General features: G+C 67.1%; 840 protein-coding genes, 7 tRNA genes, 1 other RNA gene, 4 pseudogenes, 2 CRISPR repeat arrays and 4 riboswitches (2 of these 858 cut by a window edge). Of the genes and pseudogenes, 356 read left to right on the forward strand and 496 right to left on the reverse strand.

Annotated elements, in window-relative coordinates:
- A protein-coding gene (locus AncyloWKF20_RS07385; protein ID WP_279317228.1) for a site-specific integrase crosses the window boundary here: on the reverse strand, positions 1-340 show its start. The gene continues 776 nt to the left of window position 1, outside the view; only the first 340 of its 1,116 coding nucleotides appear in the window; it begins with the start codon at positions 338-340; its stop codon lies beyond the left edge, outside the window.
- A gap of 36 nt (positions 341-376) precedes the next feature.
- Here AncyloWKF20_RS07385 and AncyloWKF20_RS07390 point away from each other — a divergent pair.
- Positions 377-461: transfer RNA gene (locus tag AncyloWKF20_RS07390), tRNA-Leu, on the forward strand.
- Here the strand turns inward: AncyloWKF20_RS07390 and AncyloWKF20_RS07395 are convergent.
- The 6 genes from AncyloWKF20_RS07395 to AncyloWKF20_RS07420 form a co-directional block, all read right to left on the reverse strand.
- Entirely contained in the window at positions 449-772 is a 324-nt protein-coding gene (locus tag AncyloWKF20_RS07395; RefSeq protein WP_279317229.1) for a winged helix-turn-helix transcriptional regulator, read from the reverse strand. The two genes, AncyloWKF20_RS07390 and AncyloWKF20_RS07395, sit on opposite strands and share 13 nt — an antisense overlap.
- A gap of 459 nt (positions 773-1,231) precedes the next feature.
- Positions 1,232-1,298, reverse strand: an RNA gene (locus tag AncyloWKF20_RS07400) — hammerhead ribozyme type II.
- 104 nt (positions 1,299-1,402) lie between these two features.
- Positions 1,403-1,822, reverse strand: a complete 420-nt coding sequence (locus AncyloWKF20_RS07405) for a hypothetical protein (RefSeq protein ID WP_279317230.1) — start codon at positions 1,820-1,822, stop codon at positions 1,403-1,405.
- A gap of 238 nt (positions 1,823-2,060) precedes the next feature.
- Complete coding sequence (locus tag AncyloWKF20_RS07410) at positions 2,061-2,435, reverse strand: hypothetical protein (protein ID WP_279317231.1); 375 nt, start codon at positions 2,433-2,435, stop codon at positions 2,061-2,063.
- Between the two features lie 301 nt (positions 2,436-2,736).
- Complete coding sequence (locus tag AncyloWKF20_RS07415) at positions 2,737-3,006, reverse strand: hypothetical protein (protein WP_279317232.1); 270 nt, start codon at positions 3,004-3,006, stop codon at positions 2,737-2,739.
- A 249-nt stretch (positions 3,007-3,255) separates the two neighbouring features.
- Entirely contained in the window at positions 3,256-3,855 is a 600-nt protein-coding gene (locus AncyloWKF20_RS07420; RefSeq protein ID WP_279317233.1) for a hypothetical protein, read from the reverse strand.
- A 420-nt stretch (positions 3,856-4,275) separates the two neighbouring features.
- On the opposite strand from AncyloWKF20_RS07420, the gene AncyloWKF20_RS07425 reads away from it, so the two are divergent.
- Complete coding sequence (locus AncyloWKF20_RS07425; RefSeq protein ID WP_279317234.1) at positions 4,276-4,698, forward strand: hypothetical protein; 423 nt, start codon at positions 4,276-4,278, stop codon at positions 4,696-4,698.
- A 90-nt stretch (positions 4,699-4,788) separates the two neighbouring features.
- Here AncyloWKF20_RS07425 and AncyloWKF20_RS07430 read toward each other — a convergent pair whose 3' ends face one another.
- Together AncyloWKF20_RS07430 and terL are read right to left on the reverse strand one after the other, a co-directional pair.
- Positions 4,789-5,046 (reverse strand): hypothetical protein, encoded by a 258-nt coding sequence (locus AncyloWKF20_RS07430; protein WP_279317235.1) that lies wholly within the window; start codon positions 5,044-5,046, stop codon positions 4,789-4,791.
- A 155-nt stretch (positions 5,047-5,201) separates the two neighbouring features.
- Entirely contained in the window at positions 5,202-6,899 is a 1,698-nt protein-coding gene (terL, locus tag AncyloWKF20_RS07435; protein ID WP_347710391.1) for a phage terminase large subunit, read from the reverse strand.
- 55 nt (positions 6,900-6,954) lie between these two features.
- On the opposite strand from terL, the gene AncyloWKF20_RS07440 reads away from it, so the two are divergent.
- Entirely contained in the window at positions 6,955-7,137 is a 183-nt protein-coding gene (locus AncyloWKF20_RS07440) for a hypothetical protein (protein ID WP_279317236.1), read from the forward strand.
- Here AncyloWKF20_RS07440 and AncyloWKF20_RS07445 read toward each other — a convergent pair.
- The 31 genes from AncyloWKF20_RS07445 to AncyloWKF20_RS07595 all read right to left on the reverse strand — a co-directional run bounded on the left by AncyloWKF20_RS07445 (position 7,134) and on the right by AncyloWKF20_RS07595 (position 32,896).
- A complete protein-coding gene (locus AncyloWKF20_RS07445; protein ID WP_279317237.1) occupies positions 7,134-7,373 on the reverse strand; it encodes a hypothetical protein in 240 nt (79 codons plus the stop codon). The two genes, AncyloWKF20_RS07440 and AncyloWKF20_RS07445, sit on opposite strands and share 4 nt — an antisense overlap.
- A complete protein-coding gene (locus tag AncyloWKF20_RS07450) occupies positions 7,370-7,648 on the reverse strand; it encodes a hypothetical protein (protein WP_279317238.1) in 279 nt (92 codons plus the stop codon). The genes AncyloWKF20_RS07445 and AncyloWKF20_RS07450 overlap by 4 nt, the downstream gene beginning before the upstream one ends.
- A gap of 271 nt (positions 7,649-7,919) precedes the next feature.
- On the reverse strand, positions 7,920-8,705 hold the full coding sequence (locus AncyloWKF20_RS07455; protein WP_279317239.1) for a hypothetical protein: 786 nt from the start codon (positions 8,703-8,705) through the stop codon (positions 7,920-7,922).
- 104 nt (positions 8,706-8,809) lie between these two features.
- Entirely contained in the window at positions 8,810-9,058 is a 249-nt protein-coding gene (locus tag AncyloWKF20_RS07460) for a hypothetical protein (protein ID WP_279317240.1), read from the reverse strand.
- Positions 9,058-9,327 carry a hypothetical protein gene (locus AncyloWKF20_RS07465; RefSeq protein WP_279317241.1) on the reverse strand — a complete coding sequence of 90 codons (270 nt, stop codon included), beginning with the start codon at positions 9,325-9,327 and terminating at the stop codon, positions 9,058-9,060. Before AncyloWKF20_RS07465 ends, AncyloWKF20_RS07460 begins: the two co-directional genes overlap by 1 nt.
- Positions 9,324-9,530 carry a hypothetical protein gene (locus AncyloWKF20_RS07470; protein ID WP_279317242.1) on the reverse strand — a complete coding sequence of 69 codons (207 nt, stop codon included), beginning with the start codon at positions 9,528-9,530 and terminating at the stop codon, positions 9,324-9,326. The genes AncyloWKF20_RS07465 and AncyloWKF20_RS07470 overlap by 4 nt, the downstream gene beginning before the upstream one ends.
- A gap of 1 nt (position 9,531) precedes the next feature.
- Positions 9,532-10,833 (reverse strand): phage tail fiber protein, encoded by a 1,302-nt coding sequence (locus AncyloWKF20_RS07475; RefSeq protein ID WP_279317243.1) that lies wholly within the window; start codon positions 10,831-10,833, stop codon positions 9,532-9,534.
- 41 nt (positions 10,834-10,874) lie between these two features.
- Positions 10,875-14,561, reverse strand: coding sequence for a hypothetical protein (locus tag AncyloWKF20_RS07480; protein WP_279317244.1), 3,687 nt, complete (start codon positions 14,559-14,561; stop codon positions 10,875-10,877).
- 1 nt (position 14,562) lies between these two features.
- On the reverse strand, positions 14,563-16,689 hold the full coding sequence (locus AncyloWKF20_RS07485) for a hypothetical protein (protein WP_279317245.1): 2,127 nt from the start codon (positions 16,687-16,689) through the stop codon (positions 14,563-14,565).
- Positions 16,690-16,701: 12 nt separating this feature from the next.
- On the reverse strand, positions 16,702-17,145 hold the full coding sequence (locus AncyloWKF20_RS07490; RefSeq protein ID WP_279317246.1) for a hypothetical protein: 444 nt from the start codon (positions 17,143-17,145) through the stop codon (positions 16,702-16,704).
- Between the two features lie 56 nt (positions 17,146-17,201).
- Entirely contained in the window at positions 17,202-17,675 is a 474-nt protein-coding gene (locus AncyloWKF20_RS07495; RefSeq protein ID WP_279317247.1) for a phage protein Gp13 family protein, read from the reverse strand.
- Positions 17,672-20,050 (reverse strand): hypothetical protein, encoded by a 2,379-nt coding sequence (locus AncyloWKF20_RS07500; protein WP_279317248.1) that lies wholly within the window; start codon positions 20,048-20,050, stop codon positions 17,672-17,674. Before AncyloWKF20_RS07500 ends, AncyloWKF20_RS07495 begins: the two co-directional genes overlap by 4 nt.
- A complete protein-coding gene (locus tag AncyloWKF20_RS07505; protein WP_279317249.1) occupies positions 20,050-20,697 on the reverse strand; it encodes a hypothetical protein in 648 nt (215 codons plus the stop codon). Before AncyloWKF20_RS07505 ends, AncyloWKF20_RS07500 begins: the two co-directional genes overlap by 1 nt.
- Positions 20,636-21,783, reverse strand: a protein-coding gene (locus AncyloWKF20_RS07510; protein WP_279314132.1) for an IS3 family transposase whose coding sequence is annotated in 2 segments (ribosomal slippage) — positions 20,636-21,549 and positions 21,549-21,783 — 1,149 coding nt in all. Because the reading frame shifts where the segments join, the coding sequence is not laid out codon by codon here. Before AncyloWKF20_RS07510 ends, AncyloWKF20_RS07505 begins: the two co-directional genes overlap by 62 nt.
- Positions 21,784-21,926: 143 nt before the next feature.
- Positions 21,927-22,862, reverse strand: a complete 936-nt coding sequence (locus AncyloWKF20_RS07515) for a phage capsid protein (protein WP_279317250.1) — start codon at positions 22,860-22,862, stop codon at positions 21,927-21,929.
- Positions 22,863-23,037: 175 nt separating this feature from the next.
- Positions 23,038-23,505 (reverse strand): hypothetical protein, encoded by a 468-nt coding sequence (locus AncyloWKF20_RS07520; protein WP_279317251.1) that lies wholly within the window; start codon positions 23,503-23,505, stop codon positions 23,038-23,040.
- A gap of 224 nt (positions 23,506-23,729) precedes the next feature.
- Positions 23,730-24,047: a hypothetical protein gene (locus AncyloWKF20_RS07525; RefSeq protein ID WP_279317252.1), complete on the reverse strand. Its 318-nt coding sequence runs from the start codon at positions 24,045-24,047 to the stop codon at positions 23,730-23,732.
- The gene (locus tag AncyloWKF20_RS07530; protein ID WP_279317253.1) at positions 24,031-24,330 is read right to left on the reverse strand and encodes a hypothetical protein; all 300 of its coding nucleotides are present in this window, start codon (positions 24,328-24,330) and stop codon (positions 24,031-24,033) included. The genes AncyloWKF20_RS07525 and AncyloWKF20_RS07530 overlap by 17 nt, the downstream gene beginning before the upstream one ends.
- Positions 24,331-25,137 (reverse strand): hypothetical protein, encoded by an 807-nt coding sequence (locus AncyloWKF20_RS07535; protein ID WP_279317254.1) that lies wholly within the window; start codon positions 25,135-25,137, stop codon positions 24,331-24,333. It lies immediately after the preceding gene.
- Positions 25,137-25,301 (reverse strand): hypothetical protein, encoded by a 165-nt coding sequence (locus AncyloWKF20_RS07540; protein ID WP_279317255.1) that lies wholly within the window; start codon positions 25,299-25,301, stop codon positions 25,137-25,139. Before AncyloWKF20_RS07540 ends, AncyloWKF20_RS07535 begins: the two co-directional genes overlap by 1 nt.
- The gene (locus tag AncyloWKF20_RS07545; protein ID WP_279317256.1) at positions 25,298-26,866 is read right to left on the reverse strand and encodes a portal protein; all 1,569 of its coding nucleotides are present in this window, start codon (positions 26,864-26,866) and stop codon (positions 25,298-25,300) included. The genes AncyloWKF20_RS07540 and AncyloWKF20_RS07545 overlap by 4 nt, the downstream gene beginning before the upstream one ends.
- Before the next feature lie 205 nt (positions 26,867-27,071).
- On the reverse strand, positions 27,072-27,257 hold the full coding sequence (locus AncyloWKF20_RS07550; protein WP_279317257.1) for a hypothetical protein: 186 nt from the start codon (positions 27,255-27,257) through the stop codon (positions 27,072-27,074).
- A 23-nt stretch (positions 27,258-27,280) separates the two neighbouring features.
- Entirely contained in the window at positions 27,281-27,745 is a 465-nt protein-coding gene (locus tag AncyloWKF20_RS07555; RefSeq protein WP_279317258.1) for a hypothetical protein, read from the reverse strand.
- A gap of 80 nt (positions 27,746-27,825) precedes the next feature.
- Positions 27,826-28,560, reverse strand: coding sequence for a hypothetical protein (locus AncyloWKF20_RS07560; protein ID WP_279317259.1), 735 nt, complete (start codon positions 28,558-28,560; stop codon positions 27,826-27,828).
- Positions 28,557-28,730, reverse strand: a complete 174-nt coding sequence (locus tag AncyloWKF20_RS07565) for a hypothetical protein (RefSeq protein WP_279317260.1) — start codon at positions 28,728-28,730, stop codon at positions 28,557-28,559. Before AncyloWKF20_RS07565 ends, AncyloWKF20_RS07560 begins: the two co-directional genes overlap by 4 nt.
- A 43-nt stretch (positions 28,731-28,773) precedes the next feature.
- A complete protein-coding gene (locus AncyloWKF20_RS07570) occupies positions 28,774-28,995 on the reverse strand; it encodes a hypothetical protein (RefSeq protein WP_279317261.1) in 222 nt (73 codons plus the stop codon).
- Entirely contained in the window at positions 28,992-29,201 is a 210-nt protein-coding gene (locus AncyloWKF20_RS07575) for a hypothetical protein (protein ID WP_279317262.1), read from the reverse strand. The genes AncyloWKF20_RS07570 and AncyloWKF20_RS07575 overlap by 4 nt, the downstream gene beginning before the upstream one ends.
- A complete protein-coding gene (locus AncyloWKF20_RS07580) occupies positions 29,198-29,599 on the reverse strand; it encodes a hypothetical protein (protein ID WP_279317263.1) in 402 nt (133 codons plus the stop codon). The genes AncyloWKF20_RS07575 and AncyloWKF20_RS07580 overlap by 4 nt, the downstream gene beginning before the upstream one ends.
- A gap of 2 nt (positions 29,600-29,601) precedes the next feature.
- Positions 29,602-29,820, reverse strand: coding sequence for a hypothetical protein (locus tag AncyloWKF20_RS07585; protein WP_279317264.1), 219 nt, complete (start codon positions 29,818-29,820; stop codon positions 29,602-29,604).
- The gene (locus AncyloWKF20_RS07590) at positions 29,807-31,771 is read right to left on the reverse strand and encodes a DNA polymerase (RefSeq protein WP_279317265.1); all 1,965 of its coding nucleotides are present in this window, start codon (positions 31,769-31,771) and stop codon (positions 29,807-29,809) included. The genes AncyloWKF20_RS07585 and AncyloWKF20_RS07590 overlap by 14 nt, the downstream gene beginning before the upstream one ends.
- Before the next feature lie 573 nt (positions 31,772-32,344).
- Positions 32,345-32,896: a hypothetical protein gene (locus AncyloWKF20_RS07595; protein WP_279317266.1), complete on the reverse strand. Its 552-nt coding sequence runs from the start codon at positions 32,894-32,896 to the stop codon at positions 32,345-32,347.
- Between the two features lie 108 nt (positions 32,897-33,004).
- On the opposite strand from AncyloWKF20_RS07595, the gene AncyloWKF20_RS07600 reads away from it, so the two are divergent.
- A complete protein-coding gene (locus AncyloWKF20_RS07600; RefSeq protein ID WP_279317267.1) occupies positions 33,005-33,280 on the forward strand; it encodes a hypothetical protein in 276 nt (91 codons plus the stop codon).
- A gap of 13 nt (positions 33,281-33,293) precedes the next feature.
- The gene (locus AncyloWKF20_RS07605) at positions 33,294-33,752 is read left to right on the forward strand and encodes a hypothetical protein (RefSeq protein ID WP_279317268.1); all 459 of its coding nucleotides are present in this window, start codon (positions 33,294-33,296) and stop codon (positions 33,750-33,752) included.
- Positions 33,753-33,754: 2 nt separating this feature from the next.
- On the opposite strand, the gene AncyloWKF20_RS07610 is transcribed toward AncyloWKF20_RS07605, so the two are convergent.
- The 11 genes from AncyloWKF20_RS07610 to AncyloWKF20_RS07660 all read right to left on the reverse strand — a co-directional run bounded on the left by AncyloWKF20_RS07610 (position 33,755) and on the right by AncyloWKF20_RS07660 (position 39,436).
- Positions 33,755-35,401, reverse strand: coding sequence for a DnaB-like helicase C-terminal domain-containing protein (locus AncyloWKF20_RS07610; protein WP_279317269.1), 1,647 nt, complete (start codon positions 35,399-35,401; stop codon positions 33,755-33,757).
- On the reverse strand, positions 35,402-35,674 hold the full coding sequence (locus tag AncyloWKF20_RS07615) for a hypothetical protein (RefSeq protein ID WP_279317270.1): 273 nt from the start codon (positions 35,672-35,674) through the stop codon (positions 35,402-35,404).
- Between the two features lie 250 nt (positions 35,675-35,924).
- Entirely contained in the window at positions 35,925-36,131 is a 207-nt protein-coding gene (locus AncyloWKF20_RS07620) for a hypothetical protein (RefSeq protein ID WP_279317271.1), read from the reverse strand.
- Positions 36,128-36,355 (reverse strand): helix-turn-helix domain-containing protein, encoded by a 228-nt coding sequence (locus tag AncyloWKF20_RS07625; protein WP_279317272.1) that lies wholly within the window; start codon positions 36,353-36,355, stop codon positions 36,128-36,130. Before AncyloWKF20_RS07625 ends, AncyloWKF20_RS07620 begins: the two co-directional genes overlap by 4 nt.
- A 25-nt stretch (positions 36,356-36,380) precedes the next feature.
- Positions 36,381-37,022 (reverse strand): hypothetical protein, encoded by a 642-nt coding sequence (locus tag AncyloWKF20_RS07630; RefSeq protein WP_279317273.1) that lies wholly within the window; start codon positions 37,020-37,022, stop codon positions 36,381-36,383.
- A 107-nt stretch (positions 37,023-37,129) separates the two neighbouring features.
- Complete coding sequence (locus AncyloWKF20_RS07635; RefSeq protein ID WP_279317274.1) at positions 37,130-37,612, reverse strand: N-acetylmuramoyl-L-alanine amidase; 483 nt, start codon at positions 37,610-37,612, stop codon at positions 37,130-37,132.
- 5 nt (positions 37,613-37,617) lie between these two features.
- Positions 37,618-38,004 (reverse strand): hypothetical protein, encoded by a 387-nt coding sequence (locus AncyloWKF20_RS07640; protein WP_279317275.1) that lies wholly within the window; start codon positions 38,002-38,004, stop codon positions 37,618-37,620.
- Between the two features lie 41 nt (positions 38,005-38,045).
- Positions 38,046-38,768: a hypothetical protein gene (locus tag AncyloWKF20_RS07645; RefSeq protein WP_279317276.1), complete on the reverse strand. Its 723-nt coding sequence runs from the start codon at positions 38,766-38,768 to the stop codon at positions 38,046-38,048.
- A 6-nt stretch (positions 38,769-38,774) separates the two neighbouring features.
- Positions 38,775-38,951, reverse strand: coding sequence for a hypothetical protein (locus AncyloWKF20_RS07650; RefSeq protein WP_279317277.1), 177 nt, complete (start codon positions 38,949-38,951; stop codon positions 38,775-38,777).
- 67 nt (positions 38,952-39,018) lie between these two features.
- Entirely contained in the window at positions 39,019-39,294 is a 276-nt protein-coding gene (locus AncyloWKF20_RS07655; protein WP_279317278.1) for a hypothetical protein, read from the reverse strand.
- On the reverse strand, positions 39,281-39,436 hold the full coding sequence (locus AncyloWKF20_RS07660) for a hypothetical protein (protein WP_279317279.1): 156 nt from the start codon (positions 39,434-39,436) through the stop codon (positions 39,281-39,283). Before AncyloWKF20_RS07660 ends, AncyloWKF20_RS07655 begins: the two co-directional genes overlap by 14 nt.
- An 18-nt stretch (positions 39,437-39,454) precedes the next feature.
- Between AncyloWKF20_RS07660 and AncyloWKF20_RS07665 the strand changes: the two genes are divergently transcribed.
- Positions 39,455-39,706: a hypothetical protein gene (locus tag AncyloWKF20_RS07665; protein WP_279317280.1), complete on the forward strand. Its 252-nt coding sequence runs from the start codon at positions 39,455-39,457 to the stop codon at positions 39,704-39,706.
- A gap of 23 nt (positions 39,707-39,729) precedes the next feature.
- On the opposite strand, the gene AncyloWKF20_RS07670 is transcribed toward AncyloWKF20_RS07665, so the two are convergent.
- The 3 genes from AncyloWKF20_RS07670 to AncyloWKF20_RS07680 all read right to left on the reverse strand — a co-directional run bounded on the left by AncyloWKF20_RS07670 (position 39,730) and on the right by AncyloWKF20_RS07680 (position 45,115).
- On the reverse strand, positions 39,730-40,557 hold the full coding sequence (locus AncyloWKF20_RS07670) for a phage antirepressor KilAC domain-containing protein (RefSeq protein ID WP_279317281.1): 828 nt from the start codon (positions 40,555-40,557) through the stop codon (positions 39,730-39,732).
- A 58-nt stretch (positions 40,558-40,615) separates the two neighbouring features.
- The gene (locus AncyloWKF20_RS07675) at positions 40,616-43,201 is read right to left on the reverse strand and encodes a DNA-directed RNA polymerase (protein ID WP_279317282.1); all 2,586 of its coding nucleotides are present in this window, start codon (positions 43,199-43,201) and stop codon (positions 40,616-40,618) included.
- A 423-nt stretch (positions 43,202-43,624) separates the two neighbouring features.
- Positions 43,625-45,115 carry an NAD(P)H-hydrate dehydratase gene (locus tag AncyloWKF20_RS07680; RefSeq protein WP_279317283.1) on the reverse strand — a complete coding sequence of 497 codons (1,491 nt, stop codon included), beginning with the start codon at positions 45,113-45,115 and terminating at the stop codon, positions 43,625-43,627.
- Between the two features lie 419 nt (positions 45,116-45,534).
- Between AncyloWKF20_RS07680 and AncyloWKF20_RS07685 the strand changes: the two genes are divergently transcribed.
- Both AncyloWKF20_RS07685 and glnA read left to right on the forward strand, forming a co-directional pair.
- Positions 45,535-45,873, forward strand: coding sequence for a P-II family nitrogen regulator (locus AncyloWKF20_RS07685; RefSeq protein WP_183191037.1), 339 nt, complete (start codon positions 45,535-45,537; stop codon positions 45,871-45,873).
- A gap of 131 nt (positions 45,874-46,004) precedes the next feature.
- Positions 46,005-47,414, forward strand: a complete 1,410-nt coding sequence (glnA, locus tag AncyloWKF20_RS07690) for a type I glutamate--ammonia ligase (RefSeq protein ID WP_279317284.1) — start codon at positions 46,005-46,007, stop codon at positions 47,412-47,414.
- 89 nt (positions 47,415-47,503) lie between these two features.
- On the opposite strand, the gene AncyloWKF20_RS07695 is transcribed toward glnA, so the two are convergent.
- From AncyloWKF20_RS07695 to rplM, 4 genes are all read right to left on the reverse strand, one after another.
- Positions 47,504-48,697, reverse strand: coding sequence for a GGDEF domain-containing protein (locus tag AncyloWKF20_RS07695; protein ID WP_279317285.1), 1,194 nt, complete (start codon positions 48,695-48,697; stop codon positions 47,504-47,506).
- 97 nt (positions 48,698-48,794) lie between these two features.
- Complete coding sequence (locus AncyloWKF20_RS07700; protein WP_279317286.1) at positions 48,795-50,012, reverse strand: GGDEF domain-containing protein; 1,218 nt, start codon at positions 50,010-50,012, stop codon at positions 48,795-48,797.
- Between the two features lie 150 nt (positions 50,013-50,162).
- On the reverse strand, positions 50,163-50,639 hold the full coding sequence (gene rpsI, locus AncyloWKF20_RS07705) for a 30S ribosomal protein S9 (protein WP_279317287.1): 477 nt from the start codon (positions 50,637-50,639) through the stop codon (positions 50,163-50,165).
- A gap of 2 nt (positions 50,640-50,641) precedes the next feature.
- Positions 50,642-51,103: a 50S ribosomal protein L13 gene (gene rplM / locus AncyloWKF20_RS07710; RefSeq protein WP_267582037.1), complete on the reverse strand. Its 462-nt coding sequence runs from the start codon at positions 51,101-51,103 to the stop codon at positions 50,642-50,644.
- A 320-nt stretch (positions 51,104-51,423) separates the two neighbouring features.
- On the opposite strand from rplM, the gene AncyloWKF20_RS07715 reads away from it, so the two are divergent.
- From AncyloWKF20_RS07715 to AncyloWKF20_RS07750, 8 genes are all read left to right on the forward strand, one after another.
- Positions 51,424-51,864, forward strand: coding sequence for a CoA-binding protein (locus AncyloWKF20_RS07715; protein ID WP_279317288.1), 441 nt, complete (start codon positions 51,424-51,426; stop codon positions 51,862-51,864).
- Positions 51,865-52,258: 394 nt separating this feature from the next.
- The gene (locus AncyloWKF20_RS07720; protein ID WP_279317289.1) at positions 52,259-53,548 is read left to right on the forward strand and encodes an O-acetylhomoserine aminocarboxypropyltransferase; all 1,290 of its coding nucleotides are present in this window, start codon (positions 52,259-52,261) and stop codon (positions 53,546-53,548) included.
- Positions 53,549-53,751: 203 nt separating this feature from the next.
- Positions 53,752-53,913, forward strand: a complete 162-nt coding sequence (locus AncyloWKF20_RS07725) for a DUF1127 domain-containing protein (protein WP_279317290.1) — start codon at positions 53,752-53,754, stop codon at positions 53,911-53,913.
- A 160-nt stretch (positions 53,914-54,073) separates the two neighbouring features.
- Positions 54,074-55,507 carry a methylenetetrahydrofolate--tRNA-(uracil(54)-C(5))-methyltransferase (FADH(2)-oxidizing) TrmFO gene (trmFO, locus tag AncyloWKF20_RS07730; protein WP_279317291.1) on the forward strand — a complete coding sequence of 478 codons (1,434 nt, stop codon included), beginning with the start codon at positions 54,074-54,076 and terminating at the stop codon, positions 55,505-55,507.
- 2 nt (positions 55,508-55,509) lie between these two features.
- Positions 55,510-56,583: an RIO1 family regulatory kinase/ATPase gene (locus AncyloWKF20_RS07735; RefSeq protein WP_279317909.1), complete on the forward strand. Its 1,074-nt coding sequence runs from the start codon at positions 55,510-55,512 to the stop codon at positions 56,581-56,583.
- Positions 56,584-56,681: 98 nt separating this feature from the next.
- Positions 56,682-57,695 (forward strand): NAD-dependent epimerase/dehydratase family protein, encoded by a 1,014-nt coding sequence (locus AncyloWKF20_RS07740; RefSeq protein ID WP_279317292.1) that lies wholly within the window; start codon positions 56,682-56,684, stop codon positions 57,693-57,695.
- Positions 57,696-57,955: 260 nt separating this feature from the next.
- The gene (locus AncyloWKF20_RS07745) at positions 57,956-59,371 is read left to right on the forward strand and encodes an exopolysaccharide biosynthesis polyprenyl glycosylphosphotransferase (protein WP_279317293.1); all 1,416 of its coding nucleotides are present in this window, start codon (positions 57,956-57,958) and stop codon (positions 59,369-59,371) included.
- Complete coding sequence (locus AncyloWKF20_RS07750) at positions 59,305-60,336, forward strand: glycosyl hydrolase family 18 protein (protein WP_279317294.1); 1,032 nt, start codon at positions 59,305-59,307, stop codon at positions 60,334-60,336. The genes AncyloWKF20_RS07745 and AncyloWKF20_RS07750 overlap by 67 nt, the downstream gene beginning before the upstream one ends.
- Before the next feature lie 3 nt (positions 60,337-60,339).
- Here the strand turns inward: AncyloWKF20_RS07750 and AncyloWKF20_RS07755 are convergent, their stop codons facing one another.
- The 5 genes from AncyloWKF20_RS07755 to AncyloWKF20_RS07775 all read right to left on the reverse strand — a co-directional run bounded on the left by AncyloWKF20_RS07755 (position 60,340) and on the right by AncyloWKF20_RS07775 (position 64,748).
- Positions 60,340-61,191, reverse strand: coding sequence for an FkbM family methyltransferase (locus AncyloWKF20_RS07755; RefSeq protein ID WP_279317295.1), 852 nt, complete (start codon positions 61,189-61,191; stop codon positions 60,340-60,342).
- 1 nt (position 61,192) lies between these two features.
- Positions 61,193-62,542, reverse strand: coding sequence for a hypothetical protein (locus AncyloWKF20_RS07760; RefSeq protein WP_279317296.1), 1,350 nt, complete (start codon positions 62,540-62,542; stop codon positions 61,193-61,195).
- Complete coding sequence (locus AncyloWKF20_RS07765) at positions 62,539-63,324, reverse strand: WecB/TagA/CpsF family glycosyltransferase (protein ID WP_279317297.1); 786 nt, start codon at positions 63,322-63,324, stop codon at positions 62,539-62,541. The genes AncyloWKF20_RS07760 and AncyloWKF20_RS07765 overlap by 4 nt, the downstream gene beginning before the upstream one ends.
- Before the next feature lie 26 nt (positions 63,325-63,350).
- Positions 63,351-64,202, reverse strand: coding sequence for a polysaccharide export protein (locus AncyloWKF20_RS07770; RefSeq protein ID WP_279317298.1), 852 nt, complete (start codon positions 64,200-64,202; stop codon positions 63,351-63,353).
- 123 nt (positions 64,203-64,325) lie between these two features.
- Positions 64,326-64,748 carry a hypothetical protein gene (locus AncyloWKF20_RS07775; RefSeq protein ID WP_279317299.1) on the reverse strand — a complete coding sequence of 141 codons (423 nt, stop codon included), beginning with the start codon at positions 64,746-64,748 and terminating at the stop codon, positions 64,326-64,328.
- A 91-nt stretch (positions 64,749-64,839) separates the two neighbouring features.
- Between AncyloWKF20_RS07775 and AncyloWKF20_RS07780 the strand changes: the two genes are divergently transcribed.
- Positions 64,840-66,126 carry an oligosaccharide flippase family protein gene (locus AncyloWKF20_RS07780; protein WP_279317300.1) on the forward strand — a complete coding sequence of 429 codons (1,287 nt, stop codon included), beginning with the start codon at positions 64,840-64,842 and terminating at the stop codon, positions 66,124-66,126.
- 102 nt (positions 66,127-66,228) lie between these two features.
- Positions 66,229-68,352 (forward strand): lipopolysaccharide biosynthesis protein, encoded by a 2,124-nt coding sequence (locus AncyloWKF20_RS07785; protein WP_279317301.1) that lies wholly within the window; start codon positions 66,229-66,231, stop codon positions 68,350-68,352.
- Here the strand turns inward: AncyloWKF20_RS07785 and AncyloWKF20_RS07790 are convergent.
- A complete protein-coding gene (locus AncyloWKF20_RS07790; RefSeq protein WP_279317302.1) occupies positions 68,337-69,263 on the reverse strand; it encodes a LysR family transcriptional regulator in 927 nt (308 codons plus the stop codon). The two genes, AncyloWKF20_RS07785 and AncyloWKF20_RS07790, sit on opposite strands and share 16 nt — an antisense overlap.
- Before the next feature lie 210 nt (positions 69,264-69,473).
- Between AncyloWKF20_RS07790 and AncyloWKF20_RS07795 the strand changes: the two genes are divergently transcribed.
- The 7 genes from AncyloWKF20_RS07795 to AncyloWKF20_RS07825 all read left to right on the forward strand — a co-directional run bounded on the left by AncyloWKF20_RS07795 (position 69,474) and on the right by AncyloWKF20_RS07825 (position 75,357).
- A complete protein-coding gene (locus tag AncyloWKF20_RS07795) occupies positions 69,474-70,301 on the forward strand; it encodes an SDR family oxidoreductase (protein WP_279317303.1) in 828 nt (275 codons plus the stop codon).
- Positions 70,295-71,020 (forward strand): SDR family NAD(P)-dependent oxidoreductase, encoded by a 726-nt coding sequence (locus tag AncyloWKF20_RS07800; RefSeq protein ID WP_279317304.1) that lies wholly within the window; start codon positions 70,295-70,297, stop codon positions 71,018-71,020. Before AncyloWKF20_RS07795 ends, AncyloWKF20_RS07800 begins: the two co-directional genes overlap by 7 nt.
- A gap of 31 nt (positions 71,021-71,051) precedes the next feature.
- Positions 71,052-71,828 carry a creatininase gene (locus tag AncyloWKF20_RS07805; RefSeq protein WP_279317305.1) on the forward strand — a complete coding sequence of 259 codons (777 nt, stop codon included), beginning with the start codon at positions 71,052-71,054 and terminating at the stop codon, positions 71,826-71,828.
- 201 nt (positions 71,829-72,029) lie between these two features.
- Positions 72,030-72,986 carry an agmatinase gene (speB, locus tag AncyloWKF20_RS07810; RefSeq protein ID WP_279317306.1) on the forward strand — a complete coding sequence of 319 codons (957 nt, stop codon included), beginning with the start codon at positions 72,030-72,032 and terminating at the stop codon, positions 72,984-72,986.
- Positions 72,986-73,942 carry an agmatinase gene (gene speB, locus AncyloWKF20_RS07815; protein ID WP_279317307.1) on the forward strand — a complete coding sequence of 319 codons (957 nt, stop codon included), beginning with the start codon at positions 72,986-72,988 and terminating at the stop codon, positions 73,940-73,942. The genes speB (AncyloWKF20_RS07810) and speB (AncyloWKF20_RS07815) overlap by 1 nt, the downstream gene beginning before the upstream one ends.
- A 116-nt stretch (positions 73,943-74,058) precedes the next feature.
- Positions 74,059-74,547 (forward strand): DNA starvation/stationary phase protection protein Dps, encoded by a 489-nt coding sequence (gene dps, locus AncyloWKF20_RS07820; RefSeq protein WP_279317308.1) that lies wholly within the window; start codon positions 74,059-74,061, stop codon positions 74,545-74,547.
- A 318-nt stretch (positions 74,548-74,865) separates the two neighbouring features.
- On the forward strand, positions 74,866-75,357 hold the full coding sequence (locus AncyloWKF20_RS07825; protein WP_279317309.1) for a MarR family transcriptional regulator: 492 nt from the start codon (positions 74,866-74,868) through the stop codon (positions 75,355-75,357).
- Positions 75,358-75,460: 103 nt separating this feature from the next.
- On the opposite strand, the gene AncyloWKF20_RS07830 is transcribed toward AncyloWKF20_RS07825, so the two are convergent.
- The 3 genes from AncyloWKF20_RS07830 to AncyloWKF20_RS07840 form a co-directional block, all read right to left on the reverse strand.
- Positions 75,461-77,089 (reverse strand): alpha-D-glucose phosphate-specific phosphoglucomutase, encoded by a 1,629-nt coding sequence (locus tag AncyloWKF20_RS07830; protein WP_279317310.1) that lies wholly within the window; start codon positions 77,087-77,089, stop codon positions 75,461-75,463.
- A gap of 122 nt (positions 77,090-77,211) precedes the next feature.
- The gene (gene pgi, locus AncyloWKF20_RS07835; protein WP_279317311.1) at positions 77,212-78,855 is read right to left on the reverse strand and encodes a glucose-6-phosphate isomerase; all 1,644 of its coding nucleotides are present in this window, start codon (positions 78,853-78,855) and stop codon (positions 77,212-77,214) included.
- Positions 78,856-78,891: 36 nt separating this feature from the next.
- Entirely contained in the window at positions 78,892-81,405 is a 2,514-nt protein-coding gene (locus AncyloWKF20_RS07840) for a response regulator (RefSeq protein ID WP_279317312.1), read from the reverse strand.
- A gap of 301 nt (positions 81,406-81,706) precedes the next feature.
- Here AncyloWKF20_RS07840 and AncyloWKF20_RS07845 point away from each other — a divergent pair, with 301 nt between their 5' ends.
- Positions 81,707-82,804, forward strand: coding sequence for a flagellar biosynthetic protein FliO (locus tag AncyloWKF20_RS07845; protein ID WP_279317313.1), 1,098 nt, complete (start codon positions 81,707-81,709; stop codon positions 82,802-82,804).
- 84 nt (positions 82,805-82,888) lie between these two features.
- On the opposite strand, the gene dksA is transcribed toward AncyloWKF20_RS07845, so the two are convergent.
- Together dksA and AncyloWKF20_RS07855 are read right to left on the reverse strand one after the other, a co-directional pair.
- The gene (gene dksA, locus AncyloWKF20_RS07850; protein WP_267582009.1) at positions 82,889-83,305 is read right to left on the reverse strand and encodes an RNA polymerase-binding protein DksA; all 417 of its coding nucleotides are present in this window, start codon (positions 83,303-83,305) and stop codon (positions 82,889-82,891) included.
- Between the two features lie 266 nt (positions 83,306-83,571).
- Positions 83,572-84,447, reverse strand: a complete 876-nt coding sequence (locus tag AncyloWKF20_RS07855; protein WP_279317314.1) for a MipA/OmpV family protein — start codon at positions 84,445-84,447, stop codon at positions 83,572-83,574.
- Positions 84,448-84,727: 280 nt separating this feature from the next.
- Here AncyloWKF20_RS07855 and AncyloWKF20_RS07860 point away from each other — a divergent pair, with 280 nt between their 5' ends.
- From AncyloWKF20_RS07860 to AncyloWKF20_RS07870, 3 genes are read left to right on the forward strand one after another with little or no spacing between them, the layout of a single operon-like run.
- The gene (locus AncyloWKF20_RS07860; RefSeq protein WP_279317315.1) at positions 84,728-85,240 is read left to right on the forward strand and encodes a histidine phosphatase family protein; all 513 of its coding nucleotides are present in this window, start codon (positions 84,728-84,730) and stop codon (positions 85,238-85,240) included.
- Between the two features lie 24 nt (positions 85,241-85,264).
- Positions 85,265-86,728: a YcjX family protein gene (locus AncyloWKF20_RS07865; RefSeq protein ID WP_279317317.1), complete on the forward strand. Its 1,464-nt coding sequence runs from the start codon at positions 85,265-85,267 to the stop codon at positions 86,726-86,728.
- A 2-nt stretch (positions 86,729-86,730) separates the two neighbouring features.
- On the forward strand, positions 86,731-87,768 hold the full coding sequence (locus AncyloWKF20_RS07870; RefSeq protein ID WP_279317318.1) for a TIGR01620 family protein: 1,038 nt from the start codon (positions 86,731-86,733) through the stop codon (positions 87,766-87,768).
- Here AncyloWKF20_RS07870 and AncyloWKF20_RS07875 read toward each other — a convergent pair.
- A complete protein-coding gene (locus AncyloWKF20_RS07875; protein WP_279317319.1) occupies positions 87,759-88,079 on the reverse strand; it encodes a 2Fe-2S iron-sulfur cluster-binding protein in 321 nt (106 codons plus the stop codon). The two genes, AncyloWKF20_RS07870 and AncyloWKF20_RS07875, sit on opposite strands and share 10 nt — an antisense overlap.
- A 380-nt stretch (positions 88,080-88,459) precedes the next feature.
- Between AncyloWKF20_RS07875 and AncyloWKF20_RS07880 the strand changes: the two genes are divergently transcribed.
- Positions 88,460-94,519, forward strand: a complete 6,060-nt coding sequence (locus AncyloWKF20_RS07880; RefSeq protein ID WP_279317320.1) for an apolipoprotein acyltransferase — start codon at positions 88,460-88,462, stop codon at positions 94,517-94,519.
- 100 nt (positions 94,520-94,619) lie between these two features.
- Here the strand turns inward: AncyloWKF20_RS07880 and AncyloWKF20_RS07885 are convergent, their stop codons facing one another.
- The 4 genes from AncyloWKF20_RS07885 to AncyloWKF20_RS07900 are packed head-to-tail and all read right to left on the reverse strand — an operon-like array spanning position 94,620 to position 98,340.
- Complete coding sequence (locus AncyloWKF20_RS07885; RefSeq protein ID WP_279317321.1) at positions 94,620-95,240, reverse strand: ABC-type transport auxiliary lipoprotein family protein; 621 nt, start codon at positions 95,238-95,240, stop codon at positions 94,620-94,622.
- A gap of 57 nt (positions 95,241-95,297) precedes the next feature.
- Positions 95,298-96,344 (reverse strand): MlaD family protein, encoded by a 1,047-nt coding sequence (locus tag AncyloWKF20_RS07890; RefSeq protein WP_279317322.1) that lies wholly within the window; start codon positions 96,342-96,344, stop codon positions 95,298-95,300.
- Between the two features lie 6 nt (positions 96,345-96,350).
- A complete protein-coding gene (locus tag AncyloWKF20_RS07895; protein WP_279317323.1) occupies positions 96,351-97,172 on the reverse strand; it encodes an ABC transporter ATP-binding protein in 822 nt (273 codons plus the stop codon).
- Between the two features lie 19 nt (positions 97,173-97,191).
- Positions 97,192-98,340, reverse strand: a complete 1,149-nt coding sequence (locus AncyloWKF20_RS07900) for an ABC transporter permease (protein ID WP_279317324.1) — start codon at positions 98,338-98,340, stop codon at positions 97,192-97,194.
- Positions 98,341-98,712: 372 nt separating this feature from the next.
- On the opposite strand from AncyloWKF20_RS07900, the gene dgcA reads away from it, so the two are divergent.
- Positions 98,713-99,690, forward strand: a complete 978-nt coding sequence (gene dgcA, locus AncyloWKF20_RS07905) for an N-acetyl-D-Glu racemase DgcA (protein ID WP_279317325.1) — start codon at positions 98,713-98,715, stop codon at positions 99,688-99,690.
- Positions 99,691-99,692: 2 nt separating this feature from the next.
- Here dgcA and AncyloWKF20_RS07910 read toward each other — a convergent pair whose 3' ends face one another.
- Entirely contained in the window at positions 99,693-100,814 is a 1,122-nt protein-coding gene (locus AncyloWKF20_RS07910) for an MFS transporter (RefSeq protein ID WP_279317326.1), read from the reverse strand.
- 101 nt (positions 100,815-100,915) lie between these two features.
- Entirely contained in the window at positions 100,916-101,734 is an 819-nt protein-coding gene (gene thiD / locus AncyloWKF20_RS07915; protein WP_279317327.1) for a bifunctional hydroxymethylpyrimidine kinase/phosphomethylpyrimidine kinase, read from the reverse strand.
- A gap of 51 nt (positions 101,735-101,785) precedes the next feature.
- Positions 101,786-101,883, reverse strand: a riboswitch (TPP riboswitch).
- A gap of 155 nt (positions 101,884-102,038) precedes the next feature.
- On the opposite strand from thiD, the gene AncyloWKF20_RS07920 reads away from it, so the two are divergent.
- Positions 102,039-102,275 carry an Lrp/AsnC ligand binding domain-containing protein gene (locus AncyloWKF20_RS07920; protein ID WP_267581996.1) on the forward strand — a complete coding sequence of 79 codons (237 nt, stop codon included), beginning with the start codon at positions 102,039-102,041 and terminating at the stop codon, positions 102,273-102,275.
- An 11-nt stretch (positions 102,276-102,286) separates the two neighbouring features.
- On the opposite strand, the gene AncyloWKF20_RS07925 is transcribed toward AncyloWKF20_RS07920, so the two are convergent.
- The 3 genes from AncyloWKF20_RS07925 to AncyloWKF20_RS07935 form a co-directional block, all read right to left on the reverse strand.
- Positions 102,287-103,213 (reverse strand): DMT family transporter, encoded by a 927-nt coding sequence (locus AncyloWKF20_RS07925; protein ID WP_279317328.1) that lies wholly within the window; start codon positions 103,211-103,213, stop codon positions 102,287-102,289.
- A gap of 111 nt (positions 103,214-103,324) precedes the next feature.
- Positions 103,325-104,023 carry a cytochrome b/b6 domain-containing protein gene (locus tag AncyloWKF20_RS07930; protein ID WP_279317329.1) on the reverse strand — a complete coding sequence of 233 codons (699 nt, stop codon included), beginning with the start codon at positions 104,021-104,023 and terminating at the stop codon, positions 103,325-103,327.
- Between the two features lie 2 nt (positions 104,024-104,025).
- A complete protein-coding gene (locus AncyloWKF20_RS07935; RefSeq protein ID WP_279317331.1) occupies positions 104,026-104,466 on the reverse strand; it encodes a cytochrome c in 441 nt (146 codons plus the stop codon).
- A gap of 273 nt (positions 104,467-104,739) precedes the next feature.
- Here AncyloWKF20_RS07935 and AncyloWKF20_RS07940 point away from each other — a divergent pair, with 273 nt between their 5' ends.
- The 4 genes from AncyloWKF20_RS07940 to AncyloWKF20_RS07955 all read left to right on the forward strand — a co-directional run bounded on the left by AncyloWKF20_RS07940 (position 104,740) and on the right by AncyloWKF20_RS07955 (position 108,364).
- Positions 104,740-105,555 (forward strand): universal stress protein, encoded by an 816-nt coding sequence (locus tag AncyloWKF20_RS07940; protein WP_279317332.1) that lies wholly within the window; start codon positions 104,740-104,742, stop codon positions 105,553-105,555.
- A gap of 210 nt (positions 105,556-105,765) precedes the next feature.
- The gene (locus tag AncyloWKF20_RS07945; RefSeq protein ID WP_279317333.1) at positions 105,766-106,383 is read left to right on the forward strand and encodes a LysE family translocator; all 618 of its coding nucleotides are present in this window, start codon (positions 105,766-105,768) and stop codon (positions 106,381-106,383) included.
- A gap of 98 nt (positions 106,384-106,481) precedes the next feature.
- Entirely contained in the window at positions 106,482-107,309 is an 828-nt protein-coding gene (locus tag AncyloWKF20_RS07950) for a UDP-2,3-diacylglucosamine diphosphatase (protein ID WP_279317334.1), read from the forward strand.
- Positions 107,309-108,364 carry a glycosyltransferase family 1 protein gene (locus AncyloWKF20_RS07955; protein WP_279317335.1) on the forward strand — a complete coding sequence of 352 codons (1,056 nt, stop codon included), beginning with the start codon at positions 107,309-107,311 and terminating at the stop codon, positions 108,362-108,364. The genes AncyloWKF20_RS07950 and AncyloWKF20_RS07955 overlap by 1 nt, the downstream gene beginning before the upstream one ends.
- A gap of 3 nt (positions 108,365-108,367) precedes the next feature.
- Here AncyloWKF20_RS07955 and AncyloWKF20_RS07960 read toward each other — a convergent pair whose 3' ends face one another.
- Positions 108,368-109,357: a threonine/serine dehydratase gene (locus AncyloWKF20_RS07960; RefSeq protein WP_279317336.1), complete on the reverse strand. Its 990-nt coding sequence runs from the start codon at positions 109,355-109,357 to the stop codon at positions 108,368-108,370.
- A gap of 166 nt (positions 109,358-109,523) precedes the next feature.
- On the opposite strand from AncyloWKF20_RS07960, the gene AncyloWKF20_RS07965 reads away from it, so the two are divergent.
- Entirely contained in the window at positions 109,524-110,144 is a 621-nt protein-coding gene (locus AncyloWKF20_RS07965) for an XRE family transcriptional regulator (RefSeq protein WP_279317337.1), read from the forward strand.
- 61 nt (positions 110,145-110,205) lie between these two features.
- Here the strand turns inward: AncyloWKF20_RS07965 and AncyloWKF20_RS07970 are convergent, their stop codons facing one another.
- The 7 genes from AncyloWKF20_RS07970 to pncB all read right to left on the reverse strand — a co-directional run bounded on the left by AncyloWKF20_RS07970 (position 110,206) and on the right by pncB (position 121,651).
- Positions 110,206-113,379 (reverse strand): multidrug efflux RND transporter permease subunit, encoded by a 3,174-nt coding sequence (locus tag AncyloWKF20_RS07970; RefSeq protein ID WP_279317338.1) that lies wholly within the window; start codon positions 113,377-113,379, stop codon positions 110,206-110,208.
- A gap of 17 nt (positions 113,380-113,396) precedes the next feature.
- The gene (locus AncyloWKF20_RS07975) at positions 113,397-114,611 is read right to left on the reverse strand and encodes an efflux RND transporter periplasmic adaptor subunit (RefSeq protein ID WP_279317339.1); all 1,215 of its coding nucleotides are present in this window, start codon (positions 114,609-114,611) and stop codon (positions 113,397-113,399) included.
- A gap of 126 nt (positions 114,612-114,737) precedes the next feature.
- On the reverse strand, positions 114,738-116,288 hold the full coding sequence (murJ, locus tag AncyloWKF20_RS07980; RefSeq protein ID WP_279317340.1) for a murein biosynthesis integral membrane protein MurJ: 1,551 nt from the start codon (positions 116,286-116,288) through the stop codon (positions 114,738-114,740).
- Between the two features lie 82 nt (positions 116,289-116,370).
- Positions 116,371-117,525, reverse strand: coding sequence for a DegT/DnrJ/EryC1/StrS aminotransferase family protein (locus tag AncyloWKF20_RS07985; RefSeq protein WP_279317341.1), 1,155 nt, complete (start codon positions 117,523-117,525; stop codon positions 116,371-116,373).
- Positions 117,526-117,537: 12 nt separating this feature from the next.
- Positions 117,538-118,533, reverse strand: a complete 996-nt coding sequence (locus tag AncyloWKF20_RS07990; protein ID WP_279317342.1) for a Gfo/Idh/MocA family oxidoreductase — start codon at positions 118,531-118,533, stop codon at positions 117,538-117,540.
- Positions 118,534-118,675: 142 nt separating this feature from the next.
- The gene (locus tag AncyloWKF20_RS07995) at positions 118,676-119,974 is read right to left on the reverse strand and encodes an SH3 domain-containing protein (protein ID WP_279317343.1); all 1,299 of its coding nucleotides are present in this window, start codon (positions 119,972-119,974) and stop codon (positions 118,676-118,678) included.
- 384 nt (positions 119,975-120,358) lie between these two features.
- Positions 120,359-121,651: a nicotinate phosphoribosyltransferase gene (gene pncB / locus AncyloWKF20_RS08000; protein WP_279317344.1), complete on the reverse strand. Its 1,293-nt coding sequence runs from the start codon at positions 121,649-121,651 to the stop codon at positions 120,359-120,361.
- 210 nt (positions 121,652-121,861) lie between these two features.
- Between pncB and AncyloWKF20_RS08005 the strand changes: the two genes are divergently transcribed.
- Positions 121,862-122,953, forward strand: a complete 1,092-nt coding sequence (locus tag AncyloWKF20_RS08005; protein ID WP_279317345.1) for an alkene reductase — start codon at positions 121,862-121,864, stop codon at positions 122,951-122,953.
- A 6-nt stretch (positions 122,954-122,959) separates the two neighbouring features.
- On the opposite strand, the gene AncyloWKF20_RS08010 is transcribed toward AncyloWKF20_RS08005, so the two are convergent.
- From AncyloWKF20_RS08010 to AncyloWKF20_RS08045, 8 genes are all read right to left on the reverse strand, one after another.
- Complete coding sequence (locus AncyloWKF20_RS08010; protein WP_279317346.1) at positions 122,960-123,433, reverse strand: HXXEE domain-containing protein; 474 nt, start codon at positions 123,431-123,433, stop codon at positions 122,960-122,962.
- Positions 123,434-123,483: 50 nt separating this feature from the next.
- Entirely contained in the window at positions 123,484-124,374 is an 891-nt protein-coding gene (locus AncyloWKF20_RS08015) for a transglutaminase family protein (protein WP_279317347.1), read from the reverse strand.
- A gap of 21 nt (positions 124,375-124,395) precedes the next feature.
- Positions 124,396-124,710, reverse strand: a complete 315-nt coding sequence (locus tag AncyloWKF20_RS08020) for a hypothetical protein (RefSeq protein ID WP_279317348.1) — start codon at positions 124,708-124,710, stop codon at positions 124,396-124,398.
- 369 nt (positions 124,711-125,079) lie between these two features.
- Positions 125,080-126,285 carry a sensor domain-containing diguanylate cyclase gene (locus tag AncyloWKF20_RS08025; RefSeq protein ID WP_279317349.1) on the reverse strand — a complete coding sequence of 402 codons (1,206 nt, stop codon included), beginning with the start codon at positions 126,283-126,285 and terminating at the stop codon, positions 125,080-125,082.
- 117 nt (positions 126,286-126,402) lie between these two features.
- Positions 126,403-126,478 (reverse strand) — tRNA-Lys (locus AncyloWKF20_RS08030).
- 90 nt (positions 126,479-126,568) lie between these two features.
- Complete coding sequence (locus tag AncyloWKF20_RS08035; RefSeq protein ID WP_279317350.1) at positions 126,569-128,068, reverse strand: tripartite tricarboxylate transporter permease; 1,500 nt, start codon at positions 128,066-128,068, stop codon at positions 126,569-126,571.
- 15 nt (positions 128,069-128,083) lie between these two features.
- Complete coding sequence (locus AncyloWKF20_RS08040) at positions 128,084-128,563, reverse strand: tripartite tricarboxylate transporter TctB family protein (protein ID WP_279317351.1); 480 nt, start codon at positions 128,561-128,563, stop codon at positions 128,084-128,086.
- Positions 128,564-128,655: 92 nt separating this feature from the next.
- Entirely contained in the window at positions 128,656-129,642 is a 987-nt protein-coding gene (locus tag AncyloWKF20_RS08045) for a tripartite tricarboxylate transporter substrate binding protein BugD (RefSeq protein WP_279317352.1), read from the reverse strand.
- Positions 129,643-129,909: 267 nt separating this feature from the next.
- Between AncyloWKF20_RS08045 and pabB the strand changes: the two genes are divergently transcribed.
- From pabB to AncyloWKF20_RS08060, 3 genes and pseudogenes are all read left to right on the forward strand, one after another.
- On the forward strand, positions 129,910-131,334 hold the full coding sequence (gene pabB, locus AncyloWKF20_RS08050) for an aminodeoxychorismate synthase component I (protein ID WP_279317353.1): 1,425 nt from the start codon (positions 129,910-129,912) through the stop codon (positions 131,332-131,334).
- A pseudogene (locus tag AncyloWKF20_RS08055) lies at positions 131,331-131,891 on the forward strand (aminodeoxychorismate/anthranilate synthase component II); the annotation flags it as partial. The gene pabB and the pseudogene AncyloWKF20_RS08055, both read left to right, overlap by 4 nt.
- Before the next feature lie 137 nt (positions 131,892-132,028).
- Positions 132,029-132,820, forward strand: coding sequence for an aminotransferase class IV (locus AncyloWKF20_RS08060; protein WP_279317354.1), 792 nt, complete (start codon positions 132,029-132,031; stop codon positions 132,818-132,820).
- A 17-nt stretch (positions 132,821-132,837) separates the two neighbouring features.
- Here the strand turns inward: AncyloWKF20_RS08060 and AncyloWKF20_RS08065 are convergent, their stop codons facing one another.
- From AncyloWKF20_RS08065 to AncyloWKF20_RS08085, 5 genes are all read right to left on the reverse strand, one after another.
- On the reverse strand, positions 132,838-133,575 hold the full coding sequence (locus tag AncyloWKF20_RS08065; RefSeq protein WP_279317355.1) for a DUF930 domain-containing protein: 738 nt from the start codon (positions 133,573-133,575) through the stop codon (positions 132,838-132,840).
- Between the two features lie 61 nt (positions 133,576-133,636).
- Positions 133,637-134,719 (reverse strand): serine hydrolase, encoded by a 1,083-nt coding sequence (locus AncyloWKF20_RS08070; RefSeq protein WP_279317356.1) that lies wholly within the window; start codon positions 134,717-134,719, stop codon positions 133,637-133,639.
- A 5-nt stretch (positions 134,720-134,724) separates the two neighbouring features.
- The gene (locus AncyloWKF20_RS08075; RefSeq protein WP_279317357.1) at positions 134,725-136,275 is read right to left on the reverse strand and encodes a 2-isopropylmalate synthase; all 1,551 of its coding nucleotides are present in this window, start codon (positions 136,273-136,275) and stop codon (positions 134,725-134,727) included.
- Positions 136,276-136,774: 499 nt separating this feature from the next.
- Positions 136,775-138,349, reverse strand: coding sequence for a DHA2 family efflux MFS transporter permease subunit (locus AncyloWKF20_RS08080; RefSeq protein WP_279317358.1), 1,575 nt, complete (start codon positions 138,347-138,349; stop codon positions 136,775-136,777).
- A 24-nt stretch (positions 138,350-138,373) separates the two neighbouring features.
- The gene (locus AncyloWKF20_RS08085; protein ID WP_279317359.1) at positions 138,374-139,558 is read right to left on the reverse strand and encodes an HlyD family secretion protein; all 1,185 of its coding nucleotides are present in this window, start codon (positions 139,556-139,558) and stop codon (positions 138,374-138,376) included.
- Positions 139,559-139,689: 131 nt separating this feature from the next.
- On the opposite strand from AncyloWKF20_RS08085, the gene AncyloWKF20_RS08090 reads away from it, so the two are divergent.
- Complete coding sequence (locus tag AncyloWKF20_RS08090; protein ID WP_279317360.1) at positions 139,690-140,343, forward strand: TetR/AcrR family transcriptional regulator; 654 nt, start codon at positions 139,690-139,692, stop codon at positions 140,341-140,343.
- Positions 140,344-140,358: 15 nt separating this feature from the next.
- Here AncyloWKF20_RS08090 and AncyloWKF20_RS08095 read toward each other — a convergent pair whose 3' ends face one another.
- A complete protein-coding gene (locus AncyloWKF20_RS08095) occupies positions 140,359-142,893 on the reverse strand; it encodes an HWE histidine kinase domain-containing protein (RefSeq protein WP_279317361.1) in 2,535 nt (844 codons plus the stop codon).
- Here AncyloWKF20_RS08095 and AncyloWKF20_RS08100 point away from each other — a divergent pair.
- Positions 142,822-143,019, forward strand: a complete 198-nt coding sequence (locus tag AncyloWKF20_RS08100; RefSeq protein WP_279318052.1) for a hypothetical protein — start codon at positions 142,822-142,824, stop codon at positions 143,017-143,019. The two genes, AncyloWKF20_RS08095 and AncyloWKF20_RS08100, sit on opposite strands and share 72 nt — an antisense overlap.
- A 56-nt stretch (positions 143,020-143,075) precedes the next feature.
- Here the strand turns inward: AncyloWKF20_RS08100 and AncyloWKF20_RS08105 are convergent, their stop codons facing one another.
- The 3 genes from AncyloWKF20_RS08105 to AncyloWKF20_RS08115 form a co-directional block, all read right to left on the reverse strand.
- Positions 143,076-144,302 (reverse strand): cyclopropane-fatty-acyl-phospholipid synthase, encoded by a 1,227-nt coding sequence (locus AncyloWKF20_RS08105; RefSeq protein ID WP_279317362.1) that lies wholly within the window; start codon positions 144,300-144,302, stop codon positions 143,076-143,078.
- Between the two features lie 71 nt (positions 144,303-144,373).
- Positions 144,374-145,789, reverse strand: coding sequence for a sensor domain-containing diguanylate cyclase (locus AncyloWKF20_RS08110; RefSeq protein ID WP_279317363.1), 1,416 nt, complete (start codon positions 145,787-145,789; stop codon positions 144,374-144,376).
- A 124-nt stretch (positions 145,790-145,913) separates the two neighbouring features.
- Positions 145,914-147,335 (reverse strand): malonyl-CoA decarboxylase, encoded by a 1,422-nt coding sequence (locus AncyloWKF20_RS08115; RefSeq protein ID WP_279317364.1) that lies wholly within the window; start codon positions 147,333-147,335, stop codon positions 145,914-145,916.
- A gap of 216 nt (positions 147,336-147,551) precedes the next feature.
- Here AncyloWKF20_RS08115 and AncyloWKF20_RS08120 point away from each other — a divergent pair, with 216 nt between their 5' ends.
- Both AncyloWKF20_RS08120 and AncyloWKF20_RS08125 read left to right on the forward strand, forming a co-directional pair.
- Positions 147,552-148,295 (forward strand): DUF3750 domain-containing protein, encoded by a 744-nt coding sequence (locus AncyloWKF20_RS08120; protein WP_279317365.1) that lies wholly within the window; start codon positions 147,552-147,554, stop codon positions 148,293-148,295.
- Positions 148,296-148,366: 71 nt separating this feature from the next.
- Positions 148,367-149,209, forward strand: coding sequence for a lytic murein transglycosylase (locus AncyloWKF20_RS08125; RefSeq protein ID WP_279317366.1), 843 nt, complete (start codon positions 148,367-148,369; stop codon positions 149,207-149,209).
- Between the two features lie 237 nt (positions 149,210-149,446).
- Here the strand turns inward: AncyloWKF20_RS08125 and aspS are convergent, their stop codons facing one another.
- Positions 149,447-151,219 carry an aspartate--tRNA ligase gene (gene aspS / locus AncyloWKF20_RS08130; RefSeq protein WP_279317367.1) on the reverse strand — a complete coding sequence of 591 codons (1,773 nt, stop codon included), beginning with the start codon at positions 151,217-151,219 and terminating at the stop codon, positions 149,447-149,449.
- Between the two features lie 152 nt (positions 151,220-151,371).
- Positions 151,372-151,842 carry a DUF992 domain-containing protein gene (locus AncyloWKF20_RS08135; protein WP_267581957.1) on the reverse strand — a complete coding sequence of 157 codons (471 nt, stop codon included), beginning with the start codon at positions 151,840-151,842 and terminating at the stop codon, positions 151,372-151,374.
- Positions 151,843-151,980: 138 nt separating this feature from the next.
- Between AncyloWKF20_RS08135 and rnd the strand changes: the two genes are divergently transcribed.
- On the forward strand, positions 151,981-153,129 hold the full coding sequence (rnd, locus tag AncyloWKF20_RS08140; protein ID WP_279317368.1) for a ribonuclease D: 1,149 nt from the start codon (positions 151,981-151,983) through the stop codon (positions 153,127-153,129).
- A gap of 36 nt (positions 153,130-153,165) precedes the next feature.
- Here the strand turns inward: rnd and ppx are convergent, their stop codons facing one another.
- Genes ppx through AncyloWKF20_RS08160 form a run of 4 tightly spaced genes read right to left on the reverse strand, consistent with a single transcriptional unit; the run spans position 153,166 to position 158,913 of the window.
- Positions 153,166-154,683 carry an exopolyphosphatase gene (gene ppx, locus AncyloWKF20_RS08145; RefSeq protein WP_279317369.1) on the reverse strand — a complete coding sequence of 506 codons (1,518 nt, stop codon included), beginning with the start codon at positions 154,681-154,683 and terminating at the stop codon, positions 153,166-153,168.
- Positions 154,684-154,687: 4 nt separating this feature from the next.
- Complete coding sequence (locus tag AncyloWKF20_RS08150) at positions 154,688-157,033, reverse strand: RNA degradosome polyphosphate kinase (protein ID WP_279317370.1); 2,346 nt, start codon at positions 157,031-157,033, stop codon at positions 154,688-154,690.
- Positions 157,034-157,059: 26 nt separating this feature from the next.
- Complete coding sequence (locus AncyloWKF20_RS08155; RefSeq protein ID WP_279317371.1) at positions 157,060-157,779, reverse strand: DnaA/Hda family protein; 720 nt, start codon at positions 157,777-157,779, stop codon at positions 157,060-157,062.
- A gap of 3 nt (positions 157,780-157,782) precedes the next feature.
- Entirely contained in the window at positions 157,783-158,913 is a 1,131-nt protein-coding gene (locus AncyloWKF20_RS08160; protein WP_279317372.1) for an AI-2E family transporter, read from the reverse strand.
- Positions 158,914-159,233: 320 nt separating this feature from the next.
- On the opposite strand from AncyloWKF20_RS08160, the gene AncyloWKF20_RS08165 reads away from it, so the two are divergent.
- The 3 genes from AncyloWKF20_RS08165 to purN all read left to right on the forward strand — a co-directional run bounded on the left by AncyloWKF20_RS08165 (position 159,234) and on the right by purN (position 162,365).
- Positions 159,234-160,382, forward strand: coding sequence for a benzoate/H(+) symporter BenE family transporter (locus AncyloWKF20_RS08165; RefSeq protein WP_279317910.1), 1,149 nt, complete (start codon positions 159,234-159,236; stop codon positions 160,380-160,382).
- A gap of 238 nt (positions 160,383-160,620) precedes the next feature.
- Positions 160,621-161,700, forward strand: a complete 1,080-nt coding sequence (purM, locus tag AncyloWKF20_RS08170; protein WP_279317373.1) for a phosphoribosylformylglycinamidine cyclo-ligase — start codon at positions 160,621-160,623, stop codon at positions 161,698-161,700.
- A gap of 11 nt (positions 161,701-161,711) precedes the next feature.
- Positions 161,712-162,365, forward strand: coding sequence for a phosphoribosylglycinamide formyltransferase (purN, locus tag AncyloWKF20_RS08175; protein ID WP_279317374.1), 654 nt, complete (start codon positions 161,712-161,714; stop codon positions 162,363-162,365).
- A gap of 1 nt (position 162,366) precedes the next feature.
- Here purN and AncyloWKF20_RS08180 read toward each other — a convergent pair whose 3' ends face one another.
- Positions 162,367-163,194, reverse strand: coding sequence for a transglutaminase family protein (locus tag AncyloWKF20_RS08180; RefSeq protein WP_279317375.1), 828 nt, complete (start codon positions 163,192-163,194; stop codon positions 162,367-162,369).
- A 226-nt stretch (positions 163,195-163,420) separates the two neighbouring features.
- Between AncyloWKF20_RS08180 and AncyloWKF20_RS08185 the strand changes: the two genes are divergently transcribed.
- Complete coding sequence (locus tag AncyloWKF20_RS08185; RefSeq protein ID WP_279317376.1) at positions 163,421-165,052, forward strand: GMC family oxidoreductase N-terminal domain-containing protein; 1,632 nt, start codon at positions 163,421-163,423, stop codon at positions 165,050-165,052.
- 114 nt (positions 165,053-165,166) lie between these two features.
- Here the strand turns inward: AncyloWKF20_RS08185 and mepA are convergent, their stop codons facing one another.
- Both mepA and AncyloWKF20_RS08195 read right to left on the reverse strand, forming a co-directional pair.
- Positions 165,167-166,015, reverse strand: coding sequence for a penicillin-insensitive murein endopeptidase (gene mepA / locus AncyloWKF20_RS08190; RefSeq protein ID WP_279317911.1), 849 nt, complete (start codon positions 166,013-166,015; stop codon positions 165,167-165,169).
- Positions 166,016-166,046: 31 nt separating this feature from the next.
- Positions 166,047-167,057: a L,D-transpeptidase gene (locus AncyloWKF20_RS08195; protein WP_279317377.1), complete on the reverse strand. Its 1,011-nt coding sequence runs from the start codon at positions 167,055-167,057 to the stop codon at positions 166,047-166,049.
- A 233-nt stretch (positions 167,058-167,290) separates the two neighbouring features.
- Here AncyloWKF20_RS08195 and AncyloWKF20_RS08200 point away from each other — a divergent pair, with 233 nt between their 5' ends.
- A complete protein-coding gene (locus AncyloWKF20_RS08200; protein ID WP_267581944.1) occupies positions 167,291-167,674 on the forward strand; it encodes a PRC-barrel domain-containing protein in 384 nt (127 codons plus the stop codon).
- Positions 167,675-167,752: 78 nt separating this feature from the next.
- Here the strand turns inward: AncyloWKF20_RS08200 and lepA are convergent, their stop codons facing one another.
- On the reverse strand, positions 167,753-169,558 hold the full coding sequence (gene lepA, locus AncyloWKF20_RS08205) for a translation elongation factor 4 (protein WP_279317378.1): 1,806 nt from the start codon (positions 169,556-169,558) through the stop codon (positions 167,753-167,755).
- A gap of 126 nt (positions 169,559-169,684) precedes the next feature.
- Between lepA and AncyloWKF20_RS08210 the strand changes: the two genes are divergently transcribed.
- Both AncyloWKF20_RS08210 and AncyloWKF20_RS08215 read left to right on the forward strand, forming a co-directional pair.
- Positions 169,685-170,320, forward strand: coding sequence for an MBL fold metallo-hydrolase (locus AncyloWKF20_RS08210; protein ID WP_279317379.1), 636 nt, complete (start codon positions 169,685-169,687; stop codon positions 170,318-170,320).
- A gap of 91 nt (positions 170,321-170,411) precedes the next feature.
- The gene (locus AncyloWKF20_RS08215; protein ID WP_279317380.1) at positions 170,412-171,236 is read left to right on the forward strand and encodes an MBL fold metallo-hydrolase; all 825 of its coding nucleotides are present in this window, start codon (positions 170,412-170,414) and stop codon (positions 171,234-171,236) included.
- Here AncyloWKF20_RS08215 and AncyloWKF20_RS08220 read toward each other — a convergent pair.
- From AncyloWKF20_RS08220 to pdxY, 9 genes are all read right to left on the reverse strand, one after another.
- Positions 171,214-173,316, reverse strand: coding sequence for a bifunctional diguanylate cyclase/phosphodiesterase (locus AncyloWKF20_RS08220; RefSeq protein WP_279317381.1), 2,103 nt, complete (start codon positions 173,314-173,316; stop codon positions 171,214-171,216). The genes AncyloWKF20_RS08215 and AncyloWKF20_RS08220 overlap by 23 nt on opposite strands.
- A gap of 100 nt (positions 173,317-173,416) precedes the next feature.
- Positions 173,417-174,721, reverse strand: coding sequence for an amidohydrolase family protein (locus AncyloWKF20_RS08225; RefSeq protein ID WP_279317382.1), 1,305 nt, complete (start codon positions 174,719-174,721; stop codon positions 173,417-173,419).
- Between the two features lie 9 nt (positions 174,722-174,730).
- Entirely contained in the window at positions 174,731-175,675 is a 945-nt protein-coding gene (locus AncyloWKF20_RS08230) for an ABC transporter permease (RefSeq protein WP_279317383.1), read from the reverse strand.
- Positions 175,675-176,742: an ABC transporter permease gene (locus tag AncyloWKF20_RS08235; RefSeq protein ID WP_279317384.1), complete on the reverse strand. Its 1,068-nt coding sequence runs from the start codon at positions 176,740-176,742 to the stop codon at positions 175,675-175,677. The genes AncyloWKF20_RS08230 and AncyloWKF20_RS08235 overlap by 1 nt, the downstream gene beginning before the upstream one ends.
- 37 nt (positions 176,743-176,779) lie before the next feature.
- The gene (locus tag AncyloWKF20_RS08240; protein ID WP_279317385.1) at positions 176,780-178,327 is read right to left on the reverse strand and encodes an ABC transporter ATP-binding protein; all 1,548 of its coding nucleotides are present in this window, start codon (positions 178,325-178,327) and stop codon (positions 176,780-176,782) included.
- A 161-nt stretch (positions 178,328-178,488) separates the two neighbouring features.
- Complete coding sequence (locus AncyloWKF20_RS08245; protein WP_279317386.1) at positions 178,489-179,526, reverse strand: BMP family protein; 1,038 nt, start codon at positions 179,524-179,526, stop codon at positions 178,489-178,491.
- Between the two features lie 119 nt (positions 179,527-179,645).
- A complete protein-coding gene (locus AncyloWKF20_RS08250; RefSeq protein WP_279317387.1) occupies positions 179,646-180,380 on the reverse strand; it encodes an NUDIX domain-containing protein in 735 nt (244 codons plus the stop codon).
- A 24-nt stretch (positions 180,381-180,404) separates the two neighbouring features.
- Positions 180,405-181,301 (reverse strand): PhzF family phenazine biosynthesis protein, encoded by an 897-nt coding sequence (locus AncyloWKF20_RS08255; protein WP_267581933.1) that lies wholly within the window; start codon positions 181,299-181,301, stop codon positions 180,405-180,407.
- Positions 181,302-181,306: 5 nt separating this feature from the next.
- On the reverse strand, positions 181,307-182,155 hold the full coding sequence (pdxY, locus tag AncyloWKF20_RS08260) for a pyridoxal kinase PdxY (protein WP_279317388.1): 849 nt from the start codon (positions 182,153-182,155) through the stop codon (positions 181,307-181,309).
- Between the two features lie 196 nt (positions 182,156-182,351).
- Here pdxY and AncyloWKF20_RS08265 point away from each other — a divergent pair, with 196 nt between their 5' ends.
- Together AncyloWKF20_RS08265 and AncyloWKF20_RS08270 are read left to right on the forward strand one after the other, a co-directional pair.
- Positions 182,352-183,620, forward strand: a complete 1,269-nt coding sequence (locus AncyloWKF20_RS08265; RefSeq protein WP_279317389.1) for an amidase — start codon at positions 182,352-182,354, stop codon at positions 183,618-183,620.
- A 72-nt stretch (positions 183,621-183,692) separates the two neighbouring features.
- Positions 183,693-184,676 carry an aliphatic sulfonate ABC transporter substrate-binding protein gene (locus AncyloWKF20_RS08270; protein WP_279317390.1) on the forward strand — a complete coding sequence of 328 codons (984 nt, stop codon included), beginning with the start codon at positions 183,693-183,695 and terminating at the stop codon, positions 184,674-184,676.
- A gap of 57 nt (positions 184,677-184,733) precedes the next feature.
- Here the strand turns inward: AncyloWKF20_RS08270 and metH are convergent, their stop codons facing one another.
- The 4 genes from metH to AncyloWKF20_RS08290 all read right to left on the reverse strand — a co-directional run bounded on the left by metH (position 184,734) and on the right by AncyloWKF20_RS08290 (position 190,860).
- Entirely contained in the window at positions 184,734-188,474 is a 3,741-nt protein-coding gene (gene metH, locus AncyloWKF20_RS08275) for a methionine synthase (RefSeq protein ID WP_279317391.1), read from the reverse strand.
- A gap of 13 nt (positions 188,475-188,487) precedes the next feature.
- Positions 188,488-188,859 carry an endonuclease domain-containing protein gene (locus AncyloWKF20_RS08280; RefSeq protein ID WP_279317392.1) on the reverse strand — a complete coding sequence of 124 codons (372 nt, stop codon included), beginning with the start codon at positions 188,857-188,859 and terminating at the stop codon, positions 188,488-188,490.
- Positions 188,860-188,938: 79 nt separating this feature from the next.
- Complete coding sequence (gene metF / locus AncyloWKF20_RS08285; protein ID WP_279317393.1) at positions 188,939-189,862, reverse strand: methylenetetrahydrofolate reductase [NAD(P)H]; 924 nt, start codon at positions 189,860-189,862, stop codon at positions 188,939-188,941.
- The gene (locus tag AncyloWKF20_RS08290; RefSeq protein ID WP_279317394.1) at positions 189,862-190,860 is read right to left on the reverse strand and encodes a metalloregulator ArsR/SmtB family transcription factor; all 999 of its coding nucleotides are present in this window, start codon (positions 190,858-190,860) and stop codon (positions 189,862-189,864) included. The genes metF and AncyloWKF20_RS08290 overlap by 1 nt, the downstream gene beginning before the upstream one ends.
- Before the next feature lie 267 nt (positions 190,861-191,127).
- Between AncyloWKF20_RS08290 and tsaA the strand changes: the two genes are divergently transcribed.
- Positions 191,128-191,676: a tRNA (N6-threonylcarbamoyladenosine(37)-N6)-methyltransferase TrmO gene (tsaA, locus tag AncyloWKF20_RS08295; protein WP_279317395.1), complete on the forward strand. Its 549-nt coding sequence runs from the start codon at positions 191,128-191,130 to the stop codon at positions 191,674-191,676.
- A gap of 228 nt (positions 191,677-191,904) precedes the next feature.
- Complete coding sequence (locus tag AncyloWKF20_RS08300) at positions 191,905-193,053, forward strand: L,D-transpeptidase (protein WP_279317396.1); 1,149 nt, start codon at positions 191,905-191,907, stop codon at positions 193,051-193,053.
- A gap of 87 nt (positions 193,054-193,140) precedes the next feature.
- Here the strand turns inward: AncyloWKF20_RS08300 and AncyloWKF20_RS08305 are convergent, their stop codons facing one another.
- Positions 193,141-193,812: an MOSC domain-containing protein gene (locus tag AncyloWKF20_RS08305; RefSeq protein ID WP_279317398.1), complete on the reverse strand. Its 672-nt coding sequence runs from the start codon at positions 193,810-193,812 to the stop codon at positions 193,141-193,143.
- Between the two features lie 161 nt (positions 193,813-193,973).
- Between AncyloWKF20_RS08305 and AncyloWKF20_RS08310 the strand changes: the two genes are divergently transcribed.
- The 4 genes from AncyloWKF20_RS08310 to AncyloWKF20_RS08325 are packed head-to-tail and all read left to right on the forward strand — an operon-like array spanning position 193,974 to position 197,456.
- Entirely contained in the window at positions 193,974-194,552 is a 579-nt protein-coding gene (locus tag AncyloWKF20_RS08310) for an HdeD family acid-resistance protein (RefSeq protein ID WP_279317399.1), read from the forward strand.
- A gap of 10 nt (positions 194,553-194,562) precedes the next feature.
- Positions 194,563-195,807, forward strand: a complete 1,245-nt coding sequence (locus tag AncyloWKF20_RS08315) for an OpgC domain-containing protein (RefSeq protein WP_279317400.1) — start codon at positions 194,563-194,565, stop codon at positions 195,805-195,807.
- Between the two features lie 53 nt (positions 195,808-195,860).
- Positions 195,861-196,577 carry an SGNH/GDSL hydrolase family protein gene (locus tag AncyloWKF20_RS08320; protein ID WP_279317401.1) on the forward strand — a complete coding sequence of 239 codons (717 nt, stop codon included), beginning with the start codon at positions 195,861-195,863 and terminating at the stop codon, positions 196,575-196,577.
- 3 nt (positions 196,578-196,580) lie between these two features.
- Entirely contained in the window at positions 196,581-197,456 is an 876-nt protein-coding gene (locus AncyloWKF20_RS08325; protein ID WP_279317402.1) for an SGNH/GDSL hydrolase family protein, read from the forward strand.
- A gap of 50 nt (positions 197,457-197,506) precedes the next feature.
- Here AncyloWKF20_RS08325 and AncyloWKF20_RS08330 read toward each other — a convergent pair whose 3' ends face one another.
- On the reverse strand, positions 197,507-197,791 hold the full coding sequence (locus AncyloWKF20_RS08330; protein ID WP_279317404.1) for a hypothetical protein: 285 nt from the start codon (positions 197,789-197,791) through the stop codon (positions 197,507-197,509).
- 150 nt (positions 197,792-197,941) lie between these two features.
- Here AncyloWKF20_RS08330 and prmB point away from each other — a divergent pair, with 150 nt between their 5' ends.
- Together prmB and blaOXA are read left to right on the forward strand one after the other, a co-directional pair.
- The gene (gene prmB, locus AncyloWKF20_RS08335) at positions 197,942-198,886 is read left to right on the forward strand and encodes a 50S ribosomal protein L3 N(5)-glutamine methyltransferase (RefSeq protein ID WP_279317405.1); all 945 of its coding nucleotides are present in this window, start codon (positions 197,942-197,944) and stop codon (positions 198,884-198,886) included.
- Between the two features lie 209 nt (positions 198,887-199,095).
- Positions 199,096-199,935 (forward strand): class D beta-lactamase, encoded by an 840-nt coding sequence (blaOXA, locus tag AncyloWKF20_RS08340; RefSeq protein WP_279317406.1) that lies wholly within the window; start codon positions 199,096-199,098, stop codon positions 199,933-199,935.
- 553 nt (positions 199,936-200,488) lie between these two features.
- Here blaOXA and AncyloWKF20_RS08345 read toward each other — a convergent pair.
- The 3 genes from AncyloWKF20_RS08345 to ettA all read right to left on the reverse strand — a co-directional run bounded on the left by AncyloWKF20_RS08345 (position 200,489) and on the right by ettA (position 204,388).
- Positions 200,489-201,706 carry a lytic murein transglycosylase gene (locus AncyloWKF20_RS08345; RefSeq protein ID WP_279317407.1) on the reverse strand — a complete coding sequence of 406 codons (1,218 nt, stop codon included), beginning with the start codon at positions 201,704-201,706 and terminating at the stop codon, positions 200,489-200,491.
- 79 nt (positions 201,707-201,785) lie between these two features.
- Positions 201,786-202,562, reverse strand: a complete 777-nt coding sequence (gene tam / locus AncyloWKF20_RS08350) for a trans-aconitate 2-methyltransferase (RefSeq protein WP_279317408.1) — start codon at positions 202,560-202,562, stop codon at positions 201,786-201,788.
- Between the two features lie 170 nt (positions 202,563-202,732).
- Positions 202,733-204,388 (reverse strand): energy-dependent translational throttle protein EttA, encoded by a 1,656-nt coding sequence (ettA, locus tag AncyloWKF20_RS08355; RefSeq protein ID WP_279317409.1) that lies wholly within the window; start codon positions 204,386-204,388, stop codon positions 202,733-202,735.
- A gap of 289 nt (positions 204,389-204,677) precedes the next feature.
- Here ettA and AncyloWKF20_RS08360 point away from each other — a divergent pair, with 289 nt between their 5' ends.
- The 5 genes from AncyloWKF20_RS08360 to AncyloWKF20_RS08380 all read left to right on the forward strand — a co-directional run bounded on the left by AncyloWKF20_RS08360 (position 204,678) and on the right by AncyloWKF20_RS08380 (position 210,936).
- Complete coding sequence (locus AncyloWKF20_RS08360) at positions 204,678-205,664, forward strand: diguanylate cyclase (protein WP_279317410.1); 987 nt, start codon at positions 204,678-204,680, stop codon at positions 205,662-205,664.
- Positions 205,665-205,841: 177 nt separating this feature from the next.
- A complete protein-coding gene (otsB, locus tag AncyloWKF20_RS08365; RefSeq protein ID WP_279317411.1) occupies positions 205,842-206,663 on the forward strand; it encodes a trehalose-phosphatase in 822 nt (273 codons plus the stop codon).
- Positions 206,660-208,453 (forward strand): glycoside hydrolase family 15 protein, encoded by a 1,794-nt coding sequence (locus AncyloWKF20_RS08370; RefSeq protein ID WP_279317412.1) that lies wholly within the window; start codon positions 206,660-206,662, stop codon positions 208,451-208,453. The genes otsB and AncyloWKF20_RS08370 overlap by 4 nt, the downstream gene beginning before the upstream one ends.
- On the forward strand, positions 208,438-209,820 hold the full coding sequence (locus tag AncyloWKF20_RS08375; RefSeq protein WP_279317414.1) for a trehalose-6-phosphate synthase: 1,383 nt from the start codon (positions 208,438-208,440) through the stop codon (positions 209,818-209,820). Before AncyloWKF20_RS08370 ends, AncyloWKF20_RS08375 begins: the two co-directional genes overlap by 16 nt.
- A 147-nt stretch (positions 209,821-209,967) precedes the next feature.
- Positions 209,968-210,936 carry a sensor domain-containing diguanylate cyclase gene (locus AncyloWKF20_RS08380; protein WP_279317415.1) on the forward strand — a complete coding sequence of 323 codons (969 nt, stop codon included), beginning with the start codon at positions 209,968-209,970 and terminating at the stop codon, positions 210,934-210,936.
- A 9-nt stretch (positions 210,937-210,945) separates the two neighbouring features.
- Here AncyloWKF20_RS08380 and AncyloWKF20_RS08385 read toward each other — a convergent pair whose 3' ends face one another.
- Positions 210,946-211,857 carry an aldose 1-epimerase family protein gene (locus AncyloWKF20_RS08385; RefSeq protein ID WP_279317416.1) on the reverse strand — a complete coding sequence of 304 codons (912 nt, stop codon included), beginning with the start codon at positions 211,855-211,857 and terminating at the stop codon, positions 210,946-210,948.
- A gap of 123 nt (positions 211,858-211,980) precedes the next feature.
- Here AncyloWKF20_RS08385 and AncyloWKF20_RS08390 point away from each other — a divergent pair, with 123 nt between their 5' ends.
- The 3 genes from AncyloWKF20_RS08390 (at position 211,981) to AncyloWKF20_RS08400 (ending at position 213,790) form a co-directional block, all read left to right on the forward strand.
- Positions 211,981-213,306 carry an MFS transporter gene (locus tag AncyloWKF20_RS08390; RefSeq protein ID WP_279317418.1) on the forward strand — a complete coding sequence of 442 codons (1,326 nt, stop codon included), beginning with the start codon at positions 211,981-211,983 and terminating at the stop codon, positions 213,304-213,306.
- A 69-nt stretch (positions 213,307-213,375) separates the two neighbouring features.
- Positions 213,376-213,555 (forward strand): DUF1328 family protein, encoded by a 180-nt coding sequence (locus tag AncyloWKF20_RS08395; RefSeq protein WP_267581897.1) that lies wholly within the window; start codon positions 213,376-213,378, stop codon positions 213,553-213,555.
- A gap of 109 nt (positions 213,556-213,664) precedes the next feature.
- Positions 213,665-213,790: a hypothetical protein gene (locus tag AncyloWKF20_RS08400; RefSeq protein ID WP_279317419.1), complete on the forward strand. Its 126-nt coding sequence runs from the start codon at positions 213,665-213,667 to the stop codon at positions 213,788-213,790.
- Between the two features lie 138 nt (positions 213,791-213,928).
- On the opposite strand, the gene AncyloWKF20_RS08405 is transcribed toward AncyloWKF20_RS08400, so the two are convergent.
- The 3 genes from AncyloWKF20_RS08405 to dnaG form a co-directional block, all read right to left on the reverse strand.
- Positions 213,929-214,540, reverse strand: coding sequence for a LysE family translocator (locus AncyloWKF20_RS08405; RefSeq protein WP_279317912.1), 612 nt, complete (start codon positions 214,538-214,540; stop codon positions 213,929-213,931).
- Between the two features lie 143 nt (positions 214,541-214,683).
- Positions 214,684-216,681, reverse strand: a complete 1,998-nt coding sequence (gene rpoD, locus AncyloWKF20_RS08410) for an RNA polymerase sigma factor RpoD (protein ID WP_267581892.1) — start codon at positions 216,679-216,681, stop codon at positions 214,684-214,686.
- A gap of 179 nt (positions 216,682-216,860) precedes the next feature.
- A complete protein-coding gene (gene dnaG / locus AncyloWKF20_RS08415; RefSeq protein WP_279317420.1) occupies positions 216,861-218,804 on the reverse strand; it encodes a DNA primase in 1,944 nt (647 codons plus the stop codon).
- A 201-nt stretch (positions 218,805-219,005) separates the two neighbouring features.
- On the opposite strand from dnaG, the gene AncyloWKF20_RS08420 reads away from it, so the two are divergent.
- Entirely contained in the window at positions 219,006-219,380 is a 375-nt protein-coding gene (locus tag AncyloWKF20_RS08420) for a metalloregulator ArsR/SmtB family transcription factor (RefSeq protein WP_279317421.1), read from the forward strand.
- On the forward strand, positions 219,377-219,934 hold the full coding sequence (locus AncyloWKF20_RS08425) for an SRPBCC family protein (RefSeq protein ID WP_279317422.1): 558 nt from the start codon (positions 219,377-219,379) through the stop codon (positions 219,932-219,934). The genes AncyloWKF20_RS08420 and AncyloWKF20_RS08425 overlap by 4 nt, the downstream gene beginning before the upstream one ends.
- 40 nt (positions 219,935-219,974) lie before the next feature.
- Here the strand turns inward: AncyloWKF20_RS08425 and AncyloWKF20_RS08430 are convergent, their stop codons facing one another.
- Genes AncyloWKF20_RS08430 through AncyloWKF20_RS08440 form a run of 3 tightly spaced genes read right to left on the reverse strand, consistent with a single transcriptional unit; the run spans position 219,975 to position 221,512 of the window.
- Positions 219,975-220,283, reverse strand: coding sequence for an AzlD domain-containing protein (locus AncyloWKF20_RS08430; RefSeq protein ID WP_279317423.1), 309 nt, complete (start codon positions 220,281-220,283; stop codon positions 219,975-219,977).
- 7 nt (positions 220,284-220,290) lie between these two features.
- Positions 220,291-221,016, reverse strand: coding sequence for an AzlC family ABC transporter permease (locus AncyloWKF20_RS08435; RefSeq protein ID WP_279317424.1), 726 nt, complete (start codon positions 221,014-221,016; stop codon positions 220,291-220,293).
- A 40-nt stretch (positions 221,017-221,056) separates the two neighbouring features.
- A complete protein-coding gene (locus AncyloWKF20_RS08440; protein WP_279317913.1) occupies positions 221,057-221,512 on the reverse strand; it encodes a GatB/YqeY domain-containing protein in 456 nt (151 codons plus the stop codon).
- Positions 221,513-221,762: 250 nt separating this feature from the next.
- On the opposite strand from AncyloWKF20_RS08440, the gene carA reads away from it, so the two are divergent.
- From carA to AncyloWKF20_RS08475, 7 genes are all read left to right on the forward strand, one after another.
- The gene (gene carA, locus AncyloWKF20_RS08445; protein WP_279317425.1) at positions 221,763-222,968 is read left to right on the forward strand and encodes a glutamine-hydrolyzing carbamoyl-phosphate synthase small subunit; all 1,206 of its coding nucleotides are present in this window, start codon (positions 221,763-221,765) and stop codon (positions 222,966-222,968) included.
- Between the two features lie 102 nt (positions 222,969-223,070).
- Positions 223,071-224,285, forward strand: coding sequence for a putative DNA modification/repair radical SAM protein (locus AncyloWKF20_RS08450; protein ID WP_279317426.1), 1,215 nt, complete (start codon positions 223,071-223,073; stop codon positions 224,283-224,285).
- 26 nt (positions 224,286-224,311) lie between these two features.
- Positions 224,312-225,760: a UdgX family uracil-DNA binding protein gene (locus AncyloWKF20_RS08455; protein WP_279317914.1), complete on the forward strand. Its 1,449-nt coding sequence runs from the start codon at positions 224,312-224,314 to the stop codon at positions 225,758-225,760.
- A gap of 70 nt (positions 225,761-225,830) precedes the next feature.
- Positions 225,831-226,334 (forward strand): cupin domain-containing protein, encoded by a 504-nt coding sequence (locus AncyloWKF20_RS08460; protein WP_347710388.1) that lies wholly within the window; start codon positions 225,831-225,833, stop codon positions 226,332-226,334.
- Between the two features lie 212 nt (positions 226,335-226,546).
- Positions 226,547-229,882, forward strand: coding sequence for a carbamoyl-phosphate synthase large subunit (carB, locus tag AncyloWKF20_RS08465; RefSeq protein WP_279317427.1), 3,336 nt, complete (start codon positions 226,547-226,549; stop codon positions 229,880-229,882).
- A 132-nt stretch (positions 229,883-230,014) separates the two neighbouring features.
- Complete coding sequence (gene greA / locus AncyloWKF20_RS08470) at positions 230,015-230,488, forward strand: transcription elongation factor GreA (RefSeq protein WP_279317428.1); 474 nt, start codon at positions 230,015-230,017, stop codon at positions 230,486-230,488.
- Positions 230,489-230,514: 26 nt separating this feature from the next.
- Positions 230,515-231,600: a glycosyltransferase family 4 protein gene (locus AncyloWKF20_RS08475; RefSeq protein WP_279317429.1), complete on the forward strand. Its 1,086-nt coding sequence runs from the start codon at positions 230,515-230,517 to the stop codon at positions 231,598-231,600.
- Here AncyloWKF20_RS08475 and AncyloWKF20_RS08480 read toward each other — a convergent pair.
- From AncyloWKF20_RS08480 to AncyloWKF20_RS08490, 3 genes are read right to left on the reverse strand one after another with little or no spacing between them, the layout of a single operon-like run.
- Complete coding sequence (locus tag AncyloWKF20_RS08480) at positions 231,597-232,421, reverse strand: hypothetical protein (protein ID WP_279317430.1); 825 nt, start codon at positions 232,419-232,421, stop codon at positions 231,597-231,599. The two genes, AncyloWKF20_RS08475 and AncyloWKF20_RS08480, sit on opposite strands and share 4 nt — an antisense overlap.
- The gene (locus tag AncyloWKF20_RS08485) at positions 232,418-233,464 is read right to left on the reverse strand and encodes an ELM1/GtrOC1 family putative glycosyltransferase (RefSeq protein WP_279317431.1); all 1,047 of its coding nucleotides are present in this window, start codon (positions 233,462-233,464) and stop codon (positions 232,418-232,420) included. The genes AncyloWKF20_RS08480 and AncyloWKF20_RS08485 overlap by 4 nt, the downstream gene beginning before the upstream one ends.
- A gap of 40 nt (positions 233,465-233,504) precedes the next feature.
- On the reverse strand, positions 233,505-233,981 hold the full coding sequence (locus tag AncyloWKF20_RS08490) for an Lrp/AsnC family transcriptional regulator (protein ID WP_279317432.1): 477 nt from the start codon (positions 233,979-233,981) through the stop codon (positions 233,505-233,507).
- A gap of 289 nt (positions 233,982-234,270) precedes the next feature.
- Here AncyloWKF20_RS08490 and trxB point away from each other — a divergent pair, with 289 nt between their 5' ends.
- Entirely contained in the window at positions 234,271-235,248 is a 978-nt protein-coding gene (gene trxB / locus AncyloWKF20_RS08495; protein ID WP_279317433.1) for a thioredoxin-disulfide reductase, read from the forward strand.
- 44 nt (positions 235,249-235,292) lie between these two features.
- Positions 235,293-236,186 (forward strand): LysR family transcriptional regulator, encoded by an 894-nt coding sequence (locus tag AncyloWKF20_RS08500; RefSeq protein ID WP_267585699.1) that lies wholly within the window; start codon positions 235,293-235,295, stop codon positions 236,184-236,186.
- 17 nt (positions 236,187-236,203) lie between these two features.
- Here AncyloWKF20_RS08500 and AncyloWKF20_RS08505 read toward each other — a convergent pair whose 3' ends face one another.
- The 4 genes from AncyloWKF20_RS08505 to AncyloWKF20_RS08520 form a co-directional block, all read right to left on the reverse strand.
- Positions 236,204-236,791, reverse strand: a complete 588-nt coding sequence (locus AncyloWKF20_RS08505) for a DUF2380 domain-containing protein (protein ID WP_279317434.1) — start codon at positions 236,789-236,791, stop codon at positions 236,204-236,206.
- A 315-nt stretch (positions 236,792-237,106) separates the two neighbouring features.
- The gene (gene msrP, locus AncyloWKF20_RS08510; RefSeq protein WP_279317435.1) at positions 237,107-238,102 is read right to left on the reverse strand and encodes a protein-methionine-sulfoxide reductase catalytic subunit MsrP; all 996 of its coding nucleotides are present in this window, start codon (positions 238,100-238,102) and stop codon (positions 237,107-237,109) included.
- Between the two features lie 164 nt (positions 238,103-238,266).
- Positions 238,267-238,758 (reverse strand): DUF992 domain-containing protein, encoded by a 492-nt coding sequence (locus AncyloWKF20_RS08515; protein ID WP_279317436.1) that lies wholly within the window; start codon positions 238,756-238,758, stop codon positions 238,267-238,269.
- A 97-nt stretch (positions 238,759-238,855) separates the two neighbouring features.
- Positions 238,856-240,058, reverse strand: a complete 1,203-nt coding sequence (locus tag AncyloWKF20_RS08520; protein WP_279317437.1) for a pyridoxal phosphate-dependent aminotransferase — start codon at positions 240,056-240,058, stop codon at positions 238,856-238,858.
- Positions 240,059-240,204: 146 nt separating this feature from the next.
- Between AncyloWKF20_RS08520 and AncyloWKF20_RS08525 the strand changes: the two genes are divergently transcribed.
- From AncyloWKF20_RS08525 to AncyloWKF20_RS08540, 4 genes are all read left to right on the forward strand, one after another.
- Positions 240,205-240,846 carry a glutathione S-transferase family protein gene (locus AncyloWKF20_RS08525; protein WP_279317438.1) on the forward strand — a complete coding sequence of 214 codons (642 nt, stop codon included), beginning with the start codon at positions 240,205-240,207 and terminating at the stop codon, positions 240,844-240,846.
- A gap of 132 nt (positions 240,847-240,978) precedes the next feature.
- Complete coding sequence (locus AncyloWKF20_RS08530; RefSeq protein WP_279317439.1) at positions 240,979-241,338, forward strand: hypothetical protein; 360 nt, start codon at positions 240,979-240,981, stop codon at positions 241,336-241,338.
- A 104-nt stretch (positions 241,339-241,442) separates the two neighbouring features.
- Entirely contained in the window at positions 241,443-242,621 is a 1,179-nt protein-coding gene (locus tag AncyloWKF20_RS08535; protein WP_279317440.1) for a PQQ-dependent sugar dehydrogenase, read from the forward strand.
- A 57-nt stretch (positions 242,622-242,678) separates the two neighbouring features.
- Positions 242,679-243,071 carry a GFA family protein gene (locus AncyloWKF20_RS08540; protein ID WP_279317441.1) on the forward strand — a complete coding sequence of 131 codons (393 nt, stop codon included), beginning with the start codon at positions 242,679-242,681 and terminating at the stop codon, positions 243,069-243,071.
- A gap of 7 nt (positions 243,072-243,078) precedes the next feature.
- Here AncyloWKF20_RS08540 and AncyloWKF20_RS08545 read toward each other — a convergent pair whose 3' ends face one another.
- From AncyloWKF20_RS08545 to AncyloWKF20_RS08560, 4 genes are all read right to left on the reverse strand, one after another.
- Positions 243,079-243,432, reverse strand: coding sequence for a DMT family protein (locus tag AncyloWKF20_RS08545; protein ID WP_279317442.1), 354 nt, complete (start codon positions 243,430-243,432; stop codon positions 243,079-243,081).
- A gap of 3 nt (positions 243,433-243,435) precedes the next feature.
- Positions 243,436-243,702 (reverse strand): SemiSWEET transporter, encoded by a 267-nt coding sequence (locus AncyloWKF20_RS08550; RefSeq protein ID WP_279317443.1) that lies wholly within the window; start codon positions 243,700-243,702, stop codon positions 243,436-243,438.
- 83 nt (positions 243,703-243,785) lie between these two features.
- On the reverse strand, positions 243,786-244,469 hold the full coding sequence (locus AncyloWKF20_RS08555; RefSeq protein WP_279317444.1) for a Fe2+-dependent dioxygenase: 684 nt from the start codon (positions 244,467-244,469) through the stop codon (positions 243,786-243,788).
- 92 nt (positions 244,470-244,561) lie between these two features.
- Positions 244,562-246,880 carry a TonB-dependent receptor gene (locus tag AncyloWKF20_RS08560; protein ID WP_279317445.1) on the reverse strand — a complete coding sequence of 773 codons (2,319 nt, stop codon included), beginning with the start codon at positions 246,878-246,880 and terminating at the stop codon, positions 244,562-244,564.
- 255 nt (positions 246,881-247,135) lie between these two features.
- Here AncyloWKF20_RS08560 and AncyloWKF20_RS08565 point away from each other — a divergent pair, with 255 nt between their 5' ends.
- Positions 247,136-248,113 (forward strand): tetratricopeptide repeat protein, encoded by a 978-nt coding sequence (locus tag AncyloWKF20_RS08565; protein ID WP_279317446.1) that lies wholly within the window; start codon positions 247,136-247,138, stop codon positions 248,111-248,113.
- A 50-nt stretch (positions 248,114-248,163) separates the two neighbouring features.
- Here AncyloWKF20_RS08565 and AncyloWKF20_RS08570 read toward each other — a convergent pair whose 3' ends face one another.
- A complete protein-coding gene (locus AncyloWKF20_RS08570) occupies positions 248,164-248,559 on the reverse strand; it encodes a hypothetical protein (RefSeq protein WP_279317447.1) in 396 nt (131 codons plus the stop codon).
- Positions 248,560-248,670: 111 nt separating this feature from the next.
- On the opposite strand from AncyloWKF20_RS08570, the gene AncyloWKF20_RS08575 reads away from it, so the two are divergent.
- A complete protein-coding gene (locus AncyloWKF20_RS08575; protein WP_279317448.1) occupies positions 248,671-249,630 on the forward strand; it encodes a diacylglycerol kinase family protein in 960 nt (319 codons plus the stop codon).
- Positions 249,631-249,658: 28 nt separating this feature from the next.
- Here the strand turns inward: AncyloWKF20_RS08575 and AncyloWKF20_RS08580 are convergent, their stop codons facing one another.
- Entirely contained in the window at positions 249,659-250,384 is a 726-nt protein-coding gene (locus AncyloWKF20_RS08580; RefSeq protein WP_279317449.1) for an SIMPL domain-containing protein, read from the reverse strand.
- Between the two features lie 687 nt (positions 250,385-251,071).
- Here AncyloWKF20_RS08580 and AncyloWKF20_RS08585 point away from each other — a divergent pair.
- Positions 251,072-251,329: a helix-turn-helix transcriptional regulator gene (locus tag AncyloWKF20_RS08585; protein ID WP_279317450.1), complete on the forward strand. Its 258-nt coding sequence runs from the start codon at positions 251,072-251,074 to the stop codon at positions 251,327-251,329.
- A gap of 366 nt (positions 251,330-251,695) precedes the next feature.
- Entirely contained in the window at positions 251,696-252,232 is a 537-nt protein-coding gene (locus tag AncyloWKF20_RS08590; protein ID WP_279317451.1) for a hypothetical protein, read from the forward strand.
- 199 nt (positions 252,233-252,431) lie between these two features.
- Here the strand turns inward: AncyloWKF20_RS08590 and AncyloWKF20_RS08595 are convergent, their stop codons facing one another.
- The 7 genes from AncyloWKF20_RS08595 to AncyloWKF20_RS08625 form a co-directional block, all read right to left on the reverse strand.
- Positions 252,432-253,754: a sorbosone dehydrogenase family protein gene (locus AncyloWKF20_RS08595; protein WP_279317452.1), complete on the reverse strand. Its 1,323-nt coding sequence runs from the start codon at positions 253,752-253,754 to the stop codon at positions 252,432-252,434.
- Between the two features lie 168 nt (positions 253,755-253,922).
- Complete coding sequence (locus AncyloWKF20_RS08600) at positions 253,923-254,228, reverse strand: alkylphosphonate utilization protein (RefSeq protein WP_279317453.1); 306 nt, start codon at positions 254,226-254,228, stop codon at positions 253,923-253,925.
- Positions 254,229-254,314: 86 nt separating this feature from the next.
- Positions 254,315-256,147 (reverse strand): dihydroxy-acid dehydratase, encoded by a 1,833-nt coding sequence (gene ilvD, locus AncyloWKF20_RS08605; protein WP_279317454.1) that lies wholly within the window; start codon positions 256,145-256,147, stop codon positions 254,315-254,317.
- A gap of 87 nt (positions 256,148-256,234) precedes the next feature.
- A complete protein-coding gene (locus AncyloWKF20_RS08610) occupies positions 256,235-256,867 on the reverse strand; it encodes a hypothetical protein (protein ID WP_279317455.1) in 633 nt (210 codons plus the stop codon).
- Positions 256,867-257,664: a TPM domain-containing protein gene (locus AncyloWKF20_RS08615; RefSeq protein WP_279317456.1), complete on the reverse strand. Its 798-nt coding sequence runs from the start codon at positions 257,662-257,664 to the stop codon at positions 256,867-256,869. The genes AncyloWKF20_RS08610 and AncyloWKF20_RS08615 overlap by 1 nt, the downstream gene beginning before the upstream one ends.
- A 19-nt stretch (positions 257,665-257,683) precedes the next feature.
- Positions 257,684-258,298, reverse strand: coding sequence for a LemA family protein (locus tag AncyloWKF20_RS08620; RefSeq protein WP_267581848.1), 615 nt, complete (start codon positions 258,296-258,298; stop codon positions 257,684-257,686).
- Entirely contained in the window at positions 258,295-258,426 is a 132-nt protein-coding gene (locus tag AncyloWKF20_RS08625) for a hypothetical protein (protein ID WP_279317457.1), read from the reverse strand. Before AncyloWKF20_RS08625 ends, AncyloWKF20_RS08620 begins: the two co-directional genes overlap by 4 nt.
- A gap of 162 nt (positions 258,427-258,588) precedes the next feature.
- On the opposite strand from AncyloWKF20_RS08625, the gene AncyloWKF20_RS08630 reads away from it, so the two are divergent.
- Together AncyloWKF20_RS08630 and AncyloWKF20_RS08635 are read left to right on the forward strand one after the other, a co-directional pair.
- Positions 258,589-258,664, forward strand: a tRNA-Ile gene (locus AncyloWKF20_RS08630).
- Positions 258,665-258,936: 272 nt separating this feature from the next.
- Positions 258,937-259,206 carry a hypothetical protein gene (locus AncyloWKF20_RS08635; protein WP_279317458.1) on the forward strand — a complete coding sequence of 90 codons (270 nt, stop codon included), beginning with the start codon at positions 258,937-258,939 and terminating at the stop codon, positions 259,204-259,206.
- Between the two features lie 602 nt (positions 259,207-259,808).
- On the opposite strand, the gene AncyloWKF20_RS08640 is transcribed toward AncyloWKF20_RS08635, so the two are convergent.
- The 7 genes from AncyloWKF20_RS08640 to AncyloWKF20_RS08670 all read right to left on the reverse strand — a co-directional run bounded on the left by AncyloWKF20_RS08640 (position 259,809) and on the right by AncyloWKF20_RS08670 (position 262,413).
- Positions 259,809-260,051 carry a hypothetical protein gene (locus AncyloWKF20_RS08640; RefSeq protein ID WP_279317459.1) on the reverse strand — a complete coding sequence of 81 codons (243 nt, stop codon included), beginning with the start codon at positions 260,049-260,051 and terminating at the stop codon, positions 259,809-259,811.
- A 4-nt stretch (positions 260,052-260,055) separates the two neighbouring features.
- Entirely contained in the window at positions 260,056-260,250 is a 195-nt protein-coding gene (locus AncyloWKF20_RS08645; RefSeq protein ID WP_279317460.1) for a helix-turn-helix domain-containing protein, read from the reverse strand.
- Positions 260,251-260,261: 11 nt separating this feature from the next.
- Entirely contained in the window at positions 260,262-260,978 is a 717-nt protein-coding gene (locus AncyloWKF20_RS08650; protein ID WP_279317461.1) for a hypothetical protein, read from the reverse strand.
- 169 nt (positions 260,979-261,147) lie between these two features.
- Positions 261,148-261,396, reverse strand: a complete 249-nt coding sequence (locus AncyloWKF20_RS08655) for a hypothetical protein (RefSeq protein WP_279317462.1) — start codon at positions 261,394-261,396, stop codon at positions 261,148-261,150.
- Positions 261,393-261,638: a ClpX C4-type zinc finger protein gene (locus AncyloWKF20_RS08660; protein WP_279317463.1), complete on the reverse strand. Its 246-nt coding sequence runs from the start codon at positions 261,636-261,638 to the stop codon at positions 261,393-261,395. Before AncyloWKF20_RS08660 ends, AncyloWKF20_RS08655 begins: the two co-directional genes overlap by 4 nt.
- Positions 261,635-261,934, reverse strand: coding sequence for a hypothetical protein (locus AncyloWKF20_RS08665; protein WP_279317464.1), 300 nt, complete (start codon positions 261,932-261,934; stop codon positions 261,635-261,637). The genes AncyloWKF20_RS08660 and AncyloWKF20_RS08665 overlap by 4 nt, the downstream gene beginning before the upstream one ends.
- A gap of 83 nt (positions 261,935-262,017) precedes the next feature.
- The gene (locus AncyloWKF20_RS08670) at positions 262,018-262,413 is read right to left on the reverse strand and encodes a hypothetical protein (RefSeq protein ID WP_279317465.1); all 396 of its coding nucleotides are present in this window, start codon (positions 262,411-262,413) and stop codon (positions 262,018-262,020) included.
- Between the two features lie 465 nt (positions 262,414-262,878).
- Here AncyloWKF20_RS08670 and AncyloWKF20_RS08675 point away from each other — a divergent pair, with 465 nt between their 5' ends.
- From AncyloWKF20_RS08675 to AncyloWKF20_RS08685, 3 genes are all read left to right on the forward strand, one after another.
- Positions 262,879-264,114 (forward strand): AAA family ATPase, encoded by a 1,236-nt coding sequence (locus AncyloWKF20_RS08675; RefSeq protein WP_279317466.1) that lies wholly within the window; start codon positions 262,879-262,881, stop codon positions 264,112-264,114.
- Complete coding sequence (locus AncyloWKF20_RS08680) at positions 264,115-264,759, forward strand: hypothetical protein (protein WP_279317467.1); 645 nt, start codon at positions 264,115-264,117, stop codon at positions 264,757-264,759.
- A gap of 2,036 nt (positions 264,760-266,795) precedes the next feature.
- A complete protein-coding gene (locus tag AncyloWKF20_RS08685) occupies positions 266,796-267,749 on the forward strand; it encodes a trypsin-like peptidase domain-containing protein (RefSeq protein ID WP_279317468.1) in 954 nt (317 codons plus the stop codon).
- Positions 267,750-267,930: 181 nt separating this feature from the next.
- Here AncyloWKF20_RS08685 and AncyloWKF20_RS08690 read toward each other — a convergent pair whose 3' ends face one another.
- From AncyloWKF20_RS08690 to AncyloWKF20_RS08735, 9 genes are all read right to left on the reverse strand, one after another.
- Positions 267,931-269,532, reverse strand: coding sequence for a terminase TerL endonuclease subunit (locus AncyloWKF20_RS08690; RefSeq protein WP_279317469.1), 1,602 nt, complete (start codon positions 269,530-269,532; stop codon positions 267,931-267,933).
- A 2-nt stretch (positions 269,533-269,534) separates the two neighbouring features.
- Positions 269,535-269,954, reverse strand: coding sequence for a phage terminase small subunit P27 family (locus tag AncyloWKF20_RS08695; RefSeq protein WP_279317470.1), 420 nt, complete (start codon positions 269,952-269,954; stop codon positions 269,535-269,537).
- A 5-nt stretch (positions 269,955-269,959) separates the two neighbouring features.
- Positions 269,960-270,256 (reverse strand): head-tail connector protein, encoded by a 297-nt coding sequence (locus AncyloWKF20_RS08700; RefSeq protein WP_279317471.1) that lies wholly within the window; start codon positions 270,254-270,256, stop codon positions 269,960-269,962.
- Between the two features lie 552 nt (positions 270,257-270,808).
- Entirely contained in the window at positions 270,809-271,240 is a 432-nt protein-coding gene (locus AncyloWKF20_RS08710) for a hypothetical protein (protein WP_279317473.1), read from the reverse strand.
- A gap of 41 nt (positions 271,241-271,281) precedes the next feature.
- Positions 271,282-272,454 carry a phage major capsid protein gene (locus AncyloWKF20_RS08715; RefSeq protein ID WP_279317474.1) on the reverse strand — a complete coding sequence of 391 codons (1,173 nt, stop codon included), beginning with the start codon at positions 272,452-272,454 and terminating at the stop codon, positions 271,282-271,284.
- Position 272,455: 1 nt separating this feature from the next.
- Positions 272,456-272,959: an HK97 family phage prohead protease gene (locus tag AncyloWKF20_RS08720; RefSeq protein WP_279317475.1), complete on the reverse strand. Its 504-nt coding sequence runs from the start codon at positions 272,957-272,959 to the stop codon at positions 272,456-272,458.
- Positions 272,959-274,146, reverse strand: coding sequence for a phage portal protein (locus AncyloWKF20_RS08725; RefSeq protein WP_279317476.1), 1,188 nt, complete (start codon positions 274,144-274,146; stop codon positions 272,959-272,961). The genes AncyloWKF20_RS08720 and AncyloWKF20_RS08725 overlap by 1 nt, the downstream gene beginning before the upstream one ends.
- A 248-nt stretch (positions 274,147-274,394) precedes the next feature.
- A complete protein-coding gene (locus AncyloWKF20_RS08730) occupies positions 274,395-274,919 on the reverse strand; it encodes a hypothetical protein (protein ID WP_279317477.1) in 525 nt (174 codons plus the stop codon).
- A 103-nt stretch (positions 274,920-275,022) separates the two neighbouring features.
- Positions 275,023-275,469, reverse strand: a complete 447-nt coding sequence (locus AncyloWKF20_RS08735) for a hypothetical protein (protein ID WP_279317478.1) — start codon at positions 275,467-275,469, stop codon at positions 275,023-275,025.
- A gap of 589 nt (positions 275,470-276,058) precedes the next feature.
- Here AncyloWKF20_RS08735 and AncyloWKF20_RS08740 point away from each other — a divergent pair.
- Entirely contained in the window at positions 276,059-277,036 is a 978-nt protein-coding gene (locus tag AncyloWKF20_RS08740; protein ID WP_279317479.1) for an MBL fold metallo-hydrolase, read from the forward strand.
- 30 nt (positions 277,037-277,066) lie between these two features.
- On the opposite strand, the gene AncyloWKF20_RS08745 is transcribed toward AncyloWKF20_RS08740, so the two are convergent.
- The 7 genes from AncyloWKF20_RS08745 to AncyloWKF20_RS08775 form a co-directional block, all read right to left on the reverse strand.
- Positions 277,067-277,852 carry an ATP-binding cassette domain-containing protein gene (locus AncyloWKF20_RS08745; RefSeq protein WP_279317480.1) on the reverse strand — a complete coding sequence of 262 codons (786 nt, stop codon included), beginning with the start codon at positions 277,850-277,852 and terminating at the stop codon, positions 277,067-277,069.
- Positions 277,849-278,721, reverse strand: a complete 873-nt coding sequence (locus tag AncyloWKF20_RS08750) for an alpha/beta hydrolase-fold protein (RefSeq protein ID WP_279317481.1) — start codon at positions 278,719-278,721, stop codon at positions 277,849-277,851. Before AncyloWKF20_RS08750 ends, AncyloWKF20_RS08745 begins: the two co-directional genes overlap by 4 nt.
- A complete protein-coding gene (fhuB, locus tag AncyloWKF20_RS08755; RefSeq protein ID WP_279317482.1) occupies positions 278,718-280,742 on the reverse strand; it encodes a Fe(3+)-hydroxamate ABC transporter permease FhuB in 2,025 nt (674 codons plus the stop codon). Before fhuB ends, AncyloWKF20_RS08750 begins: the two co-directional genes overlap by 4 nt.
- The gene (locus tag AncyloWKF20_RS08760) at positions 280,735-281,526 is read right to left on the reverse strand and encodes an iron-siderophore ABC transporter substrate-binding protein (protein WP_279317483.1); all 792 of its coding nucleotides are present in this window, start codon (positions 281,524-281,526) and stop codon (positions 280,735-280,737) included. Before AncyloWKF20_RS08760 ends, fhuB begins: the two co-directional genes overlap by 8 nt.
- A 131-nt stretch (positions 281,527-281,657) precedes the next feature.
- Positions 281,658-284,111 (reverse strand): TonB-dependent siderophore receptor, encoded by a 2,454-nt coding sequence (locus AncyloWKF20_RS08765; RefSeq protein ID WP_279317484.1) that lies wholly within the window; start codon positions 284,109-284,111, stop codon positions 281,658-281,660.
- 124 nt (positions 284,112-284,235) lie between these two features.
- Positions 284,236-285,219 (reverse strand): FecR family protein, encoded by a 984-nt coding sequence (locus AncyloWKF20_RS08770; RefSeq protein WP_279317485.1) that lies wholly within the window; start codon positions 285,217-285,219, stop codon positions 284,236-284,238.
- Positions 285,220-285,288: 69 nt separating this feature from the next.
- A complete protein-coding gene (locus AncyloWKF20_RS08775; RefSeq protein WP_279317486.1) occupies positions 285,289-285,783 on the reverse strand; it encodes an RNA polymerase sigma factor in 495 nt (164 codons plus the stop codon).
- Positions 285,784-286,048: 265 nt separating this feature from the next.
- Between AncyloWKF20_RS08775 and AncyloWKF20_RS08780 the strand changes: the two genes are divergently transcribed.
- Entirely contained in the window at positions 286,049-287,524 is a 1,476-nt protein-coding gene (locus AncyloWKF20_RS08780; protein ID WP_279317487.1) for an MFS transporter, read from the forward strand.
- A gap of 3 nt (positions 287,525-287,527) precedes the next feature.
- Here AncyloWKF20_RS08780 and AncyloWKF20_RS08785 read toward each other — a convergent pair whose 3' ends face one another.
- Positions 287,528-288,958 (reverse strand): metallophosphoesterase, encoded by a 1,431-nt coding sequence (locus tag AncyloWKF20_RS08785; RefSeq protein ID WP_279317488.1) that lies wholly within the window; start codon positions 288,956-288,958, stop codon positions 287,528-287,530.
- 10 nt (positions 288,959-288,968) lie between these two features.
- Positions 288,969-289,196, reverse strand: a complete 228-nt coding sequence (locus AncyloWKF20_RS08790) for a helix-turn-helix domain-containing protein (RefSeq protein WP_267581811.1) — start codon at positions 289,194-289,196, stop codon at positions 288,969-288,971.
- Positions 289,197-289,284: 88 nt separating this feature from the next.
- Here AncyloWKF20_RS08790 and AncyloWKF20_RS08795 point away from each other — a divergent pair, with 88 nt between their 5' ends.
- The 6 genes from AncyloWKF20_RS08795 to mnhG are packed head-to-tail and all read left to right on the forward strand — an operon-like array spanning position 289,285 to position 295,300.
- Positions 289,285-292,203, forward strand: a complete 2,919-nt coding sequence (locus AncyloWKF20_RS08795; protein ID WP_279317489.1) for a monovalent cation/H+ antiporter subunit A — start codon at positions 289,285-289,287, stop codon at positions 292,201-292,203.
- Positions 292,194-292,535, forward strand: a complete 342-nt coding sequence (locus AncyloWKF20_RS08800; RefSeq protein ID WP_279317490.1) for a Na+/H+ antiporter subunit C — start codon at positions 292,194-292,196, stop codon at positions 292,533-292,535. Before AncyloWKF20_RS08795 ends, AncyloWKF20_RS08800 begins: the two co-directional genes overlap by 10 nt.
- Positions 292,535-294,166, forward strand: a complete 1,632-nt coding sequence (locus AncyloWKF20_RS08805; RefSeq protein ID WP_279317491.1) for a monovalent cation/H+ antiporter subunit D — start codon at positions 292,535-292,537, stop codon at positions 294,164-294,166. The genes AncyloWKF20_RS08800 and AncyloWKF20_RS08805 overlap by 1 nt, the downstream gene beginning before the upstream one ends.
- A complete protein-coding gene (locus AncyloWKF20_RS08810) occupies positions 294,163-294,660 on the forward strand; it encodes a Na+/H+ antiporter subunit E (protein WP_279317492.1) in 498 nt (165 codons plus the stop codon). Before AncyloWKF20_RS08805 ends, AncyloWKF20_RS08810 begins: the two co-directional genes overlap by 4 nt.
- A complete protein-coding gene (locus AncyloWKF20_RS08815; protein WP_279317493.1) occupies positions 294,657-294,938 on the forward strand; it encodes a K+/H+ antiporter subunit F in 282 nt (93 codons plus the stop codon). Before AncyloWKF20_RS08810 ends, AncyloWKF20_RS08815 begins: the two co-directional genes overlap by 4 nt.
- Positions 294,935-295,300 carry a monovalent cation/H(+) antiporter subunit G gene (gene mnhG / locus AncyloWKF20_RS08820; protein ID WP_279317494.1) on the forward strand — a complete coding sequence of 122 codons (366 nt, stop codon included), beginning with the start codon at positions 294,935-294,937 and terminating at the stop codon, positions 295,298-295,300. Before AncyloWKF20_RS08815 ends, mnhG begins: the two co-directional genes overlap by 4 nt.
- A 3-nt stretch (positions 295,301-295,303) precedes the next feature.
- Here mnhG and AncyloWKF20_RS08825 read toward each other — a convergent pair whose 3' ends face one another.
- Both AncyloWKF20_RS08825 and AncyloWKF20_RS08830 read right to left on the reverse strand, forming a co-directional pair.
- A complete protein-coding gene (locus AncyloWKF20_RS08825) occupies positions 295,304-295,561 on the reverse strand; it encodes a hypothetical protein (RefSeq protein WP_279317495.1) in 258 nt (85 codons plus the stop codon).
- Positions 295,562-295,627: 66 nt separating this feature from the next.
- A complete protein-coding gene (locus AncyloWKF20_RS08830; protein WP_279317496.1) occupies positions 295,628-297,529 on the reverse strand; it encodes a sigma-54-dependent Fis family transcriptional regulator in 1,902 nt (633 codons plus the stop codon).
- Between the two features lie 237 nt (positions 297,530-297,766).
- Here AncyloWKF20_RS08830 and adh point away from each other — a divergent pair, with 237 nt between their 5' ends.
- Together adh and AncyloWKF20_RS08840 are read left to right on the forward strand one after the other, a co-directional pair.
- Entirely contained in the window at positions 297,767-299,284 is a 1,518-nt protein-coding gene (gene adh / locus AncyloWKF20_RS08835) for an aldehyde dehydrogenase (protein ID WP_279317497.1), read from the forward strand.
- Between the two features lie 187 nt (positions 299,285-299,471).
- Positions 299,472-299,900: a DUF779 domain-containing protein gene (locus AncyloWKF20_RS08840; protein WP_279317916.1), complete on the forward strand. Its 429-nt coding sequence runs from the start codon at positions 299,472-299,474 to the stop codon at positions 299,898-299,900.
- Positions 299,901-300,007: 107 nt separating this feature from the next.
- Here the strand turns inward: AncyloWKF20_RS08840 and AncyloWKF20_RS08845 are convergent, their stop codons facing one another.
- The 3 genes from AncyloWKF20_RS08845 to AncyloWKF20_RS08855 all read right to left on the reverse strand — a co-directional run bounded on the left by AncyloWKF20_RS08845 (position 300,008) and on the right by AncyloWKF20_RS08855 (position 304,872).
- Positions 300,008-300,337 (reverse strand): hypothetical protein, encoded by a 330-nt coding sequence (locus tag AncyloWKF20_RS08845; RefSeq protein WP_279317498.1) that lies wholly within the window; start codon positions 300,335-300,337, stop codon positions 300,008-300,010.
- Positions 300,338-300,563: 226 nt separating this feature from the next.
- Positions 300,564-301,493, reverse strand: a complete 930-nt coding sequence (locus tag AncyloWKF20_RS08850; RefSeq protein ID WP_279317499.1) for a response regulator — start codon at positions 301,491-301,493, stop codon at positions 300,564-300,566.
- A complete protein-coding gene (locus AncyloWKF20_RS08855; protein WP_279317500.1) occupies positions 301,483-304,872 on the reverse strand; it encodes an ATP-binding protein in 3,390 nt (1,129 codons plus the stop codon). Before AncyloWKF20_RS08855 ends, AncyloWKF20_RS08850 begins: the two co-directional genes overlap by 11 nt.
- Positions 304,873-305,347: 475 nt before the next feature.
- Between AncyloWKF20_RS08855 and urtA the strand changes: the two genes are divergently transcribed.
- From urtA to AncyloWKF20_RS08890, 7 genes are all read left to right on the forward strand, one after another.
- On the forward strand, positions 305,348-306,628 hold the full coding sequence (gene urtA / locus AncyloWKF20_RS08860; RefSeq protein WP_279317501.1) for an urea ABC transporter substrate-binding protein: 1,281 nt from the start codon (positions 305,348-305,350) through the stop codon (positions 306,626-306,628).
- Between the two features lie 100 nt (positions 306,629-306,728).
- Positions 306,729-307,655 carry an urea ABC transporter permease subunit UrtB gene (gene urtB / locus AncyloWKF20_RS08865; protein ID WP_279317502.1) on the forward strand — a complete coding sequence of 309 codons (927 nt, stop codon included), beginning with the start codon at positions 306,729-306,731 and terminating at the stop codon, positions 307,653-307,655.
- A 10-nt stretch (positions 307,656-307,665) separates the two neighbouring features.
- Positions 307,666-308,844, forward strand: a complete 1,179-nt coding sequence (gene urtC / locus AncyloWKF20_RS08870; protein ID WP_279317503.1) for an urea ABC transporter permease subunit UrtC — start codon at positions 307,666-307,668, stop codon at positions 308,842-308,844.
- Between the two features lie 13 nt (positions 308,845-308,857).
- Complete coding sequence (urtD, locus tag AncyloWKF20_RS08875) at positions 308,858-309,625, forward strand: urea ABC transporter ATP-binding protein UrtD (protein ID WP_267581789.1); 768 nt, start codon at positions 308,858-308,860, stop codon at positions 309,623-309,625.
- A 10-nt stretch (positions 309,626-309,635) separates the two neighbouring features.
- Entirely contained in the window at positions 309,636-310,325 is a 690-nt protein-coding gene (urtE, locus tag AncyloWKF20_RS08880) for an urea ABC transporter ATP-binding subunit UrtE (RefSeq protein ID WP_279317504.1), read from the forward strand.
- 96 nt (positions 310,326-310,421) lie between these two features.
- The gene (gene fmdA / locus AncyloWKF20_RS08885) at positions 310,422-311,651 is read left to right on the forward strand and encodes a formamidase (RefSeq protein WP_279317505.1); all 1,230 of its coding nucleotides are present in this window, start codon (positions 310,422-310,424) and stop codon (positions 311,649-311,651) included.
- Positions 311,652-311,850: 199 nt separating this feature from the next.
- Positions 311,851-312,207 carry a zinc ribbon domain-containing protein gene (locus tag AncyloWKF20_RS08890; protein ID WP_279317506.1) on the forward strand — a complete coding sequence of 119 codons (357 nt, stop codon included), beginning with the start codon at positions 311,851-311,853 and terminating at the stop codon, positions 312,205-312,207.
- Positions 312,208-312,427: 220 nt separating this feature from the next.
- On the opposite strand, the gene ggt is transcribed toward AncyloWKF20_RS08890, so the two are convergent.
- On the reverse strand, positions 312,428-314,152 hold the full coding sequence (gene ggt / locus AncyloWKF20_RS08895) for a gamma-glutamyltransferase (protein WP_279317917.1): 1,725 nt from the start codon (positions 314,150-314,152) through the stop codon (positions 312,428-312,430).
- A gap of 396 nt (positions 314,153-314,548) precedes the next feature.
- On the opposite strand from ggt, the gene AncyloWKF20_RS08900 reads away from it, so the two are divergent.
- Both AncyloWKF20_RS08900 and AncyloWKF20_RS08905 read left to right on the forward strand, forming a co-directional pair.
- Positions 314,549-315,022, forward strand: a complete 474-nt coding sequence (locus AncyloWKF20_RS08900) for a YaiI/YqxD family protein (RefSeq protein WP_279317507.1) — start codon at positions 314,549-314,551, stop codon at positions 315,020-315,022.
- A 26-nt stretch (positions 315,023-315,048) separates the two neighbouring features.
- Positions 315,049-315,801 carry a 3-keto-5-aminohexanoate cleavage protein gene (locus AncyloWKF20_RS08905; RefSeq protein WP_279317508.1) on the forward strand — a complete coding sequence of 251 codons (753 nt, stop codon included), beginning with the start codon at positions 315,049-315,051 and terminating at the stop codon, positions 315,799-315,801.
- A 6-nt stretch (positions 315,802-315,807) separates the two neighbouring features.
- Here AncyloWKF20_RS08905 and AncyloWKF20_RS08910 read toward each other — a convergent pair whose 3' ends face one another.
- The 6 genes and pseudogenes from AncyloWKF20_RS08910 to ppc all read right to left on the reverse strand — a co-directional run bounded on the left by AncyloWKF20_RS08910 (position 315,808) and on the right by ppc (position 320,435).
- Entirely contained in the window at positions 315,808-316,110 is a 303-nt protein-coding gene (locus tag AncyloWKF20_RS08910) for a type II toxin-antitoxin system RelE/ParE family toxin (RefSeq protein ID WP_279317509.1), read from the reverse strand.
- On the reverse strand, positions 316,089-316,316 hold the full coding sequence (locus AncyloWKF20_RS08915; RefSeq protein WP_279317510.1) for a hypothetical protein: 228 nt from the start codon (positions 316,314-316,316) through the stop codon (positions 316,089-316,091). The genes AncyloWKF20_RS08910 and AncyloWKF20_RS08915 overlap by 22 nt, the downstream gene beginning before the upstream one ends.
- A 122-nt stretch (positions 316,317-316,438) precedes the next feature.
- Positions 316,439-316,579, reverse strand: a pseudogene (locus tag AncyloWKF20_RS08920) (LysE family translocator); the annotation flags it as partial.
- Between the two features lie 10 nt (positions 316,580-316,589).
- Positions 316,590-317,228 carry an FMN-binding negative transcriptional regulator gene (locus AncyloWKF20_RS08925; protein WP_279317511.1) on the reverse strand — a complete coding sequence of 213 codons (639 nt, stop codon included), beginning with the start codon at positions 317,226-317,228 and terminating at the stop codon, positions 316,590-316,592.
- Positions 317,229-317,336: 108 nt separating this feature from the next.
- Positions 317,337-317,630 (reverse strand): cupin domain-containing protein, encoded by a 294-nt coding sequence (locus AncyloWKF20_RS08930; RefSeq protein WP_267581781.1) that lies wholly within the window; start codon positions 317,628-317,630, stop codon positions 317,337-317,339.
- Positions 317,631-317,639: 9 nt separating this feature from the next.
- Complete coding sequence (gene ppc, locus AncyloWKF20_RS08935) at positions 317,640-320,435, reverse strand: phosphoenolpyruvate carboxylase (RefSeq protein WP_279317512.1); 2,796 nt, start codon at positions 320,433-320,435, stop codon at positions 317,640-317,642.
- A 357-nt stretch (positions 320,436-320,792) separates the two neighbouring features.
- On the opposite strand from ppc, the gene AncyloWKF20_RS08940 reads away from it, so the two are divergent.
- Together AncyloWKF20_RS08940 and AncyloWKF20_RS08945 are read left to right on the forward strand one after the other, a co-directional pair.
- Positions 320,793-320,975 carry a hypothetical protein gene (locus AncyloWKF20_RS08940; RefSeq protein WP_267581779.1) on the forward strand — a complete coding sequence of 61 codons (183 nt, stop codon included), beginning with the start codon at positions 320,793-320,795 and terminating at the stop codon, positions 320,973-320,975.
- A gap of 180 nt (positions 320,976-321,155) precedes the next feature.
- Positions 321,156-322,178: a TIM44-like domain-containing protein gene (locus tag AncyloWKF20_RS08945; RefSeq protein ID WP_279317513.1), complete on the forward strand. Its 1,023-nt coding sequence runs from the start codon at positions 321,156-321,158 to the stop codon at positions 322,176-322,178.
- Positions 322,179-322,251: 73 nt separating this feature from the next.
- Here AncyloWKF20_RS08945 and AncyloWKF20_RS08950 read toward each other — a convergent pair whose 3' ends face one another.
- Positions 322,252-322,638: a DUF805 domain-containing protein gene (locus tag AncyloWKF20_RS08950; RefSeq protein ID WP_279317514.1), complete on the reverse strand. Its 387-nt coding sequence runs from the start codon at positions 322,636-322,638 to the stop codon at positions 322,252-322,254.
- Between the two features lie 97 nt (positions 322,639-322,735).
- On the opposite strand from AncyloWKF20_RS08950, the gene AncyloWKF20_RS08955 reads away from it, so the two are divergent.
- Complete coding sequence (locus AncyloWKF20_RS08955; protein WP_279317515.1) at positions 322,736-323,149, forward strand: GNAT family N-acetyltransferase; 414 nt, start codon at positions 322,736-322,738, stop codon at positions 323,147-323,149.
- 18 nt (positions 323,150-323,167) lie between these two features.
- On the opposite strand, the gene uvrB is transcribed toward AncyloWKF20_RS08955, so the two are convergent.
- The 3 genes from uvrB to AncyloWKF20_RS08970 all read right to left on the reverse strand — a co-directional run bounded on the left by uvrB (position 323,168) and on the right by AncyloWKF20_RS08970 (position 327,436).
- Positions 323,168-325,768 carry an excinuclease ABC subunit UvrB gene (uvrB, locus tag AncyloWKF20_RS08960; RefSeq protein ID WP_279317516.1) on the reverse strand — a complete coding sequence of 867 codons (2,601 nt, stop codon included), beginning with the start codon at positions 325,766-325,768 and terminating at the stop codon, positions 323,168-323,170.
- A gap of 63 nt (positions 325,769-325,831) precedes the next feature.
- Positions 325,832-326,629, reverse strand: coding sequence for a phosphodiesterase (locus tag AncyloWKF20_RS08965; protein ID WP_279317517.1), 798 nt, complete (start codon positions 326,627-326,629; stop codon positions 325,832-325,834).
- Positions 326,630-326,758: 129 nt separating this feature from the next.
- Positions 326,759-327,436, reverse strand: a complete 678-nt coding sequence (locus AncyloWKF20_RS08970) for a hypothetical protein (protein WP_279317518.1) — start codon at positions 327,434-327,436, stop codon at positions 326,759-326,761.
- A gap of 323 nt (positions 327,437-327,759) precedes the next feature.
- Between AncyloWKF20_RS08970 and AncyloWKF20_RS08975 the strand changes: the two genes are divergently transcribed.
- The 8 genes from AncyloWKF20_RS08975 (at position 327,760) to AncyloWKF20_RS09010 (ending at position 333,908) form a co-directional block, all read left to right on the forward strand.
- The gene (locus AncyloWKF20_RS08975; RefSeq protein WP_279317519.1) at positions 327,760-328,458 is read left to right on the forward strand and encodes a cysteine hydrolase; all 699 of its coding nucleotides are present in this window, start codon (positions 327,760-327,762) and stop codon (positions 328,456-328,458) included.
- 66 nt (positions 328,459-328,524) lie between these two features.
- Positions 328,525-330,138: a regulator gene (locus AncyloWKF20_RS08980; protein ID WP_279317520.1), complete on the forward strand. Its 1,614-nt coding sequence runs from the start codon at positions 328,525-328,527 to the stop codon at positions 330,136-330,138.
- Positions 330,139-330,260: 122 nt separating this feature from the next.
- Complete coding sequence (locus tag AncyloWKF20_RS08985) at positions 330,261-330,614, forward strand: cupin domain-containing protein (protein WP_267581769.1); 354 nt, start codon at positions 330,261-330,263, stop codon at positions 330,612-330,614.
- 158 nt (positions 330,615-330,772) lie between these two features.
- Positions 330,773-331,321 carry a hypothetical protein gene (locus AncyloWKF20_RS08990; protein WP_279317918.1) on the forward strand — a complete coding sequence of 183 codons (549 nt, stop codon included), beginning with the start codon at positions 330,773-330,775 and terminating at the stop codon, positions 331,319-331,321.
- Positions 331,318-331,989: a ribonuclease T2 gene (locus tag AncyloWKF20_RS08995; RefSeq protein ID WP_279317521.1), complete on the forward strand. Its 672-nt coding sequence runs from the start codon at positions 331,318-331,320 to the stop codon at positions 331,987-331,989. Before AncyloWKF20_RS08990 ends, AncyloWKF20_RS08995 begins: the two co-directional genes overlap by 4 nt.
- A 16-nt stretch (positions 331,990-332,005) precedes the next feature.
- The gene (gene rlmJ, locus AncyloWKF20_RS09000) at positions 332,006-332,887 is read left to right on the forward strand and encodes a 23S rRNA (adenine(2030)-N(6))-methyltransferase RlmJ (RefSeq protein ID WP_279317522.1); all 882 of its coding nucleotides are present in this window, start codon (positions 332,006-332,008) and stop codon (positions 332,885-332,887) included.
- Between the two features lie 97 nt (positions 332,888-332,984).
- The gene (locus AncyloWKF20_RS09005) at positions 332,985-333,200 is read left to right on the forward strand and encodes a cold-shock protein (RefSeq protein WP_267581765.1); all 216 of its coding nucleotides are present in this window, start codon (positions 332,985-332,987) and stop codon (positions 333,198-333,200) included.
- Positions 333,201-333,302: 102 nt separating this feature from the next.
- On the forward strand, positions 333,303-333,908 hold the full coding sequence (locus AncyloWKF20_RS09010; RefSeq protein ID WP_279317523.1) for a glutathione S-transferase family protein: 606 nt from the start codon (positions 333,303-333,305) through the stop codon (positions 333,906-333,908).
- A gap of 91 nt (positions 333,909-333,999) precedes the next feature.
- Here the strand turns inward: AncyloWKF20_RS09010 and AncyloWKF20_RS09015 are convergent, their stop codons facing one another.
- Both AncyloWKF20_RS09015 and AncyloWKF20_RS09020 read right to left on the reverse strand, forming a co-directional pair.
- Complete coding sequence (locus tag AncyloWKF20_RS09015) at positions 334,000-334,644, reverse strand: porin family protein (RefSeq protein WP_279317524.1); 645 nt, start codon at positions 334,642-334,644, stop codon at positions 334,000-334,002.
- A 415-nt stretch (positions 334,645-335,059) separates the two neighbouring features.
- Complete coding sequence (locus AncyloWKF20_RS09020; protein ID WP_279317525.1) at positions 335,060-335,683, reverse strand: porin family protein; 624 nt, start codon at positions 335,681-335,683, stop codon at positions 335,060-335,062.
- Positions 335,684-335,996: 313 nt separating this feature from the next.
- Here AncyloWKF20_RS09020 and AncyloWKF20_RS09025 point away from each other — a divergent pair, with 313 nt between their 5' ends.
- Entirely contained in the window at positions 335,997-336,788 is a 792-nt protein-coding gene (locus AncyloWKF20_RS09025) for an SDR family oxidoreductase (protein WP_279317526.1), read from the forward strand.
- 26 nt (positions 336,789-336,814) lie between these two features.
- Here AncyloWKF20_RS09025 and AncyloWKF20_RS09030 read toward each other — a convergent pair whose 3' ends face one another.
- Together AncyloWKF20_RS09030 and AncyloWKF20_RS09035 are read right to left on the reverse strand one after the other, a co-directional pair.
- Positions 336,815-337,795, reverse strand: coding sequence for a DMT family transporter (locus AncyloWKF20_RS09030; RefSeq protein ID WP_279317527.1), 981 nt, complete (start codon positions 337,793-337,795; stop codon positions 336,815-336,817).
- A 92-nt stretch (positions 337,796-337,887) separates the two neighbouring features.
- Positions 337,888-338,670, reverse strand: coding sequence for an FkbM family methyltransferase (locus AncyloWKF20_RS09035; RefSeq protein WP_279317528.1), 783 nt, complete (start codon positions 338,668-338,670; stop codon positions 337,888-337,890).
- 172 nt (positions 338,671-338,842) lie between these two features.
- On the opposite strand from AncyloWKF20_RS09035, the gene uvrC reads away from it, so the two are divergent.
- From uvrC to AncyloWKF20_RS09055, 4 genes are all read left to right on the forward strand, one after another.
- Positions 338,843-340,906: an excinuclease ABC subunit UvrC gene (uvrC, locus tag AncyloWKF20_RS09040; RefSeq protein WP_279317529.1), complete on the forward strand. Its 2,064-nt coding sequence runs from the start codon at positions 338,843-338,845 to the stop codon at positions 340,904-340,906.
- Positions 340,907-341,069: 163 nt separating this feature from the next.
- On the forward strand, positions 341,070-341,708 hold the full coding sequence (gene pgsA / locus AncyloWKF20_RS09045) for a CDP-diacylglycerol--glycerol-3-phosphate 3-phosphatidyltransferase (RefSeq protein ID WP_279317530.1): 639 nt from the start codon (positions 341,070-341,072) through the stop codon (positions 341,706-341,708).
- A complete protein-coding gene (gene moaD / locus AncyloWKF20_RS09050) occupies positions 341,705-341,956 on the forward strand; it encodes a molybdopterin converting factor subunit 1 (protein ID WP_267581754.1) in 252 nt (83 codons plus the stop codon). The genes pgsA and moaD overlap by 4 nt, the downstream gene beginning before the upstream one ends.
- Before the next feature lie 25 nt (positions 341,957-341,981).
- A complete protein-coding gene (locus AncyloWKF20_RS09055; RefSeq protein ID WP_279317531.1) occupies positions 341,982-342,455 on the forward strand; it encodes a molybdenum cofactor biosynthesis protein MoaE in 474 nt (157 codons plus the stop codon).
- A gap of 317 nt (positions 342,456-342,772) precedes the next feature.
- Here AncyloWKF20_RS09055 and AncyloWKF20_RS09060 read toward each other — a convergent pair whose 3' ends face one another.
- Positions 342,773-343,663: a branched-chain amino acid aminotransferase gene (locus AncyloWKF20_RS09060; RefSeq protein ID WP_279317532.1), complete on the reverse strand. Its 891-nt coding sequence runs from the start codon at positions 343,661-343,663 to the stop codon at positions 342,773-342,775.
- Between the two features lie 242 nt (positions 343,664-343,905).
- On the opposite strand from AncyloWKF20_RS09060, the gene AncyloWKF20_RS09065 reads away from it, so the two are divergent.
- The 3 genes from AncyloWKF20_RS09065 to AncyloWKF20_RS09075 all read left to right on the forward strand — a co-directional run bounded on the left by AncyloWKF20_RS09065 (position 343,906) and on the right by AncyloWKF20_RS09075 (position 346,663).
- A complete protein-coding gene (locus AncyloWKF20_RS09065; protein WP_279317533.1) occupies positions 343,906-344,523 on the forward strand; it encodes a MarR family transcriptional regulator in 618 nt (205 codons plus the stop codon).
- An 11-nt stretch (positions 344,524-344,534) separates the two neighbouring features.
- Positions 344,535-345,263 carry a response regulator gene (locus AncyloWKF20_RS09070; protein WP_279317534.1) on the forward strand — a complete coding sequence of 243 codons (729 nt, stop codon included), beginning with the start codon at positions 344,535-344,537 and terminating at the stop codon, positions 345,261-345,263.
- A 62-nt stretch (positions 345,264-345,325) separates the two neighbouring features.
- On the forward strand, positions 345,326-346,663 hold the full coding sequence (locus AncyloWKF20_RS09075) for an ATP-binding protein (RefSeq protein WP_279317919.1): 1,338 nt from the start codon (positions 345,326-345,328) through the stop codon (positions 346,661-346,663).
- A 169-nt stretch (positions 346,664-346,832) separates the two neighbouring features.
- On the opposite strand, the gene AncyloWKF20_RS09080 is transcribed toward AncyloWKF20_RS09075, so the two are convergent.
- From AncyloWKF20_RS09080 to AncyloWKF20_RS09100, 5 genes are all read right to left on the reverse strand, one after another.
- Positions 346,833-347,186, reverse strand: a complete 354-nt coding sequence (locus tag AncyloWKF20_RS09080) for a tRNA-binding protein (RefSeq protein ID WP_279317535.1) — start codon at positions 347,184-347,186, stop codon at positions 346,833-346,835.
- Positions 347,187-347,207: 21 nt separating this feature from the next.
- Entirely contained in the window at positions 347,208-348,008 is an 801-nt protein-coding gene (locus tag AncyloWKF20_RS09085) for a TetR/AcrR family transcriptional regulator (protein WP_279317536.1), read from the reverse strand.
- A gap of 108 nt (positions 348,009-348,116) precedes the next feature.
- Entirely contained in the window at positions 348,117-348,941 is an 825-nt protein-coding gene (proC, locus tag AncyloWKF20_RS09090) for a pyrroline-5-carboxylate reductase (RefSeq protein ID WP_279317537.1), read from the reverse strand.
- Positions 348,942-349,368: 427 nt separating this feature from the next.
- Positions 349,369-349,866, reverse strand: a complete 498-nt coding sequence (locus AncyloWKF20_RS09095; RefSeq protein ID WP_267581746.1) for a YbjN domain-containing protein — start codon at positions 349,864-349,866, stop codon at positions 349,369-349,371.
- Between the two features lie 227 nt (positions 349,867-350,093).
- On the reverse strand, positions 350,094-350,360 hold the full coding sequence (locus AncyloWKF20_RS09100) for an accessory factor UbiK family protein (protein ID WP_267581745.1): 267 nt from the start codon (positions 350,358-350,360) through the stop codon (positions 350,094-350,096).
- A 279-nt stretch (positions 350,361-350,639) separates the two neighbouring features.
- Here AncyloWKF20_RS09100 and lgt point away from each other — a divergent pair, with 279 nt between their 5' ends.
- The 15 genes from lgt to AncyloWKF20_RS09175 all read left to right on the forward strand — a co-directional run bounded on the left by lgt (position 350,640) and on the right by AncyloWKF20_RS09175 (position 363,373).
- Entirely contained in the window at positions 350,640-351,485 is an 846-nt protein-coding gene (gene lgt / locus AncyloWKF20_RS09105; RefSeq protein WP_279317538.1) for a prolipoprotein diacylglyceryl transferase, read from the forward strand.
- A complete protein-coding gene (locus AncyloWKF20_RS09110) occupies positions 351,482-352,612 on the forward strand; it encodes an SAM-dependent methyltransferase (RefSeq protein ID WP_279317539.1) in 1,131 nt (376 codons plus the stop codon). The genes lgt and AncyloWKF20_RS09110 overlap by 4 nt, the downstream gene beginning before the upstream one ends.
- Entirely contained in the window at positions 352,609-353,370 is a 762-nt protein-coding gene (gene pgeF / locus AncyloWKF20_RS09115; RefSeq protein WP_279317540.1) for a peptidoglycan editing factor PgeF, read from the forward strand. The genes AncyloWKF20_RS09110 and pgeF overlap by 4 nt, the downstream gene beginning before the upstream one ends.
- Positions 353,371-353,390: 20 nt before the next feature.
- The gene (locus tag AncyloWKF20_RS09120; protein WP_279317541.1) at positions 353,391-354,542 is read left to right on the forward strand and encodes a Xaa-Pro peptidase family protein; all 1,152 of its coding nucleotides are present in this window, start codon (positions 353,391-353,393) and stop codon (positions 354,540-354,542) included.
- Positions 354,543-354,624: 82 nt separating this feature from the next.
- Positions 354,625-355,308, forward strand: coding sequence for a hypothetical protein (locus AncyloWKF20_RS09125; protein ID WP_279317542.1), 684 nt, complete (start codon positions 354,625-354,627; stop codon positions 355,306-355,308).
- 165 nt (positions 355,309-355,473) lie between these two features.
- On the forward strand, positions 355,474-356,427 hold the full coding sequence (locus AncyloWKF20_RS09130) for a ribose-phosphate pyrophosphokinase (RefSeq protein ID WP_213756536.1): 954 nt from the start codon (positions 355,474-355,476) through the stop codon (positions 356,425-356,427).
- A gap of 129 nt (positions 356,428-356,556) precedes the next feature.
- Positions 356,557-357,432, forward strand: coding sequence for a hypothetical protein (locus tag AncyloWKF20_RS09135; RefSeq protein WP_279317543.1), 876 nt, complete (start codon positions 356,557-356,559; stop codon positions 357,430-357,432).
- 188 nt (positions 357,433-357,620) lie between these two features.
- Complete coding sequence (locus AncyloWKF20_RS09140; protein WP_279317544.1) at positions 357,621-358,244, forward strand: 50S ribosomal protein L25/general stress protein Ctc; 624 nt, start codon at positions 357,621-357,623, stop codon at positions 358,242-358,244.
- Between the two features lie 95 nt (positions 358,245-358,339).
- Positions 358,340-358,945, forward strand: a complete 606-nt coding sequence (gene pth, locus AncyloWKF20_RS09145; protein ID WP_279317545.1) for an aminoacyl-tRNA hydrolase — start codon at positions 358,340-358,342, stop codon at positions 358,943-358,945.
- Between the two features lies 1 nt (position 358,946).
- Positions 358,947-359,924, forward strand: coding sequence for a hypothetical protein (locus tag AncyloWKF20_RS09150; RefSeq protein WP_279317546.1), 978 nt, complete (start codon positions 358,947-358,949; stop codon positions 359,922-359,924).
- An 81-nt stretch (positions 359,925-360,005) separates the two neighbouring features.
- Positions 360,006-361,103, forward strand: a complete 1,098-nt coding sequence (ychF, locus tag AncyloWKF20_RS09155) for a redox-regulated ATPase YchF (RefSeq protein ID WP_279317547.1) — start codon at positions 360,006-360,008, stop codon at positions 361,101-361,103.
- Positions 361,104-361,122: 19 nt separating this feature from the next.
- Positions 361,123-361,596 carry a GNAT family N-acetyltransferase gene (locus AncyloWKF20_RS09160; RefSeq protein ID WP_279317548.1) on the forward strand — a complete coding sequence of 158 codons (474 nt, stop codon included), beginning with the start codon at positions 361,123-361,125 and terminating at the stop codon, positions 361,594-361,596.
- Between the two features lie 109 nt (positions 361,597-361,705).
- Positions 361,706-362,164: a MaoC family dehydratase gene (locus tag AncyloWKF20_RS09165; protein ID WP_279317549.1), complete on the forward strand. Its 459-nt coding sequence runs from the start codon at positions 361,706-361,708 to the stop codon at positions 362,162-362,164.
- 7 nt (positions 362,165-362,171) lie between these two features.
- The gene (locus AncyloWKF20_RS09170; protein WP_279317550.1) at positions 362,172-362,651 is read left to right on the forward strand and encodes a MaoC/PaaZ C-terminal domain-containing protein; all 480 of its coding nucleotides are present in this window, start codon (positions 362,172-362,174) and stop codon (positions 362,649-362,651) included.
- Positions 362,651-363,373 carry an endonuclease/exonuclease/phosphatase family protein gene (locus tag AncyloWKF20_RS09175; RefSeq protein ID WP_279317551.1) on the forward strand — a complete coding sequence of 241 codons (723 nt, stop codon included), beginning with the start codon at positions 362,651-362,653 and terminating at the stop codon, positions 363,371-363,373. The genes AncyloWKF20_RS09170 and AncyloWKF20_RS09175 overlap by 1 nt, the downstream gene beginning before the upstream one ends.
- A gap of 300 nt (positions 363,374-363,673) precedes the next feature.
- On the opposite strand, the gene AncyloWKF20_RS09180 is transcribed toward AncyloWKF20_RS09175, so the two are convergent.
- From AncyloWKF20_RS09180 to petA, 3 genes are read right to left on the reverse strand one after another with little or no spacing between them, the layout of a single operon-like run.
- Positions 363,674-364,519 (reverse strand): cytochrome c1, encoded by an 846-nt coding sequence (locus tag AncyloWKF20_RS09180; protein ID WP_279317552.1) that lies wholly within the window; start codon positions 364,517-364,519, stop codon positions 363,674-363,676.
- Positions 364,520-364,541: 22 nt separating this feature from the next.
- The gene (locus tag AncyloWKF20_RS09185; protein ID WP_267581729.1) at positions 364,542-365,816 is read right to left on the reverse strand and encodes a cytochrome b/b6; all 1,275 of its coding nucleotides are present in this window, start codon (positions 365,814-365,816) and stop codon (positions 364,542-364,544) included.
- Positions 365,817-365,839: 23 nt separating this feature from the next.
- Positions 365,840-366,400: a ubiquinol-cytochrome c reductase iron-sulfur subunit gene (gene petA / locus AncyloWKF20_RS09190; RefSeq protein WP_267581728.1), complete on the reverse strand. Its 561-nt coding sequence runs from the start codon at positions 366,398-366,400 to the stop codon at positions 365,840-365,842.
- A 315-nt stretch (positions 366,401-366,715) separates the two neighbouring features.
- Between petA and AncyloWKF20_RS09195 the strand changes: the two genes are divergently transcribed.
- On the forward strand, positions 366,716-367,171 hold the full coding sequence (locus AncyloWKF20_RS09195) for a tRNA (cytidine(34)-2'-O)-methyltransferase (RefSeq protein WP_279317553.1): 456 nt from the start codon (positions 366,716-366,718) through the stop codon (positions 367,169-367,171).
- Between the two features lie 7 nt (positions 367,172-367,178).
- Here the strand turns inward: AncyloWKF20_RS09195 and hemF are convergent, their stop codons facing one another.
- Positions 367,179-368,111 (reverse strand): oxygen-dependent coproporphyrinogen oxidase, encoded by a 933-nt coding sequence (gene hemF / locus AncyloWKF20_RS09200; protein ID WP_279317554.1) that lies wholly within the window; start codon positions 368,109-368,111, stop codon positions 367,179-367,181.
- 63 nt (positions 368,112-368,174) lie between these two features.
- Complete coding sequence (locus tag AncyloWKF20_RS09205; RefSeq protein ID WP_279317555.1) at positions 368,175-368,870, reverse strand: VIT family protein; 696 nt, start codon at positions 368,868-368,870, stop codon at positions 368,175-368,177.
- A gap of 131 nt (positions 368,871-369,001) precedes the next feature.
- On the opposite strand from AncyloWKF20_RS09205, the gene AncyloWKF20_RS09210 reads away from it, so the two are divergent.
- On the forward strand, positions 369,002-370,864 hold the full coding sequence (locus AncyloWKF20_RS09210) for an ABC transporter ATP-binding protein (protein WP_279317556.1): 1,863 nt from the start codon (positions 369,002-369,004) through the stop codon (positions 370,862-370,864).
- A gap of 6 nt (positions 370,865-370,870) precedes the next feature.
- Here the strand turns inward: AncyloWKF20_RS09210 and AncyloWKF20_RS09215 are convergent, their stop codons facing one another.
- Genes AncyloWKF20_RS09215 through AncyloWKF20_RS09240 form a run of 6 tightly spaced genes read right to left on the reverse strand, consistent with a single transcriptional unit; the run spans position 370,871 to position 374,336 of the window.
- Complete coding sequence (locus tag AncyloWKF20_RS09215) at positions 370,871-371,161, reverse strand: HigA family addiction module antitoxin (RefSeq protein WP_279317557.1); 291 nt, start codon at positions 371,159-371,161, stop codon at positions 370,871-370,873.
- A gap of 10 nt (positions 371,162-371,171) precedes the next feature.
- Positions 371,172-371,453 (reverse strand): type II toxin-antitoxin system RelE/ParE family toxin, encoded by a 282-nt coding sequence (locus AncyloWKF20_RS09220; RefSeq protein WP_279317558.1) that lies wholly within the window; start codon positions 371,451-371,453, stop codon positions 371,172-371,174.
- A gap of 60 nt (positions 371,454-371,513) precedes the next feature.
- Positions 371,514-372,725, reverse strand: coding sequence for a CCA tRNA nucleotidyltransferase (locus tag AncyloWKF20_RS09225; protein ID WP_279317559.1), 1,212 nt, complete (start codon positions 372,723-372,725; stop codon positions 371,514-371,516).
- The gene (locus tag AncyloWKF20_RS09230; protein ID WP_279317560.1) at positions 372,722-372,982 is read right to left on the reverse strand and encodes a DUF6111 family protein; all 261 of its coding nucleotides are present in this window, start codon (positions 372,980-372,982) and stop codon (positions 372,722-372,724) included. Before AncyloWKF20_RS09230 ends, AncyloWKF20_RS09225 begins: the two co-directional genes overlap by 4 nt.
- Positions 372,982-373,650, reverse strand: coding sequence for a CoA pyrophosphatase (locus tag AncyloWKF20_RS09235; RefSeq protein WP_279317920.1), 669 nt, complete (start codon positions 373,648-373,650; stop codon positions 372,982-372,984). Before AncyloWKF20_RS09235 ends, AncyloWKF20_RS09230 begins: the two co-directional genes overlap by 1 nt.
- A gap of 29 nt (positions 373,651-373,679) precedes the next feature.
- On the reverse strand, positions 373,680-374,336 hold the full coding sequence (locus tag AncyloWKF20_RS09240) for a DUF1285 domain-containing protein (RefSeq protein ID WP_279317561.1): 657 nt from the start codon (positions 374,334-374,336) through the stop codon (positions 373,680-373,682).
- Positions 374,337-374,596: 260 nt separating this feature from the next.
- Between AncyloWKF20_RS09240 and AncyloWKF20_RS09245 the strand changes: the two genes are divergently transcribed.
- From AncyloWKF20_RS09245 to AncyloWKF20_RS09260, 4 genes are all read left to right on the forward strand, one after another.
- Positions 374,597-375,607, forward strand: a complete 1,011-nt coding sequence (locus AncyloWKF20_RS09245) for a MoxR family ATPase (RefSeq protein ID WP_279317562.1) — start codon at positions 374,597-374,599, stop codon at positions 375,605-375,607.
- Between the two features lie 74 nt (positions 375,608-375,681).
- On the forward strand, positions 375,682-376,635 hold the full coding sequence (locus tag AncyloWKF20_RS09250; RefSeq protein WP_279317563.1) for a DUF58 domain-containing protein: 954 nt from the start codon (positions 375,682-375,684) through the stop codon (positions 376,633-376,635).
- Positions 376,636-376,654: 19 nt separating this feature from the next.
- Positions 376,655-379,528: a DUF4159 domain-containing protein gene (locus AncyloWKF20_RS09255; protein WP_279317921.1), complete on the forward strand. Its 2,874-nt coding sequence runs from the start codon at positions 376,655-376,657 to the stop codon at positions 379,526-379,528.
- A gap of 283 nt (positions 379,529-379,811) precedes the next feature.
- On the forward strand, positions 379,812-381,884 hold the full coding sequence (locus tag AncyloWKF20_RS09260) for a hypothetical protein (protein ID WP_279317564.1): 2,073 nt from the start codon (positions 379,812-379,814) through the stop codon (positions 381,882-381,884).
- Between the two features lie 43 nt (positions 381,885-381,927).
- On the opposite strand, the gene AncyloWKF20_RS09265 is transcribed toward AncyloWKF20_RS09260, so the two are convergent.
- Entirely contained in the window at positions 381,928-382,170 is a 243-nt protein-coding gene (locus tag AncyloWKF20_RS09265; RefSeq protein WP_279317565.1) for a hypothetical protein, read from the reverse strand.
- Between the two features lie 43 nt (positions 382,171-382,213).
- Positions 382,214-382,756: an N-acetyltransferase gene (locus AncyloWKF20_RS09270; protein ID WP_279317566.1), complete on the reverse strand. Its 543-nt coding sequence runs from the start codon at positions 382,754-382,756 to the stop codon at positions 382,214-382,216.
- Between the two features lie 297 nt (positions 382,757-383,053).
- Between AncyloWKF20_RS09270 and AncyloWKF20_RS09275 the strand changes: the two genes are divergently transcribed.
- The 4 genes from AncyloWKF20_RS09275 (at position 383,054) to AncyloWKF20_RS09290 (ending at position 386,671) form a co-directional block, all read left to right on the forward strand.
- On the forward strand, positions 383,054-383,617 hold the full coding sequence (locus AncyloWKF20_RS09275; RefSeq protein ID WP_279317567.1) for an XRE family transcriptional regulator: 564 nt from the start codon (positions 383,054-383,056) through the stop codon (positions 383,615-383,617).
- An 8-nt stretch (positions 383,618-383,625) separates the two neighbouring features.
- A complete protein-coding gene (locus AncyloWKF20_RS09280; protein ID WP_279317568.1) occupies positions 383,626-384,150 on the forward strand; it encodes a GNAT family N-acetyltransferase in 525 nt (174 codons plus the stop codon).
- Between the two features lie 109 nt (positions 384,151-384,259).
- Complete coding sequence (locus AncyloWKF20_RS09285) at positions 384,260-385,228, forward strand: glutathione S-transferase family protein (RefSeq protein WP_279317569.1); 969 nt, start codon at positions 384,260-384,262, stop codon at positions 385,226-385,228.
- 129 nt (positions 385,229-385,357) lie between these two features.
- Positions 385,358-386,671 (forward strand): carbohydrate porin, encoded by a 1,314-nt coding sequence (locus AncyloWKF20_RS09290; RefSeq protein ID WP_279317570.1) that lies wholly within the window; start codon positions 385,358-385,360, stop codon positions 386,669-386,671.
- Positions 386,672-386,693: 22 nt separating this feature from the next.
- On the opposite strand, the gene AncyloWKF20_RS09295 is transcribed toward AncyloWKF20_RS09290, so the two are convergent.
- Both AncyloWKF20_RS09295 and mnmA read right to left on the reverse strand, forming a co-directional pair.
- Entirely contained in the window at positions 386,694-387,389 is a 696-nt protein-coding gene (locus tag AncyloWKF20_RS09295) for a class I SAM-dependent methyltransferase (protein WP_279317922.1), read from the reverse strand.
- Between the two features lie 59 nt (positions 387,390-387,448).
- Positions 387,449-388,648, reverse strand: coding sequence for a tRNA 2-thiouridine(34) synthase MnmA (mnmA, locus tag AncyloWKF20_RS09300; RefSeq protein ID WP_279317923.1), 1,200 nt, complete (start codon positions 388,646-388,648; stop codon positions 387,449-387,451).
- 286 nt (positions 388,649-388,934) lie between these two features.
- On the opposite strand from mnmA, the gene AncyloWKF20_RS09305 reads away from it, so the two are divergent.
- Positions 388,935-389,210 (forward strand): DUF1153 domain-containing protein, encoded by a 276-nt coding sequence (locus tag AncyloWKF20_RS09305; RefSeq protein WP_144342224.1) that lies wholly within the window; start codon positions 388,935-388,937, stop codon positions 389,208-389,210.
- A gap of 365 nt (positions 389,211-389,575) precedes the next feature.
- Here AncyloWKF20_RS09305 and phnN read toward each other — a convergent pair whose 3' ends face one another.
- From phnN to phnG, 8 genes and pseudogenes are all read right to left on the reverse strand, one after another.
- Positions 389,576-390,160, reverse strand: coding sequence for a phosphonate metabolism protein/1,5-bisphosphokinase (PRPP-forming) PhnN (gene phnN, locus AncyloWKF20_RS09310; RefSeq protein ID WP_279317571.1), 585 nt, complete (start codon positions 390,158-390,160; stop codon positions 389,576-389,578).
- The gene (locus AncyloWKF20_RS09315) at positions 390,157-391,296 is read right to left on the reverse strand and encodes an alpha-D-ribose 1-methylphosphonate 5-triphosphate diphosphatase (protein WP_279317924.1); all 1,140 of its coding nucleotides are present in this window, start codon (positions 391,294-391,296) and stop codon (positions 390,157-390,159) included. The genes phnN and AncyloWKF20_RS09315 overlap by 4 nt, the downstream gene beginning before the upstream one ends.
- 467 nt (positions 391,297-391,763) lie before the next feature.
- A complete protein-coding gene (phnL, locus tag AncyloWKF20_RS09320; RefSeq protein WP_279317572.1) occupies positions 391,764-392,471 on the reverse strand; it encodes a phosphonate C-P lyase system protein PhnL in 708 nt (235 codons plus the stop codon).
- Between the two features lie 141 nt (positions 392,472-392,612).
- The gene (gene phnK, locus AncyloWKF20_RS09325; protein ID WP_279317573.1) at positions 392,613-393,398 is read right to left on the reverse strand and encodes a phosphonate C-P lyase system protein PhnK; all 786 of its coding nucleotides are present in this window, start codon (positions 393,396-393,398) and stop codon (positions 392,613-392,615) included.
- A gap of 272 nt (positions 393,399-393,670) precedes the next feature.
- Positions 393,671-394,516 (reverse strand): annotated as a pseudogene (locus AncyloWKF20_RS09330) (alpha-D-ribose 1-methylphosphonate 5-phosphate C-P-lyase PhnJ); the annotation flags it as partial.
- Positions 394,517-394,554: 38 nt separating this feature from the next.
- Complete coding sequence (locus AncyloWKF20_RS09335) at positions 394,555-395,688, reverse strand: carbon-phosphorus lyase complex subunit PhnI (protein ID WP_279317574.1); 1,134 nt, start codon at positions 395,686-395,688, stop codon at positions 394,555-394,557.
- 5 nt (positions 395,689-395,693) lie between these two features.
- The gene (phnH, locus tag AncyloWKF20_RS09340; RefSeq protein WP_279317575.1) at positions 395,694-396,290 is read right to left on the reverse strand and encodes a phosphonate C-P lyase system protein PhnH; all 597 of its coding nucleotides are present in this window, start codon (positions 396,288-396,290) and stop codon (positions 395,694-395,696) included.
- A gap of 1 nt (position 396,291) precedes the next feature.
- Entirely contained in the window at positions 396,292-396,756 is a 465-nt protein-coding gene (phnG, locus tag AncyloWKF20_RS09345; protein WP_279317576.1) for a phosphonate C-P lyase system protein PhnG, read from the reverse strand.
- 103 nt (positions 396,757-396,859) lie between these two features.
- Between phnG and phnF the strand changes: the two genes are divergently transcribed.
- The gene (gene phnF, locus AncyloWKF20_RS09350) at positions 396,860-397,654 is read left to right on the forward strand and encodes a phosphonate metabolism transcriptional regulator PhnF (RefSeq protein ID WP_279317577.1); all 795 of its coding nucleotides are present in this window, start codon (positions 396,860-396,862) and stop codon (positions 397,652-397,654) included.
- Between the two features lie 29 nt (positions 397,655-397,683).
- On the forward strand, positions 397,684-398,292 hold the full coding sequence (locus AncyloWKF20_RS09355; protein WP_279317578.1) for a pyridoxamine 5'-phosphate oxidase family protein: 609 nt from the start codon (positions 397,684-397,686) through the stop codon (positions 398,290-398,292).
- Here the strand turns inward: AncyloWKF20_RS09355 and AncyloWKF20_RS09360 are convergent.
- The gene (locus AncyloWKF20_RS09360; RefSeq protein WP_279317579.1) at positions 398,289-399,398 is read right to left on the reverse strand and encodes an alpha-hydroxy acid oxidase; all 1,110 of its coding nucleotides are present in this window, start codon (positions 399,396-399,398) and stop codon (positions 398,289-398,291) included. The two genes, AncyloWKF20_RS09355 and AncyloWKF20_RS09360, sit on opposite strands and share 4 nt — an antisense overlap.
- Positions 399,399-399,545: 147 nt before the next feature.
- On the opposite strand from AncyloWKF20_RS09360, the gene AncyloWKF20_RS09365 reads away from it, so the two are divergent.
- Positions 399,546-400,160 (forward strand): hypothetical protein, encoded by a 615-nt coding sequence (locus tag AncyloWKF20_RS09365; RefSeq protein WP_279317580.1) that lies wholly within the window; start codon positions 399,546-399,548, stop codon positions 400,158-400,160.
- Here the strand turns inward: AncyloWKF20_RS09365 and AncyloWKF20_RS09370 are convergent.
- Positions 400,147-401,076, reverse strand: coding sequence for a metallophosphoesterase (locus AncyloWKF20_RS09370; protein ID WP_279317581.1), 930 nt, complete (start codon positions 401,074-401,076; stop codon positions 400,147-400,149). The two genes, AncyloWKF20_RS09365 and AncyloWKF20_RS09370, sit on opposite strands and share 14 nt — an antisense overlap.
- A 72-nt stretch (positions 401,077-401,148) precedes the next feature.
- Here AncyloWKF20_RS09370 and AncyloWKF20_RS09375 point away from each other — a divergent pair, with 72 nt between their 5' ends.
- Both AncyloWKF20_RS09375 and AncyloWKF20_RS09380 read left to right on the forward strand, forming a co-directional pair.
- A complete protein-coding gene (locus tag AncyloWKF20_RS09375; protein ID WP_279317582.1) occupies positions 401,149-401,607 on the forward strand; it encodes an NUDIX domain-containing protein in 459 nt (152 codons plus the stop codon).
- A 108-nt stretch (positions 401,608-401,715) separates the two neighbouring features.
- A tRNA-Met gene (locus AncyloWKF20_RS09380) sits at positions 401,716-401,792 on the forward strand.
- Between the two features lie 103 nt (positions 401,793-401,895).
- Here AncyloWKF20_RS09380 and AncyloWKF20_RS09385 read toward each other — a convergent pair.
- The 25 genes from AncyloWKF20_RS09385 to AncyloWKF20_RS09505 form a co-directional block, all read right to left on the reverse strand.
- Positions 401,896-402,339 carry a hypothetical protein gene (locus AncyloWKF20_RS09385; RefSeq protein ID WP_279317583.1) on the reverse strand — a complete coding sequence of 148 codons (444 nt, stop codon included), beginning with the start codon at positions 402,337-402,339 and terminating at the stop codon, positions 401,896-401,898.
- On the reverse strand, positions 402,336-404,243 hold the full coding sequence (locus tag AncyloWKF20_RS09390; RefSeq protein WP_279317584.1) for a hypothetical protein: 1,908 nt from the start codon (positions 404,241-404,243) through the stop codon (positions 402,336-402,338). The genes AncyloWKF20_RS09385 and AncyloWKF20_RS09390 overlap by 4 nt, the downstream gene beginning before the upstream one ends.
- Entirely contained in the window at positions 404,233-405,846 is a 1,614-nt protein-coding gene (locus AncyloWKF20_RS09395; RefSeq protein WP_279317925.1) for a terminase TerL endonuclease subunit, read from the reverse strand. The genes AncyloWKF20_RS09390 and AncyloWKF20_RS09395 overlap by 11 nt, the downstream gene beginning before the upstream one ends.
- A complete protein-coding gene (locus tag AncyloWKF20_RS09400; protein WP_279317585.1) occupies positions 405,824-406,219 on the reverse strand; it encodes a phage terminase small subunit P27 family in 396 nt (131 codons plus the stop codon). The genes AncyloWKF20_RS09395 and AncyloWKF20_RS09400 overlap by 23 nt, the downstream gene beginning before the upstream one ends.
- The gene (locus tag AncyloWKF20_RS09405; RefSeq protein WP_279317586.1) at positions 406,216-406,533 is read right to left on the reverse strand and encodes a phage head closure protein; all 318 of its coding nucleotides are present in this window, start codon (positions 406,531-406,533) and stop codon (positions 406,216-406,218) included. Before AncyloWKF20_RS09405 ends, AncyloWKF20_RS09400 begins: the two co-directional genes overlap by 4 nt.
- Positions 406,530-406,940, reverse strand: coding sequence for a DUF3168 domain-containing protein (locus tag AncyloWKF20_RS09410; RefSeq protein WP_279317587.1), 411 nt, complete (start codon positions 406,938-406,940; stop codon positions 406,530-406,532). The genes AncyloWKF20_RS09405 and AncyloWKF20_RS09410 overlap by 4 nt, the downstream gene beginning before the upstream one ends.
- Complete coding sequence (locus tag AncyloWKF20_RS09415) at positions 406,937-407,182, reverse strand: hypothetical protein (RefSeq protein ID WP_279317588.1); 246 nt, start codon at positions 407,180-407,182, stop codon at positions 406,937-406,939. The genes AncyloWKF20_RS09410 and AncyloWKF20_RS09415 overlap by 4 nt, the downstream gene beginning before the upstream one ends.
- On the reverse strand, positions 407,179-407,517 hold the full coding sequence (locus AncyloWKF20_RS09420; RefSeq protein ID WP_279317589.1) for a hypothetical protein: 339 nt from the start codon (positions 407,515-407,517) through the stop codon (positions 407,179-407,181). The genes AncyloWKF20_RS09415 and AncyloWKF20_RS09420 overlap by 4 nt, the downstream gene beginning before the upstream one ends.
- On the reverse strand, positions 407,517-407,990 hold the full coding sequence (locus tag AncyloWKF20_RS09425) for an iron ABC transporter substrate-binding protein (RefSeq protein ID WP_279317590.1): 474 nt from the start codon (positions 407,988-407,990) through the stop codon (positions 407,517-407,519). Before AncyloWKF20_RS09425 ends, AncyloWKF20_RS09420 begins: the two co-directional genes overlap by 1 nt.
- A gap of 13 nt (positions 407,991-408,003) precedes the next feature.
- Complete coding sequence (locus AncyloWKF20_RS09430) at positions 408,004-408,411, reverse strand: HK97-gp10 family putative phage morphogenesis protein (RefSeq protein ID WP_279317591.1); 408 nt, start codon at positions 408,409-408,411, stop codon at positions 408,004-408,006.
- Between the two features lies 1 nt (position 408,412).
- Complete coding sequence (locus AncyloWKF20_RS09435) at positions 408,413-408,712, reverse strand: head-tail connector protein (protein WP_279317592.1); 300 nt, start codon at positions 408,710-408,712, stop codon at positions 408,413-408,415.
- Positions 408,705-409,193, reverse strand: a complete 489-nt coding sequence (locus AncyloWKF20_RS09440) for an HNH endonuclease signature motif containing protein (RefSeq protein WP_347710389.1) — start codon at positions 409,191-409,193, stop codon at positions 408,705-408,707. Before AncyloWKF20_RS09440 ends, AncyloWKF20_RS09435 begins: the two co-directional genes overlap by 8 nt.
- 172 nt (positions 409,194-409,365) lie before the next feature.
- On the reverse strand, positions 409,366-409,746 hold the full coding sequence (locus tag AncyloWKF20_RS09445; RefSeq protein ID WP_279317593.1) for a hypothetical protein: 381 nt from the start codon (positions 409,744-409,746) through the stop codon (positions 409,366-409,368).
- A 10-nt stretch (positions 409,747-409,756) separates the two neighbouring features.
- Positions 409,757-411,307: a phage major capsid protein gene (locus tag AncyloWKF20_RS09450; protein ID WP_279317594.1), complete on the reverse strand. Its 1,551-nt coding sequence runs from the start codon at positions 411,305-411,307 to the stop codon at positions 409,757-409,759.
- Positions 411,307-412,419: a phage portal protein gene (locus AncyloWKF20_RS09455; protein WP_279317926.1), complete on the reverse strand. Its 1,113-nt coding sequence runs from the start codon at positions 412,417-412,419 to the stop codon at positions 411,307-411,309. Before AncyloWKF20_RS09455 ends, AncyloWKF20_RS09450 begins: the two co-directional genes overlap by 1 nt.
- A 171-nt stretch (positions 412,420-412,590) precedes the next feature.
- Positions 412,591-412,965 (reverse strand): hypothetical protein, encoded by a 375-nt coding sequence (locus AncyloWKF20_RS09460; RefSeq protein ID WP_279317595.1) that lies wholly within the window; start codon positions 412,963-412,965, stop codon positions 412,591-412,593.
- 2 nt (positions 412,966-412,967) lie between these two features.
- Entirely contained in the window at positions 412,968-414,467 is a 1,500-nt protein-coding gene (locus AncyloWKF20_RS09465; protein ID WP_279317596.1) for a YfjI family protein, read from the reverse strand.
- Positions 414,467-414,937, reverse strand: a complete 471-nt coding sequence (locus AncyloWKF20_RS09470) for a hypothetical protein (RefSeq protein WP_279317597.1) — start codon at positions 414,935-414,937, stop codon at positions 414,467-414,469. The genes AncyloWKF20_RS09465 and AncyloWKF20_RS09470 overlap by 1 nt, the downstream gene beginning before the upstream one ends.
- Before the next feature lie 26 nt (positions 414,938-414,963).
- Complete coding sequence (locus tag AncyloWKF20_RS09475) at positions 414,964-415,182, reverse strand: hypothetical protein (RefSeq protein ID WP_279317598.1); 219 nt, start codon at positions 415,180-415,182, stop codon at positions 414,964-414,966.
- Entirely contained in the window at positions 415,179-415,487 is a 309-nt protein-coding gene (locus tag AncyloWKF20_RS09480) for a hypothetical protein (protein WP_279317599.1), read from the reverse strand. Before AncyloWKF20_RS09480 ends, AncyloWKF20_RS09475 begins: the two co-directional genes overlap by 4 nt.
- Positions 415,484-415,774: a hypothetical protein gene (locus tag AncyloWKF20_RS09485; RefSeq protein ID WP_279317600.1), complete on the reverse strand. Its 291-nt coding sequence runs from the start codon at positions 415,772-415,774 to the stop codon at positions 415,484-415,486. The genes AncyloWKF20_RS09480 and AncyloWKF20_RS09485 overlap by 4 nt, the downstream gene beginning before the upstream one ends.
- Before the next feature lie 13 nt (positions 415,775-415,787).
- Positions 415,788-416,387, reverse strand: coding sequence for a hypothetical protein (locus AncyloWKF20_RS09490; RefSeq protein ID WP_279317601.1), 600 nt, complete (start codon positions 416,385-416,387; stop codon positions 415,788-415,790).
- Positions 416,388-416,484: 97 nt separating this feature from the next.
- Positions 416,485-416,736: a hypothetical protein gene (locus AncyloWKF20_RS09495; protein WP_279317602.1), complete on the reverse strand. Its 252-nt coding sequence runs from the start codon at positions 416,734-416,736 to the stop codon at positions 416,485-416,487.
- Entirely contained in the window at positions 416,733-416,942 is a 210-nt protein-coding gene (locus AncyloWKF20_RS09500) for a hypothetical protein (protein ID WP_279317603.1), read from the reverse strand. The genes AncyloWKF20_RS09495 and AncyloWKF20_RS09500 overlap by 4 nt, the downstream gene beginning before the upstream one ends.
- A complete protein-coding gene (locus tag AncyloWKF20_RS09505) occupies positions 416,942-417,337 on the reverse strand; it encodes a hypothetical protein (RefSeq protein ID WP_279317604.1) in 396 nt (131 codons plus the stop codon). Before AncyloWKF20_RS09505 ends, AncyloWKF20_RS09500 begins: the two co-directional genes overlap by 1 nt.
- 99 nt (positions 417,338-417,436) lie before the next feature.
- Here AncyloWKF20_RS09505 and AncyloWKF20_RS09510 point away from each other — a divergent pair, with 99 nt between their 5' ends.
- The 4 genes from AncyloWKF20_RS09510 to AncyloWKF20_RS09525 are packed head-to-tail and all read left to right on the forward strand — an operon-like array spanning position 417,437 to position 418,555.
- The gene (locus AncyloWKF20_RS09510) at positions 417,437-417,646 is read left to right on the forward strand and encodes a helix-turn-helix transcriptional regulator (RefSeq protein ID WP_279317605.1); all 210 of its coding nucleotides are present in this window, start codon (positions 417,437-417,439) and stop codon (positions 417,644-417,646) included.
- Positions 417,647-417,931, forward strand: coding sequence for a hypothetical protein (locus tag AncyloWKF20_RS09515; protein WP_279317606.1), 285 nt, complete (start codon positions 417,647-417,649; stop codon positions 417,929-417,931).
- A 35-nt stretch (positions 417,932-417,966) separates the two neighbouring features.
- Positions 417,967-418,179 carry a hypothetical protein gene (locus tag AncyloWKF20_RS09520; RefSeq protein ID WP_279317607.1) on the forward strand — a complete coding sequence of 71 codons (213 nt, stop codon included), beginning with the start codon at positions 417,967-417,969 and terminating at the stop codon, positions 418,177-418,179.
- Positions 418,172-418,555 carry a hypothetical protein gene (locus AncyloWKF20_RS09525; RefSeq protein WP_279317608.1) on the forward strand — a complete coding sequence of 128 codons (384 nt, stop codon included), beginning with the start codon at positions 418,172-418,174 and terminating at the stop codon, positions 418,553-418,555. Before AncyloWKF20_RS09520 ends, AncyloWKF20_RS09525 begins: the two co-directional genes overlap by 8 nt.
- Positions 418,556-418,654: 99 nt before the next feature.
- Here the strand turns inward: AncyloWKF20_RS09525 and AncyloWKF20_RS09530 are convergent, their stop codons facing one another.
- Both AncyloWKF20_RS09530 and AncyloWKF20_RS09535 read right to left on the reverse strand, forming a co-directional pair.
- Positions 418,655-419,947, reverse strand: coding sequence for a site-specific integrase (locus AncyloWKF20_RS09530; protein ID WP_279317609.1), 1,293 nt, complete (start codon positions 419,945-419,947; stop codon positions 418,655-418,657).
- 323 nt (positions 419,948-420,270) lie between these two features.
- A complete protein-coding gene (locus AncyloWKF20_RS09535) occupies positions 420,271-421,683 on the reverse strand; it encodes an amidase (protein WP_279317610.1) in 1,413 nt (470 codons plus the stop codon).
- A 111-nt stretch (positions 421,684-421,794) separates the two neighbouring features.
- Between AncyloWKF20_RS09535 and AncyloWKF20_RS09540 the strand changes: the two genes are divergently transcribed.
- Positions 421,795-421,932 carry a hypothetical protein gene (locus tag AncyloWKF20_RS09540; RefSeq protein WP_279317611.1) on the forward strand — a complete coding sequence of 46 codons (138 nt, stop codon included), beginning with the start codon at positions 421,795-421,797 and terminating at the stop codon, positions 421,930-421,932.
- Between the two features lie 74 nt (positions 421,933-422,006).
- Here the strand turns inward: AncyloWKF20_RS09540 and AncyloWKF20_RS09545 are convergent, their stop codons facing one another.
- From AncyloWKF20_RS09545 to AncyloWKF20_RS09560, 4 genes are read right to left on the reverse strand one after another with little or no spacing between them, the layout of a single operon-like run.
- Complete coding sequence (locus AncyloWKF20_RS09545; RefSeq protein ID WP_279317612.1) at positions 422,007-423,041, reverse strand: extracellular solute-binding protein; 1,035 nt, start codon at positions 423,039-423,041, stop codon at positions 422,007-422,009.
- 28 nt (positions 423,042-423,069) lie between these two features.
- Positions 423,070-423,870, reverse strand: coding sequence for an ABC transporter permease (locus AncyloWKF20_RS09550; RefSeq protein ID WP_279317613.1), 801 nt, complete (start codon positions 423,868-423,870; stop codon positions 423,070-423,072).
- On the reverse strand, positions 423,863-424,786 hold the full coding sequence (locus AncyloWKF20_RS09555) for an ABC transporter permease (RefSeq protein ID WP_279317614.1): 924 nt from the start codon (positions 424,784-424,786) through the stop codon (positions 423,863-423,865). The genes AncyloWKF20_RS09550 and AncyloWKF20_RS09555 overlap by 8 nt, the downstream gene beginning before the upstream one ends.
- Before the next feature lie 2 nt (positions 424,787-424,788).
- Positions 424,789-425,895, reverse strand: a complete 1,107-nt coding sequence (locus AncyloWKF20_RS09560) for an ABC transporter ATP-binding protein (RefSeq protein WP_279317615.1) — start codon at positions 425,893-425,895, stop codon at positions 424,789-424,791.
- Positions 425,896-426,053: 158 nt separating this feature from the next.
- Between AncyloWKF20_RS09560 and AncyloWKF20_RS09565 the strand changes: the two genes are divergently transcribed.
- Positions 426,054-427,724 (forward strand): amidohydrolase, encoded by a 1,671-nt coding sequence (locus tag AncyloWKF20_RS09565; RefSeq protein WP_279317616.1) that lies wholly within the window; start codon positions 426,054-426,056, stop codon positions 427,722-427,724.
- Here AncyloWKF20_RS09565 and AncyloWKF20_RS09570 read toward each other — a convergent pair.
- Complete coding sequence (locus AncyloWKF20_RS09570; protein ID WP_279317617.1) at positions 427,703-429,163, reverse strand: amidase; 1,461 nt, start codon at positions 429,161-429,163, stop codon at positions 427,703-427,705. The two genes, AncyloWKF20_RS09565 and AncyloWKF20_RS09570, sit on opposite strands and share 22 nt — an antisense overlap.
- Before the next feature lie 192 nt (positions 429,164-429,355).
- Positions 429,356-429,835 (reverse strand): BA14K family protein, encoded by a 480-nt coding sequence (locus AncyloWKF20_RS09575; RefSeq protein ID WP_279317618.1) that lies wholly within the window; start codon positions 429,833-429,835, stop codon positions 429,356-429,358.
- 470 nt (positions 429,836-430,305) lie between these two features.
- Between AncyloWKF20_RS09575 and AncyloWKF20_RS09580 the strand changes: the two genes are divergently transcribed.
- Positions 430,306-433,443 carry an autotransporter domain-containing protein gene (locus tag AncyloWKF20_RS09580; protein ID WP_279317619.1) on the forward strand — a complete coding sequence of 1,046 codons (3,138 nt, stop codon included), beginning with the start codon at positions 430,306-430,308 and terminating at the stop codon, positions 433,441-433,443.
- Between the two features lie 8 nt (positions 433,444-433,451).
- Here the strand turns inward: AncyloWKF20_RS09580 and AncyloWKF20_RS09585 are convergent, their stop codons facing one another.
- From AncyloWKF20_RS09585 to AncyloWKF20_RS09610, 6 genes are all read right to left on the reverse strand, one after another.
- Entirely contained in the window at positions 433,452-433,889 is a 438-nt protein-coding gene (locus tag AncyloWKF20_RS09585; protein WP_279317620.1) for a heme-binding protein, read from the reverse strand.
- Positions 433,890-434,025: 136 nt separating this feature from the next.
- A complete protein-coding gene (locus AncyloWKF20_RS09590) occupies positions 434,026-435,039 on the reverse strand; it encodes an amino acid ABC transporter substrate-binding protein (RefSeq protein WP_279317621.1) in 1,014 nt (337 codons plus the stop codon).
- A 34-nt stretch (positions 435,040-435,073) separates the two neighbouring features.
- Entirely contained in the window at positions 435,074-435,691 is a 618-nt protein-coding gene (locus AncyloWKF20_RS09595) for a L,D-transpeptidase (RefSeq protein ID WP_279317622.1), read from the reverse strand.
- A 224-nt stretch (positions 435,692-435,915) separates the two neighbouring features.
- Positions 435,916-437,241 carry a xylose isomerase gene (xylA, locus tag AncyloWKF20_RS09600; RefSeq protein ID WP_279317623.1) on the reverse strand — a complete coding sequence of 442 codons (1,326 nt, stop codon included), beginning with the start codon at positions 437,239-437,241 and terminating at the stop codon, positions 435,916-435,918.
- Positions 437,238-438,695, reverse strand: a complete 1,458-nt coding sequence (gene xylB / locus AncyloWKF20_RS09605; protein WP_279317624.1) for a xylulokinase — start codon at positions 438,693-438,695, stop codon at positions 437,238-437,240. Before xylB ends, xylA begins: the two co-directional genes overlap by 4 nt.
- Before the next feature lie 32 nt (positions 438,696-438,727).
- A complete protein-coding gene (locus AncyloWKF20_RS09610; RefSeq protein ID WP_279317625.1) occupies positions 438,728-439,765 on the reverse strand; it encodes a LacI family DNA-binding transcriptional regulator in 1,038 nt (345 codons plus the stop codon).
- 279 nt (positions 439,766-440,044) lie between these two features.
- Here AncyloWKF20_RS09610 and xylF point away from each other — a divergent pair, with 279 nt between their 5' ends.
- The 8 genes from xylF to AncyloWKF20_RS09650 all read left to right on the forward strand — a co-directional run bounded on the left by xylF (position 440,045) and on the right by AncyloWKF20_RS09650 (position 446,630).
- Positions 440,045-441,085, forward strand: coding sequence for a D-xylose ABC transporter substrate-binding protein (gene xylF, locus AncyloWKF20_RS09615; RefSeq protein ID WP_279317626.1), 1,041 nt, complete (start codon positions 440,045-440,047; stop codon positions 441,083-441,085).
- A gap of 111 nt (positions 441,086-441,196) precedes the next feature.
- Entirely contained in the window at positions 441,197-442,507 is a 1,311-nt protein-coding gene (locus AncyloWKF20_RS09620) for a sugar ABC transporter permease (protein WP_279317627.1), read from the forward strand.
- A 10-nt stretch (positions 442,508-442,517) separates the two neighbouring features.
- A complete protein-coding gene (locus AncyloWKF20_RS09625; protein ID WP_279317628.1) occupies positions 442,518-443,327 on the forward strand; it encodes an ATP-binding cassette domain-containing protein in 810 nt (269 codons plus the stop codon).
- A gap of 95 nt (positions 443,328-443,422) precedes the next feature.
- Positions 443,423-443,812 (forward strand): hypothetical protein, encoded by a 390-nt coding sequence (locus AncyloWKF20_RS09630; RefSeq protein ID WP_279317629.1) that lies wholly within the window; start codon positions 443,423-443,425, stop codon positions 443,810-443,812.
- An 88-nt stretch (positions 443,813-443,900) separates the two neighbouring features.
- Positions 443,901-444,440, forward strand: coding sequence for a copper chaperone PCu(A)C (locus AncyloWKF20_RS09635; RefSeq protein WP_279317630.1), 540 nt, complete (start codon positions 443,901-443,903; stop codon positions 444,438-444,440).
- A gap of 99 nt (positions 444,441-444,539) precedes the next feature.
- On the forward strand, positions 444,540-445,907 hold the full coding sequence (locus tag AncyloWKF20_RS09640; protein ID WP_279317631.1) for a PepSY domain-containing protein: 1,368 nt from the start codon (positions 444,540-444,542) through the stop codon (positions 445,905-445,907).
- A 57-nt stretch (positions 445,908-445,964) separates the two neighbouring features.
- Positions 445,965-446,381: a LysR family transcriptional regulator gene (locus AncyloWKF20_RS09645; RefSeq protein ID WP_279317632.1), complete on the forward strand. Its 417-nt coding sequence runs from the start codon at positions 445,965-445,967 to the stop codon at positions 446,379-446,381.
- A 51-nt stretch (positions 446,382-446,432) separates the two neighbouring features.
- Positions 446,433-446,630 carry a hypothetical protein gene (locus AncyloWKF20_RS09650; protein WP_279317633.1) on the forward strand — a complete coding sequence of 66 codons (198 nt, stop codon included), beginning with the start codon at positions 446,433-446,435 and terminating at the stop codon, positions 446,628-446,630.
- Between the two features lie 9 nt (positions 446,631-446,639).
- Here the strand turns inward: AncyloWKF20_RS09650 and modC are convergent, their stop codons facing one another.
- From modC to AncyloWKF20_RS09670, 4 genes are all read right to left on the reverse strand, one after another.
- Positions 446,640-447,737, reverse strand: a complete 1,098-nt coding sequence (gene modC / locus AncyloWKF20_RS09655) for a molybdenum ABC transporter ATP-binding protein (protein WP_279317634.1) — start codon at positions 447,735-447,737, stop codon at positions 446,640-446,642.
- Positions 447,734-448,423: a molybdate ABC transporter permease subunit gene (gene modB / locus AncyloWKF20_RS09660; protein ID WP_279317635.1), complete on the reverse strand. Its 690-nt coding sequence runs from the start codon at positions 448,421-448,423 to the stop codon at positions 447,734-447,736. The genes modC and modB overlap by 4 nt, the downstream gene beginning before the upstream one ends.
- 39 nt (positions 448,424-448,462) lie before the next feature.
- Positions 448,463-449,272 carry a molybdate ABC transporter substrate-binding protein gene (gene modA, locus AncyloWKF20_RS09665; protein ID WP_279317636.1) on the reverse strand — a complete coding sequence of 270 codons (810 nt, stop codon included), beginning with the start codon at positions 449,270-449,272 and terminating at the stop codon, positions 448,463-448,465.
- 194 nt (positions 449,273-449,466) lie between these two features.
- The gene (locus AncyloWKF20_RS09670; protein ID WP_279317637.1) at positions 449,467-449,712 is read right to left on the reverse strand and encodes a hypothetical protein; all 246 of its coding nucleotides are present in this window, start codon (positions 449,710-449,712) and stop codon (positions 449,467-449,469) included.
- Between the two features lie 307 nt (positions 449,713-450,019).
- Here AncyloWKF20_RS09670 and AncyloWKF20_RS09675 point away from each other — a divergent pair, with 307 nt between their 5' ends.
- Positions 450,020-450,304 (forward strand): hypothetical protein, encoded by a 285-nt coding sequence (locus AncyloWKF20_RS09675; protein ID WP_279317638.1) that lies wholly within the window; start codon positions 450,020-450,022, stop codon positions 450,302-450,304.
- Positions 450,305-450,358: 54 nt separating this feature from the next.
- Here the strand turns inward: AncyloWKF20_RS09675 and glgX are convergent, their stop codons facing one another.
- The 10 genes from glgX to cbiE all read right to left on the reverse strand — a co-directional run bounded on the left by glgX (position 450,359) and on the right by cbiE (position 466,633).
- The gene (gene glgX, locus AncyloWKF20_RS09680) at positions 450,359-454,498 is read right to left on the reverse strand and encodes a glycogen debranching protein GlgX (protein WP_279317639.1); all 4,140 of its coding nucleotides are present in this window, start codon (positions 454,496-454,498) and stop codon (positions 450,359-450,361) included.
- A complete protein-coding gene (glgA, locus tag AncyloWKF20_RS09685; protein ID WP_279317640.1) occupies positions 454,495-455,952 on the reverse strand; it encodes a glycogen synthase GlgA in 1,458 nt (485 codons plus the stop codon). The genes glgX and glgA overlap by 4 nt, the downstream gene beginning before the upstream one ends.
- 42 nt (positions 455,953-455,994) lie before the next feature.
- On the reverse strand, positions 455,995-457,263 hold the full coding sequence (gene glgC / locus AncyloWKF20_RS09690; protein WP_267581630.1) for a glucose-1-phosphate adenylyltransferase: 1,269 nt from the start codon (positions 457,261-457,263) through the stop codon (positions 455,995-455,997).
- A gap of 14 nt (positions 457,264-457,277) precedes the next feature.
- Entirely contained in the window at positions 457,278-459,539 is a 2,262-nt protein-coding gene (glgB, locus tag AncyloWKF20_RS09695) for a 1,4-alpha-glucan branching protein GlgB (RefSeq protein ID WP_279317927.1), read from the reverse strand.
- Between the two features lie 201 nt (positions 459,540-459,740).
- Positions 459,741-462,245, reverse strand: a complete 2,505-nt coding sequence (locus tag AncyloWKF20_RS09700; protein WP_279317641.1) for a glycogen/starch/alpha-glucan phosphorylase — start codon at positions 462,243-462,245, stop codon at positions 459,741-459,743.
- 85 nt (positions 462,246-462,330) lie between these two features.
- On the reverse strand, positions 462,331-462,708 hold the full coding sequence (locus AncyloWKF20_RS09705) for a DUF423 domain-containing protein (protein WP_279317642.1): 378 nt from the start codon (positions 462,706-462,708) through the stop codon (positions 462,331-462,333).
- 3 nt (positions 462,709-462,711) lie between these two features.
- On the reverse strand, positions 462,712-464,028 hold the full coding sequence (locus tag AncyloWKF20_RS09710) for a cobyrinate a,c-diamide synthase (RefSeq protein WP_279317643.1): 1,317 nt from the start codon (positions 464,026-464,028) through the stop codon (positions 462,712-462,714).
- 145 nt (positions 464,029-464,173) lie between these two features.
- Entirely contained in the window at positions 464,174-464,932 is a 759-nt protein-coding gene (gene cobM / locus AncyloWKF20_RS09715) for a precorrin-4 C(11)-methyltransferase (RefSeq protein WP_279317644.1), read from the reverse strand.
- Positions 464,929-465,351, reverse strand: a complete 423-nt coding sequence (locus AncyloWKF20_RS09720) for a cobalamin biosynthesis protein (RefSeq protein ID WP_279317645.1) — start codon at positions 465,349-465,351, stop codon at positions 464,929-464,931. The genes cobM and AncyloWKF20_RS09720 overlap by 4 nt, the downstream gene beginning before the upstream one ends.
- Before the next feature lie 10 nt (positions 465,352-465,361).
- Complete coding sequence (gene cbiE, locus AncyloWKF20_RS09725) at positions 465,362-466,633, reverse strand: precorrin-6y C5,15-methyltransferase (decarboxylating) subunit CbiE (protein WP_279317646.1); 1,272 nt, start codon at positions 466,631-466,633, stop codon at positions 465,362-465,364.
- Here cbiE and AncyloWKF20_RS09730 point away from each other — a divergent pair.
- Positions 466,632-467,432 (forward strand): cobalt-precorrin-6A reductase, encoded by an 801-nt coding sequence (locus AncyloWKF20_RS09730; protein ID WP_279317647.1) that lies wholly within the window; start codon positions 466,632-466,634, stop codon positions 467,430-467,432. The genes cbiE and AncyloWKF20_RS09730 overlap by 2 nt on opposite strands.
- On the opposite strand, the gene AncyloWKF20_RS09735 is transcribed toward AncyloWKF20_RS09730, so the two are convergent.
- The 6 genes from AncyloWKF20_RS09735 to cobW all read right to left on the reverse strand — a co-directional run bounded on the left by AncyloWKF20_RS09735 (position 467,402) and on the right by cobW (position 475,503).
- Positions 467,402-468,175 carry a precorrin-3B C(17)-methyltransferase gene (locus tag AncyloWKF20_RS09735; protein WP_279317648.1) on the reverse strand — a complete coding sequence of 258 codons (774 nt, stop codon included), beginning with the start codon at positions 468,173-468,175 and terminating at the stop codon, positions 467,402-467,404. The genes AncyloWKF20_RS09730 and AncyloWKF20_RS09735 overlap by 31 nt on opposite strands.
- The gene (locus AncyloWKF20_RS09740; protein ID WP_279317649.1) at positions 468,172-468,909 is read right to left on the reverse strand and encodes a precorrin-2 C(20)-methyltransferase; all 738 of its coding nucleotides are present in this window, start codon (positions 468,907-468,909) and stop codon (positions 468,172-468,174) included. Before AncyloWKF20_RS09740 ends, AncyloWKF20_RS09735 begins: the two co-directional genes overlap by 4 nt.
- Positions 468,906-469,535, reverse strand: a complete 630-nt coding sequence (locus AncyloWKF20_RS09745) for a precorrin-8X methylmutase (RefSeq protein ID WP_279317928.1) — start codon at positions 469,533-469,535, stop codon at positions 468,906-468,908. The genes AncyloWKF20_RS09740 and AncyloWKF20_RS09745 overlap by 4 nt, the downstream gene beginning before the upstream one ends.
- A gap of 6 nt (positions 469,536-469,541) precedes the next feature.
- Positions 469,542-470,759 (reverse strand): precorrin-3B synthase, encoded by a 1,218-nt coding sequence (gene cobG, locus AncyloWKF20_RS09750; protein WP_279317650.1) that lies wholly within the window; start codon positions 470,757-470,759, stop codon positions 469,542-469,544.
- Entirely contained in the window at positions 470,756-474,316 is a 3,561-nt protein-coding gene (gene cobN / locus AncyloWKF20_RS09755; RefSeq protein WP_279317651.1) for a cobaltochelatase subunit CobN, read from the reverse strand. The genes cobG and cobN overlap by 4 nt, the downstream gene beginning before the upstream one ends.
- Positions 474,317-474,441: 125 nt before the next feature.
- Positions 474,442-475,503, reverse strand: coding sequence for a cobalamin biosynthesis protein CobW (cobW, locus tag AncyloWKF20_RS09760; RefSeq protein ID WP_279317652.1), 1,062 nt, complete (start codon positions 475,501-475,503; stop codon positions 474,442-474,444).
- A 116-nt stretch (positions 475,504-475,619) separates the two neighbouring features.
- Positions 475,620-475,829, reverse strand: a riboswitch (cobalamin riboswitch).
- 147 nt (positions 475,830-475,976) lie between these two features.
- Here cobW and cobU point away from each other — a divergent pair.
- From cobU to AncyloWKF20_RS09780, 4 genes are all read left to right on the forward strand, one after another.
- A complete protein-coding gene (gene cobU / locus AncyloWKF20_RS09765) occupies positions 475,977-476,489 on the forward strand; it encodes a bifunctional adenosylcobinamide kinase/adenosylcobinamide-phosphate guanylyltransferase (protein ID WP_279317653.1) in 513 nt (170 codons plus the stop codon).
- On the forward strand, positions 476,486-477,100 hold the full coding sequence (gene cobO, locus AncyloWKF20_RS09770; protein WP_279317654.1) for a cob(I)yrinic acid a,c-diamide adenosyltransferase: 615 nt from the start codon (positions 476,486-476,488) through the stop codon (positions 477,098-477,100). The genes cobU and cobO overlap by 4 nt, the downstream gene beginning before the upstream one ends.
- Positions 477,101-477,201: 101 nt before the next feature.
- Positions 477,202-477,426 (forward strand): NINE protein, encoded by a 225-nt coding sequence (locus AncyloWKF20_RS09775; RefSeq protein ID WP_279317655.1) that lies wholly within the window; start codon positions 477,202-477,204, stop codon positions 477,424-477,426.
- 169 nt (positions 477,427-477,595) lie between these two features.
- Positions 477,596-479,038 carry a cobyric acid synthase gene (locus tag AncyloWKF20_RS09780; RefSeq protein WP_279317929.1) on the forward strand — a complete coding sequence of 481 codons (1,443 nt, stop codon included), beginning with the start codon at positions 477,596-477,598 and terminating at the stop codon, positions 479,036-479,038.
- Between the two features lie 7 nt (positions 479,039-479,045).
- On the opposite strand, the gene cbiB is transcribed toward AncyloWKF20_RS09780, so the two are convergent.
- Entirely contained in the window at positions 479,046-480,020 is a 975-nt protein-coding gene (gene cbiB / locus AncyloWKF20_RS09785; protein WP_279317656.1) for an adenosylcobinamide-phosphate synthase CbiB, read from the reverse strand.
- A 111-nt stretch (positions 480,021-480,131) separates the two neighbouring features.
- Here cbiB and recQ point away from each other — a divergent pair, with 111 nt between their 5' ends.
- The 3 genes from recQ to AncyloWKF20_RS09800 all read left to right on the forward strand — a co-directional run bounded on the left by recQ (position 480,132) and on the right by AncyloWKF20_RS09800 (position 483,768).
- Positions 480,132-481,970 (forward strand): DNA helicase RecQ, encoded by a 1,839-nt coding sequence (gene recQ, locus AncyloWKF20_RS09790; protein ID WP_279317657.1) that lies wholly within the window; start codon positions 480,132-480,134, stop codon positions 481,968-481,970.
- A 129-nt stretch (positions 481,971-482,099) separates the two neighbouring features.
- Positions 482,100-482,645: an SRPBCC family protein gene (locus tag AncyloWKF20_RS09795; protein ID WP_279317658.1), complete on the forward strand. Its 546-nt coding sequence runs from the start codon at positions 482,100-482,102 to the stop codon at positions 482,643-482,645.
- Positions 482,646-482,805: 160 nt separating this feature from the next.
- Positions 482,806-483,768 (forward strand): YncE family protein, encoded by a 963-nt coding sequence (locus AncyloWKF20_RS09800; protein ID WP_279317659.1) that lies wholly within the window; start codon positions 482,806-482,808, stop codon positions 483,766-483,768.
- Positions 483,769-483,783: 15 nt separating this feature from the next.
- Here the strand turns inward: AncyloWKF20_RS09800 and AncyloWKF20_RS09805 are convergent, their stop codons facing one another.
- Positions 483,784-484,884 (reverse strand): sulfate/molybdate ABC transporter ATP-binding protein, encoded by a 1,101-nt coding sequence (locus AncyloWKF20_RS09805; protein ID WP_279317660.1) that lies wholly within the window; start codon positions 484,882-484,884, stop codon positions 483,784-483,786.
- A 139-nt stretch (positions 484,885-485,023) separates the two neighbouring features.
- On the opposite strand from AncyloWKF20_RS09805, the gene AncyloWKF20_RS09810 reads away from it, so the two are divergent.
- Positions 485,024-485,665 (forward strand): GNAT family N-acetyltransferase, encoded by a 642-nt coding sequence (locus AncyloWKF20_RS09810; protein ID WP_279317661.1) that lies wholly within the window; start codon positions 485,024-485,026, stop codon positions 485,663-485,665.
- Between the two features lie 248 nt (positions 485,666-485,913).
- Here the strand turns inward: AncyloWKF20_RS09810 and AncyloWKF20_RS09815 are convergent, their stop codons facing one another.
- The gene (locus AncyloWKF20_RS09815) at positions 485,914-486,309 is read right to left on the reverse strand and encodes a flagellar export protein FliJ (RefSeq protein ID WP_267581607.1); all 396 of its coding nucleotides are present in this window, start codon (positions 486,307-486,309) and stop codon (positions 485,914-485,916) included.
- Positions 486,310-486,843: 534 nt separating this feature from the next.
- Here AncyloWKF20_RS09815 and AncyloWKF20_RS09820 point away from each other — a divergent pair.
- Positions 486,844-487,545 (forward strand): response regulator transcription factor CtrA, encoded by a 702-nt coding sequence (locus AncyloWKF20_RS09820; protein WP_267581606.1) that lies wholly within the window; start codon positions 486,844-486,846, stop codon positions 487,543-487,545.
- 406 nt (positions 487,546-487,951) lie between these two features.
- Here the strand turns inward: AncyloWKF20_RS09820 and AncyloWKF20_RS09825 are convergent, their stop codons facing one another.
- From AncyloWKF20_RS09825 to AncyloWKF20_RS09840, 4 genes are all read right to left on the reverse strand, one after another.
- Positions 487,952-488,359 (reverse strand): DUF305 domain-containing protein, encoded by a 408-nt coding sequence (locus AncyloWKF20_RS09825; protein ID WP_279317662.1) that lies wholly within the window; start codon positions 488,357-488,359, stop codon positions 487,952-487,954.
- Positions 488,360-488,413: 54 nt separating this feature from the next.
- On the reverse strand, positions 488,414-488,791 hold the full coding sequence (locus tag AncyloWKF20_RS09830; protein WP_279317663.1) for a hypothetical protein: 378 nt from the start codon (positions 488,789-488,791) through the stop codon (positions 488,414-488,416).
- Positions 488,792-488,878: 87 nt separating this feature from the next.
- The gene (locus AncyloWKF20_RS09835; RefSeq protein ID WP_279317930.1) at positions 488,879-490,000 is read right to left on the reverse strand and encodes a chemotaxis protein CheW; all 1,122 of its coding nucleotides are present in this window, start codon (positions 489,998-490,000) and stop codon (positions 488,879-488,881) included.
- A 216-nt stretch (positions 490,001-490,216) separates the two neighbouring features.
- Entirely contained in the window at positions 490,217-490,864 is a 648-nt protein-coding gene (locus AncyloWKF20_RS09840; protein WP_279317664.1) for a histidine phosphotransferase family protein, read from the reverse strand.
- A 135-nt stretch (positions 490,865-490,999) separates the two neighbouring features.
- Between AncyloWKF20_RS09840 and cysQ the strand changes: the two genes are divergently transcribed.
- The 5 genes from cysQ (at position 491,000) to AncyloWKF20_RS09865 (ending at position 497,295) form a co-directional block, all read left to right on the forward strand.
- Positions 491,000-491,839 carry a 3'(2'),5'-bisphosphate nucleotidase CysQ gene (gene cysQ, locus AncyloWKF20_RS09845; protein WP_279317665.1) on the forward strand — a complete coding sequence of 280 codons (840 nt, stop codon included), beginning with the start codon at positions 491,000-491,002 and terminating at the stop codon, positions 491,837-491,839.
- A gap of 204 nt (positions 491,840-492,043) precedes the next feature.
- On the forward strand, positions 492,044-492,628 hold the full coding sequence (locus AncyloWKF20_RS09850; protein ID WP_279317666.1) for a DUF1134 domain-containing protein: 585 nt from the start codon (positions 492,044-492,046) through the stop codon (positions 492,626-492,628).
- A 218-nt stretch (positions 492,629-492,846) separates the two neighbouring features.
- The gene (locus tag AncyloWKF20_RS09855; protein WP_279317667.1) at positions 492,847-494,169 is read left to right on the forward strand and encodes a hypothetical protein; all 1,323 of its coding nucleotides are present in this window, start codon (positions 492,847-492,849) and stop codon (positions 494,167-494,169) included.
- A gap of 121 nt (positions 494,170-494,290) precedes the next feature.
- Positions 494,291-495,661, forward strand: coding sequence for a Gfo/Idh/MocA family oxidoreductase (locus AncyloWKF20_RS09860; protein WP_279317668.1), 1,371 nt, complete (start codon positions 494,291-494,293; stop codon positions 495,659-495,661).
- Positions 495,662-495,705: 44 nt separating this feature from the next.
- Positions 495,706-497,295 carry a cryptochrome/photolyase family protein gene (locus AncyloWKF20_RS09865; RefSeq protein WP_279317669.1) on the forward strand — a complete coding sequence of 530 codons (1,590 nt, stop codon included), beginning with the start codon at positions 495,706-495,708 and terminating at the stop codon, positions 497,293-497,295.
- Between the two features lie 26 nt (positions 497,296-497,321).
- Here the strand turns inward: AncyloWKF20_RS09865 and AncyloWKF20_RS09870 are convergent, their stop codons facing one another.
- The 5 genes from AncyloWKF20_RS09870 to AncyloWKF20_RS09890 all read right to left on the reverse strand — a co-directional run bounded on the left by AncyloWKF20_RS09870 (position 497,322) and on the right by AncyloWKF20_RS09890 (position 502,532).
- Positions 497,322-497,930: a thiamine phosphate synthase gene (locus AncyloWKF20_RS09870; RefSeq protein ID WP_279317670.1), complete on the reverse strand. Its 609-nt coding sequence runs from the start codon at positions 497,928-497,930 to the stop codon at positions 497,322-497,324.
- Positions 497,931-497,945: 15 nt separating this feature from the next.
- Positions 497,946-498,758: a thiazole synthase gene (locus tag AncyloWKF20_RS09875; RefSeq protein WP_279317671.1), complete on the reverse strand. Its 813-nt coding sequence runs from the start codon at positions 498,756-498,758 to the stop codon at positions 497,946-497,948.
- Positions 498,759-498,778: 20 nt separating this feature from the next.
- A complete protein-coding gene (thiS, locus tag AncyloWKF20_RS09880; protein ID WP_279317672.1) occupies positions 498,779-498,976 on the reverse strand; it encodes a sulfur carrier protein ThiS in 198 nt (65 codons plus the stop codon).
- The gene (locus tag AncyloWKF20_RS09885; protein ID WP_279317931.1) at positions 498,954-499,967 is read right to left on the reverse strand and encodes an FAD-dependent oxidoreductase; all 1,014 of its coding nucleotides are present in this window, start codon (positions 499,965-499,967) and stop codon (positions 498,954-498,956) included. The genes thiS and AncyloWKF20_RS09885 overlap by 23 nt, the downstream gene beginning before the upstream one ends.
- A gap of 50 nt (positions 499,968-500,017) precedes the next feature.
- Positions 500,018-500,137: riboswitch (TPP riboswitch) on the reverse strand.
- Positions 500,138-500,207: 70 nt separating this feature from the next.
- Positions 500,208-502,532, reverse strand: coding sequence for an MHYT domain-containing protein (locus AncyloWKF20_RS09890; protein WP_279317673.1), 2,325 nt, complete (start codon positions 502,530-502,532; stop codon positions 500,208-500,210).
- 419 nt (positions 502,533-502,951) lie between these two features.
- On the opposite strand from AncyloWKF20_RS09890, the gene AncyloWKF20_RS09895 reads away from it, so the two are divergent.
- The gene (locus tag AncyloWKF20_RS09895; RefSeq protein ID WP_279317674.1) at positions 502,952-503,650 is read left to right on the forward strand and encodes a phosphatase PAP2 family protein; all 699 of its coding nucleotides are present in this window, start codon (positions 502,952-502,954) and stop codon (positions 503,648-503,650) included.
- A gap of 96 nt (positions 503,651-503,746) precedes the next feature.
- A complete protein-coding gene (locus AncyloWKF20_RS09900; RefSeq protein WP_267581590.1) occupies positions 503,747-503,956 on the forward strand; it encodes a hypothetical protein in 210 nt (69 codons plus the stop codon).
- A 64-nt stretch (positions 503,957-504,020) separates the two neighbouring features.
- On the opposite strand, the gene AncyloWKF20_RS09905 is transcribed toward AncyloWKF20_RS09900, so the two are convergent.
- A complete protein-coding gene (locus AncyloWKF20_RS09905) occupies positions 504,021-504,419 on the reverse strand; it encodes an MAPEG family protein (protein WP_279317675.1) in 399 nt (132 codons plus the stop codon).
- Positions 504,420-504,512: 93 nt separating this feature from the next.
- Between AncyloWKF20_RS09905 and AncyloWKF20_RS09910 the strand changes: the two genes are divergently transcribed.
- Positions 504,513-505,043, forward strand: a complete 531-nt coding sequence (locus AncyloWKF20_RS09910) for an NUDIX hydrolase (protein ID WP_279317676.1) — start codon at positions 504,513-504,515, stop codon at positions 505,041-505,043.
- 63 nt (positions 505,044-505,106) lie between these two features.
- Here the strand turns inward: AncyloWKF20_RS09910 and AncyloWKF20_RS09915 are convergent, their stop codons facing one another.
- Positions 505,107-506,354, reverse strand: coding sequence for a multidrug effflux MFS transporter (locus AncyloWKF20_RS09915; RefSeq protein WP_279317677.1), 1,248 nt, complete (start codon positions 506,352-506,354; stop codon positions 505,107-505,109).
- A gap of 248 nt (positions 506,355-506,602) precedes the next feature.
- Here AncyloWKF20_RS09915 and AncyloWKF20_RS09920 point away from each other — a divergent pair, with 248 nt between their 5' ends.
- Positions 506,603-507,100, forward strand: coding sequence for a hypothetical protein (locus tag AncyloWKF20_RS09920; RefSeq protein WP_279317678.1), 498 nt, complete (start codon positions 506,603-506,605; stop codon positions 507,098-507,100).
- Between the two features lie 84 nt (positions 507,101-507,184).
- Here AncyloWKF20_RS09920 and AncyloWKF20_RS09925 read toward each other — a convergent pair whose 3' ends face one another.
- The 3 genes from AncyloWKF20_RS09925 to AncyloWKF20_RS09935 form a co-directional block, all read right to left on the reverse strand.
- On the reverse strand, positions 507,185-508,597 hold the full coding sequence (locus AncyloWKF20_RS09925; RefSeq protein WP_279317679.1) for a TRAP transporter large permease subunit: 1,413 nt from the start codon (positions 508,595-508,597) through the stop codon (positions 507,185-507,187).
- A gap of 69 nt (positions 508,598-508,666) precedes the next feature.
- Entirely contained in the window at positions 508,667-509,206 is a 540-nt protein-coding gene (locus AncyloWKF20_RS09930; RefSeq protein WP_279317680.1) for a TRAP transporter small permease subunit, read from the reverse strand.
- 228 nt (positions 509,207-509,434) lie between these two features.
- On the reverse strand, positions 509,435-509,803 hold the full coding sequence (locus AncyloWKF20_RS09935) for a hypothetical protein (RefSeq protein ID WP_279317681.1): 369 nt from the start codon (positions 509,801-509,803) through the stop codon (positions 509,435-509,437).
- Positions 509,804-510,098: 295 nt separating this feature from the next.
- Between AncyloWKF20_RS09935 and AncyloWKF20_RS09940 the strand changes: the two genes are divergently transcribed.
- On the forward strand, positions 510,099-511,565 hold the full coding sequence (locus AncyloWKF20_RS09940; RefSeq protein ID WP_279317682.1) for a methyl-accepting chemotaxis protein: 1,467 nt from the start codon (positions 510,099-510,101) through the stop codon (positions 511,563-511,565).
- A 72-nt stretch (positions 511,566-511,637) separates the two neighbouring features.
- Here AncyloWKF20_RS09940 and AncyloWKF20_RS09945 read toward each other — a convergent pair whose 3' ends face one another.
- From AncyloWKF20_RS09945 to fabG, 3 genes are all read right to left on the reverse strand, one after another.
- Entirely contained in the window at positions 511,638-512,846 is a 1,209-nt protein-coding gene (locus AncyloWKF20_RS09945) for a prolyl oligopeptidase family serine peptidase (protein ID WP_279317683.1), read from the reverse strand.
- Positions 512,847-512,984: 138 nt separating this feature from the next.
- Positions 512,985-513,662: an energy-coupling factor ABC transporter permease gene (locus AncyloWKF20_RS09950; RefSeq protein ID WP_279317684.1), complete on the reverse strand. Its 678-nt coding sequence runs from the start codon at positions 513,660-513,662 to the stop codon at positions 512,985-512,987.
- Between the two features lie 35 nt (positions 513,663-513,697).
- A riboswitch (cobalamin riboswitch) is annotated at positions 513,698-513,916 on the reverse strand.
- A gap of 77 nt (positions 513,917-513,993) precedes the next feature.
- Positions 513,994-514,773, reverse strand: coding sequence for a 3-oxoacyl-ACP reductase FabG (gene fabG / locus AncyloWKF20_RS09955; RefSeq protein ID WP_279317685.1), 780 nt, complete (start codon positions 514,771-514,773; stop codon positions 513,994-513,996).
- 257 nt (positions 514,774-515,030) lie between these two features.
- Between fabG and AncyloWKF20_RS09960 the strand changes: the two genes are divergently transcribed.
- The 8 genes from AncyloWKF20_RS09960 (at position 515,031) to AncyloWKF20_RS09995 (ending at position 523,131) form a co-directional block, all read left to right on the forward strand.
- Entirely contained in the window at positions 515,031-516,185 is a 1,155-nt protein-coding gene (locus AncyloWKF20_RS09960; RefSeq protein ID WP_279317686.1) for a PotD/PotF family extracellular solute-binding protein, read from the forward strand.
- 203 nt (positions 516,186-516,388) lie between these two features.
- Positions 516,389-517,495, forward strand: a complete 1,107-nt coding sequence (locus AncyloWKF20_RS09965) for an ABC transporter ATP-binding protein (protein WP_279317687.1) — start codon at positions 516,389-516,391, stop codon at positions 517,493-517,495.
- Positions 517,496-517,499: 4 nt separating this feature from the next.
- Positions 517,500-518,417: an ABC transporter permease gene (locus AncyloWKF20_RS09970; RefSeq protein WP_279317688.1), complete on the forward strand. Its 918-nt coding sequence runs from the start codon at positions 517,500-517,502 to the stop codon at positions 518,415-518,417.
- Between the two features lie 3 nt (positions 518,418-518,420).
- A complete protein-coding gene (locus AncyloWKF20_RS09975; protein WP_279317689.1) occupies positions 518,421-519,215 on the forward strand; it encodes an ABC transporter permease in 795 nt (264 codons plus the stop codon).
- Positions 519,212-520,030, forward strand: a complete 819-nt coding sequence (locus tag AncyloWKF20_RS09980; RefSeq protein WP_279317690.1) for a DeoR/GlpR family DNA-binding transcription regulator — start codon at positions 519,212-519,214, stop codon at positions 520,028-520,030. The genes AncyloWKF20_RS09975 and AncyloWKF20_RS09980 overlap by 4 nt, the downstream gene beginning before the upstream one ends.
- A 49-nt stretch (positions 520,031-520,079) precedes the next feature.
- Positions 520,080-520,775 carry a cysteine hydrolase family protein gene (locus tag AncyloWKF20_RS09985; RefSeq protein WP_279317691.1) on the forward strand — a complete coding sequence of 232 codons (696 nt, stop codon included), beginning with the start codon at positions 520,080-520,082 and terminating at the stop codon, positions 520,773-520,775.
- A gap of 8 nt (positions 520,776-520,783) precedes the next feature.
- Positions 520,784-521,821 carry a phosphotransferase gene (locus AncyloWKF20_RS09990; RefSeq protein ID WP_279317692.1) on the forward strand — a complete coding sequence of 346 codons (1,038 nt, stop codon included), beginning with the start codon at positions 520,784-520,786 and terminating at the stop codon, positions 521,819-521,821.
- Positions 521,818-523,131, forward strand: a complete 1,314-nt coding sequence (locus AncyloWKF20_RS09995) for an aminotransferase class III-fold pyridoxal phosphate-dependent enzyme (RefSeq protein ID WP_279317693.1) — start codon at positions 521,818-521,820, stop codon at positions 523,129-523,131. Before AncyloWKF20_RS09990 ends, AncyloWKF20_RS09995 begins: the two co-directional genes overlap by 4 nt.
- Here the strand turns inward: AncyloWKF20_RS09995 and AncyloWKF20_RS10000 are convergent.
- The 3 genes from AncyloWKF20_RS10000 to AncyloWKF20_RS10010 form a co-directional block, all read right to left on the reverse strand.
- Positions 523,128-523,820 (reverse strand): adenosylcobinamide amidohydrolase, encoded by a 693-nt coding sequence (locus AncyloWKF20_RS10000; RefSeq protein WP_279317694.1) that lies wholly within the window; start codon positions 523,818-523,820, stop codon positions 523,128-523,130. The genes AncyloWKF20_RS09995 and AncyloWKF20_RS10000 overlap by 4 nt on opposite strands.
- A 2-nt stretch (positions 523,821-523,822) precedes the next feature.
- Positions 523,823-525,316 carry a carboxypeptidase M32 gene (locus AncyloWKF20_RS10005; RefSeq protein ID WP_279317695.1) on the reverse strand — a complete coding sequence of 498 codons (1,494 nt, stop codon included), beginning with the start codon at positions 525,314-525,316 and terminating at the stop codon, positions 523,823-523,825.
- Between the two features lie 71 nt (positions 525,317-525,387).
- Entirely contained in the window at positions 525,388-526,263 is an 876-nt protein-coding gene (locus tag AncyloWKF20_RS10010) for a LysR substrate-binding domain-containing protein (protein ID WP_279317696.1), read from the reverse strand.
- A gap of 124 nt (positions 526,264-526,387) precedes the next feature.
- Between AncyloWKF20_RS10010 and AncyloWKF20_RS10015 the strand changes: the two genes are divergently transcribed.
- The gene (locus AncyloWKF20_RS10015; RefSeq protein ID WP_279317697.1) at positions 526,388-527,401 is read left to right on the forward strand and encodes a zinc-binding alcohol dehydrogenase family protein; all 1,014 of its coding nucleotides are present in this window, start codon (positions 526,388-526,390) and stop codon (positions 527,399-527,401) included.
- 24 nt (positions 527,402-527,425) lie between these two features.
- Here the strand turns inward: AncyloWKF20_RS10015 and AncyloWKF20_RS10020 are convergent, their stop codons facing one another.
- Together AncyloWKF20_RS10020 and AncyloWKF20_RS10025 are read right to left on the reverse strand one after the other, a co-directional pair.
- Positions 527,426-528,469, reverse strand: coding sequence for an HPP family protein (locus AncyloWKF20_RS10020; RefSeq protein WP_279317698.1), 1,044 nt, complete (start codon positions 528,467-528,469; stop codon positions 527,426-527,428).
- A 45-nt stretch (positions 528,470-528,514) separates the two neighbouring features.
- Complete coding sequence (locus AncyloWKF20_RS10025; protein ID WP_279317699.1) at positions 528,515-529,021, reverse strand: Rrf2 family transcriptional regulator; 507 nt, start codon at positions 529,019-529,021, stop codon at positions 528,515-528,517.
- 72 nt (positions 529,022-529,093) lie between these two features.
- Between AncyloWKF20_RS10025 and AncyloWKF20_RS21360 the strand changes: the two genes are divergently transcribed.
- Both AncyloWKF20_RS21360 and AncyloWKF20_RS10040 read left to right on the forward strand, forming a co-directional pair.
- On the forward strand, positions 529,094-530,407 hold the full coding sequence (locus AncyloWKF20_RS21360; protein WP_347710390.1) for a PAS domain S-box protein: 1,314 nt from the start codon (positions 529,094-529,096) through the stop codon (positions 530,405-530,407).
- Positions 530,408-530,497: 90 nt separating this feature from the next.
- A complete protein-coding gene (locus AncyloWKF20_RS10040) occupies positions 530,498-531,901 on the forward strand; it encodes an FAD-containing oxidoreductase (RefSeq protein WP_279317700.1) in 1,404 nt (467 codons plus the stop codon).
- Between the two features lie 20 nt (positions 531,902-531,921).
- Here AncyloWKF20_RS10040 and AncyloWKF20_RS10045 read toward each other — a convergent pair whose 3' ends face one another.
- A complete protein-coding gene (locus tag AncyloWKF20_RS10045; RefSeq protein WP_279317701.1) occupies positions 531,922-533,526 on the reverse strand; it encodes a gamma-glutamyltransferase family protein in 1,605 nt (534 codons plus the stop codon).
- Between the two features lie 223 nt (positions 533,527-533,749).
- On the opposite strand from AncyloWKF20_RS10045, the gene AncyloWKF20_RS10050 reads away from it, so the two are divergent.
- Together AncyloWKF20_RS10050 and AncyloWKF20_RS10055 are read left to right on the forward strand one after the other, a co-directional pair.
- Positions 533,750-535,078 (forward strand): FAD-binding oxidoreductase, encoded by a 1,329-nt coding sequence (locus AncyloWKF20_RS10050; protein ID WP_279317702.1) that lies wholly within the window; start codon positions 533,750-533,752, stop codon positions 535,076-535,078.
- 39 nt (positions 535,079-535,117) lie between these two features.
- Positions 535,118-536,413 (forward strand): FAD-binding oxidoreductase, encoded by a 1,296-nt coding sequence (locus AncyloWKF20_RS10055; RefSeq protein ID WP_279317703.1) that lies wholly within the window; start codon positions 535,118-535,120, stop codon positions 536,411-536,413.
- 80 nt (positions 536,414-536,493) lie between these two features.
- Here AncyloWKF20_RS10055 and AncyloWKF20_RS10060 read toward each other — a convergent pair whose 3' ends face one another.
- The 5 genes from AncyloWKF20_RS10060 to AncyloWKF20_RS10080 form a co-directional block, all read right to left on the reverse strand.
- Entirely contained in the window at positions 536,494-537,321 is an 828-nt protein-coding gene (locus AncyloWKF20_RS10060) for an ABC transporter permease (RefSeq protein ID WP_279317704.1), read from the reverse strand.
- Between the two features lie 5 nt (positions 537,322-537,326).
- A complete protein-coding gene (locus tag AncyloWKF20_RS10065) occupies positions 537,327-538,583 on the reverse strand; it encodes an ABC transporter permease (protein WP_279317705.1) in 1,257 nt (418 codons plus the stop codon).
- Positions 538,584-538,777: 194 nt separating this feature from the next.
- Entirely contained in the window at positions 538,778-539,803 is a 1,026-nt protein-coding gene (locus AncyloWKF20_RS10070) for an ABC transporter substrate-binding protein (protein ID WP_279317933.1), read from the reverse strand.
- Positions 539,804-539,878: 75 nt separating this feature from the next.
- Positions 539,879-540,982 carry an ABC transporter ATP-binding protein gene (locus AncyloWKF20_RS10075; protein ID WP_279317706.1) on the reverse strand — a complete coding sequence of 368 codons (1,104 nt, stop codon included), beginning with the start codon at positions 540,980-540,982 and terminating at the stop codon, positions 539,879-539,881.
- Positions 540,983-541,534: 552 nt separating this feature from the next.
- Positions 541,535-542,500 carry a LysR family transcriptional regulator gene (locus AncyloWKF20_RS10080; protein WP_279317707.1) on the reverse strand — a complete coding sequence of 322 codons (966 nt, stop codon included), beginning with the start codon at positions 542,498-542,500 and terminating at the stop codon, positions 541,535-541,537.
- 114 nt (positions 542,501-542,614) lie between these two features.
- Here AncyloWKF20_RS10080 and AncyloWKF20_RS10085 point away from each other — a divergent pair, with 114 nt between their 5' ends.
- Together AncyloWKF20_RS10085 and AncyloWKF20_RS10090 are read left to right on the forward strand one after the other, a co-directional pair.
- On the forward strand, positions 542,615-543,325 hold the full coding sequence (locus AncyloWKF20_RS10085; protein ID WP_279317708.1) for an HAD-IA family hydrolase: 711 nt from the start codon (positions 542,615-542,617) through the stop codon (positions 543,323-543,325).
- Entirely contained in the window at positions 543,325-545,037 is a 1,713-nt protein-coding gene (locus AncyloWKF20_RS10090) for a GMC family oxidoreductase N-terminal domain-containing protein (RefSeq protein WP_279317709.1), read from the forward strand. The genes AncyloWKF20_RS10085 and AncyloWKF20_RS10090 overlap by 1 nt, the downstream gene beginning before the upstream one ends.
- Here AncyloWKF20_RS10090 and AncyloWKF20_RS10095 read toward each other — a convergent pair whose 3' ends face one another.
- Complete coding sequence (locus AncyloWKF20_RS10095; RefSeq protein WP_279317710.1) at positions 545,038-546,156, reverse strand: YihY/virulence factor BrkB family protein; 1,119 nt, start codon at positions 546,154-546,156, stop codon at positions 545,038-545,040.
- Positions 546,157-546,570: 414 nt separating this feature from the next.
- On the opposite strand from AncyloWKF20_RS10095, the gene kdpA reads away from it, so the two are divergent.
- From kdpA to AncyloWKF20_RS10120, 5 genes are all read left to right on the forward strand, one after another.
- On the forward strand, positions 546,571-548,280 hold the full coding sequence (gene kdpA / locus AncyloWKF20_RS10100; RefSeq protein ID WP_279317711.1) for a potassium-transporting ATPase subunit KdpA: 1,710 nt from the start codon (positions 546,571-546,573) through the stop codon (positions 548,278-548,280).
- A 23-nt stretch (positions 548,281-548,303) separates the two neighbouring features.
- Positions 548,304-550,370 (forward strand): potassium-transporting ATPase subunit KdpB, encoded by a 2,067-nt coding sequence (gene kdpB / locus AncyloWKF20_RS10105; protein WP_279317712.1) that lies wholly within the window; start codon positions 548,304-548,306, stop codon positions 550,368-550,370.
- Positions 550,371-550,492: 122 nt separating this feature from the next.
- Positions 550,493-551,074 carry a potassium-transporting ATPase subunit KdpC gene (gene kdpC / locus AncyloWKF20_RS10110; protein ID WP_279317713.1) on the forward strand — a complete coding sequence of 194 codons (582 nt, stop codon included), beginning with the start codon at positions 550,493-550,495 and terminating at the stop codon, positions 551,072-551,074.
- A 9-nt stretch (positions 551,075-551,083) separates the two neighbouring features.
- Positions 551,084-553,801: a sensor histidine kinase KdpD gene (locus AncyloWKF20_RS10115; protein WP_279317714.1), complete on the forward strand. Its 2,718-nt coding sequence runs from the start codon at positions 551,084-551,086 to the stop codon at positions 553,799-553,801.
- Positions 553,798-554,481 carry a response regulator gene (locus tag AncyloWKF20_RS10120; protein ID WP_279317715.1) on the forward strand — a complete coding sequence of 228 codons (684 nt, stop codon included), beginning with the start codon at positions 553,798-553,800 and terminating at the stop codon, positions 554,479-554,481. Before AncyloWKF20_RS10115 ends, AncyloWKF20_RS10120 begins: the two co-directional genes overlap by 4 nt.
- Before the next feature lie 6 nt (positions 554,482-554,487).
- On the opposite strand, the gene AncyloWKF20_RS10125 is transcribed toward AncyloWKF20_RS10120, so the two are convergent.
- The 10 genes from AncyloWKF20_RS10125 to AncyloWKF20_RS10170 form a co-directional block, all read right to left on the reverse strand.
- Entirely contained in the window at positions 554,488-555,210 is a 723-nt protein-coding gene (locus AncyloWKF20_RS10125; RefSeq protein WP_279317716.1) for an HAD family hydrolase, read from the reverse strand.
- Complete coding sequence (locus AncyloWKF20_RS10130; RefSeq protein WP_279317717.1) at positions 555,207-556,892, reverse strand: ABC transporter permease subunit; 1,686 nt, start codon at positions 556,890-556,892, stop codon at positions 555,207-555,209. Before AncyloWKF20_RS10130 ends, AncyloWKF20_RS10125 begins: the two co-directional genes overlap by 4 nt.
- The gene (locus AncyloWKF20_RS10135; protein ID WP_279317718.1) at positions 556,889-557,929 is read right to left on the reverse strand and encodes an ATP-binding cassette domain-containing protein; all 1,041 of its coding nucleotides are present in this window, start codon (positions 557,927-557,929) and stop codon (positions 556,889-556,891) included. The genes AncyloWKF20_RS10130 and AncyloWKF20_RS10135 overlap by 4 nt, the downstream gene beginning before the upstream one ends.
- Positions 557,930-557,953: 24 nt before the next feature.
- Positions 557,954-558,967, reverse strand: coding sequence for an ABC transporter substrate-binding protein (locus tag AncyloWKF20_RS10140; RefSeq protein ID WP_279317719.1), 1,014 nt, complete (start codon positions 558,965-558,967; stop codon positions 557,954-557,956).
- Between the two features lie 143 nt (positions 558,968-559,110).
- A complete protein-coding gene (locus AncyloWKF20_RS10145; RefSeq protein WP_279317720.1) occupies positions 559,111-559,926 on the reverse strand; it encodes a DeoR/GlpR family DNA-binding transcription regulator in 816 nt (271 codons plus the stop codon).
- 149 nt (positions 559,927-560,075) lie between these two features.
- Positions 560,076-560,957 carry a sugar ABC transporter permease gene (locus tag AncyloWKF20_RS10150; RefSeq protein WP_279317721.1) on the reverse strand — a complete coding sequence of 294 codons (882 nt, stop codon included), beginning with the start codon at positions 560,955-560,957 and terminating at the stop codon, positions 560,076-560,078.
- A gap of 180 nt (positions 560,958-561,137) precedes the next feature.
- Positions 561,138-562,412 carry an extracellular solute-binding protein gene (locus AncyloWKF20_RS10155; RefSeq protein WP_279317722.1) on the reverse strand — a complete coding sequence of 425 codons (1,275 nt, stop codon included), beginning with the start codon at positions 562,410-562,412 and terminating at the stop codon, positions 561,138-561,140.
- A gap of 91 nt (positions 562,413-562,503) precedes the next feature.
- Complete coding sequence (locus AncyloWKF20_RS10160) at positions 562,504-563,301, reverse strand: carbohydrate ABC transporter permease (protein WP_279317723.1); 798 nt, start codon at positions 563,299-563,301, stop codon at positions 562,504-562,506.
- Between the two features lie 20 nt (positions 563,302-563,321).
- Positions 563,322-564,458: a sn-glycerol-3-phosphate ABC transporter ATP-binding protein UgpC gene (ugpC, locus tag AncyloWKF20_RS10165; RefSeq protein WP_279317724.1), complete on the reverse strand. Its 1,137-nt coding sequence runs from the start codon at positions 564,456-564,458 to the stop codon at positions 563,322-563,324.
- 116 nt (positions 564,459-564,574) lie between these two features.
- Entirely contained in the window at positions 564,575-565,375 is an 801-nt protein-coding gene (locus AncyloWKF20_RS10170; RefSeq protein ID WP_279317725.1) for an SDR family NAD(P)-dependent oxidoreductase, read from the reverse strand.
- Between the two features lie 173 nt (positions 565,376-565,548).
- Here AncyloWKF20_RS10170 and AncyloWKF20_RS10175 point away from each other — a divergent pair, with 173 nt between their 5' ends.
- The 4 genes from AncyloWKF20_RS10175 (at position 565,549) to AncyloWKF20_RS10190 (ending at position 569,656) form a co-directional block, all read left to right on the forward strand.
- Positions 565,549-566,436 (forward strand): DeoR/GlpR family DNA-binding transcription regulator, encoded by an 888-nt coding sequence (locus tag AncyloWKF20_RS10175; protein ID WP_279317726.1) that lies wholly within the window; start codon positions 565,549-565,551, stop codon positions 566,434-566,436.
- Between the two features lie 59 nt (positions 566,437-566,495).
- Positions 566,496-567,296 (forward strand): BtpA/SgcQ family protein, encoded by an 801-nt coding sequence (locus tag AncyloWKF20_RS10180; protein WP_267585522.1) that lies wholly within the window; start codon positions 566,496-566,498, stop codon positions 567,294-567,296.
- A 192-nt stretch (positions 567,297-567,488) separates the two neighbouring features.
- Complete coding sequence (locus AncyloWKF20_RS10185) at positions 567,489-568,997, forward strand: FGGY-family carbohydrate kinase (protein WP_279317727.1); 1,509 nt, start codon at positions 567,489-567,491, stop codon at positions 568,995-568,997.
- Positions 568,994-569,656, forward strand: coding sequence for an HAD family phosphatase (locus AncyloWKF20_RS10190; protein WP_279317728.1), 663 nt, complete (start codon positions 568,994-568,996; stop codon positions 569,654-569,656). Before AncyloWKF20_RS10185 ends, AncyloWKF20_RS10190 begins: the two co-directional genes overlap by 4 nt.
- Before the next feature lie 243 nt (positions 569,657-569,899).
- On the opposite strand, the gene AncyloWKF20_RS10195 is transcribed toward AncyloWKF20_RS10190, so the two are convergent.
- From AncyloWKF20_RS10195 to AncyloWKF20_RS10215, 5 genes are all read right to left on the reverse strand, one after another.
- Positions 569,900-571,414 carry an ABC transporter substrate-binding protein gene (locus tag AncyloWKF20_RS10195; RefSeq protein WP_279317729.1) on the reverse strand — a complete coding sequence of 505 codons (1,515 nt, stop codon included), beginning with the start codon at positions 571,412-571,414 and terminating at the stop codon, positions 569,900-569,902.
- Between the two features lie 64 nt (positions 571,415-571,478).
- Complete coding sequence (locus AncyloWKF20_RS10200; protein WP_279317730.1) at positions 571,479-573,233, reverse strand: ABC transporter ATP-binding protein; 1,755 nt, start codon at positions 573,231-573,233, stop codon at positions 571,479-571,481.
- Positions 573,230-574,057 (reverse strand): ABC transporter permease, encoded by an 828-nt coding sequence (locus tag AncyloWKF20_RS10205; protein WP_279317731.1) that lies wholly within the window; start codon positions 574,055-574,057, stop codon positions 573,230-573,232. The genes AncyloWKF20_RS10200 and AncyloWKF20_RS10205 overlap by 4 nt, the downstream gene beginning before the upstream one ends.
- Complete coding sequence (locus AncyloWKF20_RS10210) at positions 574,054-574,992, reverse strand: ABC transporter permease (RefSeq protein ID WP_279317732.1); 939 nt, start codon at positions 574,990-574,992, stop codon at positions 574,054-574,056. Before AncyloWKF20_RS10210 ends, AncyloWKF20_RS10205 begins: the two co-directional genes overlap by 4 nt.
- 12 nt (positions 574,993-575,004) lie before the next feature.
- A complete protein-coding gene (locus AncyloWKF20_RS10215) occupies positions 575,005-575,895 on the reverse strand; it encodes a proline iminopeptidase-family hydrolase (RefSeq protein WP_279317733.1) in 891 nt (296 codons plus the stop codon).
- 119 nt (positions 575,896-576,014) lie between these two features.
- On the opposite strand from AncyloWKF20_RS10215, the gene AncyloWKF20_RS10220 reads away from it, so the two are divergent.
- A complete protein-coding gene (locus AncyloWKF20_RS10220; protein ID WP_279317734.1) occupies positions 576,015-576,785 on the forward strand; it encodes a LuxR family transcriptional regulator in 771 nt (256 codons plus the stop codon).
- 86 nt (positions 576,786-576,871) lie between these two features.
- Positions 576,872-577,774: a proline iminopeptidase-family hydrolase gene (locus tag AncyloWKF20_RS10225; protein ID WP_279317735.1), complete on the forward strand. Its 903-nt coding sequence runs from the start codon at positions 576,872-576,874 to the stop codon at positions 577,772-577,774.
- A 67-nt stretch (positions 577,775-577,841) separates the two neighbouring features.
- Here AncyloWKF20_RS10225 and AncyloWKF20_RS10230 read toward each other — a convergent pair whose 3' ends face one another.
- The 5 genes from AncyloWKF20_RS10230 to AncyloWKF20_RS10250 all read right to left on the reverse strand — a co-directional run bounded on the left by AncyloWKF20_RS10230 (position 577,842) and on the right by AncyloWKF20_RS10250 (position 582,572).
- Positions 577,842-578,108: a hypothetical protein gene (locus AncyloWKF20_RS10230; RefSeq protein ID WP_279317736.1), complete on the reverse strand. Its 267-nt coding sequence runs from the start codon at positions 578,106-578,108 to the stop codon at positions 577,842-577,844.
- A gap of 3 nt (positions 578,109-578,111) precedes the next feature.
- Positions 578,112-579,398 carry an RNA polymerase subunit sigma-70 gene (locus tag AncyloWKF20_RS10235; protein WP_279317737.1) on the reverse strand — a complete coding sequence of 429 codons (1,287 nt, stop codon included), beginning with the start codon at positions 579,396-579,398 and terminating at the stop codon, positions 578,112-578,114.
- A gap of 10 nt (positions 579,399-579,408) precedes the next feature.
- Complete coding sequence (locus AncyloWKF20_RS10240; protein ID WP_279317738.1) at positions 579,409-580,926, reverse strand: tripartite tricarboxylate transporter permease; 1,518 nt, start codon at positions 580,924-580,926, stop codon at positions 579,409-579,411.
- 19 nt (positions 580,927-580,945) lie between these two features.
- Positions 580,946-581,449 carry a tripartite tricarboxylate transporter TctB family protein gene (locus AncyloWKF20_RS10245; protein WP_279317739.1) on the reverse strand — a complete coding sequence of 168 codons (504 nt, stop codon included), beginning with the start codon at positions 581,447-581,449 and terminating at the stop codon, positions 580,946-580,948.
- Between the two features lie 109 nt (positions 581,450-581,558).
- On the reverse strand, positions 581,559-582,572 hold the full coding sequence (locus AncyloWKF20_RS10250; protein WP_279317740.1) for a tripartite tricarboxylate transporter substrate-binding protein: 1,014 nt from the start codon (positions 582,570-582,572) through the stop codon (positions 581,559-581,561).
- A 339-nt stretch (positions 582,573-582,911) separates the two neighbouring features.
- Between AncyloWKF20_RS10250 and AncyloWKF20_RS10255 the strand changes: the two genes are divergently transcribed.
- The 16 genes from AncyloWKF20_RS10255 (at position 582,912) to AncyloWKF20_RS10330 (ending at position 600,090) form a co-directional block, all read left to right on the forward strand.
- The gene (locus AncyloWKF20_RS10255; RefSeq protein WP_279317741.1) at positions 582,912-584,522 is read left to right on the forward strand and encodes an ATP-binding protein; all 1,611 of its coding nucleotides are present in this window, start codon (positions 582,912-582,914) and stop codon (positions 584,520-584,522) included.
- 11 nt (positions 584,523-584,533) lie between these two features.
- The gene (locus AncyloWKF20_RS10260) at positions 584,534-585,166 is read left to right on the forward strand and encodes a response regulator transcription factor (RefSeq protein WP_279317742.1); all 633 of its coding nucleotides are present in this window, start codon (positions 584,534-584,536) and stop codon (positions 585,164-585,166) included.
- Between the two features lie 93 nt (positions 585,167-585,259).
- Positions 585,260-585,649, forward strand: coding sequence for a response regulator (locus tag AncyloWKF20_RS10265; protein WP_279317743.1), 390 nt, complete (start codon positions 585,260-585,262; stop codon positions 585,647-585,649).
- Positions 585,650-585,766: 117 nt separating this feature from the next.
- Complete coding sequence (locus AncyloWKF20_RS10270; RefSeq protein WP_267585503.1) at positions 585,767-586,420, forward strand: hydrolase; 654 nt, start codon at positions 585,767-585,769, stop codon at positions 586,418-586,420.
- 68 nt (positions 586,421-586,488) lie between these two features.
- A complete protein-coding gene (locus tag AncyloWKF20_RS10275) occupies positions 586,489-586,761 on the forward strand; it encodes a XapX domain-containing protein (protein WP_279317744.1) in 273 nt (90 codons plus the stop codon).
- Positions 586,762-586,854: 93 nt separating this feature from the next.
- Complete coding sequence (locus tag AncyloWKF20_RS10280; RefSeq protein ID WP_279317934.1) at positions 586,855-588,726, forward strand: amidohydrolase; 1,872 nt, start codon at positions 586,855-586,857, stop codon at positions 588,724-588,726.
- Positions 588,727-588,743: 17 nt separating this feature from the next.
- Positions 588,744-590,354 carry an MFS transporter gene (locus AncyloWKF20_RS10285; RefSeq protein WP_279317745.1) on the forward strand — a complete coding sequence of 537 codons (1,611 nt, stop codon included), beginning with the start codon at positions 588,744-588,746 and terminating at the stop codon, positions 590,352-590,354.
- 246 nt (positions 590,355-590,600) lie between these two features.
- Positions 590,601-591,755: a transporter substrate-binding domain-containing protein gene (locus tag AncyloWKF20_RS10290; RefSeq protein WP_279317746.1), complete on the forward strand. Its 1,155-nt coding sequence runs from the start codon at positions 590,601-590,603 to the stop codon at positions 591,753-591,755.
- Entirely contained in the window at positions 591,755-592,414 is a 660-nt protein-coding gene (locus AncyloWKF20_RS10295; RefSeq protein ID WP_279317747.1) for an ANTAR domain-containing protein, read from the forward strand. Before AncyloWKF20_RS10290 ends, AncyloWKF20_RS10295 begins: the two co-directional genes overlap by 1 nt.
- 21 nt (positions 592,415-592,435) lie before the next feature.
- On the forward strand, positions 592,436-593,674 hold the full coding sequence (locus tag AncyloWKF20_RS10300) for an urea ABC transporter substrate-binding protein (RefSeq protein ID WP_279317748.1): 1,239 nt from the start codon (positions 592,436-592,438) through the stop codon (positions 593,672-593,674).
- 143 nt (positions 593,675-593,817) lie between these two features.
- Positions 593,818-594,690 (forward strand): branched-chain amino acid ABC transporter permease, encoded by an 873-nt coding sequence (locus AncyloWKF20_RS10305; RefSeq protein ID WP_279317749.1) that lies wholly within the window; start codon positions 593,818-593,820, stop codon positions 594,688-594,690.
- A 19-nt stretch (positions 594,691-594,709) separates the two neighbouring features.
- The gene (locus tag AncyloWKF20_RS10310; RefSeq protein ID WP_279317750.1) at positions 594,710-595,768 is read left to right on the forward strand and encodes a branched-chain amino acid ABC transporter permease; all 1,059 of its coding nucleotides are present in this window, start codon (positions 594,710-594,712) and stop codon (positions 595,766-595,768) included.
- The gene (locus tag AncyloWKF20_RS10315; protein ID WP_279317751.1) at positions 595,768-596,496 is read left to right on the forward strand and encodes an ABC transporter ATP-binding protein; all 729 of its coding nucleotides are present in this window, start codon (positions 595,768-595,770) and stop codon (positions 596,494-596,496) included. Before AncyloWKF20_RS10310 ends, AncyloWKF20_RS10315 begins: the two co-directional genes overlap by 1 nt.
- A complete protein-coding gene (locus AncyloWKF20_RS10320) occupies positions 596,489-597,202 on the forward strand; it encodes an ABC transporter ATP-binding protein (RefSeq protein ID WP_279317752.1) in 714 nt (237 codons plus the stop codon). Before AncyloWKF20_RS10315 ends, AncyloWKF20_RS10320 begins: the two co-directional genes overlap by 8 nt.
- Before the next feature lie 38 nt (positions 597,203-597,240).
- Entirely contained in the window at positions 597,241-598,233 is a 993-nt protein-coding gene (locus tag AncyloWKF20_RS10325; protein WP_279317753.1) for an acetamidase/formamidase family protein, read from the forward strand.
- 129 nt (positions 598,234-598,362) lie between these two features.
- Positions 598,363-600,090 carry a nitrilase-related carbon-nitrogen hydrolase gene (locus AncyloWKF20_RS10330; RefSeq protein ID WP_279317754.1) on the forward strand — a complete coding sequence of 576 codons (1,728 nt, stop codon included), beginning with the start codon at positions 598,363-598,365 and terminating at the stop codon, positions 600,088-600,090.
- Here AncyloWKF20_RS10330 and AncyloWKF20_RS10335 read toward each other — a convergent pair.
- Positions 600,087-601,016 (reverse strand): LysR family transcriptional regulator, encoded by a 930-nt coding sequence (locus AncyloWKF20_RS10335; RefSeq protein WP_279317755.1) that lies wholly within the window; start codon positions 601,014-601,016, stop codon positions 600,087-600,089. The genes AncyloWKF20_RS10330 and AncyloWKF20_RS10335 overlap by 4 nt on opposite strands.
- A gap of 149 nt (positions 601,017-601,165) precedes the next feature.
- Between AncyloWKF20_RS10335 and choX the strand changes: the two genes are divergently transcribed.
- The gene (choX, locus tag AncyloWKF20_RS10340; RefSeq protein ID WP_279317756.1) at positions 601,166-602,107 is read left to right on the forward strand and encodes a choline ABC transporter substrate-binding protein; all 942 of its coding nucleotides are present in this window, start codon (positions 601,166-601,168) and stop codon (positions 602,105-602,107) included.
- 75 nt (positions 602,108-602,182) lie between these two features.
- Positions 602,183-603,697 (forward strand): choline-sulfatase, encoded by a 1,515-nt coding sequence (gene betC, locus AncyloWKF20_RS10345; RefSeq protein ID WP_279317757.1) that lies wholly within the window; start codon positions 602,183-602,185, stop codon positions 603,695-603,697.
- Between the two features lie 12 nt (positions 603,698-603,709).
- On the opposite strand, the gene AncyloWKF20_RS10350 is transcribed toward betC, so the two are convergent.
- The 15 genes from AncyloWKF20_RS10350 to AncyloWKF20_RS10420 form a co-directional block, all read right to left on the reverse strand.
- Complete coding sequence (locus AncyloWKF20_RS10350) at positions 603,710-604,708, reverse strand: dihydroxyacetone kinase subunit DhaK (protein ID WP_279317758.1); 999 nt, start codon at positions 604,706-604,708, stop codon at positions 603,710-603,712.
- A gap of 63 nt (positions 604,709-604,771) precedes the next feature.
- On the reverse strand, positions 604,772-605,182 hold the full coding sequence (locus AncyloWKF20_RS10355; protein WP_279317759.1) for a hypothetical protein: 411 nt from the start codon (positions 605,180-605,182) through the stop codon (positions 604,772-604,774).
- The gene (locus tag AncyloWKF20_RS10360) at positions 605,172-606,782 is read right to left on the reverse strand and encodes a putative PEP-binding protein (RefSeq protein WP_279317760.1); all 1,611 of its coding nucleotides are present in this window, start codon (positions 606,780-606,782) and stop codon (positions 605,172-605,174) included. The genes AncyloWKF20_RS10355 and AncyloWKF20_RS10360 overlap by 11 nt, the downstream gene beginning before the upstream one ends.
- A complete protein-coding gene (locus tag AncyloWKF20_RS10365) occupies positions 606,766-607,116 on the reverse strand; it encodes an HPr family phosphocarrier protein (protein ID WP_279317761.1) in 351 nt (116 codons plus the stop codon). The genes AncyloWKF20_RS10360 and AncyloWKF20_RS10365 overlap by 17 nt, the downstream gene beginning before the upstream one ends.
- Positions 607,116-607,529 carry a dihydroxyacetone kinase phosphoryl donor subunit DhaM gene (gene dhaM, locus AncyloWKF20_RS10370; RefSeq protein WP_279317762.1) on the reverse strand — a complete coding sequence of 138 codons (414 nt, stop codon included), beginning with the start codon at positions 607,527-607,529 and terminating at the stop codon, positions 607,116-607,118. Before dhaM ends, AncyloWKF20_RS10365 begins: the two co-directional genes overlap by 1 nt.
- Positions 607,526-608,140 (reverse strand): dihydroxyacetone kinase subunit DhaL, encoded by a 615-nt coding sequence (gene dhaL, locus AncyloWKF20_RS10375; protein WP_279317763.1) that lies wholly within the window; start codon positions 608,138-608,140, stop codon positions 607,526-607,528. Before dhaL ends, dhaM begins: the two co-directional genes overlap by 4 nt.
- A gap of 31 nt (positions 608,141-608,171) precedes the next feature.
- A complete protein-coding gene (locus AncyloWKF20_RS10380) occupies positions 608,172-609,806 on the reverse strand; it encodes a dihydroxyacetone kinase subunit DhaK (RefSeq protein ID WP_279317764.1) in 1,635 nt (544 codons plus the stop codon).
- Between the two features lie 64 nt (positions 609,807-609,870).
- On the reverse strand, positions 609,871-610,878 hold the full coding sequence (locus AncyloWKF20_RS10385; RefSeq protein WP_279317765.1) for an ABC transporter ATP-binding protein: 1,008 nt from the start codon (positions 610,876-610,878) through the stop codon (positions 609,871-609,873).
- Positions 610,871-611,983: an ABC transporter ATP-binding protein gene (locus AncyloWKF20_RS10390; protein WP_279317766.1), complete on the reverse strand. Its 1,113-nt coding sequence runs from the start codon at positions 611,981-611,983 to the stop codon at positions 610,871-610,873. The genes AncyloWKF20_RS10385 and AncyloWKF20_RS10390 overlap by 8 nt, the downstream gene beginning before the upstream one ends.
- Positions 611,984-611,988: 5 nt before the next feature.
- The gene (locus tag AncyloWKF20_RS10395; protein ID WP_279317767.1) at positions 611,989-612,195 is read right to left on the reverse strand and encodes a hypothetical protein; all 207 of its coding nucleotides are present in this window, start codon (positions 612,193-612,195) and stop codon (positions 611,989-611,991) included.
- On the reverse strand, positions 612,192-613,136 hold the full coding sequence (locus AncyloWKF20_RS10400) for a carbohydrate ABC transporter permease (protein ID WP_279317935.1): 945 nt from the start codon (positions 613,134-613,136) through the stop codon (positions 612,192-612,194). The genes AncyloWKF20_RS10395 and AncyloWKF20_RS10400 overlap by 4 nt, the downstream gene beginning before the upstream one ends.
- 35 nt (positions 613,137-613,171) lie before the next feature.
- Entirely contained in the window at positions 613,172-614,140 is a 969-nt protein-coding gene (locus tag AncyloWKF20_RS10405) for a sugar ABC transporter permease (RefSeq protein ID WP_279317768.1), read from the reverse strand.
- Between the two features lie 239 nt (positions 614,141-614,379).
- Positions 614,380-615,702 carry an ABC transporter substrate-binding protein gene (locus tag AncyloWKF20_RS10410; RefSeq protein WP_279317769.1) on the reverse strand — a complete coding sequence of 441 codons (1,323 nt, stop codon included), beginning with the start codon at positions 615,700-615,702 and terminating at the stop codon, positions 614,380-614,382.
- A 254-nt stretch (positions 615,703-615,956) separates the two neighbouring features.
- Positions 615,957-617,153, reverse strand: a complete 1,197-nt coding sequence (locus AncyloWKF20_RS10415) for a gamma-glutamyl-gamma-aminobutyrate hydrolase family protein (RefSeq protein WP_279317770.1) — start codon at positions 617,151-617,153, stop codon at positions 615,957-615,959.
- The gene (locus AncyloWKF20_RS10420; protein ID WP_279317771.1) at positions 617,150-618,064 is read right to left on the reverse strand and encodes a GntR family transcriptional regulator; all 915 of its coding nucleotides are present in this window, start codon (positions 618,062-618,064) and stop codon (positions 617,150-617,152) included. Before AncyloWKF20_RS10420 ends, AncyloWKF20_RS10415 begins: the two co-directional genes overlap by 4 nt.
- Positions 618,065-618,361: 297 nt before the next feature.
- Between AncyloWKF20_RS10420 and AncyloWKF20_RS10425 the strand changes: the two genes are divergently transcribed.
- The 7 genes from AncyloWKF20_RS10425 to AncyloWKF20_RS10455 all read left to right on the forward strand — a co-directional run bounded on the left by AncyloWKF20_RS10425 (position 618,362) and on the right by AncyloWKF20_RS10455 (position 625,203).
- A complete protein-coding gene (locus AncyloWKF20_RS10425) occupies positions 618,362-619,171 on the forward strand; it encodes an ABC transporter substrate-binding protein (protein ID WP_279317772.1) in 810 nt (269 codons plus the stop codon).
- A 46-nt stretch (positions 619,172-619,217) separates the two neighbouring features.
- Positions 619,218-619,946: an amino acid ABC transporter permease gene (locus tag AncyloWKF20_RS10430; protein ID WP_279317773.1), complete on the forward strand. Its 729-nt coding sequence runs from the start codon at positions 619,218-619,220 to the stop codon at positions 619,944-619,946.
- Positions 619,936-620,712, forward strand: a complete 777-nt coding sequence (locus tag AncyloWKF20_RS10435) for an amino acid ABC transporter ATP-binding protein (RefSeq protein ID WP_279317774.1) — start codon at positions 619,936-619,938, stop codon at positions 620,710-620,712. Before AncyloWKF20_RS10430 ends, AncyloWKF20_RS10435 begins: the two co-directional genes overlap by 11 nt.
- A 12-nt stretch (positions 620,713-620,724) precedes the next feature.
- The gene (locus tag AncyloWKF20_RS10440) at positions 620,725-621,888 is read left to right on the forward strand and encodes a M20 family metallopeptidase (protein ID WP_279317775.1); all 1,164 of its coding nucleotides are present in this window, start codon (positions 620,725-620,727) and stop codon (positions 621,886-621,888) included.
- Between the two features lies 1 nt (position 621,889).
- On the forward strand, positions 621,890-622,987 hold the full coding sequence (locus AncyloWKF20_RS10445; protein ID WP_279317776.1) for a mandelate racemase/muconate lactonizing enzyme family protein: 1,098 nt from the start codon (positions 621,890-621,892) through the stop codon (positions 622,985-622,987).
- Between the two features lies 1 nt (position 622,988).
- On the forward strand, positions 622,989-624,164 hold the full coding sequence (locus AncyloWKF20_RS10450) for a Xaa-Pro peptidase family protein (RefSeq protein ID WP_279317777.1): 1,176 nt from the start codon (positions 622,989-622,991) through the stop codon (positions 624,162-624,164).
- A gap of 118 nt (positions 624,165-624,282) precedes the next feature.
- Positions 624,283-625,203 (forward strand): dihydrodipicolinate synthase family protein, encoded by a 921-nt coding sequence (locus AncyloWKF20_RS10455; protein WP_279317778.1) that lies wholly within the window; start codon positions 624,283-624,285, stop codon positions 625,201-625,203.
- 16 nt (positions 625,204-625,219) lie between these two features.
- Here AncyloWKF20_RS10455 and AncyloWKF20_RS10460 read toward each other — a convergent pair whose 3' ends face one another.
- From AncyloWKF20_RS10460 to AncyloWKF20_RS10485, 6 genes are all read right to left on the reverse strand, one after another.
- A complete protein-coding gene (locus AncyloWKF20_RS10460) occupies positions 625,220-627,556 on the reverse strand; it encodes an acetamidase/formamidase family protein (RefSeq protein WP_279317779.1) in 2,337 nt (778 codons plus the stop codon).
- A 79-nt stretch (positions 627,557-627,635) separates the two neighbouring features.
- On the reverse strand, positions 627,636-628,874 hold the full coding sequence (locus tag AncyloWKF20_RS10465) for an acetamidase/formamidase family protein (RefSeq protein ID WP_279317780.1): 1,239 nt from the start codon (positions 628,872-628,874) through the stop codon (positions 627,636-627,638).
- 66 nt (positions 628,875-628,940) lie between these two features.
- Positions 628,941-630,563, reverse strand: coding sequence for an amino acid ABC transporter permease/ATP-binding protein (locus AncyloWKF20_RS10470; RefSeq protein WP_279317781.1), 1,623 nt, complete (start codon positions 630,561-630,563; stop codon positions 628,941-628,943).
- 85 nt (positions 630,564-630,648) lie between these two features.
- Complete coding sequence (locus tag AncyloWKF20_RS10475; RefSeq protein WP_279317936.1) at positions 630,649-631,500, reverse strand: ABC transporter substrate-binding protein; 852 nt, start codon at positions 631,498-631,500, stop codon at positions 630,649-630,651.
- 318 nt (positions 631,501-631,818) lie between these two features.
- Positions 631,819-633,930, reverse strand: a complete 2,112-nt coding sequence (locus AncyloWKF20_RS10480) for a catalase (RefSeq protein WP_279317782.1) — start codon at positions 633,928-633,930, stop codon at positions 631,819-631,821.
- Positions 633,931-634,086: 156 nt separating this feature from the next.
- Entirely contained in the window at positions 634,087-635,238 is a 1,152-nt protein-coding gene (locus AncyloWKF20_RS10485) for an SRPBCC family protein (protein ID WP_279317783.1), read from the reverse strand.
- A 101-nt stretch (positions 635,239-635,339) separates the two neighbouring features.
- On the opposite strand from AncyloWKF20_RS10485, the gene AncyloWKF20_RS10490 reads away from it, so the two are divergent.
- Complete coding sequence (locus AncyloWKF20_RS10490) at positions 635,340-636,266, forward strand: LysR family transcriptional regulator (protein ID WP_279317784.1); 927 nt, start codon at positions 635,340-635,342, stop codon at positions 636,264-636,266.
- Here AncyloWKF20_RS10490 and AncyloWKF20_RS10495 read toward each other — a convergent pair.
- The 5 genes from AncyloWKF20_RS10495 to AncyloWKF20_RS10515 all read right to left on the reverse strand — a co-directional run bounded on the left by AncyloWKF20_RS10495 (position 636,263) and on the right by AncyloWKF20_RS10515 (position 641,630).
- Positions 636,263-636,907: a L,D-transpeptidase gene (locus AncyloWKF20_RS10495; protein WP_279317937.1), complete on the reverse strand. Its 645-nt coding sequence runs from the start codon at positions 636,905-636,907 to the stop codon at positions 636,263-636,265. The genes AncyloWKF20_RS10490 and AncyloWKF20_RS10495 overlap by 4 nt on opposite strands.
- A gap of 284 nt (positions 636,908-637,191) precedes the next feature.
- Positions 637,192-638,472 (reverse strand): 3-oxo-tetronate kinase, encoded by a 1,281-nt coding sequence (otnK, locus tag AncyloWKF20_RS10500; protein ID WP_279317785.1) that lies wholly within the window; start codon positions 638,470-638,472, stop codon positions 637,192-637,194.
- A complete protein-coding gene (gene otnI / locus AncyloWKF20_RS10505; RefSeq protein WP_279317786.1) occupies positions 638,469-639,251 on the reverse strand; it encodes a 2-oxo-tetronate isomerase in 783 nt (260 codons plus the stop codon). The genes otnK and otnI overlap by 4 nt, the downstream gene beginning before the upstream one ends.
- Before the next feature lie 19 nt (positions 639,252-639,270).
- A complete protein-coding gene (gene ltnD, locus AncyloWKF20_RS10510; protein ID WP_279317938.1) occupies positions 639,271-640,176 on the reverse strand; it encodes an L-threonate dehydrogenase in 906 nt (301 codons plus the stop codon).
- Positions 640,177-640,316: 140 nt separating this feature from the next.
- A complete protein-coding gene (locus AncyloWKF20_RS10515) occupies positions 640,317-641,630 on the reverse strand; it encodes an MFS transporter (protein ID WP_279317787.1) in 1,314 nt (437 codons plus the stop codon).
- A gap of 266 nt (positions 641,631-641,896) precedes the next feature.
- On the opposite strand from AncyloWKF20_RS10515, the gene AncyloWKF20_RS10520 reads away from it, so the two are divergent.
- Positions 641,897-642,916 carry a LacI family DNA-binding transcriptional regulator gene (locus tag AncyloWKF20_RS10520; RefSeq protein WP_279317788.1) on the forward strand — a complete coding sequence of 340 codons (1,020 nt, stop codon included), beginning with the start codon at positions 641,897-641,899 and terminating at the stop codon, positions 642,914-642,916.
- 36 nt (positions 642,917-642,952) lie between these two features.
- Positions 642,953-643,642, forward strand: a complete 690-nt coding sequence (locus tag AncyloWKF20_RS10525; protein WP_279317789.1) for an aldolase — start codon at positions 642,953-642,955, stop codon at positions 643,640-643,642.
- Between the two features lie 99 nt (positions 643,643-643,741).
- On the opposite strand, the gene AncyloWKF20_RS10530 is transcribed toward AncyloWKF20_RS10525, so the two are convergent.
- Positions 643,742-643,873 carry a hypothetical protein gene (locus AncyloWKF20_RS10530; RefSeq protein ID WP_279317790.1) on the reverse strand — a complete coding sequence of 44 codons (132 nt, stop codon included), beginning with the start codon at positions 643,871-643,873 and terminating at the stop codon, positions 643,742-643,744.
- Between the two features lie 161 nt (positions 643,874-644,034).
- Here AncyloWKF20_RS10530 and AncyloWKF20_RS10535 point away from each other — a divergent pair, with 161 nt between their 5' ends.
- Both AncyloWKF20_RS10535 and AncyloWKF20_RS10540 read left to right on the forward strand, forming a co-directional pair.
- Positions 644,035-645,879, forward strand: a complete 1,845-nt coding sequence (locus tag AncyloWKF20_RS10535) for a glycosyltransferase (protein ID WP_279317791.1) — start codon at positions 644,035-644,037, stop codon at positions 645,877-645,879.
- A gap of 27 nt (positions 645,880-645,906) precedes the next feature.
- The gene (locus AncyloWKF20_RS10540) at positions 645,907-647,763 is read left to right on the forward strand and encodes an FkbM family methyltransferase (protein WP_279317792.1); all 1,857 of its coding nucleotides are present in this window, start codon (positions 645,907-645,909) and stop codon (positions 647,761-647,763) included.
- A 100-nt stretch (positions 647,764-647,863) separates the two neighbouring features.
- Here the strand turns inward: AncyloWKF20_RS10540 and AncyloWKF20_RS10545 are convergent, their stop codons facing one another.
- The 3 genes from AncyloWKF20_RS10545 to AncyloWKF20_RS10555 all read right to left on the reverse strand — a co-directional run bounded on the left by AncyloWKF20_RS10545 (position 647,864) and on the right by AncyloWKF20_RS10555 (position 654,504).
- Complete coding sequence (locus AncyloWKF20_RS10545; protein ID WP_279317793.1) at positions 647,864-649,258, reverse strand: HlyD family type I secretion periplasmic adaptor subunit; 1,395 nt, start codon at positions 649,256-649,258, stop codon at positions 647,864-647,866.
- 8 nt (positions 649,259-649,266) lie between these two features.
- On the reverse strand, positions 649,267-651,039 hold the full coding sequence (locus tag AncyloWKF20_RS10550; RefSeq protein WP_279317794.1) for a type I secretion system permease/ATPase: 1,773 nt from the start codon (positions 651,037-651,039) through the stop codon (positions 649,267-649,269).
- Between the two features lie 96 nt (positions 651,040-651,135).
- Complete coding sequence (locus AncyloWKF20_RS10555; protein ID WP_279317795.1) at positions 651,136-654,504, reverse strand: hypothetical protein; 3,369 nt, start codon at positions 654,502-654,504, stop codon at positions 651,136-651,138.
- Between the two features lie 257 nt (positions 654,505-654,761).
- Between AncyloWKF20_RS10555 and AncyloWKF20_RS10560 the strand changes: the two genes are divergently transcribed.
- A complete protein-coding gene (locus AncyloWKF20_RS10560; protein WP_279317796.1) occupies positions 654,762-655,370 on the forward strand; it encodes a TetR/AcrR family transcriptional regulator in 609 nt (202 codons plus the stop codon).
- Positions 655,371-655,479: 109 nt separating this feature from the next.
- On the opposite strand, the gene AncyloWKF20_RS10565 is transcribed toward AncyloWKF20_RS10560, so the two are convergent.
- From AncyloWKF20_RS10565 to AncyloWKF20_RS10580, 4 genes are all read right to left on the reverse strand, one after another.
- Entirely contained in the window at positions 655,480-656,664 is a 1,185-nt protein-coding gene (locus AncyloWKF20_RS10565; RefSeq protein WP_279317797.1) for a thiolase family protein, read from the reverse strand.
- A 30-nt stretch (positions 656,665-656,694) separates the two neighbouring features.
- The gene (locus AncyloWKF20_RS10570) at positions 656,695-658,002 is read right to left on the reverse strand and encodes an MFS transporter (RefSeq protein ID WP_279317798.1); all 1,308 of its coding nucleotides are present in this window, start codon (positions 658,000-658,002) and stop codon (positions 656,695-656,697) included.
- A 70-nt stretch (positions 658,003-658,072) separates the two neighbouring features.
- Positions 658,073-658,513, reverse strand: a complete 441-nt coding sequence (locus AncyloWKF20_RS10575; protein ID WP_279317799.1) for a MarR family transcriptional regulator — start codon at positions 658,511-658,513, stop codon at positions 658,073-658,075.
- 135 nt (positions 658,514-658,648) lie between these two features.
- On the reverse strand, positions 658,649-659,206 hold the full coding sequence (locus AncyloWKF20_RS10580) for a TetR/AcrR family transcriptional regulator (RefSeq protein ID WP_279317800.1): 558 nt from the start codon (positions 659,204-659,206) through the stop codon (positions 658,649-658,651).
- A 110-nt stretch (positions 659,207-659,316) separates the two neighbouring features.
- Here AncyloWKF20_RS10580 and AncyloWKF20_RS10585 point away from each other — a divergent pair, with 110 nt between their 5' ends.
- The 11 genes from AncyloWKF20_RS10585 to AncyloWKF20_RS10635 all read left to right on the forward strand — a co-directional run bounded on the left by AncyloWKF20_RS10585 (position 659,317) and on the right by AncyloWKF20_RS10635 (position 669,946).
- Complete coding sequence (locus AncyloWKF20_RS10585) at positions 659,317-660,099, forward strand: SDR family oxidoreductase (protein ID WP_279317801.1); 783 nt, start codon at positions 659,317-659,319, stop codon at positions 660,097-660,099.
- Positions 660,100-660,189: 90 nt separating this feature from the next.
- Positions 660,190-661,074, forward strand: a complete 885-nt coding sequence (locus tag AncyloWKF20_RS10590) for an alpha/beta hydrolase (protein ID WP_279317802.1) — start codon at positions 660,190-660,192, stop codon at positions 661,072-661,074.
- An 87-nt stretch (positions 661,075-661,161) separates the two neighbouring features.
- The gene (locus tag AncyloWKF20_RS10595; protein WP_279317803.1) at positions 661,162-661,977 is read left to right on the forward strand and encodes an oxidoreductase; all 816 of its coding nucleotides are present in this window, start codon (positions 661,162-661,164) and stop codon (positions 661,975-661,977) included.
- Positions 661,978-662,202: 225 nt separating this feature from the next.
- Positions 662,203-663,075, forward strand: a complete 873-nt coding sequence (locus AncyloWKF20_RS10600; protein ID WP_279317804.1) for an aldo/keto reductase — start codon at positions 662,203-662,205, stop codon at positions 663,073-663,075.
- 78 nt (positions 663,076-663,153) lie between these two features.
- On the forward strand, positions 663,154-663,804 hold the full coding sequence (locus AncyloWKF20_RS10605) for an SDR family NAD(P)-dependent oxidoreductase (protein WP_279317805.1): 651 nt from the start codon (positions 663,154-663,156) through the stop codon (positions 663,802-663,804).
- A gap of 220 nt (positions 663,805-664,024) precedes the next feature.
- Positions 664,025-665,014, forward strand: a complete 990-nt coding sequence (locus AncyloWKF20_RS10610) for an aldo/keto reductase (protein ID WP_279317939.1) — start codon at positions 664,025-664,027, stop codon at positions 665,012-665,014.
- 61 nt (positions 665,015-665,075) lie between these two features.
- Positions 665,076-666,335 carry a multidrug effflux MFS transporter gene (locus AncyloWKF20_RS10615; protein ID WP_279317806.1) on the forward strand — a complete coding sequence of 420 codons (1,260 nt, stop codon included), beginning with the start codon at positions 665,076-665,078 and terminating at the stop codon, positions 666,333-666,335.
- 80 nt (positions 666,336-666,415) lie between these two features.
- Positions 666,416-667,216 (forward strand): SDR family oxidoreductase, encoded by an 801-nt coding sequence (locus tag AncyloWKF20_RS10620; protein ID WP_279317807.1) that lies wholly within the window; start codon positions 666,416-666,418, stop codon positions 667,214-667,216.
- Positions 667,217-667,453: 237 nt separating this feature from the next.
- Positions 667,454-667,942, forward strand: coding sequence for a cytochrome P460 family protein (locus AncyloWKF20_RS10625; RefSeq protein WP_279317808.1), 489 nt, complete (start codon positions 667,454-667,456; stop codon positions 667,940-667,942).
- Complete coding sequence (locus AncyloWKF20_RS10630) at positions 667,939-668,652, forward strand: DUF4405 domain-containing protein (RefSeq protein WP_279317809.1); 714 nt, start codon at positions 667,939-667,941, stop codon at positions 668,650-668,652. The genes AncyloWKF20_RS10625 and AncyloWKF20_RS10630 overlap by 4 nt, the downstream gene beginning before the upstream one ends.
- 88 nt (positions 668,653-668,740) lie before the next feature.
- Entirely contained in the window at positions 668,741-669,946 is a 1,206-nt protein-coding gene (locus AncyloWKF20_RS10635; RefSeq protein ID WP_279317810.1) for a carboxymuconolactone decarboxylase family protein, read from the forward strand.
- Positions 669,947-670,063: 117 nt separating this feature from the next.
- On the opposite strand, the gene AncyloWKF20_RS10640 is transcribed toward AncyloWKF20_RS10635, so the two are convergent.
- A complete protein-coding gene (locus AncyloWKF20_RS10640) occupies positions 670,064-670,891 on the reverse strand; it encodes an SDR family oxidoreductase (protein ID WP_279317811.1) in 828 nt (275 codons plus the stop codon).
- A gap of 349 nt (positions 670,892-671,240) precedes the next feature.
- Between AncyloWKF20_RS10640 and AncyloWKF20_RS10645 the strand changes: the two genes are divergently transcribed.
- From AncyloWKF20_RS10645 to lpxD, 7 genes are all read left to right on the forward strand, one after another.
- On the forward strand, positions 671,241-672,134 hold the full coding sequence (locus AncyloWKF20_RS10645) for a LysR family transcriptional regulator (RefSeq protein WP_279317812.1): 894 nt from the start codon (positions 671,241-671,243) through the stop codon (positions 672,132-672,134).
- Positions 672,135-672,743: 609 nt separating this feature from the next.
- Entirely contained in the window at positions 672,744-673,211 is a 468-nt protein-coding gene (locus tag AncyloWKF20_RS10650) for a 2Fe-2S iron-sulfur cluster-binding protein (RefSeq protein ID WP_279317813.1), read from the forward strand.
- A gap of 17 nt (positions 673,212-673,228) precedes the next feature.
- Complete coding sequence (locus AncyloWKF20_RS10655; RefSeq protein WP_279317940.1) at positions 673,229-675,439, forward strand: molybdopterin cofactor-binding domain-containing protein; 2,211 nt, start codon at positions 673,229-673,231, stop codon at positions 675,437-675,439.
- A 526-nt stretch (positions 675,440-675,965) separates the two neighbouring features.
- Positions 675,966-676,697, forward strand: coding sequence for a response regulator (locus AncyloWKF20_RS10660; protein ID WP_279317941.1), 732 nt, complete (start codon positions 675,966-675,968; stop codon positions 676,695-676,697).
- Positions 676,694-678,055: an ATP-binding protein gene (locus AncyloWKF20_RS10665; RefSeq protein ID WP_279317814.1), complete on the forward strand. Its 1,362-nt coding sequence runs from the start codon at positions 676,694-676,696 to the stop codon at positions 678,053-678,055. The genes AncyloWKF20_RS10660 and AncyloWKF20_RS10665 overlap by 4 nt, the downstream gene beginning before the upstream one ends.
- Positions 678,056-678,206: 151 nt before the next feature.
- Positions 678,207-678,857 (forward strand): DUF3313 domain-containing protein, encoded by a 651-nt coding sequence (locus tag AncyloWKF20_RS10670; protein WP_279317815.1) that lies wholly within the window; start codon positions 678,207-678,209, stop codon positions 678,855-678,857.
- Positions 678,858-678,969: 112 nt separating this feature from the next.
- On the forward strand, positions 678,970-680,163 hold the full coding sequence (lpxD, locus tag AncyloWKF20_RS10675; RefSeq protein WP_279317816.1) for a UDP-3-O-(3-hydroxymyristoyl)glucosamine N-acyltransferase: 1,194 nt from the start codon (positions 678,970-678,972) through the stop codon (positions 680,161-680,163).
- Positions 680,164-681,118: 955 nt separating this feature from the next.
- Here the strand turns inward: lpxD and AncyloWKF20_RS10680 are convergent.
- Entirely contained in the window at positions 681,119-681,721 is a 603-nt protein-coding gene (locus AncyloWKF20_RS10680) for a TetR/AcrR family transcriptional regulator (RefSeq protein ID WP_279317817.1), read from the reverse strand.
- An 84-nt stretch (positions 681,722-681,805) separates the two neighbouring features.
- Between AncyloWKF20_RS10680 and AncyloWKF20_RS10685 the strand changes: the two genes are divergently transcribed.
- Together AncyloWKF20_RS10685 and AncyloWKF20_RS10690 are read left to right on the forward strand one after the other, a co-directional pair.
- Positions 681,806-682,924 carry an efflux RND transporter periplasmic adaptor subunit gene (locus tag AncyloWKF20_RS10685; protein ID WP_279317818.1) on the forward strand — a complete coding sequence of 373 codons (1,119 nt, stop codon included), beginning with the start codon at positions 681,806-681,808 and terminating at the stop codon, positions 682,922-682,924.
- Positions 682,921-686,031, forward strand: coding sequence for an efflux RND transporter permease subunit (locus tag AncyloWKF20_RS10690; RefSeq protein ID WP_279317819.1), 3,111 nt, complete (start codon positions 682,921-682,923; stop codon positions 686,029-686,031). Before AncyloWKF20_RS10685 ends, AncyloWKF20_RS10690 begins: the two co-directional genes overlap by 4 nt.
- 71 nt (positions 686,032-686,102) lie before the next feature.
- On the opposite strand, the gene AncyloWKF20_RS10695 is transcribed toward AncyloWKF20_RS10690, so the two are convergent.
- Together AncyloWKF20_RS10695 and AncyloWKF20_RS10700 are read right to left on the reverse strand one after the other, a co-directional pair.
- Complete coding sequence (locus AncyloWKF20_RS10695) at positions 686,103-686,345, reverse strand: hypothetical protein (protein WP_279317820.1); 243 nt, start codon at positions 686,343-686,345, stop codon at positions 686,103-686,105.
- 34 nt (positions 686,346-686,379) lie between these two features.
- Positions 686,380-687,270 (reverse strand): SDR family oxidoreductase, encoded by an 891-nt coding sequence (locus AncyloWKF20_RS10700; RefSeq protein ID WP_279317821.1) that lies wholly within the window; start codon positions 687,268-687,270, stop codon positions 686,380-686,382.
- A 793-nt stretch (positions 687,271-688,063) separates the two neighbouring features.
- Here AncyloWKF20_RS10700 and AncyloWKF20_RS10705 point away from each other — a divergent pair.
- Positions 688,064-691,369 carry an autotransporter domain-containing protein gene (locus tag AncyloWKF20_RS10705; protein WP_279317822.1) on the forward strand — a complete coding sequence of 1,102 codons (3,306 nt, stop codon included), beginning with the start codon at positions 688,064-688,066 and terminating at the stop codon, positions 691,367-691,369.
- Positions 691,370-691,652: 283 nt separating this feature from the next.
- Here the strand turns inward: AncyloWKF20_RS10705 and AncyloWKF20_RS10710 are convergent.
- The 8 genes and pseudogenes from AncyloWKF20_RS10710 to AncyloWKF20_RS10745 form a co-directional block, all read right to left on the reverse strand.
- Positions 691,653-691,805, reverse strand: a pseudogene (locus tag AncyloWKF20_RS10710) (transposase); the annotation flags it as partial.
- Positions 691,762-691,905 (reverse strand): hypothetical protein, encoded by a 144-nt coding sequence (locus AncyloWKF20_RS10715; protein ID WP_279317823.1) that lies wholly within the window; start codon positions 691,903-691,905, stop codon positions 691,762-691,764. The gene AncyloWKF20_RS10715 and the pseudogene AncyloWKF20_RS10710, both read right to left, overlap by 44 nt.
- 6 nt (positions 691,906-691,911) lie before the next feature.
- Entirely contained in the window at positions 691,912-692,940 is a 1,029-nt protein-coding gene (locus AncyloWKF20_RS10720) for an aliphatic sulfonate ABC transporter substrate-binding protein (RefSeq protein ID WP_279317824.1), read from the reverse strand.
- Between the two features lie 39 nt (positions 692,941-692,979).
- The gene (locus AncyloWKF20_RS10725; RefSeq protein WP_279317825.1) at positions 692,980-693,840 is read right to left on the reverse strand and encodes an ABC transporter permease; all 861 of its coding nucleotides are present in this window, start codon (positions 693,838-693,840) and stop codon (positions 692,980-692,982) included.
- 10 nt (positions 693,841-693,850) lie between these two features.
- Positions 693,851-694,723 (reverse strand): ABC transporter ATP-binding protein, encoded by an 873-nt coding sequence (locus tag AncyloWKF20_RS10730; protein WP_279317826.1) that lies wholly within the window; start codon positions 694,721-694,723, stop codon positions 693,851-693,853.
- Complete coding sequence (locus AncyloWKF20_RS10735; protein ID WP_279317827.1) at positions 694,720-695,088, reverse strand: ferredoxin family protein; 369 nt, start codon at positions 695,086-695,088, stop codon at positions 694,720-694,722. Before AncyloWKF20_RS10735 ends, AncyloWKF20_RS10730 begins: the two co-directional genes overlap by 4 nt.
- A complete protein-coding gene (locus tag AncyloWKF20_RS10740; RefSeq protein ID WP_279317828.1) occupies positions 695,085-696,662 on the reverse strand; it encodes an FAD-binding protein in 1,578 nt (525 codons plus the stop codon). The genes AncyloWKF20_RS10735 and AncyloWKF20_RS10740 overlap by 4 nt, the downstream gene beginning before the upstream one ends.
- A 245-nt stretch (positions 696,663-696,907) precedes the next feature.
- Positions 696,908-697,843 carry a helix-turn-helix domain-containing protein gene (locus AncyloWKF20_RS10745; RefSeq protein ID WP_279317829.1) on the reverse strand — a complete coding sequence of 312 codons (936 nt, stop codon included), beginning with the start codon at positions 697,841-697,843 and terminating at the stop codon, positions 696,908-696,910.
- Between the two features lie 90 nt (positions 697,844-697,933).
- Here AncyloWKF20_RS10745 and AncyloWKF20_RS10750 point away from each other — a divergent pair, with 90 nt between their 5' ends.
- Positions 697,934-698,437 carry an isochorismatase family protein gene (locus AncyloWKF20_RS10750; protein WP_279317830.1) on the forward strand — a complete coding sequence of 168 codons (504 nt, stop codon included), beginning with the start codon at positions 697,934-697,936 and terminating at the stop codon, positions 698,435-698,437.
- A 7-nt stretch (positions 698,438-698,444) separates the two neighbouring features.
- Here AncyloWKF20_RS10750 and AncyloWKF20_RS10755 read toward each other — a convergent pair whose 3' ends face one another.
- The 4 genes from AncyloWKF20_RS10755 to AncyloWKF20_RS10770 are packed head-to-tail and all read right to left on the reverse strand — an operon-like array spanning position 698,445 to position 702,622.
- On the reverse strand, positions 698,445-699,785 hold the full coding sequence (locus tag AncyloWKF20_RS10755) for an LLM class flavin-dependent oxidoreductase (protein WP_279317831.1): 1,341 nt from the start codon (positions 699,783-699,785) through the stop codon (positions 698,445-698,447).
- Positions 699,786-699,826: 41 nt separating this feature from the next.
- A complete protein-coding gene (locus AncyloWKF20_RS10760) occupies positions 699,827-700,669 on the reverse strand; it encodes an ABC transporter permease (protein WP_279317832.1) in 843 nt (280 codons plus the stop codon).
- 35 nt (positions 700,670-700,704) lie between these two features.
- Positions 700,705-701,748: an ABC transporter substrate-binding protein gene (locus AncyloWKF20_RS10765; protein WP_279317833.1), complete on the reverse strand. Its 1,044-nt coding sequence runs from the start codon at positions 701,746-701,748 to the stop codon at positions 700,705-700,707.
- A 16-nt stretch (positions 701,749-701,764) separates the two neighbouring features.
- Positions 701,765-702,622: an ABC transporter ATP-binding protein gene (locus AncyloWKF20_RS10770; RefSeq protein ID WP_279314070.1), complete on the reverse strand. Its 858-nt coding sequence runs from the start codon at positions 702,620-702,622 to the stop codon at positions 701,765-701,767.
- Positions 702,623-702,739: 117 nt separating this feature from the next.
- On the opposite strand from AncyloWKF20_RS10770, the gene AncyloWKF20_RS10775 reads away from it, so the two are divergent.
- Both AncyloWKF20_RS10775 and AncyloWKF20_RS10780 read left to right on the forward strand, forming a co-directional pair.
- Entirely contained in the window at positions 702,740-704,110 is a 1,371-nt protein-coding gene (locus tag AncyloWKF20_RS10775) for an LLM class flavin-dependent oxidoreductase (protein WP_279314071.1), read from the forward strand.
- Between the two features lie 223 nt (positions 704,111-704,333).
- Entirely contained in the window at positions 704,334-705,569 is a 1,236-nt protein-coding gene (locus AncyloWKF20_RS10780; RefSeq protein ID WP_279314072.1) for an MFS transporter, read from the forward strand.
- A gap of 133 nt (positions 705,570-705,702) precedes the next feature.
- Here the strand turns inward: AncyloWKF20_RS10780 and AncyloWKF20_RS10785 are convergent, their stop codons facing one another.
- From AncyloWKF20_RS10785 to AncyloWKF20_RS10805, 5 genes are read right to left on the reverse strand one after another with little or no spacing between them, the layout of a single operon-like run.
- Complete coding sequence (locus AncyloWKF20_RS10785) at positions 705,703-706,926, reverse strand: acyl-CoA dehydrogenase family protein (RefSeq protein WP_279314073.1); 1,224 nt, start codon at positions 706,924-706,926, stop codon at positions 705,703-705,705.
- A gap of 7 nt (positions 706,927-706,933) precedes the next feature.
- A complete protein-coding gene (locus AncyloWKF20_RS10790; protein ID WP_279314074.1) occupies positions 706,934-707,932 on the reverse strand; it encodes an NrtA/SsuA/CpmA family ABC transporter substrate-binding protein in 999 nt (332 codons plus the stop codon).
- A gap of 18 nt (positions 707,933-707,950) precedes the next feature.
- Positions 707,951-708,676 carry an ABC transporter ATP-binding protein gene (locus AncyloWKF20_RS10795; protein ID WP_279314075.1) on the reverse strand — a complete coding sequence of 242 codons (726 nt, stop codon included), beginning with the start codon at positions 708,674-708,676 and terminating at the stop codon, positions 707,951-707,953.
- Complete coding sequence (locus AncyloWKF20_RS10800) at positions 708,673-709,515, reverse strand: ABC transporter permease subunit (RefSeq protein ID WP_279314077.1); 843 nt, start codon at positions 709,513-709,515, stop codon at positions 708,673-708,675. The genes AncyloWKF20_RS10795 and AncyloWKF20_RS10800 overlap by 4 nt, the downstream gene beginning before the upstream one ends.
- Before the next feature lie 29 nt (positions 709,516-709,544).
- A complete protein-coding gene (locus tag AncyloWKF20_RS10805; protein ID WP_279314078.1) occupies positions 709,545-710,627 on the reverse strand; it encodes an LLM class flavin-dependent oxidoreductase in 1,083 nt (360 codons plus the stop codon).
- Positions 710,628-710,769: 142 nt separating this feature from the next.
- Here AncyloWKF20_RS10805 and AncyloWKF20_RS10810 point away from each other — a divergent pair, with 142 nt between their 5' ends.
- Both AncyloWKF20_RS10810 and AncyloWKF20_RS10815 read left to right on the forward strand, forming a co-directional pair.
- Positions 710,770-711,297 carry an L-2-amino-thiazoline-4-carboxylic acid hydrolase gene (locus AncyloWKF20_RS10810; protein ID WP_279314079.1) on the forward strand — a complete coding sequence of 176 codons (528 nt, stop codon included), beginning with the start codon at positions 710,770-710,772 and terminating at the stop codon, positions 711,295-711,297.
- A gap of 35 nt (positions 711,298-711,332) precedes the next feature.
- Positions 711,333-712,658 carry an LLM class flavin-dependent oxidoreductase gene (locus tag AncyloWKF20_RS10815; protein ID WP_279314080.1) on the forward strand — a complete coding sequence of 442 codons (1,326 nt, stop codon included), beginning with the start codon at positions 711,333-711,335 and terminating at the stop codon, positions 712,656-712,658.
- 80 nt (positions 712,659-712,738) lie between these two features.
- Here AncyloWKF20_RS10815 and AncyloWKF20_RS10820 read toward each other — a convergent pair whose 3' ends face one another.
- The 16 genes from AncyloWKF20_RS10820 to AncyloWKF20_RS10895 all read right to left on the reverse strand — a co-directional run bounded on the left by AncyloWKF20_RS10820 (position 712,739) and on the right by AncyloWKF20_RS10895 (position 727,603).
- Positions 712,739-713,917 carry a hypothetical protein gene (locus AncyloWKF20_RS10820; protein WP_279314081.1) on the reverse strand — a complete coding sequence of 393 codons (1,179 nt, stop codon included), beginning with the start codon at positions 713,915-713,917 and terminating at the stop codon, positions 712,739-712,741.
- Positions 713,911-714,543 (reverse strand): hypothetical protein, encoded by a 633-nt coding sequence (locus tag AncyloWKF20_RS10825; protein ID WP_279314082.1) that lies wholly within the window; start codon positions 714,541-714,543, stop codon positions 713,911-713,913. Before AncyloWKF20_RS10825 ends, AncyloWKF20_RS10820 begins: the two co-directional genes overlap by 7 nt.
- Complete coding sequence (locus tag AncyloWKF20_RS10830; protein WP_279314083.1) at positions 714,540-715,424, reverse strand: VWA domain-containing protein; 885 nt, start codon at positions 715,422-715,424, stop codon at positions 714,540-714,542. The genes AncyloWKF20_RS10825 and AncyloWKF20_RS10830 overlap by 4 nt, the downstream gene beginning before the upstream one ends.
- Complete coding sequence (locus tag AncyloWKF20_RS10835; protein WP_279317942.1) at positions 715,421-716,371, reverse strand: VWA domain-containing protein; 951 nt, start codon at positions 716,369-716,371, stop codon at positions 715,421-715,423. Before AncyloWKF20_RS10835 ends, AncyloWKF20_RS10830 begins: the two co-directional genes overlap by 4 nt.
- Positions 716,371-716,712 carry a hypothetical protein gene (locus tag AncyloWKF20_RS10840; protein ID WP_279314084.1) on the reverse strand — a complete coding sequence of 114 codons (342 nt, stop codon included), beginning with the start codon at positions 716,710-716,712 and terminating at the stop codon, positions 716,371-716,373. Before AncyloWKF20_RS10840 ends, AncyloWKF20_RS10835 begins: the two co-directional genes overlap by 1 nt.
- Positions 716,699-717,391, reverse strand: coding sequence for a DUF58 domain-containing protein (locus tag AncyloWKF20_RS10845; protein WP_279314085.1), 693 nt, complete (start codon positions 717,389-717,391; stop codon positions 716,699-716,701). Before AncyloWKF20_RS10845 ends, AncyloWKF20_RS10840 begins: the two co-directional genes overlap by 14 nt.
- A 140-nt stretch (positions 717,392-717,531) precedes the next feature.
- The gene (locus AncyloWKF20_RS10850; RefSeq protein WP_279314086.1) at positions 717,532-718,482 is read right to left on the reverse strand and encodes a MoxR family ATPase; all 951 of its coding nucleotides are present in this window, start codon (positions 718,480-718,482) and stop codon (positions 717,532-717,534) included.
- Positions 718,483-718,583: 101 nt separating this feature from the next.
- Positions 718,584-719,906 carry a histidine kinase gene (locus AncyloWKF20_RS10855; protein WP_279314087.1) on the reverse strand — a complete coding sequence of 441 codons (1,323 nt, stop codon included), beginning with the start codon at positions 719,904-719,906 and terminating at the stop codon, positions 718,584-718,586.
- Entirely contained in the window at positions 719,906-720,736 is an 831-nt protein-coding gene (locus AncyloWKF20_RS10860) for a response regulator transcription factor (protein ID WP_347710374.1), read from the reverse strand. The genes AncyloWKF20_RS10855 and AncyloWKF20_RS10860 overlap by 1 nt, the downstream gene beginning before the upstream one ends.
- Positions 720,737-720,749: 13 nt before the next feature.
- Positions 720,750-722,039, reverse strand: coding sequence for an FAD-dependent oxidoreductase (locus tag AncyloWKF20_RS10865; protein WP_279314088.1), 1,290 nt, complete (start codon positions 722,037-722,039; stop codon positions 720,750-720,752).
- A complete protein-coding gene (locus AncyloWKF20_RS10870; protein ID WP_279314089.1) occupies positions 722,032-722,781 on the reverse strand; it encodes an ABC transporter ATP-binding protein in 750 nt (249 codons plus the stop codon). The genes AncyloWKF20_RS10865 and AncyloWKF20_RS10870 overlap by 8 nt, the downstream gene beginning before the upstream one ends.
- Positions 722,705-723,535, reverse strand: coding sequence for an ABC transporter ATP-binding protein (locus AncyloWKF20_RS10875; RefSeq protein ID WP_279314090.1), 831 nt, complete (start codon positions 723,533-723,535; stop codon positions 722,705-722,707). The genes AncyloWKF20_RS10870 and AncyloWKF20_RS10875 overlap by 77 nt, the downstream gene beginning before the upstream one ends.
- Positions 723,532-724,527 (reverse strand): branched-chain amino acid ABC transporter permease, encoded by a 996-nt coding sequence (locus AncyloWKF20_RS10880; protein ID WP_279314091.1) that lies wholly within the window; start codon positions 724,525-724,527, stop codon positions 723,532-723,534. The genes AncyloWKF20_RS10875 and AncyloWKF20_RS10880 overlap by 4 nt, the downstream gene beginning before the upstream one ends.
- Positions 724,527-725,477, reverse strand: coding sequence for a branched-chain amino acid ABC transporter permease (locus AncyloWKF20_RS10885; RefSeq protein WP_279314092.1), 951 nt, complete (start codon positions 725,475-725,477; stop codon positions 724,527-724,529). The genes AncyloWKF20_RS10880 and AncyloWKF20_RS10885 overlap by 1 nt, the downstream gene beginning before the upstream one ends.
- 102 nt (positions 725,478-725,579) lie before the next feature.
- Positions 725,580-726,689: a branched-chain amino acid ABC transporter substrate-binding protein gene (locus AncyloWKF20_RS10890; protein ID WP_279314093.1), complete on the reverse strand. Its 1,110-nt coding sequence runs from the start codon at positions 726,687-726,689 to the stop codon at positions 725,580-725,582.
- Positions 726,690-726,823: 134 nt separating this feature from the next.
- Positions 726,824-727,603, reverse strand: coding sequence for a GntR family transcriptional regulator (locus AncyloWKF20_RS10895; protein WP_279314094.1), 780 nt, complete (start codon positions 727,601-727,603; stop codon positions 726,824-726,826).
- Between the two features lie 100 nt (positions 727,604-727,703).
- Here AncyloWKF20_RS10895 and AncyloWKF20_RS10900 point away from each other — a divergent pair, with 100 nt between their 5' ends.
- A complete protein-coding gene (locus AncyloWKF20_RS10900; RefSeq protein ID WP_279314095.1) occupies positions 727,704-728,471 on the forward strand; it encodes an NAD(P)-binding domain-containing protein in 768 nt (255 codons plus the stop codon).
- On the opposite strand, the gene AncyloWKF20_RS10905 is transcribed toward AncyloWKF20_RS10900, so the two are convergent.
- From AncyloWKF20_RS10905 to AncyloWKF20_RS10935, 7 genes are read right to left on the reverse strand one after another with little or no spacing between them, the layout of a single operon-like run.
- Positions 728,472-729,221: an SDR family NAD(P)-dependent oxidoreductase gene (locus tag AncyloWKF20_RS10905; RefSeq protein WP_279314096.1), complete on the reverse strand. Its 750-nt coding sequence runs from the start codon at positions 729,219-729,221 to the stop codon at positions 728,472-728,474. It abuts the gene before it with no gap.
- Between the two features lie 18 nt (positions 729,222-729,239).
- On the reverse strand, positions 729,240-730,163 hold the full coding sequence (locus tag AncyloWKF20_RS10910; RefSeq protein WP_279314097.1) for a 3-hydroxyacyl-CoA dehydrogenase NAD-binding domain-containing protein: 924 nt from the start codon (positions 730,161-730,163) through the stop codon (positions 729,240-729,242).
- Positions 730,164-730,173: 10 nt separating this feature from the next.
- On the reverse strand, positions 730,174-731,031 hold the full coding sequence (locus AncyloWKF20_RS10915) for a hypothetical protein (protein ID WP_279314098.1): 858 nt from the start codon (positions 731,029-731,031) through the stop codon (positions 730,174-730,176).
- Between the two features lie 11 nt (positions 731,032-731,042).
- Entirely contained in the window at positions 731,043-731,366 is a 324-nt protein-coding gene (locus AncyloWKF20_RS10920) for an NIPSNAP family protein (protein ID WP_279314099.1), read from the reverse strand.
- A gap of 50 nt (positions 731,367-731,416) precedes the next feature.
- A complete protein-coding gene (locus AncyloWKF20_RS10925) occupies positions 731,417-732,703 on the reverse strand; it encodes an alpha/beta fold hydrolase (protein ID WP_279314100.1) in 1,287 nt (428 codons plus the stop codon).
- A gap of 11 nt (positions 732,704-732,714) precedes the next feature.
- A complete protein-coding gene (locus AncyloWKF20_RS10930) occupies positions 732,715-733,689 on the reverse strand; it encodes an alpha-ketoacid dehydrogenase subunit beta (RefSeq protein ID WP_279314101.1) in 975 nt (324 codons plus the stop codon).
- A gap of 1 nt (position 733,690) precedes the next feature.
- Entirely contained in the window at positions 733,691-734,665 is a 975-nt protein-coding gene (locus AncyloWKF20_RS10935) for a thiamine pyrophosphate-dependent dehydrogenase E1 component subunit alpha (RefSeq protein ID WP_279314102.1), read from the reverse strand.
- Positions 734,666-734,766: 101 nt separating this feature from the next.
- Between AncyloWKF20_RS10935 and AncyloWKF20_RS10940 the strand changes: the two genes are divergently transcribed.
- Positions 734,767-735,513, forward strand: coding sequence for an SDR family oxidoreductase (locus AncyloWKF20_RS10940; protein WP_279314103.1), 747 nt, complete (start codon positions 734,767-734,769; stop codon positions 735,511-735,513).
- Positions 735,514-735,551: 38 nt separating this feature from the next.
- On the opposite strand, the gene AncyloWKF20_RS10945 is transcribed toward AncyloWKF20_RS10940, so the two are convergent.
- From AncyloWKF20_RS10945 to AncyloWKF20_RS10960, 4 genes are read right to left on the reverse strand one after another with little or no spacing between them, the layout of a single operon-like run.
- The gene (locus tag AncyloWKF20_RS10945; RefSeq protein WP_279314104.1) at positions 735,552-737,282 is read right to left on the reverse strand and encodes a cobalamin B12-binding domain-containing protein; all 1,731 of its coding nucleotides are present in this window, start codon (positions 737,280-737,282) and stop codon (positions 735,552-735,554) included.
- Entirely contained in the window at positions 737,279-738,091 is an 813-nt protein-coding gene (locus tag AncyloWKF20_RS10950) for an alpha/beta fold hydrolase (protein ID WP_279314105.1), read from the reverse strand. The genes AncyloWKF20_RS10945 and AncyloWKF20_RS10950 overlap by 4 nt, the downstream gene beginning before the upstream one ends.
- Positions 738,091-738,876, reverse strand: coding sequence for an aspartate dehydrogenase domain-containing protein (locus AncyloWKF20_RS10955; protein WP_279314106.1), 786 nt, complete (start codon positions 738,874-738,876; stop codon positions 738,091-738,093). Before AncyloWKF20_RS10955 ends, AncyloWKF20_RS10950 begins: the two co-directional genes overlap by 1 nt.
- A 16-nt stretch (positions 738,877-738,892) precedes the next feature.
- Positions 738,893-739,426: a cupin domain-containing protein gene (locus AncyloWKF20_RS10960; RefSeq protein WP_279314107.1), complete on the reverse strand. Its 534-nt coding sequence runs from the start codon at positions 739,424-739,426 to the stop codon at positions 738,893-738,895.
- A gap of 165 nt (positions 739,427-739,591) precedes the next feature.
- Between AncyloWKF20_RS10960 and AncyloWKF20_RS10965 the strand changes: the two genes are divergently transcribed.
- Complete coding sequence (locus AncyloWKF20_RS10965; RefSeq protein ID WP_279314108.1) at positions 739,592-741,196, forward strand: FAD-dependent oxidoreductase; 1,605 nt, start codon at positions 739,592-739,594, stop codon at positions 741,194-741,196.
- Positions 741,197-741,374: 178 nt separating this feature from the next.
- On the opposite strand, the gene AncyloWKF20_RS10970 is transcribed toward AncyloWKF20_RS10965, so the two are convergent.
- From AncyloWKF20_RS10970 to AncyloWKF20_RS10985, 4 genes are all read right to left on the reverse strand, one after another.
- The gene (locus tag AncyloWKF20_RS10970) at positions 741,375-741,992 is read right to left on the reverse strand and encodes a cupin domain-containing protein (protein WP_279314109.1); all 618 of its coding nucleotides are present in this window, start codon (positions 741,990-741,992) and stop codon (positions 741,375-741,377) included.
- Between the two features lie 43 nt (positions 741,993-742,035).
- Positions 742,036-743,196, reverse strand: a complete 1,161-nt coding sequence (locus AncyloWKF20_RS10975) for an FAD-binding oxidoreductase (RefSeq protein ID WP_279314110.1) — start codon at positions 743,194-743,196, stop codon at positions 742,036-742,038.
- Positions 743,193-744,632, reverse strand: a complete 1,440-nt coding sequence (locus AncyloWKF20_RS10980) for a 2Fe-2S iron-sulfur cluster-binding protein (protein ID WP_279314111.1) — start codon at positions 744,630-744,632, stop codon at positions 743,193-743,195. The genes AncyloWKF20_RS10975 and AncyloWKF20_RS10980 overlap by 4 nt, the downstream gene beginning before the upstream one ends.
- 710 nt (positions 744,633-745,342) lie before the next feature.
- A tRNA-Arg gene (locus tag AncyloWKF20_RS10985) sits at positions 745,343-745,419 on the reverse strand.
- Between the two features lie 372 nt (positions 745,420-745,791).
- Between AncyloWKF20_RS10985 and moeB the strand changes: the two genes are divergently transcribed.
- Positions 745,792-746,649, forward strand: a complete 858-nt coding sequence (gene moeB, locus AncyloWKF20_RS10990; RefSeq protein ID WP_279314112.1) for a molybdopterin-synthase adenylyltransferase MoeB — start codon at positions 745,792-745,794, stop codon at positions 746,647-746,649.
- Positions 746,650-746,809: 160 nt separating this feature from the next.
- On the opposite strand, the gene AncyloWKF20_RS10995 is transcribed toward moeB, so the two are convergent.
- Positions 746,810-747,811: a D-glycerate dehydrogenase gene (locus AncyloWKF20_RS10995; RefSeq protein WP_279314113.1), complete on the reverse strand. Its 1,002-nt coding sequence runs from the start codon at positions 747,809-747,811 to the stop codon at positions 746,810-746,812.
- A gap of 245 nt (positions 747,812-748,056) precedes the next feature.
- Between AncyloWKF20_RS10995 and AncyloWKF20_RS11000 the strand changes: the two genes are divergently transcribed.
- The gene (locus AncyloWKF20_RS11000) at positions 748,057-748,662 is read left to right on the forward strand and encodes an SH3 domain-containing protein (protein ID WP_279314114.1); all 606 of its coding nucleotides are present in this window, start codon (positions 748,057-748,059) and stop codon (positions 748,660-748,662) included.
- A gap of 15 nt (positions 748,663-748,677) precedes the next feature.
- Here the strand turns inward: AncyloWKF20_RS11000 and AncyloWKF20_RS11005 are convergent, their stop codons facing one another.
- Positions 748,678-749,082, reverse strand: coding sequence for a tautomerase family protein (locus tag AncyloWKF20_RS11005; RefSeq protein WP_279314115.1), 405 nt, complete (start codon positions 749,080-749,082; stop codon positions 748,678-748,680).
- Between the two features lie 94 nt (positions 749,083-749,176).
- Between AncyloWKF20_RS11005 and AncyloWKF20_RS11010 the strand changes: the two genes are divergently transcribed.
- Entirely contained in the window at positions 749,177-750,037 is an 861-nt protein-coding gene (locus AncyloWKF20_RS11010; RefSeq protein ID WP_279314116.1) for a LysR family transcriptional regulator, read from the forward strand.
- A gap of 96 nt (positions 750,038-750,133) precedes the next feature.
- Here the strand turns inward: AncyloWKF20_RS11010 and irrA are convergent, their stop codons facing one another.
- Positions 750,134-750,664 (reverse strand): iron response transcriptional regulator IrrA, encoded by a 531-nt coding sequence (irrA, locus tag AncyloWKF20_RS11015; RefSeq protein ID WP_279314117.1) that lies wholly within the window; start codon positions 750,662-750,664, stop codon positions 750,134-750,136.
- 414 nt (positions 750,665-751,078) lie between these two features.
- Here irrA and fabA point away from each other — a divergent pair, with 414 nt between their 5' ends.
- The 3 genes from fabA to fabI all read left to right on the forward strand — a co-directional run bounded on the left by fabA (position 751,079) and on the right by fabI (position 753,814).
- Positions 751,079-751,585, forward strand: coding sequence for a 3-hydroxyacyl-[acyl-carrier-protein] dehydratase FabA (gene fabA, locus AncyloWKF20_RS11020; RefSeq protein WP_267585666.1), 507 nt, complete (start codon positions 751,079-751,081; stop codon positions 751,583-751,585).
- Positions 751,586-751,722: 137 nt separating this feature from the next.
- Positions 751,723-752,943, forward strand: a complete 1,221-nt coding sequence (gene fabB, locus AncyloWKF20_RS11025; protein ID WP_279314118.1) for a beta-ketoacyl-ACP synthase I — start codon at positions 751,723-751,725, stop codon at positions 752,941-752,943.
- 34 nt (positions 752,944-752,977) lie between these two features.
- Complete coding sequence (gene fabI / locus AncyloWKF20_RS11030; protein WP_279314119.1) at positions 752,978-753,814, forward strand: enoyl-ACP reductase FabI; 837 nt, start codon at positions 752,978-752,980, stop codon at positions 753,812-753,814.
- A gap of 316 nt (positions 753,815-754,130) precedes the next feature.
- On the opposite strand, the gene AncyloWKF20_RS11035 is transcribed toward fabI, so the two are convergent.
- Positions 754,131-754,988 carry a prephenate dehydratase gene (locus AncyloWKF20_RS11035; RefSeq protein WP_279314120.1) on the reverse strand — a complete coding sequence of 286 codons (858 nt, stop codon included), beginning with the start codon at positions 754,986-754,988 and terminating at the stop codon, positions 754,131-754,133.
- A complete protein-coding gene (locus AncyloWKF20_RS11040) occupies positions 754,985-755,749 on the reverse strand; it encodes a 3-deoxy-manno-octulosonate cytidylyltransferase (RefSeq protein ID WP_279314121.1) in 765 nt (254 codons plus the stop codon). The genes AncyloWKF20_RS11035 and AncyloWKF20_RS11040 overlap by 4 nt, the downstream gene beginning before the upstream one ends.
- Before the next feature lie 215 nt (positions 755,750-755,964).
- On the opposite strand from AncyloWKF20_RS11040, the gene AncyloWKF20_RS11045 reads away from it, so the two are divergent.
- The 4 genes from AncyloWKF20_RS11045 (at position 755,965) to AncyloWKF20_RS11060 (ending at position 762,085) form a co-directional block, all read left to right on the forward strand.
- Complete coding sequence (locus AncyloWKF20_RS11045) at positions 755,965-756,546, forward strand: c-type cytochrome (RefSeq protein ID WP_279314122.1); 582 nt, start codon at positions 755,965-755,967, stop codon at positions 756,544-756,546.
- Between the two features lie 301 nt (positions 756,547-756,847).
- Entirely contained in the window at positions 756,848-758,710 is a 1,863-nt protein-coding gene (locus AncyloWKF20_RS11050) for an extracellular solute-binding protein (protein WP_279317944.1), read from the forward strand.
- Positions 758,711-758,916: 206 nt separating this feature from the next.
- Complete coding sequence (locus tag AncyloWKF20_RS11055; protein ID WP_279317945.1) at positions 758,917-760,782, forward strand: extracellular solute-binding protein; 1,866 nt, start codon at positions 758,917-758,919, stop codon at positions 760,780-760,782.
- Positions 760,783-760,978: 196 nt separating this feature from the next.
- The gene (locus AncyloWKF20_RS11060; protein WP_279314123.1) at positions 760,979-762,085 is read left to right on the forward strand and encodes a microcin C ABC transporter permease YejB; all 1,107 of its coding nucleotides are present in this window, start codon (positions 760,979-760,981) and stop codon (positions 762,083-762,085) included.
- Here the strand turns inward: AncyloWKF20_RS11060 and AncyloWKF20_RS11065 are convergent.
- Positions 762,037-762,282 (reverse strand): hypothetical protein, encoded by a 246-nt coding sequence (locus tag AncyloWKF20_RS11065; protein ID WP_279318050.1) that lies wholly within the window; start codon positions 762,280-762,282, stop codon positions 762,037-762,039. The two genes, AncyloWKF20_RS11060 and AncyloWKF20_RS11065, sit on opposite strands and share 49 nt — an antisense overlap.
- Between AncyloWKF20_RS11065 and AncyloWKF20_RS11070 the strand changes: the two genes are divergently transcribed.
- The 9 genes from AncyloWKF20_RS11070 to AncyloWKF20_RS11110 all read left to right on the forward strand — a co-directional run bounded on the left by AncyloWKF20_RS11070 (position 762,176) and on the right by AncyloWKF20_RS11110 (position 770,645).
- On the forward strand, positions 762,176-763,297 hold the full coding sequence (locus tag AncyloWKF20_RS11070; RefSeq protein ID WP_279317946.1) for an ABC transporter permease: 1,122 nt from the start codon (positions 762,176-762,178) through the stop codon (positions 763,295-763,297). The two genes, AncyloWKF20_RS11065 and AncyloWKF20_RS11070, sit on opposite strands and share 107 nt — an antisense overlap.
- Positions 763,294-764,946: an ABC transporter ATP-binding protein gene (locus AncyloWKF20_RS11075; RefSeq protein WP_279314124.1), complete on the forward strand. Its 1,653-nt coding sequence runs from the start codon at positions 763,294-763,296 to the stop codon at positions 764,944-764,946. The genes AncyloWKF20_RS11070 and AncyloWKF20_RS11075 overlap by 4 nt, the downstream gene beginning before the upstream one ends.
- Positions 764,943-765,584, forward strand: coding sequence for an NUDIX hydrolase (locus tag AncyloWKF20_RS11080; protein WP_279314125.1), 642 nt, complete (start codon positions 764,943-764,945; stop codon positions 765,582-765,584). Before AncyloWKF20_RS11075 ends, AncyloWKF20_RS11080 begins: the two co-directional genes overlap by 4 nt.
- A gap of 174 nt (positions 765,585-765,758) precedes the next feature.
- Complete coding sequence (locus AncyloWKF20_RS11085; protein WP_279314126.1) at positions 765,759-766,997, forward strand: rhamnan synthesis F family protein; 1,239 nt, start codon at positions 765,759-765,761, stop codon at positions 766,995-766,997.
- Between the two features lie 10 nt (positions 766,998-767,007).
- On the forward strand, positions 767,008-767,562 hold the full coding sequence (gene rfbC, locus AncyloWKF20_RS11090) for a dTDP-4-dehydrorhamnose 3,5-epimerase (protein ID WP_279314127.1): 555 nt from the start codon (positions 767,008-767,010) through the stop codon (positions 767,560-767,562).
- A gap of 52 nt (positions 767,563-767,614) precedes the next feature.
- Positions 767,615-768,676: a dTDP-glucose 4,6-dehydratase gene (gene rfbB, locus AncyloWKF20_RS11095; RefSeq protein ID WP_279314128.1), complete on the forward strand. Its 1,062-nt coding sequence runs from the start codon at positions 767,615-767,617 to the stop codon at positions 768,674-768,676.
- A 3-nt stretch (positions 768,677-768,679) separates the two neighbouring features.
- Positions 768,680-769,594 (forward strand): dTDP-4-dehydrorhamnose reductase, encoded by a 915-nt coding sequence (gene rfbD, locus AncyloWKF20_RS11100; protein WP_279314129.1) that lies wholly within the window; start codon positions 768,680-768,682, stop codon positions 769,592-769,594.
- Positions 769,595-769,598: 4 nt separating this feature from the next.
- The gene (rfbA, locus tag AncyloWKF20_RS11105) at positions 769,599-770,471 is read left to right on the forward strand and encodes a glucose-1-phosphate thymidylyltransferase RfbA (RefSeq protein ID WP_279314130.1); all 873 of its coding nucleotides are present in this window, start codon (positions 769,599-769,601) and stop codon (positions 770,469-770,471) included.
- Between the two features lie 100 nt (positions 770,472-770,571).
- Positions 770,572-770,645, forward strand: a tRNA-Gly gene (locus tag AncyloWKF20_RS11110).
- Positions 770,646-770,722: 77 nt separating this feature from the next.
- On the opposite strand, the gene AncyloWKF20_RS11115 is transcribed toward AncyloWKF20_RS11110, so the two are convergent.
- A complete protein-coding gene (locus AncyloWKF20_RS11115) occupies positions 770,723-772,297 on the reverse strand; it encodes a hypothetical protein (RefSeq protein ID WP_279314131.1) in 1,575 nt (524 codons plus the stop codon).
- Positions 772,298-772,495: 198 nt separating this feature from the next.
- Between AncyloWKF20_RS11115 and AncyloWKF20_RS11120 the strand changes: the two genes are divergently transcribed.
- The 8 genes from AncyloWKF20_RS11120 to AncyloWKF20_RS11155 all read left to right on the forward strand — a co-directional run bounded on the left by AncyloWKF20_RS11120 (position 772,496) and on the right by AncyloWKF20_RS11155 (position 780,829).
- Positions 772,496-773,643, forward strand: a protein-coding gene (locus tag AncyloWKF20_RS11120; protein ID WP_279314132.1) for an IS3 family transposase whose coding sequence is annotated in 2 segments (ribosomal slippage) — positions 772,496-772,730 and positions 772,730-773,643 — 1,149 coding nt in all. Because the reading frame shifts where the segments join, the coding sequence is not laid out codon by codon here.
- A 348-nt stretch (positions 773,644-773,991) separates the two neighbouring features.
- Positions 773,992-775,449, forward strand: a complete 1,458-nt coding sequence (locus tag AncyloWKF20_RS11125; RefSeq protein ID WP_279314133.1) for a UbiA family prenyltransferase — start codon at positions 773,992-773,994, stop codon at positions 775,447-775,449.
- Entirely contained in the window at positions 775,446-776,777 is a 1,332-nt protein-coding gene (locus AncyloWKF20_RS11130; RefSeq protein WP_279314134.1) for an FAD-binding oxidoreductase, read from the forward strand. Before AncyloWKF20_RS11125 ends, AncyloWKF20_RS11130 begins: the two co-directional genes overlap by 4 nt.
- 2 nt (positions 776,778-776,779) lie before the next feature.
- The gene (locus AncyloWKF20_RS11135; RefSeq protein WP_279314135.1) at positions 776,780-777,529 is read left to right on the forward strand and encodes an SDR family NAD(P)-dependent oxidoreductase; all 750 of its coding nucleotides are present in this window, start codon (positions 776,780-776,782) and stop codon (positions 777,527-777,529) included.
- Positions 777,529-778,458 carry an NAD-dependent epimerase/dehydratase family protein gene (locus tag AncyloWKF20_RS11140; protein WP_279314136.1) on the forward strand — a complete coding sequence of 310 codons (930 nt, stop codon included), beginning with the start codon at positions 777,529-777,531 and terminating at the stop codon, positions 778,456-778,458. The genes AncyloWKF20_RS11135 and AncyloWKF20_RS11140 overlap by 1 nt, the downstream gene beginning before the upstream one ends.
- 10 nt (positions 778,459-778,468) lie before the next feature.
- Positions 778,469-779,749, forward strand: a complete 1,281-nt coding sequence (locus AncyloWKF20_RS11145; RefSeq protein WP_279314137.1) for an NAD(P)/FAD-dependent oxidoreductase — start codon at positions 778,469-778,471, stop codon at positions 779,747-779,749.
- A gap of 19 nt (positions 779,750-779,768) precedes the next feature.
- Positions 779,769-780,434 carry a methyltransferase domain-containing protein gene (locus AncyloWKF20_RS11150; RefSeq protein ID WP_279314138.1) on the forward strand — a complete coding sequence of 222 codons (666 nt, stop codon included), beginning with the start codon at positions 779,769-779,771 and terminating at the stop codon, positions 780,432-780,434.
- Positions 780,431-780,829, forward strand: coding sequence for a GtrA family protein (locus AncyloWKF20_RS11155; RefSeq protein ID WP_279314139.1), 399 nt, complete (start codon positions 780,431-780,433; stop codon positions 780,827-780,829). The genes AncyloWKF20_RS11150 and AncyloWKF20_RS11155 overlap by 4 nt, the downstream gene beginning before the upstream one ends.
- Positions 780,830-780,903: 74 nt before the next feature.
- Here AncyloWKF20_RS11155 and AncyloWKF20_RS11160 read toward each other — a convergent pair whose 3' ends face one another.
- From AncyloWKF20_RS11160 to AncyloWKF20_RS11170, 3 genes are all read right to left on the reverse strand, one after another.
- Positions 780,904-784,257, reverse strand: a complete 3,354-nt coding sequence (locus AncyloWKF20_RS11160) for a glycosyltransferase (protein WP_279314140.1) — start codon at positions 784,255-784,257, stop codon at positions 780,904-780,906.
- Between the two features lie 198 nt (positions 784,258-784,455).
- Positions 784,456-786,789, reverse strand: coding sequence for a rhamnan synthesis F family protein (locus AncyloWKF20_RS11165; RefSeq protein WP_279314141.1), 2,334 nt, complete (start codon positions 786,787-786,789; stop codon positions 784,456-784,458).
- Positions 786,790-787,171: 382 nt separating this feature from the next.
- A complete protein-coding gene (locus AncyloWKF20_RS11170) occupies positions 787,172-788,107 on the reverse strand; it encodes an NAD-dependent epimerase/dehydratase family protein (protein WP_279314142.1) in 936 nt (311 codons plus the stop codon).
- Between the two features lie 780 nt (positions 788,108-788,887).
- Between AncyloWKF20_RS11170 and AncyloWKF20_RS11175 the strand changes: the two genes are divergently transcribed.
- Genes AncyloWKF20_RS11175 through AncyloWKF20_RS11185 form a run of 3 tightly spaced genes read left to right on the forward strand, consistent with a single transcriptional unit; the run spans position 788,888 to position 791,664 of the window.
- Positions 788,888-789,781: an ABC transporter substrate-binding protein gene (locus tag AncyloWKF20_RS11175; protein WP_279314143.1), complete on the forward strand. Its 894-nt coding sequence runs from the start codon at positions 788,888-788,890 to the stop codon at positions 789,779-789,781.
- A 16-nt stretch (positions 789,782-789,797) separates the two neighbouring features.
- A complete protein-coding gene (locus AncyloWKF20_RS11180; protein WP_279314144.1) occupies positions 789,798-790,892 on the forward strand; it encodes an iron chelate uptake ABC transporter family permease subunit in 1,095 nt (364 codons plus the stop codon).
- Between the two features lie 7 nt (positions 790,893-790,899).
- On the forward strand, positions 790,900-791,664 hold the full coding sequence (locus AncyloWKF20_RS11185; protein ID WP_279314145.1) for a heme ABC transporter ATP-binding protein: 765 nt from the start codon (positions 790,900-790,902) through the stop codon (positions 791,662-791,664).
- Positions 791,665-791,714: 50 nt separating this feature from the next.
- Here AncyloWKF20_RS11185 and AncyloWKF20_RS11190 read toward each other — a convergent pair whose 3' ends face one another.
- The 13 genes from AncyloWKF20_RS11190 to csx16 form a co-directional block, all read right to left on the reverse strand.
- Positions 791,715-792,296, reverse strand: a complete 582-nt coding sequence (locus AncyloWKF20_RS11190) for a biliverdin-producing heme oxygenase (protein WP_279314146.1) — start codon at positions 792,294-792,296, stop codon at positions 791,715-791,717.
- A gap of 41 nt (positions 792,297-792,337) precedes the next feature.
- On the reverse strand, positions 792,338-794,530 hold the full coding sequence (locus AncyloWKF20_RS11195) for a TonB-dependent hemoglobin/transferrin/lactoferrin family receptor (protein ID WP_279314147.1): 2,193 nt from the start codon (positions 794,528-794,530) through the stop codon (positions 792,338-792,340).
- A gap of 335 nt (positions 794,531-794,865) precedes the next feature.
- Complete coding sequence (locus AncyloWKF20_RS11200) at positions 794,866-797,940, reverse strand: efflux RND transporter permease subunit (RefSeq protein WP_279314148.1); 3,075 nt, start codon at positions 797,938-797,940, stop codon at positions 794,866-794,868.
- 10 nt (positions 797,941-797,950) lie between these two features.
- Complete coding sequence (locus AncyloWKF20_RS11205) at positions 797,951-799,114, reverse strand: efflux RND transporter periplasmic adaptor subunit (protein WP_279314149.1); 1,164 nt, start codon at positions 799,112-799,114, stop codon at positions 797,951-797,953.
- Between the two features lie 122 nt (positions 799,115-799,236).
- A complete protein-coding gene (locus AncyloWKF20_RS11210; RefSeq protein WP_279314150.1) occupies positions 799,237-800,688 on the reverse strand; it encodes a gamma-aminobutyraldehyde dehydrogenase in 1,452 nt (483 codons plus the stop codon).
- A gap of 9 nt (positions 800,689-800,697) precedes the next feature.
- Entirely contained in the window at positions 800,698-801,498 is an 801-nt protein-coding gene (locus AncyloWKF20_RS11215; protein ID WP_279314151.1) for an ABC transporter permease, read from the reverse strand.
- A gap of 150 nt (positions 801,499-801,648) precedes the next feature.
- Positions 801,649-802,596, reverse strand: coding sequence for an ABC transporter permease (locus tag AncyloWKF20_RS11220; protein ID WP_279314152.1), 948 nt, complete (start codon positions 802,594-802,596; stop codon positions 801,649-801,651).
- The gene (locus AncyloWKF20_RS11225) at positions 802,593-803,633 is read right to left on the reverse strand and encodes an ABC transporter ATP-binding protein (RefSeq protein ID WP_279314153.1); all 1,041 of its coding nucleotides are present in this window, start codon (positions 803,631-803,633) and stop codon (positions 802,593-802,595) included. The genes AncyloWKF20_RS11220 and AncyloWKF20_RS11225 overlap by 4 nt, the downstream gene beginning before the upstream one ends.
- A 238-nt stretch (positions 803,634-803,871) precedes the next feature.
- Positions 803,872-805,047, reverse strand: a complete 1,176-nt coding sequence (locus tag AncyloWKF20_RS11230) for an ABC transporter substrate-binding protein (protein ID WP_279314154.1) — start codon at positions 805,045-805,047, stop codon at positions 803,872-803,874.
- A gap of 268 nt (positions 805,048-805,315) precedes the next feature.
- Positions 805,316-806,227 carry a LysR family transcriptional regulator gene (locus tag AncyloWKF20_RS11235; protein WP_279314155.1) on the reverse strand — a complete coding sequence of 304 codons (912 nt, stop codon included), beginning with the start codon at positions 806,225-806,227 and terminating at the stop codon, positions 805,316-805,318.
- Positions 806,228-806,376: 149 nt separating this feature from the next.
- Positions 806,377-807,636: an FAD-dependent oxidoreductase gene (locus AncyloWKF20_RS11240; protein ID WP_279314156.1), complete on the reverse strand. Its 1,260-nt coding sequence runs from the start codon at positions 807,634-807,636 to the stop codon at positions 806,377-806,379.
- Positions 807,633-808,385: a lysophospholipid acyltransferase family protein gene (locus AncyloWKF20_RS11245; protein WP_279314157.1), complete on the reverse strand. Its 753-nt coding sequence runs from the start codon at positions 808,383-808,385 to the stop codon at positions 807,633-807,635. The genes AncyloWKF20_RS11240 and AncyloWKF20_RS11245 overlap by 4 nt, the downstream gene beginning before the upstream one ends.
- Positions 808,386-808,729: 344 nt before the next feature.
- Positions 808,730-810,292 (reverse strand): CRISPR-associated protein Csx16, encoded by a 1,563-nt coding sequence (gene csx16 / locus AncyloWKF20_RS11250; protein ID WP_279314158.1) that lies wholly within the window; start codon positions 810,290-810,292, stop codon positions 808,730-808,732.
- Positions 810,293-810,442: 150 nt separating this feature from the next.
- A CRISPR array of direct repeats spans positions 810,443-811,025; the repeat unit is 37 nt; unit sequence GTTTGCAGCGCCTCCGCGCGCCCTAGCGCTTAGAAAC.
- Between the two features lie 287 nt (positions 811,026-811,312).
- Between csx16 and AncyloWKF20_RS11255 the strand changes: the two genes are divergently transcribed.
- The 6 genes from AncyloWKF20_RS11255 to cmr6 are packed head-to-tail and all read left to right on the forward strand — an operon-like array spanning position 811,313 to position 818,441.
- On the forward strand, positions 811,313-812,563 hold the full coding sequence (locus tag AncyloWKF20_RS11255) for a hypothetical protein (protein WP_279314159.1): 1,251 nt from the start codon (positions 811,313-811,315) through the stop codon (positions 812,561-812,563).
- Positions 812,560-814,956 (forward strand): type III-B CRISPR-associated protein Cas10/Cmr2, encoded by a 2,397-nt coding sequence (locus AncyloWKF20_RS11260; protein WP_279314160.1) that lies wholly within the window; start codon positions 812,560-812,562, stop codon positions 814,954-814,956. Before AncyloWKF20_RS11255 ends, AncyloWKF20_RS11260 begins: the two co-directional genes overlap by 4 nt.
- The gene (locus tag AncyloWKF20_RS11265) at positions 814,953-816,155 is read left to right on the forward strand and encodes a type III-B CRISPR module-associated Cmr3 family protein (RefSeq protein WP_279314161.1); all 1,203 of its coding nucleotides are present in this window, start codon (positions 814,953-814,955) and stop codon (positions 816,153-816,155) included. Before AncyloWKF20_RS11260 ends, AncyloWKF20_RS11265 begins: the two co-directional genes overlap by 4 nt.
- Positions 816,156-816,158: 3 nt before the next feature.
- Positions 816,159-817,085 (forward strand): type III-B CRISPR module RAMP protein Cmr4, encoded by a 927-nt coding sequence (cmr4, locus tag AncyloWKF20_RS11270; protein ID WP_279314162.1) that lies wholly within the window; start codon positions 816,159-816,161, stop codon positions 817,083-817,085.
- Positions 817,082-817,495: a hypothetical protein gene (locus AncyloWKF20_RS11275; protein WP_279314163.1), complete on the forward strand. Its 414-nt coding sequence runs from the start codon at positions 817,082-817,084 to the stop codon at positions 817,493-817,495. The genes cmr4 and AncyloWKF20_RS11275 overlap by 4 nt, the downstream gene beginning before the upstream one ends.
- A complete protein-coding gene (gene cmr6, locus AncyloWKF20_RS11280) occupies positions 817,482-818,441 on the forward strand; it encodes a type III-B CRISPR module RAMP protein Cmr6 (protein ID WP_279314164.1) in 960 nt (319 codons plus the stop codon). The genes AncyloWKF20_RS11275 and cmr6 overlap by 14 nt, the downstream gene beginning before the upstream one ends.
- Here cmr6 and AncyloWKF20_RS11285 read toward each other — a convergent pair.
- Entirely contained in the window at positions 818,396-819,421 is a 1,026-nt protein-coding gene (locus AncyloWKF20_RS11285; RefSeq protein ID WP_279314165.1) for a hypothetical protein, read from the reverse strand. The genes cmr6 and AncyloWKF20_RS11285 overlap by 46 nt on opposite strands.
- Before the next feature lie 229 nt (positions 819,422-819,650).
- Positions 819,651-819,957: direct repeats of the CRISPR family, unit length 37 nt; unit sequence GTTTCTAAGCGCTCGGGCGCGCTGAGGTGCGCCTAAC.
- A gap of 97 nt (positions 819,958-820,054) precedes the next feature.
- Here AncyloWKF20_RS11285 and cas1 point away from each other — a divergent pair.
- The 5 genes from cas1 (at position 820,055) to ade (ending at position 826,084) form a co-directional block, all read left to right on the forward strand.
- A complete protein-coding gene (gene cas1, locus AncyloWKF20_RS11290; protein ID WP_279314166.1) occupies positions 820,055-822,118 on the forward strand; it encodes a CRISPR-associated endonuclease Cas1 in 2,064 nt (687 codons plus the stop codon).
- Positions 822,119-822,120: 2 nt separating this feature from the next.
- Positions 822,121-822,405: a CRISPR-associated endonuclease Cas2 gene (gene cas2 / locus AncyloWKF20_RS11295; protein WP_279314167.1), complete on the forward strand. Its 285-nt coding sequence runs from the start codon at positions 822,121-822,123 to the stop codon at positions 822,403-822,405.
- Positions 822,359-823,291 carry a hypothetical protein gene (locus AncyloWKF20_RS11300; protein ID WP_279314168.1) on the forward strand — a complete coding sequence of 311 codons (933 nt, stop codon included), beginning with the start codon at positions 822,359-822,361 and terminating at the stop codon, positions 823,289-823,291. The genes cas2 and AncyloWKF20_RS11300 overlap by 47 nt, the downstream gene beginning before the upstream one ends.
- Positions 823,292-823,409: 118 nt before the next feature.
- Positions 823,410-824,375, forward strand: coding sequence for an aldo/keto reductase (locus tag AncyloWKF20_RS11305; RefSeq protein WP_279314169.1), 966 nt, complete (start codon positions 823,410-823,412; stop codon positions 824,373-824,375).
- Positions 824,372-826,084, forward strand: a complete 1,713-nt coding sequence (gene ade / locus AncyloWKF20_RS11310; RefSeq protein WP_279314170.1) for an adenine deaminase — start codon at positions 824,372-824,374, stop codon at positions 826,082-826,084. The genes AncyloWKF20_RS11305 and ade overlap by 4 nt, the downstream gene beginning before the upstream one ends.
- A 4-nt stretch (positions 826,085-826,088) precedes the next feature.
- Here ade and AncyloWKF20_RS11315 read toward each other — a convergent pair whose 3' ends face one another.
- The 7 genes from AncyloWKF20_RS11315 to AncyloWKF20_RS11345 all read right to left on the reverse strand — a co-directional run bounded on the left by AncyloWKF20_RS11315 (position 826,089) and on the right by AncyloWKF20_RS11345 (position 832,313).
- Complete coding sequence (locus AncyloWKF20_RS11315; protein WP_279314171.1) at positions 826,089-826,874, reverse strand: DeoR family transcriptional regulator; 786 nt, start codon at positions 826,872-826,874, stop codon at positions 826,089-826,091.
- Between the two features lie 116 nt (positions 826,875-826,990).
- The gene (locus AncyloWKF20_RS11320) at positions 826,991-828,121 is read right to left on the reverse strand and encodes a beta-ketoacyl synthase N-terminal-like domain-containing protein (RefSeq protein WP_279314172.1); all 1,131 of its coding nucleotides are present in this window, start codon (positions 828,119-828,121) and stop codon (positions 826,991-826,993) included.
- The gene (locus tag AncyloWKF20_RS11325) at positions 828,118-829,548 is read right to left on the reverse strand and encodes an AMP-binding protein (RefSeq protein ID WP_279314173.1); all 1,431 of its coding nucleotides are present in this window, start codon (positions 829,546-829,548) and stop codon (positions 828,118-828,120) included. The genes AncyloWKF20_RS11320 and AncyloWKF20_RS11325 overlap by 4 nt, the downstream gene beginning before the upstream one ends.
- The gene (locus AncyloWKF20_RS11330; RefSeq protein WP_279314174.1) at positions 829,548-830,105 is read right to left on the reverse strand and encodes a biotin transporter BioY; all 558 of its coding nucleotides are present in this window, start codon (positions 830,103-830,105) and stop codon (positions 829,548-829,550) included. Before AncyloWKF20_RS11330 ends, AncyloWKF20_RS11325 begins: the two co-directional genes overlap by 1 nt.
- A complete protein-coding gene (locus AncyloWKF20_RS11335; RefSeq protein WP_279314175.1) occupies positions 830,102-830,713 on the reverse strand; it encodes an energy-coupling factor transporter transmembrane protein EcfT in 612 nt (203 codons plus the stop codon). Before AncyloWKF20_RS11335 ends, AncyloWKF20_RS11330 begins: the two co-directional genes overlap by 4 nt.
- A gap of 220 nt (positions 830,714-830,933) precedes the next feature.
- On the reverse strand, positions 830,934-831,632 hold the full coding sequence (locus AncyloWKF20_RS11340) for an ABC transporter ATP-binding protein (RefSeq protein ID WP_279314176.1): 699 nt from the start codon (positions 831,630-831,632) through the stop codon (positions 830,934-830,936).
- A gap of 102 nt (positions 831,633-831,734) precedes the next feature.
- The gene (locus tag AncyloWKF20_RS11345) at positions 831,735-832,313 is read right to left on the reverse strand and encodes a TetR/AcrR family transcriptional regulator (RefSeq protein ID WP_279314177.1); all 579 of its coding nucleotides are present in this window, start codon (positions 832,311-832,313) and stop codon (positions 831,735-831,737) included.
- A 75-nt stretch (positions 832,314-832,388) separates the two neighbouring features.
- Between AncyloWKF20_RS11345 and AncyloWKF20_RS11350 the strand changes: the two genes are divergently transcribed.
- Positions 832,389-833,297, forward strand: a complete 909-nt coding sequence (locus AncyloWKF20_RS11350) for a DMT family transporter (protein WP_279314178.1) — start codon at positions 832,389-832,391, stop codon at positions 833,295-833,297.
- Between the two features lie 10 nt (positions 833,298-833,307).
- Here the strand turns inward: AncyloWKF20_RS11350 and AncyloWKF20_RS11355 are convergent, their stop codons facing one another.
- Positions 833,308-834,141, reverse strand: a complete 834-nt coding sequence (locus AncyloWKF20_RS11355) for an aldo/keto reductase (RefSeq protein WP_279314179.1) — start codon at positions 834,139-834,141, stop codon at positions 833,308-833,310.
- A 123-nt stretch (positions 834,142-834,264) separates the two neighbouring features.
- Between AncyloWKF20_RS11355 and AncyloWKF20_RS11360 the strand changes: the two genes are divergently transcribed.
- The 4 genes from AncyloWKF20_RS11360 to AncyloWKF20_RS11375 all read left to right on the forward strand — a co-directional run bounded on the left by AncyloWKF20_RS11360 (position 834,265) and on the right by AncyloWKF20_RS11375 (position 839,853).
- Entirely contained in the window at positions 834,265-835,233 is a 969-nt protein-coding gene (locus AncyloWKF20_RS11360; protein WP_279314180.1) for a hypothetical protein, read from the forward strand.
- A gap of 181 nt (positions 835,234-835,414) precedes the next feature.
- Positions 835,415-837,982, forward strand: coding sequence for a rhamnan synthesis F family protein (locus AncyloWKF20_RS11365; protein WP_279314181.1), 2,568 nt, complete (start codon positions 835,415-835,417; stop codon positions 837,980-837,982).
- A gap of 7 nt (positions 837,983-837,989) precedes the next feature.
- The gene (locus AncyloWKF20_RS11370) at positions 837,990-839,018 is read left to right on the forward strand and encodes a hypothetical protein (RefSeq protein ID WP_279314182.1); all 1,029 of its coding nucleotides are present in this window, start codon (positions 837,990-837,992) and stop codon (positions 839,016-839,018) included.
- A 1-nt stretch (position 839,019) separates the two neighbouring features.
- Positions 839,020-839,853, forward strand: coding sequence for a DUF6270 domain-containing protein (locus AncyloWKF20_RS11375; RefSeq protein ID WP_279314184.1), 834 nt, complete (start codon positions 839,020-839,022; stop codon positions 839,851-839,853).
- Between the two features lie 33 nt (positions 839,854-839,886).
- Here AncyloWKF20_RS11375 and AncyloWKF20_RS11380 read toward each other — a convergent pair whose 3' ends face one another.
- Both AncyloWKF20_RS11380 and AncyloWKF20_RS11385 read right to left on the reverse strand, forming a co-directional pair.
- Positions 839,887-840,645 carry a sulfotransferase gene (locus AncyloWKF20_RS11380; protein ID WP_279314185.1) on the reverse strand — a complete coding sequence of 253 codons (759 nt, stop codon included), beginning with the start codon at positions 840,643-840,645 and terminating at the stop codon, positions 839,887-839,889.
- Positions 840,642-841,598, reverse strand: a complete 957-nt coding sequence (locus tag AncyloWKF20_RS11385; protein ID WP_279314186.1) for a hypothetical protein — start codon at positions 841,596-841,598, stop codon at positions 840,642-840,644. The genes AncyloWKF20_RS11380 and AncyloWKF20_RS11385 overlap by 4 nt, the downstream gene beginning before the upstream one ends.
- 298 nt (positions 841,599-841,896) lie before the next feature.
- Between AncyloWKF20_RS11385 and AncyloWKF20_RS11390 the strand changes: the two genes are divergently transcribed.
- Positions 841,897-843,864, forward strand: a complete 1,968-nt coding sequence (locus tag AncyloWKF20_RS11390) for an autotransporter outer membrane beta-barrel domain-containing protein (RefSeq protein WP_279314187.1) — start codon at positions 841,897-841,899, stop codon at positions 843,862-843,864.
- Positions 843,865-843,942: 78 nt separating this feature from the next.
- Here the strand turns inward: AncyloWKF20_RS11390 and AncyloWKF20_RS11395 are convergent, their stop codons facing one another.
- Positions 843,943-845,742 carry a M3 family oligoendopeptidase gene (locus AncyloWKF20_RS11395; RefSeq protein ID WP_279317947.1) on the reverse strand — a complete coding sequence of 600 codons (1,800 nt, stop codon included), beginning with the start codon at positions 845,740-845,742 and terminating at the stop codon, positions 843,943-843,945.
- Between the two features lie 261 nt (positions 845,743-846,003).
- Here AncyloWKF20_RS11395 and AncyloWKF20_RS11400 point away from each other — a divergent pair, with 261 nt between their 5' ends.
- Complete coding sequence (locus tag AncyloWKF20_RS11400) at positions 846,004-846,723, forward strand: histidine phosphatase family protein (RefSeq protein WP_279314189.1); 720 nt, start codon at positions 846,004-846,006, stop codon at positions 846,721-846,723.
- Positions 846,724-846,765: 42 nt separating this feature from the next.
- On the opposite strand, the gene AncyloWKF20_RS11405 is transcribed toward AncyloWKF20_RS11400, so the two are convergent.
- Entirely contained in the window at positions 846,766-847,041 is a 276-nt protein-coding gene (locus tag AncyloWKF20_RS11405; RefSeq protein ID WP_279314190.1) for a hypothetical protein, read from the reverse strand.
- A gap of 181 nt (positions 847,042-847,222) precedes the next feature.
- On the opposite strand from AncyloWKF20_RS11405, the gene AncyloWKF20_RS11410 reads away from it, so the two are divergent.
- Complete coding sequence (locus tag AncyloWKF20_RS11410; RefSeq protein WP_279314191.1) at positions 847,223-847,480, forward strand: hypothetical protein; 258 nt, start codon at positions 847,223-847,225, stop codon at positions 847,478-847,480.
- A gap of 7 nt (positions 847,481-847,487) precedes the next feature.
- Here the strand turns inward: AncyloWKF20_RS11410 and AncyloWKF20_RS11415 are convergent, their stop codons facing one another.
- The 3 genes from AncyloWKF20_RS11415 to AncyloWKF20_RS11425 form a co-directional block, all read right to left on the reverse strand.
- A complete protein-coding gene (locus tag AncyloWKF20_RS11415; protein ID WP_279314192.1) occupies positions 847,488-848,579 on the reverse strand; it encodes a rhamnan synthesis F family protein in 1,092 nt (363 codons plus the stop codon).
- Between the two features lie 86 nt (positions 848,580-848,665).
- Positions 848,666-848,740, reverse strand: a tRNA-Val gene (locus tag AncyloWKF20_RS11420).
- A 153-nt stretch (positions 848,741-848,893) separates the two neighbouring features.
- A complete protein-coding gene (locus tag AncyloWKF20_RS11425; protein ID WP_267585309.1) occupies positions 848,894-849,253 on the reverse strand; it encodes a response regulator in 360 nt (119 codons plus the stop codon).
- A gap of 374 nt (positions 849,254-849,627) precedes the next feature.
- Here AncyloWKF20_RS11425 and AncyloWKF20_RS11430 point away from each other — a divergent pair, with 374 nt between their 5' ends.
- A complete protein-coding gene (locus tag AncyloWKF20_RS11430) occupies positions 849,628-850,515 on the forward strand; it encodes an N-formylglutamate amidohydrolase (RefSeq protein ID WP_279314193.1) in 888 nt (295 codons plus the stop codon).
- A 1,537-nt stretch (positions 850,516-852,052) separates the two neighbouring features.
- Complete coding sequence (gene hisN, locus AncyloWKF20_RS11435; protein WP_279314194.1) at positions 852,053-852,838, forward strand: histidinol-phosphatase; 786 nt, start codon at positions 852,053-852,055, stop codon at positions 852,836-852,838.
- Positions 852,839-852,867: 29 nt separating this feature from the next.
- On the opposite strand, the gene AncyloWKF20_RS11440 is transcribed toward hisN, so the two are convergent.
- Entirely contained in the window at positions 852,868-853,809 is a 942-nt protein-coding gene (locus AncyloWKF20_RS11440) for an alpha/beta hydrolase (RefSeq protein WP_279314195.1), read from the reverse strand.
- Positions 853,810-853,955: 146 nt separating this feature from the next.
- Entirely contained in the window at positions 853,956-854,276 is a 321-nt protein-coding gene (locus tag AncyloWKF20_RS11445; protein ID WP_279314196.1) for a hypothetical protein, read from the reverse strand.
- Between the two features lie 270 nt (positions 854,277-854,546).
- Here AncyloWKF20_RS11445 and AncyloWKF20_RS11450 point away from each other — a divergent pair, with 270 nt between their 5' ends.
- Complete coding sequence (locus AncyloWKF20_RS11450) at positions 854,547-855,038, forward strand: Hsp20 family protein (RefSeq protein WP_279314197.1); 492 nt, start codon at positions 854,547-854,549, stop codon at positions 855,036-855,038.
- Between the two features lie 89 nt (positions 855,039-855,127).
- On the opposite strand, the gene AncyloWKF20_RS11455 is transcribed toward AncyloWKF20_RS11450, so the two are convergent.
- Positions 855,128-856,072, reverse strand: a complete 945-nt coding sequence (locus AncyloWKF20_RS11455) for a hypothetical protein (RefSeq protein ID WP_279314198.1) — start codon at positions 856,070-856,072, stop codon at positions 855,128-855,130.
- Between AncyloWKF20_RS11455 and AncyloWKF20_RS11460 the strand changes: the two genes are divergently transcribed.
- The 4 genes from AncyloWKF20_RS11460 (at position 856,071) to AncyloWKF20_RS11475 (ending at position 863,385) form a co-directional block, all read left to right on the forward strand.
- Positions 856,071-856,400: a hypothetical protein gene (locus AncyloWKF20_RS11460; protein WP_279314199.1), complete on the forward strand. Its 330-nt coding sequence runs from the start codon at positions 856,071-856,073 to the stop codon at positions 856,398-856,400. The two genes, AncyloWKF20_RS11455 and AncyloWKF20_RS11460, sit on opposite strands and share 2 nt — an antisense overlap.
- A gap of 212 nt (positions 856,401-856,612) precedes the next feature.
- Positions 856,613-861,310 carry a glutamate synthase large subunit gene (gene gltB, locus AncyloWKF20_RS11465; RefSeq protein ID WP_347710392.1) on the forward strand — a complete coding sequence of 1,566 codons (4,698 nt, stop codon included), beginning with the start codon at positions 856,613-856,615 and terminating at the stop codon, positions 861,308-861,310.
- Positions 861,311-861,481: 171 nt separating this feature from the next.
- Positions 861,482-862,906 (forward strand): glutamate synthase subunit beta, encoded by a 1,425-nt coding sequence (locus AncyloWKF20_RS11470; RefSeq protein WP_279314201.1) that lies wholly within the window; start codon positions 861,482-861,484, stop codon positions 862,904-862,906.
- Between the two features lie 11 nt (positions 862,907-862,917).
- Positions 862,918-863,385, forward strand: coding sequence for a VOC family protein (locus AncyloWKF20_RS11475; RefSeq protein WP_279314202.1), 468 nt, complete (start codon positions 862,918-862,920; stop codon positions 863,383-863,385).
- Between the two features lie 144 nt (positions 863,386-863,529).
- Here the strand turns inward: AncyloWKF20_RS11475 and AncyloWKF20_RS11480 are convergent, their stop codons facing one another.
- Together AncyloWKF20_RS11480 and AncyloWKF20_RS11485 are read right to left on the reverse strand one after the other, a co-directional pair.
- Positions 863,530-865,032: a DUF459 domain-containing protein gene (locus AncyloWKF20_RS11480; protein WP_279314203.1), complete on the reverse strand. Its 1,503-nt coding sequence runs from the start codon at positions 865,030-865,032 to the stop codon at positions 863,530-863,532.
- A gap of 111 nt (positions 865,033-865,143) precedes the next feature.
- Positions 865,144-866,562: a lytic murein transglycosylase gene (locus AncyloWKF20_RS11485; RefSeq protein WP_279314204.1), complete on the reverse strand. Its 1,419-nt coding sequence runs from the start codon at positions 866,560-866,562 to the stop codon at positions 865,144-865,146.
- A gap of 320 nt (positions 866,563-866,882) precedes the next feature.
- On the opposite strand from AncyloWKF20_RS11485, the gene galU reads away from it, so the two are divergent.
- Positions 866,883-867,773 (forward strand): UTP--glucose-1-phosphate uridylyltransferase GalU, encoded by an 891-nt coding sequence (gene galU, locus AncyloWKF20_RS11490; protein WP_279314205.1) that lies wholly within the window; start codon positions 866,883-866,885, stop codon positions 867,771-867,773.
- A gap of 130 nt (positions 867,774-867,903) precedes the next feature.
- On the opposite strand, the gene clpB is transcribed toward galU, so the two are convergent.
- From clpB to ubiG, 3 genes are all read right to left on the reverse strand, one after another.
- A complete protein-coding gene (gene clpB, locus AncyloWKF20_RS11495) occupies positions 867,904-870,534 on the reverse strand; it encodes an ATP-dependent chaperone ClpB (RefSeq protein WP_279317948.1) in 2,631 nt (876 codons plus the stop codon).
- A gap of 156 nt (positions 870,535-870,690) precedes the next feature.
- Positions 870,691-871,947 (reverse strand): MFS transporter, encoded by a 1,257-nt coding sequence (locus AncyloWKF20_RS11500; protein WP_279314206.1) that lies wholly within the window; start codon positions 871,945-871,947, stop codon positions 870,691-870,693.
- 61 nt (positions 871,948-872,008) lie between these two features.
- A complete protein-coding gene (gene ubiG / locus AncyloWKF20_RS11505; protein WP_279314207.1) occupies positions 872,009-872,770 on the reverse strand; it encodes a bifunctional 2-polyprenyl-6-hydroxyphenol methylase/3-demethylubiquinol 3-O-methyltransferase UbiG in 762 nt (253 codons plus the stop codon).
- Between the two features lie 163 nt (positions 872,771-872,933).
- Between ubiG and AncyloWKF20_RS11510 the strand changes: the two genes are divergently transcribed.
- The 5 genes from AncyloWKF20_RS11510 to AncyloWKF20_RS11530 all read left to right on the forward strand — a co-directional run bounded on the left by AncyloWKF20_RS11510 (position 872,934) and on the right by AncyloWKF20_RS11530 (position 880,237).
- Positions 872,934-874,184 (forward strand): aspartate kinase, encoded by a 1,251-nt coding sequence (locus AncyloWKF20_RS11510; protein ID WP_279314208.1) that lies wholly within the window; start codon positions 872,934-872,936, stop codon positions 874,182-874,184.
- 81 nt (positions 874,185-874,265) lie between these two features.
- A complete protein-coding gene (gene ptsP, locus AncyloWKF20_RS11515; RefSeq protein ID WP_279314209.1) occupies positions 874,266-876,533 on the forward strand; it encodes a phosphoenolpyruvate--protein phosphotransferase in 2,268 nt (755 codons plus the stop codon).
- A gap of 10 nt (positions 876,534-876,543) precedes the next feature.
- Positions 876,544-877,641: a peptide chain release factor 1 gene (prfA, locus tag AncyloWKF20_RS11520; RefSeq protein WP_279314210.1), complete on the forward strand. Its 1,098-nt coding sequence runs from the start codon at positions 876,544-876,546 to the stop codon at positions 877,639-877,641.
- Entirely contained in the window at positions 877,638-878,489 is an 852-nt protein-coding gene (gene prmC / locus AncyloWKF20_RS11525; RefSeq protein ID WP_279314211.1) for a peptide chain release factor N(5)-glutamine methyltransferase, read from the forward strand. The genes prfA and prmC overlap by 4 nt, the downstream gene beginning before the upstream one ends.
- 584 nt (positions 878,490-879,073) lie before the next feature.
- Positions 879,074-880,237, forward strand: a complete 1,164-nt coding sequence (locus AncyloWKF20_RS11530; RefSeq protein ID WP_279314212.1) for a DUF4167 domain-containing protein — start codon at positions 879,074-879,076, stop codon at positions 880,235-880,237.
- A 106-nt stretch (positions 880,238-880,343) separates the two neighbouring features.
- On the opposite strand, the gene AncyloWKF20_RS11535 is transcribed toward AncyloWKF20_RS11530, so the two are convergent.
- Complete coding sequence (locus AncyloWKF20_RS11535) at positions 880,344-881,177, reverse strand: MOSC domain-containing protein (protein ID WP_279314213.1); 834 nt, start codon at positions 881,175-881,177, stop codon at positions 880,344-880,346.
- Between the two features lie 171 nt (positions 881,178-881,348).
- Between AncyloWKF20_RS11535 and thpR the strand changes: the two genes are divergently transcribed.
- The 5 genes from thpR (at position 881,349) to AncyloWKF20_RS11560 (ending at position 884,453) form a co-directional block, all read left to right on the forward strand.
- A complete protein-coding gene (gene thpR / locus AncyloWKF20_RS11540; protein ID WP_279314214.1) occupies positions 881,349-881,882 on the forward strand; it encodes an RNA 2',3'-cyclic phosphodiesterase in 534 nt (177 codons plus the stop codon).
- 59 nt (positions 881,883-881,941) lie between these two features.
- Entirely contained in the window at positions 881,942-882,355 is a 414-nt protein-coding gene (locus AncyloWKF20_RS11545) for a YkvA family protein (protein ID WP_279314215.1), read from the forward strand.
- Positions 882,356-882,596: 241 nt separating this feature from the next.
- Entirely contained in the window at positions 882,597-883,115 is a 519-nt protein-coding gene (locus AncyloWKF20_RS11550) for an invasion associated locus B family protein (protein WP_267585287.1), read from the forward strand.
- A gap of 120 nt (positions 883,116-883,235) precedes the next feature.
- Positions 883,236-884,009 carry a hydroxyacylglutathione hydrolase gene (gene gloB, locus AncyloWKF20_RS11555; RefSeq protein WP_279314216.1) on the forward strand — a complete coding sequence of 258 codons (774 nt, stop codon included), beginning with the start codon at positions 883,236-883,238 and terminating at the stop codon, positions 884,007-884,009.
- Between the two features lie 9 nt (positions 884,010-884,018).
- Entirely contained in the window at positions 884,019-884,453 is a 435-nt protein-coding gene (locus AncyloWKF20_RS11560) for a cupin domain-containing protein (RefSeq protein WP_279314217.1), read from the forward strand.
- Between the two features lie 2 nt (positions 884,454-884,455).
- Here AncyloWKF20_RS11560 and AncyloWKF20_RS11565 read toward each other — a convergent pair whose 3' ends face one another.
- The 3 genes from AncyloWKF20_RS11565 to AncyloWKF20_RS11575 form a co-directional block, all read right to left on the reverse strand.
- Entirely contained in the window at positions 884,456-885,319 is an 864-nt protein-coding gene (locus AncyloWKF20_RS11565; protein ID WP_279314218.1) for an EamA family transporter, read from the reverse strand.
- A 108-nt stretch (positions 885,320-885,427) separates the two neighbouring features.
- Positions 885,428-886,153, reverse strand: a complete 726-nt coding sequence (gene phbB, locus AncyloWKF20_RS11570; protein ID WP_279314219.1) for an acetoacetyl-CoA reductase — start codon at positions 886,151-886,153, stop codon at positions 885,428-885,430.
- Between the two features lie 121 nt (positions 886,154-886,274).
- Positions 886,275-887,453, reverse strand: a complete 1,179-nt coding sequence (locus tag AncyloWKF20_RS11575; protein ID WP_279314220.1) for an acetyl-CoA C-acetyltransferase — start codon at positions 887,451-887,453, stop codon at positions 886,275-886,277.
- Positions 887,454-887,713: 260 nt separating this feature from the next.
- Between AncyloWKF20_RS11575 and phaR the strand changes: the two genes are divergently transcribed.
- Positions 887,714-888,292 (forward strand): polyhydroxyalkanoate synthesis repressor PhaR, encoded by a 579-nt coding sequence (phaR, locus tag AncyloWKF20_RS11580; RefSeq protein ID WP_279314221.1) that lies wholly within the window; start codon positions 887,714-887,716, stop codon positions 888,290-888,292.
- Between the two features lie 65 nt (positions 888,293-888,357).
- On the opposite strand, the gene AncyloWKF20_RS11585 is transcribed toward phaR, so the two are convergent.
- The 4 genes from AncyloWKF20_RS11585 to AncyloWKF20_RS11600 form a co-directional block, all read right to left on the reverse strand.
- The gene (locus AncyloWKF20_RS11585; protein ID WP_279314222.1) at positions 888,358-890,064 is read right to left on the reverse strand and encodes a GGDEF and EAL domain-containing protein; all 1,707 of its coding nucleotides are present in this window, start codon (positions 890,062-890,064) and stop codon (positions 888,358-888,360) included.
- A 92-nt stretch (positions 890,065-890,156) separates the two neighbouring features.
- Positions 890,157-891,419, reverse strand: coding sequence for an alpha/beta hydrolase (locus AncyloWKF20_RS11590; RefSeq protein ID WP_279314223.1), 1,263 nt, complete (start codon positions 891,417-891,419; stop codon positions 890,157-890,159).
- 209 nt (positions 891,420-891,628) lie between these two features.
- The gene (gene rpmF, locus AncyloWKF20_RS11595) at positions 891,629-891,814 is read right to left on the reverse strand and encodes a 50S ribosomal protein L32 (RefSeq protein ID WP_018387408.1); all 186 of its coding nucleotides are present in this window, start codon (positions 891,812-891,814) and stop codon (positions 891,629-891,631) included.
- Between the two features lie 171 nt (positions 891,815-891,985).
- Positions 891,986-892,678, reverse strand: a complete 693-nt coding sequence (locus AncyloWKF20_RS11600) for a transglycosylase domain-containing protein (RefSeq protein WP_279314224.1) — start codon at positions 892,676-892,678, stop codon at positions 891,986-891,988.
- 180 nt (positions 892,679-892,858) lie between these two features.
- Between AncyloWKF20_RS11600 and AncyloWKF20_RS11605 the strand changes: the two genes are divergently transcribed.
- Positions 892,859-893,791, forward strand: a complete 933-nt coding sequence (locus tag AncyloWKF20_RS11605; protein WP_279314225.1) for a farnesyl diphosphate synthase — start codon at positions 892,859-892,861, stop codon at positions 893,789-893,791.
- A gap of 91 nt (positions 893,792-893,882) precedes the next feature.
- Positions 893,883-894,155 (forward strand): hypothetical protein, encoded by a 273-nt coding sequence (locus AncyloWKF20_RS11610; protein WP_267585276.1) that lies wholly within the window; start codon positions 893,883-893,885, stop codon positions 894,153-894,155.
- 127 nt (positions 894,156-894,282) lie between these two features.
- Here AncyloWKF20_RS11610 and leuB read toward each other — a convergent pair whose 3' ends face one another.
- From leuB to AncyloWKF20_RS11650, 8 genes are all read right to left on the reverse strand, one after another.
- Positions 894,283-895,392: a 3-isopropylmalate dehydrogenase gene (gene leuB, locus AncyloWKF20_RS11615; protein WP_279314226.1), complete on the reverse strand. Its 1,110-nt coding sequence runs from the start codon at positions 895,390-895,392 to the stop codon at positions 894,283-894,285.
- A 224-nt stretch (positions 895,393-895,616) separates the two neighbouring features.
- Positions 895,617-897,188 carry a GMC family oxidoreductase gene (locus AncyloWKF20_RS11620; RefSeq protein ID WP_279314227.1) on the reverse strand — a complete coding sequence of 524 codons (1,572 nt, stop codon included), beginning with the start codon at positions 897,186-897,188 and terminating at the stop codon, positions 895,617-895,619.
- A 15-nt stretch (positions 897,189-897,203) separates the two neighbouring features.
- Complete coding sequence (locus tag AncyloWKF20_RS11625; protein ID WP_267585273.1) at positions 897,204-897,740, reverse strand: twin-arginine translocation signal domain-containing protein; 537 nt, start codon at positions 897,738-897,740, stop codon at positions 897,204-897,206.
- A gap of 90 nt (positions 897,741-897,830) precedes the next feature.
- Positions 897,831-898,226, reverse strand: coding sequence for a VOC family protein (locus AncyloWKF20_RS11630; protein ID WP_279314228.1), 396 nt, complete (start codon positions 898,224-898,226; stop codon positions 897,831-897,833).
- 126 nt (positions 898,227-898,352) lie between these two features.
- Entirely contained in the window at positions 898,353-898,694 is a 342-nt protein-coding gene (locus AncyloWKF20_RS11635; RefSeq protein WP_279314229.1) for a ribbon-helix-helix domain-containing protein, read from the reverse strand.
- A gap of 92 nt (positions 898,695-898,786) precedes the next feature.
- Positions 898,787-899,173, reverse strand: coding sequence for a RidA family protein (locus tag AncyloWKF20_RS11640; RefSeq protein WP_279314230.1), 387 nt, complete (start codon positions 899,171-899,173; stop codon positions 898,787-898,789).
- A 110-nt stretch (positions 899,174-899,283) separates the two neighbouring features.
- A complete protein-coding gene (gene leuD / locus AncyloWKF20_RS11645) occupies positions 899,284-899,889 on the reverse strand; it encodes a 3-isopropylmalate dehydratase small subunit (RefSeq protein ID WP_279314231.1) in 606 nt (201 codons plus the stop codon).
- Between the two features lie 100 nt (positions 899,890-899,989).
- Positions 899,990-900,348, reverse strand: the 3' portion of a protein-coding gene (locus AncyloWKF20_RS11650) for a cytochrome b (protein ID WP_279314232.1). It continues 202 nt past the right edge of the window; only the last 359 of its 561 coding nucleotides appear in the window; the start codon falls outside the window, past its right edge; the stop codon is at positions 899,990-899,992.

Here is a 900,348-nt window from a genome sequence, read left to right on the forward strand (position 1 = left end):
TCAGGGCCAGTGTTGCCGCATCTATCTGAGCCGGTCCAATGGACCTGATCGGCGTAAGCGGGCCGATGAGATCAACCATCATGCGGCCATTAAAGATGAGGGTGGCTGCGCTCTTCTGCCCCTCCCAATAGCGCGTCTTGGTGCGCTCGAAGAGTTCTTCGAGGGTGGTAGGGGCGATGTTGAGCCCCTCGGTAGGCGCGGTGCCGGTTGTCTCCAGCGATGCGCGTAGTGTTGCCTCCCATGCTTCCGCCTCAGCGCGCGTCGGGAAGTCCTTACGGAAACGCCTCCCGTTGTGCGTAAGGGAACACTGCCATGCGCTCCCTCGGGGTCGAATTGCCATCTATGGCCCTCCTAAGGTACAGGATGATCCGCCATTGCCCGGTTGGCGGAATTGGTAGACGCACTCGGTTTAGGTCCGAGCGCCTCGCGGCGTGGGGGTTCGAGTCCCTCACCGGGCACCACCGGCGATTTCAGCCATTTTCTCAGCGACAGCCTCGCCGGCCGTCGTCGCGCGCCACTCGAAAGCGTTCGCGTGATGCTGAGCGGGCTGCGAGCGGACTAAGCCGCACTCGGTCAGCCACTTGAGGTGTGTGGAAACCGTGTTGCGTGCGATGCCATGACGCTTGGTCAGGTCGCCCTGCCATATGTCAGGCTCCGCGCAGATTATCCCGAAAATCTGCAACGTCAGGTCGGAGAACGACTTGTGCTGCTTCGTGAAATACTCAACGGCAGAAACGAGGTTTCTCAACCCCGCGCGCGCTTCCGGCTTCATCTAGATACCCCTTTGCGTTGTTCCGCAGCGGGTAGGCTTATCCCACTTTCGGGATTTGCTCTAGAGTGCGAGGAACGCTGCAAAGGCGCCGATCATCAGGGCGCCGGCCTTCCATCTCCACCCATCCGCTGTATCAATGCCGAGGCAGGCTCGCCCCGCCCATACCTCAACCCCCGAGCCAGTCGGGGCCGCGCCAAAGAACCGGCGCGCATAGCGGCACTCGTGCCATTCAACCATCACGTCCCCGAGGCCGGGGACGCCTAGATGTACGGACTTCATTCCTTTTTTGCCTTCTTTGATGGGCATACATTCCTAGAAACCTTTCGACAGATACTCATACGCAGGCGAAAGCGTCAAGAACGAAACATGAACACTTAGGTAACAGAAAACCTCTTATCCACACTCGTGGGAACGCCGGTTTTCACATGCACGGGCCTTTTCGCGAGCCGATTGCGGCCTCGCTGGCTGGCTTCATCAGGCGTGCGGCACCACCCGCACACGACGGGCCGCGCGGCCCGTTTCGCCGTCTTCTAAATGGCTTACGCCCTTACCTGTCCAATTCGTTTTCCGAATGGTTCCACCTCGATTGATTCACGCCATTGATGAGAAGCGCGCGGTGCGCCACAACAGCTAGGCGTGGATCAGCCCGTCATCACCCACATATAGATCGACGTTCCCGGCCTTCGTTGCGGCCGCGTCGAGCGCAGCGGCGTGCGGCTCGGGCCAATCACCATCCCAAAAGCCGGCGCCGTGCCCGCACCGCGTCAGCCAGAAGTCGTGCCCCGCCATGGCCGCTTTGCGGGCCGCTAGGCTGCCCTCAAACTCGCGCGAGAGGGGCGCGCCTTCGCATTGGATGTGCGCGAGGTTCGCAGCGTAGAAGTCGCGACAGTCGGCGTGCATTTTCGATAGGGTTTCCGGGGCGATGTCGCTTTCGTCCCGGTCATTGTCGAGAGGCTCGCCCGCGTCATCCACGGATGACCAAAGAGCGGCGCCAACATAGCCCCGGAAGAAATGCCATTCCGGGGAGCCTTCGCGGAGGTTGTCAGGCATTGGCGGACACCTCCCCCAGGTCGACTACCGACACCGTGTCGAAGGCCACGCCGTAGGGCGTCACGGGTTCGACGGGCGCGTAATGCCAGAGGCCGGCCGCCTCTCGGTTCCAGCGCTCAAGCTCCGCGTGATAGGCGGCGACTGACACAAAGCCGCGCGAGGCTGCTCGACTTCTCCCCGTAGGGACGTGAGTTCGGACGTAACAGAATGCGGAGAAGGAATCAGACATCGCGCGCCCTCAAACCGCCTGCCACACGCGAAAGCCAGCGCGCTCTAGCTGCGCCTGCCAAGATGGCCCCGCGTCGTGAAGCAGGGCAGCGCGGAAGGCGTCGTAACCGGAAAGCTCCCCTAGCGCCCGGTCCACCGGGTACACGGAAGGCAGCTTGCCAGCGGCGACCGACGCGGCGGCGGTACGCTTGTCATACCCGAAGCCGTTAGCGTGCCCCCGCACCATCTGAGTGCCGAGCCAATGGACGTAGGCATAGAGCCGCGCCGCGCCGTCCTTCGGGTGCTTGAAGGCCACGGTTGCGACCTTCCGGTCGTCCCCGCCAAGGATGATGTATGCCGAGACGCCAGCGAATGCCTTGTCGTGCTGGTCGTAGACGTTTGCCATGGGGTTGCCTCTAGAGCCTGAGGATTGGTAAGGTTCCCCCCGGCAACCCCACGCCCTTTCGAGCGTGAGGAAGCCGTCTCTAGAGCCAGAGAATGAATAGGGCCGTGAGGGCTGCCACCCTCGCGGCTTTCTTCATTTTCAGGGGTTTGCCAGAGACGGAGACGAACACCACGATTTGCATGGCTCGGTTCTCCGGGGGGTAGCGGCCGGGCAAGAGCGCCCGACCGGGCACGCTAGGCGCACCATGAGGCGCACCCGATGCGGGCCGGATGCGCCCTAGCTGCGTCTCATGAGGTGGGGTTCACCACCAGTTACGGCCGAGCTTCACGGCGCGCGGCTCGATGCCATAAGCGCGCGCGGCGGCCTGTTTCAGGTCACGAAGGGTGTCGCCTAGGTCCCGTCCGAAGTACGGGCCGATCTGGCAGCCGATGCCGTCGTGAGGCGTCACAAGGTAGGGAAACCAGCCTTCGCGAGAATTGCCCCACGCCTCAATGCGGTGCGTCCCGCCCTTGAGGAGTTCCGCGACCGGGACGAACTCGCCGCCCCACATTGTACGATCCGACCAACCCATGATTGGCACTCCGTATCATCCCAAAAACGGGACGTTCGAGATAAAGGTTTCGGCCCTGCTAGGCCATCGTCAGGGGTGCAGCACCAGCACCCGACCTATTCACCTTTCAAACAGCCCCCGAAGGTGCAGCCAGCGCCGCCGCTTCGTTGCACCTCTTATCCCAAAATCGGGATGATGCTGTCAAGCGGGACAGGAGTATTTTTCTTAAAAATCAGAATATTGCATGTTTTTCAGGGCCTTAGTGGGAACTCATTGTGCCCGGAGAAGCCCCGAACTGCGCGCCGCCTCGGCGTGTGTGCGCGCCAACTGCCGCGCAAACTCGATCTGTTTGGCATACTTCGCGTGCTCTGCCGCCGCCCGGCGCGCATCCTCCATTAGCTGGTAGGTTGCGGTATTTTGGTAATTCATGGCGTGGCGCAGAGCGGCCGTGTAAGCGCCGTCTGACGACAACGCTTCCCAGCGCTTCACACTTTCGTACGTGCGAAGGGCAACCGCTTCAGAATAGCCGACGGCAGTTCCATCAAGGTGCGAGGTAGTTACAGAGGGGGCCGACTGGAAGGGCCGTTCAGCAGGCACGGCCTTAACTGTAGAGGGCACAGCCGCGCCCTGTTCAACGCGGGCAATTGCAACACCGCTCTGCGCTTCGCCAGCTTTAGCTTTGGCTTCCTCGACCTTTTGCCACCAAGCCACGCAGCGGGCGCGAAGGATTGCAGCCTTAGCCTGTAGCAACTGCCTTCCCTTACCTTTTTGGGAGTCGGGCAGCGCCAGCCAAGTGTTCAAGTAGGAGAGTGCGAGGGCGCATGCAATGGTGACCGCGACGCTCACCAGCACGCCAAACACGTTAGACATGCGCGACTCCATATAGGCACCCGGACAAGGCAATCTACCATCCCTTGTGGTTTCGCAAAAGAGATAGACAGGGGCGCCCACACCCCATCAAACACGAACGCATCGACGAATGCCCAAGGTGGGCATGGGCACCCGTGCCGCCCCCGCTATGGCCGCCTAGGCGCACGGTGGAGATACTCAATCCAACGCAGAAGCCAGCACCTTCAAGGGCTTGCACGCGGCGCGTGCCCGGAACTGTGCCCAATGCCCCCCTAGGCGCCCCTCTAAATCGGCCGGCCGGCACCCCCATGGGGGGTCTCGCGCGTTCTTCTCTATTCAGATGCTCACTCGGATTTCTGCCGAAAACCATCGGGGGTCCCTTCACGACGACTCCAGCGGCTCCTAGGGTGCCCGGAGACGGCCAACGAAGGGGAACCGCGCATGTCCGGTGGGATGACATGGAAGCAGCTTCAGGAGGCCCTCACAGCCTATCCATGGACCGCGTTCGGGCACGAGGACTTCCACCTAGTCGAGACCACTGTACGTGCCTGTCAGGCGGCCGGGAGACCGCTTGAGGTGGATTGGGAGGCCGTCGAGGCGATGACGGTCATTCTCCAGATTGAGCCCTTGGACACGAGGTTCCTCCTGCACAAGTTTGAGCCGGGTCGTGGGCTACTCTTCCTGAAGAAGAAGCCCCTCTTCCTCGTCTGCACAGGGCAGCTCACCAAGGATAGGTGGGACATGCACCTGCCCGGCCGCTCGTTAGAGGCAGCGCTGAGTGCTGTCGTGAGACCATTCGAGTTGATGGATAGACAGTGGAAGGGGATGGCGAAAGCTCTGGCGGACATTCCAGCAAAGCCTTGACCAGCCCCTAGGTCCCCCTCTCCGAGGCCAGCCTAGGCCACCTCAAGATAGCCTTGACATTACACCCTACCGAGCGACAGCGAGGTAGGGTCATAACCCCGCGATGCGGGTGTATTCCCGCTTTGCAAGCGCGGTCATGCTAAATGCCGGGCCAATGCGGGTGAACCACCCAGCCTTTGCCATGGCCTCTAGGTCGGCGCCGACATCCGACTCCATTCCCAAGGCGGTCATAAGCGAGCCAAGCTCCTCGGGTTTCCACGTGTCGGCCTGCCGATAGCGCCACTGGTCCCCGATAATGGTCAAGATGTTGAGTTGCGTGTCGGTTAGAGAGGCAGTTTCGTAGGCCATGGAACTCTCCGTCTGCTCGTTACGAAACCATATGTAGTATGGTTGTAAAATTGAAACAGAACACACAGCGAACATCCGCCCCCTGTTGGGAGATTTTTTCTCTCACTAACCAACAGGGGGCTCTTCCTATAGTGGGGGGTTAGCCAACTCCTTGATTATAAACGATTTCCCATCCACGTGTCGGCAGCTTTCGGCGCTCCCAACACGCCGTCCATGTATCGCTCCAGCTCCTCCTGCATGAGGCGGTTGTAGTGGTCGCTGGCGGCCTTGTCGGTGTCTGAGGCCATGTGCTCCAACCAGTATTGGCAAGCGCCTGCAACGGCGTCTAGACGGTCGTCGTGGCGCAGCGAACCGCGCTCCTTGGTAAGGCGGGTGAGCTGGTAGAACAGGCTGTAGTGGCCGGCGCCTTCGACCGGCAGCGCCTCCACCGAGCGGAGGTCATCCTCCACCACCTTGCGGTCGATGATGAGCCGGTGCTGGTTCATGAGGGGCTCCAGCGTCTCAATGATGCGTGCCTCCTTCTGTCCCTTGGCGCGTACCTCTTCGACCGTCACCGGATGGATGCGGGCGAGCACGGGCTTGAGGAGTTGCGTGAACATGCCGTCACCGAAGTTGCTCTCGACGAGCACCCGGTTGACGTTGTGCTGCTTGGCGATGACCGCAAGGCGGTTGAGCGTGCCCTCCTCGTAGCCCCCTAACGCGCCGCCCGAGGCCGTCAGGTAGAGCCACCCGTGCAGGATTTTTACGACCGCATAGGCGGTCTCGTCCTTGCCGCGTCCTGAGGGGTCGATGAACATGACGGACCCGGTGAACTCGGCCATCTCCCGCGCGGTCCACATGGGGGAGTGGAAGCGGTCTCCGGTCATTCCGGGGTTCGGGAGGTCTTCAAGCACTTGGTCTGGCCCGGCCGCCCACACGAACTTCACGGGTGCCATGCGCGGATCGAGGGTGAACACGATCAGGTCGGACAGCTTCAGCGGGTAGCGGTCGGCATCGGAGAGGCTGCTGTCGAGCATGAACTGGAGCGCGAAGCCGGATCGGCCATACTCGGCCTCCTTCTCGCGCAGCACGTGCTCAGGGAAGCGCGGGGACACCGGGTCGCCGGCCATCGCCCCGTTCGCCATGAGCTTCAGGATGTAGGGGGCGAGCCGGCCGGCGTACTTCTCGGGGTTCGTCGGGATGCGCGCAGGCCAGATGCGGATTTCGTACCCGCGTCCCGGTAGCTCATTGTAGATGGACATCTCGGACTGCGGCGTGCCGAGGTAGGTAATGTAGCCGCTCTCGGGCTTCACGACCGCCGAGAACTCCTTGATCAGCTCAAGCAGGCGCTCGCGGGCCTGCGCCGTGTAGGAGTTGTTCGTGGTCTCGATATCGTCCGCGATGATTTCGTCAGCGCGGGAGCCGGTGATCTGGCCGGTGATGCCCACCGACTTCACCGAGGGGTCCTTCGACGTGCGCGAAGGCCCGAAGTCGAACATGACCACGCTGTCCTTCTGGCCCTCGCGGGGGCGCAGATGCTGGAGCATGGGCATCTCGTCGATGATCTTCTTGACGAACATCGACAGGCTGTCGGCCGCCTGCTTCGAGGCGGACACGACCATCATCTTCCAGTCGGGGTTCGTGTAGCCGCGCCACGCGACAAAGGCCCCGTAAATCCATGACTTCCCGACGCCTCGGAAAGCCATGATCATCTTCTTCTTGGGGCCGTGCTGAAGGTAGCCGGCGATGTCGTACTGTTCCGGGGTCGGCTCGGGCAGGCCGAGGTGTTTCCAGACGAGGAACAGGAAGTTTCGGAAGTCGGCCCGGATCGGGTCCTTGTGGACGAAGATGGGGCCGGCTGAGTTATTGGAGATGGGTCCTCCGTATGAGACAAAAGAGCCCCCTCAGGATTTCCCCAAGGAGGCTCTATTGGACGAAGACGTGGTGGACCGGCTTAGGTCGCTGGCGGATCAGGTCGACGATGTGCCGGTGGCGGATATTGAGAAGGCCCTACGCGAGGCTGCGGAGGCCATAGAGCGGCTCCGCAACGAGATGGATAGGTGGGCGCCGCTGGTCGCGAAGGGGCTTCAAAAGGGGATACAGGCCCGCTAATTGGCCCTGTAGCCGCTATCCTCTGCGTCGTCCTCCCCGGAGAACGGGAGAGTATGGACGAGGTTCTGGACGTGCTCGGACTTCAGCGAGGCGGTGATGCCGTTGTCCTTGAGGAACTTGACAGCCACCGCGAGGTCGGCCGCGACGGCCTCACCGTTCTCAATCTTCTTGGTGAGCGCCTCAGCGACGGCCTTGTGCAGGCCGCCGAGTTCCTTCTCGTCAGCTTTGTTGCTCACGTGAAGAGACGCTCCAGCTTCGCGCGGAAGAGAGCGTAGAGGCCGGCGAGAACGGCGAGACCGCCGCTCCAGTAGGCCAGCTTCGCGGAGTGCTTGCTTTGCCCCTCCTCAAGCTTCGAGACGCGGTTTTCGAGGTCGGGCCGGTCCTCGATAGCGCGCACGCGCGTTTCCAGCGCAACGCGCGCGTCCCGCTCGACATCAAGGCGCATAATCACGCCGTCCAGCTTGCCCTCAATGCGCCCGAAGGCGCGGTGAAATTCGGTGTCGTGTTCCATTATGTCTCGAAGGTCTGCCACCCGTCAGGTAGGGCCGAAATCAGGCTTGCTCGCTCTTGGGCCGTCAGAAGCGCGTCATAGTCGCCCTGCGGCATGGTGAGGCCCGCCTCCTCGGGGGATGCGGGGATGATGAGGGCGGCCCTACCATCGCCACGATGAGGAAGAACGCCCCACAAGGCGTCCGTTACCGGGTGTCCCCCTGGACGAAGTGCGGCGTAGGCAGCGTGGGAACGCTGCTCGGCTGCGGCCAGCGAAGAGAAGATTAGGTAGCTCATGGCGCTGCCTTCGCGAGCGCCGCGTCAAGAGCGGCAATGTCGAGCGCGGCCTGAGCCGCGACCACGGCGGTCATAGAGCCCACTAGCCACTCGCCGGGAGACTGCGTGGCACCGATGAGGACGTTTACCGTCTGCGGGGTACTCGCGGTAAGGCCGGCCGTCTGATAGCCGCCCGTTGTCACTACGCCGTTGATGGCGAGGTCGGCAGCGGCGGCCGAATAACGGTGGCGGCCTATCAAGCGCCACCAGTTGTTCACTGCGGGAACCGAGGGGGAGACTATGCGCTGATAGCTGTCGCTATCCAGCCGCCGCCCGCCTGCAACTGCCTTGTAGGACTCCGTGGTGAGGAAGCCGATGTTCGCCCGCGTCAGGCCGGTGGCCGTGTTGGCATAGACCACCTGCTGAGAGACGTTAGCGACCTCGCCCCGCCGAAGAACAACCGCACCGAGCGTTAAGGCACCCCGGCCGTTGGAGAAGGCCGTCGTCCCCTGAATCTCAAGGAAGTCATCGGAACCGTCAAAGCGGATGGTCGGGCGGTCGTTCACGGCGTCGAGCACCCCGGCGTTGACGAGCCGAGGTTGCCGTGCTGCGGTTGCCTGCACTGCATGTCGCGCTTGGCCGGTCTGGTCATACAGCGCGACCAGAAGGACGCTAGATGTCCCGGCCCAACTCAATAGAGCTGAGGTGTCGAGCCAGCCATCGCCGCGCGCTCCGAACTCCATCTCTGAGTTATCCGATGCGCGGCGAGCCCGGAGGAGCGGGCCGGTATAGCTCGTGAGCATCCGGCGCATCCCAAGGGCGACGTAGAGTTGGGGCGAGAGGTCGTCCAGAGGGGACGCCGCAAGAGCCCGACGCCCCCTCCAGAGGCCAAACCCAAAGCGGCTCATCAGGGAACCATGAAGACCGGCGTAACGGTGCCTTCGGCCCACACGCGGGTTCCAGCCACGTCAAACCAGCCGGGCTGAAAGATGGGCACAGAGCGTTTCACGCCGCGCAGGGACGTGTAGACCAGCGTGCCAGCGGAGCCGATGTAGAGGGCGCGGAAAGGCTCCGCGGTGTCGACGGTATTGGACGGCGTGAGGGGGATGAGGTCCTCGGCCGTGTGGAGTTCTTTGATGTTGTCGAGAGAGAGCATTAAATCCTCGTTGAGGCGCTCACGAAGAGGCGGTCAACGTTTTCATCGGTGAGGCCAACCTCTACAGCGAGAGCGGTGAGGTAGGGATTGGTACGCTCGAAGTTGAGCGCGTTGTTCCACCAGAGGCGGACAGGCGCGTAGGGGTGAGCGGCAACGGCAGCCTCCACGGCCTCAAGCATTCCGGCTTCGTAGAGTGCGATGAGAGCCTGCGCGCGGGTCACAGCCTGCGGAACGGTAGCAGGACGGGGACGGATGGTGATGACGTTCACCCGCCCACCCCATCGAAGCTGGTAAAGTCGGCGGTCCAGAGGTCCCGCTGGGAGCGGTCGGCAGGGATGTCGCCATCCTGCACAATGCGGTAGGGAACGCCGGTAGGCACGAGCTGGACGGCAAGGTCGTTTAGAGATTCGATGCCTTCGGCCGGGGTCAGAACGGCCACGCCGCCATCGGCCGTCGGGTAAATGATGCGCATGTCAGGTTCCCCGGAAGATGACAAGGTTGACGATATTCGGATCGAAGTTGTTCTGCGTGACCGAGTTGGACGTATAGGTCACGAGGTCTATGTAAGTTGTTTGCTGGCTAGTGATGTGAACGACACTCGGGGCCTGCCCCTGCTGCCCATCACCAGTATTGGTGCAAGAGAGCAGCGCCATGTAATTCGTGTCCGGCATTGCAGTCGCGAAGTACACTCGATATGTGCCAGAGCCCAAGTCACCAATCGCGCTGACGTTGTACGTCTTGCGGATTGTCACGGTCCCGTTTCCCTGAAAGTTCACGGCGGCCAGATACTTGCCATTGCTCAACCAAGTCAGGTCGGCATCTAGACCCGTCACCTGCGATTTTGAGTGCGTATGGGTCGCGGCTGCTTTGCCGGCCAGTGCGGTAGCCGTAGCCGACTGATCTGCCTTGTTGGCGAGAGCATCGGACAGGCCAGCCACTTCGGAGACGCTGTGGCCGTGGCCGATTGGGGACTTTGCGTCGAGCGCCGTCTGCGTGGCTGCGGCGTCTGCCTTATCCGCAATGTCCTCTACGGCCTGTGAAAGCGCGCTCTCGGCTGCCAAGAAGCGCGCCGTGAGCGTCTCATTGGTTCCCGCAATCTTCACCTTGTCGGTGGTGATTTCGGCTGCGCCTGTGACGAGGGCGATGGCCGCTACCGCGTCCTGCACATTGGTCGCCGTGAGGTTGGTTCCTGCCGGATCGAACGGAAGGTCGGCGGCGTCGTCGATGACAACCGCCTCCGCGAGGTCCTGAGCCACCTTGAACAGGTCAGCGGCAGTCGTTGAAGCCTCAAGGGCGACTTCGAGGGCCTCCTCCGAGGTGGTCTTGGCGCTCGCAGCTTCAGCCTTGGCGGACGCCGCATCCGTGGCCGCAACGCCCGCGAGGCTCAGCGCCTGCCCCGCCGTTGCCACCGCCGAGGCCGAGTTATCCAGCGCCGTGCGCGCCTCCTCGGTGATGGCCGTAACGCCGTCGCTGGTCTCCTCCACGATGTCGAGAACGTGCTCATAGGTCGTGTTGAGGTCTTCCCCGGTGACGGTCGAACCGTCCTCGAACCGGACCAAGGCGCCGGTCGCGGTGCGGCGGAAGATGTTGATGAGGGTGCCGTTTGCGGGCGCAGCGGCAAGCTCAAGCTGGCCCGAGGTGATCCACGTGAACGGAACCTGCGCGCCGTTCACGGTGACGTAGACGTAGCTGCGGTCGCGGTAGTCAAAGGCGACCGGGTAACGTCGGGTCGAACCGTCCCCCCGGTAGAAGAGGGACGTTTGAAGGACTGCCAAATTGTCTCCTGATGATGAGCAAGCGGCCGAAGCCGCCTGCGTCAGTGTCGGGTCTTGGGTGCATACTCGGGCAGGCCCTCGGACATGATGCCGAGGAGCGTCGTGACAGGGAGCACGTTCTGCCAGATGAGAGGACGGATAGCCGAGCGGACCTCAGCCTGCGACCACGAGCGGCCCTCGGCAATCGGATCCACAACGGCACTGACGGCTCCCTGAATGTCGTTCAGAAGGCCCGTTGTCGGATTGCCGAACCAGAGGTCCGAAGTCTGCCCCGTGGAGCGGCTGTTGAAGACGCCCTGATTGCCGCTGAGGCGCGCTGCGGAGTCCACTACAAGCGGTATGAGCGCGGTCATGCCGGTTCGCTGGAAGGCGCCCAAGGCAATACCCTGAGGCGACAGGCGCTCCTCCAGTTGCTTCTCCGTGAGGCTCGGGGCGTTCGCTCCGGTCTGCGCGATGTGGCCCACCGTCGAGGTGAAGTAGGTGGCGAGAAAGGTGGTAAGGCTCTCCCGGTCCCACATATGGATGTTGTGGAGCATCTGCTTCGAGTGGGCGCCAAGGACGAAGGTGCGGAACTGGAGGAGCATCTGCGCAACCGGATGCGACATCCACTGAGCGAACATGCCGGGGGAGTTCTCCTGCACGACGCGGCGCGCCATCCGGTCGACTGCGTTCTCGAAGTGCGCCGCCGCCTGAAGGTCATCCCACTTGTCCACGTTGAGCCGCCGCAGCTTGCCGCCCTCGCCGTCCGTGAGCGTGCGGTACTTCCTGATCTGATCGAACACGCGCTCGGCCATGGCATCCGTGAGGCCCAAGGCGCGGAGACGCTGGGCGTTCCTGAGGGACTTTCCGTCCGCCATGAGCGAGAACTTGTGGAGGATGGCCGAGCCGGTCCACCGATGGAGCACGGTGTTGATGGCGTTCAGGCCCGACACCTCGGCGGTCGCGTGCTTGAGGAACCCAAGCCCCTTCTCAAGAGCTTCGACTTTCGGGCTCACGGACGCGAAGCTGCCGAACTCAGGGTCTCCCGTGATGCGGCTGTCGGCGGCGCTCCGCAGTCGCTCGGCGCCGTGCCCGGTGATGCTCTCCCATTCATCCACCAGCTCGTGCGTGATCCGCCCCGTCTCGGCGCCGCGCAGCCACGCGCGAACCATAGGCACGCCCTTCAGCGTGGCCTTCACGCCGGCAGCGGAAACGATGTTGCCTAGCTCGGAGATTTGCGCGAAGCCAACCTGCCCCATGACGCGGACGAAGCCGTAGTCTCGAAGCAGTCTCCCGGTGGTCGCAAGCGCCGTGTTGGCGTCGTGCATGGGGATGCCAGCCACCGACTTGAAGAGGAAGTCGAGCCGGCCGATGTCCTCGTCCAGCTTGGCCCTGTCCTGTCCGGCCTCGGCAGCAACGGCACGCACCCGTTGGAGGTGGGTATCCCATTCGCCGGGGTGGGTGAAACCGTCGATGAGGAGGTGACGCTCGCCGTCGATGACCTTGCCCGCACGGGCCTGCGCGAGAGCCACGGCGCCCGACATCTGCCGATTGTAGATGGCCCAAAGCTTGTCGGTGTCGTTCTCCAGAAGTAGGTCAGCGATGGTCGCCTGCGAGCCATCCGGCATCTTGAGAACAAGGCTCTCGTCAAGGAGCACCCGGTGCTTGCCGCGAGAGACCGAGCCGGTGTCGTTCGGCCGCTTTAGCCGCGCCATGACGTTCTCGACATCCTCGGGGCTAACGCCGTCGAGGTCGCCTAGCATGACCCGAAGGCCCTCTAGGTCGTCCCCGAACAAGGCGGCGCCCTGCCGGATGTTCATTCCGTAAGCCAGCTCCTTGATCTTCTTGGCGTAGCCTCGGCCCATCTTGAGGGCCAGGTCTCCGTCAAGGTCTGGCGACTTCGCCATCATCGCCTCGGCAATGGCGGCCCCGAGGCCGTTCACGCCGAAGCGTTCATGGGCGGCGAGAACCTTCCGATAGTCGAAGATGCGCGGGAGGTAGTTCAGGTTCTCCTCCAGCACGCCAAAGCCTCCTACCGGGCGAAACTGGCCGGAAAGTCCCTGCGACAGTCCGGGGTCATTGGCGAGCTTCACATACCGGGCATATGCCTGCCGGTCTGCCGAGGCCGCCTTCATCACATGGGGGTCGAAGGTGTCGAGAGGGTCACGACTACGGACAGCACGGGCAACCTCCGTGTTGAACGCCGCCCGACTTCGGGTCTTCTTCCACCAGTTTAGGTCCCGCTCCTTCGCCCACCCGTCGAAGGCCGCCTCGTATTCACGACGCCGGACGACATCGGCCTTTCGGGCAATCTTCCGCTGCTCCTCAGAGGCCGTCCAAACCGTCTCCATCTCCTTGTCCACGTGACCCACCGCGTCCTCGCCAAGGACGTTCCCGGTGGCTCGCGTCAGGGGGTTATCGGATTTCTTGGTCGCTCCGGTGGCGTCGTATCGAAGGTCTCCCATCGCGGCGCGCGGCGTGATGTCTGAGCCTTGGAGGCGCATCGCATCGGCCGCATCGTATCGGAGCACGGACTGCTCTACCGGGTTCTGTGCCGCGCCGGCCGAGCTATCCGCCCCACGGGGAACGTAGCGCCCCTCCACCTCTCCTACGGCCTCCGTGGCGACCTTTCGCAGCGCAGCCGCCTCTTCGGCCATGTGCGGGGCCTTGCTCAGGTAGCCGTAGGCGCTGCCAATGAACGCGCCACCGGCTGCCGAGTAGAGCACCGCATCCCACTCGGGGTTCGGCTTCAGTCCCTCCTCGGCCGCCGAGAGTCCGGCATTGATGGCGGCACCGGCCGCGCCCGCACGGAGCGTGCGCTGGAGCTTGTTGAGCTTCTGGCCCCACATGATGGCGTTGCCCGTGCCCGCCGTGAGGAAGCCCACACCGAGCCCGATGGGGTCCCCGAAGGCTGCCGCAACGCGCGCCGCGCTGCCGACGATACCGGCCTCTGAAAGCTCACGCTCCCGCTGCATCTGCGAGAGAATGGCCTCGCGGGTGGAAAGCCCCTGTTCCCGCGAATAGACGCTCTCGAAGGCTCCCCAACGGTCCTGAGGGATGCCCTTGGTGAGCTTGTCCAGCTCCTCCCTGCTCATGCGGTAGCTGGGGTCGTCGAACTGGAGCCAGTCCTTCGTCAGGAGCCAGCCAGTGAGGCTGTCTTCCCGCGCGGCGTTGGCGATGGTGGTGCCGATGCCCGGCGCGCCAGCGGCCTCCTGAGCGGCGTCTGCGGCCATCTGCTGGGGAACGGTGATCGGGCGCGTGGGGGCGTAGTCAGAGGACCGGATGTCAGAGGCGCCGCTGGCGCTTTGGGGCGTGAAGGTGCCCCCGAGGAGGGCCGCAGCCTTGACCTCATGGTCAGCCATCTGCGTTTCCACCTTGTCCCGCACGGTGCCCGGAGCGCCGCCATTGTGGGCGTCCGTGGCGTTGTAACGGCCCGCCGCGCCGGCATTGATGGCACTGTAGATGTCGAGGCGGCCCATGCCGGGCTGGACGCCTGCGTCCTTCAGGTAGCGTTCGGCGGCCTCAACCTGGGCCGTTACGGTCATGTCCTGAGTGACGCCGTACTTCTGGCGCTGGGCCTCGCCCGACTGGATTAGGCCGCGATGCTCGCCCCACTGCGTGCGGGGGCCTTTCTGCCACGGGTCGAAGGTGCCGCCCGTCTCGTAGGAAATGACCGTGGCGAGGTCGAGAGGGTTGATGCCAAGGCGTTGCGAGGATGCCTTGATGGCATCCGCGAGTTCGTTGCTCATTCTACTCCCAAGAGTCTAAGCGCTTCCCGTTGTTCTCCCAACGGATGCCCTTGTCTTTGAGGCCGCTCTTCCACTTCTCGGCAGGAGGGCGGCGGTCGTTCTGCTCGCGCAGGATGCGAGCCTTCTCCACGCCTTCGTATTCGGCTTTGGCGCCGCGCAGGCTGAAGGACATCGCCGCTCGGGCAGCGGGGTCGTCGATCATGAGAGGCCCCTCACCGTTGCGGCGCCAGAGCTGGAAGACGCCCTGCTGTCCGTCACCGGCAGCCCGCACACTGATGTCGCTGGCCGACAAGCCGAGACTGGCACCGTACTTCTCGGCCCACTGCTCGATTTTCCAGTTGATGATGTCTTCCGCGTTCGGCGGGACGGCCGCATCGGTAAGCATCACAGGCTCACCGTTGATGACCGTGTGCGTTGCCTGAATGCGGTCCTTGGCAAGCTCAATGGCCTCATCGGGAGCCTTCCCGAGGCGGACATAGAACTGGCCCCATTTCTCCAGCTTGGCTGCTGTTTCATCCGAGACCGTCATCGCGGGCTTGCCGCTGAACCAATTCAGGGGGTTCAGCATGGAGTCGCCCCTGCGGAGCTGCCCCACCTTGTCGGTGACCGTCTGGAAGTTCTGTCGCAGGCTCATCGGGAGTTCCTGCGGGTCCGCCCGATCGGTGAACTTCATGGCCGCCTCGAAGGCGCCGGCCTCGTCGTAGTTCATCTCCTGCCGGGCCACGCGGAACGCCTCATAGAAGAACTGGTCGCTCTCCTTGACGTGCTGCGCGAGCAGGCGCGGATTGCGGGCGTAGAGGCTCTCATAGAGCTGCGCACCCGCTCGGAGCGCGGCCGGAACCTCACCCTTCTGGAGCGCCTCGTGGCTGGCCGAAGACGGGCCGGCACCGAGGATCGACTTGAACTGAGGGTCCACCAGTCCGTTCCGCGAGAGCGCCTGAACCCGGAAGTTCATGGCTCCCTCGCCGTCACCGCTGGCGGCCATCTGTTCCGCCTTCTTGCGGATCAGCTCCACGCCCTGCTTCTGGAGGTCATCGGCGCTCACTGACTTGGTGTCGCCGCTCTCGGTGCGGACCTCCACAGGAGTCATGAAGGCGAGCGTCCCGTTCTCCGCAGCGACCTCCAAGCGCGACTGAACGACGGCCTCATCCTTGTCGGCGTTGGCCTTGTTCTGGAGCCTGAGCTGCTCGCGCTGGTGCGCCGCCGTGGTGGCCTGCGCCTTGTTGATGATGACCTGTGCCGTGGGGCCGGCATCCTGCTTGGCCGCGATGGAACCCACGCCGCCGCGCGTGTCGTTCAGAAAGTGCTCGACATAACGGTCATTGCCGGGCGTCTCCGCGAGCCTCCGGGTGACGTTCAGGACAACCCCATCCAAGTCCTGAGGGGACAGGTTGAGGGTGTCCTTGAGGTGCGGATATTCGGCACGGAGGGCGGCCTGAAGCTCCTCCGGGGTCTTCCCTTCGGAGATGCCCGCCGCCACGCCCGCGAACCACTTGTCGCCCACCATGTTGAGCGCCGTGTCGCGCTCCTTCTTCACCCGGTATTCGGTTTGCCGGGCGCGGAGGTTCGGGCCGAACTTGTTGAGGACGGCGCCATAGGCGGCGCGCGCCTCCGGGTCCGTGATGCCCTTGAGGTCCTCCTGAGCAGCCTGCGCAATGAAGGCATCGAAGTCCCCGGTGTCGCGGTCGAACTCGCCACTTTCCCATGCGCTTTGCAGGGCGGTGACGCGGTTGATGGCGACCTGCTGAGCACCGAGACGGTCGAACTCCTTGCGCCCCGCCCCGGTGACGGTGGCCGGCGCAGTGCCCGCGAGGACGTGCTGCTTGAGCTGTGCCTCGGAGAGCTGAGCGACCTCGGCTTGGGCGCTAGCCTTCTGCTTCGTCTCCATGTTCGCGAAGGCTTGCTGAAGCGTGGGCGAGAGCCCCTGAAGGGCCTGCGCGAGGTCGAGAAGGTCGTTGCCGCGCTGGGGCTCCGGGGGCCGGACGTAGGTGTTCACGGGAGCCGCCATGGGGCGCAGGGCGCGCTCTTCGATGGGGTCGGGAGCTACCCGGCGAGGCGCGCGGGAGCGGCGCGGACCCGCCTGAAGCGAGTCCTCGTTTACCGGCACGAGGCCGGGGAGCTTTGCCATGATGATCCTGTCTTAGCTGTAGGCGGTGTTGTAGGCGCCGAGGCCCGCCTGTCCGATGCCAACGGCAAGGCCGAGCCCGGAGGGCTTCCGCCCACGGGGGACTGAATTGATGCGATTGTCGCGGGTGGTCTCGGCCGCGCGGCGCTCCTGATCGAGCTGAGCCACGGTCATGTCGAGGTTGCTTTGGATGTTGGAGCGGTCGCGGCTCGCGGCGTTGTCGAGTTCGCCAAGGAGCATGTCCACGGACAGGCCGCTCACACCCGCCTCTCCAGCGGTCGCTTCGGCTGTTGCCTTCTGCGCCGTCACGGTGCGGATGTTCTTCTGCATTTCCTCAGCCGCAGCGGTGCGCTCCTGCTGCGTTCGGAGGTTGATCTGGTTCACCTCGTCGTTCATCGCCTTGATGGAGTTGAGGCGGTTCTGCTCATACATCGCCTCCTGCTGATTGTAGGCTTCCATCTGGCCTTGGTACTGAACGACCGATGAAGCAGCACTGATGGCGAGCCCTACGAGGGCTACTGCGGTACACATTCGGTGCGCTTAAATCTCACGACTTCAAGGAAGGTCACGCCCCCGGCGCCGGCATTCGGCAGCTCTCGAAGGACACGAAACCCGCACCACTTCAACCAACGCACGTGCGTCGCATTGCGCGCGTCTGCGTAGTTGTAAAGGAGCGGATATTGACGGTGGAGGATGTCGAGGACGGGCTGGCACCGCCGCAAGAACTCGCGCTGCTTGCGCACGATACGGTCGGTGCCAAGCAACCACACAAGCGCCGCTCCGGATGTCTCGGTCGGGAACGTGCCGAACATCAGCACGGTGCCTTCCTCATCCCTTGCGGCGTAGGCTTCCCCCCCTAAAGAGTGCGTCAGGACCTCCAGAGGGGTAAGCCCGGTGGCGGCGGCCACCTCTTCCCGATCCGCCACCCGCAGGTTGTCGGCCAGCTCGCGGCAGTCGTCGATGGTGGCTTTGACTATCTGCGCCCTCATTGCGTGTTGCGCCCTCGGCGGGCGAAGAGCCCATTCCACTCGGCGCTCAGGATGTGGCACGGGAGGAACGTGTCGTTCTCAACCACGATGTCCACGTCCGTGTTGCGCGCGGCGACTGGCACCCGGAACGTGCCGTCCGCGAGCGCCGGCTCTCCGATGATGCTCTCGCCCAAAACACGCCCGGTTGCGACATAGGTGTAGGTGTCGCGGTTGCCGGACGGGCGCACGATGACGCGGTAATAACCGGTGCGCTCATGGGTGAAGCTGATGCTGCGGAGCTGAAGGCGCCCCGACTGGATTGCCATGACGCCACCCCCGGCTGCCTGTTGCCGGACGAGGATGGGGGAGAGCTGGTAGCGCATGGTGTAGGCCGAGCCGATCCACGCGCCCACCGCCGTCATGTCACCCGGAACGGAGAATGACCGCCCGCCCAAGAAGGTCACGGGAAGGACAACGCCCGCTCGCGCACGGCCATCATTGGCGGCCTCCACAACGAACCTCGTAGCGGCGCTCGGAGCATAGGGAAGGGTCACGACAGTGCGCCGCAAGGTGGGGTCATAGACCTTCGTGATGCTGGCCGCGCTGGAGTGAATGCGGCTATCGAGGTGGTAGACGAAGGGCGCCTCACCGTCCTCGCGCACGGGCTCGACGCTCATGCGTTCGAGGCGCGTCGTGCCGTCCTGCCCCACGGCAACGAGGTAGGCGTAGTTCTCAATGAACTCCACCGCCCTGATCTCCGCTAGGTCGGGGAAGGTCCACTTGTGCCAAGCGGACTGGAGCTTCTCGTTTCCCGACCAGAGCCACTGGTAGACATAGATGGACTGCGGCTCAGTCGAGGACAGGGCGAGAAGGATGCTCTCGGCTGTGCTTGCTGCCAGCTTGAAGACGCCGCTGGGGACGTATTTGGGGACGTGCCCGGAGATGTCAGCCGCGTCGTAAACGGCGTTGTCGCCGTCCATGAAATACTCGCGGAACGACGTGTGGGGGCCGCGCGGGGTCGCGAAGATGACGCTCTTTCCGACCGGCACCGGCCGCGCAGACGGTGAACACTCGAACTCGGTCGCGACATGGGCCGCCACGGACTTCGGCGTCAGCACGTCCGGCCCACTCAATACGAACTGCGTCTGGTCCGAGAAGAGCAGAAGCTCCTTGTCGAAGGGAACCGCGTGGCGAAGGATGGACACCTTCGTATGCGAGACGCCGATGTCGATGGGGTCGGTGTCGAGGAGCTGGGTGGCCGTCTGCCGGAAGAAGTTGAAGAAGTCCCCCGACCGGCTCATCACCACGTTCTCATCGGTGATGAAGCCCAAGCGGTTCCGATGGAAGAACAGGTCCGTGATGGTGCGGCCCACGAATGAAGGCCACGGCGAGGTGTTCTCGTCGCCGCAGCCGTTCGGGCTCCAGTCGGTCGGCTTGAAGGTGAAGCTGCCGTTGGCCTCGCGCACCAGCACGTGGGGCATGGTGTTGCGGTCGAGCGATGTCTGGAGGCCCGGCTTGACGGTCTCCACCCAACTTCCCGTCCGCGTTGCGCCGTCCTCGGTGAACTTGACGTAATAGGCGTCGAACTTGCTCGTCTGGTCGCCCGTGACCTGCAAGACGAAGCCGTCAACCGCACGCTCAGGCAGGTCCGAGAACCGTTGCACGGTCCCCTTGAACGCCTTCATGCCGTTGCCGCCTATGCCATCCGCAACGTCCACCGAGAAGTCGGCGGTGTCATTCCTACGGAGAACGTGGACCAGAGAGCCGCGCTGACCGGCCCAAAAGTCCGGCCGATTGGTGTTGATCTGTGCGGCCAAGGTGCTCGCAATGTGCGTGGTCTGCACATAGGGGGCGTCGTTCGTCGTGCCGCCGTTCGGAACCTGATTAGCGGCGGCTTGACTGCCGTTCAGGATAACCGTGTAGCCCATGCCATAGGCGCCCTGCTTGACCCAAACGAGAGCCTCAGGGTTTCGCGTCGGCGCGCGCGTAGCTGCCGCCGCCACTGTCCGCGAGCGGTTCACGATGAACGTGTAGTCCGCCACCGTGACCATGGAGAGGTTCTGCGAGGCGGAAGGCGAAGACAGGTAGCCCCAACCATTGGGGGCATTCACGACCTTCTCTCGCCCCTCCATGTCGAAGATGCGAATGCCGCCGCTGTCAGCCAGGACGATGTATCGTTCGGCCGTGTCGCGGTTGATCGTGTGGATGAAGGTGTCGCCCACGGCGGCCTGAGACAGCACCGCCACAAGCTCCGCTGGCGGGCGCTTGCGAAGTCCCTCCACGACGGAGGAGAGCGCGTTCTCTTGGGCCTGCGCCTGCGAAGCGAGGCGAACGGCCACCGCCTGCTGGGAGACGCCGTTGATGAGGTTCGGGATTGACCCGGTGATGACGGGCATTAGCGGTCGAGAACCCGAGCCACCGCGGAGTTTGTCAGGATGTTGAGGTTGAGGCTCTCGCTCTCGGCCTCAAGAAGGTCAGCGCGGGCCTTCAGCTCGTCGCGCACCGTGAACTGGTAGAGTTCGCCATCGCCCAAGACTCGCTGCTGAAAGATGCGCGCGGCCCGGATGACACACAGCTCACGCGCCGCCTGCGGTAGATCCTCGAACTCAAGGAGGAGCACGAGGTCGGCCTTGACCGCCGAGGCAAAGGTGAAGGAGTGCGCGCGGCGGTCGTAGAGCCGATTGCCCCGCTGCACGATGTCCCGGCCGGGCTCCTTCACCGAGCACCGCATGGTGTTCGCCGGAAGCAGGACGTTCCCGTCTTCCATGCGGGGCTGGAGAGGGTAATCCGTCTCCGTATTCCAGTGCCAGCCCTCAGTCTGGATGGCTCGGTTCACCTCAGCGAGCGTTCGCCGCGCCGTCGAAGCGTCCACATGGGCGCTGTTCTGGAGGCTATTTACGGGGGACTCACCGATGGTGTTGAGCAGGATGTTGACCGCTTCGAGTTCGGTCGTAGGGGTGGTCTGAACCGCCCCGCGTTTTCTAGACGCCCTCGGCTTTGGCTTTGTACTGCCGTTCGAACTCGATGGGCGACAGCATCCCATTCCGTGCGTGCTTGCGGGTGGGGTTGTAGAACATCTCGATGTAATCGAACACGTCCCCGCGTGCCTCGTCGCGCGTGCGGTAGACCTTGCGGCGGATACGCTCGCGCTTGAGCAGGTTGAAAAAGCTCTCGGCGACGGCGTTGTCATGGCAGTTGCCGCGACGGCTCATCGACGGCTGCAGATCGTGGTGTTTCAGGAACGAAGCCCACTCCATGCTGGTGAACTGGCTTCCCTGGTCCGAATGCACCAACACACGCTCCTTCGGCTTACGTCGCCAGACGGCAGCCAGCAGCGCCTGAAGCACGACGTTGGTCGTCTGCCGGGCCTGCATGGACCAGCCGACGACGCGGCGGGAGAAAAGATCGATCACGACCGCCAGATAGGCGAAGCCCTCATGGGTGCGGATATAGGTGATGTCGGTCACCCAGGCCTTGTCAGGCGCCTCCACGTCGAACCGGCGATCGAGCGTGTTGTCGACGGCCAGGGACGGCTTGCCGGCATAGTGGCCGGGGCGGCGCTTGTAGCCGATCTGCGCCCGGATGCCGGCAAGTCGCGTCAGCCGCGCAACCCGGTTTGGGCAGCAGCTCTCGCCCATGTCCGCCAGATCGTCGTGAAGCTTACGATAGCCATAGACCTTGCCGCTCTCGCTCCATGCCGCGCGGATCAGCTCGATCTGTCGTTGGTCCTCCCGAGCGCGCCTGCTCAGCGGATCCTTCAGCCAGGCGTAAAAGCCGCTGGGCTGGACACGCAGGCACCGACACATGGCGCGGATCGAAAACTGCAGGCGATGCGCGGCGATGAACGCGTACTTCACTTTGCATCCTTGGCGAAGTACGCGGCCGCTTTTTTTAGGATGTCGCGCTCCTCCGTCACGCGCTGCAACTCGCGCTTCAGCCGGCGGACCTCGGCAGCCTGATCGTCATCGCGGGCCACGGCGGCAGGCTTGCCGTACCGTTTCCTCCACTCGTAGAGCGAGTACTTGCTGATCCCTAGCCGCGCCGCCACCTCCGCAACCGGATAGCCCCGCTCGGTGATCTGAAGGACCGCGTCGCGTTTGAAGTCCTCGGTGAAGTTCGCTTTGCCCATCGGGGCCTCCTTGCCTCAAAATTTAGGGAAGAAGGCGTCCAGGAATCTAGGGGCGGTTCAGTCTGCATGACCCTCCGTTGAACGAAAAAAAGGGCCTCTCCGGTGAAGAAGAGGCCCTTGGTTAGGTGGTGCTAGTCAGTCGATCAGGAGGCAGCCTTGGACAGCTCCACCGCCGCTTCCGCGCGGAGGACGCCGTGGCCCATGGCATACTTGGACACCATCAGGGTCGCCTGCTTCTCGATCTTCCACTCGCCCTCGGACGCGAGGTCGAGCAGCTTCACGGTGCCCACCGCGTCGGCGGTGAAGCCCACGGCGACGGTGTTGGTGAAGTCGCCGTTGTAGGCGGCCTGTTCGCCATCCGTGACGTTGGTGATCGGGAGGTGGTTGGACTTCACGATGGTGACGTTCGCCACCTTGATCACGTTGCCCTCGGCATACGCGCCCGCGCCACCCCAATCCTTGTTCAGGACCTTCGTGTTCTGCGCGAGGCCGTAATACTGGAGCGGGCGAACCGCGATGTGGCGGCCGTCCTCGTCCACGTCCTTCTCGTCGAAGATGCGGGCGATGTCCCAAATGCCCTGAAGCAGGTCATCCGAGGAGGTCGCGAAGGTGGTCTTCTTGAGGACCGTGCCGCCCGCCGCATCGGTGATGGCGTTGGCCGAACGGGCCGCATTCACGAGGAGCTGGGCGATGGTCTTGTCCGCCTTGATGGCGAGCGAGGCAGCGCACTTCGCGGCGTAGATAGAGCGCACGTCATAGTGGTTCTTGGCCTCATCAATCTTCGGGATGTAGACCGGGGAGACCAGAAGGCGGTCGATGGTGATCGTGCGCTGGGCGTGCTTGATGAGCTGGCCCTGAAGGTCCTGACCCGGCGTGTGGTAGTAGGCCGCCGCGTTACCGATGATCGGGAACTGAGCGGAGTTCGTACCGGAGACGGTGCGGACGCGGGTGAGCGGGAGGAAGACGTTCTTCTCGTCGAAGAGCGTGGCGACCTCGCCCGACCACTTCTTCAGGAACAGGGCGTCATCCGCGCCAGTGGCGTTGGACATACCAAGGCGCGAAACGGTAGCATCAGCCATTTATAGAATTTCCAGTGATTTTGGGAGGAAGGTTTGAGGCTTCCTGAGCCACTCATCACTCGAACACAGGGTTGTCCGCCGCAGCGGGCCGAGGTCTCGTAAGGTGTTCAGATTGCCGAGACGCCGCGTATTCATTCACGCAGCACGTCTATGCTTCCGTCACTGGAACTTTTTGCTACTCACATTCCCATATGTAGCTTGTAGATGTATCACTCATCGTAGCTACGCAAGAACGCATTATTTTCTGTCCGAGCGCCTCTAGAGCGACATATCCTTTGAGTTTCTTGGCGCTTTCGCGAATTAGAACAACGTCGGACACCTTAACGCCCCGCCCCTCGTACTCCTTCCTGATCGCATTTTGAGCTTCGCTGATGTCGTCCTCAGAAAAGCCAGTACCAAACACGAGAAATAGATAGGTCAACACGCCGCAAACTAAAACAATTGCCGCAGCGGCGACTTTCGGTGCTGTGGCTCCTGTCTTGTCGAAAAGTCCGATTACGACCAGATGGATAGCCGCAATAGGCCAGAGGAAAAAGCCGTAGATGAACCACTTACCGAACGACCGCTTCATTCCAAAATGAGCTGTCAAACCTATCGATAGGCCGAAGGCCAGCCAAGCCATGCCCGTAATGAAGTAGTCCAATTGCGCCCCCTCTTTACCTTGGGCAACTCTATTCGAGCGGCGCCCTTGGTAAAGAGGGAAGAGCGAGTTAACGGGCCAACGCGCCCACCAATCCACGAACTTCACCGAGCTTGTCGAAGCAGTCTTGGTGAGCGTCGTAGAGGTCCACCACGAAGTTCGCGGCGGCCTTGGAGCCGGCACCCTTGGCGGGCACTGCCGGGGCGTCCTTGCACTCCAGAAGGGAGCTAGGGACGCTGACCTCGCTGCCGGTCGCGCAGCCCATCAAGGGCGCGCTCAAGAGCAGCGGGAAGAGGAGCTTCAGGCGCACGGTCGATTTCCCGATAGATGGGTTTAAGTTCCTCCTGTCGTTTGACAGTGGTTGCGGCGTTGCGCTGAGCGGCGGCCAGCGCCTCGTTGAGGCCCTTCTCGACACGCTCAAGGCGCGCCACGTCAGCCGAAAGGTCCGTCACGCGGCCCTTCAGGTAGACGATGGCAGCACCGGAGCCGGCGATGGAGACCACCAGAAGGAGGATGAGAAAGAGGACGCTACGGCTGGGCATCATCAGATTGAGGAAAGGAGGCTCCTGTCGGTTGATAGGGGAACGGCGGCGGGCCTCGGGCGGCGGCCATGGACAGGAACTTCATGTAGTTCCCGTCATCCTTGGTCGCGAAGCCGAAGTACCCGAGGAGGAGGGAGCCGGCTAAACCAGTCACCGCCACGAGGGCGGTCTGGCGAAGCACGTCATCAGGGCCACGGAAGATGACCCACGACGCCACGACCGCGCACCACACGAGGGTGAGGTAGAGCAGTCGGCGGCGGCGCCCCCATTCAGGGCGGAAGGTCATTCAGAAGGCGGTCGTGCGGGCAATCTTGGCGTCCACCTGATCGCGGAACGCCTGATCCTTCCGGTAGCGCGGGTCGCGCATATCGGCCTTCATTTCGTCCACCGAGGCATAGGCCCCGGCACCACGAGCGGGAGCGCCGTTGAGCAGATTGGGCTCGCTGGGGGTGGCAGCCTTGTACTTGGCGTAAAGCCCCTCGATGGCGAACTTCATGGCGGCCGGATTGTCGCCGGTCACGATGGCGTCGTAAGCCGCGATGTCGGCAGGCGCCATGTTGGTGCGCGCCCATTCGACCATCGCGTCATAGCCCTCATCACCCCCCACCGGAGCGAGCAACTCGGAACGGGCACGATCAGCGAGAGCCTGCTGGCCGGCGATGAAGTCTTCGACCATCGTGCGCGGAATGCCGGCCTTCTCCAGCGCCTCGAAGTCGCTGTCTTCCAGCGAACCATTGGCGTCGAACTTCGCCCGCATGGCGTCGTAGTCCACGCCAGCCGAAGCCGCTGCCTCGCGGGCGGCGGCCTCCTCAGGAGACGCTTCCGGCTGCCCCTCCGTCTTCGCTTCGGGGGCGCTTTCGGTCTTGGCCTCCGGGGTAGTCTCGGGGGCTCCCTCGGTCGTCGGAGGCTCGGGTGCCTTCTGCGACTGCCGGCGCTCCAACTCAGCGTAGGACTGGAGCAGGGCCTCCGTGTTTACGGACTTGGTGTCGGCGTTCCAGAACTTCTCGGGGACGTTCTCGGGACGCTCGACTTCGGCTGGGGCCGGGGCATCCGGCCCGCTGACATTGCCAGCAAACTGAACTGCGGCGGTCATCAGTAGTTCACCTGCACGGCGCCGCTAAGGGGCGCGAAGGCGACCTCGCCGGGCTCCTCGCTGGTGGCGGTGGGGGCCGGCTTCTTGGCGCGCTTGGGGGCCTCGGGCTTCACCGTCTCGGTGGTGTCGGCCGGGGGCGTGGTCGTGGGTTCGGTCTCGCTCAAGCGGCGGTTCCTTCTTGCTGGTTGCTGGGATTGAGCTGGTCACGGACGATGTTCATTCCACCGGGACCGAGCTTGTCGACGAGCTGCTGAGCCATGGCCTGCTGCGCCTGAGCGGCGCGCGCCTGCTGGACTTCTTCATCGGAGCGAACAAGGCCCTGCGTCTCCACGGAGAGCGCGGTGGCAACTCGGGTGATGTAGTCGCCCACGTTGAGGCGCTCCGAGATGACCTCCTGCCCGAGCGGCGCAATCTGCTGGAGCAGGAGATTGAGCTTGGTGAGGTCGTGGCCCCGGCCGAGCGCCTCAAGTCCGGTGACAATCGCCGGCCGGATGGCGTTCGAGGGCATCTTCGGGAGCTTCCGCTGGCGCCGCATCTGGTAGACCAAGCGGGCCAGAAGCGGCGGCTGAAGTTCGAGCGCGAGGATGGAGTAGACGCCGCCGAGGGCGTCCTCAATCTCACCCGCCATGTAGCGGACCTCCTCGGCCGTCACGCGCTCCCCCTTCCGCTGCACGGCGGTATTCAGGAGGAAGGCGAAGGCGAGGCGCTGAGTGATCTGTTGGATGGTCTCAAGGGCCACACGGAAGTCGGCGGCCTTATCGACCTGAAGGACGCCCACGTCGTCCTTGTTGCCCGTTCGGACGGCGCCGTTGGGGCTATCGGTCAACGTCTTCTGCCGCGTGGTCCCGTTGGGGTTCACGAGGAAGAGGACCTTCGCGGCTGCGGCGGTGCCCTCCACGATGGCCTGAGACAGCGCCTCAAGGGAGGCCAGGTCTCCGAGATATTCCTCAACATAGGACCGGCCGTAGTGCTCGCCATCCACCTTGGAGAAGCGGAGGGCCACAAACGGCGAAGCGTCCAGCGGGTATGTGCCATCGGAACCGGGAACGGGCGTGTTGCCAATTTCCTGATGAACGGTCCACTTGGCATCGGCGCGGCGCACCCACGTGTAGAGCGTGAGCGTGTTCTTCTTCGTGTCCGAGGGAAGCTGTGCGGTGCCCCCTCGCTCCTGCTCAACCAGCGCCTTCATGGCCGGTTCGAGCGTGTCCACGTCCACCTCTTCGCGCGTCAGGATTTCCATGATGCGGCCTGAGGGGTCGCGGCGGACAACATAGGAGCCAAGGCGCCACACACGGACGCTGTTGTCCGGTTGGAGCTGGAGAAGAACGTTGCCGGCAACGATCAGGTATTTGAGGGCCTCGAAGATGGAGACCCGAAGCGAGGTTGTTTCCACCTCGCTCATGATGCGGCGCTCCATGTGGCCGAGCGCCTCTTCCACCTTCGACTTGAGAGCCGGGGCGATGTTGGCCTGAGCGAGCAGCTCAGGCTCCATCTTGTAGCGGAAGAAGGGCGCGTTCGGCGGAAGGAGGGCCAGTAGGAGCTTAGATGCGAGGTTGTTCACCCCCCGCGCCCCGATGGACTGAAACGGGGTCACATATTTGTGGCCCGGTCCAGCGCCCACCGGAGGGACCAGCGTGGGAATGGTGAGCTTTGCGCACTCTTCCGCTCGGGTCCGATAAGGGGTTTGGTCAACCTCCAGCACTCCGTAGCGGCTGGCGGCTGTCGTCATCAATTCGGGGCGTTAACCCCCGTGCCGCCGTTGCCAACCGTCGAAGTCGGGTTGATGCGGAGCGAGGAGCGGCCCTTGCGGCGGCTCTTCAGGAGCGCCGAGTCACCCTGAGGGTTCTCGTCAGTCTTGAAGGTCTGAGCCGTGGGCTGCGGGGGCGGTGCGGCCGGTGCCGGCTGCTGGACCGGCTTCGGCTTGGACGTACACATTACTGGAGGGCGTCTTCTTTCTGCTGTTCGAGCTTCGCCCTGAGGAACCGCACGACTTCAGCCCGGCCAACGGACGCCCACACTTCCCGCTCGGAAGCGGTCATGGTGGGTGCGCGGTCGGGAAAGCGGCCCTCAAGGGCCGTGACGAGGGCCTCGCTGACGGTAGGGAAATCGTCTTCGGGCATTCGGATGTCTCTATAGTGGGGTGTTAGGCCCGGAGCCGGGTGACGAGGTGATCAACCACGTCACGGAACTCCTGACGGGTGCCGTCATTAGTGACGTAGTAGTCGAAGAAGTGCCCGTTGAGCCGGCCCTCCATGGCGGTCGGGGTTCGCCCCCGGCGCTCAATGCGGACAGTCCGGCCGCCCATACGCTCGATCAGGTCGAACTCATTGGGGAAGCGCATGTCGTCCACGACAACGCTCTTCCCGTCCGCCATCAGTGCGCGGATGCGCGCTTCGGCAACGTCGGTCCAGAGACCCTCGGTGATGGTCTTGCGGCCCCAATCCGTGCCGATGGTCTCCATGATGCGGCGCGGAGTGATGCTCCCAAGTGCAGCGATGGGCGCCTCCTTGAGGTCGCCTTCGACCATCCGCTCAATGTCGCCAGCGGGGACGCCGGCCGCCGCGAGAAACTCCCGCGTCATGGACTTGAGCGGCCCGGCGAACTTCACGTTTACGAACCCATGGAGCTTGACCATGACCGCCGAGGCGGTCGACTTCCCGCTTTGTGCGGCGGGGCTGTAGAGGCCGATCAGGAGGGGCGCCAGAGAATGGGCTCCTTGGTCTTGAAGTCGTAGTCCGAAGCACGGAGGATGCGCGCCACGCGCGCTTGAACCAGAGCGTCCGCCTCGGTGAGGCCGGACTTCTCGTAAGCGGCCACCACGGCGGGCCACGACGGATCATCGTTGAGGATGGCGAGGGCCTTCTTCGGGCCGCAGCCGGGGAGCCCGGTGTAGCCGTCCGTCTGGTCCCCGATGAGGGTCTGGTAGAGGTGGTGGAAGTCCGCCTCGGCCTCGGTGATTTCCACGATGCCCTCCTCGGGGGAGCGGCAGTAGAGGCCGGGGATGGTCTTCATGTCCTTGTCGATGGACACGATGACCTTCTCCCCCTTGAGCTTCGACCACGTGGCAAGGATGCCCATGCAGTCGTCGCCCTCAAGGTGCGGACGCAGGTACGCGCCCTTCTCATTGATCATCCATTCGCGGATGGCCTTGAGAACCAGCGGCTTCTTCACCTTCGCCCGGTTGCCCTTGTAGGTGGGCAGGATGGACTTGCGGAAATTCTCCTCGCTGTCCGTCAGGCAGAGCTTGAAGTCGGTCCCTTCAAGCTCGCCCATGAGCCGGTCCAGCTCCTCGTCGATGGCCGCGCGAACTTCGTTCTCGTCGCAGTGCCACGTCCAGTAACCGGGCTCCCACTCATAGGCGGTCTCCTTGGCGGCCGAGCAGCCGTAGGCCAGGACGTCAGCGTCGATCAGGAGGGTCCTCACGAGGCGTCGCCCTTGTCCGAGACGAGGCGCACCACGTTGTCGTTCTTGAGAGCGTACACCGGGGTCATCGCGGAGAGCACCGCGCCTGCGGCGGCTTCGAGGATGAACCGGCCCTTGCGGGTCTTGGCCGTCTCCATCCGGTCCACGAGGGTCACGAGACACTGCGTCATGTCGCAGATGTCGGACACCTCATAGGGTTGGGTGTAGGAAATCTCAGTCAGTCAGGGGCTCCAAGGCGTGGTCGATGTCCTCCTCCACGAGGTAGACATTGAGGACCTTCAGTCGGTTGAGGGCGCCGGGCACGACGGCGCGCGCCTCCTCCGGGGTTGCATAGATTTCGGCGTGAGCGAGCCGGCCGGACCAGCCCCGAGCGTAACCGGGGTGGCCCTTGAAGCGGCCTTTCACGGGGTCGTAGAGGACAGCCCCGGCCTTCACGGCTGCTCCCGGCCTTCAGGATATTCCCACTGGTCACAGACGGTGTTCGTGACCGGCATGGGGTAGTATGTCGTCATGTTGCCCACGGCCATCGGCATGAGGACGATGACGGTCTCATCGTGACTGGAGAGGCACCGGCCATAGTCCTTGCAGCCCGCAAGGAGTGCGGCCAGCGCGCCGACAGCGGCAAGCAGGCGCCACCTCACGCGGCTTCTTCCTTCATGCTCATCGCGTTCTCGCGGACCACGAAGGAGCTAGCCTTGCGAGCCACCGTGGCGAGAACATCAGGGTCGAGGTGGGGGTTGAAGATGGAGGCGCCGCGATAGCGGAACCACTCGTGGATCTCATGCAGCTCGGCGTCCTTGAGGAGACCGAAGACAGCGCCCACGACCTCCTGCCGGCACATATGGCGCGACAGGTAACGCTTGGCCGATTTCCACGGCGTCCGGCTGCCATCCCGCTTGGCGCTGTCGAGAGACGCCTCGGCGGTCTCGTCAACTTCCGCCTGAATGAACGGGCGGTCGCCGTCGAAGCCCATGAGGACGGACCAGCCGGGCTTGTAGGTGATGCGGGAGATGATGGAGAGGATTTCCTCGTTGGTCATCTTCAGTCCATGCTCTTGAGGGTTTCGAGGCGCCGCAGCCCGGCAGCCGTGACGCTCCACTTCCGGCCATAGAGGCCGGTCGCGATGCGCGTGGTGAGGAGGCCATCGCTCGCCGCCATGGCGATGAGGTCGGCGTGCTTCCGGGCGAAGTCGCCCTTGGTCGTGAAGGGGCGCCAGCGGGCCTCGTCGAGGACCGACACCAGCGAGCTAGTGCGTTTCACGCCAATTCGCCCCGACTTTGTATTCGCCGTCGATGCGGACGCGGAACTTGAAATGCTCACCCGCGAGGCGGAAGCAATCGACAAGGGTACGGCCGAGTTCATCTGCAATTTCCTTCTTGGCTTCGGCCTGCAATTCGTCATGGACGTTCGCCACGAAGGCGTAGTCCTTGCCGAACACACGCCCGTTCTCGGTGAGTTGTCGGAATGCGAGGATGGCCGCTTGCTTGGCGATCAAGGCGCCAGCAGATTGCAGCAACGTGTTGAGGGCTGCGTGGCCTGAGCGGACGAAGAGCTTGCGACCGTCGAGGCCGATGAGGTAGCCGCCCTTGGTGCGCTTCCGCCACCAAGTGCCGTCTCCCCCCTGCTTCCAAAGCTCGGGGTCTTCGACGCGCTCGGGCAGAGGCATCGGACGGTAGCCGTCAACGAAGAACTCAATGCTCTCTTTGAGCAGCTTCAGGGCCGGCACCTTCTTGAGGAAGGTCGCCTTGAGCTTCTTGCCGGCAGCCTTCAGCTCTTCCTCGCCGGGGTTTGACTTGCCCCGGAAGAACCGCTTCTCCAGCTCGGCCGTGTCGATGCCCTCGCGGCGCGCGGCACGCACGATGTCGAGGACGGTCTCGCCGATCTTCTTGTCGCCGGCCCCGTAGAGGAAGGCGTAGATGAAGGTCTTGGCGCCGTTGCGGTAAATCTTGTGCAGGATGTTGTGGTCATCCCGCTCCTCATCCGTGAGGCCGAGGGCCTGCACGTTCACCCAATGGATGTCGCCCTCAAGGAGGACCTTGGCGTAAGCGCCGCCGTCATATTTCGCCATGAAGTGGGCGAGGCAGCGCAGCTCAAGGCCCGAGAGGTCGGCGCCCACCAGCACCTTGCCGGCAGAGGCCATGAAGAGGGCGCGGCAATCGGCGCCATAGGGCGTCCCCACCTTGGGGACTTGGGCCACGTTGGGGTGCGAATGGGTGCATCGGCCGGTGACGGCGCCGATGGTGTTGACGCTGCCGTGGATGCGGCCGTTGCGCTCGACGCGGAGCCACGCCTGATCGCCCTCGGCCAACATGCCGATGCGCTTCTCGACGAGGAAGTATTCCGCGAGCGGCTTCGCCTCGGGGTAGTCCAGCTTCGACAGAACGCCGTCGTCGATTTTGGCTTGGCCGCTGTCGGTGTGCTGCTCGGGCACCCACCCCAGCGCCTTCAGGCGGTCGGCAATCATCTGCCGGGACGCCGGGTTGAACTCGATCAGCTCAACCTTCGTGAACGGCTCGCCTTTGACGTAGCCGCGCGCCTTGTTGTTCACCTTCGGGATGAAGATGGTTTCGACGCGCTTGGGCGGGAACGTCTCCTGAAGGGCCTTGCTGAGTTCCAGCCGGCGCTTCACGAGCTGCTCATAGAGGAACGTCGCCGCGTTGCGGTCGAAGGCGAAGCCGTGGCGCTCCTGCCGCGCCATGATTTCCGCGAACTCGAACTCAAGAGCGAGTGATGCGGGGGCCGGCTTCCGCGCCTCGATCCACTTCAGGAGGGCGTCCGTGACCTCCACGTCCTGAATGCAGTAGGCGTGCATGGAGTCGTTCCACGCATCCCACTTGCCGGGAAGGTCGTTCCCCTTCTCGTCCTTGCCGTACTCGCCCTTCATCTGGCCGAGCCGGTAGCCCCACGCTTCCAGCGAGTGGCGCGTCTTGCGCACCTTCGGCGGCATACGGCCGGCCTTGACCAGCTTGCCATCCCAAAGGTCCGTCTCGGGCTTCACCAGCCGGGCGGCAATGAGGGTGTCGAAGAGGCGGCCCTTGGGTTGGAAATTCGGATAGAGCTTGCGGAGCGCCGGAAGGTCGAACTTGAGGATGTTGTGGCCGATCAACTCGTCAGCCAGGGCGAGGAGTTCGACGCCGCGCTCAACATCACCGGGGCCGCGAAGATCATCGGAGAAGTCGAAGACTTCCCCGGTGTCGGCGTCCTTCGCCACAAGGCAATGGACGCGGGTAAGGGCATCGAGAAACCCATCGGTCTCGATGTCGAAGATTAAGCGCAGTGTGGAGGTCCGTTTACGGGCGTGATTTTAGGCCGCGTCATTTCAGAAGCGGCGCAACGAGGGCATGATCGGCGGACAGCTAGAAAATGATGCGTCGCCAACGAGCGGGCGTTCTTAGCGCCTTAAAAAATAAGAACGAAAAATCGATGCCTTTAATTCGGCTAGTCTTATCTGGTGCGGGCATAAAAGTTACTCGGATATTTCGTAGTAACTTTCCGATTACAGAAAAATTACACTAAGATTACGGCGGGCAAAATGACCGAAGGGTCATTTTCGATTTATGTCACCGCTCTATTGACTTGCCGGAGCGGTTGAGAGAGACATAGACATCCTCGCGAGGGATTCCTTCCAGCACTCAATTGGAGGAAGCGCTGATGCCCTTGTTGTGACAGCCACGATTCCAGTATCGGGGTTGCAGGCGGAACGTGATCTGGCTGCAACTCTCAGCTCCCGAGGGGAGCATAAGCGGACGCGGAAGGATAAAAACCTTCCGCGTTTGCTTGCTATTTATGCTAAAGCAACTTGCTTGAACTTGTCGGGCACCACGAAGAGCCACTCGCGATACTTCTCGCGGAGCCGCTCAGCGCGCGCTTCCGTCCGCTCGAACTGCGCCGGGCTTTCGCACCGGGTGAGCGTCATGGTGAGGTCGGCCTCGTCGATGGCGAAGGCATTGGTCGTGTGGACGTTCCGGCCGTCGAACCCGATCTGGCAGAAGCCGAGGTCGAAGCGGTTGAGCGCCTCGCGGCAGGGCTGAAAGACGCGCAGGCGGATCACGTTGACGGGGAGCTGGCCCGGTTGCTCATAGAGCCGCGCATCAGCGACGGTCGGGTCATCAGCGAAATACTGCATCGCCGCGACGACGGTGTTGGTGTAGCCGGCGTCGAGCAGCGCAGAGTGGATGGCGTTGTGGCCCTCCATGTACGGCACGAAGAAGTCGAGGTCCTTGATGGGGCGCCCGAACCACGCATCACGGAGAGCCCCGCCCGCCAGATAGGCGAGCGGAGCGTGCTCCTGAATGAGCGCGAGAACGGCCCGCCCCTGTGCGGGGATCAGGTCCATTGCGGTCTCTGGAGAAGGAAAGGGCTTCGGGGAAAGCCGGATTGGCGCTCCCCGCTCTTGCGCGAAGGGGTAAGCCAGCGCATTTTGACTGGGGATTTATGGTTGTGGATGCGTTACATGAAAGCTCAAGAAGCCGCCCTGCTTGCAAAAGATTACGTCCAAGAACTATTCGGACAGGATGGTCTCTCTAACTTGGCTCTTGAAGAAATTGAGCTTCAACCAGATGGCTATTGGTCTGTAACTATAGGATTTCATAGACCGTGGGAGGAAATGAACTCCCTTGCGGCACTTTCTGGCGCCATACAACCGCGCTCCCTGCGGGTAGTAAGAATAAAGGACGCCACAAAACAAGTGGAGTCAGTGAAGAAGCGCGATAATAGTTAGCAAAATGTCCAGATTGGCAATTGATACCAATCTATTGCTCCTTTTTGTCGTTGGAGTAACAAATAAAAATTACATACAACTACATAAAAGGCTTAATGCATTCTTCGATGGAGATTATGAGCTTTTGTTGAAAGCAATACGAGGATACAAAGCCATTGTCCTCACTCCAAATGTTGTTTCCGAGACATCAAATTTGATAAGAATGACGTCTGAACCTCGATCTTCTGAAATAGCCAATAGATTTGAGGTTTTGATTAAAAATACACCGGAAGTTTACATTTCGAGTGCAAGTGCATCGAGTCGAAGAGAACATGCCAGATTGGGCATCACGGACTGCGGATTGATTGAGTTGAGCGCAGAAGGCGCACACATTTTGACGACAGACTACGATTTATTCCATGCGGTCTCGGCGTGCGGATTTACTGCTGTTAACTTCAACCACTTACGAGAGGCTGCTGCGCGTGCGCGTTGAAACTAAAATGGCACGTCGTCCGCCCCGGACTCATCCATGAAGGCACCTTCGGGGTCGTGGGGCAGGAGGCGGCCGGTGAACTTGTCGTAGCGAACGTGGTCAGCCGGCCCCACCTCACCGAACTCCCGGTTCTTGAGAAGGCGCATCATCGACACGCTCGGCGTCTCGCCCTGCTGGTCTCGCTCCAGCGCCAGCACGTTGTCGCTGAGCTGCTTCAACGAGCCCGAGCCGCGAAGGTGGGAGAGCGTGACACGCCCGCCCTCTTCATGGGCTGAGCCTTCCGGCTTGTTCAGATGAACGATGGCAATGACGCCCACACCGGTCTCTTCCACCAGCGAGCGCAGCTTCGTCATGAGCCGGTCGATGTCTTTGCGCTCGCCCTCGGAGCTGCTCTCCTGCCCCGAGACCACGATGCTTATGTGGTCAAGGATGATGAAGTCCACGCCACAAGAAACGGCGAGGTAGCGCAGCTTGGAGAGCAGGTTCTCGCTGTCGAGCGAGCCGAAGTGGTCGTAGAAGAACATCCGGGTCTGGATGATGTTCTTCAGCGACTCGCCCCACGCGGTCTCGGGGATGCACGAGGGGTCGGCACGGAGCTTGCCGAGGGGGACATCGTTGTGGATGGCGATGTAGCCCTGAGCGGTCTTCTCCTTGCTCTCCTCCAGATAGACGCTGCCGATGGTGCAGCCGTGCGCTTGGTGGAGGTGATAGGCTAGCTCGCGGGCAAGGGTGGATTTGCCGATGCCCGATCCGGCCGTGAGCAGGGTTAGCTCACGCTTTCGCAGGCCCCCGAGCATCTCGTTCAGCTTGGGATAGGGCAGCGCGAAGCCGTTGGTCACGGTCTGGCGCAGCATCTCCAAGGTGATTTCGGAACCGGACACAATGCCGTCCGGCCGGTAGACCTTGGCGTTCCATATGGCGGTGATGACCGCCTCGCCCTTGCCTGCCTGAAGGCACTCGCTGGGGTCCTTCAGGGGCAACGAGGCGACGGCTGCCTTGCCCGGAGAGAGGGCAGCGGCGCACTCGGCGGAAGCCTTCAGGCCGGGCTCGTCCATGTCGAACATGAAGACGACCTGCTCGAAGGTCTCCAGCCATTCGAGGTTCTTCTTGATGGACTTGAGGGCACCTTGCGCGCCGTTCGGCACAGACACCACGGGCCACTTGTTGCCCTGGAGCTGAGACACGGTAAGCGCATCTATCTCGCCCTCGGTGACGACGACCTTCTTGCCGCCCTGTCCCCAAAGGTGCTGGCCGAAGAGGCCGGCCTCCTTGAGGTCCCCGAGAACCTTGAAGTCCTTGTTGGCGAAGCGGAGCTTCTGCGCCACTTCGTTCCGGTCGCTGTCGTAGAACGGGGCAATCTGGACCGGCTTGCCCTTGTACTCGCCAAGGCGGTAGCCGAACTTCCGGCACGTCTCCTCGGTGAGCTTGCGTTTCGGCAGGGCGGCGATGTCACCGCCCCTAATGAGGTCGGCGTTCAGCCGTTCGCTCCTGTTGTCGTTAGGCTGCCGGGGGGCGCTTCCATCCCCCGGCTCGTAATAGCCGCAGCCGAAGCAGTGGCCGTGGCCGTCCGAATAGCGGCCGAGGTTGTCCCTCGAACCGCAGGCCGGGCATGGCTCCTTCCCGATGAAGGAGCTTTCCTCGCGGATCACTCAGTCAACGAGAGGACGCCAGCGGATGACCTTCTGGACCTCGTTGAAGCGGCGCTTCTTCGCGTTCTCGAAGGCGTGCGACACCGCGCACACGACGCCGAGGATGCCGCCCAAGATGAGAAGCAAGCCGAAGGGCATCGGCAGCCCGAGCATGTCGAGCCGGTAGCTGCCATAGGCGATGGCGAACACGAGCCCGCCGAAGCCGGCGAGCACGGCAGCCGCCACCAGCACGCCAAGGATGATGTCCTTCATGACGAGCAGTGCCTCCTTCATTTGCAGCCCTCACGGGATGAGCCGCCAGAACCCACAAAGGGGACCACTGGGGGCACCGAAGTGCGCGGCGTGGAGAGCGAGCGGGAGAACGAACGGGATGACGAGGACGGACGCGAGAAGGACCGCGCCACGAAGGCGGCCATCACCGGCTCCGACAGATTGAGGGAGGCCCGCTTGCACGGGTCCCCCTTCTGGCAGGCGCCGAGCGTGACGGCCATGAGTGCGGCGAGAGCGAGAACACCCTTGCGCATCAGCGGCGCCCCCGCAGCACACGCATGAGCAGCGCGGTAGCGAGGCCCCAGCCGAGAGCGGCCGGCCACGAGAGCGTGGCACCGATCAGCCACGCGATGAGCTTGATTGCCAGCATCCAGAAGACGCCACCGATCAGGAAGACGAGGAAGGCAGCGGCAAACGCCGCCGCCGCCGCGCCCAAGAAGACCGCGAGCTTCTCCATCACGCGGCCTTCCGCTTGCCCCAACGGTCGCGGACGACGAGCTTGTACTCGCCATACGGGTAGCCGTTGATGTCGGTCTTCATCGTCGTGACGATGTTGTGGCCGCGCTTCCGCAGCTTCTCGATTGTCGAGGAGAGCCGCGTGCCATAGCCGAGAAGAACGGCCTCGCCCTGCGTGAGGGTTCGGCCGCTCGTCAGGTGCGCGAGCACCTGCTGAGTACGGGTCATATGAGTGGACCTTCCGGGGCGCCGATCAGGCGGCGTGCTTGGTGATGGAGACGGACGGCTTCGGCGCGGCGGCCTCCAGCGAGGAGGAGAACACCACGAAGGTGTTGCCGGGGTTGGCCTCCGCGAGACGCGCGGCTTCCCGCTCGGCGGCCTCGCTGGTCTCGTGGATGAACGGCTTCGAGGCCGGCTTGAGCTGGCCGCTGGCGTCCTTCAGGACGACGATATGCGACCGCGAGGGGGCCGCAGCGACCGGCGCCGGGGCCTGCACCAGCTCGAACCGGGTGCGATAGAAGCCGCTGAGGCTGCCCCCGAAGTAGACGAAGGTCGGACCAGCGCGTGTGACCGTGAAGGTAGAGCCCTTGGTGCTGTCGGGGAAGCAGCGGCGCCGCGCGGCCTGATCTTCCACGGTGTCCTTGAAGCGGACCACGGAGCCCTGCTCGATCTGAGCCGAGCTGGACGTGAGTTCGATATGCTTGGGGCCGACGAAGGCCCGGCCGTGGCCGGAAACGTGGAACTCGGGGTCCACCTCAACGATGAACGGAAGGGTGCCGCCAGCGCGCACAGAGGCGATTACGCCGGTCTGGCCCTGCTTGAACCACCAATGGGCAGGCAGAGTGTCCAAGAAGCGCACCTTGTCGCCAACCTTGAAGTTCTTGGTCGTGGTCATTCAGTCTTCTCCCATGTGTCGGGGTGCGCAAAGGCGCGTTGAGACGAAGACGGCCCCGCTCCCGTGTTGGGGAACGAGGCCGCGTATGTGATTGCGATAGTGGGGGGTTAGCCGTGGGGGGCCGGCGTCGGGATGCCCCGAGCCGAGAGCCACGGCAGAACGTCGAAGCTCGGACACGCCTTGGGAGACGTGCGGGTGAGCTTGATCAGGTCCCGGTGTCCCATGATCTGAGAACCGGGGAAGAGCTTCAGCCACTCACGGAGGACGCGCTCCAGCGAAGCAAACTGCGCCTCGGTGAAGTTGTTCTCGGGCTCGCCCTTGCGGTCGATGCCGCCGACCAGACACACGCCAAGAGAGCGCGTGTTCCAGCCGGGGCCGCAGCCGCCTACATGCGAGCCCACCATGTCGAGGGGGCGGGGCTTGTGGCCGGTGGCAGCCGTTTCCACGGTGCCGTCCCGGCGAATGACGGCGTGATAGCCGCAGCGGAACCAACCCCGCTGCCTGTGCCACACGTCGATTTCGGAGGACCCGATGTCCATGTCGGCGCGGGTGGCCGAACAGTGGACGATCAGGGTGTCAATGTTGCGCAATGGTCCTACTTGCGGGGCGGCTCAAGGAGCCAAGCCCTCGGGATGAGCTTGTCGGCGTAGAGGAAGCCGTTCTTCTCGCACCACATGGCGTAAGTGGTGGGCGAGCCCTTGGAGATGCGGGCCTTGGAGTTCGAGAAGACGAAGCGGATGTCGAGTTCAGGGTGCTGCTGCTTGATCAGCACGTGCTTCTGACGGTCGGCCACGACGAAGCGGCCTTTCGTTTCGACCACGATGCCGTTCGGCAGCACGAAGTCGGGGTGGTATTTGGCGTTCCGCGCCGGGCGGATGTAGCCGATGACATCTTCCTCGTAGCGGGGGTCGATGCCCGCTGCACGAAGCTGTGCTGCCACCTTCTCTTCCAGCCCGGAGCGGAAGCCTTCCCGGAGCCCCACCTCGTTATCGGAGGCGGGGACCGGCTTACGCGGTGCCACGATCAGAAGGCGGCGGCGCTGTCCGCGTCATCGTCCACGGCGCCGACTTCATCGTCTTCGGCGTCCTCCGTGGTCTCGTCCTTGAAGGCACTCTCGTCGTGGGCGTAGCCGTCCTCCTCGCCGAAGCCGTAGCTCGACGCGGTGCGGGAACCCTGAGAGACCAGCTCGATAATCTGCGCGCCGTTCAGGCGCAGCTTGAGGCCCGCGAGGCCCGAGCCGGGGATGAAGTAGTCGCTGGCCTCGAAGGCCACCTTGCCCTCGGTGCCGCCCCAAATGGCCGGAACCTTCAGCATCGGGTGACCCTTGGCGTCGAAGATGTCCGGCTTGGCCGTCCACTTCTTGCCCTTACGGGGACCCTGCTTCACGACACCGCTCGCCGGCATCGAGAACTTGAACTCGATTTCACCCGTGGGCTCTTCGGTCTCGTTGTCGTAGACGGTCTTGAACAGGTCGTTGACGGTGACGGCCTTCAGCTTCTTGCGCTGGCCCACGTCGAGCTTCTTGAACCCCTCTTCGGCGGCCTTGATAGCGGCGTCGTGGTGCGGCTTCAGCTTCGCGATGAACGCCTTCACGGCCGGGTCATCGGCCCGATAGACCACCGTGACGGAATACTCACCGTCCGGCTTGGGGAACTTCTCGTTTCCGAAGTCCGGCTCGCTCAGCTTGGGGAACTTGAACACACCACGGGGAGCGGTGAACTTCGGGTACTTCTTCTTTTCTGCCATATGCTCTCAGTTGGCTACCGAGGCGCGGGCGTGCGCCACCAGTGCCTTAACGCGCTGGCCCCGGTGGAAACGCTCCAGCGCGGCTACGTCGTGGCCTTCTTCGCGAAGGGCGAGGATGTCGGCGGTGCGGGCGCGACGGCCCTGCGACCACGCCTCAATGGCGCGGCCCAAAGCGGTTTCCATGGGGAACCTCAGCGATGTGAATGAATGGGAATTGCGATAGTGGGGGGTTAGCCCCGGACCTGCCGGCTCAGCCGCGCGGGACCTCGTTCGCGAGGTAGGCAGCGATGGCCGCGAAGGCCGGCGTGCGATTGCCCTCGGTCGAGGACATCAGGTTCTTGGTGGCCGTGAAGAGTTCCTGCGGCGGGACGCCAGCCCACTCGGCCACGAGGATGAAGAGTGCGGTTGCGGTGTGAACCTGAGCGCCGGGCTCGTGCGTCTGGAGCCGGTCCACGAGGTCCATGACGAGGTGCTGGACGACAGCGGCGTCCGCGTTGTTGATCCGGTCGGGATCAACGCGCCCCATGCTTGGCCTCCCAAGCGCCCACCACGAGGCGGCGCAGCTTGTTCTTTTCAGGACGCGAGAGGGTAGTGCGGTCAAAGGTCTTGCCGTCCACGGTGATGCTGTCGTGGGCGGCGCCGAGGCGGATGGTGATGCCGAGGGACATTGATGCGGGACTCCTAAAATGCGAAACCCCACGCCGTCGTTGAACGGTATGGGGTTCCTGATGATCTCTAAACACGAGGGAGTTCGCCGCTTGGCCTATGTTGCAGGCTTCGCGGTGTGGGGTTTCCTTTTGGTTTGCGCGATTGGCGCGCGCGAAAAGGATCAGCACGGATTGTTATTCGCCTCGTTTGCCCTCGGGTTTGGGGCATGGCTGACTGTCCACGCCGTCACTTGGGTGATTGACGGGTTCAGGAAGAAGCCGGAAGCGTAATAACGATAGTGGGGGGTTAGCCCTCAGGCGGCACGGCAATTGATCGGGGAAGAGACCGCCTTCTCCTTCAGCCAAGCAATGCCGCGCGGAGTCCAAAGGAGCTGAAACGTGACGTGTCCGGCGAACTCGCGGGTGCCTGTAATGCCGCGACCGGCGCGCACGAAGGCCGGGGTGAAGCGCAGGCCAGAAGCGCGCTTGCCGTTTTCCCGACCATGGATGCGCTTGATGTGGCCGGACGCCTCCAACTTGTCGTGCAGAAGCTTTGCCGACCACCCGAGCTGCGCGGCGGCCTCGGTTGAAGTCACGCACCCCTCAGCCTTCACGTAGGTGTCGAAGAAGTCGACCTTAGGGGCCGCCTCCACCAACTTCTCGGCCGCAGCCGAGGCAAGCGCCGCCTGCGCCTCGGCCAGTTTCTTGTGCTCAATCGCCAGCTTCTCAGCCGCCTCGCGTCCCTCGAACTGTTCCGCCCAAGCGCGCGCAGCGATAGCTGGATTGGTGAAGTCGGGGAGCGTGGGCTTGGCCGGGGCGAGTTCTCCACGGCGCCATGCGGTGAAGACGCGGATAACCTCGGCTCGAACCTGCTTTGCCCGTTCGGTGCGGGACAGGAGACACACGAGCAAAGCCTGTTCCTCATTGAGGTAGTAGGCGATAGAGGGGCGCCCCCGGCCTAGAGGATCGGCTGATTTAGCGGACACCGCCCGCAAAACTCCGAATGTCTCAAGTTCCGCCCGGTGTGGCGCTATCAGGTCTTTCCGAATGTCCCGAGGCCGGGCCATCCCGAGCTTCTCAGCAAGGTCCGTGTCCAGAACGCGGGGCTCGTTGTCGATGTTAGCGATGGTCAGGGCGTTCATCTGTCAGTCTCTCTACTCAGGTGTCGAAGATGCTGTTTCGTCCCGTTTTCGGGACGTTCTAGGCAAAGAAAAACCGACTCTCGCGGATGACCGAGAGGTCGAGGTCGCCCATGGGAGGCAGCGGCGGGAGCTTACCGCCATCGGGGAGTTGCTCCTCCAGCTCGCTCTTGAGCCGCTGGAGCACGTTCGGCGTGTACATGGCGATGAACTCCTCTCTGAGCAGATGAGCCATGACGGCAGCGTTCCCGGCGTGCGTGCCGTAGCTGTCGTGGATCAGGGAGTAGGACCGGATGCCCGCCTCAAGGCACCGAACAACGGTCCCCTGCATGTGCGCGGCGTCCAGCGAATGGACGAAGTTCGGGGCGATGGCAGAGGCCATGCGCCGGGTGTCGATGTCTTCCTTCTCGGCGCGGACCTGGAGCCGCAGCCGGACCTCTTGAAAGGTCAGCTCCAGCCGCTTTCCACTGAACTGCCGGTAGTCCTGCTGAGCGACGAGGCCGGCCGGCGTAGTCCACCGAACCGGGAGCCCCTGCTTGGCGACCACGGTTGCGGCTCCCTGAAGCCAGTCCATGGCGTGGCGAGCGGCGACGACAACCTGACCCACTGCGTCCCAAGTGAGTCGAGCCATGTAAGAAGCGGCCGGCCACCCATCAGCCTCTTTGGCTCCCCACGGGAAGGCAGAGGGGTTCGCCTCGAACATCGGCTTCACCGTGTCCTCATAAATCTGCTCGGTGAAGCCAAACAGTTTGGCTCCATAGGGGAGGGTCATGACGGGACGCTTCGTGACCTTGCGATTGATGAGCCCGACCCACCCCCGCGCGCTCTCCAGCCGGTCAATCTCAGCCCTTGCCACCTTCGCCTCCTTCTCGTCGAGGGAGTCTGCCTTGGCGCGTAGCTCCGGGCTGATTTCATCCGCCGCATCCTTGAGGACCTGCTGAGAAACGATATCCGCAACCTGCTGGTAGATGTCGTTCGGGGCGTTGCCCGGCACGAGGTTCACGGCCTTGCCGCCGATGGGGTCGCGCAGCATGGCCGAGAAGTTCTGGAGGCCGTTGCACGTCCCGTCCATCTGGACCGGGAGCGCGCTTTCGTAGTCGTAGCCCTCCTCACAGAACCCCTTCCACTCGAAGCAGAACGCGAGCGCCTGCCAAGGCTTCTCCGCGTCCGCCCAAAAGCGGTTCGCGAAGGGGTCTTCAGCGGACGCGAGGATGGCCGATTGGTTCGCGTAGACCCAATCAATGCGCTCCTCCATGGACTTCTTATCGACGCCCCAAAGGCCGGCGCCGTGGACCGCCAGCCAGCCGGCGCCCTGCGCATCCGCAATGGGAACCGTGTTTGCAAAGAAGAGGAGGCCACGAGAACGGTCGTCGCCCTGCGGATTGAGGTAGAGCGGCACAGCGTAGGCGCGCCCCCGGAAGTCGAGCTGGTAGGGGAAATATATGGCTTCCTCACCAGCAAACTCGCGCGCGGTCTGCGTCAGCTTGGAAAGGGCAATTCGCTTACCCACCACGCGCTTGTTCTGGCCCTTCACACGCGCAACCTCGCGCTTCCACGCTCTCATGCGGGCCTGTTGATCCTCCGACATGTCTTCCCAAGCCATAGTTTCGGGAACGTCATGGGGGCGCTCGGGCTCGGGCTCGTTACGCGGGGAAGGGAGTCCAGCGATGCCTGAACCGACTGCGTAGAGCTTTTCCATCACATCGAGAACGCGAGTGTTGATTGCCCAAGCGGTGTCCTGCATGGCGTTCACGGCCTGATAGACGGTCGGCATAGGGATTTCTGCCAGCTCCTCCAGATAGGCCCGGTTCCCGGTCTTGATCAGATGGAGGCGGCGAACACGGCCCGACCAATAGCCGCCCTCGGTGGGAGAGGTCCAAGGGCGCGGCGGGATGATCGTGGGTAGGTAGACGGGGAGCAGCGCCTCACAACGCTCATTCTCTTTCCGCACCCAATCGGCTGTTTCAGCGACAGGGACGATGAACTCACCCTGCATTGCGCGAGCACCGACGCTCACGCTTTCCCGTGCCACAAGGCCAGTAGCGCCGATCATCAGCTCAATGAGCTTCACCCCGAGTGTGATTCGCTTGTCCCGGCCCCAATCCTCCCAAGGCTGCCCCAGCTTGCGCTGGTAGTGCAGCATGACGCGGCGGCGGTACTTGGGATTGTCGCTGGCCTCTACGACCTTTCGTCGCGTCCAATGATACAGGCCGGGCGTGCCTTCCTTCATGAAACGGAAGCGCATCTCGTCTTCAATCAGAATGCCCACTTCATAGGCAAGTGTCTGGAGACGCGGGCGGGAACTCAGATTATCCAAGACGACCCGGAGGGTAAGAAACGCTGCCAACTCGGGTTCAACCGAAGCGAGGCAATCTGCCGCAGCGTGGAGCCGGCCGGCTGCCCCAGTGAATGCCGCCTCCATGAACGACTCGATGGCGGACACCATTTTACCAGCCCCAGCGTTGAGCACTCGACGCACAGAGTTCGTTTCGGTCTGCCGGCCCTCAGCCTCAGCGGCGCGGACATTTTCCCAGAACCGCTCGACACCTAGTGAGCGCATCCGCTCCTCAAGGGCGAGTTGCCGGGGCATGTCGGGGTGGACCTCAGGACGCGCGAAAGCGGCCGGCGAAGCGTCGGTGTGGGGCATCTGAACAATCCCGATTTAACGATAGTGGGGGGTTAGCCCCGCCTCCGGGCACACGCTCGGGCACACGCTCCGAGGGCTTCATTTTCATCCCGATTTCAGGACATTGAAAACAAAAGAAAACCCCGCATTGCGGGGCGTTCGCCGGGGGCGAGACCTATTTCTTCCTGCTTGTGGGATGCTCAGAGGCGGGAACCTAAATCCAGCGCGTCTACCAGTTCCGCCACGCCCGCGGACACGCCGGACACCTCGTTCCCGCAATCTGCGGAGAGACCAAGGCGCGCGGACGCGTGCACCCGAAAAGATGCCGCCAGCCGGGTGCGGGCTTATAGCACGGCGATGCCGCAGCGCCAGCCCTAAAACCGCGCACGGTTGCGCGATCCCAAGCGCACACCTCGCCCGGCAATTTGCGAGCCCCGCGCGCCGTCATCCTACGGCGCCGAGGCGGGCAAACAGCCGGGCATAGACCGGGCGCAGCGCGTCGATCAGATCATCCGCCACCAGCCCCGGCCCGGCCTCGCGCGCCGCCTCGCCATGCAGCCAGACGGCGGCGGCCGCCGCCTCGAAGGCCGGCATGCCCTGCGCCAGCAGCCCGCCGCATATCCCCGAGAGCACGTCCCCCGCCCCTGCCGTCGCCAGCCAGGGCGGAGCGTTCGAGGCGATGGCCGCCCGCCCATCGGGGCTGGCGACCACCGTGTCCGGCCCCTTCAGCACCAGCACGGCACCGAGCCGGGCGGCACCGGCGCGGGCCCGCTCCAGCTTGGAGGAGGCATCGAGCACGTCGGGGCACCCCGCGAACAGCCGCGCGAACTCGCCCTCATGCGGCGTGGCGATGGCGGCGGGCGCGTGGGCGATCTGCCGGGCGAGATCATCCGCCTTTCCGGCAAAGCTGGTGAGGAGATCGGCATCGAGCACCAGCCGGCGCTCGGCGGCGACCGCCAGCAGAGCGCGCGTGCCCTCCCCCACCCCGGCGCCGGGCCCGATGACCAGCGTGCCGAGCCGGCGATCCTCCAGCAGCCGCGAAAAAACCTCCGGCCCGTCGACCGGCCGCACCATGATCGCCGAGAGGTTGGCCGCATGGATCGCCAGCGCCTCATGCGGGCAGGCGACCGTCACCAGCCCCGCCCCGGCCCGCAGCGCCGCGCGGGCGGCAAGGCGCGTCGCCCCGGTCGCCTGCGCCGGGCCGGACAGCGCGACGAGATGGCCCCGCGTATATTTGTGCCCGGCGATACCCGGCACGGGAAAGCCCTCCGCCCACAGCTCGGGCTCATTGGCATAGGCGCGCGGGCGAATCGTCGCCAGGACCTCCGGCCGGATGCCGATATCTGCGATCTCCAGCGCCCCGGTGTGAACGCGGCCCGGCAGCAGCAAATGGCCGGGCTTGGCCCGGAAAAAGGTGATGCTCGCCTGCGCCAGGATCGCCGCGCCGCGCACCGCGCCGCTCGCGCCGTCAATGCCGGAGGGCAGATCGACCGCCAGCAACGGCCGGCCGGCCGCGTTCACCCGCTCCACCAGCGCCCGCGCCGGCCCGTCGAGATCGCGCGCCAGCCCGGCGCCGAACAGCGCGTCGATGATGAGGTCGGCGCCCTCAAGGGGCACGGTCGCCGCGTCTTCCACCGGCCCCGCCCAGCGCGCCGCCATGGCCGCCGCGTCGCCCCTCAGCGCCGCGACCTCGCCCAACAGCGCAAGGCGCACCTCGTAAAAGGCCGCGGCAAGGTGGCGCGCGGCGACGAAGCCGTCCCCGCCATTATTGCCGGGCCCACACAGCACCAGCACCCGGCTACCGGCCCGCGCGCGCCGCGCCGCGACACGGGCGACCTCCCGCCCGGCGGCCTCCATCAGGATGAGGCCGGGCGTGCCCGCCTCGATCGTCAGCGCATCGGCGCGCCCCATCTCGGTCGGTGTCAGCAATTCCATGAGGCTTTCACTCCTGCCGTCACTCTAGGCCATGGCCCCGGCGCCTGCCGAGAGCCATGACGGCCGCGCGGGGCACTAACGCCTCCGCGAACGGACAGGCGTGTGCCGGCACTGAAGCGCAACCTTAAGCCGCAGCGGCGCTCAGGCGGTGCATCCGCAGGCAGAGAGGCGTGCCTTGCCTAATTTGCGCGCGGTATTCCGCCGCCGAGAGAAGGACCGCCCGCCTACCGCTTGAGCATTGAGATTATTTTTTAATCACGCGCTTGGAAATAAACTCGGAGGCGCTGCTTTTTGCCGCTCGAAAAGACCGCGGAACCCGCTATTTTCCTGATGCAGGCACCGCTTGGCATGGGTTCTGCTTCGACGCGGATCGACTCGACCGGGCGTCGCGGATCGTCGAGTCAGGGAGATAAGGTGACATGAAGAAGATCGAGGCCATCATTAAGCCCTTCAAGCTGGACGAGGTGAAGGAAGCGCTGCAGGAAGTCGGGTTGCAGGGCATCACCGTCACCGAAGCCAAGGGCTTCGGCCGGCAGAAGGGTCACACCGAGCTGTATCGCGGCGCCGAATATGTCGTCGACTTCCTGCCCAAGGTGAAGATCGAGGTGGTGGTCGCGGACGAGACGGTGGAAACCGCCATCGACGCCATCCGCCGCGCCGCCCAGACCGGCCGCATCGGCGACGGCAAGATCTTCGTGTCGAACATCGAGGAAGCCATTCGTATCCGTACGGGCGAGTCGGGCGTCGACGCCATCTGAACACACGCGTAATATGTGGGCGCCGACAGCACGCGCTGCATCGCAATGATGCAGCGCGTCTCGTTGTTGGCGCCACCGCTTGTGTCTCACCTGCCCGCGAATGAGCAGCATTCAAAAGAGGTTCGAAAAAGATGACGACGGCCAAGGATGTCATGAAGCTGATAAAGGAGAACGACGTTAAGTACGTCGACCTCCGCTTCACCGATCCGCGCGGCAAGTGGCAGCATGTCACCTTCGACCTCTCTATGGTCGATGAGGATTTCTTCGCTGAGGGTCAGGCGTTTGACGGTTCGTCGATTGCCGGCTGGAAGGCGATCAACGAATCCGACATGCACCTCCAGCCGGATCTCGATTCGGTCAGCATCGACCCGTTCTTCTCCGAGACCACCCTCGTCGTCGTCTGCGACGTGCTCGAGCCGACCACCGGCGAGCCCTATAGCCGCGACCCGCGCGGCATCGCCAAGAAGGCCGAGGCCTATCTCAAGTCCACCGGCATCGGCGATACCGTCTATATCGGCCCGGAAGCCGAGTTCTTCATCTTCGACGACGTGCGCTTCAAGGCCGACCCTTACAACACCGGCTTCAAGCTGGATTCGATCGAGCTGCCGACCAATTTCGACACCGAATATGAAGGCGGCAATCTCGGCCACCGGGTGAAGACCAAGGGCGGCTATTTCCCCGTCCCGCCGATCGACAGCGCGCAGGACATGCGCGGTGAAATGCTCGCCGCCATGGCCCGCATGGGCGCCAAGGTCGAGAAGCACCACCACGAGGTCGCCTCCGCCCAGCACGAGCTGGGTCTGAAGTTCGACACGCTGGTGACGATGGCCGACCACCTGCAGGTCTATAAGTACTGCATCCACCAGGTCGCCAACATCTATGGCAAGACCGCCACCTTCATGCCGAAGCCCGTCTTCGGCGACAACGGCTCGGGCATGCATGTGCACCAGTCGATCTGGAAGGGCGGCAAGCCGCTGTTCGCCGGCAACAAATACGCCGACCTCAGCCAGGAATGCCTGTGGTACATTGGCGGCATCATCAAGCACGCCAAGGCGCTGAACGCCTTCACCAACCCGCTGACCAACTCCTACAAGCGTCTGGTTCCGGGCTATGAGGCGCCGGTGCTGCTCGCCTATTCGGCGCGCAACCGCTCGGCCTCCTGCCGCATCCCCTACACCACCTCGCCCAAGGCCAAGCGCGTCGAGACCCGCTTCCCGGACCCCGGTGCGAACCCCTATCTCGCTTTCGCGGCGCTGGTCATGGCCGGCCTCGACGGCATCCTGAACAAGATCGACCCCGGCCCGGCGATGGACAAGGATCTCTACGATCTGCCCCCGAAGGAGCTGAAGAAGATCCCGACCGTCTGCGGCTCGCTGCGTGAGGCGCTGGCCTCGCTCGACAAGGACCGCGAGTTCCTCAAGAAGGGCGGCGTGTTCGACGACGACTTCATCAACGCCTATATCGAACTGAAGATGACCGAGGTGATGCGCTTCGAGATGACGCCGCACCCGGTCGAGTTCGAGATGTACTACTCGGTCTGAGCCCGAATCGCCGAGCCTCGGCCCGGCCGGCTATGGAAGGGGCGCCTCGCGGCGCCCCTTTTTCATGGGTGCCGGACCTCCCGCCCCGCTCACCCCGCCGCGGCGCCGTCCACCCTGACCACCTCGATGCGGTTGCGCCCGTCCTTCTTCGCCCGGTAGAGCACGCCATCGGCGCGTTCGATCAGGATGCGCAGCCGGCTTTCCATCGCTGGCGCGGATACCGCCGCCGGCAGGCTGGCGATGGCGAGGCCGATGCTCGCCGTGCATTCCAGCGGCGCGTTATCCGCGCCCATATGCAGGCTGATCGCCGCCTGCTTCAGCCCCCGCTGCACCCGCTCGGCGGCCGCCCGCGCCGCCGCATCATCCGCGCCCGGCAGCAGCACGACGAATTCCTCGCCGCCGACGCGGCCGATCACGTCGCCGTCCCGCACATTGTCGCGCAGCACCTGGGCGAACAGCACCAGCACGCTGTCGCCGGCGGCATGGCCGAAGCGGTCATTGATCTGCTTGAAATGGTCGAGGTCGAGGAACATCACCGCCAGCGGCCCGCCCGCCGCCGTCACCGCCACGGCCTGCTGCATGAAGCCGCGCCGGTTGAGCAGGCCGGTCAGCTCGTCGCGGTCCGCCGCCTGCCGGTATTGCTGCTCAGCGCGCTCGCGCGCCATCAGCACCACGGTGAAGCAGATGAAGATGGTGAGCGCCATGCCGGTCAGGCCGAACCAGGCCATGGAGGGGTTGTTGAAGATCTCGATCCGGTCGCTCTGCACCTGCTCGTTGAGCAGCGGGATGCGCAGGAAGTTCATCACAAAGGCGATGGAGAGGGCGATGAACAACCCCAGCCGCGCCTTGGAGCTGCGCAGCCCGCCGCGCCAGAGCTGCTCCAGCGAGGCCAGGATCAGAATGGGAATCGCCACCGAGATCAGCACCACCCGCGCCACCGGATCGGCGTCGAAGGGCGGGATATGCACCACGAGGATCCAGGCGAGCGGCGCCGCCCAGGTGAGCAGCGGCGAGACCGGCTGGCGGTCGAAGCGCCTCAGCCCCGCCCAGAGCTGGGAATAGCCGACCAGGAAGCAGCTATTGGCCAGCGCGACGGCGATGAAATAGGGCAGCTCGTGCCGGAAAATGCCGCCGAGAATGCCGAGAATGAGGAAGCCGAGCGCGCCCGCCCAGTGGGCAAGCGCCGGTTCGGTGGGGGTGACCCACCAGACAAAGAGCAGCCCCACGGCCAGAAGCGTGGCGACCACCGTGAGCACCGCCCACAGCGTCAGCGGGTCAAGCATGGCGAATAAGGCGGCGTGACATCATGGAGCATCATACCCCTTTCACGCCCCCCGGCCAGCGCGCCGAGAGGCGCCGCCCGCCGCTCATCGTCACATCTCAGGCAACGGCCTGGCACAGCTCGACGCGGTCGCGCCCGGCCTGCTTGGCGCGGTAGAGGGCGGCGTCGGCCTCGGCGCAGAGCCGTTCGAGAATCGCCTGCCCCTGCGTATCCTCGTTGCCCTCCATCTGCCCCTCCTCCCGCTGCCCCTCCCCGGCCGGCGCGATCGCCCGCGTGGCGACGCCGATGCTGACCGTGGCGAGGAAGGCCGGCACGCCGCCCTCATGGGCGATGCGGGTGCTGGCCTCGCGAAAGGCCTGGCGCAGCCGCTCGGCGGTGGCGTGGGCGAGCGCCTCGTCGGCGCCCGGCAGCAGCACGGCGAATTCCTCCCCGCCGAGCCGCCCGGCCACGGCGCCGGCAGGGCCGCTCTGGCGCAGGATCTCGCCGAACAGCGCGAGCACCCGGTCGCCGGCGGCATGGCCGTGCCGGTCATTGATCGCCTTCAGATGGTCGAGATCGAGCATCAGCAGCGCCAGCGCCCCGCCCTGCGCGCAGATCGCGCGCGCCCGCGCCAGAAAGCCACGCCGGTTGGCGAGGCCGGTCAGCTCGTCGCGCGCCGCCTCCTCGCGCAGCTCCCGCATCGTCTGCTCGCGCACCAGCAGCACCAGCAGGAAGCTCGCCAGCACGATCAGCCCCATGCCGATGACGCCATAGATCGCCGCATCGGCCGAGACGATGGTCAGCACCTGCTCGCGCGGCGTCAAAAGCACGGCCACCAGCCGCACGAGATTGAGCACCACCAGCGAGCCGCTCATCGCCAGCAGGCCGCGGCGCAGCGCCGGCTCGGGGATCGAAGCGCGCCATATTTCCCGCGCCGCGGCGAAGGTCAGCGCCGCGACGAGGGCGGCGAACAGCACGAGGCGGTCATGCATGGAGCCCGCAAAGGGCGGAACCATCACCAGCACGCACCACGCGGCCGGGGCCGCAATCAGCCGCCAGGGCTGCGAGCGGCGGCCGGCGACGCTGCGCAGCGCCACCCATTGCAGGCTGTAGCCGGCGAGCAGCACGGCATTGGGCAAAAGCCCGAAATAGGGCGAGGGCAGAAAGTCACGCAGCAGCAGCCCGGCAATGCCGACCGCCAGCGCCAGCGTGCCGAATCCCCATTGGGCCAGGCACGGCTCGCGGCCACCAAGTGCCCACGCAAAAAAGGTCGCGCCCGCCGAGAACAGCCCGACGAGACCGATGATGACCCAGAGCGTCCAGGGATCGAACTCCATCCACCGTCCGGTCCGCGCCGGTCCCCGTGCCATGCCCCGCGGAGGAGGGACTCAGCGCGCGCCCCGTCCGCGCGGGCAGCATACCCCCGCACAAGCAAAAGGGCAGGCCTTGCGGGCCTGCCCTTCGAGATCGTCCGTGTAAAACGGAAATCAGCGCTTCGAGAACTGGAAGCTGCGGCGGGCCTTGGCCTTGCCGTACTTCTTACGCTCGACGACACGCGAGTCGCGGGTCAGGAAGCCACCCTTCTTGAGCGGGCCGCGCAGCTCGGGCTCGTAATAGGTCAGAGCGCGCGAAATGCCGTGGCGCAGCGCGCCGGCCTGGCCGGAGAGGCCGCCGCCGGAGACGGTGGCAACCACGTCATACTGGCCGGTGCGGGCCGCCGTCGTGAAGGGCTGCTGGATGATCAGGCGCAGCACCGGACGGGCGAAATAGGTCTCGATATCGCGCTCGTTGACCAGGATCTTGCCCGTGCCGGGGCGGATCCACACGCGGGCGACCGCGTTCTTGCGCTTGCCGGTGGCGTAGGAGCGGCCCTGGCGGTCCAGCTTCTGGACATGCTTGGGAGCCTCGACGGCCTGCGGCTTCAGGGCCTCGAGCCCGTCGAGCGACTGGATGAGCTCAGCCATTGTCAGATCCCCACATTCTTACGGTTGAGCGCGGCGACGTCGAGCGTGACCGGCTGCTGGGCTTCATGCGGGTGGCTGGCGCCCTTGTAGACGCGCAGATTGCCCATCAGCTTGCGGCCAAGGGGGCCGCGCGCCAGCATGCGCTCGACCGCCTTCTCGACCACGCGCTCGGGGAAACGGCCGTCGAGGATGAACTTCGCGGTCCGCTCCTTGATGCCGCCCGGGAAGCCGGTGTGGTGGTAGTAAACCTTGGCAGCGCGCTTGTTGCCGGTCAGCACCACCTTCTCGGCGTTGATGACGACGATGTTGTCGCCGCAATCAACGTGGGGGGTGTAGGTCGGCTTGTGCTTGCCCTTGAGGCGGGTGGCGATGATCGTCGCGAGACGGCCGACAACGAGGCCGGAGGCGTCGATCACGACCCACTTCTTGTCTACGTCGGCCGGTTTTGCCGAATACGTCTTCATGGGAATGTCCAATATGCAAGGGGATGCCAGCCTTAAGCGGCGGCACTTCTCTCGTGGCGCGGCTTTTAGCGGAGGCGGCGCGCAACGTCAATCGGCACACTTCCGAAAAAGCCCATCCAATTCAATGGGTTACGAGATAGGTATTTTATTACCTGCTTCTAAGTCCCTAAAATGGCTCACCCGGCGCCCTTATAGCCTGGCAAAGCGGGCCGGCCAGCCGGCCCGCGATGGATTTCCGCCGCCCGCGCGCCTATCTCGAGGGCGGGCCAGCCGCGAACGCGCCCCCCCATGAGAGGCGCCCGGCGCAGAAGGGACAGAGCATGCCGCACGATTCCTATGACGACGCCTTCATCGCCGATTGGCTCGGCCGCGTGCGCACCATCGCCGTGGTCGGCGCCAGCCCCAACCCGGCCCGCCCCAGCCATGGCGTCGCGCTCTACCTGGCGCGGCATGGCTACAAGGTCATCGCCATCAATCCCGGCCAGGCCGGGCGCGACATTGCCGGCCTGCCGACCTATGCCCGCCTCGCCGATGTGCCCGAGCCGATCGACATGGTCGATGTGTTCCGCGCGCCGGAATATCTCGACGGCGTGGTGGCGGAGACGCTGGCGCTCGCCCCGCGCCCGGCGCTGATCTGGACCCAGCTCGGGGTGCGCGACGATGCGGCCGCCGCCAAGGCGGAAGCCGCGGGCATCGCCGTCATTCAGGACCGCTGCCCGGCCATCGAGATTCCGCGCCTGCGCCTGCCGCGACTGGCGTGAGTTTCATCGGGCGCTGCTAGAAGAAGAGGCGGGGCGACAGCGCGGCGGTGCGTACCGCGGACCACGGCACCGAGGCATCCGCCACGCCTGCGAGGCGCCGCTTACCCGTACCGAAGCCGCACTGCCGCCCCGCGCCGACCCTAGGCGGCGCGGCTTTCGTGAAGCTGTCGCGAGGCTGGCGCCAATGAGGTTTAGCGGGAGTTTGGCAACGACGTCCCGCCCCGCGCAGGGCTGACGCGCCCGGCTTGCCTTCCAGCCTCAGGGCCGGACGAGAAAACAACAAATATCATATGTTGTTTAAATATTTTGCCAGACATCTTGCGTTTTTTAGTGGAGCCGCAAGGATGGAGGTAACGGCCGGCGTGTCACGCGGCCAGCCGAGCAGGAGACACCCATGACCGAGACCCCCACCACGCCCGGATTCGCTACCCTTGCCGTCCATGCCGGCGCGCAGCCGGACCCGACCACCAAGGCGCGCGCCACGCCGATCTACCAGACCACGTCCTTCGTGTTCGACGATGTCGACCACGCCGCCTCGCTGTTCGGGCTGAAGGCGTTCGGCAATATCTATACGCGCATCGGCAACCCCACCAATGCGGTGCTGGAGGAGCGCGTGGCCGCGCTCGAAGGCGGCACGGCGGCGCTCGCGGTCGCCTCGGGCCATGCGGCCCAGCTCATCACCTTCCAGACCCTGCTGCAGCCGGGCGACGAGTTCATCGCCGCGCGCAAGCTCTATGGCGGTTCGATCAACCAGTTCAACCACGCCTTCAAGAGTTTCGGCTGGAACGTGGTGTGGGCCGATTCCGACGACATCGCCTCCTTCGAGAAGGCGATCTCGCCCAAGACCAAGGCGATCTTCATCGAATCCATCGCCAATCCCGGCGGCATCGTCACCGACATCGCCGCCATCTCGAAGATCGCCAAGCGCGCCGGCGTGCCGCTGATCGTCGACAACACGCTGGCGACCCCCTACCTGATCCGCCCCTTCGAGCATGGCGCCGACATCGTCATCCACTCCGCCACCAAATTCCTCGGCGGCCATGGCAACTCGATCGCCGGCATCATCGTCGATGGCGGCTCGTTCAACTGGCTGCGCGAGGGGCGCTATCCCTTCCTGTCGCAGCCGCGCCCGGAATATGAGGGCGTGGTGATCGGCGAGACCTTCGGCAATTTCGCCTTCGCCATCGCCGCGCGCGTGCTCGGCCTGCGCGATCTCGGGCCGGCGCTCTCGCCCTTCAACGCCTTCCTCATCCTCACCGGCATCGAGACCCTGCCACTGCGCATCCAGCGCCACAGCGACAACGCGCTGGCGGTGGCGAAATTCCTGGCCGACCACCCCAAGGTGGAATGGGTGAGCTATCCCGGCCTGCCGGGCGACCGCTATTACAACCTCGCCCAGCGCTACACGCCCAAGGGCGCCGGCGCGGTGTTCACCTTCGGGCTGAAGGGCGGCTATGAGGCGGGCGTGGCGGTGGTCTCGGGCGTGAAGCTGTTCTCGCACCTCGCCAATATCGGCGACACCCGCTCGCTCATCATCCACCCGGCCTCCACCACCCACCGCCAGCTCGCCGACGAGCAGAAGAGCGCGGCGGGCGCGGGGCCGGAGGTGATCCGCGTCTCCGTCGGCATCGAGGACGCCGCCGACATCATCGCCGATCTGGAGCAGGCGCTGGCGGGCGCCTGAGTCACACCAAGCTTTCGCCCAGCTTGCCGAAGATGAACGATTTATGAGTTTGGCATGCAGGCGATGCAGGGCTGGGATGCGGTATACTTCCTACCGAATGAGCAGGATGTCGAATATATAGGCAGCGAACTGATTAACGGACGTGCAGCTGGCCCCGTGTGAGGGACGGCCGCGATCCGGATCTAAGCTGATGGAGACTTCACATGCTGCTCTGGGGCCTTGTTGCCAAGCAGATCCGCCGCTGGCAGGCGTACCGCCGCACCGTTCTCGAGCTCTCGCAGCTCGACGACCGCACGCTCGCCGACATCAACGTGACCCGTGGCGAGATCGTCCACGTCGCGCGTCAGGCGGCTGCCGCGGCCTGATGGACCGGACGATCCGGTGAGGCAAGCCTCACTGGCCTGATCGTCCACCACACTGCACCGATCGAACGGCCCCGGAAATTTCCGGGGCCGTTTCTTTTTTGGCCCGGTTCCGTGCTAAGGGCGCGGCTGGAAAGATGAGCAAAGGCAGCCCAGCGCGATCATGACGAGCTCGCAGATGCGTCCGGTCCACATCATCGGCGGCGGCCTCGCCGGCTGCGAAGCCGCCTGGCAGCTCGCCCGTCGCGGCGTTCCCGTGGTGCTGCACGAAATGCGCCCCACGCGCGGCACGGATGCCCATAAGAGCGAGGATCTGGCCGAGCTGGTCTGCTCCAACTCCTTCAGATCAGACGATTCTTCCAATAATGCCGTCGGCGTGCTGCACGCCGAAATGCGCCGCCTCGGCTCGCTCATCATGGCCTGCGCCGACCGTCACCAGATACCGGCCGGCGGCGCGCTGGCGGTGGACCGCGAGGCCTTCGCCGCCGCCGTCACCGCCGCCATCACTTCCCATCCGCTCATCACGCTGGAGCGCGGCGAGATCACCGGCCTGCCGCCGGAGGACTGGGACAACGTCATCATCGCCACCGGCCCCCTCACCTCCCCGGCGCTGGCCGAAGCCATCCGCGCCCGCACGGATGAGAGCGCGCTCGCCTTCTTCGACGCCATCGCGCCGATAATTCACTTTGATTCCATAGACATGGACGTGTGCTGGTTCCAGTCGCGCTATGACAAGGTGGGCCCCGGCGGCACCGGCGCCGACTACATCAACTGCCCGATGGACAAGGCGCAATACGAAGCCTTCGTCGCCGCGCTGATCGAATCCGACACCGTGCCCTTCCGCGATTTCGAGGCGGCGACGCCCTATTTCGACGGCTGCCTGCCGATCGAGGTCATGGCCGCACGCGGGCCCGAGACGCTGCGCCACGGCCCGATGAAGCCGATGGGCCTCACCAATGCTCACAACCCGACCGTGAAGCCCTATGCCGTGGTCCAGCTCCGGCAGGATAACGCCTTGGGAACGCTTTATAATATGGTCGGCTTCCAGACAAAGACGCGCCATGCCGAGCAGGTGCGGATCTTCCGCATGATTCCCGGCCTGGAAAAGGCCGAGTTCGCCCGCCTCGGCGGCCTGCACCGCAATACCTACCTCAACTCGCCCAAGCTGCTCGACCGCACCCTGCGCCTGAAAGCCGAGCCGCGCCTGCGCTTCGCCGGCCAGATCACCGGCTGCGAGGGCTATGTGGAAAGCTCCGCCATGGGCCTCATGGCCGGCCTGTTCGCCAGTGCCGAACGCCTCGGCGGTGTCATGGAACCGCCGCCGGCCACCACCGCCCATGGCGCGCTGCTCAATCACATCACCGGCGGGCATATCGAGACGGTGGAAGCGGGCCCGCGCTCCTTCCAGCCGATGAACATCAATTTCGGCCTGTTCCCGCCGCTGCACGCCAACCCCACCCGCGATGCCGATGGCAATCGCCTGCGCGGCACGCAGAAAACCGTGGCGAAGAAACAGCTTATGGCCGCCCGTGCCTTGGCGGAGATGGACGGTTTCGCCCGCGCCCATGTCGATCTCGCCGGTGAGGAAGCCGCGTGACCATGCGCCCCGACGCCCTCTCGGCCCCGCGCGGCTTCACGCTCGACACCGTGCTGAAGCGCGACATCTTCAGCACCATCGAGCGCGGCACCTGGCATGACGGGCAGGGCCGCGCCTTCCCGGCCGTGCGCCGGCGCTATGACGACGTGAAATGGTGGGTGAAGCCGCTCGCCCGCCACTTCGCCCGCCGCGAGGCACGGGCGCTGCGCCGGGCCGAGGGCAGCGGTCATACCGTACCGGTCTATGCGCTGGAGGAAGGCGCGCTGGTGCGTGGCTTCGTCGACGGCATCCCGCTGCAGATCGCCCGCCCCTATGGCGACGCCGCCTTCTTCCGCTCGGCGCGGCAGGGCCTGCGCGAGGTACATCGCCGCCGCATCGCCCATAATGACCTCGCCAAGCCGCAAAACTGGCTCTACGCGGCGGATGGGCGTGCCGTGCTGATGGATTTCCAGCTCGCCTTCTGTTTTGAGAGGCGCAGCAAGATCTTCCGTATCGCGGCCTATGAGGACATTCGCCACCTCTTGAAGCAGAAGCGCAGCTTCTGCCCGGAGGCGCTGACCCCGATCGAGAAGCGCATTCTCGCCCGCAAGAGCCTGTTCAACCGCATCTGGATGAGCACCGGCAAGAAGGTCTACAACTTCGTCACCCGCCGCCTACTGAACTACCATGATACCGAAGGGCGCGGCCCGCGCGCCATGGAGCAGGGCCCGGCCATCGCCACCGTGCTGGCCGCCCATCCCGGTGTCAGCGCGGTCCATATCGCCGACTTCCCGACTGCCGGTCACAGCTTCGGCCTCTATGCCTTCGTCGAGGCCGCCGGTGTCGAGGAAGCCGCGCTGCGCGAGCGCCTGACAGCCGAGCTGCCGGGGATCCTGCCGCCCGAGCATATCCAGACCGTCGCCGCCCTGCCCCGCGACGCGAGCGGCGAGCCGCGCGACGACCTGCTGCGCCTTGTGGCGCTGAACCAGCTCGACCAGCTCGACCAGCTTCCGCGCACCCCCGAGCAGCAGGTCGCGCTCGACGCCATCATCCGCGAGCGGCGCAATCTCAGCGATCGCGTCCGTCGCGGCATTTAGCCGGGGTTTCCCCATACCGGCCTTGACTCTACTGCGCTGCACCTAAAGATGCGCCCGCGGATCGTGGGGTGGTTCGCGGACCAATCGCGTGGGGGCATATGCGCTATCTCATCACCGGCACCGCCGGCTTCATCGGCTTCCACCTCGCGCGCCGGCTGCTGGAAGATGGGCATGAGGTCGTCGGCTTCGACGGGATGACCGCCTATTACAATCTGAAGCTCAAGGAAGCCCGCCACGCCGCGCTCGGCCAGTTTGCGGCGTTCCGCCCGGTGATCGGCCGGCTCGAGGACCGCGCGCTGCTGAGCGCCACCGCCCATGAGGCGCGCCCGGACGTCATCGTCCACCTCGCCGCGCAGGCGGGCGTGCGCTACAGCCTGGAAAACCCGCAGGCCTATCTCGATTCCAACCTCGTCGGCTCCTGGAACGTGCTGGAACTGGCCAAGGAGCTGGAGGTGAAGCACCTTTTGCTCGCCTCGACCTCCTCCATCTATGGCGCCAACCCCACCGTGCCATTCCACGAGACCGACCGGGCCGACGAGCCGCTCACCTTCTATGCCGCCACCAAGAAGGGCATGGAGATGATGGGCCACTCCTACGCCCATCTCTACAAGGTGCCGACCACCGCCTTCCGCTTCTTCACCGTCTATGGCCCCTGGGGCCGGCCGGACATGGCGCTGTTCAAGTTCGTCTCCGCCATGCTCGCGGATCAGGAGATCGAGATCTACGGCGAAGGCAAGATGAGCCGGGACTTCACCTATATCGACGATCTGGTGGAGGCCATCATCCGCCTTGCCGCGATCCCGCCGGGCGAGGCCAACCGCGTCACCGCGCCCGCGAATGTCGACACGCTGTCCGCGCAGGGGCCGTTCCGCGTGGTCAATATCGGCGGCGGCAACCCGGTCGGGCTGCTGGATTTCGTCGAGACCATCGAGGACATCATCGGCCGCCCGGCCAAGCGCCGGATGCTGCCGATGCAGAAGGGCGACGTGCCGCGCACCTTCGCCAGCCCGGCGCTGCTGCAGGCGCTCACCGGCTATTCGCCCGCCACCCCGCTGTCGGTCGGCGTCCGCGCCTTCGTGGAATGGTATCGCGAGGCGCAGGTCTATCTCTGACAGCTCTATCTCTGACAGTTGCTGAGCTTTGACGGCTCGTTAAGCGCGTCGCAAGGGCGTGCCTAACGGAAATGGATTGGCGACCAGCCCGGTGATAAAGCTTCGCCCGATGTTCACCGTCGAAGGGCGGTGAAGTGGCGAGCGGCGGACGTCATCCTTTCCATGTCGATGCTTTGCGGGTTGCATGACCTCGGCTTCATGCCGTACCGGCCTCAGGCTGGCGGGGCACGGCGAGACATGGCGTCACGAGGGATTACCCGATGACGCGCTGGACCCACGGCCTGGTCAACCGCCTCGTCATCCTCTGCGACCTGACGATGATCGCCCTCGCCACGCTGGCGGGTTACCTGTTCTGGCATGAGCTGAGCTGGAGCCAGACCGCCGTTCTCGGCGTCATTGCCGCGTCGGTCTATGCGGGCACGCTGACGCTCGGCCAAGCCTACCGCGTCGAGCACTATAAGCGGCTGCGCCGGCAGATCGTCCATGTGCTCATCGGCAGCGTCCCGGCCGGGCTGGCGGTGCTGCTGGTCTATTACGCGCTGGTGCCGGCCGAGGACGAGGATCTCACCGCCCTCGGTCACTGGGCGGCCATCGCCGCCTTCGCGCTGCTCTTTGGCCGCCTGGTGCTGGTCAGCTGGCTGATCCGCTCGATCAACCGGCGCGGCCTGCTGCGTCGCGACGTGCTGGTGATCGGCGACCTCGACCGGGCCTACGCGCTGGTGCGAAACTACTATGAGGAGCAGCAGGGCGAGCGGCTGCTCGACTTCATCGCCGTGTTCCGCGACGAGGGCCGCCCGGCGACGCCCGCCGAGCTGGCGGGCGACGGCGTTCCCCCAATGCGCGGAGGCCTTGCCGAACTCTTCGCCTATGCCCGCCGCGACACGGTGGACATGGTGATCGTCACCAAGTCGTGGAACGATGTGCGGGCCATTGGCGAGGTGGCGCAGCAGCTCAACCGCTTCGCGGTCGACGTGATGCTGGAGCTGGAGCCTGGCACCTTCAAGCCGGGCTATGCCGGCCTCACCAGCATCGCCGACCACCGCGCCTTACAGGTGCAGCAGCGCCCGCTGAAAGGTTCGCTCGGCATCTTCAAGGCGGTGGAGGACTACACGGTCGCCACGATCGGGCTGATCCTCGTCTCGCCGGTGCTGCTGCTGGCCGCCATCGCCATCAAGCTGGATTCGCCCGGCCCGGTGCTGTTCCGGCAGGCCCGCATCGGCCTGAACAACCGCGAATTCACCGTCTACAAGCTGCGCACCATGCATGTGAATCCGGCCGATGACGGCTCGGTCGCCGCCGTGCGGGAGGATCCGCGCATCACCCGCGTGGGCGCGCTGCTGCGCAGCTTCTCCATCGACGAGCTGCCGCAGCTTCTCAACGTCCTCAAGGGCGACATGTCGGTCGTCGGCCCGCGCCCGCATGTGCCGAACATGCGGATCACCGAGGATGTGCGCTATGAGGCGATCAGCGATTATGTCGCTCGCTACCGCATGAAGCCGGGCATCACCGGCTGGGCGCAGATCAACGGGATGCGCGGCGGCATCTACACCGTCGAGAAGGCCGAGCGCGGCGTCGAGCTCGACCTCTATTACATCGAGCACTGGTCGATATGGTTCGACATCCGCATCTTGCTGCTCACCGTCACCAAGGGCCTCGCCGACAATTCGGCGTTCTGAGGCTGGCGCTCGCGGCGCTCGCGCTCCTCGCCGGGGCCGTAGCCGCGCGGGCCGAGCCGGCACGGCCCTTCCTGGCCTATCAGGCGAGCTGGTACGAGCCGCCGGCGCAGGACGGGGCAGCCACCACTCTCGCGCGCCTGCCCCGCGCCATCACCCATGTCGCTCTGGCTTTCGTGAAGCCGGACCTTGCCTATCCCGGCGGCCTTGAGCTTTCCGGCACCGGGCTGCAATACCCGTTTTCCGGCGCGGTGCTGAAGGACGCAATCGCCGCGCTGAAGGCCCGCGCTCCCGCCACGCGCGTGCTACTGGCGGTGGGCGGGGCGACCTATGGCGGCTGGGACAGGCTTGATCCCGGCGCGCTCGCCCGGCTGGTGGCTGATCTCGGCGCGGATGGCCTCGACATCGACTTTGAGCCGACCCAGCCCGCCTGCCTGATCCGTGCCGGCCGGGTCGCCTGCGCCAGCGATGCCCTCTGGCTGGACATTGTCCGACGCCTGCGCGACGCCCTGCCCCGGCCTTATGTCCTCAGCGTTGCCGGCTGGAGCGTCGGCGCCTATGGCCAGGGCGCCTTTACCAATGCCCCGCCGCCAAGCCCGTGGCGCGGCTCGATGATCGCGCTGCTGCGCGCGCCGGAGGCGGCGATGCTCGATCTCGTGGCGATCATGAGCTACGACGCCGGGCCGCATTACCAGCCGCTGGAAGCCTTCCGCGCCTATCGCAGCCTGTGGAAGGGCCCGCTGGCGCTGGGTATCCCCGTCCTGCCGCCAACTCACGGCGAAAAGCGCGCGACGCTCGCCGGCACTGCGGCGCTGATGGCAACGCTGAAGCCAGACCCGCTCGCCGGCGCCATGCTCTACGCGCTGAACCTGACGCCCCCCGGTCCGCCCGGCCCGGACAACCCGGATGCGAGGGCGCTCACTACCGCCATCTGCATCGGGTTGCAGCTGGAGGGCTGCACGCCCTGAGGCTCAGCCGAGCGCGGGCGCGTCCTTATGGCGGGCGATGACGTTGCAGAACTCGGTGGGGCGGCTGCCGAGCGGGGTGAGGCGGCCGTCTTCCTCCAGATGGAAGAAGCGGTAGTCGCGGGCCGCCAGCAGGTTCCAGGCGGCCGCCGCGTCGCCGCCCGCCTTCATCAGCGTCGGGCAGTTCATCTCGAAGATCACGGTCGGCCGGTCACGCTCCAGCGTCTGTCGGGCGCCGGCGAGCACCTGTCCCTCCGCGCCCTCCACGTCGATCTTGATGCAATCGACACGCGGCAGGCCCTGCTCGGCGACCAGAAGGTCGAGCGTCGTCAGCTCCACGCTCTCGCTGCCGGCATCGGAGCCGTCGCTGAGCAGGGAGAAGGCCTGCGGATCATCGCCCAGCGGGTTGTGGAACAGCGCGGCACGGCCCGGCGCGTCCGAGAGCGCCTTGCGCACGATGGCGACATTGGCAAAGCCATTCAGGGCGACATTGGCGGCAAGCTGCGTGCCCGCCGCCTCGCCGGGCTCCACCGCGACGATACGGGCCGCGCTCGGCGCCATCTTCAGCGTGAACAGGCCGATATTGGCGCCGACATCGACGAACACGTCGCCCGGCTTCACGAATTTCTGGATGTAGTGCAGCTCCGGCTCCACCGCGTCGCGCAGCAGGAAGGCGGAGACGGAGGTGAAGCGCAGATCCGGCGGCACGCGCAGCTTGGCCCCGCCCGGCACCAGCTCGAACACCGGGCTGTGCCCCAGCGCCACCGCCGCCATCCAGCGCAGGCCGCGCGCGCTCACCGCCAGCGGCGCCTCGCGGAAGCCGGGCATGCGCATGAGCTTGGACAGGCGGCGCAGCATCCTAGTCTCCGTCCGATAGGGCATGGGCGCCGAAGCTTATGCGGTGCGCCGGTCGCGCTGTCGAGGGGCGCCGTCCCCGCACGCGCAGGAGGTAGATGGCGAGCGCCATGACCACGCCGAGTTCGCCCGGCGTGAACACCAGCGAATAGACCGCCGAGGTGACCAGCAGATAGAGGATGTAGTCGGAGAGCGCGAGCACCAGCGCGTCATCCGTGCCGCGTGCGGCCCTCAACACGACGATGACACCCCACACATAGAGCCCCGCCAGCAGCAGCGCCCCCAACAACCCATATTCAAAGACCACGCCGAACCAGCCGAGATCGGCGATATAGAACTGGTCATTGCCGAAAATGTCGGCAAGCGTGATGGCGCCGAAGCGGGTCGTGGCGCCCACCCCGAACAGCCAGCGCCAGGGGTCGTCACCGAGGAAGTTCGCCGCCAGCGCCAGCGAATGCTGGCGCACGGTGAGCGAGCCGCCGAGCGACTGCACGAGATTGTCGGCGTTCTGCACCATCATCACCCCCACGCCGAGCGGCACCACGGCGAGGAACAGCCCGACGATGAGCAGACGCCGGCGCGGCGCCAGCGACGTCACGGCGGCGTAGACGCAGATCAGCAGCATGCCGCCAATGGCCGTGCGCTGCTTGTAGATCATCAGCATGGCGAGGAAGCCGGCGAGGATCAGCAGCGGCGCCAGCAGGGTCGGGCGCTGCACGGCACGGCGCGCGAGATAGAACAGCAGCAGCGCGCCGAAGAACATCGGCATGTAGATTCGATAGCCGCGCTCGACCTCGATCATGAACAGCTTGCCGAGCATGGGATCGTTCACGTACCAGCTCGTCGGCACGGCGATCCACAGCAGCACCATCAGTGCGAAGGTCGCGGCACCCAGCCCCACCAGCACGGCGCGCAGCCGGTCATGGCTCGGCGCCAGCCAGGCGAGCAGCGCCGAGAGCGCGAAGTAATAGGTCATCGGCCACACCTTCACCGTGGTGATCAGCGCGTCGATCAGCCCATTGCCGAGCTGCACCATGGAGATGAAGGGCGTGACGCCCAGCGCATAGGCGAGGAAGACGAGATAGAAGCGCTTGGCCGGCAGCTCCAGCCGCACCACCGCATAGAGCGCCAGCGGCAGGCAGGCGAGCGGCCACGCCTTCGAGAGCAGATAGGGGACGGTCAGCTCGTGCAGGTAATGGAAGCACTGCGCGAACAGCGGCAGGGTGACGACAAGGATCGTCGTCGTCACCAGCCCGGCGAACCGCTCGTCGGAGATCGGCAGCGGGTCGGGCACATAGGCGCGGGGCAGGCTCACCACCGCCGCGCGGCGCCGGGAGGTGACGCCCCCGCTCATGCCCCGCCCTCCGGCGGTTTCATGCCGTAGCGCGCCGGATCGCGCCGGGCCTTCAGCGCCGTCAGCAGCACGGGTGCGGAATCGATGAACACCCGGCGGGCATGGCCAAGCGGGTTGCGGGCGAGCCGGTAGGCCCATTCCAGCCCCGCCCGGCGCAGAAAGGCCGGCGCGCGGGGCACAAGGCCGGTGGCGAAGTTCAACGCGCTCCCCACGCACAGCCCGCAGCCCACCGCCCCGCCGCGCGCCGCAATGGCCCGCGCGAGATATTCCGACTGCGGCGAGCCGGCGACGAGGAAGACGTAACGCGCCGGATGCGCCACGACGAAATCCACGCACGCCGCCACCGCGGCAGGATCGCGGATGAAGCCCATGGGCGGCACATGCAGGGCGAGACGGGTGAGGCCGAAGCGCGCCATCAGCCGGCACCGCAATTCCTCGCTGCCACCGATCACCGTCACCGGATCCTCCGGCGCGGTATGGCCTTCCAGCAAGGAGAGCGTCACATCGCTGCCGGCGGCGTGCGGCAGGTCGAGCCCGAACAGCCGGCGCGCGAGGACGCGCGGCACCTGCCCATCCAACAGGCGCAGCCAGGCATGGTCATAGGCGTCGCGGAAACGGGAATCGCCGAGTTCGTTCAGCCGGGTGAAATGCGCCGCATTGGGCGTCACGACATAGGCGAAGGGCGCATCGGCCGGGCGGGCGGCGATGGTGGCGGCGGCCGCCGCCGTGTCCAGCCGGGCGATCGGCACGCCGAGATAGACGACCTCCGGCACGGCTTCCACGGGCGCTTTTCCTTGGTGGCGCCCCCTTAGGGGGTCACGGTGCTCTGCGTGCCCATCGTATAGTTGAAGCTGCGCTGGAACGGCACCACCTTGTTGATGAACTGGTCGATCCAGACATTCAGCTCGGCGACGGAGCTGCGCGGCACATAGATGATGTCACCGGAAACAAGCTGCACATCGTCCAGCGTGAAGCCGGTCTGGATGATCTCCTTGACGTTCACCAGCCGCAGCATCGGCATGTTGTCCGGGCCACGGCGGATGATCGCGACCTGCCCGGTACGCGCCTCCTCGGTGAAGCCGCCGGCGGTCAGGATGCCCTGCAGCGTGCCGTTGCGCATCTCCGAGAGATTATAGGGGCCCGGCCGCTCGACCATGCCGCCGATGTAGACCTTGGCGGAGACGGGGTCTTCGAGCGCGATCACCACCTTCTGGTCGGCGAGCTCGACGCGCGAGGCGCGGCGCACCACTTCCTGCGCGCCGGCGAGCGTCATCCCCTCGACCTTGAGCTGGCCGATGGCGCGCGGCGCCACCGTGCCATCGGGCGAGACGGTAAGCTCCTCGTCCATGTCGCGGGTGAGGAAATATTTGATCTTCAGCTTGTCGCCGGGGCCGATCCGGTAGGGCGGAACCTGGCTGCTCCACGGGCGGAACCCCTGCGGGTTCACCTCGGTGAAGCGCAGCTCCTGCCCGGTGGTGAAGGCATCGCCCGGGCTCTGCGGCTTGCCGACCGAGCCGGTGGTGTCGCGGCTGGTGGTGCAGCCGGCGAGCAGCACGGCCAGAAGCAACACCGGCACGAGCACGGCGCCCTTCCGTCCCCGCCCCGCCCGAGCGGCAGCGCGGAAGCGGGGCGCGTCGTCGCCGCTGTCGGCTAGGGGCATGCGTCTTCTCCGGCTCGGCACGCGCCACCGCCAGGGGCGGCACGCTGCGACGCTCGAAACCTAAAGAAACGCGGTTAATGAAGCCTTAAATCCTTGCAATGACTCGGCTTCCCGCAGCGGCGCTCAGGGGCGGCAGGTCGTGCCGGCGCGGCGCGCATCGCGGTAGAAGGGCACGAGGTCCAGCCGGTCGATATGACGCCAGAGCACGCTTTCGCGCGGCGGACACAGGCCGATCAGCGCGGAGGTCGGGTTGCCCTTCCAGTCATCGGGCACATGCACCATGGCCGACCAGACGCCGAGCGAGAAATCCGGCTCATTCGCCCACCAGCGGCTCGGCAGAGCGCGGCGCAGATAGTCGCGGATGGCAAGACGCCCATCGAAAGGAAACGGGTCGATGGACGGGTCGAGCGGGCTCGCCCCCGGCAGGTCGCCCGTGCCTGTCTGCGCCTGCGCCGGCAGGCTCGCCGCAGCGATCGCCAGCAGCGCGGCAGCCACCAGCATCGCGGCGCGCCCGGCTCTTGCGAGGCGCACGGCTGCGTGGTTCATGCGGGGGTGTCGTCCCATCCGGCCCATGGGGGCGATATGCCATGGTGCGCCGGCGCTGTCTCGCTTCTCCCGACCCGGTTCAAAGGATCGCATGCCGACCCTCCCCTCCCGTCTCTCCCGGCTGGCGCTGGCCTATGCGCCCTATGCCGGCGCGCTCGCCGTGCGCGGGCTGGAGGTGGTGGGCAAGCTCGGCCTGTTCATGCTGGCGGCGCGCCTGCTCGGCACGCATGAGGCGGGGCTCTATTTCATCTGCCTGACCTGGGTCGGCCTTGCCGCCACCATCGCCCGCGCCGGCTTCGAGAAGGCGGTGGTGCGCCACATGGCGGCGGAGATCGCCATTGGCGACGGCGCGGCGGCGGAGCGGGCGATGCTCACCGGCCTCGGCTGGACCGTGCTCGGCAGCGTCATGGCCACGCTGGCGACGCTCGCCGCCGCGACACCCGCCGCAGCCTATCTGTTCCACGATCCCGACCTTGCCGCCCCGCTGCGCATCGCCGCGCTGGCGATCCTGCCGCAGGCGCTGTGCTTCTATGCCGGCCATGTGCTGCTGGGGCTGAACCGCGGCGTCGCCGGGCAGTTCGTGCAGAACGCGTCCTGGCCGGTCTTCACCTTCCTGGCCATGCTGGCGGGCGCGCACTCGCTCTCCGCCATGCTCTATGCGCTGGCCCTCTCCAATCTCGCCGCCACCGCCATCGGCGCGTGGCTGATCCTGCGGGCCGAGCGCGACGGCGCCGCACCGGTCGAGGCTCCCGCCGACGTCCTCCCCGCGCTGTGGCGCACCGCCGTGCCGCTGGGGCTGGTGGAGGTGGTGCAGGTTTCACTCAACTCCATCCCGATGCTGCTGCTGGCGGTCTATGCGAGCCCGGCCGAGGTCGGCGCCTTCAGCATCGCCAACCGGCTGTCCATCCTCATCTGGGTGGTCATCATCGCCATCGGCTCCATCGCCGCACCACGCTTTTCCGCCCTGCACCGGCTGGGCGACTGGGCGGGCCTGCGGGCGCAGAACCGGCGCGCACGGCGGCTCGTCGCGCTGTGCAGCGTGCCGCCGGTCGCCCTCATGATGCTCCTGCCCGGCCCGCTGCTGGCGCTGATCGGCCCCGGCTTCGACATCGCCGCCACCGCCCTCGTCATCATGGCGGCCGGACAACTGGTGAACGGCCTGCTCTCCTGCCAGGACATCGTGCTGGCGATGACTGGCCATGGCGGGCTGCTGCGCTGGCTGAACGTCGCGCAATTCCTCGTCTGCTGCGCCGCCGGCGCCGTGCTCGTGCCGCTCTACGGGATGAATGGCGCGGCGATCCTCACCGCCCTCGTCATCGTGCAGGGCGCGCTCGGCACGGCGATCGCGGTGCGCCGGCTGATGCCGCAGGCTTTTTGACGCAGCGGCGGCGGGTCTTTACCGGCGCTTAGCGTTAATGGGGCACACTCAGGCCGAGTAGAGGTGTGGCCGCCCGGCCGGTGGGCGTGCAGGTGGCGTTGAATGGCGATGACGGGAACCTATGCGGGCGAGGCCGAGGCCACGGCCGCCGGCCAGTGGTCCGGCAGTCGCCCGCCCGCCTTCACGCTGCGCGATTTCCTCATCGCCGCCTTCTTCCACATCCGCATCATCCTGCTGGCCGCGCTGCTGCCGCTGGCGGCGGGCGTGGCGGCGGCGACGTTCGCCAGGACCGAATACACCGCCAACAGCCTGCTCATGGTCATCGTCAGCCGCGAGGTGACCAACGCGCAGAACGTCACCGGCACCGGGCCGGCCGTGCTCTCCATCGAAGGGCTGAAGCAGGTCGAATCCGAGGTGCAGATCCTCGAGAGCGCCGATGTCATCCGCACGGTGATCGAGGATATGGGCCGCGAGACGCTGTTCCCGCCCGGCCTTTTGTCCCGCGTGCGCGATCTGCTCGCCGGGCCCGGCAGTGCGATGGACAAGGCGATCGAACGATTCCGGCGCAATCTGCGCGCCGAGGTGCTCGACGGCTCGAATGTGATCGAGGTGTCCTTCACCCATCCCGACCGCGCCATCGCCATCGAGGCGACCGACAAGCTGGTCGCCGCCTATATGGCGCGCCGGCGGGTCATCATGGAGAACCCCACCGCCCGCATCCTTGAGGCCGAGGTCCAGCGCTTCCAGCGCGACCTCACCGCGACCGACCGGGCGATCGAGGGGCTGAAAAGCCGCGTCGGCATCATCGATTTCGACCAGGACGCCGTCCTCGCCGCCAATCAGGTGGATTCGGTCGTCCAGCGTCGCCGTCAGGTCGCCGAGCGCAAGGTCGCGGTGGCCGGCCAGCTGACCGAGGCCGAGAAGCAGCTCGCCGCCCTGCCCCCGACCGTGTTCGACTTCAACCAGAAGAGCGACGCGCTGGGCAATGACGACGACAACAACACGCTGAGCCGCCTCCTCATCGAGCGCGACCGCCTCGCCCTGCAATACGCCGCCAATGGCGCGATGATGCGCGAGATCAACCGCAAGATCGAGACCATCCGCAAGCAGATCGCCACCCGCAATGAGCGGCTCTACGAGACCAGCCGCGACGTGCGAAACCCGGCGGTGGGCTATGTGAACAACATGATCCTCAGCCTGCGCATCGAGGCGGACGCGCTCGACCGGCAGGAAAAGGAACTGGTCGTCCAGCAGGCGGATGCCGAAAAGCGCCTGACCGCGCTGCGCGCGGCCGAGACCGAACTGGTCGAGCTCAACCGCCGCCGCGAGACGCTGTCGGAGGGCTACCGCGAATATCTGCGCCGCGCCACCGCCGCCAAGATCGAGGAATCCGCCGCCGCCGAGCGCGAATCCAATGTGCGCCTCGTGCAGGATGCCGGCGCCTCGGTCACCAACCGCTCCATGCGCCTGCCTTTCCTCGGCGCTGGCCTCATCGGCGCGGTGCTGTTCGGCGCCGCCGCCGGCGCGGTCGCCTCGGCGCTGCGCTCGACCTTCATCCAGCCGAGCGAGACTGAGCGGGCGCTCGAGGTGCCGGTGCTCGGCGAGTACGACAATCCCGCGCGCGGCGAGGATGATGCCGCGCTCCAGCGCGACGCCGGCAACCTCGCGGCGCTGCTGGCGGATACGCGGGTCGACGGGCAGCCGGTGCGCGTCGTGCAGTTCATCGGCGTGGAGGCCGACCCGGCGCTGTCGGGCCTTGCCGAGCGGGTCGCCGCCGAGTTCACCACCCAGCGCGGCCTGCGCACGCTTCTGGTCGATCTCACCGCCCCGCCGGTCACGATTGACGATCCCTCGGTCCGGCTCAAGGGCGGCATCCGCGCCCGCCCCACCGGCACGCCGCTCTTGTGGAGCCTGACCGACGCGCAGACCTCGCCCTTGCTCCAGCTGCGCACGCCGCTGCATGAGGCGGAAGGGCTGATGCGCGAGCTGCGCCAGGAGTGCGAGGCGGTGGTGTTCTGCGCCACCGCGCGCGAGGCGAGCGCGCTCGGCCACCGGCTCGACGCGCTGGTCGACGGCAATGTGCTGGTGGTGCGCGCCGACAAGACCCGCAAGCCCGCCGCCATCGCCCTGCGCAGCGCGGTGGTGGAGAGCGGCGGCGTGCCGCTCGGCTTCGTCTTCATCGGCCGGCGTTACATCCTGCCCGACTGGATCTACCGGCTCACCTGAACCGGATCGGCCACCGGACGCGCCTGCGCTCGCAATTCGCGGATGAAGGCGTCGATCAGCGGCTGCTCGCCGCTGAGCCGGCGGGTCGCGGCGAAGTGCGCGGAATCAAAGCCATAGCTCTCCGGCTTCAGCACCCGCATCTGCCCGCGCCCGACCCAATCCTCGCCGATATGGCGCGGCAGATAGCCGATGAAGCGGCCGGACAGGATCATCATCACCTGCGCCTCCATCTGCACGATGGCGGCGCTCGCCCGCGGGTGGTTCACCCGGTAGAGGTCGTCGAGGTGGCGGTAGCGCCGCACGGAGAACAATGCCTCCTCGATGCGGGCATGGCTGATCTCGGCACCCGGCAGGTCGAACAGCGCATGGCCGCGCCCGCAATAGAGCGCCTGCGCCTCCCGGTGCAGCGGAATATAGGTGATGCCCGGCACCTTCTGCGAGAACGGCCCGACCACAAGGTCGCGCTGCCCGTCCATCAGCGCCCGCTCCAGCGCCAGCGGCGTGCCGAGCTCCAGATCGACGAACACCTCCGAGGCATAGTCCATGTAGCGGGCGAGCGCCGTCTGGAGACCCAGTTGCGGGTTGGTCACGACGCCATCGACGATGCCGACACGCAGCCGTCCGACGAGGCGGCGCTGGTCGCGCCCGATGCGGCCGTGAAAGGCGTCGATATCCTCGAACAGCCGCAGCGCGGCGGCGAGCGTCGCCTCGCCGAAGGGCGTGAGGCGGAATCCCGCCCGCCCGCGCTCGCAAAGCTGCCCACCCAGCTTGCGCTCCAGCGCGGCCAGATGAGTCGAGAGCGTGGATTGCGACAGGTTCAGCGCGATCTGCGCGTCCTGAAACCCGCCCTCCTGCGCCAGCACGACGAAGACGCGCAGCAGCCGCAGGTCGATATTGTCCAGCCGCCGCATGGCGCCGTCCCCCTTATGCCCTACCCGTCATCCCGGCCGAGCGCAGCGAGAGCCGGGATCGCCTGCCGCCTCGCCTCGTGCCCGCGCGATCCCGGCTCGGTCCTGCGGACCGTCCGGGATGACGGATCAAGGCAAGCGCCCGATACATCTAAATCTATCAATACATCCTTCCACTAATTCCGATTTTCTGGAAAGTGGAACTGCGCCAGCATGGCCTCGCCCTCCCGCTGGAGCTTCCCCGATGCGCGCCCCCTCCCCGCTCTGTTCCCGCGTGCCCGCATGACGCTCGAGGGTCTCGCCGGACGCACCGTCCTCGTCACAGGCTCCAGCCGCGGCATCGGTCATGGCATCGCCCGCGCCTTCGCCGCCGCCGGGGCGGAGCTGCAAATGCTCGCCGATGATGCCGCGATCCATGAAGCCGCCGGCCGGCTTGGCGCGCGCGGCCATCAGGCGGACATCACCTCGGCGGAGGCCGTGGCGGCGGTGGCGGCGTCCATTCCCCGGCTCGATGTGCTGGTGAACAATGCTGGGCTGGAGCTCGTCACCCCGCTCGACGATGCCGGCGCGCAGAACGAGGCGATCTTCCGCCGCGTGGTCGAGATAAACGTCGTCGGCACCTTCCTCGTCACCCGCGCCATGCTGCCGGCCATGGGCCATGGCGGGCGCATCATCAACACCGCCTCCGTGTGGTCGCGCTCGGCCGAGGCGCTGTTCGGCGCCTATGTCGCCTCTAAGCACGCGGTGATCGGCCTGACCAAGACCTGGGCCAAGGAGCTCGGCCCGCGTGGCATTACCGTGAATGCGGTGTGTCCGGGCTGGGTGCGCACGGAAGCCTCACTGCGCTCGCTCCACGCCATGGCCGCGCGCATGGCTGCCGAGCCGGAAACGCTGTTGAACGAGATCGTGGCCGGGCAGATCCTGCCGGGATTCATGGAGCCGGAGGATGTCGCCGGCACCTATCTGTTCCTGGCGTCCGACCTTGCGGCCAACATCACCGGCCAGAGCCTCGGCGTCGACCGAGGAGAATTCCCATGGTGAGCCCCCACAAGGATTTGCGCGTCATCGTCACCGGCGCGGGCAGCGGCATTGGCCGCGCCTGTGCCGATGCGCTGAGCGCGGCCGGCGCCAAAGTGGTGGGCTTCGACCTACACCCGCCGGAGCAGACCTCCCACTGGCCGACCATCCTCACCAATGTGTCGGACGAGGCCGCCGTTATCGCCGGCATGGATGCGGCGCGCGACCAGCTCGGCGGGCTCGACGTCATCGTCAACTGCGCCGGTGTGCTGGTAGACACCCCGCTCGCCAGCTTTGACATCGGCGCCTATGAGCGCATGGCGGCGGTGAATATTCGCGGGCCGATCCTGATGGCGCGCGAGGCGCTCAAACACTTCAGCGGCCCGGCACCGGTGCGCGGGCGCATCATCAACATCGCCTCGGAGCTGGCCTATCTCGGCCGCGCCGGCGCCTCCGGCTACTGCGCCACCAAGGGCGCGGTGCTCAGCCTCACCCGCGCCTGGGCCCGCGAACTCGCGCCGGACATTCTGGTCAACGCCGTCGCCCCCGGCCCGGTCGACACGCCGCTGCTCGGCTTCGACCGGATGAGCCCGGCGGAGCGCGCGCTGGAGACCACCAACCCGCTCGGCCGCGTCGGCCGGCCGGAGGAAATCGCGCAGGCGGTGCTGTTCCTTGCGAGCCGCGCCACCGGCTTCATCACCGGCCAATGCATCAGCGTCGATGGCGGCGCTGGCATGCATTGAGAGATTTGCCCCGACAGAACCAGAGGGAAACATGGTCGACAGCGTCCGTCTCGACGAACTGAGCTGGCCCGAATTCGCGGCGAAGATCGCCGCCGGCGCGCCGGTGCTGCTGCCGGTCGGCTCCACCGAGCAGCATGGGCCGCATCTGCCGCTCAATGTGGACGTGGTGCTGCCCACCGGCGTGTGCGAGCGCGTCGCCCGCGCGATCGGCGGCATCGTCGCCCCGACGGTGAATTATGGCTGCAAGTCCATGCCGCGCTCGGGTGGCGGCGAGCAGTTTCCCGGCACGCTGAGCCTTGATGCGCATACCTTCTCGCTGGTGCTGCGCGACGTGATCCGCAATCTCGGCCGGCAGGGCGTGCGCCGGCTGGTGCTGGTGAACGGCCATTACGAGAATCTGTGGCCGTCGGTCGAAGGGCTCGATCTGGCGTTGCGCGAACTTTCACGCGACGGCATCACCGACATGCAGGTGATGCGGCTGGAATACTGGGACTTCGCCCAGCGCGCCACGCTGGATACGCTGTTCCCCGACGGCTTCCCCGGCATCGACCTCGAACATGCGAGCCTGCTCGAGACCTCGCTGATGCTCCTCCTGCGCCCGGAGCTCGTGGAGATGGACAAAGTGCCGAGTGACGGCCCGGCCACCTTCCCGCCCTATGACAAATTCCCCGTCCCCGCCGATTTCGGCCTGCCGCCCTCCGGCGTGCTGGCGGTCGCCACTGGCTCCACGGTGGAGAAGGGCGAACTGCTGATGGCCGACTACGTCACCCACATGTCCGCCGCCATCCGCAAGGAATTCGGGCTGTAGGGGCGACCCGTGTCCCGGCCCAGCGGAGCCGAAGGCGAAGCGCCGAGCCGGGACCCAGGGGAGAATCCGCGAAGCTCCGCTTTGCTCTTGCTTTAGCCGCCTGCGGCGACGTCTTGCGCTGGATCCCGGATCGGCGCCGCGCTGCGCACGGCTTGTCCGGGACACAGAAAGAAAACGGGGCCCCGCCCCCATGAGGTTCACATGACCCGCATCTTCGAGCCCCTCGATTCCGGCAGCATCCCCCGCTATGCGGGGCTGCCGACCTTCATGCGCCTGCCGGTGGCCGAGCCCTCCGAGGTCGATATCGCCATTCTCGGCCTGCCCTTCGACCTCGGCACCACCAACCGCGCCGGCACCCGCCACGGGCCGCGCGAATTGCGCAACCAGTCGAGCCTGATGCGCCGCGTGCACCACGTCACCGGCCTGTCGCCCTATGACCGGGCGCGCGTGGCCGATTGCGGCGACGTCATCACCGATCCGTTCGACCTGATGCGCTCGCTTGACCTCATCACCGCGCATTACGAGGGCGTGCGCGAGGCCGGGGCGCTGCCGCTCACCGCCGGCGGCGACCATCTCATCAGCCTGCCGATCCTGCGCGGGCTCGCCAGCGACGGGCCGGTCGGCCTCATCCAGTTCGACGCCCATTCGGACACCTATGACAGCTTCTTCAATGGCAGCCGCTACACCCATGGCACGCCGTTCCGCCGCGCGATCGAGGAAGGGCTGGTCGATCCCAAGCGCTTCGTGCAGATCGGCCTGCGCGGCGCCATCTCCGATGCCGGCAATTACGACTATGCCCGCGAGATGGGCGTGCGCATCATCTTCATCGAGGAATTCGTCGCCCGCGGCGTCGAGGATGTGATGGCGGAAGCCCGCGCCATCGTCGGCGACAAGCCGACCTATGTCACCTTCGACATTGACGGCATCGACCCCTCGCAGGCGCCCGGCACCGGCACGCCGGAGATCGGCGGCTTCTCCACGCGGGAAGCGCAGGCCATGGTCCGCCTGCTCGACGGTCTCGACATTATCGGCGCCGACCTCGTCGAGGTCGCCCCGCCCTTCGACCCTTCCGGCCTCACCGCGCTCACCGGCGCCACCATCCTGTTTGAACTGCTCTGCGTGCTCGCGGGCGTCGTCGACAACAAGGGAGCCCGCTAATGGCCCATGGCTATGAGACCGGGCGGCTCGACCTGCCCTTCGTCGGCATCTGCACCTTCGGCAAATACCCGCTCCAGCTCGACTGGGACCGGATCGATGCCGATGTCGCCATTCTCGGCGCGCCCTTCGATCTCGGCACGCAATGGCGCTCGGGCGCGCGCTCCGGCCCGCGCGCCATCCGCGAAGCCTCGACGCTGTTCTCCTTCGGCCATGCCGGCGCCTATGACCATGAGGACGACGTCACCTATCTGGCGGCAGAAAAAACCCGCATCGTCGATATCGGCGATGCCGACATGATCCACACCGACACCGACCAGAGCCACGCCAATATCGAGTTTGGCGTGCGCAAGATCCTCAAGGCCGGCGCCATCCCGGTCGTGCTCGGCGGCGATCACTCGGTCAACATTCCCTGCATCGAGGCGTTCTCGGACGAGGAACCGTTCCACATCGTCCAGTTCGACGCCCATCTCGACTTCGTGGATGAGCGCAAGGGCGTGCGGCGCGGCCATGGTAACCCGCTGCGCCGGGCGGCCGAGAAGCCCTATGTCACCGGCCTCACCCAGCTGGGCATTCGCAATGTCTCGTCAACTGCCCGCGAGGGCTATGAGGCGGCGCGCTCCATGGGCTCGGACATCCTTAGCGTGCGGCAGATCCGCAAGCTCGGCACCGAGGCGGTGCTGGCCCGCATCCCGGAGGGCAAGCGCTATTACGTCACCATCGACATTGACGGCTTCGACCCGTCCATAGCGCCGGGCACCGGCACGCCGAGCCATGGCGGCTTCACCTATTACGAGGTGCTGGAACTGCTGGACGGGCTGACCAAGCGCGGCACGGTGATCGGCGTCGATCTCGTCGAGGTCGCCCGCGAATATGATCCGGGCGGCGTCACCTCGATCCTCGCCGCTCAGGTGCTGCTGAACTTCATCGGCCGCATCCTGCACAACCGGAAAAGCTGAAGCTGCGCGGTCTTGACCTTCGGCCCTTGTGACCGATTTGCCCTCTATCGACGTACCGGTGTCGCCTGTGGAGCCCTGCGCCCTCAGGCGACGCCGGGAGCCGCAGAGGAGATATCATGCGCACCCACAAGACCGCCAACGACCTGCCCTCCAACGCCAAGAAGGTCGCCATCGACCTGCTCAATGCCAATCTCGCCGCCGGCATCGACCTGGCGCTCGCCACCAAGCAGGCGCACTGGAACCTGAAGGGCCCGCAATTCATCGCCGTTCACGAAATGCTGGACGGCTTCCGCACCGAGCTCGACGGCCATAACGACACCATGGCCGAGCGCGTGGTGCAGCTCGGCGGCACGGCGCTGGGCACCACCCAGACGGTCGGCACGGCGAGCCATCTCAAGCCCTACCCGACCGACATCTACAAGATATCCGATCACCTTGGCGAACTCGCCAACCGCTACGGCGCTGTTGCCAACAGCGTGCGCAAGGCGATCGACGAGGCGGACGAGGCCGGTGACGCCACCACCGCCGACATCTTCACCGCCGCCTCGCGTTCGCTCGACAAGGCGCTCTGGTTCATCGAATCGCACCTTCAGGAAGCGCAGTAACACCACGGCGCGCAGGTTTCCCCCAGCCTGCGCGCACTCTTTCATGGTATGTCGGAACCGGGAAACGGCGGCGCTGCAATCTCTACTTGTCGCGCACGCTGTACTCACCCGTGTTTTCTTTGCGCCCGAACGGCTTACCGCTTTGCCTACGACGCGAATTCCGCCATTCTTCGCGCGTAAAGCGTGGCGGAATCGAAACCGGCCGGGTGGGGCATCAGCGTCCGGGGCCGCGGCGAACAAAAGGGGCAAGGGCGCATGGTAGTCAGGCCAGCCAAGGAGCAGGATGATGGGATCACGTCTGCGCACATCATCTCGGCCATGAACGGCACGGGTACCGAGGGAGCCTCGGAGTTCGTCATCAACCATCTGGAAATCGCCCGGGTGATCGAGCGGGCGCATCGGCGCTTTCTCGATCTTCTGCGGATCGAGCTGACGCGGCTCGGCACGGACGATATCAGCCCGTCGCAGGTCATGCTGCTCTTCACCATCGGCAGCGACGAGCTCTCGGTCCGCGACCTGCTGGAGCGCGGCCACTATCTCGGCTCCAACGCCTCCTACAATCTCAAGCAGCTCGTCGAGGGCGGCTATGTCCACCGTTCGCCCTCGCTGCGTGATCGGCGCTCGGCCCGTCTCCGACTGACGGCGAAGGCGATCAGCCTGTGCGACGCCATCCGCAACATGCACGACACCGCTGAGCGGGGTCCGCGCGACGAGGCCGAGGCGCTGGAACTGACCACCGCCTATAACGTGCTGCGCAAGCTCGAAATGCACTGGACCAGCGCGCTGCGCTATGGCGGCGAAGGCGGCTGACGCCCGACTTCGGAGGGACAACGTCGGCTGGCGAACACCCTTCTCGCGGATCCGGACAACGAAAAAACCCGCCGCGCACGACGCGGCGGGTTTTTCGTTTGTGTCAGGTGATGACGCTCGGCGCCGTGCGGCCGGTGCGGCCGGGAATGTCCGGCAGGGAGCGGGCGATCTCGATCAGGTCCGCCAGCACCTCCTGCGTGTCGATGCCGTGCCGGCCGGCATCCGGCTCGAAGCGCTCGATATAAACGCGCAGCGTCGCCCCGGCGGTGCCGGTGCCCGACAGGCGATAGACGATGCGCGAGCCGTCGGTGAAGAAGATCCGCACGCCCTGGCGCGTCGTCACCGAGCCATCGACCGGGTCGTGATAGGCGAAGTCGTCCGCCTTCTCGACGGTAAGGCCGTTGATGACCGTGCCCGGCAGTCCGTCGAGACGGCGGCGCAGCTCGCCGACCAGCCCGTCAGCGGCGGCCGCATCGACCTCTTCATAATCGTGCCGGGTGTAGAAGTTGCGCCCATATTCCGCCCAGTGCGCGCTGACGATGTCGGCAAGGCTCTGCCGGCGCACGGCCAGAATGTTGAGCCACATCAGCACGGCCCACAGCCCGTCCTTCTCGCGCACATGGTTGGAGCCGGTGCCGAAGCTTTCCTCGCCGCAGACCGTGGCAAGGCCGGCATCGAGCAGGTTGCCGAAGAACTTCCAGCCCGTGGGCGTCTCGTAGCAGGTGATGCCGAGCTTGGCCGCCACCCGGTCCGCCGCGCCGCTGGTCGGCATGGAGCGGGCGATGCCCTTGATGCCATCCTTGTAGCCGGGCGCCAGATGCGCGTTGGCGGCGATGAGGGCCAGCGAATCGGAGGGGGTGAGGTAGAGCCCCCGGCCGATGATCATGTTGCGGTCGCCATCGCCATCGGACGCCGCGCCGAGATCCGGCGCATGATCCGACATCAGCAGGTCGTAGAGATCCTTGGCGTGGACCAGGTTCGGGTCGGGGTGATGCCCGCCGAAATCCGGCAGCGGCTCGCCATGCACCACCGTGCCCGGCGCCGCGCCCAGCGTCTCCTCGAGGATCGCCGTGGCATAGGGGCCGGTCACCGCGCTCATCGCGTCGAAGCGCATGGTGAAGCCGGTAGCGAACAGGTCGCGGATCGCGTCGAAATCGAACAGCGTCCCCATCAGCTCGGCATAGTCCTCCACGGGGTCGACGACATCGACCACCATGTCCTCGACGCGGGTGAGGCCGAGCGTGTCCAGATCGACATCCGGTGCGTCGCTGATGCGGTATTCGCTGATGGTCTTGGAGCGCTCGAAGATCGCGTCGGTCACCGGTTCGGGGGCCGGGCCGCCATTGCCGATATTGTACTTGATGCCGAAATCGCCGTGCGGGCCGCCCATATTGTGGCTGGCCGAGAGGATGATGCCGCCAAACGCCTCATGCTTGCGGATGACGCAGGAGGCGGCGGGGGTGGAGAGGATGCCGCCCTTGCCGACCAGCACCCGCCCGAAGCCGGCCGCCGCCGCCATCTTGATGACGATCTGGATCGCCTCGCGGTTATAGAAGCGCCCGTCGCCGCCGATCACCAGCGTCTCGCCCTCGAATTCCGCCAGGCTGTCGAACAGCGCCTGAACGAAATTCTCCACATAATGCGGCTGCTGGAAGACCTGCACCTTCTTGCGCAGGCCCGAAGTGCCGGGCTTCTGGCCCTCGAAGGGCGTGGTGGCGACGGTGCGGATCATGTTTCCCCCTCTGAATTCTTGGTCGTCATCCCGGAGGGCCGCAGGCCGATCCGGGATCGCGCATGGCGCGGCGAGCGATCCCGGCGCGCCGGCCAGACCGGCGTCCGGGATGACGGTTGAGACTATCGGCCCGTCAGATGGGCGAGCAGCCCGGCAGCGGAGGCCGAGAGGTCGGGCGAGGCCTGCCCGCTCTCCACCGCCGGCAGCAGCGTGCTGGCGAGTTCCTTGCCGAGCTCGACGCCCCACTGGTCGAAGCTGTTGATGTTCCAGATCGCCCCTTCCACGAACACGCGGTGCTCATAGAGCGCGATGAGGCGCCCGAGCGTGTAGGGATCGAGCCGCTCATAGGCGATGGTGACGGAGGGCCGGTTGCCGGGGAAGACGCGGTGCGGGGCGATCTTGCTGGCGGTGGCCTCGTCGCGGCCGGCGGCGAGCAGCTGCGCCTTCGCCTCCTCCAGCGTGCGCCCGCGCATAAGCGCCTCGGACTGGGCGAGGCAGTTGGCGATGAGCATGGCGTGCTGGCGCTTCAGGCCGGGCAGCGCGTCCTCGCCATGGCCCTTGGCGGCGATGAGGAACTCGACCGGGATCGGGCTGGTGCCCTGGTGGATGAGCTGGAAGAAGGCGTGCTGGCCATTGGTGCCCGGCTCGCCCCACACCACCGGGCCGGTGTCATGGGCGACCTCGGTGCCGTCAAGCGTCACGCGCTTGCCGTTGCTCTCCATGTCGAGCTGCTGGAGATAGGCCGGCAGGCGGGCAAGGTGCTGGTCATAGGGAATGACCGCGCGGGTGGCGTAGCCGCACACGTCGCGGTGCCAGATGCCGACGAGGCCGAGCAGCACCGGCAGGTTCTGCGCCAGCGGCGCGGTGCGGAAATGCTCGTCCATGGCATGGCCGCCATCGAGGAAGCGGCCGAAATTCTCCGGGCCGATGGCAATCATCACCGGCAAGCCGATGGCCGACCACACCGAATAGCGCCCGCCGACCCAGTCCCAGAAGCCGAACACCCGGTCGGGCGCGATGCCGAAGGCCGCCACCTTGTCGAGCGCGGTGGAGACCGCCGCGAAATGGTGCCCCACCGCCGCCTCGCCGAGCGCCTCGACCACCCAGCGCCGGGCGCTGGCGGCATTCGCCATCGTCTCCTGCGTGGTGAAGGTCTTGGAGGCGACGATCACCAGCGTGGTGGCCGGATCAAGCGGCTTGATGGTGTCGAAGAGATGCGCGCCATCGACATTGGAGACGTAATGCGCGCGCGGGCCGTCGTGATAGGGCGCGAGCGCCTGCGTCGCCATCACCGGCCCGAGATCCGAACCGCCAATGCCGATATTGATGATGTCGGTGATCGCCTTGCCGGTCGCGCCGGTGAGCGTGCCCGAGCGGATGCCCTCGGCGAAGGCGCCCATATCGGCCAGAACCTTGGCGACATCGCCGCGCACATCCTGCCCATCCACATGGAACGGCGTCGCGCTGCGGTTGCGCAGCGCCGTGTGCAGAACGGCGCGGTCCTCGGTGAGGTTGATATGCACGCCCGCGAACATCGCCGCGCGCTTCTCCTCGACGCCCGCCGCGCGGGCGAGGTCGATCAGCAGAGCGAGCGTGTCGGCCGACAGCGAGCATTTGGAAAAGTCGAGCAGCACGTCCTCGAAGGTGGCCGAGAAGCGCGCGAAGCGCTCGCCATCCTGGGCGAACAGCGCCGCGACCTTCTGCGACGCCCGCGCCGCGCGGTCGGCGGACAGGGCCTTGAAGACGGGATCGGTCGCGGTGCTCATACGTCTCTCCGAACTCATGAACCGGAGCCCAGCTTACTAGTCGCTGCGCCCCATGCTTTTCTTAACTGCCTCGATAAGCTGCTTCAGAGTGAACGGTTTCGGCAGGAAGCCGAAATCCGCACCCTCCGGCAGGTTCTTGGCGAAGGCTTCCTCGGCATAGCCCGACATGAATATCACCTTTATGTCGGGATGCGTGCCGCGCAGCTCCCTGAGCAGGGTCGGGCCGTCCATCTCCGGCATCACCACGTCGGAAAGGATGAGGTCAACCTCCCCGCCATGCTCGGCCATCACCTCCAGCGCCTCGACGCCGGAGCCGGCCTCCAGCACCTGATAGCCGCGCGAGGCGAGCGCGCGGGCGGCGAAGGCGCGCACCGCTTCCTCGTCCTCGACCAGCAGCAGCGTGCCGCGTCCGGTGAGATCCTGCGGCTTGGCCGGCGCCTCCACCTCGGCGCGGGCGGGCACATCGACCACTTCGGGGATGTGGCGCGGCAGGAAGACGCGGAACACCGAGCCATGGCCGACCTCGCTCTCCACCTGCAACGTGCCGCCGGTCTGCTTGACGATGCCATAGACGGTGGAAAGGCCGAGGCCCGTGCCCTTGCCCACTTCCTTGGTGGAGAAGAACGGCTCGAAGATCTTGTCGATGATGGCGGGCGGAATGCCGGTGCCAGTGTCGGTCACTTCCACCAGCACATGGTCGGCGCGCGGCAGGCCGGCCTCGGCGTAGAACTCCGCCTGCTCGGCCGGCACATTCACCGTGCGGATGGTCAGCGTGCCGCCCTCGGGCATGGCGTCGCGCGCATTCACCGCGAGATTGACGATGACCTGCTCGAACTGGTTGAGGTCCGCCTTCACCGGCCAGAGGTCGCGGCCCTCCTTCACTTCCAGCTTGACCATCTCGCCCAGCAGGCGACGCAGCAGCATGGAGAGGTCGCTCATCACGTCGCCGAGCTTCAGCACCTGCGGGCGCAGCGTCTGGCGGCGCGAGAAGGCCAGCAACTGCCGCACGAGACCGGCGGCACGGTTGGCGTTCTGCTTGATCTGCATCACGTCCTGGAAGGACGGATCGGTCGGCCGGCTATTGGCCAGCAGGAGGTCCGAATAGCCGATGATGGCAGTCAGCACATTGTTGAAGTCGTGCGCCACGCCGCCGGCGAGCTGGCCGACCGCCTGCATCTTCTGCGACTGGGCGAACTGCGCTTCCAGCGTGCGCTGCTCGGTCGTGTCGATGGCGTAGACGATGGCCGCCTCGCCGCCCGCCGCCTCGTCCTCGACCGGGGCGACATAGAAGCGGACCGAGCGCCCGCCATCGCGCTCGGCGCCGATGTCGAGCGGGCTCGGCGGGGTGTGGCCGTTCACCGCCGCCTCGATGACGCCGGCAAACGCGCCGCGCGAGGCCTCGCCGATCACCTCGACCAGCGGGCGCCCGCGCGCCGCCTCGCGTCCGCCGAACAGCCGGGCGAACATGGCATTGGCGCGGGCGATGCGGCCCTCGCGATCCACCGTCGCGATGGCGATGGGCGAATTGTGGAAGAAGCGGGCGAAACGCACCTCGGCAGCGCGGGCGGGATCGCCGGCATTGTCCTCGCGCGAGCGGTTGACCACGAGGGTGCGCGAGGCACCGGGCGTGCCGTCGGAGGAAAAGGCGACGCGGTGCCAGATGCGCACCGGCAGGGTCTGCCCGTTCTTGCGCTTGAGATCGAGGTCGAGCACCTCGGTGCGCACCCCGCCGGGCACGGGCGCGATATTGGTCAGCAGCGCCGCCGCCGGGCCGGGCACGAGATCGACGACGGAAAGACCGCCGGGGCCGAATTCGGCGAGATCATAGCCCAGCCAGTCGACCAGCGTGGCGTTGATGTAGTGGATCGCCCCGCCCGCCGCCGAGAAGAAGCCGGCCGGGGCGTGATCGAGATAGTCGATGGCGTGCTGGAGTTCGAGAAAGGCAGTTTCCTGCCGCTCGCGCTCGCGGGTGAGGTCGCTCACCGTCCACACCGCGAAACGCCCGCCACGCTGGCGCGCCGCCGCCGGGCGGGCACCGAGCCGCAGCCAGCGCACCGGCTGGCCAGGGGTGGCGACGCGCACTTCCTCACTCGCCGCGCGCCCCTCGCGCACGCCCTGCGCGAGGCGGTACACCGCCTCGGAGGCGTCGGGATCGCTGGTGAACAGCCGCTCGACGGGGCGCGCCTCGTCCGGGCTCGGCGCGCCGATGATTTCGCAATAGCGTGGATTGGCGTAGAGCACGCGGCCGAGCGCATCGACCACGCTGATGCCCTCGGTCGCGCTGTCGACCACGCGCCGGGCCAGCTCATCATGCGGGTCCGGCAGGCCAAAGCGCAGCAGCCCCGCCGCATAGGCGAACAGCGCGAACACGCCGACCACGGCAAGGACGGTCAAGAGCCCGATGATCCACGGATCGGCGCGCTCCCGGCCGAGCAGAAGCAGCGACACGACGGCGCCGACAAGAGCCAGCGCGACCACCAGCACCAGCCGGATGCTGCCGCCGATTTCGGGGCGGGCGAGAGTGCGATCGTCGGGTCCGCTATCCGCCATGTCCAAGCCAAAAGGCTCCCGCGCGACGCGGCGGGGAGCGATTCATCAGGTCTTCTTGGTGCCTGACCCGCCGACGCGGGGCAAGGGCGATTCGCCCCTATGCCCGTTTTCGCAGGGGAGGCCGGGTGCCCGCGCCGCGTCCCCTGCCGCCGGGGCGCGGGGCGCGCAGGGCGGCTTGCGGCCCCTCCCGGTGGCCCTCCCGATGGCCCTCCCCTTGCCGAGCACGGGCTTCCGCGACACAAAGAGCGCGAACCGGCGTGGCAGAGAGCGGCCATCCGGCGTTTTGAGGAGAGCCGAACCGATGGGCGACACGCTGAATTCCCTGAGCGGGCTGGGCATCTGGCTGGCCTTTGGCGGCCTCGCCGTCATGGCCGTGCTGGCGCTCATCGTCGGCCGGCGCGGCAAGCGCCGGGGCGCCCATGGCGTCGCCGCCGGCCATCGCCTCGCCGTGCTCGACCAGGTGCCGATCGACCAGACCCGCCGGTTGGTACTGATCCAGCGCGATGAGGTGCAGCACCTCGTGATCCTCGGCGGCGGCAGCGATTTCCTCGTCGAGAGCGGTATCCGCTCCGGCGAGCCGACGCTGGCGACCGGACACACCCATCACCATCACGGCGAGCCGCATCACCGCCCGGTCTTCCTCGACGAGCCGCACCGCGCCCCGCCCGAACCCGCCGCCGCGCCGGTGGCGGCCCGCACGCCGGAGCCGGAGCCCCGCCCCGAGCCTCGCCCTGTCGAGCGTCCCGCCGCCGAGCGTCCTGTCGAGCGCCCCGCGCCTGTGGCGGCGCGCGAGCCGCTGATCCGCCCCGCCGCCCCGCGCCGTCCCGTCACCAATGTGAAGCCGGCCGAACCCGCCGCCCCCGAGCCGCGCCTCGACATGGAACTGGAGCCGGCCTCCCCGCCCCCGCCGCGCGCCGTGATGGACACGCCCCGTCCGCGACCGCCGGTGCGGCCCGAGGCCAAGGCCGAGCCGCGCCTTGATCCGGCGGAAAAGTCGGAAGGCGGGCGTGTCGCGGTGAAGCTCGACCCGTTCTTCGCCGGCATGGTCGATCAGCTCGAGGAAACGCTCCGCCGTCCCAACCTCGCCGGCGAGGGCGCGCGCACCGCGACCGTGACCGCGACCACCGTGACCGTCACCGCGGCTCCTGTCGCGACGCCCGCCACCCGGCCCGCCCCGGAGGCGCCGATCCTCGATGTCGCGCCGCTCATTGCGGTGAAGGATGAGCCCACCGCCGCCGCCGCGCCGGAAATCCTGCCGCCGCTCACCGCGAGCGACGAGGTACCCACGGAAAAGGCACCGCCCATCGTCGTCCCCACCGCGCAGGACCGTCCGGCCGCGCCGGGGGATGATGCGTTCGAGATCGAGATGGCGAACCTGCTGGGACGCAAGCGCCCCTGAGCGCGGCGCCTCCCTCCCTGCCAACAAAAAGGGCGGCCCGGATGATCGGGCCGCCCTTTTCAGATCAGTATCGCGTGCCGCGCCTCAATCGTCGCGGTAGACGCGCTCGCGGCGCTCATGGCGCTCCTGCGCCTCGATGGAGAGCGTCGCGATCGGCCGGGCTTCGAGGCGCTTGAGCGAGATGGGCTCGCCCGTTTCCTCGCAATAGCCGTAGGAGCCGTCGTCGATCCGCTCCAGCGCCGAGTCGATCTTGGCGATCAGCTTGCGCTGGCGATCACGCGCCCGAAGTTCGATCGCGCGGTCGGTTTCCGAAGAGGCCCGGTCGGCAATGTCCGGGTGATTCTGGTTTTCGTCCTGAAGGTGCTGAAGCGTCTCACGCGCCTCGCGCAGGATATCATCCTTCCAGGCGAGCAGCTTCTGGCGGAAATATTCCCGCTGCCGCTCATTCATGAAAGGCTCGTCCTCGCGGGGGCGATATTCCTGGTCGATCTCCACCGACATCGGCCTTCGTCCTCGTGTTCGGGGGTCACCCCTTCGGGCGCCGCTTATAGACCGCCGGATCGCCCGGTACAACAGTTCTCGTCGTCACGCATACGACATGAAACCCCGGCGTTTTCAGCGCCTTGCGCGCTGTTGCCGGACGACCCGCGCCTTAAGAGGCAAGTGCCGGGCCAAGCTGGAAAGCCCTGTTATCCCCGCAAAACAAAACGCCCCGGCACCATGAGGTACCGGGGCGCTGGTTCAGCACCGGGAATGCTCGTCCCGGCTCAATCGAAGCCGAGGAAGAAGGTGTAGGACAGCGAGACGCCGGCCTGGAACTGGTTGCGGTCGCCATTCTGCACGACCAGCGGACTGTCGGCGGCGTCATCGGCGAGATACTTGTACTCGGCGAACACCGAGCCGAGGATCGCCGGCGTGAAGCGCTTGAGGATCTGGCCGCCGAAGCCGACCGAGTACAGGCCACCGCCCGCCTCATACGTCCCCAGATTGTTGCCCAGCGCGATGGCCGACGCCGATTCTTCCGGCGTGATGCCGTAATAAGCGTCGATATAGCCCGAGCTCGCCAGCGTCATGCGCGGACCGGCGGAGATCGCCATGCCGCCCCAGAAATCGGTGAAGTAGATCGCGTCGATGGCGAAGTCGGCCACCGCGCCCTCGAAGCCGCCGAAGCCGTAGCGCAGGTCGGCGCGCAGACGCAGCCAGTCGACCGGGTACCACTGGGCGTAACCGCCAATCTCATAGGCGTAGTCGACATCGTCGAGACCGCGCAGATCGTCCGAATCGCCCGCGTCGCGCTTCCAGTCAACCTTGCCGGTGATACCCGCCTCGACCGTGCCGGTGTCGTAGAGCGCGATGCTCGGATTGTCGTTGAAGCTGCGCCAGCGGCTCAGCTTGTCGGCGCGCGAGATGCTGATGATCGGGCGGAAGGCCGCCTCATAGTCATCCGAGCCCATATAGTCGGGCTGGGCCATCACATAGCCGCCGACGGTGATGGTCCATTCGCGATCCACCGCCGCGGGCGCGGACACGTTGGCCGACGCGGTCGACGGCGCCCCCACGGACATATCGGCGGCAGACGCCATCGTGGCGAGCCCCACTGAGGACGCCAGAACCACGAGACCCGTCGCAACGATCGAACGCATTGACCACACCCTGCTGAAAAACCGTCACAATACATACACGAGGAAGCGGCGCCTGTGGTTGCCGAAAAGTCACGTAAGATGCCGCCGACGACGTGACGGTCATAATCGTGCACGACAGCCTTAACAGGAGCTTGCCTGACTTGCTCCGCCCTGCCCCGCCGGGCCGCTCGGGCAACGCCGCGGGTTGAGGCACCCGGACGCAGCGTCGCGCGGGCAATGCCGTCATTCGGCCCCTATATGTAAGGTATCGAGCCGCTGTCTCATCAGCCGGAGGACCGCGATGCCGCGCCTGTTTCTGCTTCGTCACGCCAAATCCGCCTGGCCGGAGGGCGTTGCCGATCGTGAACGCCCCCTGGCCCCGCGCGGTGAGCGTGGCGCGGCGGCGATCGGTGCCTATATGGCGGAGAACAACCTTCTTCCCGCCCGCGCGCTGGTCTCCCCCGCGCGGCGCACGCTGGAGACCTGGGACATCGCCACCCGCACCTGGCCCGCCCACACCCCGCCGGCTTTCGAGGCCGGCATCTATGAGGCCTCGGCCGACCGGCTGCTGGAGATCATCCGCGCGCAGGACGGCCACTCGCCGCTGATGCTGGTCGGGCACAATCCCGGCATGGAGGAACTGGCCGCTCGCCTGCTCACCCGCGCCCACCGGGTAAAGGTGCTGCCGAAATACCCGACCGGCGCGCTCGCCGTGATCGACGTGCCCGGCGCCGACTGGGCGCATATCGCCACCGGCGAGGGCACGCTGGAGCGATTCGTCACCCCGCGCGCGCTGGGCGTGGCGAAAGACTGAGAGAGCCGAGAACAAGGAACCGCTTTGCCCTCCTGGTATGAAGAGCTGATCGACGAGGCCCGCCTCACCGCCCTGACCCTGCTGGACCGGGCGGAGGATCTGGCAAACCCGACGCTGCGCCTCGGCATTACCGGCCTGTCGCGCTCGGGCAAGACCGTGTTCACCACCGCGCTCATCCATGCGCTGGCGCGCGGCGGGCGATTGCCGGTGTTCCAGGCCATGCATGAGGGCCGCATCGCCGCGGCACGCCTTGAGCCGCAGCCGGACGACGCGGTGCCGCGCTTCAACTATGAGGGCCATCTCGCCACGCTGGTGGATGAGCGGCGCTGGCCGGACTCCACGCGCCGCATCAGCGAATTGCGCCTCGCCATCGACTACGCGCCAACGCGCGGCGGGCGGCGCTCGCTCACCCTCGACATTGTCGATTATCCCGGCGAATGGCTGCTCGACCTGCCGCTGCTCGATCAGGACTTCGCCGCCTTCGCCGCCAACAGCCTGAACCTTGCCCGCGCCCCGGCCCGGCGGCATCTCGCCGGCCTTTTTCTCGGCCGGCTGGACAGCCTCGACCCGGACGCCCCGGCCGACGAGGCGCATGCGCGCGAACTCGCCGCGCTGTTTACCGATTATCTCGCCGCCTGCCGCGCCGAGACCGTCTCCATGAGCCTGCTGCCGCCCGGCCGCTTCCTCATGCCCGGCGATCTCGAAGGCTCGCCGGCGCTTACCTTCGCCCCGCTCGACCTCTCACCCGGTCAGGAGGCGAAGCCCGGCTCGCTGCACGCCATGATGCGCCGGCGCTACGAGGCCTATAAGGACAATGTGGTCCGCCCCTTCTTCCGCGACCATTTCGCCCGGCTCGACCGCCAGATCGTGCTGATCGACGTGCTCAGCGCGCTCAATGCCGGGCCGGCGGCGCTGGCTGATTTGGAGGCCGCGCTCGACGGCATTCTCGCGGCCTTCCGCGTCGGGCGGAATTCCTGGCTCTCGGCGCTGTTCCGCCACCGCATCGGCAAGGTGCTGTTCGCCGCCACGAAGGCCGACCATCTCCACCACACCAGCCATGACCCGCTCGAAGCCATCCTGCGCCGCCTCGTCGAGCGCGCACTGGGGCGGGCGTCGAGCGCCGGGGCGGAGATCGACGTGGTGGCGCTCGCCGCCGTCCGCGCCACGCGCGAGGCGATGGTGAAGCGCGGCCGGGCGCATCTGCCGGCCATTGTCGGCGTGCCCGAGGCGGGCCAGCACGGTGCGGACGAGTTTGACGGGCTGGCCGAGGCCGCCGTCTTCCCCGGCGACCTGCCGGAAAACCCCTCCGCGCTGTTCGACCCCACGCTCGGCTTCAAGGGGCTGGCCGATGCGCAGGGCGGGGATTTCCGCTTCCTGCGCTTCCGCCCGCCGCTGGTGACACGCAATGGCGATGGCGAGGCGCTGCCCATGCCCCATATACGCCTCGACCGTGCCCTCGAATTCCTGCTCGGCGACCGGCTGAAATGACCATGACCGACCGTTCCCCCCGCCGCCCGCAGGCCTTCCGGCTCGACGATCCCGATGTCGTCTTCGCCGAGGTGGGCCGCCCCGCCCCGCGCGGCTCCATCGTGGTGACCCCGACCCCGGCGGCGCTGGAGCCGGCCGAGGATGTGCCGCTGCCCGTGCCCCCGCCCAAGGCCTCGCGCTGGGCGACGCTGTTCTGGTCGGGCCTTGGCGGCCTTGTCAGCCTCGGCGTCGGCCTCGCCGTCTCGAAGCTCATCGAGGATCTGTTCGCCCGCGCCGACTGGCTCGGCTATGTCGGCCTCGCCTTCGCCGCCGCCCTCGCCGTGGGCGCGCTCGCCATCCTCGCCCGCGAGATCTTCGGACTGATGCGGCTGAAGACGCTGAACCATCTGCGCGAGCGCGCCGCCGAGGCGCTGGCGAAGGACGACCGGCGCGTCGCCGAGACGGTGACGCAGGAACTGCTCGCCGTCACCCGCGCCTCGCCCCGGCTCTACCGGGCCCGCACCGAGCTCACCTCGCATCTCGGCGCGATCATTGACGGGGCGGACCTTGTGCGCCTCACCGAGCGCCATCTCATGGGCCCGCTGGACGCGGAGGCGACGCGCCTTGTCTCCGCCGCCGCCAAGCGCGTCTCCGTGGTCACGGCGGTGTCGCCGCGCGCGGCGGTCGATCTCATCTTCGTGCTGGTCACCGCCATCGGTCTCGTGCGGCGCCTTGCCCTGCTCTATGGCGGGCGGCCGGGCACGCTGGGGATGATCCGGCTGTTCCGTCAGGTTATCGCCCATCTCGCCGTCACCGGCGGCATGGCGGCGGGGGATTCGCTGATCCAGCAGGTGGTCGGCCACGGCCTAGCTGCCAAGCTGTCCGCCCGGCTCGGCGAGGGCGTGGTGAACGGGCTGCTCACGGCGCGGCTGGGTCTCGCCGCCATCGAGGTGACGCGGCCTTTGCCCTTTGCGGCGCTGCCCGCGCCGGCGCTGAAGGATGTCGCCTCCGGGCTCATCACCCGCGAGGCACCGCCCGACAAAGCCGGCGATCAGCCCTGATGTTCGGGCGTGCGCAGGACGAGCCCGTCCAGCGCGTCGGAGATCTTGATCTGGCAGGAGAGGCGCGAGGTCGGCTTCACGTCGGAGGCGAAGTCCAGCATGTCCTCTTCCATCGGGCCCGGCTCGCCGGTCTTCCCCGCCCAGGCCTCGTCGACATAGACGTGGCAGGTTGCGCAGGCGCAGGCGCCGCCGCATTCGGCATCAATGCCGGGGACACCGTTGCGGATCGCCGCTTCCATCACAGTTGAGCCGGATTGTGCCTCCACGGTGCGTTCGGTTCCCGCGGAGTCGATGAAGGTGATCTTGGCCATGGCGATGGGCTTCGACGCTCTTGAAGAATTAAAAGGAAGACGCCCTATCTAGCTCCCATGGCCGCCGATTGCCAGAGCCGGAGGCCCCTACCCCGCGCCTCTCCGGGTCCCAGATTCGGACCAAGCAACCATCCCCGCCACAGTCATGAATCAGGCGTTAGCGGACATGGTGAACAGCCCGTTAACGATAACCTCAATCGCTGCATTAACCCCAGTTCCATTTTTATTGTGCAAGAGCGTAGGATAAAGGTGCGGTGGATTGCCGTTTCTCTCGTCAAGCCCCGGTAGTTGCCGGGACGGGCGGAGCGGCAGTCTCTCGCTAACCCCGGGCCGACGGCGAAAGCCGGTCGGAGTAGCGTACGGACCGGAGGCAGGCGCCGATGTCGACGAATACGAAGAAGGTTTATCAGGATCCCGCGGAGGCCGCGCTGTCGGCCATCGAGGAGGCTCTGAACCTCGACCTTGTGACCGATGACGCGGATGCCACCTCGCCGGCGACGGACGAGACCGAGCGCGCACGGCAGGCAAGGGACGAGAACTTCAGCCCGACCGGCGTCGACCTGCCCCCCGCCCGCGAGCCGCAGGGCCCGCGCATCGAGGAGCGCACCAGCGCCTTCGACCCGGCCGGCGACGACGCCTTCCGCGACCCGCTCTTCGACGAGCCCTCCTTCCTCAGCGCCAGCGATCTCGACGCCGACACCACGGCCGGCGAGACCTATCCCGATGACGCCTTCGAGCTGCCGCTGACCGACCCGGCGGACGCCGAGCCGTCCTTCGCGCCCCATATCGAGCCCCGCTTCGATTTCGGCCTGGAATCGGCCGAGCCGGCCGCCCGTGACGAGGTTCCCGACGCGCCGGCCCTCGCCGCGACGGAAGCCCTTGCGCCCGCCCTTGCCGCCGGCGCTGTCGCCGGAGCGGCGGCTGCCGCCGTCGCCGCGCCCGCCACCGCCGAGCCGCGCCGCGCCAACCGTGCGGCCCCGCAGGGTCCGCGCGCCGCCAATGACGACCGCCAGACCATCGGCCAGCTGCTCTCCGCGCTGCAGCGCCGCCCGCCGCCGACGCCCTATTACCTCGCCACCGGCGCCTCCGCCCTGTGGCTCGGTCTTGGCGGCCTGATCTCCTACGCGCAGTTCAGCCAGCCCGGCGCCGATCTGTTCTCCTCCACCGCCCTGCTGACGACGCTGGCCGGCCTCGTCGTGCCGCCGGTGTTCTTCGCCGTGCTCGCCGCCATGGTGAGCCGGATGCAGGAAATGCGCATCGTCGCCCATTCCATGGCGCAGGTGGCGATCCGCATCGCCGAGCCCGACCGCTCGGGCACCGATGCCGTGGTCAATGTCAGCCAGGTGGTGCGCCGCGAAGTCGCCGCGATGGATGACGGCGTGGAGCGCACCATCGCCCGCGCCAGCGAGCTGGAAGCGCTGGTGCGCAGCGAGATTTCCTCGCTCGAGCACGCCTATGAGGAAAACGAGGTGCGCATGCGCCACCTCATCGAGCGCCTCCAGGCCGAGCGCGAGCTCATCCTCACCCATGCCGACCATCTGCGTGAGACGATTTCCGGCGCGCAGTTCTCCTTCACCCATGAGGTGGACGGGGTCAGCGAGCGCATCAACGCCACCATCAACGAGGCGGCGGATCGCGTCACCGGCACGCTCTCCGACAAGGGCGAGCACATCACCCTGGCGCTGGGCCGCGTCGGCGACACCATCATTGACGCGCTGTCCGAGAAGGGCGGCGACCTGATCGACCGCCTGCAGGCCACCGGCTCCGACGTCAACACCAACCTGTCGGAAGCCAGCGAGCATCTCATCTCGACGCTCACCTCGCAGACCGACGAGATCACCACCCGCCTGTCCGGCGTCACCGCCAACCTCACGGACACGCTGGCGAGCCGCACCGACGAGATCGGCGCGCGCCTGCTGACCACGGCGACCGAGCTGTCCAACGTCGTCACCACCCGCACGACGGAGATGGGCGAGAAGCTCACCGCCACCACCCACACGCTGACCGAGACGCTGGCCGCCCGTTCGGATGAGATCACCGAGGCGCTGGTCGGCACCGGCACGCGCCTCGCCGACGAGATCGCCATCCGCGCCAGCGAGGTCAATCACACGCTGAAGTCCACCGGCGAGGCCCTCGTGCTCGACATGTCCGTGCGCGGCGGCGAGGTGGTGCGCAAGCTGGAAGAGACCGGCAACCGCGTCGCCGAGACCATCACCGTGCGCGGCGACGACCTCGCCGACCGCATCGCCGACACCGGCAACCGCATCTACGACACCATCGCCGTGCGCGGCTCCGAGCTGGAGCGCCTGCTCGGCGAGACCGGCCAGCGCGTGGTGCGCGAGATTTCCGACGCCGGCGCCAACGCCCATGACACGCTGGCGGATGCCGCCACGCGCCTGTCCTCCGACATCACCTATCGCGGCACGGCGGTCAGCGAGCAGATCACGCTCGCCGGCGACGAGGTGGCCCAGGCCATCGCCCAGCGTGGCAACCGCGCCACCGACCAGTTCCGCGAGACGGCGGACGAGCTGACCTCCGCCCTCGGCAACCGCGCCGAAGCGGTGCGCGAGATGCTGAACTCCCGCCTGCAGATGCTGGAGGAGACCATCTCGGTGCGCGGCAACGAGCTCGCCGCGCGCATCGCCACCGACACCTCGCTGCTCGGCCGGCAGATCACCGACGGCCTGCGCGACTTCGACACCGTGCTCCAGACCAATGGCTCGGACGTCGTCCAGCGCATCACCGAGCGGGTCGACGCCATCACCCGCGCGATGGACGCCAACCTCGCCGGCTTCGACGACCAGATCACCGCCAAGACCGAGCAGGTCGCGTCCTCGCTCGATCTGCGCATCGCCAATATCGAAGGTGTGCTCGACCGCGGCGTGGAAGGCCTCAACGAGACGCTGGCCGGCCGCACGCAGGAATTCGCCCAGACCATGACCGAGGGCGCGCGCCTTGCCACCGAGGCGATGGACAAGTCGCTCGGCGTGCTCGACGGCTTCTTCACCCAGCACGCGCAGGAAGTCACCGCCGGCATCAGCGACCGCATGGATCAGGCCGCCCGTACCCTGACCGACGGCGCGATGAAGGCGAACGACGCGATGACGCGCTCGCTCGACGTGCTCAGCAACTTCTTCGACGACCGCGCCGGCGCGGTCACCGAGCAGCTCAGCGACCGTATCGAGCAGGCCGACCGCACGCTGGCCGCCCGCGCGCAGGAAATCGCCGAGACGCTCGACCAGCGGGTCAACCGCTTCGAGGAAACCGTCATCGGCCGCATCGACAATGTCGCCACCTCCGTCGAGGTGCGCGGCGCCGCCATGGCGGACCTGCTCGGCCAGCGCATCGGCGCCGTTGCCGGCCAGCTGCGCAACGAGGCGGGCGAGATCGAAAGCAGCCTCACCAGCCTGGTCGACAATGTCAGCCGCACGCTGGTCGACCGCGCCGGCGAGGTCACCGCGCTGTTCGACTCCCGCACCGAGGAAATCGCCCGCATCGTCGAGGAGCGCGGCAACGGCCTGCTCGCGGCGCTGGAAGACCGCAGCCTCGGCATCACCAGCGAGATCTCCCGCGCCAGCGGCGAGCTGCTGGCCGCCATTGACGACCATCGCGACAATCTGGTGCGCGCGCTCGACAACACCCGCTCCGGCGCGGTGGACGACATCGCCCGCGCCAGCGAGGAACTGCTGCACGTTCTGGAAACCCGCTCCGACGCCATCGTCTCCGCCTTCGAGCAGGCGACCGGCGGGCGCGCCGAGCAGCTCATGCAGATGAGCGACGAGGTGCTGAACACGGTCGAGCAGCGCACTGCCGGCCTCTTGGACGCCTTCCAGCGCTCCAGCCAGACCACCGCGACCGAAATGGCCCGCATCGGCGACGACCTGCTCGCCAATCTCGGCAACCAGAGCGGCGACGTCGTCTCCGCGCTCCAGCAGCTCTCCAGCCAGGTGACGAGCGAGATCGCCCGCGCCGGCGACGGCCTGCTCACCGAATTCGATGGCCGCGGCTCGCACCTCGTCGACACCGTCAAGCATGTCAGCGGCCAGGTGGTGGACGAGATCGCCCGCGCCAGCGACGCCCTGCTCGCCGAATTCGACGGGCGCGGCTCGCAGCTCGTGGAGACCGTGCGCCAGACCAGCGACGTCACCTCTTCCGAGTTCACCCGCCTCACCGAGGAATTCATCCGCACCCTCGACGAGCGCGGCAGCACCCTCGTCGACGCCGCCCGCCAGACGGCGGAATTCGCCAGCACCGAACTGTCCCGCGTTGGCGAAGAATTCGTCCAGACGCTGGACGGGCGCGGCAACAACATCGTCGAAGCCGCCCGCCAGAGCGCCGAGTTCACCTCGGGCGAGCTCTCCCGCCTCACCGAGGAATTCGTCTCCACGCTGGACGGGCGCGGCAGCAGCATCGTCGATGCCGCCCGCCAGAGCGCGGAATTCGCCACCGGCGAACTCTCCCGCGTCACCGAGGAACTGGTCACCGCGCTCGACGGGCGCGGCGCCACCATCGTCGACGCGGCCCGCCAGACGGCGGACTTCACCACCGGCGAGCTCTCCCGCCTCACCGAGGAATTCGTCGGTGCGCTCGAAGGGCGCGGCGCCGGCCTCATCGAGGCGATCTCCGAGAGCGGCCGTGCCGCCGTCGCCGAAATCGGCGCCACCAACCAGGCGCTTCAGGGCGATGTCGCCGGGCTGCTGGAGCGGCTTGGCGAGGTCAATGTCCAGTTGCAGGACGTGCTGGCCGGCTCGGCCAGCAACCTCGCCGCCATCGAGGGCGCGATCAGCGAGCGCCTCTCGGCCTTCCAGAGCACGGTCTACAGCGTCGAGGAAGCCAGCCGCGGCGCCTCCACCCGCATGGACGAGCAGATCCGCGAACTGCGCGAGGTTTCCGGCAGCGTGCTGCAGGATGTCACCGCGCTCAGCGAGAACTTCAGCCAGCAGGCCGGCATCATCACCAGCGTCGCCACCGCTCTCGGCGCCGCGCATGAAAATCTCGACGAGACGCTCGGCGGTCGCCACCAGGCGCTGCTCGATGTCGCCGAGAAGGTCGGCGGACGCACGGCGGAGCTGGACGAGCGCCTCAGCGCTTATGCCCGCTCGATCGAGCAGACCTTCAGCAAGGCGGAGCAGCGCGTCGCTGAGCTGTCCAAGGAGATCCTCGAGACCGCCAGCCAGTCGACCAGCACCATCGTCGCCCAGCAGGAAGACATCCGCAGCGCGACCGAGGCCGAGCGCGAGCGCACCCTCGCCTCGCTGCGCGAGACCTACCGTCTCGCCGTCGAGGAAGTGAACACGCTGATGGGCGAGGCCAGCCGCGGCTTCAACGGCACCGCCGAGGAGCTGCGCGACTCGGTCGCCGCCATCAAGACCATGCTGGAGACCACCCGCGAGGAGATGCGGCGCGGCATCCTCGAACTCCCCGAGGAGACCGAGGCCAACGCCTCGGCCATGCGCCGCACCATCGCCGAGCAGATCAAGGCGCTGGCCGAGCTGAACGATATCGTCTCGCGCCATGGCCGCACGCTGGATGTCGATAATGGCATCCGCGCCCGCGCGCCCCAGCCTTTGCCGCAGGCCCCCGCTCCGGCCCCGGTGGCGGTGGCGCCCGCTCCGGTGATCGAAGCCCCCGCCCCTGTCGTCGTGGCGGCGCCGGTGGCGCCCGCTCCGGTCGCGCAGGCGCCCACGCCGGCTCCGACCCCTGCCCCGGCTCCCGTGGCGGCCCGTCCCGCCCCGGCTCAGCCTGCCCCGGCTCAGCCCGCCGCCCGTCCGGCCCAGCCGGCGCCGCGTCAGGCCCAGCCGGCACCGCGTTATGAGCCGGCCCGCCCGGCTCAGCCTGCCGCGCCGCGCTACGAGCCGCCCCGCCCGGCTGCCGCGCGTCCCGCCCCGGCCGCGCCCGTAGCCCCGCGCCGTCCGGTGACGACGCCGTCTGCCCCGGCCCGTCAGCCCACTGAGGGCCAGCAGGGTGGCTGGCTGTCGGAACTGCTCGCCCGCGCCGACAATGAAGGTCCCTCGCTGGCGCCGTCCGCCCCGCGCGGCCGTGCCCCGGAGGCTCGCCCGGCCCGCGTCGAGCGCGAATCCGAGCGCCCGGTGCACCACGCCATCGAGTCGCTCGACTCGCTCTCCGTCGACATCGCCCGGATGATCGACCATGAGGCGGCGGTCGATCTGTGGGAGCGCTACAAGCGCGGCGAGCGCAACGTGTTCACCCGCCGGCTCTACACCATGCAGGGCCAGCAGACCTTCGAGGAAATCCGCCGTAAGTACCGGCGCGACCTCGAATTCCGCGACACGGTGGACCGCTATATCGGCGAGTTCGAGCGGCTGATCGAGCAGGTCGGGCGCGACGAGCGCGGCCAGCAGCTCACCAAGACCTACCTGACCTCGGACACCGGCAAGGTCTACACCCTGCTCGCCCACGCCGCCGGCCGCTTCGACTAGCGGCCGGTCCGGGGCCCGGACAGTCCAGACGCCATGAACGCAAAAAGGGCCCCGCGAGGGGCCCTTTTTCTTGGGTGCGACAGCCGGATGGGCGGGGGCGTCAGACGCGCCCGCCGGTCCAGGTCACGATGTCCACGAACACCTGATCGGACGCCGCGTCGAGCGCGCTGGTCGCGTCCGGTCCGCTGGTGCCGGCGGCCGGGGCGCGGGCGGTGAACACCTTCGCCGCCACGATGCGCCCGGTACTGGCGCTGACGATGCGCGCGGACACCTCGACCACCGCCTCCGGTCCCTCGCCGAAGGTCTGGAGGCCGAAGGCGCGGATGTCGGTCAGCAGCGTGTAATCGGCATTGATCGCGTCGCCCGGCCGGCCCACGGCGCGGCCACGGCTGGAATTCTCGAAGGACTGGATCAGCCGCGCCTGGAACAGCGCCGGCAGCCGGTCCGCCCACTGCGCCTTGCCGAGATAGGTGATCTGGCCGGGCTGCGGCTCGACGACGATCCGCTCGGTGTCGAGCACCTGCAGCGCGGTCGAGCCGGCCACCACGAGCTGCGCCGAGCCCGCGCGCGGGGCGTTGAAGCCGGCCGGGGCGGTCAGGTCGAAGGTCGGCAGGGCCTTGTCGCCACCGCCGAGCAGCGAGGCGCAGCCGCCGAGCCCGAGGGCGAGCGCGAGAATGGCGGCCGTGCCGGCCAGCCGGTGGCGGCGCTCGGTTCGTGTCACGTCCGTCAACCTCACCTGGCCTTCCCTGTTCTTCTGTGCGTTCACGCGGACCATCGCCTAGCGCCCCGTATAGTTCGGAACGGACTGGCCGCCGAAGATGAACTGGCGCGGGTTGCGCTCAAGATTGCGGAACACCCGCTCGATCTCGGCCAGCGTGCGCCGCCCGTCGACCGCCAGCGCCTCGTATTGGCGCAGGCCCGGACCGGTGAACTTGTTGATGTTCGCGGTCAGCTCGGCGGTGCGCACGTCGAGATTGGCGGCGAGCTTGCGCACTTCCGCCGCGGCGCCGGTGATCTCGGCGAACATGCCCTTGCCCTCTTCCGAGGCGGTCAGGCCGTTCACATTGTCGAGGATCGAATTGATCTTGCTCGACATGCCATCGAGCTGCGCGGTGAAGCGGCTGATGTCGTTCACCATTGCCGTCACCTTCTCCGGCTGGATCGCCGAGACGGTGCGGTCGAGATTGCCGGCGAGCGTGTCGATGCGCTTGGCGGCCGAGCTCACATCGGTGATGAGCTGGTCGATATTGCCGGAATTATTGCCCAGAGCGGTGGTGAACTTGTCGACATTGTCGATGACCGAGGAAATCTTGGTCTCGTTCAGCCGCAGCAGGTCGTCGACCCGGCGGGCGATGTCGTCGACGCGGCCCATCACCTGCCGCGCGCCCTGCATCAGATCCTGCACCGCGCCGGCATCGGCCTGGATGCGCGGCAGCTGGCCGTCCGGCGGGGTGGGCAGCGGCTCGGCGCCGGCATTGCCACCGATCAGCCCGATGGAGGACAGGCCCGTGAGCACCTGCGCGTCGAGCTGGGCGCGGGTGTCGGACTTCACCGGCGTCGTCGGCTGCACGGCCACGGTGGCGACGACCCGGCGCGGGTCCTGCGTGTCGAGCCGGAGGCCGATCACCTCACCGACCGGGATGCCGTTGAAGGTCACCGCCGAGCCGGTCTGAAGGCCGCTGACGGGGCCGTTGAACACCACGTCATAATTGGTGCGCGGCCCACGGCCGGAGGAGCCGCTGAACCACCAGACAAAGGCGAAGGCCGCCGCGATGACGGCGAGGGTGAACAGGCCGATGATGATGTAGTTGGCGCGTGTTTCCATGATGCCTCAGCGCGCCCCCTGCTCGACAAAGCCAGCCGCACGCGCCCGCTTGCCGTGGAAATAAGCGGTAACCCAGGGGTGTTTGGAGGCGAGCATCGTGTCGATCGGTCCCACGGCGATGACCTTGCCATCGGCCAGGGCGGCGATGCGGTCGCAGACGGTGTGAAGGCTGTCGAGATCGTGGGTTACCATGAATACGGTCAGCCCCAAAGTCTGCTGCAGCGTGGCGATGAGTTCGTCGAATTCGCCGGCGCCGATCGGGTCGAGACCCGAGGTCGGCTCGTCGAGAAAGAGGATTTCCGGGTCGAGCGCCAGCGCGCGGGCGAGCGCCACGCGCTTGATCATGCCGCCCGAGAGTTCGGACGGCATCTTGGTCACGACATCCGGCTGCAACCCGACCATTTCCACCTTGGCGATGGTGATCTCGTCCATCAATTGCGGTGACAGGTCGAGATATTCGCGCATCGGGAACTGGATGTTCTGCCGCACGGTGAGCGAGGAGAACAGGGCGCCCTGCTGGAAGAGAACGCCCCAACGCTGTTCCAGTTGCCGGCGCTGTTCATAAGTCAGCGTGTCGAGATCCTGGCCGAACACCTCCACCGTGCCCGAGCGCTTGGGCACGAGGCCGAGAATGGTGCGGGTGAGCACCGACTTGCCGCCGCCCGAGGCGCCGACGAAGCCCATGATCTCGCCCTTCATCACGTCGAGCGACAGGCCCTTGAGGATGGTGCGCTCGCCAAAGCCCACCACCACGTCGCGCACGGAAATGATCGGCTCGCCCGGCTGGATGTCGGGGATCGGCAGGGCGTTGCTGTGGCTGTGCATCATGTCGGAAAGCCCCTCGCCCTCACATGTCGATCGCGGCGAAGAACATGGCGAACAGGCCGTCCATCACGATGACCAGGAAGATCGCCTTCACCACCGAGGCGGTGGTGTGGGCGCCGAGCGATTCGGCGCTGCCCCCGACCCGCATGCCCTCCATGCAGGCGATGAGGCCGACAATGGCGGCCATGAAGGGCGCCTTGATCATGCCCACCTCGAAGGTGTTGAGCGCGATCGCCTCCTGCAGCCGGTGCAGGAAGATGGTCGGCGAGATGTCGCCATAGAGCCAGGCCACCAGCCCGCCGCCGAACAGCGCGCACATATTGCCGATGAAGGTCAGCAGCGGCACGGCGATGATGAGCGCGACGAGGCGCGGCAGCACCAGCACCTCGTTCGGGTCGAAGCCCATGACGCGCAGCGCGTCCACTTCCTCGCGCATCCGCATCGAGCCAAGCTCGGCGGTGAAGGCGCTGCCGGAGCGGCCGGCGACCATGATGGAGACGATGAGCACGCCGAGTTCGCGCAAGGTGAGAATGCCCACCATGTCGACCACATAGGTCGTCGCGCCGAACTTGCGGAAATGGAAGATGCCCTGCTGGGCAATGATGCAGCCGATCAGGAAGGTGATCAGCGCGATGATCGGCACCGCGCGCAGCCCGGTGCGCTCGAGGTGATAGACCATCGAGGTCCAGCGGAAGGTGTGCGGGCGCACCGCCACGCGCAGCAGCGACCCCACCACCGCGCCGATGAAGGAGAGGAAGAACAGCGCGTCCTGGCCGGTCTCCACCACCACCTTGCCGATCAGCTCGACCGAGCCGACCAGCGCATTGGTGTGCGGGCGAACCGGCGGCACCTCATGGCAGCCATTGGTGATTTCCTTGAGCAGCGGATGGAACCGCCGCTCGAGGCCCACGAGCTGGGCGCGCACGCCAGCCGTGTCCAGCGTCCGGATCAGCCGGTCGAGCATGACCGCGCCGACCGTGTCGAGCCGACGCACGCCGGAGAAATCCAGTCGCGCCGTCTCGGCACCGCCCGCGCGCAACTCGTCCAGCGCCGCCTCGACGACGCCTTCCAGCGCGCGACCCTGCGCGGCGACCCATCGGCCATTGCCGACGATCACCAGCTCGCGCCCATGGCGCGCCGTGGCGAGCAGCGGTGCCTCAGCGGCTCCCAAGATCAGCAGCTCCCATTCGGTTTCGACGCCGCCTAGCGGCGGGGTACGGCACGGCGGCGCGCGGCCGGGCCACGCGCAATTTGCGCTTTTGCTTCATAGCCGTGCGGCTCATGCTCTGTCGAGGCGCCTGGGCTTTCCACGGGTATCTTGATGATGCCAAATCGTTCTAGCTTGAAAACTGTGCTTTCCCTGTGACGCAAGGACGTACCACCGGCCCCGCCACACCCCCTCGGAGACCCGCCAACATGGGCGTCGAGTGGGCGTCGAGGGCCGGCGCGCCTCCGTCGCGGCGATGGCCGGTCTCGCCAGAGCCGCGGGCGGGCGCCTAGAGTGGACTGAGCGATTCGTTCCGTCCCCACCGGTTGACGCCCCATGCCCACGCTGTCCCTCGCCGTTGAACGCTTTCCCATCCGTGGCAGCTTCACCATCGCGCGCGGCTCGAAGACCGAGGCCGTCGTGGTCGCGGTGGAGATACGCGACGGGGTGGCGCTTGGACGTGGCGAATGCGTGCCTTATGCGCGCTATGGCGAGAGCGTGGAGGGCGTCACCGAGGCCATTGAAAGCGCCCGCCGCGCCATCGAGGCCGGGGCCGACCGCCATGCGCTGCAGTACATCCTGCCCCCCGGCGCGGCGCGCAACGCGCTCGACTGCGCGCTGTGGGATCTGGAGGCCAAGCGCAGCGGCACGCGCGTGCATGCGATCGCTGGCCTGCCTGCCCCCGGTCCCGTCGTCACCGCCTATACGCTCAGCCTCGGCACGCCGGAGGCGATGGCGGAAGCTGCCGCCGCCAGCGGGCACGCGCTGCTGAAACTCAAGCTCGGCGCGGAGGGCGACGCCGCGCGCCTCGCCGCCATTCGCCGCGCCGTGCCGCGGACGCGCCTCATCGTCGATGCCAATGAGGGATGGAACGCCGGCAACCTCGCGGCCAACCTCGCCGCCTGCGCGGAGGCCGGCGTCGAACTGGTGGAGCAGCCGCTGCCCGCCGCCGACGATGCCCTGCTGTCCTTCATCACCCGCCCCGTCCCGGTCTGCGCCGATGAGAGCGCGCATGGGCGCGACACGCTGCCCGATCTGATCGGCCGCTATGACGCGCTCAATATCAAGCTGGACAAGACCGGCGGGCTGACCGAGGCGCTGGCGCTGGCCCGGGCGGCACAGATGTCGGGGCTGTCGATCATGGTTGGCTGCATGGTCGCGACCTCGCTCTCCATGGCCCCGGCGCTGCTGCTGGCGGGCATGGCGGAGGTCGTCGATCTCGACGGGCCGCTCCTGCTGGCGAAAGACCGCACGCCGGCTCTCGTCTATGAGGGCAGCCGCGTCTTCCCGGCCGATCCCGCGCTCTGGGGCTGAGGTCAGCGCACGCGCAGCAGGCCCGCAATGCCGGCGCCCAGCCCCGCCAGCAGGGCGGACAACAGGAAGGCGTGCCCGCCAAAGGCCTGCCAGAGCGGGCCGGCGGCCAGCGTCGCCAGCGCCATGGCAATGGTCGTCGCCCAGGCGGCGAGCGCCTGCACGGCGGCGCCCCGCCCCTCCGGCGCGTGGCGGGCGACCATTTCCACCGTGCCGAGATAGGTGCAGCCGAAGGTCGCCGCGTGCAGCAGCTGGAGCACCGGCAGCAGCGCATCGGGCGGGTCCATCCCCATCGCGCCGAAGCGCAGCACGCCAGCGAGCCCGCCGATCAGCAGCAGCTTTTCCGGTCCGAGGCGCTGCGTCACCCGCGTACCGACATGGAACAGCGCGACTTCGGCGATGACGCCGATCGACCACATCAGCCCCACCGCGGAATCGCTGAGCCCCGCCGCCCGCCAGTTGATCGAGGCGAAGGCGTAGAGCGTCGCGTGCGAGGCCTGCACCAGCGCCGCCGCGCCGATGGCGAGGCCCAGCGCCAGCGAGATCCGGGGAAAGCCCGCGCGCACTGTCCGTTCCGGCAGCTTCATCTCCTCCAGCGTCAGCGCCGCCAGCGCGGCGACGAGACTGCCGGCGACGATGAGCCAGACGGTCGCGTCCTTTGGCAGATGCGGCAGCAGGAAGCCCCCGGCGAAATTGCCAGCGATGAAGGCGAGCGAGCCCCAGAGCCGCACGCGGCCATAATCGATCAGCCCCTCCGCCCGCCGCGCCACCGCATAGGCGTCGAGCACCGGCAGGCTCGGCTGCCAGAAGGAGGCGGCGATGGCGAGGGCGACCAGCATCAGCCCGGTGCCGGGCGCCAGCGCCACCGCGCAGAAGGCGAGCGCGGTCATCAGCCCATAGACCACCAGCGTCGCGCGCGGGCGCCCGCTGCGGTCCGCCACCAGCCCGCCGAGCGGCATGGTGAAGAGGCGGATGCCGAAGGGCACGGCGAGCGTCAGCGCGATCAGCCCGGCATCGAAGCCCCGCCCCTGCAACCAGATCGGGAAGAAGGGGATGTAGACGCCGATGCCGAAGAACAGCCCGGCATAGGCGACGGGAATGGCGATGCGGGGGGCGAGGACAAGCACGCGCGGGGACTCGGGGGAGAGGCGATGCCGCCTCGATAGCAGCCCGGCCCGACGGTGACGAGGTCTGCCTTACGAGCCCGGCCCGCCCCTCACCCTCTCACTCACCACCAGGCGTGGAAATGATGCACCGGCCCGTGGCCCTCGCCGATGGTGAGATCATCCGCCCGGCCGATGGCGGCGGTGAGATACGCCTTCGCCCCTTCCACCGCCTCGCGCAGCGAATGGCCCTTGGCCAGATGCGCGGTGATGGCGGAGGAGAGCGTGCAGCCCGTGCCATGGGTGTTGCGGGTGGCGACGCGCGGCGCCGCCAGTTCCACGAACCCATCCGCATCGAGCAGCACGTCGACGCTCTCCGGCCCCTCGCCATGGCCGCCCTTGATGAGCACGGCGCGCGGGCCCATCGCCAGCAGCGTCTGCGCCTGCGCCCGCACTTCGCTGAGCAGCGTCGCCACCGGCGCGTCGAGCAGCGCGGCGGCTTCCGGCAGGTTCGGGGTGATCAGCAGCGCGCGCGGCAGCAGCACGCGGCGCAGGCTCTCGATCGCCTCCGGCACCAGCAGCCGGTCGCCCGAGGCGGCGATCATCACCGGATCGAGCACCACCATCTCCTGCCCGTGCCGCTCCAACCCCGCCGCCACCGCCTCGATCACCTCGGGGCGCGACAACATGCCGATCTTCACCGCGTTCACCGCGAGATCGGAGAACACCGCGTCGATCTGCGCGGCAAGAAAATCCGGCGGCACGTCATGAATGGCGGTGACGCCGCGCGTGTTCTGCGCGGTCAGCGCGGTGATGACCGAGGCGCCATAGACGCCGAGCGCGGAAAACGTCTTGAGATCGGCCTGGATTCCCGCGCCGCCGCCGGAATCGGAGCCGGCAATGGTCACGGCGATGGCGGTGGTGGGCGCTGCTGCTGGCGTCATTCTCGCGCTTCCTTTGCCGGGCGACGAAACGCGCCGCGCGCCCCGCTGGCGGAGCGCGCGCGACCCGTTTCCTCCGCCGGCATGACCCGGATCAGGTTCGTGGGTTGGCTCGTCGCCTCTCAGCCCTTCGGGCACCCCAACGGTTCTTGTCGTGTCCGGCAGATAGGCGATGGCGCGGGCGGGTGCAAGCGGGATGCAAGCGGGATGCAAGCGGGGGATGCACGCGGGACACCATCGAGCGGGGTTGCGCGCCCGCCGGGCTTCTGGTCCTGTGCGGCATCGACTGAACCGCCGGAAAGCCGCCATGGTCCCCTTCTTCGTGCAGATCAAATGCCAGCTCGGGCGCTCCTATGAGGTCGCCAACGCCCTCGCCGATGCCGAGATCGCCTCCGAGATCTATTCCACCGCCGGGGAGTTCGACCTGCTGGTGAAGTTCTACGTCGCCGAGGGCACCGATATCGGCCATTTCGTGAACGAGAAGGTGCAGAAGATTCCCGGCATCCAGGACACCCGCACCCTCATCACCTTCAAGGCGTTCTGAGCCGCGGCGGCTTACGGCGCGGGCCCCGCCGGGGGCGTCGCCGCCGCGTCCTCCTTCGCCCGGTCGATGCCGAGCTGGCGCTCGCGCCAGATGACGAACAGACCGGCGCCGATGACGATGGTGCCGCCCGCCAGCACCATGAGCGGGGGCACCTCGGCGAACAGGATGAAGCCGAGCAGCAGCGACCACAGCATCGCCGAATAGCTGAACGGCGCCACCACCGAGGCCGGCGCGTAGCGATAGCTCTCGGTGAGCAGGATCTGCCCGACCCCGCCGACCAGCCCGGTGCTGACCAGGAGCGCCGCCTCGCCCGGCGTCGGCACCACCCAGCCCCAGGCGGACGTCGCGAGCCCCGCCACCGCCGCCAGCGCCTGGAAATAGAACACGATGGCCGGCGTGGTCTCGGTCTGCGTCAGCCGCCGCACCTGGATCATCGCCCCGGCGGTGAAGCCGGCGGCGATCAGCGCGAGCAGCGCGCCGAGCTTGTGGCCCGGCGAGTCGTAATCGCCCGCCATATGCGGCCAGAGCATGATGACCACGCCCACCAGCCCGACCATCACCGCCGCCCAGCGATAGGCCTGCACCCGCTCACGCAGGAAGATCGCCGCGAAGATCACCGTGAGCAACGGCGCGGTGAAGCCGATGGCGGTGGCGTCGGCGAGCGGAATCAGCGCCAGCGCGGCAAAGCCCAGCGACATCGAGCCGACGCCCACCGTACCGCGCACGATATGGCCGAGCGGGTGGGCCGTGCGGATGGCGGCGCCGATCTCACGGCGCCAGGCGAGCAGGATCAACAGCGGAATGAGCGCGAAGAACGAGCGCGCGAACACCACCTCGCCGGTCGGCACATGGGCCGAGACGATGCGCACGAGAGCGGACATGATGGTGAAGAGGAAGGTCGCGCCGATCTGCAGCGCGATCCCCTTGAGCGCGTTCATGGCGCGCTTGGAGCACGAGTCCGCCGGAGCCCGCAAGCCGGGCCGAGCGAGCGGCGCGACGACTTTTGCGTGAAGGCCGCCCCGGCTCGCGCGCCGGGGCGGACGGTCGCCTTAAGGGAAGGGATTCCCGCCCGCCAGCGCGATACCGCCAAACACGATGCCCGCCGCCAGCACGAGGCAAGCGAGCGCGGCGAGCACCGAGCCCGGCGTCGCCGGCGCGCGGTCGACGAAGCCCGCCGCCGGCTTGCGGCCGGTGACCATGGCGCGGATCAGATTATCCCGCCCGACCAGCGAATAGGCGATGTTGGCAACCACATGCAGGCCAATGAGCCCCAGCAGGAACGGGTAAATCTGCTGATGCAGGGCGGAGGCCCGCGCCATCGTTTCATCGCTCACCACCGGCGTCATCGGGCCATAGACGATGATGTCGTCGGTGGTGAACAGCCCGGTGAGCGCCTGCGCGCCCACAAGGCCGATCAGCCCGAGAATGACCAGCGCGCCGACCGGGTTGTGGCCGAGATAATGCGGCGGATGCCCGCGCAGCAGCCCCCGTACATAGCCCGCCACGGCGCGCGGCCCGCGCACGAAGCTGGCAAAGCGCGCCGTGCTCCCGCCGACCACGCCCCAGAGCAGGCGGAACACCAGCAGGACGAGGATGCTCAGCCCGTTCCACTGGTGCCAGACCAGCCCGGCATCGCCGTAATATTTGCTGGCGAAGGCGAGCCCCACCAGCGCGACCAGCAGCCATTTGGCCAGCCGCGTCGGCAGATCCCAGGCGAGCACCGTGCCAGCAGCCGTGTCAGCCCGCACGCTCAGCTCTTCTTGCGGAAGCTGTCATGGCAGGTGCCGCAGGTGCGGATCACGCCGGGAAAGTTCGCCTTGAAGCTGGCTTCATCGGTGATGGCGGCGCGGGCGGCCGTGGCGTCGGAGGCGAGCTTGGCGAACAGGCCATCGAACTTCGCCTGATCCTGCCAGACCGCCGGCAGCGCGCCGGTGTCGCCGGTGCCGGAACCGGCGGGGAACAGCGCCGGCAGCTCCTTGCCGCCCTTGGCATAGGCGTCGAGCGCCTTCTGCACCGTGGCAAGATCGAACGCCGCATTACCGCGCAGCATACCGCCGACCGGCTTGGTCACGTCGCCGAACCCCTTCAGGATCGCCTGGCGCTGCTTGATGACATCGGACTGCGCCATCACGGCGGTTCCGGCAAAAAGGGCAGTGACGGCGGCGGCGCAGGCCAGAAGACGACGATTCATGAAGGCTCCCCTTGAGACGGAGCCGAGACCCGACTCCCCGCCCACACCTTAGTAAGGCTCCAGACTGTGACAATCAGTCCAAAGGCTGGCTCGCGGGGACGTGATCCCGCAGCGGCAGGCCATCCCCCGTGGCGTCAGGGGCGCTGGCGGCGGCTGGCATAATAGCGGTTACCCATGGGGGTTTTCCCGATTTTCCGGCGCCCCACTTCACCTAAGGTCACCGCGCAAGAACAGCCGAACGGCTTCGATCCGCCCCATCGAAAGGGACACGCCATGGCCATCCGCACCATTCTCCTGCACGCTTCCGCCGATACCGGCTTCACCGATCGGCTCGCCTTCGCCGTCGCCCTTGCCAAGCAGGCGGGCGCCGCCATCCGCACGGTCTACACGCTCTACCCGACCGGGGTGCCGCGCGTGGGCCGGGCGCTGTCGATCTATGTCAATGAGCTGGTCAACGAGGCCAAGGGCAAGGAGCCGACCCTCAAGGCGCAGTATGAGCAGGCGCTGGCCGCCGGCGGCGTCACCGGCACATGGGAGGTGATCGAGGGCGACGTCACCTCGGCGCTGCGCGATGCCGTCAGCTTCTCCGATCTCACCGTGGTCAGCGAGACCCCCTATGGCACGGTGGACGACCAGCTCGCCGCCACCCTGCCCGAGCATCTGGCGCTCGCCTGCAACGGCCCTGTCGCGGTGGTGCCGACCGGCAAGCCGGTGCCGGCCCGCATCGGCAAGGTGCTGGTGGCATGGAAGCCCTCGCGCGAGGCCGGCCACGCCGTGCGCTTCGCCCTGCCCCTGCTCGCCACCGCCGACCAGGTCGAAGTCGTCACCATCGCCGAGGGCGGCAATACGGTGGAAGCCTCCGGCGCCCAGCTCACCGCCTATCTCAAGACCCATGGCGTGAACGCCCGCCACGTCCATGTCGGCGATGGCGCGGCGACCGTGGCGCTCGGCCGGGAGATCGACCGCTTCGGCGCCGACCTCGTGGTGATGGGCGCCTATAGCCGCTCGCGCTTCGCCGAGATGATTCTCGGCGGCGTCACCGCCTCGCTGCTCGCCAACCCGCCGGTGCCGCTCTTCATCGCCCATTGAGGCATCGCGCCTGATCGGCCTGATCGGTCACGCACACTGGTCTCATTGGCCTGATCGTCCACCTGACTGCACTGACAATACACGACGGCCGGATGTATAATCCGGCCGTTTTTCGTGGTGCGGGCGCGCGTTGTTTTCGGGTTGCGCCGGCGTTGAAACGGGCGCTTACTGGCAAGAAAGGTCAGCATAACTGACCAATAGGAGCGTCCCGTGCCCAGTGCCGACCCCATGGCCACCACCCATCTCGTCCCGCTGTTCCTCTTCGCCATAGCGGGGGCGCTAACCCCCGGGCCGAACAACATGATTTCCGCCGGCTCGGGCGCCGCCTTCGGCTTCCGGCGCACCCTGCCGCAGATCTGGGGCGTCACCTTCGGTTTCGCGCTGATGGTGATGGCGGTCGGCTTCGGCCTCGGCGCCCTGTTCCTGTCGATTCCCTATGCGCATCAGGCGCTTAAGGTCATCGGGTCGGTCTATCTGCTGTTCCTCGCCTGGAAGATCGCCAATGCTGGCGGCACGACCGGCGGCACCGCCATCGAAAAACCGATGACCAGCCTGCAAGCCGCGCTTTTTCAATGGGTTAACCCCAAGGCGTGGACCATCGCCCTCTCCATGGTGCCGGCCTTCACCACCGTCGGCGGCGACCGCATCGTGGCGGAAATCCTTGTATTGGCTGGTGTTTCCGCCATCGTCACCTTGCCGGCGCTCTGCGTCTGGGCCGGCTTCGGCGCCCTGCTCGCCCGGCTTCTCTCCACCCCGCGCCAGCAGCGCATCGTCAATTACGTCATGGCCGCGCTGGTCGCGGCGAGCGTGGTCATGCTGTTCCTCTGACGCTGCACCGCAGCATCACCTGCCCCCGCGTCATAAAACGGTGATGCGATTCAGGCTTATCTCCCCGTCATGAAGCCATCGCAAAGCCCGCTTTGGGCATGCCGGGGAGGGCTTTCGAGGTGACCGACGCACCCGAAGAGCGCCATTATCGCAGCCTGTTCCTGTCAGACGTCCATTTGGGCACCAAGGGTTGCCAAGCGGATTTGCTGCTGGACTTCCTGAAATATCACGACGCCGAGACCATCTATCTGGTCGGCGACATCGTCGATGGCTGGCGCCTGCGCTCCGGCTGGTACTGGCCGCAGGCCCATAACGACGTGGTGCAGAAGCTGCTGCGCAAGGGCCGCAAGGGCGCGCGCATGGTCTATCTGCCGGGAAACCATGACGAATTCCTGCGCGACTATTATGGCAGCCACTTCGGCGGCATTGAGGTCGTGGAGACCGCGATCCACGAGGCGGCTGACGGCAAGCGCTACCTCGTCATCCATGGCGACGTGTTTGACGTGGTGGTGCGCCACGCCAAATGGCTCGCCTTCCTCGGCGACGGCGCCTACAGTTTCGCTCTTGGGATGAACACGCATGTTAACTGGATGCGGCGCAAGCTCGGCTTCCCCTACTGGTCGCTCAGCCAGTGGGCCAAGCTCAAGGTCAAGAACGCGGTGAACTTCATCGGCCGCTTCGAGGAGGCCGTCGCCGTGGAAGCCCGCCGCCACAAGGTTGATGGCGTGATCTGCGGGCATATCCACCACGCCATCATGCACGACAACTTTGGTGTATCCTACCTGAACTGCGGCGACTGGGTGGAAAGCTGCACCGCCATCGTCGAACACATGGACGGCCGGTTTGAATTGATCGACTGGGCGCGCGAGACCCGCGCCAAGACGATCGCCCCGCTGCTTCTCGAAAGGCCGAAAGTCGCCGCCTGATGCGCATCCTGATCGCCACCGACGCCTGGACACCGCAAGTCAACGGCGTGGTGCGCTCGCTTCAGAACACCGCCCGTGAAGCGGAAGGCCTTGGCGCGCATATCGCATTTCTGACGCCCGGCGATTTCCGCACCCTGCCCATGCCGACCTACCCGGAGATCCGCCTGGCGCTGGCGACGCGCGCCATGGTGGCCCGCCGCATGGACGAGATCGGCGCCGACTTCGTCCACATCGCCACCGAAGGCCCCATCGGTCTCCTCGCCCGCCGGGTCTGCCTGTCGCGTGGCAGAACCTTCACGACGAGCTACCACACCCGTTTCCCCGAATATCTCGCCGCCCGCGCGCCAGTGCCGCAGGCGCTGTCCTATGCTTGGCTGCGCCGATTTCACAATGCCGGCGCGGGAATCATGGTCTCCACCGCGACGCTGGAGCGTGAGCTGCACGGACGCGGTTTCCACAACATAATGCGCTGGTCGCGCGGCGTTGATTCCACACAGTTTCGCCCCCGCCCGCCAGCGGAGCAGGACGCCTTTGTCGCCAGCCTGCCGCGGCCGATCTTCCTCTCCGTCGGCCGCGTGGCGGTAGAGAAAAACATAAGCGCGTTCCTGGACTTGGACCTTCCCGGATCGAAGGTAGTGGTCGGCGACGGCCCCGCGCGGGCCGAGCTTGAGGCCAAGCATCCGGACGCGCATTTCCTCGGGCTGAAGGAAGGCGAGGCGCTCGCCCGCATCTATGCGGCGGCCGATGTTTTTGTTTTCCCGAGCCTCACCGACACTTTCGGAATCGTGCTGCTGGAAGCCCTCGCCAGCGGCCTGCCGGTCGCCGCCTTCCCCGTCACCGGCCCGATGGACGTCATCGGCGAGGCCCCGAAGGACGCGCCCGCCGGCGTGCTCGACACAGATCTGCGTCGCGCCGCCGTGGCCGCCCTAGAGGTGTCGCGCGACAATGCCCGCGCCTATGCGCTGCGCTATTCCTGGCGCGCCTGCACGCAGCAATTCCTTACCAACATACAGACCGCGCAGGATCGCTTCGCCCGCCTCAAGGCCGCCGGCTGAACCTCACGCCGCCGCGAGGCAGCGGGCGAACACCGTCGCGTCCACATTGCCGCCGGAGAGCACGATCGCCGCCGTCTTGCCGGCGAGGTCCACCTTGCCCGCCAGCACCGCCGCCAGCGCCACGGCGCCGCCTGGCTCGACGACGATCTTCAGTTCCTCAAAGGCGAAGGCGACGGCACGCGCCACCTCCTCATCGGTCGCGGACACGCCCTCACCGACGATTCGCGAGGAAATCTCGAAGGTTAGCTTGCCCGGCGTCGCCGCCATCAGGGCGTCGCAAATCGAACCGCTGACGCGGTTATTGCGCTCGCGCCCCCCGGAACGGAAGGAGCGCGCGTGATCGTCAAAGCCGGCCGGCTCAGCCGTCATCACCCGCGCCTCGGGGAAACGGTCCTTCACCGCCAGCGCGATACCGGAAACCAGCCCGCCGCCGGAGGCATTGGCGATCACCACATCGGGGGCCAAGCCCTGCGCGGCGAGATCCTGCGCGATCTCCAGCCCCACCGTGCCCTGCCCGGCGATGATGTAGAAATCGTCATAGGGCGGCACGAAGACCGCCCCGCGCTCACGGGCGATGGCCCCAGCAATGGCGTCACGGTCGTCGGTCTCGCGGTCATACTCGACCACCTCGCCGCCGAAGGCGATGGTCCGCGCCTTCTTCATGGCCGGCGCGTCTTTCGGCATGACGATGACAGACGGCATCCCCATCAGCGTGGCCGCCGCCGCCACGCCCTGCGCGTGGTTGCCCGAGGAACAGGCGACGACACCGCCGACCCGCTGCTCCGCGCCAAGGCGCGAGATCCGATTATAGGCGCCCCGGAATTTGAACGAGCCGGTACGCTGGAGCGGCTCCGGCTTCAGGAACACCCGTCCGCCGGTCAGTTCGTCCAGCTTGGCCGAGCTGATCAGCGGCGTGCGCACGGCCACCGGGGCCAGGCGCTCGGCGGCGGAAAGGATGTCGTCAATGGTGGGGAGAGCGTTGGCGTGCGTCATGCGGCGAGTTTAATGCGGCGCGCCGCGCTTCGCATCCCCCTTTTACCGACAAGGCGTTGCCGCATTGCACACAGTCCGGGACAACGGCCCGGCAAATGCCGGCCACGGTTGCGCCGGATGGGCCGGGCACCCTAGATTTCCGTCTCAACGGGGGAACTGAGAGAGCATGTCCGGCCGCACACGCAGTCTCGATCGCAGCGGCATGGAAGCCGGCGCGCAGGCGATCACCGGCCAGCTCGGCCGCACCATCCAGCGCCTGCGCAAGGCCTATAACCTCTCGCTGTCGGAGCTTTCCGAGCAGTCGGGCGTCGCCAAGTCGATCATCAGCCAGATCGAGCGCAACGAGACCAACCCGACGCTGGCCACGGTCTGGCGGCTGTCTCAGGCGCTGGACGTGTCGATCGACCGTTTCATGGCCGCCACCGACGATGAACCCTTCGTCGAGCACCTGACGCGCGCTGACACGCCGATTCTGGTCTCGGAAGACGGCAAGTGCCGCCTCACCATCACCGGCTGGATCAAGACGGTGGAGTGGCTGCAATGGTTCGACTTCTTCGCCGAGCCGGGTGGCGAGCTGATCTCGGACGGTCACCAGCGCGGTTCCATCGAGTGCCTGTCGGTGCTCTCCGGCGAGTTGCAGGTGGAATGCGCGGATGTCACCGAAGTGGCGCGCGCCGGCGAGACGCTGCGCTATCGCTGCGACCGGCGGCATGTCATCCGCAACCTCGGGACGGAACCGGCCCAGGCGACCATGGTCTGCCTGCTGAAAGCCGCCGTGCTCGATTGAGCCATTGATATTGCAAAGAAAAAGGCGCCCCGCAGGGCGCCTTTTTTGTTTCCTGTCGGCCTCAGTGCGGCGTCGTCGACGCCGCCTCGCGCGCCCGCTCCCGCCGCCGCTCGCCGAAGCCCGCGATCCAGCGGCTGACGACATAGAAGGTCGGGGTGAACAGCAGGCCGAAGAAGGTCACGCCGATCATGCCAGAGAACACCGCCGTGCCGAGCGCCTGACGCAGCTCCGCGCCCGCGCCCGTCGCCCACACCAGCGGCACCACGCCCAGGATGAAGGCGAGCGAGGTCATGATGATCGGACGCAGACGCAGCTGCGCCGCATGGGTCGCAGCACTGAAGCGGTCCTCGCCCTGGTCCTCGAGCTGCTTGGCGAATTCGACGATCAGGATCGCGTTCTTCGCCGCAAGGCCGATCAGGACGATGAAGCCGACCTGACTGAGGATGTTGTTGTCCTGGCCGCGCAAGAGAATGCCCACCACCGCCGCGATCAGACACATCGGGACGATGAGGATGACCGCCAGTGGCAAGGTCAGGCTTTCATACTGCGCCGCTAGCACGAGGAAGACGAATACCACGCCGAGCGCAAAGGCGAAGATCGCCGTGTTGCCCGCGCGCACCTGCTGATAGGCCAGCGCCGTCCACTCAAAGGCGAAGCCGTCCGGCAGCGTCTCGGTGGCGATCTGCTGCATGAGCTGGATCGCCTGCCCCTGCGAGATCCCCGCCACGTCGCCGTCAAGCTCCGCCGACGGGTAGAGGTTGTAGCGCGGCACGCGGTAGGGGCCGGAAATGTCCTGCACCGTGGTGAAGGAGCCGAGCGGCACCGTCTGGCCACTGGCGTTCTTCACCCGCAATTGCAGCACGTCCTCCGGCGTCAGGCGGTAGGGCGCGTCGGCCTGCGCCTGCACCCGGTAGGTGCGGCCAAAGAGGTTGAAATCGTTGACATAGCTTGAGCCGATATAGGTCTGCAGCGTCGAGAACACATCGGCCATGTTCACGCCAAGGAGCTGCGCCTTGGTGCGGTCGATGTCGAGGAAGAGCTGCGGCGTCGAGGTCTCGAACAGCGAGTAGACCTGCCGGAGACCCGGCGTCTGGTTGGCCCGGCCCATCATCGCATAGACCGCGCCCTGAAGCGCGCCATAGCCGCGCCCGCCGCGATCCTCGATCATCATGCGGTAGCCGCCGGCATTGCCGATGCCCTGCACGGGCGGCGGCATGACGACGATCATAAAGGCTTCCTGGATCGAGGCGAGCTTGCCGAAGAGCTGGCCCTGGATCGCCGGGGCCGACTGGCCCTGATGCTGCGCGCGCTCGGCCGCCGGGCCGAGAATGACAAACATCGCGCCGGCATTGGGAGCGTTGGTGAAGGTCGCACCGGAGAAGCCGACGATGTTGACCACATGCGCCACGCCGGGCGTCGCCAGCACTTCCTTGGCGGCGCGGTTCATCACCTCATTGGTGCGCGCCAGCGAGGCGCCACCAGGCAATTGCGCCGCGACGATGAGGTAGCCGCGATCCTGCGCGGGGATGAACCCTTGCGGCGTCATCGAGAACAGCTTGAAGCCGCCGGCGAGAATGGCGACGTAAACCAGCAGGACGACGACGGCGAACCGCACCAGGCGGCCGGTGAGCCAGCCATAGCCGCTCGACAGCCCGTTGAAGCCCTTGTTGAAATAATAGAAGAACCCGGTGATCGGCCGCGCATACCAGGCCGGCTTGTGGTCCGGCCCCTTGTGCGGCTTGAGCAGCAGGGCGCAGAGGGCCGGCGACAGGGTCAGCGAGACCAGCAAGGAGATCAGCGTCGAGCCGGCGATGGTCAGCGCGAACTGGCGGTAGAACTCGCCGGAGATGCCGGTGATGAAAGCGGTCGGGATGAACACCGACGCCAGCACCAGCGAAATCGCCACCAGCGCCCCACCGACCTCGTCCATGGTCTTGTAGGCGGCGTCGCGCGGGCTGAGGCCGGTCGAGATGTTGTGCTCGACGCTTTCCACCACAACGATCGCGTCGTCGACCACGATGCCGATGGCGAGGACGAGGCCGAACAACGACAGGTTGTTCAGCGAGAAGCCGAACAGGCTCATGATGAAGAAGGTGCCGATCAGCGACACCGGAATGGCGAGGATCGGGATGATCGCCGCGCGCCAGGTCTGCAGGAAGATCACCACCACGATCACGACGAGAACGATCGCCTCGATGATGGTGTGCTCCACCGCGCGCACCGATTCCGCGATGAACTGCGTCGGGTTGTAGGCCGTGGAGTAGGTGATGCCCGAGGGGAAGCCCTTGGAGATTTCCTTGATCTCGCGCTCGATCGCCTCGCCGGTGGCGAGTGCGTTGGAGCCCGGCAGCTGGAAGATGCCGAGCGCGACCGAGGGCTTTGAATCGAAATAGGAAATCGACGAGCTGTCCTGCGCGGCAATCTCGATGCGCGCCACGTCCCGCAGGCGCACAACTGCCGTGCCGCTCTCACGCACGACGATGTTGCCGAACTCCTCCGGCGTCGAGAGACGACCGAGCGTGCGCACGGCCACCTGGAAGGCGAGCTGCTTCTCCACCGGCGGCGCGTTCAGCACGCCGGAAGCGACCTGGAGGTTCTGGGCCTGGAGGGCGGCGGTCACGTCGGTGGCGGTGAGGCTGAGCGCCTGCAACTTGCGCGGGTCAAGCCAGACCTGCATCGCATAGTCGCGCGAGCCGAACACGGTGATCGAGCCGACGCCGCGCACACGCTGGAGTTGGTCCTTGATCTGCAGATTGGCGTAGTTCGAGATGAACAGTGAGTCGCGTGAGTCGTCCGGTGAGAACAGACTGACGACCATCAGGATGTCCGGCGAGGACTTCGCGACGGTCACGCCGATCTGCTGCACCTCCTGCGGAAGACGCGGGGTCGCGGTGGCGACGCGGTTCTGCACCTGCACCTGCGCGATATCGAGATCGGTGCCGATGTCGAAAGTGACCGCGATGGAGAAGCGGCCGTCCGCCGTCGAGTTGGAGGAGATGTAGAGCATCCCCTCCACGCCGTTGATCTGCTGCTCGATGGGCGCGGCGACCGTATCGGCCACCGTTTCCGCCGACGCTCCGGGATACTGACCGGTGACGTTGACCACCGGGGGCGCGATGTCGGGATATTGGGCGACCGGCAGCGCGATATAGGCCACGGCGCCGAGGATCATCACGACGACCGAGATGACCGAGGCGAAGATCGGGCGGTCGATGAAGAAGTGGGAGAAGCGCATGGCTGGTGCTCCCCCGCTCAGTTGGCAGGCTTGGCGGCGGGAGCTTCCGTGCCGGTGCCCGCCGGCGCAGCCGGCTGCTCGAGCTTGCCGATGACCTGCGCGCCCGGACGAATGCGCACGAGGCCGTTCACCACCACCAGATCGTCCTTGGTCAGGCCGCTATTGATGATGCGCTGCCCATCGATCTGGCGACCCAGCGTCACATACTTCATCTGCGGCACCTGGGGCTGGTCGCCCGGCTGCATCACATAGACGAATTTGCGCGTCTGCTCCGTGCCGATGGCGACATCCGGCACCAGCACAGCGTCATGCGGCGTGGAGGACGGCACGCGGATGCGGCCGAACATGCCGGGCGTGAAGGTGGCGTCCGCATTGGCGAATTCCGCGCGGCCACGGATCGTGCCGGTCTCGGTGCTGATCTGGTTATCGACGAAGTTCAGCGTTCCCTTGTGCGGGAAGCCCTTGTCGTCGATCAGGCCCAGCTCGACCGGGATCGGCTTGCCATTCTCGCCCATCTGCTTGGCCATGCGCTGGTAGCGCAGGAACGAGGCCTCGTCATAGGTGAACTCGAAATAGATCGGGTCGATCGAGACGATTGTGGCGAGCAGCGTGTTGGTGTTGGCGCCACCGGCGCCGCCGGTGACGAGGTTGCCAACGGAGACCTTGCGGTCGCCGATGCGGCCGGTGACCGGCGAGCGCAGATCGGTGAATTCAAGGTCAAGCTGGGCGGAGTGAACCGCCGCCTCGGCGCCGGTGACACTGGCGCGCGCCGAACGTTCGGTCTGCAGGCGCTGGTCGAAGGTCTGCTTGGAAATGGCGGTCGAGGTGCGGTCCTCGATCAGCGTCTGGGCGCGCTGGAGGTCGGCCTGCGCGAAATCGAGATCGGCCTGCGCCTTGGCAAGGTTCGCCTGCGCCTGATCGAGCGCCACCTGGAAGGGGCGCTTGTCGATGGTGAACAGCAGATCGCCCTGCTTCACCAGCTGGCCGTCGGTGAAGTTGATCGACTGCAGATAGCCGGAGACGCGGGCATAGACCTGCACGAGATCGACCGCCGTGAAGCGGCCGACATACTCGTCATAATCGGTGACGCTGCGCACGGTCGGCTTGGCGACGGTGACCGGCGCCGCCTGCGGCGCGGCCTGCGGCGCCTTGTTCTGCTCGGAGCATCCCGCGAGGGCGAGGCCCACCAGCGCAAGGGCGAAAAGGGGGAAGCGCGGCGACGCTGAAATCATACGAATCTCTCCGAAAATATCGGTCAGGCAGACCGTAATACGGTCGCCACATGGCGCGATCCGCCCGCATCGGACGCACACAGCCCGGAGCCACTAGCACAGTTTTGCTGCACTGCGTAAGCAATATCACGGAGAGGCTGGAATCCTCCGGGGACGCAGGAGATTGCGCAGATAGCCCCGTCCCAAAAGCAGCAGCACCAGCAGAACATAGGCAACGCCGCCGCTCACTATGCACAGCGCAAGCCGCGCCTCCTCCTGCCCGACGGGTAGCAAGGTAACAACAATGTCACCATAGCGCGCCGCAGCGTAGAGCACGGCCGCGAGCACGGCGGCGATCAGCGCGAGACGCGGCAGCGCCCGCCGCAACGGGGCGTCCCCGCATTCATAGCCGCGCCGATGGGCCAGAACGGCAAGGGCGATCACCGTGATCCAGCCACCAATGGAGGTGGCGAAGGCGAGCCCCACCTGCGCGAGATGGTCGATAAGGGCGGTCTTCAGCGCGATGTTCACCGCCGCCGCTCCGAGCGTCGCCAGCATGGGCGTGCGCGTGTCGCCGCGCGCATAGAACGGCGCCGAGAGCGAGCGGATGATGACGAAAGGAATGAGCCCGACACCATAGGCCGCCAGCGTCGCCCCGGCGGCCTGGGCCGCCTCGGGGGTGAAGGCGCCGCGCATGAACAGCCCGCGCATGATGATCTCGGGGATCGTCAGCGACGCCGCGAGAAAGGGAAGCGACAGAAGGACCGTCAGCTCGATGGCGCGCGACTGGGCGTAGCGCGCGCCGTCATAGTCGTTCGCCGCGATGCGGCGGGACATCTCCGGCAGCAGAACGATGCCCGCCGCGATGCCGACAACACCGATGGGAAGCTGGTTGATGCGGTCGGCATAGAACAGTGCCGCAATCGCCCCCTGCGGCAGGAAGGAAGCGATGATGGTATCCGCGAAGATGGCGAGCTGGGTGCCGGCCGAACCGAGGATCGCCGGCCCGAGCGCCACAAGGAAGCGCCGCGTCTCGGGATCAAGGCGTGGCCGGCCAAAGCGCGGGCCGAGCCCATGCCGCTCCGCGTCGAAGACCAGAAGAGCCACCTGCAGGAAGCCGGAAATCAGCACGCCCCACGCCGCCGCGTCGCCGGCAGTGGGGAAAAGCCCGACCGCGCTCAGCGTGCCAACCATGGCAACGTTGAGCAGGATGGAGGCCGCGGCCGCCGCCCAGAACCGATCATTGGCGTTGAGTACGCCGCCCACCAGCGTCACCACCGCGATCAGGCCGAGATAGGGGAAGGTGATGCGGGTGAAGTCCACCGTCAGCGCAAAGCGCTGGGGATCATCCGACAGGCCGGGGGCCAGCAGCGCGACGACCCAGTGGGTGGCGAGCAGGGCCAGCGCCAGCAGGGCGAGCTGCACCACCACGACGGCGGTAAGAATGCCATTGGCGAAGCGGGCCGCGCTGGCGTCCCCCAGCTGCGTCTTCACCCGCGCATAGGCGGGAATGAAGGCGGTGTTGAAGGCCCCCTCGGCGAAGATCGAGCGGAAATGGTTGGGCAGGCGGAAGGCGATGTAGAAGGCATCCGCCACCGGACCGGCGCCGAGCACCGCCGCCATGACGATATCGCGCACGAAGCCGGTCAGCCGCGAGAGCAGCGTCCAGCCGCCGACCGAGAAGATGCTGCGAATCATGACGGGAGAATGCCGGGCTGGGAGTGAGACCGGCGGAAGCTAGCCCCGCCGGCCGGTGTCCACCAGTCCCCTGCCCGGCCGTTCAGGCGCCGAGCGCGCGGCGCACCGCGGCGATGACCCGCTCCTGGCTCGCCGGATCGAGATAGGCGTGCATGGGCAGGCTGATCACCTCGCCCGACAGGCGCTCGCAGACCGGCAGGCCGTTGCCGGCGGACGGGTACTGCGCATAGGCCGGCTGGCGATGCATCGGGATGCGGTAATAGACCGCCGTCGGCACGCCTTCCTTCTGCAGCGTGGCGGCGAGGCCGTCGCGCACGCCATGCGGCAGGCGGATCGTGTACTGCGCCCAGACCGAGGTCGCGCGCGGATCGACCACCGGCACGACGCAGACATCGGCCAGCGCCTCGTTGTAGCGGGCAGCGACGCGCTGGCGGGCAGCGATCTCATCCTCGAAGATCGTCAGCTTTTCCAGAAGGATCGCGGCCTGGATGGTGTCCAGCCGGCCGGTCATGCCGATGCGGACATTCTCATACTTGTCCACGCCCTGCCCGTGCTCGCGCACGCTCTTGAGCACCGGCACGAGATCATCGTCATCGGTGAAGATCGCCCCGCCATCGCCGAAGCAGCCCAGCGGCTTGGCCGGGAAGAAGCTGGTAGCGATGGCATCGCCAAAGGAGCCGGTGCGCTTGCCATGCCAAGTGCCGCCGAAGCCCTGCGCGGTGTCGCACAGGATCTTCAGCCCATGCGCCTTGGCGATGGCCTCGATCGCATCGAAATCAGCGGGCTGGCCGAACAGATCGACCGGCACCACGACGCGCGGCGTCAGCCCCTTATCGATGGCGACCTTGATCGCCGCCTCAAGACTCGCCGGATCCATGTTGAAGGTGTCTTCGAGCACGTCGACGAAGACCGGCGAGGCGCCGACCCACGGCACCACCTCGGCGGTGGCGCAGAAGGTGAAGGCCGGGCAGAACACCGCGTCCCCTGGACCCACGCCCCAGGCCATGAGAATCATCGCCAGCGCGTCCGTGCCGCTGGAGCAGGAAATGGCGTGCTTGGCGCCAGCGAAAGCGGCGAGCTTCTGCTCGAGCTCGGTGACCTCAGGCCCGTTCACGAAGCGGCAGTGGTCGAGCACGCGCGCGACTGCCTCGTCGATCCGCGAGCCCAGCCGGGCGCGCTGCGAGGCGACGTCGATGAAGGGGATCGGCGCGGCGTCGGTCTTCACATGGGAGTTCATTGTCGTCCTCGCTCAGCCGGCAGCGGCGATACGCAGCGGCGCGGCCTCGGGCTTCACCGAGCCGGGCACGTCCAGGCAGCGGATGGCGGTGGCGATGGCGGCGACGCCATCCTCACCGGTGACGGCCGGGGCCTTCTCGCCGCGAATGGCTTCCAGGAACCGGGTGAGTTCCACGCGCAGCGGCTCGGCATAGGCCACGGGAAGATGGCGCATCGAGTAGCTGCCATCGGGCTTGTAGTCGAAGCACTCGGTAACCTGCCGGGTCAGCAGGTCGCCGGTTACATATTTGTTGCGCGTCGCGACCTGCACGGTGCGCGCCTTGAACGGCGTCAGCCAGTTGGTGTTGATGTGCGCCAGCACGCCATTGGCGGTGCGGAACTGCAGCAGCGCGATGTCCTCACGGTCGGCGACCGCCGCCTTCACCTGCGGCTGCACCTCGGAAATCTGCGAGCCGGTGAAATGGCAGATCAGGTCGATGTCGTGGACCGCGAGGTCGATCACCACGCCGACATTCGACATGCGCGGCGGGAAAGGGCCGACGCGGGTGATGCCGATGGAGAGGATCTCCTCGCCGCGAATGGCGTTCTTCACCGCCTCGACCGCCGGGTTGAAGCGCTCGACATGGCCGACCATCAGCGCCACGCCCTTCGCCTTGGCCGCTGCCACGATGGCCTCGGCCTCGGCGACGGTGGGGGCGATGGGCTTTTCCACCAGAACATGCTTGCCGGCGGCGATGGCGGCCAGCGCGACGTCGTGATGGAGATGGGTCGGCGCGGCGACGACCAGCGCGTCGACGCCGAGCGCGATCAGTTCCTCGGTGCTGGCGACGGCGGTGCAGCCGAGCATGGCCGCGACCTTGCCGCGCTGGGCCTCGTCCGGGTCGGCGATGCCGACCATGATGGCCCCCGGCAGATCGGACAGCACGCGCGCATGATTGTAGCCCATGACGCCAACGCCGATGACGCCGACACGGATCGGAGCTTTTTCCACAGCGGTGCTTTCACCCATTGCGCAGACCTCGCGACGCACGCCGACCAAACAGTTCAGTTGGCGTCTAACATGCGCCCTCGGGCATGACGAGCCGCGCGGAGCGCCATCCACGCACCTACCGGCTCAATAATTGATTCAAGATGTTACCGACGCGCCACGCTCAGGGCGTCGCGGTCTCCAGCGGCTTCACCGCCGAAACGTCCACAAAGCTCTTGTAGATGAAGCCGCGCTTGCCATCGGCGATCACCTCACACCAGCCCGAGCAGGCGACGAGTTCGACCTTCTGCCCGCTCGCCAGATTGCCGACCGGCGCGGCGCCCTTCTTCGGCGCGGCGCGCATGGTCACCGGCGAGCGCAGGGTGATCGTCCCGACCGCGGCACCACCGAAGCCAGCGCCCTCGGCAGGCGTCTCATCCTCGCCGGCCGGGTCGCTCTCCGCGGCCGCGGCGGCGACAGGGGCGGCCGCGGGCGTCGCGGCGGCCACCATAGCCGGCTTGGGCGGCGCCGGCGGTGGCAGCGGAGCCTGACGCGGCAGCGTCGTGGCGGCGTTTGCAGTCGCGGCCTTCGGCTTGTCGGCGTGAAGCACATCGGCGCCCGCATCTCCCGTGGGGGCGAAGGCGGTGACGCCGGGCAGGTTGGCGGGGGCCGGTGAGGTCTCGAACAACGGCTCGGCGTTGCGGAGCGTGGGCTGGGGAACCTCGGCAACGACGGCGGCAACGCTCGGCGCTGCGCTTGGCTGCGGCTGTGCGGCGATGGGGAACGGCGCGTTGGACGGGGCAACCGCCATGTCCGCCACTGGCTGCACGGCCAGCGGGGCCGACGGCGCGACGCTGGCAATGGCCGCATTGCCGATCGCCTCAGGCGCGACTTTCGCTTCCTCGCGACCCACGACCGACTGAAGGGCGACCGCTCCACCGCCGGCAATCGCCATGAAGACGGCAAGCACGCCAAGGCGCTGCCAGGTGAAGGCGTCCTTGGATGAGGAACGGCGCTTGCGTGCCGGCGTCTCGCCCTCGGCGCAGCGCGCCACGACGCCAAAGCCCCGGCGACGCGGCTCGGAGGCGGACGAATCGGCGAGGGGCTGGGCAACCGGGCGCAGGGCCGCGGGGCGAAGCTGGGCGGGAACGGGCTGAGCTTCTGAGGAAAGCGGCGCCGGCGGATGGGCGGGTTCGCTCGTCGCGGGCCGGGAGGGGAACATGTCCCGGACGTCCCCAAGGGCGGCGATCCGGCTACGGACTTCGGAATAGGGCGCCGGCGCCGGTTTATCGCTGGGCTCGCGGCGCGTGACCAAAGGCCGTACCGGCTCGGCAACAGGCTCAGGTACGAGAAGGCGCTCAGGCGGCGCGCTGTCCGCGCGGGTCGCCTTCTCCTGCTCAAGAGCCGTGAGAATGGCGCGGAAATCCTTGACCAGCGTGGACGAAAGGCCGGAGCCGCGCTGTTCCTGCGTCGAGGTCGACATGGCGCGCATCACTCTGCGATCACCGCGGCCGGGACCATCGTCCACGACCAGCGAAGGCCTGCGGATGTCGGCATCATACGACCGGTTTCGGTATGGGATCGAGCCCCGGGCGAACCCAGTCCGCCCCTATCCACTACCATCCACCTAGTTTCGCAGTGCTCGACACGCCGCATGCGTTGCTTCCGATCTTGTGGCCAGCCCCGAGGGACTCCCGCCACTACCAAGTTACTTCCCGCACGCTCCGGCGACACACTAACCGCATCGGACGCGTTGATGCAAGAAAGCAACATCGCGGGTTTTTCAACTTGTATGGCGATTGCGGCAACTCTGGGCCCACCAGCGCGGCGCATTCGCACACGCGAAATTAATACCTCCGCTCAAGGCCTAGACCGCGAGTTCGCGGCGGGGCTGCTCGGTGGCATGGAACACCCGGCGATAGCGGGTGATTTCGTCAGCCGGCCCCATGGCCTTGGTGGCATTGTCGGACAGTTTCACGGTGGGATGACCGTCGGCGGAAATCACCTTGCAGACGATGGAAATCGGGTCGAGCCGCCCCTCCGGCACGAAGCCGCGGAAATCGTTGGTCAGCAAGGTTCCCCAGCCGAAGCCGATGCGCATCCGGCCCTGGAAGTGGCGATAGATGGTCTCGATGTCCGCGATATCGAGACCATCGGAGAAGATGGCGAGCTTGGTGCGGGGATCCTGTCCCCGCGCGATCCACCAGGCGATCGCTTCCTCGCCGCCCTCGATGGGATCCTTCGAATCGATTCGGATGCCGGTCCAGTTCGTCACCCAGTCGGGCGCCTCCTGGAGAAAATGCGTCGTGCCGAACGTGTCGGGCAGGATGACCCGCAGATTGCCCTCATAGTCCTTCTGCCAGTCCGACAGCACCTTGTAGGGCGCGTCGGCGAGTTCCGCGTCGGAGCGCGCCAGCGCGGCATAGACCATGGGCAGCTCATGGGCATTAGTGCCAGTGGCCTCGACCTCGCGGCGCATGGCGATGAGGCAGTTCGACGTGCCGAGAAAGCTCTCGCCCAATCCCTCCATCATCGCCTGCACGCACCAGTCCTGCCACAGGAAGCCATGGCGGCGGCGCGTGCCGAAATCGGCGACATTGACCCCGCCGAGCGCGCGCAGCCGCTGGACCTTCTCCCAAACCCGCGTCATCGCCTGGGCGTAGAGCACTTGGAGTTCGAACCGCCCCAGGCTGCGCAAGACGGCGCGCGAGCGCAGCTCGTTGATGATGGCGAGCGCCGGCACCTCCCACATGGTGGTCTCGATCCACGGCCCCTCGAAGGTCAGCTCATACTGCCCGTCGCGCTTTTCGAGGTGATAGGCCGGAAAGCGGAAGCCCTCGAACCAGGCCATGAAGTCCGGCGAGAACATCTGGCGCTTGCCATAGAACATGTTGCCGCGAAGCCAGGTCGACTCGCCTCGGGTGAGGGAGAGCGAGCGCACATGGTCGAGCTGCTCGCGCAGTTCGCCCTCGTCGACAAAATCGGCGATGCGCACATGCGCGGTGCGGTTGATGATGCCGAAGGTCACCCGCGTCTGGAAATGCCGGCGGTAGATCGTTTGCGCCATCAACAGCTTGTAGAAGTCGGTATCGAGCACCGAGCGCACGATCGGGTCGATCTTCCAGGTGTGGTTGTAGACGCGCGAGGCGATGTCGATCATGCGGAAACGCTCTGTGGGCCGGCACCCCCTTCTAGTGCATCACAGCGCCGATGGGCAGCGATCCGGCCGAGATTGACCGCGCGTCACCCCCGCGAAAAAGCCACGGCTCGACGTGCTGCATTGCAGCAATGCACGCTGGATGCCCCTTCCCTCCGCCGGAAGGATGACTACGTGCAGCGCGATCGCAGTCTCACGGACAGGATTTCCGCAATGCCGACTTCCCTTTTTGATAGCTACCGCCTCGGCGACATCACGCTGGCAAATCGCATCGTCATGGCCCCGCTGACCCGCAACCGCGCGGTCGAAGGTCTCGTCCCCTCCCCGCTGGCGGTGACCTATTATGGCCAGCGCGCCTCGGCCGGGCTCATCATCACCGAGGCGACGCAGGTTTCCGCGACCGCGCAGGGCTATCAGGACACGCCCGGTATCTTCACCGAGGCGCAGGTTGCCGGCTGGAAGAAGGTGACGGACGCTGTCCATGCCAAGGGTGGGCGCATCTTCGTGCAGCTCTGGCATGTCGGGCGCGTCTCGCACCGCTCGCTCCAGCCCGGCGGTGCGGCGCCGCTCGCCCCCTCGGCGATCCGGGCCGAGACCAAGACGTATGTGAATAACGGCTTTGCCGATGTCGACGAGCCCCGCGCGCTCGAGACGGACGAGATCCCCGGCATTGTCGACGACTTCCGCCATGCAGCGGCCAACGCCATTCGCGCCGGCTTTGACGGCGTCGAGATCCACGCCGCCAATGGCTATCTGATCGACCAGTTCCTGCGCGACGGTGCCAACAAGCGCACCGACCGTTATGGCGGCTCGATCGAGAACCGCGTGCGCTTCCTCAAGGAAATCATGGAGGCCGTCACGGCGGAAATCGGCGCCGCGCGCACCGGCATTCGCATCTCCCCGGTGACGCCGGCCAATGGCCTCTCCGACAGCGACCCGGCCGCGCTGTTCGCCCACGTGCTGGACGTGCTGGAAGCGATCAAGCCGGTCTATGTCCACATCATCGAGGGCGCCACGGGCGGCCCGCGCGACGTGGTGCCGGGCTTCGACTTCGAGGCGCTGCACAAGCGCTACAGCGGCACCTGGATGGTCAATAACGGCTACGACAAGGCCCTGGCTGACGACGTCGTCGCCAGCGGCAAGGCGGATCTCGTCGCCTTCGGCAAGGCGTTCATCGCCAACCCGGACGCGGTGGAGCGCCTGCGTGAAGGAGCCGCCTTCAACGAGCTCGACCGCGACACGCTCTATGGCGGCGGCGCCAAGGGTTATATCGACTATCCGGCCCTTGCCGAAGCCGTAGCCTGACCGACCTCAGGGGGCCTGCCGGAAATACGGCAGGCCCTTTGCCTTGAGCAGGCAAACGGGAAACGCCATCAGCAGCGCGCCGGTGAGAAGAGCGCCCATGAGCGTGGCGCCGGACAGCTTGCCCTCCTGCGCTGCGGCGAAGAACATGCCGAACCCGACCGGGTAGAAGAACAGCACGGCGGTGAAGGTGCCCGGCGAAAAGCGCCCCCGCGTAACGATCATCGGCAGGACGTGGAAGAAAGTGGCGTTGATGAGCATCAGCGCCGCAAAGCTCAGCGGCGCGAGCGGCAGCAGGTCGGACATCTGCGCCTGCACGAAGCCCAGCACGACCACGGCCGCATTGGTCAGGTAGAAATCGCTCCACTCGACGGGCAGGCCGATGACCGAGCGCGCCCAGTTTCTCCAGTCCAACGAGAATTCTTCGAGGATGTGAAGCGTGTAGGCCATCAGAGCGAGCCACGCCCAAAGCTCAAACGACATAGCGACATCCCCCACAACGGTGCTGCGGAGGATGTTAGGTTGAGAAGGTCTCAGGCGGCCAGCGGCTCGGGCTGGGAACGGACGGAGACGTTGACCTCCATTCCCAGATAGTCGCCGGTGAGGCCGGTAAAGCCGCCGGCGACGGGAACCGCCTGGCTCGGGTCGCGCGTGACCGCGACGCGGATCAGATTGTCGGCGGCGATGGTGCCATTGGTCGGATCGAACTCGACCCAGCCCGCGCCCGGCAGATAGATATCCGCCCAGGCATGCGTCGCCCCCGCGCCGATAACCGCCGGCCCGTCGCCATCCAGCGCCGGGTCGTAGAGGTAGCCGGTCACGAAGCGCGCGCCGAAGCCGAGCGCCCGCACCGCCTCGATCAGCAGCAGCGCGAAATCGCGGCAGGAGCCTGACCCGAGCCGCAGCGTTTCCAGCGGCGGCTGCGTGCCCTGCTCATGGCGGACCTGATAGGCGAAGCCCTGATGAATGCTGTTGTTGATGTCGGTCAGCAGCGCCATCGTATCGGTGGGGCGCCCGGCGATGAAGCCCTTGGCCCATTGCTCGAGCTCCCCCATCGGGTCGGGATAGTGCGGCTCGAGCATGCGCCCGAGATCGGTCCGGTCATCCGGCGAGTAGACGAAGGGGTATTCCTTCGCCGCCTCGGCGATCTCGAAGTCGAGGCCACCCAGCCCATAGCGCTCGATCGTCAGTACGCTTTCGATCGACAGCTCATTGGCCGTCTCCGTGAAGTCCACCGTGGCTACCGAGTTGCCGAACACGTCGTGCATCCAGCGCACATTGGCCGGCGGCCACAGCGTGAGCTGCGCCGCGACCAGACGCAAATCATGGCTGTCGCGCGGGCGCAGCATCAGCCGGTGCGGCTGGAACTCGACCGGGTTGGCATAGGTGTAGCGCGTCAGATGGCGCACGGTGAGAGTCTGCATGATGACCTTTCCGGGAGCCGCTCAGCGCGGGAGCAGGCGCCCGATCGCGTAGCCGGCGACAGCGGTCGCCAGCAGCATGTTGAAGGAGAAGCGGCGTTCACTCGCCCCGCCGGTCGCGTTCAGGGCCGTGCGAGCATCGCGCTCCAGGCCGGCACTGGCGGAACGGCCGGCAACCAGCCCTTCGGTCGGCGACGTGCGGGCGCTGCCGGACGTGGAAGCCGCCGAGCCGCTGCCATAGGAGCTTGAGGTCGTGCCGGAGCCCGCCGGTGTGACGCCATGGCCCGGGGTGCCCGGGGCCTTGTCAACATTGTTCGAAAACGGATCGCCATTGGCCATGTCGCTGTCCTCCCGTCGAGTGCTCGGTGTCGAGTGCTCGGGCAGACAACGCGGCAAGGCTCGAATGGTTCGCCGCGCTAGAGGCGGCCGGACAGGAAGGCGATCATTTCCATCGGCCCGCGGGCACGGAACAGCGTCACGCGACGCCCGCCGCACATGTCGCAGCGCAGGCGCGGCGCCGGCTCGGTGGGATCGGCTTCTTCAAGAGCGGTCGCATCGCCCGTGCCAAGCGCGGAACGACGGCCGCAACGTTGGCAATGGGCGCAGATCATCGACAGTTGGTGGGAAATGACAACGCCTCCGGCAGTGGCGCTCCCCGGAAGGGATCGCGCGACACGACACCCTAGCACAGCCGGGCGGCGGACGCGTTCACGAGCCGTCGATGATGACCCGGCCACGGCCGGCGGCCTTGGCCCGATAGAGCGCGCGGTCGGTCCGCTCCATCAGCCCATCGACATCGCACTCGCCCGACCGGCTGGTGGCGAGGCCGATGCTGACGGAAAGATCCACGACCAGCCCGCTGCTGGTGATCACCGGCAGGCACAGTTCGCGCAGAAGCCGTGCCGCCACCGCTTCCGCCTCGGACGCACCCGTGCCGGCCAGCAGCACGGCAAACTCCTCCCCGCCAATCCGCGCGAGCACATCGGTCCCGCGCAGATGCGCGCGGCTGCGCTGGGCCACCACCCGCAGAACCTCGTCACCCACCGGATGGCCGAAACGGTCATTGACCGACTTGAAGTGGTCGACGTCGATCACCAGCAGCGAACAGGACGAGCCGTCGCGCCGGGCGCGCTCCAGGTCGGCGGCAATGTCCTGCATGAGCTGGCGGCGGTTCCACACGCCAGTAAGCGGATCGGAGACTGAGAGCTGCCGCAACTGCTCCTCCGCCTGCCGCTGGGCGGTCACATCCCACCAGGTCAGGAGGAAATAGTCGCCGACGAAGCGATAACGGAACTGGACGATGCGGCGCGTCTCGTCGCAGCAGCGCACCGACCACTCGCTGAACTGGATGATGGACCGATCGCGCCGCGCTTCTTCGGTCTTGGCCCGCCATTCGGCCAGCACCGCCGCGCGTTCCTCCGGGTCGGGAAAGCCCATGTCCCACCACTCATCGTGATGAACGATGGGCTTTTCCTCATAGAGGAACATCTCGTCGGAAACCTGATTGTAGAACAGGCTGTTGAAGTCGAGATCGTAGATTTCCAGCGCAACCGGCAACTGATCGATGAGTGCCGGCAAATGGTCCTTCGGCAAGCGCCCCGGCCCATTGCGCAAGGTGATAAGCCGATGAGTATCGGTGAGGTGGCGCAGCGCGCAGTGCAGTGTGTGCGCACCACCCTCGACGCGGGAGACCTCGACCTCGAACTGCGCGCCCAGCGTTTCCGGCTCGGCCCGCCATGCCTCCTCCAGCAGGAGCGGGTCCGGTAGCCCGACCAGATCCCCGAGATGCGCGCCCTCTTCCAGCGTCTGCTGTTCGAGGAGCCCGCACGCCGCCGCATTGGCCGCAACGATCCTGATCTGCGGACCCTCCACGACAAGAAGCGGCTGATCGGCGCGATGTATCCAGTCGAACATGGAAGCAGGCTAGCGCGCGCCATCAGCGCGGCAGTGGTATAATGAAGCTGATCTCAAGAAAGTACCGACTACCTGCCGGCGGACACCCGTCCGAGATTTTCATGTCCTGGGAGGAGATGGTGGGCGCACTAGGGCTCGAACCTAGGACCCGCTGATTAAGAGTCAGCTGCTCTACCAACTGAGCTATGCGCCCGGACCGGGTGTCTGCGGAACAACGTCCCGCGAACGGGGGGTCATGTAGCAAAGCGATTCCGGCCTGTCTACACCCCCCTGCCACTTGTCCTCATTCTTTGAACGCCTCGTCGCGCTTCTTGCGCACGGAGGGCAGCAGCACGACCAGCAGCGCCAATGCCGCGAGCGCCAGCATCGTCGCGGAAATCGGTCGCGAGATGAAGACGAGCGGATCACCTCGCGATATCAGCATCGCGCGACGCAAATACTCCTCAAGCATAGGCCCAATAATGAACCCTAGTAGAAGCGGAGCTGGCTCGCAGTGCAGCTTGACGAGTACGTAGCCGATGAGGCCGAAGATGGCCATCGTATACACGTCAAAATTGTTATTGTTGACGCTGTAGACGCCGATGCAGCAGAAGCCGACGATGAGCGGGAAGAGGATGTGGTAGGGCACGGTGAGCAGGCGGACCCAGATGCCGATCAGCGGCAGGTTGAGCACCACCAGCAGGAAATTGCCGATCCACATCGACGCGACGATGCCCCAGAACAGGCTCGGCTGCTCGTTGACGACGTTCGGACCGGGTACGATTCCCTGGATGATGAGCGCGCCGATCATCAGCGCCATCACCGGGTTGGACGGGATGCCCAGCGTCAGCATGGGGATAAAGGAGGTCTGCGCGCCGGCATTATTGGCCGATTCCGGCCCCGCCACGCCCTCGATCGCGCCCTTGCCGAAGCGCTCGGGATGGCGGGAGATCTTCTTCTCGATGGAATAGGCGGCGAAGGACGACAGGATTGCGCCGCCGCCCGGCAGGATGCCGAGGAACGAGCCGAGGAAGGTGCCGCGAATCACCGGGCCGATGATGCGCTTGAAGTCCTCCTTGGAGAGCAGCAGGCCCTTCACCTTCTGCACCATCACCGTGCGGGTGTGCTCATCCTCCAGGTTGCGCACGATCTCGCCGATGCCGAACACGCCCATGGCCAGCGCCACGAACTCGATTCCATCCGCCAGCTCGATCATGTCGAAGGTGAAGCGCGGCGTGCCGGTGTAGACGTCCTGGCCGGAAAGGCCGAGCAGGATGCCCAGCACCACCATCGCCAGCGCCTTGATGACCGAGCCGGACGCCAACGCCACGGAGGCCACAAGTCCTAGAACCATCAGCGCAAAATACTCGGGGGGTCCGAATTTCAGCGCGAGGTCGGCGAGGGGTGGGGCGAAGACGGCGAGGAGGAAGGTGGCGACCGATCCGGCGAAGAAGGAGCCGAGCGCGGCGGTTGCAAGCGCGGCGCCGGCCCGGCCCTGGCGGGCCATCTGGTAGCCGTCAATGGCGGTGACAACGGACGAGCTTTCGCCCGGCAGGTTGATCAGGATGGCCGTGGTCGAGCCGCCATATTGCGCGCCGTAATAGATGCCGGCGAGCATGATGAGCGCCGCCACCGGCGGCAGGCCGAAGGTGATCGGCAGCAGCATGGCGATGGTCGGCACCGGGCCAAGGCCCGGCAAAACGCCGATCAGCGTGCCCAGCAGCACCCCCAGGAAGCAGTAGAGAATGTTCTGGAAGGTGAAGGCGACGGAGAAGCCGAGCGCCAAATTGTCATAGATTTCCAAGGAACTGGCTCCCGATCAGTAGCCGCCGAGCCAAGGCCCGAGCATGGGCAGCGGCAGGCCGAGCCCCTTGATGAACACGCCCCAGGAGAAGGCGACCATGATGCTCGCCGAAATCACCCCCGTGACGATGCTGAAGCGGCCGCTGGCAAGGGCCGAGATGAACACGGCGAGCCACATGGACGGGCCGAGGCCGAGCGGACGGATGCCCACGCCGAACAGCACCACGGCCAGCGTGACCAGGAAAAGCGCCCGCCATGGCCACTCGCGCAGGTTGAGCGAACCGCCATCTTCGGGCTGGGTAGTCAGGCCAGTGAGGAGGACGATCAGGCCAAAGAGTGCAAGCAGACCGGCCAGGATCATCGGGAAGTAGCCCGGCCCCATTCTTATGGCGCGGCCCATCGGCAGGTCGGAACCTTGCCACGCGAAAAAGGCGGCGACCGCGATCAGCAGCAGCCCTGTCGCGACATCGCGCGGATTCTTGACGAAGCGAACCATGCACCCCCCTGCCCGGCCCTAGGATAGAAATGGACCCGCCCGCCCGGCGGCCATTCCGGCCTTGGCGGGCGAGCGGGTCACGTCATCTCACATCAGTCGGCGAAGACGCCGGCCTTCTCGATCACCGGCTTCCACTTGGCGACTTCCGCCTCCAGGAACTTCTGGTGAACTTCCGGGGTGGCGCGCTCGAGCGCGACCGGTTCCGTGCCGAGGTCGGCGAAGCGGGCGATGACTTTGGGATCCTGCAGCGCGACGAGCAGCGCGGCGTTCAGCTTGTCGATGAACGGCTTCGGCGTGCCCTTGGGCGCGTAGAGGCCGTGCCACACCGCAATCTCGAAGCCCGGCAGAGCGCCTTCCTTGAAGGTCGGGATATCCGGCAGCGACTTCAGGCGGTTCGGCGTGGTGACGCCATACGCCTTCACCTTGCCGGCCTTGATCTGGCCGGTGGTGTTGGTCGACTGGTCGCACATCAGGTCGATCTGGCCGCCGACGAGGTCGTTCATGGCCGGGCCCGTGCCCTGATAGGGAACGGTGGTCATGGGCGTGCCGATGGCGGACATGAACAGCATGCCGCACAGATGCGAGGCGGAGCCGACGCCGGCATTGCCGTAGATCACGCCGTCCTTCTTTTCCTTCACATAGGCGATCAGCTCGGCCGCATCCTTCGGCGGCAGGCCGGACTTGCCGATCATGGTCATCGGCACGTCGGTGACGAGGCCGATTTCCTCGAAGTCCGTCAGCACGTTGTAGGGCAGCTTGCGGTAGAGGGTGGCGGAGGTCGCCTGGCCGATATGGTGCAGCAGAATCGTGTAGCCGTCGGGGGTGGCCTTGGCGACCTGGCCCGCGCCGCGCGTGCCGCCGGCGCCGCCGACATTCTCGACAACCACCTGCTGGCCGAGCGAGCGCGACATGGATTCGGCGATGAGGCGGGCCACCGTGTCGGTCGGGCCACCGGCCGCGAAGGGCACGATCATCGTCACATTGCGGTTGGGATAGTCCTGCGCCTTGGCGCCGGCGAACGGCATGGCCGACAGCGCCAGGGCCGCGACCGCGATGGCGGCCGACTTGAAATTCATCATGCGTCCCTCCCGAGACTCTGTAAAACGCTTGCCACGCTTTGAACGGGCATCATTGTGCCCGCTCTTTTGAGAGGGCTAAGCCAGCACCCACATGACACTGCGTCAAGTGGCCCTTTGGGCTTAGTCCTGCGTAAGTGAAGCGGTTTTCCCGCAAGCCTTCTATGTTGGGCTAGGATGAAGCCGCCGCAGGACACCGACAGGACGCCCTGCGGCTTACGCCTCCCAGAACCCTAGGAAGCCGTTACGGCAGCCGCCATAGTCCCGCGCATGATTCAGGAACCGCCGCCCCTCGTCGTCGAGATCGCCTTTCAGGAGCCGTGGCTTGCCGCGCGGCGGCTGGCGGGGGATGACGCGCGCGCCAGCGGGCTGGTCTTCCTCGACAGCGCGATGACCCATCCCCTGCTCGGGCGCTGGTCCTATGTGATGGCGCGCCCCTTCGGCCGCTTCACGGTGGAAGACGGCGTGCCGCGCTGGGATGGCGAGCGCCAGAGCGGCGCGCCGCTCGAGGTTCTGCGGGAGCGTCTCGCCCGCCATGCCCAGCCGCGCCTGCCGGGCGGAGCCGGGTTTCAGGCCGGGGCGGCCGGCTATCTCGCCTATGAAGCGGGCCGCCTGTTCGACCGCTTTCCCACCGCGCAGGCCGAGGCGGGCGAAGGCCCGGAAATCGACCTTGGCTTCTACGATGTAGTGCTGGCCTTCGACATGGCGGCCAGCCGCGCCTACCTCATCTCCACCGGCTGGCCGGAAAGCGAGCCCGCCCGCCGGGCGAAGCGGGCGCGCGAGCGGCTGGCGGAGGTGAGCGAGCAGCTCACGACACCTCCGTCTCCCCTCGGGCCGCCGGTGACGGCGACCGACTGGCGCTCCAATTTCGACGCGGCGCGCTATCAGGAGGCCGTGGCTGAGGTCATCGCCTATATCCGCGCCGGCGACATCTTCCAGGCGAACTTCACCCAGCGATTCGAGGCACGGCTGGCGAGCGCCGGCGGTGCGCTTGATCCGCTGCGGCTCTACGACCAGCTGCGCCGCGCCAACCCAGCCACCTTCGCCGCGCTCATCATCGGCGCGGAGCGGACCATCGCCTCCTCCTCGCCCGAGCGCTTCGTGAAGCTTACTGGCCGTGAGGTCGAGACGCGCCCGATCAAGGGCACGGTGCCGCGCTCCGTGGAGCCGACGCTCGACGCCTTTCGCGGCCGGGAACTGACGGCGAGCGAGAAGGACCGCGCCGAGAATGTGATGATCGTCGACCTGCTGCGCAACGATCTCTCGCGCGTCTGCCGGCCCGGCACGGTGAAGGTGCCGCGCCTGTGCGGGCTGGAGACCTATGCCAATGTGCATCACCTCGTCTCCGTGGTGACCGGCACGCTGGCCGAGGGACGCGACGGGCTCGACCTCACCGCCGCCTCCTTCCCCGGCGGTTCGATCACCGGCGCGCCGAAGATCCGCGCCATGGAGATCATCCGCGAGCTGGAGGGGCGCCCGCGCGGCGTCTATTGCGGCTCCATCGGCTATATCGGCTTTGACGGCGCGATGGACTTCAACATCGCCATCCGCACCGTGACGGTGGAGAAGGATGTCGCGAGCTTCGGGGTCGGCGGGGGCATCACCACCCTGTCCGATCCCGCGGCCGAACATGCCGAGAGCCTGACCAAGGCCGAGCGGCTGTTCCGCGCCTTCCGGCCGGAGGCGGGCGCATGATCCTGCTCATCGACAATTATGACAGCTTCGTCTTCAACGTGGCGCGCTACCTCACCGAGCTGGGGGCTGAGGTCGAGGTGGCCCGCAATGACGCGCTGGATGTCGCCACCATCGCCCTCATGAAGCCGGAGGCGCTGGTGATTTCCCCCGGCCCCTGCTCCCCCAATGAAGCCGGCGTGTCGCTGGAGGCGGTGCGCGCGCTCTCCGGCACGCTGCCGATCCTCGGCATCTGCCTCGGCCATCAATGCATCGGCCAGGCCTTTGGCGGGCGGGTGGTGCGGGCCAAGGAGCCGATGCATGGGCGCGCCTCGCAGGTCCGCCATCGCGGCACCGACGTGTTCGCCGGCCTGCCCTCCCCCCTTCCCGCCGGGCGCTACCATTCGCTGGCGGTGGAGCTGGATGAGGGCTCGCCGCTCACCGCCACCGCCTGGGCCGAGGATGGCGAGATCATGGGCCTCGCCCATCGCGAGCACCCGACCTTCGGCGTGCAGTTCCACCCCGAATCCGTGCTGACCGGGCCGGGCTATGAGATTCTCGGCAACTTCCTCGATCTTGCCGGCGTCACCCGCCGGGCGCTGGCGGTCGAACGGGCGGCGGAGGACGCGCCCGGCCGCTACCCGCCCTTGCTCGCCCCCGCCGCGCTGACGACGCCGGATTGGGCCAAGGTGTGGCCGGCGCGCTGGGACAGCGAACGGTGAGCGCCACCCTCTCCAGCGAGGACCGCGGCTTCACGCTCGGCGACGGCGTGTTTGATACGGCGCTCGTGCTCGACGGGCGGATGCTGGCGCGCGAGCGCCATGTCGGGCGGCTCATGGCGGCGACGGACGTGATCGGCATCGAGGTGGCGCGCGGGGCGGTGGAGAGCGCCATAGACGCCGCGCTGACGGGCGCGCCGATGATCCTGCGCACCACGGTGACGCGCGGTATCGCGGCGCGCGGGCTGTGGCCGGCGAGCACGGGCGCGCCGACCGTGGTGACGGCGACGGCACCCTGGAGCCCGGCGCTGATCGGCCAGCCGGCGCGGCTCATCACCGCGACGGGGCGGCGCAACGAATTCTCACCGACGGCGAATTTGAAGACGCTCGGCTATCTCGACCACATCCTCGCCGCCCGCGAGGCGGCGCAGGCGGGCGTGGACGACGCGCTGATCCTCAACACGCGGGGCAACGTCGCCTGCGCGACCATCGGCAATGTCGTGGCCGTCATCGGTGATGCGCTGGTGACGCCGGCACTCCATGAGGGCTGCCTGCCGGGGATCGTCCGCACGCTGCTGATCGAGGCCGCGCCGGCACTCGGCCTCGCGGTGGAGGAGCGCGCGCTGGCCCCACGCGAGCTGGCGGATGCGCGGGCGGTGTTCCTCACCAATTCCGTCCGGCTGATCCGGCCGGTGACGGCGCTGGACGGGGCCGAGCTGGCGCGGGCGCCCGATATCGAGGCCGCGCTGCTCGCGGCACTGCGGGCCGCGCTGGGCATGCCCAAGGCCTGAGCGGCGCTCCCGCCGGATCAATGCACCGCCGGCAGGTTGAGCGCGGTCCATTCGGTACGCGGGATGGACGGGCCGACGCGGAAGGCGAAGCCGGTCACCGTGCGCCGGGCGGCATCGAGCTCGCAGCGATAGGACAGTTCGAACCAGTCCGCCCCCGCGCGGAAGGCGCTGCCCGCCGCGACGAAAACGCCGTTCTCCCAATGCGGATCGGACAGGGCGTAGTCCACCAGCCGATCCGGTTGGAAGCGGTGCTGCCAGGCATGGATCTGCTCCATCGCCTCGAAATCGCAGAGCTGGGCGATGCGCTCCTCATCCGCAAGGGTGGTCATCTGCTGCCGCAGCCGCCGGTTCTTCGGGCTGGCGAGCGCGTCGCCGGAGAGCATGCGGCTCGGGCGCACCGTGTCATCGGGCGCCACGCCCGGCGCCGGGCGGGCGGCGGGTGCGGCAGGCACTGGGGCGTCCACTTGGGCGGGGATGCTCGCCTCCGAAGGAGCGGCGCTGGTCGTGAGCGGCGAGGCGGGAGCGGAAGGATGCAGCGCGTCGAAATCGCGGGCGCTGATCACCTCGGTCTCCAGCGCCGGCGGCTCGGGCGGCTCCATCAGCGGCTCGACCACGCGCAGCAGCAGCGCGCCGATCACCATGAGATGCAGCACCACCGCGCCGAGAAGTGGCAGGGAGGAGGTCGCGCGCGCCCGCGGCGGCCGGACGGTCTCCCGGGCCGGCAGCACCACCTCGGGAGTGGAAAGCGTCGTCATGGGGCGCGGAGCGGCATTGGCGTGTCGGATAAGCTAGCCATCCACGCCCCGGCGGGCAGGATTATGGCGGCGCCGCCTGAAGAATGGCCGCCAGCAGCCGCAGCAGCTCCGACCCGCGCACCTTGCGCCCGCCTCCGCGCCATTCGGTGGTGACGGCGACCACGACGCCGCGCGCCGGCACGATGGCGATCATCTGCCCGCCAAAGCCGGCGGCATAGGCGGCGCCCGGCCCGAAGGCGTCGGGCGGCGGCACCCACCAGAGATAACCATAGCCCTGCCGGCTGCGGTCGCTGTGCGACCAGGCGGTGGTCGAGGCTTCCACCCAATCGGCCGGCACGATGGACTGCCCGGCCCAGTTGCCCTTGTCGAGATAGAGCTGCCCGAACCGCGCGGCATCGCGGGCGCTGAGGCGGAAAGGATAGGCCGGGTGCTCGGAGGCCGGCTCGCTGACATAGCGCCCATCGGCGGCGGTGAAGTCCTGCATGCCGATGGGGCGGGCGATCCGGCGCTCGAAGCCGGTGAAGATGTCCTCGCCCGTCGCCCGGCGCCAGATGGTGCCGAGGGCGTTGAAATCCCAGTTGTTGTAGAACCAGAAACTACCCGGCGGGTGGCTGCCGCGCGCCGGGCGGTCACGCTTCATCGGCGCCGTCTCATGTGCGGCAGGGTGGTAGATGCCCGAGCGCGCCATCAACAGGTCGCGCAGCGTGGCCTGCCGCTCCTCATCGGTGAGCGCGGGCGGCACGTCGTCAATGCCGAGATCGGCGAGGGTAGCGTCCAGCGCGAGACGGCCCTCGGCCACCGCGATGCCGATCAACGCGCCGAGCAGGCTCTTGCGCACCGAGGCGACATCGACCTTGCGGGCCACCTCGCCCCAGCCGGCAACCGGACGCCCGTGCTGGAGCACGACGACCGCCGTGGTGCCGAGCCGGACCGCCTGCGCCTGCGCCGCCGCCAGCCCCGAGGCCGACCAGCCGTTCGAAGCCGTCGGCCCGAAGCTGGCAAGTGAATTGCCGGCCAGCGGATCCATGCCCGCCAGCGGTGAGCCGGCCAGCGCGGTGAGCACCGGCCCGGCCCCGACAGCGCCGCCCGCGAGCCGCGCCGCCATGACCAGCAGCGCCCGCCGCGCGAGCGGGCGCCCGGCCATGGGCCTCACTCCGCCGCGGGCTGGGCCTGCGCGTTGAGGCTGTGGCGCTTGGTCTGCAGCTTGTTGAGCGCGATGATATAGGCCTGCGCCGAGGCGACCAGCGTGTCCGGATCCGAGCCGCGACCGGTCACCGCCTTGTCGCCCTCTTCCAGCCGCACCGACACTTCCGCCTGCGCGTCCGTGCCCTCGGTCACCGCGTGGACCTGGTAGAGCGCCAGCTTGGCGGAGTGCGGGACGATCGCCTGGATGCAGTTGAACACCGCGTCCACCGGGCCATTGCCCTCGCATTCCTCGGTGATGACCTTGCCGTCCACCGCCATCTTCATGGTGGCGCGCTGCGGGCCGTGGCTGCCGGCGATGACGGAGAGCGAGACCAGCTTCACCCGGTCATGGGCGGCGGCGATCTCGTGATCGACCAGCGCCTCGATGTCCTCGTCATAGACGACCTTCTTGCGGTCGGCCAAATCCTTGAAGCGGGTGAAGGCGTCGTTCAGCGCGTTCTCGCCCAATTCGTAGCCCAGCGCCTTCAGCTTGTCGCGGAAGGCGGCGCGGCCGGAATGCTTGCCCATCACCAGCGAGGTCTTGGAAACGCCGACGCTCTCCGGCGTCATGATCTCGTAGGTGGTGGCGTTCTTCAGCATGCCGTCCTGGTGGATGCCGCTCTCATGGGCGAAGGCGTTCCGGCCGACGATGGCCTTGTTGTACTGCACCGGGAAGGAGGTGACCGCCGAGACGAGCTTGGAGGCGCGGGTGATCATGGTGGCGTCGATGCCAGTCTCGTAGCGCAGCACATCGTTGCGCACATTGATCGCCATGACGATTTCTTCCAGCGCCGCATTGCCGGCGCGCTCGCCGATGCCGTTCACCGTGCACTCGATCTGCCGCGCGCCGCCGGCGACGCCGGCCAGCGAGTTGGCGACCGCCATGCCGAGGTCGTTGTGGCAATGGGTGGAGAACACCGCCTTGTCGGCATTCGGCACGCGCTCGATCACCGTGCGGAACATCGCCTCATACTCGCCCGGCGTGGCGTAGCCGACCGTGTCGGGCAGGTTGATGGTGGTGGCGCCGGCCTTGATGGCGATTTCCACCGCGCGGCACAGGAAGTCGATCTCCGTGCGGGTGGCGTCCTCGGCCGACCACTCGACATTGTCGACATGGCCGCGCGCGCGGGCGACGGAAGCCGCGATCATCTCCAGCACCGTCTCCGGGTCCTTCTGGAGCTTGTACTTCATGTGCACCGGCGAGGTGGAGATGAAGGTGTGGATGCGCGGGCGGCGGGCGTGGCGCACCGCGTCGGCGCAGCGGTCGATGTCGCCGGCGGCGGCGCGCGACAGGCCGGCGATCACCGCGTTCTTCGAGCGGCGGGCGATCTCGGCGACGCTCTCGAAATCACCATTGGAGGCGATGGGGAAGCCGGCCTCGATGATGTCGACGCCCATGGAGTCGAGCAACTCGGCGACTTCCAGCTTCTCCTCGAAGGTCATGGAGGCGCCGGGGCACTGCTCGCCGTCGCGCAACGTGGTGTCAAAAATGACGACGCGGTTCTTGTCGGACATCGGGGTCTTCCTTCTGGGCGTCCTGCCGCCGGGTGCCGCTCGGGGCATCGTCCGGTGCAAATCTGGCTGTAGTGCGGATGGTCGCGGCGTCGTCCCCTGAGCGCCCAGGCATGATGCCCGGCCGGCCCTCAGGGGCGGCTAAGAAGAAGGAGCCCGGACGCAAGGAGAGTCTTCCCGGAAAACCGCAGGGCGGCCGGGTTCGCGGTGCAGCTACGGACGGACGCAAAGGTCACGGCTCGGCTCTCGCGAGGGTTGCTCTCTGGACAGGTTCTTAGCCGAGCGCGGGTAAAACGGCAAGCGCGGCGGTATGCGGCGCGCGACGGCCGACAGCCTCGCTCCATGCTCGTCATCCCGGACGGCCGGGATGACGCCTGAACGTACCGTCATCCCGGACGGCCATAGGCCGATCCGGGATCGCATGCCGCAGGAGCGGGCAACGATCCCGGGTCTACGCCCTGCGGGCTACGGCCGGGATGGCGGCAACAATGCGCGCCCTGCCCTAATGCCCGCCGCCGCCAGCGCCGGGATTCTTCGGCCGGCTCATCAGCGGGGTGAAGAAGAACAGCAGCACGAACAGCGCGGTCAGCACGAGGAAGACATCGGCGAAGGCCATCACTTCCGCCTGGATGCGCACCTGGGCGGCCATGGTCTTCAGCGCCGCGCGGTCGGCGTCGGAGCCGAGAGCGGCGAAAGAGCGGGTCATGGCATCCAGCCGCTCGACCGCCACGCCGCTCGCCCATTGCACATTCTCGTGCAGGCGGGCGAGATGAAGATCCCAGCGGTCGTTCAGCACAGTGTTGATGAGGGCGAGCCCCACCGCGCCGCCGAGATTGCGCATCAGGTTGAACAGGCCGGAGGCATTCTTGAGCTGCGCCGGCGGCAGCGTGCCGAGCGAGATGTTGTTGATCGGGATCATCGCCATCATGATGCCGACGCCGCGCAGGATCTGCGGCATGAGCAGCTCCCAGAAATCCCAGTCCTTGGTCAGCCCCGTCACCTGCCAGGTGCCGAGGGCAAAGGCGAGGAAGCCGACGCCGATCATGGCGCGCGGGTCCACCTTGGTCATCAACCGGCCAGCAATGGGCGCGCACAGGAACATGGCGAGCCCCGAGACGAACATGGTCTCGCCGATCATCAGCGCCGAGTAGCCGCGCACGCGGGCGAGATAGAGCGGGTAGAGATAGGTCAGCCCGTAAAGACCGATGCCGACGACGAAGCTGAAGGCCGAGCCAACCGAGAAATTGCGGTTGGTGAAGGAGCGCAGATCCACCACCGGGTCGCGCGCCATGAAGACGCGGGCGAAGAAGGCGACAGCCGAGACCACACCGACAATGGCGAAGATGAAGATCGCCTCGTCCTGGAACCAGTCATTGGTCGGCCCCTCCTCCAGCACGAATTCGAGGCTGCCAAGGAAGCCCGCCATGAACAAGAGGCCCCACCAGTCGAAGCGGTCGAGCAGCGAGAAGTCCGGTTCGTCGAAATCCACCAGCGTCGCCGTGGCGATGATGACGAAGATGCCGGGCACGATGTTGACGAGGAACAGCCAGTGCCAGGAGAACAGATCGGTGAGATAGCCGCCAATGGTCGGGCCGATGGTCGGGGCGAGCGTGGCGACGAGGCCGATCATCGGCGAGACGATGGGCAGCTTGCTGCGCGGGAACACCGAATAGGCGGCGGCGAAGACGGTCGGGATCATGCCGCCGCCGAGGAAGCCCTGCAGCGCGCGGTAGACGATCATCTCGTTGATCGAGGTCGCCGTCGCGCACATGAAGCTCATCACCGTGAAGCCGGTCGCGGCGGCGACGAACAGCCAGCGCGTGGAGAGCGCCCGCGACAGGAAACCCGAGAGCGGGATCATGATGACTTCGGCGATGAGATAGCTGGTCTGCACCCAGCTGATCTCGTCCGAGGAGGCGGCAAGGCCCGCCTGGATCTCGGCCAGCGAAGCCGAGACGATCTGGATGTCCAGGATCGCCATGAACATGCCGAAGACCATGCACAGGAAGGCGATCATGCGCCGCCGCTCGCGGGCGGCGACGCTTTCCCCGGCGCCGGTGATGACAGCGTCCGACATGATGGATCCTTATCCGGCGCCCGCTCAGGCGCCTTCGCGGGTATCGACGGTGGCGGTCACCGACATGCCGGGCCGCAGCTCGGCCTTGGCGCGGGCTTCCTCGTCCAGCTCGATGCGGACGGGCACGCGCTGCACGATCTTGGTGAAGTTGCCGGTGGCGTTCTCCGGCGGCAGCAGGCTGAAGACGGAGCCCGAGGCCGGGGCGACGCTCAGCACGCGGCCGTGGAACTGCTCATCGGGGTAGGCATCGACCTCGATGTCGACCTTCTGGCCGGGATGCAGCTTGCCGAGCTGCGTCTCCTTGAAGTTGGCGTCGACATAGACCTGGCTCATCGGCACGAGGGCGAGCAAGCGGGTGCCTTCCTGCACGAGCTGGCCGACCTGCGCGGCGCGGTTGCCGACCACGCCATCGAACGGCGCGCGCACGACGGTGAAGTCGACATTGCGCTGCGCCTGATCGCGGGCGGTGCGGTACTCGTCGAGCAGGCGGATGGCCTCGGTCTGCTCGGCGTGCAGCACATCGACATTCGCGTCGGCCGAGGCGATGGCTGCCTGCGCCGAATCCACCGAGGCCTGCGCCTTGTCGCGGTCGGCGCGGGCGGTCTCGAGCGTGGCGCGGCTGGAGAATTGCGACTTGGCGAGTTCGGTCTGACGGTCCAGCTCAAGCTGGGTGCGGTTCAGCTCGGCCCGGCTGGAAACAAGCTGCGCCTTGGCCTGATCCACGCTCGCCTTGGCCGCCTCGATCTGCTGGCCGTAGCGCTCGATGGTGGCTTCCTGCGTGGCGATCTTGCCCTCGGCCGCCTTCACCGCGAGGGCGAAGTCGCCATCGTCGATGCGGGCGAGAACGTCGCCCTTCTTCACCGGCTGATTGGTCTCGACATCGAGGCTGACGACATGGCCGGCAACACGGGCGGCGATGACCGAGGTGTCGGCGCCGACATAGGCGTCGTCGGTGGCGACGAGGAACCGCCCCACCCGCCACCAATGCGCGCCGTAATAGCCGCCGCCGATCAGCGCGGCGAGCAGGATGGCACCGAAGACGAGCTTGCGGCGCGACTTCTTCGGCGCGGCGGGAGCCTCGGCCGGCGGCGCGGCTTCCACGGGCGCGGGCGCCTCCGCCACCTTGCGGGCGACGAAGGGCACCGGCTCGTTGCCGCCCTGCGGCTCGATCTCACCGATTTCCAGACTACGTGCACCGGGCTGGGCCATGGCCTACCTCACCAAGGGTCAACTAAACCGTTTAGTTCAATCTGGGCTTTACATATCAAACTAAACCGTTTAGTCAATGCCCTTGCCAAAAGATCACTCCGCCCGCTAACTGATCGCGAGGCTGCATGACCATGAGCGACACCACCGTACTCGCGCCCAACACCCCGGCGCGCCCCGACATCGATTCCCCCAAGCGCCGCGAGGTGATCGAGGGCGCGCGCCGCGTCTTCTTCGACAAGGGCTTCGATGGCGCGAGCATGGACGAGGTCGCCAAGGCGGCCGGTGTCTCCAAGGCGACGATCTACGCGCATTTCTCCAGCAAGGACGAGCTGTTCGGCGCGCTGGCCATGTGCGAGCGCAACCGGTCGGCCGAGCATATGTTCGAGGTCGATCCGGCCGTCGACGAGGTCGACGACATGCTCCGGCGCATCGGCCTGTCCTTCATGACCATGATGGTGCGGCCCGACCATATCCGGCTGATCCGCATGCTGATCGGGGTCGCCGAGAAATTCCCGCGCATCGGCAGCAACTTCTTCGATGCGGGGCCGGCCTTGGGCGGTATTCGCCTCGCCGAATTGCTGCGCGCGCAGGAGGCCCGTGGACGGCTGGATCTGGCGGGCGAAGACGCCGTCGAGCTCGGCGTCCTGTTCCTCAACATGTGCAACGGCAATTTCGTCAAGGCGATGATGTTCGCCGGCGCCGAGCCACCGACGCAGCAGCAGATCGAGGCGGTGGTGGATCGCGCCGTGCGCGTCTTCCTCGCGAGCTATGGGCGCGCCGCCTGAGGGCTCGCCCCTCCCCTACTGGCGCAGTTCGCGCAACGCGGCAATCAGCGGTTCGCGCTCATAGGGCTTGGCGAGCACGCTGATATCCTCGCAATCGGCGGGGATCATCGAGCGGTCGCCATAGCCGGTGGCGAAGATGAACGGCACACCGCGCCGCTTGAGCTCGATCGCCACCGGCGCCGAGGTGCCCGAGCCGAGATTGACGTCCAGCACCGCCACATCCGGCGTGAAGTCCTTCAACCGGCGCAGCGCGTCGGCGGCGGAGGGCGCCGTGACGACATGGGCGATGCCGGCATCTTCCAGCATGAACTCGACATCCATGGCGATCAGCATCTGATCCTCGACCAGCAGCACATTGATGCCGTCGAGCCGGTCGGCCGCCGCCTCCTCCGGCGCGGCCGCGGCATCATCCTCCGCGCCCGGATTGATGAGACCCGAGCTCAGCACATGCTTGCCCGGCAACAGGAACCGCGCGGTGAGCCCGGTTTCAGCGAACTGCATCTGGCTTTCGCCGCCGAGATCATAGGGAACCGCGCGCTCGATCAGCGCCGTGCCGAAGCCGGATCGGCCGCTGCGCTTCACCGCCGGCCCGCCGAGCTCGCGCCAGACCACCTCGCAGCCGCCATCCTCGACAAGCTGCCAGGTCACCTCGACCCGTCCGCCCGGCTGCGACAGCGCACCATATTTGGCCGCGTTGGTGGAGAGTTCGTGCAGTACCAGCGCCATCACCGAGAAGGCGCGGGCGTCGAGCCACACGGTCGGGCCGATCAGCGAGGCGCGCGTCGCCGTGCCGCCATAGGGCGACAGCTCGGCGCGCAACAGGTCGCCCAGCGAGCCACCACCGGCCCCGCGCACCACCTGATCATGCGCCACCGCCAGCGCCTGGATACGCCCGCGCAGACTCTCGACATAATCCTGCGTGCTGCGCCCATCCTGCAGCGAGTGCTCGACCAGCGACTTGATGACGGCAAGGATGTTCTTGACCCGGTGGTTCAGCTCCTCATTGAGCATGCGCTGGCGGGTATCCGCCTTCTCGCGCTCGTCGGCCATCAGCTCGCTATGGCGCAGCACGATCTCGACCAGCGTCGAGCGCGCCGCCTCGGCGATCTCGCGGTCGCCGTCGGTCCAGGGGCTCGCCTGATGGCGCACCGTCTCCTTCCAGATGGCGAAGCTCTTGCGCGGCGTCAGCCGGTCGCCCAGCGGGCCGGTCTCATAGGTCTTCTCCGGCCGGCCCGCCCAATCCAGCGTGTGGACGATCTCGCGGCGGAAGAAGAACAGATAGTCGCGCGGAAGCTGCGACAGCGGCAGGGCCAGCACCCCGGCGGCGGTGGCGCTGAACGCCTCCGCGTCCTTCCAGTCGCGCGAGAGCGAATCCGTCGCCCATACCTTGCCGTCGGCCTGCGGACCGACATGGGCGATGAGGTTCGGTATGGCGGAGGTCGGCGGCACCGCGCCCTGCGCGCTCCACTCCCCGCCCAGCCACAGGCCAATGCCGTCGCAGGGCATCAGCTTGGAGAATTCGTCCATATGGGTGCGCAGCAGCTCACCCACGTCCTCATGCTGCGAGGCGAGGCGCAGGAAGCGGTCAAGCGCGCGCCGCGCGGCGGTCGCGACATCGAGCGTGCGCTTCTGCTTGAGCGCCTGAAGGTGCAGCGCGAAGAACGCGCCGAACATCTCCGCGGCCACACGCTCGGACATGGGCAGCACGCGCGGCGCGTAATGGTGGCACGCGACGAGGCCCCAGAGCGCGCCGTCCACCACGACCGAGATCGACATGGAGGCGGCGACGCCCATATTGCGGAGATATTCGAGGTGGATCGGCGAGACCGCCCGCAGATGCGCGAAGGACAGGTCGGTCGGCTCGTCCATCTCGTCGTCGAACGGCGACATCCCGCAGCGCTCGCCGCTGGCATCGCCGATCACCCGGATGATGTTGCGCAGATAAAGCTGGCGCGCCTGCTGGGGAATGTCGCTGGCGGGGAACCACTGGTAGAGAAAGCTTTCCAGATCCTCGCGCTTGTCCTCGCTCACCACCTGCCCGGACCCATCCGGCGCGAAGCGGTAGATCATCACCCGGTCATAGCCGAGCGTGGTGCGCAGGAGCCGCGAGGAATGTTCCAGCAGCTTGTCGATATTGGTCTCGCCGCGCACCCGGGCGAAAAGCGAGCGCGCGAGGTCGAGCGCCGGCCCATCCTCGGCCGAAGGCGGCTCGAACTCGATGATGGCGTTGCTAGCGAAGGCATGGACCGACACATCGAAACGCGCGCCCGAGGCGATCTCGAGGCCGAACAGCAGCGCGGGGGCCGAGGGTTCGGCGGCGCGGTCAAGCGCCTCGCGAATGCGCCCGGCGGCCTCAAGACCAACCAGATCGGCGAGATCCCGGCCGATGAGATCGTCCGGCAGGCCGAGCATCTCCGGCACATTGGTCGAGTGGCGGCGCACTACCCCGCCCTGCGGGTCGCACGCGATCAGGCAGCCATGGCATTGAATGGCGCCGGGGACATGGATGGGTTCGCGGTCACAATTGGTGAGATCAACGGGCCCCTGCACGATGCGCCTCAGGGCTCGACGCGCCGGGCGGCGCGCGCTGAGGACGAGTTCACGGGGCAGGACGGCAACACCCGCCGCAACGGGGCATTTCTGGAGGCGGGCATGCTGATCGAGCTTCGGCTGTGAAAGACCCAGCCCGCTCAACGTGCCCGAAGACCAGAAGTTCCCGACAATTCCGTCGCTTATGCCGGCAGCCGCGCCGCCAGCGCCCGCTCCTCATCGGTGATGAAGTCGCGGATCACCGGCACGGCGTCGCGCTCATTGGCCAGCAGGAGCTGGAACACCATGTTCGAGCCATGCAGGAAGCCGAGTTCGACGGCCACCAGATAGAACTCCCACATGCGGGTGAAGCGCTCGCCCATCATCGCCACGACCTGCGGGCGCACCGCCTCGAAGTTCTGCCGCCAGTGCTTGATGGTCCAGTAATAGTGCAGCCGCAGGAACTCGCAGTCCGCGGTCCATAGCCCGACGCGCTCCAGCGAGGTGAAGACCTCCGACATGGCGGGCACATAGCCGCCGGGGAAGATGTATTTGCGGATGAACGGCGCCGTCGTGCCGGGCGGCGACATGCGGCCAATGGCGTGGATCATGGCGAAGCCGCCGGGCGCCAGCAGCCGCTTGATGGTGTTGAAATACTCGTCGAAATGGTTGACGCCGACATGCTCCATCATGCCGACCGAGACGACGCGATCAAAGGTGCCGGTCAGCTCGCGATAGTCGCGCTCGAAGAAGGTGATGCGATCGAGCACGCCGGCCGCCTCCGCGCGCTTCTTCGATTCGGCGAGCTGTTCGGTCGCGACATTGATGGCGGTGACATGCACGCCGAGCTTGGCGAGGTAGATCGCCAGCGCGCCCCAGCCGGAGCCGATCTCGGCCACCCGCATCCCCGGCTCCAGCTTCAGCTTGGCGGCGATGTGGCGGAGCTTGGCCTGCTGCGCCTCCTCCAGCGAGGCGTCGGGCGTGGGGAAATAGGCGCAGGAATAGATCATCTGGCTGTCGAGCCAGAGCCGGTAGAAATCCGGCGGGTGGTCGTAATGGCTCTGCGCGTTGCTCGCGGCTTTCTTCAGCGGGTTGGACTGGTGCCAGCGCTTGAACGCGCGCCAGCTCCGCCGCAGCGCCTGCTGCACCGGATGGGCGGCAAGACCGCGCCGGTTGATCGAGAACAGATAGAGGAAATCATAGACGGTGGAGCCGTCCTCGAAGGTCAGCCGGCCATCCATATAGGCCTCGGCCGCGACCAGCTCGGGATTGAAGAACAGCTCGCGGTCGAGCTTGTCGTCATGCAGGTGCATGACCACGGTCGGGCCGTCCGCGCCGCTGCCGAAGACCGTGCGCATCCCATTCGGCTCGATGACGACAAGGCTGCCCTTATGGACAAAACGCTTGAGCAGATGGGGCAGGAGACGCATTTAGACACACCGCACGTCGACAGACACAAAGGGCATCCGGCACCAGCCATGCCGGCTCTGTCAAGGCAGGCTTATCCGGAGCGAATGGCGCTGATGGTCAGACGCCGGCCGGAAGGGCCGAGCCGGTGCGCCTTCGCATCATAGAGGCGGTAGGTGTTGCGGCCGGCCTCCTTGGCCGCATAGAGGGCGCGGTCCGCCTGGACGAAGAGCTGGGCCGGCGCGACGCTGCCTCCCGCGAGTGTCACCCCCATGGAGCCACTGACCGCCACGCGGCGGTTGCGCCAGAGGAAGGGTTGCGACAGGCAGGCAATGGCACGCGCCGCAAGGCCGGCGATCCGCCCTTCCTCCGCCGCTCCGAAGGCCAGCACGCCGAATTCGTCGCCGCCGATGCGCGCGACCAGCGCGTCCTCGCCGAAGGCCAGCCTGAGGCGGCGCGACATCTCGCGCAGGCACTCATCGCCCGCCGCATGGCCGAACGTGTCATTGATCTGCTTGAAACCGTCGACATCGATGATCGCCAGCGCCGCCAGCCGATTGCGGCCCCTCTCGGCTACCGCCGCCTCGGCCAGCCGGCTCTCGAACACGCCGCGATTGGCGATGCCAGTCAGCGGGTCGCATTCGGCGAGCAGCCGCAGCCGGTCCATGAGCTGGCGTTCCAGCGTGATGTCCTGCTTGGTGCCGAAGATGCGGACCGGCTTGCCGTCGACGCATTCGATATCGGCCGAGAGCCGCACCCAGCGCCGCTCCCCGCCCGACGTGATGATCTCGACGTCAAGCGTGAATCCGTCACCCTCCGCAATCGCTTTCGCCCGCATCGCCTCCATCTCCGCGCGAGAACGGTCGGTGTAGAGCGCCAGCACATGATCGCGCGGAATGACGGCCCCGCGCGGCAGGTCGAAAATGTCATAGACCCCATCGGTCCAGCTGATCGCACCAGTGGCGAGCTCGCACTCCCAGACGCCGATCTTGGCGAGGCTCGAGGAGCGGTCATACATCTTCTTGTAACGGGCGAGCGCCGCGTCCCGCTCCCGGGCCTCGCGGGTCATCGCGTCGGAGACATGGGCCGCGCGCACCAGCCCGGCGGCGAGACGGGCAAAGGCGTCCAGACGTTCGAGGAGATCGGCTGGCAGCGCCCGGGGCACCCGGTCCATGACCGCGAAGGAGCCGACGACGTCGCCATCCACGCAGATGGGAACCGCCGCATAGCAGGCGATCCCCGGCAAGCCGGGAAGCGCCGGCCGCGCATTCTCGATCAGGCAGGGAGTGGAGCCATGGGCAAGCGCGGCGAGCACCTGCGGACATGGCCGCTCCTCCGGCGCCAGGCCGCGCGCGATGATGGCGGGCGGGGTGTCCAGCAGCAGCAAAGCGATGGGAAGATCGAGCGAGGTTCGCGCGAGATCGACCAGATCGCTCAAGGGAATGACGTCAGCACCCGGAATCGGCTGCGCAACCAGTGGGGCTTGGTCCGGCACGGCATAAGGCGGCACGTTGGTGCTCTCCTCATCCCGGCCATGCACCTAATCGATGAGGTTAACACCACAGCCACACGGCTTGGCAATTGAAAGGGGCGTGAACGCTCGCCAAGCCCGCGAGCCGGCCCCGGCGAGGGCCTTACCCGGCCAGCGCCTTGGACTTCGCAGCTTTCGCCGAGGTCTTGGCCGCTGGCGGCACGACGCCCTCCGCCCGCAGAAGGCGACGCACCTGCGGGCTGGCGACGATCTCGCTCTTGTCGAAGAAGGCCTCGTGATTGGCCTCGATCTCGTCGAGCCGGTAGAGGTAGTTCACCATCAGCCCATAGGCCTGCGCCAGCCCGCGCGCCGAGAGGTCGCCAAACGGGTTGATCCGTTCCAGCCGCGCGCCATTGCCGAGGTGGAAGCGCGCCACCGGATCGAGCGGCTTGCCCTTGGGCGAGCGGGCGACGAGGAAATAATGCGCCGCCAGCGCCTCGATCACCGGCGTCGCGCGGGCGATGAGCGCCGCGTCGGGCGTCTCGCTCGCCGCCAGCGTGTCGAGCGTCGCGCGGTCGTCCGCCGTCAGCAGCGCCGAGCTGGGGCTGGCGCGTTCCTCGTCCAGCCAGCCCCGGAAGGTCGGGACCGGCGAGAGCGTGACGTAATGCGTCAGGCCGGGGAACTCGCGGGAGATTTCCTCCACCACCTGCTTGATGAGGAAATTGCCGAAGCTCACCCCGCCGAGACCGCGCTGGCAGTTCGAGATCGAGTAGAACACCGCCGTGCGTGCCGCCTTCGGGTCGAGCGGCGTGCGCTTTTCCGCCAGGATCGGCCCGATGGCGCCCGGAATGTCGCGGGTCAGCGCGACCTCGACGAAGATCAGCGGCTCATCGACCAGCGCGGGGTGGAAGAAGGCGTAGCAGCGCCGGTCCGGGCTATCGACGCGGGCGCGCAGATCGTCCCAGTCGCGGATTTCATGCACCGCCTCATAGCGGATGATCTTCTCGAGCACATTGGCGGGCGTCGACCAGTCGATCCGGCGGAGCACGAGGAACCCCCGATTGAACCACGAAGAAAACAGATGGATGAAGTCGCGATCGACCTCGGCAAGGTCGCGGCGGCGCGCCATCGCGTCAAGCAGATCGCTGCGCATCGCCACCAGCCGCGCCGTGGCGCCCGGAGCGAGGTTGAGCCGGCGGATGAGCTCCTGGCGCCGCGGCTCGCTCGCCGCATGCAGCTCCCAGGTGAGCGCGGGCGACGGCACCCCGTCGGTCGCCGCCGCGCTGTAGGCGGCGATGGCGGCCTCCAGCCTCGCCCGATCGGGCCCGAAGGCGCTGGCGAGGATCTCGAAGAAGGCGACCCGCTCGCCGGTCTTCAGCCCGGCATAGGCGAGAAGAATCTCCCGCGCCAGCGCGACGCCCGAGGCCTCGCCCTGGCCGGAGAGCAGCCGGTCGCAGAGTTCCTTGAGGCCCGCCGCGCGCACAGCCCCGACCGGCCGGCGCTCGCGGCCAAGATCCAGCAGCGCGCGGCCACGTTCGGCAATGGAGCCGAGCAGATCGCCGAAGAAGCTCGCGCCTGCGTCCATGGTCGCTCCGCTAACGGGTAAAGGCTCGCGCGTGATCCGCGTCAAGTCGGGTATGAGAGCCGTTTGGCGCGGCCGGCGCAAGACGCCCCATGCGGCGATCCGCAGCCCCGCCACCTCCAAAAGCTTGGGGCGACAGGGGCTGGCAGCGAACACATTTTCGCGTGCGGGGGCGGCCAAGCCTTGTTGATGACGTTCGGGCACGCAGATTAGGGCGCCATGATCCGCGCTGCCCGCATGTTCCTCCTCGCCTTCCTGCTGTTCTTCGCCCTGCCGCTCGGCGCCCATGCTCTCGTGCAATGGCACGAGCGCGACTGGTCGGCGAACTGGCGCACCGCCGATTGGTCGAGCACCGGCACGCTGCCGGCGGCCGACGCGCATCCCGAGGCCATGGTGCGCATCTACGCCGCCCGCGTCGGCCGCTGGCGCGGCATCTTTGCCGTCCATACCTGGCTGGTGGTCAAGGAGCAGGGCGCGGGCGCCTATGAGCGCTATGACAAGGTGGGCTGGGGCTCGCCGATCCGCCGCAATGGCTACGCGCCGGACGGGCGCTGGTATGGCAACGAGCCGGAGATCGTGTTCGAGGCGACGGGCGCCGCCGCAACCGCGCTGATCCCCAAACTGCGGGCGGCGGTGGCGAGCTATCCCTACCGCCAGTATGGCGACTACCATGTCTGGCCGGGGCCGAACTCCAACACCTTCATCGCCCATGTGGTGCGGCAGGTGCCGGAACTCGCGGTCGCCCTGCCTCCCACCGCCATCGGCAAGGATTTCCCCGTCGCCGGTGACTGGATCGCGCTCGCCCCCTCGCGTACCGGGCTCAGCCTGTCGCTCGGCGGCTATGCGGGCGTGACGCTGGCCTGGGTCGAGGGGATCGAGGTCAACCTGCTCGGCGCGGTCGCCGGGCTCGACATCCGCCAGCCCGGTATCAAGCTGCCCGGATTTGGTCGCATCGGCATTTGATCTTTTGCCGATACCGCGCGTTCATCTTCTCCGCGCATCCTGCACGCGATGCCGCGCTTCCGGGAGGAACCATGTTCGACCAGCCTGCCCCCCTTCGTGCCCTGCGGGGTGTCCGTACGCTTCTTGCCGGCGCCATCGCCTCCGTCCTCCTCGCCGCGTCGCCTGCCCTTGCCGCGACCTGCGGCAATGACGCCTCCGGCTTCGACGCCTGGATGGGCGAGTTCCGCCGCGAGGCGGTCGCGCAGGGCATCGCGCCCGGAACGCTGCGCGTGCTCGACGGCGTGACCTACGACACCAAGGTCATCAGCCTCGACCGCAACCAGAAGCACTTCAAGGTGAGCCTTGAGGAGTTCATCAAGAACCGCATTTCCAAGGGGCGCATCGCCAAGGGCCGGCAGATGCTCCAGCAATACGCCTCGACGCTGGCCCGTATCGAGCGGCAATATGGCGTGCCCGGCCCGATCCTCGTCGCGATCTGGGGCATGGAGACCGATTACGGCGTGAACATCGGCAAGATGCCAATCCTGCGCTCGCTCTCCACCCTCGCCTATGACTGCCGGCGCACCGATTTCTTCACCCCCCAGCTGCTCGACGCGCTGCGCATCTACCAGCGCGGCGACCTCACGCTCGACGAGATGCGCGGCGCCTGGGCCGGGGAGATCGGCCAGACCCAGTTCCTCGCCAGCTCCTATGTGAAGTTCGCCGTGGACTTCGATGGCGACGGCCGCGCCGACCTGGTGCGCAGCGCCCCCGACGTGCTCGCCTCCACCGCCAACTATCTGCGCGGCTATGGCTGGCGCGCCGGCGCCGGCTGGGGTCCGGGCGAGCCGAACTATCAGGCGCTGCTCGGCTGGAACAAGGCGGAAGTCTACGCCAAGGCGCTGGGCATCTTCGCGCAGCAGCTCACGCAGTAGATCGAGGCTCCGTCATCCCGGCCGAAGCGCAGCGCAGAGCCGGGATCGCGCGCCGCCCTCAGGGGAACACGATCCCGGATCGGTCTTCGGCCGTCCGGGATGACGGCATGAGCGGAGCCACCCCTTCATCGCGCTTCCTGATGTGAGGCGCACACTGAAACGAAAATCCCCGGGCGCGAGCCCGGGGATTTTCGTTTCAGTGCAAGGGTTCATGCGGGGGTCGCAGGGACCCGCCGCCTACTTCTCCGGCAGGTTGGTGCGGATGTGCAGCTCGCGCAGCTGCTTCGGGCTCGCCTCGTTGGGGGCGCCCATCAGGATGTCCTGCGCCTGCTGGTTCATCGGGAAGATCGAGATCTCGCGCAGATTCGTCACGCCGCAGAGCAGCATGACGATGCGGTCGACGCCCGCCGCCATGCCGCCATGGGGCGGCGCGCCGTACTGGAAGGCGCGGTACATGCCGCCGAAGCGGTCGATCACCGTCTGCTCGTCATAGCCGGCGAGCTCGAACGCCTTCACCATCGCCTCGGGGCGGTGGTTGCGGATGCCGCCGGAGGCGATCTCGTAGCCATTGCAGGCGATGTCGTACTGGAACGCCTTGATGGTCAGCGGGTCCTGACCGTTCAGCGCGTCGAGACCGCCCTGCGGCATGGAGAAGGGGTTGTGCGAGAAGTCGACCTTCTTCTCGTCCTCGTTCCACTCATAGAACGGGAAATCGACGATCCAGGCCAGTTCAAAGCGGTCGAAATCGACCAGCTTCAACTCCTCGCCCACCTTGGTGCGCGCAGCGCCCGCGAACTTGACGAACTTTTCCGGGTTGCCGGCAACGAAGAAAGCGGCATCGCCGGCGCCAAGGCCGAGCTGCGCGCGGATCGCCTCGGTACGCTCCGGGCCGATATTGTTGGCGAGCGGGCCGGCGCCCTCCCCGCCTTCGCGCCACATGATGTAGCCGAGCCCGGGCTGACCTTCGCCCTGCGCCCATGAGTTCATGCGGTCGCAGAAGGCGCGCGAGCCACCGCCCGGTCCGGGAATGGCCCAGACACGGTTCTTCTCGTCTTCCAGCAGGCGCGCGAATACCTTGAAACCCGAGCCGCGGAAATGCTCGGAGACATCCTGCATCTCGATCGGGTTGCGCAGATCCGGCTTGTCGGTGCCATATTTCTGCATCGACACGGCATAGGGAATGCGCGGCCAGTCTTTCGTGACCGGCTTGCCCTCGGCGAACTGCTCGAACACGCCGGTGATGACCGGCTCGACGGCGGCGAAGACGTCTTCCTGCTCGACGAAGCTCATCTCGAGGTCGAGCTGGTAGAACTCGCCCGGCAGGCGGTCGGCGCGCGGATCTTCATCACGGAAGCAGGGGGCGATCTGGAAGTAGCGGTCGAAGCCGCTCATCATGATGAGCTGCTTGTACTGCTGCGGCGCCTGCGGCAGGGCGTAGAACTTGCCGGGGTGCAGGCGGCTCGGCACGAGGAAGTCGCGCGCGCCTTCCGGCGAGGAGGCCGTGAGGATCGGCGTCTGGAACTCGAAGAAGCCCTGCCCCTTCATCTTCGCGCGCATGGCGTCGATGATGGCGCCACGCGTCATGATGTTCTTGTGCAGCTTCTCACGGCGCAGATCGAGGAAGCGGTAGCGCAGGCGCGTCTCTTCCGGGTACTCGACATCGCCGAACACCGGGAGCGGCAGCTCGGCGGCCGGGCCCAGCACCTCGATCTCGGTGGCGTACATCTCCACCTGCCCGGTCGGCAGATCGGGGTTCTCGGTGCCGGCCGGGCGCGAGCGCACGCGGCCATCGACGCGGATCACCCATTCGGCGCGCACGGTCTCGGCCAGCTTGAAGGCTGGGCTGTCGGGATCGACCACCACCTGCGTCAGGCCGTAATGGTCGCGCAGGTCGATGAACAGCACGCCGCCATGATCGCGGATGCGGTGGCACCAGCCGGAGAGGCGGGCCGTGGCGCCGACATCGCTCGCGCGAAGGGCCCCGCAGGTATGGGTGCGATAGCGGTGCATGGGTCTATCCCGAGGCTATTCGCGGGCCAGAGGCCGCACGTCTGAAAACACGTCACCCCTCTCGCGGGGCGCGCGGAGGGGTGCATGCAGGGCTCGGCTTTGTCAAGCGAGACGGGTGCAAGGACGGGGCGCGAACGCCCCGCCCGCACGGCTCACGGGACGTAGCGCAGTTCGAGGCTGGAGACGCCCAGCGCCAGCGAGGCGCCGACATTGCCTTCGACCGAGACGGGGTTAAGCGCATAGGACTTGTCGGAACCGACGAGGACATTGGCGCCGACGCCGACGCCGAGCGCCACATCGCCGGAAACGCCGCCATAGGGGCCGGCCAGCGCGCCGGGGGCCACCTGCTTGGTCAGCGCCAGCACGCCCCAGGTCATCACGCCGCCGCCGGTCACGCCGAGATCGAGGCCGACGCTCTTGATGACGCCGGAATAGCGCTGCACCGGGCTGTTGTCGGACGGGGTGTAGGTGCAGGCGAGTTCCTGCTTGGAGCTGATGATCATGCCGATCGACGCGCCGGCATTGCAGACGAGGACGCCGGTCTTGACGCGATCAGCGGCGCTCGCCGGGACCGCGGCGAGGGCGAGCACGGTGGCAGTGGCGGCGAAAAGCACGTTCTTCATGGGTTTCCCCCCTTGGCACCGGTACCCCGGCATGGAATCGATGGGCCGAAACTAGTCGCCCATGGTTAATGCTTAACCACCGATTCCGGCATGATTGCTGTCGTCTCGCGCGTGCGACTCCGCTAAGAAGCACGCGACATGGATATGATCACCACAACCGACGCCCTCACCGCGGCCTGCGAACGGCTTTCGACCCACCGCTTCGTCACCGTCGACACCGAATTCCTGCGCGAGACCACCTTCTGGCCGAAGCTGTGTGTCGTGCAGATCGCCAGCGCCGACGAGGCGGTGGTGATCGACGCCGTAGCCGAGGGCATCGACCTCGCCCCGTTCTTCGCCCTGATGGCGAATGAGCAGGTGCTGAAGGTCTTCCATGCCGGCCGGCAGGATATCGAAATCGTCTGGCATCTCGCCGGCATCATCCCCCATCCGGTGTTCGACACGCAGGTCGCCGCCATGGTGCTCGGCCATGGCGATTCCATCTCCTATGATCAGCTCGTGCAGCGCCTCACCGGCCATGTGCTCGACAAGTCGCTGCGCTTCACCGACTGGTCGCGCCGCCCGCTCACCGCCGCGCAGATTGCCTATGCCGAGGCGGACGTCACTCATCTGCGCGATGTGTTCCTCAAGCTGGAAGCCGACCTCGCCAAGCGCGGGCGCGCCGATTGGGTCGGCGAGGAAATGGCGGTGCTGACCTCGCCCGAGACCTACCGGCAGGAGCCCGAGCGCGCCTGGGAGCGGCTGCGCTCGCGCGCCCGCAAGCCGAAGGATCTGGCGGTGCTCATGGAAGTCGCCGCCTGGCGCGAGCGCGAGGCGCAGTCGCGCGACATTCCCCGCTCGCGCATCCTCAAGGACGACGTGATCGGCGAGATCGCCAGCCAGCACCCGAGCAGCGTCGAGAAGCTCGGTCAGCTCCGCTCCATCCCCAAGGGGTTCGAGCGCTCCCGCTCGGGCGAGCAGATCGTCGAGGCGGTAAAGGCCGGCCTTGCGCGCGACCCCAAGACGCTGCCGCGCATCGAGCGCGACAAGCCGCTCTCCAACGGCGCCTCGGCGACGGTCGAACTGCTGAAGGTGCTGCTGCGCATGACCTCCGAGCAGCACGGCGTCGCCGCCAAGGTCATCGCCACGGTGGACGATCTCGAGCAGATCGCGGCGGACGACGCCCCGGACGTGCCGGCGTTGCATGGCTGGCGGCGCGAGCTGTTCGGCGAGCAGGCGCTGGCGCTAAAGGCCGGCCATCTGGCGCTCGCCATGCAGCGCGGCCGGGTCATCGCTGTCGAGCGGTGAGACGATCGGCGGGCCTCGGCCCGCCGAGATCTGGCTTCAGTCTGTCGCCACCGCGAAGTCGCGGCCGATCAGCCGGGCGAGTGTGCGCAGCCGTGTGAGCACGCGGTCGCTGCCGAGCAAAGCGAGGTCGCCCTTCAGCCTCAGCACCAGCTTGCCCCGTTCCACCGCCAGCGGCGCGATGGGCAGCGTGCCCGGCATGGCGGCGGAGAGGATATAGGCCACCCGCATCGCCGCGCCGAGGATGCGCGCCCGGTCGAGCAGCCGCGCCGAGACCAGCTCGCGAATGCGCGGGGAGAGATCCTCGTCCACCAGCCCGGCATGGCGGTAATAGATCGCCAGCGCGAGGAAGGCGCGGCCCGGATGGTCCACGCCGATGAAGGCGGCATGGGCGATGAGGTTGAGGCTCTGCTCCTCCCGGTAATCGGGATGCGCGCGCCAGCTGATGTCGGCGAGCAGGCAGGCGGCGTGGCGCAGGCGCTTTTCCTCCACCGTCTCGTCAATGCCGGAATGCGCCATGAAGCGGTCGGTCCAGTCGATCAGCTCCCAGCCATGGGCGGGGGAACGCGAGCGGACATTATTAAGTTCGGCGGTAGCGGCGATCAGCGGATCGGTCGGCTTGTCCTCAGGCGGCAGCAGCTCATAGAGCAGCCCCTCGCGGACGCCCTGCGCCGAGATGAAGATGTTCTCCGGCTTGCCGACCCGGATGACATGCTCCAGCACCAGCGCGCCATAGGCGAGCAGCGGGCGGCGGCTCTCCGACACCGTGTCGATGCGCGAGAGCGTGTCGATCGGCACGCGCAGCACCAGCCGGCAGAATTCCAGCGCCTCGCGGGCGGGAATGACATAGCCGTGCATCACGTGCAGCGGGTAGCCGCGCTGGAACATGTGCAGCCGCGCCAGCGCGCGCCAGGTGCCGCCGACCGCGTAGAAGGTGCGGCCCTTGAGATGTTCGAGGTGACGCTCCTTGGCGAGCGCGTCACGGACGATCTTCACCGCCTTCTTGATCGAGCGGCCGGAGGTGTCCTGCAGCGCGAGGCCGCCCAGCGGGAAGGTGATGCCCGAGCCGATGCGCTGGCCGTGAACGTCGGCAAGCTCCAGCGAGCCGCCGCCGAGGTCGCCGACCACGCCATTGGCGTGATGCACGCCGGAGAGCACGCCGAGCGCGGATAGTTGCGCCTCGCGCTTGCCGGAGAGCAGCTCGACCTCGGTGCGGCAGATCTCGGCGCAGGTGGCGATGAATTCCGGCCCATTGGAGGCGTCGCGCGCGGCGGCGGTGGCGAGCACATAGAGCTTGGCCACGCCCATGCGGTCGCACAGCACGCGGAAGCGGCGCAGCGTCGCCAGCGCTTTCTCCACCGCGTCGGCGTTGAGCCGCCCGGTGGTCAGCACTTCCCGGCCGAGGCCGCAGGACGCCTTCTCATTGAACAGCGGCGTCGGCGAGCGCGACAGGCGCTCATAGACGACGAGACGGACCGAGTTGGAGCCAATGTCGATCACGGCGATCGGGCCATCGGCGGCGGGGCGCATTTCCGCCCCGCTGACGGTGTCGCTCATGCGCTCACGAACGCTCGCGACGGCGGACGAGGCTTCTTGGCGAAGATTCTTTAAGCGACTTGCCACGTCCCGACAGACTCGGATTGGTCATGAAATACTTCTGGGCGTTGAATTTTTCCTCGCCCTCGCCGGCCACTATGCGTTCCGACGAGCCATCCGACAAGATGCGCCAGCTCTGCTGGGTGTCCTGCAGGTTGGCGACCATGATCTGGTCGAGGATCTGCATGTGCACCGTCGGGTTGGTGATCTGGCAGAGCGCCTCGACGCGGCGGTCGAGGTTGCGCGGCATGAGATCGGCCGAGGAGATGTACATCGCCGCCTCGGGGCTCGGCAAGCCATGGCCGTTGCCGAAGCAGTAGATGCGGCCATGTTCGAGGAAGCGGCCGACGATGGACTTGACCCGGATATTCTCCGAGAGGCCCGGCACGCCCGGCCTGAGGCAGCAGATGCCGCGCACCACGATATCCACCGGCACGCCGTTCTGGCTGGCGCGGTAGAGCGCGTCGATGATCATCGGATCGACCAGCGAGTTCATCTTGAGCCAGATCGCCGCGGGGCGGCCGGCCTTGGCGAATTCGCCCTCGGCGGCGATGTGGTCGAGAATGCGCTTCTTCAGCGTCAGCGGGGCGATGGACATGGTCTCCAGCTCCGCCGGCTCGGCATAGCCGGTGATGAAGTTGAAGATGCGCGCCACGTCCCGCCCGATGGCCGGGTCGGCGGTGAAGAAGGACAGGTCGGTGTAGATGCGCGCGGTGATCGGGTGATAATTGCCCGTGCCGACATGGCAGTAGCTCGCCAGCGTGCCGCCCTCGCGGCGCACCACGAGCGAGAGCTTGGCGTGGGTCTTCAGCTCCAGGAAGCCGAACACCACCTGCACGCCCGCGCGCTCCAGGTCGCGCGCCCAGCGGATATTGGCCTCCTCGTCGAAGCGCGCCTTCAGCTCCACCAGCGCGGTCACCGACTTGCCGGCCTCGGCCGCCTCGGCCAGCGCCTTGATGATCGGGCTGTCGGAGGAGGTGCGGTAGAGCGTCTGCTTGATGGCGACGACGTTGGGATCGCGCGCCGCCTGCCGCAGGAACTGCACCACCACGTCGAAGGACTCATAGGGGTGGTGAACCACCAGATCCTTCTCGCGGATCGCCGCGAAGCAGTCGCCGGCATGGTCGCGGATGCGCTCGGGGAAGCGCGGATTGTACGGCTTGAACTTGAGGTCCGGCCGGTCGACGCCGACGAGCTGGCTGAACTCGTTCAGCGCCAGCACGCCGTGGACCAGGAAGATCTCATCATCGGCCACGCCGAGCTCGCGCGCCACGAAGATACGCAGCTCTTCCGGCATGGTGGATTCGACTTCCAGCCGGATCACCTGGCCAAGCCGGCGGCGCTTCAGCGCCGTCTCGAACTGGCGCATCAGATCTTCCGCCTCTTCCTCCACTTCGAGGTCGCTGTCGCGGATGACACGGAAGCCGCCGAGGCCGCGCACCTGATAGCCGGGGAACAGGCGGCCGATGAACAGGCCGATCATCTGCTCCAGCGTGATGAAGCGCATGGCGCCGTTCGCGCCGTCCGGCAGGCGCACGAAGCGGTCGATCTTGGCGGGCACGCGGATCAGCGCGTTCATGGTGCGCCCGTCGCTGATGCGCGCGAGCTGCAGCGCCAGCGAGAAGCCGAGATTGGGGATGAAGGGGAAAGGATGCGCCGGGTCGATGGCGAGCGGGGTGAGCACCGGGAAGACGTGGCTCAGGAAGAACTCGTCGAGCACCGCCCGGTCGGCCTTGTCCACATCCGAACCGTCAACCAGCGCGACGCCGGCCTCGGTCAGAATGCCGCGCAGTTCCAGCCAGCGCGCCTGCTGGTCCTCGCCGAGCTCGGCCACCGCCGCGCCGATGAGCGGAAGCTGCTCGGCGGGGGTCAGCCCGTCCGGGCTCCGGCCGCCATAGCCCTCGCGCACCTGCTCCTTGAGGCCGGCGACGCGGACCATGAAGAATTCGTCGAGATTATTGGCGGAGATGGAGAGAAAGCGCAGCTGCTCCAGCAGCGGGTGCTCGCGGTTGGAGGCTTCCTCCAGCACGCGGCGGTTGAACTGCAGCCAGGACAGCTCGCGGTTGATGAAGCGGTCGGGCGACGCCATCAGCTCGGCTTCGAGCGGCACCGGCGTTACCGGCTCATGAACGGTGAGTTGCCCCAGTTCCACATGCGCCACAGCCGGCGCTTCCGCTTCGCTCACCGTCAACCCTCCATCCTCGGCGCGGGCGGCGCCTGCGACCGTCTCCTGAGCGGGGGCGGCCTTGGCACGGACCCGCCGCTTCGTCGGGCGGGAAGGTCGCCGCGCTTCGTGACGGCTGGATGACATGGCGCACCTTAAGCTTGGGTCAATGTTCAGGAATTCCGCCCGTCCGCGCCGTTCGGCACGGCAGCGGATGAAAGCTCCCGCTCCCGAAGGAGTTCGGAAGCGAGCGCGCGCGTCAAGGGCCTCTTGCGCGCCAGCGCCTCGCGGTCGAGCGCGGCCACGACCTCGCGCACCCCGGCGATGGAGCGCTCCACGCGCGGCAGCAGGAAGGCGAGCAAGGCTTCATCCGGGGCGATCTGCCGGTCGGCGAACAGTTTCACCGCCACCGCGGCCAGCAGCGCGTCGTCCGGTGGGCCGAGCGCCACGGAAGGCATGGCCCGCAGCCGCGAGGCAAGATCGCGGATGGTCATGCCGGCGGCGAGGGTGCCCGGCGCCCGGCGGGCGGTGAGCAGCACGCGGGCGTCCTGCTCCTTGGCGAGATTGACCAGATGGAACAGCGCCGCCTCGTCGAGGGACCCTTCCCCCAGATCCTCCACCACCAGCGCGCCGCTCGCCAGAAGCCCTGGCAGCGCGTCGATGGCGAGATCGCGCGCGGGCACCACCGGCCCCCCGCTGATCGCCGCGAAAATGGCGGCAAGGTGCGACTTGCCCGCCCCCTCCGGCCCGACCAGCGCCACCAGCGGTGCCGGCCAGTGCGGATAGGCGTCGATCAGCGCCAGCGCCGCATCATTGGACGGCGCCGGCAGGAAATCGTCGCGCGAGCGGCTGTCGGCATGCGGCAGGTCGAGCGGCAACTGGCGCGCGGTCATCGCTCAGCGCACCCGGCGGTCCGAGATGGCGGGAAGGCCCGGCACGGGCGCCGGCGGGGCGAGGCTCTCCGGCGCCTGCTCACCGGTATAAAGCGGGCTCTGGAGATACTGGTCGATAGCGAAGCGCACTAGCACGCCCGCCGCCGCCGCCAGCGGCACCGCCAGCAACAGGCCGAGGAAGCCGAGCAGATAGCCGAAGGCCAGCAGGGCAAACATCAGCCACACCGGGTGCAAACCCACGCTGTCGCCCACCAGCTTGGGCGAGAGGATGTAGCCCTCGACGAACTGGCCGAACACGAAGATGCCGATGATAGCGCCGATCATCCAGTAATCCGGGAAGAACTGCACGATGGCGACGCCGGTCGCCAGCACCAGCCCGGTGAGCGAGCCGACATAGGGGATGAAGGTGATGATCCCCGACACGAAGCCGATGACGAAGCCGAAATTCAGCCCCGCCATGGTGAGGCTGATGGCGTAGAAGCTGCCGAGGATGAGGCAGACCAGCGACTGGCCGCGCACGAAGCCGGCGATCGCCCGGTCCATGCGGCAGGCCAGCGTGCGGATCACCGGGCGGTTGTGGACCGGGAGCCAGCTATCGACCTTCTCCACCATGTGGTTCCAGTCGTTGAGGATGTAGAAGGCGACGACGGGCGTGATGACCAGCAGCGAGAACACCGAGATCAGCGCCTGCCCGCCGGTCCAGATCGACTGGATAAGGCTGAGCATGTAGCTCGCGCCCTGCGACACAAGCTCGTTCAGGCCCTCTCGGATGGCCGGCATCCGGTCGCCGACGAAATTGCGCAGCCACGCCGCGTCTTCGCCCGCCATCAGGTTCTGGAGTTTCAGGATGTATTCCGGCAGGCGCTGGATGAAGGCGGCAAGCTGCGAGCCGAAGATCGGCAGCACCAGCAGCATCAGCAGGATGGCGAGCATCAGCGTGAGCGCGATGGTCGCCAGCGAGGCCACCAGCCGGTTGACACCCCACTGCTCCAGCCGTGTGGTGACGGGGTTCAGGAAATAGGCGAGCGCGAGGCCCGCCACGAAGGGCAGCAGCACGCTGGACAGCAGCCAGGCGGCGAGAATCACCAGAACCAGCGCCGTCACCCAGAACGTCACCTGCTTGTGCCAGGCCATTCATCTTCCCTTTCGGAACGAACGCCCTTCCGCAGGGCGACGCGTGCTTTCTCCATACAGGATAATTGCGGCAGCGCTCATGCAGAAGCCGCGCCAAGGCAGACGGTTCCCGCCATTCACAGGGGGAGGCGTGCGGCGGGTGAATAGGCGGCACGGCGCTGCCAGAGCCCGCCGAAGGTCGTGACGCGGCGTGCGGTGACGGGGCGGCGTGGGTGTGGCACAAGGCGGCGGTCACGTTCCCGGTGCCCGCCATGCCCGCTTCCGCCAAATCCGCCGCCTCGCGCAAATCCCCCGCCGATCCGGCCACGCCGTCTTCCGGCCTGCGTGCCTCTGTCGTCACCTCCGCCGTGGTGGCGGCTCTGGTCGGCTTTGGCGGCACGCTCGCGCTGATCGTCGCGGCCTCGCAGGCGGTGGGCGCGACGCCGGGCCAGACCGCCTCAGCGGTGATCGGGCTGTGCCTGTCCATGGCGCTCACCAGCGCTTTGCTGGGCTGGCGCCACAAAATGCCGATCATCACCGCCTGGTCGACACCGGGCGCGGCGCTGATCGCCGGCTCGCACGGGCTCTCCATCGAGACGGCGGTGGGCGCCTTCCTGCTGGCCGGCCTGCTCATCATCGTCACCGCCGCGGTGAAGCCGCTCGGCACGCTGGTGCAGCGCCTGCCGGTCGCCATCGCCGCCGCCATGCTGGCGGGCGTGCTGTTCCGCTTCTGCACCGCCGTCTTCACCGCCGGCCAGGCGGACCCGATGCTGGTGCTGCCGCTGGTGCTGATCTTCCTCGTCGCCCGCCGCATCAACCCGTTCGGCGCGGTGCTGGCGATCCTCGTCATCGGCATCGGCCTCGCCTTCCTGCTCGGGCGCGTCGGCCCGCTGCCCGAGGTGGCGCTGCTGCCGCGCGTGGAGTTCATCTGGCCGGCGTTCGACATGGAAGCGCTGATCGGCATCGGCCTGCCGCTCTATGTCGTCACCATGGCCTCGCAGAACCTGCCGGGCCTCGCCGTCCTGCAAGCCGCCGGCTACAAGCCGCCGACGCCCTCCATCCTCGCCGTCACCGGCCTCGCCTCGGTGCTGACCGCGCCCATCGGCTCGCTCACCTCGAATCTCGCCGCCATCACCGCCTCGATCTGCACCGGGCCGGACGCGCATCCCGATCCCCGCCAGCGCTGGCAGACCACGCGCTTCTACGCGCTGGCCTATCTCGTGCTCGCGGCGGGCGGCGCCTCGGTGGTCGCGCTGATCGCCGCGCTGCCGCCGAGCCTGGTGGCGACCTTCGCCGGGCTCGCGCTGCTCGGGCCGCTGCTGAACGCGCTGGGCACCGCCATGGGTGACATTCCCCTGCGCTTTCCCGCCGTGCTGACGCTGGCGGTCACCGCCTCCGGCGTCTCGCTGCTCGGCATCGGCTCGGCCTTCTGGGGCCTGGTCGCCGGCCTGATCGCGCTGGGGATCGACCGCGTGGGGCGGCGGGTCTAAGGCCGAAGCGTTTACGCTGGGCCCCGGATCATCGGTGCGCTGGCGCGCACCTTGTCCGGGGAACGTGCAACGCCGTGTCCCGGACCAGCGACGCCGCAGGCGGAGCGCCGATCCGGGACCTAGCGCAAAGTCCTTCGGCCGAATCCGAATTCCCGCTCAAAAACGTCCCCCGCCTTGCCCCGTACGGGATAAGCGGTTAATCCGCGAGCATCTTCCGAAAAGACCAGAGCAGCCCCCGATGAGCGACACCGAAAAAGGCCTCAGCTACCGCGATGCGGGCGTCGATATCGATGCCGGCAACCGGCTGGTCGATCTCATCAAGCCGCTGGTCAAGGCGACCCGCCGCCCCGGCGCGGATGCGGATATTGGCGGCTTCGGCGGGGTGTTCGACCCCAAGGCCGCCGGCTTCAAGGATCCGCTGATCGTCGCCACCACGGATGGCGTCGGCACCAAGCTGAAGATCGCCATCGAGACCGGCCGGCACGAGACCATCGGCATCGACCTCGTCGCCATGTGCGTCAACGATCTCGTGGTGCAGGGCGCCGAGCCGCTGTTCTTCCTCGACTATTTCGCCACCGGCAAGCTGGCCCCCGAGGTCGGCGCGACCATCGTCGCCGGCATCGCCAAGGGCTGCAAGGAATCCGGCTGTGCGCTGATCGGCGGCGAGACCGCCGAAATGCCCGGCATGTATTCCGATGGAGATTATGACCTCGCCGGCTTCTCGGTCGGCGCGGTCGAGCGCGGCGAGCTGCTGCCCTCCCCGAATGTGCGCCCCGGCGACGTGCTGCTCGGCCTCGCCTCCTCCGGCGTGCATTCCAACGGCTATTCGCTGGTGCGCCGCATCGTCGAGGTGTCGGGTCTCGCCTGGGATGCGCCCGCCCCCTTCGCGACGGACAAGACCCTCGGCGAGGCGCTGCTCACCCCGACCAAGCTCTATGTGAAGTCGGCGCTGTCGGTCATCCGCGGCACCGGCAAGGTGAAGGCGCTCGCCCACATCACTGGCGGCGGCCTCACCGAAAACCTGCCGCGCGTGCTGCCCAAGGGCACGGTCGGGCGCATCGACCTTTCCGGCCTCACCCTCCCGCCCGTCTTCCGCTGGCTGGCGCAGGTCGGCAAGGTGGCGCCGGAGGAGATGCTGCGCGCCTTCAACTGCGGCATCGGCATGGTCGTTGTCTGCGCCCCGGAAGATGCCGAGACGGTCGCCGACGCCTTCGCCAATGCGGGCGAGGAAGTGGTGCATCTCGGCGCGATTGAACCGGGTGAAGGCGCCGCGCACACGGTCTATGACGGCACGCTCGCCGTCGACGCCCCGCTCTGAAGGCCGCCCTCATGACCAAGCCCCGCGCGGCCGTCCTCATCTCCGGGCGCGGCTCCAACATGATGTCGCTGATCGAGGCGGCGGCGGCGCCGGACTACCCGGTCGAGATCGCCTGCGTCATCTCGAACCGGCCGGACGCGCATGGCCTTGCCCGCGCGCAGGCCTGCAACATCCCCACCCGCACGGTCGACCACAAGGCCCATGCCGACCGCGCCGCCTTCGACGCCGCGCTGCAGGCGGTGCTGGAGGAGGAGCAGGTGGACCTCGTCTGCCTCGCCGGCTTCATGCGCCTGCTCACCGCCGGCTTCGTCGAGGGCTGGCAGGGGCGGATGATCAACATCCACCCCGCCCTGCTGCCGAGCTATAAGGGCCTGCACACCCATGAGCGTGCGCTGGCCGACGGGGTGAAGATCCACGGCGCCACCGTGCATTTCGTCACGCCGGAAATGGATGTCGGGCCGATCATCATGCAGGCCGCCGTGCCGGTGCTGGAAGGCGACACGCCCGATACGCTGGGCGCCCGCGTGCTGGCGCAGGAGCATGTGATCTACCCCGCGGCGCTGCGCCTCGTCGCCGAGGGCCGCGCCCGCATCGACGGCGCGCGCGTCGCCATCGACGCGTTCGAGGTCGCCGCGCCGGCGCTGGTGGTGCCGCCCGCCGGCTAGGTCAGGCGATGCCGACCGCCTTCACCGTCGGCGCCTCCCCCTCCACCTCTGCTCGGGCGGCGATGGACACCTCCATCCCCGTCATCTCGGCATTGCCATAGATCGTCGCGAAGGCGGCATCCGCCGCGTCGTGCCCGACACCGATGCGCACCAGCCCCTGAAGCGCGGCCTTGCGGGTGGGATCGAACAGATACCACGCGCCATCGAGATAACACTCGAACACCGCATGGAAATCCGGCGGATCGAGCTGCCACGCATAGGCGCTGGCGAAGCGTGCCGGGATGCCCAGCGCGCGGCAGAAGGCGATGCCGAGATGGGCGAAATCCCGGCACACGCCGGCGCGCTGGACCATGATGTCATAGGCCGAGGTCTCGGAACTGGTGCTGCCGCTCACATAGTCGACATTCTCATAGATCCAGTTGCAGATCGCGGTGACGCGGGAATGCCCGCCCGGCAGATCGCCGAATTCGCGGTAGGCGAAGCGCGCCAGACGGTCGGACTGGCAGTAGCGGCTTGGGTTGAGGAAGGTCATCACCTCCAGCGGCAGCTCGGCCACCGGCGTCTCGCGCACCTGCGTAGGGTCCGCTTCGTGCATGGCGAGTTCGACGGTCGCGTCATAGGCGACCGTAAAGGTGCCCGGCTCGACGATGGCGCGCACCAGCCGCGTGCCGCCCTCGGTCTCGAAGCGGTCCACCGCGACCGCGGGGCTGAGATCGAGCGTCTCGGCGAGGATCTTCTGGTTGCGCAGCGCCGCCGCCTCGATGTTGAGGATGAAGACGGTTCTGTCGCGCACCTCATAAGCGAGGCGCGCGGCGACGGAGAATGTCATGGCGTTTGTCCGGTTGAGCGGGGATCGTCGCGAAGACGCGCATGCGGACACTTGGTTCCATGGGAGTACCGCCGGCCTGATGCGCGCCACGGGCGCGGCGGGACAAAAGCGCGTCCGGCCCGCGTTTGCGAACATCGCGTGGGCGGTAATGCGCATTGCCGCCCAACGGCATGGCGGGCAGGTTGCGGGCCAAGAAACGTACCGCTGAATCGCCCGAGGAAACGCCATGCCCGCGCCTGCTGCCAGCGACACCGAGAGCTATGACTACATCATCGTCGGCGCCGGTTCCGCCGGCTGCGTGCTGGCAAACCGGCTCTCGGCCGATCCGAAGAACCGGGTTCTGGTGCTGGAGGCGGGCGGGCGCGACAACTGGATCTGGTTTCACATCCCCGTCGGCTATCTCTTCGCCATCGGCAATCCGCGGGCTGACTGGTGCTTCAAGACGGTCGCCGAGCCGGGGCTGAACGGGCGGGCGCTGAACTACCCGCGCGGCAAGACCATCGGCGGCTCCTCCGCGATCAACGCCATGATCTATATGCGCGGTCAGGCCGGCGACTATGACCATTGGCGCCAGCTCGGCCTCACCGGCTGGGGTTGGGACGACGTGCTGCCGATCTTCAGGAAGCACGAGGACCACTATCTCGGCGCCGGCGAGTTCCACGGCGCGGGCGGCGAGTGGCGCGTCGAGTTTCCCCGACTTACCTGGACGCTGCTCGACACGGTGCGCAAGGCGGCGGAGGAAGCCGGCATCGCCTCCATCCCGGATTTCAACACCGGCGACAATGAAGGCTCGTCCTATTTCCAGGTGAACCAGAAGCGGGGCTTTCGCTGGAGCGCCGCGCGCGGCTTCCTCAAGCCGGTGCTGAAGCGCGGCAATCTCCGGCTGGAGACGGGGTGCCTCACCGAGCGCGTGTTGGTGGAGAATGGCCGGGCCACCGGTGTGGTCTATCGCCAGAACGGGGTAACGCGCACCGCCCGCGCCAAGGGCGAGGTGATCCTCGCGGCCGGCGCCATCGGTTCGCCACAGATCCTGAAGCTCTCCGGCATTGGCCCGGCGGCGGAGCTGGCCAGACATGGCATCACTGTGGTCCGCGATGTGCCCGGCGTCGGCGCCAATCTGCAGGACCATCTGCAATTGCGGATGATCTACAAGGTCACCGGCGTGCCGACGCTGAACGAGCAGTATCACTCGCTGTTCGGCCGGGCGAAGATGGGGCTCGACTTCGCGCTGTTCCAGCGCGGGCCGCTCACCATGGCGCCCTCGCAACTCGGCATCTTCACCCGCTCACGGGCCGAGGTGGAACGCGCCGACCTCGAATTCCACGTCCAGCCGCTCTCGCTCGGCAAATTCAGCGAGCCGCTGCACACCTTCCCGGCCTTCACCATGAGCGTGTGCAATCTGCGCCCGACCAGCCGGGGCGACCTGACCCTCGCCAGCGCCGACCCCGCGGCGGCGCCGCGCATCCGCCCGAACTATCTGGCGACCGACGAGGACCGGCAGGTCGCCGCCGACAGCATCCGCGTCGCCCGCCGCATCGTCGGACAGAAGGCGCTGGCGCCCTACCGGCCGGACGAGATGCTGCCGGGCCCGAGCATCGACGACACGCCCGAGGCGCTGGCGCGGGCGGCCGGCGACATCGGCACCACCATCTTCCACCCGGTCGGCACGGCGAAGATGGGTTTGCCCAGCGACCCGATGGCCGTCGTCGACGAACGGCTGCGGGTGCTCGGCATTGGCGGGCTGCGGGTGGTGGATGCCTCGATCATGCCAACCATCACCTCGGGCAACACCAATTCGCCGACCATCATGATCGCGGAGAAGGCGTCGGGGATGATCCTGGAGGACGGGCGGGCTTAAGTCGCCACCTCGTCATCCCGGACGGCCGGCAGGCCGATCCGGGATCGCGTCACGGATGGAAAGCGATCCCGGGTCTACGGCTTCGCCTTCGGCCGGGATGACCCACAGCGAAAGCTACGGCGCCAGCAGCACCTGACGGCAGGCGGGTGGCAGATCCTTCAGCATCATCGGCTGCGGGGGCTTCACCGGCTCCTTGGGCGGCTTGGGGTTGATGTTGCCTTCCGAGAACCACCAGTCCAGCTCGCTGCCGCAGCCCTCGCCGGGCGTCACCGGATCCTGCGCGCGGCAGTCCGGGCTGCCATCCGGGCACGCGATGCGGACATGCATATGGTAGTCGTGCCCCCAATAGGGACGCACCTTCTGCAGCCACGAGCGGTCGCCCGTCGCGTCGCGGCACAGCGCCTTCTTGATGGCGGCGTTGACCAGCACCCGCTCCACCGCCGGATCCTGCGCCGCCGCGCGGATCACCGCGATATGGCCGGGCGTCCAGACCTTGGCGTCGACGTCGAGCCGATCCTGCCGCACGATCATGGTGGCGGCGACCTTTTCGCGCTCGTCCTTGGTGAATTCGCGCTTGGGCATGGGGGTGAGCCAGATATCGGCATCGAGGCCGATCTGGTGCGAGGCATGGCCGGTCAGCATCGGCCCGCCGCGCGGCTGCGACATGTCGCCGACGAGGATGCCCGGCCAGTTCGAGACCTGCGGCACCTTGGCGGCGAAGCGCTCAAGGAAGGCGATCAGGTCCGGGTGGCCCCAATTGCGGTTGCGGGACAGACGCATGGCCTGCCACGTCTTGCCATTGACCGGCAGCGCCTGCGCCCCGGCGAGGCACCCCTTGGAGTAGAAGCCGATGGAGCGCGTCGCCATCTCTGCGGGCTCCTTGGCGGCGCCGAAGAGCTGCTTGGCCGGGGTGGTGTCGGCGGCGGACTGCGCCCAGGCCGTGCCCGCGACCAGCAGTCCCACGAGGGCAAAAGCAAGCGCGCGCCGCACCGGCTCAGCTCATCGCCTGCGAGAGCACGACGAAGTTCTTGTCCGTGCGCGTCTGTGCCGGCGCGGCGAGATCGGTGATGAACAGGGTGGAGCCCGGCACCAGCAGCTTGGCGAGCTGCTGGTTGGCTTCCGGCGCGACGGTGACACGGTTGATCGCCGCCGTCGCCTTGCCCGCCGCCCCGCCATTGCCCTCGAAGGACACGGCGGTCCAGGAAACTTCGCCACCGACCTGCTTGAGCACATAGACGACATTGCCAAGCGGCGTGCCGGGATCGGTGATGGTGACCGGCGCGCGCAGCACTTCGGCGGCATCCTTAAGCACGACAAGCTGCTTGTCCGCGCCCGAGACGATCATCGACACCGCATCCTGTGCCGGGTTCGGCGCGGCGGCGGTATCGGGCGTGCCATTGGCATTCTTCGGCGCATCGGCCTGAATGGCGGTGGTGGCGTCGGCCGGCATGACGAGGCCGGGGTGCAGCACATCCACCGGCTGGGAATGCGCGTCGGCGATGATGACCGGCGTGCCGTAATGGGTGACGCCGAAGACCAGTTTGGCGAATTCCAGCGGCAGGTGCACGCAGCCATGCGAGGACGGGTAGCCCGGCAGCCCGCCCGCGTGCAGCGCCACGCCTGACCAGGTGAGACGCTCGGTGAAGGGCATGGAGGCATCGTCATAGATCGACGAGTGGTGGTCCACGTCCTTCTGCAGGATGGTGAACACACCGACCGGCGTCGCATGCCCTTCCTTGCCGGTCGAGCAGGTCGAGACGCCGATGCGCACGCCATTGCGGTAGACGTAGCAGCGCTGGTCCGGCAGCGAGACGATGATGGCGACGAACCCGTCCGGCGCGCGGTCGGGATACCAGACATACTGGCCGGGCTTGAGGGCATCCACCTCGGTGAGGCGCGCTTCCTGCCCCAGCGCCTCCCACGGCGTCATCAGCCCAAGGGCCGTGCCCCCGACAAGGCCGAGCGCCGCGCGGCGCGTCAACGGCAAGGGACGATCAGGGCGCATGGCGAATCTCCGCGTCGGGATCTCGCCACCTTATAGCCGGGGGCCATGGTGGGCGCCATCTCGGCACAGCCCGCGCCGTGGCTGGTAACGGGAAGCTGATGTCAAACAAGTTCCGCAGCGTTCCACCAACCGACGCAGCACTCGTCTTGTGTTGCGGACCGATTTCATAGGGAACGTAAAGCTAACCCGCTCGTTCTCCTGACATGCAGACGTTCAACGAGGAGAGACAGACTATGGAAAGCACGCAGCACAATCTCGCCGCCGCCGAAACCATGACGCTGATCGGCTCCGACAAGGTCGAAGGCACGGCGGTGTACCGCCCGGATGGCGAGCGCATCGGCTCGATCGAGCGGGTCATGATCGACAAGCTCAGCGGCCAGACCGCCTATGCGGTGATGAGCTTCGGCGGTTTCCTCGGCTTTGGCGAGGACTACTATCCCCTGCCGTGGTCGCTGCTGAAATATGACGAGAGCCTCGACGGCTATGTCGTCGACCTCACCGATGAGCAGCTCAGCGGTGCGCCGCATCACGCGAGCTCGGATGACCGCTCCTGGGCGGATCGCGACTGGGATCGCAAGGTGAACGACTATTATCAGGTGCCGCCCTACGTCATCTGACGCGGAGCCTCCTGACAGCAAAAGGCCGGGCGCGAGCCCGGCCTTTTCGTATGCCGTCGTATTTCGCGCGTCGGGCGCTCAGTCGTCGACCTTGAGCGCGGCGATGAAGGCTTCCTGCGGGATCTCCACCCGGCCGAACTGGCGCATCTTCTTCTTGCCCTCCTTCTGCTTCTCCAGCAGCTTGCGCTTGCGGCTGATGTCGCCGCCATAGCACTTGGCGGTCACATCCTTGCGCAGGGCCTTGATGGTCTCGCGGGCAATGATCTTGGCGCCAATCGACGCCTGGATCGGAATCTGGAACAGGTGCTGCGGGATCAGGTCCTTCAGCTTCTCGCACATGGCGCGGCCGCGATATTCGGCGCGCGTGCGGTGAACCAGCATGGACAGCGCGTCCACTGGTTCGGAATTGACAAGGATCGACATCTTCACGAGGTCGCCGACACGGTAGTCGGTGATCTGGTAGTCGAAGGAGGCATAGCCCTTCGAGATCGACTTCAGCCGGTCGTAGAAATCGAACACCACCTCGTTCAGCGGCAGGTCATAGGTGACCATGGCGCGCGAGCCGACATAGGTGAGCTCGATCTGGTTGCCGCGACGGTCCTGGCAGAGCTTGAGCACGCTGCCGAGATAATCGTCCGGCGTCAGAATGGTGGCGCGGATCCACGGCTCGCGGATTTCCTTGATCTTGACCACGTCCGGCATGTCAGCCGGATTGTGCATGTCGAGCACCGTGCCATCGTTCATCTCGATCTCGTAGATGACCGAGGGGGCGGTGGCGATAAGGTCGAGGTTGAACTCGCGCTCCAGCCGCTCCTGAATGATTTCCAGATGCAGCAGGCCGAGGAAGCCGCAGCGGAAGCCGAAGCCGAGCGCGGCCGAGGTCTCCATCTCGAAGGAGAAGCTGGCATCGTTGAGGCGCAGCTTGCCCATGGCGGCGCGCAGATCCTCGAAGTCGGCGGCGTCGACCGGGAACAGACCGCAGAACACCACCGGCTGCGCCGGCTTGAAGCCCGGCAGCGCCTCGGCGGTCGGGCGCTTTTCCTCGGTGATCGTGTCGCCGACGCGGGTATCGGCGACTTCCTTGATCGAGCCGGTGAGGAAGCCGATCTCGCCCGGGCCGAGCTGCGACATCACGGTGAGCTTGGGCGTGAACACGCCGACGCGGTCGACGTCATAGACCGCCTCGGTGCGCATCATCTTGATGCGCTGGCCCTTCTTCATCACGCCATCGACGATGCGCACGAGCACGACGACGCCGAGATAGACGTCGTACCAGCTATCGACCAGCAGCGCCTTGAGCGGCGCGTCGCGGTCGCCCTTGGGCGGCGGCAAGCGGGTGACAATGGCCTCCAGCACATCGGGAATGCCGATGCCGGTCTTGGCGGAAATCATCACCGAATTCGAGGCATCGAGACCGATCACGTCCTCGATCTGCGCCTTCACCTTGTCCGGCTCGGCGGCCGGCAGGTCGATCTTGTTGAGGACCGGGACAATCTCGTGATTGTTGTCGATGGCCTGATAGACATTGGCCAGCGTCTGCGCCTCGACGCCCTGCGAGGCGTCGACCACCAGCAGCGAGCCCTCGACGGCGGCGAGCGAACGGTTCACCTCATAGGCGAAGTCGACATGGCCGGGCGTGTCGATGAGGTTCAGGACGTAGTCCTTGCCGTCCTTCGCCGTGTAGGACAGGCGCACGGTCTGCGCCTTGATGGTGATGCCGCGCTCGCGCTCGATATCCATGCTGTCGAGCACCTGCTCGGACATTTCGCGCTCCGACAGCCCGCCGGTGATCTGGATCAGGCGGTCGGCGAGAGTCGACTTTCCATGGTCGATATGGGCGACGATGGAGAAGTTGCGGATGTTGGAAATCGGCTCGGTGCTCATGGGCGCGCAATAGCATTGGCGGCAGGTCGCCACAAGGCACGGGCGCCGCCCGCGACCTTGCGCGCTGGCATATGATCGACCACAGTCCCGCCCGCCGTTGCCGCCCGCTCATTTCCAGGAGCCCCCATGCCGAGCCTTAAGGTCGCCGTCGTTCCCGTTACCCCCTTCCAGCAGAACTGCTCCATCGTCTGGGACGAGACGACCAAGCGCGGGGCGGTGATCGATCCGGGCGGCGACCTGCCGCGAATCCTCGCGGCGCTGGAGGAACTGGAGGTCACGGCGGAAAAGATCGTGCTGACCCATGGCCATATCGACCACGCGGCCGGCGCGGCAGAGCTCGCCGAGACGTTGAAGATCCCGGTCGAAGGCCCGCATGAGGGCGACAAGTTCCTGCTCGACGACCTGCCGGTCGCCGGCGAGCGCACCGGTATTCCCGGCCGCGTGGTGACGCCGAACCGCTGGCTGAACGAGGGCGACACGGTGGAGATCGGCGGGATCGACTTCGACGTGCTGCACGTCCCCGGCCACACGCCCGGCCATGTCGTGCTGGTGAACCGCGACAACAAGCTCGCCATCGTCGGCGACACGCTGTTCCAGCGCTCGGTCGGCCGCACCGATTTCCCCTATGGCGACGGGCCGCTGCTCATCAAGGGCATCAAGGAGAAGATCCTGCCGCTGGGCGATGCCTTCACCGTCCTGCCCGGCCATGGCAGCGCCACGAACATCGCGCTGGAGAAGCGGACCAACCCCTTCATCCGGTGATGTGACGCTACCGCGAGCGGCACGCAAACGTGACTCGCCCTAACGTCAACCCGCGCCATGATGCTCCGGACGCCTGCCCGGAGCCCTGCCCATGCCGAGCCCGTTTCCGCGCCTTTTCGCCCTCGCCCTGCTCGCCCTCGCAGCGCCCCTGTCGGTGGCGCCTGCACAGGCCCAGGCCGAGCGGTGCCCGAAGCTGGTGGCGACGAGCCCCTTCCTCTCCCCGCCCCGCCTGACGGCGATCCCGGCGGCGATGCCTGGGGAACGCGAGGTGAGCCTGACCTTTGTCGGGCACGCCACCTTCCTGATCGAGACCGCCGGCGGCGTGACGCTCGCAACCGACTACAACGACTATGTCCGCCCGAGCGTCGTGCCGCGCGTGGCGACGATGAACCGGGCGCATTCGACGCATTACTCGCTCAACCCCGATCCGGGAATCGAGCGCGTGCTCAAGGGATGGCGCGAGGACCGCGATCCCGTGCATTACGACCTTGAGGTCGGCGACCTGTGGATCGGCAATCTGCCGACCAATATCCGCGACTGGGAAGGCGGCACGATCAAGAACGGCAATTCGATCTTCATCTTCCGCGCCGCCGATCTGTGCATCGCCCATCTCGGCCATCTGCACCACACGCTGACGCCCGAGGATCTTGGCGCGCTCGGGCGGATCGACATCGTGCTGGCGCCGGTGGATGGCAGCTACACGCTGGACGTGGACGGCATGGTCGAGGTGCTGAAGGCGCTGGAATCGCCGGTCGTCATCCCCATGCACTTCTTCAACCCGAGCACGCTGGAGCGCTTCCTCGCCAAGCTCGCGGACAGCCGCTACACGATCGCGCGCCAGCCGACGCCCACCGTGGTGCTCTCCCGCGCGAGCCTGCCGACCATGCCGACGGTCATGGTGCTACCGGGAAGGTGACGACATTGCCGCCCGCGCGCCGCGCCGCCTGGCGCAGCATCCAGGTCGCCGCACGCGCAGCCTCCATCGGGTAGCCGAACAGATAGCCTTGCGCGAGGTTGCAGCCGAGCAGGTGCAGCGAGGTGCGCTGCGCCTCATTCTCGATGCCCTCCGCCAGCACGCCCATGCCAAGCTCGCGCCCGAGCGCGATCACCGCATGGACGATGGCGCGGTCGGCGGCCGAATGCTCCATATCCGCGATGAAGCTGCGGTCGATCTTGATGACATCGACCGGCAGCCGCCGCAGATGGGTGAGCGAGGCGTGGCCAGTGCCGAAATCGTCGAGCGCGATGCTGAAACCCGCTCTGCGTAGCGCCGAGAGCGTATCCACCACCACCTCGCCGCTGCGGCCCAGCGTGACGGTTTCCGGCACCTCGAACTCGATATGGGCCGGCGTCAGCCCGGCGGCGCTCACTGCCTCGCGCAGATGATCGGCAAGCGCCCGGTTGCGGAACTGGTTGGCGGAGAGATTGACCGCCACCCGGCCGGGATCAAGCCCATCGTCGATCCATTGGCGGACCTGCGCGCAGATGCGGGCAAACATCGCCGTGCCGATGGGCGCCATGAGGCCGACGCTTTCAGCCGCTGGGATGAACAGGTCCGGCACCAGCAGGCCGCGGGTGGGATGGCGCCAGCGCAGCAGCGCCTCGAAGCCCTTCGGCACCAGCGTCCCGAGTTCCACGATCGGCTGATAGAACACCTCGAACTCGTCCCGCTCCAGCGCGGCGGTGAGGTCGAGGATGCACTGGTGGCGCTCATCGGCCTCGCGGCGCATGCCGATGTCGAAATGGCGCACGCGTCGACCATTCTCGGCCTTGGCGGCGTAGAGGGCGAGATCGGCATTGCGCTGGAGCGCGTCCGGCGTCGCGCCGTCCTCCGGCCAGGCGGCGATGCCGAAGCTCGCCGCCATGCTGAACACAGTGCCCGTGGCCGGGTCGGCAATGGGCTGGCTCAGACGCAGGTCGATCTCGCTGGCCCGGCGGCGCAGCACCTCGACATCGACCAGATGGGTGAGCAGCACCGCGAATTCGTCACCGCCGAGCCGGGCGGCCACATCCTCCGGCCGCAGGCTCGCGCGCAGCCGCACGCCGATCTCGCGCAGCACCGCGTCGCCGGCCGCGTGGCCATAGGTGTCGTTCACCTCCTTGAAGCTGTCGAGGTCGCACATGATGAGCGCCCCGGCAGAACCCGGCCGTTCCATGGCGGCCTGGAGCTTCTCCTGGAAGCAGACGCGGTTGATCAGGCCGGTCATGGTGTCGTGGGTGGAGAGGTAGTCGGAGCGCGCGCGCTCCTCCACCCGCTCGGTGATGTCGCGCTCATTGACCAGAAGGCTCACCCGCCCGCTCACCGGGTCGGTAGTGGTCCGCAGGTCCATGCCGTGCCAGCGCTCGCCCGCGCTGGTCGCCACCCGGAACTCGCCGGAGACCATCCGGCCCATGAAGGCATCGGTCCGCGCCGGATCATGCTCGAAAGCCTCCCGCCAGATGGCCTCGCCCGCGGCGCGGTCGCAAAAGCTGTCGAGAAACCGGTGATCATCATCGGCATAGGTGCGGGAGGCGACGGGGTTGCGGAACATCACCTCCCCGCTTTGGCCATAGAGCGTCACCAGCACATTCGTGTGCCGCAGCGCCTCCACGCCGCGCAGCTCCTGCGGCTCGACCTGCGGTACGGTCGCCTCGACCAGCATGCCGACATGGCCATTGGAGAGGCGCACACCGCTCATCAGGCAGTCGACGGTGAAGGGTCGGTCCTTGGGGTAGAAGGTCCAGCGCTCGGTGAAGACCTCACCGGCAGCGATCCGCTCCATGGTGCGGCCAAGCCGGGCGCGGATGGCCTCCGAATGCGGGGTGAAATCGCGGGTAAAGAACTCCGCCTCCTCGCCCGGCTCCACCCGCCAGAGCTCCCGCGCCGCGGCATTGGCGTAGAACTTCCGCAGCGTGACGAGATCGAGAATCCATACTGGCCGGTACAGCAGATCGAATCCTTCCGGCCGGCACTCCGGCAGGGATGGCGACGGACGAATGTCGACGTCAAACGGCATGGGCGATCACGGGCAAGACGCAACCCTTCCCATGAATATGGGGGATTCTGTTCCACCATACACGGGGGGCATGTCATTCATTGCCCAAAGTTTCGCCCGGTCATGAATCCTTCGGCGCATAGGCGGCCGGATCGACCAAAGCCGGCCGGCCCGGTAGCGCGAGCGTGGAGACGCGCGGCGCGCCTTCCGCGATCACCCGGCCGCGCCGGATGACGAAGAGCCGGGCGGCCTTGAGCCGAATGGCCTCGATGGGATCGGCCGCCTGAAGGACGACGAAATCGGCGTTGCAGCCGGGCGCGATGCCATAGCCTTCCAGACCCATGATCGTCGCCGGATTGGTGGTGACCGCCTCCAGGCACCAGCGCATCGCCTCGCGCGACGTCATCTGCCCGACATGCAGCGCCATGTGCGCGACCTCCAGCATGTCGCCGGAGCCGAGCGAGTACCAGGGGTCCATCACGCAGTCATGGCCGAAGGCGACATTGACGCCGGCGGCGCGCAGCTCCGGCACACGGGTCATGCCGCGGCGCTTGGGATAGGTGTCGTGCCGGCCCTGAAGGGTGATGTTGATCAGCGGGTTGGCGATGGCGTGGACGCCCGCCTCCGCGATCAGCGGGATCAGCTTCGAGACGTAGTAATTGTCCATGGAATGCATGGAGGTGAGGTGCGAGCCGGCCACCCGGCCCTGCAGGCCGAGGCGCTGCGTCTCATAGGCCAGCGCCTCGATATGGCGCGAGAGCGGATCGTCGCTCTCGTCGCAATGGATGTCGACACGCAGACCGCGCGCGGCGGCAATCTCGCACAGCGCCTTCAGCGAGGCGGCGCCGTCCGCCATGGTGCGCTCAAAATGCGGGATGCCACCGACCACGTCGACGCCCATATCGAGCGCGCGGTCGAGGTTCTTCGCGGCGGTGGGCGAGCGGTAATAACCGTCCTGCGGGAAGGCCACGAGTTGCAGGTCGATATAGTCCTTCACCCGCTCGCGGACATCGAGCAGCGCCTCGACGGCCAGCAGGCGATCGTCGCACACATCGACATGGCTGCGGATGGCCAGCAGCCCCTGGCTGACAGCAAGGTCGCAATAGCGCAGCGCCCGCTCAATCACCGCCTCATGGGTCAGCAGCGGCTTGAGCTCGCCCCAGAGCGCAATGCCCTCCAGCAGCGTGCCGGACGTGTTGAGGCGCGGCAGGCCGAGCGAGAGCGTCGCGTCCATGTGGAAATGCACGTCGACGAAGGGCGGCGAGACCAGCCGGCCGCCGGCGTCGATGATCTGCCCGGCGCCCTCGCCCGCCTGCGCGGCGATGCCCGGCTCGACGGCGACGATGCGCCCGCCCTCGCAGGCGATATCGATGCCGGTGCGCCCGTCGGCGAGGCTGGCATTGGTGACGATCAGGTCAAAGCTCATCGGGTCCGCCTATCTCTGGCCCTTGAAATACGGCTTCATCAGCGCGCGCGGGTAATCGGCCCGGCGGGCCACCAGCACCAGCGCGGCGATGGAGAAGATATAGGGCAGCATGAGGAAGATCTGGCTCGGCACCGCCCCACCGGTGATGGTCTGCAGTCGGAGCTGGTAGGCGTCGAGCGCGCCGAACAGCAGCGCGCCGAGAAGCGCCTTGCCCGGCCGCCAGGAGGCGAAGACGGTGAGCGCGATGCACACCCAGCCGCGCCCGTTGATCATGCCGAAATAGAAGGCGTTGAAGGCCGACAGCGTCAGGAACGCACCGCCCAGCGCCATCAGCGCCGATCCCGCCATCACCGCCCCCATGCGAAGCCCGACGACGGAGAGCCCCTGTGCCTCCACCGCTTCCGGATTGTCGCCCACGGCGCGCAGGGCAAGTCCGAGCGGCGTGCGGGCCAGCACGAGAGCGACCAGCCCGACACAGACGAAGGCGAGCACGGTGAAAGCCGTCTGCTGGCCGAGGATCGGCCCGACGAAGGGCAGATCGCCCAGCACCGGCACGTCGAGCGGGGCGAAGGGCTCGATGCGCGGCGGCGTCGCCACATTGGGGAAAGCGACGCGGTAGCCGAAATAGGCAATCGAGGTCGCGAGCAGCGTTACCCCGATCCCGGTGACGTGCTGCGACAGGCCGAGCGGCACGGTGAGCGTGCCATGGATCAGCCCGAACAGCGCACCCACTCCCGCCGCGACGAGGACGCCGCCCCAGAGCGGCAGGCCGAGATAGACCGCCAGCCAGCCAGACATGGCACCGGCGACGAAGATCCCCTCAATGCCGAGATTGAGCACGCCCGCCCGCTCACATAGCAGCGCGCCGAGCACGCCGAAGATCAGCGGCGTGGCGATGCGGATGGTGGCGGCCCAGAAATTGGCCTGCAGCAGAATGTCGAGCGCGGCCCACATCACACGGTCTCCCGGCGCACGAGGACGATACGGAACCGCGTCAGCAAACCGCCGACGAGCACGCTGAGCAGGGAGAACGCGACCACCAGGTCGGCGAGATAGTTGGAGACCCCGATGGCCCGGCTCATTGAATCCGCGCCCACGAACACGCCGGCGACGAAGATCGCGGCGGGGATGACACCGAGCGGCGAGAGGTTCGCCAGCGTCGCCACCACGATGCCGGCATAGCCGAAGCCGGGCGAGAGATCGGAGGTAAGGTAGCCCTTGAGCCCGGCCACCTCGCTCGCCCCCGCGAGGCCCGCGAGCCCGCCGGAGAGCACGCCGACCAGCACCATCGCCTTCACGACGGGCAGGCCCGCATAGCGCGCGGCGCGGGCATTCTCGCCCACCGCCCGGATGCGGAAGCCCCAGACGGTGCGAGTGATGAAAATGTGCAGCGCCACAGCGGCGACCACCGCGATGACGAGGCCCCAGTGCAGCCGCAGCCCCGTCACCAGCTTGGGCAGTGTCGCCTCATCGAGCACTGGAGCCGATTGCGGCCAGCCCATCGCCATCTCGTCCTTCATCGGGCCTTCGATCATCATCTGGACGAAGAGCAGGACGATGAAGTTCATCAGCAGCGTCACCACCACTTCGTCGGCGCCGAAGCGGGTCTTGAACAGCACGGGAATGAGCAGCAGCGCCGCGCCCGCCGCTGCCGCACCGATCAGCACGGTCGGCAGGAGGATATAGGTGGGCGCCTCGATCAGCCCCGCGCCCAGCGCGACGGTGGCGAGAGCGCCCGCATAGAGCTGCCCCTCGGCACCGATGTTCCAGAGCTTGGCGCGGAAGGCGACCGCCGCCGCGAGGCCGGTGAAGATGAGCGGCGTCGCCCGCGTCAGCGTTTCCGCCAGCGCGAAGCCGTCGCCCGCCGCGCCCTGCGCCATCAGCACGAAGGCCGAGAAGACCGGCGCGCCGGAAAGCGCGAGCGGCAGGGCCGTCAGCAGCAGCGCCGCAAGCCCCGAGCCGACGGAAACGGCGACGGTGAGCCAGAGGGGCGTGCGCTCGCGGGGGACGAAGCGGATCATGCGGGGTCTCCAGGCGTTGGCTGCGCTGAACCGACCATCACGCCGCCTCCCCGGCCGCGTGGCCGGCCATCATCAGCCCGACGGTGCGCAAATCGAGCCCCTCCGTGTCCATCGCCGGGGAGAGCTGACCGGCATGGACCACGGCGATGCGGTCGCAGAGAGCGAAAAGCTCGTCGAGATCCTCGGAGATCAGCAGCACCGCCGCGCCGCGTCCGCGCGCCGCGATGAGGCGGCGGTGAACGTCGGTGGTCGCGCCGATATCGAGGCCCCGCGTCGGCTGGTGGGCGAGCACGAGGCGCGGCTCGCGTTCCAGCACGCGGGCCAGGACGACCTTCTGCATGTTGCCGCCGGAGAGCGCGCGGATAGCGGCATCCGGGCCGGGGCAGCGCACGTCATAAGCCTTGATCGCCGCCGCCGCCCGCTCGCGGATGGCCGCGCGGCGCAGGAAGCCGGCGGACTGGTTTTGCGGGTCACCGACGGTTTCCAGCACGTAGTTCTCGGCGACGGTGAGCGCGCCGACCGTCCCGTCGCGATGGCGATCCTCCGGGATACGGCCGACGCCGGCGGCAAGGCGTGCGGCGGGGTCGGCCCGGCCGAGACGGTTGCCGGCGATATGGGCCTCGCCCTCGCGCGCCGTGGCGAGGCCGGCGACCAGCGCCGCCAAAGCTCCCTGCCCGTTGCCGGAGACGCCGGCAATGCCGACGATCTCGCCGGCGCACACTTCGAGGTCCGCCCGCTCCAGCCGGTCGCGTTGGGTGGGCGTGCCAACGCTGACACCCGTAAGGCTGAGCACCGGGGCGCCGCGCGTCGCCGGCGGACGCTCGCGCGGCGGGATGGCGCGCCCGACCATGAGTTCGGCCAGCGTCGCGCGGTTGGCGCCGGCGGTCGGGCGGTCCGCCACCTTGGCGCCGCCGCGCAGCACCACGACCCGTTCGCACAGCGCCAGCACCTCGTGCAGCTTATGGCTGATGAAGATGACCGCGAGCCCCTTGGCCGCCAGCACCCGCACAGTGGCGGCAAGGCTGTCGGCTTCCTGCGGGGTGAGCACGGCGGTCGGCTCGTCCAGAATGAGCACACGCACGTCGCGGTAGAGCGCCTTGAGGATCTCGATGCGCTGCTGCTCGCCAACCGAGAGCCGCGCCACCGGCACGTCGAGATCGGCGGTGAGGCCGCTCTCTGCCATCAGCCGGTCGATCTTGGCCCGTGCCGAGCGGCGCTTGAGCTTGAAGCTCCACAGCGACTGGGTGCCCAGCACGATGTTCTCGAAGCCGGTGAGGTTTTCGGCCAGCGCGAAATGCTGGTGCACCATACCGATGCCCGCGCTCAGCGCGGCTTCCGCCGATCCGCCGGGCAGCGGGGCGAGCTGGCCATCGGCGCCAGCGATGTACACGCTGCCCTCATCGGCGATGTAGTGGCCGAACAGGATGCTCATCAGCGTCGTCTTGCCCGCGCCATTCTCCCCGAGCAGCGCGACGATCTCGCCGGCGCGCACATCGAGGTCGATACGGTCATTCGCCACCAGCGCGCCGAAACGCTTGGTGATGCCGGTGAGCGAAAGGACCAGCGGGCGGGGATCGGGGTGCATTGGAGTGTCCGCGAAGGGGCATGGCGACGAAGACGTCATCCCGGACGCCGCAACGCGGCGATCCGGGATCGTTCGGCATTTATGGGCCGCGCGATCCCGGCTCTACGCGCTGCGCGCTTCGGCCGGGATGACGGCAAAACCAACCGCCTCGCGGCGCTGCCTCACAGCGTCGACTTCGGCTCGGCGTCGTTCACGTTCACGCGGAACAGGCCGTCCTTGATCTCCTTCTCCTTGAGAAGGACGACGTCGATCACCTCCGGCGGCACGACCTTCGGGTCGAGCGGGGCGAGGCTCGCGCCGCCATGCGCCATGTAGCTGAACGGGCCGTAATCCTCGGCGGTGAAGGTGCCGTCGATCACCGCCTTGATGGCGCGGTCGATGGTCGGCTCCATGTGCCAGAGCGCGGAGGCGATCACCGTGCCGGGATACTGGCTGGAGGTGTCGATCACGTTGCCGATCGCCTTCACGCCGCGTTCCTTGGCGGCATCGGAGACGCCGAAGCGCTCGGCGTAGAGCACGTCCGCGCCCTTGTCGATCTGGGCGAAGGCGGCTTCCTTGGCCTTGGGCGGGTCGTACCAGCTGTTGATGAAGGTGACGATGAACTTCACGTTCGGGTTCACCGACAGCGCGCCCTCCATGAAGGCCTGCATCAGCCGGTTCACCTCGGGAATGGCGTAGCCACCGACCAGGCCGATGACGTTCGACTTGGTGGTCTTGCCGGCCACCATGCCGGTCAGGAAGGACGGCTCGTGGATGAAGTTGTCGAAAACCGAGAAGTTCGGCTTGGTCGGGCCGAAGGACGAGCCCATCAGATAGGCGGTCTTGGGGTAGTCCGCCGCCACCTTGCGGGCGGGACGCTCGACGGCGAAGACCTCGCCGACCACGAGGTCCGCGCCCTCCTGCGAGTACTGCCGCATCACCCGCTCATAATCGGTGTTGGCGACGTTCTCGGAGAATTTGTAGGTGATGTCGCCGCGCGCCTCGGCGGCCTTCAGCGCCTTGTGGATACGCGACACCCACTGCTGCTCCACCGGCACGGTGAAGATGGCGGCGACCTTGATCGGCTTGGCCTTGGCAGCAAAAGCCGCACCGCCGAAAGTGGTAAGGGCGAGCGCCCCGGCGCCGAGCGCCAGAAGCTGCCGCCGATCAATGCTTCCTGCAGAAAAAAGCGGCAGGTTGCCGGACGACTTGACGACCATTTCTCTCATCTCCCCGAGCCTAAAGAGGGCGGTAGCGGCGGGCTGATCCCGTGATCCGCCCTTCGAGGCGCCCCGACATGCGAGCGGCGTGCCATTTTCGAACTGATTAGTCCGAAAAGTCACGCGGCATTTCCGGGGTGTCCCCAGGCGGACAGGAGATAGCTACGAATGAAAGGCGGCATCCCTTCGGCAAGGTCGGCCGGCCCGCGCGCGACAATCACCGCGTCGATCTCCGGGCGCTCCTCGCTGGCGATATGGGCGCGGATGCGATCGGCGAGCGCCTCGGCAGGCATGTCGGCGACGATCTCGCGCAGCAGGGCCAGCCGGCGCGCGTCGCGCAGCGCGGTCCATTGCGGGGCCAGCGTCACATCATTGGCGGCGATGCCGGTCTCCTCGGTGAGTTCGCGCAGCAGGCTGCCTTCAAGATCAACCCGCCCATCCGCCGTTACGTCGGAGGGGTCGGGGGTGCCGGCGGCGAAGTAGATGCGGCCGGCATTGGCGGTCCACGGCGCCATGCGGGCGAGTACGAAGCCGCCATCGGCCCCGCGCAACGCGCCCATGCCAAAGGCATTGCGCGCGACAGGGTGGGCTGGGTCGGTCGCGAGCAGCCACAGCAGCGCGGCGTAATCGGCCTGCGCGTAGCGGCCGGTCAGCACGCCGGCGTCGATCCGGTGGTCGACGAGCAGCAGGATCGGCCCGTTCCAGATGCCCGGCTGCGCCGCGACGCGGGCGGCGAAATACGCGTCGATCGCCGGGCGGTTCTCGGCGGAGAGCGCGCAGGGGCCGGGATCGAGCCACATGTCGAGACGATCGAGGGTGAGGATCTCGATCGGTCCGGCGGCCCCGAGCGTCACCGGCGGGGGCCCCCGAAGGCCATGTCACACATGGATGACGCCCTCGCCGACGATGACCGCACCGCCGCCGATGGTGACGGCGGTAAGCGCGCCCTCGGTCACTTCTAGCCCGAGCCGCACCAGGCTCGGCCGGCCCATCTCGACGCCCTGGAGGATGTCGAAGGCATGGAAGCCATCCTCCGGGCGCTCGCCGGCGAACAGCACGGCGGCAAAGGAGGCCGCGGCGGAACCGGTCGCCGGGTCTTCGTCGATGCCCATATTGGCGCCGAACATGCGGGCGCGGAAATCGCCCTCGCCATCCTCGTCGCGGCAGAACACATAGACCGAATCCGCCTCGCCGCCGAAGGTGCCAATGAGCCGCGCCGCGCTCGGGCTGATGCGGGCCAGCGCCGAGCGCGAGGCGAGCGGTATGCACACAAAGGGTACGCCGGCGGAGGCGACCACCGGGCGGTAGCCGTCGAAGCCGATATCCGAGGTGTCGAGGCCGAGCGCCTGCGCGCAGGCTTCCACGCTCATCGGCTCCTCATGGATGATCTCGGGGATCCTCGGCACGGTGAAGATGGCATTGCCCAGCCTTTCGCCGCGCACATTCACATGGCAGGGCACCGGGCCGACATTCTCTTCCAGCACGAAATCGGTCGAGGTCTCCACCCCGTCGCGGATCGCCAGCAGCACCGCCGTGCCGACCGTGGGATGGCCGGCGAAGGGCAGCTCGTGGTTCACCGTGAAGATGCGCAGCTTGGAGCGGTTGCGCTCATCCTGCGGCTTCACCAGGAACACCGTTTCCGAGAGATTGAACTCGCGGGCGATGGCCTGCATCTGGTTACTGTCCAGCCCCTCGGCGTCGAGCACGACGGCCAGCGGATTTCCCGCGAGGGGACGATCGGTGAAGACGTCGAGCGTGACAAAGCGGCGGGACATGGCGGTCAAAGCTTCTCCGGCGTGAAGAGGCGGGACGGCGTGACGAATTCATCCTGCGCGGCCACGGTGAGGATTTCCCGCGAGCCGGCGGCTGCCGTTCGGGCAAGCAAGCCATAGGCCGAGGAGGCGGCCTTGGAGAGTGCCTCGGCCGTGGAATGCGTCGACTTCCAGTGCACGAAGAACAGCGCGGCGATCGCGTCGCCCGCCCCGTTCACGGAAATGTCCAGCTTCGGCGTGCGCACGCGGTAGCGCCCGTCCGGGCCGGAGGCCATCAGGTCGATGGCATCGGAAGGCGTATCCTCGGTATGCAGGCTGGTGACGAGGATCACCCGCGGGCCCATGGCGTGAACGGCGTCACAAGCCGCCACGGCCTCGGCGAGAGTGGTCGTGCTGCGGCCGGACAGATAGTCCAGCTCGAACTGGTTGGGCGTGATGAGGTCGGCCGCCGGCACGGCGCGGTCGCGGATGAATTCCGGCAGGCCCGGACGGACGAACACGCCCCGGCCGACATCGCCGATCACCGGGTCGCAGCAATAATGCGCCTGCGAGTTGGCCGCCTTCACCCGCGCCGCGGCGTCGAGGATGGCATCACCGATCTCCGCCGAGCCCATATAGCCCGACAGCACGCCATCGCAGCGCGGCAGCACGTTGCGGTCCTCCAGCCCCCCGACCAGCTCGCGGATCAAGCCGGCGCCGAACACCTCGCCGCGCCAGGCGCCATAGCCGGTGTGGTTGGAGAACTGCACAGTGTGGAGGCCCCACACTTCATGGCCGAGCCGCTGCATGGGGAACATGGCCGAGGCATTGCCGACATGGCCGTAAGCGACCCAGGACTGGATCGAGAGAATATTCATCGCAACGCGCCCCACCTGAAAGAACGATCTGCGGTTAAGCCTTGCGATGCAAGGGCTCAAACGAAATTCGGTGAGCCAATCCATAAACTTGCGCGATGTGTTGCCGAACCGCACGGGGCCGTAAGCCACCCTCGCGCTTGCGGCAGTCGTGACGGCATGCGACAGCCACGCGACATTCGATAGCGCGAGCGACGCCATGACCGAGATGCTTTCCGCCGCCGCCCTCGCCCAGGCCATCCGCGCCGGGCACCTCTCGCCGGCCGACGTGGCCGAGCGGTGCCTCGAAGCGATCGCGGCGCGCGAGAGCGAGGTCGGCGCCTTCGCCAGCTTCGACGCCGAGGCGCTGCGCGCCGCTGCGCAGGCACCGGGCCTTGCGGCCACGGCACTGGCGGGCCTGCCGGTCGGCATCAAGGACATTCTCGACACGGTGGACTTTGCCACCGAGCGCGGCTCGCCGCTCTTCGCCGGCTATTACCCGGCGGCGGATTCGGCCGTTGTACGCATGATCGCCCGCACCGGCGGGCTGATCGCCGGCAAGACGGTCACCACCGAATTCGCCTTCATGCAGCCCTCCCCCACGCGCAACCCGCGCCGGCTGAGCCACAGCCCCGGCGGCTCTTCCTCCGGCTCGGCGGCGGCGGTGGCGGCGGGGATGCTGCCCATCGCCATCGGCACGCAGACCGGCGGGTCGGTGATCCGCCCCGCCTCGTTCTGCGGCGTCACCGGCTACAAGCCCTCCTTCAAGCTGCTGCCGGTGCTCGGGCTCAAGCCCTTTGCGTGGTCTCTTGATACCATCGGCCTGTTCGGCGCCCATGTGGCGGATGTCGCCTTCGCCATGGCGGCAATCACCGGGCGCGACTTCGACCTCGATGCGGAAACCGCGCGGCCGCGCTTTGCCGTCGCCAAGACAATGCGGGCCGGCCTTGCCAGTGACGACGCCCATGCCGCGCTGGAGCACGCCGTGCGCGCCGCCGAGCGCGCCGGGGCGCAGGTCGAGGTGGTCGAATTGCCGCCCGCCCTTGAAGCCGGTGATGCCGCGAGCGCCGTGGTGCAGGCCTATGAGGCCTCGCTCGCGATGGCCGATGAGTGGGATCGCCACCGCGACAAGCTCTCCCCGCTGCTGCATGCCTATCTGGAAGAGGCACAGACGACCACGCCGGATGCCTATGACGCCGCCCGCCGCGCCGCCCGCAAGGCCCGCAACGCCCAAGCTGACCTGCTGGCCGGCTTCGACGCGCTGCTCACCTTCTCCGCCCCCGGTGAGGCGCCGGAAGGCCATGCGACCACCGGCTCGCCGACCTTCAACCGGCTCTGGACGTTGACCGGGGCTCCTTGCGTCAACGTCACCGGCCTTACGGGCGCCACCGGCCTGCCCATCGGCGTGCAGGCGGTCGGCCGCTTCGGCCGCGACCGTACCGCGCTGGCCGCCGCCCGCTTCCTCGAACGCGCCGTCGCCGACGCCTGATAGAAGGAAATTTCCGCTGGATGTTGGCGTGGGGCATTAGTATATCAATTAGATAGATTAGGAGATGTACTAATGCCCCATCCCTTGCTGTCCTTGTCCCGCCGCGGCCTGCTCGGCCTCGCCGCTGCGGCTGCCGCCACCTTTGCCAGCGCGATGCCGCTGGCCGCGCAGGCCCCCGATACGGTGCGCATCGGTTATCAGCGCTCCTCCACCCTCATCGCGCTGCTGAAGGCCGATGGCGAGCTGGAGAAGGCCCTGGAGCCGCTCGGCGTGAAGGTGAGCTGGCACGAATTCACCAGCGGCCTGCCGCTGCTCGAGGCTCTCAACCTCGGCAAGATCGACTTCAGCGCCGATGTGGCCGACACCGTGCCGGTCTTCGCGCAGGCGGCCGGCGCCAAGCTGGTCTTCATCGCCGAGGAAGCGCCCTCCCCGGCCGCGCAGGCCATCCTCGTGCCGGAAGGCTCGACCATCGCTTCGCTGGCCGATCTCAAGGGCAAGAAGGTCGCCGTGACCAAGGGCGCCGGCAGCCACTATCTCCTGCTGGCCGCGCTGGCCAAGGGCGGGCTGACCTTCAAGGACATCACCCCGGCCTATCTGACCCCGGCGGACGGACGCGCCGCTTTCGTCGGCGGCAATGTCGATGCCTGGGTCGCTTGGGATCCGTTCCTCGCCACCACGCAGGCCGCCTCCAAGGCGCGGATCCTGGCGGACGGCTCCAACGGGCTCGCCAGCTACAAGCGCTATTATCTCAGCTCCGAAGCCTTCGCGCAGAGCAGCCCGAAGGTGCTCGCAATCATCTTCGAGAAGCTGAAGGCAAAGGGCGAGTGGGTGAAGGCCCATCCGAAGGAGGCTGCCGCGCAGCTCGCCACGCTGTGGGGCATTGATGCCAGCGCGGTCGAGGTGGCCAATGGCCGGCGCAGCTACAAGGTCGGCGCCGTGACCAAGGCCGGCCTCGGCGAGCAGCAGAAGATCGCGGACACCTTCTTCAAGGAAGGCCTGCTTCCGCGGGAAGTCGACACCAGCACGGTGTCCATCTGGCAGCCGGCGGGCCTGTGAGCCTCCACGGAAGGGCCTGCGGGCCCTTCCGCCTCGCCGTTGCATCGTTTGCCGGCGCTACTCCGCCGCGACCTTCTTGTGGCTCAGCGGGTCGTAATTGAGTACCGGCGCCAGCCAGCGCTCGGCCTCGTCCACGCTCATGCCCTTGCGCCGCGCATAGTCCTCGACCTGATCGCGCTCGACCCGGCCGACGCCGAAATAAGCCGCCTCCGGATGCGCGAAATAGAGGCCCGACACAGCCGCGCCCGGCCACATGGCGAAGCTCTCGGTCAGCTCCACGCCGATCTTAGGCGTCGCCTCCAACAGGCTGAAAAGAGTTGCCTTTTCCGTATGGTCGGGCTGCGCCGGATAGCCCGGCGCGGGGCGGATGCCGCGATAGGCTTCTTGAATCAGATTCTCATTCTGAAGTTCTTCATCCGGTGCATAAGCCCAGAATTCCTTGCGCACCCGCTCATGCATCCGCTCTGCAAAAGCCTCTGCAAGACGGTCGGCCAAGGCCTTGAGAAGAATCGAGGAATAGTCGTCATTGGCCGCCTTGAAGGCGTCCGAGCGCTCGGGCTCGCCAAAGCCCGTGGTGACGCAGAAGCCCCCGATATAATCAGGCACGCCGGTGCTCTTCGGCGCGATGTAATCGGCCAGCGCCACATTGGCCCGCCCCTCGCGCTTGCCCATCTGCTGGCGCAGCGTGTGCAGCGTGGCGAGCTCCGAGGCGCGGTCGTCGCCGGTGAACAGCACGATGTCGTCGCCCACCGTATTCGCCGGCCAGAAGCCGACCACGGCGCGCGCGGTGAGCCACTTCTCCGCGACGATGATTTCCAGCATGCGCTGGGCATCCTCGTAGAGCGCGCGCGCGGCGACACCGACCTTGGCGTCGTCGAGAATGCGCGGGAACTGGCCCGCCAGCTCCCAGGACTGGAAGAAGGGCGTCCAGTCGATATAGGGCACCAGCTCGCCGAGGTCGTATTCCTCGAACACCCGCGTGCCCAGGAAGGTCGGCACCGGCGCCTGATAGCTGTCGAAGTCGAGCACCAGCCGGTTGGCGCGGGCCTCTTCCAGCTTCACGCGAACCTTGTTGCGGTCGCTCTTGGCATGGGCGTCGGCGACCTTGGCGTATTCGGCGCGCAGGCTCGCGACATATTCCTCGCGGGTATTGTCGTTGAGCAGGTTCGAGACCACGCCCACGGCGCGGCTCGCATCCGTCACATAGACCGCCTGCCCGCGCACATATTGCGGGGCGATCTTCACCGCCGTGTGGACACGCGAGGTCGTCGCGCCGCCAATCAATAGCGGTACACTGAAACCTTCGCGCTCCATTTCCGAGGCGACATGCACCATCTCGTCGAGCGAGGGGGTGATGAGGCCGGACAGGCCGATGACGTCGACCTTGTGCTCCCGCGCCGCGTCGAGGATCTTCGCCGTCGGCACCATCACGCCGAGGTCGATCACCTCGTAATTGTTGCACTGGAGCACCACGCCGACGATGTTCTTGCCGATGTCGTGGACATCGCCCTTCACCGTCGCCATCAGCACCTTGCCGGCGGACGAGTCCCCGGTGGTGCCGTTGTCGATCTTCTCCTGCTCCATGAAGGGCATGAGATAGGCGACCGCCTGCTTCATCACGCGGGCGGACTTCACCACCTGCGGCAGGAACATCTTGCCGGCGCCGAACAGGTCGCCGACCACATTCATGCCGGCCATCAGCGGCCCCTCGATGACATGGAGCGGGCGCGCCACCTGCTGGCGGGCTTCCTCGACATCGACCTCGACAAAATCGGTGATGCCGTTGATCAGCGCGTGCTCCAGGCGCTTGGCCACCGGCTGCGTCCGCCAGGTGAGATCGGCCTCGCGCCGCTCCTTGCCGCCGCCGCGGAACCGCTCGGCAAGCGCCAGCAGGCGCTCGGTGCCGTCCTCGCGGCGGTTGAGCACCACGTCCTCGCAGGCCTCGCGCAGCTCCGGCTCGATCTCGTCATAGACCGCGAGCTGGCCGGCATTGACGATGCCCATATCCATGCCCGCGCCAATGGCGTGGTACAAAAATACCGCGTGCATCGCCTCGCGCACGGGCTCATTGCCGCGGAAGGAGAAGGACAGGTTCGACACGCCGCCGGAAATGTGGGCGTGCGGCAACTGCTGACGGATGGCGCGGGTCGCCTCGATGAAAGCGACGCCATAGCCCGAATGCTCCTCGATGCCGGTCGCCACCGCGAAGATGTTGGGGTCGAAGATGATATCCTCAGGCGGGAAACCCACCTCATCCACCAGAATGCGGTAGGCGCGCGTGCAGATCTCGATCTTGCGCTCATAGGTGTCGGCCTGGCCCTGCTCGTCGAAGGCCATCACGACGACCGCCGCGCCATAGGCACGCACCAGCCGGGCATGGTGACGGAAGGCGTCCTCACCCTCCTTCATGGAGATCGAGTTCACGATCCCCTTGCCCTGAATGCACTTCAGGCCCGCCTCGATCACACTCCACTTGGAGCTGTCGACCATGATCGGCACGCGGGCGATATCCGGCTCGGCGGCGAGCAGGTTCAGGAAGGTCACCATGGCCTTCTCGGAATCGAGCAGGCCCTCGTCCATATTGATGTCGATGACCTGCGCGCCGTTCTCCACCTGGTCGCGGGCCACCGCCAGCGCGGCGGTGTAGTCGCCATTGGTGATGAGCTTGCGGAAGCGCGCGGAGCCGGTGACGTTGGTGCGCTCGCCGACATTCACGAAGGGAATTTGCGGCGTCAGCTCAAAGGGTTCGAGGCCGGAGAGGCGCAGCCGCGGCTCGATCTCGGGCACCACGCGCGGACGGTGCGGCGACACCGCCTCGGCAATGGCGCGGATATGGTCCGGGGTCGTGCCGCAGCAGCCGCCGACGATGTTGACGAGGCCCGAGGCGGCGAACTCGCCGACCAGCTTGGCCATCGCCGCCGGGCTCTCGTCATAGAGGCCGAATTCATTGGGCAGGCCGGCATTGGGGTAGGCGCAGACGAAGGTGTCGGCGAGGCGCGACAACTCGTCGATATGCGCGCGCATCTCCTTGGCGCCGAGCGCGCAATTGAAGCCGATGGAAAACGGGCTGGCGTGGCGCAGCGCGTACCAGAACGCCGCCGCCGTCTGGCCGGACAGGGTGCGGCCGGACAGGTCCGTGATCGTGCCGGAGATCATCACCGGCAGGCGGATACCGCGCTCTTCGAAAAGCCGCTCGATGGCGAAGACGGCGGCCTTGGCGTTCAGCGTGTCGAAGATGGTCTCGATCAGCAGAATGTCGGCGCCGCCATCGATCAGCGCTCCCGCCTGCTCGCCATAAGCCGTTGCCAGCTCATCGAAACTCGTCGCGCGGAAGCCGGGGTCGCTGACGTCCGGGGAGATCGAGGCGGTACGGTTGGTCGGGCCGATGGCGCCGGCAACGAAGCGGCGGCGCCCGTCCTTGGCTTCCGCGAGCTTCGCCGCCTCCTTGGCGACGCGCGCGCCCTCGAAATTGATCTCGTAGACCAGGCTCTCCATGCCGTAATCGGCCATGGCAATGGTGGTGCCGGAGAAGGTGTTGGTCTCGACGATGTCGGCCCCCGCCAGGAAATAGGCGAGATGGATGTCGCGCACCGCGTCCGGCAGCGTCAGGTTGAGCAGGTCGTTATTGCCCTTGAGATCGCGGTTCCAGCCCTTGAACCGCTCGCCGCGATAGCCTGCCTCATCCAGCTTCAATTGCTGGATCATCGTCCCCATGGCGCCATCGAGCACAAGAATGCGCTCGGCAGCGGCAGTGCGAAGGGCAGCGAAGGTGTCGGCGGGCGGGTTGGTCGCAGTCATGGCAGAACGCTTCCTACTCCCTCTCCCCGTCGGGGAGAGGGTTGGGGTGAGGGGCCCCGCCGCGCAGGGTTTCGAGAATGCGCAGCAGAACCCCGTCGAGATTTGTCAGCACGTCGTTATTCCAGAAACGAATGACCAGAAAGCCACAAGCTTCGATCATCCTTGTTCGTTCCTCGTCGGTCTCGGCTGTATGCTGACCACCGTCGAGTTCAATCACCAGTTTCGCATCGACGCAGAGGAAGTCGACGACATATCTGTCGACCGGGGCCTGACGTCGAAACTTCCAGCCTTCCAGCCGACGATCGCGCAAGCGGGACCAGAGAAGGGATTCGACATCGGTCTGGTCTTTGCGCAACCGACGCGCTCTCGAAGTCTTGCCCGTCATCCCCCTCACCCGCCGCTGCGCGGCGACCTCTCCCCGACGGGGAGAGGTTAAGCTACCGCAACATCGGTACAATTTCCGCTCACGCCGCCGCCTGCCCTGCCGCTGTGACCTCCTGCGGCGGGCGCACACCGAGCAGGTGGCAGACCGCGTAGACGAGATCGGCGCGGTTCAGCGTGTAGAAATGGAACTCGGTCACGCCGCGATCAACCAGGTCGAACACCTGCTCGGCCGCCACCGCCGCGGCGATCAGCTTGCGGGTCTCGGGATCATTGTCGAGCCCCTCGAAGCGCCCGGCGAGCCAGGCGGGCATGTAGGTGCCGGTCTTCTCCGAGAAGTTCTTGGCCTGCTTGAAGTTCGACACCGGCAGGATGCCGGGCACGATCGGTACATCAATACCGCGCGCGCGCACCTTGTCGAGGTAGCGGAAGTAGAGGTCATTGTCGAAGAAGCACTGGGTGATGGCCCGCGTCGCCCCGGCATCGACCTTGGCGGCAAGGATGTCGAGATCGGTGTCGAGGCTGGGGCTTTCCGGGTGCTTTTCCGGGTAAGCCGAGACGGAGACTTCGAAATTCGCGATGCGGCGAATGCCGGCGACCAGCTCCGCCGAGCTCTTGTAGCCGTCCTCATGCGGCTCATAGGCCTGCCCGACGCCGCCCGGCGGGTCGCCGCGCAGGGCCACGATGTGGCGCACGCCGGCGTCCCAATAGCCGCGCACGACATCATCCACCTCGTCCTTCGAGGCGGAGACGCAGGTGAGGTGCGCGGCCGGGGCGAGGCGGGTTTCCTTGACGATGCGTTCGACGGTCGCGTGGGTACGCTCACGGGTGGAGCCGCCCGCGCCATAGGTGACGGAGACGAATTTCGGCGCCAGCGGCGCCAGACGGGTAATGGAGGACCACAGGGTCGCCTCCATTTCCGGCGTCTTGGGCGGGAAGAACTCGAACGAGACCGAAATGGGCCGCCCGCCGGCGCGGCGGCTGCGGCGCTCGATATCCGACGACATCAGGCGACCTCCCTGTTGTTTTGGGCTGAGGCCAGCGCGATGCGCGGATCGCGGGCCAGCCAGAGTGACACGGTTAGCTTGCCGTCAGCTTGCGGCGCGAGAAGACGGTGCGATTGAGGGCTAAGTCCTGCCTGAACAAGCCAATTTTCCAAGATCTCGGGGGCGAAGCCGAGGCGGCGATGGGCGTGCTGCTCGCGCAGGAACTCCAGATCATGCGGGTCGAAGTCGATCACCAGCAGCCGCCCGCCCGGACGCAGCACGCGGGCGGCTTCCTTCAGCGCGCGTGGGGCGTCCTCCAGGAAGTGGAGCACCTGATGAACCACCACGACATCGAAGGAATCGCGTGGCAAAGCAAGGCTGTAGATGTCGCCCTGCCGCACCGTGGCGTTGCGCACGCCGGCGCGCTCCAGATTGGCGCGGGCGACGCTGAGCATTTCCGAGGACAGGTCGATGCCGACGCCGCGCTCCATCTCGCCGGCGAACAGTTCGAGAATGCGGCCCGTGCCGGTGCCGAGATCGAGCAGGCTGCCGATGGTGGCGCCGGAAAGCGCTGATTTTATAGCGGCTTCCACCTGTTCTTCCGGCGCGTGGAGGCGGCGGATGGCGTCCCATTCATGGGCATGGGCGCGGAAATAGGCCTGTGCCTGCGCCGCGCGGGCGGCGCGCACCGCCTCCAGCCGCTCGCGGTCGCGCAGCAGGATGGCGTCGTCGGGGGCAAGGAGGTCCAGCAGCGCGTCGGTGAGCGCGGCGGCGGGGGCCTCGGTGGCGCGGCGGTAGAACACCCAGCTCGCCTCGCGGTATCTCTCCACCAGACCCGCTTCGGCCAAGAGCTTGAGATGACGGGAGATTCGCGGCTGCGACTGGCCGAGAATCTCGGTAAGCTCGGAGACCGTCAGCTCCCCCTCACCGATCAGCGCCAGCAGGCGCAGGCGCGTATCCTCGCCGGCCGCCTTGAGGCCGTCGAGCAGCAGCGGGAAGGATAAGGGCAGGCTCGCCACGGGTGTCTCGATCTGTCGCTGGTCGCTGGTCGGAAAAGATATAAAGATATGTTTATGTCTTATTCGACCCGCGCGCAAGAGGGGTGAAGCCGGGCTGGCATACCAGTCTCACGCCGTGGCGGGTCAGTGCAGTGAGGTGGACGATCAGGCCAACCGGATGACCAGTCAGGCTTGTGTGTACAGGCTTGTGTGTATCAGTCGGCACGGCCGGCCCAGGCCGGCAGCGCGCTCCTTGCTGCCGGTCCCCCACAGAGTAAAGTCGCCGCCATGAACCCGCCCGATGACACCCCCTCGCCCCACCCCTCCGCCCTGCCCGATTTCGGCATCCGCCCGGGCGAGGTCGCGGTCGAGCTGCCGGCGGCGCCGGATGCGGGGCTTCACTTCATCGGCCGCCTGCGCACCCCCTGGACGCGGCGGGCCGACTGCCCGCGCAACAGCCGCGAATCGGACGCGCCCTGCACGGTGGAGATCGACGCTCCCTTCCGCCCGGCGCTGGAGGGGCTGGCGGGCACCACCCATCTCTGGCTGCTCTACTGGATGGACCATGCGCCGCGGAACCTCGTGGTGCAGGTGCCGCGCAGCTATGGCTTCGGGCGCGGCACTTTCGCGCTGCGCAGCCCGGCGCGGCCCAACCCCATCGCAATGAGCGCGGTGCGTGTGCTGGCCCTCCGCCCGGACAGCCTCACCGTGGCGGGGCTCGATTGCCTCGACGGCACGCCGCTCCTCGACATCAAGCCCTATTTCGCCTCCACCGACTGCTTCCCCGATGCGATTGTCGGCTGGCACCGGGAACACAAGCGGCCCGACGGCGCTTGATGGGGGCCTGAGGATCGCCGGAGCGTGGCAAGCCTCGGGTCAGCAACGAGCCGCTAAGTAATGTGTGACATGAATGCATCGGCACTGCGCCAGACGCATGGCTGATCGGCCAAGCAAGGTTCAACGCCCACTCTGGTCTTGAACCTGCCTTGATCGTACGTCATGTGCTGTCACAAGCGTCGCGTGACTGTACCCACGCACCCCACCCGGCATTCCAGTTAAGGCTTGATGATGGTCGTTCGCCTTGGTTTCGTTCCCGCTGTCGCGCTCGCCGTGCTTGCGTCGGCCGGCACCGCCGGCGCGCAGTCCTATCCCGCCGCGCAGCAGCCCGCCTCTCCCTATGAGGCAGCCACTTCGCCGACCGAGGCCGAGATTCCGGCGGCCTATGACCCCTATGGCACCGCAGCCCCGGCCGCTGGCGCGCCGCAGGCTGCCGGCGCTCCGCAGGCTCTGGGCACCCCGCCCGGCGTGCGCGATCCCTATGCGCAGCCCACCGGCCAGCCGCCGGTCGTCGTCGCGCCGGGCAATGTGCCTCCGGGTGTCCCGCCGATTGCCAACGCGCCCTATACCGATCCCTCGCGCCAGCCGGCCGGCTACCCGGCGGGTGCCTATTCCGGCCAGCAGCCGGCGGGCTATGGGCAGGCGCCGGCCACCAATAATTACGGCCAGCCCCCGGCCTATGGCAGCGCGGGCGCCCCGGCGGGCGTCTATGCCCCGCCGGCCGCCGTCGGCAGCGCCGCGCGCCCGGATCTGAACAATAATTACGGTGCCAACGGCTCCAGCGTCGCCATGCTGCCGCCGGAAGACCAGCCCGAGGACGGCCCGGCCAAGCCGCTGCCGGACAATCTGCGCCGCCAGGTGGTGGACTACGTCACCAAGGAAGCGCCCGGCACCATCGTCATCGATACGCCGAACACCTACCTCTATTACATCCTGCCGGGCGGCAAGGCCGAGCGTTATGGCATCGGCGTCGGTCGCGAAGGCTTCACCTGGGCCGGCACCGAGAAGATCTCCCGCAAGGCGGAATGGGCCGACTGGCGCCCGCCGGCGGAAATGATCGAGCGCCAGCCCTATCTGCCGCGCTTCATGGCCGGTGGGCCGGGCAACCCGCTCGGCGCCCGCACCATGTATCTGGGCGGCACGATCTACCGCATCCACGGCACGAACCAGCCCTCCACCATCGGCCAGTTCATGTCCTCGGGCTGCATTCGCATGCTGAACGAGGATGTCGAGAACCTCTATGACAAGGTGAAGGTCGGCACCAAGGTCGTGGTGCTGCCGGGCAATGCCTCCCCGCGCACCGCCTCCGCGCCGGACGCCCAGCCGATCCCGGTCAGCACGGCAGCGAGCGCCCAGCCGGGCGTCGCGGTGCGCTGACGCGCCGCACCTCTTCTGAACGACCTCAAATCCCGGCTGGCCCTGCCCGCCGGGATTTTTGTTTGTGCTCCGGTGGAGCGGCGAGCGTCACGGCACCCAGAGCTGCTGCGCCGGCACGCGCACGCTGATCTCGGCGCCCGCCTCCAATGCCCCCGCCCGCTCCACCCAGGCGACGAGACCGCGCAACCCCTTTGCCGCCGTGACGAAAGCCAGCGCCAGATCGGCGGCGGGCAAGGCTAGCCCCATTTCCGCGATCCCCTCAGCCACCGCCTGCCCGGCGTGACGGCAGGGAGCGTTCTCGCCCTCCACCACCAGCGCCGCCCCGCCGGGGAAATGCAGCCGCGTGCCGACGGGAAGCCGGGTGAGGCGGGCAAGCCCCTCCACCACCAGATTGGCGCCGAGCCATTCCGGCCGGATCTCCACCACACCGAGCCGGGCGGCGACGGCGGCAAGCTCGTCCAGCGCCACCAGCGAGACCTGCCGCGTGTTGCGGATCGGCGCGCCGCGCGGATACCACGGCACGCGGGCATCGGCCTTGCGGGCGGCGCCGGCATGGCGGTCACCGGTAATGCCGTCGAGTGTGAGGTCGAGCGCGGCCACGTCGCGGGTGAGGAAGCCCCGCCCATCCGCCAGCAGGGTGCGGGCGAGCCGCGCCTTGAGCCGCCGGCCCGGCAGCGCGGCGGGCGCCTCAACGACCGTTGCGCCGAACAGGTCGGGAACCGGCCCCTCGGCCGTCACGGGGGCGGATCGCCGGGCCATCCTCGCTCCTAGTATCAACTACGGACGTGCGTTCGGGATGTTACCCCTGCGGCGGGGGCGACTATACCATGGGCCACTCGTCGCAGGACGAGTCGTTGGAACCCATCGGGCCCGGACAGCGTTACCGCGCTGCCGGCGCGCCGCCTGGAAGAGGATCGATCATGTCACTCCCGACTGACTCCCTGACGCCCACGCCCGGCAGCGCCCTTGCGGGGCACCTCAGCGCGCTGCGCGCCAAATGGGGCTGGTTCGTCGCGCTCGGCCTTCTGATGCTGATCGCCGGCGTCATCGTGCTCGGCAATACCGCGCTCGGCACGGTGGTTTCCGTTCTCTTTATCGGCGTGGTGCTGGCGATCTCCGGCGTGGCGCAGATCTTCCATGCCTTCCAGGTCAAGGGCTGGGGCGCCTTCGCCTTCTGGCTGCTGGACGGCCTGCTCTATCTCGCCGCCGGCGTCGTCGCCTTCGCCGAGCCGCTGCTGGCCGCCGCCGTGCTGACGCTGCTGATCGGCGCGGCGCTGCTGGTCGGTGGCATCTTCCGGCTTGTGGCCGCCTTCCAGATGCGCCCCGCCGCGAACTGGGGCTGGATCGCCGCCTCGGCGGTGCTGACCGTGCTGCTCGGCCTGCTGATCATCGCCGGCTGGCCGGTGAGCGGGCTGTGGGTGCTCGGTCTCTTCCTCGGCGTCGATCTCGTCTTCAATGGCCTCGCCGTGCTGATGCTCGGCCTGCGCCTGAAGAAGTGAGCCGCACCGCGTGCTGACCCGCACCACCACGCCGGCCCCCGCCGGGCGCTCGCCCGGCGCCAACAGGGGGGCCGACAGGGTGGACACGAAGGGAGCGCCGGCCGCGCGGCCGGCGGCTCCCAGCGGGCGCGACCTGCGCCTCGATTTGTTTCGCGGGCTCGCTTTGTGGTTCATCTTCCTGAACCACATCCCGAACAACGTGGCGAACTGGATCACCAACCGGAATTTCGGCTTTTCCGACGCCACCGAGATCTTCGTCTTCATCTCAGGCTACACCGCCGCCATGGTCTATGGCCGGCAGATCGACACCGCCGGGGTGATGGTGACCTCCGCGCGTATATTGCGCCGGGCCTGGCAGCTCTATGTCGCCTTCATCTTCCTGTTCGTCATCTATCTCGCGGAAATCTCCTACGTCGTCGGCTCCTTCTCCAACCCGCTCTATGCGGAGGAGATGGGCGCGCTGCAGTTCCTCGCGGAACCTGACGTCGCGCTGATCCAGGCGATGCTGCTGAAGTTCCGCCCGGTGAACATGGACGTGCTGCCGCTCTATATCGTGCTGCTCGCCACCTTCCCGCCCATCCTCTGGGCGCTGAAGAAGAAGCCGGACCTGACGCTCGCCGCCTCCATCCTGCTCTGGGGCATCGCCGGCTTCACCGGCTTCAACCTGCCGGCCTATCCCGACGACCGGATGTGGTTCTTCAACCCCTTCGCCTGGCAGCTGATGTTCGTGTTCGGCGGCTGGTGCGGGCTCGGCGGCAGCGACCGGCTGGGCGGTCTCGTCCATTCGCGCCTCGTCCTGTTGCTCTCCGCCGCCTATCTGCTCGTCTCGCTGCTGGTGGTGATCTCCTGGTGGTGGTCGCCGCTCGAAGGCATCGTGCCCGACGCAATCGGCGCGATCATCTACCCGATCAGCAAAACCGACCTGTCGCCGCTGCGCGTGCTGCATTTCCTCGCGCTCGCCGTGGTCATCGTCCGCCTGATACCGGTGGATCTGCCAGCGCTGCGTAGCCCGATACTGAAACCGATGATCCTGTGCGGGCAGAATTCGCTCGAAGTCTTCTGTTTCGGCGTCTTCCTTTCTTTTGCCGCACATTTCGTGCTTAACGAGATTACCGGCGTGCTCTGGATGCAACTCCTGCTCAGCGTTTCCGGCATCGCCTTAATGGTGGCTCTCTCGTTTCTTCTGTCGTGGTATGGTCGCGTCGAGCGCGAAATTGCCGCGCGTAAATTGGCTGGTCGACGCGGTTCATCGTGAAACGCCGGATCCTTGGGTTCGCCCTTCTCTCAGCCCTGACCCTCACGGGTGCGATGAGCGCCCATGCGGGGACCGAACCCGTCTGCGCCGCGCCGTCCGAACTCACCCGTGCCGGCTTCTCGCTGCCGCGCCTCGCCCGCTCGCTGGCGCAGAAGACGCCGACCACCATCCTCGTGCTCAACTCCTCCACGGCGAAGAAGCCGGTGAGCACCGCCGCCGAGAAGGACGCCATGCCGCGCGGCTTTCCGGGCACGATCGAGGAGCTGATGCGGGCGCGCTATCCCGATGGCGGCGTGGTGGTCACCACCCGCAACCAGCCGCGCGCCACCGCCGAGACCATCCTCGCCACGCTGCCGGAGGTGCTGGCGGAAACAAAGCCCGCGCTGATGATCTGGCAGACCGGCACCTATGACGCCATCCTCGCCGCCGACACCTCGTCCTTCTCCGACGCGGTGTTGCAGGGCATCGAGACCGCGCATGAGGCGGGCACCGACGTGATCGTCGTCTCCCCGCAATACAGCCCGCGCACCGCCTTCGCCTTCGACGTCGCGCCCTATACCAGCGCCCTCAGATGGACCACCCGCGCCGGCCGCGTGCCGTTCTTCGACCGCTATGACGTGATGCGCTTCTGGGAGACCGAGGGCATCTTCGACTTCGACAGCGCCCGCCCCTCCCCCTCCTTGTTCGAGGATGTCCACCGCTGCATCGGCCGGCTGCTTGTCGGCATGATCGTCGATGGCGTCGACAGCCGCACTTTGGGTTCACGCTAGACCATGCGCCGCACAGCCCTCACCTTCGCCGCCGCGTTTCTGCCCCTGCTGGCGCTGCCCGCCGGCGCGCAGCCGCTCACCACCCAGCCGCTGAGCGGCGCGCCGCTGCTCGCCGCGCCGACCTGCCCGACGCCGAAGGTCGCCAGCAAGCTGACGCAGCCGCTGGCGCGCACGGCGGCCAAGCTGCGGGCCGGCGAGAAGGTGGTGATCGTCGCCATCGGCTCCTCCTCCACCGCCGGGGCCGGCGCCTCGACGCCGGATGGCGCCTATCCCGCCCAGTTGCAGGCTCAGCTGCGCGAGCGCTTTCCGGGCGCCGACATCACCGTGCTCAACCGCGGCGTGAACGGCCAGGATGCGCCGGAAATGCTCGCCCGCTTCGACACCGATGTCGCCGCCGCGCAGCCGACGCTGGTGATCTGGCAGTCGGGCGTCAACGCGCTGTTCCGCGACAATGGCCTCAGCACCGCCGAGGGTCAGCTGCGCGAGGCCATCGCCCGCGTGCGCGCCATCCATGCCGACCTGCTGCTGGTCGACCCACAATATTCCCCGCGCGTGGTCGCCGATGCCGACACGGCGCCGATGATCCGCCTGATCGACCGGGTGGCGGCGGAGGAAGGGGTCGGCGTCTATCACCGCTTCGCGCTGATGCGCGAATGGCACGAGACCGCCGGCATGCCCTTCGAATCCTTCCTGTGGAAGGACGGCTTCCACATGAATGACTGGAGCTATAACTGCCTCGCCCGCGACCTCGGCCGGGCGATGATCGCCAATATCGACAGCCAGCAGCGCTCCGCCGACATCACCCCCGCGCCCAAGGCGGCGGACGCCGCCGCCATTCCGGCCTCGGTGACGGCCCCGCGCGCGACGCTCGAGCCGTAGGTTCGCCGGCCCGTCTCAGCGCTCCGTCTTCGCCGGTCAGTCTTCGCCGGTCAGTCTTCACCCTTGCCGGAGAAGGCGCCGCCGAAGCGCTTCATCACCGCCTCGCGGGCGGCGAGAACCTTGCGCTCGTAATCCTCGGCCATCGGCTCGGTGAGCACGCTCTCCAGCCCGGCGAGCAGAGCCCAGAGCGCGGGCACTTCCGCCTCGTCCTCGATGAAATCCGCCAGTGCCTCGCCATCGGCGTCATCCACCGTGCGGGACAGGAACTCGAACAGCACGACCGCAACCGCGCGGTCGACCACCAGGGTGATTTCGTCGTCTACCGCGTTCGCCATGGCGTGTCCTTTCCGCTGATCCCTGTTCCTAGCCATTCCGGCCGGGCGAACACAAGGCCCGTGGCGGGGATGGGGAGACCGGCGCCGGCCGGCGGCCTTGCTTTCCACGGCGGGGCGTGCTGCACCTCAGGGATCGACAGGGAGACGATGATGGCGGCAGCCGACGAGCTCAGGACGGTACGGGACTTCGTGCGCTACGCGGTGAGCCGCTTCAACAAGGCGGAGCTGGCCTTCGGCCATGGCACCACGACGGCGCTCGACGAAGCCGCCTTCATCGTGCTCGAGGCGCTGAGCCTGCCGGTTGATGACCTCACCCCTTGGCTCGACGCCCGCCTTGTCAGCGACGAGCGCGCGCGCCTCGCCGACCTGATCGACCGGCGCTGCGCCACGCGCGAGCCGGCGGCCTATCTGCTCGGGCGCACCTATATTCGCGGCGTGCCGTTCAAGAGCGACAAGCGCGCCATCGTGCCGCGCTCCTTCATCGGCGAGCTGATGGCGGGCGACCTGTTCGCCGGCGGCCACAGCTTCTCGCTGATCGAAGACCCCGACGCGGTCGGCCGGGTGTTGGACCTGTGCACCGGCTCGGGCTGCCTTGCCATTCTCGCCGCCATGACCTTCGACCAGGCGCAGGTCGACGCGGTGGATCTCTCGCCCAAGGCGCTGGAACTCGCCGCCGAGAATGTCGCCGAGCATGAGTTGGGTGCGCGGGTCAGCCTGATCGAGGGCGATCTGTTCGGGCCGCTGACCGGGCGGCTCTACGACCTCATCATCACCAACCCGCCTTATGTCGACGCGCAGGCCATGGCGAGCTTGCCGCCGGAATACCGCCACGAGCCGACGCTCGCCTTCGATGGCGGGCCGGACGGGCTCGACATTGTCCGCCGCATCCTTGTTGAGGCGCCCAAGCACCTTACCGCCAAAGGCGGCATCATCTGCGAGATCGGCACCGGGCGGGACATCCTCGAAGCCGAGTTCCCGCACCTGCCCTTCCTCTGGCTCGACACCGAGGAGAGCGAGGGCGAGGTGTTCTGGCTCTCCGCCCGCGACCTCGGCGCCGGCAAGGATCTGCGCGTCATCAGCCGCATGCCGCGCTAGCGGCGAAGGCAAGATCCGCGCGCTAGCGGCAAAAGCGAGAGCTCCGCGCTAGCGGCAAGAGCGGGGCACCCGCGCTAGCGGCAAAGGTGAGCGCTTGCGCGACGGGAAGGGCAGAGGCCGCGCGCACGCGCCGCCTCTGCCGCGGCGGCACCCGATTGTCGCCACAGGGCGATGGTCTCGTCCCGGCCCCGCTCCACCGGATGTGCCTCGTGACCCGCCACGCCTCACCTTCCCGCCCGCGCCTGTTTGCCACCGCTCTCGCGGCGCTCGCCCTTGCCGGCCTCGCCGCCCCCGCCAGCGCGGCGACGCTCTGCACGCTCATCGCGGAGGCCTCCACGGGCAAGGTGCTGAGCGAGGAAGGGCCGGGCTGCGCCGGGCGGGTGACGCCGGCCTCGACCTTCAAGATCCCGATCGCGCTGATGGGCTATGATGCCGGCATAATCACCGATGCGCACGCGCCCGTCTGGTCGTTCAAGCCGGGCTTTCCCGACTGGCGCGAGGAATGGAAGCGCGACACCGACCCGACCTACTGGATGAAGGAATCCGTCGTCTGGTACTCGCAGGAGATCACCGGCAAGCTCGGCATGGAGCGGTTCCGGCGCTACGTGACCGGCTTCGGCTACGGCAATGAGGATGTCTCGGGCACCAAGGACAAAGGCGACGGGCTGACCCGGTCCTGGCTCTCCACCTCGCTCGCCATCTCCCCGCGCGAGCAGGCGGCCTTCCTCGGCCGGATGCTGCGCGGCGACTTGCCGGTGTCGCCGCAGGCGGTGGCGATGACGGCCGCGATCATCCGCCATGGCGAGGTCGGCGGCTGGACGGTGCACGGCAAGACCGGCATGGGCTTCGCGCTCGATGCCACCGGCGCCCCCGTGCGCGGCCAGCCCTATGGCTGGTATGTCGGCTGGGCGAGCAAACAGAGCCGCACCCTGATCTTCGCCCGCCTCGACCGAGATGCCACCCGGCAGGCGACGCCCACCAGCATCCGCGCCCGCGACTCGCTGCTCAGCGAGTTGCCGACCAAGCTCGACGCGCTGGCGGGGAAGTAGGGGCGCTGCACCGTCATCCCCGGGCTTGGCCCGGGGATCCACGACTTTCCACAAGCGGCCGGCCAAGTCGTGGATGGCCGGGCCACGCCCGGCCATGACGGCGCGTGGGATGGGAAAGGGCGCGGGCAAAGCAACGCAACGTTTCCCGGCCCAGCGGAGCCGAAGGCGGAGCGCCGCGCCGGGATCCAGGGGAGACTCCGCCGCAGGCGTCAGCATTGGCGGTCGTCACACGCTGCGCGTGGGAGGGTGAGCGGTCGGGGACGCCACAGGAATTCAGCCGCTACGCGAGTGTTCCGCTGGATCCCGGCTCGCCTTCCGCTGACGCTACAGGCGTCCGGGACACGGGGCCCACCATCGCGCCGTCATCCTCGGGCTTGGCCCGGGGATCCACGACTTCCGCGAGCATCCGGCTAAAGACGTGGATGGCCGGGCTGATCCCCGGATCAAGTCCGGGGACGGCCATGACGGAGTGTGGGGTGGAAAGGCCCGCGGGCAATGGCAACTCGCCCTCCGCTGACGCTACAGGCGTCCGGGACACGGGCGAGCGTGCCCCCTACCCGCCCTTCTTCATATGGGCGAGCACCGCCGCGTCCGGCCAGCAATCCACCGCCAGCCCCTTGGCCTTCTGATAAGCGCCGAGCGCCGAGCGGGTCTTCATGCCGGCCTTGCCGTCGATCTTGTCGGCGTAGAAGCCCTCGCGGGTGAGCACCTTCTGCATGAATTCGAGATCGGCGGTCTTCACCAGCGCGATGTCCTTCCAGCCCTGCGCGAAGGGCTTGTCGTCCTCGATGCGGTCGGCGAGGTGGCCGACATAGAGCACGTAGAGATCGGCGAAGTTGTAGCTCTTGAGCACGAAATAATTGTCGGGCGTCAGGAAGGCCGGCCCATAGGGCCCGGCCGGCATGATGATCGAGGCCTCGTCCTTGAGCGCAGCGGGCGGCACGCGGCGGCCATCGGCGATCGTCACCCCGCGCTTCAGCCACTCGCCGATGGGCAGGCGCGTCTCGGGCTCGGCCAGCGTGCAGTCGAAACCCTGCGGCACGGTGATCTCATAGGCCCAGCGCTTGCCGGGCTGCCAGCCCTTCTCCTTCAGCAAGCTCGCCGTGGCGGCCAGCGCTTCGGGCACGTCGGTCCAGATATTGGCGGTGCCGTCGCCGTCGAGATCGACGCCATAGGTCAGATAGCCGGTGGGCATGAACTGGGTGAGGCCCATGGCGCCGGCCCAGGAGCTCTTCATCTGCCCGCGCGCCACATGGCCCTCGTCGAGGATCTTCAGCGCGGCGAGGAATTCGGCGCGGAATTCGTCCTTGCGGCGGCCGACATAGGCCTGCGTCGCCAGCACGCGCAGCGCGTCGCGGTCGAGCTTGGCCCCGCCATAGGAGGTCTCGCGCGCCCAGATGGCGAGCAGGATCGGGCCGGGCACGCCGAAGCGCTTTTCCAGCGCGGCGAGCTGCGGGCCGTATTGCCTGGCCAGCGCCCGGCCGCGCGCGGCATAGGTGGCGATCGCCTTGTCGGAGACATAGGTGGCGGGCGTCTGCACGAACTCGGCCTGCCGGTCCGGCGCCTTCGGCTTGCCGGGCAGAGCGAGGTCGGGAAGCGAGAGGTCCGGCTCCAGCCCGCGCGTCTCGCGCTCGAAGGTGGCGCGGGAAATCCCCATCGCCTGCGCCGCCGGCCACTGCGCCGCCAGCCACCGGTCGAAGGCGGGGTCGGCATGGACCGGCGAAGCGGCCGCGAGAAACAGGGCGAGGAAAAGCGGAAGCCGGATGCGCATGCTCCCGGAGATACCCCGAATCGCGCCGGGCCGGAACCGCACCCGGGTCCTCCGCGCCAGAGTTGACCGGCCGCCGCCCCTAGCGCACCGCGAGGATGAACAGGCGCGGAAAGCGCAGCAGCGAGGTGCCGTCGACCCGCAAGGGATAGGCGCTCGCCAGCCGGGCGGTGTAGTCGGCCAGGAAGGCGGCGCGTGCCGTCTCGTCCAGCGGCCCGAGATAGGGGCGCAAGGCCGTGGAGCGGAACCAATCCGCGATGGCGGCGGGCCCCGCCAGCGGGTGGTTGTAATGGGTGTGCCAGATATCGACATGCCGGGCATGCGGCTTCAGCAGGTCGTAATAGGTGCCGATCGCCGGCAGTTCCTCGCGCGCCGCGCCGGCGAGCCTGTCCGCCCACGGGCCTCTGGCGGCGGTCTCGGCCATCAGACGGTGCGAGGGCTCGGCGACATTGTCCGGCATCTGCACCGCCAGCACGCCGCCCTCCGGCAGCGCCGCCAGCAGGCGGGCCAGCACGGCGGGATGGTCCGGCACCCACTGGAACACGGCATTGCCGAAGATCAGGTCGGTGCCAGGCTCGGGCGCCCATGTCGCGACATCGGCCACTTCGAAGCGCAGGCCCGGAAGCCGCTCGGACGCCTGCTTCACCATGCTGGGTGAGGAATCGAGGCCGATCACCTCGGCCTCCGGCCAGCGTTCGGCCAGCAGCTGGGTGGAGTTTCCCGGCCCGCAGCCGATATCGACCACACGGCGCGGACGCACCAGCGGCACCTGCGCCAACAGATCGCGCGGCGGGCGCGTGCGCTCGTCCTCGAACTTCAGATAAAGCGACGGATTCCAGTCTTCGGCAGCCTGACGCATGGCCCTCACGTGCGGTTCAATCGGGCGGAACATGCCCCAAAAGCGCCACGCCGCCAAACGGCGACGCCCGGGCGCTGCGCCACCGCCCGCCGCCTCGCCTCCCCTCAGCAAAAAGCCGGCGCGGATCGCTCCGGCCGGCTTTTGGTCGCGTTGGGCGTGAGACCCGCGGATCAGCGCGTCAGCTTCTTGTGCTTCATGCGGTGCGGGATGATCTCGTCGACGCCGAGGCGGCGCTTCTTGTCTTCCTCATAGTCGTGGAAATTGCCCTCGAACCACTCGACATGGCCCTCGCCCTCGAAGGCGAGCATGTGGGTGGCGATGCGGTCGAGGAAGAAACGGTCATGCGAGATGATGACCGCGCAGCCGGCGAAGTCTTCCAGCGCCTCTTCCAGCGCGCGCAGCGTCTCGACGTCGAGATCGTTGGTCGGCTCGTCGAGCAGGAGGACGTTGGCGCCCTGCTGGAGGATACGGGCGAGGTGCACGCGGTTGCGCTCACCGCCCGAGAGCATGTTGACCTTCTTCTGCTGGTCGCCGCCCTTGAAGTTGAAGGCGCCGCAATAGGCGCGCGAATTGATCTCGCGCTTGCCGAGATAGAGCACCTCGTTGCCGCCGGAGATTTCCTCCCAGACGGTCTTCCTGTCGTCCAGCGCGTCGCGGTTCTGGTCGACATAGCCGAGTTGCACGCTGTCACCGATGGTGATGGTGCCGGCATCGGGCGTCTCCAGCCCGTTGATCATGCGGAACAGCGTGGTCTTGCCCGCGCCGTTCGGCCCGATCACGCCGACAATGCCGCCCGGCGGCAGCTTGAAGGACAGGTTGTCGATCAGCAGGCGGTCGCCGAACGACTTGGTGAGGCCGTTGAACTCGATGACGTTGTTGCCGAGGCGCTCGGACACCGGGATGACGATCTGCGCGGTGGTCGGCGCCTTCTCGGAGGCCTTCTTGACCAGGTCGTCATAGCGCTGGATACGCGCCTTGTTCTTGGCCTGGCGGGCCTTGGGGCTCGCCGCGATCCATTCCTGCTCGGCGGCCAGCGCGCGCTGGCGGGCCTCGTCCTCGCGATTCTCCTGCTGCATGCGCTTGGTCTTCTGCGCCAGCCAGGAGGAATAGTTGCCCTCATAGGGGATGCCGCGGCCGCGATCGAGCTCGAGGATCCAGCCGGTCACGTTGTCGAGGAAGTAGCGGTCATGGGTGACGATCAGGATCGCGCCCGGATAGTTGCGCAGATGGCCTTCGAGCCAGTTGGTGGTCTCGGCGTCGAGATGGTTGGTCGGCTCGTCGAGCAGCAGCAGTTCCGGCTGCGAGAGCAGGAGCTGGCAGAGCGCGACGCGGCGGCGCTCACCGCCGGAGAGCTTGGCGACGTCGGAGCCTTCCTCCGGGCAGCCGAGCGCGTCCATCGCCTGGTCGATCTTGCTGTCGAGATCCCACAGGCCCTGGCCTTCGATCTCGTCCTGGAGCGCGGTCATCTCGTCCGCGGTCTCTTCGGAATAGTTCATGGCGAGTTCGTTGTAGCGGTCGATGATCGCCTTCTGCTTGGCGACGCCGAGCATGACGTTCTCGCGCACCGAGAGCGTCGGGTCGAGCTGCGGCTCCTGCGGCAGGTAGCCGACGCGGGCGCCTTCGGCGACCCAGGCCTCGCCGGAGAAATCCTTGTCGATGCCGGCCATGATCTTGAGCAGCGTCGACTTACCCGAGCCGTTCGGGCCGAGAATGCCGATCTTGGCCGTCGGGTAGAAGGACAGGTGCACGTTGTCGAGCACCTTCTTGCCGCCCGGATAGGCCTTGGACATGCCGTGCATGTGGTAGACGTACTGATAGGAAGCCATGTGCCAGATCCTGCGCGTGTGGCGCGTGGGGGACGCGCGGCGCCTTCCGGCGACGGGCCCTGCGACGAGATGAATTGGGTCGGCCGCTATGTAAACCGCGCGCCCGCGAGCGGCAAGGCCGCAGGCGCCCCCGGCTCGTCGCCACAGACGGAGGGGCCGACCGTCCCGCCCTTCCCTTGCGGCCAGGGATAGAAACCCCGGCGGCGTTGACACGCGTCAATTGCAGCGCGGTTACCACCTGCTATAGTTAACATTCTTTCATTCATCCCTCCTTTCCAAGTCCGGCGGTATGCTCGCGCACATCTCGGCCGAAGACCTCCGACGCATCTATCTGGACTTCCCGATCGCGTCCTGCGTCATCGGGCGGGACGGGCGCGTGCTCGCGCATAATCGCGAGTTCGCCGATGTGGTGCCGACGCCCGGCGGCGACGTGGCCGGCCGCTATGTCGCCGATGTCTTCGGGGCCGTGGTGATGGAGGCCACCGCGCGCACCTTTGCCGCCTTCGACCAGGGCGCGCAGGAGCCGCAGCAGGAGATCGGCCTGTTCGGTCGCGTCTTCATCGCCGCCGTCCGTCCCCTGCGCGACGAGGCGGGCGAGGTCACGGCGATCTGCGCCGCGCTGACCGAGATCACCGAGCAGAAGCGGCTGGAAACGCGGCTGGAGAGCGCCAACCGCGAGTTGCAGGCGGCCAATCGCCGGCTCGCCGAGGCCGCCTCGACCGACGCGCTGACAGGCCTGTGGAACCGCCACGCGCTGGAAGAACTGCTGCCGCGCGAAATCCTGCGCTGCCGGCGCGAGAAGGCGCCGCTCTCCGTGCTCCTCGTCGATATTGACGACTTCAAGAAGTACAATGACCGCTACGGCCACCTTGCCGGCGACGACACGCTGCACGCGGTGGCGCAGGTGATGGCGGGCGTGCTGCGCCGCCCCGGCGACATGATCGCCCGCTTCGGCGGGGAGGAATTCATCGTCGTGCTGCCCGGCACCGCCGCGGCCGGCGCCATCCGGGTGGCGGAAAGCCTCCACAAGGCGGTGGAGTCGCTCGCGATCGAGCATGCGAGCATTGCCGGCGCCCGGCTGTCGATCAGCGTCGGCGCCGCTTGCTTCTCGCTCATTCCGGCCAACACCGCCATTGGCGAGATTCGCTCGATGCTGATCGAGCGGGCCGACCAGGCGCTCTATGCCGTGAAGGCCGAAGGCGGGCGCGGCATTCGCCTGCATTGGGACGGCGGCTCGCTGCCCTCCTCCGACGGCCAGCTCCTGCCGGCGCGCTGAGCCGGGGACGCCGGGCGCGGCGCGCTTTACCGCCGCACTTCCGCAATTGGTATTGGAACGCCGCCGCCGCTCGCGCGTTGTCGAGAGCGATTACGCCCGCCGGCGCCCTCGCGCGCGCTCGGCGTGGCGGGAGGGTTCACGGCGCGGCGCACAGCCCGGACGCTACCAGGAAACGGAATGCACACGCTCCCCCAGGCCAAGGGACCAGTTCCCGATCTTGCCGAGACGTCACCCTCCCCGACACGACTCCCCCCTGCCCCCGCCCCGCGCCCCGACTGGGCCCTGTTCCTCGATATTGACGGCACGCTGATCGAACATGCCGACCACCCGGAAGGCGTAACCATCCCGGCCTCGCTGGCCGACACGCTGACGCGGGTTCAGGGCGCGCTTGGCGGGGCGGTCGCGCTGGTCTCCGGCCGCACCATCGACTGGATGGACCGGCGCTTCGCCCCGACCCGTCTCGCCGCCTCCGGCCAGCATGGCGCGGAAATCCGCCTCGCGCCCGACGCGCCCTCGGTGCCGATCACCATTCCCAGATGGCGCAAGCCGCTCGAAGAGGCGCTCGTCCACGAACTCGCCACCTGGCCCGGCGTGTTCGTCGAGCACAAGCCGCTCTCGCTCGCCGTGCATTTCCGCGCCGTGCCGCAATGGTCGGACGCGATCATGGACAAGGTGGTGGAGCTGGGACGCGGGCTCGATCCCGGCGTCGAGTTCCTCAAGGGCCGCTTCGTCATCGAGGTCCGCCCCGCCGGCCACACCAAGGGCACGGCGGTCGACCAGTTCATGCGCACCACCATCTTCGCCGGGCGCGTGCCGATCTTCCTCGGCGACGACGTGACCGATGAGGACGGCTTCCGCGCCGTGCGCGCGGCGGGCGGCCTTGCCGTCGCCATCGGCCCGCGCGCCACCGCGCAGGCCGACTACCACTTCGCCACGCCGGCCGATGTCCGGCGCTGGCTCGAGCAGATTCCGCAGACGCTGGAGCGCGCCGCCCCGTGACCAATCTGAACCTCGCCGCCATCGGCAACGGCACCATCTCCGCCCTTGTCGATCCGAACGGGCGTCTCGCCTGGTGCTGCTGGCCGCGCATTGATGGCGACCCGATCTTCTCCTCCATGCTCGGGGGCACCGAGCCGGAGGCCGGCTTCTTCGATGTGCTGCTCGACGGGCAGGTGAAGGCGACGCGCCGCTACCAGCGCAATACCGCCATCATCGAGACCATTCTGGAGGATGCGGACGGGGCGAAGCTGCGCATCACCGACTTCGCGCCGCGCTTCAAGCTCTATGATCGCATCTACCGCCCGGCCATGCTGGTGCGGCGGATCGAACCGCTCGCCGGCACCTGCCGCGTCACCATTCGCCTGCGCCCGCATTTCAACTGGGGTGAGCAGCGCCCGGTGGCGGTGCGCGGCTCCAACCATATGCGCTTCGCCGGCGAGGACTTCACCGTCCGCGCCACCACCGACCTGCCCATCGTCTATGTGATGGAAGAGCGCCCCTTCGTGCTCAGCAAGGCCGGCACGCTGGTGCTGGGGCCGGACGAGCCCTTCGCCTCCAGCCTCGCCGAGACCGCGCATGCCTTCGAGGAGAAGACGCGCGATTACTGGTGGGAGTGGGTGCGCTACCTCTCCATTCCCTTCGAGTGGCAGGACGCGGTGATACGCGCCGCCATCTCGCTGAAGCTGTGCGCCTATGAGGAGACCGGCGGCATCGTCGCCGCGCTCACCACCTCGATCCCCGAGGCGCCGCATTCGATCCGCAACTGGGACTACCGGCACTGCTGGCTGCGCGATTCCTACTTCACGGTGCGGGCGCTGAACCTTCTCGGCGCCACCCGCACCATGGAAGACTACATCCGCTATCTGACAACGGTGATCGCCGCCGAGCCCTCCGGCCGGCTGGCGCCGGTCTATTCCATCGTTCCCGGCACGCCGCTGGAGGAACGCTTCGCCCCGGCGCTGGCGGGCTTTTCCGGCATGGGGCCGGTGCGTGTCGGCAACCAGGCGGCCGAGCAGGTGCAGAATGACGGCTACGGCCATGTCGTGCTCGCCGCCGCGCAGATGTTCTTCGACGAACGCCTGCCCAACAAGGGCGACCGGGCGCTGTTCGAGCTGCTGGAGGGCGTCGGCGCCAAGGCGGTGGAATTCGCCTTCGAGCCCGATGCCGGCCTGTGGGAGCTGCGCGGCAAAAGGCGCGTTCACACCTTCTCGGCGGTGATGAGCTGGGCGGCCTGCGACCGGCTCGCCCGCATCGCCCGCGTGCTGGAGCTGCCCGAGAGGGCGCAGTTCTGGCTGGAGCGGCGCAACGAGATTCGCGCCCGCATCCTCACCTTCGCCTGGAGCGAAGCGCGTAACAGCTTCGTCGATGCGGAGGAGGACGGCCAGCTCGACGCCAGCCTGCTGCTGCTCGCCGAACTCGGCTTCGTGCGGCCGGACGACCCGCGCTATGTCGCGACGGTGGAGGCCATCGGCCGCGAGCTGATGCGCAACGGCTACCTCATGCGCTACGCCGGCGAAGATGATTTCGGCCTGCCGGAGACCTCCTTCACCATCTGCTCCTTCTGGTACGCCGGCGCGCTCGACCTGATCGGCCGGCGCGACGAGGCGCGCGAGCTGTTCAACAACCTGCTCGCCCGCCGCAACGAGGCGGGACTGCTGTCGGAAGACATCGACAACCAGACGCTCGAGCTGTGGGGCAACATTCCGCAGACCTATTCGATGGTCGGGCTGATCGACATGGCCATGCGGCTCTCGAAGACATGGGAGGAAGCGTTTTGGCGCGGCTCGTAGTCGTCTCCAACCGTGTGGCCTCGCCGCGCGAGCGCGCGGCCAAGGCGGGCGGCCTGGCGGTCGCCCTGCGCGAGGCGCTGAGCCAGCGCGGCGGCCTGTGGTTCGGCTGGAGCGGGGAGACGCAGGTGAACCCGCCCCCGCCCAAGGTCTTCCGCTCCGGGCGCGTGACCTATGCGCTGCAGGATCTCGACCCCGACGACCAGCGCGCCCATTATGCCGGCTATGCCAATGGCACGCTCTGGCCGCTCTGCCACTACCGGCTCGGCCTGCTCTCCTTCCGCCGCTCGGACTGGGAGGGCTATCGCCGGGTCAATGAGCATTTCGCCCGCGCCATGCTGCCGCTGCTGAAGCCGGACGACATCATCTGGGTGCATGATTATCACTTCATCCCGCTGGCGGCGGAGCTGCGCAACCTCGGCTTTACGGGGCGGATCGGCTATTTCCACCACATCCCCTGGCCGACGCCCGAGGTGTTTCTGAGCCTGCCCTCGCATGCCGCGCTGGTGGGCGACCTGTCGCATTACGACCTCGTCGGGCTGCAGACCGAGGATGATGTGCGCGCGCTGCTCACCTACATCTCCTCGGAAGCCCATGGCTGGATCGCGCCGGGCGGCGGCGTGGGCCTCAACGACCGGCGCTTCCGCGTCGTCGCCTACCCGATCGGCATCGACGCCGAGGCCTTCGTGAAGGACGCTCGCGCCTCGGTCGGCAAGGAGGAGGAGAAGCGCCTCAAGGCCAGCCTTGCCAAGCGGGCGCTGGCGGTGGGCGTCGACCGGCTCGACTATTCCAAGGGCCTGCCGGGCAAGTTCGCCGCCTTCGGCGACTTCCTCGCCCGCTATCCCGAGCACCGCTCGAAGATGACGCTGATGCAGATCGCCCCGCTCAGCCGCAGCGAGGTCGCCGAATATCAGGCGCTGCGCCGCGAGCTGGAAGAGCTGGGCGGCGCCATCAATGGCGAATATGCCGAGTTCGACTGGGTGCCGCTGCGCTACCTCAACCGACCCTTCCCGCGCGCCACCCTCGCCGCGATCTACCGCAACGCCCGGCTCGGCATCGTCACGCCGCTGCGCGACGGCATGAACCTCGTCGCCAAGGAATATGTCGCGGCGCAGGACCCGGAGAACCCCGGCGTGCTGGTGCTCTCGCGCTTCGCCGGGGCGGCACATGAGCTTTCCGGCGCGCTGCTGGTGAACCCCTATGACGTGGAAGGCATGGCGGACGCGTTCCACCGCGCCTTCACCATGCCGCTCGAGGAACGGCGCGAACGCTGGCGCGCCAATATGGATCAGGTGGAGAAAACCACGATCCATAGCTGGTGCGAGGATTTCCTCGCCGACTTGTCACAGGTCTCCGACCATTTCGGCTGAGCGACGAAGGTTGTAAAAGGGGTGGATGGCTCGCCGCCCGGCCCGGCATGCGCGCGAGCCACGCTCGGAGCATCGTGCATGTGGCGGCCCCCCGCGCCTCCGTCGAACGAGATGCAGCGTCTGCAGGCCCTCGAGGCCTGCAGCATCATGGATTCGCCCCCCGATGCGCGTTTCGACCGCATCGTCTGGCTGGCGCGTCACATCTACCAGAGCGATATCGCCTTCATCAGCTTCATCGACGCGCAGACCCAGTGGATCAAGGCCTCGGCCGGCCAGCCGACGGAGGCCAGCCGCCCGCGTGAGCAGTCGATCTGCCAGCTCATGATCTCCAGCGGGCAGCCTCTTGTCTCGCGCGACCTGGCCACGGACCCGCGTTTTACCGGACATCCCCAGCTCGAGGGCCACCGCATCGGCTTCTATGCCGGCGTGCCGCTGCTGCGCGACGGCCTGCTGCCGATCGGCTCGCTCTGCGTGCTCAGCGCCGCGCCGCATACGCTGGGCGCGATCGACATCGAGCCGCTGCGCGTGCTCGCCACCATCGCCGCCGACGAGGTGGAGCTGTTCCGGCGCAATGAGGAACTGACGCGCCATTCCCGCATCGACCCGCTGACGGGTCTGGAAAACCGCCGCGCCTTCGACGAGGGGCTCGCCCGCGCCGCCAGCCGCTCCCAGCGCACCGGCGAGCCATTGGCGCTGGTGATGCTGGATCTCGACAGCTTCAAGGACGTGAATGACCGCTTCGGCCACCCCGCCGGCGACGCATTGCTGCGCCAGGTGGGCGCCGCCCTCGCGGCGATGGAGCGGCGGGCCGGTGACGTGCTGGCCCGCTATGGCGGCGAGGAATTCGGCCTGATCCTGCCCGGCGCCGATGCCCGCGCCGCGCAGAAAGTGGCCGAGCGGCTGCACGCAACGCTCAGCAATGCCGGCATTCGCCGGCCGGACCGCCGGCGGCTCACCGCCAGCATCGGCGTCGCCCACCAGCATGCCAGCGTGCTGGACACAGAGCGGCTGGTGGCCTCGGCCGATGCCGCGCTCTACCGCGCCAAGCAGGAAGGCCGCGACCGGATCGCCACGGCGGGCGAGCCGCTGGCAGTCGAGCAGCCCCGATCGGCGTGAAGCCCGCGCCTAGCGGCCGACATCCGGCAGCCAGCGCACCGCCATGGCGAAGCTCTTCGAGCCGCCCGGCGGGATGTGGCTGAGGCCGGGCTTCTGCGTGAACTCGGCCGGCGCGTTCTCGGGCGAGGCGTAGCCCGACCATGGCTCGATGCACAGGAAGGGCGCGCCCGGCTTCGACCAGATGCCGAGCTGCTCCATGCCGGGATAGGCAACCTCCAGCCCCGGCTCGCCGGGCACGCCGAAGCGCACATGGTGCGAGCGCGGGTGCAGGAAGATCAGCGCGTCGCGCTCAAACAGCGCGTCGGTCGGGGTCAGCACCGTGTCGATCGCCGGATTGGGCTCGGAGGCCGCCGCGAGCAGACCGCCGACCGGGCGATGCACCGGCTCGACCTCTGCCTTCTCGAACACCAGCCGGTGGTCGGCCCGCGTGCCGCCATAGGGCAAGGGCCAGCGGAAGGCCGGGTGGAAGCCGACGCTCGCCGGCAGCGTCACCGCGCCGGGATTGGCCACCACCACCTCGATGGTCAGCGTCGCTTCCTCCAGCGTGTAGGTGACCATCAGCGTGAAATCGAACGGATACTGCTTGCGCGTCTCCTCATCCGGCCGCAGCGAGAACCGCGCCTGCGCGCCGCTATGGTCGATCAGCTCGAACACCCGGCGGCGGGCGAAGCCGTGCTGGCTCATCGGATAGGCCGTGCCCTCATGCACCAGCTGGTCGTTCGGCAACCGCCCGACAATGGGAAAGAGCAGCGGCGCCCGTCCGGTCCAGAAGGCCGCGTCGCCATTCCATAGAAGGTCGCGCCCCTGCGCGTCCTTCAGGCTCTGCATCTCCGCCCCGAGCCGGGCGATCTCGACGCTCAGGAAGCTCGAGTGGAGTTTCACCGGCTGGTCGCTCGCAGAACCGCTACCTTGATTGCTCATTGCTGCACGCTCGCCTTTTCGCTGTCTCGACTTGAGGGCGGAACGGGAATACGGGAAGAAGGATAAAGGCTTGATTCCAGCCGGAATCGCTTCCCCGTTTGCCCGCTCACTGCCGGTCCCATCATGGCCCAGACTCTCGGCCCTGTCGCCGCGCTCCTGCTCGGCGTGTTCTTTCTGGTTACCGGCAGCGGCCTGCAGAACACGCTGCTCCCGCTGCGCGGCGCGTTTGAGGGCTTCAGCGCCATCAATCTCGGCATATTGGGATCGAGCTATTATCTCGGCTTCGTCATTGGCTGCCTCGCCGTGCCGCACCTCGTGCGCCGCTCCGGCCATATCCGCGCCTTCGCCGCCCTGACCTCAGGCGTGGTGGCGACGATGATGGGCCATCTCATCGTCATCGACCCCTTCGTCTGGTTCGGGCTGCGCGCCATCACCGGCTTCTGCTTCGCCGGGCTCTATCTCGTCATCGAGAGCTGGCTGAACGACCGCGCCACCAACCAGACGCGCGGCTTCGTCATGAGCGCCTATGTCATGGTGGACTACGCCGCGCTCACCGCCGGGCAGATGATGATCACGCTCTACCCGGTGCGCGGCTTCGAGCTGTTCGGCCTTGCGGCCATCCTGTTCTCCCTCGCCACCCTGCCGGTGGTGATGTCCAATGCCGGCCAGCCCGCGCCGATCGAGACCGCGCGCATCCGCCCGCTGCGCCTGTTCCGCGCCGCGCCGGTGGCAATGGTGGGCTGCTTCGTCATCGGCCTGACCAATGGCTCGCTCTGGTCGCTCGGGCCGATCTTCGGCATCGGCCGGGGCCTCACCGCCGATGGCGCGGCGACCTTCATGAGCGCGGTGGTCGTCGCGGGCGCCGTGGCGCAATGGCCGGTCGGCTTCTTCTCGGACCGCACCGACCGCCGGCGCATCCTTGCCGGGCTGATGGTGGGCGCCATGCTCGCCGGGCTGGCGCTCGGCATGTTCGATTTCGGCCTGCTCGGCCTGTGCCTGCTCGGCCTGTTCTACGGCGCGCTGTCGCTGCCGGCCTATTCGCTCGCAGCCGCCCATGCCTATGACCGCACGCCCGCCTCGCAGGCGGTGGAGACGGCGGCGGGGCTCCTGCTGCTCTATGGCATCGGCTCGGTGGTCGGCCCGGCACTCGCCTCCTACGGCATGCAGCATTACGGGCCGGGCTCGCTGTTCTACTTCACCGCCGCCTCGCACACGCTGCTGCTGCTGTTCGTGGTCTGGCGCATGTGCTGCCGGGATACGCCGGCCGGCACGGTGCACGCGGCTGTCGACGAGGCGAGCGCCGCCTCCGCCATCACCGGCACGGTGCCCCAGCCCGAGGACGACACGGCGGAAAGGCCCGCCGCCGCCGACCGCCGGGCGCAGATGCGCCGATCGACCGACGCCGGCAGCTTCCCCACCGAGCAGGACGGGCGCTCGGACGGCGGCTGAGGCGCGGCAGAACCGGGAACCTTGCCGCCGGTACGCCGTTCTTGGCGTGAAGGCCGCAGGGATCCCGCCATGTTCAAATACGCCGTCATCTTTCTCATCATCTCGATCATTGCCGGCGCCATCGGCATGACCAATGTGTCCGCCCTGGCGCGCCGGCTGTCGCTGATCCTGTTCGGCCTGTTCTTCCTGATCTTCATCGCCCTCATCGGCCTCGCTTTGCTGGTCGATCAGGCGATCACCACGCCCTGAGCCTTCCGCAAGGTGAGGAATTGCGCACCGCATTGACGTACCGCAAAGCGGGCGCGACGGCGGGCGCCTAGGGTTGCCTCATCCAACGATGGGGAGAACGCCAATGCCCATGGAAACCGTGCTTTTTCTCGCCTTCACGCTGCTGGCCTTCGGCGGCTTCGCTGGCACGCTGGCCTATGTCGACATCTCGACCAAGGCCACCCGCCGCCACAACCACCCGCTTCCGGGCGAATGAGCCCGAGCTGAAACTTTCGGTCATCCCGTCCCCAACCGGGCCCTCCGGCCGAAAGCGGCGCGTTCCAGGCGCCCGTGCTTGACGGCACGCTCTGCCCCGTTCACCAGCCCCCGGTGGACGGGGCTTTTGTTTGGGCGACTAGCGCTCGCTCATGGCAAGCTTCGCGCCGAGCGCCACGAAAGCCGCGGCAAAGCCCCGCCGCATCCAGGCGAGGATGGCCGGGCGCGCGGCGAGTTGGCCACGGATCGCCGCCGCGAACAGGCCATAGAGTGCGAAGACCACGAAGGTCATCGCCATGAACACCGCCGACATTTCCATCATCCTCAGCAAGACGGCCGGTTCCGCGGGCGCGATGAACTGCGGCAGGAAGGCCACGAAGAAGATGGAGAGCTTGGGGTTGAGCAGGTTGAGCAGGATGCCGTCGGCGATCACCCGCCCCGGCCGCAGCCGTGCCGCTTCCGGGGTGATGCGCAGCGGCCCGTCCGCCCGCAGCACCTGCCACGCCATATAAAGGAGATAGGCGACGCCGGCATAGCGCAGCGTCTCATAGGCCAGCGCGCTGGCATGCAGCACCGCCGCGAGCCCGAGCATGGCGGCGGCGAGATGCGGCACGATACCGAGCGTGCAGGCAAAGGCGGCGAGCAGGCTGGCCGCGCGCCCCTGCCCCAGCCCGGCGGCCATCGTGTAGAGCGCGCCGGTTCCCGGCGAGGCGACGACGATGAAGCAGATGAGAAGGAAGTCGGGCGACAGGGCGGCGGTCATCGGTTCGCGCTCCGCGAGGGGAATGCGCGAAGGCTAACGGCGGGCAGGCGGGCCGGACACCCGAAACCGCCAGCGCACGAAAAAGAAAAGGCGGCCCGCAGGCCGCCTTTTCGCATTCCGTTGAGACGCGCTCAGTTATCGAGGAACGAGCGCAGCTTGCGGCTCCGCGAGGGGTGCTTGAGCTTGCGCAGCGCCTTGGCTTCGATCTGGCGGATACGCTCGCGGGTGACCGAGAACTGCTGGCCGACCTCTTCCAGCGTGTGATCGGTGTTCATGCCGATGCCGAAGCGCATGCGCAGCACGCGCTCCTCGCGCGGGGTGAGCGAGGCGAGCACGCGCGTGGTGGTCTCGCGCAAGTTCGACTGGATCGCCGCGTCGATCGGCAGGATGGCGTTCTTGTCCTCGATGAAGTCGCCGAGATGGCTGTCTTCCTCGTCGCCGATGGGCGTCTCGAGCGAAATCGGCTCCTTGGCGATCTTGAGAACCTTGCGGACCTTCTCCAGGGGCATGCCGAGCTTCTCGGCCAGTTCCTCCGGGGTCGGCTCGCGGCCGATCTCGTGCAGCATCTGGCGCGAGGTGCGCACGATCTTGTTGATCGTCTCGATCATGTGCACGGGAATGCGGATGGTGCGGGCCTGATCGGCGATCGAGCGGGTGATCGCCTGACGGATCCACCAGGTCGCATAGGTCGAGAACTTGTAGCCGCGCCGGTACTCGAACTTGTCGACCGCCTTCATCAGGCCGATATTGCCTTCCTGGATGAGGTCCAGGAACTGCAGACCGCGGTTGGTGTACTTCTTGGCGATGGAGATGACGAGGCGCAGGTTCGCCTCGACCATTTCCTTCTTGGCCTGACGGGCTTCCTTCTCGCCCTTCTGGACCATCTGGACGATCTTGCGGAATTCCTGGATTTCCAGCCCGGTCTCGGTGGCCAGCGCGTGGATTTCCGAACGCAGATCGCGGATGCCGTCCAGTTCCTGGCCGACAAAGCCCTTCCAGCCGCGCGAGGTCAGGTTCTTGACCCGGCTGATCCACTTCGGGTCGAGCTCGGAGCCCTGATACTGCTTCAGGAAGTCCTCGCGCGAGACGCCGAAGCTCTCCGCAAGACGCATCAGCCGGCCTTCAAGCGACACGAGCCGCTTGTTGATGTCGTAGAGCTGCTCGACGAGGTTGTCGATGCGCGCCTGGTTGAGCGACAGCGACTTCACGTCGAGGATCAAATCGTCCTTGAGCTTCTTGTACTTGCGGTCCTGCGACGGCGAGAGACTCTCATTCTTGAGCTTCGACTCGACGTTCTGGTCCTGCAGGCGGCGCAGCTTCTTGTAATAATCGGCGATGCGGTCGAAGGTCTCCAGAACCTTCGGCTTGATCTCCGCTTCCATGGCGGCGAGGGAGAGCGAGTTCTCCATGTCGTCGTCATCGTCGGCGGCGATGGTCTCGCCCAGCGTCGGCTCACGCTCCTCATCGCCTTCCGGCGCCAGCGTGCCGCCCTCGACGATCGGGCCATTCTTCGCCTCGGGACCGGCATAGGTCGCCTCGAGGTCGATGATGTCGCGCAGCAGCACCTTGCCTTCGACGAGTTCGTCGCGCCAGATGATGATGGCCTGGAAGGTCAGCGGGCTCTCGCAGAGGCCCGCGATCATCGCCTCGCGACCGGCCTCGATGCGCTTGGCGATGGCGATTTCGCCCTCGCGGGAGAGCAGCTCGACCGAGCCCATCTCGCGCAGATACATGCGCACCGGATCGTCGGTGCGCTCGCCCGGCTCGGACTTGGTCTCGGAACGGATGACCGCGCGCGGGGCCGATTCGGCGATCTCGCCGCCGGACTCTTCCTCGTCGTCCGCCGCTTCCGCCGTCTCCTCGCCCTCGGCTTCCGCCTCGGCCTCTTCCGCCTCGACCACGTTGATGCCCATCTCGTTGAGCATCGCGTAGATGTCTTCGATCTGGTCGGACGTGTTCTGCTCGGAGGGGAGAACCTCGTTCAGCTCGTCATAGGTGACATAGCCACGCTTCTTGGCGAGCTTGATCATCTTCCGGACGCCAGCGTCCGAAAGGTCCAGCAACGGGCTATCCGGGGTGTCGCCATCCTTCTCGGGGGCTTCCGTCGCGTCCGCTGCCTGCTTCGCCATACGTGTGCTCCTCAACCGCCGTCCGGCTTTCGCCCGGCGCCCGACAGCGTCCGGTTGATCCGGCCACCGCCCTTCGACCTTAAACCTCGCGCCACGATCGCCGAGACGATCACGACGCAAACGGGGCCACACGCTCCACGGCGCAGGTGATGCGCGGGGCGGGCGACCCAGAGGACTTTCTACATCGACCGCCCGGAACGACCCGATGCGGCGCCGAACCCCTCTACCAAAGCTTCGGTGCCGTCAAGTGCCGCGAGCTGTCTTTGTATGTCGAGAAAGCGTGCCCAGTTCATCTCGGTGGGCTCCTCTGCGAGGCGTTTCTCCGCTTCCTTCAGGTCTTTAGATAGGGCATGGCTGCGCCGGTGCAAGACCAGCCGCTGGTGCCACCACAATTCCACATCAGCCCGCCCGGCATCGGCGAAGGCCGGCCAGTCGTGCCGCGCCACCGCGATCTGGGCGAGGCGCTGGGCCACCGGGGCGACACCGACCGCCTCCAGCCGCGCGGCCAGATGCTCGGCATCCTCATCCGCCCCTTCCATATGGGCGTCGAGCAGCGCCTGCCGCAAACGGGCAGCGTCCTTGTTCTGCAAGGGCAGGTCGGCGATTTCCTCGGCGAAGCGCTCCATCAGCCAGGGATGGTTCATCGCGGCGAAGAGAAGCAGCGCCTCGTTGCGCGGAATTTCCGCCGCCGCGCCGCGCAGCAGGGCCGAGCGGCGCATGCCCTCGCCGGCCGAGCCGGCGGCGCCGCGTCCACCCACGCCCCGGCGTTCCCCCGGCCCGCCACGTCCCGCAAAGCGCGTGCCGAAACGTCCCGGCTCGCGCCGCCCGCCCCCTCCCCCGCCCGGCGCATAGACCGGGGCGAACAGCCGGCGGAAGCGCTCCATCAGCTCGGCGCGGTAATGCTTGCGCACCGTCTCGTCGGCAATGACGCGGACGATCTCGCCAATACGGGCCTCCAGCGCGGCGCGGCGCTCGGGCGTATCGACATTGGCGCTCTCCAGCTCGCGCTCCCACAGCACGTCGGCAAGCGGGCGGGCCTGGGCGAGCACCGCCTCCACTGCCTCGCGGCCGCCGGCGCGGACGAGATCGTCGGGATCCTGCCCGTCCGGCAGCGTGCCGAAGCCGAGGCTCACGCCGGGCTTCAGATGGGGCATGGCGAGATCGAGCGCACGATAGGCCGCGCGCCGGCCGGCCTTGTCGCCGTCGAACAGCAGCACCGGCTCGGGCGCCATCTTCCAGAGCAGCGCGAGCTGGTCCTCGGTCAGCGCCGTGCCGAGCGGGGCCACCGCCGCCGGAAAGCCGGCCTCGACCAGCGCGATGACGTCGACATAGCCCTCGACCGCGATCACTGGCGCGCCCTTATGGGCGGCCGCGCGGGCGTTGAAGCCGTTATAGAGCAGCGAGCCCTTGTGAAAGAGCGAGGTCTCCGGCGAGTTGAGGTACTTGGCCGAGACATCCTTCTCCAGCGCCCGCCCGCCAAAGGCCACGACCCGGCCGCGCAGATCGGTGATGGGGAACATCACGCGGTCGCGGAAGCGGTCATAGGGAATGGCGATGTCGTCGGCGGAAATCAGCAGGCCGGCCTCGATCATGTCCTCGATCGGCACGCCCTTGCCGCCCAGCGCCTCCTTCAGCGCGTAGCGGTCGGGCGGGGCGTAGCCAAGGCGGAAACGCTGCTGCGTCGCGGGGCCGAGGCCACGGTCGGCGAGATAGCCGCGCCCCTTGGCGCCGGCGCGGTTCTGCAGCGTGGTCTCGAAGAATTTGGTGGCGAGCTCCATCACCTCATGCAGCGTCTTGCGACGGCTCTCGCGCTTCTCCTCCTCGCGCGACTGCACGGGCATCGGCACCCCGGCCATGCCGGCAAGCCGCTCCACCGCCTCCGGGAAGGGCAGGCCCTCGACCTCCATCATGAAGTCGAACTGGTCGCCATGCTTGCCGGAGGAGAAGCAGTGATAGAAGCCCTTCTGGTCGTTCACATAGAAGGACGGGGTCTTCTCGGGATTGAACGGCGAGAGGCCGCGCCATTCGCGCCCCTGCTTCTTCAATTGCACGCGCTTTCCCACCACCTCCGACACCGGGAGGCGGGCGCGAATCTCGTCGAGGAACGAGGGCGGGAAGCGCATGGGGGAATCGGTACTCCGAGGCGAATGCCCCTTCTATCAGGCAAGAGGTAGGCCGGATGACGGCGCCGCCCCCTCAGGTGGCGTGCCGACCCCCTGTCGGCAATCCCTGCCCGCTATCCCCACTATTCACCGGGACGGGCGCGAGACGGATATTAAACTTAATGGTTGACAGTTCGCCGCCGAACCCCAATATTCAACCACATGGTTGAACAAATAGACATCGCCGATCCCCGGCTGGACCACATCTTCCACGCCCTCGCCGACCCGACCCGACGTGCCATGCTGCAAAGCCTCAGCGAGCGGGAGCGCACGGTGGGCGAACTGGCGGAGCCTTTCGCCATGTCGCTCGCCGGGGCCTCCAAGCACATCAAGGCGCTGGAGGCCGCCGGGCTGGTGCGGCGCGAGGTGCGCGGGCGCCAGCATCTGTGCCGGCTCGAGCCGGCCCGGCTCGCCACCGCCCATGACTGGCTCAGCTTCTACGAGCGGTTCTGGACCGGGCGCCTCAACACCCTCGACGCCCTGCTGCGCGCCGAGGACGCCGCCGCCGCCGCCCGCCAACAGGGAGAAACGCCATGACCGCGCAAGCAAACGCCTCCACTGACGACTTCGCCCGCCTCGACGCCCCCGACACGCTGCGCTTCGAACGCATCCTCCCCGGCCCGGTCGAGCGGGTCTGGTCCTATCTCACCGAGCCGGAGAAGCGCCGGCTCTGGCTGGCGGACGGGGCGATGGAGCTGCGGAACGGCGGCGCGGTCGATCTGGTGTTCCGCAATGGTGAGCTCAATGCCGGCCAGCCGACGCCGGAGAACTTCGCCAAATTCGCCGGCGAGATCCACAATCCGGGCACCGTGCTCGCCTGCGAGCCGAACCGGCTGCTGCGCTTCACCTGGGAGTCCGACGGGCCGAATGAGTCGGAAGTGACCTTCGAGCTGGCGCCGCGCGGGGAGCGGGTGCTGCTCACCGTCACCCACCGGCGCCTCGTCCAGCGCAGCACCCGGCTCGGCGTCGCCGGCGGCTGGCACGCCCATCTCACCTTGCTGGCCGACCTGCTCGAAGCGCGCGAGCGCAGCGCCCTGTGGCCGCTCTTTGCGCAGTACCGCGCGGCATACGAGACGCGCCTGCCGGAATGAGGCCCTGCTAGAAACAAACGGCCGGGCACACGCCCGGCCCTCAGCTCACGCCCATATGAGCGCGCCACAGCGCCGCCGCGAGGATGCCCAGCGCAATGGCCGGCAGCGCCTTGCGCAGCAGCAGACGGGCGAGGATGGCGACGCCCACCGCGACATAGCCCTCCGGCCCGCCGCGCACCGTCGCCGGCACCACCAGCGCGACCAGCACCGCCCCGGCGAGATAGCGCAGGAAGTTTTCGGTCCGGGCGGACATCGGCACGAAGCCGACGAGGAATATCCCGCCAGCCCGCGTCGCATAGGTGACGAGGGCCATGGCGAAGACGACGAGCAGGGCTTGCGTGGTGGTCATGGGCGGATCACCTCGGACGCTTCAGCTCGTCGCGCAGGAGGCCGGCGAGGCCACCCGCCAGTCCCCCGACCATGACGTGCCAGTTCGGCGGCAGAAACCACACCGCGCCCATGGCCGCCAGACCCGCCACCAGCCAGGGCAGATCGTCCACCCGCCCCCGCCGCAGCCCGACCAGCGTGGTGGCGAAGAACGCCACCAGCACGAGATCGAGCGCATAGGTCTTCACATCATCCAGCGTCAGCCCGCCGGCGACCGCGCCCAGAATCGTCGCCGCCACCCAGGTCGCCCACATCAGCAGGCCGCCGCCGACGAGATAGCCGAGATCACGCTCGCCCTTGCGCTCGGCAGCGATCAGCGCCGCCCAGTTGAGGTCGCTCAGCAGCGTCATCGCCCCATAGACCTTCCACGGCGCCAGCCCCCGGCATAAGGCCCGCAGCGAGGCGCCCAGCAGGATGTGCCGGGCATTGATGGCAAAGGTCGCCACCAGCAGCGGCAGCCACGGCACCGGGCTTGTCCACAGGTCCAGCACCGCGAACTGCGACGCCCCGGCGAAGACGACGACGCTCATCAGCGCCGCAAGCCAGCCCTCCAGCCCGGCGCCGCGCGCGGCGATGCCAAAGGCGACGCCGAACACGAAGACGGGCGGGAGAACGGCAATGATCGCACGCGCCCCGCGCCAGCACCCCGCCCAGGTCAGCGTGGCCGGCGTGGGCGTTTGGGGGTCTGGGGACATGGCAATATTGTGCGTAAGGGAATTGGCCAGACGCCCTGACTCAGGCCGTCAGCAGCGCCTTCACCGTACCGCTCGCCTTGCCGAAATCCATCACGCCGGTGTGACGCTCCTTGAGCGCCGCCATGGTGCGGCCCATGTCCTTGAGGCCGTGGGCGCCGATCTCGGCGATGATGGCGGCGATGGCGGCCTGCGCCTCGGCTTCCGTCATCTGCGTCGGCAGGAAGCCCTGAATGACCGCGATTTCCTCGCGCTCCTGCGTCGACAGGTCGGCGCGGCCGGCTTCCTCATAGACCTTGGCGGATTCTTCGCGCTGCTTGATCATCTTGGTCAGCAGGCCGAGCAGTTCCTCGTCGGAGAGCGGGTCCTTGCCATGGCCGCGCGCCTCGATGTCGCGGTCCTTGATCGCCGCATTGATGAGCCGAAGCGTACCGAGGCGGACCTTGTCGCCCGCCTTCATCGATTCCTTCAGCGAAGTGTTGATCTGGTCGCGCAGCACCTTGTCCGCCTTGCTTCTGTTCGCGGGCCGGCGGCGCCGGAAGCTCTCCGCGCCGTCCCACACCCACGAAGCGATTGTTGATCCGCCCCGAAAACCGGTCTCGAAACCTTCGGGCCGCCGCATCTCGGGCGTTCGGCCGCGATTTCGCCGCAGCCATCCGCTTGACGAGGGACAGATGCGCAGCCTGGAGGCTGGCGTCCGGCGCGGCGACCGACTAATTAGGGCACACAACGACAGGGAACAAGATCAGATGAGCGGTAGCGCTGAACAGCTCTCCGGCGGCGACGTGTGGGCCGAGCCCCTCCCGACCGCCCTCCTCGTGCTGGCCGACGGCACCGTCCTTGAAGGCTTCGGGCTGGGTGCTACCGGCCAGGCAGTCGGCGAGGTGTGCTTCAACACGGCGATGACGGGTTATCAGGAAGTGCTGACCGATCCGTCCTATGCCGGGCAGATCATCACCTTCACCTTCCCCCATATCGGCAATGTCGGCACCAATGAGGACGACATCGAGACGATCTCGATGGCCGGCGCCTCGGGCGTGCGCGGCGTGGTGCTGCACTCGGCCATCACCGATCCCTCGAACTACCGCGCCACGCGCCATTTCGACCAGTGGCTGAAGGCCCGCGGCATTATCGCCATTTCCGGCATCGACACGCGCGCGCTCACCGCGCTGATCCGCGACAAGGGCATGCCCAATGCGGTGATCGCCCATGCCGCCGACGGGAAGTTCGATGTCGACGCGCTGAAGAAGGAAGCGGCCGCGTGGCCGGGCCTCGTCGGCATGGACCTCGTGCCGATGGTCACCAGCGCCCAGCGCTTCACCTGGGACGAGACCCCGTGGCAGTGGCCGCAGGGCTATGGCCAGCAGACCGCGCCGGCCCACCACGTCGTCGCCATCGACTACGGCATCAAGCGCAACATCCTGCGCCTGCTCGCCCGCGCCGGCTGCAAGGTGACCGTGCTGCCGGCGACCGCCACCTCCGAGGAGGTGCTGGCGCTGAACCCGGACGGCGTGTTCCTCTCAAACGGCCCGGGCGACCCGGCGGCGACCGGCGAATATGCCGTGCCGGTGATTCGCGACATCATCGACCGGGGCATCCCGACCTTCGGCATCTGCCTCGGCCACCAGATGCTCGGCCTCGCCGTCGGCGGGCGCACGATGAAGATGCATCAGGGCCATCACGGCGCGAACCATCCGGTCAAGGACATGACCACCGGCAAGGTCGAGATCACCTCGATGAATCACGGCTTCGCGGTTGATCGCGACAGCCTGCCGGCCACCGCGCGCGAGACCCATGTCTCGCTGTTCGACGGCTCCAATGCCGGCATCGAGCTGACCGACAAGCCGGTCTTCTCCGTGCAGTATCACCCCGAGGCGAGCCCCGGCCCGCAGGACAGCCACTATCTGTTCGACCGCTTCGTCGATCTGATCGCGAAGACCAAGAAGGCGGCCTGAACAACGGAATTTGCGTGCCCGGCCCCGCGGCCGGGCACCACACCCCGCGGGGGTTGACCGTCGCACAAGAGAACATAACATGAATGCGGAAGGAGTTTCCGCGTGGATGACACTCTCAAGGCCAAGCTCGGCATTCTTGCCGACGCCGCGAAATATGACGCCTCCTGCGCTTCCTCCGGCGGGCGCGGGCGCAAGGCGGAGAAGGACGGCATCGGCTCCACCACGGGCGCCGGCATCTGCCATTCCTACACGCCGGACGGGCGCTGCGTGTCGCTGCTGAAAATCCTGCTGACCAATTACTGCCTGTTCGACTGCGCCTATTGCATCAACCGTCGCTCCTCGAATGTGGAGCGGGCGCGGCTCTCGATCGACGAGGTGGTGCGCATCACGCTCGGCTTCTACAAGCGCAACTACATTGAGGGGCTGTTCCTCTCCTCCGGCATCATCCGCTCGCCCGATTACACGATGGAGCAGATGATGCTGGTCGCGCGCACGCTGCGCCGCGACCACGGCTTCGCCGGCTATATCCACCTCAAGGCCATTCCCGAGGCGAGCCCCTGGCTCATCGAGCAGGCGGGACTCTGGGCCGACCGGCTCTCGGTCAATATCGAGCTTGCCTCCGACATCAGCCTGAAATCGCTGGCGCCGGAGAAGAACGCGCCCGGCATCAAGGCGACGATGGGCCAGATGCAGGAGCGCATTGTCGAAGCGAAGGAAGAGCGCCGCCGCTTCGCCCCGGCCGGGCAGAGCACGCAGATGATCGTCGGCGCGGACGACACCACGGACGAGACGGTGCTGCGCACCAGCGCCGGGCTTTATGGCGGCTATGGCCTGCGGCGCGTCTATTACTCAGCCTTCAGCCCGATCCCGGAGGCGAGCCGCGTGCTGCCGGTGAAAGCCGCCCCGCTCCGGCGCGAGAACAGGCTGTACCAAGCCGACTGGCTGCTGCGCTATTATGGCTTCAGCGTTGACGAGATCGCCGCCGGCGGCAGCGCGGGGATGCTCGACCTCGATATTGACCCCAAGCTCGCCTGGGCGCTGAAGCACCGCGACCGCTTCCCGGTCGATGTGAACGCCGCCGACCGCGAGCTTCTGCTGCGCGTGCCGGGCCTTGGCGCGCGGGCGGTCGACCGCATCCTGCGCGCCCGGCGCCAGACGCGGCTGACGCTGGACGATATCGGACGGCTGAGCACGGGCGTGAAGCGGGCCCGCGCCTTCCTCATCACTGCCGACCATCACCCGTTGAAACTGACCGACCGCTCGGATTTGCGCGAGCGCCTCGCACCGCCGGCGCGGCAGCTGGAGCTGTTCGCGTGAGCGGGTCAGGCGCGCCTGCCCGCGCCATGGAGGCCGTGAACCTGGCCTATGGCGCGGACCGCGACGGCTTCCGCCGCGCCGTACGGCGGCTGATTGCGGCGGGCGTGGCGCCAGAACATGTCGTCTGGCGGATGCGCGAGCCGGGTGAACCTGAGGCCGAGAGCGCCTCCGGCGATCTGTTCGGAGCCCTCCCCTCCGGCCCGGCCGAGGCGGGCGAGGGGGGCCCTGCCCTCGCGCTGCCGCGGGCGCTCGGCGAGCTCATCCCGCTGGTGCTCTGCCATCACGACCCCGACCGCTTCGCCCGGCTCTACACGCTGATCTGGCGTGCCCTACATGGCGAGCGGCGGCTCATCGACAATCCAGCCGACCCGCTGGTGCATCGGCTCGCGCTGATGGCAAAGGCGGTGCGGCGCGACATTCACAAGATGCACGCCTTCGTGCGCTTCCGAGCGCTGGGCGCCGAGAACGGGCGCGAGCGCTTCGTCGCCTGGTTCGAGCCCGAGCATTTCATCGTCGAGGCGGCCGCCCCCTTCTTCCGCACGCGCTTTCCCGCCATGGACTGGGCGATCCTGACGCCGAAGGGGACGGTTGGGTGGGATGGGCAGGCGCTGACCTTCGGCCCGCCCGCCGCGCGCCCGCCTCTGCCGGAGGTGGACGGTTTCGAAGAGGGCTGGCTCGCCTATTACGCCAGCGCCTTCAACCCGGCCCGTGCCAACCCGGCGATGATGCGCACGGAAATGCCGAAGAAGTATTGGGCCAACCTGCCGGAGGCGCGGCTGATCCCGGAGCTTCTGGAGAGCGCCCCGGCCCGCGTCGCCGCCATGATCGAGCGGGAGGCGCAGGCGCCGCGCAAGCGCGATCCCGCCAAGGCTGTCGCCGCCATGGCGCAGCAGGCGCCGTTGAGCCTTGCCGCGCTGAACGACCTCATCCGCGCGACGCCCTCCTTCGTGCCCGGCGGCACGCGCGCCGTGCTCGGCGAAGGGCCGGAAGGCGCCGCGCTGGCATTGGTGGGCGAGCAGCCGGGCGACCAGGAAGACATCGAGGGCCGCCCCTTCGTCGGCCCGGCCGGGCAGCTTCTCATGCGCGCGCTGGGTGAAGCGGGCCTGCAGCGCGAGCGGCTCTACCTCACCAATGCGGTGAAGCACTTCAAATTCGTGCCGCGCGGCAAAAGGCGCCTGCACCAGAAGCCGACCGGCGGCGAGGTGAAGCATTATCGCTGGTGGCTGGAAGCGGAGCTCGATTTCGTGCGCCCGCGCCTCGTGGTCGCGCTCGGCGGCACAGCGGCGCTGGCGCTCACCGGGGAGGCGTTGGCGGTGACGCGGGAGCGCGGCCCGCGCGTGCTCGGCCGTCATCCGGGCTTCGTCACCACCCATCCATCCTATCTACTGCGCCTGCCCGATCCGGCCGCGCAGGCCGAAGGCTTCGCCGCTCTGGTGGCGGATCTGCGGCAGGCGCGCGAGCTGGCGGGCGGGTGAGGTCCGCAAAGGGAACCGCCGCGCCGGCCTCCGGCTTGCCAATAGGCCGGGGAAGCATAGGAGGGACGCGATGCCGATGATCGAGCCGGAGGCCCGGCTTTTTCCGCCTTCCGGCGGCGTGCCGAACCACCCGGCCTTCCCCGTGCTGATCTACCGCGCCGCGCTGCCGGCGGACGCCGCCGCCATTGAGGAACAGGTCGGCGCCAATGGCTGGGAGTGCCGCTGGCGCAACGGCGTGTTCGACTTTCACCACTTCCACTCGACAGCGCATGAGGCGCTGATGGTGGCGCGCGGGCAGGCCACCGTGCAGATCGGTGGCCCCGATGGTGTGAGTGTAGAGATCAAGGCGGGCGACGCGCTGGTGCTGCCGGCCGGCACCGGGCACAAGCGGCTCGCGGCAAGCGCGGATTTCCTCATCATCGGCGCCTACCCGCCCGGTCAGGACTACGACATCGAGCGGCCGGATGCGGCCGGCCTCGCGGCGGCGCAGGCCCGCATCGCCGCCGTCCCGCGCCCCGCAAGTGACCCGGTAACCGGCCCGGCGGGCGCCCTTACCCGGCTGTGGAACGGCTGAGCCGCCGGCGCTCCCCGTCTGTCGCGCCCAAGCTATGCACGGACGGGACGCCGCGTGCCCTTCCCCCGGGGGGGAATCTGGTTTATGGGAAGCCCCCAATTGCGGGGTCCGACCTCGCCCAGAAAGTTCAATCCGGGTCCACCAAAGGACGCGTCACCCAACGCGTCCTTTTTCGTGCGCCCGGACCAATTGCGCGAGCCGCACGGGATCCGATGCCGAAACGCACAGATATTTCCACCATCCTCATCATTGGCGCCGGCCCTATCGTCATCGGGCAGGCCTGCGAGTTCGATTACTCCGGCACGCAGGCGTGCAAGACGCTGAAGGCCGAGGGTTACCGGGTCGTCCTGGTGAACTCCAATCCGGCGACGATCATGACCGATCCGGATCTGGCGGACGCCACCTATATCGAGCCGATCACGCCGGAAATCGTCGCCAAGATCATCGCCAAGGAACGCCACGCGATCCCCGGCGGCTTCGCGCTGCTGCCCACCATGGGCGGACAGACCGCGCTCAACTGCGCGCTCTCGCTGCGCAAGATGGGCGTGCTCGACGAATTTGACGTGGAAATGATCGGCGCCACGGCCGAGGCCATCGACAAGGCCGAGGATCGCGAGCTGTTCCGCAACGCGATGACCAAGATCGGTCTCGACACGCCGCGCTCGCGCCAGATCAAGACCCTGCCGCAGGCGCTGGAAGCGCTGGAAGAGATCGGCCTGCCGGTCATCATCCGCCCGAGTTTCACCATGGGCGGGCTCGGCGGCGGCATCGCCTACAACAAGTCCGAGTATATCGAGATCATCGAGCGCGGCATCGACGCCTCCCCCACCAATGAGGTGCTGGTCGAGGAGAGCGTGCTGGGCTGGAAGGAGTACGAGATGGAGGTCGTCCGCGACAAGGCGGACAACTGCATCATCGTCTGCTCCATCGAGAACATCGACCCGATGGGCGTCCACACGGGCGACTCCATCACCGTCGCGCCGGCGCTGACGCTGACCGACAAGGAATACCAGATCATGCGCGACGCCTCGCTGGCGGTGCTGCGCGAGATCGGCGTGGAGACCGGTGGCTCCAACGTGCAGTTCGCGATCGACCCGGCGAGCGGGCGCATGATCGTGATCGAGATGAATCCCCGCGTCTCGCGCTCCTCGGCGCTCGCCTCGAAGGCGACAGGCTTCCCCATCGCCAAGGTCGCCGCGCGCCTCGCGGTCGGCTACACGCTGGACGAGATCGCCAACGACATTACCGGCGGCGCCACCCCGGCCTCGTTCGAGCCGACCATCGACTACGTCGTCACCAAGATCCCGCGCTTCGCCTTCGAGAAGTTCCCCGGCGCCGAGCCGACGCTGACCACCTCGATGAAGTCGGTCGGCGAGGCGATGGCCATTGGCCGCACCTTCCAGGAATCGCTGCAGAAGGCGCTGCGCTCGCTGGAGACCGGCCTCACCGGCCTCGACGAGATCGAGATCGAGGGCCTCGGCCAGGGCGACGACAAGAACGCCATCCGCGCCGCCATCGGCACCCCGACCCCCGACCGGCTGCTGAATGTCGCGCAGGCCATGCGCCTCGGCCTCGACAATGAAGCGATCCACGCCGGCTGCAAGATCGACCCGTGGTTCCTCGACCAGATCCGCGAGATCGTCGACATGGAAGCCAAGGTGCGCGCGCACGGCCTGCCGAAGACGGCGGGCGCGTTCCGGCGTCTCAAGGCCATGGGCTTCTCCGATTCGCGCCTCGCCGGCCTTGCCCGCCTGTCCGAGGCCGAGGTCTCGCAGCGCCGCCGCGCGCTCGATGTGCGCCCCGTCTACAAGCGCATCGACACCTGCGCGGCCGAGTTCGCCTCGCCCACCGCCTATATGTACTCGTCCTACGAGACGCCCTTCGCCGGGGTGATGGCGGACGAATCCCGGCCGACCAATGCCAAGAAGGTCGCCATCCTCGGCGGCGGGCCGAACCGTATCGGCCAGGGCATCGAGTTCGATTATTGCTGCTGCCATGCCGCCTTCGCGCTGAAGGATGCCGGGTATGAGACCATCATGGTCAACTGCAACCCGGAGACCGTCTCGACCGATTACGACACCTCGGACCGGCTCTATTTCGAGCCGCTGACCGCCGAGGACGTGGTCGAGGTGCTCGACCGCGAGCGCGCCAACGGCACGCTGCACGGCGTCATCGTGCAGTTCGGCGGCCAGACCCCGCTTAAGCTCGCCCGCGCGCTGGAAGAGGCCGACATCCCGATCCTCGGCACCTCGCCGGAGGCCATCGACCTCGCCGAGGACCGCGACCGCTTCAAGACGCTGCTCGACAAGCTGAAGCTGCGCCAGCCGGCCAACGGCATCGCCTATTCGGTCGAGCAGGCGCGCCTCGTCACCGCCGATCTCGGCTACCCGCTGGTCGTGCGCCCCTCCTATGTGCTGGGCGGCCGGGCGATGCAGATCATCCGCGAGGAAAGCCAGCTCGGCGACTACCTGCTGGAGACGCTGCCGGGCCTCGTGCCGAACGACATCAAGGCGCGCTACCCGAACGACAAGACCGGCCAGATCAACACCCTGCTCGGCAAGAACCCGCTGCTGTTCGACCGCTATTTGTCGGACGCCATCGAGGTGGACGTGGACTGCCTCGCCGATGGCAAGGACACCTTCATCTGCGGGATCATGGAGCACATCGAGGAAGCCGGCATCCATTCGGGTGATTCGGCCTGCTCGCTGCCGCCCTATTCGCTCAGCCCGGAGATGATCGCCGAGCTGGAGGCCCAGACCCGCAAGATGGCGCTGGCGCTCCAGGTCGGCGGCCTGATGAACGTGCAATACGCCATCAAGGACGGCGCGATCTATGTGCTCGAAGTGAACCCGCGCGCCTCGCGCACTGTGCCCTTCGTGGCCAAGGTGATCGGCGAGCCCATCGCCAAGATCGCCGCCCGCGTCATGGCCGGTGAGTCGCTCGCCTCCTTCGGCCTGACGCCGTTCACCGGCGAGCATGTCGCGGTGAAGGAAGCGGTGTTCCCCTTCGCCCGCTTCCCCGGCGTCGACACGGTGCTCGGCCCGGAGATGCGCTCGACCGGCGAGGTGATGGGCCTCGACAAGTCCTTCGCGGTCGCCTTCGCGAAGAGCCAGCTCGGCGGCGGGACCAAGGTGCCGACCTCCGGCACGGTGTTCATCTCGCTGCGCGAGGACGACAAGCCGCGCATTCTCGACACGGCGCGCATGCTGGTTGCCCTGGGCTTCCGCATCATCGCCACCTCGGGCACGCAGCGCTTCCTCGCGGAGCACGGCATCGAGAGCGACAAGATCAACAAGGTGCTGGAAGGCCGGCCGCATATCGTCGATCTGATCAAGAACGGCGGCGTGCAGCTCGTGTTCAACACCACGGAAGGTGCGCAGGCGCTGGCGGATTCCCGTTCGCTCCGCCGGGCCGCCCTCTTGCACAAAGTGCCGTATTACACCACGCTATCGGGAGCGATCGCGGCGGCGCGCGGGATCAAGGCTTATATTGGCGGCGATCTGGAAGTGCGGGCCCTGCAGGACTATTTCAGCTCCGTGCGTCACTGAGAACGCCTCCCGGCGTTTTCAAACGGACGTGAACGACAAACAATCGAGCCTGTCGCGGACGGCTTACCGACCCCCCGGTCGGCAAGCCCCCGCGGGGGCTCCATTTGCTTTTGGGAGGTCAGAAAAAGACCGATGGAAAAGATCCCGATGACCGCTGGCGGCCACGCCGCGCTGGAAGTTGAACTCAAGCATCGCCAGCAGGTCGAGCGTCCCCGCATCATCGAAGCGATCTCCGAAGCGCGCGCCCATGGCGACCTTTCCGAGAACGCCGAGTATCATGCGGCCAAGGAACAGCAGGCGCTGAACGAGGGCCGGATCGCCGAGCTCGAGGACAAGCTGTCGCGCGCCGAGATCATCGACGTCGCCAAGCTCACCGGCGATGTCGTGAAGTTCGGCGCCACCGTGACGCTGATCGACGAGGACACCGAGGAAGAGCGCGTGTGGCAGATCGTCGGCGACATGGAAGCCGATGCCAAGGCCGGCCGCATCTCCATCTCCTCGCCCATGGCACGCGCCCTGATCGGCAAGAAGCTCGGCACCTCGGTGGAAGTGGTCACGCCCAAGGGCGCCCGCTCCTACGAGATCGCCAAGGTCCGCTTCGCCTGATTGCGCGCCCGCCTGGCGCGGCTCCCATGGACAACAGCCCCCTCACTCCCGAACCCTGGCCCGACGGCATCGTTGCCGTCGCGCCGAGCTTCAAGAAGCGCTTTTCGGGCGTGGTGGCGACCGTCATCGGCGTCGTGCCAGCACAGGCGAAGCACATCGCCATCCGCGCGCTCGGGCCGCTGCCCGCCAGCGTGCCGCAGATCGGCTGGGGCGTCTTCCGCCTTGGCAGCTGGCGCCGCCCTACCGGGCGGCGCTGGCGCATCTGGCACGCCCGGCGCGACACCGAGATGATGTTTGGCCTCCTGCTGCGCGATGTGCTGCGCCAGCCCTGGAAGCTCGTCTTCACCTCGGCGGCGCAGAAGCGGCACGGGCCTTTCCTGCGCTTCCTCATCGGCGCCATGGACCGGGTGATCGCCACCTCGCCGCAGGCCGCGTCCTATCTCGATGTGCCCTCGACCGTGGTGATGCACGGCGTCGATACCGAGCGCTACCATCCCGCTCCCGACCGCGCGGCGGCCTGGGCGGCGACCGGCCTGCCGGGGCGCTACGGCATCGGCGTGTTCGGCCGGGTGCGCTACCAGAAGGGGCAGGATCTCTTCGTCGAGGCGATGGCCGAGCTGTTGCCGGATCATCCCGACTGGACGGCGGTGGTGATCGGCCTCTCCACCCCTTCCGAACAGCCCTTCCTGAACGGCCTCAAGGCCCGCATCGCCGCGGCGGGGCTGGAGGAGCGCATCATCATTCTCGGCGAGCAGCCGATCGAGAAAATGCCGGAGTGGTTCCGCTGCCTCTCCATCGCGGTCATCCCTGCCCGCTGGGAGGGCTTCGGCCTCGTGCCGATCGAGGCGATGGCGAGCGGCACCCCCGTGGTCGCCGCCCGCTCCGGCGCCGCGCCGGACCTCGTGAAGGATGGCGAGACCGGCCATCTCGTCCCGGTGGACGACCAGGGGACGCTCACCGCCGCCATCGCCCGGCTGATGGACATGGACGAGGCCGCGCGCGAGGCGGTCGGCCAAGCGGCGCGGGCGCATGTGCTGGCGGAATATTCGATCGAGCGCGAGGCGCAGAAGATCAACGCCGTCTATGAGGACATCTGGGCGGCGCGCCGTTAGCTCTTCGGGCCCCTGTCGCGCGCCGCGAAGGCCGCGCGCGTGCCTTCAAGACCCCGCTTCCAATAATCCCGCACCCAGTCCACCGGCCCAAAGCCCGGCCGCATCTTGGTGCCCCACGCCTTGGAATCGTCCCGGGCCACGTCGATGGGCTTGGGCACGCCATGGAACACCACCAGCGCCGCCTTGCGTGGTGGGCGGATGCGGCTGAACAGAAGGTTCAGCGGGTAATGCGGCACGAGGTGCCGGCGGAACGAGACCGCGAAGCTTTCGGGGAGATAATGGCAGTTGCGCGCCTTGATACCGATATAGCGCTGGTCGTTCTTGGCGATGGCATAGGCCGCCTCGGGGTTGGCCATCGCCTCGATATAGAGATGGTCCTGCTCGCCCGGCCGCCAGGCGACCATGGAGCTCTGCGCCCCACGATCCGGCCGCAGCGAGACCGGCAGCAGCTCCCACACATTGGGGTTCCACTCGCGCAGCACATGCAGGCCGGGAATGGAACGGATATGGGCGAGGATCGGGTCGAAGGAGCGCAGGATCACCACATCGAGATCGAGGAAGACGGCGAGGTCGACGCCCTCCAGCAGGCCCGGCGTGAACATGCCGAGCTTCGGCCAGCAGCCGCCCCAGCGCAGGTTCAGCGCGCCGGTGGCGGGAAGATCGGCGACCTCCACCTCGGGGCGCAGCCCGTCCGGCCGGTCGGTCAGGCAGATGAAGCGGAACGGCTCGCTCACATGGTCGCGCACGCCCTGATAGAGCACGTTCACGTCCTCGGCCGGGTAGGCCTCGCCCCATTTCAGGCAGATGAAGGCGAGGGTCATGACATGCTCCGGGAAATGACGCCGTGTCCTTCAAGGAACGGGGCGACGGCGCGGGCAATGGCGTCGCGCGCATCCTCGGCCGGGGGGACAAGGCGGGTCAGGGTCTGCGCGAAACGTTCCGGCGTCACGCTCGCCATGGGCAGGATGGCGAGGCTCGCCCCCTCAAGGCGGGGACCGGCCATGCCGGCGATCACTTCATCCGCATAGGCCTTATGAACGCGCGCTGACTTGAGCGCGACGACCGGCCGGCGGGCGGCCAGCCCTTCGGCCAGCATGGACATGGAATCCTCGGTGACGACAAGCGCATCCGCGCCGAACAGATCGCGCACAGAGCCGGCGCCGGCGTCGCGATAGTCAATGAGCTTTGCGAGCGCGCCCGCCTCACCCAGCGCCTTGAAACGGTCAGCGACCGCATCGGGCGTGCGGCGCGAGGTCGAGACCTGCCAGCGCACGCCGTAACGCGCCGCCACCGCCGGCACGAAGGCGAGCAGCGCGTCCCATTCCTTCTGCGGGAACTCGCGCCGATAGGCCGAGCCGCCGATGAGCAGGGAGAGCGTCGCCCCGGCAAGATCCTCCGGCCGCGTCAGCCGGCGTGGGGCGGGGTAGGCGTCGGCATCGACGGTGCATGGAATCGGCGCCAGCGCCGCGCCGGGATCGCCGGCCTGCCGGGGCGAGGCGACGAGGCTGAGCAATTTCGGTCCGGTGCGGTAGCCACCAATGGGGCCGGCGAAGATGAAGGGCACGTCGAAATGGCGCGACAGCAGCAGCCCGGCGGCAATGGTCGGCCAACCGGAGCCGACGATCACGTCGGGCCGCACCAGCGTGGCGAGGTCGATGCCGAACATCGCTTTCAGCCAGAAGCGCGCATCCTGCGCGAGGCGCCGCAGGATGAATTTGCGGGCATCGCTGGTGGCCCAGCGCGCCGGGCGCACCTCCAGCCGGTCGGCCTCCAGCGGGGTGAGGCGGGCAAGCGCCAGCGCTACGCCTTCGGCCTGATGGAAATGGCCGGGCTTCTCATCGCGCAGGATGAGCACGCGCGTCACGCGGGCGCGCCCCGGCTCCGCCCGTCGCTCATGCCGCGCCTCATGGGAGCGTGTTCTCCATCGGCACCACGGCGGCGTCCTTGGTCTGCTTGAGCGTCAGCGCGGTCTTCACATTGCGCACATTCGGCGCACCGGTGAGCTCCAGCACGAAGTTCTGGAAGGTCCGCAGGTCCGGCGCCACGCAGAGCAGAATGAAATCGGTTTCGCCCGAGAGCATCCAGCAGGCGCGCACCAGCGGCCAGCGCTCCACCTGGTCGGCGAAGGCGGTGAGGTCGGCCTCGGCCTGGCTGACGAGATGCACCATGGCGAAGGCCATCAGGTCGAAACCGAGCTTCTTCTCGTCGAGCAGGGCGCGGTAGCCCTTGATGATGCCCTCCTCCTCCAGCGAGCGCACGCGGCGCAGCGAAGGCGGGGCGGATATGCCGACACGCTGGGACAGCTCCACATTGGTGATGCGGCCGTCATCCTGCAGCTCGCGCAGGATGTTCCAGTCGATCGCGTCGATGCGTCGAACCACGCGAAATCTCCGGTTGGGGCCGCCACGAGGCGGCCGGCAGAGCAGTGGGCGTTGACAGTCACCTTGGCAATTATCTTGCGCGCCCGCCCCGCGCAATGTTCCCTCTGGAAAACTAAAGGATACCGCGGCGCACACCCATGCCCTTCTTGCGGATGAGGGCGTCAGTCCCTACATTTTCGCATGGCTGACGGCCTGCCCTAGCGGCAGGGGATACCGGGCGGCCTTCTGGCCTTGTTTTACCGCGGCTGCGGCGGTTCGTCCCCGCGCCGGAACCTCGAGCGAGCCTCCCATGTCGGCGCCCACCTCCGCCACCAACCACGTCAAGGTGCTGATCATCGGTTCCGGCCCCGCCGGCTACACCGCCGCCGTCTATGCCGCGCGCGCGATGCTGGAGCCGGTGCTGATCCAGGGCATCCAGCCCGGCGGGCAGCTCACCATCACCACCGATGTCGAGAACTATCCCGGCTTCGCCGATCCGATCCAGGGCCCGTGGCTCATGGAGCAGATGCAGGCGCAGGCGGAGAAGATGGGCACGCGCATCGTCACCGACATCGTGACCAAGGCGGACTTCGCCAGCCGCCCGTTCCGGCTGGAAACCGATTCCGGCGATGTGTGGATCGCCGAGACCGTGATCCTCGCCACCGGCGCGCAGGCGCGCTGGCTCGACCTGCCTTCGGAGCAGGCCTATCGCGGCCATGGCGTCTCCGCCTGCGCCACCTGTGACGGCTTCTTCTACCGCGGCAAGGAGGTCTTCGTGGTCGGCGGCGGCAACACCGCGGTCGAGGAAGCGCTGTTCCTCACCAACTTCGCCGCCAAGGTCACCGTGGTCCATCGCCGCGACAGCTTCCGCGCCGAGCGTATCCTGCAGGAGCGGCTGTTCGCCCACCCCAAGGTCGAGGTGGTCTGGAACGCCGCGCTGCATGAGGTGAAGGGTCAGGACGAGCCGACCAAGGTCACCGGCGTGGTGCTGAAGGATTTGAACACCGGCGCCCTCACCGAGCGCCCGGCCGACGGCGTGTTCATCGCCATTGGCCATGCCCCGGCGACCGATCTGGTGCAAGGTCAGCTCAAGCTCAAGCCGTCAGGCTATATCTGGACCGTCCCCTCCTCCACCCAGACCTCGGTGGAAGGCGTGTTCGCGGCCGGTGACGTCGCCGACGATGTCTTCCGTCAGGCCGTGACCGCCGCCGGCATGGGCTGCATGGCCGCGCTGGAGGCGGAGCGTTTTCTCGCCGCCCGGGAGCCGCTGGCGCAAGCGGCGGAATGAGGAAGCCCTGACCGATGGATAACAAGGCAAACCGCGCACGCGACATGGACTGGGACAAGCTCAAAGTGTTCCACGTCGCGGCGGAGGCTGGCTCCTTCACCCATGCGGGCGAGGCGCTGGGCCTGTCGCAATCCGCGGTGAGCCGGCAGGTCTCGGCGCTGGAGCAGGATCTCAACATCCCGCTGTTCCACCGCCATGCGCGCGGGCTGATCCTGACCGAGCAGGGCGACCTGCTCTACCGCACCGCGCACGAAGTCTTCATGAAGCTGGAGGCGGCGCGGGCCAAGCTGACCGACAGCCGCGAGAAGCCGAATGGCGAGCTGCGCGTCACCACCACCATGGGCCTTGGCACCCACTGGCTGACCGCGCGCATCGGTGAGTTCCTTGAGCTCTATCCCGACATTCGCATCACGCTCATCCTGACCGATGACGAGCTCGACCTTGCCATGCGCGAGGCCGACGTCGCCATCCGCCTGCGCCAGCCGGTGCAGCCCGACCTGATCCAGCGCAAACTGTTCACCGTGCATTTCCACGCCTTCGCGTCGGCGGAATATCTCAAGCGCAACGGCCATCCGCGCACGCTGGACGAGCTGGACAAGCACCGCATCATTCTGCTGGGCGGCCCCATCCCCTCCTATTTCCAGGACCTGAACTGGCTGGAGCGCGCGGGGCTGGAAGACGGGCAGGAAGGGCGCATGCCCTCGCTCTCGGTCAACAACGTGCTCGGCCTCAAGCGCGCCGTCGAGCGCGGTGTCGGCATCGGCATCGTGCCGGACTATCTCCTGGAGGATTCCGCCACGCTGGTGCAGCTCTTCCCCGAGCGCACCACGCCGACGCTGGAAGCCTATTTCGTCTACCCGCAGGAAATGCGCTCGGTCGCGCGCATCCAGGTGTTCCGCGACTTCCTCGTCGCCAAGGCGCAGCGCTGGAATTTCTGACCCGCCTGCCCGCCCGCCTAGGGTGACGCGGCGACCAGCGCCTCTGCCACCTCGCGGGAGAGGAACGAGGCGGCATAGGTCCAGCCCGCCTCGCTGTCCGCGCGGAAGCTCACCATCCGGTCGAGCAGCATGTGGCCGGTGGCGGTGTCCAGCACCGACACGCGCATGAGCGCGACCGCCGAGCCGATGCGACGGACATTGCCCACGAGCACATGGGTGCCGCCCGCCGCATGAGCGCGACGGCGCAGCCTCTCGACGCCCGCCGCATCGAAACTGCAGCCGGCCTTGCAGCCTATGGAGATGGTTGCGATCAGCCCACCTTCGGCCACTTCGGAAAGAATGGCCGATGTCACCGCGCTGGAGCGGGCCTCATCCTCTGCCTGGCTGCTCCCCGGCCCGGCAAAATCCACCAGCCCGATATCGACCACGGCGAGCACGGGCGGATCCGCCGATGTCTGGGCGTGCGCGGCACGTGCTTGGGCGGGGGCACCGAGAATGAGGATCGGAAGCAGGCACAGCGCAAGCAGGGCCTTCGCACGGAACGCGGCACGCGCGAGCGCAGGTGACACCACACCCAGCCACGAAACGCCTGCGAGCAAAGCCAAGACACTCTCCCGCGCCACCGTACCTCTCGCGGTCAGCCTAGCGCTGGGAAAAGTGGCTTACCACAGGGAATGACGCCCCTGCGGCGCACATTTGGCGGGCAGTAACGGGCATGTGACACGCTCCATGCAAATCAACATGCCTGCCATGCGGGCATACTTTATTGCAGAGTGCCCGAGGATTGACCATATGAAGAGCAGACACCGAATGCATCGATGCTTCGGCTGTTCCCCTCTGGAAGGTTCGCCGCTCAGGCGGCGAGACTCAGCCGGGCTCCTCGTGAGCCCGGCTTTTTTCTTGGCTGCGCCGGGCGCGGCTCACATGAACAGCTTCTCGCCCTTCATGTCCTTGTAGAGACCGGCCACCTGCTCGGCATAGCCGTTGTAGAGCAGCGTCGGGCGGCGCTCGCCGGTGCCGATGTCGCGCTCGCTGGCCTGGCTCCAGCGCCGGTGCGGAACCTCCGGGTTCACATTGGCCCAGAAGCCATATTCCGAGCCCTGCACCTGCTCCCAAAGACCGACCGGCCGCTCCGCGACGAAGGAGATGCGCACGATCGACTTCACCGACTTGAAGCCGTATTTCCACGGCACGGCGAGGCGCAGCGGCGCGCCATACTGGTTCGGCGCCGGCTTGCCATAGACACCGGTGACGAAGAAGGCGAGGTCGTTGGTCGCCTCGGCCATGGTGAGCCCGTCGACATAGGGCCAGGGATAGACGAAGCCGTTCTGCGCCGGCGCCACCTTCGGGTTCACGAAGGTCTCCATGCGGATGTACTTCGCCCCGGACAGCGGGCGCGCCCAGGCGACGAGTTCCCGAACCGGAAAGCCGGTCCACGGCACCGCCATCGACCAGGCCTCGACGCAGCGATGACGGTACAGCCGCTCTTCCAGTGGCATGGCGCGGATGATGTCGTCGATCCCCACCTCGCGCGGCTGCTCGACCAGCCCGTCGATCTTCACCGTCCACGGCCGGCGTGGCATGCGGGCGGCGATGTCGGCGATCTGGTAATTGCGCCGCTCGGAGCCGAATTCGTAGAAATTGTTGTAGTTGCCGGAAATCTCTTCCGGCGTGACCGGCCGGTCGAGCGTGAAGGTCGGGTTGCGCTTGGCGGGGTAGAGATCCCTAGTCGGATCGGTGGCGGGATCGCCCACCGCCTGCGCCTCTGCCGGCAGGCCGCCGACGCTGGCGCCGAGGCCGGCGAGCGCCAGCAGGCCCGCGCCACCGCCGATCAGATGGCGGCGGGAGAGGTAGACGGATTCGGGTGTGGCGGCGCTCTCCGGCAATTCCCAGGGGCGGCGGCGGCGGATGAACATGGCGGTCTCCTTGGTATCGCTGCGGAGAATACGCCAGCCGCGGCGCCGATATTTCATCCTCGCCCATCACTAGCGCGTGCGCGACGTGGTTTCGCGCACGCGGATGCGGAAACGAAAAAGCCCGGCGCGAGGCCGGGCTTCGTCGTCTCAGATGGCGGGTAGGGTCACTGCGCGCGGAGCGTCAGGTCGCCCACGCCGAGCGCGAGGTTCACGCCGGTCTGGCCTTCGACGCTGACAGGCTGCAGGGCGATGGTCTTGTTCGAGCCACCGACCAGCACATTGCCGGCGATACCGAGCCCGAGCGCCACGCTGCCGGACACGCCGGCATAGGTGCCCGCGAGGTCGGTGGAGCGCACGGCGCGGGTCGGGGCGAGCACGGACCACACCAGCGCGTTGCGGCCGGTCACGCCGATATCGAGACCCCAGCGGCGGATCGTGCCCTCATAGGCGTATTTGCGGCCCTTCGGCGCGTTGAACGTGCAGTCCAGCGTGCGCTTGGAGCCGATGATGAAGCTCACCGACTTGGAGCCACGGCATTCGAGCACGCCGACCTGCACACGCCCGCTCTGGGCAGCGGCGGGGGCGGCGAAGAGCCCGCTGACGCCGGCAGCGAGAGCGGCGGCAAGAAGGCCACGCGAGAGAACGGTACGGATCATTGTCAATCTCCCCTTGTGCGCTTGACCGGCCTTTCGGTCGGCACCCGCGAGTGCGGAGGCCCGGCCGGGGCGCACGCCCGGCCGGCACCGTTTCAGTTCAGCGCAGCGAGCCGCAGAAACGCTGGATGCGCAGGCACGCCTCTTCCAGGTCCTTGGTCGCAGTCGCGTAGGAGATGCGGAACGCCGGGCCAAGGCCGAAGGCCGAGCCGTGAACGACAGCAACGCCTTCCGCGTCCAGAAGCTCGCTGGCGAAGATCTCGTCATTCTCGATGACCTTGCCCGAGGGCGCGGTCTTGCCGATCACGCCCGCGCAGGACGGATAGACATAGAAGGCGCCTTCCGGCTTCGGGCAGGTGAGGCCATTCGCCTGGTTGAGCATGGAGACGACGAGGTCGCGGCGCTCCTTGAACACCTTGTTGTTCGCGGCGATGAAGTCCTGCGGACCGTTCAGCGCCTCGACCGCCGCCCACTGGGCGATGGAGCTCGGGTTCGAGGTGGACTGCGACTGCAGCGTGCCGATGGCCTTGATGAGCGCCTCAGGGCCCGCCGCATAGCCGATACGCCAGCCGGTCATGCAATAGGCCTTGGAGACGCCGTTCATGGTCAGCGTGCGGTCGTAGAGCGACGGCTCGACCTGCGCCGGGGTGACGAACTCGAAGTCGTCATAGACGAGGTGCTCATACATGTCGTCGGTGAGCACCCACACATGCGGGTGCTTCACCAGCACATCGGTGAGCGCCTTCATCTCGGCGCGGTTATAGGCCGAGCCCGTCGGGTTGGACGGGGAGTTGAAGATGAGCCACTTGGTCTTCGGCGTGATCGCCGCTTCCAGCGCCTCGGGCTTCAGCTTGAAATTGTCCTCGAGCTTGGTCTCGACCGGCACGGGGGTGCCGCCCGCGAACTGCACGATGTCCGGGTAGGACACCCAGTAGGGCGCGGGGATGATGACCTCGTCACCGACGTCGAGCGTCGCCACCAGAGCGTTGAACAGCACCTGCTTGCCGCCGGTGCCGACCGTGACCTGGCTCGGCTTGTAGGTGAGGCCGTTCTCGCGCTTGAACTTGGCGACGATGGCCGCCTTCAGCTCCGGAATGCCGTCCACCGCGGTGTAGCGGGTCTGGCCATCATGGATCGCCTTGATCGCGGCTTCCTTGATGTTGTCGGGCGTCTCGAAGTCCGGCTCGCCGGCCGCCAGCGCGATCACGTCGCGACCGGCCGCTTTCAGCTCCCGCGCCTTGTTGGAGATGGCGATCGTCTGCGACGGGTTGATGCGCTTCAGGGCGGCGGATATCAGGCTCATAGGCCGAACTCCCTTGAGGTGTTTTGCGCGCGACAACTAGTCGAGCCCTTGCGCGCGGGCAAGCGATTCCCCACCTCCGAACGCCGTCGAGATGCGATAAGCTGCCGCTGACGCAACGTCCTTCTTAAGCCCACCGAGATTCCCGCGTGTTCAAGCTCCACTCGATGCAGAGTTCCGGCAACTGCTACAAGGTCCGGCTGCTGCTTGCCCGGCTGGGCCTGCCCTTCGAGCTGGTGGACATCGACGTGCTCTCCGGCGCCAACCGCACGCCCGATTTCCTGATGAAGAACCCGGAAGGCCGGGTGCCGCTGCTGGAGCTTCCCGGCGGGCGCTTTCTCGCCGAATCCAACGCCATTCTTTTTTACTTAGCGGAAGGCACGCGCTTCCTGCCCGTCGACCCGCTGGCGCGCGCCGAGGTGCTGCGCTGGATGTTCTTCGAGCAGCACAGCCATGAGCCGGCCATCGCCGCCGCGCGCTTCTGGCTCAAGCTGGTGCGCGGCGGGCGCGACCTGCGTACCCATGATGTCGACCGCTGGCAGGAAGAGGGCTACGCCGCGCTTCGGGTGATGGAACGCCATCTCGGCCGCCGCCCATTTTTCGTCGACGGCACGCTCAGCATCGCCGACATCGCGCTCTACGCGCACACCCATGTGGCGGAGGAAGGCGACTTCGATCTCTCGACCTTCCCGGCGGTGCGCCGCTGGCTGGCGCGGGTGGCTGATGAGGCCGGCCATGTGGACATGGCGTGGCGCCCCGCCGAAAGCCGGCAAATGGTTAGCGCGCTTTAACTATTTGCCCCCAAATTGCCCTGAAATGATACCGGGTGCAGCAAAGTCGCGCCGAAGCCGGGCCGGGATCAGCCGCGAAGTTACCTCCCATCGAAGACGCACCCGACGCCGTCGATCGGAAAGGAGTTCGCCATGTCGCAGATCTCGAACCGCCATGCGCCTGCCGCCACCGCTCACGTCGATGCCCTCGCCGGCACCGCCGGTGCGGCACCCGCCCGCCACACCGCTGGCCGCCGCCTGCGCCGCGCTCTGATGGAAGCGGGCGTCGTCCTCTCCCTCACCTTCGCCATCGTCGCCGTGCTCTGCCTGTTCGGCCTGCAGCGCGCCTCGGCGCTGGAGCTCTCCGCCCTGCCGGATGCGGATGGCCGCGTCGCCGTCGGCGCCGTGCTGCTGACCGCCTTCATCGGCCTGTGCGGCCTGACCACCTTCATGCTGCGCGACACGCTCGACAATGCCCGGGGCATCGAGAGCCCGCGCCAGCGCGAAGGCTGACGCTTTCCTAACGTCATCACTCGCTTGTCACCGCCGCCCGGATTGGCGCCGGCGCCTCAGCGCCCTAACCATTCCCGCGACGGTGACAGACGAGGAAGACCCGCGTGATCCGAGCCCAACTCTCCGCCCTCGCCCTCAGTGCCCTTCTGGCGACCAGCGCCCCGGCGCTGCTGACGAGCGCTCACGCCCAGACGACGCAAGACCCGGTCCGCATCACCTCCTCCGCCGGCCCCCTGACTGTGGAGACCGTGGCGGGCGGGCTGGAAAACCCGTGGAGCCTCGCCTTCCTTCCGGATGGGCGGATGCTGGTGACCGAGCGGCCGGGCCGGCTGCGCATCGTCAGCCGCAACGGGACGGTGTCCGAGCCGATTGCCGGCGTGCCCCCTGTTTTCGCGCGCGGCCAGGGCGGCCTCCTCGATGTCGTGCTCGCCCCTGATTTCGACACCAGCCGGCTGATCTTCCTCTCCTATGCCGAACCGCGCGAGGGCGCCGGTGGCACCAGCGTCGCCCGCGCGAAGCTGGTGGAGGAAGGTGGCGCCGCCCGGCTCGAGGCGGTGGACGTGATCTTCCGTCAGGAGCCGGCGGCGAGCGGCGGGCAGCATTTCGGCTCGCGCCTCGTCTTCGGCCGCGACGGCACGCTGTTCATCACGCTCGGCGACCGCGGCTCGCTGCGCACCGAGGCGCAGAACCTCTCCACCCATATCGGCAAGGTGGTGCGCATCCTCCCCGATGGTGGCGTGCCGCAGAACAACCCCTTCCGCACGACACCGAATGCGCGCCCGGAAATCTGGAGCTATGGCCATCGCAACGTGCAGGGCGCGACGCTCGATCCGGCAACGGGCCGGCTCTGGACCATCGAGCACGGTGCGCGCGGCGGCGACGAGCTGAACCATCCCGAAGCCGGCAAGAATTATGGCTGGCCGGTCATCACCTATGGCCGCGACTATAGCGGGGCGGCGATCGGCCAGGGCACGCAGAAGCCCGGCATGGAACAGCCAGTGAAATACTGGGATCCCTCCTTCGCCCCCTCGGGCCTCGCCTTCTACACCGGCGATCTCATCAAAGGCTGGAAGGGCAGTCTGTTCACCGGCGGGCTCGGCGGCGCGCGGCTGGTGCGGATGACGCTCGACGCCTCCGGCGAGCGGGTGACTGAGGAAGAGGTGCTGCTGGGCGATCTTGGTGAGCGCATTCGCGATGTGCGGCAGGGGCCGGACGGGGCGCTGTGGCTGCTGACCGACGATCCCGGCAATGGCCGCGTGCTGCGCCTCGTCCCCGCCGACTGATGCGCTAGATTGGATCTCGCGCGCCATCGCGGCGCGCGAGATCCAACGGAGGCGCCTATGGAGACGGTCACCGGCGGCTGCCTGTGCGGCGATGTGCGGATCGAGGCCACGGGTCAACCCTACCGCGTCGGGCTCTGCCACTGCCTCGACTGCCGCAAGCATCATGGCGCGCTGTTCCACGCCTCGGCGATTTTCCCGCAGGAGGCGGTGACGGTCAGCGGCGCCACGGCCGACTATAAGGGCCGGCATTTCTGCCCGCGCTGCGGCTCGTCGGTCTTCGGCCACTCAGGCGATGAGATCGAGGTCTATCTCGGCACCCTCGACACGCGCGATCGGTTCACGCCCACCTATGAGCTCTGGACGATCCGGCGGGAGAGCTTCCTGCCGCCCTTCCCGCTCGCCCATCATTACGAGCAGGACCGTCCGGGAGCGGGGCGCCGCGAGGATTAGAGGCGGCTCACCACTTCTGGAAAATGAACCACGCCCCGAGGGCGATGAAGCCGAAACCGATGGCGTGGTTCCAGCCCAGCGGCTCCTTCAGCCAGAACACCGAGAAGGCGGCGAAGACCAGGAGGGTGATGACCTCCTGCATGGTCTTCAGCTCCGCCGTCGCATAGACCGCCGAGCCATAGCGGTTGGCCGGCACGGCGAGGCAATACTCGAAAAAGGCGATGCCCCAGCTCGCCACGATGGCGATGAGAAGCGGCGAGCCCTTGTGCTTGAGATGGCCGTACCAGGCGAAGGTCATGAAGATGTTCGAGGCCAGCAGCAGCACGATGGGCAGCACGGCCGGCGGCAGAAAATTCGTCATGGATCACCCGTAGCGCAGCTTGAGCGAGAGGATGCCCAGGAGAAGGACCAGCGTCACCGCATTGGCCGCGATCACCGGCCAGGAGACGATCAGCAACCCGTAGACCAGCCACAGCGCCACCCCGGCGGCAAAGGCGAGATAGGCGATAAGCGACAGGTCGCGCGTCTCCCGCGTGCGCAGGATCTTCAGCGCCTGCGGTAGCCAGCACAGGGTGGTGAGCAGGGCGGCAAGGCCGCCGATGGACTCGGTGAGAAAAGGAGAAAAGACCATCGATTCCGCCTCGTGAGCGGTCGAGCCGTCCCACGGGCCCGGAGCCCTGTCAATCGCGCGGGGGTGGCTGACGCAGCGCGCGCCTAGAGCTCCGCCCAGTGGCGCAACAGGTTGTGATAGACATTGGCGAGCGACAGCACGGCCGGATCATCGTCCGGCAGCTTCGCCCGCGCATCCATGATCGCCATGTCGAGATCGTAGAGCATGGCGCGCTGGCCGGCGTCCTTCACCATGGACTGCGTCCAGAAGAACGAGCCCCAGCGGCTGCCGCGGGTGATCTCGTTGACGCTGTGCAGGCTGGAGGCGGGATAGACCACCGCATGGCCCGCCGGCAGCTTCACCTCCTGCGTGCCGAACGCGTCCTCGATGACCAGTTCGCCGCCGTCATACTCCTCGGGGTCGGTGAGGAAGATGGTGGTCGACACGTCCGAGCGCAGCCGCTGGCCGGTGCCGGGAATGGTGCGGATCGCGCCATCGACATGGGCGCCGAACTTCATGCCGACATCGTAGCGGTTGAACATGGGCGGCAGCACGCGCAGCGGCTGGGCGGCGGCGTTGAAGATCGGGTTGCGGCCAAGCGCGTGCAGGATGAGATCGCCAAGCTCCTGCGCCTCGCGCGACTCGACGGGGATCTGCAGGTTCTTCTTGGCAAGGGCCGCCTGCGCCCCGGCGGTGACGCGCCCATCCACCCATTGCGAACCTTCCAGCACGCGGCGGCAATGGGCGACTTCGGCGGGCGTCAGAATGTCGGGGATCTGGATCAGCATGGCGGCCTGAATGAAAAAGAGGGGGAAAGCCGCGCGAAAGCGGGCCTTCCCCCAGAGGGTCGACGGTCAGAAGTTCCGAAGGGCGTCGCCCGTCAGAAGGTCGCCCCGACGGTGAGGGTGAAGGTGCGGCCCGAGGCCGGCACCGCGCGGTTACCCCAACCGGCCGAATAGTTCAGCTCGTCCGTCAGGTTGTAGGCGTTGAGCGCCACCCGGTAATTGTCCTTCTTGTAGGAGATGAGCGCGTCCAGCGAGAAGGTGTCGGGGATGATGGCGGTGTTGGCGGTATTGGTGAAATACTCGTCGGCATAGGTCACGCCGGCGCCGACCAGCAGCTCGCCGGGAATCTGCTTCCACAGGTCGCTGAGGTTGTAGGTCGTCCACAGGGTGAAGTTGTTCGGCGAGACGAAGGGCACTTCATTGCCCTCATAGGCATTGGCCGCCAGCGTTGTGCTCGGCGCGCTGGTCTGGATCTCGCTGTCGTAATAGGCGTAGGAGGCCTGAATGGTCCACGCCTTGGTGATGTTGCCCGTGAGGCCGAGCTCGACGCCCTGCACGCGCTGGTTCTCGCCGGTCTCGACCGAGTCGCCCGTCACCGGATCGGTGTAGAAGGCGTTGCTCTTGTCGGTGCGGAAGATCGCGCCGGTGACGCCGAGGCGACCTTCGAGGAAGGAAACCTTGAAGCCGGCCTCATAGGTCTCGTTGTCCTCCGGCTCCAGATCGTTCTGGGTCGGGCTCACGACGGTCACGTCATTGGTCGGGAAGGCGCCCTGGGGAGTGAAGGACTTGGCCCAGGACACGTAATAGGTCTGGAACGGCGTCGGCTCCCAGATCAGGGCGAGCTTCGGGCTCCAGAAATCGGTCTGGCTGTCGGCGTTCACCCAGGTGCCGACATTATTGGTGACCGACCAGTAGCGGTAATCGGCCGAGTAATTGTCGTAGCGCGCGCCGGCCAGGAACGAGATGGCATCGGTGAACCAGATGCGGTCGCTGACGAAGGCGCCGAAATCGGTCGAGCTGGAATAGCGCTGGCCGTTATTGCCCGACGGGTTGGAGTACAGATAGTAGCCCGTGGTGTTGTCGAACACCGGATCATAGATGGTCGAGGTGCCCTTCGAGCCCTGAACCGAGATCAGCGTACGGCTGTCATTCACCGAGTACATGTCGAGGCCGGCGACGACCTCGTGGCGCAGGGCGCCGGTCTCGAACTTCGCCGTCAGGGTGGAGACGTTCTGGGCGCTCCAGGTCTCCTGATAGAAGCCGGGATTGCCGCCGCCGAAGGTGATCGCGGGATTGCCGCCGGCGAGGAACTGGCCGGTGCAGCTCGCATAATAGGCGGACGCCGAGGTGGTGGAACTGCCGCAGCCCGGCACGCTGGTCGAGAAGTCGCGGGTGTAATAGCCGACGCGGGTATCGTTGGTGAAGGTCAGCCAGTCATTGACCTCCCGCTTGAAGTTCACCGTCAGCATGTTGGTGTCGGTGACGTCCATGTCCGTCACCTTGCCGTAGAAGGTCGAGCTCGGAACGCCCCACTCCGTCACCGGCTGGCCCAGCGCGCCATACTTGGCGACATCGCCATAGCCGGGCGTGACGACCGGGACGCCATAGTCTGGCGTGCGGTCACCGTGCTGGTAGAGATAGTTGATGTGCAGGGTCTGATCGGTGCCGAGACCGAAGCCGACATCGCCCATGAAGCCGTAGCGGTTCGATTCGACGTTGTCGCGGTCGGCGACATCCTGCTCGTTCACCATGCCGACGATGCGCACGGCGGTGGTGGAATCGATCTGCTTGTTGACGTCAAACACGCCGCGATAGAGCGGGCCGGTGCCGAACTGACCCTCGACATCATACTTGTCGCCGAGATGCGCCGCCTTCAGCGTCGAGTTGATGGCGCCGCCGGTGGTGCCGAGACCGAAGGCTTCCGAGCTGGAGCCCTTGAACACTTCGACGCTCTCATAGGCGAAGCTGTCGCGGACATAGACGCCGAAGTCGCGCAGGCCGTTGATGAAGATGTCGCCCTTGGCCTGGAAGCCACGGATGCGGAACTGGTCGCCATTCATGCCGCCGCCGCCCTCGCCGATGCCGGCGGTGACGCCCGGAACGTTGCGCAGCGCCTGTTCGAGCGTGGTGACGCCCTGCTGCTGCATCGTCTCCTGGGTGATGACGTTCACGATCTGGGGCGTGTCCTGGATCGTGCCGGGCAGGCGGCTGAGGCCGGTGGACGCCTCCAGCGTGTTGGCGGGAGAGCCCTCGTCCTCGACCGTGACGGTCGGCAGTTCTTCACCGGAGGCGGGCGTGGTCGCCGCCTGCTGCGCGGCGGCGCCGAACAGCGGAACCGCCGTCATGGTCGCGGCCATGCCAGCGGCCAGCGCGGCGTTTGGTGCAACGGAACGGAGCGTTCTCAAGGTCTTCATGGTTCCCCAACCCCTTAATTATGTATTTTCGTCTCATAACTTTCATCCTCAGTAGCTTCAAACAGTATGTTTTTGAGTGCTTCCAACTTTGCTGGAGTCTGACCGGCAAAAACCCTTCTTTGGAATTCTTAAAATAAGAAACTAGACATTCTCTCTTGCGAATGGGTCAAAGCTGTCCTTATGGAATCCACGAGAAATCGGGCGTTCTTCTCATTCAGCACGGCGCCAACCACCCCGGACCGAACGGACCAACCCATGCGCGAGCGGTGGATTTCCTACGCGGAGCTCAAGCGATTAGGCCCGGATGTGTTGCGCGCGCGCATCAGTCAGGGGCCGGAGGACGCCGCCCGCTGGGTCGAGGCCGGAGCGCTGAACGGGCTGGTCAACGCCCAGCTCGCCTTCGGCCAGATGCTGGTCGACGGCCATGGCGTGCCGCGCGACCCGGTGGCGGGGCTGCGCTGGTTCGCCATCGCCGCCGCGTCGGGCAGCGCGGAGGGAATCAACATGGTCGGGCGTTGCCATGAGCTCGGCTGGGGCGTGCCGGCCGACGCCACGGAGGCCGCACGCCATTACCGCGCCGCCGCCGAGAAGGGCGACGCGTGGGCGCCGTTCAACCTCGCCACCCTGCTGCTCGACGGAAAAGGCGTGCCCGCCGACCGGAAGGAAGCGCTGGCCTGGTATGTCTGCGCCGCCCGCCGCGGCAACGCCAAGGCGATGACCCTCATCGGACGCTATCTCGAACAGGGCTGGGACCGCCCCGCCCGCCCCGAAGCGGCGCTGCGCTGGTATCGCCGCGGCGCGGAAGGCGGCGATTATCGCGGCCAGTTCGACTATGCGCGCCTGCTGCTGGAGCGCACCGGCGATCTCGGCGCCGCGCTGCCCTGGTTCGCGCGGGCCGTGGAGAACGGCGTTCCCGCCTTCTGCCGCAACATAGGCGCGGGCTTGCGCGAAACCGATGTCCTTCCGCTCCAGCGCGTCGCCCGGCAGGCCCTTGAGAAAGCGGCCACCAGCGGCGAGCCGGCGGATCTGCGCGCCTTTGCCGCCGCGCTCGCGCAGGGGCTGGGCGCGCCGCCCGATCCCGAAGCAGCCCAGCAATGGTTCGCCCGTGCCCGCGAGATCGAAGCGGCGGCGCCGCTTTCGCCGCTCCCGAGTCGGGCAAGCGTCCGGCACTCGTTTCTGCAGAAATTGCGGCGCCGGCTGTTTCTCTGGCGTTACGCCCTCAGCGCACGCTGAACTGGGCGCACCCCGCGCCGTGCCCCGAGGCGGCGCAACGGCCCGAGCTTTCAGCTCCGGCTGTTGGCCCAGGCCCGCACCTCGCTGACGAAGTGCCGGAAGTCCCAGAAGGCCGCGCCCAGCAGCACCGCCGGAACCAGAGCGAGCAGGAATGCCGCTCCTTCCGACCAGTCGATAGGGCCGCGCGCGAAATCATAGGCGGTGTAGGCGGCGAAGAGCGTCACCAGCGCGGCAATGCCGAAATAGGCGAGGCGATCGAGCCGGGTGACGATCAGCGCAATCAGCAGGGCGACCGCGATGCCGATCAGCGCCGCCCATCCCCAGCCGAGCGAAAACAACGTCGCCATCCAGCGACCGGCGGCGGATGACACCATGATGAGAGCAATCAGCACCAGAATGCCGGCGCGTAGCCGGATGATGGGGAACTTCGCGCCCGTATCCGCCATTGTGCCTTGTCTCCCGCCGGCATTATGCCGGAATCAGTGCCTCATCCTCGCACCGTCCGCAATCCGCTCCATATACGTGTCGCCCCTTTTCTCTCCGCCGGAACCCCCAACATGCCGCCCACCGCCCGCGTGATCGACGCCGATGCCGACCCCGCCCCGGCGGCACCCACGCTGAAGCACGTTCTGGTTCTGCTGAACGCGCGGGCGGGAACGCTGCTCGACAGGGGCGGCGAAGAGGTACGCAAGCTCGTCGAGCGTGAGCTCGGCAAGGAGGGCCGCACGCTCGACGTTCACCTGCTCAGCGGCAAGAACCTGCTGCGCGCCATCCGCGGGTCCGGCCGGGGCGAACACGACACGGTAATCGTCGGCGGGGGCGATGGCAGCGTCAGCCTCGCGGTCACCAGCCTCGATGGCTCGGACAAGACGCTCGGCATCCTGCCGCTCGGCACGCTCAACCTGCTGGCGCACGACATTGGCATGCCGATGGAACTGGAAGCGGCCCTTTCCGCGCTCGATGAGGCGCAGCCCGCCACGGTGGATCTCGCCACGCTCAACGGCAAGCTGTTCCACACCATTTCCGGCATGGGCTTCTTCAGCCAGATGGCGCGGGCCCGCGAGGCGGCCCGCAAGCTGAAGCTCTGGCGCTTCTTCGCGGTGGCGCTGGCGGCGTTCTATGCCATTCGCCGCTCTGGCCGCATGGAGCTCGACATCACCATCGACGGCACGAGCCACAGCTACAGTGCGTTCGCGGCGCTGGTGTCGGTGAACCGCTTTACCGGGCCGGGCTGGCGCCGGGCGCGGCTGGACGAGGGACTGCTGGAGATCCACATCGCCGAGGATCGCGGCGCCCTCGCCCTGCTCAAGGCGGGCGCCGACATGGTGACGGACAATTGGCGCGACAATCCCGGCATCGTCAGCCTGTCCGGCCGCACCATCACCGTCACCCGCCACAACCGCTCGCGCTCCTGGGTCTCCACGGACGGGGAACTGGATCGCGAGAAGATGCCGCTGGACTACAAGATCAACCCTGCCGCGCTGCGGCTGCTGATGCCGCCGCGCGCCAGCACCTGAGCGGGGTCCGCCCCGGCCGTCCGCGCGCTCAGCGTGGCTCGATCTCGTAGGTCACGTTCACGCTCGCGCGGATCTCGCTTTCGCCCGCCTCGACCGGCACGGCCTCCGCCTTCATCATCGCCGGCGCCGCCATCAGGCGCGGCATGGGCGGGGCGCTGGTGCCGTTGCTGGTGATGGACAGCACGCGCACCAGCCGCACGCCGGCCGCCGCGGCGATGGCGTCGGCCTGCTGGCGCGCCTCTTTCACCGCCGCCACGCGCGCGGCGTCCTGCAGCTTGGCGGGCTCGGCGATATCGAACGAGATGTCACCGATCTGGTTGGCGCCGCTAGTGACCACCTTGTCGAGCAGGTCGCCGAGGCGGGCGAGATCGCGCACCCGCACGGTCACGGTGTTGCGCACCTCATAGCCATTGATCTGCGGCGCATCCGGGCTGTCCTTCTTCGGCGGCGCGTAGCGCGGCTGCACCGAGAAGCCGGAGGTGGCGATGTCGCGCGCCTCGATGCCAGTCTCCTTGATGGCGGCGACCATCGCGGCGACCGCCCGCGTATTGGCATCCAGCGCCTCGCGCGCGGTCTTCGCTTCGCTCACCACACCGCTGGAGAAGCTCGCCATATCCGGCACCGCGCGCGAGACGCCCTCGCCGGTGACGGTCAGGACCGGACGGCGCGGCGACGGCGGCAGTTCCTGCGCGATGGCCGGCAGGAGACCGGCGAGCAGCGCGACGGCGCAGAACGGGGCGCGGGACAGACGCATAGAATACCCTCACGGAAGCAGCCGCTCACCATGACCAAGCGGCAGCGCGACTGCACCGCGCGAAGGCGGCGCCATTACGGCAGACCCGCGCAAGAACGGCGCGGACGCGCGCTTTCCGAGCAGCGACGATCTGGGTGAAGCGGTTTCGACGAAATATTTCGTAAGAATTTTCAAATTCGTCCGCAGCCGAGCGTGGGATCCCTCCAAGAACATGGTCGAGATTGGGCACCGCAGCGCTGCCTTGCGTAAGGGACCAGCAGCAAATTCATCGCAACAAAGGCCAAACCGTAACAGAACACCGCCAGGGCGCCCTTCAGGGTGACTGGATACCGATATTCGAAATTGCAACAACAGACAGCACCACAACTAGTGATACCAGAAATATCTGCCGTATATAATAGGAATCGAAATATTTTGCGACTCACAGAGTCATATGTGATACTTGTTTACTCAGTAAGCCGTATATGAACGACTAAATGATATCTAAAGCACGGAAATGCAATATGGGATTGTATTATGTACTTGCTGCCTTCTTTGTTGGATCATTTGTCGGCTTCTTTATTGGTGGATTCTCAGCGGGATCAAGAATCCTAAACATGTATGACGAGATAGCCGAACTTAAGTCTCGGATAATTTATCTCGAAAACGATACCCAGAGTGACGTTTCAACACAGACACGATAGGGCCATGAAAGCAGATGAACTCGTCATCCTGAGACACAAATGGCAACTGACTCAGGAAGAACTTGCGCGGCGCTTGGGATTGGGACGGCGTGCCCTCATAGAACTGGAGATGGGACGGCGCCCTATCAGGAGATCGCATGTATTGGCACTGGAGCGGATCAGTCTGGACATGACCATCATCCACAATGACATGACCATGCTGATGCCCAACGTTCGCTACGCGGTGAACTACGTTGCTTCGGAACCTGAAGCACACCGCTAACAGCTGCTCAGTGCATAAAATGCACTGATGTATTGACCAAATAATCCTGATGCCCCCGTTCGGTGATGCGGGCCCGACGGGAGCCTTACAGGGGGAATGGCGAGGCGTGGGACCGAGGTGTCGGCCACGCGGTCTCCCTTTGCAACGACAGATCGACGGTACAGCGGACGGCGCCCTCGCCACCGATCGATCTCGCATGCCCTCCGCTACGACAGGTTCACACAAGTTAGGCCAGGCATATCGGTAGTCGCGGCAAGCCGAAACGCGGCCAACGCCGCGGGGCGAACCGCAATCCTAGCCTCGGTCGGAACAATTACTTCCAATTTGAACACAACTCCACGTAGGCAACGGGACTACACAACTATCATGAAGCACATCATCATCGCTCTCCTCCTGAGCCTTGGCATGGCTCTTCCGGCTTCCGCCCAGTATTACGGTGGCGCCAGCTGGGGTGACTGGAACATGATTCCGCAGCGCTCCAATGGCGACCAGGTTTTCAATCAGGCCAGCCAGTCCGGCGCTCTGGAGATCTGGCATCACAAGGGCGGCACCGAGCTCGACAGCATGCAGCTCCGCGCGTCCATCGGGAAGCGTCAGGTCGAACTGACCGGCGTGTGCGAATCGGGCTGCGGCCTCGTCGTGCTCTCTCTGCCCAAGAATCAGGTCTGCATTGGTCGTTCGGCCGAGATCGCGCTCCACGCCACCCGTCCGGTGGACGGTCTGCGCGGTGACAAGGCCGCCTGGGCGCTCGCCGACTCCCAGACCCGCGCCAACTACGCCTCGCTGCCCGGCTGGGCGCGTGAGAAGGCGCGTGCTGCCTTCGCGCCGCAGTCTCGCGACTGGGTGGTCTTCTCCCGCGGCGAGCTGATCGCTGCCGGCTACAAGCCCTGCAGCGGCAAGTGAACTAGCCTCGCGCCATCATCGAAAGGCGCGACGCTTTCCTAACGGGCCGGCCGCCCTCCCCTTCATGGCGGTCCTGTCTCTCCTGACTTCCGCGGCATCCTCCCGCCGCGGCCGTCTGAACCGCCGCCCCCTGCGGTTCGGGCACCACTTGCGCCGGCACCCGGTTCGACTGGGGGCCGGCGTCACTTTTTGCGGGACCTCAGGCCGGGGTCACCCGCCAGATGCAGTCGCCGACATCGTCGACCACCAAGAGCCCGCCGCGCTTGTCCACCAGCACTCCGACCGGCCGGCCGAGTGCCTTCCCGTCCACGCGGAAGTCGCCGAGAATCTCTTCCGGCGGACCCGCTGGCTTCCCATCCGCGAAGGGCACGAAGATCACCCGGTAGCCCGAGGGCGGGTTGCGGTTCCACGATCCGTGCTGGCCAATGAACACACCATTGCGGAAGCGCGCGCCGAAGCGGTCATCATCGACGAAGGTGAGGCCGAGCGAGGCGGTGTGGCAGCCCAGCGCATAGTCCGGCTTCAGCGCCTTGGCGACGAGATCGGGCCGCTGCGGCGTCACGCGCTCATCGACGATCTGCCCCCAATAGCTGTAGGGCCAGCCATAGAAGGCGCCGTCCTTCACCGAGGTCATGTAGTCGGGCACCAGATCGTCGCCGATCTCGTCGCGCTCGTTCACGCTGGTCCAGAGCTCGCCCGTCACCGGGTTCCAGTCCATGCCGACGGGGTTGCGCAGGCCGCCCGCGAAGATGCGTACTGATCCGGTGGCGATGTCCACTTCGAGGATGGCCGCGCGGTTCTCCTCCTCATGCATGCCGAACTCGCCGACATTGGAATTGGAGCCGACACCGACATAGAGCTTGGTGCCCGCCTTGTTGGCGACCATGCTCTTGGTCCAGTGGTGGTTGCGCCCCGTCGGCAGGTCGCAGATCTTCACCGGCGCGGCGGTGATGCGCGTCGCGCCCGGCTCGTAGGGGAAGCGCACCACGCTGTCGGCATTGGCGACATAGAACTGGTCGCCGATCAGCACCATGCCGAAGGGCGAGGTGAGGTTCTCGAGGAAGGGCGTGCGGATCTCCGCCACACCATCTCCGTCGGCGTCGCGCAACAGGGTGATGCGGTTCGCGCTCGCCACGCCGGAGCCCGCGCGGACCAGCACGAAACCCATGGCCCACCAGCGCAGGCTGAACAGGTTCTTCGGCGTCGGCGGCGCGGCGGTCTCGGCCACCAGAATATCGCCGTTGGGCAGTTCATAGACCCAGCGCGGATGCTCGAAATTCTCGGCGAAAGCCTTCACCGTGAAGCCCGGCGCCGGGCGCGGCGTGCGGCCCTTGGGCCAGCCGACCGCCGGGGCGATCTTCATGATGGGAATGAGCGTCGGCTTGGGTTTGGGCAGATTGGGCGCGTCGCCATAGCCGGCGTTTTCCTCCAGCACCGGCGCACGGCGCAGATCGGTGAGGAAATGCGCGACCCCGGTGACGCAGGCACCGAGAAAGCCGCTGATCTTGACGTAATTGGCCATGGTCGCTCCACCTGTCGGGATGCGCCATCTGAGCCAGACCATGGCGTGCGCGCAACTCCCCTTTGGTGGAGGGGGTGCACGCAGCGGGAGGTAATCGGGGGAAAACCGCAGGTGGATATCGGCCTCGCGCGCGTCAGGGCAGACGCGCGGCGAGGTCGACGCCGCCGTTCAGCCGCGCTTGCGGACGAACTCGGTGCGCAGCACCAGCCCCTTGATCGCCTCGTGGCGGCAATCGATCTCTTCCGGGTTATCGGTCAGGCGGATGGTCTTGATGACCGTGCCCTGCTTCAGGGTCTGTCCGGCGCCCTTCACCTTCAGATCCTTGATGAGGACCACCGAGTCGCCATCGGCCAGCAGGTTGCCCGAGGCGTCCCGCACCTCGCGCGCCGCAGCGGCGGCCGCCTTCAGCTCGGAAGCCGGGCGCCACTCGCCGGTCGCCTCGTCATAGACATAGTCATCATCATCGCCGGCCATGGTCGCCTCTACGTTCGGGTGAAGGCTTCACAGCCGGAGGACCGGGCGGGGCTTTCCAGCTCCGCCCGGCAAGGATCATGTCCGTATCACGGAAGCTGGCGCACCGCGCCCTTGGCGGCGCTGGTGGCCAGCGCAGCATAGGCCTTGAGCGCCGTCGTCACATTGCGCTTGCGCGGCGCGGCGGGCGCCCAGCCCTTGGCCTCCTGCGCGGCGCGGCGGGCGGCAAGCTCCTCATCCGCCACCGCAAGATGAATGCGGCGGTTGGGGATGTCGATCTCGATCGTGTCGCCCTCATGGACGAGGCCGATCGTGCCGCCTTCCGCCGCTTCCGGCGAGACATGGCCGATGGACAAGCCCGAGGAGCCGCCGGAGAAGCGCCCGTCGGTGATGAGCGCGCACTGCTTGCCGAGGCCTTTCGACTTCAGATAGCTGGTCGGGTAGAGCATTTCCTGCATGCCCGGCCCGCCGCGCGGCCCCTCATAGCGGATCAGCACGATCTCGCCCGGCTTCACCCGGTTGCCGAGAATGGCCGAGACGGCATCGTCCTGGCTCTCGAACACGCGGGCCGTGCCGGTGAAGGTGAGGATGCTCTCATCCACGCCCGCCGTCTTCACGATGCAGCCATCCTCGGCGAGGTTGCCGAACAGCACGGCGAGGCCGCCATCCTTGGAGAAGGCATGCTCGGCGCTGCGGATCACGCCGGTCTCGCGGTTCGTGTCGACGTCGTCGTAGCGCTCCGACTGGGAAAAGGCGACCTGCGTCGGCACGCCGCCCGGCGCGGCGCGGAAGAAGTCATGCACGGCGGCGCTGCTGGTGCGCTTGACGTCCCAGTGCTCCAGCGCGGCGCCGAGCGTCGGGGCGTGGACGGAGCCGACCGAGGTGTCGAGCAGCCCGGCCCGGTCCAGCTCACCGAGAATGCCCATGATGCCGCCGGCGCGGTGGACGTCTTCCATGTGCACGTCGCCCACAGCCGGGGCGACCTTGCACAGCACCGGCACGCGGCGCGACAGCCGGTCAATGTCGGTCATGGTGAAGGGCACCTCGCCCTCATGGGCGGCGGCCAGCAGATGCAGAACCGTGTTGGTCGAGCCGCCCATGGCGATGTCGAGCGTCATCGCGTTCTCGAAGGCGGCGAAAGTGGCGATGGAGCGCGGCAGCACGCCGGCATCGTCCTGCTCGTAATAGCGGCGGGCGAGATCGACCACGAGATGGCCGGCCTCGACGAACAGGCGCTTGCGGTCCGCATGGGTGGCGAGCGTCGAGCCATTGCCGGGAAGCGACAGGCCGAGCGCCTCGGTCAGGCAGTTCATCGAATTGGCGGTGAACATGCCCGAGCAGGAACCGCAGGTCGGGCAGGCCGAGCGCTCGATGGCCTTCACATCCTCGTCGGAGATGCGGTCGTCGGCCGCCGCCACCATGGCATCGACGAGATCGAGCGCCTTGGCCTTGCCGTTCAGCACCACCTTGCCCGCTTCCATCGGCCCACCGGAGACGAAGACGGTCGGGATGTTGAGGCGCAGCGACGCCATCAGCATGCCCGGGGTGATCTTGTCGCAATTGGAGATGCAGACCATGGCGTCGGCGCAATGGGCGTTGACCATGTACTCCACGCTGTCGGCGATCAGCTCGCGCGAGGGCAGCGAATAGAGCATGCCGTCATGGCCCATGGCGATGCCGTCATCGACCGCAATGGTGTTGAACTCCTTGGCCACACCGCCGGCGGCCTCGATCTCACGCGCCACCATCTGACCGAGGTCTTTCAGGTGCACATGGCCCGGCACGAACTGGGTGAAGGAGTTCACCACCGCGATGATCGGCTTGCCGAAGTCGCTGTCCTTCATGCCGGTGGCGCGCCAGAGGCCGCGCGCGCCGGCCATGTTGCGGCCATGGGTGGTGGTACGGGAGCGATAAGCGGGCATGGAATTTCTCCAAACTTCTTGGCCGGGCTTATGCGCCGAGCCTCCCGGTCGCGCAAGATTTTCTCGCACGACGCGCGTCGCGCCGCCTTACAGGACCACCGGCCGGTTCGGCAGTTCGTCCGTGTCGCCCGGAACGCTGGGAATGTGCAAGGCGAGCAGCCGCCCGGCTTCCGCCACGCCCGCCTCGATGCCATCGACCAGCCGCCCCTCACGCGCGCCGGCGAGCACGCGGGCGCACACATCCTCCCAGGCGGCGGTCCCCACCTTGGCGTGAATGGCCTCATCGGCCACCACTTCGACCCGATGCTCCAGCAGGGCGACGAAAATCAGAACCCCCGTGCGATGGCGGGTCTGATGGATGCCGAAGCTGAGAAAATGATCGAGCGCCGCGTGGCGGGCGGCGGCGCGCTCCAGCGCCGCCGGCACGCAGCGCCGGCCGAGCGGCGTCAGCGCGAGCAGGGCGCCCAGCACCAGAAAGAAAATACCCTGTATCACCAATAATTTGGCCACGTCGAGCGGCAGCAGGAAGGCGAGCGGCCAGGGCGCCAGCAGCGCGATCACCGCTGCCCAGAGCAGGGCGTGCGGGCCGTGGTCGATCAGCGGCCGCGTCGAGAGCACAACACGGATTTCACCCGCCGTCCCCCTCTCCGCTCGCGCCACCGCCGCGGCGATGCGGGACTGACCCTCCACGCTCAGCAACGCCCCCTCCTCCGCCGCCATCACCAGCTCCCCGACGCCCCGCCACCACCGGAGGAGCCCCCTCCCCCGGAAAAACCGCCACCGCCACTCGACCAGCCGCCGCCACCGCCCGATCGGCTGTTCCATTCCCAGCCGCTCGCGGCGCCCGCCGCCACGCCGCGCCGACGACCACGAACGCCGCCCGAACGGATCTGGCGGATCATGACGAACAGGAAAAACCCGACCATGACCAGCACGATGAGGATGTTGAGCCAGTCCTCGACCGACAGCGCCGGCTCGGCCGCCTCCCGCGCCCGCGCCTCAGCCTCGGCGGGGTCCAGATTGAGGATTTCGAGGATGGCAGCCACGCCGCGGCTGATACCGCCGGCAAAATCGCCCGAGCGGAAAGCGGGCAGGATGGTGGTGCTGATGATGGTGCTTGCCACCGCATCCGGCAGCACGCCCTCAAGGCCATAGCCGACCTCAATGCGCACCTTGCGCTCATTGGGCGCCACCAGCAGCAGCACGCCGTTGTTCTTCTCGGCCTGCCCGATCTTCCAGTGGCGGAACAGACGGTTGGCGTAATCTTCCACCGAGGTGCCCTCAAGCGAGGGCACCGTCGCGACGACGAGCTGGTCGGTCGTCTTTTCCTGCTGCGCCGCCAGTTCCCCGTCGAGCCGGGCCAGCGTCGCCGCATCGAGAATGCCGGCCGCATCGACCACGCGACCGGTCAACACGGGAAAGCTCAGCTCGGCGCGGGCCGAAGCGACGAGTCCCCCCAGCGCCACCAGGGCGACCAGCAGCAGAGCGGGAAATCTGAACCGGAAGGAACGGACCATCTGGGTCAGCCCTCGGCGTTCAATTGAACTTCACCTTCGGCACCTGCATCTGCTCCTGCGAGACGGTGAAGGTCTCCATCGGCTTGTTGCCGCGGTAGAGCGTGTTGGCCCAGAGCACGCCGGGGAAGGTGCGCAGCTCGGTGTTATAGACCCGGACCGCCTCGATATAGTCGCGCCTCGCCACGGCGATGCGGTTCTCGGTGCCCTCGATCTGTGCCTGCAAGGCAAGGAAGTTCTGGTTGGATTTGAGGTCCGGGTACGCTTCGGCCACCGCGATCAGCCGCCCGAGCGCGCTGGAGAGCTGGCCCTGCGCGCTCTGGAACTGCTGGAATTTGGCGGGGTCGGTGATGGTGTCGGCGTCCACCTTGATCGAGGTCGCGTTGGCCCGCGCCTGCGTCACCTGGGTGAGCACGTCCTTTTCCTGCTGCGCATAGCCCTTGACCGTCTCCACGAGGTTCGGGATCAGGTCGGAGCGGCGCTGATACTGGTTGAGCACCTCGCTCCATGCGGCCTTGGCCCGCTCTTCCTCAGTCGGAATGGTATTGACGCCGCAGCCGGCGAGACCGAGCGCCATCATGGCGAGGAGAAAGGCGGCGCCGATCCGGCGCAGGGCGGAGGCGGGAAGTGTGGTCATGTCGGCAGCCCCATGAAACGCACCGCGCAGGCGGCACCGCCATCCTTATAGGCCGCCGCCGCCGCGCCGGCCATGCCGGCGTGACCGAACGACAGGCAGAGCGCGAGGGTTGCGAACGCGACGTCCACGGGCCTCTCCTCCCCCGGAAGGCCGGGGACAGGGCGAGCGGTCCTCGCGACCACGCCGCCGTGACGGCCCGGACCTTCGGGACCATGTGGACCGTGCCGTGCATTCGGTTGGCGCGGCAGACCGCCTTTGCTAACGTGCCGCCGCGCCCGCAGCGGGCGCCGGGGCCTGTAGCTCAATGGTTAGAGCCGACCGCTCATAACGGTCTGGTTGTAGGTTCGAGTCCTACCGGGCCCACCAGATTTTCCGAGGGGCTTTGATTTTCCATCGGTTTTTGCTCCTTTTGTCCCGCCGTTCGGCGAGACTGGTGAAAGTGGGACAATCGGACGGGCCGCCATAGCGTCAAGCCGGGCGAAGGCGTTCGCGGCCATAAGCTTGCGCTGCGCTTTGCGGACGTAGATTTCGGCCGTCTCCAGCTTCGACCAGCCGAACACGGCGCACAGTTCGGAAGCCGTAGCCCCGCTTTCGGCGAGGATCGTCGCCGCCGCCTTACGGACGCCATGGGCCGAGCAATGCGGCAGACCAGCCTCATTGCACCAGTCACGGAAGCGGTTGCCGAAACTCTCCTTCGTGTAGGGCTTCCCGTGTGCCGACACGACGAAGGAGCGCTCGCCAATGGGCGTGGCGGCAATGATCTTGCACAGTTCGGCGCGCACGGGGATTTCGATCCGCACGGGGCGCCGGTTGCGATTCTTCTCCTGTGTGAACGCGAAGTATCCGCCTTCAACGTGCTGCGGCCCAAGCGCATAGATGTCGCCGCGCCGCCCGCCTGTGTGGAGTAGGAGCGCCAGCGCCAGCCGCGCCATGCTGCCGATCGGGTGCGCGATCTCGAACCGCCGCACCTCTTCCACCGTCCAGGCGTGGAACCCCTCGCTCGATGTGTTGATCTTGCCAATGCCAGCCGCTGGGTTTGCCTTCAGCAAGCCCTCAAGCACGCACCAGGCGAAGAATGCTTTAAGGTACTTCACCAGCTTGTCGGCGGCGCCGGGCGTCTGCCGGCGTTTGTCCCGGCTCTTCTCAATGTCGCTACGGCGGAAAGCGGCCAGCGGGAGCGGCCCGGCGTTGACTGCGTACCGGTCGAGCACGCTGCGCTTGTCGCGCTGCGTCGCGGACTCATGGCCCTTGAAGAGCGAGGACGCATAATAGCGGTTCAATGCCCACTGAAAGCTGCCATCGGGCACTCGCTCCAGCTTTGGCCGGCCATCCTCAGGAACGCCGCGCAGAGCGCGGAAATATGCCGCCACGAAGGCGTCAGAGAGTGAGCCATCCTCATTGAGCGCGGCGCGGATGCGCACCTTCTTGCGGCCTGGAACCCGGACATACCAGCGCACATTTCCGCGCGCGTCGGTGTCGGGGCTCAGATGTCGGAGCTTGATCTCGGCCATCAGAGCACGCGGCCATCGAGAGGATTATGCGCGAGGGGGGCCTCGCGGAGCGCCTGCCAATGGTCGTGGATCGCCTGCACGTCCCAAAGCATGATTGCACCGATCTTAAGGCCGGCCGGCATCTTGCCTTCGGCCACCCAATTATCGAAGGTCGACGGGGACACGCTCAGGCTGGCGGCCGCCTCATCCCGGCGGAGGGCGAAGCGCGGCAGCGTCTGTTGCCTCAGGGAACGGGCGCTCAACGAACTACTCCCCTACTCCAATCTTGAGCCTGTCGAGCGCCTTGCGCTCGATGATCAGCGGCGATGTTCGGCCACCGGAGAAACCATGCTTGGCCGGGAGCTTTCCCTCGGCCACCATTTTCGTGACGGTGCGCCGCGAGCAACCCAACTCGTGCGCAATGGCCTTGGCGCCGCGGATGAAGGAGGGCTCGCTGGACATCAAATCCCCTCTCATCGATCCGAGATGCCCGAGCTGCGATGCTGGATAACCGCATCGAAGCCATTGCGGATGGCGAGACTGATATTGACGCGGGTGGCGCTCACGGCTTTGCCGCGGGCCAGAAAGTACTCTGCCTCGATCTTGGCACCCGCGCGCTTCCATGCCTCAATCGCCTCCTCACTGGCCGGCCTTACGCCGATCGGGGGCAGCTCATCGCTTAAGGGAATGACGTTCACACCTGACGAGCCGCGCTCCCAGCCCGCAATCCGGTAGGCGGCAGAGACGTCACTCGGCTCAGCGCTGAACGGGCTAACAAAATTCGGCATGTCGTAGTTGCCGAAGAAAACGAAGCGTCGGTCGATGATCTCAACGAACATATCGCCTCGACAGATGGCGCCGGGGCGATAGTTGTTGGAGTGCTCACAGATGAACCCATAAAGCGCAAAACGGTCGCGGCCGGCGCCGTATTCACAACTTGGCAGATCCAACAGAAAAGGGTGCGTCGACAGCATCGGCTCGGCGAGGTCATCGAGCCGTTCGGGGATATGGCCATAGATCGAGCAGAACTCATCGGAGATCGCACCACCTAGGCGGGCGGCCGGCGTGAGTTCCAGGCCGGCGGAGAACAGTGCCCCGACGACAATCATCTGAGAGAGGCCTTTGGTCGTGTAAATTCGGGCGGAACCACGGCCCTTGTTATCGGACGGGGGAGCGAGTTTGCTCTTCACGAGCAGCTCAATGCCGGCCAGAGAAAGGCCAGAGGCAGCTGCAAGATCATCAGCTCGGAATCGCGGCGTCTCCATACGATGAAGCTACTTCGGCGTTTATCCGAAGTCAACTATTTCGGAGAAACGCCGAACCGCAGTCTTGGCGGGCTGGCAGATCGGCTGCTTCACTCTAGTCGTGCCCGTGAAACCCGGGGGGATCATCGTCTTCGGCCGGATCATCGTCCTCCCGGAAGTCATCCATCTCGGCAGGATCATCATCCTCCGCCGGGTCGTCAGCCTCGGGGAAATCATCGGCCTCAATGTCCGGATCCCCGTCGAGCTGGTCGAGCATAAAGATCAGCGACTCGATGGCGCGCTCAACGCGCTCGCGCAGGGCCAGACGTTCCACCATCACGAATTCGCGGGTGTGCGCGTTCATCGCCGCACCCATGGGGAGATCGAAGCCGCGCCTGGAGCCTGTGAGGACTCTTCAGTCCATCGGCGCAGGCTGGCGATCATGTCGACGGTGCCCCGCTTCTTGCGAACGATGACGACGCACACCTCGACGCATTCGTTGCAGATGATCTGATGGTTCGGCCCGGCGATAAGGCATTCGACGGCGTCGTTCTCCTTGCCGCAGAAGGTGCAGAGGTGGGGCACGAAGGGGCGGGACGCGCTCATGCCGCCCTCCCCTGCCGGCAGGCGGCTTCCAGCAGACGCTGCTCTCTGATCTTCACGTCAGCCACGACAACGGCGAGCACGTTCTCATCGAACCAGTCCGCCGACACGAGGCGCTCGCCGTAATGCCTGTTGTCGACAGTGAGCCGTATCTGCCCCTTGCCGGCGAGCACATTCGACGCCCGCCTGAGATCCCAGCTGCCGAAGGAGTTACCGACGAGATAGATGCCCTCGCCCTCATACTGCGTGCAGGCCCGCACCAGCACATAGTCCCAGCCGCCGCGCAACGTGGGCTCCATCGTGTCGCTCGGCACCCTCTCAAGCCGCAGATGTGGCGAAAGAAGAGCTTCGGTCGGCACCGCTTGTCCGAAAAGGTCGCCACTCATGCCGCCCCCCTGCCGAACCAGTCGTTGGAGGATCGGCTCTTGAGGCCGGCATCAAAGAGAGCGCTGAACGAATTAGCGGTGACAGACACCATGGCCATCCGGCCAGAGGAGAAAGTTCCATCGGGAAAGACCGTCGAGGCGAAAATCTCGGGATCCGGCAGATGCATGATCGGGTTCTGACTGGCGCCGGGATAGATCTCGGCCAGCGCCGCCTCGATCTCGCGCACCGCCCGTGCAATGCGTTCCCGCGGCGAGAGGGGCGCCGCAAATGGCGCTGGGGCTGCCGTGAGGGTGGCTATGCCCGCCGGCATTGTGACAAGTGCCGCGCCCAGACAAAGCGCCTGGCGCCGGCTGGGGATGCACTTCTCCTGTTCGCGATCATGGGTGCCCATGCGCGTGCTCCTGTGTTAGGAATGGATCAACAGTTTATGTTGATAGGTTGATCGACTAAGGTCGTCAACAGAAAATGTTGATTGAATGACGCCAGCTCAGAGCCGCGCGGCCCGCGCGCTTATAGAATGGACCCAGCCGCAACTCGCCTCGGCAGCGGGCCTTGGCCTGTCGACGGTCGTTGACTTTGAGAAAGCGCGTCGAGCTGTCTCGGAGGAGGCCATATCAGCTATCCAGCACGCGCTGGAGGAGGCTGGCGTCATATTCGTCGCCGAAAACGGCGAGGGACCTGGCGTGCGGTTGAGGAAGAGGAGTCGATAAGCCAAGCGGTTCCAGTCGGCTCGAACCACGCACTCAGGCTGCGCCCGTGCAACAATTCCTATCGAACGATAGTTACCCTTGAACGGCATCTCGACTTTGAAAAATGCAGGCGCTATCCATTCGTCTCAAAATACCGGGGAACCGATGTGCTTAAGAAATTGCGGATCGAGCGCTTCAAGTCGATCTACGAACAAGAGATCGATTTCGGAAAGGTTAATCTGCTCGTTGGCCCCAATGGATCCGGCAAGTCGAACCTCCTTGAGGCTCTTGGGATATTGGCTGCCGCCCTATCCTCGGGCATCGATCAGACTACTCTTGATTTGAAAGGCGTTCGCCTGTCTCTGCCGCATCTCTTCAAGTCGGCATTCAAAAACCATGACTTACCTAAAACTTTTAGGTTAGAAGCGGAATTTGAGAATGGTAGATATAATTGTAGTATCCGCTCTGGATTAGGGAGCCCATTTCTCGAATTTGCGTCAGAGGCACTTTATGATGGCGAACATCAGGTCTTTGGTCGAAGCGCCCATGGAGTTAGACTCCATTCAGTTGCAAATGACGTGCCAAGTTTCAATAAAGAGCTCGTGCCAAGCACCAGAAGTGTTTGGAGCGTCATCGATCCACTTGTAAAAATTTCGTCAGAATTACGCCGCGAACTCGATGAGTTCGCCCGATTTGCGATCTACGCTCCACAGACAGCCGTGATGCGCGGCCTCGCAATTGATCAACGAGTGGTAGAGCCGTTAGGGCTGACAGGATCTGGCTTAGCTAGCGCGCTCGCGACGGTCAAGCGTCAGAGCGAGGAGCACTTCTATAAACTAATGGAAATTATTTGGGAGCCTGGCTGGGCAGACAAGGTTTTGACGGGGCCATTCAATGCCGAAGTCGTTCCCACGCAGGTTCGCTCTGAAGGCCTCGTTCTGTATATTCGCGATCGCTTTATGAAGAACAATCGCAACATGCTGAGCGCGTACGATGCCAGCGAAGGCACCTTATATCTCATATTTGTGGCAACCTTGTTAGCCCATCATCTAACTCCACCTATTTTTGCGCTTGATAATATCGATGGAACACTGAATCCAAAACTTGTTAGAAAGCTATCGCGTCACGTACTTGACGCGGTTTGCGCACCCGATCGATCTGAGAAATCGCAGGCCTTCATGACCTCTCATCATCCATCGTCGCTCGACAGCTTTGACATTTTTGACGAGAATCATTGCATATTTGTTTGCAGTCGAGATCGGGCTGGCCCCGTTAGTGGGCGAACCAACATTAGAAAATTGCGGCCGCCAGCCAACACAACACGGGACGATTGGATTTTGAAGCACGGTGGGCGGAATCTTTCCGAATTAATGCTTAATGACAGAATCCCCGGTGTTCTCTGAATGTTGATCATTGGCCTTGTTGCTGAAGGAACGCATGATTTCATCATGCTTGACCCTTTTATTCGGCAGGAGCTTGAAGCAAGAACTGGACAACCAGTTAAGTTTAAGGCACTTCAGCCCATGCAGGACCAGACTGGCGCGATGACCAGTGGAGGATGGTCGAGGGTCGTCGCTTGGTGCAAAAGCAACGCGGGGAGTCGCATAGATACATTTTTTGAGCCGATATTCGAAGGTGATGAGGTTTGCAGTGCGATTGTTGTTCATCTTGACGGCGATGCACTCGAACTAATTGGAAGCCATACGACAGTCGCGATACCTTTACCAGTAAACGATGTCGCCACTAGAGTTTCTCTTTTAGTTGAGATACTTGAGAATTTACTGGCTGCGTCAGACTTGCGGAGATCGATGCTCGCATTTGCATTGCCCGTCCTTCAAACAGAGGCTTGGGTACTCGATGCCGAGGGCTCTGCATCGAATTGCGAGACTTTAGATGCTAAAGCTGAATTCAGAAAAAACTATGGCCCCCGTGAGCGAATAGTGCATCGCTACCAAGAAAGAGCGCAAGGGATCCAGGGGAGCGCATCCGCCGAAAACTGCCTTAGCTTTCAACATTTCAAGAGCGAATTGCGTAAATTGCCCCTGTGAAGGTGGGGCCGGAGAAGCAAGGCTTGCATCACCTTCATCCCTTGCCGAAAACACTATCAGCATCATCGAGACCGGGTGATGCCGGCGCGCTGCTGTAGTCGATAACCAGGGCCCTCAACGGCCCTGCCCCCCGAGAGAGGTTGAGCCCATAGCGCACCTCTATGGCACGGCCGATGTTTCCTCGGCCGATGACGTACTGCGCTACCCGCGCCTCCAGCTGCCGCCAGAGCACATCAACCTGCAGCGAGCCATCGGCGCCGGTCGAGACCTTCGCGTCCCCCCATAGCCTGCCGGGGCGTTGTAGTTGTTTACGGTCACACGCGGCGGGGCGGTGCCATTAGCGACTGGCACGCGCAACGACGACATCAGCACCGAGGGCGACGGCATGGAAACTGCTCCGCCGGAAGCATAACCCTTAAGGCCCGCCCGCATCGCGTCCAGTACGGCAGGCCCACCAGCGACCCGCACCGACTGCCGATCAAAGACATAATCACCACCACGCACCACGCCCGTCGGCGGGTAGTTGCCGCCGCGCCCGTGTAGCCGGCGCTCCCTAAGCCTGTGGCGCCGCTGAAGGCCGATGTGATCAGCGGCACAATGCGACGATTGTCGGAGACTGCTACCGTCCTCCAGTTGGGTTACACGAATCAGCTCCGAGCCCTTGGGCGGACGCGCTCGTGATACGCAGCGATATCTAGCCTCGGTCATGTTAATCAGTCGGCGGGAGACGCACATGCCCTGGAACCAGCAAGTCGGCAATCCCTCTGATTTTTCGGCGTAGGATCGCGTTGCAGCTCTTTTTGATCAGAATGGTGGCACCGCCGATTACGCCTTGTTTTTTCGCAGCCGTGGGGATCTCAAGCATGAGAACCTTCTTCTTTCTCCATCCCAGCCGCCTGAGCTCAAAAAATCAGCGGCATCTGGACCGGCGCACACGACGTCCGTGGGCGCGAATGGATGACGCTTGTGGCGGTAGCGCCTGCAGGTGCGTTCCGCATCAAGATCTGCGCTCGGAATTAGACGCCACCTGAAACGAACTGATTATGCTGCCGGCGATTGAATCCAATAATCCTGTCCGAGGCAGAAATGCATAGACTGTCAAATCTATTTCCAAGCGCCGGAAGCCTAGTTTCTCGCGTAAGAACGAATAATATTCTTAATCCAATTATATGGATAACTGTTGCGTTATCTTTAATTTTCTGCGTTTCAATCATTTTTGTAAACGAAGAATATGTAAGAATGACGCTTTTATGCTTTATTGGCGTAATGATAATGGCTGTAATTTTGGCTTATTTTATAATATATTTTCGAGATCCGGACCGACTTCATTCCGAAGAGCATACTCAAGCCATGACCAGAATGATGATCGGAAGCGATACCCGCCCACCCATCATGAATTCAAAATCAACTACAAACAACGGTCTCGAAATTCTGAGTCTCGATCATGAATAACTCTAATGACTACTACATCTACGCCCTACATGTAATACCGACAAACGATAACATTGCAGCACTACATCAATATCTTATGGATAGCGTAGATATACTTGGATACTGGAATAATCTTCCATACGCATTCTTTTTCAAATCATACCTCAGCTCGTCAGAGCTTGTTCCAAAATTTTCAAACGTGTTACACCGCTCAAATTTAATTATAAGTGAGATAAATCCACGTAATATGAATGGTTTACTTCCGGATGGCGCTTGGAATTGGTTCTATCTACCTGTAACTCCAAAGGAACAACGTCAGAATCAGAAGAGCGGCCTAGTTCACTTATTTGATTCAATCAATCACCCTCGCACCGGCAAAACTTGAATATATCAGTTAGCTGCCTAGTGCAGCGATTAATGTCGGCGCAGCTCCTTTGGATAAAATTGATCTGTTTCATGAATGGCTAAACGGGAGTTGGCATAGATTTTTATTCCGCCACACATTCCCATAGGACCGTAGTCCGCTCCACCCTCTCAAAGAGACCAAGCGCGCCTGCCGAAATCGAATGAAAGTACCGTGGCCGTACCAAATCAAAGAGATACGCATGTCTAGCGATGACACGGCACACGCCCGCGTATTATACGATACGTTTGCGCACCCGCTTAGTTACACCACTACAAAGATTAGAGTTTTATTTAATGAATTTGAAATAGGAACAGGTACAGGATTTATCGTGAACTTTGCCGGGCACTATGCAATGGTCACAAATTTGCACGTATTAAGCGGACGACACGCAATAACCGGCCAACCACTGCATAGAATGGGCAGCCTCCCTAACCGCATTTCATTTCATGTAACGGCATTCTCGAAGGAAAAGTCTTCATTAGGTTCATTTGAATCGCTTAATTTTAAGGAAATAATTGTTGATTTATATGATGATAAAAACAATCATATTTGGATCGACAGTGAAAATGCCAATCCCGTGGATGATTTTGCGCTTATTTACATTGACACAAAAAAATTGCACGATGATATAAATGGTTATGATTTAAAGTCAATATCGATTGGTGATGCTCTTTATATCAAGTCAGTAGATAAAGGAAATTTAGAAACTAATTCGTCCTTCGCCTTACTCACTAATCTACACCCTCCGGTAGGATCTGACGTTTTTGTGTTAGGCTACCCGAAAGGTCTGGAGTTGACAGGTGTGTTTCCAATTTGGAAACGGGCATCGATTGCTACAGAACCGCAATGCCCGGTAGCGTATGACGATATCGGGCGGCGAAATCTTTTCTATATCGACGGCAACACGAAGCCTGGCATGTCAGGCGCGCCAGTTATCTACATTACAAAGTCAGGCGTTCGGCTTGTCACGGATGAGGGCCACCCCGTCGATTGGACGCCTGGTGTACCAATACTGCTAGGAGTATATGCTGGGCGAGATGGCGTCACTCCGGACGAGCATGAACTATCTCTCGGCCGCGTCTGGAAAACCGCTAGCATCCGCAGCCTAATGCTGGAGGCGATCGGCCGACAACAGGCAGAGGCCAAAGGCTAATCATTCTACGGTCAATTTATTGGCAGAAATGGACAGCGCCCCGTATGGGCTCAGCAGGTTCATGGTCTTCTGATCAGTGAACTGGATTATGTCTAGCCGTCCCGCATGGTGTCCGCGCATACTCAGTAGCGATGGCCGTCAGGTCGCTAATGGTAATCAATCTTACCAACCAATCGCCAGATCACAGCACCATCATCTCCGGCGACCACTCCTCACTCTCATAGATGCTCGCCCCGCCCTCCGAAGAGGCACGCGCAACCGCCATGGCGCAGGCCACGGCGCCGTCGATGCGGTCCCGGCTCTTGCCTTTGTGGAACATGCGGTTGCCGGCGCTGTCGGTGTGGACGGCCACGTTGTCGAAGCACCAGCGCAGGACCGGGTGCCCACCATGTGAGACCTGACGGCCGACAATGGCCCGCTCCAACTCTTTCACGGCCGGCGCCATCGTCACCCAGCCTTGCCGCATCTCGACGGCCGGCAGGCCATCCTCGAGCAGGCTGTTCAGCATGTTGCGCGCGAGGTGCGGGTCGAAAGCGATCTCCTGCACCGCGAAACGGTCACAGAGGTCGCGGATCTTGTCCTCAACGGCGCGAAAGTCCACGACGTTGCCGGGCGTCGGGATGATGAAGCCCTGCTCCGCCCATGTGGGATAGGGCACGCCGTCCCGATCCGCCCGCAGGCGCAGATTGTCCTCGGGGCAGAAGAACCACGGATGCACGGCATAGCCGCCGGCATCATCGCGCCAGGCCGCCACGACACAGGTCAGGTCGTGATTGCTCGACAGATCGACACCCAGCCAGCACGGGGCATCGGCCAGCGCGTCGAGATCGACCAGTGCCGCACCCTCGTCATAGATCTCCATATCCACGAAGGGATCGGCGGAGTGATCGAGCCAGATATTGAGGTTGAGCTGGCGAAATGCCTCCCGGTCGCCGATGCGCCGCTGCCCCTCGCGCGCGAGCTGCCGCAAGCCCTCGATATCGGGATAGCCATGCACAAGGCCAGGGTTCACCCGATGCCAGACGGCTTCATCCGTCCAGTCGCAATCACGATCCGCCTCAAACAGGATCGGCAGGATGGACGGGTCATCCACCTCGCCGCGCGCCACACGGCGTGCATCTTCGATGATATCCCAGGCGATGTTTTCCTGCCCTCGCCCTGCTGTGGTCGCGATGACGAGCAGGGAACCCTTCTGCTTCACGAGGCCGGAGCGCAGCACGTCCCACAGGTCACGCTTCGGCCAGGCGTGCAGCTCATCGGCGAGCACAAAGGCCGGCGTGCGACCGTGCTGCGTCCCGGCATCGGCGGAGATCGCCTCATAGAAGGATCCGTCGCGGGGAAAGATGAGCTTGTTTCGATAGTCGACGACGCGGGTGTTTGCCGCGGCCTGCGGCACGGTGCGGACGATGCCCAGCGCCTCCGCATAGCCGAGCCGCGCTTGCTTGCGATCCGCCGCCGCCGAGATCACCTCGCCGCCCGACACCCGTTCGGGCCCAATGGTGTGAAGCAGGGCAAGGGCCGCAGCGAGCGAGGTTTTGCGGTTGCCGCGCGGCAGCAGCAGCACCACGGTCTTGACGATGCGGGTGCCATCTTCATGGCGCGGGCCATAAATGCGTCGCACGATGCGTTCCTGCCAGGGATCGAGCAGGAAGGGCCGGCCGGGCAAGGTGCTCTTGGGATGCTTGAGCATCCCCAGCCAACGTACCGCCCTCTCGCCGCATCCCCTCGGATCGGGGATCTCGCTGCCGTCGAAGATCCATTCGGGATAGGTCGAGCGCGCCATGGTCAGAAGTCCATGTCGAACAGGTTGGTTTGACCGCGGTCCCCGCTGCCGTCGCCACGTGATCCTGGCCGGGAACGGCTGACAGGCGTTAGCCCCAATTCCCCCGCGAGCAGCCGGGCCTGCGTCATCGCATCGGAGCGGATCGCCACGGCCGGATGCTTCTTCGGCCCGCCCTTGCTGGCATAGGTCATACCCTCGGTAGCGATGATCCGGCTGGCCTCGGCCGCCTGACCGACTGCAACGCAGTAGTTCACCAGGCTGGCGATATCGGCGACGGTGAGGGTGCGGCGCTCATTGATCAGCACCGGCGCCACGCGGTCCCACTCCGCGCGCGCATCCTCGCCCAGCCAATCCGGCGGATCGAGATCGCCGCGCACCGGCGAGGATCCGGGAACGATACTGTGAGGCTTGGCGCCGCGCATGGGGATCAGAACTCCCATTTCCGGTACGGCCCAATGAGGTCATGAACACCAAACGGGATGACGCTCATCGCGTCCTCGCCCGCCGCGTTTCGCACTTCATAGAAGTGCACGACGAGCTTTTTCATCGCCTCGCTGATGTCAGAGGGCACCGCCTCGAAGTCATCCAGCGGCCCGACCCACGCCTCAATATGCCGGCGCGCAGCGTCGAGCATATCGGTGATCGCGCCGTCGTCATCGTCATAGTCGACCCGCATGTGCTGCTTCATGTCAGCCAGGGGAACGATGTCCGTCGCTTCCGTCATCGACGGGCCTCCTCGGCCTGCTTACTGCGGCTGTGATGCGTGACGCAGAGCGCCTGCCAGTTGGAGCGCGACCAAAAGAGTTTGCGGTCTCCCCGGTGCGGAATGATGTGATCGACCACGGTTGATGCAGCGCGACAGCCAGGATGCACGCAAGCGGGGTTGGCCTTCAGATAGGCCACTCGCTCCTTGTCCCACTTGCTGTCGTAACCGCGCTCACGCGCAGAGGGCCGCCGATCTTCAGCTCGCTTCTTTCGATCTTCGGCGCGTCGCCGTTCGCATGGGCATTGCGCAGCTGCAGCTACTCTGTAGCCACATCCGCAGATGCGAGGTGCGCGCACAGGCATGTCAATCTCCTTGTGAAATTGGCGGGCGACGTTCGCCTTCGTCGCCCGCCGTGAGCCCTAGGCCCATGAAGGATTCATCGGCTGGTGCTCGCGACCTTCCCCGCCTTGTCTCCCTTCCAAAGCCCCAAGGGCAGGCGCCGGAGAGGCGGGGTTCCCGTTATTGGACAGGCCGCTACGTGCCCTCAACGAAGAGGCGCCCTAAGCGCGATCAGGCCACGGGGCGCGTGCGCGCGTGGCCCTTGATGACGGTCGCCGAGAGCGGCGTGGCGGTGCCGTGCGTGCCGGAGAAGTCGGCGAGCAGCTTGGTGTAGCGCTTGTTTCCGACGTACCCGACGCGGGTGACCGAGGGCGTGGCATGCTCGGCGGTGAGCGCCTTGACGATGCCGCCTGCGCCGACGCTGGCGATGCCCTGCACATCGTCGATGGTGACGGCGGAATAGGTCACGTCATCGTCGGAGTGCGTGAGCTTGAACTCGATCTTGTTCGTGCCGCTGAAGGTGATGCCACCGGCGCCGACATGGATCGCGAACATGGCCGAATCGAAACCCTTGAGGTCGATGGCGGCCGGGGTGTTGTCGGCGTTGTAGGCCGCCGGGGCGATCACCGAGGCGACCGCGATATTGCTGATGATGTCCCGCATCGCAGGATCCTCACTGTCTCGGGTGACGGGGAACGGCGGCCTTACGAGGCCGCCATCTTGAGCTTGCGGAGCGCCTTGGCCTGCACCACGGCCGCGCCGGTGCGGCGGGTCGCGTGAATGCGCGTCATGCCGTTGGTCGCGAGCAGGTACGGGTTGACGAGGATCGAGAGCGCCAGCCGGTCGACGATGCGATAGGCGGTCGCGAAGTCACCGAACATGATCGGGAAGGCGCCGGAGGCGACATCGGGCATGTCGACTGCTTCCGTCACCGGGCGGCCGAGGATCATCTCCGGCTGGCCGGCCTGATAGCTCGGCTGCCAGAGATAGTTGCCCTGACCATCCTTCAGCTTGCGGATGACGGCGAGCGTGCCGCCGTTCATCAGCCAGGAGCCACGGGCGCGGTAAGCAGCCGGCAGCGCGTACATCAGGGTGACGAGCGCGTCCGCCGACAGGTTGGTGGCATGGCCATTGATGGTCTCGCCGATGCCGCTGGCCGTGAGCAGGCCCTCCGGCTCGAGCACGCCATTACCGGACACGAAGGCGAGGCCTTCCTTCTGGCCGAAATCCTCCGCGAGGGCGAGACGGACTTCCGCCTCGGCGGCGCCGCCGCTGTCGGCCAGGAGCTGGTTGCTCACATCCACATAGGTGTTCACCTCGCGGATCGGGATCTCGACCTGGCCGAAGCTCGGCTCGCTGCCCTCCTGCGCCTGCGTCTCGCCCTTCCACTTGGCGTTCGTGATGCCCGTGCGCTTGGGGTAGCTCACCGAGGGCGCCGAGGTCGTGCGGACGGTGGCGAGGGTGCGGATCGGCGAGAACTCGACCAGATCACGGATGAACTCGCTCGACATCTCCGCCGGCGCCAGGAAGCCGCCCTGCGGATCGCTGGAGACGGTCAGGGCCTTCAGCTCATCGGGGCCTGCCTCCTTGCCGTGGCGCAGATAGGCCGCAAAAGCCTTGCGTTCGACGCTCGGCTCTTCGGTGCCGCCCGAGCCGGCCGGACGGTTGCCCTTGGCTTCCAGCTTATCGAGACGCTCGGTGAGCTTTGTGACGGCGTCGCCGGGCGCAGCGGACTTCGTCTCCAGCGCCTTGAAACGCTCATCGACGGACTTGGACAGATCCTCGATGGCAGCCGTGACGACGGCGGCCGGATCGTCATTCTCGCCCTTCAGTTCCAGCGCGCCGGGCGCCAGCATGTGCAGGCAGGTGTGTTTCATATCAAGCTCCACGGATAACCGCGCTGGCGCGGCGAAGGGTTTCGACCAGGGCGAATGCCGCGGCCGCAGACTTGGCGCCGGTGATCCGCGCGCCGGGATGCATGGGCAGGGTGACGAGGCTGACTTCGTAGAGATCGAGCGCCTTGATCGAGCGCCCGCCGCCAGGCCGGGCTGCCGCCTTCCGGGTGACGAATCCGATGGACAGGCCGCCGAGGCCGCCCGCCTTCACCAGTGCCCGCACCTCACGGGCACGGGGCAGGTCGTCGACGAGCAGCCGGCCGGTGACGTGAAACCCGTCCGCCGTTTCCTCGGCGCGCTCCCACACGCCCACGGGGTCGTTCATGTTGTGGCCGAAGAGCATCGGCAGCGGCAGCTTGAGACCCTTGAAGGCACCGGGCTCGATCATGTCGCCGACGCGATCCGGCGCGCCGAACTTCCACGCCAGGCCGGAAATCGCCCCGGCCTCATCGGCGAGGATCTTGGTCTCGACGAAGACGTGCTCCATCAGGGCGCTCCACTGTCGGCGCCGGCGCCGCCGGGTTGGCTGCTGCCGGTGTTCGGATTGGCGTACTCCTCGCCCCCGGCGCGCGGCGCCAGATCGAGCCAGGACCGGCCCTCATTGGGGTTCAGCACACGCGACGAAATCAGGCTGGAAATGGCCGTGGCGCGCTCGGTGAGGCTGGCGCGGGTGAGGTCATCGCGGTCGAACAGCACGACGTAGTCGCGCCGCTCTTCCGGCGAGAACAGAGCGCGGCGCAGGGCACCCTCAAGGGCGCGCAGCCACGGCTCCAGCGAATAGGTCAGGAACTCCTTGCCCATCTGCTCGGAGTTGGCCCAGGTGGCGCGATCAAGCTCATAGATCATCGAGGGCGGTACGCGGAAAGCGCGGGCGATCTCGACAATCTGGAAGGTGCGCAGCTCGAGAAATTGGGCGTCGGTCGACGCCAGTGTGAGCTGCTGATACTCGGCGCCGCCCTCCACAATGGCCGTGCCGCCGGACTTGCCGGCGCCGTGCGCGAGCTGCCACGCCTCACGAATGCGCTTCAGCGCATCCGGGGACGTGCGATCCTTGAGAGACAGGACACCGGACGGCCGGGCACCATCCTTGAAGAGCCGGCCGGCGTGCCCCTCCATGAACTTCGCCACGCCAATGGCGTCAGCCGCAAGCGACAAAGGACAGCGTGAGAAGGGCGAGCGAAGATGCACCACATCGTCGGCGGACACCGGCACGTTGTTGATGCGGAAGCTGGGCTCGAGCCGGCCATCACCGGAGTAGTCGACAACGAAGTGCGGCGTGTCATAGCGCACGATCTCGATGACGCGCCCGTCGACCTTGTTCGCCAGCGCCAGCGCGCCCTTATCGGTGATCAGCGCCGCCGCCACCATGTCGCGGACCAGGCTGAAGGTGTCCGACCAGTCGTTGGGGCGATCCTCAAGAAGCTTCGCCACCGGGTGATCGGGCGCATCGGCCAAGGTGTCGCCGACGCGGCGCATCACCTTCAGCTCGAGGCAGGCGGCAGCTTCGGAAATCAGCCGGATGGCGGACTGAACTGCCGGGACGGTGAGCGCCTGCGCCATCCCCACCGACAGGCCCGACGGCAGCGCGCCGAAGACGGCCTGCAGCTCGGCATCGGGTGCCGAGAGGCTCTTCTTCGTCAGCCCTGCCATCAGGTTGCGGATGCTCCACGACACCGAACGGCTCTCCTTCCTGTAATTAACCCATTGATTAAAAAGCCTATTTCGCCTCTATCTCGCACGATGTGGGGAGCGCCGGTCCCGACGAGCGGGCAAAAGTCGGCAACCACCCCCCGGTCCCTAGTGAACTGGGTAGGCTTCCACGTGCTTGATGATGAGAAGTGGCTTCATCGAGTATTTTATGCGCTCTACGCGCGACACTCGACCAGCCCGCTACTTGCGCAAACTTGCGCGTTTTTGAGCAACTAACGCCTATGCTCGCCGATCCACGATCTCCAAGCGGGATCCGCGATCTCAATCATGTTCGGACCAGGCGGCAGCGACTGCCGACGCTCACGGATGACACCACGGTGCCGAGCCAACCTGAGAGCATCTTCAACGGTCGTTCGGCCAAGCGCGGTGCGGTGCATCAGCTCGCGCCGCGACACCGCGGCTCGCAGGCTCCCCGGCATCATCTGCACCAGGGCCGACAGCACACGTGCCTGACTGACGGTGAACATGCCTTCGGCAAGAGGAGGCAGCGCGGGCGAAGGCGCAATGAATCCTCCCTTGTTCTGCTCTATCCATCCTCGCCAAGCTGGATGGATTATCTCGACGATGTTCCCGCACGCGCCGGTCGGATGGCGGCTCTCTCGGGTTAACCCAAGCTGCCGCGCCAGCCGCATAGCATCCTCGACCACCGTTCGGCCAAGGCCGGTGCTTCGCATGAGATCGCGCCGTGACACCTCGGCCCGCAGAGACGGCATCAGGAACCGCAGCAGAGCCGCCATGACAAGACCTTGGCTACATGTGAAGGCGGGCCTCATGCTCGGAGGCAGCTCGGGAGCCGATGTTTCCGACAATGGGCGGCCGGCTCGTCGGGAAGGCACGCCCTCAACCGTGAGCATAACGCGTCCTCCGCTCCATCCCAGCACGGCCGAAAGGGGGAAAACCACCTGCCCTACCTCCTTTATTGAAGGCCTCTTCTCCTTCTATGATCTTCGTGGGGTTCAGAATTTTGGACCGCGCAACCGATTTGGACCCTGTCGGCTTGTGAGCCGTAGGGCCGCGCTTGAGCCACGCCAGCCACTCTGCCGATACGATCTCGATCATGTTCGGCAGGCTCTTCGCCCCACGGCGAGGGCGATAAGTCACCTTGATCAAGCCCAGCCGACGCGCCTCGTGCAGCGCGTTCTGAACGGAGGTGCGGCAGACGCCGGCAAGAGCCGCGATCTTATCGATAGGCAGATCACACACGCCGCGGTGCTTCACCTCACCCGCGAGAACTGCGAGCACAGCTCGCTCGGCTTCAGTGAAGCAGCCACGGAGCTTGTCCGGCATTGCGCCCGAGCCGCCCAAGGAGCGCCGCCGTTGGCGAGATGCCTCGCGGTCTGGTGATACCTGTCGACGGCGGGGCACCAACCGAGACATGGCCCGCAGGGCACGGCCAGCCGAAGGAGGGCTGGGAGATCGCCGAAGCGAGCTGCGCCGTCCCTCAATAAGGACGGAGAGAGCGCTCGCATCGTCATCGCTCAGGTGACCAGATCCATGCAGGCGCCACAGTTGGCGAGAGATGTCATCCAGTCCCTCGATGCCAGTCAGGCTGATCGCGTCGCGCATCTTGGCAACAGCGCCGGTGGAGCCAGAAAATGGGACAAGGTCGGTTGTATCGCGACCAGAAACGTTGAGTTTCTCAGTCGTCCCAAATCGGCCTAAAGCGTTGCCAAGGCTAAGAGCGGCGCGGCCTACCGGGCCCACCAAGACATTCTTCCATCAATCCAGCGGTCTTCCCGCCATGCCGCGTTCCGAACTGGCAGGGTGGCGAGATCTCGTGCACGGCGCCATCCGCGATCTGCGGCGCCTCCTTGCCGCACGCACGCCGCAATAGTCCGGTCAGTTTTGCGGGCCAGTGAGGAGCTTTCGACACGCGATGCCGCGAAATCCCTATTATCGCGGCCCGGCCAGCGATCATTTCGATGGGACCCGCTTCTTCAATGCCGGCGGCTCCACGGACAGATCCTTGCGCGACGTGCTGCGCTGGCGGCTCTCCTCGCGCTTTGCGCGCTGGCCGGCGCGGGTGGACGTCTCGCCCGCCGTGCCACAGCCACGCGTCCCCGAATGCGTCGTCACCATGGTCGGCCATGCGACGGTGCTGATCCAGGTCGCGGGCCTGAACATTCTGACCGACCCGGTCTGGTCGGAGCGAGCGAGCCCGGTGGGCTTTGCCGGGCCGAAGCGCGTCACCCCGCCCGGCATCCGCTTCGACGACCTGCCGCCCATCGACGCCGTGCTGCTCTCACACAGCCATTACGACCATCTCGACCTGCGGACGTTGAGCCGGTTGCATCGACGCGACAAGCCGCTGCTCGTCACGCCGCTGGGCAACGACACCATCGTGCGCCGGACCATCCCGGACGTCCGTGCCATCGTTGGCGACTGGGGCGCGCAGGTTGAGATTGCCGGCAATGTCACCGTCTCCCTCGTCCCCGCCAATCACTGGTCGGCGCGCGGCACGCGGGATCGGCGCATGTCGCTCTGGAGCGGCTTCATGCTGCGCACACCGAAGACGCTGATCTATTTCGCCGGCGACACCGGCTATGGCGATGGCGAGATCTTCCGCCGGATGCGGCACGATCACGGTGCCCCGGACCTCGCCTTGCTGCCGATCGGCGCCTATGCGCCGCGCTGGTTCATGGAGCCGCAGCATGCCGACCCGGCGGAAGCGGTGCGGATCATGCGCGACGTCGAGGCGCGGCAGGCCATCGCCATTCACTGGGGATGCTTCCAGTTGACCGACGAACCGCGCGAGGAGCCGCCCCAGAAGCTTCAGGAGGCCCTCGCCGCACACGGCATCGCGCCGGAACGCTTCCGGGCGCTGGAAGCCGGCGCAGTCCTGGAGCTGTCCTGAGCGGCAGAAGGACCGAAGCCGTGCCGGGCGTCAGCCGAGCGGCACCGCGACCTGCCCGCCCCGCCCGTCAGGAAGCACATCCATCGGCACGCCATAGATCCGGCCGAGCGTCTGCGGCGTGAGAATGTCCGCGGCAGCTCCTCGCGCCAGCAGCTTGCCGCCATGCAGCGCGACGATGTCGTCGCAGAAGCGGGCGGCCATGTTCACATCATGCAGCACCACGATCACGCCGGTTCCCCGCTCGCGACAGAGGCGGCGGATCAAGGCGAGCACCTCGATCTGGTGGGCGATGTCGAGCGCGGAGATCGGCTCGTCGAGCAGCAGGCAGCCGGCGTCCTGCGCGACCAGCATGGCGAGCCAGACACGCTGGCGCTCGCCGCCGGAGAGCGTGTCGACCATCCGGTCGGCGAAGGCGCCGGTGTCGGTGAGCGCGATGGCGTCGTCGACCTTCTGCCGGTCCTGCGCGGTAAAGCGTCCAAGCGCGCCGTGCCAGGGATAGCGGCCGAGGGCGACCAGCTCGCGCGTCCTCATGCTGCCGGTGGCGGGAGTAGCCTGCGGGAGATAGGCGACGCGGCGGGCGAGTGCCCGCGCGCCCCACTGCGCCAGCGGGACACCCTCGAACCGGATCGCCCCGCCCGTGGGCAGTTGCTGGCGGCCGAGCAGTTTTAGAAGCGTCGACTTGCCCGATCCATTATGGCCGATCAGCCCGACCACGCGCCCGGCCGGCACAGTGAGGCTGAGCGGGTGCAGCAGGGTGCGGCCCTCGACGGCGAAGGCGGCGTCGGCAAGCTCGAACAGAGGCGTCGCGGCCGTCATGCGCGCTCCCGGTTGAAGGCAAAGCGGATGGCGTGGTTCACGCAGGCGGGGATGACGGACATGTGCGTCTCGCCGGGCACGAGGACGTAGTCGGTAGCCAGCCCCGGCACCAGCGCGAGGCGTTCGGCCATCAGCCGCGTATTGTCGACGATGCGGCTCTCCTCGAAGGAGGCCAGTCGCTTCGCCTCGTCCAACGCGCCGATCTGGAACGGCGCGAGTTTCTGCTCATACTCGCCGACAATGAGCAGCACGCGCCCGGCGCGCGGCGTGGGTTCCGCGATGAAGGCCTGCGCGGCCTCGACAATGCCGGCGCCCTCCCACCAGATGGCGGGGCTGGCGGAGATCCACCGCTGGAACGCCTGCGGTCGCCGGAACAGGGCGTGCAGCACGAACAGCCCGCCGAAGGAATGACCGAGAATCGCCTGCCGCTGGGCATTGATCGGCAGTCGCCGGGCGATCTCGGGCTTCAGCACCTCCTCGATGAAGGCGAGGAATTCGTCCGCCCCGCCCGTGCAGACAGGCGGACCATCCGGCGTGTGCGGGGGGTAGGTCTCGCCGGGCGGCGGGCCCATATCCCAGGAGCGGCGCACGCTGTCATAGGCGCCTTCGGTCGGGTAGCCGATGCCGACCATCACGCCCCATTCGACCCCGGTGCCACGCGGATAGGCCGCCTGCACGCGCATCATGTCGGCCGCCGTGCCCGCCACCGCGTTGGCGTCGAGATAATACAGCACCGGCCAGCCCTCGGCCGGCGCCTCGCCCGGCGGGCAGTAAAGGAAGATGCGCCAGGGCGGCCCACCGGCGGGCGACGCGATGTCGAAGATCTGCGTGTCGGGGATCAGAGCGGGGGTCAGCAGGTCGCTGGTCATGCGGCAGGGTGCTTTCGCGACAAGAGCCAGAGGAAGACGGGGGCACCGATCATCGCGGCGACGAGACCGGCCGGCATCTGCCAGGGAAAGGCGATGCTGCGGCCGAGAAAGTCCGCCACCACCATGATCAGCGCGCCGATGAGCGCGGCGCCGTAGAGCTCGGCAAGCGAATGGCGCAGACCGAGCAGGCGCGCCATGTGCGGGGCGACCAGCCCGACAAAGGAGAGCGGGCCCACCAGCAGCGTCGCCATCGCCGTGGCCAGCGCGGCGAGGCCAAGCAGCATGAGCCGGCCCAGATTCAACGGCATGCCGAGCGCGCGGGCGGTCGCCTCCCCGAGCGGCAGCAAAGCCAGCCAGCGGCTCACCAGCGGCAGCAGCGCGAGCAGGGCCAGCGCGGCCAGCAGGCTGACGCTCGCGCTCAACGGCTCCACGCCATAGGTCGAGCCGGTCATCCAGTTGAACAGCAGCATGGCGCGCGGATCGCCGCTCGCCATCAGCACGCTGACCAGCGCGTCGAGCAGGGCGCCGATGGCGATACCGACAAGGATCACCCGCTCGGGGGCGGCGCGCGAGGCGCGGGCGAACAGCAGAAGCAGCAGCAGGGCGAGAAAGGCACCGCTCGCCGCCGCCAGCGTCTGGCCGAGCCGGCCGATATCCGCGAGCAGGAAGATTGCCACGGTAAGGCCGCCGGCGGCCCCCGCGCTGACACCCATCACTTCCGGGCTCGCCATCGGGTTGCCGGTCAGGCGCTGGAGCACGCTGCCGGCGATGGCGAGCAGCGTTCCGCCGGCCAGCGCCGCCACGGCGCGCGGCAGCCGCAGCGCCCAGAGCGAGGCCGGATCGCTGGGAACGGCAAGGCTCCAGCCATCAAGACCGGGACCGAGCAGGGCCGAGAGGGCGAGGACCACCACCAGACCAATCCCCAGCAGCGCCAGCCGCCGCAGCGGATGGACGGCTCCCGAAAGGCGCCGCACCGCCATCTGCGCGCCGACGCTCGGCGGCAGGCGCAAACGCGGGATGATCCACAGCAGCAGCGGCGCGCCGAACAAGGCGGTGACCGCGCCGGTCGGGACGGTATCGGCGAAGCTTCCGGCGGCGAGTTGCACCGCCTGATCCGTCGCCCAGAGCAGAGCCGCCCCCGTGGCGGCGGAGGCCACGAGCCACACACCGAGGCGCCGGGCGCCGCTCAGCCGCGCCAGAGCCGGTGCCGCGAGGCCGACGAAACCGATGCAGCCGACGCTGGCGACCACAAAGCCGGTCAGCGCCACCGCGACCAGCAGGGCGCCGAGACGGGCGGCAGCGACCGAGAGGCCAAGGCCGCGGGTCTGCGCGTCATCCAGCCCAAGAAGCGTCAGCGGCCGCAGGAGCAGCAGGGTCGCCAGCGCCGCGCCGGCAAGGCGTGGGGCGAGGAAAAGCGGCTCCTCCCAGCCCTGCTGGCTCAGCGAGCCGGCGCCCCACAGAAACAGCCCGGCGAGGTAATGGCTGTCGAACAGCGCCAGCAGCGCGGCGAGCGAGGCGCAGTAAAGCCCCGCCACCATGCCGGCGAGGATCACCACAAGCGGCGCAAAGCCGCTGCGGCGTGACAGCAGCAGCACGGCGCCGATGGCAACCAAGCCACCCGCCAGCGTCACCCATTCGCGACCGAAGCCGAGAAGATGCGGCGCCCAGATGAGACAGGCCGACAAGGCGAGATTGGCGCCCGCCTCGATGCCCAGCGTCGTCGGTGAAGCGATGGGGTTGCGCAGCACCTGTTGCAGGATAGCGCCGGCGAGGCCCAGCGCGGCGCCCGCCAGCAGGCTCATCACCAGTCGCGGCGCGAAGCTGTAGGCCGCCAAAAGTTCTGCCGTTTGCGAGAGGTCCGGTGCGGTGATGGCGTGCCACCATCCCCCGTGTGGCAGCAGCACCGCGAGATTCCCCCAGGTGCCGATCACCCCGACCAGCCCGAGCAGTAGCAACAGGGCGAGCGGCCCGAGACCGCGGGGAACAGCGTGGCGCGTGCGGGGAATGGCAATGTCAGCCATTGGAGCGCGCCTCCGCCAGATGCCGGGTGAGTTGCCGGGCAAAGCGCATGGCCGAGGGCAGCATGCCGAACATCAGAACGGGCGGGAGCCGCACGAGCCGGCCGGCCTGCACGAAGGGCAGACTTCGCCAGAGCGGGCTGGCATCGAGGCTGGCCAGCGTGTCGTCGGAGATCGGTTCGAGATAGAGCAGCGTGCCCGCACCGCTACCGGCCAGCGCCTCGATGCCCACCGTGTTGAAGCCCCAGTAATTGCTTGGCTGCGTCCAGCCATTGGTGAGGCCGACGCGCTCCATCACATCGCCGAACAGACTGCCGCCGCCATAGACGCGCACATGGCGGGCATCGAGAAAGTTCACGGCAAGCACCGGACGCTCCGCCAGTCCCGCCGCCGCCAACGCCGCGCGGGCCTCATCCATCGTCGCCTCAGTCCGGGCGATCAGCGCCTCACCCTGCGCTTGGCGCCCGATGGCGCTGGCGAGGGCGCGCGTCGCGACAACGCTGCGGGCATAGGCGCTGCCAACCGGCGGCGCATAAACCGAAAAGGTCAGTGTCGGCGCGAAGCGTTCGAGCAGCGGCTTGATGGCGTCGAGATAGGGCGTGGAAACGATCAGCTCCGGCTTCAGCGCCGTAAGCAGTTCGAGATTGGGCTCGCGGTCGGTGCCGAGATTGACTACGCCGGGCGGCAGCGCCGGCTCCACCACCCATTGGCTCCAACTGTCGGGGTTGGGGATAGCGACAGGGGCCAGACCCATCTCGATGAGCGTTTCGGCGAGGCCGAAATCCATCGCGACGATCCGTGTGGGAGGTGAAGCCGGCGCGTCCCGTCCCGCCTGCCCCGCCGCATGCGATGCGGGGAAGGCGGCAAGTGCGGCGAGCCCGCCAAAGGTCGCTGCCCGCCGGGAAAGCATCAATCCGCTCACCAGCGATACTTCAGGCCCGCAATGACGGTGCGCGGCGCGCCGAGGTAGCAGTAGCCGACATCGCAGGTCGTATATTCCTCGTCGAGCAGGTTCTGGGCGTTGACCTGGAAGCTCCAGCCCTTGAGCTTCGGATCGAGGTAGCTGAAATCATAGCTGAGCTTGGCATCCACCAGCGTGTAGGCGTCGTTCTCGAAGGTGTTGAGCGAGTCACCCCAGGTCGCGCCGACATAGCGCACGCCCGCACCGACCCCGAGGCCGACCAGCTTGGTGCCGGGCTGGAACTGGTAGTCCGCCCAGAAGGCGAAGCTGTTTTCCGGCTGGCCGGAGGGCGTCAGGCCGATGGTCTCGGGATCCCCGGAGACATTCTCCATGTCGAGATAGGTGTAAGCGCCACGCACCCTCAGGCCGGCGCCGAGATTGGCCACCGCCTCAAGCTCGAAGCCGCGGGCCCGGACCTCGCCGGTCTGCACCTGATAGAGCGGGTTGGTATCGTCGGTGACGAGGCCATTGTCCTGGTTGATCTGGAAAATCGAGGCGGCGAAAAAGCCGTCGAAGCCGGTGGGCTGATACTTCACGCCGCCTTCGATCTGCTTCGCCGTGGTCGGGGCGAAGGCATTACCATTGATGTCGACGCCGAGATTGGGCGCGAACGAGGTCGAGTAGCTCACATAGGGCGCGATGCCGTTGTCAAAGACATAGGTCAGGCCCGCGCGGTAGGTGAACTCGCTATCGTCGATGTTCTGCTCGGTATCATTGATGAGATCGAGGGCATCCGTATCCACCCAATCCTGCCGTCCGCTTAGGGTCAGGATGAAGCGGTCGAACTCCGCCTGTTCCTGCACATAGACGCCGACCTGGTTCTGGCGCTGGCGATAGCTTGAGGCGGTGAGTGCCGGATCTTCGGTCGGGCCGAGCGGCTGCCCGCTGTTGAGGTCATAATCCGCCGCCGCGCCATAGCCGATGCCGCCGCTGAGGGCGAGATAGGAATAGTCCACGCCGATCAGCAGCTTGTGCTCCACGGCACCGGTCGCGAAGTTCGCTTCCAGCTGATTGTCGACGACGAAGGAGTCCAGATAGTCCTGGACATAGCCGGTGTAGCGGCTGGCGACATTGGTCGCCTCGTCAAGTGAGGTCACGCCGGTGTAGCGCACTTCGGTATTGGCGCTGCCGTAGCGCAGCTTCTGGCGGACAGTGAACACGTTGTCGATGTCGTGCTCGGCCAGATAGCCGATCCGCCACTGCTCCTGATTCAGCGCATTGTAGTCGCCGAAATTCTCGGCGAACTCCTCATTACCCGCGCCCGTCCAACCATAATAGGGCATGGCCGCCGGCGTCTCGGACTTCTGGTATTCGCCGAGGAAGGTGATGCGGGTATCGTCGCTCGGCTTCCACGTCAGTGCCGGGGCGATGAACGTCATGTCGTTCGTGCCGCCATTGTAGACGTTCGGGGCGCCAGCATCGCGCAGCACGCCGGTGAGGCGGTAGAGCCACTCGCCGTTCTTGTCGATGGGGCCGCCAATGTCGAACTGGCCCTGCCACCAATCGTAATTGCCACCCTGCACCTCGACCTCGCCGAACGCCTCCTCGGTCGGGCGCTTCGAGGTGATATCGACCAGGCCGCCGGGCGAACCGAGGCCATAAAGCGCCGAGCTCGGCCCGCGCAGCACGGTGATACTGTCGACGCCATAGGGCTCGACCTTGAAGATCGACATGTTGGCGCCCGGCAGGCGCAGGCCGTCGCGGTAGATGCCGTTATAGGTCACGTCGAAGCCACGAACCGAGAAGGAATCAAAGCGCGGGTCGTAGCCACTCTCCTGGGTGCGCACGCCCGGCGTGTAGGCGACCGCCTCGGTCAGGGTCTGCACGTTGCGGTCGTCGAGTTCCTGCCGCGTAACGACGGTGACGGACTGGGGCGTCTCGATCAGCGGCGTGTCGGTCTTGGTGCCGGCGGTGCTGGCGGTGGCGACATAGCCGACCGTGCCATTGCCATCGGCCTGCACGTCGATCGTGTCGAGCTCGATGCCGACCGAGGTTCCGTTGGCGGCCGCACTGGCGGTGGGATCAACGATGGTAACCCGGTTCGGCGCGGTGAAGCGATAGGTCAGGCCCGTGCCCTTGAGCAGCCGGTCGAGCGCCTCATTGGCGCTGAAGCTGCCCTGCACCGCGCTGGAGCGGCGGCCACCGAGGCGCTGCGTGTCGAAGAAAACGCGCACGCCAGCCTTCTGCGCGAAGGACAGGATGGCGCCGTTGAGATCCTGCGCCGGAATATCGAAAGCGAGGCGCGCCGGGGCGGGCGCTGTAGCGGTCTGGCCTTGCGCTGAGGCGCCGGTGCCCGCACCGAGCGTCAGCAGGCCCGAGGCCACAAGACCCAGCAGGAGAGCACGGCCAGCGACGCCGCCGAGATGATGCTGGCGCAGGCGCTGCGTGCGGTGACGTGCCGGGTTCGTCATGGAGCCTCGTTCCTTCCTGTCAGAGCGCGCCCTTGCGCGGCAGCCAGCCCCCACGCTGCCTGCAGGAAGGAAGACAAACGGCGACGGCGAGTCCGTAAAAGAAAATCGCCGCCTGCCGATATTTTTAGTAAAGCACTGTCATAAAAGGATAAATCGACCGCGAGCCGATACCGAGCTCGGCCGTGATGGTCTCGATCGCATCATCGAGATCGTTGGTGGCGAACACGCCGCTCACCCGCCGATCGGCCAGCGCGCCATCCAGAATGACGATACGCCCGCGCCGGTAGCGATTGAGCGTCTCGACCACCTCCCCGAGGCGCGAGCCGCTGAACACCAGCATTCCGCGCCGCCAGGCGGTGGCGGTGGCGACATCGCGCGTGCGCACCCGTCCGAGGCCGAGGCCACGGCGGTAGCGCACTTCCTGACCGGGCGAGAGCACCACGTCCTGCCGCGCGCCGGCATGATCGAGGGCGACCTCGATCTGGTGCTCGACGGCGAGCACGTCGGCCCCCTCCCCTTCATCTTCAACGACGAACTGCGTGCCGAGCGCCGTGGTCCGCCCCCCACCCGCCTCCACGACGAAGGCACGCGTCTCGTCGCCCGCACGCGGCGCCGCCGTGAAGAACACCTCGCCGGCGAGCAGGCGCACGCGGCGCTCCGTGCTGTCGAAATCAACGGCAATGGCGCTCGCGGGACCGAGCTCCGCCACGCTGCCATCCGGCAGGGTTACGCTGCGCAGCTCTCCCGGCGCGGTGCGATAGTCGGCGCTGGCAAGCAACCACGGATCGCCGAACTGGTAGCGGGCGATCCCGCCGGCAAGGACCAGCAGGGCGACCACCGCCCCGACGCGAACCGCGCGGCGTGCCGGCGAGGCCGGTCGTGTTCTGGGCACGAGGTCGCGCAGCGGGCCGGGATCACGGCGCAGCAGCGACAGCTCGCGCCAGGTAGCGGCAGCTTCCTCGAACGCAGCCCGGTGATCGGGCGCCTCCTCCAGCCAGTCGCGCAGGGCCGCGCTCTCGGCCGGGCTCAAGGGACCGCCATCGAGGCGCGCCACCCATTCGGCCGCGCGCAGCTCAATCTCATCCGCGCGATTGTCGATGCTGCCCACGTCCCTGCCTCACGCTCGCGTTCCCCTTCAGTAGACAACCGACGAGGAGAACACCGTAAAAACCGGGAGCTAGCGCCCCCGGAGGCGTCGCGTCATATGCGCGATCGCCATAGCGAGGTGCTTCTGCACCGAGCTGTCGGAGATTCGCAAATGGCGGGCGACCTCGGCATGGGTGAGGCCATGAATGCGGTTCAGCACGAAGATTTCCTGCGTGCGCCGGGGAAGTTCGAGCACCAGCGCGTGCACCCGTTCGAGCTGCAGGCGGGAATCGACGATGTCCTCGGGGGACGGCTCATCGGCCGCGAGCTCGGAAAGGGCGTCCGGCGCGACGCTGTCGGTGCGCCGGCGCACCTCCTGCTTGACGTGATTGATCAGCAGGTTACGGGCGATGGTATAGAGGTAGGCACGGATGTCCTGGATACGCGTCTCCGGCCCCTCGATCAGGTTCAGGAACGTATCCTGCACCAGATCGCTGGCCATATGCCCATCGCCGAGCCGACGCTGCAGATAGCGCCGCAGCTCGGTTCCATGGGTCGAAAAGACGAGTGACAGGTCAGGCTGCATGCACCGGCCCACAACGACATCACGAATGTGTGTAGGAGACGACTAACATGGGCGGCGCGGCCAAGTAACCCGGCCAACACTAGATTAGCATGGCTCAAAGCTACGATTTAGACTGGTTCCATACTGCAACCATGCCGATCCGGCTCACGACCTGTACCAACACGCCTCTCGCGTTGAACAGCGGCAAAGCGACGGCTGGCGAGCGCCCGCGACCCTATGGTATCCACGCCCGCCAAGGTAACGCCGCTTCCAGCCCTGAGCCGTGATGCCCTCTTTCCTCTCCCGCTTCAGCATTGAACCGGACGCCCTGCACTGGCTGGAACAGCGGTCCTGGCACCCTTGGCTGGTCATCGCCCTTGTCTGCATCGGCGCCTTTGTTGGCCAGCTCGACGCGACCATCGTCCAACTCGCCTTGCCCACCCTTAGCCATGCCTTCGACGTGCCGATCCAGAAGGTCAGCTGGGTGGCGCTGTCCTATCTGCTCGCCTTCGCCTCTTTTCTTCCGATCTTCGGCCGGCTGTGCGAGATGGTGGGGCGCAAGAGCCTCTATCTCGTTGGATATGCTCTCTTCATTGTCGCCAGCGCGCTCTGCGGTCTCGCGGCGACGTTCGAGCAGTTGCTCGTCTTCCGCTTCCTGCAGGGCATGGGCGGGGCGCTGCTCGGCGCCAACAGCATCTCCATTCTCGTGGCAACCATCCCCGCGGCCTCGCGCGGGCGGGCGCTCGGCTTCTTCGCGGCGGCGCAGGCGGTCGGCATGAGCGCGGGCCCCGCGCTGGGCGGGCTCATTCTGGTAGGCCTCGGCTGGCGCTGGGTGTTCTGGGTCACCGTGCCCTTCGGGGCGGTGGCGATGGTCGTCGGCTGGCTGGCCCTGCCGCGCTCGCGGATCACCGGGCCGCGCAAGAGCTTCGACTGGACCGGCGCCCTGCTCATCGGGCCAGCGCTGATCCTTCTGGTGGCGACTCTGAACCATGCCTCACATTGGGGCTTGCTGTCGGCTCCCACATTGGGCGGCTTCGCAATCTCCGCCGTGCTGCTCGGGCTGCTGGTGCGTCATGAACGCCGCTGCGCGTCACCGCTGATCGCCCCCCGCCTATTGCAAAGCGCGGGTTTCCGCTTCGGCGCCATGGCCGTAACCCTCGCCTATGGCCTGCTCTACGGGACGTTCTTCCTCATGTCCTTCGCGCTGGAGCATGGCTATGGGCAGGGACCGGCAGAGGCTGGCTTCCGGCTGGCTATCATTCCCGTCGCCATCGGCCTCTCCGCCCCGTTCAGCCACGACATCCGGCAATGGCTGGGACGCACCCGCATCGGCGGCGCGGCCATGCTGCTCTGCCTGCTGGCGATCATGATGATGCGGTTGAGCGTCGGCCTATCGCCCTATCACAAGGCCATCGACACGGTGGCCTTCACGCTGATCGGCATCGGTCTCGGCCTGTTCATCGCACCGAACAACAATGCGACCCTCGCAGCCGTGCCCACCGAACTCTCCGGCGCCGCGGGCGCGCTGCTGAACCTCATGCGCGTGCTGGGCACCAGCCTTGGCGTCGCCCTTGGGGCGAGCAGCTTGAGCTGGCGGCTTGAGGAGATCGCGGGCACCGACCGCGGCTGGAACGCGGCCGGCAGCGCCAACCTGCTCACAGCCGTCCGCGACAGCCTCCCCTTGCTCGGGCTGATCGCGGTTGCTGCCGCCGTCGCGGCATGGGCCGCGACCCGCCCGACCCCGCCGGAGCCGAAAGCCTAGGCTCTAGCGATCGCAATAACAGGCGGCGAAGTCCTCATGCCGGAGGAAGCCGATGGCGCAGGCATAGGCGGGAAGATCGGCGGCGCCGAGCTCGCCATGGCTGACCGGGTAGAGCCGGCGAAAAGTCGAGGCGACCGGCTCGGCCGGGGGCAGAAGCTGCTTCCACATCGCCTCGGCGCTCGATGGCGAAAAGCTCGTGGCGCCATAAGCGGCGGAGAACACATATTCCTCGCGCCATTGCCCGTCCGATGCCCGCTGCGCGGTGCCGAGATTGGCGAGGTAGCGGGTCGCGATATCGGCGACCGCGCCACTTGTCCGGTCATAGGTGAAGACATGAAAACCGGGGTTCTGCCCGAAAATGGGGCTGATCGCCGGCACGATCTTGTCGACGCCGACCACCGCGCCGGCGGTGTCGCGCAGCAGGCGGTAATCGTCATGGTGGTCATGGCCGCTGAAGCTGGCGGCGATCGTACCGGAATAGCGCGCCAGAAGATCCGTGAAGCCGGTCGCATAGGGCTCCGCCAGCATGGGCACGATGCGTGCGCGGCAGGTCGCCCCCTTCGCGTGAAGGGTCGAATAGGCGTCGATGCCGGGCGGGATGTGATGCAGCAGCCAGACCCGCCGACCGGCCGCCTGCGCCTGCGCAAGCTGGCGCCCCAGCCATTCCAGCATGGCCGCGCCGGCCTCATCGCCCGTGCTGCCGCAGGGATCGCTGTACTCCGGCGACCAGAGGGCATCGTCGATCACCAGCACGGTGACGTTGGCGAGCGTCGGGTGGGCCGCCGCATAGTAGCCTCCGGCGCGATAGGTGGCGTCGAAATCGGCGGCGAGACGGTCTGCACCGGCCAGTTGGCGCACCGCCGCGCGCGTAGCGTCGAGATAAGGTCCGTCGGGATCGATACGGTAGTCGCCGCAGCCGGAATCGGTATTGCCCAGCGTCAGGAAGACCGGCTTGCCGCCCACCGCTTCGCGCACGCGCTCAATGACATAGAGCGTCGTCTTCGCCGCGAAGGCGCGGCTCTCGGCGCTGCCCGGCGTGAAGCCGAGCGCCTTCTGCGTCAGCTCGGGGAAATCATGGGCGATGAGATCGCCGGTCAGCACCACGAAGTCTGCATCCGTGGCCGCGCGGGCGATCTCGGCAAGCGCGCTCTCGAGCAGCGGAAAATTGGTGTCGTGCCCCCAACCCGCCGGGCGCGAGCTGGCTTTCGACGCCAGATGCGCCGTCCATGACGACAGATCGAGCTCAGCCAGCGCCGCCGCGCTGGAGGGCGGGTCGAACGGGTCGAAATGGATGTCGGACATGTGCAGGAAGACACCGTCCGACGCCATGCCGCGTGCGGGCAAAAGCGCAACGACGGCAAGGAACAGGATGGTCAGGATCCGGCGCATGGACGGAGTGTAGCGAGGCGCCACGCTGGTGAGAACGTGGTTCACTCTCATTGGCTCAGCGGATGCGCACACCCGGCCCGTGCTCGCCGGCGGCCAGCAGGATCACGCCCGCGCCCTCAAGGGTGCGGATGATCTGGGATTCGGTACCCCGATGCAGCACATGCCGATGGCACTCGAAGTCCCGCACCGTGCTGCGCGAGACGCCCGCCTCTTCGGCCAGCCGCTCCTGGCTCCAATTCAGCAGCCCGCGAGCGGCACGACATTGTTCCGGCGCCAGTTCCATGGCTTTTGCCTTGCGTGACGACGTCCAAATCAACCATAATGGGCGAAATCACGCAAGACGGGTGCAACGCAGGAGGGCAGGCGCGCAGATGTTGAATGGCTGGCTGCTCCTTGCCGCGCTTGTCCTGCCCTTCACCGGCGCCCTGCTGGCAGGTTTCCTGCCGACCAATGCTCGCAACACCGCCGCCAGCCTCGCCGGCGCGATCGCTGTCGCGGGCTGCGTCATCATCGTCGCCCTCTACCCGGCAGTCGCCGCGCAGGAGCCAGTGCGGCTCCATCTCGACTGGCTGCCCATGCTGGGGCTCGACTTCACCCTGCGGCTCGACGGCCTCGCCTGGCTCTTCGCCCTGCTGATCTTCGGCATTGGCGCGCTGGTGGCGCTCTATGCGCGCTACTACATGTCGCCCGACGATCCCGTGCCGCGCTTCTTCTCCTTCCTGCTTGCCTTCATGGGGGCGATGGTCGGTGTGGTCGTCTCCGGCAACCTCGTCCAGATCGTCTTCTTCTGGGAGCTGACCAGCCTCTTCTCCTTCCTGCTGATCGGGTACTGGCACCACAGCGCGACGGCGCGTGACGGCGCGCGCATGGCGCTCATCATCACCGCGGCGGGTGGGCTGTGCCTGCTGGTTGGCGTGCTGCTGATCGGGCGGATCGTCGGCAGCTACGATCTCGACGAGATTCTGGCCTCGCGCCATCTCATCATCGACAGCGACCTCTATATGCCCGCTTTGGCGCTGATCCTGCTCGGCGCCTTCACCAAGAGCGCGCAGTTCCCGTTCCATTTCTGGCTGCCGCACGCCATGGCGGCGCCGACGCCGGTATCGGCTTATCTCCATTCCGCGACGATGGTGAAGGCTGGCATCTTCCTGATGATCCGCCTCTGGCCAGTGCTGTCGGGCACCGACGCGTGGTTCTACATCGTCGTGCCGGCCGGGCTGATCACCCTGCTGCTGGGCGCCTTCGCGGCGATCTACCAGCAGGATCTGAAGGGACTGCTGGCCTATTCGACCATCAGCCATCTCGGCCTCATTACCCTCCTGCTCGGCCTCGGCAGCCCGCTGGCGGCGGTGGCGGCGATCTTCCACACGCTGAACCACGCCATCTTCAAGGCGTCGCTGTTCATGGCGGCGGGCATCATCGACCACGAGACCGGCACGCGCGACCTGCGCAAGCTCAGCGGGCTCTACCGCTACATGCCGTTCACCGGCACGCTCGCAATGGTTGCTGCTGCCTCCATGGCCGGCGTGCCGTTGCTCAACGGCTTCATCTCCAAGGAGATGTTCTTCGCCGAAGCGGTGGCCGACCACACCGGCTCGCTGCTCGACGACAGCCTGCCCTATTGGGCGACGCTGGCCGGTGTGTTCAGCGTGACCTATTCGCTGCGCTTCATCCTCGGCATGTTCTTCGGCCCGCCCCCGGTGGACCTGCCGAAGACCCCGCACGAGCCCGCGCACTGGATGCGCTTTCCGATCGAGCTGCTGGTGCTCATCTGCCTGCTCATCGGCATCGTGCCGACGCTAGTCGTCGGCCCCATCCTTGGGACGGCAGTGGAATCCGTGCTCGGCGGTTCCACGCCTTATTACAGCCTCGCCGTCTGGCACGGCTTCAACCTGCCGCTGCTGATGAGCTTCATCGCGCTTGCCGGCGGCATCCTGCTCTATTACGCGCTGCGCGATTATCTCGACAGCGGCATTGAAGGACCGCCGATCATTCGCGGGCTCAAGGGGCAGCGCATCTTCGAGAAGGCGCTGGCCACCCTTGCTCTGCAATGGGCCCCGGCCGCCGAGGCGGCATTCGGCACGCGGCGCCTGCAACCGCAGATGCGGCTGGTAATCGGGCTCGCCATCCTCGCGGCCCTGTCGCCGCTGCTGGTCGGCGGCGTGGCGGGGGCCGGATCGCTGATCGGTACGCCGGTGGAGCCGGCCTTCGCGCTGATGTGGGCCGTCGGGGCGACCTGCGCCCTCGCGGCGGCCTATCAGGCCAAATACCACCGCCTTGCCGCGCTGGTGCTGATGGGCGGCGCCGGGCTGGTCACGTGCCTGACCTTCGTCTGGCTCTCGGCACCCGACCTCGCGGTGACGCAGCTCCTCGTCGAGATTGTCACCACCGTGCTGCTGCTGCTCGGCCTGCGCTGGCTGCCCAAGCGCATCGAGAATGTGTACCCGAACCGCCCGCCGCTCTCCGTGCTGGTGCGCCGCTACACCGACTTCACCATCGCCACCGCCTTTGGCGGGACGCTGGCCTTCCTGTCCTACTGCATGATGACCCGGCCGCTGCCGGAGAGCGTCTCCCGCTTCTTCGTCGAGCGCGCCTATACCGAGGGCGGCGGCACCAACATCGTCAACGTGATCCTGGTCGATTTCCGCGGCTTCGACACGATGGGCGAGATCGTCGTGCTGTGCCTCGCCGGTCTTACCGTCTTCGCACTTCTGCGCCGCTTCCGCCCGGCGCCGGAAAGCGAGGAGGTGCCGGAGCAGCAGCGTCTGCAGAACGCCTTCGACCATGCCGAGCCCGACCGCACGCCCGGCGACACGGTGAGCGACTATCTGCTCATTCCGCGCCTCATCATGAACTGGATGTTCCCGGTGGTGGTGGTGCTCGCGGTCTATCTGTTCATGCGCGGGCACGACCTGCCGGGCGGCGGCTTCGCGGCCGGCATCACGCTCTCCATCGCCTTCGTCATCCAGTACATGGCCAATGGCACGCGCTGGGTGGAAGACCATCTGCGCGTCCTGCCGCTGCGCTGGATGGGGCTCGGTCTTCTCACCGCGGTGGGCACGGGCGTCGGTTCCTGGGTGTTCGGCTATCCCTTCCTCACCACGCATTTCCAGTATCTGGACCTGCCGGTGCTCGGGAAAATCCCGCTCGCCAGCGCGCTGCTGTTCGATCTCGGCGTGTTCGCGCTGGTGGTGGGTGCCACCGTGCTGATCCTCATCGCCCTCGCCCACCAGTCGCTGCGCTCCTCCCGCGCGGCGCAGGTCTCGGAAGGAGGTGAGAGATGGAGATGATCCTCGCCCTCGGCATCGGCATCTTCGCCGCCTCCGGCGTCTGGCTGATCCTGCGTCCGCGCACCTATCAGGTCATCATCGGCCTCTCGCTGATCTCCTATGGCGTGAACCTGTTCATCTTCTCCATGGGCCGGGTGAAGCTCGACGCCCCGCCGATCCTGCTCAATGGCGGGGTCGGTGACCCCGCGACTGTGGCCGATCCGTTGCCGCAGGGGCTGGTGCTGACCGCCATCGTCATCGGCTTCGCCATGACGGCGCTCTTCCTCGTCGTATTACTCGCCGCGCGCGGGCGCACCGGCACCGACCATGTCGACGGGCGGGAGACGGAGTGATGCGCAGCCCGCTCGACCACCTTGTCATCGCACCGATCCTGCTGCCGCTGGCGGTAGGGGCGCTGATGCTCCTGTTCAGCGAGCGCCGGTGGCGCCTGAAGATGGCGCTGAGCCTCGGCACCGCGGCGGCGCTCCTGGTCATCGCGGCGGTGCTGGTGGTGATCGCGAGCACGCCCGTCGGCGATCGCGGCTCGTCGATGATTGTCTACCCGCTCGGCAACTGGCCGCCGCCCTTCGGCATCGTGCTGGTGGCGGACCGGCTGTCGGCGCTGATGCTAATGGTCACGGCGGTTCTCGGCAGTTGCACGCTGCTCTTCTCGCTCGCGCGCTGGCACCGCGTGGGGCCGCGCTTCTACACACTGTTCCTGTTCCTGCTGACGGGTCTCAACGGCGCCTTCCTCACCGGCGACCTGTTCAACCTGTTCGTTTTCTTCGAGATTCTTCTCGCCGCGTCCTATGGCCTGGTGCTGCACGGCTCGGGCACGGCGCGGGTGCGGGCGGGGCTGCACTACATCCCCATCAACCTCGTCGCCTCCTCGCTCTTTCTGGTCGGCGTCAGCCTGATCTATGGCGTCACCGGCACGCTCAACATGGCCGATGTCGGCCGCATGGTGCCGGCGCTCACGAGCCAGTCGCGTGTGCTGTTCGAGATCGGCGCCGGCATTCTCGGCATTGCCTTCCTGGTGAAGGCCGGCATGTGGCCGCTCAGCTTCTGGCTGCCCACCACCTATGCCGCCGCGAGCACGCCGGTGGCGGCGATGTTCGCCATCATGACCAAGGTCGGCGTCTATGTGATCCTGCGGCTGTTCCTGCTCACCTTCGGCGATGAGGGCGGCCCCTCGGCGGGGTTCGGCGAGGGGTGGCTCTATTTCGGCGGCATGGCCACCATGGCCTTCGGCGCCATTGGCGTGCTCGGCTCGCAGTCGCTCCAGCGCATGGGCGGTTACAGCGTGCTGGTCTCCTCCGGTACGCTGCTCGCCGCCATCGGCACCGGCAACAGCGCCGCGGTCTCGGGCGCGCTGTTCTATCTGGTGACCTCGACTCTGGCGATTTCCGCCTATTTCCTGCTGGTGGAACTGGTCGAGCGGGGGCAGCAGGCGGGCGCGGATGTGCTTGCGGTGTCTCAGGAAGTGTTCGGCGACCCGGAAGATGACCTCGACGATGAGGAGGAGGAAGTGGGCGTCGCCATTCCCGCCACCATCGCCGTGCTGGGTGGCGCCTTCGTCGCCTGCACCGTGCTGCTGGCTGGCCTGCCGCCGCTCTCCGGCTTCATCGCCAAATTCGCCATGCTGTCCGCGGTGTTGAACGAGGCGGGGCGGATCGGGGTGGATGACTGGGCGTTCGTCGCGCTGCTCATTCTCTCCGGCTTCACCACGCTGGTGGCGATGAGCCGCTCGGGCATGAGGGCGCTGTGGGTGCCTTCGGCCGGCAGCATTCCGCGCGTGCGGGCGATCGAGGCGGTGCCGGTGGCGGCGCTGCTGTTCATCTGCGTCGGCCTCACCATCCTCGGCGGGCCCGCCATGCGCTACATGGAGGCGACCACGCAGGTGCTCTACTGGCCGCAGATCTACGCGCAGGATGTGCTCGGCACCGGCGCGCCGATCCGGCGGCCAGCGGGAGGCGCGCCATGAACATGATCCGCCGCGTCCTGCCATTTCCGTTTCTTTTTCTGGCACTTACGGTGATGTGGCTGCTGCTCAAGCAGAGCCTCGCGCCGGCCACCGTGCTGTTCGGCATGCTGGTGGCCTTCGGCGGCACCTGGGCCATGGTCGCACTCGATCCGCCGCCCGTGCGGCTGAAGCGCCCGCGCGCGGCGCTGCACCTCGCCGGGCGCGTGTTCGTCGATGTGTTCCGCTCCAATCTCGCGGTCGGGCGGATCATTCTCGGGGGAGCGGAGCGGCGGACCCATGCCGGCTTCATGACCCTGAAGCTCGACATGACCGACCGCTACGGTCTTGCCGTGCTCGCCATCATCATGACCTGCACGCCGGGCACCCAATGGGTGCACTACGACCCGACACGCGGCACGCTGCTGCTGCATGTTCTTGATCTCGTTGATGAACTTGAATGGGCCGATCTCATCAAGCTGCGCTATGAGGCGCTGCTGCGGGAGATTTTCGAATGAGCGTCCTCATCCTCGGCTGGTCGCTGACCATCGCACAGGTTCTGCTGGCGATCTCCATGGGCCTGTGCCTGCTGCGCTTCATGCGGGGGCCGCGGGCGCAGGACCGTATCCTCGGGCTCGACACGCTCTATGTGAACGCCATGCTGATGCTCATCACCATCGGCATCGGTTCCGGCACGACGCTGTATTTCGAGGCCGCGCTGCTCATCGGCACGCTCGGCTTCGTGGCCACCGTCGCCATGGCTAAGTTCTTGATGCGTGGGGAAGTTATCGAATGAGCGACGCCCCCGACCTGCCGCTATGGGCGGCGCTGATCGTCTCTTTCCTGGTCCTTGCCGGCGCGGTGATCGCCCTGATCGGGTCTATCGGGCTGCTGCGGCTGCCGGATTTCTATTCCCGCGTCCACGCCCCGTCCCTTGGCGCGACGCTGGGGGCGGGATGCCTGCTGATTGGCTCGATGCTCTGCTTCTCCGTCCTGCAGGGCCGGATGCTCGTGCATGAGCTGCTGATCGCGCTGTTCCTGACCATCACCACCCCGGTCACGCTGATGCTGCTGGCACGCGCTTCGCTCTACCGCGACCGGGTGGAAGGCAACGGGGCCGCGCCCGAGCGCGACCCGGATCCCATTGATATTGCTTGAGTATCAGCGACGGGGATCGCTCGATTCCTGCGGCGTGCCGTCTTTCGAACCGTCCACGGTCTGGATGGTCTTGGCCTCGAAGCGCCCGCCGGTGCGCTCATTGCGGGCGCCGTCCTTGGGGTCGTTGTCGTTGCGGATTTCGCCCATGGGCGGGGTCTTCGGGTCGCTGACATCGGTGAGGCGATCATCGAGGACCGCATCGATATTGGCGGGATCGACGACGACCGGGTTCTGGTCGAGGGTGCGCGGGTCACGGGCCATGTGCTTGCCTTCCTTGGTGTTTTTGCACCATGGCAACTTACGGCCGGCCGGGTTGTTCCCCGCCCCTCAGGCGTTGAGCAGGCGGCGGTAGAGCGTCGAGCGGTTGACGCCGAGCCGGCGCGCGGCCTGCGAGACATTGCCGCCACAGGCCTCCAGCGTGCGCCGCATCGCCTCCACGGTGAGGTCGTCGAGGCTCTCGGACGCCGTGGCGTGTGAGTGCAGTGGGGTGGACGATGTGTCCAAACGCGTGACCGGTGAGGCCAGTGTGTCCAGGCCGCGAATGTCCGGCGGCAGCATCTCCGGCCCGACCGGACAATAGGGGTCGGCGAGCGCGGCGAGCGCGCGCAGCGTGCCCGCGAGCTGACGGAAATTTCCCGGCCAGCCATAGGCGGCGAGGCGGGCGAGGCAGGTCGGCGACAGGGTAAGCCGCTCATCCGGCACCAGCCGGGCCCACAGCTCGCCGATGACGTCGGCGCGGTCGTCGAAGGCGCGCAGCGGGGAGAGCTCGACGGTGTAGTGGGCGATGCGGAAATAGAGGTCGGAGCGGAAGCCGCCGGCCTCCACCAGCGCGCGCAGGTCGCGATGGGTGGCGCAGAGCAGGGCGAAGTCCACCCGCACCGGGCGGCCGCCACCGAGCGGGGCGATCTCGCGCTCCTGCAGCACGCGCAGCAGGCGGGATTGGAGGGCGAGCGGCATATCGCCGATCTCGTCGAGAAACAGCACGCCGCCATCGGCCTCGCGCAGCAGGCCCTTGCGACCCTGCCGGCGAGCGCCGGTGAAGGCGCCGTCCTCATAGCCGAACAGCTCGGATTCGATCAGCGTCTCCGGGATCGCCGCGCAATTGACCGCGACGAAGGGGCCATTGGCGCGGGAGCTGCGGCGATGGATGTCGTGCGCCACCATTTCCTTGCCGGTGCCGGTCTCACCGACGACGAGAACGGGCACGTCCGCCTCGACCATGCGCACGGCGCGGGCGAGCATCTCGCGGTCGCCGGGGCGCAGCAGCGGGCCGGTCTCGCGCGGGGTCGGTCGCGGCCCCGGCGCCGGGCGGGAGGTGGAGCCGGTGGCGGGGGCGTCCAGCCGGGCATAGAGCGGACGCCCATCCGTGCCGCGCAGCAGATGCGCCCCGCCATCGGCGCGCGGCATCTGCTCGAAGAACTCGCCGGCGCGGCGGGCGCCCAGCGCCGACCAGTCGGCACCGATGAGGTCCAGCCCGGCGCGGCTCGCCGCCACCAGCCGGTCGTCCTCGAACACCAGCACGCCCTCGCGGGCAGTGCCGAGCAAAGCGCGGTCGGCCTGGAAGCGCAGCACGCGGCGGCCACCAAAATCCTCGTCGAAGAAACGATGCTCGATCTGCTCCACCGCCATGCGCACCAGCCCGAGCGCGTGGCGATGGTCCACCGCCGCCGGGCCGGAGAGGTCGAGCACCCCGACCATCTGCCCATAGGGGTCGACGATGGGCGCGGCGGAACAGCTGAGGATGCCGTGCGGGTCGTAATAATGCTCGCCGCCATGCACCGAGATCGGCCGGCCCTCGACCAGCGCCGTGCCCACCGCATTGGTGCCGGTGGAGCTCTCGCCCCAGAACACGCCGGGCCGCAGCGCCACCTGCGCGGCGCGGGCAGCGAAATCGGCATGGCCGAGCGCGTCGAGGATCAGGCCCTCGGCATCGGTGAGGATGACCACGCAGCCGGTCTGCATGGCGTCGGCATAGAGGCTTTCGATCTCCGGGCGGCAGAGGCGGCGCAGCTTCTCGTGCCGCTCGCCCACCTCGCGCAGCTCGCGCATGGTCATGGGTTCGAGACGCGGCAGGGCGGCATTGTCGAGACCGCGCGCGGCGCAGCGCTGCCAGGAGCGCAGGATCGGCTCGGGCAACGCCGAGGCGACCAGCGGCCCCTCGGCCCGGCCCTGAAGAAAGAACTGCTTGCGGGCCGCCAGGACGGCCCGAGGCGTCGGCTCCGAGCGCATGCGATCCTCCCGTGTGTTGCATTTTGCAACACGTGTCGCAGGCATTGTTGTTCTATACGACAGTTTCTAGCAAGTTTTCGGCGCCCGTCCAGCGGTATCGCGATGGCACGTCTGCGTGAACATTGCTTGTGCCTTGCATTTCAATATTTTCCCGCCCTGCAATAACGATTTTGTGCGACGCGGGATGACGCTGGCACGGCGGGTGCAAACTTAGCGGTCCCAGCCTGGGAGGAACAAATGAACAAGCCAGAAATCGCCATCACCAAGCAGTCCCCGTTCAAGGCCCGTTACGGCAACTTCATCGGCGGCCAGTTCGTCGAGCCGGTCAATGGCCGCTATTTCGAGAACACCTCCCCCATCACCGGCGGCAAGATCTGCGATGTCGCCCGTTCCGACTCCGCCGACATCGAGAAGGCGCTGGACGCCGCGCACGCCGCCAAGGACGCTTGGGGCCGCACCTCGTCGACCGAGCGCGCGCTGATCCTCAACAAGATCGCCGACCGCATGGAGGAGAATCTCGACCTTCTCGCGCTCGCCGAAACCTGGGACAACGGCAAGCCGATCCGCGAGACGACCGCGGCCGACATGCCGCTCGCCATCGACCATTTCCGCTATTTCGCCGGCGCCGTGCGGGCGCAGGAAGGCGGCATCAGCGAGATCGACCACGACACCATCGCCTATCACTTCCATGAGCCGCTCGGCGTGGTCGGTCAGATCATCCCGTGGAACTTCCCGATCCTGATGGCGGTGTGGAAGCTCGCCCCGGCTCTCGCCGCCGGCAATTGCGTGGTGCTGAAGCCGGCCGAGCAGACCCCGGCCAGCATTCTCGTGCTGGTCGAGCTGATCGCCGACCTGCTGCCGGCCGGCGTGCTGAACGTCGTCAACGGCTTCGGCCTCGAGGCCGGCAAGCCGCTCGCCAGCTCCAACCGCATCGCCAAGATAGCCTTCACCGGCGAGACGACGACGGGCCGGCTGATCATGCAGTATGCCAGCCAGAACCTGATCCCGGTGACGCTGGAGCTGGGCGGCAAGTCGCCGAACATCTTCTTCAAGGATGTGGTGGCTGAGGATGACGATTTCTTCGACAAGGCGGTCGAAGGCTTCGTCATGTTCGCGCTGAACCAGGGCGAGGTCTGCACCTGCCCGAGCCGCGCGCTGATCCAGGAAAGCATCTATGACCGCTTCATGGAGAAGGCGCTGAAGCGGGTGGAAGCCATTGTGCAGGGCTCGCCGCTCGACCCAGCGACCATGATCGGCGCGCAGGCCTCCTCCGAGCAGCTTGAGAAGATCCTGTCCTATATCGACATCGGCAAGCAGGAGGGCGCTGAGGTTCTCACCGGCGGCGCGCGCAACGAGTTCGGCGGCGAGCTGGCCGGCGGCTATTACGTGAAGCCGACGGTCTTCAAGGGCCACAACAAGATGCGTATCTTCCAGGAGGAGATCTTCGGGCCGGTCGTGTCCGTGACCACCTTCAAGGACGACGCCGACGCGCTCGCCATCGCTAATGACACGTTGTACGGCCTCGGCGCCGGCGTGTGGACCCGTGACGGCAACCGCGCCTACCGCTTCGGCCGCGCCATCCAGGCCGGCCGCGTGTGGACCAACTGCTACCACGCCTACCCCGCCCATGCGGCGTTCGGCGGCTACAAGCAGTCCGGCATCGGGCGCGAGAACCACAAGATGATGCTCGACCACTACCAGCAGACCAAGAACATGCTGGTCAGCTACAGCCCGAAGAAGCTCGGTTTCTTCTGAGCTCGGCTTCTTCTGAGCCCGGTTTCTTCTAAGCCGCTACGGGTCCGCGCGCCGCGCGGGCCCGCCTCCCCACGCGCTGCAGCCGCGCGTAGCGCCATTGTCGCCACATTGGCGTGACCGACTGACGCCGTCCCGGACGCCCTTCACCGGGACGGCGGCTCTTTATCGGAGGTTTTGCGTGGACACCATGACGACGGATGCACCGACGTTTCCCGCCCCGACGCAGGCCGCCGGCACCGTGCCCCGCGTGCTGGCGACGCCGGCGGCTCTCGAACTGATCGCCACGCTCACCGCCCAGCATGGCCCGGTGCTGTTCCACCAGTCCGGCGGCTGCTGCGACGGCTCCTCGCCCATGTGCTACGCCGTCGGCGACTACATCGTCGGCGACCGCGACGTGCGGCTCGGAGCGATCGGCGGCGCGCCGTTCTATATGAGCCCGTCGCAGTTCGACTACTGGCAGCACACCCAGCTCATCATCGACCTGGTGCCTGGTCGCGGCGGCATGTTCAGCCTGGAGAACGGGCGCGATGTGCGCTTCCTCACCCGCTCGCGGCTGTTCGCCGATGACGAGGTGGACCGCCTCGCCCCGCTCAGCTATGGCGTGGCGGAAGCCTAGCGCCCGCAAGCGGCGCTAAAGCAAAGGGCGCCGCCCTCGCGGACGACGCCCTATGGGCTTCCCCAGCCCGAATTGTGTCGATACCCCTGCCCCGCGCGCGGCGGGGCTCACTGGCAGAGCAGGATGTCCTGCTCGCGGGTGAGGCGGTAATCGTCGCTCAGCTTCACCACATAGCGCACATCGCCGCCGCTGTTCAGGCAGTAGTCGATGAGCCGGCCATCGCCCCAGGCGATGCGCACGGCGCGCGGGTTGAAGCAGATGTTCTGCAGCTGGATGCGCTCGCCATTGGCGCCGGAGCGCAGCTCGATGACGCAGGTGCGCTCGACCGCGTCCTGCAGCCCGAGACCGGGCGTGCGCGGCTGGGCCTCGACCACGGGGCCGGCGACCATGATGGCGGTAAGGGCAGCGCTACCGACAGCGCAGAGCCATGGCTTCACGTTTCCCTCCCGGTAATACCCGGTGTTTGCACAGAGGTTACACGTCATTAGGCATCAAGCAAGAAATTAGTTCTAATTTCGATGCAATTTTCATCAAAATTTCAAATTTCCAGCCCGCGATTTGATCGCGCACTTGGCAACCCGCCCGGCAAAAGGGCAGCAAAACACCCCGCCAGCGGCCCTTTCGGGACGCCGGCGGCGGGTCATAAACCATTGAGATGGATGCCTATTTCGGCGCCAGCGCGGTGACCGCGAGAGCCGTGGCGGCGGCCCGATTCTCCACCCCGATCTTGGAGTAGATCTGTTCGAGGTGCTTGTTCACCGTGCGCGGCGACAGGCCGAGAATTTCGCCGATATCCCGGTTCGCCTTGCCGCGGGCGAGCCAGACCAGCACCTCGGCCTCGCGCACGGTGAGATTCAGCTTGGCCTTGAGCACCTGTTCGGGCGAGCGGCTTTCATCTTCCAGGATGCGCAGCAGCAGCTCCTCCGGGCCGATCTGCCCGACATAGGAGAGCTTGAGCCGCCGGCTGCCGTCGAGCGGCAGCTCGATCGCGTCCGGCGCCGCGCCCGCCTCGTCGCCGCGCCGGCCGGCGAGCCAGCGGCACACCGGCTCGGGCAGCATCAGGCTGTCGCCCGGCGGCGAGGTGGTGATGGCGGCGAGCAGCGCCGTCGCCTGCGGTGTGCTCCACAAAACCCGCCCCGCGCGGGTGGCGGAGAGCAGGAAGCGGCCGGAGGCGTCGAGCGCGGCACGGGCGCTGAGCGTCTGGCGGGCATTGGACAGATGCACGCGGATGCGGGCGATCAGCTCGTCCGGCGAGATCGGCTTGGTGACATAGTCGACGCCGCCCGCCTCCAGCCCCTTCACGATCTGCTCGGTCTCCGACAGGCCGGTCATGAAGATCACCGGCACATGCGCCACCGCCTTGTTGCGCTTGAGCTGGCGGCAGGTCTCGAAGCCGTCCATGCCGGGCATCACCGCGTCCATCAGGATGACGTCGGGGGTGATACGCTCGACGAGGGCGAGCGCGTTGGCGCCTTCCACCGCCACCAGCACGGTCGCGCCCGACGCTTCCAGCGCGTCGGTCAGAAGGCTCAGCGTCTCGGGGGAATCGTCCACCACGAGAATGATGTCGCGACGCTCCACGCTATGCATCATCGCTGCGCATCGCCTCCAGAACGGCCATGTATTGCTTGAGGTCGAAGGTTTCCATGAGATCGCGCAGATGCGCGACGAAGGCGCCATGCTCGGGCCCGGCGCTCTCGATCTCGGTGAGCTTGGCCTTGATGCCGCGCACATAGCCAATCTCGCCGAGCTTCATCAGATCGTCGAGATGGCGCGCCGAGGGCGGGCGCAGCGGCGCCGAGGGGCGCGCCGGCACGGCATCGGGCGCGACTTCGCCCTCGCCGATCCATTGCAGCTCCAGCAGCTTTTCCAGCTTCTCCAGCAACCCGCGCAAATGCACGGGCTTCACCACCTGCTCGTCATGCTGGCGCGCGGCGAGCCCTTCGCGGATCTCGCCGGCATTGGCGGAAATCATGACGATCTTCAGCCGCGCAAAGCCCTCGTCGCGCACGAGGCGCACCACCTCCCAGCCATTCAGGCCGGGCATGGCGATGTCGAGCAGCAGCACGTCGGGATCCCACTGGCGCACCATGTCGAGCGCGGCGATGCCGTCGCCCGCCGACAGCACGGTGAAACCGAGCGGCAGCAGCAATTCGTGCATCAGCTCGCGATGCGCCGCGTCGTCATCGGCGACCAGAATGGTCCGGCGCGGGCCGGCATAGCCGATGATGCGCCGGTGCTGGATCGGGCCGAGGCGCGAGGGATTGGTGACCTCCGACAGCATCAGCTTGACGCGGAAGGTGCTGCCCTCGCCCGGCACGGAGGTGAGGCCGATCTCGCCGCCCATGATCTCGGTGAGCAGCTTGGTGATGGTGAGGCCGAGGCCGATGCCGGCGGTGGAATAGGTGCCCGCCCGATCGCCGCGCTCGAACGGCTCGAAGACGCGCTTGTGGTCGGCGGCAGGGATGCCGATGCCGGTATCCTCCACCTCGAACTCCGCCACCTGGTTGCGATAGGCGACACGCAGCGCCACCCGCCCGCTGGCGGTGAACTTGATGGCGTTGGACAGGAGGTTGATGAGAATCTGCCGCAGCCGCTTCTCGTCGGTGAACACCACCGGCGGCAGCCGCTCGGGGCGGACATAGACAAAGTCGATGCCCTTGGCGGTTGCCTGCAGGCGGAACATGTCCACCACCTGGTCGAGGAACTCGCCGATGCGCACCTCGTCGCGCGAGAGATGCAGGCGCCCGGCCTCGATCTTGGAGATGTCGAGCAGCCCGTCGATCAGCCCCGACAAATGCTCGGCCGAGCGGCGCACCACACGCACCGCGTCGCGCCGGTGGGTGGGAATGGCGGCGTCGCGCTCCAGAAGCTGGGCATAGCCGAGAATGGCGTTGAGCGGCGTGCGCAGCTCATGGCTGATGCCGACGACATAGCGGCTCTTGGCGAGGTTGGCAGCCTCGGCCACCTCCTTGGCCTTTTGCAGCTTGGCGTCGGTGCGCTTATGCGCCTCGATCTCGCGCATCAAGAGCGCGGTCTGGCGGTGGCTCTCCTCCTGCGCCACGCGCCGGCTCTCCTGCGCCAGCACGAACAGCCAGGCGGCGACGCCGGCGATGATGAGCAGGATGAAATAGAGGGTGAACAGCACGCTGCCCACCGCCGCCCGCTCGTCCGGCGGGGCGAAGCTCGCCTGTAGATAGATGACGCCGAGAATCGCCGCGATGACCGCCGCCAGCAGCGACAGCACCCCGATATAATGGCCGATGCGCGAATTGATCTGCGCCACCGCCCAGCTCGGCAGTGTCGCGCGCAGCACGGCGAGGATCTGGTCGGGGAAGCGCGCATCCTCCTTGCAGCGGTCATGGCAGCGCGCGTCGAGTGAGCAGCACAGCGAGCAGATCGGCCCGGCATAGACCGGGCAATGCGCCATGTCCTCCGGCTCGAATTTGTGCTCGCAGATGCAGCACTTCAGCGTGGTGCGTGACTGCCAGTTCTTGGTGGTGCGGCGGGCGATGTAGTAGCGGCCCTTGGTGCTGAAGGCGATCGCCGGCGCGGTGACGAAGGACACCGCCAGCGCCAGGAAGGGGGCGAAGGCCTGCGCGACCACCCCGAGCAGCCCGGCAAAGGCCACGCTGCCGACCACCGTGCCGGCCAGCACCGCGCCGAGACCGACGGGGTTGATGTCGTAGAGATGCGCCCGCTTGAACTCGATACCCGGCGGGCTCCAGCCCATCGGCTTGTTGACCACGAGATCGGCCACCAGCGCCGCCACCCAGGCGACCGCCACGATGGCGTAGAGGCCGAGGATCTGCTCCAGCACCTTGTAGATGCCAAGCGCCATCAGCAGCAGCGCGATGGTGACGTTGAACACCAGCCACACCACCCGGCCGGGATGGCTGTGGGTGAGGCGGGAGAAGAAGTTCGACCAGGCAATCGACCCCGCATAGGAGTTGGTCACGTTGATCTTGAGCTGGGCGAGGATGACGAACACGCCGGTGAAGGCGAGCGCCACCTGGGGCGGGAACACGGTCTCGAAGGCGACGAGATACATCTGCGTCGGCTCGGTCGCGTGCAGCAGCGGCACCCCATGGGTGAGCGCGAAATAGGCAAGGAAGGAGCCGGCCAGCATCTTCAGCGCGCCGGGGACGATCCAGCCCGGCCCGGCGGAGAGCAGCGCCAGCCACCACACGCCATTGCGCACCATGGCGGTGCGGCCGGGCGCGCGGCGCGGCAGGAAGCGCAGGAAGTCGACCTGCTCGCCGATCTGCGCCACCAGCGCGAAGACCACCATGGTGGCCGAGCCGAACAGCAGGGGATCGAACGACCCGTCCGACGCGCCGAGCCGGCCGGTATAGGACGCCCACTCGCCAAAGGCGTCGCCGTGATAGGCGAAGATGAAGACGAAGGGGATGAGGTTCAGCAGCAGCCAGAAGGGCTGGGTCCAGAGCTGGAACCGGCTGATGAAGGTGATGCCGTGCGTCACCAGCGGGATGACCACCAGCGCGCTGATGAAATAGCCGACCATCAGCGGCACGCCGAAGCACATCTCCAGCGCCAGCGCCATGATCGCCGCCTCGATGGCGAAGAACAGATAGGTGAAGGAGGCGTAGATCAGCGAGGTGATGGTGGAGCCGATATAGCCGAAGCCGGCGCCACGGGTGAGCAGGTCGATATCGACGCCGAACTTGGCGGCGTAATAGCTGATGGGCAGGCCGGCGGCGAAGATGATGAGGCTGACCACGAGGATCGCCGCCACCGCATTGGGGAAGCCATAGGCCAGCGTGATCGCGCCGCCGATCGCCTCCAGCGCCAGGAAGGACACGGCGCCGAGCGCGGTGTTCGCCACCCGCAGCGCCGACCAGCGGCGCGCGCTCTTCGCGGTGAAGCGAAGCGCATAATCCTCCAGCGTCTCGTTGACGACCCACTGGTTATAGCGGCGCCGCACGCGAACGATCTTCTGTTCTGCCGCCATGGCGGTTTGCCTCGCCGTCCCGACGCTTGACATGCCCGCGCGATGAACCTCCCGGCACTGAATTTTCTTGTTGCACCACACTGATGGACTGGTGTTTCAGCCCACCGCACCACTTGAAGCACGAAACGTTCCAGTTTCCCCGCGAACCGCAAGAAACCTTGCAACGGAAGGACAAAGCCCTACACGGCGCGGGACGCTGTGAATATCCCCTACGTAATCCGAGGCAGATTGGCGACAAACTGCCAACAAATTAATCACTTTATATGGATTCTACTTCGCGCGCGCGCGCGAAAAACTTCAACGCCACGGAGACAATCGCCGCCGCAGCGTAGTACCTACTGTGAGGGCACGGGTCAAATTCACCTATACGTCAATCGACGTATTGCTGCGACGCCGCATCGACCGCCACGATCCACACAATGCAAGCACATCGAGAAGCTTGTTGAGGCCACGTCAAACCCGTGGAGGGGATCGTATGTCTTCCGAAAACGACAATCCGTCGAAGTTTTCCAGTATGCGCCGCAAGCTTCTGATGGGAATGGCCGCGCTTCCGGCTGCCCCGTTGCTTGCGCAGAGCGGTCTTTTTTCGACGCCAGCCTTTGCCCAGACGCCCGCCACCTCGGCCGTCAACACGACGGGACTTGCCGTGACCGACACGGAAGTGACGGTGGGCATCCTGCATTCGGTCACCGGCACGATGGCCATCTCCGAGACCGGCTCGGTGCAGGCAGAGAAGCTCGCCATCGAGCAGATCAACGCCATGGGCGGCGTGCTCGGCCGCAAGATCAAGTACATCCAGGAAGACGGCGCCTCCGACTGGCCGACCTTCGCCGAGAAGGCCAAGAAGCTGCTCGTCAACGACAAGGTCGCGGCCGTCATGGGCTGCTGGACCTCGGCCTCGCGCAAGGCGGTGCTGCCGGTGTTCGAGCAGTATAACGGCATGCTGTACTACCCGACCTTCTATGAAGGCCTCGAGCAGTCGAAGAACGTGATCTACACCGGCCAGGAAGCCACGCAGCAGATCCTCGCCGGCCTCGACTGGGTCAACAAGACCAAGAACGGCAAGAGCTTCTACCTCATCGGCTCGGACTACATCTGGCCGCGCACCTCGATGAAGATCGCGCGCAAGCACATCGAGGCGCATCTGGGCGGCAAGGTCGCCGGCGAGGAGTATTTCCCGCTCGGCCACACCCAGTTCAACTCGGTGATCAACAAGATCAAGCTGACCAAGCCGGACGTGATCTACGCCGCCGTGGTCGGTGGCTCGAACGTCGCCTTCTACAAGCAGCTCAAGGCCGCCGGCATCGACCTCTCGAAGCAGACGCTGCTCACCATCTCAGTGACCGAGGACGAGATCGACGGCATCGGCGGCGAGAACTTCGCCGGCGCCTATAGCTGCATGAAGTACTTCCAGTCGCTCGACAACCCGAACAACAAGGACTTCGTCGCCGCCTTCAAGAAGATGTGGGGCGAGAAGACCGTGATCGGCGACGTCACCCAGGCCGCCTATCTCGGCCCCTGGCTGTGGAAGCTCACCGTCGAGAAGGCTGGCTCCTTCGACATCGACAAGATCGCCGCCGCCTCGGCCGGGATCGAGTTCGCCAAGGCGCCGGAAGGCTACGTCAAGATCCACCCGAACCATCACCTCTGGTCCAAGACCCGCGTCGGCCAGGCGCAGCTCGATGGCCAGTTCAAGGTGGTGTTCGAGACCCCCGAGCTGATCGAGCCCGATCCGTTCCCGAAGGGCTACCAGTGATCGGCTGACGCTCCCACCCGGAGAGGGCTCGCCCTCTCCGGGGCACTTTTCCGTTGACGGAGACGACCGCGCCACGCGCGCGCACGCCGGGGGATTTCCGATGTTTTCCGAATATTCGCTGACGGAGCTCAGCTCCATCTTCCTCATGCAGGGCTTCGCCGGGCTGATCCTCTTCTCGGTCTTCCTGCTGATGGCGCTGGGGCTGGCGATCATCTTCGGCCAGATGGGCGTCATCAACATGGCCCATGGCGAGTTCATGATCCTCGGCGCCTATGTCACCTATTTCACCTCGCAGTTCTTTCTGAATTTCATCCCCGGCCTGTTCGGCATCTACTTCTTCGTCGCGATGATACTGGCCTTCTTCGTCACCGGTGCGCTCGGCATGGCGGTGGAATGGCTGATGATCCGCCGCCTCTACAAACGCCCGCTCGACACGCTGCTCGCCACCTGGGGCCTCAGCCTCATTCTTCAGCAGCTCTACCGCTCGGTCTTCGGCCCGCGCGAGGTCGGCGTCGAGCTGCCGAGCTGGATGATGGGCTCGCTCCCGGTCACCGATGTGGTCGAGGTGCAGATCAACGGCCTGTTCGTCATGGGCCTGACCATCGCCATCACCGTCGCCGTCGCCGTGCTGATGTACAAGTCGAACTGGGGCAAGCAGGTGCGCGCCGTGGTGCAGAACCGCGTCATGGCGGGCGCGGTCGGCATCAATACCGAGAAGGTGGACCGCTACACCTTCGGCCTCGGCTGCGGCATCGCCGGCGTCGCGGGCTCCGCCTTCACCATGATCGGCTCGACCGGCCCGACCTCCGGCCAGCTCTACATCGTCGACACCTTCCTGGTCGTCGTCTTCGGCGGCGCGCAAAGCCTGCTCGGCACCATCGCCTCCGCCTTCACCATCTCCCAGGCCCAATCGACCATGGAGTTCTTCCTCTCCGGCTCGATGGCCAAGGTTCTGACGCTGCTCGGGGTGGTCATCATCCTGATGCTGCGACCCCAGGGCCTGTTCGTCATCAAGGTCCGTCGTTGAGGAGGCGTCCATGACCATTCCTGCCCCCAAATCCGCACGCACCTTCTTCCTGCGCCCGCAGGACATGATCGGGATCGCGCTGCTCGCCCTCCTCCTGCTCGTCGTGCTGCCGCTGGCGCTGGATAATTTCCGCCTGCAGTTCGTCGGCAAGTACCTGACCTACGCCTTCGTCGCGCTCGGCCTCGTGCTGTGCTGGGGCTATGCCGGCATTCTCTCGCTCGGCCAGGGCGTGTTCTTCGGCCTCGGCGGCTACTGCATGGCGATGTATCTCAAGCTGGAAGCCTCCAGCGTCGAGAACACCAAGATCCAGTCGACGCCGGGCATCCCGGACTTCATGGACTGGAACCAGATCACCTCCCTGCCCTGGTTCTGGGAGCCGTTCCGCAGCTTCGGCTTCACCACGCTGGCGGTAATCCTGGTGCCGGCGCTGTTCGCCCTCATCGTCGGCTACGCCATGTTCAAGCGGCGGGTCGGCGGCGTCTACTTCGCCATCATCACCCAGGCGCTAGCCGCCATCCTCACCATCCTCATCATCGGCCAGCAGGGCTATACGGGCGGCATCAACGGCATCACCGACCTGCGCACCCTGCACGGCTGGGACATCCGCACCGACAGCGCCAAGACCATCCTCTACTTCATCTGCGTCGGCCTGCTGCTCGCCTGCATCCTGCTTGCCTATTTCGTGAAGTCCTCCAAGCTCGGCCGCATCCTCGTCGCCATGCGCGACAAGGAGGACCGCGTCCGCTTCTCCGGCTACGACGTCTCCAGCTTCAAGATCTTCGTGTTCTGCCTGGCGGCCTCGCTCTCGGCGATCGGCGGGGCGATGTTCACCCTGCAGGTGGGCTTCATGTCGCCCTCCTTCGTCGGCATCGTGCCCTCCATCGAGATGGTCATCTACACGGCGGTCGGCGGGCGTCTCTCCATCCTTGGCGCCATCTACGGCACGCTGCTGGTGAACTGGGCCAAGACCTCGTTCTCCGAGAGCTTCCCCGAGCTCTGGCTGTTCGGCCTCGGCGGCCTGTTCATCGCCGTGGTGCTGATCTTCCCGAACGGCATTGCCGGCCTCTGGCAGAGCTATGTCGCCCCGCGCCTCGGGCCGCTGTTCGGCGGGGCGCCGAAACGCCGCACCGCGCCGCCTTCCGCCAGCCCGCCGGCCTCCGGGCCGGTCGCCCCCGCCGCTGCCGAGTGAGGAGGCTCGCGCCATGAACACCCAACTCATCACCGACACCATGAACAAGGACTTCGTTCTGGCGGTGGAAGGGCTCACCGTCTCCTTCGACGGCTTCAAGGCGGTCAACGACCTGTCCTTCTATGTCGATGAGAACGAGATCCGCGTCATCATCGGCCCGAACGGCGCCGGCAAGACAACCGTGCTCGATCTCATCTGCGGCCGCACCAAGGCCACCACCGGCTCGATCCGCTTCAAGGACCGCGAGCTGACCAAGATGAAGGAGCACGAGATCGTCCGCGCCGGCGTCGGCCGCAAGTTCCAGAACCCGTCGATCTATGAAGACCTGACCGTCTTCGAGAACCTGGAAATCTCCTACCCGAAGGGCCGCAACGTGGTGGGCGCCCTCACCTTCCGCCGCGACACCGCGGTGAAGGAGCGGGTGCAGGAGATCGCCGAGACCATCTTCCTCGCCGACCAGCTCGACCAGCGCGCCGAATATCTCTCGCACGGCCAGAAGCAGTGGCTGGAGATCGGCATGCTGCTGATCCAGGACCCGGAACTACTGATGCTCGACGAGCCGGTGGCCGGCATGAGCGTCTCCGAGCGCAAGAAGACGGCGGAACTGCTCAACACCATCATCAAGAACCGCTCGGTGATCGTGATCGAGCACGACATGAAGTTCGTCGAGGACATCGCCCACAAGGTGACGGTGCTGCACCAGGGCAAGATTCTCTCCGAAGGCTCCATGGCCAAGGTCCAGGCGGACCCCAAGGTCATCGAAGTCTATCTCGGCCATTGAGGGACGCCCCATGCTGAACGTCTCCAACCTCCATGTCTCCTATGGCGAGAGCGAAGTCCTGCACGGGCTGAACTTCACCGTCGCGCCCAATGAGATCATCGCGATCATGGGCCGCAACGGCATGGGCAAGACCACGCTCATGAAGTCGCTGATGGGCATCGTGCCGACCAAGAGCGGCACGGTGAGCGTCGGCGCGACCGATGTCACCAAGCTCAAGAGCTATGAACGCGTCGCCAACGGCGTCGCCTATGTGCCGCAGGGACGCATGATCTTCTCCACCATGACGGTGCAGGAGAACATCGAGACCGGGCTGATCCCGCGCGGCGAGAACAAGGTGCCGCCGGACATCTATGAGCTGTTCCCGGTGCTGCTCGAAATGAAGGGCCGGCGCGGAGGCAACCTCTCCGGCGGCCAGCAGCAGCAGCTCGCCATCGCCCGCGCACTCGCCACCGACCCCAAGGTGCTGCTGCTCGACGAGCCGACCGAGGGCATCCAGCCCTCGATCATCCGCGAGATGGCCCGCACGCTGAAGCGCATCCGCGACGAGCGCGGCCTGTCCATCGTCGTCTCCGAACAGGTGCTGTCCTTCGCCCTCGACATCGCCGACCGCGTGCTCGTCATCGAGAATGGCGAGATCGTCCACGAGGACAAGCGCGCGGACATCGACGAGGCGAAGGTCGCCAAGTTCCTGTCGGTGTGAGTTTTTGCCGGTCCGAGCCCCCGCCGGACCGCCTTTACCAAGCTTGCCCAATTCCAGCTTGCCAAGATCCCAGCTTGTCCACGGGGAGTGAGACGCATGACCGAGACCCTGATCAAGATCGACCTGAACCAGTCGGCCTATGAGAACGACATGGTTCACAACCGCTGGCACCCGGAGATTCCGATGGTGGCCTGGGTGAAGCCGGGCGACGACTTCATCGTCGAGACCTATGACTGGACCGGCGGCTTCATCAAGAACAACAATTCCGCCGACGATGTGCGCGATATCGACCTCACCATCGTGCACTTCCTGTCCGGCCCGATCGGCGTCAAGGGTGCCGAGCCCGGTGACCTGCTGGTGGTCGACCTGCTCGATATCGGCGCCATGCCGGACAGCCAGTGGGGCTTCAACGGCTTCTTCTCCAAGAACAATGGCGGCGGCTTCCTGACCGACCATTTCCCGCAGGCCCAGAAGTCGATCTGGGACTTCAAGGGCATGTTCACCTCCTCGCGCCATGTGCCGGGCGTGAACTTCGCCGGGCTCATCCACCCCGGCCTCATCGGCTGCCTGCCCGACCCGAAGCTGCTCGACACCTGGAACACCCGCGAGCAGGCGCTGATCGACACCAACCCGACCCGCGTTCCGGCGCTTGCCGCCCCGCCCTTCGCCGCCACCGCCCATATGGGCCGGCTGACCGGCGACGCGAAGACCGCTGCGGCCGCCACGGCGGCGCGCACCGTGCCCCCGCGCGAGCATGGCGGCAATTGCGACATCAAGGATCTGTCGCGCGGCTCGAAGATCTACTTCCCGGTCTATGTCGAAGGCGGCGGCCTCTCCATGGGCGACCTGCACTTCAGCCAGGGCGACGGCGAGATCACCTTCTGCGGCGCCATCGAAATGGCCGGCTGGGTGCATCTCAAGGTCGAGGTGCTGAAGGGCGGCATGGCCAAGTACGGGATCAAGAACCCGATCTTCAAGCCGTCGCCGATCACCCCGAACTACAAGGACTACCTGATCTTCGAGGGCATCTCGGTCGATGAGCAGGGCGGCCAGCACTATCTCGACGTGCACATCGCCTACCGGCAGGCCTGCCTCAACGCCATCGAGTATCTGAAGAAGTTCGGCTATTCCGGCGCGCAGGCCTATTCGATCCTCGGCACCGCGCCGGTGCAGGGCCACATCTCCGGCGTCGTCGACATTCCCAATGCCTGCGCGACGCTCTGGCTGCCGACCGAGATCTTCGAGTTCGACATCAACCCGACCGCCGCGGGACCGACCCAGTTCCTCGACGGCTCGATCCAGATGCCGCTTTCACCGGACCTTTGACCCCCGCTGACGTCCGGTGACGGCGGGGCGGCGCTGAACTACGAGACCTTCAGGTCTCGGCGCCGCCCCGCCCTCCCCTTCCAGCGGACGGCCCGCCCGTCCGCCGCACCTTCTAGTCGCTTGTTAGAACGCATTTTCTTCACGCGAACCCGAATCCACTTCGCTTGAAAATGCTCCAGGAAACGCCCAGGGAGCGGCCATGCCCGTCTATGAATATCTCTGCGAGAGCTGCGGCGACTTCACCGCGATGCGGCCGATGAGCGAGTACAAGGATCCGCAGCCCTGCCCCGATTGCGGCGCCAGTGCCCCGCGCGTTCTGCTCACCGCCCCGCATTTCTCCGGCATGCCGCGCGAGAGCCTGATCGCCCACGCCACCAATGAGCGGGCCGCCAACGCCCCGATGTCGGTGGGCGAGTTCGCGGCGAAGAAGCATCCGTCGAGCTGCTCCTGCTGCTCCGGCGGGATGAAGAGCCGCACGAAAAAGTCCAAGACCGCCACCGCCGCCAGCAGCGCCAAGAGCTTCCCCTCGGCGCGGCCGTGGATGATCAGCCATTGAGGGCTGGGCGGGACACCGTCGTCACGTCCCGACCCGAGTAGACGTCATCCCGGACGGCCAAAGGCCGATCCGGGATCGTGTGCCATCTCGAATCTAGGAACGATCCCGGCTCTCCGCTGCGCGGAGCCTGCCCTTGGGCTTGCCGTAGGCAAGACCCGAGGGGCCGGGATGACGCCCCGAGGAGAGACGCGACCCGCTGAGCGCGCAAACGCTCGCCCCCTCACTCCCCGATCGCCACGCCCTCGCGGCGGGGATCGGCGGCGCCGATGAGGCCGTCGGGCGTGATCGCCACCGCCTGCACGCCCGAGGTCATCGGCGCGGTCTTCACCTCGAAGCCGAGCGCCTTCAGCTCCGGCGCCAGCGCCTCAGCCGGCGTGCCCGCCTCGATCTCCACCGCGTCGAAACGCGCCAGCACGTTCGGCGCGGCGATGGCCTGATCGAGCGGCAGGCCCCAATCGAGATGGGCGATCAGCGTCTTGGCGACATAGCCGATGATCTGGCTGCCACCGGGCGAGCCCAGCGCCAGAACCGGCTTGCGATCCTTCATCACGATGGTCGGCGTCATCGAGGAGCGCGGGCGCTTGCCCGGCTCCACCCGGTTCGCCACCGGCACGCCGTTCTTGTGGGAGCGGAAGGAGAAGTCGGTGAGCTCGTTGTTCAGCAGGAAGCCGCCCACCATCAGCCGCGAGCCGAAACCGGCCTCGATGGTCGAGGTCATGGAAGCGACATTGCCCGCGGCGTCGACAATGGTGATCTGCGTGGTCGAGGGCATTTCCGGCGCTGCGCCATCCACGCGCGGCTCGGCGCGGGCGTGATCCCAGCCCGGCTCGCCAGCGGTGACGGCGGGCAGCGCGTCGTCACCCTTGAGCAGCTCCGCCCGGCCCTTGAGATAATCCGGCGCCAGCAGGCCCTTGGTTGGCATGGGCACGAAATCGCTGTCGGCCATGTAGCGTTCGCGGTCGGCGAAGGCGAGGCGCGAGGCGTCGGCGATCACCCGCCACGCGTCCGGTGAGGTCGGCCCGAGCGCCTTGAGATCGAACGGCGCGACGAGGCCGAGAATCTGGCCGAGGGTGAGCGCGCCCGAGCTCGGCGGGCCCATGCCGCAGACATCGAAGCCGCGATAGGGCGCGCAGACCGCCGCGCGCTCCTTCACCTGATAGTCGCGCAGATCCTCCCGCGCCAGCAGCCCGGCATTCGCCCCGCTCTGCACGGCGCGCACCATGTCGTCGGCCAGCGCGCCGGTGTAGAAGGCATCCGCCCCGCTGGTGGCGAGCACCTGTAGTGTCGCCGCATAGGCCGGGTTGCGCAGCCTTGTGCCCTCCTTGCGGGGCAGGTCGTCGCCATCGAGGAAATAGGCCCGCGCGGTCTGGTCGCGCTTCAGCGTCTCGACATCGCCGGCGATCAGCGTCGCGAGGCGCGGCGAGACTGTGAAGCCATGGGTGGCAAGCTCGCGCGCCGGCTCGAACAGCTCGGCCCAGGGGCGCTTGCCATAACGGCGATGCACGGTCTCCAGAAGGCGCGGCGTGCCGGGCGTGCCGACCGAGCGCCCGCCGATCACCGCCTGCAGGAAGGGCAGCGGCTCGCCCTTTGCGTCGAGGAACAAGGTCGGCGTCGCCGCGCGCGGCGCGGTCTCGCGGCCGTCGAAGGTGGTGAGGCTGCGGCTGCGGGCATCCCAATAGACGAGAAACGCCCCGCCGCCGAGGCCGGAGGATTGCGGTTCGACGAGGCCGAGCACCAGCTGCGTCGCCACCAGCGCGTCGATCGCGCTGCCGCCGGCGCGCAGCTGCGCGGCGCCCGCTTCCACCGCCAGCGGGTGGGCAGCGGTGACCATCCAGCTTTTCCCGGTGGCGAGCTTCGCCCCCGCTTGCGCCGCCCCGGCGCGCTCGGGCGCCTGCGCATCGGACGCCTGCTGGGCCCCAACGGGGGTGAGCGCCAGCAGCCCCATCAGCAGCCCCGCACTGAAGGGGCGGGCGATTGCTCCGAGCCCGTGAACCATGCCTCTCGCCTCCGTGCCTCGCATCCCTCACGGCCCCTCAACAGGGCGTAACGCTATGTGAACGTAGCCGATCGCGGCGGGGATGACGAATAGGCGAATCGGTATAAGCTTCAAACGTCGTCAACAATTGAAAGGAGGTGATCCAGTGTCTGATCGTCTTGATCCGCGGTCGTCGGTATCCGTGACCTGGACGCTTGCCTCTTGCGAGGTCCGTGCCGCGTGATGCGACACAATGCACCGCCTTCGCGGCGGTTACCGGGCCGGACCGCGGTCTGACATGGGAAGGGCTGTCCTCACGGGCAGCCCTTCTTTCTTGAACTCACGCTATTTGGCGGCGGTAATACTGTGCTGAAGCCGATCTTCATCTATATCGACGCGGATGCCTGCCCGGTGAAGGACGAGACCTACCGGGTCGCCGCCCGCCACGGCATCAAGGTCTTTCTCGTCTCCAACAGCTACATCGCCACGCCGCGCGACGTGGAGGTGGAGCGCGTCATCGTGCCGTCCGGGCTCGACGTCGCCGATGACTGGATCGCCGAGCGGGCCGAGGAAGGCGATCTCGTCATCACCGCCGACGTGCCGCTCGCCGCCCGCGCGGTGGCGAAGGGGGCGGAGGCGATCGCGCCCAATGGCCGGCCCTTCACCGCCTCCAGCATTGGCATGCAGCTTGCGACCCGCAACCTGATGGCCGATCTGCGCGAGGCCGGCGAGATGACGCGTGGCCCACGCGCCTTTTCCCCGCGCGACCGCTCGGAATTCCTGCAATCGCTCGACCGCGCGGTCATGCGGCTGAAACGAAAGGGCCACCCATCGGGTTGATGGGTAACGGCGCCAAGGAGAGTGCGATGCTGCAGGCCTGCCTTAATGGTTCGCGGACCAAGGACTTTCACGCTTTCACCCCGCTCACCCCGTCGGAACTCGCGACGGATGCGGCGCTCGCCATCGCGGCGGGCGCGAGCGAGCTGCATATTCACCCGCGCGGCGATGATGGGGCGGAGACGCTGGAACCGGCCGCCATCGCGGCAGCGATCCGCGCCATTCGCGCCCGCCTGCCGGAGACGCCGATCGGCCTCTCCACCCATGAGCGTATAGCCCCGGGCGGCGCCGGCCGGCTCGAGGCGGTGAAGGCGTGGGAGGTGCTGCCGGACTATGTCTCGATCAACCTGATCGAGAAGGACGCGCCGGAGATGATCCGCCTGTGCCTGTCGCGCGGCATCGGCGTCGAGGCCGGGCTGTGGTCGGTGGCGGATGCCGAGCGCTTCGTCGCTCTGCCCGAGGCGCGCCAGGCCCTGCGCATTCTTATCGAGATCAACGAGCAGGATACGGCCGAAGGCCTCGCCGCCGCCGCCGGCATCCGCAAGGTACTGGCCCGCGCCAGCCTCGACGTGCCCATCCTCCAGCACGGCCTCGACGCCACCAAATGGCCGCTCTACCAGGACGCGCTAATGCGCGGGCTGGATACGCGCATCGGCTTTGAGGACGGCAAGCTGATGCCGGATGGCAGCGAGGCCGAGGGCAACGCCGCCCTCATCAAGGCCGCCTTCCACATGGCGCGCGTCCCGCCGAAGATCGTCCCGGAAATGCCGGCCACGGGCTGAGGCGGCTCAGGGCATGGATGCCGGGTCGCGCCGGGCATGGCGGACGGCATGAACGATCACGTCATCCTGCGTGACCTCATAGAAGATCAGGTAAGGATAGGGCCATGCGGTCAGCCGGCGGATCGCGGGATGGTCCGTCCGCTGGCCGAGCAGGGGTTGCGCCGGAAGATGCTCGATAAGCGCGCGAAGGCGCTGACTCACGCGGCGGGCGGATTGCGGGGAATGGGCGCCGACGTACTCCGCCAATTGGCGAATGTCGGCGAGCGCGGAGTGCGTGTAACGCAGCCTCAGAGGCCGTGGGTCGCCCATGCCGCCCGGACCTCATCATCCGAGGCAAAATCCCCGCGCGCGGCAGTCGCGCGCGATTGTTCGATGGCCGCCCGTTCGGTGTGATTGAGGGGTACGCACGCGCCCTGCTCTTCCGCAAGCGCGATCAGAGCGCGCGCGATATCATCCTGCATCTGATCCGGCAGGGCGCGGGCGGCGGCAATGGCCTTGTCGAACAGGGTCGTCATGGGCGGATTATGCGCTCGCCGCCCTGCCCTGCAAAGCCCACCCGCCATATCGGGGATGGGCGAGCGACGGGCGGCTACTGGCGCGCCGCCATGTTCAACGCCACGGCGATGAAAGCCGAACAGGAGGAGGCAATGCCCTCCGCCCGCCCCCCGGCCAGCGTGCGCGCTGCGACATAGAAGATGCCGGGGCCGGGCGTGACCGCCAGCAGCAGGGCGGCGGCGACATAAAGGGCGAGGTGCGACAGCTCGGGGAGAAAGCTCATGGGCTGGGGCTCACATATCTGTGCGCGCGGTCGGGATCATCGCCGCGACCGCGCGGTCGCTCGGGCTATCGCTCTCGGCCAGCCCGCGCGCGACGCCTTCGCGGTCGGCCTCGGAGCGGTTCTGGCTCATCTTGCGCTTGCCCTCCAGCCGGGTGATCGGCAGGCGCAGCCCGACAATGCCCTTGAGCTGGCTGGCAATGAAGGTCTCCGGCGCGTCGGTGACGGCCCAGGGCTCGGCGCGCGGCTGCTCATAGAGCTGGGTGAGCCGTGTGACCGCCTCCCTAAGACGCGCAGCATCCTCGAAGAACTCGGCCGGGCCATAGGCGTGGACCGCCTCATAGTTCCAGGTCGGCACCACCTTGCCGTGCTCGCGCTTCGCCGCGTACCAGCTCGGCGTGATGTAGGCGTCGGCGCCGGAGAACAGCACCAGCGCCTCGCCCAATGGGGCGGCCTTCCATTGCGGGTTGGCCTTGGCGAGATGGCCATAGAGCACGCCATGCGCGCCCTCGCTCTCATCGAGATAGAGCGGCAGCGGCGTTGCCATCAGCCCGTCGGCCGTCGCCGTCACCAGCGTGGCGAGCCGCGCCGCGCGGATGATCTGGCGGAGCGTGGCGGGATCGTCTTCGCGGAAGGCGGGCGGCGTGTACATGGTCGGGGACAGTCAAGAGAGCGGATCCGCTGACCAGCATAGAGCAAGGCCGGCACCGAGAAACCCCACGGTGCCGGCACGCGCTGAGATGCCGGGCGCACCCCTGCCCTACTTCATCTCCACCTCGACGAAGCTCATCGGCGCTTCGCCGGCATTGCGCACATCGTGGCGGATGCCGGCGGGGCGGGAATAGGCGGCACCCGCCGCCATGGCGACCTGCGTCACCGTCCCGTCCACGTCGATCTCCATCAGCCCGTCGGTCACGAAGACGATGGCATAGTCCATCGCGTGCTCGTGCCAGCCGGTGGTCGCGCCGGGCTCGAAATCCCAGCGCGTGATGCGCACGCGCTCATCATCGGCCAGCGTCGTCGGCCGGGCCGGTATCGTGCAGGCAAACACCATGACCGCGCCTCAGCCGGAGTTCCGCAGGCCGGCGGAGATGCCGTTGATGGTGAGCTGGATGCCCTGCAGCACCTTCTCGTCCGTGTCGCTCGCCCGGTACTTCCTGAGCAGACCGACCTGCACATGGTTGAGCGGGTCGATATAGGGGAAGCGGTTGCGGATCGAGCGGTCGAGCAGCGGGTTGGAGCCGAGCAGCTTGGTCTGCTGGGAGATTGCCAGCAGCGAGTCGATCGCGGCCTGATATTCGGTGCGGATGCGCCCGAAAATGCTCTCGCGCAGTTCCACATCCTCCACCAGCTGCGCGTAGCGCGAGGCGATGGCGATGGAGCTCTTGGAGAGCACCATGTCCATGTTGGAGAGCTGGGTGCGGAAGAACGGCCACTCGCGGTACATCTCCTGCAGCAGCGGCAGGCCGTCCGGGTGCTTCTCCAGCCACGCCGTCACCGCCGAACCGAAGCCGTACCAGCCCGGTAGCATGAGCCGGCACTGCGCCCAGGAGAACACCCAGGGAATGGCGCGCAGATCCTCGATCCGCCGCGTCTTCTTGCGCGAGGCCGGGCGCGAGCCGATGTTGAGCGTCGCGATCTCGTTGATGACCGTCGACTCCCAGAAATAATCCTCGAAGCGCGGGGTCTCGTAAACCAGCGAGCGATAGGCGCGGAAGGCCGCGTCGGACAGCTCCTCCATCACGGTGAGATATTCCTCGCGCGGCGCCTTGGCGTCGCCCGAGAGCAGCGTCGCCTCCAGCGTCGCGGCAGCGAGGATTTCCAGATTGCCGCGCCCGACGGCCGGGTTGGCGAACTTGGAGGAGATGATCTCGCCCTGCTCGGTGATGCGGATCTCGCCCTGCACCGCCCCGCCCGGCTGGGCGAGGATGGCGTCGTAGCTCGGCCCGCCGCCACGGCCGACCGAACCGCCGCGGCCATGGAACAGGCGCAGCTTCACGCCATGGCGCTTGAACACCTCGATCAGCTCGATCTCGGCCTTGTAGAGCTCCCAGCCGGAGGTGACGAAGCCGCCATCCTTGTTGCTATCCGAATAGCCGAGCATCACTTCCTGCATGCCGCCGCGGCTGTCGACCAGCTTGCGGTATTCCGGCAGGCGGAACATCTGCTCCATCACCTTGGCGGCGTTGCGCAGATCCTCGATGGTCTCGAACAGCGGCACGATGTTCACCGCCGCCGCGCCGGCGGGATCGACGAGACCGACCTCCTTGAGCAGCAGCGCCAGCTCCAGCATGTCCGAGACGCCCTCGGCCTTGGAGATGATGCAGGTCTGGATCGCCTCGCGGCCATAGATCTCGTGGATGCGCGCGCAGGTGCGCAGCATCGCCAGCTCGCCCACCGTCTCCTCGGAATAGGCCGCGAAGGGCGAGGTGAGCGGGCGCGCCGTGGTCAGCTCGCGCAGCAGCAGCGACGTGCGGGTGCCTTCCGGCAGCGCCTTGTAGTTGGTGCCGGGCGCGGCGACCTCGAACAGCTCGGCGACGCAGCGCTCATGCACATCGGAGTTCTGGCGCGAATCCAGAATGGCGAGGTGGAAGCCGAAGCAATCCACCGCCCGGCGCAGCGCCCGCAGCTTGCCGCGCGCGATGGCGGCGGAGCGGTGCGCCTTGAGCGAGGCGTCGATAATGTCGAGATCGGCGCGGAATTCCTTGGCCGAGGCATAGGGCGCGACCGACGGCTTGACGGTGAGGCCGATGAGATCGGCGATCTCCAGCCGGAAGGCGGTGGCGCGCAGCCGGGCGGCGATGGCGGAGGCGGCGAGGCGGTACGGCTCGTTGCGCCGGTGCGGCGAGGATTCGGGAGCCGCATCGACCAGCGCCAGCAGATCCTCGGCCACCTTGACGCGGATGGTGGAGATGGAGAGCTCGGCGCCGAGCGCGTCAAGCTCGCCGAGATAGAAGCGCACGGCCTGCGCGCTCTGCATCCGCATGGTCTCGCGGGTGACTTCGGCGGTGACGAAGGGGTTGCCGTCGCGGTCGCCGCCGATCCAGCTACCCATGCGCAGGAAGGAGCCGACCTCGGGGGCACTCTCCGGCGGCACGCCCTCGACCACGGCGAGGCGATCCTCCAGCGCCGCATAGAGCTTCGGCAGTTCGCGCAGGAAGGTGTAGTCGTAATAGGCAAGCCCGTTCGCCACTTCGTCCAGCACGGTGAGCTTGGTGCGGCGGAGCAGGTTGGTCTGCCAGAGCATGAGCACGCGCCGGCGCAGCTCGTCCTCGGCCTCCCCGACCTCCTCGGGCGTGGGTTCGAGCCCGGCACGCGCGGCGAGCAGCTCGGCGATACGCATCTCATGCGTCTGGGTGGAGCGACGGCGGACCTCGGTCGGGTGGGCGGTCAGCACCGGGCTCGCCAGCGCGGTCGCGAAGAACTTGCGCAGTTCCGCCAGCGGGATGCCCGCCGCGCGGGCGCGCTCCAGCGCATGGGCGATCGAGGCCGGCGCCGCGCCGCGCCCGCTCGCCGCAACAGCGCGGCGGCGGCGTATCACGTTCTGATCCTCGGCGATGTTCGCGAGGTGCGAGAAATAGCTGAAGGCGCGGACGATGGAGATGGTCTGGTCCGGACCGAGGTCCGAGAGCATCGCCTCAAGCTCGCGCCGGGCGCCCTGGTCATCCTCGCGGTGGAAGCGGGTGGAGACGCGGCGAATGCTTTCCACCAGTTCATAGGTGGCATCGCCCTCCTGGTCGCGCACCGTCTCGCCCAGCACGCGGCCGAGCATGCGGATGTCGTCGCGCAGCGACAGGTCGAATTCGGTATCGGCGTCGGACTCGCTGTCGGACACGGCGATGGTCAGAGCGAGGGACATGAGGCGACTCCCGACATGGCGATACTCCTTTAGGCGTAAGACAACTTAGCAATTAGCATGCCGGGCATGACAGCCATGCCTGAAGATTAGGTTGTCGCAGGTGGGTCCGGCGCCTATCTCAGCGCCCTGACCGTGAGGCATCCGCGCAACAGGGTTCGGATTCTTTCGTTCTGCCTTATAGGCGCCCCGTTTCTGAACGGAATCGCGCCCAATATGAACGTCAGGCTCAGGCAAGGTTAACCGTTAAACCTTCATAGTCAGTCTCGTTGAGCCGGCATCGTCCAGTGGCGGTGTCTTTTGTGGTCAATCCGGCGCGTGAATCGCCGGCTGCGTATGCGTAACAGGAAGGACGTCGAAATGCCCCCCGTCATGAACCGTTCCGAGGTTCAGACCCAAGCCGCCCTGCCGCCCAAGGCCCTCCAGTCGAAGGCTCTGCCCGGTCAGATTGCCGCTCCGGCCTCCGCCGACAAGAAGTCCGGCAGCCTCGTATCCGCGCCCGTCGGCTCCATCGCCTCGCTCGAATCGCGCCTCGGTTTCTGAGGCCGTCGGGAATCGGCGCCGTCCCCTGCCTCGCCGCCCCGATGGGTCTCAGATGACCCTCGTCGCAGCGACGTGATGGCGACGGGGTGGAAATCACCGCGCTTCTTCCCCATATGTGACGCAGCGGCAGGCCCGATCTTCGGGCCGCCGGATCGCCGTCGTGTTGGGAGAACCCGCCTCGTGAAGACCTCGCGTTCCCGCTCCGCCATGCTGCGTATCGCCGTGGCGACCCTGTTTCTCGGTGCCGGCCTGATGGTCGCCACCGATTTCGCCGAGGCGCGTGTCGGTCGTAGCGGCAGCTTCGGCAGCCGTGGTTCGAAGACCTGGTCGACCCCGGCCCCCACCCCCACCGCACCTTCCGCCCAGCCGATGCAACGTTCCGCGACGCCGCAGGGCCAGACCGCGCCCGGCGCGGCGGCCCGCGCGCCCGGCGCCCAGCCCGGCGGCTTCTTCAACCGCGGCGGCTTCATGGGTGGCCTGATGGGCGGCCTGCTCGGCGCCGGCCTGTTCGGCCTGCTCATGGGCTCGGGCTTCTTCTCCGGCCTCGGCAGCCTCTCCGGCATTCTCGGCCTGCTGCTTCAGGTGGCGCTCATCTTCATCGTCGTCCGTCTGGTGATGGGCTGGCTGCGCAATCGCAACCAGCCGTCCTATGCCGGCGGCGCCCGCCCCGATCCGGCCGCGCCGCTGCAGCGCGACGCGCTGAACGGCGTCGGCGGCACCGGTGCGCCGCAGGGCGCGCCGGCAGCGACCGCCACGGGCCCCGCCCGATTCGGCTTCGGCACCGGCCCGCGCGGCCGCCCGATCAAGCTGGAAGGTGGCGATTTCGACAGCTTCGAGCGCCTGCTCGGCGAGGTGCAGACGGCCTATGGCCGCGACGACCGCGCCGCATTGGCCGAGCGCCTGACGCCGGAAATGATGGGCTATATCGGCGAGGAGCTGGACGATCTGGCAAAGGACGGGCTGGAGAACCGACTCACCGATGTGAAGCTGCTGCAGGGCGACCTGTCGGAAGCCTGGAACGAGGATGGGCGCGATTACGCCACCGTCGCCATGCGCTATCAGCTGAAGGACGTGACGCTCGATAAGGCCACAGGCCGTGTCGTGCAGGGCGACCCTGACCGTCTGGAGCAGGCGGTGGAGTTCTGGACCTTCACCCGCACGCCGGGCGGCGCCTGGCAGCTCAGCGCCATCCAACAGGGCTGAACCTTCGTCTCCTGACCGATTGAACGGGCGCCCTTGCGGCGCCCGTTTTCGTTGCGGCGTCAGCTCAGCGGGATCAGCTCAGCGGGTCATAGCCGAAGCGGTTCGGACCAACCGTGCCGCGCCGCATGAACCAGAAGAAGATAACCAACGCGCCGATACCGGTAAGCCCGATCAGCAGCCACCAGCCGGTGTGATCCATGTCGTGGAAGCGGCGAACGGCCAGCGCGAGCGAGGGGATGAGCAGCGCCAGCCCGACAAGTGTGCTGATCGGTGTCAGCGCGTGCATGTCGCCATAGGCAAGCAGCGACACCGCGCCGAACAGCGCCGTATCGAGCAGGCCGGTGACAATGTTGACGAGGATCGAGAACAGCACCCACCACCAATATTCCGACCGCGTGGCCCGGCCGGTGAAGGTCGCGTACTGGCTGAGACCGCTCGATACGGCTTGCGTGAAACCCATGACATTCCCCCATGCCTCATTGGCATCGCCACGCATTGTTGCCACGAAGGGCGGCCAAGACCACCTCGCGCAAATACGAGGCCGGGGAGAGCAGCCCATGAGACTAGACGTGGAAGCCAATCCGGCCGCCGAGGTGCGGGAGCTGATCGACCGGGGGCTCGATGTTTACAACGAGGCCAAGGGTGGCCCGCTGCACGCATCGAACTTCTGGGTCATCGCCCGCGATGACGACGGTGGGGTCCAGGCCGGGCTCAAGGCGCACTGCTATTTCGGCTGGATGTTCGTCGACTGGCTCTGGGTGTCGCCCGACGTGCGGGGCGGCGGCGTGGGCAGCTCCCTGCTCATGGCCGCCGAGACGGAGGCGCGGTCGCGTGGCTGCATCGGCGCCCATCTGCAGACCTACAGCTTCCAGGCGCCGGATTTCTACGCCAAGCACGGTTACCAGCGCTTCGGCCAGATCGACGATTACCCTCCGGGCCATTCCTGCATCTGGCTGAAGAAGCGGTTCTAAGGCGCCCTCACCGCCGCATCATCGTCCCTTGCGGCGTCCGCCGGGGCGGTAGCCCTTGGTCATCGGGTCCGGCCGCTCCGGCCGCACCCAGTCCTCGACGCGCAGCGGCTCTACTCGATCGGTGCCGGGGCCCATATCGTCGAGCGAGGGCACGACAATGCGCGAGCGCGGCAGGGCGGCGTCGTCGCCGGGGTCATAGACCGCCTGCGCCTCGTCGGCCCGCGCGGCATGGCCGGAGGACACATGACCGGGCGAGGAACGCGGGCCCGCCTTGGCGCCCCCCTTGCCCCGGCCCGCCTTCTTCTCCGGCATGTTGGCGGCACGGCCATATTTGCGCTCGCCGCGATAACCGCCGGTCTGGTCGTCGACGCTGGCCTGCCGGGCGAGCGGATCGTCGGAGATGGCGAGTTCCGTCGCCTGCAGCCGCTTGATCTCGTCGCGCAGCCGCGCGGCCTGCTCAAAATCGAGATCGGCGGCGGCGGCACGCATGCGCTTTTCCAGATCCGCCATCACCGCGGCGAGGTTGTTGCCATAGGTGGCGGCGCCCTCCGCCATGCCGGCATCCACCGTCACATGGTCGCGCTCATAGACGCTGTTGAGGATGTCGCCGATCGCCTTGCGCACGCTCTCCGGGGTGATGCCGTGCTCGGTGTTCCAGGCGACCTGCTTGGCGCGGCGGCGTTCGGTCTCCGCCATCGCCCGCTCCATCGAGCCGGTGATGTTGTCGGCATAGAGGATGACCCGCCCATCGACATTGCGCGCGGCGCGGCCGATGGTCTGCACCAGCGAGGTTTCCGAGCGCAGGAAGCCTTCCTTGTCAGCGTCGAGGATGGTGACCAGCCCGCATTCGGGAATGTCGAGGCCCTCGCGCAGCAGATTGATGCCGATCAGCACGTCGAAGGCGCCGAGGCGCAGGTCGCGGATGATCTCGATGCGCTCGATCGTGTCGATGTCCGAGTGCATGTAGCGCACGCGAATGCCGTTCTCGTGCAGATATTCGGTGAGGTCTTCCGCCATGCGCTTGGTGAGCACCGTCACCAGCGTGCGGTAGCCCTTGGCGGCGGTGGCGCGCACCTCGCCCAGCAGGTCGTCGACCTGCGTGCGGGCCGGGCGGACCTCGACTTCCGGGTCGACCAGACCGGTGGGGCGGATGACCTGCTCGACGAAGACGCCGCCGGTCTTCTCCATCTCCCATTTGCCGGGGGTGGCGGAGACATGCACCGTCTGCGGGCGCATCGCCTCCCATTCCTCGAAGCGCAGCGGCCGGTTGTCCATGCAGCTCGGCAGGCGGAAGCCATATTCCGCCAGCGTCGCCTTGCGGCGGAAGTCGCCGCGATACATGGCGCCGATCTGCGGCACGGTGACGTGGCTTTCGTCGCAGAAGATCAGCGCGTTGTCGGGCACATATTCGAACAGCGTCGGCGGCGGCTCGCCGGGCTGGCGGCCGGTGAGCCAGCGCGAATAGTTCTCGATGCCGGCGCAGCTTCCCGTCGCCTCCATCATTTCCAGATCGAAGGTGCAGCGCTGCTCCAGACGCTGCGCCTCGAGGAAGCGGCCCATGGCGTTGAGCTCGTCCAGCCGCATCTTCAGCTCGGCCTTGATGCCCTGGGTCGCCTGGATCAGCGTCGGGCGTGGCGTCACATAGTGCGAATTGGCGTAGAGCTTGACGAACTTCAGATCCTGCGACTTCTGCCCGGTGAGCGGGTCGAATTCCTGAATGCTCTCCACCTCGTCGCCGAACAGCGAGATGCGCCAGGCGCGGTCCTCGTAATGCGCCGGGAACACCTCGATCACATCGCCGCGCACGCGGAAGGTGCCGCGGCCGAAATCGGCCTGGGTGCGCTTATATTGCAGGGCCACGAGGTCGGCGAGGAGCTGGCGCTGGTCGATGCGCTCGCCCACCTCGACCTTGAAGGTCATCGAGGCATAGGTCTCGACCGAGCCGATACCGTAGATGCAGGAGACGGAGGCGACGATGATGACGTCGTCGCGCTCCAGCAGCGCGCGCGTTGCCGAGTGGCGCATCCGGTCGATCTGCTCGTTGATCGACGATTCCTTCTCGATGAAGGTGTCGGTGCGCGGCACATAGGCTTCCGGCTGGTAGTAGTCGTAATAGGAGACGAAATACTCCACCGCATTGTCGGGGAAGAAGCTCTTGAACTCGCCATAGAGCTGCGCCGCCAGCGTCTTGTTCGGCGCCAGCACGAGTGCCGGGCGCTGCAGGCGCTGGATGACATTGGCCATGGTGAAGGTCTTGCCCGAGCCGGTGACGCCGAGCAGTACCTGATCGCGCTCGCCCTCCTGCGCCGCCTTGCACAATTCCTCGATCGCCTGCGGCTGATCGCCATTGGGCGTGTAGTCGGACTTCAGCACGAAGCGCACGCCGCCTTCGGACTTTTCCGGGCGGGCGGGGCGGTGCGGCACCCAGAGCTGGCCGTCGACTTCCGGGCGGCCGGTCTCGATCAGCGCGGTGAGCGCCGCCACGGTGGCGGAGGCGCCGGAAGTCGGCGCCACGCCGAGCTTCTCGGCGAGAGCGGGATCGAGGGTCGCGGATTGCGCAGGTTCGAAGGCGCGCTGGGAGCGCTCCGCGAATCCGCCGGGACGTGCTGCTTTGGCCATGGCGGGAATATGGGCGCTCCGGCGCGATCCGAAAAGGGGGCCACGCGCCCGCCCGGTACGGCGTCAGAAGAAGTCGTAAGGACCGGGAAAGCGCCCGATGGGGACGTGATGGGTGATGAGCCCGGTGCCCTCCCGCCAGTGATGCAGCAGCAGCGCCGGCGACTCGACATAGGAGGCCGGCTCCGCCTGCGGCGCGAGGCGCAGCGCGATGGCGGTGGTGGTGCTCGGCGCGGTGAGCAGCAACGTGCCGCCGAAGAGCAACTGCATGGAACGGTGGATATGGCCGCAGAGCAGCCGCTGAACCTGAGGATGCCGCGCCAGGACGGCGGCGAGCCGGTCGCCACCCCGGCAATTATAGTCGTCAATGCCGGCGATGCCGCTCACAAAGGGCGGCTGGTGCATCATCACCAGCGTCGGCCGCTCCGGCTCGGCGGCGAGCGTCGCCTCCAGCCAGTCTTCCGCCGCCGCGTCGAAATCGCCGTGATGATCGCCGGGCACGGTGACATCGACAGCGACAATCCGCACCGGACCGTGCTCACCCACCGCGAAATGCAAAGGCCCCGCCGGTGGCAGGTGGGCGTGATCGGCAAACGCCGCCCGGAATGCCTCGCGCTCATCATGATTGCCGGGAATGGCCAGCAGCGGCAGCCCGATCCCCGCCAGCAGGTCGCGGGCATGGGCGTATTCCTCGGGCGTTCCGTCATCCACCAGATCGCCGGTCAGTAGCACCAGATCCGGGCGCGGATCGAGCCGGGCGAGATGATCCAGCGCGGCGGCGAACATGGCGTTGGAATCGACCAGCCCCTGATAGAGCACGCCCGGCGGGCGCAGATGCGGGTCGGAGAGATGGGCGATGAGCATGGAAGGCTCCGGCGGCGGGGCGGCAACTCTGGCGCCCCGCAGGCCGTCTGCCAAGTCCGTGTGCGGTTCACCCACTGCCGCCGCCCGGCCGTCCAGATCGGCGGCGAAACGCGGCGGACCGGCGCCGGATCAGGAGGAGGATGGCTTTTTCTCACGCGGAATGAACGCAAAGACGACGCCCTTGCCGGAGAAGGTGAGGTTATAGGTACTCTGGAGAGACGCCTTTAGGGTCGGCGTGAAGCGCTTCAACTTGCCGGCGAGGCTGGGCGTCAACGAGATGTCCTGCCTTTCCGTGAACACCACATCGCCCACATAGGCGCCGAGCACCTGGAACACCCGCCCCTCCGCGAGTTGCAGTTCGGTGCGGCATGCCGGCTGAGCCATCAACGCATTGAATACTTTGCGCGCTTCCGTGGCCGGCATACTATAGTATAGGATATTATCGACTTTGTATTCGTAGTAATCAGATATTGACCCATCCACACCAATATCAGCCAACTTTGTATTAAGGTCGGCAATCGTCGCCGAAAAGACGCGATTTTTGAGCAGATCGATCGCCGTAACCTCAGCACCCGCGGGTTCATTCAAACCGAATTCTTCAAGTGTTGGAGAAACCGTGCAGAGATCCGTGAGGTTCACGGCCCCAGACCGGGTCGAGCGCGCTCCACCCTCGGCCGCGTACAAGCCACCGACGAAAATACCCTTTCGCGGGGGCGAGATGTCCCGCGCACCCAGCACAATAGAATTTTTTGCACACCCGGCCACCAAAAGACCGCCCACCAAGCACACAGCAACCGCCAGCTTCAACGTCGCCTCCCCATTCAGCACCCGACAGACATACTCTCATAGGTTGCATAAATGAAAAGAGCAATCTTAAGGAGATACCGCAAAGTCGCCCACAGACGGAACAGGCTCGGGTATTTGACTATTTAATAATCACTATGCGTTCGCACCCGCCACAAACAGCGAGCTTTGCGGCATACCCATTCCGGATAAAGTCTTTTTATCACAATAACTTAAATCGAACAATTCGTGAACTAAGGCTTGGCACACCTCCTGCATACATCAATGTATGCACGAACCGACGCCCTCCGCCGAGGCTCCGTGCTTCCTGATCGCGGAGCCGCCCCATGCCCGAGACGCTTCTCGCCGCCGAGCCTGCCGCCCTTGCCTTTGATCCGGCGCGCGCGGCGCTGGTCATCATCGACATGCAGCGGGACTTTCTGGAGCCGGGCGGTTTCGGCGAGACGCTGGGCAATGACGTGTCGCTGCTGCAGGCGGCGGTCGTTCCCTGTCAGGTGGCGCTGGCGGCGGCGCGCGCGGCGGGGATGCTGGTCATCCACACGCGCGAGGGCCACCGCCCGGACATGATGGACGCGCCGCCCGCCAAGGTCGAGCGCGGCGAGCCCACCACACGCATCGGCTGCGCTGGCCCGATGGGCCGCATCCTCATTCGCGGCGAGCCCGGCCACGACATCATCGCCGCGCTCTATCCCGCGCCCGGCGAGCCGGTCCTCGACAAGCCCGGCAAGGGCGCCTTCTACCAGACCGACCTCGAGCTGATGCTGAAGAACCGCGGCATCGACACGCTGCTGGTGGCCGGCGTCACCACCGAGGTCTGCGTCCACACCACCATCCGCGAGGGCAATGATCGCGGCTATCGCTGCGTCGCGCTCAGCGATTGCTGCGCCTCCTATTTCCCGGAGTTCCACCGCATCGGCCTCGAGATGATCAAGGCGCAGGGCGGGATCTTCGGCTGGGTCTCCGATTCCGCGGCGCTCACCGCCGCGCTCGGCAACAAGCCCGCCGCCCAGAGCGACGCGGCGTGAGTTTCAGCGTGCGCCTGCCGCCTTTCGCCTGAGCGACCACCGATCAACCTGAGGGGACGAACCACCATGTCCGCCACCGAAATGACGCCGATATCGCCCTCCCGCATCGGCATGAGGCCGACGCTGTGGACGCGGGGCGACTGGAATGCCCTGTTCGGCTTCGGCACCAACATCCTCGTCAACATGCTGGTGCTGACCGGCCTGCTTCAGTTCGTGCTGAAGATGCCGCCGGAAATCGTCTTCGGCCGCATCCTGCCCGCCGTCGGGCTGATGATGTTCCTGTCCACGAGCTATTACGCGTGGCTCGGCTACCAGCTCGCCAAGAAGACCGGGCGCGATGATGTGTGCGCCCTGCCCTCGGGCATCTCGGTGCCGCATATGTTCGTCGTCACCTTCGTCATCATGCTGCCGATCGGCGCGGCGACGGGTGACCCGATCAAGGGCTGGGAAGCCGGGCTCGTCTGGGTGTTCTTCCAGAGCTTCATCTTGATGATCGGTGGCTTCATCGCCCCCTATATCCGGCGGATCACCCCCCGCGCGGCCCTGCTCGGCACGCTGGCGGGCGTCTCCATCGCCTTCATCTCGATGCGCCCCGCCTTCGAGATCTTCACCACGCCGGTCATCGGCCTCACCTGCTTCGCCATCATCCTGGTGAGCTGGTTCGGCGGGGTGAAATACCCCAAGGGCATTCCCGCCGGCCTCGTCGCCATCGCCGTCGGCATGATCATCGCCTGGGGCTCCACCGCACTCGGGCTGAATTATGGCGGCATGAGCGTCGACAAGGTGGGGGCGGCGCTCTCCAGCTTCGGCTTCTCGGTGCCGCTGCCGGCCTTCGATCACGTCTTCTCCGGCTTCCAGTATCTCGGCATCATCCTGGTCACCGCTATTCCCTTCGGCATCTACGACCTCGTGGAAGCCATGGACAATGTGGAGAGCGCGGAAGCGGCGGGCGATCATTACCCGACCACGCGGGTGCTGACCGCCGATGGCGTGGTGAGCCTCATCGGCTGCCTGATGGGCAACCCCTTCATCAACGCGGTCTATATCGGCCACCCCGGCTGGAAGTCGATGGGCGGGCGCATCGGCTACTCGGCCGCGACCGGGCTGATGGTCATCATCCTCTCCTGGTTCGGCATCATCGCTCTGCTGCTGGCGCTGATCCCCGTCGTCGCCATCTCGCCGATCCTGCTCTACATCGGCATGCTCATCGGCGCGCAGGCGTTCCAGACCACGCCGGCCAAGCATGCCCCGGCCGTGGTGCTGGCGCTCACTCCGCATCTGGCGGCCTGGGCCAAGCTGTTGATCGACAATTCGCTGGGGGTCGCCGGCACATCGGCGGCAGCGCTCGGGCTCGACAAGCTCGGCTCGGTCGGCGTGCTCTATCACGGGCTCGAAGTGATGGGAGGCGGCGCCATTCTGGTTGGCCTCGTCCTCGGTGCCATCGGCGTGTTCGTGGTGGAGCGCAAATTCGTGCCGGCCGCCGCCTTCGCGCTCGCCGGTGCCGTCCTCACCTTCTTCGGCTTCATGCATGGCGAAGCGGTGGGGATCGGCGTCACGCCCGGCGTGGCGCTGGCCTATCTGATCGTTGCCGGCTTCCTCTTCGCCTGCTCGAAACTCGCGGTAACGGAGACAGAGACGGCGAGCCTGCCCACCTCGGTGCAGGCGGCGCCGGCCGAATAACGGCATTGGGATAACGCCTCGATCCACCGGGGGGCGGATCGAAGCGGCTTGAGGCGGCGCGGCGCATCGCACAGGATGGGCCGCGCCGTTTCTGTTGGCGGCGCCATTCCCTTGAGGTCTCCATGTCCTTCCTGCTCCGCTTCGACCCCGACAATCTCGGTACGCCGGAGGAAACCGCGCCCCTGCCGGAACGCATCGTCGCCGGCGATCCGCGGCACCTGACCTGGAACCTCGAAACCCTGCCCGACAACGCCCTCTTCGCCGGCGTGTGGGAATCGAGCGTCGGCTCCTGGCGGGTGGATTATGAGGAGTGGGAGTTCTGCTCGCTGCTCTCCGGCGTTTCCATCCTGCACGAGGACGGCGCGCCGCCCGTAAGGCTCACCGCCGGCGACAGCTTCGTCATCCGGCCGGGCTTCAAGGGCGTGTGGGAGGTGGTCGAGACCACGCGCAAGCTCTACGTGATCCGCCTCATCTGACGCTGGGTGCGGATTCTCCGGGGGTGTTGCCTTGCCGTTATTGACCGGCCATCGCCCTCGACGCATCTTCGCGCCAAGAGGGGCTGGGACCACACGGGTCTGGGAGACGTGCCATGCGTACCGAAGAAAACCATGCCGCCACGACGTCGCGCCGCGCCATGACGCGCGCCACGCGCCGGCTCGGCATCGGCCTCGCGGCCGCCGGCCTGCTGGCGACCTCGCTCTCCGGGGCGCAGGCGGCGAACTTCTTCGAGAAGAACTTCTGGCTGTCCGGCCCGAACTACAGCGGCAAGGTGCCGGCCTGCGACACGCCGGAGGCACTGAAGCGCATCCGCAGCGAGTTCGCGACGACCGAGAAGCGGTTCTGGAACTCCAAGCTCAGCATCGACAGCGTCGGCCCGGTGCGTGAGATCGCCTTCCGCCCCTGGGGCGAGGACTACATTCCCCGCCGCTATTGCCAGGCCGATGTGGTCATCTCCGGCCTGGAGGGCACGCCGGCCTTCACCAGCGAAGGCGCCTATGGCAGCGGCGCCTATGACGGCAAGGTGGTGAGCAAGGTCGCGCAGGGCGGGCATCACCGCACCGTCTGGTACTCGCTGGTCGAGGACGGCGGCTTCCTCGGCTATTCCTGGGGCGTGGAATGGTGCGTCGAGGGGCTCGACCGCTCCTGGACCTATGCCCCGAACTGCCGCATGGCGCGCCCATGACCCTCGGCATCGGCGCACGGGGGCTTCTGGCCGTCGGCGCCCTGCTGGGTGTGTTCGCGGCCGCGCCCGCCGTGGCCCGCGACCGACCGGGTGACTTCGATTTCTACGTGCTGTCGCTGTCCTGGTCGCCGAGCTACTGCGCCGGCGAGGGCGACGATGCCGATTCGATGCAATGCGCCGCCACCGCCCGCCCCTATGCCTTCGTCGTACATGGGCTTTGGCCGCAATATGAGACGCGCGGCTGGCCGCAATTCTGCCAGAAGCCTCCGCCCTTCGTCGCGGAGTCCATCGTGCGCTCGATGCTCGACATCATGCCGAGCCGCAAGCTGGTGCTGCACCAGTGGCGCAAGCACGGCACCTGCTCGGGCCTCGATTCGGCGACCTATTTCGAGAAGGTCCGGCTGGCGCAGAGCCGCGTCACCATTCCCGAGCCGTTCCGCAAGCTCGACGACTACCGCATGGTGTCGCCTGGCGAGGTGGCGGACGCCTTCCGCGCCGCCAATCCGGGGCTCGAGGCGGACATGATCTCGGTCCAGTGCAGCGACAAGCGCCTCAGCGAGGTGCGGGTCTGCATGAGCCGCACCTTCCAATTCACCTCATGTCCCGAGGTGGCGGCCAAGGCCTGCACCACGGATCGCGTCGCCATGCCCCCGACGCGGGGCGGCTGAACCCGCCGGAACCCGCATGAATTATCGCCACGCCTTCCACGCCGGCAATTTCGCCGATGTCGTCAAGCATGTCGTGCTCGCCCGCATCCTCGCCTATCTCGGGCAGAAGGATGCGGCGTACCGCGTGCTCGATACCCATGCCGGGGCCGGTCTCTATGACCTCGCCGGCGAGGAAGCCCAGCGCACCGGGGAGTGGGAGGGCGGCATTGGCGCCGTGCTGCGCGCCACGTTCACGCCTGAAGTCACCGCCCTGCTGAAGCCGTGGCTCGACGTGGTGCGCGCGGTCAATCCCGGCGTCGAAGGCGACACGCCCGCCGCGCTCGCCGCCCGGCTGCGCCATTACCCCGGCTCGCCGCTGATCGCGCAGGCGCTAACCCGTCCGCAGGACCGCCTGCTGTTCTGCGAGACGGTTGGCGGCGTGCGCGAATCGCTCACGGACGCCATCGGCCGCGACGGGCGGACGAAGGTGCTGCCCACCGATGCCTGGCAGGCGCTCACCGCCTATCTGCCGCCCAAGGAGCGGCGTGGGCTGGTGCTGGTCGATCCGCCCTTCGAGGAACCGGGCGAGTTCCACCGCATGGCGCAGGGGCTCATCGAGGCGCATAAGCGCTGGCCGACCGGGGTCTATGCGCTGTGGTACCCGATCAAGGATGTGCGCGCGGTGGACGGCTTCCGCCGCGAGATCGAGCGCGCCCGAATCCCGAAGGTGCTCAACATCCAGTTCGACCTGCGCGCCGTCCGTCAGGCCGATGCGATGTCGGGCTGCGGGCTCATCATCGTCAACCCGCCCTTCGTGCTGGCGGAGGAGCTGCGCCTCGTGCTCAACGCCCTCGTGCGCGTGCTCGCCACCGACGGCACCGGCCGGGTCCGCATCGGCTGGATCACCGCCGAACGTTGAAGGCCTGTCACATCCATCCGGCATTGCTCTTGCTTCCACGCTCCGCAGGTTGATCCGACCGGGCCTTGCGGCCTCGGTGGATAAGGAGAGCAGGCGCATGGCGACGACGGGTACCGTCAAATTCTTCAACACGGAAAAGGGCTACGGTTTCATTCGCCCGGATGACGGCGGGCGCGACGTGTTCGTGCATGTGTCGGCCGTCACCCGCTCAGGGATGGGCACCCTGGCCGAAGGGCAGCGGGTGAGTTTCGAGGTCGAACCGGACAAGCGGGGCAAGGGCCCCAAGGCCATCGACCTCCAGCGGGCTGACTGATAAGGCAGGTGCGAAGCCGAGATATCCCGTCCACGGCCGGGACCGGCCGCGGGCGGGTTTTGCCGCGTTCGCGCCGCCGGCCCGAATTGAGCGAAGTGTCCCATGAAGCTGCGTTCCTCGCCCGCCTCCCCGTTCGGCCGCAAGGTCAAGATCGCCGCCGTCGTCTGCGGCATCCACCTCGACATCGAGCCGGCCGACACCACCAACCCGGCCGATACGCTGCGCGCGCAGAACCCGCTGGGCAAGATTCCGGTTCTGCTGCGTGAGGACGGGGCGGCGCTGTTCGATTCAAGGGTGATCGTGGAGTTTCTCGACGCGCAGGCGGGCGGCGGCGTGGTGCTGCCGGCGAGCGGCGAGGCGCGCTTCACCGCCCTCACCCAGCAGGCGCTGGCGGACGGGCTGATGGATGCGGCGCTGCTTCAGGTCTATGAGGCCCGCTTCCGCCCGGAGGAGCAGCGCTCGGCCAGTTGGGTGGACAATCAGGCCGGAAAGGTCGCGCGCGCACTCAAGGTTCTCGAATCCGCCCCGCCCGCCCCGCTGGCGGTCAGCGGCGCGGCGCATATCGGCGAAATCGCCCTCGCCTGCGCCCTCGGCTATCTCGATCTGCGCTTCCATGGCGTCTGGCGCGAGGATCACCTGGCCCTCGTCGACTGGCTGGACAGCTTCGCCGCACGCGTGCCCGCTTTCGAGGCAACCCGCCCGAGCTGATCGACCTGCACCGCGCAGCCTAAAGGAAAAGGCCCCGGACGTTGCCGTCCGGGGCCTTTCTCATTCAGCGTCCGGGCCGAAGCCCGCGGCATCAGAACTTGTAGTTGATGCCCGCGCGGACGACGCTGGCGGTCAGGCCGCTGTCGGCGCCGATGCTGTCATAGTAGTCCTCGCCGAGATCCATGTAGAGGTACTCGGCCTTGACGGTCCAGTTGTTGGTGAAGGCGTACTCGACGCCGCCGCCGACCGTCCAGCCGGACAGGGTGCCGTTGGCGCTGCTGCCGGTGAGGTCGTTGGTGACCTCGTTGTGGCCCCAGGCCCAACCGCCCGTCACGTAGGGCATGATGTGGTCGAAGGCATAACCGACGCGGGCGCGCACGGTGCCGAAGTAGTCCATCTTCTGCTCGACGCCGAAGGCGGTGTCCTTCAGGCTGCTGCCCTGGATGTCGGCCTCGACGCCGAGGACGATGTTGTTGTCGAGCTGGATGTTGTAGCCGATCTGGCCACCACCGATGAAGCCATCGGGGTTCAGGCCGAGAACGTCGGCCTGGCCTTCACCCGAGCCCCAGCCGTAGCCGGCGTTGGCACCGATGTAAAAGCCGGTCCAGGAGAACACCGGCGCGGGAGCGATGACCGGCGCCTTGGTGGGGTAGGGCTGCTGCAGGTCGGCGGCGAAAGCGGGCGCCGCGACGAGCAGGGCGGCAACGGCAACGCCCGAGCTGATGATCTTCTTCATGGATACTCTCCGAGAAACAGTAGGCAGGAACGGCACGACGGTCTTTCACGTCACGTTCGAGAGGTGAGATAGGAGGGCAGATAGGCGTGTCAAAGGCCGGATTGCGGCAGAATTCGCCATTATTGCCTCCAAAGCCGTTGTCACATGCTTGTGAAATGGGCATGGCAGCCCGCATGGGCGCTCGATTCGTGGAGGTAATTTTTCCTTCGCGAGGTAGCCGGGGGCCGCAACAATTCCGCCATGATCGCCGGTGGAATGCCGGTAGCCTGTTGCACAGGAACAACAGATTCCTGACCCAACGGCATAGCAAGCCCCTTGAAACGCAACGAGCGCCAGCACTTTCGCGCTGGCGCTCGCCGCAAGTGGAGGCAGGGTCGGGCCGTTGGACCGCGGCGGACCCGCCTCGAAGCCCGGATCAGAACTTGTAGTTCACGCCCGCGCGCAGGATGTTGGCGGTGGTGCCGACGTCGATCGGGCCGACGGCGGTGTCGTAGGTTTCCTTGCCGAGGTCGAGATAGAGATACTCGGCCTTGACGGTCCAGTTCGGGGCGAAGGCGTATTCGCCGCCGGCGCCGATGGTCCAGCCGGTCTGGGTCTGGTCGTTCGACAGGCCGTTCAGCTGGTAGGTGCCGCGGCCATAGGCGAAGCCGCCGGTGCCGTAGACGAGCGCCTGATCGAAGGCGAAGCCGGCGCGGGCGCGGACCGTACCGAAGTAATCGAGCTGGTAGGTCGGGCTCTCGATGTTGCTGGCCTGGAGGTCCGCCTCGATACCCAGCACGAAGTTGCCGGCGGTCTGCCAGTTATAGCCGGCCTGGATGCCGCCGAGGAACCCGTTGGTGTCGTCCGAGGCATCGGCCGCACCCCAGCCATAACCGGCATTGGCGCCGATATAGAAGCCGGTCCAGCTGAACACCGGCGCCGGGGCCGCATAGGCGGCCGGCGCGGGGTAGGAAAGGTCGGCGGCCGCCGCGGGGGTTGCCACCTGAACGGCCATGAGAGCCGCCGCCAGGCCGGCGCCGGCCAGAATCTTGCTGTACATTTTCGTCTCCTGCGTCGCGAGGCGTCGCCCCTCGGCTCCACCTGAATTCAGTAACGCTGACGCTCGCATAAATGTATGAGCAGAATCTTAGTGTCGGATGTAACGATATATTATGTTTAACAGGCGGTTTACTATCAATCACGCGCCTGTCATTAACCATGATCGCATTACCACACGCACGGAACGGCTCGATATCCTTGAGTTGCGCAACCGGTTTGCGATGCATGGTAAATCAAGCGCTAACGCGATGGGATGATCCGCCGCCGGGGGTAATCGCGTAAGAGGCTGGCCTGAAGCAACGCACACGGTTTCCATGACTGCGACCGATATCCCCTCCCCCACGGTCCCGGCAGCCCGCCGCCCCATCGCCCTGGTCACGGGCGGCGGTGTGCGCATCGGCCGGGCGATCAGCCTCGCTCTGGCGGGCGCGGGCTACGACGTGGCGGTCCACGCCCGCACCGCGCGCCCGGCCGTCGAGGCGACCTTGGAGGAATTGCGCGCCCTTGGCGCCCGCGCGGCGCTGGTGACGGGTGATCTTGCCGATCCGGCGGCGGTGGCCGGGCTTGTGCCAGCCGCGACGCAGGCGCTGGGCGCGCCGGTGCTGCTGGTCAACAACGCCTCGGAATTCAGCCCGGACGGTGTCGGCACTCTCGACCCGGTGCTGTGGGAGCGCCACATGGCGGCCAATCTGCGCGCGCCGGTGTTCCTCACCGAGGCCTTCGCCACCGCGCTGCCGGAGGGCGCGACGGGCGCCGTGGTCAACATCATCGACCAGCGCGTGTGGAAGCCAACGCCGGCCTATCTCTCCTACAGCATCTCCAAGAACGGGCTCTGGGCGGCAACGCGGATGATGGCGCAGGCCCTCGCCCCGCGCATCCGCATCAATGCCGTGGGGCCGGGGCCGACGCTCGCCAATGACCGACAGGATGGCGAGGCCTTCGCCTATCAGAGCCGCGCCGTGCCGATGGGCCGCGGCCCGACGCCCGGCGAGATCGCGCAGGCGGTGCTGTTCCTCGCCACCGCCGCCAGCGTCACCGGCCAGATGATCGCCGTCGATGGCGGCCAGCACCTTGCCTGGCAGACGCCGGACACCGAGACGGATTGATCGCCGCGCTCAGGCGCCCCGTCCGCTTAGGCGCCTCGCCCGCTCTTGCGGTCGCTCAGCGTGAACCAGCCGATGCTGAAGGTGACCAGCAGCGCGCCGAACACGTCGAGCGCCGTCGTCGGCTCTCCGAGGATGAGCACCGCCAGCACCATGGTGGCGACCGGGCTCATCGTGCTGATCATCGCATTGGCCTGTGCCGAGATCCGGCTCAGCGCCGCGTTCATCAGGAAGGTCGGCAGCACGGTGGCGCCGATGGCCAGCATGACCGACAGCCAGAACACATGCGGGGTGACGATCAGCTTCTCCAGCGGGTGCGTCAGCGCGAACTGGCCAAGCGCGGCGGCCGAGGCGGCGATCATGGCGATGCAGGTGAACAGCGCCGAGCCGATATGCTTCAGGAGCCGGCTCGCCAGCACCTGATAGAGCGCGAAGCTCATCGCGGTGAGCGCCACCAGCCCGGTGCCCAGTACCGCGTCATGGCCGAGATAGGAAAAGTTCTGCGCGAAAATCAACGCCAGCCCGCTATAGGCCACCGCGAAAGCCCACAGTGCCTTGCCCTTAACCGGCAGCTTGAACAGCAGCGCGCCGAACAGCACGACGAACAGCGGGTAGGTGAACAGGATCAGCCGCGCATAGGAGGCCGAGATGTATTGCAGGCCGAGAAAGTCGGTGTAGCTGGCGAACCAGTAGCCGAGCGCACCGACCAGCGCCGAGAACAGCACGATGCGCGCGCTGGGCAGCGGCTCGGCCTGACCGCGCATCCGAAACAGCGCCAGCGCGCCGATCACCACATAGAAGGGCAGCGAGAACAGCATGCGTAGCGCCAGCAGCGTCTCGGCGTCCACGCCTTCGGCATAGGCGAGCTTGATGATGATGCCCTTGGAGGCGAACAGGATCGCCCCGCCCGCCGCAAAGGCGTAGCCGGAGAGCGGGATGGTCGGCTTCGCGCCGGGCGTGACGGCGGAGCTGGGCGCGCGGGCGGTGGCGGCATCGGTGACGCTGGACATTGTCCCTGCATAAACCCATTGCCGGCGCGACGCAGCATCGCGCTGCGCGCAGGTGGCAACCGCCGCGCGCAAAGCTCGCTTGTGCCGCAACGTCAGGCCTGCGGCAGCGCCACGCCCGGTCGCCAGCCGGCGAGCCGCGCATTCACCTCGGGCCGGGCGATGAAGAGGAAGTTGTTGATGTAGCTGAAAGGGGCGCGGGCCGCTGTGCCGGCCTCGTTGAGGCTGGAAAGGCTCTGGTCGCGCGCGGCATCGAAGGTCTCGATCGGGTGCAGCCCGTCGGCGCGGGCGAAGAAGCCCTTATAGCCGAGCGGCTCCAGGCTCGCCCGCAGGCTGGCGACCGCGCCCGGCCGGTGGCGCTCCTCGGCCTCGATCAACAGGCTCGGGCGGAAGGAAGCGATAAGATCGCGCGCGCCGTCGACGACCCGCTGCTCATGGCCTTCCACGTCGATCTTGATGAAGGCGATCTCCTCGTCGAGGCAGTCGCTGAGGCGGAAGCAGCGCACCGTCACCTCGTCCACCGCGACGCCCTCGCCCACCGCATTGCCGTCAATGGTGGCGAGCGGCGAGTAGCCGCGCGGGATGTGCAGATCGACCAGCCCGCTCGAATCGCTCACCGCCCCGTCGAACAGGTCGAGCCGGCCATCGGCCAGCGCCTCGGGAAAACGCCGGCGCAGGATACGGCCCATATAGGGATTGGGCTCGAAGGTGGCGACGCGCGCGCCGAGGCGCAGCAGCCAGTAGGTGAACACACCGCGATTGGCGCCGATGTCGCAGGCCAGATCGCCCGGCCGCACCAGCAGCGGCAGGAATTGCAGCTCGCTCGCCGGGTTGCGCGCGGCGCGCTGGTCGGCGAGACGGCTCAGAAACGCGAACACACCAGGCAGCCGCGTCTCCGCTGCCGTTCTCAGACCTGTCAGCAAAATGGCGCCTCCGGCGCTCCTCCCGAATTTTGGCCAAGGAGTATCATGGCCCTGTCCCCAAGGTAAGAAGCTCCGCACCGGCGCCCTGCCCCTGTTCGAGGCGACCGGGAATTCGTATCTAGGCGTCATGAGTAGCCGCCCGCTTCAGGATCTGCCCGACCTCGACGATGCCGCCGACGATCTCGGCGTGGAGAGCGAGGACGATCTTCTTCTCGTCGCCCCGGAAGGCGAGGAGGCCGAGCCCGCGCCCGGCTCGGTGGCCACCGGCCGCGCCGCCATCCAGCGCGCCATCAAGCACGCGCCGAACGGGCCGGGCGTCTACCGCATGATCGGCGCGGACGGCGCGGTGCTCTATGTCGGCAAGGCCAAGAGCATCAGGAAGCGCATCATCGCCTACACCCGCCCGACAGGGCTGACCGCGCGCATCATGCGCATGGTGGCGGCGACGGTGGAGATGGAGTTCGTCTCCACCGGCACCGAGACCGAAGCGCTGCTGCTGGAAGCCAACCTCATCAAGCAGCTACGCCCGCGCTTCAACGTGCTGCTGCGTGACGACAAGTCATTTCCCTACATCCTCATCACCAAGGACCATGCCTCGCCGCAGATCACCAAGCATCGCGGCGCGCGCAACCGGCCGGGCGATTATTACGGGCCATTCGCCTCGGTCTGGGCGGTGAACCGCACCATCAACGCGCTGCAGAAGGCGTTCTTGGTCCGCTCCTGCTCGGACAGCTTTTATGAGGCGCGCACCCGGCCTTGCCTGCTGTTCCAGATCAAACGCTGCGCCGGCCCCTGCACGGGGGAGGTGAACCATAGCGACTACGCCGAATATGTCCGCGAGGCGCGCGAATTCCTGTCCGGCAAGAGCCGGGTGGTGAAGGAGCAGCTTGCCCGCGAGATGGAGCACGCCGCCGAGGAGCTGGAATTCGAGCGCGCCGCCGCGCTGCGCGACCGCCTCGCCGCGCTCTCGGCCGTGCAAGGCACGCAGGGTATCAACCCGCGCTCGGTGGAGGAGGCGGACGTGTTCGCCATCCATCAGGAAGGCGGGGCGACCTGCGTGCAGGTGTTCTTCTTCCGCACCGGCCAGAACTGGGGCAACCACGCGCTCTACCCGCGCGCCGACCGCAGCCTCGACCCCGGCGAGGTGCTCGGCGCCTTTCTCGCGCAGTTCTATGAGGACAAGCCCTGCCCGCGCCTCATCCTGCTGAGCGACGACATTGCCGAGCGTGAGCTGCTGGAGGAGGCGCTGTCCGCCCGCAGCGGCTACCGCGTCGAGATCGCCAGTCCCAAGCGCGGCGAGAAGCGCGAGCTGGTCGAGCACGCTTTGCAGAATGCGCGCGAGGCGCTCGGCCGCAAGCTCGCCGAGAGCGCCAGCCAGGCCCGCCTGCTCGACGAATTGCGCCGTACCTTCGCGCTGCCGGAGGTGCCCAAGCGCATCGAGGTCTACGACAACAGCCACATCATGGGCTCGAACGCGGTCGGCGGCATGATCGTCGCCGGGCCCGAGGGCTTCGCCAAGAGCCAGTACCGCAAGTTCAACATCCGCTCGGAGAACCTCACGCCGGGCGACGATTACGGCATGATGCGCGAGGTACTGACCCGGCGCTTCTCCCGCCTGATGAAGGAAGCACCGCGCGCGACGGCGTCAGTGCCGCCAGATGACGCCGGTGCCGCGGCCACGGAGCTCCCCACGCCGGAGCGCGAGGACGCGGAGGAAACCTCCGCCGCCACCAGCGCCTGGCCGGACCTCGTGCTGATCGACGGCGGCCCCGGCCAGCTCAAGGCGGCGTCGGAGACGCTGGCGAGCCTTGGCATCACCGATGTGCCGTTGATCGGCGTCGCCAAGGGCCCGGACCGCGATGCCGGCCGCGAAACCTTCTACCGCGAGGGCCAGACGCCGTTCCGGCTGGAGCCGCGCGACCCGGTGCTCTATTTCGTCCAGCGCCTGCGCGACGAGGCGCACCGCTTCGCCATCGGCTCGCACCGGGCGCGGCGCAAGAAGGACATCACCCAGGCCGGCCTTCAGGAGATTCCCGGCGTCGGCCCCACCCGCAAGCGCGCCCTGCTTCGGCATTTCGGCACGCTGAAAGCGATTGAGCGCGCCTCGCTGGCCGATCTGGAAGGCGTGCCGGGGGTCAATGCGGCCACTGCGCGGGCCGTCTACGACTTCTTTCACGCCCGGCCGTCATGAAGCGTCCCATGGTCACGCGATGGCCACAGCCCGACCGCACTATGGGTTTTCGCGCGGCGGGAGGGCGTGGCGGCAGGGCAGCGTCCCTATCGCCTGATCGTGCCAATGCGATTGACGCGGCGGACGGGCGCCTTTACGTCCGTTCCAAGGGAGCCGGCACGCCATGGTCGATGTCACAAGCAGCCAGAAGACGCTACGGGAGCCGACCATGAAGCGCGGCCACGCCTTCTCGCTGCCCAACATGCTCACTTACGGCCGCTGCGTCGCTGTCCCGGTGGTCGCCGCCTGCCTGTTCTGGGCGGATATTCTCGCTGGTGGCCTCTGGCTGCGCTGGCTCGCGCTGGCGATCTACATCGTCGCCGCCATCACCGATTTCTTCGACGGCTATCTCGCCCGCGCCTGGTCGCAGCAATCGGCCATTGGCCGGATGCTCGACCCGATCGCGGACAAGCTGCTGGTCTCGACCTCGCTGCTGATGCTGGCCTCGGACGGCACCATTCGTGGCTGGTCGCTCTGGGCCGCCGCCGTCATCCTGTGCCGCGAAATTCTCGTGTCCGGCCTGCGGGAATTCCTCGCCGAGCTGCGCGTGAGCGTGCCGGTGACGCGGCTCGCCAAGTGGAAGACCACCGCCCAGCTCGTCGCGGTCGGCGTGCTGCTCGCCGGCCCGGCGGCGGATCTGCTGGTGCCCGGCATCACGCTGGTCGGCATCATGCTGCTCTGGATCGCCGCCGTGCTCACGCTTTACACCGGCTGGGATTATTTCCGCGCCGGCGCGCGCCATCTGATCGAGGACGCCGCGTGAAGGTGCTGTATTTCGCCTGGGTGCGCGAGCGCATCGGCCGCGAGGCCGAGGAGATCGAGGTGCCCGCCGAGGTGCGCACCGTCGCCGAGCTCGCCGGCTTTCTGGCCGGGCGCGGCGAGGGCTATGCCCGCGCCTTCGAGAACCCGAAGGTCGTGCGCGCCGCGCTCGACCGCAAGCACGCCAAGCCGGACGCGCCGCTCGCCGGGGCGCGCGAGATCGCCTTCTTCCCGCCCATGACGGGCGGCTAACCGGCGCTGGCCGGCGGAGACCGCCATGTCCACGGCATCCCTGTTCACTGTTCGCATTCAGGCCGAGGATTTCGACGCCGCGCATGAGGCGAAGGCGCTGACGCAGGGCCGCACCGATGTCGGCGCCGTCGTCACCTTCGCCGGGCTCTGCCGCGCCGACGACGCGCCGGGCGGCGCCCCGCTGATCGCCCTGACGCTGGAGCATTATCCCGGCATGGCAGAGGAGGAGATGACGCGCCTCGTCGAGGAGGCCCGCGCGCGCTGGCCGCTCACCGGCGCCACCGTCATCCACCGCTATGGCCGCATGGTGCCGGGCGACAATATCGTGCTCGTCGTCACCGCCTCCAGCCACCGCGCCGCCGCCTTCGAGGCCGCGACCTTCCTGATGGACTGGCTGAAGACCCGCGCGCCGTTCTGGAAGCTGGAAGAGCGCGAGGAAGAGCGCAACTGGATCGCCGCCAAGGACAGCGACGACGAGGCCGCCGAGCGCTGGGGCTGAGCGCGGATTTTCCAGCGGTCCCCCGCCCCCGTCATCCCGGAACGGCCAAAGGCCGTATCCGGGATCGTATGCCGTGACATTCAAGCCGATCCCGAAATCCAACTCGATCCCGAAATATGCGACGATCCCGGCTCTCCGCCTGCGGCTCCGGCCGGGATGACGCGCAAGGGCACGCCCTTGCCCACCACCGCGTCGTCATGGCCGGGCTTGGCCCGGCCATGACGACTTCTGTTTCCTCACCCCCCGAAACGAACATGCCCGGCACGAGGCCGGGCATGACGTTATCGTGTCGTGGCGCCGAGGCGCGGCCTGTGGGCTCAGGCCGCCGCCTTCTTGGGCTGCACTTCGGCCATGTAGTCGTCCATCAGCGTGCGCGTGACCGGGCCGGGCTGATAGTGGAAGCGGCCGGCGATCTCCGACACCGGCGTCACCTCGGCGGCGGTGCCGGTGATGAAGCATTCGTCGAAGTTGCCGAGTTCTTCCGGCATGATCGCCCGCTCATTCACCACGATGCCGCGGCGCTTGGCGAGCTCGATCACCGTCTGGCGGGTGATGCCGTTCAGGAAGGCATCGGCCTCCGGCGTGTGGATGACGCCGTCCTTGACGAAGAACACATTGGCGCCGGTGCATTCGGCGACACGGCCGCGCCAGTCCAGCATCAGCGCGTCGGCATAGCCGTTCCGCTCCGCCGCGTGCTTGGAGATGGTGCAGATCATGTACAGGCCGGCCGCCTTCGAGGTCGAGGGCGCGGTCTGCGGGTCGGGACGGCGGTACTTCGCCTCGTCGATGCGGATGCCCTTCAGCCGCTGCGCCGGGTCGAAATAGCTCGGCCACTCCCACGCCGCGATGGCGAGGTGGATCTGGTTGTGCTGCGCCGACACGCCCATCATGTCCGAACCGCGCCAGGCGACCGGGCGCAGATAGGCGTCCTTGAGGTTCATCCGGGTCAGCAGCTCGCGCGAGGCGGCGTTGATCTCGGCGTCGCTATAGGGCAGCTCGAAATCGAGGATGCGGGCGCTTTCGCGCAGGCGGGCGGTGTGCTCTTCCAGCTTGAAGATCTCGCCACCATAGGCCCGCTCGCCTTCGAATACGCAGCTGCCATAGTGCAGCCCGTGAGTCAGCACATGAACCTGAGCATCCTGCCACGGCACGAAGGCGCCGTCGTACCAGATCCAGCCGCTACGTTTGTCGAAAGGCTCGCTAGCCATGGTGCATCTCCCAAATGGAACCGGAAAGCGCCCTCACGGCGCCGGCCCCTCTCGTCCTTTGGCCGTTCAGGCTTCGGCGTTGTCGCGAAAGCGCAATCTTTTGCCTCGCGGCCGAAGTCCCGTTATCGTTCGCCGCCCATAGGGCAGCTCGTCCTCCCGTTCCGAACAGGTTGCCGGCAACGCCGAACGATCCTTTCGTTGAACGGGACATCTCGGTAACGATCATAACGAAAAAAGTCAACATGGCTGACATAAATGTCTCGGCGCCGTCCCGCTCCGCCAAGGGCGAACCCAGCACGCCCGCGCGCCCTGCCGGCGGCGGCGAGGGCGAGCCGCTGATCGATCTGATCGAGCTTTTCTTCTTTGCCTACAGGAACTTCGTCAGCGATCCCGACGAGATCCTGCAGGGCATCGGCTTCGGCCGGGCGCATCACCGGGTGCTGCATTTCGTCAGCCGCCACCCGGGTATGCGCGTCACCGACCTGCTCGACATCCTGCGCATCACCAAGCAGAGCCTCGGGCGGGTGCTGCGCGAGCTGGTGGACCAGGGCTTCATCGACAGCCGGGCCGGTGCCTCGGACCGGCGCCAGCGCCTGCTCTATCTCACGCCCAAGGGCGAGTCGCTGGCGCAGGAGTTCGTCTCCATCCAGTCGCACCGCCTGCGCCGCGCGCTCGCCGAATGCGGCGTGGACACGCGCGAGAACGCCCGCCGCTTTCTTGTCGCCATGATCGACCCGGAAGATCGTGGCCCGATCGAGAAGCTGATCGCCCGCGCCGACCAGCAGGCCGAGGCCCGCGCCACCAAGGGCTCCGGCGAGAAGGCGACGGACAAGCGCGCCCTCGCGCGTCCGGTCGGCTGAAGGAACGCGCCATGCTCAATGCCGCCACCGGCACCGCGACGGTAAGGACGATGCCCGCCGACGACGCCATCCACCTGCTCATCGTCGATGACGACCGCCGCATCCGCGACCTGCTCTCCCGCTTCCTCACCGAGCATGGCTACCGCGTGACCACCGCCGAATCGGCGGCTGACGCCCGCGCCCGCCTCGGCGGCCTGACGTTCGACCTGCTGATCCTCGACGTGATGATGCCGGGCGAGAACGGCTTCGATCTCGCGCGCCATGTGCGCACCGAATCCAGCGTGCCGATCCTCATGCTCACCGCCCGCTCGGAGATCGGCGACCGTATCCAGGGGCTCGAGATCGGCGCCGACGACTATCTCGCCAAGCCCTTCGAGCCACGCGAGCTGCTGCTGCGCATCGGCAACATCATCAAGCGCTCCGCCACCCCGCCGGCGCAGGTGATCGAGACCGTGCGCTTCGGGCCCTTCGCCTTCCATCTGGAGCGCGGCGAGCTGACCCGCGACGGCGAGCCGGTGCGCCTCACCGACCGCGAGCGCGACATGCTGCGCGTGCTCGGCGAGCGGCCGGGCGAGACGGTGCCGCGCCAGGCCCTCGTCGCGCCGGGCGTCGCCGCCGGTGACCGCGCGGTGGACGTGCAGGTGAACCGCCTGCGCCGCAAGATCGAGCGCGATCCTGCCAACCCCGCTTATGTGCAGACCGTCCGGGGCGTCGGCTACCGGCTGGTCGTCGCGCCTTGAGCCTGCTCGACACCCATATGGTCGGCGCCGCCCGCGCGCGGCTGCGGCTGACACAGGCGCGGATGCGCGAGAACAATGCCCGCTTCGGCGCGTGGTTCAACCGCATCATGCCGAAGGGGCTCTATGCCCGCTCGCTCATCATCATCGTCACGCCGATGGTGATCCTGCAGTCAGTGCTCGCCTTCGTCTTCATGGAGCGGCACTACAACACGGTGACGCGCCGCCTCTCGGCCGCTGTCTCGCAGGATATCACCGCCATCGCCGATCTTGCGGTCACCTTCCCCACGGTGGCCGATCAGGAGCGCATTAAGCAGATCGCCCAGTCGGCGATGGGGCTGACGGTGGACTTCCTGCCCGGCGAACGCCTGCCGCCGCCCGGCCCGAAGCCGTTCTTCTCCATCCTCGATTCCAACTTCACCGGGGAATTGGGCAAGCGGCTTCGCCGGCCGTTCTGGACCGACACGGTCGGTAACTCGAACCTCATCGAGGTGCGCGTGCAGCTCGACGGCACGGTGCTGCGCGTCTTCGCCCGCCGCACCCAGGCCTATCTGTCGAACTCGCACATCTTCCTCGTCTGGATGGTCGGCACCTCGCTGGTGCTGCTGGCGGTCGCCATCCTGTTCCTGCGCAACCAGATCAAGCCGATCGAGAAGCTGGCCGATGCCGCAATCGCCTTCGGCAAGGGGCGCGACGTCTCCGGCTTCCGCCCGCGCGGCGCGCGCGAGGTGCGCGGCGCGGCGCTGGCCTTTCTCGAAATGCGCCGGCGCATCGAGCGGCAGATCGAGCAGCGCACCACCATGCTGGCGGGCGTCAGCCACGACATGCGCACCATCCTCACCCGCTTCAAGCTGGAGCTGGCGCTGCTCGGCGACAGCCCGGACACGGAGGGAATGCGCAAGGATGTCGAGGAACTCCAGAACATGCTGGAGGCCTACCTCGCCTTTGCCCGCGACGACACTGGCGAGACGCCGCTGGTGGCGGACATCGCCCGCATCATCGAGGACACCCGCTACAATGCCGAGCGCCACGGCGCGAACGTGACCGCCAGCTTCACCGGCGATCCGATGGTGATGATCCGCGCCGACGCCTTCCGCCGCTGCCTCGCCAATCTCGCGGCCAATGCGTGGCGCCACGGCACGCGCGTTGCCATCACCGGCATGCGCGACGACCGCTGGCTCACCGTCTATGTCGATGATGACGGGCCGGGCATCGCGCCGGACAAGCGGGAGGAAGTCTTCCGCCCCTTCGTGCGCCTCGACGACGCCCGCAACCAGGACGCCGGGGGCTCCGGCCTCGGCCTCACCATCGCCCGTGACGCCGCCCGCTCGCATGGCGGCGATGTCAGCCTCGGCGAGAGCCCGCTGGGCGGCCTTCGCGCGACAGTGCGGATACCGGTGTGAATGTCTCGGCTTGTTTCCCGGCCAAGCGTAGCCGCAGGCGGAGCGCGAGCCGGGACCCAGCGTAAGATGACGCCGGAGGCGCCAAATAGCTTTTGCGCTACGCGGCGTATCCCCTGGATCCCGGATCTGCGCTGCGCATCGCGCAGCTTGTCCGGGACGCGGGACTGGCTCAGAAGAGCCGGGCGCCGTTCGGCACCTCGCGGTCGGGCTTGAACAGCACCACCGCGCCGTCCTCGTCCGGGAAGCCGAGGGTGAGTACTTCCGACATCATCGGCCCGATCTGGCGGGGCGGAAAGTTCACCACCGCCGCCACCTGCCGGCCGATGAGATCCTCCGGTGCGTAATGCACGGTGATCTGGGCGGAGGACTTCTTGCAGCCGATATGCGGCCCGAAGTCGATCACCAGCTTGATCGCCGGCTTGCGCGCCTCCGGGAAGGGCTCCGCCTGGATGATCGTGCCGACGCGGATGTCCACCTTGAGGAAATCGCCGAAGGAAATCTGGTCGAGCGGCGCGAGACTCACGGCGTACCTCCTTGAAGCAACTCAGGCCGTAACGGATTCTTCCGGCGGCGCCGCGTCCTTTTGGCGGCGCCGGCCGCCGGTGGCAAGCCGCATCGCGCCTTCGAGCAGGCCAAGCGCGCGCTGGCCCTTATCCAGCTCGCGGTCGAGCGCTGCCATGGTACGGGCGAGCGCGGGGTCCTCGTCGCGCAGATAGGTCTGGAGCACGCGGGCATAGATCAGCGCCAGCCCCTGCGCCCGCACGGCGCCGCGCAGCCCGGCGGTGTCGATCTTCGCCGCTGCCAGCATCCATTGCTGCGAGCGCACCGCAAGCCGGTTCAGCGCCAGAGCGAAGAACGGGTTGCGCCGGGCGGAATCGGCGAGCGAGCGCAGCGCGGCCTTGTGGGGGCCGAGCACGTCAAAGCGCCGCATCAGCACGTCGAACAGCCGATCGCGCGGCGGCTCGTCGGCCATGTCGTCGGTGGGCGCGGCGAGAACCTTGCGGTCGGTGTCGCGCACGAAGGCCGAGACCATGTCGAAGGTCGAGCCATAGCCGGCGCGCAGCTCGGAGAGCGACACGCCCGCCTCCTGCGCGACGTCGCCAAGGCTGATGCGCTCGAAGGGCCGCTCGGCGAGCAGGACGAGGAAACTGTCGAGGATTTTCTCGCGCGACGCATCCCGGCTGGGCGCCTCTATGCGGGGCGGTTCGGCAATCGTCTCGGGAGCGGCAGTGCTCACCGATGCCTTGGCGGCGCGGGGCTTCGGGGCGGACTTAGCCGCTTTGGGCGTCGTGGCGCCCGCCGGCTCCGTGGTTTCCTGCGCCGTCGTTCTGGAACTGCGTGCCATGATGACCTCCTGTCCTGAACGTGCCTGTCCTGAATGTAGGACGCGCGCCCCATCAGGAGAAGGGCGCGACCTCCGATTTGAAGGTTACGCGCCCCTCACGTCTCGGGATCAGCCCGCCAGTTCGCGCGAGCGCCGCGCCGCCGCCAGCACCGCCTCGGTGAGCAGCGGGCCAAAGCCCTTTTCCTCGTCCATCAGCACGGCGAGTGCCGCCGCCGTGGTGCCATTGGGCGAGGTGACGTTCTTGCGCAGCTGGGCGGGATCAATGCCGGAGCGGACCATCAGCTCGCCCGCGCCGGCGACGGTCGCGCGCGCCAGACGATCGGCCATGTCCGCCGGCAAGCCCGCCTGCGCCCCCGCCGCCGCCAGCGCCTCGGCCAGCAGGAACACATAGGCGGGGCCGGAGCCGGAGACGGCGGTGGCGACATCGATCAGCGCCTCCTCCTCCACCCACTCGACGCCGCCGCTGGCGCGCAACAGCGCATCGGCAATCTGCATCTGCTCGGAGGTCACCGCCGCGTTGGGCACGGCGACCGTGACGCCGCGCCCGATGGCGGCCGGGGTGTTGGGGATGGAGCGCACCACCGCCGTGCCCGGCGCGAAGGCGGCTTCCAGAAAGCCCAGCGTGCGACCGGCCATCACCGAGACCACCAGCGTCTGCGGGCCGGCGAGCGGAGCGACCTTGGCGAGCACCTCGGGCGCCACCTGCGGCTTCACCGCCAGCAGCATGACGGCGGGCGGGCCGCCATTCAGCGGGTTGAGCGCGACGCCCTTCGCGGCGAGCAGCGCGGCCACCTCCGGCGGCGGACCGGGATCCACCACGGCGATGCGCGCCGGCTCCAGCCCGAGGCCGATCCAGCCCTCCAGCATCGCGCCGCCCATCTTGCCGGCGCCAACCAGCAGCACCCGCCCGGGAATGTCGGAAAGTGTAACCATCGTGGAACTCTGCGTCTGAAGCGGAAGGAAACGTCCCTTGCGCCCAGCATATCCCGTCCCGCGCCACGACGCGCGCCGCTAGGCCGGGCATCCACGCTTTTGCAGGCACGCTTCGAGAGAACCATCCTTCGAGGCCCGGCTGCGCCGGCCACCTCGGGATGACGGTGTGAAGGCAGCGGGAACTGTCAGCAGAGCGGCACCCTGCCCTCAGCGTGTCCCGGCCCAGCGGAGCCGGAGGCGAAGCGCCGAGCCGGGATCCAGCGCCCGACTCCGCCGAAGGCGCTTCATCAACGATAATTGGGCGCTTCGCGGTTTTCTCCTGGACCCCGGCTCGGCGCTGCGCATGCGCGCAGCTTGTCCGGGGAACAGCTTCCCGCCTGACACTTGGGCAGGCGACGCATCGCCCGCCCTCTTCAGTTCACGCGCGTCACGCCTCGCCGACGGTCTCGAACAGCGTGGCGTCCATCGCCTCGCGGGCGGACTTGCCGGCCCAGACGACGAACTGGAAGGCGGGGAAATAGCGTTCCACCGCCTCGATGGCGCATTCCATCAGCACCTCGCACTGGCGGTCGGTCGCCTCGGCGCCGGCGAGCAGCAGCGCGTGGCGGAACATGATCACGCCCTCCTTCGACCAGAGGTCGAAATGACCGATCCACATCTGCTCATTGATGAGCGAGAGCAGGCGCAGCACCTCGGTCTTGCGCTTTTCCGGCACCTTCAGATCGAAGGCGCAGGCGATGTGCAGCGCCTCGACCTCATCCATCCACTGGAAGGAGACGTGGCAGTCGGTCCAGCGGCCTTCGATGGAGATGGTGATCTCATCCTCGGCCGAACGCTCGAACGCCCATTCATTGAGCGCAGCCATGCGCTCGACCAGATCCAGCGGATTGAGGCGGGTGTCGGACTCGAAGTCAGTATAGGTCATGCTCGACCTCGCGAGGGTGGGCACGGACGCAGGTCGGACGCGTACAACGCTGGGGGCCTCGCGGGCGGGTTTCGCTGGGAAAAGCGCCGTTGTCGACTTTATCGCGCTGGATAGGCACCTCACTGAGACCGTCGGCCTGGACCGCCGGATGAACGGTCCATGGCAAAGGTGTCGGGATTCGCGGCGTTGCGGCAAGCGGCGATGCGCCGCATCCACATGCGGATGGATCAGCCGAGCGAGTCGGGCGGGCTGATTTTGGCTTCGAGCGCGGCGATACGGGCTTCGAGACGCTCATTCTCCTCGCGCGCAGCGGCGGCGAGTTCCTTCACGGTCTCGAACTCCTCGCGCGTGACGACATCGAGCTCGCGCAGGATGCGCTCGGCCTGGGAGCGCATCACGGTCTCGGCCTCGCGGCGCACGCCGGACGCGACGCCGGCGGCGTCGTTCATCAGCCGGGCGAAATCGTCGAAGATGCGGCTGGTGGTCTGGGTCATGGTCTTCTCCCGACTGGGGCTCGTGACGTAGCGCGCCATTACGGGGAGAATGGGGCGCCGCAAGGGGCTCTGCAAGGGTGGCGGCCGTTTCGCGCGCGCGCCGGCGGCACTGGAGTGGCGGTAGTAGCCTGCCCGCCTTGATCCTGTCACGCGGCGCGGGCAAGAGGCGGGCACGCCGGCCACAGGAATCGCCCCGCCCTTCCCCGTACGCACCGCCCCCCGCGTGCTTGCTCTCACCCGGCGTTCGTGCTGCCCTCCCTGCCGTCCTCGCGAAACCCGATGCCCATGTCTCCGCTCTTCGTCCTGCCCTTCCCGAACATCGACCCGGTGCTCATCGAGCTCGGGCCCTTCGCCATTCGCTGGTATGCGCTCGCCTATGTCGCCGGGCTGCTGATCGGCTGGTGGATGGCCAAGCGGCTGTGCGAGCGGCCGGCTTTGTGGGGCGGGCGGGCGCCGATCGCGCCGGAAGCGTTCGACGACGCGGTGGTGTGGATCGCTTTCGGCGTGATCCTCGGCGGGCGCATCGGCTATGTGCTGTTCTACAACCTCGCCTATTACATCGAGAATCCGCTGCAGGCGCTCACGGTCTGGCATGGCGGCATGGCCTTCCATGGCGGCTTTCTCGGCTCGATCCTCGCCATGTACCTGTTCTGCCGGAAGCGCGGGCTGGCCTTCGTGTCGATGCTCGACATCGCCGCCGCCGTGGTGCCGATCGGCCTGTTCTTTGGCCGCCTCGCCAATTTCATCAATGGCGAGCTGTGGGGCCGCCCCTCCGACGTGCCGTGGGCTTTCGTGTTCCCCCATGGCGGGCCGGAGCCGCGCCACCCGAGCCAGCTCTATGAGGCGGGACTGGAAGGGCTTGCCATCTTCATCATTCTCCAGCTCGCCATCCGCGCCGGTGCGCTCGCCCGGCCGGGCACGGTCGCCGGCAGCTTCGTGTTTCTCTATGGCTGCGCCCGCATCTTCGTGGAGTTCTTCCGCGAGCCGGACCCGCAGCTCGGCTATCTCGCGGGCGGCTGGCTAACCATGGGGATGGTGCTGTCACTGCCCATGCTCGCGGTCGGGCTCGCCCTCATCGCCCGCGCCCGCCGGCGCCCGGCGCTCTCGGCCGACGCGCCGGCATGACCACGCCGCTCGCCGCGGAGATTGCCCGCGAGATCGCGCTCACCGGGCCGCTCACGGTCGCGGACTATATGGAACGCTGCCTGTTTCACCCGAGCCTTGGCTATTACACGACGCGCGAGCCCTTCGGCGCCGCCGGCGATTTCACCACCGCGCCGGAAATCAGCCAGATGTTCGGCGAGCTGCTAGGGCTCTGGGCGGCCGATAGCTGGATGCGGCTCGGCGCCCCCTCCCCCTTCATCCTCGCCGAGCTCGGGCCGGGACGCGGCACCATGATGGCGGACGCGCTGCGCGCCACCCGCATCGTGCCCGGTTTCCATTCCGCCATGCGGGTCGTGCTGGTGGAAGCCTCGCCGCGCCTGCGGGAACGGCAGGCGCAAACGCTCGCGGCCTATGATGTGAGATGGGCAGGCTCGATTGATGAGCTGCCCGCGGGGCCACTGATCCTTCTGGCGAACGAATTCATCGACGCGCTGCCCATCCGCCAGTTCCTGCGCACGCCCGAGGGCATCGCCGAGCGGATGGTCGGCCTCGATGACACGGGCGCCCTCGCCTTCGGCTTGCGCCCGGGCGCGCGGCTCGATGGGCGGGCCGAGGCAAGGCTGCGGGTTGCCCCGCTGGGCGCCGTGCTCGAACTCTGCCAGGCCGGCCTCTCGGTCGCGGAAAAGCTCGGCGCCCGGCTCGCCACCTCCGGCGGGGCGGCGCTGTTCGTCGATTACGGCCATGCCGGCGAGCGCGAGCCGGGCGGCGGCTTCGGCGACACGCTGCAGGCGCTGCGCGCACACGCCTTTGACGACGTGCTCGCCCATCCCGGCGAGGCGGATGTCACCGCCCATGTCGACTTCGCCGCGCTGGCCCTCGCCGCCATCGCCACCGGCGCCCGCGCCTTTGGCCCGGTTCCGCAGGGCGCGCTGCTGGACCGGCTCGGCATCGCCGCCCGCGCCGAGCGGCTGAAGCGTCATGCGGATGAGGCAACCCGCGCGGCCATCGATGCCGCCCATGCCCGCCTCGCCGGAACCGGCGACGGGCAGATGGGCACCCTCTTCAAGGCGCTCGCTCTGGTGCATCCTGCGCTGGACGAGATGGCCGGATTCGCCCCCGGCGAGGAATTCAGGAACGCTGCCGCATGAAGGTCGAATCCTCCGCCCTCGCCGCCCTGCCGGGCATCCGCCACGCCTTCTTCACGCGCGAAGGCGGCGTCTCGGAAGGGCTCTATGCCGGGCTGAATGGCGGCACCGGCTCGAATGACGACCCCGCCCGCGTCTCTGAGAATCGCGCCCGGATGGCGCAAGCGCTTGGCGTGCCCAAAACGCACCTCCTCACCTGCTGGCAGATCCACTCGCCGGACTGCGTGGTGGTGGACGGTCCCTGGGCCGAGCGCCCCAAGGCGGATGCGGTGGCGACCAATACGCCGGGCGTCGCCGCCGGCGTCGCGATCGCCGATTGCGGGCCGGTGCTGTTCGCCGATGGAGAGGCCCGCGTCGTCGGCGCCGCCCATGCCGGTTGGAAAGGAGCGGTCGGCGGCGTGCTGGAATCCACCGTCGCCCGCATGGAGGAACTCGGCGCCCGGCGCGAGCGCATGGTCGCCGCCATCGGCCCGCTGATCCGCCAGCCGAGCTATGAGGTCGGCCCCGACTTCATCGCCACGCTGACCGGGCTCGACCCGGATAATGACCGCTTCCTCATTCCTTCCCCGCGCGAGCACCACGCACTGTTCGACCTGCCCGGCTACATCGCCGCGCGGCTGGCGCGGATCGGGGTCGGCACGATCGACGATCTCGGCCTCGACACCTATGCGGACGAGGGCCGCTTCTTCAGCTACCGTCGCGCAACGCATCGCGGCGAGGCCGATTATGGCCGCCTGATTGCCGCCATCACGCTTGCCTGATTCCCTCCACGGAGCCCGCCATGGCGCTGCATTTCACCGGCCCGGAATTCGCCCGCCGCAAGGAACGCCTGCTCGCGGCCATGGCCGAGCATCGCCTCGACGGCCTGCTGATGTTCCAGCAGGAGTCCATGTACTGGCTCACCGGCTATGACACGTTCGGCTTCTGCTTCTTTCAGTCGCTCTGGCTGGGGGCGGATGGACGGATTGCGCTTCTCACCCGCTCGGCGGATCTGCGGCAGGCACAGCACACCTCGATCATCGAGGACATCCGCATCTGGGCCGACCGCGCCGACGCCACGCCGCAGGCGCAGCTGCGCGACATGGTAGAGAGCCTCGGGGGCCTCGGCACGCGGATCGGTGTCGAATATGAGAGCTACGGGCTCACCGCCGCGAACGGCAAGAAGCTCGACGCAGCGTTTGACGGCTTCGCCACGCTGGTCGATGCCTCCCGCGTAGTGGACCGGCTGCGGGCGGTGAAATCGGCGGCGGAAATCACCTATGTGCGGCAGGCCGGCAAGCTGGCGCTGGCCGCGCGCGAGGCCGGCATTGCCGCCATCGCGCCGGGCGTCGACGAGGGCGAGGTGCTCGCCGCCATGCAGGGCGCGGTGTTCCGTGGCGGCGGCGACTACCCGGCCAATGAGTTCATCATCGGCTCCGGCCCCGACGCGCTGCTCTGCCGCTACAAGGCCGGTCGCCGCAAATTGTCCGGCGAGGACCAGATCACGCTGGAATGGGCCGGCACGTACCGCCACTACCACGCGGCGATGATGGAGACGGTGATCGTCGGCCCGCCGCGCGACCGGCATCTGGAGCTGTTCGCCGCCGCCAAGCAGGCCATGGAAGCCTGCGCCCACACCATCATCCCCGGCAAGACGGCGGGCGAGGTGTTCGCGGCACATGCCCATGTGATGGACGGGCACGGGCTGGAGAAGCACCGCCTTGCCGCCTGCGGCTATTCGCTCGGGGCGAAATTCACCCCGTCCTGGATGGACCCGCCCATGTTCTATGCCGGCCATGACTGGGTGCTGGAGCCCGGCATGGTGATGTTCGCGCATATGATTCTGATGGACAGCGACAGCGGCTCGGCCATGTGCCTCGGCCGCACCTTCCTGATCGGCGTTAACGGTAACGAGTGCCTAACGGACGCGCCTCTGGACCTAATCGTTAATTAGTTTTAACCATTCCCCATCGGCCGGTGACGGCGTGACTCCCGCGCATGGGAGGTGCGCCGCGACCGCTCCAGGGGATGGTTTTATGATCGATCGACTCCGCCGGCAGATTGGCCGGCGCCTGCCGACGACCGCGGTGCTGCTCGCCGCACTCGCCCTCGGGGCCTGTCAGACCGGCAATGGCAACAAGCCGGTTGCCGCCGCCTCCATCTCCGGCGGCACCAAGACCATCGCCTTTGAATCCATCGACGGACCGCCCCAGCCGGTGTTCGACAAGCTGGTCGCCAGCCTGTCCAGCGAAGCCAGCGCCCAGAAGGTGCCGGTGGTCTCCCGCCAGTCCCCCGCCGCCTACCGCGTGCGCGGCTATCTCGCCGCCGCCGTGACCAACGGCAAGGGCGAGGTCGACTGGGCGTGGGACGTATTCGACGCTGACCAGGAGCGGGTGCTGCGCGTCTCCGGCACAGAGAAGGTCGGCGACGGCAAGGATGTCTGGAACACGATCGACGACGCGACGCTGACGCGCATCGCCGCCCAGAGCCTCGACGAGATCAAGACTCGCCTCGCCAATGGCGTCCCCGCTCCGGCGGCGAGCGCCCAGCCGGCCGCGAGCGAGCCTGTGTCGGATGAGCCCGGCGCCGCCCCGCCCGTGCGCGAGGATGACGGCCCGGTGGTCGCCGAGGGAACGTCGGCGGACGAGCCCGGCGCTGCCGTTGCGGAAGCTGCGGCACCCGCTGGCGGCTCGGCCCTCACCTTCGCTGCTCATCCCTGAGCAGGACTGGCTCCGGGAGTCGGCGCGCAACCGTGGCATGGTGGCGGACAACCTGTTGCACCGCACCGGACTCCGCTTTACAGGGCGGGCCGGCCCGCCTATCAGGTCGGCGCGACGGCCGTGCGACGGGCGTTGTTGAGATAGTACGGCTGGGAGCGCGCCGGAATGTCGAGTAATAACGGGTCGATCAAGATCGTCTCCGGCAATGCCAACCGTCCCCTTGCGGAAGCGATCGGGGCGTATCTTCAGACCTCGCTGACCAAGGCGGTGGTCCGGCGCTTTGCCGACATGGAGATCTTCGTCGAGATTCAGGAGAACGTGCGCGGCAAGGATGTCTTCATCCTGCAGTCGACCTCCTTCCCGACCAATGACCATCTCATGGAGCTGCTCATCATCACCGATGCGCTGCGCCGTTCCTCGGCCCGCCGCATCACGGCCGTGCTGCCCTATTTCGGCTATGCGCGGCAGGATCGCCGCTCCTCCGGCCGCACGCCGATCTCGGCCAAGCTGGTGTCGAACCTGATCACCCATGCCGGCGCCGACCGCGTGCTGACGGTTGATCTGCATGCCGGCCAGATCCAGGGCTTCTTCGATATCCCGACCGACAATTTGTTCGCCGCCCCCGTGATGGTGGCCGACATCAAGTCGCGCTTCGACCTGTCGAACCTCACCGTGGTGTCGCCTGACGTCGGCGGCGTGGTGCGCGCCCGCGCGCTCGCCAAGCGCATCGACGCCCAGCTCGCTATCGTCGACAAGCGCCGCGAGCGGCCGGGCGAGAGCGAGGTGATGAACGTCATCGGCGATGTCGAGGGCAAGCGCTGCATCCTCGTCGACGACATTATCGATTCCGGCGGCACGCTGGTAAACGCCGCTGACGCCCTTCTGGCGCGCGGCGCGACCGAGGTGCACGCCTACATCACCCATGGCGTTCTGTCGGGCGGCGCGGTCTCGCGCGTCACCGCCTCGAACCTCAAGGAACTGGTGATCACCGATTCGATCCAGCCGACCGAAGCGGTGCGCGTCGCCCGCAATATTCGCGTCGTCTCGATCGCCAGCCTGCTGGCGGAGGCCATCGGCCGCACCGCGCACGAAGAAAGCGTCTCCAGCCTTTTCGATTGAAAGGGCAAGGCGTTAGCCGACGACACGACGTTGTGAATCGGGCGCCGCGCGCTTTTTGTGCGCTGCGCCATGGTCGCTCCACAGTTACGCCCCACGGTCCCCGCTCGCGACAATGAACGGGACTTCGTGATGAGGCGCTTCTTTCCGCGCGGCCATATGCCGGCGCTTCCGGGCGAGGCGACGGCCCTGTGCCGCCGCGCGACCGGGCTGGCACTGCCCCTCCTGGCTCTTCCCCTGCTCGCGCTACCAGCGAGCGCGCAGACCGCCTTCGACCCGTGGAGCGGCATTGCCGTCACCGTGACCCCGGCGCCGGACGAGTCCTCGGCCTATGACGACGCCGTGGCCGACACCCCGCCCCCTCCCACGGAGGCGACGCCCGCCGTCGCCGGCGCCGTCGCGACGACACCCGTCGGCAGCGAGGACACGCAGGAGCCCTCGCTGTGGGACGCGCTGAGCCTCGCTATTGGCGGCGATCTGCCGGAACTGCCCAAGGAGAAGCCGGCGCCGAACCAGCTCCTCCCCGCGCGCAAGCCCGTCGTCACGACCGCCAAACCCACCGTGCCGACCAGCCTCGAAGTCGAACAGGGCCCCGCGCATCTCGCCGTCAGCACCAATGCCAGCGGCTCGGCGCCGAAATCCGGCCTCGGCGGGGCGACGGATGGTGGTGCCTCCGGCGAGATCAAGGCGCGGCTGGGCGTCGAGCAGAACAATCTCAGCGTCTACAGCACCGGCGTCGTCGGCGCCTCGGCAAGCACCAGCACGCCCTCGCTCTACGATAATCTGGCCGTCGGCAGCAGCTACAGCGTGCCGCTCTCCTCGTTCGGCCTCGGGCAGGAGAAGCTCGGCGCCTCGGTCGAGGTGACCAACAGCCAGACCGTGACCACCGGCATGGAACTGCGCGCCCCGCTCGGCACCTATGAGCGCTTCATCTCGGTGGAGCGTACCGCCTCGCCGGATTCGACCGGCAGCGGCATCGTCAAGGCGGGCGTGCTCGGCAAGTTCTGACGGCGGCATCGCGGCGCGCGCAACACCGCGCAGACATTGCTCCAGCGCGCTTTTGCTGCTAATAGCCCGCCCGGTCGTGGCCTTTCCGCACCCCTGGAGGCGTGCCACGACCTGCCTAACCTAATTCCTACGCCAGGAACGGGCCGCGCGAGCGGCCTTATCCTTTTGCAACCATGTAAGGACAAGCCATGACCGCTACCAAGCAGATCAAGGCGCAGGCTCGCACGACCGCCGGCAAGGGGGCCGCTCGTGCTGTTCGCCGCGCCAATCGCGTTCCCGCCGTGATTTACGGCGACGGCAAGCCGCCCGTCGGCATCTCGCTGGATTTCATCGAGATCAACAAGCTCATCTATGCCGGGCACTTCCTCACCACCCTGTTCGACATCGACGTCGACGGTGAAAAGTACCACGTCATTCCGCGCGACTATCAGCTTGACCCGGTCAAGGACTTCCCGCTGCACGTCGACTTCCTGCGCGTCGCCGCCGGCGCCAGCCTGACCGTCGACGTTCCCGTGCACTTCCTGAACGCCGACTCCGCGCCGGCGATCAAGCAGGGCGCCACGCTGAACATCGTCAGCCACACCGTCGAGTTGAACGTGCCGGCCGACTCGATCCCCGAGGCCATCGAGGTCGACGTCTCCACCTATAATTTCGGCGACTCGATCCACCTCTCGGCGATCACCCTGCCGGCCGGCGTGACCTGGGCCGGCCATGGCGACGACACGCTCGCGACCATCACCACCCCGTCGGGTGCGAAGGAAGCGGATGCGGACGACGCCGCGGCTGCCGCCGCCGAGGCCGCCAAGTCCTGATCGGACAACGGCCCGGGCAGATGTCGCCCCACGAACACAGAGCCGGAAGTTCGCTTCCGGCTCTTTTCATGTCCGCTCCCTGAGGAGGCTTTCCGGTGTTCCTCTTCACCGGGCTCGGCAATCCCGGGCCGAAATATGCCGGCAACCGGCACAATATCGGCTTCATGGCGGTCGACGCCATCGCCCGCCGTCATCGTTTTTCGCCCTGGCGCCGCCGCTTCCAGGGCGCGGCCTGCGAAGGCGAGATCGACGGCGAGAAGGTGCTCGCCTTGCTGCCCGAGACCTTCATGAACGAGAGCGGCCGCGCGGTCGCCGAGGCCCAGCGCTTCTACAAGATCGCGCTCGCTGACATCTACGCCTTCCATGACGAGCTCGACCTGCCCCCCGCCAAGGTCCGCGCCAAGATCGGCGGCGGCAATGCCGGGCATAACGGCCTGCGCTCCATCACCGCCCAGTGCGGCAATGAGTATGGCCGCGTGCGGCTCGGCATCGGCCACCCCGGCGACAAGGCGCTGGTGCATAATTTCGTCCTCAGCGACTTCGCCAAGGCCGAGCGCGGCTGGGTGGAGGCGGTGTGCGACGGCTGCGCCGAGCTTGCCGGCCTGCTGGTCACCCGCCGCATCGACGAGTTCCAGAGCCGTTTCCATCTTCTGCTGGAAGCGCGCGGCTTCGGCACGGTGAAGGTGCCGGGAGCGTCCTGACATGCGTGACATGCCCCGCGGCGCCGGCGCGCTCCTCGCCCTGCTGCTGTCTTTTGCTCCCGCCGTCGCGCAGGCGCAGTCGCCGCCACCGGAACTGGCGCTGGCACATCGGGAGCATGCCGTCATCGCCAATATCGTCGCCGTCTCGATTGCCGGTGGCCCTGCGGTGCCGGTCACCTTCGACACCGGCTCTTCCGGTCTGCGCATTCTGGAAAGTGCCGTCGGCGCGGATGTCCGGCGCACCGACACGCATCTGCGCGAGGGCTATGGCGATGGCACCGTGCTGGAGGGCTATCTCGGCTATGCCGCCGTGGCCTTCCCCACCCGCGACGGGGCCAGCGTGACCACGGCTCCCATCGCGGTGCACGTCGTCACCAAGGTGTCCTGCCGGCCGGACAAGCCCGATTGCCCCGGCATCGGCGACGGCCGCGCCGGCGTCATGGGCGTGGACTATGGCGGGCGGGGCCATGTGTTCAACCCGCTGGCGCAGCTTCCGGCCCCGCTCGGCGACGGCTTCATAGTTGACCTCGATCCCGAGGCACCGCGCGTCATCCTGCGCCGACCCGAGGGGGAGCGCTTCCGCTTCGGCGCGATGGTGGCGGATGATCCGGCCCTGTGGTCGGGCAATGGCACCTCCCGGACCTGGAAATCGGACAGCCTCAGCGCCTGCTTCTCGGTAGACGATGCGCCCGTGGGCTGTGCGCCCACCGTGTTCGACACCGGCGGCAGCGCGATGCATTTCGCCCCGTCGGCTAGCGACGGCGCCCTCCCCTTCGGCTATCTGCCGGAAGGCCAGCGCGTGACGATGGACGTCTCTGACGTGTTCCGCCTGTCCTTCCGTTCCGAAGGCCATCACGATGTGCGCATCGATCCCGAGCCGCGCGCCAATAGCGGCGAGCGGTTCTTCCGCCATTTCCGCGTCGGCTTCGATGCCGTGAACGGCCGGATCGGCTTCGAACGGCGCCAATCATCCGAGTGAGGGCAAGGCCGGCCCATTGCGCTGAGGCCGCCTCTTCCTTACCACCCTCACCAACGCAACTTCGATCGAACGGTAAAAGTCATGGGCTTCAAATGCGGCATTGTCGGCCTGCCGAATGTCGGCAAGTCGACCCTCTTCAACGCGCTGACGCAGACGGCGGCGGCGCAGGCGGCGAATTATCCGTTCTGCACCATCGAACCCAATGTCGGCGACGTCGCCGTGCCCGATCCGCGGCTTGAGACGCTGACCAAGATCGCCGGCTCGCAGCAGATCATTCCGACCCGCCTGACCTTCGTGGACATTGCCGGCCTGGTGCGCGGCGCCTCCAAGGGCGAGGGCCTCGGCAACCAGTTCCTCGCCAATATCCGCGAATGCGACGCCATCGCCCATGTGGTCCGCTGCTTCGAGGATTCGGACGTCACCCATGTCGAGGGCAAGCTGGCGCCGATCTCCGACATCGAGACCATCGAGACCGAGCTGATGCTGGCCGATCTCGAAAGCCTGGAGAAGCGCGCCGGCGCGCTGGAGAAGAAGGCCAAGGGCGGCGACAAGGAGGCCAAGGAACTTCTTGACCTGATGACCCGTGCGCTGACGCTGCTGCGCGAGGGCAAGCCCGCCCGCCTCGTCGAGGTGAAGCCGGAGGAGGAGAAGGCCTTCCGCATGCTCGGCCTGCTCTCCTCCAAGCCCGTGCTCTATGTCTGCAATGTCGAGGAAGCCTCGGCCAAGAACGGCAACGCCCTGTCGGCGGAGGTCTTCGCCCGCGCGGCCGAGGAAGGCGCCAAGGCCGTGGTGGTCTCCGCCAAGATCGAGAGCGAGATCGCCGTGCTGCCGGCCGAGGAGCAGAAGGACTATCTCGAAGCCATCGACCTCGAGGAGCCCGGCCTCAACCGCATCATCCGCACCGGCTATGAGCTCCTGAAGCTGGTGACCTATTTCACCGTCGGTCCGAAGGAAGCGCGCGCCTGGACCATCACCGCCGGCACCAAGGCGCCGGGCGCGGCGGGCGTCATCCACTCGGATTTCGAGAAGGGCTTCATCCGCGCCGAGACGATCGCCTATGACGACTACGTCAAGGGCAATGGCGAAGCCGGCGCGCGCGAGGCCGGCCGCCTACGGCTCGAAGGCAAGGAATATGTCGTCGCCGATGGCGACGTGCTGCATTTCCGCTTCAACACCTGAGGACAGGCGAGACACGCCGATGACAGACGGCACCGACACCCTGCTGCGTCCCGCCCGCGCGGGCGACGGCGCCGCGCTGTTCGAGGTCACCCGCCGCTCCGTCGCCGGCCTCGCGACCGACCATTACTCGCCCGAGCAGATCGCGGGCTGGATGGGTTCCCGCACCCCGGCCTATTACGAGGACATCATCGCGCGCGGCAATGTCGTCGTCGCCGAGCGCGCGGGCGCGGTGGTCGCCTTCGTCGATGCCGAGCCGGGCGAGGTCACCCGCCTCTTCCTGCTGCCGGAGACCGCCGGCGCCGGCCTCGGCCGCCGCCTGCTGGAGATCGGCGTGGAGAAGGCCCGCCTTGGCCATGACGGGCCGATCAAGGTGGAGTCGACCGTGAACGCGCAGGGCTTCTACCAGCGCCACGGTTTCCGGCCGGTGGGGCGGGGGTACTTCTCCCACGGCCTCGGCGGCGACCCCATCGAGATCGTGCATATGGAGCGCTGACCGGCCCGCCCGCGCGGCCCGGTCTTGACCTGCGCGCCAACGTCCCCTGTGATCGGGGCTGACGGGCGCGCTCTGGCGCCGCCCGGCTTGGCGGGGGCTGCGCGCGGCGATGCTGTTCTGGGAAGACTTCCACGAGGGCCATAAAGCCGCCTGCGGGCGCTATGTGGTCGGCCGCGAGGAAATCGTCGCCTTCGCGCGGGAGTTCGACCCCGCCCCCATCCATCTCGACGATTCCGCCGCCGAGGCGACGCGGCTCGGCGGGCTCTCCGCCTCCGGCTGGCATCTGTGCTGCATCTTCATGCGCCTGGCGGCGGATGGCTTCCTGACCCGCTCCTCCTGCCTCGGCGCGCCGGGCATTGACGAGGTGCGCTTCCTCAAGCCCGTCCATCCGGGCACGGTGCTCAGCCTCAAGCGCGAGGTGCTGGAGACGCGCTCCTCCAAGAGCCGGCCGGAGATGGGGCTGGTGAAGTTCCGTTTCGAGCTGGTCGATGCCGGCGGCGCGGTGATGATGGACCTCGTCTCCAGCGTCATGTTCGGCCGGCGCAATCCCGGCTTCCGTCCGGCCTGAGGAGGCGATGATGCTGTTCTTCGAGGATGTCGAGATCGGCGCCCGCACCCGGCTGGGCGCGTACAGCTTCCGGGCCGAGGAGATGGTGGCCTTTGCCCGCATGTGGGATCCGCAGGCCTTCCATCTCGACGAGGGGGCGGGCGCACGTACCCATTTCGGCGGGCTGGTGGCGTCGGGCTGGTACACCGCCGCCATCGCGGCGCGACTACGGGCGCAGGCGATGGAGCGCGAGCACGAGGCCCTGCGCCGCGCCGGCAAGCCCGTGCCGCGCGTGGGCCCTTCACCCGGCTTCAAGGATCTGAAATGGCTGCGCCCGGTCCGCGCCGGCGACACGCTGACCTTCGAGAGCGAGGTCGTCGCCAAGAAGCCCAGCGCCTCCCGCCCCGAATGGGGCCTCGTCTTCACCCACGACACCGCCACCGACCAACACGGCCGCCTCACATTCGAGCTGACGAACTGCGTGTTCGTCGAACGGGCGGAGGGGTGATGGGGCAGACGCTATCGATCCTGCTGTGGAACGTCATGTGGCGTCACCGCGGCAACCCGGCAGGGGACAGGGTGGCCGCGCTCATCCACGAGGCAGACGCCGATCTGATCTGCCTGACGGAAGGCTTCATCGACCTGCTACCGGCGGGCGGTGACGTGCTGACGTCGGATCCCGATTTTGGCTACGGCGTCAAGGCGGGGCGCCACAAGGTCATATTGTGGAGCCGTTCTGCTTGGCAGGAGACCGATTGTTTCGGCCATGAAAGGCTGCCCACGGGGCGCTTTGCTGCCGGTACAACCGCCACGACACTCGGCCTTCTCCGCGTCTACGGCCTCTGCATCCCCTGGAGCATGGCAGGTGTACGACGGGCCGAAGAGCCGCTTCGCCCTTGGGAGGCGCATCGCGCCTATCTGACTGGGTTGGACGAGGTGCTGCCGCGTGTGGTGCCCGGCGATAGCATCGTTCTTGGTGACTTCAACCAGCATGTGCCGCGCCGCCGCGCGCCGCTGGCCGTAAGCGATATGTTGCAGACGGTGATCGGGCGCCGCATGACCATCGCCACGCAGGGCGCTCTGGATGGCTTTCCGGGACCGGTCATCGACCATCTGGCCCATGGGCCCGCATTGAGGATGACCAAGGTCCAACCCATCACGCCGATTGGTCCCGGCGGCGAAAAGCTGTCCGACCATGTCGGGCTCAGGCTGGAGTTGAGCCGCGTCTGAACAGGCGATGACACCGTCATGGCCGGGCTTGACCCGGCCAGCCACGATGTCGCTAGGGAGCTGGCGAGGGGGAAGGCGTGGATCCCCGGGCCGAGCCCGAGGATGACGTCGATCGTGCGTGAGGCGGACGCTCGGCAGTGGCGGCAGCCGTCATCCCGAAACGCCCGCGCCTTGCGGTGACGCACCGGCGACGGCAGCGCCACCGAGCCCTTACCCACGCCGGCTCCTTCGCCAATCCGAGTCCCCAACGAAAAAGGGCCCCTCTCGGGGCCCTGTTCCTGTGGTCGTCAGCGGCACAGACTAGTGGTTGTGCACGGACTTCCAGACCTTCTTCTTGGTGAAGTAGAGCAGGCCGGCGAAGATGATGAGGAAGATCATCACCTGGAAGCCGAGGCGCTTGCGCTGCTCGAGCTTGGGCTCGGCCATCCACATCATGAAGGCCGTCACGTCGCGCGAGTACTGGTCGAGCGTCTCAGGCGAGCCGTCCGAATAGGTCACCTGACCATCGGAGATCGGCTGCGGCATCTTGATGGCGTGGCCGGGGAAATAGGCGTTGTAATGGGCGCCTTCCGGCACGCTGAAGCCTTCCGGCGGCTCGGTGTAGCCGACGAGGAGCGCGTGGATGTAGTCGACGCCGTTCTCCTGATACTGACGTAGAATGTCGATCAGGAAGCCGGGAAAGCCGACCTCATAGGTGCGGGCCTTGGCGAGCGTCGAGAAGTCCGGCGGGTAGGCGCCACCATTGGAAGCGCGCGCCGCCTGCTCGTTCGGGAAGGGCGAGGGCCAGCGGTCCGACAGGCGGCCGGGGCGCTCGAACATGTCGCCGGCGTCGTTCGGACCGTCCTGCACCTTGTAGGACTCGGCGACCGCCTTGGCCTGCGCCTCGCTGAATTCCGGCCCGCCCGGCTGGGCGAGGTTGCGGAAGGCGAAGAGGTGGGCCGAGTGACAGGACGAGCAGACCTCGCGGAACACCTGGAAACCGCGCTGGAGCTGCGCGCGGTCGAAGTGACCGAACGGTCCGGCGAAGGTCCAGTCCTCGCGGGGCGGCTTGGGCGCGCCCTCGGCGGCGAGCGCCGGGGCGAGACCGATACCGAGCAGCAGGGCGCCGGCGGCGAGCGGGCGAAGGAGAGCGGAACGGAAGGACATGGTGGTGCTCATGATGTTCCGATCAACCCTTGGTCTGTGGCGCAGCCGCGCCCGCCGCGACGGGCGCACCGCCCTTGGACTTGCCCAGCACCGCCTCGGTGATGGAGGCCGGCACCGCCTTCGGCTTCTCGAACAGGCCGAGCAGCGGAAGGATGATCAGGAAGTGCGCGAAGTACCAGATGGTCAGGATGCGGCCGGCGATGACATAGCCGCCTTCCGCAGGCTTCGAGCCGAGCCAGCCGAGGCCGATGCACACCGCCACCCAGATCCAGAAGAACTGCTTGAACAGCGGGCGGTAGGCACCCGAGCGCACCTTGGAGGTGTCGAGCCACGGCACGAAGAACAGCACCGCGATCGCGCCGAACATGGTGAGCACGCCGCCGAGCTTGTCCGGCACCGCGCGCAGCATGGCGTAGAACGGCAGGTAGTACCATTCGGGCACGATGTGCGCCGGCGTCACCAGCGGGTTGGCGGGGATGTAGTTGTCCGCGTGGCCCAGATAGTTCGGGATGTAGAACAGGAACCACGAGAAGAAGATCAGGAACACCACCATGCCGAGCGCGTCCTTGACGGTCGCGTAGGGCGTGAAGGGCACGGTGTCCTTCGGGCTCTGCGGCTCGACGCCGGTCGGGTTGTTCTGGCCCGCCACATGCAGCGCCCAGACGTGCAGGATGACGACACCCGCAATCATGAAGGGCAGCAGATAGTGCAGCGAGAAGAAGCGGTTCAGCGTCGGATTGTCGACCGCGAAGCCGCCCCACAGCCACTCGACGATGGTCGGGCCGACCACCGGGAAGGCCGAGAACAGGTTGGTGATGACGGTGGCGCCCCAGAAGCTCATCTGGCCCCACGGCAGCACGTAGCCCATGAAGGCGGTGGCCATCATCAGGAGGTAGATGATGCAGCCGAGGATCCACAGCACCTCGCGCGGGGCCTTGTAGGACCCGTAATAGAGGCCGCGGAACATGTGGATGTACACCGCGATGAAGAACATCGACGCGCCATTGGCGTGGATGTAGCGGATCAGCCAGCCATAGCTGACGTCACGCATGATGTGCTCGACCGAGTCGAAGGCGAACAGCACATGCGGGGTGTAGTGCATCACCAGCACCACGCCCGAGAGTATCTGGCAGACCAGCATCAGCGACAGGATGCCGCCGAAGGTCCACCAGTAATTGAGGTTGCGCGGCGTGGGGTAGGCCACGAAGGACGAGTGCATCAGGCCGACCAGGGGCAGCCGGGCCTCGAACCACTTGAGCGCCGGATTCTTCGGCTCGAAGGTGGAGTGTCCGCTCATTGTGTGTGTCCCTGAACGCCGGATCAGCCGATGGAGATCTTCGTGTCGGACACGAAGGTGTAAGGCGGAACCGCCAGGTTCTCCGGCGCCGGACCGCGGCGGACGCGGCCCGCGCTGTCATATTCGGAGCCATGGCACGGGCAGAAGAAGCCGTCATACTCGCCCGAATGGCCGATCGGCACGCAGCCCAGATGGGTGCAGATGCCGATGACGACGAGCCACTTTTCCTTGTCCTTGGCGGCGCGGTTCTCGTCGGTCGCGGGAGCGTCGAGCGGCAGGTTGGCGTTGCGCGCCACCGGATCGAGCAGGGCCGAAAGCGGGGTCGCCTTGCCTTCCTCGATGTCCTTGGCCGTGCGGTTCCACACAAAGACCGGCTTGCCGCGCCACTTCACCGTGACGATCTGGCCTTCCTGGATCTGCGTCAGGTCCACCTCGGTCGAGGACAGCGCCAGCACCGAGGCGTCGGGCTGCAGCTGCGAGACGAACGGCCACACGAGGGCGGCGGCACCGACCGCGCCCATGGCGCCGGTCGCTATGTAGAGGAAGTCGCGGCGCGTGGTTTCCGCCGTACCGGTTGTTGCCACGATGGTTTCCTTTCCCCTTATGCCTGCGACCGCAGCGCGATCCCGCACACATTCGTCCCAGCGCCGAATTCTGCCGCTCGCGCCTGGGACATGCGCGCGAAAGCATGGCCTGTGGTCGACCTTACCTTCGAGTGCCTCTAATTGCATCCGGGCAACTCCTTGTCCAGATGAAGGCAGTGCGGCAGTCCGTCCTGCCCCCTGCCTTCCCACCGTTGCGTCAACCGCGCAACACCGCCGCCACACCGCCCCGCCAGGCGCGCCTACCACGCGGTCCCGCGTGCCGGATGGCCGCCCGCCACCGTCCAAAGGTCGTTCATGCCGCTCACCCTCGCTCTCTACGAGCCCGACATCGCCCAGAACGCCGGCACGCTGGCGCGGCTCTGCGCCTGCCTCGGCCTGCCGCTGCACATCATCGAGCCGGCGGGCTTTCCAGTGGGGGATGCGGGCTTTCGCCGGGCGGGCATGGACTATCTCGACCGCGCGGCGATCCGGCGCCATGCGAGCTTTGCCGCCTTCGAGGCGTGGCGCCGGGACGAGGGGCGGCGCCTCGTGCTGGCGACGACGCGCGGCGCCCTGCCCTACACGGCCTTCGCCTTTGCCGGGGACGACGTGCTGCTGCTCGGGCGCGAGAGCGCGGGCGTGCCGGAAGCGGTGCATGAGGGCGCGGATGCGCGAATCGTCATCCCGCTGGTCGCGGACGCGCGCTCAATCAACGTGGCGCTGGCCGGCGCGATGATTCTCGGCGAGGCGTTGCGGCAGGTGGGCCGCTAGGGAGGCGTCACGGCCACTTCACCACCGGCGGCATGGAGGAGAGGATCGAATCGATATTGCCGCCGGTCTTCAGGCCGAAGATCGTGCCGCGGTCATAGAGCAGGTTGAACTCCACATAGCGCCCGCGCCGGATGAGCTGCTCCTCGCGCTCGGCGTCGTTCCACGGTTTGGCGAAGTTGGCCCGCACCAGCGCCGGGTAGACGTCGAGGAAGGCGAGGCCGACGGCGCGGGTGAAGTGGAAATCCGCTTCCCGGTCACCCGAATCCAGCCAGTCATAGAAGATGCCGCCAATGCCGCGCGGCTCCTTGCGGTGCGGCAGATAGAAATACTCGTCGCACCATTCCTTGTAGCGGCCATAGTCGACATGGCGCCCCTCGCAGGCGCCACGCATCGCCGCATGGAAGGCGATCGTGTCGGGGTCGTCCTGCGTGCGGCGCGCATTGAGCACCGGGGTCAGGTCCGCCCCGCCGCCGAACCACGCCTTGGAGGTGACGACGAAGCGCGTGTTCATATGCACCGCCGGCACATGCGGGTTGTGCATATGGGCGATGAGCGAGATGCCGGTGGCGTGGAAAGCCGGGTTTTCTTCCGCGCCGGGGATCTGCTTGCGGAATTCCGGGGCGAACTCGCCGAACACGGTGGAGCAGTGGACGCCCACCTTCTCGAACAGCCGGCCATGCATCATCGACATGACGCCGCCGCCGCCCGGCGCACCATTATGGTCGGTGCGGTTCCACGGAGTGCGTGTGAAGCGCCCGGCCGCGCCGGGATAAAGATCGGCCGGCGCGTCGTCCTCCAGCTTCTCGAAAGCGGCGCAGATGCGGTCGCGCAGTTCCTCGAACCAGCCGCGCGCGGCCTCCTTATCGGCCGCGATCCGGGCCGGGTCGATCGGCGTGCCCGTGGCGTTGCGGGCTTCATCTCGGGAATTCGGGGCGGACATGGGCTGGCTCCCTCTCGGCGCCTCCGCTTCTAGCGCCCCGCGCCGCCGCCCGGAAGGGCAGGCTTACAGAACCTGCCCGGACAGCGTGCCGATGGCATAGGTCAGCCCCATGGCCAGCGCGCCCCAGAAGGTGACGCGGATGGCGCCCTTCATCGGGTCCGACCCGCCGGCCTTGGCCCCGGCGACGCCGAGCAAAGCGAGGAACAGCAGCGCCGCCACCGACACCGTGACCGGCAGCGACGCCGGCGGGGCAATGAGCACGGTGGCGAGCGGCAGCGCCGCGCCGACGGCGAAGCTCGCCGCCGAGGAAAACGCCGCCTGCACCGGGCGGGCGGCGGTGATCTCGTTCATGCCGAGTTCGTCGCGGGCATGGGCTTCCAGCGCGTCGGCGGCCATGAACTGCCGCGCCACCTCGGCGGCGAGCGCCGGATCGAGGCCGCGCTTCACGTAGATTTCCGCCAGTTCCTGCGTCTCGCCCTCGGGGTCGGCGGCGAGCTCGGCCCGCTCGCGCGTCAGCTCCGCCTCTTCCGTGTCGGACTGCGAGGACACCGAGACATATTCGCCCGCCGCCATCGACATGGCGCCAGCCACCATACCGGCAATGCCGGCGATCAGCACCGCGCTACGGTCGGCATCCGCCGCCGCCACGCCGACGATGAGGCTGGCCGTGGACAGGATGCCGTCATTGGCGCCGAGCACGGCGGCGCGCAGCCAGCCGGCGCGGCTGAGCAGATGATGTTCGGGATGGCGTGGCTGCATCGGCATATCCCCCAGTCGGACGGTGACGGAGTATAGACCTTTCGTGTCAGGCGCGTGTGCGCCTCATCCACCGTTGCCGCGTCCGCGTAGCCGACACACTGGCGCCGCATGACGGGCGCAGAAGGCGGCCCATGTTTGCGCGCATTTTTGCCTGGTTCGAATCGATCATCGACCCCTTCCGCCCGGCGGCCATCACCCGGCCGCCGGAAAGCCTTCTGGCGTTCTACTGGCACTTCGTGCGGCAGACCGGCTGGGTGTTCATCGCCGCGCTCGGCGCGGCCTTCCTCGTCGCCATCGTCGAGGTCTCGCTGTTCCGCTACATCGGCCAGATCGTCGACCTGCTCCAGCATTCGAGCCCGGCCACGCTGTTCGCCGATCAGGGCGGGCTGCTCTTGTGGATGGCCTTCGTCGTGGTCATCGCGCGCCCACTTTGCAACGCACTGCACGACCTGCTGGTGCGCCAGACCATCACCGCCAATGTCGGCAGCCTCATCCGCTGGCAGTCCTATCGCTGGGTGGTGCGCCAGTCGCTCGGCTATTTCCAGAGCGATTTCGCCGGCCGCATCGCCCAGCGCGTGCTTCAGGCAGGCCCGGCCCTGCGCGGCTCCGTCGTCGAGGTGATCGACGCGCTCTGGTATGTGAGCGTCTACGCCATCAGCGCCGTCATCCTGTTCGCCGAGGCCGATTGGCGCCTCGCCGTGCCGATGGTGGCGTGGATCGGGCTCTATGTGCTCGCCTTGTCGCGCTTCGTGCCGAAGGTGCGCCACCTCTCCAAGAGCACCTCCGAGGCGAACTCGCTGCTCTCCGGCCGCATCGTCGACAGCTACACCAACATGATGACGGTGAAGCTGTTCGCCCATGGCGACCGCGAGGACAGCTATGTCCGCGACGCGCTCGACCGGCACAACACCGCGTTCAAGGCGCAGCAGCGCCAGATTACCCGCATGGCGCTGACGGTGAGCGTACTCAACAGTTGCATGCTCGGCGCCATTGGCGGGCTCGGCATCTGGCTGTGGTCGATCGAGGCGATCAATCTCGGCGCCATCGCTCTCTCCACCGGCCTTGCCATCCGCATCACCAACATGTCCGGCTGGATCATGTGGGTGGTCACCGGCGTGTTCGAGAATGTCGGCACGGTGCAGGAGGCGATCCTCACCATCGCCCGCCCGCACACCGTGATCGACCGCGTGCAGGCGCCCGCCCTCAAGGTGCCGGCCGGCGAGATCCGCTTCGAGGACGTGAGCTTCCACTATGGCAAGGGCTCCGGCGTCATCGACCATCTCAGCCTGACGATTCGCCCGGGCGAGCGTGTCGGCCTCGTCGGCCCCTCGGGCGCCGGCAAGTCGACGCTGATGAGCCTGCTGCTGCGCTTCTACGACACCGAGCACGGCCGGGTGCTGATCGACGGGCAGGATGTCGCCGCCGTCTCGCAGGAGACGCTCCGCGCGCGCATCGGCGTGGTGACGCAGGACACTTCGCTGATGCACCGCTCCGTGCGGGACAATATCCGCTATGGCCGGCCGGACGCCGACGAGGCCTCGATCTGGGAAGCGGCGCGCCGCGCCCATGCCGACGGCTTCATCGACACGCTGACCGACCCGCAGGGCCGCGTCGGGCTGGACGCCCATGTCGGCGAGCGGGGCGTGAAGCTCTCCGGCGGCCAGCGCCAGCGCATCGCCATCGCCCGCGTGCTGCTGAAGGACGCGCCGATCCTGGTGCTGGACGAGGCGACCTCGGCGCTTGATTCGGAGGTCGAGGCGGCGATCCAGTCGAACCTCGACGAGCTGATGGCCGGCAAGACGGTGATCGCCATCGCTCACCGCCTCTCCACCATCGCCCGCATGGACCGGCTGGTGGTGATGGAGCACGGCCGGATCGTCGAGACCGGCACCCATGCCGAGCTGGTGGCGCAGGGCGGCCTCTACGCCCGCCTCTGGCAGCGCCAGTCCGGCGGATTCCTCCACGCGGACGAGCTGGAAGCGGCAGCGGAGTAGACGAAGTCAGGCGGCGCGCGGTGTGATCGCCGCAATGTCCGGCGCCGCCGCCACCGTGATTGCGAGATCATAGGCGGACTGAAGATTCATCCAGAATTCCGGCCCGGTGCCGAAATAGCGGCCGAGCCGGAGCGCGGTGTCGGCCGTGACCGGCGCCTCCTCGCGCGCCAGCCGCTCGATTCGCGTGCGCGGCACGTGCAGTGCCTTGGCAAGGCCGTAAGGCTTGAGACCCATCGGCGCGAGAAACTCCTCGCGCAGGACCTCGCCGGGATGAATAGGCGGGTTCGGGCCGATCATGGCGCGCTCCTCAGTGATAGTCGGTGATCTCGACGTCGGCGGCATGGCCGTCGCGCCAGATGAAGCAGATGCGGAACTGATCATTGATGCGGATGGAGTGCTGGCCGGCACGATCACCCTTCAGAACCTCAAGCCGATTGGCCGGGGGCGCCCGCAAAGCGTCGAGCGTCACCGCAGCGTGAATCATCGCCAGCTTGCGCTGCGCGCCGCGCACTAGATCGGCCGGGAAGCCCTTGCCGACCTGGCCGGCCCAGACCGCGGCGGTACGTTTGTCCCGGAAGTTGAGGATCATTACCCCTCCCCGCAGACGCGGACAGGTTAACGTATCATATAACGATACGTTAGCAACGCCCTACCCCACCGCCTCGCGCACGATCCCGTCCAGCACCGCGCGGTCGATCGGGAAGCCGGCCTCGATCCACGCCTCTTCCGCTTGCTTGAGCGCGGCGCCGAGCGCCGGGCCGGGCTTCAGGCCGCGCGCGAGGAAATCGGCGGCCTTGAGCGGGAAGACGGGAATGTCCCAACTGGCCGCCAGCGCCAGCAGCTCGCGCCAGCCTTCATCCTCCAGCGGCGCACCCGAGCGGGCGAAGGCGATGAGGGCGCGGTCGGTATAGGTCGCCCGGCCCATGCGGTAGATGAAGGCCTTCTGCCCCTTCGCGCACATGGCCGGGGCGGGCGCGGGGCCGGCGAGCGCTTCGAGCCGCGCCGCCTCGCCATTGGAGAGTCGCAGCCCCTCGCGCAGCGCGCGCGCACCCGCCTCCTCGCGCACCGCCAGCGCGCCGAGCCGGCGGATGGCGTCGGGAGCCAGTCCCAGCGCCGCCTCAATAGCGGCAAGCCGGGTGAACACCGCGACATCCCCCGCCCGGCCGAGCACCGGCGCCAGAAGCCCCGCGCCGTCCATCGCCGTGAGTGTCGGCGCCGCGCCGGGGGCAACCAGCAGCTTGAGCAGTTCCGTGCGCACCCGCTCGCGCGACAGCTGATCGAGCCCCCCACGGTTGCGCATCGCCGCCGCCAGCGCCTCGGGATCGACCGGGCCGTGGCCGAAGGCGGCATGGAAGCGGAACAGGCGCAGGATGCGCAGATAATCCTCGCGGATGCGCCGGTCGGCCTCGCCGATGAAGCGCACGCGGCCCGCGCGGGCATCCGCCTCGCCGCCGACGTGGTCGATCAGCGCGCCCTCGCGCGTGAGGTAGAGCGCGTTCATGGTGAAGTCGCGCCGCGCCGCGTCATGCGCCCAGTCGCGGCCGAAGACGACGCGGGCGCGGCGCCCGTCGGTCTCCACATCCTCGCGCAGCGTCGTCACCTCATAGGGCTCGCCCTCGGCGACGATGGTGATGGTGCCATGCTCGATACCGGTCGGCACCGGCTTCAGCCCGGCGGCAAGGGCGCGGCGCGTCACCTCGTCGGGGAGCGCCGTGGTGGCGATGTCGACATCCGAGCGCGCGCCGCGCCCGATCAGCCAGTCGCGCACCGCGCCGCCGACGATGCGGGCTTCCTCGCCCTCCCCGTTCAGCGCGTCGAGCACGCGGGCAAGGCCCGGCCGGTGCTGGGTGAGCGGGTTCATTCGATATGGCCGGGGATCAGCACGCCATCCTGCCAGGTCGGCGGCACATAGCGCCCGGTGGTCGGCCCACGTTGGGCGCTCTCGAACAGATAGAGGCTGCCGGCCAGCAGCACGATACCGATGCCTGAGCACACCAGCAGCGCCCGCACCGACCAGCCGGCGAAGATGCTGTCCACCCGCCGGCCGTAGCGCAGATAGAGCGCGAAGGCGAGGAAGGGCAAAAGGAAGAGCAGAACCTGACCGATGATGCGCGCCATCAGAGATACACCCTCTCATAGAGGCTGCGCAGTATGCCGGCGGTGACACCCCAGATGCGCCGCCGCTCATAGATCATGGCGTGAAAGGTGCGCATCAGCCCCTGCGATTCGCGCGTCTCCTGAATGTGATTGTCGGCGTTCATCAGAAAATGGAGCGGCACCTCGAACGCCTCGTCCACCTCTCCGGGATTGAGCGTCAGCCCGAAATCCGGCTGGACGATGCCGACCACCGGCACGATGCGGAAGCCGGTGCGGGTGAGGTACGGGTCGAGATAGCCGAGCGGTTCGACAAGCCCACGCGCCAGCCCCACCTCCTCCTCCGCCTCACGCAGCGCGGCGCCGAGCGGGCCGTCATCCTGCGGGTCGATCTTGCCGCCGGGAAAGGCGATCTGGCCGGGATGGTTCGGCAGATTGGCGGAGCGCAGCGTCAGCAGCACCGTCGGCTGTTCGCGCGCGACGACCGGGATCAGCACCGCCGCCCCGCGCAGCGGCAGCGTTTCGACGAGGCCGCGATACTGCGGTGTCAGCTCATGGTCGCCGCGGACGGGATCACCGGCGAGGTCCGGCGCCACCGCGAGGCGCTGCCGGGCGCGGGCACGGAAATGCTCCAGCCCGAGCGGCGCAGCCGGCGGCAGTTCGCGCAGCGCGCTAGGCAAGGCATCGTTCATCGCCTCGGTCATGCGGTCGGTCAGGGCGTTCATCGCGTCGCGTCACCGTCGGCTGTAGCGTCATCCACCGGGGCGAGCACGAAGAACTCGGCTCCCGAGGCGACTCCATAGACGGCGCGTCGCGCGCCATCCCCCGTCTCGACCTCGCGCTCCTCCACCCGTTCGGCGAGGTCGAGGAAGACCGCGCGGGTGAGCCGGGCCCACAGGCCCCGCCGCACATGGATATAGGGCCGGATCGCCTCCGCGCCGCCCTCGCCGCGCGCCTGTGCGTCGAAACGCAGCGGATGCTCGCGATCGCAGCGCACGAAATCGTCGAGATTGGTGCGGAACACCAGCACCGGCCCCGCCCCCGCCCCCGCCCCCGCCGGCTCCACCGCCGCCTCCTCCACCGCCATGTCGACGGCGAGGAACGGCGCGTCCTCCACGCGGATGCCCAGTTTCTCGGCCGGTGTCACCAGCACATGGCGCGCGCCCTCGCGGGTGAGAACGGAGGCGAACAGCTTCACCAGCGTCTCGCGGCGGATCGGCCGGCCCTCATGGTGCCACACGCCCTCGCGGTCGATCACGATGTCGATGTCGCCACAATCGGGCGGATTCCAGCGCTCAATCGGCGGCAGCGGGCGTCCGGGGCTTGTCCCCACCGCGCGCACCAATTCGTCAAGTCGCCCGGAAGCTTCTGAATTCACTTAAAAATCTCTGTCACACAGGGGTAATCGCGGCTTCGTGATCCCCCGCCCGATAGTCGACGCGGTCGCAAGATAGCGTAAGCTGACCTAAGCGAAAGTCCGCAACGGCCGGCCGCGTTCCCCGCGCCCGGCCCGCGCGGCCTCCGGCCGGGCGCATTGCATCGGGTCTTGTTGCGGTGCACCATGAGCCGGCGGCGGGCAGTAGGGTCGAGAAGGGGCCGGGGCGCACGCTCTGGCTCCGGGATTTGAAGGAGCACGGCATGACATCCGCCACCGGCGAGAATTTCGAATCCCTCGACGAGATGATCATCCGCTCGGCCGAGAGCACGGCGGCGAATGTGCGCGCCGCACGGGCCGGCATCGGCGCGGTCATCTTCGGCCAGGAGGCGGTGGTCGAGCGCACGCTCATCACCATCCTCTCCGGCGGCCATGGCCTGCTGGTCGGCGTCCCCGGCCTCGCCAAGACCAAGCTGGTGGAAACGCTCGGCGTGGTGCTCGGCCTCGATGCACGGCGCGTGCAGTTCACCCCGGACCTGATGCCCTCCGACATTCTCGGCGCCGAGGTGCTGGAGGAAAGCGCCGGCGGGCGGCGCTCCTTCCGCTTCATCCCCGGCCCGGTCTTCGCGCAGCTCTTGATGGCGGACGAAATCAACCGTGCCTCGCCGCGCACCCAGTCGGCGCTGCTGCAATCCATGCAGGAAGGCCATGTCACGGTCGCCGGTGCGCGGCATGATCTGCCCAAGCCCTTCCACGTGCTGGCGACGCAGAACCCGCTGGAGCAGGAAGGCACCTACCCGCTGCCCGAAGCCCAGCTCGACCGCTTCCTCATGCAGGTCGACGTCGACTATCCCGACCGCGACGCCGAGCGGAAGATCCTGTTCGACACCACCAGCGCTGAGGAGACCAAGCCCAAGGCGGTGATGACGGCCGACGACCTCGCCGCCGCCCAGCGCCTGGTGCGACGCCTGCCCGTGGGGGAATCGGTGGTGGAGGCGATCCTCACCCTGGTGCGCTCGGCCCGTCCGGGCCCCGATGCCGGCGACCTCGGCAAGTTCATCGCCTGGGGCCCCGGCCCGCGCGCCTCGCAGTCGCTCATGCTGGCGGTGCGCGCCCGCGCGCTGCTGGACGGGCGTTACGCGCCCTCCATCGACGATGTGGTGGCGCTGGCCGAACCGATCCTGAAGCACCGCATGGCGCTCACCTTCGCCGCGCGGGCGGATGGCGAGACCGTGCCGGGCCTCATCGCCAAGCTGACCCGCCGCATCGGGTAAGGCGTGATTGCGGGGCGGACCTCCGTCCCGCCGACTTGCCGGCTTGTTGAGCCGGGCGAAGGAGAGTTGAGCGCGTGGAGTTCGACGCCGACACCGCCGTGAGAAGCGCCGCGCAGGATGCGGCCGGTCTGGTCGCGGCCATGCCGCGCCTCGTGCTGGAGGCGCGCAAGATCGCCGCCAGCGTCTATCATGGGCTGCATGGGCGCCGGCGCGCCGGCACCGGCGAGAATTTCTGGCAGTACCGCCGCTTCATGGATGGCGAGCCCTCCGCCCGCGTCGACTGGCGCCGCTCGGCACGCGACGACCATCTGTATGTCCGCGAGCGCGAATGGGAAGCCGCCCACACCGTGTGGATCTGGCCGGACCTCTCCACCTCGATGGTCTTCGCCTCCCCGCTGGTGTGGGAGACCAAGCGCGACCGCGCGCTGATCCTCGCTTTCGCGCTGGCCGAGCTTCTGGTGCGCGGGGGCGAGCGCGTCGGCATTCCCGGCGTCATGCGTCCCTCCGCCGCCCGCAACATCGTGGAGAAGATGGCCGAATCCCTCGTCCACGCCCCCAGCCTGCCGCAGAGCCTGCCGCCGGCCTTCGCGCCCTCGCCGCTGGCGGAAGTGGTGCTGCTCGGCGACCTCTGGAGCCCGACCGCCGAGGTGGTGGAAAGCCTCGCCGGCGTCTCCGCCTCCGGGGCGCATGGCCATGTCGTGCAGATCTGCGATCCGGCGGAGGAGACCTTCCCCTTCTCCGGCCGCGTCGAGTTCCGCGAGCCGGAAAGCGGCGCCGTGCTCACCATCGGCCGGGCCGAGACGGTGCGCGAGGATTATGTCGCCCGCGTCGCCACCCACCGCGCCATCATCCGCCGCGAGGCCGAGCGCCGCACCTGGAGCTTCCTCGTCCACCGCACCGACCGCCCGGCGAGCGAGCTCCTGCTCGCGCTCCATGCCCGGATGAGCGGCGGCAGCTTCGGCGTCACCGCCCACCCGGAGGGCCAGCCGGCCGATCCGGCGGTCGCGACAACCGGAAGCCCGGCATGAGGAGCGCGCGATGAGCGGCCTGTTCGGTCTTCCCCTCGCCTTTACCACCCCGCTGCTGCTCTCGGCGCTCATCGGCCTGCCGCTGCTGTGGTTCCTGCTGCGCCTTGTGCCGCCGCGCCCGCGCCGCATCGCCTTCGCCCCGATGCGGCTGCTGCTGGACATTCCGCCGAAGGAAGAGACCCCGGCGCGCACGCCCTGGTGGCTCACCGCGCTGCGCCTCCTGCTCGCCGCCGTCATCATCATCGCCGCCGCCGGGCCGGTGTGGAATCCCCCGGTCGCCGGCCCCGCCTCCAGCGGTCCCGTGGTGCTGCTGATCGATTCCGGCTGGCCCGCCGCCGCCGGCTGGACCGCGCGCCGCGCCAGCGCCGAGGGCGTTGTCGCCGATGCCGACCTTGAAGGGCGCGGCGTCATTCTTATTCCCACCGGCGAACCGCCGCTGGAGCCGCGCGTGATGTCGCCGCGCGAGGCGAGAGAGCGGCTGCGCTCGCTCGCCCCTGTCGCCTTCGTGCCGGACCGGGCGCCGGCGCTCGCCAGCCTGCGCAAGGCCATCGCCGGCGCGCCGCAGGCCTCGGTGATCTATCTCTCGGATGGCGTCGGGCTGGAGGGCACCGCGGGCGTGCCCGCCGACATCGCCGCCGCCGTGGGCGATCGCCCGCTCACCACGCTGGCCGACGGCGTGCGCGAGCCGCTGGCGCTGGTTGCCGCGGACAACGCCATCGACGCGCTCACCGTGAAGGTCATCCGCGCCGACCGCGAGACCGTGGCGCGCGCCGGCACGGTGCGGGCCTTCGATATGCGCGGCCTGGCGCTCGGCGAAGCCCGCTTCGCCTTCGAGCCCGGCGCCCGCGAGACCGAGGCGCGCTTCGACCTGCCGGTGGAGATCCGCAACGACGTCGCCCGGCTCGACATTGCGGATGAAGCCTCCGCCGGCGCGGTGCAGCTGCTCGACAAGCGCTGGCGCCGCCGCACGGTCGGCCTCGTCTCCGGCACGGCGGCGGACCAGCGCCAGCCCCTGCTCGCCTCGTCCTACTACCTCACCCGCGCGCTCGCGCCCTTCGCCGATGTGCGCACCGCCGAGGGCGCCGGCAGCGCCGAGGCGGTGGACCGCTTCATCAACGACAAGCTGCCGGTCATCATCCTCTCCGACATCGGCAACCTGCCGCCCGAGACCCATGCCCGCCTCGCCCGCTGGATCGAGGGTGGCGGCGTGCTCATCCGCTTCGCCGGCCCGCGCCTCGCCAATGGCTCGGACGATCTCGTGCCGGTCACGCTGCGCCGCGGCGGGCGCGTGCTCGGCGGCTCGCTCTCCTGGGAGCAGCCGCAGGCGCTGGGCAGCTTCACGCCCGAGAGCCCGTTCCGCGATGTCACCGTACCCAATGATGTGAGCGTGCAACGCCAGGTTCTCGCCGAACCGGACGGGCTGCTCGGCTCGCGCACCTGGGCGACGCTGACCGATGGCACGCCGCTGGTCACCGGCGAGCGACGCGGGGCCGGCACGCTGGTGCTGTTCCATGTCACCGCCGACACCTCCTGGTCGAACCTGCCGCTCTCCGGCGCCTTCGTCGACATGCTCCGCCGCGTCGTGGCGCTGGGCGGGTCGAGCGCGGCGGAAGTCGCCGCCGATGGCAGCACCGGCACTGTGCTGGCCGGCGAGACCGTGCCGCCGAGCCGCATTCTCGACGGCTTCGGCGCCTTCCGGCCGGTGACGCCCACCGCCAAGGCGATCCCGCTCGGCTTCAACGGCCGCGCCAGCGCCGACCATCCGCCTGGCTTCTACGGCCCGCCCGAGGGGCTGGTCGCGGTCAACGCCCTTTTGCCGCGCGACCGGCTGGTGGCGCTGGATCTGACCAGCCTCGGCCGGCTCGAACCCTATCGCGACGCCACCCCGCGCGATCTGCGCGCGCCGCTGCTGCTCGCCCTCCTCGCCCTCCTGCTGATTGATGCCATGATCGTCTTCCTGCTGGCCGGCGGCCTGTCGCGCCTCACCACGCGCCGCGCCGCCACCAGCGCCGTGCTGGCGCTTGCCGCTTTGCTCGCCGCCGCGCCGGTTAGCGATCTCCGCGCCCAGACGGCCGCTCCGGCCCAAGCGGCCCCCGCCCCCGCTGCCAAGCGGGCGGACACGCCGATGACCCCGGCCGAGATCGACTTCGCGGTGAAGGCGACCAATGCGACGCGCCTCGCCTATGTCATCACCGGCGACGCCACCACCGACGAGGTCAGCCGCGCCGGGCTCAAGGGCCTGACCGACTTCCTCGGCGACCGCACGGCGCTCGAAGCCGGCGACCCGATGGGCGTCGATCTCTCGCGCGACGAGCTGTCCTTCTTCCCGCTGATCTACTGGCCGATCATCCCCGGCGCGCCGCGCCCGACGCCGCAGACGCTGTCGCGCATCGACGCCTTCATGAAGCAGGGCGGCACCATCATCTTCGATACGCGCGACGCCGAGACCACCATTCCCGGCGCCAATGGCGCGGGCACACCGGCCAATGAGACGCTGCGCGCTATCCTGTCCGGGCTCGACATTCCCGAGCTGGAGCCGGTGCCGCGCGACCATGTGCTGACCAAGGCGTTCTACCTGCTGCGCGATTTCCCCGGCCGCTTCACCGGCGGGCAGACCTGGGTCGAGGCGCTGCCGGCGACGCCGGACGATGAGGAACGCCCGGCCCGCGCCGGCGACGGCGTCTCGCCGGTGGTCATCACCTCCAACGACCTCGCCGGCGCCTGGGCGGTGGGCGAGGACGGGCGCCCGCTGCTGCCCATGTCCGGCACCAGCCCGCGCCAACGCGAACTCGCCTACCGCGCCGGCGCCAATCTCGTGATGTATGTGCTCACCGGCAACTACAAGGCCGACCAGGTGCACGTGCCCGCGCTGCTCGAAAGGTTGGGGCAGTGAGGATGTTGCGCACAGACGCGGACATGAGCGCCGTCATGCCCGGCCTTGGGCCGGGCATCCACGACGTGGCCACCAACCGGCACGGCCCCGCCCGCCAGAAGGCGTGGATGGCCGGGCCAAGCCCGGCCATGACGGCCCCTCTGGCGGGACGGGTCGCCCCACCGTCATCCCGGCCGGCGGCGACGCCGACGATCCGGGATCGCATCCCATCCGGCTCACGATCCCGGCTCGGCCATTGGCCGTCCGGGATGACGATCCCGGCCGCTGACGAAGGAGCCGCCGCATGAATTTCGGCCTCGCCTTCGATCCGCTGATCCCGTTGCCCTGGCTCATCGGCGCCGCCGTTATCGCCGCGCTGGTCGCGCTGCTGGTCATCGTCTCGCGCACCCGTGGTTCGCTGCTGCGCGCGCTCGCCATCGCCCTCGCGGTGCTCGCGCTCGCCAATCCCTCGCTGACGCGGGAGGAGCGCGAGCCGCTCTCCACGGTCGTCGCCGTGGTGGTGGACCGCAGCGCCAGCCAGGATTTCGGCGACCGCACGCAGATGACCGACGCCGCCCGCGCCGAGCTTGAAACCCGCCTCGCCCGACTGAAGGAACAGGGCGCCGAGGTGCGCTTCATCGACGCCGGTGGCGGTGCCGGCGAGGTGGACGGCACGCGCCTGTTCACCGCCCTCTCCGCCGGCCTCGCCGATGTTCCGCCCGAGCGGGTGGCCGGCGCCATCTTCCTCACCGATGGGCGGGTGCACGACATCCCCGCCACCATCGCCGCGCTCGGCTTCCGCGCGCCCGTCCACGCCATCATTTCCGGCAAGGCGGGCGAGCGCGACCGGCGCGTGGCGCTGACCTCGACGCCGCGCTTCGGCATTGTCGGCCAGCCCCAGACCATCGGCTACCGGGTCGAGGATGAGGGCGCCCCGGCCGGGGCGCGCGTCGCCGTCACCGTGCGGCGCGACGGCGAAGTGGTGGCGCGTCCCATCGTCACCGCCGGCCAACCGGCCGAGGTCGATGTCGAGATCACCCATGCGGGGGCCAACATCGTCGAGATCGAGGCCGCCGCGCTGGAGGGCGAACTGACCCCGGTGAACAACCGCGCGGCCGTCTCCATCGACGGCGTGCGTGACAAGCTGCGCGTGCTGCTGGTCTCCGGCGAGCCGCATGTCGGCGAGCGCACCTGGCGCAACCTGCTGAAGTCTGACGCCAATGTGGACCTCGTGCACTTCACCATCCTGCGCCCGCCGGAGAAGCAGGACGGCACGCCGATCAACGAGCTGTCGCTCATCGCCTTCCCGACGCGCGAGCTATTCCAGCAGAAGATCAAGGATTTCGATCTGATCATCTTCGACCGCTACGCCCAGCAGGGCGTGCTGCCGATGATCTATTTCGACAACATCGTGCGCTATGTGGAGGAAGGCGGCGCGCTGCTGGTCGCCGCCGGCACCGACTATGTCTCCGACGGCTCGGTCTACAACACGCCGCTGGAAGCCATCCTGCCGGCCGCCCCGACCGGCCAGATGAGCGAGACGCCCTATCGCCCTAAGCTCACCGAGGCCGGCCAGCGCCACCCCGTCACCCGCGCCTTGCCGGGCTCGCAGAGCGACCCGCCGGCCTGGGCGCGCTTTTTCCGCGTCATCGACACCCAGGGCGCGCGCGGCACCAGCGTGATGGACGGGCCGGACGGCAAGCCGGTCGTGCTGCTCGATCGCGTCGGCGAGGGCCGCGTGGCGCTGCTGCTCTCCGACCATTTCTGGCTGTGGGCACGCGGCTTCGAGGGCGGCGGGCCCTATATCGACCTGCTGCGCCGCCTCTCGCACTGGCTGATGAAGGAGCCGGACCTCGAAGAGGAGCGCCTGCGCATGGTCGCGCGCGGCGGCGACATCGTCGTCGAGCGCCAGACCATGGGCGATGCCGCCCCGCCGGTGACCATCACCACGCCGACCGGCGCGACGCGCAGCCTGACGCTCGCCAGCGCCGAGCCCGGCCTGTTCCGCGCCACCTTCCCGGCCGACACGTTGGGTCTCTGGCGGGCGAGCGACGGCACGCACACCGCGCTGGTCAATGTCGGCCCGCTCAACCCGCGCGAATTCGCCGAGGTCACCTCAACCACCGAGACGCTGCGTCCGACGATTCAGGCGACGGGCGGCGGCATCTGGCGCATGGCGGATCTCGCCGGCGGCGTGCCGCGCGTCGTCGCCGTGCGCTCGGGCGAACGCTTCGCCGGGGAGGACTGGATGGGCCTGCAGATGCGCGACGTGTCGGTGGTGCGCGGGCTCGGCCTTTTCCCGCTCTTCGCCGGCCTGTCGGGCCTGCTGATCCTGCTCGCCGGCGTCGCCGCCGCCTGGGCGCGCGAGGGCCGCTAGCTTCTAGTTGGCCTGCTGCCGGCAGGCGGGGCGTTGCCCCGCCTCAGCCCGTATAGGGCACTTCCTGCTTCTCGAAGGTCTGCGACGCGATGTTCGGGCGCAGGATGCAGCAATATTGCCGGGCGATGTCGCTGATGAGCGCGGCGCGGCTGGCACGGGTACCGTCGATGCGGCGCTCCAGCCACTCATCCGGGACGGTGAGCTGCATCCCCGGCGCCATGCGGCCGAGAATGGTCTTCAGATCGTCCACATGCATGGCGGCCACCGCCTTGCGCGCCTCGTCCATCCCCGCTCTCCCTCAACATGGGGCCGGTTGACCGGCCGCCGCTTCACCCCGCCGCGCGCTCGGGCACGGCGGAAAATCCCTTGCGCACCGGGCCGCGCACCGCCTCAAGCGGCGTGGCGTCCAGCGGGCAGACCAGCACGCGCGCCGGATCCACCGGGCCCGGCAGGCTCACCTGGCCGTGCGGCACGCGCTTGAAGCCCATCCGGCCATAATAGGGCTCGTCGCCGACCAGCAGCACGAGGCGCGCCGCGCCTTCGCCACCGCTCTGGCCCCGCGCCACCTCCAGCGCCTTCTCAACCAGCCGCCGGCCGATGCCGTGCGAGCGGAAGGGCGGCTCGACGGTGAGCGGGCCGAGCAGCAGGGCGGAAATGTCGCCGATGAGAATAGGCGTCAGCCGCACCGAGCCGACCAGCATGGTGCCGATATAGGCGGTGAAGGACAGGTCGCGCCGGTGCGGGTTGCCCTCGCGCAGCCGGTAGGCCGTGCGCGCGAAGCGGCCGGGGCCGAAGGTGCGGGCCACCAGCCGCTCGATGGCGGCATCGTCGGCGGGATTTTCGGGAAACAGCGAAACGGAAAGATCGGTCATGGGGCCACTCGGCGCTCAGAGGTCGGCAGGCTCGCCCGAGCGCGGCAGGCGTTGATCACGAGACGTGCATCACGGCCGCGGGCGGGCGCAGGCGAACGGGATCGCGCGCGCAAAGGCGCGGCGGGTCCGCTCGTCTCGTCGTCGCTGGGCCGGCAACCGGATCATGTCCATCCCCATGAAGGGCGCCCGGATAGCACAGGGGGAACGCAAGGTGAAGCGGCATGGCAGGGGGCGACGGGCAGAACGCGGCATCGGAGGCCCGTTGCCGAGAGCGCGAGCGTCCATTATAAGAGATTTATGTCTCTTTTAATGGACGATACCACCCACCGCCTCGCCCATCGCCTGCGCCTCGAGCGGGAGGCGCGGGGCTGGTCGCTGGCCGATCTTGCCGCCCGTTCCGGCGTCGGGAAAGCCACGATCAGCAAGATCGAGCGCGAGGAAATGAGCCCCACCGCCGCCACGCTGGTGCGCCTCGCCGCGGCCTTCGATCTCACCCTCGCGGGTCTTCTCCTGCGGGCGGAGGGCGGCGAGCGTCTGTCGCGCGCCGCCGACCAGCCGCTCTGGCGCGATCCCGAGACCGGCTATACGCGCCGGCAGATCTTCGCCCGGCCGGATCATCCCGTCGAGATGGTCGAGGTCGAACTGCCGCCCGGCGCCCGTATCCTGCTGCCGGCCTCCACCTACGGCCATATCCGCCAAATCCTGCAGGTGCGCGCGGGCACGCTGACCCTCACCGAGGGCAACGACCGCCACGTGCTGGAGGCCGGCGACTGCCTCGGCTTCGGCCCCCCGGCGGACGTCACCTTCGCCAATGAGAGCGGCGCCCCCTGCCGTTACATCGTCACCCTGACCCGCCTGTGAGCCTTTCCATGCCGACCGCCGCCGCAAAAATCCGCCCGCTCGCCACCGCCGATGCGCCTGCCCTCGCCAGCCTGCTGGTCGAGACTGTCGCCTCAGGCGGCTCCGTCAGCTTCATGCACCCGCTCGATCCGGCGCGGGCGCTGGCCTTCTGGCAGGCGGGGCTGGAGCGGGCGGCTCGGGGCGAACTCATCATCCTGGGCGCCTTCGTTGGGCAGGAGCTCGTCGCCACCGTCACCCTCGTGCTCGGCCTGCCGGAGAACCAGCCGCACCGCGCCGAGATCGCCAAGATGATGACCGCGCGCGCCCATCGCGGCCGGGGCTTTGCGCGCGCGCTGCTGATCGAGGCCGAGCGCCACGCCATCGCCGCCGGACGCAGCCTGCTGGTGCTCGACACGGCGAGCGACGAAGGCGCGGCCGGGCTCTATGAGAAGCAGGGCTTCATGTTGTCCGGCGAGATCCCCGACTATGCGCTCAAGCCCCATGGCGGCCTCACCGGCACCCTGATCTATTACAAGCGCCTGCCGCCCGGCTGAGGGAGCGCGGCGGAGGCAGAGCTGCAAAGACGCCCGCGCGCCCGCGCACACGCTTTTGCCTGTCACCGGCCGTCCCGCGCGCTACGTTGAGCCTAACAGGGAGGACGCGATGGGACTGCTGGTCGACGGCCAATGGGTCGACAAATGGTACGACACCTCGAGCACCGGCGGGCGCTTCGTGCGCACCACCACGCGCTTCCGCAACTGGGTGACGCCGGACGGCGCCCCCGGCCCCTCCGGCGAGGGCGGCTTTCCCGCCGAGGCCGGGCGCTACCACCTTTATGTCTCGCTCGCCTGCCCCTGGGCCCACCGCACCCTCATCATGCGCACGCTGAAGAAGCTGGAAGGCGTCATCTCCGTCTCGGTGGTCGATCCCCATATGGGGCATGAAGGTTGGGTCTTCGCCGACCATGCCGCGCGCCGCACGCCGGGCGCGACGACGGATTCTCTGCTCGGCAAGCAGCGGCTCTACGAAGTCTATCTCGCCGCCGACCCTGCCTTTTCCGGCCGCGTCACCGTGCCCGTGCTGTGGGACCGCACGCGCGGCACCATCGTCAGCAATGAATCGGCAGAGATCATCCGCATGCTCAACAGCGCCTTCGACGCCTTCACGGAGGATCGGCACGATTACTACCCGGCCGCGCTCGCCGAGGCGATCGACGCGCTCAATGCCCGCATCTATGACGCGGTAAATAACGGGGTCTACAAGGCCGGTTTCGCCACCGCGCAGGATGCCTATGAGGAGGCCGTCACCGCCCTCTTCACCATGCTCGACGAGCTGGAAGCGCGGCTCGACGGCCAGTCCTGGCTGATGGGTGAGGTGCTGACCGAGGCCGATATCCGCCTCTTCACCACGCTGATCCGCTTCGATCCGGTCTATGTCGGCCACTTCAAGTGCAACATCCGCCGGATCGTCGATTACCCGAACCTGAAGCGCTTCGTGCGCGCGCTGTACCACCGCGAGGGCGTCGCCGGCACAGTCGATTTTACTCACATCAAGCGCCACTATTACGAGAGCCACGCCACCATCAACCCGACCGGCATCGTGCCGGTGGGACCGGATATGGGCTGGCTGTAACCCGGCATCCGCGAAAGACGCTTCCCCACCGCGCCGGGCAAAACACATGCAGGGCGCGGTGGAACCGGGCGGCGGGTGCGGGGGATGGACATGGCGGGACGGCATCACAGGAGCCTCAGGGAACAGGCGGTGCTGCTGCCCCTTCTCGTCCTCGCTTTGCCCGCGCTGGCCCACGCGGACGACGCGCCGGCGAGCGACTGGCTCACCCGCACGACCCTCACCGGCGACTGGAACGGCGCCCGCCCCGCCCTTGCCGCCAAGGGCCTCAGTTTCCAGGCCAACTGGATCGCCGACGTGATGGGCAATGTCGCCGGCGGCATGCGGCAGGGCCTCGGCGGCGACGGGGAACTCGAGGTCACCGCGACGCTCGACCTCGACAAGCTCGCCGGCTGGCAGGGCACGCAGGTTGTGGCCAGCCTCTATTGGCTGCAGGGCCACGGCCTCTCGGCCGACTATGTCGGCAATCTGCTCACCGTCACCAATATCGAGCTTCAGCCCGAGCTGCGCCTCGGCGACCTCTATCTCGAGCATGACAGCGCGGACGGGGTCTGGTCGCTGCGCCTCGGCCAGATCGGCATCGACGATGATTTCGCCATCAGCCCCACCGCCGGGCTGTTCGTGAATTCCACCTTCGGCTGGCCGGGCCTCGGTGCCATCGACCTGCCGGGCGGCGGCCCGGCCGAGCCGCTGCCGACCCCCGGAGCGCGCCTGCGCTGGACCCCCAACGCGACCTGGTCGGTGCAGGGCGCCGTGTTCAACGGAAATCCCGATGGCGACACCGGCAACACGGACGGGCTCGACTTCCCGCTCGACAATGGCGTCCTCGCCATCGCCGAGATCACCTATACCCACGCCCCCAAGGGCGGCCTGACCGGCATCTACCGGTTTGGCGGCTGGTACCTGTCGGAAGGCTCCAGCTCGCTCACCACCGCCAGCAACGGCCTTCCCCTCAGCGCGCCGGGCGCCGACGCCCCTCTGCCCCTGCCGGGCAGCTACGCGCTCTACGCCATCGCCGACCAGCAGCTCCTGCAAAAGGGCGACGCGACATTGGCCGGCTTCGTGCGCCTCGCCGTCGCCCCGCAGATCGACCGCAACGAAGCGAGTTTCTATGTCGATGCCGGCCTCACCCTCACCGGCCCGCTCCCCGGCCGCCCGAACGATGTCGCGGGCATCGCTTTCGCCTATGCGAAGATCAGCCCCGACCTCGCCGACGCCGACCGCGCCCGCAACGCGGAAACGGGGATCGACGGGCCGGTAATGGACTATGAAGCGGTGGTGGAAGTCACCTATCAGGCGGCGGTCACCCCCTGGCTAAGCGTGCAGCCCTTCTTCCAATACATTATCCACCCCGGCGGCAACGTCCCCCAACCGGACGGCAGCGCCCCGACAGAGCCCCTGCGCAACGCCACGGTGATCGGGCTGCGCACGAGGGTGGTGTTTTGAGGCGAACAGGCCGAGGCTCGCCTCACCCCGCCAGCGCGACCAGCTCCGGCTCATCGGCGCCTGCCGCCGCGATCTCGGCGGCGCTGCGCTTCTTGAAGCGCACCATCGTGTACATGCCGAGCGCGACGTCACGGGGGATGGGCAGGTCGACGGTGCCGTTGGCCAGCGCCCAGTTGCGCAGGCGGGCGAACTGGAATTCCGGGCGCCAGCCGAGCTTACGGGCCTTGCGGGCGAACCAGCGCTCGAACACGGCGCGCGGGCCGTCCTCGGCGCCGAGATGGTTGACGAGGATGATCTCGCCGCCGGGCTTCAGCACGCGGGCCATCTCGTCCAGCGTCTCCTCCGGGTGCGGCACCACGGTGATGACGAACTGCGCGATCACCACGTCGAAGCTGGCATCGGCGAAGCCCATATGGGCGCCGTCCATCAGGCACAGGCCCTCGACATGGGAGAGGTTTTCCTTCTCCACCTTCTCGCGGGCCTTCTGCAGCATGGGCTCGGAAATATCGACGCCGACGATGCGGTTGGAGCGCTTATAGGCGGGCAGCGCGAAGCCGGTGCCGACGCCGAAATCGAGGATGCGCCCGCCGATCCGTTCCGCCGCCTTCATCGCCACCTTGCGGCCGGGCTCGAACACCGCGCCGAACACCACGTCATAAACCGGCGCCCAGCGGGCATAGGCTTCCTCAACGGTGGCGCGATCGAGATCGGTCGGCATCATGCGTGTCCCCTGCCCTGTCACCCGGCCGCAGCGCGGCCTGCCCTGTAAACTGCGATTCACGCGGTACGCGACACCATCTCAATGTCGCGTGTCACCGGCGTGAAGGTCTCGCGCGCCCGGCGGATGACCCCGCCGCCGAGCAGACGCGCCGAGGGCGCGCCATCCTCGTAGAAGACGCAGGCCTGGCCGGGCGCAACGCCCTCCTCGGCCATGGCCAGATGCACGTCGATGCCGCCATCGGCCGCGCGGGCGAGATGGCCCGGCACCGGGGCGCGCGCCGAGCGCACCTTCACATAGACCTCGCGCTCGGCCCCCGCCGCGTCTTCCAACGTTTCATCGCCGATCCAGTTCACCTCATCGACGCGGATGACGGTGACGCCCAGCGCCTCGCGCGGGCCGACCAGCACGCGCCGGGCGCGCGCATCGATGCCGACCACATAAAGCGGCTCAGCGGCGGCGATGCCGAGGCCTTTGCGCTGGCCGATCGTGTAGCGCATCACGCCGGCATGGCGGCCCAGCACCCGCCCGTCGAGATGCACGATGTCGCCCGGCTCGGCGGCCTCGGGGCGCAGCTTCTCGACGATGGCCGTGTAATGGCCGTTCGGCACGAAGCAGATGTCCTGGCTGTCCGGCTTGTCCGCCACCTTGAGGCCGAAGCTCTCGGCCAGCGCGCGCACTTCCGGCTTGCTGGTCTCGCCGAGCGGGAAGCGCAGCATGTCGATCTGCGCCTGGGTGGTGGCGTAGAGGAAATAGCTCTGGTCGCGGCTCTCATCGAGCGGGCGGAACAGCGCGCGCCGGCCATTGGACAGCGGGCGGCTGGTCACATAATGGCCGGTGGCGAGAATGTCGGCGCCGAGGTCGCGCGCGGTCTCCAGGAGGTCGCGGAACTTCACCGTGCGGTTGCAGTCGACACAGGGGATCGGCGTCTCGCCGGCGGCGTAGGCATCGGCGAAGCGCTCGATCACCGCATGGCGGAAGCGGCTCTCATAGTCGAGCACGTAATGGGGAATGCCCAGCCGCTCGGCCACGGTGCGCGCGTCATAGATGTCCTGGCCGGCGCAGCAGGCGCCCGGCCGGTGGTGCATCGCCTCGCCATGGTCGTAGAGCTGCAGCGTCACGCCCAGCACATCATAGCCCGCCTGCGCGTACAGCGCGGCGACCACGGAGGAATCCACGCCGCCGGACATGGCCACGACCACACGGGTCTCGGCGGGGGAGCGGCCGGGAAAGCTTGAAGCGTCGTCGAGGCGGATCATGCGGCGGGCGCGGACCGTGTGCGAGGACAGGGGCGGAAACGGGAAGGCATTGACCCCCGTTATATAGGGCACCGTGGCGCTTCTATGAACCCTTGTCGTGCGACAAGGCCCGGTCGGCCTCGGGATACCTCTTCCGCTGGGGCGGCAAAGGTAAACAAAGTCCTGCGCAACTATTAACAAGCTCCTACGTGTCGCGACTTCACCAGAGCGTGATTCGCTTAGGGAAATATTTAAGCCTCGGCAGGTAACCTGCTCTCATTGATCGCGTGTATTGAGTGAGCGTAACATGACCGAGCCCTACCGCCCGAGGGTGAAATATGTAATCGGGCCGGACGGAAGTCCGTTAACCATTGCCGATCTGCCCCCGCCCAACACCCGGCGGTGGGTTATCCGCCGCAAGGCGGAGGTCGTTGCCGCCGTGCGCGGCGGTCTTCTCAGTCTTGAGGAGGCCTGCAAGCGCTACACTCTGACGACCGAGGAGTTCCTGTCCTGGCAGGCCTCGATCGACCGCCACGGCCTCGCCGGCCTGCGCACCACTCGTATCCAGCAATACCGCCAGTAATCGGCGCCGTTTTACTTTCATGCAGCTCAGGGCCGGCCGGGAACACTTTCCCGCCGGCCCTTTTTCTTGCGCGGCATGGGGTGGCTGCCATCCAAGGGTCATCCCGGCCAAGCGAAGCGCAGAGCCGGGATCGCGTCCCGCGCCTCACTTGCGCGCGATCCCGGATCGACCTTCGGCCGTCCGGGATGACGACAAAATGTTGACCGTCATGGCCGGGCTTGACCCGGCCATCCACGTCTTCCCCTCCGGCCGTACCCGGTCCAAGTCGTGGATCCCCGGGCCAAGCCCGGGGATGACGGCGTTCTGGGAGGGGATGACGGTCGGGATGTAGGAATGTCCGAGCGGGGGCGAGCGAACCGCCCCCCTCACAGCCCCTGCAGAAACGCCGCCAGCCGTTCGCCGGCGGCGTCCACCGCGTCGACATTGAGGATGCGCAGTTCCGGCGGGGCGTCGAGCGCCGGTTCGCGGGCGAGGCGGGCGAGCACTTCGCTCTCGCTCTCGCGGCCCCGCGCGGCGATGCGGGCGGCGAGCACCTCGGGCGGGGCGGTCACATGCACCACCTTGAGACGGGCGAAGCGCGCCCGCGCCTCCGCCACCGCGGCGCGCGAGCCATTGGCGACGACGGTACGGCCGGCGGCGATGGCCGCGCCCACCTCCTCGCCCAGCGCATAGGCGAGGCCATTGGCGCACCAGTGCAGCGGGAAACGGCCCTGCGCCACGCCCTCGTCATAGGCGGCGGTGTCGATGGCGATATGGTCCTCGGTGGCGTCCACCGGGCGGGTGATGCGGCGGCGGGCGAAGACGAGGTCGTCCCGCCCCGCGAGCCGGGCGCGAGCATAAGCGAGTAGCGTGTCCTTGCCGGCGCCGGAGGGGCCGACCACCAGCACCAGCACGCCCGGCCCGAGCCGGGCCGGCGCCGTCCGCTCCTGAACCTCGTCCGCCCCGCTCATGCGATCCGCGCCCCCGCGCGCCAGACTTCCCGCACCGCCGGCGCCGGGCCGGAATCGGCCACGCGCACCATGTCGGCCCGCAGCCCTTCGGCCAGCCGGCCGCGATCCGTCAAGCCCGCCGCGTCCGCCGGGTTGGCGCTGACCATGCGCACGGCCTGCGGCAGGGTGATGCCCGGAACGCGGCTCGGCAGCTCGAAGGCCGCCAGCAGCAGGCTGCCGGGCACATAATCGGAGGAGAGGATGTCGAGCACGCCGCGCTGCGCCAGCGTCTGCGCCGCGACATTGCCGGTGTGCGAACCGCCGCGCACGATATTCGGCGCGCCCATCAGCACGCGGATGCCGGCCTTGTGCGAGCCATCCGCCGCCGCGTCGGTGGTGGGGAACTCGGCGATGGCGACGCCATCGGCGATGGCTTCCGCCACATGCGCGTCGCTCGCATCGTCATGGCTCGCCAGCACGATGCCCTGCGCGCGCGCCAACTCCACCAGCCGCGCCCGGTTGGGGCGGGCAAGGCGCGCATGGGCGTCGAGCCGGTCGGCGACGACGATGTCCATCTCGGTATCGGTCATGCCGCTCTTCTTCTTGTAGTAGCTGCGGAACTGCTCGACGGTGAGGAACTGGCGCTGGCCCGGCGTGTGGTCCATCAGCGAGATCAGCCGCACATCGGCGCTGTCCATCAGCGCGTGGGCATCCTCCACCACGCCATCGGCCGCCACTTCGCAGCGCAGATGGATGTGGTGCTCGGCGCGCAGCAATCCCGCCTCCTGCGCCTGCCGCATCGTGGCGGCGAGCAGCGGCGCGTCGCCATCCATGCCGACCGCCTTCTTGTCCGGCCAGACGCGCAGCGAATCGAACACGGTGGTGATGCCGGAGGTGGCGATCTGCGCGTCATAGGCGGTCACCGCCGCGAAGGCGTTCCAGGTGACGCGCGGGCGCGGGTAGAGATGGCCCTCCACCGCGTCGGTATGCAGCTCGACAAAGCCCGGCAGCAGATAGTCGCCGCCCATGTCCAGCGCCGTGCGGGGGACGCTGCCCTCGCCGATCTCCGCGATCACCCCGTCGCGCACCACGATGTGCCCGGCGCGCACCGCGTCGGCCAGCACCAGCCGCGCATTGGCATAGACCGTCTCGTTCATCATTCCCTCACGCCTGCCAGTCACGGACGCACGCTTCACACCACGGCTCGCGCCGCACTCATTTCGTCACACCGTCATGGCCGGCACGCGGCCAGTCACCCTCACGCCGTCATGGCCGGGCTTGGCCCGGCCATCCACGTCTTCCTGCCCGCCGCGCCCCCAAGTCGTGGATCCCCGGGTCAAGCCCGGGGATGACGGCAGGGAGGCGGAGGGCGGCAGCGTGGAGAGAGGGAGGTCGGCGGCGCCAAAAGAGCAACCGCCCACCCCTCACGCCTGCCATTCGCCGCCTGCAAGCCACGGCTCGCGCCGCACTCATTCCGTCACACCGTCATGGCCGGGCTTGGCCCGGCCATCCACGTTTTCCTGCTCGCCGCGCTCCCAAGTCGTGGATCCCCGGGCCAAGCCCGGGGATGACGGTCGGGAGGCGGTGGGCGGCGGCGTGGAGAGAGGCAGCAACCGCCCGCCCCTTACGCCGCCTGCCGGCCGAATTCGGTCACGTCGATCACCCGGTCGCACACCGCCTCCCGCACCTCGGCATCGTGGAAGATGCCGAGAATGGCGACGCCGGCGCGCTTTTTCTCCTCGATCAGCTCCACCACCACCTGCCGGTTGGCGGCGTCGAGCGAGGCGGTGGGCTCGTCCATCAGCAAGAGCGGGCGATGGGCGATCAGACCGCGGGCGATGTTCACCCGCTGCTGCTCGCCACCGGAGAAGGTCGCCGGCGGCAGGCTCCACAGCCGCTCCGGCAAGTTCAGCCGGGCGAGCAGCGCACCGGCCCGCGCCGTCGCCTCCTCGCGGGCGACGCCATCGCCGATCAGCGGCTCGGCCACCACATCGCGCGCCCCGACGCGGGGGATCACCCGCAGGAACTGGCTGACATAGCCCATGGTCTGCCCGCGCAGCCGGATCAGCCAGCGCGGCTCGGCGGTGGCGACATCCACCGTCTCGTCGCCATCGCGCACCTGTATGGTGCCGGCATCGACGCGGTAATTGCCGTAGACCATCTTCAAGAGCGAGCTTTTGCCCGCCCCCGAGGGCCCGCCCAACGCCACGCATTCCCCGGCGAACAGTTCGAATCCGGCCCCGGCCACCACCGGCAGCCGCGCCCCCTCGCGCAGGTGCAGGATGAAGGTCTTGGTGAGGCCGGCGACGGTGAGGATGGGATCATGCGCCATATCGAGTCTCGCTTGTCATCCCGGCCGTAGCGAAGCGGAGAGCCGGGATCGCGGGCCGACCGCGCGCTCCCGTCAGCAGACGATCCCGGCTCGGCGCGTGCCGCGCCGTCCGGGATGACGGCGAAGAAGAGGTGACCATCCTCACGCCGCCAGAACCGAGGACACGAGCAATTGCGTGTAAGGCTCGCGCGGGTCGTCGAGCACCTGGTCGGTGATCCCGGTCTCGATCACCCGCCCCTGCCGCATCACCACCATGCGGTGGGAGAGCAGCCGGGCCACGGCGAGGTCGTGGGTGACGATGATGACCGCCAGCCCCAGCTCCGCCACCAGCTGGCGGATGAGGTCGAGCAGGCGCGCCTGCACCGAGACATCCAGCCCCCCGGTCGGCTCGTCCATGAAAACGAGGCGCGGGCGCGTCACCAGATTGCGGGCGATCTGCAAGCGCTGGCGCATGCCGCCGGAAAAGGCGCGCGGGTCGTCGTCGATCCGGTCGCCGGCGATTTCCACCTTGGCGAGCCAGTCCAGCGCCTCCTGGCGGATGTCGCCATAGTGGCGCCAGCCGACCGCCATCAGCCGCTCGCCGACATTGCCGCCGGCCGAGACCGCCATGCGCAGCCCCTCCGCCGGGTTCTGCCGCACGAAGCCCCAATCGGTGCGCATCAAGAGCCGCCGCTCGGCCGCGCCGAGGCTGGCGAGGTCCGCCAGCCGCCCGTCGCGCATCCGGTAGGAGACGTGCCCGGCGCTGGGCGCGAGTTCGGTGGACAAGAGGCCGAGCAGGGTCGACTTGCCGGACCCACTCTCGCCTACCACCGCCAGCACCTCGCCGGGATGGACGGTGAGCGAAACGTCGCGACAGCCGATACGCGCGCCGTAATTCTTCGACAGGCCCTCGGCGATGAGGAGGGGGTGGTCGTACTGCGTGGTCATATCGTCCCCTCCCTCGTCATCCCGGCCGAAGGCGAAGCCTTCGAGCCGGGATCGTCGGCAGAAACAGGTGCATCATCGTCCCGCGATCCCGGCTCTGCGCCGCGGTGCGGCTCCGGCCGGGATGACGGCATGGGCACGCCAGAAGGCCCCTCACCCGGCCCTTCGGGCCGACCTTTCCCCGACGGGGAGAGGTGAAGACTGGCGCCTTCCACTCCCTCTCCCCGTTGGGGAGAGGGTTGGGGTGAGGGGAAACCGCCGCCCGGCACGCCCAGCGTCCCGACATGGCCCTGCGCCTGCCGGTCGTTGCAGTAATCCGTGTCCGAACACACGAACATCCGCCCGCCCCGGTCGTCGAGGATCACCTCGTCGAGATAGACACCCGTGGCCGCGCAGAGCGCGCAGGGCTGGGCGAAGCGCTGCACCTTGAAGGGGTGGTCCTCGAAGTCCAGCGAGCGCACCTTCGTGTAGGGCGGGATGGCGTAGATGCGCTTTTCCCGCCCCGCGCCGAACAATTGCAGCGCCGGGCAGTCGTCCATCTTCGGGTTGTCGAATTTCGGGATCGGCGAGGGGTCCATCACATAGCGGCCCGCCACCTCCACCGGATAGGCATAGGTGGTGGCGATATGGCCGTGCCGGGCAATGTCCTCATAGAGCTTGACATGCATGAGGCCATATTCGGCCAGCGCGTGAAGCTGGCGCGTCTCGGTCTCGCGCGGCTCGAGAAAGCGCAGCGGCTCGGGGATCGGCACCTGATAGACGAGGATCTGGTTCTCGTTCAGCGCCGTCTCCGGGATGCGGTGGCGGGTCTGGATGATGGTCGCTTCCGTCGTGGCGGTGGTGGTCGCCACCCGCGCGGTCTTCTCGAAGAAGCCGCGAATGGCCACGGCGTTCGTCGTGTCGTCCGCCCCCTGGTCGATGACCTTCAGCACGTCTTCCGGGCCAAGCACGGCGGCGGTGACCTGCACGCCGCCGGTGCCCCAGCCATAGGGCATCGGCATTTCGCGCGCGGCGAACGGCACCTGATAGCCGGGAATGGCGATCGCCTTGAGGATCGCCCGGCGGATCATCCGTTTGGTCTGCTCATCGAGATAGGCGAAATTGTAGGTGATGTCGGGCATGCCGCTGGTGGCGGCGCGGGCCTCGTGAACCGGGGCGTTCATTCCGCGGCCTCCTTCATCTCGCTCTCATGTTCGGCGCGCATGCGGCGCACCAGATCGAGCTCGGCCTGGAAGTCGACATAGTGTGGCAGCTTCAGATGCTCGACGAAGCCGGTGGCCTGCACATTGTCGCAATGGGAGAGCACGAATTCCTCGTCCTGCGCCGGGGCGCCGGGCTCCTCGCCCAGCTCCTTCCAGCGCAGCGCCCGCTCGACCAGCGCCATCGACATCGCCTTGCGCTCGCATTGCCCGAAGACGAGGCCATAGCCGCGGGTGAACTGCGGTGGCACCTCGGCCGAGCCCTTGAACTGGTTCACCATCTGGCACTCGGTGAGCTGCACCAGGCCGAGCGAGACGGCAAAGCCGAGCTCGGGCAGCTCGAACATCACCTCGACATCGCCGAAGCGGATTTCGCCGACAAAGGGGTGCGAGCGGGCATAGCCGCGCTGGGTGGAGTAACCGAGCGCGAGGAGATACCCCTCGTCGCCGCGCGTCAGAGTCTGCAGGCGGGTTGCCCGATCCACCGGGAAGGACACCGGCGCGCGGGTGATGTCGAAGGGCTCGGAGCCGTCGTCCGTTGGCGAAGGCTCGACCAGCCCCTCACGCCCGAGCAGGTCGGTCACGCGCGGCATCGCAATCGGCTTGGACGCATCGGCCTGACCCGCCACGATGTCGGACACACTGGCCTGATCGTCCACCTCACTGCACTGACCAGTCACCGGATTTTCACTACCCAGAGACGTATCGAGCAGCCGGTGCGTGTAGTCGAACGTGGGGCCGAGAAGCTGCCCGCCGGGCAGATCCTTGTAGGTGGCGGAGACGCGCCGGCGCACCAGCATCTGCGCGGTGTCGAGCGGTATAGTGGCACCAAAACGGGGCAGCGTGGTGCGGAAGGCACGGATGAGGAAGATCGCCTCTATCAAATCGCCGCGCGCCTGCTTCACCGCCAGAGCGGCGAGTTCGACATCGTAGAGCGAGCCTTCCGCCATCACCCGATCGACCGCCAAGGTGAGCTGCCCGGCGATCTGCTCCAGCGTGATCGCGGGCAAATTCGTCTTTCCGCGCCGACGCTTGGCCAGAAGCTGGTGGGCGTTGCGGATGGCCTTCTCGCCGCCTTTTGCCGCGACATACATGAGCCTCAGCCCTCCCGGACGGTGACGGAACGCGGCAGCCCGACCACCGCGCCGGCGCCCGCCAGCAGGAGATCGACGCCGAGCGGAAACAGACGGCGGTTCGCCGCGAGTTGAGAGGTAAAATGATGCGGCAGCGGCGCTGCGCCGAGCCCGATCATTCCCTGTATGCCCGGCCCTTCGAGCCAGAAGCCCTCCGCGCCCAGCGTCTCCACCTGCAGGATCAGCGTTGCGGACGCGTCCGGGAATTCCGGCGTGCCGGCGGCGAAGGCGGAAAGCTCCGGCACTTCAAGGGGATCGGCGATCACCGCGAAGCGCGCCAAAGCGGGGTCGCTGACAAGCGGCGCCCCGGTATGGAAGCGCAGGAAGTCCGCCACCGCCGGCACGCCGGCGAGCGTGGCGTCCAGCCAGAGCGGAGTCTCGAAGTCGCACAGCGCCAGCACCAGCGCCGCCGCCTCGCGGTTCAGCGGCGCGGGCGGGGTGAGATCGGTGGCGAGCGGCGCCGGCCGGCCGGGGCGCGACAGCGCCCACATGCTCGCGCGGAAGGCGGCCTGCAAGTCGAAGACGGGATCGGCAAAGCCGGCAGCAAGTGTCTGAAGCGACATATCAATCCTCGCCGCGCACAAGGGTGAAGAAGTCCACCTTGGTGGCCGCGGTCTCCGCGCGCACCGCCGCATCCTCGGCGGCGAGGCGCGCCTTCACTGGGGCGAGCGCGGCATCCACCGCCGCCCGGCGCGGCGCTTCCTGCCAGAGCGCGTCGATCAGCGCCGCGACGCGGGCGGCGCGGACATCGCGGCCCAGCCGGTAGCAAAATCCTACCGCTCCGCTATCCAGCCGGACGGTCGCCCGGCTCACCGTCGCCTCGCCCAGATTGAACGGCGCGCCATCGCCGCCGGTGCGCCCGCGCAGCATCACCAGCCCGGTCTCCGGCGGGCGCAGATCCCGCGCCGCCGGCACCGGATCGAGCTTGGCGAGAGCGTGTGCCAGCTCGGCGAAACTCGCCCGCGCCAGCACCGCCATGACAGCCGGCCGCGCCGCTACATCGTTGAATTCGTTCAGGGATTTTTCCATCGCCGCCTTCAGCTCCCCTTAGGAGAGCCGCCAAGAAACGGGTTTACTTGCCGGCAAGTTTGTATAATGATCTATACAAATAGGCAAGAGCGGTTCTGACCCGATGGCGAAGATCATGGCCGGCAGCGACGACAGCGCGATGACGCAGGAGGCGGGCTCGGAGACGGAGGCGGCGGCCGATGTCGCCCGCGGCACCGGCATTTCGCTGTGGAAGCAGATCGTCGAGCGCATCGAGGCGGACATCACCGAAGGGCGGCTCGCGCCGGGCACCCGCCTGCCGACGGAAATGGAGCTGGCCGAGCGCTTCGGCGTGAACCGCCACACGCTGCGCCGCGCCCTCTCAACCCTTGCGGAACAAGGACTTATCGAGGCAACGCCGGGGCGTGGCACCTTCGTGAAGGAGCCGCCGATCCGCTACCCGATCGGCCCGCGCACCCGCTTCTCCGAGATCGTCTCCGGCGAGGGCCGCGCGCCCAGCGGGCGCCTCGTCGCCTCGCAGGTGGAGATTGCGTCGGCCGACATCGCCAGCGCGCTCAAGCTCGCGCCGGGTGCCGAGGTGCTGCGCATCGAGATGCTGCGCGAAGCCGACGGCGTACCCATCACCTATGGCACGCATTGGTATGAAGCTACCGCCTGCCGCGATCTCGATTTGCTGGTCGCCGCCACCGGCTCGGTGACGCGGGCGCTGGAGACGCTCGGCCTCGGCGATTACCGCCGGCTGGAAACCCGCATCACCGCCCGCCCCGCCGACGAGAAGGAGCGCCGCCTGCTCAGCCTCCCCATGGGCCGCACCGTCATGGTGGTGGAGGCGGTGAATGGCGATGCGCGGCGCCGGCCGATCCAGTTTTCGCGTGCGTCCTTCGCCGCGGATCGTGTACAGCTTGTCATCAAAAGCTGATCGTTCTCAAAGTCTTAGAGGAGCCGCAAATGGCCGCCATTACCTCGCTCGACGCGCTGCGCGCGCTCTACCCGCCGGTGCGCGAGCGCAGCCGGCTGAAGGTTCTGCCCGCGCTGGACGGGCATGGCCGCCGCTTCATCGGGCTCTCGCCGCTGGTCATGGTGGCGAGCTTCGGCAGCGACGGGCGGGCCGATGTCACCCCGCGCGGCGACCTGCCCGGCTTTGTCGTCCTCGAGGATGAGCGCACCCTGCTGCTTCCCGACCGGCCGGGCAATAACCGCCTGGATACGCTCACCAATCTGCTGGGTAACCCGGCCATTGGCCTGCTCTTCCTCATCCCCGGCGTCGACGAGACGCTGCGGGTGAACGGCCGCGCCCAGATCCGCGACGATGCCGATCTGCTGGCCCGCTTCGCCGTGGGCGAGAAGCCGCCGGCGACCGTGCTGCGCGTCACCGTCGAGGAAGCCTATCTGCACTGCGCCAAGGCGTTCATGCGTTCCGGCGCCTGGGATCCGGCACGCCATATCGACCGGGCGAGCCTGCCGAGCATGGGCGAAATGCTGCGCGACCAACTCGGCCTCGCCACCGCCGAGACGCAGGCGGAAATGCTGGAACGCTACAAGGCGACGCTCTACTAGGCGCCGCCGCCCTCGCGGTTCCATATTACCGCCGGACCGATATCGGCCAGCGTGGCGCAGCCGGTCAGCACCATGGCGATCTCGAACTCGCTGCGCAGCAAGTGCAGCACATGCGCCACGCCCGCCGGCCCGGCGACCGCCAGGCCGTACAGATAAGGCCGGCCGACCAGCACCGCGCTCGCCCCCAGCGCCAGCGCCTTCAGCACATCCGTCCCGCGCCGGATTCCGCCATCGAGCAGCACCGGCACGCGCCCGGCGACCGTGCGGGCGATGGCGGGCAGCACGTCAAGCGTGGCCGGCACGCTGTCCAGCACCCGCCCGCCATGGTTGGAAACGATGAGCCCGTCGACGCCCAGCGCCAGCGCCCGCTCGGCATCCTCCGGCGTCATGATGCCCTTGAGAATCAACGGCAAGCGCGTCCATTCGCGCAGCCGGGCAATGTCGTCCCAGCGCGCGGTGACATCAAGAAAGCCCCGAAACATCAGGCTTTCGCCGAGTTCCGCCGCCGCGATATGGCGCGTGTGCAGCCCGCGCAGATTGGCATGCTCAGAGAGCTTGGGCGGCACATAGCCCGCCCGCTGCTCGCGGTTGCGGAAGGCATGGATCGGCGCATCCACCGTCACCACCAGCGCGCCATAGCCGGCCGCCTCCGCCCGGCGCACCAGCGCCTGCGTGAAGACGCGGTCATGCTGGACATAGAGCTGGAACCACAGCGGCGTGCGCGCCGCCTGGGCGATCTCCTCCAGCGTCACATCGGCCTCGGTGCTCACCACCATCCCCGCCCGCCCACCCGCCGCGCCGATCACGGTGGCGATCTCCGCCTCCGGCAAGGCAAGGCCATGATGGGCGGTGGGGGCGAGCAGGATGGGGTGTTCGAAGGTCTGGCCGAACAGCGTCAACATAGTACCGCCGCCGGCGAAATCGGTGAGCACGCGCGGGCGCAGCTTCACCCGGTCGAACGCCTCCCGGTTCCAGCCAACCGTCAGCTCATCCGCCGCCCCGCCGCTGTAATAGGCAAAGGCGGCCGGCGACAGGATTTCGCGCGCCAGCGGCTCGTAATCCGCGACCGCAACCACACCGGGGGGAATCTCGAAACGTTGCGCCATGCCGCTTCATAGCCTCTCGCGCGAGCGCGTGCAGCCACCAAACCCACCGCAAACCCAACGACGCATTAACCCGGCGGGGGTACACTCTCCCCTGCCGCGGGCACCGACAGGACGGGCGAGGCGGCGGAAACGGGGTTGGGGACAGGCATGGACGATAGCGAGCGCCACGGCGGCGACACGCCCGGCCTCTCCCTGCGCGAGGCCATCCGCGCCGCGCGGATCGAAGCGGCCGAACGCTCCGGCGTGATCGTGGAACTGCGCGATGCCAGCCTCGCGCGGCTGTCCATGCTCAACGAGATGCTGGACCCGATCTTCGAGGACGTGCCGCTCGACCATGCCGATCTGTTCGATCGCGGCCTGATGCCGGGCGAGACGCCGCGCCTGTTCGTCGACATGGTCGCCCATGTGGCGCTGGGGCGTGACCGTCGCACCTTCCGCTTCCTGCAGGACACCCGCGCCGGCCGGCGCGTGCTGGCCGAGAGCACCAATCCGAATGATATTGTTGACGCGGTAACGCGTTACATCGCCCGCCGGCTCATCGCCCGCGAACAGGCGATGGTCTCCAGCCTCACGCCGTCCGAGGCGGAGCCGATCCCCCACCCCGCGCCGCACCACCCTGCCCCGCCCGCGCCGGAGGCCCCGCTGGGCCAGCGAGATGCGCCGCGCGGACGGTTCGGCATGTTCCTGCTAGGTCTCGTGATCGGCGCCGTCGCCGCGATCGGCCTGTCGGCGCTCTACGGCCTGCCCGTCAGCCTGCGCTGAGCGAGCCGCTCAGCACGCGGCGGGTGCGAGTGTCCACCGCCACCTCGCCACGCTGGAAGCCTCGCGCCTCCAGCGTGCAGCGCCAGGGAAACGGCGCGTCGGCCACCCGCTCGATCCGGTAGAGATGATAGCCGCCCGGCCAGTGCCGGTCTTCCGGCCCCGCCGCGAAGGACGGCGCTTCGACCACCGGTATCAATCCACCGCTGGGCCCCGGCAGCATCTCGACCATGGGCACATGGTCGTGGCCGCAGATCACCAGCTCCGCCCCATAGCGGGCGAGCACGGCGCGCACCTCGGCCTCGTCGATGAGCCGCTTGTGGCCGGCGCGCAGGCCGCAGGGCGGGTGGTGTATCAATACCACGCGGAACAGCCCTTCCGCCCCGAGCTGCTCCAGCGCCTGCGCCAGGCGCTCGCGCTGGGGGCGGCCGACCTTGCCGGTCGCCATGAAGGGCCGGGTGGGAATGGCCGTTGAGACACCGATCAGCGCCACGCCGTCGCGCCGGCGGATGAAGGGAAAGGCGCTCTCGTCGGTCACGTCGCCATTCACGCCATCGCCGCGCATATAGTCGCCCCAGTTCAGCAGCGAGTGATGCGCGGTGGAGCGGACATAGGCGTCGTGATTGCCGGGCACGACGGTAACATCCTGCCCCTCGCCCAGCGATTTCAGGAAGTTGAGGCCGGTCGCGTACTCAGCGGCGAGGCCGACATTCACCAGATCGCCGGTCACGGCGATATGGTCCGGCGCCATCGCCTTGATGTCGGCCACCAGCAGGTCGATGGTGGCGACATTGAAACGGTGCTGGCGGCCGCGCCGCCAGTTCAGCACGCCAAGGGCGCGCTTGCCGGCGAGCTCGGCGAAGCGGGCGCGCGGCAGCGGACCAAGATGGGCGTCGGTGAGATGAGCAAGGACAAACACGGGGGTCTCCTTATCAGCCCCGGCGCCGCGATGGAATGCGCCGCGGACATGCCTTCCGTGCAAAAGCCCGGCATGGGACCGCGCCTTTTCACCCGGATGGTACATGGCTGGGGACGGCTCACGCGCGGCATGACGCTGGGGGTCAAGGCGCTGGTGATCGACGAGGCCGGCCACATCCTGCTCGCGCGCCACGGCTATGTGCCGGGCTGGCATCTGCCCGGCGGCGGGGTCGAGGTTGGGGAAACGGCGGAGGAAGCGCTGGCGCGCGAGCTACGCGAGGAAACCGGCATCCTTGCACTCGGCCGGCCGCGCCTGCACGGCCTGCTGCTCAACCGCAACCTCGCCCGGCGCGATCATGTCGCGGTCTATGTCGTCGAGCAGTTCGACAGAGGTGCTATTCCACCGCCGAACCGCGAGATCGCCGAGATCGGCGTCTTCGCGCCGGATCGCCTGCCGGAGACGACGACCGGCCCGACGCGGCGGCGCATCCACGAAGTCATCACCAACTCCCCGCCGGCGGCGCACTGGTGAGGCAAGTTCTGAGGAAAGAGCCCGCCTCGCGCACCTGCCGCCTTGACACCATCCGCCCCCCTTCCTTATATCGCGCCACTCTGCGAACGGCCTCCGGGCCGGGCGTGTGGCGGGGTAGCTCAGCTGGTTAGAGCACGGGAATCATAATCCTGGGGTCGGGGGTTCAAGTCCCTCTCCCGCTACCACATTTCTCAGAGTTTTCAGTGACTTAGCGAGACGATAGGGCGATAGACGCCCTGCCCGGCGGTTGAAGTCAGCACCAAGTCAGCACAGCGAGAAGCCCGACCTTCAGAAGAAGATCGGGAAGAGTTGGGAATTGTCGGCGACCGAGAAATCGAGTGCGCTTTCAAAAGCCGGCGTCATCTCGGGCGGGAAGACAATCAGCGTCATCGACACGCGCGTGATGCCGGTTGCTGGCGAGGTGTACTCCGGCGGGTCACCAGAGAGCTGCACCAGGCGCCGCTCATAGGTGGAGCCGTTCACGCTCACGGGCATCACCCAGCGAGCGGACAGGCCCGCCGTTTCAGCAACGAACGCCTCGAAGGCCTCCATCTCCCCTTCCTTGAAGATCCGCGACCACCGCATGGTCGCGACATCATCACCAGGGCGGCGCCGGTTGCGAACGTTCCCGCCCTCCATGGTGGTCTGGCGGAAGGGACGGAAGGGCTGAAGCTGCCAGTCCGCAGCGGCGGAGGCATACGGCAGCGAGGAAGGCCACTCGACATAGCTCATCGGCCCTGTCCTTTCGCGGGGTTGGCTCCGTAGCGGGATTCGATGGCGCGCCCGATGTCGCCGCGCGTCATGATGTCGGACGCCACGGCGCGCTTGACCTGATTGATGACCACATCCACCGATGTGGTGCCGTCGGCCTGTCTCGTCGGCGCGCTTACCTCGGCGGTGGTTCCTGGCAGGGTGTGAACGTTCACGGTCAGCTTGGCGGGCGCGGCAGTGCCCTGCCCCATGGCGTCGTTCGGAATGATGAACCCGCTCTGTCGCGGCACCAGCATTTCCGGCCCGCGCTCGCCGACCACATAGGCTTTGCCGGCCGCCACCGGCCCGCCGCTGGCTTTGTAACCGCCGAAGATGCTGGACAGCACCCCACCCAAGGCCCCGCCGTTGGTCGTGCCAGAGGCCCCGAACAGTCCCGTGAGAGCGCTCTGCAGCGCGATGTCGATGAGCCGGTCCATCACCGTGTCGAGCGCGTTGGCGAGCGCGTCCGATGCGTCGACACCCGCGCGGATGTCGTCGACAAAGCCGGAAAGCGCGTCATAGGACGTGCCCCGCAGCATATCGAGCCGGTCGATCAACGCGGCCTGCGCCATGGCGGCCTGCTCCAGCGCGGCCGCGGCAGCACCGGAGCGTTCGGCGATCTCGTTCAGCTTGTCCGCCTGCTCCGCTGTGAGCGTGATGCCGGCGCGCTGCGCCTCATTCAACAGATCCTGCTTCACCCGCAGCCGCTCTGCTTCGGCTGTTGTGAGCCCCAATGCCTGCTGCTCGACGCCCATCTGCGTGATGCGCTGCTCGGCAGCCGTCACAATCTGCCGGTAGGACTCGGCGAGCTGGTCGGCCTTCTTGGTGCTCGCCGTCTCGATCTTAGACAGATCGCCGAGGCCGCCGGGCTTGTTGACTGTGAGGCTGGTCTTGGGGCGGCTGTCGAGCTGTGCCTGAAGCTGGTCACGCTCGGCGAGGCGGGAGGCGATACCGGCATCACCGCCGATTGCCATGAAGGCCAGGCTGCTCTTGCGGGCGTTCGCCACGGCTGCGTCAATGAGGTCGATGCGCCGCTTCAGGGTGTCGGCGCTCTGCGTCTCCGTCCGGTTGAGCATGTCGGAGAAGTCGCGCATCAGCGCGACGACACCGACGAGCGCCCCCTTCAGGTTTGTGCCGACGGTGGTGGAGAGCCTGGCGAAGGCCCGGTCAATCTCTGCGGCGCGCTGCACCAGTTCGGCGTCGAGCACGTTTCCGGTGTCGCGCGCCTCCTGCCGCATCTTCGCGATGTAGCCATTGCCTCGGTCCAGGAGCCGGACGAACTGCTCACCGCCGGTGCCGCCGAATAGCTCGTCTGCGATGCGGATTTGCGCCGCCTTGTCGAGCCGCCCCAGCTTCCCGATGATTTCCTCGAAGAGCGCCGCCGGATCGGCGAGCTTCTCCTTGAGCTCATCGGCCGTGTAGCCCAGCCGCTGGAACGCCTCCGCCCCACCGCCAGCCCCGGTGACGATGAATTCATCAGCGCGAAGCTGCATCTCCTTCAGGCCATCGGTGAGCGCGTCGATGTCGACAAGCGCGCCCTGCGCCGCGTAGCCCAGTTCCTGAAATGCCTCGACACCAACGCCCGCCTTCTGCGCCTCTGCCGCCACGCGCGCCAGATCGGCCGCCGCCGTCTTGGCGCCAGCGAATAGCCCCGCGATGCCCAGCCCACTGATGCCGGCCGTCGCACCGATAGCGCCGAAGGCTGCGCCGGTGCCGCGCCCCAGATTGGCGAAGGTCTGCGACACGACACCGGCGGATCGCTTGGCGCGGTCCTCGATGGCCTTGAACTTCCGATCCGCCGTCTTCTGCGCCCTGTCGAAGTTGCGCTCGAAATCCCGGATGCGGGCCTCCAGCGCGACCACGAGCCGCTCTTCATCAACTGCCATAGAGAGCCCCTATCAGGTCGTTCACCGCTCCCTCGTCGTCGAGAAAACTGGTGGTCTCGGATGCCGCGGCGCGCGCCACGGCCATGGCGCAGGCCACAGCACCGTCGATGCGGTCCCGGCTCTTGCCCTTGTGGAACATGCGATTGCCGGCGCTGTCGGTGTGGACCGCCACGTTGTCGAAGCACCAGCGCAGGACCGGGTGCCCGCCATGAGTGAACCGGCGGCCAACAATGGCGCGTTCCAGCTCCTTCACGGCCGGCGCCATCGTCACCCAGCCCTGCCGCATCTCGACGGCCGGCAGGCCATCGTCGAGCAGATCGTTGAGCATGTTTCGGGCGAGGTGCGGATCGAAGGCGATCTCCTGCACCGCGTAGCGATCGCACAAGCCGCGGATGGTCTCTTCCACCCTGCGGAAGTCCACCACGTTGCCGGGCGTCGGGATGATGAACCCTTTCTCCGCCCACTGCGGATAGGGCACCCCGTCGCGATCCGCTCGCAGGCGAAGATTGTCCTCGGGGCAGAAGAACCACGGGTGAACGATGAAGCCGTCCTCCCCGGCGCGCCATGCCGCCACCACACAGGTGAGGTCGCCATTGCTCGACAGATCGACGCCCAGCCAACAAGGCTGGCTCTCCAGCGCGTCTAGATCGACGGGCGCGGCGCCCTCGTCATAGACGGACATCTCGACGAAGGGCGAGGTGGAGTGATCGAGCCAGACGTTGAGGTTGTATTGCAGGAAGGAGTCGCGGTCGCTCGGCGAGTTGATGGCCTTCCGGGCCTTGTCCCGGTAGCTCGCCAGGTCGGGATAGCCGTGCCGCATTCCGGGGTTCACCCGGTGCCATAACGCCTCATCGGTCCAGTCGTCCGCCTTCTCCGCCATGAAGATGACAGGCAAGGTGGCCGGATCGTCGATCTCGCCCTTCTGCACCTTGATCGCGTATTCGATGGTTCGCCAGGCGAGGTTCTCTTGCCCGCGGCCGGCGGTGCTGGCGACAACCATGAGCGTGCCGGGGATCTTCACCAGCGCGGAATCAAGCGCCTCCCACTGCTTCCGGCCGGCGGCACCCTCCCACGCGTGCAACTCGTCGGCGATGACGACATTCGGCGTTTTGCCGTGCTGGACCTTGCCGTCCGACGCCACGGCGACATAGCGGCTCCGCTCACGCTGGAAGGCTATAGAGGAATGGTAGTTGCGCACGGTGAGGTGCTTATCGAGCCGGGCGTCGGCCTCGACGATCAGCGCCACCTCGTTGAACAGCTCCATAGCCTGCTCATGCGCCGAAGCCGCCGACACGGTGAGGCCACCGGGCTGACGCTCAGGACCGACCAGGTGCAGGAGCGTGATAGCGGCGCAGAGCGAGGTCTTACGGTTTCCGCGCGGCAGGAGCAGCACGACGCGGCGCACGATGCGGCTGCCGTCTTCATGACGCGGACCATAGAGCCGGCGGATGATCCGCTCCTGAAACGGGTCAAGCTGGAATGGATGCCCGCGCGCCGGGTTCTTCGGATGCTTCAGCCGCCGGAGCCACTGCACATTCCGTTCACCACAGCCCAGCGGATCGGGGATTTCGCTGCCGTCTTCAATCCACGAGGGTATCAGCATCGTCGTCATCCCTCATCGCCGGCCGGCTCCGCGATGTCGGCGTGAGCCCCAGCTCGCCAGCGAGCAATCGAGCCTGCGCCATGGCGCCCTGTTGAATGGCCACGGCCGGGTGTTTCCGGGGGCCGTGAGGTCCGTTGAAAGTCAGCCCCTCCTTGCTGATGATCTCTGCCGCCTGCGCCACCTGGCCGACGGCGATGCAGTAGCTTTGAAGGGTTGCGACATCGCCCGTGGTCAGCACCTTCCGTTCCTGGGTGAGGATCGGCGCTACCCGCTTCCATTCGGCCTTTGCGTGCCGGTCGAACCACGAAGGCGGCGCCGGCGTCTCCATCGCCTGTGCGGCCGCCACGAGGTTTTGCGGACGGCGCCCCCTCATGTCCCAATCCTCTCGCAACGGATTTCCAGGCCCTTGCGACGGCCCAACTCCTTCAGCTCGACAATGTTGAAGGCGGCACCGTCATAGGTGACGCGATCCTGCGTCGTGATGCCGTCCAGCCATCGGGTGCGGAAGGCGAACACCCGCTCGGTGGATGCGCCATAGCTGCGCATGAACTCGGCGGTAGTCGACTGCACAAGCTGCGCTCGCAACGTGGCCAGCGCCGCCCATGTCAGGGTGACGGCGCCATACTGATCAGGCGTCTCGGTGGACCGCTCGACGATGATGGTGCGATCAAGAGACCCCGCCCTCATGAGGGGAACTCCTCAACCAGCGCCTCGAAGGTCAGCACCCCATGGCCGGTTTCGCCGTCAGGGTCTCGCGTGAAGCGCGCGCCCGTGTAGCGGGCCGACACCACCGGCACCGCCCCGAACGCACGCCCTCGGAGGGCAGCCCCGACCGTTCCCGCGATCCGGCGGGCACCAATGAGCGCCCCGTCTCGGGTCCAGACGTGGATCGTCTGATAGAGGCGCACATGGTTGTCAGCCAGGGTCAGGTCTTCGCGAACCGTCTGCCCCTCGCCGAGGATGATGCAGGGGAACCGTTCCGGCCTGGCGTGCCGGTCGAAGATGTTGGCGGACGGGACAAGCGCGAGCACATCGGTGCTGGCTTTCAGCTTTGCGACGATGGCCTCCTGAAGATTCAACGACACGTCCGTCATGGCCTGACCTTTCTCGCGCCGAGGCTTGTCATAAGGGCGCGGACGCCCTTGCCATCCTTCGCCGACACCAGCCCCGGATCGGGCTTCTCACCGCCGCCGTGGATCGCTCGGAGCATGTCCAGCTTGCCGTCATAGGCGAGGCGTAGCTCCCGCATGGTGCAGCCCATCACGACGGCGGGAGGCCAGCCGAGCCAGCCCGTGCCGATCTTGAAGAGCCATTCGAGATATTCCCCGAAGGTCACTCGCCGAAAGGGCGCGGCGGTTCCTTGGCCTCCGCTTCATCACCGGACGGCGCGCGCCCGCCATTCGCCAGCACAATGACGAAGCGCACCAGATCGGGCGTGAGGGTCATCAGGCCAGCGCCGAAGACCTGCGCCGTGGTCGCCTCGCGTTCGTCCACCGGGCGATTGAGGCCCGCCAGAACGACATCCACGGCTGCATTCAGGTCGTACCGCTCCAGCGCGGCGAGCAGGTTCATAAGCCCGCCGTGCCGTTTGTTGAGGTCCAACGCGGCGCCGAGCGTCGGCAAGAGCACCTCTTCCCGGTCGCCTATGCGGATGGTGAGCCCCTCCAGCATCAGGCTTCCTCTTCCGCCGGCAGCTCAAGGATGGCGGAATTGATGCCGATGTTGAACGTGGTCCGAACGACGTTGTTCTGCTGGCCGTAGTTGTCGCGGGCGGACATCACCAAGCCGCGGAAGTAGTAGATCGAATTGGTGTGATCGGCGTCCGGCGCATCGTTGGCGACGACCTTGAAGTTGTACTCGAAGGTGTTTTTCTCGGCGCTGCGCATGGCAATCTGGCCGGGGTCCAGCGGGTCACGGCCGACCACCAGCACCAGCGTGCCGGCATCGCGCGCGCCCTTCAGCTTCTTCACGCGGGCGTCGCCGAGTGCCGCGAAGCTGATCGCCTCGCTCTCGTCGCCAAGCTCGCCGAGGTCTTCCACCTCCTTGACTTCGACATAGGTGTCAGCGGCGAACTGGGTCTCGTTCGTCGCCGCGGTGGTGGTGCCGATATAGATCTTCGTGCCGGCAGCGGATTTGATGCTCATGACGGTCTCTCGCTCATGTCTTGGTGGATCGAACCGCCTTGGCGACGGCGCGCTTGATGCCGCTGGCCGCCTTCTTCCGGTGCAGCCGGAAGGCAGGCCAGAAGAACGGTTGAGCCGGGGCCTCAGCGGTCCCGTGCTCGACAAGGTGCGGATAGCGAACCTCGGTGTTCCCCGCCGTGATCAGGACGGCATTTGACGGGGCAACGGCGGAACCGCCGGGCTGCGAATAGGGCGGGGTCGACTGGCCGGGCGGCGTGACGGCGATGCTGTCCCTCAGCGCGCCGGTATCCTCCGGCGCGAGCTGGCGCATGGTGTCGGCCATCTCATTCGCGGCCTTGATCAGAGCCGGCGTCACCGCCGCCACCGCCGCGCGAGGTATCGCCTGCAGGCGCCGCTTGAGCCGTTCGGATTGGGCGCTCATGTCAGAATACCCACGCGCGATAGGGCTCGATCAGATCGTGGAAGCCGAACGGCACCTCCGTGACAGCACCCTGGCCGATGAAGCTGGCCTCCCGCGCCTCATAGAGGTGGCCGACGAGTAGCTTGATTGCAGCGACCACATCAGCCGGCACCTCGTCGAAATCCTCGAGCGGGCCGATCCATTTCTCGACATGCCGGCACGCCGCGGACAGCATTCCGGTGAGCAGCGCGTCGTCATCGCCGCCGGTGATGTTGAGGTGCGCCTTAAGATCGGCGAGCGGAATGATGTCAATGTCAGCCATCTGATTTCCTCATCGCGCGGCGACTTCCATCGAAATTCGCTATTTGGGGAAAATCGTGCGCTGTCTTCCCCCCGCCGGTCCCTGGGGCCTCTGGGAAGTTGCGAACCACCCCCCGGGCCTCGTCGGCCTGCTTGGCTCGGCTGTGGCAGGGCGTGCAGAGCGGCTGCCAGTTGGACCGGGACCAGAACAGCTTGCGGTCTCCACGGTGAGGGACGACGTGATCCACCACGGTGGCGGGCTGGCCGCACCGCTTGCAGGTCGGGTGCGCCTTCAGGAACGCGGCGCGCTCGGTCTGCCACTTCCCGTCATAGCCACGCTCGCGGGCTGATGGCCGGTTCTGGTCTGCCCTGGCCTTGCGGTCGGCAGCACGGCGCGCCTCGCAGGGGCACTGCACCCCTGACGCTACCTTGTGCCCACATCCGCAGATCCTCGGCGCTCTCACCGGCATGACGTTCCCTGTGTGTGAATGGGAGGTGGGCATCCACCCACCTCCCGATGAACCCTTGGCCGATGAAGGAGGCACCGGCTGGTGCTCGCGACCTTCCCCGCCTTGTCTCCCCTCTGAAGCCCATAGGGCGGGCGCCGGAGAGGCGGGGTTACCGTTGTTGGACAGGCCGCTACGTGCCCTCAAATGACAGGCGCCCTAAGCTGGATCAGGCGACGGGCGAGCGAGCGGGGTCGCCCTTGAGCGCGACGGCGCCGAGTGCGATGGACGTGCCGCCGGCCTTGGTGAGCGACAGGCGGGCGTACCGCTTGAAGCCGATGTAGCCGAGCTTGTAGGCGCTCGCCGCTGCAAGGGTCGCGGGCACCGTGCCGAGCACAGCCGAAGCCGCCGCGTCCGTGAAGGTCGATCCGTCGTCCGACTCCTGCACCTTGATGCCGAAGTCACCCGAACCGACGATGGCGCCGGTGTTGATGGCGAAGGCGACGCGATTGAAGCCCTTCAGGTCGATGGCAAGGCCATCGCCGGCAGCGGACTGAACAGCCGGCGCGAAGGCCGGGACGATACCGATATTGGAAACCAGGTCGCGCATGGGTTCTTCCTCAGCTTGCGGCCATCTTGAGCTTGCGGAGCGCCTTGGCCTGCACCACGGCCGCGCCGGTGCGGCGGGTCGCGTGAATGCGCGTCATGCCGTTGGTCGCGAGCAGGTACGGGTTGACGAGGATCGAGAGTGCCAGCCTATCGGAGATACGATAGGCGGTCGCGAAGTCACCGAACATGATCGGGAAGGCGCCGGAGGCGACATCGGGCATGTCGACGGCTTCCGTCACCGGGCGACCGAGGATCATCTCGGGCTGACCGGCCTGATAGCTCGGCTGCCAGAGATAGTTGCCCTGACCGTCCTTCAGCTTGCGGATGACAGCGAGCGTGCCGCCATTCATCAGCCAGGAGCCACGGGCGCGGTAGGCAGCCGGCAGCGCGTACATCAGGGTGACGAGCGCATCCGCCGAGAGGTTGGTGGCATGGCCGTTGATGGTCTCGCCGATGCCGCTGGCCGTGAGCAGGCCCTCCGGCTCCAGCACGCCATTACCGGACACGAAGGCCAGGCCTTCTTTTGCGCCGAAGTCCTCGGCGAGGGCTAGACGCACCTCCGCCTCAGCGGTGCCGCCGCTGTCGGCCAGGAGCTGGTTACTCACATCGACATAGGTGTTCACCTCGCGGATCGGGATCTCCACCTGGCCGAAGCTCGGCTCGCTGCCCTCCTGCGCCTGCGTCTCACCCTTCCACTTGGCGTTCGTGATGCCGGTGCGCTTGGGATAGCTCACCGAGGGCGCCGAGGTCGTGCGGACGGTGGCGAGGGTGCGGATCGGCGAGAACTCCACCAGATCACGGATGAACTCGCTCGACATCTCCGCCGGCGCCAGGAAGCCGCCCTGCGGATCGCTGGAGACGGTCAGGGCCTTCAGCTCATCCGGGCCGGCCTCCTTGCCGTGGCGCAGATAGGCGGTGAACGCCTTGCGCTCGACGCTCGGCTCATCCTTGGTCTCGGCGCCGTTCGGGCGGTTCACCTTGGCCTCGATCTTGTCCAGGCGATCCGTGAGGCCCTTGGTGACGGGCTCCAGCGCCTTGGTGACGAGGGCGGCCACGTCCGGTTCGGCCGCCTTGTGTTCCGGCACGGCCGGAGTGGTCGGTTCGGTCATCTGTTCGGTCTCCGCACCCTTGATGGTCGTCACGCGAGCGCCGGGGTGCGCGGGCACGCTCACGAGGGAAATTTCAGCGAGGTCGACGAAGGGAATGGTTCGCCCGCCGCCGGGGCGAGGCGTGGCGCCCTTGGCGGCGAAGCCGATGGAGAGGCCGCGCACCGCGCCGGCCATGATTTTGGCGCGCATCTCCTTGGCGCCGGGCACATCGTCGATGAGAAGCCGGCCCTTCACGTGCAGGCCCGCTTCCGTCTCGGTCACGCTGTCCCACACGCCGATGACAGCGCGCTGGTTATGGCCGTCCAGCATCGGCAGCGGGGCACGCGCCGAGGCGAACGCGCCCTTGGTGATCAGGTCGCCGACGCGATCCGGGGAGCCGAAAGGCCAGGCGATGCCCTCAATCGTGCCAGCCTCGCCAGCGGTGAACTTGGTCTCAAGGAACAGGCTTTCCATCACGGCACCTCGACAACGGGCTGATCAGCGCCGGGCTGGCTGCTGCCGGTGTTGGGATTGGCGTATTCGTCGCCGCCGGCGCGGGGCGGCAGGCCCAGCCAGTCGCGGCCCTCATTCGGGTTGAGCACGCGCGCCGATATCAGGCTGGAAATGGCCGTCGCGCGGGCCGTGAGGTCGGCGCGGGTGAGGTCGTCGCGGTCAAAGGTGATGCGGTAGCCCTGCCGGCGCTCATCATCGGAGAGCAGTGCCCATGTGAGGGCACCCTCCAGCGCGCGAAGCCACGGCTCTAGCGAGTAGCTCAGGAACTCCTTGCCCTGCTGCTCGCCGTTGGACCAGGTGGCGCGATCAAGGTCGTAGATCATGGCCGGCGGCACGCGGAAAGCGCGGCACACCTCCAGCGTCTGGAACTTCCGCAGCTCCAGAAACTGCGCATCGACGCTGGTGATGGTCAGCGGGTAGAACCGTGCCTCGTCATCAAGGAAGGCGGTGCGGCCGGACTTGCCGCCACCATGCGCGGCTTCCCAGAACATGGCCGCGGCTCGGATGGCTTCCGGGGCCTTCCGGCCCTTGAACGACACCATGCCGGAGGGCTTGGCGCCGTCCTTGAAGAGCCGGCCGACATGCCCCTCCATCAGCTTCGCGGCGCCGATGGCATCCGCAGCGAGAGACAGGGGCGAGCGCGAGAACGGCGAGCGGAGGTGAACCACATCGGCCGGATTCACCGGGACGTTGTTGATGCGGTAGCTCGGTTCCATCCGGCCATCGCCGGAATAGTCGACGACGAAGTGAGCCGCCTCATAGCGCACCAGCTCGACGACGCGGCCATTGACCTTGTTCGCCAGCGCCAGCGCGCCCTTGTCGGTGACCAGCGCGGCCGCAACCATGTCGCGCACCAGCGTGAAGGCATCGGTCCAGTCGTTCGGGCGCTCGGTGAGCAGCGACACCACCGGGTGATCGGCGGCCTCGGTGTCGGTGTTGCCGACGCGGCGCATCACCTTCAGGTCCAGGCAGGCCGCCGCCTCGGAGAGAAGGCGAACGGCGGACTGCACCGCCGGCAGCGTGAGGGCCTGTTCGGGAGAGACGGACAGCGCGCCGTTGGATATGCCAAACACAGACAGCAAATCGCCGTCCGGGGCGGACAGCGACTTACGGGTCAGGAAGCTGCGCAGGTATCCATAAAGCATCCAACTAAGGGCGGCGCAGTCGAACCCAAAGTCAACGCGCGCGCGTCAAGGTCTTCGGACTTTGATTTGATTGGATTGGATTAGATTAGATTGCCGTGACTACACAGAAGACTGCATCAACTGGATCACATGCTCACGCGCAAGCTGCTCGGCTTCGGCGCGGGGTAGGCCCTCGTCATGCTCCAGGATCGCGGCGCGCTCCTCATAGGTCGCCTGCCAGTCCTCACCGTCCCAACCGGAGCGATCCAGAGAAAAAACGCGAAAACGCTCTGACGGGTCACTGACAAAACTGACAGAACCTCCGGCGGCCTCGGCGCGCTCCGGCACAGAAAAATTCTGAATTCGCTCCACTGACGCACTGACAGAACTGACAAAACCTACCTGGGTAGAGGTTTCGTCAGTTTTGTCCGTGCTCCGCTCATGCGTATCGTGAATTTTTTCGGGTTGGAGCAGGCGTGCTGTCCACCGCCCCATGATCAGGCACTCTCGGCGAGGCAGGGATTCCACCGGTACACCGTAGACGGGCGGCCGCCTCTGATGTCTGGCTCCTGCGGCAGCTCGCGGCAATGGTGGGTGACGATGAGGAGGTCCAGCGCCGAGGCAACCGTCTCACGGTCGGCAAGGCCGCTCCACTGCTTACGCTGCACATCCCGCGCGGTGAACTCCTTCGGCAACTGCTTGCGCCGCTCCAAGATGAGCCGGGCGCCTTCCTCGGCGAGCGTCTGGCCGGCGGAGTAAATGCGATTGGCGTGGGAGCGCAGATAGTCCGCCCAATCGAGCGCCCGCGCCGTCGTCTCCGCATCCACTGCCGTGGTGCCGCCGCCGACCAACTCGAAGATCAGCGCCAGGCTCGCGACCGTCTTCGGCATCTTCAGGATGTGGCTCTCCATTATCTGCGAGAGCCGGCCGGAGCGGGCATCGCGCTGGTTCTCCTCCATCCACTCCCGGAACAAGGCTTGCGCCTTCGGCGTGAACCGCAGGGCGGTATAGCCCCCTTCCCCGTCGCCAAGCTCCAAGCCATGCAGGCGACGGAAGGCGCTCTCATAGTCGTCACGCGCGATAAGGCTCGGGTGCCGGTCCACCCACTGCCAGGAGCCGACATCATCCGGCCAGACGGCGAGCTGAAGACGCTGGATCAACCCGTCATTGCTCAACCCTGACACCGCGCCCTGCACGATAGGAGCGAGGCGCGAGGGCTGCATCCCGCCGATGATGGACAAGGTGCAACTGTCGATCGTGACGGTGCCGCGCCCGATCCGGTCATAGGTAAAACGGCCATCGCCGTTGAACGCCTCCAGATAGAAGGCCCGCTCCGATGCGTATTCCTCGCTCTCCATGCGCGCGAGGAAGCCGGGCAACTCATCGCGCACCAGCATGAGGCCACGCGGATTCTCGTTGAGCAGCTCGCCCAATTTTTCGACCGTCGCGTCGTTCACGATGAGGCGCGGGCACGGCGTTTCACCTCCATCGTCCTCGGCGAGGGAAGCGAGCAACTCGCGCGCCCCGGCGCGGTCTCCTTCCTTGAGCGCCTTTGCGGCCCGCTTCTTGGCGTCCTTCGCATCGATCTCGGAGAGCACATCATCGACAGCAGCCTCCCGCTCGGCTTCCTCCCACTTCCGCCGCATGTCGTCCTGCAGGGCATAGACAGGCGAAAGGGCGGACTGCATCGCGGGGGATTTCATGGCGCTCGGCCGTCCGATAATGGCGCCCCAGAGATTGGGCACCACCTGCCAGTCGTCATGCTGCTTTGGCCGGATGCGCACCCTGTTGCCCAGCGCCGCGGCGAGGCCGCACACCGCCGTGACGGCCGCGAAGTCAGGGGGCGATTGCTGCCGGTCGGCGATGTCCACCACATAGGCCCGGAGCGCCGCCGGCAGAAGATCGGGATCGAACGGCATCACCGCAGGCAGCGCGATCTTGAGCGGACGCGGGCGAGGCCACGCTTCCCGTTCGGCCTTCTCCAGAGACACCAGCATCAGGCAGCCACCTTGTGATCGGGTGAGCGAACGAAGACGGTCGCGGCCGGCGGGGCCGCGAGGCGCTGCACCTCCCGCGCATGATCCACATCTTCAGCGATAAGGGCGTGAGCCTCGGCGAGCCGTCGCCACGCCTTGGCGCGGTCCAGAATGACGATGCCGGTGCAGCCGTCGGCGAGCCATGCCAGAGGGGTGCGATGCACCACCACGCCAGGGTCAAGGGTCGCCTCGTCGAGCGCAGACTCGCCGAGCAGGACGGCGCGCCCCTCCAAGGTCCAGCACGCGGCCGGATCATCGGTGAGCCACGCCAGAAGGTCGACCACATCGCCGAAGCGATCCTCGACGGCGAGCACAAAGGCCCGCCGCCCCTCGGTGGTGTCCACCGCCTTGAGCGGGTGAACCATCAAAATGGCCTGCGAAATGCCGGCGCAGCGTAGCGCCGACATCTCTTCGCGGGACGGAAAGGGCATAGCGAGGTGCTCGTCTTCTAGAAGGGTCAAGCCAGCCCTCCATGGAGAAGGTGCCGGCGCGCATCCTCGGCGCTGGCGAACCACTGGAACCCGACGAAGGTCCGGCCATCCATGACGGCCAAAAAGGTTGAACCCGATCCGGTGTTGTGGTTCATATGAGGGACCGAGGACTTGCCAGTGCTACGGTGATTTTTGCGAACGCTCCGGTTGCCGCCGGGGCGTTTTGCTTTGGTGGGCACGGTCATGCAGAGCCTCCTTCTGCGTCCCACGCGTCGGCGAGGGCGGTGAATCGGTCGATGAAGCTGTCGACGGCGATCTCTTGGGCCTTGGCGATCATCTTCTGATCGGTCACGCCATTGGCGAGCATCACCGCTGCGATGCCGTTCCGCAGATCGCGCAGGGCGGTGTCCCACGCATCCTCGAAGACAATCGACGGCGTTTCCTCCGGCCAACTGGCTTCGACAGCGAAGAGCGAGCGCGCGATCTCGGAGCCGGCTGACTGAAAAATCCACGAGAAATGAGCTTCGGCCTCCTTTTGCGTGAAGGTCACGGCGTCACCTCGCGCTCGCTGCTCGATCCGCAGAGGGGGCCGATCTTCTCGGCGGCCCAGCGGTCAAGCTCCTCCCTGGGATAAAGCGGGGACCGGTTGCAGTACTGCACCGCCGGCCCGCCGCCGGTTACGATGAGCTTCGCCAGCGTCGAGACCTTGAAGGACAGCCCGTGCGCCAGCGCGAGGTACTCGCTGGCCTCGGAGCGGCGCAGGCGCGGCTTGCGAAGGTGGGGCGGGAGGCAAAGCTCCGCCGTCCCCGCCAAGGCGGGTTTGGTGAACTCGGTCATTTTCGGATGCTCCTCAGCCGTTCGCCGCTGTGACTTCGCCAATCCACTTGAGCAGTGCTGGCGTGGCTGTGTGCGTTACATAATGGAAGCCGTTACCAGACGAGTTGGTCGCGCCCGAGAAGCTAACCTCTCCACGCAGGGCAAGCCTCTTGGTCCGGTCGCTCGGCTGCCAGTTCATGTCGAACTGCAACTCAACAATCGCTCCATCTGTTACCTCCAGATAGACGAAATTGTCGCGACCGAGAGCATCGGATGCCATGCGGGTGCAAAGGATGGTCAGCAGATCGAGCAGCGGTTTCTTGGACAGCTCACCTAAGTTGCTGTCCAGTCCGAAGGTGTGATGAAACGCGGCCATCGGCTGCTCGCCGGCGCCGGGGACCATCTTGAAGCGCGCAAGATCGGAGGCGGCGTTGTGGGCTTCCGTTGCTGGGTGCCCGCTCATGAAGGCCAGAAGCAGCAGGACCGCTTCCTCAGTGCTGAGGTCAGGCGCGTGTCGGCCGCGCGCCTTGCGGCGGAACCCGGCCTCCGCAAGCGTCCGGTCGAAGATCAAAATGGCGTTCGGCTCTTTGTTGAGCCGAACGGCCAGCTCTCGGCAGAAGACGGCGGCATTCATGGCAAGGCTCTCGGTTGCTTCGATCTCCACTGATAGCGAATCGATGGAGAATATGCAAGTCCATTGATTTCGAATCGGTGGACGGCGCCAAGGCCTATTATTTTCCGCACAGATGGAAGTGCCCGCGGGCCTCATACCCTTCCTCGGGATAGGCACCGACCATGATGAGCCCGGTGCTCACCCGCAGGCTGGCGTGACCGGTGACGCAGTGTGCCGGGTAAAGCTCGGCGAGCGCCGCCTTGATCTCGGCGAGCGCAGCTTCGATGCGACCCTGTGGCGTGGGGGTGGTTTGGCCGATAGAGGCCAGCGCATGGGTGCCGGCGGCGTTGCATGGTAAGCGACGGTTCATCGGCCTGCCTCCTTAATCTTCATTTCGTCCAGGCGCTCCATCGCGCTTTTGACGTGACGGTCAACATTGGCGAACAAGGCCGCCAAGGCGTCGCACTGATCGGTGTTCGGCACCATGTCGTCCGTGAGGAGCATGGCCGCTCTGATGATGTGGCTGGCGATGCGCAACTCGGACTGCGCACATTCCTTGAGGCCTGACAGGCTCATCAGATTCGCTCCCCTCGATAAAACGAGCCCTGCTCATTGGTGATCCATCCGACGGACGGCTCTCCGTCCGCGTCCGGCTCAAGGTCGTCCCGGTTGTCCTCGGCGTCGTGCCCATCCTCGGGCGGATCATCCTCTTCCGCGAAATCATCCAGCTCCGCCGGGTCATCGTCCTCGGCGTCATCGTTGGCGGCGAGCATGTCGAACCGGCGCCAGCCTTCCGGGGCGCTGGTGTCCAGTTCGTCCCCGGTCGGCTCCAGGTCGGGATCACCGCCTAGTTCGTCGAGCGCGGCGAGCAGGGCCTCGACGGCGCGCTCCATGCGGCGCCGGAGCGCCGTCGTCTCGATCATCTCGAAGGTGCGGGCAAGGCTGGGGCGTTCGCCCGAATGCATGTGCATCGGCGTTCTCCTGTGGTAGATAGGGTGTTTACAGGGTGAACATGCCAGCAGGTGTTTACAGTGTCAACAGGCTCCCCAATCATCCCGGCCCAATGCAAGATGGCGCGAGCCGCCTTAGGCCTCGGCGTGCGCGATCTAGCGGCACTTGCTGGGGTCTCGGCTATGACCGTGACGCGATTTGAAAACGGTCACACCGGCGGGGCACCCGACACGCTCGCCGCGATCCAGCGCGCACTGGAAGTTGCAGGCGTCGAATTCATCGCTGAGAATGGCGGTGGTGCTGGTGTCAGGCTGAGGAAGGCAACATAGATGTTTGAAGTAGGCAAACATTATGAATTTCGCTGCATCGAAGATGGTAGCGAGTGTACTTTTTGGGGTGCTATCGAGCGTTACGAGCATCCGCTGATAAAGCTCATGGACACCCCACCGATGCGGATCACAATTGCTGGTTATGGCAGCAATGAGGTGGCGAATACCCTTGAAACACGTGGTAGCAAGGGAAAAATCATTAACGTCACTTCCTTGAATTTCGTTAGCGCCGTGGAGAGGCCCGCGGAGACTATTCAAGCTTCAGAAGAAGATGCGCAGTTATAGTCGAGCCTCGTCCCTGAATCTGAAGGACCGCGCCGATGGCGGACGGTGAGCAGGAAGAGGACCAGCGCCAGCCGGCGCTCGATCCAGACATTCATCGCCTCATCTGCGCCCTTGCCGATATGCAGGCACGCGCCGATCATGAGCGCGACAGGGCGCTTGCGCGCCAGGAAGCAGCCCGCTCCATTGGTAAGGGAGCGTCGTTCTCAACTTATCGAAGCTGCCAGACCCAAGGAGATATGAATGATTAAAGTAACTTTGGTCATCAGGGAGATCGGAAAGCTTGAGCCGGATTACTCCCTTGAGTTTAATCTTCCCGGGGTGCCGGCCGTCGGCGATTACATCTCGATACATCGTCCCGACAAGCCAGAACCGTTTAGCGAAGATGTGATAGCCAGGAAGATTTGGTGGCGACTGAACCATCCAGAAACTGGGGGAATAGCCTCTTCGCCTCCGAAGATCGGCTCCGTTCACGAAATCATGGTTGAATGCGATCCTGCGATTGGCCCCTACGCGACTGATCACTGGCGGACAATGGCTGCAGCGGCAGCCAAGCGCGGCATTACCGTTGAAGAATTCGAGGTCGAGCGCTTTAGCGTGCGGGAAAAAGATCTTCGTGGGGAATAATGGTCATGACTCTTGCAGGCTCCCCGTACCTTAGGCCTGCGAGGACGGGGAGGTTTCGTCAGTTTTGTCAGTGCCCCGCCAGAGCGTTTTCGTGTTTTTTCACTCCTCCGCGATACCCATGGCCCGCGCGATCCGCGCCGCGGTCCTGTCTGACACCGCCTTGATCGGGTCATCTCGGAGGTGGGCATAACCCTCGGTGGTGGTGGCGCGCTTGTGCCCCAGCACCTTGCCCACCAGGAACAGAGCCTCGCCGTCCGCCACGGCGAAGCTGGCGAAGGAATGCCGCAGATCGTGCAGGCGCAGCGCCGTCAGGTCCGGCGCCTCCGACACGGGCAAGCCCGCCTCTGCCGCCCGCTGCCGGGCGATCTCCGTCGCCTTATCCCTCACCCGCTGCCAGCCATGTTGCAGGCCGACCATGTGCCCCTCGCTCTCGCGAAGCGGTGGGAAGACGAACCGGCGGCCCTCCTGCCGCTCGATCCTGCGCAGGATGTCCACCGCCGGCACCGGCAGGGGCGTGACTTTGCTGCCGGTCTTGCTGTCCGGGAAGCGGATCACGCGCCGCTCGAAGTCGATCCACGCCCATTCCAGCCCCAGCACCTCACCCTTGCGGCAGCCGGTGAGCATCAGGAGCCTGATTGCATCGGCCATCGCAGGGTGCAGCTTCATTTCATCGACGCAGGCGGTGAGCGCCTCGGCGAGGAGCAGGACTTCGGCCTCGGAGAGGAACCGCTCGATCTTGTTCGGGGCATAGAGCTTGATGCCGCGGGCGGGGTTCTCGTCGATCAGCCCGCGCGCCACGGCGAAGGTGAGCGCGCCGCCAAGGCAGGCGACAGCGTGAGACGCGGCGCCCTTCCCTCCCTGCACCACGGCCAGGCCTCGCTTGCCGGTCTTGATCCGCGCCGCCGTCTTCCCCGCCGCAATGTCGCTCATCATCTTGGTGATGTCCTGCCGCCGCAGGGTCTTGAGCGGCTTCCGGCCGATGAGCGGCACGACGTGCCGGGTGAAATAAGCCCGGTCGCTGGCCCAGCTCACAGCCTTCTTGTTCGGCTTGTCCGCCGGCCCATCGGATAGATAGAGCTCGAGCAAGCCCGTCACGGTGAGCGCCTCGCGCGCGGCGCCCTTCGTCTCCAGCGGGTCGATGCCGGCGCGCACGTCGAGCAGGATCTTAGCCGCCCTCTCGCGCGCAAGCTCCGGCGTCCAGGGTGAACCGTGCTTGCCGATGGTCACCTCGCGCTGCCGGCCCTCGGCGGTGCGATAGGTCACGACATAGCTTTTCACCCCCGCCGGGGTGATGCGGAGGGCGAAACCCTTCAGGTCGGAATCCCACACCATGGTCTTGCGAGACGGGTCGGCCGTGGCGGCATCGACGACCTTCTTGGTGATCCGGGGCATGGTGGACTCGACTCCTGCATTTAAGCCAAGTCAGCACCAAGTCAGCAGCGTATGGCAAGCTCGATCAAATTCGATCCAACTCGATCAAACATAGCAGCCCGACCTACCCCTTGAAATGTCTAAGCAAATCCAATCTTGGTAAACTCGGGTAAAGGTGGTAAAAGAGCCTAACCCCAAAATCATAATCCTGGGGTCGGGGGTTCAAGTCCCTCTCCCGCTACCACTTCTCGCAGAGTTCTTTTCAGGCAGATGATGCAGACAGCCGGCCCCCAGGGGCGCGGCGGCTTTGATTGCACGGTTACGCCGCGCGGCGGACGGGCTCTCTAGGCGGTGAGAACCGGCGGGCGCCGTTGCGGCCAGCGCGTCGCCTGATGATAGACCTCGCCCGCCGCCAGCACGCGGGCATCCGCGCCGGCCCGTCCGATGAGCTGCATCCCCATCGGCAGGCCCTGCTCGCCGAAGCCGCAGGGCACGGCGAGGGATGGCAGGCCGATGAGGCTGACCGGCACCACCACCTCCATCCAGCGGTGATAGGTGTCCATCACCCGGCCATTGATCTCACGCGGCCAGCGCCAGTCCGCCGGGAAGGGCCAAACCTGCGCCGAGGGCATCACCAGCAGGTCATAGGTGTCGAACAGTGTGGAGGCTACATGATACCAGCGCGAGCGCATAAGGCTCGCCGCATAGGCGTCAGCAGCCGTCACGCTGCGGCCGAACTCGATTTCCCACACCGTCTCCGGCTTCAGCAGCGCCCGCTTGTCGGGGTCCGCCCAGAGCGCGCCCTTGCCACCGGCATTGAGGAAGCCACGCAGGTGAATCCACGCGGTCCACAGCTCCTCGGCCGGGAAAGGCGGCGGCACCTCGTCGATGGTGGTGCCAAGTTGCTCAAGCACCGCAAGGCCTTGCCGGCAGAGATCGAGAATGCCGGGCTCGCAAGGGTAGGCCCCGCCCCAGTCGCCGAGCCAGCCGACCCGCAGGCCGGCGAGATTGGCCGCAGGCCCCGGTTCATAGCGGAAGGCAGGGCGCGGGAAAGGCGCGGCGGGGTTCTCGCCGGACAGCGTTTCCAGAAGCCGGGCGACGTCCTCCACCGTGCGCCCCATCGGCCCGTCCGTGGCCATGGTCGCCATGAAGGTCTCGCCCTCCGCGTCAGAAGGCACAAGGCCCCAGCTCGGCCGGAAGCCATAGACGTTGCAGAAGGCGGCCGGGTTGCGCAGGCTCCCCATCATGTCCGAGCCATCGGCAACCGGCACCAGCCGCGCCGCCAGCGCCGCCGCCGCTCCGCCAGAGGAGCCACCCGCCGCGCGGGTAATATCATACGGATTGCGCGTCACACCGTAGACGGGATTGAAGCTGTGGCTGCCATGACCCCATTCCGGCGTATTGGTCTTGCCGGTGAAGATCGCCCCGGCCGCGCGCAGCCGGGCGGCGACGAGATCATCCGCCACCGGCACATAGTCGCGGTGGAGCGGCGAGCCATAGGTCGTGCGCAGCCCGCGCACCGCCACCAGATCCTTCACTGCATGCGGCAGGCCATGCATCCAGCCACGCGGCGCGGCCTCATCGGCGGCGCGGGCCTCGTCCATCAGCACATCCGCGTCACGCGGGGCGACGATGGCGTTGATGGTATCATTTGCCGGAAGACGGTCGAGATAGGCGGCCATCACCTCCGACGGACGCACCTCGCGGGTGGCGATGAGGCGCGACAACTCGCTGGCCGTGAGGTCCATCAGTGACATGGGCGTGTCCACAAGCCGACCGAAGCGACAGGGAGTAGTACGCATTGCCTAAGGGCAGGATCAATCTACACTAGAATACGCGTACACGAATGCGCGCGGCGAAGATTTGCGATGACCCTGCTACGGTTTCAACTCGCGCTGATGCTGGTTCATCTGGCGGCCCTGGTGGCGCCAGCAAGTTTCCGGCCGCGCTTCATCACCTTGATCGAAAGTCTGCGCTCGATGGTGGAGATGCTCAATGAGCGTTGAGCAGTCCAACCTGATCGCTCTCATCGGGTAGAGATCCCGGCGAGCAAAGCCCGCCGGGATTGATCAGGCGGGTATTACTTGTTCACGTCGGTCCAGATGCGCGCATAGAGGTCGGAAACCTCCGGCGGGCAGGTCGTGAGGAACTCGCCGGCCTTCTCGAACTGCGCCGGAACGTTCAGCTCCGGGGCATCCTTCATGTCGGCCGGGAAGAACTTCTCCGACCCCTTGATGCCGTTGGCATATTTGGCGAAGGCCGAGATCAGCGCGGCATTCTCCGGCTCCATGATGAAGTTCATGAACAGCTTGGCGTTCTCGACATTCTTGGCGTCCTTCACGATCGCCACGCTGTCCATGAACACCGGGTAGCCTTCCTTCGGATAGCCGAAGGCGATGTCCGGGTTCTTCAGGCGCGAGCGCAGGATGGCGCCGTTCCAGTAATACACCGCGGCATAGTCGCCCGAGGGCAGCTTCTCGGTCACGCTGTAGTCCATGGCAAGCCACTTGGGCTTGGCTTCCAGCAGCTTGTCGCGGACCTTCTTCAGCACCGCCTTGTCGGCCGTGCACCAGTCGCCGCCGACATATTTGATGGTGGCGAAGAGAACGTCGTTCATCTCCGGCTCGACATTGATCTTGCCGACCAGTTCCTTAGGCGGATCAAGGAAGATGGCGGAGGTGTTGATGTCGCCGCTATAGACCTTCTTGTTGATGCCGATGCCGCTCAGGCCCCACTGCCACGGCACCGAATAGTGACGGCCCGGATCCCACGGCACGTTCACCCAGCGCTCGTCGACATTCTTGAAGTTCGACATCTGGTCCGGGCGGGCCTCCAGCAGCAGGCCTTCCTTGATCCAGATCGGCAGATAGTTGGCCGAGGGCACCACGATGTCGAAGCCATGGCCGCCGGCGCGGATCTTGGCCAGCGCGGTATCGTTCGAGTCGTAGTCGGTGACGCTCACCTTGACCTTATAGGTGTCCTCGAACTTCTTGATCAGCTCGGGGCTGGTGTAGTCGCCCCAGTTGTAGATGTTGAGGTTGCCCTCGGCCGCGGCGCTGCCGGCAAGACCCAGCAGGGCGAACGCCGCCGAGGCGGCCGTCATCTTCCAGTTCATGTTCCGTCTCCGTAAGGTCTCGTTATCGTTAGGTCTTGCGGCGGTTGATGAAGAAGAACGCCGTCACCAGAACCACCGACAGCGCCAGGAAGGCCGTGGCGATGGCGTTGATTTCGGGTGTCACGGCGCGGCGGATCTGGCCGAGCATGTAGGTCGGCAGGGTGTCCTGCCCGCCCGATTTGACGAACTCGGTGATGACCACGTCGTCCAGCGAGATGACGAAGGCGAGCATGAAGCCGGCGATGATGCCGGGCCTCAAGAGCGGCAGCGTCACCCGCCGGAAGGCCATCCACGGCGTCGCATAGAGATCGGCCGCCGCGCGCTCGAGCGTGGAGTCCATGCTCTCCAGACGCGCGCGGATCGGCAGATAGGCGAAGGGAATGCAGAAGGCGGTATGGGCGATGATCAGGTAGCCAAGCCCGGAATAGCCGGTCCACACCTTGATGCGCGAGAACACGATCAGCAGCGCCACGGCGGTGACGATCTCCGGCACCATCAGCGGCGTGTTGATGAAGGCGTATTTGATCCCGAGCCCGCGATAGGGCGCCGTGCGGGTGGTGGCGATCGCGGCCATGGTGGCAGCGATGGTGGCGATGGTCGCCGCGCTCACCGCGATGATGAGCGAGCGCCACGCCGCATCCTGCACGGCGCGATTGTCCCACGCATCGGCGAACCAGCGCAGCGAGAAGCCGCCCCAGGTGGTGACGGATTCGCTCGCGTTGAAGGCGTAGGCGACCAGCGTCAGGATCGGCAGATACAGCATCGCGAAGGTGAACATCGCGATGGTACCGAAGCCGGTCTGGGAGCGTATGTCGAAGTGCCTAGCCATGCTGCGCCCCCGTGCGTGCGGCGTTGCGCACATAGAACAGCAGGGCCACCATCACCGCCGCCATGAGCGCGATGGAGAGCGCCGCGCCGAGCGGCCAGTTGCGGCCGGAGCCGAATTGCAGCTCGATCAAATTGCCGAGCATCATGTTCTTGCCGCCCCCCAGAACGCGCGGGATCACATAGGCGCCAAGCGAGGGAATGAAGACCAGGATCGAGCCGGCGATGATACCGGGCTTGACCAGCGGTATGATGATGCGGCGGAGCACGGCGAAGCGGCCGGCATAGAGATCATAGCCCGCCTCGACCAGCCGGAAGTCCAGCTTCTCCATGCTGGCATAGAGCGGCAGCACCATGAGCGGAAGGTAGACATACACCATGCCGAACAGGATGGCCCAGTCGGTGTACATGATCTGCAGGGGCTGATCGATGACGTGCAGCCAGATCAGCAGCGTGTTGAGGATGCCCTCGTTGCGGATCACCTGCTGCATGGCGAAGGTGCGGATCAGCAGGTTGGTCCAGAACGGGATGGTCACGAGGAACACCCACATCTCCCGCGTATGCCGCGGCCGCGTCGCGATGAAATAGGCCGTCGGGAAACCGAGAGCGAGGGTCGCCAGCGTGGTGATCATCGACAGGCGCACCGAGCGCCAGATGATCGAGAGATGGGCGTCGGCGATGGCGACGGTGTCGTCGAACATGTCCCGCTGGAGAAAGACGGAGAACCATCCGTCGAGCGAGAACTGGCCGAATTTCACATCGCCATAATCGCCCTTCGCCATGAAGGAATAGGCGAGCATGACGAAGAGCGGGCCGATGGCGGCAACGAAGATTATGGCGAGGGCCGGCAGCGAGAGCAGCCAGCGGCTGCGCACCCGTTCCCGTTCGGCCCTTTCGGCGGCTTCCGCAGCACTGGCCATGGTCAGTCCCTCAGCACCTGGGCCGCATCCGCGGCGATGTCGATGCCAATGCGGTCGCCCACCACGAAGCCGCAGGACTGGCTGCGCGAGTTTTGCTGGCGCACCATGAACACGGCGCCGTCGCTCAGCCGCGTATGGATATGCGTGTCGGTCCCGAAATAGACGACGTTCTCCACCGTGCCGGAAAGCTGGCCGCCCGTCGCCACCGCCCGCGCATGTTCGGGGCGCACCACAACGGTAACGCTGCTGGCGGGTGCGGCACCCTCGGCAACCGTCGCGTCGATCTCGGCGCCGGAGGAAAGACGCACCCGCGCCATGCCGCCGGACGTGCCGATAACGGCCGCCGTGAGGAGGTTGGTCTCGCCGATGAAGTCCGCGACGAAGCGATCGGCCGGCTTGTCATAGATGTCCCAGGGCGAGCCGATCTGCAGCACCTTGCCCTTGGACATGACCGCGATGCGGTCGGACATGGTGAGCGCTTCTTCCTGGTCATGCGTCACGAAGACGAAGGTGATGCCGGTCTCGCTCTGCATCCGCTTGAGCTCGATCTGCATCTCCTTGCGCAGCTTGTAGTCGAGCGCCGAGAGCGGCTCGTCGAGCAGCAGCACCTTCGGGCTCGGCGCCAGCGCGCGGGCGAGCGCGACGCGCTGGGCCTGGCCACCGGAAATCTGGTCGGTGCGCCGGCCAGCCAGTTCCTCCATCCGCACAAGCTTCAGCATGGCGGCGACGCGGCTGGTGATCTCCGCCTTGGGCTTGCCGAGCATCTCCAACCCAAAGGCGATGTTCTCGCGCACGGTGAGGTGCGGAAACAGGGCGTAGCTCTGGAACACCGTGTTGATCGGCCGCTTAAAGGGCGGCAGGCCGGCAATGTCCTCGCCATGCAGCAGGATGGCGCCTTCGGTCGGATACTCGAAGCCGGCGATCATGCGCAGCAGTGTAGTTTTACCGCAGCCGGACGGTCCGAGGAGGGTGAAGAACTCATTCTCGCGAATCGCGATCGACACATTGTCGAGGGCCCGAAGCGCGGTCGGCCCCTGCCCGAACTCCTTGACGATCCCCCTTGCCTCAATGGCCACACGTTGTTCCCGCGCCAAGGAAGGGTCCGGCATACTCGCACCTGTTTTCGTCTGATCGCCGCTCTGCGGGCGCCGTGGAACCGGGCGCCCGTTATTGTTGAGGGGAGCCTATTAGACGGCTTGGCGGGCGACAAGGCGTCCGGCTAAGAATGTGATCAAATTTTGGGACGGTCTAAAATTTGGGAGCCGCCATGCCGACCGCCGATCTCGTGATCGAAAATGCCCGCCTCATCACCCTTGATCCGACCCGCCCGCGGGCTGAGGCGATCGCGCTGAAGGACGGCCTCATTCTGGCGGTGGGCTCGCGCGCGGACATCGCGGAGATCGCCCCCACGGCCACCCGGCGGATCGATGCCGGGGGCGCTAGCGTGCTGCCGGGCTTCATCGACAGCCACATCCATCTCTTCACCGGCGGCGCGCAGCTCTCCAACCTGTCGCTCGCCGGTGTGACGGGCTTCGACGCCATCGCCGCGGCAGTGCGCGCCCGGGCGGCGGCCGAGCCGGGCGATGGCCTGCTCATGGTCGAGCAGGCCGCCTATGCCATGTTTGGCGCCGATGAGCCGATCACCCGGCATATCCTCGACCGCGTGCTCCCCGATCGCCCCCTCGCCTTCTTCGCCAGCGACCATCACACCATGTGGGCGAACACCCCGGCGCTGAAGCTCGCCGGCATCCTCACCGGCTATGCCACGCCGCCGGGCGCCGAGGTGGTGATGGGCGCCGATGGTCTCGCCACAGGCGAACTGTTGGAGTTCGAGGCCTTCGCGCCCATGGCGGCCCTCTCCCCGAGCGGTGGGCGCGACGCGCTGGGACTGCTCGGCAAGGAACCCGCCTCCCCGCCGACGGCCGCCCAGCGGGCCGTGGACCGCTCGCTCATCGAGCGTGGCCTCGCCTATTGCGCCTCGCTGGGCATCACCAGCTTCCACAACATGGACGGCAACTTCTATCAGCTGGAGCTGATGGAGGAGATCGAGCGCGCCGGCGGGATGATCGTGCGCGGACGCGTGCCCTTCCGCTACATCCCCGGCATGACGCTGGCCGATCTCGGCAAGGCCGAGGAGATGCGCCGGCGCTGGACGTCCGACCGGCTGAAGGCGGATTTCGTCAAGATCTTCATGGATGGCGTGGTGGAATCCTACACCGCCCACATGTTCGAGGATTATTGCGGCCGGCCAGGCGTGAAGGGCTCGTCCTTCTTCGAGGCGGAGGAGTTCGATGCCATCTGCGTCGAGGCCGACCGGCTCGGCTTCCAGATCGCTGTCCACGCCATTGGCGACGCGGCGGTCAACCGCACGCTGAACGGCTATGAGGCGGCCCGCCGCGCCAATGGCCCGCGCGACAGCCGGCACCGCATCGAACACATCGAACTGCTCGCCCCCGCAGATCTGCCGCGCTTCACCGAGCTCGGCGTCATCGCCTCGATGCAGCCGACCCATGCACCGGGCGGCGCCTACCCGACCGAGCCGATCCTCTCCATGATCGGCAAGGAACGGCTGAAGTTCGGTTACTCCTGGCAGACCATCCGCAACACCGGCGCGCGGCTCGTCTTCGCCAGCGACTGGCCGGTGGCCGCCCTCGATCCGCTCTATGGCATCAAGACCGCGATGACGCGCGGCCCGATCTTCGAGGGCGCGCCGGATGAACGGCAGTCGCTCATCGACTCGATCGCCGGCTTCACCGCGGATGGCGCCTTCACCGAGTTCACGGAAGACCGCAAGGGCGTGCTGAAGCCCAGCTACATGGCCGACGTCGTGATCCTCTCCGGCGACATCGAGGCGACGGCGCCGGAGGCCATTGATGAGCTGAGGGTCGCCGCCACGATCTGCGGCGGCGACATCACCTATGAGCGCAGCGCCGCGTAGCTGACGGGCGGGCGCTTGTCGAACCACGGCAGCGCCTCCTCGATGCGGGCGCTGAGGTTGATGAGCAGTTCGTCATTGCCGAAGGCCGCGGCGATCTGCACGCCCACCGGCAGCCCGTCCGCCGTCCAGTGCAGCGGCAGCGAGGCGGCGGGCTGGCCGGAGGCGTTGAACGCGGCGGTGAAGGGCGAGTAGGCGAAAACCTGTCCGGGCCCCATGCGGTAGTCGACATAATCGTCGGAGCGATGGTTGAACCGCCCGAGCTGCGCCGGCGGCTCGGCCAAAGTCGCCGTCAGCAGCACGTCGTAGCGCTCGAAGAAGGTCGCCATCTCGCGCCCATAGGCGTGGACCTTGTTGATCGACTCGAGATAGTCCGCACCGCTCACCGTGCGGGCATAGGCGATGGCGCCGCGCGCAATCCCCTCGATCTCGCCCTCTTCCAGCGGCCGGCCGCGCCGGCGCACGGCGCTCTCCACCGAGAGCGCGGAACCGCAGGCGACGATCTTGGTCCAGGCCGCCATCATGCCGGGCGTGTCGGACTGCGGCAGCGCCTCCTCTACGATATGGCCCATGCTCTCCAGCAGCTTCGCTGCCCTCTCTACCGCCGCCCGGCACTCGGGATGGATGGCTTCCCCGACCAGCGAGGTGGTGGCGAAGCCGACGCGCAGACGCCGGGTGGGCAGGTCCATCGCCTTGCGGTAGCCGGTCTCCAGCGGGGGAGCGACATAGGGAGCGCCGAGGTCCGGCCCCTGGCAGGCATCCAGCAGCACGGCGCTGTCGCGCACGGAGCGGGTGAGGAAGCCATCAATCGCCATGCCGGCCCAGCCTTCCCCGACATAGGGACCATCAGGCAGGCGGGCGCGCGTCGCCTTGAAGCCGTAGAGACCGCAGCTCGAGGCGGGAATGCGCACCGAGCCACCACCATCCGACCCATGCGCCGCCGGCAGGATGCCCGCCGCGACCGCCGCACCCGCTCCACCCGAGGAGCCGCCGGGCGTGTGGGCGAGATTCCACGGATTATGGGTCGGCCCGCCATAGACGGCAGCCTCGGTTGTCGGCCCGACGCCGCCCTCGGGCGAGGTGGTGCGTCCGAAGGTCACCAGTCCCGCCGCCTTGATGCGGGCATAGATCGAGGAATCCTTGCCGTAATGGGTATCGGCGAAGAGCCGCGAGCCGTTGTTCGAGGGAAAATCGATCGCCTCGCAGCCGAGATCCTTGATAAGGAACGGCACGCCGCGCAGCGGACCCTCGCACAGCCCCTCACTGATCAGCCGGCGGGCGACATTCTCCCGCAACATGGTGACGGCGTTTAGCTTGGGGTTCAGCGCTTCCACGCGGCGCAACGCTTCGTCCAGCAACTCGCCGGGCGTGACCTCGCGCGTGCGGACCAGCTCGGCCAGCCCCACGGCGTCGCTGCGATCATAGAGAGTGGCAATATCCACGATTGAGATTTCCTGCCGAAGGCGGCCGCTCATCGTGTCGGCGCGCCGGACTCACGGGATGCCGACCGGAGAGGCGGCGCATCTTTGTGAGCCGGGCCGGTGCCGGACGCAATCCATGGCGTAGCGGAACGCCGCAACAGAAAACGCCCGCCCTGCCTTGGCAGGACGGGCGCTCATCTTGGTAAAAACGGATCAGCTATAGGGCGAAACGCACTGCTGGCGCGGGCCGCCATAAGGCTGGAACGTGTTGTCCGAGGCGCGGTACGAGCGGTACTGCTGCGAGCACCACGACACATGTCCGCCGCCCCCGGCCGGGGCCGAATAGCTGGGCTGCGCGGCGATCGCGCCGCCGATCAGCGCGCCAGCCGCGAAGGCCCCAGCGGGGAACCACCAGCCATTATGCTGGCGATAGCCCGGACGGTAGTAATTATAGCCCCGCTGGCCATTGTAATAATGGCGGTTGGCCTGGCGGTAATAGCCGCGATTGGGCCGCTCCATGTGAGGGCCACGCCCGTAATGGCGGCCGGGCCGCGCCTGCGTGTGCTGAACGAGTTCGCTCATGCTGCCATTGCGCGAGGTACCCGTGTCATTCCATGGGGCGGCGACGGCGGGCGCGAGACTCGCCAAGAAAAGCGTCGCTGCAGCGGCGATGGCGACGGTAAATTTCTTCATGATTCTTATCCTCGAAGACAGCTTTCCGGACAGATACGATAATCTTAACGTCAGAAAAGAGCTCGTTTGGCGATCAATGCGACACAATTCTATGACGCACTTAATCGCCGGAGCGAGTGACTGTACCGAGACAACTCCGTTAAAAGGAGTCGGTTCCGCTAAACTTTATCGAGAAGTTTCGCACCGCTTGAAACGAGCGGACAGTGACAAATTAAACTCCTATCGCGCGGCGTTGATGCCGCACGAATTGGGATAACGTGAGAGACGACTTGATAGGGGGACGCGCACGCGTTTAGCGTCTTCCCGGGGAATGGGCAGGTGACAGCAGCCACAAGTGGGGCGGGGCTATGACGCGTATAAACAGGAGCGGTCGCGGCGCACCGCAGCTTTTCACCACAGTCACGGTGGTGATGGGCGCTCTCCTTCTCGGCTCTCATGCGGGGCAGGCGCAGACACCAGGCTGCGGCAGCATGAACGCCTGCAACGAGATCTTGCTGGGCAACTTCGCCACCTTGGCGACAACCCCGGAGGGCCAGGCTGTGCTTCAGCAGAACGAGGCCACGGTGATCTCGATCTATGCCTCGTCAAGCTATGAACGCAAACAGACCGCCGCGCTCGACAGCCAGCTTCAAGGCACGGTGATCTATTACAATATCTGGAATCATGCCGTTCCCGAGCTGAGCGACCTGATGAACGCTGGCTCGCTGCTGAACCCCGGGCCGAACGCACCGAGCGGCGCCTATCTCGGCGTAACGGACACGCTGATGGGCGAACTCGGGCATTTGGCTGGCACGATGAAGACCTATTTCGCCGGGCTCCCCACGCCGACCTACAACGCGGCCTACACCGTGCTGCCGCAATATGTGGCGCAAAATCCGCTCGACCCCCGCCCCTTCGTGGTCTTCGACGCGATCAACAGCAATCCCTGGACCACAGAACAGACGTCCGCCCTCGCGGTCACGATCCAGCAAAGCAGCGCCGTGCCGTCCGGCTATCAGGCGCAGGATTGGGGGGGCTACGTGACAAGCCCGGGCTTTCCGAGCGGGCATTCGACGGCCGGGAACACACTGGCCATCCTGACCGGCATCATGGCCCCGCAATACTACAAGGACTTCCTGATGGCGGGCATCGAGTTCGCCCTCTCCAGGAACATCTTCGGCGTCCACCACCCGATCGACACCATCGGCGGCCGCCTGATCGCCACCTACAATATCGCCCGCTGGTTGAATGGCGACAGTTACAGCGTTCCGCTTTCGGAGCTGACGGCTGCGAGCGCCGAGCTTCAGGGGCTCATTGGCGGCGGTAACGGGTCGCCCTATGCCGCGGCCTGTGCCGGCGATGTGGTGGGCTGCATCCGCGCCGGGGCCATTCCCACCGCCGCGGAGTTCGCCGCACCCCGCGACTACTACACCTACTACCTGACCTATGGCCTGCCCAGCATCGGCACGACCGGCCTCGCCCCCGTCGTGCCGCAAGGGGCGGAAGCGTTGATCGCCTCGCGTTTTCCCTACCTCTCGGCCGCCCAGCGCCGGGAAGTGCTGGTGACCACGGAGATCGATTCGGGCAGCCTGTTCGATAATGGATCGGGCTGGGCGCGGCTGAACCTCTACGCCGCTGCGGACGGCTTCGGCGCGCTCAATTGCGGTGGCGAAGGCGCGACGGGCTGCATCCAGGTCGTCACCATGAGCAGCGCCGCCGGGGGCTACAGCGCCTTCGATGTGTGGGCCAATGACATCGGTGGCGACGGCGGACTTGAGCTCGTCGGTGACGGCGCCCTCGTGCTCGCGGGCAACGCCTCCTACACCGGCGGCACGACTGTCAGCGGTGGCCTGCTGGCGGTGTCGGGCTCGCTGGTCGGCGCGGTCACGATCGCTCCCGGCGCCAGCTTCTACAATGCGGGAACCGTGACGGCGGTCGGCGGCAGCCTGATCGTCAATAACGGCGCGCTGCTGAATGACGGCACGCTGGCGAGTTCCGTCACCTCCTCCGGCAGCTTCAGCAACAACGGCACGGTGATCGGCAGCGTGACGAGCGACGGCCAGTATGGGGGCACCGGCGCCATTACTGGAAATCTCGACATCCTCGCGGGCACCGTGGCACCCGGCAATTCCATCGGCACCGTCACGGTCGGCGGTAATGTCATCATCGCTCCCGGCGCCGTCTATGCGGCCGAGATCGGGGCCGGGGGCTCCAGCGATCTCATCGCTGCGGGCGGGACCGCAACCGTCACGGGGGCGAGGCTCGAACTCATAGCGCAGCCCGGAACGGTCGTCGGATTTTCGCGCTTCAGTGTGCTGAACGCCACCGGCGGTGTCATTGGGAGCTTCGCGACCGTGAACGACCCGTTCGGCGCTGCCTATCCGTTCCTCGACATCGCCCTCAGCTATGATGCGGGCGGCGTGACAGCTCAGAGCGTGCGCAGCGACGTGCCGCTGGCCTTGGCGGCGCGGACGCACAACCAGGTCGCCGTTGCCAACGCGCTTGAGACCATCCCGACCGACACGGCCACCAGCGGCCCCAGCCTTGCCGACGCGGTGTTCTCGCTGAATTTCGACACCGCTCCCTCGGCTCTCGCGCAGCTCGCCGGCGGCATCGGCCCCTCGACCGCCAGCGTTCTGGTGGGAGACAGCCACATCCTGCGCGACATGGCCGGCGCCCGTCTGCGCGCGGACGCGGATGGTTCGGCTCCGGCCGGGATGTCGGTCGCGCCGCTGTTCTACGCCACACCGCCGGCCTCCCCGGCTCCGTTCCCGACAAAGGCCGGAACCGAGGCCCCCGCCCCGGCGCTGGCGACGCTTTGGGCCCAAGGCTTCGGCGCCTGGTCGACCCTCGACGGCTCAAGCAATGCAGCAGGCGTCGCCAGCGATACGGGCGGCTTCGTCATGGGCGCGGACGCGGTGCTCGCCGATTGGCGGCTCGGCATTCTCGGCGGCTACAGCACCACCTCGGTCAATCTCGATGGTCAGGCCTCTGCCGCCGATGCCGATAGCTGGCACGCTGGCATCTATGCCGGCCGCGACTGGGGCGCGCTGGCGGTGCGGGCGGGAATCGCCAACAGCTGGAGCCAAATCGACACCAGCCGGAGCGTTGCCTTCAACGGCTTTGCGGAAACGCTGAGCGGCGCCTACGACGCGAGCCTGTTTCAGGCTTTCGGCGAGCTTGGCTACGGCGTCGAGATGGGCGCGCTACGGGCCGAGCCCTTCGCCAACCTCGCCTATGTCCGGTACGCGGCCGACAGCTACAGCGAGACGGGCGGCGAGGCCGCGCTTGACGTCGACAGCGCCGATGTCGCGACCACTTTCTCGACGCTTGGCCTGCGTGTGACCCAGGCGGTTCCCGTGGGTGGCGCGACCGGCCTGCTGTCGGCGGCCATCGGTTGGCAGCATGCCTTTGGCGACACGCTGCCCAGCCAGAGCCAGAGCTTCGCCATCGGCAGTTCGTCCTTCACCACCACCGGCGTCCCCATCGCCGAGGACGCGGCTCTGGTGGAGGCAGGTATCGCCCTGCCCGTCGGCCCGCTCGGCCAGCTCGCGCTGGCCTATGGCGGCCAGTTCGGTGACGGGACGACGCAGAACAGCGTCACCGCTGCCCTGCGCATCCGGTTCTAGGCGGTAGCTCAGTCGGCGCCGGGGTCGCCAGCGAGCCCTGCCGCCGCGATGCCGGCGAGCGCCGCCGCCTCGTCATTCTCCGAGGTGTCGCCGGAAATGCCGACGGCGCCGACCAGCGCGCCCTGCCCATCGCGGATCAGCACGCCGCCCGGCACCGGCACCAGCGCGCCGCCGACCACGTGGCTGACCGCGCCGACGAAAAAGGCCTGCTCCTTGGCGCGCTTGAAGATGGAGCGCGAGCCCATGCCGAGCGAGAGCGCGCCATAGGCCTTGCCATGGGCGATCTCGAAACGCTTGAGGCTCGTGCCATCCTCGGAGGCGGCGGCCTTCACGGCGCCGCGCGCATCGAGCACGACCACGGCCATCGGCTTGAAATTGCCGGCGCGGCACTGCTCCAGCGCGGTGGCGAGAATCGTCTGGGCGGCGGCAAGGCTGAGTTCGGACATGATCCCTCCCCTGGGATGTCGTGGTTGTTCTGATGCCGCCCAATGCGCCCGGAACCGCGCGCCCGTCAACGGGCCGGCATGAAAAAGCCGGCGGTTCGCGAGCCGCCGGCTATGGTGTTTCAGAGCGCCGCCAACTTCAGCGGATCGGCGGGGCGTACTGGATGCCGCCCATGCTCCAGAGCTGGTTGATGCCGCGCGGAATCCCGAGCTTGGAGCCGGTGCCGACATTGCGCTCGAACACCTCGCCGTAATTGCCGACGCTCTTGATGATGCGAACGGCCCAGTCCTTGGTCAGGCCGAGCTGTTCGCCATAGGTGCCGTCCGTGCCGACGAAGCGCTTCACATCCGGCTTCTGCGAGCCAAGCGCCTGATCGAGCGTCGCCTGGCTGATGCCGAGCTCCTCGGCGTTGAGCAGCGCGAACAGGCTCCACTTCATCACGTTCAGCCACGCATCGTCGCCCTGCCGCACCACGGGGCCGAGCGGCTCCTTGGAGATGACGTCGGGCAGCACGACATGGTCGGCGGGCTTGGGCAGCTTCAGGCGCAGCGCATAGAGCTGAGAGACGTCGGTGGTCAGCACGTCGCATTTGCCGTCGGCATAGGCCTTCACGACCTCGTCGACGGTCGGCAGTTCGATCAACTCCAGCGCCATGTTGTTCTGGCGGAAATAGTCCTGCGCGTTCAGCGCGCTGGTGGTGCCGCGCTGGGTGCAGACCTTGGAGTTGTTCAGCTCCAGCGCCCCCATCACGTTCTTCGAGGCCGGCACGAGGAAGCCCTGGCCGTCATAATAGGAGATGCCGGCGAAGAGCAGCTTGAGCTCCGCCTCGCGCTGCAGCGTCCAGGTCGAGTTCCGCGAGAGCAGGTCAACCTCGCCCTTCTGCAGAGCCGGGAAGCGCGCCTCCGCGGAGAGCGGCACATACTCGACCTTTGTCGCGTCACCGAGCACGGCGGCGGCCACACCCTTGCAGAAATCAACGTCGAAGCCGGTCCACTGGCCCTTGTCGTCCTTGGCCGAGAAGCCGTCGAGCCCCTGGCTCACGCCGCATTTCAGCGTGCCGCGCGCCTTCACATCGGCAAGCGTATCGGCGTGCGCGAGGCCCGTCGCGAAGAGAGCGCCGGCAGCGGCCAGCGCACATGCGAGCTTGTTCATAATTCCCCCAGTCGAACGATGCGATGCAGCGGCGTCAGAGTTCCGGCGCCTGCCGGATCACGACCTTGGTGCCCACGGGCACGCGGTTGTAGAGGTCCTGCACGTCCGAGTTCACCAGACGGAAGCAGCCCGACGACACGGCCATGCCGATCGTGTCCGGCATGTTGGTGCCATGGATGCGGTAGACGGTCTGGCCGAGATAGAGCGCGGCCGCGCCCATCGGGTTGCCGGGGCCGCCGGCCATGAAGCGCGGCAGATAAGGCTGGCGCTGGATCATTTCCGGCGGCGGCGTCCAGTCCGGCCACTCGGCCTTGCGGCTCACCTTCTGCAGGCCCGACCACTGGAAGCCCTCGCGCCCGACGCCGATGCCGTAGCGCAGCGCGCTGGACGGGCCGAGCACCAGATAGAGGAACCGCTCATTGGTGTGGATGATGATCGTGCCGGGCGGCTCGTTGTTGCGGAAGAACACGGGCTGGCGGCGCAGCTGCGGGTCGAGCTGCTCCTCGTCCGGCGCAGGCACATAGCCTGGCTTTTCCGGCACGTCGACGATCTGGTTGCTGAGCGCCGCAGGCGGGCGCATCTGGGCGTCGGCGGCGGTGATGGAAAGGGCCGCGGCAGCAACCGCCATGAGGCCCGTCAGACGAAGGCGCATTTCCTACCCCTTTAAGGCTTCGCCGTTTTCGGCGAGCTTCATTCACGCGCGTGACGGGCCCATGATGGCCCTGCCACGGCGCAACGACGCCGGACGACGATTCAACAGTCGCTCCCGGTGCCGATCGAAAGGGGGAATTGCCGCCAAGTCAATCATGCACGTCGATCACAAAGAGCCGCCTGCGCCAGCTCGCGGGTGCCGGCGCAGGCGGGATTTCCGCTGGATCAGCGGAAATAGCTGCCCGCAAGGGCTTCAAGCCGCTCCTGCTGGCCGGAACGCGGCTGCGGGTTCAGATTCTCCGACGCCACGCGGGCGGCGATCGAGTCGAGGGAGGCGCCCGGCTCCAGCATCGCCTTGTTGGCGGGCTGCTCCCACCCGGCATAGCGGGCGTCGACCGCCTTCTGCAGGGCGCCATCCTCGATCATGTCGGCGGCGACCAGCAGGGCGCGCGCGCACACATCCATCGCGGCCGCATGGGCGATGACGAGATCTTCCGGGTCGATCGACTGGCGGCGCACCTTGGCGTCGAAATTCGTGCCGCCGGTGGTGTAGCCGCCGGCGCGCAGGATCTCGTAGAAGGCGAGCGCGGTGTCCTCGACATTGGTGGGGAACTGGTCGGTGTCCCAGCCGGACTGCGCATCGCCCTTGTTCATGTCGATCGAGCCGAACACGCCCAGCGCAGCGGCCATGGCGATCTCATGCTCGAAGCTGTGGCCCGCGAGGGTCGCGTGGTTCGCCTCGATGTTGAGCTTCACTTCCTTTTCGAGCCCGGCGCGGCACAGCAGGCCGTACACGGTCGAGACGTCGAAATCGTACTGGTGCTTGGTCGGCTCCTGCGGCTTCGGCTCGATCAGGATCGTGCCCTTGAAGCCGATCTTGTGCTTGTGCTCGACGACCATGTTGAGGAAGCGCCCGAGCTGGTCGAGCTCGCGCTTCAGGTCGGTGTTGAGCAGGGTCTCATAGCCCTCGCGGCCGCCCCACAGCACATAGTTCTCGCCGCCCAGCTCATGGGTGACTTCCAGCACGTTCTTCACCTGCGCGGCGGCATAGGCGAACACGTCCGGGTCGGGGTTGGTCGCGGCGCCCGCCATGAAGCGGCGGTTGGAGAACAGGTTGGCCGTGCCCCAGAGCAGCTTGGTCTTCGAGGTCTCCATCTTCCGCGCGAAGATCTCGGCGATCGCCCGCACATTGGCGTTCGACTCGGCGAGCGTCGCGCCTTCCGGGGCGATGTCGCGGTCGTGGAAGGCGAAGAACGGCACGTCGAGGATGTTGAACAGCTCGAAGGCGATGTCCGCCTTGGCGCGCGCCAGCGTCATCTCGTCGGCGCCGTGCATCCACGGGCGGAAGAAGGTCTCGCCGCCGAACGGGTCGCCACCCGGCCAGGTGAAGCTGTGCCAATAGGCGACGGCGAAGCGCAGATGCTCTTCCATTCGCTTGCCGAGCACGACGCGGTCCTTGTCGTACCAGCGGAAGCTGAACGGGTCGTGGCTGTCCGGGCCGGCATATGTGAGCGGCGCGGTGGTGGGGAAGAACCCGGTCGGGCTGGTCATGACGTCGCTCCCTTCAAGGCGGGGTACAGGGCCCGGTAACGGGCGTGCCGCGCCGCATAGGCGTTTTGCAGGTCGGGGGTGGGATGAATGGTCTCGAGCCGGCGCGGCGGCAGGCACACGCTGGAGGGCGCCTCCCCGGTGGCGGCCATGCGGGCGAGACGTGCGGCGCCGAAGGCCCCGCCGCGCTCGCCATCCTCGATGCGGTTGAGCGGCAGGCCGAGCACATTGGCCAGCACGCCGATCCAGAAGCGCGAGCGCGAGCCTCCGCCGATGACGTCGGCCTGATCGAGCTTCGTGCCCGCCGCGCCGAGCGCGTCGAGGCAGTCCTTGAAGGCGAAGGCGACGCCTTCCAGCACCGCCTGCGTCAACGTCTCGCGCGAGGCGTCATGGTCGAGCCCGATGAAGGCGCCGCGGATCGCGGTGTCGTTGTGCGGCGTGCGCTCGCCGGAGAGATAGGGCAGGAACAGCGCCGGCGAGGGCGCGCTTGGCGCGTCGCCGAGCGGCGCGAGCAGGTCGCCCGGCGCGATCTTCATCGCCTCCGACCACCAGCCGAGCGCCGAGGCGGCGGAGAGGATCACGCCCATCTGGTGCCAGGTGGCGGGGATGGCGTGGCAGAAGGCGTGGACGCTCGACTGGGGGTTGGGCGCATAGCGATCCGTCGTCGCCCACAGCACCCCGGAGGTGCCGAGCGAGACGAAGGCATTGCCCGCGCCGATCGCCCCGAGGCCGACAGCGCCAGCGGCATTGTCGCCCGCCCCGCCCGCCAGCACCGGCGGCGTCGCCATGCCCCAGCGCGCGGCGAGTTCCCCCTTGATCCGGCCCGCCGCCGCATTGCCCTCGACGAGGCGTGGCATGTGATCGCGCGAGAGATCGGTGGCGGCGAGCGCCTCGTCCGACCAGTCGCGACGCGCCACGTCGAGCCAGAGCGTGCCGGAGGCGTCGGACATTTCCTCGACCATCTCGCCGGTCAGGCGATAGCCGACATAGGCCTTGGGCAGCAGCACCTTGGCGGTGCGGGCGAAAATCTCCGGCTCGTGCTTCTTCACCCAGATCAGCTTGGGCGCGGTGAAGCCGGGAAAGGCGAGATTGCCGGCCACCTGGTGCAGTGCTGGGAAGCGTTCTTCAAGCTCACGGCATTCCGCCGAGGAGCGGCCGTCATTCCACAGGATCGCCGGGCGCAGCACCGCGCCGGCGGCATCCAGCAGCACCGCGCCGTGCATCTGGCCGGAGAGGCCGATGCCCTGCACGGCCGACAGCGCCGCCGGCTGCTGGGCCTTGAGCGCGTCGATGCTGTCGAGCGTCGCCTGCCACCAGTCTTCCGGGTTCTGCTCGCTGAAGCCAGGATGCGGGCGCGAGATGGCGAGCGGCGTCTCGGTGGTGGCGAGCACCTTCTGGTCGCCGTCGACCAGCACCGCCTTGACGGCGGAGGTTCCGATATCGAGGCCGAGAAACATGCCTCACATTCCTTGTACGCGGAGGGGTGGGATCACGGGAGGTTGTCCCGCAGGAAGATGTCGATGCGGATACGCTCCTGCTCGTTGAGCAGCGGCTCCCCAGCGCAATGGGCCAGCAGGACACGGGCAGCCGAGCGCGACTGGTGGCCGGCATCCTGGTTGATGACCGCGTCCATCACGCCGCGCAGCAGGAAGCGGCGCGTGTCGTCGGTGAGGTCATGGCCGATAAAGACGAGGCTCTCAGTCCGGTCCGCCGCCACGATGGCGGTGCCGATGCCGCGATTGCCGGCGCCAACATTGTAGATGCCGAGCAGATCCGGAACCTCGCGCAGCAGGCGGGCGGTGATGGCCTCGGCGCGTTCCTCATCGTCGAGGCTTTCCTGCGCGGGGAGCACGGTAAGGCCGGGATACTCGCCCGACAACACCTGCATGAAGCCGAACTGCCGCTCGGCATGGTCGCGCAGCGCCGGTGTGCCGACGATCAGCCCGATGGAACCCGTGCGCCCGCCGACGAATCGACCGATCAGCGTGCCAGCGGTGCGCCCAGCGGCGATGTTGTCGATGCCGACATAATGCAGCCGGTGCGAGGATGGCACGTCCGAGACCAGCGTGACGACCGCGATGCCGGACGACACGAGATCGTCGATCGCCGCCCGCACGCGCGGGTGATCGAGCGCGACCACCGCCACGCCGTCATAGCGACCCATCAGACCCTCGAGGGTCGCGGCCAGCGTTTCCGGGGCGAAGACATCGACGCGCACTGTGTCGATATAGGCGTTGTTAGCGGCGAGCCATTGGGCGGTGTTGGCGACCTGCTCGGCCAGCATCCGCATGAAGACGTTCGAGCCCGCCGGCAGCACGAAACAGAATCGGTAGGTCTCGCCCCGCGCCAGACGCGCCGCGGCGAGGTTCGGCCGGTAACCCAGACGCGCCACCGCGTCCTTCACCCGCCCGGCGGTCGCATCGCGCACGCCGGTCCGCCCGTTGAGCACGCGATCAGCCGTCGCCAGCGAAACGCCGGCCTCGCGGGCCACGTCCTGGAGGGTGATGCGTGAAAGGGGTCTGGACATACCGTCATGTTGCCCTCAAAATCTGAGGTACGCAACTCAGGACGCGAAGCCTTGAGATTAGACCAAAAGGTCAGGGTCATTGCCTAAGGAATTTGCTAATCACTGCCGCTGACCCGTCTTTTTGAGGTATGATGAGGTTCAGTCGGTCTTGCACGACCGACCAAAAAACAGGGCGTTTCGTCCCTTTGAGGTTCGAACGTCAAAAATGACCGCGGCACGCCTCAGGCTGAGGCGCCAATGCCGAGCGGCGCCCCGCATCTCACCCTTTGGGAGGAACGCATGAAGTCGAGCCTGAGCCTTACCCTCGCCGCGCTGGCGACCGTCGTCACCGTAGGCGCCGCCCGCGCCGCCGAGCCCGTGGTCGGCGTCTCCTGGTCGAACTTCCAGGAAGAGCGCTGGAAGACCGACGAGGCCGCCATCAAGAAGGCGCTCGCTGCCGCCGGCGCCAAGTACATTTCCGCCGATGCGCAGTCCTCGGCCGCCAAGCAGCTCTCGGATGTCGAGGCGCTGATCGCGCAGGGCGCCACCGCCCTCATCATCCTCGCGCAGGATTCGGACGCCATCGCCCCCGCCATCACCAAGGCGCAGAACGAGGGCATCCCGGTCGTCGGCTATGACCGCCTGATCGAGAACCCCTATGCCTACTACATCACCTTCGACAACAAGGAAGTCGGCCGCCTGCAGGCGCTCGAAGTCGCGAAGGTGAAGCCGAAGGGCAATTACATCTTCATCAAGGGCTCGGCCTCCGACCCGAATGCCGACTTCCTGTTCTCCGGCCAGATGGAAGCCCTCAAGGCCGCCATCGACAAGGGCGACATCAAGAATGTCGGCGAGGCCTATACCGACAGCTGGCTGCCGGCCAATGCCCAGCGCAATACCGAGCAGATGCTGACCGCCAACAACAACAAGGTGGACGCGGTCGTCGCCTCCAATGACGGCACCGCCGGCGGCGCCATTGCCGCCCTCGCCGCGCAGGGCCTTGCCGGCTCCGTGCCGGTCTCGGGCCAGGACGCCGACTTCGCCGCGCTGAACCGCATCGCGCTCGGCACCCAGACTGTGTCGGTGTGGAAGGACTCGCGCGAACTCGGCAAGAAGGCCGCTGAAATCGCCCTCGCGCTCGCCAAGGGCACCGATGCCAAGGCGATCCCCGGCACCACCACCTTCACCGGCGGGCCGAAGAAGCAGGCGATGAACTCGACCTTCCTGAAGCCGATCCCGATCACCAAGGACAATCTGGGCGTGATCATCGAGGCCGGCTGGGTGCCGAAGGCGACCGTCTGCCAGGGCGTGAAGCCCGGCACGGTCAAGGCCTGCGACTGACCCTAGAGAGCATGCGGCGGGGCTTCGGTCCCGCCGCATCCCCATAAGGCGCCCCGCGCGACAGGCCTGAGGCCCGCGCGGCCACGCTCCGCCGCCCCCAGGAGGACGCTCATGACCGAAACCACGACGGCGGCCACGCCCGTCTCGTCATCCCCACCCCAGGCCGCGCCGACCTCGTTCATCCGCGCGCTTGAAATCGACATGCGCTTCCTCGGCATGGTCGGCGCCCTCGCCGCCATCTGGATCGTCTTCGACTTCCTGGCCGACGGCACCTTCCTGACCCCGCGCAATCTCTGGAACCTCTCGGTCCAGAGCTCGTCCATCGCGGTGATGTCGACCGGCATGGTGCTCATCATCGTGATGCGCCACATCGACCTGTCGGTCGGCTCGATCCTCGGCGTCACCGGCATGATCATGGCGGTGTTCCAGGTCAGCTATCTGATGCCGACCTTCGGCTTCAACCATCCCGCCGTCATGGCGCTCACGCTCATCGCCGGAATCGCGGTGGGCGCGGCCATCGGCGCGCTGCACGGCTTCGTCATCGCCTATCTCGGCGTGCCCGCCTTCATCGTCACGCTGGGCGGCCTTCTGGTCTGGCGCGGCGCCGCCTGGGCGGTGGCCGAGGGCAAGACCATTCCGCTGGTCGACGACAATTTCAAGCTGCTCGGCGGCGGCGCCAGTGGCTCCATCGGCGCCACCTGGAGCTGGGTCGTCGCGGTGATCGCCTGCCTCGCCATCGCCTTCGCGACGGTGCAGGCGCGCCGCCAGCGCCAGCGCTTCCACTTCCCGCTGAAGCCCGTCTGGGCCGAGGTGACGACCATCGTCGCCGGCTGCCTCGCGGTGATCGGCGCGACGCTGATCGTCAACGCCTACACGCTCCCCGCCGCGCTCGCCCGCCGCTACGCCGAGGCCGCCGGCATCGAAGTGCCGCCGGAGGGTCTGAGCATCAGCTTCGGCTATGCCGTGCCCGTGCTGGTAGCGCTGGCCGTCGGCATCGTCATGACCTTCGTGACCAACCGCACCCGCTTTGGCCGCTACGTCTTCGCCATTGGCGGCAACCCGGAAGCGGCCGAACTCGCCGGCATCAACACCAAGCGCGTGACGCTCGCCGTCTTCGCGCTGATGGGGGCGCTCGCCGCCATCGGCGCGGCGATCTCCACCGCCCGCCTCAACTCGGCGACCAACGCGCAGGGCACGCTGGACGAGCTCTACGTCATCGCCGCGGCGGTGATCGGCGGCACCTCGCTCTCGGGCGGCTCGGGCACCATCGCCGGCGCCATGATCGGCGCGCTGGTGATGCAGAGCCTTCAGTCGGGCATGGTGCTGATGCGGGTCGACACGCCGTACCAGAACATCGTGGTCGGCATCGTCCTCGTGTTCGCGGTGTGGCTGGACACCGTCTACCGCAAGCGCTTCAAGTGAGGGCCGGCACATGAACAGCGTCGCAACCACCACCGCACCCGCCGCCCGCACCGGCACGCCGCTCGTCGAGATGCGCGACATCGCCATCTCCTTCGGCGGCATCCGCGCCGTCGACAATGTCAGCGTCGATCTGCATCCGGGCGAGGTCGTCGGCCTGCTCGGCCACAATGGCGCGGGCAAGTCCACCCTCATCAAGATCCTCGCCGGCGCCTACCGGCCGGATTCCGGCGAGATCCGTATCGGCGGCGAGAAGGCCGACATCTCAAACCCGCGCGACGCCAAGCGCTACGGCATCGAGACGATCTACCAGACGCTGGCGCTCGCCGATAATGTCGACGCCGCCGCCAATCTCTTCCTCGGCCGCGAGCTGATGACCCCCTGGGGCACGCTCGACGACGTGGCCATGGAGGCGGCGACGCGCGAGGTGATGGGCCGCCTCAACCCGAACTTCCGCAAGTTCAAGGAGCCGGTACGCGGCCTCTCCGGCGGCCAGCGCCAGTCGGTCGCCATCGCCCGCGCCATCCACTTCAACGCCAAGATCCTGATCATGGACGAGCCGACCGCCGCGCTCGGCCCGCAGGAGACGGCGCAGGTGGGCGAGCTGATCAAGCAGCTCAAGGCGGAAGGCATCGGCATCTTCCTCATCAGCCACGACATCCACGATGTGTTCGACCTCGCGGACCGGGTGAGCGTGATGAAGAACGGCAAGCTGGTGGGCAGCGCCCGTACGACGGACGTCACCAAGGACGAGGTGCTCGGCATGATCATCCTCGGCAAGTGCCCGCCCGGCGCCACGCCCGGCCCCGGCGCCAGCTTGTGAAACCTTCCGGGACAGCGGCGCCGTGCCGCTGTTCCGGGCCGGCCTAAGGCGTGCTACGTCTCGAAGGTATTCGCCAAGGGGAGCACCGGCCGGGGATGACCGCCCATCGCAGCACATTGCGCCGGATGACGATGGCCCTCGCCATCGCCTATCTGCTTGTGCTGCAGGCGGTCATCGGTGGCATCGCCTCCGGCGCCCATGCCGCGGGCCTCGCCTCCGGCACCATGGATCCGGCGATCTGCCGCGGCGCGCAGGATGTCGCGCCCTCCCCCGCCGGGCCGGTTGATTCCACACACCACACGCCGGAATGCTGCTTCACCGGCTGCCAGATCAACGCCGTCGGCAGCGTGCCGCCGGTGTCCATGGCCGGCATCGGCGTGCCCGCGCCACGGCCGGCAGTGCGCATCGAACCGACCGCCGCGCTCCATCACCCGGCGGGTCTGGAACGCTCGCCACAACACGCACGGGCCCCTCCCCTCGCCTGACGCCACCGCCCCGACGCCGGGGCCCCATCGTCAGTCGAACATGCCGGCCATCGCCCTGCGGGGTCCGCCGGCCAAGGGAGTGCCTTCCATGATCCGTTATCTGTTCAGCCGCGTCCTGCGCCACACCGAGGACCGCGTCGGTTTCCTCGTTCTCGCCGCTGCCCTTACCTTCTTCGCCGTCCAGCCCGCTTTCGCGCATGGCTTCAAGGTCGGCCAGCTTGAGATCGGCCACCCCTGGGCGCGCACGACGCCTGCCGGGGCCAAGGTCGGCGGCGGCTATCTCTCGGTGGAGAACGAGGGCAAGGAGGCGGACACGCTCGTCTCCGCCACTGCCGACGTCGCCGGGCGCGTCGAGATCCACGAGATGTCCGTCAAGGACGGCGTCATGACCATGCGCATGCTCGCGGATGGCGTGGTGATCCCCGCCGGCGGCGAGGTGAAGTTCGCTCCAGGTGGCTACCACCTCATGTTCATGGACCTGAAGCAGCCGCTGAAGGAAGGTGAGAGCTTCAAGGGCACGCTCACCTTCGCCAAGGCCGGCACGGTGAATGTCGAGTTCAAGATCGAGGGCATGGGTGGTCCCGCCGGGCATGACGCCCATAGCGGCCACGGCACGCCGGCGAACTGACCGCCGCCTTTTCCAACGTCCGAACGCAATAGCGGCGTGTCGCGCCTGGCTCACCCGCCGGGCGCTTGACCGCTGCCACCCTGCCGGGAAACCCTTCCGATGACCGCCACATCCGTATCCGCCGACACCACGGCCGAGGCGAACGAACGCTCGGCCAATCTCTACCGCGCCGTCTGGCGCTGGCACTTCTATGCCGGGCTGCTGGTGCTGCCCTTCATGATCCTGCTGGCGGTGACCGGCGGGCTCTACCTGTTCCGGGACGAGCTGGACGGGCTCTGGCACCGCGACCTCAAGCAGGTTGCCGTGCAGCAGACCGTGCCGCAGGCGCCGAGCGCCTGGATCGCGTCGGCGCTCGCTGCGCATCCCGGAACGGTGGTCAAGATAATCACACCGTCCACCTCATCGGCCTCCGCCGAGGTGGTGGTAAAGACCACGGCCGGCACCCGCCTGTCGGTCTATGTCGACCCCTATGATTCCCGTGTGCTCGGCGACCTGCCCGATCGCGGCACCATCATGTGGCTGATCCGCCGCCTGCACAGCCTCGCGGAATTCGGCCCCATCGCCAACGGCATCATCGAGATCGTCGGCGGCTGGTCGATCCTGCTGGTCGCCACCGGCTTCTATCTGTGGTGGCCGCGCCAGCAGACCGGGGGCGTGGTGAGCGTGCGCGGCACCCCGAAGAAGCGGGTGTTCTGGCGCGATCTCCATGCCGTGACCGGCGCTTTCGCCGGCCTCGCCATCGGCTTCATGTCGCTCTCAGGCATGCCCTGGTCGGTGCTGTGGGGCGCCAAGGTCAATGAGTGGGCCAACTCCTCGAACTATGGCTACCCGAGCGGCGTGCGGGCCAACATCCCGATGTCGGACGAGCATCTGGAGCATGTGAACGGCCCCACCGCCTGGTCGCTGGAGCAGGCCAAGGTGCCGGTCTCGACGGCGACGCCCGGTCAGCCCATCGGCATCGACGCGGCCGCCACCGCGTTGGAAAAGCTCGGCATTTCGCCGGGCTACACGCTGAGCGTGCCGACCTCGCCCACCGGCGTCTACAGCGCCTCGATCTACCCGGACGATCTCGCCAAGCAGCGCGTCATCCATCTCGATCAGTACAGCGGCAAGCCGCTGATCGACATGAGCTATGCCGATTACGGCCCGGCCGGCAAAGCGCTGGAATGGGGCATCAACATCCATCTCGGTCAGGAGTTCGGCCTCGCCAACCAGCTCTTCATGCTGGCGCTCTGCTTCGCCGTCATCCTGATGTCGGTGTCGGCGGCGGTGATGTGGTGGAAGCGCCGCCCCAAGGGCGCGCTCGGCGTGCCGCCGCTGCCGACGGACCTGTCGGTGATGCGCGGGCTCATCGCCATCATGGCGGTGGTCGGGCTCATCTTCCCGCTGGTCGGCGCTTCGCTGGTGGTGATGGTGCTGCTCGACTTCGCCTTCGGCCGCCGCCGCACGCGCGTGCGCACCGCCTGAGCCCTTTGCCCGGCGCGCCTCTTCACCTAAGTTCCGGCTTAACGTGAAGGGGCGCGCATGGCTCGGGGCAAGGTGGACGACGTGGAGGAGCCGGCGCGCAAACCGCGCGACGGCCTGTTCATCCGCGTCTATTTCGGCGATGGCCGGCATATCGGGCCGGGGATGATCGAGCTTCTCGAAACCATCCGCACCGAGCGCTCCATCCTCTCCGCCGCGCGCAGGATGGGCATGAGCTACCGCCGCGCCTGGCTGCTGGTGGACGAGATCGCCAGCAATTTCCGCGAGCCGGTCGTCGTCACCCATCCCGGCCGGCGCGGGCATGGCACCGATCTCACGCCCTTCGGCGAGAGGCTGATCGCGCTTTATCGCGGCATCGAGGCGTCGAGCGCCACCGCGACGCAGGCCGCCGTGGACGAACTGCGCGCCGCGCTCGCCCCTCCCTCCGCTGAACCGCCACATGGCTCACAGGGGTAGCGCGGAACCTTTCGCGGGCCGGCGTTGTTTCCGCCTCAACGCGGAGGCCGCATGCAGACCCTCATCATTGTCATCCTGATCCTCGTCCTTCTCGCCGGCACCGGCTTCTTCGGCCACCGGACCGGCGGCGTGCGCGGGCTTATCATCGCCCTCGTCATCGCCCTGCTCGTTCTGGCGGTGATCGGCTTCGTCAGCGATGAGTTCGCCGTCGGCCCCGGCGTCGCGCCGATCATGCAGGCGCCGAACTGACGTCTCGCGCTAATCCGCGACGTCCGGCGGGCGGCTGTCCACCGCCACCGTCTTGACCATCGCCCAGACCTCCTGCCCCGGCTGGATGGCGAGACGGGCGACGCTCTCGCGCGTCACCATGGCAACGAGACGGCTGGGGCCGACGGTGAGATCGACATCGGCGTAGGGTCCTTCAAGCTGGCGCACCGCTTCGACGCGCGCCGCAAGCAGGTTGGACACCGACACGCCCTCGGGGCGAGCCAGCGCCAGTGCCACATCGCGGGCGCGCACCCGTGCCCGCACTTTCGCACCGAGCGGGCGCGCGACATGCGGCACGCGCAGCACCCCGCCGGCGAAGGCAAGCTCGGTCAGCCCGTATTGGGCGTCATGCCGCGCCACCGTGCAGTCGAGCAGCGCGCCGGCGTCAAAGCGGCCGATGATCGGCACGATTTCGGGGCTGGCCATGACGTCGACCAGCGGCCCGCACGCCACCTGCCGTCCGCCGGCCAGCACCACCATCACATCCGCCAGCCGCATCACCTCCTCGATGGCGTGGCTGACATAGAGGACGGGCAGCTTCACCTCGTCGCGCAGCCGTTCGAGATAGGGCAGGATCTCCGCCTTGCGCGCGGCATCGAGCGCGGCAAGCGGCTCGTCCATCAGCAGCAGACGGGGCTGCGCCAGCAGAGCGCGCCCGATCGCCACGCGCTGGCGCTCGCCACCGGACAGCGTGTGCGGCCGGCGGTCGAGAAGCCCGTCAATGCCGAGCAGGTCCACCACCGCCTCGAAGCGGATCGGCCGCTCGATGCTGCGCGTGCGCCGCTCGCCATAGCGGAGGTTGCGCGCGACCGACATGTGCGGGAATAGCCGGGCGTCCTGGAACACATAGCCGACACGCCGCACCTCGATCGGCAGGTCGATCCCGCGCGCGGCGTCGAAGAAGGTCTGCCCATCGACGACGATACGCCCGGCATCCGGCCGCACCACGCCAGCGACCGCCTGGATGATCGTGGTCTTGCCGGCACCCGAGCGGCCGAACAGCGCGGTGACGCCCGCCGCCGGCGCGGTGAAGGCGGCGGAGAGGACAAAGCCATCAGGCCGCGCGAGGCGAAGGTCGATCTCGATCATGCGCGCCCGATCATCACCCGGATGCGCCGATCGACCAGATTGGCCAGCAGCAAGGAGGCCAGCGCCAGCACGATGGAGACGAGGGTGAGCCGCAGCGCCGCGGCGTCGCCATCGGGCATGTGGGTGGCGGAATAGATGGCGAGCGGGATGGTCCGCGTCTGGCCTTCAATATTGGAGACGAAGGTGATCGTCGCGCCGAACTCGCCCAGCGCCGAGGCGATGGCGAGCAACGCCCCGGAGAGCACGCCGGGCAGCATGAGCGGCAGGGTCACGGAGACGAACACGTCGAGCCGCGAGGCGCCGAGCGTGCGCGCCGCTGTCTCCAGCCCCCGGTCCACCGCCTCGAGCGCCAGGCGGATGGCGTTCACCGTGAGCGGGAAGCTCACCACGGCGGCAGCGACGGTGGCGCCCGCCGTGGTGAAGATCAGCTTGATGCCAAACCAGGCGTCGAGATACTGGCCGATGGACCCGCGCGCCCCGAGCGTGATGAGCAGCAGATAGCCCACCACCACCTTCGGCAGCACCAACGGCAGATAGATGATGCCGTCGAACAGGCCCTTGCCGGGAAAGTCGAGCCGCGCCAGCGCCCAGGCGGCCGCCACCGCGATGGGAAGGCTCCAGAAGGTGGCCCAGAACGCCACCCTCAGGCTCAACAGCACGGCCGTCCATTCCTCGGGGGTGAGCATGCCTTGATCCCTGCGCGCGATCCCCGCGCTACGCCGTCGTCACTTCACCACGAAGCCGTACTTCGCATACACCGCCTTGGCGTCGGGGCCGACAAGGAAGTCGAAGAACGCGCGAGTGGCCGGCGTGTCCTGCCCCTTCACGATCTCGAACGGGTATTCGACCGGCGGGTGGCTACTGGCCGGGAAGGTGGCGACGACCTTGACGTTCTTCGCCACCGCCGCATCCGTCGAGTAGACGATGCCGGCCCGCGCCTCGCCGCGCTCCACCAGCGCCAGCGCGGCACGCACGCTTTCGGCGCCGACCACACGGTCCTTCACCTTGTCCCACTGGCCGAGAGTGGTCAGCGCCGTCTTGGCGTAGATGCCGATCGGCACGCTGTCGGTGAGGCCGGTGGCGATCTTGCCGTCGGCGCCGAGGAAGGCGAGCCAGTCGAAGCTGGCGTCGATGGTGACCGGCGCAGCCTTGTCGGCCGGGACAATCAGCACGAGGCTGTTGCCGATGGGCGTGACGCGCGTGGCCTTCAGCGTCAGATCCTTGCCGTCCGTGTAGTCCATCCACTTGATATCGGCCGAGGCGAACATCGCCGCCGGGGCGCCGGCCTCGATCTGCTTGGCCAGCGCCGAGGAGGCAGCGAAGGAGAAGGACACGTCCTTGCCGGTCTTTTCCTTGTAGAGCTTGCCGATGTCCTGGAAAGCATTGGTGAGGCTGGCGGCGGCGAAGACGGTGGTGGTCTCCTGCGCCCGTGCGACGCTCAGCGGCGCGGCGGCGATCAGCGCGAGGGCGGCGCCAAGCGCGCCGGCGAAAAGGCGACGGGACAGCGAAGCTGAGGAAAGGGCGCGAGGCGGCATGGACGGCTCCCAGTCATATATCCAACGATATACATGTATCCGTCCGTATACATGAAACTGCGCGACAGGACAGCCCCCGGGTATAGAGGGCGCGCATGTCCTGCACAGTCTGGGAGGTCAGGGTCGTCGAGGGCCCGCCGCGCGGGCCATCACGGCCGACGGCAGGGCCTTGGCACGCAACGGCGCCGGCAGCGTCAGTCGATCACGCCGATATGGCGGGCCGTCGCGGCTGCGACGCGCTCGGCGGCGGCGACCAGATCGCCGCTTACGAGATCGTCCGCCTCGGTCCCGCAGAGGGTCGCCGCTCCCCGGCTGACGACGCGGCGCCCGCCATTATCACGCACAACGGCGAACTCATAGATGTGGTGCGCCGTCCGGTGCATCACGCGAACGGTCGAGGGCGACAAGGTGACGACGTCAAAATCGGCGTTCAAATTCATCCTACCCTCCCTGGTCTGACCCCGACGCCGATTACGTTCCGGCGTTCATTCGCTAACGGGCGGCGCGCAGATGACGCAGCGTCATGTTGCCACCGCAAGAGTGGGAACTTTGGTCTAATCGGAGCGTTTCGACAACGGTTTTCTGATGCCGAAGGCGATTTGCGGAAGATTAGAGATAATCCAGAACCGTTCTCCGGGTTCAGAACACCGCCGCTTTATTGTTTGTGCACTGCACTCGCCAACCTTGCGGCACGGGATTTTACAACCTGAGTTGTGAATTTGGCCGAGTCAGGTGGGAGATGCGCTTATGAACCGGACGACGACCCTGATCCTGGCCGCCATCGTTCTGATCATCGCCGCCTATGCGGCGGTCCAGTACTCGGGCCGAACCACGACCCAGCCGACCGAGAACCCGACGCCGCCCGCTGCGGGCACCCAGTCGGTCGCGCCGCCCGCCGCCGATCCGATCACCCCGCCCCCGCCGGCGCCGGAAGCCGCCACGCCGCTGCCGAACGATCCGGCCGTGCAGCCGAGCACGCCCAATAATGACCCCGCGCCGGGCACGCCGCCGGCCTCCCCCACCACGCCGTGACGCAACAAGGGGGCCGCAAGGCCCCCTTCATCCTTCTTCGAGGCTGAGCCCTCGTCACGAAGCCCGGCCGCGCTCCGTCCTCATGGCGGCCAGCGCGGCCTTGGCGCGTGGGGTATCCAGCACGGTCTCGACGGGCATGGCGAGACGACGACGCCAGTTTGGCCGTTCCGAATCCGTGCCCGGCAGGTTCACCGCCACCCGCTCGCCGCCGAGATCGTCGATCTGGGCGAGGGCCAGCATGGAGCGGGTGCGCGCGACATAGGCGTGCAGCGCCACGAAGAACGCATCCGACAGCGGCTCGCCTTCCGCAGGCAGCGCCTCGATCAGCCCTTCGCGCACCAGTGCAGCAGCGAGTTCCACCTTCTCCGCCGCCCGCGCCTCGCGTGCCTTGGCCACCGCCGCCGCATCATCGAGCCCGAGCGTCAGCCGCTCGTCGAAATCAACGCCGTCCCACCAGCCCGGCAGTGTGGGCAGGTCATGGGTCGAGACGCAGGCCGCCGCGAGCGGGGGATAGTCCTCCGGCGCGATGAACACCTCGTCCTGCCGCTCGAACCACAGCACGCGGTAGGAGAGCATGCGCTGCTCGGCCAGATGCTCGCGCATGCCGCCGGGCACGGTGCCGAGATCCTCGCCCACCACCAGACAGCGGGCGCGGTGGCTCTCCAGCGCGACCTGCGCGGCGAGATCCTCGAACGGCATGGCGAGATAGGTGCCCTCGGTGCCGCTCGCGCCCTGCGGAATGAGGAAGAGCCGGCGCAGGCCCATCACATGGTCAATGCGCAGCGCCCCGGCATGGCGCATATTCGCCGCCACCAGCCGGGCGAAGCTGGCATAGCCGTCGCGCTGCCAGGCCAGCGGGTCGAAAGGCGGCAGGTTCCAGTTCTGGCCTTCAGGCCCGAGGGGGTCGGGCGGCGCACCAATGGTGACGCCCGGCATGAGCATGCCCGCCTCCGACCACGCTTCCGCGCCATCGAAGGACGTGCCCACCGCTAGGTCGCGGTAGAAGCCGAGCGAGAGCCCCGCGTCCTTCACCCGCACCGCCGCCGCGCCGAGTTGCCGGTCGGCCACCCATTGCTGCCACAGCGCGAAACGCACGGCCTCGGCATGGTCGCGTGCGAAGGCGGCGACCGCCGGGCCGGTGGCGTCGGCGAGCCCATCCGGCCAGTCGCGCCAGCTCCGGTCGGGATAGACGCCCGCAATCGCCTGGAAGGTGGCGAAGCGCTCCAGCATGGCGCCACCGTCAGCGACGAAGCGCGTGAAATCCTCATCACCACGGAAGCCGCCAAAGGCGCGGCGCAGCGCCGCCTCCTTGGCCTTCCATACGCCGGTGTAATCCACCGACGGCTTCGCCGCGAGCGCCGGGAAGTCATCCATCGGCACTCCGAGGGCGGCGACGTCGATATAGATCGGGTCGAGAAAGCGCCGGTCGGAGGGCGAATAGGGGCTGGCCCGCTCGCGCTCATTCGGCAGCAGCGCGTGCAGCGGGTTGAGGCCGAGCACCCGCGCCCCCTCGCCCGCCGCCCGCGTGCCCAGTTCGGTCAGCGCGGTGAAATCGCCAATACCCTGATCAGCGCTGGCGCGGCGCAGCGTGTAGAGATGCGTGCCGATGCCGAACCAGCGTTCGCCATCCGCCAGCGCCATCGGCAGATAGCAGGCCGGCGGGGCGATGGTGAGCGCGCAGGTGCTGTCGCCGACGCGCACAACATGGCGGCCAATGGGCAGCTCCGGCAAGGGCACGGTCAACGTGCGGGCGAGCCGCCCGTCCGGCCGCTCGACCTCCGCGCGCCGCCCCTCATCAGGGCGAATGGGGAAATCGACGGCCTCCCCGCTCTCCAGTTCGATCACTGCGTCCAGTCGGCCCGTGGCACGCGCGGCGGCGCCGGCGAGCGTGATCTCCGCTGCGGCGCCGATCTGCAGCACATGGGCGAAGGGCACGTCGCGGCCGAAACGCTGCTCGGAGAGCGCCGCCAGACTGTCCGCCACCTCGCCGATGGAACCCGCCGGCAGGCGGAGCCCGGCGAGCAGCGCCCGCTTGGTGTCGTCCGGCACGATGTGCTGCGTGCCCTCGACATCCCACCACTCATTGGCGATGCCGGCGGCAGCCGCGAGACGCTCCAGCAGCGCCGGATCGGGCGCGCGACGCGGGGCCTCAGGCGCCGGTACCTCGACGATGATGAGCACCGCGCGGGCGGCGAGTTCCGCCGGCACGTCGTCGCCGACGCGGGTGGTGTCCGCCGTGTCGGCGGCGACCTGCCAGACATGCCCGTCGCGCGGCACCGGCAGCGCAAGCGGACGCGCGGTCCACCCGGCATTGAAGGCCACCGCCACGCGGTCGGCCGGCGCCTCGCCGAGGGCGGGCGCGTAGAACACCACGACCAGCGCCCGCGCCTCGCGATCGCCCCAGCTGGGAGCCCCGCCTTCCGGCGCGCGCCATTCCACATCGGCGACGCCGCTGGCGTCGAGCGGGCGCCCGGTCAGCGGCGCGTCGAGCTGGAGCGCGCGGTGGAACCGGCGCAGCTCAATCAGCCGCGCGGTGAAGGCGGCGAGATCGGTGTCGAGCCCACTCCAATCCAGCCAGGTCAGCGCATTGTCCTGCGCATAGGCATTATTGTTGCCGCCCTGCGAGCGGCCCGCCTCATCGCCCATGGTGAGCATGGGCGTGCCGCGCGCCATGAGCAGCGTCGCCAGCAGGCCGCGCACATCGCGCTTGCGCGCCGCGATCACGCCCGGATCGTCGGTCGGCCCCTCAATGCCGTGGTTCCAGCTGCGGTTGTCGTTCGTGCCGTCGCGATTGTCCTCGCCATTCGCCTCATTGTGCTTGCGCTCATAGGCGACGAGGTCGGCCAGCGTGAAGCCATCATGGGCGGTGACGAAATTGATGCCGCGCGTGAGCGGGCGACGGCGCGCCGCGAACAGATCGGCCGAGCCCGCCAGCCGCGTCGCCAGATCGCCGATCGTGCCGGCCTCGCCGCGCCAGAAGCGGCGGACATCGTCCCGGAACCGGTCGTTCCACTCGCCCCAGCCGGGCGGGAACTGCCCGACCTGATAGCCGCCGGGCCCGATGTCCCAGGGTTCGGCGATCAGCGCGAGATCGCGCAGCACCGGATCCTGCTGCATGGCGGCGAGGAAGGGGGCGTGCGGGTCGAAGCCATCCGCCCGCCGCCCGAGCGTGGCCGCCAGGTCGAAGCGGAAACCGTCGAGCCCTGTCGCCGCCCAGCGGCGCAGCGCGTCCATGGCGAGACGCAGCACCGGCGCGCGCTCCAGCGCCAGCGTGTTGCCGGTGCCGGCATCGTTGATCAACCGCGCCGGATCGTCCGCGGCGTGCCGGTGATAGGTCGCGTTGTCGAGACCGCGTAGGCTGAGCGTGGGCCCGAAAGCGTCGCTCTCGCCGGAATGGTTCAGCACCACGTCGAGCACCACCTTGATGCCCGCGCCATGCAGCGCCGCGATTGCCTGCGTTACCTCGGCGAAGCCGCCGGGCGCGAGGCGCGGGTCGGGCGCGCCGAACACGACCGGGTTGTAGCCCCAGTAATTGCTCAGCCCGAGCGGGGGCAGATGGCGCTCATCCACCCACGCCATGGAGGGCATGAGCTCCACCGTGGTGATGCCGAGCTTGACCAGATGATCGAGCGCGGCCGGCTCCGCCAGCCCGGCAAAGGTGCCGCGCAGGCCCACCGGCACGGCCTCGTTAAGCTGGGTGAAGCCGCGCACATGCAGCTCATAGATCACCTGCCCGTCCCAGCCGAATGCCGGCGCGGCGGGGGCGACTGTCAGATCCGCCGTGACGATGGCCTTCGGCACGAAGGGCGCGCTGTCGGTATCGTCCCGCGCCGCGCCCTGCACCCGCGCGTCGAACTGGGTCGCGTGCAGGGCGAAGGGCCGGTCGAGCCGGACGGCATAGGGGTCCACCAGCAGCTTCGCCGGGTTGAAGCGGTGCCCGCGCTCGGGCGCCCACGGCCCGGCGGCGCGCAGGCCGTAGCGCGCGCCCTCTCTCACCCCGGCGATGTAGCCGTGGAACACGTCGCCCGTACGTCCCGGCAGGGGGATGCGGGCGATCTCCCGGTCATCCGCGTCGAACAGGCAGAATTCGATGCTCTCGGCATGGGCGGAGAACACCGCGACATTTACCCCGGCCGCGTCGAGGGTCACACCAAGGGGTTCGGCGCGACCGGTTGAGACGCGGCCGGCGCTCACGCGTTGCGCTCCGCCACGAGGTCGCGGAACAGCGTCGCATAGTCCCGCGCGGCGCGGTCCCAGGAGACGTCCGTGGTCATGGCGTTGCGCTGGAGCTTCTTCCACAGCTTCTGGTCCTGCCAGAGCTGATGGGTCCGGCGCAGCGCGAGCTGGAGCGCCGGCACCGTGACGGGCGAGAACTGCACGCCGGTGCCGACCCCGGCGGTACGCGCCACCTCGTTCACATCAATCACCGTATCGGCCAGACCACCTACGCGCGCCACCACGGGCAGCGCGCCATAGCGCAGCGCCGAGAGCTGCGTCAGCCCGCAGGGCTCGAAGCGCGAGGGCACCACCAGCGCGTCGGACCCCGCCTGGATGAGGTGCGCCACCGCCTCGTCATAGCCGAGCCGCACGCCGATGCGGCCGGGATTGACCTCCGCCGCCCCGGCAAAGCGCGCGGCAAGGTCCGCATCACCCGAGCCGAGCAGCACCAGCTGCGCGCCGAGCTCCAATATGGTGCCGAGGCTGTCGGCCAGAAGGTCGAGCCCCTTCTGCCAGGACAGCCGGCTGACCACGCCGAACACCAGTGTCTCCGGGTTCGGCTCCAACCCGAAGGCCGCCTGCAGCGCCGCCTTGTTGGCATCGCGCGCCTTGATCCGCTTGAGGTCGAAGGGCGCGGGGATCAGCGTGTCCGCCGCCGGGTTCCACGCGGCCTCGTCGAGGCCGTTGAGGATGCCGTGGACGACATGCTCGCGGTCGTTCAGCAGCCCTTCCAGCCCCATGCCGGCTTCCGGCTGGAGGATCTCGCCGGCATAGGTCGGCGACACCGTGGTGATGCGATCCGACAGCTTCAGCGCCGCCTTGAGATAGCCGAGCGTGCCGTAATATTCGATGCCGTGAATGCTCATCGCCTCCGGCGGGAAGCCGAGCGTCGGCGCGAGTTCGGGCGCGAACTTACCCTGGAAGGCGATGTTGTGGACCGTGACGACGGTGCCCGGCCGGCGACCGCCGGAATAATGCAGATAGGCCGGCGCGAGGCCCGCCTGCCAGTCATGCGCCTGCACCACTTCCGGCACGAAGCCCGGCACCAGCCCGAGGCCGATGCCCGAGGCGACGGCGCCGAGCGCGGCGAAGCGCTGGGCATTGTCGGGCCAGTCCAGCCCGTCCGGGCCGGCATAGGGCCCGCCCGGCCGGTCATAGAGATGGGCGGCGTCGATCACGAAGAGATCGAGCCCCGCCGCGCGGGCGGCGAGCAGCCGGCCCGGCCCGCCGAACAGATGGTCGAAATGGTAGACGGGCTCCGCCGTCTCCAGCGCCGCCATCACGGCGGGATAGCCGGGGATGAGCGTGCGCATCTCCACATTATGGGGAGCCAGTGCCGCCGGCAGCGCGCCGGCGACATCCGCGAGACCGCCGGTCTTCACCAGCGGATAGATTTCGGAGACGACCGATAGAACCTTGAGACCCGACACGTTTTCCCCTGCCCTCGCCGGACGCCCCCGCCAGACGCTACCTTACATGCCCAGCTTGTCGATCATCGGCTGGGTGATGAGGCAGATTCCCTTGTCGGTACGCCGGAAGCGCTTGGCATCGAGTTCCGGATCCTCGCCCACGACGAGCCCCTCGGGAATGCGCACGCTGGCGTCGATCACCACATTCTTCAGCCGGGCCGAGCGGCCGATCTCGACATAGGGCAGCACCACGCTGTTCTCGATCGTGCCGTAGGAGTTCACCCGCACGCCGGTGAACAGCAGCGCGCGGCGGAGCGAAGAGCCGGAGATGATGCAGCCGCCGGAGACCAGCGAGGAAATCGCCTGCCCGCGCCGGCCCTCATCGTCATGCACGAATTTCGCCGGCGGGGTGATCTCGGCATAGGTCCAGATCGGCCAGTCGCGGTCATAGAGGTCGAGTTCCGGGACCACGCCGGTGAGGTCGATATTGGCCTCCCAATAGGCGTCCACCGTGCCGACATCGCGCCAATAGGGGGCCGTCTCCATATCGGAGCGCACGCAGGAGCGCGAGAAATGGTGCGCCACCGCCTTGCCGTGCTTGACGATGTAGGGGATCAGATCCTTGCCGAAATCATGCGTCGAGAGCGGATCGGCGGCGTCGCGGCGCAGCTGGTCGATCAGGAACTTGGTCTCGAAGACATAGATGCCCATGGAGGCCAGCGCCTTGTCCGGGCGGCCGGGCATCGACGGCGGGTCTTTCGGCTTCTCGAGGAAGGAGATGATGTTGTCGCGGTCGTCGACATGCATCACGCCGAACGCACTCGCCTCCTCCCGCGGCACTTCAAGGCAGCCGACGGTGACGTCGGCGCCCGCATCCACGTGCTGCTGAAGCATGAACTCGTAGTCCTGCTTGTACACGTGGTCGCCGGCCAGAATGATGATGTGGCGGGTGTCATAGGCCTCGATGATATCGAGGTTCTGATACACAGCGTCGGCCGTTCCCAGATACCACATGGTCTCCGAGACGCGCTGGCTCGCCGGCAGCACGTCGAAGCTCTCATTGCGCTCGTGGCGGAAGAAGTTCCAGCCGCGCTGCATGTGGCGGATGAGGCTGTGCGCCTGATATTGCGTCGCGACGCCGATCCGGCGGATGCCGGAATTCAGCGCGTTGGACAGCGCGAAATCGATGATGCGCGACTTGCCGCCGAAATAGACGGCAGGCTTCGCGCGGCGGTCGGTCAGCTCCATCAGGCGGCTGCCACGGCCGCCAGCGAGGACATAGGCCATCGCCGTACGGGCGAGTGGAGCATTCTGGGCCGTAGGCCTTGGCATGAAGTGTCGTCTCCCTACTGCATCTTTCCGGCGGGGCTGGCGGGCGCGGAATTCTTGTCGTCCGCTTCCGGCTCAGCCTGCTCGATTTCCCATTGAAGGTACAGCGTTGCCAGCGGCGGCAACGTCACTTCCACACTCGCCGGCTGGCCATGGGCGGGTATCACCACCGCCTCGACCGCGCCGCAGTTACCAACGCCCGAACCGCCATAGGTTTCAGCGTCGGTGTTGAGTATTTCGCGCCAGCGCCCCGCGCGCGGCATGCCGATACGGTAGGGACCGCGCGGCACCGGAGTGACATTGGCCACCATCACCACCGGCGCATCCTGCGGCCCGCCGGTGCGCAGCCAGGCGAAGACGGACTGGGCGGAATCATCGACCACCACCCACTGGAACCCCTCCGGCTCGCAGTCGCGCGCGTGCAGCGCCGGCGTCTCGCGGTAGATGCGGTTGAGGTCGCGCACGAGCAGCTGCGTGCCGCGATGATGCGGGCCCATCACCATGAGGTGCCAGTCGAGCGAGCGCTCCTCGCTCCACTCGCGGCGCTGGGCGAATTCCTGGCCCATGAACAGCAGCTTCTTGCCGGGATAGGCCCACATCAGCCCGTAATAGGCCCGCACCGTCGCGAATTTCTGCCAGTCATCGCCCGGCATCCGGCTCAGCACCGTGCCCTTGCCGTGCACCACCTCATCATGGGACAGCGGCAGGACGAAATTCTCGGAGAAGGCGTAGACGAAGCCGAAGGTGATCTTGTCGTGGTGCCACGGCCGGTACACGGGATCGAGGCCCATATAGTCCAGCGTGTCGTGCATCCAGCCCATGTTCCACTTGAAGCCGAAGCCGAGACCACCGGCAAAGACCGGCTGCGACACGCCCGCCCATGAGGTGGATTCCTCGGCGATCACCACCGTGCCGGGATGCTCGGCATAGATGGTCTCATTGGCGCGGCGCAGAAAGGAAACGGCGTCCTTGTTATCGTTGGAGCCGTCCGGGTTGGGCGACCACTCGCCGTCCTTGCGCGAATAGTTGAGGTAGAGCATCGAGGCCACCGCATCCACGCGCAGACCGTCGATATGGAAGCGGTCGAGCCAGTACAGCGCGTTGGCGATCAGCATATTGGCGACTTCGCGCCGGCCGAAGTCGTAGATCGCCGTATTCCAGTCAGGATGAAAGCCGCGCTGCGGGTCGGAATGCTCATAGAGCGGCCCGCCATCGAAATGGGCGAGGCCATGAATGTCGGTCGGGAAATGCGCCGGCACCCAGTCGAGAATGACCGACAGCCCTGCCTGATGCGCCCGGTCGACGAAGCGCGCGAAGCCGGCGGGGTCGCCGAAGCGGCTCGTCGGGGCGAACAGGCCGATCGGCTGATAGCCCCAGGAGGCGTCGAGCGGGTGCTCGGAGACCGGCAGCAGCTCGATATGGGTGAAGCCCATCCAGCTGGCATACTCAACCAGCTGGTCGGCCAGCTCGTCATAGGTCAGCCAGCGGTCGCCCTCGCCGCGCCGCCAGGAGCCGAGATGGACCTCATAGATCGACATCGGCTTGCGCCGGGCCTCGCCCGAGGCGCGGGCAGCGATGTGGGCCTCGTCATGCCACTCGAAATTGTCGGTGCGCGCGACCACGGAGCCGGTGTTCGGCCGTAGCTCGCCGCGAAAGCCGAACGGGTCCGCCTTCAGCGGCAAAAGCCGGCCATCGGCGGCGACGATCTCGTATTTGTAGATGGTCCCCTCGCCGACGCCCGGCGCGAAGATCTCCCAGAGCCCGCTATCGACGCGCTTGCGCATCTGGTGGCGGCGCCCGTCCCAGCGGTTGAAATCGCCGACCACGGAGACGCGCGTGGCATTCGGCGCCCAGACGGCGAAGCGCACGCCCTCGACACCCTCATGCGTCGCGGGATGCGCGCCAAGCCGCTCATAGAGCGCGCGGTGCGTGCCCTCGACCAGCAGATGGTCGTCCATGGGCCCGAGCACCGGGCCGAAGGAATAGGGATCGTCAAAGCGCCAGTCGCCGCCGTCATTGCGGGCGTGGAGGCAGTAGCGCGCCCAGGCGGGGCGCTTGGGCACCAGCCCCTCGAAGAAGCCGGCGGGGTGGCGGCAGGTGAGAGCAAGGAAGGCCGTGCCGTCCGCCTCGGTCGCTGTCAGTTCGGTCGCGTCCGGCACGAAGGCGCGGATGACCAGGCCATCCGGCGTCTCATGCGGCCCGAGAAGACCGAAGGGATCGGGATGGCGGCCGGCGACGAGAGCGTCGACTTCCTCGTCGGGGGCCTGCCACGCAAACATCGTCACCCACGTCTCCTGCGCCGGATTCGAACCATCAAGACCCGACCGCCATGAAGGTTCCTTTACCGCTGCGTGAAAGTCCACAATCCGTTGTGCGTTACCTGCGCAGAAGGTTACTGCCGCTGCGTCAGCCCAAAAAGAAAGACCGCCCGGCGGGTGCCGGACGGTCTTTCCTGCAGCGCATGAGCCGGGTCGCCGCCGTCAGCGGGGGGCGCGCACCGGCACGTTCCAGATGTCGTGGGCGTATTCGGAAATCGTCCGGTCGGACGAGAACCAGCCCATATTGGCCGTGTTGATGGCGCTCGAGGTCCACCAGGACGGCTTGTTGTTCCAGCGCTCGTCCACCTTGCGCTGGGCGTCCCAATAGGCGTCGAAGTCGGAGGTGACGAGGAAATAGTCGTGGTGGCGCAGCGCGTCGACCAGCGGCTTGAAGCGGTCCGGCTCGTCCGGCGAGAACACGCCCGATTCCACCGCGTCCAGCACCTCGCCGAGATGATGCGACTTCTGGATCGACCCGTACTCGTCGATGCCGGTGCGCCGACGCTCCTCGACCTCGTCCGCCGTCAGGCCGAAGATGAAGATGTTGTCGTCCCCGACATGGTCCTTGATCTCGACATTGGCGCCGTCGAGCGTGCCGATGGTGAGCGCGCCGTTCAGCGCCATCTTCATGTTGCCGGTGCCGGAGGCCTCCATGCCGGCGGTGGAGATCTGCTCGGACAGGTCTGCCGCCGGGATGATGCTCTCCGCGAGGCTGACATTGTAGTTCGGCAGGAACACCACCTTCAGCAGGTCGCGCACGGTCGGGTCGTCGTTGACCACGCGGCCGACATCATTGGCCAGCTTGATGATGAGCTTGGCCATGTGGTAGCTGGCCGCCGCCTTGCCGGAGAAGATCTTGACGCGCGGCGCCCAGTTCTTGGCCGGGTTGGCGCGCATCGCGTCATAGAGCGCGATGGTCTCGAGCACATTGAGCAGCTGGCGCTTGTACTCGTGGATGCGCTTGATCTGCACGTCGAACAGCGCGCCGGGATTGACCTTGATGTCCAGCCGGTCGCGGATGATGCGGGCGAGCGCGACCTTGTTCTGGCGCCGCACCGTGGCGAGCCGGTCATGCAGCGAACTGTCGGCGGCCAGCGCCTCCAGCTTCTTCAGCTCGCCCGGATCATCCAGCACCGCCGGGCCGCACACGTCGACCAGCAGGTTGGTGAGGCCCGGATTGGCCTGATAGAGCCAGCGGCGGAAGGTGATGCCGTTGGTCTTGTTGTTCATCCGGTCCGGGAACAGCCGGTAGAAATCCTTGAAGACCGTGGTCTTCATCAGCTCGCTGTGCAGCGCGGCGACGCCGTTGATCGAGTGCGAGCCGAGGAAGGCGAGATTGCCCATGCGCACGCGCCGGCCATGGTCTTCCTGGATCAGCGAGACAGAGGAGAGCAGCGCGTCGTCGCCGGGGAACTCGGTGCGCACCTTCTCCAGATGCTTGGCGTTCAGCAGATAGATGATCTGCATGTGGCGCGGCAGCACGCGCTCCATCAGCGGCACCGGCCACGTCTCCAGCGCCTCGGGCAGGAGCGTGTGGTTGGTGTAGGAGATGGTGCGGGTGGTGATGTCGAAGGCTTCGTCCCAGGCGATGTCGTGCTCGTCCACCAGCACGCGCATCAGCTCGGCCACCGCGATGGCCGGGTGGGTGTCGTTGAGCTGGATCGACACCTTGTCGGGCAGCGAGCGCACATCGCCGAAGCTGTCGACATGGCGGCGGATCAGGTCGTGCAGCGAGGCGGCGGTGAAGAAATATTCCTGCCGCAGCCGCAGCTCCTGTCCCGCCGGGGTAGCGTCGGAGGGGTAGAGCACCTTGGAGATGGCTTCCGCCTTCACCTGGTTCACCAGCGCGCCGACATGGTCGCCCTGGTTGAAGGCGTCGAGCCGCAGCGGGTCGGCCGCGCGGGCGGACCACAGGCGCAGCGTGTTCACATGTCGGCCGCGCCAGCCGACGATGGGCGTGTCATAGGCGACCGCCTCGACCGTCTCGGCCGGGTGCCAGATCTGCTTCTTGCGGTCATTGCCGACCGCCACCGCCTCGACCGAGCCGCCGAAGCCGATGTCGTAATAGACCTCCGGCCGCTCGAACTCCCAGGGGTTGCCGAAGGACAGCCAGTCCTCGGGATATTCCTGCTGCCAGCCATTCTTGATCATCTGGCGGAACAGGCCGTTCTCATAGCGGATGCCATAGCCATAGGCGGCGATGGAGAGCGTCGCCATGCTGTCCATGAAGCAGGCGGCGAGACGGCCGAGACCTCCATTGCCGAGCGCCGCGTCCGGCTCCACCTGCCGCAGCCGGTCGAGATCGACGCCGAGATCGCCCAGCGCGGCGCGCACCGTGTCGAGCAGCTCCAGATTGGTTAGCGCGTCGAACAGCAGCCGGCCGATGAGGAATTCCAGCGAGAGGTAATAGACCCGCTTGCGACCCTCCGAATAGGTCTGGCGCGTGGAGGTGATCCAGCGGTCGACGATGCGGTCGCGCGTGGCGAAGGCCGTGGCGAGGAACCAGTCGCGGTCGCTCGCCGCCGCCGGATTCTTGCCCACCGCATAGGTGAGCTTGGAGATCACCGCGGCGCGGAACTTGGCGACGTCGTCGCTCGCGGCAGGCGCCAGCGGGCGGGCGGGGGTCTCCGGCTTCTCCAGCATCTTGTCTTCGGCCTCAACTGACATCGAGCTTATGCTCCCATTCCGGCCTTCCGCGCCCGGCTGAACCAGCACGCGGGGCCGCCCGACTTCATGCAACCTTTTGGCCAACTCAACCGGCGCGATCACCACGCTGGAAAGCAGCCAGGGCAACGACGACCCATCCGGCGATCAGCATAGTCCCGCCAGTGGGGGCAGCCATAGGAAAAATCGCGATATTCCAGAGCGCTCGCACCGCCAGCGCGCTGCCGAACAGCAGCGTGCCGAGCGCAACCAGCCCTGCCCCCGCATCGGCGATCGCAAAGCGCGGGCCGCGCGCTGCCGCCAGAGCGACCACACCGACCGCCCCTGCGGCACCCAGCATGAGGAAGTTGGCGGCCGTGGCGAGGTTCGGATCGGGGTTCATGTGAGCCCCGGCCGCGGCCGCGGCCACGCCCGCCGCGCCCATCAGGCCGGCGAGGAGGACGATCAGGCGGCGAAACAGATACATGGCTCACTCCGTGGCGATGACATGGAAGAAGGTGCCCGACACCCGCCCGCGCCGGCTGCCGCCGGCCCCGAGCGGTTTACCCTGACCATCCGCCAGATCAACCAGCGCTGCATCGTCGCCCGGCTGTGTGACGCTGGCATAATGAAACTCGTGGCCACGAAACGCCGTGCCGGCGGGGCCGAGCGCGGAAGGGGCGCGCGTCACCGCGCGGCGGTAGCCGAGATTGAGCCGGCGCTTGGCAAAGCTGGTGGTGTGGCCGAGCAGGCCGAGCATGGGGTGCAGCGTACCCTCGGCATCCTCCAGCCCCTCGCCCAGCACCATGAAGCCCCCGCATTCACCATGCACCGGCCGGTCCTGCGCAACCGCGCGCACGCCCTCAAGAAAGCGCGACGCGTCCGCGAGGCGCCCGGCATGCAGCTCCGGGTAGCCGCCAGGCAGCCACACCGCGTCGCAGCTGCCGTCCGGCGCCTCGTCGGCGAGCGGCGAGAAGGGCAGGATTTCCGCCCCGGCACCACGCCAGCCGGCGACCAGATGCTCATAGGCGAAGGAGAAGGCGACATCCCGCGCGAGCGCGATGCGCTGGCCGGGCGGCGGCACCGCCGGGGAATTGTGGGTGAGGTCGGGAAGAGCGGGCGTCACGGCCAGCGCCACCAGCGCGTCGAGATCGACATGCGCCTCCACCGCCGCCGCCAGCCGGTCGAAATGGGCCTCAAGTCCCTCATGCTCGACGGCCTGCACCAGGCCCAGATGCCGCTCCGGCAGGCTCATCGCCGCCTCACGCGGCAAGGCGCCGAGCACGGCAAGGCCGGTCGCGGCAATGGCGTCGCTCGCCTGCGTGCGGTGCCGCTCGCTCGCCACCTTGTTGAGGATGACACCGGCGATCCGCACCGCCGGATCATGCAGCGCGAACCCTCGCGCCACCGCCGCCGCCGATTGCGACTGGCCGGAAATGTCCATCACCAGCACCACCGGCAGGCCGAGCCGGGCCGCGAGATCGGCCGCCGCGCCGGTGCGCCCGGCCTCGCCGACAATGCCGTCGAACAGGCCCATCGACGCCTCGATGACGAGGAGATCGGCCGCTCCCGCCGCTTCGCCCGCGAGCGCAGCGATGAGCGCGGGCGGCATGGCGAAGCTGTCGAGATTGAGCCCCGGCGCGCCGCTCGCCGCGGCGTGAAAGGCCGGGTCGATATAGTCCGGCCCCGACTTCGCCGCCCGCACGCGAAAACCCCGCCGCGCCAGCGCGGTGAGGAGACCGAGCGTCACCGTGGTCTTGCCCGAGCCGGAGCGCGGCGCGGCGATGATGAAGCCGCGCGCGGTCATGCGGCGGCCCCCGAGGGAGCGGCGGCCAAGGCACCGTTATGGCCGGGATTGGCCCGGCCATCCACGACTTTCCTGTCCGAACGGGGGGCGGCGACGTCGTGGATCCCCGGGCCAAGTCCGGGGATGACGACCATGCGGTGCACCCTCATTCCCGCCCCCGGAATCGGCGCTGATAGGTGGGGTCATAGAGCGCGCTTTCGCGGAATGCCGCCGCCGCCAGCGCCCGGCCGACCATGATGAGCGCGGTACGCTCCACCGGCTCGGCCGCCGCACGCTCGCGAATATCGGCGAGCGTGCCGGCGATCACCCGCTCGGTGGGGCGCGTTGCCTCCACGACCACGGCGACGGGACAATCCGCGCCATAGAGCGGCGTCAGCTCCGCCACCACCTGATCGAGCGCGTGAATGGCGAGGTGGATGGCGAGAGTCGCCCCCGTCGCGCCGAAGGCGGCGAGCCTCTCGCCCTCCGGCATGGCCGAGGCGCGGCCGGAGACGCGGGTGATGACAAGGCTCTGCGCCACGCCGGGCACGGTCAGCTCACGCCCGAGCACCGCGCTGGCTGCGGCGAAGGCTGGCACGCCGGGGGTGAGCGTGTAGGCGATGCCGGCCCGTTCCAGCCGGCGGATCTGTTCGGCCACCGCCGAATAGATCGACAGGTCGCCCGATTGCAGGCGCGCCACATCCTGCCCTGCCGCCGCCGCCGCGAGGAACTCGGCTTCGATCTCGTCCAGCGACAGCGGCGCGGTATCGACGATGCGGGCGCCCGGCGGGCACCAGCCGAGCACCTCCGGCGGCACGATGGAGCCGGCATAGAGGCAGACCGGGCAGCGGGCGATGAGGTCGCGCCCGCGCAGCGTCATGAGGTCCGCCGCGCCGGGGCCGGCGCCGATGAAATGCACGGTCACGGCGTTTCCGCCTCCCTCGGCTCTCCGGCGGGTACGCCCTTTTCCGCCTCGCGCGCCAGCGCGCAGGTGACGGCGCCGAGCACGAAGCGCGGGCCGATCAGCGTCGAGCGGCGCCCCGCCACGGCAAGGGCCGACGCCTCCGCCACCGAGGGCACGCCCATCAGCGCCACCACGCGCTCGGAATGGGTCAGCACGCGCTTGCCGGCGGCCTCCAGCTGCGACTGCGGCACCATCACCAGCAGAAGCCCCATGTCGAGCGCGGCCTTCATGATGCCGGCCTCGCCGCCCTTCAGCGCCGGGGTGGCCATGAGCGCGATGTCGCACAGCTTCACGTCATGGCGCTCCATCGCGCCACGCACGGCGGCGCACACTTCCTCGGCCGTCACGCCGCGACGGCTGCCGACGCCGGCCACGATCATGCGCGCATCCTCACGGCTTGACCCAGCTCCACTGCATCACCGGCATCGCCGCGCGCCAGCCGGTCAGCCCGCCCACAGGCTCGGCGCGGGAGACGGCGAGGCGCATCAAGTCGCCGCCGCGCACCGCATGCTCGGCGATCAGCAGCGCCTCGGTCTCCAGCGTCACCGAATTCACCACCAGCCGCCCGCCGCAGCGCAGGGCGATCAGCGCCGCTTCCAGCACGCCGCGATCCCCGGCGCCCCCGCCGACGAAAATGGCGTCCGGCGGCGGAAGGCCTTCCAGCGCGGCAGGTGCCGCACCCTCGATCACCTCGAGCCCCGGCACGCCCAGCGCGGCCGCGTTGCGCCGCACCCGCGCCGCCCGCTCGGGGCGCTCCTCAATGGCGATGGCGCGCAGCGACGGGTCGGCCAGCATCCACTCGATGCCGATCGAGCCCGAGCCGGCGCCGATGTCCCACAGCAGCTCGCCCCGGCGCGGCGCGAGAGCCGACAGCGTCACCGCGCGGATCGCCCGCTTGGTGAGCTGGCCGTCATTCTCGAAATAGGCGTCCGGCAGCCCCGGCGCGCGGGGAATGATGCGCGCGCCCTTGCCGGCCTCCACCTCGATGCCGACAAGGTTGAGCGGATCGACCTCGCCGAGATCGAACGCCTCGGCCGTTGCGGCGCGCACCCGCTCGCGCGGGCCGCCCAGCGCCTCCAGCACATGCAGCGTGGAGCCACCGAAGCCGGTCGCGGCGAGCAGCGCGGCGATTTCGCCCGGCCCGGCGCCATCGGAGGTGAGCACCAGCAGCCGCCGGCCAGGATGCAGATGCGCCCGGACGAGATCGAGCGAGCGCCCATGCACGGTGAGGCAGGCGATGTCCGCCAGCGGCCAGCCGAGCCGGGCGGCGGCGAGGCTGAAGGCGGAGGGCGCCGGCAGCGTGCGCATCTCATGGGCCGACACATGCCGGGCCAGCACCGCGCCGACGCCGTGAAGGAACGGATCACCCGAGGCGAGCACGCAGACCTTTCGCCCGCGCAGCGCCAGCACCTCATCGACGCCGCGCTCGAACGGGCTCGGCCAGGCCCGCGCCTCGCCCACAACCGCCGCGCCGGCGAGATCGAGATGGCGCGCGCCGCCGAACACGAACTCGGCCTGCCCGATCAGCGCCCGCGCCAGCGGCGAGAGGCCATCCAGCCCGTCCTCGCCGAGGCCGACGATGGACAACCAGTGCGTCTCCTGCGCATCGTCGCCGCGCGCCGCGCCCGAGGAGCCGGCCCCGAAGGTCTCAAGCTGCGTCATGATCGCCCCATCCCCATCCCGGCCCGAACCGTTGCGCGTGCTGATCCTCGGCGGCACGGGCGAGGCGCGCGACCTCGCCACCGTGCTGGCCGGGCGCCCGGAATTCACCCCCAGCCTGTCGCTTGCCGGCCGCACGCGCAACCCGCTCGATCTGCCCGGCGCCGTGCGAAGCGGCGGTTTCGGCGGCGCGGAGGGGCTCGCGGCGCATCTGCGCGAGGCGCGCATCGACGCGCTGATCGACGCCACCCACCCCTTCGCCGCGATCATCTCGGCAAATGCCGCCCGTGCGGCCGACATGGCGGGCGTGCCTCTCCTCGCCCTCGCCCGCCCGGCGTGGGAGGAGACACCGGGCGACCGCTGGACGCCGGCTAGCGATATTACCGAGGCCGTCGCCCGCCTCGGGGTGACGCCGCGCCGGGTGCTGGTCGCGCTCGGCCGCAACGAGGTGCGCGCGCTGGAAGCCGCCCCGCAGCACCATTATCTCGTCCGCAGCATCGACCCGGTCGAGCCGCCGCTCGCTGTCCCGCAGGCGCGCTACATCACCGCGCGCGGGCCGTTCCCGCTGGAAGACGAACGCGCGCTTCTGATTGCGAACCGCATCGACGCCGTGCTGTCCAAGAACAGCGGCGGGCCGGCGACCTATGGCAAGATCGCGGCGGCGCGGGAATTGGGCATTGAGGTCGTCATGGTCGCCCGCCCACCGCGCCCGCCGGTCGAAACGGTCGGCAGCGTGGCGGAGGTCATCGCCTGGCTGGAGCGCCTCGCCCATCAGCGCCCCCCGCTGCGGCGCGGCGTGTAGACCAGCGCCGGCAGGCCCGACCGCTCGACGATCCGCGTTTCCGGTGAGCCGACAATGATGCAGGTCGCCATATCCGCCATGTCGCCGCGCGCCGCGCTCAGCGTCACGACGGCAAGGCGCTCATCCGCCCGCCCCACCGCGCGGCCGAAGATCACCGGCACGCTGGCGGGCAGTTCCTCGCGCAGAATGTCGAAGGCGGTGTCGAGCTGGTGCGGGCGCGCCTTGGACACCGGGTTGTAGAACGCCATCACGAAGCCCGCCTGCGCGGCGAGGCGGAGCCGCCGCTCGATCATCGCCCAGGGCTTGAGATTGTCCGACAGCGAGATGGCGCAGAAATCATGGCCGAGCGGCGCACCCGCGCGTGCCGCCACCGCCAGCATGGCGGTGATGCCGGGCACGATGGTGAGCTCCAGCGCTCGCCACTCCGGCGGCCCCGCCTCGATCGCCTCGATCACGGCGGCGGCCATGGCGAAGACGCCGGGATCGCCGCCCGACACCATCGCCACCTTGGCGCCCGTTGCCGCATGGGCGAGCGCGGCGCCGGCGCGGGCAAGTTCCTCGCGGTTGTCGGAAGCGTGGCGGGTCTGGCCGTCGCGCACCGACACGCGGTCGAGATAGGGGATATAGCCGTAGAGCGCGTCCGCCTCATGGAGCGCGGCGGCGGCCTCGGGGGTAAGAAAGCGCGCCTCGCCCGGCCCGATACCAATAACGCTCAGCTTTCCCCGGCACTCACCCGTCGTCATGCCCGCCCGCTCCAGCCGGGCACCAGCACGATGGCGAAATAGGGCGCCGGGCTCTCATCGCGCGCGGCCAGCGGCACATTATGCGTGTCGCTCATCGTGCCGCGCTCGACATAGACGGCGCGTTCCAGCTTGCCGGCGGCCGCGAGCGCGCGGCGGATCTTCGGCAGATTGCGGCCGACCTTCATGATGACGGCGGCATCGGCTTCCGCCAGACGCCGCGCCAGCTCCGCCTCCGGCAGCGTGCCCGGCAGCACGCTCAGCACATCGTCGCCCTGCGCGATGGGCGCGCCGGCCTGCGACCAGCAGCCGGACATGCCGGTGACGCCGGCGATCACCTGCGTGTCGTAGCGATCGGCGAGGCGCACATGCAGATGCATGTAGGAGCCGTAGAACATCGGGTCACCCTCGGAGAGCACGGCGACCGTGCGCCCGGCATCTAGATGCGCCGCCACCGCCTGCGCCGAGGCGTCGTAAAAGCCGGTAATGGCGGATTTATAGGGCGCCTCGTCCTTCGGCATCTCCGTGGTCACGGGATAGCCGAGCGCCAGTTCCACCGCCCCCGCGCGGAAATGCGGGTGGGCAATGGCGCGGGCATGGCTCGCATTGCCGAGCTTGGCGAAATAGGCGACGACATCGGCCTCGCCGAGGGCACGCACGGCCTTCAGCGTCATCAGCTCGGGATCGCCCGGCCCGACGCCGACGCCGATCAGCCGGCCAGAAACAGGCGCGCTCATAGGCCCGGCCTCGCCAGCGCGTTCACCGCCGCCGCCGTCATGGCGCTGCCCCCGAGCCGCCCGCGCACCACCAGCCACGGAATGCCGTGATCGCCGGCGGCGAGCGCGTCCTTGGATTCCGCCGCGCCGACGAAGCCGACGGGAATGCCGAGAATGGCGGCGGGCTTGGGCGCGCCAGCGTCCAGCATCTCCAGCAGGCGAAACAGCGCGGTCGGCGCGTTGCCGATGGCGATGACGGCGCCCTCCATATGGTCGCGCCACAGCTCCATCGCCGCCGCGGAGCGGGTCGTGCCGAGGCGGGCCGCGAGGTCGTGAACCTGCGGATCGTGCAGCGTGCAGATCACCCGGTTCTCGGCGGGCAGGCGGGCGCGGGTAACGCCATGGGCGACCATCTCCGCATCGCACAGGATCGGCGCGCCGGCTTTGAGCGCATTGCGGGCGGCGCGCACGAGATCGGGCGCGAAGTCGATGGCGAAGGCAGCCTCCACCAGCCCGCAGGCATGGATCATGCGCACGGCGACATCCGCCTCCTCCGGCGTGAAGCGGCCGAGCTCGGCTTCCTCGCGGATGATGGCGAAGGAACGCTCATAGATCGCGGTGCCGTCACGCACATAGTCGTAGGGGATGGACACTCAGTCGCCTTTCTCAAGCCAATGCACGAGGCCCGCCCGCAGCCCCGCCAGAGGCAGGACGCGGCGCGGCACATCACGCGGCGTGCCTTCGACCACGAGACCTGCCCCCGCGTCCAGTCCCACGACGGTCAATCGCGCCCGCGCCGGGTGCGCGCAGCCCTTGATGCAACCGGAAACATGCAGCTCGCCCTCGCCGATCAGCGGCGCGAGAGCGCGGGCGAGAGCGTGCGTCTCGATCCAGGCGGAAGCGCAAGCGGGTTGACCGGCGCAGGCGGAGACGCGGCGCAGCGGGTCGATTGGATCGGTCAGGAAGCCGAGCCGGGTGGCCTCGGTCTGGAGGGCGCGCGCCGCCTCCGGTGCGAGGCCGGTGAGCAGCAGCGCCCGCCCCGCCGCCGGTTCGACATCAGCAACGCCCGCCGCGCGGGCGGCCGCAACGAGAGCGCTCAGCGCTTCCGCGCGCATCTGGCCGAAGGCAAGGCCGATGCCGAGGGCGTGCGTGCCGTCGGTGAGGTGATGAAGTCCGACCGGATCGACGCTCGCCCGCGCGGCCTCAGCCGAGAGCGGCGACAGCCCGGCCGTCTCCGCGAGCATGGCAAGCCCCTCGCGCGCGACCAGCCCCGCCATGCGCGCCGTCGGCCCGGCCTCGGCGAGAAGGGTCATCAGGCGCAGGATCGCGTCCGGCGCACGGGCGGTTTCCACCACGCCCGCCGGTTGCGCGGCAAGGTCGATCCGCCAGCCGCTGGGAAGGGCGGTGGCGGCGATGTCCGCCTTCAGCGCGGCCAGCGAAAAACCTCCGCCGGCATCGATCACCACCGAGGCCTTCGGCGCGAGGCGCGGCAGCAGCCCGGCGGCGCCCTGCCCGACGTCTTCCGCGAGCGGGCGCGGGTCCACGAGGGCGGACGGGTCACGTCCTGCCAGCGCGCTGGTCTCGACCGGAAAACCGTCCGGCAGGGCAATGCCGAGCGCCGCGACACCCGCCTCCAGCTTGCCTGCCGTCTCCGGGTTCAGCCCGCGCAATTGCAGCTTGCCGCGCGCGGTCACCTCGATAATGCCATTGCCGAGCGCGCTCGCGAGCCGGGCGAGCCCCGCCAACTGGTCAAGCGAGAGCGGCGCGGCAGCCTGGAGCCGCGCCAGCAGCCCGTCGCCGGTCGGCATCGGCTCGGGAAGGCTCGGGCAGGCGCCGCGCCGCAGCGTGTCGATGTCGGGGGCCGCGCTCATTCCGCCGCCTCCCCGGAAAGCTCAGCGAGATCGCCGGCGACATCGTTACGGCGCGGGTGCCAGAGCCCCTTGTCGCGCGCCCGCTCGAAGCGCCCGGCGATGAAGCGCGCCGCCTCGGGCGAGGCCTCCATCAGGAAATCGCGCACGCGGGCGTCGCCGACATAGGCGCCGTGCAGCAGGTCGACGAGATGGCTCGGCACCGCGCGCGTCGCCTCGGCAAAGCCGATCAGCCGGTCGACCGTCTCGGCCATTTCCGCCGCCCCGCGCGGGCCGTGGCGCATCACGCCCTCAATATAGCGCGGATGCGCCCGGCCGCGCAGGATGCGGGCCAGCGCCTGCGCCAGCGGCCGGGCCTTGGGGCGCGCGGGGTCGCTGGTGTCGAGCACCACCACATCCGGCATCCGCCCGAGCTTGGCCGCCGCCGCCGCGAAGCCGCCGATAAAGGCGAGGTCAGCGTCGCCCTCCAGGAGATCGCGGCCGGGATCATCCGCGCCATGGATCAGCAGCTCCGCCGCCGCCACCCGCGCGGCGAAGGCGTTACCCGCCGCATGGGCCGCGCCCTCCGCCCCGCCATAGGCGTGCGAGGCGCTGGCGAGATAGGCGTCGCCCAGCGCCTCCGGCTCGATATCCCCCGCGCGCAGCCCGGCCCCATAAGCCCCCGGCGCGGTGCCGAAGATGCGCAGCGCCCCCTCGCCAGCGGCGCGCAGCGGGTTCTCGTCCTCGGTCTCGTCGCGCGCGGCGACGGCCCGGACGGCGGCGTCGAGGAGCGCGATCTGCGCCGGGAACAGGTCGCGGAACAGGCCGGAAATGCGAAAGGTCACATCGACGCGCGGGCGCCCCATCGCCGCTGGGGGCAGCACCTCGACGCCGGTGACGCGGCCGGAACCCGCCTCCCACACCGGGCGCGCGCCGATCAGCGCCAGCCCCTGCGCGATCTCCTCGCCGCCGGTGCGCAGCGTCGCGCTGCCCCACAAATCGAGCACAAGGGAGCGCGGCCAGTCGCCATGCGCTTGCGCATGAGCGCGCAGCACCTCCTCCGCCGCGAGACGGCCGAGATCCATCGCGGTCGGCGTCGGCAAGGCACGGGGGTCGACGGTGAACAGGTTGCGCCCCGTCGGCATCACATCGGTGCGCCCCCGTCCCGGCGCGCCGGCCGGCCCGGCGGCCACCCGCCGGCCATCGAGCGCCGCCAACAGCCCATCGCGCTCGGCCTCGCCGCAAGGCCCGCGACCATAGACATGGAAACCGTCCTTGAGCCGCATCTCCTTGATATCGCAGAGAAAGGCGTCGATCTCCTTCAACGCCTCGTCCGGCGTCGCCGTGCCGGTCAGCCCGGCGTCGCGAGCGATCCCCGTGCGCTCGGCCTCGGCGACGATCAGTGTCGCCAGACGCTCGCGCCGGCGCCGGTCGAGCCCGTCGGCCTGCGCGTATTCATCGACCAGCCGCTCCAGCTCCGCCGCGTCGCCGGCGAGCCCGGTCTCCAGCGTCGGCGGCGGCAGATGGCCGAGCGTGACAGCGGCGATGCGCCGCTTGGCCTGCGCCGCTTCACCGGGATTGGAGACGATGAACGGGTAGGCGACCGGCAGGCTGCCAAGCACCAGCTCCGGGAAACAGCCGCGCGTGAGCGCCACATGCTTGCCCGGCAGCCATTCCAGCGTGCCATGCGCGCCCATATGCACGAGCGCATCGGCCTCGCGCTGAAGCCACAGGCCGAAGGCGAGGAGCCCATGGCGGGGCGGCAAAGACGGGTCGTGATACTGCGCCCGCCGCTCGGTGACATCGCCGCGCTCCGGCGCCAGCGCGACGGTGACGTGGCCGAAACGCGCCGCGCGGAAGCGGAAGGCGCCGTCGGCGAGGTTCGGATCATCCTCCGGTTCGCCCCAGGCAGCATGCACCGCCGCGACGGCTTCAGGAGGAAGCGTCGCGAGATAGTCGCGGTAGGCAGCGAGCGAGAGAGCGACGTCATGCCTGGCCTCACAGGGCGTCATCCCGGCCGGAGGCGCGGCCGCAGAGCCGGGATCGTCCACCGGGCCGGGGCCGCTCTCCCTTCGAACAGCGATCCCGGATCGGCCGTTGGCCGTCCGGGATGACGGTGCCCCGAACCCGCCCGTGACCGCCGCGAGCAGCGCCCGCTCATCCTCCGGCACGTCCTCCACCCGGTAGCCCGCCGCCGCCAAGTCGCCCAGCAGCGCGCGCACGCTGGCGGGCACGTCGAGGCCCACCGCCCAGCCGGTGCGGCCGGGGGCATTGGCATAATCCGGCATGAGAACCGCCACCCGCCGCTCGGCAGGCGGGGTCCGTTGCAGCCGCACCAGCGCCGCCACGCGGTCGGCGATGGCTGCCACGCGGTCGGGCTCGGGCCGGTTCTCCAGCAAGGTGAAGCCCGGCACGGCGGCACTCTCCGTCGGCGCCTTGAAGGACAGCGCGCCCGCCAGCACACGCCCGTCAAGCTCGGGGAGCACGACATGCATGGCGAGGTCGGCGCTGGTCAGCCCGCGCACGCCATCCAGCCACGCCTCGCGCTTGGTCGTGGCGACGATGGCCTGCAGCACCGGCACGCCGGGCGCGTCGAGCACCGTCGCTTCCCCGGGATCGGCGGCGGCGAAGGCGGTGAGCGTGACGATTGCCGCCGGGTTCATCCCCGCCAGCGCCTCGCGCAGGAAGGCGATGGAGACCGGCTCCTTCAGGCTGGCGACGAAAATCGGCCGGGGCGCGAGCCCGCGCGCCACCAGCGCCACACAGAGATCGTCGACCGGCGCGGTATCGCCGGCGAGCCACATGGAGCGGTAGAAGATGAGGGGGATGGTGGGGGCTAAAGACCCCTCACACCAGCCCTCTCCCCCACGGGGAGAGGGAGAAGAAGAGCGTCGCGCAAGGGCGGAAAAAGCCCTCTCCCCACAGGAGAGTGAAGAATGGATCGCTGCAACGGAAAAAGCCCTCTCCCCGTCGGGGAGAGGGTTGGGTGAGGGGGAAGCAATGCCCGGTGAGGGAGAAGCCCCGCCCCCGTCATAAAACCCCGCCAGCGGCACGGGCGCCGGTTCTGCCGCCGGCAATTCGCGCCCCGCGAAACCCGCCATGCGCCGCAGCAGCGCGCGCATATTGTCCGGCCCGCCGGCGCGGAAATAGCCGAGCAGCGCCGCCAGTTCCTCCGCCGGCAGGGTGGACGCCTCGGAGAGCCGCGGGTCGTCGCGGTCCTCGCCCGGCAGCACGGCGAGGTGAAAGCCGCGCGCCCGCGCTTCCGCCCGCAGCCGCTCGACGCCGTAGCGCCACCAGTCCAGCCCGCCGAGCAGCCGCACCACGACCAGCCGCGCCTGCACCGCCACGCCCTCGATCCACAGATCGACCGACATCGGGTGCTTGAGATCGCGCAGGCTGGCGAGACGCAGGCTCGGCAGGATGCCAGGCCCGCGCGCCTCCTCAGCCTCCTGCGCCCGCGCCAGCGCCGCGAGGTCGCTGTCGGTGAAGGAGACGACCACCACCTCCCCCGGCGTCTGGCCGAGGTCCACCGGCTCGGCGAGATCGTCGAGACTGGTCGAGGTGGTGGTGAGGATGTGCATGGGGTGGCGGGTCTCCTGAATTCGTCATCCCGGCCGGAGCGAAGCGCAGAGCCGGGATCGGCCTCAGTCTCATCCGGCGAGCGATCCCGGATCGGCCCTGCGGCCGTCCGGGATGACGGGCTATCTCACGCCGCCACGCTCTCGCCGGCGAGGATGGCCTCCACCTTCGCCCGGTCGAGACCCTTCAGCCCGATGGCCACGAGGCGGCCGGTGCGCGCCTCGCTGCCCCAGGCGCGGTCATAATGATGGGCGACGCGCGGGCCGACCGCCTGCACCAGCAGCCGCATCGGCTTGCCGGCGACGGGCAGGAAGCCCTTCACCCGCAGCACATCCGCCTCGTCCGCCGCGCGGGCGATGCGGGCGGCGAAGGTGGCGGGGTCGGCGATCTCCGGCACCTCGACGACGAAGCTGTCGAAATCGTCATGGTCGTGGTCGAGCTCGTCATCATGGTGGGTCTTGCGGTTCTCGATGTCGTCCTCGGTGCCGACGCCGAGGCCCATCAGCACCGCCGGGTCGATCCGCCCCTCGGTGATGGAAACCACGCGCACGCCCTTGGGCAGCTCGCCCGCTAGCGCCGCCTGCGCGGTGGCGAGGCCCGCCGCGTCGATGAGGTCGGTCTTGGTCATGATGACGAGATCGGCGCAGGCGATCTGGTCGTCGAACACTTCCTCGATCGGGTCGTCATGGTCGAGGCTGTCATCGGCCGCGCGCTGGGCGGCCAGCGCGTCATGGTCATGCGCCACGCGGCCCGCCGCCAGCGCCTCGCCATCCACCACCGCGACGACGCCGTCCACCGTCACCCGGCTCTTGATCGCCGGCCAGTGGAAAGCTTGCACCAGCGGCTTGGGCAAAGCGAGGCCCGAGGTCTCGATCAGGATGTGATCGACCTTCGGCACGCGCGAGAGAATGGCGTCGAGCGCCGGCACGAAATCATCCGCCACAGTGCAGCAGATGCAGCCATTGGCGAGCTCGACGATGTTCTCCTCCGGGCAGGTCTCGATGCCGCAGCCGCGCAGGATCTCGCCATCAATGCCGACATCGCCGAACTCGTTGACGATGACCGCGAGCCGCTTGCCCTTGGCATTCTCCAGCACATGGCGGATCAGCGTCGTCTTCCCCGAGCCGAGAAAGCCGGTGACGATGGTGCAAGGCACCCGCGACAGGGAGTTGGGAACGGCGCTGTTCATGATGGCGTCTCCACGCAAGCCAATCGGTTGACGGGATGCGCCGGTCGCGGCGGGAATCGCCACGCGAGAGGCCGCCAAAGGCGCGGCTCTGCCTGACAGCCGGGCACCCCGCCGGCTTTCAGCACCGAACCTTCGGCAGGTCTCCTGGCTCGCGGGTCGCCGCCTCGTCGCCGCCTTCCCGGGGGATGTCCCAGTGGCTTTCGGCGCAGGCTCGCCGCTCACAGTTGCGGGGGCAGCCGCGGATTAGGAGGGCTCGAACCCTCCGCACCGCATTCCCTCTTCGTCCCGCGCCCGAAGACGCGGAAACCGATGGTCACCGGCACTAAAGGGGCCTTGGGCGGGAAAGTCAAACCGGGGCGCGCCGGCCACGGCGCGGTTGCCCGGCGGACCGCCCCCGCTATAGTCCGCCGCTCATCGGGCAGGGGGATGGGAAGATTGATGATGACACGTCGCCTGTCGGCCGCCGGTGAATCATGGCGCTGACGCTCGTCCTCGGCGGCGCCCGCTCCGGCAAGAGCGCGCACGCCGAGGCGCTCGTTGCGAGTCTCCCTCCGCCCTGGCGCTACATCGCCACGGCGCAGGCCTGGGATGACGAGATGGCCGCCCGCATCGCCGAGCATCGCGGCCGGCGGGAGCCGGGCTGGGAAACGATCGACGCCCCGCATGATCTGGCGGCGGCGGTGGGCGCCCTGCCCGCCGGCGCGCCGGTGCTGGTCGACTGCCTGACGCTGTGGCTGAGCAACCGGCTGCTGGCGGAGGCGGACCTTGCGACCGAATGCGCCGCGCTGGTGGAGGCGCTGGCGGCGCATGACGGCCCGGTGGTCGTCGTTTCCAACGAGGTGGGCCTCTCCATCGTGCCGGACAATGCGCTCGGCCGGTGTTTTCGCGACGCGCAGGGCCGGCTGAATCAGATGGTCGCCGCCCGCGCTTCCCGCGTGATCTTCATGGTCGCCGGGCTGCCCATGATGGTGAAGGACGAGAGATGAGCGAGATTTCCCCGGAAGAGGCCGCCCGCCACCGCGCCAAGATGGAAAAGCGCAAGGCGGTGCAGGACGCCGAAGTGGCGGAGAAGACCATCGAAAAGGGCCTGCTCATCGTCCATACCGGGCCGGGCAAGGGCAAATCCACCGCCGCCTTCGGCCTCGCCCTGCGCACGCTCGGCCATGGCGGGCGCGTCGGCGTGGTGCAGTTCATCAAGGGCGCGTGGGACAGCGGCGAGCGCGCGGCGCTGGCAACCTTCGGCGACCGGGTCGAGTGGCATTCCATGGGCGAGGGCTTCACCTGGGAGACGCAGGACATCGCCCGCGACATCGCCGCCGCCACCCGGGCGTGGGCGAAGGCGCAGGAGCTGATGGCCGACCCGAGCATCGGCCTCGTCATCCTGGACGAACTGAACATCGCCCTGCGCTATGAGTACCTTCCGCTGGACACACTGGTCACCACACTGGCCACGCGGCGGGAGGGGCTGCACGTCGTCGTGACCGGCCGAAACGCCAAGCCGGCGCTGATCGAAGCGGCCGATCTCGTCACCGAAATGGCGCTGGTGAAGCACCATTTCAAAGCCGGGGTGAAGGCGCAGAAAGGCATCGAGTTCTGATGGGTGCTGGGTTTCCATCCTCTCGCAAACCGCGCCGGGCTTCCCATATGGAAGGGGACGCCGGCTGTCGCGGCGTGTTGATATGACGGAGCAATGCCCCGATGCGATCCACCCCGGTCGCCTATCTGTTCTGGTTCTTCGGCCTCATCGGCGTCTGCGGCATCCACCGCTTCTACGCCGGCCGCTACTGGACCGGCGCGCTGTGGCTTCTGACGCTTGGCCTGCTCGGCATCGGCCAGATCATCGACCTGTTCCTGATCCCCGGCATGGTGCGCGAATCCAATCTCGAGCGGCGCGTGGACGATCTGGAAACACGGCGCGGCTGAGCCGCCCGCTCGTCACGCCGTCATCCCCGGGCTTGACCCGGGGATCGACGACTTCGATTGAATCGCATGCGCGATCAAAGACATGGATGGCCGGGCCACGCCCGGCCATGACCGCGTTCTGGCGGGGAGCAGGCGCGTGACATCTCCCCCTCGCCAGCCTTTGGCCCTCATGTTCCAGGGCACCGGCTCCGATGTCGGCAAGTCGCTGCTGGTGGCCGGCCTCGCCCGCGCCTTCACCCTGCGCGGGCTGACGGTCCGCCCGTTCAAGCCGCAGAACATGTCGAACAACGCCGCCGTCACCGAAGATGGCGGCGAGATCGGCCGTGCGCAGGCGCTGCAGGCGCGCGCGGCGCGGGTGGCGCCCTCGGTCCATATGAACCCGGTGCTCTTGAAGCCGCAGAGCGAGATCGGCGCGCAGGTGGTCGTGCAGGGCCGCTCGCGTGGCAACGCCAAGGCCGCCGACTATCAGAAGCTCAAGCCCAGCCTGCTCGCCGCCGTGCTGGAGAGCTACGCGCATTTGCACGAACAGGCTGACCTCGTTCTGGTGGAAGGCGCCGGCTCGGCCTCCGAGATAAACCTGCGCGCCGGCGATATCGCCAATATGGGCTTCGCCCGCGCCGCCAATGTTCCCGTCATCCTCATCGGCGACATTGACCGCGGCGGCGTCATCGCCAGCCTCGTCGGCACGAAAGCCGTGCTCCCTCAAGAGGATGCGGCGATGATCCGCGGCTTTCTCGTCAACCGCTTTCGCGGCGACCCGACCCTGTTCGCCAGCGGCATGGAGGAGATCGCCACCCGCACGGGCTGGCCCGCGCTCGGCCTCATTCCCTTCTTCACCGACGCCCGCCGTCTGCCGGCGGAGGACGCGCTGGCGCTCGACGCCGCCGCGCTGGCGAAGCCGCAGGCACAGCTGCGCATCGCCGTGCCGCTCTTGCCGCACATCGCCAATTTCGACGATCTCGACCCGCTCGACGCCGAGCCCTCGGTCGAGGTGATCCGCGTCCGGCCCGGCACCCCGCTGCCGGCCGATGCCGATCTCGTCATCCTGCCGGGCTCAAAGACCACCATCCCCGATCTGACCGATTTCCGGGCGGAGGGCTGGGACATCGACCTCTTCGCCCATGTCCGGCGCGGGGGACGGGTGCTCGGCCTGTGCGGCGGCTACCAGATGCTCGGCCGCTCCATCGCCGACCCGGAGGGCATCGAGGGCCCGCCCGCCACTGTGCCGGGGCTCGGCCTTTTGGAGGTCGACACCGTGCTGGCTGGCGAAAAGCGCCTCGTCGCGGTCACCGGCACCGCCGATGGCGTCCCGTTCTCCGGCTATGAGATGCATATGGGCGTGACGGAAGGTCCCGGCCGTTCCCGCCCCTTCGCGGTGATCGACGGCGCGGGCGAAGAAGGCGCGATCTCTCCCGATGGCCGCGTCATCGGCACCTACGCCCATGGTCTTTTCGCCGACGACCGCCAGCGCCGCCACTGGCTCGCCCGCCTCGGTGCACAGCCCTCCGACCTCGCTTATGAGGCCGGCGTGGAGGCGACGCTCGACGCCCTCGCGGCGCATCTGGAGCGCCATGTCGATCTCGACCGGCTCTTGGCCATCGCGCGGGGCTGAGCCCGCCTCAAATCGCCAGCGCGATCACCACGATGGACAACACCGCCACCATCACCCCATCCGCCGCGCGGTAGAGCTGGAGCGCCCGGCGGATATCGGCGGCGGTGCAGTCGCGCCGGCCACCCTCGCCCATGATGCCGTCGGTGGAGAGCTGCCCGCCATAATGGCGCGGGCCGGCAATGGCGATGCCGAGCGCACCGGCGAGCGCCGCCTCCGGCCAGCCGGCATTGGGCGAGCGATGTTTCCTCGCGTCGCGCCGCATGGCGATCCAGCCCGCGCGCGGCGAGGCGCCGGGCACGAATACGGCACCGGTGATCAGCAGCAGCCCGGCAAGGCGCGAGGCCGGCAGGTTCACCAGATCGTCGAACCGCGCCGACGCCCAGCCGAACTGCAAATGTCGCGCATCCTTATGGCCGATCATGCTGTCGGCGGTGTTCACCGCTTTGTAGGCGCAGGCGCCCGCGAGCCCGCCCACCGCCATCCAGAAGGCCGGCGCGACGATGCCGTCGGAAAAATTCTCCGCGAGGCTCTCGATCGCCGCACGGGCGACACCCGCCTCGTCGAGCTTTTCGGGATCGCGCCCGACGATCATCGACACCGCCTGCCGCCCCTCGGCAAGGCTGCGCTCCAGCCCGTCGGCGACGGCGGCGACATGCTCGTGCAGGCTGCGCTGGGCGAGCAGGGTCGAGCCCGCGAAGGCGGCGTAGAAGAAGCCCATGGGCAGCAACAGCAACAGTTTCTGGACCGCCGCCCCGGCCGTAAGTCCGACCGTGAGCAGGACCAGCAGCGTCACCACACCGGCGAATTTGCGCTCCAGCGGCGTGTCGGTCTCGCGGTTCACATGGGTGTCGAGCAGGCTGATCAGCCGACCCACCCACATCACCGGATGGCCGATCCGCTCCAGCAAAATCCGCGGATAGCCCAATGCGGCCTCGAACAGCAGCGCAACGAGGGTTAAACCGAGGGTGAGCTCGAGGGCCATCCGAAGTGATTCTCTCGAAAGCCCGCGAATCCGTTCCGGGCGGCGTTACCATCTCCACCCGAGCCGGCGCTGCCAAGGGCGTTGCGCGACAGGGAGCACGACGAACCCGCGATGAACATCCCCGTCCACCCTTCAATCGGCCTGCTGCCGCCCGCCATCGAGCAGGGCAAGTGGCAGAAGCTGGCCGAGGTGTTCGGGTTCGACCGCTTCCGCCCCGGCCAGCAGGAAGTTGTGGATGCCGTGCTAGCGGGCGTGCCGACGCTGGCGGTGATGCCGACGGGCGCCGGCAAGTCGCTGTGCTACCAGCTTCCCGCCCTCGTCTTCGGCGGGCTCTCCCTCGTCGTCTCCCCGCTCATCGCGCTGATGGACGACCAGGTGAACGCGCTGAAGCTTCAGGGAGTCGCCGCCGAGGCGATCCATTCCGGCAAGTCGCGCGAGGAGAATGTCGCGATCTGGCGGCGCGTGGCCGCCGGCGAGGTGAGCCTGCTCTATCTCGCCCCCGAGCGGCTGCTCACCGAGCGCATGCTGGCGGCTATCGCCCGGCTGCCGCTGGGCCTCATCGCCATCGACGAGGCGCACTGCATCTCGCAATGGGGCCATTCCTTCCGCGCCGAATATCTGGCGCTGGGCAAGCTGCGCGAGCTGTTTCCCGCCGCGCCGCTGGTCGCCCTCACCGCCACCGCCGACAAGGCGACGCGCGACGACATTGTCGAGCGGCTGTTCGGCGGGCAGGCCCGCGTCTTCGTCTCCGGCTTCGACCGGCCGAACATCTTCATCGGCGTCGAGGAGAAGAAAGATCCGGCGCGGCAGATCGAGAGCTTCGTGCGGGCGCGCGAGGGCGTCGCCGGCATCGTCTACCGCATCTCCCGCAAGAAGGTGGAGGAGACCGCCGAGCGGCTGCAGGCGGCGGGCGTGCGCGCTCTGCCCTACCATGCCGGCATGAGCCCGGAGGCGCGGGCGGCCAATCAGGAAGTGTTCCTCGCCGAGGACGGGGTGGTGATGGTCGCCACCGTCGCCTTCGGCATGGGCATCGACAAGTCGGACGTGCGCTATGTGCTGCACGCGGATTCGCCGGGCACGCTGGAAGCCTATTATCAGGAGATCGGCCGCGCCGGCCGCGACGGCGCGCCCTCCGAGGCACTGCTGCTCTATTCCGCCGGCGACATCGCCACCCGCCGCCGCTTCCTCGACGAGGAGCCCTCCCCGCCCGAGCGCAAGATGGTGGAAGCCCGCCGGCTCGACGCCATGGTCGGCTTCTGCGAGGCGGTGACCTGCCGGCGTGCCGTGCTGCTCGGCTATTTCGGCGAGCGAGCCAAGGCCTGCGGGGCGTGCGACGTGTGCCGCGATCCGCCCAAGGTGGTGGATGCGAGCCGCGACGCGCAGCTCGTGCTGCGTCTGGTGCGCGCCAGCGGCGAGCGGTACGGCGCCGCCTATATCGCCAGCCTCGTCACCGGCCAGCGCAACGACCAGATTTGCGGGCGCGGCCATGACCGCCTCGCCGATTTCGGCGCGGGTGGCGACAAGCCGGCCACCGAATGGCGCGCTTTGCTGCGCCAGCTTGTCGCCACCGGCGCGCTCAATGCCGACCCGACCCGCTTCGGCGCGCTGGTACTGACCGAGACCGGCCTTGCCGTGCTCGGCGGTACCCGCGCCTTCACCCTGCGCGCGCCCGCCAAGCGCCGGCGTGAGAAACCCGGCCGCGGCGAGAGCGCCACAGAGCTGGCCCCGGCCGAGAGCGCGCTGCTCGGCAAGCTCAAGGCGCTGCGCCGCGAGCTGGCGGCCGAGCGCGGCGTGCCGGCCTATGTCGTCTTCGCCGACAAGACTCTGGAGGAGATGGCGGTGGAGCACCCGCGCAGCCGCACCGAGCTCGCCTCCGTGCGCGGCGTCGGCGCCGCCAAGCTGGAAGCCTTCGGCGCCGCCTTTCTTAAGATTCTCAAAGAATTCTCTTAAGAATTTCAAAGAATTTAGGTCAGGAAGTTTTCCACTCCGACGTGTATTCACGAACGGCCAATCCGGTCCTAGACTGCACCGTAACGGGCGACAAAAGCCCGGAACGCACCCAGCCCCGGGATGGAAACGATGGAATTCAAACTGCTTACGGTGGCCGTTGCCGCCGCCACCCTTGCCGTCAGCGCTGTCACCGCTCAGGCGCACGGCCCGACCCGCCAGAAGATCTCCGAGAAGATCATCATCAACGCCCCACCGGATAAGGTCTGGGCCGTGGTCTCCAATTTCCAGGACGGCAGCTGGATCCCGGTGGTCGCCACCACCGAGGGCACGGGCGGCAATGCGGCCGGCGCCAAGCGCACCCTGACGCTGAAGAACGGCGCGACGGTGAAGGAAGAGGTCGCCAAGCTCGAGCCGGAGAAGATGACCCTGATGTACCGGATCGACGAGGTCGACGTGAAGGTGCTGCCGGTCACCAACTACTCCTCCTGGCTGGTCGTCACCCCCGCTGAGGGCGGCGCCAAGTCCGAGGTCGAGTGGCGCGGCGCCTTCTACCGCGGCTACCCGAATAACGACCCGCCGCCGGAGCTGGACGACCAGGCCGCGATCAACGCCGTCACGGGGCTCTACAAGGCCGGGCTCGACAGCCTGAAGAAGAAGATCGAAGGCGGAAGCTGACGCGGTGGCGCCGGTGAATCCGCTGGCGCAACACGCCCTCTCTCCCCGGTTGAGAGAGGCCCCTTCCCCACCCCGCTTCGTCATCCCGGCCGCGCATCAGCGCGCGCCGGGATCGCCCTCCGCCATGGCGCGATCCCGGCTCGACCTTCGGTCGTCCGGGATGACGACGATCCGGGTTCCGGCGCGTCTCGCCATCCTCTTCGCCGCCCTTCTCCTCGCCGCGCCCGCCCGCGCGGATGAGGCGTTCGTTACCTCGCAGCCGGCGGAAACGCTCTCCGTCGTCGACCTGCCCACGGGCAAGGTAGTCGCCACCCTGCCCATCCCCGGCAAGCCGGCCGGCATCGCGGTGGACCCTTTGGGCCGGCGCGCCTTCGTCACCTCGCCGGACGGCAAGGCGTTGACCATTCTCGATGCCGCCACCCGCACCATCGAGCACCGCGTCGATGTCGGCGGCGGGCCGCTCGGCGTCGCCGTGCACCCTTCCGGCAGCCCGGCCTATGTCGCCGACTGGTATCGGCACAAGATCGTCGTGGTGGATGCCGCGCGCGGGGTGATGACGGGCGAGATCGAGGTCGGCGATTCCCCATCGGGGCTCGCGGTGACGCCCGATGGCGCGCTGCTGCTCTCGGCCGACCGCGATTCCGATCAGGTGAGTTTCATCGACACGGCGACGCTCACCCGGCTCGGCACGGTGAAGGTCGGCGCCCGCCCCTTCGGCGTCACCATCAATGCCGAGGGCACGCGCGCCTACACCGCCAATGTCGCCTCGGATGACGTGACCATCATCGACATCCCCACCCGCACGGTCGTCGGCACGGTGAAGGTCGGCCAGCGGCCTTATGCGGTGGCGCTGGCGAATGGCCGCGCCTTCACCACCGACCAGTACGCCTCGACGGTCACGGTGTTCGACACCGGCAGCCTCGCCCGCCTCGCCACCATTGCAGTCGGCGACTACCCCGAGGGCATCGCCGCCAGCCGGGATGGCACGCGCGTCTATGTGGCGAACTGGGAGAGCAACACGCTGAGCGTGATCGACGCGCAAACGCTCAAGGTGGTCGCCGATATCGAGGTGGCGGACGGCCCCCGCGCCTTTGGCGCCTTCATCCGTCGCACGGACCCCTGAGGCCCGTGCAGCGCCTCAGATGGCGTATTCGCCGGGCTGCTGCGCCGCCGGGGCGCGGCAATCGACGCCCGGCCCGCCATTGACGAAGAGCCGCGCCCGGTCGAGCCGCACCGCGACCTTCTCGCCGATCGGCACGCGCACGGTCGGGGCGATGTCGGCCTCGAACAGCGCGGAGCCCACCTCGATCTCCACCCGGCGGATCGCGCCATGGCGGCGGAAGCCGCGCACCTCGCCCTTGAGGCCCGGCGTGCCGGGAAGACCCAGCGAGACATCGTGCGGGCGCACATAGAGCAGGCCCGCCCCGTCCGGCACCGCATGGGTTGCCGCCGCGATCGGCGTCGTGCCGGCAATGGCGACACCGTCGCGCACCTCGACCTCGATCCGGCTCGATTCGCCCATGAAACCGAAGACGGCGGCGGTCGCCGGCTTGTCATAGACATCGTCGGGCGTGCCGACCTGCTCGATCTTGCCCTTGCCCATCACCACCACGCGGTCGGCGAGTTCCAGCGCCTCCTCCTGGTCATGGGTGACGAACAGCGTGGTATGGCCGGTGCGGTCATGCAGCTCGCGCAGCCATTTGCGCAGTTCCTTGCGCACCAGCGCGTCGAGCGCGCCGAAGGGCTCGTCGAGCAGCAGCACCTTGGGCTCGATGGCGAGCGCGCGGGCGAGCGCCACGCGCTGGCGCTGGCCACCGGAAAGCTGGGCGGGGAAGCGCCCGCCAAACGCTTCGAGCTGCACGAGGGCAAGCAGATCCGCCACGCGCTTCTTGATCTCGGTGTCGGACGGCCGCTCGGCGCGCGGGCGCGAGCGCAAGCCGAAGGCGACATTCTCGGAAACCGTCATGTGCCGGAACAGCGCGTAGTTCTGGAACACGAAGCCGATGCCACGGCGGCGCACCGGGACGGAGAGCGCGTCCTGATCGTCGAACAGCACCCGGCCATGGCTCGGCTGCTCCAGCCCGGCGACGATGCGCAGCAGCGTCGTCTTGCCGGAGCCGGAGGGGCCCAGCAGCGCGACAAGCTCGCTCGGCTTCACCTCCAGCGACACGTCCGCCAGCGCCGGCGCACCCGTGCCGAAGGATTTGCCGACCTGGTCGATGGTCACCGCGACGGTCATGAATTCACTCTCATTAGATGTAATAAATGTAATTCACCGCAAGATATCTGAAAATTCGCCGCTGTGAACCCTCCTCGTGCGGCCCGGATGACGCTTGGCCCGTGATCTGCTAGGCGCAGGACGCCCACAGGAGCCCCCGATGACCGAGACAGCCGCCCACCCGAGCCCCCTTCCCGCCCCGGCGACGCTCGCCGATGTGCCCGCCGGCAAGGTCGCGGCCATCGTCACCTTTCTGGAGATGCACGCCCAGCCCGCGCCCCTGCCGGCGCCGGAGGCGCCCCATCTCAGCCTTCGCCACGTCACGGCGCCCGAGACGGGCTGGTATCGCGACCTGTTCCGCCGCATCGGCGAGGATTGGCTCTGGTATTCGCGCCTGCAGATGAGCGAAGCCCAGCTCGCCGCCATCATTGGCAGCCCGGACGTGGAGATCTACGCGCTCTCCCGCACCCAGCCGGATGGCACCAGCATCGACATCGGGCTGGTCGATCTGGATTTTCGCACCGAGGGCGAAGCGGAACTTGCGTTTTTCGGACTGGTGGCCGGCGAAACCGGCTCAGGCGCGGGCCGGCTGATGATGAACCTCGCCACCGCCCGTGCCTTTGCGCGGCCGATCCGGCGTTTCTTCGTCCACACCTGCACGCATGACCTTCCGGCGGCGGTCGGCTTCTACCGCAAGTCCGGCTTCAAACCCTATGGCCGCGCGGTGGAGATCGTCGACGATCCGCGCCTCGACGGCACGCTGCGCCGCACGGCGGCGCCGCATGTCCCGATCATTGAGTGAGAGGGATGAGGGGGCTGTCGGCAGCCGACACTGCCTAAAGGATTCAGCCGAAGAGTCTTCCGCTGGATCCCGGCTCGCCTTCCGCTGGCGCTACAGGCGTCCGGGACACGGTAAAAAACCTCGTTCCCCGGACGAGTTGCGCGCAGCGCAACGATGATCCGGGGCCCAGGAGAGACTCCGCCGCAGGCGGCGACATCCCCTGCCACCTCAGCACAGCGTCACAACGCGAAAGCGGCTCGCGGGGGCTCTCAGGCCCCCAGCGCCGCCCGGCCGCGACCGGCACGGACCGGAATTTCCACGGGAACCTCGAGGCCGCGCTCGCGCTCGCCGAGCGCCTCGACCTTCTTCAGCTCCTCCAGCGCCGCATCGAGCAGCGCCTTGGCGTCGTCGAGCTGCTGCTTCAGCTCATCGGCCGAAAGGCGCAGATTATCGCGGCGCGTGGCGGCGGCGCGGGCATAGGTGGAATAGGCGAAATGCTGCGTATCGGTGATGCCGGTGCGCTGTTCCTCGGCCTCGATCTCGCGGTCGAGGTCCTTCGCCATGCGGTCGAAATCGCCGATCATCGATTGGATCTGCGCGAAATGGCGGCGCTTTTCTTCCGCCTGGAACCGCTTGAGGCGGATGAGTGTATCAAGCGACTTCATGGTCGGCTGTTACTCCACTCTGTCGGTCCGGCGCCTGTCCCTGTCATCCTCATCGGACGTCCCCCGCACGCAACCGGTTCGAGCCGCCTTTACGCGGCGGCAGAGCCATATTCACCGCCAGATGTTGCCGCTTCCTTACTCCTGTGGAGCCAAACGGTAGCGCGGGGCGGAATCTGCGACTCTTCAAGGCGATGGAAACGATTTGTTTACCGGCCTCGTTAATGATCGGGGCATCGTCCGGTGCGGACAGTCGATGCGGCGAAAGCAGAGTCGACTGACTCACTTACCAGCACTTCTTAAGATTCGACTCCAGCCTCTGGGTTGAAAAATTCTGGTTCAATGCCAGCCGCTTGCGGAAAGACTCGAAGAAAATTTCGAGACCCCGCTTGTGCGCGAGAATCAGATTTTGTTACCCCTAATGCACGAGTGAACGAATCGGGTGTGCCGGGCCGGGCGCGGGGAGGGGTGGCGCGCGGACCAGAGTAGTCCGACGGGCTGAACCCCCCGGGGCCATGGCGAGGGAAGGGGATTGGCATGCGCGTCTTGCTCATCGAGGACGACCGCGCGACCGCGCAGAGCATCGAATTGATGCTCAAGTCCGAGAGCTTTAACGTCTACACGACGGATCTCGGCGAAGAGGGTGTCGATCTCGGCAAGCTCTACGATTACGACATCATCCTGCTCGACCTGAACCTGCCGGACATGTCGGGCTACGACGTGCTGAAGGGTCTGCGGGTCGCCAAGGTGAAGACGCCCATCCTCATCCTCTCCGGCCTCGCCGGCATCGAGGACAAGGTGAAGGGCCTCGGCTTCGGCGCCGACGACTATCTCACCAAGCCGTTCCACAAGGACGAGCTGGTGGCGCGCATCCACGCCATCGTGCGCCGCTCCAAGGGCCACGCCCAGTCGGTCATCACCACCGGCGATCTGGTGGTCAATCTGGACACCAAGACTGTCGAGGTCGCGGGCAACCGCGTGCATCTCACCGGCAAGGAATACCAGATGCTGGAGCTGCTCTCGCTGCGCAAGGGCACGACGCTGACCAAGGAGATGTTCCTCAACCATCTCTATGGCGGCATGGACGAGCCCGAGCTCAAGATCATCGACGTGTTCATCTGCAAGCTTCGCAAGAAGCTCGCCAACGCCTCCGATGGCCACAACTTCATCGAGACGGTGTGGGGCCGCGGCTATGTGCTGCGGGAGATGGGCGAGCAGGACCAGCGCATCCCGGCCTGAGGGGTGCGCCCCTCGCCTGCCATCCGCCGCTGCTGAAAACCCCGCCTTGGCGGGGTTTTTCGTTGTTGTGGACAGTCGAAAATGGTGACGCCATCGTCATCACCCAGCGCGCCGTCATCCCCGGGCTTGGCCCGGGGATCCACGACTCCCGCCAGCGACAAGCGCCGACGGCTTTTGCCAAAGAACTCTGCGATGGATCCCGGCTCTGCGCTCCGCCTACGGCGTCGCTGGGCCGGGAAACGGAGGCGGGACGCGGCCGTTCGTGTCCCGGACCAGCCGCACGCAGCGCGCCGTCATCCCCGGACTTGATCCGGGGATCCACGACTTGGGTGCGCGCGGGAGTCGTGGATGGCCGGGCCAAGCCCGGCCATGACGAGGTTGGTGGGTGAGGTGAGGAAGAACCGTCCTACTTCGCGTTCTTCGCCAGCCAGGCCTTGAGGAAGGCGATCTCGCTTTCCTGCGCCTTGATGATTTCCTCGGCCAGCGCGCGCAGCTCGGGATCCTTGCCGTATTGCAGCTCGATCCGCGCCATGTCGATCGCGCCCTGATGGTGCGGGATCATGCCGCGCGCGAAATCGACATCGGTGTTGCCGGTGAAGCCGATCGCCATTTCCCGGTGCATATGGGCATTGGCGGCCTCGAAGGCCTGGGTCGAGGGCGCGCCGGCCGCCGCCGGGGTCGTCGCGCCGGACGTCATCGCGCCATGATCCATCGTGCCATGGTTCATGCCGTCCATCGGCATGGTCTGGGCGAATGCGGGGGCAGCGGCGAGCGAAAGGCCGGCGAACAGCGCGGCCGCGAGAAAAGTCTTCATGATGTGTCTCCGAATGAACTGATCGTGCCCGGCCACAGCCGGGCGGCGAAGCGATCAGGCCGGTCGGGGTGGCGGCACCGGAATGGCCGGCACGCGGCCAAACAGCAGCGCCGCGCCGGGCACCGCGCGCGTCGCGACATGCCACAGCGGCGGCTCCAGTGCCGGCGCGACGAGAAGCGGCGCGACGATCTGGGCGAGCACGCAGCACAGATGGCGACTGGCGGGATCAAGCTTGCCCACTGGTGCGGCCACCGAGGCGCCCATGGCATCGGTGGCCGACGCGCTTTCATGGCAGGGCATCGGCGCCGCGCGCAGCGTTGTCGCGGCGAGCCCGGCGCCCGGGCCGGCCAGCGCAACCGCGAGCGCCAGCAGCGCCACGATAAACCTTAGGTGTCGGATCAGCCGCATCGGCCGCGCCCGCATGGTGATCATGGTGTGACACTAGCAGCCGGGAGCGGCGGCGTTGAGAGCGCAACACCCCTCATGCCGTATCCGTGAAGCGTGACCGCGCCCGAGGGTTCAGGCGGCCCTCGCCGCGCCTGGCAGCAGGGCGGCGATCAGCCCGACCACATCGCCCGCCGGCACCACGGCGTGGAAACCGGGCGGCGGCGCGGTCTCGCGGGCCGCCAAGCCGATACGCCGCGCCGCGCCGCTCGTGACGGCGACCGCGCCATAGGCGTCGAGATCGACCAGAATGGTGTCGAAGCGCCCGCCGGCGAGTTCCGCCGCGCGCGGGTCGTCCGCCAGCGAGACGTCATGCCCCATGGCGTGCACGAGGTCGCGCAGTTGCTCGCGCGCCGGGCCCTGCGGCGCGGCGACCAGAACGCGGCCGGTGCGCGCCGTGGTCGGCACGGTCTCGCCCGGCTCCAGCAGGCGGAAGCGCCCGGTGCTGGTGGCGAGATAGCGCGCTCCGTCCACCCGCTCGACACGGCCGGGCGGGGCGAGGCCCAGCACCTCGTCGACGGCGAGCGCATCGCCCTCCCCGCCGATCAGCAGCAGCATGCGCCGGCCCGGCTTGAGGCTGACAATGCCGGCGCCGCGATGAATATCGTCGATCGGGCTCATGCCGCGCAGGCTGGCAAGGCGCACCGCCTCCGGCTCCGCCCGGCCCGCCCGCACCAGAAGATGCGCGCTGTCGCGGCTGGCCTCGGGCATGCGCGGGCGCGGCAGGGCGACGCCGATCGGCAGATCGACCAGAGCGGCCTGCGTGCCGTCCGGCAGGCGCGCGACGCCGCCGATCAGATCCTCGCAAGGCCAGAAATCCTGCCGCCATGCCGGCGGCATCACCTCGAGGGAGGCGCTCATGCGGGTCGGCAGGTCGTCGAGCAGCACGGTGGCGCGCACCTTCCCGGCCTCGCCGAACAGCACCAGCGCCCCGCGCGTCGGGCGTTCCACGGTGAAGCCCAGCCGGGTGGACAGGCGGATCAGCGGCAGGCCGCTCACGCCCAGCGTGCCGGCGGCGGCCATGCGGGCCATCTTGTCCCAGCGCGCGCCCTCGAGCGGCACCACCTCGACCACGCGGGCCGCCGGCAGGGCAAAGCGCATCTTGTGGAAAGCGAAGACCATCACCTCCGTCCGGGCCGCACCACGCGCCGCGCCGCCCATGGGGACACGCAGGCTCGCGGCGGCCTCGGCCGCCACCGCGGACAAGCTGCCGATCCCGGCACGGACCGCAGGGGGCACGGAGGTCGGCCCGGCGGATGTGAGATCAGAACGCGACATGAGGCGACCAGCGGTACAAACAAGGGCACATGCCCAGAGCATGGGCAGCCACAGTGTCGCCGGATCGCGTTAATGTCTTCTGAAAGACGCTCACCTAACGGGAGCGCGAGATCATGCCGTCCCCGTCGGCGTCGCTCAGCCGCGCTCGGCGGCGATCACCACCGTGTCGCCGTCAAGCGCGAGGGTGATGGAATAGCCGGTCGCCCGCGCCAGCAGGCCAGTATAGTGCGGCTGCACCGCGTGGGCGTCGAGCGCCCCGCCCTCGGGGGCCGCGCCGGCCAGCAGCTCGGCGATATGGGCGGGAATGCGCGAATGGCTGCCCTGGGTGCGCAGGCGGAAACCGCCCTCCTCGCCCTCGCCGGTCGCCTCGACGCTGATGCGCCCGCCGCGCGGAATGGTGGAGGTCGCGACCATCAGCAGATTGAGCAGCAGCTTCACCTTGTTCTTCGGCGAGAGCGTGCGCGGCACGGTCCATTCCAGCGTCGTGCGGTCGTCCTGGATGAAACCGCGCGCGACATTCTCGGCGTCGCCCGTGTCGATCTGCGCGCCGGCCGAACCGGCGGCGCCGAAGGCGAGGCGGGCGAACTGGAGACGGGCCGAGGCCTGCCGCGCGCTCTTGGCGATGAGGTCGAGCGCGAAGGCCTTCATGCTCGGGTCGTCCTCGTCCTCGAGAACCTCCAGCCCGTTGACGATGGCGCCCACCGGGCTGATGACGTCGTGGCAGACGCGCGAGCACAGCAACGCGGCGAGGTCGAGCTTGTCGAGGTTGACGACGGTGGTCATCGCGTCTCCTTGCGGAAATCGGCGGATCGGTACGGCGAATCGCGCGCAAATCACCCGCGCTGGTTTGCGGGTGTGATACACCGCCCCCCCGACCACGCCAACCTTCGCCACAATCGCGCCACACCGGGTTCCGCCATGACGACCGCGCTCTCCTCCCCGCCCGCCTCTTTCTCGGGCGATCCCGCCCTGCTCGCGGCTCTGGCCGGGGCCGCGCTGAAGGCCGGCGTCGAGATCCTGCGCATCCGCGCGGAGGGCATGAGCACCCGCTACAAGGCGGATGAAAGCCCGGTCACCGCCGCCGACCTCGCCGCCGAGGAACTGCTGCGCGCCGAGCTGGCGCTGCTGCTGCCCGGCGTGCCGGTCATCGCCGAGGAGGCGGTCGAGCAGGGGCGCGGCGAGGCACCGGCCGACACCTTCCTGCTGGTCGATCCGCTCGACGGCACGCGCGAATTCATCGGGTCGAGCGGCGAATTCACCGTCAATATCGCGCTGGTGGAGGCCGGGGTGCCGAGCCTCGGGATCATCTACGCCCCCGCCGTGGAAAAGCTCTATGCCGGCGGCACCTTCGCCTCGGGCGAGGCGCGTGCCTTCCGCGCCGCCCGCGCGGCCGGCGCGCCGGTGGATGCGGCGACGTGGGAGCCGATCCGCTGCCGGCCGATCCCCGATGCCGGGCTCATCGCCATCGCCAGCCGCTCGCATCTCGATCCCGACACCCGCGAACTCCTCGCCTCGCTCGACATCGCCGAGAGCCTGAGCTGCGGCTCGGCGCTGAAATTCGGGCTGGTGGCCGAGGGGCGGGCGGACATCTACCCGCGCCTGTCCACCGTCTGCGAATGGGATGTCGGGGCGGGCCATGCGCTGGTGCGCGCCGCCGGCGGCAGCGTGCGCCGGCCGGACGGCAACCCGCTGCGCTATGGCCGCACCGAGGCCAAGTACCGGGTGCCGGCCTTCATCGCCTATGGCGCGCAGGGGTAGAAGCGCGCGCCGGCACCGGCATCGACCTATCGTTGGGGAAGGTGGAGCGTGGACGGACGAAGCTACGCGTGTCTGCCTTCCTAAGGTCGCACTCCGTGCTATTGATAGGGTCCGGGTTCTCTTGGCAGGGCGACCGGTTCGGCCGTTAGGTCAGCCATCGCGCGTGCCGCCATTCCTTTTCCGAGACCAACCGCGAGACCGACAATGCCGACCTTGCGCGCCCTTCTTGCCTGCCTTGCGCTCCTTGCCCTTCCCGTCCTCGTCACTCCGGCCGCCGCGCAGTACAAGCAGCCCGGCCCCTCGAACAGCACCTATTCGAGCGACGAACTGGTCCAGCAGGGCCATGGCTTCTTCGGCGAAGTGTCGCGCGGGCTCGCCCTCTCCATCGAGAAGGCGGTCTCCCAATGGGGCCAGCCCAATGGCTATATTCTCGGGCAGGAAGGCTCCGGCGCCTTTGTCGGCGGCCTGCGCTACGGCGAAGGCACGCTTTACACCCGCAATGCCGGCGATCTGAAAGTCTTCTGGCAGGGCCCCTCGCTCGGCTGGGACTTCGGCGGCGACGGCGCCCGCACCATGATCCTCGTCTACAACCTCAACTCCATCAACGACATCTTCCGGCGCTTCGGCGGCATTTCCGGCTCAGCCTATTTCGTCGCCGGTTTCGGCATGACGGCGCTCGGGGCGGACAATATGGTGGTGGTGCCGATCCGCTCCGGCGTCGGTGTCCGCCTCGGCGCCAATATCGGCTATCTCAAGTTCACGCCCACCGCGACCTGGAACCCCTTCTGAGCGCGGACGGGGCTTTTCGACAGGCGGCCGGGACAACCCGGCCGTTTTGGTGTCTGCTGGCCCGTTCCCGCGCTTTCCGCGTGGAAATGCGGTAACGATCTTTCGTAACGCCCAGCCAAGGCCTCTCGGCTATGAGAGAGGCGGGGCATCAAGAGGCGGCGATCCGCCGCCGCCCGCCGGGCACTGCCGGCGGGGCCGCGTAGAAGAGTGAGACACGCATGATCGAAGTGATCATGTACTGCGCCATCGGTTTTCTCGCGGCGACGCTGCTCGCGCTGCTGACCCTTCCGGCTGTCTGGCGCCGCGCCGTCCGATTGACCCGCCGGCGCATCGAGAGCGCCCTGCCCGTCTCCATGGCCGAGATCCAAGCCGACAAGGACGAGGCGCGCGCCGCCTTCGCCCTCGCCGTGCGCCAGGCCGAGATGCAGACGCAGCGCCTGCGCGAGGAAGCCGCGCTGCGCCTCACCCAGATCACCGCCCAGGCCGAGGAACTGGTGAAGCGCCAGACCCGGCTCGACGAGTTGACCGCCGCCCTCGCCGATCTCGAATCCCGCCACGCGACGCTGACCGAGCATGATCGTGAGGTCACCGATGAGCTCGCCCTGCGTACCGGCGATCTCAATGAGACCCGTGTGGCGCTCGCCCAGACCCGCACCGAGCTCGCCAGCACCCGCCACACGCTGGAGGCGACCGCCGGCCGCGAGGAGGAGCTGAAGGTCGAGCATATCGCGCTCACCACGCTGCGCGACACGCTGAAGGACCGCATCACCGATCTCGACCGGCACCTCACCGCCGCCAATGCGCATCTGTCCGCGGAGCGCGAGCGGCTGCGCCAGACCACCGACAACCTCGTCACCGAGGTCGCCCGCACGCGCGATCTGAAAGAGCGCCTCGCCGCCACCGAGACCGAGCTTGGCGCGGTCAGCACGGAAGCCTCGGCGCTGCGCGCGGAGCTGGCCGGACTGCACCTCAAGGTCGATGACCTGACCCGCCGCACCCACGCCGCCGAGACCCGCCGCGCCAGCGTCGAGGCCGATGCCGCCCGCCGCGTCTCCGACGCCAGCTCCGCCCGCGAGATCGCGCAGGCCGAGGCCCGCCACGCGCAGGACATGGCCCGGATGCTCAGCGCGGAAAAGGCGATGCTGGAAGGCGCCCTCGCCAAGGCCCGCGAGGACCGCGCCAGCCTGCAGCAGCGTCTCGATGGCCTGCTTCCGGTCGCCACGGCCGGCCGGGCCGATGGCGCGCTGCGCCAGCACATCAGCGAGATCGCCGCCGAGGTCGCCCAGCTCACCGCCGCGCTGGAAGGACCGGGCTCGCCGATCAACGCCCTGCTGGCCGAGGCCGCGCCCACCCGCAAGGGCGCGCCGCCGAGTCTCGCCGACCGCATCCGCGCGCTGCAGGACAAGGCCCGCCGCCGCGCCCCGCTGCCGACCGGCGAGGGCATCCCCGTCGATCCGGCGGCGATGGAGGCGGCGCGCGACGTCGCCCGCGAGGCCGCCCGCGCGCGCGAGTCGCAGCCCACCCCTTCCGCCGCCGAGTGAGGCGCGGCGCCGCTTCGGTGCCCCTCCATCCCTCTTCCGCGCCCGCCTGCCGCGCCAACGGCCGACCGGCGCCTCGCCTCAAGGGTGCGGCCACAGCACCCGCCATCCGGGAGACACGCCGATGAATCTCGCCCGCCTGCTCAAGGCCCGCGCCACCGCCGGCCGCCCGGTCCGCGTCGGGCTCATCGGCGCGGGCAAGTTCGGCTCGATGTTCCTCTCCCAGCTGCGCACCACGCCAGGCCTGCATCTGCTGGGGATCGCCGATCTTTCCGTGCCGCGCGCCCGCGCCGCGCTGGAGCGCACCGGCTGGGATGTCGAGACCGCGCTCGCCCCCTCCTTCACGGAGGCGCTGGCGAGCGGGCGCACCATGCTGACCGAGGATGCCGACGCCCTCATCGCTGCGGACGGGCTGGATGTGGTGGTGGAAGCCACCGGCAGCCCCGCCGCCGGCGCCGCCCATGCGCTCAAGGCTATCGAGCACAAGCGCCATGTGGTGATGGTGACGGTGGAGGCCGACGTGCTGGTCGGCCCGCTGCTCGCCGCTCGCGCCCGCGACGCCGGGGTGGTCTATTCCATGGGCTATGGCGACCAGCCGGCCCTCGTCTGCGAGATGGTGGACTGGGCCCGCACCTGCGGCTTCAACGTGGTCTGCGCTGGCAAGGGCACGAAGTACCTGCCGAGCTACCACGCCTCGACCCCCGACACGATCTGGAGCCTGTACGGTCTCACCGCCGAGCAGGCGGCGGCGGGCGGCATGAACGCGCAGATGTTCAACTCCTTCGCCGACGGCACGAAGTCCTCCATCGAGATGGCCGCCATCGCCAATGCGGCGGACCTGCGCGCCCCCTCGGACGGGCTGCTCTTCCCGCCCTGCGGCGTCGACGATCTCGCCCATGTGCTGCGCCCGCACGAGGCCGGCGGCATTCTCGAACATGCCGGCACGGTCGAGACCGTCTCCAGCCTCGAGCGCGACGGGCGCCCGGTGTTCCGCGATCTGCGCTGGGGCGTCTATGTCGTGTTCGAGGCCGAGCGCGGCGCTTCCGGCGATTACGCGCGGCGCTGCTTCAAGGAATATGGCGTCGTCACCGATGCGTCGGGACGCTACACCGCGCTGTACCGCCCCTATCATCTGATCGGGCTGGAACTCGGCATCAGCGTCGCCTCGGCGGCACTGCGAGGCGAGCCAACGGGCGTCACCGAGCATTTCAACGCCGACGTGGTGGCGGTCGCCAAGCGCCCGCTCAAGGCCGGGGAAAAGCTCGACGGCGAGGGCGGTTATACCGTGTGGGGCAAGCTGCTGCCGGCGGCGAGTTCCCTGGCGCGCGGCGCCCTGCCCATCGGCCTCGCCCACAACGTCACGCTGGGCCGCGACATGGTCGAGGGCGAGGTGATCGGCTGGGCCGATGTCACCATCGCCGATACGCCCATCGTGCGCCTGCGCCGGGAAATGGAGCGGGCCTTCTCCGCTCCGTTCAGCGCCGTCGCGGAGTAGCGGGAAGCGGTGAACCCGTCGGGCTCCCGCGCCGTAGGAAGGGGATGACGCGTTCCTCCCCTCGCCCGCTGCCTCCCGCCAAACCCGGCGGCACGCTGCGCCTCGTGCTCGGCGACCAGCTCAGCCGCTCCTTAAGCGCGCTCGACGGGCTCGATCCGGCCCGCGACACCGTGCTGATGATGGAGGTGCGGGCGGAGGCGACCCATGTGCGCCACCACGCGCAGAAGATCGCCCTGTTCTTTTCCGCCATGCGCCATTTCGCGGCGGCGCTGGAGCAAGAGGGGGTGCGCGTCGACTACATCCGCCTCGATGATCCCTCGAACACCCAGAGCTTTGCCGGTGAGATCACCCGCGCCGTGGAACGCCACGCGCCAGCGCGCGTCATCGCCACCGAGCCCGGCGAATGGCGCGTCGAGGACGCGCTGCTTGCCTTGCGCGAAGAACTGCCCATCCCGCTGGAGATCCGCCCCGACAGCCGCTTCTTCGCCACGCGCGGGGATTTCGAGCGCTGGGCGGAAGGGCGCCGCAGCCTACGCATGGAGTTCTTCTACCGCGAGATGCGGCGCGCCCATGGCCTGCTGATGGAGGGCGAGGCGCCCCTTGGCGGGCGCTGGAACTTCGATGCCGAGAACCGCGAGGCGCTCCCCAAAGACGTCCTCGCCCCCGCCCCGCCGCGCTTTGCCCCGGACGCGATCACCGCAGAGGTGCTGGAACTCGTCACCCGCGAATTCCCCGGTCATTTCGGCACGCTGGAGGGCTTCGGCTGGGCGGTGACGCGGGAGGATGCGCTCACCGCGCTCGATCATTTCATCGCCCATGCCCTGCCGCGCTTCGGCGACTATCAGGACGCGATGCGCGCGGGCGACCCCTTCCTGTTCCACGCCATCCTCTCGCCTTACCTCAATGTCGGCCTCCTGCAGCCGCGCGAGGTCTGCGCGGCCGCCGAACGGGCCTTCCATGAAGGCGCGGCGCCGCTCAATGCGGTGGAGGGCTTCATCCGCCAGATCCTTGGCTGGCGGGAATATGTGCGCGGCATCTACTGGCTGAAAATGCCGGACTATGCCCACTCCAACCACTTCAACGCCACGCGCCCGCTGCCGCGCTTCTTCTGGGACGGGCAGACCGACCTTGCCTGCCTCGCCCATGTGGTCGAGGACACGCGCGCCCACGCCTATGCCCACCACATCCAGCGGCTGATGGTGATCGGCAATTTCGCCCTGCTGGCGGGGCTCGATCCGGCGGCGGTGGAGGAATGGTTCCTCATCGTTTATGCCGACGCGGTGGAGTGGGTGGAACTGCCCAATGTCCACGGCATGGCGCTGTTCGCCGATGGCGGGGTGCTCGGTTCCAAGCCCTATGCCGCGTCGGGCGCCTATATTGACCGTATGTCGGATTATTGCGCCAGCTGCCGCTACGACCCCAAGGTGAAGTCCGGCCCGAAAGCCTGCCCGTTCAACTATCTCTACTGGGATTTTCTCGACCGCAACCGGGACAAGCTGGCGCGCAATCCGCGCCTCGCCATGCCCTACCGCAACCTCGCGCGCTTCGACGAGGCCCGCCGCCACACCTTCCGCACCGACGCCGCCCGCTTCCTCGACGGGCTGGAGCCGGCGCAGGCCGGGCGCGACTGGTAGGCCACGTTACCCCGCGGGTTGAGCGATCAGGCAACCACTTCGCGGGTGGCTTCCACCCATTCACGGGCGCGGGCTTCCGGGTTGGCGTTCAGCAGCACGTCGGTCACCACCGCCACGCTGTCCGCGCCGGCTTTCAGCACACCTTGCGCGCGCTCGATGGTGAGCCCGCCAATGCCGACGAGCGGAATATCGCCCACCCGCTTCTTCCAGGCGGTGACGCGCTCCAGCCCCTGCGGGGCCCATTTCATCTTCTTCAGGATGGTCGGATAGACCGGACCCAGCGCGACATAAGCGGGCTGCGCCAGCAGCGCGACTTCCAGCTCCGCTTCGTCATGCGTGCTGATGCCGAGCCGGACGCCGGCCTTGCGGATATAAGTGAGGTCCGCCTCGGCGAGATCTTCCTGGCCGAGATGGATGAAGTCGCAGCCGAGCTCGATGGCGAGCTGCCAGTAATCATTGACGATGAGCTGCGCGCCATAGCGGGCGCAGACCTCGCGCGCGAGTGTGATGTCGGCGCGAAGCTGCGCCGCGTCCATGTCCTTGGCGCGCAGCTGCACCAGCTTCACGCCCTGCGGCAGCAGACGCGGCAGCCAGGAGGCGCGGTCGACGATGAGGTAGAAGGGATCGAGCTTCATCGAATTACCTGCGTCTCACTGGCCGAAGGCGGCGCGGCCCATCACGGGCGTCGAGGGCGCCGCCATGTCGCGCACCTCCATCGGGTCGGCCAGCAGGCCCTCGCGGCCGGCCTCGATGGCGCGGGCGAAGGCGCGGGCCATGCGCACGGGATCGCCGGCCTTGGCCACCGCCGTATTCAGCAGCACCGCGTCATAGCCGAGCTCCATCGCCAGCGCCGCATGGGAGGGCACGCCAACGCCGGCATCGACCACCAGCGGAATGCCGGGGAAATGCGCGCGCATGGAGCGCAGGCCATAGGGGTTGTTCAGCCCCCGGCCGGAGCCGATCGGCGCGCCCCAGGGCATCAGCACCTCGCAGCCGGCGGAGATCAGCTTCTCCGCCACGACAAGGTCTTCCGTCGTGTAGGGGAACACCTGGAACCCCTCGCGCGAGAGAATGCGGGCGGCCTCGACGAGGCCGAACACGTCCGGCTGGAGCGTGTCGTCCTCGCCGATCACCTCGAGCTTCACCCAGGGCGTATCGAACAGGTCGCGCGCCATCTGCGCGGTGGTGACGGCTTCCTTCACCGTCTTGCAGCCGGCGGTGTTGGGCAGCACCTTCACGCCGAGGTCGCGGATGAGCTGCCAGAAGCTCTGCCCGGCCTTGGCCGCCCCGGATTCGCGGCGCAGCGAGACGGTGACGATCTCGGCTTTCGAGGCGCGGATCGCCTCGGCAAGGATCGCCGGCGACGGGTACTGCGCGGTGCCGAGCAGCAGGCGCGAGGCGACGGGCGTGCCGTAGAACTCCACGGGGTCGGCCAGCGTGCCCGTGAGGGTATTCGTGGTCATGGCGTCCATGTCAGGCTCCCTCAGCCTCCCTGCATCGGCGCGAGGATTTCCACCCGGTCGCCGTCGCTGATCGCGGTCTCGCCGCGCTTTGCCTTGCGCACCATGGCGCCGTTCACCGCCGTCGCGACCATGGCGTCGGCGAGGTCGAGCTCGACGAGGAGATCGGCCAGCGTGCCCGCACCGGTCTGCGCCGGCTCACCATTCACGATGATCTTCATCCATCACCTCCGGGCAACGGGTTCCGTCAAACGCCAGATCCGCCGCGCGCCGCGCGAGAGCGGGGGCGGCGAGGAAGCCATGACGGTAGAGCCCGTTGAGATAGATCGTGTTGCCGCGCCGGCGCAGGCGCGGAATGTTGTCGGGGAAGGCCGGGCGCACATCCGCGCCGATCTCGACGATCTCCGCCTCGCCAAAGGCCGGGTGCAGCGCATAGACGGCGCCGAGCAGCTCCAGCATGGACCGGCCGGTGACGCGCCCGCGCTCGTCATTCTCGATCGAGGTCGCCCCGATCATGAAATGCCCGTCGCCGCGCGGCACGATATAGACGGGGATGCGCGGGTGCAGCATCCGCACCGGACGCTTGAGCGAGATCTCGGTGGAATAGAGGACGAGCATCTCGCCCTTCACCCCGCGCAGGTCGGCGAGCTGGTCGCGCGCGCCGAGGCCCCGGCAATCCATGATCACATCGGCCTGATCGGCCTGATCGTCCGCCTCATCGAACCCATCGGCCTCGTAGCGGATCGTGACATTATACTCGTTCACCAGCCGCTCGGTGAGCGCCGCCAGCGCCTTGCGCGGCTCCAGATGCGCCTCGGTGGGGAAGAACAGCCCCTGGTCGAAACGCCCCTCTAGGTCCGGCTCCAGCGCTGCGATAGCGGCCCCATCCACCCACTCGAAGCCCTCAGTGCGGCGGGAAAAGCGTTTGAGATCAGGTAGATCGCGCGGCTGGGCGAGGACGAGGCTGCCCTCGTTCGGCACGTCCGGCACCGCCTCGCGCCAATAGGCGAGCGATTCGAAGCCGAGCTCGGCGATGATCGGCTCGGCGCTCTCGCGCTCGCACCACGGCGCCAGCATCCCGCCCGCATACCAGGAACAGCCTTGCCCGGTGGCGGATTTGCGTTCCACCAGAATGACTTGCGCCCCGCGCTTAGCAAAGGCATGGGCGCTGGTCAGCCCGGCGACACCGCCGCCGATGACGCGCACGCGCATCGCGTTGGGCGCCGGGTAAGTCGTTGCGGAACCGATGGAATTTTCGCTCTTGGCAGACATGTAGGCCTCCCTCCGCCAGTCTCAACTGGATCAGGTTCAAAGGGTCGCCATGCCGCGTCCGCGCGATGATGGCCTCTCAGCCCCCTGACGGGGCTCCCCCGGACGGCACTGATATAATCACGCAAGGCCCCTTTGTCACCGTCGTGTCGTCGACAATATGCAAGCGGCGCGCGTGGGGCCTCAGGCGCTGCGGGGCGGAAAAGTCACGACATTGTCGGCCCTTGGCCGCGTCGCGCCGAGAATGGCCCGCTGCAGCATGTCGCGGCTGAACGGCTTGCCGAGTCGCACCATGTCCGGCCGCGCCTCCGCCGGGAGCTCGGCATAGCCGGTGCCGAGGATCACCGGCAGGCTCGGCCAGCGCTCCAGGATGATCGCGGCGAGCTGGATACCGGTCATGCCGGGCATCGCCTGATCGGTCAGCACGACGTCGATCGCGGCGCCACTTTCCAGTGTTTTCAACGCTTCCGCGCCAGACGAAGCCTCGGTGACGGCAAAATCGAGATCCTCCAGCATCGCCGCCGTGGCGGACAGCACCAGCGGGTCATCATCAACCACCAGCACCCGCACCGCGCCCGGCTCCGGCTCCACCGGCGACGGCAGGGGCGGCACGGCTTCGGGCGGCGCGGCGGGCGCCTGCGAAGCCACCGCCACAGGCTCGACAATCGGCAAGTGGATGGTCGCCGTCGTGCCCTCCCCCAGCCGGCTCGTCAGCGCCAGCTTGCCGCCCGATTGCGCGGCGAGGCCATGCACCATGGCAAGGCCGAGGCCCGTGCCCTTGCCGACACCCTTGGTGGTGAAGAACGGCTCGGCAGCATGGGCGAGCGTCGCCTCATCCATGCCGGAGCCGGTATCGGACAGCGACAGGCAGAAATAACGCCCAGGCTTCAAGCCGTTACCGGCATCGCCCTCCTCGTCGACAGCCACCTGCGCCTCATGCGCGCTGATGACGATGGTGCCACCATCGGGCATGGCGTCGCGGGCATTCACCGCGAGATTGAGCAAAGCGAGTTCCAGCTGGTTGGCGTCCACCCGCGCCTTGGGAAGGCCGAGCGGAAAGCGTGTCTCGATCCGCACGCTCGGCCCGATGGAGCGACGCAGCAGATCGGCCATGCCGAGCACGAGTTCCGGCACATCGACCGGTTCGGGCTTCAGATCCTGCCGGCGGGCGAAGGCGAGCATGCGCTGGGTGAGCGCGGCGCCGCGCTGGGCGGCCTGCAACGTGTTGTCGATCAGCGTCTGCAGGCGCGGCTCGTCCGGCGCGCGCTTACGCACCAGTTCGAGATTGCCCATGATGACCGCCAGCAGATTGTTGAAATCATGCGCGATTCCGCCGGTGAGCTGGCCCACGGCCTCAAGCTTCTGCGCCTGACGCAGCGCCTCTTCGGCCTGGCGGCGGTCGGTAATGTCGATGAGGCCGCACAGCGTCTTGACGAGCGTGCCCTGCGCATCGCGCTCGGCCACCGCCGAGAGCACGCAGTCGAGACGCCGGCCGTCCTTGCTCAGGAACTGGTACTCGGCCTCGAGGAGTTCGCCGGTGCCGAGCAGGCGCGGCCAGTGTTCCTCATTGCGTTGCCGCGCCGATTCCGGCGTCATGAAATCGGTCAGCGGCCGGCCGACCACTTCCTCGCGCGCATAGCCGAGAAGGTCGAGCCAGCGGTCGCTCACCTGCTCGATGCGCCCATCGGCCCCCAGCGAATGCAGCGGCAGCGGGGTGCGACGGTACAGGTTGCGATAGCGCTCCTCCCCCTCGCGCCACATCGCGGTCTCGCGCTGCGCCAGCAGGGTGAAGCGCCGGTCATAGATCGCGGCGAGCAGGGCGGCGGCGCATATGGTGAAGCTTGCGGCCGCGACGGCGATGACCAGATGGGCATTGTCGAAGGCGCCGCCACGCACGGCGACGATATGGCCCTCGCCGGGCAGGAAGCTCACGCCGGCCATGGCGACATAGTGCATCCCGGCGATGCCGAGCCCCAGCGCGACCGCGCCAGCCACCCGCTCGACAAGGCTGTGATGGCGGAACGCCAGCCATAGCGCGGCCGTCGAGGCGGACACGGCTACGATCACCGCGGCGCCGGCATAGAGGAAGTCATTGGCGATGGCGCCGGTCATGCGCATCGCCGCCATGCCGGTGTAGTGCATGCCGACAATGGCGAGGCCCATGAACATGCCGGCCAGGACGAGGCGTGCGATGGGGATGCCGGGCTGGCTGGCGGCGATCAGTGCCAGTCCCGTCGCTGCCACGGCAATCAGCAGCGACAGCGCGGTGAGCTCGAGGTCGTAATGGATCGCGAGGCCGGCATTCAGCGCCAGCATGCCGACGAAGTGCATCGCCCAGATGCCCCCGCCAAGCACGAGCGCGGCCAGCGCGAGCCAGCCGACCCTTGCGCGCCCGGAGGCCACCGGGATGCGACCCGCAAGGTCCAGAGCCGTGAAAGAGGCGGCGATGGCGATCAGCACCGACAGCGTCACAAGCCCCGGATCATGGGTCGCGACGTGATCCATCATCCCCGGCCAGCTCCCCTGTGCGGCACGCGTGCTCTCCCTAGGAGAGACGATAGATCGAAATCGCCGCTATTCAGTCAAGACACAGCTGGGCGACCGCCGCAACCATGCACGGCCGCGCGGAGGCGTCAGCTCAGATAGCCGAGGAACCAGAGGATAAGGATAACCGGCAGCGGAATACCCACCAGCCACAGAAGTCCACCCTTGAACATGTCGCTCTCCCAGCCTGTTGGATCAGAAGCACTGTCCGCTCGGGTCAACCCCTGTGAGCGAAGATGCAGAGGGGAACCCCTCGTCCACCATTCCGGTTCCATGGGTGGCGCCCTACCTAAAGCAGCAGATTGCCGGCACCCGATTGCCGGCTGGGCCCAATCAAACGGTGGTGCATGAAATCATCCCTGTCCGTCGTCCCGCGTTGGCTCATGGCCGAATTCAGCGTTTTCCTCGCGATCGCCGGCGCTGCCGCCGGGCTGCTCGCCTTCGCGCAGCTCGCCGATGGCGTGGTGGAGGGCGAGACCCACGCCTTTGACGAGGCGGTGCTGCGCGCCTTCCGCGCACCGGGCGACCCGGCCGATCCGCTGGGGCCGCTCTGGCTGGAAATCGTGATGCGCGACATCACCGCGCTCGGCAGCACGACGGTGCTTACCCTCATCACCGCCGCCGTGGTCGGGTTCCTCATCATGGACCGCAAGGGCGGCGCGGCGCTCTTCGTGGTGACGGCGGTCGCCGGCGGCGGGGCGCTGAGCTACCTGCTGAAGATCGGCTTCGACCGACCGCGCCCGGACCTCGTCGCGCATCTGGTCGACGTGCACACGCTGAGCTTCCCGAGCGGGCACGCCATGGGCGCCGCCGTGACCTATCTGACGCTGGCCGCCCTCATTGTGCGCACCGAGCGCCGCCGCCGGCTCAAAGCCTATGTGCTGTTCGTCGCCGTCAGCCTGACGCTGCTCATAGGCCTGAGCCGCATCTATCTCGGCGTCCACTGGCCGACCGACGTGCTGGCGGGATGGTGCGCTGGCAGTGCCTGGGCGTTGATCTGCTGGCTCGTCGCCTTGTGGTTGCAGCGGCGCGGGCAGATCGAGAAGGAGGACGGCACGACCCAGGCTGACGCGAAAAGCTGACCGGCGCTCTCAACTCGCCATGGCTTTCGGCGCGGCGACGGCTATCCTTGGCGCGATGAGGCCGCCAGAGCCTCCGCCAGTGCCAAGGAGAAACACATGTCGATCAGCCCGCCGGAAGGCCAGCTTATCCCCGAGATCGGTGTGATTGAGACCACCGAATCGGACAACGTCCTGCATTGGGATGGCGACGAGCTTTATGTGGAGCAGGACGTCTATCACAACGGCCAGCTCGTGCACCGCAAGTACCGGCGCCGCGTGACCAAGCAGGTGGCGCAGGCCATCGCCCGGATGCTAGCCCAGCACTGACGACGATGACGGGCCGCGGCATTGACCGGCCGGCGCTGCCGGCCGGTCCGCGAGCGACAGAGAACTAGAACGGCAGAAGAATCGCCAGCATCACCAGGGCAAGCCCGGCCATGGATGCCAGCCACACGGCCGAGCGTACATAGGGTATGCCGAGCGCGTAGAGCGGCACATAGATCACCCGCGTCGCCAGGAAGAGGCTCGCCCCCAGCGCGGTAAGCACGCCCTCGCGCCCCGCCACATGGGCAATCAGCACCGCCGCGATGAACAGCGGCAAGGTCTCGAACAGATTCGCCTGCGCTCGCCGCAACCGGCCGGTGACCACGCCGACCGGGGGGCCGGGCTCATCGCGGGCACTGGCATTATAGGCGACGCCTGTCTCACGATTGCGAAACATCGCCGGTAGCATGATCTGAATCACAGCCAGGACGAGTGACCAGGCGAGAATCGTCAGTTCCAACGTCATGTGCACCGCTACCCTCGTGAAATGTCGTTATACGCGCCGCCAAATTGACGAAAAATGTCGTAATCCGCGCCGTGTACACTAGATTGGTCTACCATGGCGAAAAGCAAGCAACATAACCGCCAGGCGAAGGATGGCCGTGTACTCCAGCAGGTTGCGGCCTTGCCCTACCGGCTGTCTTCCGACGGGCGCCTGCAGATCCTCGTTCTTACCTCGCGTGAAACGCGTCGGGCGGTCATCCCCAAGGGATGGCCGATGAAGAATCACAAGGATTGGAAGTCGGCCCAGATCGAGGCGTGGCAGGAGGCCGGCATTGTCGGCGATGTCAGCCGCAAGAAGCTCGGCCAGTACCGCTACTGGAAACGGCTGGAGAGCCATTTCGCGCTGGTCAAGGTGTCGGTCTTTCCGCTGGCCGTGCGCCGGCAGCTCGACGACTTCCCCGAGCGCGGCGACCGGCTGCATGTGTGGATGAGCCCGGAGGATGCGGCGCTGCTGATCGACGAGACCGATCTCGGCACCCTCATCACCGCCTTTGCGGCCTCGGCCGAATGGCGCAAATCCGCCCGCACGCATTTTCCCGAGGTAGCCGCGGCGCCGAGCCTCGCGCCCGCACTCGCCACGGCCTGACGAACCGCGCCGAGGCAGCCTTGGGTCGGGGAGCGACCGGGAGGCGACGCCAGAGAGGCCCGCTCAGGATTTGGCCGGGGCGCCGCTCGAATGGAACAGCCGCCCGCGCTCGGCAAACAGCACCCAGCCCAGCGCCCCGATCCCGAGTGCCGCGAAGCCCAGCGTTAGCGGCAGTGTCGTGCCGTCGAAAAGCTGGCCGAGCCCGAAGCCGAGCAGCGCACCGCCGACCGTGCTCACAAAGCCCAGCGCCGAGGAGGCGGTGCCCGCCACATGGCCCACCGGCTCCATCGCCATGGCGTTGAAGTTCGACACCATGAGGCCGAAGAAGAACATCATCAGCGCCTGCAGCACCGAGAAGGTCCAGATCGTCTCGACGCCCGCCAACACCACGGCGGCATGGATCAGCGTCACCGTGAGATAGCCAAGCAGCGCCGCGTGGGAGACCCGGCGCATGCCGAGCTTGCCGACGACCTTGGAGTTCAGCAGCGAGGACAGCGCCATGAACACGGCGATGAGGGCGAAGATCAGCGTGAACAGCTCGCGCGCGCCAAACGCATCGGCGAACACCTGCTGGGCCGAGTTGATGAAGCCGAACAGGCCGCCCATCACCATGGTCATGGCCAGCATGTAGCCGACGGTGACGCGGCTGCGGAACACCAGCCCGAAGGCGAAGGTGATACCGCGCACGGAGATCGGCGTGCGGTTCTCCTCCTTCAGCGTCTCCGGCAGGCGGATCATCGTCCAGACGAACAGCACCGCGCCGAACAGGAACAGCATGAAGAAGATCGCCTTCCACGGCGCCACCAGCATGATCAGCTGGCCGATGGAGGGGGCGACGATGGGCACGGCGAGGAACACGATGAAGGCAAGCGACATCACCCGCGCCATCTGCCGGCCGGAATAACAATCCCGCACGATGGTGATGGCCAGGATGCGCGTTGCCGCCGAGCCGACGCCCTGGATGGCGCGCGCGGCAATCATGACGCCCAGCGACGGCGCGAAGTAGCAGCCGACGGAAGCGATGGTGTAGATGCCAAGCCCGACCAGCAGCACCGGCTTGCGGCCGAAGCGGTCGGCCAGCGTGCCATAGACGATCTGCGCCAGGCCGAAGCCGAGCAGATAGGCGGTGATGACGATCTGCGTGTGGTTGGCCGTGTCGATGTTCAGCGCCCGGCCGATTTCCGGCAGCGCGGGCAGCATCGAATCAATGGCGATGGCATTGGTCGCCATCAGCGCCGCGATGTAGCCGACGAACTGGCGAAACCCCATGCCGGGATGCGGGGGGGCCGTGGGGGCGTCGGTTTTATTCATGGCGGGTCCGTCATCTGCAGGGCCGCGGCGCGCAGGCCGGGCGGAAGGCCCGCCTTATCGCGCAGATTTCGCACGGCCCCAATGCACCGAAAGACACAGATTTGCGATTTCGCATTTACGAACATTGCTGGCGTGCTGGCTCGGCCTCAAAGATGAGGCCTATCATCAAAAACCGCGCTTCCACCCCTCGCCCGCGCGGGTGGCGTCGCCGGCCAAGCCGGGCGCCGCGGCGCATTGGGGAGCGCATCATGAACATCTTCGACCCGACCAACTGGACGGGCTTTCACACCTGGCTGAGCCTCATTGCCATCGCCACCGGCGTGGTCGTGCTTCTCGACCTGATCGCCGGACGCGAGCGCGGCGCCTGGACGGCGGTGTTCCTCGCGACCGCCGTGCTGACCAGCGCCACCGGCTTCGGCTTTCCGTTCACCGGACTTCTGCCCTCGCACATCGTCGGCATCGTCGCCCTCGTCGTGCTCGCAGGGACCATTCCGGCCCGCTACCTCTTCGGCCGCGCGGGCGCGTGGGGCTGGGTCTACGCCATCGGCGTCACCATCAGCCTGTGGCTGCTGGTCTTCGTCGCCGTCGCGCAGGCTTTCGCCAAGGTGCCGGCTCTGAAGGCGTTGGCGCCGACGCAGGCCGAGCCGCCCTTCGCCATCGCCCAGCTGGCGGTGCTGGCGCTGTTCGTGGTCGCTGGCGCCCTCGCGGTGCGCGGCAGGCGCCCGGCGATCCACCGCCACGCCTGACCCGCATAGGGGACTGACCCGCACCGGCGGCCGGCCCGCAAACGAACATCCCGGACGCACCTGTCGTCCGGGATGAGCGAGGGATCAGAACTGCGGCGGGCCCATATTGAGCGGCGGCGGTTCCATCTGCGGGATGTCGAGCTGGATGGTCGAGGGATCGACCGTCGATCCGGCGCTGATCCAGTAGGTCACCGCCTCCGGCCACATGATGACCACCACCACCAGAATGAGCTGCATGAACAGCCACGGAATAGCGCCCCAATAGATCTGCGAAGTGCGGATCGACGGCGGGGCGATGCCGCGCAGATAGAACAGCGCGAAGCCGAAGGGCGGGTGCATGAACGCCGTCTGCATGTTCACGCAGAGCAGCACGCCGAGCCAGATCAGATTGATGTCCAGCTTGATCGCCACCGGCACCAGCAGCGGCACGATGATGAAGGCGATCTCGAAGAAGTCGAGGAAGAAGGCGATGAAGAAGATGAAGACGTTGACGAACACCAGGAAGCCGATGCGCCCGCCCGGCAGCTGGGAGAGCAGGTGCTCGATCCACAGCGCGCCGTCCATGCCCTGGAAGACAAGGCTGAACACGGTCGCGCCGATGAGGATGAACACCACCATCGAGGTGATGCGCATGGTCGAGGCCATGGCCTGACGGATCAGCGGCCAGGTCAGGCGCCCGTGCATCGCCGCCAGCACGATGGCGCCGACCGCGCCCATGGCGCCCGCTTCCGTCGGCGTGGCGAGGCCCATGGCCAGGGTGCCGAGCACCAGCATGATCAGCACGATGGAGGGCACCATGCCCCACAGCACCTGCTTGATCAGCGGCCAGCCGCCCTCCCCGCGCGCTTCCGGCGGCAGCGGCGGCATGGTCTGCGGCTTGATGAGCGAGAGCACGAAGACATAGGCGAGGAAGATCGCCACCTGCAGCAGCGAGGGGCCGATGGCGCCGAGATACATGTCGCCGACCGGCTTGCCGAGCTGCTCGGCGAGGATGATCAGCACCAGCGACGGCGGAATGAGCTGGGTGATGGTGCCCGAGGCCGCGATCACGCCGGTGGCCAGCTTCTGGTCGTAGCCATAGCGCATCATCACCGGCAGCGAGATCACGCCCATGGCGATGACCGAGGCCGCCACCGTGCCGGTGATCGCGCCCAGAATGGCGCCGACGATGATGACCGCATAGGCGAGGCCGCCCGGCACCTTGCCGAACAGCTTGCCGGTGCCTTCCAGGAGATCCTCGGCGAGGCCGCAGCGCTCAAGAATGGCGCCCATGAAGGTGAAGAACGGGATCGCCAGCAGCAGGTCGTTGGAGATGATGCCGTAGAAGCGCAGCGGCAACGCCTGCAGGAAGGCCGGGTGGAAATGGTCGGTCAGGACACCGAGCGTGCCGAAGAACAGGCCGACGGCGACGAGGGAAAAGGCCACCGGAAAGCCGGCCAGCATGAAGCAGATCATGCCGGCGAACATCAGCGGGGGCATCACGCCATGAGAGAACATGAGAGGGCTCGTCGGTCGTGGTGTCGGGAAGAGACAGGGCGATGGCGGCAGCCGCGGGGAAGTCAGCGTCTATTGCAGCGGCTTCTCATAGGTCGTCTCGACCTCGATCACGCCGGCAAGGCCGCCGATGCGCTTGATGAGCTCCGAAATCGCCTGGAGCGTCAGCAGCGCGAAGCCGAGCGGCAGCAGCAGCTTGGCCGGCCACAGGATCAGACCGCCGGCATTCTGCGACATCTCGTCGGAGAGAAAGGACTGCCAGAAGAAGGGGAAGCTGAGCAGGGTGAGATAGATGCTGGCCGGGATGAGGATCACGATGAAGCCCACCGTGTCGATCCACAGGCGGGCGCGCGGCGAGACCGACATGTACAGCAGGTCGACGCGCACATGCTCGTTCTTCTGCAGCGTGTAGGGCGCGCCGAGCAGCACCAGCGCGCCGAACAGATACCACTGGATCTCCAGCAGGCCGTTGGTGCTGTAGCTGAGAAGATAACGCACCGTCGCATTGCCGGCGCTGATCAGGCAGGAGGTGAGCACGCACCAGTCGGCGATACGGCCGAACTTCTCATTCAGCCAGTCAATAATCCGGCTGAAGGCAAGTAGAGCCCCCATGCGACGTCCCCCTCCAATTCGCGCCGACTTTTGTCGTTGCGCAGGCTGAGGCGTGCAATCGCCTCCTGAGCCACTTTCGGCAAGATAGACCATGGTCTCACGCAATTAAAACCCGCGCGACCGCATTCAGCGGCCGGCGGGCTTGATGACGTAAGGTCATGCCGGATCACGAGAACCGGTCAGCGGCCACAAAGCGGCACGGTCACTGGCTTCCCCCAGAGCGTACCGTCAGGCGATCCGCGCGGCCGGAACCGAGGGACGGCGCGGATGCTCGGGCCGAACCAGCGGGGGCAGCTTCCAGCCCATCAGCTCGCAGGTGATGAGGTGGTCCTGCGGATCGCGGATCTCCACCGGTCGCTGATTCCCAGCGCGGCGCATTTCCATCGCCCGGTCAGCGGCCTCGCGCACCGTGGCGTAGCGGGCCCGCTTCATCGGACCCATGACGCCAGAGGTCGACGCGTCCGCGTAATAGAGGATGTAATAGGGGCATGTGTCCTGCGGGGACGAGGCCCCTGCCGGAGCTGACGCCGGCTGGGCCGCGCCCGCCGTTTCCTGACGCCAGTCGCGCGCTGCGATCGGTAGGCCTGCCTCGGACATGACGAGGTCTCTCCTGATTGTACGAAGGCCGTTAGCTGGGGGCAGAAAACGGCCCCAACGCACGACGGTCAATCAGTTTATTTTTACGAAACCTTGGAACAAAAGCGTTCATCGGAATTATACGTGAAATTACAGGTAAAAAGCCTTACATTATTACCTTTAAAAGCAAAAATGTAGGTAGTTACGCTTAGTAAGAGAGGTTAGATCACCGCTTGGAGATGGCCGGCCAGCCACGAGCAAGCTTCGCTGGCTACCCCTCTCCGCATCCCCACGCTGCAGGCCCCGCGGAGACCCTATGAGCCCTGCCTCTCTTCACACCCTTCAGCGCCCGCGTTGGCGCGGCGTCGATACGACCCTGATCGATGGCCTGCCCGCCGCGGTCCTCATGTGCGACACGCAGGGCACCATCCGCTACGCCAACCCGCAGGCGCGCGAGGCGCTGGGCGCGATCCGCAGCGCCCTGCCCATGGCGATCGAGGCGCTCATTGGCTCCAGCCTCGCTGCGTTCAATCTCGATCTCGGGACCGACGGGCACCGCCTGGCGCGGCCGAAGAACCTGCCGATCGACGAGATCGTCACGGTGGGCGACCAGCAGCTGCGTTTGCGCATCGGCGCGGTGCCGGCCAAGGGACTTCACGAGCAGCTCCAGATCGTGCTCAGCGTCGAGACCGAGACCTTGGCGGCCGAGCACCGTTATCGCCGGTTGCAGCAGATGGTCGAGCAGATGCCGATCAACGTCATGACCTGCACGCCGGACTTCACCATCGACTACGCCAACAAGACCAGCCTCGACACGCTCGCCCGCATCGAGCAGTTCCTGCCGATCAAGGCGTCGGAGCTCGTCGGCTCCTCCATCGACGTCTTCCACAAGAAGCCCGAGATGCAGCGGCGCATGCTGGCCGATCCGTCGAACCTGCCGCATCGCGCGCGCATCAAGGTCGGGCCGGAGACGCTGGACCTCAACGTCTCCGCCCTGACGACCCCCGAGGGTGTCTATGAAGGCCCGATGCTGACCTGGGCGGTCGTCACCGACGCCGTCAATGTCGCCACCAATGTGACGGCGGCCGTGAACGAGCTTGGCGAGTCCTCGCAGGCCATGGGCGCGGCGAGCGACCAGCTGACATCGCTGACCGCGCAGAGCGAGGACATGTCCTCCACCGTCGCCGCGGCAGCGGTCGAGATGTCCGTCTCCTTCGCCGAGGTCAGCAAGCAGATCCATGGCGCCACCCAGATGGCCGGTCAGGCCGCCGCGCGCGCCGACGCCGCCAACGGGCTGGTCAGCGGCCTCGTCGAGAGCGTCGAACGCATCGGCAATGTCTCCTCGATGATCGAGCGCATCGCCTCGCAGACCAACCTTCTCGCGCTCAACGCCGCCATCGAGGCGGCGCGTGTCGGCGAGGCCGGCAAGGGCTTTGCCGTCGTCGCCTCCGAGGTGAAGGAACTGGCGATGCAGACCGCCAATGCCACCAAGGAGATCAGCACGCAGGTCGAGAGCGTGCAGCGCGCGAGCAGCACGGCGGCGCTCGCCGTGGGCGAGATCACGCAGAATGTCAGCACCATGCGCGACGTGTTCGCCAGCATCTCCGCTGCGGTGGAAGAGCAGAGCGCGACCAACGGCTCGGTCAGCCAGAGCATGAACAGCGTGAGCGGCGTGGTCAGCCAGATCCGTGGTGCCGCTGGCGATGTGCGCCGCGTCTCCACCTCGCTAACCAATGTCGGCGACCGCCTGCGCGAGGAGGTACGCGTCCTGCTGGCGCGCTGACCTTACCCTAGGCCCCGACACGACAGGCACCCCGCGGGGTGCCTGTTTTCGTTTGCGGCGGCCTGGTAGCGGCTACTTGCTGTCGAACCACGCCTTCCAGAGCGGGATGGCGGTGGCGTAGGTTCCCCGATGATCGGTCGGCCCGGTCGAGATCGCCTCGACCTGCATGTTGCCGGCGCCAATGCCGCGCTGATAGGTCATGGCGAGCTGGCCTAGACCCGGCGTGATCACCTCATCCTTCTCGCCATAATAGTTGCGCACCGGGCTGCGGATGATCCAGCGATAGGCCTGCGTCTCGTTGAGCAGGATGCGGCCATAGGCCGAGGCGCGGAAGAAGCGGGCGTCGAAATACTCGGCCCGCACCAGATCCTTCACCGCCGTGGGAATATGCGAGGGATCATAGGGTTTGCGCTCATAGGCCGCGCGGGCGACGTCGTAATAGCTGTCATTGATGAGCGAGCGCGCGAGGCCCGGCACGCCGTAGTAATTCTCGAAGGAGAAGGCGGTGAGGATGAACAGCGTCGTCACCCAGGTGGCGTCGTTCGGGCGGGGAAAATCGAGAAAGCCGCTCAGCGCCGCGTAGCCATCAAACGGCGCGCTCGCAGTGGCGGCGCCGTCCACGGCGATGCCGGCCTCCTCCAGCTTCTGCAGCATCGCCATGGTGACGAAGCCGCCCTGCGACCAGCCGCCGAGGAAGAGCTTGGTCGTGGTGATGTTCATCTGCGCGAGCACGGCGCGGCTCGCCAGCAGCATGTCATAGGTCGCCTGCTGGTGGCTCGCCTTGACCAGATAGCCCTCCGGCTCGGCGCTGGCGCCCATGCCGAAATAATCGGCGCCGATCACCGCATAGCCCTGGCCGGCGAAAAGAGCGAGGGCCAGTTCCGTCTCCGGCGACTGGTCGGGGAAGGAGGGCACCTGCTTTTTCCCGTACACCGTGCCGTGCTGGTAGGAGAGCAGCGGGAAGCTGGTTCCGTCCGTGTCCGGCAGGGCGAGCAGGCCGGTGGTGATGATCGGCCGGTTGCCCTGCTCCGGCACCACGGAGGGGTAGGTGACGCGGTAGAGCCGCACGGCATTGCGGGCTGGCGCATAGGCGACGGTGACGCCGAAAAAGCGCGGCGCCTCAGTGGTGAGGATCGCGTTCAGCTTGTCGGCGTCCCAGCGGCCGATCAGCTCATAGGAGACGCCGGAGGGAACGGCACTCGCGCCATCTGCCCGCGCCGTGAGGCTCCCGCCCGCCAGCGTCAGCGCCAGTCCCAGCAGCGCGCGCGATATCCAACCCATCACCGTCTCCCCGGCGCCAACCCAGGCGCGTCGGCACACGGTATCCCGCCGCCGCGCGCTTTCGACAAGGGGGCGCTCAACGCAAAGGGCCCGGCAACAACGTGCCGGGCCCTCGCTTTTCAGAGTGGATGCGGAAAATCAGGCGGCTTCGAACAACCGGCGCTCGACCACCGGCGTGCCGCGCAGCCCGCCCAGCGCCTTGGCGGCGGCGAGCACCGCAAGATCGACCAGAGGCTCGACGATAATGACGAGCATATAGGCCGCGCCGAAGGAGGCGATGGACGCGCCATTCTCGACCGTGAAGCCGTGGCCGTAAAACGCCCAGAACGCCACCCACACGACGATGCCCGCCTGATAGGTGGTGGAGAGCGCCAGCGCCTGGCGGTACTTCAGCTCGATATAGGGCGTGTTCGGCGCGATGACCTGCTTGGCCAGCGCCATCAGCGCGAAGAGCGGCACCAGGAGGGTGGTGACGTTCATGCCATATTGCGGCAGGTCGAAGGGGGCGAAGAACAGGCCCTGGATCAGCAGGCCGGCGGCGAGGCCGATGGCGGCCGGAGCGACGCCGAAGATCAGGAACAGCGTCGAGCCGAGGATCAGGTGAACCTCGGAAACGCCCACCGGATGGTGCGGCAGGAGTTCAAAGAAGGCGAAGACCAGCGCGGTGGTCGCGATGCTGCGCGCCGCCAGCGAGGCGAGGCCGCGGGTGGCGATCGCCTCGCCCGCGAGCTTGAGCGTGTAGGCGCCGGCGCCGGCCGCCGTCACATAGCTGAGCCAGATCTTCCCTTCGGCCACGAGGCCGGGTTCGATATGCATAGTCGTCTCCTGTGCCGTCTCACCCGACGGCGTGCGTGTGGACCCATGCGCATGGCCGGTCTCCTGACTCGCGGGTCACAGCACGACTTCCGCCTTCCCGGCCTCCCCTTGCGGGTCGAACCAGTGGCGTGATGGAAGGCGCTCGCCGCTCACAGTCGCGGGGGCGGTCGGGGCTTCGGGCTTGCGCCCTTCCCCGTTCCCGTTTCACCCGGCCGAGTCATCCCCGGCCGGACACCATGTGCAGCGCCCATCAGCGCGCGCGAACGGCTCGCGAGTCAAGCATCGCGTCGCGCACGCCGCGCTGGCGCCGGAAAACAGCGGGGATGGCGCGTCAGGCGACGCCCATCTCGTCGAGCGCCATGGGCGACTCGGGCAGCACCTGCCCGCCATCGATCACCATGCCCTGCCCGGTGATGTAGCCGGCTTCCTCGCTGGCGAAGAACAAAGCGGTGTTGGCGATGTCGAACACCGTGCCGAGCTTCTTCATCGGCACGCAGGCGGCGGTGGAGGCGATATAGGCCTCGCCCATGCCCTCCATGCCCTCGGTGAGGATGTTGCCTGGCATCACCGCGTTCACCGTGATGTTCCACGGCGCCAGTTCGATCGCCGCCGTGCGCATGAAGCCCATCTGCCCGGCCTTCGAGGCACCGTAATGGGTCCAGCCGGGAAAGCCGGTGATCGGTCCGGTGATCGAGGAGGTGATGACGATGCGCCCCTTCTTCGCCGCCTTCATCGCCGGCAGCACGGCGGAGACGGAGAGGAAGGTGCCCTTGAGGTTGGTGTCCATGACGAGGTCGAAATCGTCCTCGGTCATGGCGCCGAGCTTGGCCGCCGGGAAGATACCGGCATTGGCGCAGAGCACGTCGATGGCGCCGTAGCGGTCGAGCGCCGCCTGCGCCATGGCGAGCGTGTCGGCGGTCTTGGTCACGTCGGCGGCGAAGGCGGAGGCGCGCGGGCCAATCTCGGCGGCGACCTTCTCGGCTTCCTCCAGCTTGCGGCTGACCACCAGCACGTTGAGACCAGCTTGGCCGAAGCGCAGCGCGATCCCGCGGCCGATGCCCTTGCTGGCGCCGGTGACGATGACGGTTTTTCCCTCAAGCGACGTGAACATGGTCGGGTAGGCCCTCTGGATGTCGTTGTTTTTCAAAGGACTGGCAGCCAGGCGGCGGTGAGCGCCTGCCCCATGGTCAAGGATTAGGCTGCCTTCCTTTTCATCAGGGTGCGCTGCAAAAATGGTGTTGTAAAGCCCAAATGGCGATGTTTAGGATCACACACAGTCCAACATAAGAACCACATCCGCTCACCATGGATGTGGTCAATCCCGCGCGGCGGCGGCCCGTCCGTGCCAACAATCCAGAGGACGTCGACATGTCAGGCATTTCCAGAAGGTCGCTGCTCAAGGGCATGGGCACCGGGCTCGGCGCGCTCGCCGCCGCCGGTCCCATGTTCTCCGCCAACAAGGCGTTCGCCGCCCGCGAGAAGGAACTGAACATCCTGTGCTGGGAGGGCTACAACTCCGCGCAGGTGCTCGACCCGTTCCGCTCCAAGACAGGCGCGACGGTGAAGGCCGAGAGCCTCACCAACGATCCCACCATGATCAACCGCCTGCGCGCCGGCGAGATCAACACCTGGGATCTGATCAATGTGAACAATCCCTGGGCCCGCAAGGTGATGCTGCCGGAAAAGCTCATCAAGCCGCTGCCCAAGGCCGAGTTCGAGCCGTTCTTCGACAAGATGCTGCCCGAGTTCAAATGGCCCTATAAGTGGGCGATGAGCGATGACGGGAAGGATCTGGTCGGCATGGCCCAGCGCTTTGGGCCCTACAGCTTCGTGGTCAACACCGACAAGATCAGCCGCAAGACCGCCGAGGATACCGGCTGGGATCTGTTCAACGACCCCGCGCTCGCCGGCAAGTACGGCATTCTCGAGTCGGATGACTGGAACGTCTTCAACATCTTCATCATCGCCGGCATCGACCCGTTCAAGTCCCACACGCCGGAAGAGTTCGCCAAGTTCGAGGAGACCGCCAAGCGCGTCTTCAAGGGCGCCAAGCTCATCGGCGACATCGCCTCGATGAACCAGGCGCTGATCTCCGGCGAGATCGACCTGCACATGACCGGCGGCACCTATTCGGTCTCCCCGGCCCGCGCCGACGGCCACCCGAACCTGCGCGGCATCACCCCGCTGCGCGGCCCGCTGCCGGGCGGCAAGGGCGGCATCGCCTGGATCGAGATCACCTCGACGGTGAACAACCCGAACCTGTCGCCGCTGGCGCTCGAGTTCCTGAAATATGTGCAGGCGCCCGACGTCGCCCACACGGTCGCCTTCGCCGAGGGCACGTTCAACCCGGTGGCGCAGATGGGCACCAAGGCGTGCTTCGACCTCTTCACCAAGGACGAGCTCGACGCCATCCAGTGGGACAGCCTGCAGGAAGAGATGGATCGCTCGGTGCACTACGACATCGTGCCGGATTACGACAAGGCGCTCGACATCATGAACGCCGCCAAGCGCCTGCGCGGCTGATCGTTCCTCATCATGGCCGGGCTTGGCCCGGCCATCCACGCCTTAAGTCGCGCGAGCAAGTTCAGGTGCACCTCGAAAGACATGGATCCCCGGGCCAAGCCCGGGGATGACGTTGAGGAAACGGCGACCGCCACTTCCTCGTGCCCCGGCCTCCCAATGGCACCTGCACCAACACCACCTGTCCACGACCCGGAAGAACCCGCATGCTCCAGACCACGCCCGCCGGCGATACGCCCAAGCCGATCCTGCAACTGGTGGGGGTGCGCAAAACCTTCGGTGGCTTCAATGCCGTGGACAATATCGACCTCGACGTGCGCGAGGGCGAGTTCCTCACCATTGTCGGCCCCTCCGGCTCGGGCAAGACCACGCTGCTGCGCATGCTGGCCGGCATGGACACGCCGACCGAGGGCAACATCACCCTGCATGGCGAGCTGATCAACGACATGCCGCCCAACAAGCGGCCGACCTGCCTCGTCTTCCAGTCTCTGGCTCTGTTCCCGCACAAGAGCGTCGGCGAGAACATCGCCTTCCCGCTCAAGGTGAAGGGCGTCGATGCGAGCACCCGCAAGGCGCGCGCGCTGGAGCTGATGCGCGTCGTCCGCCTGCCGGAAAACTATTACGACAAGAACGTGATGAAGTGCTCGGGCGGCGAACGCCAGCGCGTCGCGCTGGCGCGCGCCTTCGCCTATGACCCGCAGGTGCTGTTCTTCGACGAACCCCTCTCCGCCCTCGACTACAAGCTGAAGAAGGCGCTGGAGAAGGAGCTGAAGGATCTGCACCGCGAGACCGGCAAGACCTTCATCTACATCACCCATTCGCTGGAAGAAGCGATGGTGATGAGCGACCGCATCGGCGTGATGCGCGCCGGCCGCCTCGTGCAGGTCGGCACGCCTGAGGAGATCTATGGCGCGCCGGTGGACCGCTTCGTCTCGGAATTCGTCGGCGAGGTGAACACCATCAAGGTGAAGCGCGGGGCCGATGGCGCGTGGGACGGGGTTGACGTGCCCGGCCGCTTCACCGTGCGCCCGCCGCAGGACGGCGCGATGCTGGACGAGGCCTTCGTGGTCGTCCGCCCGGAATATATGCGTTTCCTCAATCCGGGCGACGCGGCCGACAACCGGGTCGAGGGCACGGTCTACAACGAATATTCGCTCGGCTCACGCATCCAGTATCAGGTCCGCGTCGGCGCGGGCGCGGCTGAGAAGGTGATGCTGGTCGAGCTGTCGCGCTCACGCGCCCTGCCGCCTGGCGCCGACCGCACGGTGACGCTCGGCTGGGACGCCGCCGACGCCTTCACGCTCGGGAGCTGACCTCATGTCCAGCCTCGCCGTCGCCTCCACCGCCGCCCCGCCGGCCGAGAGCCCGCGCGCCCTGCGCCAGCAGCGTATGCTCTCGCTCGGCGCGCGCTGCGCGCTGCCCGTCGCGCTCCTGCTCGGCATCGGCTTTCTCGCCCCTCTGGTGGCGATCCTCGCCTATGCCTTCGCCACGCCTCGCAGCTTCGACGTGTTCACCAGCTTCACGCTGGAGAACTTCGCCGGGCTGTTCGACCCGACCAACACGGTGTGGATCTCCTTTGCCTGGTCCTGCGGCTTCGCGCTGTTCACCGTGGCGATCCTCGCCGTCATCTCCTACCCCATCGCCTATGGGCTGAACGCCGTGTTCGGGCGCTGGGCGGGGCTCATCAGCGTGTTCTTCGTCTTCCCGCTTTTCGTCTCGGAAAACGTCCGGCTCTATGGCTGGGTGCTGTTCTTCATCAAGAACGGCGTGCTCGACGGCTCGCTGAAATGGCTCGGCTTTTCCGGCGGGCCGGAGGTGCTGTTCACGCCGGGCATCACCCTGTTCGGCATGGTCTATACCTACCTGCCCTTCATGCTGTTCCCGATGACACTGGGCATCGCCCTCGTGCCCCGCGACCTCGTGGATGCCGCGCGCGACCTCGGCGCCGGGCGGATTTTCATCTGGCGCGAGATCGAGCTGCCGCTGGCCATGCCCGGCATCATGATCGGCATGCTGCTGACCTTCGTGCTGGCCATCGGTGCGACGGCGGAGGCGAAGATCCTCGGCGGCCAGTCGATCATCGTCATCTCGCACGATATCGAGATCGCCTTCACCTATTCGCAGAACTGGCCGCTCGGTTCCGCCCTCTCGGTGCTGGTCACACTGTTCATCGGGGTGCTCACCTTGTTCGCGCTGTCGAAGCTCGACCTCGACCGCATGCTCGGGAGGCGCTGAGCCATGACCCACAAGCGCACCAACGCCCTGATCTGGATCTGGACGCTCTTCGTCATCGCGGTGATCTACCTGCCGATCGTCTGCGGCGCCCTCGCGAGTTTCAACAAGAGCCGCTATTTCGGCTTCCCCATCAAGGTCTACTCGACCGAATGGTGGGACAAGACCATTGCCTCGATCGAGATCGGCATGATCGTGCGGAACTCGATCGCCATCGCCCTGCTGGTGACGGTGCTGTCCGTCGTCATCGCCACCTGCGGCGCGCTCGCCTTTGCCCGCTATGACTGGAAGGGCCGCCGGCTGTTCCAGAAGCTGATCATGCTGCCGATCTTCTTCCCGCAGCCGGTGCTCGGCCTCGCCTTGCTGCTCGGTTTCAGCGCCGTCGGCATCCAGACGAGCTGGATGACCGCCGTCTTTGCCCATCTCGTCTGGATCGTGCCGGTGGTGACGCTGGTCATCGCCATCCAGGTCTATGGCTTCGATCCGGCGCTGGAGGAAGCCGCGTTCGATCTCGGCTGCACCCGGCTGCAGGTGCTGCGCGAGGTGACGCTGCCCATCCTGTGGCCGGGCATCTGGTCGGGGATGCTGTTCGCCTTCCTGCTGTCGTGGAGCAACTTCCCGCTGTCGCTCTATACCGCCGGCGCCGACTCGACGATCCCGAAATGGCTCTATGCCAAGATGGTCGCCGGCTACACGCCGATGGTCCCGGCGCTCGGTACCATGGCGACGCTGGCGGCGGCGGTGCTGCTGCTGGTCGGCGGGCTCGCCGGTATCCTCCTGCGCAGGCGCGCCGCAGCATGAGCGAGGACGACGCAGCCCGCGAAGAGACCCGCGAGCGTCGCCGCCCGCGTCTCGACAAGGCGGCGCGCCACGAGCGCATCCTCGCCGAGATGATGGCGACGCCGACCCTGCGCGTCGGTGACCTCGCGGCCGATCTCGAAGTCTCCACCGAGACGATCCGGCGCGACCTGTTCGAGCTGCAGGAGCGCGGCCTGATCAACCGCACCTATGGCGGGGCCGTGCGCCCCTTCGCCGCCGAGCCGGCGGTGACCGAGCGCCACGGCATGATGGTGGCCGAGCGCGAGGCTATCGCCGCCATGGCGGTGAAGTTCATCAAGCCGAAGGAAGTCATTGCCATCGGCGCCGGCGCGACCACCACCCATGTCGCCCGACGCATGGCGGCGGAGTGCCGGGACATCACCGTCATCACCCATTCCTTCTCGGTGGCGACGGTGGTGGCGGCGAACCCGACCATCGACGTCATCATGTGCCCCGGCCGCTACAATGCGCGCGAGGGCATGATGGTGGGCGCCGAGACCATCGACTTCCTGCAGAACTACAACGTCAACCGCGCCATTCTCGGCATTTCCGGCATTACCACGGACGGCCTCGCCGATGCCGAGGCGCCGGCGGCCTGGGTCTACAAGGCGATGATGAACCGCGCGGCGGAAACGCTCGTCGTCTCCGACCACAAGAAATTCGATGTGCAGGCCCTCGCCATCTGGGCCCACATTCCCGACATCCAGCGTCTGGTGGTCGATCAGGCGCCGGGCGGGGCGGTGGCGCGGGCGCTGGCGCGCGCCGGCGTCGAGATCACCGTGGCGAGCCGGCGATGAGCCCCGCCCCGATGATCCAGAACCGGACGACGCAGAACCGAGGTGCCGCGTGAGCTGGAAGACCGAAAACCGCTCCTTCTACTATGCGCTGGCGCCCGAGCCGGACGATCCGGTGCTCGACCCCGCGACCACGGCCCTGCTCGTGATCGACGTGCAGAACACCTATCTGGAGCGCCCCGACCGCGCCTCGCTCGCGAGCGAGGCCGAGCGTGCGCATTACGACGGCTGGACGCCGTTCCATGAACGCATGCACGGCACGGTGATCCCGAACATCGCCGATCTGCTGGCGCGCTTCCGCGCCCGCGGCATCGAGTGCCTGTTCGCCCGCATCGCCTGCCAGACCACGGACGGGCGCGACCGTTCGCTCAGCCAGAAGAAGCCCGGCTTCAACAATCTCCTGCTGCCCAAGGATGAAGTGGCCTCGCTGATGGTGCCGCCGCTCGCCCCGGTCGGGGACGAGATCGTCGTGACCAAGACTACGGACAGCGCGCTCACCGGCACCAATCTGCGGCTGATCCTCGCCAATCTCGGCATCCGCACCGTCATCTGCGTCGGTATCTTCACCGACCAGTGCGTGTCCTCCACAGTGCGCAGCCTCGCCGATGAGAGCTTCGACGTCGTGGTGCTCGACGATTGCTGCGCGGCGGCGACCGACGATCTGCACCGGCGCGAACTGGAGATCATCAACATGATCTACTGCAACGTGATGCGCGCCGCCGATCTTAAAACCCTGATGAAGCTGTGACGCCGCCGATGACCCAGCCCATGTATGATGATGCGTTCCTGGCGAAGCTGGAGGCCGGCCTGCGCGGTGCCCTGCCCTTTTGGGGCCTGTCGGACGCCACCGCGCTGAAGCTGCTCACCATTTCCGAGAACGCCACGTTCCGCGCGCATGACCCGGCAAGCGGGCGCCACGTCGTGTTCCGCGTCCACCGGCCGGGCTATCACACCCGCACGGAGATCGAATCCGAGCTCGCCTGGCTCACCGCGCTCGGGCGCGACGGCGTCGTGGCGACGCTCACCCCCGTGCCGAAGACCGACGGCACGCTGATCGCCGATATTGACGACGAGGGCACCACCCGCCACGCCGTCGCCTTCGAGCTGGTCTCGGGCCGCGAGCCGGCCGAGGGCGAGGATCTGCCGCGCTGGTTCCGCGAGCTCGGCGCCATCAATGCCCGGCTGCACGCCCATGCCAAGAGCTGGCAGCCGCCGGAAGGCTTCGTGCGCAAGCGCTGGGACTATGACGCCATGCTCGGCAGCGTGCTGCTCTGGGGCGACTGGCGCGCCGCGCTCGGCCTCACCGAGGAAGGCCGCGCGGTCCTTGAGCGCACCGCCCTCGTGCTGCGCGATCTGGTCGAGGATTACGGCACCGCGCCGGATCGCTTCGGCCTTGTCCATGCCGATATGCGCGTCGCCAATCTCTTGGTCGATGGCGACCGGCTCTCAGTGATCGACTTCGACGATTGCGGCTTCTCCTGGTATCTCTACGACTTCGCCGCCGCCATCAGCTTCGTCGAGCACGAGCCCTATATCCCGCAGCTTCAGGCCGCCTGGATCGAGGGCTACCGCACCGTCGCGCCGCTCACGGACGAGGAATGCGCCATCCTGCCCGTCTTCATCATGCTGCGCCGGATGCTGCTCACCGCCTGGGTCGCCTCTCACGCCGAGACGCCCACCGCGCAGGCCATGGGCGAGGCCTATACGGACGGCACGGTCGCGCTCGCCCGCGCCTTCCTCTCCACCTATGATCAGGCCCGGCCGGCCACCGACAGCGCGAGGGCCGCATCATGAAGAGCCGCGAACTGCAGATCCTCTCGCTCAACGCCTTTGACGGCGCGGGGGCGGGCCTCGCCCCGGACATCGCCGCCCTCGTCGAGCGCCGCCGGAAGAACTACGGGGCGGCCTCCGTGCTGTTCTACGAGGAGCCGCTGAAGATCGTGCGCGCCGAGGGCGCCTATCTCTACGCCTCGGACGGGCGCGGCTATCTCGACTTCTACAACAATGTCCCGACCGTCGGGCACTGCCACCCCAAGGTAGTGGAAGCGGTGCGCCAGCAGATCGGCGCCTTCAACATCCATTCGCGCTATTTGTTCGACGTGGCGCATGACTATGCCGAGAAGCTGCTCGCCACCTTCCCCGCGCCGCTGAGCAATCTCGTGCTCGCCTGCACCGGATCGGAGGCGAACGACCTTGCCCTGCGCATGGCCAAGCGCCAGAGCGGCGGCACGGGCTTCGTGGTGACGCGCACCGCTTACCACGGCAACACCGCGGCGGTGACGGAAGTCTCGCCCTCCTCCTATAAGCGCGGCGCGCCGCCCCCGCATGTGCGCCTCGTGCCGCCGCCCGATCCGGCGCTGTTCGGCAATGATGTCGCGCAGGGCTTTGCCGATGCGGTGGCCGCCGCCATCGCCGCGATGGAAGCGGACGGCATCAAATTCGCCGGCCTCTTGGTCGATTCCATCTTCTCCTCGGACGGCGTGTATGCCGACCCGCCGGGCTTCCTGAAGGCGGCGGTCGAGGTGGCGCACAAGGCGGGCGGGCTGTTCATCGCCGATGAAGTGCAGCCCGGCTTCGGGCGCACCGGGGCGGGCATGTGGGGCTTTTCCCGCCACGGGCTCGTTCCCGACATCGTCACCATGGGCAAGCCGATGGGCAATGGCTACCCCATTGCCGGCGTGGTGACGCGGCCGGAAATCCTCTCCGATTTCTGCGACGATTTCGGCTATTTCAACACCTTCGCCGCCACCCCCGTCGCCACCGCCGCTGCCCTCGCGGTGCTGGAGGCGATCGAGGAAGACGGGCTTATCGCCAATGCCGCGAGCGTGGGCCGGCACCTGATGGCCCGCCTCAAGCACCTTCAGGCGAAAACCCCGATCACCGCCGTGCGCGGCGCCGGTCTCTATCTCGGTGTCGAGTTCGGCGACGAGGCGGGCCAGTCGCCGGCCACCGCCACGCACCTCATCAATGGCCTGCGCCAGCGCGGCATCCTCATCGGCGCCGCCGGCCAGTTCGGCAATGTGCTGAAGATCCGCCCGCCGCTCTGCGTCACCCTCGCCCATGCCGACGAGCTGGTCGACGCGATGACGGAGCTGCTGGCCTAACCCCCGCGAGGCGGCGCGCCGATCCACTCGGCCGCCGCCTGCCGCACCGCGTTGAGCACGCAGGCGCCCACCGCCTCGCCAATCGCCGTGTGCATTCCCGCATAGGATTCGCCGGCGCAAGGCTCGCCGTCAGGCGCTTGCGGCGCCGCCATCACCACGCAATCCGTGCCGGTGCCGGTGACGGGCGCGTCCATCCCCGCCGCGCGGTAACCCGCCTCGATCAGCGCCACCGTGCGCGCCTGCACGGCGAGCGCGCTTGCCTCCAGCAGCGCGGCATCGGTCAGCGGCCGGTCGACATAAGCGAGGATGTTGATCGTCCCCGCACCTTCCGGCGCCCCGGATTCCTGCGCCATCGCCCGCCGGATGCCGATCCGCTCGCCATTGCGCAGGCCCAGCGTGACGATGGCACCCGCCCGCACGCCCTCCACCTTCGCTGTCCCACAGACATAGGCGGCGACATTGCGCGCCGTGAGCATCCCCACCGCCTCGGTGAGCCCAGTTGCGGCGAGCTCCTCGGCGAACCAGCGGCCGGCATCGACCTCCGGCCCCAGTTCCCCCGCGCCGACCTCGCGCCACGCCACATCGCGCGCGGTCACGAAACCCGGCCGGTGCGGAGCCCAGCTCACCATGCGATGCGGCGCGGCAAAGCGGACTGTGAGCCACGGCCGCCGACAGTCGATCGCCAGCATCGTCACGCCCGATCGAGATAGCGCCGGGCGAGATGCGCCTTGAACACGCCGGCGTCGAGCGGGCGGCCGGTGGCGCGGGTGAGCAGTTCATCCGTCGAATAGAGCGAACCCTGGCTATGGACATGGGTGCGCAGCCAGCCGACCAGCGGGGTGAAATCGCCGCGCCCGATCCCCGGCAGCACATCCGGCTCGGCCCGGCAGGCCGCGTCGAACAGTTGCGCCGCCGTCATCGCGCCCAGCGTATAGGTCGGGAAATAACCCCAGCCTCCGCTCGGCCAGTGAATGTCCTGCAGGCAGCCGAGCCGGTCATTGGGCGGCACGATGCCGAGCAGGTCGCGCATCCCCGCATTCCAGGCGAGCGGCAGGTCGCTGAGCGGCAGGTCGCCGGCGATCATCGCCTTTTCCAGCCGGTAGCGCAGGATCACATGGGCGGGATAGGTCACCTCGTCGGCATCGACGCGGATGAAGCCGCGCTCGACCCGCGTGTAGCGCCGCCACAGGCCTTCCGCCTCCCAGCCCGGCCCCGACCCGCCAAAGGCCTCGCGCATCAGCGGCGCGGCGAAGTCGAGGAAGGCGCGCGAGCGGCAGGCCTGCATCTCCATGATGAGCGACTGGCTCTCATGCACGCTCATGCCGCGCGCCGCCCCGACCGGCTGGCTCATATAGGCGGCGGGCCGGCCCTGCTCATAGAGCGCGTGGCCGGTCTCGTGGATCACCCCCATCAGCGCCTTGCTGAAATCCGCCTCGTCATAGCGGGTGGTGATGCGCACATCATTATCCGCCCCGCCGCAGAACGGGTGAGCGGAGATATCCAGCCGTCCCCGATCGAAATCATAGCCGAGCGCCGCCATGATCTTGAGGCCGAGCTGGCGCTGCGCCTCCACCGCGAACGGCCCTTCCGGCAGCGGCGGTTCCGGCCGGCGCGCCTGCGCGGTGAGCGCCTCCTCGGTAAAGCCCGGAAGAAACGCCGCCAGATCGTCGAACAGCGCGTCGATCTGCGCGGAGCGACCGCCGGGCTCATAATCGTTCAGCAGCGCATCATAGACCGAAAGGCCGAGCTTCTCGCCCTTGGCGACACCCGCCTCGCGCTGCAGCCGCAGCACCTCCTCCATCAGCGGCAGCAAGGCGGGAAAGTTAGAATCGGCGCGCGCCTGCCGCCACGCCATCTCGCAGGCGGAAATCGCCCGGCTGGTGGCGGCGACGAGATCGGCCGGCAGCGCGGTCTGGATGGTCCAGCTGCGGCGGATCTCGCGCAGATTGGCCCGCTCCCAGTCGCCGAGATCGCCTTGGGCCTCCGCCGCGCCGAGCCAGTCGCCAATGCGCGGATCGACCGCCATCTCATGCGCCATGACCCGCAACAGCGCCATGCTGTCGGCCCGCGAGGCGGCGGCGCCCTTCGGCATCATCGCGTCGCTGTCCCATTGCAGGATGCCGATGGCGTTGGAGAGGGCGGACAGGCGGCCGAAATGATCGGCGATCTCAGCATAGGCGCTCATGCGGGCGGCTCCGGGCGGGACTGATGCCTCTTCCTTCCCGCAGTTGCGGCGCCGGTCAATGGAATTGCGACTTACGCCGCCCGCGCGCCCCGCGTCGCCGCCAGGCTGTCGGTGAGAAAATCCACCAGCGGGCGGATGAATTCGCCCGCCGCGCGCTCCTCGCCGAGCAGCACGATCTCCGTCACCGGCAGCGCCGGCCAGTGCTCGGGCGGGGTGAGCACCTTGAGGTCCGGCCCGGCGAAGGAACGGCCGAGCACGGTCACGCCCAGCCCGCCCGCCACGGCCGCGCGGATGCCGGTGAGGCTGGAGGCGGTGCAGGCGGCGAACCAGTCGCGCCGCACCTTGGCCAGCGCCTCGATCATCACCTCGCGATAGGTGCAGGGCGGCGGCAGCAGCACGAGCGGCGTCGGGCGCGAGAGGTCCGGCTCGTACTCGCTGGCGGCGAGCCACACCAGCGGCTCGCGCCAGATCACCCGGCCCCGCGTCGCCCCCTCCCCCCGCTTGGCGATCACCGCGTCGAGCCCCCCGCTCTCATGGGCGGCGAGCAGGTCGCAGCTCAGCCCGGTGCGCAGTTCCAGATGCAGGCCGGGATAGAGCCGCTGGAAGCGCGCCAGTATGCCCGGCAGCAGCGCCGGCATGAAATCCTCGGCGACGCCGAGCCGGAGATTGCCGACCTTCGGCTCCAGCAGCGTACGCACGGCGACATCGTTCATCTCGATCATGCGCCGCGCCACCGCGAGCAGGCGCTCGCCATCCAGCGTCAGGGTGAGCGAGCGGCTGTTGCGCTCGAAGACGCGCCGCCCGATCAGCTCCTCCAGCCGGATCACCTTCTGGCTCACCGCCGATTGCGAACGCCCGACCACATCGGCCGCCGCGGTGAAGCCGCCGGTCTCGGCCACGGCGACGAAGGCGCGCAGCAGATCGAGCTCAAGGTCGGGGTAGCGCATGGCCTTCCATTCGATTTTCCGCTAGGTCGAATTAAAACTATGCGCTGGCCTTCTTGAAGGCAAGCCCGCATCCTCCCCGCCGATCCCCCTTCCGCGCCGCTCTGGCGCCAACGAGGTTTGCCCCATGAAGGCCATCGGCTTCACCGCCCCGCACCCGATCGACGCGCCCGAGGCGCTGCTCGATCTCGATCTGCCCACCCCCACGCTGCGCCCGCGCGACCTGCTGGTCCGCGTCGAGGGCGTCTCGGTCAATCCGGTGGATGTGAAGGTGCGCGCCAGCGCCACCCCGCCGGCCGGCGAGGCCCGCGTGCTCGGCTTCGACGCGGTGGGCGTCGTCGAGGCGGTCGGGCCGGAGGTGTCGCTGTTCAAGCCGGGCGACGCGGTGTTCTACGCTGGCGCCATCGACCGGCCAGGCAGCAATGCCGAGCTTCAGGCGGTGGATGAGCGCATTGTCGGCCGCCGCCCGGCGAGCCTCACCACGGCCGAGGCCGCCGCCTTGCCGCTCACCGCCATCACCGCCTGGGAACTGCTGTTCGACCGGCTGCGCGTGCCCTATGGGGTGAAGGCGCCGGGCGGCGCGCTGCTTGTGGTCAATGGCGCGGGTGGCGTTGGCTCCATCCTCATCCAGCTCGCCCGCAAGCTCACCGGCCTCACCGTGATCGCCACCGCCTCCCGGCCGGAAACCATCGCCTGGGTGGAGACGATGGGCGCGCATCACGTCATCGACCATCGCCAGCCACTGGACGAGGAACTGCACCGCATCGGTATCCCTGAGGTGCAGTATGTCGCCGGCCTCACCGGCACCGAGCAGCATCTGCCCGCCATCATCAGCGCGCTGGCGCCGCAGGGCGCGCTGGCGCTGATCGACGACCCGAAGGTGCTCGACATCGCGCCGATGAAGCGCAAGAGCCTGTCGGTGCATTGGGAGCTGATGTTCACCCGCCCGCTCTTCACCACGGACGACATGATCCGCCAGCATCACCTGCTGAACGAGGTGGCGGACCTCGTGGATGCCGGCGTGCTGCGCACCACGCTGAAAGAAGACCTCGGCCCGATCAACGCCGGCAATCTGCGCCGCGCCCACCGTCTGGTGGAAAGCGGGCGCAGCATCGGCAAGGCGGTGCTCACCGGCTTCTGAGCGTGAAGGCGCGCGGGCGCGCCGTCACTTCAGCCCGCGCGCCAGCACGGCGAGCCAGTCCGCCTCGGTGATGACGCCGATCGGCCGGCGGTCGGTATCGACCACGAAGACGGCATGCACCCGGTCCTGCGCGAAGCGCCGGAGCAGGTCCATGGCCGGCGAGTCGGGCGCGGCCGCTGCCGCCGGCGAGGCCGCCGTGACGACGACGCCCTGCGCCCCCACGAGTTCCGGCAGGCCGATGGCGCCGGCGAGGCGCCCGGCATCGTCGACCACGGCGAGCCGGCGCACGTCGCGCGCGACCAGCAGGCGGCGCGCTTCCTCGACCGACGCGAAGACCGGCACGGTGATCACCGGCTCGGTCATCAATTCGCGGCAGGTGATCGCGTGATAGGCCCGCGCCAGCGCGCGCCGCTCCACCGCCCGCAGCACGGTTTCAAGATCGCCCGGCGAGATGTCATAGGTCTCGCCGATCTCGGCCAGCGTCGCGTCCATGTCGGCGCGGCTGAAGGCGAAGGGCGCGGGAGCCAGGGGCGCGGCGGCCGGCGCCGGCGCGACATGCGGGAAGGCATGGCCGGACACGCGGTGATAGAGATAGGCGCTGGCGACGAGGATCGCCGCGTTCAGCCCCACCGGCACGAGCGGGAAGAAATAGCTCGACGATGCCCCGGCGAAGAGACCCACCAGCGCCGCCGCCCCGCCGGGTGGGTGCAGGCAGCGCAGGATCGACATCAGCGCGATCGCCCCGCCGACCGCCAGTCCCGCCGACAGGGCCGAGAGCGGCAGCACATGGGCGATGGCGACGCCGACCAGCGCCGAGATCACATTGCCACCAATCACCGGCCAGGGCTGCGCCATCGGGCTCGCCGGCACGGCAAAGAGCAGCACCGCCGAGGCGCCCATGGGCGGCACGATCCAGATCAGCTCCGGCGTATGGCGCGCCGCCACCGCGCTGATCAGCGCGGTCAGCGCGATGCCGGCCAGCGCGCCGAGGGCGGCGAACAGCCGGTCGCGCAGCGTGGCGCCGGCGAGGATGGGACGAAAGAGCTTCAGGCGCGCAAAGGCGGACAAGGGGTCCACTCCAGATGATGGGCAAGGATGGGTGGAAGGCCCGGCTCAGCCCGTGGGCACGGGGACAAGCGGGGTGTCGCAGCCGCCCCGGTGCTGACCGTCCGGTGGAGCGTCAGGCGGGATTTGCGGGAGGCCGAGCGAGCGGATGATGGCGGCAAAGCCCTCGCCCCGGCTCATCACATCGGCCAGCGTGTAGCGGTCGAACACGGCGAGGAAGGCCCCGAGCGCCTCGTCCAGCACCGAGGCGAGCGCGCAGCGCCCGCCGAGCCGGCAGTTCGGGCAGTCGACGAGCGTGAAGTCTTCCTCGGTGTGGCGCAGCAGCGCGCCCATATTGACGGTCTCCGCCGGCTTGGCGAGCCGGAAGCCCCCGCGCCGCCCGCGCGCGGCGGTGATGAAGCCGGCGCGGCCGAGATCGTTCATCACCTTCATCAGATGGTTCTGCGAGATGCCGTAGGCGCCCGCGATCTCCGCCACGGAGCACGGCCTCTCGCCGCACGCGGCGAGATAGACCATGACGCGCATGGCGAAGTCCGAATAGCGGGTCAGGCGCATGGCCGGGCTGGAACTCGTTCAGCGGCGAAATAGATGTATAGAATATACATGATTTGCGAGGGAGGCCAGTCAATGACCGAGAATGAGCCGCGCACCGAGGGTAACGGAGAGGCTGGCACCGCCTTGCGCCGCTTCACCCTCGTCAGCAAGAACCCGGAAAGCGCGATCATCACCTCCTTCAATCTGCGACCGGCCGACGGGGTTCCCCCGGCCCCGCATAGCGCCGGCCAGCACCTCACCCTATTCGCCGACATTCCCGGCAAGGGGCGGGTGAAGCGCAACTATTCCATTTCCGCCGCGCCCAATGGCGAGACCTACCGGATTTCGGTGAAGCGCGAGGCGGAGGGTCTGGTGTCGCGCTGGCTGCATGATGAGGCGCCCATCGGCACGCCGCTGCTCATCGCCCCGCCATCGGGCAGCTTCGTGCTGCCGGAAAGCGATGAGCGCCCCGTCGTGCTGCTCAGCGCCGGGGTCGGGCTCACGCCCATGGTGGCGATGCTGGAAACCGCCGTCACCGACCGTCCGAACCTCGCCGTCCATTTCATCCATTGCGCGCAGAACGGCACCGTCCACGCCTTCCGCGACCCTGTGCGCGCGCTCGTCGCGCGGCGTCCGAACCTCTCCTCCACCCTCGTCTATTCGCGCCCCGAGCCGGGCGACGAGATCGGACGCGACTATGACGAGGCCGGCCCGCTGACGCTGGACCGTCTCGCCGCCCTCGCCCCGCTGGATGAGGCCGAGATCTATGTCTGCGGCCCGCTGCGCTTTCTGCGCGCCTTCGTGCCCGGCCTGGCCGCGCGCGGGGTGCCCATGGAGCGCCTGCATTACGAGTTCTTCGGCGGGGTGGAGGATCTGTTCGGCGATCCGCCTGCCGAGGCGCCGACAGCCGGCACGGCGGCGCCCGTCCCCGCCTATACCGCCCGCGCCGCTGCCGGCTTCACGCGGGAGACCATCGGCGCGACCCTCATCGACAGCGCGGCGGACGCCATCATCGCCAGCGACCGCGCGGGCGACATCGTGCTGTGGAATGCCGGGGCGGCGCGCATCTTCGGCTTCACGGAGGCCGAGGCGCTCGGCCAGTCGCTGGACATCATCATCCCCGAGCCGTTCCGAGCCCGGCACTGGGAGGGCTATCACGAGACCGTCGCCTCCGGGGAGAGCCGCTACGGCGCCGGCGACATGCTCGCCGTGCCCGGCCTGCACAAGGACGGACGGCGCCTCTCGCTCGAATTCACCATCGCGCTGATGAAGCAGGAGGGCCGCGTCACCGGCATGGTGGCGAGCCTGCGCGATGTCACCGCCCGCTTCGAGGAGACCAAGGCGCTGAAGAAGAAACTCGCCGCCGCCGAAGAGGCCGCGAAGGCGGGAGCCTCCCCGCCCGCCTGAAGCGCGGCACCTTTCGGCGCGGTGGGAATTGACGAGACGGCCCCTCCCCGCCGGTGCAGGGTGGCGACACCCCCGAGGAGACGCCCCACCATGGCCATCGCCCCCCAGACCTTCGATGACAGTACCTTCGATGCCATCATCATCGGTGCCGGCCAGGCCGGCCCCTCGCTCGCCGGCCGCCTCACCGGCGCGGGGATGAAGGTCGCGGTGATCGAGCGCCAGCATTTCGGCGGCACCTGCGTGAACACCGGCTGCAAGCCGACCAAGACCATGGTGGCGAGCGCCTATGCCGCCCGCATGGCGCAGCGCGCCGCCGAGTTCGGCGTGGTGCTCGCCGCCCCGCCCGGCATTGACATGACGATCGTGCAGGCCCGCGCCGGCAAGATCATCGCCGATGGCCGCTCCGGCATCGAGAGCTGGCTGCTCGGCATGAAGGGCTGCACCGTGATCCGCGGCCATGCCCGCTTCACCGGCCCGCACGAGGTGAGCGTGGACGGCGCGACGCTGACAGCGCCCCGCATCTTCATCAATGTCGGCGGCCGCGCCAGCGTGCCGGACCTGCCGGGCCTCGCCGACGTGCCCTACCTCACCAACACCGACATGGTGGAGATGGCGGCGCTGCCGGAGCATCTGGTCATCATAGGCGGCTCCTATATCGGGCTGGAATTCGCCCAGATGTTCGCCCGCTTCGGCGCGCGCGTCACTGTCATCGAGAAGAGCCCGCGCCTCATCGCCCGCGAGGATGAGGATGTCTCGGCGACGGTGCGGGAGATCCTGGAGGCCGAGGGCATCGAGGTCCACGCCGGCGCCGAGATCAGCGAGGTGGCGCGCGAGGGCACAGGCATCGCCGTGCAGCTCGCGACGCCGGGCGGGCGTGAGACCGTCACCGGCTCGCACCTGCTGCTCGCCATCGGCCGGCGGCCGAACACCGATGATCTCGGCCTCAACGCCGCCGGCATCGCCACCGATGCGCGCGGCTACATCACGGTGGACGATCACCTTCAGACCAGCGTGCCCGGCGTCTATGCGCTGGGCGACTGCAACGGGCGCGGCGCCTTCACCCACACCGCCTATAACGACTTCGAGATCGTCGCCGCCAATCTGCTGGACGGGCAGGACTGGAAGGTGAGCGAGCGCCTGCCGGGCTACGCGCTCTATATCGACCCGCCGCTTGGCCGCGTCGGCATGACCGAGACGGAGGCCCGCACGACCGGCCGTCCGCTGATGACCGCCAAGCGGCCGATGACGCGGGTCGGCCGCGCGGTCGAAAAGGCCGAGACACAGGGCTTCATGAAGGTGGTGGCGGATGCGCAGACAGGCCGCATCCTCGGCGCGGCGATCCTCGGCACGGGCGGGGACGAGGCGATCCACGGCCTGCTCGACGCGATGAACGCCGATCTGCCGGCGCGCTTCTTCCAGCGCGCCGTGCCCATTCACCCCACTGTCTCCGAGCTCATCCCCACGCTGCTGGCGGATCTGCGCCCGGAAGTCTGAAACCGCCGACTGAGACGCGCTCAGAAGCCGAGCGCGCAGCCATCCTTGCGGGGGTCGGAGCCGGCCATCAGGAAGCCGGTGGCGGGATCGCGGACGATGATCTGCCCGCCGCCAATGCCTTCCACCGCGAGCTTCACCGTGTGGCCGCGCGAAGCGAGGTCGACGCGGACCTCCTCCGGCACGACGGGTTCCACCTCGAGCGTGCCGTCAAAGCCGAAGGAGCGCGGCGCGTCGATCGCGCTCTGCGGGTCGAGCCCCCGGTCGAACAGGCCCGACAGCAGCGCCGCCTGCCCGGCGGACTGGTAGTGCCCGCCCATCACCCCGAACACGCCAACCGCCTCGCCATTCCGGCGCAGTAGGCCGGGGATGATGGTGTGCAGCGGGCGCTTGCCCGGCGCGATGGCGTTCGGGTGCCCCTCGATCAGCCGGAACGAGGCGCCGCGCGAATGCAGCAGCACGCCGGTCTGCGGGTCGATCCGGGTCGAGCCATAGGCGTGGAAGATCGAGTTGATGAAGGACACCATGTTGCCGTCGCGGTCGACCGCGCAGACATAGACCGTGTCCTTGTGCTCGGGCTCGTCCCACAGCGCCGGCGGGCGGGCGCGGGCGATGTCGATCTGCGCGGCGAGGCGCTTGGCCGTCTCCTTCGACAGCAGCTCCGCCACCGGCACGGTCATGGCGGCGGGGTCGGCCAGCAGCGCGTCGCGGTTGTGATAGGCGATCTTGGTCGCCTCGGCATGGAGGTGGATGCGGTCGGCCAGCGACACATCCGGGCCGAGGTCGAACTCGGCGAGGATGTTCATCAAGAGCAGCGCGAACAGCCCCTGCCCGTTCGGCGGGCATTCCTCGACCGTATAGCCCCGGAACTCGGTGGAGATCGGCGTGGTGTAGAACGCGCCGTCCTTCATCGCCGCGAAATCGTCGAGCGTGTGCAGCCCGCCGAGGCTCTGGAGATAAGCCACCAGCGATTCGGCCACCTTGCCCTCATAGAAGGCGCTCGCGCCATGGGCGGCGATTTCGCGCAGGCGCTGGCCGAGCAGCGGCTGGGCGTGCCGGTCGCCCGCCGCATAGGGGGCGCCGTCCTTCAGGAAGGCGGCGCTGGCATTGGGATCCTGCGCCAGCAGCGCGGCCTCGTCCGCCCAGTCGAAGGCGACGCGCTGGGTCACCGGGTAGCCGGTCTCGGCATAGTCGATGGCGCGGGCGAAAAGCTGGTCGAGCGGCAGCCGGCCATAATCGGCGTGCAGCTTCATCCAGGCTGAGATGGCGCCGGGCACGGTGATGGCATGGGCGCTGGTGCGGGGAATTTCGGTGGTGAGCCCGGCCGCCTTCAGCGCGGCGACGCTCGCGGCCATCGGCGCGCGCCCGCTGCCGTTCATCGCGACGGTCGGCTTGCCGGCGGGGGCGTAGAGCACGAAGCAGTCGCCGCCAATGCCGGTCATCGCCGGCTCGACCACGCACTGCGCCGCCACCGCCGCCAGCGCGGCATCCATGGCGGTGCCGCCCGCCTGCAGGATCTCCAGCCCCGCCGCGGTCGCGAGCGGATGCGAGGTGGCAATTGCAGCGTCGCGCGCGAACAGGGTCGGGCGCGCGGGGCCGAAAAATTCCGGGCGGCGGGTCGAGATCACGGGAGATGTCCTGCTCGGGCTGAGGGTCACGGGCGTACCCGCAGGTACGGTGCCCCTCTCTAGCACGATCCGGGCAAGGCGGCTGTGGCGGCGGCGCATCGGGTCGGCGGCGACACGCCGCAGCGTCGAAAGTCTGAGGGGGGAGTGGCACCGCTTTTGCTGGCTTTCTCGGCCCGGCGGGCCTCCAATGCGCCCGCCCCTTCACAGTTGAGTCCCCCGTCCCATGGGCCCCCAGGTCGTCCCCGTCGCTTCCGATCCCGTCGTCCCCACCACCGCCGATGTCGTCATTGTCGGCGGCGGCATTATCGGCACCACCAGCGCGCTCTATCTCGCCGAACGCGGCCTCAAGGTCGTGCTGTGCGAGAAGGGCCACATTGCCGGCGAGCAATCGAGCCGCAACTGGGGCTGGTGCCGCCAGGCCAAGCGCGACCCGCGCGAATTCGAACTGATCCGCGAGGCGCTGCGCCTCTGGCGCGGCATGGACGAACATATCGGCGCGCCGACCGGCTTCACCACCACCGGCATTCTGTTCGCCGCCAATGACGCCAAGAAGGAAGCTTCCTTCGAGAGCTGGGTGCGCGAGGCCGCGCCCGCCGGCATCACGGCGCAGATGCTCACGGCCGCCGAGATCGCCCGCGTCATGCCCGGCGACACGGCCCCGCCCAAGGCGGCGCTGTGGTGCGATTCGGACGGGCGCGCCGAGCCGCAAAAGGCCGCCCCCGCCATTGCCGAGGCGGCGCGCCGCAAGGGCGCGGTGATCCTCACCGATTGCGCGGTGCGCGGCATCGAGACCGGCGGCGGCCGGGTCATCGCCGCCATCACCGAGCGCGGGCGCATCGTCACCTCGAACATCGTGGTGGCCGGCGGCGCCTGGACGCGGCGCATCCTCAAGGATGTCGGCATCGACCTGCCGCAGCTCAAGGTGCGCGCCAGCGTGATGCGCACCTCGCCCGTGCCGGGCGGCCCGGTTCCGGCGCTGTGGGACCACGACTTTGCCATGCGCCGGCGTGAGGATGGCGGCTACACCATCGCCAATGGCCATGTGAATGTCGTTCCCATCGTGCCGGACAGCTTCCGCTTCTGCCTGGATTTCCTGCCGGCGCTGCAGATGGAATTCGCCTCGCTGCGCCTGCGCCTCGATTCACGCTTCCTCACCGAATGGAGCGAGGCGGGCGCGCGCCCCTTCGACCAGCCCTCGGTCTATGAGGCCGCGCGCGTGCTCGATCCGGCGCCCGACGAGGGCTATCTCAATCAGGCCTTCGCCGCGCTCAAGCGCCGCTTCCCGATGTTCGGCGAGGCGCGCATGGTGCAGAGCTGGGCCGGCTTCATCGACGCCACGCCCGATGCCGTGCCGGTCATCTCGCCGGCCGAGGGCGTCAGCGGCCTCGTCGTCGCCACCGGCTTTTCCGGCCATGGCTTCGGCATCGGGCCGGGTGCCGGCCATCTCGTGGCGGACATCGTCACCGACATGGCGCCGATCGCCGATCCGCGCCCCTACCGGCTGTCGCGCTTCTTCGACGGCTCGCGCCCGCGTCCCATGGCGGGGCTCTGACCCCGCCTTTTCTGCCTGACCGCACCGGAGACCCCCGCCGTGGCACAGACCATTGCCCGCCGCCCCCTGCCGCGCTCGCTCTATGCGAAGACCGCGATCCCCGCGCCGGAAACCACGGCGCTCCCCGGCGACGTCACCGCGAAGGTGGCGATCGTCGGCGCCGGCTTCACCGGCCTCTCCGCCGCGCTGCACCTCGCGGAAGCGGGCGTGGAGACGGTGGTGCTCGACGCCAGCGCCATTGGCTGGGGCGCCTCCGGCCGCAATGGCGGGCAGGTCAATCCCGGCCTCAAATGGGAGCCGGAGGACCTCATCGGCACGTTCGGCGCCGATCTCGGCGGGCGAATGGTGAAGCTCGGCGACGAGGCGCCGCAGCTGGTCTTCGACCTCATCGCCAAGCACGGCATCGACTGCGCGCCGCAGCGCGGCGGCACGCTGCGCGCGGCAATCTCCGAAACCGCGGCCACCGGCATCCGCGACTTCCAGCGGCAATGGAGCGCGCGCGGGGCCGATGTCGTCCTCGCCGACGCCAAGGAAATGGCGGCGCTCACCGGCACCGGCGCCTATCGGCTCGGCGCGCATGACCGGCGCGGCGGGCAGGTGAACCCGCTCGGCTATGTGCGTGGCCTCGCCGGCGCGGCGCTGAAGGCCGGCGCGCGCATCTTCACCGACACGCCGGCCGTGAAGCTCACGCGCGGGACGGGCGGCTGGGAAATCGCCACGCCGAATGGCACGGTGCGGGCCGAGCGCGTCATCCTCGCCACCAATGGCTATAGCGACGATCTCTGGCCGGGGCTGCGCCGCTCGGTGGTGCCGGTGTTCTCCTCGATCACCGCCACCGAACCGCTGCCGGCGCAGGTGCGCGCGCCGATCATGCCGAACGGCGTGGTGCTCTACGAGATGTCCTCATCCTATGTCTATTACCGCCTCGACGATGCCGGCCGCTTCGTGATGGGCGGGCGCAGCGTGCTGCGCGAGGCGAGCGCGCCGGTGGACTATACCGCGCTGGTCGATCACGCGACGCGGCTGTTCCCGGTGCTCCGGGCGTTCGAGTGGACGCACCGCTGGAACGGGCAGGTCGCCGTGACCTGGGATCACCTGCCGCATCTGCATGAGCCCGAGGCCGGGCTGCATATCGGCCTCGGCTATAATGGCCGCGGCGTCGCCATGGCGACCGCGACGGGCCGGATGCTGGCGCGGCGCGCGGCCGGCGGCGGGCCGGAGACGCTCGATCTGCCGGTCACCCGCATCCGCCCCATCCTCGGCCACGCCGCCTGGCCGCTCGCGGTCAAGACGCGCCTGAAATGGGACCGCCTGCGCGAGACCTTCGCGCACTGATCCGCGCGCGCTGAACCTCGCCAAAGAAAAAGCCCCGGAACGCAGCTGCGCTCCGGGGCTTTTTGGTGGAAGCGGAAAGATCAGGCCGGCGTGCCGCGCAGGCGCTCGGAGCGGCGGCGCAGCAGTTCCAGCGTCATCATCAGGAGCGCGGCGAAGACGACGAGGAAGGTCGCCGCTGCGGTGATGGTCGGCGAGATCTGCTCGCGGATGCCGGAGAACATCTGGCGCGGCAAGGTGCGCTGGTCCGGGCTCGACAGGAACAGCGCCACCACCACCTCATCCCAGGAGGTGACGAAGGCGAACAGCGCGCCCGAGGTCACGCCCGGCGCGATCAGCGGCAGGGTCACGGTGCGAAACGCGGTCCAGGGCGAGGCGCCGAGCGAGGCGGCGGCGCGGGTGAGCGAGCGGTCGAAGCCGGTCAGCGTCGCCGTCACCGTGATGACGACGAAGGGCGTGCCGAGAATGGCATGGGCGAGGATCAGCCCGAGATAGGTGTTGTTCAGCCCCACCGCCGCGAAGCCGAAGAACATCGCCACCGCCACGATCACCACCGGCACGATCATCGGCGAGATCAGGATCGACAGGATCAGCCCGGCGAAGGGCACGTTGCCGCGCGACAGGCCGAGCGCGGCGAGCGTGCCGAGGCCGGTGGCGATCAGCGTCGAGAAGAAGGCGACGAAGGCGCTGTTATAGAGCGCCACCCGCCAGCGCTCGTTGAAGAAGAAGTCCTCATACCAGCGCAGACTCAGCCCCGGCAGCGGGTAGGTGAACCATGGCTCGCTCGAGAAGGAGAGCGGCATGATGACGAGGATCGGCCCGACCAGGAACAGGAAGACCAGCGTGCAGTACACGGCGAAGATCAGGTAGGACAGCTTCTCGCGCGGGGTGGCGTAGGCGGGTGCAAGCATGTCGGTCAGCCCAGTTTCACCTTGTCGATGCCCACCACGCGGTTGAACACCGCATAGAGCACCAGCGTGATCATCAGGAGGATGGCGCCGAGAGCCGAGGCCTGGCCCCAGTTCATTTCCTTGTTGGTGTAGAGCGCCACGAAATAGCTCACCATCTGGTCCTGTGGCCCGCCGACCAGCGCCGGGGTGATGTAGTAGCCGAGCGAGAGGATGAAGGTGAGCAGGCAGCCGGCCCCGACGCCGGGCAGGGTCTGCGGCATGTAGACCGAGACGAAGGCGGTGAGCGGACCGGCGCCAAGCGAGCGCGCGGCGCGCAGATGCGAGGCGGGGATCGACTTCATCACCGAATAGATCGGCAGGATGGTGAAGGGCAGCTGGATGTGCGTCATCGCCAGCACGGTGCCGAAGCGGTTGAAGATGAGCTGCACCCGCTCCGTGGTGATGTTGAGCGCCAGCAGGAAGTCGTTCAGCACGCCATTGCTCTGCAGGAGCACGATCCACGCCGTGGTGCGCACCAGGATCGAGGTGGTGAAGGGCAGCAGCACCAGGATCATCAGCATATTGGCATGCTTGGGCGGCAGGATCGCCAGGAGGTGCGCCACCGGATAGCCCAGCACCAGAGTGGCCAGCGTCACCATGAAGCTGATCCAGATGGTGCGGTAGAAGATGTCGAGGAAGATCGACTGGTCGGCGAAGTTGCGCGTCACGGCGCCGCTCGCGTCCTGCCGCAGGTCGACCGAGGTGAGCAGGTAATAGGGCGTGAAGGTCGCCCCCGCGCGCTTCATGATCGCCCAGAACTCGACCGAGCCCCATTCCGCGTCATTGGCGAGGAACTTCTCTTTCCACGGTCCGCCGCCGCCGGCGTCGATCAGCCGGCCGGCCTTGAGGAAGCGCGAGCGCGCGCCCGGCACCTCGTAATTGATGCGCTTGCCGACGAGCGCGGTGGTGCGGTCCTTCTGGGTCTGGGTGAGGTCGTCAGCGAAGGCGGCGAACACATCCTCGCCCGGCGTCGCCTGCCCGTCCCAGCCCTGCAGGGACAGCATGGTCTTGGGAAGCGCCTCGCGCACTTCGGTGTTCTCGACCGCGCGGACCAGCATCAGGCCGATGGGCAGCGCGAAAACCGCCAGCACGAAGAGCAGAAGCGGCGCGACCAGCGAGAAGGAGCGGGCCCGGTTCAGGCGCTCGGCGCGTCTCAGCTTGGTCTTGAGCGAGGTGCGGTCGACGCCGGTCACGGCGCCGCCTTCCAGGGCGGCTACAGCCATTCGATACTTCCCCTCGGCTGGTGTCGGCCGGCTCTGGCGGGCGTGTGCCGCACTCGTCCGGGTCGATCGGTTCGTTCGGCCGGGGCGCCGCGAAGCTCCCGGCCGGCGTTCTCATCCCCCGTGCAGCGGGGGCCGGCACCGGCACGGCAGGAGGGCGGTTGCTCCTCCTGCCGGCCCGGTTCAGGCGCGTGGGGTCACTGAGCAACCCAGGTGTTGAAGCGCTTCAGCAGCTCTTCCTTGTTGTCACCCCAGAAGACCGGGTCGTTGGCGAGCGCGGTCTTGGAGTTCTCCGGCGCGGTCGGCAGATCCTTCAGGATGTCCGGCGCGATCTTCGGCGTGGCGGCGAGCAGCGCCGGGCCATAGGAGATGTACTTGGTCTGCTCGGCCTGGGCTTCCGGGCTCGAGGCGAACTCGATGAACTTGTAGACCGCGTCGAGGTCCTTCACGCCCTTCGGGATCGCCCAGAGGTCGTAGTCCATCAGCTGGCCGTCCCAGACGATCTTGAAGTTCTTCTTGTCGACCTTGTTGGCGTTGAAGATACGGCCGTTCCAGGCGGTCGCCATCACGACTTCACCCGAGGCGAGCAGCTGCGGCGGCTGGGCGCCGGCCTCCCACCACACGATGTCCTTCTTGATGGTGTCGAGCTTCTTGAACGCCTTGTCGACGCCTTCCTTGGTCTTCAGCGTGGCGTAGACCTTGTCGGCCGGCACGCCTTCGGCCATCAGCGCGAATTCGAGGTTGCCGAAGGGGGTCTTCTGCAGCGCGCGCTTGCCCGGCCACTTCTTGGTGTCGAACAGGTCGCCAATGGTCTTCGGGCCATCCTTGATCTTGTCCGCGTCATACGCGTAGATCGTCGAGTAGATGATCGTCGGGATGCCGCACTCGAAGGTGGAGCCCTTCACGAAGGCTTCCTTGCCACCGAACTTCGAATAGTCGATCGGCGTCAGGAAGCCCTCGTCGCAGCCCTGCTGCGCGGTCGCGGCGTCGACGTCGATGGCATCCCAGGTGGTGTTGCCGGATTCGACCATGGCGCGGATGCGGGCCGCCTCGCCATTGTACTCTTCCTGGGTGATCTTCACGCCGGTCTTGGCGGTGAAGGGCTTGTAATAGGCCTCTTCCTGGCTCTTCTGGTAGGCGCCGCCCCAGGAGGTGATGGTCAGGCTGTCGGCCGCGAAGGCGGCGCCGCAGCTCGCGGAAAGCGCGAGCGCGGACAGGGTCATCATCAACGACTTCATCTGCATGGACATTCCCTTTGGGTCGGTTGTTGGCAAACGGGTGATCGGCAGAAAGCAGGGTCAGGCCGCGTCGAGGGCGCGGCAGTCCTGCGCGCGCCAGCCGAGCGGTATGCGGGAGCCGATGTCGAGCACCGGCCGGTCCTCGACATTGCTGACCTTGACGACGACCTCGGCGCCGCTGTCGAGACGGCAGCGCACGCGGACATGGTCGCCGAGATAGATGATCTCGGCGATTTCAGCCTCGAAGCGGTTGTCGACCACACCCTCGGCGGGGGCGATCTTCACCCGCTCGGGGCGAATGGAGAGCAGGCATTTATCGCCGACGCCGGCGGCGGTAGTCAGCGTCGCGGTGACCGTGTCGCCATTGCCCAGCACCACCGTGCAGACATCGCCGCTGGCGGCCTCGATGCGGCCCGGCAGGCGATTATTCTCGCCGATGAACTGCGCCACGAAGGAGTTGGACGGGCTTTCATAAAGCTCGGAGGGCGGGGCGACCTGCTGGATGATGCCGGCATTGAACACCGCCACCCGGTCGGACATGGTCAGCGCCTCGCTCTGGTCGTGCGTGACATAGACCACGGTGATGCCGAGCCGCTCATGCAGATGGCGGATCTCCATCTGCATATGCTCGCGCAGCTGCTTGTCGAGCGCGCCGAGCGGCTCGTCCATCAGCACCAGCTTCGGCTCGAAGACGAGCGCGCGGGCAAGCGCGACGCGCTGCTGCTGGCCGCCGGAGAGCTGGCCGGGCATGCGGCTGGCGAAGGCGCCCAGTTCCACCATGCCCAGCGCCTTGGCCACGCGCTCGGCGATCTCGGCCTTGGGCAGGCCGCGCACCTTGAGCGGGTAGCCAACATTCTGCGCCACGCTCATATGGGGGAAGAGGGCATAGTTCTGGAAGACCATGCCGATGTCGCGCTTTTCCGGGGGAAGCGCGTCGATGCGGTTGCCATCGAGAATGATGTCGCCGGAGGTCGGCGTCTCGAAGCCGGCCAGCATCATCAGCGTGGTGGTCTTGCCCGAGCCGGAGGGCCCGAGAAGGGTCAGGAATTCCCCGCGCCGGATGCGCAGGCTGAGATCCTTAACGACAAGAACCTCACCGTCATAGGTCTTCTGAACGCCGGCAAATTCGACAAAGCTATCGTTGGCACTCACGGGAAGCCTCATGGATGCTCCTCAGCACTGGCGGGGGAGGATTGGCCGCTCCTCCCGGGCACGTTTGTCAGGCGTTCATGTGTTTCCACCCGCCGGAGCGAGCCCCCTGTCTTCCGCAAGCACCGTGCCAACCGCCCTCATGGGCCGCCGGATGCCCTACTTGAGCACCCCATCGGCAAAAAAGATAGATGTATTTCAATAGGTTATGGAAGGTTCGCCGTCATGACGGCATGGGCCGGCATTGCGTGCCCATGGGGCCTCGCTCGGGTCGGCTTCCTCCCTGTTGTCCGATGGTATGGCACACCGGACAGCGCCTGTTGCTGAAGAACTAGGCGCGCTTATTTTTAGGCCTCCAACCCTGCGCCACGCTGCGTCATGACACGATCCGCGTCACTTGCCGGGGCGGCGGGGGCCGGGAGAGCCAGCTGCATGCTAGGGGGTTGGCGCGCCCGCGTGCAGGTGGAAGCCGTCAACTCCGTTGTCTTAAAGCGACGTTCGCCCAAGCGAGTGGCGCGAAACCGCGCATGTGATGATTTTCGGGGCGATCCCGGCCCCGTGGCGGGTTTACATTGTGTTGCGAAGCAGCGCGTCGAGACCCAGCCCCGGATGGTGTCCGGCCACCGCGTCGATATCCGCCCGCAGCCGCCGGGTGATCCAGTCCCGCAGATCCGCCACGATGGGGCGCAGCGGCTTGTCGCGCAGCCGCATGAACTGACACTGGCGCCCCGTGGCGCTGGCGCGGCCGCCAAAAGGTATCAATGCACCATTGCGTAGCCCGTGACCGACCACATTCAGCCAGCCGAGCGCCACCCCCTGCCCCAGCATCGCCGCCTGCACGACGATTCCATAGTCGTCGAGGTCCATCGTCTCGGGCGGCGGGTCCAACGCCTCGGGCGGCAGCAGATGCGACCAGTCCGGCTCGGCCTCGCTCAACCGGATTACCCTGATCGTCCGCCTGACTGCACTGACACTCCGCCCGTTTTCCACCCCCACTTCCGCATAGGAAGGGCTGCACACCGGCAGCACGATCTCCGGCATGATGTAGCTCAGCTCATGGCGGGCATCGGCCCGGTCGACGAAGCGCATGCCGAGATCGACATCATGCACCGGTCCGCCCAGCGCCGACATGATGAGCTGGAAGCGCAGCTCGAGCTTGGGAAAATCCCTTTTGAGTTCAGCCATATGCGGCATCATCCAGTGCGTGGTGAAGCCGGTGGAGACCGACAGCGTCACCGTCTCGATGCCGATCCGCCGGTCCTCGATCTCCTGCAACGCCCGCTCAATGCCGGAAAAGCCGCGCCCCACCGCCTCATGCAGGATGCGCCCGGGCTCGGTCAGCGCCACCCCGCCGGGCAGCCGGTCGAACAGCGGGAAGCCGATATGCTCCTCCAGCCGCCCGACCATGCGACTGACCGCCGCCGGCGTCACATTCAGCTCCTCCGCCGCCCGCGCGAAGTTCCCGCAGCGGGCGGCCGCCTCGAAAGTGAAAAAGCCGTTCATCGACGGCAACATCAGGCGGATCTTACGCATTTACATGGTGTAACGCCTGCCCAAGCTTTTTTCAATTGAAGCAGGACGCCCCCGCTGCTCTGCTGGCCGCCATCGAAGCCCGGCGCTGCTGCGCCCTACCGACCGGAGTTCTCCGTGAAACTCACCGATTTCAAGGTCATGACGTTCGATGTCGTCGGCACGCTGATCGACTTCGAGACCGGCGTTCTGAATGCCATGCGCACGCTCGGTGGCCCGAAGGCGGAAGCGGCCACGGATGACGAGATCTTCGGGCCCTACACCCGCGGGCGGGACGCTTTCCACGGCCGCTCCTCCTTCGCCATGAAGGATGTCTACCTCTATGTCGCCAATGAGTGCGGCTTCAATAATGACGAGACGACCGCCGAAGCGTTCCAGCTCGCTGTGTTCCGCTGGCCGGCCTTCGCGGACTCGGTCGAGGCGCTGAAGCGCCTGCGCCGCAACTACCGGCTGGTCGCCATGACCAACACCGACCGCACCGTCTTCTCCGCCTATTCCGCCACCCTCGGCAACCCGTTCCACGACAGCGTGACCTGCGACGAGGCCGGCTGCGCCAAGCCTGACCCGCGCTTCTTCTCCTATAATCTCGGCCGCCAGTCGGCCTTCGGCTATCGGCAGGACGAGATCCTGCATGTCGCGCAGAGCCAGCATCATGACATCGGCGTCGCCCGCGCGGAGGGCTACACCGTGTGCTGGATCGAGCGGCGGCAGGGGCTCGTCGGCTATGGCGGGACGCCCGCGCCGAAGAGCTTCACCACGCCGGACCTGCACCTGTCCTCGCTGAAGCAGCTCGCCGACGCGGTCGACGCCGAACGCGCGGGCGCCTGATGCCCGCCGCCGCCCCGGTCTCCCTCGCCTGCCACACGCTGATTTTAGGCGGCGGCAGCGCCGGCTGCGTGCTGGCGGCGCGGCTGTCGGAGGAACCGGGCCGGCAGGTCATCCTCATCGAGGCCGGGCGCGACATCACCCGCGCCGATATCCCCGCAGACATCGCCGGGCGCTATCCCGGCCGCGCCTATCTCGACACGTCGAACATCTGGTCCCGCCTCAACGCGCTGATGGGCGCCGGCAACGCCCCGCGCGAGCCCCGGCGCTACGAGCAGGCGCGCCTGCTCGGCGGCGGCTCGGCGATCAACGCGCTGATGGCCAACCGCGGCGCGCCGGACGATTATGACGAATGGGAGCGTCTGGGCGCCGAAGGCTGGGGCTGGCGCGACTGCCTGCCGGTGTTCCGCGCCATGGAGGCGGACCGCGACTTTTCCGGCCCGCTGCACGGCACGGACGGGCCGATCATCGTGCGCCGCATCGGCGACGGCGCGCTCTCGCCCTTCGTCCGGCGAGTGATGGAAACGCTGGAGGCGCGCGGCCACCCGATCCAGCTCGACCAGAACGGCGAATGGCTCGACGGCACCTATCGCGGCACGGTGGCGGTGGACGATGAAGGCCGCCGCCAGCCGACCTCGCTGGCCTATCTCACGGCCGAGGTCCGCGCGCGCCCCAATCTGCGCGTCATCACCGGCCATCAGGCCCACCACCTGCTCATGGCAGGGCGCCGCGTCACCGGCGCGGTGGTCGATGGCCCGGCGGGGCCCGTCACCATCACCGCCGGCGATGTGGTCGTGTCGGCCGGCGCCATCCATTCGCCGGCGCTGCTGCTGCGCTCCGGCATCGGCCCGGCGGAGGAACTGCAGGCGCTCGGTATCGGCGTGGTGGCGGACCGGCCGGGTGTCGGGCGCAACCTGATGGAGCACCCCTCCATCGCGGTTGCCACCTGGCTGCCGCCGGCCTTTCGCGAGCGCAACGGCGCCGAGCATCATGAACAGGCGATCTGGCGCTACACCTCGGACCTTCCCGAGGCCCCGCCGGGCGACATGCACGCCGCCATCCTCTCGCGCGCCGGCTGGCACAGCGTCGGGCGGCGCACGGGCTGCCTGTTCTTCTGGGTGAACAAGAGTTTTTCGCGCGGCAGCGTGCGTCTGGCCGGGGCCGATCCGGCGCGGGAGCCGCTGGTGGATTTCCGCATGCTCAGCGACGCGCGCGATCTCCAGCGGCTGTGCGACGCGCTGCGCCGGGGGGCGCAGGCCCTGCTCGACCCTGCGCTCAATGGGGCGCGCGATGTCGTCTTCCCGGCGAGCTACACGCCCCGCGTGGCGAAGATCGCCGTGCCCGGCCGGTGGAACGCACTCCAGCGCGGCACTCTCGCGGCGCTGCTCGACGCCGCCGGCCCCTTACGCGCGGCACTGATCCATGCGGTCGTCACCGAAGGCATCACCATCGCCGACCTGCTTAATGACGCGGGCGCGCTGACCGATTTCGTGCGCCGCAATGTCGGTGGCACCTGGCACCCGAGCGGCACCTGCCGCATGGGGCGGGCGGAGGATCCCGCCGCCGTCACCACCGCGCAAGGACGGGTGATCGGCGTTGCTGGCTTGCGCGTGGCGGATGCCTCGCTCATGCCGGCCATTCCGCGCGCCAACACCAACATGCCGACCATCATGATCGCCGAGCGCATCGCCGGCTTCATGCGGGCGGGCGGCTGATCAGGCCGGCGATTCCCCGACCGTGTCGGCCATGGTCGCGCCGCGCAGGCCCAGCGGCAGCGGCGCGCCGGTGGTGCTGTCGCGCGCCGTCTGGTGCTCGGCCTCGGCGTTGATCTGCGCGCCCACCAGCACGACGATGACGGAGATCCACACCCAGATCATGAAGGCCATGATCGCGCCCAGCGAGCCATAGGTCTCGTTGAAATCGGTAAGGTTCGCCGCGTACCAGGAGAACAGCATGGAGCCGGCGATCCAGGCGCTGGCCGCGAACACGCTGCCGACGCTGAGCCATTGCCAGCGCGGGCGCTCGCGGCTCGGCGCGTAGCGGTAGATCAGCGCCAGCCCGATGCTGACCGCGACGAACAGCAGCGGCCAACGGCCCCAGCGGATCAGCAATTCGCCGGGCAGTCCCGGCAGCATGGCGAGCGCCAGCGGCAGCACCACCACCGCGCCCATGGCGAGCAGCATCAGCGCCAGCGCGCCGGAGGTGAAGAGCAACGAGACGGCATTCAGCCGGATGAAACTGCGCTTCTCGCTCTCGCCATAGACAATGTTGAGCGCATCAAAGAGCGCCTTCATTCCGGCATTGGAGCTCCACAGCGCGACAACGAGGCTGAGCGCGAAGGCAAAGCCAAGCGTGCGGTTGCTGCCGGTGACGATGCGCTCGATCTGGTCGCTGATGATCTCCACCGCCGCCCCCGGCAGCACGCCCCGCCACTGGTCGAGTTCGCGGATCACCGCCACCGGCTCGGCATAAAGGCCGAACAGCGAGATGAAGGCGGCGAGCGCGGGAAACAGCGCCAGCATGGTGTAGAAGGTCACCCCACCGGCCACCGCCATCACGCGGTCCTCGCTGAACCCGGCATAGACGCGCCAGAACACATCGCGCCAGGCGCGGGCCGGCAGCTCCGCCGGGCTGTCAGCGAAGCGACCGCGGCCATCATGCAGCGAAGCGGCAAGCGGGACGGTGGGCCGCGAAGCGGGCAGCGAGCCGGGCTCCTGCCCTTCCCGGCGCAGGGGCACCGGCCAGCGGGCGACCAGCGCCGCGCCCAGCACGAAGGCGGCTCCCGCGAGCAGCACATCCCCGCCACCCGCGCGCATCCGCGTCCACCGTCCCATGATCCCTCCCCCACCCGCTACCTGTGCAGGGGATAAGCCCGAAAGCGCCGAAGGGTTGCGCAGCACCGCATCGACCGAAGGGCGAACACGCGACGGTAAGGCGCGGCCGGCGGCCTTTATGCCTTCCTTATGGCGGGCGGCCGCATTCCGGATCGAACGCTTATCCGACCCCGCCTAGATGAGAGACCGGCCCAACCAGGAACCTGGAACATGCTGGATTTCATCTACCTCGCCATCGCCCTCGGCTTCTTCCTGCTGATGGCCGCCTATGCCCGCTACACCGCGCGAGGCTAGGCCATGCTCGATCTTCTTCTGGGCGCCACGGTCGCCCTCGCCCTCGCCGTCTATCTCGTGCTCGCGCTGCTGCAGCCCGAGAAGTTCTGACGCGCCCTCCCTCCCTGAAAGCCCTTCGCCATGACCGCTCTCGGCTGGCTCCAGATAGCCATCATCCTCGCGCTCGTCCTCATCGCCGCCGTGCCGCTCGGCGCCTATATGGCGCGGCTTTACGCCGGTGAGCGCACCCTGCTCTCGCCCGTCCTCGGCCCGGTCGAGCGCGGCCTTTACCGCTTCGCCGGCGTCGACCCCAAGGCCGAGCAGAGCGCGCTGGGCTACACGCTCGCCATGCTCGCCTTCAACGCGGCGGGCGTCGCCCTGCTCTACGCGCTGCTGCGCCTTCAGGGCCTGCTGCCGCTGAACCCGCTGGGCTTCGGCGCGCTCTCGCCCGACCTCGCCTTCAACACGGCGGTGAGCTTCGTCACCAACACCAACTGGCAGTCCTATGCCGGCGAGACCACGATGAGCCTGTTCAGCCAGATGGCCGGGCTCACCGTGCAGAACTTCCTCTCCGCCGCCACGGGCCTGGCGCTCGCCGTCGCGCTGGTGCGGGCCTTCGCCCGCTCGAACGCGCCCGGCGTCGGCAATTTCTTCGTCGATATGACGCGCTCGGTGCTCTACATCCTGCTGCCGCTCGCCATCATCACCGGCCTCGCGCAGGTGGCGATGGGCGTGCCGCAGACGCTGGACGCCAGCGTCGCCGCCACCACGCTGGAAGGCGCGCAGCAGACCATCGCGGTCGGCCCCGTTGCCTCGCAAATGGCGATCAAGCAGCTCGGCACCAATGGCGGCGGCTTCTTCAATGTGAATGCCGCTCACCCCTTCGAGAACCCGACGCCGTTCAGCAACGCGCTGGAAATCTGGCAGATGCTGGTGATCTCCGCCGCGCTGGTCTTCGCCTTCGGCCGTCTGGTCGGCGACCGCCGGCAGGCCCGCGCGCTCATCGGCGTGATCGCCATCATCCTCATCGCCGGCGTCGCCGTCGCCTATTGGGCGGAAGCGGCCGGCACCCCCTCGCTGGTCGCGGCGGGGCTCGACCCGGCGGGCGGCAATATGGAGGGCAAGGAGGTCCGCTTCGGCCTCGCCGCCTCCGCGCTGTTCGCCACCGTCACCACCGGCCTGTCGGACGGCGCGGTGAACGCCATGCACGGCTCCTTCACCCCGCTCGGCGGGCTGGTGCCGATGTTCATGATCCAGCTCGGCGAGATCCTGCCGGGCGGCGTCGGCTCCGGCCTCTATGGCCTGCTGGTCATGGCGATCATCGCTGTCTTCGTCGCCGGCCTGATGGTCGGGCGCACGCCGGAATATCTCGGCAAGAAGATCGAGGCGAAGGAGGTGAAGATGGCCATCCTCGCCGTGCTGATCCTGCCCACCGCCATTCTCGGCTTCTCGGCGGTCGCGGCCGTGCTGCCGGACGCGCTGGCCGGGCTCGGCAATGCCGGCCCGCACGGCCTGTCGGAAATCCTCTACGCCTACTCATCGGCGGCGGGGAATAACGGCTCGGCCTTTGGCGGCCTCTCGGCCAACTCGCCCTGGTGGAACACCACGCTGGGCCTCGCCATGCTGCTCGGGCGCTTCGCCTATATCGTGCCGATGATGGCGATCGCGGGTTCGCTCGCCGGCAAGACCCGGCTCGCCGCCTCCTCCGGCACTTTCCCGACCCATGGGCTGCTTTTCGTCGGCCTGCTCACCGGCGTCATCCTCATCCTCGGCGGTCTCCAGTTCTTCCCCGCTCTCGCCCTCGGCCCGATCGCCGAGCAGGTGCAGATGCTGGCCGGCAAGACCTTCTGAACGACCGCGACCGGAGACCTCTCATGTCCACGCATAATCCCGCGAAGACCGGCTCCGCCTTCGCCTCGCCCGAGTTGATCGGGCGGGCGCTGCGCGACGCGGTGTTCAAGCTCAACCCCGTCCTGCTCATGCGCAACCCGGTGATCTTCGTCACCGAGGTGGTGGCGGCGCTCGTCACCGTGCTGTTCCTGCGCGACCTACTCGTCGGCAATCCTCTGGCCTTCACCGGCCAGATCATGGCCTGGCTGTGGTTCACCGTGCTGTTCGCCAATTTCGCCGAGGCCATCGCGGAAGGGCGCGGCCGCGCCCAGGCGGACTCCCTGCGCAAGGCCCGCACCGACACGGTGGCCAAGCGCCTGCGCAGCGCCACCGACCGCGCCACTATCGAGCGCGTCTCCGCCCTCGATCTCACGCTCGGCGACCATGTGCTGGTCGAGGCCGGCGACCTCATTCCCGGCGACGGCGAGATCGTCGAGGGCATCGCCTCGGTGAACGAGGCCGCCATCACCGGCGAGAGCGCGCCCGTCATCCGCGAAAGCGGCGGCGACCGTTCGGCGGTCACCGGCGGCACCACCGTCATCTCCGACTGGATCGTCGTGCGCATCACCGCCGCGCCCGGCTCCTCCTTCCTCGACCGCATGATCGCGCTGGTGGAAGGCGCCGAGCGGCAGAAGACGCCGAACGAGCTGGCGCTCTCCATCCTGCTCGTCGGCATGACGCTGATCTTCCTCATCGCCGTCGTCTCGCTCGCCGGCCTGGGCCGCTATTCGGCCGCCGACGTGCCGGTCCCGGTGCTGGTGGCGCTACTGGTCACGCTGATCCCCACGACCATTGGCGGCCTGCTCTCGGCCATCGGCATCGCCGGCATGGACCGGCTGATCCGCCACAACGTGCTCGCCATGTCCGGCCGCGCGGTGGAGGCGGCGGGCGATGTCGACACGCTGCTGCTCGACAAGACCGGCACCATCACCTTCGGCAACCGCATGGCGGCGGAGATCATCCCGGTGCCCGGCATCAGCGAGCACGAGGCGGCGCTCATCGCCGTGCAGGCGAGCCTTGCCGACGAGACCGCCGAGGGCCGCTCGATCCTCGAACTGGCGCGCGACAAATACGGCATCACCCCGGAAACGGCGGCGATGGCGGGGGCGAGCTTCGTGCCCTTCACCGCCGCCACCCGCCTCTCCGGCGTCGATGTCGCCGGGCGGCGCATCCGCAAGGGCGCGGTCGATGCGGTGAAGCGCTTCGTCCATTCGGTCGACGCCAACGCCTCCACCGGCATCGCCGCCTTTGACGCGGCGGTGGACAAGATCGCCCGCTCCGGCGGCACGCCGCTGGGCCTTGCCGAGAATGGCCGCCTGCTCGGCGTCATTCATCTCAAGGATGTGGTGAAGCCCGACATCAAGGAGCGTTTCGCGGAGCTGCGCCGCATGGGCATCCGCACGGTGATGGTCACCGGCGACAACCCGGTCACCGCCGCCGCCATCGCCTCGGAAGCGGGCGTCGATGATTTCATCGCCGAGGCCACGCCGCAGGACAAGCTCGCCTATATCCGCACCGAGCAGCGCCATGGCCGCCTCGTCGCCATGTGCGGCGACGGCACCAATGACGCGCCGGCGCTGGCCCAGGCCGATGTCGGCGTCGCCATGCAGTCCGGCACGCAGGCGGCGCGCGAGGCCGGCAACATGGTCGATCTCGACAGCGACCCGACCAAGCTCATCGAGATCGTCGGCATCGGCAAGCAGCTGCTGATGACGCGCGGCGCGCTCACCACCTTCTCCATCGCCAATGACGTGGCGAAGTACTTCGCCATCATCCCGGCGCTGTTCATCGCCGCGATCCCGGAACTCGGCCTGCTCAATGTGATGGGGCTGCACTCGCCGCAGAGCGCCATTCTCTCAGCGGTGATCTTCAACGCGCTCATCATCATCGCGCTGATCCCGCTCGCTTTGCGCGGCGTGCCCTACCGCGCCCAGCCCGCCGCCACCGTGCTCGCCCGCAACCTCGCCATCTATGGCGGCGGCGGCGTCATCCTGCCCTTCATCGGCATCAAGCTCATCGACCTCGCCGTCGCCGCGCTTGGCCTTGCCTGACCCGTCTTCGTCATCCCGGCCGAAGCGAAGCGCAGAGCCGGGATCGTTCTCCGATTTCCAGCGATCCCGGATCGGCCTTCGGCCGTCCGGGATGACGCCGATGAATGACAAGGAACTTCATCATGCTCACCCATCTTCGCCCGGCGCTGACGCTGCTCATCGCCTTCACCCTCCTCACCGGCATCGCCTACCCGCTCGCCATGACCGAGGCCGCGCAGGCGCTGTTCCCCAGCGAGTCGCGGGGCTCGCTCATCACCCGCGACGGCACGGTGGTCGGCTCGTCACTGATCGGCCAGACCTTCGCCGGCGCGACCTATTTCCACCCGCGCCCCTCGGCGGCGGGCACTGGCTATGACGCCTCCGCCTCTTCCGGCACCAATCTCGGGCCGACCAGCGCCAAGCTCGCCGAGCGGCTGAAGACGGATGCCGACACGCTGCGCGCGGCCGGTATCACCGGCCCGATCCCGGCCGATGCCGTCACCACCTCGGGCAGCGGGCTCGATCCGCACATCTCCCCGGCCTATGCGATGGCGCAGGTGGCGCGCGTCGCCGAGGCCCGCAAGGTCGAGCCGGCGCTTGTCCGCGATCTGGTGAACGCGCACATAGAGGGACCGCAGTTCGGAGTGTTCGGTGATCCGCGCGTCAACGTTCTCGCCCTCAACCTGGCGCTCGATGCTCGCGCCCCGGCGCCGCGCCCGCAATAGGCCAGCCCCATGAGCGCGGACGAGCCCTCCCGCGCCGACCCCGAAGCCCTGCTGGCCGCCGCCGAACGCGAGGCGCGCGGCCAGCTGCGCATCTTCCTCGGCGCCGCGCCGGGGGTCGGCAAGACCTATGCGATGCTGAACGCCGCCCGCGCCGCCCGCGCGGGCGGCCGCGACGTTGTGGCGGGCATCGTCGAGACCCATGGGCGGGCGGAGACGCAGGCGCTGGTCGAGGGGCTGGAGATCATCCCGCGCAAGGGCATCGCCTATCGCGGCCGGCTGGTCCCGGAATTCGATCTCGACGCCGCGCTTGCCCGCCGCCCCTCGCTGCTGCTGGTCGACGAATACGCCCATTCCAATGTCGAGGGCTCGCGCCACCCCAAGCGCTGGCAGGATGTGCAGGATCTGCTCGCCGCCGGCATCGACGTGTGGACCACGCTCAACATCCAGCATGTCGAGAGCCTGAACGACGTCGTCCAGCGCATCACCGGCGTCAGGGTGCGCGAGACCGTGCCGGACCGTGCGCTGGAGAAGGCGGACGAGATCATCCTCGTCGATCTGCCCTCGGACGAGCTCATCAAGCGCCTCGCCGACGGCAAGGTCTATGTCGAGGATACCGCGACCCGCGCGGTGCAGAGCTTCTTCAAGCCGAGCAACCTCACCGCCTTGCGCGAGCTGGCGCTGCGCCGCGTCGCTGCCCGCGTCGACAGCGATCTGGTCGAGCGCATGCAGGGTTCGGCCATTGCCGGGCCGTGGGCGGCGGGCGAGCGGCTGCTGGTCTGCGTCGGGCCGGACAGCTCGGCCGAGCGGGTGGTACGCGAGGCCAAACGTCTCGCCGATCTGCTCGACGCGCGCTGGTTCGCCGTCACGGTGGAGCGGCCCGGCCATGTGCTGCCGACCCATGAGCGCGCGCGGCTCGACGCCGGCATGCGGCTCGCCGAGACGCTGGGGGCGGAGACGCGGGCGCTGGTCGCCAACGACATTCCCGGCGAGGTGCTGCGTGTCGCCCGCTTCGAGAACGTCACCCAGATCATCGTCGGCAAGGCGCGCCGGCGCTGGCTGCCGCCGCTGCGCCGCTCGCTGGCCGATGCGCTGGTGCGCGCGAGCGACGGCATCGCCGTGCATGTGGTCACCGCCGAGAGCCGCGATGCCGCCCCCGGCTGGCTGAAGCGCCTGCCCCCGGTCGGCCCGGTTCTCGGCTATGTCACCGCCACGCTCGGCGTCGCCGCCGCCACCGTGCTCGGCCTGTTGCTGACGCGCGTCGTGCCGCTGCCGAACGTGTCGATGCTCTATCTGCTCGCCGTGCTGCTGCCGGCGCTGCTGCATGGCGTCTGGCCGGCGATCCTTGCCTCCGGCCTCTCCTTCCTCGCCTATAATTTCTTCTTCATCGACCCGGTGGACACCTTCACCGTGGCGCGCCCGCATGAGCTGCTGGCGCTGCTGATCTTCCTCATCGTCGCCATCATCATCTCCGCCATCGCCGGCCGCGCGCGCGAGCAGGCGCGCCTTGCCGCGCGGCGGATGCGGGCGACGCGGCGGCTCTACGATTTCACCCGCAAGCTCTCCGCCCTACCGGACGAGGCGAAGGTGGCGGAGGCCGCGACGGTGGAACTGCACGCCACGCTCGGGCGCGCCAGCGTCATTCTGGTCGGGCGCGACACCGGCCTCGCCATCGCCGCCGCCTGGCCGCCGGAAGACCGGCTCGACACGGCCTCCATGACCGCCGCCAGCTGGGCTTATGAGCGCGGCGAACCCGCCGGCGCCGGCACCGGCACGCTGCCCACCGCGCCCTGGCTGTTCCGCCCGCTCGGCGGCACGGATGGCAGCCCGGCCGGCAGCTCCCGCATCGGCGTCATCGGCATCGAGCAGGACAGCGCCGCCCCGCCGCTCGATACCGAAAGCGAGGGTCTGCTCGGCACGCTGGCCGAACAGACCGCCGCCGCGCTGCTGCGCACGCGCCTGTCGGCGGAAGTCACGCGGGTGCGCACGGCGGCGGAGACCGAGCGGGTGCGCAACATCCTGCTCGCCTCGATCAGCCATGATTTCCGCACGCCGCTCGCCTCCATTCTCGGCGCCGCCACCAGCCTGATCGACTACGGCCCGGACATTCCCGCTGAGGCCCGGCAGGATCTGCTGGCGCAGATGCGCGACGAAGCGGAAAATCTCGACCTCATGGTGCGCAACCTGCTCTCCATGACGCGGCTGGAAGCCGGCGCGCTCGACATGCGCCGGGACTGGGTGGATGTGGTGGAGCTGATGAACCGGGCAGTAGCGGCGGTGAAGAAGCGCGGGGCGACGCAGCGTTTCGTCGTCACCGCCGCGCCCGACCTGCCGCTCATCCAGGCTGACCCGAACCTGATGGACCAAGCGCTCGGCAATGTCGTCGCCAATGCGGTGCGCTATGCCGGGCCGACCGCCCGCGTCGGCCTCTCCGCGACCGTCATCGAGGGCCAGATGGTCATCGCCGTCACCGATGACGGGCCGGGCATCCCCGCCGACACGCTGCCGCATGTGTTCGAGAAATTCGTCCGCGCCCCGCGCGGGGCCGGCGATGGCGGCGACGGCTCGGGGCTCGGCCTTGCCATCACGCGCGGCGTCGTCGAGGCGCATGGCGGTTCGGTCTCCGCCCGCAGCCCGGCGCCCGGCCAGCGCAATGGCACGCGCATCGCGCTGCGCCTGCCGCTGCCGGCACGGGCGGCGGAGGAGGCCGGAGCGGAGGAGCCGTCATGAGCGCGGGTACGGTTCTGGTGGTCGATGACGAACCGGCGATCCATCGCTTCATGGCGCCGGCGCTCGCCGCGAACGGCTATGAGGCGTTGCGGGCGGATGACGGGATGCAGGCCCTCGCCCAGGTCGCCAATCGCCGGCCCGACGCGGTGATCCTCGATCTCGGCCTGCCGGACATGGACGGCAAGGAAGTGATCCGGCGCCTGCGCGAATGGTCGGCGGTGCCCATCCTCGTGCTCTCCGCCCGCGACCGCGAGGCCGAGAAGATCGAGGCGCTGGACCTCGGCGCCGACGACTTCATCAACAAGCCCTTCAGCATGGGCGAGCTGATGGCCCGGCTGCGCGCGGCGCTGCGCCACCGGATGCAGGAGAAGGGCGAGACGCCGGTGCTGCGGCTCGGCGCGGTCGAGATCGACATTCCCCGCCACCGCGTCACCCGCGAGGGCGCGGAGGTGAAGCTGACGCCGAAGGAATTCGACCTCCTCGCCTTCCTCGCCCGCCATGGCGGCAAGGTCGCCACCCACCGCCACATCTTGCGCGCGGTCTGGGGGCCGGCGCATGAGCACGACACCCAATATCTGCGCGTTTATGTCGGCCAGCTCCGCGCCAAGATCGAGGACGACCCGACCAATCCCGCGCTGATCGTCACCGAGCCCGGCGTCGGTTACCGCATGGGCGGGTGACGGGTTTCACACCACGGGCGCGGGCAGGAAGTCGCTCTCCAGCGCGGCGATGCTCGGCAGGCACAGATCGGCGGCGCTCGAGAGGCTCGCTTGGCTCCCCGTGCCGGTGAGCACGCCGATGCGCCAGCCGGCCCCGGCGGCGCGGGCCATTTCCATGTCGTGCAGATTGTCGCCGACCACCGCGATCTCGGCCGGGGCGATGCCGGTCAGGGCCGAGAAGCCCAGCACCATGCCGGGCCCCGGCTTGCTGCCGAAGCCGCTGTCATAGCCGATCACCACCCGCACATGGCCCTCGACGCGGAAGGCGCGCAGCGTGGCGCGGATGGCGGCCTCGCTGTCGCTGCTGGCGATGCCGAGCACCAGCCCGCGCGCGGTCAGCCTGCCGAACAGCGCGGCAAGGTCGGTCACCGGCACGGCAAGGGCGGCCGATTGGGTGAACAGATCGTCGAGCTGGCGGGTCAGCGCGCCCACCTCATGCGGGCTGCCGGCCGCCACCCAGGCCTGCGCGATCTCGCGGGTATTACCGGCCGCGAGGAGGCTGTCGGGCCGCGTGCGCCCACTCGACCGGTCGACGCCGCCAATATCGAGCAGCCGCGCGGCGAGATCGGGATCACCCGCCCCGGCGAGCGCGGCGGCGGCGCGGTTGATGCCGCCCCAGGTCTTCTCATAGTCGAGCAGCGTCCCGTCCTTGTCGAACAGGATGGCCCGCAGGGTACGCGCCTCGCTCATCGGATCAGCGTCACGTTGCGCACGCCCGCCAGTACTAGCACCAGCCGCACCAGCAGCAGGCAGGCCACCACCACCGCCATGATGCAGACCGAGAAGGCCGCCGCCTGATTCACCGCGCCGCGATCGGTGAGCTGGAGCACGGAGACCGCCGCCACCTGCGTCGAGGGTGTGATGAGGAAGATCACCGCCGAGAGCGAGACCATGGCGCGCATGAAATAGAACACGCCGATGCCGAGCAGCGTCGGCCATATCAGCGGCAGCGTCACCTTCCACAGCGTGCGCAGCACCCCCGCGCCGAGCATCGTCGAGGCCTCGTCGAAGCTGCCGCCGATCTGCCCGAGGCTGGTGGAGCTGATGAGGAAGGCCTGGCTGTGGTTGTAATAGACGTTGAGGATGATGATCAGCGCGAAGCCGCCATAGAGCAGGTTCAGCGGGTTCATCGGGTTGTTGAAGGTCAGCACATAGCCGAGGCCGAGCACCATGCCCGGCACCGCCGAGGGCAGCACCGCCAGCAGCGACAGCGCGCCGGTGAAGGAGTTGCGGAACTTGTTGACCACGATGGCCGCCGCGCCCGCCAGCAGCACGCCGAGCAGGGCCGTCGCCAGCGCCACGGCGATGCTGTTCCACAAGGGCGCGATGCCGTTCTGCACGTCGAACTGGTAGTGCTTCAGCGTGAACTGCATGTTGTAGGGCCAGAGCCGCACGAAGCTGGCGAAGATCACCACGCCGACCACGGACAGCATCAGCGCGGCCACGGTGTAGAGATAGACGCCGAAGCCGAGGTCGCGCCGCCAGCTCGGGCGGATCACCAGCGGCACGGATTGCGCGGTCAGCAGCGCGTGCTGGCGGCGGGTCAGGCGCTTTTCCAGCACCTTGGCGATCACCGCCGGCACCAGCAGCACCACGCCGATCACCGCGCCCAGCCCGAACTGCGCCTGTCCGATCACCTGGTTGTAGATCTCGGTGGCGAGCACGTTGAAATCGCCGCCGATCACCATCGGATTGCCGAAGTCGGTCATCACCAGCGTGAACACGACGAAGCCGGCCGCCGCGAGGCCGAAGCGGGTCGCCGGCAGCGTCACCGTGCGGAAGATGCGCAGCGGCCCCGCGCCCATCACGGTGGCGCTCTCATAGAGCCGGCCATCGGCGATGGCGAGGGCGGCGGAGAGGATGAGGAAGGCATAGGGGAAGGCGTAGAGCAGGTTGGCGATCGCCGTGCCCCAGAAGCCGTAGATCTCGATTCCCGCATCGAAGAAGCGGTTCAGCGCGCCATTGCGGCCGAGCAGCAATATGAGCCCCTGCGCCTGCACCAGCGACGGCGCGAAGAGCGGCATCAGCGCGATGATGCGCAGCACGCTCTTGCCGGGCACCTGGGTGCGCTGGATGCCATAGGCGTAGAGATAGGCCAGGGAAACCGCGAGCACGGTGGCGAGCGCCGACATGGCGACGCTGTTGCGCACCAGCTCCCAGAACCGCGCGGTCGAGAGCGTCGCGGCGAAATTGCCGAGGCCGAAGCCATCCGCCGTGTCGAAGCTGCGCAGCAGGATCGACAGCAGCGGCAGCAGGAAGAACAGAGCGAGCGGAAGGGCAACCGCCGCCGTGAGCAGGCGCGAGACCCGCGCATCGGTGAACCAGCGGCCGCGCGCGCCCGGCACCGGGTAGACCTCGGAGCTTACCGTCATGCCAGCACCCGCAGCGCATCGGCGGGCAGATGCAGCGTCACCGCCTCGCCGGCCGCCGGCACGCGCGAGCGGCCATGCAGCTCGGCGATCACCGGCGCACCGCCGGCGGGGGTTTCGACGGAGACCCGCGTGAGATTGCCGAGGAAGGCGACATCGAGGATGCGGCCGGGCACGATGTTCTCGCCGCGCGCCTCCGGCCCGCCGATCACCACCTGCTCGGGCCGAAGGCCGACGCTGCGCGCGGCGCCTGTTACAGAGTTGGCGACGACGAGCGGCACCTCGGCAAAGACCGGGCGGCCTTCGCTCCCCGGCGTCACGTCGAGAATGTTCATGCCGCCGATGAAGCTGGCGACGAAGGGCGTCGCCGGGTTGTCGTAGAGCTCGCGCGGTGCGCCGGCCTGCTCGATCACGCCGCGGCTCATCACCACGACGAGGTCGCCCATGGCGAGCGCCTCCTCCTGGTCATGCGTCACCATGATAGTGGTGATGCCGAGCCGCCGCTGCACGGCGCGGATCTCCACCCGCAGCTCCTCGCGCACCTTGGCGTCGAGCGCCGAGAGCGGCTCGTCGAGCAGCAGGAGGCCCGGATCGGGCGCCATGGCGCGGGCGAGCGCCACGCGCTGCTGCTGGCCACCGGAAAGCTGGGAGGGCAGCTTCGGCGCGTGCTCGGCCAGATGCACCAGCTTGAGCATGGCATCGACGCGCGGGCCGATCTCGGCCTTCGGCCACCGCCGGCACTCGAGGCCATAGGCCACGTTGCGCGCCGCGCTCATATTGGGGAACAGCGAGTAGGACTGGAAGACGATGCCGAAATTCCGGTCCTTGGCGGGCGTGTGGATGAGATCCGTCCCGTTGAGGCGGATCTCGCCGCTATCGGCGCTCTCCAGCCCGGCAATGACCCGCAGAAGCGTGGTCTTGCCGCAGCCGGAGGGGCCGAGGAAGCAGACGAAGGTGCCGTTCGGCACGTCGAGGGAGACACGGTCGAGGGCCGTGACCCCCGCGAACCGTTTCGACACCTCCCGGATCGCGAGACTCATGGCCGTATCTCCCCCGCCCCGCGATCAGCGCTCGAACTTCTTCTGCCAGGTCTCGATGATGCGCGCCCGCTCGCTGGCGGCAGCCGCGAAATCAACCGGGAACAGCACCTTGGAGACATCCGCCGGCAGGCCGGCCTTGATGAAGCGCTCCGGCATGGTGCCGCCGGGCACGGTCACGATGGCCTTCCACTTGTAGTAGGAATCGGCAGCGTTCTTGCTCACCGTCCAGTCGAGGAAGCGCTTGGCGGCGTCCTTGTGCTTGGAGGCGGCGACCAGCGCATTGGCCTCCAGCTCGTTGCCGGCGCCTTCCGAGGCGATCACCATGGCGATCGGGTAGCCTTCCTCGATGTTCTTGATGGCGCGCAGCTCGAAGGAAGCGCCCACCGCATATTCGCCGGCCGAAGCGGCGTTGCAGGGCTTGGAGCCGGACTTGATGTACTGCGCGACGTTCTTGTCGAGCTTTTCGAGGAAGGCCCAGCCCTTCTCCTCGCCCATCATCTGCAGCAGCGAGTCGACCTGGATATAACCGGTGCCGGAGCTGGCCGGGTTGGGCATCACCACCTCGCCCTTGAACTTCGGGTCGGTCAGGTCGGCCCAGGAGGTCGGCATGGGCAGGCCCTTGGCGGCGAGGCGGTCCTTGTTGACGCAGAAGGCGGCCATGTAGCCGGTGACGGCGAACCACTTGCCGTCCTTGTCGCGGAACCGCTCGGCGATCGCCTCGACGCCCTTGGGCTTGTAGGGCTCCAGCGTCGCGCTGATGCGCGGATCAACCATGGAGGTGACGGCGAAGCCCCAGAGCACGTCATGCTGCGGGTTGCCGGATTCGGCGATGATGCGCGCGGCGAGGTCGCCGGTGGACATGCGCAGCATCTTCACGTCGAGGTCCGGCAGCGACTTCTTGGCCTCGGCAAGGAAGGCCGCGGCCTCGTCCTCCTCATAGGCGGTGTACACCGTGATCGTCTCGGCGGAGGCGATGCCCCCCAGCATGGTGAGAGCGGCTGCCGTCAGCAGCGCACGCCCGGCCTTCATCGTCAGCATGTTCCCACTCCGGTTTTTATTGGCTCTTGGCGCCGGAAAGTCTCATTTCGATCAAACGTCGATCAAAATGTAATATTTCCAACATTCCGAACGCTAGAATCGAATCAGCAGGGTGTAAAGTCCAACTTCGATGCGGCGAACGCTCAGGATATGTGCAGTTCCACGCCCGCCTGCGCCATGAGCGCGGTGAGCGCGCCGCCGGGTTGGGCATCGGTCACGAAGGCCGACACATCGGCCACATTGCCCAGCTCCACCAGCGCCGTGCGGTCGAACTTGCTGCTGTCGGCGGTGAGGATGATCGAGCGCGCCAGCTTCATCGCCGCCCGCACCACGGCCACCTCGTTATGGTCGTCATCGGAGAGCCGCCCGTCCGATTCCACGCCGGAGACCGCGATGATCGCCACGTCGAAGCGGAAGCGGCGGATGAAGTCCACCGCGCCCTCGCCGAACACGCTGCCATCGACATTGCGCACGAAGCCGCCGGGCACGGCGATGGTGAAATCGGTGCGGTCGGCCAACAGCGTCGCCGCGCGCAGGCTGTAGGTGACGACCTTGAGGTTGGAGCGCGCCACCAGCGCCTCCGCCACCGTCTCGCAGGTCGTGCCGGTGTCGAGGAACAGCGAGGCGCCATCGGGAATCAGCTCGGCGACGCGGGCGGCGATGCGGCGCTTGGCCTCGACGCGGTCGACCCGGCGCTGGCGGTACGTGACGGCGTCGATAGCAGCCATCGAGATGGCGGCGCCGCCATGATAGCGGCGCACCTTGCCGGCGGCCGAGAGCTCGGCGATGTCGCGCCGCACGGTCTGGGTGGTGATGCCGAAGCGCTCGGCGAGCTGCTCCACCGAGGCGTAGCCGACCTGTTCCAGCAGCAGCAGCACCGCGTTCTGCCGCCGGCTCTTCTTGTCGCCAGCCACCGGCTCGGGGGCGCCGGGCCGGGGGGCGGGTGGGGAGATGTTCATCGCTGGACCGGGCGCGCGGGAAAGGACACGCCCTTATGGCGCCGAAGCGCCCCCGCTTTCAAGCCGGGCGCGCCTCAGCGCCGCCGCAGGCACGGTTACAAACGCGGCGGCTCAGCGCCGCCGCACGGTCAAGCATCTCACGCGGCGGCTCAGCGCCGCCGCTCCAGCGCCGCGAAGAACAGCACGGTGAGGCTCAGCACGATCAGCAGCAGCGCGAAGGCGGCCGCCGCGCCCTCATTGAGGTGCAGGCCGAGAAAGGCGCGGCGATAGGCGAAGAAGCTCAGCACCTCCGTCGCATTGCCCGGCCCGCCCTTGGTGAGGATGTAGGGCAGGTCATAGGTGCGGAACTCGTTGATGAGCTGGATGATGACGGCAATCGCCGCCACCGGCCGCAGCATGGGCAGGGTGATGAACCAGAACTGCTGGAACGGGCTCGCCCCGTCCACCTCCGCCGCCTCATAGGGATCGCGCGGCAGAGCGGCGAGGCCGGCGGCGAGGATCAGCACCACGAAGGAGGTCTGCTGCCACACATCGATCGCCGCCATCGTCCACAGCGCAAGGCCGGGATCGCCGAGCCAGTCGACGCGCGGCAGGCCCATCGTCTCCAGCATCTGGTTGACGATGCCGAGATTGGGCTGGAGCAGCATGCGCCAGATCAGCGCCACGCTCACCGGCGACATCGCCATGGGAATGGTCAGCACGGCGAAATAGACCGGCTTCATCGTCACCGTGCGGTTCAGCATCAGGGCGATGCCGAGACCGATGGCGAATTCGGCGGCGACGGTGACGACCGAGTATTTGATGGTGAGCCAGACCGCGCTCCAGAAGATCGGCTCGCTCATCACCACGATGAAGTTCTTCAGCCCCACATAGGGCGTCAGCATCGGCTTGAGCAGGGTGAGCGAGGAGACCGAGATCAGCGCCGCATAGACCAGCGGGAAGCCCATCACCACGGCGAGCGTCAGCAGCCCCGGCGCGGCGAAGGCCCAGCCGGTGCGCCAGTCCCGATCCGCGAAAGCCGGTCGTGCCATAGGTGAGAGTCCCTGGATCTTGCGTGAAAATTCGGAAAAGAACGGTGCGCCGGACCGAGGGGGAGGCCGGCGCACCGTGGCCTGAAGGGGTCGGCCGAGATGCCTCGCGGATGCGAGGAAGAGGACGCGGGGACCGGAAGGCTGCACGACAGCCCCCGCGCGATGTTCAGGTGAACAGGCTCACTTGCTCATGAGCTGGGTCAGGCCATCGGCCGCCGCCTTGAGGGCGTCCTCGGGCTTGGCCTGCCCGCCGGCGGCGAGCGAGAGCTGGGTGCCCAGCACGTCCTCGTACTGCGCCGAATAGGCGAAGATCGGGAAGGACTTGCCGGTGGCGACGATGTCGAGGCCGGTCTTGTAGAACGGGTACTTCTTCAGCACCGCCGCATCCTCGAACACGTCCGAACGCACCGGCGCATGGCCCTGCAGGGCGCGGGCGATGGAGGTCTTCTTGCCCTGCACCCACTCGATGAACTTCCAGGCCGCGGCCTTGGACTCATCCGAGGTGTTCTTCGGGATGCCCCAGCCCCAGCCGCCGCTCTCGCCATGGCCGCCCGGCATCACGCTGAGCGCCAGCTTGCCGGCCACCGCCGGGCACTTCTCGGCATTGTCGAGCTGCGGCAGCATCCACCAATAGGTGACCATGCTGAACGCCTTGCCCGCGCACATCAGCCGCATCGTGTCGTCAAGCGTGGCCGAGAGGGCGCCCTGCTGCGCGCCGTTCTGGATGTTGTCGGCATAGAGCTTGAGCGCGGTCAGGCCCGCCTCGCTGTTCAGCGCCACCTTGCGATTGCCATCGAGATAGGCACCGCCCGAGGAGAACAGGTAGTTGGAGAACTCCATCGCGTTCGGGTCGCCGCGCTGGCCCTGCATCGCCGCGCCGACCACGTCGCCGCCCTGCGCCTTGAAGAACTTCGACAGCGCCACATAGTCGGCGAGCGTCGCCGGCAGCGCCAGTTCCTTGCCGGTCTTGGCCTTGTAGTCCGCCTTGACCTTGGCATCGTTGATGAGGTCGGTGCGGTAGATCAGGCCCATGGAGTAATTGTACATGGGCAGGATCGGCAGCGCGTCCGGGGTGCGGCCGAGCAAATCGAGCATCGAGGGGATGAACGGCTTCAGGTCGAAGCCGGACTTCTGCACATAGGGGTTGAGGTCTTCCAGCCAGCCGGCGGCGGGGAACTCGCCGGCCCAGAGGAAGTCGACCTCCAGCACGTTGTAATAGCTTTCCGGAGCGACGAGCTGCGCGACCAGCTTGTCGTGCATATCGCCATAGCCGATCTTCTCGAACTCGACCTTGATGCCGGTTTCCTTGGTGAATTCCGGCAGCAGGCTTTCGATGATCTGCGTCTCCGGCACGTCCTCCATCAGGGCGCGCAGGGTGATCGGGTCGGCGAAGGCGGGACTGGCGGCGGCCAGCATGCTGGCGCCGAGCAGCGCCCGGACGATACGGCGTCTCATCTGCATGTCGTCTCTCCTGTTCCGTCTGGAGCGGGTTCGCCCGCTGGCTTGGCGCGTGCCGGAAGGCACGGCGGTCGGTGGTCGGCCGCGTTCACTTCACGCTGCCGAAGGTGAGGCCCTGAACGATGAAGCGCTGGATGAAGCGCGAGGCGATGACCAGCGGCAGCACCGCCAGCACCACGCCCGCCGAGACCTTGGCGATCTGCACGCCGTTGGAGGTCTGCAGCGAGGCGAGCGCGACGGGTACGGTGGCCGTCTGCGGTCCGCTCAGCACCAGCGCGAAGAGGAATTCGTTCCAGGTCATGATGAAGCCGAGCACGCCGGCCGCCGCGATGCCCGGCAGCGAGACCGGCAGCACGATGCGCCAGAAGGCGCCCCACGGCGTCGCGCCATCGGTCTGCGCCGCCCATTCGAGATCGACCGGGATGCCCTCGAAGAACCCCATCAGCACCCAGATGAGGAAGGGCAGGTTGATCGCCGCATAGACGATGATGAGGCCGGTCAGCGAATTGGTCAGCCCCACCATGCGCAGAAGCGCGAAGGCCGGCAGCACGATGGCGACCGGGGGCAGCATCTGCGTCGCCAGCACCGCGAAGCGCCCGCCCTGCCCGCTGGTCTTGAAGCGGGCGAAGGCATAGCCGGTCATGCAGGCGAAGGGCAGCGCGACGATCACCGAGCCGACGGAGACGATCAGGCTGTTGAGATAAGACTGGCCGTAGCGGGTGGAGGTAAACAGCGCGACATAGTTGTCGAGCGTCGCCGCCGGCATCAGCTCCGGCGAGTAGGACATGGATTCGGGCAGGAAGCTGGTGCGCACCACCCAGAGCAGCGGGATGAGGATGACGGCGCAGGTCAACACAAGGCCGGCATGGAGAGCGATGCGCCGCATGATCCCGTTCCCCCGCCCGCTCAGTTGGCCACGAGCCGGAGCGAGGGGCGGGGCAGCGCCCGCGTCGTCTCCGGGTCGAACAGATGCATGGGCCGCGCATCGACATAGAGCGGCACGGTGGCGCCGACCGGCGCGGTGAAGTGGCGCGACAGCCGGGCGGCGATCTCCACGGGCGGGCCGCCCTCCTGGCCCACGAGCTGGCCGACGAGGATGTTCTCGACGCCGAGCGATTCCATCGCCACCACTGTCACCTCGATCGGCTGGTAGCCGGGCGCGGGAATCTCGTGCAGGTCTTCCGGCCGCAGGCCGAAGATCACCGCGCGCCCGGCCGCCGGGGCATAGGCGTCGCGGTGCTGCGCGGGGACCGCGATGTTCAGGCCGTCGGCGCGCACCACCAGGCCGTCGCCCTGCCCTTCCAGCCGCGCCGGAATGAGGTTCATCGGCGGCGTGGCGAGGAAGCGGGCCACGAAGGTGTCGACCGGGTCGGCATAGACATCGAGCGGCTTGCCGACCTGGATCATCCGCCCGTCGCGCATGATGCAGATGCGGTCGCCCATGGTCATGGCTTCCACCTGGTCATGGGTGACATGGACGATGGTGCGCCCGAGCCGGCGGTGCAGCTTCACGAGTTCGAGCCGCATCTCGGCGCGCAGCTGCGCGTCGAGATTGGACAGCGGCTCGTCGAGCAGGAAGGCGACGGGATCGCGCACGATGGCGCGGCCGAGCGCGACGCGCTGGCGCTGGCCGCCGGAGAGCGCGGCGGGCTTGCGGTCGAGATAGGTGGAGAGGCCGAGCAGGCCCGCCGCCTCCTTGATCTTCTCCTCGATGACGGGGCGGGCGACGCCGCGCATCTTCAGGCCGAAGCCCATATTCTCGCGCACGCTCATATGCGGGTAGAGCGCGTAGGACTGGAAGACGACGGCAATGTTGCGGTCGCGCGGCGGCACGTTGGTCACGCTGCGCCCGCCAATGCGCAGATCGCCCGAGGTGATGCCCTCAAGGCCGGCGATCATGCGCAGCGTGGTGGATTTTCCGCAGCCCGACGGGCCGAGGAAGATGACGAATTCGCCATCCTCAATCGTCAGGTCCACGTCCCGCACGCCATAGGCGCCGTTGGCGTAGAGCTTGGAGACATGATCGAGTTCGATCGACGCCATCAGACTTCCCTTGTCCGGCGCCGGCCTGTGCGCGGCCGACCGCCAGAAGAAACAAATTCAAACATTTCGCCTAACGCAAACAGGCGACCCGCCGGGGCCGCCTGTGAGGAATCACGTCAGGTTGTGTAGACGCCGCCGGTGACGTTCACGCCCTGGCCGGTCATGAAGCGCGCCTGCTCGGAGGCGAGGAAGACGACGACATCGGCGACGTCCTCCGGGTGCTCCACCCGGCCGAGCGGGGTCTGGGCGATATAGTCCGCGACCACCTGCTCGGGGGTGACGCCGCGCAGCTTCGCCTCCCACTCGACCTCGCGGCTCTGCATGCCGGTGGCGACAAAGCCCGGACACACCGCGTTGACGCGGATGCCCTTCGGCGCGAGTTCGCGTGCCAGCGCCTGCGTCCAGCCGAGCACGGCGAATTTCGAGGCAGAGTAATGCGCCAGCAGCGGCGCACCGACCTTCGCCGCCAGCGAGGCGGTGTTGACGATGCAGCCCTTGCCTTCAGCCACAAAGTGCCGGGCGGCGATCTGGTTGGTGAGGAACACGCCGCGCGTGTTCACATCGAAGTTGAAATCCCATTCCTCGTCGGTGAGGTCGAGCGCCGGATTCATGGTGGAGACGCCGGCATTGGCGATCAGCAGGTCGCAGCCGCCGAGCGCCTCGAGCGCCGCCTTGAAGCCCGCCTCGACCGAGTCGCGCCGGCGCACGTCGATGGCCACCGCCACCGTGCCGGCACCGAGGGCGGAGGCCGCCGCCTGCGCCGCGTCGAGATTGATGTCGCCGATCGCGACCTGAACACCCTGCTTCACCAGCGCCGCGCTGATCGCCCGCCCGATACCCGTCGCCCCGCCGGTGACGAAGGCCTTGCGGCCCTTCAGTTCGGCATAGACAGGGGTCGGCGCGGTCAAGGGGATCATGTTCGGCTCCTGAGGTTGCCGGGAGAATGTAACAAACATGAACGCACATCAAGCGCTAAAATGTGTTTGATTATGTTTGATCTGTCGGTTACAGATTCCCGACGCCGGGACGTATCCGGGTCCGCAAGGCCGCCACTGGCGCGACCGGAACGTCCAATTGAGCAGGAGCGAGCATGGCCGGGGACCGACTGCCCGACACTCACAGGACCGAGCCGCCCCTGCCCGTCCCGCCGGAGGCGCGGGCCGAGGCCGGCGATGAGCGCCAGCGCCTGCTCTCGCCCACCCGCCACGCCCGCATTCTCGACCAGCTCGGCCTCTCCGGCTCGGTGAGCGTCAGCGCGCTGGCCGCCACGCTCGGCGTCTCCGACATGACCATCCGCCGCGATCTGGTCGAGCTGGAGCGCGAAGGCCGCCTCGTGCGCGTGCATGGCGGCGCGGTGCTCAACGACACGCCCGCCAGCGTCGCCATGGACAGCGAGGAGCCGAGCTTCGACGCACGACTGCGCCGCGGGGCGGACGCCAAGGCCGCGATTGCCGCCTATGCCGCCAACATCGTCGCCGGCTACCGCACGCTGGCGCTCGATGTCGGCACCACCACTTTCCTGATGGCCGCGCATCTGCGCGAGGTCGCCCATCTCAAGATCTTCACCAACAGCCTGCGCGTCTCCACCGCGCTCGACGGCGCCGGCCCGGAGATCTATGTCGCGGGCGGGCGCGTGCGGCCGGAGGAGATGTCGGTCTATGGCCCGACCGCCGTCGCCCAGTTCGAAAAGCTGTGGTTCGACGCGGCGGTGATCGGCACGTCCGGCATCACGGCGGAAGGCTTCTTCGATTATTCCTTCGAGGACACCGACATGAAGCGCGTCTATCTGCGCCGCTCGGGTCTCAAGATCCTGCTCTGCGACAGCGCCAAGTTCCAGCGCATGTCGCTCGTCCAGGTCGGCGCCTTCGCCGACATCAACATGCTCGTCACCGATGCCGAGCCGCCCCCGCGCATTAGCGCCGCGCTCGCGGCCGCGCGGGTGGATGTGCGCATCGCCTCACCCGTCTCCGGCGCCTGACGGCGCTGTCCCGTTCCGGCGCCACGGCGCCGCCTGCCTGTTCTCAAGGAGTGAATCGCATGGTTTTCGAGTGCTTCGGCGACAAGAAGAAGGTCGTCATCGCCATGGCCCACATCGGCGCCCTGCCCGGCGCGCCGCTTTATGACGCCGATGGCGGCCTCGACAAGCTGATCGAGGGCGTGCTCGCCGATGTCGAGAAGCTGCAGGCCGGCGGCGTCGACGCCATCATGTTCGGCAATGAGAATGACCGCCCCTATGTCTTCAAGGGCTCGCCGGCCTCCATCGCCGCCATGAGCGCCATCGTGCAGGCGGTGAAGCCGAGCCTGAAGGTGCCGTTCGGCGTGAACTATCTGTGGGACCCGGTCGCCACCGTCGCCATCGGCTCGATCACCGGCGCGAGCTTCGTGCGCGAGATCTTCACCGGCCTGTTCGCCTCCGACATGGGCCTGTGGGAGCCGAACGCGGCCGAGGCGGCGCGCCTGCGCCATGACCTGAAGCGCGACGACATGAAGATGCTCTTCAACATCAACGCCGAGTTCGCCCACTCGCTCGACCAGCGCCCGATCGAGCTGCGCGCCAAGAGCGCGGTGTTCTCCTCGCTCGCCGACGCCATCCTGGTCTCCGGCCCGCTCACCGGCCAGCCGGCCGACCAGTCGCATCTGCGCAAGGTCGCCGAGACGGTCAAGGACGTGCCGATCTTCGCCAATACCGGCGTGAACATCGACAATATCCGCGACATCTTCTCGGTCGCCTCGGGCGTCGTCATCGGCACCCACTTCAAGGTCGACGGCAACACCTGGAACCCGGTGGAAGCCGGCCGCGTCGCCCGCTTCATGGATGTGGTGAACGCGATCCGCTGATCGCCCGCGCTCCCCGTCATCCCGGCAGCGCCCTACCTAAGCACGTCATCCCGGACGGCGGCACCGCCGCCGAGCCGGGATCGCGACCCGCTCGATACGCGGCACACGATCCCGGCGCGACGGCTTCGCCGCCGTCCGGGATGACGCCGTTCTGCCTTGACCTTGCCCACCGCGCCCGAGAGGTTCCCCCCGATGACCTGTGTTCTTGGCCTCGACATCGGCACCACCTCCACCATCGGCTTCCTGCTGCGCCTGCCCGGCGAGGTGCTCGGCGTGGTCTCGCGCCCGGTCACTCTGTCTTCGCCCCATGCCGGCTGGGCGGAGGAAGACCCGGCGCAGTGGTGGGCGAATGTCGGCGCCATCACCCATGAACTCATCGATTCAAGCGGCATCGACCCGACGGAGATCGCCGCCATCGGCGTCACCGGCATGCTGCCGGCCGTGGTGCTGCTGGATGCGGAAGGCCGCGTGCTGCGCCCCTCCATCCAGCAGAGCGACGGGCGCTGCGGCGCGGAAGTCGCGGAACTCCGCGCGGAGAAGGACGAGGCCGCCTTCATCAAGAAGGCCGGCAATGGCATCAACCAGCAGCTCGTCACCGCCAAGCTGCGCTGGCTCGCCCGGCACGAGCCGGACATCTTCGCCCGCATCGCCACCGTGTTCGGCTCCTATGATTATGTGAACTGGCGCCTCACCGGCGAGCGGGCGGTGGAGCAGAACTGGGCGCTGGAAGCCGGCTTCGTCGATGTCTCCCGCCATGAGATCGACGACGAGCTGGTGGCCTGGGCGCGCATTCCGCGCAGCGCCGTGCCGCGCAAGACCGCCTCGCATGAGATCATGGGCCATGTGAGCCTTGAGGGCGCGGCCGCGACCGGCCTTGCCGCCGGCACGCCGGTCATTGGCGGCGCGGCAGACATGATCGCCTCCGCGCTCGGCGCCGGCGTCACCCGCACGGGTGACATCCTGCTGAAATTCGGCGGCGCGGTGGACATCCTCGTCGCCACCGATCAGGTGAAGCCCGATCCGCGCCTCTATCTCGATTATCACCTCATCCCCGGCCTCTACATGCCCAATGGTTGCATGGCGACCGGCGGCTCCGGGCTGAACTGGTTCGTGCGCAATTTCTCCGGCGGGGAAGCGGATGCCGCCGCCCGCGCCGGGCTGAGCCTGCACCAGCATCTCGACCGGCTCGCCGCCGAGCGGCCGGCCGGCGCGGATGGGCTGACCATCCTGCCCTATTTCCTCGGCGAGAAGACCCCGATCCACGATCCCGCCGCGCGCGGCGTCATTGACGGCCTCACCCTGTCGCACGACATCGGCCATCTCTGGCGGGCGCTGCTCGAATCCTATGCCTATGCCGGCGCGCACCATGTCGAGGTGCTCCGCGACATGGGCCATACGGCAACGCGCGTCATGGTCTCCGATGGCGGCTCGAATTCGCGCGTGTGGATGCAGATCGTCGCCGATGTGCTCGGCCAGCCCGTGCATCGCCTCAAGGGCCATCCCGGCTCCTCGCTCGGCGCGGCCTGGACGGCAGCGGTCGGCGTCGGCCTTGCCGACTGGGCCGGCATTTCCCGCTTCGTCAGCGAGGATGAGGTGATAGAACCCAACCTCGCCAACACCGAGACCTACCGCGCTGGCTATGCGCGCTACCGCGACCTCTACCGCCGCCTGTCGGCGCCGGCTGGAAAGGCCAATGCATGAGCCTGAACGATGTGAGCCTGAATGATGCCCGCCGCTTTCGCGCCGTCGCCTGGGACATTGACGGCACGCTGATCGACAGCGAGCCGCTGCACCATCGCGCCCTGGTCGCCATTTGCGGCGAGCTCGGCGCCGACCTGTCGGACCTGCCGGACCAGGCGTTCTGCGGCACGCATATCCGCGATGTCTGGAAGATCCTGCGCCCGCGCCTGCCGGAGAGCACGGTGGAGGCCGAATGGATCGCCGCCATCAACCGCTTCTATGTCGAGAACCGCGCCGAGCTGATGCTGCTGCCGGGCGCGGTTGGCACCATCCGCACGCTGGCCGGGCGTGGCGTGGCGCAGGCCTGCGTCTCCAATTCCAGCCGCCGCGTGGTGGACGCCAATATCGACGCGCTCGGCATCGCCGATAAGCTCGCCTTCTCCATCAGCCTCGACGATGTCGAGCACGGCAAGCCGAACCCGGAGCCCTATGCCCGCGCCTGCGCCCGCCTCGGCCTGCCGCCGGCGCAGGTGGTGGCGGTGGAGGACAGCCTCGCCGGCGCCCGCGCCGCCCGCGCCGCCGGGCTGCATGTCATCGGCTATGGCAGCGCGGCGTTTGACGATATCGACCACGCCATCGAGGCCATTGACCAGGTGCTGGCCCTGTTCCCGCCCGCCTGACCAGCCGGGTCATAGCCCCCAACGCAAAATGGCCGGCGTCACCGCCGGCCATTTCCGTTTGAAGTTGTTGATGGCTTGTGAATGTCGTCATCCCGGCCCCTCGGGTCTTGCCTCCGGCAAGCCCAAGGGCAGGCTCCGCGAAGCCGAAGAGCCGGGATCGCGCGCCAGAACTTCGGCAACGATCCCGGATACGGCCTGCGGCCGTTCCGGGATGACGCCAGCGGAACCCCGGCAGAATGACGCTCAGTTCTTCACGGTCTCTTCGAGGAAGAAGCGGCCGAGCGGGTTCTGGTGGAAGTTGGAGATGTTCTTCCGGGTGACGTTGATATAGGGGCTGTAATAGAGGTCGATCCAGTTGACGTCGGCCTTGGCCATCTTCTGGAGCGTCACATACATGGCCTCGCGCTTCTTCGGATCGGTCTCCAGACGCGCGGCTTCCACCAGCGCCTTGACCTCCTCATTCTTGTAGCGGGTCATGTAGTTCAGGTTGGTGTCGTGGCCGAGGACGAAGGTGGTCTTCTGGTCCGGGTCGAGAATGTCGTTGGTCCAATACATGACCGAGATGTCGTAATCGCCGTTCACCAGCATGTCCCAGCTCTGGCTGGGATCGACCTTCTGGAGATTGACCGTCACACCCGCCTTGGAGAGCTGCTGCTGCACCAGCACGGCGATCTGCTCATCCGTCTCCTTGCCGGCATTGACGATGTAGTTGAGCGTCAGGCCCGAGGCGCCGGCATCCGCCAGCAGCTTCTTCGCCTTCTCCGGGTCATAGGGGCGCTGGAGATTGTCGGCATAGTGGTAGAGCGAGCCCTTGGGCACATAGGAATAGGCGACTTCACCCAGCCCGAAGGTCGCGGCCTCGACAATCGCCTTCTTGTCGATGGCGAGATCGAGCGCCTCGCGCACTTCCTTCTTCGCCAGCGCGCCATGCTCATGGTTGATGAGCATGTGGTCCTCGCGGGTCGAGGGATCGCTGATGACGGTGAGGTCGGCGTTCTTCTTCAGCTCGGCGACGCGCGAGAACGGCACGGTGATGGCGGCATCCACCTCGCCGGCCTGGATCTTCAGCATGCGGGTGTTGTCGTCGGGAATGACCAGCCATTCCACGCCGTCGAGGCTGACCTTGGCGGCGTCCCAATAGTTCGGGTTCTTCTTGAGGATGATGCGGTCGCCGCGGCGCCATTCGACTAGGCTGAACGCGCCCGAGCCGACCGGCTTCTCGGCGAAGGTGTCGGCGGCGGCGCCCTCGACCAGCTTCTTCGGCAGCACCGAGGCGTTGGGCAGCGCCATCATGGACAGGAACGGCACCGACTTGCTCTTGAGCTTCACCACCAGCGTCTTGGCATCAGAAGCCGTCGCGGTGTCGATGATCTTGAAGCTGTCCGACCACAGCGAGCCCTTGTCGTCGCGGATGCGGATCAGCGAATAGGCCGCGTCCTCGGCGGTGACCGGGGCGCCATCGGAGAACTTCGCGTCGCGCAGCTTGAAGGTGTAGGTCAGCCCGTCATCCGAGACGCTCCAGCTCTCGGCGAGGCCCGGCACCAGCTTGGTGCCGGTGGCATCGACCCGCACCAGCACGTCGAACACGTTGGAGAACACCCAGTTATCGACATTCTGCGCCGACTTGATCGGGTCGAAGGTGGTGGAATCCTCGTTGCGGGCGATGGAGAGCACGCCAGCGGCGTGCGCAAAGCTGGTGGAGAGGCACAGCAGCGCGGCGAAGGCCGCGAGGCGTGAGGTCCTGAAGGCGGTTTTCATCGTTCTTCCTCGGAAGGTTTGTTGGTGAGAACGGCAAGTCGGAAGGCGTCAGGGGGCAAAGACGTCAGGGGGACAGCACGGTCGGCGCCGGGGCCAGAAGCGGCCGGTCCGGGTCGATGTCGGGAATGGCGGCGATGAGGGCGGCGGTGTAGGCCTCGCGCGGCCGGGCGAAGACCTCAGCGCTCGGCCCCTCCTCGACGATGCGGCCGTGATGCATCACCACCACCCGCGCGCACAGGTTGCGGACGATGGCGAGGTCATGGGCGATGAACACCAGCGTCAGGTCCATCGTCGCCACCAGCCGCTGGAACAGCGCGATGATCTGCGCCTGGATGGTGACATCGAGCGCCGCCACGCATTCATCCGCGACGATCAGACGGGGATCGACCGCCAGCGCCCGGGCAATGCCGGCCCGCTGGCACTGGCCGCCGGAGAGTTCGCGCGGCCGGCGCGAGGCCAGCGTCGGGTCGAGCTCGACCAGCGCCAGCAGTTCCGCGACGCGGGCGGGAATGGCGGCGGCCGGCACCTTGCCCTGCACGCGCAGCACCTCGGCAAGGCTGTCGCCGATGGTAAAGCGCGGGTTGAGCGAGTTGTAGGGATCCTGGAACACCATCGCCGCCTCGCGCCGCATCCGGGCCAGCGTCGGGCCGGGTCTGAGGCGCAGGCTGTCGCCGTCGAAGGTCACATGCCCGTCGGAGATGGGGGCAAGGCCGAGCATGGCCCGCGCCAGCGTCGACTTGCCCGAGCCGCTCTCCCCGACAATGCCCACCGTCTCGCCGGGCATGATCTGCAAGGAGACGCCGGCCAGCGCGCTGAAGTGCCGCTTCCGGGTGAACCAGCCGCCACCGATGGGATAGCGCACCTGGAGGTCGTCGATCTCGACCAGCGGGCGGAGGGGGGCGGCGGAGGGCGTTGCGGCAGGCTTGGACAGATCGGCCTGACCGGTCACTTCGTTGGTCTGACTGGCCTGATCGTCCACCTCACTGCACTGACTGGTCACCGCCTCAAGGGCCGGCATGGAGGGGTGGCTGGCGATCAGCGCGCGGGTGTAGGGATGCGTCGGAGCGGTAAGAAGATGCCGCTTCGGGCCGGTCTCGACGATCCGCCCCTGCCGCATCACCGCGATGCGGTCGCAGGTCTGCGCGACGACGCCGAGATCATGGGTGATGAGGATGATGGAGAGCCCGCGCTTGTCCCGCAACTCCATGAGAAGACGCAGGATTTGCGCCTGAATGGTGACGTCGAGCGCGGTCGTCGGCTCATCCGCGATGAGAATGTCGGGGTCGCAGGCCAGGGCCACCGCGATCATCGCCCGCTGGCGCATTCCGCCTGAGAATTCATGGGGATAGTTGCCATACTGGCGCGGCGGATCGGTAAAGCCGACCTGCCCCATGATGGCGATCGCCTCCGCCTTCGCCGCCGCCCGGTCGAGCTTGCGGTGAAATATTACCCCTTCCGCGATCTGGTCCCCCACCCGCATCACCGGGTCGAGATGGCTGGTGGGGTTCTGGAAGATCATGCCGATGGAACCGCCGCGGATCTGCTCCATCGCGGCGGCATCCGCCTGCGTGATGTCGCGCCCGTCCAGCTCCACCGTTCCACCGGTGATGGCCAGCGCCCGCGAGGGCAGAAGCTTCACCAGCGAACGGCACAAGAGGCTCTTGCCCGAGCCGCTTTCGCCAACAAGACCAAGCACTTCGCCGCGATTGAGATCGAGCGACACGCCGTCGATCAGCGTGCGCGTACCCTCCTCGCCCGTCACCGTGACGGTGAGATCGCGGACGGCGAGCAGCGGGTTGGGGGTGCCGGGCGCGCTCATTGATGCACCCCCAGAAGCTCGCCCAGCGCATCGCCGATCATCGAGAAGCCGAAGGCCAGCACGACGATGGAGAGGCCCGGAAACACCGTGATCCACCAGGCCTGCGACAGGAAGGACTGGCCTTCCGCTACCATGATACCCCACTCCGCCGTCGGTGGCTGAACGCCAAGGCCGAGATAGGAGATCGCCGCCCCCGACAAGAGCACCAGCACCGCATCCGACATGCAGAACACCACCGAGCCGGCAACGGCATTGGGCAGCAAATGCCGGAACAGCACGCGCGGGCGGGAAAAGCCCAGGCTCACCGCCGCCACCGCATAGTCGGCGGTCTTCAGAACGAGGATCTGCGCGCGGATGAGGCGGGCGTAGGAGACCCAGCCGACCAGCGCCATCGCTATGTAAAAGCTCGACAATCCCGGCCCGAGAATGGCGATGATGGCGAGCATCAGCACGAGGAAGGGAAAGGCGAGGATGATGTCGATCAGCCGCATCAGCAGCGCATCAATGATGCCGCCGAAGAAGCCGGCCACCGCCCCTATCACTGTACCGATAAGGAACGGAAACAGCACGCCGATGGCCGCCATCTGCAGGTCCACCCGCGCGCCATAGATGATGCGCGAGAGGATATCGCGGCCGAAATTATCGGTGCCGAAGGGATGGGCCAGCGAAGGCGCCTGAAGCCGCGCCGTGGCGTCCTGAAAGATCGGGTCATAGGGCGCGATCACCGGCGCGGCCAGCGCCGCGAGGGCGAACAGGCCGATGATGGCCAGCCCCGCCATCAGCGTCGGGTTGCGCCGGAGCGTGGTGAGAAGCGGGGCGCTCACAGCTTCACCCGCGGATCGACGGCGACGGTGGCGATGTCGGCGATGAAGTTCACCAGCACGGTGGCGCAGGCGAACACCATGGCGACGCCCTGTACCACCATGTAATCCCTTGAGAAAATCGCCCGGACCAGAAGCTGGCCCATGCCCGGCAGGGCGAAGATGCTCTCGATCACCACGCTGCCGCCGATCAGCCAGCCAATGTTCACCGCCAGCAGATTGATCGAGGGGGCGATGGCGTTCGGCAGCACATGGCGCCAGAACACGATGGATTCCGGCATGCCGCGCGCCCGCGCGGCCGTCGCGACATCGGACCGGAGCCAGTCGATCATCGCCGCCCGCAGCGAGCGCAGCAGCACGGTGGAGAGCGACAGGGCAATGGTGAGCGCCGGCAAGGCGAGGTGGGCGAGCTTGTCGCCCAGCGTGTCGCCGTATCCTGATACCGGAAAGATCGGCACGGTGACGGCGAGCAGGATGATGAGCATCAGCCCGAGCCAGAAGGGCGGAAAGCCGATGCCGAAGGTCGAGACGACGCGGATGGCGTGGTCGATCGGCCGGCCCTGATTGCGCGCGGCGAGCGCGGCGAGCGGCACGGCGATCAGGATGGAGAGCACCACGCTCGCCAGCACCAGCGCCAGCGTCGGCTCGATGCGGGTCGCGATCAGCCGGAGCACATCAATCTTGTAGACGATGGAAGTGCCCATCTCGCCATGGGCGAGGTTGCGGAGAAAATAGAGATATTGCAGCCAGATAGGCTCATCGAGCCCATATTGCGCGCGGATGTTGGCGATCGCCGTCGGCGTCGCCCGCGCGCCCAGCAGCACCCGCGCCGGATCGCCGGGGATCAGCCGCACCAGGATGAAGGTGACGAGGCTGACGCCGAAGATCACCGGCAGAAACTGCAGCGGGCGCCGGAGGATGAAGGAATAGCGGTGCATGTCCGGGATGCGTCACGCGCCCGAGGCGCTGGCGAGGAAATCAAGGAGGACCGGGTAGTAGCCGGCCGGGTTCTCATAGAACGGCATATGGCTGGCATTGAGCACGAGATTGAGCCGCGCCTGAGGTAGGGCGTGCTTCATTTTCATCGCGCAGGCCGGCGTCAGCTCGTCCCGCTCGCCGACCACGATCAGCGTCGGTACGGTGATGCGGTGCAGATCCGGGATGCGGTTCCAGTCCTTGAGATTGCCGGTGTAGAGGAACTCGTTCGGGCCCTGCATGGTCATGTAGGGGCCCATGTTCCAGTCATCCAGCGAGCGCTTCACCGGGGCCGGCCATTCCGGCAGGCGGCAGACATGGCGGTAATTTAATAGGGTGATCGCTGCCTGATATTCCGGGTGGTCGAAGGTGCCGGCCGCCTCATGCTTCTGCATCATGGCGACCGTCTCCGGCCCCAGCGCCGCACGCAGCTTTTCCAGCTCGCTGACGAGATGCGGCATGTCCGCCACCGTGTCGGCAAGGATCAGGCTTTTCAACGCGTTAGGATAGGTCAGCGCGTAGTCGATGGCGAGCCAGCCGCCCCAGCTATGGCCGAGCAAATGAACCCGCCCGAGGCCGAGCGTCGTGCGCACCGCCTCGACTTCCTCGACATAGCGGGCAATGGTCCACAGCCCCTCATCGGTCGGCCGGTCCGAGGCGCCGGTGCCGAGCTGGTCAAATGTTACCACCCGGTAGCCTTGGTCGATCAGGCAGGAATGCGCCTCGCGCAGATAGTCGCAGGGCAGGCCCGGCCCGCCATTCAGCAGCAGCACCGTCTCCGCGCCCGTGCCGAAGCTGTAGGTGACGATCCGGTGGCCATCGACCGTGATGTCCTGCCGCTGGTCCGGCTCGATCTCGCGCCACATGGTGCTGCCAATCCCTGCTCAACAATGAGGCATGCTCAATTCCTAGAGAAAACAGGAGTCCAAACCAGCTATCAGAAGTGATAGGTTCAGCGGCTGTCGCAGCAGGAAGGCGCATCACGATGGGCGTGCAGAGCGCAACACATATCGAGGCCATGGAGGCGCGGTTCGGTGCCGCCAAGTCCTTGGGCGCGCAGGTGGATATCCTGTTTGAGGCGGTCGGCGCGCTCGGCTTCGACACGCTGATCTACGACTACACGCCGGCCCGCTACGACCTCAGCGGGCAGCAGATGCTGCCGACCGTTCTGGAGCTGCGCAATGTCGACGAGACCATGCGCGACTACTGGTTCGGCCACGGCTATTTCCGGCTCGATCCGGTGCAGAAGGTCGCGCTCGGCACCACCCGCCCCTTCGTGTGGAACTACGACAAGCGGGCGCAGACGCTGATCAGCCGCTTCATGACCGAGGACGCCGCGCCGGTGGCCGACTTCCTCACGGAGCGCGGGCTGAGCGCCGGTGTTACCGTACCGATCCATCTGCCCGGCGGCGACTACGCGACGGTGACCGGCATTCGCTGCGGCGACGGGCGCTTCACCGAGCGCGAGGCCCCCGCCTGCCTCGGCGATTTCGGCCTGATCGCCCACCTCTTCCAGCACGCCGCCCAGAATCGCAGCGTCGAAGGCCGCATCGAAGGCCTGCCGCATCTTACCGTTCGCGAGCGCGAATGCCTGCGCCACGCCGCCGACGGGCTCTCGGCCAAGGAGATTTCCCGCGTTCTCGGCCGCTCCGTGCCGACGGTGGTGATGCATCTCAACGCCGCCATGCGAAAGCTGGAAGCCAAGAACCGCACCCAGGCCGCCGTGCGCGCCGCCCGGCTGCGGCTGCTCGACTAGAACCCCTCACTTCTGATAGCTGCCGCGCCCGGCCGCGACTTTCTATTTTCCTGCGCTATCGAACGATGAGCCGCAGGAGAATCGGCATGAGTGCCGTGGCGAGCATGGAAGGGCGCATGCCCTTCCGGGGTTACGAGACCTGGTACCGCGTGACGGGCGATCTCGGCAGCGGACCCCTGCCGCTGTTGGTGGCCCATGGCGGGCCGGGCTGCACCCATGACTATGTCGATTCCTTCAAGGAAATCAGCGCTCTGGATGGCCGCGCCGTCATCCATTACGACCAGCTCGGCAATGGCAAGTCGACCCATTTGCCGGAGAAGGGGCCGGACTTCTGGACGGTCGATCTGTTCCTCGCCGAGCTCGACGCCCTGCTCGCCCATCTCGGCATTGCCGGCCGCTACGCCTTTCTCGGCCAGTCCTGGGGCGGCATGCTGGGCGCCGAGCACGCCGTGCGCCGGCCGGCCGGGCTGAAGGCCCTCGTCATCGCCAATTCGCCCGCCAACATGCACACCTGGGTATCTGAGGCGAACCGGCTGCGCCGCGACCTGCCGGCCGACGTGCAGGCGACGCTCATGAAGCATGAGGCGGCGGGCACGCTGACCGATCCGGAATATATTACCGCATCCCGCGTGTTCTACGACCGGCATGTGTGCCGCGTGACGCCCTGGCCGGAGGATGTCGCGCGCACCTTCGCGGCGATGGACGTGGACAACACGGTCTACCGCAACATGAACGGGCCGACGGAATTCCACGTCATCGGCACGATGAAGGCCTGGACCATCGAGGACCGGCTGCACCTCGTTGAGGCGCCGACGCTGCTGATCTCCGGCGCATATGACGAAGCGACACCCGAAGTGGTGCGACCCTACCGCGAGCGCGTGCCGAACTGCACCTGGACGCTGTTCCCGGACTCCAGCCACATGCCGCATGTGGAAGAAAAGGAAGCGTGCCTGAAGGCCGTCTCCGAGTTCCTGAAGACGCACGACTGAGCGACGCGACCTCCTCAGAACGCCCTGAAGTCAAAGCTATTCTGCCGGGGTGCTCGCGCTCACCCCGTCAGGCGCGGATAGCCGGGCTGTCAGGGTTGGACGGCGGCGCAAGAGCCATCGCCGCTACCAGCCGGGCGCCTTCCATGGCGCGGCCGATGCGCTCCAGGCTACGCCAGTCCAGCGCGCCGCTCGCCTCTCCGAGATAGACCGCCCAGATGCGGGGCGGCAGCGGCGGCCCACTCATTTCCGCCTCGAGATGGCGGGCGAGACGGGTTATCTCCTCTGCCGGGATCCCACCGTCGGCCTCATCCTCGTCGAAACAGTCGCCGCACATCACTCAGCCCTCGAAGGCCAGAAGGTCGAGCCCGCGGTCGCGGTCCAGCACGGCGACGATGCCGCGCGGATCGACATCGACATCGTTGCTCTGCGGCGCCGTGTGACCGGCCGCCGGCGCGGGGATGAAATGGCCGACCTCGCGCGGTTCCTCGGGATTGGCGAGGTCGATCACCCGCAGACCACCGGAAAACCAGCTCGCGAAGACCAGGCTGCCAACCTGCCGCTCCTGGAACTGGTGCGCGCCGAAGCGCCCGCCGGCCCGCGCATAGGGCGAAGCGCTCTCCGCGACGTGGAAGGTGGAAATCGACCGCAGCGCCGCCGGATCGGAGGCGTCCATCACCCAGAGGAAGGCATGCGGCTGGCCGGGGGTATGGTCATGCTCCTCGTCGATCATCAGCGCGATGTCCCGCCCGGCGATCGGCGCGGCGAGACGGAACAGCGTGTGCGTCGGCTCGGGAAAGGGCGGGTGGTAATTATAGCTGCCGAGCGTGCGCGGTCGCGTGATGTCCGCCACGTCGATGGTGAAGGCGCCCGCGTACCAGCACGATGCCCACATTATGTCGCCGACGCGCAGCGCGTGGTGCAGGCGGTGGCGCTGGCCGGACCAACTGGGCGTCTCGCCCGCCGCGACATGCTGGCCGGGCATGTGCCAGCGGGAAACCTCGCGCGGCCGGGTCGGGTCGGCGAGGTCGTAGATGACGAGGATGTTGCCGATATAGCCCGTCATCTCCGTGGAGATGTAGGCGTAGCGCTCGTCCATGTCGAAGCGGTGGACGCCGATGCCGCCGGTCTTCACATAGGCAAGCTCCCGCGGATTGGCGGGATCGGCGATGTCCCACACGCGGAAGCCACCGGCCTCATAGCCGCGCGCGAGCCCGGCGCGCAGCTCCGGCAGGTCGGACGGCGCCACGCCGAGCGCGGCCGCCAGCTCAACCTCCGAGGGCGCGTGGCCGAGACGCGCCGTCAGTTCGGTCGCGGCCGCCTCCAGCCGTTCGCCCTTGCGGTAAAAATGCCGGCGGTGGCGCTCGACATTGGTGATCATCAGATCGCCCGCCACCTTCACCTTGTGGGTGTGGGAGAACGGGTCCGGCGGCGCCAGCCGGGCGACGATCCGTGGCGAGGAGGGGTCGCGTATGTCGAGGATGGTCGTGCCATCGGGCGGCGACATGTGGCCGATGAAGGCGTAGCCGTCCTTGATCGTCACCTCGCCCCCGCCCGGCAAATCGAGCCGGGCGAGCGGGCGGATATTGGCGCTGGCGAGCGGCGTCGCGGGGTTGTGCAGGGTCATCGGCTAGCCCTCACGCGGCGGCGATGCGGGTGGCGCGGTTGCGCCGCCACTGCACGATGGAGGGGATGGCGAGGGAGATGGCGAGCGCCGCCCACAGGATGTTGCCGACCGGCGAGGAGAAGAACACCCACGGATCATTGCCGCTGATGCGCAGCGCCCGCATGACGTTGGCCTCCAGCATCGGGCCGAGGATCACCCCGATCAGCAGCGCGACGACGTTGAAGCCGGTCTTGCGGCAGACATAGCCGATGGCGCCGAACAGCAGCGTGAGCCACAGATCGAACATATAGGCGCGCGGGGCGAAGGCGCCGACGAGGGTGAAGGCGATGATGATCGGCGCCAGCACCGGGGTCGGGATCATCACCAGCTTGGAGACCCAGCGGGTCAGCGGCAGGGTGGTGAACAGCATCACCGCATAGGCGACCAGCATGGTGATGAACACGCCATAGCCGAGGCCGGGGTTCTGGATGAACAGGCGCGGCCCGAGCTGCACGCCGTGATAGGTCATCACGATCAGCATCACCGCCGCCGTCGTGCCGCCGGGCACGCCGATGACGAGCAGCGGGATCAGGTCGCCCGAAGCGCAACCATTATTCGCCGATTCCGGGGCGATGACGCCCTCGGGAATGCCAGTGCCGTATTTCTCCGGCGTCTTCGAATAGAGCCGTGATTGCTGGTAGGCGACGAAGGCGGCGATGGAGGCGCCCGCGCCCGGCACGATGCCGATGATGAGGCCGATGATGCCGGTCCAGATCATATGCCAGGTGCGCTGGAACGACATGACCACGCCTTCCCAGGTCTCCTTCCAGCCCGACTGCTTCATCATCTGCATGCCGGTTTCGCTGAGCACGGAGCTCTGCTCCATCATGATCAGCGCCTCGGAGATGGCGAAGACGCCGATCAGCACGGCGATCAGCGGCACGCCGTCATACAGCTCGATGAAGCCGAACGTGCCGCGCGGCGTGGAGTAAATGTGGTCCGCGCCGATGGCGCCGATCAGCAGGCCGAGGAAGCCGGCGATCAGACCTTTGAGCATGTTGTCGGAGGCGACCGAGGCGATCAGCGTGATGCCGAACAGCAGGATCACCACCATCTCGACGCTGTGCATGTAGTAGGCGAGGCGCGCGATATAGGGCAGCAGGAAGATCGACATCAGCGCCGTGACCATGCCGCCCACCGTGGAGGCGACGAAGGAGAGCACCAGCGCCTGCTGGCCAAGCCCCTTCTTGGCCATGGGATAGCCATCGAGGCATGTGGCCGCCGATCCGCCATTGCCGGGAATGTTGAGCAGGATCGAGGTGATGCCGCCGCCCATATGCGAGGCGACGAACAGCGACACCATGAAGATCATGGCGACGTCCACATCCACCGCCAGGGTGAAGGGCAGCAGCATGATGATGGTGTTGGCCGAGCCGAAGCCCGGCATGGCGCCGATGATGATGCCGATGGTCGTCGCGATGACGATCAGCCAGAGATAGCTGAAATTCAGCAGGAACTGGTCGGCGAGCAGGCTGAAGCTCAGATTCATGACGGCCCCCTCTGGCGGCTCACAGGCCGGTCAGCGCCGCGACGAGGCGCTCGAAGGGGCCGGTCGGAAACGCGGTGCGCAGGATCAGGATGAAGAGGATGTAGCCGCCGAGCGCCAGCGCGCCGGCGGTAATCGCGGCATTGCGCGCGCTCATGCGCTGCAGCCAGAGGAAGGCGAAGAACAGGAACAGGAAGGTGGAGATGGTGAAGCCCGCCCAGGGGATGATCGCCACCGAAGCGACGGTCAGGGCGAACAGGGCGCCGCGGATGATGGCGAGCTGGCGCGTCTCCCACAGGCTGCGCCATTCCACATAGTGTGTCCCGCGCGCCAGCCCGATCACCGTGCGCAAGGCGAAGATGCCGATGAGCAGGAACAGCACCACGGCGCAGAACACGCCGGAGACCTTGGCCTCCCAGTCGAGATCCTTGATCGAATAGAGGTAATAGGTGGCGAAGGCGGCGCCGAGGCCGGGGATGATCCAGTCGGCACCGGTCGCGACCTTGCCGTCACGGTTCTCATTCATGGCGATGTCCTGCGCGGGTGATGCGGAAAAAGCCCGGACCCGCCGGGCAGGACGCCGCCGCAGAGGCGGCTGCGGGACCGCGGGGGCCCCGCACGCGGCGCGCGTCAGCTCAGCCCTTGGAGGCCGTCAGCAACGGGCGGAACCGCTCGGCGAGTTCCACGAACTCCTTCGCCGATTCCTGGCAGGACGCGGCGTCGCCATACTGGATGAACTCCCAGGGCGTGCCGGCCTTCTCCGCCACCGTCTTGTACTCCGGATCGGCGAAGACCTGCTGGAACGTGTCGGAGAGCTTCTTCACCCGGTCGGGATAGGCCTCGACCGCCTTGGTGTGGATGGCGATGGCGCGCTGGCCGGAGAGCGGGGGAATCTTGGTGCCGAGCGCCTGATTCACCGGCGGGGCATTGTTGGTCAGCTCCGGGGTCCGGTTGGTCTCGTTGAACACGGTGAGGAAGCGCGCCTGATCGCCGAGCCCCAGCGAGGAGGACAGGAAGGTCGCGCAACCATCGACCTCGCCGGTGATCGCCGCCGAACGAGCCGGCCCGCCGCCGCCATAGGGGATCATGCGCACCTTCATGCCGGTGGCCTCCGCCAGCGCCAGCGCGCCGATGGTGGACGGGTGCGGCAGGCGGCTGGTGGAGAGGGTGATCTCGCGCTTCTTGCCCTCTTCGACCAGATCGCCAATGGTCTTGAACTTGCTGTTACCGGCAACCCAGATTACCGAATCATCGACATCCATGCTGCCGATATAGGTGAAATCTTCCGGGTACTTGTACTTGACCTTCTGGGTCGCGTACATGATCATTTCCGGCCCGATATTCCCAAAGAGAATATTGTAGGCATCCGGCTCACGCTTGGAGACGAAGACCTCGTAGCCGACCTGCCCGGAGGCGCCGGGGAAGTAGGAATACTCGAAATTGGCGCCGAGATACTTAGCCCAGATGCGATTGAAGGCGCGCGCCGCCTGATCGACGCCACCGCCCTCCCCGGTCGGGATCAGCACCTGCATGTTCTTGGTCGGGAACCCGTCGGCGGCCTGGGCGCGCGGGAGCGCGAGGCTCGGCCCGAGAGCCGCAAGGGCGCCCGCGCCGACGAGAATCTGACGACGATCGAAAGTGATGGTCATTGGCTTCCTCCCGAGGCGCTGGACGCGCCGTGATCTTGCCGGACCGTTCACGGCCCGCCGGCTGGATCGAACCATACCGATTTTTATTTGGTTATATATTGGTTGAATTTGGAGTCAACCGTTTCGGCGCAAAACTGCCCTTCTCATGAGAACTGCGCCTGATAACGGGCCGCCTAAGCTGAACCAATGTGATATTGGTTTGGTCAATCTGGTATAAGGTGGGCCGCGAACATGGCGCGTTTCCCGCCTCTTTAGGGGGAACCGCCGCTGGCGGTGACATGTTAGGCTGGCAGCCGCGCCCTTATCGCTGCCGGGCGCGGCGGATAGGACGGGGGCCCGGTGCCGAACAAGGATGAGAGCGCGCTCGGCGCGGCGGTGCAGTCGCCGCTCGTCACCTCGCCGGCAAACGGCACCTGGATCGGCGTGGCGGTGGCGCTGTCGCTGCTGATTGTCGCCAGCTTCGCCCTGACCATGCCGTTTGCGCGGCTGCCGACCTATCACACGGAGATGCTGCTGCCCGCCTATGCGGCGGCGATCCTGCTGCTCGAACTCATCACCGCCGCGCTGCTCTTCGCGCTCTACAGCCTGCGCCGTTCGCCGGCGCTGCTCTGTCTCGCCTCGGGCTATCTGTTCTCGGCCCTGCTGGTGCCGGCCTGGGCCATCTCCTTTCCCGGCGTGTTCACGGCCTACGGCATCGACATGGGCCTGCAGACCACGGCCGCCATCGCCGCGCTGCGCCGGATCGGTTTTCCGCTGTTCGTGCTCGCCTACGCGCTGGCCCCACGCGCGACGCGGGCCAGCACCGCCACCGGCCACCACATCGCCCTCAGCCTGACCCTCGTCCTCGGCGGCGCCGCGCTATTGCTGGCGGCAATCATCTCGGGGAGCGAGGCACTGCCGCTCTTCATGCGGGATAGCCGCAACGTCGCGACCCTCTGGCAGATCGTGCCGATCGCCGCCCTCAGCCTCTATCTGCTCGTCATCGCCCTGCTGCTCGCCCGCCGCCAGAGCCAGCTCGATATCTGGGTGGCGCTGGTGATGTTCTCGCTGGCGGTCGAGCTGCTGCTGATCTCTTTCCTCGGCGGGGGCGTGCGCCTCGGCGTCGGCTGGTGGGCCGGGCGGCTCTACGGGCTGCTCGCCGCCTCCATCGTGCTGCTGGTGCTGCTGGTGGAGAGCACGCAGGTCTATGGCCGGCTGGCGCGCACCATTGCCGCCGAGCGGCGCCTGCGGCGCAGCCGGCTCACCGCCATGGAGGCGCTGTCGGCCTCCATCGCCCATGAGATCAACCAGCCGCTCACCAGCATGATCACCAACGCCAATGCCGGGCTGCGCTGGCTGGTGAAGAGCGAACCGCGCCTCGACCGGGCGGAGGCGGCGCTGCGCCACATCGTCGAGGACGGCCACCGCGCCAGCAGCATCGTCACCGGCATCCGCTCCATGTTCACCAAGGAGCTGCAGGAGCGTACCGAGCTTGACCTCAACGCCCTCGTCACCGCCGCGGTGGAGGCCGCCCGCTCGGAATCGACGCATGAGTTCATCGAGATCCGCGCCGTCCTCGCCGACGACCTGCCGCCGGTCATCGGCAATGCGGTGCAGCTCGGCCAGGTGTTGCGCAACCTGATCGAGAACGCCATGGACGCGCTGCGCGGCAGCGGGACATGGCCGCGCCAGGTCGTGGTCCGCACCTGCCACCGCGACCCGGACGAGGTTCTGGTCAGCGTCGAGGACAATGGGCCGGGCATCGCGCCCGAGGTGGCTCAGACCCTGTTCGACCCCTTCGTCTCCACCAAGCCGGGGGGCATGGGCATGGGGCTGATGTTCTGCCGCGCCGTGGTCGAGGCGCATGGCGGCCGGCTGTGGGCGACACCCACGCCGCCGGGCGGATCGACAGGCGCCGTCTTTCAATTCTCGCTGCCATCGGCCATCCTGCCGGCACATGACAACGCATAGGAGGTCGGGGAATGACCCGGTCGATGGTCTATGTGGTGGATGACGACCGCTACGTGCTCGCCTCCCTCGAAAGCCTTCTGGCGTCGGAAGGCTATGAGGTGGCGACCTTCCAGTCCCCGCAGGCCTTTCTGGACGCCGAGAAGCCCGAGCGGCCGAGCTGTCTGGTGCTCGATGTGCGCCTGCGCGGTTCCAGCGGGCTGGAATTCCAGCGCGAGCTGCGCCGCCGGCAGATCGCGACGCCGGTGATCTTCATCACCGGCCATGGCGACGTGCCGATGTCGGTCGCGGCGATGAAGGCCGGCGCCATCGAGTTCCTGATGAAGCCGTTCCGCGACCAGGATCTGCTCGACGCCGTGCATCAGGGCATCGAGCTCGACCGCGCCCGCCGCGACAAGGACGCCACGCTGGCGGATCTGCGCCGCCGCTACAGCGCCATGACCCCGCGCGAGCGGGAAATCCTGCCGCTCGTCGCGAGCGGGCAGATGAACAAGCAGATCGCCTTCGGCCTCAATCTCAGCGAGGTGACGGTGAAGGTCCATCGTGCGCAGATCATGCAGAAGCTCAAGGCCCGCTCGCTGATCGAGCTGGTGCGCATCGCCGACCGGCTGGCCGAGGATGGCGGGCGCGATACCGCCAAGGCGTAGACGGCTACCCCGGCGTATAGTTGCGGCGCGCCTTCACGCGCCTGATGCTGCTCACCGGCGGAATGTCGTCCGCCGCGGGGAGCCGCGAGGCAGATGGCGCAGACGAGGCCCGGCAGCGACAGGCAGCGCGATCTCGTCGCCGTCCTCGACACCAGCCCGGCGCATCGGGCGGCCATTGCCGATCTCGTCGACGCGCTGGGCTTTGCCACCTGCACCTTCGCCACCCCCGCCGATCTGCTCGCCTGCCCGTGGATCGCGGAGATCCGCGCCATTCTCAGCGAGATGCGGCTGCCCGGCATGACCGCGCTCGGCCTCTTGCACACGCTGCGCGGGCGGGGCCTGCCGGTGCCCGTCATCGTGATGGTCGGCTCGCCGGACGCGCCGACCGAGGCGCGCGCCCTGCAATATGGCGCGCTTGGCTATCTGCCGAAGCCGCTGGAGCCCGAGCGCCTGCTCGCCCTGCTCACCTCCTGCATGAGCTGAGAGCGTGCGGCCGGCCTATCCTCAGGCGCTAGGCTCCCCCCTCCCCCGGACAATTGTTGCCACCGCGTCTCGACTTCTACGGTCTGGCGTCGCCACGAGGATCCGAGGACGAGCCCCATGCCCACCGCAACGCCCACCCCCGGCAAGGCGCTGATCGACGCGACCAATCATGTGCTGGTGATGATCGACTTCCAGTCGCAGATGTCCTTCGCCACCAAGTCGATCGACGCCGTGACCCTGCGCAACAATGCGGCGCTGATCTCGCACGCCGCCGCCGGCTTCAAGGTGCCGACCATCCTCACCACGGTCGCCGAGAAGAGCTTCTCCGGCCCGATGTTCAGCGAGATCACCGAGGCTTTCCCCGGCCAGAAGCTGTTCGACCGTACCTCGATGAACACCTGGGAAGACGCCGCCGTCATCGACGAGGTGAACCGCATCGGCAAGGGCCGCATCGTGCTCGCCGGCCTGTGGACCAGCGTCTGCATCGTCGGCCCGGCGCTCTCGGCGTTGCATCAGGGCTTCGAGGTCTATGTCATCGCCGATGCCTGCGGCGACGTCTCTGACGAGGCGCATGAGCGCGCCATGGAGCGGATGATCCATGCCGGCGTGCGGCCGATGACCTCGCTGCAATATCTGCTCGAACTCCAGCGCGACTGGGCCCGCACCGAGACCTATGAGCTGACCACCGGCATCGCCAAGAAATATGGCGGCGCCTACGGTCTCGGCATCATCTACGCCAAGACCATGTTCGGCGCTTCCGAGGGCCACTGATCCTCCGGGCACCTGCCGGCGCGGGTCTCGCGCCGGCTCCTTTCTTTCCGGCACCCGGACATCCGCCGATGAAGCTCTATCTCGCCTCCCTCGCCGCCGGGGTGCTTGTCGGCATCGTCTACAGCCTCATGAATGTGCGCTCGCCGGCCCCGCCGGTCGTAGCGCTCATCGGGCTGCTCGGCATCCTCATCGGCGAGCAGATCGTGCCGGTGGCGCGCCATCTGTGGAAGGGCGACGGGCTGAAGGCGGCCATCGGCCTCGCCGATTGCTCGAACCATGTGCTCGGGCGCCTGCCCGGCCGCACGACGGACGCCGCCGACGATGCCGCACCCCGGAGCTGACCTCCCATGGCCGGAACGCCCAGCCGCCGCACCTTCATCGCCGGCGCCCTCGCCGCCGGCCTGCCGCCCCCCACCCATGCGGAGACGCCGCCCATGAACGTGCCCCTCACTGCCGACCTCGTGCTCATCAACGCCCGGGTGACGACACTCGACCGTTCGAACCCGCAAGCCGAAGCCGTGGCGGTGAAGGACGGCAAGGTGCTGCGCGCCGGCAGCAGGGTGGAGGTGATGGCACTCGCCGGCCCGGCGACGCAGACCATTGATGCCGGCGGGCGGCGCGTCATTCCCGGCCTGATCGACAGCCACATGCACATCATCCGCGGCGGGCTGAACTACAATATGGAGCTGCGCTGGGACGGCGTGCGCTCGCTCGCCCACGCCATGGAGATGCTGAAGCGGCAGGTCGACAACACCCCGGCCCCGCAATGGGTGCGCGTGGTCGGCGGCTTCACCGAGCATCAGTTCGCCGAAAAGCGCCTGCCGACCATCGAGGAGATCAACGCGGTCGCGCCGGATACGCCGGTGTTCATCCTCCACCTCTATGACCGCGCCTTGCTGAACGCTGCCGCGCTGCGCGTGGTCGGCTACACCAAGGACACGCCGAACCCGCCGGGTGGCGAGATCGTGCGCGACGCGCGCGGCAACCCGACCGGCCTGCTGCTCGCCCAGCCCAACGCCACCATCCTCTATTCCACGCTGGCCAAGGGCCCGAAGCTGCCGCCGGACTACCAGAAGAACTCCACCCGCCACTTCATGCGCGAGGTAAACCGGTTGGGCGTCACCGGCGTGATCGACGCCGGCGGCGGCTTCCAGAACTACCCGGACGATTACGCGATCATCGAGGATCTGCACCGCGAGGGCGACCTCACCGTGCGCATCGCCTACAACCTGTTCACGCAGAAGCCGAAAGAGGAACTGGCGGACTTCACCCGCTGGTCGAAAGAGGTCACGCCCGGCCAGGGCGATGACCTCTACCGCGCCAATGGCGCCGGCGAGATGCTGGTCTACTCCGCCGCCGATTTCGAGGATTTTCGCGTCGAGCGGCCGGACATGCCGCCCTCCATGGAAGGCGATCTCGAACCGGTCATCCGGCTGCTGGCCGAGAACCGCTGGCCGTGGCGCCTTCACGCCACCTATAACGAGACCATCTCCCGCGCGCTCGACGTGTTCGAAACGGTCAATCGCGACATCCCGCTCGACGGCATTCACTGGTTCTTCGACCACGCCGAGACCATTACCGACTGCAATATCGAGCGCATCGCCGCGCTTGGCGGCGGCATCGCCGTGCAGCACCGCATGGCGTTTCAGGGCGAGTATTTCACCGAGCGCTATGGTCATAAGGCCGCCGAGCGTACCCCGCCGATCCGCCGCATGCTCGATATGGGTGTCCCGGTGGGCGCCGGCACCGACGCCACGCGCGTCGCCTCCTACAACCCATGGGTGTCGCTGTCCTGGCTGGTGACGGGCCGCACGCTGGGCGGGCTCGCGCTTTATCCCGCGTCGAACCGCCTCGACCGTGAAACCGCGTTGCGGCTGTGGACGGAGGCGAACACCTGGTTCTCCAACGAGCCGGGCAAAAAGGGGCAGATCGCGCCGGGCCAGCTCGCCGACCTCGTCGTGCTCAACGCCGATTACTTCACCGTGCCGGAGGACGAGATCATCGACATCACGGCAGCGCTGACCCTGCTCGGCGGCCGGCCGGTCCATGGCGATGGGGATTTCGCCGATCTCGCCCCCGACCTGCCGCCGGCCATGCCCGATTGGTCGCCGGTGCGGACCTTTGGCGGCTACCAGCAGCGAGCAGAGGCCAGCAAGCCGGGTAGCCGGTTCGCACGGCTGTGCGGCTGCGCCAATGACTGCGGCGTGCATGGCCACAATCATGCGGCGGCATGGGGCAGCAGCGTGCCGGCTTCGGATGCGGGCAGCTTCTGGGGCGCGCTCGGCTGCGCCTGCTGGGCCGTGTGAACCGCAAAGGAACCGACATGAGCGAGCCAGAGACGGGCCAGCCGCCCCACGCCACCGCGCCCTCCCCCGGCAGCTTCGCCCCGCTGCGCCGGCCTGTCTTCGCCGTGCTCTGGGCGGCGACCGTGCTCGGCAATACCGGCACCTTCATGCGCGACGTGGCGAGCGCCTGGCTGGTCACCGACCTCTCGGCATCGCCGACCGCCGTCGCCGCCGTGCAGGCCGCCGGCATGCTGCCGATATTCCTGCTGGCGATCCCGGCGGGCGTGCTGTCGGATATTCTCGACCGCCGCAAATTCCTGATCTTCATCCAGATCCTGCTCGGCGCGGTGAGCGCGACCTTGATGGTGCTCTCGGCCTCCGGGCTCGTCACCGTGTCCGCCCTCATCATGCTCACCTTCGTCGGCGGCATCGGCGCGGCGCTGATGGGGCCGACCTGGCAGTCGATAGTGCCCGAACTGGTGCCACGCGGCGAACTCAAGAGCGCGGTGGCGCTCAACTCGCTCGGCATCAACATCGCCCGCTCCATCGGCCCGGCGGTGGGCGGCCTGCTGCTCGCCGCCTTCGGCGCGGCCGTGACCTATGGCGCGGATGTCGCGAGCTATTTCATCGTCGTCTCGGCGCTGCTGTGGTGGAAGCGCCCGGCGGCCACGCAGGATGAGCTGAGCGAACGTTTCGGCGGCGCCTTCCGCGCCGGGCTGCGCTATGCCCGCTCCAGTCGCGAGCTGCATGTCGTGCTCTTGCGTGCGGCGGTGTTCTTCGCCTTCGCCAGCGCGGTCTGGGCGCTGCTGCCGCTGGTGACGCGGGAGATCCTCCAGGGCGACGCGGCGTTCTACGGCATCCTGCTCGGCTCGGTCGGCGTCGGCGCCATCATCGGCGCGCTGCTGCTGCCGCGCCTGCGCGACCGGCTGAGCGCGGACGGGCTGATGCTCGCCGCCGCCATCGCCACGGCCGGCGCCTCCGCCGCGCTGGCGGCCGGCCCGCCCAAGGCGCTGGCGCTGGTCATCCTGATGGTGATGGGCGCCGCCTGGATCGTGGCGCTAACGACGCTCAACGCGACCGCGCAGGCGATCCTGCCCAACTGGGTGCGAGGGCGCGCGCTCGCCGTCTACCTCACCGTGTTCAATGGCGCGATGGCCGGCGGCAGCCTCGGCTGGGGTTTCATCGCGCAGGAGCTCGGGCTCGCCGGCACGCTGCTGGTTTCGGCGGCGGGACTTACCCTCACTGGCCTGATCGTCCACCGCATCGGCCTGCCCAAAGGCGAGGCGGACCTCGCGCCGTCCAACCACTGGCCCGAGCCGATCCTCGCCGAACCGGTGCCCGGCGACCGTGGCCCGGTGCTCGTCCAGATCGAGTATCGCATTGATTCTGAAGACCGTTCCACCTTCCTCACCTCGCTCCGGCGCCTCGCCGACGCCCGCCGCCGCGACGGCGCCTACTCCTGGGGCGTGATGGAGGATGCGGCGGATCCGACCCTCGTCACCGAATGGTTCATGGTCGAATCCTGGGCCGAGCACCTCCGCCAGCATCATCGCGTGTCCCATGCGGATGCCGATGTGCAGGCGGCGATTCACGCCTTCCACCGCGACGCCGGCAAGCCGGTCGTGCGCCACCTCATCGCAATCGATTGAGCGGACTGGGTTTTTTCCTCCGCCGCGCGCCGCCCCCAAAGGTTACCGCATGAAAAGCGCAGGGGCCGCTTGACACAGCCCGGTTTTCGCGCGAGCCTATTTTTACGGCGCTGAGCGAGGCTGCTCATGAAAGCGCCAACCCATTAGTGACATTTCCAGCGAATGTGCATCACGATGCGCATCAGGCTGGTGGCAACGACGCCCGCGGCAGACCTGCCGACGGGCTTTTTTGTGTTTGGAACGGGAATGGCCAGTCAGCACTACCGCGTCGGCGTCATGTTCTCCACGACCGGGCCCTACAGCGTGGTGGCCCGCTCGATGCTGAACGGCGCCCTGCTGGCCTTCCGGGAAGCCGCGGCGGCGGAAAACGTGACCCTCGAGCCGGTGGTGGTGAACCCCGGCGGCGATCTCGCCCGCTATGCCGAGCTCAGCCAGGAACTCACCGCCTCCGGCATCCGCCATGTCGTCGGCTGCTACACCTCCTCGAGCCGCAAGGAAGTCATCCCCTGCTTCGAGAAGCATGACGCGCTGCTCTGGTATCCCTCGCACTATGAGGGTTTCGAGAGTTCGAGCAACGTCATCTACACGGGCGCCTCCCCGAACCAGCACGTGCTGCCGCTCGTGGACTACATGCTCGGCCATGTCGGCCCGCGCGCCTTCTGCGTCGGCTCGAACTACATCTGGGCGTGGGAGAACACCCGCATCTTCCGCGAGGCCATGACCGCGCGCGGCGGGCAGGTTCTGGCCGAACGCTATGCCGCCATCGGCGATACGAGCTTCGAGAAGCTGGTGGACGCCATTCTGGAAGCCAAGCCGGATTTCGTCTTCAACAACCTCATCGGCACGAGTGCCTACGCCTTCTTCCGCCTGTTCCGTGCCGCCTGCGCCGCCCGCGGCATCGACCAGGCCCGGCAGATCCCGATTGCCTCCTGCACCCTCTCCGAGCCGGAGCTGGAGGAGATCGGCGCCGGCGCGGTCGATGGCCACCTCTCCTCCAGCGTCTATTTCTCGTCGCTGGCAAACACGGCCAACGCCGCCTTCACCCGCGACTACCGCGCCGCCTTCCCGCAGGGGCCCTCCACCTCGGCGGATGCGGAGGCCTCCTACATCGCCGTCAAGCTGCTCGCCCGGGCGCTGGCCGATGCCGGGACGGACGAGGTGACGGCGGTGAAGCAGGCGGTGACGCGCCAGCGGCTGAACGCGCCGCAGGGCGATGTGTGGATCGACCCGCAGACCCTGCACGCCTGGCTGACGCCGCGCATCGGCCGGTCCACGCCGCAAGCCCGCTTCGATGTGATCGTGGAGGAGCCCGCCCCGGTGCGGCCCGATCCGTATCTCATCCAGTCCTCGCCCCGCTACGCCATGGCGCCCCGTAGTCCCAATCTGAGAGTGGTAAGGTGATGTCTCCTCGCCTGCTTCAGAATTTCAATGGTGGCCGGGCCGTCATCGCGACGGCCAATCGCAGCGCGGTCGAGGCGCTGGAAATGACGCTCGCCAAGCTCGGCGTGGGCGCGGAGTTTCGCGCCGTCAGCGAGCCGCGCGTGGAAATCGATGTTGCCGGGCTCAACCCGGAGCGCGACATTCTGTTTCTGGATGGCGATCTCGACATCGTCATTGCCGGCGAGCCGGGCGAGACCGCGCGCCTGCCCCAGGTGCCGGTGATCGGCCTTGTCGGCGTCGAGGCGCCCAGCCGCCTGAAGAACCTCATCAATCTCGGGGCCACGGCCTTCCTGCGCAAGCCGGTGCATGGCGCGGCCGTTTACACGGCGCTGTTTCTCGGGATCAACCAGTTCCTGCTGCGCACCGACATGAATGCGCGGCTGGAGGACATGGAGCGCCGCCGTCGCGGGCGGCGCTCGGTCGTCAAGGCGATTGTCGCCCTGATGGCCGATGCCGGCATCGACGACGATGCCGCCTATGACCGGCTCCGGCGCGACAGCATGCGCCTGCGCCGAAGCCTTGAAGAGCATTGCGAGGCCTTTCTCGCCACAAGGGCGCCAACGCCCGTCCGGTCGGCACCGGCAGGAGACATGCCCTTGCGGCACGCCGACCGGAAATAAACCTTCAGAGGAGAAGACCACATGTCTGGACGACTGATGCGGGGGCTGCGTGCCGCGGCCCTCTCGGGGACGCTTGTGCTCGGCGCCGGGGCGGCCTTCGCGGCTGATCCCATCAAGCTTGGCGTGCTGGAAGACCAGTCCGGCGATTTCGCCGCGGCGACCATCGGCAAGGTGCACGCCATCCAGCTGGCGGCGGAGGAGATCAACAAGGCCGGCGGCATCGATGGGCGCCCGCTTGAGCTGGTGATCTACGACACCCAGTCCGACAATACGCGCTATCAGGAGTTCATGCGCCGCGTGCTCCAGCGCGACAAGGTGGACGTGGTGTTCGCCGGCTTCTCCTCCGCCTCGCGCGAGGCCTACCGGCCCATCGTCAACCAGTTTGACGGCCTCGCCTTCTACAACAACCAGTATGAAGGCGGCGTCTGCGACGCCAACATGATCGTCACCGGCGCGGTGCCCGAGCAGCAGTTCTCCACCCTCATCCCGTGGATGATGGAGAAGTACGGCAAGAAGGTCTACACGCTCGCCGCCGACTATAATTTCGGCCAGATCTCCGCCGAATGGGTGCGCAAGATCGTCAAGGAGCATGGCGGCGAAATGGTCGGCGAGGATTTCATCCCGCTCGGCGTCTCGCAGTTCTCGCAGAACATCCAGAACATCCAGAAGGCCAAGCCCGACTTCGTGGTGACGCTGCTGGTCGGCACCGCGCAGGCCTCCTATTACGAGCAGGCGGCCTCCGCCAATGTGAACCTGCCGATGGCCTCCTCGGTCAATGTCGGCCAGGGCTATGAGCACAAGCGGTTCAAGCCGCCATCGCTCAAGGACATGTACGTCACCACCAACTACATCGAGGAAATCGACACCCCGGCCTCCAAGGCGTTCTTCGCCAAGTTCAAGGCCAAGTTCCCCGACGAGCCCTATGTGAACCAGGAGGCCGAGAACTCCTATCTGGCGGTCTATCTCTACAAGCAGATGGTCGAGCGGGCAAAGTCCACCAAGCGCGACGACCTGCGCAAGGAGATCGCCAAGGGCGATGTCTGCATGGACGCGCCGGAAGGCAAGGTCTGCCTCGACCCCAAGAGCCAGCACATGTCGCACACCATCTACCTCGCCAAGGTGGGTGCCGATCACTCGATCTCCTTCCCGAAGGTCTGGGAGGACATCAAGCCCTATTGGCTGGGCGAGGCCGGCTGCGACCTGACCAAGAGCGACCCGAGCGCGCAGTACACCCCGTCCAACCCGCCGCCGAAGCCCTGATCGCGGGCTGAGCCTTCGCGGACGCCGCATCCCCCTTCGGCGGCGCCCGCTCCTCGCCCCGGCGCGTCCCCCTTCCGCGCCGGGGCACATCTCCCTTTCCCGCTGCCCTCCTGGCACCGTCGGACCGAAGGCCCTCCCCGCCCATGGATCTCGGAACCCTTGCCTTTTCCGCCCTCTACCAGTTCGGCGACGCCTTCGCCTTTCTGGTGCTGTCCGCCTGCGGGCTCGCCGTGATCTTCGGCATGATGGGCGTCATCAACCTCGCCCATGGCGAATTCATCATGTGCGGGGCCTATGTCACCGTCTCCGCCGCCCATGCCGGCCTGCCGCTGCCGCTCGCCATTCTCTGCGGCGCGCTGGTCGCGGGGATGGTGGGCGCGCTGGTGGAGATGCTGGTCATCCGCCACCTCTATTCCCGCCCGCTGGACACCATCGTCGCGACCTGGGGCCTCAGCCTCATCGCCACGCAGGGCACGCTGATCCTGCTCGGCTCGACCATGGCGGGCGTCGGCACGCCCTTCGGCAGCTTCCAGATGGGCGCCTATTCCTACTCGGTCTACCGGCTGGTGCTGTTCGTGATGGCGCTGGTGGTGCTGGCCGGGCTCTACGCGCTGTTCAACTGGACGCGCTTTGGCGTCATGGCCCGCGCCACCATCCAGGTGCCGCACATGGCGGCGGCGCTGGGCGTGGATACGCGCCGGGTCTACAGCCTCACCTTCGCCCTCGGCGCGGGCCTCGCCGGGCTGACGGGCGGGCTCTATGCCCCGACCATGACGCTGGTGCCGACCATGGGCACGACCTTCATCATGGAAGCCTTCGTGACCGTCGTGGTGGGCGGCGCCGACGTCTTCCTCGGCACCGCGCCGGCCGCCGCCGTGCTCGCTGTGGTGAAGGCCACCATGACCTCGCTCTATGGCCAGCTCTTCGGCCAGATCGGCCTGCTGGTCGCCGTCATCGTCGTCATCCGCGTCTTGCCCAAGGGCATTTCCGGCTTCCTGCTGCGCGAACGCGCCTGAGCCCACGGAACCCATACCCATGAACGCTCTCGCCCGTTTCTTCGCCCGGCTGGAAGGCCCGCAGACCATGGGCCGCGGCCCCTGGTTCTGGGCCGGCTTCCTCGTCGTCCTTATCGCGGCCTGCGGCTACCCGCTGTTCAGCGACGGTTACACGGTCGGCAACACCGTCTACTTCTTCACCTGGGTCTTCATGGCGCTCGGCCTCAGCCTGATCTGGGGCTATGGCGGCGCGCTGTCCTTCGGCCAGACCGCCTTCTTCGGCATTGCCGGCTACAGCTACGGCATCCTCACCATCAATTTCGGCGCCGCCTATGGCTTCACGCTGGTGGCGCTGGTGCTCGCCATCGCCCTCGCCGCCTTGTTCGCGGTGCTGCTCGGCTATTTCCTCTATTTCGGGCGCATCTCCGGCGTCTTCCTCGGCATCGTCACCCTGTCGGTGACGCTGGTGCTGGAACGCTTCATGGCGCAGACCGCCGGCCCGGAGTGGAAGATCGGCAGCGCCCGGCTGAACGGCTTCAACGGCATGAGCAACATGCCCCCGCTCACCCTTCCCTGGCCCGGCGGCGATATCGTGCTGTTCCCCGACGTGCAGCTCTATTACGTCGTGCTGGGCCTGCTCGTGTTGGTCTATCTCGGCCTGCGCATCCTCGTGAACTCGCGCTTCGGCAATGTGCTGGTCGCGATCCGCGAGAACCCCGAGCGGGCCGAGATGCTCGGCTACGACATCCGCAAGTACCAGCTCGGCGCCTTTGTCATCGGCGCGGCGCTGGCGGGGCTGTCGGGCGTGCTCTACACGAGCTGGGGCCAATACATCACGCCCTCCAGCATGGGGATGACGGCCGCCGCTTTGCCCATCGTCTGGGTCGCGGTCGGCGGGCGCTCGGACATCACGGCGACGCTGATCGGCACGCTGGTGGTGCTCTCCGCCTTTCAGGCCCTCACCATCCATGGCAGCCAGTACGCGCTGGTGGTGATGGGCATACTCCTGGTGCTCACCGTGCTGCTCGCCCCGCGCGGGCTCATTCTTTCCGCTGGCGCCTTCATCGGCCGGCTGACCTCGAAGCGGGGAGGCGTCTGATGGCCCTCATCGAAGCGCGCGCGCTGAACAAGCATTTCGGCGGCCTGCACGTCACCAACAACGTCAATCTGGCGCTGGAGCCGGGTGAAATCCATTGCCTCATCGGCCCGAACGGCGCCGGCAAGAGCACCCTCTTCCGCCTCATCCTCGGCGAGCACCTGCCGAGCAGCGGGCAGATCCTGTTCGCGGGCGAGGACATCACGGCGCTGAAATCCTATCAGCGCATCCGCCGCGGGATGAGCGTGAAGTTCCAGGTGCCCGGCATCTTCAAGGCCTTGAGCGTGCGGCAGAATCTCGAGATCGCCATGCAGCACCACTACGCGCCCGCCGCGCTCCATGGCGAGATCGACCGGCTGCTCGACTTCCTCAAGCTGACGGCGGAAGCGAACCAGCTCGCCGGCAATCTCAGCCATGGCCAGAAGCAGTGGCTGGAGATCGGCATGGCGATCAGCCTCAAGCCGCGCCTGCTGCTGCTGGACGAGCCGACCGCCGGCATGTCGCCGGAGGAGACCTTCGCCACCGGCGAGATGATCCAGCGTCTCAACCGCGAGGGCATGACGGTGCTGGCGGTCGAGCACGACATGGCCTTCGTCCGCCAGGTCGCCCACAAGGTCACGGTGCTGCATCTCGGCCAGGTGTTCGCTCAAGGGTCGATCGACGCCATCGTCGCCGACGAGCGGGTCGCCGCCATCTATCTCGGTCATGCGCCGGAGGCCGCCCATGCGTAAGGAAGTGCTGCTCTCCACCCTCGGCCTGCGCGCCGGCTATGGCGGCAAGCCGGTGCTGCAAGGTCTCGATCTCACCGTGCGAGAGGGCGAGATCGTCGCGGTGATCGGGCGCAACGGCGTCGGCAAGTCGACGCTGATGAAGAGCCTCATCGGCCTCGTTCCGGCGATGGATGGCTCCATCGTCTATCGCGGCGAGGCGGTCGAGCACCTTCCCGCCCACAAGCGCGCCCGGCTCGGCGTCGGCTATGTACCGCAGGGCCGCGACGTGTTCCCGCGCCTCAGCGTGGCCGAGAACATCGCGGTCGGTGCCATGCTCAAGGCGGGCGTGACAGCGGCGGACCGCGAGCGTGTTCTCGACTATTTCCCCATCCTGCGCGAACGCTGGGCCCAGCGCGCCGGCACCATGTCGGGCGGCCAGCAGCAGCAGCTCGCCATTGGCCGCGTGCTCATCGCCGATCCCGCCCTCATCCTGCTCGACGAGCCGTCCGAGGGCATCCAGCCCAACATCGTGCAGGACATCGCCCGCATCATGGTGGAGCTCAACCGCGCCACCGGCGTCACCATCATGCTGGTGGAGCAGAACATCGACATGATCCGCGCCATGGCGCAGCGTTGCTACGTGATGGACAAGGGTCGCATCGTCGCCGAGCTTGATCGCGAGGCCCTGGCCGATGGCGAGGCCATGCGTCGTCATCTGGCGGTCTGACGCCCCCGCCGAACCGAGACAGCCAAAAGGAGAAAGCAATGTCCTGGCTAGAGACGTCCATCATGGCACGCAAGGGCCTCGCCAAGGGCCAGGCGGGGTCCACCCACGCCATCACCGAAGAGGTGCAGGGCAAGTATCATTACGTCTACGGCCCCTATGTCGACCCGGTGCTCAAAGTCGACCCCGGCGCGGTCGTCTCGGCCGAGACGCATGACGCCTTCGAGGGGGCGATCAAGAACGAGACCGACAACCCGCTCGAGATCCTCAACTTTCCCTATCTGAACCCGCAGAACGGCCCGATCTACGTCAATGGCGCGGAGAAGGGCGACACGCTCGCGGTCTACATCAAGAACATCGTCCCGCGCGGCGAGCAGCCCCGCGGCACCACGCTGATCATGCCGGAATTCGGCGGCCTCGTGCCGACCAAGGACACGGCGATGCTCAACGCGCCGCTGCCGATCAAGGTGAAGAAGCTGCATGTCGATGCCGAGACCGGCACGAAGTGGAGCGACAAGATCACCCTGCCCTATGTGCCCTTCATCGGCACCATCGGCACCTCGCCGGAGATCGAGGCCATCACCTCGCTGCAGCCGGACTATTATGGCGGCAACATGGACCTGCCGGATGTCGGCATCGGCGCGGTGATCTACCTGCCGGTCAACATCAAGGGCGGCCTGCTCTATCTCGGCGACTGCCACGCCACGCAGGGCGATGGCGAGCTGTGCGGCGTGGCGCTGGAGCACCCCACCGTCACCACCATCCAGATCGACCTTATCAAGGGCTGGACCATCCACACGCCGCGCCTCGAGACCGAGGACTTCATCATGTCCATCGGCTCCACCCGCCCGATGGAAGACGCCACCCGCATGGCCTATCGCGACCTCATCCGCTGGATGGCGTCGGATTACGGCTTCGACGAGGTGGAAGCCTATATGCTGCTGACCCAGTGCGGGCGCGTGCGGCTCGGCAACATGGTCGACCCGAAATACACGATGGGCGCCTCGATCCTGAAGTCGTACCTGACGCCCTGAGCGCCGGCCAACCGTCATATCCGGCCGTAGGGCCGGGTGTGACGACGCATCCCACCCTTCCGTTCGTCTCCTAACGGCGTTCCGCACCAGCGGGACGCCGGACACCTCCCCTTTGCCCGGAGTCCCGCGATGACCCTCCCGCTGAAGGTCGCCACCGTCCAGTTCGAGCCGACTCTGTTCGAGAAGGAGCGCAACATCACGCGGCTGCTCGATCTCGTCGCAGAGGCCGCCGACGCGGGCGCCAAACTCATCGTGACGCCGGAAATGGGCACCACCGGCTATTGCTGGTTCGACCGTGCTGAGGTGGCACCCTTCATCGAGACCATTCCCGGTCCGACCACAGAACGCTTCGCGGCGCTGGCCCAGCAGCAGGATTGCTACATCGTCATCGGCATGCCCGAAGTCGATGCGGCGACCGGGCTCTATTACAATTCGGCGGTGCTGATCGGACCGGAGGGCGTCGTCGGCACCCACCGCAAGACGCATCCCTACATCTCCGAGCCGAAATGGTCGGCGCCGGGCGATCTCGGCCATCAGGTGTTCGACACGCCCATCGGCCGTATCGCCCTGCTGATCTGCATGGACATCCATTTCGTCGAAACCGCCCGCCTCGTCGCGCTGGGCGGCGCCGACATCATCTGCCACATCTCCAATTGGCTCGCCGAGCGCACGCCTGCGCCCTACTGGATCAGCCGGGCGGTGGAGAATGGCTGCTACCTCATCGAGAGCAATCGCTGGGGGCTGGAGCGCGGCGTGCAGTTCTCCGGCGGCAGCTGCGTCATCGAGCCGGACGGCACGCTCGCGGCGGTGATCGACGGCGGGGACGGCGTGGCGCTGGCCGAGATCGACCTGGAGCGCGCCCGCGCCCGCCAGATGTTCGGCGAGCCGGTGTTCGAGCAGCGCCGGCCAGAGCTCTATATGGAGCTGCCGACCAGCACCTATGCCTGGAACCCGCTCGACTTCTTCGGCCTCTACGGCCACCGCCCCCTGCCCCCCGGCCGCCAGTCGCGCGTCGCGGTGGCGCAGTTCACCCCGTCCGCCGACATCGCGGCGAACCTCGCCCAGATCGAGGCGCTGGCCAGCGAGGCGCGCCGGAGCGAGGGGGCCGAGATGGTCGTGTTCCCCGAGCGGGCGCTCACCGGCTTCGACCTGCCCAACGCCCAGCCCGTAAACGGCCCCGCCACCGCCCGGCTGCAGACGCTGGCGAGCCGGCTCGGCATCTATCTCGTCGTCGGTCTCGCCGAGGAGGCGGGCGGGCAGCTCTACAACAGCGCCCTGCTGCTCGGACCCGAGGGACTGATCGGCACACACCGCAAACTCCACCTCGATGCGGCCGACGGCAACTGGGCGAGCGCGGGCGACGACTGGAGCGTTCTCGATACACAGATTGGACGGATTGGACTCCTCATCGGCCACGACGCCAGCTTCCCGGAAGCCGGCCGCGTGCTGGCTTTGCGCGGCTGCGACCTCATCGCCTGCCCGGCCGCGATCCGCGGCCCGTTCACCGGCGCCCATGCCGGCTCAAAGGTCGCGCAGAGCTACCCGATCCCCACCGGCGCCGACCCGCACCACTGGCACCATTTCCGCGCAAGGGCCGGAGAAAACAACGTTTTCTTCGCCTTCGCCAATGCGCTCGACCCCGCGCGGGGCTATGAGGGAAAGAGTGGCGTGTTCGGCCCGGACACCTTCGAGTTCCCCCGCCGCGAGGCCATCATCGCCGAGGGAACCGGCGTCGCCGTGGCGACGGTGGACACTACCAATCTCGACAGCCGCTACCCGACCAATGTGGTGCGCCGCAAGGATCTCGTCCTCATGCGCCAGCCCCACCACTACCAACCCCTTATCAGCACACGCTAAATGCCCCAGCGCGGCTGCGCGATGATCCAGTTGATCAGATCCCACGCCGCCGCCGAGGGCTCCCGCCCCGGCCGCAGCCAGTAGCCGCTCTCCGGCCGCGCAATGGGTGGGCCGACGGCGACCAGCGTGCCGTCGGCAATCGCCCCGTCGATCAGCCCCTCCCAGCCGAGCGCGACGCCCTGGTCAGCCATGGCGGCCTGCACGACGAGGCCATAGGTGTTGAGGCTGAGATCGCCTGGCACCGGCTCGCGCGGCACGCGCATCGCCGCGAACCAGTCGTGCCAGCCGAACCAGCGCGGACGCGGCGTGCTGTCGAGGTGCAGCAGCGGCAACCTGGCAAGGCGCCGGGGATCATTGGTCGCGTCATCGGCCGCAACCCCTTGCGCCAAAAGGCCATGCCGCGCGGCAAAACCCGGGCTGCACACGGGATAGACCCGCTCCTCGACAAGCTGCGTCGCGCCGGCGCCGAAGTCCGCCCGCGTGCCGAACAGCACCGCGACATCCTCGGCCTCGTCGGTGCCGGGATCGGCGGCGGCTGAGGCGATGATGTGCACCTCGGTATCCGGTCGCACCCGGCGGAACTGCGCCACGCGCGGCATCATCCAGAACGAGGCGAAACCATAATCGGTGAACAGCCGCACCACCGGCTGGCGGTTCATCCGGCGAATGGCGCGGGCGGACGCGTCGATTTCGCCGAGAGCAGCCGTGGCCGCGCGGTGCAATCGGTCGCCCGCCGCGGTGAGGGTGCTGCCGCGATGGCCACGCTCCAGCAGCGCCGCGCCGAGCTGCTGCTCCAGCATCCGCACGGTGTAGCTGACCGCTGGCTGCGACAGGCCGAGCTCGCTCGCCGCCGCGGTCAGGCTGCCGCGCCGTCCCACCGCCTCGAAAATCCGCACCCAGCCAAGATCGAGAAGGCGTTCAGCCATAAGCCTATATTGGGTCAGCCATTGAAAATGCACCGCTTCACAGCGTTAAGCATTTAACCGTCTGATGTCGGTGGGGGCAAGCTGGCCACAGACCCGATGACGGGCAGCCTCTTGCGATTGTGTGTCTCACCCTTTCTGGAGGTTCCGTGATGAATCGCTTTGCAAGGGCCGCCTGCGCCCTTTCTGTCCTCTTCGCCGCCGGCGCCGCCTCGGCTGCCGATGCGCCCAGCTGCAAGACCGTCCGCATGTCCGATCCCGGCTGGACGGACATCACCTCGACCAACGCCCTCGCCGGCGTGGTGCTCGCCGGCCTCGGCTACACTCAGGACGTGAAGACGCTGTCCGTACCCATCGGCTATGAGTCGATGAAGAACGGCAATGTCGATGTCTTCCTCGGCAACTGGATGCCGGCCCAGCAGAAATTCATCGACGCGCTGAACGAGGCGAAGGCGGTGGAAGTGCTAGGCACCAACCTGATCGGCGCCAAGTTCACCCTCGCCGTGCCGACCTATGTGTCGGACGCCGGCGTGAAGGACTTCAAGGATCTCGCCGCCAATGCCGACAAGTTCGGCAGCCAGATCTACGGCATCGAGCCGGGCGCCCCGGCCAATGCCAACATCCAGAAGATGGTCGATGCCAACGACTTCGGCCTGAAGGGCTGGAAGGTCGTTGAATCCGGCGAGCAGGCCATGCTGGCGCAGGTGAAGCGGGCCTCGAACGGCAAGGACTGGATCGTCTTCCTCGCCTGGGCCCCGCACCCGATGAACGAGACCTTCGCCATCACCTATCTGTCCGGCGGCGACGCCTATTTCGGCGCGAATTTTGGCGGCGCCGATGTGCGCACCCTCGCCCGCACCGGCTGGTCGGCGCAGTGCCCCAACGCCGCGACCCTGTTCAGGAACCTCAAATTCGACCTCGCCATCGAGAACGCGATGATGGGCAAGATCCTCGATGACGGGCTGGAGCCCACCGCTGCCGCCAAGGCTCTGCTCAAGGCGCAGCCGGATATCCTCGGCCCCTGGCTGGCCGGCGTCACCACTTTTGACGGCAAGCCGGGCCTGCCCGCGGTGAAGGCCGCACTGGGCCTGTAACACCCACGACCAGACCTGCCCGGACGGGCACGCCCCGGCGTGTCCGCCCGCTTTCCTGCCACGGCGGAGCCGGCGATGACGCGTCCCAATATTCTCATCCTGATGGTCGACCAGCTGAACGGGACGCTGTTCCCCGACGGCCCCGCCCCTTTCCTGCACGCCCCGCATCTGCGCGCGCTGGCCGGCCGTTCCGCCCGCTTCGCCAACAGCTACACGGCGAGCCCGCTCTGCGCCCCGGCGCGGGCGTCCTTCATGTCCGGCCAATTGCCGAGCCGCACCCGCGTCTATGACAACGCCGCCGAGTTCGGCTCGGATATCCCGACTTTCGCCCACCATCTGCGCCGCGCCGGCTATCACACCGCGCTGTCCGGCAAGATGCATTTCGTCGGACCCGACCAGCTTCACGGCTTCGAGGAGCGGCTGACGACCGACATCTACCCCGCCGATTTCGGCTGGACGCCGGACTATACGCGGCCGGGCGAGCGCATCGACTGGTGGTATCACAATCTCGGCTCGGTCACCGGAGCTGGCGTGGCGGAGATCACCAACCAGCTCGAATATGACGACGAGGTCGCCTACCACGCCGGCCGCAAACTCTATGATCTGGCGCGCGGGCAGGAGAAGCGGCCCTGGTGCCTCTCGGTGAGCTTCACCCACCCGCATGACCCCTATGTCGCGCGCCGCCGCTTCTGGGATCTCTACGAGGATTGCCCCGCCCTCGACCCGGTGGTGCCGCCCATCCCGTTCGAGCAGCAAGACCCGCATTCACAGCGGCTGATGCGCGCCAGCGACCATGCCTCAAGCCATGTGACGGCGGAGGATGTCCGGCGCTCCCGCCGCGCCTATTTCGCCAACATCTCCTATATCGACGAGAAGATCGGCGAGTTGCTGGCCATTCTCGACACCTGCCGGATGGCCGAAGACACAGTGGTCGTGTTCGTCTCCGACCATGGCGACATGCTTGGCGAGCGTGGCCTGTGGTTCAAGATGAACTTCTTCGAGGGGTCGGCCCGCGTGCCGCTGATGATCGCCGCGCCGGACCTGCCGGCCGGCCGCGTCGACCACCCGGTCTCCACGCTCGACGTGCTGCCGACGCTGGCGGAACTCGCCGGGCTCGACCTCTCCAGCGTGCTGCCATGGACCGATGGCGAGAGCCTCGTACCGCTCGCTCAGGGACGCGGAACGCGCTCCCCTGTGCCGATGGAATATGCCGCGGAGGGCTCCGAGGCACCCCTCGTGGCGCTGCGCGACGGGCCGTGGAAACTCGTCCTGTGCGACCTCGACCCGCCGATCCTGACCCATCTCAACGACGACCCGCAGGAGCGGATCAACCGCGCGAGCGATCCCGCCTGCGCGGGTGTCCTCACCTCCCTGCAGGCGATGATGCGGGAGCGCTGGGATCTCGCCCGGTTCGACGCGGACGTGCGGGCGAGCCAGGCCCGCCGCCATGTCGTCTACGCCGCGCTGCGCAACGGGGCCTATTACCCCTGGGACTTCCAGCCGCTGCAAAAGGCCTCGGAGCGCTATATGCGCAACCACATGGACCTGAACATTCTTGAGGAATCGCAGCGCTTTCCGCGCGGCGAATGAGAGCCGGCGCCATCACCAGGAAAAGCAGGCCGTCGCCACCGGGGCGCCCCACAGCGCGAACTGCGCCTCATCGAGCAGAGCGAGCGTGATTGAGAAGCCCGCCATGTCGAGCGAGGTGACGAAGGTTCCGGTAAGGCTGCGCGCCGGCGCGATGCCACGGGCCTCGAAGAAGCGATGCGCGATGCCCTGCGCGAGATAGAGCTCGATCGGCGGCGTGCCGCCAAAGCCATTGACCAGCAGAAGCGGCCGCAACGAGCTCGCGACAAGATGAGCGGGAAGCTCGGCCAGCACGCGCTCGCCGAGCAGGCGGATCATCTCGTCGGCCGCGACGAAGCCGATCCGCTCCAGCCCCGGCTCGCCATGGATGCCGACGCCAATCTCCATCTCGTCCGGGCCGAGCGAGAAAGTCTCGCGCGCATTGTTCGGCACGGTCACACCACGCAGCGCGACACCCATGGAGCGGATGCGGGTGTTGAGATCCTCGCCGAGCGCCTTCAATGCCGGAAGGCTTGCGCCCTCTTCGGCGGCGGCGCCGAGGATCTTCTCGACGATGACCGTGCCCGCCACGCCCCGCCGCCCGCGGCTGCGCACGGCCGGCCCGGTCGCCGCGTCGTCCTCGACCACGACCATCTCGACGGCGTGGCGGGCGGCCGCCATCTCCGCCGCCATCTCGAAATTCATCACGTCGCCGTCATAGTTCTTCACCACCAGAAGGCAGCCGGCGCCGGTGTCCGTCGCGTCCATCGCCGCGACGATCTGGTCCGGGGTCGGCGAGGTGAAGACATGTCCGGTGCAGGCGGCGTCGAGCATCCCCCGGCCGATGAAGCCGGCATGCAGCGGCTCATGCCCTGCCCCGCCGCCGGCGATCAACGCCACCTTGGCCGAGGCGAGGTCGCGCCGACGGATGAACTTGCCGTCCGCGCCGAACATCACCAGCCCGGCATGCGCGCGCACGAAGCCGGCCAAGCCCTCGGCAACAAAGGCGTCGGGCGCGTTCATGACCCGCTTCACCGGCCCGCCCTCCGGTGAGGGTGCGCGGCGCCTAGGCGCGGGAGGATGATGGGCGCGCTCACGTCACTCCTCTCCGCTCATCAGCGTGGCCATCTTCTGCACCAGCTCGGCAATGGCGTCGTCGAACTGACGGTTCTTCTTCTCGTCGCCGAAGTCCGGCGCCATCAGCGTCAGCGGACGCAGTTTCTCGCCGCCGCCGACTTCCGGCAACCGGCCGGGATGAGCAGCCTGATAGGCGGCGAGGAAGCGCTCCTGCTCGGCCGGACTGAAATGGCAGACGCGAAAGATCGTCGGCAGATGGCGGGCGGGCAGCGGCGTGTCATAGGTCGGGCTGGTGACCTGCGTGACGAAGCTGCGGTGCTTGCCGAGCGCCGTCGCCAGCCGCTGCCGCGTGCCGGAGGGGCGGTTGTCGAGCAGGCTCGCGAGCAGGGTCTTGTAGGCGGTCACCGCCTCGTCGCTGGGTTCACGGGCCATGCGCTACCCCAGCGCCGGCATCGGCATTGACCGCGCCGCGCAACAACTCACGAACCGCCGCCAGCCGCGAGGGGGCGACGGAGACGTCGCGAAAACCCGCCGCGACCAGCCGGGCGAGGCCCTGCGGCTCTCCGGCGAGGTCACCACAGACCGACAGCGGCTTGCCGAGGGCGCGGGCGCTCGCGCTGACCTGATCCAGCAGGCGGAACAAGGCGATCTCCGATCCGGCATTGAGCGGGGCGACGGCCGGGTTGTCCCGCGCCGCCGCCGAGAGATACTGCATCAGGTCGTTGGTCCCCACCGAAAAGAACGCGGCGGCGGCGAACAGGTCGAGTGTCAGCGCGGCGGCCGGCACCTCGACCATGATGCCGAGCGGCGGGCGAGCGATGCTCACGCCGCGTGCGGCCAGACGCGCCTCCTCCTCCGCGAAGATCTGCGCCATGGCGGTGACTTCACCGGGCAGCGTGACCATCGGCAGGAGCACGCTGAGCGGCCCCAGCGCGGCCGCCCGCAGCAGCGCCCGCGCCTGCACGCGGGCAAGCTCTGGATGGGCGAGCAAGAGGCGGATGCCGCGCAGGCCAAGCAGCGAGGCCGCGCCGCCTTCCGCCACGCCGGCGAGGGTCTTGTCGCCGCCGAGGTCGAGCATCCGCACCGTCACCGGCCGCCCCTTGAGGCGGGCGAGTATCTTCACATAGGCCGCGACATGGCGCTCCTCGTTCAAGGCATCGGCCGCTGTCGGAAACAGGAATTCGGTGCGCACGAGCCCGACACAATCCACCGCCGCGACATCGAATGCGTCGAGATCCGCCAGCGAATTGATGTTCACCCCCAGCGTGACGGCGTCCCCCGTCGGCAGCGGTCCGAGCGGTGGCACGGCGCGGCGTGCGACCACCATCGGGACCGGTTCCACCGCCGGCGGAGCAAGCCGCAGCAGCCCCTCGTCCCCGTCGATCAGGGCGCTGTTGCCATCCGCGAGCGCGATCTCGCCGAGGCCAACCACCATGGGCACGCCGCGCGCGCGGGCCAGCAGCGCGACATGGCTGATCGCGCTGCCGGCACCCAGCGCGATGCCGCCGCCGGCCGACCAGTCATGCGCGAGGAAGACGCTCGGCGGCATGTCCGCGCCGACATAGATCGCACCGGCCGGAAAATCCGCCCGCGGGCGGCCATCGAGTGCATCGAGCACGCGCTGGCGCAGATCCGTCAGGTCGGCGACGCGTGCGGCAAAGGCGTCGTCGTCCCGGTCATCGGGAACGAAGGAATTGATATAGGCGGTCATCGCGCCGGCCCAGGCGAGCAGTGGCCCCTCCCCGGCCGCGATACGGGCAAAAGCGGGGGTGAGGATTTCCTCGTCGAGCAGCATCTCGATCTGGAAGTCGAGAATGCCCGCGCTGTCGGGCGCGGCCTCGCTGGCCAGACGGCGCAGATCGTCCACCGCCGCCGCCACGGCGCGCCGGAGCACGGCGCGGGGATCGCCGGAAACGGGATCGACGAGGATGGTATCGGCACGGCGCGCGCAATGCACCGGCCCCCACGCCCGGCCGGGCGAAACCGGGGTGCCGCGATAAGCCTCACCCGAGCAATCAACCGGCACGGCCATCGGCCCGCCCCAGCTTGCGGTCCTCGTCGAAATTGCGCCGGACCAGCTCGCCGAGCGCGACGATGGCCTCCTCGGCGCGCGAGCCATCGGCCCGTATGCGCAGCCGCGCCCCGCGCCGGATGCGCGCGCCCATGATCTTGACGATGCTCTTGCCGTTCAGCCACTCGCCAGAGCCATCCACCGCCACCTCGATCGAGCAGGGAAAGCTCTTGGCGAGGCGGGTGAAGGTGACCGAGGGGCGCGCGTGCAGGCCGATGCCGTGAGTCACCTCGACCTCGGTCTGCCAGCTCGTGCCAGAGCGTTCGCGCGGGAGGCGGGCGTGGCGTTCGCTCATCAGGGCGACAGCTCCTCGGCCGTCGCGACCACCTTGGCGAGGCTGGAACCGCCGGAGGCTTCCGCCGCCGCGATCACCGCGCCTTCCACCAGCGGGGCGTTGCACACCACGATGCGCCCGGCCCGGGAGGCGCCGAGCAGTTCGGCAGCGGTCTCGCTATTGGTCTCGGCCCCGCCGAGATCGACGAAGATGGCGACACCCGCCTCCGACCACGCGGCCTCGATGGCCGCCTGAATGCCCGCGACATGGGTGCCGAGGCCGCCTTCCGCGTTCCCCCCGGTCCAGGCCAGCGGCACGCAATCGCCGACCATCTGGCGCACCATGTCGGCCGCGCCGCGCGCCACCAGCGGCGAATGGGAGACGATGACGATGCCCACATTGGCGGGGCGCGCCGGGGTGCCGGTCTCGCTCATGAGGGGCGATGCTCCGCGAGATAGACGCAGATCGTGGCGGCGAGCAGCGCGCAGCTCGACGCGCCGGGGTCTTCATGGCCGACCGAGCGCGCCCCGAGATAGGCGGCCCGCCCACGCCGGGCCTGCATGGCCTCGGTCGCCCGCGCGGCGGATCTTGCGCAGGCCGCGATGCGCTCGGGCGCCGCATGCCGCATGATTTCGGCCTGCACGGGATAGAGCACGTCGAGCAGCGTCTTGTCGCCGGGCCCGGCACGGCCCCGCCGCGCCACGGCGGCGATAGCCTGCTCCAGCGTCGCGGCGAAAGCGTCCGTGTCGGCATCGGGGGCAAGGCCGCGCCCGAGCTCCATCAGCAGCGTGCCGTAAAGCGGACCGGCGGCGCCGCCAATGCTCATCACCAGCACGAGCCCAATGCGCTCCAGCGCGGCCGGCAGCGGCAAGGCGGCAATCGCCGCGCGCTCGGCGAAGACAGCCTCGAGCCCCCGGCGCATATTGGCGCCGTGGTCGCCATCGCCAATGGCGCTGTCGAGCACGCCGAGATGGTCGCCATGCCGGTCGATCGCGGCATGGCAGCGCGCGATCAGTTCGGCGATGTCGCCGGCATCAAGCCGCATCTCTCCCCTCCCCGTCGCGCCGCCGCGCCTGTCAGTCCCGGCCCGCCAGCGCCGCGAACACCCGCGCCACAGCAACCGCGCCGGGATCGGGCGAACCCTCAAGATCGCGCGCCCCGACATAGGAGGCGCGACCGGCGCGGGCCCGCGTCATCGCCTTGGTCGCCTCGGCGCCTTGATGGGCCACCCGCGCCGCCTCGGTGACATCCGCCGTGGCCAGCGCCCTGAGCGCGGGATCGAGCGAATCCACCAGGGTTCGCGCGCCGAGCCCCGCTCCGCCATAGAAGGTCATGCGGTCGAGCCCGGCAAGCAGCGCCGCGGGCAGATCCCCATTCTCGCGCAGCGCCTTGGCGCTGGCGGTGAAGAAGATCGACATCAGCACGCCGCTCGATCCGCCCATGGCCTGGCCAAGCGTCTCACCGATGGCATGCAAGGTGGCCGCACGGTCGGCGAGCGGCAGGGCGGCAAGACGCGCCTCAATGGCGCGCGCGCCGGTGGCGACGGTGGAGCCGGTGTCGCCATCGCCCGCCCGCGCATCGAGCCGGTTCAGCTCTTCCTCCAGCGCGATCAGCGTCGCGCAGGCGGTGCGGATCACCGCCTCGGCGGCCGCATCGGCGCTGGCTGGCGGGGTGGCCGCGCGCGGGTCCGCCGGGGCGGGGACGACCCGCACCGGGCCGCACTCGACCGCCGGGCGCCAGGCAAGCGGTTCCACCGCCGTGCTCAGCGCCAGCTCGCGGGCGGCGTCGAGGCGCAGCAGCGAAAGCGAGAAGCCGTTCATGTTGAGCGCGGTCATCAGCGCCGCCGGGCCGATGACGCGCGTGACCTGCGTCCCCAGCGGCGAGCGCAGCACCGTGTCGGCGATCAGGCTCATTTCCAGCGGCGGCACGGCGCCGAGATTGTTGATGAGCAGCGCATAGGCGGCGCCGGGCGCGAGCTTCCCCGCAAGACGCTCCGCCATCAGCGCGGTGATCGCCTCGGCTGCCTGCAGCGCGATGCGCTCGACACCCGGCTCGCCGTGAATGCCGAGGCCGAGCTCCCCCTCCTCCGCGCCGAGCCGCGCTTCATGCGGCTGGCCGGGAATGGAGCAGGAAGAGAGCGAGACGCCGAGCGAAGCGATGTCGGTGGCGGCCGCGCGGGCGGCGGCCGCGACGGTGGCGAGATCATCGCCCGCCTCGGCGTGGTGGCCGGCGATCTTGTGGACGAACAGCGTGCCGGCGACCCCGCGCGGCTGGTCGATCTCCGGCAGGGCGATGTCGTCGGCGACGATGACCATCTCAACGTCAAAGCCTTCGGCCCGCGCCCGCTCGGCGGCGAGGCCGAAATTCAGCCGGTCGCCGGTGTAGTTCTTCACCACCAGAAGGCAGCCCGGCTTGCCTGTCACGGCACGGATCGCCGCCAGCACCGCCTCGACGCTGGGCGAGGCGAAGATCTCGCCGGAGACGGCGGCGGTGAGCAGCCCGCGCCCGACAAAGCCGGCATGGGAGGGCTCATGCCCGGCACCGCCGCCCGAGACCACGGCGACCTTGGACTTGTCCCAGTCCGCGCGCAGCACGACCTTGATGTCGGGATAGCTGTCGAGCCGGGCGAGCTTGCCGGGCGGCGAGGTGCGCAGCAGGCCGTCCAGCGCCTCGGTGACGATGCTTTCGCGGCGGTTGAAGAAGTGTTTCATCGCTGCCTTCCGATTTCTGTCGGCACGTTTTGAACCCGCCGGGCGCGCTCACGCCGGTGTCATGTCACGCGAGACGCTGCCCGTCTTGCCCGAAATAGAGCGGGCGCCTCAAGCTCAGGCTGATCCGATCCCCCGCCTCGACGGGCAGATCGGGGTCCGCCAGCGTGGTGATCTTGTGGCCGCGCACGGTGATGTGCAGGTGGTTCTGGTCACCCAGATGCTCCACCCAATCGATCTCGGCATTGCCACCGGCCGTGCGGGCGATCTCCAGGTGCTCGGTGCGCGCGCCAATGGTGCGGGTGCCCGCGGGCGGCGTCGGACCGGGCAGGAGATCGGCCGGCAAGAGGTTGATATGCGGCTGGCCGAGGCGCGCGGCGACGTGGAGATTGGCGGGGTTGCTGTAGATCTCGCGCGGCGTGCCGATCTGCACCAGCTTGCCCTCGGCGAGGATACCGATGCGGTCGGCCATGGTCATGGCTTCGATCTGGTCATGGGTGACGTAGAGCAGCGTCGAGCCCATCTCCTTCTGGATGCGCTTCAGCTCCAACCGCAACTCGCCGCGGAGCTTGGCGTCGAGCGAGGAGAGCGGTTCGTCCATCAGATAGATCGAGGGCCGCCGCACCAGCGCCCGGCCGATGGCGACCCGCTGCATCTCGCCGCCGGAGAGCCGCGTCGAGCGGTTCTCCAGCTTGTGGTCGATGCGCACCATCGCCGCCACCTGCCGCACGCGGGCGTCGATGCTCGCCTTGTCGAGCCGGCGCGCCGGTGAGCGCAGGGGAAAGGCCAGGTTCTCGTAGACCGTCAGATGCGGGTAGAGCGAGTATTGCTGGAAGACGAAGGCGACGTCGCGCAACGCAGGGGCCTCGCCATTCACCACCCGCCCGCCAATGCTGACGGTGCCGGCATCGGGCGCCTCCAGCCCGGCGATGAGGCGCAGCGTCGTGGTCTTGCCCGCGCCGGTGGGGCCGAGCAGGACGACGAACTCGCCATCGGCAATGGTGAGGTCGAGGTTGTCGACGGCGGATTTCCCGCCGAAGCGCTTGGTGACGCCGGTAAGCGTGACATCAGCCATGATGGTTTCCCCGGATACGCGCGCCCTCATGCAGGGCGGACCGGACGGCCCGGCCCGAACCACAGTCGAACAGCGACAGGCGCTCGCTGGCGAAGACGAGACCGACCGGCTCGCCAATGGTGTAGCTGTGCTCCGCCGGTAGCCGGGCCCGTACCCGCCCGCCCCGCGTCTCAATGGTGACGATCTGCGTCGTGCCGAGATATTCGCTGCCATAGATCGCCCCGCGCAGCGGCGAGGTATCGGAGAAGCGCACATGCTCGGGCCGGACCCCGAGCGCGAGCTCGCCGGGCGCCACGTCAGCGCGCAGCTCCGGCATCACCACATCCGCCTCGCCGATGCGGGCGATGCGCGCGCCCTTGGGCAGGCCGGCGTTGAAGCGGATGAAGTTCATCGGCGGCGAGCCGATGAAGTCCGCGACATACATGGAGGCCGGGCGGTCATAGATCTCCTGCGGCGTGTCGAACTGCTCGATGACGCCATGGTTCATCACCGCGATCTTGTCGGCCATCGCCATGGCCTCGATCTGGTCATGGGTGACATAGACCGTGGTGGCGCCGATGCGGTTGTGCAGCTCGCGCAGCTCCCGCACCATCACGTCGCGGAACTCGGCGTCGAGCGTGCCGAGCGGCTCGTCCATCAGGAAGCACTTCGGGCGGCGCACGATGGCCCGGCCGAGCGCCACGCGCTGGCGGTCGCCGCCGGCAAGGCCCGAGACCGACTTGTCGAGAATGTGGTCGATCTGCAGGAGCTTCGCCGTCTCCTCCACCCGTCGCTTGATCTCGGCCCGTGGCACGCCCTGCGAGAGCAGCGGGAAGCCGATATTCTTGCGCACATTCATATGCGGGTAGAGCGCGAAGAGCTGGAACACGAAGGCGATGTCGCGCTCGCTGGCGCGCTTGAAGGTCACGTCCTCGCCGCCGAGCCGGATGGTGCCGCTGGTCGGCAGCTCAAGCCCGGCGATCATGCGCAGCGTCGTCGTCTTGCCGCAGCCGGAGGGACCGAGCAGCGCCAGGAACTCGCCATCCTCCACCGTGAAGGTGGAATCGCGCACCGCGACGAACTCGCCGAAGGCCTTGTGCAAATGATCGACTCGGATCTCCGCCATCGCGGCTACTCCGGGAATTTGGACACGATCATGAACATGAACGTGCCCGCCAGCAGGGTGACGAAGGAATAGGTGTAGAGCTCGATCAGGAAGGGCTGGAACAGCATCAGGAAGCCGATGCCGATCACCATGACGGCGAGGTTCTCCATCGGCCCGCGCCGCAGGAAGAACGGGCGCCGGCGGCGGGGCGTATCGAGTGAGGTTCCGCTCATTTGCGCACCGCCCCGAAGGTGATGCCGCGCAGCAGCTGTTTGCGCAGCAGGATGGTGAAGACGAGGATCGGCACCAGGAAGATCGTCGTGCCCGCCGCGACCGCCGGCCAGTCCTGCCCGCCCTCGCCGATGATGGTGGGGATGAAGGGAGGCGCGGTCTGGGCGGTGCCGGAGGTGAGCAGCGCGGCGAAGGCGTATTCGTTCCAGGCGAAGATCAGGCAGAAGATCGCGGTGGCGGCGATGCCGGTGGTGGCCTGCGGCAGAACCACCTTGCGGAAGGCCTGAAGCCGCGTGTAGCCGTCGATCATCGCGGCTTCCTCATATTCGCGCGGGATCTCGTCGATGAACCCCTTGAGCAGCCACACCGCGAGCGACACGTTCACCGCCGTGTAGAGCAGGATCATGCCGAGCGCGGTGTCGGACAGGCCGAGCTGGCGGTACATCAGGTAGATCGGGATGGCGACGGCGATCGGCGGCATCATCCGGGTCGACAGGATGAAGAACAGCAGGTCATCGGCCAGCGGCACCTTGAAGCGCGAGAAGCCATAGGCCGCGAGCGTGCCGAGCCCGACGGCGAGGAAGGTCGAGCCGAAGGCGATGATGAGCGAATTGGCGAAGCGCGGCAGGAAGTTCGACGGGCCGGCGATGACCATGTTGCGCTCGCGCGTCACCTCATCGCACAGGTTCGAGGGCGGCGGCAGGCTGGCGATGTAGTCCGGTGTCTGCCGCGTGCGGGTGGTGAAGAGGTTGCAGTAACCTTCGAGCGACGGCGTGAACAGGATCTTGGGCGGGTAGGAGATCGAGTCCGGCGGCGACTTGATGCTGGTGAGGAAGATCCACACCAGCGGCACCATGGTGATCAGCGCATAGAGGATCACCAGCGTCGCGGCCACGCGCTTGGAAGTCGGGCTCGGCTCGACGACGGAATGCGCCGCCGTCATCGGGGGCGTTTTGGCGGATGATGCAGGCGACGGGCTCATCTCTGCTTCACCTTGTTGAGCGCCTTCACATAGATGTTGGCGAGGCCGAACACCGCGACGAAGAGGATGATGGCAAAGGCCGAGGAGCGGCCGGTGGCCCACGCCTCGAAGGCGGCGCGCTTCAGCGCGATGGAGGCGACCTCGGTGGTGGAGCCGGGCCCACCGCCGGTAAGCAGGTTCACCATGTCGAACATCTTGAAGTTCTCGATGCCGCGGAACAGCACCGCCAGCATGATGAAGGGCAGCGCCATCGGCACGGTGATGGACCAGAACTGTCGCCAGTTGGAGGCACGGTCGACCTCCGCCGCCTCATAGATGTAGTCGGGAATGGAACGCAGCCCGGCGAGGCAGATCAGCATCACATAAGGCGTCCACATCCAGGTATCGACGATGATGATCGCCCAGGGCGCGAGATTGACGCTGCCGAGCATCTGGATCTCGGAGGTCGGAATGCCCGTGAGGAACGACACCGCATAGGCGAACAGCCCGATCTGCGGCTCGTATAGGAAGCGCCAGAAATTGCCGACCACCGCCGGCGACAGCATCATCGGAATGAGGATGAGCGTGGTCCAGAAGGCGTGGCCGCGGAATTTGCGGTCGAGCAGGAAGGCGAGGCCGAAGCCGATCACGGTCTGCAGCACGATGGTCCAGAACACGAAATGCGCCGTGGTCTGCATCGACGCCCAGATGTCCGGGTCGTTCAGCACCCGCTCGTAATTGCCGAGCCCGACATTCTGCACCACCGCGTTGGGCCGGTTGGCCCGGTAATTGGTGAAGGACAGATAGATCGCCCAGAACAGCGGGAAGATGTTGATCGCCAGCAGGAGCACGATGGTCGGGGCGATGAAGAGCCACGCGATAGCCCTGTCGGAGAGGCCACGCACGCGCCGGGCGACGGCCTGCGGCGTCGCGCGCACGGCGGCCTCGGTCATTTTGTCTGTAAGGGTCTCGTGGGAAGCGGTCACAAGCATACCCGGTGTGATGAGAGCTTAGTCGGGGCGGGACGCGCATCCCGGCCGTCGGGCCGCGTCAGCCTGGGTGACGTCGGCCGATGAGAAAAAGAGGCGGGACGCAGCAAGAGCGGGGATATCTGCCGGCGGTCCCGCCCCAGGGAGGGGCCGAAGGAGGCCCGTCGCATGAGCGGCGTGAGGCTGGTCGGCGAGGCTGGGAGCGCCCGCACATGGGCGCTCCCAGCCGGCGCGGATCAGATCTTGCCGTCGTCCTTGAAGATCTTGGTCCAGTCCTTTTCGAGGCCGTCCAGCGCCTCTTTCGCCGTGCCCTTGCCGGCGATGACATAGTCATGCACCCGCTTCTGCATGGCCTGGAGCAGTTCGGCATAGCTCGGCTCGGCCCAGAAATCCTTCACGATGGCCATGGATTCGAGGAAGGCCGTCGCATAGGGCTGGCTGCTCTTGAAGCCGGGCGCGTCGACCACCGCCTTCAGGCAGGAATAGCCGCCGAGCTGCCACCACTTGGCCTGCACGTCCGGCTGGGCGAACCATTTGATGTACTGGAGCGCGGCATCGCGCTTGCTCGAATAGGACACGACCGAGATGCCCTGACCGCCAAGCTGCGCGAAATGGTACTTCTCGGCCGGGTTCGGGAAGAAGCCGATGCGGTTGCCGCCGACCTTCTCGTCCTTGTAGAGGCCGGGCCAGGTGAAGGCGAAGTTCATCTGCATCGCCACCTGGCCGGATTTGAAGGCGTCGGCCGATTCCACCATGTAGACGTTGGAGCTGCCGGGCGGCGTGCAGCAATCATAGAGCGCCTTGTAGAATTCCAGGCCCTTCACCGCCTCGGGCGAGTTGACATAGCCCTGCATGTCATAGGGCTTCTTGGGGTTGTCATACATGAAGCCCCAATCATACAGGACGTTGGTCACGCCCATGGTGATGCCTTCCGAGCCGCGCTCGGTGTAGATCGAGGCGCCATAGACGGTCTTGCCGTCGATCTGCCGCTTCTGGAAGAACTCGGCGATCTGCTTGAGCTGGGTGTAGGTCTTGGGCGCGGCGAGATCCCAGCCATACTTGGCCTTGAACTCCTTCTGAAGCTCCGGCCGCTCGAACCAATCCTTGCGGTAGGTCCAGCCGACGACGTCGCCCATGGCCGGCAGCGCCCAGTAGTTCGGCGTGTTCTTCGGCCATTCGGAATAGCCGACCACCGTCGCCGGCACGAAGTCATCCATCTTGATGCCTTCCTTGGCGAAGAAGTCGTTCAGCTTGACGTAATGGCCGCTCTCGGCAGCACCGCCGATCCACTGGCTGTCGCCGATGATGAGATCGCAGAGCTTGCCTTTGGAATTCAGCTCGTTGAGGAAGCGGTCGGCATAGCTGGTCCACGGCACGAACTCGAACTTCATGTCGATGCCGGTCTTGGCGGTGAAGTCCTTGGACAGTTCCACCAGCGCATTGGCCGGATCCCACGCCGCCCAGCACAGCGTCAACTGTTCCGCCTTGGCGGCCTGCGGCACGGACAGCGACCCGCACAGGGCCGCGACCCCGAGAAGGGGTATCCACTTCTTCAGCATGCTCTCCTCCCAGAGATCGAGGTGGGTCTTTGCCCCCTCGGTTGGCCTTCGCGTTCCGGCGCCGCCGGTCACGTTTAGCTTTGTGTTTAGTTAAGTGGGCATCACTCAACAATGCAAGCGCAATTCGATGCTGCAACGCAGCGTTCCAGCCGCTGCCGCAAAGAAATCATCCAGTATATGTAATGCCAGACCGACCTATGGGCGGGACCGGGGACGGCGGATCACTAAACAATCCGTCGCGACCGGTTAGCCGGTCAGGCGCCCCGGATGGCCGCGAGGAAGCCGGCGAGCAGCGGATGCGGAGCGCCCGGGCGGCTCGACAGTTCAGGATGGCCCTGCATGGCCATGAAGAAGCGCAGCGCCGGCACCTCTACGGCATCGGCATGGTCGTTCCCGGCCTGTCGGGCGCAGACGACGAGCCCGGCCTCGACGAGGCGCGGCTCCAGCGCCGGGTCGAGCACGAAGCGGTGGTTGCAGAGCACGTCGAGGCTGTCGCCTCCTGCCAGGGCAGCAAGGCGACTGCCGGGGGTGAGACGGCAGGACTGGAGGCCGAGCCGGTGCAGCGGCCGGTCATGCTCATCATGGAGCCGCACGAAGCTCTTGGTCTGCGCTTCCGGGTCCGCCTCGGTCAGATTCACGTCGTTGAGGCCGCAGATTTCCTGTGCCACCGCCGTCGCCATGGTCTGCATCCCCAAGCAGAGCCCGACGGTGGGCAGGTCGCGGCGGATGGCGGCGCGGGCCGCGTCGATCTGGCCGCGCACCTGCTCCATGTCCGAGCCACCGGGCAACACCAGCCCGTCGACCTCCCCAAGCAGCCGCTCCCAGTTCGGCTCCTCGCGCGGATCAATGAAGCGCAGATCGAGCCGGACGCCCTGCGCCTCGGCAGCGTCGCCGAGCGCGGCGATGGTTGCCGGGTACACCTCGCGTTGGTGATCCTCCGGTCCCACCATCAACACCCGCAGAGCCTCAGCGCCCCACGTGACGGCATCGGCGGCGACCGGGCGGCCATAGGTATCGAGGCGCCAGCGCCCCACCACGCTCTCGTCCGTGGCGGCGCGCAAGATGTACACATCGTCCACCACACTCACCACGAAAAGCTCGACCGGACGACCCGCCCGGGCGGCGGTGGCGAGCAGGCGCCGTTCGGCCTCCTCATGGGCCGGCAGCGCCGGATTGAGCGGCACGACCACCGTTCCGGGCAGCCGCACCACCGCGCCGCGATCGACGGGCGGGGGCACTGGATGCCCGCTCGCCCGCTCGGCCCAGATCAAGCCGTTGGGCGCCAATTCGCCATGCGCCAGAACATGTTGCATGCAGTCGAAACGCCCATGGCCCGCCCCGCCGCTGGTGAGCGTCACCAGCGTGGCACCGCGTGCGGCCGCGAACATCCCGGCGATCATGCCGTCCAGCGCCGGCAAGTGCGTCGCATGGCGAACCAGCAGCAGCGTCATGGCGCAACGCTCCCCGCCGCCGTGCCAGTGAAAGCCGGGACTGCGCGATAGGCATTGCCGAGATGGGCGAGCATCAGTTCCGCCGCCCGAGCATTATCGCTAGCGGCCAGCGCATCGAGGATGGCGAGATGCTCGCGACACCAATCGCGCACCCGACGGCGGTTCACATAGCCGCCGAATTCGAGCAGGCGCCGCAGGCGGTTCTGCTGCTGAATCGCCTGCAGCAGGAAGATGTTGCCGCTGAAGCCGGCGATGGTCTCGTGGAAATGGGCGTCCGTGTCGAAGAGCTGGCGCGCATCGACCGAAGCGATGCGGGGATGGGATTCGAGGTAGTGGTGCTGGATGCGCAGCCGCTCCAGCGCCCCCGCATCGAGCCGGAAAGTCGGCAGCAGAAGGCCATTCGGCTCCAGCGTCCGGCGGAAATCATAGCTGTTCTGCAAGGCAAGGCCGGTATCCAGCGTCGGCAGGAAGGTCCAGCCGCGCCCGGGATTGCGCTCGAGGAGACCGTCATCGACGAGGCGCGAGAGCGTGCGCTGGAGCAGCATGCGGTCGACATCATAGCGCCGCGCGATCTCCGCCTGGGTGAAGGACACCGGCAGACGATCAGCGAGGCGGTCATTGACGATGTCGCTGTAGAGATCCTGGTCGGCGGTCAGTGGCACTTCGAGGCTGAGGCGGTGCAACTCCTCCGGCGTCGCCTTGAGGAAGAACCCCTGATTGCGCCGCGCCTCCACCACCCCGTGCTCGGCGAGCAGCGCCAGCGCCGCGCGCACCGGTGTCCGCGAGACCTGCAGCAGATCCCCCATCTGCTGCTCGCGCAGATGATGGCCGACCTCGAAGCGACCGCCCCGGATGGTCTCCAGGATCTGGTTCGCCAGGCGGACCCGGTTCGGACGTGACGTGCGCGCCATAGAACACCGAATTTGTATGAAATATACCGATCCATACAATATGAGGTGACGTTTCGACAAGCCGGCAGAAGCGGTCTTGGCGCAAGCCTCTCCCTGATGAGAACCGGCGCGCTGTCGACCTGACCGCACGAATCTCCAAGATGCCAGACCTTGAGCACGGGTCGCCCATAGTTTGTGCAGCTCAAGGAGTAGCCAAAGCTTGACTCACGCGCCGCGTCCATTTTGTATAAACCGCATCAATTAGTGCAATCAGTGCCGGCCCAATCCAACCTCACCCAGATCGCACAGGGGATCCGCATGTTCCGCAAAGTGGTTGCCGCGTTCATTATTCCGCTTGGCCTGATGCACGCCGCCGCGGCTGCCGAGCTGCCCAAGACCGGCCTCGTCGAGGCCGACGCGCTCACCTATGGCGTCGCCGCGACCTTCGCGCCGTTCGAGTTCCAGAAGGACGGCAAGCTGACCGGCTTCGACATCGACATGATCGAGGCGCTCGGCAAGAAGCTCGGCGCCACGCCCAAGCCGCTGAACATGGAGTTCAAGGGCCTCATTCCCGCCCTGCAGGGTGGCCGCATCGATATCATCAACTCGGCCATGTACATGAACCCGGCCCGGGCCGAGCAGGTCGACTTCGTGCCCTATCTCAAGATCGGCAACATGGTGATGGTGCAGGCCGGCAACCCCGCCAAGATCACCGGCCGCGACGATAGCCTTTGCGGCAAGAGCATCGCCGTCACTCTGGGCGGCATTCAGGAAAGCCAGGCCCGCGCCGACGACAAGAACTGCAAGGATAAAGGCCTTGCCGCCGTGAAGGTGCTGACCTTCCCGACCGCGCAGGACTCCGCCCTGGCGCTCGGCCAGGGCCGCGCCGACGCCTATTACGACTCCACCCCCGGCGCGGCCGAGATCCTGCAGAAGATGCCCGGCGCCTTCGAGACCGCCGGCACCGAGTTCGAGTCGAACACCTCGATCGGCATGGCCACCCGCAAGGGCGACACCGCGATGCAGGAAGCGCTGAAGGCCGCGCTGAAGGAAATCGTCGCCGACGGCACCTATGCGACGCTGATCAAGAAGTGGAGCCTGCCGGCCTCGGTGTCGATCTTCAACTGATCGCCCCACCCACTATCGAGGCCGCCAGCCCACGGAGAAGACGCGCATGATGTCGTTCGATATCGTCCTCGACTACATCGTCTCGCCCGCCTTCTTCCACGGCGCGCTGCTGACGCTGCTGATCACGGTCACGGCGTTGTTCTTCGGCGTGCTGGCCGGCCTCGTCATCGCCCTGCTGCAGGAGACGCGGATACGTCCCCTGCAGATCTTCACCCTGATCTATGTCTGGCTGTTCCGCGGCACGCCGGTGCTGTTCCAGATCATCTTCATCTACAACGTGCTGCCGACCTTCGGCATCCGCCTGTCGGCCTTTCTCAGCGCGGTGATCGCCCTCGCTTTGAACGAGGGCGCCTATATGGCGGAGATCCTGCGCTCGGGCCTGGATGCCGTGAAGAAGGGCCAGCGCACCGCCGGGCTAGCGCTCGGCCTCACCACCGGGCAGGTCATGCGCTGGATCGTGCTGCCGCAGGCCGCGCGCATCGTGCTCCCGCCCATGGGCAACCAGATGATCGGCATGCTGAAGACCAGCGCGCTGGTCTCGGTGATCGCCGTCGAGGAATTGCTGCTGGTCGCCAACCAGACCGCCAGCGCCTCCTTCCGCTATCTGGAGGCACTGACCGCCGCCGGCGTCTACTACCTCGCGCTCACCACCATCTTCATGGTGCTGCAGGCGATGATGGAGCGCAGCCTCGACCCCAAGAAGCACCGCCGCCGCGAAAAGCGCCCGCTGGTCGACCGGCTGCTGCTGGCCACGGAGAGCGCCGATGTCCGCTGACACCACGCCCCTCGCGCCCATGTCCCCCGCCGGCCAGAAGCTGCTCGAGATCATCGGCATCGACAAGCATTTCGGCAGCTTTCACGCGCTGAAAGGCTGCTCGCTGGACGTCGCGCGCGGTGAGACCGTGGTGCTCATCGGCCCGTCCGGCTCAGGTAAATCGACGCTGCTGCGCTGCGTGAACCTGCTGGAGCCGGCCGATGGCGGCGACATCTTCTTCGAGGGCGCGAACATCACCCGCGAACGCAAGAACGCGGCGCGCATCCGCCGCGACATCGGCATGGTGTTCCAGAATTTCGAGCTGTTTCAGCACCTCTCTGCCGCCGAGAACATCATGCTGGCGCCGATGAAAGTGAACGGCCTGTCGCGCGCCGACGCGCATGATCTCGCGCTGAAGCTGCTCGGCAAGGTGCGCATCCCCGACAAGGCCGACGCCTTCCCGGACGAACTCTCGGGCGGCCAGCAGCAGCGTGTGGCCATTGCCCGTGCGCTGGCGATGAAGCCGAAGCTCATGCTCTATGACGAGCCGACATCGGCGCTCGACCCGGAAATGATCCGCGAGGTGCTCGACGTCATGGCCGAGCTCTCGGCGGAGGGCATGACCAGCCTCGTCGTCACCCATGAGATGGGCTTCGCCCGCCGGGCCGCCGACAAGATCGTGTTCATGGAGAACGGCCAGGTCGTCGAGACCGCCTCGAGCGAGGCCTTCTTCGGCGGCTCCGTCAATGAGCGCGCCCGCCGCTTCCTCGACCAGATCCTTCACTGACGAGTGCCCATCATGGTGTCCGCCCCCGCCCTCGACGCTGCCCGCATGACGCGTGCGCTGGCCGATCTCGTTGCCATCCGCAGCGAGAACCCGGTCGGCCGCGAGATCGAGGTCGCGCATTACATCCGCGATATGCTCGCGCCGCTGGGCTTCGAGGTCAGCCTCGACGAGTACAAGCCTGGCCGGGTGAATGTCGAAGCCAGGCTGGTCAACGGCCCCGGCCCGGTCTTCGCCTTCAACACCCATATGGACGTGGTGCCGGCCGGTGACGGCTGGAGTTCCGACCCGTTCGTGCTCCGCGCCGCCGATGGCAAGTTGTTCGGCCGTGGCGCCTGCGACTGCAAGGGCCCGCTCGCCGCCATGCTGGAAGCGGTGCGCCTCCTCGCCGCCGACCGCGCGAGCTGGTCCGGGACGCTGCTCGCCGTCTTCGTTGCGGATGAGGAAGTCGCCAGCGAAGGCGCCAAGCTCTATGCGTCGCGCAAGCCGACCATCGACTTTGCCGTTGTGGGCGAACCGACCTCAAACACCGTCTATTCCGCCCATAAGGGCAGTCTGCGCCCGCTGGTGCGCGTGCTCGGCGTGCCCGCCCATTCCGGCTCGCCGCATCTGGGCGAGAATGCCGTGCTGCGGGCGGGCCAACTGCTGGCGCTCGTGGCGGAGTCGCACGAGAGCGACGTGCGCCACCGCACCCACCCGCTGGTCGGCGGCGCCAGCCTTACCGTCACCCGTATCCATGGCGGCCATGCCGACAATGTGCTGCCCGGCGCCTGCGACCTGCTGCTCGACCGCCGCCTGGTGCCCGGCGAGGATGAGGCAGCGGTGAAGGCCGATATCGCCGCGCTGCTCACGGAGGCACATCGGCGCTTCGGCCTGCGCGCGGAAATCCTTGAGTGGAAGCCGACCACGGGCGGCGCCACCGAGACCGCGCCGGACCGCCCCATCGTGCAGGCGAGCCTTGCCGCCTGCCGCGCCCACGGCATCAGCGAGGCCGGGCCGTTCGGCTTCCAGGGCGCCTGCGACCTCGTGCATTTCCGCTCCACGGGTGCGGAAGGCGTGGTGATCGGCCCCGGCTCACTCTCCGTCGCCCACAAGGCGGACGAGTTCGTGCCGGTGGATGAGTTCGAGCTCTCGGCGCTGATCTATCGCGACATTGCCCAAAGAATGTTGAGCGCCTGAGATGCGGATCTCGCTCCATCGCGCGCTGCTGACCTATGGCGGGGGGCTGGTGCTCCATACCGCCTCGTCCGGCCGTATCGCCGCGCTGGACACGCTCTATCTGCGCCTCGACGACGGCGAGACGGTCGCAGTCGGCGAGGTGCGCCTGAACATCGCCTATCTCAACGGCCTTGACCCCGAGCAGGTGCTCGCGGAAGCGGTTGCCGTGGTGGGCGCGCTAGACTTCAGTTCTGACGCCCCCACCCTCCTCGCCGAGCCGCCTGCCGTCTTTCGCGCCGCGAGCGCCCCCGTGCGGATGCTGATCGACGGCGCGCTCCATGACCGCGCCGCGACGCGCGCCGGCCTGCCGCTCGCCCGCTTTCTAGGCGCGCCGGCGGAAACGGCACTTGCCCACACCACCAACCAGACCCTGTTCGTCTCGGATGAGGTCACCTTCCTCGCCCAGGCCGAGGCCTATGTCGCGCGGGGGTTCCGCGACCTGAAGGTGCGGATCGGCGCCGGCGATATCGGCGAGGATCTGCGCCGCATCGCCTTGCTACGCGCGCGCTTCGGCAAGGCGGTGAAGATCGCTGCCGACGCCAACGGCGCCTGGAGCGAGGAGGCTGCGCGCGGCCATCTCGCCGCCCTCGCCGCTCATGACCTTGCCTATGTCGAGCAGCCGATCGCGCCCGGCGATTGGGCCGCGCTCGATCGCCTTGCCCGCGTCAGCCCCCTGCCGATCATGCTGGATGAGAGCGTGAAAGGCCTCGAGGACGTCGACCGTATCGCCGCGAGCGGCAACGGGCTGATGGCGCATCTCAAGCTGGTGAAGCTCGGCGGCATCGCGCCTACGCTCGCCGCTGCGCGGCGTCTCAACGCCGCTGGCGTGCCCTTCATGATCGGCCAGATGAATGAGGGCGGCCTCGCCACCGCTGCCGCCCTGCATGTGGCACTCGCCACCGGCCCGCGCTTCGCCGAACTCTACGGCGCCGACGGCCTCACCAACGATCCCGCCCCCGGCCTCGCCTACACCGACGGCCGCGTCGCCGCCCCGGACATGCCGGGCCTCGGCCTGACCTTCGATGCGCACGCCACGCATCTCATCAAGGAGTTCTCGTGACATGACCGCCATCAGCAGCGTGGTTCAGGGACAGGAATCGGCCTTCCCGAAAGCCGAATACGACGCCCGCGTCGCCCGCGCCCGCGAGGGGCTGGTCGCGGCCGGCCTCGACGCCATGGTCGTCACCGGACCGGAGAACATCTTCTATCTCACCGGCCAACAGACGCCCGGCTATTACACCTTCCAGGCGTTGGTGCTGCCGGTCGAGGGCGATCCGGTGTTCATCGTCCGCCAGCTTGAATATTTCAACTTCGTCGCCAACACCTTCATCACCGACGCCGCGATCTATCAGGACACGGATGAGCCGGTGCGCTTCCTCGTCGCGCAGCTCGAGGCCAAGGGACTTAGGGCTAAGCGCGTCGGCATCGACAAGCGCGGCTGGTTCCTGCCGATCACCACCTATGAAGCGCTGCTCACCGCGCTCGGCACGGTCCATGACGCGGCCGGCGTGGTGGAAAAGCTGCGCATGGTGAAGTCGCCGCTGGAAGTGGAAAAGCTGGTGCGCGCCGCGACCTATGTCGATGCCGGCATGAGGGCGGGCCTCGCCGCCATGCGCGTCGGCAACACTGAGAACGACCTCGTCGCCGCCATGATGGGCGCGGCCATCGCCGCCGGCTCGGAATACATGGGCATGGAGCCCCTCGTCTCCTCCGGCCCGCGTTCCGGCGTGCCGCATGGCACCTGGAAGCGCCGGGAGCTGACGCCGGGCGATGCCGCCTTCATCGAAATGGCCGCCGTGCATGACCGCTATCACGCCGCGCTGATGCGCTCCGCCTGGATCGGCACGCCGCCCGTCGAGGCGGTCGAGATGATGAAGGTGTGCCAGGACGCGCTCGCCGTCTCGCTCGAGGCGATCAAGCCGGGCGTGGCCTGCGAGGTGCCGCACATCGCCTGCCAGAAGGTGATCGACGCGGCCGGCTACACCGACAATTTCCGCAAGCGGCTCGGCTACAGCGTCGGCATCTCCTTCGCGCCGGATTGGGGCGAGGGCGGCATTCTCAGCCTGAATGCTGGGGTGAAGACCGAGCTTCAGCCCGGCATGGCCTTCCACCTGCCGCCGGCGCTGCGCATCTATGGCCGCTTCACCGTGGGTGTGAGCGAGACGATCGTCGTCACCGAAACCGGGTGCCAGGTTCTCGGGACGCTCGACCGCGCCCTGCATCAGGTCGCCGCCTGAGTGAACCCTTCTGCCGGTGCAGCCGCCCGAGGCGGGTGCGCCCCTAACTCACATTGAGGCAGAGCGGACGCGCGTTCGCCATGCCTGTTGATTTGCCTGCCCCTGAAAGGCCTTCCCCATGAAAGACATCGCCGAGTGCCGCGCCCGCTTGGGTGGCATCTTCAACATCACCGTCACGCCCTTCGCGGCGGATGGCTCCATCGACATGGCGGGCCTTGCCCGTTCCGTCGAGCGGGTGATCGGCCTCGGCTATGACGGCATTCTCATCGGCGGCACCTATGGCGAATTTCCCGCCATGTCGACGCAGGAGCGGGCCGACCTTTTCCGCCATGTCATGGCGGTGGTCGGCGACCGCGTGCCGGTCATGCTCTGCTCGGCCGGTTCGGACGCGCGCACCGTGCGCGAGCTCACCTCCCTCGCGGGTGATCTCGGCGGCCTGCCGATGGTCACGCCGCCCTATGTCTCGGAAGTCACCGACGGCCAGATCGCCGCCTTCTTCAAGGACATGGCGCCGCTCTCGAAGACCGGCATCCTGATCTACAACGCGCCGGGCATCGGCATCACCCTGCAGCCGGACATCATCGAAGAACTCGCGGATATCGAGGGCGTGGTCGGCATCAAGCAGGGTGACCTCTCGGTCACGCCGATCGACCGCATCGCCAACCGGCTGGGCGGGCGCATCAAGCTGTTCTGCGCCTCGGACCTCGCCTTCCTCGGCCCGATGATGGCCGGCTTCGACGGCATCTCCTCGACCAATTCCTGCGCGCTGCCGGAGATCATCCTCGGCACGTTCCGCGCGCTCGAGGCGGGCGACGCCGCCACCGCCCGCGACCTGCACCGGGCCTGGTATGCGTTCCGCGCGCTCGCCCGCAAGCACGGCCAGCCGCAGATGGTGAAGGCGGCGATGAACCTGCGCGGCTTCGACGGCGGCAAGGTGAGGTCGCCGCTGCGCGATCTGGAAGGCCCAGTGCTCGACGAGGTCGCGGCGATGATGAGCGCGCTGGCGGCCGACCCGCGCACGGGTGTCACTCTGGCCTGATCCCAGCGCGGCCGAGTCAGCTCCGGTCAGGGAACAGGCGTTTGCTCAGAATGGCGTGGACGCCCCAATTACCGTCCACCACCTGGGTGATGCCGAAATCGACCGCGGCCGACATCAGGGCGATGGCCTCGTCCTCGCTCAGGCCGCGCGTCGTCATCAGGAAGCGGCGCACCTTGCGGAAGGCATCGCGCATGGCGAGGTCGAGCGAGGATTTGGAATAGACCTCGCTCTGCCCGTCCGCGCCGAACTCGGCGAGATAGTTCGGATGGCTGAACCCGGTCAGCACCCAATCCTCCGGCGTCTCGATCAGCGGGTAGGTCAGGTCGGCGAGCAACGTGCCGGCGGTGTCCGCCTTCTTGTGCAGCGTCACGCGGAAGGTGCCGGTCATCGAGCATTCGATGGCCGTACCGGAAAGTTCGCCATCGCCCTGCGCCGCATGCGGGTCGCCGACCGAGAGCAGCGCGCCGGGCACGGAGACCGGCAGATAGACGGTTGCGCCCTTGCCGAGCCGCCAATTGTCGAGATTGCCGCCGAAATAGGCCGGCGGCACGGAATCCACCAGTTCCGCCTCGCGCGGCGCCACCGCGATGACGCCGAAATGCGGCCGCAGCGGAATGCGCACCCCGTCGAGCACGCCCTGTTGCAGCGTCACGGTGCCCGGCCGCACCGGCACGCCGGGATAGTCGTAAAGCGCATGGCGCACGCCCGCCGGATCGGTCTGCGGTTCCCAGCGATAGGCATGGACGGCCCGCGCATGGGGCTCCGGCACGTCGGTGATGATCTCATAGATCGTCACCGTCTCGCGCGGGTGCGGTTCGCTCAGGAACTCGGAATAGTGGAAGCCCCACCAGGCGGCGACACTGCTGCCATAGACCCGCCCCGCATGGGCCGGATGGCGCGAGGGGCGCGGCTCGATGTCGAGAATATGCACCTCAAGCACATCGCCCGGCTGGGCGCCGCGCACGGCGATGGGGCCGGTGCAGATATGCACGCCGAACCCCTCCCCGGCCCCGCGCCCGAAGACGGAGGCATCCATCGGCCCCGCGCCGCGCCGGTCCACCGCCTTCTGCGTGGCGGTCCAATGGAAGACGCTCTCCGCGCCGGGATCGCCGATGATCATGCGCTCGGGGTCGTCGGAAGCGTGCTGGGTCAGCGTCTCGACGGTGACGATGTCACCTGAGGCGATCTCCAGCAGCGGCTGCAGCGAGCGGCTGAAATAGCCCCAATGCACGTTTTGCTCATTGATCGGCAGGTGATGATGGGCCGGCGCCTCGGGGACGTCGGGCGGCAGGGTGCGCTCCAGAACCGGGTTGCGCCGTGTGTCCGGCTCGGCCTTGGTCTGGCGCGCCCGCAACTGCACCAGCGCCTGCTGCGGCCATCCGCGCTGGCCGCTCGGCAGCGCCTCGTGGTCGTGCCGCTCGGCTTCGCGCCGGCGCAGTTCGCGCGGCGGCAGGCCGAAACGCTCGCGGAACAGCCGGCTGAAATGCGCGGAATCGGCAAAACCATAGCGATAGGCAATCTCTGAGATCGGCACCGCCAGTTCAGCGGGGTTGGCGAGGTCATGCCAGGCGCGCTGCAGACGCCGCTCGCGGACATAATGGCTGAAACTCTCGCCCGTACCCTCGAACAGCTTCTGCAGATAGCGCTCGGAAATGCCCTCGGCCCGCGCCACCTCGGCGATGGACAGATCCTCCCGACCGATGGTGCGCTCCACGGTGGCGTAGATGCGCTGCAGCAGGGCGGCGCGGCTTGAGGAGGAATCCGCGCGCGTGGTCGCAAGCTCCGCCGTCAGCGCGAGCAACAGCTCGGCGGCGCTCTGCGCCACCGTCTCCCATTCCGCCTCACCGAGCCGGTCAAGCGCGCCCGCGCCGGATTGGACCGTGCGCGCAAGCACATCCGCCAGCCCCTCGGGCGCGAAGACCCGGGGCGGGCAGGCGGCGAGCGGGGCCACCTTGCGGCCGCGAAAGGCTTCCGCCGGAACGGAGAGCACCAGCGCCCGCAGACCCCGCTGGAACTGCACCTGCCAGCCTCCCGCGCGCGGGGCGAGGACGGCATGGCCAGCGGGCACGATCTGCGTCTCGCCGGCGAGGGTGAGCACCAGCGTGGTCTCGACCGGCATCAGCAGAAGCGGCAACCCAGCGCGCCCGGCGAGGGGGCGCAGCGATTGCGCGTCCGCCGACAGCGTTCCCAGCCTCACCCCGAGCGCGGAAAGGCGCGAGAGCGCGCGGGCGTGCGAGGGTGTCCCCGACCGGGCGCCTAGCGCCTGCAGCCCGAAACCGCCGAGCACCTCCTGCCAGGCGCGCTCGCGCGCGCCCTCGGCATAGGACTCGCTAGTGAACGGCTCGGCATTCATCGGTCGGACCTCGTCATGAGGCCCTGTCAGGCAAGGATCATGCCCCCGCCATATGCGGTCTCAAGTACCGCCATGCGCGTCAACGCCCGGCGAACAGGCTCTTGCGGATCGAGCCGGTCACGCCCCAATTGGCGTCCACCACCTGCGTCACCGCGAAATCCGCCGCCACCGACATGAGCGAGATCGCCTCGTCCTCGGAGAGCTTCTGCGTGGTCATCAGGAAGCGGCGCAGCTTGCGGAAGGCGTCGCGCATCGCGCTGTCGAGGCTGCCGCGCGAGAGGATCTCAGTCTGGTGGTCGGGGCCGAGCTCGGACAGATAGTTCGCCACACTGAACCCATAAACCGACCAGATATCGTCATTCTCCAGCAGGGGATGTGTCAGGCCTTCCAGGATCGTGCCCTCCAGCGCCGCCTTCTTGTGCAGGATGAACTCGAACTCACCGGTGAGCGAAATCTCGATGGCGGTGCCGGAAAGTTCGCTGTCGCCCTGCGAAGCATGGGCGTCGCCGCAGGAGAACAGGCCGCCCGCCACCGCGACCGGGTAATACATCCGCGCGCCCTTGGCGATGCGCCAGTCATCCATGTTGCCGCCGGTGTAGTTGGGCGGGATGGTGGAGACGAAATCCGCCTCGGCGGGGGCAAGGCCCATCGTGCCGAAATGCAGCCGCGCCGGCACTTTGATGCCGGAGAGGATACCGTCCCTCTTCACAACGGTCGCGTGATCGACCCGCACGCCCGGATAATCGATGGTGGGATGAACGATGCCGTCCGGGTCGGTTTGCGGCGTCCAAAGGTAGGAATAGAGCGCGGATACCGACGCCTCGCACATGTCGAGCTCATAGATCGTCACCACCTCGCGGGGCTTCGGCTCCTCGATCAGATCCTTGTACTGGAAGCCCCAATTGGCCGAGGGGTTCGAGCCGAAGAAGCGGCCCTTATAAGCCGGGTTGGCGCTCGGGCGCGGCCAGGTGTCGATGATGCGAACCTCAAGGATATCGCCCGGCTCGGCGCCCTCGACCGCGATCGGTCCGGTGAGCAGGTGAACGCCGAGGCCCTCGCCGGCACCATAGGTGAACGGCCCGTCCGTCGCCCCCGCCCCGCGCCGGCGCATGGTCTTCTGGTCCTTGGTCCAGAGGAAGATTTCCTCGGCGGCAGGATCGCCGGCGATCATCCGGTCATAATCGTCATTGGCATGGTGGGTGATGCTCTCGACGACGACACTGTCGCCCGACTTGATGGTGAGCACGGGCGCGAGCGTCCGGCTGAAATAGCCCCAATGTACGGTGTCGGGTGTGGCGGGCAGGTGATGTTTGGTCATGTCGGGCCTCATGGAGCAAAGGTCGGCGCCCGGACTGAGGCGCCCGGACACGGATCGGACCGGCGGTCAGTCGGCGGCCATGGTGTTCAGGAAACGGGCGGTGAGCGGGTGGCGCGGTTCGCGCAGCACCTGCTGGGCTGGACCTTCTTCGACGATGGTGCCACCCGCCAGGAAGAGAATGCGGTCCGCCACATCGCCGGCGAACTGGAGCTGATGGGTGGAGATGATCATGGCGAGACCATCCTCAACCGCGAGGCGGCGGATCACCTCCAGCACCTCGCCCACCAGTTCGGGATCCAGCGCCGACGTCGGCTCGTCGAGCAGCAATACGCTCGGTCCTGGCGCCACGGCGCGGGCGATGGCGACCCGCTGCTGCTGACCGCCGGAGAGATGGCGGGGGAGAGCTTCGGCGCGGTGGGCGAGACCGACGCGTGTGAGCAATTCCTGCGCGCGGCGATCGGCGTCAAAGCGGCTCAGGCCCTGGACCCAGCGCAGCGGGCCGGCGATGTTTTCGCGTGCAGTGAGGTGACCGAAGAGGTTGAATTGCTGGAACACCATGCCGACACCGACGCTGGCGCGCATCTGCGCGACGCCGCGCGGTGAGAGGGCCCGCCCGGCCTCATCGCTGCCGAGCAGGCGGCCGCCGACGCGAATGGTCCCATCCTCCCAGCCCTCCAGCCGGTTGATGCAGCGCAGCAGGGTGGACTTGCCCGAGCCGCTGGGGCCGAGCAGCGCCACTACCTCGCCGGCGCGCACGGTGAGGTCGATGCCGTCCAGCACCGTCTGGTTGCCATAGCGCTTGCGCAGCCCGGCGACCTCGACGGCGATATTGTTGCCGGCGATCCGGCGGGCGCGCGCCTCCCGATCGACCGGCACCACGGCCGCCCGCGGCGAGACCGGCGGCAGCGGATCGGCCGCCACATCGGCGAGTATCTCGGCGGCAACGTCCGGCGGCGTCGCCCCGGCGATGGCGGCCGGAGCCTCCGCGCGGCCCGGCATGAGCGCCCGCAGGAAGCGACGCAACTGCTCGCGCGGTGGCGGGCGGTCGAGGTCGAGCAGCATCTCGACGACGATCTGGATCACCGCCAGGGCGCCGGTGAGGATGAGATACATCAGCCCCGAGGCGAAGAAGATGGAGAAGAAATCGAAGGTGGCGGAGGCGAGCTGCGTCGAGCGCAGGGTCAGTTCCTGCACCGCAACGACCGAGGCGAGCGACGAATTCTTCAGCGCGCTCACCGCCTCATTGCCGAGCGCCGGTACCATGGAGCGGATCGCCTGCGGCGCGATCACCCGGCGCATGATGGCGGCCGGCGTCATGCCGAGCGCCTGGCCGGCGCTCACCTGCCCGCGATCGACGCCGATGACATTGGAGCGCAGGATTTCGGCGATGAAAGGCGCCTCGTTGAGCGCCAGCGCCAGCCCCGCCGCCGAAATCGCCGTGAGCTTGATGCCGATCATCGGCAAGGCGTTGTAGCAGAACACCATCTGCAGGATCAGCGGCGTGCCGCGGAAGATGATGGAGTAGCCGCGCGCGATGATGGCGAGCGTGCGGAAGCGGCTGAGCTGCATCGCCGCGAGAACGACGCCCATGGCGAGCCCGCCGAGGAGCCCCAGCACGGTGATCAGCAGCGTGTAGCCGACGCCGTCGATCAGATACGGCATGCTCAGATAGTGCAGGAAGAGATCCATCGGCCTTTCCGGGCTATGGCACAGGGCGTGATGCCGACAGGGCCACGGGCGGGGCGTCCGCCCGTGGCCTCATAGGGGGAGCGTGTCAGTCCGCGAGGACGAGGGTCGGGCTCTCAAGCTGCTCGGCCGGCAGGTTCCACTTCTTCATCAGCTCGGCCTGAAGGCCGGTCTTCTGGATTTCGGTGAGCGCGGCCATCACCGCGTCACGGAAGGGAACATTGTTGCGCGGCACGGCAATGCCGACCGAGTAGGGCAGCGTCACCGCCGTCGCCTTCTCCAGCTTGTCCGGATAGGCCTTCACCGCACCATCGACCGTGTTGACGTCGTTGATGTAGGTGTCGGCGCGCCCGGCGAGGATCGCCTGGATGCAGTTGGCGTTGTTATCGAAGAGCAGGATTTCCGGCGCCGGCTTGCCGGCCTTCTTGCACTCGGCCTCCAGCGCCTGGATCAGCGGCACCTCAACATAGCCGGTGTTCTCGGCCGCGACCGCGCCGCAGAGCGAGAGGTTGATGCCGTCGATCTTCTTCGGGTTGCCCTTGGCGACCAGCACGCCGTCAAACACCTTGAGATAGGTGATGAAGTCCGCCGCCTTGGCGCGGTCCTTGGTGGCGTAGATGTCGGAGATGACGATATCGGCCTGGCCGGCCTGAAGGGTGGTGAGCAGAGCGGCGAAGGTCACCGCCTTGTAGGTGAGCTTGAAGCCGAGGCAGTCGCCGATCGCTTCGCCGAGGTCGATGTCGAAACCGATATATTTGGTCGGATCCTTCGGGTCGATGGTCTCATAGCCCGGCGTGTGCGGGTTGATGGCGTTGACCAGCGTCTTGCCCTTGAGCTCGGGATACTTCGCCTGCAGCGCGGCGCAGGCGGCCGGGGTCGCGGCCTGCGCCTTCTGCGGCAGGCTGGCGGCGATGCCACCGGTGGCGAGCGCGAGGCCCATGACGCCAAGGAGCGCCCCGCGCAGCCGGGCGGCAAGCGAGCCACCACGAGCACTGGAATGCGTGTCGAGATTGAGTGCCACTGAACCTTCTCCTCTGCTTCCGCGTGCGAATGGCGCGGCGGTCGAAACTGAGGAGCAAAGTGTCGCGCAGCGTGCCCGGGAAGACTTGTCTGCGGGCGCACCCATTGTTGGATGCCTGCCAGCCAACATTGAGGCAGGCACTGCCTGTTCGGCGGGCAGGCCGTTTTCTGCCGGAAAATTTTGCGATCGGGGAAGGCGGAGAAGGGAGCAACGGCACCCTTCTCCGGGTCGAAAGCGTCAGAGTTTGACGGCGCTTTCGCGCGCCCACAGGCGCAACTTGCGGCAGCTTGCAATGAAGCCATCCACCGACGCGGCGTTCTTCAGCGCGATCATGCCCTCATCGGCATCGGGCGCTACCCCCGCCTTGGCCAGCAGAGGTGCGGCACCCGCCGAGAAGGCGATGAACTTGCAATGGGCAAAGGCGTCGGCCACGAAGTCGCGCGCGGCGGCTTCGCCGGCCAGCCGCTCCGCTCCCTCCTCCGAGAGCAGCAGGGCCACCGCATCGAACAGTACGGATGGGCCGCCGTCGATCATGTGCTTGGCGGCGACCTTGGTGCCGTCGGCGGTCTCAACGCCGCCGACCTTCGGCGCCACGATCTCTATCGTCGCGCCCTCCGTCTCGATCGCCGCCATGAGCGCCTTCAGCAGCTTGCCGTCGCAGCCATTGCTGACGAGCACCCCGACCTTGCGGCCGGCGAAGCTCGCCGGTCCGTTTTCGATGATGCTAAGCGCCGGCGAGGCGGGAAGATCATCGCGCGGGGTGATCGCCGCATCGGCCGGGGCCGGGAGCGTCTCCATGCCGAGCTTGTCGGCGACGGTCGCCCCGAGCGCCTCGTCGATGTTGAGCAGATGCGCCACCATCCGCTCGCGGATGACCACATCTTCCACCTTGCTGAGCTCGAAGGTCAGCGCCATGGCGATGTGCTTCTGCTCGGGCCCGGTCTGGCTGTTAAAGAACTGGCGCGCCTGGCTGTAATGGTCGGCGAAGCTCTCGGCACGCAGGCGCACCTTGGGCGCGTCGATCTCCTCGCGGAACGAACGGAAGCCCCGGACCGGGTCCTGTCGCGGGCCCTCGCCGCGCGAATTGGGCTGGTAGTTGGTCCGCCCGACCGGATTGCGCATCGCCATATGCCCATCCTGCTGGAAGTGGGCAAAGGGGCATTTCGGGGCGTTGATCGGAATATGGGTGAAGTTTGGGCTGCCGAGCCGCTTCAGCTGCGTGTCCAGATAAGAGAAATTGCGCCCCTGCAGCAGCGGGTCATTGGAGAAGTCGATGCCCGGCGGCACGTTCTGGGTCATGAACGCGACCTGCTCGGTTTCCGCGAAGAAATTGTCGGGCATACGGTCGAGCACCAGCCGGCCCACCGGGATCGGCTTGAGGATCTCCTCCGGGATCAGCTTGGTCGGGTCGAGAACATCGAAGTCGAAGCTGTCGGCGAAGTCCTGGTCGAAGAGCTGCACGCACAATTCCCATTCCGGGAAATTGCCGGACTGAATGGCGTCCCACAGATCGCGGCGGTGGAAGTCGGGATCGGCCCCGTTGATCTTGACCGCCTCATTCCACACGACGGACTGAAGGCCGAGCTTCGGCTTCCAGATGAACTTCACGAAGGTCGACTCGTCCTTCGCGTTCAGCAGGCGGAATGTATGGACGCCGAAACCTTCCATGAAACGCAGGGAGCGCGGGATCGCGCGGTCGGACATGACCCACATGATCATGTGCATGGCTTCCGGGGTCAGCGAGATGAAGTCCCAGAAATTGTCATGCGCGGACTGGGCCTGAGGAAAGGCGCGGTCGGGCTCCGGTTTCACCGAATGGATGAGGTCGGGAAACTTGATGGCGTCCTGGATGAAGAAGACCGGGATATTGTTGCCGACGAGATCCCAACTGCCCTCCTGGGTATAGATCTTCACCGCGAAGCCGCGCACGTCGCGGGCGAGATCGAAAGACCCTTTCGATCCGGCGACGGTCGAGAAGCGCACAAAGGCCGGCGTGCGCTCACCCGCGCGCTGGAACAGGTCCGCCCGCGTGTACTGGGCGAGGGATTCATAGGTCTCGAAAAATCCGTGCGCCCCATAGCCCCGCGCGTGAACGACGCGCTCGGGAATGCGCTCATGGTCGAAATGGAAGATCTTCTCGCGAAAGTGGAAGTCCTCGATCAGCGCCGGACCACGGGCCCCCGCCTTGAACGTGTTCTGATCGTCGGCGACCGGGCCACCCTGGGCCGTGGTGAGAACGGGTGTGTCGCCCTCGGCGATCTGGTGCAATTCGCCGCCATTGCCGCGCCGCAGGGTCTGATCGTGAATCGTGGCGGTTTTGCCTGCCGATCCCTTGGGGGTCCGTGCCATCCAGCTGCGCTCCTGAGCGGACGGGAACGGGCTCCCGCCTCGCCCCACTAACCGCCCCATGCGCCATTCGTTGCGTCGGATGCAGGCCAGAGAGCACGGACAGGATCAGGGTGCGGCATGCGAGCCGTCAGGGTGGGGACGATCGGCTGGCGCCCGCTACTCCGCCGCCAGCGCGAAGGAGCGGTCGAAGCCGCCGACGCGCTCGGCGATATAGTGCATGAAATCGTAGATCGGCCGCTCCAGATAGGAGAGATGGCCCGCCCGCGCGGCGTCCGCGCTGAGGCCCCGGAAGACCTTTTCCGTGCAGCCGCGATCCTCGAGATTCACCGCGTCGAGCAGTGACTTGAGCGTCGCCACATAGGCGTCGGCGCGTGGGTCGGCCATGAATTCGGGCGACAGGCCGCCGCCGAACAGGATCTCGACCTGACCGGGCCCGCGCGGGTGCAGCGAGAGATACCAGAAATAGCCCGGCGTCAGCGTGATCAGATGGCTGGGATAGAGCGCGAGCAGCGCGGTCGTCTTGCGCCAGCGCCCCTCCAGGCGCGTGTTGTCGGGATGGGCATTGCCGATGGCGAGCGAGGCTTCCTTGGTGATCCAGTGATAGTTGAACGCCGCGAGGCCGGGCGGGCACTCCATCTCCTCGAGTTTGGAGTGGCCGCCCACCGTGTCGGCGTGGCAGACCGGCAGGTGGTAGCTCTCCATGAAGTTCTCCGCGAGCACCTTCCAGTTGGTGTCCCACACATGGGTCTCGCGGAAGCACTCGACATAGTTCTCCATCTGGTAGGGCGCGATCATCGCCTCCAGCCCGCCCAGCGCCGAGGCGACGCTCGGGCGGTCCTTGTCGAGGGTGATGTAGATCCAGCCGAGCCATTCCTCGCAGCGGATCGCCGGCAGCGCGTAGTCCTCCTTGCAGAAGCCCGTCGTCTCGCCCATGAACGGCGCCCCGCGCAGCCGGCCGTCAAGGCCATAGGTCCAGGCGTGGTAGGGGCAGACGATCGCCCGCCGGTTGCCGCTCCCTTCGAGCAGGGTGGACATGCGGTGCAGGCAGACATTGGAGAAAGCGCGCAGCCCCTCCTTGTCGCGCAGCACGACCACCGGCTGGCCGGCGAGCTCATAAGTGAGATAGTCGCCGACCCCGGCGAGCCGGCTGGAACGCCCGACGCAGATCCACTCCCTGGCGAAGATCGACTCCATCTCACGGGCGAGAAAATCGGTGCTGGTGTAGACGCTCGGCGGCATGGCGCGGGCATCGGTGAAGGGCCGGCCGGCGGCTTCGAGCAGTTCGGCGACGGGCTTTGTCAGCAACATGGGGGGCGTCCTTGTCTTGCCGGGAGCGAAACGTCCGCCAGATTGCACCCGCTCTAAAAACGGTAAAAACTCATTCGTCCTGCGTTTGAGGCTTAAAGAATATGGTTCGCTACACGCTGCGCCAATGCGCCTATTTCCGGGCCATCGCCAAACAGGGCGGCATCGCGCAGGCCGCGCGGGCGCTGAACATCTCCCAGCCCTCCGTCGCGCAGGCGCTGGACAAGCTGGAGGACGTGACCGGCCTCGTGCTGTTCGAGCGGCATCACGCGCGCGGGCTGACGCTGACGCTCCATGGCCGCATCTTTCTGGATCACGTGACGCGGCTGGAGCAGCAGGCGCAGCAGGTGGAACGCGAGGCCGCCGCGCTGGCGGCGGAGGCAGCCGGTGAGATACGGCTCGGAGTATTCTCGACGCTCGCGCCCTTCTACGCCGCCGGCCTCATCCGGGGCTTCGCCGCGCTGGCGCCGGCCGTGATGGTGCGTCCGCGCGAGATGCCGCTCGCCGACCTTGCCGAGGCGCTGCGGGATGGGTCGATCGATCTCGCCCTCACCTATGATCGCGGCGGGGATCCGACGGGGCTTTCCTTCACCGAACTCGCCGCGCTCCGCCCCTATGTGGTGCTGCCCGCCGATCACCGGCTCGCGCACCGCGCCTCCCTCGACATCACCGAACTCGCGGAGGAGCCTTATGTGATGCTCGACGGGCCGGGAAGCCGCGGCTATTTCGAGGATCTTCTGCGCGAGATCGGCATCAGTCCCCGCATCGCCTATGTCGCGACCTCGCTGGAAGCGGCGCGCAGCGCGGTCGCAGCGGGCTTCGGCTTCACCCTGCTGGTGATGCGCCCGCCCTCCTCCGTCACCTATGACGGGAGCCGCGTGACGACACTGGACATCGACAACCCGGTGCGCCCGCTGGGGGTCGTCCTCGCGGCGCGCGCGGGGGCGCATCGCGGCCGCATTCTCGAGCGCTTCACCGCCCATGCGATCGACTATGTCGCCGCCCGCCATCCGGCAAGCAGCGGGCCTTAGGCCGGCAGGACGACGACCTTGGTCTTCACCGGCGTCTCGTTATAGAGCTCGATCATGTCCTGGCTGAGCAGGCCGACGCAGCCGCTGGTGACGCCGGAGCCGATCGATTCCGGGTCGCTGGTCGCGTAGATCGTGTAGAGCGTGTAGACGCCGTTCTGGTAGAGATGCAGCGTGCGCGCGCCGAGCGGGTTGTCGAGGCCACCCGGCATGCCGCCGGCATATTTCGCTGCTTCCGGCTGGCGCTGAATCATCTCCTTGGGCGGTGTCCAAGTCGCCCATTCGCTCTTGCGTCCGACATAGGCGTCGCCGCTCCACAGGAAGCCGGCGCGGCCGACATTGGCGCCGTAGCGGGTCGCCATGCCCTCCTCCTCGATCCGGTAGACATAGTAATTGCCGGGATCGACGATGATCGTGCCGGGGGCCTCCTCCGTCTCATAGCGGACGGTGCGGCGGAAATATTTCGGATTGACCTTGGTGACATCGACCGCCGGGATCGGGAACTTCTCCTCCGGCACGGGGCCATAGACCTTGGCCGCCTCGGCGAGTGTCATGCCCTCCTGTTTGGCGCAGCCGGCGAGCCCCAGCGCACCGAGGCCGATGGCCGAGCCGGCGAGGAAGGAGCGGCGGCTGAGCATTTCCATCCGGTCGCGCCCCGGCGCGTCCCGCGCGCCGGCATTCTCACCGTTCCTGTCGATCATGTCGGACTTTTCCATGCGCGGCGGCCACCGGAGAACGCCTCTCCGGCACGCAGCCTCTGGCCTCGTGCTGCGCTGGGATACTCGGTGCGTGGCGGGACTGGCAAGCGCGGGCCCGCCCTCCGGCAGGCCCGTTCACTCAGCCGTGAGGTCATGCGCACCCTGTTCCAGCTCCCCGATACCGGCGGGCTGTACGGCGCCCGCCGGGCTCAGGCGACAAGGCGTCAGCTTCAGGGCATCAGCTTCAGCGCGTCCGCGAAGAAGTCCGGCCCACCGAAATTGCCGGACTTCAGCGCCAGCAGCATGTCCGGCTTGCCGGTGCCGGCGGTGCGCAGCACGGGAACGCCCGGCGCGATCTCCGGGCCGATAAGGAAGGCGGGGATGGCGAGCCGGTCGACGACGGCGCCGGAGGTCTCGCCCCCGGCAATGACCAGCCGGCGCACACCCTTGGCAGCAAACCCCGCCGCGATGGCCGAGAGTGCCTGCTCGATGGCATGGCCCGCCTTGTCGCGGCCATGCCGGGCCTGCAGCGCCGCCACGCTGTCCGGCTTGGCGCTGGTGGCGATCAGCACCGGGCCGGACGTCAGGCGCTCCAGCGCCCAGGCGAGCGCGGGCGAGATCGGATCGGACTCCGTAATGAGCGCTTCGGGATCGAGGCGCAGCACGGGCATCCAGCTCTCGGCCCGGGCGATCTGCTCCAGCGTCGCCTGCGAGCAGCTGCCGGCGAGGCAGGCGGCGGGGCCGCCGATCGGCTCGCCCAGAGCCGCGCCGGCCGCCGCACCTCCAGCAACCCGGCCAGACGCGACCAGTGCCTGCGCGAGGCCCAGCCCGAAACCGGAGGCCCCGACCGAGACCTTCTGGCCGAGCGCCGCGCGGCCAATGGCTTCGAGATTGCGGTCCTCCACGACATCGACGATGGCCGAACCCGCGCCGCCGGCGGCCAGTTCCGCCAGCCGGGCCGCGATGGCATCCGGGCCGTTCAGCACCGTGGCGAGATCGACCAGCCCGACCGTCGAGCCGCTCTGGCGGGCGAGAACGCGCACCAGATTGGCGTCCCGCATCGGGTTGAGCGGGTGGTCCTTAAGCGGGCTCTCGTTCAGCGGCACGGAGCCGACGAACAGATTGCCCTGATAGACGGTGCGCCGGTTCTGAGGGAAGGCAGGCGTGACGAGGACGATAGGGTCGCCCGCATCGGCGCGCAGCGCGTCCATCACCGGGCCGATATTGCCGGCATCGGTGGAATCGAAGGTCGAGCAGATCTTGAACAGCACATGGCCGGCGCCGCGCGCGCGCAGCCAGCGATCCGCCGCGCGCGAAGCCGCGACCGCCGTCGACGCCTCGATCGACCGGCTCTTCAGCGCCACAACGATGGCGTCGACCTCCGGCAAGACGAGATCATCCGCCGGCACGCCGATGGTCTGCACGGTGCGAAGGCCCGCCAAGGTGAGGGTGTTGGCGAGGTCCGACGCGCCGGTGTAGTCGTCCGCGATGCAGCCGAGGGCGAGGGTCATTTGCTGCTCCGTGCGTAAGGGGCGAACCAGCCGAGGCCGGCGACGGTGCCGGCGCGGGGGTTGTATTCGCAGCCGATGAAGCCCTCATAGCCGAGCCGGTCGAGCTGCTCGAACAGAAAAGCGTCGTTCATTTCGCCCGAGCCCGGCTCATGGCGCTGCGGCACACTGGCGATCTGCACATGGCCGGTGATCGGCATCAGCCGCTCCAGCGCCACCGTCACGTCGCCATGCATGATCTGGCGGTGATAGAGGTCGAACTGAAGCTTCAGGTTCGGCAGCGCCAGCTCCGCGATCAGCTCGGCAGCGGCATTGAAATCATTCAGGAAGTAGCCCGGCATGTTGCGGCCGTTGATCGGCTCGAGCAGCAGGTCGATCCCGTGCTCGGCGAGCCGGCCGGCGGCATGGACCACCGCACGGCGATAGGCGGCGCGGGCCTCGGGGGCTTGGCGGTCGGCAAGGCCCGCCATGAGGTGCAGCCGCTTCACCTGCGTCGCCTGCGCATAGACCAGCGCGGTCTCGACGCTCGCCTCCAGCTCGGCAAAACGCTCGGGCAGTGCGGCGATGCCGCGCTCGCCCGCCGCCCAGTCGCCCGGCGGCAGGTTGAACAGCGCCTGCGTCAGACCGTTGCGGGCGAGCCGCTCGGCAATCGCCTCCGGGGCGTGCTCATAGGGAAAGAGATACTCCACCGCGGTGAAACCCGCCTCGGCCGCCGCGTCGAAGCGGTCGAGGAAGGCCCATTCGGTGAACATCATCGAGAGGTTGGCGGCGAAACGGGGCATCGGAGGAACCTTGCTTCGGTCAGCGCGGCGTGTCGCCCGGCAGCGCGGTGCCGGTGACCTGCGCATAGAGACGGGCCACGGAGGCGTCGTCGTCGCGGCCCATGCCGGCGGCCGACGTCATCAGGAACATCTGCAGCGCGGCGGCGGACACCGGCACCGGGAACTTCGCGCCGCGCGCCATGTCCTGGATAATGCCGAGATCCTTGACGAAGATGTCGACCGCGCTGCGCGGGGTGTAATCACCGTCAAGCACGTGGGGGATGCGGTTCTCGAACATCCAGGAATTGCCGGCGGACTGGGTGATGACCTCATACACCTTGGCGATGTCCAGCCCCTGCCGGGCGGCGAAGGCGATGGCCTCGCAGGCGGCGGCGATGTGCACGCCGGCGAGCAGCTGGTTGATCATCTTGAACGCCGCGCCCTGGCCGGCGGCATCACCCAGCTCATAGAGCTTGGCGGCCATGGCATCGAGCGCGGCGCGCGCGCGGGTGAAGGCGGCGGGCGTGCCGGAGGCAAGGATGGTGAGCTCGCCACTGGCCGCGCGCTGGGCACCGCCGCTGATCGGCGCGTCGAGATAGAGGCGGCCGGTCGCCTCAAGCCGGGCGGCGAGCGCGCGGGCAATCTCCGGATCCATGGTGGCGGAGGACACGAACACGCTCCCGGCGGGAAGCGTCTCGGCGACGCCCCCGGCACCGAACAGAATGGCCTCGGTCTGGGCGGCGTTCACCACCACCGACACCACGACATCCGCCCCGCTAGCCGCTTCGGCCGGTGTGCGGGCACCCCGTCCGCCCTCCGCGACGAAGCGCTCCACGGAGGCCGCGCTGACATCGCAGCCCGTCACATTGAAGCCGGCCCGCCGGAGCGAGGCGGCCATGCCGAAGCCCATGGAGCCGAGACCGATCACCGCGACGCGGAGCGGCACGGCGGCGGGGGCGGAACCGGCCGCTTCAGCCGGCGCGGAAGGAGCGAATCCGTCGGTCACGATGGAGATCCTCGGCAAGTGCAGGGAATGGAATCACAAGAAGAGAAAGGGGCCCGCCGGGTCGGGCGGGCCCCGCTCGATCAGCGGTTGACGAGCTTGGCGGGCGTGCTCAGCACGGCGATGACGCCAATGACCAGGAAACCGGCCAGCACATACATGCCGACCTGCGTCGAGCCGGTGAAGTCCTTCAGGAAGCCGATCAGATAGGGGCTCACGAACCCCGCCAGATTGCCGACCGAATTGATGAAGGCGATGCCCGCCGCCGCAGCGGTGCCCGAGAGGAACGCCGTCGGCAGCGACCAGAACAGCGGCGCGCAGGTAATCACGCCGGCTGCCGCCACCGAGAGGCTGGCGATCGCGATCACCGTGCTGCTCGACGTCGCCGCGACGATGAAGCCGATCGCCCCCAGCGTGGCCGGAATGATGAGGTGCCAGCGCCGCTCGCGGTGATGATCGGCGCTGCGACCGACCAGGATCATGGTCACCACCGCGCACAGGAAGGGAATGGCGCTGATGAGGCCGATGTTGAAATTGCCCACCACGCCCGTCGCCTTGACCAGCGTCGGCAACCAGAAGGTCAGCGCATACTGCCCGGTGACGAAGGAGAAATAGATCAGGCACATCAGCCAGACGCGCCCATCGGTGAACACGGCGCCGACAGACGGCGGCGTCGCCTTGGTACGGGCGTCCTCGGCGACTTCCTTCTCAAGCAGCTGCTTCTCCTCCTCGGAGAGCCAGTTGGCGCCGCGGATGCTGTTGTCGAGCCAGAAATAGACCGCGATGCCGAGCAGCACGGCCGGGATCGCCTCGATCAGGAACATCCACTGCCAGCCGGCCATGCCGCCATTGTCATGGAAAGCGTCCATGATCCAGCCGGAGAGCGGGTTGCCAAAAATGCCGGAGATCGGGATCGCCGACATGAACACGGCAATGATCTTGGCGCGGCGGTGCGAGGGGTACCAATAGGTCAAATAGAGGATGATGCCCGGGTAGAAGCCGGCCTCGGCCACGCCCAGGAGGAAACGCAGCACATAGAACATCGGCGCGCTGGAGACGAACATGAAGCAGGCCGAGAGGATGCCCCACGACACCATGATGCGAGCGATCCACACCCGGGCGCCGATCTTGTGCAGCAGAATGTTGCTGGGCACCTCGAACAGGAAATAGCCAATAAAGAAGACGCCGGCCCCGAAGCCGAACACGGTCTCGCTGAAACCGAGATCCTGCGACATCTGCAGCTTGGCAAAGCCGACATTGACCCGGTCGAGATAGGCAATGACGTAGCAGAGCATCAGGAACGGAACGATCCGCCAGAAGACCTTGCCATAGGCGCGCTTTTCGAGATCGCGCGACTGCAGGCCCGCGCTGGCGAGCGCTTGCGTAGTGGCGTTCATGGTTCACTCCCCAGGAGCCACGGGCGATCACATGCCGCCCGTAAGAGCCAAAACCGGACCGCTTGACGCGGACTTCTTCCATGCGATGACAATTTGGCAGCGCTTCCATTTTGCAGTATCAATAATTGGCAGCGCTGCCAACAGGATTTTTCGTGGAATTGTCATGGACACATGGCGCCTCGCCGCGGCTCGAAGCTCCGGCCGGGATCGTGCTACGACGATGTCCGCTCGTGGGGCCATGGCCCGTGCGGGAACGGGGACGGACGATGACCGATGACGATGCGCGCGTGACCGCAAGGCCTTCTGCTGCCGTGACTCTCAGCGACGTGGCGCGCGAAGCCCGGGTCGGCGAGAGCACCGCGTCCCGCGTGCTGCGCAGCCAGGGTTCGTTCTCGGAGAAGACCCGCAAGCGGGTAGCGGAAGCCGCCGAGCGGCTGGGCTATACTCCCAATCGCATCGCCGGCACGCTGGCCTCGACCGGCTCGCGGCTGATCGGCATCGTCGTGCCATCCTTCGCCAATATCGTATTTTCCGACGTGCTGAGCGGGGCCAACCGGGCGCTCGATGCGGCGGGCTTCCAGTCGGTCATCGGCCTCAGCGAGTATCAGCAGGAGCGCGAGGAACACATCGTCCGTTCGCTGCTGTCCTGGCGCCCCGCCGGGCTTATCCTTGCCGGCCTTGAGCACAGCCCGGCGACCACGGCGATGCTGCGCAACAGCGGCGTGCGTATCGCCGAACTGCTGGATATCGACGGCGACGGCATCGACATCGTCGTCGGCTTTTCCAACGTGCAGGCCGGCCGCGCCAGCGCCGAGTTCCTTCTGTCGCGCGGCTACCGCAACATCGGCTATGTCGGCCACGATCTGGAGCGTGATCGCCGCGCGGCCAAGCGATTCGCCGGTTTCTCCGCGGCCCTCGCCGAGCAGGGCATCTCTTTGGCCGATCAGGACATCGCGCCCGCGCCGTCCTCGGTGGAGGCCGGTCAGGCCGGGCTGATGCGCCTGCTGGAGCGGGGCACGCGGCTGGACGCAGTATACTTCTCCAATGATGACATGGCGCTCGGCGGTTATTTTCTGTGCCAGTCGAAAGGCATCGCCATTCCCGAGCAACTGGCGCTGTTCGGCTATAACGGCCTCGACATCGCCCGCTCCACCCCGCTACCGCTGTCGACCATCCGCACGCCCCGCCTGAAGATCGGCGAGACCGGCGCGCATCTCATCGCCACGGGCGCGCCTCCCCAGACGGTCGATCTGGGCTTCGAGCTCATTGAAGGCGCGACCGCGTGACCGCCACATACCTCTCCCCTGCCCCAAGGCCCGATCATGACTGACACCAAGCTCCGCGATGATATTTGCCGCTTCGGGCGCTCGCTGTTCGAGCGCGGGCTCACGCCCGGCTCCTCCGGCAATATCAGCCTGCGGCTCGATGATGGCGGCTGGCTGGTGACGCCGACCAACGCCTCGCTCGGCTTCCTCGATCCGGCGCGCATTACCCGGCTCGATGCGCAGGGGCATTTGGTCTCAGGCGATGCGCCGACGAAGGAAATCCCGCTGCACGCGGCCCTCTATGAGACGCGCACGAGCGCGCGCGCCATCGTCCACCTGCATTCCAGCCACTCGGTGGCCCTCTCCATGCTGCCGGAGATCGACCCGAAGGCGGTGCTGCCGCCGATGACGCCCTATTATCTGATGCGGGCCGGCCAGACCGCGCTCGTGCCCTATTACCGACCGGGCGACCCGGCGGTGGCCGACGCCATTCGCGGCCTCGCGGGCCGCTATTCCTCCGTGCTGCTGGCCAATCACGGCCCGGTCGTCGCCGGCGAGACGTTGGAGGCGGCGGTCTTCGCGACCGAGGAACTCGAGGAAACCGCCAAGCTCTATCTGCTGCTGCGCGGCCTCAACCCGCGCTACCTCTCCCCCGAGCAAGTCGCCGACCTCACCCGCGTCTTCGGCCTCACGCTGCCGCAGGACGATCATGGGCACGATCATGACCACGGCCAAGATCACGGGTGACGCGTCGCCTGATCCATACCAGGACGAAGTACTCCCGGGCGCTGACATTGCGGCTTTAGAGCCGCCAGGTCTCAGCGCCCGAAAGCCTGAAAGCGCGGCTCAAGGCGTCTGGGCGCCGCGCGCATTGACGTGGACGGCATAGAGCGAGGTGGTGGCGGCGATGAAGAGCCGGTTGCGCGACCGCAACGCCGCCCACATCTGAATCGGAGGAATGCCCTCTGGTGCGGGCATCTCAATAAGGTCATCCTCCCCGCATGTTTTGTACGGCATAGATTTATCAGTATAATTTTTTGATTCACCAATATTGAAAAATATTGACTTTAAGCTCCGCCCACCTTCCACTGCGTCAGTTATCGTCCGTTTAAAGCACAGAGTGCGGCGAGGCTGATTGCGTGGCGGTCGACGTGGGTCACTCGATGATCTGGGATGTGCTGCTTGACGCGACGGCGATGGCGGCCGGTGAGATTGCCCCGCTTATCCATCGCCTTATCGAGGACGAGTGCCTTTCGGCCCAGGGGCAAAGGGTCACGATTGCTTGTCCGGTAGCGGCGGTGGCCGATCTGCGGTGCACCTTTCCGGGCTTTTCGGTGCAGGGATGTCTGGCGAGAGCGCTTGCCGCCGCACTGAGTGGAGCGGGCCAGTCTCTGCGTCCCCTCGCCATCGTGCAGGGCGGCTGGAGCTGGAGTGGCCAGACCATCCGCCGCCTGCTGGACGAGCTTCGCCGGGATCCGATGATCGCGAGCGCTCAGCCGCGTTTCGTCTCCTCCACGGGCGATCGCGTTCTGGGATGCATGGTGGATCAACCAGTCCAGATGCCTGTCGCGGCGGCCCGCTATCTGCCGGAATACTACATCACCCGCGAATGTCTTTCGCCGTTGATGGTTCTCAGCGCCCAAGCGGTGGTCGCCGCGCCGCGCCCCACAAACGGCGAGGCGCTGCACGCCTATGCCGAGGTGCTGTCGGGGCTAAGACGGCGCGGCTATCGCAATCTGCTCGCCAACCGGATCCTGGTGCCATGGACAGGCAAAGGCCTGCCATCCGACCGCGTGCTTCCGGCGCTGGCGCATGAAGATGCCGACCTGCTCCGCGACATCCATCTCGAACAGCCCGAGCTGAAGCTGGAGCGCGTGCTGTCCCGCGCCTTCACGGCGCAGGGCCGGCCAAAGATCCTGATCGACGCCCGCGGCATGCAGTCGATGATGAATGGCACGGCCGTCTGCACGCTGGGCTTCCTGTCGGGCTTTCAGGAGCTTGCGCAGCACGGCGCCAGCATCTCGGTGGTAGCCGCCAAGGACGCCGCGCTATCGCATCGCCTTGCTGAGCGCTTCCCAGCCCTCGACATACAGCATGATGAGCCCAAGGGTTACTTCATGGCCATGGTATTGATGAACCAGCCATGGGATATGGATAGCATCCGCGCCATGCATGACTGCGCTGCTGTGATCAGCGCAAACATGCTGGATACGATCATGTGGGACATCATGTTCACGTCGAAGCCAGGCCTACGGCAGACGTGGTCACTCTTCGGCCAGTGCACCGATATTTTGTTCTTCAACAGCGCCTATAGCCGCGACCGATACAGTTTCCGCTTCCAGCCGGACACACGCATCCCCAAGATTGTCACCCATCACAGCATGAGCCCCAACGAGATCGCTCGCAGCGTGGACGAGGATCGCCTGGTTCCCGGCAAATACGTGCTGGTGATGGGGAGCGACTACGAGCACAAAGACATTCCGCACACTCTTGAGATGCTATCCGATGCGTTTCCCTACCTGACATTTGTCAGTGTCGGCGACCCCCGCAAGGAACTTCCGAACGTCATCAGCTATTCCAGCGGAAGCCTACCGGAGGAGACGATCGCCAATCTCTACAAATATACGGAGGCGGTGGTTTTCCCTTCTCATTACGAAGGTTTCGGCCTGCCGGTGGCGGAGGCGCTGGCCTATGGAAAATGTGTGATCGTGCGCAAACAGCCGCTTTGGGACGAGATTCGCTCCATCAGCGCGCGCCCAGATTCTATTCGGATGTTCCAGCGCGAGAGTGATCTTGTGAAGCTGCTGGGTGAGATCATAAACGCTCCCGAGGCGGTGCCCCCGGAGACAGGAGTGACAGCCGGCAATATGGAGCCCCGTTGGATTGATTGCGCGCGCGCTATGCTGAGCGCGCTTGACCAGGCAATCGCCGAATTCGATGGGCGACGCTGGATGTTCCGCAACGACATCCTCTATAGGAATTGATAGGAAAATTTGGCCACTGGAAAGTTGATGTCCGCTACGAACGAAACAAATCGTACGACTGAGACTGTAAACGGTGTTTACGGCCCGATCACATTCTTCTCTTCCGACCGGGTAATTGGCACCGCGCTGCGGCGCTATGGGGAATGGGCTGAGAACGAGATCCGATTCCTGGCAAACTTCATATCTGAGGGAGGTACTGTCCTCGATATTGGTAGCTTCATCGGCACACATGCCCTGGCCTTCAGTCACAGGGTCGGGCCGACCGGAACGGTCCACTGCTTCGAGCCGCAGCCGGCCGCGTTCGAGCTGCTCGTTGCGAATGTCACGGCCAATGGCTGCGACCAGGCCATTCTGCATCGGGCGGTACTGGGGGAGATCGCCGGCCAGTCGACGCTTGAGCCGAGAGCCATCGGCTCGGCAACCAATGCCGGTGGGCCAGGCATCAGTGACACGAATGCCGAATGGGCGGGCGCCGGTCTGGGCGATGTCGAGACGATTGATGCCTTGGGATTGGCGGCCTGCGATCTGATCAAATGCCACGGGGAGGGCGTGGAGCAGGCTGTCCTGCGCGGTGGCGCGACGACCATCCGTGCTCTTCGGCCCGTCATCTATTGCCCGGCGAGTTCACTCGACGGGGCGGTCAAGGCGACGCAGATTTTCTGGCAGCTTGGCTATCGCGTTTACGTGCTTATCGTGGACCCCTTCAATCCCGCGAATTTCTTCGCTTCACCCCAGAATATCTTCGGTGATGCGCGGGAGATCGGCCTCGTCGGTCTGATGCCGGAACAGGAAGAAAAGCTGGAAGATCTGAGCAGTTCCTGCTGGGAGATTCATCCCGTGGAGACGCTCGATGATCTCGCCTATGCGATGCTTCATAAAGCGCACTCTGTCGACGACGTGCTTCGCGCCCGGCGCGCGGCGGCAATGGGCGGCAGCGTTGTATCGGCGCCGCACCACCGATCGACACTGAACGAACTCGATACCGCGCCGCGTCAGGTAGAGGCCCTCCAGGATCAGCTGCGGAGACTTCGCTCCGAGCTTCATGAGAGCCTCGCGCGGTCGCGATCTGAGGCCGAGGAACTGTCGGCGCTTCGCCGGCAGGTCCCCGGTCTTCGCAGGCAACTTCAGGCGAGCGAGCAGAAAGCCGAGCAGTTGAGCCGCGATCTGCGGCGGTTGCGCCGATCAAATGTCTTTCGGGTGTTCCGAACCCTCATCGACACGGAAATGAATGTTCGAGACCGGCTCAAGCAGCGCCGCGCCACGCGCGCCCCGGTGCCGGCGGAGGATGCGGGCGACGAAGCGGTGGCGGGTGTGTCCGAAGCGCTCTCTTCTGCACCCGCGGCACATCCCATCACGCTTGTGACGGTCGGCCGTGGCGTCGTTCCCGTGGACATGCCGCCGGTTGAGGCTCCCACCCTGCTTATGGTCGCGTCCGCCGACGCGATGAACGGCAAGGGGCTGCGCGACTTCATCAGGTTCGCCTGGCCCATCATCCGCGAGGCCGTGCCGGAGGCGGAACTCTGTGTCGCGGGGGCGGTCGGGCAGGAGCTTTCGGGCCACGAGCCGGGTGTGACGGCGCTGGGGTGCGTCGCTGATGTGACCCCCCTCTACCTTCGGAGCCGGGTGGTCATCAACCCCGCCGTGGCGGGCACCGACGTCAAGATCAAGACCTTGGAAGCGCTCAACCATCTCCGGCCGATCGTGCTGTGGCCATCCGGCCGGGAGGGTCTTCATCCCGACCTCGCCAGGCACTGCGTATGCGTCGAGGACTGGTTCCAATACGCGGAAGCCGTGATCGAGCTGTTGAAAAACAGCGATCTGGCCGACGAAATACAGGCGTCGCGCGACCAGATCCGGGATCTCCTATCGGAAGACGTCAACTAACGAGACTTCCGGCGTGCGCGTGAGGGCCGTATTGGCCATGCGCGGCGATGAGGCACGAGGGCTCTTCAGCCTTCTCGCGTCGATCCGGTACGCATAGGCATCAGCGGTCCCGCATGGCGTGGGAGAAGGCATCCGTCAGGGGGCGCGTGAGATAGCTCAGCACGCTGCGCTCGCCGGTACTGAAGATGACTTCCGCCGGCATGCCCGGGCGCAGGCGGGCCTTCAGATCGTCGGGAACATCGGTCTGCGCGATCGACACCACGGCCTGGAAATAGGGCTGCTGGGTGGCCTCGTCGATCAGCCGGTCCGGCGACACGCTCTGCAGCTGGCCGAGAATGAGCGGCGTGGTGCGCGAATGAAAGGCGGGAAAGCGGATCTCGACGCCGGTCACCCCGTCATGCAGCCGGTCAATATCGGTAGTGGGAACCCGCGCATCGACGATCAGATCCTCCTGCTGCGGCACGATCTCCAACAGCGTCTCGCCCGGCTTCACCACCGCACCGCGCGTGCGCACGCTCGGGTTGATGTTCTGGACAATTCCCGCTCGTGGTGCGCGAAGGTCGATGCGATTGAGGACGTTTTCCGAGACCGCCAGTTTCTCACGGGTATCGGAAATCTGCCGGCGGGTCTCCACCAGCTGGGCCGTGACTTCCTCGCGCTGGCGCTGCTGCAGATCCTGTATCTGCAGCTTGACCTCGCCGACGGAATTGAACGCCTTGGCGATCTCGGCCGTGTTCCGGCCGACAAGCCCGTCGAGGCGCGAGCGTTCGCGTTGGAGCTCAGCGAGGCGCGGTTTCGAGACCAGCCCCTTGCTGCTCAGCGCGCTGATGCCATCCAGTTCGTCGTCAATGTAGAAAAGCTGCTTGTCGAGCGCCTGCCGCTCCCGGTTCAGCCCCTGTATCTCCCGGTTCACCTGCTCCGCTCGGCTGTTGAGGATCGCGATTTTGCTGTCGAGAGAGGCCTTGCGATCGCGGAACTGCGTGAGCTGGTCATTGAGGACCGCCCTGACCGCGGGATCGTCCGCGCGCTCCTCGAGTTCGGCGGGGAAGGTCACTGTCTCCGCATGCGTCTGTTCCGCCTGCAGGCGCGCCTCGATCGCCAGCAGCGTATCGAGCTGCGTGCGCTGGACGACATAGGCCGACCGCGAGGTCGTCGGATCGAGGCGGAACAGCAGATCACCGGCTTCGACGCTGTCACCATCCTTCACCGCGATGTCGGCGATGATCCCGCCTTCCAGATGCTGAACGACCTGCCGCCGGCTCTCGACCGAGACTACTCCCGTCGCCATGACCGCGCTGTCGATCTCCGCCATCACCGCCCAGAGGCCGCCCAGCCCGAAGGTCAGCAGGATCACCGCATAGCCGATGAGGGCGATGGGACGGATATCGCTGCTGATCCGCGGCGGCTTGGCCGGCGCGTCGGTCAGAGCCGTGGTCGCGGACGGTGCCGTGGTCCCTGACGCGCGCGGGGGATCCTGATCGAGCGTGAACGCCATGTCCGACCTCACCCCTCTCCGGCTGCGGCGTTGCCCGCCGACCGGCCGGTCGACGGAGCCGTAGCTGGTGCCGCGACGAGGCGTGGCGCGCGCAGCTTGGCGAGCACTTCGTCGCGCGGACCGAAGCCGCTCATCACCCCTTCATTGAGGACCAGAACCACATCGCAAAGGCTGAGCATGCTCGCCACATGCGTAATCAGCACGACGGTGCGTCCAGTGCGAGCAAGCTCCTGCACGGCGCGGATCAGCGCCTGCTCGCCGGCCGCGTCGAGGCTGGAATTGGGCTCGTCGAGCACCACCAAGGCCGGCAGATCGTAGAGCGCGCGGGCGAGAGCGATGCGCTGGCGCTGGCCGCCGGAGAGCGACGCGCCCGCTTCGCCAATATCCGTGGCATAGCCGCGCGGCAGCCGCTGGATGATTTCATGGGTGCCGGCGATCTGCGCCGCCTGCACCACCTTCGCGTCATCGCGCGCGCTGAATCGGCCGATATTGTCGGCGACGGTGCCGTGAAACAGCTCGACATCCTGCGGCAGATAGCCGAGGCGTGGGCCGAGCTGGTCGGGATCCCAGTGCCGCAGATCCGATCCGTCCAGCCTCACCGTTCCCGCCGTCGGTTGCCAGGCGCCGACGATGAGGCGGGCCAGCGACGACTTTCCCGCCGCGCTGGGGCCGATGATGCCGAGTACCTTTCCCGCCGGCAGCGAGAAGCTGATGCCGCGCAGCACCGGAACGTCGGTGCCAGGCGCATGGGCGAAAACGTTCTCCATCTGCAGGGCGCCCTTGGGGTCCGGCAGGCGGATGGCGGGCGCTTCCTCCGGCACGGCGCGCAGCATGTCCTGCACCCGGCGAAAGGCCGAGTGTGCCCCCAGCAGGGCCTTCCAGTTGCCGATCGCCATCTCGATCGGCTGGGTGCAGCGGCCGACGATGATCGAGCCGGCGATGATCACACCCGGCGAAATCTCCCGCTGAATGGCGAGATAGGCGCCGAGGCCGAGGATCAGGCTCTGGGTGAGCAGGCGGTTGTAATGCGAGGCCGCCAGCAGCAGGCCGCGCCGGTCCATCGCCTCGGCCTGCGAGGCCAGTGCGGTGTCGCGGCGCTCTCCCCATTGCGCCCGCAGATTGCCCAGCATGCCCATGGGCCGCAGCACCTCGGCATTGCGGAAGGTGGTGATCGCCTGATTGGCGGCGGACATGCCGGCGCGGGTGGCCTCATCGAACAGACCGCGCGTCCAGCGGTCATTGACGAAAGCGAGGGCGCCGGACAGCAGGCAACTCACCACGGCGATGGCGCCGTACCAGGGGCTGAGCGCAGTGGCGACGAGGATGTAGATCGGCACCCAGGGCAGGTCACACAGGACGATCAGTCCGCTCGACAGATAGTCACGGACGGTATCGACGTCGCGCAGCGCCTGCGTATGGGCGGAGGACGGCCGGCGCAGGCAGGCGCGATGCACCGCGTTGAACACAGGACCGGCGACCTCGCGGTCGAAGCCAAGGCCCGCCCGGACCAGAAGCGACGCGCGCAGCCATTCGAGGATGGCGCTGACCGCATAGAGAAAGGCGATCAGCAGCGTGAGCACGGCCAGCGTCGACAGGTTGCGGCTGCTCAGCACGCGGTCATAGATCTGCATCATGTAGATCGGGCCGGCGAGGCCGAGCACATTGATGAAGAAGCTGAAGACGATGACGGCCGTAAAGCCACGGCGGGCGGAGCGCAGGGCGGCGGTCAGCGCGGTCCCGGTCTTTTCCGTCGGCCCCGACTGGCCCCGATGCGCGAACACGTAACGCCCCCTCAATCTCGCTTTCCGCTCGCCTCACAGGCCGACCGGACATCCGCGAGAACTCTCTACGCGAGGCGCCTGCCTCAGCTGACGCATTCAGAAGATCGACTGCATGGGCGTCAGCCTCATCGCCATGTCGTTGTAGTCGAAATCCGAATTCTGCGCGGCGGTGAGATCCTCAAAGCCGAACATGTTCTCGCCGAATATGCGGATGTATTCGTGGCCGCCGGAATTGCCGGTGCCCGGCACGAAGATATCGCCATTCTGCGTCAGCAGAACCGGCGCGTAGTAACCATCACTGCCCTGGACGGTCCACGTCCGGTCGATCGACGTCTGCCCGCCGCGTGCCACCAGGAAGCCGGGATCGAGATTGTCGACCACCGCGGCGCGAAAGGCGTCGTTATTGCCATAGGCGACGCCGTCGACACTCAGATTACCCTGCGCGTCCATGTCGAAACGCACGAAGCCCAGCGTGTTGGTGTTGGCGGAACTGCCGGTCAGTTCCACCTCGATCATGGCGCCATGGGTGAGATAGACCAGCGCCTCGTCATAGCGGTGCTGGGCCGAGGCGAGCTCGGCGGCCGCGTCGAGCGTGTTGTCGGTCACAGCCGAGAGCCGGAAACTCCCGACGTCGATCTCGGCGCTACCGTCGGCCTGAACGTTGATCGTGACGTTGGGCGCCATATCGATGGCGCCGCTGCCCGCCTTCACCGCAAAGCGCAATTCTTGGCCGAGCCCGAGATACACCATCTGCGACCCGGAAAGGAGCTGCGCATCGGAATCGCTCAGGATGTTGCCGATGTTCCCGAGCGCGGCGTCCGCCAAGGTGACGCCGGGCCCAATGGTGCCATCGCGGGCAACGAGATTGCCGCTCGCATCGGTGGCGTAAAGGATGAGTGTGGCATCCGGGGGAAGACCGCCGCTTCCGATGGACAGCGTCTGAAGATAAATCCAGTTGCCGGCGACGCCCGCGCCACCCCCATCAAGCGCAAGCCCTACCCCGCTGGTGGCGGCAAGCAGGTCGACCTCCGCGACGTTGACCGTGAAGTTCAGCGTGCTGGATGTGGGAGTCAGCGGGTTGGCGAAAGTGGTGTCGCTGGAGAGGTACTCGATAAAGGTAGCCGTATAAGTGCCGTTGCCGAAATTATGCGTGCCGGAGAGCCACTGCCCGTCAATGTCGCCAATGGCCGCCACTGGCATCAGGGAGGTGCCGGCAAAGGTCAGCCGGGCGAGGTTTCCGGCGCCGATCTTGTTGCTGTACTGGCTGATCCAGGACGACCCGATGGTGTCGCCACTGCCATTGGTCGTCCAGGCCAGCGGGTTGTAGCCCGTCCAGCCAAAGGCGAGTTCGCCCGACTGCAACGTGGCAACCGGCGCGGTGGTCGTGGTCTGCCCGGTTCCAGCGACGAAACTGCCGCTGGACATATCGCCGACCACCGCAGCGGTCGGCAGCGTGCTGTTGCCGTAGAGGCTGTGGAAAATCGAGAGCGCATCGGGAAGATTGGTGGTCAGCAGCGAGGCATCGATGGTCGAGGTCGCCGCGTAAAGGAAGTCCACCGAGAAGGTGAGGATGGTGGAAGCGCTGCTCGCCTGCGGCGCGACGATCGCCAGCCCATCCACCGCCAGCGAGCCGGCCTGCCCGGAATAGGCAGGGTTCACGAACAGCGAGCCGGAGGTCGTGGCGTAGAGGTTGAAGGTCTTGGCGTTCGCCGCCGTGCCGCCGGGATCGTCCACATCGTGGACGACGAGCTGATACCAGGCGACGCCATTGGCGGGGGCGGGAGGATTGGTAATCACCAGCGCGCCGGTGGTCTGCGCGTTCCCGCCGGCGCTGACGGAGAAGGTGCCGTCGCCGTTCTGGACGATGGTCCAGTCGTCCCACAGGCTGCCGGGATTGCCGGTGCTCGTATTCGCCGCGGCGGAAAGTTCGAGTTCCTGCCAGCCATCGGCGGTCTGGAACCGCAGCGTGATGCTCGCGACCGTGTCGTCGAGCATCACCATCTGGTTGAAGAAATTCAGCCCGATGCTGATGCCGGAGGCGGTGGCCACCGCCGGATCGAACGTCGCGTTGATGTAATTGTCGATGGTGGGCGTGACATAGCCCGTGGGCGTCTCGCTGTCGTCGAAGATGGTCAGGTTGATATTGGAGACGTCGGTCTGGCTGTAGGGGCTGTACAGGCTGATGAGCGGCCCGCCATTGCTGTAGGCCGACATCAGATTGTCGGAATAGTTCGACCCGTAGGAATTGGTGTTGAGGAAGAAAAGGTTCGAGTAGGGGTCGACATGGTCGGGCACATCGCCGCCCGCGAGATTGCGGCCGAAGGCGTAGGTCGGATCCCAGTTGGAATTGTTGCTGAGATTGATCGCCTGCGTCACGCCGGAATTCAGCGACGTGCCGCTCATGCCGATATAGCCAGCGGAGAACCCGGTGAGCAGCTGGGTGAGAACCTCGCCCCACTGGTTGTTGGCGCCGGTGTTCATCGCGCCGGGCGAGAGCGCGATATTGTAGGGCGTGGACGAGGTCGGGTCGGAATAAATGTAGGCCGAGCCCAGCGTCGAATAGATGCTGTTGGCGAGCTGGTCCGGCGTGATCTGGATGTAGCCCTGGATCTGGCTGAAGCCGGCAATCGTGCTGTAGCCGGAAATCTGGCTGTCCGTCGGTGAAAGCCAGAAGGTGCCGACGGTGCTGTCCGCGTTCTGATGCGTCGGATCCCAGGTCAGCTCGTAGCTGTAATAGCCGGCGTTGTGATAGACGTTGTTGGCGTCGACGGCGCCGTTGAAGAAGCCGGAGATGAAGACGCCGGTGGTCCCCGACTGCGTCTGCAGGCTGTCGATATAGGTGTCCCAGTCGCTCGCCTGAAACGACGTCGAGCCGGAACCGGGCACGACAGCCGTGGCCGGCCCGATGGCCATCCGGTTGTCGCCGGCGAGCGCGCCGTCCGTGTAGGTGTAGATGACGCCGGTGGCGGTGCCGGAGAGATCGGTGAAGAAGGTGCTGCCCGAGACGTTGTAGCCGCGCGTGTCGGTGGCCCGCACCACATTCGACCCGTCCTGATACTCGACCTCCACCTCCATCGGCAGGCCGAAGCTCTCCACCGATGTCAGGTTGCCGGCGTCGCCCGTCTGACCTTCCAGCGAGAATTCGAAGCTGTCATAGCGCACGCCCCAGGTGGCTGCGTTGGCCCAGTTGATATCGGCCTGGTCCTGGATCAGTGAGGTCAGGTCGTAGGGCTCGGAGCTGTCCTGGCTCTGGATCAGAAAATAGATCTTGCCCGCCGGCATGGTCGGCAGGTTGATGATGTAGGTGCCCGTGCCCTGGAGGCCGCCGTTATCGACCAGTGTCGTGAAGTTCGCCGCGCCACTCGTGTCGAAATAGACCGCATAGGCGGACACGCCGTTGCTCGCGCCGCCGGCAGTGAGCGTGGACTGGAGGGTCGCAGTCAGATTGAGCGTCAGCGTCGTCAACGGCCACTCTCCCGCCTCGATCCTGGACCCGTCCCAGTTCTCGCAAGCCTGCCAGGAACGATGAGGCTACCCCAAGGTAATCCAATGGTGAAGCGGCATTGAATACGACGACAAGCTTGCGTAGCGCTGGAGCGCGCGATGGGCAGCGCGTAAAGAGGCTCACAAGGGCCGGAAACGCCAAACTCCGGCGGGTTCGGGTCAGCCCCGGCTCTGTGCAGCCAACAGACATTTGTCACTAACTGACTTTTATGACATAATTGAAATCTGTTCCGCAAAAAGGGGTCGCTGTGGGTCTTCGAGAGCGCAAGAAAGATAGGACCCGCGCCGATCTACTGGCGGTCGCGCTTGAGCTTTTCGACAAGCAGGGTTTTGCAGAGACCACGATTAACCAGATCGCCGATGCGGTTGATGTCTCGCCTCGGACACTCCTGCGCTATTTTTCCACCAAGGAAGATATCGTCGTAAGCTGGGTCGAAGAGGGAATGTCCGTCTTCATCTCTAGCCTCGCGGATCGGCCGACCAGCGAAGCCGCGCATGTCTCTCTGCTCGCGAGTGCGCGCGCAATGTTGGCGCACTACCAAACCCAGGCCAGCTTTTATCTGACGATCGAGCGCACGATTGCCTCTTCGTCGGCGATCCGTGCGCGCAAGCTGGAAATGTCCTCCCAGCTCGCGGAGCAGGTGACGCAGTTGCTGAAGGAGCGAAGCGGTTCGTCCGGTGCCGGCGATTGGCACGCCGTGCTTTACCCGGCGGTGGTCTTTTCCGTGCTGAGAATTGTGATCGGCCGCTGGGTCGAGGACAACGGAAACCGCCCGCTGCTTGAGCTGTTTGACGAGGCTAGTGCGCTCATACGCTTCGGCGATTGATAACCGCCGCGCTCATATTCGGGAGTGACCGATGCTGAACGGTCATTCTCACCGGGAAGAGGCTAACGCCGTTACCGGCTAGCCGTGGCACAATTCACCGAGCCGCGGCTCACAGAGCCTCCAGAGCCAGAGCGATACCCTGGCCGCCGCCAATGCACAGGGTGACGACACCGCGGGTGAGGCCATCGCGGCGCATGGCATACAGCAGACGTGTCACGAGGATCGCCCCGGTCGCGCCGATCGGATGGCCGTGCGCGATGGCGCCACCGTCGACGTTCACGATGTCCTCGGGCAGGCCGAGTTGACGCGCCACGGCGATGGGCACAGCCGCGAAGGCCTCGTTGATCTCGATCCGCTCGACATCGCCCAGCGCCCAGCCGGCTCGCGCCAGCGCCTTATGCACAGCCGGCACGGGGCCGAGGCCGAACATGCCCGGCTCGACGGCGGCCACGCCATAGCCGGCGATCCTGCCCATGGGCTCCAGCCCCTGTCGTTCGGCAAAGCCGCGCTCCGCCACAATCATGGCGGCGGCGGCGCTGTTGAGCCCCGGCGCATTGCCGGCGGTGATGCTGCCCTCCGGCCGGAAGGCGGGGCGCAGTCTCGCGAGCGTATCCACCGTGGTGTCCGGCCGCGGCGCCTCGTCCACGGCGAATGTCTCCGCCGCCTTGCGGCCCTTCACCTCGACGGCCACGATCTCGGGCGCGAAACGCCCATCTTTCTGGGCGGTAGCGAAGCGCTGCTGAGAGCGAGCGGCAAAAGCATCCTGCTCGGCTCGGGTGATCTGCATCTTGCTGACGAGATCTTCCGTGTGCCAGCCGGAGTGCTCGCCCGAGAAGGCGTCGTTCAGCCCATCGGTGAGCATGCTGTCGAGCACCGGTGCGGGGCCCATACGATAACCCCAGCGCCCGCCTTCGAGCAGGTAGGGCGCGCGGTCCATATTCTCCATGCCGCCGGCAATGGCGACGTCGCTACTGCCATCGGCAATGTCCTGCGCGGCGGAAACGATGGCCTGGGCGCCGGAGCCACACACACGGTTCACGGTCAACGCCGGCACGCTCACCGGCACGCCGCCGCCGATGGCCGCTTGACGCGCCGGGTTCATGCGATTTCCCGCCTGCACCACATTGCCCATGAACACGCCGCCCAACAGGGCTGGATCGAGGCCGGACCGCCGCAGCGTCTCCCGCACCGCCACGGCGCCGAGTTCGGTCGCGGGTGTTCCCTTCAACGTGCCATTATAGCCGCCGATCGCCGTACGAACCGGAGACGAGAGAACGATTTCAGAGCTGCGCATGGGTCTCTCCATGGGTCATCATCAGCGGTATCAGAACGGTGCAGGCGCCAGCCTGCGCTCGCGCACCGCCACGATGGCGAGTGACGCGGCCAGGCACAGCAGGCCGGCGATGAAGAAAGCGGGAAGATAGGTCTGGTAGAACGTGCGGCTGAAGCCAGCCCCGTAAGCGGCGGCGGCGGCCCCGAGCTGATGACCGGCGAAAATCCAGCCGAACACGAGATTCGCGCGGTCGCCGAACCGCTCGGCGGCGAGCTTCACCGTGGGAGGCACGGTGGCGACCCAGTCGAGGCCGTAGAAGACGGCGAAGATGGACAGGCCGTAGAAGCTGAAGTCGCTATACGTCAGATAAATGAGCGAGAGGCCGCGCAGGCCGTAATACCAGAACAGCAGCCAGCGGCTGTCGAAGCGGTCCGAGAGCCAGCCCGAGCCCACTGTCCCGATGAAATCGAACACCCCGATCATGGCCAGCATTCCTGCGGCCGTGACCGCTGCCAGCCCGTAATCCCCGCACAGCGATACGAAATGGGTCTGTACCAACCCGTTGGTGGAGGCGCCGCAGATAAAGAAGGTGCCGAACAGCACCCAGAATGTGGCGGAGCGCGAGGCATCGCGGAGCGCCAGCAGGGGCGATGCCAGCATGGTGGTCAGCGTCATCGGCTTGGGTGGCACCGCCGGCGCCTCGGTCGCGCCGTAGGGCAGCAGTCCCACATCGGACGGCCGGTCGCGCATCAGCGCGAGCACCGCCACCGCCGCCACCAAGATCATGCCCAACACGAGGCTGAGGGCGCTGCGCCAGCCGAGACTTTCGCTGAGATAGGCCAGCAACGGCAGGAAGACGAGCTGACCGGTCGCCGTACTGGCGGTCAGCAGCCCGATGACGAGCCCTCGGCGCTGCGTGAACCAGCGTGTCGCCACCGTGGCGCCCAGCACCAGCGCGGTAAGACCCGTGCCGAAGCCGACAACGAGGCCCCACAGCAGGAACAGGTGCCAGAGCTTACTCATATAGAAGGAGCCGAGCACACCGGCGGCAATCAGGCTCAAGGCCACAGTCGCCACGCGGCGCAAGCCGAACCGGTTCATGAACGCAGCCGCGAACGGCCCCATCAGCCCGAACAGCACCAGCCTCAGGGCAAAGCCGGAGGAGATGTCAGCCGTGTCCCAGCCGAACTCGGCGGACAGCGGCCCCATCAGCACGCCCGGCGCGCCGACGGCGCCGGCTGTGACCAGCATGGTCAGGAAAGTGACACCCGCCACCACCCAGCCATAATGGATGCCCCGCCGACCGAGGGCGACAGCGAGCGGTGAAACCGGAGCAGGTGGCGTTTCAGATTTGACCATCGGTGACCTTAATCACGGGCATATGCCCGCATCAGAGAAGAAAAGTGATACGCCCTGCCCCCTGGTTCGCTCAGGCCGTCTTCCGGATGTCGGGCAGCGATCCGCCGCTTTCGATCGCGTTCAACATCACGCGCAACAAGGCTATCCCCTCTTCGCCGAACCTGCCTTCGACCGCCTGCTGGCATTGCTCCCATGCGGGAATGGCCGCCGCCAGCAGGTCATGCCCCTCGCCCGTCAACGCGATGACGGCCTCGCGCTTGTCGTCATCGCCCCGACTGGTCCGCATCAGATGCCGGCGCTCGAGAACCCGCACATTGCGGCCAATGGTCGAACGGTCGAGCCCGGCGGCGCGCCCCAGCTCGCTCAGGCTGATGCGCTCGTTGCGCGCCACGGTCCGCAGCAAAGCGAACTGGGCGATATTGATGCCCAGCGGCTCCAGCGCCTCGTCATAGGAGGCACTGAGGCGTCGGGCCGCCTTTCGCAGCGCGGCACAATAGCAGGGCGAGACCATAAAGCGCGTATATACCCGCAAGGGGATCGCTGTCTACAGCCCTTGCCGCCATGCAGAAGGCCCCGGCCTTTGAACATGAGGCGATCGGCTTGCCCTTAGGATGGCCCTTAGGATGGCCCTTGGAAGATGCAGGCGTCAGCCGTCGATCTCGAGAAAGTCGCGCGCCGACGCCAGGATTTCGTCAGAAAGCGCCTCTGAATTGACGATCCGCGCCAGCACCATCGCACCGATCATCGTGGCCCAGGTGCCGATCGCGGTCACGCGCCGCTTCTCCGCATCCGCGTCACCGGCAATGCTCGTAAATGTGTCGATCTGGCGCTCGATGGCCTCGGTGAGAACCTCACGGGTGGTTCCCGGCGCCCGCGCCATTTCAGGACCGAGAGCCGCAAAGACGCAGCCGCTGCCGGGCGCGCGGCGATGCTCGGGCCGCAAATAGGCGCGGACGAAGGCGCGCAAATCGTCCGATGGCAGTGAGGGAGCCCGCGCATCCGCGGCAAACAGCTCGCCCAGAGTCGCGGAAATGAGTTCCTCCTTGCTGGAGAAGTGCCTCGGAAAGCCGCCATGGGTGAGACCGGCGCCGTCCATCACCTCGGCGACCGTGACACCCTCAAAACCCTTCTCCCGAAACAGCTTCGCGGCGGACCGCATAATCGCCTGCCGGCTCTCTGCCTTCTGCTTCTGACTGCGCGCCATTCTTCCGATCTCCCGTCAGCGAAAAATATAGATGACAGGCGTCATCTTTTCAAATAGATGATCATCATCATCTACATTCAGTCACCCTCCCACCTGTGAGAGAAGCACCCATGTCCACCGCCCTCATCACCGGCGCCTCCGGCGGTATCGGCGCCGTTTATGCGCGCCACCTGGCCGCCCGCGGTCATGACCTCGTCCTCGTGGCCCGCAGCACGGAAAAGCTGGAAGCCCTCGCGTCTGAGCTGCGCGCGGCGCACGCTGTGGCCGTCGAGATCATCACCGCCGACCTCACCGTGTCCGCCGATCTCAGCCGGGTGGAGCAGCGCCTGCGCGTCGGGACACCCGTGGATCTTCTCGTGAACAATGCCGGCGCAGCGCTGCTGGGATCATTCTCGGACGCCGATCCGGACAAGATGGAGCAGGTGCTTAGCCTCAACGTCACCGCCCCGACCCGCCTCGCCTCGGCGGCGGTCGGTGCGATGGTGGCGCGCGGGACCGGCGCGATCATCAACATCGGCTCGGTGGTCTCGCTCATGCCGGCCTATTTCCCCGGCATCTACGCGGCGACAAAGGCCTACATCCTCACACTCTCGCAGGGGCTCGCCGCGGAGTTCGGACCGAAGGGCGTCTATGTGCAGGCCGTGCTGCCAGCGGCGACCCGCACGGATATCTGGGCCAAGGCCGGTGCCGATATCGACCAGATCCCGAACGTCATGGAGGTCGATGACCTCGTCACCGCCGCCCTCGTCGGCTTTGACCGCCGCGAGCCGGTGACCATTCCCCCCTTGGCGGATGCGGGCCTGTGGGACGCGCTCGAAAACGCCCGCGCGATCTTCCCGTCCGGGCTCGGCGGCGCGCCGGCTGAGCGCTACCGCGCTCCCGCCTCGGCCTGAGCCTACACGTCTCTCACATCCAGACATTCCCGCATGGGAACCGGGCGCCACGATCACCGCTTCCCGCGATCCCAGGACAGGACACCAGAAATGACCGACCAATCCAACCATCACCTTCACGGCGCCGCCACCTCTGCCGCCGCCCGCACCCAGTTCGTGGAAAGCAACGGCCGGCGTCTTGCCTACCGCGTCGTCGGCACGGGCAAGCCGCTGGTGCTGTGCAACCGTTTTCGCGGCGTTCTCGATCTGTGGGACCCGGCGTTCATCGACGCCTTGGCCAGTCAGGGTCTCCAGGTCATCACCTTTGACTATTCCGGTCTGGGTCAGTCCACCGGTGAGGCCACCTACAACCCGTTGTCGCTCGCGAAGGACGGCCTCGATCTGATCACCGCCCTGGGGATCAAGGCTCCCGCCATCGGCGGATGGTCGATCGGCGGCATCGCCGCGCAGATCCTGCTGGCAATGACCGGCGACATAGCCAGTCATGTTGTCCTGCTGGGCACCACGCCCCCCGGCACGCTTGCGAAGTCGGGCGAGCAGCTCTTCTACGACACGGCCGCCGCTCCCGGCATCAGCCTCGACCAGTTCACAACGGTGTTCTTCGAGCCAGCCGATGCCGCAAGCCGCGAGGCGTCAAGGCGCTCCTTCGAGCGGATCACCGCCCGCACGGAAGACCGCAGCCCGGACGTTCCGGCCGAGTGGGCCATCGCCCAGATCGGGCAGGAGCCGCGCAATCCGCTGTTTCCGTCCGAGGAAATTCTTCAGCTGCTGAAGTCGACCAATGTCCCGATCCTGCATGTGGGCGGGGACCACGACATCGTGATGCCGGTCGAGAATTGGTATGCGCTGAACGGCCATCTGCCGACCCTCCAGCTCACGACCTATCCCCGCGCAGGCCACGGGCCGCACCATCAGCATCCGGAAATGGCAGCGGTCCAGATCGCCGCCTTCATTCGCAACACACGCCGAAGCTGAGGGGCGAAGATCCGCTTTTACGGCGCGCACCTGTTCTCATCACTCACATTGCCCCGACCGTTGCGTCGGGGAAGAGGAAGCACCCTCATGAGCACATCAAACAAGCCTGTTGCCCTTGTCACGGGGGCTTCCTCCGGCATCGGCCAGGCAACCGCGAAAGCGCTCCGCGCCGCCGGCTACCGGGTGTTCGGCACCAGCCGCAAGACGGGCGCAACGGCCGGCAACGACATCACCATGCTGACCTGCGACGTAACCAGCGACGCCTCGGTAGCGGCCGTGGTGAGTGAGGTGACGCATCTGGCCGGGCGGCTCGACCTGCTCGTCAACAATGCGGGCGGTGCGTTGATCGCAGCGGCCGAGGAAACCTCTGTCGAGCAGGCCAAGGAGCTGTTCGAGCTGAACTTCTTCGGGGTTGTCCGGCTCACCAATGCGGTTCTGCCGATCATGCGCCAGCAGCGGAGCGGCCGGATCATCAACATCAGCTCGGTGGTGGGCTTCCTTCCCAGCCCCTATGCCGCGCTTTATGCCGCGACCAAGCACGCGCTGGAGGGCTATTCTGAATCCCTCGACCATGAGGTGCGGGGTCTCGGCATACGCGTGCTCCTGGTCGAGCCGGCCTTCACCCGGACATTGATCGACCAGAACGCACCGAAACCCGATCGGCCGTCGAGCGTCTATGAGGCCGCGCGCGAAGCAATGGCGCGTGTCTGGACCAGCTCGATCGAAGCCGGCGACGCTCCCGAGACCGTGGCCGCCACCGTTGTCGCTGGCGCGACCGCCGCAACCCCGAAACTGCGCAACCCCGCCGGCAAGACCGCCAGGCAGCTCCATCTCCTGCGGCGCCTGGTTCCCGCCCGCGCGTTCGACAAAAGCCTGCGCAAGCAGATGAAATTGCCGGCCTGAGCCGTGCTTCGACCGGGCAGCGATGCGCAATGGTGAGGTCCCCCGCACCGTTGCGCATCGTCACGGACGCGCGAAGAGCACGGCACAAAGCGCAAAAAGCTTATTTACGACAAATGTCACCAATTGACATTTTATGACGCTGCTCGTAGGGTGTGATCAAGCCGACCATCCGCTCGCTGTTAGCGGTCATGTCGGCACCCCCTCCCCGTCGAAGAGAGTTGCACCATGTCCGACATCAATGCCGCCGCGTCCGGCCAGTTCAAGATTGGCGGAGACATCACCATCAATCGTCTCGGCTATGGCGCCATGCGCATCACCGGGCCCGGCTTTTATGGCGATCCGGAAGATCGCGACGAAGCCCTCCGCGTTCTCAGGCGCCTCCCGGAACTTGGCATCAACTTCATCGACACCGCTGATTGCTACGGCCCCAATGTCAGTGAGGAATTGATCGCCGAGGCACTTCATCCCTATGACGGTCTGCTGGTGGCGACCAAGGGCGGCCTGCTGCGCCCCGGCATCACTGAAGGTCAATGGCCGATCTGCAACCGGCCGGATTATCTCGGCCAGGCCGTGCGCCAGAGCATCCGCCGCCTGAAGGTGGAGCAGATCGATCTTTGGCAGCTGCACCGCATCGACCCCACCCTGCCGCTCGAGGAGCAGTTCGGCTTCGTCAAGGAGATGATCGACCAAGGCTTCATCCGCTATGCGGGCCTCAGCCAGGTTACGGTCGAGCAGATCGAGATCGCCCGCCGCTACTTCCCCGTCGCGACCGTGCAGAACATGTACAACCTCGTCACCCGGGCGGATGAGGACGTGCTGGACTATTGCGAGGCAAACGGGATCGGCTTCATCCCGTGGTTTCCGCTGGCATCGGGCGGATTGGCTCAGCCGGGTGGCGTCGTGGACACGCTCGCCAAGGCGAAGGGGGCCACCCCAAGTCAGATCGCGCTGGCCTGGATGCTCAAGCGCAGCCCGGTGATGCTGCCCATCCCCGGCACCAGCAAGGTCAAGCATCTGGAAGAGAACGTCGCCGGCGTGAACGTGACACTCACCGACGAGGAATTCGCCCAGCTCGATGCGGCCTCTCCCAGGCCCTGATGAAGCAGGCGGCGTATGACGCAGGCGCCACGTCGACCCTCTGGCTTGCCAAGCAGCAACGGTGAAAAGGACCACACGATGGCGGTCTTTTTAAGCATCGGAACGGGGCCAGGAATTGGCCTCGCGACGGCCGAGCGGTTCGCCGAAGAGGGGTTCGACACGGTGCTTGCGTCACGCACGCCATCTCGGCTGGCTATTTACGCGGAGGCCATACGTAAAGGCGGCCACGCCTGTGAAAGTCGGCCTGTCGACGTCGCGGACGCTCAAAGCGTCAGTTCTCTGGTCGCAGGCGTCCTCGACCATCACGGCGCGATCGATGTCCTTCACTACAATGCCGCGTCGCTGCGCCGGGCGGGTATTGCCGACCAGCCAGCCGACAGTTTCGTGGCGGATCTTTCCGTCAACATCGCGGGCGCCATGGTGGCCATCCAGGCAGTATCGCCCAGCATGTTTGCCCGGAGTCGAGGGACGATCCTCATAACCGGCGGCCAGTTCGGCCAGAAGCCGAGGCCCGACTACATTTCCCTGAGTGTCGGAAAGTCGGGCCTCAGAACCCTTGTTCTCGGGTTGTTTGAGACATTCAAGGCCAAAGGCGTTCATATCGCGATCGCCAATGTCGCCGGTCCCATTGATCCAGCGTCGGATCTGCCCGCTGGCGTCGCGGACTGCTTATGGCGTCTCCACAGCGCCCCACGCGATGCGTGGGTAGCAGAGGCTCCCTACCCCTGAAAATCGCTCGGCTCATTGGGCTCGCCTGCATGGTCAGGCGGGCCCAATGCTCTGGATAGCACGGTTCCGGCGCTCTCCACGGGCTGAACCGGTAGATGCCGCCTCATATATGAACTGGAAGTATGGATGCATGCAGTTCATGCGGTCTAATTGAATCCGGCACCAAGGATTAGCTTCCTTGCAAGCGAGGCCAACGGCCCTCAAGCAGCAGGAAAGAGCCATGAAAAAGCGCATACTTGGAAACAGCGGACTGGAGGTTTCGGCCATCGGGTTCGGCTGCATGGGTCTGAACTTCAGCTACGGCGACAAGCTGGGCAATGCGGACAGCATCCGGCTCATCCGCGATGCCGTGGCGCTTGGCGTGACCTTCTTCGACACCGCCGAGATCTATGGCCCGTGGACCAATGAGGAGATCGTCGGCGAGGCACTCCGCGCCGTCCGCAACGAGGTGGTGATCGCCACCAAGTTCGGCTTCAACATCGTCGACGGCCAGATGGCCGGCACCAACAGCCGGCCCGAACAGATCCGCGCGGTCGCCGAAGGCTCGCTCAAGCGCCTGGGCATTGAGCAGATCGATCTGTTCTACCAGCATCGCGTCGATCCGAATGTGCCGATCGAGGACGTTGCCGGAACGGTCAAGGAGCTGATCGCCGAGGGCAAGGTGAAGCATTTCGGCCTCTCCGAGCCCGGCGCCCAGACCGTGCGTCGCGCGCATGCGGTGCAGCCTGTCGCGGCGCTGCAGAACGAGTATTCGCTCTGGACCCGGGGCCCGGAAACCAACGGAATCCTTGAAGCCTGCGAGGAACTCGGCATCGGCTTCGTTCCCTACAGCCCGCTGGGCAAGGGCTTCCTGACCGGCGCCATGAGCGGGCAGACGCAGCTCGCCGATACGGATTTCCGCAAGTTGCTCCCGCGCTTTACGCCCGAAGCCATGGAGAAGAACACGGCGCTGGTCGATCTGCTGAAACAGGTCGGCGCGGAGAAGGGGGCAAGCCCCGCCCAGATCGCGCTGGCCTGGCTGCTGGCCCAGAAGCCGTGGATCGTGCCGATCCCAGGCACCAAGAAGCTGGAGCGTCTGAAGGAAAACCTCGGTGCGGCCGACATCGTCCTCACGCCCGACGATTTGGCGCGGATCGAGCGCGCCGCGGCGGAGATCCAGGTCGAGGGCGAACGTTATCCCGCGCATCTGCTGGCCACCGTCGGCCGCTGAAGCCATGACCACAGTGAATGACGAGGCCGGCGCTGCGCCGGGTGCCGGAGCACGTCGCGTGATGGCCCGTCATCCCGGCACGCCCCCTGGGCCGGCGGCCAGCCGCACGAGCGCGCTGTCTCCTGCAACCGAGGCAGCCGAGCATGGCTGGCGCGTGCTCGCACTATTGAGCGCGCTGATGGGCTTCGCGTCGATCTCGACCGACCTTTATCTTCCGGCCATGCCGGAGATGGGACGGGCCCTTGGCGCCAGCGCCGGGACTATCGAATTCACCGTGTCGGGCTATCTGATCGGCTTTGCCCTGGGCCAGCTGTTCTGGGGTCCGGTCAGTGATCGCTATGGGCGCCGCCGGCCGGTGGCGGTGGGTCTGGTGCTGTTTATCATCGGCTCGGCCGGCTGCGCCCTGTCCTACGACGCCGGAACAATGATCGCCTGGCGCATGGTTCAGGCCATTGGCGCCAGCGCCGGCGTCGTTCTCTCACGCGCCATGGTGCGCGATCTCTACGAAGGCCCTCGTGCGGCGCAGATGATGTCGAGCCTCATGACGGTCATGGCCATCGCGCCACTGATCGGGCCGCTGGTGGGAGGACAGATCCTCGCTCTTGCGGGCTGGCACGCCATTTTCTGGACGCTGGTCGGTGTGGGCCTCGCCACGCTGGCCGCCTTGGCCGCGTTTCCGGAGACGCTCCCGGCAGACCGGCGCAACCGAGAGCCGCTAGGCCAGTCCCTGCGTCAGTATGGCGAACTGCTGGGGCGACGAACGATCCTCGGCTATGCCGGCGCTGGCGGATTTTTCTATGGCGGCATGTTCGCCTACATCGCCGGCACGCCCTTCGCCTACATCGCCTATCACCATGTTCCGGCGCAGCTTTATGGTCTGCTCTTTGCGGTCGGCATCGTCGGCATCATGCTGGCCAACATGATCAATGCGAGGCTGGTGCCGCGCTGGGGCAGCGACACGCTGCTGCGTTACGGCGCGGGGGGAGCGGCGGGCGCAGGTCTGGTGCTGGCGGTCGCCGCGTGGACCGGCTGGGGCGGGCTTTGGGGCCTCGTCGTTCCGCTCTTCCTCTTCGCGTCGGCGACCGGATTCATTGTCGCCAACTCGATCGCCGGCGCCCTCTCAGGCTTTCCCGAACGGGCCGGCGCCGTGTCGGCGCTGGTTGGTGCGCTGCAATATGGCAGCGGCATCCTGGGGTCAGCCCTGGTCGGCGCCTGCGCCGACGGAACCCCTTGGCCCATGGGTTGGGTGATCGCCCTTGCCGGCCTCGGCAGCCTGCTCTGCGTGCGCCTGATCCCACGATCGCGGCACAACCAAACCTGAAGCCTGCTCAATGCGGCCTCGTCCCGACGCCTCGGCGTGCAAGGGGGCGCGGCAACGCGAGAGATAGACGGAGACATTCCATGGCCCCCCATCCCGGCACACTCCTCGTCGTCGGCGCGACCGGGAGCATTGGTCGGCACGTGGTCGCCCAAGCTCTGCACGCGGGCTACACGGTGCGCGCCCTCGTCCGTAACCCCGCCCGTGCTGGCGTCCTGCCGCGCGAGGTCGAGCGGACCATCGGCGATCTCACACGGCCCGAGACGTTAACGGCTGCTGTCGCGGGCATCGACGCGGTGATTTTCACCCACGGCGCATCAGGCGGTGGCAAGCCGGAGACCGTGGACTATGCCGGCGTGCGCAACGTCCTCGCGGCGCTGGACGGCCGGAAGGTGCGGATCGCCCTGATGACCGCCATCGGTGTCACCGACCGGCTGGGCGCCTACAATCGATCGACCGGCGCGCATGACTGGAAGCGCCGGTCCGAGCGCCTCGTGCGGGCGAGCGGTCTGCCCTACACCATCGTGCGGCCGGGCTGGTTCGACTACAACGCTCCGGACCAGCATCGGCTGGTCATGTTGCAGGGCGACACGCGCCATGCGGGGACGCCGGCCGACGGCGTCGTCGCGCGCCAGCAGATTGCCGAAGTGCTGGTGAGCAGCCTCAGTTCGCCGGCCGCCCTGCGCAAGACCTTTGAACTCGTTACTGAGACCGGCCGGCCCCAGGACAAGCTCGACGCGCTCTTCGCCGCCCTCGACGCCGATCCTGCCGATACGCTGGATGGTGTGCGGGACCAGATGAACATGCCACTCGCCACCGAACCGAAGCAGGTCCACGATGATCTCGACGCGGCGCGCTCACGGCTGGCCGCCACAGCCTCGTGATCCCGGCGCGGGAGCGCCCACATCGGTAACTCCCCACCGCGATTGATGAAGATGGAACATAGGCTCATGCGGATCCAGCAGGCTAATAAGCCACGCTGAGCCACGGTAGATCATACATAACGTAACGGAATATGCCGCGAAAAGGCGCCTCCGATGGGTCCGCCTGGTTATCGCAAACAGCTGTTCCCCGCCTCGGCCAGATTGGTGCCGCCTGATGACGCGAGCAGCGAGAAACCCATGCCGTTGAAGCTCGGCCACCTCGGATTGATCGGATTGAGCCTCAGTGCGGCGACGCTACTAGGCTTGCAGGTACGCGCGGAACCAACCCGCGTGACTTTTCCGCGCAACATCGACGATCTGGTTCATTACACGACCGTCACGCGCGGCGATGTCGTCGAGCACATGCTCACCAGCCGGGAGGCCATTCAAGCGGCCCAGAATGGCCAACCAATGCCGGACGGCACCCAGATCATCCTCGCGGATTATCGCAACGACAAGATCTACCGCTATTTCGTCATGGAGAAGGGCCCCGGATGGGGCGACGACTATGACGCCCGCCGACGCACCGGCGATTGGCAGTTCCAGTGGTACTGGCCCGACGGCTCGATCAACACGCAGGAAAACACCATGCGCTGCCAGTCCTGCCACCAATCCAGGGCCGAGCAGAATTACATGTTTACCTACCGCGATCTGATGAATTTCAATCTGTCGGAGGTGAAGCCTTGAGGAGTCTCAGGCTTCCGCTTCGACTTTTTCTGGATTTCGGAGCCGCGATCCTGCTGATCGCAGGTCTGGCCTATTACTGGCTGGATAATCTCGCCCATGAACTCATTGGAAGTGCCTTCTTCGCGCTCATCGCCGCCCATGCCATCTTCAATCGCCGCTGGTATGGAGCTCTGCTGAAGGGACGGTATGACGCCAAGCGCAGCATCGCAGTGGCGGTCAATCTGACATTCCTGGGGGTAATCCTGATCCTTCTGGTCAGCAGCGTCGGTCTCTCGCGCTCCCTGCTGGGATTTGCCGGTTTTGATCCCGGCTACGCCGTGCGCCAGATTCATATGCTGGCCGCCTATTGGGCGATCGCCTGCCTCGGCGTCCATCTCGGGCTGCAATGGCCCACCGTCATGAAAATCGCCCGCAGCGCCCTTCGCATCCGCGTATCCAATCCCTGGCGCACCGCGTTCTTGCGCATGACGGCCCTGACCATCGCGCTTTACGGCATCCGCAGCTCTTTCGACATGACCTTCGGGTCGAAGCTCGTGCTGAGCTACACGCTGGACATGTGGGATTTCCACACACAGACCCTGCGCTTCTTCGTCAATTTCGGCGCGATCATCGGGCTCTACGCGGCGCTAACCCATTACGGCCTGACCGGTCTTCAGCGCCGGAAGGCGTCGGCAGTCGCCGGGGCCGCCGACGCGCATCTCTCCCGCTAGGGGCGGTGGCCATGCTCGCCAGCGCCCGACCCGGGCATGAAGCGGGAGCTTCCCATCAGCCTGTGTTGCATCACCAAGGAGGCGTTTCATGAAGGAAATCGCAGCGAGCCTGGCCGTCTCGGTGCTGGCGAGCGGCGCCGCTTATGCGGAGGAACCGCGCCGGCGCGTCGCGCCGCCCGCGGTTTATGAGGTCGCGCCAGGCCTCGGCCACTTCACCGACAATGTGCTCTTCGGCGAAGTGTGGGTGCGCGATGCTCTCGCCCCGCGTGACCGCAGCCTTGTCACGGTGTCGGTCCTTGTCTCGACCGGCAAGACCGCCCAGATCGGCAGCCATGTCCGCCGCGCGCTCGACAACGGCGTGAAGCCGGAGGAACTCGGCGAACTGATCACTCAGCTTGCCTTCTACTCCGGTTGGCCTAACGCCATTTCGGCCGTCACCGAGACGAAGAAGGTGTTCGAGGAGCGCAAGATCGGCCCCGTCGCGGACAGCGCTGCTGACCGTATCCAGCTGGAGGCCACCGCCGAAGCGGCGCGCGCGGCCCTCATCGCGGAGAACGTGTCCCCCACCACCCCGGCTCTCGCGGACCTGACCAACCGCGTGCTGTTCGGCGACCTCTGGCGTCGTCCCGACATGGCCCCGCGCGATCGCAGCCTCGTCACCATGGCGGCGCTGATCGCCATTGGCCAGCCCGAACAGATTCCCTTTCATGCCAACCGCGCCATGGACAATGGGCTCACCCGCGAAGAGGTCGCGGAGGTGGCGACCCATGTCGCGTTCTATGCGGGCTGGCCACGGGCCATGTCGGCCGTCCCGGTTCTCAAGCAGGTGTTCGCCTCCCGCGAGGCAGCGGCAGCGCCGTCGAACGCGGCGGCCTCTGGGGAACTGAAGGTCATTCGCGCCGAGCCGGCCAGCCAGGGCACGCCCGGCCCAGCGTCGAACTTCACCGGCGAGGTGCGCGTCACCAACCGCTATGCCGGCGAGGCTCCGGCACGCATCGGGGGCGGCCTTGTCTCCTTCGCGGCCGGGGCCCGCACCGCGTGGCACACCCACCCGCTCGGTCAGACGCTGTTCATCGTTTCCGGCCAGGGCTGGGTGCAGAAAGAAGGCGGACCGATCATCGAGGTTGGTCCCGGCGATGTGGTCTGGATCCCGCCAAATGTGAAGCATTGGCATGGCGCCAGCGCCGCTACGCCGATGTCGCACTTCGCTGTTGCCGAGGCCTTGAACGGCAGCGCTGTCACTTGGATGGAGCAGGTGCCGGAATCCCAGTATCGCACGGGGCCGGCCAGATAACGGCAAAGCGGCTTTGCCCCGTTCGACGTGAACAAATCGGAGGGGGACGCGGCGCTCTACCCCCATACAAGGCCGACAGCGCGGAATTGCGGGCCGCGCCGTCGGCCTTGCCTCCGGCTAGCTCGGAGCGAGCTCGCCGAAGAAGTAGGAGGCGGTCACACCGCCATCCATCAAGAAATCACTGCCCGTGATGAAGCCGCCGTCCGGGCCCATGAGAAGGGCACCGACATTGCCCACCTCGTCCGGGGTCGCGGCACGGCCCACGGGCGACAGATCAATCATCCGCCGATAGCCGGCCCCGCGCGGGCCTGTGAGTTCATCCTTCGCAAGCGGCGTGATGACGATGCCCGGGCTGATCGTGTTGATGCGCGCGCCACGCTTCGCCCAGCGCACGGCCTCGGCCATCACACGCAGAGAGTTCCCCCGCTTGGAGAGCTGATAGGCATGGAGCGAATCCGTGACCTGGTCGGGCTGCAGCATGGGCAGCGCAAGCAGTTCCTCCACGGGGGTCAACGCAAGGGCTGCGTTCTGCTCCGCAGTCAGAGCCCCAAGACGATGCCCGGACTGCGAGGCGACGACGACACCCGAGCCACCACGCGCGATGACGCTTCCAAACGCCTCCAGCATCAACGCCGTGCCATAGAGATCCACGCGAAGGATGGTTTCCGGCGACGCCTGCGAGGGCGAAACGCCGGCCGCATGAATGACGCCGGTCACGTCACCCAGCTTCGTCGCGGCCTCCACCAGCGCCTCGACGGATGGCCGCGAAGCGACATCAACCGTCGCGGTGCTCACCTCAAAACCAGCATCGGCGAGAACACCCGCCGCCGCCTCGGCATTGTCTCTTCTGAGGTCCGCGAGCAGCACGCGCTTGCCGGAACTGATGCGGCGCGCGATCGCCTGGCCGATCGAACCTGCGCCGATCACTACGATGACATCGCTCACGGCCACTCTCTTTCATAGGTTAATCGCGGGGAAGGAAGCAGCAGGCTGAGAACCGCATGCAGGAGCTTCCGAACACTAAATAATGCCTCGCGCAGACCGCGTGAGAAGCTGCCGCTCGCGAAGTCATCGTCCCTTCGGCTCTTCCGCGGATGGCGTGTGAGTGTCCTTGTCAAACCGAAGGACCGAGGAGCCGCCCCCCTGTTCTTCAGAACGCCAAAAACCACTTCCCGCCATGCTCATCCTCCGGGGACGGCCCCGCGCCTACGTTGGCTATGCCAATAACCTATTCGTGAGTCATTCCTCTGATAAGTGGGTATAAAAGGCATAAGATCATATCGGAGGTTCATGAATGCGGCGCGAGGATCTGGTTGACCTGAACGCTTTCCTTGCTGTCGCGGAAGAAAAGAGCTTCACGCGCGCCGCCGCCCGCCTGGGCACGTCGCAGTCGGCACTCAGCTACACGGTCCGCAGGCTGGAGGCGCAGCTCGGAGTCCGTCTTCTGACCCGCACCACACGGAGCGTGGCCCCGACCGAGGCTGGCGAACGGCTTGTCGAGACCCTGCGGCCTGCCTTGGAAAGCATAGAACTCCAGCTGTCGTCGTTAGGCGAGTTGCGGGAGAAACCTGCAGGAACCATCCGCATCACGACATCGGAACACGCGACCGAAACGGTATTGTGGCCGGCGCTCGAAAAGCTTCTCCCCAAATATCCAGACATCAACGTAGAGCTGAGCATCGATTCCAGCCTGACGGACATCGTAACGGAACGTTTTGATGCCGGCGTGCGCCTCGGCGAGGCCCTTGCCAAAGATATGGTTGCTGTCCGCATCGGCCCGGAATTGCGAATGGCGATTGTGGGATCTCCCGCATATTTCGAAAATCATCCTATTCCTCAGACACCTCACGACCTCTCCAATCACAAATGCATAAACCTTCGCATGTTAAGCGCCGGCGGACTTTATGCCTGGGAACTTGAGAAGGACGGCCGTGAAATACGGGTGCGCGTCGACGGGAGACTAACCTTCAACAATGTGAATGCGATCATAAGGGCAGCGGTTGCCGGATTTGGCCTCGGCTTCGTCATGGAAGATCGTGTCGAGGCGCATTTGGCGGATGGAAGCCTCATACGCGTCCTGGACAGCTGGTGCCCGTCTTTTCCAGGCTATCATCTCTATTACCCAAGCCGCCGCCAGCCATCGGCGGCCTTTTCCGTGCTGGTGGATGCCCTTCGCTATCGGGGGTGAGCGGGTCGCGCGGTCACGCCATCAGCAGCGCCGCCATTCATGAACCTCTCATATAGGTTCATGCGACAGAGGCCGGCTAATGTTTTATCGGAAGCTCCGCTAACGTAAACTGATCTTGGCTTATGCAATGAGAAGGCTGGGCGATCCACTGATACCCAGATTCATTGCTAACTGAAAGTTGATCAGCAAGCGGACCAATGATGAACTACAAAATAGGTGCCTTTTATCTAAGACGCCTGGCGACACTTGGTCTTCTTTCTACGTCATTTTTCTGTCCGTGGCAGCGCCGTGTGTGAGCGGCTATTCCACCCACGCAGCGCATCATGGCATTCGATGCGTCGAGCACGAACCGGATCGCATCCAGCGTCGCGGATGAAGGCGGCCGCGCGGCCGGCAGCGTTGAGAGCGCACGTGGTTTCAAAACAACCTCGGCATCACCTGGGAGGCCGCCCGGATTGAGACGTTTATCGCGAACCCGCGCGCGATGGTTCCGGGCACCGCCATGAAGGTGGCGGCCGCCACCGCACCGACCGGACGGACATCGCGGCGCAGCTTCAGGGTCTGACGCTACCGAACTGAGTGCCACTCTTGCCGACTTGGGAGCGCAACATGGCAAAACTGAACATCAATGGCCGGACGGTCGATATCGATGTCGAGGACGACACCCCCCTCCTCTGGGTGATCCGGGAGCAGGTCGGCCTCACGGGTACAAAATACGGCTGCGGCGTCGGGCAATGCGGGGCCTGCACCGTGCATCTGGACGGCGTGGCGACACGCTCCTGTGTCTTGCCGATCGGTGCGGTGACCGAAGATCAGAAGATCGTCACCATTGAGGGCCTCGGCGCCGACAAGCCCCATCCAGTCCAGCAAGCCTGGGCCGAGTTGGACGTCGCCCAGTGCGGCTACTGCCAGGTGGGCATGGTCATGGCTGCGGCGTCGCTGATCGCGCAGAATCCCAGCCCGACCGACGAGGATATCCGGGCGGACATCACCAATATCTGCCGGTGTGGCACCTATCCGCGCGTGCTGGCCGGCGTGAAGCTCGCCGCCGAACGCATGGCCGCGAACAAAGGTTGAGGACCATCGCCATGAGCATGCATCCCGTCATGGATCAGCCCCTTCCCGAGGCGTCGCCAGCCAAGGCAGCGCTTTCTCGCCGTGGCTTTCTCGCCGGCGTCGGTGCCGCCGCGGGCGCGTTCACATTGGGCTTTTCGCTTCCGCTACCGGGCCGCGCCCTGGCGCAAAGCGGTGCGTCAGAGGTCAATGCGTGGGTGGTCATCCAGCCGGACGAGACCGTGATCCTGAGGATCGCGCGGATCGAGATGGGCCAAGGATCGCTTACGGGTCTCGCCCAGCTTCTGGCCGAGGAGCTGGAATGCAACTGGGACAATGTGCGCTTCGAACTGGTGAAGCCCGGGCAGAACAAGAGCCGCGCCAATGCCTGGGGCACCCAGTCTACGGGCGGCTCGCGGGCGATCCGCGGCTCCCATGAATATGTTCGCAAGGGCGGCGCGACCGCGCGCGCCATGCTTGTGGGCGCGGCGGCGAAGCAGTGGGGTGTGCCCACCGACCAATGCACCGTCTCCAAGGGCGTCATCAGCCATGCCCAAAGCGGCCGCTCGACAACCTACGGGGCGGTGGCCGGGGCCGCTAACGGTATGACCCCGCCCACGGATATCCGCCTCAAGGATCCCAAAGACTGGACCATTGCCGGTCGTTCAGTGAAGCGGCTCGACACCGCCGACAAGCTCGATGGTTCGCTGATCTACGGCGTCGATTACACGATGCCCGGCATGCTGGTGGCGGTGCCGAAGGCGTGTCCCGTCCATGGCGGCAAGCTGAAGAGCTTCGACGCCTCCGCCGTCGCAAACAGGCGTGGCGTGAAGCATGTTCTCAAGGTTGACGATGAGACCGTCGCCGTTGTCGCCGACACGTTCTGGCACGCCAAGACCGCGCTTGAAGCCCTGCCCATCGAGTGGGATGAGGGCCCGAACGCGGCGGTCTCAAGCGAGCAGATCGCCGCCCTGCTGCGGGAGGGGCTTTCGGCCGACACTCCTTATGTCGGTAACCGCGCCGGAGATGCGAAGGCAGTCCTTGCCAAGGCGACGCGGCTCATCGAGGCCGATTACGGTTTCCCCTACCAGAACCATGCCCCCATGGAGGTGCTGGCCGCGACAGTGCGGTGGACGCCGGAGCGGTGCGATGTGTGGGGACCGACCCAGGTCCCCGAGGCTGCCCTCGCCACCGTCTCTGCCGCTGCGGCCTTGCCGCCCGAAGCGTGCGAAATCCACGTGATGCGCATCGGCGGCAGCTTCGGTCGGCGCCTGCAGACCGATTATCTGCGCCTTGCGACGCTGATCGCCAAGCAAGTCCCCAACACGCCCGTCAAGATGATGTGGACGCGTGAAGAGGACATGGTGCAGGGGCGCTTTCATCCCGTCACCCAGTGCCGGCTGCGCGGGTCTCTCGACGCCCAGGGCAATGTCGAGGCGCTCCATATGCGCATCGCCGGCCAGTCCATCGCGATCTACGCCTATCCCTCGGCCATGACGGCCAATGGGGATCCGTTTGTGTTTCAGGGCCTGCTGCCCGATGGCACCGAGATGGCCATCGGCTACACCTTCCCGAACGTTCTGATTGATTACGCCATGCGCAATCCGCACATCCGGCCGGGGGCCTGGCGCGGCGTCAATCTCAACCAGAACGCCGTCTATCTGGAATGCTTCATTGACGAACTGGCCCATGCTGTGCAGCAGGACCCGCTGGTGTTCCGCCGCAAGCTGATGGCCAACCACCCCAAGCATCTGGCCGTTCTTGAAGCTGCGGCCAAGGGCATTGGCTGGGAGACCAGCAAGCCGCCCGAGGGGGTCTACCGCGGTCTTGCCCAGGTCATGGGTTTCGGCAGCTACGTCGCGGCGGCGGCGGAAGTGTCCGTGAATAAAGGCCAGCTCAAGATCCACCGCATCGTAGCGGCGACCGATCCCGGTCATGTGGTGAACCCGCAACAGGTCGAGGCACAGGTCGCCGGCTCTTTCGTCTACGGGCTTTCCGCCATGCTCTATGGGGAATGCACGGTGAAGGACGGACGCATCGAGCAGGAGAATTTCGACACCTACAATGTGATGCGTCTCGACGAGATGCCCGAAGTCACGGTGATCCCCATGCCGTCGGGCGGCTTCTGGGGCGGGGTTGGCGAACCGACCATCGCCGTTGCCGCGCCCGCAGTTCTCAACGCGATCTTCGCCGCGACGGGAAAACGGGTACGTCAGCTTCCGTTGAAGAATATGGACTTGAACATGACCTGACGGGCCCCGCGGTTTGGATTGCGTTCGCGACAAGCCGCGGAGCTCAAGATGAGAGGCCGGGGAGAGGCGGATTTCCATGACGGGTTGAGGGAGGAAAGAGACCTCCGTCACCCGTCATGGAGGGCGGTCCCCATGAATATGCTGTTCCGAATAATGGTCGGGATGCCGGCGACGGTGACAAGGTAGATGTCGCGTTTGGCGAACTGACCGTGATGGTGCGCCCTCGGGCCGATCACAGCCGGTCGCGCCTCTTTAGACGGACGTTGCATCCTGAACGAGCACGAGGCCGGGGCGCCTTTCCCCGGACCTGTTCGGGAAGCCGACGAGTTTTGAAGGCCTGTTCCCGCACGTGGCAAAAGCTCGATCAAAGGGATCGAAACATAAGCCAACATTTCGACATCCCACTTTACATAGGATGCGTCACCGAAGGATGCCTGCCCGGTGCATGCGCGGCCTGCACCGCGGCCTTGGCGCGGGAGGGTGGGAAAGAGACGGGAGCTCATCGTCCATGTCGGAAGCACCAGCAATGTCGTCGCATACCGACGACGCTCTGCCTTCGCGCATCCTGATCGTCGAAGACGACCGGGAGATCGCGGCGATGCTGGTCGAACTCGTGACGGGAGCCGGGCTTGCCGCCCGCACCGTCCTTTCCGGCCGCGACATGGACCGTCTTCTCAAGCAGCAATCGTTCGATCTCATCGTGCTCGACGCCATGCTCCCCGGCGAGGACGGTTTCAGTATCTGCCGACGATTGCGGGCCGCAGGGCCGGTGCCCATACTCATGCTGACCGCCCTTGGCGAGGACATCGACCGCATACTGGGTCTCGAACTCGGCGCCGATGACTATGTCACCAAGCCGTTCAACTCCCGCGAGCTTCTGGCCCGGATCAAGGCGCTTCTGCGCCGCGCCTCCTATGCCGCCCCGGCGGTGTCGCGCGGCGCGGTGATGGTCTTTGCCGGCTGGCGGCTGGACCCCATCGCGCGCAGCGTCCACGATCCCGACGGGGTAGAGATTTCGATGACCACCGCCGAATTCGACATACTGCACGCCTTCTGCTCGCATCCCGGTCAGGTCATGACCCGCGACCAGCTTCTGGCGCTGACCCATGCGGGCATCGCCGGCCCGGTCCAGCGGAGCATCGACGTGCATGTGAGCCGCGTCCGGCAGAAAATCGAGCCCAGCGTCAAGGAGCCCACGCTGATCAAGACCGTGCGCCTCGGCGGCTATCTCTTCACGCCGGTTGTCGAACGGCAATGATACTGCGCCGCCTCGGCCTTGCCTCGATGCGCCAGCAGATTTTCCTGCTCGCCGTCCTGCCCATCTTTCTTCTGGCCGCCTTCGCCGCCATACGCGCGTCGCTGCGCGAGACCGACCATGTACGGGTCGAATGGGCGAGCTATGTCGCCGCCGACATCGCGGTTGCCGCCGAGAGGGTCCGTGCTGCGACCAGCCCCGGCGATCTGGATGTGGCGCTAAGGCTCACGGCGGAGAAAGGCATTGTGGCCGAGGTCACCGGGCAGCAGGTGCCCGACGCGATTGATCTTCGCGTGGGGCGTTTCGACGAGCCGACCTATCGCGATCTCATCGGGCGATTGATCGCGCTGACCGACCGGGTCGAAAAAGACGGTATGGCCGAGACATCCAACCTCGCCGTGCGGATCGACGAGGACCGCGCGCTTCTCCTGCGCCCGCAGCCACTGGCCTTTCCCTCCCGCCGCGACGAGGTGCTGTGGAGCCTCGGTATTACCTTGCTGGTCGTGCTGCCCGTCCTGTTGCTGTCCTACTATCTCAGCCATCGCCTCACGCGGCCACTGATCGATTTCGCCGCGGCCGCCCGACGGATCAGCCTCGACGAGGCTTCGCAGGAACCGTTCAGTGCCGAGGGCGCGCTGGAAATCCGCAGCCTCGGCAACTCGCTGAACGTCATGCGGGCGCGGATCAACCGTATGATCGACCAGCGGACGAGCCTCCTGCGCTCCGTTGGCCATGACCTGCGCACCCCGCTCACCCGGCTGCGCATGCGGGCCGAACGCTGCACGGATATCGAGCTGCAACACTCCATGCTCCAGGACATCACCACCCTCGCGGCGATGATCGACGAGAGCATGCGCTACCTGAACAACAAGGAATCCGGCCTGGAAGCCCCGCGCCGTGTCGACCTGTCAAGCCTGCTTCACACCATCGCGGCCGACTATGCCGACACCAACATTTCCGTTTCCGTGGACGGACCGCGACGGCTGGTCTGCCAATGCATGCCCCGGGCGCTCACCCGCGCCCTGTGCAATCTGATCGACAATGCCTCGCGCTATGGGACGACGATCGAGCTCGTGCTCACCGAGGACGAAACGGGCGATATCATCATCGACGTTCGCGACGACGGGCCCGGTCTTTCCGACGACATGAAGAAACGGGCGCTCGAGCCCTTCTTCAAGGGCGATCCCGCCCGCGCCCTCGGTCCGCGCAGCGGCATCGGGCTGGGCCTGCCCATCGCCAATGGCATTGCGCGCACACATGGCGGCACGCTGCACCTGCTCGACCGCCAGCCCCATGGCCTGATCGCGCGTCTCGTTCTGCCACCCAACCTTGAAGCGCCGGTGGTCAGGACATCCGAGTAGGCACCGGATGAGCGGCCGACACGCGCCGCGCGGGACCATCGGCCCGCAATGTTTCTTAACATCAAAACAGCCACCAAAACATTCCGCCGCCTAGGTTCATCTCATCGGCAGGGAGCACTACCGCCCTTTGCCAATGAGGAGCGTCCCGTCGATGCGGAGCCGTCTGTGTTCAATCATCGCCGTAAGCCTCGCCTTGGCGGGCTGTCAGACGGCGGCTCCGAGCCATTACCGCGATCTGGCCTCTTCCTCGGTTCTGGTGCCGAACGCCGGCACGAACGCCGAGCGCGTTCCCTTCGCCTATGGCGGCACGGTCGACTGGTCCGGCTATACCGGTGCGGTGGTGGAGCCGGTGGTCATCTATAGCGGCGCCGACAACCAGTTCGGCGACATGTCGGCAGAGGACAGGAAAACACTGGCCGACTACATGTATGCGCGCTTCACGCAGCAGCTCGCCACGCGTTTTTCGCGGGCGACCCCGTCCGCGCCGAACACGCTGCGCATACGCCTCACCCTCACAGGCGCGGTAAAGAACACGCCGGTTCTCGGCACCTTCTCACGCATCGACGTGGCGGGCCTTGTCTATAACGGCATCCAGACCGCCCGTGACGGCGAAGGCAGCTTCACCGGCGCGGTGATGTACGCGGTCGAAATCTATGATGCGCGTACAAACCGGCTGCTCAGCGCCTTCGTCGGCAAACAGTTTCCCAAGCCGTCGGACATTGGCGCCAGCGTGGGAGATCTCGCGGCAGCGAAGGCCGGCATCGACAAGGGCGCCGAGGATCTCGCGGCGCGGCTGCAATAGCGCGCGGGTTCCGCAACCGACCTCCTCCTCTTGGAGCCGCCCAAGGGCCGGCTCTCGCGAGGTTCCGCCAGCGCACCCAGCGCCGACGGAGCCGGAGCTGCGGACACTCGCGGTGTCCGCCCCCTCGCGGCGTCCGCAGCTCCCCCTTTCTCCCTACCCTGCGACCGGCGGAATTTCGGGCAACGGAGCATCAAGCATGTCAGTGGCATCTGAAGGTGGCAGCATACGCTTGGCTGACATCGCAGGATTATTGGGGGTTCAGCCCCCGCGCAGCACCGCCGACAGGCGGGTGGAAAGTGCGGCGAGCCTTGATGTCGCCGAGGCCTGGCAAATCTCCTATATGGACGGCCCACGCCACACCCACTTGCTGCGCAACACGCGCGCCGGCATCTGCCTTGTCCCGCCGCGTTTCGCCTCCCTGGTTCCCCCGGACACCGCCGCCCTCGTGGTCGAAAATCCGCGCAGCGCCTATGCCCGCCTGCTTGGCTGGCTGCATCCGGAGGCGCTCAAGCCCGGGCTTGCATTCCCGGTGGAGGGGATTGACGAGACCTGCCGCATCCATCCCACAGCGGTGATCGAGCCGGGCGTGGCCCTGGATCCCGGCGTTATCGTCGGCAGCCGTGCGGTGATCGGCGCCGGCACGACGATCGGCGCTCACAGCGTGATCGGACCCAATGTCGTCATTGGCCGCGACTGCGCGGTCTCCACCGGGGTAACCCTCACAAATTGCCGGATCGGTGAGCGCGTCCTTCTCCACGCCGGCGTGCGCATCGGCCAGGATGGCTTTGGGTTCTTCGCGGAGGCGGAAGGTCACCGGAAGTTTCCGCAGATCGGTGGTGTGATTATCGGCGACGATGTCGAGATAGGCGCCAACACGACGGTCGACCGAGGCAGCGGTCATGACACGCTCATCGGAGCGGGAACCAAGATCGATAATCTGGTGCAGATCGCCCACAATGTTCGCATCGGGCGCCACTGCATCATCGTCGCTCAGGTCGGCATCGGAGGCTCGACCGTGCTCGACGATTATGTCGTGGTCGGCGGACAGGCGGCCATCGCCGACCACCTCCACATCGGGCGCGGCGCCAGCCTTGCCGCCGCCTCAGGAGTGATGCGGGACGTGCCGGCCGGCGAGCGTTGGGGCGGCAGCCCGGCCAAGCCGACGCGCGAATGGCTGCGCGAACAGGCCGTGCTGGCGAGAATGTCGGCATTCGGCAGTCGGCGTCGCAGCAGCAGGTTACGCGGCCTGTTTCCCGCCGAGAGCTGGTTTGAGGCCTTCCGCCGGCGCCTGCGCTTCGAAGCCTGAAGGCTCCCCTACCCTCTCTCATCCGCAGTCCGCGGGAGACGACATGAAGACACCTTCTCTGCGAACGGTTCTTGCTCCGCTCAACCGGTCGAACCAGCGTATCACCCTCGCGGCGGGCGTCGTTCTGGTCGTCGGAGGGCTGATCGGCGCACCGCGCTTCACCACCTCCCACCCTGCCGTCACCGGGGTGCCCCCGGGCACGGCATCGACTATCGCCATGCGGGGCCACCACGAACCGGACCATCCGGTCGAGGGGCTGGATGGGCGCCCGGCGCCGCGCGCCATCTCGCTCGCAACGCCGCTTCCCCCTCCTCGCCCGGCATCCGTGGCGGCAGCGCCGTCAAAGCCGGGAGAAGGTGACGGGCGCGGCACACCAAGGGACAAGGCCGCCCAAACCAAGGGGGGCGGGAGCATCGTCGCCACGCGCCTCGACCGATGTGTTTCGGGCTGCGAGATGCGAGAGCCTCGCGTCCGTGCCGGCGTGCCGCCGCGCCGGGCACCGTTGCCAGCGACTAGCCTCGCCGCGGTTCCCACGCCGGCCTCCGCCACGCCCGCAAGGCCAACTCACGCTGAGACCGCGGCCCCGCAGACCAGCCCGACCGAAGCCTCAATGGGCACATCCCTAGGCGCGGGCGCGCACGACATGCTCGCCTGGATCGTCGCCGTTCCTGGCACCACCCTCGACATCGGAACGGGCGCGATCTCCCGGGTGGCCAGCGCGATCCGGTGACATCTGCGATTGGGCGCTCACCCGAGCTTCGACCGCAGTTCGGCGACCTGTAGCTCCAAATGTCGAATGCGACGCTCAAGGGTCGTCACTTCGTCATATCCCATCGCCTCGTCGCATTGGCGCAGCGCCTCCAGCCAACCGCGCCACGGGCGCCTTGCGAAGAAACGCAGATTTGGCGATTTCACCACCAGCGAGCTCCCTTGTCTGGCGTGTCGGCCGCGCTATTCATTGGCCCTGTTTGGGAGCCGGCGACGTCGCATCGGCCTGACTCATGACGCTGCCGGCGGCGGCCTGCAGGAACTGCCGTGACACCTCCTCGTCATTAACAGCGCGCGCGATCAGCACCGCGCCGACCATGGTGGCGAGAATAGCCATGGCCCTGGCATCCGATTCCTGATCGCCGTCGCCGATCCAGCCCTTTGTCAGGGCAACATATTCCTTGAAGCTGCTTTCAAAAGACGCGCGTACATCCGGACCGTGCCGGGCCGCATCCGCCGCCAGCGCCACGACCGGGCACCCGTCGGCCCTCTCACCGCAATGCTCACGGCTAAGATAGAAATCGACCACCGCCGAAAGCGGATTGTCGGGCTTCAGAGCAGCCGCCGCGGACCAGCGGCTCAAGGCCTCATCCAAAGCGCGCTGCGAGGCCTGGGCGACGAGATCCTCCTTGGATTCGAACTGCTTGTAGAAGGCGCCCTGCGTCATGCCGGCGCCGGCCATCAGATCCTTAAGGCCGATACCGTCGAAGCCATGCTCACGAAAAAGACGGCTGGCAACATTGATCACCGTCTGCCGGTTCTCCTCTGCCTGGACGCGACTGACCCGCATGACTGACCTCCTGAATTTAGATTGCGTTCGATTTCTATATCGGATATAGCAGTCAAATGCAATCTAAATCATAGGGCGGCGGATATGAACAAGAAGCCCATTCTCGTGTTGGCAGGCGTTGTGATCGTGGCGGTCGGGACCGCAGGATTTGTCGCGCTTTCGCTTTCCACACCCCATGCCGGACCGGTTAGCGACCCCCGGCAGGACGCACCACTCGTCCGGGTGACGAAGATCTCACCAGTAAAAGGCGTTGAGCGTGGTTTTACCGGCCTCGTCGAGGCGCGGGTGCAGAGCAATGTCGGTTTCCGCGTGCCCGGCAAGATCATCGAGCGGATGGTTGATGTCGGCCAGCAGGTCAAGGCGGGCCAGCCCCTGATGCGGATCGACGACACCGATCTGCGCCTGGCGCTCACCGCCAAGCGCAACGCGGTGGCCGCCGCACGGGCGGTGCTGGTTCAGGCGAGCGCGGATGAGAAGCGTTACGCGGCGCTCCTCAAGGGCGGCCTCGCCGCCACCCCGCAACGCTACGAACAGGCCAAGGCCGCGCTGGACACCGCGCAGGCGCAGCTCGATGCGGCGGAAGCCGAAGCCGATGTCGCCGCCAACGAGGCCACCTATTCCACGCTGACGGCGGGAGCCGATGGCACCATCGTCGCCACGCTCGGCGAACCCGGACAGGTCGTGGCCGCCGGCCAGACCGTCGTCCAGCTCGCCCATGCCGGGCCGCGCGAAGCGGTCGTGGCCCTGCCGGAGACGATCCGCCCCGCCTTGGGCTCGCTCGCCAAGGCGCGCGTCTATAGCAGCGACGCCGAAGCCAGCACCGCGCGGCTCCGGCAGATCTCCGATGCGGCCGACCCCCAGACCCGCACCTATGAGGCGCGCTACGTGCTTGAGGGCACCGCCGCCTCGGCACCGCTCGGCGCGACCGTGACGATCACCATCGCCAGCGGCAAGGAACAGCGCTCCGTGACCGTGCCCATCGGGGCTGTGCTCAATGATGGCGTGCGCACAGGCGTCTGGGTTCTCGACAGCACCTCCTCCACGGTGCGTCTCGTGCCCGTGCAGATCAAGCGCCTTGGAAACGAATACGCGACGGTGACCGGCGTCGAGCTTGGCGCTGACGTCGTCGCCTTGGGGGCGCATCTGCTGACGGATGGCGCAACCGTACGTACGACGGCCCAGGTCGAAGGGAGCGCCCAATGAGCTTCAACCTCTCGGCGCTCGCCGTTCGCGAGCGGGCCATCACCCTGTTCTTCATCGTTCTTCTGGCAGCAGCGGGCGTCTACGCCTTCGCCAAGCTCGGCCGGGCGGAAGACCCCTCCTTCACCATCAAGACGCTGACGGTCACGGCGGTGTGGCCCGGCGCCACCGCCCGCGAGATGCAGGATCTCGTCGCCGAGCCGCTTGAAAAGCGGATCCAGGAACTGACCTGGTATGACCGCGTCGAGACCATTGCCCGCCCGGGCTTTGCCTTTCTCACCGTCACGCTCAAGGACAATACGCCCCCCTCGGCCGTCGAGGAGGAGTTCTACCAGGCGCGCAAGAAGCTCGGCGACGAGGCGCGCAACCTGCCGCCCGGCGTCCTCGGTCCTTTCGTCAATGACGAGTTCTCCGATGTGAGCTTCGCCCTCTACGCCCTCAAGGCCAAGGGCATGCCCATGCGCGAGCTGGCGCGGCAGGCGGAAGTGATACGGCAGGATCTGCTGCACGTTCCCGGCGTGAAGAAGATCAACATTCTCGGCGAACGCCCCGAGCAGATCTTTGTGGAGTTCTCCTACGCCAAACTCGCGACGCTGGGCGTGTCCGCTCAGGACATCGCCACCGCCCTTCAACGCCAAAACACGGTAACGCCGGCGGGCTCCATCGATACGCGCGGACCGCAGGTCTTCATCCGCTTCGATGGCGCCTATGACAGCCTCGAGGCCATCGCCGACACCCCCATCGTCGCCGGCGGCCGCACGCTCAAGCTCTCCGATGTCGCCGAGGTCCGGCGGGGCTATCAGGATCCTGAAACCTACATCATCCGTCACGAGGGCGAACCGACCATCATGCTGGCGGCGGTGATGCAGCAGGGCTGGAACGGACTGGAACTCGGCAAGGCGCTGGAAGCACGCTCGAGCGCGATAGCGGCGACGTTGCCGCTTGGCATGACGCTCGACAAGGTCAGCGACCAGGCCGTCAACATCGACGCCGCCGTCGGCGAATTCATGATGAAATTCGCCATGGCGCTCGGCGTCGTGCTGTTCGTCAGCCTCGTCAGCCTCGGCTGGCGCGTCGGCATCGTCGTGGCCCTCGCCGTGCCGCTGACACTCGCCGTCGTCTTCCTCATCATGCTGGAGACCGGCCGCTTCTTCGACCGCATCACGCTGGGCGCGTTGATCCTGGCACTCGGCCTGCTCGTCGACGACGCGATCATCGCCATCGAGGTGATGGTGGTGAAGATGGAAGAAGGCATGGACCGCATCAGCGCCGCGGCCTATGCGTGGAGCCATACGGCGGCGCCCATGCTCTCCGGCACGCTGGTGACGATTATCGGCCTGATGCCGGTCGGCTTCGCCGCCTCATCGGCGGGCGAATATGCCGGCAACATCTTCTGGGTCGTCGGCTTCGCGCTCATCGTCTCCTGGGTGGTGGCGGTGGTCTTCACGCCCTATCTTGGCGTGAAGATGCTGCCAGACATCAAGTCGATCGAAGGCGGCCATCACGCGATCTATAATACGCCCAACTACCGGCGCCTGCGCGCGGCCATCAAGTTCACCGTGCGGCACAAATACACGACCTGCGCCGTGGTGGGTGTGGCCATGGCCCTCTCCGTCATGGGCATGGGCGCGATCAAGCAGCAGTTCTTCCCGACCTCCGACCGTCCCGAGGTTCTGGTTGAGGTGCGCATGCCGGAAGGCAGCAGCATCGAGGCCACGACGGCCGCCGTCGAGCAGGTGGAACGCTGGCTGAAGGAACAGCCCGAGGCGAAGATTGTCACGAGCTATATCGGCCAGGGCGCACCGCGCTTCTTCTTCGCCATGGCACCGGAACTGCCGGACCCGTCCTTCGCCAAGATCGTGGTGCTGACGCCCAATGCGGCCGCCCGCGAGGAACTGAAGCACGACCTGCGTGCGGCCGTCGCCGGAGGGCTGGCGCCCGAAGCCTTCATTCGGGTGACTCAACTCGTCTTTGGGCCCTACACGCCCTTCCCCGTCGAATTCCGCATCATGGGCCCCGATCCGGCCGAACTCTACCGCATCTCCGAAAAAGCCCTCGCCATCATGAACGGGATTCCCGACGTGCGGCAGGCCAACCGCGACTGGGGCAACCGCGCGCCCATCCTGCGCTTTGTTCCCGACCAGGAACGCCTGAACCTCATCGGCCTGTCACCGGCGGAGGCGGCCCAGCAGTTGCAGTTGCTCCTCACCGGCATTCCCGTCACGCAGGTCCGCGAGGACATTCGCAACGTCCCGGTGGTGGCGCGCAGTGCGGGCGAGAACCGGCTCGATCCGGGCCGGCTCGCCGACTTCTCCCTGATGAGCCGGAATGGCCGCCAGGTGCCGCTCGATCAGGTCGGACGCTCGGAAATCCATTTCGAGGAGCCGATCCTGAAGCGTCGCGACCGCACGCCCGTCATCACCGTGCGTGCCGACATCAACGAGGCCACGCAGCCGCCGGAAGTCTCCAAGCAGGTGATGCAGGCGCTCCAGCCGCTGATCGCCTCGCTTCCCGTCGGCTACCGCATCGAGATGGCCGGAAACATCGAGGAGTCGATCAAGGCCAATACGGCGCTGGTCAAGATCTTCCCGGTGATGATCGCCGCGATGCTGATCGTCATCATCCTGCAGGTGCGCAGCCTCTCGACGATGACCATGGTGATGATGACGGCGCCGCTCGGCCTCGCCGGCGTGGTGCCGACGCTGATCCTGTTCAATCAGCCCTTCGGCTTTAACGCCATTCTCGGCCTGATTGGCCTCGCCGGCATCCTGATGCGCAACACGCTGATCCTGACCGAGCAGATCAAGGAGAACAAGGCCGCCGGCCTCGATGACTATCACGCCGTCATTGAGGCGACCGTCCAGCGCACCCGTCCGGTGATCCTGACCGCGCTGGCGGCAGTGCTCGCCTTCATCCCGCTCACACACTCCGTGTTCTGGGGATCCATGGCCTACACGCTGATTGGCGGCACGGCGGTGGGTACGGCGCTCATCCTGCTGTTCCTGCCCGCCCTCTACGCCGCCTGGTTCCGCATCAAGCCGACGGCAGATGAGGTGCACACGGAGCCGGCGGGTGTTCCCAGCGTTCACCCCGCCTTGGCCGCCGAATGAGCGGCAGCAGCATTTCTGGCGCGACGTGAATTGGATCCGGGGCCGCGTAGCAGCGCGGCCCCGTATGGCGTTCATCCGCTTGTATGAGGCGACTTCGCGGTCAGTCGAGGTGTCAGCGCCAGAAAATCGCTCAGCGGCACCGGCACGCCCTGAATCGTGTCGAAGGAGGTGGGAATGGGTGCCGGCACCTCCCCTTCCGGGAACACGAAGCCACTGCCGGGCTCAAAGGCGACGATCGCCTTGACGTTGCCGCTCTTCATCGTGCCGAAGCCGATTTCGCTGACGGCAAGGTGTCCCAGATGGCGCGTCTGCATGATGTTGGCTCCTTTGCTGCGAAAGGGGCGACGCTCAGCCCGGGGTCGGCAGCTTGCCGGCCCGCATGGCCGCGATCACACCGCCATCGATGAGAAGATCGCTGCCGGTGATGAAACCGGCATCCGGCCCGAGCAGGAAGCTCGCAGCCACGGCGATTTCGTCGGGGGGCGCCATGCGCTTTGCGGGAGAAGCCTCCACCATGGCGCGGTAAATGTCGCCGATCTCGGAGTTGAGCTCATGGGCGGCCAGGGGGGTGACGATGATGCCGGGACTGATCGCATTGACGCGCGCCCCGCGCTCGCCCCACTTGATGGCCTCCGCCTGCACCCGCAGGATGTTGGCGCGCTTGGCCACCATATAGGCGACCAGCGTGTTGGGGACCGCTTCCGGCTGGAGGAAGGGCAGCGCCAGCAGTTCGTCCGCAGGAACGCTGGCAAGCTGGCGCTCGTCGGCCTCGGGCAGCTGGCGCATCATGTGCCCGGCCATGCTGGAAATGATCAGGCCCGCGCCTCCGGGAGCAATGACCTTCCCGAACTCCTCGAACACCACGGCCGAGCCGTAAAGATCGACCTCAAGCAGCTTCTTCACCGGAGCCATATTCGGCGAGAGGCCGGCCGTGTTGACCAGCTGGAGGACGGGGCCATGAGCGGCCGCGGCTTCCGCCAGCGCCCGCACCGACGCCCGCGAGCTGACATCGACGCGCTGCGTTACAACGGCATAGCTGGCTTGGGTCATATCGGCGGCCGCCTGCGCGAGGGTCTGCTCGTTCGCATCGGCGAGCAAAACCGTCTTTCCGAAGCCTTGTCGCCGCGCGATAGCCTGACCGATGCCCCCGGCACCAATGATTACGATCACGTCTTTCGTCATGTCTCGCCTCCGCATCCCCGGCAATTGCAAGCCGATGGGCTTCGTGATGACGAACATAGACGGGCTCGTTCTCAGCTATTAGCAGCTGAATTGGGGATGGAGCTATACGCCGTGTTCATTAATAGCTGAGGAGACACCCGGCAGTCCGTGTTGCTCCTGGATCTCGCATCATGGCGTCAGGGCGATGCTTGGCTCCCGGATGACGCGGATGATCGAGCAGAAATCCCTACCGACCAATGAGCCGCTCTCTCCGGCCGAAGGACGGTAATATTTCAAATTTGTTAGTTTCTGAAAGTTGCACCTTACGGTACGAAACTAGGGGGCGTCGTTTCTAAGTGCGGGATCTTCCATGCTGTCTGTCTGTGCCGTCGCACATGGCCGTGCCATCCGTCAGCCTGTGCGTTCATTCCGTCACGCTCTGCTCGCTTCGGTCGCCGGCGCCCTTCTGATGGGAGCTGCCGGCGCGCCCGCCTTGGCCGCGGATGGCGATGGCGGCGTCAGCAGCGACGGCACGCCCGGAGGCAGCGCCAGCTTTACCTCAACCGGCGGGTATGGGACATCCGGGCAGGGCACCAATGTCAGCGGCAGTGGCGGCGGCGCCGGCGCGCAAGGGGGCTGGGGTGGTTGGGGCTGGCCCTATTCCGGCGCCAACGTTGGGAGCGACGTCTCCGGCTGCGAGTGTGGCACGCCCGGGGTTGGAGGAAACGCTCCGGGGGCTTCGGGTAGCAATGGTGGCGAGGCGCAACAGAGCGGCTGGGCGAATGGCGGCGGCGGCGGCGGCGCGCATGGCTATGTGGGGTCTATTGATGGACTGCCAACCTTTGGATCCGTTTGGGGCGGAAGCGGCGGCATGGGAGGCGAGACCGACCCTTTCGTCAGCAACAATAATGGCGGCGGCGGCGGCGGCGGCTTCGGTGCCGTCATCACCGGCCTCAACGGCAGCGGTGGAACGATAACCGTTCAGATTTCTGCGGGTAATGGTGGAACCACCGGCTACCGCTCCTTGTCGGGCGGCGGCGGCAATGGCGGCACCGGGCTGCTCTTCCTTCAACTTTCCGGCGACAACGTTGTTACGCTTTCGGCCGGGGCCAGCGTGCAAGGCGGTACTGGCGGAGCCGGCATGACGCGTGCGGGCGACGCCGGCACCGGGCTCGTCATTCGCGACGGCACCGGCAACAACACCTTCAATCTCGCCGGGACCATCAGCGGTGGCGACGAGAACTACATTTTCAACAGCCACATTGGTGGCAATGGCGGCAACGGTATCGCCGTCGTCAACATGAACGGCCTCACCACGCTGAACATCAGCGCTGACGTCACGGGCGGTTCGGGGGGCGAAGGATTCACGACGGGCGGCAATGGTGGCGCGGGCATCACCGGCGACAATCTCGCTATCAATGTCGATGGCAGCCAAGGCCCCGTGACAGTAAGCGGCGGGGCGGGCGCTTCGTTTTTCGCGGCGGGACTGGGCGGCGCCGGTATCATCGGTTCCGATCTGGCCATCGTGCTGACGGGGGCAGCGACTGTCGCGGGCGGCGGCAATGGCATCTCCGGCGCCACTGGCACAGCTGGCAATGCCGCCGCGATTGATTTCACCGGCGGCACCAATTCGCTCGAACTCCACGCCAGTGACGCCGGTTCACCGACCCTGACCGGCAACATCGTTCATGCCGGAGGGAACGACACACTGACCCTGAGCGGCAGCGGCACCGGGAGCATCGAGGCCAGCCAGATCAACGGCTTCGGCACCTTTGTGAAGGAGGGATCATCCACCTGGACGATCAGCGGCGGCCTGCCGGTTTTCAGCGTCAGCAGCTGGACCCTGAATGGCGGCACAGTGTCGATCTCCGGCAATGTGTTCGGTGCCAGCGCCCCCATCCTTATCAATGGGGCGACGCTGGCAACGACGGCGAGCTTCCTCCTTTCCGAACCCATCCAGCTTCAGGGTACGGCGGCCTTTTCCCCGGCGGCGGGCACCTCGCTCATCCTGAGCGCAGAGCTGTCCGGGTCGAGCGCGCTGACCAAGCTGGGCGGCGGCACGCTGATCCTCGCCGGCGTCAATGCCGGCTATGCGGGCCCCGTCACCCTTGCCGCCGGCACGCTTGAGCTTAGCGGGATCGGCGGGCTGCCCGGAGCTACCAGCTGGACGCTCAATGGCGGCAGCCTCGACGTCTCCCAGAGGGGCAGCGGCACGAGCCTTCAGATGGTGTCGGGCACCGGCGCGCAATCCGACATCAACGTTGGCAGCACTGACGTGACCCTCGTGCAGCCAGCCAATGCCAGCTATGCCGGTACCTTCTCCGGCACGGGCAGCCTAACCAAGACCGGGGCGGGGGCTCTGGTGCTCACCGGCGACAGCCCGTTCACCGGAACGACGACCATTGCCGAGGGAACGCTGCAACTCGGCGATGGCGGCACCAGCGGCTGGCTCGCGGGGGCCATCGTCAATAACGGAACCCTGGCCATCAACCGCTCCGACAGCGTCGCGATCTCCAACACGATTACTGGCCCAGGGGCCCTGCTGCTCCAGGGCGGCGGCACGGTGACTTTCGCTAGCGGCTACAGCGGCAGCGTCTCGGCCGTGGGCAGCAGCATCCAGCTCAGTGGCACCAATCTGGCGAATGCCTCGCTGGCCCTTGAAAGCGGCAGCGTCCTTTACGGCAATGGCGCGGTCGGCACTCTCACCGTCCTCGCGTCCGGCATTGTCGCGCCGGGCAATTCGCCGGGCACCCTCACGGTAAACGGGCCGGTGCTGTTCAGCGGCGCCTCGGTCTATCGGGTCGATGCGACGCCGACCGGCGGGCACGACCTCATCACCGCGACCGGCACGGTGACGCTTTCCGCCGGCAGCGCCGTGCAGGTAGTGGCCGCCCCCGGCTCCTATGCCGCGAACACCACCTACACCATCCTGACCACCACCGATGCGGTGAACGGCACCTTTGGCAGCGTCAGCAGCAATTATGCCTTCCTCAGTCCCACGCTCAGCTATGACGCGCAGAACGTTTATCTGACGCTGACCTATACCGGCACGCAGTTCGCGAGCCTGGCGCAGACCGCCAACCATGCGAGCGTCGCCGGCACGGTGCAGGGCCTCGGCTTCGGCAATGAGGTGTTCGACACGCTGCTGCTGCTGCCGGCGAGCGCGGTTCCGGGCGCGCTCGACGCGTTGTCGGGAGACGCCTACGCCTCGGTCGGCACCGTCATCCAGCAGCAGTCGATCTATGTGCGCGAGGCGGTGGGCGAGCGGCTGCGTCAGGCGCTCACCGCGCCGGGTGTCTCCCCCCTCGCCTATGGCGCCGGCCCGCAGACGGCGGCGCTGGGCGAGGGCCTCACCCCCACGCTGTGGATGCAGGGCTATGGCGGCTGGGGCGACACCTCGTCGGACGGAAACGCGGCCAGCATCTCCAACAGTATTGGCGGCTTCCTCATGGGCGCCGACGTCGAACTGGCGCCGAATGTGCGGGCCGGCCTGTTCGGCGGCTTCAGCCAGTCCTGGTTCGATGTGGACGACCGCAACGCCTCCGGCTCGATGGACAGCTACGATATCGGTGTCTATGCCGGCGCGCAGTTCGGGGCCATCGCCCTGCGCGGCGGTGCCGCCTATGCCTGGAACGATGTGTCGGTCTCGCGCACCGTGTCCTTCCCCGGCCTGTGGCAGGCGCTGGAGGCCGACTACACCACCGGCACGACGCAGATCTTCGGCGAGGTCGGCTATGACATGGCGGTCGGCGCCTATGCCTTCGAGCCCTTCGCCGGCCTCGCCTATGTGCATGTCGGCGGGGCGGATTTCACGGAGAGCGGCGGCTCGGCCGCGCTCTCCGTGTCAACCGACAGCATGGCGACGCTCTATTCCACACTGGGCGTTCGCGTCGCGACCACGCTGGAGGTGGGCGGGCGCACCCTCACCCCGCACGCGACCATCGGCTGGCAGCACGCCTTCGGCGACATCACGCCGGACGCGGCGCTCGCCTTCGCCGGCGGCTCCACACCGTTCACCGCCGCCGGCGTGCCCATCGCCGAGGACACGCTGCTGCTGGAAGCCGGGCTGCGCTACGCACTCACCGACACCGCGCAGCTCGGCGCGTCCTATAGCGGCCAGTTCGGCGACGGCGCCACCCAGAACGCCTTTACCGTCAATTTCTCGATGAAGTTTTGAACGGAGAAAGCCGCCATCGCGATCCTGGAAGCCGCGCTAGCCGGAGAAGGGCAGAGGATTCGCCGTTGTTGCCCAGGAGGTCAAGAATCTAACCAGCCATTCCAAGAATGGCGACCGTGGATATCGCCAAGTACATCAACGAATTACTGACGGTCTACGGCGCCATCTCCAATTCTCTCGGCGCAAAATCGTATCAATGTCGCGGTGCACGCCTTTCATGAAGGACGTCGCCTCGACGGGATAAGATCGCCTTCCTTCCAGTGGGATCGAAGGGCGAGCGGCCGTGCGGACGCAACGTGTTGTCGTGCGTCCGCCATGCCTCGACGATCCGTCTGGCTGCGGCCAGCGATGGCAACATGTGCTAGGTCAGGCACTCGTCACGCGAGCGACCATCAAAGCTCTCGACGAAGCCATTCTGCTGCGGCCAGCTCGGCGCGCCGCGCCGCATCCTCATACGGCTTGAGATCGTCGAGTTGGGGCGGCAGCCGCGCCGAGTGCACGATCTGCGCAAGCACGGCCAGGGTCAGCCGCCCCATACACGTTCAGTTATTGGCCAGCTTCTTGAGCGCTGCGTCGTAATAGGAGCGGTCGATCCAGGTGCTGTAATCGACCTTGCCCTTCAGCAGCCCGGCCTCGGCCATGAAGGCTTCCTCGGCCTGGAGTGCCCGCACCGCTTCCTCGGTGATCTTCGGATCCTGCCAGAACTTGCCCTCGCCATAGGTCGAGCGCACGGCCTTCTCGCTGCTGCCGGTCTCTTTGATGAAGATCTGGATGGTCTCCTCCGGGTGCGCATCGGCCCAGCGCGCGGTCTCGATGTCGATGGCCAACAGGCGCGCGACGATGTCGGGGTATTTGCGCGCAAAGGTGCCGTTCACGCTGAGAACGTGCGGCACCGCCCACTCGCGCTTTCCGGACACGCCGGCGTCGAAGATCACTTTTGCCCCGCCCACATCGACCAGCTTCTGCGCCGGCCCCGTGCTCTCGACAATGGCGTCGATATCGCCGCGCGCCAGCGCCGGGCCCGAGCTCTCGATGCCGATATTGAGCAGCTCGACGTCCTTGATCGAAACGCCCGCCTCCTTCAGCGCCTTGGCAAAGGTGGAGTGACGCACCGTGCCGGTGAGCACCGCGACCTTCTTGCCCTTCAGCTCGGCGATGTTCTTGAGCGGCGAGTCGGGGCGCACCACGATCAGCGTCTCGTTGGAGGGCACCCAGCTTGAGAGGCCGATCGCCTTCACATCGGCGCCGGCCGCGCCAAGGCGAAGCGAGGGGTTATTGCCGATGTAAGTGAACTCGATGGCGCCCGAACCCAGCGCCACCGAGGCGGGCCCGCCGCCGTCGAAGGTCGCGAGCTCGACACGGATGCCGTCCTTGGCGAATTCCTGCTCCAGCAGCTTCTTGTTGCGGTAGAGGATAAATTTGAGATGCCCCGGCGCCGTGGAACCGATGCGGATCACCTCCGGCTTGTCGTCTGCCTGGGCCGGGATGATGCCGGCCAGCGGGGCAAGGGTAGCGAGACCGAGCGCCTGAACGACGCGCCGGCGCGAAAGGGAGAAGGAGTACGGGGCCATGATCGGAGCCTTTCGGGAGATGTGAAGGGGATGGCGCCGTCAGGCGACGCCCTTATCCTCGGAAGCGCGCCAGCGCGTTGCCCGGGCCTCGAAGGCCACGAGACCGTAATTCAGCAGGAAGCCGATAACCGTCAGCGTCAGGATGCCCGCATACATGCGGTCGGTTTCCAGCATCAGCGACGAGTTCTGGATGAGGTAGCCGATGCCCGACTGGGCGGCGAGCATCTCGGCGGCGATCACCGAGAACAGCGAGCTCTTCACGCCTAGCCGCGCGCCGGCGACGATCGAGGGCACGGCGGAGGGCAGGATCACCTTGCGGAACAGATCCCAGTCCGAGGTGCCCATCGAGCGCGCGGCCTTGATGTGCAGCGGATCGACCGACTTCACGCCGACAATGGTGTTGATCAGCAGGAAGAACACGGCGGCGTAGAAGGTGATCGCCACCTTGGAGGCCTCGCCGATGCCGAGCACCAGGATGAACACTGGCAGCAGGGCGAATTGCGAGGTGTTGCGCAGAGTCTGCACCAGGAAATCGCTGATCTTCTCGAACAGCGGGTAGCGGCCCATCAGCAGGCCGAGCGGAATGGCGACCACGACCGCCAGGCCGAAGCCGATGGCAGCACGCTGCAGGCTGATGCCGATATGGCGCGCGAGCAGGCCGCTATGGATCATGTCCCCGAGCGTCGCCAGCACCTGGCTCAGCGGCGGGAAGAAGATGGCGTTGATCCAGCCGAGGCGCGGCGCGAGCTCCCAGACGAGAGCAAGCAGCAGCAGCGCCGGCAGGCCGAGGCCAATGGTCTGGATGGTCTGCCACACCGAGGAGTGTGAGGGCAGGAAGGCGGGCCGGCTCCACCAGACGCGGGGCGGAACATCGGTCGATTTGTCGGTGGCGAGCGTCATCGTCCAGTCCTCAGGCGTTATAGGCGGAGGCGAGAGCCCAATCGCGCTGGGCCTTGCGGACCTCTTCGCGCAGGGCGTCCCACACGCGGGCCCGGTAGGCGTTGAAAGCGTCGCTGTTGCGGATCTCGATGTCGCGCGGGCGCGGAAGGTCGACCTCGATGATCTCCTTCACCCGCGCCGGGCGGGCGGTCATCACCACGATCCGGTCGGCGAGGAAGATGGCCTCGTCGATCGAGTGGGTGACGAACACCACCGTCGTCTTGATCTGCTCCCAGATGCGCAGCAGCTCGCTTTGCAGGATATCGCGCGTCTGCGCATCGAGCGCGGCGAAGGGCTCATCCATCAGCAGCACCTGCGGATCGGTCGCTAGCGCGCGGGCAATTGCCACGCGCTGCTGCATGCCGCCGGAGAGCTGTGAGGGGTAGCGGTCCTCAAAGCCGGTCAGGCCGAACAGGTTGAGGAAATGCTGCGCCCGCTCGCTCCGCGCCGCCCGGCCGACGCCGCGGACCTCCAGCGGGTACTCGATGTTCTGCAGGGCCGTCCGCCAGGGAAACAGCGCATATTGCTGGAACACATAGGCGGTCTCGCCATGCGGGCGCGTGACCTTCTTCCCATCGATCGCGGCGAAACCGGCGCTCGGCTGAGTCAACCCGGCGATCACGTCCAGCAGCACCGACTTGCCGCTGCCCGAAGGGCCGACGATGGTGACGAACTCGCCCGGCCTTATGTCGAGATCGACGCCGGAGAGCACCGGGATGCGATCGCTCACCGTGCCGTCCAGCGTGACGCTCTGGCCGGGCTTGAGCTGGAACGTCTTGCGCACGTCGCTGATGGAGATGCGGCTGGTCGCCGGCGGCGCGGCGACGGGGGCGATGGTGCTCATGGTGCGGTGCTCCTTGCCCCGGCCGGCGTGCCGCCGGTCAACGAGGCCTGGCGAAGCCGATGGGTGGGGTCTTTGTCGGCGCCGCCTTCGCGGCCCTTCTTCCAGCCGAGCGCGCGCGCATAGCTGCCGAACAGGCCGGCCTCGACGACCGCGCTCTCGGTGATGCCGGTGACGTGCTCGGGATCGAAGGCGACATAGAGCGCGTCAACCGGGCAGTAGATCTCGCACAGGAAGCAGGTCTGACAGTCGTCCTGCCGGGCGATCACCGGCACGCCGCCGGCGACAGCCTCAAAGACATTGGCGGGGCAGGCCTTCACGCAGACATTGCAGGCCGTGCAGCGGGTTTCAGATAGAACCTCGATCATGATGCGACGGCCTCGGCGGGCTGGGTGCCGAAGCTGAGCGTCGGCTGGTCGATGCCGGCGATGGAGAGGCGGCGGGCCTGCGCGGCATCGCTGCCGGGGGCGTCGAGGCGTCGGTGCATGCCGCGCGTCTCGGTGCGGGCCTGCGCGGCGCGGTAGGCCCAGCGGCTGGAGGCAAGCAACGCCGCCGCCTCCCGCAGCCGGAAAGCGGTGGCGCCGGTGCCATGGCCATGGTCGCGCAGCGTCGCCCAGGCGCCGTCGAGCCGGTCGAGCGAGGTGGCGAGCTTGGGCGCGCTGCGGAAGAAATTGCGGTCCACCGGCAACATCTCGGCGCGCACCAGCGCCACAGCCTCCGCCGGATCGACGGCGCCGGCGGCGAGAGCGGGGCGAAGACCGGCCTGCCCGGTCGGCCGCACGGCACGCTCATGCGCCCGGCTGCCGAGGCGCGTGGCGAAGGCGGCCGCGCCCTTGCCGGACCACACGCCGGTGGCGATGGCCCAAGAGGCGTTCGGCCCGCCGCCACCGGTCGCCGCGCCGGCAATATCCTGCCGGTCCAGCGTATCGCCGGCGGCATAGAGGCCGGGAATGCCGACGCCGCAGTCGTCGTCCTGTCGTCTCAGCCCGCCGGTGCCGCGCACCGTGCCTTCCGAGCGCAGGGCTATGGGAAAGAGATCGACGAACGGATCGATGCCGGCGCGGTCGAACGGCAGGAAGCAGTTTGGCTGGCCCCGGCGCAGCGCGTCGGGAAGCGCGCCGGTCGCGCGGTCCAGCCGGGCGAAAATGGGTCCTTCCAGCGATTCCTGCGCCAGCACGGGAAAGCGTTGGCCGGGAGGAATGTCGATGGCCGAGCCGTCGGTCCGGTAGAAGCTCGCCCAGAAATAAGGCAGCCCTTTATTCACCGACGAGTGCAGCGGCACGATGCCATACTGGTTGGAGAACTCCATGCCGGACAGGGTGGCGCCGAGCTCGGCGGCCATCAGCTGGCCGTCGCCGGTAAGCCCGGTGGCGCCGAGGATGCGCGAGCCGAAGGCGCAGCCGCCGGTGGCAAGCACCACGGCACTGGCGCGCGCCTCCCAGTTCTCGCCGATCTGTCGGGCAAAGCCGGCAGCACCGGCCACCGCATCGCCGGCGACCAGAAGCTCCAGCGCGGGATGATGGTCACGGATCGTCACGCCGGCGCGCACGAGCTGGGTGCGCAGGAAGCGCATATAGTCCGGGCCGCGCAGATTGGCGATGTAGAGCTGGCCCTCATCGTCGCGCGGAAAGCGGTAGCCGCGCTCGGCAAGGAAGTTGAGGTGCTGAGTTGCCGCATCAATGACGCGGGACATCTGACGGAGATCGGCGAGCCCCTCGGATTGCTTCGCCCGCTCGGCGACAAGGCGCGCGCGCCGCTCCGGCGTGGTGGCGAACCAGGTCCCGGTGTTCGAGGGCGCGGTGGCGCCGCTGGTGCCGACATAGCCCTTGTCGACCAGAACGACGCTGCATCCGGCTTCGCGCGCGGCAAGCGCCGCCCAGCAGGCCGCCGGCCCACCCCCGATGACGAGGACGTCCGATTGAAGCTGGACAGTAGCAGCCACAACAGCCTCCAAATGCGCGGGACGATGATGAAACCACCCCCGTCAAGCTCCCAACCCCGGCGGCGAGCGCGGGCGCCAGAACCATTAATACATTAAATGAGTAGGTATTATAGATTTTAAGCCCACGCAATCCCACGTGATGGAGCCGGCGGCTCCGTTTGCGGTGCAGAATGCATCGCGCTACCCAGCGCCGAGGCACAACCGTTGACCTTCTCTGGCGTCGAGCGGAGGCGTCCGGCGGGCGGCTAACAGAGCCGTTGCCGGGCCAGCCATTGCGTCGGCGTCACCCCGAGTTCGCTGCGGAAGGCGCTTCGCAAGGCGTGGGCGTCCGGGAAGCCGGAACGGACGGCAATATCGTCGAGGCCACGAGCACCGCCGGCGAGGAGTTCCTGCGCCCGGACGAGCCGGGCGCGCTTCAGCCATTCCCCAAGGCTGCCCCCGGTTCGCGCCCGGATATGGCGCGTCAGGCTGCGGCGGCTCATGCCGGCGCGCTGCGCCAGATCGTCCAGCTCCGGCACCACCGTGGGGTCGGCGCGCACTGTCTCCAGGATTTCCGTCACCCGCAGATCGGCCGAGGTACCGATGGCTGGCCGGTCGATTAGTTGCAGCTGCTCTCCCATCCGCTGGGGCGCCACGACGAGATGGCGCGCGACGCGGTTGGCCTCGTTGATCCCCGATATCCGGGCGAGCAGATGCAGGCAGCAATCTAGTCCCGAGGCAATTCCGGCTGAGGTGAGGACCGGCCCCGCGTCGACGAAAAGCGCCCCCGCATCAACCGTCACTTTCGGGTATCGCTCGGCGAAGGTGGCGGTGCGGGCCCAATGCGTCGTCGCGCGCCGCCCATCAAGCAAGCCGGCTTCGGCCAGACCGAAAGCCCCCAGACAAAGACCGACGACGATCGCCCCTCGCCTCTGCGCCGCCTGAAGTTCGGCGACGATGTCGTTCGAGACCGGCTCATCGGCATCGCGCCAGCTGGGAAGAATGACAATGTCGGCGTCGCGTGCGGCATCGAGCGGATGCGCCGCCTCGATCGTCAGGCCGCCGCTTGCCGCGAACCGAGACACAGTTGCGCACACGTCGATCCGGTGACCGCCCGCGATGAAGGGCTCTCCGAAGACGGCCAGCGGCGTGGAAAGCATGAACGGGCTGATGCCCTCATAGGCGAGAACAGCAAGGCGCATTGGCCCAAATTACACGGGTAATGTCCATCAGGCCACTGACGGGGAACTGCCGCCGCCGGTAATGAGAGAGCGCCCTCAAGGAGCTTTCCGATGACCCGCACCCTTCTCGTGATCGACATCCAGAACGAATACTTCACCGGCGGCGCATTGCCGCTCTGGCAGGCCGAGGAGACCGAGGCCCGGATCGTTGCCGCCATCGGCAAGGCGCGCGGGCGCGGCGACAGGGTGGTGCTTGTGCGCCATGTCTCGGCGGCAGCAGACGGCCTGTTCGCCGCCAATGGTCACGGCGTCGGCATTCGCCCTGCAATCCTCACGGCGGCCGCCGATACGCCAGTGGTCACCAAGGCCCATGCCGACGCCTTTCAAAGGAACGACCTTGCCGCCCATCTGGGCGGCACCGCCGAGCTCCTGATCGTCGGCATGATGACGCAGAACTGCGTTGTCTTCACCGCCCTGTCCGGTCTGGCCAAAGGCTTCCAGGTGAAGGTCGTCGGCGATCTCTGCACCGCCCCGGTCGAGGTGGTGCATCGGATCGCGCTGAATGCGCTGGGTTCAAAGCTTCCCGTATCGACCGCCGATGAGGTCTGGAGCTGATCGCGGCCTACGCCACCTCGTCCAGCAAGCTTCGGCGGGGCACCGGCAAGTCGTAATGGTCGCGCAGCGTCGTGCCTTCATAGTCACGGCGGAATAAGCCGCGCCGCTGCAGGATCGGCACCACGCCATCGACGAAATCCTCGAGACCGCCGGGCAGATAGGCCGGCATGAAGTTGAAGCCGTCGGCGGCGCCGTTCTTGAACCATTCCTCGATCCGGTCGGCGAGCTGCTCGTGGCTGCCGACAAAGGTCTGGTGGCCGCGCGCGCCGGCGAGGCGATGGAGCAACTGGCGCAGCGTCAGGTTCTCGCGCCGCACGAGGTCGATCACCAGCGCGGTGCGGCTGCGGTGCGTCTCCACCGAGGCGGCATCGGGGAAGGCGTCGAGCGGCACCGGCGCATCAAGCGGGTAGGAGGACAGATCGACGCCGCTGAACTGGCGGAGTTGGCGCAGCCCATATTCGGGAACGGTGAGTTCGTTCAGTTCCTCGGCGAGCTTCTTCGCCTCGGCCTCGGTGCCGCCGATGATCGGGCTGATGCCGACGACGATCTTCACATGGTCGGCTTCACGCCCGTTCTGCGCCGCCTGCCGCTTGAGCTCGGCATAGAAGCGCTGCCCCTCCTCCAGCTTGCGCTGGGCGGTGAACACGACCTCGGCATGGCGCGCCGCGAAAGCCACGCCGGTCTCGGAAGAGCCGGCCTGGATCAGCACCGGCCGGCCCTGCGGCGAGGGCGGGACGTTGAGCGGGCCGCGCACCTTGAAGAACTCGCCCTCATGGACGATCGGGTGGATGCGGTCGATATCAGCATAGATGCCGGCCGCCCGATCATGAACGATGGCGTCCGGCTCCCAGCTGTCCCAAAGCTTCTTCACCACCTGTACGAAATCCTCCGCGCGGCGGTAGCGGTCGCGATGGGCGATGACGCCGTCGAGGCCGTAATTGCGCGCCGCGTTCTCGCTGCTGGTGGTGACGATGTTCCAGCCGACGCGGCCGCCGCTCAGCAGATCGAGCGAGGCGATCTTGCGGGCGACGTTGAAGGGCTCGTTGAAGCTGGTGGAGATGGTGGCGGCAAGGCCGATATGCGTCGTCACCGCGCTCAGCGCGCCATGCAAGGCGACAGGATCGAGCTGCTCGACCGGGCGCAGCTTCACATTGTCCGACAAGGCCGGCGTGTCGCCGAAGAACACGGCGTCGAGCTTCCCGCGCTCGGCGATGCCGGCCACCTTGCGCTGGTAGTCCAGCGCGGTAAGGCGCACCGGCTCCGACTTCGGATGCCGCCAGGCGCCCTCATGATTACCGCCGGTCGAGACATGCACGTTGAAATGAAGCTGCCGAGGACGTGAGCTCATGGGCCACCTGTGGGCTGAAGCGAAGCGGGATCTTCCGAAGATCAGGCGTCGGAGGTGGGCACCCTCCAGCGCGACAGGCGACGCTCGGCGGTGACCAGAAGCTGGTTCACTGCCAGGCCGATCAGCGCGATGGTCAGGATGCCGGCATACATCTTTGGAAGCAGGAAGTTGAACTGCGCGTAGTTGATGAGGTAGCCGAGCCCACGGGTGGCCCCGACCATCTCGGCGGCGATCAGCACCAGGATCGAGCTCTGGGCGGCGAGGCGGAAGCCGGTGAAGACCGAAGGCACCGCCGAGGGCAGGATGATCTTGGCGAAGATGGCCGGCGCCGAGAGCGCCAGCGACCGCGCCGACTTGATGAGCAGCGGATCGACGCTCTTCACCCCGCTGATGGTGCTGAGCAGGATGGGGAAGAAGCAGGCGAAGGTGACGATACCCACCTTCGAGGCCTCGCCGATGCCGAGGAAGAGAATGAACACCGGCAGCAGCGCCAGTGCCGAGGTGTTGCGGAAGAACTCAAGCGCCGAACTCAGGAAATCGCGCGCCCGGCTGTACCAGCCGATGACGAGCCCGAGAGGCACCGCGACCGACACCGCGAGTCCAAAGCCGATGAGTGAGCGGGTCAGGCTGGCGCCGATATGGCTCTGCAACTCGCCCGACCGCGCCATCACGAACAGCACGCCGACCACCTGGCTCAACGGGGGAAACCATACGCGGTCGACGAAGCCGAGCCGGGGCAGCAACTCCCAGAGGGCGAAGACGGCGAGCAGCGACGCGGTCTTCCAGACAGCCCCGCGCAGAAGGCGCGCGCCATCAGCGGCTCGCGCCACCAGCCGGACGCCCAACGTGTCGGCGCGGCCGTCGTCCGTGGCAATGATCGACATCGGCATCCCTCCTCAGCCGGCCACGCGGCGCGGCATCATTCCGCGCCCTTCCAGTAGGGATTGAAGGCGTTGCTGTAGATCTTGGAGAGGTCGAGCTTGCTGCCATCGACCTCGCCACGGGAGTTGAGCCAGTCGATCCACATGGCGAAGTCCTGCCGCTTGATCCAGCCACCCTCGGTCTCGATGCCGAGGCTCTGCCAGTACTTCAGCGGCGCGAGCTGGTTCGCGCGGCCCTTGCTCTCGAGGTATTTGGAATAGACCTCGACCACCTCGGCTCGCTTGTCCTCCTTCTCCTTCTGCTGCGACCAGGCGATGGCGCGCGCGATCGCGGCGACCAGATGTTTGGTGGTGTTGGGGTTCTTGGCGATGAAGTCGTTGCGGAGCACGCCGGTATTGTCGTTGTAGCTGCCGAGCAGATCGACATTGCGCGCCAGCGCCTTGATGCCACCGCGCGCCAGCGCCGCGTCGCGGAAGGTGAAGCCGAGGCTTGCCGCGCTGATCTGGCCGTTGCGCAGGGTCTGCTCGACATTGGGCGTCGGCAGCGGCACGAAGGTAACCTGCTTGATCTCCTCCTGAGACAGGCCGCCGCGCGCGAGATAGATGCTGCTCACCGCTTCCTGGTTGGCGCCCAGCGTGTTGACGCCGATCTTCTTACCGATGAGGTCGCGGGCATTGTTGATCTGGCCGTTGTCCAGCGCATAGAGGCCCGGCGACGTGAGTTCGTTGGTGCCGCGCCAACTGACCACCGCAGTCAACGGGGCGCCGGCGGCAACGATGTTCAGCACCGCGCCGTTGAAAGCGGAGGCAATATCGGTCTGGCCCGTCGCGGTGGACTGGAGATTGGCCGGCCCTCCCTGCACGTCGCCGACCCGCTCCAGCGTGATCGGCGCGAGATAGCCGAGCGCATCGGCCAATTCGAGCGGGCTGATGTCCGATCCGGTGCTCGACTGATAGCGGATCACCGTGGTCTCGAGCTTGGGCGCGTTCTGCGAAGAGGCGTCGGACGTCAGGCAGGACACCGAGATCAAGGCGGCGAGGCTGGTCACGACGGCGGCGCGGCGGGTCGGCTGGAAGGACATCAGATCAGCTCTCACTTCAAAGGGTGGCGTGAACGCGCGGCGTCTGGGCGGCCCCGCCGGCCGTTGGCGCGGGAGGAAGCGCGGTGCGGGCACGAGCGACCTCGCCGCGCAGCAGATCCCAGATTTCATGGCGATAGCGGGCGAAGTCGGGATGCGAGCGGATATCCGCCTCCGCATCGCCACGCGGCAGATCGACATCGACCAGCGCCTTGATGCGGCCGGGACGCGAGGTCATCACCGCGACGCGCTGGCCGAGATAGATCGCCTCGTCGATCGAATGGGTGATGAAGACGACGGTGGTACGGGTGCGCTGCCAGAGGGTGAACAGCTCTTCCTGCAGGAGTTCGCGCGTCTGTGCGTCAAGCGCCCCGAAGGGCTCGTCCATCAGTAGGATGTCCGGCTCATAGACCAGGCTGCGGGCGATGGCCACGCGCTGCTTCATGCCGCCGGACAGTTCGTGCGGGAACCGGTCCTCGAAGCCCTTGAGCCCCACCAGTTCGAGCACGGCAAGCGCTTTCTCCCGCCGCTCCCGACGCGACAGGCCACCGGCAGCCTCCAGAGAGAATTCGACATTGGCGAGGGCGGTCCGCCAGGGCAGCAGCGCGTATTGCTGGAAGACGATGCCGCGCGACAGGCTCGGCCCCCTCACCTCCTGCCCGTCGATCCTCACCGAGCCGCTGGTCGGCTGAGCGAGACCGGCTAGGATTTCGAGCAGCGTGGTTTTCCCGCAGCCGCTCGGTCCCACAATGGTGAGGAACTGGCCGGCCGGCACATCGATCGCCACGCCGCTGATGGCGACGAATTCCTCGCCCTCTCTGTCACGCAGCCGGAAGCCGTGGCGTTCGATGCGCAGCTCGATTTTGGGGACCGACAATGCCGGGCCGGAACCGGAGGATGGCGTTGACATAGATCAATACATAAATTCTATAGACAATAGAGTCAATTAAGGGGCGCTGATTTCCATCGGGTCGGCGAAGAGGGAGAGAACGCGATGGCGCGCCGCGGTCAGATGAAACTGAACGCCTTCCTGCACCCGACCGGGCACCACATCGCGGCGTGGCGTCACCCGCAGGCCACCGCCGATGCCGGCGTCAATTTCGACCATTATGTCGAGCTGGCGCGCACCGCCGAACGCGGCACGTTCGATGCGGTCTTCCTCGCAGACTCGGCGGCGGTGCGGGACCAGAACATCGATTCCGCGAGCCGCGTCGCCCGCTATGTCGTGCATTTCGAACCGCTGACCCTGCTGTCAGGCATCGCCGCGGTCACCCGCCATATCGGCCTGATCGCCACAGCGACGACGACCTATAACGAGCCCATCCACATCGCCCGCAAATTCGCCTCGCTCGATCACATCAGCAAAGGGCGGGCGGGATGGAACCTCGTCACCTCGTCAGGCGAGGTCGAGGCGTTCAATTTCAGCCGAGACCAGCACCTCGCCCATGCCGACCGCTATGATCGCGCCCGCGAATTCGCGCAGGTCGTCACCGGTCTTTGGGACAGCTGGGAAGATGACGCTTTCGTTCGCGACAAGGCGAGCGGGCACTATTTCGATCCCGCCAAACTGCATGTGCTCAACCACAAGGGGCCGCATTTCGCCGTGCGCGGCCCGCTGAATGTCGCGCGCAGCCCACAGGGGCGCCCGGTGCTGGTTCAGGCCGGCTCTTCCGAGGCCGGCAAGGAGCTGGCCGCCGCGACAGCCGAGGTGATCTTTACCGCCGCTCAGACACTGGACGAAGCGCGGGCGTTCTATGCTGACGTGAAGGGCCGGCTCGCCCGCCACGGCCGGGCGCCCGACACACTGAAGATCCTGCCCGGTGTCTCGCCCATCGTCGGGCGCACCGCCGAGGAGGCCGACGAGAAATTCGCCATCCTGCAGGAACTGATCCATCCCGCTGTCGGGCTCTCCCTGCTGTCACAGATGCTCGGAGGCGTTGATCTCAGTGGCTATCCTCTCGACGGCCCGCTCCCCGACCTGCCGGAAAGCAATGCCGCGAAGAGCCGGCAGAAGCTGCTGGTCGATCTGGCCCGTCGGGAAAACTTCAGCATCCGCCAGCTTTACCAGTGGATTGCCGGTGCGCGGGGCCACTGGACCATACGCGGATCCGCCCACGACATTGCCGACCAGCTCGAAACATGGTTCGTGAACGAAGCCGCCGACGGCTTCAACGTCATGCCGCCCTATCTGCCAGGTGGGCTGGACGATTTCGTCGATCTCGTCGTGCCCGAGCTGCGCCGACGCAAGCTGTTTCGTGAGCACTATGAGGGCCGGACCCTGCGTGAAAATCTCGGCCTTCCCTACCCCAAGCATCCGTCCACCGACGCCGCGCCAGAGCCCGAGACGCTGGCACATGCCGGATGACGAGCGCCCGGCGATGCCGGGTCACGACGGCCCCCGAAGTTGCGCATAGCCGGCGCGCACGCGACGCATTCATCAATCGAGTACGGTGACCGTTGTTGCGGGCACCGCAGAGCATGGAACTTCACGCGTTGCAGAATGACATCTCGGGGGTTCTTGCCTCTCACCACCGCGGCAGAGCCATTTGCGGCCCAACCGTCCCGCGCCTTGCGCGGACCGTACCGTGATGGCCGACCACGCCTTGGACGAGCGGGAGGAATCACGCCCGTTCATCATTTATGCCGTCGCGCAGGCGATCTCGTCCTCCGGGACATGGATGCAGCGCCTCGGCATTGGCTGGCTGGCCTGGGACATGACCCACTCCGCAAGCTGGGTCGGCGCCATGGCGCTTACCGAGGTGGTCGCGGCGCTCTGGGTCGCGCCGCTCGCCGGGGCAATTACCGACCGCAGCAATGCCTTTCGGCTGAACCTGCTGTTCCAGTGCTGCGGGATTGCCGTGTCGCTGGCGCTGTTCCTGGTGACCGCGACCGGGGCGATGACCATCTGGCTGCTTTGGCTGCTCTCGCTGGCCGACACCACATGGCAAGGGCTGAGCCAGCCAACCCGGATGGTCACGGTCGGTCTCCTTGCCGGTCGGAAGAACATGGCGACAGCAATCGCCACCAGTTCCATCGGCTTCAATGTCGCGCGTGCGCTCGGCCCGGCCAGCGCTGGTCTGATCATCATCCATGGCGGGCCGGCTCTGGTCTTTCTGGCCGACGCGCTCACCTTCCTGGCCATGATCCTCGCGCTCGTCCATTTGCGGGCCTATATCGACCGCCCCGGGCCGGCGACCGGCAGCGACCTGCTGCAGGACATCATAGGCGGCTACCGCTACATTGCGCGCACGCCCGCTGTGGCGACCGTGTTCCTGCTGGCGCTGGCCTTCTCCGTGTTCGGGCGGCCGTTCACGGAGCTGTTCCCCGCCATCGCCGGTGAGATGTATGGCGGTGGCCCCGGCTTTCTGTCGTTGCTGATGAGCGCCCAGGGAGTGGGTGCGCTGCTCGGCGGCGCCTGGATGCTGCGCCGGAGGTCTCACACGGCGCTGGTCCGCCTCACCCTGCTCACCGGCCTGGGCATGGCCGGCGTCATCTTCGTCTTCACGCTAGCCGATGGCGCGACCCTTGCTCTGCTGCTCATCGCCATGGCCGGGCTGGGTCATGTGATGTGCAATATCGGCATGCAGTCGCTCGCGCAGCTTTCCTCCGATGTCGTGTTTCGCGGCCGGACGATGGCACTCTACGGCCTGATCTTCCGCACCGGACCGGCAGCCAGTGCCGCGATCATCGGTGCAGGCGCCGAGGATCTGGGGCTTCGGTTTCTCTTGGGCGCGGCCGCAGGAGCGAGCATCGCGGCGTTCCTGCTGATCATCCTGTTCCGTCGGGAAACGATCAGGGATCCGCGCGACGACCTTTCGGCTTGAAGGCCCCCATCGGGCGCGAGCGAAGGAACCGCTCGAAGACAGGGGCGACAGGGGCCGGAAGGACGGCGCATCAACAGGCATGGCGAGGGCTGGGCGTACAACGTCCAGACCACGCGGGGCCGTCCTCGCGGCGTTAGAAGAACCCCTTCGCCGGCAGCCTTGTCCCGTTCGCTTCGAAGGCGCCGATGGCGGCCGCTTTGGTCACACCGGGATTGTGCGTTGCCAGCGTCCTCGCGTTGCGCCAATGGCGATCGAGATTATTAGCGCGGCTGGCGGAACTGGCGCCTGCGAGATCGAAGATGCGCCCACCGCCGCGGATGGCGAGCTCATCGGCGATCAGCTTGGCTTTTGCTGCCGCGAGGGCCGCATCGTGAGCGAGTTCGGGATCATCGCGCCCGCTGTCACGGGCCGCAGCGACGGCATCAAGCGCCTCGGCCGCCGCCAGAACGGCAGCTTCGGCAGCGAAGGCATCGGTGGCCAGCTCGCCGAGCACGCCGAGCAGCAGCGGATCGTCCGCCGGCCGTTCGGCGTTGGCATAGTAGAAGGTGCGCCTGCGCCCCAGCAACAGACGGCGCGCGTCCGTCAATACGGCGCGCGCGATGCCGGCGACGATGGCCGTCACATAGAGCTGCGCCAGGGTGTTGGAATAGGCGTGACCATAGCCCACGCCATCGGCATCGAAGACAGCCTCGGCGCGCTCGACCCGCACATGCCGGAAATGCCCGGTGCCCGACGCCGTGAGACGCTGGCCGATACCGTCCCAGTCGTCGACAATCTCGATCCCGTCGCGCCCCACCGGGATGATGACCGAGGCGAGGCGTTCGTCCGGCGTCGCGGCGCGCACGAGCACATAGTCAGCGTAGAGCGTGCCGGTGGTGTAATATTTGGTGCCGTTAAGTCGGAACCCCTCACCCTCCGGGGTGAGGGTCGTCGACGGCAGGACGCCGCCCGCCGTCTTCGCACCCAGTTCGATATTGCCGAGGCCGAAGACGGCTCCGCCCGCGACGGCGTTCTGCCAGATGCGGCCCTGCGCATCGCGCGCGCGGCGCACATAGAGTTCGTTGACGGAGAAGTGGTTGCGGAAGATGTGCGCCACATTGGAGTCGGCGGCGCCAAGCCGGATGACGATCTTGAGCAGTTGCCGCAAGCTCAGCCCGGCATGGTCCGCACGCGGCAGACGCAGCGCGCCATAGCCGGCCTCGCGCAAAAGCGCCACCTCGGCGAAGGGCAGGATGCGCTCACGCTCGCGCTCGGCTGCGCCCTGCTCGATCTGGTCGAACAAGGGCTGAAGGCGTGCAAGCTCCGCCTCGCCATCGGCCGGGGGTAGCAAGGCAAGAGCGTCGACCGGCTTGTTCATCGCGCCCTCACACCACCGCCACGTAATCGGTAACCTTCACCTTCTCCGGCAGCACCTTGCGCTCGCTCAGCCAATCGGCGGCCGTCTGAAACTTGGCGAGGAATCCTTCGTCGGTGACCGAGTAGGGCGTGTATTTGCGGTTGAGCGATATGAAGTGGTCGCGCACCGCCTCGGGATATTTGAGACCCTTGAAGGCGATGGTCTCGGCCTCGACATTGTTGGCGTTCGCCCACTGCGCTTCCGCGACAATGGCCGCGTTGAAGGCGCGCACGAGGTCGGGGTTCTCCTCGGCGAACTTGCGGCGCGTAATGTAGGTGTTGAAGTCGATCTGGAACGGCAGGTCGCGCTCCTCCAGGAAGATGTCCTGGGCGTCATATTCAATGCGGGCGATGTCGACGCCGGGGCTCCACATCGACCAGGCGTCAACCTTGCCCGCTGCCAGGGCCGGGGCCGCATCGGGCGGATTCAGATAGACGAAGTTGACCTTGGAGCGGTCGATATTGTGTTTCTCAAGCGCGGCAACCACGAGGAATTCACCCAGCCCCGAGCGGTTCACCGCCACGGACTTGCCAATGAGATCCTCGACCTTCGAGATACCCGAGCTCTTCTTGGCGATGATCGCGGTCGTGCGCGGCTCATAGATGAAGAACTGGGTGAAGACGAGCGGCGAGCCGGCGAGGATCGCCGCCAAGGCCGGCGTGGTGCTGCCGCCGAAGGCGTAATCGGCGGTTCCGCCGGTCACGGCTTGCAGGGTCGGCGCGTGGTTCGGGAAAGGTCCGACCCACTCCACCTTGATGCCCTGGTCGGCCAACCGCTTCTCCAGCGCCCCATGCTCCTTGGCGAGATAACTCAGGCCAAAATAGCCCCAGGTCAGGCGCAGCGTATCGGTGGTACGCCCGCTCGCCGAGAGTGCCGGGCCCGTCCCGGTCAGGCCCACAGCTGCGGCACCGGCCAGCGAGGCCGCCAGGAAGGTGCGCCGCGAGGGTGTGAGAATGTCGTTCGACATGAGAGAGTTCCTTTGCAATCAATCAGATGAGGGGACGTTGCCGGCGACGACGACACCGAGTTCGCGCAGGAGTTCGGCGCGCACGGCGGCGTCGTGCTCGGGCGTGGGTCTGTGTTCGGCAGCGATGACGCCGTCGCGCATGACCAGGATGCGATCGCCGAGGCGGATCGCCTCATCGACGTCATGGGTGACCAGAAGCACGCCGGGCTGGTGGCGGGCGACGAGATCCTTGACCAGGCCGTGCATGCGCAGCCGGGTAAGGGCATCAAGGGCCGCGAAGGGCTCGTCGAGCAGCAGCAGCTTGGGCTCCTGCACCAGCGCGCGGGCCAGCGCCACGCGCTGCGCCTGGCCGCCCGAGAGATTACGGGGCCAGTCGTCGAGCCTGTCTCCCAGCCCGACCTCTCCCAGCGCCGCGGCGGCACGGGCCCGGTTGTCGGAGCTGTGCAGGCCGAGAGTGACGTTGCGCCACAGCGTCTCCCACGGCAGCAGCCTGTGCTCCTGAAAGACGACAGCGGGGCGACCGGGAACTTCGATGGTTCCGCCCTGCACCGGATCGAGCCCCGCCAAGGCCCGCAGCAAGGTGGTCTTGCCACAGCCGCTCTCGCCGAGCAGCACGACGAACTCGCCCTCGCCGATCACCAGGTTGAGGCGGTCGATAACGGTTCTGTCGCCATAGGCGCGGCGCAGGTTCGACACCACCACCGCGTTCTTCTGGAATGCCGATAGGCGCGACTGCACGGTCATCGCCCGGCTCCATAGTTGGGATGCCATTTGAGCAAGCGCCGTTCGAGCAGTCGGGCGAGGCTATCGGCGCCGACGCCGATCAGCGCGTAGATGATGACGGTCAGCACGATAACGTCGGTGCGCAGGAACTCGCGGGCGTCGAGCGCGAGGAAGCCCAGTCCGGCCTGCGCCCCGATCGTTTCAGCGACGACCAGAGCAAGCCAGGCGGTGGCCAGCGAGAAGCGCACCCCGGTGAGGATCGAGGGCAACGCACCGGGCAGGATGATGCGGGAGATCAGCTCCCAATTGGAGAGCCCCTGCACGCGGCCGAGTTCGACCAGCTTGGGATCGACCTGCCTTATGCCCAGCGTGGTGTTGACATAGATGGGAAAGGCAACGCCGAGGGCGACCAGAAAGATCTTCTGACCCTCGCCGACGCCGAGCCAGACGATGACCAGCGGCAGCACCGCCAGGAAGGGGATCGCCCGCACCATCTGCACGCTGCGGTCGATGAAGGCCTCGGCAAGACGCGAGAAGCCGACCAGCGTACCGAGCGCGAAGCCGATCCCGCCCCCAATGGCGAAGCCGATCGCGGCGCGCAGCAGGCTGACCGACAGATCGTGCAGCAGCGTCCCCGACACCGTCAGCTTGTACGCGGTGAGAGCAACCTTGCTGGGCGCCGGCAGAAGATGGGGCTCGATCCATCCGAGGCGCGCGAGCGCCTCCCAGATGATGAGCAGCAGCACGGGCACCAGCCATGAAATGGCGATGAGGCCGTTCTGCCCCAGCCGGGGCCCCCGGGAGGGAGCGGACGAATAGGTCCGGCCCTCGGCGGCAGCGAATTGGGTTGTTAGGCTCATGCCGTGCTCTTTCTCGTCGGGCGGCGGGTTCAGACGGTGGAGAGGGCGGGCGACGCGGCAACCTGGCCGGCCGCGCGCACGCGCGGCACGACCTCCGCCGCGAAACGCCGCATTTCGGCGCGCAGGGGCTGGAACTGCAGCATGAAGAGTTCGATGCCGGCCTTGTGGAAGGCGAGGATGCGTTCGCTCACCTGATCGTAGGAGCCGACCAAGCCGGCCGCCGTGCCGCCATTGGTGCCGACGCGCACGGACTTCGCCATGGTCTGGAACATGACCGTCTTCGGATCGGCATTCCGGCGCTGCAGGGCGTGGACATCGGCATCCTGCGCGGCGAGATCGACCAGCCGCGCATAGGCATCGTGCGCCTCGCTCTCGGTCGCGCGGGCGATGACAAAGGCGGAGAGCCCGAAACGCAACGGCGCACCCTGGCGCGGACGGCGGCGCAGATCCGCGATGAGTGCCGTGACGTCGGCAAGCGGCTGCCCATTGATGAACCACACATCGCCATGGTCGGCGGCCAGTGACCGGGCGGGCTCGGATTCGCCGCCGATATAGATCAAGGGTCGGGCGCGATGCAGATCGCGCGGCGTCAGCTTGTAGTCGGTGATGGAGAAATGCTGGCCGCGATGGGTCACGCTCTCGCCGGCAATCAGCCGGGAGACGACCGATATCCATTCCCGGCCATACTCGTAGCGGGCATCGTGTTCGCCGAACGGAATGCCGGCCTTCTCGAATTCAATGCGGTTCCAGGCGTTGATCAGATTGATGCCGAACCGGCCCTTGCTGATGTTCTCGATCTGCAACGCCATCTTGGCGAGAAAGACCGGGTGGAAGATGAACGGCTTCACGGCCGCGATGATCTCGATCCGGCGGGTCAGCGCCGCCAGGGCGGCCGCCGCGGTCCACGTCTCCAGCTGGTCGTGATCCGGGAGGTGAGGATTGACGGTGTGCTGGGCGATCAGCGTGGAATGAAAGCCGAGTTGCTCGGCTTCGAGGATCACCGCCTGATTGTGCTCCCACGAGGCATCGAAAGGCTCGTCGGGATCATTGAGGGCCGCGCGCGGCCCGTGCACCGGTGCCCATACGCCGAACCTGATAGCCGTCGACGTCATATGCGCGGACCCTGGCCTTAAAATCTAATAATCTATCTACTATATATGTTTTAGACCCGTATCGTGTCAAACCGGCCGATGACGTACAGAGGGTCAGCGCAAGGCGGGGCCGCGCCGGATGGCCCCATGATCGGTTGAGACCATGAGCGAAGAGACGACCGGCGTCGCCACGTCCGATCCGACAAAGGGTGAGATCGGCATATTGGAGCGGCGGCGCATCGAGGCCGCGATCATCGCTCCCCTCTATGAGCAGATGCGCGAGGAGATCGGCGAGGAGAAGGCCCAGGCCATTCTCGAGCGTACGATCCGGGCCGCCGCCATCGCCGCCGCAAAGGGCTTTGCCGAGCGAACGCCCGGTGGAACCAGCCTGTCGACCTTCCGCGATCTGCAGGCGCTCTGGACCAAGGACGACGCACTGACCATCGAGGTGCTCGTCGCGACCGACCAGCAGTTCGACTACAACGTCCACCGCTGCCGCTACGCGGAAGCCTATGAAGAGATGGGGCTCGGACACATCGGCCATCTCCTGTCGTGCAATCGCGACAGCGTGTTCTGCCAGGGCTACGACCCGCGCATCCAGCTCGAGCGAACCCAGACCATCATGGGCGGCGCCAGCCATTGCGATTTCCGCTACCGGCTGGTCGACGAGACCGAAGGCGGCACCCCGTAGACGGCCACCGTCACCTTCCCGGACGGGCAATCCTCATGGCTTCGCGACAACTTCATCTCGGCGCTTTCATGCGTCCCACCAGCCTTCACACCGGCGCGTGGCGCTATCCGGGCGCCTTCCCGGACTCCAACTTCAACCTTGCCCATCTGCGATATTTCGCGCGGCGGCTCGAGGAGGCGAAGTTCGATGCCTTCTTCATGGCCGACCATCTGGCGGTGCTCAACATGCCGTTAGAAGCGCTCAAGCGCAGCCATACCGTCACCTCCTTCGAGCCGTCCACCCTGCTGTCCAATCTCGCGGCGGCCACGGAACGCATCGGCCTGGTCGCCACCGTCTCGACCACTTTCGAGGCGCCCTATCACGTGGCAAGGCGCTTCGCTTCGCTCGACCATCTCAGCGGCGGACGGGCCGGCTGGAACATCGTCACCACGTCCAATCCCGATGCGGCGCTGAATTTCGGCCTCGAGACGCATATGGAACACGACGAGCGCTATGTGCGCGCCCGCGAGTTCTACGACGTGGTCACCGGGCTGTGGGACAGCTTCGCCGACGATGCCTTCGCCCGCGACGTGGATTCCGGGCTCTATTTCGATCCCGAGCGGATGCACGCCCTCGATCACAAGGGCCCCTATTTCTCCGTCCGTGGACCGCTCAACATCGCTCGTCCCGTGCAGGGCTGGCCGGTCATTGTCCAGGCCGGTGCGTCGGAGGCGGGGCGCCAGTTCGCGGCCGAAACCGCGGAAGTGATCTTCTCGGCGACACGGGATCTTGCCACGGGCCGCGCCTTCTATGCCGACGTGAAGCAGCGGCTCGACCGGTTGGGCCGCCCGCGCGAGCACCTGAAGATCCTACCGGGGGCCTTCGTGGTGCTTGGCAACACGGTGGAGGAAGCGCGGGACAAGCGGGCACAGCTCGACAGCCTGGTGCATTATGACAGCGCGATCGCGGCACTCTCCATCGCCCTCGGCCATGACGCCTCGGGTTTCGACCCGGATGCACCACTGCCGGACATACCGGAGACCAATGCCAGCCGAAGCGCCCGCGAGCGCGCCATTGATCTCGCCCGACAGGAGAACCTCACCGTCCGCCAGCTCGCCCAACGCCTCGGTGGGTATGCGGGGCTGGCCTTCGTCGGCACACCCGCCTCGGTCGCCGACGCCATGCAGGAATGGCTGGAAAGCGATGGCTGTGACGGGTTCAACATCATGTTCCCCTTCCTGCCAGCTGGGCTTGACGACGTGGTGGACAAGCTGGTGCCGGAGCTCCAGCGACGGGGCATCTTCCGGCGCGACTACGCCGGCACCACGCTGCGCGAGCATCTCGGCCTGCCGCGTCCGACAAATCGGTTCTTCCCCTCCTGAGGAGGCTCGGCGCCGCCACGGACGGCCGCGCCTCGCCGCCTTGGGTATCGCGTGTTCTTGATAACCGGCCTCTGCGGCCTTTAGGCGCCACGGTCGACGCGCTGACGGAAAAGGGCGCTTACGCCGGCGCACCGGTCATAGCCTCCTTCCCCGGCATTTCGTCCATAAAGCGCGGCGTCCAACGCGGCTGTCTCGCACCCGCTCACCGGCAGGCCGAGGTCACGGCGGCGGCGGAGATAGACTTCGGCGGCGCGGCGAAGGGCGAAGAGGTCACCGGTGTGGGCCGCACGTTTGATCCGTCGCAGTGTCGGATCGAAGGGAGACAGGCGTTGGAGCGCGCGCCGAATATCCGCCCTTCGCCGCGGTGCCAGCCCGCAGACGCAGAGGCCAAGCCCGGTCAGTATCCCGAAGACTAGCGTCATCGCACCAAATGCGGCAGCCGATGTGGGCAGCCGCGCGGTACCGCTCCGGTTGTCGTGGAAGCTGGCATAGCCGAAGGGAAGCGCGGGTATTTCCGCTGTTCGCATCTCCCGGCTCACCGTGTCGAACCACGCGATGGTGACGGGTGGCAGCACACCGGGCTCGCCGGTCTTGGGGCGCAGATGCCATTCCCAGACCAGCGTCGTCACCGGGCCCGCGAGCGTCGGCAGCATTTCGCGCTGCTCCGGTGCGGCGAAGCTGATCAGCCACGGCTCGCGAAGGACAGGGCGCGGCGGCAGCCTATGCGGCAGGGCGCCATCCGCTTTCAGCGTGACACGACGGACCAAGGTCTCGCCGTCGCGCAGCGCGCCCGGCGCGGCCGACAAAGTGTCCTCGACCGTGAGGCTTTGGGCGGAAAGCGGCGTGCCCTCGCCGGGGTAGGGCGCGACGGCGAGGCTGACGGGCGGCGCTGTCACGTCGAGGGGCGCGCGCAGGTTCTTCTCATCGACCACGGTGAGACGATGCGTCACCGGGCCAATCTCCAGCGTTCCGCTATGCCGAGGGAACACAGCGAGCTGCCGCTCAAACACCCGGACGGTGCGCCCTCCGATTTCCTCGTCGCGCCACCGGTCACGGGCGAGCTGCATCCAGTCGTAATCATCCGAACCGGGAAAGGTCAGCGTCTCCAGCGCAATCCGGCTGGTGTATTCGCCCCTCAGCGTCACCGGGATCATCTCGCCGACGACCGGGCGCGCACCCTCCGGCAGCAGAAGACGCAGGCCGTCCCCATAGGCGTTACCGGCGATCAGAAGCAGGAACAGGCTGGCCCACCTCACCATCTCTCGCCCTCCTCGGGCCGCAGTAGGCCGAGCCCGGCCCGCCGCTCATATTCCTTGCGCAGACGCAGCCGCAGGAATTCGCCGGGGTCGTCGGCCAGAGTCTCGAGCCACGCATCCGAGGCCGCGAAGCCACGGGCCTCGATCGGCTTCTTCCAAGTGGGATCGGGCGTGCCGGCTATGACCGGCCCGTCCGTCGGCGCGCCGGGGACGAGACCGCCGGCGCCCGGCAGCCGGCCCGGCACGGCGGATTCGCCCGTGGTCTTCGACACCATCGCGTCGACCAGATCGCGAGCCCGGCGCGCCTCGTCATCCGACGGGTTGGCGAAGAGGACGGCGTCGAAATAGGCGACCGAGAGCGCATGTCGTCCCGTGGCGGCCAGCGTCAGCGCGCGATTGAAGGTCTGGCTGCGTCCCGCCTCGGCAAAAGCGGCATCCGCTACGGCGTAGTCGCCCGCCCGGTACAGGGCGAGCCCTCGTGCCGCCGGGTCGTCCAGCATGCGCGCGGCCACGCCGGGTGCGCCGCCGCGCAGCAGAAGGCGCCCCCAGGCGGCCGGGCCGGCCACAAGCACGCAGGCGAGGCCAACGACCGCCACGAAAGCGAGACGCTGGCGCATGGCCGGCTTCATGCGCGCCTCCGGAACAGGCCAAGCAGCGGCAGCCCCGCCAGCGCCGCGAGATAGGGGCCGAGATCGCGAAAGGCCAAGGTTGAGAGTGCCGGATCCCGCTCCAGAGTGCCCCGCTGCGAGAGGCGGCGCAGAACGGCGTCGGGGGCGCGGGCAGGAGCGGCGAGGCTTCCCAGCGCTTCAAGAGCCGCCGCATCGGCGGAGCCGCCGGCGCCTCCGGTCAAGGTGAGAACGGAAAGCCGTACGCCGTCGCCGGCCAGGCGTTCCGCCTCCGCCTGGGCGGCACCGTCGACACCGCCCCCGTCGGAAATCAGCACGAGATCGGCGTCCGGGCTTGCCCGCAGCATGTGCCGCGCCAGCGCCAGCGCACTGGCGGGGCGGCTGCCACCGTCCGGCATCGTGTCGCGGGCGAGCACGGCGATCTGACTCTCCAGTGTCGCGGGGTCGGCCGTGGGCGCGGCCACCTCATAGGCCTCGCCGGAATAGAGCAGCATCCCGACCGGCCGACCGGCGGCTGCCGTCAAAATACTGGCGGCAGCCGCCTGCGCGTCGGCAAGGGCCGGGCCTTCGGCGACAGATGGCGACATGTCGAGGGCGATGAGAACCGCTCCGCTGCCCGCAAGCACGGGCGCATCCGCACGCGGCACGGCGGGACCGCACAGGCCAAGGCAGAGCAGTGCCGCCGGTGCGAGCAGGGCGAGGCCCTGCCGCCGGCCCCCTCCCCTTATGTGCCCCAGCACGCGCATGGCCTCCAACATCCCTGGTGGCATCACTCGTTCCCAGCCGCCGGCGGTGGTGCCGCGCCGCCACTGCCACAGCGCAAGGGCGACAAGCAGCGGTACGGCAAGCAGCCACCAGGGACGCAACAGGACGAGCTCGCTCATCGACGCCTCCACGCGGCGAGCAGCACCACCAGCGCCAGCGCCGCGCCCCCGGGCCACATCCAGAGCGGACGCCAGTAGCGCAGCGGCGGGCGCTTCATCGGGTTCGGCTCAAGCTGATCCAGCGTCGCCGCCATGGCTTCGAGATCCGCCAGGCTGCGCACCCGGAAACTGGTGCCACCCCCGACCGCGGCGATCTCCCGCAAGGCAACGGCGTCCACCGCATCGCGCGCGGTGGGCTGGTCCTCGATATCCTCGGGGCCAAGCGCAATGGTGTGGACCCTCACCCCATGGCTGGCCGAAAGGCGCGCGACGTCCGTCGCCTGAACCTTGCCGGACGTATCCACCCCGTCCGAGAGTAGAACCACGACCTTTGTGGTGGCGTCGCTCCCCATGATCCGCCGCGTTGCCAGCCCCAGCCCGTCCGCTATGGCGGTGGAGCGGCCGGAAATGCCGATCTGGGCGACCTCGATGGCCCGGGCCACGGACGCGACATCGAAGGTCGGCGGCTGCGCGACATAGGCCCGGTCGCCGAAGATCACGAGCCCGATCCGATCACCCTGCCTCGCCACGACGAAGCGGGCGGCGACGCGCTTCACCGCCTCCAGCCGCGAGAGCGGCTTGCCGTCGAGAACGAAGTCCTCCTTCAGCATGCTGCCGGAGAGGTCGAGGGCCAGCAGGATCTCGCGTCCCGACGCGGTGACCAGCTCGCGCGTTGCCGCGATCTGCGGGCCGGCGAGTGCGACGACCAGCGACATCCACGCCGCAATGAGAACCGCGTGCCCGGCCCGGTCCCCGCCCGCACGCGCCGGCAGCGCCGCGGCAAACGCGCCGGGCGCGACGTGCAGCGCGGTTTCCTCCGGCGCCCGCGCCGTTGGAAGCAGGCGCGCAAGCAAGGGGAGCGGAAGCAGCAGCAGCGCCCAGGGAAAGGCGAGACTGACGACAGGCATCATCGCCGTGCCCGCCTCGCCTTGAGGGCGATGCGCTCGATGGCTTCCGGCGAGAGCGGCGGCGCACCGCCATAGGCCATGGCGCGCAGTTCCTCCGGCAGATGGCCGAGAAGACGGCCGATCGCCAGCACCCGCTCCTGCGGCGGCATCCCCCGGGTGGCGCGCAGAAGCGCGCGCCGCGAGGGACGGCGTGCGACGAACGGTGATGCCAGCAGCGACAGCAACGCGGCGACGAGCAGCCCGGCACCGAAAAGCAGCAGCAGGTCGGCGGCATTCACCTGCATCAGCGACGGCGGCAGGCGGCCTTCCGGCAAGGCCGCGATGAGCTCAGCCTGCGTCATGATCGACGACCTCCAGGCTGACATTTAGTCCACGGAGGCGCTGCCCCAGCGCCGCGCGGGCGAACGGCTGCAGCCGCGCGCGACAAGCGAGCGCTCCGGTCCGTATCGGCAGCGCATATTCGGGTGGCGCAGCCTCGATCCTGTCCAGCGGCAACAACACCCGGACCTGACGGCGGCGGGCGAGCCGGGCCAATGCCGGCTCGTCTTCCGGCGCGAGGCCCTCCGGCCCCGTGGCGATCAGTACCTCACCATCGGGTGGCGAGAGGCGCGCGGCACGCACGAGCGCCTCCTCCAGCGACGGCGCCCCGCCGCCACCTCCAAGCGCCTGATCGTGGCAGCTCGCGAGCATGTGGCTGATGCGGACCATCTGCGGGACGCCACCGGCCAGCGGGACGGCCGCCACGCCCTCCGCGTTGATACTGATCGCGGCCAGCGAAGCCCCTCGCAGCACGGCCTGCCATCCTCGCCGCGCCGCCAGCCGCGCCGCGCGCACCGAGCGCAGCGATGCCCCGGTGCCCCACAGCATCGGCGACCGGAAATCGACGATCAGCAACAGCGTGTCGTCCCGATCCTCATGAAAGGTGCGGATATGCGGAACGCCGGTACGGGCCGTGGCCGAAGGGTCGATACGGCGGGCGTCATCGCCCTCGGCAAAGGCGCGGATCTCCCGCAAATCCATTCCCGCGCCCGGCGCCCGCGTGGGAGCGGCACCCGGCCGACGTGACGCCGGTTGGGTTCGCCCGTTGCGTGGACCAACCTCGCGCAGCGCCAGCAACTCGCGGGCCTCCAGCCGAATGCCCGGCGCCTCCAGAGCGGGGCTCACCATGGCTCGACCAGGCGCAGGATATCGCGGACGAGCGAGCGCCCGCTGCGTCCCTCACCAATCGCCGACCAGCTCGGTATCAGCCGATGTGCCAGCGCGTCGGGCGCGAGGGCGATGACGTCTTCCGGCAGTACATAATCGCGTGCCCGGAGCCAGGCACGCGCCTGCGCGGCCACGGCCAGCGCCAGCGTGCCCCGCGGCGAGACGGGGTGCTCGACCCATTGAGCCACAGCGCCGCCGGGCCGGGACGCCATGACGAGCCGGACGATGAAGTCCTTCAACGCGGGCGCCAGATGCACCCGCGCCACTTCATCCTTCGCAGCGCGGAGGGCGTCGGCCGATAACGGGAGGACGACAGAGGCGGCCACTTCGATCCGCTCGGCAGAGACGAGATCGAGGATGGCGCGCTCCTGTTCGGCCTGCGGAAGGCCAAGCGAGAGATGGAGCAGGAACCGGTCCATCTGCGCTTCGGGAAGGGGGAAGGTTCCCTCATGCTCGATCGGGTTCTGCGTGGCGACGACCATGAAAGGGTCCGGCAGAGGCCGACTGACGCCGGCGCTCGTCACTTGACCTTCCGCCATGGCCTCGAGCAGCGCCGACTGAACCTTGGGCGGGGCGCGATTGATCTCATCGACCAGCACCAGCGCGTGGAACAGGGGACCGGGGATGAAGTCGAAGCCGCCGCTCTCGGGGCGGAACACCTGCGTCCCCGTGAGGTCCGAGGGCAGCAGGTCCGGCGTGCACTGGATCCGCGCATGGCTGCCGGGAAGGTGAGCGGCGAGCCGCTTGACCGCGCGCGTCTTGGCAATGCCCGGTGGCCCTTCGATCAGCACGTGCCCGCCGGCGAGAAGGGCGATCAGCAGCCGCTCCACCAGTTCTTCATGGCCGATCAGCCCGGCGGCGACGGCGGCGCCGAGCTGCGCAACCGGATGGCTCATCTCGTTCATGCGGCGGGCTTCCCGTGCCAGAGATCTCGCCGCGAGCATGGGATGGTCCGGCACGGGTCGCCAGAGACGGCTTCCCGTCCCACCCGGGAAGATCGCCCGGATCAGAGCGGCAGGCGGGCGACCGCGCGCATGCCATCTTCGGCCGGGGCGAGCTCAAAGCTGCCGCCCAGCGCGTCGACCCGCTCCCGGATGCCAAGCAGGCCGTAGCCGCTGCTGATCGCCCCGTCATGGCGGGGAGAGCCGTCATCGGCGGCGGTCAGCGTGATGGCGTCGCCGACCTCGATATGCAGCGCGATGTGGGTCGGGGAACCGTGGCGAACGGCGTTGGTCACGCATTCCTGCGCGATGCGGTAGAGGCTGAGGGCGAGGTCATCAGGCACGGCATCGACAGGCCCAGCGAATCTCAGCTCGAAACGTACAGCCGGCGCGCGCGCGCGCCAGTCGGCGACCATGCGCTCCAAGGCCGGGCGCAGGCCGAGATCATCAAGGTCCGGCGGCCGCAGCCGGGCGAGCTCGGCCCGGAGGCTGTCCATCATCTGGCCGGAGATCTCGGCGATGCGGGCCCCGTCCTGCGCCGTGCTTTCTCCCGATTGGGCAATCGCTGCCGCCATGGCGCGGGTCGCCGCGAGGCACTGGCCGAACTCGTCGTGCAGCTCACGCGCCAGCGCCCGCCGCTCATTCTCCTGCACCGAGAAAAGCCGCCGTGTCAGCTCGGCACGCACGGCCTGCGCCTCCTGCAACACCGCCGCCGTCTCGTTCAGGGCGCGGCTCAACCGGTCGAATTCCGCCACCTTGAGACGCGACAGTCGGGCGCTGAAGTCGCCCCGCTGCAAGCGCTCGATGCCGCGCAGCACGAGCCTGAACGGCGCCAGCAGGCGGATCATGAGCAGGCCGGTCAGGAGCGCGCCGCCGATCGCCATGCCGACGGCCACCCTCATCAGGTCGCCCGTGCGGGCCCAGGCGCGGGTGACGATGACGCCGGGGTCGGCAATGGCGGTCACATAGGCGTCCGAGACGTAGCGGGTGCGCACCGGGACGGCGACCGGCCCGGGCACCAAACCGACGCGCTCCGCCAGCCAGACGAACCAACCGGGAGGCGTGGGCGCCGCCAGATAGGGCCCGCAGCGTCGCTGTATTGGCTGGTCGCGGGGCCCAAGCTCGACGCAGATGCCCGGCGCGATCAAGCTCCAGGCGGGAAATTCCTGCCAGTCGCGGAACACCGGGGTCGGCGCCACGCCGCCGAAGGCGAGCCCCTCAAAACTGGGCCGGGCGGCGATGGCGTCGGAGACGAGAGTGGCCGTCGTCTGTGCGTCACGGCGCGCGGCATTCGCCGTATCCCACAGCACCCACCCCGCCGCGACGAGGACGGTCAGCAGCCCCGCGGCCAGCACCCGCATGACGAGCTGCGGGAGCAGGCCACGCATCACAGGGCGGGCACGAGGCCGGCGCGCTGCGCCTTGAGCACGAGGTCGGCATCGCCTGACGCGCCCAGCTTGGCCCGGATCTGCGACAGGTTGTTCTGAACCGTCTTTGACGAGAGGTTGAGGTCGCGGGCAATGGCACGTCCGTTCATGCCCCGCATGAGCATCAGAAGAATGTCCCGCTCGCGCGGGGTCAGGCCCGCGGCCGGGTCGTCCTCCACCACGGTGCGCGCGAATTCCTGCGCCACATCCGTGGACAGCGCGCGCCGCCCGCCCATCACCGTCGCGATGGCGCGGACGAGTTCGTCCGGCGGGCTGGACTTGGAGACGAAGCCACGCGCCCCGGCAGCCATCGCCCTCTGCGCGAAAACCGCGCCCTGATGCATGGAAACAATGATGATCCGCGCCTGGGGATCGTCGGCAAGGATCGACTCGACCGCTGAAAAGCCTCCCCCGCCCGGCATGGAGAGATCCATCAGCACAATATCGGGCCGGTGCTGAAGGAAAGCCGCCCGCGCTGCCTCGCCGTCGCCCGCCTCGGCCACCACCGAAAGCCCCGGCTGGCGTCCGAGCAGGCGGCGATAGCCCTCGCGCACAATCGGATGATCGTCGACCAGGAGAATTCGAATGAGGCCCATGGGCGGACGATAGCGCGAGCAGCCCAGGCGACCAATAGCCCCCACGCCAAGCGCCATCGGTCGATTTTGTAGCGAGACCAGATCAAAGCGACCGGTCCTGCACATCAACCCGTTGAATTCGTGCGGATTAAAGTCGGCACCGTCGCGGATGGAGGGACAGATGGACTTGGGGCACAGCAAATGGGGGCGTGTCACGAAGCTTCGGAATTCAAGCGCGCCGATCCTGATAGCGGTGCCAGGGATGCAGATGGTTGGCCACCTGGACAGCGATTGGATGAAACGGCACCGGCTTCATGGCGGTGACCGGCAGGGGCATCTCGTCGTCCCGCCGCCGCCCGGCGGCCCAGCGGCCGATCTCCTGTCCCAGCGAGAGGGCAAGCGCGACGCCTCTGCCTGAATACAAACCGCCGAAGACAAGGCCGCGAGCTAGGCGGAATAGGCGCGGCCGCCGGTCGGGCACCACCGCGAAAGTACCGCTCCAGTATTCGCTCATGACAGGCGGTCCGCCCAGCGCCGCGAAGGCCTTGCCCAGCATGCGCGCAACCTTGGCGCGTCCGCGCTCAACCTCATCGTGCCAGAAGGTGTGTGTGCCACCGCTCACCAGCCGGTGGTCACGGTCGTAGTGGAAATAGCGCATATCCGCATGCATGTCCGATACCGCCGGACTGCCGATGAGGATCTGCGCACGTACCTCCGCTGGCAGCGGCTCCGTGGCGGCCTGGAATACCTTGAACGGAATCAGCGTGCGTTTGAGGCCGGGCCAGATATCGCCGGTGAGCGCATTGGTGGCGAGAACCACCTCCGGCGCGGTCACCGAGCCCTGCGCGGTGTGGACCCGCCAGCCCGCCTCGACCTTCTCGAGCCGAAGACCGCGGGAGTTCTCGAAAATCCTCACCCCTTCGCGCTCCAGCGCACCAGCAAGACCGACGGTCATGGCGAAGGGATTGATGTGACCGGAATTGTGCACCATCCAGCCCCCGAGATAGGGGCTGCCGATGCGGTGGCTCACCTCGCCGCGGTCGAGCCAGGAGACTGTGGCGCCGAACGCCTTCCACTCGTCGTGGAAGGTGCGCGCCCGCGCAAGGGTTGGCTCGTTGTGAGCCGGCTGAAGCCAGCCTTCCTGTACCTGGTGGGCGTCGATCCCGAAGCGCTGCATCAGCCCAAAGGCGACCCCGGCGGCGTCCGCTACCAACCGGTTGTAGCGCTCGCCATGCACCCTGCCGTAAGCCGCCTCGAACTCGGACGGCGAGGCCTTGGAATGATGCGAGATGACCAGCCCGTTATTGCGCCCGGAGGCGGCCGAGCCGATTTCGTTGCCCTCGAGCAGGATGACGGCAGCCCCGCTATCCCGCGCGCCTAGCGCCGTGGCGAGGCCGGTGAAGCCGCCGCCCACCACCAGCACGTCGCAGGAGAGGTCACCCTCCAACACCGGCGCCGGGCGTCGGTCGACGATCGTCTTGCGCCATAAGTGAGGGGTCTTCCAGTCGACCTCAAACATGCAACGTCTCCCCGGTGGCACCGCCCAGATAGGCCTCGCCCAGAGACGAATGGGCGGCGATCTCCTGCGCCCGGCCGTGGAGGCGGATCCGCCCAGTGTTCAGCATGTAGGCGTAGTCACCGCATTCAAGGGCGAGTTGTACGTTCTGTTCCACCAGCAGGATCGAGATGCCGGCCGTGGACAGGTCGAGGATGATACGGAAGATCTGGTGCACCACCTTCGGCGCGAGGCCGAGCGAGGGCTCGTCGAGCATCAGCAGGACCGGCTCGGCCATCAGAGCGCGGCCGATAGCGAGCATCTGCTGCTGGCCGCCGGACATGCGGCTCGCCATGCCGTTGCGCCGCTCCTTCAAGATCGGGAACAGCTCGAATACCTCAGCGCGCAACGTCTCGAAACTCTTGCCGCCGCGCCCGATATGGGCGGCGAGGAGATTCTCCTCGACGGTCAGCCGCTGGAAGATCTGCCGTCCCTCCGGGCAGTGGGTGAGACCGAGGCGCACCACATGCTCCGGCTTGGCGCCGGTGATGTCGCGCCCGTCGAAGGTGACGCGACCGGCGCCGGTGCGGGCAACGCCGGAGATGGAATTGAGCAGCGTCGTCTTGCCCGCGCCATTTGGCCCGAGGATGACCACGATCTCCTGCCGGTCCACTTCGAGGTCGATGCCGTCAAGAACGTTGACGCGCCCGTATCCCGAGCTGAGTCCGGCGATCCTGAGCAGCGGTTCGGATGTCGTCGATGTCATTGGCGGTCCCGAGATAGGCGAGCTGAACGTCGGCGCTATGCTGCACCTCGGCGGGGGTACCCTCGAAAAGCTTCTGGCCATGGTGCAGCACCACGATGCGGTCGCAGAGCGTCATGACGAGGTCCATGTCGTGCTCGACGACGATCATGATGCGGTCGGGCGCCCGTAACTCGGCAAGCTTGGCGGTGAGTTCGGCGGTCTCGTGATGGTTTAGGCCTGCGGCGGGCTCGTCGAGCAGGAGCACGCGCGGTCGGGCGACGAGGGCGCGGGCAATCTCCAGCATGCGCTGGCGACCATAGGGCAGGCTGCCCGCGTCGCTTTCGGCGTAGCCCAGCAGCCCGAAGAAGCGCAGCACCTCGCGCGCCGCCTGCCGGCGGTGGGCCTCGCGGGCACGCTTGTACGGTGGCCACAGCACCTCTTTCCAGGTGCCGCCGACATCCGCCGGATAGAAGCACACTTCGAGGTTCTCGAGCGCGCTCATCTGATCGAACAGGCGGATGTTCTGATAGGTGCGCGCCACCCCGGCACGGGCGATCTCGTATTTCTTCAACGTGTCGAGCCGGCGACCATCCAAGGTAATTTCACCGGCGGAGATGGTGTAGGAGCCGGCCGCCATGTTGATCAGCGTCGACTTGCCGGCGCCATTGGGCCCGATCACGCCATAGATCAGGCCCGGCTCGAAGGTCAGCGACACGTCCTCGACAGCGACGTAGCTGCCATACTGTTTGTACACGTGGGAGAAGGCGAGGGTCATTTGCCGAACAGCCCCCTGATGAGTTTCTCCGGGCCGATCGAGCGCGGCACGAGCCCGGCAGGCCGGGCGATGATCAGCACGATCATCAATATGCCGAGGAACAGCACCCGCCACTCGGCGAATTCGCGCAGCACCTCCGGCAGCAGGATGAGGATCGCGGCACCGGCCACGATGCCGAGAATGTTGCCGATACCGCCGATGACGATCATCAGCACGATCAGCACGGATTCCTGCAGCGAGAAGCTCTCCGGGCTGACAAAGCGCTGCGAGGCGGCAAAGATCACGCCGGCAATGGACCCGATCGCCGCCGAGGTGGCGAAAGCGGCCAGCTTGGCGTTGGTCGTGTTGATGCCGATGCCGCGCGCCGCGTCCTGATCCTCGCGGATCGCCGCCCAGGCCTTGCCAAGGATGGAGCGTTCCAGCCGCCAGACCAGCAGACCGGTGACCACGACCACGACGACAAGCAGCCAGTAGATTTCCGCCGGCCGGGCGATGTCGAGGCCGCCGATGGACGCCTTGTCGAGTCGGGCCACACCCTTCGGCCCGCCGGTGACGGCGCCGAGATTGTTGATAAGGATGCGGATGATCTCACCGAAACCCAGCGTGACGATCGCGAGGTAGTCGCCGCGCAGCTTCAGAACCGGTATGCCGAGCAACACGCCGGCGAGCACCCCGAGCGAAACGGCGATTGGCAGGATTGCCACCAGCGGCAGATGAAGGCCGAGCTGGGAACTGGCCAGCAGTGCATAGCTGTAGGCGCCCACGGCGTAGAAGGCGACGAAGCCGAGATCGAGCAGCCCGGCATAGCCAATGACGATGTTCAGCCCGATGCCCAGCAGCACATAGATGAGCAGACTGTTTGCGACCCGGATGTAGTAGTTCGGCAGGAAGGGCGTCACCAGGACCAGCGCGACGATCAGCGCCAACACCAGCAGCGCGATCGGGCGGCTGGCGCGCGCGGCGGCGCGCAGGGAAGGCGCGTCGGTGGGCATCAGAATTCCCTCTTGTAGACCATGCTCTCCTCGGACACCGGCTCGCCGAGTATGCCCGCCGGGCGAACGAGCAGCACGAGGATGAGAATGGCGAAGGCGAGCACGTCGCGGTATTCGGTGCCGAGCAGCCCGCCGGTGAGGAGGGGGAGTAGCGCGGTGCCGGCGACTTCGACGAAAGCGAGGATGAAGGCGCCGAGCACGGCGCCGGGGATCGAGCCGATGCCGCCGAGGATGGCGGCGGTGAAGGCCTTCAAACCGACGACCGCACCCATGGTCGGCGACATGATGCCGTAATAGCTCGCGTAAAGGATGCCCCCCGCCGCGCCGAGTAGCGCACCGGTGAAAAACACCATTGAGATGGCGAAATCGACATTGATGCCAAGCAGACGCGCGGTCTGCCGGCTCTCCGAGACGGCACGCACGATGACGCCGATGCGGCTGCGGTTCACCAGCAAGGTCAGGCCGTACATCAGCACGAAGGCGGCAACGAGGATGCCGATCTGCACCGAGGTGACGGTTCCGCCCATCACATTGTAGGTGACCGAAGGAAAGAAGCTGGGAAATGCCACCGGTTGCGGACCGGCCAGGATCTGCATGCCGGCCACGAGGGCGAGCGAGGCGCCAAGCGAGGAGAGCATTGGCGCGAGCCGAGTGGAGTTACGCAGCGGCTTGTAGGCGAAGCGTTCGATCAGAACGCCGATCCCGCCCACCGCGACCACCGCGATAACGAAAGCGGCAACGAGCGTAAGGGGACCGGCCGCATGAGCGTCGCCCGCCAAAAGCGCGAGAACAAGGAAGGCCGCATAGGCGCCGAGCATGAACATTTCGCCATGCGCGAAATTGATCATTCGCAGCACGCCGTAGACCATCGTGTAGCCCAGCGCGATCAGTGCGTAGATCGAACCGATGGTCAGGGCGTTGACGGCCTGTTGGAAGAAAATTCCTAGCATGGGCGTCCTGTCCGGGTCGTCGGGGTCGGCACATGTTGACCGGCCGCCGTCGTCGGGCCCGCTCGGGGTGACCGACGACGCGTTAGCCGGGGAGGCGTTGCCTCACTTCGAGCCGATCAGCACGAAGTCCTTGCCGTCGACCTTGTAGAGATAGGACGGGCCCACCTTCAGCTCACCGGTATCGTCGAATTCGAGGACGCCGATGGCGGTCTTGGCCTTCACATGGTGCAGGGCATCGTTCATCTGCTCGCGCGAATGGCCCTTGGTATCCTTCAGCACCTGTTCGAGGATCTGGCCCTGGACATAGCCGTAGATCGAGTAGGGACCGGCCTCCTCGCCATACTTGTCCTTATAGGCCTTCGCGAAGGCGGCGATGTCCGGTGAAGCATCCATGGGCGGCACTTGGATGGCGACCAGCGTGCCCTGGACATTGTCCTGGCCAGCCTGCTGAATGAGATCCGGGGTATATCCGCCGTCCGGAACCAGAAGGGTCGCTTTGACCCCTTGCTGATGCATCTGCTTGGCGAACAGAGCGAGCTGCGGCATCACCGCGCCGAGATAGATGACGTCGGGCTTCTTCGCCTTGATCTGCGCCAGCACGGCTGTGAAGTCGACGTCGGACGGCGCGACCGCCAGCGTGTCGAGCACCTTGCCGCCGCCCTTCTCGAAGTTCGAGGCAAAGATCTCCGAAATGCCCTGCCCGAAGACCTGCTTGTCGTTGACCACGACAGCTGTCTTGGCGCCGAGCTTGCCCAGCGCATACTCGGCGGGCAGGAGCGCACCGGCCAGGTCGTTGGCGACTGGCCGCACCATGAACTTGTAGCCCTGACGCGTCAGCGAAGGGTTGGAGCCGAAGGTCATGGTCGGCATCTTGCAGTCTTCGTAGATCGGCAGGGTCGACTGGGCGACACCGGAATTGAAGTTGACAAGACCGATGATGACCTTGTCGTCGTCGCAGAACTTCTGCGCGACCAGCGTGCCTTCGCGCGGGTCAGCCTTGTCGTCCTGCTGGTTGATCAGAACCTTGGTTCCGTTGACACCGCCAGCGGCATTCAGCTTGTCGACATAGAGTTTGAAGCCATTGTGCCAAGTGCCGCCGAAATAGGCCTGCGGCCCTGACAGCGGGCCGGCGAGCCCAATGGTGATGTCGTCGGCGAAAGCCGGCGCGGTGATGAGCGACACGCCCAGGCACAGCAAGGCAACGGATTTCATTGCGGCTCCCCTATCCTCGGAAGGACTGCGGCTGAAAGGTGATCCCGGTCTTCACGCCGGCGGGAGCATCGAAACAGACAATCGAGACCACGTCAACAAAGTGTCGACACTGTTGCGTTCAATCTTGTACCTGACTAATCCTTATCCGTGGCGAGGGGCGTACGGCGGCGACGGGGACGGGCGTTGTCGGCAACAAAGACCTTCAGCAGCACGTCCTTCAGGGCCTCTTGGGTCGCCGAGATGGTGAGCTCGATATGGTTGCGCAACAGATTGACGCCGCCCTCGATATCGCGCCGCACTGCGGCGTCGACGATAGCGGAATGGGCGGCCACCTGTGCCGGGTCATGGGTGCGGTGCTCGATCTGGATCCGGCGAATGAAACGGATGCGCGCGTTGATCGAGTTCAGCTGGGCGACGATCTCCGGATTGCCCGACAGTTCGGCGATCAGTAGATGGAAGCCCTCGTCCTCGGCGAGAATGAGGTCCGGCGGTTGTTCGCGATAGCCCTCGACGATGGCATCCCAGTAGCTGCGGAGCTGACCGATCTGCTCGTCGCTGGCGCGCTCGCACATCAGCCGGAAGGCGGCGCATTCAATGATCGAGCGCAACTCGTAGAGGTCGAGCAGTCCCTCCGTCGACAGACTGCGCACGAAGAAGCCGCGATTCGGCGTGAGGAAGACGAAGCCCTCGGATGCGAGCCGGTTCAACGCCTCGCGGATTGGCGTGCGGGAGACGCCGAGGCTGCGCGAGAGTTGCACCTCGTTGATGCGCTGCTCCGGCTTCAGGCGGAACTCCACCAGCATCTTGCGGATCACCTGATAGACCCGCTCGCTGCTGTCCGCGGCGCGGCGCGTGTCGGCGCCGGCCTCGGCCGGAGGGTCGAGGACGGCGGCGATCTCGGAGTTCTCCGGCATGAGGCTTCCTTGTGCATGGGGCGGTGTCGACAGTTCGGCCCAACCTTTTCCAATCTCGGTTCAAAGGCAAGCGACCGCCATCACTGGAGGCATCAGGATCATGCGGGTGGGCATTCTCGGCGTCGGGCATTTGGCGGCGACACTGGTCGCGGGGCTCCTGCGCTCGGGTCTGGAGCCGGAGCACCTGCGGCTGTCGCCGCGCGGGCGGGCGCAGGAACTCGCCAATCGCTATGGACTGGCCATCGCGGCGGATAATCGCGGCCTCGTTGACAGCGTCGAGGTGGTGCTGCTCGCGGTGCGTCCCGCTGACGCCGCGAGGGCGGTCCTAGGGCTTCCCTGGCGCGAGGGACAGGTGGTGATCTCGGCCTGTGCGGGGGTGCCGCTCGCCTGCCTCGACGTCGCGCCGGCGCGGGTGGTCCGCGCCATGCCGTTGACCGCCGCCGAGATCAATGCCAGCCCCACCGCCTGCTTTCCGGTGCTCGCGGAAGCGGTGGCGGTCCTGGAACGGCTGGGTCCGGTTATCGCGCTGGCGAGCGAAGCGGATTTCGAGGTGGCGACGGTCAACGCCGCCGTCTATGGCTGGGCGCAGGATCTCATCCGTCGCACCACCGAATGGTCCGTTGAACAGGGGCCTGAGGCCGAGGCGATGCGTCGGCTGGTGGCGCTGACCTTTGTTGCCGCCGGCCGGCTGATGGCCGAGAAGCCCGAGCCGATGGCGCAGCTTCTCGACGAGCTTGTCACGCCCGGCGGCATCACCGAACTCGGGCTCGACGTGCTGTCCGCCGGCGGGCAGCCTGCGCTGTGGGAAACCGCCTGCGAGGCGGTGCTGGCGCGCCTCACCAGCCCGCGTGGCGGACCGGCGCGGTGACTACCGTTCCGGCGCCGACGGATAAACATAGCCGCCGGGCGCCTGCTCGCTCGGCGAGACGATCAACTCGGCGATGTCGACATGATCGGGCAGGCGCAGGGCCCCGATGAGCACTTCGGCAATGTCCTGTGGGCGGAGTGGCCGCTGTTGCGTGTACATGCGTTCGCGCAGGACATCGCGGTCGTTGTCGAAGGCCTTGAGGTAGAAGTCCGTCTCCACCCGCCCAGGGGCAATTTCGGTGAGCCGGACGCCGGTGCCGGCCAGTTCGTGGCGCAGGATGCGTCCGGCCTGCGACATGCCGGCCTTGGTGGCGCCATAGGTGGCGGTGCCGGGAAACACGGCGCTGGCCGCGGTGCTCGTGAGGTTGAATATATGGCCGCGCCGGCGCTCGATCATTCCGGGCAACAGCAACTGGATAAGCTGGAGGGGCGCGGTGAGGTTGAGCGCGATCACCTCCGCCGTCTCTTCAGCGCTCTGCGCATGCAGTGGCCGCACGGTGGCAAGGCCGCCGGCGTTATTGACCAGCACGTCAATTGCTGCGCCATCGAGCGCGATGGCAATCGTTGCGAGGTCGCGCACGTCGCCCGGCAGCGGCTTCAGCTTGGGTCCGAGTTGGTCGGCTAGCGCGCCGAGCGCCGCAGCGTCGCGAGCCAGCGCGTGTACGGTGAGCCCCTCGGCGACGAGGGCTGCGGCGATCGCCGCGCCGATGCCACGCGAGGCGCCGGTGACGAGAGCTGTGCGGTGGTCCATGGGTCTTTGGCCTTTAAATCATAGCGCGCCGCGCGCGGCGACCGTCTTCAGCAACTCGATGAGCCCCACGTCGCGGGCGGCGCGCAGAGCCTCCTGGCTGCGGCCGGCCACTGCCTCGGCGGTGGACGCTGACACCGCCGCGATGGTCACGTCGTCGAGCCGAGCGTCGAGCAGCGTCTCCCAGATCGCCTCATAGGTAGGGCCGTACTTGACCAGGAAGTCCTCCATCCCGGCGGCGTTGAGGCCGTTGGAAATGAAGGCGCCCTGCAGTGTCCATTTCGGGCCGGGGCCATAGATGAAGGCGCGGTCCACATCCTCGACCGAGGCGACGCCCTCGCGCACCAGCGCGATCGCCTCGCGCCACATTGCTCCCATGAGTCGCAAGGCCAGATGGCCGGTGATCTCACGGTTAAGCGTCACCGGCTTCTTGCCGATCGCCTCGTAGATCGCGCGGGCACGGGCAAGGCTCGGGGGATCGGTGAGCCGGCCGCCAACGATCTCCACTAACGGCATCAGATGCGCGGGGTTGAACGGATGGCCGAGCACGATACGGCCGGGGTGGCGGCACGCGGCCTGCATCTCCGAGACCAGCAGTGCCGAGGAGGAGGAGGCGATGACCACCTCCGCGCCGACGAGGCCATCGATATCTGCCAGCAGTGCCTGCTTGAGCGCGAGCTGTTCCGGTCCGCTCTCCTGTACGAAGTCGACGCCGGCCAGCGCTTCGCCGAGGGTGGCGAAGGTCGCCACCCTGCCGGGCGCGTACGCCGCCCCGTGTAGAGCGTCGAGCTCTGCCATCAGTGCCGGCAGCGCCTCCCTGAGACCGCCCGCGCGGGTGGGGTCGGCGTCATAGCCCTGGACGTCGTGGCCAGCATGGGCGAAGGCGGCCGCCCAACGCTGACCGATCACCCCGAGTCCGACGATGCCGACGACCATTTTTTCCATGAGAGAACCTTCAGTCCAATGCCGCGCGGAATGACTCGTTGAGGTCGTTCCACGGAATGAGGAGGTCGATCCAGGCGCCGGTCCGGCCGGCGACAAGGATGGCTTCGTCCAGCAGCACGTCGAAAGGCAGTGCGTCCTCGCTCATCGCCGCCTCTAACCGGAACAGCAGCGTCGCCGTGGTGTCGAGGTGGCAGAAGTCGCGCAGCCGGGTCGCGGCCTTGCTCAGCGCCAGCCGGGCGGCATAACGGCGCAGGGGCTCGGCGGTGCGCTCCCGTTCGCAGCGGACCCACCAAAGCGCCTCGTGCAGCACCCGGGCCTCACCCTCGGCGGCAAAAACCGGGCCGACCGGGTGCATGATCGCTCGCGACTGGGTGAGACGGGCGATGTCCGCCGGGCAGGCCGCCCACAGCGCCGCGCGGGCGGCCAGGAGATCGCCGGGAAGTGGCGAGGGGGGCGCGGGCTCAACCGCCCCGCCGTCGACGCGGGCGAGCGAGCCGGCGAATATCCGCCGCCCTTGCCCGCGCTTGAGCGCGGCGGCCAGCGTCGCGATCCCGTCCACCGGCGCGTCGAGATGACCGAGCACGGTGACCTGCGCCGTCTCCGCCTGCAACGGTGCGAAGGTGATCTCCAGGAACTGCCGTACCGGCCAGTAGATGAAGGCGCCGGACGGCGCATCCAGCACATGGGTCGCCCCCTCGATGTCCTCGATGAACGGGGCGTGCCAGTAGATGTGGCTGCCGGCGATCTTGGGGGTGTGCAACTGTAACGGCAGCGGCAGGGCGCGCAGGAGTGCGCGCCGCGTACGGCCGGCATCGCCGGTCAGGCGCAGCGGCCAATTGCGGCCCTCCGCCGAGAAGACAAGCTCCATCGACCCTGCTCTCACTTGCCCGGATCGAAGAAGGAGACGGGCTTCAGAATCTGGTTGCGCATGTCGAGCAGGTAGTCGGTCTCGATCACCTTGAGCCGGTAGGCCTGCCATTCCGGATCGGCTTCCATGCGGTCGCGACGCGCCTCGCGGTCGGCGAGACTGTCATATTTCCACAGATGCACCGTGCGCGAGAGGTCGCCGATATGGGTCTGGAAGAAACCGAAGGGCTCGCCGAGATAATGCCGCTGCATGGGCAGGCCGACCTCCTCATAGAGCTTGAGGAAGTTCGAAAGCTTGTTTGGCCGGGCGGTGTAGGTGCGATGGTCGAAGATCATGGCGGGCTCCTGTCGGGCGGGAATGGCGAGGGGCGAAAGGGGCGGCGTGCCTATCCCGCACTGCGCACGGTTTCGGCGATCAGGCGGGCGGTGAGCGCCGGATCCTCCAGCTGCGGCACATGGCCGATGCCGTCGAGGAGATGCACGGCGGCGAAGCCAGGCGCGCGCGCCGCATGGGCGGCTGGAACAATACGGTCGGCCCGGCCCCAGATCAGGCGGGTCGGGGCGGTGACGCGCGCCAGTTCGGCAGCAAGGTCGAACCCCTGGGTGCCGCCCGCAAACAACTGCCCGGCGAGTCCGGCGAGCGTGGCGCGGTTGCCGGCCTGCTCCCTCTGGGCGAAGGCGGCGCGGGCGAAGCCGGCAGGCAAGGTGCCCGGTTCGCCGACCATTTCGGCGAGCCAGCGCCCAAGCGCCTCCGGCGTCGCCGCCTCGGCGAGCCCCGCGAGGAAGCCGGCATTGATCTCCGGTCCGAGCCCGCCGGGGGCGATCAGCGTCAGCGAGCGCACGGCGAGGCGGCCAAGCGCGCACACCATGATCGCGGCCGCACCGCCGAGCGAATGGCCGACGAGGTGGGCCTGTTCCAGGCCGGCCGCGTCGAGCCGGGCTGATAGGTCGAGGGCCATCGACTCGATGCTCATGGCCGGACGTCCGGCCTCGCTGCCATGTCCGGGCAGGTCGAGCGCCAGCAACTCGGTTCCTGCGGGCAGTGACGCCGCGAGCAGCGGTGTCACCTGCCGCCAACTCGACCGGTCGGCGCCGAAGCCATGGAGCAGGACGACCGGGGCGGGGCGCCGCGCCGGGGCTGCTTCAGGTAGGGTTGTGGCCGCCACGGATGCGGGAATGACATCGCGGGTTGCGAGCCGGGCCAGAACATCGCGCTGCTTGATGCGGCCGCGTGGGCCGGTGCCGCTTATGTCGGCAAGATCGAGGCCGGCCGCGTGGGCCGTGCGCCGTGCGAGCGGGCTCGCCGGCCGCCGGACCGAGGCGGGGGTCGGTGGTGTCGCGCTGTCGGCAGCGGATGCCGGGGGCAGGTAAGGCTGGACGTCGGCCTGCGGGTGTTCGCGCGCGGACGAGGCGGAGATGCTGGCAGGTGGCGCGTCGGCGAGCGTGCCGAGCACCACGCCAACCGGTGCCTCCTGACCTACCGCGTAGAAGATTTCCGCCAGCCAACCGTCGCGCTCGGCCTCGATCTCCGTTGCCGCTTTGGCGGTCTCTACCGTGACAAGGAGTTGGCCGGCCTTCACCGCGTCGCCCGGCCTGACCGACCAGCCGACGACCAGCGCGTCCTCCATATACTCGCCGCCGGCGCTGTCGAGGCGGATCGGAAAGGTGGTCATCGCCGCCGCCCTCACTTCAGCGTCGCGAGGGCCGCCGCGCGGATCTTGGCCGCGTTGGGCAGCATGGCGGTTTCCAACGGCTCGGAATAGGGGATCGGCATGTCCGGAAGCGTCACGCGGGCGACCGGCGCGTCGAGTTCGTCAAAGGCGTGGTCCATGATGCTGGCCGAAAGCTCCGCGGCATAGCCGCAGAAGCGCCAACCCTCGTTCACCACCACGGCGTGATGGGTCTTGGTGATCGAGGCGACAATGGCGCCGATGTCGAGCGGCCGAAGCGAGCGCAGATCGATGACCTCGGCCGAGACGCCGTCCTCGACCAGCAACTCGGCCGCCCGTGTGGCTTCCACCACCATGCGGGACGACGCGAAGAGCGAGATGTCCGTGCCCTCGCGCACCGTCGCGGCCTTGCCGAGCGGCACGATGATGTCACCGTCGGGCACGTCGCCACGCATGTTGTACAGCAGCTTGTGCTCAAGAAAGACCACCGGCTGGCTGTCGCGGATCGCTGCCTTCAGCATACCCTTGGCGTCGGCGGGGGTGGCGGGTGCCACCACCTTGATGCCAGGAATATGGGCCAGCATCGAATCCAGCGACTTGGAATGCTGCGCCCCGGCGCCGGCGCCGCCGCCGCCCTGGGTGCGCAGCACGAGCGGAATCTCCACCTGGCCGTTCCAGATGTAGTTGTAGATCGAGGCTTGGTTCACCAACGCGTCGAGCGCGAGCGGCACGAAGTCGGCATACATGATCTCCAGCACTGGCCTCGTGCCGGTCATGGCTGCCGTCACCGCCATGGCGGTAAGGGCCTGCTCGGAGATCGGGGTGTCACGCACACGGGTCTCGCCGAACTCGTCCATGAGCCCCTTGCTGACCTTGAACACACCGCCATAGCGGCCGATGTCCTCGCCGAACAGGAAGACCGAGGGGTCGGCTTGCATCTCCTCGCGCAGGGCAGCGTTCAATGCTTCGGCATAGCGCATGAGAGCCATGTCAGTGGGCCTCACTGTAGGGGTTGCAGGCCGCATCGGGGGTGAAGGCAGGAAAGGGATCGGACAGCGCCGCGGTGAAGGCGGCATCGACCTCCTCCCGGGCGGCGGTCTCCAGCGCGGCGAGCCGTTCCTCTGGAACTCCGTCGGCAAGCAGCGCGGCGCGTGATATCCGCAGCGGGTCGCGGGCCTTCCAGGCGGCGATGTCCTCCGGTTTCTGGTAGCCGCCCATGTCGGACGTGGAAAAACCTTCAACGCGGTAAGTCTTGCACTCGACGAGGCCGGGCCCCTCACCCCGCCGCGCGCGCTCAACCATCGCCCCGACCGCGCGGTAGACGGCGACGGCATCATTGCCGTCGACGATCTCCGCCGGCATGGCGTAGCCGGCCGCGCGCACCGACAGGTCCGGCACAGCGGACTGCACCTCGGACGGCACGGTAAGTCCGAAGCCGTTGTGCTCCAGCACGAAGACCATCGGGAGCTTCCAGAGGCCGGCCATGTTCATGGCTTCATGGCAGATGCCGGTCTGGGCTGCTCCGTCGCCAAAAACGCACAGCGCGACACCTTTGCGGCCGAGCACCTGCATCGACAGCGCCATACCGGCTGCCGCCGGAATGCTGGCGCCGACGATCGCGTTGCCACCAATGACGCCCTTGTCGGCGTCGGCGATCAGCATGTGCCCCGCTCGGCCGGCACAGGCGCCGGTGGCGCGGCCGAAGATCTCGGCGATCACCGGACGCATCGCCATGCCCTTGCCGATATAGACGGCATGGCCGCGATGGGTGGTGGTGACCTTGTCGTCCGGCTCCAGCACCGCGGTTGCGGCCACGCCGACCGCCTCCTGCCCGTCACAGCGATGGATGGGCCCGCGGGTCCGGCCTTCCTTGTGCAAGGCGCCGAGCCCCTCCTCCAGATGCCGCACCAGAAGCATCCGACGATAGATTTCCAGGTGTTCGTCAACCGACGGCGTGTTCTTCACCGGTTCCCTCCCGACGCTGGCAGGAATTAAATACAAATGTGTCGACACTTTGCAACCCGTTGGGCACAATGAAATGCGCAAGGCTGTGATGAGGGGATGGGATGCGACTGCAAGGTAAGACGGCGATCATCACGGGCGCCGGTGCCGGCATCGGCGCGGCGACGGCGGCGCTGTTTGCGAAGGAAGGCGCGCGGGTGCTGGTGGTCGATCGCGATGAGCAGCGGGCCGCCGAAGTTGCCAGCGCAATCGAGGGTGTGGCGCTGGCAGTCGACGTTTCGCAGGAGGCTGCGGTTGAGGCCATGGCGCGTGAGGCCGAGGCCCGCTTTGGCCGGGTCGACGTGCTGGTCAACAATGCCGGCTACGGCATTCGCGGCTCAGTGGTCACCACGGCGGCGGCCGACTGGGACGCGCTCATGGCGGTCAATCTCAAAGGCGTGTTCCTGTGCTCGAAGCACATCATCCCGCTGATGGCGGCAGGTGGCGGTGGCTCAGTGGTCAACACCGCCTCCAACATCGCCCAGGTGGGCCTTGCCGACCGCGCCGCCTATGTCGCTTCCAAGGGCGGCGTGGCGGCGCTGACTCGTGCCATGGCGCTCGACCACGCCGCACAGAACATCCGCGTCAACGCGGTGGCGCCGGGGACCACGTGGTCGAGCTATTTCGACAAGATCCTCGAAACCCATGACGATCCCGAAGGCTTTGTGACAGCGCTCAACGCCCGTGCGCCGATGAACCGCGTGGCGCAGCCGATCGAGATCGCCAACGCCATTCTGTGGCTGGCGAGTGACGAATCCTCCTTCGCAACCGGATCAATCCTCACTGTCGATGGTGGCATGACGGCGTGGTGAGGGGCGCATGAGAGCGGCGCAGCGGGTTCTCAGCCGGCTCAGGCCTCGGGGAGCGTCGCGCGCAGCGCCGCGAGCATGGCGTCAAGATCGGCACAGGGATGGGCGCCGAGGGCAACAAGGTCGGTCGTGACATCGACCGGCAGACCGGAGTTGGAGTCGGCCGGCACCTCGTTCAGCCGGCCGCCGACCAGCACGGGCAACACGACCGCCCGAGCCGCCATCGCCGCCTTCACCGCACGCACATAGCTGAGCGCCACGCCGTTATAGGTGCTGATGGCGAGGACATCGGCTTCCCGTTCAATGGCATAGGCCACCAGAGTCTCCGGATCGACGGCGACCCCTGCGTCGGCAATGCGCACACCGAGTCCGTCCAGAGCCTGCTCAACGAGATGCTTGCCGTGCTCATGGACGTCGGTGGTGCCGATACAGATGGTGATTGGACGTGGCGTGGCGAGCGGCGCTTGGGCCGCTACCCAGCGCAAGGCCTTGGCGTCGAGTTCGCGCGCCCATTCGGCGGGGATCAGCGCTGCCCGCCCGCGCGGGGTCTCGGCGCCCGGCCCGAACAGCGCCTCCATCCGCTTCGGCCCCAGCCGGCGAATGGCCAGCATCAGGGCCGCCGGGTCGCGCACCGGCACGCCGCGCGCGGCCATGCCTTCCAGCACCGCACGTGCGAAGCGGCGACCGCCGGCAACAAGCTCGTCGGCCAGTGCCTCGACCTTCGTCCAGTCGGTCAGTGGGTCGTAGAAGGGAGCATGTGCCGCCAGACGATGGCAGAAGGTTTGGGCGTCGATGATCTCGTCGACGTCGGGGATGCGCTGGTTCTCGGTCACCGGCACGGGATTGACCGCATGCCCTGAGGGCCAGCGACCCAGCGCCAGCATGTCGGCGGTGAGATAGCTGGCGAGACTGGCGTAGTTGCCGGCCGGGCTCGATTGATAGGCGACGGTGTTGCCGAAGATCATGGTTCCCGGCGTTTCGGTGATGCGGGTCAGCGCGGCGTGGAAGGCCATGCGCGAGAGCGGGTCGCTGAAATGGTGGCCGTAGCAATGGGCGAGGCGGGCACCGATCAGTTCTTCGACGATGTACTTCTCGATCACCACCATGCCGAGCGCGCAGGCCATGTCGAAGAACAGCCCGGCGAACCCGTCATCAAGGTTGGAATGGACGAGGATCTCCGCCTCCTGCGCGGCGATCAGGCCAAGCGCGGTGACGGTCGCTTGCGTGGTGGCAACGTCGTCGTCCCAATAGGGCAGACGGAAGGTGAAATACTGGCCGAGATTGCCGATTGCCGTGGCGCCCGCGGCAAGCGCCGCGCGGGTGTTCTCCAGCGCCGCCGGCAGGCCGAGCATGAAGTCGCCAAAATGCGCCGCCGCTGGTGCCGCCTCCGTCACGCGGGCGAAGTCCTCCGGCCCGTTGAGCACAATGCCGGTGCCGCGCGAAGCCTGCGCCCGCTGGGCTTCCGGGTAGCCCATCGACCAGTCCAGGGTGATGCCGAACCGATCGACGGTGATGCCGGCCTGCGCGCAGCGCCCATGCACGACGCCGATCGCCTCAAGCGTGCGCTCGATGTTGCGAAAGCCGATATGGGCGTGCTGCATGATCCGCCCCTCGGCCGCCGCCCGCCGCTTGTACTCGGCTTCCGACGGCAGACCGGTCTCGCGCAGGAAGCGGGAGGTGCCAAGACGCCAGATGCGCGCCATCGCCCGGCCATCCGCGACCAGCGCGGCGCCGGGGGGAAGGCGCGCATCGATCAGGGCCGGGACGCTCATCGCGGGGCTCCTCGATCAACCGCCCCGACGACGAAGCGGCGGATAATGGCGGCGAAGCCTTCCGGGTGCGTGACAGGATGGAAATGTGCGCCCGGTAAGGTGTGGAAGGCCGCGCCCGGTATCGCGTCGGCGACCGCACGCGACAAGGCTGGTGGCGTCAGAATGTCGTCATTCGCGGCGATCACCTGCACCCTTGCCGCGAGGCGCAGGAGATCATCAAGGCGGTCATGGTCGAGCAGCATGCGTACCCGCGCAGCAGCGACGGTGAGTGGCGCGAGGGTTGCGGGCGCTGCGGCCACCGCCGCCTCCAGTGGCTCCGCATGTTGGTCGAGATAGGCCGTCTCATGGCCAAAGACGTGGGTGAGCCGCTGATAGGTTGCGGCGAGCCCGGCCTCCAGCAGTTCGGCGCGAGCGGTGAACAGGGCGCGGAAGCGCGCGTCCGCCCGTGCCCAGGAACTGCTGATTGTGTAGCTCAGGCCGAACGGGGGATGGTCTAGCGCCAGTACCTGCGCGATCGCCCCTCCGGTCGAATGGCCAACCACATGCGCAGGCTCGCCCCTGGCGGCGAGCAGGGCGGCGATGTCGGCGGCAATGAGGGGGATCGAATAGGGGCCCGCCGGCCGCTCACTGCGCCCGGCGCCGCGATGGTCGACCACGAGCAGGCGATGATCGCTCACGAGGCGGGCGACGACGCCGTTCCAGAAACGCCCGTCGCCGCCGAGGCCGGGGATCAGTGCCACCCATGGACCGGTCGTGCCGAACAGGTCGTAATGAAAGCGGCAGCCGTCGGAGGCTGTGAACGTCGCCATCAGCGGGGCCTCCCTTGTGCCAGCAATGCACGTAAGGCTGTCACGAGACTCAGCGCCGTGACCAGCGAGGTTTTTGGATTGACGGGAGAAGGCGCGTTTACGAAGCGCAGCAGGGCGATGCCCGCGGCGCTTTCTGCCTCGATCTCATGAGTGTTGCCGGTTGCCGCCGGATCGGCAACGACCCGCACGGCGAGCGGCGCCGGCCGGCAGGCCGAGGCTAGGGTCAGCCCGGCGTTGAGATTGCGCGGGAAGCGGCGCGCCGCATCTTCCGCCGAGCCTTCGAACAGCACGACCGCATGCGCGGTGGCGTCGAGGCCGCGTAGGGCGAGTTCTTCGGCCCAGGCGGCGGGAGGCTTGCGGGACGTGTAGCGCAGCCGGGCATCCGGCAGATGGGCAATGGCCGCGAGATAGTCGAGGCCACCCACCGCACCGGCGGGCCGGACCAGCTGTGCGCCGGAGGCGGCGCTCGCCGCTTCCAGCTGCGCCGCTAGCCTGTCATCGGCCAGGGCACCGACCGAGGCCAGCACCATCGGTATGGCCGCTTCCAGTAAGGCCGGGGCATGCGCGGCGACGGCCGCAGCCCCAGCGACTTCTACTACCGCCACCGGTCGCGCAGCGATGAGGGCGGCAAGGTCGTCCACCGGCGCAACATGGGCTGGCAACTCGCGGGCGCCGTGACGGGTGAGTACCAGCCACCGCGCCTCGCGCGGCCCCATCTCGGCCGCTATCTGTCGCCCGAGAGCGCCGAAGCCGATTAGTCCCAGTGTCGCAGGGGCGGCGGTCATGGGCGCTCCGCGGGGCTCAGGCTTTCTTCACCGGGTCGAACTTGTCGGCGAGGTCGGCGCCGAACACCGTCTGGCGCTCGATCTCCAGCACGTTCTCCGGCCGGGGGAAGTTTGACGGCACGCGCTCGCCCGGCTTGCGCGGCCGGCCGATCTGCCGGAAGAAATCCTCAAGCCCGTTCGGCACAATGAGCCATATCCAGCGCAGCTTGGTCTCGCCGTCATTGATGAACATGTGACGAACATTCTTCGGCAGGAAGATCACGCTGTCCGGGCCGATCGGGTATTCCTGCCCCTCGACCACGGCGCGGCCGTGACCCTCAATGACGTAGACCGCCTCTTCGTTGCGGTCATGGGTGTGTTCGCGGACATAGCCGCCGGGCGCCACCGACTGCGTACCCATGCCGAACGGGTACTCCATGCCAACGATGTGCGGCGCCAGCGCGACGTCGATATGTCCATTGGCGGGTACGGGCTGCCAGTAGCTTTCGCGGGTGTCTGGGCCCGAAATGTGGACGCCAGCGGGCAGGGTCGGGCGGTGGAGCGGATCCATGGGAGCCTCGAAAGAGCGGGAAACCATTGGAAGGGATGCCCAGCCTAGCCGGGCGGGTGAACCGTCGAACAGTCGGAATCTATCATCGCCAAAAGTGTCGACACAATAGTAGACATTTATCGACCCGGCTTTCTATAGTTCGGCGAAACATGGATGGGACGGGCGATGGGTACGTATGACGTGGTGGTGTTGGGCTCGGGTTCCGCCGGCTGCGCAGCGGCCCTGCGCGCGGCCAAAGGCGGCCTCAGCGTGCTGGTCGTCGAGAAGAGCGCCTGGCTGGGCGGCACCTCCGCCATGTCAGGTTCCGGAGTCTGGATCCCGGCCAACCATATCGCCGCCGCCTCCGGGGTGAGCGACAGCCGGGAGGAAGCCATCGCCTATCTGCGCGCGGTCGCGCCTGATGGCTGGTCCGAAACCGAAGCGCCCCGCTGGCAGGCCTTCATCGACGCCGCGCCCGATATGCTGCGATTTCTCGCCGACAACACGCCACTCGATTTCAGGCTGATCAACGAACCCGACCCGTTCAGCGAAGCGCCGGGCGGCAAGGCCCTGGGCCGCATGGTCTCGCCGCGACCGCTCAGCCGCCGCCTACTCGGGCGCTACGCTGCCCGGTTGCGCCGATCGACCCTTCCGCATCTGTTCACCTATCAGGAGATCGTCGATCTCGACATCTATCATCATCCGATCCGCGCCGGCCTCAAGCTGTGGCCAAAGCTCATCGGGCGGTGGCTGACAAATGCCGGCGCGCAGGGTACGGCGCTGATGACCGGGCTGATCCGGGGCTGCCTGGACGCCGGGGTCACCTTCGAGCTCGACACCCGCGCCGTTCGGCTCGTGACGGATAGCGATGCACGTATCATCGGTGTCGACGTCGAGCAGGCTGGCATGCGCCGGGTCATCGATGCGACGCGCGGTGTGGTCATTGCCTCGGGCGGCTTCGAATGGGATCCGGCCATGCGCGCGCAGCATTTCCCCGGCCCGATCGACCGGCTCGGAAGTCCGCGCAGCAATGAGGGCGACGGCCAGAGGCTCGCCGCCGCCGTGGGCGCGCAGCTCGACCGCATGGATCAGGCCAATATCTACCCCTGCCTGCCGACCCGCTACCAAGGGCAACCGCATGGCCTGCCCATGACGTTTCAGGCCGAACCGCATTCCATTGTGGTCAACCGCTTTGGCGAGCGTTTCGTCAGCGAAAATGACTTCAACATCGGAGAGGCGATCGACGCCCGTGGGTCGGACGGGGCGCCGTTGCACCTGCCCTGCTTCCTCGTCGGCGATCATCGCTTCCTGTCCACCTCGCTGCCGTTCCGCTGGTACGCCTCCTATGAGCCGGGCTGGGTGAAAAAGGCCGACACCGTTGCCGGCCTCGCGACGGAACTCGGCCTGCCGGTTGGGGCGCTGGAAGCCAGCATTGCACGCTGGAACCGCTTCTGCGCCGAAGGGCACGACCTCGATTTCCGGCGGGGAGAAACCGGCTGGGAAGCATACAAGGCACATGGCGATCCGGCGCACCTGAAGCCGATCGACAAGCCACCCTATATAGGCATGACACTCAACCGCTCGATCCTCGGCACCAAGGGCGGCGCGCGCACTAATGACAAAGCGCAGGTACTGCGGCCGGACGGTTCGGTGGTGGCCGGGCTCTACGCCGCTGGCCTTGCCATGGCCAACCCCTTTGGTACCCGCGCGGTCGGCGCGGGTACGACCATCGGTCCCAACATGACCTGGGGCTACATCGCCGCGGAAACCATGCTACGGCAGAACCGCTGACCAACTGCAAGCACAAGCACAGCGTATTCCTTCAGATGCCGCGCAGCTCACATGGTGCCAGCCACAGGCCGTCTTAGGTCAAACCCGACGCCTGAAGCTAGGCACGCTTACTTCTATGCTCGAAGCCGTGCGGGAGAAGTCGCTATCACAGCGGCAATCGGCACTGACCGCGAAGAAACTAGGAAGAAGGGGGCGCGTTCACCCATAGAATAGAGGCCACCTTGCTGCCGCTATTCGAGAACCGATGGGCGATGTCGCTGTCGAAGGCAAAGCAGTCACCCGCGTTCAGCACGTAGCTCTTGTCGCCGATTTCCAGCTCCATCGAGCCGGAAACCACATAACCGACCTCCTGCCCATGATGGGAATAAGGCTCGTCTCCCGAACTCGCGCCGGGGTCGAGATTGACGAGAAAGGCCTTCAGCCGCGAGGCGGCGGGAGGGGTGATGATGATCTTCTCGAGGCCACGATTATTGATCAGCAGCTGGCCCCGGCCGGAGCGGGTCACGAACGGATCGTCGCCGCCGCCCGAGGCCGCGGGATCGAGAAGCCATGCAGGTGATACGCCGAGCGCCGTACCCAGCCCGAACAGGGTTCGCACGGTCGGCGATGTCAGTCCCCGCTCAATCTGCGACAGTGTACCGATCGACAGGCCCGTCTTCTCCGAAAGTTGGGTCAGCGTGAGGCCGCTGGACAGCCGCAACGCCTTGATCCGGCGTCCGACCTCGCGCTGCACCGTGTCGATTTCGCGCTCGTTCCGCGCGGACGGCGAGATCGGTTCGGCTGTTTCCTGGGTCATAGGCTTCCTCGGCAGAAGGGAAAGAACAGCGAAGCGCCAGTGATCAGAGCACGATTGCGGGGTCTTTCAACGGCTTGCCACGAGCGAACCGGTCGATGGCAAAAGGAGCGATCCGGCTGTCAATGTCTCCCCTGGCAATCGCCCGCGCGAGAAGTACTCCGGTTCCCGGACCACCGGCCCAGCCATAGGACCAGCCGGCGCTAAACCACAGATCCTTGAGATCTGGATGCTCGCCGATCAAGGGAGCATAGTCGGGCGTGGCGTGGATCAGCCCGGCCCAATGCCGCAGCACGCGCAGCGTGCGCAGCCGGGGAAACAGGCGCGCATAGACAGCGGCCGTTTGCGCCAGCACGGGAAGATCGGTGCTGAGGCTCATCCGCGGGCGCTCGGGCACCTCCGTGCCACCAACCACCTCGCCGCGACCGGTCTGATGCATGTAGCAGAGGCTGTCGATCAGCGCGATGGCTTGCCGGATGAGCGGGCGCACCGGCTCGAGTGCCATGGCCTCGATGCGCATGCCGAAACCGGGAAGCGTCACTCCCGCCAGAGCGGCCACCTCCGGATTGTGGCCGCCAGCGGCCACCATCACGCTGTCCGCCTCAATGCGATGATCGCCCACCCTGACGGCGGCGACCCGCCCCCCGGTGCGCTCGATGCCCGTGACCGGCGTGCGGTAGCGCACCATGATGCCACGGTCCTCGCAGGCGTGACGCAGCGCCTTCATCGCGGCATGATGAGGGGCGACGCCTCCGTCCGGCAGCATCAGCGCGCACTTCACCTGTCGCCCGTCGATTGCCGGCAGCACCTCGGTAATGCGCGCGCCACGGACCATCTCATTACGAACGCCATATTGGCGGTGAATGCCGGTGATGGATTGGAGCATGTCGGCCGTGCGGTCGGTCTCCGCTACCATCATGTAGCCCCGCCGGGTGAACATGGCGTTGTGGCCGAGGGTGCGCGAGAGGGTCTGCCACGCCTGGTTGGAGTACTGGAACAGGCCGGTCCATTCCGGCGTGCCAAAGCCACCGCGGATCAGCGTGCCGTTGCGGCCGGACGCGCCGCCCTGCCAGTAGCCGGCATCGAGCACCACAACACCGGAGACGCCGAGCTCCGCGAGATTGAACGCGCAGGCCAGGCCCTGGATGCCTCCGCCTATGATGACGACGGACGCCTTGGAGGGAAGACCGAGGGAAGAGGTGCTCATCGGTCGGGCTCCACCAGTCCATGCAGGCCGGCGGCCTGCGCCACGGTGATGGCACGACGCGGCGCGCGGTGGCTGGGTCGTGGCACCGCCTGGGCCGCCTGCGGCGCCGCCTTGGCGACGACGGCGGCGAGCATCTCCCAGCAGGGAAAACCCTGGCACGGGCCCATGCCACAGGAGGTGAGCCGCTTCAGCACCTCGAGATCCGTCTCACCCTCGCGAATGCGATGCAGCACTTCGCCAACCGTCACATCCATGCAGGGGCAGACATAGGCATGCGCGTCGAGCCTCTCCGGCAGAATAATCGGGTCCGCCGCCCCGGCAGCATCCCCGATCACGGACACCGAAGATCCGCTGTCGCTGGAGGTGCCCAATTGGCCGAGTCCCTCGGCCATCGCCTGAAAACCGAGACCAGGATCGGCGCGCCAGGGCCCGGCATGCACCAGGCAGTCACAGGCGATGCGACGGTCGAGAACCGCACCCGTCACTGTGTTGCGGCCGAGAATGCTCTGCAGCTTTCCGACGGACGCCACGGCAACGACATTGGCTCCGGCGTCGTTCAGGCGCGCGGCAATCGCCGTCTCGGCTCCTGTGCCCACCACGACCACGCGCCGCCCGAGTGCGACACCGGCATCGACCGCCAGCGACAGGGCGAAATGCGCGTCGATCACGCCGGGCAGGTGATTGCCCCTGACCAGCGGGGGAATAGAGCGCCGACCAAGAGCCAGCACGGTGCGACCCGGAGTGAAGACGAGCGCGCCCTGCTGCGGATCGAACGGCGCCGCCGCGACAAGTCCGCCCTTTCGATAGATGCCGAACACCTCCGTTCGGCCGAAGATTTGGACGCGCGGATCGAGCGCCGGTAGTTCCGCTCCACTCGCGCGGGCGAAACTGCCGGGTTCGAGCGAGCGCGAGACCAGGGCAACCGACCGCCCTTCGGCCGCGGCCGCGTTCGCGGCGCTACGCCCGGCAACGCCCCCGCCGACGACGAGGACGTCGACCGCGATACGCCGCCCTTGAGGCATGGCCCCCTCTCCCACATGCGTGGCGTCGCCGACACCGGCCAGGAAGGCGAGAAGCCGTTCCCAAAGTTCAAACAGGCGCGGATGGCGCGGCGCGAAAGCGCCATGCTCGAAGCCGCCATAGACCAGGCGCGCCGGCAACAGGCGGGCTGCGCGCAGGAGATCAAAACGAGGTCCGGGCCAGGTGTTCTGCTCCGTCACCCTCAGCGGCTCGCCCAGAAACGTTTGATCGAGGCGGGTGTTCGGACGCCCATCCACGCCAGCCAGGCAGCCGGCGATGAAGCTCCCCGAGGGGCCGAGCGGTCGATGGCGCTTGCGCGTGCTCGCCGTCGTGCGGATGCCAGCCCGCCACAGTGCCGCCGCGAGGCTCTCGCCGGGCTGTCCCGCCAGGGGACGTCCGTTCCAGAAGAAGTTCACCGGTTCGCCCACAGCGCAGCCCCCAGATCTTCAGAATGTCGCGAATGCCGATCCAATCGGCATCCATAAAAATGAAAATATCAGAAAAATTTCATTCTTACGAAAATTTTGATTGCAGAGCCGCGAGGCAGGACGGCCTGCGCAGCGACCGAACCACAAGCCGATCATTTCCGAGCTCTGACAGCTCGCGAACTTGACGGCGCGTCCGCGACCCCGAACGGCTTTCCATCCTGCTGGAACAGTTTCTCGACCGGCGCGAGGAATGGGTCGAGCGGCGGCGCAGCCACATCACCGAGCTCAACAAGCGGGCGATGGAGTCCGAGGCCAAGCTGAAGCGCCTTTATGAGGCGATCGAAAACGGCCTCATCGACATGGCCTATCTCTCATTGAAAGACCGCATTGAAGAACTGACCGCGATTCGCGACCAGGCCCATGCCGACGCCGAGCGCGCGCAAGCGGCTGTGGAGAGGACTGGCCAGAAGGTCACCGTCGAGAGCCTGACGCGCTTTTCCGAGATAGCCCGCGACAAGCTACGCACCGAGACCGGCGAGTATCACCGCGACCATCTTCGCGCGCCCGCTCAACGCGTCGAGGTGGTGAGCAAGTCGGAGATTCTGCTGATGGGAAACAAACCGGACCTTCTGCGCACGTTGGCTGCCGCATCAAGCGCAGGAGCGGCGGCGAACGGCGTTCGCCGTTTTGTACCGAAGTGGCGCACCCGGCACGATTCGAACGTGCGACCTTTGCCTTCGGAGGGCAACGCTCTATCCAGCTGAGCTACGGGTGCCCGGCGGGCGGGCCCGCGGATCACGCGCTTTCATAGTCGATGCGCGCGGGGTGGGCAACCGCTCCGCGCGGGGGGACGGGTGCCGTCCCGGAAATTCTGCCGGTACGACGCGATGCCGGCGGAGCCGCACCGCTGAAGGCATGGGCTGGTCGCCGCTGGGGCGACCGGATGCGGAGCCCGCGAGACGACCCCGTGCCGGGCGGCGGCGAACGCCACGCGCCTGCGCGCCATGCCGACGCAACGTCGTACCCCCAAGCGCGGGCCTCCCGGCTGGCGCACAGGCCGCAGACCGGGCCCCGGCGCAGGATGAGGCCGGGCGCGGTGGCCCTCCCCCACCGTGGCGCGGGGCGGCGGGCTTGCTATATAGGCGCCATGAGCACCGACACGCCGGCCGTTTCCGCCACCACAGCCCCTACCCGCCCCTCGCTCTTCGCGCCGGAGGAGGTCGAGCGCTATGCGCGCCATCTCGTGCTGGCGGAAATTGGCGGGCCGGGCCAGCAGAAGCTGAAGAAGGCGTCGATCCTCGTGGTCGGCGCAGGCGGGCTCGGGGCGCCGGCGCTGCTTTATCTCGCCGCTGCCGGCGTCGGGCGGCTGGTGCTGGTCGATGATGACGAGGTGTCGCTGTCGAATCTGCAGCGGCAGGTGATCCACACCACCGCCGCCATCGGGCGGGCCAAGACCGACAGCGCGGCGGAGACCATTGCCGCCCTCAACCCGCATGTGACGGTGGAGGGCGTGAGGGCGCGCCTCACCGCCGACAATGCGCTGGATCTGATCGGCGGCGTCGACGTGGTGATCGACGGGTCGGATAATTTCGCCACGCGCTATCTGGTGTCGGACGCCTGCGCGCTCGCCGGCAAGCCGCTGGTGACCGCCGCGCTCGGGCGCTTCGACGCGACGGTGACGACGCTGCGCCCGCATGAAAAGACGCCCGACGGCACGCCCAACCCGACCTATCGCTGCCTCTTCCCCGAGCCCCCGCCGGCCGGCACGGTGCCGAGCTGCGCCGAGGCCGGCATTCTCGGCGCGGTCGCCGGCATCGCCGGCTCGCTGGTGGCGCTGGAGGCGATCCGCGCCGTCACCGGCTTCGGCGAGGGGCTGGTCGGGCGCCTGCTCATGATCGACACGCTCACCATGCGCTTCGAGACGCTGAGCTATGGCTGGGACCCGGACAACCCGCTGACGGGCGAGGCGCCGACGATTCGCGATCTGTCGGCGCATCTGCGCTGACGGGCGGCGGAGAGGTGCAGCCGACCCCTTGTCGTCATCCCGGCCGAGCGCAGCGAGAGCCGGGATCGTTGGCCCATGGTGCGCAGGGACAACCGTCACGCGATCCCGGATCGGCGGTTGGCCGTCCGGGATGACGGGTCGGGGAATAGGCGTCAGCCCCTCACAGCATCGCCGGCAGCACGCGGTCGGGCGGGCGGTGGCCGTCCATGAAGGCGCGGATGTTGACGATCACCTTCTCGCCGGTGTCGACGCGCGCCTCCACCGTGGCCGAGCCCATATGCGGCAGCAGCACCACCTTGCCGGCACGCGCGAGGCGCAGCAGGCGCGGGCTCACGGCCGGCTCGCGCTCGAACACGTCGAGGCCGGCGCCGGCGATTTCGCCCTGCTCGATCATGCGGATCAGCGCGCTCTCGTCGATCACCTCGCCGCGCGCGGTGTTGACGATATAGGCGTCCGGGCGGATCAGCTTCAGCCGGCGGGCCGAGAGCAGATGGAAGGTGCCGGGCGTGTGCGGGCAGTTCACGGACAAGATGTCCATGCGCGCCAGCATCTGGTCGAGGCTGTCCCAATAGGTCGCCTCCAGCTCCTCCTCGATCTGCGCGGGGAGCGGGCGACGGTTGTGATAGTGGATCTGCAGGCCGAAGGCGCGGGCGCGGCGGGCGACCGCCTGGCCGATGCGGCCCATGCCGATGATGCCGAGCCGCTTGCCCCAGATGCGATGGCCGAGCATCCAGGTCGGCGACCAGCCGGGCCAGGCGCCGTCATCGCTGGTGATCAGCGCGGCGCCCTCGGTGAGCCGGCGCGGCACGGCGAGGATGAGCGCCATGGTCATGTCGGCCGTGTCTTCGGTCAGCACGCCCGGCGTGTTGGTGATGGTGATGCCGCGTTCCGTCGCGGCGGTGACGTCGATATGGTCGACGCCATTGCCGAAATTGGCGATCAGCTTGAGGTTGGGCCCGGCGGCCTCGATCACTTTCGTGTCGATCCGGTCGCAGATGGCGGGCACCAGCACGTCAGCGGTGGCGACCGCCTCGGCGAGCTGCGCCTGCGTCATCGGCGCATCCTCGACATTCAGCCGCGCGTCGAACAGCTCGCGCATCCGGGTTTCGATCTTGTCCGGCAGCTTGCGCGTGACGACGACCAGCGGCTTTTTGCGGCCCATCTCGACTCCCCGTAGGAACACCCCGCGACAATCAAGCTCCCGTTAACGCTGAGAGCCCCAAAATGCCACCGACGGGACGGTGCGATCCTTAGCAGACGGGTCCGTGAAACACAAAAATGTCCGCAATTGCGGTGCAGGCGGTGCGGCGGCGCGGCGACAGCGGCACGACGTGCAGACGAATGGGTAACGGAACGATGGTGATGGACTGGCTTCGGACTGGGGCGAAGCCTCTGGATCGGCAACGCATGCGGGCCAGCGGGGGCACCGGCGGGAGCACGCGGCGGCGCGCCGGCGCGGCGCTGGTGCTCGGCCTTGGCGGCGCCATCGCTCTCGCCCATCTCCTCGCCACCCCGCCCGCGCAGGCTCAGGCGCCTCAGGCCACCACGCCACCGGAGGCCGCGCAGAGCGGACCGGTCGGCCGGGTGAGCGGGCTTCCCGTGCCGCGATTCGTCAGCCTCAAGGCCGACAAGGTGAATGTGCGCTCCGGCCCGACGCGCGACCATGCGGTGGCCTGGGTGTTCACCCGCGCCGGCCTGCCGGTGGAAATCACCGCCGAATTCGAGACCTGGCGGCGCATCCGCGATGCCGATGGCGCGGAAGGCTGGGTCTACCATTCCATGCTCTCGGCCCGGCGCACCGCGCTGGTCAGCCCGTGGTCGAAGGGCGAGCCGACCGCGCTGCGCGAGCAGCCCTCGACCGATTCGGCGATCAAGGCGCGGCTGGAGCCGGGCGTGCTCGGCAAGGTCGATCACTGCAACGGCAAATGGTGCCGCTTCTTCGACAGTGGCTTCGACGGCTATGTCGAGCAGGAACGCCTCTGGGGCGTCTATCCCGGCGAAAAGATCGACTGACGATACGCGCGGCCCTCACGGCGCCGGCCGCGCGGCGATGTAGCGCCGCTCCTGGGTGAGGCCGGCATAGCCATAGGCGTCCGCCCGCGCCTCCACCACATGCACATAACTTTCCGGGTGCAGCGGGCCGATCAGCGCGGCCATGGCGGCGAAGGTCGCGGCGATGAAGGCCGCCTTCTCGTCCTTGGTGTTGGTGCCCTCGGTCACCCTTATGTCGAGCCAGAAGCCGGCAACGCCCTGCGCGGCGAGGCTTTGCCCGCCCGCGAACCAGTGCGCCGGCGGAACGGCAACTACGCTCACGGCGGTGAGCGCGGGATCCTTGCCGAGATGGTCGGCGGCGAGCTCCGCCGCCAGAGCGGCGATCTGCGATTCGAGGCCGGGCCGGCCGGCGGCGGCGAAACTGATCTGGATCATGGGCATGCGACACACTCCGGTTGCGGACCGGGAGAGTCCTACCGCCACGCGTTCAATATGATAACGTTGTCATTGAACGTATCTATGATAACGAAATGCAATGAATGATCATCCCCTCGATCTGGACTGGGTTCTCGCCTTTGTCCGTGTGGCCGACCTGTCCAGCTTCACCCGCGCGGCCGAAGCGCTTGGCACCACGCAGGCCGGCGTCAGCCTCAAGGTGCGCAAGCTGGAGCAGCGTCTCGGGCGCACCCTGCTGGAGCGCACGCCGCGTCTTGTGCGCCTGACGCCCGATGGCGCGGCCTTTCTCGGCCGCGCGGTCCAGCTTCTCGCCCTGGAGCGCGATTTGTGGCTGTGGGACCGGCCGAACCTGCCGCTGCTGCGCCTCGGCTTCAGCGATCATGCGGTGGGTGATTCCCTCGCGCCCCTGCTGCGACGGGTGGCGATCGCCGTGCCGGAGCTGCGCCTGGAGGTGCGGCTCGGCTTTTCCCGCAGCCTGCTCGACGCCTATGACGCCGGCGAGTTCGACGCGGTCATCGTCCGGCGCGAGGGCGACCGGCGCGACGGCGAGACGCTGCGCCGCGATCCCTATGGCTGGTTCGCCGCGCCGGATTTCGAGCCGACCGGCAACAGCTTGCCGCTCGCCCTGCTCGCCGCGCCCTGCGGCGTGCGGGCGGTGGCGACCCGCACGCTCGACGCCGCCGGCCTCGGCTGGCGCGAGGCCTTTGTCGGCGGCAGCGTCTCCTCGGTCGCGGCCGCCGTCGCCGCCGGCATCGCGGTGGCGCCGATGGCCGCCCATCTGGCGCCGCCCGGCAGCGTCGATCTCGGCACGCGACTGAAGCTCCCGCCCTTGCCACCCAGCCCCATCGTGCTGATCGCCCGCGCGGGCGAGCCGGCCTGCGGGCGCGCCCTGGCGGAACTGGCGGCGGGCCTGCGCCCCACCCGCGCCGAGCGGCACTGATGGCGCGCCCCACAAGGAAGGCCTGCCCCGCAACGAAAAAGGCCGGTCACGCGACCGGCCTTTCAGGAAACCTATAAGTAGGCGAGCGCCTTGCGCTCAGCCCCGGCGCTTGGGGCGCAGGCGGACCACCACGTCGACGCGCGCGACCTCATAGCCTTCCGGCGGCTCAGGGATACGCTCGACCTCGACCGCCGCGCTGGGAATATCGAGAAGGTGATTCTCGCCTTCCATGAAGAAGTGGTGGTGTTCGGACGGGTTGGTGTCGAAATAGGTCTTGGAGCCGTCGATCGCCAGCTCGCGCAGCAGGCCCACCTCGGTGAACTGGTGCAGCGTGTTGTAGACGGTGGCCAGCGACACCGGGAAGCGGGCCTTGATCGCCTCCTCGTGCAGGATTTCCGCCGAGACGTGGCGGTCGCCCTTGGCGAAGAGCAGCCAGCCGAGCGCGAGGCGCTGGCGGGTCGGGCGCAGGCCGACATCGCGCAGCATGTGGCGCACGTCATGGAACGGGCAGCCGGTACGGCCGGTGCCGGCGCCGTCACGCAGTTTCGCGACCGGGAGCACGGGCTCCTCGTCATCGAGCACCATGCGGGAAACCGCGATCGGGTGGGGGCGAAGGAATTCGCTCATCTCGTCATCCAACCATCGTAGTCAAGCCCTGCCCGTTCTCCCGGAAGAGGGAACCGACAGGACCGCATTTCCATTTAAGCACGGAGCGCGCCCGAAAACAGACGTCGGACCCGGCTTTTGTCCCTGGTATTATATCTGCACCCCTCGCGCCGGGGCAAGTTCGCGCGACATGATCGTAATCGTTCCAATCTGCGCCCGCCCCCCATCGGCCGCAACCACGCGCGAGCCGTGTCACAGCCGTGACATTTTACGTCCACCGGCACGGATTACCCGGCTTTGAGCGCGCTCCCCCCTGTGTTAGGAAGCCCCGGGAATTCGGCCCGTGCCGACGCGCGGGCCGCCATTGGTGTCGGCGGCAGGGCGGGTGACCCCGGCCGTTCAAGGGTAGAAGAAACAACAGGTATGACGGGGACGATGACCGGGCGGCAGACGAGTTTCACCTATGAGGAACTGCTCGCATGCGGGCGTGGCGAGCTTTTCGGGCCGGGCAATGCCCAGCTCCCGGCCCCGCCCATGCTGATGTTCAACCGCATCACCGAGATTTCCGAGGATGGCGGTCCGAACGGCAAGGGCCATGTGCGCGCCGAGCTCGATATCAACCCGGACCTGTGGTTCTTCGGCTGCCACTTCATCGGCGATCCGGTGATGCCGGGCTGCCTCGGCCTTGACGCGCTCTGGCAGCTCGTCGGCTTCCATCTCGGCTGGCTCGGCGCGCCGGGTCGCGGCCGGGCGCTGGGCGCGGGCGAGATCAAGTTCTCCGGGCAGGTTCTGCCCAGCGTCAAGAAGGTGGTGTACGGCATCGACTTCAAGCGCGTCATGCGCTCCAAGCTCGTGCTCGGCATTGCCGATGGCTGGCTGGAGGCCGATGGCGAGGTGATCTACCGCGCCGGCGATCTCAAGGTCGGCCTGTTCCAGACCTGACGCGCCCCGCGCGAGGCGCCTCTTGAGGGGGCGCCTCTTGTATGCCGCCCCGCGCGGCGCCATCTCGCCTGCCGTGGCGCCGTCCCGGCGCCACCTTGTGCGTCCTCACCGTGCCTGTTCTGAAGGAAAGGAAGCCTATGCGCCGCGTCGTCGTCACCGGAATGGGCATCGTCTCGTCAATCGGCAATTCCACCCAGGAAGTGCTGGCCTCGCTGCGCGAGGGCAAGAGCGGCATCACCCGCGCCGAGAAATATGCCGAGCTGGGCTTCCGCTCGCAGGTGCAGGGCGCCCCGCAGCTCGACGCCAGCGAGATCGTCGACCGCCGCGCCATGCGCTTCCACGGCGGCGGCACCGCCTGGAACCATGTCGCCATGGAACAGGCGATCCGCGACGCGGGCCTGGAAGAGAACGAGATTTCCAACGAGCGCACCGGCCTCGTCATGGGCTCGGGCGGTTCCTCCACCCGCACCATCGTGGAAGCGGCCGACATCACCCGCAAGAATTCCAACCCGAAGCGCGTCGGCCCCTTCGCGGTGCCGAAGGCGATGGGCTCCACCGCCTCGGCGACGCTGTCGACCTGGTTCAAGATCAAGGGCGCGAGCTATTCCATCTCGGCGGCCTGCGCGACCACCAATATCTGCATCGGCAACGCCGCCGAGCAGATCCAGTACGGCAAGCAGGACATCATGTTCGCTGGCGGCTGCGAGGATCTCGACTGGACCCTTTCCTGCCTGTTCGACGCCATGGGCGCCATGTCGTCCGACTATAATGACCGCCCCTCGGTCGCCTCCCGCCCCTATGACAAGAACCGCGACGGCTTTGTCATCTCCGGCGGCGCCGGCGTGCTGGTTCTGGAAGAGCTGGAGCACGCCAAGGCCCGCGGCGCGCGCATCTATGCCGAGATCGTCGGCTATGGCGCCTCCTCGGACGGCGCCGACATGGTCGCCCCCTCCGGCGAGGGCGCGGCCCGCGCCATGCGCCTCGCGCTGCAGAATGTGAAGGGCGGCATCGACTACATCAACCCGCACGCCACCTCGACGCCGATCGGCGATCTCAAGGAGATCGAGGCGATCCGCGCCGTGTTCGGCGACAAGTGCCCGCCCATCTCGGCCACCAAGTCGCTCACCGGCCACTCGCAGGGCGCGACCGGCGTGCATGAGGCGATCTACTCGATCCTGATGATGCAGAACGGCTTCATCTCGGCGAGCGCCCATATCGACGAGATCGACCCCGACTTCGCCGACATGCCGATCGTGCGCGAGCGCGTCGACCATGCGCGGCTCGGCCGGGTGCTGTCGAACGGCTTCGGCTTCGGCGGCACCAATGCCGTGCTGGTTCTCCAGCACCCGGATGCGTGACCAGACCCTCGCGGCGGTGGAAGGACGAACCAGAATGAGCCTGATGCAGGGCAAACGCGGCCTGATCATGGGTGTCGCGAACGACCACTCCATCGCGTGGGGCATCGCCCGCTCGCTGGCGGCGCAGGGGGCGGAACTCGCCTTCACCTATCAGGGCGAGGCGCTCGGGCGCCGCGTCAAGCCGCTGGCCCAGAGCCTCGGCTCGGACACGGTGCTGGCCTGCGATGTCGAGGATCTCGCCTCGGTCGACGCCACCTTCGCCGCGCTGCAGGAGAAGTGGGGCGGCATCGACTTCCTCGTCCACGCCATCGGCTTCTCCGACAAGAACGAGCTGAAGGGCCGCTACGCCGACACCACGCGGGCCAATTTCACCCGCACCATGGTGATCTCCTGCTTCTCCTTCACCGAGCTCGCCAAGCGCGCGGCGGCGATCATGCCGAATGGCGGCTCGCTGATCACGCTGACCTATGGCGGCTCGACGCGGGTGATGCCGAACTACAATGTGATGGGCGTCGCCAAGGCCGCGCTTGAGGCCAGCGTGCGCTACCTCGCCGCCGATTACGGCCCGCAGGGCATCCGCGTGAACGCCATCTCCGCCGGCCCGATCCGCACCCTCGCGGGCGCCGGCATCGCCGATGCGCGCCTCATGTTCAACTACCAGAAGCGCCACGCCCCGCTGCGCCGCACCGTCACCATCGACGAGGTCGGCGGCGCCGCGCTGTACCTGCTCTCCGACCTGTCGAGCGGCGTGACCGGCGAGGTGCACTTCGTCGATTCCGGCTACAACATCATCTCCATGCCGCACCCCGACGCGCTGAAGGCGATCGAAGACGCCGAAGCCAGCATCACCGGCGAAGCCGCGGCGGAGTGAGGCGCGGCGGCGTGAGGCGGACATCCGCGACGCTCACCTGCCTGCCCTTGCCGATGATTCAAGACGTCATCCCGGCCGACGCGCAGCGGAGCGCCGGGATCGTCTGCCATTCACCTGAGGGACGACCGCCGCCACGTTTGCACGCGATCCCGGATCGGCCTGTCGGCCGTCCGGGATGACAGCGCAACAAGTCGTCATCCCGGCCGAAGCGCAGCGTAGAGCCGGGATCGGCTGCCATTCTGCTGGGGCGACCGCCGCCACGTCGGCACGCGATCCCGGATCGGCCTGTCGGCCCGTCCGGGATGACAGCGCACCCCTACTCGGCCGCGCTGAGGGCGATGCGGTAGGGGTGGGCGGGGTAGACGCCGAGGATGCGCAGTTCCTTGGAGAAGAAGGCGAGTTCTTCCAGAGCCAGCTTCACCGAGGCGTCGTCCGGGTGGCCGACCACATCGGCATAGAACTGCGTGGCGAAGAACTTGCCGTCCATCTGGTAGGATTCCAGCTTGGTCATGTTCACGCCATTGGTGGCGAAGCCGCCCATCGCCTTGTAGAGCGCCGCCGGCACGTTGCGCACGCGGAACACGAAGGTGGTCACCGTCGGCCCGTTATTGGCCGGGGCCCATTCGCCGTCCTTGGCGAGGATGATGAAGCGCGTGGTGTTGTGCGCCTCGTCCTCGATATTCTCGGCGATGATGTCGAGCCCGTAGATTTCCGCCGCGAGGCGCGAGGCGATGGCGGCCTGGGTCGGGTCGCCCGCCTCGGCGACGAGACGCGCGGAACCCGCCGTGTCGGCGCCGACGATCGCCTTCAGCCCGAGCTTGCGGATGATGTTGCGGCACTGGCCGAGCGCCATCACATGGCTCTCCACCGTCTTCACCGTCGCCAGCGAGGCGCCGGGAATCGCCATGAGCTGGTGCGACAGCGGCAGGAAGAACTCGCCGATGATGGTGAGGCCCGAGGTCGGCATCAGATGGTGGATGTCGGCCACGCGCCCGGCGACCGAATTCTCGATCGGGATCATGCCGAGATCGGCCTCGCCATTCTGCAGCGCGGCGAAGGCGTCCTCGAAGGTGGCGCAGGGCACCGCCTCATGGTCGGGGAAAACCTCGCGGCAGGCGATGTGCGAATTGGCGCCGGGCTCCCCCTGGAACACGACGGTGCGGCGCAGGCTCATGATGCACGTCCCTGATTGGCGTCCTCGCGCGCGATCAGCTCGCGCGCCTTGACGAGATCCTCCGGCGTATCGACGCCGAGCGGCACCGTGTCGACGATGGCGACATCGATGCGCATGCCGGCCTCCAGGGCGCGCAGCTGCTCCAGCTTCTCGCGGCTCTCCAGCGGCGAGGGCGGCAGGCTGACGAAGCGCTCCAGCGCGGCGCGGCGATAGGCGTAGAGGCCGATATGGTGGAACAGCGGGCCCTCGCCATGAGGGGCGGTGGCGCGGGTGAAATAGAGCGCGCGGAGCCGGTCAGGGGTCAGCGCGCTGCCGACCACCTTCACCACATTCGGGTTGGTGCGCTCATGTGGATCGGTAATCTCGGCGGTCAGCGTGCCGATATCGACGGCGTCGTCGTCGAGCAGGTCCACCGCCGCGCGGATCAGCGCCGGGTCGATGGTCGGCAGGTCGCCCTGCACGTTGACGATGCGCCCGGCCCGGCCCTCGGGGTCGATGGCGGTGAGTGCCTCGAAGATTCGGTCCGAGCCCGACGCATGGTCGGGCCGGGTCATCACCACCTCGAATCCGGCGGCATCCACAGCCGCGAACACCGCCGCATCGTCGGTGGCGACCACAACACGGCCGATACCTGCCGCGGCGGAACGCCGCGCCACTTCGACGATCATCGGGCGGCCGCCGACATCGGCGAGCGGCTTGCCGGGCAGCCTTGTCGAGGCCATGCGGGCTGGAATGAGTATAAGGGCGTCCCTGGCGGACATAAGCGGGCCTTCGCAACGCAGAAGCGGCCCCCGATCCCGCCCCTCGTGGCGAAACGTAGCAACCGCGGCGCGCTTATACGGGTTGCACGGCAACCGTCAAAATGATTAGTTCCGCCGCGGCATTGGCGGCTGTTTCAGACGGCTGCTAAACTGCGCGCGGGGCGCGGGGAACCTTCGGGAAGGGGCCGCGCCGGGTTTAGGGAGCGAATGTTTCGATGGACAGCTTCGAGCTGAACAAGATTGCGGGAGCCGTGCTCGGCGTGCTGACCTTCACGCTGGGGCTGAACGTGTTCTCCGACATATTGTTCTCCAGCCACGCGCCGGAGAAGCCGGGCTACGAGATCGCTGTCCAGGAAGCCGCCTCGGGCGAGGCGCAGGCCGCGGCCACGCCGTCCGTGCCGCTGCCGGAGCTGCTGGCCGCCGCGAGCGCCGAGAAGGGCGCCGCCCAGGCCAAGAAGTGCGCCGCCTGCCACAACTTCGTCGAGGGCGCCGGCGCCAAGGTTGGCCCGGATCTCTACGGCATTGTCGGCCGCCCGGTCGCCAGCGCGGAAGGCTTCGCCTATTCCGCCGCGATGAAGGCGCATGGCGGCGCCTGGACCTTCGAGGATCTCGACGCCTTCATCAAGAACCCGAAGGCCGACATTCCCGGCACCGCCATGGGCTTCGCCGGCATCGCCAAGGACAGCGACCGCGCCGACCTGCTGGTCTATCTCAACACGCTCTCGCACAGCCCGCAGCCGCTGCCGGCCGCTGGCGCGGCGCCCGCCGCTGCTCCGGCCGCTGCCCCCGCGCCCTGATCGGGCCGATGAAGCCGGGCGGCCGATGCCGCCCGTTGCTTCGATTTTTTCACGATTCCGTCAGGCCGGCGGCGCTTTGCGCCCCGGCCTTATTCTTTTCATGACGTAACGGTCCATAATCCCCGCGACACGGCGCGGCGCGCCGGGGATGCGGCGCAGTCGCGCGCACCCGGCACCGCGCCGCACGACGCGTGATGTGAGACGCGGCGTCCAAGAAGCGTGGCCTGAGAAGGATGTGTGCATGACGAGCCGTTCCGCCTGTTCCCCCGCCCCCGTCCGGCTGATGGCCTCGCGCCGGCACATGCTGGCGGCCCTGTGCGGAGGCGCCGCGCTTCTCGGCCTCGCAGTGACCGGCCCCGCCGGCGCGCAGGAGGCTAGCCCGGCCGCGGCGCCGGCGAAGGAATGGAGGCACGGCCTCTCCTTGCTCGGCGAGCCGAAATACAAGCCCGGCTTCGCCCATTTCGACTATGTGAACCCGGATGCGCCCAAGGGCGGACTGCTGCGCCTCTCGGTCGACGGCACCTTCGATTCGCTGAACGATCTCATCCCGCGCGGCACGCCGGCCTCCGGCCTCCAGCTCATCTATGACACGCTGATGACCCCCGCCTCCGACGAGGTGGCGACCGAATATGGCCTGCTCGCCGAGGCGGTGAGCTACCCGGCCGACTTCTCCTCCGTCACCTACCGCCTGCGCCCGGAGGCCAAATGGCATGACGGCCAGCCGGTGACCGCCGAGGACGTCGTCTGGTCCTTCGAGCAGATGACCAAGAACAACCCGCGCATGGGCTATTACTACAGCCATGTGAAGGGCGCCGCCGTCACCGGCGAGCGCGAGGTGACCTTCACCTTCGACCAGACCGGCAATCGCGAGCTGCCGCAGATCGTCGGCCAGATCCGCGTGCTGCCCAAGCACTGGTGGACCGCCACTGACGCCTCCGGCAAGCCGCGCGACATCAGCCAGGGCACGCTGGAAATCCCGCTCGGCTCCGGCCCCTACAAGGTCAAGCAGGTGACGCCCGGCCGCTCCATCTCGTTCGAGCGTGTGGCGGATTACTGGGGCAAGGATCTGCCGGTGAACATCGGCACCAACAACTTCGCCGAGCAGCGCTACGAGTATTTCCGCGACGGCACGGTGGAGCTCGAGGCGTTCAAGGGCGACCAGTACGATTTCCGCGTCGAGACCTCGGCCAAGGACTGGGCGACCGCCTATGACTTCCCGGCGGTGAAGGAGGGCCGCGTGGTGCTGGAGGAATTCCCCAACCGCGCCTCCGGCTCGATGCAGGCCTTCATTCCGAACCTCCGCCGCGAGAAGTTTCAGGACCAGCGGGTGCGCCGGGCGCTGAACCTGGCGCTCGACTTCGACGGCATGAACCGCACGCTGTTCTTCGGCCAGTACAAGCGCACCTCCTCCTATTTCCAGAATACCGAACTCGCCTCCTCCGGCCTGCCGCAGGGCCAGGAATTGGCGATACTGGAAAGCGTGAAGGACAAGATCCCGGCCAGCGTCTTCACCACGCCCTACACCAACCCGGAAGGCTGGAGCGAGGGCCTGCGCCGCGGCAATCTGCGCGAGGCGGCGAACCTGCTGCGCCAGGCCGGCTATGAGGTGAAGGGCGGCAAGCTGGTCAACGCCAAGGGCGAGCCCTTCACGCTGGAAATCCTCATCGCCAACCCGGCCTTCGAGCGCGTCGCGCTCTATTACAAGCCCTCGCTGGAGCGGCTCGGCATGACGGTGAATGTCCGGCAGGTCGACACCTCGCAATATATCAACCGCCTGCGCGCCCGCGACTTCGACATGATCATCACCGGCTGGGGCCAGTCGCTTTCGCCCGGCAATGAGCAGCGCGATTTCTGGGGCTCAGCCGCCGCCGATCAGGAAGGCTCGAGCAATTATGCCGGCATCAAGGATCCCGGCATCGACGCGCTGATCGAGAAGGTGATCTACGCCAAGGACCGCGCCGAACTCGTCGCCGCCACCCGCGCCCTCGACCGCGTGCTGCTGGCGCATGAATATGTGGTGCCGAGCTGGAACTATCCGAACATCCGCACCGCCCGCTGGAACCGCTTCGGCCATCCCGACAAGCTGCCGGAATATTCCTTCTCCTTCCCCGACATCTGGTGGTGGGACGCGGAGAAAGCCGCCAAGACCGGGGGCGCCCGGTGAGCGGCGCATGGGGGCGTGATGTGCCGTCATCCCGGCCGGAGGCGTCCACCCCGCACGCCGCCCCCTCTCCCCGTGGGGGAGAGGGTTGGGGTGAGGGGCCACTGCGCACGGCCGGGGGTGCCATCCCCTCACCCGGCGGCTGCGCCGCCGACCTCTCCCCCACGGGGAGAGGTGAGGCGCCGGGCGCCCTCTCCCGCCGCTCTGTCCTGACGCTCGCCGCCGGCGCGGGCGCGGCGATTGCCCTGCCCCGGCGCACCTTCGCGCAGACGTCCCCCGAGGCCCCGGCCACCGGCGTGGCGCCCGACGCGGAGCGCCACGGGCTCTCCGCCTTTGGCGACCTGAAATACCCCGCCGATTTCGCCCATTTCGCCTATGTCGACCCGAAGGCGCCCAAGGGTGGCACCTTCTCGCAGATCGGCCCGACGGCGGCGTACAACCAGTCCTTCCAGACCTTCAACTCGCTCAACGCCTATATCCTCCGGGGCGATGGCGCGCAGGGCATGGAGCTGACCTTCGATTCGCTGATGGCCCGCGCCAATGACGAGCCCGACGCGGTCTATGGGCTGGTGGCGAAAAGCGTCGCCATCTCCGCCGATGGCACGCTCTACCGCTTCCGCCTGCGCCCGCAGGCGCGCTTTCATGACGGCACGGCGCTGACCGCCGAGGATGTCGCCTTCTCGCTGAACCTCCTGAAGGCCAAGGGCCATCCCGTCATCACGCAGGTGCTGCGCGAGATGGAGGGGGCGCAGGCCGAGGCGCCCGATCTCGTGGCGGTGCGCTTCACCCCCGCCCGCGCCCGCGACGTGCCGCTCTTCGTCGCCACGCTGCCGATCTTCTCCAAGGCCTATTACAGCGTGAAGAGCTTCGAGGAGAGCACCCTCGAGCCCCCGCTCGGCTCCGGCCCCTACAAGGTCGGCCGCGTCGAGCCCGGCCGCACCATCGCCTTCGAGCGCGTGACGGATTATTGGGGCGCCGGCCTGCCGGTGAATGTCGGCACCGACAATTTCGACACCATCCGCTTCGAGTATTTCCGCGACCGCGAGGTCGGCTTCGAGGCGTTCAAGGCCAAGGCCTACCTGTTCCGCCAGGAATTCACCGCCCGCTCCTGGGCGACCGGCTACACCTTCCCCGCCTTCACCGAAGGCAAGGTGAAACGCGCGATCCTGCCGGACGCCACGCCCTCGGGCGCGCAGGGCTGGTTCCTCAACACCCGCCGCCCGAAATTTTCCGATCCGCGCGTGCGCGAGGCGCTGTCCTACGCCTTCGATTTCGAGTGGACCAACAAGAACCTGATGTTCGACGCCTATCGGCGCACCTCCTCCTTCTTCGCGAATTCCGACCTTGAGGCGCAAGGCCCCGCCGGGCCGGAGGAAATCGCGCTGATCGAGAGCCTTGGCGACAGGCTCACCCCCGCCGACATCGCCGCGCTCAAGGCCCCGCCCTGGTCGCCGCCGGTCTCCGACGGTTCGGGCCAGGACCGCGCGCTGCTGCGCAAGGGCGCCCAGCTCCTGCGCGAGGCCGGCTGGGAGATCAAAAGCGGGCGGCTGGTGAACCCGCAGGGCGAGGGGCTCACCATCGAGTTTCTCGACGATGAGGGCGGGCTGGAGCGTCACACCGCGCCCTTCATCAAGAACCTCAAGCTCTTGGGCATCGAGGCCAATTTCCGTCTGGTGGACGGGCCGCAATATCAGCGACGGCTGAACGAGTTCGATTTCGACAGCACGGTGCGGCGCTATTCCATGTCCACCGTGCCCGGCGAATCGCTGCGCAACTATTTCGGCTCGCGTGCCGCCGCCACGCCCGGCTCGAACAACCTGTCCGGCATTTCCGACCCGGTCGTCGACCTCCTGATCGAGCAGGTCATCGCCGCGCCGACCCGCGAGGCGCTGCGCACCGCCTGCCGGGTGCTCGACCGACGCCTGCGCGCCGGGCGCTACTGGGTGCCGCACTGGTACTCGGCCGAGTTCCGCATCGCTTTCTGGGACGAGTTCGGCTGGCCGGACGTCCCGCGCCCGACCTATGCCCGCGCCATCCCCGACATCTGGTCCTCCCGCGCACGGACGGCGGGGTGAGGGAAGGGTGGGCGTCATCCCGGAACGGCCTTAGGCCGTATCCGGGATCGCATACCGAATATGGTCGGCGATCCCGGCTCTACGCTTCGCTTCGGCCGGGATGACGGATCGATCTAACAGGACGTTAAGTTGACGCGGTAGCGCACGACCGCCACCTTGATGCGCTGCCGGAGCCCCGCGGAGGACATCGCGCCGAATGCTCGCCTATATTGTGAGACGCCTCGCGCTGATGGTGCCGACCATCATCGGCATCATGCTGATCTCCTTCGCGGTCGTGCAGTTCGCCCCCGGCGGGCCGGTGGAACGCGTCATCGCCGAGATCACCGGCCAGGGCTCCTCGGCCACGGCGCGGATTTCCGGCGGTGGCGGCGATTTCGGCGGCATGTCGCAGGGCGCGCCGGCCGGCGATCCTGTCTCCTCGAAATATAGGGGCGCGCAGGGGCTGGACCCCGCCTTCATCAAGGAGCTGGAGAAGCAGTTCGGCTTCGACAAGCCGGCCTATGAGCGCTTCGGCCTGATGATGTGGAACTATCTGCGCTTCGACTTCGGCCGCTCCTATTTCCGCGACATCTCGGTGATCGACCTCATCGGCGAGAAGATGGCCGTCTCCATCTCGCTCGGCCTGTGGATGACGCTCATCACCTACGCCATCTCCATCCCGCTCGGCATCGCGAAAGCCGTGCGCGACGGCTCGCGCTTCGATGTGTGGACCTCGGCGGTGATCGTGGTCGGCTACGCCATACCGAGCTTCCTGTTCGCCATCCTGCTCATCATCCTGTTCGCTGGCGGCTCCTTCTTCTCCTGGTTCCCCTTGCGCGGCCTGACCTCGGACAATTGGGAACAGCTCTCGCTCGGCGCCAAGATCGTCGATTATTTCTGGCACCTCGCTCTGCCCATCATCTCCATGGTGCTCGGCGCCTTCGCCACCATGACGCTGCTCACCAAGAACTCCTTCCTCGACGAGATCAGGAAGCAGTATGTGGTCACCGCCCGCATGAAGGGCCTGTCGGAACGGGCGGTGCTCTACCGCCATGTGTTCCGCAACGCGATGCTCATCATCATCGCCGGCTTCCCCGGCGCCTTCATCTCCGCCTTCTTCACCGGCTCGCTGCTGATCGAGACCATCTTCTCGCTGGATGGCCTCGGCCTGCTCGGCTTCGAGAGCGTGCTGAACCGCGACTACCCGGTTGTGTTCGCCAATCTCTACATCTTCTCATTGGTGGGCCTGCTGGTGAACCTCATCTCCGACCTCACCTACACCTGGGTCGATCCGCGCATCGACTTCGACACGCGGGACGTCTGAGCCATGGACGCCGCCAACACGATGCCACCGCCGGACACATCGGCCACACCCGCCACGGGGCTGGACACATCGGCTTCATCGTCCACCTCACTGCACTCACACGCCACGCGCAAATCGCGGCTTTCGCCGATAAACCAGCGGCGCTGGGAGAATTTCAAGCGCAACCGGCGCGGGTGGTGGAGCTTCTGGATCTTCATGGTGCTGTTCGTGCTGAGTCTGGGCGCGGAGATCATCGCCAACAACAAGCCGTTCCTCGTAAGCTACGATGGCGGCTACTATTTTCCCGCCTTCAAGGCCTATCCCGAGACCACCTTCGGCGGCGATTTCGAGACCGAGGCGGATTACCGCGACCCGTTCCTGCAGAACCTGATCGCGGAGAAGCATGGCTGGATGCTGTGGCCGCCGATTCGCTATAGCTACCAGACACATAACCTCGATCTGCCGACCCCCGCCCCCTCCCCGCCAACCTGGATGCTGACCGATGCGCAGTGCCAGCCAGTGGCGGAAAAGCTCGGCGGCAATGGCTGCGGCGCGCTTGAATGGAACTGGCTCGGCACCGACGACCAAGGCCGCGACGTGCTCGCCCGCCTGATCTATGGCTTTAGACTTTCAGTGCTTTTCGGCCTGATCCTGACGATCATATCGTCGGCCATCGGTGTCGCCGCCGGCGCCGTGCAGGGCTATTTCGGCGGCTGGACAGACCTTATTTTTCAACGGTTTATCGAGATATGGACATCGATCCCGGCGCTCTATCTGCTGCTGATCGTGTCCTCCATCCTGGCGCCCGGCTTCTGGGTGCTGCTCGGTATCATGCTGCTGTTTTCCTGGGTGTCGCTGGTCGGGCTGGTGCGCGCCGAATTCCTGCGCGCCCGCAACTTTGAGTATGTGCAGGCCGCCCGCGCGCTCGGGGTCTCCAGCGGCACCATCATGTGGCGGCATTTGCTCCCCAACGCCATGGTGGCGACGCTCACCATGCTGCCCTTCATCGTCTCGTCCTCGGTTATGACCTTGACAGCATTGGACTTTTTGGGCTTCGGCCTGCCCCCCGGCTCGCCCTCGCTGGGTGAATTGCTGGCGCAGGGCAAGTCGAATGTGCAGGCCCCCTGGCTTGGCCTCACCGGCTTCTTCACCGTCGCCCTGATGCTCAGCCTGCTGATCTTCATCGGCGAAGCGGTCCGCGACGCCTTCGACCCGAGGAAGACTTTCCAGTGAGCAAGCCCTTGCAGGATCAAGCACTTCTCACGGTCGACGACCTCTCCGTCGCCTTCGCGCAGGGCGGGCGGACGACGCTGGCGGTCGATCATGTGTCGTTCACGCTGAACCGGGGCGAGACCCTCGCGCTGGTTGGTGAATCCGGCTCCGGCAAATCCGTCACCGCGCTCTCCATCCTCAAGCTGCTGCAATACCCGGCCGCCTCGCACCCCTCCGGCCGGGTGATCTTCAACGGCGCCGACCTCCTCGCCATGGAGGAGCACGAGATCCGCCGCGTGCGCGGCAACGACGTCACCATGGTGTTCCAGGAGCCGATGACCTCGCTCAATCCGCTGCACACAGTGGAGCAGCAGATCGGCGAAATCCTTTTCCTGCACAAGGGGATGCGTGGCCCGTCAGCCCGCGCGCGGGTGATTGAGCTGCTCACCGAGGTCGGCATCGCCGACCCCGAAACCCGGCTCGGCGCCTACCCGCACCAGCTTTCCGGCGGACAGCGCCAGCGGGTGATGATCGCCATGGCGCTCGCCAATGAGCCGCAATTGCTGATCGCCGATGAGCCGACCACCGCGCTCGACGTGACCGTGCAGGCGCAGATCCTCGCACTGTTGAAGGATCTCCAGCGCCGGCTCGGCATGGCCATGCTGTTCATCACCCACGACCTCGGCATCGTGCGCAAGGTTGCGGACCGGATTTGCGTGATGAATCATGGGCGTATCGTCGAGGCCGGCGATGTCGCGACGATCTTCGAGGCGCCGCAACATCCCTACACGAAGGCGCTTCTGGCCGCCCAGCCCCGCGGCAATCCCTCCCCGCCCCACCCCGAGGCGCCAGTGGTGCTGGAAGCGGACAATCTCAAAGTGTGGTTCCCGATCAAGGCCGGAATCATGCGGCGCGCGGTCGGTCACATCAAGGCGGTGGACGGCGTATCGCTCGCCATCCGCCGGGGCGAGACGCTGGGCGTGGTCGGCGAGAGCGGTTCGGGCAAGACCACGCTCGGCCTCGCGCTTCTGCGGCTGATCTCCTCGCAGGGGCCGATCGTGTTCATGGGCCAGAACATAAATGCTCTTGGAATCAAGGAGATGCGGGCCCACCGCAACGCTATGCAGGTGGTCTTCCAGGATCCGTTCGGCTCGCTCAGCCCGCGCATGTCGATCACCGACATCATCGGCGAGGGGCTGCGCGTGCATCAGCCGCGGCTCAGCGCCGAGGAGCGCGACGCCCGCGTCGTCGCCGCGCTGCGCGATGTCGGGCTGGAGCCGGAGACGCGCCACCGCTACCCGCATGAATTCTCCGGCGGCCAGCGCCAGCGCGTCGCCATCGCCCGCGCCATCGTGCTGGAGCCGTCCTTCATCGTGCTGGACGAGCCCACCAGCGCGCTGGACATGATCGTGCAGGCGCAGATCGTCGACCTGCTGCGCGACCTGCAGCAGAAGCGCAATCTCACCTACATGTTCATCAGCCACGATCTGCGCGTCGTCGCCGCCCTCGCCTCGCGCCTTCTGGTGATGAAGGGCGGCGTGGTGGTCGAGCAGGGCCCGGCGGCCGAGCTGTTCGCCGCGCCGAAGAGCGCCTATACCCGCGCTTTGTTCGCCGCCGCCTTCAATATGGAGACGGAAGAAGGCGCCGCGCAACCGGAGGTTGCATCTTGACTGAACGTGCCAAGGCCGGCCCGCTCGAGGACCGCGCCGTCGAGGTCGTGAGCGAGACGCCGATCCGCATCGGCGACGGCTTCCGCCCCTATGAGCGCCATCACATTACAACCTCGGGTCGCGGCGGCGCGCCCCTGCGCCAGCAACGCGACATTATACGCGTCGGCCCTGTGGTTGCGACACTCGCCTATGACCCCGACGCTGCACTCTTTGTCCTCATCCGTCAGTTCCGCGTAGCCGCCCACCTCGCCACCGGGCGGGGGGAGATCGTCGAGCTGGCGGCGGGGCTGCTGGAGCCGGGGGAAGTGCCGATCGAGGCGGCGGCGCGCGAATGTCGCGAGGAAATCGGCGTGGCCCCGCGTAAACTCCTGCCGATGTTCAATTTTCTGCCGAGCCCCGGCGTTTCCGACGAATACGCGCATGTCTTTCTCGCCCTCGTCGATTCATCGCAGGCTCCTGCCGAGGCCGGTGAGGCCGGTGAGACCGAGCACACGCGCCCGCTGCTGGTGCCGGTCGAGAACGCCCTCGCCAGCCTCACGCGCCCCGATCCAGGCATCGAGAACGGCTTCGTCCTGCTGGCGCTGCAATGGTTCGCGCTGAACCGGGAGCGTGTTCGCGCGTGGGCGTCAGGCGCCTGAGGTATTTAGAGACCATATCGACCGTTGCGCGGCGCGCATGACGCGCGCCACAGTCAGACATATTTTGAAACTCGCCACCGAAAGACGCTGGGCGTATAGCTTCGCGGATAGTTTGGAGACGATCTATCTTTGCGTCTTGCATCGGCTTCCCGCCGAACCTGTCATGTAGGACTTATGCAGCGCCGCGCCTTTGAAGTGAGCCCCAGGGCCAACGTGTCCCGGCTGTTGTCCGAGTTGCAGGTGGAGATTGGTGGGCGTCTCACGCGCCTGAACCTGCCATCCATTGATGGGCTCACCTATCAGCTCGTCACCAAGGTCGATGCGCCGGTCACCCTGGCCGGGCAGGACTTTTCCATTAAGCCCTGTGGTTTCCTGCGCGGCCTGCTGATGCGCGCGCGCGCCCGCTGGCTCGTGAAACCGAAGGATCGCCTGGTCTTGGACCAGATGGTCATCTTCGCCCGCGGCCCACGCGGCAAACGGCGCGAATTTCGCAAGGCCCTGCAAAGCTTTCGTAATGGCGGCCTCGCGCTGGACCGGCCCGAGCTCTCGCAGTTCCCCGAGCTGCTCGCCGGCTGGGCCGATCGGCCAGCGGCCCCGTCCGAGGCGTCCCCTCATCCGCGCCGCCCGAGCCCCCCGCGCTTCGCCATCGTCGCGCATGTCTACTATCCCGAGGTGTGGCCGGAATTCTCGACCATCCTTCACACGGTTACCGAGCCCTTCGACCTCATCATCACGACGGTCCCCGACCGGGAGGCACTGAGCGCCCGGATCGTTCAGGACTTCCCGGACGCCGACATCCGCGTCTTCGAGAATCGCGGGCGGGATGTGCGTCCGTTCCTGTGTCTGCTCGAGGAAGGCCGGCTCGACCGCTACGCCTATGTCTGCAAGATCCACGGCAAGAAGTCGGTCGATGGCGGGCGCGTGGCGCTGCTTGGAAACATCTGGCGCAACCGGCTGCTGTTCGATCTGCTCGCCGCCCCCGGCGTGATTGACCGGATCCTCGGCATCTTCGACGCGTTTCCCCGCGCCGGCATGGTCGGTTCCCAGTCCTACCGCTATCCCAGCGACCATTTCGACCTCAAGGCGAGCTGGGGCAAGAACCGCGAGACGGTGCTGGCGATCGCCAGTCGCATGGGAATACCGCCCGAGCTCTTCAAGCTCGATTTCTTTGGCGGCACCATGTTCTGGGCTCGTCCGGAGGCGCTTTCTCCGCTAAGGGAGCTCAGGCTGTCGGCGGCTTTTGCGGAGGAGCAGGGCAAGCTGGACGGCGCCTTGGAACATGCCGTGGAACGGCTGTTCTCGACAGCCGCGGAAGCGGCGGGCTACAGGCTCGCCTCCGTGGATGGGCTTGAAACCGCCACTCAATCGTCCTTAGCTCCGGCGCCCGCCGAACCGATCATCCGCCTGGTGTGAGTAGCGTTAGATGCGATTTGACCGTTTCGACATCGCCGACCTCCTTCTCGTGACGCCCAAGCGGATCGGTGACGAGCGGGGCTGGTTCTCAGAGATCTTTCGCGAGGATCTCTTCCGCGCGGAAGCCGGAGACGTGCATTTCGTCCAGCACAACCAGTCCTATTCCCGCCCCAAGGGCACCGTGCGCGGCCTGCACTTCCAGCTGGAGCCGAAGGCGCAGGGCAAGCTGGTGCGCTGCGCGCGCGGGCGGATGCTCGATGTCGCCGTCGATCTGCGCCGCGCATCCCCGACCTTCGGCCAGCATGTTGCCGTGGAGCTTTCCGCCGAGAATGGCTGCCAGTTCTGGATTCCGGCCGGCTTCGCCCATGGCTTCTGCACCCTCACCGAGGATTGCGAGGTCGCCTATCTCGTGACGGATTATTACAGCGCCGCGCATGACCGTGGCCTTCTATGGAACGATTCCGAGCTTGCCATCGCGTGGCCGGTGAAAGAAGAGGATGCCATCCTGTCCGAGAAGGACCGGCGGCAACCTCGTCTTCGCGACCTCGGGCCCGTCTTCGCCTGAGGGGGCACACTCGACCGGCGTTCCATGACGCGCGGCGCAAGGGAGATCACGCATGCGAATCTTGGTGACAGGTGGCGCGGGTTTCATTGGATCCGCCGTCGTTCGCCACCTGGTGCGTGAGGTCGGCGCCGAGGTGCTTACCTTCGACAAGCTGACCTATGCCGGCAACCTCGCCAATCTGGCGGAGATCGGCAACCTGCCGAATCACCAGTTCCTGAAGGCCGACATCTGCGACGCCGACGCCGTGCGTGAGGCGTTCCAGACGTTCCGCCCCGACCGCGTCTATCACCTCGCCGCCGAGAGCCATGTCGACCGCTCGATCACCGGCGCGGCGGACTTCGTGCAGACCAACGTCCTCGGCACCTTCACACTGCTCGAGGCTGCGCGCGGCTATTGGAGCGGGCTCGATCCTGCCGCCAAGGCCGCGTTTCGCTTCCTGCATGTCTCGACCGACGAGGTCTATGGCTCGCTCGGGCCCGACGGGCTGTTCACCGAGACGACGCCCTACGACCCCTCCTCGCCCTATTCCGCCTCCAAGGCGGCGTCCGATCATCTGGTCGTGGCCTGGGGCCGCACCTATGGGCTGCCCGTTCTGGTCTCGAACTGCTCGAACAATTACGGCCCCTACCATTTCCCCGAGAAGTTGATCCCGCTCACCATTCTCAACGCTCTGCACGGCAAGAAGCTGCCGGTTTATGGCAATGGCTCGAACATCCGCGACTGGCTCTATGTCGAGGATCACGCCCGGGCGCTGCACCTCATCGCCAGCGAAGGCCGGCTGAACGAGACGTACAATGTCGGCGGCCGCAATGAGCGCAGCAATATCGAGGTGGTGCGGGTCGTTTGCGGCATTCTCGATGAGCTGGCGCCCAAAAGCTTCCCGCATAGCGATCTCATCACCTTCGTCGCCGACCGGCCCGGCCATGATGCGCGCTATGCCATCGACGCCACCAAGCTCGAGACCGAGCTGAGCTGGCAGGCGCAGGAGAACTTCGAGACCGGCATTCGCAAGACGGTTGAATGGTACCTCGCCAACGAGGCCTGGTGGCGCCCGCTGCGGGACAAGGTCTATGCCGGCGAGCGCCTGGGCCTTCTCGCCGCCGCGGACCGCTGAGCGATGCGGCTCGCGGTTACCGGCACATCGGGGCAGGTCGCCCAGTCGCTCGCCCGCCATGCTGCCAGCTTGGGTGGCGAGGTTGTGTTGATCGGGCGCCCGGATTTTGATCTCGCCACGCCCGACAACGCCGCCGCCGTGTTTGCGGCCGCGCGGCCGGACGTCATCGTCTCCGCTGCCGCCTATACGGCCGTCGACAAGGCGGAAAGCGAGCCGGAACTCGCCTACCGCATCAATGCCGACGGCGCCGGCGCCGTAGCGCGCGCGGCGGCTGCGCTGAACGTGCCGGTCATTCACCTGTCCACCGATTATGTCTTCGACGGCTCGAAGACGGGCGAATGGGTGGAGGACGACGCAACCGGCCCGCTTGGCGTCTATGGCGCCTCCAAACTCGCCGGCGAGCAAGCCGTTTTGGCGGCCACCTCGAACGCGGCGATCCTGCGCGTCTCCTGGGTCTACGCACCCTTCGGCGCGAATTTCGTGCGCACCATGCTGCGCCTTGCGGAAACACGCGACAGCCTCGGCGTGGTCGCCGACCAAATCGGCCGGCCGACCTCCGCGCTCGACATCGCCAGTGCGATCTGGCAGGTGGCGGAGCAGCTGACCGCGCGCCCGCAGGAGACGGCGCTGCGCGGTCTCTTCCACCTGCCGGCGGGCGGGCCTGCCGCCAGCTGGGCCGATTTCGCCGAGGCGATCTTTGCCGACGCGGCGCGGCGCGGTCAGAAGGCGGCAAAGGTCGGGCGCATCGGCACCGCCGACTACCCGACACCGGCGCGGCGGCCGGCCAATTCGCTGATGGATGGATCAAAGATCGCCCGCGTCTATGGCATTAATCTCCCGGACTGGCGCCGTTCGCTAGAGGTCGTGATGGACCAACTGGCCGGCACCGCTCCGGGCAGCGGGCTGAAGAAGGATTGAGACGTTGAAGGGCATCATTCTCGCCGGCGGGGCCGGGACACGCCTCCATCCGATGACGCTTGTCACGTCCAAACAGATGATGCCGGTCTACGACAAGCCGATGATCTACTACCCGCTGTCGGTGCTGATGCTGGCCGGCATACGCGACATTCTGGTGATCTCGACGCCGCACGACCTGCCGAATTTCGAGCGCCTGCTCGGCGATGGCTCGCAGTGGGGGCTGAACCTCTCCTTCCGCGTGCAGCCCGACCCCGGCGGCCTCGCGCAGGCCTACACGATCGGCGCGGACTTCGTTGGCAACAGCCCCTCCTGCCTGATCCTCGGCGACAACATCTTCTATGGCGCTGGCCTGCAGCGGATGCTGAACGATGCGCGCAACCGGACGGATGGCGCGACGGTTTTTGCCTACCATGTCACCGACCCCGAGCGTTACGGCGTGGTCGAGTTCGACGCGTCGATGCGGGCGCTGTCGATCGAGGAAAAGCCGCTCCAGCCCAAATCCAACTGGGCGGTGACGGGGCTTTATTTCTACGATGGCACGGTCGTCGACATCGCCGCCAATCTGAAGCCCTCGGCGCGCGGGGAGCTCGAAATCACCGACGTCAACCGCGCCTATCTCGAGCGAAAGACGCTGTCGGTCGAGGTGATGGGGCGCGGCTATGCCTGGCTGGACACGGGCACGCCGGACAGCCTGGTGGAAGCCGCCGAATTCGTGCGCACGCTCGAGAAGCGGCAGGGCTTCAAGATCGCCTGCCCCGAAGAGATCGCCTTCCGCCAGGGCTTCATCGACGCCGCGCAATTGCAGCGACTGGCCGGCGCCTTGGGCAAGAGCGCCTATGGGCGCTATCTGGCGGCGCTCACGCACGAGAATTTCTAGCGCTTCGTCGACACGCCGATGCCTGCCGCGAGTCGGGTGTGAACAGCCTCAGGAAGGGGTTGAAGCTCCCGCCTCGGCCCTCTAATGTGCCGGCGCCTGAGCGGGCGTAGTTCAATGGTAGAACGGCAGCTTCCCAAGCTGCATACGAGGGTTCGATTCCCTTCGCCCGCTCCAGCCTCCGCGCTCCCTTCGGCGTGCGCCGCGGACCATCCAAGCTCGCAGCCCCTTGATCGGCCTGTCCTGCCAGCGGCTCACGAAGAGCGCTGAGCGGCGAGAAGCTGGCACCCGCCAAACTCACCCATTACCGCACGATCTGCCACGAAGCTCTGCACCAAAGGCGCGGCGGCGCCGTAATCAGCCGCTCTGTTCGCGCAGAACACGATGCCACCGAGGGGCCGGTCACCGAGAAACGCCTGCGGGTCCGCGAACACCCTCTCGATGTTTGCTCGCGTCGCCCAAGCCGGCAAGGTCAGCGACTTGCGCTCGGAATAGTAGGCAACGGCGGAGGACCAGTCCTCACCGATAACGAGCAGGCTCTGGCTGGGCTGTGTTTGCGCTTTCGCGATGAGCGCGATCTGGAGCGTGCGATCCTGAACGTGATCGTTCTTTATCACCTCGCTATAAATTTTCTGAAAAAACAAATACTGCCCAACGCCAATAACCATGAGACATAGCAGAGAAATAGCGCGCAAGCCGCGATCGAACATCGCTCCAAGCGCGATTCCTGTCGCCATAATCAGAAATAGCCCATTGGCGACTTGATAATAATTATGAACCATATGAACATTTGTGAATAACATTATTGACGAAAAGAAGCCAACTATGGCAATTAATGCAAACACCGCCGACTTACGTAAGACGAGGCCAAAAACAATTACCGCAACGGCCATCAAATAAAATGAGCCTGCGATGTCGGGTAGGATTCGCGCCAGGATGATGTCTTTCCACAGATGGGCGCTCAGCTTCTGATCGAGAGTCCCGAAATTCCAGGACGACAGGGCCGTCGATGTGAGGTGACTGCCGAACTCGTTGGCCAGTTTCACCTGATCAGAATAGCTGACCCAGACCCAGGCGATGGTGAAGGGCACGATGACGGTAAGGCTCAAAATGAGAGCCTCCGCCAACAACCGAATGAGCCTCTCACCACCCCGCAACCGCGCGATGAGTGTCCAGGCGGCACCCAACCCGCCCACAAGAACAAACGCCGGGAAGGTCGTGGACTTGGCGAGCACGGCCAGACAACCCGCAACAACGGCGCCGGCAACGAACACCCAGCCACCACGCGTCAGGTAATGCGCGAGCAGCGCCAGCCAAAGCATGGAGAAGAACAGCGCGCACGACTCAATCAGAAAGGTGCGGCTCCAATAGAGGTACAGGGGAGACAATACGTACAGGATCGCCGTGGCAAGGTAGCTGGCGGGGCCCAGGCGCAGCGCCCGAAACAGCAGCCAGAGCGGGCCAAGTGTCCCGAGGAAAAAGCCAAAATTGACAAGCCGGCCCGCGACATCGAGCGGAACGCCAAGCATTGCCAGAGCCGAAACGATAAGCTGGTAGACGGGAAACTCGAAAGGCATGGCCCAAGGGGCCCCAAGGACCGGGGTCTCATAGGCGATCCAAGGCCCGCCGTGGAGAAGCCAGTATGACGTCAACGCGGTCTGCGTCTGACGAAAACTGTACATGTCCATGATCGGATTCTTCAGTCCGACAAACAGGACGAACAGTGAGAATGAAAGCGACAACGCCAAGAAAAAGCGCAGCACATTTATATAGATCGATACTCGACCAACGGAGGAGAAGCGCCCGTCACCCTCGATTGCACGTCGCATCGTTCGACCTCACATCCAGCAAAACGGAGAGGCGCTCGTTCAGTATCGGTGCGCCCATTCTGGAAAAATGATTCGCCAGCCGCGACGCATAGGAAGCATAAACACCTATCTCAAAAAGGCGCGGGGGAACAGGCAAGATGAACCGCCCCTAGATTCCTGGACGCCTTCTTCCCTAAATTTTGAGGCAAGGAGGCCCCGATGGGCAAAGCGAACTTCACCGAGGACTTCAAACGCGACGCGGTCCTTCAGATCACCGAGCGGGGCTATCCGGTTGCGGAGGTGGCGGCGCGGCTAGGGATCAGCAAGTACTCGCTCTACGAGTGGAGGAAACGGTACGGCAAGCCTGCCGCCGTGGCCCGCGATGACGATCAGGCTGCCGAGGTCCGCCGGCTGAAGCGCGAGTTGCAGCGCGTGACGGAGGAGCGCGACATCCTAAAAAAAGCGGCCGCGTACTTCGCCAAGGATGCAAAGTGAAGTACGCGTTCATCGCCGCGCATCGCCTGCAGTTTTCGATCCGCGCCATGTGTCGGTGCCTGCGTGTCCAGCCCAGCGGCTTTTACGCCTGGCTGAAGGATCCGCTGAGCAGGCGCGCTCGGGAGGACCAACGACAGATCGAGCTGATCCGCGCGGCATGGAGCGAGAGCGGCAAGGTCTATGGCTATCGTAAGCTTCACGACGATCTGGCGGACATGGGCGAGAGCTGCTGCCCAAACCGGGTTGCGCGGCTGACGCGACTTGCCGGCATCCGGGCGCAGATCGGCTACAAGCGCCGCCCCGGCCACTATGCCGGCAAGCCGTCCCTGGCCGTCGACAACACGCTCGATCGCCGGTTCGACGTGGAGGCGCCTGACAAGGCCTGGGTGACCGACATCACCTATATCCGCACCCATGAGGGCTTCGCCTATCTGGCGGTCGTGATCGATCTTTTCTCCCGCCGCGTCGTCGGCTGGTCCATGCAGGCCCGGCAGACGACCAACGTCGTGCTTCAGGCGCTGCTGGCTGCCGTCTGGCGACGTAAGCCGAAGGAGCGTGTGTTGGTGCATTCGGACCAGGGAAGCCAGTTCACCAGCATGGAGTGGGCTTCGTTCCTGAAACACCACGATCTGCAGCCGTCGATGAGCCGTCGCGGCAACTGCCATGACAACGCCGTCGCCGAGAGCTTTTTCAACCTGCTCAAGCGCGAGCGTATCCGCCGCAAGGTCTACCGCACGCGCGACGAGGCACGCGGGGACGTGTTCGATTACATCGAGATGTTCTACAACCCCACCCGCAAGCACGCACGGAATGGGATGCTGTCGCCCATCGAGTTCGAACGGCAGTACAAAGCCAAAGCCGAGGGCGTCTAGAAAACGCGGGGCGGTTCAAGATGGCCTTGTTACCGCACCAATCCCCGTTACCATCAAGCTCATTCACTTATATTCGTACGTTCCTCTGTCACCGATTGTCAAAAATTATCATCCTGATCTTTGAACTAACGAAATAGCGCATTATTTGACGCTCAATCATTGACGTACTTCCCCAGCGATGGTTGTCTCCCTACTGCTGAAGCGGGATCGAAGAAGATCGTTATGCTGTCGTCATACCCTCGTTCCCTCGAGGCTGGTTTGGATTCGACGGAATGCCGGGCGCTTATCTCGTAGCTGGGTTGGCTTATCTCGGCGCTGCCACCGTCACTTCGGTTTGGAGCTCGGCCGATGCCCGTCAGCCCCGCTGAAATGCCGGCCTCGCGCCGCGTGGTCGTGGTGGACCTCGATAACACCTTGATCAAGGCTGACACGTTGCACGAGCAAGTCGCTCGGATCGTGTTTCAAAAGCCGCGGCTTCTGCCACACCTCATAGGTGCGCTGTTCAAGGGAAAGGCGGCATTCAAGGACTTCTGCGCCGAGGCGATCGTCCTTGACCCGGCCAACCTCGACACCTGCGACGAGGTACTGAGCTATCTGGCGACAGAGCGTGAGCGCGGCAGTTATCTGGTGCTGTGTACCGCCGCCGATCACCGCGTTGCCCGCCTCGTCGCCGACCATCTCGGCATTTTCGACGAGGTGATCGCCACCGAAGCTGGCCTCAATTTGAAGGGCGAGGCCAAGGCCGCCATGCTGGCGCGACGCTTCCCGCAAGGTTTCGTCTATGCGGGCGACCACGCCTCGGATCTGGTCGTATGGGCCAAGGCCGATGGCATTGTGCTGGTCGGCGTCAGCGCCAGCGTCGCCCGGCGGGCGAACGCTCTGGGAAAGCCGATTATCGCTGAATTCCGCAGCCGCGCGCAGCGCCCTCGTCCGCTGCAGGTCTGGCCGCGTGCGCTGCGCGTGCATCATTGGTCGAAGAACCTGCTGATGTTCGTGCCGTTGATCCTGGCTCACGCCTGGGGCGATCTCGGCATGGTCATCCACGCCGGGATGGGATTTGTCCTGCTGCTGCTGATCTCCTCATCCAGTTATCTCATCAACGACATCGCCGACATCGACGCCGACCGCCGGCACCTGACCAAACGATACCGGCCAGTGGCCAGCGGCCAGTTGCCGCTGATGCAGGCGGTGCTGTTTCCAGTCCTGGTCATTCCCTGCACCTTGGTGGCGGCCTTGGTGCTGGACCCCGCCTTTGCGTTGGCTCTCGTCTCCTATCTCGTCCTCACCCTCGCCTACTCCTTCGGGCTCAAGCGTATTCCGCTGCTGGATACCTTCATCATCGCGGTCCTGTTCACGCTCCGCCTGGTCATGGGCGTCGCGCTGCTCGGAGGGCCGATGCCGATATGGCTGCTCACCTTTTCGATGTTCTTCTTCTTCTCGCTTGCCACGGCAAAGCGACATGTCGAGATCGTTCAGGCCCGCGGCGCGAAAGACAGCATGCTGAGAGGGCGCGGGTATGAGGCGGACGACTGGCCGCTGACGCTGACCTTCGGGATCGGCTCCGGCCTGGCCTCGCTCATCATATTGGTGCTCTACATGGTGGATGAGGCGTTTCGGGCTGCGGGCTATGGACAGCCTGAATATCTCTGGGCGGTGAATCTTCTGGTGGCGATCTGGATCGGGCGAATCTGGCTTCTCACCCATCGCGGCCGCATGCATGACGACCCGGTCTCCTTCGCGCTGCGCGACTGGCCAAGCCGGTTCCTCGCCATTTGTGTTGCCGTCTTCTTCCTGGCCGCCCTGTGAGCGCGTTTCTCACCCGAACGGATATCGTCTCCTGGGGGCGCGTGATCCGGGCACCCCATCACGTGGCAAACCCGCAATTCCTCGATCAGCTACCTGGCCTGCTGGCGGAAGGAGCCACCCACGCCAACGGTGTTCTCGCCACCGGCCTGCGCCGATCCTATGGCGACACCGCTCTGAATGCCGAGGGGGCGCTGATCGAGACCCGCTCCCTGAACCGCCTCATCAGCTTCGACCCGGCAAGCGGTCATCTGGAGGCCGAGGCGGGCATCTCGATCGCCGAGTTGCTCGCCTTCGCGATACCGCGTGGTTTCTTTCTGCCGGTCACCCCCGGCACAAAATTTGTCACGCTGGGCGGAGCTGTCGCCAACGATGTGCATGGAAAGAACCATCACCGCGCCGGCACTTTCGGGCGATGGGTGCGCCGCCTCACGCTGCTGCGTTCGGATGGGTCGCAGCATGTACTCACTCCCGACGACGCGAGCGGCTTGTTCGCCGCGACCATCGGTGGGCTCGGCCTGACCGGAATTATCACCCGCGTGGCCCTTCAACTGAAGCCGATCGTCAGTTCCGACATGATCGTAGAGACGATCCCTTTCGCAGATCTCGCAGGATTTTTTGCCCTGTCGCGCGAGAGCGCGGAGACGCACGAATACTCCGTAGCCTGGATCGATTGCCTCGCCGGCGGACGGGATCTGGGGCGGGGGCTTATGAGCCGCGCCAATCACGCCTCCGCGGGCGAACTCAAGGCCGCCAGCAAGAGTGGCCCGACGGTGCCGGTGGACATGCCGGAGTTGATGCTCAACCGTCTGTCGATCTCGGCCTTCAATAGCCTCTATTACTGGAAGGGATCGCGCAGCCGCGGGACCAGGAGTATCTCCTACGATCCCTATTTCTACCCTCTCGACGGCCTCCAGCACTGGAACCGGCTCTACGGACGGCGCGGTATGTACCAATACCAGAGCGTGGTCCCGCCCGCGGTCGCCCATGACGCAACCGCCGCGATGCTGAAGACCATCTCAAGCGCCGGCACGGGCTCGTTTCTCGCCGTGCTCAAGGATTTCGGTGACGCGCCCTCTCCTGGCTTCCTGTCATTTCCGCGCGCCGGAACGACATTGGCGCTTGATTTCCCCAATCGTGGCGCCGAGACACTTCATCTGCTCGCGCGCCTCGACAGCATCGTCCGAGAGGCTGGCGGGCGGCTTTATCCCGCAAAGGATGGGCGTTTGCCGGCCGACCTCTTCAGGTCGGGCTATCCCGCGATGGAGAGCTTCGTGACCCATCTGGACCCGGGACTCTCCTCCTCCTTCTGGCGGCGCATGCAGGGATAGACATGGCGAACCCCAAACTCAGCGTCCTCATTCTCGGAGCTGCCTCCGGCATCGCGCAGGCCACCGCTCGCCTCTATGCCGCCGAGGGTGCGGCCTTGGTGTTGACCGGCCGCCACAAGGAACGCCTGGACCAGATTGGCGCGGACCTCACCGTGCGCGGAGCCTCTTCCGCAACGAGTGTCGAGCTCGATTTCCTGGCAGTAGATCCTCGCTCGGCATGGCAGGAATTGTGGGCACAGCACGGCCCCTTCGACCACATCCTCATCGCCTATGGGGTACTGGGCGATCATGCGCGGGCCGAAAAAGAGCCCGGCGCTGCGCAGGACATACTGGCGGTCAACTTCACCTCGGCTGCCGCATGGTCTCTGCTGATCGCGGAAGAACTGGAGCGGCGGGGCAAGGGTTCGCTCGTCGTACTCGGCTCCGTTGCGGGGGATCGCGGGCGACGGGCCAATTACATTTACGGCGCCGCCAAAGCGGGTCTCGCGACCCTGATACAGGGGATCGCTCATCGCTTCGCCGATAAGGGCCCGCGCGCGGTGATCGTCAAGCCGGGCCCGACGGACACGCCGATGACCGCCGGCATGACGAAGGGCGGACCGTTATGGGCGACGCCCGAGCAGGTCGCGAAAGTGGTGCGCCGGGCGGCCGACGCGGGTGGACCCGTCCAATATGCACCCGCACGCTGGCGATTGATCATGCTGATCATTGGTTTCATTCCGTCGCGCATCTTCAATAAGATGAACCTGTAATGAGCAAAATCGTCGTCACCGGCGCTGCCGGACTGGTTGGACAGAACCTGATTGCACGGCTCAAGCAGCGGCCGGATGTCACGCTGGTGGGCATCGACAAGCACCCGGCGAATGTTGCGCTGTTCCGCAAGGTGCATCCGGACGTCCCGATCATCGAGGCAGATCTGTCTTTGCCCGGCGACTGGATGGAAGCCTTGAAGGGCGCGGATGCCGTTGTCATCAATCAGGCCCAGATTGGCGGGCTGGATGAGGGTGAGTTCGTCGCCAACAATGTCACGGCGACGCGCCACATTCTCGCGGCCATGGAACAACATGGCGTGGGCTATTTCGTCGGCATCTCGTCTTCGGTGGTGAACTCGCGCGCTGATGATTTCTACACGCGCTCCAAGACGGCACAGGAGAAGCTCTTCCTCGCGAGCCCGATCCCGCATGTTATCCTGCGCCCCACCTTGATGTTCGGCTGGTTCGATCGCAAGCACCTCGGCTGGTTACGGCGCTTCATGGACCGCACGCCGGTCTTCCCGATACCCGGCGACGGCAACTATCTGCGCCAGCCGCTTTATGTCGGCGACTTTGTCTCGGTCATTGCTGCCAGCCTCGCCACGCGGGCGACCGGAACCTATGACATCTCCGGGCATGAGAAGGTCAGCTATGGCGCCTTGATCGGCATGATCCATGACACGGTCAAACCGCGCGCCCGCCTCGTGCATATTCCCTATCGCATGTTCTGGCTCCTCCTGTGGCTCTATGCACGCTTCAGCCGCACGCCCCCCTTCACCACAAGCCAACTGGAAGCGCTCGTGATCCCTGAGGAGTTTCCGGTGACCGACTGGCCGGGCGCGTTCGGGGTTGCACGCACGCCGCTGAAACAGGCGCTGGCCGAAACCTATCTCGATCCGGTCTACGGCCAGATCGTTCTTGAGTTCTGAGGGGGTCTGCTTGACACGGGTCGTGGTGATCGGAGCCGGCCTGATGGGCCTTGCCGCAGCCTGGGAGGCTGTCAGGCGCGGCCATTCGGTCGATCTGGTGGAGGCCGACGTGCACGCCGGCGGCATGGCCGCGCATTTCGATTTCGACGGCGTGTCGATCGAGCGCTTCTATCATTTCGTCTGCAAGTCGGACGCGCCCACCTTTGAGATGATGGCTGAACTCGGCATCGGCGACAAAATGCGGTGGCGCGACACGTCCATGGCCTATCGTATGGCTGGAGCGCTCCACAAATGGGGCGACCCGGTCTCGCTACTGACCTTCCCGCACCTGACCCTCGTGGAGAAATTCCGCACGGGACTGCAGATGTTCCTCGCCACCAAGGCGCGCAGCTTCGCGTCCATCGAACATCTGACATCCCGCCAATGGATCGAGCGCGGATCCGGCAAGGCCGTCTACGCCAAAATGTGGAAGCGGCTTCAGGAGCTCAAATTCTACGAATATGCCGACCATGTCTCAGCCTCCTGGATCGCGACGCGGGTGCGGCGCATCGGCAATTCCCGTCGCAGCCTGTTCCATGAGCAACTCGGCTATATCGAGGGTGGGTCGCAGACTCTCGTGGACGCCCTGGTCAGCGCATTCATGGCCAAGGGCGGGCGTTTGCACCTCGCGACCCCCGCGGAACAGGTTCTGACAGCCGACGGGCGCGTCACTGGCGTGCGGGCGGGTGGCAAGGAATTCCCCGCCGACGCCGTGATCTCAACTGTGCCGACGCCGCTGATCAGCACCCTCGTCCCCGCTCTACCGGAGGCCGACAAGAACCGCTACGACGCCATCGAGAACATCGGCGTGGTGTGCTTGTTGTTCAAACTCAGGAAGTCGGTGAGCCCGCATTTCTGGATCAATATCGTCGAGCCAGACATCGAGATACCCGGGATCATCGAGTTCTCCAATCTGCGCCCGCTACCGCAGACAATGGTATACGTGCCCTATTACATGCCGGTTACGCATCCGAAGTGGAGCTCGCCAGATGCAGCGTTCACGGCGGAAGCTTTCGGCTACATCAAGCGGCTGAATCCGGCGATCACCGATGATGACCTGATCGACGCCAAGGTAGGCCGCCTGCGTTACGCTCAACCCGTCTGCGGTCCGAACTTCCAACAGATGATCCCACCCGTGCAAACTGCCCTTGCCGGGCTGCAGATTGCCGACACCTGTTATTACTACCCCGAGGATCGGGGCATCGCCGAAAGCATCCGTCTGGGCCGCGCCATGGCGCAGGTCATCCGATGAACATTTGACAGGAGCTCATATGGACGACCTCGCCAGTATTTATCGTGAGCGTTTCGCGAATACCGGACTGGAAAAGCGTCAACGGGTCTGGCGCATCCTCTGTAACGACTTCTTTTCGACGATGATCAAGCCGACCGACACGGTTCTCGATCTGGCGTGCGGCTATGGGGAATTCATCAATAATATTAAGGCAGGCCGCAAATTCGCCGTCGATCTGAACCCGGATTCACCCGCACATCTGGCGGCGGACGTATCCTTTGCCAGCGCGTCGGCCAATGATCTCTTCTTCATTCCCGACAACACGCTCGACGTCGCGTTCACCTCCAACTTCCTGGAGCACCTGCCGGATAAGGCGGCGTGCAACGCGGTACTCAAGGAGGTTCTTCGCAAGCTCAAGCCCGGTGGCCGCTTCATCATCCTCGGACCCAATATCCGCTATGCCTACAAGGAATACTGGGACTATTACGACCACTACCTCCCGCTGTCGCACCTGTCGCTCAGCGAGGGTCTGCTGATCAATGGCTATGAGCTCGAGCGCGTCATTGACCGGTTCCTGCCTTACACAATGAACAACAGTACACCGACGCATGACCTGCTGATCCGCGCTTACCTCGCCCTGCCATTGGCCTGGAAAATCATGGGCAAGCAGTTCCTCGTCGTGGCGCGCAAGCGGAGCGCTTCGTGACGTCACGCTTCCTGTTGTTTCTTGTGGCCGGCGCGATAGCCGCGACCGTCAATATCGTTGCTCGCATCCTCCTGAATTATGTCGTTCCTTTTGAGGTCGCCGTCGCACTTGCCTTCCCGATAGCCCTCACTGTCGGGTTCTTTCTCAATCGGCATTATGTTTTCGATGCGGATACTGGAGCCGTCGGGGGACAGTATGCCCGCTTCCTCATGGTGAACCTCGTCGCTCTCGGCCACGTGTGGGTGATCAGCGTGGGCCTCGCCGGCTGGGTGCTGCCAGCGATCGGATACGACTACCATCGCGAACTCGTCGCGCACGCCATAGGCGTCGCCAGCCCCATCTTCACCAGTTATTTCCTGCACAAGTTTTTCACGTTCCGCACGAGGCGGATCTGAGTTGAGGCGTGCAACCACCACGTTCGGGTACGATTAAACCCAAACTCGCCAAATCACCCCAACTCAAACCGGCCTCAGTCGCTTCTACTGATTTCTGCCGGACCTGTCCGGTGCTCAGCGACAAGATTTTGATAGGTATTGGCATATTCACGAGCCAATGCGACCATGTCGTAACTGCTGCCCAAATGCTTTGCCGCGTCTGAATAACGGGCACGTTGAGCATCATCAATCATCGCCTGCATCGCGTCTGCCAGGACGGCAACGAAGCGCTGATCGTCAGCATCTGCGGGGATAACAACTCCTGCAGCATCCTGCCCTTCGGGAGAAACCATGTTGCTGATCTCCCCAACGTCGCTGGCGACAACGGGGCGGCCACACTGAAGTGCTTGAATGATGCAAAGAGGGAACGATTCACCGGGGAACCGCGTGGGAACGACCGCGACGTCACTCAGTCGGTACAGGCCGGCGATGTGCGATTGATACCCGAGAAAAGTGATGTCTGGATCGGCTCCGTACAGGGGGGCCAGTCGCTCATGTTCCTCGCCATCACCGCAGAGCAAAAGATGCAGCGATCGACCCGCATGCGCCTTACGCACGCTCTGGAACGCCTTGATGCACGGCTCCCACCCCTTGGACGGAATGCCGCGAGCAACAAAAGTGAAGACGACGGCATCCTCGCGGATGCCGAGTTCGGCGCGCGTCTCCGGAAAGGGTCGTTCATCGAGCGGCATGGCATTGGGCAGCTTCTGAAACCTGCTCGCCGGTACCTGCAATTCCCTGAGGAATGTACGATTTCTTTCCGCCGTGTAGACGAAATGATCGACCTTGGCCGCCAGCTCAGCAAGTCTCTCGCGTTCCAGATCCGACGCTTCATAGGAACCGTGCAGGGTCACGAGGTAGGGTACACCCCCCTGCATATTCCACTGTTCGAAGAAATGAATTTCGGAACCCACATTATGAGAATGGACCAGAGTAACTCCAGCCTCCCTCAAGAACCGGTCGACACCATATTTTTGTATGACCTCTTTACTGTAGACCGGGATCGAGGGGTTCAGTGCAGATCTAAGTTCAGGATTTACATGGCTCAATTCAAAGCAAACGAACGATACGTTCCATCCTAAATCAAAGAGACTATTCGCCAAATTTATCGGAAAAAGCTCGCCGCCGCCCGGCACAAAACCGTATGACGCAATCAAGACGTGATTCTTGATCCGCTTTTGGCGACGTAGCTTCGCGTGATTCAGCAGGCCATCGAGAGGTCCAAATTTCTTATCAAGCTCGAGCCATGTAAATTGCCCAAGCATGTTCTCGTAGAATTTTCGCAACGTTTCATCCAACACCTCCCACGTGCTGCAAAGCTTAAGCATGAATCGCTCAAGCTCTTGATAGAAATCAGCACGATATATACCGGTCGAAGATGTGTTATTTCCATGCCGACGAAAATAGGATACGGCATCAGGCCGCCAGGCAATTTGTCCACCAGCCGAGATCTGCAAATATAGGAACCAGTCGCCGGCGACGCGATAGGTTTTCGCTTCGCTCCAGACTTCTGGGCAAATATCGACACGCCGGAAAAGGCAGCCCCCAACATTAGCAATAACGTTATTGACCCCAAAGCCTTTCGCGAACCAATCAGCCGCAGGCCGGACAAGGCGGCGCTCCCAAATGCCGGCTTCGGCGCCCTCGCGATAAGCGTCCATACCGTCCTGAAAATTACCCCCTTCGTCGACGTACAGTATGCGACCGAAGGCAATCATCACGCTCATATCGACGAATTCGCCGTACAACTTCTCCACAAAATCGGGCTCACAGAAATCATCGCTCTCGCAGATCCATATCAGATCTCCGCGGCTGCTCTCGACACCCTTCTGCCATTGATGGAACACGCCCCCCGAATTGACGCTATTCAGAACACATCGAATGCGATCAGGGTACTCGGCGCAGTATGATTGAATGATGCTCTGGCTACCGTCCGTTGAGCTATCATCCAAAATGATGATTTCGATATTTGAGTATGTCTGAGCGAGGATCGATTCGATACGCTGCGGTAAGAAGCGCGCGTGATTGTAATTGGGGACGATGGCGCTGATTTTCGGCCGGAAACTGCTCACACCGCCAGGTGGTGCGGCCTGCCGCCGTTCAGCTTTGCCATGAAGCACCCAGTGAATGAACGGATTGATGCCCCCTTCCCGAATGTCCGGCCAGCGATCGAGATAGTAGGACGTGACGAAATCCGCTTGCGGATTCCGTCCCTCTCGCCAGCCATGGGTCAAGAAGTGCTGAAAGGGATTCAACCCGGCCGCAGCGACGTCCGGGTACGTATCGAGATAATACGACGGATCGAAAGCCGCGACGACCCGCTCGATGTCTTCTTGTGACAACCCTTCAAGTCCGGTTGGAAGCGAAGGGACTGCTGAGGACTTAAAACGGGCCTGCAGAGATTTGGGAATCCACTTCTGCCACGACTTACGACGCTTGATTGAATGGGCCTGCTGCCCGGCAACGACCAACGCATTATGCACGGTGGCCTTCTGCAAGCTAATGGCCGCAGCGTCTACTGGTCGCGCACGCGGAAGACTGTCCCTATAGTTCTGGCTGAACAAAGCAAGCAGCCACCTAGACCGCATCAAAATATCCTGCGGAAGCGTCGCTCCGCCGAACTCGGATGAGGTCGTGTGACCAACGTCCCGCTGGCGCTCGAGCAGATCCGCCGTGATCCATCGGCTCCCGAGCTGCGCGAAGAAATCCTGCACAGCATTGGTGTCGTCTGTCTCCAAACCTGCGAGGAGGCCCATAATGTCCGGCGCCTCACGGCCGACGGCGAGGACGCCGAGCCCGTGCCCGTGCAGAAACTCAAAGGACGGATAGATAGTGCGCAGCTCCTCCCAGAGCCGCCACACACCGAAGCCTCGCTCGCGAACATTGATGTCGTGGAACAGGATGACACCCCGCTCGGACATTTTGGGTAGCCAGCCCTCGAAGTCGGCTTTCACCGCCTCGTAGGTGTGCAGGCCGTCGATATGCAGGAGATCGACAAAGCCGTCGGCAAAATAGGGCAGCGCCTCATCGAAGGTCATGCGCATCAGTTCGGCGAACGAGCCAAAGCGCGTGGCGATGAAGGGCTGCAGATCGGCAAACACGCCCTCACCATAACGGCCCGCATGATCGTCACCTTGCCAGGTGTCGACGGCATAGCAGCGACAGCTCAGATGCTGGCGCAGCACGGCCTCGCAGAAAGCGGCGAACGAGACGCCGTTATGCGTGCCCAACTCCACGATGCAGCGCGGTCGGAGCTCCGAGACTATCCAGTGAGCGAAGGGAACATGCCCCCACCAGGCGCTCATTGATCCCGTTCGCGTCGGCATCCACAACGCCGGGTGGCCTTGGAGCCGGACGATATCGGCAATCTGCGTCTCGTCGAGAGGCATTCTAGCACTCCAAGGGGCACATCGCTGTTACACAACAGGATGGATGCAGCCGCAACCCAATCCATCCAGCACGACACATGAATAAACGCGCGCGTGCATCAAGGGAAGCTACGCTTTCAGGAGCGGCTCTGAAATTTTCTACCTTTTAAAACAGCCAAACACTTACACTCGGCAAAAATGTAACCGCCCGCGACAGATTTACCACGTGGTATTTGCCACGCGCAGGCCCGCGACGCTGAGCCCGGTCTGGCGAGCGGCAAATGGGATCAGCCGCTCGAGCGCATGAAGAAGGGTGCCGTCGTCAGGCGCCGGTTCTTCGGGGTAGTCCTCAACGGTCAGATGAAGATCCAGCAGAGGCTTCAATGCCGCCGGGCGCGCCCAGAACATGGTGCCCAGGGGAAAATCGAACTGCATGGGCAAAGGCTGATCAATGCCCATGCGTCGCGCGAGCGTCTGGGCAAGCTCCAGATTCGCGTTCCAGCCCACCACATGCGGGTCTTCAGCCATCAGCAGGCCGAGCGATGCATCCTCGGCGAAGGCGGCGATCGCCGTGTCGACCATGGCGAAGCGCCCACCCACCAGATTCTCGAACAAAAAGTCGCGCCAGCGCTCGCCCATCTGGGCGTCGGTAGAGTGACTGCGCTTGCCATGCACGTGACCGATCACGTCATAGTCCCCGCTGGAAATGACGTCCGCGAGCCCCGTGAGCAGCGGGCCGATGTCGCGCCCGCGGTTCGGCATAAGCCGAACCTGCGACGGCCCTTGATAGGCGGCGAGCGCCGAACGCAATTGGTCGGCCTTCGCCTCCGTGTCGCAGGTCAGAATGAGGTGCGGCCGGCTCTGGTTCGCCGCCAGGCGCGCCAGCAGATCGTCAACCAGCTCAGGATAGTGGAAATGGCCGTGGAGAGCGGTTCTTAGCCCTGCAGCGCGGCCGGCGTCGCCACGGGCAGCTGGAAGGGGCGAATAGACGCGCCGCGACCACGCACCAGCGGGCCGCCCGTTCTCGATCCAGTGCGCCAGGGGATCGCGTCCATTGGCGAGACACGCGTCCTCGTGAGCAAGCGCATAAATCCCCGGATGGAAGCCCGCACAGGCACGCCGGTAGGGTCGGGGCCGATTGGCATGTGCGAGTTCCACGGTCGATCCACCCCACAGCCGCCAGCGGATCAACGCTGTCTGGGCCAGTTCGGCGCGGCTGGCTGTCTCTTCACCGGGCGCAAGGACGAAGGACGGATCGAGCGCATCCGCCGCCGCGATCAATTCCGCATCGCGTGTGTTACGGCGCGCCGCCGCGGCCCGCCCCAACGCGTCGAGACGCTCGATATAGGTCGGCATATCGAACGTTGCCTGGGCGAGGCGCTGCACCGACGTCTTCAGCTCGACCAGTTCGCTGCCTTCACTGGCCAGCCGACAAATGGCCACCGCCGCAGCGTGCGCATCGAGGTGGGGGATTACCAGCTGGCTGGTGGCGGGATCGGAAGCAAGGATTTCCGCCGTGCCGGCAGCGCCTTCGAAGCACAAGACCGGTACGCCAAAGGTCATCGCATCAATGGCGACGTTCGGCTGCGGGTCCAGGCGCGAACTGAGCAGAAACAGATCGGCCTGCGGGTAGAGAGCGTCGAGATCATCGACCGGAGGGCGCATGATGAGGCTGTCGCCGAGGTCGGATCGCTTGATCTGCTCATCGAGATAGATCGAGTAGCCGAGCTCCCGCTGCGGGTCGAACCCGTCGCCAATCCAGACGAACAGCAAAGGAAGGTCAGGCCGCAGGCGGCGCGCCGCGGCGGCGGTCGCGACGAAGAGTTCGACGCCCTTTCGCAGGTGAACCGAGCCCGCGCCGAGCACGACAAACGCTTCCTCGCGACCTTTCGGTCGCAGTGGCGCCGGCGGGCGCCGTTCCGCGGCGGCACTCCCTTTTGGGACGGGGATCTCCGACCGTCCTTGCGGAATGAGGTGCACGCCCGCGCGTCGTTCGAGCCCCTGATAGTAGGTGGCGGCCGATTCAATGGTCATCTGCGAGGAGAACACGACCTCATCCGCCCACCCGAACACGTCCTCAAGCTTGGAGAGCGGACGCGTATAGGCGGCGAACTCGTGGAAGAGTGCCACCACAGGGACGCCGGCGCGCGCGAAATGCGGCACGAGAGAGTGGGTCTCGACACTGTTCGCAATGACATAGAGCGGGCGGTAATTCGCCACGAGAGCGTGCGCGATGGCATCCGCACTTCGCGGCTTGCGCCGCAACCAGAGGAGAGCCGCCGTCGTGAAGGTGGCAGCACTGCGCAAGTCGGCCTCGATCTCGCCCCCGCCGAACGGCACACAAATGACCTGATAACGGCCGACGAGATCGCGGATGATGTTCCAGCCGAGGATCGGAGCGCCTGTTCGTGAGGCTTCGTGCAACAGCACGAGCACGACATCGCGCGGATCGCGCGGGTCGCGCTCACCGAGCAGGCGAGGAACCAGGTAGCGCGAAACGAAGCTTGATCGCCCGAGGCGAGAGGCCATCAGCTTGCGAAAGATGCCGCGCACTCGGCCCTTTCTGAAGAAGATGGGGTTCAATCCGCGAGCCGGCATCACATGAACCGCCCGTCACAGAGGCGGTCGACGTGGCACACCCCGGCACATACGCCTATGAAGAAGCTGTCGGACCGAAACATCAGCGAAGGCGCGTGCGGGGCCATCATCCATCAACTCGTAAGGCGCCAACTCCGAAGGAGATTGAGCGGCGCTTAAAGGGTGTCGGCCAGCGCATAGAGGCGCCGCACACAGATATCCCGGAATGATTTTAATGTGTTGAGCCGCGATTCGATAGGTAGCAACCGGTCAGGGATATCTAGCGATGCACTCGGCCTTACTCGGAAACCACCCGCACTGTGCGTCGCTACCTCGAATCTGCGTTCGGACCACACCATCAGCGCGGGTGCGAGAGAGGGGCGTTATTCTGTCGGATCCACCGCCAAAGCCGCTCCAGCCCTTCGCGGAACGACACATGCGGCTCCCAACCCAATTGCCTCTTCGCGGCCTGAATATCGAGAACGGACCGAGGCACATCAATTGAGCGACCCGGCTGGTAGTTCACGCGCAACTCGCGGCCGGTGACCTCACGAAGGCCCGCGATTACCTCGTTGATGGAAACACCGACACCGCTTCCGGCATTGAATGTCCCGCCCTGGCCCGCGACCACGGCAGCGGCGCAGAGCGCCGCCAGATCCTCGACATAGACGTAGTCGCGTACGACGCTTCCATCGCCCCACACCTGGATGGGCTCGCCGTTCAACACGCGGTTCATGAAGGTGGTCACCACGCCCTGAACGCCCGTGTGCCCCTGCCGCGGCCCATAGGGGTTGGAGGGACGGATGATCGTCGCCGCCATGCCATGGGCGCGCGCATACATCTCCACGTAGCTCTCTATGGCAACCTTGACGATTCCATAGGAGTTTACCGGCCTTAGCGGGTGCGTTTCCGGCGTCGGCACAACCTCCGGCACACCATAAACGGTGCCGCCCGATGAGGCGTAAACGATCTTTCGCACCGAAAGCTTGAGCATCGCCTCCAGAACGGCAATCGCCGGAAGCAGATTGTCGCGGACATCCGCCTGCGGATCGAGCGCAGCGGTGCCGGGAACGGTGGCACTGATCAGGTGAACGACGACATCAACGTCGACCAGCGACTCGTAGAGACGATTGGTGTCCCGAAAGTCCGCAAACACATAATCGACGCCCTCGAGAGGCGCTCGGAACTTCTCCGGCCCTCTATCCAGGACGCGAACGCTCAGGTTCGCCGCCAGCATCGCATCGACGACATGCGAGCCGATGAAACCGCAGCCACCGAGAACGAGAACTCTCAACCTATGCCCCCCTTGGAGCATGCCCCTTCGATGACGACGCCTTGCAACCTCGGGATGCCGCCGAAAAACCTCTCAGACCGACGCGAAACGAGGCCTTCCAGGCGCTCAAGCACTGAAAGCTGTCGCCCAAAGGCATCCGCCGGACGAACCAGCACGCAAAGTGTCAGCCCCGTCGCGGCACCAGCACCAAGGATAGCAGAGCGAGGCAATCCAGCATTGGGCCAACTAGACTTAGGTTTATCTACGGAAGGCACCCAAACCACGTAACGACCCTAACGCACCATCGACGATCTTTCACTTTAACATTGGACAAATCTACAGCCAGAGCAAGGCAAAAGGTTCGACACACCGGCGCACGCTCCCGCACGCGCCACACGCCGAACGGAAAAAATGCTCGACGAATCAATATTTTGGCTGACGATCCCGAGCCCACACATTGAGCAATAAATCATGGTGGAACGCGGGAATCCTGTATCGAAATCCCGGTTACTGGATACCCCACAGTTGAGCGCGATGAGGTCCTGGACCGCGTATGCCCGACACATGATTCGCGCGCAGGGGCGGGTTTGGCCGGCACGCAACCGCCAGATGCACCACGCCATCACTCTGATTATTATTCTAATAATTCCAATTATTTAGCTTCAACGAGATATCATTTCACCATCCATCTGCGAGGCCTTATCTGTGTCGCGACGACGGCCATGCTGAGGGGTCGCCTCAATGCTGGAGATACCCATGATGCGCTTGAGCCCGCACCTTACCTGGTCCCTGGCGCTTGGCATGGCTCTCCTGGTCCTGACAGCCTCGCGCGAACCCGTGCTGGCTCAATCCGCCCCCACGCCGCGCGACACCTCACGCATCGTCGCCATTGGCGGCGCTGTGACCGAGATTCTCTATGCGCTGGGAGCCGGCGATCGCATCGTGGCGATAGACACATCCAGCACCTATCCACCCGAGGCCCTGAAGACCAAGCCGAATGTCGGCTACATGCGCGCCTTGTCGCCGGAAGGCGTGCTGTCGGCGGGACCAAGCCTCATCATCGCACTTGAGGGCGCGGGGCCGCCGGACGCCGTGAAGGTTCTCAAAGGCGCCGCCGTGCCCTTCGAGACCGTCCCTGAGCCACGGGATGCCGGCAATGTCGTTGCCAATATCCGCCGGGTGGCTGACCTTGCCGGCGTGCCGGAACGGGGCGCCGCGCTGGCGCAGGCGGTTGAGCAGGATTTCGCCGCGCTCGCCGCCCTGCGGGCCCGCATCACGACCCCACGCAGCGCCGCCTTTGTCCTGTCGGCCTCGGGAACAGCACCGGTGGTCGGCGGCGCGCATACGAGTGCCGACGCGATTTTCGCGCTGGCGGGCGTCGAGAACGCCATGCGCGCGGTCAATGGTTACAAGCCCGCGGTTGACGAGGCGGTTCTCGGCGCCCAGCCCTATGCGATCATCCTGATGAAGGACAGCAACCACGCGGTGGGCGATGACGCGATCGCCGCCATGCCGGCCTTTGCCGGCTCGCCCGCAGCGGCGGCCCGGCGGCTCTATCGGATGGATGGCGGCTACCTGCTGGGATTTGGCCCACGCACGCCCCAGGCGGCCCGCGATCTCGCGGCCCTGATCTACCCGGAGCTGGAGCTGGCGACCCTCCCGAGCCATCCCTGGACCGCGCCCGCGGCGCCGTAGGACCGGGGACGCGCGGATGAGTGATGCACAGGTCTCGCCCCCTGCCTTAACCCGATCGGCGCGCTGGGTCGGCAGCGCCCGGCAGGGGCTGATGGTATGCGGGGCATTGCTGCTTCTGGCCTTTCTGGCCTCACTGGCGATCGGACCGGTCACCATCGCACCCCGCCGCGTCCTCGAGATTCTGCTCGGCGCGTTAGGCGGCACACAGCCGAGCGGCATCAGCCTGCGTGAGAGCGTTATCGTGCTGGACATCCGCCTCCCGCGCACCCTGCTGGGAATGCTGGTCGGCGGCGGCATTGCCGTGGCGGGCGCGCTGATGCAGGGCATCTTCCGCAATCCTCTCGCCGATCCCGCGCTCATTGGGATTTCCAATGGCGCCGCCTTTGGAGCCGTCATCTGGATCGTGCTCGGCGCTCACCTCGCGCCGCTGATGCCGCAACTGCTGACAGAAGCCGGCCTGCCCCTGATGGCCTTTCTCGGGGCGCTCGCGGCCACATTGGGGCTCTACGCCATCGCCACACATCAGGGCCGCACATCGATCCCCACCATGCTGTTCGCTGGTATCGCCATCGGGGCGCTCGCCGCCGCCGGCACCGGGTTCATGGTGTTCCTGGCATCAGACCAGCAATTGCGCGACTTCACCTTCTGGTCCTTTGGCAGCCTTGGTGGCGCGACCTGGCACAAGGTGGCGAGCATGCTGCCTTTCATGGCGCTCCTCGCCCTGGTCGCCGCGCGTCTTGGCCGGGCGCTCGACGCGCTCGCCCTCGGCGAAGCCGAGGCCTTCCATGTCGGGGTGAATGTTCAGTGGACGAAGGCTTTGGCCATCGCCGCGATCGCCGCCGGGACCGGGGCAGCCGTTGCGGTGGCAGGGGTGATTGGCTTCGTTGGGCTGGTGGTGCCTCACCTCATCCGCCTCGCCATGGGGCCGGGACACCGGATGCTGCTGCCGGCTGCAGGCCTACTGGGCGGCGCGCTGCTGCTCGGGGCGGATGTCGTGGCGCGCACGATCGCCAGCCCCGCCGAACTGCCGCTTGGCGTGGTCACGGCGGCGCTCGGCGCGCCCTTCTTCATCGGCCTTTTGCTGAAGCGCCGCGCGGCGCTGTTCGGATAGGGCACCTATGTACGAAGCCCGCGACATCCATTTTCGCGCCGGACGGCGTACCCTGCTCACCGGCGCCTCCGTGCGTGTGGTGCCCGGCCGCGTGACCGTGCTGATCGGCCCGAACGGGGCGGGAAAATCGACTCTGCTGAAGGTACTCGCGGGCGAGTATCGGCCACACGCTGGCGACGTATGGCTGGCGGGAACCGATATTCGCGAGCTTCGTCCCTCTGAGCTCGCCAGTCTCAGGGCCGTGGTGCCGCAGAGCGCCCAACTCGCCTTCCCCTTCACCGTGGCAGAAATCGTCGCCATCGGCTCCGACGGGGGCCGCCAGAGCGCCCCGCTGATCCGCAGGGTGCTCGATCAGGTGCAGCTCGGAGGATTCGAGGCCCGGCCTTATGACGAATTGTCGGGAGGCGAGCGCCAGCGCGTGCAAATCGCTCGGGCGCTGGCGCAGCTCGCGGGCGGCACCCGCCCCGGCTACCTGCTGCTGGACGAGCCGACCGCCAGCCTGGACCTTGCCCAGCAGCTGCTGGTCATCCGGCATTTGCGGAGGATGGCGGCCGAGGAGGGCGTCGGCGTGCTCGCCGTTCTGCACGACCTTAACCTCGCGGCCATGGCGGCCGATACGATCCTGGCGATGCGGGATGGCACGGTGCTGGCCGATGGCGCGCCGGGCAGCGTGCTCACGGACGCGACGATTCATGCCCTCTACGGGGTGCAGGCACGGGTCGGATGGACCCCGGCGGCACCGTTCCTGCTGCCGCAGTCGGTGGAGCACTGACGCTGCGGCCGGGCGAGGCACTCGTCCGGCCAGCCTGATAGGTGTTCAGCTCAGAGCATTTCCTGCCGGACGATTTCCAGCACATGATTGAATGCGCGGGTCGCCGCGGCTTCCGCCTCGCGCTCCTCGGCTTCGGTCAGTTCAACCGAATCCAGCCCGGCCGTGAAGCGGCGCCAATGCAGGCCGCGCCCCTCGACATGGCCCGCGAGATGGCGGGCACCAAATTCGCTGGAGAAACCGATCTTTGCCGCGTCCTTGGCCAGGAAGGCCGCCCCCATGTTCGAGCCCTCGACCACATAGAGCCAGCCCAGCGCCTCAGCCAAGGGACGCTCCGGACCAAAGTCGGCGGCCGGCGGTGTCAAACCGAGATCGGCGAAATCCTGCTCCAGCGCATCGAGGCGCGAGCGCTCCGCCAGATCCGGCAGCAGGGGCTGGAAGGCCGGCGCGGCGTAGAGCGGCTCGACATGACGATGCAGCCGGTACTGGAAACGCAGGAAGCGCTCGTAATTCACGCGGCTGGCAAAGGGCTGCGCACTCATGACGGTGGTGTCCACCACCTCATGCGCCGCCGTCGTCGCCGCCTTCAGCCGCTTGGCGCGAGTCTCCGGCTGGATATCCGTCACGATGGTCATTGTGTCCGCCTTCACTTCGTCTGTTCCCGACATCGCCGCACTCACTTGGTGATGAGCGCGGGCGAGGCCTGTGCCACCTCGCCGCCGCCAAAGCGGATGGTCAAGCCGGCCTTCACCGTCAGGCCCGCGCTGGGGAGGAAATTCTCGTACTGCGTATATTGTTCATCCAGCAGATTTTCCACCGAGACGCGCCACAGCGTGTTGGCGTTCGGCTGATAGCCCGCATAGAGGCTGACAAGATTGAAGCTGTCGGTAGGCTCATAGACCGAATTGTCCGGAAGGTCGTCGGCCGTCACCGCCGCCACCGCCGTCCAGCTGACCGCCAGCGTGAGCTTCTCATCCAGGAATCGGAAGCCGAGCGTGGTGGTGATCTGGTCGGGCGGGATGGTCGATAGCGGCTGCCCCGCATCGGGGCCCGCCGTGACTTCGCCCTCGGTGGTCTGGCCAGACAGCTTCAGGAACCACTGGCGCGCGTCATAGGTGCCCTCGAATTCGAAGCCGCGCAGGCGCGCCTCCTCGACGTTCTGGTACTGCGCCAGCGAATAGGAGTTGTAGGAGACGCAGCGCCCACGCACCGAGTAAATGCAGGCAGGGCTGCCATACGTCACCAGCTCGATGTAATTGTCGACATCGTTCTGGTAGTAGTTCGCCTTAACCCTCAGCGTGTCGCCGCCCTTGAACAGGTTATCCTGCTTGATGTTGACGCCGATTTCCTTGTTCTTTCCGACTTCAGCTTCGAGATCGGGATTGGCCACAAAGGTGAAGGGGGCAAGGCCGCCGGTGAAGAAGGCCGGGTGAGCGCCAGAGACCAGCGCCTCGGTAACGGTCGGCGCGCGATAGCCTTCCGCATAGGTGGCGTAAACGGTCAGCCATTCAACCGGCGTAATGCCCAGGGTGAACTTCGGCGACACGCGGCTGCCATCCGTGCCACCCGCGTCGGAACTGAGCGAGTAGGCGTCGTAGCGCAGCGCGGCGATGGCCTCGAGCCAGGTGGAGTAATTGGCCTTCCACTGCACGAAGGCGCCGCCCACACCGCGCTCGCCCGAGGGGTTGTAGCCGTCACCGAAGCCATAATCGTCGGTGTTGTTCACGTCGTCGTGGAAATAGTCCCCACCATAGGTGATGGCGTTCTCCACCGAGCCCCAGTCGAAGCGGCTGGTGTTGTTGGCGTCGAAGCCGACCGTGTTGATCACGAAGCTGCGGGGATCGCCGATCGCGCCCGTGATCGCGCTGGCGCTGCCGGCCACCTTGACCTGGTCCTGATCGACCTGGTTCCAATAGACCGCCGAACGCCAGTCAAAGAGGTTGTCGTCGGGGTTCTGGTAGTTCCAGCTCAGCGTGAGGGTGCGGTTGGCAACATCGGTGCCGTAGACGGTCGCTGTCGAGGTGGCGCTGCTGCTGGTGTCGTACTGGCTCTCATAATTGAGGAAGCTCAGCTTGACCTCGTGGAAGTCGGCCGGGCGGACCGTGACCTTGGCGAGGCCGGTCCAGGTCTCGTAGCCGGTGTCGGCCACGACATCGCCGTCGCCGTCCTTGTAATCATCCTGGTTGCGGTAGGTGCCGCCGAACAGCACATCGATGTTCTGGCCGACATGAGCCGCCGCCAGCAGCGAACCATAGCCCATCGGGCCGTTGGTACCGCCTTCGGCATCGGCTTCGACGCCCCAGCTATTGCCCGCCGCGATGATGTCGTCCGCATCCTTGGTGCGCATCGTCACCACGCCGCCAATCGCGCCGGAGCCGTAGATGTTCGACACCGGGCCGCGCACCACGTCGACATCCGAGATGAGGCCCGGCTCGACGAAGAAGGTGCCCGCGCCGTTGCCGTGGCCGAGCTGGGTGAAGTTCTGACGGGCCCCGTCAATGATCACCGCCACGCGACCGTAATCCTGCAGGCCGCGAATGTTGATCGCCGTCTGGGTCGAATTGCCGTTCTGGATGGCGGTGACGCCGGGCATGCCGAGGAAGAGATCCTGCGTCCGAACGGGCATGATCATCTCAAGATCGTCGGGTCGCACGACACTGACCGCGGCCAGCGTATCAATCCAGCTTTCCGGCGTGAGGGTGGCAACGACGGTGACGGGATCAAGCTCGACGAACTCGTCGGTGGCAACCACCTGCGTCGTCGAGGCCGCCTGCTGCGCCAGCGCGGGCGCCGCCACAGCGAGCGTCAGGAGGGAGACGCCCAGCGAGAGTGCACGACGGGTACGGGTGTGGTGGCGCGTGCGTGTCATTCGGTGTCCCCAAGCCGGCGCGCGTCGGAGTTCTCACCCCAAGCCGCCCCCAATATTTGAAGATTCGGGACTCGCGCCCCGATGAACTCGAATGACTGCTTAATTTGAGCAAAAACTTGAGTCAATTAATGTATTCGTTAGTTTAAATAGTTTCAAAGAAAGCCATATTTTAGATTAACTCTAAGAGAAGGCCCTCTTTTGAACGATTATATGAATTAGCGTTGCTGAAACGACCCGCACCCCTAACGGGACGGGTGGAAAAGAGCGCAAAGCACGCAGCGCGTGCAGGCAAAGGCCTGCACGCGGTACTTGGGCTCGGAAAGATGAGAACGGTTCTATTCGGCGGGGCTGTGGACGAGGCCGGGCGCGATCTCGGCATGGGCCACATGATGGATGCGGCCGATCAGCGAATAGACGGCGGGGACGACAAAAAGGGTTAGCACTGTCCCGAGCGTCATGCCGCCCACGATGACCCAGCCGATCTGCGAGCGGCTCTCGGCACCCGCCCCCGTCGCGAGCGCCAGCGGAACCGCGCCGAGCACCATGGCACCTGTGGTCATCAGGATCGGCCGCAGACGCAGCACCGCCGATTCAATCACCGCGCCGAGCCGGTCGTGACCGGCCTCCTGCTGCTGGTTGGCGAACTCGACGATCAGGATGCCGTGCTTGGTGATGAGGCCGACGAGGGTAACGAGGCCGATCTGCGAATAGACGTTGAGCGTCCCGCCCGTGAAATAAAGCGCTGCCAACGCTCCCGTCATCGACAGCGGCACCGTCAGCATGATGATGACCGGATCGCGGAAGCTCTCGAACTGCGCCGCCAGCACCAGATAGATGAAGCCGAGCGCCAGGATGAACACGACGAGCAGGCTCTGGCCCGTCGCCCGGAATTCACGGCTCTGGCCAGCCACATCCGTCTGCACGGTCTGGGGAAGGATCTCCCGAGCGGTCTGGTCGAGGAATGCCAGTGCCTCGCCTTGGGCGAAGCCCGGCGCGAGATTGGCCGAGATGGTCGCTGAACGCAGCTGATTGAAGCGCTTCAGCTCCTGGGGCGCTACCGTCTCGCGCACCGTTACAAGGTTGGAGAGCTGCACCATGTCACCGCTCGCCGACCGCAGATAGATCGTGTCCAGCGTCGCCGGGGAGGCACGGTCCTGCGCGTCGAGCTGGACATAGACGTCATACTGCTCGCCACTCACCTCGAAGCGCGTGACCTGCCGCCCGCCGAGCAGGCTCTCGAGCGTGCGACCAAGCGCCGAGACGTCGATGCCCAGATCGGCCGCCTTGGCGCGGTCCACGGTGATGGAAATCTCCGGCTTGTTGAGCTTGAGGTCGCTCTCGACGCTGGTCAGGCCGGGGTAATCGGCGACGCGCGCGAGGAAGCGCTCAACATACTGGTCGAGCTCCTCATAGGTACCGGAGGTCTGCAGCACGAACTCGATGGGGCGCGAATTATTGGAAGCGCCGAGCGAGGCGGGATTATTGGCGTAGGCATTCACGCCGGCGATGCGCCGCAGTTGCGGCGAGGTGGCGGCGACGATCTCCTGCTGCCGGCGGTCGCGCTCGTCCCAGTCCTTCAGCCGACCGATGACGAGGAACCGGTTCACCTCGGGCATACCGTTGATGATGAGCACGCTGTCGATCTCCGGAATCTTGTTCACGATTCCGTCGATCTGGTTGGTGTAGCGCGTGGTGTAGCCGAGAGTCGAACCTTCGGGCCCGCTGCCGGTAACACGGACGATGCCTCGATCCTCAACGGGGGAGAGTTCGGAGGGCAGGACATAAAGCAGCACGCCGCTCGAGGCGCCGACGAGCAGCGCCACGAGCAGCACCAGCGGACGTACCTTGAGCGTTGCGGTCAGCCAGCGGCGATAGCCGTTCTCGAGCCCACTGAGGCCGCGCTCGATGAAGGCGGAGACCCGGCCCGGCTTTGCCTCATGCCGAAGAAGCCGCGAGCACATCATCGGCGTCAGCGACAGCGCGACGAAGCCGGAGATGAGCACGGCTCCGGCGAGTGTCAGGGCAAATTCCAGGAACAGCCGTCCGGTACGCCCCGAGGCGAACGCCACCGGCGCGTAGACCGCGGCGAGCGTCAGCGTCATGGCGATCACCGCGAAGCCGATCTCGCGCGAGCCTTTGATCGCGGCAGGGATCGGCTTCATGCCGTGCTCGATGTGCCGGAAAATGTTCTCCAGCACCACGATGGCGTCATCGACCACCAGGCCGATGGCCAGCACCATGGCGAGCAGGGTCAGCGTGTTCACGCTGAAACCGAGCGCGTACATGATCGCAAACGTGGTCACCAGCGAGATCGGGATGGTGACGATGGGGATGAGCGAGGCACGCCAGGAGCGCAGGAACAGCACGATCACCAGCACGACCAGCACCACCGCCTCGAAGATGGTGTGGAACACCGACTTGATCGAGCGGTCGATGAAGACGGCATTGTCGTTGCCGACCGTCGCGCTCATGCCCTCGGGCAGGCTCTGGTTCACCGCCGGCAGCACGCCGCGCACGCCGGAGGAGACGTCGAGCGGGTTGGCCACCGCCTGCTTGATGATGCCGACGATGATCGCCTGGGCGCCCTGGAAGCGGCTGGAGCGCCGTTCATCGGCCGCGCCGAGTTCGACCCTCGCGACCTCGCCGAGGCGCACCTGCGCGCCATCGGCCCGCTTCACCACGATGTCGTTGAACTGATCGACCGTCGACAGCGCGGTGCGCGAGAGCACGTTGAACTCGCGATCCGTGCTTTCGATGCGCCCGGACGGGATTTCGACATTCTGCGCCCGCAGCGAGTCCTCGATGTCCTGCACCGTCAGCGCATAGGAGGCGAGGCGCTCGCGGTCGATCCACACCCGCATGGCGTAGCGCCGCTCGCCATAGATCTGCACGTCGGCGACGCCGGTGAGGTTCTTGAAGCGGTCGACGACATAGCGGTCGATGTAGTCGGTCAGCTCCAAACCGTTCATCCGGTCGGAACGGAACACGACGAAGACGACGGGCTGCGCGTCCGCCTCGACCTTGGAGATCACGGGCTCGTCGATCTCGTCCGGCAGACGCTGGCGCACGCGGCTGACACGATCGCGCACATCGCTGGCCGCAACGTCCGGGTTGATCTCCGGGCGGAAGCGCACGGTGATGCGGCTGGATTCCGAGCGGCTGGTGGATTCGAGAACGTCGATGCCCTCGATACCGGCGATCGAGCCTTCGAGAACCTGCGTGACCTGCGTCTCGACGATGCTCGCCGAGGCGCCGGTGTAGCTGGTGACGACGGAAACCACCGGTTCGTCGATGTTAGGGTATTCACGCACCGTCAGGCGGCTATAGGCGACGATGCCGACCAGCACCATGAGCAGGCTGAGCACGGTCGCGAAGACCGGGCGCCGGATGCAGATCTCGGGAAGCCCCATCCTCGCCTCCTCAGCTCTGCGGAGCCGGCGGGGCGCTCACGATATCGACAGCCGCATTGGGACGCAGCCGTCCCTGCCCGGCGGTGACGACGGTGGCGCCGGCCTGAAGGCCGCTCACAACCTCCACCTCACCGGCCTGGCGCTCGCCCAGAATCACCTTCTTCTGCAAGGCCTTACCGGCCTCAATCACCCACACAAGCCGCTCCTGCCCCCGCGGCACGACAGCGCTCTCCGGCACGAAGACGGCGCTACGGACATCACGCCCCTTCAGCACCACGCGCACAAACAGGCCGGGGCGAAGCGTCAGGTCAGGATTGGGCAGGCGGGCACGGACGCTGAGCGCACGCCCGTTCACGTCGATCAGCGGGTCGATGGCGTAGACGGTGCCGGTGAAGCTGCGTCCGGGCAGCGCATCCACCATCACGTCCACGGACTGGTCGGCCGCCACGCGCCCGAGCTGGGTTTCCGGCACTTTGAAATCGACCTTGAGGGTGTCGATCTTCTCCAGATTGACCAGCTCCGTACCGATGGCGATGTAGGCACCGGGGGACACTGAGCGCAGACCCACGGTTCCATCGAACGGGGCGGTAATCGTGTGCTTGGCGATCTGCACCCGCTGTGAATCGAGCAGCGCGTTGGCCGTGTTCAGCTCGGCCCGCGCTTCATCGAGCGCCCGCGCCGTGCCGGAACCACTCTGCTGAAGGCGCTGCGCCCGCTCGTAATTCGCCTTGGCGAGCTCCAGCCGCGCCTCGGTTTCCTCGCGGGAGGCGTTGACCAGCGCGGCGTCGAGCTGAATCAGCACGTCGCCCGCCTTGACGTGCTGACCTTCCCGGAAACGGATCTCCTGAATGCGGCCGGCGACCTCGGAGGCGACCTTGACCGATTCATCGGACTGCAGACTACCGATGGAACGTATGTCGGTAGTGACGTCAGCTTGCCGTGCGGTCGCGACCTCGACCGCGACGCGCGGGGCGGCGCCACGCGGCTCCTGCGCCGCCGCCTCTCCCTTGAACGCGGGCAGAGCAGCCAGCCATCCCTTCTGGTAGGCGAAAGCTCCGCCTCCCACTGTGAGGACAAGACAAAGCAGCAGGCCGGTCCCGCGTCGCATAAGCACCCCTTCGCTGGCCGTTGTCGCAGGCAGATATATTACGCTGCGACACAGCAGACGGCGCATGGCGTGCCAACTTAAATCTCCGTCATAAACGGGATCGGTCGGACACAATTGCGCGTCAAGGTATTAGCTTACACCTTTCCGGGAGTGGCGCCGATGGTTTTGCCCGATCGGCGCCAGATGCTTCAGCCATTCTTGATCATGACGTGCCGCACGACCGTGTAGTCCTCCAACGCATAGGCCGAGAGATCCTTGCCATAGCCGGACTGCTTGAGCCCGCCATGCGGCATCTCGCTGACCAGCATGAAATGGCAGTTCACCCAGGTGCAGCCATATTGCAGGCGCGAGGCCGTCGCCATGCCCTTGCCGACATCGCGGGTCCAGACCGAGGAAGCGAGGCCGTAATCGCTGTCATTGGCCCACCCCACCGCCTCGTCGACATCCGAGAAGCGCGTGACGGACACGACTGGCCCGAACACCTCGCGCCGGACGATCTCGTCGCTCTGCAGCGCGCCAGCCACCACGGTGGGCTCATAGAAGAAGCCCTTGCCGGTTCCCGCCCCGCCCGCAAGCTTGCCGCCAGTGGCAATCTCGATGTGATTGAGCTCGGAGGCGCGCTCCACGAAGGAAGCGACGCGGGCGCGCTGGCGGGCGGAGATCAGCGGGCCGATATCGTTCTGCGTGTCGTCGGCCTGGCCGAATTTCAGGCCGGACACCGCGGAAGCGAGGTCGGCAACCAGCTTTTCATAGACCTTCTCGCCGGCATAGATGCGGCAGGCCGCCGTGCAGTCCTGCCCGGCATTGTAGTAGCCGAAGATCTTCACCCCCTCGATGACTGCCGCGATGTCGGCATCGTCGAACACGATGACGGGTGCCTTGCCACCAAGCTCGAGATGGGTCCGCTTCACCGTCCTTGCGGCGGCGGTCAGCACCTTCTTGCCGGTGGCAATATCGCCGGTGAGCGAGATCATCGACACTTTTGGGTGGTTGATCAGCGCGTTACCCACGCTTTCACCGCGCCCGACGACGACATTGACCACGCCCGCGGGGAAGAGCTCGGCGATGATCTTCGCGAGCTTCAGCAGCGTCAGCGGCGTCTGTTCGGACGGCTTGATGACCACCGTGTTGCCGCCGGCCAGCGCCGGCGCGAGCTTCCAGGCGGCCATCATAAGCGGGTAGTTCCACGGCGCGATGGAGGCGACGACGCCGATCGGATCCCGCCGGATCATCGAGGTGTGCCCGGCCATGTACTCGCCCGCCACCATGCCGTGTTGCGTCCGCGCGGCGCCGGCGAAGAAGCGGAAACAGTCAACGACGCCGGGAATCTCGTCGTTCAGCACGGCGTGTCGCGGCTTGCCGCAGTTGAGCGCCTCCAGCGTGGCAAAGGCTTCGGCTTCGGCCTCGATGCGGTCGGCGAGCTTCAGCAGGAGATAAGAGCGCTCGGCCGGGGTGGTGCGCGACCAGGTGGTGAATGCCTTGTCGGCGGCATTCACCGCCGCATCTATCTGTTCTGCCGATGCCTCCGGCAGATCTATCAAAATTTCCTCAGTCTTCGGATTGAGGACGTTCTCCACCGTCTCCGTGCCGGCGACGAATTCGGAGCCGATGAGCATCTGCGTGTCGGAAAGGGCGGCCATGAACGTCTCCTATTTGCCTGAACCGGCCACGGCCTCGCCCTCGCGGGTCAGATAGTACGCGGCGAGGATGGGGAGGAAGGTTACGAGGATGATGAGGACGGCGACGACATTGGTGACCGGTCGCTGCCGCGGGCGGATCAGCTCGGACAGCATCCATATCGGCAACGTGGATTGCTGGCCGGCGGTAAAGGTCGTGACGATGACTTCATCGAAGCTCAGCGCGAAGGCGAGCATGCCGCCCGCCAGCAGCGCCGTGCCGATATTGGGCAGCACGATGAGGCGGAAGGTCTGGAACGCATCCGCCCCCAGATCCATCGACGCCTCGATCAGCGAGGGCGAGAGCCGCCGCAGCCGCGCGACCGCGTTGTTGTAGACGACGACGATGCAGAAGGTCGCGTGGCCGAGCACGATGGTCCAGAAGGAGAAGGGAATCTCCATCAGCCCGAAGGCCTGGCGCAGCGCGATCCCGGTGACAATGCCCGGCAGGGCGATGGGCAGCACGAAGAGCAGCGAGATCGGCTCCCGGCCGAAAAAGCGCGTGCGCGCCAGCGCACCGGCGGCGAGCGTGCCGAGCACCAGAGCCAGCACCGTCGCGATGGTCGCCACCTTCAGCGAGAGCCCGACCGCCGCCCAGATATCCGCCCGCCCCCACACCACGCCGAACCATTTCAGCGTGAAGCCCGGCGGGGGAAAGGCGTAGCTCTTCTCTTCCGTGGTGAAGCAGTAGAGCAGGATGAACAGCAGCGGCAGATGCAGGAAGGCCAGCCCGCCAAGGGCGGCGATCTTGAGGGTGAGCGGGGCGCGGGTCATCGGGTGCTTCCTTCAGCCTTACCTCTCCCCGTCGGGGAGAGGTCGGACGCACAGCGTCCGGGTGAGGGGGAACACGCGCGCGGATGATAAGCGAAGGCCCCCTCACCCCAACCCTCTCCCCGACGGGGAGAGGGAGCAGAACTCATCCCCTCACAGCGCATCGAACGCCCCCATGCGCTTGGCCAGCGTCAGGAACAGCGCCATGACGAGGATCGGCACCAGCGAGAAGGCGGCGGCGAGCGGGATGTTTCCGGCGGTGCCCTGCTGCATATAGACCGCCTGGCCGAGCACCAGCGCCGAGGTGCCGATGATCTGCGGCACGATGTAGTCGCCCAGCGTCAGCGAGAAGGTGAAGATCGCCCCGGCCACCAGCCCCGGCAGAGCGAGCGGCAGGATCACCGTGCGGAACACGAGGCCAGGGGAGGCGCCGAGATCGCCGGCCGCCTCGATCAGGCTTTTCGGCACGCGCTCCAGCGCCGCCTGCACCGGCAGGATCATGAAGGGCAGCCAGAGATAGGTGAACACCAAGACCATGCCGGTGTAGCTGACCGAGAGCGAGGGCCCGCCCACCACCGGCAAGGCGAGCCAGGCTTCCAGCGCGCCGCCGAGGCCGAGCCGCCCGGCGAACCAGCCAATGGCGCCTTCCTTGGCCAGCAGCAGCTTCCAGCCATAGACCTTGACCAGATAGCTCGACCACAGCGGCATCATCACCGCGAGGTAGAACGCCGCCTTGGCGCGCGGGCCGGCATAGCGCGCCGCGTAATAGGCGATGGGAAAGGCGATCACCGCGCAAAGCCCTGTCACCGCAGCGGAAATCGCCACGGTGCGCAGCACGATGTCGTAATTGGCGGGGCGGAACAGCTCGATCAGCGTCGCCGTGGTCGGCTCGCGCACGATGGTGCCGGAGAACTCGTCGATGGAGAAGATCGACTGGCCGAGGAAGACGAACAGGCTGCCGAGATAGATCAGCCCCAGCCAGAGCAGCGGCGGCACCAGAAGCAGCAGCGTCAGCAGCCGCGTGTGGCGCACCAGCCGGTCGGAGAGCCGGCGCAGCAGCCCGTCGCGCGGGGCGGGCAAGTCGAGTGTGGCAAGGCTCACCGCTCGCCCTCCATCGGCTGGAGCGCACCGCGCGGAATGGCGAGCTGCACCGTGCCGCCCACCATCACGCCGGCGGCGGCCGCCGGAACCAGCGCGGTGAGCGACAGGCCGGCCTCGGAGCGCACCGACACGCGGCGCACCGGGCCCTGATAGGACACGTCCGTCACCTGCCCGGCGACAAGGACTGCGTTTTCCGGCGCGGGCAGGCCATGGCCGACAAGGCCGATCTTCTCCGGGCGCAGGCTGGACGGCACTTCCTCGCCACCGAGCGCCGCCGCCTGCGCCGCGCCGAGCACATTGGCCGAGCCGACAAAGCTGGCGACAAAGCGGGTGGCCGGCCGCTCATAGACCTCTTCCGGCGGGCCGACCTGCACGATCCGCCCCTCATTGAACACCGCGACGCGGTCCGCCATGGACAGCGCCTCGCTCTGGTCATGCGTGACGAAGACGAAGGAGAGACCGAGCACGCGTTGCAAGCTCTTGAGCTCGCTCTGCATTTCCTCACGCAGCTTGAGATCGAGCGCGCCCAGCGGCTCGTCCAGCAGCAGCACCTTGGGCCGCACCACCAGCGCGCGGGCGAGCGCGACGCGCTGGCGCTGGCCGCCGGACAATTGCGCCGGGCGGCGCGCTTCCATGCCGGCGAGCTTGACGAGGGCGAGCGCCTCGCGGGCCAGCCGATCCCTCTCGGCTCGCCCGATACCGCGTACCTTCAGCCCATAGGCGACATTGTCGCCGACGCTGAGATGCGGGAACAGCGCGTAATCCTGAAACACCGTGTTCACCGGCCGGCGATAGGGCGGCAGCCCCTCGACCGCCTCGCCGAAGATCTCGATATGTCCGGCATCGGGCTGCTCAAAGCCGGCGATCAGGCGCAGGCAGGTCGTCTTGCCCGAGCCGGAAGGGCCGAGCATCGCGAAGAACTCGCCCGGCGCGATGGCAAGATCCACCCCGTCCACGGCCCGCACCGCGCCGAAATGCCGGGTCACTCCGGCAAAGCGGACGGCGGGTGTGGTGGCGGTAAGTGGATGAACATGCATAGGAAAAATCCGGCGAGAGCGGTTGGTAATAGCGACGCTGCGCGAAGCTTTGCGCGAGGTCCCGGATCGGCGTTCCGCCTCCGGCGTCACGTGTCCGGGACACAGGGCCGGTTTCCCGGACAAGCTGCGCGGCGCGCAGCGCCGATCCGGGATCCAGCGCAGAATCCCGCCAAAGGCGGACCTGATCCCCCTCTCCCGCAGGAGGGAGAGGGGGCGTTGGGCTTGAGGGCTGGCGACGTCAGCGCCCGCCGAGCACGGCGATGTAGTCGGAGACCCAGCGGTAATAAGGCACGCAACCGGCAGGCTGGGTGGCGCATTTGGCGACCGGGGTGCGCCAGAAGCGAATCTTCTCGAAATCGCCCATGCCGTTGGTGGCGCAGCCCTCGGCGCCCAGCAACTCATTGCCCTTGCAGGCGGCGGGAACGGCGGGCACCGAGCCGAACCAGGCGGCGAGATCGCCCTGCACCTTCGGGCTGATGGAGTGCTCCATCCACATATAGGCGCAGTTCGGGTGAGCGGCGTCCACATGAATCATGGTGGTGTCGGCCCAGCCGGTCGCGCCCTCCTTCGGAATGGTGGAGGCGATCGGCTTCTTCTGACTTTGCAGCAGGTTGACCTGGAACGGCCAGGAGGAGGAGGCAACGACGCCCTCATTGGTGAAGTCGTCGATCTGGATCATCGCGTCGTGCCAGTAACGCTGGACGATCTTGCGCTGGCTGCGCAGCAGGTCGAGTGCCGCCTTGTACTGCTCCTCGGTCAGCTCATAGGGATCCTTGATGCCGAGTTCCGGCTTGGTCGCCATGAGATAGAGCGCGGCGTCGGCGATGTAGATCGGCCCGTCAAAGGCCTGGATGCGGCCCTTGTTCGACTTGCCGTCGGGCAGCGTCTGCTCCTCGAACACCACGCTCCAGCTCTTGGGCGCCTCGCCCTTGAAGGTTTCCGTGTTGTACATCAACACGTTAGAGCCCCACTGATAGGGCACGCCGTAATGCACGCCATTGACCGTGTGCCAGGGCGCGTCCTGCAGGCGGGTGTCGACGGTGCCCCAGCTCGGAATGAGCTTGGTATTGATGGGGGCGACCTTCTTGCCGGCGATGAGGCGAAGCGAGGCGTCGCCGGAGGCGGTGACGAGGTCGAAGCCGCCCTCATTCATCAGCGCCACCATCTCGTCGGAGGTGCCGGCGGTCTTCACATTGACCTTGCAGCCGGATTTCTTCTCGAAATCGGTCACCCAGTCATAGGCCTTGTCGGTCTCGCCGCGCTCGATATAGCCCGGCCAGGCGACGATATCGACTTGGCCCTCGCCGGGACCGATGGAGGAAAGCTCAGCAGCAACAACGGGTTGGAAGGCGAGCGAGGCGCAGGCGGCGAGCGCAGGCAGGCGCAGACAGGAGGTGAGATGCGACGTCGGCATGATCGTGATCCCTCTGGTTCCCCGGGCGTTTTCCGCCCTTTGACGCCAGTGTGCCGCCGCGATTTCCCCTGCGCCACACCAAAGATCAGAAAGCAGGTATCGGAAAAACCGATGAGCAACTTTTGGGCGGGATGTGGCGAGAGGGTCGGACTTTTGGCGTGGAGGCAAGGGGGTTCAGTGCCTGCGGCGGAGAGCCTTCCCTGGACCCCGGATCAGCGCGGCGCGGAGCGCCGCTTGTCCGGGACACGAGAAAGCATGAGACCGCTCCCTACCGCCCCCGCCCGGCATGGCGCGTCGCCGCCAGCGCGACGAAGCCGGCGGCGGCGGCCGAGAGCGGCGAGCCGCGCCGCCAGGCGGTGGCGACCTCGACCGCCGGCACGTCCTCGCTCAGCGCGCGGGCCTCGATCTTGTCGCCTTCCAGCGACCAGGGGCGGTAGGTGAGGTCCGGCAGCACCGCGACGCCCGCTCCCGTCGCCACCAGCGAGCGCACCGCCTCGACCGAGCGCGTGCGGAACGCGACCGGCGGGCGGATGCCGAGGCGGCGCCACACCAGCTCCGAGGCTTCGGCGATTTCGTCAATGGTGAGAAGCACATGCGGCTCGCCTGAGAGATCGCGCAGGCTCACCCGCTCCTGCGCCAGCGCGGGATGGCCGAGCGGCGTCCACAGGCGATAGGGCGAGATTTCGACCGTCTCGGTCTGGAGCGCGGGGGAGCGGCGCTCCTGCGGCAGCACCATCACCGCCACATCGAGTTCGCCCCCCACCAGCAGATGCTCGAGATAGTCGCCGGCATCCTCCACCGCCTCGACGGTGACGCCGGCAAAGGCGCGGCGGAAGCGGGCGATGAGATCGGGATAGATGTAGCCGGCGACCAGCGGGGTGACGCCGATGGTGAGCCGCCCCGTCAGCGCGGTCGCCCCCGCCCCAGCCAGCGCCCGGCGCGCATCGGCGACATCGCCGAGGATTTTCCGCGCATGGCGCAGGAAATGATGGCCCTTCAGCGTGAGGTCGGCGCCGCGCGCGTGGCGTTCCAAGAGCTTGAAGCCTAAGTCCAATTCCAGCTCGCGCAACGCTTCGGTCACCGTCGATTGCGAGATGGAGAGCGTGTGCGCGGCGGAGGACACCGAGCCCTTCTCCGCCACCGCGATGAAATACTGGAGCTGGCGCAGCGAGAAGGCCATCGGAAATTCCGCGCGACGGGGTATTTTCCGATGGTATCAGCCGTCGTTTTTCGACGCCAGAGGCGGGGCGTCAGGCGTGACCAGTCAGTGCAGTCAGGTGGACGATCAGGCCAGTGTGTGCAGGTTCGTGGCCGATCAGGCCAATGCGCTCACTTGGTCAGCAGCGTCTTCAGGTCGAACCCCTCATCGGCGGCTTCCTCCGGGGTGAGGCGCGGCGTGCCGGCGAGGAGGCGACGGCCGAGCATGTGGTCGGCCGGGCGGTTGACGCTCTCGATGGCGGTCAGCCGGCGCTCATGGAAGCGGAACACCGAGAAGCGCCGCGAGGCCGGGTCGCCGCGCAGCACGGCAAGGTCCGTCGGCCCGGCAATGCCGACCATTTGCAGCTTGAGGTCGGCCTGGTCGCTCCAGAACCAAGGCACGGCGATATAGGGCAGCGGCTCCCCGGCCGGCCCGACCTTGCCGGTCAGCCGGGCGGCGATGGAGCGCGCCTGATCGACCGCGTTCTGCACCGATTCCAGCCGCGTCCTCATCCCGGCATGCACGCTCGGATACGCCGCCGCGTCGCCCAGCGCGGAGATGGCGGGGTCGGCGGTGGCGAGATGCGCGTCGACCACGATGCCATTGGCGATCCCCAGCCCTGCCTCGGCCGCCAGCTCGACATTGGGCGTGACGCCGATGCCGACCAGCACGAAATCGGCGGGGTAGACCACGCCATCCGTCGCCTCGACGCCGGTGACATGCCCGTCCTCGCCCACCAGCCCCACCACGCCGGCCCCGCAGCGCAGATCCGTGCCCATGGCGCGGTGTTCGGCGGCGAAGAAGGCGGACATGTCCGGCGACAGCGCCCGCGCCATGGGCCGCGAGGCGGCCTCTAGCACCGTGACCTCATGGCCGAGCGCGCGGGCCACGGCGGCGAATTCCAGCCCGATGAAGCCGGCGCCGATCACCACCACGCGGCGGGCGCCGGGCAGGCGCTGCTTCAGGGCGTCCGCGTCGGCGCGGGTGCGCAGGTAATAGACGCCCGCCAGATCCTTGCCCGGCACGGGGAGTGGCCGGTTGCGCGCCCCGGTGGCGAGGATGAGATGGGCGTAGGGGTGAACGCTGCCATCGGCCATCCGCACGCGCTGCGCCGCGCGCTCAATGGCGACGGCGCGGCCCTCGACCAGCGTGATCGCATGATCGGCATAAAAGGCGGCGGGGCGCAGCTCGATCTGCTCGGGGCCGGCCTCGCCCTTCATATAGGCCTTGGAGAGCGGCGGGCGCTGATAGGGCAGGCCCGGCTCGTCGCCGATCAGCGTCAGCGGGCCGGTAAAGCCGGCCTCGCGCAGCGAGGCGGCGGCCTGAAAGCCCCCCTGTCCCGCGCCAATGATGACGATGCCCGTGCCGTCGCGGCCTGCTTCCTCGCTCATGCCTCACCCCCGGCGCTGCGCGCGCCCTTGTCGGAAGAACGCTCAAGCGCCACCAGCCGGTCGCGCTCGTCATAAATGCCGCTGTGCAGCCGCTCCATGAACTCGGCCTCGGGCAGGCCGGGGGGGATGGGCGGCAGGAAGGAGACGGTGATCGTCCCCGGCCGGATCTGGAAGCTGCGCGCCAGCCAGAACAGCCCGGCATTGTGCACCATGGGTACGACGGGCAGGCCGAGCGCCTTGTAGAGCAGCACCACGCCGCGCTGGAACTCGCCGCGCGCATCCACCTTCTGGCGGGTGCCCTCGGGAAAGATCAGCAGGCTGCGCCCCTCGGCGGCGGCCTCGCGGCCCTCGCGGAACATCTTCTTCATCGCCGAGCCGCCACCGGCGCGGTCGATGGCGATCATCGGCGAGTGGCGGAGGAACCAGCCGAAGACCGGAATGCGGTACAGCTCTTCCTTCAGCACGATGGCGACATCGGGTACCAGCACGGCGATGGCGATGGTCTCGAAGGTCGACTGGTGGTTGGCGACATAGAGCGCCGGCGTTGCCGGCCGGTTCGCCTCGCCCTGGGTGCGGTAGGCAACGCCGACGAAACGCAGAATAGCCAGCACCCCTGTCGCCCAGAAGCGCGAGAAGCCCCGCGTGCGCGCCGGCTCGCCCCGCCACCGGTAATAGGGAATGGTCGGCGCCAGCAGCGCGGTCCACAGCACCAGCAGGACAAGGAAGATGGCGGAGCGCAGGCGGGACATGGCAGGGCGCGGGGGGCTGGTGAGGCGGGCAAGGTTCGGGCGACGGGTCTAGCAGATCGCGCCGGGAGGCGGCACCCTGAAAACCGTCAGGCGGCGGCACGACCTCCTGCGAGGCGCACCGGTGGCGCGCACCTCAGCATGGCGACGCGCGGGGCGTGATGCCAACATCTTTGCCGACCACGCCGGCACGATCCTCGCCCCTCAATACCGGATCGGCCCTGCGGCCGTGCGGGAGGTCGGGCGGCGTGCCGGCGCACGCTCCTTGCTGCCCCCCCCGGACACGCGCCCCTGACGGCGCCGGCGGCGTGAACCCTGGGCGCGGGCTCGGGCTCCAGTGGCTTGGGTCAATTGCCCAGAAGGCGGGAGGCGACCCGCCGGATCAGCGCCGCCAACGCCTCGGGGTTGCCAAGCAGGCGAGTTGTTTGCTCACGCGGCGGCCGGCTCATGTGGAGAAGCGCGTTCCTCACCGCCTTGAGCTGTCGATAGTCGGCCGCGATCGGGTCCGCCCGTGCGGCCTCTCCACGCGTCAGCAGGTTCAGCTGTTCCTGAGCCCGGCTGCGTTCAAGAGCGTTTTCCGTGATCTGGGGCGCCAGATGACCGCCCGCCTCAATGTAGGCGGAGATGATCGCCTCGAAGGCCAACGCCACCGCCGCGGTGAAATCTCCGCTGGCCAGCGACTGCCGCGCCAGCGCCGCCTGCAGCTCGCTCAGGCGCTGTCCTGCCCGTGCCCACCCGAGCCTTTGATGCAACGCCTCGCGAAACAGCACGGCAACCGGGCTGGCGGAAGCGTCGACGAGATCGAGCAGATGGCGCGCCCGTTCCGCCGCGCGGCGCGGACGCAGCATCTTCTCGTCGAGAGCCTGATGGCCCAGCGCCCGGCTTATCTCCGGCGAACCCGCGGCGAGTATGTCGGCCAGCGGGCCCGTCTCGCCACCGGCATCCAGCGCCCCAATCGCCCGGATCCAGGCCATGATGTCGGGAACGGCCGGTATGGAAACGACATCCGCACGGGCCTGTCGCGCATCGCGCATCGGGGCGTAAATGACCTTGTCGATGGTCAGCCGGCGCAGCGCCTCGAGCGCGGTAAGCGTCGTCATCACTGTCAGCATGATGTCGCGCAAGCCGAAAGTGACGTCGACCAGCACCCTCGCCTCCCCGCCGAGGGCAAGAGCGAGCTGCGCGGCAAAGAGCGTCGACGCGTCGCCTTGATCGACATAGGGCGCCAGCAGCGGCGTCACGGGCAGGCCGAAATGGCTGGAGAGCGCGCCGCCGAGCCGCGCGAGCAGTGCCGGGTCCAAGGTCCCGGACTCCACGCCGGCGAACAGGGCGAATTCGAGATCGGAGCCCCCGAGCCCGGCGAGGTCCGCCAGGAGGCTCCAGCCACTGCCAGCGGTGCCGATGACGATGACGCGCTCGATGGGCGGCCCGCCGGCGCGGCCATGGCGGATGAGGGCATCGGCCAGCCAGCGGCTCTCAATCTGGCGATCATCGAGGCCATAGCGGCAGACGGCATAATCGCGATGCGGCGCGCCCAGCAGGGTAACGAGCGTGACCGGCGCCCGCGGTGCCGCTGGCCTGCCGACCGCCGGTCCTGTGAGGCTCTCCGGTCCGCCGCGCGGGTCGTGAAAGCTCGCCAGCGGAACGAGCCGCGCCCCGAGCCGCTCCATCTCGTCCGCGGTGAGATCCGTTCCGCGCAGACCCAGGGGCGTCTCAAGGGCGATATGCCAGTAGCGGGCCCCCCGCGCAGTGATCTGCGCGACAATGTGGCCGGGAAGATTGCCGATCACCACCGCGCCCTCGGCGAGGCCGGCCATGTCGAGATGCTCGACGGCCTGCGCGTCGATGCCCTGCCGGGCCAGCCATTCCCGCGTGCCGGGATGGCGAGTGACCAGTTGAACCGCCGCCATGAGTGCCCCCGCCGCAGCCTAGGCGAGGTGCGAAATTCCTGCAACTTTCCACACGGTGCTTCCAAGAGGCATAAAATGGCGCCTTTGATACGGACTCCGTGGAAACTGGTGCGAAACAAGGGCGATTGACAGATACCTCCAGATAGGGGAGTTTGCAGCGCCTCCGCGCGCCCTAGCGCTTAGAAACGACAATTACGATGTTACTGACTTTGTATGTTTGCAGCGCCTCCGCGCGCCCTAGCGCTTAGAAACTATCCATGACAAGAGCTCCTTTTGCTCGTTGTTTGCAGCGCCTCCGCGCGCCCTAGCGCTTAGAAACGAAGGCAAGCATGTGCAAACTCCATGGAAAAGTTTGCACCGCCTCCGCGCGCCCTAGCGCTTAGAAACCTGATCAATCCGAGAAGCATTTTGTGCTCCTAGTTTGCAGCGCCTCCGCGCGCCCTAGCGCTTAGAAACAGGGCCAGAAGGGTACGACGCATGGGAATCTCCCATGGTTTGCCGCGCCTCCGCGCGCCCTAGCGCTTAGAAACCTGCACACATGTGATTCATGAGGCTCATGTTTGCCGCGCCTCCGCGCGCCCTAGCGCTTAGAAACCGGCCAGCCGAATTTCTGTCGTGAAATTCAGTTTGCAGCGCCTCCGCGCGCCCTAGCGCTTAGAGACTCGTGGTGTCCATTTCGTCTATCCTTTTCCCTCCGGTTGCAGCGCCTCCTCGCGCCCTAGCGCTCTGAAACCGCCCTTGGGCGAACGCGTCATAGATCAGGTATCTTCGCGCCCACCTGCCTTCCAAAATGGCTTAAACTACTTCCACCCCCACTCCGATGACGCAGATCGTTCGCCCGAATACGATCGACCAACGTCGAACCGCACGCAGAACCGCCCTTATATCTTGCGGCGACGGGGATGGCGGGGCGCTCAGCCTGCCGGCACTCAGTGCCGCTCCGCCGTGATGATCGAAAAACCGGATTGACTTACCTCCGTCGCGCGGTTCTTCTTTCCTTCACGGAGGGTTGCGGCGCGTATGACCTTTCAGATTCCTCAACGACGAAGTGTTCTCGGCAGTCGCCTGTCGACGCACCGGCTCTGCTTCGCCACGCCGGCGTTGATCGGCGGGGCGCTCCGCGACAAGCCGCCCTCCCTTGGGCTCGTCCCCCTGCTGGCGGGCTTGCGCTTCTGGTGGCGGGCCGGGGTTCATCGCGGCGCGCCGGCTTCCATGCGACGAGAGGAAATCCGGCTGTTTGGTGGCCCGGCCGAGGATGAGCGCCCGGCAAAGAACGAGCGGCCAGCCGATAAGGGCGATGCGGATAGCAGGAGCCGTTCAGCGGACAAGGGCAACATCGCCGAAAAAGCCAGCCCGACTGGCGGGATCGGGGCGTTTCAGCCCGAGCTCGATCCACTCTGTTTCGGCCCCTGGACAAAGGACGCGAAGGCCGAGTCGGTTGTTCGCGCGAATTCCGCTCTTTCCGACTTCCTGGGCTCGGCGATGGGCGGCACTTCTGCAAAAGTTTTCGCATTTCTGGAGGCGGGCGCCAGCGGTACCCTGACCTTGCGCGAGCGCCCCAGGGCAACCACGCAGGCCGACCCGACCGGTCAACCGGAGGCCCCCATCGAGGCGCTCGACCTGGCGCTCAACCTCATGACCACCTTTGGCGGCCTCGGCCTGCTTGGGCGGCGCGGCCTCGGCTCCATCAATGACGCGGCGAGGACCGACCTCGATATCAACGCGTTCACGACCCATGTCGAAAAGCTCATCGCCACGGTCCGCGAGCGCCGCCGCCCGTCGCCCCCGCTTTCGGGAACAGCCGCGGCCACGCCGCCGCCGGACCCCTGGCGCTCGCTCCCCACCTTCGCGACTTTCTCGCATGCCACACGCTGCGTGGTGCTGGACATGACGCACACGCGGACAGGGCTCGACGCCCTCGCGGAGCTCGCCACCGCCGTTGGCAACTTCGCGAAGAGCCCGCCCGTGGCGTTCGCACCGGAACATGTGTTCTCGGCCCAGAGCGCGATCACAGGCAAAGCGACCCGGGGCCGCTGGCCGAGCCAGTTGCACATTCATGTCCAGCAACTCGCGGCAGGTTATGCCATCGTGCTGACTCATCTGCCGACGGCCTTCCCTCCGCTGGCCAAGGATGGAAGGGCTGCTCACGATGCGGAGATTGCCAAGGCCGAGTTCGATGCCGCCACTCTCCGAATAGAGACCTTTCTGGATCAGATTCCGCACGCCGGCCTCGCGGGCGCGGTGCACCCGATCACGGTGCCCCGCGAATGAGCGAGAACCGCCTGCATTTTCATCTGGGACCGGTGGCGGGTTTCGTCGGCAGCGCGCGCCGCACGCGGGACGTATGGGCCGGGTCGTTCATCCTGTCCTGGCTCTCGGCCTCCGCGCTGCATGCGGCGCTGACACCTCTCCGCGGCGACACGGAGCGGGTCATCAGTCCATTTGGCGTCGATCAGGATCCGACCTTCCGCGCCATCTGCCTCAAGGAGGACCGCGCGAACGGCCGCAAGACGGGCGAGCCGACCATTCGTCCGTTCCTTGGGACTTTTCCCAATCAGTTCATCCTGTCCGCCGGTAGCCAGCACGCCAAGGCCGCGGCAGCCGCAACCAAGTCCGTGCGCGACAACTGGAAGCAGCTGGGCGCGGCCGTGGCATCGTTCATCTTCGACGCAGAGATCGAAGGGTCGACCCTCGGCACCCTCTATCCTGACGCGCGAAATCTCTTCATGAGCCAGATCCACGTCGGCGACCTCACGCCCATGTGGGAAATTCTCACCGTCGTCGATCATAGCGAGGACAGATGGAGGAAGCTTCCCGACATCGGCAATCTGTCGCCCATGGCGTTGCGCAAGCTCAACCGCTGGTCCGCAGACACGGCAGCCCTGCCGCCTGAACAGACTGGCGCTCTCTGCACCATGCTGCCCGGCTGGCGCGAGATCTCCGCCATTGATGGCGGCGGCAGTCGTAAGGACGAGCGGCGCGAATTCTGGGCCAAAATGCGGGCTGCCCTGCTCGCCAGACGTTACCCGGGAGCCAAACTCACCTCCGATTGGGAATGCCTCGATCTTCGGCCGACAGAGCAACTCAGCGCCCCAGCGCTGGTCAAGCGGGTGTTCCCTCTGCTCCCCGAAGAGACACTGGTCAAAATCATCGGGTGGATGCCGCTGATCGAGGCCCCGGAACTTCCACCAAGCCTCAACGAGCCCAATGCGGGCGCCCAGCTTCTGCAGTGGGCCAAGCATTTTTTCTTCGGGCGCATGAACGGTGGAGAGGACAGCCCCAGTGTGGCGGAGCCGAAGGGGACCACGGCACCCTCGCCCAAGGCGTCGAGGCACCGGCAGATCATGCTGTGGCCGTCCACGAGCTATATGGCCGCCGCCCATTGGCTGGAGAAAGTGCAGCGGCAGGCACATGGCGAACGTGCCCGTAAGGGCCTTGCCGATGCGGTCGAAAAAGCGGCCTGGCCTCTGCGCGTCGCGGAGCGGACCCTGTTCGTCAAATGCACCAGCATCGAGAACCGTTCGGTTCTCGCGGATGTAGATGGGGCGTGCTTCTTTGACACAAGCGTTCAGCGGCTGATCCGGCAGGCAAATGAGCGGCCCGCTGGCAAAAAATCCGTCGCCACCATGGAGACGGTCGCGCAGTGCTTGCAGGCGATTTACGATCTCCCTCTCGATCCTGACGACGAGAACAGCCCCCGGATCGGAGCACCGGCCCCAATCTATGCCGTGATCCATGTGGATGGAGACCAGGTCGGCAAGACACTCGCGGAGTATCCACACTACCGGGCGGCCATCAGCGGCGCCCTTGCCGATTTCATCGGCGCGATGCGCGGCAGAAACAACGAGCTCGGCATTATTGCGGAATCAAATGGCGTGACGCTCTATGCGGCCGCGGACGAAATCATCGCCATGTGCCCTCTTGAGGACGCCATCGATCTCGCGTTGAAAATCAACGATACCTTTGACGACAAGATGAAGGCGGCCTGCTCGCCGAGTAAGGCGGCAAAGAAGGAGAAGGTTCCCGACAAGCCTCCCACCCTTTCAGTCGCCATCACATTCGCGCATCGGCAGGTGCCGCTCACCTGGGTGCTGGAATCGGGCAAACGGCTGCTCGATGATGTCGCCAAAAGAGAGATGGGCCGGGCGGCGCTTGCCATCGAAGTGCTCGACGCTGGCGGGCGGCGGCTGGACTGGGGGGCCAATTGGCAAAGCCCGAACGACCCGATCAAGGGCTTGAGTCGCCTTCTGTCCTTCGCTCTCGGACGTGCGCCCGCTATCGGCAGCAACCAGTTCATCCACGCCTTTGCGGAAACGTTAGCGCCGCTGCTGCTCGATGATCCCACTCTCGACTTCAGGGCGCGTCTGGAGGCAATGAGAGAGGAGCCGGAAGTACCGTCTCCATCAGAGCAGGTTTCTGTCGTAGCGCTCGCTTTGATCAGTCATCTATTCAAGGAGTTCTGCAAGGACGACGAAACCTTAAAGGATCTAACGCCTATGATCGCGGGGGATATACTGGCGATTTCAAGAGGATATTGGAAAGAGACGGAGAACGAGAAGTTCTGCAAGGACACACAGGGGCTTCTGTCCGGCAATGGCTTACGGTTGCTTCGGTTCATGGTCGAGAACTGGCGGGGCGATCCGCCGGTGGAGGTCAACCCGTGACCGATCCATGCATTGTGGCCTTCGACGCCGTCGACACGCTCTGGTTCCGCGAGGGGCGAAGCTTTGAACAGACCGATGACGGGCTTGCAGATGCGCGCGCGGTCTTCCCGCCGTCGCCCACCAGCCTTGCCGGCGCGTTGGCGGCGGCGATCGGGCGCCCCTTGCTGCCGTCTCTGCGCATCAGCGGCCCGTTCTTGACGGACGGTTCGACGCTTTTCCTGCCGGCTCCATCCACGCTCTTCCGCAAGGAATCGAAGCGATCAACGTCCCCGGTAGCACGCGAGGACCTCGTCGTCATGCTTCCTCAAAAGGATTCGACGTGGCTCGGCGATGAGTGGCTGCCCTGCCCGGTACGGCTCCAACAGCCCGCCCGCGACGCTTCCAACAAGAAACATGAACCAGATCTCGAAGATCTCAGCGGAGCCTTCATCAGGGATACTGAATTTTTTCAGCATATGGACGATATGCTCCTTCACGGGACGCGTTTCCTCCCTCTCGTCGGCCGAAGCAGCGTTGTGATACCCGAGCCGCGGATCGGCATTAAGCTTCAGGCGGAGCAACGCGCCGCAGAGCCAAGCATGCTCTATGCTGGACAGCATTTTCGACCGGCGCGCGTTGAACCTAAATTACTCTGCGTGGAACTTGCGGGCGCGGATCAGGCAACGTTGAGCGCCATAGATGGGGCCCTGGTGCCACTGGGTGGACGGGGAAGGATGTGCCGCCTTCGGGTTCTGCCTGACATCGCGCTCCATCGTTACCGAGAAACGACCCCGCCAGTGCGGTGGCGCACGGAACGCAAACGTTTTTACTTTAGGCTGACAGCTCTCTCGCCGGTTCCCGTGAGCGAGGACGGATCGAAACGTTTCGGTCTTGGCCTTCCCACCGGGAATACGGGCTGGTGTTCCGATTTGCAGGTTTGCACGGCTATCATGCCGTCCCGTCCGACCGTGATCGGACGCTGGGCCTTGGGGCCGGGCAGCTCGGGAACCAGCCATTCGAGCCTGCATTATGCGCACCCTGCCGGAACGACGTGGTTCGTCTCGCTGCCGGAAGCCGGCAAGTCGCAGGCTGATCTTGTTCGGGCTTTCAACGACGTTCGGTTCGCTCCGCCCCCTCTTGATGGCATCGGCTTCGGTCGCGTGGCGGCGGGTGAATGGCCGACGCATGAGGGCATACGCAAACGCATGAAGGCGAAATAGGTCATGACACGATCGCTTTGGTGGCTAAACGCCGAGACATCGATCCATGTCGGATCCGCGTCCACGGCGTCGCTGATCGACCAGCCGGTAGCTCGGGAATCGACCACCGGCTATCCCTTCATTCCGGGGTCGGGCCTGAAGGGTGCCCTGCGCGATGCTTGGCGGTTCTCTCTCGTCAGCAAACCGGCTGCCGTCAATCTGAAGGAGGCCGACAGTCATCAGGACATCAAAGAATTTTTCGGCGTTGCCGAAGGCGCAGGAAGCATTCTCATCTCGGATGGGCGGCTCCTGCTCCTGCCCATGCGGTCGTTGAACCACGCCTTCGTCTGGACGACCTGCCCCTACCTGATCAAGCGATACGCCCGCGACATGGAATTCTGCGGCCTATCGCTGGACAACCAATTTATTCCGCCACTCCAGCCGGCGGATCATGAGTGTTTCATCACGCATGCCGACGACGAGAAGGAAAAGCTCAAGGACAACATCTGGATCGAGGATCACCGGCTGACCTGCCAGCGAAGCGATATACCCTGGAACAGTCTTGCCCCGCTCAGGGATGAATCCCAGGAGACGTATAGCGGCCCCCCCGTCGTCGTGGTCTCAGATCGTCTGTTCGGTCACTTCGCACGCAGCAGGCTCCCGGTTCGCATGCGCAACCAGCTCAACCCGGATAGCAAGACCGTGAAAACGGGACACCTCTGGTCCGAGGAGGCGCTGCCGCCCGAGACCGTCCTCTACACGATCCTGAGTGACCGCCTGCCCTCCGCAACGAACGCTGCGGGTGCCAGCGCTCTTTCGCGATTTGAAGTCGAGCTTGAAAAGATCAAGCATGTTCAGGTCGGTGCCAACGAGACCGTGGGTGAAGGCTGGCTGCGCGTGCAGCCGTGGCGCGAATTGTCGAACGGGGCTCAGAAGGCGCCCCAGTCATGATGTCCCTGTCGAACGATCACTACCGACTCCGGACCGTGGCGAGGACGATTGGCGCCTCCTGCACGCGCGACTTTGCCGGCGCTGTCGACAGCCTGGCGTCCGACTTCATGATCGTCGGCCTGCTGAAGGCACTGGTGATGGCCCCTCCCAGGGCGAGCGAGGTCGGGCCTCATCCCGCAACCATGCTGGCGGGCTGGCTGAGCCAGCAATTTCCATCGAACGAGCGCAAGGGGGATAGCGTCATTGCCTGCGTCCAGTGGCTGCTTGCCGTGGATGACAACACCGAATGGCTGATGATCGAAGAAGAGGCAGCCGCTTATCTGGCTCAGCTCAAGATTTACGCAAAGGCTGCAAAGGAAAAAGAGCGCGAGGAAACGCCGGCGAAAGGGGCCGTCAATGACCGCGGATGATGCTAAACGGGCGCTGGTAGAGGTTCTAAGCACAGACCCCGTTCTTTCCAAGGTCCAGGGGGCCGCACCTGCGAGCGGGGGGCATGCCGGGCTCTGGTGGGAGCGCTATGGCGGGGCCTTCGTCACGGAAAGAAGGAGCAAGGGAGTGAAAACAAGGAACCTGTCGGTTCCGCGTTCCAACTGGATCAAAGCGTTGGCCGACCGGGTCGGGAACGCCGACGCGATGATGAAGGCCCGGTTGACCCGGCATCATCAGCAGCGGGCCGCGTTGATCGGGCCGAAGGGCGTGCAGTTCACCGCGACGCTCAGGACCCCGCTCGTCATCGGCATGGGCCTGCCGCATCCGACCGAGAACGGATTGATGTTCCACCCCACCCTCGGTGTGCCTTACATACCCGGCTCGTCGCTGAAAGGCGCGGTTCAGGCCTTTGTCTATGAATGGCTGCTGCGCGGTGCCTATGATGTTGCGAAGGCGCTCGATGAGGATATTAAGCGCATCTTCGGGCAGCCCCACCGCCTCGAGGCGCATGAGAAGGCGCATGAGGAGAAGGCCACGAAGCGTGGGTCCGTTGTCTTCCTTGATGCCCTTCCCGTCAGTTGGCCGAGCATCGGCACGGAAATACTCAATCCGCACATCGGCAACTATCTGACGAGCGCCAATGAGCCGCTGACAGATGGCATTCATGTCACCCTGAAGCCCATCGCCTTCGCGAGCGTGGCGCCGGGGTGCACTTTCGCCTTTCTGCTGCGCCCCTCGCCCATGGCGCCCGTCTCGGCGGCGGAGGCAGAGGCCGATGTCGCCCTCGCGGCCGGCTGGCTGGCGGCAACACTCACCGATCTGGGGATTGGCGCCAAGACCAAATCAGGATTTGGCCGGTTCGCGGACATTCGCGAGATCGCTCACGCGTCGAACGCGGGCACGACGTCGAAGGACACGACTTCATAGCCGCCCGGCCGCTGATCGTTATCCCGCACATAGACCATGATCACGTCCGGCTGCAGCGTCACCAGCCCGCTGGCGACAGCGTAAACGCGGGGGCCTCCGGTGATGTCGATCGCGATTCGCGGCCGCCGCTTGAGGGGGCCGCCCGGGGACTGCGAGGTGTCCTTCAGCAACGCGCCGATCTCTTCATTGACCTTATCCCGCAGGCGGTTCTCGATATATTCGATTTCGGAAGATTCCTCATCTCCGCTGATCGGAAAATCCTCGATCTTTACATGATTCAAGCCACAATTACTTAGTATATGTTGGATAATATTATGAAATATCTCCGGTTGGTACTTTCTATTATTTGCTTCAAAGTGAGACGTTATTAATAGAACGACTTTCTTCAGTCGGCGGGACTCGGGTGGCGAAACGTCGATCTGCGCCTTCAGGCTTCGCCAGCTCTGCTGCCAGGAGAAATCCTGCAGTTTGACGCTGGCGCCCGGTTCAGTGACAATTGAACCATGGCTGTGGCAAATCTTCGTAAGATCCCATGACTTATCTTTGTCACCGATTTCTTCAGGATTAATCTTTGATCCAGGCAGTTTTCCCGCCATAAACGCCTCGATAGTCCGAAGTTTTGCTTCAATATCCCCCTCCGCAGTGAGGCTATTCAGGGGCTTGGACACCGCCAGGAACAGAACATCAGCGGTGGGATCGTCGGTCTTCCGGCCCTGCGCGCTTTTCAACCCGGCGAGCGCCTGCACACCCTTGATGGTGAAATAGGTGAAGACGCCGGCAATCAGCGCGGTCACGAGGACGAGGCCGGCGCGTCCCCACCAGCGCGGGTCGCACCACGCGATGATGGCGCCGCTTTCCGTGAGGCTCGCGCCCTCCTTGACCCAATCGGAGAGCAACGTGCCCGACACCCCCGCCGAAAGGCCCGCGACGACCAGACAGAAGGCGGCCCGAGCCCGCTGCCCCCGGCTTGTTGACGCCATGCCCTGACACTCCCCTGCCCCGCCCTCATTATCGAGGTACCGTGCAGCGCGAGGCAAGGGCAATGCCAGTGGGGCGGCCGTATCTGACCCGCGCACGGGAAAGAACGTGCGCAGGCATCGTGAATCGATGGCGTGCCGTTTCTACGTCGGGCCGACGCTTCTGAACACCAGGACGCCCGGCGTCGCCTGAACTTGGAGAACCCTAAGTTTCGGTGCCCATCGACAAGAAGCTTCCAAGCAGTCGGGCGCGCTGAGGTGCGCCTAACTTAATTTCCGACGCCAGCCAATGGAGGCCAGTTTCTAAGCGCTCGGGCGCGCTGAGGTGCGCCTAACAGGCTCATCGATGTGATGGAGTTTCCATGTTTCTAAGCGCTCGGGCGCGCTGAGGTGCGCCTAACCTCGTTTTGGAGGCATAGCGAGGAAGGAGATGTTTCTAAGCGCTCGGGCGCGCTGAGGTGCGCCTAACCCGCGGTATGGAGATAGATATGATGAACATTCAGTTTCTAAGCGCTCGGGCGCGCTGAGGTGCGCCTAACTTAGCCTCTGGAAACCCCTCGTCAAGAGCGATTTTTGTCGGTAGCTTCCACATGGCACCTGCGTTTGACACTCATTTCTGAGTTATAGATCGACCCTGTGGAATTGCACTCGAATATCTTCGAAAACCTGTGCACGCCAGCCGCCCTTCTGGCGGGCTGGGCGCGCGTGCTGGCCAATGTCGGTGGACCGGGGGGCGACCGCGTTACCGTCCACAGCTTCGGTCACAATCTGGATGGCGAGATCGCCCGGCTGCGCGCCGACCTCGCCAGCGGCGCCTACCGGCCCGGCCCGCTGCGGCGCACCGCCATTCCCAAGCGCTCCGGCGGCAGCCGGCCTCTGGCCATTCCCTGCGTGCGCGACCGCGTGGCACAGAGCGCGCTGCGCCTTTTGCTGGAGCCGCGGCTGGAACCCACCTTCTCCGATGCCAGCTTCGGCTATCGGCCGGGTCGCGGTGTCACCGAAGCCGTGGCGCGGGTGCAGGAACTCTATCGGGAGGGCTACCGCCACGTCGTCGACGCCGATATCGAGCGCTTCTTCGAGCATGTGCCGCACGGCCCGCTGCTGGTGCGGCTGGGAGAGGCGATCCAAGAGCCGCCGGTCGTGCGGCTCATCGGTCGCTGGCTCTCCGCCGAGCCCGAGGCGCGGGGCCTGCCGCAGGGGTCGCCGATCTCGCCGCTGCTCTCCAACTTCTATCTCGACCATCTCGATGATCGCCTCACCGGGCGCGGCGTGCGTCTCGTGCGTTTCGCCGACGATTTTCTCGTTCTCTGCCGCAGTCCCGACGGTGCCGGGGCGGCGCTGGAGCGGGTGCGTGACATTCTCGGCGAACTCGGGCTCCGGCTCAATCTCGACAAGACCCGGCTGATCGACTTCGACCGCGGCTTCCAGTTCCTGGGGCGGAAATTCGTCAAGAGCTTCGTGCTGGCCGGCACCGTGCTGGAGGAGGAGGAGGAAGACGAGGCGATGAGCATCGCCGGACCCTCCGGAGCATGGTCGGCGGGGAATCCGATGGACGCCGCCCTGCCGGCGCCGGCGGATGCGAACGCCGCCCCACGCCTTACGCCGGCGCCCAACGCGACGCCGCCCCAGACACTGGACGCCGGCACGCCCGAAAATGCCCCCGCGGCCGAAGGCGCGCCCGCCACCCATGATCTGGCCCCGGTCCTTCGGCCACTCTACCTGCTCACGCCCGGCCGCCGGCTGAGCCTGCGCGGTGAGGCCTTCGCCGTGATGGAGGACGGACAGACCGTCGCGCTGCTCGCCCCGCGCCGGCTCGACCGCATCGAGATCGGCCCCGACGCGGAGGCTGATGGGAATGCCCTGCGCCAGGCGCTCGCCTACGGCATCCATGTCGCCTATGTGAGCGGCAGCGGGCGCACGCTGGGCACCCTCGCCCCGCCCCCCGACCACGGCGCGCGGCATCTGGCGCAGGCCGGCACGCGGCTCGACCCGCGGCGCGGGCTCGCCATCGCCCGCGCCTTCGCCGGCGCCCGCATCCGTAATCAGCGGGCGCTGCTGAACCGGCTCAACCGGCGCCGCAAGCACAGCGCCGTCGCGGAGACCGCGAGCAAGATCGGCCGCATCGCGCTGAAGCTCGGTATCGCCCTGCGTGAGGATGCCGTGAGGGGCGTCGAGGGAGAAGCCGCCGCCTTGTACTGGCCGGCGCTGGGCCAGATGTTCGAGCACGGCTTCGGCCTGACGCGCCGCGAACGGCAGCCCCCCGCCTCACCGACCGATCTCATTCTGAACTACGCCGCCGGGCTGCTGGCGCGCGACGTGGAAACCCTGCTGCTTCGGCACGGGCTGCATCCGGGGATCGGCTTCCTGCATGGCGCGCGCGATCTGGAGGCGCCCCTGGCCTGGGATATCATGGAGCCGTTCCGCGCGCCCCTGGTCGAGGGTTTCGCCGTCTATCTCGTCAACAACCGCGTCCTGCGCGCCGCCGAGTTCGACCGGCGTGAAGATGGCAGCCTCGTCATGGCGCCGGACGCGCGACTCTCGCTCACCCGAGCCTATGAAGGCTGGCTGGCGCGGCCGGTGAGAAACCACCGCCTCGGCAGTGACACGGTATGGCGCGGCCTGATCGAGCACGACATCCTCGCCCTCATTCGCACGATCCAAGAGGACGAGCCGTTCGAGCCTTACGTAATGGATTATTGAGGATGGCAGCCAAGGTTCTCGCGGTCGTCTGCTACGATGTCATCAAGGACTCGGTCCGCGACCGCCTCGCATCCCTGCTGGAAGAGGAACTTATCCGCGTTCAGGAGAGCGTGTTTGAAGGGTGGATCGGCGAAGGGAAGCTACGGAATCTCGTCCGACGATCCGCCGCGCTGATTGGCCCCGACGACAGCCTGCGGGTTTATCGCCTCGGCGCGTCGGACGCGATGCGCACGATCGTCCATGGACCGACCCCCGCGGTGGAGGCTGGCGATTACTATCTCTTCTGACGCTGCGGCCGCTCCAGACGCGGATTTCCGACGGATCATCGAACGGCGACTGTCGTCGCCACAGGTTCATGGCGATCTCGAAACGCTGCTGTCCGCCTTGCACTGGACCGATCTCACCCTGGTGATGACGGCGCCGCCTCTCATGGAAGAGCTCCCTGATCTCGGTGACCGTTTCCGGGGAGCTCTTGGCCGGCGCCTGGAGGCAATGGGCCCGACAGGAGCCGAGGCGTGGCACCTTCTCTTCGGACCGCTCTTTCGCGCCGGTAGCGAAGAAGCCATCCGTCCCTACGCGATAGCCGCGCATCGTGAGCGGGACGCGATCATCTGGCGCCTGCGGCTTTTCGGCTTCGCCGATCTCTGGGCGGAGGAGATCGAGGCTGCCATGCGGTTGGCTCCCGTGGCTGGTATCGCCCTGCGGCGATCGGGCATGCAGCGCGTCCCCCTTGATATCCGGTCCGTAACACGCGCGCTTTCATGGTGGGCCTCTCCACCGCACGAAGCGCGCCGTGTTCGGATGACAACCATCACCCCTCTCATCATCCGCCGGAGCCGCTCCACGCTTGGCTCGCTCGACGGCCTGCATTCCTCCATCATCAGACGATTGCTGGCCGTCGCCCGCTGGTGCGATGCCGCGGCCAGTCGATCCTTACTCGCAGATCTGCGGTCCGATGTGTGGAGCCTTGCCGACGAGACCCTCTCCCCCGTCGGCTGGGTTCGGCATTCATCCAATCACCCGGAGGGCGTCGTCAATCTCGGCCTTTCAGGACACTTCCTGTTGAGTGATTTGACACCGATCGGCAACCGATTGACGCAGTCCGCACTGCTTTTCCACGCAGGCGGAGGAGCGACAGCCGGCTTTGGATGGCTAACAGGCATCCTGTTGTAGGAGCCTTTACGGAGGCCGTCGCCTTTCCCCACCCCGCCGAAGATACAACACAAGGGTGGTTAGCGCCCGGCGCGGTCTGCCCTACACTCCGCCGCCCAACTGCCGGAGGAATTGACCCATGGAACTGCGCCGTCTTGGCCGCTCCGACATTCTGGTCCCGCCGCTGTGCTTCGGTGGCAATGTGTTCGGCTGGACCGCCGACGAGGCGACCTCCTTCCGCCTGCTCGACGGGCTCGTGGAGGCGGGCTTCACCTTCATCGACACGGCCGATGTCTATTCGCGCTGGGCGGACGGCAATCAGGGCGGGGAATCCGAGGCGATCATCGGCCGCTGGATGAAGGCGCGCGGCAACCGCGCCAAGCTCACCATCGCCACCAAGGTCGGCTCGGACATGGGGCGCGGCAAGGTCTGCCTCGCGCCCGACTACATCGCCAGCGCCGTCGAGGCCTCGCTCACCCGCCTGCAGACCGATTACATCGACCTCTACCAGTCGCATTGGGACGACCCGGACACCCCGTTCGAGGAGGTGCTGGGTGCCTATGACGGTCTCATCCGCGCCGGCAAGGTGCGGCTCATCGGCGCCTCCAACCTCAGCCCGGCCCGGCTGTTCGAGGCGCTGGCGGTGGCCGCGCGCGAGAAGCTGCCGCGCTACGAGACGCTGCAGCCGGAGTACAATCTCTACGCGCGCGCCGGCTATGAGGCCGAGCTGGAGCCGATCTGCCGGGGCAACGGGCTCGGCGTCATCACCTATTTCTCGCTCGCCGCCGGCTTCCTGACCGGCAAGTACCGCACGCCCGCCGACGCCGCCAAGAGCGCGCGCGGCGAGGAGGTGGTGGCGACCTATCTCAACCCGCGCGGCGAACGTATCCTCGCCGCGCTCGATCAGGTCGCTGCCGCCCGGAGCGTCAGCCCGGCGCAGGTGGCGCTCGCCTGGGTGATGGCGCGCCCGAGCCTCACCGCCGCCATCGCCAGCGCCTCCCGCCCCGAACAGCTCGGCGATCTCATCGCCGCTGCCACGCTTGACCTCACCACGGGAGAAATCGACAAGCTGGACGCCGCCAGCGCCTGGAAGGATGCCGCATGAGCAAGCTCTCCCCCGCCGAGATCGGCCGCTTCATCGATGCCGGGCGCGGTGTCGCCCCGGCGGACCTCGTGATCAAGAATGTCCGCCTGCTCGACGTCATCACCGGCGCGATCACCGAGACCGACATCGCCATCGTCGGCTCGCGCATTGTCGGCACTTATGACCGCTATGAGGGCGCCGAGACCATCGACGGCGCCGGCCTGTTCGCCGTGCCGGGCTTCATCGACACCCATCTTCATGTCGAATCCTCGCTGGTCACCCCGCTGGAATTCGACCGCTGCGTGCTGCCGCATGGCGTGACCACGGCGATCTGCGACCCGCACGAAATCGCCAATGTGCTGGGCGCCGAGGGCATCCGCTATTTCCAGCGCTGCGCCGAGCGCACCATCATGGATCTGCGGGTGCAGCTCTCCTCCTGCGTGCCGGCCACCGCCTTCGAGACCTCGGGCGCCGAGCTTGACGCGGGCGACCTCATCGCCCTGCGGGGCCATGCCTCGGGCATCGGCCTTGCCGAGTTCATGAATTTCCCCGGCGTGCTGTTCAAGGATGCCGGCGTCCTCGCCAAGCTCTCCGCCTTCTCCGACGGGCGGATCGACGGCCACGCGCCGCTGCTGGGGGGCCGCGACCTCAATGGCTACATCGCCGCCGGCATCCGCACCGAGCATGAGGCGACCGCGCTGGCGGAAGCCCGCGAGAAGCTGATGAAGGGCATGACGGTGCTGATCCGCGAGGGGTCGGTCTCCAAGGACCTTCACGCGCTGATCCCGCTGATCACCGCCGACACCTCCGCCTTCCTCGCCTTCTGCACCGACGACCGCAACCCGCTCGACATCGCCGAGGAAGGCCATCTCGACTACATGATCCGCACCGCCATCGCGCGCGGCGCGCCGCTGCACCATGTCTACCGCGTGGCGAGCTGGTCGGCGGCCAACGCTTTCGGCCTGACCGATCGCGGCCTCATCGCGCCGGGGCGCCGGGCCGACATCGTGCTGCTGGATGATCTCGAAGCGTGCTCGGTGCGTCAGGTCATCTCTGCCGGGCGGCTGGTGAGCGAGGCGCTGTTCGCCACGCGCGGCGCGGTGGAGCCGGTCGGGCTCGATTCGATGAAGGCGCGGCAGGTGACGGCGGCCGATTTCCGCATCCCCGCCACCGCGCCGGCGACGCGGGTGATGGGCGTGGTGCCCGGCCGCATCATCACCGAGGATCTCACCTTCGACCTGCCGGTGATCGACGGCGAGAAGCAGGTCGATTTCGCCAAGGACGCGGTGAAGGTCTGCGTCGTCGCCCGCCACGGCAAGAACGACAATATCGGCCGCGGCTTCGTCCATGGCTTCGGCATGAAGCGCGGCGCCATTGCTTCCTCGGTCGGCCATGACAGCCACAATATCTGCGTCGTCGGCGCGGATGAGGCGGATATGGCGGTGGCGGTCAACCGGCTCATCGCCATCAAGGGCGGCTTCGTGGTGGCGGAAGGCGGAAAGGTCACCGCCGAACTGGCGCTCCCCGTCGCCGGCCTCATGTCGGCGGGCTCCTTCGAGGAGGTGCATGACGCCCTCATCCCGCTGCGCGCCGCCGCCAAGGCGCTCGGCGTCGTGCTGGCCGAGCCGTTCCTCCAAGTGGCCTTCCTGCCGCTGCCGGTGATCCCGCATCTGAAGATCACCGACCACGGCATGTTCGACGTCGACGCCTTCGCGCCGGTGGAGGGGTAGGAACCTAAAACCCGTCCTCGTCGCGCGAGCCGACTTCGATCAGTTCGACCGCGTCACGGGCGCAGACGTCGCGCAGCGAGGGAGAGGAGACGACGTCGGTCACGAAGGTGTCGATCTCCGCCATGGCGCCGATGCGCACCGGGGCGGTGCGCTCGAGCTTGGAGCGGTCGGCCACCAGAATGACCTGTCGGGCATTGTCGATAATGGCGCGGGCGACCTGCACCTCGCGGTAGTCGAAATCGAGCAGCGTGCCGTCCTCCTCGATAGCGGAGGCGCCGATCACCGCATAGTCGACGCGGAACTGGCGGACGAAATCCACCGCCGCCGAGCCGATCACCGCGCCGTCGGCATGGCGTACCGGGCCGCCGGCCATGATCAGCTCGATCTTCGGGTGGCGGTAGAGCAGCGTCGCGACATTGAGGTTGTTGGTGATGACCAGAAGGTCTTCATGGTCGCCGAGCGCGCGGGCGACCTCTTCCGTCGTCGTGCCGATATTGATGAACAGCGAGGCGCGGTTCGGCACCATGTCGGCGGCGGCCTCGGCGATGGCGCGCTTGGCGCCCTGCGCCATGGCGCGGCGGGCCTCATAGGCGAGGTTCTCGACGCCCGAGGCGACGACCGCCCCGCCATGCACGCGCGACATCAGCCGGCGCACGCAGAGATCGTTGAGGTCCTTGCGGATGGTCTGCGGCGACACGTCGAAGCGCGACGACAGATCCTCGACGCTGACGCGCCCCTGCGCCCGCGCCAGCATCAGAATATCCTGCTGGCGTGATGAGATCGCGTTCATTCCGGTGCGTCCGCCATTCCCGTAGGTCCGCTCCTGCCCCCGCGCCGGCGCGACGTCCGAGAGAATGATTCCAGTCAGCAATCCTGCACAACCGGAGGCCGCACGCAAACAAAGGCTTAGCTGCGCTGCAGCATCAGCGCGCTGCCAAGACCGCCCGCGGCGGCGATGGCGGCAAGGCCCAGAGCCCCCGGCGTCTCCCGCGCCAGTTCATGGAACAGCCGCACCGCGAGGATGGCGCCGGACGCGCCCACGGGATGGCCCCGCGCCAGCGCCCCGCCGCCCCGGTTGAGCGGGTCGTCCCGCAGATCGAGTTGGCGCCGGTTCTCCAGAAGCTGCGGCGCGGAGGCTTCCATCAGTTCGAGCACGGCGAGCGCGTCGAGTGCGCTTCCCGCCTGATCGAGCACCGCCCGCACCGCCGGCACCAGCGCATCATAGGGCCGCTCGGGCACGCCGCCCGCCGACGCGGCCGCCGCGACGATGCAGGAGGGAAGGCCAAGGCGCTCCTTCACCTTGGCGGAGACGATCAGAACGCCGGCGGCCGCATCCGCCTCCACCGCGACGGTGGTGGCGTCGAGCGCGCAGGCGCCCTCCCCGGCGACGAGAGGGGCGCGGGCGGCGAGGCGGTGGGTGAGGTCGCGGGTGAAGGCGTCGTGGGCGAGCCCGGCCATGGCCACGATTTCCGCCGCCATGCGGTCGCGGGCCGCGCGCGCCTTGGCGTGGCTGTCCACCGCCAGCCCGTGCTGGACGGCGCGGGTATAGCCCCGTTCGACAGCGAGCGCGGCCATCGCTTCCAGCATGTCCGGGTCGGCATCCGGGAAGGGGCTGAAGGGCGGGCGCTCATAAAAGGCCGGCGCCTCACCCGCCTCACGCGGGCGCCGGGCGCGCAGCGGCGCGCGGCTCCAGCTTTCCACCCCGCCGGCCAGCACGATTTCCGCTGCGCCACTCGCGACGAGGCGCGCGCCGAGCGCGATGGCGTCGAGCCCGGAGCAGCATTGCGTGTCGAGGGTCAAGGCCGGCACATGCGCCGGGATGCCCGCCGCCAGCGCTGAAAGGCGCGCGACATTGCCACCGCCGGACAGCGCATTGCCGAGGATGACATGGCCGACGGCCTCGGGCGGGATGCCAGCGTCCTGAAGGCACGCGCGCAGCACCGGGGCGGCAAGGTCATGCGCCTCGATGGCGTTGAACGCTCCGCGCCGGGGCGCCACCGCCGTGCGGCGGGCGGCGAGGACATACGCGCCGCTCATCGACCCAGCCTCGCGTGGGACAGCCTCTCGCGCGCCAGCGCCTCCAGCGCCCTAAGGTCCGCCTTGCCGCCAGAGGTGCGCGGCCAGTCGGCGAGCGCGAGGAAGCGGCGGGGAATCTTGGCGGCGGGGAGAAAGGCGCGGCAGGCGGCGCGCAGGGCGGGAGCATCCGGCCCGCTCTGCGGAAAGTCCCCCCGCAACACGGCGACGAGTTCGACGCCGCGCAGATCGTCGGCCAGGCCAAACACCGCCGCCTCCTCAATGCCGGGCAGGCGTGTCAGCACCGCCTCCACCTCCTCCGGGTAGACATTGAGCCCGGCGGTGACCAGCATCCGCTTTTCCCGGCCATGCAGATAGAGGAAGCCGGCCGCGTCCAGCCGTCCATGGTCGCCGACGCTCATGAAGCCCTCCGTGCGGCCGAGTTCATCGCTGCCGCCGCAGGCATAGCCATCGAACAGCAGCGTCGAGCCGACCCAGATCGCGCCGGCCTCCCCCGCCGACAGCTCGCGCCCCTGCGCGTCGCGGATGGAGAGGGTGACGCCATGGGCGGCGCGGCCGACCGAGCCGGGCGGCACGGGCTCATTCGGATGGGCGATGGTGACGAAGGAGAGTTCGGAGGCGCCGTAGAATTCGCCGATGGCCGCACCGGGGAACAGGCGCTCCACCGCCGCGCGGGTGTCCGCCCGCCATTTGGCACCGGAAATGAGGATCAGCCGCACGCTGGGGTAAATGGCGCCCTGCCCCGCCTCCACCAGCATCTGCAATTGGGTGGGGGTGAGATAGATGACGCTCACCGCTTCCCGCGCGATGAGACGCAAGGCGCGGCGGGGGTGGAAGGCGCGCATCATCACCGCCCGCGCGCCGACATGCAGCGCATGGACGACGCCATAAAGGTGCAGCGAGGCGGCAAGGCCGCCGGGCGCCATCACCACATCGTCGGACGTGAGGCCGAACTCGACCGCCGTGACGGTGAAGCTGTCGATCCAGCTGCGGTGGCTGCGCCGATACCCCTTCGGGATGCCGGTCGAGCCGGAGGTGAAACCGACATAGAAGGGCGTGTCAGGTGTCGGCGGCGCGGGCGGGGGGCCGGGCGTGTCGTCAAAGGCCGGGGCGGCGTCGAGCATCAGCGCCGGTGCGAGCGCGGCGTCGATCGCGGCGCGGGTCTGCGCCGGCCAGCCGGGATCATAGACCAGCGCCTGCCGCCCGCTCACCGCGCAGGCGAAGAACAGCTCCACCAGCGCGGGATCATTGCCCATGGCGAGCGCGATGCACGCGCCCGGCGCGGTGCGGGCGTCGAGAAAGCCGGCGAGGCGATCCACGCGGGCGGCGAAGGCGGCGCGGGTGAGGCGTTCGTCCTCGCACACCAGCGCGACACGCTCCGGCGCACGTGCGGCGAGCGCGGCGAGATCCGCGCCGATGGTGCTTTCCATCAGGCGTTGCGCGAGAGCAGCGCCTCCGGCAGGCCCCGCGCCACGGTCTGCGCGACCAGCGCGGTCAGCACCGCCTTGATGGCGTCGCCGGGAATGAAGATGAGGCAGGCCTTGGTGGCGTCGAGCAGGGAAAGCTGGGTCTTCATGGCCATGCCGACAATGCCGAAGGCATAGAGCACGACGATGCCGCCAATGACCGAGGCGACCAGCGCCGCCGGGAACACTGGCGCCTTGCGCAGCGCCTGCATGATCGCGCCGGCGACGATGGCCGCCGCCACCCAACCGAAGAGGAAGCCGACCGAGGGGCCGAAGAACACGCCGAGCCCGCCGCGCCCGCCGGCGAGGATGGGCGCGCCGAGAGCCACCACGAACAGCATCAGCGCCATCGCCGCGCCGCCGCGCCAGGCCCCGAGCATCACGCCCGCCAGCATCGCGCCCATGCTCTGCGCGGTGATCGGCACGCCGCCGGCGAGCGGAATGTCGAATTTGGGCAGCAGGCCGAGCACGGCGAAGATCGCGGCATAGAGGGCGATCTGGACGAGCGAGCGATCCTTCATCGGCGGGTTCCTCTCGGGGCGCCGCCACGCGCGCTCAGCGCCTCGGCGGTATGATGGGACAGGCGGAGCGTCTGGATACAGAACGGCGCCAGCAGACGCCAGCCGCCGCGCTTGCCGGTGCGGGCACGATAGCTCTCGTTCAGCGCTTCCCACAGGGCGAAAAGCAGCGGGATGAATCGGATCATCATCGCCACCATCAGCGCCAGCGCGCGCGGCGACAGGCCAACCCAGGCGAGCGGGCGCAGGAGCGGCTCGACCGCATCCATCATCGCGTCCATGCGCGTGGTCATAGTCACCGCATTGGCGAGCAGGATCATGGCAATGAGCCGCGCGAGCACGGCAAGGCCGGTGGCGATGTCGCCATTCCAGGCGTGAAACAGCAGCAGGATCGCGAAGAGCGGACACATGGCGCGCAGCATCAGGAGCTGGCGCAGCGCCGCCTTCCCCAGCGAGGCATAGAGCGCGAGCACGGCGAGGATGAGCGCGCCCATGACGGCCACGTTTTCCAGCGGCGCAATGAGCAGGCTGATGAGCGCCAGCGCCGCGAGTTTCCAGCCGGCGGGGACGGCGTGCAGCCAGGTACGCTCCGCCAGATAAAGCGAGATCACGCCTGCGCCTCCCGTGTCCCGGCCCAGCGACGCCGGAGGCGGAGCGCCGAGCCGGGACCCAGGGGAGAGTCGGCGAAGCCTCTGATTCGTGTCACACAAGATCTAGCCGCCTGCGGCGGATTCTCTCCTGGATCCCGGATCGGCGCTGCACCTTGTGCAGCTTGTCCGGGACACGGACGGCGCGCGCATCGCCTCTGCGGGACACGCGGAGCAGGCGCGCTCACGCCTGCGCCTCGGCAAAAGCGCGGTAGGCGGCGAGCACCTCGGTGGGCGGGCCGTCCATGCGCACGCGGCCCTCGTCCAGCCAGAGCAGCCGGTCGTAACCGCTGAAGGCGTCGAGTTCATGCGCCACGAGGATCACCTGTTGCGGCAGGGTGGCGATGAGCGCTTCCAGCCGCCGCCGGGTGGGCAAATCGAGGCTGGAAAAGGGTTCGTCGAACACGATCACCGCCGGCTCCATCACCAGCACGGCGATGATGCACAAAAGCTGCTTCTCGCCTTCCGACAAAGCATGGACCGGCCGCTCGGCCCAGCCCTCCCGGCCGAAGCAGGCAAGCGCCGGCACCGCCCCGTCGCGCGCCTCGCGCCGCGAGCGGCCGGCCTGTTCGAGGCTGAAGGCGATCTCCTCGGCGACCGTCGGGAAGATGATCTGGTGGTCCGGGTTCTGGAAGATGAAACCGACTTTGCGCGGCAGCTCGGCCGGGCTCTCGGCGGCGTCGATGCCGTGGACGGTGACGCGGCCTTTGTCGGGCGTCAGCAGCCCGTTGAACAGGCGCACCAGCGAGCTCTTGCCGGAGCCATTGGTGCCTATGAGCCCGATCCGCCGCTCGGACAGCGCCAGCGACACATCGTCGAGCACCACCCGCCCGCCGCGGGTGAGGGTGACGTGATCGAGCAGGATGGACGGCGGCTGCGGCACGGGGCTTGTCCGGCTGGCGGCGAAAGGGTCTCGCGCCGCCTTATGGAACCGGCAAGGCCTGCTGTCGATACGCCTCCTGTCGATACGCCGCCGGTTGTGCGCTCACCCCGCCCGCCCCTTTAGCGTCGCCAGGGCGAAACGGACGAGGCGGTCGAAAGCCCCGCCGTCGCCCGCCCGCGCGCGCAGCACCGCGCCCTCATAGAGGTCGATGATGTAGGCGGCGACCTCCGTCGCATCGAGCCCGGAATCGACCTCGCCCGCCTGCTGCGCCTCGACAATGAGGGCGGCAAGATCCGCCTGCCAGCTACCGAAGACGTCGGTGAGCTTCGCCTTGAGGTCATCGCCGAGCCCGGGTGCGGCCAGTGCGAGAACGCCATAGAGGCAACCGGCGACATCGCCCTCCGCCATCGTGTCCTCGACGAGCTTTTCCAGATGCCGCTCGATACGGGCGAGCGGGGTCAGCGCCGCGTCGGCGAACAGCGTGCGCCGCTGGGTGCGGTATTGCCCGGCATAGGCCTCGAGCACGGCGCTCGCGAAGGCCTCCTTGCTCGGGAAGAAATGATAGAACGAGCCCTTGGGCACGGCGATGGAGGCCAGAAGCGGGCCGAGCCCGGTGCCCTCATAGCCCTGCTCCAGCATCGCCCGGCGGCCAGCGGCGACGATTTTTTCGCGCGTCGACATTTCGCGCCCTCCTCACTAGACGACTGGTCTACTTTGTCCTATTCAGAGTGAAACCGCAACCGTCGAGGCCACCCCATGTCGAGCGTTGAGCCGTGCGTCGCCCCTCCGCCCGCGCCGTCCCTGCTGCGCTCGCGCGCCGGTGGCTTCGCGCTGGTGCTCGTCGGCGCGGTGCTGTGGAGCACGGCGGGCTATTTCGTGCGGCTGGCACAGCTCGATTCCTGGTCGATCGTGCTGTGGCGCTCGCTCTTCGCGGCGCTGGCGCTGCTGCCCTTCTGGCTGCTGACCGGCCGGAACCGGCGGGCCGCCCTGCGCAGCCTCATCACCCCGCTCGGCCTGTTCGCGGTGTTTCTCGGCGTCGCCGGCAACGTGACCTATATCCTCGCCCTGCAGCTCACCACGGTGGCGACCGTGATGACGGTCGGCGCCATCATGCCCTTCGTCGCCGCGGCGCTGGCTTATCTCGCGATGCGCGAGCCGCTGACCCGCCGCTTCGGCGGCGCGGCGGCATTGGCGGGGCTCGGCGTCGTCATCACCGCCGGGGCGGGCGTGACGCCGACGGACATGGCCGGCATCGTCATGACGCTGGCGATGGTGCTGTGCTGGGGCGGCCTGCTGGTGCTGATGCGCAAGCATCCCGGCCTCGATCTCACCCTGGTGAGCCTAGCCTCCGCGCTGGTGGCGGCGCTCGCCGCGCTTCCCTTCGTCCCGGCCACGCTGCCTTCCGGCCATGCGCTGATGGCCTGCGCCATGCTCGGCGTGCTCACCACCGGCCTCGCCAATGTCATCACCCTGATGGGCGGCCGCTTCATCCGCTCCGGCGAGGCGAGCCTCGTCCTGCTGCTGGACATCGTGCTGAGCCCGCTCTGGGTGTGGCTGGCCTTCGGCGAGGCGGTTGGCCCCGCCCAGATGATGGGCGGAGCGCTGGTGATCGGCGCGGTCGGCTTCTATCTGGCCGCCGAGACGCCCCGCCGGGCTGCCGCCTGACGGCGCGCCGTCACAGCATCTCCAGCGAGCGCTTGCGGCTCGGCGGCGGGAAGGCCTTGTCGAGCGCGGCGAGGTCGTCCGCGTCGAGGCGGATGTCGCGGGCGCCGGCATTCTCGCGCATATGGGCGGGGCGGGACGCCTTGGGGATCACGATATTGCCGGGGAAGCGCAGCGCCCAGGCGAGCGCGATCTGGAACGGCTTGGCGTTGTGCTTGGCGGCGATCTCGGTGAGCACGCCGGCGGTTTTGATCCGCCCCTGCTCGATCGGGCTATAGGCCATCAGCGGCATTTCGTGCTGCTGGAGCCATGGCAGCAGATCCCATTCCGGCCCGCGCCGGGTGAGGTTGTACAGCACCTGATTGACGGCGCAGGCCTCCCCGCCCGGCGTCTCCTCCAGCTCGATCATGTCGTCCGTGTCGAAATTCGACACGCCCCAATGGCGGATCTTGCCGGTGCTCTTGAGGTGCTCGAAGCCGATGATGGTCTCCTCCAGCGGCACGCCGCCGCGCCAGTGCAGGAGATAGAGATCGAGCCGGTCGGTCTTCAGCCGCTTCAGGCTGCGCTCGCAGGCGGCGATGACCCCGGCGCGGCTGGCATTGTGCGGGTAGACCTTGCTGACCAGGAACACCTTGTCGCGCAAGCCGTCCAACGCATCGCCGAGGAAGCTCTCGCAGGCGCCCTCGCCATACATTTCGGCGGTGTCGACCAGCTTCAGACCGAGCTCGACGCCGAGGCGGACCGATTCGGCCTCTTCCTTCCGCACTGCTGCGCGCTCGCCCATCATCCACGTGCCGATGCCGAGGGTGGGCACCTTTTCACCGTCGGGAAGCGTCACCTTGCTCATCATCCACCTCGCGCATGCTCAGGGTTCGTCTCAAGCCGGATTGCCATCGCAGCGCCGGGCGCGCAACCATGCTATCAGCGCGACACCGCCATTCGCACGCCAGCCTTGCCGTCGTGGAGCCCGATGACGCCCGCCCCCTCCCCCGCTTCTGAAGGCATGCCGGAACCGGGGCTCGCCATCGGCCTGTCGGCGGTCATCGTGGCGGTGACGGGGGATGACCCGAAAGTGCTCGCCATCCGCCATGCCAATGGCCGCGAGGGTCTGCCGTCGGGCCCGCTGGAGCGCGGCCACCGCACGCTGGAAATCGGCCTGCGCAGCTGGGTGGAGCGGCAGACGCTGCAGGAACTCGGCTATGTCGAGCAGCTCTACACCTTCGGCGACCGCGACCGAGGCGAGGACGGCGCGCGCGCCCTCTCGCTGGCCTATCTCGCTTTGGTGCGCGAGGCCCGCCCGGCCGGCGACGCCGATGCGGCGTGGGAGAGCTGGTACCGCTATTTCCCGTGGGAAGACTGGCGGGACGGCCGCCCGGCTTTGCTCGACGCGCTGATTCCGGGCCTGCGCGCCTGGGCGGCCTCGGCGACCAATCCGCGCATGGCGGAGACGCGGGTCGAACGGGTGACGCTGTGCTTCGGCGGCGATTCCGGCTGGAACGAGGAGCGCGTGCTCGAACGCTATGAGCTGCTCTATGAGGCCGGGCTGGTGGCCGAGGCGCTGCGCGAGCGCGGCTCCGACCGCGTGGCGCCGGGCTCCTCGGGCGCGGAGATGCGCGAGGACCACCGGCGCATGCTGGCGCTCGCCATCGCCCGGCTGCGCGGCAAGATCAAATACCGCCCGGTGGTGTTCGAGCTGATGCCGCCGAGCTTCACCCTGCTGCAGCTCCAGCGCACGGTCGAGGCGCTCTCGGGCGTGCGGCTGCACAAGCAGAATTTCCGCCGGCTGATCGAGCAGCAGCGCCTCGTCGAGGAAACCGGCGAGACCACCGCCGAGACGGGCGGGCGCCCCGCCCGGCTCGTGCGCTTCCGCCGCGAAGTGCTCATCGAGCGCCCCGCCCCCGGCGTGCGCCTGCCCGGCGGGCATGGACGGCGCGGCTAGGTGGCCACGGCAACCTCAGCTCTTTGTGGCCTAAACGCACTTTCGGGATGTGCAGGGGAGTCGCCTGCGGTTAGATAAGTGACGCATGATGGCCCTACGTCGGTAGTGGCGCCCGCGTGATTGTCGCGGACGGGCCGATCCGCGCCAGACATCCTTTCAGCCTGCCGACGCCTGGACGACGATGAGCGATATACCCTTACCCCCCGCCTCCACCGTGGAGGACGCTCACGCGACGCCGGTTTCCGGCCTCAGCGATCTCAGCGACAAGCCCTTTCGCCTGCGGCGCCCGCCCCGGCGCAAGCGGCGGCTGCGGCGGCTTCTGGCGCCGCTCACCAAGCTGGCGACGCGCCTGCTGCGGCTCGGCACCGTGGCGCGACTGGCGATCACCGACATGCGCGAGAACTGGGGTGGCGCGGCCTCCCGGCTGCTGGCGCAGTATCCGGGCGCGGCTCCCGGCGGCGGCGGGGCGGTCGCGCTCTACGCGCATTTCGCGCCGCATTCCGGCATCAGCGACATGGTGGTGCGCCAGCTGCGCGCCTATGCCGGCCTCGGCTTCCGCATCGTGTTCATCTCCAGCGCGCCGCGCCTCGACGCCACCGACCGCGCGGCCATTGCAGAGCATGTCGAGCTGATCCTCCACCGGCGCAATTTCGGGCTGGATTTCGGCGCCTGGAGCGACGCGCTGGCGCTGCGGCCGGAGCTTCTCGACGGGGCGGACGAGCTGCTGCTGGTCAACGATTCCGTGCTCGGCCCGCTCCGCCCGCTCGACGACATGATGGAGCGCCTGCGCGCCGGTGGGGACGGGCTGTTCGGCCTGACCGACAGCGTGCAATACGCCCCGCACCTGCAATCCTATTTCCTGCTGGCGCGCGGCGAGGCGGCGATCGACGACGTCGCCGACTTCCTGCACACCCGGCGGCTCACCGCCAACAAGCGCACCGTCATCGAGCGCTTCGAGGTCGGCCTCAGCGAGCACATGCGCGATCTCGGCCACCGCGTCGCCTCGGTCTGGGGCTATGACGATATCGAGAACGCCGTGCTCCAATCCGAGACCGACATCGCGGCGCTGCTGGCGGTGCTGCCGGGCAACCGGGCGCTGGCGGCCGGGCCGGGCGGACAGTTCACCCTGCGCCGGCAATTGCTCGACCTGCCGCTCAACCCGGTGCACCACTTCGCCGGCGTGCTGATACGCCGCTGCGGCTTTCCCTTCCTGAAGACCGAGCTGGTGCTGAAGAACCCCGAGCGCCTGCCGGAGGCGGTGAACTGGCGGGCACTGGTGCCGGCGGACGCGCCGGTTCCGGTGGCGGTGATCGAGGATCATCTCGCCGCCTATGAGCGCCCGCGCCGCCGCGCCCGGCCCCGCCGTCCGGCCACCGCCGCGCCGGCCCCGCGCGGGCCGGCCGAACCGGGGGAACCTCTCCCGGCGCTCCCCCTCCCGCCATGGCAGGCGCCCCTGCGCGCAGCCTGGGCGCGGCGCGTGGCGCCCCCCGCACCCGCCATCGTGGCGCCGACCCTGTCGGCCAGGGCACTGGCGGCGGGTCTGCCGCAGGTGCCGCTGGTCATCGCCTTCAGCCATGACGACTACGCCGCCCATTGCGGCGGGGTGCAGAATGTCATCGCCGCCGAACAGCGGGCCTTCGCCGCCGAGGGGGTGGGCTATCTGCACCTCGCACCGGCGCAGGCCACCCCCGGTCTCGCCGCTGTGGATCCGGCGGCGTGCTATTCGGTCCGCATCGACGGCACGCATCTCGGCCTCGTGCGCCTCGACGCGCTGCTCGACGCCTGCCGCGAACTCGGGCGGCAGAAGGCGGTGATGGCGGGGCTGGTCCACCACCTCGCCGGCCATGCGCCGGAGCAGGTTCAGGCGCTGATCGAGGCGACGCAGGCACCGGAGCGGCTGTTCTGGCTGCACGATTTCGGCACGCTGTGCGACCAGCCCATGTTGCTGCGCAACGACATCGCCTTTTGCGGCGGGCCGGCAGTGGACTCGGCCGCCTGTACGGTCTGCGCCCATGGCGCCGCGCGTCCCGAGCATCTCGCCCGCGTCGCGGCCTTCTTCGCGGCGCTCCGGCCGGTGGCGCTCGCGCCCTCGGCGTCCGCGCTCGCCTTCTGGGAAAGCCGGACCGATTGGCCGGTGACGGGCACCGCCGTGCTGCCGCCGGCCCGCCTCGTCGCGCTGCCCGCGCCCGGCCCGCGCCGCACCGGAACGCCGCTGCGCGTCGCCTATCTCGGCGCGCGCGCCTCGCATAAGGGCTGGCCGGTCTTCGCCGCGCTGGCGGAGCGTGTCGCGGACACAGGGCGCTACGAATTCCTTCAGCTCGGCATCGACGCCGCCCTGCCCGCCAGTCCGGCGGTGCGGTGCGTGCCGGTGCAGGTGAGCCCGGACCACCCCACCGCCATGATCGACGCGCTGCTGGCGCAGCAGGTCGACGTGGTGATCAACTGGTCGCTCTGCCACGAGACCTTCTCCTTCACCACCCATGAGGCGCTGGCCGCTGGCGCCTTCGTGGTGACGCACGCGCAGGCCGGCAACGTGCCCCATGCCATCGCCGCCAACGCGCCCGCGCAGGGGCTGACGCTGATGAATGAGCAGGAACTCGAGGCACTGTTCGTCGAGGAGCGCCTGCAGGAGGTGCTGGCGCAGGCGTCCCGCGCGCGCCACATGCTGGCTTTTGGCGGGGCGAGCGCGGAATGGCTGCTCGCCCGCCGGGTCGAGGCGCGCATGCGGACGCTCTCCCGCCATGGGTGACGCGCACATGGCCGCCAGCACCGTCCACTGCTTCACCTCGGCCTCGCTCGCCTATGCCGACCGGGCGCTGGTGCTGGCCCACAGCCTGCGCCGGCAGCATCCCGACTGGGTGATCTGGCTGTGCCTCGTCGACCGCCCGCCGGAAGGGTTCGCGCTCGACCCGCTCACGGCGGCGTTCGACCATATCGTGCCGGCGGAAGCGCTCCCCATCGCCGACATGCGCGGCTGGCTGTTCGGCCATGATGTGGTGGAAGCCTGCACCGCGGTGAAGGGCGCGATGCTCCGCCATATGCTGGATCAGGGTGCCGACAGGGTGCTCTATCTCGATCCCGACATCGCTGTCTTCGCCCCGCTGACCGCGCTCGCCGAGCAACTCGACACCGCCGATGTTCTGCTGACACCGCATGTGCTGGTGCCGGAATCCACGGCAGCCGGTGTGCTCGACAATGAGATCGGCGCGCTGAAGCACGGCATCTACAATCTCGGCTTCATCGGGGTGAGCGGACGGGATGAGGGGCGCCGCTTCGCCCGGTGGTGGGACGAACGGCTCCAGGTCCACTGTATCGACGATATTCCCGCCGGCCTGTTCACCGACCAGCGCTGGTGCGACCATGTGCCGGTGTTCTTTCCGGGCACGCAGATCGTGCGCGATCCCGGCTACAATGTCGCGAGCTGGAACGTCGCCAACCGCCCGCTCAGCATCGGCACGGACGGGGTGATCCGCGCCGCCGGCGTGCCGCTGCGCTTCTTCCACTTCACCAAATTCACCGGCATCGGCCGGCTGATGCTGGAGCGCCAGGGCGGCACCGCGAGCGCCCTCGCCGAGGTGATGGCCTGGTACGCCGACGCCCTCGCCGCGCAGGCGCCCGTCGGCCTGCCGGCGGGCTGGTGGGCCTATGGCCACTATGCCGACGGCCGACCCATCCCGCGCGAGCACCGGCGCCGCTGGCGGGCGGACGATGCGCTGCGGGCCCGCATCGCGGACCCGTTCGCACTGACCTTTCGCCAGGCCGCCGAGCTGACCCGTTCGGCCTGAAATGAGCGACAGGCGCCGCGTTATCCTCGGCAGCTGCGTCACCCGCGACGCGTGGAAACTGCCGGAGTTGGGATGCGTGCCCCCAACGCTCTATCTCGGCCGGACCTCGCTCGCCAGCGCCTCGCTGCCGGCGGGTGCGGCCAATCCGCTGGCGGCCCTGGTGGAGCGGATCACGCCGGGCGTGCCGGGCAAGACCTTCACCGTGCGCTCGCTCACCGCTGAACTCGGCAAGACCACCGTCGCGCAGATCGCGGCGGCCCGGCCGGACGTGCTGTACCTCGACTTCATCGACGAACGCTTCGACCTGCTCGCCTGCGGCGCAGCGCTGGTGACGGAAAGTCTCGAGCTGATCGACAGCGGGGTCATGCATTTGCCGCCGCTGGCGCAGGCGCGCCGTGTCCCCCGCCTCTCGCACGAGGCGTGGGCGGCGTGGGAGGACGGCCTCCTGCGGCTGCGGCACGCCTTTGACACGGGAACGATTCCGGCCTGCCGGATCGTGCTCCACGCCTGCCTCTGGGCCGACACGTCGCTCACGGCGGAGGGCCCCCGCCCCCTCCCCGATGCGTGCGAGATCCTGCCCGGCCGCATCGTCTCGCGCGCGGCGCATAATGAGCTTCTGCACCGCATGCACGCGGCCTTCGCGGCGCGGTTTCCCGAGGCGGTGGTGATCGAGATTCCGGCGGCGCTGCGGGTCGCGGACGCCGCCCATCGCTGGGGCGCGGCGCCCTTCCACTTCATCCCGTCCTACTATGAGGCATTCGCGCGCGAGGCAGCCTGGCAGGGCGTTCCGCTCGGCGCGCGCGGCGCGGACAACAGCGGACGCCGCGACGGCTGAACGCAGGCTCAATCAACGGCCGAGGCGCAGCTCTCAGCCCGCGGCCAAGGTCGGCCAATGGGCGGCGTCGATGCCGGCGAGCGCCACCGCCGCGCGGGCATCCCGCGCGTACAATTCGCGCAGATGGGCGACATCGCGCGGCTCCGGCGCTCTGTGCGGCAAGGGGTTGGCGCGCTCGCGCAGGGGGGTGACCGGCGGAAAGGCGTCGATCCCGGCAAAGGCGGCGATGCGGGAAAGCGTGCCGGCGGGGTCACTCGCCAGCGCCCGCGATTCCAGAAACAGAAGCTGGGTGTCGGGGAACAGCAGAAGCGCGCGCCGCACCTGCCCGAGATAGAAGCCGCGCTCGACATAGGACTGGTCGCGCCAGGCCGGCCCCAGCGGCGCGCCTTTGAGCCGCGCGCGCCCGACCGTGATGGCGTCGGAGAAGGACAGCGACTCGGTGCCGCGATGCACCTCCATCGACCAGTGCGACCAGGCCCGCTCGATCGGGTCGCGCAACAGCAGGATGATCCGCGCCGCCGGATTGTAGCGGCGGATGCGGGCAAGCGCCGGCGGCCAGAAGCTGCTGATCGGCGTCGCCTCGAACCGCATCACCCCCGCTCTAGCCGGCGGGTAGAACGCATGCAGCCGCTCATAGGGCGGGTCTTCCCAGGTGAGCGCCTCATCGTCGAAGAAATGCGTCTCCTTCACCGAGGGCGGAGCGAGGGCGGGATGCTGGCGCAGATAGGCGTCGAGGCTCGTCGTCCCCGCCTTCTGGACCCCGGCGACGAACATCCCGACCCGCTCGCTCATGGCGCGGGCGCGCGATGCAGCGCATCGAACAGTAGGGCGAGCGCCGCCCGGTCGCCCGCCGGGTCCGTGGAGGCCCAGAGCGGATTGGGGGTGGAGAGCCGCCGGTGCAGATACTCCGCCTCCAGCAGATCGCTCTCGCGGGTGGCGATGGCCATTACCGCACGGGCGGCGGCGTCGATGCGGGCGTGCTGGGCGGCATCGTCCGCCCCGGCGAGCCCGGTGAGCGCCTCATGCAGCGCCTCCAAACGTGGGCCAAGGCGTGGGCCGAAGGTCTCCACCGCATCGAGCCCGCGATGATGGCGCAGCTCGGCCTTGAGCGGGGCGTCGGCGGGATCCTCCACGCGCCACGGGCCGGGCAGCGACCGGATGCGCGCCGCCGTGGCCCGCCAGTCCGCCATCATATCGGCATAGGCGACGGTGACACGCGGCAGGTCGCGGCTGTCGCGCTCGGCGGCGATGACATGGCGGGCCCAGAGGAAGCCGGCATAGGTCGCGGACATCGGATCGCGCCGGGCCAGCGAGGCAGCGACCTCGGAAGGGTGGCGCAGGGCCAGGACCACCGCGACCTCCAGGCCGAGCGCGCCGAGCACCTCGCGCGCTAGCGGCACGAAGCGGCACATGCGGGGATCCTTGATGAGCGCGAGCGGGGCGTCGGGGTAATCCTCCGCGATCACCTGCGCCATCTCCGCCAGCAGCGCGCGCGCCGCCTCCGCCGGTATGGCGCCCAGCGCAAAGGGCTTGAAATCGAACCAGGCACTGCCGCCCGCCGCCAACAGCCGATCATGAAGGGCGACGAGGGCAGCCGGCTCGAAATAGCCCTCGGGATTGTCCGGGCCCGGCGGGTTGAGGCGCAGTGGCAGGTCCGCACCCAGCTCGGCGAGCAGATGGGCCAGCGCGGAGGTGCCGCTGCGGTGCATTCCCAGCACGAGGCAGGCATAGCGTCGGTGCGGCACGGCGAAATCCCCCGGCAGACGCAGCGCGCCGGCACGCGCTGCACTCGCCTCCTAGCATGACCGGACGACCGAGACAGCCGCTCCCTTGCCCGGCGGGAGGCAACGCGGCACCAAGGACAAGCGATCTGCCGCAGAGTTATCAAGCATCCGCGGCGGTCTTCCCATGCGACGAGGCCGGATACTTCAGTTACGTCCAAAAATCGTCATTGATGAGATCCGCCCACCTGTAGTGAATTGCGCGCGTGCGGGGCAAAGGGAATCGCGCTCGCGCGGGCAGGATCGACAGGGGCGGGGCTTCATGGTGAGGCATGTTACGGCGGGTGTTGTGGCGCTGATCGCCAGCACGAGCCTGAGCGGGGGCGCCTTGGGCCAGTCGATCTGGGATCCGGTCATCAGCAACTCGAACTGGTACGTCACCGTGCCGCAGATGCTGGCCTATGCCGCGCCCCCGGACAATTTCGCCAACCCGCTGCCGATCGGCGACCAGACGCTGTGGGCGATCGGCCCCTCGGTGAATGGCGTGTTCACCGGGATCAGCACGGGCACGCTGGCGTTCGGCCCGGTCATCAGCACCTCGACCTTGACCATGCAGGGGACGGTGACGCCGTCGGGAGAGGTGAGCATCGTCTTCACCTCGACCTCGGGCGGATCGAACACGATCGGCCTCGGCGTGATGCAGGAGGTCGGCGGCGTCATGACCATGGAGATGCAGATGATCATCGGCAGCGACCCGATGGTCAGCCACTGGGCCAATATGGCGCCCTATGATCCCGCGACCTTCACCCCGCCAGCGCCTCAGGCGGTGCCGAGCAATCTCTCGCCGCAATGGGCGTGGAGCGAGGGGACGCCCTGGCGGATCGTCAGCCCCGATGCCTTCGGCACCAGCGCGCCGGGCACCTTCATCATCACCGGCTACAAGAGCGGCTATTTCTGGGGCATTGGCCTCAGGCCCGACGGCACGCAGTTCACCCTGCTCGGCTCGATCACCCCGCAGGGGCGCGTGCTGTTCAACATCACCGACGCCAGCAGCCAGTTGCTGAGCCTCTATGGCGGCATCGAGGGCGATCCTTCCACCGCGCAGATGCTTCTCGGCACCTATGATTCCTCGGCGCTGTTCACCGGCGACATCACCTTCACGCAGGTCGTGCGACCCTATCAGGAAACGGCGGAGGCGACCGGGACCGTCTCGGCGATCGGTGCCGCCGAGGTGCTGTACGCCGTGGCGGGCACACCGGACGGTCTGATCGGGGCGATGGCGCCGGTCACCAGCGTGCTCAACAACCTCTCGGGCAGCGCGCTGTCGGGGGCGCTGAGCCAGACCGTGCCGGTGCTCTCCGGCGCGGCGGCGCAGGCCACCGCCAACACCCAGCGCATGATCGGGCAGGTGGTGGCCGACCGGCTCGCCGATGTCGACGCCGCACCCGACAGCCAGGTCTGGGTGCAGCCGCTCGGGGGCGCCGGCCGCCAGAACGCGGTGGACGGCGTGCCCGGCTACACGATGAGCGGCGGCGGTTTCGCCACCGGCGCCGACCGCGTCTTCGGCTCGGCGACGCGCCTCGGGGCACTGTTCGCCTTCGCCTCGACCTCGCTGGAGGCGAGCACCGACATCGATACGGCGAGCCTCGCGGAAGGCTCCGCCGACCTTCAGTCCTATGTGTTCGGGCTCTATGGCGCGCATGAGCTGAGCCCCGGCCTCAACCTCACCTTCGCCGCCAATGCCGGGGTGGTGGACACCTCGACCAGCCGCAGCATCGCCTTCATGGGGAGCGTCGCGGAGGCGAGCTATCAGAGCCTCGTGCTCGGGCTCGGGGCCGGGCTGCACAAGGCCTATGCGGTTTCCGACGCGCTGACGCTGACGCCCGGCGTGCGGCTGGATTACATGACCGTGAGTTCCGGCAGCTATGACGAGAGCGGCGCGGGCCCGCTCGACCTCTCCGTCGATTCCGACGCCTATCAGGAGCTGATCCTCAGTGCCGAGCTGGCGCTGCGCTACCGGCTGACGGACAGCCTCGACCTCACCGCCCGCGGCTCGGCCGGCTACAACACGCTGGACACGGCGAGCGCGGTGACGGCGAGCTTCGCCGGCGGCGGCGATCCCTTCGTCACCACTGGCCCGAACGTGTCGCGCTGGCTGTTCACCGGCGGCGTCGGCCTTGCCTCTCCGGTGACGGAGAATTTCAGCCTCGGCATCAATTACGACATGCAGGCCAGCCCCTCCGGCTATCTCAACCAGATCGGCTCGGTCCGCCTGAAGGTCCGGCTTTAAGCGTCTTCCACAGGGGGGATCCCCGGGTCACGCCCGGGGATGAGGCGGCAGGAGAGCCGAAGGACGTGCGTCCCCGGCTCAGTCTTCCATCGCCTCCAGCTCACCGATCATGCGCTCGATGAGGGTGAGGCCGGTCTGCCAGAAGGCCGGGTCGCGGGCGTCGAGGCCGAAGGGCTTCAAGAGCTCCGAATGATGCTTGGTGCCACCGGCCGCCAGCATGGAAAGGTAACGCTCGGCAAAGCCGTCCGTCGCGTTCTCGTAAACCGCGTAGAGCGAGTTCACCAGGCAGTCGCCGAACGCATAGGCGTAGACATAGAACGGCGAATGGATGAAGTGGCCGATATAGACCCAGTAATTCTCATAGCCGGGCCCGAGATGGATGGCATCGCCCAGGCTCTCGCTCTGCACCTCCATCCAGATCTCGCTGATGCGGTCGGCGGTCAGCTCGCCATTCTTGCGCTCGGTGTGGATGCGGCGCTCGAAGGTGTAGAAGGCGATCTGCCGCACCACGGTGTTGATCATGTCCTCCACCTTCGAGGCCAGCATCGCCTTGCGGGCGCGGGCATCGGGGGCGGCGGCGAGCAGGCGCTGGAAGGTCAGCATCTCGCCGAACACCGAGGCGGTCTCGGCCAGCGTCAGCGGGGTCGGCGCCATCAGCGCGCCATTGGGGGCGGCGAGCACCTGATGCACGCCATGGCCAAGCTCATGGGCGAGCGTCATCACGTCGCGCGGCTTGCCGAGATAGTTCACGAGCACATAGGGGTGCGCCGACGGCACGGTCGGGTGCGCGAAGGCGCCGGTCGCCTTGCCCGGCCGCACGCCGGCGTCGATCCAGCGCTTGTCGAAGAAGGTGCGGGCGATGTCCGCCATGCGCGGGGAGAAGGTGGAATAGGCGCCGAGCACCGTGTCGCGGGCCTCGTCCCAGGCGATGGTGCGGGTCTCGACCTTGGGCAGCGGGGCGTTGCGGTCCCAATATTCCAGCTTGTCCTTGCCGAACCACTTGGCCTTCAGCCGGTAATAGCGGTGGGCGAGCTTGGGGTAAGCGGCGTGGACGGAGGAGACCAGCGCGTCCACGACTTCACGCTCGACGCGGTTGGCGAGGTGGCGGGAGTCGGCGATGTCCTCGAAGCCGCGCCAGCGGTCGGAGATTTCCTTGTCCTTGGCCAGCGTGTTGGTGACAAGGGTGAACAGCCGCACATTCTCGCGGAACACCTTAGCGAGGGCGTTCGCGCCATCGCGGCGCTTTTCCTCATCCGTTTCGGCGAGGAAGTTCAGCGTCTGCTCCAGCGGCAGGATCTCGCCGCGCACCTCGAAACGCAGGCCCGCGATGGTCTCGTCGAACAGCCGGTTCCACGCGCTGCGGCTGGAAACGCCCTTCTCATGGAAGAGCTGCTCGATGCGGTCGTCGAGCTGGTAGGGCTTTTCCGCCCGCACATCCTCGATCCACGGGCGGTACTTGCCGAAGGCGGGAGCAATGAGCGCGGCTTCCATCTTCGCGTCATCCAGCCGGTTCAGCTCCAGCGTGAAGAACAGCAGATGGGTGGAGGCGTTGGTCAGCTTCTCCTGCACGTCGCCATAGAACTTGGCGCGTACCGGATCGGTGGTGTCACCGGAATAGATCAGGCCCGCATAGGAATAGAGCCGGCCGAGCAGATCCTCGATCGCTTCGTAGCGGGCGACGACCAGTGCCATCTGCTCGCCCGCGTCGGTGCCGTCGAGAATGGCGGCGAGCTTGCCCTTATAAGCCTCCTCGAAGGCCGTGCAGTCAGCGTCGGCGCGTTCGAGGTCGGCTTTCAGCTCGGGCGATTCCATGCCGGGATAGAGGTCGCTGAGATCCCATTGCGGCAGCGCGCCAAGCGCGGCGGAGGCGACAGGCATGTCGGGCGAACGGGGCACGAGGCCAAAGGCGGGCGGCAGCATGGTCACTCCAGGCAAGGCGCAAGTTGCGGGGCGCAACGTTGCTCGGCACAACATTGGCGGGGAAAAATCCTGTCGGCACAGATAACGTGCCTCGTCACGCGCTATCAATCCACCCCACGCCCATGCGTTCCCGCTTCACATGCTTGCGGGGGCCGGCAGGCAGCGGCATTTTGGCACCGTTGCCGGGCGTGAGCGGGGATCAGGATGAGCGGTGGATGGATGAAAACGGGGTTGGCGGTCCTGGCGGCGCTCGCTCTGGGTGTAACCGCCCTGCCCGCCGACGCGGCGCCCAAGCGCATCGTCATCGTGCGTCACGGCGAAAAGCTCTCGCCCGCCAGCCTGTGCGGTCTCGGTAAGGAGCGGGCGCAGGCGCTGGCGGATCAGTATCTGTCGCCCACCGATCCGATGAGCCTGATCGCCAAGGATCCGCCGGCGGCCATTCTCGCCATCACCCTGCACACGCTGGAGACCGCGCGGCCGATCGCCAAGGCCTGGGGCATGGAGATCGCCACCAACAAGCTGATGCTGACGCCGATCCATAACAACCGGCACGACAATGCGCTGATCAACACGCAGAATCGCAAGGTGGTAGCCGACCTCCTGGAGAATCCGCGCTGGCACGGCACCACGGTGGTGATGGTGTGGGAGCATTTCCACATCGCCAGCGAGGCGCTGGAGAAGGAGTTCGCTGGCGAGCAGGTGACACTGCGCCAGTTGCTCAAGCTCGACCAGGTGAAGGGCGTGCCCGGCGGGGTGCCGAAGACCTGGCCGGATGACAACTATAATTTCTTCTGGATACTGGACTATGACAGCCCGACCGCGACCATACCGTCGCGGTTTCATATGGTGCGGCAATATTTCAAGCCGCCGCACGATAATTTACCCTCCAACGACTGGGGAGCGCCCGAGGGCAGGCCCGCCAATTCCGGCTGCACCTGATCCCCGGACCCCCCCCGGTTCGTCATTGTCGGACGCCGCGCGTCAGTCGAAGGCGCGCTTGACCTGCTGGCCGGGCGAGTTCTTGCCCTGATAGAGCGGCCCGAACAGCGGCTGGTAGATCGGGCGATGCGCGTTCTGGCGCACCTGCTGGCGGCGCACGCGCTCACGTTCGCGCACATCGCGCTGCTCATAGCTGCCAATCGCCGGCAGCGGCTTGGTCGTGGTGGTGGTGGCATGGGCCGGCGTGCTGACCGGAACCATGAAGGCCGCCGCGAGCACGGCAGCACCGGCTGTGATGGCGATAGTCTTCGAGTTCATGACTGCCTCCCGTTGAAGTGGAATTGCAGTCTCAACGAAGAAATCGGCAAAGAGTTTCATCGCCGCGATTTTCGACAGCGGCGGCCCGACGCAGCCTGTCAAGCGCGGGAGGCGGAACGGGCATGCGCGCTACGCATTAGCTCGGCGCTGGGTCAGCCCCAGCGCAACCGGGAGACAGTTCATGACGGAAGCCGCCCCCTCCTCCGCGCTCATTCCCCCGCTCACGCTGCGCGATGGCGACACGCTGGTGGAGATCGCCTCGCTCGACGCGGCGCTGCTCTTCGCCGAGACGCATCCGCTTCACGAGGGCGACTATGAGGGCATGATCCGCCGGCTGCAGAGCGCGCACGAGACCGCGGACCGCATCGAGGCCAGCAACGCCTTCAAATGGTGGGCCGAATCGAACGGCATTCTCGTGGAGGCAGGCCTGCCGGAATAGCCGGCACTCACACCGACTCAGCCGGCTCGCTGTCCTCCGGCCGGGCGGCGGCGATCTCGGCCTGGATCACCGGGTCGAGCCGCTCCAGCAGCCCGAAACGCACCAGCTCCGCATGTTGGGCCTCGATGCGCTTCTTGAGGAAGGCGAGCCGCATGTCCATCAGCAGCACCGGATGGGCGTGGACGGTGGAGGCGAAAAGCTCGTGATTCGCCACGCGCGGGGCGAGGTCGTCGCGCAGCGCGCGGGCTGAATCGCCCGCCGCGAGCCGCGCCGCCATGGCGTTATAATCCTTGGGCGCGACGCCGCTCTGATGGGTGAAGATCGCCCGCAGCGTCGCCTCGTCCTCGATCCGGGCGAGGCTGTCGGCGAGTTCGCTCCAATGGGTAAGCGCGCTCACCTTGAAGCCGCGCTGCTTGAAGTGGCGCGAGACGAAGCGCTCGAAGCGATGGACGACCAGATATTTGTCGTCGACCAGCGGCATCTCCCGCCAGTAGCGGGCGAAGTCGGGGTGGGCGATCAGCCGGCCGGAGAAGCGGAAGAAATAGGACTGGATGTACTCATGATCCGGCGACGGCTTGCCGGCATTGCCCATGAGCAGCCCGACCACATCCGCCTCATTGGCGCGCAGGCGCTCCATCGCGTCGCTGTCGCGGGCAAGCGGAAACCAGATGCTGTCATTGAGGACATAGAGGGCGTCTAGCTTTCCGCCGCGCTCAAGCAGCGTCATCACGCCCTCGCGGTAGCCGCCGAAATCGTAGCCGACATTGGGCCGCTCGATGACGAGATGGCTGCGGGCGGCCAGCCGCGCGCGGTCTGCCGGGGTCAGCTTGGTGTTCGACACGACGACGGTGGAGACGCCGTGGTCGGCGAAATAGTCGAGCGTGAGAAAGGTCGAGGCGATGAGGCCGGCGGGCTGATAGATCAGCAGCACCGCCATTTCCGGCCGCGCGGGCTGCGCACCCTCGGTCACGGTGAGGCGGGAGGCGCGCTGGCGATCATAGGTCCAGCGGCGCAGGCGCCCACGGAAATACCAGGGCAGCGCATTGGCCTTGCGGCCCAGCCGGATCGCCTCGCGCTTCAGTTTCCAGAGGGGAATCATGCCCGCGCCACCAAGGAAAACAGGTCCTGCCCTGTAAGGGACACCCGGGCGGGCCTTTGGTCTCGCGGAGGGGAGGTTTTACGGAATGGTGGGCGCGACAGGGATTGAACCTGTGACCCCCTCGATGTCAACGAGGTGCTCTCCCGCTGAGCTACGCGCCCATTCCGTGGTCTCTTGCGAGCGGGGCTTCCCTATATCCATTCGCCCCGGCCTGTGCAAGCGGTCCTGCAAACGGTCGTGGCGGGGATGTGGATAGTTCCGCTCACCCCACCCGCTCCCGCAGGTTTCAGGCCGCCAGCATCATGCCGCCAGCATCATGCCGCCAGCATCTTGCCGACCTCGTTGACGAGATCGCGCAGATGGAAGGGCTTGGACAGCACCTTCGCATCCTTCGGCGCCTTGCTGTCGGCGTTGAGCGCGACGGCGGCGAAGCCGGTGATGAACATCACCTTGATGTCCGGGTCGAGCTCGGTCGCGCGGCGCGCCAGCTCGATTCCGTCCATCTCCGGCATGACGATGTCGGTCAGCAGCAGCTCGAACGGCTCCTCGCGCAGCCGGTCATAGGCCGAGCGGCCATTATCGAAGGAGGCAACGTCGTAACCGGCGTTCTCCAGCGCCTTCACCAGAAAGCGACGCATATCGTTGTCGTCTTCGGCGAGAAGGATCTTCAGCATCCCTTGCACCCTGTTCACTCGCGGCGGAGGCGCAGGAGCGTTCTCCCGCATGCACGCCCGGCAGCCTGTTGCCTCATCGGTACTCCCTCTGCTCTTAGCACATCGTGAATCGCCAGGGGATGCGGGGCGTATCCACAGGCCAACGGCAGGCGCGCGACCTCCCCCAGCCCCGCGCAGGCCAAGGCGATCATAGGGCTGGCTGTGCACGACTCGCACGCTCGTGTTCACGCGCGGCCCACGCGGGCGCGTTCCTCGTTCCGCACCGGGAACGCTCATGTTAGAGAAGCATTGTTGCACGCTGGAGGCGCTGGGGCCTCACCGCCATCACCGTGAGGGGCGGCACGGCGACACACGGGGTTGAGCTGGTCCTTGAGATGATGGCTGTCATTGCCGAAACCATCGATCCCGCCTTCGAGGTCGTGATGCCGGCCCAGCCGGCCCTGCCGTTCCTGTTCAATTCGCCCCATAGCGGCATCGTCTATCCGCGCGCCTTCGTCGAGCAGTCGCGGCTCGATCTGCCGCTGCTGCGCCGCTCGGAGGACACGCTGGTCGACGCGTTGTTCGCCGATGTCACGCAGCTCGGCATGGCGTTCATGCGAGCGCATTTCCCGCGCTGCTATCTCGACGTGAACCGCGAGCCCTATGAGCTCGATCCCCGCATGTTCGAGGGGCGCCTGCCGGCCTATGCCAATACGCGCTCCATGCGCGTCTCCGGCGGGCTGGGCACCATCGCGCGAATCGTCGGCGAGGCGCAGGAGATCTATGCAAGGCGCATCCCGATCGACGACGCCATCGCCCGCATCGACACGCTCTACAAGCCCTATCACCGCACGCTGCGCCAGATCATGACGCAGTTGCAGCGCAGCTTCGGCATGGCGGTGCTGGTTGACTGCCACTCCATGCCCTCCGGCTGCCAGCGCGAGGACCATTCCCGCATCGACATGGTGATCGGCGACCGCTACGGCACGAGCTGCGCGCCGGTGATTGCCGAGGTGCTGGAGAATGAGCTGCGCCGGCGGGGCTATTCGGTGGTGCGCAACAAGCCCTATGCGGGCGGCTTCATCACCGAGCATTACGGCAACCCGGCCTCGGGCGTTCACGCGGTGCAGATCGAGATCAACCGCGCGCTCTATATGCATGAGCCCACTTATCGGGCATCCGATGCCTTCGAAACCGTCCGCACCGACCTTATCGAGGTAGCGGCAGCCCTGGGGAAAATCGCCCAGGTGGAGCTGACGGCGAGCCGGGCGGCGGCGGAATAAGCTGAATCTTCAAAGACTTACGCTAAACACTACAAAAATGTGATCATGTGATGCAAAAGGCCGCATAACAGCCTTGCATTTTGGACATGAGAGCTATACGAATTCTGCACGCTCGGATCCGGGCAGTTCATCCCTCACCCAAAAGGGTCGAGACCGCGACAAGCGGCCGGGACAGAACGCCCTGAAAACCAGCCACCCGGACAGGGTGTCGGGAACGCCAAGCGGATGTGACGAAGATCGGCGACAGCCGGCGCGACCCATCCGACCCGGCACAAAAGAAAGAGGCCGCCCACGCGAAGCGAGAGCGGCCCAAGTCTAGGGAGGAAACGCCCAAGGAGGGCAGTACGGAGCGACGCCAATCGCTGCGTACGAGTTGGAAGATGTAGGTGCATTGCGGAATAATCAAGGCACCCTCCGCCACTTTCTGGCATACCAGATACGCAAACTCCGCCGTGTGACAAAATTGCCGCGATAACGGCCCGCCCGGCGACCGCTACATCTTCATAAAGGCTCGCTTCCCGCCTCTCGCCAACCGCGAGACGCCCGATGCGGGCCTTGCTTGTTTTCGGCCCAAGGCGAGCTTTCGGGCCACGACAGCCAGGAGACGCCGAGTCGCGTCATCCCCTACGCCGCCCCTTCCCACTACAATGGCGACCAGCCCACGCTCGGCGCCCGCACCGGGTCAGCCCCGCGCGGCGATCTTAATCCGCGCGCGGGCGCCGCGCCTTCGCTCATGCGACCAGTGACGCGCCGCCCCAGCGCCACCGTGCCCGATGACGGGCAAATGAGGTGCGCGCCTCCGGCGAGGGAGCGGACACGTAAGTGAGCTTTGAGGGGCTGAAAAGAAAGAGGCCGCTCGCGCGAAAGCGGAGCGGCCCAAGTCTAGGGAGGAAACGCCCAAGAAGGGCGGCCGGGGCGCGACGCCAATCACGCCCGGGCACTGAGGTTGATATACCGGTGCATCGCACAAATAGCAAGGCTCAAACGAAAGAAACGAAACCGACCTCACCAGAGCGTGAGCGCGAATGACGCAAATCGCGCCCCGTGCGCGCATCGACGGCAGCGACCAACCCAGCGTAGGCAGCGGGAACTGCGCGGCGGCACACGGCATCGCACGCACAAGCCCAGCCCCTCGGCACCCTCATTGGGCCGACAAATAAAATTCAACGATTTCAAGGGGTTATAAAAAGAAAGGGGCCGCTCACGTTGCCGGAGCGGCCCAAGTCTAGGGAGGAAACGCCCAAGGAGGGCGGCGGTGGGGCAACGCCAATCGCCTCACCGCACTGCAATAATATGGCAGCTTCACTGCCCGAGCGCAACGGATAGGCATGCCCAATCCTTCATCTTGTCGGAATGGCAGCCATGCGCTGAGCGCGCAGCAGGTGAGGCGCGCACCTCAGCGTTCCACGCGCATCATCCCAGAGCGCCCTGCCACACCCCCATGCCTCCCCCGCCCGGCCAATTGCCGAGCCGGGCGCGGCCCGATATGCGTTGCGGGAAAGCGCCGGGCGGCCGGCGGGCAGCGGGAGCGGGGCGCATGGGCGCGGTGGATTTCGAGACTTTCGTGCACGAACTGGCGACGGTCTCCGGCCAGGCCATCCTGCCCTTCTTCCGCACCGCCATCGGCGTCGAGGACAAGAACAGCGGCGGCGCCTTCGATCCGGTCACCGCGGCTGACCGCGCCGCCGAGCAGGCGATGCGCACGCTGATCCGCCGCCATTTCCCCAGCCACGGCGTGCGCGGCGAGGAATTCCCCGATGAGGGTCTCGACGCGGAATATGTCTGGGTGCTCGACCCGATCGACGGCACCAAGTCCTTCATCACCGGCCTGCCCGCCTGGGGCACGCTGATCGGCCTGTGCCGTGAGGACGAGCCAGCCTATGGCATGATGCACCAGCCCTTCATTGGCGAGCGCTTCTATGGCGACGGCGCCACGGCGCGCTATCGCGGCCCGGCCGGGGAGCGGCGCCTGCGCGTGCGCCCCTGTGCGGCGCTGGAGGACGCGATCCTGCTCACCACCTCGCCGCTGCTGATGGAAGAGGCCGACCGCGCCCTCTATCGCGCGGTGGAGGAGCGTGCCCGCCTGCCGCGCTATGGCGGCGACTGCTACGCCTATTGCATGCTCGCGGCGGGCCATGTCGATCTCGTCATCGAGACCAACCTCAAGGCGTTCGACATATTGCCGCTTGTCCCCGTCATTCGCGGCGCGGGCGGCATTGTCACGAGCTGGGAAGGCACAGATGACCTGTCGAGCGGCCGGGTGATCGCGGCCGGTGACCCGCGCACCCACGAAGCCGCGCTGAAAGTGCTCCAGCAGGGCTGAGAGCGGCGTCCCGCCTGCGCGGAAAAGATCTAGCGCGCGCTGCCCGGAATGAAGGCGTCGAAGGCGGCGAGCAGCGGCTCGCGGAAGGCGTCGCGCTCCTGCAGCAATTCGTGCCGCGCGCCGGGAATGACCAGGCTCGCCCCGGCGATCAGCCGCGTGCCGAAACGCTCAATGGCCGGCGTCGAAACGATCTGGTCGTCGCCCGCCGCCACCATCAGCAGCGGCTGACGGATCGCCCGCGCGGTCTGCGGCTCGGCGAAGCGGTCCATCAGGTCGAAGGCGGCCGTCACCCAGCCAATGGTCGGCGGGCCGACATCGAGCTGCGGCTGCTCCATGGTGATGGTGAGGTTGCGGGCGAAACGCGCCGGGTCCGAGGTCAGCCGGTTGCCGTCGAAATGGAACTCGTTGAGCCGCACCCGACGCCCACGCGGCACATAGGCGCGCGAAAAGCCAATGCCGGTGAGCACGCGCGCCAGCCGCCGCGCCGCCACATCATGCTTGACCAGCGACAGCTCCAGCATGGGCGCGACGAGGAACATGCGGTCGAAGATGCGCTCGCCCGCGCGCGCGGAATCGAGAAGAATCGCGGCACCCATGGAATGGGCGAGCGCGAAGAACGGCGCCGGACAGGACGGGATGACCACCTCGCGCATGAAGGCTTCGAGGTCGTACTGATAATCCGCGAAGTCCTCGACATGCCCCTTCATCGGGTTGCGCAGCAGGCGCTGCGAGCCGCCCTGCCCGCGCCAGTCCATCGCGGCGACCGTGAAGCCGCGCTTTATGAGGTCGCGCACCGTCTCGAAATACTTCTCGATCTTCTCGGTGCGCCCGGCGAACAGGCACACCGTGCCAAGCGCGGGCCCCTCCGGATCCCAGCGGGCGAAGCGCAGCGATACGCCATCCGCCGTGGCGACCTGTCCGGTCTGCGCGCCCGCGGGCACGGGGTTGTCCTTGGTGCTGAACAGCGTCATCAGGCGGGCATCTTGCACGAGGGAGACCGGAAGGCGAGAGCAGGCGGGCGCACACGTCGCGCGCGCTGGGCAGCGCTTATAACGAAGCCATGTGACGGAACAAACCGACCGTACGAGCGGACACGAGAGTCGCGGCGATCACCGGTTCAATAGCGCTTGTCGCCGAAGCCAATGACCTTCATGCCGTTGATCGCGCCCGACATGGCATCGACGATGAGCTGCACCCGTTCCCCGCGCGGCCCGTTCGCCTCCATGAGCAGCGTCGGCCCCCGACGGCGGATGACGGAGATGTTGGTGAAGCCGCGCGCCGCCAGCATCCGCGTCGCCGCCTCGTCGTCCACCTCGCCGCCGCGCGCGGGCGGTGCGTTGTAGGGATCGAACGGACCGGGAGGCGGGCCATAGGGGCCAGGCGGCGGGTAGCCCTGGGCGAGCGTGCTCCCCCCGCTCGCGGCGGCGAGCAGGACCACAAGCACGATCCGCGCGGATAATCGCCTGCGCACGCGCATCCTCTCTCGACCGGGGCCTTCGCTCACCTAGAACAACAGCCGTGAACCGGGGCGGAGCACCCCGTTCATCCAGCGTTCATCTTCGGCCGCCGACCCGCGCGCCCCCTCTTGCGCCGGCCAAAGGCCTTCCTATCTCGAAGATGTACCGGCCCGATGGCGGTACGCAAACCGGGTCCGGCTCAGGAGAGCGGACCTATCAATCGCATGTCGCTTGAATGTGAGGATATGCCTATGCGTACGTTTGATTTCACCCCCCTGCAGCGCTCGACCGTGGGCTTCGACCGCCTGTTCTCCCTGCTCGACCAGATGGGCACGGTGGACAGCACGACGACCTACCCGCCCTATAATATCGAGCGCACCGGCGAGAACGCCTACCGCATCACCGTGGCGGTCGCCGGCTTCACCGATCAGGATCTCGACATCGAGGTGAAGGAAAATACCCTTGCCATCCGCGGCGACCGCAAGGTCGAGAGCGCGGGCAATGCTCCCGGCGAGGTGCTCTATCAGGGCATCGCCGCGCGCGCCTTCGAGCGCCGCTTCCAGCTCGCCGATCATGTGGAGGTGCGGGGCGCGAGCCTCGCCAATGGCCTGCTCCATGTCGACCTCGTGCGGGAAATCCCCGAGGCGATGAAGCCGCGCCGCATCCCGATCGCCGCCAGCAGCGCGACCCCGCGCGTGCTTGAGGCGAAGGTGAACGAGCCCGCCGACGCCAAGGCGGCGTGACGCTCCGCGACGTCGAGCGCGGCTCGACCGCGCTCTCTTCCGATAAGTCGGCGCCCCGGGAGACCGGGGCGCTTTGTTTTTGACGGGGATCAGGGCGCCGGCGCCGGCGTCGTCCCTCCGCCATCGCGGGCGATGACCGAGGCGGTGCCGGCGGAGCCGTCAGGCGCGCCCGTGCCGACGCCCGTGCCCACGCCCGCCGCCGCGCCGGATGGCGCAGTGCCGGGCGGCACGGCAACGCCGGGAATGACCCGGATCGGACCATTGGCGACGGCGGGAGCCGGAGCCTGGGCGGGCGCCGGGGCGGCGGCGGCCGGCGGATTGGCCGGTAGGGTCGTGGGGGGCGGAGAGGACGGCGGATTATAGGCGCCGGGGCCGGTATCGACCTCGTCCACCGAATCGTCCGTATCCGGCCCCTGCGGCACGGCGGAGGGCGCCATGGGCCCCTGCCCGGCCGGCGGAACGGCGGCGAATTCCGGCTGGCGCGTGGGCGGCAGCGGCGGCTGGGCCGGAAGCGCTAGGGGTTGCGCCACTTGCGGGGCGACTTGGCGGCCGACCACGCCGCCCATGCCGCTCGGCACATTCAGTGCGGCCGGCGGCGGGTTCCAGCCGCCATTGCCGGGCGGCGGTGCGCCATAGCCGGTGGCGCTGGCATCCGGCCCGATCGGAATCATCGAGATGATGCGTCCGCTCATGGCGTCGATGCGCACGCGCTGGCGCATGCCGCGCGGATCAGTGGCATCGACCGCGTAGATGTTGCTGCCCGCCCGCACGCGCCCGACATTGCTCATGCCCATAGAGCGCAGCATCGGCTCCACATCCTGCGGCGGCAGGGCGACGGGCGGCGCATTGTAGTCGGCGGGGCCCGGCTGGCTGTAGGCGTTGAGGTCCAGGTCGATATAGGGCTGCACATATGGCCGGCCGTAAGGCCGATCATAGGACTGCGCCGCCGCCGGGGCGGCGGTGACGAGGAGAGCGGCAGCCGCGAGCAGGTGCCGCGAGCGGAGCCGGGCGACACGGGCCGGAAGGGCGGGCATGGAAGCCTCCGAAGGGATCGTTCCGAAGCGGCATAACAGCGCGCGAATACGGCAAGGGCAGGACGAAGCCGCCCAGCCCCCGGTAACGGCACGCCGCGCCAGCCTGCCACAGCGAGGCTTGCGCGAGGCTCGCAGACGCCACACCCAGCCGAAACCGGCGGATCAGTGGCACCCGATCACGGGCAAGAGCATTGCGCCGGGAATCACGTCGCCTTACCGTTCCTTTCGTCGGACGGGGGCTGCTCCGCAACAAGTCGCAAAAATCGCCGGGATCGGCTATGTCACGGCGCTTGTGCGCGGACAGCAATTCTGGCATCTTCGCGATTGATAGGGAAGCTATGCTGTCCTATAATGGGATGAGGTCGCCGCTCGGCTGCGCAGGATGCGACGCGGGGCGGGCCGAAACGCGCGTCATTTGAGAACGGCGAGCATCTTCGCGGGGGGAGCGCCCCGCGGGAACGGAAAGCATCCGGCACGCCGAAGCACGACCCGAAGGGAGATACGGGGATGAGTGAGGAACTTGGCGGCGTCGCCGCGCGCATGATCAGCGAGGCATCGGTTCGTCCGGCCGCGACGGATCGCGCCGCTGCGAAAGCCATTTCCCACATCGACCCGGGCCTTCCGGTCGCGCAGGGTCTCTATGACCCGCGCAACGAGAAGGATTCCTGCGGCGTCGGCTTCATCGCCGACATCAAGGGCCGCAAGTCGCACGAGATCGTGCAGGACGGCCTGCGCATCCTCCTGAACCTCGAACATCGCGGCGCGGTGGGCGCGGACCCGCGCGCCGGCGACGGCGCCGGCATGCTGGTGCAGATCCCGCATCGCTTCTTCGCCAAGGAAGCGGCCAAGCTCGGCTTCGGCCTGCCCGAGCCCGGCCAGTACGCCGTCGGCCATGTCTTCCTGCCGCAGGATGTGGAAGGCCAGCAGATCGTCCGCGAGACCTTCGAGCGCGTGGTCGCCGAAGAAGGCCAGGTGCTGCTCGGCTGGCGCGACGTGCCTACCGACAACACCTCGCTCGGCCACACCGTGCTGCCGACCGAGCCCAAGCACATCCAGGTCTTCATCGGCCGGGGCGAGCAGACCCATAGCGAGGACGAGTTCGAGCGCCGGCTGTTCATCCTGCGCAAGGTCGTCTCCAACGCGGTCTATGACGCCAAGGACCCGCGCACGGCCGGCTATTACGTCGTGTCGCTGTCCTGCCGCACCATCGTCTACAAGGGCATGTTCAACGCCGACCAGCTCGGCGCCTATTATGCCGACCTACACGACCCGATGTTCGAGAGCGCCGTCGCCCTCGTTCACCAGCGCTTCTCGACCAACACCTTCCCGGCCTGGTCGCTGGCCCATCCCTACCGGATGGTCGCCCATAACGGCGAGATCAACACGCTGCGCGGCAACGTGAACTGGATGGCGGCCCGCCAGGCCTCCGTCGACAGCGAGCTGTTCGGCAACGACATCTCCAAGCTCTGGCCGATCTCCTATGAGGGCCAGTCGGACACCGCCTGCTTCGACAACGCGCTCGAATTCCTCATTCAGGGCGGCTACGAGCTGCCGCATGCGGCGATGATGCTCGTGCCCGAAGCGTGGGCCGGCAACCCGCTGATGAACGAGGAACGCCGCGCCTTCTACGAGTACCACGCCGCCATGATGGAGCCGTGGGACGGGCCGGCCGCTATCGTCGCCACCGACGGGCGCCAGATCGTCGCGACGCTCGACCGTAACGGCCTGCGCCCGGCGCGCTATCTCGTCACCCGCGACGACAAGATCGTGCTGGCGTCGGAAATGGGCGTGCTCACCTTCCCCGAGGACCAGATCGTCACCAAGTGGCGCCTGCAGCCGGGCAAGATGCTGCTGGTCGACCTTGAGGAGGGCCGCCTCGTGCCGGACGAGGAGGTGAAGACCACCCTCGCCAAGGCGCATCCCTATAAGGAGTGGCTGAAGCGCACCCAGCTCGTGCTGGAGGAGCTGCGTCCCGTCGAGGCGCGCGAGGTGCGCACCGACGTGTCGCTGCTCGATCGCCAGCAGGCTTTCGGCTACACGCAGGAAGACCTCAAGCTGCTGATGGCGCCGATGGCGACCACCGGGCAGGAGGCGGTCGGCTCCATGGGCACCGACACGCCCATCTCGCCGCTGTCCAAGCGTTCCAAGTCGCTCTTCACCTATTTCAAGCAGAACTTCGCCCAGGTCACCAACCCGCCGATCGATCCGATCCGAGAGGAGCTGGTGATGAGCCTCGTCTCCTTCATCGGGCCGCGGCCGAACATCTTCGACCTCGAAGGCAATTCGCGCCGCAAGCGGCTCGAAGTGCGCCAGCCCATCCTGACCAATGGTGATCTGGAGAAGATCCGCTCCATCGGCTTCATGGAGGAGCGGTTCGACACCCGCACGCTCGACATCACCTACCCGTCCGACAAGGGCGCGGCAGGCATGGAGGACGCGGTCGAGCGCCTGTGCGAGCGCGCCGAGGCGGCGGTGCATGGTGGCTACAACATCATCATCCTGTCCGACCGCCTGGTCGGGCCGGACCGGATCCCGATTCCCTCGCTGCTGGCGACCGCGAGCGTGCACCACCACCTGATCCGCAAGGGGCTGCGCACCTCGGTCGGTCTCGTGGTGGAGACGGGTGAGGCGCGCGAAGTGCATCACTTCGCCTGTCTGGCCGGCTACGGCGCCGAGGCGATCAACCCCTATCTCGCCTTCGAGACGATGATCGACATGCGCGTCGACATCCCCGAGGAGGTGGACGAGTACGAGATCGTCAAGCGCTACATCAAGTCGATCGACAAGGGTCTGCTCAAGGTCATGTCCAAGATGGGCATCTCGACCTACCAGTCCTATTGCGGCGCGCAGATCTTCGACGCGGTTGGCCTCTCCACCGAGGTGATCGCCAAGTACTTCTCCGGCACCGCCTCCTCGATCGGCGGCATCGGTCTCGCCGAGATCGCCGAGGAGACGGCGATGCGCCATCGCGACGCCTTTGGCGACGCGCCGGTATACCGCACCACGCTCGATGTCGGCGGCGACTACGCCTTCCGCCTGCGCGGCGAAGAGCATGCCTGGGATCCGGAGACGGTCGCGGTGCTGCAGCACGCCGTGCGCGGCAATGCGCAGGACAAGTACCGCCACTTCGCCCAGCTGGTGAACGAGGCCGGCGCCAAGACGCTGAACGTGCGTTCGCTGTTCCGCATCCGCGAAGCGGGCGAGCTCGGCCGCGCGCCGATCCCGCTCGAGGATGTCGAGCCGGCGGTGGACATCGTCAAGCGCTTCGTTACCGGCGCCATGTCCTTCGGCTCGATCTCGCGCGAGGCGCACACCACGCTCGCCATCGCCATGAACCGGATCGGCGGCAAGTCGAACACCGGCGAGGGCGGCGAGGAAGCCACGCGCTTCAAGCCGCTGGCCAATGGCGACTCCATGCGCTCGGCGATCAAGCAGGTGGCCTCCGGCCGCTTCGGCGTGACGGCGGACTATCTCGTCAATGCCGACATGATCCAGATCAAGATGGCGCAGGGTGCCAAGCCCGGTGAAGGCGGCCAGTTGCCCGGCCACAAGGTCGATGCGGTGATTGCCAAGGTGCGCCACTCGACCCCCGGCGTCGGCCTCATCTCGCCGCCGCCGCACCACGACATCTACTCGATCGAGGATCTGGCGCAGCTCATCTACGACCTGAAGAACGTCAACCCGGAAGCCGACATCTCGGTGAAGCTGGTTTCCGAGGTCGGCGTGGGCACGGTCGCGGCCGGCGTCGCCAAGGCGCGTGCCGACCACATCACCATCTCCGGCTTCGAGGGTGGCACGGGCGCTTCGCCGCTCACCGCCATCAAGCATGCCGGCAGCCCGTGGGAGATGGGCCTCGCCGAGGCGCATCAGACGCTGGTGCTGAACAATCTGCGCGGGCGCATCGCCCTGCAGGTCGACGGCGGCCTGCGCACCGGGCGCGACGTGGTGATCGGCGCGCTGCTCGGCGCGGATGACTTCGCCTTCTCCACCGCCCCGCTCATCGCGGCCGGCTGCATCATGATGCGCAAGTGCCACCTGAACACCTGCCCAGTGGGCGTGGCGACGCAGGATCCCGTCCTGCGCAAGCGCTTCAAGGGCACGCCGGAGCATGTGATCAACTACTTCTTCTTCGTCGCCGAGGAAGTGCGGGAGATCATGGCCTCGATGGGCATCGCCAGCTTCAACGAGCTGATCGGCCGTTCCGACTGGCTCGACCAGCGCGAGGCGATCGAGCACTGGAAGGCCAAGGGTCTCGACTTCAGCCGCGTCTTCGCCAAGCCGGAGGTCGGTCCCGACGTCGCGATCCGTCATACCGAGCGGCAGAACCACCCGATCCAGCACGTGCTGGACCGCACCCTGATCCACCAGGCCATGCCGGCGCTGGAGAGCGGGGAGAAGGTGGTCATCCACAGCCAGATCAAGAGCATCAACCGCTCCGTCGGTGCGATGCTCTCGGGCGAGGTGGCCAAGCGCTATGGCGACACCGGCCTGCCGGACGACACGATCGACATCCATCTGACCGGCACCGCCGGCCAGGCCTTCGGCGCCTTCCTCGCCACCGGCGTTTCGATGACGCTGGTCGGCGAAGCCAACGACTATGTCGGCAAGGGCCTCTCGGGCGGGCGCATCGTGGTGCGTCCGGCGGACAATACCGGCATCGTGCCGGAGAACTCGATCATCGTCGGCAACACCGTGCTCTACGGCGCGACCTCCGGCGAGGTCTACTTCCACGGCGTTGCCGGCGAACGCTTTGCCGTCCGCAACTCGGGCGCCATCGCGGTGGTCGAGGGCACGGGCGACCATGGGTGCGAGTACATGACCGGCGGCGTGGTCGTCGTCATCGGCCAGACCGGGCGCAATTTCGCGGCCGGCATGTCCGGCGGCGTGGCCTATGTGCTGGACGAGGACGGCAGCTTCAAGAACCGCTGCAACCTCTCCATGGTCGATCTCGAGCCGGTCGAGGAAGAGGAAGACCTGCTGGAACGCCTGCACCACCATGGTGGCGACCTGGAATTCAAGGGCCGCATCGACATCATGGCGGATATGGGCCACCACGACGAGGAGCGCCTCCACCAGCTCATCGCCAAGCACCTGCACTACACGGGCTCGCAGCGGGCGCAGACCATTCTCGACAACTGGACCGAGTACCGCTCCAAGTTCGTCAAGGTCATGCCGGTCGAGTATCAGCGGGCGCTGCGCGAGATGGAGAAAGCCCGCGGCCTGCAGGCGGCCGAATAGCCGCCTGCCCCCTCCCGCGGGAGCGGCAGGGAAGGCCCCGACAACGGGCCACGACCGTCGTCGTGGCGCGGCCGTGTGCCGCGCCGTCATTTTCCAACTGGCACGTTTGATGTATCTGCACCGGGGGCTAGAACGCCTCCAGGGTGGCGGTGCTCCGCGAAAGAGGGCGCAATGGGTAAGGTTACGGGCTTTCTCGAGATCGATCGGCGCGAGGCGAAGTATCAGCCGGCGTCCGACCGCATTCGCCATTTCCGCGAGTTCACCCTGCCGCTGCCGGATGCGGAAGTCGCCAACCAGGCCTCGCGCTGCATGGATTGCGGCGTGCCGTTCTGCCATGGGCCGAATGGCTGCCCGGTGCACAACCAGATCCCGGACTGGAACGACCTCGTCTATAACGGGAACTGGGAGGAAGCCGCGCGCAACCTCCACTCGACCAACAACTTCCCGGAATTCACCGGCCGCATCTGCCCCGCGCCCTGCGAGGAAGCCTGCACGCTGAACCTGGAAGACGTGCCCGTCACCATCAAGACGGTCGAACAGGCCATCGCCGACAAGGCGTGGAAGGCCGGCTGGGTGAAGCCCGAGCCGCCCTCGACCCGCACCGGCAAGACCGTCGCCATCGTCGGCTCCGGCCCGGCCGGTCTTGCGGCCGCCCAGCAGCTCGCCCGCACCGGCCACGATGTCCATGTGTTCGAGCGCGAGCCCAAGGCCGGCGGCCTGCTGCGCTACGGCATCCCGGACTTCAAGATGGAGAAGCACTACATCGACCGCCGCGTGGCGCAGATGGAGGCCGAGGGCGTCACCTTCCATTACGGGGTGAATGTCGGCGTTACCAAGCCGCTCGACGAACTGCTCGCGCAGTATGACGCGGTGCTGATGTGCGGCGGCTCGGAATCCCCGCGCAATCCCGGCCTGCCCGGCCAGGAGCTGGAAGGCGTGCATTACGCCATGCCCTATCTGGTGCAGCAGAACCGCCGCATCGGCCGTGAGGATGTGAGCCGCGAGACCCCGATCCTCGCCGCCGGCAAGCATGTCGTGGTCATCGGCGGTGGCGACACGGCGTCCGACTGCGTCGGCACCTCCTTCCGCCAGGGCGCGCTTTCCGTTCACCAGCTCGACATCCGCGCGGTGCCGCCGCTGAAGGAAGACAAGCTGGCCGTGTGGCCGTATTGGCCGACCAAGTTCCGCACCTCCACCAGCCAGGCCGAGGGCGCCGACCGCGAATTCGCCGCCGCGACCCTCGCCATCGAAGGCAAGAAGGGCCACGTCACCGCGGTGAAGTGCGCCCGCGTCGATGCCAAGCGCCAGCCCATTCCCGGCACCGAGTTCCTCATCAAGGCGGACCTCGTCTTCATCGCGCTCGGCTTCGCGCATCCGGTGCGCGAGGGGATGCTGGAGCAGTCCGGCCTCGGTCTCGACAAGCGCGGCAATGTCGCGGCGACCGAGCTCGACTACGCGACCAGCGTGCCGAAGCTGTTCGCCGCCGGCGACATGCGGCGCGGCCAGTCGCTGGTCGTGTGGGCGATCCGCGAGGGCCGGCAGGCCGCCGCCTCCATCGACACCTTCCTGATGGGCGCGACGGTTCTGCCGCGCTGAGGACAACGCTGATGTCGGGCGAACCGAGCGAGGCACCATCCTCCCTCCCGCCCGATTTTGTGTGGGCGCCCCTCGTTCCCGAGCTGCTGGTGACGGACATCGCCGCCAGCCTCGCCTTCTGGTGCGGCCTGTGCGGCTTCGCCATTGCCTATGCGCGCGAGGAAGACCGCTTCGCCTATCTCCAGCGCGAGGGCGCGCAGCTCATGCTGGAGGAGATCGGCGAAGGCCGGCACTGGATCACCGGTCCGCTCGAGCGCCCCTTTGGACGCGGCCTCAATATCCAGATCGCGACAAGCAGCGTCGCACCGATCCTCGCCGCGCTCAGGGCGGCGGCATGGCCGCTCTATATGGACGTCGAGGATAAATGGTACCGGGCCGGGACGATGGAGACCGGCGTGCGCCAGTTCCTCGTGCAGGATCCGGACGGCTATCTGCTCCGCTTCTCCGAAGGTCTCGGCCTGCGGCCCTGCGAGGGCTGATCCGCGGCACGGACGGTGCTACCCGCTCCATCCCGGCCGCGGCGCCGCGCAGGAGCGGGGATCAATCTCAGCGCATTACGACATCAATCATTCCGGCGCGGTCACGGCTCGGCCTTCGGCCGTCCGGGACGACGGTGTCGCGCGCTAGGGCGCGCCCGTTCCCACCCCTGCCCCGCTTGCCGGCGTGCCCACGGGGGTCGCCGCCGACGGCAGCGGGCCAGCGGGTAAGGCACCCGCCGGGGCAGCCGGCACCAGCGGATCGGCGGTCGCGGCGGGCTGGCCGGCGGGCCAGCGGAAATCGTCGGTCCGGCCGATGACAACGGGCAGCGGTGCCCCGGTCAGCAGCGCCTTGGCGGGCTCGGGCTCCTCCGGTCGCGCGGAGAGCGGCAGCGACGCCGGCGTGGCGGCGGGCAGGGAGCCCGGAAGCAGTGTGCCCGGCGCGCCGGCCAGAGTGCGCGCGCCGGCGGAGGCTCCGCCCGTCAGCAGAATGATCGAGGGTCGCGCCTCAGCCGGGTTCGCCGCGGCGGCTGCGGCAGCGGGGTCGAGCGGCTGCGCCAGCAGCGCGTCGAGGTGGCGGTCAACGAAGAAGGCGAGCTTGCGGCCACCGGCACGGGTGAAGCCGACACCATCGGCGCTGCGCAGGCGTCGGCGCTGGCCGTCAACATCGGGGCCGGAGGTCATGAACTTGCCGTCCTCGTCGACGAAGCCGTCGGTGACATCGGCATAGACCAGCCCGGCACGTTCTACCCGTTCCTTGAGCAGGGCATTGAGCTCGACATTGCGCTGGTTCGCCGCCGCATCCTCGACCGGCGGCAGGCCGACCACGACAACAGGACGGCCGGCGAGTTTCAGGCCGAGCAGGAAATCCTCCATCCGCCGGCCATAAAGGCCGCGCCAGCGCTCGTCGAACAGCTCGGCGCGACCCGTTGGATCCTCGATCGGCGTGAGATCGTTCAGGCCCGCGAGCACCACCACGACATTGGGCTGCTCGGTCGCGGTGAGCTGGCGGCCATTGGCGATCCAGTCATAGGGGCTGGCGGGGCCGAGGCCGGAACCGGGCTGCGTCTTGGCGGCGACCGCGACCGTCTCGCGATCCGCCGCGAAACCATCGGCGAGGCCCTGCGCGAGCGGCGTCGCCAGCTCGTCGCCGAGCACCAGCACCACTTCCTTGATTTTATCGGAATCCGCCCGCGCCGCCGCCACCGTCTCGAAGACGGTGCCGCGCGGCTCGGCCGGCTGGGCGATGACGGGGGGCGCGGCCACCGGCGGCGGCACATAGTCATTTGAGCGGCCTGGCGCCACGCGGCGCGGCTGATCGGAGCGGAACAGGTTGAACAGCGGGGCGAAGGGCGACCAGGTCTGGCGCTGCGGCTCCGGCACCTGACGGCGCTGCGCCTGAGGCGTTACGCCCTGCTGCCGGCGCTGCGGCACCTGGCGTTGCTGCTGCTGAGGCGGCGCCTGCCGGTACTGCTGCTGCGGCGGCGCCTGCCGGGAGGGCGCGCCGACATTGCCCGGCGGGCGGAACCAGTCGCTCTGCGCCAGCGCCGGGCCGGTGCCGAGAAGCGGCAGCGACAGGCCGCCGGCCGCCAGCGCAATGGCGAGCGGCAGCGCCGTCAGTATCCCAGCGAAGCGGCGTGCGCCCATCATGTGACCTTCCGCCGGCACGTTATGCGCGAGACACCCGATGGGCGCCGCGCCAAAAACCCAGCGTCAGGCGTGAACCATTCTGGCGGCGGTTTCAAGTCCCCGGCCGGCGACCTAGCCGCCGCCACGGTTGCGCAGACTGTCCAGCACCTGGTCGGAGGGGTGGCCGTCCGCCGGCAGGCCGACGCTCACCTGATATTCGCGTACCGCGACGCGCGTCTTGGCGCCGAGAGACCCATCCACTGGCCCGACATCATAGCCGCGCGCGGCGAGGCGCTGCTGGAGTTCGGTGCGCTCAAGCCGCGACAGCGCGCGCGCATCTTCCGGCCAGGGCTGCACGAAGGGCCCGCCGCCACGGATACGGTCGGCGAGATGGCCGATGGCGAGCGCATAGGCGTCCGCCGGGTTGTAGCTGAGGATGGCCTTGAAATTGTCGGTCATCAGGAAGGCCGGCCCCTGCGCCCCGGCGGGCAGCAGCAGATAGGCCACCTCGTCGCCGGCCGGCATGCCCCTGCCCTCCGGGCGGCGCACGCCCATGGCCCACCATTCGCGCATCGGCTTGCGGATGTTCTTGTCGGCCACCGCGTAGTTGAAGCGCGCCGGCAGCACGACCTCATAGCCCCAGGAGCGCCCGGCCTGCCAGCCGCCACGCTTCAGCTTGTTGGCGGTCGAGCCCATGGCGTCGGCGACCGAATCCACCACGTTGCGGTGCCCGTCGCCGTCGAAATCCACGGCGTCGCGCTGGAAGGCGGTGGGCATGAACTGCGTCAGGCCGAAGGCGCCGGCCCAGGAGCCGCGCAGATGGCTCTCGGGAATGTCGCCCTTGTCGACGATGCGCAGCGCGGCGACGAACTCGTCGCGGAAATAGGCCTGCCGCCGGCCGATGCAGGCGAGCGTACCGGTGGCCTGCAGCACGGGATAGGAGCCGCGCGCGCTGCCGTAATTGGTCTCGATGCCCCAGATTGCGGCAACCACATACGGATCGACGCCATAGGAGCGACCCACCGCCTCGAACACGGCGGCGTTCTGCGCCATCGCCTCGCGCCCGCGCCGGATGCGGGTCTCGGAGACCAGCATGGTCACGTAATCGCCCGCCGTGCGGGTGAATTCGGGCTGCGTCTGCAGCTTCTCCATGATGCTCATGTCGGGCTTGAGCCCGACGGTGTAGCGCCGGAAGCCGGCCGCGGAGACGCCGCGCGCACGGGCTTCGGGCTCAAGCGATGCGATGCAGCGGGAGAAATTCGCCTCGGCGCGCGCGAGCGCCGCCGGGGTCATCTCGGGATGGGTCGCGGCCTGCGCCGGCGCCGCCGGAGCGGGGCGCGCCGGCTGGGGTGCGGCCACCGCGCGGGGCGCCGGGGCGTAGCCCGCAGGCGCGGGGCTCGCATAAGCGGTGGGCGCGGCGGGGCGCACGGGGGTCGCGAGCGTGCCCGTCACATCGTCGGGCGAGGCGCAGCCCGCCAGCCCGAGACCCATCATCACCGCGGCGATGCCGCCGGCCGAGCGCCGGCCGTGAACCGTCGTCCGATAACGCATGACGCTTACCCTTACGCGAACCCAAGGCCGGATTAGGGACGCATCACGGTTTCCAAGCGCTTAACGGGGGTCAGGGAATCACAGATGCGCCAGCACGCAGATGAACGGATGCCGAGCGGGCCGGTCCGTGATTGTTCATCCACGCGCCCTATGTTCCCAGGCGCGGCGCGACTGTTGCGTCGCAAAAAAGACGGGGAGCTGATCGCGGCGCCGCGCGTTATAACGAATATGTCATTCATCTGCGGTAGCGGCTAAGCTCCCGAGGCCCGTCCTTTCCGTCCGACTTCGTACCCACCGATCAAGAGCGGCATCACCAGTCCATGGCTACTCCGATACGCAAAGCGATCCTGCCCGTCGCCGGTCTCGGCACCCGTTTCCTGCCGGCCACCAAGGCTGTGCCGAAGGAAATGCTGACGGTGGTGGACCGCCCCGTCGTCCAGCATGTGGTGGACGAGGCGCGCGCCGCCGGCATCGAGCACATTGTCTTCGTCACCGGCCGCAACAAGGGCGTCATCGAGGACCATTTCGACCGCCAGTACGAGCTGGAAGCGACGCTGTCCGAGCGCGGCAAGCATCAGATCCTCGACGCGCTGCGCGAGGAGACGATGGGGCCGGGCAAGACCAGCTTCACCCGCCAGCAGCTGCCGCTCGGCCTCGGCCATGCGGTGTGGTGCGCCCGCGACATCATCGGCAACGAGCCCTTCGCGCTGCTGCTGCCGGACATGCTGCACAAGCCGCGCAACGGCAAGGGCTGCCTGGCGCAGATGGTCGACGCCTACAAAAAGGCGGGCGGCGGCAACCACTTGGCCGTTTATGAGGTGCCGAAGGAGCAGACCGACCAGTACGGCATCGTCGGGCTGGGCGAGCCGCTGTCCGACAATGTGCACCGCATCTCCCGGATGGTGGAGAAGCCGAAGACCAGCCTGGCGCCGTCCAACCTCGCCATCTCCGGCCGCTACATCCTCCAGCCGGAAATCTTCGACCTGCTGGCCACGCAGGAGCGCGGCGCCGGCGGCGAGATCCAGCTGACCGATTCCATGCTCAAGCTGGCGAAAAAGCAGGATTTCTATAGCGTTACCTTTGACGGCTCGATCTATGACTGCGGCTCGAAGCTCGGCTTCCTGATGGCGAATGTCGCCTACGCGCTCTCGCGCCCGGACATCGCCGAGACCTTCCGTCCCGAGCTCGACGCCCTGCTGGCGCAGAGCTGAGACGGCGACGGGCCCGCGATCCCGGATCGGTCCTGCGGACCGTCCGGGATGACGGTTGAACGAAAAAGGGCGCCTCGCGGCGCCCTTTGCTTGTGACCAGTGGGGTGAACAGTCAGGCCAATCAGGCCAGTCAGGCCGCCTCGTCCACCGCACCGGCGCGGGTGTCGAACAGCAGCTCGTTCGCCCCGCGCTCGACCCGCACCACATCGCCATCCTTCACCGTGCCGGCGAGAATGCGGCCGGCGAGCGGATCCTGCAGCAGCTTCTGGATCACGCGCTTCAGCGGGCGCGCGCCATAGGCCGGGTCGTAACCCTTCTCGGCGAGGAAATCGCGCGCCTCCGGCGTGATCTCCAGCGCGATCTTGCGCTCCTCCAGCAGCTTCTCCAGCCGCTTGACCTGGATATCGACGATCGCGCCCATCTGCTCGCGGCGCAGGCGGTGGAACAGCACGATCTCGTCGACGCGGTTGAGGAATTCCGGCCGGAAGTGCGAACGCACAACCGACATGACCTCCTCGCGCACGCCTTCCGAATCCTCGCCGTCCTTCTGCGCGACGAGATATTCGGCGCCGAGATTCGAGGTCATGATGATCAACGTGTTGCGGAAGTCGACCGTGCGGCCCTGCCCGTCCGTCAGGCGCCCGTCATCGAGCACCTGCAGGAGGACGTTGAACACGTCCGGATGCGCCTTCTCCACCTCGTCGAACAGCACGACCTGATAGGGCCGGCGCCGCACCGCCTCGGTCAGCGCCCCGCCCTCCTCATAGCCGACATAGCCGGGAGGCGCGCCGATGAGCCGGGAGACCGCGTGCTTCTCCATGTATTCGGACATGTCGATGCGCACGAGCGCCGTGTCGTCGTCGAACAGGAACGAGGCGAGCGCCTTGGTCAGCTCGGTCTTGCCGACGCCGGTGGGGCCGAGGAAGATGAAGGAGCCGATCGGCCGGTTGGGGTCCTGAAGGCCCGCCCGCGCGCGGCGCACCGCGGTCGAGACGGCCTCCACGGCCTCCTTCTGGCCGACCACGCGGGTGGAGAGCACCTCCTCCATGCGCAGCAGCTTCTCCTTCTCGCCTTCCAGCATCCGGTCGACGGGCACGCCGGTCCAGCGCGAGACGACCTGCGCCACATGATCGGGCGTCACCGCCTCCTCCATCATGGCGCCGGCCTTCACGTCGGCGGCAAGTTCGCGCGCGTCGTCCTTCGCCTCGATGGCGGCGAGCTTCTTCTCCAGCGCCGGGATGGTGCCATAGGCGAGCTCGCCCGCCTTCTGGTACTCGCCATTGCGCTGGGCGATGGCGAGGTCGGCCCGCGCCTTTTCCAGATCGCTCTTCAGCTTCTGGGCGTCGCCGAGCTTTTCCTTTTCCGCCTTCCAGCGCTGGGTGAGCGCGGACGACTGTTCCTCCAGCTCCGCCAGCTCCTTTTCCAGCTTCTTCAGCCGGTCCTTCGAGCCCGCGTCGCTCTCCTTCTTCAGCGCCTCCTGCTCGATGCGCCGGCGCACGATCTCGCGGTCGATGCTGTCCAGTTCCTCGGGCTTGGAATCGACCTGCATGCGCAGGCGCGCGGCCGCCTCATCCACAAGGTCAATCGCCTTGTCGGGCAGGAAGCGGTCGGTGATGTAGCGGTTGGACAGCGTCGCCGCCGCCACCAGGGAGCTGTCGGTGATGCGCACGCCGTGGTGCAGCTCGTACTTCTCCTTGATGCCGCGCAGGATCGAGATCGTGTCCTCCACCGTCGGCTCGGAGACGAAGACGGGCTGGAAGCGGCGGGCGAGCGCCGGGTCCTTCTCCACATGCTTGCGGTACTCGTCGAGCGTGGTCGCGCCGACGCAGTGCAGCTCGCCGCGCGCCAGAGCGGGCTTGAGCAGGTTCGAGGCGTCCATCGCCCCGTCGCTCTTGCCAGCGCCGACCAGCGTGTGCATCTCGTCGATGAAAAGGATGATGCCGCCCTCGGCCGCCGTCACTTCCGACAGCACCGACTTCAGCCGCTCCTCGAACTCGCCGCGATATTTCGCGCCGGCGATGAGCGAGCCCATGTCGAGCGCGAGCAGGCTCTTGTCCTTGAGGCTCTCCGGCACGTCGCCATCGACGATGCGCAAAGCGAGGCCTTCGACGATGGCGGTCTTGCCGACGCCGGGTTCGCCGATCAGCACCGGGTTGTTCTTGGTGCGGCGGGAGAGAACCTGAATGGTGCGGCGGATTTCCTCGTCGCGGCCGATCACCGGGTCGAGCTTGCCCTCGCGCGCCGCCTCAGTCAGGTCGCGGGCGTATTTCTTCAGCGCGTCATAGGCATTTTCCGCCGTCGCGCTATCGGCCGTACGGCCTTTCCGCAGCGCCTCGATGGCGGCGTTGATCCGCTGCGGCGTGGCGCCGGCCTTGGCGAGCACCTTGCCGGCCTCGCTATCCTTCTCCAGCGCGAGAGCGAGCAGCAGCCGCTCGACGGTGACATAGCCGTCGCCCGCCTTCTTGGCCGCCTGTTCGGCCGCCTCGAAGACGCGGGCGGTGCCCGGTGCGAGATAGACCTGCCCGGCGCCCGAGCCCTGCACCTTGGGCAGCTTCTTCAGCGCCGCCTCGGTGTCCGCGAGCACGATGCGCGGATCGCCGCCAGAGCGCTGGATCAGCCCGGCGCACAGGCCCTCGGGATCGTCGAGCAGCACTTTCAACAGGTGCTCGGGGGTGAACTGCTGGTTACCCTCACGAAGGGCAAGCGACTGGGCGGACTGTACAAAGCCGCGCGCGCGTTCGGTATAGGTTTCGAAATTCATCATCTGCCTCCTGGCCCCGCGTCCGCCCTCAAGGCACGAACGCTCACTCGGGACGGCGGCGCCCGTATCCCGGCCACCGCGACGGACCCCGTTGTGGCGATCCGTCGGTCTTCATGTAGTGTGGCCTATCGGCAACGGAAGGGGCGTTGAGCGGGATCAAGCCGGTCTTTTTACCGGAGCGCCCGGCGGGAGGGTGGCGGAGGCCGTCGTCGCCGCGTCGCCACCGGGCGCGCCACCGAGGAGATAGGCGCTCGCGGCCACCAGCGCGACCGCGCCAAGCGTCAGAAAGGCGGCCGGGTAGCCGGTATATTGCGCCACAAGGCCCGCCAGCGTCGTCGACAGCGCCGCACCGATTCCCTGCGCCGTCATCACCAGCCCGAGCCCGACATTGAAGCGCCCCGTGCCCTGAAGGATTCGCGCGACGATGCCGGGCGTGGCGACCCCAAGCAGCCCGGCGCCGACGCCGTCGAGGATCTGCACCGGGTAGAGCCCGAGACCGATGTCCCATTGCGTCGCCGCGGCCGCGATGAGGCCGCGCAGGGGCAAGGCGAGGAGCGCCGCCAGCAGCACCAGCCGGTAGCCCCGCGTCTGCGCAAGGCGCGCGGCGAGAAGCGCCATCGGGATCATCGTCGCCTGCGCCACCACCACGGTCAGCGCCGTCAGCGCCGAGGGGTCGCCGGCGCCACGCGCAACCATCCCCTGCCCGAACAGCGGCAGCATGGCGGCGTTGCCCAGATGGAACAGCCCCATGGTTACGGCGACGGTGAGCAGGCGCCGGTCGGCCAGCAGGCTGCGCCAGCCTTCCGCGCCACGCCCGTTCTCCGCCGCGGGGGCCAGGCCGCGGGCGGCCTCATGGTCGATATCGCCCGCCCGGACGGCGAGCACCGACAGCACGGTGCCGACCGCCATCGCCGCCATCAGCGCGAAGACCGCCGGCAGGCCGAGCCACCAGCCGAGCACGCCGGCGAGCACGGCGGCTAGGATGTTGCCGGCATGGTTGAACGCCTCGTTGCGGCCGAGCTGCCGGTCGAAGCCGCCCGGACCGACAAGGCCGAGGGTGATGCCGGCCACTGCCGGCCCAAGGGCCGCCGCCGCGATGCCGTTCACCGCCTGCGCCAGAGCGACGACACCGAAGCTCGGCGCCAGCAGGATGGCCATGGAGGCGACGATGACCACCGCCGAGCCGATCACGACGATCGCCCGCTTGGCGCGGCTCGAATCGACCAGCGCTCCCATGGGTATGGTGGCGACCATGCCGGCGAGGCCGCCCAGCGTCATCACCAGCCCGATCTCGCCGGGGCCCCACTGTTTCTGCTGGAGAAAAACGCCGAGAAACGGCCCGAGCCCGTCCCGCACGTCCGAGAGGAACAGGTTCAGCGAGGCGAGCGCGGCGAGGGAGGATATGGCAGCCATGGGCGGCCTCCTGGTGAGGTCAGCCCATCAAGCGCCCGGAGCCCCTGGAGTTCCCGATTACCTAGGGGGAGACAGGCGCGCCCGCCGGGCGCTCGGCCAGCATCATGTAGTTGATCGACAGATCGCTGGAGCGCCGCCACTCATCGGCAAGCGGGTTGAACACCACGCCCTGCCGGTCGATCACGCGCAGGCCGCCGGCCGCCAGCGCCGCCTCCAGCTCATCCGGGGTGACGAACTTGTTCCAGTCATGCGTGCCCTTGGGCAGCCAGCCCAGCACATATTCGGCACCGACAATGGCGAGGGCGAAGGCGCGCTTGGTGCGGTTCAACGTCGCCGCGATCATCAGGCCGCCCGGCTTCACCATCTCGCTGGCGCGGGCGAGGAACAGGCCGACATCAGCGACATGCTCGACGACCTCCATCGCCATCACCACGTCGAATCGCTCGCCGGCATCGGCCAGAGCCTCGGCGGTCGTCGCGCGATAATCGACGGGAATGCCGCTCTCCTGCGCATGCAGGCTGGCGATGCGCACATTGCGCTCGGCCGGGTCGATGCCGACGACATCAGCTCCCATGCGCGCCAGCGGCTCGCTCAAAAGCCCGCCGCCGCAGCCGATGTCCACAAGGCGCAGCCCCTCCAGCGGACGGATGGCGCGCGGGTCGCGGCCGAAATGCGCGGTGAGATGTTCCCGCAGATAGGCGAGGCGCACCGGGTTGAACTTGTGCAGCACGCGCATCTTGCCGCGCGGGTTCCACCACTCGGCGGCGAGCGCGGCGAAGCGCTCGACCTCGCGGGGATCGACGGTGGTGGCGGTCTCGGTCATCGCAACTCTCGCAGGCTGTCCGGGTGGTTCCCGAAACGTTTCCAAGCTCGCGCGGGCCCGTTGCGGGGCGGGCACGAGGTGGATATGTATACGCGCCTTTTGGGCCGGGAGCCCACTTCTCCCGCCCGGCCCCCGACAAAAGAACGGTTTACGGTTTCCCGCAATGGCACGTCTGGTGATGAAGTTCGGCGGCACATCGGTCGCCAACATTGAGCGCATTCGCAATGTGGCGCGCCATGTGAAACGGGAGATCGAGGCGGGCCACGAGGTGGCGGTGGTGGTCTCGGCCATGTCCGGCAAGACCAATGAGCTGGTCGGCTGGTGCCGCGAGACCGCCGTGCTGCACGACGCCCGCGAATATGACGCCATCGTCGCCTCGGGCGAGCTGGTGACTTCCGGCCTGCTGGCCATCGCGCTGCAGGACATGGGCATTCCGGCCCGCTCCTGGCAGGGCTGGCAGCTCCCCATCTCCACCGACGACGCCCATGGCTCGGCCCGCATCCTCGACGTGAACGGGGCGAACATCATCGAGCGCTTCGCCCATGGCGAGGTGGCGGTGATCGCTGGCTTCCAGGGCATCCACCTGCCCTCCGGCCGGGTAACCACGCTCGGGCGCGGCGGTTCCGATACCAGCGCGGTGGCTGTCGCCGCCGGCATCAAGGCCGACCGCTGCGACATCTACACCGACGTCGACGGCGTCTACACCACCGACCCCCGCATCGTTCCCAAGGCGAAGCGGCTGGACAAGGTGGCATTCGAGGAAATGCTGGAAATGGCCTCGCTCGGGGCCAAGGTGCTTCAGGTGCGCTCGGTCGAGCTCGCCATGGTGCACAAGGTGCGCACCTTCGTGCGCTCCAGCTTCACCGATCCGAATGCCCCGGAACTCATGACCGCCGGCGACCCGCCCGGCACCCTGATCTGCGACGAGGAGGAAATCGTGGAGAGTGAAGTCGTCACCGGCATCGCCTTCGCCCGGGACGAAGCCCAGGTGAGCATCCGCCGCGTGCCGGACAAGCCTGGCATCGCCGCCAGCGTGTTCGTGCCGCTCGCCGACGCCCACATCAATGTCGACATGATCGTGCAGAACATTTCGGCCGAGGGCTTCACCGACATCACCTTCACCGTCCCGACCGCCGATTTCGAGCGCGCCAAGGCGGCCCTCGCCGTGGTGAAGGACGATATCGGCTTCGAGACCATCGAGGGCGCGACGGATGTCGTGAAGATCTCGGTGATCGGCATCGGCATGCGCTCGCATGCCGGCGTCGCGGCGAAGGCGTTCAAGGCGCTGTCCGAGCGCGGCATCAACATCCGTGCCATCTCGACCTCCGAGATCAAGATCTCGGTGCTGATCGATGCGGCCTATACCGAACTTGCCGTTCGGACGCTGCATTCGGTATACGGGCTGGACGCCTGATCGAGGGCTAACGGCGCGGCCTGAGTCGCGCCTTCACAAGAACCTCCGGGACTTTCCGGTCCCGGAAACCGAGGACGGCCAATGCGTGGCGCGCTCGGCGGCCCGCGCGTGCTTTTGAGACGGCTTCGCGAGGTCATGGCGGAGCCGGTCAGCGCGCAGGACCGCCTCGACAAGATCGTCGTTCTGATCGCGGCCAACATGGTGGCCGAGGTCTGCTCGGTCTATGTGCTGCGCGTCGACGGCACGCTCGAACTCTATGCCACCGAAGGTCTGAACCGCTCGGCGGTGCATTTGACCGTCATGCGCATCGACGAGGGCCTCGTCGGCACGGTGGCGCGCGAGGCGGAACCGATCAGCCTGTCCAACGCGCAGGCGCACCCGGCCTTCTCCTACCGCCCGGAAACGGGCGAAGAGATCTACCACTCCTTCCTCGGCGTGCCGATCCTGCGCTCCGGCAACACGCTCGGCGTGCTCGTCGTGCAGAACCGCGCGCACCGCTCCTACACCGAGGAGGAGATCGAGGCGCTGCAGACCACCGCCATGGTGCTGGCGGAGATCATCGCCTCGGGTGAACTCACCGCCATGGCGCTGCCCGGCGCCGAGCCCGCCGCCCGCCGCCCGCTGCATCTCACCGGCCTCGCGCTGTCGGAGGGCATCGGCCTCGGCCATGTGGTGCTGCATGAGCCGCGCATCGAGGTGACCAAGGTCATCGCGGATGACCTCCCGGCCGAGCTGAACCGGCTCGACGGCGCGGTCCAGACGCTGCGCGCCTCGATCGACATCATGCTGGAGGACGAGGGCGTCGCCCGCGTCGGCGAGCACCGCGACATTCTCGAAGCCTACCGCATGTTCGCCCATGATCGCGGCTGGATCGGCCGGATGCGCGAGGCGGTGATGACCGGCCTCACCGCCGAGGGCGCGGTGGAGCGCGTGCAGTCGGACACCCGCGCGCGCATGCTGCGCATGACCGATCCTTATCTGCGCGAGCGGATGCACGATCTCGACGATCTGGCCAACCGCCTGCTGCGCCAGCTCACCGGCCGCTCCGGCGGGCCCGAGCAGAACAAGCTGCCGGACAACGCCATCATCGTCGCCCGCAATATGAGCCCGGCGGCGCTGCTGGACTATGACCGCACGCGCATTCGCGGCCTGGTGCTGGAAGAAGGCGCGGCGACGAGCCACCTCACCATCGTTGCCCGTGCGCTCGGCATCGCCGCCGTCGGCCATGTCGAGAACATCGTCGGCGTGGTCGATGCCGGCGACGCCATCATCGTCGACGGCATTGGCGGCGAGGTGCATGTGCGCCCGCCGGCCGATGTCGAGGTGGCCTATGCCGAGAAGGTGCGCTTCCGCGCCAAACGGCTCGAGCAATATGCCGCGCTGCGCGACCTGCCGACCGTCACCAAGGACGGGGTGGAGGTCGAGTTGCACCTCAATGCCGGCCTGCTGGTCGACCTGCCGCATATCGAGGAGACCGGTGCCTCCGGCATCGGGCTGTTCCGCACCGAACTCCAGTTCATGATCGCCTCGGCCTTCCCGCGCACCAATGAGCAGCTCAAGCTCTACCGCTCGGTGCTGGACGTGGCCGGCGACCGGCCCGTGGTGTTCCGCACGCTCGACATCGGCGGCGACAAGGTGCTGCCCTATATGCGTGCGATCGAGGAGGAGAACCCGGCCCTCGGCTGGCGCGCCATCCGCCTCGGCCTCGACCGGCCGGGCCTGTTGCGCAGCCAGGTCCGCGCGCTGCTGCGGGCGGCGACGGGGCGCGAACTGCGCCTCATCTTCCCGATGGTGTCGGCGGTGGAGGAATTCGACCGCGCGCGCCACATCGTCGAGCGCGAGCTGACCCATCTGCGCCGCCACGGCCATGGCCTGCCCGACCGCGTGCTGATCGGCGTGATGCTGGAAGTGCCGGCGCTGCTGTTCCAGCTCGACCAGCTGTTCGAGAAGGTGGATTTCGCCTCCGTCGGCTCCAACGATCTCGTCCAGTTCCTCTACGCCGCCGATCGCGGCAACCCGCGTGTCGCCGACCGGTTCGACGCGCTGGCGCCCTCGACGCTGCGCGCGCTGAAGCTCATCGCCGACAAGGCGGCCGAGTACGGCAAGTCGGTGACGCTGTGCGGCGAGCTGGCCTCGCGCCCGCTGGAGGCGCTGGCGCTGGCGGCCATCGGCTATCGCAAGCTGTCGCTCTCGCCCGCCTCCTATGGCCCGGTGAAGGCGATGCTGCTGGAACTCGACCTCGGCGCGGTCTCAAAGCTGGTGGCGCCGCTGCTCGCCGTCGGCTCGGACGTCTCGACGCTGCGGCCCCAGCTCAAGGCCTTCGCCGAGAAAGCCGGCCTTCCGCTGTGAGTGCCCGCCCGTGACCGCCCTCCCCGATGCCCGGCTGGACCAGTTGCTCGCGCGCCACGCGGAGATCGAGCACGCGCTCTCCGGCAGCCCGGATGCGGAAACCTATGTCCGCCTCTCCCGCGAATTCTCCGATCTCGCCCCGCTGATCGAGAGCGTGAAGGCGCTGCGGGCGGCCGAGCGCGACCGCAAGGGCGCGCAGGCGCTGATCGACGATGCGGCGGGCGACGCAGAAATGACCGAGCTTGCCCGCGAGGAAGCCCGCGAGCTCGACGCGCGGATCGAGGAGCTCAGCCATGCGGTGCGCCTCGCCCTGCTGCCCAAGGACGCGATGGATGCGCGCGGCGTCATCCTCGAAGTGCGCGGCGGCACCGGCGGCGACGAGGCGGCGCTGTTCGCCGGCGACCTTTTTCGCATGTATGAGCGCTTCGCCGCGCTGAATGGCTGGTCCGTCGAGGTGCTCTCGCTGACCGAGGGCACGGCGGGCGGCTACAAGGAAATCATCGCCGCGCTGCATGGCGCCGGCGCCTATGCCAAGCTGAAATTCGAATCGGGCGTTCATCGCGTGCAGCGTGTGCCGGAGACCGAAGCTTCCGGGCGCATCCACACCTCCGCCGCGACCGTGGCGGTGCTGCCGGAAGTCGAGGCGGTCGATATCGATATCAACGAATCCGACCTGCGCATCGACGTGTTCCGCGCCTCCGGCGCCGGCGGCCAGCACGTCAACAAGACCGAGAGCGCGGTGCGCATCACCCACATCCCCACCGGCACGGTGGTCGCCGTGCAGGATGAGCGCTCGCAGCACAAGAACAAGGCCCGCGCCATGGGCCTCCTGCGCGCGCGCCTGTTCGAGGCCGAGCGCGAGAAGCGCGATTCGGCCCGCGCCAGCGAGCGCAAGGTGCAGGTCGGCTCGGGCGACCGCTCCGAGCGCATCCGCACCTACAACTACCCGCAGGGCCGCGTGACCGACCACCGCATCGGGCTGACCCTCTACAAGCTGCCGGAAATCGTCGCCGGCGAGGGGCTGGGCGAGCTGGTCGAGGCGCTGACCACCGAATATCAGGCCGCGCTGCTGGCGGAAGCCGAGAGCGCCGGCTGGGGCGAGCGGTGAACCGCCGGGCGGACCTGCTGCGCGCCCTCGCGGCGCGCTTTGCCGCCGCCGGACTGGAGACGCCCGAGCGCGAAGCCCGCGCCCTGCTGCGGGCCGCGCTCGGTCTCTCCGATCTCGATCTGGTGGCCCGTGGCGATGTGCTCGTGTCGGACGACGACGCCGCGCGCTTAGGGGCCCTCGCCGCCCGCCGCGCGAGCGGCGAGCCGCTGGCCCGCCTCACCGGCGACCGCGAATTCTGGAGCCTCGATTTCGCGCTCGCGCCCGACACGCTGGTGCCCCGGCCCGACACCGAGACGCTGATCGAGGCGGCGCTGGAGGCGTTTCCCGACCATCAGGCAGCCCTGCGCATCCTCGATCTCGGCACCGGCTCGGGCGCCATCCTCGCGGCGCTGCTCAGCGAGTATCCGGCAGCGTGGGGGCTGGGTATCGATCTGTCGGAGGGCGCCGCACGGCAGGCGCGGGCAAATCTCGAACGGCTCGGGCTGGCCGACCGCGCCGCGATCCTCGTCGGCGCCTGGGACACGGGGATTTCCGGCCGCTTCGATCTGGTGGTCTCCAATCCGCCTTATATTGCCAGCACGGATATACCCATGCTGGATGTGGAGGTGCGCACGCACGACCCGCTTCTGGCGCTCGACGGCGGTGCGGACGGGCTCGACGCCTACCGCGCCATCGCCGCCGCCCTGCCGCGCCTTCTGGCGCCGGGAGGGCGGGCGATCCTGGAACTCGGCATCGGCCAGGAGACCGATGTGGCGGCCCTGCTCGCGGCGAGCGGCGTTCCGGCGGAGGGGCCGGCACGGCGCGATCTGGGCGATGTCGCCCGCGCCATAGTGACCGCTCCGGCCTGATTTTACTGGGTCTGTGGCAAAAAAGCTCTTGGAACGAGGTATCGAACCGACTAGTGTCCAGAATAGGAATCGACCCGAGACATCATCCGCCACATAGCGATCCTGTCTGCTGCGCCTCCCGAGAGACGTTGCGATGGCGTTAGGCGACGACCCCCTTGAGGATGCGTCGATTGTTTCAGGGTCAGAATGCTTCACGGTTTTATCGGTGCGGCCTTGGTTGCACGATGAAGCATGGGAATGGCTGAAGCGCGACGTTGCGCTCGCCGGATTGGGGCCGGGTAATCGGTTTCAATCGTTCGCAGCCGGCTTGGCCGGTCGCGGGGCATCTTGACGATGCGCTCCCATGGCAGGACGTCCAGTGGTCGGTGGCGACCCTCGGCGCGCAGAAGCCTGAAGGCTTCGGCTGTCGTCGGGTTGCCGTCGATCCGGGACAGGTTTTCCCGACGCTCCCACTCCCGAACGGCCCATGCCGCATGGCCAAGCCCGAACGGAGCCGGAATGGCGGATAGTTAGGCGATGGACCCGCCTGTACCCGAACCGGGGTGACCCCACCGGCGGTGTACCGGCATCAGAGACCCAGCTCGATGCGAAATAACAACCAGCAGAAGCGTATGCGTGGCCGGAACAATAACCGGCGCAGCCAGAACCCGCTCACCCGCGTCTATGAGTCGAACGGCCCGGATGTGAAGGTGCGCGGCACGGCCCAGCACATCGTCGAGAAGTACCAGCAGCTGGCGCGCGACGCGCAGGCATCGGGCGACCATGTCGCCGCCGAGAACTATCTGCAGCACGCGGAGCACTATTACCGCATCATCGTCGCCGCTCAGGCGCAGTTCGGCGTGCAGGGCCAGCCCTTCAGCCGCAACGACGACGAAGAGTATGACGAGGACTTCGAGGAGGGCGGCGCCGACAATCAGCCGGCCTTCCAGGCCCGCGAGCCGCAGCACCCGCGCGACAATGGCCGTGACAACGGCAATCGGGATGGGAACCGCGACGGTAATCGCGACAACGGGAACCGTGAGAACGGCAACCGCGACAACGCCCCGCGCGACTTCTACCGCGACCGCGACAACCGCGACCGTGACAACCGGGATCGCGACAATCGCGACCGGGACAACCGTGATCGTGGCGACCGCAACCGTGACCGGAACCAGGAGCGCGGCCAGGATCGTAATCCCGACCGGAATCAGGAGCGCAATCCCGACCGGAGCCAGGACCGCGGCCAGGACCGCAATCAGGACCGTGGCGAGCGCGCCCCGCGCGAGGAGCGTGGCGAGGGTCGCGAGAATCGCTGGCGCGACCGTCCCTTCCGCGAGCCGCGCGAGCCCCGCGTCGAGACGGGCGAGAACGCCGCCTATCGCGATCCCGCGCAGCAGCCGCAGCCGCGCCTTGGCCCGGCGGTCGAGGTCGAGATCGGCCTGCCGGCCTTCATCACCCAGGCGACCACCCCCGCCCCGGTGGCGCCCGCTCCGCGCGCTGAAGCCCCGGCCGAAGCGCCCGTGAAGGCGGAAGCCCCGGTCGCCACCGCGCCGGCCGCGCCCGCCAAGGAGCCGCGCGCCCCGCGTCGCGCCAAGGCTCCGCCGGCCGAGGCCCCCGCCGCCGAAGCCCCGGTGGAAGCCGCGCCCAAGGCTGAGGAAGGCGAGGCCCGCGCGCCGCGCACCCGCCGCCGCCGCTACCGCGCCGCGGAAGGCGAGGTCGAGGGCGGCAGCGAGGCGGCAAGCCCCGCCCCCGCCGAAGCCGGCGAGTGAGCCGGTAGCGCCATCACAATGCAAAAAGGCCCGGCTGAGCCGGGCCTTTTCTTTCGGCGATGAGCGAAAGATCGGTGGTGAAGGCTGTTGCCTCGCCGGCTCGCCTTCAGAGCGTGATGCGCAGCGAATCGCCCTCGGCCAGCAGGCCGCCCTGCACCACTTCGGCGAAGATGCCGCAATAGGCATGGCCGAGCGTGCGCATCAGCGTGCCCGGCACGTCGAGATCGCGCTTGGCCGTGACGGGGTCCACATTGGTCGCCGCGCAGCGGATGATCCGCTCCGTGATCCGCAGCTTCACATGATTGCCGACATCGATGGTCTGGCCGACGAGGTCGAACTCCTCCCAGGGCTCCAGCCCGTCGAGGTAGAGATTGGCCCGGAAGCGCAGCGGGTCGACCGGCTGGCCGATGACCTCCCCCAGCGCCCGGCAGCTCGCCAGATTGATCAGCGAGATAAAACCCTCCGTCGTGTCGACGAAGCGGAAGCCCTCGGGAGCCGTCAGCACCTTGGGCGCGCCGCGCAGCTCATAGCGCGAGTAGCGCTGGAAGAAGCCCTCAATGGCCGCCCGCCCCTCGGGGGTGCGCAGATCGCCGCGCACGGCCTCCGTGCCTTCGTGCACGATCACCAGCTCGCCCGACGCATCGTCGTAGCGCGCGTCGAGCGCGGCGAGACGCTCATTGCGCATCAGCATGAGGAACTTGATCTTGGGCTGGAAGGCCGGCGCCTCGGGAATGAAGCCCGACGGGCCATTCTCGATGGCGAAGAGCCGGTCTCCCGGAAAATAGCGCCCCGCCTCCAGCTCGACCACGTCGAGCCGCTCGGGGGTCAGCCCCTTCACCGGATAACGGTAGATCGAGGCAAGGGTGGCAAAGGTGATCGGCGCCGCCGGAGCGGGCGTCTCGGCGGCGGGAAGTTCCGCATCTTCGGTCGATTCGCTCATCGCCCATATCCTATAGGCTTCCGGCACGCCCGTCAGCTTCGGCGGGAACGTCCGCGGGGGATGTCGACGCGGGGCGCGTTTTCGTCCTGTCGCATTTTCCGCTTTTCCTCGGCTGGCGAATCCGTGTCAAATCGATCCGGTTTCCTGGCAGGAAAATCACAGGAGGGGGCCATGCCGCGGCTCTTCACCGCCCTCGAAATTCCCTCGGACATAGCGGAGACGCTGTCGATGCTGCGCGGGGGCCTGCCCGGCGCCCGTTGGATCAGCCCCGAATTCTACCATGTGACGCTGCGTTTCATCGGCGACGTGGACCACGCGGTCGCCCGCGACGCGGCGGCAGCGCTCGACGAGATCGACCGCTTCGGCTTCGATCTCACGCTGGCGGGCGTCGACCAGTTCGGCAATCACAAGCCGCATTCCATCTTCGCCGGCGTGAAGGCCAATGACGCGCTGAACGACCTGCAGGCCGAGCATGAGCGGGCGATGAAGCGCATCGGCCTGCCGCCGGAGGGGCGCAACTTCAAGCCGCATGTGACCCTCGCCCGGCTGCGCGACGTGCCACCCCGGCAAGTGGCGGAATATCTCGCCTTGCGCGGCTATTTCCGCAGCCCGACCTTCGAGGTCGGCCGCTTCGTGCTCTATTCCTCGCGCGATTCCGTCGGCGGCGGGCCCTACCGGCTGGAGGCCGCCTATCCGCTGATGTGACCGGCGATCTTGCGCGCGGGCCCGCCCACGGCCATCTCGATCGGCAGGAGGAGTTGCCGATGGCTGCACGACGCGACACTGTTCTGGATGCCGACGCCTTTGCGGCCGACGCATTCGATCCCGACAACCCGGCGGGTTTTGCCGCCTCGCCGGAGGATGAGGCACGGGTGCGGGCCGGCTTCTTCCGCAAGCTGGCCGGTGTCGCCACCCGCGTGCCCTTCGCCGAGGAGGCGACCGCCGCCTATTACTGCGCGCTTGACCGGCAGACGCCGACACGGGTCCGCGCCCTGCTATTCGGCGCCCTCGCCTATTTCCTGCTGCCCACCGACGCGCTGCCGGACATTTTTCCCGCCATCGGCTTCACCGACGACGCGGCGGTGATCGCCACCGCGCTCAACATGCTCGCGGGCCATATCGCCCCGGCGCACCGCGCCGCCGCCCGCGCCGCGCTCGACCGGCTGGCCGGGCGCTGATGGCGCCGCTGGCGGGCCGATTCCGGTTGCCCACAGGTGACGGTACGTCGATGGCGGGTAACGGTAATCTTTCCTTCACCATGCCTTTAATTAGCCGCCGATCTCGCAGCATTTGATGGCGAATGCCGTCGCATTCCGGGCGTTAGGGTTCACATGGGCAGAGGGTCTCGTTATCCCTGTGGCGGCTTTAACGGAGAATCGTGTGAACCGCACGGCGGCAGAAGAACGGAGGAAGGGGACCATGGTACGACGCATCGTGCGCGCAGCACTCGCCGGCTTGGCACTGACTTTCATCGGCGTGTCCGGCGCGAGCGCCCAGGGTGCGCCGAAGCTCGTCAGCCAGTTTGGCGACTGGGGCGTTTATCTCGACACCAGCGGCAGCGGCAAGATCTGCTACGCCCTCTCCCAACCCAAGACCCGCGACCCCGCCGGGCTCAACCGTGACCCGGCCTATTTCTTCATCTCGACGCGCACCGCCGAGAACGTGAAGAACGAGGTCAGTGTGGTGATGGGCTTCCCCCTCAAGGAGGGTGTCGACGCGGCGCTGACCATCGGCACGACGCAGTTCGATCTCTACACCCGCGGCAGCGGCGCCTGGGTGCGCAATGTCGCCGAGGAGACCCGCCTGATCGACGCGCTCCGCAAGGGGCGCGACGTGAAGGTGAAGGGCACGTCGGGGCGCGGCAACGTGACCACCGATACCTATTCGCTGAACGGCATCTCGGCCGCCATCGACCGCGCCGCGCAGGAATGCCGCTGACGACGCCCGGCCATGATAGGCCGCTGACTCGCCCCCGGCGGGTCGGCTAGACTGCAGGCACGGACGCGGCCGCTCGCAGCGGTCGCGTCGCCTTTTTCGATGACCAGCCCCGAGGACGACATGTCGGTCGAACTGCGTCTCATCCCCTGCCTCTCGGACAATTACGCCGTGCTGCTGCACGACCCGACGACCGAGACGACGGCGCTGATCGACGCGCCGGAGGTGGCGCCCATCCTCGCCGCGCTGGAGCGCGAGAACTGGACGCTGACGCATATCCTCGTCACCCATCACCACACCGACCACATCGCCGGCGTCGAGGCGCTGAAGGAGCGTTACGGCGCCACCGTCGTCGCCCCCCGCGCCGAGCGCGACACCATTCCCGGCGTCGATGTCACCGTGGTCGATGGCGACCCGGTCGCGGTCGGCAGCCTGGTCGGACGCGTGCTGGAGACGCCCGGCCACACCAAGGGGCACATCGGGTTCCTGTTCGAGGAAGCGCGCCTGCTGTTTGCCGGCGACACGCTGTTCGTGCTCGGCTGCGGCCGGCCCTTCGAATGCGACCCGCCGGTGCTGTGGGAATCGCTGCTGCGGCTGCGCGCGCTGCCGGACGACATCGCGGTCTATTGCGGGCATGAATACACCCTCTCCAATGCCCGCTTCGCGCTGAGCGTCGACCCGGACAATGAGGCGCTGAAGGCGAAGGCCGTCGAGGTCGAGGCGCTGGTCGCCGCCGGCAAGCCGACGCTGCCGACCACCATCGGCGCGGAGAAGGCGACCAATCCCTTCCTGCGGGCCGATGACCCGGAGCTCGCGGCCCGCCTCGGCCTCGCCGATGCCGAGCCCGGCGCGGTCTTCACCGAGCTGCGCAGCCTCAAGAGCAGCTTCAAGGGCTGAGCCATGCCGATGAGCGGGTTGACGGCGGCAGAGGTCATCGCCCGGCTCGGCCTACAGCCGCACCCGGAAGGCGGGCATTTCCGCGAGACCTTCCGCGACCACCGGCGCACACCGGAAGGGCGCGCCGTCTCGACCGCCATTTATTTCCTGCTCTCGGCCGGCGAAAGCTCGCACTGGCACCGCGTCGACGCGGTGGAGATCTGGCACTGGCACGCCGGGGCGCCGCTGGAGCTGTCCGTTGCGCTGGATGATGCCGGGCCGGTCGAGGCGCTGCGCCTCGGGCCGGACCTGCTGAGTGGCGAGGAACCTCAGCGCCTCGTGCCGCAGGGCGCCTGGCAGGCCGCGCGCAGCCTCGGGGCGTGGACGCTGGTCGGCTGCACCGTCGCGCCCGGCTTCGAGTTCGCCGGCTTCGAACTGGCCGCGCCCGGCTGGTCGCCGGGCTGACCTCAGCGCCGCGCCAGCAGCGTGGCGACCGCCGCACCGCCGACGATGAGCGCGCAGGCCGCTCCCAGCGACCAGCTCGGCGCGGCAAAGCCGGCCGCCACCAGCAGGAGCGTGGAGAGCACGGGGGCGGCATAGGAGGCGACGCCGAGCAGGCGGATGTCGCCGCGCTTCATGCCGATGTCCCAGGTGTAGAAGGCGATGCCGACCGGGCCGATGCCCAGCGCCACCACCGCGATCCACTCATTCCCCACCGGCCAGATCGACGGCTCGAACAGCGCGTGGCAGATCGCCGAGAGCACGGCCGTGGCGAGGCAGAAGCCGGCCACCACATCGGTCGGCACATTCGCGAAACGCCGCGAGGCGACGGAATAGACCGCCCAGATCACCGCGCACAACGCCGCCGCGAGATAACCGGGCACATACTCCGCCGCGAAGCCGAAGCCGCCCGCCTTGGCGCCGAGCAGCACCACCGTGCCGGCCAGCCCCATCAGCGCGCCGACGACATGGGCCGGGCGCAGCCTCTCCCCCGGCAGGAAGGCCGAGAGCAGCACGATGAGCAGCGGCCAGAGATAGGCGATCAGCCCGGCCTCGGCCGGTGGGGCGAGCTTCAGCGCCGAGAAATAGAAGAAGTGATAGCCGAACAGCCCGCCGACGCCATGCAGCCAGACCGGCCAGGGCTGGCGGAATACGCCAAGCCCGACGCCGCGCGCGAGCGTCGCGATCAGCCCGACCCCGCCGCCAATGGCGAAGGTGAGCGCGGTCAGCAGGAAGGGCGGCACCGCGCCGGTCGACGAGGTGGCGAGCGCAAGGCTCGCCCAGAGCAGGATGGCGGTGAAGCCGATAAAAGTGGCGGTAGTGCGGGACATCGGGGCACCTCGGCGGGAGGCCCCTTATGGCCCCCGCCGCCCGCTTCGCCAAGATGGATGAGGCACCGCCCGCCTCATCCCATGGACGGGCCTGTCAGGCCCTACTGGTCACGCCATGTACTGGCCGCCATTGGCCGAAAGCGTCGCGCCGGTGATGAAGCCGGCATCATCCGCCACGAGGAACAGCACGCAGCGGGCGATTTCCTCCGGTTCGCCGAGGCGGCCGAGCGGCACCTGCGGCAGGATCTGCTTGTCGAGCACGTCCTGCGGAATCGCCCGCACCATCTCCGTGCCGATATAGCCCGGGCAGATGGCGTTGACGGTGATGCCCTTGCGCGCGCTCTCCTGCGCCAGCGCCTTGGTGAAGCCGATCTCGCCCGCCTTGGCGGCGGAGTAGTTGGTCTGCCCCATCTGGCCCTTCTGGCCATTGATCGAGGAGATCGAGACGATGCGGCCGAAATTGCGCTCGCGCATGCCCTCGATCACGTTGCGGCACATGTTGAACACCGAGGTCAGATTGGTGCCGATCACGGCATGCCACTGGTCCGGCGTCATCTTGTGCAGCATCCCGTCGCGGGTGATGCCGGCATTGTTCACGAGAATCTCGACCGGGCCGAGCTTGGCCTCGACCTCGGCGATGCCGGCCTTGCAGGCGGCGAAGTCCGACACGTCCCATTTGAAGGCGGCGATGCCCGTCTCGGCGGTGAACGCCGCCGCAACCTCGTCATTGCCCGCATAGCTCGCCGCGACCTGATAGCCGGCGCCCTTCAGCGCCGTGCTGATCGCCGCACCAATCCCCCGGGTGCCGCCGGTGACCAACGCAACTCGACCCATCTAGCTTCCCCTCTGGCGTTCCTTCCCCAAGGAACCGGGCGCTTCCGTTCATCGGAACCACCCACCCTTTTTACCTTGCGGCAGGGCGATTGGAACCGCCCCGCCTCCCCTGCGCCGCGCGTCAGTCGCGCTCGAGGCACATGGCGATGCCCATACCGCCGCCGATGCACAACGTCACCAGCGCCTTCTTGGCGTCGCGCTTCTGCATCTCGTAGAGCAGCGTGGTGAGCACGCGGGCGCCCGAGGCGCCGATCGGGTGGCCAATGGCGATGGCGCCGCCATTGACGTTGACCTTCGACGGATCCCAACCGAGATCCTTGTTCACCGCGCAGGCCTGCGCCGCGAAGGCTTCATTGGCCTCGATCAGGTCGAGATCGCCGACGCTCCAGCCGGCCTTTTCCAGCGCGCGGCGCGAGGCCGGGATCGGGCCCGAGCCCATGATCGCCGGATCGACGCCCGCCTGCGCCCAGGAGACGATGCGCGCCAGCGGCGTCTTGCCGGCGCTCGCGGCCTTGGCCGCGCTCATCAGTACCACAGCGGCCGCGCCATCATTGATGCCGGAGGCGTTGCCCGCCGTCACCGTGCCGTCCTTGGAGAAGGCCGGGCGCAGCTTGGTCATCGAATCGAGGGTCGCGCCATGGCGGGGATATTCGTCATCCGACACCACGACCTCGCCCTTGCGGGTGGAGATGGTGACGGGAGCGATCTCGTCCTTGAAGCGGCCGGCCTTCTGCGCCGCCTCGGCCTTGTTCTGCGAGCCGACGGCGAACTCGTCCTGCTGCTCGCGGGTGATCTGCCACTGGCGGGCAACGTTCTCGGCGGTCGTGCCCATGTGGTAGCCGTTGAAGGCGTCCCACAGCCCGTCCTTGATCATGGTGTCGACGAGCTCGAGATTGCCCATCTTGGTGCCGTTGCGCAGATGCGCGACATGCGGCGCCTGGCTCATCGATTCCTGCCCGCCAGCCACGACGATCTCGCTGTCGCCGTTGAGGATCGCCTGATAGCCGAGCGCCACCGCGCGCAGGCCCGAGCCGCAGAGCTGGTTGACGCCCCAGGCCGGGCTTTCGACCGGGATGCCGGCGGCGATCGAGGCCTGGCGCGCCGGGTTCTGCCCGGCGCCGGCGGTGAGGATCTGCCCCATGATGGTCTCGCTCACCTCGCCGGGGGCGACACCGGCGCGCTCCAGCGCGGCCGTGATCGCCACCTTGCCCAGCTCATGGGCAGGCAGCGAGGAAAGCGCGCCGTTGAAGGCGCCGACGGCCGTGCGCGCCGCACCGACGATGACGATTTCGTCCTTCATGAAGACATCCTCCCGCTTGGGTCGTTACCGGGTTTTCTTGCCGACGCGGCTCCCGCACCACGCCCTTCCCTTACTGTGCAGCTATGGTCGGCGGGGCAGATGATCCATGTCAATGGCAGGGCCGCATTGCGCCGCGGTAAATTCGGAGGGGCACAACCCTGGATACCACTCCCCATGGCGCGGCGCACAATCCTGTAGCCGGGGGCTTTGAAACGTCCTAGACTTTTCAATGGGGAAACGATCAAGGCGACCGGATCACAATGGCAAAATCCAACGAACCCGTCACCATCAAGAAGTACGCGAACCGCCGGCTGTATAACACCGGAACGAGCACTTACGTGACGCTCGAGGATCTCGCGCAGATGGTAAAGAATGGCGAGGACTTCGTCGTCTACGATGCGAAATCGTCTGAAGACATCACGCACTCGGTACTGACCCAGATCATCTTCGAGCAGGAGGGCAAGGGGCAGAGCCTGCTGCCGATCAACTTCCTGCGGCAGATCATCCGGTTTTATGGCGACAGCATGCAGATGCTGGTCCCGAAATATCTCGACATGTCGATCGAGAATTTCACCAAGGAACAGGTGAACATGCGCGAGCAGTTCTCCAAAACCTTCGGCGTCGGTGGCTTCGGCGTGATGGAAGATCAGGTCCGTCGCAACATGGAAATCTTCGACCGGACCTTCAAGATGTTCCTGCCCAATGGCCGGGTGGACGAGACCCAGGCCGGCGCCGCGACGACAGCCCCGGCGGCCAAGAGCGACGATTTCGACGAGCTCAAGCGGCAGGTCGCGGACATGCAGAAGCGGCTCGACCAGCTCGGCGACAAGAAGGGCTGAGGCCCGCCGGGCTGCGCAGGGAATGGCCGCCACGAGAGACCGGCCGGGGGCGGGATGACCCGCCCTCAGGCCCCCTCGGGCACCCGGCCCGAGAGCGGGCGCTCCATCGCGAGGCCCGTCAGTTCTCCCTGCAGATAGGTGCAGCCCCAGGCGGCGAGATCGCGCGCCGCCTCCTCGTCAAGCACCCATTCCGCCACCGTCTCGATGCCAAGCTTGCTCGCCAGTTCCACGATGGTGCGCACGAAATGGCGGTCATCCTCGGACTGCGCCATGGCGCAGATGAAGCTGCCGTCGATCTTCAGCACGTCGATGCCGAGCCGTCGCAGGCTGCGGAACGAGGTGTAGCCAACCCCGAAATCATCCATCGCCACGCGGCAGCCGAGGCCGTGCAGCCAGGCGACGCGCCCGCGCATGGCGTCGAGATCCGAGATCGACGCGGATTCGGTCAGTTCGACGATCAGCCGATCGCAAAGCCCCTCCTCCGAGGCCGCCTCAAGCTGGCGCTGCCACACATCGTCATGCACCGAACCCGGCGCGACATTGACGGAGAGGCACAGGCCGGGGTCCGCCCGCAGCGCCGCCAGCGCCAGCGCCAGCGAGCGCCGGTCGAGCAGGCGCGTCAGGCCGAAGCGGTCGGCGATAGGAATGATGCTGGAGCCATCATAGACCCGCCCCGTGCGCCCCTGGATGCGCACCAGCGCCTCATGCAGCGCGATCTCACGGCTATCGGCGCGGGCGATGGGCTGGAAGGCGAGCGTCACCCGGTTCTCGCTCAGCGCCGAGATGATGTCGTCGGCGAAGCGCAGATTGGCCCGCCGCTCGGCCGCGCGGTCATTGCCGGGGGAATAGATGGCAAGGCCGCCGCTGCCGGAGGCTCTCGCCGCGGCCAGCGTGTCCTGGGCGTGCGAGAACACCTCCGCCACGGAGCGGCCATGGCGCGGCGCCACCAGCCCGCCGGCCGAGACGGTGATGGCAACGCCCCCGGCACTCGTGCGCGGCGGCGTGGCGTTCACCCCGGCCAGAAGACGCTGGGCGGCCCCAAGCCCCTCCGGTCCGAGGCGCGGCAGCACGATGCCGAACTTGGCGCCGGAAAACCGGGCGATCTCCTGCCCCTCGGCGAGCTGCGCGCGCAGCCGCATCCAGACGATATCGACCAGTTCGTCGCCGATGTGGAAGCCGTAGAGATCGTTGAGGCGCCCGAGATGGTCGATGCCGATGAGCAGGAAGCCGAACTCGCTGCCATCGCGATAGGCCTGGCTGAGCCGATCATCGACCATCTGCGACAGGCGCTGACGCTCGGATTGCGGCTCGACGCCGCCGAGACTGCCGGCCGGACGCGTCGGCCGACCGATGGAGAGGCGGCGCACCACGCCTTCCACGGCAAGGATTCGCCCGTCCTCGCCAAGATGGCAGACGCCGCGATCCTCCACCCACAGCCGGGCGGGGCGCGCCTCCGGCGGCGCGGCGAGGCAATAGGAGGTCTCGAAGAGTTTCAGTCCGGCGAGGCCGCCCGGCGTCTGCGCGGTGACCACCGCCTCCGCCCGCGACAGGCCCGAGCCGGCGGCGATGAGGGCGTGATAGGCCTGACCGGAGCCGGCATGGGCCAGCCGCTCGGGGCCGAGCACCTCACTTACCGCCTCGCTCCAGACGATGACATCGTCATCGAGTGTCCAGCGATAGGCCGCGCCGCTGAGCCCACCGACGATTCCGGCAACCTCATAGGGCTTCAGCAGGTCGGTCAGGGTATGCTGGGGCGCGGGGCGCTCTGGCATTCGGGCATCCGGTTAGGCGCGAAACGCATCGGCACACGGCACTGTAGCATCACGGGCCACAGCTGCCACGCCGGGCACCCGCGATGGCCGGCCTATTGGACGGGCGTCTCGGGCTCGCCCGGCGAAACGCTCTCGGTGCCGGCCGGCGGCGTCGAGACCGCGCTCTGCGGCTTGAGCGGCTTCGACGTGCCCTTGGCTCCCGGCGCGGTCGAGGCGAGCGTCGGCACGAGCTTGTCGACCCCGACGAACTGGATGCCGGCCACGCTGCTCTGCTGCAGCATCTCCTGCGCACCGGCACGGGCCTGCGCCCGCGCCATCATGCCGCGCAGCTCCGGCGCCATCGCCGCGAGCTGGGCGAACTTGCCATGGTTGAACTCGTCGGCGGACTTCACCTTGGTCATGTCCACCACCACGGCGCCGAGTTCCACCAGCTCCTCGTCATTGGTGTAGGCACCAAGACGCGGCTTGTCGCCGGCGATGAAGTCGGAGAAGGCCAGCGCCTTGTCGTCGCGCGAGACGATGACGATGAAGGGCTTCGGCGGCTTGCCGAAGCGCTTGAGCTGGCTTTTGAACACGTCCACGTCGATATCCGGCGCGGCGAGGATGATGTTCTCGATCTTATCCGGCGGCAGCGGCGTGCCGGAGATCTTGATCTGCCGGAGCGCCTCGACCGTCACCCAGTTGCCCATGGAATGCGCGAGGATGGTGATCTTCTCCGCGCCGCTGCTGAGGATCAGGCGGATGGTCTCTTCCAGCCGATCGCGGGCAGCGGTCGCGCTGTTGGTGTCGTAGACGTAATCGGCCACCGAGCCGCGCGAGGCCCAGGTGAACAGCACGGGCACGCCGGGCTGCTTGGAATCTTCCGCCATCTGCGTGAAGCGGTAGAGCGCTTCGGAGAACAGCGTGTTGTAGCCGTGAATGAAGATCGTCACGTCGCGGTCGCCGGGCTTGCGGCGGGCGAGCTCGGCCTTCAGATCGGCGGTGAACTGCTCCGGCGTGTCGCGGTAGATCGCCTCACGCACCGTCATGTCGGTCGCGGGATTGGGAGTACCGCGCGGAACCTCGGTCTGGCCGGGCTTGTGGGTGGGCGGCACCGTGATGTCGATGCGGGCGAAATTCAGCGCCGTGGTGCGCTCGCCATTGAAGAACACACCGGGATTGGGATCGCGCTCGCGCGAAGAGGCAACGAGGATGACGTGCTCGCTGACACCGGGGACCGTCTCATTGATGGCGGAGAGCGCCTCGGGGCCCGGCCGCCCGGCGCAGCCCGCCAGCAGGCCGACGCTCAGCAGCACCGCGGCGATCGCGACGCCACGACCTCGGGCCGGGTCCAGCAGGGAAGCTGCCGGTCTCACGAAGGTCTGACGCATAACACGCAACACGGACACGCTCCCGGCACCTCTGGTGGGCCTTCATACCACCTGACGGGCGGTCAACAAATGACTTGCGTGTCCAAAGCGGAGCAAACGGTAAACGAAGTGCATCAGACAAACGAAAGCCGGCCTTCAGGGAAGACCGGCTTCTCGTAGAGTTCTGGAGGCGTCGATGAACGCCGGCGCGAGGCTCAGGCCTCGGCCTTAACCTTCAGCACCTGACGGCCCTTGTACATGCCGGTCTTCAGGTCGAGGTGGTGCGGACGGCGAAGCTCGCCCGAATCCTTGTCCTCGATGTAGGTCGGCTTGGCGAGGGCATCGGCGGAACGGCGCATGCCGCGACGCGACGGGCTGGTTTTCTTCTTCGGAACGGCCATGGTCTTCTCCTGTACCGGCATGGCTCACGCCCCTGACAGGAGGGCCGGCGCCGGGTCGTGCGTAATTCGAGTGGCGGCTTATACAGACTCATGCGCCCCAGCGAAAGAGGGGCGCCCGAGTCTGTCTCGGTGTTTTATCCGCGCGCGTCATACACGCTCGGGGGCCCTGAGTCACCCGCCCGACGCGCGGGAAAGTCCGAGGCACGCCGTCAATTCCGGTCCTTCGCGCGGCAGGCGGGCCTGAAGGTTGCTGGCGAGCCGGTTGAGGCCCGGGCCGGGCTTGGCGGGATTGCGGGTGTGCGGGTTGGGCAGCGTCACCGCGAGCAGCGCCGCCTGGCGCCCATTAAGATCCCCAGCGCCACGCCGGAAGGCGCGCTGCGCCGCCGCCTGTGCGCCGAATTCGCCGTCCGGGCCCCATTCGGCGATGTTGAGATAGACCTCAAGCTGACGGCGCTTCGTCATGACGAAGTTGAGATAGACCGCCAGCGGCATTTCCAGCGCCTTGCGGACATAGCTGCGCCCGCCCCACAGGAACAGGTTCTTGGCGAGCTGCATGGTGATGGTGGAAGCGCCGCGCGCCGGCTCGCCGTCATCGGCGGTGTCCATCACGTTCTGCAACTCGACCAGATCGACGCCGATATGCTGGCAGAAGCGCGCATCCTCGGAGGCGAGCACGCTGCGCACCAGAGCCGGCGACATCGCGTCGATGGAGACCCAGTCGCGGGTGACGCCCTGCCCGGTCGCCCAGCGCGCCAGCATCAGCGTCGAGACCGGCGGCACGAGATTGTAGATGATGCCCAGCAGCAGCGGCGCCGCCACAAGGATCACCACCAGCCGTACGCCCCAACCCCACAGCACGCGCATCGCTTCCCCTTATACGCGCCCACCTTAACCAGCGATGCCGCGCCGGTCGACCAAGCCGACGGTAACGCCGTCCTGCCACGAACGTTTCATCGCGCCCCTCCGGCTCTCTTGCGCGCGTCAGCTTGACCGGATCGACCCGCTCGGGCACGCAGGCACCTCCTGTTTCGCGGAGTGCCCGCCATGACCGCAACCGCCGGCGACATGTCCGCGCCGCTCGCCGCCGCCCTCGCCGCCACCGCCGCGGCGGTCAGCGCCTATATCGAGGCCGCCATCACCGAAGGCGCCGCGCCGAGCGCGCGGCTTGCCGCCGCCATGCGCCATGGCGCGCTCGCCGGCGGCAAGCGGCTGCGTCCGCTGCTCGTGGTGGAAAGTGCCGCCCTGTTCGGTGTGTCGCGCGAGGCCGCCCTGCCCGCCGCCGCCGCGCTGGAATGCGTGCATTGCTACTCGCTGGTGCATGACGACCTGCCGGCCATGGACGATGACGACCTGCGCCGGGGCCAGCCGACCGTTCATCGCGCCTATGACGAGGCGACCGCGATTCTGGCGGGCGATGGTCTCCTCACCCTCGCTTTCGAGATTCTGGCGAAGGACGAAGCCGGGCCGGATGCGCAGGTGCGAATCGCACTGGTCGCCGGTCTGGCGCGCACCTCGGGCGCCGCCGGCATGGTGGGCGGGCAGATGCTCGACCTTGCCGCCGAGGGACGTTTCGAGACGGAGGGCCGGCTCGCCCTTGGCCTTGCCGACATCCAGCATCTTCAGGCGCTGAAGACCGGCGCGCTGCTGCGCTATGCCTGCGCCGCCGGGGGCCTGCTCGGCCGCGCCGATGCGCGCCAGATGGCGGCGCTCGACGCCTATGCCGGCGCCATCGGCCGTGCTTTCCAGATCGCCGACGACCTGCTCGACGTGGAAGGCGATGCCGGCACCGTGGGCAAGGCGGTGGGCAAGGACGCGGCCGCCGGAAAGGCCACGCTCGTTGATCTCATGGGCATTTCCGGCGCGCGCGCCGAGCTCGACCGGTTGGTGGCGGAGGCCGAAGCGGCGCTGTCCCCCTTCGGCAGCAAAGCCACACTGCTTGTGGAAGCCGCCCGCTTCATCGCGTACCGGCGGAATTAGGACTTTCCTCATCTCGACGGAACGATAAGTTGCGGCCATATCTTATCGTGACGACCGGGGCGGAGCTGCTTCGCGTCACTCGGAGGTTCACATGCGTGTCGCCGCTTTCCTTCTTGCCGGTCTGGTTGCCGGCACCGCTCTCGCCGCCTTCGCTCCGGCTGAGGCTCAGGAGACGCGCATCATCATCCGCAAGCAGCCGCCGCGCTCCTATCTCGATCCCGGCACGATGGTTAAGCCCGGCTCGACCGGCCAGCTCAACTATGTCTATGCGGTGCAGCCGCGCTACCCGACCTATGGCGACGACAGCACCATCACCGGCACGCGCTACCCGCTGCCGGGCCGCTTCGATCTGCCGAATTACTGATCCTGCCGCCGCCCTCAGGCGCGCGCATGAAAAAGCCCGGCTCGCGCCGGGCTTTTTTGTTGATTGAGGAAGCCTTGCCTAGCGGGCGAACCGGGCCACCACAGCCGCCCGGTCCATCCAGCGACGATCAGTTGGCCTTGCCGAGTTCGGCGATGACCGCATCGCCCATGCCGGCGGTGCCGACGCGGGTGGTGCCTTCCGACCAGATGTCCCCGGTGCGGTAGCCATCCGCCAGAACGCCGGCGATCGCCGCCTCGACGCGGTCCGCCGCCTCGATCTGGCCGAAGGAGTAGCGCAGCGCCATGGCGAGCGAGCCGATCATGGCGATCGGGTTGGCGAGGCCCTTGCCGGCGATGTCGGGAGCGGCGCCATGCACCGGCTCGTAGAGCGCGCGGCGCTTGCCGGAAATCTCTTCCACCGCGCCCAGCGAGGCCGAGGGCAGCATGCCGAGCGAGCCGGTGAGCATGGCCGCGACATCCGAGAGAATATCGCCGAACAGATTGTCCGTGACGATGACGTCGAACTGCTTGGGCGCGCGCACGAGCTGCATGCCGCAGGAATCGGCGAGCTGATGCTCGAGTGTCACGTCATTGTAGTCCGAGCCGTGAACCTCGCTCACCACCTGCTTCCAGAGCACGCCGGTCTTCATGACGTTGTGCTTCTCGGTAGAAACCACCTTGCCGCGGCGGGTGCGGGCGAGATCGAAGGCGACGCGGGCGATGCGCTCGATCTCGTAGGATTCATAGACCTGCGTGTCGACCGCGCGCTTCTGGCCGTCGCTGATGTCGGTGATGGTCTTGGGCTCGCCGAAATAGACGCCGCCGGTCAGCTCGCGCACGATGAGGATGTCGAGCCCCTCGACCAGCTCGCGCTTGAGGCTGGAAGCGTCGGCAAGCGCGGGGTAGCAGAGCGCCGGGCGCAGATTGGCGAAGAGCTGGAGATCCTTGCGCAGGCGCAGCAGGCCCGCCTCGGGGCGCGCCTCATAGGGCACGTTGGCCCATTTCGGCCCGCCGACGGCGCCGAGCAGAATGGCGTCGGCCGCGAAGGCCTTGGCCATCGCTTCCTCGGAAATGGGCAGGCCGCAGGAATCATAGGCCGCGCCGCCGACGAGGTCCTCCTCGATGGCGAAGGAGGCGAGACCCTGCGCGTCGAGCCAGCCGATGACCTTCTTCACCTCGGCCATAACCTCGGTGCCGATGCCGTCGCCGGGAAGGAGAAGGAGCTTGTGGGTGGCCATGGTTTCCTCGCGTGCGCCTGTGAACCCTGAGGGGAACTGATTTTTCCGGGCGAGGAGTTGCTAATCGCTGCCGCTGACGCTGGCAAGACGGACCGCCTTCCCCGCCAAAAGAAAGCCGCCGGCGGGGGCACGCCGGCGGCGGAGGTAACGAGGCGAGTAGAAGCTGCACCCTTATGGGTGGCCGAGGGGCAACCCGGCACAGCTTCTACGGTGAGGACGCACGGCTAGATCGTTTTGCGCGACATTTCCCCGGCGATGAAATCGGCCTGCCGGAGCGCCAGCGCCACGATGGTCAGCGTCGGGTTCTCCGCGCCGCCGGTGGTGAACTGGCTGCCATCGGAGATGAACAGGTTCGGGATGTCGTGGGTCTGCCCGTGCCTGTTCACCACACCGTCGCGCGGCTTCTCGCTCATGCGGTTGGTGCCGAGATTATGCGTCGAGGGGTAAGGCGGCGTCGGCAGGGTGCGCACCGCGCCCACCGCGTCATAGATTGCCGCGCCCCGGCTATAGGCGTGGTTGCGCATCGCGACGTCGTTGGGGTGATCGTCGAAATGCACGTCGGCGACGGGCAGGCCGTACTGGTCCTTCACCGCGGTGTTGAGGGTGACGCGGTTGGTCTCCTGCGGCATGTCCTCGCCCACCAGCCACATGCCGGCCATGTTGACATAGCCGTCCATCGCCGAGGTGAAGGAGCGGCCCCAGCCGCCGGGGTCGAGGAAGGCGGCCATGAACGGCACGCCGAGCGAGAGCGTCTCCATCTCATAGCCGCCGACGAAGCCGCGCTTGGTGTTGTTCTTGGCCTCATCACGCACCACACCGGCCATCGTCGTGCCGCGATACATGTGCACCGGCTTCTCGAACACGGCATAGACCGAGCCGGTCATGTGCCGCATGTAGTTGCGCCCGACCTGGCCGGAGGAGTTCGCCAGCCCGTCCGGGAACTGGCTGCTGGCGGAGTTGAGCAAGAGGCGCGGGCTCTCGATGGAATTGCCCGCGACCGCGACGATGCGGGCCTTCTGGCGCTGCGTCTTGCCGTCCTTGTCGACATAGACGACGCCCGTGACCTTGCCCGACGCATCGTGCTCGATCTTCAGCACCATGGATTGCGGGCGCACCTCCAGATTGCCGGTCGCCTCGCCGCGCGGGATCTCGGCGATCAGCGTCGACCATTTCGCGCCGGACTTGCAGCCCTGGAAGCAGAAGCCGATCTGCTGGCAGGAGCCCCGGTCGGCGCGCGGCTGGCTGTTGATCGCCATGTGGCCGGTCGACACTTCCTGATAGCCGACCTTCTTGGCCCCAGCCTCGAACACCTTGAAATTGTTATTGCCGGGCAGGCCGGGAATGCCGTTGGTACGGGTCACGCCCATGCGGTCCTCGGCCTTGGCGTACCAGGGCTCGAGCTCGGAGAGCGTGATCGGCCAGTCGAGCAGATTGGCCCCGTCGAGGTCGCCATAGGTGGTGCGCGTCTTGAACTCGTGCTCCTGGAAGCGCAGGGAGGCGCCGGCCCAGTGGACCGAGGACCCGCCCACCGCCTTGACGATCCAGGCCGGCAGGTTGGGGAAGTTCTTGTGCACGCGCCACGAGCCGGAAGTTGTGCGCATGTCGGTCCAGGCGAGCTGGGCGAAGCTCTCCCACTCGTTATTGACGAAGTCTTCCATGTTGTGGCGCTGGCCGGCCTCAAGGATCACCACCTTGATGCCCTTGAGCGCGAGCTCGGTGCCGAGCGTGCCACCGCCGGCGCCGGAGCCGACAATGACGACGACGGAATCATCATTCAGATCGAAGGGTGCGGACATGGTTCGGTGCTCCCCTCACAGCCAGGCGAGATCGTTGAAGCCGCGGTCGATGTAACCGCCCTTGTCGGCCGAGGACCCCTCGTAACCGAAGATCGGCCAGACATCCTCCTGGTTGTAGAGGCCAACCACGAGGCCGCCCCGCACCTTCTGGAAGAAGGCGCCGTCCTCGATCTGGCGCAGGATGGCGACGCGCTGCTCCTCCCAGCCGACATCGGCATAGGGAACGCCGTGCTTGGCCTTGGCGAGCGTATCGAGGGTGATGACGCCCTCCTCCACCAGCGTCTTCAGCGCCGGGTCGGTCGCCGCGCCGGTCTCATAGGGCTTCATGGCGATGGCGTAGAAGCGATCCGGGATGCGGTCATGCGGGTAGACGTCGCGCGCCATGACGATGAGCGTGCGCATGGTCTCGGGCTTCAGGGCGGTGACTTCAAGGCCCCAGGCCTCGCGCGGGTTGAGCACCGCCGCGCCGCTCACCATGAGCGCGCCGGCGGCGCCGAGGCCCGTCAGCACGGCGCGGCGCGACGGACCTCGCCTGTCGATCAGAGTTGTCATTGTTTCCTCCCGGATATTCTTTTGATTGGGCAGTCTTCAGTCTCAGACGGCGCCGTCTGGCGTTGCCGGCGCCTTGTCGTCATCACGGTGTCAGCGGTAGCGCCCGTGCTTCTGCAAAACCTCGATCTTGTAGCCGTCGGGATCGGTGACGAAGAAGAACTTGGCGAGCAGCGCGCCCTCGCGGAAAAACTCCTTGATGGGATTGGGATTGAGGCCGACGTCCACGAAGCGCGCGTGCTCGGCGTCGAGATCATCCACCGCAAAGGCGATGTGCCCGTAGCCGTCGCCCAGCGCATAGGGCTCGGTGCGGCCGTGATTGACCGTCAGCTCGACCTCGAAGTCGGCATCGGCATTGCGCAGATAGATGAGGGTGAAGCCGTCGAACGCGAAGCGATCGGCAATGGCGAGCCCGAAGGCGCGCGAATAGAAATCAACCGAGCGTGCTTCGTCGAGCACGCGGATCATCGAATGAATGGCCTTCGCCACCTGTTCCTCCGGCCTGTCTTCCGGCGGCGCGACTGCCGCCCGTGGGGAAGATGCTAGGCCGGAGAAAGGGGCTGTGGTGGTAGGCTGCTAGCACATGGCACCCGCGCCCATCACGGGCGCGTGCGCCTACTCCGCCGCTTCCAGATGCACGCGGCGGCTCTCGCAGAGATAGCGCTCGCGCGCCACCTCCGCCGGCCGGCCGGCGGGCCGCACCTCGGCGAGGTAGATGAGGCAGGAACAGCGCAGCAGCGAGGCGAAGTTGCGCACCTCGCCATGCAGGTCCAGCACCTCGTCATGCAGCTTGGTGACGAATTTGCCCAGACTCATGCCCTGATGGGCGGCAACCTCTTCCAGCACGGTCCAGAAGGCGGCTTCCAGCCGGATGGAGGTGGAATGGCCGCCGATGCGCACGGAGCGCGTCTGGCCCTCATAGGTCTCGGGCGCTTGGCCCGCAAAGATATGGCACATGGCGTTCTCCCGGGAACGTTCATTAGTTTTGAACGATTCCACTCCCGGAACGCCGCGCTGTAAAGGCCTAATCGGTCCGCTGCGGAACAGCGCTAGCGGCGCCGGCGCGCCGTGACCTCGATCTCGATCTTCATTTCCGGCTGGAGCAGGCCGGCCACGATCAGCGTCGCCGCCGGGCGTGCGGTGATGAAGTACTGCCCGAAGATCGGGAACACTGTCTCGGCATATTCGGCGCGGGTGATGATGTAGCGCACGCGCACCACGTCATCGAGGCTGGCATCGGCCTCGGCGAGCGCGCTCGCAATGTTGCGGAAGCAGCTATGGGTCTGCTCGACCAGATCCTCCGGCAGCGCCATGACGGCATAGTCATAGCCGGTGGTGCCGGAGACGAAGATGTCGTCCCCATCGACGACGGCACGCGAATAGCCCGCCACCTTCTCGAAGGCGGAGTGGGAGGAGATCAGGCGGCGCTGGGTCATGAGGGCTCGCGGCGTGGCCATAGGGGGAGAGAGCGATGCCGCGGGGCCGGGACGGGCCGCCCCCGCGCTGCCGGATCAGCCCTCGGCTGTCCGGGACGACGGATACCCGCTCACGCCCAGGGGCGCTCCTCAGCGAGCTTTGATTCGTAGGTGGCGATCTTGTCGGCCTTCACCTGGGTCAGGCCGATATCGTCGAGGCCGTTCAGCAGGCAGTGCTTGCGGAACGGATCGACCTCGAAGGTGATCGTGCCGCCATCCGGGCCGGTGATGGTCTGGCTCTCAAGGTCGACCGTCACGCGCGCATTGGCGCCGCGCGAGGCGTCATCGAACAGCGCCTCGAGCTGCTCCGGCGTCACCACGATCGGCAGGATGCCGTTCTTGAAGCAGTTATTGTAGAAAATGTCGGCGAAGGACGTGGAGATCACGCAGCGAATGCCGAAATCGAGCAACGCCCAGGGCGCGTGCTCACGCGAGGAGCCGCAGCCGAAATTGTCGCCGGCGATCAGGATGCTGGCGCCCTTGTAGGACGGCTTGTTCAGCACGAAATCCGGGTTGTCCGAACCGTCATCCTTGTAGCGCAGCTCCGAGAACAGGCCGGTGCCGAGGCCCGTGCGCTTGATCGTCTTCAGATACTGCTTGGGGATGATCATGTCGGTGTCGACATTGACCAGATGCAGCGGCGCGGCGATGCCGCTCAGGGTGGTGAACTTGTCCACGCGGTTCCTCCTTCGTCCGACCGGCAGCCAATGGCCGCCAGCCGTCAATTCCCGCCCTCCATAACACACCGCGCCGGCCGCGTGCCCGGCCCCCTCGCGCTCAGCGGCCCGGCAGCATCCGGCGCAGCACGTCGTCCTTCAGGACGAAATGATGCGCCAGCGCCGCAACCGCATGCAGCGTCGCGAGGATGACCAGCCCATTGGCCAGCAGCTCATGCACCTCCTGCACCGGCCGGGCCGCCTCGCGATCCACCGCGATGGGGGCGGGAATCGTGAACAGACCGAAGAACGTCACCTCGTTGCCGCGCAGGAAGGCGAGATAGATGCCGACAAGCGGAGTGACGACCAGAAGCACATAGAGCAGCACGTGAACCACGCTCGAGGCCAGATGAACCGGCCGCGACAGGGCCGCCGAGGGCGGCGGCACCGGCCCGGCGATGCGGAACGCGACGCGCAACG

It is taken from the genome of Ancylobacter sp. WKF20, from assembly GCF_029760895.1.
Taxonomy (GTDB): domain Bacteria; phylum Pseudomonadota; class Alphaproteobacteria; order Rhizobiales; family Xanthobacteraceae; genus Ancylobacter.

Coding starts and splice junctions, on each gene's coding strand:
- AncyloWKF20_RS08230 (WP_279317383.1), bottom strand. CDS start 175,675: ATGTGGGCCGCGCTCGACATTCTGCTGCAGGCCAATTTCTGGGCCGCC.
- cobO (WP_279317654.1), top strand. CDS start 476,486: ATGAGCGAGATTTCCCCGGAAGAGGCCGCCCGCCACCGCGCCAAGATG.
- AncyloWKF20_RS09885 (WP_279317931.1), bottom strand. CDS start 499,967: ATGCGCGTGCGCGTCATCGGCGGCGGTGTCGCCGGGCTGACCAGCGCC.
- xylF (WP_279317626.1), top strand. CDS start 440,045: ATGAAGTCGAGCCTGAGCCTTACCCTCGCCGCGCTGGCGACCGTCGTC.
- AncyloWKF20_RS11415 (WP_279314192.1), bottom strand. CDS start 848,579: ATGATTCCCCTCTGGAAACTGAAGCGCGAGGCGATCCGGCTGGGCCGC.
- AncyloWKF20_RS10220 (WP_279317734.1), top strand. CDS start 576,015: ATGGGCGTGCAGAGCGCAACACATATCGAGGCCATGGAGGCGCGGTTC.
- AncyloWKF20_RS08620 (WP_267581848.1), bottom strand. CDS start 258,298: ATGACCACACTTCCCGCCTCCGCCCTGCGCCGGATCGGCGCCGCCTTT.
- AncyloWKF20_RS09425 (WP_279317590.1), bottom strand. CDS start 407,990: ATGAGCATCAAATCCGCTGCCGGCACGAAGATCTATATCGGCACCACC.
- AncyloWKF20_RS11300 (WP_279314168.1), top strand. CDS start 822,359: ATGGACCGACCCCCGCGGTGGAGGCTGGCGATTACTATCTCTTCTGAC.
- aspS (WP_279317367.1), bottom strand. CDS start 151,219: ATGCACCGCTATCGCACCCATACCTGCGGGGCCCTTCGCGCGAGCGAT.
- AncyloWKF20_RS11210 (WP_279314150.1), bottom strand. CDS start 800,688: ATGGCCGCCCTTTCCGACACGCAGATGCTCATCGGCTCCGAATTCGTC.
- trxB (WP_279317433.1), top strand. CDS start 234,271: ATGTCGGCGCCCACCTCCGCCACCAACCACGTCAAGGTGCTGATCATC.
- AncyloWKF20_RS07825 (WP_279317309.1), top strand. CDS start 74,866: ATGAACGGCACGGGTACCGAGGGAGCCTCGGAGTTCGTCATCAACCAT.
- AncyloWKF20_RS07460 (WP_279317240.1), bottom strand. CDS start 9,058: ATGCTCTCTCTCGACAACATCAAAGAACTCCACACGGCCGAGGACCTC.
- AncyloWKF20_RS08310 (WP_279317399.1), top strand. CDS start 193,974: ATGTCACTCCCGACTGACTCCCTGACGCCCACGCCCGGCAGCGCCCTT.
- AncyloWKF20_RS11355 (WP_279314179.1), bottom strand. CDS start 834,141: ATGAGCAAGGTGACGCTTCCCGACGGTGAAAAGGTGCCCACCCTCGGC.
- urtD (WP_267581789.1), top strand. CDS start 308,858: ATGAACACCCAACTCATCACCGACACCATGAACAAGGACTTCGTTCTG.
- AncyloWKF20_RS07505 (WP_279317249.1), bottom strand. CDS start 20,697: ATGGGATGCTGTCGCCCATCGAGTTCGAACGGCAGTACAAAGCCAAAG.
- AncyloWKF20_RS10735 (WP_279317827.1), bottom strand. CDS start 695,088: ATGATCGAGGTTCTATCTGAAACCCGCTGCACGGCCTGCAATGTCTGC.
- AncyloWKF20_RS07895 (WP_279317323.1), bottom strand. CDS start 97,172: ATGATGCACAGCCACAGCAACGCCCTGCCGATCCCCGACATCCAGCCG.
- phnG (WP_279317576.1), bottom strand. CDS start 396,756: ATGGAAAAATCCCTGAACGAATTCAACGATGTAGCGGCGCGGCCGGCT.
- AncyloWKF20_RS07625 (WP_279317272.1), bottom strand. CDS start 36,355: ATGACCCGTACTCAGCAGGTGCTCGCGCACCTGACGAGCGGCCGAACC.
- AncyloWKF20_RS09365 (WP_279317580.1), top strand. CDS start 399,546: ATGGACGATAGCGAGCGCCACGGCGGCGACACGCCCGGCCTCTCCCTG.
- AncyloWKF20_RS11000 (WP_279314114.1), top strand. CDS start 748,057: ATGCGGGCCAGCGGGGGCACCGGCGGGAGCACGCGGCGGCGCGCCGGC.
- AncyloWKF20_RS08655 (WP_279317462.1), bottom strand. CDS start 261,396: ATGAACGCGCACACCCGCGAATTCGTGATGGTGGAACGTCTGGCCCTG.
- AncyloWKF20_RS09900 (WP_267581590.1), top strand. CDS start 503,747: ATGTCGATCAGCCCGCCGGAAGGCCAGCTTATCCCCGAGATCGGTGTG.
- AncyloWKF20_RS07655 (WP_279317278.1), bottom strand. CDS start 39,294: ATGGGGCGCGTTGATCCCGACCGGATCAACAACGCGGACGCCGCTGTC.
- AncyloWKF20_RS07725 (WP_279317290.1), top strand. CDS start 53,752: ATGCTGCTCTGGGGCCTTGTTGCCAAGCAGATCCGCCGCTGGCAGGCG.
- AncyloWKF20_RS08735 (WP_279317478.1), bottom strand. CDS start 275,469: ATGCCGGACAAGCTCCGTGGCTGCTTCACTGAAGCCGAGCGAGCTGTG.
- AncyloWKF20_RS09515 (WP_279317606.1), top strand. CDS start 417,647: ATGTTTGAAGTAGGCAAACATTATGAATTTCGCTGCATCGAAGATGGT.
- AncyloWKF20_RS10635 (WP_279317810.1), top strand. CDS start 668,741: ATGAAGGAAATCGCAGCGAGCCTGGCCGTCTCGGTGCTGGCGAGCGGC.
- AncyloWKF20_RS11180 (WP_279314144.1), top strand. CDS start 789,798: ATGAGTGATGCACAGGTCTCGCCCCCTGCCTTAACCCGATCGGCGCGC.
- AncyloWKF20_RS08910 (WP_279317509.1), bottom strand. CDS start 316,110: ATGGGCGACCCACGGCCTCTGAGGCTGCGTTACACGCACTCCGCGCTC.
- AncyloWKF20_RS10855 (WP_279314087.1), bottom strand. CDS start 719,906: ATGCGTGGCCTGCTCCCGCAGCTCGTCATGCGGGTGCTGGCCGCGGGG.
- AncyloWKF20_RS11475 (WP_279314202.1), top strand. CDS start 862,918: ATGTCGGGCGAACCGAGCGAGGCACCATCCTCCCTCCCGCCCGATTTT.
- AncyloWKF20_RS10880 (WP_279314091.1), bottom strand. CDS start 724,527: ATGCCCACCGACGCGCCTTCCCTGCGCGCCGCCGCGCGCGCCAGCCGC.
- AncyloWKF20_RS09525 (WP_279317608.1), top strand. CDS start 418,172: ATGATTAAAGTAACTTTGGTCATCAGGGAGATCGGAAAGCTTGAGCCG.
- AncyloWKF20_RS07660 (WP_279317279.1), bottom strand. CDS start 39,436: ATGTCCCTCGGCATCACCATCCGCCTCGGCGCCGCCCACGACAGCATC.
- AncyloWKF20_RS09065 (WP_279317533.1), top strand. CDS start 343,906: ATGGCTGACATAAATGTCTCGGCGCCGTCCCGCTCCGCCAAGGGCGAA.
- AncyloWKF20_RS09385 (WP_279317583.1), bottom strand. CDS start 402,339: ATGAGCTATGTCGAGTGGCCTTCCTCGCTGCCGTATGCCTCCGCCGCT.
- AncyloWKF20_RS10805 (WP_279314078.1), bottom strand. CDS start 710,627: ATGACGTCGACGGCTATCAGGTTCGGCGTATGGGCACCGGTGCACGGG.
- AncyloWKF20_RS10115 (WP_279317714.1), top strand. CDS start 551,084: ATGAGCGCGGACGAGCCCTCCCGCGCCGACCCCGAAGCCCTGCTGGCC.
- AncyloWKF20_RS10810 (WP_279314079.1), top strand. CDS start 710,770: ATGAGCGAAGAGACGACCGGCGTCGCCACGTCCGATCCGACAAAGGGT.
- phnH (WP_279317575.1), bottom strand. CDS start 396,290: ATGTCGCTTCAGACACTTGCTGCCGGCTTTGCCGATCCCGTCTTCGAC.
- AncyloWKF20_RS10435 (WP_279317774.1), top strand. CDS start 619,936: ATGTCCGCTGACACCACGCCCCTCGCGCCCATGTCCCCCGCCGGCCAG.
- carA (WP_279317425.1), top strand. CDS start 221,763: ATGAGCGGTAGCGCTGAACAGCTCTCCGGCGGCGACGTGTGGGCCGAG.
- AncyloWKF20_RS10565 (WP_279317797.1), bottom strand. CDS start 656,664: ATGCGCAGCTCTGAAATCGTTCTCTCGTCTCCGGTTCGTACGGCGATC.
- pabB (WP_279317353.1), top strand. CDS start 129,910: ATGATTCAGGAACCGCCGCCCCTCGTCGTCGAGATCGCCTTTCAGGAG.
- AncyloWKF20_RS10480 (WP_279317782.1), bottom strand. CDS start 633,930: ATGGCACGGACCCCCAAGGGATCGGCAGGCAAAACCGCCACGATTCAC.
- AncyloWKF20_RS11545 (WP_279314215.1), top strand. CDS start 881,942: ATGGCTGCACGACGCGACACTGTTCTGGATGCCGACGCCTTTGCGGCC.
- AncyloWKF20_RS11260 (WP_279314160.1), top strand. CDS start 812,560: ATGAGCGAGAACCGCCTGCATTTTCATCTGGGACCGGTGGCGGGTTTC.
- AncyloWKF20_RS10490 (WP_279317784.1), top strand. CDS start 635,340: ATGGTTCGCTACACGCTGCGCCAATGCGCCTATTTCCGGGCCATCGCC.
- AncyloWKF20_RS09170 (WP_279317550.1), top strand. CDS start 362,172: ATGATGCTGTTCTTCGAGGATGTCGAGATCGGCGCCCGCACCCGGCTG.
- AncyloWKF20_RS08040 (WP_279317351.1), bottom strand. CDS start 128,563: ATGGTTCGCTTCGTCAAGAATCCGCGCGATGTCGCGACAGGGCTGCTG.
- pncB (WP_279317344.1), bottom strand. CDS start 121,651: ATGATCGACATCGCCTCGCGCGTCTACAACCACACCTGGAAGATCGAC.
- AncyloWKF20_RS09015 (WP_279317524.1), bottom strand. CDS start 334,644: ATGAAGAAGATCATCAGCTCGGGCGTTGCCGTTGCCGCCCTGCTCGTC.
- AncyloWKF20_RS09590 (WP_279317621.1), bottom strand. CDS start 435,039: ATGAACAAGCTCGCATGTGCGCTGGCCGCTGCCGGCGCTCTCTTCGCG.
- AncyloWKF20_RS08220 (WP_279317381.1), bottom strand. CDS start 173,316: ATGCCGTTTGACGTCGACATTCGTCCGTCGCCATCCCTGCCGGAGTGC.
- rlmJ (WP_279317522.1), top strand. CDS start 332,006: ATGAATTATCGCCACGCCTTCCACGCCGGCAATTTCGCCGATGTCGTC.
- AncyloWKF20_RS07415 (WP_279317232.1), bottom strand. CDS start 3,006: ATGGGTTGGTCGGATCGTACAATGTGGGGCGGCGAGTTCGTCCCGGTC.
- AncyloWKF20_RS10865 (WP_279314088.1), bottom strand. CDS start 722,039: ATGTTTGAGGTCGACTGGAAGACCCCTCACTTATGGCGCAAGACGATC.
- speB (WP_279317307.1), top strand. CDS start 72,986: ATGGCCCATGGCTATGAGACCGGGCGGCTCGACCTGCCCTTCGTCGGC.
- AncyloWKF20_RS07470 (WP_279317242.1), bottom strand. CDS start 9,530: ATGCGCATCATTTACCCGACGGCCGATGGCGGCGTGGCCGTTCTGACC.
- AncyloWKF20_RS08850 (WP_279317499.1), bottom strand. CDS start 301,493: ATGATGCATAGCGTGGAGCGTCGCGACATCATTCTCGTGGTGGACGAT.
- AncyloWKF20_RS08215 (WP_279317380.1), top strand. CDS start 170,412: ATGCCGAGCCCGTTTCCGCGCCTTTTCGCCCTCGCCCTGCTCGCCCTC.
- AncyloWKF20_RS10600 (WP_279317804.1), top strand. CDS start 662,203: ATGTCCGACATCAATGCCGCCGCGTCCGGCCAGTTCAAGATTGGCGGA.
- AncyloWKF20_RS09980 (WP_279317690.1), top strand. CDS start 519,212: ATGAGCGAGGACGACGCAGCCCGCGAAGAGACCCGCGAGCGTCGCCGC.
- AncyloWKF20_RS09375 (WP_279317582.1), top strand. CDS start 401,149: ATGGGACCGCGCCTTTTCACCCGGATGGTACATGGCTGGGGACGGCTC.
- AncyloWKF20_RS08255 (WP_267581933.1), bottom strand. CDS start 181,301: ATGTCCCGCCGCTTTGTCACGCTCGACGTCTTCACCGATCGTCCCCTC.
- AncyloWKF20_RS09490 (WP_279317601.1), bottom strand. CDS start 416,387: ATGAATGCCGCCGTCTTCTGCCGAGAGCTGGCCGTTCGGCTCAACAAA.
- AncyloWKF20_RS10475 (WP_279317936.1), bottom strand. CDS start 631,500: ATGGGCCTCGCGCTCGCCACCGGTGGCATCGCCGCCAGCCTGCCGCAG.
- lepA (WP_279317378.1), bottom strand. CDS start 169,558: ATGAGCACCGAGCCGATTTCCAACATCCGCAACTTCTCCATCGTCGCC.
- AncyloWKF20_RS10420 (WP_279317771.1), bottom strand. CDS start 618,064: ATGGCGCGCACGTCACGTCCGAACCGGGTCCGCCTGGCGAACCAGATC.
- AncyloWKF20_RS08800 (WP_279317490.1), top strand. CDS start 292,194: ATGGAGATGATCCTCGCCCTCGGCATCGGCATCTTCGCCGCCTCCGGC.
- AncyloWKF20_RS10940 (WP_279314103.1), top strand. CDS start 734,767: ATGCGACTGCAAGGTAAGACGGCGATCATCACGGGCGCCGGTGCCGGC.
- AncyloWKF20_RS09245 (WP_279317562.1), top strand. CDS start 374,597: ATGACATCCGCCACCGGCGAGAATTTCGAATCCCTCGACGAGATGATC.
- AncyloWKF20_RS10925 (WP_279314100.1), bottom strand. CDS start 732,703: ATGACCACCTTTCCGATCCGCCTCGACAGCGCCGGCGGCGAGTATATG.
- AncyloWKF20_RS09225 (WP_279317559.1), bottom strand. CDS start 372,725: ATGAACCCGCTCACCCAGCACCGGCCGGGCCTTGCCCGCGTGCTCGAC.
- AncyloWKF20_RS11610 (WP_267585276.1), top strand. CDS start 893,883: ATGCGTGTCGCCGCTTTCCTTCTTGCCGGTCTGGTTGCCGGCACCGCT.
- AncyloWKF20_RS09295 (WP_279317922.1), bottom strand. CDS start 387,389: ATGCCGACCGATCTCGATCGCGCCACCGTTGAGGAAGCCTATGCCCGC.
- AncyloWKF20_RS10485 (WP_279317783.1), bottom strand. CDS start 635,238: ATGTTGCTGACAAAGCCCGTCGCCGAACTGCTCGAAGCCGCCGGCCGG.
- AncyloWKF20_RS11200 (WP_279314148.1), bottom strand. CDS start 797,940: ATGGGGCTTCCCGAGATCTGCATCCGGCGCCCGGTCTTCGCGACCGTG.
- AncyloWKF20_RS10050 (WP_279317702.1), top strand. CDS start 533,750: ATGGGCCCCCAGGTCGTCCCCGTCGCTTCCGATCCCGTCGTCCCCACC.
- AncyloWKF20_RS08665 (WP_279317464.1), bottom strand. CDS start 261,934: ATGGAGCCCACGTTGCGCGGCGGCTGGGACTATGTGCTGGTGCGGGCC.
- AncyloWKF20_RS10380 (WP_279317764.1), bottom strand. CDS start 609,806: ATGAAACACTTCTTCAACCGCCGCGAAAGCATCGTCACCGAGGCGCTG.
- AncyloWKF20_RS08575 (WP_279317448.1), top strand. CDS start 248,671: ATGCCGCCCACCGCCCGCGTGATCGACGCCGATGCCGACCCCGCCCCG.
- AncyloWKF20_RS10900 (WP_279314095.1), top strand. CDS start 727,704: ATGCGGGTGGGCATTCTCGGCGTCGGGCATTTGGCGGCGACACTGGTC.
- AncyloWKF20_RS10410 (WP_279317769.1), bottom strand. CDS start 615,702: ATGCTGAAGAAGTGGATACCCCTTCTCGGGGTCGCGGCCCTGTGCGGG.
- AncyloWKF20_RS08780 (WP_279317487.1), top strand. CDS start 286,049: ATGCCCTCTTTCCTCTCCCGCTTCAGCATTGAACCGGACGCCCTGCAC.
- AncyloWKF20_RS10800 (WP_279314077.1), bottom strand. CDS start 709,515: ATGAGCCTAACAACCCAATTCGCTGCCGCCGAGGGCCGGACCTATTCG.
- AncyloWKF20_RS09110 (WP_279317539.1), top strand. CDS start 351,482: ATGACCACGCCGCTCGCCGCGGAGATTGCCCGCGAGATCGCGCTCACC.
- AncyloWKF20_RS09635 (WP_279317630.1), top strand. CDS start 443,901: ATGATCCGTTATCTGTTCAGCCGCGTCCTGCGCCACACCGAGGACCGC.
- AncyloWKF20_RS07715 (WP_279317288.1), top strand. CDS start 51,424: ATGCCGCACGATTCCTATGACGACGCCTTCATCGCCGATTGGCTCGGC.
- AncyloWKF20_RS08580 (WP_279317449.1), bottom strand. CDS start 250,384: ATGCGTCTGTCCCGCGCCCCGTTCTGCGCCGTCGCGCTGCTCGCCGGT.
- AncyloWKF20_RS07760 (WP_279317296.1), bottom strand. CDS start 62,542: ATGAGCGGGGGCGTCACCTCCCGGCGCCGCGCGGCGGTGGTGAGCCTG.
- AncyloWKF20_RS10615 (WP_279317806.1), top strand. CDS start 665,076: ATGGCCCGTCATCCCGGCACGCCCCCTGGGCCGGCGGCCAGCCGCACG.
- AncyloWKF20_RS10700 (WP_279317821.1), bottom strand. CDS start 687,270: ATGTTCGTCATCACGAAGCCCATCGGCTTGCAATTGCCGGGGATGCGG.
- mnmA (WP_279317923.1), bottom strand. CDS start 388,648: ATGATCCGCCTCGACGACGCTTCAAGCTTTCCCGGCCGCTCCCCCGCC.
- AncyloWKF20_RS07580 (WP_279317263.1), bottom strand. CDS start 29,599: ATGACCAACGAGGAAATCCTCTCCATCATCTCCCGCATCACCTACAAG.
- AncyloWKF20_RS08185 (WP_279317376.1), top strand. CDS start 163,421: ATGCCCGCGCCTGCTGCCAGCGACACCGAGAGCTATGACTACATCATC.
- AncyloWKF20_RS09510 (WP_279317605.1), top strand. CDS start 417,437: ATGGCGCGAGCCGCCTTAGGCCTCGGCGTGCGCGATCTAGCGGCACTT.
- AncyloWKF20_RS07880 (WP_279317320.1), top strand. CDS start 88,460: ATGTCGACGAATACGAAGAAGGTTTATCAGGATCCCGCGGAGGCCGCG.
- AncyloWKF20_RS09160 (WP_279317548.1), top strand. CDS start 361,123: ATGACAGACGGCACCGACACCCTGCTGCGTCCCGCCCGCGCGGGCGAC.
- AncyloWKF20_RS08065 (WP_279317355.1), bottom strand. CDS start 133,575: ATGACGACGCTTTCCACTCCCGAGGTGGTGCTGCCGGCCCGGGAGACC.
- AncyloWKF20_RS10965 (WP_279314108.1), top strand. CDS start 739,592: ATGGGTACGTATGACGTGGTGGTGTTGGGCTCGGGTTCCGCCGGCTGC.
- csx16 (WP_279314158.1), bottom strand. CDS start 810,292: ATGGCGGCGGTTCAACTGGTCACTCGCCATCCCGGCACGCGGGAATGG.
- AncyloWKF20_RS10430 (WP_279317773.1), top strand. CDS start 619,218: ATGATGTCGTTCGATATCGTCCTCGACTACATCGTCTCGCCCGCCTTC.
- AncyloWKF20_RS10685 (WP_279317818.1), top strand. CDS start 681,806: ATGAACAAGAAGCCCATTCTCGTGTTGGCAGGCGTTGTGATCGTGGCG.
- purM (WP_279317373.1), top strand. CDS start 160,621: ATGAGCGACACCGAAAAAGGCCTCAGCTACCGCGATGCGGGCGTCGAT.
- AncyloWKF20_RS07790 (WP_279317302.1), bottom strand. CDS start 69,263: ATGCGGCGGCTGGACAATATCGACCTGCGGCTGCTGCGCGTCTTCGTC.
- AncyloWKF20_RS10280 (WP_279317934.1), top strand. CDS start 586,855: ATGAACGTGCCCCTCACTGCCGACCTCGTGCTCATCAACGCCCGGGTG.
- AncyloWKF20_RS10885 (WP_279314092.1), bottom strand. CDS start 725,477: ATGCTAGGAATTTTCTTCCAACAGGCCGTCAACGCCCTGACCATCGGT.
- AncyloWKF20_RS07695 (WP_279317285.1), bottom strand. CDS start 48,697: ATGCTTGACCCGCTGACGCTGTGGGCGGTGCTCACGGTGGTCGCCACG.
- AncyloWKF20_RS08080 (WP_279317358.1), bottom strand. CDS start 138,349: ATGTCGGACGCTGTCATCACCGGCGCCGGGGAAAGCGTCGCCGCCCGC.
- AncyloWKF20_RS10455 (WP_279317778.1), top strand. CDS start 624,283: ATGAAAGACATCGCCGAGTGCCGCGCCCGCTTGGGTGGCATCTTCAAC.
- AncyloWKF20_RS11235 (WP_279314155.1), bottom strand. CDS start 806,227: ATGGCCTTCTCGCTGCGCCAGCTCCAGTATTTCATCGCGGTGGCGGAG.
- AncyloWKF20_RS08435 (WP_279317424.1), bottom strand. CDS start 221,016: ATGTCCCCAGACCCCCAAACGCCCACGCCGGCCACGCTGACCTGGGCG.
- AncyloWKF20_RS11565 (WP_279314218.1), bottom strand. CDS start 885,319: ATGTCCCGCACTACCGCCACTTTTATCGGCTTCACCGCCATCCTGCTC.
- AncyloWKF20_RS08390 (WP_279317418.1), top strand. CDS start 211,981: ATGGCCCAGACTCTCGGCCCTGTCGCCGCGCTCCTGCTCGGCGTGTTC.
- AncyloWKF20_RS10175 (WP_279317726.1), top strand. CDS start 565,549: ATGGCCGGGGACCGACTGCCCGACACTCACAGGACCGAGCCGCCCCTG.
- AncyloWKF20_RS07395 (WP_279317229.1), bottom strand. CDS start 772: ATGAAGCCGGAAGCGCGCGCGGGGTTGAGAAACCTCGTTTCTGCCGTT.
- AncyloWKF20_RS10305 (WP_279317749.1), top strand. CDS start 593,818: ATGGATCTCGGAACCCTTGCCTTTTCCGCCCTCTACCAGTTCGGCGAC.
- AncyloWKF20_RS07720 (WP_279317289.1), top strand. CDS start 52,259: ATGACCGAGACCCCCACCACGCCCGGATTCGCTACCCTTGCCGTCCAT.
- AncyloWKF20_RS09865 (WP_279317669.1), top strand. CDS start 495,706: ATGACGCGTTCCTCCCCTCGCCCGCTGCCTCCCGCCAAACCCGGCGGC.
- AncyloWKF20_RS07875 (WP_279317319.1), bottom strand. CDS start 88,079: ATGGCCAAGATCACCTTCATCGACTCCGCGGGAACCGAACGCACCGTG.
- AncyloWKF20_RS10745 (WP_279317829.1), bottom strand. CDS start 697,843: ATGCGCCTTGCTGTTCTCGCCTATGAGGGCATCAGCCCGTTCATGCTT.
- AncyloWKF20_RS10355 (WP_279317759.1), bottom strand. CDS start 605,182: ATGGCCCGTGAACCCAGCGACGAGGCGGTGACCGCCTACAAGACCCTG.
- AncyloWKF20_RS09175 (WP_279317551.1), top strand. CDS start 362,651: ATGGGGCAGACGCTATCGATCCTGCTGTGGAACGTCATGTGGCGTCAC.
- AncyloWKF20_RS09645 (WP_279317632.1), top strand. CDS start 445,965: ATGGCTCGGGGCAAGGTGGACGACGTGGAGGAGCCGGCGCGCAAACCG.
- AncyloWKF20_RS09430 (WP_279317591.1), bottom strand. CDS start 408,411: ATGAGCGCCCAATCCGAACGGCTCAAGCGGCGCCTGCAGGCGATACCT.
- AncyloWKF20_RS11005 (WP_279314115.1), bottom strand. CDS start 749,082: ATGCCCATGATCCAGATCAGTTTCGCCGCCGCCGGCCGGCCCGGCCTC.
- lgt (WP_279317538.1), top strand. CDS start 350,640: ATGCCCATGTCTCCGCTCTTCGTCCTGCCCTTCCCGAACATCGACCCG.
- AncyloWKF20_RS11410 (WP_279314191.1), top strand. CDS start 847,223: ATGACGGAAGCCGCCCCCTCCTCCGCGCTCATTCCCCCGCTCACGCTG.
- AncyloWKF20_RS08610 (WP_279317455.1), bottom strand. CDS start 256,867: ATGGCGGCGGAGGAGGGGGCGTTGCTGAGCGTGGAGGGTCAGTCCCGC.
- AncyloWKF20_RS10095 (WP_279317710.1), bottom strand. CDS start 546,156: ATGGGACGGTGGACGCGGATGCGCGCGGGTGGCGGGGATGTGCTGCTC.
- phnN (WP_279317571.1), bottom strand. CDS start 390,160: ATGAGCGGGGCGGACGAGGTTCAGGAGCGGACGGCGCCGGCCCGGCTC.
- AncyloWKF20_RS08300 (WP_279317396.1), top strand. CDS start 191,905: ATGATGGTCGTTCGCCTTGGTTTCGTTCCCGCTGTCGCGCTCGCCGTG.
- AncyloWKF20_RS09700 (WP_279317641.1), bottom strand. CDS start 462,245: ATGTCAGTTGAGGCCGAAGACAAGATGCTGGAGAAGCCGGAGACCCCC.
- AncyloWKF20_RS07785 (WP_279317301.1), top strand. CDS start 66,229: ATGGCGATGACGGGAACCTATGCGGGCGAGGCCGAGGCCACGGCCGCC.
- AncyloWKF20_RS07455 (WP_279317239.1), bottom strand. CDS start 8,705: ATGCTCACGAGCTATACCGGCCCGCTCCTCCGGGCTCGCCGCGCATCG.
- AncyloWKF20_RS08745 (WP_279317480.1), bottom strand. CDS start 277,852: ATGACGGCCGCGACGCCTCTGTTCGAGCTTGCCGACGCCGCCTTCGCC.
- AncyloWKF20_RS08155 (WP_279317371.1), bottom strand. CDS start 157,779: ATGACCGCGCGCCAGTTGCCGCTCGACCTGCCGCATGCCGACAGCCGC.
- AncyloWKF20_RS08790 (WP_267581811.1), bottom strand. CDS start 289,196: ATGGAACTGGCGCCGGAACAATGTCGTGCCGCTCGCGGGCTGCTGAAT.
- phbB (WP_279314219.1), bottom strand. CDS start 886,153: ATGGGTCGAGTTGCGTTGGTCACCGGCGGCACCCGGGGGATTGGTGCG.
- AncyloWKF20_RS07615 (WP_279317270.1), bottom strand. CDS start 35,674: ATGAAGGAGGCACTGCTCGTCATGAAGGACATCATCCTTGGCGTGCTG.
- AncyloWKF20_RS08150 (WP_279317370.1), bottom strand. CDS start 157,033: ATGTCATCCAGCCGTCACGAAGCGCGGCGACCTTCCCGCCCGACGAAG.
- AncyloWKF20_RS11035 (WP_279314120.1), bottom strand. CDS start 754,988: ATGAGCCTGCGCCGCACCGTCGTGTTCCAGGGGGAGCCCGGCGCCAAT.
- AncyloWKF20_RS09055 (WP_279317531.1), top strand. CDS start 341,982: ATGTCCACGGCATCCCTGTTCACTGTTCGCATTCAGGCCGAGGATTTC.
- rfbC (WP_279314127.1), top strand. CDS start 767,008: ATGCGATTTGACCGTTTCGACATCGCCGACCTCCTTCTCGTGACGCCC.
- AncyloWKF20_RS08235 (WP_279317384.1), bottom strand. CDS start 176,742: ATGATCCGCTTCGTCCCCCGCGAGCGCACGCCCCTCTGGCTCACCGTC.
- AncyloWKF20_RS09075 (WP_279317919.1), top strand. CDS start 345,326: ATGCGCGAGAACAATGCCCGCTTCGGCGCGTGGTTCAACCGCATCATG.
- AncyloWKF20_RS08585 (WP_279317450.1), top strand. CDS start 251,072: ATGAAAGCAGATGAACTCGTCATCCTGAGACACAAATGGCAACTGACT.
- AncyloWKF20_RS07425 (WP_279317234.1), top strand. CDS start 4,276: ATGTCCGGTGGGATGACATGGAAGCAGCTTCAGGAGGCCCTCACAGCC.
- glgB (WP_279317927.1), bottom strand. CDS start 459,539: ATGTTTGCGTGGCAGGCCCCCGACGAGGAAGTCGACGCTCTCGTCGCC.
- AncyloWKF20_RS10820 (WP_279314081.1), bottom strand. CDS start 713,917: ATGGTGAGGTGGGCCAGCCTGTTCCTGCTTCTGATCGCCGGTAACGCC.
- AncyloWKF20_RS09735 (WP_279317648.1), bottom strand. CDS start 468,175: ATGACGACGGGTGAGTGCCGGGGAAAGCTGAGCGTTATTGGTATCGGG.
- fabA (WP_267585666.1), top strand. CDS start 751,079: ATGACCGGGCGGCAGACGAGTTTCACCTATGAGGAACTGCTCGCATGC.
- AncyloWKF20_RS09975 (WP_279317689.1), top strand. CDS start 518,421: ATGACCCACAAGCGCACCAACGCCCTGATCTGGATCTGGACGCTCTTC.
- AncyloWKF20_RS11225 (WP_279314153.1), bottom strand. CDS start 803,633: ATGCATGTTCATCCACTTACCGCCACCACACCCGCCGTCCGCTTTGCC.
- AncyloWKF20_RS09130 (WP_213756536.1), top strand. CDS start 355,474: ATGTCGAGTAATAACGGGTCGATCAAGATCGTCTCCGGCAATGCCAAC.
- AncyloWKF20_RS10065 (WP_279317705.1), bottom strand. CDS start 538,583: ATGGCTGTAGCCGCCCTGGAAGGCGGCGCCGTGACCGGCGTCGACCGC.
- AncyloWKF20_RS10360 (WP_279317760.1), bottom strand. CDS start 606,782: ATGGCCGTGCCGGTTGATTGCTCGGGTGAGGCTTATCGCGGCACCCCG.
- AncyloWKF20_RS09230 (WP_279317560.1), bottom strand. CDS start 372,982: ATGGCGCGCATCATCGGTCAGGTTCTGCTCTTCCTTTTGCCCTTCCTC.
- modA (WP_279317636.1), bottom strand. CDS start 449,272: ATGCCGCCTCGCGCCCTTTCCTCAGCTTCGCTGTCCCGTCGCCTTTTC.
- AncyloWKF20_RS08090 (WP_279317360.1), top strand. CDS start 139,690: ATGAGCGACACCACCGTACTCGCGCCCAACACCCCGGCGCGCCCCGAC.
- AncyloWKF20_RS09905 (WP_279317675.1), bottom strand. CDS start 504,419: ATGACGTTGGAACTGACGATTCTCGCCTGGTCACTCGTCCTGGCTGTG.
- AncyloWKF20_RS09730 (WP_279317647.1), top strand. CDS start 466,632: ATGATCGCCCCATCCCCATCCCGGCCCGAACCGTTGCGCGTGCTGATC.
- AncyloWKF20_RS10245 (WP_279317739.1), bottom strand. CDS start 581,449: ATGAATGAGAACCGTGACGGCAAGGTCGCGACCGGTGCCGACTGGATC.
- AncyloWKF20_RS10545 (WP_279317793.1), bottom strand. CDS start 649,258: ATGGCGTTCACGCTCGATCAGGATCCCCCGCGCGCGTCAGGGACCACG.
- AncyloWKF20_RS10140 (WP_279317719.1), bottom strand. CDS start 558,967: ATGCTGACGATGAAGGCCGGGCGTGCGCTGCTGACGGCAGCCGCTCTC.
- AncyloWKF20_RS09435 (WP_279317592.1), bottom strand. CDS start 408,712: ATGGCTGACATTGACATCATTCCGCTCGCCGATCTTAAGGCGCACCTC.
- kdpA (WP_279317711.1), top strand. CDS start 546,571: ATGACCGCTCTCGGCTGGCTCCAGATAGCCATCATCCTCGCGCTCGTC.
- AncyloWKF20_RS09815 (WP_267581607.1), bottom strand. CDS start 486,309: ATGAAGTCGCTTGATACACTCATCCGCCTCAAGCGGTTCCAGGCGGAA.
- AncyloWKF20_RS09210 (WP_279317556.1), top strand. CDS start 369,002: ATGTTTGCGCGCATTTTTGCCTGGTTCGAATCGATCATCGACCCCTTC.
- AncyloWKF20_RS10390 (WP_279317766.1), bottom strand. CDS start 611,983: ATGGCGGAGATCCGAGTCGATCATTTGCACAAGGCCTTCGGCGAGTTC.
- AncyloWKF20_RS07960 (WP_279317336.1), bottom strand. CDS start 109,357: ATGACGCACGCCAACGCTCTCCCCACCATTGACGACATCCTTTCCGCC.
- AncyloWKF20_RS08645 (WP_279317460.1), bottom strand. CDS start 260,250: ATGTCCAGCGAGCCCTCCTTCATCCGCGGCGCCAAGGCCATTGCGCAC.
- adh (WP_279317497.1), top strand. CDS start 297,767: ATGAACAAGCCAGAAATCGCCATCACCAAGCAGTCCCCGTTCAAGGCC.
- AncyloWKF20_RS10270 (WP_267585503.1), top strand. CDS start 585,767: ATGCCCACCGCAACGCCCACCCCCGGCAAGGCGCTGATCGACGCGACC.
- AncyloWKF20_RS09945 (WP_279317683.1), bottom strand. CDS start 512,846: ATGGGTTGGATATCGCGCGCGCTGCTGGGACTGGCGCTGACGCTGGCG.
- AncyloWKF20_RS09005 (WP_267581765.1), top strand. CDS start 332,985: ATGGCGACGACGGGTACCGTCAAATTCTTCAACACGGAAAAGGGCTAC.
- urtA (WP_279317501.1), top strand. CDS start 305,348: ATGTCTTCCGAAAACGACAATCCGTCGAAGTTTTCCAGTATGCGCCGC.
- rfbB (WP_279314128.1), top strand. CDS start 767,615: ATGCGAATCTTGGTGACAGGTGGCGCGGGTTTCATTGGATCCGCCGTC.
- AncyloWKF20_RS09970 (WP_279317688.1), top strand. CDS start 517,500: ATGTCCAGCCTCGCCGTCGCCTCCACCGCCGCCCCGCCGGCCGAGAGC.
- AncyloWKF20_RS08540 (WP_279317441.1), top strand. CDS start 242,679: ATGGAGACGGTCACCGGCGGCTGCCTGTGCGGCGATGTGCGGATCGAG.
- AncyloWKF20_RS11010 (WP_279314116.1), top strand. CDS start 749,177: ATGAATGATCATCCCCTCGATCTGGACTGGGTTCTCGCCTTTGTCCGT.
- AncyloWKF20_RS08815 (WP_279317493.1), top strand. CDS start 294,657: ATGAGCGTCCTCATCCTCGGCTGGTCGCTGACCATCGCACAGGTTCTG.
- AncyloWKF20_RS09930 (WP_279317680.1), bottom strand. CDS start 509,206: ATGGGGGCTCTACTTGCCTTCAGCCGGATTATTGACTGGCTGAATGAG.
- AncyloWKF20_RS09505 (WP_279317604.1), bottom strand. CDS start 417,337: ATGCACATGCATTCGGGCGAACGCCCCAGCCTTGCCCGCACCTTCGAG.
- AncyloWKF20_RS11115 (WP_279314131.1), bottom strand. CDS start 772,297: ATGCGACGTGCAATCGAGGGTGACGGGCGCTTCTCCTCCGTTGGTCGA.
- AncyloWKF20_RS07565 (WP_279317260.1), bottom strand. CDS start 28,730: ATGACGCAGTGTCTCGTGACCCTCGTGGACCGGATGGAGACGGCCAAG.
- uvrC (WP_279317529.1), top strand. CDS start 338,843: ATGAGTAGCCGCCCGCTTCAGGATCTGCCCGACCTCGACGATGCCGCC.
- AncyloWKF20_RS11185 (WP_279314145.1), top strand. CDS start 790,900: ATGTACGAAGCCCGCGACATCCATTTTCGCGCCGGACGGCGTACCCTG.
- AncyloWKF20_RS07530 (WP_279317253.1), bottom strand. CDS start 24,330: ATGACCTTCCGCCCTGAATGGGGGCGCCGCCGCCGACTGCTCTACCTC.
- AncyloWKF20_RS07920 (WP_267581996.1), top strand. CDS start 102,039: ATGGTCCCCTTCTTCGTGCAGATCAAATGCCAGCTCGGGCGCTCCTAT.
- AncyloWKF20_RS10625 (WP_279317808.1), top strand. CDS start 667,454: ATGCCGTTGAAGCTCGGCCACCTCGGATTGATCGGATTGAGCCTCAGT.
- AncyloWKF20_RS11240 (WP_279314156.1), bottom strand. CDS start 807,636: ATGAGCGAGGAAGCAGGCCGCGACGGCACGGGCATCGTCATCATTGGC.
- phnL (WP_279317572.1), bottom strand. CDS start 392,471: ATGGCGCATGATCCCATCCTCACCGTCGCCGGCCTCACCAAGACCTTC.
- AncyloWKF20_RS08685 (WP_279317468.1), top strand. CDS start 266,796: ATGTCTAGCGATGACACGGCACACGCCCGCGTATTATACGATACGTTT.
- AncyloWKF20_RS09025 (WP_279317526.1), top strand. CDS start 335,997: ATGACTGCGACCGATATCCCCTCCCCCACGGTCCCGGCAGCCCGCCGC.
- AncyloWKF20_RS09465 (WP_279317596.1), bottom strand. CDS start 414,467: ATGCTGGTGTCTCTGGAGAAGGCCGAACGGGAAGCGTGGCCTCGCCCG.
- AncyloWKF20_RS11550 (WP_267585287.1), top strand. CDS start 882,597: ATGGTACGACGCATCGTGCGCGCAGCACTCGCCGGCTTGGCACTGACT.
- AncyloWKF20_RS11440 (WP_279314195.1), bottom strand. CDS start 853,809: ATGACGCTGTTCAGCACCAAGGACAACCCCGTGCCCGCGGGCGCGCAG.
- AncyloWKF20_RS10785 (WP_279314073.1), bottom strand. CDS start 706,926: ATGAACAAGCCGGTCGACGCTCTTGCCTTGCTACCCCCGGCCGATGGC.
- AncyloWKF20_RS07805 (WP_279317305.1), top strand. CDS start 71,052: ATGGTCGACAGCGTCCGTCTCGACGAACTGAGCTGGCCCGAATTCGCG.
- AncyloWKF20_RS10975 (WP_279314110.1), bottom strand. CDS start 743,196: ATGAGCACCTCTTCCCTCGGTCTTCCCTCCAAGGCGTCCGTCGTCATC.
- AncyloWKF20_RS10200 (WP_279317730.1), bottom strand. CDS start 573,233: ATGAGCGCGCCCGGCACCCCCAACCCGCTGCTCGCCGTCCGCGATCTC.
- AncyloWKF20_RS10170 (WP_279317725.1), bottom strand. CDS start 565,375: ATGATCCCCTTGACCGCGCCGACCCCTGTCTATGCCGAACTGAAGGGC.
- AncyloWKF20_RS08515 (WP_279317436.1), bottom strand. CDS start 238,758: ATGATCCGTACCGTTCTCTCGCGTGGCCTTCTTGCCGCCGCTCTCGCT.
- AncyloWKF20_RS07420 (WP_279317233.1), bottom strand. CDS start 3,855: ATGTCTAACGTGTTTGGCGTGCTGGTGAGCGTCGCGGTCACCATTGCA.
- fhuB (WP_279317482.1), bottom strand. CDS start 280,742: ATGGCTGACATTGCCATTCCCCGCACGCGCCACGCTGTTCCCCGCGGT.
- cas2 (WP_279314167.1), top strand. CDS start 822,121: ATGGCAGCCAAGGTTCTCGCGGTCGTCTGCTACGATGTCATCAAGGAC.
- AncyloWKF20_RS10150 (WP_279317721.1), bottom strand. CDS start 560,957: ATGGCACGACCGGCTTTCGCGGATCGGGACTGGCGCACCGGCTGGGCC.
- otnK (WP_279317785.1), bottom strand. CDS start 638,472: ATGACCCTCGCCCTCGGCTGCATCGCGGACGACTACACCGGCGCGTCG.
- AncyloWKF20_RS09800 (WP_279317659.1), top strand. CDS start 482,806: ATGACGACGATCCGGGTTCCGGCGCGTCTCGCCATCCTCTTCGCCGCC.
- AncyloWKF20_RS07670 (WP_279317281.1), bottom strand. CDS start 40,557: ATGAACGCCCTGACCATCGCTAACATCGACAACGAGCCCCGCGTTCTG.
- AncyloWKF20_RS09710 (WP_279317643.1), bottom strand. CDS start 464,028: ATGACCGCGCGCGGCTTCATCATCGCCGCGCCGCGCTCCGGCTCGGGC.
- AncyloWKF20_RS09575 (WP_279317618.1), bottom strand. CDS start 429,835: ATGAAGAAATTTACCGTCGCCATCGCCGCTGCAGCGACGCTTTTCTTG.
- AncyloWKF20_RS10585 (WP_279317801.1), top strand. CDS start 659,317: ATGTCCACCGCCCTCATCACCGGCGCCTCCGGCGGTATCGGCGCCGTT.
- AncyloWKF20_RS08455 (WP_279317914.1), top strand. CDS start 224,312: ATGGAGGCCGTGAACCTGGCCTATGGCGCGGACCGCGACGGCTTCCGC.
- AncyloWKF20_RS10260 (WP_279317742.1), top strand. CDS start 584,534: ATGACCCGGTCGATGGTCTATGTGGTGGATGACGACCGCTACGTGCTC.
- AncyloWKF20_RS09630 (WP_279317629.1), top strand. CDS start 443,423: ATGACCGCCCATCGCAGCACATTGCGCCGGATGACGATGGCCCTCGCC.
- AncyloWKF20_RS09895 (WP_279317674.1), top strand. CDS start 502,952: ATGGCCGAATTCAGCGTTTTCCTCGCGATCGCCGGCGCTGCCGCCGGG.
- AncyloWKF20_RS08530 (WP_279317439.1), top strand. CDS start 240,979: ATGTCGCAGATCTCGAACCGCCATGCGCCTGCCGCCACCGCTCACGTC.
- AncyloWKF20_RS08425 (WP_279317422.1), top strand. CDS start 219,377: ATGACCGCGCAAGCAAACGCCTCCACTGACGACTTCGCCCGCCTCGAC.
- AncyloWKF20_RS09805 (WP_279317660.1), bottom strand. CDS start 484,884: ATGACCGTCGCGGTGACCATCGACCAGGTCGGCAAATCCTTCGGCACG.
- AncyloWKF20_RS07935 (WP_279317331.1), bottom strand. CDS start 104,466: ATGAATCGTCGTCTTCTGGCCTGCGCCGCCGCCGTCACTGCCCTTTTT.
- AncyloWKF20_RS11175 (WP_279314143.1), top strand. CDS start 788,888: ATGGCTCTCCTGGTCCTGACAGCCTCGCGCGAACCCGTGCTGGCTCAA.
- AncyloWKF20_RS09820 (WP_267581606.1), top strand. CDS start 486,844: ATGCGCGTCTTGCTCATCGAGGACGACCGCGCGACCGCGCAGAGCATC.
- AncyloWKF20_RS09830 (WP_279317663.1), bottom strand. CDS start 488,791: ATGATCACCATGCGGGCGCGGCCGATGCGGCTGATCCGACACCTAAGG.
- AncyloWKF20_RS10695 (WP_279317820.1), bottom strand. CDS start 686,345: ATGCAGACGCGCCATCTGGGACACCTTGCCGTCAGCGAAATCGGCTTC.
- AncyloWKF20_RS07775 (WP_279317299.1), bottom strand. CDS start 64,748: ATGAACCACGCAGCCGTGCGCCTCGCAAGAGCCGGGCGCGCCGCGATG.
- AncyloWKF20_RS21360 (WP_347710390.1), top strand. CDS start 529,094: ATGACCGAGAATGAGCCGCGCACCGAGGGTAACGGAGAGGCTGGCACC.
- AncyloWKF20_RS08660 (WP_279317463.1), bottom strand. CDS start 261,638: ATGAGCGCGTCCCGCCCCTTCGTGCCCCACCTCTGCACCTTCTGCGGC.
- AncyloWKF20_RS10525 (WP_279317789.1), top strand. CDS start 642,953: ATGACTGACACCAAGCTCCGCGATGATATTTGCCGCTTCGGGCGCTCG.
- AncyloWKF20_RS07990 (WP_279317342.1), bottom strand. CDS start 118,533: ATGGGTGAAAGCACCGCTGTGGAAAAAGCTCCGATCCGTGTCGGCGTC.
- AncyloWKF20_RS09940 (WP_279317682.1), top strand. CDS start 510,099: ATGAGCCCTGCCTCTCTTCACACCCTTCAGCGCCCGCGTTGGCGCGGC.
- glnA (WP_279317284.1), top strand. CDS start 46,005: ATGACGACGGCCAAGGATGTCATGAAGCTGATAAAGGAGAACGACGTT.
- AncyloWKF20_RS09705 (WP_279317642.1), bottom strand. CDS start 462,708: ATGTATCTGTTTCGCCGCCTGATCGTCCTCCTCGCCGGCCTGATGGGC.
- AncyloWKF20_RS10930 (WP_279314101.1), bottom strand. CDS start 733,689: ATGGCTCTCATGCGCTATGCCGAAGCATTGAACGCTGCCCTGCGCGAG.
- AncyloWKF20_RS10125 (WP_279317716.1), bottom strand. CDS start 555,210: ATGAGCGAGGCGCGTACCCTGCGGGCCATCCTGTTCGACAAGGACGGG.
- AncyloWKF20_RS07480 (WP_279317244.1), bottom strand. CDS start 14,561: ATGAGCAACGAACTCGCGGATGCCATCAAGGCATCCTCGCAACGCCTT.
- AncyloWKF20_RS09400 (WP_279317585.1), bottom strand. CDS start 406,219: ATGAGGGGGCGCCGTCCGCAAAACCTCGTGGCGGCCGCACAGGCGATG.
- thiS (WP_279317672.1), bottom strand. CDS start 498,976: ATGAAGATCATCGTGAATGGTGAGCCGGCGCAGACCGGTGCGGGCACG.
- AncyloWKF20_RS08070 (WP_279317356.1), bottom strand. CDS start 134,719: ATGGCCGGGCGCCCGCTCGCGCGGCGGGCGCTGCTGGTCATGGCGGCG.
- AncyloWKF20_RS08430 (WP_279317423.1), bottom strand. CDS start 220,283: ATGACCACCACGCAAGCCCTGCTCGTCGTCTTCGCCATGGCCCTCGTC.
- ubiG (WP_279314207.1), bottom strand. CDS start 872,770: ATGACCGAGACCGCCACCACCGTCGATCCCCGCGAGGTCGAGCGCTTC.
- AncyloWKF20_RS08085 (WP_279317359.1), bottom strand. CDS start 139,558: ATGGCCCAGCCCGGTGCACGTAGTCTGGAAATCGGTGAGATCGAGCCG.
- AncyloWKF20_RS07890 (WP_279317322.1), bottom strand. CDS start 96,344: ATGGAAACACGCGCCAACTACATCATCATCGGCCTGTTCACCCTCGCC.
- AncyloWKF20_RS08680 (WP_279317467.1), top strand. CDS start 264,115: ATGTTGATCATTGGCCTTGTTGCTGAAGGAACGCATGATTTCATCATG.
- AncyloWKF20_RS11635 (WP_279314229.1), bottom strand. CDS start 898,694: ATGTGCCATATCTTTGCGGGCCAAGCGCCCGAGACCTATGAGGGCCAG.
- AncyloWKF20_RS11330 (WP_279314174.1), bottom strand. CDS start 830,105: ATGAAGGATCGCTCGCTCGTCCAGATCGCCCTCTATGCCGCGATCTTC.
- AncyloWKF20_RS08560 (WP_279317445.1), bottom strand. CDS start 246,880: ATGAAGACCTTGAGAACGCTCCGTTCCGTTGCACCAAACGCCGCGCTG.
- AncyloWKF20_RS07500 (WP_279317248.1), bottom strand. CDS start 20,050: ATGCCCGTCATCACCGGGTCAATCCCGAACCTCATCAACGGCGTCTCC.
- AncyloWKF20_RS07855 (WP_279317314.1), bottom strand. CDS start 84,447: ATGCGTTCGATCGTTGCGACGGGTCTCGTGGTTCTGGCGTCCTCAGTG.
- AncyloWKF20_RS08180 (WP_279317375.1), bottom strand. CDS start 163,194: ATGACATTCTCCGTCGCCGCGCGCCTCGCTTATGAGGTGCGCGACAGA.
- AncyloWKF20_RS08700 (WP_279317471.1), bottom strand. CDS start 270,256: ATGACGGAAGCGACGGACATCGTTCCCCTGGCTGACATGAAGCAGCAC.
- AncyloWKF20_RS08795 (WP_279317489.1), top strand. CDS start 289,285: ATGTTGAATGGCTGGCTGCTCCTTGCCGCGCTTGTCCTGCCCTTCACC.
- AncyloWKF20_RS09020 (WP_279317525.1), bottom strand. CDS start 335,683: ATGTACAGCAAGATTCTGGCCGGCGCCGGCCTGGCGGCGGCTCTCATG.
- urtE (WP_279317504.1), top strand. CDS start 309,636: ATGCTGAACGTCTCCAACCTCCATGTCTCCTATGGCGAGAGCGAAGTC.
- ychF (WP_279317547.1), top strand. CDS start 360,006: ATGGGCTTCAAATGCGGCATTGTCGGCCTGCCGAATGTCGGCAAGTCG.
- ptsP (WP_279314209.1), top strand. CDS start 874,266: ATGCGTGGCGCGCTCGGCGGCCCGCGCGTGCTTTTGAGACGGCTTCGC.
- AncyloWKF20_RS11160 (WP_279314140.1), bottom strand. CDS start 784,257: ATGCCTCTCGACGAGACGCAGATTGCCGATATCGTCCGGCTCCAAGGC.
- dgcA (WP_279317325.1), top strand. CDS start 98,713: ATGCCCACGCTGTCCCTCGCCGTTGAACGCTTTCCCATCCGTGGCAGC.
- AncyloWKF20_RS11275 (WP_279314163.1), top strand. CDS start 817,082: ATGATGTCCCTGTCGAACGATCACTACCGACTCCGGACCGTGGCGAGG.
- AncyloWKF20_RS08765 (WP_279317484.1), bottom strand. CDS start 284,111: ATGACGAACCCGGCACGTCACCGCACGCAGCGCCTGCGCCAGCATCAT.
- AncyloWKF20_RS07450 (WP_279317238.1), bottom strand. CDS start 7,648: ATGGAACACGACACCGAATTTCACCGCGCCTTCGGGCGCATTGAGGGC.
- AncyloWKF20_RS10830 (WP_279314083.1), bottom strand. CDS start 715,424: ATGAGCGAGCTCGTCCTGTTGCGTCCCTGGTGGCTGCTTGCCGTACCG.
- AncyloWKF20_RS07550 (WP_279317257.1), bottom strand. CDS start 27,257: ATGCCCGAAGACGATTTCCCTACCGTCAGCGAGGCCCTCGTCACGGCC.
- AncyloWKF20_RS07830 (WP_279317310.1), bottom strand. CDS start 77,089: ATGATCCGCACCGTCGCCACCACGCCCTTCGAGGGCCAGAAGCCCGGC.
- AncyloWKF20_RS10720 (WP_279317824.1), bottom strand. CDS start 692,940: ATGGCCCCGTACTCCTTCTCCCTTTCGCGCCGGCGCGTCGTTCAGGCG.
- ppc (WP_279317512.1), bottom strand. CDS start 320,435: ATGTCCCTCGCTCTGACCATCGCCGTGTCCGACAGCGAGTCCGACGCC.
- pgsA (WP_279317530.1), top strand. CDS start 341,070: ATGGTCGATGTCACAAGCAGCCAGAAGACGCTACGGGAGCCGACCATG.
- AncyloWKF20_RS11305 (WP_279314169.1), top strand. CDS start 823,410: ATGGAACTGCGCCGTCTTGGCCGCTCCGACATTCTGGTCCCGCCGCTG.
- AncyloWKF20_RS11255 (WP_279314159.1), top strand. CDS start 811,313: ATGACCTTTCAGATTCCTCAACGACGAAGTGTTCTCGGCAGTCGCCTG.
- AncyloWKF20_RS10725 (WP_279317825.1), bottom strand. CDS start 693,840: ATGACGCTCGCCACCGACAAATCGACCGATGTTCCGCCCCGCGTCTGG.
- metH (WP_279317391.1), bottom strand. CDS start 188,474: ATGACTGCGACCAACCCGCCCGCCGACACCTTCGCTGCCCTTCGCACT.
- AncyloWKF20_RS10440 (WP_279317775.1), top strand. CDS start 620,725: ATGGTGTCCGCCCCCGCCCTCGACGCTGCCCGCATGACGCGTGCGCTG.
- AncyloWKF20_RS09995 (WP_279317693.1), top strand. CDS start 521,818: ATGAAGAGCCGCGAACTGCAGATCCTCTCGCTCAACGCCTTTGACGGC.
- AncyloWKF20_RS08930 (WP_267581781.1), bottom strand. CDS start 317,630: ATGGTGTTTGCCTGCACGATACCGGCCCGGCCGACGACGCTGGCCGAT.
- AncyloWKF20_RS09595 (WP_279317622.1), bottom strand. CDS start 435,691: ATGCGCCTTCGTCTGACGGGCCTCATGGCGGTTGCTGCCGCGGCCCTT.
- AncyloWKF20_RS10760 (WP_279317832.1), bottom strand. CDS start 700,669: ATGTCGATCATTGCCACGGACGACGGCCGCGCCGACACGTTGGGCGTC.
- AncyloWKF20_RS07430 (WP_279317235.1), bottom strand. CDS start 5,046: ATGGCCTACGAAACTGCCTCTCTAACCGACACGCAACTCAACATCTTG.
- AncyloWKF20_RS10650 (WP_279317813.1), top strand. CDS start 672,744: ATGGCAAAACTGAACATCAATGGCCGGACGGTCGATATCGATGTCGAG.
- AncyloWKF20_RS07795 (WP_279317303.1), top strand. CDS start 69,474: ATGGCCTCGCCCTCCCGCTGGAGCTTCCCCGATGCGCGCCCCCTCCCC.
- kdpB (WP_279317712.1), top strand. CDS start 548,304: ATGTCCACGCATAATCCCGCGAAGACCGGCTCCGCCTTCGCCTCGCCC.
- AncyloWKF20_RS09475 (WP_279317598.1), bottom strand. CDS start 415,182: ATGACCGTGCCCACCAAAGCAAAACGCCCCGGCGGCAACCGGAGCGTT.
- AncyloWKF20_RS07745 (WP_279317293.1), top strand. CDS start 57,956: ATGACGCGCTGGACCCACGGCCTGGTCAACCGCCTCGTCATCCTCTGC.
- AncyloWKF20_RS09140 (WP_279317544.1), top strand. CDS start 357,621: ATGACCGCTACCAAGCAGATCAAGGCGCAGGCTCGCACGACCGCCGGC.
- AncyloWKF20_RS07525 (WP_279317252.1), bottom strand. CDS start 24,047: ATGATGCCCAGCCGTAGCGTCCTCTTTCTCATCCTCCTTCTGGTGGTC.
- AncyloWKF20_RS09555 (WP_279317614.1), bottom strand. CDS start 424,786: ATGGCCAGTGCTGCGGAAGCCGCCGAAAGGGCCGAACGGGAACGGGTG.
- AncyloWKF20_RS09305 (WP_144342224.1), top strand. CDS start 388,935: ATGACCGAGCCCTACCGCCCGAGGGTGAAATATGTAATCGGGCCGGAC.
- AncyloWKF20_RS11350 (WP_279314178.1), top strand. CDS start 832,389: ATGTCGAGCGTTGAGCCGTGCGTCGCCCCTCCGCCCGCGCCGTCCCTG.
- AncyloWKF20_RS10920 (WP_279314099.1), bottom strand. CDS start 731,366: ATGATCTTCGACCATCGCACCTACACCGCCCGGCCAAACAAGCTTTCG.
- AncyloWKF20_RS10135 (WP_279317718.1), bottom strand. CDS start 557,929: ATGAGTCTCGCGATCCGGGAGGTGTCGAAACGGTTCGCGGGGGTCACG.
- hemF (WP_279317554.1), bottom strand. CDS start 368,111: ATGTCCGCCCCGAATTCCCGAGATGAAGCCCGCAACGCCACGGGCACG.
- otsB (WP_279317411.1), top strand. CDS start 205,842: ATGCACACGCTCCCCCAGGCCAAGGGACCAGTTCCCGATCTTGCCGAG.
- cobW (WP_279317652.1), bottom strand. CDS start 475,503: ATGAACAGCGCCGTTCCCAACTCCCTGTCGCGGGTGCCTTGCACCATC.
- AncyloWKF20_RS08825 (WP_279317495.1), bottom strand. CDS start 295,561: ATGGCCCGTGACCCGCGCACCCTCGACCAGAACCCGGTCGTCGTCGAT.
- fabB (WP_279314118.1), top strand. CDS start 751,723: ATGCGCCGCGTCGTCGTCACCGGAATGGGCATCGTCTCGTCAATCGGC.
- rpoD (WP_267581892.1), bottom strand. CDS start 216,681: ATGGCGAAGCAGGCAGCGGACGCGACGGAAGCCCCCGAGAAGGATGGC.
- AncyloWKF20_RS09150 (WP_279317546.1), top strand. CDS start 358,947: ATGCGTGACATGCCCCGCGGCGCCGGCGCGCTCCTCGCCCTGCTGCTG.
- greA (WP_279317428.1), top strand. CDS start 230,015: ATGGAAAAGATCCCGATGACCGCTGGCGGCCACGCCGCGCTGGAAGTT.
- AncyloWKF20_RS07925 (WP_279317328.1), bottom strand. CDS start 103,213: ATGAACGCGCTCAAGGGGATCGCGCTGCAGATCGGCGCGACCTTCCTC.
- AncyloWKF20_RS09965 (WP_279317687.1), top strand. CDS start 516,389: ATGCTCCAGACCACGCCCGCCGGCGATACGCCCAAGCCGATCCTGCAA.
- purN (WP_279317374.1), top strand. CDS start 161,712: ATGACCAAGCCCCGCGCGGCCGTCCTCATCTCCGGGCGCGGCTCCAAC.
- AncyloWKF20_RS09795 (WP_279317658.1), top strand. CDS start 482,100: ATGGAATTCAAACTGCTTACGGTGGCCGTTGCCGCCGCCACCCTTGCC.
- AncyloWKF20_RS08385 (WP_279317416.1), bottom strand. CDS start 211,857: ATGAGCAATCAAGGTAGCGGTTCTGCGAGCGACCAGCCGGTGAAACTC.
- AncyloWKF20_RS07845 (WP_279317313.1), top strand. CDS start 81,707: ATGGGCGACACGCTGAATTCCCTGAGCGGGCTGGGCATCTGGCTGGCC.
- AncyloWKF20_RS11425 (WP_267585309.1), bottom strand. CDS start 849,253: ATGCTGAAGATCCTTCTCGCCGAAGACGACAACGATATGCGTCGCTTT.
- pdxY (WP_279317388.1), bottom strand. CDS start 182,155: ATGAATATTCTCTCGATCCAGTCCTGGGTCGCTTACGGCCATGTCGGC.
- AncyloWKF20_RS10185 (WP_279317727.1), top strand. CDS start 567,489: ATGACCTGTGTTCTTGGCCTCGACATCGGCACCACCTCCACCATCGGC.
- AncyloWKF20_RS10665 (WP_279317814.1), top strand. CDS start 676,694: ATGATACTGCGCCGCCTCGGCCTTGCCTCGATGCGCCAGCAGATTTTC.
- AncyloWKF20_RS09010 (WP_279317523.1), top strand. CDS start 333,303: ATGAAGCTGCGTTCCTCGCCCGCCTCCCCGTTCGGCCGCAAGGTCAAG.
- AncyloWKF20_RS08635 (WP_279317458.1), top strand. CDS start 258,937: ATGCGGCAGACCAGCCTCATTGCACCAGTCACGGAAGCGGTTGCCGAA.
- AncyloWKF20_RS11480 (WP_279314203.1), bottom strand. CDS start 865,032: ATGATGGGCGCACGCCGCTTCGCTGGGATACTGACGGCGCTGCCGCTC.
- AncyloWKF20_RS11230 (WP_279314154.1), bottom strand. CDS start 805,047: ATGCCGACGTCGCATCTCACCTCCTGTCTGCGCCTGCCTGCGCTCGCC.
- AncyloWKF20_RS10025 (WP_279317699.1), bottom strand. CDS start 529,021: ATGCGCCTGACCCGCTATTCGGACTTCGCCATGCGCGTCATGGTCTAT.
- AncyloWKF20_RS11430 (WP_279314193.1), top strand. CDS start 849,628: ATGATGGCTGTCATTGCCGAAACCATCGATCCCGCCTTCGAGGTCGTG.
- AncyloWKF20_RS10870 (WP_279314089.1), bottom strand. CDS start 722,781: ATGACATCGACGACATCCGAACCGCTGCTCAGGATCGCCGGACTCAGC.
- AncyloWKF20_RS10755 (WP_279317831.1), bottom strand. CDS start 699,785: ATGAGCTCACGTCCTCGGCAGCTTCATTTCAACGTGCATGTCTCGACC.
- AncyloWKF20_RS09780 (WP_279317929.1), top strand. CDS start 477,596: ATGTTCCAGGGCACCGGCTCCGATGTCGGCAAGTCGCTGCTGGTGGCC.
- AncyloWKF20_RS10850 (WP_279314086.1), bottom strand. CDS start 718,482: ATGAACGAGATGAGCCATCCGGTTGCGCAGCTCGGCGCCGCCGTCGCC.
- modC (WP_279317634.1), bottom strand. CDS start 447,737: ATGATCGAGATCGACCTTCGCCTCGCGCGGCCTGATGGCTTTGTCCTC.
- AncyloWKF20_RS11510 (WP_279314208.1), top strand. CDS start 872,934: ATGGCACGTCTGGTGATGAAGTTCGGCGGCACATCGGTCGCCAACATT.
- xylA (WP_279317623.1), bottom strand. CDS start 437,241: ATGACCAGCCCGACCGGGTTCTTCCCCACCACCGCGCCGCTCACATAT.
- AncyloWKF20_RS10320 (WP_279317752.1), top strand. CDS start 596,489: ATGCGTAAGGAAGTGCTGCTCTCCACCCTCGGCCTGCGCGCCGGCTAT.
- AncyloWKF20_RS09185 (WP_267581729.1), bottom strand. CDS start 365,816: ATGAGCGGACACTCCACCTTCGAGCCGAAGAATCCGGCGCTCAAGTGG.
- AncyloWKF20_RS11195 (WP_279314147.1), bottom strand. CDS start 794,530: ATGACACGCACGCGCCACCACACCCGTACCCGTCGTGCACTCTCGCTG.
- galU (WP_279314205.1), top strand. CDS start 866,883: ATGGCTACTCCGATACGCAAAGCGATCCTGCCCGTCGCCGGTCTCGGC.
- rpsI (WP_279317287.1), bottom strand. CDS start 50,639: ATGGCTGAGCTCATCCAGTCGCTCGACGGGCTCGAGGCCCTGAAGCCG.
- AncyloWKF20_RS10905 (WP_279314096.1), bottom strand. CDS start 729,221: ATGGACCACCGCACAGCTCTCGTCACCGGCGCCTCGCGTGGCATCGGC.
- AncyloWKF20_RS08550 (WP_279317443.1), bottom strand. CDS start 243,702: ATGGTCTTTTCTCCTTTTCTCACCGAGTCCATCGGCGGCCTTGCCGCC.
- AncyloWKF20_RS11390 (WP_279314187.1), top strand. CDS start 841,897: ATGGTGAGGCATGTTACGGCGGGTGTTGTGGCGCTGATCGCCAGCACG.
- rpmF (WP_018387408.1), bottom strand. CDS start 891,814: ATGGCCGTTCCGAAGAAGAAAACCAGCCCGTCGCGTCGCGGCATGCGC.
- AncyloWKF20_RS08475 (WP_279317429.1), top strand. CDS start 230,515: ATGGACAACAGCCCCCTCACTCCCGAACCCTGGCCCGACGGCATCGTT.
- AncyloWKF20_RS07755 (WP_279317295.1), bottom strand. CDS start 61,191: ATGCTGCGCCGCCTGTCCAAGCTCATGCGCATGCCCGGCTTCCGCGAG.
- AncyloWKF20_RS11600 (WP_279314224.1), bottom strand. CDS start 892,678: ATGCGCGTGCTGTGGGGTTGGGGCGTACGGCTGGTGGTGATCCTTGTG.
- gltB (WP_347710392.1), top strand. CDS start 856,613: ATGATCAGCGAGGCATCGGTTCGTCCGGCCGCGACGGATCGCGCCGCT.
- AncyloWKF20_RS07600 (WP_279317267.1), top strand. CDS start 33,005: ATGCGTTACATGAAAGCTCAAGAAGCCGCCCTGCTTGCAAAAGATTAC.
- AncyloWKF20_RS10590 (WP_279317802.1), top strand. CDS start 660,190: ATGACCGACCAATCCAACCATCACCTTCACGGCGCCGCCACCTCTGCC.
- AncyloWKF20_RS09235 (WP_279317920.1), bottom strand. CDS start 373,650: ATGAACGATGCCTTGCCTAGCGCGCTGCGCGAACTGCCGCCGGCTGCG.
- AncyloWKF20_RS09545 (WP_279317612.1), bottom strand. CDS start 423,041: ATGAACTGGAAGATGACGGCCGCCTCGGCGGCGTTCGCCCTGCTGGGT.
- AncyloWKF20_RS11405 (WP_279314190.1), bottom strand. CDS start 847,041: ATGAACTCGAAGACTATCGCCATCACAGCCGGTGCTGCCGTGCTCGCG.
- AncyloWKF20_RS11395 (WP_279317947.1), bottom strand. CDS start 845,742: ATGCCTGTCGCCTCCGCCGCGCTTGGCGCGCTGCCGCAATGGGATCTC.
- AncyloWKF20_RS09910 (WP_279317676.1), top strand. CDS start 504,513: ATGGCGAAAAGCAAGCAACATAACCGCCAGGCGAAGGATGGCCGTGTA.
- AncyloWKF20_RS10415 (WP_279317770.1), bottom strand. CDS start 617,153: ATGACGCTGCTGCTGGTTCGCCATGCGACGCACTTGCCGGCGCTGGAC.
- AncyloWKF20_RS11485 (WP_279314204.1), bottom strand. CDS start 866,562: ATGCGTTATCGGACGACGGTTCACGGCCGGCGCTCGGCCGGCGGCATC.
- dhaM (WP_279317762.1), bottom strand. CDS start 607,529: ATGAGCGAGACCGGCACCCCGGCGCGCCCCGCCAATGTGGGCATCGTC.
- AncyloWKF20_RS10075 (WP_279317706.1), bottom strand. CDS start 540,982: ATGAGGCTTCCCGTGAGTGCCAACGATAGCTTTGTCGAATTTGCCGGC.
- AncyloWKF20_RS07975 (WP_279317339.1), bottom strand. CDS start 114,611: ATGATTTCAGCGTCGCCGCGCTTCCCCCTTTTCGCCCTTGCGCTGGTG.
- AncyloWKF20_RS08750 (WP_279317481.1), bottom strand. CDS start 278,721: ATGACCAGCGACCTGCTGACCCCCGCTCTGATCCCCGACACGCAGATC.
- AncyloWKF20_RS10790 (WP_279314074.1), bottom strand. CDS start 707,932: ATGTCGAACGACATTCTCACACCCTCGCGGCGCACCTTCCTGGCGGCC.
- AncyloWKF20_RS08320 (WP_279317401.1), top strand. CDS start 195,861: ATGAGCGCCCATGCGGGGACCGAACCCGTCTGCGCCGCGCCGTCCGAA.
- AncyloWKF20_RS10910 (WP_279314097.1), bottom strand. CDS start 730,163: ATGGAAAAAATGGTCGTCGGCATCGTCGGACTCGGGGTGATCGGTCAG.
- AncyloWKF20_RS11360 (WP_279314180.1), top strand. CDS start 834,265: ATGACGCCCGCCCCCTCCCCCGCTTCTGAAGGCATGCCGGAACCGGGG.
- AncyloWKF20_RS10325 (WP_279317753.1), top strand. CDS start 597,241: ATGTCCTGGCTAGAGACGTCCATCATGGCACGCAAGGGCCTCGCCAAG.
- trmFO (WP_279317291.1), top strand. CDS start 54,074: ATGACGAGCTCGCAGATGCGTCCGGTCCACATCATCGGCGGCGGCCTC.
- AncyloWKF20_RS08695 (WP_279317470.1), bottom strand. CDS start 269,954: ATGCGCGGCGCCAAGCCTCACAGTATCGTTCCCGGATCCTCGCCGGTG.
- AncyloWKF20_RS10160 (WP_279317723.1), bottom strand. CDS start 563,301: ATGCGGCGCATCGCTCTCCATGCCGGCCTTGTGTTGACCTGCGCCGTC.
- AncyloWKF20_RS09495 (WP_279317602.1), bottom strand. CDS start 416,736: ATGAACCGTCGCTTACCATGCAACGCCGCCGGCACCCATGCGCTGGCC.
- AncyloWKF20_RS10445 (WP_279317776.1), top strand. CDS start 621,890: ATGCGGATCTCGCTCCATCGCGCGCTGCTGACCTATGGCGGGGGGCTG.
- AncyloWKF20_RS09920 (WP_279317678.1), top strand. CDS start 506,603: ATGAACATCTTCGACCCGACCAACTGGACGGGCTTTCACACCTGGCTG.
- AncyloWKF20_RS07665 (WP_279317280.1), top strand. CDS start 39,455: ATGCGAAACCCCACGCCGTCGTTGAACGGTATGGGGTTCCTGATGATC.
- AncyloWKF20_RS08615 (WP_279317456.1), bottom strand. CDS start 257,664: ATGGTCCGTTCCTTCCGGTTCAGATTTCCCGCTCTGCTGCTGGTCGCC.
- AncyloWKF20_RS08100 (WP_279318052.1), top strand. CDS start 142,822: ATGGCATTGAATGGCGCCGGGGACATGGATGGGTTCGCGGTCACAATT.
- AncyloWKF20_RS10365 (WP_279317761.1), bottom strand. CDS start 607,116: ATGAGCGAACGCCACGCCCGCCTCCCGCGCGAACGCTCTGGCACGAGC.
- AncyloWKF20_RS11500 (WP_279314206.1), bottom strand. CDS start 871,947: ATGGCTGCCATATCCTCCCTCGCCGCGCTCGCCTCGCTGAACCTGTTC.
- AncyloWKF20_RS09640 (WP_279317631.1), top strand. CDS start 444,540: ATGACCGCCACATCCGTATCCGCCGACACCACGGCCGAGGCGAACGAA.
- AncyloWKF20_RS09855 (WP_279317667.1), top strand. CDS start 492,847: ATGATCGAAGTGATCATGTACTGCGCCATCGGTTTTCTCGCGGCGACG.
- AncyloWKF20_RS09535 (WP_279317610.1), bottom strand. CDS start 421,683: ATGTCACTGATGGACCTCACGGCCAGCGAGTTGTCGCGCCTCATCGCC.
- AncyloWKF20_RS09395 (WP_279317925.1), bottom strand. CDS start 405,846: ATGCTGATACCCTCGTGGATTGAAGACGGCAGCGAAATCCCCGATCCG.
- AncyloWKF20_RS08570 (WP_279317447.1), bottom strand. CDS start 248,559: ATGGCGGATACGGGCGCGAAGTTCCCCATCATCCGGCTACGCGCCGGC.
- AncyloWKF20_RS09540 (WP_279317611.1), top strand. CDS start 421,795: ATGACCCTGCTACGGTTTCAACTCGCGCTGATGCTGGTTCATCTGGCG.
- AncyloWKF20_RS07645 (WP_279317276.1), bottom strand. CDS start 38,768: ATGGCAGAAAAGAAGAAGTACCCGAAGTTCACCGCTCCCCGTGGTGTG.
- cobG (WP_279317650.1), bottom strand. CDS start 470,759: ATGAGCGCGGCCCCCGACATCGACACGCTGCGGCGCGGCGCCTGCCCG.
- dksA (WP_267582009.1), bottom strand. CDS start 83,305: ATGTCGGTGGAGATCGACCAGGAATATCGCCCCCGCGAGGACGAGCCT.
- AncyloWKF20_RS08460 (WP_347710388.1), top strand. CDS start 225,831: ATGCCGATGATCGAGCCGGAGGCCCGGCTTTTTCCGCCTTCCGGCGGC.
- AncyloWKF20_RS10155 (WP_279317722.1), bottom strand. CDS start 562,412: ATGAGACGCCGTATCGTCCGGGCGCTGCTCGGCGCCAGCATGCTGGCC.
- AncyloWKF20_RS09205 (WP_279317555.1), bottom strand. CDS start 368,870: ATGCAGCCACGCCATCCCGAACATCATCTGCTCAGCCGCGCCGGCTGG.
- AncyloWKF20_RS09470 (WP_279317597.1), bottom strand. CDS start 414,937: ATGCCCTTTCCGTCCCGCGAAGAGATGTCGGCGCTACGCTGCGCCGGC.
- AncyloWKF20_RS08360 (WP_279317410.1), top strand. CDS start 204,678: ATGCTCGCGCACATCTCGGCCGAAGACCTCCGACGCATCTATCTGGAC.
- AncyloWKF20_RS09960 (WP_279317686.1), top strand. CDS start 515,031: ATGTCAGGCATTTCCAGAAGGTCGCTGCTCAAGGGCATGGGCACCGGG.
- AncyloWKF20_RS10335 (WP_279317755.1), bottom strand. CDS start 601,016: ATGGCTGAACGCCTTCTCGATCTTGGCTGGGTGCGGATTTTCGAGGCG.
- AncyloWKF20_RS08245 (WP_279317386.1), bottom strand. CDS start 179,526: ATGGTCGTCAAGTCGTCCGGCAACCTGCCGCTTTTTTCTGCAGGAAGC.
- AncyloWKF20_RS09560 (WP_279317615.1), bottom strand. CDS start 425,895: ATGCCGGACCCTTCCTTGGCGCGGGAACAACGTGTGGCCATTGAGGCA.
- AncyloWKF20_RS11605 (WP_279314225.1), top strand. CDS start 892,859: ATGACCGCAACCGCCGGCGACATGTCCGCGCCGCTCGCCGCCGCCCTC.
- AncyloWKF20_RS11040 (WP_279314121.1), bottom strand. CDS start 755,749: ATGTCCGCCAGGGACGCCCTTATACTCATTCCAGCCCGCATGGCCTCG.
- AncyloWKF20_RS09550 (WP_279317613.1), bottom strand. CDS start 423,870: ATGGCTAGGCACTTCGACATACGCTCCCAGACCGGCTTCGGTACCATC.
- fmdA (WP_279317505.1), top strand. CDS start 310,422: ATGACCGAGACCCTGATCAAGATCGACCTGAACCAGTCGGCCTATGAG.
- cobN (WP_279317651.1), bottom strand. CDS start 474,316: ATGCACATCCTCACCACCACCTCGACCAGTCTCGACGATCTCGCCGAG.
- AncyloWKF20_RS10645 (WP_279317812.1), top strand. CDS start 671,241: ATGCGGCGCGAGGATCTGGTTGACCTGAACGCTTTCCTTGCTGTCGCG.
- AncyloWKF20_RS10465 (WP_279317780.1), bottom strand. CDS start 628,874: ATGACCAAACATCACCTGCCCGCCACACCCGACACCGTACATTGGGGC.
- AncyloWKF20_RS08740 (WP_279317479.1), top strand. CDS start 276,059: ATGCCGCGAAATCCCTATTATCGCGGCCCGGCCAGCGATCATTTCGAT.
- AncyloWKF20_RS11215 (WP_279314151.1), bottom strand. CDS start 801,498: ATGACCCGCGCCCCGCTCACCCTCAAGATCGCCGCCCTTGGCGGGCTG.
- AncyloWKF20_RS10070 (WP_279317933.1), bottom strand. CDS start 539,803: ATGACCCTGTCCGCGCTCGCGCTTTCCGCGAGCTGCGGCGCCGCCTTC.
- AncyloWKF20_RS08210 (WP_279317379.1), top strand. CDS start 169,685: ATGCCGAGCCTTAAGGTCGCCGTCGTTCCCGTTACCCCCTTCCAGCAG.
- AncyloWKF20_RS11535 (WP_279314213.1), bottom strand. CDS start 881,177: ATGAGCGAATCGACCGAAGATGCGGAACTTCCCGCCGCCGAGACGCCC.
- AncyloWKF20_RS11370 (WP_279314182.1), top strand. CDS start 837,990: ATGGCCGCCAGCACCGTCCACTGCTTCACCTCGGCCTCGCTCGCCTAT.
- AncyloWKF20_RS07675 (WP_279317282.1), bottom strand. CDS start 43,201: ATGCCCCACACCGACGCTTCGCCGGCCGCTTTCGCGCGTCCTGAGGTC.
- AncyloWKF20_RS10955 (WP_279314106.1), bottom strand. CDS start 738,876: ATGACCGCCGCCCCTGCGACACTGGGACTAATCGGCTTCGGCGCTCTC.
- AncyloWKF20_RS07700 (WP_279317286.1), bottom strand. CDS start 50,012: ATGGAGTTCGATCCCTGGACGCTCTGGGTCATCATCGGTCTCGTCGGG.
- AncyloWKF20_RS08020 (WP_279317348.1), bottom strand. CDS start 124,710: ATGGCCAATGGCGATCCGTTTTCGAACAATGTTGACAAGGCCCCGGGC.
- AncyloWKF20_RS07495 (WP_279317247.1), bottom strand. CDS start 17,675: ATGAGGGCGCAGATAGTCAAAGCCACCATCGACGACTGCCGCGAGCTG.
- AncyloWKF20_RS09565 (WP_279317616.1), top strand. CDS start 426,054: ATGCCGACCGCCGATCTCGTGATCGAAAATGCCCGCCTCATCACCCTT.
- kdpC (WP_279317713.1), top strand. CDS start 550,493: ATGCTCACCCATCTTCGCCCGGCGCTGACGCTGCTCATCGCCTTCACC.
- AncyloWKF20_RS11375 (WP_279314184.1), top strand. CDS start 839,020: ATGAGCGACAGGCGCCGCGTTATCCTCGGCAGCTGCGTCACCCGCGAC.
- AncyloWKF20_RS11380 (WP_279314185.1), bottom strand. CDS start 840,645: ATGAGCGAGCGGGTCGGGATGTTCGTCGCCGGGGTCCAGAAGGCGGGG.
- AncyloWKF20_RS09125 (WP_279317542.1), top strand. CDS start 354,625: ATGATCGATCGACTCCGCCGGCAGATTGGCCGGCGCCTGCCGACGACC.
- AncyloWKF20_RS10580 (WP_279317800.1), bottom strand. CDS start 659,206: ATGGCGCGCAGTCAGAAGCAGAAGGCAGAGAGCCGGCAGGCGATTATG.
- AncyloWKF20_RS08980 (WP_279317520.1), top strand. CDS start 328,525: ATGTCCGCCACCGAAATGACGCCGATATCGCCCTCCCGCATCGGCATG.
- AncyloWKF20_RS10715 (WP_279317823.1), bottom strand. CDS start 691,905: ATGGGGCGGCTGACCCTGGCCGTGCTTGCGCAGATCGTGCACTCGGCG.
- AncyloWKF20_RS11640 (WP_279314230.1), bottom strand. CDS start 899,173: ATGACCCAGCGCCGCCTGATCTCCTCCCACTCCGCCTTCGAGAAGGTG.
- AncyloWKF20_RS10090 (WP_279317709.1), top strand. CDS start 543,325: ATGCCCGCCGCCGCCCCGGTCTCCCTCGCCTGCCACACGCTGATTTTA.
- hisN (WP_279314194.1), top strand. CDS start 852,053: ATGGGCGCGGTGGATTTCGAGACTTTCGTGCACGAACTGGCGACGGTC.
- AncyloWKF20_RS10450 (WP_279317777.1), top strand. CDS start 622,989: ATGACCGCCATCAGCAGCGTGGTTCAGGGACAGGAATCGGCCTTCCCG.
- AncyloWKF20_RS10960 (WP_279314107.1), bottom strand. CDS start 739,426: ATGGATCCGCTCCACCGCCCGACCCTGCCCGCTGGCGTCCACATTTCG.
- AncyloWKF20_RS09070 (WP_279317534.1), top strand. CDS start 344,535: ATGCTCAATGCCGCCACCGGCACCGCGACGGTAAGGACGATGCCCGCC.
- AncyloWKF20_RS10460 (WP_279317779.1), bottom strand. CDS start 627,556: ATGAATGCCGAGCCGTTCACTAGCGAGTCCTATGCCGAGGGCGCGCGC.
- msrP (WP_279317435.1), bottom strand. CDS start 238,102: ATGTTCATCCGCCGCCGCCGCCCCTGGGAATTGCCGGAGAGCGCCGCC.
- AncyloWKF20_RS10230 (WP_279317736.1), bottom strand. CDS start 578,108: ATGTGCGGCGACTGTTTCGACGAGGATGAGGCCGACGGTGGGATCCCG.
- AncyloWKF20_RS08670 (WP_279317465.1), bottom strand. CDS start 262,413: ATGGGCACCCATGATCGCGAACAGGAGAAGTGCATCCCCAGCCGGCGC.
- urtC (WP_279317503.1), top strand. CDS start 307,666: ATGACCATTCCTGCCCCCAAATCCGCACGCACCTTCTTCCTGCGCCCG.
- AncyloWKF20_RS08950 (WP_279317514.1), bottom strand. CDS start 322,638: ATGGGTTTCACGCAAGCCGTATCGAGCGGTCTCAGCCAGTACGCGACC.
- AncyloWKF20_RS10620 (WP_279317807.1), top strand. CDS start 666,416: ATGGCCCCCCATCCCGGCACACTCCTCGTCGTCGGCGCGACCGGGAGC.
- clpB (WP_279317948.1), bottom strand. CDS start 870,534: ATGAATTTCGAAACCTATACCGAACGCGCGCGCGGCTTTGTACAGTCC.
- AncyloWKF20_RS09915 (WP_279317677.1), bottom strand. CDS start 506,354: ATGAATAAAACCGACGCCCCCACGGCCCCCCCGCATCCCGGCATGGGG.
- AncyloWKF20_RS07595 (WP_279317266.1), bottom strand. CDS start 32,896: ATGGACCTGATCCCCGCACAGGGGCGGGCCGTTCTCGCGCTCATTCAG.
- fabG (WP_279317685.1), bottom strand. CDS start 514,773: ATGTTCACGTCGCTTGAGGGAAAAACCGTCATCGTCACCGGCGCCAGC.
- AncyloWKF20_RS08855 (WP_279317500.1), bottom strand. CDS start 304,872: ATGGCGGCAGAACAGAAGATCGTTCGCGTGCGGCGCCGCTATAACCAG.
- AncyloWKF20_RS08330 (WP_279317404.1), bottom strand. CDS start 197,791: ATGGCGAACGCGGTAGACGACGAAATCACCCTGGTGGTCGACCGCGCG.
- AncyloWKF20_RS08115 (WP_279317364.1), bottom strand. CDS start 147,335: ATGGACGCAGGCGCGAGCTTCTTCGGCGATCTGCTCGGCTCCATTGCC.
- AncyloWKF20_RS11320 (WP_279314172.1), bottom strand. CDS start 828,121: ATGAGCGGCGCGTATGTCCTCGCCGCCCGCCGCACGGCGGTGGCGCCC.
- AncyloWKF20_RS07735 (WP_279317909.1), top strand. CDS start 55,510: ATGCGCCCCGACGCCCTCTCGGCCCCGCGCGGCTTCACGCTCGACACC.
- AncyloWKF20_RS11190 (WP_279314146.1), bottom strand. CDS start 792,296: ATGACCATCGTGACGGATATCCAGCCGGAGACTCGCGCCAAGCGGCTG.
- AncyloWKF20_RS11575 (WP_279314220.1), bottom strand. CDS start 887,453: ATGAAGGACGAAATCGTCATCGTCGGTGCGGCGCGCACGGCCGTCGGC.
- AncyloWKF20_RS10295 (WP_279317747.1), top strand. CDS start 591,755: ATGTCTCCTCGCCTGCTTCAGAATTTCAATGGTGGCCGGGCCGTCATC.
- AncyloWKF20_RS07485 (WP_279317245.1), bottom strand. CDS start 16,689: ATGGCAAAGCTCCCCGGCCTCGTGCCGGTAAACGAGGACTCGCTTCAG.
- moeB (WP_279314112.1), top strand. CDS start 745,792: ATGAGCACCGACACGCCGGCCGTTTCCGCCACCACAGCCCCTACCCGC.
- AncyloWKF20_RS08915 (WP_279317510.1), bottom strand. CDS start 316,316: ATGACGACCCTGTTCGACAAGGCCATTGCCGCCGCCCGCGCCCTGCCG.
- otnI (WP_279317786.1), bottom strand. CDS start 639,251: ATGCCCCGTTTCGCCGCCAACCTCTCGATGATGTTCACCGAATGGGCC.
- AncyloWKF20_RS10840 (WP_279314084.1), bottom strand. CDS start 716,712: ATGACGCAGGCTGAGCTCATCGCGGCCTTGCCGGAAGGCCGCCTGCCG.
- dhaL (WP_279317763.1), bottom strand. CDS start 608,140: ATGCGGCTTGATGCCGGCGACATCGCCGAACTGATCGCGCGCTGCCAT.
- AncyloWKF20_RS09935 (WP_279317681.1), bottom strand. CDS start 509,803: ATGTCCGAGGCAGGCCTACCGATCGCAGCGCGCGACTGGCGTCAGGAA.
- rfbD (WP_279314129.1), top strand. CDS start 768,680: ATGCGGCTCGCGGTTACCGGCACATCGGGGCAGGTCGCCCAGTCGCTC.
- AncyloWKF20_RS10330 (WP_279317754.1), top strand. CDS start 598,363: ATGACCCTCCCGCTGAAGGTCGCCACCGTCCAGTTCGAGCCGACTCTG.
- AncyloWKF20_RS10080 (WP_279317707.1), bottom strand. CDS start 542,500: ATGCGTAAGATCCGCCTGATGTTGCCGTCGATGAACGGCTTTTTCACT.
- AncyloWKF20_RS11065 (WP_279318050.1), bottom strand. CDS start 762,282: ATGAAGATCCAGAAGCTCCACCACCCGCGCCGGTTGCGCTTGAAATTC.
- AncyloWKF20_RS10395 (WP_279317767.1), bottom strand. CDS start 612,195: ATGAGCGGAACCTCACTCGATACGCCCCGCCGCCGGCGCCCGTTCTTC.
- AncyloWKF20_RS10210 (WP_279317732.1), bottom strand. CDS start 574,992: ATGCACCGCTATTCCTTCATCCTCCGGCGCCCGCTGCAGTTTCTGCCG.
- glgC (WP_267581630.1), bottom strand. CDS start 457,263: ATGCCAAGGCCTACGGCCCAGAATGCTCCACTCGCCCGTACGGCGATG.
- cysQ (WP_279317665.1), top strand. CDS start 491,000: ATGACGACCGCGCTCTCCTCCCCGCCCGCCTCTTTCTCGGGCGATCCC.
- AncyloWKF20_RS07770 (WP_279317298.1), bottom strand. CDS start 64,202: ATGCCCCTAGCCGACAGCGGCGACGACGCGCCCCGCTTCCGCGCTGCC.
- AncyloWKF20_RS08975 (WP_279317519.1), top strand. CDS start 327,760: ATGCCCGAGACGCTTCTCGCCGCCGAGCCTGCCGCCCTTGCCTTTGAT.
- AncyloWKF20_RS08715 (WP_279317474.1), bottom strand. CDS start 272,454: ATGAAACACACCTGCCTGCACATGCTGGCGCCCGGCGCGCTGGAACTG.
- ppx (WP_279317369.1), bottom strand. CDS start 154,683: ATGAGCGACACCGTCAGCGGGGCGGAAATGCGCCCCGCCGCCGATGGC.
- AncyloWKF20_RS11625 (WP_267585273.1), bottom strand. CDS start 897,740: ATGACAACTCTGATCGACAGGCGAGGTCCGTCGCGCCGCGCCGTGCTG.
- AncyloWKF20_RS08720 (WP_279317475.1), bottom strand. CDS start 272,959: ATGGAGCACGTCTTCGTCGAGACCAAGATCCTCGCCGATGAGGCCGGG.
- AncyloWKF20_RS09410 (WP_279317587.1), bottom strand. CDS start 406,940: ATGACGGACGTGTCGTTGAATCTTCAGGAGGCCATCGTCGCAAAGCTG.
- AncyloWKF20_RS09810 (WP_279317661.1), top strand. CDS start 485,024: ATGACCGAGACAGCCGCCCACCCGAGCCCCCTTCCCGCCCCGGCGACG.
- AncyloWKF20_RS10945 (WP_279314104.1), bottom strand. CDS start 737,282: ATGAGCGTCCCGGCCCTGATCGATGCGCGCCTTCCCCCCGGCGCCGCG.
- AncyloWKF20_RS09620 (WP_279317627.1), top strand. CDS start 441,197: ATGACCGAAACCACGACGGCGGCCACGCCCGTCTCGTCATCCCCACCC.
- AncyloWKF20_RS10310 (WP_279317750.1), top strand. CDS start 594,710: ATGAACGCTCTCGCCCGTTTCTTCGCCCGGCTGGAAGGCCCGCAGACC.
- AncyloWKF20_RS09260 (WP_279317564.1), top strand. CDS start 379,812: ATGAATTTCGGCCTCGCCTTCGATCCGCTGATCCCGTTGCCCTGGCTC.
- AncyloWKF20_RS10655 (WP_279317940.1), top strand. CDS start 673,229: ATGCATCCCGTCATGGATCAGCCCCTTCCCGAGGCGTCGCCAGCCAAG.
- AncyloWKF20_RS10180 (WP_267585522.1), top strand. CDS start 566,496: ATGGTTTTCGAGTGCTTCGGCGACAAGAAGAAGGTCGTCATCGCCATG.
- AncyloWKF20_RS11620 (WP_279314227.1), bottom strand. CDS start 897,188: ATGTCCGCACCCTTCGATCTGAATGATGATTCCGTCGTCGTCATTGTC.
- recQ (WP_279317657.1), top strand. CDS start 480,132: ATGAACATCCCCGTCCACCCTTCAATCGGCCTGCTGCCGCCCGCCATC.
- AncyloWKF20_RS09195 (WP_279317553.1), top strand. CDS start 366,716: ATGCCGCTCACCCTCGCTCTCTACGAGCCCGACATCGCCCAGAACGCC.
- AncyloWKF20_RS10040 (WP_279317700.1), top strand. CDS start 530,498: ATGGCCATCGCCCCCCAGACCTTCGATGACAGTACCTTCGATGCCATC.
- AncyloWKF20_RS09120 (WP_279317541.1), top strand. CDS start 353,391: ATGGCGCTGCATTTCACCGGCCCGGAATTCGCCCGCCGCAAGGAACGC.
- AncyloWKF20_RS07740 (WP_279317292.1), top strand. CDS start 56,682: ATGCGCTATCTCATCACCGGCACCGCCGGCTTCATCGGCTTCCACCTC.
- AncyloWKF20_RS10015 (WP_279317697.1), top strand. CDS start 526,388: ATGAAGGCCATCGGCTTCACCGCCCCGCACCCGATCGACGCGCCCGAG.
- phaR (WP_279314221.1), top strand. CDS start 887,714: ATGGCAAAATCCAACGAACCCGTCACCATCAAGAAGTACGCGAACCGC.
- AncyloWKF20_RS09675 (WP_279317638.1), top strand. CDS start 450,020: ATGAACCGGACGACGACCCTGATCCTGGCCGCCATCGTTCTGATCATC.
- AncyloWKF20_RS09520 (WP_279317607.1), top strand. CDS start 417,967: ATGGCGGACGGTGAGCAGGAAGAGGACCAGCGCCAGCCGGCGCTCGAT.
- murJ (WP_279317340.1), bottom strand. CDS start 116,288: ATGATTCGCAGCATCTTCTCGGTCGGCGGCTGGACGCTGCTCTCGCGG.
- AncyloWKF20_RS10605 (WP_279317805.1), top strand. CDS start 663,154: ATGGCGGTCTTTTTAAGCATCGGAACGGGGCCAGGAATTGGCCTCGCG.
- ettA (WP_279317409.1), bottom strand. CDS start 204,388: ATGGCTTCCTATCAGTACGTCTACCACATGCACGGCATGTCCAAGGCC.
- AncyloWKF20_RS08280 (WP_279317392.1), bottom strand. CDS start 188,859: ATGACGGGCAAGACTTCGAGAGCGCGTCGGTTGCGCAAAGACCAGACC.
- thiD (WP_279317327.1), bottom strand. CDS start 101,734: ATGACGCCAGCAGCAGCGCCCACCACCGCCATCGCCGTGACCATTGCC.
- AncyloWKF20_RS09030 (WP_279317527.1), bottom strand. CDS start 337,795: ATGTCCAGCGTCACCGATGCCGCCACCGCCCGCGCGCCCAGCTCCGCC.
- rplM (WP_267582037.1), bottom strand. CDS start 51,103: ATGAAGACGTATTCGGCAAAACCGGCCGACGTAGACAAGAAGTGGGTC.
- AncyloWKF20_RS07955 (WP_279317335.1), top strand. CDS start 107,309: ATGCGCATCCTGATCGCCACCGACGCCTGGACACCGCAAGTCAACGGC.
- AncyloWKF20_RS10750 (WP_279317830.1), top strand. CDS start 697,934: ATGACCCGCACCCTTCTCGTGATCGACATCCAGAACGAATACTTCACC.
- AncyloWKF20_RS07405 (WP_279317230.1), bottom strand. CDS start 1,822: ATGCCTGACAACCTCCGCGAAGGCTCCCCGGAATGGCATTTCTTCCGG.
- AncyloWKF20_RS10400 (WP_279317935.1), bottom strand. CDS start 613,136: ATGACGGCGGCGCATTCCGTCGTCGAGCCGAGCCCGACTTCCAAGCGC.
- AncyloWKF20_RS10195 (WP_279317729.1), bottom strand. CDS start 571,414: ATGAAAACCGCCTTCAGGACCTCACGCCTCGCGGCCTTCGCCGCGCTG.
- AncyloWKF20_RS11060 (WP_279314123.1), top strand. CDS start 760,979: ATGCTCGCCTATATTGTGAGACGCCTCGCGCTGATGGTGCCGACCATC.
- AncyloWKF20_RS10235 (WP_279317737.1), bottom strand. CDS start 579,398: ATGACCCTGCACAACCCCGCGACGCCGCTCGCCAGCGCCAATATCCGC.
- AncyloWKF20_RS09100 (WP_267581745.1), bottom strand. CDS start 350,360: ATGACCCAGACCACCAGCCGCATCTTCGACGATTTCGCCCGGCTGATG.
- AncyloWKF20_RS10290 (WP_279317746.1), top strand. CDS start 590,601: ATGGCCAGTCAGCACTACCGCGTCGGCGTCATGTTCTCCACGACCGGG.
- AncyloWKF20_RS08940 (WP_267581779.1), top strand. CDS start 320,793: ATGCCCCCCGTCATGAACCGTTCCGAGGTTCAGACCCAAGCCGCCCTG.
- AncyloWKF20_RS09275 (WP_279317567.1), top strand. CDS start 383,054: ATGTCTCTTTTAATGGACGATACCACCCACCGCCTCGCCCATCGCCTG.
- AncyloWKF20_RS08420 (WP_279317421.1), top strand. CDS start 219,006: ATGGTTGAACAAATAGACATCGCCGATCCCCGGCTGGACCACATCTTC.
- AncyloWKF20_RS09280 (WP_279317568.1), top strand. CDS start 383,626: ATGCCGACCGCCGCCGCAAAAATCCGCCCGCTCGCCACCGCCGATGCG.
- AncyloWKF20_RS10385 (WP_279317765.1), bottom strand. CDS start 610,878: ATGGCTGATGTCACGCTTACCGGCGTCACCAAGCGCTTCGGCGGGAAA.
- AncyloWKF20_RS09215 (WP_279317557.1), bottom strand. CDS start 371,161: ATGATCGGCCCGAACCCGCCTATTCATCCCGGCGAGGTCCTGCGCGAG.
- pgeF (WP_279317540.1), top strand. CDS start 352,609: ATGAAGGTCGAATCCTCCGCCCTCGCCGCCCTGCCGGGCATCCGCCAC.
- betC (WP_279317757.1), top strand. CDS start 602,183: ATGACGCGTCCCAATATTCTCATCCTGATGGTCGACCAGCTGAACGGG.
- AncyloWKF20_RS09095 (WP_267581746.1), bottom strand. CDS start 349,866: ATGACCTATACTGACTTCGAGTCCGACACCCGCCTCAATCCGCTGGAT.
- AncyloWKF20_RS10495 (WP_279317937.1), bottom strand. CDS start 636,907: ATGGAAATGCTCAGCCGCCGCTCCTTCCTCGCCGGCTCGGCCATCGGC.
- AncyloWKF20_RS10530 (WP_279317790.1), bottom strand. CDS start 643,873: ATGCCCGCACCAGAGGGCATTCCTCCGATTCAGATGTGGGCGGCGTTG.
- AncyloWKF20_RS09720 (WP_279317645.1), bottom strand. CDS start 465,351: ATGATCGTGGCCGGCGTCGGCAGCCGTCGCGGCGTGACGGCCGAGGAA.
- AncyloWKF20_RS08710 (WP_279317473.1), bottom strand. CDS start 271,240: ATGCGGGACATCATCAGCAATATCGCGGTCGCCTCGGTGATCGCCCCG.
- AncyloWKF20_RS10680 (WP_279317817.1), bottom strand. CDS start 681,721: ATGCGGGTCAGTCGCGTCCAGGCAGAGGAGAACCGGCAGACGGTGATC.
- AncyloWKF20_RS07940 (WP_279317332.1), top strand. CDS start 104,740: ATGGCCATCCGCACCATTCTCCTGCACGCTTCCGCCGATACCGGCTTC.
- cbiE (WP_279317646.1), bottom strand. CDS start 466,633: ATGACGCAGCTTGAGACCTTCGGGGCCGGCTCCTCGGGCGCGGCGCGC.
- AncyloWKF20_RS11135 (WP_279314135.1), top strand. CDS start 776,780: ATGGCGAACCCCAAACTCAGCGTCCTCATTCTCGGAGCTGCCTCCGGC.
- phnF (WP_279317577.1), top strand. CDS start 396,860: ATGGCGAAGATCATGGCCGGCAGCGACGACAGCGCGATGACGCAGGAG.
- AncyloWKF20_RS11045 (WP_279314122.1), top strand. CDS start 755,965: ATGGACAGCTTCGAGCTGAACAAGATTGCGGGAGCCGTGCTCGGCGTG.
- AncyloWKF20_RS11285 (WP_279314165.1), bottom strand. CDS start 819,421: ATGGCGTCAACAAGCCGGGGGCAGCGGGCTCGGGCCGCCTTCTGTCTG.
- AncyloWKF20_RS08520 (WP_279317437.1), bottom strand. CDS start 240,058: ATGAGCCTGATATCCGCCGCCCTGAAGCGCATCAACCCGTCGCAGACG.
- AncyloWKF20_RS09650 (WP_279317633.1), top strand. CDS start 446,433: ATGCAGACCCTCATCATTGTCATCCTGATCCTCGTCCTTCTCGCCGGC.
- AncyloWKF20_RS11345 (WP_279314177.1), bottom strand. CDS start 832,313: ATGTCGACGCGCGAAAAAATCGTCGCCGCTGGCCGCCGGGCGATGCTG.
- AncyloWKF20_RS07995 (WP_279317343.1), bottom strand. CDS start 119,974: ATGTCGACCTCGACGCAGGAACAGCGCGGCTCCGGCCTTTCGTCCACG.
- AncyloWKF20_RS09285 (WP_279317569.1), top strand. CDS start 384,260: ATGGGACTGCTGGTCGACGGCCAATGGGTCGACAAATGGTACGACACC.
- AncyloWKF20_RS11560 (WP_279314217.1), top strand. CDS start 884,019: ATGAGCGGGTTGACGGCGGCAGAGGTCATCGCCCGGCTCGGCCTACAG.
- AncyloWKF20_RS09180 (WP_279317552.1), bottom strand. CDS start 364,519: ATGTCCTTCCGTTCCGCTCTCCTTCGCCCGCTCGCCGCCGGCGCCCTG.
- AncyloWKF20_RS09335 (WP_279317574.1), bottom strand. CDS start 395,688: ATGTATGTCGCGGCAAAAGGCGGCGAGAAGGCCATCCGCAACGCCCAC.
- AncyloWKF20_RS08105 (WP_279317362.1), bottom strand. CDS start 144,302: ATGCGTCTCCTGCCCCATCTGCTCAAGCGTTTTGTCCATAAGGGCAGC.
- AncyloWKF20_RS09315 (WP_279317924.1), bottom strand. CDS start 391,296: ATGAACGAGACGGTCTATGCCAATGCGCGGCTGGTGCTGGCCGACGCG.
- AncyloWKF20_RS08830 (WP_279317496.1), bottom strand. CDS start 297,529: ATGCGCTCGGAGCCGACGCCTCGGGCCGTCCTGGCGGCCCGCAAGCAG.
- AncyloWKF20_RS08010 (WP_279317346.1), bottom strand. CDS start 123,433: ATGTCGTTTGAGCTTTGGGCGTGGCTCGCTCTGATGGCCTACACGCTT.
- AncyloWKF20_RS09220 (WP_279317558.1), bottom strand. CDS start 371,453: ATGATCCTCAACTTCCGGGACAAACGTACCGCCGCGGTCTGGGCCGGC.
- AncyloWKF20_RS10470 (WP_279317781.1), bottom strand. CDS start 630,563: ATGGATCTCTTCCTGCACTATCTGAGCATGCCGTATCTGATCGACGGC.
- AncyloWKF20_RS10005 (WP_279317695.1), bottom strand. CDS start 525,316: ATGAGCGCCTATGCTGAGATCGCCGATCATTTCGGCCGCCTGTCCGCC.
- AncyloWKF20_RS09445 (WP_279317593.1), bottom strand. CDS start 409,746: ATGCGCGACCTGGTTTCCAATATCGGTATCGTCCCGGCCTTCGCGCCG.
- AncyloWKF20_RS07410 (WP_279317231.1), bottom strand. CDS start 2,435: ATGGCAAACGTCTACGACCAGCACGACAAGGCATTCGCTGGCGTCTCG.
- AncyloWKF20_RS11140 (WP_279314136.1), top strand. CDS start 777,529: ATGAGCAAAATCGTCGTCACCGGCGCTGCCGGACTGGTTGGACAGAAC.
- ilvD (WP_279317454.1), bottom strand. CDS start 256,147: ATGCCCGCTTATCGCTCCCGTACCACCACCCATGGCCGCAACATGGCC.
- AncyloWKF20_RS10825 (WP_279314082.1), bottom strand. CDS start 714,543: ATGAAGCCGGCCATGCGCCAGCGTCTCGCTTTCGTGGCGGTCGTTGGC.
- AncyloWKF20_RS08730 (WP_279317477.1), bottom strand. CDS start 274,919: ATGGCGGCTCTGCTGCGGTTCCTGATGCCGTCTCTGCGGGCCGAGGTG.
- AncyloWKF20_RS08380 (WP_279317415.1), top strand. CDS start 209,968: ATGGATTCGCCCCCCGATGCGCGTTTCGACCGCATCGTCTGGCTGGCG.
- AncyloWKF20_RS08480 (WP_279317430.1), bottom strand. CDS start 232,421: ATGACCCTCGCCTTCATCTGCCTGAAATGGGGCGAGGCCTACCCGGCC.
- AncyloWKF20_RS08395 (WP_267581897.1), top strand. CDS start 213,376: ATGTTCAAATACGCCGTCATCTTTCTCATCATCTCGATCATTGCCGGC.
- AncyloWKF20_RS09360 (WP_279317579.1), bottom strand. CDS start 399,398: ATGGCGCAACGTTTCGAGATTCCCCCCGGTGTGGTTGCGGTCGCGGAT.
- AncyloWKF20_RS08555 (WP_279317444.1), bottom strand. CDS start 244,469: ATGCTGATCCAGATCCCCGACATTCTGACGCCCGCCGAAGTCGCCCAT.
- AncyloWKF20_RS07970 (WP_279317338.1), bottom strand. CDS start 113,379: ATGCGCTTCTCCCACTTCTTCATCGACCGCCCGATCTTCGCCTCGGTC.
- AncyloWKF20_RS10995 (WP_279314113.1), bottom strand. CDS start 747,811: ATGGGCCGCAAAAAGCCGCTGGTCGTCGTCACGCGCAAGCTGCCGGAC.
- AncyloWKF20_RS10915 (WP_279314098.1), bottom strand. CDS start 731,031: ATGGAGCTTGTCTTCTCGGCGGAGGGCCGCAATTGGCCGCTGCGCCTG.
- AncyloWKF20_RS10285 (WP_279317745.1), top strand. CDS start 588,744: ATGAGCGAGCCAGAGACGGGCCAGCCGCCCCACGCCACCGCGCCCTCC.
- uvrB (WP_279317516.1), bottom strand. CDS start 325,768: ATGGCCAAAGCAGCACGTCCCGGCGGATTCGCGGAGCGCTCCCAGCGC.
- AncyloWKF20_RS09580 (WP_279317619.1), top strand. CDS start 430,306: ATGAACGCCTGCAACGAGATCTTGCTGGGCAACTTCGCCACCTTGGCG.
- AncyloWKF20_RS11050 (WP_279317944.1), top strand. CDS start 756,848: ATGCTGGCGGCCCTGTGCGGAGGCGCCGCGCTTCTCGGCCTCGCAGTG.
- AncyloWKF20_RS08905 (WP_279317508.1), top strand. CDS start 315,049: ATGCTGCAGGCCTGCCTTAATGGTTCGCGGACCAAGGACTTTCACGCT.
- AncyloWKF20_RS08125 (WP_279317366.1), top strand. CDS start 148,367: ATGTTCGACCAGCCTGCCCCCCTTCGTGCCCTGCGGGGTGTCCGTACG.
- AncyloWKF20_RS09950 (WP_279317684.1), bottom strand. CDS start 513,662: ATGCATATCGAACCCGGCCTCGTGGCCGAAGGGAAGATCTGGCTCAGC.
- AncyloWKF20_RS10570 (WP_279317798.1), bottom strand. CDS start 658,002: ATGGTCAAATCTGAAACGCCACCTGCTCCGGTTTCACCGCTCGCTGTC.
- AncyloWKF20_RS11530 (WP_279314212.1), top strand. CDS start 879,074: ATGCGAAATAACAACCAGCAGAAGCGTATGCGTGGCCGGAACAATAAC.
- AncyloWKF20_RS09500 (WP_279317603.1), bottom strand. CDS start 416,942: ATGAGCCTGTCAGGCCTCAAGGAATGTGCGCAGTCCGAGTTGCGCATC.
- ade (WP_279314170.1), top strand. CDS start 824,372: ATGAGCAAGCTCTCCCCCGCCGAGATCGGCCGCTTCATCGATGCCGGG.
- metF (WP_279317393.1), bottom strand. CDS start 189,862: ATGTCGTCGGATATCGAGCGCCGCAGCCGCCGCGCCGGCGGGCGGCCC.
- AncyloWKF20_RS09875 (WP_279317671.1), bottom strand. CDS start 498,758: ATGACCACGAATACCCTCACGGGCACGCTGGCCGACCCCGTGGAGTTC.
- AncyloWKF20_RS11460 (WP_279314199.1), top strand. CDS start 856,071: ATGGAAGCCTCCGAAGGGATCGTTCCGAAGCGGCATAACAGCGCGCGA.
- AncyloWKF20_RS08265 (WP_279317389.1), top strand. CDS start 182,352: ATGACCGAGATGCTTTCCGCCGCCGCCCTCGCCCAGGCCATCCGCGCC.
- AncyloWKF20_RS10895 (WP_279314094.1), bottom strand. CDS start 727,603: ATGCCGGAGAACTCCGAGATCGCCGCCGTCCTCGACCCTCCGGCCGAG.
- AncyloWKF20_RS10300 (WP_279317748.1), top strand. CDS start 592,436: ATGTCTGGACGACTGATGCGGGGGCTGCGTGCCGCGGCCCTCTCGGGG.
- AncyloWKF20_RS09740 (WP_279317649.1), bottom strand. CDS start 468,909: ATGAGCGCGCCTGTTTCTGGCCGGCTGATCGGCGTCGGCGTCGGGCCG.
- AncyloWKF20_RS10890 (WP_279314093.1), bottom strand. CDS start 726,689: ATGAAATCCGTTGCCTTGCTGTGCCTGGGCGTGTCGCTCATCACCGCG.
- AncyloWKF20_RS09840 (WP_279317664.1), bottom strand. CDS start 490,864: ATGACCACCGTCGTCAACCTCGACAAGCTCGACCTCGCCGCGTTGCTG.
- ugpC (WP_279317724.1), bottom strand. CDS start 564,458: ATGGCGTCGATCGAACTCGATCATGTCTCCAAGCTCTACGCCAACGGC.
- AncyloWKF20_RS10670 (WP_279317815.1), top strand. CDS start 678,207: ATGCGGAGCCGTCTGTGTTCAATCATCGCCGTAAGCCTCGCCTTGGCG.
- dnaG (WP_279317420.1), bottom strand. CDS start 218,804: ATGCGCTTCCCGCCCTCGTTCCTCGACGAGATTCGCGCCCGCCTCCCG.
- AncyloWKF20_RS08270 (WP_279317390.1), top strand. CDS start 183,693: ATGCCCCATCCCTTGCTGTCCTTGTCCCGCCGCGGCCTGCTCGGCCTC.
- thpR (WP_279314214.1), top strand. CDS start 881,349: ATGCCGCGGCTCTTCACCGCCCTCGAAATTCCCTCGGACATAGCGGAG.
- AncyloWKF20_RS08590 (WP_279317451.1), top strand. CDS start 251,696: ATGAAGCACATCATCATCGCTCTCCTCCTGAGCCTTGGCATGGCTCTT.
- AncyloWKF20_RS10835 (WP_279317942.1), bottom strand. CDS start 716,371: ATGCCTGTCGTCAGTCTCGCCTTTCCCTGGGCGCTGCTGCTGCTTCCG.
- AncyloWKF20_RS07950 (WP_279317334.1), top strand. CDS start 106,482: ATGCCGGGGAGGGCTTTCGAGGTGACCGACGCACCCGAAGAGCGCCAT.
- cbiB (WP_279317656.1), bottom strand. CDS start 480,020: ATGGCCCTCGAGCTCACCCTCGGTTTAACCCTCGTTGCGCTGCTGTTC.
- AncyloWKF20_RS08400 (WP_279317419.1), top strand. CDS start 213,665: ATGGAAACCGTGCTTTTTCTCGCCTTCACGCTGCTGGCCTTCGGCGGC.
- AncyloWKF20_RS11245 (WP_279314157.1), bottom strand. CDS start 808,385: ATGTCCCGCCTGCGCTCCGCCATCTTCCTTGTCCTGCTGGTGCTGTGG.
- xylB (WP_279317624.1), bottom strand. CDS start 438,695: ATGTTTCTCGGCCTCGATATCGGAACCTCCGCCGTCAAGGCGGTGCTG.
- AncyloWKF20_RS10250 (WP_279317740.1), bottom strand. CDS start 582,572: ATGACCATCACTTTCGATCGTCGTCAGATTCTCGTCGGCGCGGGCGCC.
- AncyloWKF20_RS08565 (WP_279317446.1), top strand. CDS start 247,136: ATGCGCGAGCGGTGGATTTCCTACGCGGAGCTCAAGCGATTAGGCCCG.
- AncyloWKF20_RS10765 (WP_279317833.1), bottom strand. CDS start 701,748: ATGTCCTTCCAGCCGACCCGCCGCGCCGCCGTCGTGACCAGCCTCGCC.
- rnd (WP_279317368.1), top strand. CDS start 151,981: ATGGATATGATCACCACAACCGACGCCCTCACCGCGGCCTGCGAACGG.
- AncyloWKF20_RS10120 (WP_279317715.1), top strand. CDS start 553,798: ATGAGCGCGGGTACGGTTCTGGTGGTCGATGACGAACCGGCGATCCAT.
- AncyloWKF20_RS08120 (WP_279317365.1), top strand. CDS start 147,552: ATGATCCGCGCTGCCCGCATGTTCCTCCTCGCCTTCCTGCTGTTCTTC.
- AncyloWKF20_RS09625 (WP_279317628.1), top strand. CDS start 442,518: ATGAACAGCGTCGCAACCACCACCGCACCCGCCGCCCGCACCGGCACG.
- AncyloWKF20_RS10610 (WP_279317939.1), top strand. CDS start 664,025: ATGAAAAAGCGCATACTTGGAAACAGCGGACTGGAGGTTTCGGCCATC.
- AncyloWKF20_RS07985 (WP_279317341.1), bottom strand. CDS start 117,525: ATGAACTCCCATGTGAAGACCGACGCCGCGCCGATCCCCTTCATCGAC.
- AncyloWKF20_RS09460 (WP_279317595.1), bottom strand. CDS start 412,965: ATGGGGCGGTGGACAGCACGCCTGCTCCAACCCGAAAAAATTCACGAT.
- AncyloWKF20_RS07490 (WP_279317246.1), bottom strand. CDS start 17,145: ATGGAAGCCTACAATCAGCAGGAGGCGATGTATGAGCAGAACCGCCTC.
- AncyloWKF20_RS10145 (WP_279317720.1), bottom strand. CDS start 559,926: ATGAACATCTCCCCACCCGCCCCCCGGCCCGGCGCCCCCGAGCCGGTG.
- ggt (WP_279317917.1), bottom strand. CDS start 314,152: ATGGGGCTGCTGGCGCTCACCCCCGTTGGGGCCCAGCAGGCGTCCGAT.
- AncyloWKF20_RS07780 (WP_279317300.1), top strand. CDS start 64,840: ATGCCGACCCTCCCCTCCCGTCTCTCCCGGCTGGCGCTGGCCTATGCG.
- AncyloWKF20_RS11125 (WP_279314133.1), top strand. CDS start 773,992: ATGCCCGTCAGCCCCGCTGAAATGCCGGCCTCGCGCCGCGTGGTCGTG.
- AncyloWKF20_RS07630 (WP_279317273.1), bottom strand. CDS start 37,022: ATGACCACGACCAAGAACTTCAAGGTTGGCGACAAGGTGCGCTTCTTG.
- AncyloWKF20_RS07750 (WP_279317294.1), top strand. CDS start 59,305: ATGGTTCGACATCCGCATCTTGCTGCTCACCGTCACCAAGGGCCTCGC.
- AncyloWKF20_RS09265 (WP_279317565.1), bottom strand. CDS start 382,170: ATGGACGAGGCGCGCAAGGCGGTGGCCGCCATGCATGTGGACGATCTG.
- AncyloWKF20_RS08200 (WP_267581944.1), top strand. CDS start 167,291: ATGGAAAGCACGCAGCACAATCTCGCCGCCGCCGAAACCATGACGCTG.
- AncyloWKF20_RS08005 (WP_279317345.1), top strand. CDS start 121,862: ATGCCGACTTCCCTTTTTGATAGCTACCGCCTCGGCGACATCACGCTG.
- AncyloWKF20_RS08955 (WP_279317515.1), top strand. CDS start 322,736: ATGAGACTAGACGTGGAAGCCAATCCGGCCGCCGAGGTGCGGGAGCTG.
- AncyloWKF20_RS10950 (WP_279314105.1), bottom strand. CDS start 738,091: ATGGCGACGTTCACAGCCTCCGACGGCTGCCGCTTTCATTACGACCTG.
- AncyloWKF20_RS11085 (WP_279314126.1), top strand. CDS start 765,759: ATGCAGCGCCGCGCCTTTGAAGTGAGCCCCAGGGCCAACGTGTCCCGG.
- AncyloWKF20_RS10705 (WP_279317822.1), top strand. CDS start 688,064: ATGGGAGGCGAGACCGACCCTTTCGTCAGCAACAATAATGGCGGCGGC.
- AncyloWKF20_RS11585 (WP_279314222.1), bottom strand. CDS start 890,064: ATGCCAGAGCGCCCCGCGCCCCAGCATACCCTGACCGACCTGCTGAAG.
- AncyloWKF20_RS07860 (WP_279317315.1), top strand. CDS start 84,728: ATGCCGCGCCTGTTTCTGCTTCGTCACGCCAAATCCGCCTGGCCGGAG.
- AncyloWKF20_RS09060 (WP_279317532.1), bottom strand. CDS start 343,663: ATGGCTAGCGAGCCTTTCGACAAACGTAGCGGCTGGATCTGGTACGAC.
- AncyloWKF20_RS10660 (WP_279317941.1), top strand. CDS start 675,966: ATGTCGTCGCATACCGACGACGCTCTGCCTTCGCGCATCCTGATCGTC.
- AncyloWKF20_RS09610 (WP_279317625.1), bottom strand. CDS start 439,765: ATGTCCAGACCCCTTTCACGCATCACCCTCCAGGACGTGGCCCGCGAG.
- AncyloWKF20_RS08925 (WP_279317511.1), bottom strand. CDS start 317,228: ATGTACACGCCGCCCGCCTTCCGCGAAGACGATCCCGCCACGCTCCGC.
- AncyloWKF20_RS08075 (WP_279317357.1), bottom strand. CDS start 136,275: ATGTCCGACAAGAACCGCGTCGTCATTTTTGACACCACGTTGCGCGAC.
- choX (WP_279317756.1), top strand. CDS start 601,166: ATGAATCGCTTTGCAAGGGCCGCCTGCGCCCTTTCTGTCCTCTTCGCC.
- AncyloWKF20_RS08805 (WP_279317491.1), top strand. CDS start 292,535: ATGCGCAGCCCGCTCGACCACCTTGTCATCGCACCGATCCTGCTGCCG.
- AncyloWKF20_RS09485 (WP_279317600.1), bottom strand. CDS start 415,774: ATGACCGAGTTCACCAAACCCGCCTTGGCGGGGACGGCGGAGCTTTGC.
- AncyloWKF20_RS10595 (WP_279317803.1), top strand. CDS start 661,162: ATGAGCACATCAAACAAGCCTGTTGCCCTTGTCACGGGGGCTTCCTCC.
- AncyloWKF20_RS09530 (WP_279317609.1), bottom strand. CDS start 419,947: ATGCCCCGGATCACCAAGAAGGTCGTCGATGCCGCCACGGCCGACCCG.
- AncyloWKF20_RS11455 (WP_279314198.1), bottom strand. CDS start 856,072: ATGCCCGCCCTTCCGGCCCGTGTCGCCCGGCTCCGCTCGCGGCACCTG.
- AncyloWKF20_RS09860 (WP_279317668.1), top strand. CDS start 494,291: ATGAATCTCGCCCGCCTGCTCAAGGCCCGCGCCACCGCCGGCCGCCCG.
- AncyloWKF20_RS08240 (WP_279317385.1), bottom strand. CDS start 178,327: ATGCACCCCGATCCCCGCCCGCTGGTCCTTTCGCTCACCGGCATCACC.
- AncyloWKF20_RS08195 (WP_279317377.1), bottom strand. CDS start 167,057: ATGCGCCCTGATCGTCCCTTGCCGTTGACGCGCCGCGCGGCGCTCGGC.
- AncyloWKF20_RS09925 (WP_279317679.1), bottom strand. CDS start 508,597: ATGTTCTCTCATGGCGTGATGCCCCCGCTGATGTTCGCCGGCATGATC.
- AncyloWKF20_RS10010 (WP_279317696.1), bottom strand. CDS start 526,263: ATGCGCTACCCCGACCTTGAGCTCGATCTGCTGCGCGCCTTCGTCGCC.
- modB (WP_279317635.1), bottom strand. CDS start 448,423: ATGCTCACCCCCGAGGAATGGACGGCCGTGCTGTTGAGCCTGAGGGTG.
- AncyloWKF20_RS07870 (WP_279317318.1), top strand. CDS start 86,731: ATGACCGACCGTTCCCCCCGCCGCCCGCAGGCCTTCCGGCTCGACGAT.
- AncyloWKF20_RS10190 (WP_279317728.1), top strand. CDS start 568,994: ATGAGCCTGAACGATGTGAGCCTGAATGATGCCCGCCGCTTTCGCGCC.
- cmr4 (WP_279314162.1), top strand. CDS start 816,159: ATGACACGATCGCTTTGGTGGCTAAACGCCGAGACATCGATCCATGTC.
- AncyloWKF20_RS09165 (WP_279317549.1), top strand. CDS start 361,706: ATGCTGTTCTGGGAAGACTTCCACGAGGGCCATAAAGCCGCCTGCGGG.
- AncyloWKF20_RS09405 (WP_279317586.1), bottom strand. CDS start 406,533: ATGAGGGCGGGGTCTCTTGATCGCACCATCATCGTCGAGCGGTCCACC.
- AncyloWKF20_RS11325 (WP_279314173.1), bottom strand. CDS start 829,548: ATGGAAAGCACCATCGGCGCGGATCTCGCCGCGCTCGCCGCACGTGCG.
- AncyloWKF20_RS11400 (WP_279314189.1), top strand. CDS start 846,004: ATGAAAACGGGGTTGGCGGTCCTGGCGGCGCTCGCTCTGGGTGTAACC.
- AncyloWKF20_RS08595 (WP_279317452.1), bottom strand. CDS start 253,754: ATGGCCAATTACGTCAAGATCAGCGGCTTTCTCGGTGCCTGCGTCACC.
- speB (WP_279317306.1), top strand. CDS start 72,030: ATGACCCGCATCTTCGAGCCCCTCGATTCCGGCAGCATCCCCCGCTAT.
- AncyloWKF20_RS09825 (WP_279317662.1), bottom strand. CDS start 488,359: ATGAAGACTTTTCTCGCGGCCGCGCTGTTCGCCGGCCTTTCGCTCGCC.
- AncyloWKF20_RS10540 (WP_279317792.1), top strand. CDS start 645,907: ATGTCCGCTACGAACGAAACAAATCGTACGACTGAGACTGTAAACGGT.
- AncyloWKF20_RS11450 (WP_279314197.1), top strand. CDS start 854,547: ATGCGTACGTTTGATTTCACCCCCCTGCAGCGCTCGACCGTGGGCTTC.
- AncyloWKF20_RS08810 (WP_279317492.1), top strand. CDS start 294,163: ATGAACATGATCCGCCGCGTCCTGCCATTTCCGTTTCTTTTTCTGGCA.
- AncyloWKF20_RS10000 (WP_279317694.1), bottom strand. CDS start 523,820: ATGCTGGCGATCGACTGTCGGCGGCCGTGGCTCACAGTCCGCTTTGCC.
- cobU (WP_279317653.1), top strand. CDS start 475,977: ATGGCGCTGACGCTCGTCCTCGGCGGCGCCCGCTCCGGCAAGAGCGCG.
- cmr6 (WP_279314164.1), top strand. CDS start 817,482: ATGACCGCGGATGATGCTAAACGGGCGCTGGTAGAGGTTCTAAGCACA.
- AncyloWKF20_RS10520 (WP_279317788.1), top strand. CDS start 641,897: ATGACCGATGACGATGCGCGCGTGACCGCAAGGCCTTCTGCTGCCGTG.
- AncyloWKF20_RS11315 (WP_279314171.1), bottom strand. CDS start 826,874: ATGAACGCGATCTCATCACGCCAGCAGGATATTCTGATGCTGGCGCGG.
- AncyloWKF20_RS09270 (WP_279317566.1), bottom strand. CDS start 382,756: ATGACCGATCTTTCCGTTTCGCTGTTTCCCGAAAATCCCGCCGACGAT.
- AncyloWKF20_RS08045 (WP_279317352.1), bottom strand. CDS start 129,642: ATGATGAATTTCAAGTCGGCCGCCATCGCGGTCGCGGCCCTGGCGCTG.
- AncyloWKF20_RS08135 (WP_267581957.1), bottom strand. CDS start 151,842: ATGAAGAACGTGCTTTTCGCCGCCACTGCCACCGTGCTCGCCCTCGCC.
- AncyloWKF20_RS08760 (WP_279317483.1), bottom strand. CDS start 281,526: ATGGATTTCGGCCTCGCCGAAACGCTCATCGAGATGGGTCTGGCCCCT.
- AncyloWKF20_RS10575 (WP_279317799.1), bottom strand. CDS start 658,513: ATGGTCTCGCCCTGCTATTGTGCCGCGCTGCGAAAGGCGGCCCGACGC.
- AncyloWKF20_RS07515 (WP_279317250.1), bottom strand. CDS start 22,862: ATGGCTGATGCTACCGTTTCGCGCCTTGGTATGTCCAACGCCACTGGC.
- AncyloWKF20_RS08325 (WP_279317402.1), top strand. CDS start 196,581: ATGCGCCGCACAGCCCTCACCTTCGCCGCCGCGTTTCTGCCCCTGCTG.
- AncyloWKF20_RS08600 (WP_279317453.1), bottom strand. CDS start 254,228: ATGGCCGGCGATGATGATGACTATGTCTATGACGAGGCGACCGGCGAG.
- AncyloWKF20_RS10425 (WP_279317772.1), top strand. CDS start 618,362: ATGTTCCGCAAAGTGGTTGCCGCGTTCATTATTCCGCTTGGCCTGATG.
- AncyloWKF20_RS09990 (WP_279317692.1), top strand. CDS start 520,784: ATGACCCAGCCCATGTATGATGATGCGTTCCTGGCGAAGCTGGAGGCC.
- AncyloWKF20_RS09890 (WP_279317673.1), bottom strand. CDS start 502,532: ATGATGGATCACGTCGCGACCCATGATCCGGGGCTTGTGACGCTGTCG.
- phnK (WP_279317573.1), bottom strand. CDS start 393,398: ATGACCACGCAGTACGACCACCCCCTCCTCATCGCCGAGGGCCTGTCG.
- AncyloWKF20_RS09775 (WP_279317655.1), top strand. CDS start 477,202: ATGCGATCCACCCCGGTCGCCTATCTGTTCTGGTTCTTCGGCCTCATC.
- AncyloWKF20_RS11205 (WP_279314149.1), bottom strand. CDS start 799,114: ATGCGCCGTCTGCTGTGTCGCAGCGTAATATATCTGCCTGCGACAACG.
- AncyloWKF20_RS10215 (WP_279317733.1), bottom strand. CDS start 575,895: ATGTGGCGCGAGATCGAGCCGGACCAGCGGCAGGACATCACGGTCGAT.
- tam (WP_279317408.1), bottom strand. CDS start 202,562: ATGCGTCAGGCTGCCGAAGACTGGAATCCGTCGCTTTATCTGAAGTTC.
- AncyloWKF20_RS10265 (WP_279317743.1), top strand. CDS start 585,260: ATGGCGCAGACGAGGCCCGGCAGCGACAGGCAGCGCGATCTCGTCGCC.
- prmB (WP_279317405.1), top strand. CDS start 197,942: ATGGCGGCAGCCGACGAGCTCAGGACGGTACGGGACTTCGTGCGCTAC.
- AncyloWKF20_RS09850 (WP_279317666.1), top strand. CDS start 492,044: ATGCCGACCTTGCGCGCCCTTCTTGCCTGCCTTGCGCTCCTTGCCCTT.
- AncyloWKF20_RS10060 (WP_279317704.1), bottom strand. CDS start 537,321: ATGCTTGCACCCGCCTACGCCACCCCGCGCGAGAAGCTGTCCTACCTG.
- AncyloWKF20_RS10815 (WP_279314080.1), top strand. CDS start 711,333: ATGGCTTCGCGACAACTTCATCTCGGCGCTTTCATGCGTCCCACCAGC.
- AncyloWKF20_RS10515 (WP_279317787.1), bottom strand. CDS start 641,630: ATGAACGCCACTACGCAAGCGCTCGCCAGCGCGGGCCTGCAGTCGCGC.
- AncyloWKF20_RS09085 (WP_279317536.1), bottom strand. CDS start 348,008: ATGGCACGCAGTTCCAGAACGACGGCGCAGGAAACCACGGAGCCGGCG.
- carB (WP_279317427.1), top strand. CDS start 226,547: ATGCCGAAACGCACAGATATTTCCACCATCCTCATCATTGGCGCCGGC.
- gloB (WP_279314216.1), top strand. CDS start 883,236: ATGTCGGTCGAACTGCGTCTCATCCCCTGCCTCTCGGACAATTACGCC.
- AncyloWKF20_RS11365 (WP_279314181.1), top strand. CDS start 835,415: ATGAGCGATATACCCTTACCCCCCGCCTCCACCGTGGAGGACGCTCAC.
- AncyloWKF20_RS10690 (WP_279317819.1), top strand. CDS start 682,921: ATGAGCTTCAACCTCTCGGCGCTCGCCGTTCGCGAGCGGGCCATCACC.
- AncyloWKF20_RS10780 (WP_279314072.1), top strand. CDS start 704,334: ATGGCCGACCACGCCTTGGACGAGCGGGAGGAATCACGCCCGTTCATC.
- AncyloWKF20_RS08305 (WP_279317398.1), bottom strand. CDS start 193,812: ATGGCCCGGCGATCCGCCCCCGTGACGGCCGAGGGGCCGGTTCCCGAC.
- AncyloWKF20_RS09390 (WP_279317584.1), bottom strand. CDS start 404,243: ATGGCAGTTGATGAAGAGCGGCTCGTGGTCGCGCTGGAGGCCCGCATC.
- tsaA (WP_279317395.1), top strand. CDS start 191,128: ATGAACCCGCCCGATGACACCCCCTCGCCCCACCCCTCCGCCCTGCCC.
- AncyloWKF20_RS10970 (WP_279314109.1), bottom strand. CDS start 741,992: ATGACCCAGGAAACAGCCGAACCGATCTCGCCGTCCGCGCGGAACGAG.
- AncyloWKF20_RS08690 (WP_279317469.1), bottom strand. CDS start 269,532: ATGGCGCGCTCGACCTATCCCGAATGGATCTTCGACGGCAGCGAGATC.
- AncyloWKF20_RS08775 (WP_279317486.1), bottom strand. CDS start 285,783: ATGCAGCCTGACCTGTCACTCGTCTTTTCGACCCATGGAACCGAGCTG.
- AncyloWKF20_RS10240 (WP_279317738.1), bottom strand. CDS start 580,926: ATGAATCTGAGCTTCAGCCTGCTCGCCGACCAGTTCCTGCTGAATTTC.
- AncyloWKF20_RS07545 (WP_279317256.1), bottom strand. CDS start 26,866: ATGACGACAGCCGCCAGCCGCTACGGAGTGCTGGAGGTTGACCAAACC.
- AncyloWKF20_RS10845 (WP_279314085.1), bottom strand. CDS start 717,391: ATGGATTTGCGGGAGATCCGCGCCTTTGCCGAGGGCGATGACGCCCGC.
- urtB (WP_279317502.1), top strand. CDS start 306,729: ATGTTTTCCGAATATTCGCTGACGGAGCTCAGCTCCATCTTCCTCATG.
- AncyloWKF20_RS10130 (WP_279317717.1), bottom strand. CDS start 556,892: ATGACGGTAAGCTCCGAGGTCTACCCGGTGCCGGGCGCGCGCGGCCGC.
- AncyloWKF20_RS11150 (WP_279314138.1), top strand. CDS start 779,769: ATGGACGACCTCGCCAGTATTTATCGTGAGCGTTTCGCGAATACCGGA.
- AncyloWKF20_RS08995 (WP_279317521.1), top strand. CDS start 331,318: ATGACCCTCGGCATCGGCGCACGGGGGCTTCTGGCCGTCGGCGCCCTG.
- AncyloWKF20_RS08985 (WP_267581769.1), top strand. CDS start 330,261: ATGTCCTTCCTGCTCCGCTTCGACCCCGACAATCTCGGTACGCCGGAG.
- AncyloWKF20_RS07685 (WP_183191037.1), top strand. CDS start 45,535: ATGAAGAAGATCGAGGCCATCATTAAGCCCTTCAAGCTGGACGAGGTG.
- AncyloWKF20_RS10795 (WP_279314075.1), bottom strand. CDS start 708,676: ATGACCGTGCAGTCGCGCCTATCGGCATTCCAGAAGAACGCGGTGGTG.
- AncyloWKF20_RS10275 (WP_279317744.1), top strand. CDS start 586,489: ATGAAGCTCTATCTCGCCTCCCTCGCCGCCGGGGTGCTTGTCGGCATC.
- AncyloWKF20_RS07800 (WP_279317304.1), top strand. CDS start 70,295: ATGGTGAGCCCCCACAAGGATTTGCGCGTCATCGTCACCGGCGCGGGC.
- AncyloWKF20_RS08545 (WP_279317442.1), bottom strand. CDS start 243,432: ATGACGAATTTTCTGCCGCCGGCCGTGCTGCCCATCGTGCTGCTGCTG.
- proC (WP_279317537.1), bottom strand. CDS start 348,941: ATGGTTACACTTTCCGACATTCCCGGGCGGGTGCTGCTGGTTGGCGCC.
- fabI (WP_279314119.1), top strand. CDS start 752,978: ATGAGCCTGATGCAGGGCAAACGCGGCCTGATCATGGGTGTCGCGAAC.
- AncyloWKF20_RS08025 (WP_279317349.1), bottom strand. CDS start 126,285: ATGTTCGACTGGATACATCGCGCCGATCAGCCGCTTCTTGTCGTGGAG.
- AncyloWKF20_RS09670 (WP_279317637.1), bottom strand. CDS start 449,712: ATGAATTTGAACGCCGATTTTGACGTCGTCACCTTGTCGCCCTCGACC.
- leuB (WP_279314226.1), bottom strand. CDS start 895,392: ATGGCCACCCACAAGCTCCTTCTCCTTCCCGGCGACGGCATCGGCACC.
- AncyloWKF20_RS07650 (WP_279317277.1), bottom strand. CDS start 38,951: ATGGAAACCGCTTTGGGCCGCGCCATTGAGGCGTGGTCGCAGGGCCGT.
- AncyloWKF20_RS08990 (WP_279317918.1), top strand. CDS start 330,773: ATGACGCGCGCCACGCGCCGGCTCGGCATCGGCCTCGCGGCCGCCGGC.
- mnhG (WP_279317494.1), top strand. CDS start 294,935: ATGAGCGACGCCCCCGACCTGCCGCTATGGGCGGCGCTGATCGTCTCT.
- AncyloWKF20_RS08160 (WP_279317372.1), bottom strand. CDS start 158,913: ATGGCCTGGCACAAGCAGGTGACGTTCTGGGTGACGGCGCTGGTTCTG.
- AncyloWKF20_RS08840 (WP_279317916.1), top strand. CDS start 299,472: ATGACGACGGATGCACCGACGTTTCCCGCCCCGACGCAGGCCGCCGGC.
- AncyloWKF20_RS10225 (WP_279317735.1), top strand. CDS start 576,872: ATGAGTGCCGTGGCGAGCATGGAAGGGCGCATGCCCTTCCGGGGTTAC.
- AncyloWKF20_RS10875 (WP_279314090.1), bottom strand. CDS start 723,535: ATGACCCTCGCCTTCTCCCACGTGTACAAACAGTATGGCAGCTACGTC.
- AncyloWKF20_RS08015 (WP_279317347.1), bottom strand. CDS start 124,374: ATGCAGACTCTCACCGTGCGCCATCTGACGCGCTACACCTATGCCAAC.
- AncyloWKF20_RS09585 (WP_279317620.1), bottom strand. CDS start 433,889: ATGTCCGAACTCAGCCTTGCCGCCGCCCAGACGATTCTCGCCACCGCG.
- AncyloWKF20_RS09355 (WP_279317578.1), top strand. CDS start 397,684: ATGGCCGCCATTACCTCGCTCGACGCGCTGCGCGCGCTCTACCCGCCG.
- AncyloWKF20_RS10775 (WP_279314071.1), top strand. CDS start 702,740: ATGGCGCGCCGCGGTCAGATGAAACTGAACGCCTTCCTGCACCCGACC.
- AncyloWKF20_RS08500 (WP_267585699.1), top strand. CDS start 235,293: ATGGACTGGGACAAGCTCAAAGTGTTCCACGTCGCGGCGGAGGCTGGC.
- AncyloWKF20_RS10315 (WP_279317751.1), top strand. CDS start 595,768: ATGGCCCTCATCGAAGCGCGCGCGCTGAACAAGCATTTCGGCGGCCTG.
- AncyloWKF20_RS09420 (WP_279317589.1), bottom strand. CDS start 407,517: ATGCTGGAGGGGCTCACCATCCGCATAGGCGACCGGGAAGAGGTGCTC.
- irrA (WP_279314117.1), bottom strand. CDS start 750,664: ATGAGCGAATTCCTTCGCCCCCACCCGATCGCGGTTTCCCGCATGGTG.
- AncyloWKF20_RS08890 (WP_279317506.1), top strand. CDS start 311,851: ATGCCCGTCTATGAATATCTCTGCGAGAGCTGCGGCGACTTCACCGCG.
- AncyloWKF20_RS09135 (WP_279317543.1), top strand. CDS start 356,557: ATGAGGCGCTTCTTTCCGCGCGGCCATATGCCGGCGCTTCCGGGCGAG.
- pgi (WP_279317311.1), bottom strand. CDS start 78,855: ATGAGCACCGCGACCGATCCCGTCTTCAAGGCCCTGTCCGCCGACCGC.
- AncyloWKF20_RS11470 (WP_279314201.1), top strand. CDS start 861,482: ATGGGTAAGGTTACGGGCTTTCTCGAGATCGATCGGCGCGAGGCGAAG.
- AncyloWKF20_RS07680 (WP_279317283.1), bottom strand. CDS start 45,115: ATGGAATTGCTGACACCGACCGAGATGGGGCGCGCCGATGCGCTGACG.
- AncyloWKF20_RS08345 (WP_279317407.1), bottom strand. CDS start 201,706: ATGCGCATCCGGCTTCCGCTTTTCCTCGCCCTGTTTCTCGCGGCCGCT.
- AncyloWKF20_RS09450 (WP_279317594.1), bottom strand. CDS start 411,307: ATGGAAAGCCTGTTCCTTGAGACCAAGTTCACCGCTGGCGAGGCTGGC.
- AncyloWKF20_RS07965 (WP_279317337.1), top strand. CDS start 109,524: ATGTCCGGCCGCACACGCAGTCTCGATCGCAGCGGCATGGAAGCCGGC.
- AncyloWKF20_RS08225 (WP_279317382.1), bottom strand. CDS start 174,721: ATGAGCTTTGACCTGATCGTCACCAATGCCAGCCTCGCCGACGGGCGC.
- AncyloWKF20_RS09440 (WP_347710389.1), bottom strand. CDS start 409,193: ATGCCCACCTCCCATTCACACACAGGGAACGTCATGCCGGTGAGAGCG.
- AncyloWKF20_RS07535 (WP_279317254.1), bottom strand. CDS start 25,137: ATGACCGCCGCAGTTCAGTTTGCTGGCAATGTCAGCGGGCCGGATGCC.
- AncyloWKF20_RS08965 (WP_279317517.1), bottom strand. CDS start 326,629: ATGCTCATCGCCCATCTCTCCGACCCGCATCTGCGCCCGCCGGGCGTG.
- AncyloWKF20_RS09870 (WP_279317670.1), bottom strand. CDS start 497,930: ATGAAGCTCGATCCCTTCTACCTCATCGTCGACCGCGCCTCCTGGCTG.
- dps (WP_279317308.1), top strand. CDS start 74,059: ATGCGCACCCACAAGACCGCCAACGACCTGCCCTCCAACGCCAAGAAG.
- AncyloWKF20_RS10730 (WP_279317826.1), bottom strand. CDS start 694,723: ATGAGCACCATCGCCCCCGTCGCCGCGCCGCCGGCGACCAGCCGCATC.
- AncyloWKF20_RS07840 (WP_279317312.1), bottom strand. CDS start 81,405: ATGGCGGATAGCGGACCCGACGATCGCACTCTCGCCCGCCCCGAAATC.